At 72.3% G+C, this 922746-nt stretch carries 789 protein-coding genes, 1 tRNA gene, 10 pseudogenes and 5 riboswitches (2 of these 805 only partly in view); of the genes and pseudogenes, 371 read left to right on the forward strand and 429 right to left on the reverse strand.

Annotation, left to right across the window (positions count from 1 at the left end; translation table 11 throughout):
• The 7 genes from KIK06_RS05445 to KIK06_RS05475 form a co-directional block, all read left to right on the forward strand.
• A protein-coding gene (locus KIK06_RS05445) for a family 2 encapsulin nanocompartment cargo protein terpene cyclase (protein ID WP_268642190.1) crosses the window boundary here: on the forward strand, positions 1-766 show its 3' portion. It extends 623 nt beyond the left edge of the window; 766 of the gene's 1389 nt are visible here — the last part of the coding sequence; its start codon lies off the left edge, out of view; it ends in the stop codon at positions 764-766.
• A gap of 80 nt (positions 767-846) precedes the next feature.
• Positions 847-1707 (forward strand): geranyl diphosphate 2-C-methyltransferase, encoded by an 861-nt coding sequence (locus tag KIK06_RS05450; protein WP_268642191.1) that lies wholly within the window; start codon positions 847-849, stop codon positions 1705-1707.
• Between the two features lie 117 nt (positions 1708-1824).
• Entirely contained in the window at positions 1825-2424 is a 600-nt protein-coding gene (gene idi, locus KIK06_RS05455) for an isopentenyl-diphosphate Delta-isomerase (RefSeq protein WP_268642193.1), read from the forward strand.
• A gap of 13 nt (positions 2425-2437) precedes the next feature.
• On the forward strand, positions 2438-2977 hold the full coding sequence (locus KIK06_RS05460) for a class IV adenylate cyclase (RefSeq protein ID WP_017601568.1): 540 nt from the start codon (positions 2438-2440) through the stop codon (positions 2975-2977).
• A 533-nt stretch (positions 2978-3510) separates the two neighbouring features.
• The gene (locus tag KIK06_RS05465) at positions 3511-5049 is read left to right on the forward strand and encodes an alanine/glycine:cation symporter family protein (protein ID WP_017601567.1); all 1539 of its coding nucleotides are present in this window, start codon (positions 3511-3513) and stop codon (positions 5047-5049) included.
• A gap of 202 nt (positions 5050-5251) precedes the next feature.
• Complete coding sequence (locus tag KIK06_RS05470; RefSeq protein ID WP_017601566.1) at positions 5252-5551, forward strand: DUF1540 domain-containing protein; 300 nt, start codon at positions 5252-5254, stop codon at positions 5549-5551.
• Positions 5552-5760: 209 nt separating this feature from the next.
• Positions 5761-6150, forward strand: a complete 390-nt coding sequence (locus KIK06_RS05475; protein WP_017601565.1) for a Fur family transcriptional regulator — start codon at positions 5761-5763, stop codon at positions 6148-6150.
• Here the strand turns inward: KIK06_RS05475 and KIK06_RS05480 are convergent.
• Positions 6105-6581 (reverse strand): MarR family winged helix-turn-helix transcriptional regulator, encoded by a 477-nt coding sequence (locus KIK06_RS05480; RefSeq protein ID WP_268642194.1) that lies wholly within the window; start codon positions 6579-6581, stop codon positions 6105-6107. The two genes, KIK06_RS05475 and KIK06_RS05480, sit on opposite strands and share 46 nt — an antisense overlap.
• 122 nt (positions 6582-6703) lie before the next feature.
• Here KIK06_RS05480 and KIK06_RS05485 point away from each other — a divergent pair, with 122 nt between their 5' ends.
• The 3 genes from KIK06_RS05485 (at position 6704) to KIK06_RS05495 (ending at position 9325) form a co-directional block, all read left to right on the forward strand.
• Positions 6704-7393, forward strand: a complete 690-nt coding sequence (locus tag KIK06_RS05485; protein ID WP_268642195.1) for an NADPH-dependent F420 reductase — start codon at positions 6704-6706, stop codon at positions 7391-7393.
• A gap of 125 nt (positions 7394-7518) precedes the next feature.
• Entirely contained in the window at positions 7519-8733 is a 1215-nt protein-coding gene (locus tag KIK06_RS05490) for a GTP-binding protein (protein ID WP_268642196.1), read from the forward strand.
• 292 nt (positions 8734-9025) lie between these two features.
• Entirely contained in the window at positions 9026-9325 is a 300-nt protein-coding gene (locus KIK06_RS05495) for a hypothetical protein (RefSeq protein WP_268642197.1), read from the forward strand.
• 24 nt (positions 9326-9349) lie between these two features.
• On the opposite strand, the gene KIK06_RS05500 is transcribed toward KIK06_RS05495, so the two are convergent.
• Positions 9350-10228 carry a helix-turn-helix transcriptional regulator gene (locus KIK06_RS05500; RefSeq protein ID WP_017601560.1) on the reverse strand — a complete coding sequence of 293 codons (879 nt, stop codon included), beginning with the start codon at positions 10226-10228 and terminating at the stop codon, positions 9350-9352.
• 107 nt (positions 10229-10335) lie between these two features.
• Between KIK06_RS05500 and KIK06_RS05505 the strand changes: the two genes are divergently transcribed.
• The 7 genes from KIK06_RS05505 to KIK06_RS05535 all read left to right on the forward strand — a co-directional run bounded on the left by KIK06_RS05505 (position 10336) and on the right by KIK06_RS05535 (position 16097).
• Positions 10336-12015: an AMP-binding protein gene (locus KIK06_RS05505; protein ID WP_017601559.1), complete on the forward strand. Its 1680-nt coding sequence runs from the start codon at positions 10336-10338 to the stop codon at positions 12013-12015.
• A gap of 76 nt (positions 12016-12091) precedes the next feature.
• Complete coding sequence (locus tag KIK06_RS05510) at positions 12092-12694, forward strand: DUF6461 domain-containing protein (RefSeq protein ID WP_268642198.1); 603 nt, start codon at positions 12092-12094, stop codon at positions 12692-12694.
• A gap of 81 nt (positions 12695-12775) precedes the next feature.
• Positions 12776-13870, forward strand: a complete 1095-nt coding sequence (locus KIK06_RS05515) for a saccharopine dehydrogenase (protein ID WP_268642199.1) — start codon at positions 12776-12778, stop codon at positions 13868-13870.
• A complete protein-coding gene (locus KIK06_RS05520) occupies positions 13867-14472 on the forward strand; it encodes a TetR/AcrR family transcriptional regulator (RefSeq protein WP_268642200.1) in 606 nt (201 codons plus the stop codon). Before KIK06_RS05515 ends, KIK06_RS05520 begins: the two co-directional genes overlap by 4 nt.
• A 95-nt stretch (positions 14473-14567) precedes the next feature.
• Entirely contained in the window at positions 14568-15167 is a 600-nt protein-coding gene (locus KIK06_RS05525; protein WP_268642201.1) for a DUF6461 domain-containing protein, read from the forward strand.
• Between the two features lie 54 nt (positions 15168-15221).
• Complete coding sequence (locus KIK06_RS05530) at positions 15222-15404, forward strand: hypothetical protein (protein ID WP_268642202.1); 183 nt, start codon at positions 15222-15224, stop codon at positions 15402-15404.
• Positions 15405-15500: 96 nt separating this feature from the next.
• Positions 15501-16097 (forward strand): TetR family transcriptional regulator, encoded by a 597-nt coding sequence (locus KIK06_RS05535; RefSeq protein ID WP_017601554.1) that lies wholly within the window; start codon positions 15501-15503, stop codon positions 16095-16097.
• A 224-nt stretch (positions 16098-16321) separates the two neighbouring features.
• Here the strand turns inward: KIK06_RS05535 and KIK06_RS05540 are convergent, their stop codons facing one another.
• The 6 genes from KIK06_RS05540 to KIK06_RS05565 form a co-directional block, all read right to left on the reverse strand.
• Complete coding sequence (locus KIK06_RS05540; RefSeq protein WP_017601553.1) at positions 16322-17095, reverse strand: DUF4184 family protein; 774 nt, start codon at positions 17093-17095, stop codon at positions 16322-16324.
• A gap of 49 nt (positions 17096-17144) precedes the next feature.
• On the reverse strand, positions 17145-17582 hold the full coding sequence (locus tag KIK06_RS05545; RefSeq protein ID WP_017601552.1) for a PPOX class F420-dependent oxidoreductase: 438 nt from the start codon (positions 17580-17582) through the stop codon (positions 17145-17147).
• A 161-nt stretch (positions 17583-17743) separates the two neighbouring features.
• A complete protein-coding gene (locus KIK06_RS05550) occupies positions 17744-18451 on the reverse strand; it encodes a gamma-glutamyl-gamma-aminobutyrate hydrolase family protein (RefSeq protein WP_017601551.1) in 708 nt (235 codons plus the stop codon).
• 37 nt (positions 18452-18488) lie between these two features.
• Positions 18489-19253 carry a 3-oxoacyl-ACP reductase gene (locus KIK06_RS05555; RefSeq protein WP_268642203.1) on the reverse strand — a complete coding sequence of 255 codons (765 nt, stop codon included), beginning with the start codon at positions 19251-19253 and terminating at the stop codon, positions 18489-18491.
• Positions 19254-19328: 75 nt separating this feature from the next.
• Positions 19329-20705 (reverse strand): aldehyde dehydrogenase family protein, encoded by a 1377-nt coding sequence (locus KIK06_RS05560; protein WP_017601549.1) that lies wholly within the window; start codon positions 20703-20705, stop codon positions 19329-19331.
• 49 nt (positions 20706-20754) lie between these two features.
• Positions 20755-22128 (reverse strand): glutamine synthetase family protein, encoded by a 1374-nt coding sequence (locus KIK06_RS05565; protein WP_327084629.1) that lies wholly within the window; start codon positions 22126-22128, stop codon positions 20755-20757.
• A 353-nt stretch (positions 22129-22481) separates the two neighbouring features.
• On the opposite strand from KIK06_RS05565, the gene eat reads away from it, so the two are divergent.
• From eat to KIK06_RS05580, 3 genes are all read left to right on the forward strand, one after another.
• Positions 22482-23963 (forward strand): ethanolamine permease, encoded by a 1482-nt coding sequence (gene eat, locus KIK06_RS05570; RefSeq protein WP_268642204.1) that lies wholly within the window; start codon positions 22482-22484, stop codon positions 23961-23963.
• Between the two features lie 156 nt (positions 23964-24119).
• On the forward strand, positions 24120-24908 hold the full coding sequence (locus tag KIK06_RS05575; RefSeq protein ID WP_268642205.1) for a FadR/GntR family transcriptional regulator: 789 nt from the start codon (positions 24120-24122) through the stop codon (positions 24906-24908).
• A gap of 380 nt (positions 24909-25288) precedes the next feature.
• Positions 25289-27052 (forward strand): TIGR03767 family metallophosphoesterase, encoded by a 1764-nt coding sequence (locus KIK06_RS05580; protein WP_268642206.1) that lies wholly within the window; start codon positions 25289-25291, stop codon positions 27050-27052.
• A gap of 71 nt (positions 27053-27123) precedes the next feature.
• Here the strand turns inward: KIK06_RS05580 and KIK06_RS05585 are convergent, their stop codons facing one another.
• The gene (locus tag KIK06_RS05585; RefSeq protein WP_017601544.1) at positions 27124-27384 is read right to left on the reverse strand and encodes a hypothetical protein; all 261 of its coding nucleotides are present in this window, start codon (positions 27382-27384) and stop codon (positions 27124-27126) included.
• Positions 27385-27580: 196 nt separating this feature from the next.
• On the opposite strand from KIK06_RS05585, the gene KIK06_RS05590 reads away from it, so the two are divergent.
• The 3 genes from KIK06_RS05590 (at position 27581) to KIK06_RS05600 (ending at position 30234) form a co-directional block, all read left to right on the forward strand.
• Positions 27581-28735, forward strand: a complete 1155-nt coding sequence (locus KIK06_RS05590) for a sensor histidine kinase (RefSeq protein ID WP_327084630.1) — start codon at positions 27581-27583, stop codon at positions 28733-28735.
• Positions 28732-29418 (forward strand): response regulator, encoded by a 687-nt coding sequence (locus KIK06_RS05595; protein ID WP_268642208.1) that lies wholly within the window; start codon positions 28732-28734, stop codon positions 29416-29418. Before KIK06_RS05590 ends, KIK06_RS05595 begins: the two co-directional genes overlap by 4 nt.
• Before the next feature lie 126 nt (positions 29419-29544).
• Complete coding sequence (locus KIK06_RS05600) at positions 29545-30234, forward strand: DUF2306 domain-containing protein (protein WP_268642209.1); 690 nt, start codon at positions 29545-29547, stop codon at positions 30232-30234.
• Positions 30235-30297: 63 nt separating this feature from the next.
• Here KIK06_RS05600 and KIK06_RS05605 read toward each other — a convergent pair whose 3' ends face one another.
• The 3 genes from KIK06_RS05605 to KIK06_RS05615 form a co-directional block, all read right to left on the reverse strand.
• The gene (locus KIK06_RS05605) at positions 30298-31653 is read right to left on the reverse strand and encodes a potassium channel family protein (protein ID WP_268642210.1); all 1356 of its coding nucleotides are present in this window, start codon (positions 31651-31653) and stop codon (positions 30298-30300) included.
• Between the two features lie 313 nt (positions 31654-31966).
• Positions 31967-34285: a hypothetical protein gene (locus KIK06_RS05610; RefSeq protein ID WP_268642212.1), complete on the reverse strand. Its 2319-nt coding sequence runs from the start codon at positions 34283-34285 to the stop codon at positions 31967-31969.
• Positions 34286-34463: 178 nt separating this feature from the next.
• The gene (locus tag KIK06_RS05615) at positions 34464-35405 is read right to left on the reverse strand and encodes a LysR family transcriptional regulator (RefSeq protein ID WP_268642213.1); all 942 of its coding nucleotides are present in this window, start codon (positions 35403-35405) and stop codon (positions 34464-34466) included.
• A 90-nt stretch (positions 35406-35495) separates the two neighbouring features.
• Between KIK06_RS05615 and KIK06_RS05620 the strand changes: the two genes are divergently transcribed.
• The 3 genes from KIK06_RS05620 to KIK06_RS05630 all read left to right on the forward strand — a co-directional run bounded on the left by KIK06_RS05620 (position 35496) and on the right by KIK06_RS05630 (position 36601).
• Entirely contained in the window at positions 35496-36047 is a 552-nt protein-coding gene (locus KIK06_RS05620) for a DapH/DapD/GlmU-related protein (RefSeq protein WP_268642214.1), read from the forward strand.
• Positions 36048-36098: 51 nt separating this feature from the next.
• Entirely contained in the window at positions 36099-36293 is a 195-nt protein-coding gene (locus KIK06_RS05625) for a hypothetical protein (RefSeq protein ID WP_268642215.1), read from the forward strand.
• A 185-nt stretch (positions 36294-36478) separates the two neighbouring features.
• Positions 36479-36601: a hypothetical protein gene (locus KIK06_RS05630; RefSeq protein WP_268642217.1), complete on the forward strand. Its 123-nt coding sequence runs from the start codon at positions 36479-36481 to the stop codon at positions 36599-36601.
• A gap of 338 nt (positions 36602-36939) precedes the next feature.
• Here KIK06_RS05630 and KIK06_RS05635 read toward each other — a convergent pair whose 3' ends face one another.
• Entirely contained in the window at positions 36940-38313 is a 1374-nt protein-coding gene (locus tag KIK06_RS05635; protein WP_268642218.1) for an MFS transporter, read from the reverse strand.
• 69 nt (positions 38314-38382) lie between these two features.
• Between KIK06_RS05635 and KIK06_RS05640 the strand changes: the two genes are divergently transcribed.
• Complete coding sequence (locus KIK06_RS05640; protein WP_268642219.1) at positions 38383-38967, forward strand: TetR/AcrR family transcriptional regulator; 585 nt, start codon at positions 38383-38385, stop codon at positions 38965-38967.
• Between the two features lie 84 nt (positions 38968-39051).
• Here KIK06_RS05640 and KIK06_RS05645 read toward each other — a convergent pair whose 3' ends face one another.
• Complete coding sequence (locus tag KIK06_RS05645) at positions 39052-39369, reverse strand: hypothetical protein (RefSeq protein WP_017601534.1); 318 nt, start codon at positions 39367-39369, stop codon at positions 39052-39054.
• A gap of 330 nt (positions 39370-39699) precedes the next feature.
• Here KIK06_RS05645 and KIK06_RS05650 point away from each other — a divergent pair, with 330 nt between their 5' ends.
• Positions 39700-41196 (forward strand): CYTH and CHAD domain-containing protein, encoded by a 1497-nt coding sequence (locus tag KIK06_RS05650; RefSeq protein WP_268642221.1) that lies wholly within the window; start codon positions 39700-39702, stop codon positions 41194-41196.
• 87 nt (positions 41197-41283) lie between these two features.
• Here KIK06_RS05650 and KIK06_RS05655 read toward each other — a convergent pair whose 3' ends face one another.
• Positions 41284-41877 (reverse strand): DUF4386 family protein, encoded by a 594-nt coding sequence (locus KIK06_RS05655; protein ID WP_268642222.1) that lies wholly within the window; start codon positions 41875-41877, stop codon positions 41284-41286.
• A gap of 86 nt (positions 41878-41963) precedes the next feature.
• On the opposite strand from KIK06_RS05655, the gene KIK06_RS05660 reads away from it, so the two are divergent.
• The 4 genes from KIK06_RS05660 to KIK06_RS05680 all read left to right on the forward strand — a co-directional run bounded on the left by KIK06_RS05660 (position 41964) and on the right by KIK06_RS05680 (position 45371).
• Positions 41964-42647 (forward strand): TetR/AcrR family transcriptional regulator, encoded by a 684-nt coding sequence (locus KIK06_RS05660; RefSeq protein ID WP_268642224.1) that lies wholly within the window; start codon positions 41964-41966, stop codon positions 42645-42647.
• 111 nt (positions 42648-42758) lie between these two features.
• The gene (locus tag KIK06_RS05665) at positions 42759-43718 is read left to right on the forward strand and encodes an IS481 family transposase (protein ID WP_268642225.1); all 960 of its coding nucleotides are present in this window, start codon (positions 42759-42761) and stop codon (positions 43716-43718) included.
• 270 nt (positions 43719-43988) lie between these two features.
• Complete coding sequence (locus KIK06_RS05675) at positions 43989-44867, forward strand: SDR family NAD(P)-dependent oxidoreductase (protein WP_268642226.1); 879 nt, start codon at positions 43989-43991, stop codon at positions 44865-44867.
• A 9-nt stretch (positions 44868-44876) separates the two neighbouring features.
• Positions 44877-45371 (forward strand): MerR family transcriptional regulator, encoded by a 495-nt coding sequence (locus KIK06_RS05680; protein WP_268642227.1) that lies wholly within the window; start codon positions 44877-44879, stop codon positions 45369-45371.
• Between the two features lie 83 nt (positions 45372-45454).
• On the opposite strand, the gene KIK06_RS05685 is transcribed toward KIK06_RS05680, so the two are convergent.
• Both KIK06_RS05685 and KIK06_RS05690 read right to left on the reverse strand, forming a co-directional pair.
• A complete protein-coding gene (locus KIK06_RS05685; protein WP_017601528.1) occupies positions 45455-45706 on the reverse strand; it encodes a hypothetical protein in 252 nt (83 codons plus the stop codon).
• A complete protein-coding gene (locus KIK06_RS05690) occupies positions 45706-45990 on the reverse strand; it encodes a hypothetical protein (protein WP_268642228.1) in 285 nt (94 codons plus the stop codon). Before KIK06_RS05690 ends, KIK06_RS05685 begins: the two co-directional genes overlap by 1 nt.
• Before the next feature lie 179 nt (positions 45991-46169).
• Between KIK06_RS05690 and KIK06_RS05695 the strand changes: the two genes are divergently transcribed.
• Both KIK06_RS05695 and KIK06_RS05700 read left to right on the forward strand, forming a co-directional pair.
• On the forward strand, positions 46170-46991 hold the full coding sequence (locus KIK06_RS05695) for a helix-turn-helix domain-containing protein (RefSeq protein WP_268642229.1): 822 nt from the start codon (positions 46170-46172) through the stop codon (positions 46989-46991).
• Positions 46981-47313, forward strand: coding sequence for a DUF397 domain-containing protein (locus KIK06_RS05700; RefSeq protein WP_268642230.1), 333 nt, complete (start codon positions 46981-46983; stop codon positions 47311-47313). The genes KIK06_RS05695 and KIK06_RS05700 overlap by 11 nt, the downstream gene beginning before the upstream one ends.
• A gap of 175 nt (positions 47314-47488) precedes the next feature.
• Here the strand turns inward: KIK06_RS05700 and KIK06_RS05705 are convergent, their stop codons facing one another.
• Positions 47489-48652 (reverse strand): AI-2E family transporter, encoded by a 1164-nt coding sequence (locus KIK06_RS05705; RefSeq protein WP_268645861.1) that lies wholly within the window; start codon positions 48650-48652, stop codon positions 47489-47491.
• A gap of 194 nt (positions 48653-48846) precedes the next feature.
• Entirely contained in the window at positions 48847-49077 is a 231-nt protein-coding gene (locus KIK06_RS05710) for a hypothetical protein (RefSeq protein ID WP_268642231.1), read from the reverse strand.
• A gap of 70 nt (positions 49078-49147) precedes the next feature.
• On the opposite strand from KIK06_RS05710, the gene KIK06_RS05715 reads away from it, so the two are divergent.
• The gene (locus tag KIK06_RS05715; protein WP_268642232.1) at positions 49148-49453 is read left to right on the forward strand and encodes a hypothetical protein; all 306 of its coding nucleotides are present in this window, start codon (positions 49148-49150) and stop codon (positions 49451-49453) included.
• A gap of 211 nt (positions 49454-49664) precedes the next feature.
• On the opposite strand, the gene KIK06_RS05720 is transcribed toward KIK06_RS05715, so the two are convergent.
• Together KIK06_RS05720 and KIK06_RS05725 are read right to left on the reverse strand one after the other, a co-directional pair.
• On the reverse strand, positions 49665-50846 hold the full coding sequence (locus tag KIK06_RS05720; RefSeq protein WP_268642233.1) for an NAD(P)/FAD-dependent oxidoreductase: 1182 nt from the start codon (positions 50844-50846) through the stop codon (positions 49665-49667).
• Positions 50843-51163, reverse strand: a complete 321-nt coding sequence (locus KIK06_RS05725; protein ID WP_241479729.1) for a bifunctional 3-phenylpropionate/cinnamic acid dioxygenase ferredoxin subunit — start codon at positions 51161-51163, stop codon at positions 50843-50845. Before KIK06_RS05725 ends, KIK06_RS05720 begins: the two co-directional genes overlap by 4 nt.
• Positions 51164-51292: 129 nt before the next feature.
• Here KIK06_RS05725 and KIK06_RS05730 point away from each other — a divergent pair, with 129 nt between their 5' ends.
• From KIK06_RS05730 to KIK06_RS05765, 8 genes are all read left to right on the forward strand, one after another.
• Entirely contained in the window at positions 51293-52081 is a 789-nt protein-coding gene (locus tag KIK06_RS05730) for an IclR family transcriptional regulator (protein ID WP_268642234.1), read from the forward strand.
• A 196-nt stretch (positions 52082-52277) separates the two neighbouring features.
• Positions 52278-53558 (forward strand): serine hydroxymethyltransferase, encoded by a 1281-nt coding sequence (glyA, locus tag KIK06_RS05735; RefSeq protein ID WP_327084631.1) that lies wholly within the window; start codon positions 52278-52280, stop codon positions 53556-53558.
• A 29-nt stretch (positions 53559-53587) separates the two neighbouring features.
• On the forward strand, positions 53588-54673 hold the full coding sequence (locus KIK06_RS05740; protein ID WP_268642235.1) for an S-(hydroxymethyl)mycothiol dehydrogenase: 1086 nt from the start codon (positions 53588-53590) through the stop codon (positions 54671-54673).
• Positions 54670-55299: an MBL fold metallo-hydrolase gene (locus tag KIK06_RS05745; protein WP_268642237.1), complete on the forward strand. Its 630-nt coding sequence runs from the start codon at positions 54670-54672 to the stop codon at positions 55297-55299. The genes KIK06_RS05740 and KIK06_RS05745 overlap by 4 nt, the downstream gene beginning before the upstream one ends.
• A gap of 34 nt (positions 55300-55333) precedes the next feature.
• Positions 55334-57784 carry a GcvT family protein gene (locus KIK06_RS05750; RefSeq protein ID WP_268642239.1) on the forward strand — a complete coding sequence of 817 codons (2451 nt, stop codon included), beginning with the start codon at positions 55334-55336 and terminating at the stop codon, positions 57782-57784.
• Positions 57785-57894: 110 nt separating this feature from the next.
• Positions 57895-59061, forward strand: coding sequence for an aromatic ring-hydroxylating oxygenase subunit alpha (locus tag KIK06_RS05755; RefSeq protein ID WP_268642240.1), 1167 nt, complete (start codon positions 57895-57897; stop codon positions 59059-59061).
• A 5-nt stretch (positions 59062-59066) separates the two neighbouring features.
• Entirely contained in the window at positions 59067-60803 is a 1737-nt protein-coding gene (locus tag KIK06_RS05760; RefSeq protein ID WP_268642242.1) for a BCCT family transporter, read from the forward strand.
• Positions 60804-60806: 3 nt separating this feature from the next.
• A complete protein-coding gene (locus KIK06_RS05765; protein ID WP_268642243.1) occupies positions 60807-63134 on the forward strand; it encodes an FdhF/YdeP family oxidoreductase in 2328 nt (775 codons plus the stop codon).
• 136 nt (positions 63135-63270) lie between these two features.
• On the opposite strand, the gene KIK06_RS05770 is transcribed toward KIK06_RS05765, so the two are convergent.
• Positions 63271-63927, reverse strand: a complete 657-nt coding sequence (locus KIK06_RS05770; protein ID WP_268642244.1) for a GntR family transcriptional regulator — start codon at positions 63925-63927, stop codon at positions 63271-63273.
• 77 nt (positions 63928-64004) lie between these two features.
• On the opposite strand from KIK06_RS05770, the gene KIK06_RS05775 reads away from it, so the two are divergent.
• The 8 genes from KIK06_RS05775 to KIK06_RS05810 are packed head-to-tail and all read left to right on the forward strand — an operon-like array spanning position 64005 to position 72857.
• The gene (locus KIK06_RS05775) at positions 64005-65252 is read left to right on the forward strand and encodes a sarcosine oxidase subunit beta family protein (protein WP_268642245.1); all 1248 of its coding nucleotides are present in this window, start codon (positions 64005-64007) and stop codon (positions 65250-65252) included.
• Between the two features lie 17 nt (positions 65253-65269).
• Entirely contained in the window at positions 65270-65569 is a 300-nt protein-coding gene (locus KIK06_RS05780) for a sarcosine oxidase subunit delta (RefSeq protein WP_017600063.1), read from the forward strand.
• Positions 65566-68436: a 2Fe-2S iron-sulfur cluster-binding protein gene (locus KIK06_RS05785; RefSeq protein ID WP_268642246.1), complete on the forward strand. Its 2871-nt coding sequence runs from the start codon at positions 65566-65568 to the stop codon at positions 68434-68436. Before KIK06_RS05780 ends, KIK06_RS05785 begins: the two co-directional genes overlap by 4 nt.
• Positions 68426-69037 carry a sarcosine oxidase subunit gamma gene (locus KIK06_RS05790; RefSeq protein ID WP_268642247.1) on the forward strand — a complete coding sequence of 204 codons (612 nt, stop codon included), beginning with the start codon at positions 68426-68428 and terminating at the stop codon, positions 69035-69037. The genes KIK06_RS05785 and KIK06_RS05790 overlap by 11 nt, the downstream gene beginning before the upstream one ends.
• A complete protein-coding gene (locus KIK06_RS05795) occupies positions 69034-70407 on the forward strand; it encodes an L-serine ammonia-lyase (RefSeq protein ID WP_268642248.1) in 1374 nt (457 codons plus the stop codon). The genes KIK06_RS05790 and KIK06_RS05795 overlap by 4 nt, the downstream gene beginning before the upstream one ends.
• Before the next feature lie 41 nt (positions 70408-70448).
• A complete protein-coding gene (purU, locus tag KIK06_RS05800; protein ID WP_268642249.1) occupies positions 70449-71300 on the forward strand; it encodes a formyltetrahydrofolate deformylase in 852 nt (283 codons plus the stop codon).
• Positions 71301-71349: 49 nt separating this feature from the next.
• A complete protein-coding gene (locus tag KIK06_RS05805; RefSeq protein ID WP_268642250.1) occupies positions 71350-71970 on the forward strand; it encodes a cyclodeaminase/cyclohydrolase family protein in 621 nt (206 codons plus the stop codon).
• Positions 71967-72857: a bifunctional 5,10-methylenetetrahydrofolate dehydrogenase/5,10-methenyltetrahydrofolate cyclohydrolase gene (locus KIK06_RS05810; protein ID WP_268642251.1), complete on the forward strand. Its 891-nt coding sequence runs from the start codon at positions 71967-71969 to the stop codon at positions 72855-72857. Before KIK06_RS05805 ends, KIK06_RS05810 begins: the two co-directional genes overlap by 4 nt.
• A gap of 96 nt (positions 72858-72953) precedes the next feature.
• On the opposite strand, the gene KIK06_RS05815 is transcribed toward KIK06_RS05810, so the two are convergent.
• The 6 genes from KIK06_RS05815 to KIK06_RS05840 all read right to left on the reverse strand — a co-directional run bounded on the left by KIK06_RS05815 (position 72954) and on the right by KIK06_RS05840 (position 77613).
• A complete protein-coding gene (locus KIK06_RS05815; RefSeq protein ID WP_268642252.1) occupies positions 72954-73373 on the reverse strand; it encodes a VOC family protein in 420 nt (139 codons plus the stop codon).
• Between the two features lie 54 nt (positions 73374-73427).
• Positions 73428-73973: a DUF2752 domain-containing protein gene (locus KIK06_RS05820; RefSeq protein ID WP_268642253.1), complete on the reverse strand. Its 546-nt coding sequence runs from the start codon at positions 73971-73973 to the stop codon at positions 73428-73430.
• Between the two features lie 66 nt (positions 73974-74039).
• Positions 74040-75032, reverse strand: coding sequence for a M56 family metallopeptidase (locus tag KIK06_RS05825; protein WP_268642254.1), 993 nt, complete (start codon positions 75030-75032; stop codon positions 74040-74042).
• Positions 75029-75424, reverse strand: a complete 396-nt coding sequence (locus tag KIK06_RS05830) for a BlaI/MecI/CopY family transcriptional regulator (RefSeq protein WP_268642256.1) — start codon at positions 75422-75424, stop codon at positions 75029-75031. Before KIK06_RS05830 ends, KIK06_RS05825 begins: the two co-directional genes overlap by 4 nt.
• A gap of 93 nt (positions 75425-75517) precedes the next feature.
• A complete protein-coding gene (locus KIK06_RS05835) occupies positions 75518-76543 on the reverse strand; it encodes a F510_1955 family glycosylhydrolase (RefSeq protein ID WP_268642257.1) in 1026 nt (341 codons plus the stop codon).
• Positions 76544-76767: 224 nt separating this feature from the next.
• The gene (locus KIK06_RS05840; RefSeq protein WP_268642259.1) at positions 76768-77613 is read right to left on the reverse strand and encodes an SDR family NAD(P)-dependent oxidoreductase; all 846 of its coding nucleotides are present in this window, start codon (positions 77611-77613) and stop codon (positions 76768-76770) included.
• Positions 77614-77783: 170 nt separating this feature from the next.
• Between KIK06_RS05840 and KIK06_RS05845 the strand changes: the two genes are divergently transcribed.
• Entirely contained in the window at positions 77784-78500 is a 717-nt protein-coding gene (locus KIK06_RS05845) for a TetR/AcrR family transcriptional regulator (RefSeq protein WP_017600076.1), read from the forward strand.
• A gap of 78 nt (positions 78501-78578) precedes the next feature.
• Here the strand turns inward: KIK06_RS05845 and KIK06_RS05850 are convergent, their stop codons facing one another.
• The gene (locus KIK06_RS05850; protein ID WP_268642260.1) at positions 78579-80051 is read right to left on the reverse strand and encodes an FAD-binding oxidoreductase; all 1473 of its coding nucleotides are present in this window, start codon (positions 80049-80051) and stop codon (positions 78579-78581) included.
• A 460-nt stretch (positions 80052-80511) separates the two neighbouring features.
• Between KIK06_RS05850 and KIK06_RS05855 the strand changes: the two genes are divergently transcribed.
• The 3 genes from KIK06_RS05855 (at position 80512) to KIK06_RS05865 (ending at position 82268) form a co-directional block, all read left to right on the forward strand.
• Positions 80512-80868 (forward strand): LysE family translocator, encoded by a 357-nt coding sequence (locus KIK06_RS05855; protein WP_268642262.1) that lies wholly within the window; start codon positions 80512-80514, stop codon positions 80866-80868.
• 187 nt (positions 80869-81055) lie between these two features.
• Entirely contained in the window at positions 81056-81496 is a 441-nt protein-coding gene (locus tag KIK06_RS05860) for a hypothetical protein (protein ID WP_017600078.1), read from the forward strand.
• 94 nt (positions 81497-81590) lie between these two features.
• Positions 81591-82268 (forward strand): hypothetical protein, encoded by a 678-nt coding sequence (locus KIK06_RS05865; protein WP_268642265.1) that lies wholly within the window; start codon positions 81591-81593, stop codon positions 82266-82268.
• Positions 82269-82349: 81 nt separating this feature from the next.
• Here KIK06_RS05865 and KIK06_RS05870 read toward each other — a convergent pair whose 3' ends face one another.
• On the reverse strand, positions 82350-83501 hold the full coding sequence (locus tag KIK06_RS05870) for a chitinase (RefSeq protein ID WP_268642266.1): 1152 nt from the start codon (positions 83499-83501) through the stop codon (positions 82350-82352).
• A gap of 274 nt (positions 83502-83775) precedes the next feature.
• Here KIK06_RS05870 and KIK06_RS05875 point away from each other — a divergent pair, with 274 nt between their 5' ends.
• The gene (locus KIK06_RS05875; RefSeq protein WP_268642267.1) at positions 83776-85281 is read left to right on the forward strand and encodes an endonuclease/exonuclease/phosphatase family protein; all 1506 of its coding nucleotides are present in this window, start codon (positions 83776-83778) and stop codon (positions 85279-85281) included.
• A 152-nt stretch (positions 85282-85433) separates the two neighbouring features.
• Here the strand turns inward: KIK06_RS05875 and KIK06_RS05880 are convergent, their stop codons facing one another.
• Complete coding sequence (locus KIK06_RS05880; RefSeq protein WP_268642268.1) at positions 85434-89057, reverse strand: hydantoinase B/oxoprolinase family protein; 3624 nt, start codon at positions 89055-89057, stop codon at positions 85434-85436.
• A 211-nt stretch (positions 89058-89268) separates the two neighbouring features.
• On the opposite strand from KIK06_RS05880, the gene KIK06_RS05885 reads away from it, so the two are divergent.
• Positions 89269-89682, forward strand: a complete 414-nt coding sequence (locus tag KIK06_RS05885) for a DUF4259 domain-containing protein (RefSeq protein ID WP_268642270.1) — start codon at positions 89269-89271, stop codon at positions 89680-89682.
• A 4-nt stretch (positions 89683-89686) separates the two neighbouring features.
• Here KIK06_RS05885 and KIK06_RS05890 read toward each other — a convergent pair whose 3' ends face one another.
• Both KIK06_RS05890 and KIK06_RS05895 read right to left on the reverse strand, forming a co-directional pair.
• A complete protein-coding gene (locus KIK06_RS05890) occupies positions 89687-90136 on the reverse strand; it encodes a GNAT family N-acetyltransferase (protein ID WP_268642272.1) in 450 nt (149 codons plus the stop codon).
• A 94-nt stretch (positions 90137-90230) separates the two neighbouring features.
• The gene (locus tag KIK06_RS05895; protein WP_268642274.1) at positions 90231-90854 is read right to left on the reverse strand and encodes a TetR/AcrR family transcriptional regulator C-terminal domain-containing protein; all 624 of its coding nucleotides are present in this window, start codon (positions 90852-90854) and stop codon (positions 90231-90233) included.
• A 90-nt stretch (positions 90855-90944) separates the two neighbouring features.
• Between KIK06_RS05895 and KIK06_RS05900 the strand changes: the two genes are divergently transcribed.
• Positions 90945-91526: an anthrone oxygenase family protein gene (locus KIK06_RS05900; protein WP_268642275.1), complete on the forward strand. Its 582-nt coding sequence runs from the start codon at positions 90945-90947 to the stop codon at positions 91524-91526.
• On the opposite strand, the gene KIK06_RS05905 is transcribed toward KIK06_RS05900, so the two are convergent.
• Entirely contained in the window at positions 91523-92818 is a 1296-nt protein-coding gene (locus tag KIK06_RS05905; RefSeq protein ID WP_017600087.1) for an isochorismate synthase, read from the reverse strand. The two genes, KIK06_RS05900 and KIK06_RS05905, sit on opposite strands and share 4 nt — an antisense overlap.
• Positions 92819-93048: 230 nt before the next feature.
• Between KIK06_RS05905 and KIK06_RS05910 the strand changes: the two genes are divergently transcribed.
• The gene (locus KIK06_RS05910; RefSeq protein ID WP_268642276.1) at positions 93049-94746 is read left to right on the forward strand and encodes a glycoside hydrolase family 10 protein; all 1698 of its coding nucleotides are present in this window, start codon (positions 93049-93051) and stop codon (positions 94744-94746) included.
• Between the two features lie 411 nt (positions 94747-95157).
• On the opposite strand, the gene KIK06_RS05915 is transcribed toward KIK06_RS05910, so the two are convergent.
• Positions 95158-95832, reverse strand: a complete 675-nt coding sequence (locus KIK06_RS05915) for a CBS domain-containing protein (RefSeq protein ID WP_017600089.1) — start codon at positions 95830-95832, stop codon at positions 95158-95160.
• Positions 95833-95988: 156 nt separating this feature from the next.
• On the opposite strand from KIK06_RS05915, the gene KIK06_RS05920 reads away from it, so the two are divergent.
• The 7 genes from KIK06_RS05920 to KIK06_RS05950 all read left to right on the forward strand — a co-directional run bounded on the left by KIK06_RS05920 (position 95989) and on the right by KIK06_RS05950 (position 107295).
• Entirely contained in the window at positions 95989-96744 is a 756-nt protein-coding gene (locus tag KIK06_RS05920) for an HAD family hydrolase (protein WP_017600090.1), read from the forward strand.
• A 72-nt stretch (positions 96745-96816) separates the two neighbouring features.
• A complete protein-coding gene (ppsA, locus tag KIK06_RS05925; protein ID WP_268642277.1) occupies positions 96817-99207 on the forward strand; it encodes a phosphoenolpyruvate synthase in 2391 nt (796 codons plus the stop codon).
• A complete protein-coding gene (locus KIK06_RS05930; RefSeq protein WP_268642279.1) occupies positions 99204-101594 on the forward strand; it encodes a glycoside hydrolase family 65 protein in 2391 nt (796 codons plus the stop codon). The genes ppsA and KIK06_RS05930 overlap by 4 nt, the downstream gene beginning before the upstream one ends.
• A 96-nt stretch (positions 101595-101690) precedes the next feature.
• Positions 101691-103412: a GAF domain-containing sensor histidine kinase gene (locus tag KIK06_RS05935; protein ID WP_268642280.1), complete on the forward strand. Its 1722-nt coding sequence runs from the start codon at positions 101691-101693 to the stop codon at positions 103410-103412.
• 150 nt (positions 103413-103562) lie between these two features.
• Positions 103563-104336 carry an HAD family hydrolase gene (locus KIK06_RS05940; protein ID WP_017600095.1) on the forward strand — a complete coding sequence of 258 codons (774 nt, stop codon included), beginning with the start codon at positions 103563-103565 and terminating at the stop codon, positions 104334-104336.
• A gap of 72 nt (positions 104337-104408) precedes the next feature.
• Positions 104409-106748: a heavy metal translocating P-type ATPase gene (locus KIK06_RS05945; RefSeq protein WP_268642281.1), complete on the forward strand. Its 2340-nt coding sequence runs from the start codon at positions 104409-104411 to the stop codon at positions 106746-106748.
• 127 nt (positions 106749-106875) lie between these two features.
• Positions 106876-107295, forward strand: coding sequence for an Hsp20/alpha crystallin family protein (locus tag KIK06_RS05950; RefSeq protein ID WP_017600097.1), 420 nt, complete (start codon positions 106876-106878; stop codon positions 107293-107295).
• A gap of 21 nt (positions 107296-107316) precedes the next feature.
• Here the strand turns inward: KIK06_RS05950 and KIK06_RS05955 are convergent, their stop codons facing one another.
• From KIK06_RS05955 to KIK06_RS05980, 6 genes are all read right to left on the reverse strand, one after another.
• Entirely contained in the window at positions 107317-107757 is a 441-nt protein-coding gene (locus KIK06_RS05955) for a DUF1918 domain-containing protein (RefSeq protein ID WP_268642282.1), read from the reverse strand.
• Positions 107758-107776: 19 nt separating this feature from the next.
• Positions 107777-108682 (reverse strand): universal stress protein, encoded by a 906-nt coding sequence (locus KIK06_RS05960; protein WP_268642283.1) that lies wholly within the window; start codon positions 108680-108682, stop codon positions 107777-107779.
• 120 nt (positions 108683-108802) lie between these two features.
• Positions 108803-109474, reverse strand: a complete 672-nt coding sequence (locus KIK06_RS05965; protein ID WP_017600100.1) for a response regulator transcription factor — start codon at positions 109472-109474, stop codon at positions 108803-108805.
• Positions 109475-109478: 4 nt separating this feature from the next.
• Positions 109479-110180 (reverse strand): helix-turn-helix domain-containing protein, encoded by a 702-nt coding sequence (locus KIK06_RS05970; RefSeq protein ID WP_268642284.1) that lies wholly within the window; start codon positions 110178-110180, stop codon positions 109479-109481.
• Between the two features lie 51 nt (positions 110181-110231).
• A complete protein-coding gene (fdhF, locus tag KIK06_RS05975) occupies positions 110232-112973 on the reverse strand; it encodes a formate dehydrogenase subunit alpha (RefSeq protein WP_268642285.1) in 2742 nt (913 codons plus the stop codon).
• Positions 112973-114640: an NAD(P)H-dependent oxidoreductase subunit E gene (locus KIK06_RS05980; RefSeq protein ID WP_268642287.1), complete on the reverse strand. Its 1668-nt coding sequence runs from the start codon at positions 114638-114640 to the stop codon at positions 112973-112975. The genes fdhF and KIK06_RS05980 overlap by 1 nt, the downstream gene beginning before the upstream one ends.
• Before the next feature lie 282 nt (positions 114641-114922).
• Between KIK06_RS05980 and KIK06_RS05985 the strand changes: the two genes are divergently transcribed.
• The 5 genes from KIK06_RS05985 (at position 114923) to KIK06_RS06005 (ending at position 121226) form a co-directional block, all read left to right on the forward strand.
• Positions 114923-115747: a PP2C family protein-serine/threonine phosphatase gene (locus KIK06_RS05985; RefSeq protein ID WP_268642288.1), complete on the forward strand. Its 825-nt coding sequence runs from the start codon at positions 114923-114925 to the stop codon at positions 115745-115747.
• A 70-nt stretch (positions 115748-115817) separates the two neighbouring features.
• Positions 115818-116189, forward strand: a complete 372-nt coding sequence (locus tag KIK06_RS05990) for an ArsR/SmtB family transcription factor (protein ID WP_268642289.1) — start codon at positions 115818-115820, stop codon at positions 116187-116189.
• 3 nt (positions 116190-116192) lie between these two features.
• Positions 116193-118322, forward strand: a complete 2130-nt coding sequence (locus KIK06_RS05995; RefSeq protein ID WP_268642290.1) for a heavy metal translocating P-type ATPase — start codon at positions 116193-116195, stop codon at positions 118320-118322.
• Entirely contained in the window at positions 118319-118939 is a 621-nt protein-coding gene (locus KIK06_RS06000; protein ID WP_017600107.1) for a methyltransferase family protein, read from the forward strand. Before KIK06_RS05995 ends, KIK06_RS06000 begins: the two co-directional genes overlap by 4 nt.
• 805 nt (positions 118940-119744) lie before the next feature.
• Positions 119745-121226 (forward strand): hypothetical protein, encoded by a 1482-nt coding sequence (locus KIK06_RS06005; RefSeq protein ID WP_268642291.1) that lies wholly within the window; start codon positions 119745-119747, stop codon positions 121224-121226.
• Between the two features lie 29 nt (positions 121227-121255).
• On the opposite strand, the gene KIK06_RS06010 is transcribed toward KIK06_RS06005, so the two are convergent.
• Positions 121256-122017: an SDR family oxidoreductase gene (locus KIK06_RS06010; protein WP_268642292.1), complete on the reverse strand. Its 762-nt coding sequence runs from the start codon at positions 122015-122017 to the stop codon at positions 121256-121258.
• 146 nt (positions 122018-122163) lie between these two features.
• Between KIK06_RS06010 and KIK06_RS06015 the strand changes: the two genes are divergently transcribed.
• The gene (locus tag KIK06_RS06015) at positions 122164-125247 is read left to right on the forward strand and encodes an ATP-binding protein (protein WP_268642293.1); all 3084 of its coding nucleotides are present in this window, start codon (positions 122164-122166) and stop codon (positions 125245-125247) included.
• A gap of 73 nt (positions 125248-125320) precedes the next feature.
• Here the strand turns inward: KIK06_RS06015 and KIK06_RS06020 are convergent, their stop codons facing one another.
• The 5 genes from KIK06_RS06020 to bla form a co-directional block, all read right to left on the reverse strand.
• Complete coding sequence (locus KIK06_RS06020) at positions 125321-125668, reverse strand: DUF3817 domain-containing protein (RefSeq protein ID WP_017600112.1); 348 nt, start codon at positions 125666-125668, stop codon at positions 125321-125323.
• Positions 125669-125873: 205 nt separating this feature from the next.
• The gene (locus tag KIK06_RS06025) at positions 125874-126080 is read right to left on the reverse strand and encodes a DUF5988 family protein (protein WP_017600113.1); all 207 of its coding nucleotides are present in this window, start codon (positions 126078-126080) and stop codon (positions 125874-125876) included.
• Positions 126081-126206: 126 nt separating this feature from the next.
• Positions 126207-126821: a hypothetical protein gene (locus tag KIK06_RS06030; RefSeq protein WP_268642294.1), complete on the reverse strand. Its 615-nt coding sequence runs from the start codon at positions 126819-126821 to the stop codon at positions 126207-126209.
• Positions 126822-126961: 140 nt separating this feature from the next.
• Positions 126962-127561: an HAD-IA family hydrolase gene (locus KIK06_RS06035; RefSeq protein WP_268642295.1), complete on the reverse strand. Its 600-nt coding sequence runs from the start codon at positions 127559-127561 to the stop codon at positions 126962-126964.
• 73 nt (positions 127562-127634) lie between these two features.
• Complete coding sequence (gene bla, locus KIK06_RS06040; RefSeq protein ID WP_268642296.1) at positions 127635-128591, reverse strand: class A beta-lactamase; 957 nt, start codon at positions 128589-128591, stop codon at positions 127635-127637.
• A 444-nt stretch (positions 128592-129035) separates the two neighbouring features.
• Here bla and KIK06_RS06045 point away from each other — a divergent pair, with 444 nt between their 5' ends.
• Positions 129036-129812, forward strand: coding sequence for a creatininase family protein (locus KIK06_RS06045; protein WP_268642297.1), 777 nt, complete (start codon positions 129036-129038; stop codon positions 129810-129812).
• 27 nt (positions 129813-129839) lie between these two features.
• Here the strand turns inward: KIK06_RS06045 and KIK06_RS06050 are convergent.
• From KIK06_RS06050 to KIK06_RS06085, 8 genes and pseudogenes are all read right to left on the reverse strand, one after another.
• Positions 129840-130709 (reverse strand): annotated as a pseudogene (locus KIK06_RS06050) (lysylphosphatidylglycerol synthase transmembrane domain-containing protein); the annotation flags it as partial.
• Complete coding sequence (locus KIK06_RS06055) at positions 130706-131545, reverse strand: class I SAM-dependent methyltransferase (protein WP_268642298.1); 840 nt, start codon at positions 131543-131545, stop codon at positions 130706-130708. The pseudogene KIK06_RS06050 and the gene KIK06_RS06055, both read right to left, overlap by 4 nt.
• Positions 131542-132579: a glycosyltransferase family 4 protein gene (locus KIK06_RS06060; protein ID WP_268642299.1), complete on the reverse strand. Its 1038-nt coding sequence runs from the start codon at positions 132577-132579 to the stop codon at positions 131542-131544. Before KIK06_RS06060 ends, KIK06_RS06055 begins: the two co-directional genes overlap by 4 nt.
• Positions 132576-132959, reverse strand: a complete 384-nt coding sequence (locus KIK06_RS06065) for a 6-pyruvoyl trahydropterin synthase family protein (RefSeq protein ID WP_017600121.1) — start codon at positions 132957-132959, stop codon at positions 132576-132578. The genes KIK06_RS06060 and KIK06_RS06065 overlap by 4 nt, the downstream gene beginning before the upstream one ends.
• A gap of 45 nt (positions 132960-133004) precedes the next feature.
• Positions 133005-133979 (reverse strand): zinc-dependent alcohol dehydrogenase, encoded by a 975-nt coding sequence (locus tag KIK06_RS06070; RefSeq protein ID WP_268642300.1) that lies wholly within the window; start codon positions 133977-133979, stop codon positions 133005-133007.
• A 96-nt stretch (positions 133980-134075) separates the two neighbouring features.
• Entirely contained in the window at positions 134076-134789 is a 714-nt protein-coding gene (locus KIK06_RS06075) for a CDP-alcohol phosphatidyltransferase family protein (RefSeq protein ID WP_268642301.1), read from the reverse strand.
• Entirely contained in the window at positions 134782-135426 is a 645-nt protein-coding gene (locus KIK06_RS06080) for a GTP cyclohydrolase II (RefSeq protein ID WP_268642302.1), read from the reverse strand. The genes KIK06_RS06075 and KIK06_RS06080 overlap by 8 nt, the downstream gene beginning before the upstream one ends.
• Positions 135427-135616: 190 nt before the next feature.
• Complete coding sequence (locus KIK06_RS06085) at positions 135617-136237, reverse strand: hypothetical protein (protein ID WP_268645863.1); 621 nt, start codon at positions 136235-136237, stop codon at positions 135617-135619.
• A gap of 32 nt (positions 136238-136269) precedes the next feature.
• On the opposite strand from KIK06_RS06085, the gene KIK06_RS06090 reads away from it, so the two are divergent.
• Positions 136270-136554, forward strand: coding sequence for a hypothetical protein (locus KIK06_RS06090; protein WP_442789741.1), 285 nt, complete (start codon positions 136270-136272; stop codon positions 136552-136554).
• Between the two features lie 42 nt (positions 136555-136596).
• Here KIK06_RS06090 and KIK06_RS06095 read toward each other — a convergent pair whose 3' ends face one another.
• Together KIK06_RS06095 and KIK06_RS29235 are read right to left on the reverse strand one after the other, a co-directional pair.
• The gene (locus KIK06_RS06095) at positions 136597-138591 is read right to left on the reverse strand and encodes a WD40 repeat domain-containing serine/threonine protein kinase (RefSeq protein ID WP_327084674.1); all 1995 of its coding nucleotides are present in this window, start codon (positions 138589-138591) and stop codon (positions 136597-136599) included.
• Positions 138525-138830: a hypothetical protein gene (locus KIK06_RS29235; RefSeq protein ID WP_327084692.1), complete on the reverse strand. Its 306-nt coding sequence runs from the start codon at positions 138828-138830 to the stop codon at positions 138525-138527. The genes KIK06_RS06095 and KIK06_RS29235 overlap by 67 nt, the downstream gene beginning before the upstream one ends.
• A gap of 111 nt (positions 138831-138941) precedes the next feature.
• Here KIK06_RS29235 and KIK06_RS06100 point away from each other — a divergent pair, with 111 nt between their 5' ends.
• Positions 138942-139454 carry a hypothetical protein gene (locus KIK06_RS06100; RefSeq protein WP_268642303.1) on the forward strand — a complete coding sequence of 171 codons (513 nt, stop codon included), beginning with the start codon at positions 138942-138944 and terminating at the stop codon, positions 139452-139454.
• Between the two features lie 3 nt (positions 139455-139457).
• On the opposite strand, the gene KIK06_RS06105 is transcribed toward KIK06_RS06100, so the two are convergent.
• Positions 139458-140351, reverse strand: coding sequence for a polysaccharide lyase (locus KIK06_RS06105; protein ID WP_268642304.1), 894 nt, complete (start codon positions 140349-140351; stop codon positions 139458-139460).
• A gap of 168 nt (positions 140352-140519) precedes the next feature.
• Positions 140520-140891: a hypothetical protein gene (locus tag KIK06_RS06110; RefSeq protein ID WP_268642305.1), complete on the reverse strand. Its 372-nt coding sequence runs from the start codon at positions 140889-140891 to the stop codon at positions 140520-140522.
• A gap of 171 nt (positions 140892-141062) precedes the next feature.
• A riboswitch (cobalamin riboswitch) is annotated at positions 141063-141275 on the forward strand.
• Between the two features lie 58 nt (positions 141276-141333).
• On the opposite strand from KIK06_RS06110, the gene KIK06_RS06115 reads away from it, so the two are divergent.
• From KIK06_RS06115 to KIK06_RS06145, 7 genes are all read left to right on the forward strand, one after another.
• Positions 141334-142368 carry an ABC transporter substrate-binding protein gene (locus KIK06_RS06115; protein WP_268642306.1) on the forward strand — a complete coding sequence of 345 codons (1035 nt, stop codon included), beginning with the start codon at positions 141334-141336 and terminating at the stop codon, positions 142366-142368.
• On the forward strand, positions 142365-143381 hold the full coding sequence (locus tag KIK06_RS06120) for a FecCD family ABC transporter permease (protein ID WP_017600132.1): 1017 nt from the start codon (positions 142365-142367) through the stop codon (positions 143379-143381). Before KIK06_RS06115 ends, KIK06_RS06120 begins: the two co-directional genes overlap by 4 nt.
• Positions 143378-144205, forward strand: coding sequence for an ABC transporter ATP-binding protein (locus KIK06_RS06125; RefSeq protein WP_268642307.1), 828 nt, complete (start codon positions 143378-143380; stop codon positions 144203-144205). Before KIK06_RS06120 ends, KIK06_RS06125 begins: the two co-directional genes overlap by 4 nt.
• Positions 144206-144224: 19 nt before the next feature.
• Positions 144225-144362, forward strand: a riboswitch (cobalamin riboswitch).
• A 35-nt stretch (positions 144363-144397) separates the two neighbouring features.
• Entirely contained in the window at positions 144398-147988 is a 3591-nt protein-coding gene (gene cobN / locus KIK06_RS06130) for a cobaltochelatase subunit CobN (protein ID WP_268642308.1), read from the forward strand.
• On the forward strand, positions 147985-148710 hold the full coding sequence (cobF, locus tag KIK06_RS06135; protein ID WP_268642309.1) for a precorrin-6A synthase (deacetylating): 726 nt from the start codon (positions 147985-147987) through the stop codon (positions 148708-148710). The genes cobN and cobF overlap by 4 nt, the downstream gene beginning before the upstream one ends.
• Entirely contained in the window at positions 148707-150212 is a 1506-nt protein-coding gene (locus tag KIK06_RS06140; RefSeq protein WP_268642311.1) for a cobyric acid synthase, read from the forward strand. Before cobF ends, KIK06_RS06140 begins: the two co-directional genes overlap by 4 nt.
• Positions 150209-150928: a cobalt-precorrin-6A reductase gene (locus tag KIK06_RS06145; RefSeq protein WP_268642313.1), complete on the forward strand. Its 720-nt coding sequence runs from the start codon at positions 150209-150211 to the stop codon at positions 150926-150928. Before KIK06_RS06140 ends, KIK06_RS06145 begins: the two co-directional genes overlap by 4 nt.
• Positions 150929-150971: 43 nt before the next feature.
• Here the strand turns inward: KIK06_RS06145 and KIK06_RS06150 are convergent, their stop codons facing one another.
• The 4 genes from KIK06_RS06150 to KIK06_RS06165 all read right to left on the reverse strand — a co-directional run bounded on the left by KIK06_RS06150 (position 150972) and on the right by KIK06_RS06165 (position 156754).
• Positions 150972-151565 (reverse strand): Uma2 family endonuclease, encoded by a 594-nt coding sequence (locus tag KIK06_RS06150; protein ID WP_017600139.1) that lies wholly within the window; start codon positions 151563-151565, stop codon positions 150972-150974.
• Between the two features lie 58 nt (positions 151566-151623).
• A complete protein-coding gene (locus KIK06_RS06155; protein WP_268645866.1) occupies positions 151624-154002 on the reverse strand; it encodes a cobyrinate a,c-diamide synthase in 2379 nt (792 codons plus the stop codon).
• 83 nt (positions 154003-154085) lie between these two features.
• Positions 154086-154700: a cob(I)yrinic acid a,c-diamide adenosyltransferase gene (cobO, locus tag KIK06_RS06160; RefSeq protein ID WP_268642314.1), complete on the reverse strand. Its 615-nt coding sequence runs from the start codon at positions 154698-154700 to the stop codon at positions 154086-154088.
• Positions 154700-156754 carry a VWA domain-containing protein gene (locus KIK06_RS06165; protein ID WP_442789742.1) on the reverse strand — a complete coding sequence of 685 codons (2055 nt, stop codon included), beginning with the start codon at positions 156752-156754 and terminating at the stop codon, positions 154700-154702. The genes cobO and KIK06_RS06165 overlap by 1 nt, the downstream gene beginning before the upstream one ends.
• A 28-nt stretch (positions 156755-156782) precedes the next feature.
• Positions 156783-156914, reverse strand: a riboswitch (cobalamin riboswitch).
• A 58-nt stretch (positions 156915-156972) separates the two neighbouring features.
• Here KIK06_RS06165 and cbiE point away from each other — a divergent pair.
• Positions 156973-158211 (forward strand): precorrin-6y C5,15-methyltransferase (decarboxylating) subunit CbiE, encoded by a 1239-nt coding sequence (gene cbiE, locus KIK06_RS06170; RefSeq protein WP_268642315.1) that lies wholly within the window; start codon positions 156973-156975, stop codon positions 158209-158211.
• Here cbiE and cobM read toward each other — a convergent pair.
• From cobM to KIK06_RS06200, 6 genes are all read right to left on the reverse strand, one after another.
• A complete protein-coding gene (gene cobM / locus KIK06_RS06175) occupies positions 158180-158962 on the reverse strand; it encodes a precorrin-4 C(11)-methyltransferase (RefSeq protein ID WP_268642317.1) in 783 nt (260 codons plus the stop codon). The genes cbiE and cobM overlap by 32 nt on opposite strands.
• On the reverse strand, positions 158947-160470 hold the full coding sequence (locus tag KIK06_RS06180) for a precorrin-2 C(20)-methyltransferase (RefSeq protein WP_268642318.1): 1524 nt from the start codon (positions 160468-160470) through the stop codon (positions 158947-158949). The genes cobM and KIK06_RS06180 overlap by 16 nt, the downstream gene beginning before the upstream one ends.
• The gene (locus tag KIK06_RS06185; RefSeq protein WP_017600148.1) at positions 160467-161132 is read right to left on the reverse strand and encodes a precorrin-8X methylmutase; all 666 of its coding nucleotides are present in this window, start codon (positions 161130-161132) and stop codon (positions 160467-160469) included. Before KIK06_RS06185 ends, KIK06_RS06180 begins: the two co-directional genes overlap by 4 nt.
• Positions 161129-162100, reverse strand: coding sequence for a nitrite reductase (locus KIK06_RS06190; RefSeq protein WP_268642319.1), 972 nt, complete (start codon positions 162098-162100; stop codon positions 161129-161131). Before KIK06_RS06190 ends, KIK06_RS06185 begins: the two co-directional genes overlap by 4 nt.
• Before the next feature lie 63 nt (positions 162101-162163).
• A riboswitch (cobalamin riboswitch) is annotated at positions 162164-162369 on the reverse strand.
• 119 nt (positions 162370-162488) lie between these two features.
• Entirely contained in the window at positions 162489-163502 is a 1014-nt protein-coding gene (locus tag KIK06_RS06195; RefSeq protein ID WP_040690398.1) for a LacI family DNA-binding transcriptional regulator, read from the reverse strand.
• Between the two features lie 50 nt (positions 163503-163552).
• Complete coding sequence (locus KIK06_RS06200; RefSeq protein ID WP_017600151.1) at positions 163553-164920, reverse strand: hypothetical protein; 1368 nt, start codon at positions 164918-164920, stop codon at positions 163553-163555.
• Positions 164921-165300: 380 nt separating this feature from the next.
• On the opposite strand from KIK06_RS06200, the gene KIK06_RS06205 reads away from it, so the two are divergent.
• The 3 genes from KIK06_RS06205 to KIK06_RS06215 all read left to right on the forward strand — a co-directional run bounded on the left by KIK06_RS06205 (position 165301) and on the right by KIK06_RS06215 (position 168617).
• Entirely contained in the window at positions 165301-166644 is a 1344-nt protein-coding gene (locus tag KIK06_RS06205) for an ABC transporter substrate-binding protein (RefSeq protein ID WP_017600152.1), read from the forward strand.
• 129 nt (positions 166645-166773) lie between these two features.
• The gene (locus tag KIK06_RS06210; RefSeq protein ID WP_268642321.1) at positions 166774-167715 is read left to right on the forward strand and encodes a carbohydrate ABC transporter permease; all 942 of its coding nucleotides are present in this window, start codon (positions 166774-166776) and stop codon (positions 167713-167715) included.
• Positions 167712-168617 carry a carbohydrate ABC transporter permease gene (locus KIK06_RS06215; protein WP_017600155.1) on the forward strand — a complete coding sequence of 302 codons (906 nt, stop codon included), beginning with the start codon at positions 167712-167714 and terminating at the stop codon, positions 168615-168617. Before KIK06_RS06210 ends, KIK06_RS06215 begins: the two co-directional genes overlap by 4 nt.
• 15 nt (positions 168618-168632) lie before the next feature.
• Here the strand turns inward: KIK06_RS06215 and KIK06_RS06220 are convergent, their stop codons facing one another.
• Positions 168633-169295, reverse strand: a complete 663-nt coding sequence (locus KIK06_RS06220) for a protein-L-isoaspartate(D-aspartate) O-methyltransferase (RefSeq protein WP_017600156.1) — start codon at positions 169293-169295, stop codon at positions 168633-168635.
• A gap of 177 nt (positions 169296-169472) precedes the next feature.
• Positions 169473-169693: riboswitch (cobalamin riboswitch) on the forward strand.
• A 29-nt stretch (positions 169694-169722) separates the two neighbouring features.
• Between KIK06_RS06220 and KIK06_RS06225 the strand changes: the two genes are divergently transcribed.
• The 6 genes from KIK06_RS06225 to KIK06_RS06250 all read left to right on the forward strand — a co-directional run bounded on the left by KIK06_RS06225 (position 169723) and on the right by KIK06_RS06250 (position 175455).
• A complete protein-coding gene (locus tag KIK06_RS06225) occupies positions 169723-170496 on the forward strand; it encodes an energy-coupling factor ABC transporter permease (protein WP_268642323.1) in 774 nt (257 codons plus the stop codon).
• Positions 170493-170876: an energy-coupling factor ABC transporter substrate-binding protein gene (locus KIK06_RS06230; protein ID WP_268642324.1), complete on the forward strand. Its 384-nt coding sequence runs from the start codon at positions 170493-170495 to the stop codon at positions 170874-170876. Before KIK06_RS06225 ends, KIK06_RS06230 begins: the two co-directional genes overlap by 4 nt.
• Positions 170877-170882: 6 nt before the next feature.
• The gene (cbiQ, locus tag KIK06_RS06235; protein WP_268642325.1) at positions 170883-171623 is read left to right on the forward strand and encodes a cobalt ECF transporter T component CbiQ; all 741 of its coding nucleotides are present in this window, start codon (positions 170883-170885) and stop codon (positions 171621-171623) included.
• 35 nt (positions 171624-171658) lie between these two features.
• Positions 171659-172567: an energy-coupling factor ABC transporter ATP-binding protein gene (locus KIK06_RS06240; protein ID WP_268642326.1), complete on the forward strand. Its 909-nt coding sequence runs from the start codon at positions 171659-171661 to the stop codon at positions 172565-172567.
• A gap of 472 nt (positions 172568-173039) precedes the next feature.
• A complete protein-coding gene (locus KIK06_RS06245) occupies positions 173040-173621 on the forward strand; it encodes an SMI1/KNR4 family protein (RefSeq protein WP_268642327.1) in 582 nt (193 codons plus the stop codon).
• 391 nt (positions 173622-174012) lie between these two features.
• Positions 174013-175455 (forward strand): hypothetical protein, encoded by a 1443-nt coding sequence (locus tag KIK06_RS06250; protein WP_268642328.1) that lies wholly within the window; start codon positions 174013-174015, stop codon positions 175453-175455.
• Positions 175456-175881: 426 nt separating this feature from the next.
• On the opposite strand, the gene KIK06_RS06255 is transcribed toward KIK06_RS06250, so the two are convergent.
• From KIK06_RS06255 to KIK06_RS06280, 6 genes are all read right to left on the reverse strand, one after another.
• Positions 175882-177888: a hypothetical protein gene (locus KIK06_RS06255; protein ID WP_268642329.1), complete on the reverse strand. Its 2007-nt coding sequence runs from the start codon at positions 177886-177888 to the stop codon at positions 175882-175884.
• A gap of 62 nt (positions 177889-177950) precedes the next feature.
• The gene (locus tag KIK06_RS06260; protein WP_268642330.1) at positions 177951-179099 is read right to left on the reverse strand and encodes a 5'-methylthioadenosine/S-adenosylhomocysteine nucleosidase family protein; all 1149 of its coding nucleotides are present in this window, start codon (positions 179097-179099) and stop codon (positions 177951-177953) included.
• Complete coding sequence (locus KIK06_RS06265; RefSeq protein WP_040691964.1) at positions 179096-179827, reverse strand: NUDIX hydrolase; 732 nt, start codon at positions 179825-179827, stop codon at positions 179096-179098. Before KIK06_RS06265 ends, KIK06_RS06260 begins: the two co-directional genes overlap by 4 nt.
• A gap of 129 nt (positions 179828-179956) precedes the next feature.
• Entirely contained in the window at positions 179957-180184 is a 228-nt protein-coding gene (locus tag KIK06_RS06270) for a hypothetical protein (protein WP_442789743.1), read from the reverse strand.
• A 307-nt stretch (positions 180185-180491) separates the two neighbouring features.
• Positions 180492-182240: an ABC transporter ATP-binding protein gene (locus KIK06_RS06275; protein ID WP_268642333.1), complete on the reverse strand. Its 1749-nt coding sequence runs from the start codon at positions 182238-182240 to the stop codon at positions 180492-180494.
• Positions 182237-183916 (reverse strand): ABC transporter transmembrane domain-containing protein, encoded by a 1680-nt coding sequence (locus KIK06_RS06280; RefSeq protein ID WP_268642334.1) that lies wholly within the window; start codon positions 183914-183916, stop codon positions 182237-182239. Before KIK06_RS06280 ends, KIK06_RS06275 begins: the two co-directional genes overlap by 4 nt.
• 221 nt (positions 183917-184137) lie before the next feature.
• Between KIK06_RS06280 and KIK06_RS06285 the strand changes: the two genes are divergently transcribed.
• The gene (locus KIK06_RS06285) at positions 184138-185295 is read left to right on the forward strand and encodes a DUF4232 domain-containing protein (RefSeq protein ID WP_268642335.1); all 1158 of its coding nucleotides are present in this window, start codon (positions 184138-184140) and stop codon (positions 185293-185295) included.
• 4 nt (positions 185296-185299) lie between these two features.
• Here the strand turns inward: KIK06_RS06285 and KIK06_RS06290 are convergent, their stop codons facing one another.
• Positions 185300-186247: a phosphatidylinositol-specific phospholipase C gene (locus tag KIK06_RS06290; protein ID WP_268642336.1), complete on the reverse strand. Its 948-nt coding sequence runs from the start codon at positions 186245-186247 to the stop codon at positions 185300-185302.
• A 212-nt stretch (positions 186248-186459) separates the two neighbouring features.
• Positions 186460-187077: a TetR/AcrR family transcriptional regulator gene (locus tag KIK06_RS06295; RefSeq protein WP_268642337.1), complete on the reverse strand. Its 618-nt coding sequence runs from the start codon at positions 187075-187077 to the stop codon at positions 186460-186462.
• A 108-nt stretch (positions 187078-187185) separates the two neighbouring features.
• On the opposite strand from KIK06_RS06295, the gene KIK06_RS06300 reads away from it, so the two are divergent.
• Together KIK06_RS06300 and KIK06_RS06305 are read left to right on the forward strand one after the other, a co-directional pair.
• Positions 187186-190416, forward strand: coding sequence for a bifunctional cytochrome P450/NADPH--P450 reductase (locus KIK06_RS06300; protein WP_268642338.1), 3231 nt, complete (start codon positions 187186-187188; stop codon positions 190414-190416).
• Between the two features lie 90 nt (positions 190417-190506).
• A complete protein-coding gene (locus KIK06_RS06305) occupies positions 190507-191028 on the forward strand; it encodes a GNAT family N-acetyltransferase (RefSeq protein ID WP_017602051.1) in 522 nt (173 codons plus the stop codon).
• 61 nt (positions 191029-191089) lie between these two features.
• Here KIK06_RS06305 and KIK06_RS06310 read toward each other — a convergent pair whose 3' ends face one another.
• Complete coding sequence (locus KIK06_RS06310; RefSeq protein WP_017602052.1) at positions 191090-192133, reverse strand: aldo/keto reductase; 1044 nt, start codon at positions 192131-192133, stop codon at positions 191090-191092.
• A 98-nt stretch (positions 192134-192231) separates the two neighbouring features.
• Here KIK06_RS06310 and KIK06_RS06315 point away from each other — a divergent pair, with 98 nt between their 5' ends.
• Positions 192232-192843, forward strand: coding sequence for a TetR/AcrR family transcriptional regulator (locus tag KIK06_RS06315; RefSeq protein WP_026128235.1), 612 nt, complete (start codon positions 192232-192234; stop codon positions 192841-192843).
• A gap of 22 nt (positions 192844-192865) precedes the next feature.
• On the opposite strand, the gene KIK06_RS06320 is transcribed toward KIK06_RS06315, so the two are convergent.
• Both KIK06_RS06320 and KIK06_RS06325 read right to left on the reverse strand, forming a co-directional pair.
• On the reverse strand, positions 192866-193396 hold the full coding sequence (locus tag KIK06_RS06320; protein ID WP_268642340.1) for a hypothetical protein: 531 nt from the start codon (positions 193394-193396) through the stop codon (positions 192866-192868).
• Positions 193393-194196, reverse strand: a complete 804-nt coding sequence (locus tag KIK06_RS06325) for an IclR family transcriptional regulator domain-containing protein (RefSeq protein ID WP_268642341.1) — start codon at positions 194194-194196, stop codon at positions 193393-193395. The genes KIK06_RS06320 and KIK06_RS06325 overlap by 4 nt, the downstream gene beginning before the upstream one ends.
• 175 nt (positions 194197-194371) lie before the next feature.
• Between KIK06_RS06325 and pcaD the strand changes: the two genes are divergently transcribed.
• Entirely contained in the window at positions 194372-195139 is a 768-nt protein-coding gene (gene pcaD, locus KIK06_RS06330; protein WP_268642342.1) for a 3-oxoadipate enol-lactonase, read from the forward strand.
• A 151-nt stretch (positions 195140-195290) separates the two neighbouring features.
• Here the strand turns inward: pcaD and KIK06_RS06335 are convergent, their stop codons facing one another.
• The 5 genes from KIK06_RS06335 to KIK06_RS06355 form a co-directional block, all read right to left on the reverse strand.
• Positions 195291-196127, reverse strand: coding sequence for an SAM-dependent methyltransferase (locus tag KIK06_RS06335; protein ID WP_268642343.1), 837 nt, complete (start codon positions 196125-196127; stop codon positions 195291-195293).
• A gap of 348 nt (positions 196128-196475) precedes the next feature.
• Positions 196476-197219 (reverse strand): SWIM zinc finger family protein, encoded by a 744-nt coding sequence (locus KIK06_RS06340; RefSeq protein ID WP_268642344.1) that lies wholly within the window; start codon positions 197217-197219, stop codon positions 196476-196478.
• Entirely contained in the window at positions 197216-200251 is a 3036-nt protein-coding gene (locus KIK06_RS06345; RefSeq protein WP_268642345.1) for a DEAD/DEAH box helicase, read from the reverse strand. Before KIK06_RS06345 ends, KIK06_RS06340 begins: the two co-directional genes overlap by 4 nt.
• Before the next feature lie 67 nt (positions 200252-200318).
• The gene (locus tag KIK06_RS06350; protein WP_017602060.1) at positions 200319-201725 is read right to left on the reverse strand and encodes an MFS transporter; all 1407 of its coding nucleotides are present in this window, start codon (positions 201723-201725) and stop codon (positions 200319-200321) included.
• Between the two features lie 8 nt (positions 201726-201733).
• Positions 201734-202558 (reverse strand): glycerophosphodiester phosphodiesterase, encoded by an 825-nt coding sequence (locus tag KIK06_RS06355; protein WP_268642348.1) that lies wholly within the window; start codon positions 202556-202558, stop codon positions 201734-201736.
• A gap of 154 nt (positions 202559-202712) precedes the next feature.
• Between KIK06_RS06355 and KIK06_RS06360 the strand changes: the two genes are divergently transcribed.
• The 5 genes from KIK06_RS06360 (at position 202713) to KIK06_RS06380 (ending at position 209198) form a co-directional block, all read left to right on the forward strand.
• The gene (locus tag KIK06_RS06360) at positions 202713-203228 is read left to right on the forward strand and encodes an Rv3235 family protein (protein ID WP_268642349.1); all 516 of its coding nucleotides are present in this window, start codon (positions 202713-202715) and stop codon (positions 203226-203228) included.
• A gap of 372 nt (positions 203229-203600) precedes the next feature.
• Positions 203601-205499: a S9 family peptidase gene (locus KIK06_RS06365; protein ID WP_268642350.1), complete on the forward strand. Its 1899-nt coding sequence runs from the start codon at positions 203601-203603 to the stop codon at positions 205497-205499.
• 486 nt (positions 205500-205985) lie between these two features.
• Complete coding sequence (locus tag KIK06_RS06370; RefSeq protein WP_026128236.1) at positions 205986-206996, forward strand: C40 family peptidase; 1011 nt, start codon at positions 205986-205988, stop codon at positions 206994-206996.
• 237 nt (positions 206997-207233) lie between these two features.
• Positions 207234-207410 (forward strand): hypothetical protein, encoded by a 177-nt coding sequence (locus KIK06_RS06375; protein WP_017602065.1) that lies wholly within the window; start codon positions 207234-207236, stop codon positions 207408-207410.
• A gap of 189 nt (positions 207411-207599) precedes the next feature.
• Complete coding sequence (locus KIK06_RS06380; protein ID WP_268642353.1) at positions 207600-209198, forward strand: glycosyltransferase family 2 protein; 1599 nt, start codon at positions 207600-207602, stop codon at positions 209196-209198.
• 48 nt (positions 209199-209246) lie between these two features.
• Here KIK06_RS06380 and pstS read toward each other — a convergent pair whose 3' ends face one another.
• A complete protein-coding gene (pstS, locus tag KIK06_RS06385; protein ID WP_268642355.1) occupies positions 209247-210401 on the reverse strand; it encodes a phosphate ABC transporter substrate-binding protein PstS in 1155 nt (384 codons plus the stop codon).
• A 244-nt stretch (positions 210402-210645) separates the two neighbouring features.
• On the opposite strand from pstS, the gene treY reads away from it, so the two are divergent.
• From treY to KIK06_RS06410, 5 genes are all read left to right on the forward strand, one after another.
• The gene (treY, locus tag KIK06_RS06390; RefSeq protein ID WP_268642357.1) at positions 210646-213072 is read left to right on the forward strand and encodes a malto-oligosyltrehalose synthase; all 2427 of its coding nucleotides are present in this window, start codon (positions 210646-210648) and stop codon (positions 213070-213072) included.
• A gap of 103 nt (positions 213073-213175) precedes the next feature.
• Positions 213176-214792: a serine/threonine-protein kinase gene (locus KIK06_RS06395; protein WP_268642359.1), complete on the forward strand. Its 1617-nt coding sequence runs from the start codon at positions 213176-213178 to the stop codon at positions 214790-214792.
• Positions 214793-214857: 65 nt separating this feature from the next.
• Positions 214858-215745 carry a putative RNA methyltransferase gene (locus KIK06_RS06400; RefSeq protein WP_268642361.1) on the forward strand — a complete coding sequence of 296 codons (888 nt, stop codon included), beginning with the start codon at positions 214858-214860 and terminating at the stop codon, positions 215743-215745.
• Between the two features lie 59 nt (positions 215746-215804).
• On the forward strand, positions 215805-217577 hold the full coding sequence (treZ, locus tag KIK06_RS06405) for a malto-oligosyltrehalose trehalohydrolase (protein WP_268642362.1): 1773 nt from the start codon (positions 215805-215807) through the stop codon (positions 217575-217577).
• A 144-nt stretch (positions 217578-217721) separates the two neighbouring features.
• Positions 217722-217910, forward strand: coding sequence for a hypothetical protein (locus KIK06_RS06410; RefSeq protein ID WP_442789744.1), 189 nt, complete (start codon positions 217722-217724; stop codon positions 217908-217910).
• Positions 217911-218047: 137 nt separating this feature from the next.
• Here the strand turns inward: KIK06_RS06410 and KIK06_RS06415 are convergent, their stop codons facing one another.
• Positions 218048-219208, reverse strand: a complete 1161-nt coding sequence (locus KIK06_RS06415) for an RNA-guided endonuclease InsQ/TnpB family protein (RefSeq protein ID WP_268642364.1) — start codon at positions 219206-219208, stop codon at positions 218048-218050.
• Between the two features lie 95 nt (positions 219209-219303).
• Between KIK06_RS06415 and KIK06_RS06420 the strand changes: the two are divergent.
• Positions 219304-219573: pseudogene (locus tag KIK06_RS06420) on the forward strand (alpha/beta fold hydrolase); the annotation flags it as partial.
• 4 nt (positions 219574-219577) lie between these two features.
• Here the strand turns inward: KIK06_RS06420 and erm are convergent.
• Positions 219578-220381 carry an ErmE/ErmH/ErmO/ErmR family 23S rRNA (adenine(2058)-N(6))-methyltransferase gene (gene erm, locus KIK06_RS06425; protein WP_268642366.1) on the reverse strand — a complete coding sequence of 268 codons (804 nt, stop codon included), beginning with the start codon at positions 220379-220381 and terminating at the stop codon, positions 219578-219580.
• A gap of 486 nt (positions 220382-220867) precedes the next feature.
• Between erm and KIK06_RS06430 the strand changes: the two genes are divergently transcribed.
• On the forward strand, positions 220868-221569 hold the full coding sequence (locus KIK06_RS06430; RefSeq protein WP_268642367.1) for a class I SAM-dependent DNA methyltransferase: 702 nt from the start codon (positions 220868-220870) through the stop codon (positions 221567-221569).
• Between the two features lie 24 nt (positions 221570-221593).
• The gene (locus KIK06_RS06435) at positions 221594-221971 is read left to right on the forward strand and encodes a hypothetical protein (protein ID WP_268642369.1); all 378 of its coding nucleotides are present in this window, start codon (positions 221594-221596) and stop codon (positions 221969-221971) included.
• Between the two features lie 6 nt (positions 221972-221977).
• On the opposite strand, the gene KIK06_RS06440 is transcribed toward KIK06_RS06435, so the two are convergent.
• The 3 genes from KIK06_RS06440 to KIK06_RS06450 all read right to left on the reverse strand — a co-directional run bounded on the left by KIK06_RS06440 (position 221978) and on the right by KIK06_RS06450 (position 223660).
• Complete coding sequence (locus KIK06_RS06440) at positions 221978-222166, reverse strand: hypothetical protein (RefSeq protein ID WP_268642371.1); 189 nt, start codon at positions 222164-222166, stop codon at positions 221978-221980.
• Between the two features lie 93 nt (positions 222167-222259).
• Positions 222260-223066 carry a phosphotransferase enzyme family protein gene (locus KIK06_RS06445; protein WP_268642372.1) on the reverse strand — a complete coding sequence of 269 codons (807 nt, stop codon included), beginning with the start codon at positions 223064-223066 and terminating at the stop codon, positions 222260-222262.
• 219 nt (positions 223067-223285) lie between these two features.
• Positions 223286-223660 (reverse strand): CBS domain-containing protein, encoded by a 375-nt coding sequence (locus tag KIK06_RS06450; protein ID WP_017597758.1) that lies wholly within the window; start codon positions 223658-223660, stop codon positions 223286-223288.
• A 163-nt stretch (positions 223661-223823) separates the two neighbouring features.
• On the opposite strand from KIK06_RS06450, the gene KIK06_RS06455 reads away from it, so the two are divergent.
• From KIK06_RS06455 to KIK06_RS06490, 8 genes are all read left to right on the forward strand, one after another.
• A complete protein-coding gene (locus KIK06_RS06455; RefSeq protein ID WP_268642373.1) occupies positions 223824-224759 on the forward strand; it encodes a ribose-phosphate diphosphokinase in 936 nt (311 codons plus the stop codon).
• 879 nt (positions 224760-225638) lie between these two features.
• Complete coding sequence (gene lanKC, locus KIK06_RS06460) at positions 225639-228302, forward strand: class III lanthionine synthetase LanKC (protein ID WP_268642374.1); 2664 nt, start codon at positions 225639-225641, stop codon at positions 228300-228302.
• 27 nt (positions 228303-228329) lie between these two features.
• The gene (locus tag KIK06_RS06465; RefSeq protein WP_017597754.1) at positions 228330-228455 is read left to right on the forward strand and encodes a SapB/AmfS family lanthipeptide; all 126 of its coding nucleotides are present in this window, start codon (positions 228330-228332) and stop codon (positions 228453-228455) included.
• A 152-nt stretch (positions 228456-228607) separates the two neighbouring features.
• Positions 228608-230365, forward strand: coding sequence for an ABC transporter ATP-binding protein (locus KIK06_RS06470; protein WP_268642375.1), 1758 nt, complete (start codon positions 228608-228610; stop codon positions 230363-230365).
• 134 nt (positions 230366-230499) lie between these two features.
• The gene (locus KIK06_RS06475) at positions 230500-232257 is read left to right on the forward strand and encodes an ATP-binding cassette domain-containing protein (RefSeq protein WP_268642377.1); all 1758 of its coding nucleotides are present in this window, start codon (positions 230500-230502) and stop codon (positions 232255-232257) included.
• A gap of 132 nt (positions 232258-232389) precedes the next feature.
• On the forward strand, positions 232390-232962 hold the full coding sequence (locus KIK06_RS06480) for a TetR family transcriptional regulator (protein ID WP_268642378.1): 573 nt from the start codon (positions 232390-232392) through the stop codon (positions 232960-232962).
• A gap of 22 nt (positions 232963-232984) precedes the next feature.
• On the forward strand, positions 232985-233845 hold the full coding sequence (locus KIK06_RS06485; RefSeq protein WP_268642380.1) for an ABC transporter ATP-binding protein: 861 nt from the start codon (positions 232985-232987) through the stop codon (positions 233843-233845).
• The gene (locus KIK06_RS06490) at positions 233842-235353 is read left to right on the forward strand and encodes a hypothetical protein (protein WP_268642381.1); all 1512 of its coding nucleotides are present in this window, start codon (positions 233842-233844) and stop codon (positions 235351-235353) included. Before KIK06_RS06485 ends, KIK06_RS06490 begins: the two co-directional genes overlap by 4 nt.
• Here KIK06_RS06490 and KIK06_RS06495 read toward each other — a convergent pair.
• Positions 235343-236617: an MFS transporter gene (locus KIK06_RS06495; protein WP_268642383.1), complete on the reverse strand. Its 1275-nt coding sequence runs from the start codon at positions 236615-236617 to the stop codon at positions 235343-235345. The genes KIK06_RS06490 and KIK06_RS06495 overlap by 11 nt on opposite strands.
• An 88-nt stretch (positions 236618-236705) precedes the next feature.
• On the opposite strand from KIK06_RS06495, the gene KIK06_RS06500 reads away from it, so the two are divergent.
• The 6 genes from KIK06_RS06500 (at position 236706) to KIK06_RS06525 (ending at position 241599) form a co-directional block, all read left to right on the forward strand.
• Positions 236706-237269: an ArsR/SmtB family transcription factor gene (locus tag KIK06_RS06500; RefSeq protein WP_268642385.1), complete on the forward strand. Its 564-nt coding sequence runs from the start codon at positions 236706-236708 to the stop codon at positions 237267-237269.
• A gap of 92 nt (positions 237270-237361) precedes the next feature.
• Positions 237362-237814 carry a hypothetical protein gene (locus KIK06_RS06505; protein ID WP_268642387.1) on the forward strand — a complete coding sequence of 151 codons (453 nt, stop codon included), beginning with the start codon at positions 237362-237364 and terminating at the stop codon, positions 237812-237814.
• A gap of 78 nt (positions 237815-237892) precedes the next feature.
• Positions 237893-238144, forward strand: a complete 252-nt coding sequence (locus KIK06_RS06510) for a metal-sensitive transcriptional regulator (protein ID WP_268645868.1) — start codon at positions 237893-237895, stop codon at positions 238142-238144.
• A gap of 249 nt (positions 238145-238393) precedes the next feature.
• On the forward strand, positions 238394-238966 hold the full coding sequence (locus KIK06_RS06515; protein WP_268642389.1) for a rhodanese-like domain-containing protein: 573 nt from the start codon (positions 238394-238396) through the stop codon (positions 238964-238966).
• A 140-nt stretch (positions 238967-239106) separates the two neighbouring features.
• On the forward strand, positions 239107-240525 hold the full coding sequence (locus KIK06_RS06520) for an MBL fold metallo-hydrolase (protein WP_268642391.1): 1419 nt from the start codon (positions 239107-239109) through the stop codon (positions 240523-240525).
• Between the two features lie 195 nt (positions 240526-240720).
• Positions 240721-241599: a sulfite exporter TauE/SafE family protein gene (locus tag KIK06_RS06525; protein ID WP_268642392.1), complete on the forward strand. Its 879-nt coding sequence runs from the start codon at positions 240721-240723 to the stop codon at positions 241597-241599.
• A 551-nt stretch (positions 241600-242150) separates the two neighbouring features.
• On the opposite strand, the gene KIK06_RS29330 is transcribed toward KIK06_RS06525, so the two are convergent.
• Positions 242151-242570: a DUF1232 domain-containing protein gene (locus KIK06_RS29330; protein WP_442789819.1), complete on the reverse strand. Its 420-nt coding sequence runs from the start codon at positions 242568-242570 to the stop codon at positions 242151-242153.
• On the opposite strand from KIK06_RS29330, the gene KIK06_RS06535 reads away from it, so the two are divergent.
• The gene (locus KIK06_RS06535) at positions 242526-242654 is read left to right on the forward strand and encodes a hypothetical protein (RefSeq protein ID WP_268642394.1); all 129 of its coding nucleotides are present in this window, start codon (positions 242526-242528) and stop codon (positions 242652-242654) included. The two genes, KIK06_RS29330 and KIK06_RS06535, sit on opposite strands and share 45 nt — an antisense overlap.
• A 112-nt stretch (positions 242655-242766) precedes the next feature.
• Here the strand turns inward: KIK06_RS06535 and KIK06_RS06540 are convergent, their stop codons facing one another.
• Positions 242767-243411, reverse strand: coding sequence for a TetR/AcrR family transcriptional regulator (locus KIK06_RS06540; protein ID WP_268642395.1), 645 nt, complete (start codon positions 243409-243411; stop codon positions 242767-242769).
• Positions 243412-243471: 60 nt separating this feature from the next.
• Between KIK06_RS06540 and KIK06_RS06545 the strand changes: the two genes are divergently transcribed.
• Both KIK06_RS06545 and KIK06_RS06550 read left to right on the forward strand, forming a co-directional pair.
• Positions 243472-244299, forward strand: coding sequence for an ABC transporter ATP-binding protein (locus KIK06_RS06545; protein WP_268642397.1), 828 nt, complete (start codon positions 243472-243474; stop codon positions 244297-244299).
• On the forward strand, positions 244289-245044 hold the full coding sequence (locus KIK06_RS06550) for an ABC transporter permease (protein ID WP_017597738.1): 756 nt from the start codon (positions 244289-244291) through the stop codon (positions 245042-245044). Before KIK06_RS06545 ends, KIK06_RS06550 begins: the two co-directional genes overlap by 11 nt.
• Positions 245045-245209: 165 nt before the next feature.
• Here the strand turns inward: KIK06_RS06550 and KIK06_RS06555 are convergent, their stop codons facing one another.
• From KIK06_RS06555 to KIK06_RS06565, 3 genes are all read right to left on the reverse strand, one after another.
• Positions 245210-246595 carry a hypothetical protein gene (locus tag KIK06_RS06555; RefSeq protein WP_268642400.1) on the reverse strand — a complete coding sequence of 462 codons (1386 nt, stop codon included), beginning with the start codon at positions 246593-246595 and terminating at the stop codon, positions 245210-245212.
• 248 nt (positions 246596-246843) lie between these two features.
• A complete protein-coding gene (locus KIK06_RS06560) occupies positions 246844-249150 on the reverse strand; it encodes a DUF6351 family protein (protein WP_268642402.1) in 2307 nt (768 codons plus the stop codon).
• 220 nt (positions 249151-249370) lie between these two features.
• Positions 249371-249943 (reverse strand): pyridoxamine 5'-phosphate oxidase family protein, encoded by a 573-nt coding sequence (locus KIK06_RS06565; RefSeq protein WP_026127444.1) that lies wholly within the window; start codon positions 249941-249943, stop codon positions 249371-249373.
• Between the two features lie 412 nt (positions 249944-250355).
• Here KIK06_RS06565 and KIK06_RS06570 point away from each other — a divergent pair, with 412 nt between their 5' ends.
• Complete coding sequence (locus tag KIK06_RS06570) at positions 250356-251573, forward strand: NAD(P)/FAD-dependent oxidoreductase (RefSeq protein WP_268642403.1); 1218 nt, start codon at positions 250356-250358, stop codon at positions 251571-251573.
• Between the two features lie 102 nt (positions 251574-251675).
• On the opposite strand, the gene KIK06_RS06575 is transcribed toward KIK06_RS06570, so the two are convergent.
• The 4 genes from KIK06_RS06575 to KIK06_RS06590 form a co-directional block, all read right to left on the reverse strand.
• Complete coding sequence (locus KIK06_RS06575) at positions 251676-252893, reverse strand: FAD-dependent oxidoreductase (RefSeq protein WP_268642405.1); 1218 nt, start codon at positions 252891-252893, stop codon at positions 251676-251678.
• Complete coding sequence (locus KIK06_RS06580) at positions 252890-253510, reverse strand: TetR/AcrR family transcriptional regulator (RefSeq protein ID WP_268642407.1); 621 nt, start codon at positions 253508-253510, stop codon at positions 252890-252892. Before KIK06_RS06580 ends, KIK06_RS06575 begins: the two co-directional genes overlap by 4 nt.
• A gap of 69 nt (positions 253511-253579) precedes the next feature.
• On the reverse strand, positions 253580-254233 hold the full coding sequence (locus KIK06_RS06585) for a nucleoside/nucleotide kinase family protein (RefSeq protein ID WP_268642409.1): 654 nt from the start codon (positions 254231-254233) through the stop codon (positions 253580-253582).
• Between the two features lie 94 nt (positions 254234-254327).
• Positions 254328-254864 carry an NUDIX hydrolase family protein gene (locus tag KIK06_RS06590; RefSeq protein ID WP_017597730.1) on the reverse strand — a complete coding sequence of 179 codons (537 nt, stop codon included), beginning with the start codon at positions 254862-254864 and terminating at the stop codon, positions 254328-254330.
• Between the two features lie 385 nt (positions 254865-255249).
• Here KIK06_RS06590 and KIK06_RS06595 point away from each other — a divergent pair, with 385 nt between their 5' ends.
• Positions 255250-255612, forward strand: coding sequence for an STAS domain-containing protein (locus KIK06_RS06595; RefSeq protein ID WP_268645871.1), 363 nt, complete (start codon positions 255250-255252; stop codon positions 255610-255612).
• A 7-nt stretch (positions 255613-255619) separates the two neighbouring features.
• Here KIK06_RS06595 and KIK06_RS06600 read toward each other — a convergent pair whose 3' ends face one another.
• Together KIK06_RS06600 and KIK06_RS06605 are read right to left on the reverse strand one after the other, a co-directional pair.
• Positions 255620-257371 carry a PH domain-containing protein gene (locus tag KIK06_RS06600; protein ID WP_268642410.1) on the reverse strand — a complete coding sequence of 584 codons (1752 nt, stop codon included), beginning with the start codon at positions 257369-257371 and terminating at the stop codon, positions 255620-255622.
• Positions 257368-257865 (reverse strand): PH domain-containing protein, encoded by a 498-nt coding sequence (locus KIK06_RS06605; RefSeq protein WP_017597727.1) that lies wholly within the window; start codon positions 257863-257865, stop codon positions 257368-257370. Before KIK06_RS06605 ends, KIK06_RS06600 begins: the two co-directional genes overlap by 4 nt.
• A 99-nt stretch (positions 257866-257964) precedes the next feature.
• Here KIK06_RS06605 and KIK06_RS06610 point away from each other — a divergent pair, with 99 nt between their 5' ends.
• Entirely contained in the window at positions 257965-258873 is a 909-nt protein-coding gene (locus tag KIK06_RS06610; RefSeq protein ID WP_268642412.1) for an SPFH domain-containing protein, read from the forward strand.
• A 16-nt stretch (positions 258874-258889) separates the two neighbouring features.
• The gene (locus tag KIK06_RS06615; protein ID WP_017597725.1) at positions 258890-259108 is read left to right on the forward strand and encodes a hypothetical protein; all 219 of its coding nucleotides are present in this window, start codon (positions 258890-258892) and stop codon (positions 259106-259108) included.
• Positions 259109-259165: 57 nt separating this feature from the next.
• Here the strand turns inward: KIK06_RS06615 and KIK06_RS06620 are convergent, their stop codons facing one another.
• The 3 genes from KIK06_RS06620 to KIK06_RS06630 form a co-directional block, all read right to left on the reverse strand.
• Positions 259166-262540: a pyruvate carboxylase gene (locus tag KIK06_RS06620; RefSeq protein ID WP_268642414.1), complete on the reverse strand. Its 3375-nt coding sequence runs from the start codon at positions 262538-262540 to the stop codon at positions 259166-259168.
• Between the two features lie 185 nt (positions 262541-262725).
• Entirely contained in the window at positions 262726-263340 is a 615-nt protein-coding gene (locus tag KIK06_RS06625; RefSeq protein WP_268642415.1) for a Uma2 family endonuclease, read from the reverse strand.
• A gap of 131 nt (positions 263341-263471) precedes the next feature.
• Complete coding sequence (locus KIK06_RS06630) at positions 263472-265136, reverse strand: FAD-binding dehydrogenase (RefSeq protein ID WP_268642416.1); 1665 nt, start codon at positions 265134-265136, stop codon at positions 263472-263474.
• A 206-nt stretch (positions 265137-265342) separates the two neighbouring features.
• Between KIK06_RS06630 and KIK06_RS06635 the strand changes: the two genes are divergently transcribed.
• Positions 265343-266203, forward strand: coding sequence for a hypothetical protein (locus KIK06_RS06635; RefSeq protein ID WP_268642417.1), 861 nt, complete (start codon positions 265343-265345; stop codon positions 266201-266203).
• Positions 266204-266207: 4 nt separating this feature from the next.
• On the opposite strand, the gene KIK06_RS06640 is transcribed toward KIK06_RS06635, so the two are convergent.
• Positions 266208-267302: an alcohol dehydrogenase catalytic domain-containing protein gene (locus tag KIK06_RS06640; protein ID WP_268642418.1), complete on the reverse strand. Its 1095-nt coding sequence runs from the start codon at positions 267300-267302 to the stop codon at positions 266208-266210.
• Between the two features lie 250 nt (positions 267303-267552).
• Between KIK06_RS06640 and ddaH (KIK06_RS06645) the strand changes: the two genes are divergently transcribed.
• Entirely contained in the window at positions 267553-268380 is an 828-nt protein-coding gene (gene ddaH, locus KIK06_RS06645) for a dimethylargininase (protein WP_017597718.1), read from the forward strand.
• Positions 268381-268599: 219 nt separating this feature from the next.
• Positions 268600-269241, forward strand: coding sequence for a TetR/AcrR family transcriptional regulator (locus KIK06_RS06650; protein WP_083924120.1), 642 nt, complete (start codon positions 268600-268602; stop codon positions 269239-269241).
• Between the two features lie 12 nt (positions 269242-269253).
• On the opposite strand, the gene KIK06_RS06655 is transcribed toward KIK06_RS06650, so the two are convergent.
• The 3 genes from KIK06_RS06655 to speB all read right to left on the reverse strand — a co-directional run bounded on the left by KIK06_RS06655 (position 269254) and on the right by speB (position 273448).
• Positions 269254-270696 carry an aminobutyraldehyde dehydrogenase gene (locus KIK06_RS06655; protein ID WP_268642420.1) on the reverse strand — a complete coding sequence of 481 codons (1443 nt, stop codon included), beginning with the start codon at positions 270694-270696 and terminating at the stop codon, positions 269254-269256.
• A 173-nt stretch (positions 270697-270869) separates the two neighbouring features.
• Positions 270870-272492 carry a thiamine pyrophosphate-binding protein gene (locus KIK06_RS06660; RefSeq protein WP_268642421.1) on the reverse strand — a complete coding sequence of 541 codons (1623 nt, stop codon included), beginning with the start codon at positions 272490-272492 and terminating at the stop codon, positions 270870-270872.
• Between the two features lie 8 nt (positions 272493-272500).
• Positions 272501-273448, reverse strand: coding sequence for an agmatinase (gene speB / locus KIK06_RS06665; RefSeq protein ID WP_017597715.1), 948 nt, complete (start codon positions 273446-273448; stop codon positions 272501-272503).
• A gap of 119 nt (positions 273449-273567) precedes the next feature.
• Between speB and KIK06_RS06670 the strand changes: the two genes are divergently transcribed.
• Both KIK06_RS06670 and KIK06_RS06675 read left to right on the forward strand, forming a co-directional pair.
• Positions 273568-275118 (forward strand): PucR family transcriptional regulator, encoded by a 1551-nt coding sequence (locus tag KIK06_RS06670; RefSeq protein WP_268642422.1) that lies wholly within the window; start codon positions 273568-273570, stop codon positions 275116-275118.
• A 206-nt stretch (positions 275119-275324) separates the two neighbouring features.
• Complete coding sequence (locus KIK06_RS06675; protein ID WP_268642424.1) at positions 275325-276647, forward strand: helix-turn-helix domain-containing protein; 1323 nt, start codon at positions 275325-275327, stop codon at positions 276645-276647.
• A 267-nt stretch (positions 276648-276914) separates the two neighbouring features.
• On the opposite strand, the gene KIK06_RS06680 is transcribed toward KIK06_RS06675, so the two are convergent.
• Positions 276915-277517: a hypothetical protein gene (locus tag KIK06_RS06680; RefSeq protein ID WP_268642425.1), complete on the reverse strand. Its 603-nt coding sequence runs from the start codon at positions 277515-277517 to the stop codon at positions 276915-276917.
• 561 nt (positions 277518-278078) lie between these two features.
• Between KIK06_RS06680 and KIK06_RS06685 the strand changes: the two genes are divergently transcribed.
• From KIK06_RS06685 to KIK06_RS06700, 4 genes are all read left to right on the forward strand, one after another.
• Positions 278079-279311 carry an aminotransferase-like domain-containing protein gene (locus KIK06_RS06685; protein WP_268645873.1) on the forward strand — a complete coding sequence of 411 codons (1233 nt, stop codon included), beginning with the start codon at positions 278079-278081 and terminating at the stop codon, positions 279309-279311.
• A 57-nt stretch (positions 279312-279368) separates the two neighbouring features.
• Positions 279369-280319 (forward strand): D-alanine--D-alanine ligase family protein, encoded by a 951-nt coding sequence (locus KIK06_RS06690; protein ID WP_268642426.1) that lies wholly within the window; start codon positions 279369-279371, stop codon positions 280317-280319.
• Positions 280320-280335: 16 nt separating this feature from the next.
• Complete coding sequence (locus KIK06_RS06695; protein WP_268642427.1) at positions 280336-281787, forward strand: FG-GAP repeat domain-containing protein; 1452 nt, start codon at positions 280336-280338, stop codon at positions 281785-281787.
• Positions 281788-282018: 231 nt separating this feature from the next.
• Complete coding sequence (locus KIK06_RS06700; protein WP_268642428.1) at positions 282019-283026, forward strand: aldo/keto reductase; 1008 nt, start codon at positions 282019-282021, stop codon at positions 283024-283026.
• A 54-nt stretch (positions 283027-283080) separates the two neighbouring features.
• Here KIK06_RS06700 and KIK06_RS06705 read toward each other — a convergent pair whose 3' ends face one another.
• The 8 genes from KIK06_RS06705 to KIK06_RS06740 all read right to left on the reverse strand — a co-directional run bounded on the left by KIK06_RS06705 (position 283081) and on the right by KIK06_RS06740 (position 295770).
• A complete protein-coding gene (locus tag KIK06_RS06705; protein ID WP_268642431.1) occupies positions 283081-284085 on the reverse strand; it encodes an FAD binding domain-containing protein in 1005 nt (334 codons plus the stop codon).
• Complete coding sequence (locus KIK06_RS06710) at positions 284082-286721, reverse strand: molybdopterin-dependent oxidoreductase (RefSeq protein ID WP_268642433.1); 2640 nt, start codon at positions 286719-286721, stop codon at positions 284082-284084. The genes KIK06_RS06705 and KIK06_RS06710 overlap by 4 nt, the downstream gene beginning before the upstream one ends.
• Positions 286722-286863: 142 nt before the next feature.
• Entirely contained in the window at positions 286864-288702 is a 1839-nt protein-coding gene (locus KIK06_RS06715; protein ID WP_268642434.1) for a serine/threonine-protein kinase, read from the reverse strand.
• Between the two features lie 217 nt (positions 288703-288919).
• On the reverse strand, positions 288920-290371 hold the full coding sequence (locus tag KIK06_RS06720; RefSeq protein WP_268642435.1) for an NCS2 family permease: 1452 nt from the start codon (positions 290369-290371) through the stop codon (positions 288920-288922).
• 235 nt (positions 290372-290606) lie between these two features.
• Positions 290607-293042 carry a xanthine dehydrogenase family protein molybdopterin-binding subunit gene (locus KIK06_RS06725; RefSeq protein WP_268642437.1) on the reverse strand — a complete coding sequence of 812 codons (2436 nt, stop codon included), beginning with the start codon at positions 293040-293042 and terminating at the stop codon, positions 290607-290609.
• Positions 293043-294398 carry an 8-oxoguanine deaminase gene (locus KIK06_RS06730; RefSeq protein ID WP_268642438.1) on the reverse strand — a complete coding sequence of 452 codons (1356 nt, stop codon included), beginning with the start codon at positions 294396-294398 and terminating at the stop codon, positions 293043-293045.
• Positions 294395-294910 (reverse strand): (2Fe-2S)-binding protein, encoded by a 516-nt coding sequence (locus tag KIK06_RS06735; protein WP_017597700.1) that lies wholly within the window; start codon positions 294908-294910, stop codon positions 294395-294397. Before KIK06_RS06735 ends, KIK06_RS06730 begins: the two co-directional genes overlap by 4 nt.
• The gene (locus KIK06_RS06740; protein ID WP_268642439.1) at positions 294901-295770 is read right to left on the reverse strand and encodes an FAD binding domain-containing protein; all 870 of its coding nucleotides are present in this window, start codon (positions 295768-295770) and stop codon (positions 294901-294903) included. Before KIK06_RS06740 ends, KIK06_RS06735 begins: the two co-directional genes overlap by 10 nt.
• A gap of 288 nt (positions 295771-296058) precedes the next feature.
• Between KIK06_RS06740 and KIK06_RS06745 the strand changes: the two genes are divergently transcribed.
• Both KIK06_RS06745 and KIK06_RS06750 read left to right on the forward strand, forming a co-directional pair.
• Entirely contained in the window at positions 296059-297630 is a 1572-nt protein-coding gene (locus KIK06_RS06745) for a PucR family transcriptional regulator (RefSeq protein WP_268642441.1), read from the forward strand.
• A gap of 47 nt (positions 297631-297677) precedes the next feature.
• Positions 297678-298367 carry a pentapeptide repeat-containing protein gene (locus tag KIK06_RS06750; RefSeq protein WP_268642443.1) on the forward strand — a complete coding sequence of 230 codons (690 nt, stop codon included), beginning with the start codon at positions 297678-297680 and terminating at the stop codon, positions 298365-298367.
• Positions 298368-298419: 52 nt separating this feature from the next.
• On the opposite strand, the gene KIK06_RS06755 is transcribed toward KIK06_RS06750, so the two are convergent.
• The 3 genes from KIK06_RS06755 to KIK06_RS06765 all read right to left on the reverse strand — a co-directional run bounded on the left by KIK06_RS06755 (position 298420) and on the right by KIK06_RS06765 (position 301436).
• A complete protein-coding gene (locus tag KIK06_RS06755) occupies positions 298420-299394 on the reverse strand; it encodes a helix-turn-helix domain-containing protein (RefSeq protein WP_268642444.1) in 975 nt (324 codons plus the stop codon).
• Positions 299395-299427: 33 nt separating this feature from the next.
• Positions 299428-300408, reverse strand: a complete 981-nt coding sequence (locus KIK06_RS06760) for an alpha/beta hydrolase (RefSeq protein WP_017597695.1) — start codon at positions 300406-300408, stop codon at positions 299428-299430.
• A 101-nt stretch (positions 300409-300509) separates the two neighbouring features.
• On the reverse strand, positions 300510-301436 hold the full coding sequence (locus KIK06_RS06765; protein WP_268642445.1) for an aminoglycoside phosphotransferase family protein: 927 nt from the start codon (positions 301434-301436) through the stop codon (positions 300510-300512).
• A 229-nt stretch (positions 301437-301665) separates the two neighbouring features.
• Between KIK06_RS06765 and KIK06_RS06770 the strand changes: the two genes are divergently transcribed.
• Together KIK06_RS06770 and KIK06_RS06775 are read left to right on the forward strand one after the other, a co-directional pair.
• Complete coding sequence (locus KIK06_RS06770; protein ID WP_268642446.1) at positions 301666-302061, forward strand: hypothetical protein; 396 nt, start codon at positions 301666-301668, stop codon at positions 302059-302061.
• Position 302062: 1 nt separating this feature from the next.
• A complete protein-coding gene (locus tag KIK06_RS06775; protein WP_268642447.1) occupies positions 302063-304666 on the forward strand; it encodes a DUF4132 domain-containing protein in 2604 nt (867 codons plus the stop codon).
• 119 nt (positions 304667-304785) lie between these two features.
• Here the strand turns inward: KIK06_RS06775 and KIK06_RS06780 are convergent, their stop codons facing one another.
• A complete protein-coding gene (locus KIK06_RS06780; RefSeq protein ID WP_268642449.1) occupies positions 304786-305760 on the reverse strand; it encodes a LysR family transcriptional regulator in 975 nt (324 codons plus the stop codon).
• 49 nt (positions 305761-305809) lie between these two features.
• Between KIK06_RS06780 and KIK06_RS06785 the strand changes: the two genes are divergently transcribed.
• Entirely contained in the window at positions 305810-306613 is an 804-nt protein-coding gene (locus KIK06_RS06785) for a serine hydrolase (RefSeq protein ID WP_017597691.1), read from the forward strand.
• 152 nt (positions 306614-306765) lie between these two features.
• A complete protein-coding gene (locus tag KIK06_RS06790; protein WP_268642451.1) occupies positions 306766-307752 on the forward strand; it encodes an MBL fold metallo-hydrolase in 987 nt (328 codons plus the stop codon).
• A 169-nt stretch (positions 307753-307921) separates the two neighbouring features.
• On the opposite strand, the gene KIK06_RS06795 is transcribed toward KIK06_RS06790, so the two are convergent.
• From KIK06_RS06795 to KIK06_RS06815, 5 genes are read right to left on the reverse strand one after another with little or no spacing between them, the layout of a single operon-like run.
• Entirely contained in the window at positions 307922-308290 is a 369-nt protein-coding gene (locus KIK06_RS06795; protein WP_017597689.1) for a DoxX family protein, read from the reverse strand.
• A gap of 15 nt (positions 308291-308305) precedes the next feature.
• Complete coding sequence (locus KIK06_RS06800; RefSeq protein ID WP_268642453.1) at positions 308306-308893, reverse strand: 3-phenylpropionate/cinnamic acid dioxygenase subunit beta; 588 nt, start codon at positions 308891-308893, stop codon at positions 308306-308308.
• Between the two features lie 29 nt (positions 308894-308922).
• Positions 308923-310203 carry an aromatic ring-hydroxylating oxygenase subunit alpha gene (locus KIK06_RS06805; RefSeq protein WP_017597687.1) on the reverse strand — a complete coding sequence of 427 codons (1281 nt, stop codon included), beginning with the start codon at positions 310201-310203 and terminating at the stop codon, positions 308923-308925.
• A gap of 34 nt (positions 310204-310237) precedes the next feature.
• Positions 310238-310612 (reverse strand): non-heme iron oxygenase ferredoxin subunit, encoded by a 375-nt coding sequence (locus tag KIK06_RS06810; RefSeq protein WP_268642454.1) that lies wholly within the window; start codon positions 310610-310612, stop codon positions 310238-310240.
• 5 nt (positions 310613-310617) lie between these two features.
• Positions 310618-311238, reverse strand: a complete 621-nt coding sequence (locus tag KIK06_RS06815; protein ID WP_083924112.1) for a TetR/AcrR family transcriptional regulator — start codon at positions 311236-311238, stop codon at positions 310618-310620.
• 138 nt (positions 311239-311376) lie between these two features.
• Here KIK06_RS06815 and KIK06_RS06820 point away from each other — a divergent pair, with 138 nt between their 5' ends.
• Complete coding sequence (locus tag KIK06_RS06820; RefSeq protein ID WP_268642455.1) at positions 311377-312504, forward strand: NAD(P)/FAD-dependent oxidoreductase; 1128 nt, start codon at positions 311377-311379, stop codon at positions 312502-312504.
• A complete protein-coding gene (locus tag KIK06_RS06825; protein WP_040688461.1) occupies positions 312423-312638 on the forward strand; it encodes an oxidoreductase C-terminal domain-containing protein in 216 nt (71 codons plus the stop codon). The genes KIK06_RS06820 and KIK06_RS06825 overlap by 82 nt, the downstream gene beginning before the upstream one ends.
• Before the next feature lie 49 nt (positions 312639-312687).
• Here the strand turns inward: KIK06_RS06825 and KIK06_RS06830 are convergent, their stop codons facing one another.
• Together KIK06_RS06830 and KIK06_RS06835 are read right to left on the reverse strand one after the other, a co-directional pair.
• Complete coding sequence (locus KIK06_RS06830) at positions 312688-313752, reverse strand: endo-1,4-beta-xylanase (protein ID WP_268642458.1); 1065 nt, start codon at positions 313750-313752, stop codon at positions 312688-312690.
• A gap of 62 nt (positions 313753-313814) precedes the next feature.
• Positions 313815-315068 (reverse strand): cytochrome P450, encoded by a 1254-nt coding sequence (locus KIK06_RS06835; protein WP_017597682.1) that lies wholly within the window; start codon positions 315066-315068, stop codon positions 313815-313817.
• A 238-nt stretch (positions 315069-315306) separates the two neighbouring features.
• On the opposite strand from KIK06_RS06835, the gene KIK06_RS06840 reads away from it, so the two are divergent.
• The gene (locus tag KIK06_RS06840; RefSeq protein ID WP_268642461.1) at positions 315307-317109 is read left to right on the forward strand and encodes a serine/threonine-protein kinase; all 1803 of its coding nucleotides are present in this window, start codon (positions 315307-315309) and stop codon (positions 317107-317109) included.
• A 122-nt stretch (positions 317110-317231) separates the two neighbouring features.
• On the opposite strand, the gene KIK06_RS06845 is transcribed toward KIK06_RS06840, so the two are convergent.
• Together KIK06_RS06845 and KIK06_RS06850 are read right to left on the reverse strand one after the other, a co-directional pair.
• Positions 317232-318176: a sucrase ferredoxin gene (locus KIK06_RS06845; RefSeq protein WP_017597679.1), complete on the reverse strand. Its 945-nt coding sequence runs from the start codon at positions 318174-318176 to the stop codon at positions 317232-317234.
• A gap of 151 nt (positions 318177-318327) precedes the next feature.
• Positions 318328-319014 carry a GntR family transcriptional regulator gene (locus KIK06_RS06850; RefSeq protein ID WP_268642463.1) on the reverse strand — a complete coding sequence of 229 codons (687 nt, stop codon included), beginning with the start codon at positions 319012-319014 and terminating at the stop codon, positions 318328-318330.
• Between the two features lie 475 nt (positions 319015-319489).
• Between KIK06_RS06850 and KIK06_RS06855 the strand changes: the two genes are divergently transcribed.
• Positions 319490-319945 (forward strand): cupredoxin domain-containing protein, encoded by a 456-nt coding sequence (locus KIK06_RS06855; RefSeq protein WP_268642465.1) that lies wholly within the window; start codon positions 319490-319492, stop codon positions 319943-319945.
• Positions 319946-320004: 59 nt separating this feature from the next.
• Here the strand turns inward: KIK06_RS06855 and KIK06_RS06860 are convergent, their stop codons facing one another.
• Entirely contained in the window at positions 320005-320391 is a 387-nt protein-coding gene (locus tag KIK06_RS06860) for an SDR family oxidoreductase (protein ID WP_327084632.1), read from the reverse strand.
• Between the two features lie 53 nt (positions 320392-320444).
• Between KIK06_RS06860 and KIK06_RS06865 the strand changes: the two genes are divergently transcribed.
• Positions 320445-321650 carry an RNA-guided endonuclease InsQ/TnpB family protein gene (locus tag KIK06_RS06865; protein ID WP_268642467.1) on the forward strand — a complete coding sequence of 402 codons (1206 nt, stop codon included), beginning with the start codon at positions 320445-320447 and terminating at the stop codon, positions 321648-321650.
• A 148-nt stretch (positions 321651-321798) separates the two neighbouring features.
• On the opposite strand, the gene KIK06_RS06870 is transcribed toward KIK06_RS06865, so the two are convergent.
• On the reverse strand, positions 321799-322731 hold the full coding sequence (locus tag KIK06_RS06870) for a LysR family transcriptional regulator (protein WP_017597675.1): 933 nt from the start codon (positions 322729-322731) through the stop codon (positions 321799-321801).
• A 69-nt stretch (positions 322732-322800) separates the two neighbouring features.
• Here KIK06_RS06870 and KIK06_RS06875 point away from each other — a divergent pair, with 69 nt between their 5' ends.
• On the forward strand, positions 322801-324081 hold the full coding sequence (locus tag KIK06_RS06875) for an MFS transporter (protein WP_268642469.1): 1281 nt from the start codon (positions 322801-322803) through the stop codon (positions 324079-324081).
• A 67-nt stretch (positions 324082-324148) separates the two neighbouring features.
• Positions 324149-325107, forward strand: a pseudogene (locus KIK06_RS06880) (ring-cleaving dioxygenase).
• A gap of 200 nt (positions 325108-325307) precedes the next feature.
• On the opposite strand, the gene KIK06_RS06885 reads toward KIK06_RS06880, so the two are convergent.
• Positions 325308-325673 (reverse strand): ArsR/SmtB family transcription factor, encoded by a 366-nt coding sequence (locus tag KIK06_RS06885; protein WP_017597672.1) that lies wholly within the window; start codon positions 325671-325673, stop codon positions 325308-325310.
• 53 nt (positions 325674-325726) lie between these two features.
• Between KIK06_RS06885 and KIK06_RS06890 the strand changes: the two genes are divergently transcribed.
• The gene (locus KIK06_RS06890; protein ID WP_268642470.1) at positions 325727-326500 is read left to right on the forward strand and encodes an SDR family NAD(P)-dependent oxidoreductase; all 774 of its coding nucleotides are present in this window, start codon (positions 325727-325729) and stop codon (positions 326498-326500) included.
• Positions 326501-326707: 207 nt separating this feature from the next.
• Here KIK06_RS06890 and KIK06_RS06895 read toward each other — a convergent pair whose 3' ends face one another.
• A complete protein-coding gene (locus KIK06_RS06895) occupies positions 326708-327208 on the reverse strand; it encodes an ATP-binding protein (protein ID WP_017597670.1) in 501 nt (166 codons plus the stop codon).
• A 481-nt stretch (positions 327209-327689) separates the two neighbouring features.
• Between KIK06_RS06895 and KIK06_RS06900 the strand changes: the two genes are divergently transcribed.
• Positions 327690-329816 (forward strand): tetratricopeptide repeat protein, encoded by a 2127-nt coding sequence (locus tag KIK06_RS06900; protein WP_268642471.1) that lies wholly within the window; start codon positions 327690-327692, stop codon positions 329814-329816.
• 357 nt (positions 329817-330173) lie between these two features.
• On the opposite strand, the gene KIK06_RS06905 is transcribed toward KIK06_RS06900, so the two are convergent.
• From KIK06_RS06905 to KIK06_RS06915, 3 genes are all read right to left on the reverse strand, one after another.
• Positions 330174-331415, reverse strand: a complete 1242-nt coding sequence (locus tag KIK06_RS06905; RefSeq protein ID WP_268642472.1) for a hypothetical protein — start codon at positions 331413-331415, stop codon at positions 330174-330176.
• Positions 331416-331941: 526 nt separating this feature from the next.
• Positions 331942-332067, reverse strand: a complete 126-nt coding sequence (locus KIK06_RS06910) for a hypothetical protein (protein WP_017597667.1) — start codon at positions 332065-332067, stop codon at positions 331942-331944.
• Between the two features lie 133 nt (positions 332068-332200).
• Positions 332201-335299 carry an AfsR/SARP family transcriptional regulator gene (locus KIK06_RS06915; RefSeq protein WP_268642473.1) on the reverse strand — a complete coding sequence of 1033 codons (3099 nt, stop codon included), beginning with the start codon at positions 335297-335299 and terminating at the stop codon, positions 332201-332203.
• A 367-nt stretch (positions 335300-335666) separates the two neighbouring features.
• Here KIK06_RS06915 and KIK06_RS06920 point away from each other — a divergent pair, with 367 nt between their 5' ends.
• The 6 genes and pseudogenes from KIK06_RS06920 (at position 335667) to KIK06_RS06940 (ending at position 339608) form a co-directional block, all read left to right on the forward strand.
• A complete protein-coding gene (locus tag KIK06_RS06920; RefSeq protein ID WP_017597665.1) occupies positions 335667-336434 on the forward strand; it encodes a sulfite exporter TauE/SafE family protein in 768 nt (255 codons plus the stop codon).
• Positions 336435-336644: 210 nt separating this feature from the next.
• Positions 336645-336859 (forward strand): annotated as a pseudogene (locus KIK06_RS29240) (thiamine pyrophosphate-binding protein); the annotation flags it as partial.
• A 279-nt stretch (positions 336860-337138) separates the two neighbouring features.
• Positions 337139-337969, forward strand: a complete 831-nt coding sequence (locus KIK06_RS06930; RefSeq protein WP_268645877.1) for a hypothetical protein — start codon at positions 337139-337141, stop codon at positions 337967-337969.
• Positions 337915-338121, forward strand: a pseudogene (locus KIK06_RS29335) (thiamine pyrophosphate-dependent enzyme); the annotation flags it as partial. The gene KIK06_RS06930 and the pseudogene KIK06_RS29335, both read left to right, overlap by 55 nt.
• Positions 338122-338308: 187 nt before the next feature.
• Positions 338309-338893 carry a carboxymuconolactone decarboxylase family protein gene (locus KIK06_RS06935; protein ID WP_268642474.1) on the forward strand — a complete coding sequence of 195 codons (585 nt, stop codon included), beginning with the start codon at positions 338309-338311 and terminating at the stop codon, positions 338891-338893.
• A 154-nt stretch (positions 338894-339047) separates the two neighbouring features.
• Complete coding sequence (locus KIK06_RS06940) at positions 339048-339608, forward strand: TIGR03086 family metal-binding protein (protein WP_268642475.1); 561 nt, start codon at positions 339048-339050, stop codon at positions 339606-339608.
• A gap of 70 nt (positions 339609-339678) precedes the next feature.
• Here the strand turns inward: KIK06_RS06940 and KIK06_RS06945 are convergent, their stop codons facing one another.
• Positions 339679-341040 (reverse strand): APC family permease, encoded by a 1362-nt coding sequence (locus KIK06_RS06945; RefSeq protein WP_017597662.1) that lies wholly within the window; start codon positions 341038-341040, stop codon positions 339679-339681.
• Between the two features lie 427 nt (positions 341041-341467).
• On the opposite strand from KIK06_RS06945, the gene KIK06_RS06950 reads away from it, so the two are divergent.
• The gene (locus KIK06_RS06950; protein ID WP_268642476.1) at positions 341468-342541 is read left to right on the forward strand and encodes a protein kinase family protein; all 1074 of its coding nucleotides are present in this window, start codon (positions 341468-341470) and stop codon (positions 342539-342541) included.
• A 434-nt stretch (positions 342542-342975) separates the two neighbouring features.
• Here the strand turns inward: KIK06_RS06950 and KIK06_RS06955 are convergent, their stop codons facing one another.
• The 5 genes from KIK06_RS06955 to KIK06_RS06975 all read right to left on the reverse strand — a co-directional run bounded on the left by KIK06_RS06955 (position 342976) and on the right by KIK06_RS06975 (position 348308).
• Positions 342976-344430 carry a serine/threonine-protein kinase gene (locus KIK06_RS06955; RefSeq protein ID WP_268642477.1) on the reverse strand — a complete coding sequence of 485 codons (1455 nt, stop codon included), beginning with the start codon at positions 344428-344430 and terminating at the stop codon, positions 342976-342978.
• Between the two features lie 202 nt (positions 344431-344632).
• Entirely contained in the window at positions 344633-345208 is a 576-nt protein-coding gene (locus KIK06_RS06960) for a GTP-binding protein (protein ID WP_442789745.1), read from the reverse strand.
• Positions 345209-345226: 18 nt separating this feature from the next.
• Positions 345227-345592 (reverse strand): DUF742 domain-containing protein, encoded by a 366-nt coding sequence (locus tag KIK06_RS06965; protein ID WP_193789740.1) that lies wholly within the window; start codon positions 345590-345592, stop codon positions 345227-345229.
• The gene (locus tag KIK06_RS06970) at positions 345589-346032 is read right to left on the reverse strand and encodes a roadblock/LC7 domain-containing protein (protein ID WP_051059115.1); all 444 of its coding nucleotides are present in this window, start codon (positions 346030-346032) and stop codon (positions 345589-345591) included. The genes KIK06_RS06965 and KIK06_RS06970 overlap by 4 nt, the downstream gene beginning before the upstream one ends.
• Positions 346032-348308, reverse strand: coding sequence for a sensor histidine kinase (locus KIK06_RS06975; RefSeq protein ID WP_268642479.1), 2277 nt, complete (start codon positions 348306-348308; stop codon positions 346032-346034). The genes KIK06_RS06970 and KIK06_RS06975 overlap by 1 nt, the downstream gene beginning before the upstream one ends.
• A 475-nt stretch (positions 348309-348783) precedes the next feature.
• On the opposite strand from KIK06_RS06975, the gene KIK06_RS06980 reads away from it, so the two are divergent.
• On the forward strand, positions 348784-349077 hold the full coding sequence (locus KIK06_RS06980) for a 4a-hydroxytetrahydrobiopterin dehydratase (RefSeq protein ID WP_017597656.1): 294 nt from the start codon (positions 348784-348786) through the stop codon (positions 349075-349077).
• A gap of 86 nt (positions 349078-349163) precedes the next feature.
• Here KIK06_RS06980 and KIK06_RS06985 read toward each other — a convergent pair whose 3' ends face one another.
• Together KIK06_RS06985 and KIK06_RS06990 are read right to left on the reverse strand one after the other, a co-directional pair.
• On the reverse strand, positions 349164-350375 hold the full coding sequence (locus KIK06_RS06985) for an RICIN domain-containing protein (RefSeq protein ID WP_268642480.1): 1212 nt from the start codon (positions 350373-350375) through the stop codon (positions 349164-349166).
• Between the two features lie 827 nt (positions 350376-351202).
• The gene (locus tag KIK06_RS06990; protein ID WP_268642481.1) at positions 351203-352819 is read right to left on the reverse strand and encodes an AMP-binding protein; all 1617 of its coding nucleotides are present in this window, start codon (positions 352817-352819) and stop codon (positions 351203-351205) included.
• Positions 352820-352939: 120 nt separating this feature from the next.
• Between KIK06_RS06990 and KIK06_RS06995 the strand changes: the two genes are divergently transcribed.
• A complete protein-coding gene (locus KIK06_RS06995) occupies positions 352940-353950 on the forward strand; it encodes an acyltransferase domain-containing protein (protein ID WP_268642482.1) in 1011 nt (336 codons plus the stop codon).
• Positions 353951-354017: 67 nt separating this feature from the next.
• Here KIK06_RS06995 and KIK06_RS07000 read toward each other — a convergent pair whose 3' ends face one another.
• From KIK06_RS07000 to urtA, 5 genes are all read right to left on the reverse strand, one after another.
• Positions 354018-354722: an ABC transporter ATP-binding protein gene (locus KIK06_RS07000; protein ID WP_268642483.1), complete on the reverse strand. Its 705-nt coding sequence runs from the start codon at positions 354720-354722 to the stop codon at positions 354018-354020.
• Positions 354719-355465 (reverse strand): urea ABC transporter ATP-binding protein UrtD, encoded by a 747-nt coding sequence (gene urtD / locus KIK06_RS07005; RefSeq protein WP_017597651.1) that lies wholly within the window; start codon positions 355463-355465, stop codon positions 354719-354721. The genes KIK06_RS07000 and urtD overlap by 4 nt, the downstream gene beginning before the upstream one ends.
• Entirely contained in the window at positions 355462-356565 is a 1104-nt protein-coding gene (urtC, locus tag KIK06_RS07010; protein WP_268642484.1) for an urea ABC transporter permease subunit UrtC, read from the reverse strand. The genes urtD and urtC overlap by 4 nt, the downstream gene beginning before the upstream one ends.
• Positions 356562-357446, reverse strand: coding sequence for an urea ABC transporter permease subunit UrtB (urtB, locus tag KIK06_RS07015; RefSeq protein ID WP_268642485.1), 885 nt, complete (start codon positions 357444-357446; stop codon positions 356562-356564). The genes urtC and urtB overlap by 4 nt, the downstream gene beginning before the upstream one ends.
• Before the next feature lie 71 nt (positions 357447-357517).
• Positions 357518-358744 carry an urea ABC transporter substrate-binding protein gene (gene urtA / locus KIK06_RS07020; protein WP_268642486.1) on the reverse strand — a complete coding sequence of 409 codons (1227 nt, stop codon included), beginning with the start codon at positions 358742-358744 and terminating at the stop codon, positions 357518-357520.
• Positions 358745-359842: 1098 nt separating this feature from the next.
• Between urtA and KIK06_RS07025 the strand changes: the two genes are divergently transcribed.
• The 5 genes from KIK06_RS07025 (at position 359843) to KIK06_RS07045 (ending at position 366217) form a co-directional block, all read left to right on the forward strand.
• Entirely contained in the window at positions 359843-362191 is a 2349-nt protein-coding gene (locus KIK06_RS07025) for a phosphoketolase family protein (protein WP_268642487.1), read from the forward strand.
• Complete coding sequence (locus KIK06_RS07030; protein WP_268645880.1) at positions 362191-363261, forward strand: acetate/propionate family kinase; 1071 nt, start codon at positions 362191-362193, stop codon at positions 363259-363261. Before KIK06_RS07025 ends, KIK06_RS07030 begins: the two co-directional genes overlap by 1 nt.
• A gap of 343 nt (positions 363262-363604) precedes the next feature.
• A complete protein-coding gene (locus tag KIK06_RS07035) occupies positions 363605-364600 on the forward strand; it encodes a tyrosine-type recombinase/integrase (protein ID WP_026127425.1) in 996 nt (331 codons plus the stop codon).
• 28 nt (positions 364601-364628) lie between these two features.
• A complete protein-coding gene (locus KIK06_RS07040) occupies positions 364629-365441 on the forward strand; it encodes an exodeoxyribonuclease III (protein WP_026127424.1) in 813 nt (270 codons plus the stop codon).
• A gap of 11 nt (positions 365442-365452) precedes the next feature.
• On the forward strand, positions 365453-366217 hold the full coding sequence (locus tag KIK06_RS07045; RefSeq protein WP_268642488.1) for an alpha/beta fold hydrolase: 765 nt from the start codon (positions 365453-365455) through the stop codon (positions 366215-366217).
• A gap of 169 nt (positions 366218-366386) precedes the next feature.
• Here KIK06_RS07045 and KIK06_RS07050 read toward each other — a convergent pair whose 3' ends face one another.
• Together KIK06_RS07050 and KIK06_RS07055 are read right to left on the reverse strand one after the other, a co-directional pair.
• A complete protein-coding gene (locus KIK06_RS07050) occupies positions 366387-367148 on the reverse strand; it encodes a class I SAM-dependent methyltransferase (RefSeq protein ID WP_268642489.1) in 762 nt (253 codons plus the stop codon).
• Between the two features lie 123 nt (positions 367149-367271).
• Positions 367272-367724 (reverse strand): annotated as a pseudogene (locus KIK06_RS07055) (LuxR C-terminal-related transcriptional regulator); the annotation flags it as partial.
• A gap of 574 nt (positions 367725-368298) precedes the next feature.
• Here KIK06_RS07055 and KIK06_RS07060 point away from each other — a divergent pair.
• Entirely contained in the window at positions 368299-369768 is a 1470-nt protein-coding gene (locus KIK06_RS07060) for an amino acid permease (RefSeq protein ID WP_268645882.1), read from the forward strand.
• A 61-nt stretch (positions 369769-369829) separates the two neighbouring features.
• Here KIK06_RS07060 and KIK06_RS07065 read toward each other — a convergent pair whose 3' ends face one another.
• Positions 369830-370231: an ankyrin repeat domain-containing protein gene (locus KIK06_RS07065; RefSeq protein WP_268642490.1), complete on the reverse strand. Its 402-nt coding sequence runs from the start codon at positions 370229-370231 to the stop codon at positions 369830-369832.
• 140 nt (positions 370232-370371) lie between these two features.
• Between KIK06_RS07065 and KIK06_RS07070 the strand changes: the two genes are divergently transcribed.
• A complete protein-coding gene (locus tag KIK06_RS07070) occupies positions 370372-370932 on the forward strand; it encodes a hypothetical protein (RefSeq protein ID WP_268642491.1) in 561 nt (186 codons plus the stop codon).
• Between the two features lie 114 nt (positions 370933-371046).
• Here KIK06_RS07070 and KIK06_RS07075 read toward each other — a convergent pair whose 3' ends face one another.
• The 6 genes and pseudogenes from KIK06_RS07075 to KIK06_RS07100 form a co-directional block, all read right to left on the reverse strand.
• Positions 371047-372531, reverse strand: coding sequence for a hypothetical protein (locus KIK06_RS07075; RefSeq protein WP_268645883.1), 1485 nt, complete (start codon positions 372529-372531; stop codon positions 371047-371049).
• Between the two features lie 148 nt (positions 372532-372679).
• A complete protein-coding gene (locus KIK06_RS07080; RefSeq protein ID WP_268642492.1) occupies positions 372680-373906 on the reverse strand; it encodes a site-specific integrase in 1227 nt (408 codons plus the stop codon).
• Between the two features lie 85 nt (positions 373907-373991).
• On the reverse strand, positions 373992-374474 hold the full coding sequence (locus KIK06_RS07085) for a hypothetical protein (RefSeq protein ID WP_268642493.1): 483 nt from the start codon (positions 374472-374474) through the stop codon (positions 373992-373994).
• Positions 374475-374523: 49 nt separating this feature from the next.
• Positions 374524-374847 carry a hypothetical protein gene (locus KIK06_RS07090; RefSeq protein WP_017597632.1) on the reverse strand — a complete coding sequence of 108 codons (324 nt, stop codon included), beginning with the start codon at positions 374845-374847 and terminating at the stop codon, positions 374524-374526.
• Between the two features lie 231 nt (positions 374848-375078).
• Positions 375079-378667, reverse strand: a pseudogene (locus tag KIK06_RS07095) (TM0106 family RecB-like putative nuclease).
• A gap of 80 nt (positions 378668-378747) precedes the next feature.
• Complete coding sequence (locus KIK06_RS07100; protein ID WP_268642494.1) at positions 378748-380061, reverse strand: RNA-guided endonuclease InsQ/TnpB family protein; 1314 nt, start codon at positions 380059-380061, stop codon at positions 378748-378750.
• Positions 380062-380132: 71 nt separating this feature from the next.
• Between KIK06_RS07100 and KIK06_RS07105 the strand changes: the two genes are divergently transcribed.
• A complete protein-coding gene (locus KIK06_RS07105; RefSeq protein ID WP_268642495.1) occupies positions 380133-380297 on the forward strand; it encodes a FitA-like ribbon-helix-helix domain-containing protein in 165 nt (54 codons plus the stop codon).
• Between the two features lie 140 nt (positions 380298-380437).
• On the opposite strand, the gene KIK06_RS07110 is transcribed toward KIK06_RS07105, so the two are convergent.
• From KIK06_RS07110 to nirB, 6 genes are all read right to left on the reverse strand, one after another.
• Positions 380438-381160 (reverse strand): septal ring lytic transglycosylase RlpA family protein, encoded by a 723-nt coding sequence (locus KIK06_RS07110; RefSeq protein WP_268642496.1) that lies wholly within the window; start codon positions 381158-381160, stop codon positions 380438-380440.
• A 231-nt stretch (positions 381161-381391) separates the two neighbouring features.
• A complete protein-coding gene (locus KIK06_RS07115; protein ID WP_268642497.1) occupies positions 381392-382555 on the reverse strand; it encodes a dual specificity protein phosphatase family protein in 1164 nt (387 codons plus the stop codon).
• 357 nt (positions 382556-382912) lie between these two features.
• The gene (locus KIK06_RS07120; protein WP_268642498.1) at positions 382913-383605 is read right to left on the reverse strand and encodes a sirohydrochlorin chelatase; all 693 of its coding nucleotides are present in this window, start codon (positions 383603-383605) and stop codon (positions 382913-382915) included.
• A complete protein-coding gene (locus KIK06_RS07125) occupies positions 383602-384780 on the reverse strand; it encodes a uroporphyrinogen-III synthase (protein ID WP_026127421.1) in 1179 nt (392 codons plus the stop codon). The genes KIK06_RS07120 and KIK06_RS07125 overlap by 4 nt, the downstream gene beginning before the upstream one ends.
• Before the next feature lie 5 nt (positions 384781-384785).
• Positions 384786-385151, reverse strand: coding sequence for a nitrite reductase small subunit NirD (gene nirD / locus KIK06_RS07130; RefSeq protein WP_017597627.1), 366 nt, complete (start codon positions 385149-385151; stop codon positions 384786-384788).
• Positions 385148-387655 carry a nitrite reductase large subunit NirB gene (gene nirB / locus KIK06_RS07135; protein ID WP_268642499.1) on the reverse strand — a complete coding sequence of 836 codons (2508 nt, stop codon included), beginning with the start codon at positions 387653-387655 and terminating at the stop codon, positions 385148-385150. The genes nirD and nirB overlap by 4 nt, the downstream gene beginning before the upstream one ends.
• 245 nt (positions 387656-387900) lie before the next feature.
• On the opposite strand from nirB, the gene KIK06_RS07140 reads away from it, so the two are divergent.
• Positions 387901-389037, forward strand: a complete 1137-nt coding sequence (locus KIK06_RS07140) for a hypothetical protein (protein WP_268642500.1) — start codon at positions 387901-387903, stop codon at positions 389035-389037.
• A gap of 56 nt (positions 389038-389093) precedes the next feature.
• Here KIK06_RS07140 and KIK06_RS07145 read toward each other — a convergent pair whose 3' ends face one another.
• The 3 genes from KIK06_RS07145 to KIK06_RS07155 all read right to left on the reverse strand — a co-directional run bounded on the left by KIK06_RS07145 (position 389094) and on the right by KIK06_RS07155 (position 395628).
• Positions 389094-390704, reverse strand: coding sequence for an OmpA family protein (locus tag KIK06_RS07145; protein ID WP_268642501.1), 1611 nt, complete (start codon positions 390702-390704; stop codon positions 389094-389096).
• A gap of 159 nt (positions 390705-390863) precedes the next feature.
• On the reverse strand, positions 390864-392630 hold the full coding sequence (locus tag KIK06_RS07150) for a S8 family serine peptidase (RefSeq protein ID WP_268642502.1): 1767 nt from the start codon (positions 392628-392630) through the stop codon (positions 390864-390866).
• A gap of 127 nt (positions 392631-392757) precedes the next feature.
• The gene (locus KIK06_RS07155) at positions 392758-395628 is read right to left on the reverse strand and encodes a helix-turn-helix transcriptional regulator (RefSeq protein ID WP_268642503.1); all 2871 of its coding nucleotides are present in this window, start codon (positions 395626-395628) and stop codon (positions 392758-392760) included.
• Positions 395629-395843: 215 nt separating this feature from the next.
• Between KIK06_RS07155 and KIK06_RS07160 the strand changes: the two genes are divergently transcribed.
• The 3 genes from KIK06_RS07160 (at position 395844) to KIK06_RS07170 (ending at position 397415) form a co-directional block, all read left to right on the forward strand.
• On the forward strand, positions 395844-396314 hold the full coding sequence (locus KIK06_RS07160; RefSeq protein ID WP_442789746.1) for an anthrone oxygenase family protein: 471 nt from the start codon (positions 395844-395846) through the stop codon (positions 396312-396314).
• An 88-nt stretch (positions 396315-396402) separates the two neighbouring features.
• Complete coding sequence (locus tag KIK06_RS07165) at positions 396403-396957, forward strand: DinB family protein (protein WP_268642504.1); 555 nt, start codon at positions 396403-396405, stop codon at positions 396955-396957.
• 53 nt (positions 396958-397010) lie between these two features.
• Positions 397011-397415, forward strand: a complete 405-nt coding sequence (locus tag KIK06_RS07170; protein ID WP_268642505.1) for a hypothetical protein — start codon at positions 397011-397013, stop codon at positions 397413-397415.
• 48 nt (positions 397416-397463) lie between these two features.
• On the opposite strand, the gene KIK06_RS07175 is transcribed toward KIK06_RS07170, so the two are convergent.
• The 12 genes from KIK06_RS07175 to KIK06_RS07230 form a co-directional block, all read right to left on the reverse strand.
• Positions 397464-398921 (reverse strand): FAD-dependent oxidoreductase, encoded by a 1458-nt coding sequence (locus KIK06_RS07175; RefSeq protein WP_268642506.1) that lies wholly within the window; start codon positions 398919-398921, stop codon positions 397464-397466.
• A gap of 65 nt (positions 398922-398986) precedes the next feature.
• Positions 398987-401080 (reverse strand): molybdopterin oxidoreductase family protein, encoded by a 2094-nt coding sequence (locus KIK06_RS07180; protein WP_268642507.1) that lies wholly within the window; start codon positions 401078-401080, stop codon positions 398987-398989.
• Positions 401077-402474, reverse strand: coding sequence for an MFS transporter (locus KIK06_RS07185; protein ID WP_017597617.1), 1398 nt, complete (start codon positions 402472-402474; stop codon positions 401077-401079). The genes KIK06_RS07180 and KIK06_RS07185 overlap by 4 nt, the downstream gene beginning before the upstream one ends.
• A 341-nt stretch (positions 402475-402815) precedes the next feature.
• Positions 402816-403619, reverse strand: a complete 804-nt coding sequence (locus tag KIK06_RS07190) for an aminotransferase class IV (protein ID WP_268642508.1) — start codon at positions 403617-403619, stop codon at positions 402816-402818.
• A gap of 2 nt (positions 403620-403621) precedes the next feature.
• The gene (locus KIK06_RS07195; protein ID WP_017597615.1) at positions 403622-404851 is read right to left on the reverse strand and encodes an FAD-dependent monooxygenase; all 1230 of its coding nucleotides are present in this window, start codon (positions 404849-404851) and stop codon (positions 403622-403624) included.
• 75 nt (positions 404852-404926) lie between these two features.
• Positions 404927-406525, reverse strand: a complete 1599-nt coding sequence (locus KIK06_RS07200; RefSeq protein WP_268642509.1) for a class I adenylate-forming enzyme family protein — start codon at positions 406523-406525, stop codon at positions 404927-404929.
• 55 nt (positions 406526-406580) lie between these two features.
• Positions 406581-408050: an AMP-binding protein gene (locus KIK06_RS07205; RefSeq protein WP_268642510.1), complete on the reverse strand. Its 1470-nt coding sequence runs from the start codon at positions 408048-408050 to the stop codon at positions 406581-406583.
• Between the two features lie 40 nt (positions 408051-408090).
• The gene (pabB, locus tag KIK06_RS07210; protein WP_268642511.1) at positions 408091-410193 is read right to left on the reverse strand and encodes an aminodeoxychorismate synthase component I; all 2103 of its coding nucleotides are present in this window, start codon (positions 410191-410193) and stop codon (positions 408091-408093) included.
• Positions 410194-410259: 66 nt separating this feature from the next.
• A complete protein-coding gene (locus KIK06_RS07215) occupies positions 410260-411654 on the reverse strand; it encodes a 3-deoxy-7-phosphoheptulonate synthase (RefSeq protein WP_268642512.1) in 1395 nt (464 codons plus the stop codon).
• Between the two features lie 129 nt (positions 411655-411783).
• The gene (locus KIK06_RS07220; RefSeq protein WP_268642513.1) at positions 411784-413154 is read right to left on the reverse strand and encodes an aldehyde dehydrogenase family protein; all 1371 of its coding nucleotides are present in this window, start codon (positions 413152-413154) and stop codon (positions 411784-411786) included.
• On the reverse strand, positions 413154-414251 hold the full coding sequence (locus KIK06_RS07225) for a phenazine biosynthesis protein (protein WP_268642514.1): 1098 nt from the start codon (positions 414249-414251) through the stop codon (positions 413154-413156). The genes KIK06_RS07220 and KIK06_RS07225 overlap by 1 nt, the downstream gene beginning before the upstream one ends.
• The gene (locus KIK06_RS07230; protein ID WP_268642515.1) at positions 414248-415654 is read right to left on the reverse strand and encodes an FAD-binding oxidoreductase; all 1407 of its coding nucleotides are present in this window, start codon (positions 415652-415654) and stop codon (positions 414248-414250) included. The genes KIK06_RS07225 and KIK06_RS07230 overlap by 4 nt, the downstream gene beginning before the upstream one ends.
• 1364 nt (positions 415655-417018) lie before the next feature.
• Here KIK06_RS07230 and KIK06_RS07235 point away from each other — a divergent pair.
• The 3 genes from KIK06_RS07235 to KIK06_RS07245 are packed head-to-tail and all read left to right on the forward strand — an operon-like array spanning position 417019 to position 419947.
• On the forward strand, positions 417019-418275 hold the full coding sequence (locus KIK06_RS07235; RefSeq protein ID WP_268642516.1) for a helix-turn-helix transcriptional regulator: 1257 nt from the start codon (positions 417019-417021) through the stop codon (positions 418273-418275).
• Positions 418272-418814 (forward strand): chorismate--pyruvate lyase family protein, encoded by a 543-nt coding sequence (locus KIK06_RS07240; protein ID WP_268642517.1) that lies wholly within the window; start codon positions 418272-418274, stop codon positions 418812-418814. Before KIK06_RS07235 ends, KIK06_RS07240 begins: the two co-directional genes overlap by 4 nt.
• The gene (locus tag KIK06_RS07245) at positions 418811-419947 is read left to right on the forward strand and encodes an FAD-dependent monooxygenase (protein ID WP_268642518.1); all 1137 of its coding nucleotides are present in this window, start codon (positions 418811-418813) and stop codon (positions 419945-419947) included. Before KIK06_RS07240 ends, KIK06_RS07245 begins: the two co-directional genes overlap by 4 nt.
• 59 nt (positions 419948-420006) lie before the next feature.
• Here the strand turns inward: KIK06_RS07245 and KIK06_RS07250 are convergent, their stop codons facing one another.
• The 4 genes from KIK06_RS07250 to KIK06_RS29345 form a co-directional block, all read right to left on the reverse strand.
• The gene (locus KIK06_RS07250) at positions 420007-420453 is read right to left on the reverse strand and encodes a carboxymuconolactone decarboxylase family protein (protein WP_017597603.1); all 447 of its coding nucleotides are present in this window, start codon (positions 420451-420453) and stop codon (positions 420007-420009) included.
• 251 nt (positions 420454-420704) lie between these two features.
• Positions 420705-421265 (reverse strand): hypothetical protein, encoded by a 561-nt coding sequence (locus tag KIK06_RS07255; RefSeq protein WP_017597602.1) that lies wholly within the window; start codon positions 421263-421265, stop codon positions 420705-420707.
• Between the two features lie 156 nt (positions 421266-421421).
• Positions 421422-422120 (reverse strand): RNA-guided endonuclease TnpB family protein, encoded by a 699-nt coding sequence (locus KIK06_RS29340; RefSeq protein WP_442789747.1) that lies wholly within the window; start codon positions 422118-422120, stop codon positions 421422-421424.
• A complete protein-coding gene (locus tag KIK06_RS29345) occupies positions 422084-422554 on the reverse strand; it encodes an RNA-guided endonuclease InsQ/TnpB family protein (protein ID WP_442789748.1) in 471 nt (156 codons plus the stop codon). The genes KIK06_RS29340 and KIK06_RS29345 overlap by 37 nt, the downstream gene beginning before the upstream one ends.
• Before the next feature lie 22 nt (positions 422555-422576).
• Between KIK06_RS29345 and tnpA the strand changes: the two genes are divergently transcribed.
• Together tnpA and KIK06_RS07270 are read left to right on the forward strand one after the other, a co-directional pair.
• Positions 422577-422993: an IS200/IS605 family transposase gene (tnpA, locus tag KIK06_RS07265; RefSeq protein ID WP_268642519.1), complete on the forward strand. Its 417-nt coding sequence runs from the start codon at positions 422577-422579 to the stop codon at positions 422991-422993.
• 388 nt (positions 422994-423381) lie between these two features.
• Complete coding sequence (locus tag KIK06_RS07270) at positions 423382-424161, forward strand: hypothetical protein (RefSeq protein WP_268642520.1); 780 nt, start codon at positions 423382-423384, stop codon at positions 424159-424161.
• A 100-nt stretch (positions 424162-424261) separates the two neighbouring features.
• Here KIK06_RS07270 and KIK06_RS07275 read toward each other — a convergent pair whose 3' ends face one another.
• From KIK06_RS07275 to KIK06_RS07285, 3 genes are all read right to left on the reverse strand, one after another.
• Positions 424262-424867, reverse strand: coding sequence for a Uma2 family endonuclease (locus tag KIK06_RS07275; RefSeq protein ID WP_268642521.1), 606 nt, complete (start codon positions 424865-424867; stop codon positions 424262-424264).
• Positions 424868-425347: 480 nt separating this feature from the next.
• Positions 425348-425947, reverse strand: a complete 600-nt coding sequence (locus tag KIK06_RS07280; protein WP_268642522.1) for a Uma2 family endonuclease — start codon at positions 425945-425947, stop codon at positions 425348-425350.
• Positions 425948-426146: 199 nt separating this feature from the next.
• Entirely contained in the window at positions 426147-426623 is a 477-nt protein-coding gene (locus KIK06_RS07285; protein ID WP_017597595.1) for a peroxiredoxin, read from the reverse strand.
• A 158-nt stretch (positions 426624-426781) separates the two neighbouring features.
• Here KIK06_RS07285 and KIK06_RS07290 point away from each other — a divergent pair, with 158 nt between their 5' ends.
• Positions 426782-427591: an NmrA family NAD(P)-binding protein gene (locus tag KIK06_RS07290; protein ID WP_268642523.1), complete on the forward strand. Its 810-nt coding sequence runs from the start codon at positions 426782-426784 to the stop codon at positions 427589-427591.
• Between the two features lie 51 nt (positions 427592-427642).
• Here the strand turns inward: KIK06_RS07290 and KIK06_RS07295 are convergent, their stop codons facing one another.
• The gene (locus KIK06_RS07295; RefSeq protein ID WP_268642524.1) at positions 427643-428404 is read right to left on the reverse strand and encodes a MerR family transcriptional regulator; all 762 of its coding nucleotides are present in this window, start codon (positions 428402-428404) and stop codon (positions 427643-427645) included.
• Positions 428405-428543: 139 nt separating this feature from the next.
• On the opposite strand from KIK06_RS07295, the gene KIK06_RS07300 reads away from it, so the two are divergent.
• A complete protein-coding gene (locus KIK06_RS07300) occupies positions 428544-429353 on the forward strand; it encodes a thioesterase family protein (protein ID WP_268642525.1) in 810 nt (269 codons plus the stop codon).
• Here KIK06_RS07300 and KIK06_RS07305 read toward each other — a convergent pair.
• The 4 genes from KIK06_RS07305 to KIK06_RS07320 all read right to left on the reverse strand — a co-directional run bounded on the left by KIK06_RS07305 (position 429350) and on the right by KIK06_RS07320 (position 432792).
• On the reverse strand, positions 429350-430129 hold the full coding sequence (locus KIK06_RS07305) for an SDR family oxidoreductase (RefSeq protein ID WP_268642526.1): 780 nt from the start codon (positions 430127-430129) through the stop codon (positions 429350-429352). The genes KIK06_RS07300 and KIK06_RS07305 overlap by 4 nt on opposite strands.
• 91 nt (positions 430130-430220) lie before the next feature.
• Positions 430221-431099 (reverse strand): metal ABC transporter permease, encoded by an 879-nt coding sequence (locus KIK06_RS07310; protein WP_017597590.1) that lies wholly within the window; start codon positions 431097-431099, stop codon positions 430221-430223.
• Positions 431087-431833, reverse strand: coding sequence for a metal ABC transporter ATP-binding protein (locus KIK06_RS07315; RefSeq protein ID WP_017597589.1), 747 nt, complete (start codon positions 431831-431833; stop codon positions 431087-431089). The genes KIK06_RS07310 and KIK06_RS07315 overlap by 13 nt, the downstream gene beginning before the upstream one ends.
• A gap of 8 nt (positions 431834-431841) precedes the next feature.
• Positions 431842-432792, reverse strand: coding sequence for a metal ABC transporter substrate-binding protein (locus tag KIK06_RS07320; RefSeq protein ID WP_017597588.1), 951 nt, complete (start codon positions 432790-432792; stop codon positions 431842-431844).
• A 281-nt stretch (positions 432793-433073) separates the two neighbouring features.
• Here KIK06_RS07320 and KIK06_RS07325 point away from each other — a divergent pair, with 281 nt between their 5' ends.
• Positions 433074-434042: an exonuclease domain-containing protein gene (locus KIK06_RS07325; RefSeq protein WP_268642527.1), complete on the forward strand. Its 969-nt coding sequence runs from the start codon at positions 433074-433076 to the stop codon at positions 434040-434042.
• 20 nt (positions 434043-434062) lie between these two features.
• Here the strand turns inward: KIK06_RS07325 and KIK06_RS07330 are convergent, their stop codons facing one another.
• The gene (locus KIK06_RS07330; RefSeq protein ID WP_051059113.1) at positions 434063-434719 is read right to left on the reverse strand and encodes a TetR/AcrR family transcriptional regulator; all 657 of its coding nucleotides are present in this window, start codon (positions 434717-434719) and stop codon (positions 434063-434065) included.
• 111 nt (positions 434720-434830) lie between these two features.
• Here KIK06_RS07330 and KIK06_RS07335 point away from each other — a divergent pair, with 111 nt between their 5' ends.
• Entirely contained in the window at positions 434831-435778 is a 948-nt protein-coding gene (locus KIK06_RS07335) for an NAD-dependent epimerase/dehydratase family protein (RefSeq protein ID WP_268642528.1), read from the forward strand.
• Here the strand turns inward: KIK06_RS07335 and KIK06_RS07340 are convergent.
• The 4 genes from KIK06_RS07340 to KIK06_RS07355 form a co-directional block, all read right to left on the reverse strand.
• On the reverse strand, positions 435763-436407 hold the full coding sequence (locus KIK06_RS07340; protein WP_017597583.1) for a response regulator transcription factor: 645 nt from the start codon (positions 436405-436407) through the stop codon (positions 435763-435765). The two genes, KIK06_RS07335 and KIK06_RS07340, sit on opposite strands and share 16 nt — an antisense overlap.
• Positions 436408-436451: 44 nt before the next feature.
• Positions 436452-437663, reverse strand: a complete 1212-nt coding sequence (locus KIK06_RS07345) for a sensor histidine kinase (RefSeq protein ID WP_268642529.1) — start codon at positions 437661-437663, stop codon at positions 436452-436454.
• Between the two features lie 111 nt (positions 437664-437774).
• Complete coding sequence (locus tag KIK06_RS07350) at positions 437775-438731, reverse strand: NAD(P)/FAD-dependent oxidoreductase (RefSeq protein ID WP_268642530.1); 957 nt, start codon at positions 438729-438731, stop codon at positions 437775-437777.
• Positions 438732-438777: 46 nt separating this feature from the next.
• Positions 438778-439620, reverse strand: a complete 843-nt coding sequence (locus KIK06_RS07355; protein WP_268642531.1) for a class I SAM-dependent methyltransferase — start codon at positions 439618-439620, stop codon at positions 438778-438780.
• A gap of 47 nt (positions 439621-439667) precedes the next feature.
• On the opposite strand from KIK06_RS07355, the gene KIK06_RS07360 reads away from it, so the two are divergent.
• The gene (locus KIK06_RS07360) at positions 439668-440249 is read left to right on the forward strand and encodes a helix-turn-helix transcriptional regulator (protein ID WP_026127416.1); all 582 of its coding nucleotides are present in this window, start codon (positions 439668-439670) and stop codon (positions 440247-440249) included.
• Between the two features lie 53 nt (positions 440250-440302).
• Here the strand turns inward: KIK06_RS07360 and KIK06_RS07365 are convergent, their stop codons facing one another.
• The 3 genes from KIK06_RS07365 to KIK06_RS07375 form a co-directional block, all read right to left on the reverse strand.
• Complete coding sequence (locus KIK06_RS07365; protein ID WP_268642532.1) at positions 440303-441439, reverse strand: baeRF2 domain-containing protein; 1137 nt, start codon at positions 441437-441439, stop codon at positions 440303-440305.
• A gap of 164 nt (positions 441440-441603) precedes the next feature.
• On the reverse strand, positions 441604-442446 hold the full coding sequence (locus KIK06_RS07370; protein WP_268642533.1) for a phytanoyl-CoA dioxygenase family protein: 843 nt from the start codon (positions 442444-442446) through the stop codon (positions 441604-441606).
• Between the two features lie 289 nt (positions 442447-442735).
• On the reverse strand, positions 442736-444052 hold the full coding sequence (locus KIK06_RS07375) for an MFS transporter (protein ID WP_268642534.1): 1317 nt from the start codon (positions 444050-444052) through the stop codon (positions 442736-442738).
• A gap of 117 nt (positions 444053-444169) precedes the next feature.
• Here KIK06_RS07375 and KIK06_RS07380 point away from each other — a divergent pair, with 117 nt between their 5' ends.
• Together KIK06_RS07380 and KIK06_RS07385 are read left to right on the forward strand one after the other, a co-directional pair.
• Positions 444170-444397 (forward strand): hypothetical protein, encoded by a 228-nt coding sequence (locus tag KIK06_RS07380; protein ID WP_268642535.1) that lies wholly within the window; start codon positions 444170-444172, stop codon positions 444395-444397.
• 65 nt (positions 444398-444462) lie between these two features.
• Entirely contained in the window at positions 444463-445842 is a 1380-nt protein-coding gene (locus tag KIK06_RS07385; protein ID WP_268642536.1) for a dicarboxylate/amino acid:cation symporter, read from the forward strand.
• Between the two features lie 52 nt (positions 445843-445894).
• Here the strand turns inward: KIK06_RS07385 and KIK06_RS07390 are convergent, their stop codons facing one another.
• Both KIK06_RS07390 and KIK06_RS07395 read right to left on the reverse strand, forming a co-directional pair.
• Positions 445895-446734 carry an alpha/beta fold hydrolase gene (locus KIK06_RS07390; protein WP_017597574.1) on the reverse strand — a complete coding sequence of 280 codons (840 nt, stop codon included), beginning with the start codon at positions 446732-446734 and terminating at the stop codon, positions 445895-445897.
• 23 nt (positions 446735-446757) lie between these two features.
• Positions 446758-448065: an MFS transporter gene (locus KIK06_RS07395; protein WP_268642537.1), complete on the reverse strand. Its 1308-nt coding sequence runs from the start codon at positions 448063-448065 to the stop codon at positions 446758-446760.
• A 229-nt stretch (positions 448066-448294) separates the two neighbouring features.
• Here KIK06_RS07395 and KIK06_RS07400 point away from each other — a divergent pair, with 229 nt between their 5' ends.
• The 3 genes from KIK06_RS07400 (at position 448295) to KIK06_RS07410 (ending at position 452547) form a co-directional block, all read left to right on the forward strand.
• On the forward strand, positions 448295-449056 hold the full coding sequence (locus KIK06_RS07400) for a DUF998 domain-containing protein (protein WP_268642538.1): 762 nt from the start codon (positions 448295-448297) through the stop codon (positions 449054-449056).
• A 369-nt stretch (positions 449057-449425) separates the two neighbouring features.
• On the forward strand, positions 449426-451045 hold the full coding sequence (locus KIK06_RS07405) for an alkaline phosphatase D family protein (protein ID WP_268642539.1): 1620 nt from the start codon (positions 449426-449428) through the stop codon (positions 451043-451045).
• Positions 451046-451377: 332 nt separating this feature from the next.
• The gene (locus KIK06_RS07410) at positions 451378-452547 is read left to right on the forward strand and encodes an FAD-dependent oxidoreductase (protein WP_268642540.1); all 1170 of its coding nucleotides are present in this window, start codon (positions 451378-451380) and stop codon (positions 452545-452547) included.
• Positions 452548-452679: 132 nt separating this feature from the next.
• Here the strand turns inward: KIK06_RS07410 and KIK06_RS07415 are convergent, their stop codons facing one another.
• The gene (locus KIK06_RS07415; protein WP_268642541.1) at positions 452680-453666 is read right to left on the reverse strand and encodes an alpha/beta fold hydrolase; all 987 of its coding nucleotides are present in this window, start codon (positions 453664-453666) and stop codon (positions 452680-452682) included.
• A 55-nt stretch (positions 453667-453721) separates the two neighbouring features.
• Between KIK06_RS07415 and KIK06_RS07420 the strand changes: the two genes are divergently transcribed.
• Positions 453722-454312, forward strand: coding sequence for a TetR/AcrR family transcriptional regulator (locus KIK06_RS07420; RefSeq protein WP_268642542.1), 591 nt, complete (start codon positions 453722-453724; stop codon positions 454310-454312).
• A 315-nt stretch (positions 454313-454627) separates the two neighbouring features.
• Here the strand turns inward: KIK06_RS07420 and KIK06_RS07430 are convergent, their stop codons facing one another.
• Positions 454628-455512 (reverse strand): hypothetical protein, encoded by an 885-nt coding sequence (locus KIK06_RS07430; protein ID WP_268642544.1) that lies wholly within the window; start codon positions 455510-455512, stop codon positions 454628-454630.
• Between the two features lie 290 nt (positions 455513-455802).
• On the opposite strand from KIK06_RS07430, the gene KIK06_RS29245 reads away from it, so the two are divergent.
• Positions 455803-455994, forward strand: a complete 192-nt coding sequence (locus tag KIK06_RS29245) for a hypothetical protein (RefSeq protein ID WP_327084633.1) — start codon at positions 455803-455805, stop codon at positions 455992-455994.
• 217 nt (positions 455995-456211) lie between these two features.
• Positions 456212-457429: a chromate efflux transporter gene (gene chrA, locus KIK06_RS07440; protein ID WP_268642545.1), complete on the forward strand. Its 1218-nt coding sequence runs from the start codon at positions 456212-456214 to the stop codon at positions 457427-457429.
• 259 nt (positions 457430-457688) lie between these two features.
• Here the strand turns inward: chrA and KIK06_RS07445 are convergent, their stop codons facing one another.
• The 4 genes from KIK06_RS07445 to KIK06_RS07460 all read right to left on the reverse strand — a co-directional run bounded on the left by KIK06_RS07445 (position 457689) and on the right by KIK06_RS07460 (position 461998).
• Positions 457689-457997 (reverse strand): PadR family transcriptional regulator, encoded by a 309-nt coding sequence (locus KIK06_RS07445; RefSeq protein ID WP_268642546.1) that lies wholly within the window; start codon positions 457995-457997, stop codon positions 457689-457691.
• A gap of 250 nt (positions 457998-458247) precedes the next feature.
• The gene (locus KIK06_RS07450; RefSeq protein WP_268642547.1) at positions 458248-459243 is read right to left on the reverse strand and encodes an alcohol dehydrogenase; all 996 of its coding nucleotides are present in this window, start codon (positions 459241-459243) and stop codon (positions 458248-458250) included.
• A gap of 794 nt (positions 459244-460037) precedes the next feature.
• The gene (locus KIK06_RS07455) at positions 460038-460736 is read right to left on the reverse strand and encodes a metal-dependent transcriptional regulator (RefSeq protein ID WP_017597561.1); all 699 of its coding nucleotides are present in this window, start codon (positions 460734-460736) and stop codon (positions 460038-460040) included.
• Between the two features lie 338 nt (positions 460737-461074).
• On the reverse strand, positions 461075-461998 hold the full coding sequence (locus KIK06_RS07460; RefSeq protein WP_268642548.1) for an NAD(P)/FAD-dependent oxidoreductase: 924 nt from the start codon (positions 461996-461998) through the stop codon (positions 461075-461077).
• A gap of 95 nt (positions 461999-462093) precedes the next feature.
• Between KIK06_RS07460 and KIK06_RS07465 the strand changes: the two genes are divergently transcribed.
• Entirely contained in the window at positions 462094-462792 is a 699-nt protein-coding gene (locus KIK06_RS07465; protein WP_268642549.1) for a class I SAM-dependent methyltransferase, read from the forward strand.
• Between the two features lie 38 nt (positions 462793-462830).
• Entirely contained in the window at positions 462831-463454 is a 624-nt protein-coding gene (locus tag KIK06_RS07470) for a TetR/AcrR family transcriptional regulator (RefSeq protein ID WP_268642550.1), read from the forward strand.
• Positions 463455-463589: 135 nt separating this feature from the next.
• Here the strand turns inward: KIK06_RS07470 and KIK06_RS07475 are convergent, their stop codons facing one another.
• Positions 463590-465011, reverse strand: a complete 1422-nt coding sequence (locus KIK06_RS07475) for a selenium-binding protein SBP56-related protein (protein WP_268642551.1) — start codon at positions 465009-465011, stop codon at positions 463590-463592.
• A gap of 528 nt (positions 465012-465539) precedes the next feature.
• Between KIK06_RS07475 and KIK06_RS07480 the strand changes: the two genes are divergently transcribed.
• The gene (locus KIK06_RS07480) at positions 465540-466811 is read left to right on the forward strand and encodes an aminotransferase class I/II-fold pyridoxal phosphate-dependent enzyme (protein ID WP_268642552.1); all 1272 of its coding nucleotides are present in this window, start codon (positions 465540-465542) and stop codon (positions 466809-466811) included.
• Positions 466812-466872: 61 nt separating this feature from the next.
• On the opposite strand, the gene KIK06_RS07485 is transcribed toward KIK06_RS07480, so the two are convergent.
• From KIK06_RS07485 to KIK06_RS07500, 4 genes are all read right to left on the reverse strand, one after another.
• Positions 466873-467394 (reverse strand): ATP-binding protein, encoded by a 522-nt coding sequence (locus KIK06_RS07485; RefSeq protein ID WP_268642553.1) that lies wholly within the window; start codon positions 467392-467394, stop codon positions 466873-466875.
• Positions 467395-467651: 257 nt separating this feature from the next.
• Positions 467652-468029, reverse strand: a complete 378-nt coding sequence (locus KIK06_RS07490; protein WP_268642554.1) for a nuclear transport factor 2 family protein — start codon at positions 468027-468029, stop codon at positions 467652-467654.
• Positions 468030-468258: 229 nt separating this feature from the next.
• Positions 468259-469899, reverse strand: coding sequence for a transposase (locus KIK06_RS07495; protein ID WP_268642555.1), 1641 nt, complete (start codon positions 469897-469899; stop codon positions 468259-468261).
• Positions 469892-470467, reverse strand: coding sequence for an IS607 family transposase (locus KIK06_RS07500; RefSeq protein ID WP_268642556.1), 576 nt, complete (start codon positions 470465-470467; stop codon positions 469892-469894). The genes KIK06_RS07495 and KIK06_RS07500 overlap by 8 nt, the downstream gene beginning before the upstream one ends.
• 96 nt (positions 470468-470563) lie before the next feature.
• Between KIK06_RS07500 and KIK06_RS07505 the strand changes: the two genes are divergently transcribed.
• Complete coding sequence (locus KIK06_RS07505) at positions 470564-472363, forward strand: bifunctional metallophosphatase/5'-nucleotidase (RefSeq protein WP_268642557.1); 1800 nt, start codon at positions 470564-470566, stop codon at positions 472361-472363.
• Here the strand turns inward: KIK06_RS07505 and KIK06_RS07510 are convergent.
• Together KIK06_RS07510 and KIK06_RS07515 are read right to left on the reverse strand one after the other, a co-directional pair.
• Positions 472320-472958 carry a DUF4291 domain-containing protein gene (locus tag KIK06_RS07510; RefSeq protein ID WP_268642558.1) on the reverse strand — a complete coding sequence of 213 codons (639 nt, stop codon included), beginning with the start codon at positions 472956-472958 and terminating at the stop codon, positions 472320-472322. The genes KIK06_RS07505 and KIK06_RS07510 overlap by 44 nt on opposite strands.
• A gap of 85 nt (positions 472959-473043) precedes the next feature.
• Positions 473044-473853 (reverse strand): helix-turn-helix transcriptional regulator, encoded by an 810-nt coding sequence (locus tag KIK06_RS07515; protein ID WP_268642559.1) that lies wholly within the window; start codon positions 473851-473853, stop codon positions 473044-473046.
• 205 nt (positions 473854-474058) lie between these two features.
• On the opposite strand from KIK06_RS07515, the gene KIK06_RS07520 reads away from it, so the two are divergent.
• Positions 474059-475075: an aldo/keto reductase gene (locus KIK06_RS07520; RefSeq protein ID WP_268642560.1), complete on the forward strand. Its 1017-nt coding sequence runs from the start codon at positions 474059-474061 to the stop codon at positions 475073-475075.
• Between the two features lie 22 nt (positions 475076-475097).
• Here the strand turns inward: KIK06_RS07520 and pabB (KIK06_RS07525) are convergent, their stop codons facing one another.
• The 3 genes from pabB (KIK06_RS07525) to KIK06_RS07535 all read right to left on the reverse strand — a co-directional run bounded on the left by pabB (KIK06_RS07525) (position 475098) and on the right by KIK06_RS07535 (position 478745).
• Positions 475098-477161: an aminodeoxychorismate synthase component I gene (gene pabB, locus KIK06_RS07525; protein ID WP_268642561.1), complete on the reverse strand. Its 2064-nt coding sequence runs from the start codon at positions 477159-477161 to the stop codon at positions 475098-475100.
• Between the two features lie 313 nt (positions 477162-477474).
• Positions 477475-477978, reverse strand: coding sequence for a hypothetical protein (locus KIK06_RS07530; protein WP_268642562.1), 504 nt, complete (start codon positions 477976-477978; stop codon positions 477475-477477).
• Between the two features lie 35 nt (positions 477979-478013).
• Complete coding sequence (locus tag KIK06_RS07535; RefSeq protein WP_017597547.1) at positions 478014-478745, reverse strand: class I SAM-dependent DNA methyltransferase; 732 nt, start codon at positions 478743-478745, stop codon at positions 478014-478016.
• 284 nt (positions 478746-479029) lie between these two features.
• On the opposite strand from KIK06_RS07535, the gene bioB reads away from it, so the two are divergent.
• Positions 479030-480091, forward strand: a complete 1062-nt coding sequence (gene bioB, locus KIK06_RS07540) for a biotin synthase BioB (protein WP_268642563.1) — start codon at positions 479030-479032, stop codon at positions 480089-480091.
• Between the two features lie 52 nt (positions 480092-480143).
• Here the strand turns inward: bioB and KIK06_RS07545 are convergent, their stop codons facing one another.
• Positions 480144-481313, reverse strand: a complete 1170-nt coding sequence (locus tag KIK06_RS07545; protein ID WP_268642564.1) for a thiolase family protein — start codon at positions 481311-481313, stop codon at positions 480144-480146.
• Between the two features lie 32 nt (positions 481314-481345).
• The gene (locus tag KIK06_RS07550; RefSeq protein ID WP_268642565.1) at positions 481346-482119 is read right to left on the reverse strand and encodes an acyl-CoA thioesterase; all 774 of its coding nucleotides are present in this window, start codon (positions 482117-482119) and stop codon (positions 481346-481348) included.
• A gap of 238 nt (positions 482120-482357) precedes the next feature.
• Between KIK06_RS07550 and KIK06_RS07555 the strand changes: the two genes are divergently transcribed.
• Positions 482358-483407 carry a flavin-containing monooxygenase gene (locus KIK06_RS07555; RefSeq protein WP_017597543.1) on the forward strand — a complete coding sequence of 350 codons (1050 nt, stop codon included), beginning with the start codon at positions 482358-482360 and terminating at the stop codon, positions 483405-483407.
• Positions 483408-483610: 203 nt separating this feature from the next.
• On the forward strand, positions 483611-484093 hold the full coding sequence (locus KIK06_RS07560; RefSeq protein ID WP_268642566.1) for a winged helix-turn-helix transcriptional regulator: 483 nt from the start codon (positions 483611-483613) through the stop codon (positions 484091-484093).
• Between the two features lie 152 nt (positions 484094-484245).
• On the opposite strand, the gene KIK06_RS07565 is transcribed toward KIK06_RS07560, so the two are convergent.
• A complete protein-coding gene (locus KIK06_RS07565; RefSeq protein ID WP_017597541.1) occupies positions 484246-484536 on the reverse strand; it encodes a YiaA/YiaB family inner membrane protein in 291 nt (96 codons plus the stop codon).
• Positions 484537-484782: 246 nt separating this feature from the next.
• Between KIK06_RS07565 and KIK06_RS07570 the strand changes: the two genes are divergently transcribed.
• Together KIK06_RS07570 and KIK06_RS07575 are read left to right on the forward strand one after the other, a co-directional pair.
• Complete coding sequence (locus KIK06_RS07570) at positions 484783-485577, forward strand: class I SAM-dependent methyltransferase (RefSeq protein ID WP_268642567.1); 795 nt, start codon at positions 484783-484785, stop codon at positions 485575-485577.
• A 147-nt stretch (positions 485578-485724) separates the two neighbouring features.
• A complete protein-coding gene (locus tag KIK06_RS07575; RefSeq protein WP_268642568.1) occupies positions 485725-486435 on the forward strand; it encodes a VOC family protein in 711 nt (236 codons plus the stop codon).
• A gap of 171 nt (positions 486436-486606) precedes the next feature.
• On the opposite strand, the gene KIK06_RS07580 is transcribed toward KIK06_RS07575, so the two are convergent.
• Positions 486607-487827, reverse strand: a complete 1221-nt coding sequence (locus tag KIK06_RS07580; protein WP_268642569.1) for a cation:proton antiporter — start codon at positions 487825-487827, stop codon at positions 486607-486609.
• Between the two features lie 356 nt (positions 487828-488183).
• On the opposite strand from KIK06_RS07580, the gene KIK06_RS07585 reads away from it, so the two are divergent.
• Positions 488184-488879: a type 1 glutamine amidotransferase domain-containing protein gene (locus tag KIK06_RS07585; protein WP_268642570.1), complete on the forward strand. Its 696-nt coding sequence runs from the start codon at positions 488184-488186 to the stop codon at positions 488877-488879.
• Positions 488880-488946: 67 nt separating this feature from the next.
• Here the strand turns inward: KIK06_RS07585 and KIK06_RS07590 are convergent, their stop codons facing one another.
• On the reverse strand, positions 488947-489804 hold the full coding sequence (locus tag KIK06_RS07590) for a siderophore-interacting protein (RefSeq protein WP_268642571.1): 858 nt from the start codon (positions 489802-489804) through the stop codon (positions 488947-488949).
• Positions 489805-489920: 116 nt separating this feature from the next.
• A complete protein-coding gene (locus tag KIK06_RS07595) occupies positions 489921-491036 on the reverse strand; it encodes an NAD(P)/FAD-dependent oxidoreductase (protein ID WP_268642572.1) in 1116 nt (371 codons plus the stop codon).
• Between the two features lie 134 nt (positions 491037-491170).
• On the opposite strand from KIK06_RS07595, the gene ddaH (KIK06_RS07600) reads away from it, so the two are divergent.
• Positions 491171-491983, forward strand: a complete 813-nt coding sequence (ddaH, locus tag KIK06_RS07600) for a dimethylargininase (RefSeq protein WP_327084634.1) — start codon at positions 491171-491173, stop codon at positions 491981-491983.
• Between the two features lie 4 nt (positions 491984-491987).
• Here ddaH (KIK06_RS07600) and KIK06_RS29350 read toward each other — a convergent pair whose 3' ends face one another.
• The 3 genes from KIK06_RS29350 to KIK06_RS07615 are packed head-to-tail and all read right to left on the reverse strand — an operon-like array spanning position 491988 to position 494204.
• Entirely contained in the window at positions 491988-492278 is a 291-nt protein-coding gene (locus KIK06_RS29350) for a hypothetical protein (RefSeq protein ID WP_442789749.1), read from the reverse strand.
• Positions 492275-493120, reverse strand: a complete 846-nt coding sequence (locus KIK06_RS07610; RefSeq protein WP_017597532.1) for an ABC transporter permease — start codon at positions 493118-493120, stop codon at positions 492275-492277. The genes KIK06_RS29350 and KIK06_RS07610 overlap by 4 nt, the downstream gene beginning before the upstream one ends.
• A 58-nt stretch (positions 493121-493178) precedes the next feature.
• Positions 493179-494204 carry an ABC transporter ATP-binding protein gene (locus KIK06_RS07615; protein ID WP_268642573.1) on the reverse strand — a complete coding sequence of 342 codons (1026 nt, stop codon included), beginning with the start codon at positions 494202-494204 and terminating at the stop codon, positions 493179-493181.
• 181 nt (positions 494205-494385) lie between these two features.
• Here KIK06_RS07615 and KIK06_RS07620 point away from each other — a divergent pair, with 181 nt between their 5' ends.
• The 5 genes from KIK06_RS07620 to KIK06_RS07640 all read left to right on the forward strand — a co-directional run bounded on the left by KIK06_RS07620 (position 494386) and on the right by KIK06_RS07640 (position 499937).
• The gene (locus KIK06_RS07620; RefSeq protein ID WP_268642574.1) at positions 494386-494547 is read left to right on the forward strand and encodes a cinnamycin family lantibiotic; all 162 of its coding nucleotides are present in this window, start codon (positions 494386-494388) and stop codon (positions 494545-494547) included.
• A 156-nt stretch (positions 494548-494703) separates the two neighbouring features.
• On the forward strand, positions 494704-497292 hold the full coding sequence (gene lanL / locus KIK06_RS07625) for a class IV lanthionine synthetase LanL (protein ID WP_268642575.1): 2589 nt from the start codon (positions 494704-494706) through the stop codon (positions 497290-497292).
• A 95-nt stretch (positions 497293-497387) separates the two neighbouring features.
• A complete protein-coding gene (locus KIK06_RS07630; RefSeq protein WP_017597528.1) occupies positions 497388-497786 on the forward strand; it encodes a RidA family protein in 399 nt (132 codons plus the stop codon).
• Positions 497787-497943: 157 nt separating this feature from the next.
• On the forward strand, positions 497944-498903 hold the full coding sequence (locus KIK06_RS07635) for a helix-turn-helix transcriptional regulator (protein ID WP_268642576.1): 960 nt from the start codon (positions 497944-497946) through the stop codon (positions 498901-498903).
• 107 nt (positions 498904-499010) lie between these two features.
• Positions 499011-499937, forward strand: coding sequence for a GNAT family N-acetyltransferase (locus KIK06_RS07640; protein ID WP_442789750.1), 927 nt, complete (start codon positions 499011-499013; stop codon positions 499935-499937).
• 33 nt (positions 499938-499970) lie between these two features.
• Here KIK06_RS07640 and KIK06_RS07645 read toward each other — a convergent pair whose 3' ends face one another.
• Positions 499971-500978: a Gfo/Idh/MocA family protein gene (locus tag KIK06_RS07645; RefSeq protein ID WP_268642578.1), complete on the reverse strand. Its 1008-nt coding sequence runs from the start codon at positions 500976-500978 to the stop codon at positions 499971-499973.
• A 129-nt stretch (positions 500979-501107) separates the two neighbouring features.
• On the opposite strand from KIK06_RS07645, the gene KIK06_RS07650 reads away from it, so the two are divergent.
• Positions 501108-501488, forward strand: a complete 381-nt coding sequence (locus KIK06_RS07650; protein ID WP_017601445.1) for a hypothetical protein — start codon at positions 501108-501110, stop codon at positions 501486-501488.
• 1 nt (position 501489) lies between these two features.
• Here the strand turns inward: KIK06_RS07650 and KIK06_RS07655 are convergent, their stop codons facing one another.
• The 3 genes from KIK06_RS07655 to KIK06_RS07665 are packed head-to-tail and all read right to left on the reverse strand — an operon-like array spanning position 501490 to position 504609.
• Positions 501490-502467 (reverse strand): DUF4097 family beta strand repeat-containing protein, encoded by a 978-nt coding sequence (locus KIK06_RS07655; RefSeq protein WP_268642579.1) that lies wholly within the window; start codon positions 502465-502467, stop codon positions 501490-501492.
• Positions 502468-502513: 46 nt separating this feature from the next.
• Positions 502514-503224: a response regulator transcription factor gene (locus KIK06_RS07660; RefSeq protein ID WP_268642580.1), complete on the reverse strand. Its 711-nt coding sequence runs from the start codon at positions 503222-503224 to the stop codon at positions 502514-502516.
• Complete coding sequence (locus KIK06_RS07665) at positions 503212-504609, reverse strand: sensor histidine kinase (RefSeq protein WP_268642581.1); 1398 nt, start codon at positions 504607-504609, stop codon at positions 503212-503214. Before KIK06_RS07665 ends, KIK06_RS07660 begins: the two co-directional genes overlap by 13 nt.
• Positions 504610-504743: 134 nt before the next feature.
• Here KIK06_RS07665 and KIK06_RS07670 point away from each other — a divergent pair, with 134 nt between their 5' ends.
• Positions 504744-505433: a (2Fe-2S)-binding protein gene (locus tag KIK06_RS07670; RefSeq protein ID WP_327084675.1), complete on the forward strand. Its 690-nt coding sequence runs from the start codon at positions 504744-504746 to the stop codon at positions 505431-505433.
• A gap of 277 nt (positions 505434-505710) precedes the next feature.
• The gene (locus KIK06_RS07675; protein ID WP_268642583.1) at positions 505711-506307 is read left to right on the forward strand and encodes an HD domain-containing protein; all 597 of its coding nucleotides are present in this window, start codon (positions 505711-505713) and stop codon (positions 506305-506307) included.
• Between the two features lie 46 nt (positions 506308-506353).
• Here KIK06_RS07675 and KIK06_RS07680 read toward each other — a convergent pair whose 3' ends face one another.
• Positions 506354-506827, reverse strand: coding sequence for an RrF2 family transcriptional regulator (locus KIK06_RS07680; RefSeq protein ID WP_026128103.1), 474 nt, complete (start codon positions 506825-506827; stop codon positions 506354-506356).
• An 81-nt stretch (positions 506828-506908) separates the two neighbouring features.
• Between KIK06_RS07680 and KIK06_RS07685 the strand changes: the two genes are divergently transcribed.
• Together KIK06_RS07685 and KIK06_RS07690 are read left to right on the forward strand one after the other, a co-directional pair.
• Entirely contained in the window at positions 506909-507670 is a 762-nt protein-coding gene (locus tag KIK06_RS07685; protein WP_268642584.1) for an SDR family oxidoreductase, read from the forward strand.
• A 34-nt stretch (positions 507671-507704) separates the two neighbouring features.
• Positions 507705-508127 (forward strand): SgcJ/EcaC family oxidoreductase, encoded by a 423-nt coding sequence (locus KIK06_RS07690; RefSeq protein WP_017601437.1) that lies wholly within the window; start codon positions 507705-507707, stop codon positions 508125-508127.
• 78 nt (positions 508128-508205) lie between these two features.
• Here KIK06_RS07690 and KIK06_RS07695 read toward each other — a convergent pair whose 3' ends face one another.
• Positions 508206-509189 carry an alpha/beta fold hydrolase gene (locus KIK06_RS07695; RefSeq protein ID WP_268642585.1) on the reverse strand — a complete coding sequence of 328 codons (984 nt, stop codon included), beginning with the start codon at positions 509187-509189 and terminating at the stop codon, positions 508206-508208.
• 219 nt (positions 509190-509408) lie between these two features.
• Between KIK06_RS07695 and KIK06_RS07700 the strand changes: the two genes are divergently transcribed.
• Positions 509409-510206, forward strand: a complete 798-nt coding sequence (locus tag KIK06_RS07700) for a class I SAM-dependent methyltransferase (RefSeq protein WP_268642586.1) — start codon at positions 509409-509411, stop codon at positions 510204-510206.
• A 130-nt stretch (positions 510207-510336) separates the two neighbouring features.
• A complete protein-coding gene (locus tag KIK06_RS07705) occupies positions 510337-510744 on the forward strand; it encodes a MarR family winged helix-turn-helix transcriptional regulator (RefSeq protein ID WP_017601434.1) in 408 nt (135 codons plus the stop codon).
• Between the two features lie 128 nt (positions 510745-510872).
• Here the strand turns inward: KIK06_RS07705 and KIK06_RS07710 are convergent, their stop codons facing one another.
• Positions 510873-511421 (reverse strand): GNAT family N-acetyltransferase, encoded by a 549-nt coding sequence (locus tag KIK06_RS07710; RefSeq protein WP_040691457.1) that lies wholly within the window; start codon positions 511419-511421, stop codon positions 510873-510875.
• A 193-nt stretch (positions 511422-511614) separates the two neighbouring features.
• On the opposite strand from KIK06_RS07710, the pseudogene KIK06_RS07715 reads away from it, so the two are divergent.
• The 5 genes and pseudogenes from KIK06_RS07715 to KIK06_RS07735 form a co-directional block, all read left to right on the forward strand.
• A pseudogene (locus KIK06_RS07715) lies at positions 511615-511842 on the forward strand (sensor domain-containing protein); the annotation flags it as partial.
• A gap of 106 nt (positions 511843-511948) precedes the next feature.
• The gene (locus KIK06_RS07720; protein ID WP_268645889.1) at positions 511949-512314 is read left to right on the forward strand and encodes a sensor domain-containing protein; all 366 of its coding nucleotides are present in this window, start codon (positions 511949-511951) and stop codon (positions 512312-512314) included.
• Positions 512315-512505: 191 nt separating this feature from the next.
• Positions 512506-514392: an ABC transporter ATP-binding protein gene (locus KIK06_RS07725; protein ID WP_268645891.1), complete on the forward strand. Its 1887-nt coding sequence runs from the start codon at positions 512506-512508 to the stop codon at positions 514390-514392.
• A 205-nt stretch (positions 514393-514597) separates the two neighbouring features.
• Entirely contained in the window at positions 514598-515515 is a 918-nt protein-coding gene (locus tag KIK06_RS07730) for a helix-turn-helix domain-containing protein (protein ID WP_268642587.1), read from the forward strand.
• A 68-nt stretch (positions 515516-515583) separates the two neighbouring features.
• Complete coding sequence (locus KIK06_RS07735) at positions 515584-516237, forward strand: dioxygenase family protein (RefSeq protein WP_017601428.1); 654 nt, start codon at positions 515584-515586, stop codon at positions 516235-516237.
• Between the two features lie 113 nt (positions 516238-516350).
• Here the strand turns inward: KIK06_RS07735 and KIK06_RS07740 are convergent, their stop codons facing one another.
• Positions 516351-518624 carry an excinuclease ABC subunit UvrA gene (locus tag KIK06_RS07740; RefSeq protein WP_268642588.1) on the reverse strand — a complete coding sequence of 758 codons (2274 nt, stop codon included), beginning with the start codon at positions 518622-518624 and terminating at the stop codon, positions 516351-516353.
• A gap of 164 nt (positions 518625-518788) precedes the next feature.
• On the opposite strand from KIK06_RS07740, the gene KIK06_RS07745 reads away from it, so the two are divergent.
• Positions 518789-519601, forward strand: coding sequence for a TetR/AcrR family transcriptional regulator (locus KIK06_RS07745; RefSeq protein WP_268642589.1), 813 nt, complete (start codon positions 518789-518791; stop codon positions 519599-519601).
• A 57-nt stretch (positions 519602-519658) separates the two neighbouring features.
• Here the strand turns inward: KIK06_RS07745 and KIK06_RS07750 are convergent, their stop codons facing one another.
• Entirely contained in the window at positions 519659-520270 is a 612-nt protein-coding gene (locus KIK06_RS07750; RefSeq protein ID WP_268642590.1) for a LysE family translocator, read from the reverse strand.
• 96 nt (positions 520271-520366) lie between these two features.
• Between KIK06_RS07750 and pdxR the strand changes: the two genes are divergently transcribed.
• On the forward strand, positions 520367-521851 hold the full coding sequence (gene pdxR, locus KIK06_RS07755; RefSeq protein WP_268642591.1) for a MocR-like pyridoxine biosynthesis transcription factor PdxR: 1485 nt from the start codon (positions 520367-520369) through the stop codon (positions 521849-521851).
• 19 nt (positions 521852-521870) lie between these two features.
• On the opposite strand, the gene KIK06_RS07760 is transcribed toward pdxR, so the two are convergent.
• Positions 521871-522434, reverse strand: coding sequence for a helix-turn-helix domain-containing protein (locus KIK06_RS07760; protein ID WP_268642592.1), 564 nt, complete (start codon positions 522432-522434; stop codon positions 521871-521873).
• 49 nt (positions 522435-522483) lie between these two features.
• On the opposite strand from KIK06_RS07760, the gene KIK06_RS07765 reads away from it, so the two are divergent.
• The gene (locus KIK06_RS07765; RefSeq protein ID WP_017601422.1) at positions 522484-522990 is read left to right on the forward strand and encodes a GNAT family N-acetyltransferase; all 507 of its coding nucleotides are present in this window, start codon (positions 522484-522486) and stop codon (positions 522988-522990) included.
• Between the two features lie 22 nt (positions 522991-523012).
• On the opposite strand, the gene KIK06_RS07770 is transcribed toward KIK06_RS07765, so the two are convergent.
• From KIK06_RS07770 to KIK06_RS07785, 4 genes are all read right to left on the reverse strand, one after another.
• Positions 523013-524059 carry an EamA family transporter gene (locus tag KIK06_RS07770; RefSeq protein ID WP_268642593.1) on the reverse strand — a complete coding sequence of 349 codons (1047 nt, stop codon included), beginning with the start codon at positions 524057-524059 and terminating at the stop codon, positions 523013-523015.
• A 102-nt stretch (positions 524060-524161) separates the two neighbouring features.
• Positions 524162-525487, reverse strand: a complete 1326-nt coding sequence (locus KIK06_RS07775) for an ABC transporter substrate-binding protein (protein ID WP_268642594.1) — start codon at positions 525485-525487, stop codon at positions 524162-524164.
• A gap of 18 nt (positions 525488-525505) precedes the next feature.
• The gene (locus tag KIK06_RS07780; protein WP_017601419.1) at positions 525506-526414 is read right to left on the reverse strand and encodes a carbohydrate ABC transporter permease; all 909 of its coding nucleotides are present in this window, start codon (positions 526412-526414) and stop codon (positions 525506-525508) included.
• On the reverse strand, positions 526404-527372 hold the full coding sequence (locus tag KIK06_RS07785; RefSeq protein ID WP_017601418.1) for a carbohydrate ABC transporter permease: 969 nt from the start codon (positions 527370-527372) through the stop codon (positions 526404-526406). Before KIK06_RS07785 ends, KIK06_RS07780 begins: the two co-directional genes overlap by 11 nt.
• Before the next feature lie 414 nt (positions 527373-527786).
• On the opposite strand from KIK06_RS07785, the gene KIK06_RS07790 reads away from it, so the two are divergent.
• The 6 genes from KIK06_RS07790 (at position 527787) to thrS (ending at position 534542) form a co-directional block, all read left to right on the forward strand.
• Positions 527787-529106 (forward strand): Gfo/Idh/MocA family protein, encoded by a 1320-nt coding sequence (locus tag KIK06_RS07790; RefSeq protein WP_268642595.1) that lies wholly within the window; start codon positions 527787-527789, stop codon positions 529104-529106.
• Positions 529103-530275, forward strand: a complete 1173-nt coding sequence (locus tag KIK06_RS07795; RefSeq protein ID WP_268642596.1) for a Gfo/Idh/MocA family protein — start codon at positions 529103-529105, stop codon at positions 530273-530275. Before KIK06_RS07790 ends, KIK06_RS07795 begins: the two co-directional genes overlap by 4 nt.
• On the forward strand, positions 530272-531120 hold the full coding sequence (locus tag KIK06_RS07800; protein ID WP_268642597.1) for a PmoA family protein: 849 nt from the start codon (positions 530272-530274) through the stop codon (positions 531118-531120). The genes KIK06_RS07795 and KIK06_RS07800 overlap by 4 nt, the downstream gene beginning before the upstream one ends.
• A gap of 41 nt (positions 531121-531161) precedes the next feature.
• Positions 531162-532061: an NAD-dependent epimerase/dehydratase family protein gene (locus KIK06_RS07805; RefSeq protein ID WP_268642598.1), complete on the forward strand. Its 900-nt coding sequence runs from the start codon at positions 531162-531164 to the stop codon at positions 532059-532061.
• 74 nt (positions 532062-532135) lie between these two features.
• Positions 532136-533167, forward strand: a complete 1032-nt coding sequence (locus KIK06_RS07810; protein ID WP_017601413.1) for a LacI family DNA-binding transcriptional regulator — start codon at positions 532136-532138, stop codon at positions 533165-533167.
• A 7-nt stretch (positions 533168-533174) separates the two neighbouring features.
• Positions 533175-534542, forward strand: a complete 1368-nt coding sequence (thrS, locus tag KIK06_RS07815; RefSeq protein ID WP_268642599.1) for a threonine--tRNA ligase — start codon at positions 533175-533177, stop codon at positions 534540-534542.
• 45 nt (positions 534543-534587) lie between these two features.
• Here thrS and KIK06_RS07820 read toward each other — a convergent pair whose 3' ends face one another.
• Positions 534588-535844, reverse strand: coding sequence for an erythromycin esterase family protein (locus tag KIK06_RS07820; protein ID WP_268642600.1), 1257 nt, complete (start codon positions 535842-535844; stop codon positions 534588-534590).
• A gap of 123 nt (positions 535845-535967) precedes the next feature.
• On the opposite strand from KIK06_RS07820, the gene KIK06_RS07825 reads away from it, so the two are divergent.
• Complete coding sequence (locus tag KIK06_RS07825) at positions 535968-536699, forward strand: MerR family transcriptional regulator (RefSeq protein ID WP_268642601.1); 732 nt, start codon at positions 535968-535970, stop codon at positions 536697-536699.
• A gap of 74 nt (positions 536700-536773) precedes the next feature.
• On the opposite strand, the gene KIK06_RS07830 is transcribed toward KIK06_RS07825, so the two are convergent.
• From KIK06_RS07830 to KIK06_RS07860, 7 genes are all read right to left on the reverse strand, one after another.
• Positions 536774-537862, reverse strand: a complete 1089-nt coding sequence (locus tag KIK06_RS07830) for a mandelate racemase/muconate lactonizing enzyme family protein (RefSeq protein WP_268642602.1) — start codon at positions 537860-537862, stop codon at positions 536774-536776.
• A gap of 5 nt (positions 537863-537867) precedes the next feature.
• Positions 537868-538773, reverse strand: a complete 906-nt coding sequence (locus KIK06_RS07835) for a 5-dehydro-4-deoxyglucarate dehydratase (protein WP_268642603.1) — start codon at positions 538771-538773, stop codon at positions 537868-537870.
• 94 nt (positions 538774-538867) lie between these two features.
• Positions 538868-539797 (reverse strand): sugar phosphate isomerase/epimerase family protein, encoded by a 930-nt coding sequence (locus tag KIK06_RS07840; protein WP_268642604.1) that lies wholly within the window; start codon positions 539795-539797, stop codon positions 538868-538870.
• Complete coding sequence (locus tag KIK06_RS07845; RefSeq protein ID WP_268642605.1) at positions 539794-540954, reverse strand: dihydrodipicolinate synthase family protein; 1161 nt, start codon at positions 540952-540954, stop codon at positions 539794-539796. The genes KIK06_RS07840 and KIK06_RS07845 overlap by 4 nt, the downstream gene beginning before the upstream one ends.
• Entirely contained in the window at positions 540951-542105 is a 1155-nt protein-coding gene (locus tag KIK06_RS07850; RefSeq protein ID WP_268642606.1) for a Gfo/Idh/MocA family protein, read from the reverse strand. The genes KIK06_RS07845 and KIK06_RS07850 overlap by 4 nt, the downstream gene beginning before the upstream one ends.
• Before the next feature lie 57 nt (positions 542106-542162).
• Positions 542163-542570, reverse strand: coding sequence for a DUF2784 domain-containing protein (locus KIK06_RS07855; protein WP_268642607.1), 408 nt, complete (start codon positions 542568-542570; stop codon positions 542163-542165).
• A 102-nt stretch (positions 542571-542672) separates the two neighbouring features.
• The gene (locus KIK06_RS07860) at positions 542673-543101 is read right to left on the reverse strand and encodes an HIT family protein (RefSeq protein ID WP_017601399.1); all 429 of its coding nucleotides are present in this window, start codon (positions 543099-543101) and stop codon (positions 542673-542675) included.
• A 123-nt stretch (positions 543102-543224) separates the two neighbouring features.
• Between KIK06_RS07860 and KIK06_RS07865 the strand changes: the two genes are divergently transcribed.
• From KIK06_RS07865 to KIK06_RS07890, 6 genes are all read left to right on the forward strand, one after another.
• Entirely contained in the window at positions 543225-544214 is a 990-nt protein-coding gene (locus KIK06_RS07865) for a pirin family protein (protein ID WP_268642608.1), read from the forward strand.
• 241 nt (positions 544215-544455) lie between these two features.
• On the forward strand, positions 544456-546000 hold the full coding sequence (locus tag KIK06_RS07870) for a sodium-dependent transporter (RefSeq protein WP_017601397.1): 1545 nt from the start codon (positions 544456-544458) through the stop codon (positions 545998-546000).
• Positions 546000-546116 (forward strand): methionine/alanine import family NSS transporter small subunit, encoded by a 117-nt coding sequence (locus KIK06_RS07875; RefSeq protein WP_017601396.1) that lies wholly within the window; start codon positions 546000-546002, stop codon positions 546114-546116. Before KIK06_RS07870 ends, KIK06_RS07875 begins: the two co-directional genes overlap by 1 nt.
• A 252-nt stretch (positions 546117-546368) precedes the next feature.
• Entirely contained in the window at positions 546369-546788 is a 420-nt protein-coding gene (locus KIK06_RS07880) for a histidine phosphatase family protein (RefSeq protein ID WP_327084676.1), read from the forward strand.
• 227 nt (positions 546789-547015) lie between these two features.
• Positions 547016-547390 carry an MOSC domain-containing protein gene (locus KIK06_RS07885; protein ID WP_327084677.1) on the forward strand — a complete coding sequence of 125 codons (375 nt, stop codon included), beginning with the start codon at positions 547016-547018 and terminating at the stop codon, positions 547388-547390.
• Between the two features lie 86 nt (positions 547391-547476).
• Positions 547477-548238: an SDR family oxidoreductase gene (locus KIK06_RS07890; RefSeq protein WP_268642609.1), complete on the forward strand. Its 762-nt coding sequence runs from the start codon at positions 547477-547479 to the stop codon at positions 548236-548238.
• Here KIK06_RS07890 and KIK06_RS07895 read toward each other — a convergent pair whose 3' ends face one another.
• Positions 548239-548694 carry a nuclear transport factor 2 family protein gene (locus KIK06_RS07895; RefSeq protein ID WP_268642610.1) on the reverse strand — a complete coding sequence of 152 codons (456 nt, stop codon included), beginning with the start codon at positions 548692-548694 and terminating at the stop codon, positions 548239-548241.
• A gap of 129 nt (positions 548695-548823) precedes the next feature.
• On the opposite strand from KIK06_RS07895, the gene KIK06_RS07900 reads away from it, so the two are divergent.
• Together KIK06_RS07900 and KIK06_RS07905 are read left to right on the forward strand one after the other, a co-directional pair.
• Positions 548824-549780, forward strand: a complete 957-nt coding sequence (locus tag KIK06_RS07900; protein ID WP_268642611.1) for a GlxA family transcriptional regulator — start codon at positions 548824-548826, stop codon at positions 549778-549780.
• A 26-nt stretch (positions 549781-549806) separates the two neighbouring features.
• The gene (locus KIK06_RS07905; RefSeq protein ID WP_268642612.1) at positions 549807-550562 is read left to right on the forward strand and encodes a Mut7-C RNAse domain-containing protein; all 756 of its coding nucleotides are present in this window, start codon (positions 549807-549809) and stop codon (positions 550560-550562) included.
• Between the two features lie 17 nt (positions 550563-550579).
• Here KIK06_RS07905 and KIK06_RS07910 read toward each other — a convergent pair whose 3' ends face one another.
• Entirely contained in the window at positions 550580-551404 is an 825-nt protein-coding gene (locus tag KIK06_RS07910) for a helix-turn-helix transcriptional regulator (protein ID WP_268642613.1), read from the reverse strand.
• Between the two features lie 100 nt (positions 551405-551504).
• On the opposite strand from KIK06_RS07910, the gene KIK06_RS07915 reads away from it, so the two are divergent.
• Both KIK06_RS07915 and KIK06_RS07920 read left to right on the forward strand, forming a co-directional pair.
• A complete protein-coding gene (locus KIK06_RS07915) occupies positions 551505-552281 on the forward strand; it encodes an SDR family oxidoreductase (RefSeq protein WP_268642614.1) in 777 nt (258 codons plus the stop codon).
• 115 nt (positions 552282-552396) lie between these two features.
• Positions 552397-553356 (forward strand): LysR family transcriptional regulator, encoded by a 960-nt coding sequence (locus KIK06_RS07920; protein ID WP_268642615.1) that lies wholly within the window; start codon positions 552397-552399, stop codon positions 553354-553356.
• 21 nt (positions 553357-553377) lie between these two features.
• Here KIK06_RS07920 and KIK06_RS07925 read toward each other — a convergent pair whose 3' ends face one another.
• Together KIK06_RS07925 and KIK06_RS07930 are read right to left on the reverse strand one after the other, a co-directional pair.
• Positions 553378-553725, reverse strand: coding sequence for a helix-turn-helix transcriptional regulator (locus KIK06_RS07925; protein WP_206538977.1), 348 nt, complete (start codon positions 553723-553725; stop codon positions 553378-553380).
• Between the two features lie 81 nt (positions 553726-553806).
• Positions 553807-556218 (reverse strand): excinuclease ABC subunit UvrA, encoded by a 2412-nt coding sequence (locus tag KIK06_RS07930; RefSeq protein WP_268642616.1) that lies wholly within the window; start codon positions 556216-556218, stop codon positions 553807-553809.
• A gap of 245 nt (positions 556219-556463) precedes the next feature.
• Between KIK06_RS07930 and KIK06_RS07935 the strand changes: the two genes are divergently transcribed.
• On the forward strand, positions 556464-557480 hold the full coding sequence (locus KIK06_RS07935) for an NAD(P)/FAD-dependent oxidoreductase (protein WP_268642617.1): 1017 nt from the start codon (positions 556464-556466) through the stop codon (positions 557478-557480).
• Positions 557477-557629 (forward strand): hypothetical protein, encoded by a 153-nt coding sequence (locus KIK06_RS07940; protein WP_268642618.1) that lies wholly within the window; start codon positions 557477-557479, stop codon positions 557627-557629. Before KIK06_RS07935 ends, KIK06_RS07940 begins: the two co-directional genes overlap by 4 nt.
• Positions 557630-557645: 16 nt before the next feature.
• Here the strand turns inward: KIK06_RS07940 and KIK06_RS07945 are convergent, their stop codons facing one another.
• Positions 557646-558485, reverse strand: a complete 840-nt coding sequence (locus KIK06_RS07945; RefSeq protein ID WP_268642619.1) for a universal stress protein — start codon at positions 558483-558485, stop codon at positions 557646-557648.
• Between the two features lie 203 nt (positions 558486-558688).
• Here KIK06_RS07945 and KIK06_RS07950 point away from each other — a divergent pair, with 203 nt between their 5' ends.
• Positions 558689-559309: a hypothetical protein gene (locus tag KIK06_RS07950; protein WP_268642620.1), complete on the forward strand. Its 621-nt coding sequence runs from the start codon at positions 558689-558691 to the stop codon at positions 559307-559309.
• A 168-nt stretch (positions 559310-559477) separates the two neighbouring features.
• Here the strand turns inward: KIK06_RS07950 and KIK06_RS07955 are convergent, their stop codons facing one another.
• The 4 genes from KIK06_RS07955 to KIK06_RS07970 all read right to left on the reverse strand — a co-directional run bounded on the left by KIK06_RS07955 (position 559478) and on the right by KIK06_RS07970 (position 563753).
• Complete coding sequence (locus KIK06_RS07955) at positions 559478-559600, reverse strand: hypothetical protein (RefSeq protein WP_268642621.1); 123 nt, start codon at positions 559598-559600, stop codon at positions 559478-559480.
• Positions 559601-559697: 97 nt separating this feature from the next.
• Positions 559698-560489, reverse strand: coding sequence for a class I SAM-dependent methyltransferase (locus tag KIK06_RS07960; RefSeq protein ID WP_268642622.1), 792 nt, complete (start codon positions 560487-560489; stop codon positions 559698-559700).
• Between the two features lie 860 nt (positions 560490-561349).
• A complete protein-coding gene (locus tag KIK06_RS07965; protein WP_268642623.1) occupies positions 561350-562333 on the reverse strand; it encodes an endonuclease/exonuclease/phosphatase family protein in 984 nt (327 codons plus the stop codon).
• A gap of 172 nt (positions 562334-562505) precedes the next feature.
• Entirely contained in the window at positions 562506-563753 is a 1248-nt protein-coding gene (locus tag KIK06_RS07970; protein WP_268642624.1) for an MFS transporter, read from the reverse strand.
• Positions 563754-564237: 484 nt separating this feature from the next.
• Between KIK06_RS07970 and KIK06_RS07975 the strand changes: the two genes are divergently transcribed.
• From KIK06_RS07975 to KIK06_RS07990, 4 genes are all read left to right on the forward strand, one after another.
• Positions 564238-564528 carry a hypothetical protein gene (locus KIK06_RS07975; protein WP_152486540.1) on the forward strand — a complete coding sequence of 97 codons (291 nt, stop codon included), beginning with the start codon at positions 564238-564240 and terminating at the stop codon, positions 564526-564528.
• A gap of 446 nt (positions 564529-564974) precedes the next feature.
• Positions 564975-565514, forward strand: a complete 540-nt coding sequence (locus tag KIK06_RS07980; protein ID WP_268642625.1) for a DUF1062 domain-containing protein — start codon at positions 564975-564977, stop codon at positions 565512-565514.
• A gap of 422 nt (positions 565515-565936) precedes the next feature.
• Positions 565937-566707, forward strand: a complete 771-nt coding sequence (locus KIK06_RS07985; protein ID WP_268642626.1) for a putative protein N(5)-glutamine methyltransferase — start codon at positions 565937-565939, stop codon at positions 566705-566707.
• 63 nt (positions 566708-566770) lie between these two features.
• Complete coding sequence (locus tag KIK06_RS07990; RefSeq protein ID WP_268642627.1) at positions 566771-567469, forward strand: ArsR/SmtB family transcription factor; 699 nt, start codon at positions 566771-566773, stop codon at positions 567467-567469.
• Here KIK06_RS07990 and KIK06_RS07995 read toward each other — a convergent pair whose 3' ends face one another.
• A complete protein-coding gene (locus KIK06_RS07995) occupies positions 567470-569071 on the reverse strand; it encodes an FUSC family protein (RefSeq protein ID WP_268642628.1) in 1602 nt (533 codons plus the stop codon). It abuts the gene before it with no gap.
• Between the two features lie 114 nt (positions 569072-569185).
• Between KIK06_RS07995 and KIK06_RS08000 the strand changes: the two genes are divergently transcribed.
• Positions 569186-569671, forward strand: coding sequence for a MarR family winged helix-turn-helix transcriptional regulator (locus KIK06_RS08000; RefSeq protein ID WP_268642629.1), 486 nt, complete (start codon positions 569186-569188; stop codon positions 569669-569671).
• A gap of 58 nt (positions 569672-569729) precedes the next feature.
• Positions 569730-570701, forward strand: coding sequence for a ribonuclease Z (locus KIK06_RS08005; RefSeq protein WP_268642630.1), 972 nt, complete (start codon positions 569730-569732; stop codon positions 570699-570701).
• 14 nt (positions 570702-570715) lie between these two features.
• Here KIK06_RS08005 and KIK06_RS08010 read toward each other — a convergent pair whose 3' ends face one another.
• Positions 570716-571123 (reverse strand): TIGR03618 family F420-dependent PPOX class oxidoreductase, encoded by a 408-nt coding sequence (locus KIK06_RS08010; RefSeq protein ID WP_017598832.1) that lies wholly within the window; start codon positions 571121-571123, stop codon positions 570716-570718.
• Positions 571124-571261: 138 nt separating this feature from the next.
• Between KIK06_RS08010 and pip the strand changes: the two genes are divergently transcribed.
• Both pip and KIK06_RS08020 read left to right on the forward strand, forming a co-directional pair.
• Positions 571262-572218, forward strand: a complete 957-nt coding sequence (gene pip, locus KIK06_RS08015) for a prolyl aminopeptidase (RefSeq protein WP_268642632.1) — start codon at positions 571262-571264, stop codon at positions 572216-572218.
• A gap of 210 nt (positions 572219-572428) precedes the next feature.
• Positions 572429-573421 carry an adenosine deaminase gene (locus KIK06_RS08020; protein ID WP_268642633.1) on the forward strand — a complete coding sequence of 331 codons (993 nt, stop codon included), beginning with the start codon at positions 572429-572431 and terminating at the stop codon, positions 573419-573421.
• Between the two features lie 52 nt (positions 573422-573473).
• On the opposite strand, the gene KIK06_RS08025 is transcribed toward KIK06_RS08020, so the two are convergent.
• The gene (locus KIK06_RS08025; protein ID WP_268645896.1) at positions 573474-574451 is read right to left on the reverse strand and encodes a DUF2332 domain-containing protein; all 978 of its coding nucleotides are present in this window, start codon (positions 574449-574451) and stop codon (positions 573474-573476) included.
• Positions 574452-574836: 385 nt separating this feature from the next.
• On the opposite strand from KIK06_RS08025, the gene KIK06_RS08030 reads away from it, so the two are divergent.
• The gene (locus tag KIK06_RS08030) at positions 574837-575076 is read left to right on the forward strand and encodes a hypothetical protein (RefSeq protein WP_268642634.1); all 240 of its coding nucleotides are present in this window, start codon (positions 574837-574839) and stop codon (positions 575074-575076) included.
• A gap of 8 nt (positions 575077-575084) precedes the next feature.
• Here KIK06_RS08030 and KIK06_RS08035 read toward each other — a convergent pair whose 3' ends face one another.
• Positions 575085-576038, reverse strand: a complete 954-nt coding sequence (locus KIK06_RS08035) for a GlxA family transcriptional regulator (protein WP_268642635.1) — start codon at positions 576036-576038, stop codon at positions 575085-575087.
• A gap of 388 nt (positions 576039-576426) precedes the next feature.
• Between KIK06_RS08035 and KIK06_RS08040 the strand changes: the two genes are divergently transcribed.
• Both KIK06_RS08040 and soxR read left to right on the forward strand, forming a co-directional pair.
• Complete coding sequence (locus tag KIK06_RS08040; protein ID WP_268642636.1) at positions 576427-576951, forward strand: ABC transporter ATP-binding protein; 525 nt, start codon at positions 576427-576429, stop codon at positions 576949-576951.
• A gap of 9 nt (positions 576952-576960) precedes the next feature.
• Positions 576961-577428, forward strand: coding sequence for a redox-sensitive transcriptional activator SoxR (soxR, locus tag KIK06_RS08045; RefSeq protein WP_017598839.1), 468 nt, complete (start codon positions 576961-576963; stop codon positions 577426-577428).
• Between the two features lie 51 nt (positions 577429-577479).
• Here the strand turns inward: soxR and rnhA are convergent, their stop codons facing one another.
• On the reverse strand, positions 577480-577953 hold the full coding sequence (gene rnhA, locus KIK06_RS08050) for a ribonuclease HI (RefSeq protein WP_017598840.1): 474 nt from the start codon (positions 577951-577953) through the stop codon (positions 577480-577482).
• A 235-nt stretch (positions 577954-578188) separates the two neighbouring features.
• On the opposite strand from rnhA, the gene KIK06_RS08055 reads away from it, so the two are divergent.
• Complete coding sequence (locus KIK06_RS08055) at positions 578189-578563, forward strand: VOC family protein (RefSeq protein WP_017598841.1); 375 nt, start codon at positions 578189-578191, stop codon at positions 578561-578563.
• Between the two features lie 58 nt (positions 578564-578621).
• Here the strand turns inward: KIK06_RS08055 and def are convergent, their stop codons facing one another.
• Both def and KIK06_RS08065 read right to left on the reverse strand, forming a co-directional pair.
• Entirely contained in the window at positions 578622-579290 is a 669-nt protein-coding gene (def, locus tag KIK06_RS08060) for a peptide deformylase (RefSeq protein ID WP_268642637.1), read from the reverse strand.
• A gap of 109 nt (positions 579291-579399) precedes the next feature.
• Complete coding sequence (locus KIK06_RS08065) at positions 579400-579843, reverse strand: SMI1/KNR4 family protein (protein WP_017598843.1); 444 nt, start codon at positions 579841-579843, stop codon at positions 579400-579402.
• Positions 579844-580134: 291 nt separating this feature from the next.
• Here KIK06_RS08065 and KIK06_RS08070 point away from each other — a divergent pair, with 291 nt between their 5' ends.
• The 3 genes from KIK06_RS08070 (at position 580135) to KIK06_RS08080 (ending at position 582486) form a co-directional block, all read left to right on the forward strand.
• Entirely contained in the window at positions 580135-581406 is a 1272-nt protein-coding gene (locus KIK06_RS08070) for a sensor histidine kinase (protein WP_268642638.1), read from the forward strand.
• Positions 581358-582020 (forward strand): response regulator, encoded by a 663-nt coding sequence (locus KIK06_RS08075; RefSeq protein ID WP_017598845.1) that lies wholly within the window; start codon positions 581358-581360, stop codon positions 582018-582020. Before KIK06_RS08070 ends, KIK06_RS08075 begins: the two co-directional genes overlap by 49 nt.
• A gap of 115 nt (positions 582021-582135) precedes the next feature.
• On the forward strand, positions 582136-582486 hold the full coding sequence (locus KIK06_RS08080; protein ID WP_017598846.1) for a hypothetical protein: 351 nt from the start codon (positions 582136-582138) through the stop codon (positions 582484-582486).
• Positions 582487-582570: 84 nt separating this feature from the next.
• Here the strand turns inward: KIK06_RS08080 and KIK06_RS08085 are convergent, their stop codons facing one another.
• The 5 genes from KIK06_RS08085 to KIK06_RS08105 form a co-directional block, all read right to left on the reverse strand.
• The gene (locus KIK06_RS08085; protein WP_268642639.1) at positions 582571-584529 is read right to left on the reverse strand and encodes an AMP-binding protein; all 1959 of its coding nucleotides are present in this window, start codon (positions 584527-584529) and stop codon (positions 582571-582573) included.
• A gap of 156 nt (positions 584530-584685) precedes the next feature.
• The gene (locus KIK06_RS08090; RefSeq protein WP_051059154.1) at positions 584686-585807 is read right to left on the reverse strand and encodes a multidrug effflux MFS transporter; all 1122 of its coding nucleotides are present in this window, start codon (positions 585805-585807) and stop codon (positions 584686-584688) included.
• A gap of 302 nt (positions 585808-586109) precedes the next feature.
• A complete protein-coding gene (locus tag KIK06_RS08095; protein WP_017598849.1) occupies positions 586110-586547 on the reverse strand; it encodes a DUF3037 domain-containing protein in 438 nt (145 codons plus the stop codon).
• Positions 586544-587311, reverse strand: coding sequence for a HipA family kinase (locus KIK06_RS08100; RefSeq protein ID WP_017598850.1), 768 nt, complete (start codon positions 587309-587311; stop codon positions 586544-586546). The genes KIK06_RS08095 and KIK06_RS08100 overlap by 4 nt, the downstream gene beginning before the upstream one ends.
• 332 nt (positions 587312-587643) lie before the next feature.
• Positions 587644-588369 (reverse strand): hypothetical protein, encoded by a 726-nt coding sequence (locus KIK06_RS08105; RefSeq protein WP_017598851.1) that lies wholly within the window; start codon positions 588367-588369, stop codon positions 587644-587646.
• A 151-nt stretch (positions 588370-588520) separates the two neighbouring features.
• Here KIK06_RS08105 and KIK06_RS08110 point away from each other — a divergent pair, with 151 nt between their 5' ends.
• From KIK06_RS08110 to KIK06_RS29250, 5 genes are all read left to right on the forward strand, one after another.
• Complete coding sequence (locus KIK06_RS08110) at positions 588521-589588, forward strand: AAA family ATPase (RefSeq protein WP_268642640.1); 1068 nt, start codon at positions 588521-588523, stop codon at positions 589586-589588.
• Between the two features lie 4 nt (positions 589589-589592).
• Positions 589593-590561, forward strand: coding sequence for a DUF58 domain-containing protein (locus KIK06_RS08115; protein ID WP_026127647.1), 969 nt, complete (start codon positions 589593-589595; stop codon positions 590559-590561).
• 79 nt (positions 590562-590640) lie between these two features.
• Positions 590641-591588 (forward strand): VWA domain-containing protein, encoded by a 948-nt coding sequence (locus tag KIK06_RS08120; protein ID WP_268642641.1) that lies wholly within the window; start codon positions 590641-590643, stop codon positions 591586-591588.
• A 142-nt stretch (positions 591589-591730) separates the two neighbouring features.
• Entirely contained in the window at positions 591731-592465 is a 735-nt protein-coding gene (locus KIK06_RS08125) for an HAD family hydrolase (RefSeq protein ID WP_017598855.1), read from the forward strand.
• A complete protein-coding gene (locus KIK06_RS29250; protein ID WP_327084635.1) occupies positions 592462-593250 on the forward strand; it encodes an NUDIX hydrolase in 789 nt (262 codons plus the stop codon). Before KIK06_RS08125 ends, KIK06_RS29250 begins: the two co-directional genes overlap by 4 nt.
• Here the strand turns inward: KIK06_RS29250 and KIK06_RS08135 are convergent.
• Together KIK06_RS08135 and KIK06_RS08140 are read right to left on the reverse strand one after the other, a co-directional pair.
• Entirely contained in the window at positions 593238-594497 is a 1260-nt protein-coding gene (locus KIK06_RS08135; protein ID WP_268642642.1) for an APC family permease, read from the reverse strand. The genes KIK06_RS29250 and KIK06_RS08135 overlap by 13 nt on opposite strands.
• 405 nt (positions 594498-594902) lie before the next feature.
• Entirely contained in the window at positions 594903-595409 is a 507-nt protein-coding gene (locus KIK06_RS08140; RefSeq protein ID WP_268642643.1) for a dsRBD fold-containing protein, read from the reverse strand.
• Between the two features lie 140 nt (positions 595410-595549).
• Here KIK06_RS08140 and KIK06_RS08145 point away from each other — a divergent pair, with 140 nt between their 5' ends.
• The 4 genes from KIK06_RS08145 (at position 595550) to KIK06_RS08160 (ending at position 599517) form a co-directional block, all read left to right on the forward strand.
• On the forward strand, positions 595550-596212 hold the full coding sequence (locus tag KIK06_RS08145) for a class I SAM-dependent methyltransferase (RefSeq protein WP_268642644.1): 663 nt from the start codon (positions 595550-595552) through the stop codon (positions 596210-596212).
• Positions 596213-596346: 134 nt separating this feature from the next.
• The gene (locus KIK06_RS08150; protein WP_268642645.1) at positions 596347-596907 is read left to right on the forward strand and encodes a TrmH family RNA methyltransferase; all 561 of its coding nucleotides are present in this window, start codon (positions 596347-596349) and stop codon (positions 596905-596907) included.
• 226 nt (positions 596908-597133) lie between these two features.
• On the forward strand, positions 597134-598513 hold the full coding sequence (locus tag KIK06_RS08155; protein WP_017598861.1) for a hemolysin family protein: 1380 nt from the start codon (positions 597134-597136) through the stop codon (positions 598511-598513).
• Positions 598510-599517 carry a hemolysin family protein gene (locus tag KIK06_RS08160; RefSeq protein WP_026127651.1) on the forward strand — a complete coding sequence of 336 codons (1008 nt, stop codon included), beginning with the start codon at positions 598510-598512 and terminating at the stop codon, positions 599515-599517. The genes KIK06_RS08155 and KIK06_RS08160 overlap by 4 nt, the downstream gene beginning before the upstream one ends.
• Positions 599518-599612: 95 nt before the next feature.
• Here KIK06_RS08160 and KIK06_RS08165 read toward each other — a convergent pair whose 3' ends face one another.
• The 3 genes from KIK06_RS08165 to KIK06_RS08175 all read right to left on the reverse strand — a co-directional run bounded on the left by KIK06_RS08165 (position 599613) and on the right by KIK06_RS08175 (position 600876).
• The gene (locus tag KIK06_RS08165; RefSeq protein WP_017598863.1) at positions 599613-600041 is read right to left on the reverse strand and encodes an organic hydroperoxide resistance protein; all 429 of its coding nucleotides are present in this window, start codon (positions 600039-600041) and stop codon (positions 599613-599615) included.
• 59 nt (positions 600042-600100) lie between these two features.
• Positions 600101-600589: a MarR family winged helix-turn-helix transcriptional regulator gene (locus KIK06_RS08170; protein ID WP_268642646.1), complete on the reverse strand. Its 489-nt coding sequence runs from the start codon at positions 600587-600589 to the stop codon at positions 600101-600103.
• A gap of 131 nt (positions 600590-600720) precedes the next feature.
• Positions 600721-600876 (reverse strand): hypothetical protein, encoded by a 156-nt coding sequence (locus tag KIK06_RS08175; RefSeq protein ID WP_268642647.1) that lies wholly within the window; start codon positions 600874-600876, stop codon positions 600721-600723.
• A gap of 469 nt (positions 600877-601345) precedes the next feature.
• Between KIK06_RS08175 and KIK06_RS08180 the strand changes: the two genes are divergently transcribed.
• Positions 601346-601876 (forward strand): hypothetical protein, encoded by a 531-nt coding sequence (locus KIK06_RS08180; RefSeq protein ID WP_268642648.1) that lies wholly within the window; start codon positions 601346-601348, stop codon positions 601874-601876.
• Positions 601877-602055: 179 nt separating this feature from the next.
• On the opposite strand, the gene amaB is transcribed toward KIK06_RS08180, so the two are convergent.
• Positions 602056-603603, reverse strand: a complete 1548-nt coding sequence (gene amaB / locus KIK06_RS08185; protein WP_268642649.1) for an L-piperidine-6-carboxylate dehydrogenase — start codon at positions 603601-603603, stop codon at positions 602056-602058.
• Positions 603604-603797: 194 nt separating this feature from the next.
• Between amaB and KIK06_RS08190 the strand changes: the two genes are divergently transcribed.
• A complete protein-coding gene (locus KIK06_RS08190) occupies positions 603798-604862 on the forward strand; it encodes a pyroglutamyl peptidase (protein WP_268642650.1) in 1065 nt (354 codons plus the stop codon).
• Between the two features lie 58 nt (positions 604863-604920).
• The gene (locus KIK06_RS08195) at positions 604921-606495 is read left to right on the forward strand and encodes a polysaccharide deacetylase family protein (protein WP_268642651.1); all 1575 of its coding nucleotides are present in this window, start codon (positions 604921-604923) and stop codon (positions 606493-606495) included.
• 62 nt (positions 606496-606557) lie between these two features.
• On the opposite strand, the gene KIK06_RS08200 is transcribed toward KIK06_RS08195, so the two are convergent.
• Positions 606558-607970 carry an aldehyde dehydrogenase family protein gene (locus KIK06_RS08200; RefSeq protein ID WP_017598870.1) on the reverse strand — a complete coding sequence of 471 codons (1413 nt, stop codon included), beginning with the start codon at positions 607968-607970 and terminating at the stop codon, positions 606558-606560.
• Between the two features lie 61 nt (positions 607971-608031).
• Here KIK06_RS08200 and KIK06_RS08205 point away from each other — a divergent pair, with 61 nt between their 5' ends.
• From KIK06_RS08205 to KIK06_RS08230, 6 genes are all read left to right on the forward strand, one after another.
• Positions 608032-608655 (forward strand): TetR/AcrR family transcriptional regulator, encoded by a 624-nt coding sequence (locus KIK06_RS08205; protein ID WP_268642652.1) that lies wholly within the window; start codon positions 608032-608034, stop codon positions 608653-608655.
• A 3-nt stretch (positions 608656-608658) separates the two neighbouring features.
• Complete coding sequence (locus KIK06_RS08210; protein ID WP_268642653.1) at positions 608659-609483, forward strand: barstar family protein; 825 nt, start codon at positions 608659-608661, stop codon at positions 609481-609483.
• 194 nt (positions 609484-609677) lie between these two features.
• Complete coding sequence (locus tag KIK06_RS08215; RefSeq protein ID WP_268642654.1) at positions 609678-611156, forward strand: hypothetical protein; 1479 nt, start codon at positions 609678-609680, stop codon at positions 611154-611156.
• Positions 611153-612472, forward strand: a complete 1320-nt coding sequence (locus tag KIK06_RS08220; protein WP_017598874.1) for a pyridoxal-phosphate dependent enzyme — start codon at positions 611153-611155, stop codon at positions 612470-612472. Before KIK06_RS08215 ends, KIK06_RS08220 begins: the two co-directional genes overlap by 4 nt.
• On the forward strand, positions 612465-613661 hold the full coding sequence (locus KIK06_RS08225; RefSeq protein WP_268642655.1) for an aminotransferase class V-fold PLP-dependent enzyme: 1197 nt from the start codon (positions 612465-612467) through the stop codon (positions 613659-613661). Before KIK06_RS08220 ends, KIK06_RS08225 begins: the two co-directional genes overlap by 8 nt.
• A 49-nt stretch (positions 613662-613710) precedes the next feature.
• Positions 613711-614160, forward strand: a complete 450-nt coding sequence (locus KIK06_RS08230; protein WP_026127653.1) for a carboxymuconolactone decarboxylase family protein — start codon at positions 613711-613713, stop codon at positions 614158-614160.
• 132 nt (positions 614161-614292) lie between these two features.
• Here KIK06_RS08230 and KIK06_RS08235 read toward each other — a convergent pair whose 3' ends face one another.
• Positions 614293-616968: a LuxR family transcriptional regulator gene (locus tag KIK06_RS08235; protein ID WP_268642656.1), complete on the reverse strand. Its 2676-nt coding sequence runs from the start codon at positions 616966-616968 to the stop codon at positions 614293-614295.
• A 183-nt stretch (positions 616969-617151) separates the two neighbouring features.
• Between KIK06_RS08235 and KIK06_RS08240 the strand changes: the two genes are divergently transcribed.
• Positions 617152-618006, forward strand: a complete 855-nt coding sequence (locus tag KIK06_RS08240) for an SDR family oxidoreductase (protein WP_268642657.1) — start codon at positions 617152-617154, stop codon at positions 618004-618006.
• A gap of 65 nt (positions 618007-618071) precedes the next feature.
• Here the strand turns inward: KIK06_RS08240 and KIK06_RS08245 are convergent, their stop codons facing one another.
• From KIK06_RS08245 to KIK06_RS08275, 7 genes are all read right to left on the reverse strand, one after another.
• Complete coding sequence (locus KIK06_RS08245) at positions 618072-618902, reverse strand: hypothetical protein (RefSeq protein WP_268642658.1); 831 nt, start codon at positions 618900-618902, stop codon at positions 618072-618074.
• 317 nt (positions 618903-619219) lie between these two features.
• Entirely contained in the window at positions 619220-619669 is a 450-nt protein-coding gene (locus KIK06_RS08250) for a pyridoxamine 5'-phosphate oxidase family protein (RefSeq protein WP_268642659.1), read from the reverse strand.
• A gap of 83 nt (positions 619670-619752) precedes the next feature.
• The gene (gene fahA, locus KIK06_RS08255) at positions 619753-620967 is read right to left on the reverse strand and encodes a fumarylacetoacetase (RefSeq protein WP_268645899.1); all 1215 of its coding nucleotides are present in this window, start codon (positions 620965-620967) and stop codon (positions 619753-619755) included.
• Positions 620968-620991: 24 nt separating this feature from the next.
• Complete coding sequence (locus tag KIK06_RS08260; protein WP_442789752.1) at positions 620992-621873, reverse strand: hypothetical protein; 882 nt, start codon at positions 621871-621873, stop codon at positions 620992-620994.
• On the reverse strand, positions 621840-623045 hold the full coding sequence (locus tag KIK06_RS08265; protein WP_017598884.1) for a homogentisate 1,2-dioxygenase: 1206 nt from the start codon (positions 623043-623045) through the stop codon (positions 621840-621842). Before KIK06_RS08265 ends, KIK06_RS08260 begins: the two co-directional genes overlap by 34 nt.
• A 61-nt stretch (positions 623046-623106) precedes the next feature.
• On the reverse strand, positions 623107-624798 hold the full coding sequence (locus KIK06_RS08270) for an FAD-dependent monooxygenase (RefSeq protein ID WP_268645902.1): 1692 nt from the start codon (positions 624796-624798) through the stop codon (positions 623107-623109).
• Positions 624799-624957: 159 nt separating this feature from the next.
• Complete coding sequence (locus KIK06_RS08275) at positions 624958-625917, reverse strand: MBL fold metallo-hydrolase (protein WP_268642661.1); 960 nt, start codon at positions 625915-625917, stop codon at positions 624958-624960.
• Positions 625918-626184: 267 nt separating this feature from the next.
• Here KIK06_RS08275 and KIK06_RS08280 point away from each other — a divergent pair, with 267 nt between their 5' ends.
• Together KIK06_RS08280 and KIK06_RS08285 are read left to right on the forward strand one after the other, a co-directional pair.
• Positions 626185-626724, forward strand: a complete 540-nt coding sequence (locus KIK06_RS08280) for a MarR family winged helix-turn-helix transcriptional regulator (protein ID WP_026127655.1) — start codon at positions 626185-626187, stop codon at positions 626722-626724.
• A gap of 77 nt (positions 626725-626801) precedes the next feature.
• The gene (locus tag KIK06_RS08285; RefSeq protein WP_268642662.1) at positions 626802-627857 is read left to right on the forward strand and encodes an aminotransferase class V-fold PLP-dependent enzyme; all 1056 of its coding nucleotides are present in this window, start codon (positions 626802-626804) and stop codon (positions 627855-627857) included.
• A gap of 149 nt (positions 627858-628006) precedes the next feature.
• Here the strand turns inward: KIK06_RS08285 and KIK06_RS08290 are convergent, their stop codons facing one another.
• The gene (locus tag KIK06_RS08290; protein ID WP_268642663.1) at positions 628007-629281 is read right to left on the reverse strand and encodes a GNAT family N-acetyltransferase; all 1275 of its coding nucleotides are present in this window, start codon (positions 629279-629281) and stop codon (positions 628007-628009) included.
• A 214-nt stretch (positions 629282-629495) separates the two neighbouring features.
• On the opposite strand from KIK06_RS08290, the gene KIK06_RS08295 reads away from it, so the two are divergent.
• Positions 629496-630506, forward strand: coding sequence for an N-acetylglucosamine kinase (locus tag KIK06_RS08295; protein ID WP_268645903.1), 1011 nt, complete (start codon positions 629496-629498; stop codon positions 630504-630506).
• 71 nt (positions 630507-630577) lie between these two features.
• Complete coding sequence (locus tag KIK06_RS08300; RefSeq protein ID WP_268642664.1) at positions 630578-630946, forward strand: amidohydrolase family protein; 369 nt, start codon at positions 630578-630580, stop codon at positions 630944-630946.
• A gap of 62 nt (positions 630947-631008) precedes the next feature.
• Here the strand turns inward: KIK06_RS08300 and KIK06_RS08305 are convergent, their stop codons facing one another.
• Positions 631009-632367, reverse strand: a complete 1359-nt coding sequence (locus KIK06_RS08305) for a dihydrolipoyl dehydrogenase family protein (protein WP_268642665.1) — start codon at positions 632365-632367, stop codon at positions 631009-631011.
• 213 nt (positions 632368-632580) lie between these two features.
• On the opposite strand from KIK06_RS08305, the gene KIK06_RS08310 reads away from it, so the two are divergent.
• Positions 632581-633213, forward strand: coding sequence for a trimeric intracellular cation channel family protein (locus KIK06_RS08310; protein ID WP_017598897.1), 633 nt, complete (start codon positions 632581-632583; stop codon positions 633211-633213).
• A gap of 24 nt (positions 633214-633237) precedes the next feature.
• Here the strand turns inward: KIK06_RS08310 and KIK06_RS08315 are convergent, their stop codons facing one another.
• Both KIK06_RS08315 and KIK06_RS08320 read right to left on the reverse strand, forming a co-directional pair.
• Positions 633238-633615, reverse strand: a complete 378-nt coding sequence (locus KIK06_RS08315; protein ID WP_268642666.1) for a VOC family protein — start codon at positions 633613-633615, stop codon at positions 633238-633240.
• Between the two features lie 153 nt (positions 633616-633768).
• On the reverse strand, positions 633769-634686 hold the full coding sequence (locus KIK06_RS08320; RefSeq protein ID WP_017598899.1) for a LysR family transcriptional regulator: 918 nt from the start codon (positions 634684-634686) through the stop codon (positions 633769-633771).
• A 108-nt stretch (positions 634687-634794) separates the two neighbouring features.
• Between KIK06_RS08320 and KIK06_RS08325 the strand changes: the two genes are divergently transcribed.
• The 3 genes from KIK06_RS08325 (at position 634795) to KIK06_RS08335 (ending at position 639466) form a co-directional block, all read left to right on the forward strand.
• A complete protein-coding gene (locus KIK06_RS08325; protein ID WP_017598900.1) occupies positions 634795-635727 on the forward strand; it encodes a threonine/serine dehydratase in 933 nt (310 codons plus the stop codon).
• Positions 635728-635904: 177 nt separating this feature from the next.
• The gene (locus tag KIK06_RS08330; RefSeq protein WP_017598901.1) at positions 635905-636576 is read left to right on the forward strand and encodes a lysophospholipid acyltransferase family protein; all 672 of its coding nucleotides are present in this window, start codon (positions 635905-635907) and stop codon (positions 636574-636576) included.
• Positions 636577-636688: 112 nt separating this feature from the next.
• Complete coding sequence (locus tag KIK06_RS08335; protein ID WP_268642667.1) at positions 636689-639466, forward strand: helix-turn-helix transcriptional regulator; 2778 nt, start codon at positions 636689-636691, stop codon at positions 639464-639466.
• A 137-nt stretch (positions 639467-639603) separates the two neighbouring features.
• Here the strand turns inward: KIK06_RS08335 and KIK06_RS08340 are convergent, their stop codons facing one another.
• Genes KIK06_RS08340 through KIK06_RS08390 form a run of 11 tightly spaced genes read right to left on the reverse strand, consistent with a single transcriptional unit; the run spans position 639604 to position 664635 of the window.
• Positions 639604-640044 carry an SRPBCC domain-containing protein gene (locus KIK06_RS08340; RefSeq protein WP_017598904.1) on the reverse strand — a complete coding sequence of 147 codons (441 nt, stop codon included), beginning with the start codon at positions 640042-640044 and terminating at the stop codon, positions 639604-639606.
• A 42-nt stretch (positions 640045-640086) separates the two neighbouring features.
• On the reverse strand, positions 640087-640857 hold the full coding sequence (locus KIK06_RS08345; protein WP_268642668.1) for a thioesterase II family protein: 771 nt from the start codon (positions 640855-640857) through the stop codon (positions 640087-640089).
• Entirely contained in the window at positions 640854-643223 is a 2370-nt protein-coding gene (locus KIK06_RS08350) for a beta-ketoacyl synthase N-terminal-like domain-containing protein (RefSeq protein WP_268642669.1), read from the reverse strand. The genes KIK06_RS08345 and KIK06_RS08350 overlap by 4 nt, the downstream gene beginning before the upstream one ends.
• 8 nt (positions 643224-643231) lie before the next feature.
• Positions 643232-652138: a type I polyketide synthase gene (locus KIK06_RS08355; RefSeq protein ID WP_268642670.1), complete on the reverse strand. Its 8907-nt coding sequence runs from the start codon at positions 652136-652138 to the stop codon at positions 643232-643234.
• A 25-nt stretch (positions 652139-652163) separates the two neighbouring features.
• Entirely contained in the window at positions 652164-658367 is a 6204-nt protein-coding gene (locus KIK06_RS08360; protein WP_268642671.1) for a type I polyketide synthase, read from the reverse strand.
• The gene (locus KIK06_RS08365; protein WP_268642672.1) at positions 658364-659470 is read right to left on the reverse strand and encodes an alpha/beta fold hydrolase; all 1107 of its coding nucleotides are present in this window, start codon (positions 659468-659470) and stop codon (positions 658364-658366) included. The genes KIK06_RS08360 and KIK06_RS08365 overlap by 4 nt, the downstream gene beginning before the upstream one ends.
• Entirely contained in the window at positions 659457-660695 is a 1239-nt protein-coding gene (locus tag KIK06_RS08370) for an FAD-dependent monooxygenase (RefSeq protein WP_268642673.1), read from the reverse strand. The genes KIK06_RS08365 and KIK06_RS08370 overlap by 14 nt, the downstream gene beginning before the upstream one ends.
• Positions 660692-661441 (reverse strand): 2-oxo acid dehydrogenase subunit E2, encoded by a 750-nt coding sequence (locus KIK06_RS08375; protein ID WP_268642674.1) that lies wholly within the window; start codon positions 661439-661441, stop codon positions 660692-660694. Before KIK06_RS08375 ends, KIK06_RS08370 begins: the two co-directional genes overlap by 4 nt.
• Positions 661438-661692 (reverse strand): acyl carrier protein, encoded by a 255-nt coding sequence (locus KIK06_RS08380; protein WP_268642675.1) that lies wholly within the window; start codon positions 661690-661692, stop codon positions 661438-661440. Before KIK06_RS08380 ends, KIK06_RS08375 begins: the two co-directional genes overlap by 4 nt.
• Entirely contained in the window at positions 661682-663574 is a 1893-nt protein-coding gene (locus tag KIK06_RS08385) for an HAD-IIIC family phosphatase (RefSeq protein WP_268642676.1), read from the reverse strand. Before KIK06_RS08385 ends, KIK06_RS08380 begins: the two co-directional genes overlap by 11 nt.
• A complete protein-coding gene (locus tag KIK06_RS08390) occupies positions 663571-664635 on the reverse strand; it encodes a 3-oxoacyl-ACP synthase III family protein (protein ID WP_017598917.1) in 1065 nt (354 codons plus the stop codon). The genes KIK06_RS08385 and KIK06_RS08390 overlap by 4 nt, the downstream gene beginning before the upstream one ends.
• A 426-nt stretch (positions 664636-665061) precedes the next feature.
• On the opposite strand from KIK06_RS08390, the gene KIK06_RS08395 reads away from it, so the two are divergent.
• Positions 665062-666228, forward strand: a complete 1167-nt coding sequence (locus KIK06_RS08395) for an ADP-ribosylglycohydrolase family protein (RefSeq protein ID WP_268642677.1) — start codon at positions 665062-665064, stop codon at positions 666226-666228.
• 248 nt (positions 666229-666476) lie between these two features.
• Here the strand turns inward: KIK06_RS08395 and KIK06_RS08400 are convergent, their stop codons facing one another.
• Together KIK06_RS08400 and KIK06_RS08405 are read right to left on the reverse strand one after the other, a co-directional pair.
• On the reverse strand, positions 666477-667550 hold the full coding sequence (locus tag KIK06_RS08400) for a TIGR03571 family LLM class oxidoreductase (RefSeq protein WP_268642678.1): 1074 nt from the start codon (positions 667548-667550) through the stop codon (positions 666477-666479).
• 5 nt (positions 667551-667555) lie between these two features.
• Positions 667556-668758, reverse strand: a complete 1203-nt coding sequence (locus tag KIK06_RS08405) for an MFS transporter (RefSeq protein WP_268642679.1) — start codon at positions 668756-668758, stop codon at positions 667556-667558.
• 197 nt (positions 668759-668955) lie between these two features.
• Here KIK06_RS08405 and KIK06_RS08410 point away from each other — a divergent pair, with 197 nt between their 5' ends.
• Complete coding sequence (locus tag KIK06_RS08410; protein ID WP_268642680.1) at positions 668956-669411, forward strand: MarR family winged helix-turn-helix transcriptional regulator; 456 nt, start codon at positions 668956-668958, stop codon at positions 669409-669411.
• Here KIK06_RS08410 and KIK06_RS08415 read toward each other — a convergent pair.
• From KIK06_RS08415 to KIK06_RS08435, 5 genes are all read right to left on the reverse strand, one after another.
• Complete coding sequence (locus KIK06_RS08415; protein ID WP_268642681.1) at positions 669389-670048, reverse strand: HAD-IA family hydrolase; 660 nt, start codon at positions 670046-670048, stop codon at positions 669389-669391. The two genes, KIK06_RS08410 and KIK06_RS08415, sit on opposite strands and share 23 nt — an antisense overlap.
• Before the next feature lie 82 nt (positions 670049-670130).
• Positions 670131-671378 carry a hypothetical protein gene (locus KIK06_RS08420; RefSeq protein ID WP_268642682.1) on the reverse strand — a complete coding sequence of 416 codons (1248 nt, stop codon included), beginning with the start codon at positions 671376-671378 and terminating at the stop codon, positions 670131-670133.
• Between the two features lie 61 nt (positions 671379-671439).
• On the reverse strand, positions 671440-672621 hold the full coding sequence (locus KIK06_RS08425; RefSeq protein WP_268642683.1) for a class II D-tagatose-bisphosphate aldolase non-catalytic subunit: 1182 nt from the start codon (positions 672619-672621) through the stop codon (positions 671440-671442).
• A gap of 108 nt (positions 672622-672729) precedes the next feature.
• The gene (locus tag KIK06_RS08430) at positions 672730-673404 is read right to left on the reverse strand and encodes a ThuA domain-containing protein (RefSeq protein ID WP_268642684.1); all 675 of its coding nucleotides are present in this window, start codon (positions 673402-673404) and stop codon (positions 672730-672732) included.
• A gap of 82 nt (positions 673405-673486) precedes the next feature.
• Positions 673487-674698, reverse strand: coding sequence for an FG-GAP repeat domain-containing protein (locus KIK06_RS08435; protein ID WP_268642685.1), 1212 nt, complete (start codon positions 674696-674698; stop codon positions 673487-673489).
• Positions 674699-675282: 584 nt separating this feature from the next.
• Between KIK06_RS08435 and KIK06_RS08440 the strand changes: the two genes are divergently transcribed.
• A complete protein-coding gene (locus KIK06_RS08440; protein WP_268642686.1) occupies positions 675283-677523 on the forward strand; it encodes a dehydrogenase E1 component subunit alpha/beta in 2241 nt (746 codons plus the stop codon).
• A 310-nt stretch (positions 677524-677833) separates the two neighbouring features.
• Here KIK06_RS08440 and KIK06_RS08445 read toward each other — a convergent pair whose 3' ends face one another.
• From KIK06_RS08445 to amiA, 7 genes are all read right to left on the reverse strand, one after another.
• Complete coding sequence (locus KIK06_RS08445) at positions 677834-679507, reverse strand: ABC transporter ATP-binding protein (protein WP_017598921.1); 1674 nt, start codon at positions 679505-679507, stop codon at positions 677834-677836.
• A complete protein-coding gene (locus KIK06_RS08450) occupies positions 679504-681165 on the reverse strand; it encodes an ATP-binding cassette domain-containing protein (protein ID WP_268642687.1) in 1662 nt (553 codons plus the stop codon). Before KIK06_RS08450 ends, KIK06_RS08445 begins: the two co-directional genes overlap by 4 nt.
• On the reverse strand, positions 681162-682085 hold the full coding sequence (locus tag KIK06_RS08455) for a hypothetical protein (RefSeq protein WP_268642688.1): 924 nt from the start codon (positions 682083-682085) through the stop codon (positions 681162-681164). The genes KIK06_RS08450 and KIK06_RS08455 overlap by 4 nt, the downstream gene beginning before the upstream one ends.
• A 181-nt stretch (positions 682086-682266) precedes the next feature.
• On the reverse strand, positions 682267-683697 hold the full coding sequence (locus tag KIK06_RS08460) for a YcaO-like family protein (protein ID WP_268642689.1): 1431 nt from the start codon (positions 683695-683697) through the stop codon (positions 682267-682269).
• Positions 683694-684698, reverse strand: a complete 1005-nt coding sequence (locus KIK06_RS08465; protein WP_268642690.1) for a CocE/NonD family hydrolase — start codon at positions 684696-684698, stop codon at positions 683694-683696. The genes KIK06_RS08460 and KIK06_RS08465 overlap by 4 nt, the downstream gene beginning before the upstream one ends.
• Positions 684695-685585, reverse strand: coding sequence for a hypothetical protein (locus KIK06_RS08470; RefSeq protein ID WP_268642691.1), 891 nt, complete (start codon positions 685583-685585; stop codon positions 684695-684697). Before KIK06_RS08470 ends, KIK06_RS08465 begins: the two co-directional genes overlap by 4 nt.
• Positions 685586-685670: 85 nt before the next feature.
• Complete coding sequence (amiA, locus tag KIK06_RS08475; protein ID WP_017598926.1) at positions 685671-685853, reverse strand: streptamidine family RiPP; 183 nt, start codon at positions 685851-685853, stop codon at positions 685671-685673.
• 116 nt (positions 685854-685969) lie between these two features.
• Between amiA and KIK06_RS08480 the strand changes: the two genes are divergently transcribed.
• The 6 genes from KIK06_RS08480 (at position 685970) to KIK06_RS08505 (ending at position 693058) form a co-directional block, all read left to right on the forward strand.
• On the forward strand, positions 685970-687172 hold the full coding sequence (locus KIK06_RS08480) for a hypothetical protein (RefSeq protein ID WP_268642692.1): 1203 nt from the start codon (positions 685970-685972) through the stop codon (positions 687170-687172).
• Between the two features lie 3 nt (positions 687173-687175).
• The gene (locus KIK06_RS08485; RefSeq protein WP_268642693.1) at positions 687176-688942 is read left to right on the forward strand and encodes a prolyl oligopeptidase family serine peptidase; all 1767 of its coding nucleotides are present in this window, start codon (positions 687176-687178) and stop codon (positions 688940-688942) included.
• Between the two features lie 146 nt (positions 688943-689088).
• Positions 689089-690114, forward strand: a complete 1026-nt coding sequence (locus KIK06_RS08490) for a FecCD family ABC transporter permease (RefSeq protein WP_327084678.1) — start codon at positions 689089-689091, stop codon at positions 690112-690114.
• The gene (locus tag KIK06_RS08495) at positions 690111-690947 is read left to right on the forward strand and encodes an ABC transporter ATP-binding protein (RefSeq protein WP_268642695.1); all 837 of its coding nucleotides are present in this window, start codon (positions 690111-690113) and stop codon (positions 690945-690947) included. The genes KIK06_RS08490 and KIK06_RS08495 overlap by 4 nt, the downstream gene beginning before the upstream one ends.
• Positions 690944-691987, forward strand: a complete 1044-nt coding sequence (locus tag KIK06_RS08500; protein ID WP_268642696.1) for an ABC transporter substrate-binding protein — start codon at positions 690944-690946, stop codon at positions 691985-691987. Before KIK06_RS08495 ends, KIK06_RS08500 begins: the two co-directional genes overlap by 4 nt.
• Before the next feature lie 111 nt (positions 691988-692098).
• Entirely contained in the window at positions 692099-693058 is a 960-nt protein-coding gene (locus tag KIK06_RS08505) for an IS481 family transposase (RefSeq protein WP_268641594.1), read from the forward strand.
• 191 nt (positions 693059-693249) lie between these two features.
• Here KIK06_RS08505 and KIK06_RS08510 read toward each other — a convergent pair whose 3' ends face one another.
• The 3 genes from KIK06_RS08510 to KIK06_RS08520 form a co-directional block, all read right to left on the reverse strand.
• Complete coding sequence (locus KIK06_RS08510; RefSeq protein WP_017598933.1) at positions 693250-693474, reverse strand: helix-turn-helix transcriptional regulator; 225 nt, start codon at positions 693472-693474, stop codon at positions 693250-693252.
• A gap of 1 nt (position 693475) precedes the next feature.
• Complete coding sequence (locus KIK06_RS08515) at positions 693476-693892, reverse strand: hypothetical protein (RefSeq protein WP_268642697.1); 417 nt, start codon at positions 693890-693892, stop codon at positions 693476-693478.
• A 100-nt stretch (positions 693893-693992) separates the two neighbouring features.
• Positions 693993-694742, reverse strand: coding sequence for a DUF4386 domain-containing protein (locus tag KIK06_RS08520; RefSeq protein ID WP_268642698.1), 750 nt, complete (start codon positions 694740-694742; stop codon positions 693993-693995).
• Between the two features lie 280 nt (positions 694743-695022).
• Between KIK06_RS08520 and KIK06_RS08525 the strand changes: the two genes are divergently transcribed.
• The gene (locus KIK06_RS08525; protein ID WP_268642699.1) at positions 695023-695538 is read left to right on the forward strand and encodes a SixA phosphatase family protein; all 516 of its coding nucleotides are present in this window, start codon (positions 695023-695025) and stop codon (positions 695536-695538) included.
• A gap of 13 nt (positions 695539-695551) precedes the next feature.
• Here the strand turns inward: KIK06_RS08525 and KIK06_RS08530 are convergent, their stop codons facing one another.
• Positions 695552-696901, reverse strand: coding sequence for an amidase (locus tag KIK06_RS08530; RefSeq protein ID WP_268642700.1), 1350 nt, complete (start codon positions 696899-696901; stop codon positions 695552-695554).
• A 147-nt stretch (positions 696902-697048) separates the two neighbouring features.
• Between KIK06_RS08530 and KIK06_RS08535 the strand changes: the two genes are divergently transcribed.
• Positions 697049-697714, forward strand: coding sequence for a DUF1989 domain-containing protein (locus tag KIK06_RS08535; RefSeq protein WP_083924209.1), 666 nt, complete (start codon positions 697049-697051; stop codon positions 697712-697714).
• Positions 697711-698577 carry a polysaccharide deacetylase family protein gene (locus KIK06_RS08540; RefSeq protein WP_268642701.1) on the forward strand — a complete coding sequence of 289 codons (867 nt, stop codon included), beginning with the start codon at positions 697711-697713 and terminating at the stop codon, positions 698575-698577. Before KIK06_RS08535 ends, KIK06_RS08540 begins: the two co-directional genes overlap by 4 nt.
• A 32-nt stretch (positions 698578-698609) precedes the next feature.
• On the opposite strand, the gene KIK06_RS08545 is transcribed toward KIK06_RS08540, so the two are convergent.
• Positions 698610-700196 (reverse strand): PucR family transcriptional regulator, encoded by a 1587-nt coding sequence (locus KIK06_RS08545; protein WP_268642702.1) that lies wholly within the window; start codon positions 700194-700196, stop codon positions 698610-698612.
• A 115-nt stretch (positions 700197-700311) separates the two neighbouring features.
• Between KIK06_RS08545 and codB the strand changes: the two genes are divergently transcribed.
• The 4 genes from codB (at position 700312) to KIK06_RS08565 (ending at position 704721) form a co-directional block, all read left to right on the forward strand.
• Complete coding sequence (gene codB / locus KIK06_RS08550) at positions 700312-701664, forward strand: cytosine permease (protein WP_268642703.1); 1353 nt, start codon at positions 700312-700314, stop codon at positions 701662-701664.
• A complete protein-coding gene (locus KIK06_RS08555) occupies positions 701652-702245 on the forward strand; it encodes a flavin reductase family protein (RefSeq protein WP_268642704.1) in 594 nt (197 codons plus the stop codon). The genes codB and KIK06_RS08555 overlap by 13 nt, the downstream gene beginning before the upstream one ends.
• Before the next feature lie 226 nt (positions 702246-702471).
• Positions 702472-703332 (forward strand): alpha/beta hydrolase, encoded by an 861-nt coding sequence (locus KIK06_RS08560; RefSeq protein ID WP_268642705.1) that lies wholly within the window; start codon positions 702472-702474, stop codon positions 703330-703332.
• Between the two features lie 252 nt (positions 703333-703584).
• The gene (locus KIK06_RS08565) at positions 703585-704721 is read left to right on the forward strand and encodes a calcium/sodium antiporter (protein ID WP_268642706.1); all 1137 of its coding nucleotides are present in this window, start codon (positions 703585-703587) and stop codon (positions 704719-704721) included.
• 64 nt (positions 704722-704785) lie between these two features.
• Here the strand turns inward: KIK06_RS08565 and KIK06_RS08570 are convergent, their stop codons facing one another.
• From KIK06_RS08570 to KIK06_RS08620, 11 genes are all read right to left on the reverse strand, one after another.
• The gene (locus tag KIK06_RS08570) at positions 704786-705253 is read right to left on the reverse strand and encodes an NUDIX hydrolase (protein WP_268642707.1); all 468 of its coding nucleotides are present in this window, start codon (positions 705251-705253) and stop codon (positions 704786-704788) included.
• Positions 705254-705380: 127 nt separating this feature from the next.
• Positions 705381-706589 (reverse strand): lanthionine synthetase C family protein, encoded by a 1209-nt coding sequence (locus KIK06_RS08575; protein WP_268642708.1) that lies wholly within the window; start codon positions 706587-706589, stop codon positions 705381-705383.
• A complete protein-coding gene (locus KIK06_RS08580) occupies positions 706586-709303 on the reverse strand; it encodes a lantibiotic dehydratase (RefSeq protein WP_268642709.1) in 2718 nt (905 codons plus the stop codon). Before KIK06_RS08580 ends, KIK06_RS08575 begins: the two co-directional genes overlap by 4 nt.
• Before the next feature lie 231 nt (positions 709304-709534).
• Positions 709535-709732 carry an FxLD family lanthipeptide gene (locus tag KIK06_RS08585; protein WP_268642710.1) on the reverse strand — a complete coding sequence of 66 codons (198 nt, stop codon included), beginning with the start codon at positions 709730-709732 and terminating at the stop codon, positions 709535-709537.
• A gap of 1 nt (position 709733) precedes the next feature.
• Positions 709734-710990: a methyltransferase, FxLD system gene (gene fxlM, locus KIK06_RS08590; protein WP_268642711.1), complete on the reverse strand. Its 1257-nt coding sequence runs from the start codon at positions 710988-710990 to the stop codon at positions 709734-709736.
• Positions 710991-711167: 177 nt separating this feature from the next.
• Positions 711168-711326 carry an FxLD family lanthipeptide gene (locus KIK06_RS08595; protein ID WP_268642712.1) on the reverse strand — a complete coding sequence of 53 codons (159 nt, stop codon included), beginning with the start codon at positions 711324-711326 and terminating at the stop codon, positions 711168-711170.
• Between the two features lie 101 nt (positions 711327-711427).
• Complete coding sequence (locus KIK06_RS08600) at positions 711428-712036, reverse strand: DUF5753 domain-containing protein (protein ID WP_268642713.1); 609 nt, start codon at positions 712034-712036, stop codon at positions 711428-711430.
• 88 nt (positions 712037-712124) lie between these two features.
• Positions 712125-712649, reverse strand: a complete 525-nt coding sequence (locus KIK06_RS08605) for a DUF6879 family protein (RefSeq protein WP_268642714.1) — start codon at positions 712647-712649, stop codon at positions 712125-712127.
• A complete protein-coding gene (locus KIK06_RS08610) occupies positions 712633-712827 on the reverse strand; it encodes a hypothetical protein (protein ID WP_268642715.1) in 195 nt (64 codons plus the stop codon). The genes KIK06_RS08605 and KIK06_RS08610 overlap by 17 nt, the downstream gene beginning before the upstream one ends.
• A 242-nt stretch (positions 712828-713069) precedes the next feature.
• Entirely contained in the window at positions 713070-713252 is a 183-nt protein-coding gene (locus KIK06_RS29255) for a CPBP family glutamic-type intramembrane protease (protein ID WP_327084636.1), read from the reverse strand.
• A gap of 291 nt (positions 713253-713543) precedes the next feature.
• The gene (locus KIK06_RS08620) at positions 713544-714074 is read right to left on the reverse strand and encodes an NUDIX domain-containing protein (RefSeq protein WP_268642717.1); all 531 of its coding nucleotides are present in this window, start codon (positions 714072-714074) and stop codon (positions 713544-713546) included.
• Positions 714075-714240: 166 nt separating this feature from the next.
• Here KIK06_RS08620 and KIK06_RS08625 point away from each other — a divergent pair, with 166 nt between their 5' ends.
• Together KIK06_RS08625 and KIK06_RS08630 are read left to right on the forward strand one after the other, a co-directional pair.
• Positions 714241-714828 (forward strand): HD domain-containing protein, encoded by a 588-nt coding sequence (locus KIK06_RS08625; RefSeq protein ID WP_268642718.1) that lies wholly within the window; start codon positions 714241-714243, stop codon positions 714826-714828.
• 197 nt (positions 714829-715025) lie between these two features.
• Positions 715026-715559 (forward strand): NUDIX domain-containing protein, encoded by a 534-nt coding sequence (locus KIK06_RS08630; protein WP_268642719.1) that lies wholly within the window; start codon positions 715026-715028, stop codon positions 715557-715559.
• A 456-nt stretch (positions 715560-716015) separates the two neighbouring features.
• Here KIK06_RS08630 and iscB read toward each other — a convergent pair whose 3' ends face one another.
• Positions 716016-717449: an RNA-guided endonuclease IscB gene (iscB, locus tag KIK06_RS08635; RefSeq protein ID WP_268642720.1), complete on the reverse strand. Its 1434-nt coding sequence runs from the start codon at positions 717447-717449 to the stop codon at positions 716016-716018.
• Between the two features lie 326 nt (positions 717450-717775).
• Complete coding sequence (locus KIK06_RS08640; protein WP_268642721.1) at positions 717776-718336, reverse strand: ATP-binding protein; 561 nt, start codon at positions 718334-718336, stop codon at positions 717776-717778.
• 220 nt (positions 718337-718556) lie between these two features.
• Here KIK06_RS08640 and KIK06_RS08645 point away from each other — a divergent pair, with 220 nt between their 5' ends.
• The 4 genes from KIK06_RS08645 to dhaL all read left to right on the forward strand — a co-directional run bounded on the left by KIK06_RS08645 (position 718557) and on the right by dhaL (position 721453).
• Positions 718557-719411, forward strand: a complete 855-nt coding sequence (locus KIK06_RS08645; RefSeq protein WP_268642722.1) for a helix-turn-helix domain-containing protein — start codon at positions 718557-718559, stop codon at positions 719409-719411.
• A gap of 5 nt (positions 719412-719416) precedes the next feature.
• The gene (locus KIK06_RS08650) at positions 719417-719659 is read left to right on the forward strand and encodes a DUF397 domain-containing protein (protein ID WP_268645906.1); all 243 of its coding nucleotides are present in this window, start codon (positions 719417-719419) and stop codon (positions 719657-719659) included.
• A gap of 121 nt (positions 719660-719780) precedes the next feature.
• Positions 719781-720779, forward strand: coding sequence for a dihydroxyacetone kinase subunit DhaK (locus tag KIK06_RS08655; protein ID WP_268642723.1), 999 nt, complete (start codon positions 719781-719783; stop codon positions 720777-720779).
• A 29-nt stretch (positions 720780-720808) separates the two neighbouring features.
• Complete coding sequence (gene dhaL, locus KIK06_RS08660; RefSeq protein WP_268642724.1) at positions 720809-721453, forward strand: dihydroxyacetone kinase subunit DhaL; 645 nt, start codon at positions 720809-720811, stop codon at positions 721451-721453.
• 84 nt (positions 721454-721537) lie between these two features.
• Here dhaL and KIK06_RS08665 read toward each other — a convergent pair whose 3' ends face one another.
• From KIK06_RS08665 to KIK06_RS08710, 10 genes are all read right to left on the reverse strand, one after another.
• Positions 721538-723001: an MDR family MFS transporter gene (locus KIK06_RS08665; RefSeq protein WP_268642725.1), complete on the reverse strand. Its 1464-nt coding sequence runs from the start codon at positions 722999-723001 to the stop codon at positions 721538-721540.
• Positions 722998-723819: an ATP-binding cassette domain-containing protein gene (locus KIK06_RS08670; RefSeq protein WP_268642726.1), complete on the reverse strand. Its 822-nt coding sequence runs from the start codon at positions 723817-723819 to the stop codon at positions 722998-723000. Before KIK06_RS08670 ends, KIK06_RS08665 begins: the two co-directional genes overlap by 4 nt.
• A 49-nt stretch (positions 723820-723868) precedes the next feature.
• Positions 723869-724960 carry an ABC transporter ATP-binding protein gene (locus KIK06_RS08675; protein WP_017598964.1) on the reverse strand — a complete coding sequence of 364 codons (1092 nt, stop codon included), beginning with the start codon at positions 724958-724960 and terminating at the stop codon, positions 723869-723871.
• Positions 724957-726825 carry an ABC transporter permease subunit gene (locus KIK06_RS08680; RefSeq protein ID WP_268642727.1) on the reverse strand — a complete coding sequence of 623 codons (1869 nt, stop codon included), beginning with the start codon at positions 726823-726825 and terminating at the stop codon, positions 724957-724959. Before KIK06_RS08680 ends, KIK06_RS08675 begins: the two co-directional genes overlap by 4 nt.
• Positions 726825-728381: an ABC transporter substrate-binding protein gene (locus KIK06_RS08685; RefSeq protein WP_442789753.1), complete on the reverse strand. Its 1557-nt coding sequence runs from the start codon at positions 728379-728381 to the stop codon at positions 726825-726827. Before KIK06_RS08685 ends, KIK06_RS08680 begins: the two co-directional genes overlap by 1 nt.
• Positions 728382-728450: 69 nt before the next feature.
• Positions 728451-729248 (reverse strand): SAM-dependent methyltransferase, encoded by a 798-nt coding sequence (locus KIK06_RS08690; protein WP_268642729.1) that lies wholly within the window; start codon positions 729246-729248, stop codon positions 728451-728453.
• Positions 729249-729352: 104 nt separating this feature from the next.
• A complete protein-coding gene (locus KIK06_RS08695; protein ID WP_268642730.1) occupies positions 729353-729988 on the reverse strand; it encodes a class I SAM-dependent methyltransferase in 636 nt (211 codons plus the stop codon).
• A 92-nt stretch (positions 729989-730080) separates the two neighbouring features.
• Complete coding sequence (locus tag KIK06_RS08700) at positions 730081-730488, reverse strand: hypothetical protein (protein WP_268642731.1); 408 nt, start codon at positions 730486-730488, stop codon at positions 730081-730083.
• A 166-nt stretch (positions 730489-730654) separates the two neighbouring features.
• The gene (locus KIK06_RS08705) at positions 730655-731551 is read right to left on the reverse strand and encodes an RNA-guided endonuclease InsQ/TnpB family protein (RefSeq protein WP_268642732.1); all 897 of its coding nucleotides are present in this window, start codon (positions 731549-731551) and stop codon (positions 730655-730657) included.
• A 191-nt stretch (positions 731552-731742) separates the two neighbouring features.
• A complete protein-coding gene (locus tag KIK06_RS08710; protein WP_268642733.1) occupies positions 731743-733233 on the reverse strand; it encodes an aminopeptidase P family protein in 1491 nt (496 codons plus the stop codon).
• A 273-nt stretch (positions 733234-733506) separates the two neighbouring features.
• Here KIK06_RS08710 and KIK06_RS08715 point away from each other — a divergent pair, with 273 nt between their 5' ends.
• Positions 733507-734442 (forward strand): intradiol ring-cleavage dioxygenase, encoded by a 936-nt coding sequence (locus tag KIK06_RS08715; RefSeq protein ID WP_268642734.1) that lies wholly within the window; start codon positions 733507-733509, stop codon positions 734440-734442.
• Between the two features lie 9 nt (positions 734443-734451).
• On the opposite strand, the gene KIK06_RS08720 is transcribed toward KIK06_RS08715, so the two are convergent.
• The 4 genes from KIK06_RS08720 to KIK06_RS08735 form a co-directional block, all read right to left on the reverse strand.
• A complete protein-coding gene (locus KIK06_RS08720) occupies positions 734452-735009 on the reverse strand; it encodes a GNAT family N-acetyltransferase (protein ID WP_442789754.1) in 558 nt (185 codons plus the stop codon).
• Positions 735010-735039: 30 nt separating this feature from the next.
• Entirely contained in the window at positions 735040-735960 is a 921-nt protein-coding gene (locus KIK06_RS08725) for an oxygenase MpaB family protein (RefSeq protein WP_026127674.1), read from the reverse strand.
• A gap of 115 nt (positions 735961-736075) precedes the next feature.
• Complete coding sequence (locus KIK06_RS08730) at positions 736076-736801, reverse strand: response regulator (RefSeq protein WP_268642735.1); 726 nt, start codon at positions 736799-736801, stop codon at positions 736076-736078.
• Positions 736768-738159 carry a sensor histidine kinase gene (locus KIK06_RS08735; RefSeq protein ID WP_268642736.1) on the reverse strand — a complete coding sequence of 464 codons (1392 nt, stop codon included), beginning with the start codon at positions 738157-738159 and terminating at the stop codon, positions 736768-736770. Before KIK06_RS08735 ends, KIK06_RS08730 begins: the two co-directional genes overlap by 34 nt.
• Positions 738160-738292: 133 nt before the next feature.
• On the opposite strand from KIK06_RS08735, the gene purB reads away from it, so the two are divergent.
• Positions 738293-739723, forward strand: coding sequence for an adenylosuccinate lyase (purB, locus tag KIK06_RS08740; RefSeq protein WP_268642737.1), 1431 nt, complete (start codon positions 738293-738295; stop codon positions 739721-739723).
• A gap of 461 nt (positions 739724-740184) precedes the next feature.
• Here the strand turns inward: purB and KIK06_RS08745 are convergent, their stop codons facing one another.
• Complete coding sequence (locus KIK06_RS08745) at positions 740185-741390, reverse strand: S8 family peptidase (RefSeq protein WP_017598979.1); 1206 nt, start codon at positions 741388-741390, stop codon at positions 740185-740187.
• A 207-nt stretch (positions 741391-741597) separates the two neighbouring features.
• Between KIK06_RS08745 and KIK06_RS08750 the strand changes: the two genes are divergently transcribed.
• Positions 741598-741789, forward strand: coding sequence for a hypothetical protein (locus KIK06_RS08750; protein WP_017598980.1), 192 nt, complete (start codon positions 741598-741600; stop codon positions 741787-741789).
• 52 nt (positions 741790-741841) lie between these two features.
• On the opposite strand, the gene KIK06_RS08755 is transcribed toward KIK06_RS08750, so the two are convergent.
• Positions 741842-742804: a threonine ammonia-lyase gene (locus KIK06_RS08755; RefSeq protein WP_017598981.1), complete on the reverse strand. Its 963-nt coding sequence runs from the start codon at positions 742802-742804 to the stop codon at positions 741842-741844.
• 239 nt (positions 742805-743043) lie between these two features.
• Here KIK06_RS08755 and KIK06_RS08760 point away from each other — a divergent pair, with 239 nt between their 5' ends.
• Entirely contained in the window at positions 743044-744321 is a 1278-nt protein-coding gene (locus tag KIK06_RS08760) for an ion channel protein (RefSeq protein WP_268642738.1), read from the forward strand.
• A gap of 108 nt (positions 744322-744429) precedes the next feature.
• Here KIK06_RS08760 and KIK06_RS08765 read toward each other — a convergent pair whose 3' ends face one another.
• Positions 744430-744735 (reverse strand): hypothetical protein, encoded by a 306-nt coding sequence (locus tag KIK06_RS08765; protein WP_017598983.1) that lies wholly within the window; start codon positions 744733-744735, stop codon positions 744430-744432.
• Positions 744736-744846: 111 nt separating this feature from the next.
• Between KIK06_RS08765 and KIK06_RS08770 the strand changes: the two genes are divergently transcribed.
• Positions 744847-745440, forward strand: coding sequence for a flavin reductase family protein (locus KIK06_RS08770; RefSeq protein ID WP_017598984.1), 594 nt, complete (start codon positions 744847-744849; stop codon positions 745438-745440).
• 51 nt (positions 745441-745491) lie between these two features.
• On the opposite strand, the gene KIK06_RS08775 is transcribed toward KIK06_RS08770, so the two are convergent.
• The 8 genes and pseudogenes from KIK06_RS08775 to KIK06_RS08810 form a co-directional block, all read right to left on the reverse strand.
• Positions 745492-746160 (reverse strand): maleylpyruvate isomerase family mycothiol-dependent enzyme, encoded by a 669-nt coding sequence (locus KIK06_RS08775; protein ID WP_268642739.1) that lies wholly within the window; start codon positions 746158-746160, stop codon positions 745492-745494.
• Between the two features lie 90 nt (positions 746161-746250).
• Positions 746251-747609, reverse strand: a complete 1359-nt coding sequence (locus KIK06_RS08780; protein ID WP_268642740.1) for a cellulase family glycosylhydrolase — start codon at positions 747607-747609, stop codon at positions 746251-746253.
• Positions 747610-747740: 131 nt separating this feature from the next.
• The gene (locus KIK06_RS08785; protein WP_327084637.1) at positions 747741-749534 is read right to left on the reverse strand and encodes a glycoside hydrolase family 6 protein; all 1794 of its coding nucleotides are present in this window, start codon (positions 749532-749534) and stop codon (positions 747741-747743) included.
• A 490-nt stretch (positions 749535-750024) separates the two neighbouring features.
• Positions 750025-750645: an FMN reductase gene (locus KIK06_RS08790; protein ID WP_017598988.1), complete on the reverse strand. Its 621-nt coding sequence runs from the start codon at positions 750643-750645 to the stop codon at positions 750025-750027.
• Positions 750642-751745, reverse strand: a complete 1104-nt coding sequence (locus tag KIK06_RS08795) for an LLM class flavin-dependent oxidoreductase (protein ID WP_017598989.1) — start codon at positions 751743-751745, stop codon at positions 750642-750644. Before KIK06_RS08795 ends, KIK06_RS08790 begins: the two co-directional genes overlap by 4 nt.
• Positions 751746-752083: 338 nt before the next feature.
• Positions 752084-752284, reverse strand: coding sequence for a hypothetical protein (locus KIK06_RS08800; RefSeq protein ID WP_268642741.1), 201 nt, complete (start codon positions 752282-752284; stop codon positions 752084-752086).
• Positions 752265-752903, reverse strand: a complete 639-nt coding sequence (locus tag KIK06_RS08805; protein ID WP_268642742.1) for a DUF6286 domain-containing protein — start codon at positions 752901-752903, stop codon at positions 752265-752267. Before KIK06_RS08805 ends, KIK06_RS08800 begins: the two co-directional genes overlap by 20 nt.
• Before the next feature lie 59 nt (positions 752904-752962).
• Positions 752963-753116, reverse strand: a pseudogene (locus KIK06_RS08810) (Asp23/Gls24 family envelope stress response protein); the annotation flags it as partial.
• Between the two features lie 257 nt (positions 753117-753373).
• On the opposite strand from KIK06_RS08810, the gene KIK06_RS08815 reads away from it, so the two are divergent.
• Both KIK06_RS08815 and KIK06_RS08820 read left to right on the forward strand, forming a co-directional pair.
• Positions 753374-753952: an RNA polymerase sigma factor gene (locus KIK06_RS08815; protein ID WP_268642743.1), complete on the forward strand. Its 579-nt coding sequence runs from the start codon at positions 753374-753376 to the stop codon at positions 753950-753952.
• The gene (locus tag KIK06_RS08820) at positions 753943-754503 is read left to right on the forward strand and encodes a hypothetical protein (RefSeq protein ID WP_268642744.1); all 561 of its coding nucleotides are present in this window, start codon (positions 753943-753945) and stop codon (positions 754501-754503) included. Before KIK06_RS08815 ends, KIK06_RS08820 begins: the two co-directional genes overlap by 10 nt.
• Positions 754504-754674: 171 nt before the next feature.
• On the opposite strand, the gene KIK06_RS08825 is transcribed toward KIK06_RS08820, so the two are convergent.
• The 14 genes from KIK06_RS08825 to KIK06_RS08890 form a co-directional block, all read right to left on the reverse strand.
• On the reverse strand, positions 754675-757143 hold the full coding sequence (locus tag KIK06_RS08825; protein WP_268642745.1) for an OmpA family protein: 2469 nt from the start codon (positions 757141-757143) through the stop codon (positions 754675-754677).
• 25 nt (positions 757144-757168) lie between these two features.
• Positions 757169-757579 (reverse strand): pilus assembly protein TadG-related protein, encoded by a 411-nt coding sequence (locus tag KIK06_RS08830; RefSeq protein WP_268642746.1) that lies wholly within the window; start codon positions 757577-757579, stop codon positions 757169-757171.
• Positions 757576-758031, reverse strand: a complete 456-nt coding sequence (locus KIK06_RS08835) for a TadE/TadG family type IV pilus assembly protein (protein WP_017599000.1) — start codon at positions 758029-758031, stop codon at positions 757576-757578. The genes KIK06_RS08830 and KIK06_RS08835 overlap by 4 nt, the downstream gene beginning before the upstream one ends.
• The gene (locus tag KIK06_RS08840; RefSeq protein WP_268642747.1) at positions 758028-758408 is read right to left on the reverse strand and encodes a TadE/TadG family type IV pilus assembly protein; all 381 of its coding nucleotides are present in this window, start codon (positions 758406-758408) and stop codon (positions 758028-758030) included. The genes KIK06_RS08835 and KIK06_RS08840 overlap by 4 nt, the downstream gene beginning before the upstream one ends.
• A gap of 3 nt (positions 758409-758411) precedes the next feature.
• Positions 758412-758591: a hypothetical protein gene (locus KIK06_RS08845; RefSeq protein ID WP_017599002.1), complete on the reverse strand. Its 180-nt coding sequence runs from the start codon at positions 758589-758591 to the stop codon at positions 758412-758414.
• 28 nt (positions 758592-758619) lie between these two features.
• Positions 758620-759522, reverse strand: a complete 903-nt coding sequence (locus tag KIK06_RS08850; RefSeq protein ID WP_268642748.1) for a type II secretion system F family protein — start codon at positions 759520-759522, stop codon at positions 758620-758622.
• Positions 759519-760406, reverse strand: a complete 888-nt coding sequence (locus tag KIK06_RS08855; RefSeq protein WP_268642749.1) for a type II secretion system F family protein — start codon at positions 760404-760406, stop codon at positions 759519-759521. Before KIK06_RS08855 ends, KIK06_RS08850 begins: the two co-directional genes overlap by 4 nt.
• Positions 760394-761758, reverse strand: coding sequence for an ATPase, T2SS/T4P/T4SS family (locus KIK06_RS08860; protein WP_268642750.1), 1365 nt, complete (start codon positions 761756-761758; stop codon positions 760394-760396). Before KIK06_RS08860 ends, KIK06_RS08855 begins: the two co-directional genes overlap by 13 nt.
• A complete protein-coding gene (locus KIK06_RS08865; RefSeq protein WP_268642751.1) occupies positions 761755-762504 on the reverse strand; it encodes a hypothetical protein in 750 nt (249 codons plus the stop codon). Before KIK06_RS08865 ends, KIK06_RS08860 begins: the two co-directional genes overlap by 4 nt.
• Positions 762504-763184: an SAF domain-containing protein gene (locus KIK06_RS08870; RefSeq protein ID WP_268642752.1), complete on the reverse strand. Its 681-nt coding sequence runs from the start codon at positions 763182-763184 to the stop codon at positions 762504-762506. The genes KIK06_RS08865 and KIK06_RS08870 overlap by 1 nt, the downstream gene beginning before the upstream one ends.
• 25 nt (positions 763185-763209) lie before the next feature.
• Positions 763210-764085 (reverse strand): hypothetical protein, encoded by an 876-nt coding sequence (locus KIK06_RS08875; protein ID WP_017599008.1) that lies wholly within the window; start codon positions 764083-764085, stop codon positions 763210-763212.
• Positions 764079-764606 (reverse strand): hypothetical protein, encoded by a 528-nt coding sequence (locus KIK06_RS08880; RefSeq protein WP_268642753.1) that lies wholly within the window; start codon positions 764604-764606, stop codon positions 764079-764081. The genes KIK06_RS08875 and KIK06_RS08880 overlap by 7 nt, the downstream gene beginning before the upstream one ends.
• Positions 764607-764849: 243 nt before the next feature.
• A complete protein-coding gene (locus KIK06_RS08885) occupies positions 764850-765611 on the reverse strand; it encodes a DeoR/GlpR family DNA-binding transcription regulator (RefSeq protein WP_017599010.1) in 762 nt (253 codons plus the stop codon).
• A gap of 160 nt (positions 765612-765771) precedes the next feature.
• Complete coding sequence (locus KIK06_RS08890; RefSeq protein ID WP_268642754.1) at positions 765772-766374, reverse strand: DeoR/GlpR family DNA-binding transcription regulator; 603 nt, start codon at positions 766372-766374, stop codon at positions 765772-765774.
• 583 nt (positions 766375-766957) lie between these two features.
• Between KIK06_RS08890 and KIK06_RS08895 the strand changes: the two genes are divergently transcribed.
• From KIK06_RS08895 to KIK06_RS08905, 3 genes are all read left to right on the forward strand, one after another.
• Positions 766958-794110 (forward strand): ADP-ribosyltransferase, encoded by a 27153-nt coding sequence (locus KIK06_RS08895; RefSeq protein ID WP_268642755.1) that lies wholly within the window; start codon positions 766958-766960, stop codon positions 794108-794110.
• Between the two features lie 104 nt (positions 794111-794214).
• Positions 794215-794994, forward strand: coding sequence for a hypothetical protein (locus tag KIK06_RS08900; protein ID WP_268642756.1), 780 nt, complete (start codon positions 794215-794217; stop codon positions 794992-794994).
• A 54-nt stretch (positions 794995-795048) separates the two neighbouring features.
• The gene (locus KIK06_RS08905) at positions 795049-796323 is read left to right on the forward strand and encodes a S8 family serine peptidase (protein ID WP_268642757.1); all 1275 of its coding nucleotides are present in this window, start codon (positions 795049-795051) and stop codon (positions 796321-796323) included.
• 64 nt (positions 796324-796387) lie between these two features.
• On the opposite strand, the gene eccCa is transcribed toward KIK06_RS08905, so the two are convergent.
• Positions 796388-800350: a type VII secretion protein EccCa gene (gene eccCa / locus KIK06_RS08910; protein ID WP_268642758.1), complete on the reverse strand. Its 3963-nt coding sequence runs from the start codon at positions 800348-800350 to the stop codon at positions 796388-796390.
• A 215-nt stretch (positions 800351-800565) separates the two neighbouring features.
• Between eccCa and eccD the strand changes: the two genes are divergently transcribed.
• The 10 genes from eccD to KIK06_RS08960 all read left to right on the forward strand — a co-directional run bounded on the left by eccD (position 800566) and on the right by KIK06_RS08960 (position 815487).
• Positions 800566-801966, forward strand: a complete 1401-nt coding sequence (gene eccD / locus KIK06_RS08915) for a type VII secretion integral membrane protein EccD (protein WP_268642760.1) — start codon at positions 800566-800568, stop codon at positions 801964-801966.
• Position 801967: 1 nt separating this feature from the next.
• Positions 801968-803413, forward strand: coding sequence for a type VII secretion protein EccB (eccB, locus tag KIK06_RS08920; protein WP_268642761.1), 1446 nt, complete (start codon positions 801968-801970; stop codon positions 803411-803413).
• A gap of 68 nt (positions 803414-803481) precedes the next feature.
• Positions 803482-803802 carry a hypothetical protein gene (locus KIK06_RS08925; RefSeq protein WP_268642762.1) on the forward strand — a complete coding sequence of 107 codons (321 nt, stop codon included), beginning with the start codon at positions 803482-803484 and terminating at the stop codon, positions 803800-803802.
• A 41-nt stretch (positions 803803-803843) separates the two neighbouring features.
• Positions 803844-804140 (forward strand): WXG100 family type VII secretion target, encoded by a 297-nt coding sequence (locus tag KIK06_RS08930; RefSeq protein ID WP_017600824.1) that lies wholly within the window; start codon positions 803844-803846, stop codon positions 804138-804140.
• 153 nt (positions 804141-804293) lie between these two features.
• Positions 804294-806807, forward strand: coding sequence for a hypothetical protein (locus tag KIK06_RS08935; protein WP_268642763.1), 2514 nt, complete (start codon positions 804294-804296; stop codon positions 806805-806807).
• Positions 806808-806868: 61 nt separating this feature from the next.
• Complete coding sequence (locus KIK06_RS08940; RefSeq protein ID WP_268642764.1) at positions 806869-809748, forward strand: hypothetical protein; 2880 nt, start codon at positions 806869-806871, stop codon at positions 809746-809748.
• Positions 809669-809971, forward strand: coding sequence for a hypothetical protein (locus tag KIK06_RS08945; protein WP_268645910.1), 303 nt, complete (start codon positions 809669-809671; stop codon positions 809969-809971). The genes KIK06_RS08940 and KIK06_RS08945 overlap by 80 nt, the downstream gene beginning before the upstream one ends.
• 59 nt (positions 809972-810030) lie before the next feature.
• On the forward strand, positions 810031-810396 hold the full coding sequence (locus KIK06_RS08950) for a hypothetical protein (protein WP_017600826.1): 366 nt from the start codon (positions 810031-810033) through the stop codon (positions 810394-810396).
• Positions 810397-810445: 49 nt separating this feature from the next.
• Positions 810446-812065, forward strand: a complete 1620-nt coding sequence (locus KIK06_RS08955) for a hypothetical protein (protein ID WP_268642766.1) — start codon at positions 810446-810448, stop codon at positions 812063-812065.
• Positions 812066-812163: 98 nt separating this feature from the next.
• Positions 812164-815487, forward strand: coding sequence for a right-handed parallel beta-helix repeat-containing protein (locus KIK06_RS08960; protein WP_268642768.1), 3324 nt, complete (start codon positions 812164-812166; stop codon positions 815485-815487).
• Between the two features lie 41 nt (positions 815488-815528).
• Here KIK06_RS08960 and KIK06_RS08965 read toward each other — a convergent pair whose 3' ends face one another.
• The gene (locus KIK06_RS08965) at positions 815529-816800 is read right to left on the reverse strand and encodes an oxidoreductase (RefSeq protein ID WP_268642769.1); all 1272 of its coding nucleotides are present in this window, start codon (positions 816798-816800) and stop codon (positions 815529-815531) included.
• An 82-nt stretch (positions 816801-816882) separates the two neighbouring features.
• On the opposite strand from KIK06_RS08965, the gene KIK06_RS08970 reads away from it, so the two are divergent.
• Both KIK06_RS08970 and KIK06_RS08975 read left to right on the forward strand, forming a co-directional pair.
• The gene (locus KIK06_RS08970) at positions 816883-817323 is read left to right on the forward strand and encodes a MarR family winged helix-turn-helix transcriptional regulator (RefSeq protein ID WP_268642770.1); all 441 of its coding nucleotides are present in this window, start codon (positions 816883-816885) and stop codon (positions 817321-817323) included.
• Between the two features lie 102 nt (positions 817324-817425).
• Complete coding sequence (locus KIK06_RS08975; protein WP_268642772.1) at positions 817426-817671, forward strand: hypothetical protein; 246 nt, start codon at positions 817426-817428, stop codon at positions 817669-817671.
• A 436-nt stretch (positions 817672-818107) separates the two neighbouring features.
• Here KIK06_RS08975 and KIK06_RS08980 read toward each other — a convergent pair whose 3' ends face one another.
• The 12 genes from KIK06_RS08980 to KIK06_RS09035 all read right to left on the reverse strand — a co-directional run bounded on the left by KIK06_RS08980 (position 818108) and on the right by KIK06_RS09035 (position 829252).
• Positions 818108-818482 carry an ADP-ribosylation/crystallin J1 gene (locus KIK06_RS08980; RefSeq protein WP_268642773.1) on the reverse strand — a complete coding sequence of 125 codons (375 nt, stop codon included), beginning with the start codon at positions 818480-818482 and terminating at the stop codon, positions 818108-818110.
• A 369-nt stretch (positions 818483-818851) separates the two neighbouring features.
• Positions 818852-820981: a LamG domain-containing protein gene (locus tag KIK06_RS08985; RefSeq protein WP_268642774.1), complete on the reverse strand. Its 2130-nt coding sequence runs from the start codon at positions 820979-820981 to the stop codon at positions 818852-818854.
• A gap of 177 nt (positions 820982-821158) precedes the next feature.
• Positions 821159-821590, reverse strand: a complete 432-nt coding sequence (gene paaI / locus KIK06_RS08990; protein WP_268642775.1) for a hydroxyphenylacetyl-CoA thioesterase PaaI — start codon at positions 821588-821590, stop codon at positions 821159-821161.
• Positions 821587-822684 carry a 1,2-phenylacetyl-CoA epoxidase subunit PaaE gene (gene paaE, locus KIK06_RS08995; protein ID WP_268642776.1) on the reverse strand — a complete coding sequence of 366 codons (1098 nt, stop codon included), beginning with the start codon at positions 822682-822684 and terminating at the stop codon, positions 821587-821589. The genes paaI and paaE overlap by 4 nt, the downstream gene beginning before the upstream one ends.
• 2 nt (positions 822685-822686) lie before the next feature.
• A complete protein-coding gene (paaD, locus tag KIK06_RS09000) occupies positions 822687-823208 on the reverse strand; it encodes a 1,2-phenylacetyl-CoA epoxidase subunit PaaD (RefSeq protein WP_017600836.1) in 522 nt (173 codons plus the stop codon).
• A complete protein-coding gene (gene paaC / locus KIK06_RS09005; RefSeq protein WP_017600837.1) occupies positions 823202-824080 on the reverse strand; it encodes a 1,2-phenylacetyl-CoA epoxidase subunit PaaC in 879 nt (292 codons plus the stop codon). The genes paaD and paaC overlap by 7 nt, the downstream gene beginning before the upstream one ends.
• A gap of 60 nt (positions 824081-824140) precedes the next feature.
• A complete protein-coding gene (gene paaB / locus KIK06_RS09010; protein ID WP_017600838.1) occupies positions 824141-824500 on the reverse strand; it encodes a 1,2-phenylacetyl-CoA epoxidase subunit PaaB in 360 nt (119 codons plus the stop codon).
• The gene (gene paaA / locus KIK06_RS09015; protein WP_268642777.1) at positions 824497-825465 is read right to left on the reverse strand and encodes a 1,2-phenylacetyl-CoA epoxidase subunit PaaA; all 969 of its coding nucleotides are present in this window, start codon (positions 825463-825465) and stop codon (positions 824497-824499) included. The genes paaB and paaA overlap by 4 nt, the downstream gene beginning before the upstream one ends.
• A 96-nt stretch (positions 825466-825561) precedes the next feature.
• Positions 825562-826350, reverse strand: a complete 789-nt coding sequence (locus KIK06_RS09020; RefSeq protein WP_268642778.1) for an enoyl-CoA hydratase/isomerase family protein — start codon at positions 826348-826350, stop codon at positions 825562-825564.
• Positions 826347-827228, reverse strand: coding sequence for a 3-hydroxyacyl-CoA dehydrogenase family protein (locus KIK06_RS09025; RefSeq protein WP_268642779.1), 882 nt, complete (start codon positions 827226-827228; stop codon positions 826347-826349). Before KIK06_RS09025 ends, KIK06_RS09020 begins: the two co-directional genes overlap by 4 nt.
• Positions 827225-828007, reverse strand: coding sequence for an enoyl-CoA hydratase/isomerase family protein (locus tag KIK06_RS09030; protein WP_268642781.1), 783 nt, complete (start codon positions 828005-828007; stop codon positions 827225-827227). Before KIK06_RS09030 ends, KIK06_RS09025 begins: the two co-directional genes overlap by 4 nt.
• A gap of 9 nt (positions 828008-828016) precedes the next feature.
• A complete protein-coding gene (locus tag KIK06_RS09035) occupies positions 828017-829252 on the reverse strand; it encodes a thiolase family protein (RefSeq protein ID WP_268642782.1) in 1236 nt (411 codons plus the stop codon).
• A gap of 245 nt (positions 829253-829497) precedes the next feature.
• Here KIK06_RS09035 and paaK point away from each other — a divergent pair, with 245 nt between their 5' ends.
• A complete protein-coding gene (gene paaK / locus KIK06_RS09040) occupies positions 829498-830853 on the forward strand; it encodes a phenylacetate--CoA ligase PaaK (RefSeq protein WP_017600844.1) in 1356 nt (451 codons plus the stop codon).
• A gap of 146 nt (positions 830854-830999) precedes the next feature.
• Here paaK and KIK06_RS09045 read toward each other — a convergent pair whose 3' ends face one another.
• A complete protein-coding gene (locus tag KIK06_RS09045; protein WP_268642783.1) occupies positions 831000-831797 on the reverse strand; it encodes an SAM-dependent methyltransferase in 798 nt (265 codons plus the stop codon).
• Between the two features lie 179 nt (positions 831798-831976).
• On the opposite strand from KIK06_RS09045, the gene KIK06_RS09050 reads away from it, so the two are divergent.
• Entirely contained in the window at positions 831977-832810 is an 834-nt protein-coding gene (locus tag KIK06_RS09050; protein WP_268642784.1) for a nucleotidyltransferase domain-containing protein, read from the forward strand.
• On the opposite strand, the gene KIK06_RS09055 is transcribed toward KIK06_RS09050, so the two are convergent.
• Entirely contained in the window at positions 832726-833532 is an 807-nt protein-coding gene (locus KIK06_RS09055; protein WP_268642786.1) for a TIGR01458 family HAD-type hydrolase, read from the reverse strand. The genes KIK06_RS09050 and KIK06_RS09055 overlap by 85 nt on opposite strands.
• Before the next feature lie 431 nt (positions 833533-833963).
• Between KIK06_RS09055 and KIK06_RS09060 the strand changes: the two genes are divergently transcribed.
• The 4 genes from KIK06_RS09060 to KIK06_RS09075 all read left to right on the forward strand — a co-directional run bounded on the left by KIK06_RS09060 (position 833964) and on the right by KIK06_RS09075 (position 839054).
• Positions 833964-834036 (forward strand) — tRNA-Pro (locus tag KIK06_RS09060).
• A 77-nt stretch (positions 834037-834113) separates the two neighbouring features.
• Positions 834114-836375, forward strand: coding sequence for a transcriptional regulator (locus KIK06_RS09065; protein ID WP_268642787.1), 2262 nt, complete (start codon positions 834114-834116; stop codon positions 836373-836375).
• Positions 836376-836650: 275 nt separating this feature from the next.
• On the forward strand, positions 836651-838405 hold the full coding sequence (locus KIK06_RS09070) for a DUF4132 domain-containing protein (RefSeq protein WP_268642789.1): 1755 nt from the start codon (positions 836651-836653) through the stop codon (positions 838403-838405).
• 421 nt (positions 838406-838826) lie between these two features.
• The gene (locus tag KIK06_RS09075) at positions 838827-839054 is read left to right on the forward strand and encodes a hypothetical protein (protein ID WP_040690830.1); all 228 of its coding nucleotides are present in this window, start codon (positions 838827-838829) and stop codon (positions 839052-839054) included.
• Positions 839055-839065: 11 nt separating this feature from the next.
• On the opposite strand, the gene KIK06_RS09080 is transcribed toward KIK06_RS09075, so the two are convergent.
• The gene (locus KIK06_RS09080) at positions 839066-839632 is read right to left on the reverse strand and encodes a TetR/AcrR family transcriptional regulator (RefSeq protein ID WP_327084680.1); all 567 of its coding nucleotides are present in this window, start codon (positions 839630-839632) and stop codon (positions 839066-839068) included.
• 305 nt (positions 839633-839937) lie between these two features.
• On the opposite strand from KIK06_RS09080, the gene KIK06_RS09085 reads away from it, so the two are divergent.
• Positions 839938-841518, forward strand: coding sequence for a hypothetical protein (locus KIK06_RS09085; protein ID WP_268642791.1), 1581 nt, complete (start codon positions 839938-839940; stop codon positions 841516-841518).
• 67 nt (positions 841519-841585) lie between these two features.
• Here the strand turns inward: KIK06_RS09085 and KIK06_RS09090 are convergent.
• From KIK06_RS09090 to KIK06_RS09115, 6 genes and pseudogenes are all read right to left on the reverse strand, one after another.
• Positions 841586-842756, reverse strand: a pseudogene (locus KIK06_RS09090) (RNA-guided endonuclease InsQ/TnpB family protein).
• 143 nt (positions 842757-842899) lie between these two features.
• Positions 842900-843907 (reverse strand): methyltransferase, encoded by a 1008-nt coding sequence (locus KIK06_RS09095; protein WP_017600855.1) that lies wholly within the window; start codon positions 843905-843907, stop codon positions 842900-842902.
• 30 nt (positions 843908-843937) lie between these two features.
• A complete protein-coding gene (locus tag KIK06_RS09100; protein WP_017600856.1) occupies positions 843938-845017 on the reverse strand; it encodes a magnesium and cobalt transport protein CorA in 1080 nt (359 codons plus the stop codon).
• 131 nt (positions 845018-845148) lie between these two features.
• Positions 845149-845796 carry an alpha-ketoglutarate-dependent dioxygenase AlkB family protein gene (locus tag KIK06_RS09105; protein WP_017600857.1) on the reverse strand — a complete coding sequence of 216 codons (648 nt, stop codon included), beginning with the start codon at positions 845794-845796 and terminating at the stop codon, positions 845149-845151.
• Between the two features lie 42 nt (positions 845797-845838).
• Positions 845839-847641, reverse strand: coding sequence for a hypothetical protein (locus tag KIK06_RS09110; protein WP_017600858.1), 1803 nt, complete (start codon positions 847639-847641; stop codon positions 845839-845841).
• A 13-nt stretch (positions 847642-847654) separates the two neighbouring features.
• On the reverse strand, positions 847655-848617 hold the full coding sequence (locus KIK06_RS09115; protein WP_017600859.1) for an EamA family transporter: 963 nt from the start codon (positions 848615-848617) through the stop codon (positions 847655-847657).
• Between the two features lie 71 nt (positions 848618-848688).
• On the opposite strand from KIK06_RS09115, the gene KIK06_RS09120 reads away from it, so the two are divergent.
• Positions 848689-849612, forward strand: coding sequence for a LysR family transcriptional regulator (locus tag KIK06_RS09120; protein WP_017600860.1), 924 nt, complete (start codon positions 848689-848691; stop codon positions 849610-849612).
• A gap of 198 nt (positions 849613-849810) precedes the next feature.
• Here the strand turns inward: KIK06_RS09120 and KIK06_RS09125 are convergent, their stop codons facing one another.
• Positions 849811-850740 (reverse strand): LysR family transcriptional regulator, encoded by a 930-nt coding sequence (locus KIK06_RS09125; protein WP_017600861.1) that lies wholly within the window; start codon positions 850738-850740, stop codon positions 849811-849813.
• Positions 850741-851051: 311 nt separating this feature from the next.
• Here KIK06_RS09125 and KIK06_RS09130 point away from each other — a divergent pair, with 311 nt between their 5' ends.
• The gene (locus KIK06_RS09130) at positions 851052-851594 is read left to right on the forward strand and encodes a GNAT family N-acetyltransferase (RefSeq protein WP_017600862.1); all 543 of its coding nucleotides are present in this window, start codon (positions 851052-851054) and stop codon (positions 851592-851594) included.
• A gap of 107 nt (positions 851595-851701) precedes the next feature.
• Here the strand turns inward: KIK06_RS09130 and KIK06_RS09135 are convergent, their stop codons facing one another.
• Positions 851702-852487: a S1 family peptidase gene (locus KIK06_RS09135; protein WP_268642792.1), complete on the reverse strand. Its 786-nt coding sequence runs from the start codon at positions 852485-852487 to the stop codon at positions 851702-851704.
• 211 nt (positions 852488-852698) lie between these two features.
• Between KIK06_RS09135 and KIK06_RS09140 the strand changes: the two genes are divergently transcribed.
• Both KIK06_RS09140 and KIK06_RS09145 read left to right on the forward strand, forming a co-directional pair.
• A complete protein-coding gene (locus KIK06_RS09140; RefSeq protein ID WP_268642793.1) occupies positions 852699-853946 on the forward strand; it encodes a hypothetical protein in 1248 nt (415 codons plus the stop codon).
• Positions 853947-854021: 75 nt separating this feature from the next.
• A complete protein-coding gene (locus KIK06_RS09145; RefSeq protein WP_268645913.1) occupies positions 854022-856094 on the forward strand; it encodes an FUSC family protein in 2073 nt (690 codons plus the stop codon).
• A gap of 60 nt (positions 856095-856154) precedes the next feature.
• On the opposite strand, the gene KIK06_RS09150 is transcribed toward KIK06_RS09145, so the two are convergent.
• Positions 856155-856808: a cyclase family protein gene (locus tag KIK06_RS09150; RefSeq protein WP_268642794.1), complete on the reverse strand. Its 654-nt coding sequence runs from the start codon at positions 856806-856808 to the stop codon at positions 856155-856157.
• 295 nt (positions 856809-857103) lie between these two features.
• Between KIK06_RS09150 and KIK06_RS09155 the strand changes: the two genes are divergently transcribed.
• The 3 genes from KIK06_RS09155 to KIK06_RS09165 all read left to right on the forward strand — a co-directional run bounded on the left by KIK06_RS09155 (position 857104) and on the right by KIK06_RS09165 (position 862401).
• The gene (locus KIK06_RS09155) at positions 857104-857790 is read left to right on the forward strand and encodes a lysophospholipid acyltransferase family protein (RefSeq protein ID WP_017600870.1); all 687 of its coding nucleotides are present in this window, start codon (positions 857104-857106) and stop codon (positions 857788-857790) included.
• 328 nt (positions 857791-858118) lie between these two features.
• Complete coding sequence (locus KIK06_RS09160) at positions 858119-859465, forward strand: FAD-dependent oxidoreductase (protein ID WP_017600871.1); 1347 nt, start codon at positions 858119-858121, stop codon at positions 859463-859465.
• A gap of 629 nt (positions 859466-860094) precedes the next feature.
• Complete coding sequence (locus tag KIK06_RS09165) at positions 860095-862401, forward strand: penicillin-binding transpeptidase domain-containing protein (RefSeq protein ID WP_268642795.1); 2307 nt, start codon at positions 860095-860097, stop codon at positions 862399-862401.
• Between the two features lie 36 nt (positions 862402-862437).
• Here the strand turns inward: KIK06_RS09165 and KIK06_RS09170 are convergent, their stop codons facing one another.
• The 6 genes from KIK06_RS09170 to KIK06_RS09195 all read right to left on the reverse strand — a co-directional run bounded on the left by KIK06_RS09170 (position 862438) and on the right by KIK06_RS09195 (position 867018).
• On the reverse strand, positions 862438-862773 hold the full coding sequence (locus KIK06_RS09170) for a DUF3040 domain-containing protein (protein ID WP_017600873.1): 336 nt from the start codon (positions 862771-862773) through the stop codon (positions 862438-862440).
• Positions 862774-862963: 190 nt separating this feature from the next.
• Positions 862964-864067, reverse strand: coding sequence for an ABC transporter ATP-binding protein (locus KIK06_RS09175; RefSeq protein WP_268642796.1), 1104 nt, complete (start codon positions 864065-864067; stop codon positions 862964-862966).
• Complete coding sequence (locus KIK06_RS09180) at positions 864064-864879, reverse strand: ABC transporter permease (RefSeq protein WP_017600875.1); 816 nt, start codon at positions 864877-864879, stop codon at positions 864064-864066. Before KIK06_RS09180 ends, KIK06_RS09175 begins: the two co-directional genes overlap by 4 nt.
• Positions 864876-865715, reverse strand: coding sequence for a molybdate ABC transporter substrate-binding protein (gene modA / locus KIK06_RS09185; RefSeq protein WP_268642797.1), 840 nt, complete (start codon positions 865713-865715; stop codon positions 864876-864878). The genes KIK06_RS09180 and modA overlap by 4 nt, the downstream gene beginning before the upstream one ends.
• Entirely contained in the window at positions 865708-866109 is a 402-nt protein-coding gene (locus KIK06_RS09190; RefSeq protein WP_017600877.1) for a TOBE domain-containing protein, read from the reverse strand. Before KIK06_RS09190 ends, modA begins: the two co-directional genes overlap by 8 nt.
• Positions 866110-866250: 141 nt before the next feature.
• Complete coding sequence (locus tag KIK06_RS09195) at positions 866251-867018, reverse strand: class I SAM-dependent methyltransferase (RefSeq protein WP_268642798.1); 768 nt, start codon at positions 867016-867018, stop codon at positions 866251-866253.
• Positions 867019-867559: 541 nt separating this feature from the next.
• Here KIK06_RS09195 and KIK06_RS09200 point away from each other — a divergent pair.
• Positions 867560-868276, forward strand: coding sequence for a nuclear transport factor 2 family protein (locus tag KIK06_RS09200; protein WP_268642799.1), 717 nt, complete (start codon positions 867560-867562; stop codon positions 868274-868276).
• Here KIK06_RS09200 and KIK06_RS09205 read toward each other — a convergent pair.
• Positions 868273-869148 carry a class I SAM-dependent methyltransferase gene (locus KIK06_RS09205; RefSeq protein ID WP_268642800.1) on the reverse strand — a complete coding sequence of 292 codons (876 nt, stop codon included), beginning with the start codon at positions 869146-869148 and terminating at the stop codon, positions 868273-868275. The two genes, KIK06_RS09200 and KIK06_RS09205, sit on opposite strands and share 4 nt — an antisense overlap.
• A 207-nt stretch (positions 869149-869355) precedes the next feature.
• On the opposite strand from KIK06_RS09205, the gene KIK06_RS09210 reads away from it, so the two are divergent.
• From KIK06_RS09210 to KIK06_RS09220, 3 genes are all read left to right on the forward strand, one after another.
• On the forward strand, positions 869356-869955 hold the full coding sequence (locus KIK06_RS09210; RefSeq protein WP_268642801.1) for a helix-turn-helix domain-containing protein: 600 nt from the start codon (positions 869356-869358) through the stop codon (positions 869953-869955).
• A 290-nt stretch (positions 869956-870245) separates the two neighbouring features.
• Positions 870246-871562, forward strand: a complete 1317-nt coding sequence (locus KIK06_RS09215) for a multidrug effflux MFS transporter (protein ID WP_268642802.1) — start codon at positions 870246-870248, stop codon at positions 871560-871562.
• Between the two features lie 88 nt (positions 871563-871650).
• A complete protein-coding gene (locus tag KIK06_RS09220; RefSeq protein ID WP_268642803.1) occupies positions 871651-872160 on the forward strand; it encodes a pyridoxamine 5'-phosphate oxidase family protein in 510 nt (169 codons plus the stop codon).
• 45 nt (positions 872161-872205) lie between these two features.
• Here KIK06_RS09220 and KIK06_RS09225 read toward each other — a convergent pair whose 3' ends face one another.
• The 3 genes from KIK06_RS09225 to KIK06_RS09235 all read right to left on the reverse strand — a co-directional run bounded on the left by KIK06_RS09225 (position 872206) and on the right by KIK06_RS09235 (position 876180).
• Positions 872206-873771 (reverse strand): long-chain-fatty-acid--CoA ligase, encoded by a 1566-nt coding sequence (locus KIK06_RS09225; protein WP_017600884.1) that lies wholly within the window; start codon positions 873769-873771, stop codon positions 872206-872208.
• 98 nt (positions 873772-873869) lie between these two features.
• Positions 873870-875111, reverse strand: a complete 1242-nt coding sequence (locus KIK06_RS09230) for a PucR family transcriptional regulator (protein WP_017600885.1) — start codon at positions 875109-875111, stop codon at positions 873870-873872.
• A gap of 178 nt (positions 875112-875289) precedes the next feature.
• The gene (locus tag KIK06_RS09235) at positions 875290-876180 is read right to left on the reverse strand and encodes an alpha/beta fold hydrolase (RefSeq protein WP_268642804.1); all 891 of its coding nucleotides are present in this window, start codon (positions 876178-876180) and stop codon (positions 875290-875292) included.
• A gap of 356 nt (positions 876181-876536) precedes the next feature.
• Between KIK06_RS09235 and KIK06_RS09240 the strand changes: the two genes are divergently transcribed.
• The 3 genes from KIK06_RS09240 to KIK06_RS09250 all read left to right on the forward strand — a co-directional run bounded on the left by KIK06_RS09240 (position 876537) and on the right by KIK06_RS09250 (position 880152).
• Positions 876537-877964, forward strand: coding sequence for a hypothetical protein (locus KIK06_RS09240; protein ID WP_268642805.1), 1428 nt, complete (start codon positions 876537-876539; stop codon positions 877962-877964).
• The gene (locus KIK06_RS09245) at positions 877961-879133 is read left to right on the forward strand and encodes an ARPP-2 domain-containing protein (protein ID WP_268642806.1); all 1173 of its coding nucleotides are present in this window, start codon (positions 877961-877963) and stop codon (positions 879131-879133) included. Before KIK06_RS09240 ends, KIK06_RS09245 begins: the two co-directional genes overlap by 4 nt.
• 95 nt (positions 879134-879228) lie before the next feature.
• Complete coding sequence (locus KIK06_RS09250; protein ID WP_268642807.1) at positions 879229-880152, forward strand: ketopantoate reductase family protein; 924 nt, start codon at positions 879229-879231, stop codon at positions 880150-880152.
• Between the two features lie 3 nt (positions 880153-880155).
• On the opposite strand, the gene KIK06_RS09255 is transcribed toward KIK06_RS09250, so the two are convergent.
• Positions 880156-881382, reverse strand: a complete 1227-nt coding sequence (locus tag KIK06_RS09255; RefSeq protein WP_268642808.1) for a sulfotransferase family protein — start codon at positions 881380-881382, stop codon at positions 880156-880158.
• Positions 881383-881541: 159 nt separating this feature from the next.
• Here KIK06_RS09255 and KIK06_RS09260 point away from each other — a divergent pair, with 159 nt between their 5' ends.
• From KIK06_RS09260 to rph, 3 genes are all read left to right on the forward strand, one after another.
• Positions 881542-882027: a MarR family transcriptional regulator gene (locus KIK06_RS09260; RefSeq protein ID WP_268642809.1), complete on the forward strand. Its 486-nt coding sequence runs from the start codon at positions 881542-881544 to the stop codon at positions 882025-882027.
• The gene (locus KIK06_RS09265) at positions 881969-884455 is read left to right on the forward strand and encodes a PEP/pyruvate-binding domain-containing protein (RefSeq protein WP_268642810.1); all 2487 of its coding nucleotides are present in this window, start codon (positions 881969-881971) and stop codon (positions 884453-884455) included. The genes KIK06_RS09260 and KIK06_RS09265 overlap by 59 nt, the downstream gene beginning before the upstream one ends.
• Before the next feature lie 195 nt (positions 884456-884650).
• A complete protein-coding gene (gene rph, locus KIK06_RS09270; protein ID WP_268642811.1) occupies positions 884651-887275 on the forward strand; it encodes a rifamycin-inactivating phosphotransferase in 2625 nt (874 codons plus the stop codon).
• An 84-nt stretch (positions 887276-887359) separates the two neighbouring features.
• Here rph and KIK06_RS09275 read toward each other — a convergent pair whose 3' ends face one another.
• The 3 genes from KIK06_RS09275 to KIK06_RS09285 all read right to left on the reverse strand — a co-directional run bounded on the left by KIK06_RS09275 (position 887360) and on the right by KIK06_RS09285 (position 889985).
• Positions 887360-888412: a DUF2293 domain-containing protein gene (locus KIK06_RS09275; protein WP_268642812.1), complete on the reverse strand. Its 1053-nt coding sequence runs from the start codon at positions 888410-888412 to the stop codon at positions 887360-887362.
• A 167-nt stretch (positions 888413-888579) separates the two neighbouring features.
• Entirely contained in the window at positions 888580-889665 is a 1086-nt protein-coding gene (locus KIK06_RS09280; RefSeq protein ID WP_268642813.1) for a DNA alkylation repair protein, read from the reverse strand.
• A 26-nt stretch (positions 889666-889691) separates the two neighbouring features.
• Positions 889692-889985, reverse strand: a complete 294-nt coding sequence (locus KIK06_RS09285) for a hypothetical protein (RefSeq protein WP_268642814.1) — start codon at positions 889983-889985, stop codon at positions 889692-889694.
• A 104-nt stretch (positions 889986-890089) separates the two neighbouring features.
• On the opposite strand from KIK06_RS09285, the gene KIK06_RS09290 reads away from it, so the two are divergent.
• From KIK06_RS09290 to KIK06_RS09295, 3 genes are all read left to right on the forward strand, one after another.
• Entirely contained in the window at positions 890090-890251 is a 162-nt protein-coding gene (locus tag KIK06_RS09290; protein WP_268642815.1) for a hypothetical protein, read from the forward strand.
• Between the two features lie 371 nt (positions 890252-890622).
• Complete coding sequence (locus KIK06_RS29355; RefSeq protein WP_394296863.1) at positions 890623-890706, forward strand: cittilin family RiPP precursor; 84 nt, start codon at positions 890623-890625, stop codon at positions 890704-890706.
• Between the two features lie 52 nt (positions 890707-890758).
• The gene (locus KIK06_RS09295) at positions 890759-892210 is read left to right on the forward strand and encodes a cytochrome P450 (RefSeq protein WP_268642817.1); all 1452 of its coding nucleotides are present in this window, start codon (positions 890759-890761) and stop codon (positions 892208-892210) included.
• 61 nt (positions 892211-892271) lie between these two features.
• Here the strand turns inward: KIK06_RS09295 and KIK06_RS09300 are convergent, their stop codons facing one another.
• The 5 genes from KIK06_RS09300 to KIK06_RS09320 all read right to left on the reverse strand — a co-directional run bounded on the left by KIK06_RS09300 (position 892272) and on the right by KIK06_RS09320 (position 898261).
• The gene (locus tag KIK06_RS09300; RefSeq protein WP_017601326.1) at positions 892272-892643 is read right to left on the reverse strand and encodes a hypothetical protein; all 372 of its coding nucleotides are present in this window, start codon (positions 892641-892643) and stop codon (positions 892272-892274) included.
• A 48-nt stretch (positions 892644-892691) separates the two neighbouring features.
• A complete protein-coding gene (locus KIK06_RS09305; protein WP_017601327.1) occupies positions 892692-893507 on the reverse strand; it encodes a methyltransferase domain-containing protein in 816 nt (271 codons plus the stop codon).
• A gap of 216 nt (positions 893508-893723) precedes the next feature.
• Positions 893724-895745, reverse strand: coding sequence for a PhoX family protein (locus KIK06_RS09310; RefSeq protein WP_268642818.1), 2022 nt, complete (start codon positions 895743-895745; stop codon positions 893724-893726).
• Between the two features lie 343 nt (positions 895746-896088).
• Entirely contained in the window at positions 896089-897294 is a 1206-nt protein-coding gene (locus tag KIK06_RS09315) for an amino acid aminotransferase (RefSeq protein WP_268642819.1), read from the reverse strand.
• Positions 897287-898261 (reverse strand): DMT family transporter, encoded by a 975-nt coding sequence (locus KIK06_RS09320; RefSeq protein ID WP_268642820.1) that lies wholly within the window; start codon positions 898259-898261, stop codon positions 897287-897289. The genes KIK06_RS09315 and KIK06_RS09320 overlap by 8 nt, the downstream gene beginning before the upstream one ends.
• Before the next feature lie 148 nt (positions 898262-898409).
• On the opposite strand from KIK06_RS09320, the gene KIK06_RS09325 reads away from it, so the two are divergent.
• The gene (locus KIK06_RS09325) at positions 898410-898895 is read left to right on the forward strand and encodes an Lrp/AsnC family transcriptional regulator (RefSeq protein ID WP_017601331.1); all 486 of its coding nucleotides are present in this window, start codon (positions 898410-898412) and stop codon (positions 898893-898895) included.
• A 247-nt stretch (positions 898896-899142) separates the two neighbouring features.
• Here KIK06_RS09325 and KIK06_RS09330 read toward each other — a convergent pair whose 3' ends face one another.
• From KIK06_RS09330 to KIK06_RS09340, 3 genes are read right to left on the reverse strand one after another with little or no spacing between them, the layout of a single operon-like run.
• On the reverse strand, positions 899143-900000 hold the full coding sequence (locus KIK06_RS09330; RefSeq protein WP_327084640.1) for an ABC transporter ATP-binding protein: 858 nt from the start codon (positions 899998-900000) through the stop codon (positions 899143-899145).
• Positions 899997-901103 carry a FecCD family ABC transporter permease gene (locus tag KIK06_RS09335; RefSeq protein ID WP_268642821.1) on the reverse strand — a complete coding sequence of 369 codons (1107 nt, stop codon included), beginning with the start codon at positions 901101-901103 and terminating at the stop codon, positions 899997-899999. The genes KIK06_RS09330 and KIK06_RS09335 overlap by 4 nt, the downstream gene beginning before the upstream one ends.
• Positions 901100-902200, reverse strand: coding sequence for a FecCD family ABC transporter permease (locus KIK06_RS09340; protein WP_268642822.1), 1101 nt, complete (start codon positions 902198-902200; stop codon positions 901100-901102). Before KIK06_RS09340 ends, KIK06_RS09335 begins: the two co-directional genes overlap by 4 nt.
• 174 nt (positions 902201-902374) lie before the next feature.
• Here KIK06_RS09340 and KIK06_RS09345 point away from each other — a divergent pair, with 174 nt between their 5' ends.
• The 9 genes from KIK06_RS09345 to KIK06_RS09385 all read left to right on the forward strand — a co-directional run bounded on the left by KIK06_RS09345 (position 902375) and on the right by KIK06_RS09385 (position 915294).
• Positions 902375-903406 carry an ABC transporter substrate-binding protein gene (locus tag KIK06_RS09345; RefSeq protein ID WP_268642823.1) on the forward strand — a complete coding sequence of 344 codons (1032 nt, stop codon included), beginning with the start codon at positions 902375-902377 and terminating at the stop codon, positions 903404-903406.
• Positions 903407-903661: 255 nt separating this feature from the next.
• The gene (locus KIK06_RS09350) at positions 903662-904978 is read left to right on the forward strand and encodes an alanine racemase (protein WP_268642824.1); all 1317 of its coding nucleotides are present in this window, start codon (positions 903662-903664) and stop codon (positions 904976-904978) included.
• Positions 904979-905073: 95 nt separating this feature from the next.
• Positions 905074-905646 (forward strand): GNAT family N-acetyltransferase, encoded by a 573-nt coding sequence (locus KIK06_RS09355; protein WP_268642825.1) that lies wholly within the window; start codon positions 905074-905076, stop codon positions 905644-905646.
• A 239-nt stretch (positions 905647-905885) separates the two neighbouring features.
• Positions 905886-907469: a pyridoxal phosphate-dependent decarboxylase family protein gene (locus tag KIK06_RS09360; protein ID WP_268642826.1), complete on the forward strand. Its 1584-nt coding sequence runs from the start codon at positions 905886-905888 to the stop codon at positions 907467-907469.
• Complete coding sequence (locus KIK06_RS09365; RefSeq protein ID WP_268642827.1) at positions 907466-908806, forward strand: lysine N(6)-hydroxylase/L-ornithine N(5)-oxygenase family protein; 1341 nt, start codon at positions 907466-907468, stop codon at positions 908804-908806. The genes KIK06_RS09360 and KIK06_RS09365 overlap by 4 nt, the downstream gene beginning before the upstream one ends.
• Positions 908803-910194, forward strand: coding sequence for a hypothetical protein (locus KIK06_RS09370; protein ID WP_268642828.1), 1392 nt, complete (start codon positions 908803-908805; stop codon positions 910192-910194). Before KIK06_RS09365 ends, KIK06_RS09370 begins: the two co-directional genes overlap by 4 nt.
• Positions 910184-912004, forward strand: coding sequence for an IucA/IucC family protein (locus KIK06_RS09375; RefSeq protein ID WP_268642829.1), 1821 nt, complete (start codon positions 910184-910186; stop codon positions 912002-912004). The genes KIK06_RS09370 and KIK06_RS09375 overlap by 11 nt, the downstream gene beginning before the upstream one ends.
• A gap of 27 nt (positions 912005-912031) precedes the next feature.
• The gene (locus KIK06_RS09380) at positions 912032-913870 is read left to right on the forward strand and encodes an IucA/IucC family protein (protein WP_268642830.1); all 1839 of its coding nucleotides are present in this window, start codon (positions 912032-912034) and stop codon (positions 913868-913870) included.
• Positions 913867-915294 carry a glutamine synthetase family protein gene (locus KIK06_RS09385; protein ID WP_327084641.1) on the forward strand — a complete coding sequence of 476 codons (1428 nt, stop codon included), beginning with the start codon at positions 913867-913869 and terminating at the stop codon, positions 915292-915294. Before KIK06_RS09380 ends, KIK06_RS09385 begins: the two co-directional genes overlap by 4 nt.
• A gap of 75 nt (positions 915295-915369) precedes the next feature.
• On the opposite strand, the gene KIK06_RS09390 is transcribed toward KIK06_RS09385, so the two are convergent.
• The gene (locus KIK06_RS09390; protein WP_268642831.1) at positions 915370-915984 is read right to left on the reverse strand and encodes a TetR/AcrR family transcriptional regulator; all 615 of its coding nucleotides are present in this window, start codon (positions 915982-915984) and stop codon (positions 915370-915372) included.
• A 52-nt stretch (positions 915985-916036) separates the two neighbouring features.
• Here KIK06_RS09390 and KIK06_RS09395 point away from each other — a divergent pair, with 52 nt between their 5' ends.
• Positions 916037-917242 (forward strand): RNA-guided endonuclease InsQ/TnpB family protein, encoded by a 1206-nt coding sequence (locus tag KIK06_RS09395; protein ID WP_268642832.1) that lies wholly within the window; start codon positions 916037-916039, stop codon positions 917240-917242.
• A 103-nt stretch (positions 917243-917345) separates the two neighbouring features.
• The gene (locus KIK06_RS09400; protein WP_268642833.1) at positions 917346-917519 is read left to right on the forward strand and encodes a hypothetical protein; all 174 of its coding nucleotides are present in this window, start codon (positions 917346-917348) and stop codon (positions 917517-917519) included.
• A gap of 22 nt (positions 917520-917541) precedes the next feature.
• Here KIK06_RS09400 and KIK06_RS09405 read toward each other — a convergent pair whose 3' ends face one another.
• From KIK06_RS09405 to KIK06_RS09430, 6 genes are all read right to left on the reverse strand, one after another.
• Positions 917542-917904, reverse strand: coding sequence for a VOC family protein (locus KIK06_RS09405; protein ID WP_268642834.1), 363 nt, complete (start codon positions 917902-917904; stop codon positions 917542-917544).
• 159 nt (positions 917905-918063) lie between these two features.
• Positions 918064-919425, reverse strand: a complete 1362-nt coding sequence (locus KIK06_RS09410) for a GntP family permease (RefSeq protein WP_268642835.1) — start codon at positions 919423-919425, stop codon at positions 918064-918066.
• Between the two features lie 47 nt (positions 919426-919472).
• Positions 919473-920657, reverse strand: coding sequence for a glycerate kinase (locus KIK06_RS09415; RefSeq protein ID WP_268642836.1), 1185 nt, complete (start codon positions 920655-920657; stop codon positions 919473-919475).
• An 85-nt stretch (positions 920658-920742) separates the two neighbouring features.
• Complete coding sequence (locus KIK06_RS09420; RefSeq protein ID WP_268642837.1) at positions 920743-921825, reverse strand: CdaR family transcriptional regulator; 1083 nt, start codon at positions 921823-921825, stop codon at positions 920743-920745.
• 36 nt (positions 921826-921861) lie between these two features.
• Complete coding sequence (locus tag KIK06_RS09425; RefSeq protein ID WP_268642838.1) at positions 921862-922125, reverse strand: DUF397 domain-containing protein; 264 nt, start codon at positions 922123-922125, stop codon at positions 921862-921864.
• A protein-coding gene (locus KIK06_RS09430) for a helix-turn-helix domain-containing protein (protein ID WP_268642839.1) crosses the window boundary here: on the reverse strand, positions 922122-922746 show its 3' portion. Its footprint extends 230 nt past the window's final position; only the last 625 of its 855 coding nucleotides appear in the window; its start codon lies off the right edge, out of view; it ends in the stop codon at positions 922122-922124. The genes KIK06_RS09425 and KIK06_RS09430 overlap by 4 nt, the downstream gene beginning before the upstream one ends.

A 922746-nucleotide genomic window follows, 5' to 3' on the forward strand; every position in this document is an offset into this window, starting at 1 on the left:
GCTCGTGGCGGCCAAGTGCGGTCTGTCGGAGTGGTCGGTGGACGACCACTACGTCGACGGGGAGGTGGAGGAGGCGCGGCCGGAGCTGCTCGGCCAGCGCCTGGCGATCGCCCACTCGGTCATCGACCAGGCCAACCTGCCGCTCAGGTACGCGCCGCAGCTGGAAAGGGTCGTGCGGGACGACCCGGTGTGCGTCGCGCTGCGCTCGGCGATCAACAACCTGTCCACCATGGCGACGACGTCGCAGGTGCGCCGTCTGCGCCACGAACTGGGCATCATGTTCGTCGCCTACAACCAGGAGGCCGTCTGGCAGGCCCAGGGGCAGCGTCCGCCGGTGTGGGAGTTCCTCATGCACCGGCACGAGAACAGCTTCATCCCGTGCATGGTCCTCATCGACGCGATCGCGGGCTACGAGCTGCCCTACGGCGAGTTCGCCGACCCCCGGGTCCGCCGGGCGTTCACGCTGGCGGGCACCGCCACCGTGATCGTCAACGACCTGTACTCCATGGCCAAGGAGGACCCCGGTGACTTCAGCCTGCCCCGGCTGATCGCCACCGAGGAGGACTGCTCGCTGGGCGAGGCCGTCGAGCGGACCGTCCAGATCCACGACGAACTCATGCACACCTTCGAGGCCGAGGCCTCGGCCCTGGCCGCGGCCGGTTCACCTGAGCTGCGCCGGTTCCTGGCGGGCACGTGGGCCTGGCTGGGCGGCAGCCGTGAGTGGCACTCGTCGAGCGGCCGCTACCACGGCACGAGCAACGACTGAACGTCCGGGGGGCGCGTGCCCTCCGACCCGGTCCGGCACTCCGCCGGACCGCCCGCTTCACGACAAGGAGTTTCCCCTACATGACGTCGACCATGCCCTCCTCCGAGCAGGTCCTGCGCACCGACTACCAGAAGTCCGTCGCCGAGTACTGGAACGCCGAGAAGGACCCCGTCAACATTCGTCTCGGCGAGGTCGACGGTCTCTTCCACCACCACTACGGGATCGGCGACTACGACCCGTCCGTGCTGGAGGGCCCGGAGGAGACCCGCGACGCGCGCATCATCGAGGAGATGCACCGCCTGGAGACCGCCCAGGCCAACGTCCTCCTCGACCACCTCGGAGAGGTCGGCCCCGACGACCGCGTCATGGACACCGGTTCCGGCCGGGGCGGCACGAGCTTCATGGCCAACCAGCGCTTCGGCTGCCACGTGGACGGCGTGAGCATCTCCCAGAAGCAGGTGGACTTCGCCAACGCGCAGGCCGAGGAGCGCGGCGTCTCCGACAAGGTGGCCTTCCACTTCAAGAACATGCTGGACACCGGCTTCGCGTCGGGGTCGCTGCGGGCCAGCTGGAACAACGAGTCCACGATGTACGTGGACCTGTTCGAGCTGTTCCGTGAGCACGCCCGCCTGCTCGAGTACGGCGGCCGCTACGTCACCATCACCGGTTGCTACAACGACGTCACCGGCGGCCGCTCCAAGGCGGTGAGCCGCATCGACGAGCACTACACCTGCAACATCCACCCGCGCAGTGCGTACTTCCGGGCGATGGCGGCCAACAACCTCGTGCCGATCAACGTCGTGGACCTGACCGACCAGACCATCCCGTACTGGGAGCTGCGGGCGCAGTCCTCGGTGGCGACCGGGATCGAGGACCCGTTCCTGACCGCCTACAAGGAGGGCAGCTTCCACTACCTGCTCATCGCGGCCGACCGGGTCTGACCCGGAGCCGACGCGGGTGCCCACGACCGCCGTCGTGGGCACCCGCCCCATCCGGGCCCGCGGGTCCGGCTCCGTGCCCACCCCGCGCCACTCCGCGGCCGAAGACGAAGGACCTTGATGACGACCACTCCCGCGACCGGGTACACCGGCCGACTCGCTCCCGACAGCGGCTCCGACCAGCCGATCATGCTCGAACTGGTCGACGAGGCCGGAGTCACGATCGGTACGGCCGAGAAACTGTCCGCGCACCAGGCCCCGGGACGGCTGCACCGGGCCTTCTCGGTCTTCCTCCTCGACGAACGGGGACGGATGCTGCTCCAGCGCCGTGCCCTGGGCAAGTACCACTCGCCCGGCGTGTGGTCGAACACCTGCTGCGGCCACCCCTACCCGGGCGAGCCGCCGTTCGCGGCCGCGGCGCGGCGGGTCGGGGAGGAACTGGGGGCGGCGCCCGCCCTGATGCGGGAGGCCGGAACGGTGCGCTACCACCACCGGGACCCGGACTCGGAGCTGGTCGAGCAGGAGTACAACCACCTGTTCGTGGGGATGGTCGGGGACGCTCCCCGGCCCGACCCCGACGAGATCGCCGAGACCGTGTTCGCCGACCCCGCCGAACTGGAGCGGATGACGGGTGACCGCCCGTTCTCGGTGTGGTTCCCGACCGTGCTCGACGCCGTACGCCCCGCCCTGCGCGGGCTCGCCTGCGGCGCGGGCTGGTAGCGGCGGGACCGCGATGCGTGAGATCGAGACCAAGTACCGGGTGGCGGACGCCGGGGCGCTCCTGGCCGCGCTCCGGGAGGCCGGGGTCGCCCTGGGGGACCCGGTGCTCCAGGACGACCAGGCCTACGCCCCGGCGGGGTGGGAGCCGGGGATGCCCCGGGTCGGGCGTACCTTCTGCCGCCTGCGCACCCAGGACGGACTGCACGTCTTCACCACGAAGACGCCCACGGCCAACCCGATGGAGTACACCGAGCACGAGACGGCCGTCGCGGACCGGGGACAGATGCACGCGGCGGTCGTGCGGATGGGGTACGCGCCCAGCCTGCGCATCGTCAAGGACCGCCGGTCCGGCGTGCTGCGCGACATGTTGGTCTGCGTCGACCGGGTGGAGGGCCTGGGCACGTTCCTGGAGCTGGAGGTGGTCGTGGACGACGACCGCGACGGCCCCGCCGTGCAGGCGGAGTTGGACGGGTGGGCGCGCGGGCTCGGTGTGGAGTTGGAGCACACGACCGACACCTACGACATCCTCGTCCGTGCCGCCCAGAGCACCTGAGCGCGGGAGCGGCGGGACCCTTCGGAGACACGTGGCGCAGTTCCCGGCCCGGTCCGGACCACCGCGGACTGAGCGGCCTCGGGTGGACACGGAAGCGGACGGTTGACGCCCCGAGTGAGATAACGAATGAATAACGCCCCTGGTTGACGCGGTGTCCTCGGATGGCGACGCGCACCAGTGCCCGACGGCAGGCGGGAAGCCCCGCGCCGTCGGGCTTCGCGCGTTCTGGGCCACTCTCGTGTAAACGCTGATGACACACCGTGGCGGACTGATGTGGCGCATGGGACAAAAGTAAAGCTTCGCCGCTTTTGTGTTGCTTGCCACTCTTGCGGGCTTAGGATCCCGAAAGTGAAGTTCGGCTAAAGCGTCCCTGTAGGGGTGCTAAACCCCGAGCACCCACGGGGCCCGACTTCACCAAGCCCGTTCGAAGGACCGGAACCGACCGCCCACGAGGCGGCCGAAGGGTCCCGTGCGGCCCGACCACCGGGCGCGCGGAGCCGTTCCGGGTCCTCCCAGGCCGAAAGGTGCGCTCCATGACCAGCGCTGACGCCGTACCCCAACAGCAGAGCATCGGCGAGACCATCGAAGGCGCGGTCGACGCCGTGTTCGACCCGATAGCGACGCTGCTCAGCGACGTCGTGTTCGCCAAGGTCCCCGTCTTCGGGGCGGAGTTCCCCTGGATCGTCGCCTGGCTCATCGCCGCCGGCGTGGTCTTCACCGTCTACCTCGGCTTCCTCCAGTTCCGAAAGCCCCTGACCGCCGTCCGGATCGCCCGCCGCGGCCTCGGTGACCACGCGCCCGGCGAGGTGACCCACTTCCAGGCGCTCACCGCCGCCGTCTCCGGCACCGTGGGTCTGGGCAACATCGCCGGTGTGGCCATCGCGGTCACCATCGGCGGGCCCGGCGCCACGTTCTGGATGATCCTCGCGGGCCTGCTGATGATGGCGGTCAAGTTCGCCGAGTGCACGCTGGGTGTGAAGTACCGCGAGATCGGCCCCGACGGCCAGGTCAGCGGCGGTCCCATGAAGTACCTCGCCAAGGGGCTCGCCGAGCGGGGGCTGGCCCCCCTCGGCAAGGTTCTGGCCGGTCTGACCGCGGCGTTCGTCCTCATCTTCGCCGTCGCGGGCGGCAACATGTTCCAGGCCAACCAGACGCTCGAGCAGCTGCGCACGGTCACCGGCGGTGAGGGCGGCCCGCTCGGCGGCGGCCTGGGGTCGTTCGTCTTCGGTGTGGTCCTCGCGGTCCTCGTCGGCGCCGTGGTCATCGGCGGGATCGGCAGCATCACCAAGGTCACCAGCAAGCTCGTGCCGAGCATGGCGCTCGTCTACGTGGTGGGCTGCCTGGTCGTCATCGGCGCCAACCTCCCCCTGCTGCCCGGCGCGCTCGGCCAGATCATCGACGGAGCCTTCGCCCCGAGCGGTGTCGCCGGCGGTGTCATCGGCGCGATGATCATCGGCTTCCAGCGGGCGGCCTTCTCCAACGAGGCCGGGATCGGCTCCTCCCCGATCGCCCTGTCCACGGTGAAGACCGACTACCCCGCCAGCGCGGGCCTGGTCGCCATGCTGGCCCCGTTCATCGACACCGTCCTCATCTGCACCATGACCGCGGTGACCATCGTCATCGCCTCCCCGCAGTCCTGGCTCGCCGCCCGCGAGGCCGCGGCCGACGGCGCGGAGCTGCCCGGCGGTGTGAGCCTGACCTCGGACGCCTTCGCCACCGTGATGCCGTGGTTCCCCTACGTCCTCACCATCGCGGTCGTGCTGTTCGCGCTGAGCACCGTCATCACCTGGTGCTACTACGGCCTCAAGGGTTGGACGCACCTGTTCGGCAACGGTCAGCGCAGCCAGCGCGTCTACCTCGTCGTGTACTGCGCGTTCCTGGTGGTCGGCTCGGTCCTGACCCTGGGCTCGGTCCTGAGCCTGGCCGACGCGCTGGTGTTCGCCGCGGCGCTGTTCAACATCATCGGCCTGTACCTGCTGGCGCCGGTCGTCAAGAGGGAGCTGGCCCGCTTCCTGGCCCACCTGCGCGGCGAGGACGAGTCCGGCGACCGGGAGAAGGAGCTCGTCGGATAGCCCCGAGGCCCCCGGGCCCCCGGCCCCCGTGAGAGACGCCCGCCCGGCCTGCCCCGGGCGGGCGTCCTCGCGTCCCGGGCCGTGTCCGCGCACCGTTCGGGGCACGCCCCACACGAATGTTCATGACACGGAGTGTCCTCCTGGGTGCTCAACGTCGTCGCTGGAAGGCTCTGGTGTACATCGACACACTGGAGGAACCGCGATGAACCTGCCCCTGACGAACCTGCCCGTGGTGAACTCGTGCAGCGCGGACGCGTGCGCGTACAACACCGACCACAACTGCCACGCCCTGGCCATCACCGTGGGCGAGTCCGAGCACGCCCAGTGCGACACCTACGTCAACATCCCGGCCCAGGGCGGTGACCCCGTCTCCACCGGGCACGTCGGCGCCTGCAAGATGTCCGACTGCCAGCACAACGTTCGACTCGAGTGCCAGGCCCCGGGCATCGCCGTCGGGTACGTCTCGAACCAGGTGGACTGCCTCACCTACGCTCCTGCGTGAACGTGGTGAACGGTCGTCCCGCCAGATGGGCGAGGGCGGCCGGGGGTCGTCACCGCCACGGCCCCGCTCCCGCCCTCGTGGGCCGAGGAGTGTGCGCACCGCCCCCTGTGTGGCTATGATAATCATTCCCACAAGGGTCCCGTTCCGCTTCGCCGGCCCCCGAGCGCGGGGCGGGGCCGTCCCGGTGCGGATGCGCGACGGAGGTTCCCTTGGCCAGGTACGACGCCGCCGTCCTGCGCGCGCTCGGTCGCGACCCCCGCTTCCGGAGCGCGCAGGAGGTGCACGCGCTCGTCGCCGGGCCGCGGTCCCGATCCTCCCGTCCACCGAGCCTGTCCACCGTCTACCGCACGCTGCGCCGCTTGGCCGACGACGGGATCCTGGACACCGTGCGCTCGTCCGAGGGTGAGCGCCTGTACCGCCTGTGCGGCAGCGACGCCCGCCACCACCACCTGGTCTGCCGGGTCTGCGGCGAGGTCGAGGAGGTGCCCGAGCCCGGGGAACTCGCACCGCTCGTCGAACGTGTCGTGCGCGCGAGCGGGTTCGGCTCGGTCGACTACTCCTTCGAGCTCTTCGGGGTCTGCCCCTCCTGCGTGTCCTGAGGCCGGTCCTCGCACACCGCCCTGAGCAGCGCCTCCTCCAGGGCGGCGCGTTCCCCGCCCGACAGGTGCGCGAGCGGACCGCCCCGTGCCAGCCGGGCCATGAGACGCTCGCGCAGCTCGGTTCCGGAGGGGGTGAGGACGAGCCGCTTGGCGCGGCGGTCCGTGGGGTGCGGCCTGCGTTCCACCCACCCGCTCTTTTCCATGCGATCCACGACGTAGCTCGCGTTGGGCGGCTCGCAGCACATCCGCGCGGCCAGTTCGCGCATGGTGAGCGGTTCGCCGAGCTCGCGCAGGGCGCCGCCCTGGGTCCGGGTGAGGTCGAACCCGTCCAGGCAGGAGCGGATGTGCGCGTCGAACCGCCGCGCCAGCTCGTTCACCAGTGCGCGGGTGCGCCGTGTGTCGTCCTCGGTGGGCGGGTGGTCGGTGGCCATGCCGTCGAGGGTACCTGATGTTGACAGTTGTAATAGTTCGAGTTGTAATTATTTTCCGTCGGGGCGCCCCGACACACAGGCCACCCCAGCCACCCCAGCCACATCCCACGAACGGAGTCGCCATGACGTCCTCCCGCACCACCGCGCACCCGCGCCGTATCGCGATCCTCGGGGCGGGGCGGATCGGACGCCCCGTCGGGCGGCACTGGATCCGGGCCGGGCACACCGTCACGTTCGGCTCCCGCACCCCCGACCGGCTCGCGGAGTTCGTGGACTCCCTCGGTGGTCGGGCGCGGGCGGCGAACTGGCACGGGGCGGTCTCCGACGCCGACGTCGTCATGCTCGCCGTTCCCTACGAGGGGGTCGACGCCCTGGCGGAGGAGGTCGGGCACCTGTTGGCCGGCAGGACCGTCATCGACGCCACCAACCCCATGACCGTGTCCGCCGAGGGCCGCGTCGCCTCCGCCCTCGGCCCGGGCACCACCGCCGGGTCCCGCATGGCCGAACGACTCCCCGGGGTCGCCGTCGTGCGCGCCTTCTCCCACGTGGTGGAGGAGCTGCTGGAGACCCGCGCCTTCTCGCCGATGCCCGTGGCCATGGCCTACGCCGGGGACGACGCCCGGGCCAAGGCCGAGGTCGCCGACCTCATCGGGGACACCGGGTTCCAGCCCGTCGACCTCGGCTCCCTCGCCGAGTCCGCGCCGCTCGACCCGGGCGGCGTCCTCTTCGCCGGGCTGTTCACCGAGGCCGACGTCCGCCACCGCGTCGACCTGGTCCGCCGCGCGGGCGAAGCCGTCACCGCCGTGGCCTGACCTGACCGCGGGATGCGGCATGTTGGATGATTATGATAATCATTCTCAACAAGAGTCGCGTCCCGTTCCGACGACCCCCGAACGCGGGGCGGGGCCCACGGTGTGACGGCGAGGGGACGGGTGGCGTGACGACGACGAAGGCCGATCGACTTCCGGTGACGGTGCTCTCGGGGTTTCTCGGGGCGGGCAAGACGACCCTGCTCAACCACGTACTGAACAACCGGCGAGGGCTGCGCGTGGCGGTCATCGTCAACGACATGAGCGAGATCAACATCGACGCCGACCTCGTGCGTGACGGGAGCGCCCTGTCGCGCACCGAGGAGCGCCTCGTGGAGATGACCAACGGCTGTATCTGCTGCACCCTGCGCGACGACCTGCTGGAGGAGGTCGACCGGTTGGCCGACGAGGGCCGCTTCGACCACCTGCTGATCGAGTCCAGCGGCATCTCCGAACCCATGCCTGTGGCCGCCACCTTCGCCGTGACCGGTGAGGACGGCACCACCCTGCTCGAACGCGCCGAACTCGACACGATGGTCTCCCTCGTCGACGCGGTGAGCTTCCTCGACGAGCTCGGCCGCGGCGACGACCTGGTCGCGCGAGGTCTGGACGCCTACGAGGACGACGAGCGCACCGTCAGCGACCTGCTCATCGACCAGGTCGAGTTCGCCGACGTCATCGTCGTCAACAAGCTCGACCTGGTCACCGCCGAACGGGCCGACCGGGTCGAGGCCGCCGTCCGGCGGCTCAACCCCCTGGCCCAGGTCATCCGTGCCGTCCGCGGCGAGATCGACCCCGCCAGAGTGGTCGGCGCCGGGTTGTTCGATCTGGAACGCGCCTCGCGCGCCCCTGGTTGGGTGGCAGAGCTCAACGGTGACCACGTGCCCGAGACCGAGGAGTACGGCATCTCCAGCACGGTGTTCCGCGCGGATCGGCCCTTCCACCCCGGTCGGCTGTGGGGCCTGGTCTCCGAGCGCCTGGACTCGGGCGGGTTCGGCCGTGTGCTGCGCTCCAAGGGCTTCTTCTGGCTCGCCACGCGCGCCCGGATCACGGGACTGTGGTCGCAGGCCGGCCCGGTCGCCCGCTTCGAACCCTCCGGGACGTGGAACCCCGCCGACGCCCCGCTGCTCGGCCACGCCCACGAGGACCACACCGCGGCCGAAACCGTCTCCCCGCGCCAGGAGTTGGTGTTCATAGGAACCGGGCTGCGGCACGCCGAGTTGACCGCGGCGCTGCGCGCGTGCCTGCTCACCGACGCCGAACTCGCCGCCTCCTGGGAGGATCTGCCCGACCCCTTCCCCGAGTGGGACGTGCGCGGGGCGCACGCGGGGCACACGCACTGACATGGCCAGGTACGACGCCGCCGTCCTGCGCGCGCTCGTCCGCCGATCCCGTCCACCGTCTACCGTACGTCGCGCCGCCTGGCCGACGGAGGGGTTCTGGGGCCGGGGCGGAAACGGCGACCGGTGGCACGGATATTCGCCCGGTGAGAGACGAGTAAAAGGAAAGCGCATTTTTGCGGGGATTTGTGTTGAATGTTATTCATCGCATTTTTCAGGTGTTCCTGATACGGTGAAAAAAGGTTTCTCGGGGTGTGTACCTCGTCGCCCCGACCGTGCGCTGAGGGGGCGGAACATGGCGACACAGCACCTTGTCCACGAAGGCCACACCCATGAGCACGGTGAGGGGTGCGGGCATGTGGCGGTGCCGCACCAGGACCACGTCGACTACGTCCACGAAGGGCACCTGCACCGCCAGCACGGCGATCACGTGTGCGAGTGTGAGCCGGGCACGGAGCACATCACCCATGAGGGCCACATCCATGAGCACGGTGAGGGGTGCGGGCATGTGGCGGTGCCGCACCAGGACCACGTCGACTACGTCCACGAAGGGCATCGCCACGCGCTCCACGAGGGCCACTGGGACGACCACTGACCCGTCCCTCCCACGCGTGCGTGGTCAGGGCAGCAGGCCCCGCCCACGGGCGGCCACCACCGCCTCGTGGCGGGTGCCCGCGCCGAGTTTGTGCATGGCCGAGCGCAGATAGGCCTTGACCGTCTCGGGCCGCAGCGACAGGCGGGCCCCGGCCTCGGCGTTGCTGCACCCCAGCGCCACCTGGGCCAACACGTCGACCTCCCTCGGTGACAGCGATGACGCCCGCCGGGCGTCGGTGTCCGGGCGCGTGGCCCCACCGGCGCCCAGCTCGGCCAGGCGCCGGGCGGCGTCCATGAGTTCGTCGCGCATCTCCTCGTCACCGGCCCGTCGCGCCAGGGCGCGCAGCCGCGCGTGCAGATCCCTGACCTCCTCGACCGCTGCTCCGCCGCCCAGGCGGCCCTCGTTGCTGCGGGCCGCCCGCCACCACCGCAGCCGCCGGTCGACCTCGTCGCGCACGGCGAGTTCATGGCCCAACTCCCGCGCGGCCCCGACCAGCGCGTCCGTGGCCCGGTCCCCGAGGGCGGCGCCGCGCGAGGCGCCGTAGAGCACACCCGCCACCGACCCGGACACCACCACGGGCACCGCGACCACCGAGCGCAGACCCTCGGCCAGGACCGGACCGTCGTACTCGTGGGTGATGGAGGCGGCCGAACCGTAGTCGTCCACCGCGTCCGGCCGCCGCGACAGCAGCACCCGACCGCCCAACCCCGAGGCCGCCGCCACCCGGAGCCCGCGCAGTCCGTTCGTGCGCACGCCGATGAACTGCGTCAGACGCATCCCCTCCTCGGCCGCCCTACCGCTGAAGGCCACGGGCAGCCCGGCCCCGCGCCGCGCCGTCCTGAGCGCCAGTCGGAAGGCGTCCCCGTCATCCGGCCGCATCGAGCCGTCCCGGTCCGCGATCACCGAACCACACCCTTTCGGGGGTATCCAGCCGTTCGTGTGACATGGAGCATACGGGGACGTAACGCACTCGTCGGTTTCGACGGACCCGCAGACGAAGGGGGAGGGGCATGACCCACACCGGTACGGTTTCCCAGGAGGGCGCGTCGACCACATCGGCTTCCGAACGCGTGCGGGGGCTCCTCGCCCGCTTCGACGCACCGGACGCGTGCGTGGCCGAACTCCTGTGCGACGCGCATCCCGCCGACGCGGTCGCCTTCACGGTGGTCGAGCCCGACCTGTCCGCACGCGACCTCACCTACGGGTGGCTGTCGCGCGAGTCGGCGCGCTTCGCCGCCGCCCTGGCCGACATGGGCGTCGGCCCCGGCGACGCCGTCGCCGTGCTCATGGGCAAATCCGCCGACCTCCTGGTGGCGCTCCTGGGCATCTGGCGCCGCGGCGCGGTCCACGTCCCGCTGTTCACCGCCTTCGCCCCACCCGCCATCGCGCTGCGGATGGCGGCCAGCGCGGCCCGCGTCATCGTGGTCGACCACGACCAGCGGCCCAAGCTCGACCCCGGCCAGGACATCCCCGCCGACCCGCCGTGGCGCGTGGTCGTCGCGGGTGGCGACCCCGCCGAGGGCGACCTGTCCCTGGGCCGGCTGCTCGACACCTACCGGGGCGATGAGCCGAAGGCGGCCCCCGTGGCGCGCGGCGGCGACGCGGAGTTCGTCCGCCTGTTCACCTCGGGCACCACCGGCACGCCCAAGGGGGTGCCGGTGCCCATCCGGGCCCTGGCCTCCTTCCAGGCCTACCTGGAACTGGGCCTGGACGTGCGCCCCGACGACGTGTTCTGGAACGCCGCCGACCCCGGCTGGGCGTACGGCCTCTACTACGCGATCCTCGCCCCGATGGCCGCCGGGACGCGTGGCCTGCTCCTGCACGCCGGATTCTCTCCCGCCCTGACCTGGGACGTGATGGCGCGATTCGGCGTGACCAACTTCGCCGCGGCCCCCACCGTCTACCGCGCGCTGCGCGGGGCCGACGTCCCCGTCCCCGACGGTGTGCGCCTGCGCGCGGCCTCCTCCGCGGGGGAGCCGCTCACCCCCGAGGTCGTGTCCTGGGCCGAGGACGCGCTGGGCACCACGGTGCGCGACCACTACGGCCAGACCGAGCACGGCATGGTCATCGTCAACGGGTGGGCCGACGCCGTGCGCGCCCCGGTGCGCCCCGGGTCGATGGGCGAGGCCATGCCGGGCTGGTCGGCGGAGGTCCTCCTGGACGATCGCGACGAACCCGCCCCGCCGGGGACCACCGGCCGCGTGGCCCTGCGCGGGGACGGGAGCCCGCTGATGTGGTTCACGCACTACGCCGACGCGCCCGAACGGACCGCCGAACGCTTCTCCTCCGACGGCCGCTGGTACCTCACCGGCGACTCCGGCTCCCGTGACGAGGACGGCCACTTCTACTTCGCCGCCCGCGACGACGACGTCATCATCATGGCCGGGTACCGCATCGGCCCCTTCGACGTCGAGAGCGCGCTGCTGCGGCACGAACTGGTGGCCGAGGCCGCCGTGGTGGGCGCCCCCGACGAACTGCGCGGCGAGGTCGTGGAGGCCCACGTGGTCCTACGCCCCGGGGCGGTCGGTGACGAGGCCCTGGCCGATGAGCTGCGCGACCTGGTCAAGACCCGGTTCGCCGCGCACGCCTACCCGAGGACGGTGCACTTCACCGAGAGTCTGCCCAAGACCCCCAGTGGCAAGATCCAGCGCTACCTGCTGCGCGAGGGGCGTGCCGACGGCCGGAGGTGACCCGCACCCGGCCCCGGCGGGCGGCGGACCTCGCCCTCGCCCCCGCCCGTCGGCGGCCTCCGCCAGAATGCGGGGTATGAACGTCACCTCCACCGCGGCCGACTACCTCTGGTTCGAAGAGGATTTCCCCGATCTCGCGGAGGCCTACTGCCTGAGCCTCGTGCGGGGCCTTGCGCCCGCGGAGGTCCTGCGCCGCCTCGACGGGCGTCCGGAACCGTCGTTGACCGGAGCGGAGGCGGTGACCGAGGCCGCCTTCGAGCACCAGAGAGGAGACGACCGGCAGCTGCTCGCCATGGCCTCCGTCGGGGACTGGACGCTGGTGGTCGAACCCAACGGCTACCTGGGGGTCTCCGAGGAACGGGTCCTGCCCGCCTCGGCGGGAACCACCTGGATCGCGCACTTCGCCAACATCAATGGAGCGGACGCCTTCCTCTGGGCGCAGGACACCGTCGCCCGTCTGTCGTTCGAGCCGCTCTTCCCCGGCGGCCGCTGGGGCGCCACCCCCGACGCCGTGCTCGACGCGATGCACCTTGTCGGCTTCCACTTCGGTGAGGACGAGCCCGAGGAGTACCTGCCGGGAGAGGCGGCCTTCGCCCTGGCCGAGCACGTGACGGGGGTGGCGATCACCCCGGAACTCCTCAGGGAGACCGCTTTCACCTGCGGAAGCGCGAAGGTCTGAGCCACCCGGCCACCCCCGGTGCCGAGTGGCACCGGGGGTGTCGTGTGGCATTTTTAGGTCATATGACCTATATTCATTCGCATGGCTGACGAACTGACACTCGATCCGACAGGCCCCGTGCTCATCACCGGCGGATACGGGACGGTGGGGACCGAACTCGCCCGCCTGACCGCGGAGGGGGGCATGCCCGTCCTACTGACCGGCCGTACCCCGGAGCGGGGCCGGGCGTTGGCCGAGGAACTGGGCGGCGAGGCACGCGCCTGGGACCTGTCCTCCCCCGCCCCGTTCCGGGCCTCAGTCCGGGCGGTGGTGAGCGCGGTCAACGACCCGGACGACCGGGTGCTGCGCGCCGCCATGTCCGCCGGGATACCCCAGGTCGACGTGACGCGGTGGACGGCCCGCCTGCAACGGGCCGTCACCCTGGCCGCGCTGGCCCGGCCGACCGCGCCGGTGCTGCTGTCCTCCGCCTGGATGGGCGGGGTCACCAGCCTGGTCGCCGCTGCGCTCGCCCGGGCGCTGGGCGGGGCTGAGCGGGTCGAGACGGCCGTCCGCTGGGACATGGCGGACCGGGCGGGTGCCGATTCGGTGGACTTCATGGACCGGCTCGGCATCGATTTCGAGGTCGTGGAGGACGGCCGACGCCGGCTTACCACCCCGCTGAGCGGTTCTCGAACGGTGCGGATCGGCGCCGACCCGGTGCGTGTGGCACGCATGGACACACCCGAGCAGTACACGTTCCCGCTCACCCTGGGCACCGCCACCGCCGCCACCCGGATCGGCTTCAGCTCACCCGCCGCCACCCGGATGCTCCTGGCCCTGCGCGGTGTGGGTTTCTTCCGCTGGGCCGACGGTGAACGCTGGGCCTCGACCCGCCGGGCGGTGCTCTACTCCCCGGGTGAGGGCGGCACCGCCCGGCTCCGGATCGACGTGTCCCACGCCGGCGCGGCCCGGACCGCCACCGTCACCGACCCCGCCGGGCAGAGCCACCTCACCGCCGTCGGCGGATACCTGGGACTGCTCCGTGTGCTGGGCGCGGACGGGGTCCCCGCGCCCGAGGGCGTGGTCTTCCCCGAACAGCACCCGGATCCGTCCGCGGCCCTGCGGGCGCTGGCCGACCTGGGGGTGCTGGTCGACGTCGAACGGGCCGGGGCGCCCGCCGAGAGGGCCGCCTCGTGAGCGCCTCACCAGCCGGTGGGGCGACCGCCAAGGGGCTCCGGCGGCGCGCCGAAATGCTGGACGCGGCGGAACGGTTGCTGTCCGCCTCCGGGGGAGCGCAACTCACCCTGCGCGCCGTCGCCCAGGAGGCCGGCGTCCGCCTCGGCCACCTCCAGCACTACTTCCCCACGCGCCCCGACCTGCTGACCGCTCTGCTCGACCGGGTCCTGGCCACCTCGCTGGCCCGGATCACGGACCGCGCCGGTCCGTCCGATGAGGGAACCGACCCCGACGCCGTGGTCAGCGGTGTGCTGGCCGACCACGACGACCCGTCGCTGGTGCGGCTGTTCACCGAGGTGTGGGCGCTGGCTGCGCACGACGACGACGCCGCGGCCGTGCGCTCCTTCTACACCCACTACACCGGACACGTCGCCGACACCATCCGGCACCACGTCCCGGAACTGGACGAGGCCGGGGCGCGAGCCCGCGCCGAGGTCTTCGTGATGCTGGTGGAGGGGGCCTCCCTGTTCCGCTCCGGCATCGCCGGAAACCGTACCCCTGGAACGGACGCGGTGCTGCGGGGCGCCCTCCTCGGCCTTCTCACCGGCCGCGGCGCCACGTAGGGATCCGCCACGGCCGGGCGGGGACGCGCCCCCGCCGGGCGGCGGACCCCGTCTCCGCCGCCCGACTGTCGGCGGCCCCCGTCATGATGCGGGGCATGGACGTCACCGCCACCGCCGCCGACTACCTCTGGTTCGAGGACGAGCCCGCAGGCCTCGCGTACGCCTACTGCCTCACCCTCGTCCGCGGCCTCTCGCCCCCGGAGCTCCTGCGCCGCCTCGACGCGCGCCCGGAATCCGCGCTGACCGGGGCGGGGGAGGTGACCGAGGCCGCCTTCGGCCCCCGGTACCGGGACGGCCGTCAGCTGCTCGCCATGACCGGGGTCGGGGAGTGGACGCTGATGGTCGAGGCCAACGGGTTCGTCGGTGTGCACACGAAGGGGGTGCCCTCCTGGTCGTCGGGGACCACCTGGGTCGCGCACTTCGTCAACATCAACCGCGTGGGCCGCTTCCTGTGGACGGAGGACGGTGTCACCCGGGTCTCGTTCGACCCACTCTTTCCCGACGACCGGTGGGGCCGCGAACCCGACGCCCTCCTCGAACCGATGCGCCGCGTCGGTTTCCACCTCGGGGACGGCGGACCCGAGCATCTGTCCGTACCGGCGGCCTGCGCCCTGGCCGAGTACGTCACGGGGGTGGCCGTCACTCCGGAGCTCCTCGGGGACACCGCCTTCACCTGCGGCAGCGTGAAGCCCTGAGGCGCCCGGACCGCGTCGGCACGAGCGGTGGAAGAATCCCTGAGGATCCCTCCCGTGCTGTCACACCCGCGCGGGATCATCACGTCGGGAGCAAGGGACTCCTCGCCGCGCCGCCGACCGCGTGTGGGCGTCCACGATCCGACAGGAGTGTTCGCGATGTTCACCGCCCTCGTCCTGGCCGCGACCGCCCCGGGAACGGTCGGCCGAGCTTGCGCGGCCACCCGCGGGGGAGTGTGATGGAGGGTGAGGGGGTGTCTTCGCACCGAACGATGAGCCCCATCGTCTGATACTCGATATCTTATGGTGCGGAGTCTCCAGTTCTAGGATGATGACATGGAACGACCGCTCCCACGCCCGGAGTCACTTCGCGAGCGCAAGCAACGGCGCACCCGCGAGGCGATCATCGAAGCCGCCCACGCTCTGTTCGCCGAGCGCGGTTTCGACCGGGTCACCGTCAACGACATCGCCGAGAGGGCCGAGGTCGGCCGGGCGACGTTCTTCCGGTACTTCGGTGACAAACAGGAGGTGATCTTCAGCGCCCAGCAGCAGCCCGATCCCGCCTGCCTGAGCGAGCTCGTACCGCCTCCCGAAGAGCCCGTCGGTGACTCCCTGCAGGTCGCGCTGGCCCATCTGCGCCTGGTCGTGGCCGCGCTGGTGGCGCGACTGGTCGAGGAGCACGAGGTCTACCTGCGCCACGAGCGGCTGGTGTCCCGGCATCCCGAGCTCCTCGCCCGCAGCCTCACCAAGTACCGCGGGTACGTCGAGGCGATGGGCCGGATGCTGTGCGACCGGGGGGCCGACCGCGCCACCGCCGTGCTCGCCGCGGAGCTCGCGCTCGCGTGCTTCCACGCGGGCCGGGACGAGGCCGCGGACGACCCCACCCGCCTGCCCGGGGCCGTCGACGCCGCCTTCGCCCGCCTTCTGCGGTGACGCTCCGGCCGCCCCGGCAGGGTTCGCCGCCGGGGGTCGCATCGGGTTGGCCGGGGAGGGGCGCGTCACGTCTCCACGACTCTCGTGACCGATGGAGCACGCGGAGCGCGTATCCCGTTGCCGTTCGCACGTCGTGGTCGTACGGGCCCGGCGCGGGGGACAGACCGGGTCGTCGGGCATGCGGTGCGACACCCGCGTCCACGGGCCAGCCGGGATCGAGCGGCTCACCGGGAATGGTCCGCGCCGTGATCCACGGTGGTCCCCGACCCGCCGACGGCGCGGGCGGCGCGCAGCCCCCACCACCCGACCGTGTAGCCGCCGAGCCCGGCGCATCCCCCGGTGACCGATCCGATCAGCAGGTCGCGCACCGCGTCGTACGGGCTCGGCGCGGGCATGGCGGTCAGCACCGCGACCACCGCCCCGGCCGTCGCGCAGACGGCGATCCCGCCGAGCACGGCACCGCGCGCACCCCGGTCCAGCCCTGCGCCCCCGCGTTCCCCGGCCCGTACGCGGCGCACCGCCCACCAGGCCACCGCCGCCAGGCCGACCGCCGAACTGGCGTACATGAGCACGTTGAACAGCAGGTGCGGGCCGACCACCGGGGTGCTCAACACCGGCCACGCCCGGACCACGGCTCCGCCGAGCTGGGTGAAGGAGTCCCACACCATGTGCGTCAGGGCGCCGACCGCCAGCGCCGCCACGGTCAGCGGGACCGACCGGGGGAGCGGCCCGGACCGCTCACCGGGTCCGCCGTCCGCCCGGGACGCCAGCGCGAGCAACGGCGCACGGAGGGCGTACCGGTACAGCACCAGGACCACCGCGCCCATGAGCACGTCCGCGCCCAGGCCCCACGGTTGGTGGGTGTGCGCCGAGGACACCGGCAGCGGCAGGTAGTACGGCAGGTCGGGGACGACCGCGCCGACGACGAGCGCGGCCGTGGGCAGTCGTGTTCGGGCCAGCGGGAGGACCGCCGCCGCGTGGCTGATCGTGAAGGGCACGGGGGAGATCCTGGCGCACCCGGGTCTTCGCCGCACGCCCCGGGTGCGTTCAGCGGATGCTGGCGCCGTACACGTGCTCGACCGCCATCGTCATCAGTACCCTGCGGTCGGCGACCATCACCGACCGGTACTCCTCCCAGTCCGGGTGCTCCCCGGCCGCGCGCCGGTAGTAGTCCACCAGAGCCCCCACCTCGGGGCCATGGGGGTCGGTGCCCGGCCCGGTGAGCGTCACCGCCCCCTCGGCGGTGGCCCACGCCCTCCCGTCGGGGGCCGTGACCTCCAGCGCCGCCCACGGGTCCCGGCGCAGGTTCGCCGTCTTGGCCCGGCCCTCGGTCATCGACACGTACAGCGTCTCGGTCTCCCGGTCGTAGAAGGGCATGACGGGGGACAGTTGCGGGCGGCCGTTGGACTTGATCGTGGCCAGGACACCGAGTCGGCTCTCCGCGAGCAGGGCGCACGGCTCGAACGGGGCGTCGGGATCGGGCATCGGTGCTCCTCCTTCGTGGGCGGGTGCTGCTCCTCGCCCCATCATCGACCCTCACACCGGTGTCAGGGTCAAGGCCGCGCCCGGGTGGGGCGGACGGGTTCCGGCCGCGTGACGCTCCGCCGTCGGCCGCTCCGTACGACGGGGGTGTCCCCCGTGCCGACTCACCCGCGGTCGGAGCCGGACGCCCGTTCCACCAGCCACTGGAACAGCGACGGATCCTTCCCCATCTCCGGGTGCCACTGCACCCCCAGGACGTTGAACCGGTCGGTGTACTCGATCGCCTCCACCGTCCCGTCGTCCGCCCACGCCGTGGCGGTCACGTCCTCGCCCAGCTCCGCCAGGGACTGGTGGTGGTAGGTGGGCACCTCCAGCTCCGTGCGTCCCAGCACGTCGGCCGTGCGGGAGAACTCGGCCACGGTCACCGGGTGGGTGCCGAACACCCCGACCCTCTCCCGGTGACCGTGGTGCCCGACCAGGTCGGGCAGGTGCTGGTTGAGCGTGCCGCCGCGCACCACGTTGAGCAGCTGCATGCCCCGGCACACCCCCAGCACCGGGAGCCCACGCGCCAGAGCCGCCTCCAGCAGCTCGATCTCGGCGGTGTCCCGCGCGCCCCGCACCCCGGCGGTGCGCGCGTCGGTCGGCGCCCCGTACCGCCCCGGGTCGATGTCGCCGCCGCCCGCCAGCAGCAGGCCGTCGAGCCGCTCCACGGCCCCGCCCACCCCCGCCAGGGGCGGCAGCAGCACCGGCACGCCGCCGGCGTCCGCGACCTGGTCGGCGTAGGCCCGCGGCAGCAGGACGGCGGGCAGGTCCCAGGCCTCACCCCAGCGGGCCTGTTCGGCGTAGGCGGAGATCCCGATCACGGGCCGCATCGGCACCCCTTCCTCGTACGGTCGGCCACTACATGCCCTACAGCGGAGTGACGTAAGCCCCGGAGATCCCACCGTCCACCAGGAAGTTGGACGCGGTGATGAACGACGCGTCGTCGCTGGCCAGGAAGGCCACGGCGGCGGCGATCTCGGTCACCTCGGCGAACCGGCCCAGTGGCACGTGCACCAGGCGGCGCTGGGCGCGCTCGGGGTCCTTGGCGAACAGCTCCTGGAGCAGGGGCGTGTTCACCGGTCCGGGCGACAGGGCGTTGACCCGGATGCCCTCCCGTGCGAACTGCACGCCCAGCTCCCGGCTGAGCGCCAGCACCCCGCCCTTGCTCGCGGTGTAGGAGATCTGTGAGGTGGCCGCGCCCATCGTGGCCACGAACGACGCCGTGTTCACGATCGCCCCGCGCCCCCGCTCGCGCATGTGCGGCAGGGCGTACTTGCAGCACAGGTACACCGAGGTCAGGTTGACCTCCTGCACCCGCCGCCAGGCGTCCATCCCGGTGGTGAGGATCGAGTCGTCGTCGGGCGGGGAGATCCCCGCGTTGTTGAACGCCACGTCCACGCTCCCGTAGGCCGAGCGCGCGGTCGCGAACGCCTCGCGCACCTGGTCCTCGTCGGTCACGTCCGCGCGGACGAACAGCCCTCCGGTGTCCTCGGCGACCCGCTTGCCGCCCTCCTCGTCCACGTCGACCGCGACGATCCGCGCGCCCTCCTCCGCCAGCCGCGACGCGGTGGCCCTGCCGATCCCGCTGCCCGCGCCCGTGATCACGGCCACGCGCCCGTCGAACCGCTGCATGTTCCCCCCTCGGGTCGATGTCCCTGCCTGATACCGGCGCGGTCGCGCGCCGGGTGTCCTGAGGACCTGGTGTTCTCAGGTGTCGTCGGAGACGAAGACGGTCTTGGTCTCGGTGAACGCCTCCAGCGCGTCCGGCCCCAGCTCGCGGCCGATCCCGGAGTGCCCCATCCCGCCGAACGGCGTCCAGTACCGCACCGCCGAGTGGGAGTTCACCGACAGGTTCCCGGCCCGCACCCCGCGCGCCACGCGCAGCGCCCGTCCCACGTCGCGCGTCCACACCGACCCGGCCAGCCCGTACTCGGTGTCGTTGGCCAGCGCGACCGCCTCGGCCTCGTCCTCGAACGGCACCACGCACATCACCGGGCCGAACACCTCCTCGCGCAGTACGCGGGCGTTCGGGTCGGTCGGGGTGAGCACCGTGGGCGGGAACCAGAACCCGGGGCCTTCCGGAGCCGAGCCCCGGAAGGCCACCGGCGCGTCCTCGGGCACGTAGGAGGCGACCCGGTCCCGTTGGGCCGCCGAGATCAGCGGCCCCATCGCCGTCGCCGGGTCGGACGGGTCGCCCACGGCGATCCCGGTGACGGCGGGTTCCAGCAGTTCCAGGAACCGGTCGAACACCGACCGCTGCACCAGCACCCGCGAGCGCGCGCAGCAGTCCTGGCCCGCGTTGTCGAACGCCCCGCCGGGCGCCCCAGCCGCCGCCCTCTCCAGGTCGGCGTCGGCGAAGACGACGTTGGCGCTCTTGCCGCCCAGCTCCAGCGTCACCCGGGTGAAGTCCTCCGCGGCGGCGGTCATGATCCGCCGCCCCACGGCCGTGGACCCGGTGAACACGACCTTGTCCACGCCCGGGTGCCGCACCAGGCGTTCACCCGCGACCGGCCCCGTGCCGGGAACGACCTGGAACACGCCCTCGGGCAGCCCCGCCTCCAGCGCCAGCTCGGCGATCCGCAGCGCGGTGAGCGGCGTCAGCTCCGAGGGCTTGACCACCACGGTGTTCCCGGCAGCCAGAGCGGGGGCCGCGCCCCACGACAGCACCGGCATCGGGAAGTTCCACGGCACGATCACCCCGACCACGCCCAGCGGCTCGGCGAAGGTCACGCTCCACCCGCCGGGCACGGGGATCTGCCGTCCGGTCGCCCGCTCGGGCGCGGCGGCGAAGTACTCGAACACGTCGCGCGCGTTGCCCGCCTCCCACCGCGCCTGCTCGACGGGGTGACCGGCGTTGCGCACCTCGGTTCGGGCCAGTTCCTCGCGGTGCTGGTCGATCCTCGCGGCCACGGCGCGCAGTAGCCGGGCCCGGTCGCCCGGGGCCATGGCCCGCCAGGCGGGGGCGGCGGCGCGGGCGCGCTCGACGGCCGCGTCGACCTCCTTCTCACCGGCCAGGGGGACCTCGGCGATCACCGCCTCGGTGGCGGGGTCGACCACCCGCTGGAAGGTCGGTTCGTCGGGCATCGTGCTCCTTCGTGGTGTCAGGCGTGGCGGCGGTGGCTCGGGCGCTCCGTCACAGGCGCTCGAAGCCCCGGTACATCTCCCAGTCGGTGACGGCCGCGTCGAAGGCGGCCAGCTCCACCCGGGCGTAGTTGGCGTAGTGCTCGACCACGTCGTCGCCGAACACCTCGCGGGCCAGCGCGCTGTGCTCCCACGCGGCCAGGGCGTCGCGCATCGAGGCGGGCACGGTGGGCAGGTCGGAGGCGTAGGCGTTGCCCGCCATCGGCTCACCCGGTTCCAGCCCCTTGTCGATCCCGTACAGTCCGGCCGCGATGAGCGCCGCGTTGGCCAGGTAGGGGTTCACGTCCCCGCCGGGCACCCGGTTCTCCACCCGCAGGGAGGACCCGTGACCGACCAGCCGTAGCGCGCACGTGCGGTTGTCGCGGCCCCACGCGATCGCGGTCGGCGCGAAACTCCCCGGCACGTACCGCTTGTAGGAGTTGATGTTCGGGGCCAGCAGCAGTGTGAACTCACGCAGCGCCGCCAGCTGACCGGCCAGGAAGTGCCGCCCGTTCGCCGACAGGCCCTCCCCCTCGGCCATGACCGGGGCGCCGTCCTCATCGCGCAGGGAGATGTGGATGTGACAGGAGTTGCCCTCGCGCTGGTTGGGTTTGGCCATGAAGGTGATCGACATACCCTCCTGGGCGGCGATCTCCTTGGCCGCGTTCTTGTACACCGCGTGGTTGTCGCTGGTGCGCACGGCCTCGTCATAGCGGAAGGCGATCTCGTGCTGGCCCAGGTTGCACTCGCCCTTGGCCGACTCGACGTACAGGCCCGCCGCGCCCAGTTCGCCCCGGATCCGGCGCAGCAGCGGTTCGACCCGGGCGCCGCCGAGCACGGAGTAGTCGACGTTGTACCGATTGGCCGGGGTCAGGTCGCGGTAGCCCCGGTCCCAGGCCTGCTCGTAGCTGTCGCGGTAGACGACGAACTCCAGCTCCGTCCCGACCATCGCGCGCCACCCGCGCTCGGCGAGCCGCTCGGTCTGCCGTCGCAGGATCTGTCGGGGAGAGGCCACCACCGGGGATCCGTCGTGCCAGGTCAGGTCGGCCTGGACCATGACCGCGCCCTCGGCCCAGGGGGTGCGTCGCAGGGTGGTGAGGTCGGGGACCATGACGAAGTCGCCGTAGCCGGTGTCCCAGGAGGACATCGCGTACCCGTCGACGGTGTTCATGTCCACGTCCACGGCGAGGAGGTAGCCGCACCCCTCGGTGCCGTGTCCGACCACCTCCTCCAGGAAGAACCGCGCCGAGAGCCGTTTGCCCTGGAGGCGGCCCTGCATGTCGGTGAAGGCCACCAGGACGGTGTCGACGGCGCCGGAGGCGGCGTCGCGCCGCAGGTCGTCGAGGGTCAGCGGAGGGTCGGAGGCGACCGGGGGGATCTGTGGCACGGGTGTCTCCTTGCTCGCGTCGCGGTCCGATGCTCGGGACGCCGCCCGGGATGGTGATGGGCGGTCACCCCGAACGGCTCTTTGGTTCAGGAGCAGACCAATGAATTGAATAGAACCAGGGGTACGGGGCGGTGTCAATGGATGCGGGTCTGGAAACCAGGCTGTGACCTGGCGGAAACGGAGAGCGTTCCATCGTTGGTCCGATTGTTCCCGGATTCGCGTACACCCCTTGACAGGCCCAAACGCTGAGGCGCATGATCACCAGTCATAAAAAGGACCGACCATAGACCTTTGTCCCCGGGTCTGGTCAGGGGGCGACCGGTGGGGCTGGTCGACCGATCAGAGGAAGCGCCATGGCAGACGCCGACCGCACGAACTCCCAAGGACCGGCCGACGGCCGCGTCCATCTGCAGGGAGCCGACTACTCCCGCGCCAGCGACGACTATCTCCGTAAGCGGCAGCTCAGGAAGGGCGCGGCCGGGTGGGTTCTGCTCGCCGGACTGGGCGTCGCCTACGTCATCTCCGGCGACTTCGCCGGATGGAACTTCGGCCTGGCCGAGGGCGGCTGGGGCGGACTGCTCATCGCCACCCTGCTCATGGGCACGATGTATCTGTGCATGGTGTTCGGACTGGCCGAACTCGCCTCCGCACTGCCCACCGCCGGCGCGGGCTACGGCTTCGCCCGGCGCGCCCTGGGCCCGCTCGGCGGGTTCGCCACCGGCACGGCCATCCTCATCGAGTACGCCATCGCCCCCGCCGCGATCGCGGTGTTCATCGGCGGCTACGTCGAGGCGCTCGGGCTGTTCGGCATCACCAACGCCTGGCCGGTCTACCTGGCCTGCTACCTGCTGTTCGTCGGGGTGCACGTGTGGGGTGTGGGTGAGGCGCTGCGGCTGATGTTCGTCATCACCGGGGTCGCCGTGGTCGCGCTCGTGGTCTTCGCGGTGGGCATGATCCCCCGGTTCGAGGTGGCCAACCTGTTCGACATCGCGCCGACGGACGCGGCCGGCGCCAGCACCTTCCTGCCCTACGGGTACGCGGGCATCCTCGGCGCGTTCGTCTTCGGTATCTGGTTCTTCCTGGCGGTCGAGGGCGTCCCGCTCGCCGCGGAGGAGGCCCGCGAACCCAAGCGGGACATGCCCCGCGGCATCATCGCCGCGATGTCCGTGCTCCTGGTGACCGCCGCGCTCATGCTGGTGCTGGCCCCCGGCGGCGCCGGGGCGGCCGTGCTCGCCGGGTCCGGCAACCCGCTGCCCGAGGCGCTGCGGGAGGCCTACGGCGGTGACACCGTCCTGGCCGACTTCGTCAACTACGTCGGCCTGGCCGGGCTGGTCGCGTCGTTCTTCTCGATCATCTTCGCCTACTCCCGCCAGCTGTTCGCGCTGTCCCGAGCCGGTTACCTGCCCCGGTTCCTGTCGGTCACCGGCAAGCGCCACACCCCCTACGCGGCGCTCATCGTCCCCGGAACGATCGGGTTCCTGCTCGCCGCCACCGTGGCCAACGGAGACCTGCTCATCAACATCGCGGTGTTCGGCGCGGCCGTGTCCTACGTGCTCATGATGGTCTCGCACATCGTCCTGCGCCGCCGTGAGCCGGACCTGCCGCGTCCCTACCGCACCCCGGGCGGCGTCGTGACCACCGGGATCGCCCTGGTCCTGGCCGTGTGCGCGGTGGTGGCGACGTTCTTCGTCGACATGACGGGGGCGGCCATCACCGCCGCCATCCTGCTCGCCTTCCTCGCCTACTTCTGGTTCTACTCGAGGCACCGCCTGGTGGCCAACGCGCCGGAGGAGGAGTTCGCGCTGATCGAGGAGGCCGAGTCGGAACTGAAGTAGACGGGTCGGCCCGCGGGGGAGCGTCGGCGGCCGACCGCGCGTCGAAGGGGTGACGGGGTGCCGCGGCCGCCGCGCCGGGACGAGTTCCCGGCGCGGCGGCCGTACCCTGGGTGTACGAGATCGAACACGCCGACAGGACGCGACAAGGAGGGCCGCATGGCTGACGCCGGGCCCGTCACCGGAGCCGGGGTCGACACCGATACCGGGGACGCCACCAGCACGCTCCCGTCGGAGCCCGCGGCCGACGCCGTGTTCCGCCCTGTTCAGGCAGGCAACGCCTTCGAGGAGACGGTCGAACGGCTGCTGTCGGCGATCAAGCTCGGCGTGGTCGCCCGGGGCGAGCGCTTCCCGGCCGAACGCGACCTGGCCACGCGCCTGGGTGTCAGCCGGATCACCCTGCGAGAGGCGATCCGCGCTCTCCAGGAGGCCGGATACGTCGAGTCGCGGCGGGGCCGCTCCGGAGGAACCTTCGTCACGTACGTGCCCCCGCGCCCCAGCCGTGCCGAGGCCCGACGGGTGCTCGCCGACATGGGCGGCGACCTCGACGACATCTTCACCCTGCGCCGCGCCCTGGAGGTCGGGGCCGCCGTGTTGCTGGCCGAGCGCGGGCTCACCCCCGAGCAGGACGCGCTGCTGTCCGAGCGGCTGGCCGCCGTGGACGGGGCCGCCGTGGAGGACTACCGCAGGCTTGACACGGTCTTCCACCTCACGCTGGCCGAGCTGACCGGGTCTCGCTCGCTCGTGTCGGCGCTGACCGACGCCCGGATGCGCCTGAACGGCTTGCTCGACGCTATGCCCATGCTCGTGAAGAACCTGGAGCACAGCGGCGCCCAACACCACGCGGTCGTCGCCGCGATCCGCGCCCGCGACCCCGAGTCGGCCCGGCTCGCCGTCGACGAGCACCTGGAGGGCAGCGAGGCGCTGCTGCGCGGCTTCCTGTCCTGAGCGCTCCGGGACGGGCGGGGCCACTCCGGTTGGAGCCGGGGCCCGGGCGCGGATCCGGGCGGAATTGGCCGGATCCGGCCAAACGTGAAATCCACTCATCTTTGTGACGGTTCGCCCATGCTCGGGCGAACGCGACGGGAAGCGCCGACGACGCCCGCACGGACATCGTTCGATCACGGTGTGTGACGCATCGGTCGCTCCGCTCCCGGCGTCCGGAGCCAAACCGGTCACCCTACCCCGGGCCGCTCCGGATGCCTACCGCCGAGTAGGAAACAGTCCCCCGCACCCCCGTTGCCCCTGACCGCCCCGCCGGTCTTCAATGACGACGCCCCACCCCCACCGGCCACCCCCGGCCGGGGCCGAAAGGACGTCGCACACCCATGGCTCCCCTCAACCGGCGCGGATTCCTCACGACCACCACGACGGGACTCGGCCTGGCCGCCCTCGGCCTGTCCGCCGCCCCCGCCTCCGCCGCCGCGCTCGACCGACTCGTCCGCCAGACCATGTCCCGGGTCGCCCGGCCCGACGGCACCACGCTCGCCCAGGTGGCCACGCCCGTCGGCGAGGGCTACCGACTGCTCACCGCTGGGCCCGGGTGGCCGATCGAGGTCCGCGAGGACCTGGTCCCCGCCCAGCCGGGCCGTGACGACCGGCGTACCGCCCTCGCCGCGTTCGTCCAGTTCACCGACCTGCACATCATGGACGCCCAGAGCCCCGTCCGCTTCGAGTACACCCATCCGGTGATCGGCTCCAGCGCCCACCGCCCCCAGGAGACGCTGTCGGCGCTCGGCGCGTCCGCGCTGGTCAAACGGGTCAACTCGCTGAGAGTCGGCCCCGTGACCGGCCGTCCCCTCGACTTCATGGTCACCACCGGCGACAACACCGACAACCACGAGACCGTCGAACTGGAATGGCTCATGGCCGTCCTCAACGGCGGCGCCGTCACCCCCAACACCGGTGACCCCGCCCGGTACGAGGGCGTGCAGAACTGCGGCAACGAGCTGTACTGGCAGCCCGACAGCGACCTCGCCGACCGGTACAAGACCCGGGGCGGCTTCCCGACCATCCCGGGATTCCTGGCCGCCGCCGTCGCCCCCTTCGAGAGCCCCGGCCTGGACGTGCCCTGGTACTGCACCATCGGCAACCACGACGACACCCCGGCGGGCACCCTGCCCGCCGGTTCGATGGACGAGGCCTACCTGGGCGAGCGCAAGATCATGTTCGCCGACGACGACGTGCGCGACCAGGCCGCCGAGGCGATGACCAACGAGGACGAGCTCGGCCGCATGCCCGACGAGGTGGAATCCCCCGACGACACCGTCTCCACCGCCGCCGTGACCTCCACCGTCACCCCCGACGACCGGCGCGCCCCCTTCGACACCCGGGCGTTCGTCGCCGCACACCTGGACGAGGCCAACACCGGGCCCGGGCCCGTCGGACACGGCTTCACCGACGACAACGCCGACGGTGTGGACTGCTTCTACACCTTCCGCATCGCCGACGGTGTGACCGGTGTCAGCATGGACACCACCACGCTGGCCGGACTGGCGGACGGGTCGATCGGCAAGTACCAGTTCGACTGGCTGGAGCGGACGCTGCGCGCCTCCAGTTCGGTCTACTACGACTTCTGGGGGTGGCGGCGCACCCAGCAGGTCACCGACGAGCTGTTCGTGCTCTTCTCCCACCACACGAGCGGCACGATGGGCAACATCCTCCCCGACAGCCGCCGCCCGGGCGACCTGCGGCTGACCGGAGACATCCTCGTGCACATGCTCAAGCGCTACCCGAACGTGCTGGCCTGGGTGAACGGGCACACGCACTACAACCGGATCCAGGCGCACACCCACGGCACCGCCGAGCGCGGCTTCTGGGAGATCAACACCGCCTCGCACATCGACCACCCGCAGATGGCGCGGGCGATCGAGATCGTGGACAACGAGGACGGGACGCTGTCGCTGTTCACGACCCTGCTGGAGGCGGACAGCCCTTACCAGGCCGACCACGGGGACTTCTCCGCCGACGGGCTCGCGTCGCTGTACCGGGAGCTGTCGGTCAACGACCTGTACGCCGACCCGGCGGGCTACGGCGGACCGCGCGACCGCAACGTCGAACTCCTGGTCGCCGCCCGCAACCCCGCCCGATAGAGGGCGGGGCGGTTTCGCCCACCAGCGCCCCCGACGGGCACCCCGGCCTCCGACCGGGGTGCCCGAGGAACCTACGGGTGGGCCCCGACCGAGTCGCAGATCCGCTGGGCCAGGTTCGAGGTCGCCCCCTCCCGGGCGCAGTGGGCGCTACAGAAGAACCGCCCCTCCACCTCGACCCCGTGACCGATGATCCGCGAGGAGCACTTCTCGCACACCGGAGCGAGCCGCTGGATGGCGCACTCGAAGCAGTCGAAGGTGTACCGCTCCCCGTTGATCGTCTCGACGTCGAACGACATCCAGTAGTCGTTGTGGCAGGTGTCGCAGACAGCCATGGGAACATCCCCCCTGTCGGGGTGCGTGACTCAGGGCCCGGCCCCGGCGCGGCCGTCGGGTCCTCTCCGACCACCGACGGGCGGGACCGGCCGCTGCTGCTACTTCCGACGCTAGCCAGTCATCGGCCCGCACGCACCCCCTACCGCGCGCCCCTCCTCCTTCCGGCCGATCCGTGCGCGCGCCCGCTCTCGTAGCATGCTGTCCGTGGACACCCTCCTCAGGTCCGTGTGGAACGAGCCCCGCCCCGCCGACCCACCACCGCGGACGCGGCGGGACTGGGCACTCGTGGGGGTGCTCGTCGCGGTCGCGGTGCTCGAAGGGACCCTGCGGCCGGACCTGCCGTGGCGGTTCCTGTGGGCGGCGGCCGTCGCCGGGCTGGTGCCCACACTGCTGTGGCGTCGCACCCGTCCGCTGACGGCGCTCGCGGTCGCCTTCGGCGTCCCCGGGCTGCTTCTCCTGGTGACGGGCGGCGTGTCCGCACCGATGTACACGGCGGTGTGCTTCCTGCTCCTGCCGTATTCCCTGGTGCGGTGGGGCTCCGGACGCGAGATCGTGGCGGGTTCGGTGATCGTGTTCGCCAGCTCCACCACCCGGATCGCCCTCGAGAGCTCCGCCTCCGGCCTCGCCGACCTCGTCGGCGGCTCCGCCGTGCTGTTCTCGGTCTGTGCGTTGGCCGCGGCGGTCCGCTTCCGGGCCGGGGCCAGGGAGCGCGAGCTCGACCGGGTCAGGCTGCTCGAACGCGAGCGTCTGGCCCGCGACCTGCACGACACGGTCGCCCACCACGTCTCGGCGATCGCGATCCGCGCCCAGGCGGGCCTGGCGGTGGCGGAGTCCCGACCGGGCGCCGCGGCCGAGGCGCTCAGGGTGATCGACGCCGAGGCCTCACGCACCCTGACCGAGATGCGCGTCATGGTCCGGGCCCTGCGCTGGGGTGAGCCCGCCGCCCCGGGGCCCAGCCCGGGGCTCGGCGACCTCCGGCGGCTCGCCGGCCGCGACGGGACCGGTCCGCCCGTCGACGTGGCGATCGCCGGCGCCGTCGACGACCTTCCCTCGCCGGTCGCAGCGGCGATCTTCCGCCTGGCCCAGGAAGCGGTCACCAACGCCCGTCGGCACGCCCGCCACGCGACCCGGATCGAGGTCCGCGTCACCGCCGACGCCGCGTCGGTGCGTCTGCGGGTGAGCGACGACGGCGAGACCGGTGTCCCGCGCTCCACGGCGGCTCCGGGACACGGGCTCGTGGGCATGACCGAACGGGCCGCCCTGCTCGGCGGTACCTGCGAGGCCGCCCCGGACCCCGACCGGGGCTGGACCGTGACCGCCGTGCTGCCCCGGGCGGGTGCGGCGACATGAGCATCAGGGTGGTCGTCGCCGACGACCAGGAGATCGTCCGTACCGGCCTGGCGATGATCCTCGACGCCCAGCCCGGCATCGACGTCGTCGGCCAGGCCGCCGACGGCGCGGAGGCGGTCGCGCTCGCGCGGCGCCTGCGCCCCGACGTGTGCCTGTTCGACATCCGCATGCCCGGTGTCGACGGCATCGAGGCCGCCCGCGCCCTCGCCGGACCGGACGTCGAGGTCCCCCTCGCCGTCGTCGTCATCACCGTCTTCGACCTCGACGACCACGTCTACGCGGCCCTCCGTGCGGGGGCCCGGGGGTTCCTGCTCAAGGACGCCGGAGCCGACCTGCTCACCCAGGCCGTGCGCGCCGCCGCCCGGGGCGACGCCCTCATCGCGCCGAGCGTCACCGCGCGGCTGCTCGACGCCTTCGCCGACTCCGGGCCGGCCGCGCCGCCGGTCCAGCCCGTCGAGCCGCTCACCGACCGCGAGGAGCAGATCCTCGCCGCCGTCGCCCGGGGGCGGACCAACGGCGAGATCGCCGACGAGTGCCACATCTCGCTCAGCACCGTCAAGACCCACATCGCCAGCCTCATGGCCAAGCTCGGGGCCCGCAACCGCGTCGAGATCGCGATATGGGCCTACGAGACCAAGCGTGTCAGGAACGGTGTCGGCCGTGAGGGGACCGCCCGGGGGTGACCGGCGGTACGGTCCGCCCCTCGTACTTTCGGCTGACCCGGTTCGGGCCCGATCGCCGATGCCTCGGAGCCCCCTCGACGGCCACGGTGGAGCCATGCCGCCGTCGGCCGACCGAAGGGACTCGCCGTGACCCGCTCCAGAACGGGCTGGACCATACTCGTCGCGCTGCTCGCGCTCAGCGCTGTTCCGGTGATCGCCGGTGCCGTCCGCCTGGGCGAACTGACCGGCGGAGCGGAGGTCACCTCGCGCAACGCCCGGTTCTTCGCTGATCCGCTGCCCCTGGTGCTGCACGTCGTCAGCGCCAGCGTGTACTGCCTCCTGGGGGCCGTCCAGTTCACTCCGGGGCTGCGCCGCCGGTGGATCGGCTGGCATCGCGCGTCGGGGTGGCTGCTGGTACCGCTGGGGATCGTCGCGGCGCTGTCGGGGGTGTGGATGACCGTGTTCTACGACCTTCCCGAGATCGACGACGGCCTCTTCCTCACCGCTCAACGCCTCGTGTTCGGTGCGGCCATGGCCCTGGCCCTCGTCCTCGCCCTCGTCGCGGTACGGCGGCGCGACATCGTCCGGCACCGCGCCTGGATGATCCGCGGATACGCGATCGGCCAGGGCGCGGGCACGCAGGTCCTCACCCACCTGCCCTGGGTTCTGTTCCTCGGCGCTCCGGGCGAGCTCACCCGGGCGCTGCTTATGGGCGCGGGCTGGGCGGTCAACCTCGCCGTGGCCGAGGTGATCATCCGCCGAGGGGAACGGCGACCGGTGGGGCGGCGTGCCAGAACGCGCGTTTTCGGGGCCGCGGGGTCTGGGCGGGCGGTCTGAGGCCCGACCGGGGCTGGTCTGCCCGGGACCGTGTCCCTAGGCGCGGGGCGAGACCTTCACCCCTCACACGGAGACCGCGGTGTCCACGTGTGCGCACCCCCGGCGCGCGGCGAGCGGCCAGGGAGCGAAGGCGCCGTCGGGCAGCCGTACGAACACGTCGTGTCCGTGCGCGATGACGCCGGTGGCGCGCCCGCCGAGGAGCCGCTCCAGCACGTAGGCGGAGGACAGGCTGGTCACGTCACGGATGGTGCCCAGGGGCAGGAGCGATCGGGTCTCGGCGATCGCCTCGTGCTCACCCGCCCGCAGGACGACCCTCGTCCCGGGGGAGACACCCTGGGCCGCGATGCAGACGGTGATGTTGTCCAGGTCGTCGGAGCCCACGGCGGCCAGGGCCCGGGCGCGACGGAGGTGGAGTCTTTCGAGGACGGCCCGGTCACCGCCGTGTCCGGCCACCACCGGGATGCCCAGGGAGCGGGCGAGGCGTACGTTCGGCGCGTGCGGGTCCCGTTCCACGCCGACGACGGGGACGCCCAGTCGGCGCAGCTCGCAGCACAGTCGGAGTCCGACCTGGCCGATGCCGACGACGATCACGTGCCCGAACCGGGGGACGGTACGGGAGCCGATCAGGCCGACGAGGCGGGGACCGAGCATCCGCTCGATGAGACCGGCGGTGAACATGGCGGTGAACACGATCGTGCCGAGCATGAGGGCACTGGAGACCAGCTGGTAGGCGATCGAGTGCTCGGCCGCGACCGCCGGTCCCACGGTGGCGACGACACGCGCGGCGTGGAAGAGGGCCTCGGCGGGCGGATGACCGAGGCCGAGCAGCCACACCCAGTCGAGGAGCAGCGAGGCGACGATCCCGGTCAGCCCCCCGAGCATGAGACGGGTGCCCGGGTCGTACGAACGCAGCTGCCCCGCCAGTCGGCTCCACCACGCCCGCCAGCCCGTGCGTCCGCGCGTCCACTGCTCGGAACGCGGCGGGCCCTCGCCGGTCACCCGGACCGCCCGTGCGGGGGCGGCCTCGTCGTACAGCGCGACGAGGTCGGGGTCCGCGCACGGTCCGGCCAGGGTGGGAGCCACCAGGTCGGCCGGAGAGGTCACGTGGCACTGCGGGAGCAGCCGGAGCAGTTCGTCGGCCACGGTCCGGTCGAAGATGGTGACGACGATCCGGATGTCGGGGGACATGTGGGCGACCGCCAGCGCGTACCGCAGGGCGGCGGCGTCGTCGTGCAGCAGCACCGCCACGGCGTCGTGGGACGCCGACATCACCTCACGCAGCTCCTCGTCTTTCGGCTGGACGAGGTGCCGGACGGCGTACGTCTCCTCCTGGAGTGACGCGCACACCCCGCGTGCCAGGTTGGTGTCGCCGATGATGACGAACGAGCGGTGCCGGACGGGAGCGTGTGCTTGGCTCATGGGTCGGTTCATCCCTGGCGGGGGGACTGCCCCACCGGTGTTGTGGTGATCGGGTGATTCCGGTCGGGCCGCGCGACGGTGTGGGGCGCGGGTCGACCCGGGGCGGGATTCGTGGTCATCGCACCCGGGCGGCGCGAACACCGCGCCGTGACCGGACAGGGGGAGACGACGACGGATTCCTGACAAACAAGGACGAAGCCGTCGTCTGGAGCACAGTGTAGAGGCCGGTGTCATCGGCGATCGGTCCGGGGGCATGGTGGGCCGTCGGCGCCCCGGTCGCCGTGCGAGCCGGGTGTCCTCACCGGCCCCTCGTTCAGAGGTCTTCAGTGAACGGTCGGGTGCGGCGCGCGACCAGCTCCTGTCCGAGGGAGCGGGGGAAGGGGGGTTTGGTCTGCCAGTCGCGTTTGTACTGTTCTTCCAGAAGTGCTACGAACTTGTCTTCATTCTGCATGCATTCCAGGTCCGGGTCACGTGCCAGGAGTTCGGAGGGGCGATAGTGTTCGCACGCCGAGGGGTTCAACGCCTCGCGGAGCGCCGCGATGACCTCGTCCACAGCCTCTGCCCTCTCCTCGGGGGCGAGCGGGATGCCGGACTCCAACTTCTGGGTGGCGATGAGTGAGGCCTTGTTGTAGGTGATCCCCCACTGCCCCCACCCGGGGTTGAGTTTCCTGAACTCCTCGATGTCCTCCTCTATCCGCTTGAGTTCTTCCTCCTGTCGATGCCGCTGTAGCCACCAGTGCCCGTAGACGGGCAGCCTTCCTTCGGCGGAGGCGATTCGGCTGGCTATGCTGCCGTGTAGCAGGCGGAATCCGATATTGTAGTACTTCCGTCTTCTCCAGGGGGATTCCTGGGAGTTGATTCCGGGGGGAAGGACGCTGTAGGGATTCTTTCCGTGCCACCTCACGTCCTCGCAGAACATCCTCCTCCTGGAGAAGTGCCTGTCCATTGCACAGGCTTCCGCCTTGGCTATGCGGAGAAGGGCGATGCGGATCCTTCGTGGGCCGTCTCGGTTCTCCTCTGGTGAAACGAATTCTTCCTCCTCCAGGTCTTCGAACGTTCTCGACTTCGTCATGAGACCGGCCAGCCTCAGAGCGTGGAAGATGTCACGTAGATCCTGTGGATCCGCTGCGTTCCACACTTCCGCGAACCTGTGGTTCGCGATCATCTTCAGGAGGACGACCATCCGGTATCGGCTTCTCTGGAAGATCTTGTTCCGACTTCTCTTCGATGAGTACTGGGCTCGGTTCACGGCGTGCAGGCGGAGCGCCTTGACATGTTCGCCCTTCTGCTCGTACAGCGACGCCAGTTCATAACGCACCACTCCTGAGGCGCGTCGGGAGTCCGCCGCGCGCCGGAGGATGTCGATACGGTCCTGCTGCATCGCGTGGAACGTTTCGTAGTCCTGATAAGGGTCGGTGGGGCCCTGACCCCAGTATCGTCTGTCGAGTCGCGGGAGTTCCCTGGCCATCAGGTAGGCGGCCAGGTCCTCTCCTTCGTATCTCCCCTTCGCCCACTCCGGTATCAGGGGATCCTCCGCGAACACGCGGGAGGCGACGAACCCGGCCGCCCGAATGGCGGCCAGATCCGAACGGAGCGCGGGCAGCGTGGTCTGGTGCAGTGTCTTACCGGATATACGGTCGTGCACCTCGACCGTGGCCGACACGTACCCGTTGTCCTCGGGGGCGTTTCCCTCCGGGCCGTCGGCCCGTACCCGGACGCCGTAGGACGGGGGAACCGGAAGGACGAGGGCGAATACCCGCATGAGCGCCGAGGTGACCCTGGACCCCGGCAGGTCGCTGCTCTCGACGATGGCGGCGACGGCGTGCCCCGGGGGCGCGCCGGGCTTCCACGCCGGTGCGAGCACCTCGATGGCGGGAAGCCGGGACCTCACCTCATGATTGAGTTTCCTGGTCGCCTCGTTGTCCTGAGTTTTGGTACTGGATACCTGCACACTGGGTTCGCGTCTGACCGCGGTGGCCTCCAACCACAGGTATCCCCCGCCCAGCAGGACCAGGAGCGCGGCGGTCCAGCCCCCTCGGATCGGATCGGGCCAGTCGGGCAGCTGTTCGGAACCCTCGGGAAAACGGCTCCACGCCGCCCAGATGACGGCGGTCGCGGCCATCGCCAGGGCGGAGAGGCGCAGACCGCGCTGACCGAAGACGTGCGCGATCCCTCGGAGTAGGAGGAACGAGGAGAGAAGAGCGGTGCCGTTGAGCACGACGAGGACGGTGAGATAGGGGAGTCGCGGATCTCCGGCGAGGACGGGGAACATGGCGTCCAGTGACCGCCGGAACCAGTTCTCACCGAGGAATCCGCAAAGGCATGGATGGTTCGGCGTTGGAGTCACCGAACCGGGGATTCCAACGCAGCAACGTGTGCCCACCAGTTCGAGGATCGTCAGAGCCATGACGCTGGAGAAGAGGGGGAGCGAAGCCACGACCCCCAGGAGGGCGGAGTCTCCGAGTTCCTCCCGTATCTCCCTTCCGCAGAACCAGATGAGTATCCCGGCCGTGGGGATCAGGATGAACGTGGCGAACGGCGCGGGGGCGGCCAGAAGGGCCGACGACGCGATGGCGATCACGACGGCGGTGAGGCCGAGAAGGGCACAGATACAGATGTTCGTTCCGTACATGTGACGCACCCTCAAAGCGCGGCCGCCGATCCGCGTGCGCTTCGGGATTCCAGCACCGTGCGCGATCCTGAGACGGAGTCGCTACCACTCCACGGTCCCACCGCCGCCGCGCGGGTGCGAGCGGAGTGTCATGCGGTTGACACAGTCGGCCCCCGACCGTTGGGGCGTGCCCGTTGAATCAGTCGCCCACTCGGCGGTCCACCCAGTCCGGGGCCCACACGTCATCCGGGGTTCGCGGCCCTGAGGTGCGCAGATGTTCGCGTAGTGCGTTCAGTACGGGGTGCCGCTCTCCGCTGCGGGACAGCAGCACGTGCGGGTATACCGGGGTCGGATCATGCAACGGGATGCGCCGCAGGTCGTGGGCCTGGGGCCACAGGTACCGGTCCCCGCTGCCGACGAGGGTGGCCAGAGAGGCCGAGTCAGCCAGCGCGTCCATCAGGGCCTCGTCACCGAAGTTGGGGCCGAGCGCGTCGATGCTCAGACCGAAGGCCTCGGACAGGGCATGGTAGAACGCCGCCCACTCCGTACCGGGTCTGATCCCGGGGATCCAGATGCGGTGGCCGGCCAGGTCCGCAGGCCTGGTCCGGGGTGCGTCCGCCAACGGGTGGGCGGGCCCGACCAGGAGTTCCAGGGGTACGTCCAGGAGACGTTCGGTGCTGATCCCGGCCGGGACCCGTTCTGCCGACAGGGCGCGGAAGGACGCGTCGACGGTTCCTTCGAGCACCGCCTGGGCGGCCTGGGCGGCGTTCTCGTTGCTCAGTGTGACCGTGTCCAGGTCCATCTGGGGGTGGGAACGGTAGAACCGGTAGACGGCCTGGGCCGGAGCAATGCGCCGGTTGAGGACGTCGACGCGCAAGGGCCGGCTGCCGGGGCGCACGGCCTGCTCGGCCTGTTCGAGGGCTGTGAGGACCTTCTTGGCGTGCGGCAGGAAGACCTGCCCGTCCAGACTGAGCCTGGAGCCTCGGGAGGTCCGCACCAGGAGCGTGACCCCGAGGTGTCTCTCCAGGGCCGCGATCCGCTTGGAGACCGCCTGCTGGCTGATCCCGAGCTCGTCCGCCGCGGCCTGGAACTGGCCGGTCCCGGTGATGGCCACGAACGTCCTCAGCGCTTCAATATCCACGACCTCAGCCTATTTCTACAACGATTGGTTGTGTCTGGTGGGGCGTACGGTTGTTTGACCGCGCGTTCTGCGGGGTGGTGGGATCAGCGCATGTCTACACGCACAGAACAGGTCATATATGTCCAGACGCCCGATTTCGCGCGCCATGCGGAGCGGATCGTGGAGGTGACCGACGCGACGTCTCGGCTGAACGCGCTGCCGTTTGGCGACAGCGAAGGTCGTGCTGATCTACTTTCTGTTGTGTTCGGTGGCCCGCTCTCGGAGTCGGTGACGATCTACCCGCCGTTCTTCACCGAGTACGGGTTGAACACGACGTTCGGGGAGAACGTGTTCGTCAATCAGGGATGCACGTTCATGGACAAGGGCGGGATCCACATCGGCGACGGTGTCATGATCGCGCCGAAGGTCAGCCTCATCACCGGGGGGCACCCGCTGCCTCTCGCCGAGCGCCGCGAGTACCTCTCCTTCGCCCCGATCGTTATCGAAGACGACGTCTGGATCGGAGCGGCCGCCGTGGTCACCCAGGGAGTGACCATCGGTACCGGTGCCGTGGTCGCCGCAGGCGCGGTGGTCACTCGTGATGTTCCTGCCCGCACCCTGGTCGGGGGAGTTCCCGCCCGGGTGGTCAAGACGATCGACTGAGCCCGCTCGGGCCACCGGCCCGGGGTGAGCAACACCCGCGGTCTGATCCCGATGCCTCGTCACGCCCGGCTGACCGACCAGCGGTGGGACCGGATCCTCCACGTGCTGCTCGCTGCCGCGGACGCGGCCGGCCGGATCGACCGGAGGGTCGCTGTGGACGCCACGATCGACCGCTCCCACGGCGGGCCGACCACGAAAATCCATCACGCCGTTGACGGCCGGGGACGGCATCGGCCCTCGTCGTGACGCCCGGGCAGGCGCACGACGGACGGCCCCTCGCCCAGTTGCCGGGCGGCCTGCCCATCCCGAGGACTGGAGCGGGTCGCCCGCGCACGACTCCGTCCATGCTGCTCGGGACCGGGCGTGCTCCTCCCGCGCGATCTGCCGGACGCTGAAGGCGCGGGGGATCATCGCGGTTATCCCCGAGCGACATGACCAGAACGAACACCGTCGCCGTCGTGGTTCGGCCGGAGGAGGTCCGCCGAAGTCCGACTCAAGCGGTCTACGGGGACCGCGACGTGGTCGAGCGGTCCTTGGCGTCACTCAAGCAGTGAAGGGGGCTGGCCACGAGGTTCGACGAGCTCGCGATCGTCCACCGCTCCGCTGCGGTCCTTGCGGCGGTGCTGGTCTGGACTCGCGTTCAACGGGCACGTCCTAGGCAGTGTTTTTTTTGGGTCCTCCGCTTCGCTTCGGACCGTGTTCGGGCACCCCGAAGGCAGGGATTCTTCATCCTCGTCCTCGCCTGTCGCTCGTTCCTCGCCACGCGGCTCGGCTCGCCCGCCCGTCGCCCACCACCACCCTCAACGGACGCCTACGGCGCAGTCTCGATCCTTGAGAACCCTGCCGGCGCCCGAACGGCACCCCCTCGGGTGACCGTTCCAAAAAACAGGCCCTAGTCGTACACGGGGGCGCCGGATGCCCGTCGCTCCCGTGGGCTGGGCAGACGGAACGCGAGCAGGGCGACCGTGCCGACCAGCGCTCCCATCAACAGGAAGGCGGCCCCGTCGGTGCCCGCGAGCGCGGTGGCGGCGGTCGCGGCGGCCAGGCCCAGGGCTCCGCCGAACTGCTTGGCGGTGTTCATCAGACCCGAGGCCGCCCCCGCGTCCTCGGCCGGGACACCGGTGGTCACCATCGTGGCCAGGGGAGTGGTGAGCAGGCCGCCGCCGACCCCGACCACCAGGCTCGGCCCGAGCACCGCGAGCACGTAGGCGTCCCCGACGGCGAACGCCTGCCAGGCCAGGCCCGCGGCGGCGGACACGGCACCGAGCGCGACGAGGGTCCGGGAGGGGACGCGCGCCATCAGGCGCGGGGTGATCCAGGTGTTGACCACGAGCAGGGCCGACGTCAGGGGCAGGAACCCGAGGCCCGCCCGCATCGGGGAGAACCCCATCGGCCCCTGCATCCGGTAGGTGAGGAAGTACCACAGCCCCACCTGGAAACAGGCGGCGGTCAACGCGGTGGCGACGTTCCCGCGCACCACGAGCCGGTTGCGCAGCAGACCCCGGGGCACCAGCCGATGGGCGGTCCGGCGCTGTTGCGCGGCGAGCAGGACGAACAGCACGACACCCGCGAGGGCCGCCGCGCCCGCCCACGCGGCGCTCGCGTGGCCGCCGGCGGCGGACAGCGCGTAGGTCGCACAGGTGAAACCGCCGGTGGCCAGGACCGCGCCGACCAGGTCGAGCCGCCCGTGCCCGGGCGCGTCGGGGAAGCGCCGGCGCAGGACGGCCGCCCCGGCGAGGACGGCCAGGCCGATCGGCAGGTTGACCAGCAGCACCGCGCGCCAGGAGACCAGTTCGGTGAGGGCTCCGCTGAGGATGTTGCCGACACCGCCTCCCGCCAGGCTGACGGCCGTCCACGCGGCGACGGCCCGCGTTCGGGCCGGGCCCTCCGGGTTCGTGGTGGTGAGCAGGGTGAAGGTGGCCGGTGAGACCACGGCCGCGCAGAGGCCCTGGACGGCCCGCGCGCCGACGAGGACCGATCCGTCGGTGGCGAGCCCGCCCACCGTGCCGGCCAGGGTGAACGCGCCGAGCCCCCACGACAGGACCCGCCCGGTGCCGAGGACGTCGGCCAGACGTGCGCCGACCAGGAGCGCCCCCGCGAAGCCGAGACCGTAGGCGAGCGCCACCCAGGTCGTCTGTGTCGGGCCCATCGCGAGGTCGGCCTGGATCGACGGGAGCGCCACGTTGACCACGGAGATGTCCAGCACGACCAGGAGTTGGGCCACACACGCGACCCACAGCGCGAGTGTTCGGGAAGTGGTCGCCACACGTCCTCCTTGATACACATGTATCAACTTGATACGAGCGTATCATCAGCGTGTCGGAGGGAGCCGGGAGTGTCGGAGTCGCAGCGTCGTGAGCAGATCCTGGACGCCGTGGAGCGTCTGCTCGGCAGGGAGGGCCTGCACGCGGTCACCATGCGCGCGGTCGCGGCGGAGGCCGGGGTGTCGCTGCGCCTGGTGCAGTACTACGGGGAGTCCAAGGAACGACTGCTGACGGCCGCGCTCGAACGCCTCGCGGACCGGAGCCTCCAGAGGTGGCGCGCCCGGACGGCGGTACGGGGCGAGGGCGCGGCGGTGGCGGCGGTCCGGGCGTTCTTCGACGAGGCGCTGCCCACCGACGAGGACGGCCGCGCCTTCCACCGGGTCGGCGTCTGCCTCGAACTGCTGGCGATCACCAGGCCCGACACCGCCACGACCGCCTACCGGGACCACCTGCGGGCGCTCGCCGACCACCTCGCCGGAATCATCGGCGCGGACGAACGAGTGGACGCCGCGCGGGCGGGGCGGATCGCCACCGAGGTCATGGCCCTCGCCCACGGCCTCGGATCACTGCTGATGGCGGGGGGCGTCACCCAGGAGCACGCCGAGGGCGTGGTCGGCGACTACGTGGCGGGGCTTCAGGCGCGGTGGTCGGAGTGAGGGGTCGCGTCGTCGCCGACGGCTCTCGGCGCCCGGACGCCGGGGACGGAGGAGCCGGGACGAACCCCGCCCCGCGACGCCGGGTCAGGCCTGGCCGGTGTCGAACCTGGAGACCTTCCCGTTGGTCACCGTGAACCGCCAGCGGGTCTTCATGGAGCCCCAGGCGTCGTTGCGGTAGTCGGCGACCAGCGACCGCCCCTCGTCGCTCGCGGAGACGACGTCCATGCGGCCGTTGGCGGAGAAGATCTCCTTCTCGGCCCACTGGAACAGATCGCGCTCCGACCCGTCGTCGGACATCGTGGCGTCGGGGGTGAGCGCCTCGGCGAAGGCCTCGCGGTCGCCCGCGTTGATCGCGTCGACCAGGTCGCGCACGGCCCGGTCGGTGATGTCGGGGTGGGGCATGGCGGTGTGCGCCTCTCGTGTCGGGCCCGCCGTCGTGACCGGGCGGGCGTCGTTACCACGCCTTCCTACCCCGGGCCCCGTGGCGGTTTCCGGGAGACGCCGCGATCTCCCGCCGAGTCCTTACCGTTCCGTTCCCGGCTCTTGGCGGTGGACACGGGCCGGGCGCGCACCGCGGTGTTCCGGAACCCCTCCCTCGTCTCCGGAAGCGGAGCCGAAACCCGTCGCGACACCTTTCCCCCGGCGTCGTGCGGGTAAATGCTAGGGAACAAGGACCCACCACCCGCCCCGGCCCCTCGGGGCGCGGGGTGCGACGCCGGAGGTGAACCGCCGGTGCCCGACCACATCGAGATCGAGACCACCTACTCCGTCGACACCCGTACGCGACTGCCCGACCTGGCCGACCTCGCGCCCGGCGGGATGGAGGAGAGCACGCACGAACTGGACGCCACCTACTACGACACCGACGCCCTGAGCCTGGCCGCTCGCCGCATCACCCTGCGCCGACGCACCGGTGGAACCGACGCCGGATGGCACCTGAAGATCCCGTGGGGGCCGGACGCCAAACGCGAGTTCCACGCCCCGCTGGGCCGGGACACCGACACCGTCCCCGCCGAGCTGGCCCGGCTCGCGGCCTCGGCGGTCCGAGGAGAACCCCTGCGCCCGGTCGCCCGGATCAGCACCCGGCGCACCGAGTACGAACTGCGCGACACCGCGGGCGAATCCCTCGCCCTGGTCGCCGACGACACGGTCACCGGAGAGGCGACCACCACCACAGCCTGGCGGGAGGTCGAGATCGAACTCGCCTCGGGCGGCCGGGAACTCCAACACGACATCGGCCGACGCCTGACCTCGGCCGGGGCCACCCCCTCCGCGACCGGCAGCAAACTCCTCACCGTGCTCGGCGACCGCGTCCCCCCGCCCGTCCCCCGCCCCCGGGGCGACACCGCGGGCGACGTGGTCCTGGCCTACCTGTGGGACCAGGTCGAGCACCTGCTCACCCACGACCCCAAGGTCCGCCTGGACGAACCCGACGCCGTGCACCAGATGCGGGTGGCCACCCGCCGGATCCGCGCCGTGCTCCAGGTGTTCCCGTCCGTCCTGGACCGCGGGTCCACCCGCCAGGTCGCCGACGAACTCCGTGACCTGGCGGGTGTGCTGGGCCTGGCACGGGACCTGGAGGTCCTCCGGGACCGGTGCGAGCGGTGGATCGACGACCTCCCCGAACGCGTCGCCGGGCACCGGCCCACCGACACCTGGCTGCGCGCCGTCGACGACCACCGCGCCGCCGAGATGGAGCGGATCACCGAGGAGCTGTCGGGCCCGCGCTACTTCGCGCTGCTGGAGGCCCTGGACCGCCTGCGCGCCGACCCGCCGCTCACCGAGGCGGCCCACCGCGAGGCGCGTCCCGTCCTGTCCGACGACCTCCTCGGAGCCTGCCGCCGGATGTCGGCCGCCCACGACCGCGCGGTGGCCGCCGAGGACGCCGACACACGCCTGACCGCCTGGCACGACGTCCGCAAGGCCGCCAAACGCGCCCGCTACGCCGCCACGCTCGCCGCTCCCGTCCTGGGCAAGCGCGCCAAACGCGTGCGCACCTGGGCCTGCGGTCTCCAGGAGGTGCTCGGCGAGCACCAGGACGGCGTGGCCCTGCGGACCTACCTCGACGAGCACGCGCCGACCCTGGTCGAGGCGGGCGACCACGACGACGGGGTCCTGGTCACGCTCGGCGCCGTGGCCGGGGCGGAGGTCGTCAGGGGGGAAGCGCTCATCGACGAGGCCGCTCGGGTGTGGAGCTCGGGCCCCGACCCGCGCCACCCCCTCGCCTGAGCCCCCGATGCGGACCGTGTCGTTCGACGGCTGCCGGGCGCCCTCACCGGCTGGAGGCGCGGTGGTCGGGGTGAGGGCTCCCGTTCCTCAGCGACGGCCCTCCTCGGCACGCGGGCCGGGGTGGAGGCGTCCGTCGGAGGCCGGGGGCGCGTGTGTCGGGACGGGGAAGCCCCGGACGAGCAGGAACAGGCCGAGGGCGACCTCGAAGAGACCGCCCGGGGCGGCCAGTACGAGACCGGCGCCGGGGGAAGCGGACCCCAGTACCGCGCCGACGGCGAGCAGGGCGTACCCGACCACACCCCACCAGGCGAACCAGGCGGGCATCCCGAGACGCGTCGACAGGGCGCGACAGAACGGGACGCTGCCGACCCCGAGGACGACCATGGCGGCCGCGTAGGCGAGGTCGTTGCCGGCGGCGTTCCCGGACGCCAGAAGGAACACCCCGGCGGCGAGCAGGACGGCCTCCGCGACGCGGACGGCGAGGTAGGTCCAGGCGACGCCGGGGGCGGTCGTCCGGAGGACGCCGAGGGTGACGACTCCGATGGTCGCCACCGCGACCGAGTTGAGGAGCATGAGGCCGAGGCCGACGGGCTGGTCGGCCAAGGAGCCGCCGCCACCGTAGAGGGCGAACGCGGCGAGGAAGAGGGTCCCGACCAGTCGACCGGAGCTGCGATGGGACATGCCGTACTCCTGCGTACTTAGTAAGCTTACTAAGTACGCTACGGTGGGACGGGCAGGTGGGTCAACACCAGACGAAGGAGGTTCGCGTGTCCGGATCCGACGCGGGACGCGGGTCGAGGAGGGCGGAGCCGCTGGATCGTGACCGGGTGCTGGCCGCAGCCGTGGCCCTGGCCGACGCGGACGGACTCGGCGCGCTGACGATGCGGTCCCTGGCGGAGGCCCTGGGTGTGAAACCGATGTCGCTGTACCGCCACATCGAGGGCAAGGAGGACCTGCTGGACGGCATGGTCGACCTGGTCTTCGGCGCGATCGAGCTGCCTCGGGTGGACGGCCGGTGGCGGGACGAGCTGCGTCGGCGAGCCGTCTCGGCGCGTACGGTGCTGGCCCGGCATCCGTGGGCGCTGGGGCTGTTGGACAGCAGGACGACCCCCGGGGCCGCGACGCTCCGGCACCACGACGCGGTGGTCGGTGTACTGGTGAACAACGGCTTCTCGCTGGCGATGACCGCGCGCGCCTACACGATCATCGACGCCTACGTGTACGGGTTCGTGCTCCAGCAGGCGGCGCTGCCGTTCGACGACGCGGAGGCCGGGGAGGACGCGACCGGCGCCGTGGAGTCGGCCATGGCCGGTCTCGACCGGGAGCGGTACCCGTATCTGAGCGCGTTCGCCGCCGGGCACCTGGCGCGGGCCGACTACGACTTCGGCGAGGAGTTCGAGCCCGGCCTCGAACTGGTCCTGGACGCCGTCGCGGCGTTCGGGGAGGGCTAGCTGTACTGACCACGGAGGTTGGTAACACCCACCCCGGTCGACGCACAACAAGAGGGCCTTCGGTATCGGTGTGGATTACCACATCTACACCAGCTCACCAGAAGGCCCTCGATGCCCCACACTACCCACGCCAACGCCCGCCTGACCCCCGCAGGACGCCTGCTCCTGGCCCAGTGCGTCGTCGAGGACGGCTGGCCGCTGCGGCGGGCCGCCGAACGCTTCCAGGTCAGTCCCACCACCGCCAAACGGTGGGCCACCCGCTACAGGGCCCTGGGCTCGGCCGGGATGACCGACGCCTCCAGCCGCCCGGCCCGCTCGCCCCGGCGCACCCCCACCCGACGCGAACGCCGCGTCATCAAGCTCCGCGTCACCCACCGGTGGGGTCCGGCCCGTATCGGCGGCCACCTGCGCATGCACGCCTCCACCGTGCACCGGATCCTGACCCGGCACCGCATGTCCCGCCTGGCGCATCTGGACCGGGCCACCGGACGGACGGTACGCCGCTACGAACGGACCCGGCCCGGCGAGTTGGTGCACGTGGACATCAAGAAACTCGGCAACATCCCCAACGGCGGCGGCCACAAAGTCCTGGGACGCCCCCAGGGCCGCAAACACCGTGCCAAGGCCGGGTACGCCTATGTGCACAACGCCGTGGACGACCACTCCCGGTTGGCCTACTCAGAGATCCTGGCCGACGAGAAGAAGGACACCGCGACCGGCTTCTGGGAACGCGCCCACGCCTACTTCGCGTCGGTGGGCATCGTGGTGGAGCGGGTGCTGACCGACAACGGGTCCTGCTACCGGTCCCACACCTGGCGGGACCTGCTCGCCGACCAGGGCGTCAAGCACAAGCGCACCCGCCCCTACCGGCCCCAGACCAACGGCAAGGTGGAACGGTTCAACCGGACCCTGACCGACGAATGGGCCTACGCCCGCCCCTACCGGTCCGAGACCGAGAAGCGGGAGGCGTTCACCGGGTGGCTGCACGGCTACAATCACCACCGGTTCCACACCGCGATCAGCGGCCCTCCCGCTTCTCGTGTACCTAACCTCTCAGGTCAATACAGCTAGCCTCCGTCGCGGATGTCGGCCGCGGTGGGGCGACGCGGAGGTCGCGCACCCCCTGCGGGATGGGGAGTGGCGGGGCGTGCGTCGGTTCCCCGCCCGCGACCGGGGCGGCCGGGTGGTCGACGTTCCGAGCCACCGCCGATCCGGCCGGGACCCGACCGGGCGACACACGCTGAACACGGCGAGGGCCGCACCGGCCTCGGGGGAGGCCCCGTCCGGTTCGCGTCAGCCCGGTTTGCGTTCGAGCGCGCTCGAAGTCCTAGCGTCGCCGCCATGACGACACGGACACAGACACAGGCGCAGACCTGGATCATCACCGGCGCGTCCCGCGGTTTCGGGCGCGCACTGGCGGAGTCGGCGCTCGCGGCGGGCGATCACGTGGTGGCGGCGGTGCGCCGACCCGGGAGCGTGGCCGACCTGGCGGCCGAGTACCCCGACCACTGCCTGGTCGCGGGGTTCGACGCCCGGGACGTCACCGCGGCCGAGGACCTCGTGCGGGCCGCCCTCGACCGCTTCGGCCAGCTCGACGTGCTGGTCAACAACGCGGGCCGGGGCATGGTCGGAGCGGTCGAGGAGGTCGGCGACGCGCAGCTGCGGGAGCTGATGGACCTGCACCTGTTCGGCCCCGCCGCGCTCGTCCGCGCGGCGCTGCCCGCGATGCGCGCGCGGAGCACCGGGACGATCGTGCAGATGAGCAGCCAGGGCGGGCGCATGTCGTTCCCCGGCGTCGCGGCCTACTCCGCGTCGAAGTTCGCCCTCGAAGGCTGGTCGGAGGCCCTGGCCGGGGAGGTCGCGCAGTTCGGGATCCGCGTGCTGATCGTCGAGCCCAGCCGGTTCCGGACCGACTTCAACGCCTCCGGCACGCTTGAGTTCGCCGAGGCGTCCGAGACCTACCGCGACCTGCTCGCCGCCGTCCGCGCGGACATGGCCGGGGCCGACGGAACCCAGGAGGGCGACCCGGCGCGGGCGGCCGGGATCATCGTGTCCCTCGCCCACGGTGACGAGGTGCCGTTGCGGCTGCCGCTCGGGCGCGAGGCGGTCGAGCGTGTCTCGGCCGCCTACCGGCGTGGTCTGGAGGAGGTCGGGCGGTGGGCCGAGACCGCGCGCGGCGCCGACTTCGAGGGCGTCCCGGCGTCGGCCCGGCCGATCTAGGCTGGTTCCATGGCCACAGACGATCTGATGAGCAGGGCACTCGAAACGCTCGCGGACGACGATCCGCTGTCGGTCGAGGCGATCCGCCGCCTCGTCGACCTGGCCGACGTACCCGAGTCGATGACGATCACCGAGGCCGCCGACCTGCTCGACGTCTCGCCGCACACGCTGCGCTACTACGAGCGGGCCGGGCTGGTCGCGGTGGCCCGTGACGGTAGTGGTCATCGCGTCTACGACACCGAAGCGGTGCGGCGCCTGGTGTTCCTCACCCGGATGCGGCTGTCCGGCATGCCGATGCGCGACCTACAGCACTACGTCTCGCTCGTCGACGCCGGGGAGGAGACGGTGCCCGAACGGCTCGACATGCTGATCGAACACCGCGACACCATCCGCCGCCGGATCCGTGAGCTGACCCTCTCCCTCACGGCGACCGAGTACAAGATCGCCACCTACGGGGGTTCGACCGGGCCGGACGTTCACTCCCTCGACCCGACGACGTCCTGACACCGACGTTCGTTCTCCCGAACACGACCGTCCGCCCTCGGCTCCACTGCCGGGGGCGGACGCGGTTTCGGGGGATGCGGGCGTTACACGTGGGTCTTCGGCAGGTCACCGTGCCCCAGTTTCGTGAAGGTGATCATCTGGCCGTTGCGCACCACGACCGCGCCCCTGGGGCAGCGGAAGAGGGTGCCGCGCTCCGACAGGTGGAGGAGGCCGACCGCCGAGCACAGGATCCGGCCGGGGCCGAGTTCGGTGACGCCCTCGAAGACGGCGAGCGCCTCGCCGGTCTCGGGGGCGACCTCGCCCAGGTAGCGCGGGGTGTGGTTGACGGCGCTCATCACAGGTCCGCCTTCGGGATGGAGAGGACGCCAAAGATGCGTCGGGCGAACTCGGGCTCCTGGCCGACGGGCAGCGCGCGGTCGTACTCGTAGGGCTCGGTGCCGGTGCGGTAGGAGTCCCACACCCAGTACCAGTAGAGGCCCTCGCCGGTCTCGCGCAGGAGCACCGTCTGGCTCTGGTCTCCCTTGTGCACCTCGATCACCATTCCCTTGCGGGGGAGTGGCTTGAGGTCGTGTTTGTCCAGCTCAAGGCAGAGTGCCTTGGCCGCCTCCCGTGGAGTCACAATGTCCCCTTTGTTTGAAATGCATGGTGAAGATGGTGATACATCCGTCGATCCGGAGCGCCACCAACTGTGACCAGGATTCAAGAGGACGCCGGAAAAACCTAGGGCTCTGAACGGAGTGCGATCATCAGGCAACAGGGATATTCTTTGGTGTTTCACCTGGTGAAGATGGTGAAGATATGGCGAAACGCAAGGTCAGGCCGCATGCGCTCCGGTGGGGGACTGAGCTGCGGAAATTTCGCAACCAGGCAGGTAAGACGCAGTCCTGGCTGGCGAGGCAGATGACCTGCTCGAACGGGCTCGTGTGCGGTTTCGAGCAGGGGACACACTGGCCGAGTAAGGCAATGGCGGCGGAACTGGACAAACTCGTCCAGGCTAACGGGGACTTGTTCGGCCTCTGGCTCCGACTCTCGGAGAAGCGGGCCTATCCCGAGTGGATGAGCGAGCGAGTCCAAGCTGAACCCAAAGCCACGCTTGTGAGGGAGTTCGAACCAGTAGGGCTCTCAGGGCTCCTTCAAACCGAGGCATACGCCAGGACCATGCTCAAGGCCGGCAACTCCTTCGCCGCCTCTCGCGAGATCGATGAGCTGGTTGAAGGGCGGATGCGCCGGCAAGCGATCTGGGAAGGGCCAGCCTCCCCAAGGATGGTCGCCATCTACAACGAGATGGTGCTTACGGTGCCTACGGGCGGTGCCCGGGTTATGTCGGATCAGTTAAACCGGCTCATTGAGATGGTAGAAGCCGATACCATCCGGCTGCACGTCATCCCTGCGGACACAGAGCACCATCCCTTCATCTCATCCTTCACGCTGCTGAGCTTCTCCGATCAGCCGGATGCGCTCTACGTGGAGGACGCTGTCTCAGGTCGGATGATCACAGAGGTCGAACACGTACAGCGGATGGATAGGGTCTTCAGCGAACTCCTGGGTGTCGCTCTGTCCCCTGAGAAGAGCCTGAAAGCCCTCTACGAGTACCGAAGGACATTTGACCATGGCACTTGAGAGCATGTGGACGAAGAGCACGTACAGCGGGACCAACGGTGGAAACTGTGTCGAGGCCCGGCTGGAGCTGCGTCCCACCTGGGAGAAGTCCACGTACAGCGGGTCCAACGGTGGCGACTGCGTGGAGGCCCGGTTGAACCGTGAGGGCGAGTGGAGCAAGTCCTCCTACTCCCACGGCAACGGCGGAGACTGTGTCGAGGCGGCGCGCACGCGCGTCGGGGCCGCGCTGCGGGACACCCAGAACCGCGACCTCGGACAGCTCGACGCCACCCCCCGTGAGTGGGCCGCGCTCCTGGGAGCCGTGAAGGCCGCCTCCCTCTAGTTCCTCGCAGACCGCGGAGACGGTGGTTCTCCGTGGATCGTCAGTGTCGGTCGGCCCCGGGCGGAGCGTCCCGCCCTGGGCCTGCTGGACGCCGCCTCGGCCGCCATGGCCCCGCTGCTCGTGTTCACCCTGCGCGAGGCGCCGTCCACCGGGAGCGGTACCCAGGGCTGAGGGATCACGTCGGCCGGGTCGGATCCCCGGCGGTCTCCTCGTCCTCCGGTCCGGCCCCGCCGCCGTCCTCTCCGGTGGCGGCGGGCTCCTCCTTCTTCCCCTCATCCTCGGCCTCGGCGGCGGAGAGCAGGGGGTGCTCCTCGACCTTGTAGCGGCGGATGTAGATGCTCAGGAAGGTCTGCAGGCTCGCGCCCATCGGCAGGGCGAGCAACGCGCCGGGCGCGCCCAGGACGGCGGCGCCCGCGAGGACCGAGCCGAACGCCACCGCCGGATGCATGTCCAGGGTCCTGGCGGTGATGCGGGGCTGGAGCAGGTAGTTCTCGAACTGCTGGTAGACGATGACGAACACGAGCACCCACACAGCGGGCCAGACACCCTCCAGCAGCGCCACGAGCACGGGGACGGCTCCGCCGATGTAGGTGCCGACGGTGGGGATGAATTGCGACACCACACCCACCCACAGCGCCAGCGCGAACGCGAAGGGGATGTCCAGCACGACCAGTACCACGTAGTGCGCGCCCGCGCAGACCAGGGCCAGCAGCGCCCGGGAGTACAGGTAGCCGCCCGTCTTCTCGATCGCGATCTCCCAGGCCCGCAGCACCTCGCGCTGCGTGCGCGGTGGCAGGACCGAGCAGATCACGCGGCGAAAGCGCGGGCCGTCGGCGCACAGGTAGAAGGTGAAGAGCGCGATCGTCAGCCCGTTGAAGAGCAGTATCAGGACGGTCGTCCCGGCGCCCCAGACGTTGTCGGCGATCCTGGAGGCGTACTGTTCGACCACGCCGCTGGCGCTGGAGATCTCGTTGAGCAGGGTGGTGGGGGAGTAGGAGGTGTTGAACGTGGTGTTGAACCAGGCCAGCCCGGCGCGGATCATCGTGGGCACTTCGGCGGCGAAGGCCAGGACCTGGCCCAGCAGCATGGACCCCAGCAGGCTGAAGAACGCCAGCGCCAACGCCAGCACCAGGAGCATCACCGCCCCCGTGGCTGGCCCGCGCGGCCAGCGGCGCCGGTGCAGCCAGTTGACCGCCGGTTCCAGCGCCAGCGCGAGGAACAGCGAGATCAGCAGCAGCATGATGAGGTTCTGCAACCGGACGAACAGCCACAGGGCGATGCCGAAGGCCGTGACGATCCACATGGCCAGCATCATGGCGCGGGGGAGCCAGGGCGGCATGCCGCCGCGGTCGGGGCGCGGTGCCCTGTGGGGTGGTGTGCTCGTGCGCAAGCCGGGTCTTCCTTCTGTGGCGCGGCCCGCGAGGGGGCTTCCTCCGCGTGCCCGGGACTTTTCCCGCTCCCCCGGACGATAGCCGCACCCACGAGTGCCCGGCCTCGGTGTCCCGCCGCACGGACCGCTCACGCGCCCGCGCCTCAGCCCCGGGACCTCACCGCGACCGTGACGCCCCGGTAGCCGTCCAGACCCGTCGCGACCCGGGGATCGCCCGCCGTACTGGTCATGCCGGGCAGTTCGTGCTCGGCCTCGGCCGCGACGAGCCGGGTCAGGAGGTCGTGTCGGCGGCCCGGGCCCGGCCGCGGGTGGGGAACCCCCGCCGCGTTCCCCGAACCGCCCCTCGGCGGGTGGGCGGCCGTGAGAGAGTGCACGCGGACCAACGGGTGTCCGCGCGCGACAGCGTGCCTCCCGCACAGCGCCTCTCCAGGAAGGCAGGAGCCGGTGGGCCAAGGCGGCGGGGAAGACCAGCTCGCGGCCGCGGCGATCATCCGCGCGCACCACCACTTCCTCCAGGCCGTCGAACGGGGGGACGAGACCGCCAGGGCGGACGCCCGGGACATCGTTCACCGGATCCTCGAGGACACCCGTGCCCGCGGCTCCGATGCCGTGGATTCGCTGATCCTCAGCCTGACCGGGCACGCGATGGGTGCGGCTGTCGCGCTGTCCAGACTCAACGGACGTTCCTTCGACGAGATCCTCGACGCGGTGGAGGAGGGCATCGTCGGGACGCCCGATCCCGAGGTCTAGGCCGGATCCACCGCCGCTCCAGCCTCCTTCACCGGGATCCGCGTGTCCGCCGAACGCCTCCCGCCACCAGGCCGACCGGGGCTCGGGCGGGTCCGGTTCGGCGGAGTCGGTGCCCCCGACGGCGGGTCCGGGTCATCGGGGGCGCTGACGTGTCGTGAACAGCTGTCAGGGGCCGGTTCCCCGACCCCGCACACCTCACGCGGTCACGCGGTCACACGACCGCGCGGTCGCGCAGCTGTCGGCGCAGACGGCCGAAGAGCTTGGGGTTGTTCATCGCGAGCACGCCCACCGCCGCTCCCCGGCGGCGGTACTCCGCGACGAACCGGCGGTCGTTCGGCGACCCGTCGACGATGGTGACCTCGTCGGCGTCGGCGGGGTGCCCGGCGACCTGCAACCGGGTCCCGTACTGGTCGGACCAGAAGTAGCCGGACGGCCGGTACTCCTCGATCGTCGTGCCCGCCAGGAGGTTGCGCACGGCGGTGGCGGGCTGTTCGGAGGCGTTGGTCCAGTGCTCGTGCCGGACCGGTCCGTCGGGGCCGTGGTAGCGGGCGACGTCGCCCACCGCGACGACGGAGGGGAACGCGGTGACGCATCCGGCGTCGCAGAGCACCCCGTTGTCGACGGGGATCCCGGATCCGGTGAGCCACTCGGTGTTGGGCAGCATCCCGATGCCGACCACCACCACGTCCGCGGGCAGGTGCGTGCCGTCGGCGAGGTCCACGCCGGTGACGCGTTTCCACGGGCCGAGGCCCGCCGAGGTCAGGGACCGCACGCCCACGCCGGTGCGCAGGGCCACGCCGTGGTCGGTGTGCAACGCCGCGCAGACCGAGCCCATGGCCGGGCCGAGGACGCGGGCGAGCGGTGTCGGGTTCGCCTCGACGACGGTCACCGGCCGCCCGAGTGCGTGGCAGGTCGAGGCGACCTCGGAGCCGATCCAGCCCCCTCCGATCACCACCACCCCCGCCGAGCTGTTCTCCAGGTCGGCGCGCAGTGCCGCCGCGTCGTCCAGCGTCCGGACGGTGTGCACCCCGGCCAGGCCCTCCGAACCGGGGAGCTGGCGGGCCCGGCCACCGGTGGCGATGACGACGCCGTCCGCGGTGATCTCCTCCCCGCTGGACAGCCGGACCGACCGTGTGAGGGGGTCGAGGGAGTCGGCGCGAACCCCGAGCCGCCATTCCGCGGCCAGGTCGTCCGTGTCGGACTGGTCGGCCAGCCGCAGGCTCTCCGGAGCGCAGGTGCCCGCGAGGTAGGCCTTCGACAGCGGCGGGCGGTCGTAGGGCTGGTACGGCTCGTCCCCGATGACCGCGATCCGGCCGTCGAAGCCCTGTGCCCGGAGCTCCTCGACCGCGCGCAGCCCCGCCAGCGAGGCCCCGACGACAGCAACGGTTCTCATACGACTGCCTCCTGGTTCTGCGGGACCACGTAGATCACGCCGTCCTGGATCACGACCGAGTGGGTGCGGACCGGCTTCTTGGCGGGGGCGCCGGTGGGCAGGCCCGTGCGCAGGTCGAAGCTGGCCGCGTGGAGCGGGCACTCGATGAAGCATCCTTCGAGCCACCCCTCGGAGAGCGAGGCGTCCTGGTGGCTGCACGTGTCGTCGATGGCGTAGATCTCGCCGTCGACGTTGAAGACCGCGATCGGGACTTCGCCCATGACTCGGACCGCCTCACCCTCGGGCAGGTCCGCCACGGCACATGCTGGGATCATCATGCCCTCCGTTGCGCTTCGCGGAACAACTTGTTCGATACGCAACACTATGATGGGAGCGTAATCGGCTCGGAGTCAAGGAGTGTCCGAGGCGAAATTCGGGAAGTTGCGTCTATCGGTTAAAGTTGCATTATGAGCAACTCAATGGAAAGCACGGGAGCACGCGAGCCGGCGTCGGTCCAGTCGGTGGACCGGGCGATCACCATCCTGGAGCTCCTCGCGCGCGGCGAGATGGGAGTCACGGAGATCGCCGCCGAGTTGGGGGTGCACAAGTCCACCGCGTCGCGGCTGGTGTACACCCTCCAGGCGAGACAGCTCGTGGAGCAACACGGTGAGCGCGGCAGATTCAGCATCGGTATCGGCATGTTGCGGTTCGCCGGCGCCGTCGCCGGTCAGCTCGACATCGTCCAGATCGGCAATCCGGTGTGCGAGGAGCTGGCCGAGCGCCTCGGCGAGACGGTGAACGTCGCGGTCCTCGACTCGGCGAACGCGATCAACGTGAGTCAGGCGCTGGGCACCTCGGCCGTGGCGGCGCAGAACTGGATCGGCCAGCGCACGCCGTCGTACGCGACGGCCAGCGGCAAGGCACTGCTGGCGTACACGCCCCCGGGCGAGTTGGACGAGCTGCTCGCCGGGGAGCTCGTGTCCTACACCGCGCGCACGATCACGGACCCGCAGGAGCTGGGTGAGGTCCTCAAGAGGGTGGCCGAGGACGGGTACGCCACGTCGTTCGAGGAGCTGGAGCCGGGTCTGCACGCGATCGCCGTGCCGGTGTTCGGGGCCGGTCAGGACGTGATCGCGGCGATCAGCGCGTCCGGTCCGGCGTACCGGCTGTCGAAGAAGCGCATCCCCGAGGTCGTGGAGGAACTGCGCCAGGGGGCGCGTGACCTGTCCGATCGGATGGCCTACGCGGGCCGCTGACGGGGTGGGGCGGCGACCTCTGTGATCGTCGTGTCGTGTTCTTGATATATCAATACACGATTAAGCGACGATCAAACCGCAAGGACTAGTCCTTCAGGGTCTTGACAGACCTGTGGGTAACCCTCACTGTGAAGCGCAACGTGTTGTGTATCACGGAATGCGTTGCATATAAAGCAACACATGAGGGGAGTGTGCGTTGGCTTCCACCACGCCCGATGTCCCGGTCCTCGACCAGGCATTGGGCGATCTCGACCCCGAGATCGCCGAGGCGGTCGCGCATGAGCTGCGCCGCCAACAGACGACCCTGGAGATGATCGCTTCGGAGAACTTCGCTCCGCAGGCGGTCCTGGAAGCCCAGGGCACCGTTTTGACCAACAAGTACGCCGAGGGCTACCCCGGGCGCCGCTACTACGGCGGCTGCGAGCACGTCGACGTCGTCGAGCAGCTCGCGATCGACCGCGCCAAGGACCTGTTCGGCGCCGAGCACGCCAACGTCCAACCCCACTCGGGCGCCCAGGCCAACACCGCGGTCTACTTCGCCCTGCTCAAGCCGGGCGACACCATCCTGGGCCTGGACCTGGCCCACGGCGGCCACCTGACCCACGGCATGCGCATCAACTACTCGGGCAAGATCCTCAACGCCGTGGCCTACCACGTGCGCCCCCAGGACGGCACCGTCGACTACGACGAGGTCGCCGCCCTGGCCAAGGAACACCAGCCCAAGATGATCGTGGCGGGCTGGTCGGCCTACCCGCGCCAGCTCGACTTCGCGCGCTTCCGCCAGATCGCCGACGAGGTCGGCGCCCTGCTCATGGTCGACATGGCCCACTTCGCGGGCCTGGTCGCCGCCGGCGAGCACCCCAACCCGGTCCCGCACGCCGACGTGGTCACCACCACCACGCACAAGACCCTGGGCGGCCCGCGCGGCGGACTGATCCTGGCCAGGAAGGAGCTGGGCAAGAAGATCAACTCCGCGGTGTTCCCGGGCATGCAGGGCGGCCCGCTGGAGCACGTGATCGCCGCCAAGGCGGTCGCGCTCAAGGTCGCCGCCGGCCAGGACTTCGCCGAGCGCCAGCACCGCACGGTGGCCGGCGCCCGACTGCTCGCCGAGCGGCTGACCCGCCCGGACATGGCCGAGGTCGGGGTCAGGGTGCTGACCGGGGGCACCGATGTGCATCTGGTCCTGGTGGACCTGGTGGACTCGGCGATCAACGGCCAGGAGGCCGAGGACCGGCTGCACTCGGTGGGGATCACGGTCAACCGCAACGCGGTGCCCAATGACCCGCGTCCGCCGATGGTGACCTCGGGTCTGCGGATCGGCACCCCGGCGCTGGCCACCCGCGGGTTCGGTGAGGACGACTTCGCCGAGGTCGCCGACATCATCGCCGAGGCGCTCAAGCCCGAGTTCGACGCCCAGGCCCTGCGGGGCCGTGTGCGGGCGCTCGCGGACCAGCACCCGCTCTACCCCCACCTGTGACGGGTCACGACACGACAGGGAGAAGAACAGTGGTACACGCAGTCAAGGGTGTCGTGGCCGCGGGGCGCGGGGCCGAAGTCTCCGTCGAGACGATCCTGGTCCCCGACCCCGGTCCCGGCGAGGCCCTGGTGAAGGTGCGGGCCTGCGGGGTCTGCCACACCGACCTCCACTACCGGGAGGGCGGCATCAACGACGACTTCCCGTTCCTGCTCGGCCACGAGGCCGCCGGGGTGGTGGAGGCCGTCGGGGACGGTGTCACCGACCTGGCGCCCGGGGACTTCGTCGTCCTCAACTGGCGCGCCGTCTGCGGAGCCTGCCGGGCGTGCCGACGCGGACGCCCCTGGTACTGCTTCGACACCCACAACGCCGCGCGGCCGATGACGCTGGAGGACGGCACCCCGCTGAGCCCCGCGCTGGGCATCGGCGCCTTCGCCGAGAAGACCCTCGTCCACAGCGGTCAGTGCACCAAGGTCGACCCGAAGGCGCCGCCGGAGGTGGCCGGACTGCTCGGCTGCGGCGTCATGGCGGGCGTCGGCGCGGCGATCAACACCGGGTCGGTCGGCCGCGGGGACAGCGTCGCCGTCCTCGGCTGCGGCGGCGTCGGCGACGCGGCCATCGCGGGCGCCCGGTTGGCGGGCGCCCGCACGATCATCGCCGTCGACCTCGATCAGCGGAAGCTCGAGTGGGCCGAACGGTTGGGCGCCACCCACACGGTGGACGCGCGCACCCGGGACGTGATCGAGTCGATCCGGGAGCTGACCGGCGGTCACGGGGCGGACGTCGTGATCGACGCGGTCGGCAGGCCGGAGACCTTCCGCCAGGCGTTCTACGCCCGCGACCTCGCCGGGACGGTGGTGCTGGTCGGCGTCCCCACCCCGGAGATGACCGTCGACCTCCCCCTCCTGGACGTGTTCGGCCGCGGCGGAGCGGTGAAGTCGTCCTGGTACGGCGACTGCCTGCCGAGCCGCGACTTCCCCATGCTCGTCGACCTCCACCTCCAGGGCCGGCTCGACCTGGGCGCCTTCGTCACCGAGACCATCGGCATCGGCGACGTCGAGCGCGCCTTCGAGGACATGCACGACGGACGCGTCCTGCGCTCGGTGGTGGTCCTGTGAGCGCGCGGATCGAACACCTCGAGACCTTCGGGGCCTTCAGCCTCGACGGAGGCACCTGGGAGGTCTTCAACAACGTGTGGCTGGTCGGCGACGACGAGGAGGTCGTCGTCATCGACCCCGCGCACGACGCCCGGGCGGTGCTGGAGGCGGTCGGCGGCCGCTCGGTGGTCGCCGTGGTCTGCACCCACGGGCACAACGACCACGTCAACGCCGCGGTCGAGGTGGCGGACAAGTCCGGCGGGCCGATCCTGATCCACCCCCACGACGAGCCGCTCTGGCGGTCGGTGCACCCCGACCGTGCCCCCGACGCCTGGCTGGCTCACGGCGGGTCCGTCGCGGTGGCCGGAACGACGCTGCGGGTGCTCGGCACGCCGGGCCACACGTGGGGTGCGGTCTCGCTGTACGCCCCCGACCTGGGCGCCGTCTTCTCCGGCGACACCCTGTTCCAGGGAGGGCCGGGCGCCACGGGCCGCTCCTACTCCTCCTTCCCGACCATCATCGAGTCGATCCGGGACAGCCTGCTGACGCTGCCCGCCGACACCGTCGTCCACACCGGACACGGCCCCACCACGACCATCGGCGCCGAGGCGCCGCACCTGGACGGCTGGATCCAGCGCGGATTCTGACGCACTCCGACCACACGATCAGGAGGACCCCCCTATGCCGACCCAACCACGTGTCGTGCTCATCGGAGCGGGCATCGTCGGCTGCGCACTGGCCGATGAGCTGACCGCACGCGGGTGGACCGACGTCACCGTGCTCGAACAGGGGCCGCTGTTCGCCACCGGCGGCTCCAGCTCCCACGCGCCAGGCCTGGTGTACCAGACCGTCGGGTGCAAGACCATGACGGATTTCGCCAAGTACACCGTCGAGAAGTACACCGCGCTGACGCTCGACGACAAGTGGTGTTTCCAGCAGCTCGGCGGCCTGGAGGTGGCCACCACCCCGGAACGTTGGGCCGACCTGAAGCGCAGGCACGGTTGGGCGACGTCGTGGGGCGTGGAGAGTTACCTGCGCGACCCCGGCGAGTGCGCCGAACTGCACTCACTGCTCGACCCTGGCAAGATTCTCGGCGGCTTCCACATCCCCGGCGACGGGCTGGCCAAACCGGTACGCGCCGCCGAGGCCCAGGCCCGGCGGGCGATGGACCGCGGAGCACGCTTCCTCGCGCACCACAAGGTCACCGGCATCGAACGCCGCGGCGGACGGGTCCGGGCCGTCGTCACCGAGCACGACACCTTCACGGCCGACATCGTCGTCTCCTGTGTCGGCATGTGGGGTCCGCGGATCGGCCGCATGGTCGACCTCGACGTCCCGCTGGTCCCGATGGCGCACCAGTACGCCAAGACCTCTCCGCTGCCGGTCCTTCGGGGCGTCAACGACGAACTGCGCGAGATGAGCAAGCCGCTGCTGCGGCACCAGGAGGCCGGACTCTACTTCCGCGAGCACGTCGACCGCATCGGCATCGGCGCCTACGAGCACCGCCCGATGCCGATCTCCGCCGACGAGATCCTCGATCCCGGTGTCGCGCCCACCATGCCGTCGGAGACGCCGTTCACCCCGGACGACTTCGACACCTCCTGGGCGGACTCCGTCGACCTGCTGCCGTGCCTGGCCGACGCCAAGGTCGACGAGGGAATCAACGGGTTGTTCTCCTTCACCCCGGACGGCAACCCACTGCTCGGCGAGCACCCCGACCTCCAGGGTTTCTGGCTGGCCGAGGCGGTGTGGATCACGCACTCCGCGGGCGTGGCCAAGGCGATGGCGGAGTGGCTGGTCGACGGTCAGCCCAACATCGACCTGCACACCTGCGACCTCAGCCGGTTCGAGGAGGTCGAGCGGGGACCGGAGTACGTCCACCTGCGCAGCTGCCAGGCCTTCGACGAGGTCTACGACGTGCTGCACCCGCTGCAGCCCGCCGAGCGGCCGCGACCGCTGCGGACCAGCCCGTTCCACGAGCGCCAGGCCGACCTCGGCGCGGTGTTCCTCGAAGGGGGCGGCTGGGAGCGGCCGCACTGGTACGAGGCCAACGCGAACCTGCCCGAGGTCGGGCAGATCCCCGATCGGGGCGACTGGGCCGCGCGGTACTGGTCGCCGATCGCGGGCGCCGAGGCACTGGTGGCGCGCAAGAGGGTGGCCATGTTCGACATGACGCCCCTGAAGCGGATCGAGGTCACCGGTCCCGAGGCGCTGACGTTCCTGCAGACGATGACGACCAACCAGCTCGACCGCAAGGTCGGATCGGTCGTCTACACCCTCATGCTCAACGAGGACGGCGGGATCCGCAGCGACCTCACCGTGGCCCGGCTCGCCGAGGACCGCTTCCAGGTGGGCGCCAACGGCCCGATCGACCTCGACTGGCTGCGCAGGCACCTTCCGCCCGGCGGACGCGTGCAGGTCCGCGACATCACCGCGGGCACCTGCTGCATCGGGCTGTGGGGTCCCGCCGCCCGGCGGCTCCTCCAGCCGCTGACCCGCGAGGACTTCTCGCACGAGGCGATGGGCTACTTCAGGTCGAAGCGGGCCTTCATCGGCGACGTCCCGGTGACCGCGATGCGCCTGTCCTACGTCGGCGAACTGGGCTGGGAGCTCTACACCACCGCCGACATGGGCCGCCGCCTGTGGGACACGCTCTGGGAGGCGGGCCGGGAACACGGCGTCATCGCCGCGGGCCGCAGCGCCTTCGCCAGCATGCGGCTGGAGAAGGGCTACCGGTCCTGGGGCGCGGACATGACCACCGAACACGACCCCTACGAGGCCGGGCTCGGCTTCGCCGTGCGCATGAACAAGGGCTACTTCCACGGCAAGAACGCCCTGAAGGGCCGCTCCGAGGACACCGTCACGCGCAAGCTGACCTGCCTGACCATCGACGACGCCCACCAGGTCGTCATGGGCTCCGAGCCGGTCCACGCCGGCGGCGCGCCGGTCGGCTACGTCACCAGCGCCGCGCGCGGCTACACCATCGGCAAGAACATCGCCTACGCGTGGCTGCCCGCGGAGGTCTCCCGGCCCGGCACCCCCGTCGAGATCGAGTACTTCGGTGAGCGCGTCCCCGCGGTGGTCGCGGCCGAACCGCTCTTCGACCCCGACATGACCCGCATCCGGTCGTGAGCCGGACGCGGCGCTCCCAGCCACCGGTCACAGACCGCGAACGCTCCCGACCCGCCCCCTCGATCCCCGGTGCCCCGTCAGCGTCCGCACCGCACGGAACGGAGACCACATTGACCGAGAACCTCGTCGCCCCTTCGGCCACCGGCGGTTCCGCACTGCCCGAGAGCCTGATCCCGACCCTGCCCGGCCACACCTACACCGATCCGGAGGTCTTCACCCGAGAACAGGAGAGGATCTTCGAGCGGATGTGGTTCTGCGCGGTCCGCGGCGCGGACCTGCCCAAGCCCGGTGACTTCCGTACGGTCCAGGTCGGACGGGAGAGCGTGATCGTCACCCGGTCCCGCGACGGCGCGCTGCGCGCCTTCCTCAACGTCTGCCGCCACCGGGGCGCCAAGCTCTGTGTGGAGGAGTCGGGCAGCGTCAAGCGCAACTTCCAGTGCCCCTACCACGCCTGGACCTACGGGCTCGACGGGAGGCTGGTCGCCGCCCCCAACCTCACCTCGATGCCGGACATCGACCGGACCGAGTACGGCCTGAAGCCGGTGCACCTGCGGGAGTGGCTCGGCTACGCGTGGCTGTGCCTCGCCCAGGACCCGCCCTCGTTCGCCGACACCGTGCAGGCCGACGTCACCGGGCGGTTGGGGTCGCTGGAGGCCATCGACAACTTCGAGATCGACGGGCTCGAACTCGGCCGGCGTATCACCTACGACGTCAAGGCCAACTGGAAGCTCATCATCGAGAACTTCATGGAGTGCTACCACTGCGCGACCATCCATCCCGAGCTCACCGAGGTGCTGCCCGAGTTCGCCGACGGCTACGCGGCCCAGTACTTCGTCGGCCACGGCGCGGCCTTCGGTGAGGAGGTCTCCGGGTTCACCGTGGACGGCAGCGCGGGCTTCGACACGTTGTCCGGGGTGGACTCCGACCAGGACCGCAAGTACTACGCGATCACCGTCCGACCGCAGGTTTTCGTCAACCTGGTCCCGGATCACGTTATTCTGCACCGGATGTTCCCATTGGCCGCCGACCGCACCGTCGTGGAATGCGACTGGCTGTACAGCAAGGACGTCGTGGCGTCCGGCCGCGACGTCTCGCACTCCGTCGAGTTGTTCCACCGGGTCAACCAGCAGGACTTCGACGCCTGCGAGCGCTGCCAGCCCGCGATGTCGTCGCGGGCCTACGCCGACGGCGGTGTCCTCGTTCCCTCCGAACACCACATCGGCGAGTTCCACCAATGGGTGCAGAACGTACTCTCCCCCGACAAGGACGGTGAATAGTCAGTATGATCACTGCCCCCAGGGTCTTTTGGCCCTCAGTGATTCTGGTAACGATATTCGTCGCGTTCACGGCGGTCTTCACCGACGTCGTGTCCACGGCGATCACCACCCTGCAGGACACCGTGATCGGCGCGTTCGGGTGGTACTACATCCTGATCGTGTGCGGGTTCGTGGTGTTCTCGATCCGAGTGGGCCTCGGCCGGTTCGGCGACATCAAGCTCGGCCCCGACGACGAGGAGCCCGAGTTCAAACTCGGCACCTGGTTCTCGATGCTGTTCGCCGCGGGCATGGGGATCGGGCTGGTGTTCTGGGGCGTCGCGGAGCCGCTGAACCACTTCGCCAGCCCCAAGCCGGGCGTCGAGGGCACGTCGCAGGAGCTCGCCCAGCAGTCGCTGGTGCAGACGTTCCTGCACTGGGGCCTGCACCCGTGGGCGATCTACGTGGTGGTCGGCCTCGCCATCGCCTACGCGATCCATCGTAAGAAGCGTCCGGTCTCGATCCGCTGGGCACTGGAGCCGCTGCTGGGCAGACGGCGGGTGAACGGCTGGCTCGGCGACCTGATCGACGTCGTCGCGGTCATCGGGACCCTGTTCGGGGTGGCCACCTCGCTCGGCCTCGGCGTACTGCAGATCGCCTCCGGGCTCGACGTGCTCGGGATCGTCAGCGACCCGGGCAACTGGACGAACATCGTCCTGATCGGCGGCATCACCGCGCTGGCCATCTTCTCGGTGACCACCGGTGTGAAGCGCGGGGTCAAGTGGCTCTCCCAGATCAACATGGGGCTCGCCGTCGTCCTGATGCTCATCGTGCTGGTCACGGGGCCGACGCTGTTCCTCCTCCGGGAGTTCGTGCAGTCGATCGGGCTCTACTTCCAGAACCTGCTCCGGTTGAGCTTCGACACCACCGCTCTGGAGGGCCAGGGCGGCGCCCAGTGGCAGGGCTGGTGGACGACCTTCTACTGGGGCTGGTGGATGTCCTGGGCGCCGTTCGTCGGTGTGTTCATCGCGCGTATCTCGCGTGGCCGGACGGTGCGGGAGTTCGTCACCGGCGTCCTGCTGGTGCCGACCGCGGTCACCTTCCTGTGGCTCACCGTGTTCGGCGGCAGTGCCCTGTACCGCGAGCTGTTCGGTTCCGGGGGAGGCGTCGCGGCGGACGGGTCCGTGAACACCGAGGGGGCCCTCTTCGGCCTGCTCGGCGAACTGCCGGGAGGCACCGTCCTGGTCGCGGGAGCGGTCATCCTCATCGTGCTGTTCTTCGTGACCTCGTCGGACTCCGGGTCGCTCGTGGTCGACATGCTGGCCTCCGGGGGCAGTCACGAGACCCCGGTCTGGAGCCGGGTGTTCTGGGCGGCCGCCGAGGGACTGGTCGCCATCACGCTGCTGCTCGCGGGGGGTCTGAGCGCCCTCCAGGTCGGCGCCATCCTCATCGCTCTGCCGTTCAGCGTCGTCATGCTGCTGATGTGCGCCGCGACGTGGAAGCAGCTCGGGGAGGAACGCCGCCGCCAGATCCGGGCCCAACGCAGGATGGAGCGCGAGGAGCTCACCGAGCACGTCTCGCAGAACCTGCTCGAAGGTGACGAGTTCACCGGACAGATCTCCCAGAACCTGCTCGAGGAGGGGGAGTTCACCGCGCAGCTCTCCCAGAACCTCATCGAGGAGGGCTGGACCGACCCGAACGGCGAACCGAACGGCGCGGACCGCTCGGACACCGACGACCCCGATGCCGTCAAGGACAAGGTCTGACACATGAAGAAGCGCGTTTTCGATCAGGACGTCGACGAGGACGCGCTGCGCGTCGGTGAGCCCGGCCACGCCGCGGCCGGGCTCACCGGTGTTCTCGTCTCACTCCAGCGGAGCCGGGAACAGATGGGCGTCGGCCGGACCGTGCGGACGCTGCCGCTGATCAACCAGCGGGCGGGGTTCGACTGCCCCGGCTGCGCGTGGCCGGATCCTCAGGCCGCCGACGGCGACCGGCGCAAACCCGCCGAGTTCTGCGAGAACGGGGCGAAGGCGGTCGCGGAGGAGGCCACGACCCGCCGGATCGGTCCCGACTTCTTCGCCCGCCACTCCGTCGCCGAACTGGCCGAGCGCACCGACTACTGGCTCGGCCGGCAGGGGAGGCTGACACAGCCGATGATCCTGCGCCGCGGCGACGGGCACTACCGGCCGATCGGCTGGGACGCGGCGTTCGACGTCATCGCCGAGAACCTGGCCTCGCTCGGCTCCCCGGACGAGGCGGCGTTCTACACCTCGGGTCGGACCAGCAACGAGGCGGCGTTCGCGTACCAGCTGATGGTGCGGTGCTTTGGCACCAACAACCTGCCCGACTGCTCGAACATGTGCCACGAGTCGTCGGGGGTGGCACTGAAGGACACGATCGGGATCGGTACCGGCTCGGTCTCGTTGGCCGACCTGGAACACGCGGACCTGGTGCTGGTGCTCGGCCAGAACCCGGGCACCAACCACCCGCGCATGCTGGCGTCGCTGGAGAGGGTGAAGCGGCGGGGCGGTCGGATCGTGGCGGTCAACCCGCTGCCGGAGGCCGGGCTGTACCGGTTCAAGAACCCGCAGAGGCCGAGCGGGATCGTGGGGCGGGGCACCGCGCTGGCGGACGAGTTCGCGCAGATCCGCATCGGCGGTGACCTCGCGCTGCTTCGCGCCCTGACCGGGCTGCTGGCGCAGGCCGAGGACGCGGCGCCGGGCACGGTGCTGGACCGCGCCTTCATCGGGGCGCACACGCACGGCTTCGCGGAGTTCTTCGACCAGGCCCGGCGGATCGACTGGACGGCGACCGAACGCGCCACCGGGCTGGAGCGGCGGCAGATCGAGCGGATCGCGCGCATGCTGATGGACTCCGAGCGCACCGTGGTGTGCTGGGCGATGGGTCTGACCCAGCAGAAGCAGGGCGTGGCCACCATCCGGGAGGCCGTCAACCTGATGCTGCTGCGGGGCATGATCGGCAAGCCGGGGGCCGGGGTGTGCCCGGTGCGCGGGCACTCCAACGTGCAGGGCGACCGGACCATGGGCATCTACGAGAGGATGCCCGAGTCGTTCCTGGAGGCGCTGGAGCGCGAGTTCGGGGTCACGGTGCCGCGGGAACACGGCGTGGACACCGTCGAGGCGCTGCACGGGATGCACGACGGGCGCATCAGGGCTCTGTTCGCGATGGGCGGGAACTTCGCCGCCGCCACCCCGGACACCGAGGCCACGGAGAGGGCGCTGCGCGGCTGCGCGCTGACGGTGCACGTTTCGACGAAGCTCAACCGCTCGCACGTCGTGCCGGGCGAGACCGCGTTGATTCTGCCGACCCTCGGCCGCACCGAGCGCGACGTCCAGAGGTCGGGGGAGCAGTTCGTCACCGTCGAGGACTCGATGTCGGTGGTGCACGCCTCCCGGGGCAGGCTCCGACCCGCGGGCGAGCGCCTGCTGTCCGAGGTGGCGATCGTCAGCCGTCTCGCCCGCAGACTGCTCGGCGCGGACCATCCGGTGCGGTGGGAGGAGTTCGAGCGCGACTACGACGTCGTCCGCGACCACATCGCGCGGGTGGTGCCGGGCTGTGAGGACTACAACCGGCGGGTGCGGGAGCCGGACGGGTTCGTGATGCCGCATCCGCCCCGCGACTCCCGGACCTTCCCGACGGAGACCGGACGGGCGAACTTCACGGTCAACGTCCCCGAACCGATCGAGGTCCCCGACGGCAGACTGCTCCTGCAGACGCTGCGCAGCCATGACCAGTACAACACCACGATCTACGGTCTGTCCGACCGCTACCGGGGCATCGAGGACGCGCGCCGCGTGGTGCTGGTCAACGACGGTGACATCGCCGCGCTCGGCTTCGCCGACGGGGACCTGGTCGACCTGGTCTCGGAGTGGCCCGATCCGCGCGGCGGCGTCGAGGAGCGCCGCGCCCGCCGGTTCCGGATCGTGTCCTATCCGACGGCCCCCGGGTGTGCCGCCGCCTACTACCCGGAGGCGAACCCGCTGGTGCCGCTCGGCGCGGTGGCGGACAGGTCCAACACGCCGGTGTCGAAGGCGGTCGTGGTGCGGTTGGAGCCCCATGCCGATGCCGACTAGGTTCCGCTGCTCGGAACGTCACTCCGGGGGGTGGTGTTCGGGCGCCGGCAGGGGTCTGCGCGACTGAGGACGGCGGCGGGCGGCGGGCGGTCCGAAGCGAAGCGGAGGATCAGAGAAGACACGTCCCCGCCCCGGTTCAGATCAGGGCGCGGATGGCCTCCTCGAACCCGGTGACGTGCTTGAGCGCGAGCTCCGCCGCCCGGTCGGCCTCGCCGTCGATGATGGCGGTCAGGAGCGGGACGTGCTCGTCCACGTGACCGGTCACCCCGGACAGCCGGGGGATGAAGACGCACCAGATCCTGGTGGCCAGGCTGTCGTAGGCGATCAGCGTGTCCTCGAGGAAGGGGTTGTAGGCGCACCGGTAGATCGCCCGGTGCACGGCGACGTCGGTGCGGAGCAGCTCGGTGGTGTCGTCCCCCTGGTCGCCCTCGAGTTGGGACCGCAGCCCGGTGAGCTCGGCGCGGTCGGCGGGCGTGGCGCGCTCGGCCGCCGCCGAGGCGGCGAGCGGCTCCAGGGTGCGCCGCACCTCCGAGATGTGTGCCAGGTCGGAGATCTGCACGTCGGTGGCGAAGGTGCCGCGGCGCGGGTAGGCCACGACCATGCGGTCCCGCTCCAGGCGCTTCAACGCCTCGCGGATCGGTGTGCGCCCCATGCCGAGTTCGGTGCTGAGCCGGTCCTCGTTGATCGGGTCGCCCGGCTGGATCTCCAGCATCACCAGGCGGTCGCGGATCGCGACGTAGGCCTGTTCCGCGAGTGAGGCTCCCGGCGATTGGTTGTTGACCTGAGTTCCCATGTGACCTACAGTACTACCAAGACTGATATATCAGTAGTTTATCAGATGGCGTTCCCCCTTCCGCTGGAGGCACCGCGATGACCGACCCCGCGTCCCCCGCCCAGCCACCCGGCGCGCACCTGCCCGACCACCCCGACTTCCTGTGGGAGGACCTGGAGCCCAGGACCTTCTACGACGTCGTGATCGTCGGCGGCGGCGGTCACGGCCTCGCCACCGCCTACTACCTCGCCAAGGTGCACGGCATCACGAACGTGGCGGTGCTGGAGAAGGGGTGGCTGGCGGGCGGCAACATGGCCCGCAACACCACGATCATCCGCTCCAACTACCTGTGGGACGAGAGCTCGGGCATCTACGAGCACTCCCTGAAGCTCTGGGAGGGCCTGGAGGAGGACCTCGGCTACCCGATCCTGTTCGACCAGCGCGGGGTGCTCAACCTCGCGCACAGCCTCCAGGACGTGCGCGACAGCGTGCGGCGGGTCAACGCCAACCGGCTCAACGGCGTCGACGCCGAGTGGCTGGATCCGCGGGGCGTCAAGGAGGTCTGCCCGATCGTCAACATCTCGGAGGACGTGCGCTACCCCGTGCTGGGGGCGACCTACCAGCCGCGCGCCGGAATCGCCAAGCACGACTACGTGGCCTGGGGCTACGCGCGCGCCGCCCACGAGATGGGCGTCGACCTCATCCAGAACTGCGAGGTCACCGGGATCGAGACGGTCGGCGACCGGGTCACCGCGGTGGAGACCACCCGCGGCCGCATCGCCGCGGGCCGCGTCGGGCTGTGCGCGGCGGGCCACAGCTCGGTCCTCGCGGAGATGGCCGGTATCCGGCTTCCGCTCGCGTCGCACCCCCTGCAGGCACTGGTCTCGGAACTGCTGGAGCCCGTGCACCCCACCGTGGTGATGTCCAACGCGGTGCACGTCTACGTGTCCCAGGCACACAAGGGCGAACTGGTGATGGGCGCCGGGATCGACAGCTACAACGGCTACGGCCAGCGTGGGTCGTTCCACATCATCGAACGGCAGATGTCCGCCGCGCTGGAGCTGTTCCCGATCTTCGCCCGAGCGCACCTGCTGCGGACCTGGGCGGGGATCGTCGACGTGAGCCCGGACGCCTCCCCGATCGTCGGCCTCACCCCGGTCGAGGGCCTCTACCTCAACTGCGGCTGGGGCACCGGCGGGTTCAAGGCCACCCCCGGCGTCGGCGACTGCTTCGCGCACACCATCGCCCACGACAAACCGCACGCGTTCAACGAACCGTTCACCCTCGAACGGTTCACCACCGGCGCCCTCGTCGACGAGCACGGCGCAGCCGCCGTCGCGCACTGAGGAACAAGGAGCCAGGCATGCAACTCATCCCCTGCCCGTGGTGCGGGCCGCGCGAGGAAACCGAGTTCCACTACGGCGGCCAAGCGCACGTGGCCTACCCGCAGGACCCGGCCGCGCTGACCGACGAGGCGTGGGCGCGGTACGTGTTCTTCCGCGACAACCCGAGCGGCCCGTTCGCCGAGCGGTGGAGCCACAGCGCGGGCTGCCGCCGGTGGTTCAACGCCGTCCGCGACACCAGGACCTACGACCTGCTGGCCGTCTACGACGCCGGTGAGCCGATGCCCGATCTCGGAGAGAGGGACGAGGTGGTCTCGTGAGCGCGACCTTCCGGCTGCCCACCGGCGGCCTCATCGACAGGGACACCGCACTGCGCTTCACCTTCAACGGCCGGTCGATGACCGGGCACCCCGGGGACACCCTGGCGTCCGCGCTGCTGGCCAACGGTGTGCACGCGATCGGCACCAGCGTCAAGTACGGGAGGCCGCGCGGCATCGTGGCGGCGGGCTCGGAGGACCCGACGTCGCTGGTGCAGATCGAGCAGCCGTTCCCGGAACCGATGCTGACCGCGACCACCGTCGAGCTCTACGACGGACTCGTGGCCCACGGCCTGCCCGGACAGGGCAGGCTGGCCTCCGAACCCGACCCGGCCCGCTACGACGCCAAGCACGTGCACTGCGACGTTCTCGTCGTCGGCGCGGGGCCCGCGGGCCTGGTCGCCGCGCTCACCGCGGCCCGCGGCGGCGCTCGGGTCGTCGTGGTCGACGAGCAGAACCAGGCCGGGGGCGCGCTGCTCGGCACCAGGGAGTACCTCGGCGAACGGCTGTCGGAGGACTGGGCGGCCGACATCGCGGCGGAGCTGCGGAACACCCCCGGCGTGCTGGTCCTCGACCGCACCACGGCGTTCGGCGTCTACCAGGACGGGTTCGTCCTCGCCCTCCAGCGCCGTACCGACCACCTCGGCTTCGACGCGCCCGCCGACGCGGCCCGCCAGCGCGTCTGGCGGATCAGGGCCAAGCAGACCGTGCTCGCCACCGGCGCCCACGAGCGCCCCGTCGTCTTCGCCGACAACGACCGCCCCGGGATCATGCTCGCCGGTTCGGCGCGCACCTTCCTCCACCGCTACGGCGTCCTGCCCGGCACGCGGGCGGTCGTCTTCACCACCGACGACAGCGCCTACCGCGCGGCGATCGACCTCGCCAGAGCCGGTATGGACGTCGCGATGGTCGTCGACGCCAGGCCCGCCGCGCCCAGTGTTCTCGCCGCGCGGTGCTCCGCCCGGGGGATCCAGGTGCGCGCCGGTCACGTCGTCACCGGCACCGAGGGCGGGGCCCGGATCACCGACGCCCACGTCGCCCCGCTGCCCGGCACCGAGGGGAGCCCGGAGACCGTCGACTGCGACACCCTGCTGGTCTCCGGCGGCTGGAACCCGGTCGTGCACCTGTTCAGCCAGGCGCGCGGCACGCTGCGCTACGACTCCGAGCTCGGCGCCTTCGTCCCCGGCGAGGAGCTGCCGACGGTGCGGGTCGCGGGGTCGGCGACGGGTGCGCTGGACCTCACCTCGTGTCTTCGGCAGGGCCGCGACGCCGGGCACGCGGCCGCGCTCGCCGCGGGGTTCGCGCCGGTGGGCGAGGTCGAGCTGCCGGTCTCGGGCGCGCGGACCGACGAGCGGCCCGGCATGGTGCTGTGGCGCGTCCCGGGCGAGCTCCGAGAGGGCGCCCCGGACACCCGCTTCGTCGACCTCCAGCGCGACGCCACGGTCTCCGACGTGCTGCGCGCCACCGGCGCGGGGCTGCGCTCGCTGGAACACGTCAAGCGGTACACGACCATCGGCACCGCCCACGACCAGGGCAAGACGTCCGGGATGATCACCGCTGGACTGGTCGCCGAGGAGCTGGGCGTCGAGCTCTCCGAACAGCGGCCCACCACGTTCCGACCGCCGTACACCCCGGTGTCCTTCGCCGCGCTGGCCGGACGGGACCGGGGCGAGCTGCACGACCCGGCGCGCGTGACCGCGTTGCACCCCTGGCACGTCGCGCGCGGCGCGCTGTTCGAGGACGTGGGGCAGTGGAAGCGGCCCTGGTACTTTCCCCGGACGGGTGAGGACATGGACACCGCCGTCCTGCGGGAGTGCCGCGCGGCACGCGAGGGCGTCGCCCTCATGGACGGCTCGACCCTGGGCAAGATCGACCTCCAGGGCCGCGACGCCGGTCGGTTCCTCGACATGCTCTACACGAACAAGATGAGCGCCCTGAAGGTCGGCCGGATCCGCTACGGGGTGATGTGCGGCGTCGACGGCATGGTCATCGACGACGGAACCGTCATCCGGCTCGCGGAGGACCGGTTCCTGGTGACCACGACGACCGGCAACGCCGCGATGGTCCTGGACTGGATGGAGGAGTGGCTCCAGACCGAGTGGCCGCACCTGGACGTGTACGCCACCTCGGTCACCGAGCACTGGGCCACGATCCCCCTGGTGGGGCCCCGGTCGCGCGACGTGCTCGCCGAGCTCGCCCCCGACCTGGACGTGGGCAACGAGGCCTTCGGGTTCATGACATGGCGGGACACCGTGCTCGACGTCGGAGCGGGCGTTCCCGCCCGGGTGTGCCGGATCAGCTTCTCCGGCGAGCTGGCCTACGAGGTCAACGTGACCGCCTGGCACGGCCTGGCCGTCTGGGAGGCGCTCATGGCGGAGGGCGAGAAGTACGGGATCACGCCGTACGGCACCGAGACCATGCACGTGCTGCGCGCCGAGAAGGGCTATCCGATCGTCGGCCAGGAGACCGACGCCACGGTCACGCCCCAGGACCTGGGGATGTCGTGGGCCGTGTCGAAGAAGAAGGCCGACTTCATCGGCAAGCGGTCCCACACGAGGGCGGAGAACAACCGGCCGGACCGCAAGCAGCTCGTCGGACTGCTGCCGGCCGACCCGGAGATCCAGCTGCCGGAGGGCGCGCAGGTCGTCGGCACCGACCGGCTGCCCGACCCCCCGGTTCCGATGCTCGGCCACATCACCTCCAGCTACCGCAGCGCCGCGCTGGACCGGACGTTCGCGCTCGCGGTCGTGCGCTCCGGCCACGAACGCGTGGGGGAGACGCTCTACGTCCCCGTCGGGGACGACCTCGTGCCGGTCACCGTGACCGAGTCCGTTCTCTACGACAGGGAAGGAGCCCGCCGTGACGGCTGACACCAGCTCACGGACCAGCCCGCTCGCCGCCTGGGCGGACCGCCTCGCCGGCCTCGCGCCCGCGCTGACGGTGGCGGAGCGGCCGTTCCTGACCCAGCTCACGGTGCGGGCCTCGGACCCGGACGCCGTGGCCGCGCTGGGTGCGGCGCTGGGCGTCGCGTTCCCCGCCGACCCGTGCACGTTCACCCGGGGCGACGGCCCCTTCGGCGACGTGGAGGTGTTGTGGCTGGGGCCGGACGAGTTCCTCGTGGTGGCCCGGTCCGACCTGGACCCGCGGGTTCCGGTCGAGGAGGCGCTACGCACGGCCCTCGGGTCCGCGCGGGGCGCGGTCGTGGACACCTCGGCCCAGCGCACGACGGTGGCCTTGGCGGGACCGCACGTCCGGGACGTCCTCGCCCACGGTTGCGCCGTCGACCTGCACCCGTCGGCGGCGCCGACCGGCACCTGCGTGCAGACCCTGCTGGCCAGGGCCGGGGTCATCCTCCAGGTCGTCGACGCCGAGGCCGGCGTGTTCACCGTGCTGGTGCGGTCGTCCTTCGCCGAGTACCTGGCCGCGTGGCTGAGCGACGCGTGCGTCGAGTACCTGGCGGGAGTGTCATGAGTCTGAGCGTGTTCGACCTGTTCACGGTCGGCATCGGACCGTCGAGCTCGCACACCGTCGGTCCGATGCGCGCGGCGGGGACGTTCGCGAGGGCCCTGCGGGACGAGCGGCTCCTGCCGCGGGTGGCGTCGGTGCGCGTCGAACTGTTCGGATCGCTCGGCGCTACCGGCCACGGGCACGGCAGCGTCAAGGCCGTGGTGCTCGGGCTCGCGGGCCACGCCCCCGACACGGTCGACCCCGTCGCCGCCCAACCCATGGTGGACGACGTGGCGGCGACCGGGAAGCTGGAGCTGGCGGGCCGCCACGTGATCGGGTTCTCGGTCGACGACGACGTCGTCCTGCACCGGAACAGGCGGCTCGACTTCCACAGCAACGGCATGGAGTTCCACGCGTTCGACCGCGAGGGGACCCCGGTCGCGGTCCGCACGTACTACTCGGTCGGCGGTGGCTTCGTCGTGGACGAGGACGCCGCCGGGGAGAAGGCCGTCGTCGAGGACGCCACGCCGGTGGAGTACCCGTTCTCCACCGGCGACGAGCTGCTGGCCCACACCGACCGCACCGGACTGTCCATCAGTTCGATCATGCTCGCCAACGAGCGGGCCCGCCGCACCGAGCGGGAGACCAGGGACGGGTTGCTGGAGATCTGGTCGGTGATGCGGGAGTGCGTCGAGCGCGGCTCGACGACCCGGGGCGTGCTGCCGGGCGGGCTCAGGGTCCGGCGGCGCGCCGCGGCGAGCCGGGAGGACCTGGAGGCCGCGGGCGAGTCCGGGGATCGGCTGGGCGCCATGGAATGGGTCACGATGTTCGCCCTGGCGGTCAACGAGGAGAACGCGGCGGGCGGGCGGATCGTGACCGCGCCGACCAACGGCGCGGCCGGGATCATCCCGGCGGTCCTGCACTACTACGACCGTTTCGTGCCCGGTGCCGACGAGGACGGGATCGTGCGCTTCCTGCTCGCCGCGAGCGCGGTCGGCATGCTGTTCAAGCGCAACGCCTCGATCTCCGGCGCGGAGGTCGGCTGCCAGGGCGAGGTCGGCTCCGCCTGCTCCATGGCGGCCGCCGGTCTGGCCGAGGTACTCGGCGGCACCCCCGCCCAGGTGGAGAACGCCGCGGAGATCGGGATCGAGCACAACCTCGGCCTCACCTGCGACCCGGTGGGCGGCCTGGTGCAGATCCCCTGCATCGAGCGCAACGCGATCGCCTCCATCAAGGCCATCACCGCGGCGCGGATGTCGGTACGCGGCGACGGCGCACACCACGTGAGCCTGGACAAGGCCATCAAGACCATGCGGGAGACCGGCGCCGACATGAAGGACAAGTACAAGGAGACCGCTCGTGGCGGGCTCGCGCTCAACATCGTCGAGTGCTGACCGGCCGAGAACTCTCACCCCCGCACACTGAGGAGGACATCGTGGCGCGAACCTTCACTCTCACTCTCCGGTGCCCGCAACGGACGGGCATCGTCCACGCGGTGACCGAGTTCCTGGTCGAGCGGGGGTGCGACATCGTCGAGCACAAGCAGTTCGACGACGACGTCCGCGGTCGGCTGTTCCTGCGGACGTCGTTCTCGTGCTCGGCGCCGGAGCTGGGCGTCGGCGACCTCCGGCGCGAGTTCGTCGCCGTGGCACGGGAGTTCGCCATGGAGTTCCAACTGTGGGACGAGCGGAAGCCGCGCGTCCTGGTGATGGTGTCCAAGACCGCCCACTGCCTCAACGACCTGTTGTTCCGCTGGCGTGCGGGCAACCTCGGCGGGGAGATCGTCGGCGTGGTGTCCAACCACGGGGACCTGCGCCCCATGGCCGAGGCGGCGGGTCTGGACTTCGTCCACGTGCCGGTGACCGCCGAGACCAAGGCCGCCGCCGAGGCGCGCGTGCTGGAGCTCGTCGACGAGTACGACGCCGACCTCGTGGTGCTCGCCAGGTACATGCAGGTCCTCTCCGACGACCTGTGCGCCAAGCTCGAAGGACGCGTGATCAACATCCACCACTCGTTCCTGCCGGGTTTCAAGGGCGCGAAGCCCTATCACCGGGCCTACGAGCGCGGCGTGAAGTACGTCGGGGCGACCGCGCACTACGTGACCGCCGACCTCGACGAGGGCCCGATCATCGAGCAGGAGGTGCTGCGGGTGGACCACTCCCACGACCCGCGCGCGCTGGCGACGGTGGGCCGCGACGCAGAGGCGCTCGCGCTGTCCCGGGCGGTGCGCTGGCACTGCGAACACCGGGTCCTGCTCAACGGCCGCGGCACCGTCGTCTTCCGATGACCCCCGGGGGCCGTCCCGCCCCCGACACCCCCCAAGGACGGACATCGTGATGCACAGTCAGACCATCGGCGACTTCCTGGCCGAACTCGCGGCCCGGACACCCGCCCCCGGAGGCGGCGCCACCGCCGCCGTGCACGCGGCCCAGGCCGCCGCGCTGGTCGGCATGGTGGCCCGGTACAGCGACGGCGCGCGCTTCGCCGAGCACGCCGAGGAGATCTCCGACATCGCGCGGACCGCCGACCGGCTGCGGACCGAGGCACTGGATGTCGCGGAGGCGGACGCGCAGGCCTTCTCGGCCGTCGCCGACGCCTACGCGCTGCCCCGGTCGACCGACGACGAGAAGGCGGCGCGCTCCGCCGCCATGGCCGCGGCCCTGCGGGAGGCCTGCGAACCGCCCGTCGCGGCCATCGGGGCCGCCGCCGAGATCGTCTCGCTGGCCGAGCGGATCCTGCCGGTCGGCAACCGCAACGTGATCACCGACGTGGCCGCGGCGGCCGAGGCCGCCCGCGCCGCCGCCACCACGGCCCGGGTGAACATCGAGGTCAACCTGGGCGGCATCAGGGACGACGAGGCACGGGTGGAGTTCTCCGCCGCGGCCCGGTCCGTCGACCCCGTCGTCGAACGGGCGGAGAAGGTCACCGCCGCGGTCAGGAAGGAGCTCACCGGATGACCACCGTGACGACGTCGGAGCACCGCGTCACCACCGCGCTGTCGGGCAAACCGCTGGCCGCACAGATCCGGCGGCGCGTCCGGGAGGAGGCCGCCGACCTGGGGGCGGCGGGCACCCAGCCGAGGCTGGTCGTCGTCACGGCCACGGACGACGAGTCGACCATGTGGTACGTGCGCTCGATCGCCAAGGCGGCCGCGGCCGTCGGGATCGACTGCGGCATCGCCGACCTCGGCCCGTCCACCTCACGGGAGATCGTCCGGGACACGCTTCGCGCCCTGAGCCGGGACCCGGAGGTGCACGGCGTCATCCTGCAGACCCCGCTGCCCGACGGCATGTCGTCGGCCGAACTCGCCGCGGAGATCGACCCGGCCAAGGACGTCGACGGCGCGAATCCGGCGAGCCTCGGGCGCTGCGCGGCCGGCCTGCCCGGCTTCGCGCCCGCCACGGCCGAGGCCGTGGTCCGGCTGCTCGACCACCACGGGACCGAACTCGCGGGCAGGGACATCGCCATGGTCGGCCGGTCGGTCGTCGTGGGCACCCCGGCGGCGTTGCTGCTGCTGGAACGGCACGCGACGGTGACGGTCTGCCATTCCCGGACGGCCCGCCTGGAGGGGCACACCTCCGCCGCCGACATCGTGATCGTCGCGGCGGGCGTGCCCGGTCTGATCGGAGCGGACCACCTCCGGCCTGGTGCGGTGGTCATCGACGTGGGCACCAACGCCACGGACGCCGGACTGGTCGGCGACGTCGACGCGGACGCGGTGGACGGCCTCGCGGGGGCGCTCACCCCGGTTCCCGGCGGGGTCGGGCCGGTCACCACCGCGCTCCTGCTCGCCCACACCGTGCGGGCCGCGAGCCGTGCGGCGGTCGACGCCCTGGAGGCGTAGCGACGGGGCCGTCGGCGGCCCCACACGGGTTCCGTCGCCCGCGGTGAGTGGCTGGGCGGGGCACCCGGCCGAAGACGTCCGGTCGGGTGCCCCGCATCAGCTCTCGGACCCGGTGGAGTCACCTCGGAAGGTCCGCTGGTCGCGGCGCAGAGGATGGTCGTCCGGGATCTGGACCAGGACGATCCGCACACCGTCGGGGTCGGCGATCCACGCCTCCCACAGCCCCCAGGGCTCCAGCCTCGCCTCGCGCAGTCCCTCCGTACCGGCCTCCCTCAGGCGCGCGTACTCGGCCCGGACGTCGCGCACCTGCAACCAGAGGGACAGCGGCGGCACCTCGAAGGGCTCGGAACTCCCTGAGACCTCCAGCAGCCCGTTGCCGAGGAAGAAGACCGTTCCAGGCCGCTCGGGGTCGCCGAACTCACGATGCACCGCCAGACCCAGCACGTCACGGTAGAAGTCGCGGCTCCGGACGAGATCGGCGGGGCGCAGCAGGATGCGACTGCTCAGAATGTCCATGTCCGTATCCTCCCAGCCGTCCTGGGCGGACCCGGGCCGTGTCCGCGTGGGGCGTCAGGCCCGGGCGGGGCGCGGCCCGGCGGTGATCCGGCGGCGCTGGACGACGATCCACGCGGCGGCCACCAGGACCGGCAGCGTGTTCAGGAACACGCCGAGGAACGAGAACTCCTCGCCCGGGTCGCGCAGCAGATCGACGTTGAGCTGCTGGCGGACCCCCAACAGGGCGAAGAGCGTGCCGCCCACGATCCACAGCGGCATGACACGGGTGACGTACACGTTCACCCACCGTCCCGTCGCGAACCCGAACAGGATTCGCGGGACGGTGAGGACGGCCCCCGCCACCAGGGGGATCCCGACCGGGTTGTAGGCCCATGACAGGGCCAGGTCGCCCTTCACCGCCAGCCACACCGACCGGGTGCCCCCGCAGAACGGGTCCATGATCCCGAAGAAGTGGAACGGCCCGTGGATGCTCACCGGTGGAAGCCCGAAGACCGCCATGGCCGCGCCGAGGGCGAGACCGGCCACCGCCAGCCAGAACGTCCACCGGTGCCGGTCGCGGTCCTCGACCCGCACCGCGATCGGTTTCGCCCACTGGGGCATCGTGTCGCTCCTGTTCGTTCGGGGCGCGCGGACCCGTCGCCCGCGCGGGGGAGTCGCGTCCGACGGTCAGCCGTGCACCAGACAGCAGTCCACCGTCGCCGCGAGGAGACCGGACAGTATCGCGATGGCGAACGGCGACGCGAGCGCCACGCCCACCGCGATGGCGGCCATGAGCAGCCCGCCCCGCCCCAGCGGAGGCCGGTCGTTCAGGAGGCGCCGCACCCGGCGGCCGCTTCCCGAGCCACTGGCGGCCAGCGCGGAACCGGGCGCCCCGGGTGTCGGCGACCCGGCCGTGCCGTCCCGGCCGGCCCGAGCGAGGGACAGCAGCGCCTCGGCGACGGTGAGTCGATCGGTGGCCGACGCGGCGGCGTCGTCGGCGGCCAGTTCGGTGAGCCTGGCGACCTCAGCACGGGCGTGGGCGAAGGCCGGGACGAAGGGGAAGGCCCGCCGCACTCCGCGCGCCAGCGCGACCAGTAGGTGGTGGCGTCCCCTCAGGTGCTCGCGCTCGTGCGCCAGGACCGCGGCCAGCCCCGCATCGTCCAGGGCGGCCAGTGCGGCGCTGGTGAGCACCACGTGGCCACCGCGTCCGGTGCGTCCCGGCAGGCAGTAGGCGGCGCACGCGTCGTGGTCGACCACGGTCGCCCCCAACCAGGCGTCCCCGGTACCGACCACGGCCAGGGCCGCGAGGTGGCGGCGGCGCTCGAGGGCCGCCCGCACCCACTCGGCGCCGACCCCGTATCCGGTCCGGAGCACGATCCCAGCCGACACCGCGAGTCCGGCGGTGGCCGTGAGCGCACCGCTCGGCGTGGCGTAGGCCTGGCGGAGCATCAACGCGCAGGAGTGCAGCATCTGGGCCGGGCCACCGGAGACCGGGGTGACGGGCAGGGCGAGGGTGATCCCGGCCAGGACCGCCGAGGCCAGGACGGAGACGGTCAGGACCTGCCACGCCAGCAGCCCCAGCCGGGGCGCCCGGTCGACCCAGACGGCGCGGCGCAGGAGCGGAGCGCCGAGCAGGAGCCCCGCGGCCGTGTGGGCGGCCAGGAGCAGCGCGGCGCTCACCCGCGCCCGCCCTCGGTGCCCCGGTCGGCCGCCTGCCGCGCCCGGGCGGCCGCCAGGCGTTCGGACAACTCGGAGATCTCCTCCACGTCCATGCCGTCGACGAACCGGGCGAGGGCCGCCGACCGGTCGGTGCTCTCGTCCAGTGCGTCGCGCATCAGGCGGGCGACGTAGTCCTCGCGGCCGGTCGTGGCCCAGTACCAGTAGGCGCGCCCGTCCATCCGACGGTCCAGCCAGCCCTTGCCGTGCAGGATGTTCATCACCGTCTGCACGGTGGTGAAGGCCGGTACCGGATCGCGGTCGAGCCGTTCCAGGACCGCACGCACGGTCAGGGGCTCTTCGGCGCCCCACACCGCGTCCATGATCGCTGCCTCCAGGTCTCCGAACCGCTGCACGACTCCCCCTCCTTCCGGACCACCGCTCACCGCCCCGGGCCGGGGCATCCGCAGCGTACCGGCTGCCCGGCCGCCGAACGCCCCTTTCGCGGGTCAGTCCGAGACGACACGGCCCTCGCGTGCCAGGGCCTCCCAGGTGCTGCCACCATCCTCACTGCGGTGGACGCCCGCGCCGAAGGTGCCCGCGTAGACGAGGTCGGGGTCCTCGGGTGAGATCGCCAGGTGGCCGACCGCGTCCTCCTCCAGCAGCCAGCCGAGCTCCGACCACTCCTCTCCGGCGTCGCGGCTCTCCAGGAGCCCGTCGGTGACGCTGTAGGCCAGGACGTGGGCGGGGTCGGAGGGGTCGAGATGCACCGCGCTCACCGGTCCCGCCGCCAGGACCGGGTCCCAGGTCCCACCGCCGTCGGTGCTGCGCAGCAGGCCGACCTGGGTGCCCGCCCAGACCTCGTCCGGGTCTTCGGGGTGAGCGGCCAGGGCGGTCGCGCCCTCGGCCTCGGCCAGGTCCGGGGCGTTCACCACGTCCCAGGTGAAGCCCTCGTCCTCGCTGCGGTACAGGCCCTGGGACCATCCGTACACGGAGTCGCCCCCGGCGCCGACGCTCATCGTGTGGAAGTCGACCTCGCCTTCCAGGGCGCGCGTCTCCCAGGTCCGGCCGCCGTCCTCGCTGACCATGAAGCCGAGCGGGTTCACCAGTGAACTGCCGGGCGCGGGGTGCCCGCTGGAGAACATGCGCCCCTCCTCCGTGGGGTGCGCCGTGAACCCCATGAAGTCGTGTCGCTCCTCGCTGACCGTCCGCCAGCCGCCGTCGGATCCGCCCTCGACGAGGCCGTCGTGGGTGGCTACGAACGGGCCGTCGGACGCCCACCCGGGGAGGGTGACGCCGTGGATGTGGGTGAAGCCCTCCACCGCCGAGCCGGTGCCGTGCCCGTCGTCGCCCTCGCGGGAGGCGATCGACCATCCGACGCCCGCCACGACCGCGACCGCGACCGCGGAGGCGGCTCCGATCAGCGTCAGGCGGCGTGTCCCACGCCGTCGCCGCTGCTGTTCCTGATTCTGGCGGCGGTGCTCGGCGGCCTCCCGACGCTTACGGGACCGCTCCGCTCCCTCGCTGTCTGCCATCGGTGTTCCCGTCTGTTCGGGTACGGGTGACCGGCGTCCGCCGCGCGGCCCCGCACATGACGACCTATGCGCCTAAGTTGCTTAGGTCTGATGTCGGGGGACACGCTACCGCCTCCCCGGGGCCGCCCGTGACCGGCCCCGGGGCTGTCGAGGACGCCGCCCGTGTCCGCCCGCCGGGCGATCCCCGAGTTCCGTCCGTTCCTCCCGCCTCGTGCGCCGTCCCCTCAGCCGGTCGGGCCGGAGGCGTCGACACCGACGTCCTCCCGCCCCACCAAACGCAGCCCGCGGCGCCACAGTCGCGCCCGGACCCGCGGGTCGGCGGCCTGCTCATGGGCCGTGCTCTCACGCAGCCGGTCGTAGAACCGGTCGGTCACCCCGGCCAGCGCGGGGTCGGTGATCAGGCGGTACGTCGCGGCCACGCCCTCCTCCAGGGTGTCGACCGGGGTGATGCCGTGCAGCGTGACGATCTTGGTCGGCATGTAGGTCGCCGGATGGAGGCTGGTGAAGGTGACCTCGTCGGCGGGGACACGGGCGGCGAACTCGGTGGCCGACATGATCTGCGCGAGCTTGCTCCGCCGATAGGCGTCGACCCCGTCGTAGTCGCGCTCGAACATGAGGTCGTCCAGGTCGACGGGAGCCTGGCCCAGGGAGGAGACGTTGACCACGCGTGCGGGCGCCGAGGCGCGCAGCAGGGGCAGCAGGTCGAGGGTGAGCAGGAACCCGGCCAGGTAGTTCACGGTCAGGCGCAGTTCGTACCCGTCGGCGCCGACCCGCCGCTCCCGGCCGTCGGGTTCACCGAAACCGATGCCCGCGTTGCTGACCAGGACGTCGAGGCGGTCGGTGCGTGTGGGCACCTCGGCGGCCATCCGGGCCACCTGGGAGAGGTCGGAGAAGTCGGCGACCAGTGTCTCCGGGGCCGGTGCGCCCTCCTTCTCGACCTCCGCGGCCAAGGCGGCGAGTTTGGCGGGATCGCGGCCGTGGAGCAGCAGTCGCGCCCGGTCCCGGGCGAGACGCAGGGCCAACGCGCGACCGAGACCGTCGGTCGATCCGGTGATGAGGATGGTGCTCATGTGGTCCGTTCCGGGTCGTGGTGCGTGTGACCGAGGCTAGTGGTGGGAGCGGACGCGTACGTGGGTCCGTTGTGCCTACGACCCCGAGGGTCTGTTCGGCGCCACCCGTCCGGGAATCCTCCGATACCCGGTGGATTCTGGCGATAGCGGTCATGCGTTATCGTTGTTAAATGACGGGACGACAGGACACCCGGGCGCGGATCGTGACGGCCGCGGCGACGCTGCTGTCCGAGGGCGGGCGCGAGGCGGTGACGACGCGGGCGGTCAGCCAGGCGGCCGGAGTGCAACCGCCGGCGATCTACCGGCAGTTCGGCGACATGGACGGCCTGCTGGACGCGGTGGCCGCGGCGGGCTTCGGCGACTACCTCGCCCGCAAAGAGGCTCAGGAACCCTCCGGAGACCCGGTGGCCGACCTGCGTTCCGGATGGGACCTGCACGTCGATTTCGGCCTGGAGAACCCCGCGTTCTACTCCCTGATGTACGGACAGACCCATCCGCGCGGCGGCGGCGAGGCGGGGGCCGAGGCGTGGCGGATCCTGGTCGGTATGGTCACCAGGGTCGCGGAGGCGGGGCGACTGACCCTGGACGTCGAGCGTGCGGCGGCCATGATCCACTCCGCCGCCGTGGGGGTGACGCTGACCCTCATCGACACCGTCCCGGAGCGGAGGGACCCAGGTCTGTCCGACCGGATGCGTGACCTGGTCGTCGACGGCCTCACCGACGCCGGAGCCCCGGGCGACGGTGACCGCCCGGGGCCCGACGACCGTGCGGCCGCCCGGCACGCCGTCGCCCTGGGCGCGGTCCTGGACGCCGCCGCCGTCCCGTTCACGCCCGGCGAGCGGATGATCCTCGGTGAACTGCTCGACCGCCTCGCGCGCGCCGAGTGACCGGGCGCCCGCGGCCGCGCCGCCTCGACGGACCGGGTCCGACCGGGCGGATCACCGGGCCCTGACCCGGCGGCGGGTTCAGTCCCGTGCGGCCTGTGCGAGGGGGAAACCGAAGACACCGTCAGGGTCGTAGCGGACGCGGATCTCCTCCAGACGGGCGTGGTGGGCGCCGTGGTAGGCCTGGCGCCAGTCGGGCCGGTCCGCCTCGGGGTGGTTCGGGTGCGCGGCGCCCGACGCCAGCGGCCGAAGCACCCCGTGCAGCGCCTCTTGGGCCACCCGCGACTCCGCGGTCGCTCCGATGGCGGGCCGGAACTCCGAGAGGGCGCCGAACAGGGCTCCGCGGTGCGGGAACGCCGACGGCTCCGCTTCCGGTCGGTCGTAGGCGCCGCCCATCGCCTCCAGGGTCAGGCGACGGTACTCCCCGACGCGCGGCTCCCGGTCCATCTCCGCGGTGATCTTGTCCAGGGCGGTCGCGTCGAGGGGGCGGTCGAAGAACGCGTGCCGCCGCAGTACGACGCTCCGGCCGCCGACGTCACCGGTGGCGCGGCCCGCGGCCCCGGCCGCGGCGTTGGTCGCGGCGTTGGTCGCGGCGTTGGTCGCGCGGGTGGTGCCCGTCCGGACCCGCGGGGGCTGGCCCACGGCTGCCGCGAGGTCGTCCACCAGGTGCTCCATACCGGCCGGATCGCCGAGCCAGGACCCACTCACGGCGGCCGGGGGCAGGGTGGTGTCGGGGATGCCCGCGGTGACGGTGGCCGTCGTCGAGAGCTCGTCCGGGGCGTGCGGGCCCCAGTCCTGCCAGGCGGCCAGTACCCGGGTCCGGCAGTCGGCGGGCCAGCCGAGGAGGAAGTCGGTCACCGGCCGGGCGGGCCGGGCCCGGAAGGTCAGCCCGGTGACCACGCCGTAGGCGGCGTGGCCCGCGCCGCGCAGCGCCCAGAACAGGTCGGAGTGGTGGTCGGCGTCGCAGTCCACCACGTGTCCGCCGCCGAGGACGACGCGGGCGCCGATCAGGCTGTCGAGGGTGAATCCGTGCCTGCGCCCGGTCGGTCCGGTGCCTCCGCCCAGGGTGTGGCCCGCCATGCCGACCGACGCGCACCGGCCGGTGGGCACCGTCCGCCCGTGGGCGTCGAGGGCCTCGGTGAACGCCCCGGTGAGCGTGCCCCCCGCGCACCAGGCGGTGTCGCCGTCGACGACGGTGCCGCTCAGCGGTGACAGGTCGATGACCAGGCCGGAGCCGGTCGAGGAGCCGAGCGGACAGTGGCCGCCCGCCCGGACGTGGGCGCGGATGCCCCAGCGGCGGGCGAAGTCCACGGCCTGGACGACGTCGTTCTCGTGGGCGCACCGCACCACCGCGCGGGGGGCGACGGTGTCAAAGCGCGGGTCCGCGGTGCGGCGCGCGGTGTCGTAGTCGTTTTGGTCGGGCAGGATGAGCTCGCCCACGAGACCGCGGCCCAGTCGGTGCCAGACGCGATGTGGGGCGCGCAGGCCCGATCCGCTGACCACGTCCCGGGGGATCCGGGGCGCTCCGTCCGTGCGCGTGCTGTCCAAACTCACCCGATCACCTCGCCTGTGTGTGGAAGCGCCCACCGAGGCTTCGACCCGCACGCGTCGAGGGGGGACGACGGAGGGGTGCCGTAGGGGACGTGCCTGCTATTTTTACCAGACGTAATTGCTCAATGACGTTGCGTTTAAATTCTGCGGCGTGGTTTTTCGATGTAGAGAACGACTCGTTTCCTCTTGTGGGTGGCTCCCCGGCGTGCTCCCATAGAAAAACGAACGTTCGCTTTTTGAGGCTTCCGTGAGAAACGACGACGTTCTCATCGTGGGCGCGGGCCCCAGGGCCTCGTGCCCGCCATCGGACTGGCCCGGCGCGGTGTGCTCCCCAGGATCGTCGACGCCGGACCCGAGGAGGTCCACGAGAGCGGGCGGCTACGAGGCCGAACGGAGGCCGGTGGCCGGGGCGGCGCCGGGCCCCACGTCGACCGCCACCCGCGCCGTCCCCTGGCCTCCGAGCATGGGGAGGGTTCCCGGGCGCCCGCGTGGAGCGACGGAGCCGGGGCCGGTCCCAGGGCGGTCCGGGCTCGCCCAGGGGGTCGGCGTCAGCGGGCTCAACCCCAAGGCGCCGCTGCTGTTCATGGCACTGTTGTCGCAGTTCACCGAACCGGAGGACGGATGGCCGATGGGCGCGCGGATCGCGACGCCGGGCCTGGTGCACACGGCCAGCTGCGCCGTGGTCTACCTGTGTGTGGGTCTGCTGGCGCGCGCCTTGCTGGGAGCGCGGCCCGCGGCCGCGCGGGCGGTTACCCGGGTGCCGGGGGCGGCGATGGTCGTCATCGGTGTCGTGCTGCTGGTCGACCGCTTGGCCGTCTGACCTCGGGCGTACCCGGTGCGCCGAGTGGTGGTCCCCGTTCCGGCCACCGGAGCGATCGTCGTGCGCCGGGGATCCGGTGGCCGGGTTCGCGGCGCGGGCAGGGGGACGGGTAGGGTCGTGCGTGGCGCGAGTCGACCCCGCATGAGGTCCGCCCCGCCCCATCCCCCTCATACGGAGACCGTCACCCGTGAGTCCCACCGTCGTGCGTACCGCACCCGCTCTGTGGCTGTTGGTGCTGCTGTGCACCCTTTTCGCGGTGGCGCTCGTGCACGGAGCCGAGGGCGCATCGACCCACACGTCCCACGGGCCGGCGCGGCACCACGTGGCGCACGAGGACGTGCTGCACCCGTCACACGGAGCGTCGGGAACGGTTGAGGAACACGGGGCGGCGCCGGAGGCGGGCTGCGCCGTCGCGCGGGACCACGCCCACGCCGACTGCCTGAGTGTGGCCGCGGCCCCCTTCGTCCTGCTCGTGCCGCTGGCCCTGGCCCATCCGCTGGCTCCACCGAGTCCCGCGAGCCCGCCGCGTGCTCGCGACGTCGCCGTGCCGTGGGCGTTCGCGCGCGGTCTCCGGCGCCGAAGACGCGTGCCCAGACTCCTCGCCGAACTGTCGGTTCTGAGGGTGTAGATGCCCCTCGGCCATGCGCGACGCCGCCTTACGTGGCTCGTGCCGGCCCTCGGCATGTCCACCTTCGACCGAACGTCATCGGGAGTACGTACACATGAGTCACACTCGTCGCCGCGCCACGCCCAAGGGCAGTGGACCGGCCAGATTCATCGCGGCCACGGCATCCGCGGGAACCGCCCTGATCCACCTCGTCATGACACCCGACCACTGGAACGAGTGGATGCTGGCCGGGGTCTTCTTCGTCGCCACCGGTGTGGTCCAGACGGTGTGGGCCGTCCTCGCCGTGTGGCCCGGCGGCCGGGCGCTGATGGCCGTCGGAGCGCTCGTCAACCTGGGGTCCGTCGGAATCTGGACGGTCAGCCGCGTGGTCGGGGTCCCCTTCGGGCCGCACGCCTGGACTCCGGAGCCGATCGGTGTCACCGACACCGTCGCCGTCGCCCTGGAACTCGCCGTGGCGGTCTGCGCCGTCTGGGCGATGCTCCGGCGTGGCGGCCGTGCCGAGCCCGGGGCGACGGTGATCGGTGCCGTCGTGGTCGCCGCCCTGATGGTGGCCTTTTCCACCGCGGCCGCCGTGAACGGTGCCTCGGAGCACGCCCACGGCACGGACAGCCACGCCGACGACGGTCACACGGACGAGGCCGGGGAGACCGGGACGGACACGACCGATCCGGCGGACTCCTCGGTGGACGGCCCGAGCGGTTCCGTCGAGCCCTCCGAGTCAGCGGAACCGGCGCCCGGGCACGCCGACGACGGGCACGACCACGAGCACTGAGCGTGCACGGGTGCGCCCCGCTCCGGGGGAACCCGCCGGAGCGGGGCGCGGACGGGATCGAGGGCGGCGTGAACCCCGGGCTCAGGTCCCCAGGTGTCGGCCGTGCTCGGTGGCGAACTCGTCACCGCCGAAGCGGTCCCAGTTGATTGACCAGGACATCAGGCCGCGCAGCCCGGGGCGGGCGGTGGTCGGGGTGTAGCCGGAGCACCCCGAGCCGGTGGTCAGGCAGTCCCAGGCGGCCTGGACCTCGGCGACGGAGGTGTGGCCGTTGCCCGCGTACGTGGAGGCGGGCAGACCGATGGCGACCTGTTCGGGGGCCAGGGGCGGGAAGAACTGGGACGGGTCACCCTGGACGGGGAAGCCGGTCAGCACCATGTCGGCCATCGCCTGGTGGAAGTCGGCCCCACCCATGAAGTGGTACTGACCGTCCAGGCCCATGATCGGCCCGGAGTTGTAGTGCTGGACGTGCAGGAGGGTGAGCCGGTCGCGCAGGGCGTGGATGACCGGAAGGTAGGCCCCGGCGCGGGGGTCGGCGCCGCCCCACTGGCCGCGTCCGTAGAACTGGTGGCCCACCTGTACGAAGAAGGTCTCGGGCGCCATGGTGAGCACGAAGTCGGGGCCGTAGCGGTCCGTGAGGTCACGCAGCGCGCCGATGAGGTTGGTGATCACCGGGGTGGTGGGGGAGCGGAAGTCGGTGTCGCCCTCCTCCAGGTAGAGGGAGTTGCCCTCGAAGTCGATGTCGATGCCGTCGAGCCCGTAGCGGTCGATGATCGCCGAGGCCGACTCGACGAACGCCGTGCGGGCCCGAGTGGTCTCCAACCGGACCTGGCCGTTCTGGCCGCCGACGGACAGCACGACCTTCTTGCCGCGGGCCTGGGCGTCGTCGATCTGGGCGATGAACTCCTGTTCCGAGGGCACGTCCGGGCACTCGGTGCGTGGGCACAGGGAGAACTCCAGTCGCCCGGAGGTGGGGGAGGTGGGTTCGGCGAAGGCGAGGTGGATGATGTCCCACTGATCGGGAACGTCGGCCAGGTCCACCCAGCCCGAGCCGTTGGCGAAGCTGGTGTGCAGATAGCCCGCCAGCACCCGGTCGGGGAGCTGGGCGGTGGCGGTGCTCCCGGCGGTGGCAGTGTCGGCGGAGGCGGAGGCGGAGGCGGAGACGGGGGCGGGGGAGAGGGAGGCCGCGAGCAGTGTCGCGGCGACGGTGGCGAGAAGGCGGGGGGTTCGTCGCACGGGATCTCCAAGGGTCCGGGCGGGACGGTCGCCCTTCACTGTTAGGAAACTTTCCTAACTATTTCGCAGACGATAAGTCCCCGTCTCCCGCGGTGTCAACGGCCCTTCGGTCACCCGGTCCCCGAGCCTCAGGGGCGGTTCGCGCGGCGGTGGACCGGGGTTCACGCGATGGCCATCCGCCTCCGAGCCGCGCCCCCACAGGTCAGAGCGGATGACGGCACTGGTAGGCATGGGGCCTGTCATCGTTCACCCCCACACGAGAGGCAGTCACCGGATGCGCATCCGGAACCTGGTCCCCGCGGTCGTCGCGGCGATCATCCTGATCCTCGGCGCGGCCCCCGCGTCGGCGGAGCGGCAGGGAACCCTGGAAGTGGTGGAGGGTTCTCCCGTCATCTTCTCCTACACCACCACCGCCCCCCACCCGACGAACTGGATCGGCCTGTACCACGCCTCCGGCGGCGGACCCGCCGACGAGGAGTACGTCTCGCCGTCCCTGGTGTGGCGGTACGCCCCCGGAACCGAGGGGACCGTCACGCTCCCCGCCGACTCCCTGGAACCGGGCCACTACGTCGCCTACTTCCTGGCCCGGGACGGCTACACGTGGCTGACCGAGCCCATCGACGTGCACCTTCCCACCGACGCCCCCGTCACCTTCCCCGTCGACGCGGCCGCCCTGCGCAACGCGCGCGTCGGCGACGCCTACGAAGCCGATCTGGGCGGCCTGGCCTCGCGCCCGGACGCCGAGTTCGCCAAGGTCGACGGCGACGCGTGGATCGACGTCGCCGCGGACGGAACCCTGTCCGGAACGCCGGACGGCTCAGGCGGAGCGACGGCGCAGGTCACCGTCGAGGCGACCGCACCCGGCGGTTCCTCGGCGCGCCTCACCGCGACCGTCCCGGTGCGGCCGCGGGGCTCGGCGCTCGTGCCGGAGCTGGACGTGCTCACCTTCAACACCTGGCACGGCGGCAGCCGGGTGAACGGCTACCACGACAAGCAGGTGCGCTTCCTGTTGGAGAGCGGCGCCGACGTCGTCGGCCTCCAGGAGACCGAGGGCGGTGCCGCGACACGGCTCGCCGACGCCCTGGGCTGGTACCACTGGCAGAGCGGCGGCAGCCTGGGCGTGCTCAGCCGCTACCCGATCGTCGAGGAGTACGGCACGGCCCGTGCGTCGGCCGGGGTGCGTGTCGCGCTCGACGGAGCGGAGTCCCAGGTCAACCTGTGGACGGCGCACCTGGGCCACACCCCCTACGGACCCTACGACGCGTGCTTCGACGGGATGGACGTGGACACGATCCTCCAGCGCGAGGCGGAGTCTGGACGCACGGGGCAGATCACCGACACCCTGGCGGCCATGGCGGACCAGATCGACGGCGCCGACGACGTGCCGGTCCTGCTCGTGGGCGACTTCAACTCGCCCTCGCACCTGGACTGGACCGAGGAGCTGCGGGAGAAGAACTGTGGCTACGCGGACGTGCCCTGGCCGACCTCGGTGCTGCCGACCGAGGCGGGCCTGGTGGACTCCTTCCGCGCGGCCAACCCCGACCCGGTCGCCGTGCCGGGGACCACGTGGTCGCCGCTGTACCCGCGGCACAACGGGTCGACCGGTCGTGCCGAGCCGCAGGACCGGATCGATTTCGTCTACCACGCGGGTGAGGACCTGAGCGTGCGGGACTCGCGCACGCTGGTCGTCGGTGACCCCGCGACGGTGCCCAACCACGCCGACAACGAGTGGACCACCGACCACGCGACGGTGCTGACCACCTACGGGGTGACTGGCTGACGGCCGGTCCCGGCACCACGGTGCGTGGTGGGGGCGTTCCCCGCCGCGCACCGCTATCTGGCTCGGGGAGATCGTCCCGGTCCCGCATCTCCTCGACGGCCCGACGCGCACGGAGCCGGGGGCGTCGATCCCGGTTCCACGACCGGCACCCCTCAACCACCCGGGGGAGTGCCGTACCCACCTCCTCCCGGGGTCCGGATGACCAGCTCGTCACCCGGGCCCACCCGGACCGAGTCGCACCCGCCCAGCGGCGCGGTCTCACCGCAGGCCCGGCGGACGGAGTTCTCGCCCAGGGCGCCGGGCGACCCGCCCGCCATTCCGTAGGGCGGCACCCGCCGATGGCCGGACAGGGTGGTCACCGTCATCGGCTCCCGGAAGCGGAGCCGCCGCACCGCACCGTCCCCGCCGCGCCAAGCGCCCGCGCCGCCGCTCCCGCGCCGGATCGCGAACTCCTCGACCAGCACCGGGAAGCGCCACTCCAGCACCTCGGGGTCGGTCATGCGGGAGTTGGTCATGTGTGTCTGGACCACGGAGGTTCCATCGAACCCCCGTCCGGCCCCCGAACCGGAGGAGACGGTCTCGTAGTACTGGTGCCGGTCGTCGCCGAAGGTCACGTTGTTCATCGTCCCCGACCCCTCGGCCTGCACCCCCAACGCCTGGTACAGCGCCCCGGTGATCGCCTGGGAGGTCTCCACGTTGCCCGCGACGACCGCCGCGGGGTGGGCCGGGGAGAGCATCGTGCCCGGTGGGATGATGATCCGCAGCGGGACGAGGCAGCCGTCGTTGAGCGGGATGTCGGCGGCGACCAGGGTGCGGAACACGTACAGCACGGCCGCGGCGGCCACCGACGAGGGAGCGTTGAAGTTGGTGTCGAGCTGGGACGAGGTGCCGGTGAAGTCGACGGTCGCCGACCGCTGCTCACGGTTCACCTCGATCCGCACCGCGACCACCGCGCCCGAGTCCATCTCGTAGCGGGCCGAACCGTCGCTCAGGGAGTCGATCACGGTCCGGATGGCCTGCTCGGCGTTGGAGCGCACGTGCCCCATGTAGGCCTGGACGACGTCCCGGCCGAAGTGGTCGATCATCCGACCGACCTCCTCCACCCCCTTGGCGTTGGCCGCGATCTGGGCCCGTAGGTCGGCCAGGTTCACCTCCGGGGCGCGGGAGGGGTAGGGGGCTTCGGTGAGCAGGCGGCGCGTCTCCTCCTCCCGGAAGCGGCCCTCACGCACGAGCAGCCAATTGTCGAAGAGCACGCCCTCTTCGTCCACGTGCCGACTGGTCGCGGGCATCGAGCCCGGGGTGATCCCGCCGATCTCGGCGTGGTGCCCGCGCGAGGCCACGAAGAAGAGGGGACGGTCACGGCCCGCACCGAACACCGGGGTCACCACCGTCACGTCGGGCAGGTGCGTGCCCCCGTGGTAGGGGTCGTTGACCGCGTACACGTCGCCCGGCCGCATGTCTCCGGTGTTGCGTCGGACGACCTCCCGGATCGTGGACCCCATCGACCCCAGGTGTACCGGCATGTGCGGGGCGTTGGCCACCAGGTACCCGTCCGGGTCGAACAGGGCGCAGGAGAAGTCGAGCCGTTCCTTGATGTTGACCGACTGCGCGGTGGCCTCCAGCCGGGCGCCCATCTGCTCGGCGATCGACATGAAGAGGTTGTTGAACACCTCCAGCAGCACGGGGTCGACCTCCGTTCCGACCGGGCCCTTCGCGCGCGCGGCCACCCGCTCCAGGACCAGGTGGCCGGTGCTCCGGGCCATGGCCCGCCACCCCGGATCGACGACGGTGGTGGCGTTGGCCTCGGTGACCACGGCGGGGCCGGTCACCCGGGTGCCCGGACGCAGCCCGTCGCGTCGGTACAGGGGTACGTCGCGCCAGGCCCCGGCGGTGTACACGCGCACGGTCTCGTCGGGTGCGGCGCCGGAGGCCGCGCCGTGGGGTTCGGCGTCCGAGGCGGCCAGGTCCGACAGGTCGGGTTGGGCGGTGGCTCCCACCGCCTCCACGGCCACGGCCTCGGCCACCAGCGGCCGGTCCATCGTGAAGGAGTAGATCCTCCGGTGGTTCCTCGCGAACTCGCGCGCCATCTCCTCGACCCCGGTCAAGGGGACCGGGACGGCGGTGTCGGTGCCCTCGTAACGCAGGTGCACCTGGCGTGACACCCGGATCCGGGAGTGCGGCACCCCCTCGTCGAGCAGTTCGGCGCGGGTCCGGGCCGTCAGGTCGTCGGCGACCTCCTCCAGCCGGTCCGACAGTTCGGGAGTCAGCCGTGACTCCACCGACTGCTGCCGCATCGCCGTGGTGTCGGCCAGCCCGATGCCCAAGGCGGAGAGCACCCCGGCCATCGGCGGGACGAGCACCGTGCGCACGCCCAGCGCGTCGGCGACCGCGCACGCGTGCTGCCCGCCCGCGCCGCCGAACGTGGTCAGGGCGTACTCGGTGACGTCGTGGCCCTTGCGCACGGAGATCCGCTTGACGGCGTTGGCCATGTTCTCCACGGCGACGCGGAGGAACCCCTCGGCGACCTCCTCGACGGGGCGGTCGTCGCCCGTCTCCCCCCGGATGTCCGCCGCGAGGTCGGCGAAGGCCCGGCGCACTCCGTCGACGTCGATCGGCTGGTCACCGTGGGGGCCGAACACCGTCGGGAAGTGGTGCGGTTGGATCCGCCCGAGCAAGGCGTTGGCGTCGGTCACGGTCAGGGGTCCACCGTGGCGGTAGCAGCGGGGGCCGGGGTCCGCCCCCGCCGAGTCGGGGCCGACCTGGTAGCGCCCGTCCGCGAACCGCAGCACCGAGCCGCCGCCCGCCGCGACCGTGTGGATGTCCAGCATCGGCGCGCGCAGCCGCACCCCCGCCACCCGGCTGTGGAAGACGCGCTCCAGCTCGCCCGTGTCATGGGAGACGTCGGTGGAGGTGCCGCCCATGTCGAAGCCGATGACCCGGTCGTAACCCGCCAACCGCGACAGCCGGGCCATGCCGACGATGCCGCCCGCCGGGCCGGACAGGATCGCGTCCTTGCCTCGGAAGTGTCCGGCCTCGGCCAGCCCTCCGTTGGACTGCATGAACATCAGCCGTACGCCGCTGAGCCGTCCGGCGACGCCGCGCACGTACCGGCGCAGCACCGGTGACAGGTAGGCGTCCACGACCGTCGTGTCACCGCGCGGGACCAGCTTCATCAGTGGGCTGACCTCGCTGGACAGCGACACCTGGCCGAACCCCAGCCGTCGTGCGAGCGCGCCGATCCGCCGTTCGTGCTCCGGGTACAGGTGGCTGTGCATGCATACGACGGCCACCGCCCCGACCCCCGCGTCGCGGACGGCCGCCAGTTCCTCGGCCAGCCCTTCCAGGTCGGGTGCGCGCAGCACCTCGCCCTGGGCGGTGACCCGTTCGTCCACCTCCACGACCCGTTCGTGGAGTCGGTCGGGCAACACGATGTGGCGGTCGAAGATGTGTGGCCGGTCCTGGTAGCCGATGCGCAGCGCGTCGGCGAAGCCGCGCGTGATCACCAGGGCGGTCCGTTCCCCGGTGCGTTCCAGCAGGGCGTTGGTCGCCACGGTGGTGCCCATCCGGATCGCGTCGATCCCGGGCACGGCCGCCCCCTCCCGCGCGAGTAGGGCGTGGATCCCCGCCACGGCGGCGTCGTCGTAGCGGCGCGGGTCCTCGGACAGCAGCTTGTGCGTGAGCAGGCGCCCGTCCGGGCGCCGGGCGACGATGTCGGTGAACGTGCCGCCCCGGTCCACCCAGAACTGCCACCCCTCGCCCAGGTCGGCTCCGCTCATGTCGCCTCCTCGATCCACGCTGCCGGCGGCGCGTCGAGCGCCCCCGAACCATCATGACCCGGAAGGGGCGTTCCGTGACAGGGCGATCACGCGGCTGTGGACGACCGGGTGCCGGGGCACCCGTGCGGAACGGAGAGGGGACGCGCGGTCGGCGGGATCCGTCGGTGGTGTCCTCCACGATGACCGGACACCACCACAACGGGAGGCGGACATGGGTACCTGGGGTCACGGTCCCTTCGACAACGACACGGCGATGGACTTCTGGGGTGAGGTCGTCGACGCGGCGGCGGAGGCCCGCGGAGGCGCGGTCCGGGACGCTCTCGTGGCCGCGGCCGGTGCTTTCGGCGGCCTCGAAGCGCACGTCGCCGAACAGGCCGTGGCGGCGGCCGCGCTCGTCGTGGGCCTGCGTCCGAGCGGTGTTCCCGACCATGAGCGCGAGGGGATCTCGCCCGACCTCACCGACCTGCGCGGCCTCGCCGACAGAGCCCTCGCCAGGGTCACGGCCGCGCGGTCCGAGCTCCAGGACCTGTGGGCCGAGTCGGACGGCGCCGCCTGGCGCGCCGGGGTCGCCCGGCTCCGGGAGGCGCTCGGGCCGGTGCCGGACGGGGCGGATCAGGGACGATGAGGCGTCACAGCACCTTCTCGAAGCAGAGGGAGGAGGCGCAGTCGGCGTAGGCGCCGAACCGGGGGATGGCCGCGTACCCCGAACGCGTGTAGAAGCGCACGGCGTCGGGCTGCCGGTCGCCCGTCTCCAGCCTCAGGCGCTTCCAGCCCCGCTCTCGAGCCCAGTCCTCCAGCGCGGCCAGGACCACCGCCGCCGCACCGGAGCCGCGCCGCTCGGGGACGACGTACATGCGCTTGACCTCGCCGGAGTCATCGCCCAGGTCACGCAGGCCGCCGCAACCCACGGCGGTTCCGTCTTCGTCGTGGGCCACGACGAACACCGCGATGTCGTCTGCGGACGGGGGAGTGCCGGGTTCGGAGTCGGGGGTGCCGTACCGCTCGGCGATCTCCGTGCGTTGGAGGCCGCGCAGGCGGACGGCGGCGGGGTCGGTCCAAGGGACCACGTCGGTGCGCATGGGCCGTACGCTAGCGGGGCCTTGTTACGCCCGCGTGTCCCGGTCCTGTCCCCGACCGGCTCCGCTCGCCGTGGACGAGCGCGGTCGGTGTCGCTCAGCCTCCGCTGAGGGCCAGGAAGCGGTCCACCGCGACGACCGCCTGCGCGCGGATCTCCTCCCCGGAGGGAGGGTGCTCGCCCAGCAGCACCCGGATCTGGAGGTCGCGGACCACCAGACCGTAGAGGAGTCGGAAGGCCTCCTCCGGTTCGTCGACGCGCAGCACGCCCTCGTCCGCGAGCCGGTCGAGGAACGCCGCGACCAGGGGGCCGGTGGTGTGGCGGCCGTGGCGCAACAGGAGCCCGGCCAGTTCCGGCGAGGTCATGGCCGCCCGGTTGAGCGCCACCGAGACGTCGCCGACGAGCAGTGTCAGGAGGTTGCGGGCGACCGCGGTGAGGGCTGTGCGGGGGTCGGAGGACCGGTCGATCGCCGTCGCGACCGCGGCGTTCACCTGCTCGGCCTGCCGTTCGATCAGTGCGGCGAGCAACCCCTGGCGGCTGCCGAACCAGGCGTACAGGCTCTCCTTGGACGAGCCCGCCCGGGTCGCCACCGCCTGCATCGTGATACCCGCGGCGCCGCGTTCGAGGAGTTCGGCGAGTGCGGCGTCCAACGCGGCCCGGCGTCGTGCCGCCCGCTCTCCCGCGCGGGGACGGCCTCGACGGGAACGTCCGCCTGACGTCATGGGCACCTCCGGGTGTTCCAATAAAACGAACTTGTGAGTACGATTAAAAACGAACTTACGCGTTCGATTTTAATCGCAGCCGGAGGCCACATGACGAAGCTCTCCCTCCCGCCGTCTTCCACGGGCTCACCGGCCACGGCCGTCCTGCACGCCAGAGGATGGGCGTTGGCGACGGCCGCGCTGGCCATGGGGCTCATCGCGGGTTTCTTCTACGCCTACGCCTGTTCGGTCATGATCGGTCTGGCCCGCGTCGACGACCGCACGTTCATCGATGCCATGCAGTGGATCAACGCCACGGTGCGCAACCGGTGGTTCGCCCCCAGCTTCTTCGGGGCGCTCGTGTTGTCCGCCCTCGCCGTCGTCCTGCACCTGTCGCGTGGCGGACGGCGGGTACTGCCGTGGACTGCCGCCGCCCTGGTGCTGTACGCCACGGCCTTCGGCGTGACCATGGGAGTGAACGTGCCCCTCAACGAGGACCTGGCCGCGGTCGGCGACCCCGAGCTCCTCAGCGACCCCGCCGCGGTCCGCGCCCTCTTCGAGGACCGCTGGGTGGCGTGGAACACCGTCCGTGCCGTCGCTTCGACCGCCGCACTCATGTGCCTGCTCCGGGCCCTGGTACTGCATGGCGGGGCGTCCCGTGCCCCGGCCCCGGAGCCCCACCGGTCGGTCTAGGGCGTGGACCGGGCGGCGGGGTCGGTGAGGGCCTCGCGCACCGCGCGGAACTTGGACTCGGTCTCGGCGAGCTCGGCGGCGGGGTCCGAACCGGCGACGATCCCGCACCCGGCGAACAGGCGGGCGCGGCGGCCCTCCACACGGGCCGAGCGCAACGCGATGCCCCACTCGGCGTTGCCCGCCCCGTCCAACCAGCCGACGGGGCCGGCGTAGCCGCCCCGGTCCATCCCCTCGACCTCGGCGATCAGGCGCATCGCCGCCGCCGTGGGGGTGCCGCCGACGGCGGCGGTGGGGTGGAGCGCGGCGACCGCGTCCAGCGCCGACACCCCCGGGGCGAGGCGGGCGTGCGCGCGGGTGGCCAGGTGCTGGACGTTGGCGAGGGCGAGCAGCGCGGGGGAGGAGGGGACGGAGAGCTCCCGTGCGAGGGGTTCCAGAGCGATGCGCAGGGAGTCCACGGCCAGGGCGTGCTCCTCCAGGTCCTTGGCCGAGGCCCGGAGTTCCTCGGCGAGGCGGCGGTCCTCGACGGCGTCGCGTCCGCGCGGTCGGGTGCCGGCCAGCACCAGGGAGGAGAGCCGGTCGCCCTCCCGGCGCAGCAGGAGCTCGGGGGTGGCGCCGACCATGCCGTCGACGGAGAAGGTGAAGCAGCTCGGGTAGCGCAGGCGCAGGCGTTCCAGGAGGGTGCGCACATCGATGGGGGACTCCGCCTCGGCGACGATGTCGCGTGCCAGGACCGCCTTGTCGAGCGGCCCGGAGCGAATGCGGTCGACGGTGTCGGCGACGGTGTCCGTCCACTCCCGTCCGGTCAGGGAGCCGGGGCCCCAGGAGAGGGGGCCGACCGGACGCGGGTCGAAGGCGGGGGAGGACGGGACGTCGGGCCGGGCGTTTGGTGCGTCGGTCACGGTGGTCACCCACGCGCGCCCGTTCCGTCTGCCGATGAGGACCCGGGGCACCACGAGCGCGGAGCCGCCGGAGGTGGGCGCGAAGGTGAACGTGCCGAAGGTGACCAACCCCGTGCCGGGCAGACCGACGGCGTCCTCCACGTCGGCGTTGGCGACGAGGCCGGCGAACCAGCGCGCGGCCCGGGTGAAGCGGCCGGTGTCGGTGGGTTCGGTGCCGTGGGAGGAGCCCTCGATGTCCAGGCGCGCGGCCGATCCCCAGCCCACGATGCCGTCCTCCGCGCTCAGCCAGGCCAGGGGGGCCTCGGTGGGCAGACGGTGGACCAGGCTTTCGGCACCGGCTTCCAGGGGCGCGGTGCGGACGAACAGTTTCGTGGGGCTCAGGGCGGCGTTCACGGGGATCGAGTCTAGGACGTCGTGTGAAGGCCCGTGCCGTGCTCCTTCCCAGGGCAGGGACCCGGGGCCGCGCCCGGGTTCGGGGAGGAGCGGCCCCCCTATAGCCTGACGGGTCGTGTCATTGTCCACGGCTTGGTGGAATCGTGTCCGAACCTTGACGATCTCCTCTACCCTGTTCTGCGGTGCGCCGTGGGGAAAGCGGTGCGCGAACAGGCTTGAGGAGTGTGGGCATGGGGGCACGGGCAGTGGCGGCTCCGCGTTGGTCGGCGGCGGTCGTGGCGGCCGCCGTCCTGCTGTCGGGGTGCTCGGCGTCCGGGGACACCGTCGACGGGACGGGTCAGGCCGGGGCCGTCCCGCCCTCCGGGCCCTCGCCGTCGGACGCGGCATCCTCCGCCGCGCCAGCCGGTCCCGACACGACCGGGTCCGGGGCGGAGCCGCCGTCCGCGCCGGCGTCCGCCACGCCCGTCGAGTGCTCGTTCGACGACCGCGAACGCCGGATGCGCGGCGCCTGGCTCACCACCGTGCGCAACATCGACTGGCCCTCCGAACCAGGCCTGTCCGCCGACGAACAGCGCGAGGAACTGGACGCCTACCTCGACGACGCCGAGGCCCTGGGGCTCAACGCCGTGTTCCTGCACGTGCGGCCCACCGCGGACGCGGTCTATGAGTCCGACCTGGAGCCGTGGGCGCGTTACCTCACCGGCGAGCAGGGTGGCGATCCCGGCTACGACCCGCTGGAACACGCGGTGGCGGAGGCCCACGAGCGGGGCCTGGAGCTGCACGCCTGGTTCAACCCCTACCGTGTGGGGTTCATCGACCCGGATCTGGAGAACCTGGCCGAGGGCCACCCGGCCGAGGAGAACCCGGAATGGGTGGTCGAGCACGGCGACGAGGCCTACCTCGACCCCGGTGACCCCGAGGTCCGCGCCTGGGTCACCGGCGTCGTGCTGGACGTGGTGGAGCGCTACGACATCGACGGCGTGCACTTCGACGATTACTTCTACCCCTACCCGAAGGAGGGCGAGGTCTTCGACGACGACGCCACATGGGAGGAGTACGGCGGCGACTTCGACGACCGCGCCGACTGGCGCCGTGACAACGTCGACCGGCTCGTCGCCGACGTCCACGAGGGCATCGACGACCTCAAGCCCTGGGTGAGCTTCGGCATCTCCCCGTTCGGGATCTGGCGCAACAGCGACAGCGACCCCACCGGGTCGGACACGTCGGGCCTGGAATCCTACTCGGCCCAGTACGCCGACACCCGCACCTGGATCCAGGAGGGCACGATCGACTACGTCGCTCCGCAGCTGTACTGGAGCCGCGGGTTCGCCACCGCCGACTACGAGACCCTGGCCCAGTGGTGGGCGGACGAAGTCGAGGGCACCGGAGTGGACCTGTACGTCGGACAGGCCGCCTACCGGGTGGGTGACCAGGACTGGCGTGACGAGGACGCGCTGAGCGCCCAGCTCGACTTCTCCGGCCGGCTGCCGCAGGTCGGCGGGGACGTCTACTTCTCCATCAGGAGCCTGAGGGAGAACGCCGCCGAGGCCTACGCGAACCTGGCCGAGACCCACTACGCCCACCCCGCCCTTCCGCCGGGCACGGCTCCTGAGGGACAGGGCCCGCTGACCGGTCGGGTCGGGGGAGTCACCGCCCGGGCCGACGGCGACCGGGTCGACGTGGAGTGGGAACCGGTGGAGGACGCCCGGTTCTACGCCGTGTACAGGGTGGGTTCCGAGGGCTCTCCGGAGGCCGGGGACCCCGAGGAGTGCCTGTCCCTGTCGCCCGACGACCTCGTGGGCGTCACCGGCGGGACCGGGCTGACCGACCCGGCGCCGCTGGAGGACGGTGCCGGGTACGCGGTCACCGCCCTGGACGTCTTCCGGACGGAGGGACCGGTCAGCGAGGCCGCCGACGTGCGCGGATAGACGGGCCGGTGCCGCGGCCGAACGGGCGGGCCCGGGGGAGAGGTCAACCGGTGGCCAGGTTCCTGGCCGTGACCCTCTCCTGGCGGACACCGTCGGGCGGCGGGTCGCCGGGTTCTCCCGTGTCCGCGCAACCGTGCCGTTCGTCGGACGTGGCCGCCCTGCCGCTGTCCGGCGTCACGGACAGGCGTAACGCCTGGGGCGACTCGGTGAGCGCCGCCGACCGCAGCCCCGCCAGAGGGGCCAGCCGTCCGGTTCCAGGGCACGCTGTTCGGGCACGGTCCAGACCCTGCCCGTCCGCCGGGGCGGCGAGTCGGTTCCGACCGAGAGGGCGGGGAACGCGTCGAACACATGGCGCGGGCACGGGGCTGGACGGCGCGCCGCGTGCTGGGGTGAGGCGCCGCCTCGCGCGGATCACACGACCGTCGTCCCCAGGGGCGTGAGGTCGTCGACGTCGTAGGCCAGTCGGCAGTCGACGCGTACCACTCCCTCGACGGTGCGTACCGCGTGCGCGAGCCGGGGGATGTCGGTGCGGCGCGGGACGGTCCCGGAGAGGCTCACCACCCCGTCGCGCACCGACGTGTCGACCTCGGTCAGGCCGAGCCGGTCACGGACGACCTCGCGGTCCACCAGTTGTCGCAGCTCGTCGTCGGGCGTTCCGTACACGCCCAGCAGGTCCGCGCGGCTGACCAGGCCCACCAGACGCCCGTCGTCGTCCACGACGGGCAGCCGTTTGACGCCGTGTCTGCGCATCAGCTCGGCCGCCTCGTGGGGCGAGGCGTCGGCCGTGGTGGTCCGCGCCGGAGAGGTCATGAAGTCACGTGCGGTCGAGCCGCCGCTCTTGAGCCGTTCGAGCCGCTCCCGCCAGGGCTCGGCCGTGTAGCCCTCGTCCGGGTCCGGGTCGGCGAGCTTGAGCAGGAGGTCGGCCGTCGAGACGACACCGCGGACCCGGTCCCGGTCGTCCACGACGGGCAGCGCGCTCACGTGGTGGGAGCGCATGAAGGCGGCGAGCTCCTTGTACCCGGTGTCCCCCCGCGTGCGCAGGACGTCCGCGGTCATCAGATCGCCGACGGTCGTGGCAGTGGTCATGGCGTCCTCCGCTCCGGGAAACCGTCATCAGCGCACACTGGTCGCATACCCGCCAGCCGTGGTTCCCTATCTCCCCCAGTGCCGGGTTGGGTGAGTTTTGCGCAGTTCAGGAAGGGTATGGACGGTTCTCGCAGGAGCGCGATCCCGGGAGCGCGGATGACCGTCACGCTCGATCCACGGCTCTACGACGCGGTGCTCTTCGACCTTGACGGGGTGGTCACCGACACCGCTTCGGTCCACGCTGCGGCCTGGAGGCGCCTGTTCGACGGCTACCTCGCCGACCGCGCGCCGCGCGAGGGCGAGGACCACTCCCCGTTCTCCGCCGACGACTACCTCCGGTACGTGGACGGCAGACCGCGTGACGACGGCGTGGCCGCCTTCCTGGAGTCCCGGGGTATCCGCCTGCCGCGCGGGCGAACCGACGACGGCGACGCCGCCGAGACGGTCCGGGGCCTCGCCGGCCGCAAGAACCGCTACTTCCGCGCGCGCCTGGCCGAGGACGGGGTCACCGTGTTCGACTCGACGGTCGCGCTCGTGCGGCGGTTGCGGCGCGCGGGTTCGGCCGTCGCGGTGTTCTCCGCCAGCCGGAACTGCGACCAGGTGCTCGAAGCGGCCGGTCTGGGCGACCTCTTCCCGGTGCGCGTCGACGGGGTGGTGGCCGGCGAACTCGGGCTGCCGGGCAAACCCGATCCGGCGATGCTCCTCGAGGCGGCCCGCCGACTGGGGACCGGCCCGGACCGCTGCGCCGTGGTCGAGGACGCCGAGGCCGGGGTGGAGGCGGGGCGGCGGGGCGGCTTCGCCCTCGTCGTGGGTGTCGACCGCACGGGGAACCCCGACCGGCTCCGCCGCCACGGCGCCGATGTCGTCGTCACCGACCTGTCGGAGGTGGAGGTCGTCCGGGGCGCCCGGTGAGAGCGTCCTCGAGGCCGCGCGGCCCGCCGGAGCCGGTGCGCGCCGCGAGGGTGGGAGTAAGGAGCGTGCGGTATGGATCGGCGGGACACCGTGAGATGGCTGGAGCATCTCTCGCTGGGGGACACCGGCCTGGTCGGCGGTAAGAACGCCTCCCTCGGGGAGATGATCGCCCACCTGACCGAACGGGGCGTCCGGGTGCCGGGAGGGTTCGCCACCACCGCGCAGGCGTACTGGGACTTCCTCGACGGCAACGACCTGCGCCCGCGCGTGCGCGACCGGATCGCCGCGCTGCACCGGGGAGCCGATCTGGCCGAGGTGGGCGGATCCATCCGCCGCATGTTCACCGACGCCGAACTCCCCCCGCACACCGCGCGCGCGGTCGTGCACGCCTACCGGGTGCTCGCCGAGCGCCTGGGCCGACAGGACCCGGACGTGGCGGTACGCAGCAGCGCCACGGCAGAGGACCTGCCCCAGGCCAGCTTCGCCGGACAACAGGAGACCTTCCTCAACGTCACCGGGGAGCGGGCGCTGCTGGAGGCCTGCAGGCGCTGCTACGCGTCCCTGTTCACCGACCGTGCGATCAGCTACCGCGAGCACCAAGGATTCGACCACCTCACCGTCGCGCTCTCGGTCGGGGTACAGCAGATGGTCCGCTCCGACCTGGCCGGGGCCGGGGTGATGTTCTCCGTCGACACCGAGAGCGGTTTCCCCCGGATCGTGCTCGTCAACGCCGCCTGGGGGTTGGGCGAGTCCGTCGTGGCGGGCACGGTGGACCCCGACGAGTACCTGGTCTTCACACCCCTTTTGGCGGACACCGCGCTGGAACCGGTCATCTCCAAGGCGATCGGCGGCAAGGAGACCAAGGTCGTCTACGGCGCCTCCCGCGACGAACCGACTCGCACCGTGCCGACCGGCCAGGACGAGCGGGCCCGCCCCGTCCTCGACGAGCAGGAGGTCCTGCGACTGGCCCGGTGGGCGAAGACGATCGAGGACCACTACGGCCGGGCGATGGACGTGGAGTGGGCCAAGGACGGCCGCAGCGGCGAGCTCTACGTCGTGCAGGCCCGCCCCGAGACGGTCCAGACCCGCAAAGAGGCCTCGACGCTGTACTCCTACCGACTGCGCGAGCCCGGAGAACGGCTGGTCACCGGCCTGGCCGTGGGCGAGGCCGTCGCCGCGGGGAAGGTGTGCCGGCTGCGCGGCGTGGACGAGATCGACCGGTTCACCGACGGCGCCGTGCTCGTCACCGGCACCACCGACCCGGACTGGGAGCCGGTCATGAAACGCGCGGCGGCCATCGTCACCGACCACGGCGGCCGCACCTCGCACGCGGCCATCGTGAGCCGTGAACTGGGTGTGACCGCGGTCGTGGGAACGGGTGAGGCCACGCGCACCCTGACCGACGGGCAGCGGGTCACGGTCTCGTGCGCCGAGGGAGAGGAGGGCCGTGTCTACCGGGGGATCCTCGACTACGACGAGCGCGAACTCGACCTCGGCCGGGTCCCCGAGACCGGGACCGACGTGATGCTGAACCTGGCCGACCCGGCCGCGGCCCTTCGCTGGTGGCGGCTGCCCGCCGACGGCGTCGGCCTGGTCCGGATGGAGTTCGTCATCGCCAACCACATCAGGATCCATCCGATGGCCCTGGCCAGGTTCGACCGTCTCACCGACCAGGACGCCCGGCGGCGCGTCGCCGAACTGACCCGCGGCCACGACGACAGGACCGAGTTCTTCGTCCAGCGCCTGGCCCAGGGCATCGCCCGCATCGCCGCCGTGTGGTGGCCCCGGCCGGTCACCGTGCGGATGAGCGACTTCAAGACCAACGAGTACGCCCGCCTCCTCGGCGGCGCCGAGTTCGAACCGGTCGAGGAGAACCCGATGCTGGGGTGGCGCGGGGCCAGCCGCTACCACAGCGACGGCTACCGGGACGGTTTCGCCCTGGAGTGCCGCGCGATCCGCCGGGTGCGCGAGCGGATGGGGCTGACCAACACGGTCGTGATGATCCCCTTCTGCCGCACCCCCGCCGAGGCCGACCTCGTCCTGGACACCCTGGCCGACCACGGTCTGCGCCGGGGGAGCGGCGGGCTCCAGGTGTACGTGATGGCCGAGCTGCCCGCCAACGTCTGGCGCGCCGAGGAGTTCGCGGAGCGCTTCGACGGGTTCTCCATCGGCAGCAACGACCTCACCCAGCTCACGCTCGGCGTCGACCGGGACTCCGAACGGCTCGCCGCACTGTTCGACGAGCGTGACCCGGCCGTCACGCGAAGTATCGAGACCGTGATCGAGGCGGCGCACGCCAGGGGAAGGAAGGTGGGCCTGTGCGGGCAGCGGCCCAGCGACGATCCGGACTTCGCCCGCCTGTTGGTGCGCGCGGGGATCGACTCCGTCTCCGTCGCCCCGGACAGCTTCCTGGCGGTGAAGGACAACGTCGCCGCCGCCGAGCGTGAGGGGGAGAACCGGTGAACAGCGAGTGGACCTGGTGCTACGAGGGCTACGACCCGCGGGAGGAGGGCCGCAGGGAGGCGCTGTGCACGGTCGGAAACGGCTACCTCGCCACACGGGGCGCCGCGCCGGAGTCGACGGCCGACGGCACGCACTACCCCGGCACCTACGCGGCCGGTGTCTACAACCGCCTCCGGTCGGAGGTCGGCGGGACCGCCGTCGAGAACGAGAGCCTGGTGAACCTGCCGAACTGGCTGCCGGTGACGTTCCGCGTCGACGGCGGTCCGTGGTTCGACGTCGACGCCGTCCGCCTCCTGGAGTACCGCCAGTGGCTCGACCTGCGGCGGGCGGTCCTCACACGCCGGTTCCGGTATCGCGACGGGGCGGGGCGCACCACGGCCGTCACCCAGCGGCGCTTCGTCGACATGCGGTTCGCGCACGCGTGCGCGCTCGAGGTGGCGATCACCCCCGAGGACTGGTCCGGTCGGCTGGAGGTGCGTTCCGCGCTCGACGGCCGGGTGGCCAACACCCTGGTCGAGCGCTACCGGGACCTGCCGGGCGACCACCTTCGGACGCTGGACGCGCGGGCACTGGGCGAGGACTCCTGTCTTCTCGAAGCCCGGACGAACCAGTCCGGGATCCGGGTGGCGATGGCGGCCCGCGCCACCCTGTGGAGAGGTGACCGCGGGTGCGACGCCGAGCTCAGTCCCGTCGGCGACGACTCCTGGACCGGCCACGACGCCGCGGTCGACGTGGCGGCGGGGGAGACGACCACCCTGGAGAAGATCGTGACCGTCTTCACCGGTCGCGACCGCGCCGTCAGCGAACCCGCTGAGGAGGCCGCGCGGTGGCTGCCGCGCATGGGCCGGTTCGGGGAGCTGCTCGCGGACCACGCTCTGGCCTGGAGCCAGCTCTGGGAGAGGTTCGGTGTCGAGATCGAGGGGGCGCCGGACGAGCTGCGCATGATCCGCCTCCACGTGCTGCACCTGCTGCAGACGCTCTCGCCGAACACCGTCGACCTGGACGCCGGCGTTCCGGCCCGAGGACTGCACGGCGAGGCCTACCGGGGCCACGTCCTGTGGGACGAGCTGATCGTCTTCCCGGTGCTGAACCTGCGTCTTCCCTCCCTGACCCGGGCCCTGCTGCGCTACCGACAGCGCCGTCTGCCCGAGGCGCGGCAGGCGGCGCGGGAGGCGGGTCTGGCGGGCGCCATGTATCCGTGGCAGTCGGGCAGCGACGGCCGTGAGGAGACCCAGTGGCTGCACCTCAACCCGCTGTCCGGTCACTGGCGGCCCGACCCCACCTGGCGGCAGCGCCACGTGGGGATCGCCGTCGCCTACAACGTGTGGCAGTACTACCAGGTGACCGGGGACCGGGAGTTCCTCGCCCACCACGGGACGCGGATGCTGGTCGAGATCGCCCGGTTCTGGGCCTCCCTCACCTCCTACGACCCACGTCGCGGCCGGTACGCCATCCGCGGGGTGGTGGGCCCGGACGAGTTCCACACCGGGTATCCGGGCGCCGAGGAGGACGGGATCGACAACAACGCCTACACGAACGTGATGGCGGTGTGGGTGCTCCTGCGCGCCGTCGACGCGCTCTTCCTGATTCCGGATCGCACGCGCCGCGAGCTCACCGCGGACCTTGGGCTCGAACCCGGGGAGCTGACCCGCTGGAACGAGATCGGCGAAGGCATGTTCGTGCCCTTCCACGACGGCGTGATCAGCCAGTTCGAGGGCTACGAGGACCTGCAGGAGCTGGACTGGGAGGGCTACCGGCGCAGGTACGGCGACATCCAGCGCCTCGACCGGATCCTCGAGGCCGAGGGCGACAGCGTCAACCGGTACAAGGCCTCCAAACAGGCCGACGTGCTGATGCTGTTCTACCTGTTGTCCGCCGACGAACTCGGCCCGCTCCTGGGACGCCTGGGCTACGGGCTCGACGGCGACGCCATTCCCAGGAACATCGCCTACTACCTGGCCAGGACGTCCCACGGTTCGACACTGAGCGCTGTCGTGCACGCCTGGGTCCTGGCACGGGCCCACCGCGAACGGGCCATGGAGTTCTTCTGCCGGGCGCTCCGGTCCGACGTCACCGACATCCAGGGCGGGACGACCCCGGAGGGCATCCACCTGGCGGCGATGGCCGGAAGCGTGGACCTGCTCCAGCGGTGCTTCTCCGGGCTGGAGACGCGGGAGGGCCGGTTGGAGCTCAACCCGTACTGGCCCGAGGAACTGGGGACGCTCACCCTGTCGATCACCTACCGCGAGCACCCGCTGAGGCTGCACATCTGCGGACACTGCGTACAGGTGGTGGCCGGGGCGGGAATGCACCGGTCGATCGAGGTCGCCTGCCGTGACGAGACCGCCGAACTGAGGCCGGGGGCGACCGTGTGCTTCCCACTCTGAGCACTCCGGGACGGCCCTCGTCCTCCGGGGCCCGCGAGCCTAGGATCGGGGGAGGGGGAACGGGAGCTGGGCACTGCGTCGACCGCGGGGGTGGTCATGGGTGAGACGGCCCGGTCACGGAGCGATCGGCCCCGCGCGCCGTACCAGGAGGCGGGGATCGACCAACTGCTCGTGGAACTGCGGTCGCGGGTCGACGAGGCCGTGGTCAGCCGCGAACGCCTGCGCGCCCTCCTGGACGCCGTCGTCACGATCGGGGCGGGCCTGGACCTCCAGGGCACCCTGCGGCGGATCGTCGAAGCCGCCATGGCCCTGGCCGGAGCCCGCTGCGGCGCCATGGGCGTGGTCGGACGAGACGGGAATCTGGAGCAGTTCATCCCGGTCGGCCCCGACGCCGCCCGGATCGAGCACTGGCCGGGGGGCCGCGGCGTTCTCCGGCCGCCGGACGAGGAGCCGGGACCCGTACGACTGGACGACGTCCCCTGGCACCCCGGACCGCACGGGTTTCGCGAGGGGCGCCCGCCCGCGCGGGGCTTCCTCGGCGTACCCGTCCAAGTGCGCGGCGAGGTGTTCGGCCACCTGTACCTCACGGGGAAACGGGACGGCGGACGCTTCGACGAGGACGACGAGTCCATCGTGGTGGCGCTGGCCGCGGCCGCGGGTGTGGCGATCGAGAACGCCCGCCGCTACGAGCACACACGGCGGCGCGAGATGTGGCTGGACGCCTCCGACGAGGTCACCACGCGACTGCTGAGCGGTGTGGACGTCGACGACGTGCTCCGGATGATCACCCGGCGGGCCTGCCGCATGGCCAACGCCGACCTGGCCGCCATCGCGGGGCCCGACGCCTCCGGGCGGCGGCTCACGGTGCGGATCGCGAGCGGGGAGGGCGCCGAACGGATCCGGGGTCGCGGCACGGCGGTGGAGGGGTCGCTGACCGGGAGCGTCCACGTCTCCGGCGAGCCCGTGATCACCGACATCTCCCGTCCGGGTGCGCGCGCCGCGGTACTGCTGCGCGACCTGGGGGTCGGCCCGGTCCTGCTGGTACCCCTGGGCCACGGGGACCGGGTGCGCGGTGTCCTGTGCCTGGCCAGGGAGGTGGGCGCGGAGCAGTTCCACCCCTCGACGGTGGAGACGCTGCGCGCGTTCGTGGGACACGCGGCCCTCGCCCTGGAGCTCGCCGAGACACGTGCCGACGCCGAGCGCCTCAGCGTGCTGGAGGACCGGGACCGTATCGCCCGCGACCTGCACGACACCGTCATCCAACGGCTGTTCGCCGTCGCGCTGTCCCTGACGGGGACGGTCAGACGCGTCGACGACCCCGCGACCGCCCGGCGCCTCCACGGGGCCGTGGACGATCTCGACGACACCATCCGCAGGATCAGGTCGGTGATCTTCGCGCTGACGGCGGAGGACGAGGAACAGGAGCACCCCTGGCCGCGTGACCGGATCGTGGGAGTGGTGAGCGCCGCCACCGCCCCGCTGGGGTTCTCGGCCGGGTTGAGGATGGACGGACCCCTCGACAGCCGGGTACCCGAGCAGATCGCGGATGAGGTGGTCGCCGTGCTCCAGGAGGCCCTGACCAACGCCGCCCGGCACGCCCGGGCCCGGCGGGTGGACGTCCGGGTGGCCGTGGACGGCGATCTGACGGTCGAGGTCACCGACGACGGCGTCGGCCTTCCCGGGGGAGGCCGCCGCAGCGGTCTGCGCAACCTGGCCGAGCGGGCGGCGCGCCTCCACGGCACCTTCGAAGCCGGACCCGCACCGGACGGCGGGACGGTCCTCCGGTGGACGGTGCCCCTACCCGAGGACGCCGGATGAGGGGGTCCGGACGTGGGTCCGACGCGAAGCGGACCTTCGTTCGGGCCGCGCGGACCAATGGCACTGGTCCGGGCCCCGTGTCGCGGGTGCAATGAGGTGCACACACTGGTCCGAACCTGCGGTGGGTGCCGCGGTGGGGAGCCGGAGCCCATGGAGACCGGGAGGAGCGCGGGTGTGCCGCTCGACCGTGTGCGTGGGGCGGTCCTGGACACCGACGGTGTCGTCGCCGACACCGGCTTCGTGCACGCGGCGGCGTGGAAGCGGGTGTTCGACTCCTTCCTGCGCGACCTGTCCCGTGCCGGTGGCGGCGGCTTCCGACCGTTCGACATGCGGGAGGACTACCTGCGCTACCTGGGCGGCCGGTCGCGTGCGGACGGCGTACGGGCCTTCCTCGCCTCGCGGGGCGTCCACCTGCCCGAGGAACCGGTTCCTCCGGACCGCACTGAGACGGTGACGGTGGGCTGGCTGGTCGACCGCGAGGACCGCCGCTTCCTGGACTTCGTGGACCGGTACGGGGTCACGGCCTTCTCCGGCACCGTGGAGTTCGTCGGCGGGCTGCGGTCGGCCGGTGTCCCCGTGGCGGCGGTCGCCTCGGGCCGCGACCGCGCCGGGGTGCTGCGGGCCGCCGGGGTCGCGGACCTCTTCGACGTCCGCGTGGACGGCGCCGACGCGATCCGCCTGGGCCTGTCCGGCGATCCCGGTCCGGCACTGCTCCTGGAGGCGGTCCGCAGGATGGGGACCGAACCCCGTCGGGCCGCGGCGGCCGAGGACACCCCGACCGGGGTGGAGGACGCGCGGCGCGGGGGGTTCGGTCTGGTGGTCGGAGTGGACCGCACCGGTGCCCGCGAGGAGATGCTGGATCGGGGCGCACACGTCGTGGTGTCCGACCTGGCGATGCTCCTTCCCGGAGCACGGGCGCGCTGAGCGACCATCGGCTCGTCCGTGCGCGACCTCCTTCCCTGCCCCGCCCCCCCGGAAGGGTCCACAGTGGCTGGTATGGGTACCGAGGAACGCGGGTCGGGCCCGTTCCCGACCGCCTCCGCCGCGTTGCTGGCCGTCTGCCTGACCGGACTGGTCTTCGGCCTCGTCCTGCGTCCGTTCGGACTCACCGGTCCCTCCGACACGGCGTGGCTGGTGTCCACGGCCGTCGGCGCCGTCGCGTCCGCGGTCTGGGTCGCCCAGGCGCTGCGCCGCCGGAGTCTGGGGAGTGACGTGATCGCCCTCTTGGCGCTGGCCGGGGCGGCCCTGGTCGGCGAACTGCTCGCGGGCGCGATCGTCTCCGTCATGTTGACCGGCGGCCGGATGCTGGAGGACCAGGCCGGGCGCCGCGCCCGCTCCGACCTGAGCGCGTTGCTCGCCCGGGCTCCCCGCGTCGCGCACCGGGTCGACGGTGACGAGGTGACCACCCTCCCCGCGGAGCGGGTGCGCCCCGGGGACCTCCTGTTGGTCCGCACCGGCGAGACACTGCCCGTGGACGGGCGCGTCACGGAGGGCTCCGCCGTCGTGGACGAGTCGGTCGTGACCGGGGAACCGCTGCCCGTGGAGCGGGCGGTGGACCAGGACGTACGCGGTGGGACCGTCAACGCCGGCGGACCGTTCCGCATGCGCGCCACGACCGGGGCCGAGCAGAGCACGTTCGCCGCGATCGTCCGTCTGGCCCGCGAGGCCGAGGCGCGCACCGCGCCGTTCGTGCGCATGGCCGACCGCTACGCGGCCGTGTTCCTGCCGGTCACCCTGCTCCTCACCGGGGCGGCGTGGTGGCTGTCGGGCGACCCGGTCAGAGCCGTGGCGGTCCTGGTCGTGGCCACACCGTGCCCCCTCATCCTCGCCGCCCCCATCGCCTTCACCTCGGGCATGTCGCGCAGTGCCCGCCGTGGGATCATCGTGCGCGGCGGCGCGGCCCTGGAACGCCTGGCCCGCGCCCGGGTACTGCTCTTCGACAAGACCGGCACCGTCACCGAGGGACGCCCGGTGCTGGGCGGCACGGTCACCGAGGAGGGGACGTCCGCCGACGACGTCCTGCGCCTGGCCGCCTCACTCGACCAGGCGTCCCCCCACGTGCTGGCGGCCGCGATCGTGCGTGCGGCGCGCGAACGCGGCCTGGCCCTGAGCCAGCCCGAGGACACGGCGGAGGTGCTGGGGCAGGGCGTCGGCGGTGTCGTCGACGGCGGCCGGGTGCGCGTGGGCAAGGCCGCCTGGGCCGGTGCGGGAGCCCGGCTGCCCGACTGGGTGGAACGCGTGCGCGCCGAGGCGGCGCGCGACGGCGAGGTCACCGTCTTCGTGGGCGTCGGCGACCGCCTGCGCGGGGTCCTCCTGCTGCGCGACCGGCTGCGCGCTGACGCGCCGCGCACCCTGCGGCTGTTGCGTCTGGCGGGCATCGAGCGGGCGGTGATGGTCACGGGCGACCGTCAGGACGTGGCCGAGCGGATCGCGGCGCACGTGGGAGCGGACGCCGTGTACGCGGAGCAGTCCCCGGCCGACAAGACCGAGGTCGTGCGCGCGGAGAGCGCGGGCGCCCCCACGGTCATGGTCGGCGACGGTGTCAACGACGCCCCCGCCCTGGCCGCGGCGGGGGTGGGTGTGGCCCTCGGCGCCCGGGGGTCCACCGCCTCCTCGGAGGCCGCCGACGTCGTGGTCACCGTGGACCGTCTCTCCAGGGTGGCCGAGAGCCTGGCGATCGCCCGCCGCAGTCGGGCGATCGCCAGGCAGAGCGTGGTCGCGGGCATGGTGCTGTCCATGGTCGCGATGGTCGTCGCCGCGGCCGGGTACCTCCCGCCGGCCGCGGGCGCCCTGGCCCAGGAGGCGATCGACGTCGCGGTGATCCTCAACGCCCTGCGGGCCCTGGGCGGCGGGCGCGGCGGCCGGGCCCCCGAGCTGCGCGGCGACGACGCCGAACTGGTCCGCGGCCTCCAGGAGGAGCACACACGGCTGTGGCCGGGCGTCGAGGCGCTCCTACGGGCCGCCGACGCGCTCGTCGTCGGCGGCCGGGACGCGGACGCGGCGGTGCCCGCCCTGAGGTCCTTCCTCGACGACCTGGTCGCCCACGAGGATCGCGACGAGCGCCTGCTCTACCCGCGGGTCGCCCGCGCCCTTGGGCAGTCGGACACGACCGCGACGATGAGCAGGGAGCACACGGAGATCGCGGAGCTGGTCCGGCGTCTGCGCGCGACCCTGGACGGGGTGGAGGAGACGGAGGGCCCCGGGGGAGAGGAGGCCCGTCGGCACGCGGCCAGGCTGGCCGTCGAGCTGTACGCGGTCCTGCGCCTGCACTTCGCCCAGGAGGAAGAGCACTTCCACGTGCTCGCCGCTTCGGAGGAGGTCCCCGGGGCGGGGTGACGAAAGACCCGACGAAGCGCACCCTTGGACGCCTGACACGGCCGCCGCCCACCGGGTTGAGTGGTGACCAGGTCCGGGGCACGCCCCCACGGGCGTTCCGTGGACCGGTGAACCGAGGAGGTAGGTCATGAACGCCATCGCCCGCCGCTCGGGGCTGCCCCGCTTCCCCGACCTGGCCGATCTGTTCGATGCGCCGTTCTTCTCGACGCACGGGTCCGCGACCCTGCGCGTCGAGACCACGATGGAAGACGACCGGTACGTGGTCCGGGTGGAGACGCCCGGGATGGACCCCGACGAGGACCTGACGGTGACCGTCGAGCACGGGGTCCTGAGCATCCAGGGTGAGCGCAGCGAGAGCGAGACGTCCCCGCAGCACTCGGAGTTTCGCTACGGGTCCTTCAGCCGCACGCTCACACTGCCCTCGGACGCCTCGGAGGAGGACGTCGTCGCCTCCTACGACAAGGGCATCCTGGAGGTGAGCATCGGATTGGCCAAGCAGGAGAAGATCAGCCGCAAGGTACCGATCTCGCGCAAGTCCGAGGAGTAGGTCGCCCGGTGTCGGCGACGGTTAACCTTCGCCCCTGGCACCGGCCTCGCCGTCCGCGCTCTCCCCGTGACCGGCCGAGAGCCGTTCACGGGGAGGCGCCCTCCTGGCGGAGGGAACACGGGAGGCGGGTTCCACCCTGGTCGACACCCCGGGGAAGAACAGGCTCTCCCGTTCGGTGTCGAGCCACCGCACCACGTAGGGAGGGCTTCCGTCAGCGTGCCGCAGCTGCGTGATGACGCCGACGCGGCGGCCCGCGCCCTGGTCGACGATGATCCTGTCTCCCACCGAGACCTCGTGCCGCTTCCTCTCCCGCACCCGGTCGGGCCGGGCCTCCACCGTCCTCGCGCGTGTGGCGCCACCGGACGCGGCGGCGGCTTCGAGTTCCGCCATCCGCCGCTCCAACCGGAGGACTCGCTCCGTCAGGGCCTCGACGCCTGTTCGCTCCCCGGTGTCCTTGACCATGTCTCCCGTCGCCTCCCCGTCACCCGGATGCCGTACGGGACGCGCGCACCACCGTGACCGGGCACGGGCTGTGCGAGATCACGTTCCGGCTCACCGATCCCAGCAGCATCCCGGCGAACCCGCCCCGACCATGGGAACCCACGACCATCAGGTCGCAGTCCTCGGCCGCGGCGCACAGGGCCTCGACCGGGTGGCCTGACTCCACGACCTCCTCGACCCGCACCCGCGGCCACCGCGCGCGCTCGCCCGCGATCGACTCCGACAGCATCCGCCGTGCCTCCTCCGCCGCGGCGGCTTCACCGGTCTGGTCCGCCCTGACCCGCGCCGGCATCTCCGGCGCGCCGAAACGCATCCGCGAGGACCCCTTGCCCACCGTCACCACGCGCAGCGCCGATCCGCGGACGTCGGCCGCCTCGAACGCCCACGACGCCGCGGTCAGCGCGGTCGCCGACCCGTCGACGCCGACCATGACGCGGTCGGTGGAGGGGCCGGGCTCCCGGTCGGGCACGACGACGACGGGGCACGAGGCGAACATGAGCATGTCCAGAGCGGTGGAGTCGGGCAGGAAGACGTCCATGGCCGTCGTCCGGTGGGCACCGAGGACGAGGCTGTGCGCCTTCTGGCTCTCCATCAGCAGGACCGGTTCGGGGTCTCCGGTGACGTGCGAGGCGTCGACGGCGAGGTCCGGTGCTCGCTGCAGGGCCCGCCGGCGCGCGTCGTCCACGACGCGGCGCGCGAACTCGTACACGTCGAACCCCGGCAGGCCGCGCGGTACCGCGTGGTAGAGCGGCCAGTCGAAGGCGTAGACGATCCGCAGTCCGCGTCCCCGCAGCCGTGCGTCGTCCGCGGCCCAGTCCACGGCCCGCTCACTCGCCGGTGTTCCGTTGACCGCCACCACCACGGGGGCGTTCGCGCTCTGGGCCATCACGGCCTCCCCTCGACTGCGGACCCTCACCCGCTACGCTACGGTCGGGCGGAAGTGCCCTCCAGAGACGGACGTCGTGGCCGTTCAGCCCTTGTGACCGGGAGTGGAGGACCTGTGCCCCTACCCGGGATCGCGGCGGGCGGCCTCGGCCTTGAGTCGCGCGGCGTACGCCGCGGCCTGGGACCGGCGCCGCATGTCCAGCTTGGACAGCACACTGGAGACGTAGTTCTTCACCGTCTTCTCCGCCAGGAAGACCCTCTCGCCGATCTGCCGGTTGGTCAGACCCTCCCCGATCAGTTCGAAGACACGGCGTTCCTGGACGGAGAGTTCGCTCAACGGGTCCGCGGACCCCGCCCCCTCACGGATCCGCCGCATGACCAGGGCCGTGCTGTGCGGGTCCAGCATGGACTCACCGGAGGCGACCGTGCGGATGGCGCCGACCAGGTCCGAGCCGTGGATCTGCTTGAGCACGTATCCCGAGGCGCCGGCCAGGACGGCCTCGTGGAGGGCCTCCTCGTCGTCGTAGGACGTCAGCATCAGGCACGCCAGTTCGGGGAAGCGCGACCGCAGCTCCCGGCAGACCTCCACGCCGCTGCCGTCGGGCAGGCGTACGTCCAGGACCGCGACGTCGGGCCGAGCGGCCGGGACACGCCCGAGGGCCTCGGACGCCGTGCCCGCCTCACCGACCACCTCGATGCCCTCCTCGTCCTCGAGCAGGGCCGTGATGCCGCGCCGCACGACGTCGTGGTCGTCGACCAGGAAGACGCGGACGGCCCGGTTCCCCTCCGGCATCGGCTCACACCTCCCTCGCGGACGGACACCAGCCGCCGCGGACGCGGCGCCCGCTGATCCGGTCCGGGACGAGGCGGACGAAGAGGTCGTGGGCGCCCTCCGCCCACGGGCGGACGGGGGCGCAGGCGGCGAGGGCGTTGGCCTCCGCCTCCTCGGTGACCGGTTCGGCCCTGCCGGTGAGCAGGACGCTCCACCCCTCGCTCATCGCGCCGTCGACGCGGTCGACCTCGAAGGACGCGTCACCGGGTGTGTGACGGGCGATCATCCCGTGGGACGCGACACGGAACACGACGGTGCCGTCCAGAACGAGGTAGTTCACCGGGAGGATGGTCGGGGCAGCCTCCTCCCCGACCACGAAGCCGATCCGCCCCACCCCGCCGGGGCCGATGAGTTCCATGCACCTTCCCGGAGACAGGGTGAACGTCTCGGGAAGAAGGGTCGCCGTGGTCGTGGCGCCCGGCGGCACGTCGGTGTCGGCGCCCAGCAGGTGGTCCTGTGTGGTCTCCAGCGCGGAGGCGAGTCGGTACAGCGCGGGCCGCGTCATCCTGGGTGCGTATTCCTCCAGGTAGGCCACGTAGCCGGGATCCATGTCGGCCCGCTCCGCGACCTCCTGCCTGGTCAGACCGAGCTCCTTCCGGCGCGCTGCGGCCCTGCGGCCGAGGTCGCTTCCGGTGCGCACGGCATCGTCATCCCTATCTCTCCTCATGTCGCACCGTCCTCGCGGTCCGGAGGGGACCTCGCGTTACGCTCCGCATCCTTACCGCTCTCCGGGTGCGGGGCGTGGGCCGTTGGTCCCGAGCTGGGGGCCGGAGGTCCCGGGGACGATACGGCGCAGTGCCACCGCGGTCACCTTGTACTCGGGGCAGCCGGTCACCTCGTCGGTGTGCGACGAGGTGAGGCGGTTGACGGGCGCGTCGGGGAAGTGGAAGGCGGCGAACACCTCACCGGGGGCGACGTCGTCGGTGATCCGGACGGGCAGCACCACCGCCCCCCGTGCGCTGGCGACCTCGACCGCGTCGCCGGGTGCGACGCCCAGCCGCTCGGCGTCGACCGGGTTGACGTCGAGGGTCTCCGCCCCGGTCAGTTCGGTGTTGGGCGTGCGGCGTGTCATCGACCCGGTGTTGTGGTGGTCCAGTCGGCGGCCGGTGATCAGCACGTGGGGGAACCGGTCGTCGGGCCGTTCACCGGGCGGCAGGTAGGGGCGCGCGGCCAGGGCGGCCCTGCCGTCGGGGGTGGCGAACCCGTCCAGGTGCAGCACGGCCTCACCCGGATCCTCGGGGCCGCGGCAGGGCCAGTGCAGCGGGCCGTCGCGGTCCAGGCGCTCGTGCGAGATCCCGGCGAACGGAGGGGCCAGCCGGGCGCACTCGGCCATGGCCCGCGCCGGGGTCGCGCAGCCCAGGTCGGTGCCCATGGTCCGGGCCAGCGCGCGCAGGATCTCGAAGTCGCTCCGGGCCCGCCCCGGAGGGTCGAGTGCCGGGCGGACCCGTTGGAACCGGCGGTCGAAGTTGACGAACGTCCCGTCCTTCTCCAGGAAGGACGCGGCCGGCAGGACCACGTCGGCCAGTTCCGCGGTCCGGGACGGGAACAGGTCGTGGCAGACCACCAGTTCGCACGCCTCCGTCGCCGCCCGCACCCGGTCACTGTCGGGGTCGGTCAGGGCGATGTCCTCGCCGATGACGTACAGCGCTCGCAACCGGCCGTCGAGGGCGGCGTCGAACATCTGCGGAATCCTCAGCCCGGGGCGCTCGGGTACGGGGCGTCCCCACACCCGGCCGAACCGCTCCCGTACCCGGGGGTCGGTCACCGGCTGGTAGCCCGGCAGCAGGTCGGGTAGCGCACCCATGTCGGAGGAGCCCTGGACGTTGTTCTGGCCGCGCAGCGGAATGACCCCCCCGCCGGGAACCCCGACGTTGCCGGTGAGGATCGCCAGATTGGCCAGCGTGCGCACCCCGTCGGTGCCGTGCGCGTGCTCGGTGACGCCCAGCCCGTAGACGATGACCGGCCGCTCGGCGCTCCCGTACAGGCGGGCGGCCTCGACCAGGTCCGCCTCCGCCACACCGGCGGTCCGCGCCGACGCGTCGACCGTGAGGCCGTCGAGCAGGGCGCGCAGCTCGTCCAGACCGCTCGCCCTGGCGGCCAGGAACCCCTCGTCGGCGTGGCCCCCGTCCAGGAGCGCCCGTGCCAGGCCGTTGAAGACCGCCACGTTGGTTCCCGCGCGGCAGCGCAGGTGGACGTCGGCGAGCGCGGCCAGTTCCGAGCGGCGCGGGTCGACCACCACCAGGCGGGCCCCGGCCAGCACCCTTTGCTTGATCCGGGCCCCGACGACCGGGTGCGCCTCGGTCGGGTTGGCTCCCACCACCAGGACGCAGTCGGTCTCGTCGATCTCCTCGAACGGGGCGGTGCCGCCAGCCCAGCCGAACGCGGAGTTCAACCCGGCCGCGGTGGGGGCGTGGCACAGTCGGGAGCAGTTGTCGACGCTGTTGGTGCCCAGGACGGCGCGGGCGAACTTCTGGGCCAGGTAGTTCTCCTCGTTGGTGGCGCGGGCCGAGGAGATGACGCCGATCGCCTCGCCGCCGTGGCGCTCGCGGATGGCGGCCAGGCGCTCGGCGATGAAGGCGAGCGCCTCCTCCCACGACACCGGCTCCAGCGCGGACCCCCGGCCCTCGCGGCGGAGCAGCGGCTCGGTCAGCCGATCCCGGGCACGGGTGAAGGAGTGGGCGAAGCGTCCCTTGACACAGGCGTGGCCCCGGTTGACCGGCCCGTCCCGCCCCGGGGTCACGGCGGCCACCGCCCCGTTGCGCACGTGAACCTCCAGCGTGCAGCCCACCCCGCAGTATCCGCAGGTGGTGGCGGTGGCCCGGTGGGCGGGGCGCGGGTCGAGGAAGCCCGGTTCGGCCAGCGCCCCGGTCGGACAGGTGTCCACGCAGCCGCCGCAGCCCACGCACGGCGAGGAGATCCACGGTCCGCCGTCCCCGGCCGTGACGACGGTGTCGAAACCCCGGCCGGTGAGTTCCAACGCGAAGGTGCCCTGCACCTCGGAGCACATCCGTACGCAGCGCCCGCACGCGATGCACAGATCCCGGTCCAGCTTCACGTACGGGTGCGAGTGGTCCGTCCCCCGATGGTGGGTCGCGCCCGTGAACGCGGTTCCGGTCACGCCCAGGTCCCGGCAGGCGCGCACCAGCTCACTGCGGTCCGCGGGCACCTCCAACGCCCGGCGCGGCAGCTCCGAGACGATCAGTTCGAGCGCGCCGCGGGCCGCCTCCGCCGCCCGCGGGTCGTCGGGGCGCACGGTCATCCCCTCGGCCGCGGGAGCGGTGCACGCGGCCACGATCCCCCGCCCCTCCACTCCGACCAGGCACACCCGGCAGGAACCCCGTGCGGAGAGCCGGTCGTCGTGACACAGAGCGGGGACCTCGGAACCGGCGGCACGGACCGCCTCCAGGACGGTGGCCCCCTCGGCCACCTCCACCACGTGATCGCCGACCCGTACCCGCATCAGGCGCCCCCGCCCGTCAATTCGTCGTGGTAGACACGGACCAGGCTGCGCACCGCGCCGGGCACGCCGCGGCCGAACGCGCACAGGCTGCCCACCGCCATCACCTCCGCCAGCCGGTCCTGCTCCGCCAGCACCCCGTCGACGTCCTCCGCCGCCCCGCCGATCCGTTCGGCGAGTTCCAGCCCCCGCCGCGTCCCCACCCGGCACGGCACGCAGGCCCCGCAGCTCTCCGAGGCGGCGAACGTCCAGGTGTGCCGGAGCAGCGCGTCGGGCGGCACCCCGGTGTCCACGGCCACCAGGCTGCCGTGCCCCAACGCGACCCCCGCCCTCGCCAGGGCTTCGGTCCGCAGGGGGAGGTCGAGCTCCCGCGGGCCGAGGAAGCCGCCGAGCGGCCCGCCGACCTGGAGCGCGCGAAGCGTGTGCCCGTCCCTCAGCCCTTCGCCCAGCTCCTCGACGACGAACCGGAGGGACGCCCCGAACTCGACCTCGTACACACCGGGCCGGCGGAACCGCTCACTCAGGCACACCAGCTTGGTGCCGCCCTCCCCGGGGGCGCCCAGTTCCGCGTAGGCCGCGCCGCCGTGCCGGACGATCCACGGCACCGCGGCCAGCGTCTCCACGTTGTTCACCACCGTGGGTCGCCCCGCCACCCCCCGTTCGGTCGGGTAGGGCGGCCTGGGACGGACACCTCCCCGCAGCCCCTGGAGGGCGCGCAGGAGCGCCGTCTCCTCACCGGCCACGTACGAGCCCGCGCCCTCGACGACCCGCACGTCGAAGTCGAACCCGCTGCCGTGCGCGTCGGCCCCCAGGTGCCCGGCCTCGCGCGCCTCGTCCACGGCCGCCCGCATGCGCTCGACCGCCGCCGGATACTCCGAGCGCACCAGGACGAAACCCTTCCGGGCGTCGACGGCGAGGGCGGTGAGCGCGAGCCCCTCCAGGACCCGGTGCGGATCGCGTTCCATCAGCAGGCGGTCGGCGAACGAGCCGGGGTCGCCCTCGTCACCGTTGGCCACCACGTAGCGGGGCGCCGGACCGCGCGCGCCCGCCGACCACTTGTCCGCCGCCGGGAAGGCGGCGCCACCGCGCCCCCGGAGGCCGGCCCCGGCCACCTCGGCGAGCACCCTCTCCGGCGACCCGTCGGCCAGCACCCGCGGCCACACCCGCCACGCCTCCTCCTCACCGGTCAGCCCGGCGCCGAGCACCGCGCGGCGGGCCGCGTTCCGGTAGGGGATCTCCGGTGCCGGTTCACCCAGGACCGGGCCGACCCGCGGAGTGGTCCCGTCCATGGCCGCGGGGGAGGCGTAGCAGAAGCCGAGGCAGTACACCCCCTGCAGGGACACCGAGCCGTCCGCGGCGCACTCGCCCCGGCGGACACCGAGCGCGGCCTCGAGCCGTTCGGCGTGACGGCCCCGTGTGGTGGCGAAGCACGAGGTCCCCTCGCAGACGCGGACGTGTCGCCGACCGCGTCTGCCACCGGCGAAGTCGGCGTAGAAGGAGGCCGTCCCGGTCACCGCGGCGACCGGCCAGCCCGCCTCCCGGGCGATGCGGTCGAGGTCCTCGGGGCCGACGGAACCGTGGTCGGCCCTCGCCCGCGCCAACCGCTCGAGGACGAGGGCGCCCGGTCGGCCGAAGCGCACCGGCCACTCGGCGAACGCGTCACGCGTCATGTCGGCCCGTCCCTCCTGACGCCCACACGCCAAATCGTGTCCATGTGGATACTCCGGGTGATCGCTCTGGTGTCAGTGAACCATCCCGCCCCGGCGGCGCCAAGGATCGAAACCGTTCCCGTGGTGATCGGCCGGTGCCGGCCCACCCGTACGAAACCGGATTCCCGGTCCGGTCATCTTTCGAACGGTCCTGGAGGGCGCGGGACGGCACGGGATCGTGCGCTTCTGGAAGGGTGGGGGCATATGGAGAGAAACGAGAGCTGTGTCCGGTGCCGTGGGACGGTGGCTCCGGACGGTCGATGCTGGGACTGCGGAGCGGCCCAGCCGTCGTTCCGCTCCCGGCTGGAGACCACGGCCGCCGGTGGCGCGGCGGGGGTCAGTGACCGGGGCCTGCGGCGCGGTGCCAACGCGGACGCCATGGGAGTGGTCGCTGCGGGCGGGTGGACGGTCGGGGTCGTGTGCGACGGTGTCTCGATGTCGCCCCGATCAGACCGGGCCGCCCTGGTCGCGGCGCAGGTGGGCGCGAGCGTCGCGGCAGCGCGGCTGCGGGAGGGGAGGCTTCCCGAGATCGCCCTGGACGACGCCGTCGGGCGTGCGGGGCGCGCGGTCGCCGCCCTGGCGGCGTCGGCGGACGCGGCGCCCGCCTGCACCTACGTCGCGGCCGCCGTCGGCGCGGGAGGTGTGTGGGTCTCCTGGGTCGGGGACAGCCGCGCCTACTGGTTGCCCGACGAGGGGCCGGGGTTCGCGCTGACCGAGGACGACACGGGCGCCCACGACGCGCTCTCCGCCTGGTTGGGCGCCGACGCGGGGGATCTGGAGGGGCGGGCGCGAAGCTACCGGCCGTCGGGTCCGGGGCGCCTGCTGCTGTGCACCGACGGACTGTGGCGGTACCTGTCCTCGGCGGAGGAACTGCGCGCCGCCGTCCCGCGCCGCCGGCCGGGTTCGGCGGCCGACGGCCCTCTTCGGGCCGACGGTGGTCTCCTGGCCGACGCGCGGGGCCTGGTCCGCCACGCGCTCGACGCCGGTGGGCACGACAACGTCACCGCGTTGCTCATCCCCGTGGACGGATGCGCGGGCCGCGGGTGCGCCGGGGCCGATTCGGGGTAGGGCGGGGCGCCGAGGGGGGAGCGCGCCGCACCTGTTGACCCAACAAATCAACGAACGTTAGATTGTTGGTATGTCATCGGACTCCTGCGAACTCCTCTGCATCGACCTTCCCCAGGCGGAGAAGGTCCGCGCCCGTGTTCCCGACGACGACGACGCGCGCCCCGCCGCCGACCGGGCCCGGGCCCTGGCCGACCCCACCCGGCTGCGGATCGCCCGCGCCCTCCAGGTCGGCGACGAGCTGTGCGTGTGCGACCTGGCCTGGGTCTGCTCGTCCTCGCAGAACCTCGTCTCCCACCACGCCCGGCAGCTGCGCGCCGCCGGTCTGGCCGCGTCCCGACGCGACGGCAAGCTCGTCATGTACCGCCTCACCGACGCCGGACACGCCCTGCTGTCCCTCCTGCTGCCCGACCCCGACCCCGCACCCGCCGTGAGAGAGGGCTGAGTCATGTCCGACCCGTGCTGCGGCGGCGACACCCCGGAACCGCCCCGGAACCGCCCGCTCCTGGACCCGGCGCCCGCCCCGGCCTCCTCCGCACCCCTCTCCGTGACCTGCTCCTGTTGCGCGCAAGGCGCGGGAGGGCGGGAACCGTCCGCTCCCGAGACGGCCGAGGGGGCCGTCGACACCGACGGGTGCGGTGATCCCACCTGCTCCTCACCCGACCCCGCTCCCGGGGAGAGGCCGGGGACGTGGTGGGGTTCGGCCGGCGTGCGCTGGGCGGGCCTGGCCGGTGCGCTCTGGCTGGCCGGTGTGCTCACCGGGTGGCTGACCGGAGCTCCCGTCGTGGCGACCGCTCTGTTCGCGGGTGCGATCGCGGCGGGAGGGTGGACGTTCGTGCCCGGCACACTGCGCGCGCTGCTGAGGGGCGGGTTGGGCGTGGGCACGCTGATGACCGTGGCCATGGTCGGCGCGATCCTGCTGGGCGAGGTGGGCGAGGCGGCGATGCTCGCCTTCCTGTTCTCTCTGGCCGAGGCGTTGGAGGACCACGCCGTGGCCCGCACGCGCCACGGGCTGCGGGCCCTGCTGGACCTCGTGCCCACCCGGGCCACCGTGCTGCGCCAGGGGAGGGCGGCCACCGTCGACCCCGCCGAACTCGCCGTCGGCGACCTCCTCCTGGTCCGGCCCGGCGAGCGCGTCGCCACCGACGGTGTGGTGCGCTCCGGCCGCTCCACTCTGGACACCTCGACCGTCACCGGTGAGTCCGTGCCCGTCGAGGCGACGGAGGGGACCGAGGTGTTCGCCGGGACGGTCAACGGCGGCGGCGCCTTGGAGATCGAGGTCACCGCGCGCGTGGCGGACAACTCCCTGTCCCGCGTGGTGCACATCGTCGAACGCGAGCAGGCGCGCAAGGGCGCCGCGCAGCGTCTGGCCGCCCGGGTCGCCCGCCCCCTGGTGCCGGGGATCCTGGTCGTGGCGGCGCTCATCGCCGTCGTCGGCTCCCTGCTGGGGGAGCCGGGGGTGTGGATCGAGCGCGCCCTGGTGGTGCTGGTGGCCGCGTCCCCGTGCGCCTTCGCCATCTCCGTCCCCGTCACCGTGGTGGCCGCGATCGGCGCGGCCAGCCGCTCCGGAGTGCTGGTCAAGGGCGGGGCCGCGCTGGAGGCGTTCGGTGCGGTACGGGTGGTCGCCCTGGACAAGACCGGAACGCTCACCCGCAACGCACCGGCGGTGGTGGCCGTCGAACCCGTGCCCGGCCACACCCGGGAGGAGGTCCTCGCGGCGGCCGCCGCCCTGGAGGCGCGCAGCGAGCACCCCCTGGCCTCCGCGATCCTGGCCGCCCACCCCGACCCCGAACCCGCCCACGACGTGGCGGCGGTGCCCGGTAGCGGACTGACCGGAACCCTGGACGGGGTCCCCCTCAGGCTGGGCCGACCCGGCTACATCGACCCCGGGCCCCTGGCGCGGGCCGTGGCCGACCTCCAGGAGCAGGGGGCCACGACCGTCCTGGTCGAATCCGACGGCCGGGTCGTCGGTGCGGTCGCCATTCGCGACGACCTGCGCCCCGAGGCCGCCGAGGCGGTCGCGGCGCTCCATCGCGTCGGCGTGCGCACCGTGATGCTCACCGGTGACAACGAACGCACCGCCCGAGCCCTGGCCGCGCGGGTCGGCGTCGACGAGGTCCACGCCGACCTGCGCCCCGAGGACAAGGCGAGGCTGGTCACCGACCTGCGGCGACACGGACCCGTGGCGATGGTCGGAGACGGTGTCAACGACGCTCCCGCCCTGGCCACCGCCGACGCCGGTGTGGCCATGGGGGCCATGGGCGCCGACGTGGCCGTGGAGACCGCCGACATCGCCCTCATGGGCGAGGACCTGCGCGTCCTGCCCCGCGCTCTGTCGCACGCACGCCGCACCAGGCGGATCATGCTCCAGAGCCTGGTGCTGTCGGCGGGCATCCTGCTCGTGCTCATCCCGCTCTCCGCGTTCGGGGTGCTGGGTCTGGCGGCGGTGATCCTCACCCACGAACTGGCCGAGGTCCTGGTCATCGCCAACGGTGTGCGCGCCGGACACCGTACCCCGGCCGAGTCCTCCTCCACCGAGTCCCGACAGGCGGCCGAACGGGTCGGGGAGCGGGTATGAACGCCATCGCCCTCGTGCTCTACCTGACCGGCCTGGTACTGGTGTTCGGCGTGCGCACCCTCCAGTCCTGGCGCGCCACCGGGGACACCCGGTTCCGCCGTCCCGACACCACCGCCTTCAGCGCGCCCTGGTGGGGCACGGTCCTGTTCGCCGTCGCGTGTCTGCTGGGCGCGGCCGCGCCCGTCACGGCGATCGCGACCGAGGCCTTCGCCCCCTCCCCGCCCGTGGCGTGGTCCGGCATCGGAGCCATGGCCTCGGGACTGCTGCTGGTCCTGGCCGCGCAGAGGGGGATGGGCGACTCCTGGCGGGTCGGCGTCCAGGAGGACGAGGACACCGAACTGGTCACCGGAGGGCTCTTCGCCCTCGTACGCAACCCCGTCTTCACCGGGATGGCCGTCCTGCTCGTCGGCATGGCCGTGGCGCTGCCGGGCCCGCTCTCCGCCGCTGCCCTGGTGACCCTGGTCGTCGCGGTACAGGTGCAGGTCCGGCTGATCGAGGAGCCCTATCTGTTGAGCACACACGGCGCCGCCTACCGCTCCTACGCGGCGCGCACCGGCCGTTTCCTCCCCGGACTGGGCCGCCTCGCGCCCGCCGACGGTCAAGGGGAGCGGCCCTGATCGGCGCACGCCGCACCTTCTCCGACGGGAGTTCCACGCCCGGGGGCGGCCGCACGGCCGCGGTCGCCCCCGGCGCGATTTTGATCGTCGCCGTGATCCTCCCGGCGGTCCTGTCGAGGGCACGGAAACCGCCAGTGAGATTTCACGAATACTTTTCGCGATCTCCGGCGCGGTTCGCGGGGTGACGGGGATTTCTCACCTGTGGCTTCCGTGCTTTCCCGCCGCGGGGCGGGCCGGGGTGCGTGGCGGCCGAGCCGACGCCGTCACGTGGTTCCCCGGAGTACGCGGAAGCGGAAAAGCGAAATGCTTCCCAACGGCGTAGTGCGGGACTTCTTTCACACCCGTACCTCTGGGAACTTTCATCATTGATCAGGGGTGGCTGAAAACATAAACTCCTCTGTGCGCGACACGCCGCGTGGAGAACGGAATTTCCGTTTCGGTTGGGTAGGAGGGGTTGATTGGTTGCGGTTCGGCAGGTGCGCCAGGCGTGCTCTCACGGGATCGCCATGATCGCCCGCACGTCGCCCCCTCACCGCGGCCGTGCTCATCCTCACGACCACGGGGCCCGCACCCGCGTCGGGCCGTCGACCCCCCGCACTCCGCGGGCGCCGCCCGCTCCTCCGACACCGCGGACTCCGAGCACGGCCCTGACGGGTCCGCCTCTCCGAGCCCCCGGCGGGCCCGACGTCCCGGGGCGCGAGCTCTTCGCCCGCCCCGTGCGGCCCCAGCGCGCCCTGAGCCCCTTCGTGGCCCTCCTGACGATGACCGGCGTGATCGACACCGACGATATGGGGGAAGCGGGACGTTGACGACGACGAGTGGCGGGGGAGACTCCGCCCTGCACCAGATCCACTTCGGTTACCGACAGAACAACCTGCTGGGGCAGGGGTTCGGTCCCAGCGCCACGTCGCTGCGCGAGGCGGACGACGGCTACCAGAGACTGACCCACTGGTGCACACGGCTGAACGAGGTCGCCGATCCGGCCTTCGCCCCGGGGGAGGCGGAGAGCGGCTACTGGTACCGGTGGTACGACGACGGGCAGGGCGCGCTGCTGTACCGCGTTCCGCAGGCCCTGGGCCGCGACGGCCGCGGCGACACGGCCAGGGCCCTGGTGGGACGGACGGTCACGCCGTCGCCGGCGCTGGTGTTCGCCGCCCGCGGCTGGTCGGGCGAGCCCTCCGCGCCGATCGGGAGTTGGGGCGCGCTGCGACCGGTCCCCGCCCTGACCCGCGACGACGTCGGGCCGGACAAGGCCGCCCTCACCGACGACGCGCTGCGGAGCGCCGGACTGCTCACCCTGGTCACGGCGGTACTGGCCGACCCCTTCACGCCCGTGGACGTCCTCACCACCTTCGGGGGCAGGGTGATGGGCCAGAGGGAACGCCTGGCGCTGCTGTGGGGGGTCTACCAGGCGCTCCACGGGATCCTGGGGCGTGCCAGGGAGCCCCGCTTCCAGGGGGTCGACTGGTCGTTCAGCACCCACGAACCCTGGCCGGCACGGTCCGGGGACCACCCGGAACGGCCACGGATCGCCTTCCGGCCCCCTCCGACCGGCGTGCGGGCCGGGGACGCCCGCGTCGTTGACCTGTCGGCCCCCGCCGAACACGACCAGCGCCACCGTGCCGTCGCCCGGTGGCTGATCGGCCGCCTCGGCACCGCCACCGAGGTCCTCGACGGGGACGGGTGGAGCCGGATCCGGGCCTACGGGGACGGCGCCGACGCCTACGCGGCCCTGATCCACCTGCTCCACGACAGGGCCGACCGGGAGGGCGCGGGCGCGTCGTCGCGGGGATGGACGGGGGCCACGCGCCGTGTGGGCGCCGCAGCGCCTCCAGCGCCTCCGGGCGGGGGGAAACCTGCCTCCCGGAGCCGGGAGGACCCCACCGGGCGGACCCTGCCCGATCGGGCGGACGAGGAGGCCACCGAGGAGCTCCCGCCGCGCCGGGACGCCGCCGAGCGGACCGCGGAGGAGCCCGCGCCCGGCGGCGCGGCGGACCGGACCGGGGGACCTCCTCCCGGGACCGCGGAGGACGAAGGCGTGGATCCGCAGCTGGTGCTGCTGATGAGGATGATCGCGAACGCCCGGGAGAACGAGGTGTTGGAGAAGGCCGTGAACGCGGTCGTGCACCGCCTCAACCCCGGTTTCATGGGTGAGATGGTGGTCGAGTCGGACACCCGGTACCGGCGGTTCTCCCTCACCACGACCCGTGCGTTCCTCGCCGTGGCGGGCGCGGCGCTGGTCCTCTTCCTCGTCTGCGTCGTCCTGCTGACGCTCCTGGTCAGCTGACCTCCGGGCCGAAGGGCCCCGGACCCCGACTACAGCTCCGAGCCGAGCCCCAGCCCCAGGCCGCCGTCGACCAGGATCTCCTGGCCCGAGGTGAAGGTGGCCTCGAAACCGAGGAAGAGCACGGCGCGGGTGACCTCGGCGATGGTCCCGTGGCGACGCATGGGGGTCGCCGCGTCACCGACGCGCATGAACTCCTCGCGCTGCTCCTCGGTCAGGCCGGGGACGCCCATGCTCGGGGTGTCGATGAACCCCGGGGCCACCGCGTTCACCCGGATCCCGCGCGGCAGCAGCTCCGAGGCCAGCACCCGGCCGAAGCTGAGCAGGGCCGCCTTGGTGCCGCTGTACACGCTCATGCCCGCGGAGCTGCTCACATTGGTCACCGAGGTGGTGAACACGATCGAGCCGTGGTCGGCGATGAGGGGGAGCAGACGCTGGACGGTGAAGAACGCGCCCTTGGCGTTGACGTCGAACATCCAGTCGTAGGCTTCCTCGGTGACCTCGGCGACCGGTGCCAGGCCCGACACCCCCGCGTTCACGTGGAGGAAGTCGATCCCGCCGAGCTGCTCGCGCACCGTGGCGGCGAGGGCGTCGATGTCGGCCAGGTCCGCCGCGTCCGCGCGCACCACGTGCGCCTTCGGGGCGAGCCTGGCGCGCGCCTCCTCCAGGTTCCTCTCGTTGCGGCCGGTCAGCAGCACCCGCGCGTCACCCGCGACGAGCTCCTCGGCCACACCCATGCCCATGCCGTGTGTCCCGCCGATCACCACGGCCCGCTTGCCCTCGTAGGCGCCCATCTCGTCCTCCTTCGTCGTTCACCCGGCCGGTCGGCCGCTGGTTGACGCCCCTACGGTGGCCGCCGTCGCCACGGTTCGCCCACGGGTCCGCCACGGGCCCGCCGTCGCCCTCCACGGGTGGGCCCGTGGGCCGCTACGTTGGGTGCATGCGATTCGGGGTGCTGGGACCGCTGGCCGTGTGGACCGACGACGGGGTGCCCGTCCGCGTCCGCGACACCAAGGTCCGCGCCCTGCTCGCCGCGCTTCTCCTGGCCGAGGGGCGGATGGTCACCGCCGACCACCTCGTCGACGTCCTGTGGGGGGACTCCCCGCCCGCCCGGCCCACGGCCGTGCTCCAAGCCCGGGTCTCCCAGCTGCGCGGCGCATTGGACCGGGCCGAACCCGGTGCCCGCGCCCTGGTGCGATACCGCGCCCCCGGTTACCTGCTGTCGGCCGACGACGTGGACGCCGTGCGCTTCTCCGCGCTCGTGCGCCGGTCCCGGGACGGAGCCGAACCCCGAACGCGCGTCGACCTGCTCACCCGGGCACTGGACCTGTGGCGCGGCCCGGCCCTGGCCGAGTTCGCCGACGGCGACGCCGCGCGGCCGGTGGTGGCCCGGTGGGAGGAGGAACGGGTCGCGGCCGTGGAGGAACGCGCCGAGGCCCTCAACGCCCTGGGCGAGTACGCGGTCGTGGCCGCCGACCTCACCGACGCTGTCGACCGCCACCCCTTCCGGGAACGGCTGCACGCCGCCCGTATCACCGCTCTGTACGGCGCGGGCCGCCAGGGCGAGTCGCTGACCGCCTACGAACGGCTGCGTGCCCGCCTCGCCGACGAGCTGGGCGTCGACCCGGGGCCCGACCTCCTCGCCCTGCACCGCGCCCTCCTGGACCAGGACCCCGCCCTGGGGGCCGTGCCGGTCGCGCAGGCCCCGCCCGGCAACCTCCCCGCGCCCATGGGCGACCTCGTGGGGCGTGAGGAGCGGCTCGGACAGCTGGTCGCCCTGGCCGGGGAGCACCGCCTGGTCACGCTGACCGGCCCCGGAGGGGTCGGTAAGACTCGTCTGGCTCTGGCGGCGGCCGAACGGCTGGCCGCCACGGAGGGTCCGGACGGCGCCTGGCTGGTCGAGCTCGCCCCCCTCGCCGGGGGAGGTGACGCGGTCAGCGTCCTGGCCGCCGCGCTCGGGGCGCGCGACGACGGCTCCGCACCTGGACTGTTCGCCCGGACGGTGGACCTGCTGCGCGGCCGGCGGACCCTGATCGTGCTGGACAACTGCGAACACGTGGTCGCGTCCGCCGCGGACGCCGTGGCCAGCCTGTTGCGCGCGGTGCCCGGTCTGACCGTCGTGGCCACCAGCCAGGCGCCGTTGGACGTGGCGGGGGAGCGGCTGCTTCCCGTACCGCCCCTGGACCTGCCCCGGGACACCGACGATCCCGAGGAGATCGCCCGCTCCGGCGCGGCGCGGCTCCTGATAGCCCGGGCCCGTGCGGCGGCGCCGTCCTTCGCCCTCGACGGGGACACGGCCGGGGCCGTCGCCACGATCTGCCGCCGCCTGGACGGCATCCCCCTGGCCCTCGAACTGGCCGCCACCCGACTGCGTCACCTGGGCGCGGACGAACTCGCCGCCCGCCTCGACGACCGCTTCGCCGTCCTCGGGGTGGGCCGCCGGGACGCCCCCGCGCGACAGCGGACACTGCGGGCGATGATCGACTGGAGCTGGGAACCGCTCCCCGCCGTCGAACGCCACGTACTGGCCCGCCTGTCCGTCTTCGCTGACGGCTGCGACCTGGCCGCCGCCGAGGCCGTGTGCGCCGTCCCCGGAACCGTGGCCCGGGCCGAGGTCCTGGACACCGTCGGCGCGCTCGGGGACCGCTCCCTGGTCGTGGTCGCGCACCACCCGGCCGGAACCCGCTATCACCTGCTCGAGTCGGTGGCCGCCTACGCCCTGGACCGCCTGACGGAGGCGCGGGAGACGGAACGGGCCCGGCTGAGGCACGCCCGCTACTTCGCCGACCTGGCCGAACGCGCCGACGCGGGGATACGCGGACGCGACCAGCGCCGCTGGCTGGAGCGTCTGGACTGTGAGGCCGCCAACCTGCGCACCGCTCTGGACACGGCTGTGCGCGAGGCCGACGCCGACCTGGCTCTGCGCCTGGCCAACGCCCTGTGCTGGTACCGCCACCTGAGGGGGAGGGCCGGCGAGTCGGGGGAGGCGCTGGACCGGGCACTGGCGCTCCCGGGCGGGGCGTCCGGGGCTCGGGCGTGTGCCCGGGCCTGGCGGGCCGCCCTGGCCGACCCGGAGGACGCGCGCCCGCGCGACGAGGCGCGGCGGACGCTACCCATGCTCCCGGACACCGCCGCCCGGGCCCGGGCGGCCTGGTTCCTGGAACTGTCCCGATGGGGGCTCGGCGACACCGAGCGGGCCGAGCGGCGCGTGCGCGCCGCACACGAGGAGGCCCTCGCGGCGAACGACCCGTGGTGCGTGGCTGCCACCCGCGTCCAACTCGCGGACGCCGCCCACCGGGCGGGCGACCTGGAACGGGCCCTGGAGCTGGCGGGCCGGAGCGAGGATGACATGCGTGCCCTCGGCGACCGCTGGGGTGTGCTCCAGGCCGCGAACGTGAGCGCGGCGGTCCTGGAGGCGCTCGGCGACCTGGACGGGATGGCCGCCCGTCACGAGGAGGGGCGGCGCATCGCCGAGGAGCTGCGGCTGTGGACGGAGGTCGCGCGCGCACTCTCCGGCCTTGGTCGCGTGGCGCTGCTCTGTGACGACCTGGAGCGGTCCACGGAGCTGCTCACCCGGGCGCGGGAGATCGCGGCCGAGCACACGGACACGCTGGGCGAGCAGTTCGCCGACGCCGGACTGGCGCTGGCGGCGCGGCGCTCGGGCGACCTGGAACGCGCCGAACGGCTGCTGCACCGGTGGCTGGACTGGAACCGCCGGGCCAGTGGTCGGATCGGGCTCGCGTTCATTCTCACCCAGCTGGGATACGTCGCCGAACAGCGCGGAGAGGCCGAACTCGCCCTGGCCCGGCACGAGGAGGCGCACGGGGTGGCCGAGGAGGGCGCGGACCCCCGGGCGGCCGCGCTCGCGCTGGAGGGCCAGGCGGGCGCGTACGCGCTGCTCGGGGACGCGGAGCGGGCCGGGAAACTGCTGGCCGAGGCCGCCGGTCTGCGTGATCGGGCGGGCGCGCCGCTGACGGAGGCCGAACGCGTGGACGTGGACCGGATCGGGCCGCGGTCGGGGTGAGGCACGGCGGTGGACGCGGTGCACGACGAGGGGTCCGCGACGGCCTCGCGGGCCCCTCGGAGGTCGTCAGCGGTCAGGCGACGGGCTCGGGGGTCCGGTCGGCCTTCGCCGGACGGTCGAGACGACCGGTGCGGCGCAGCCACCACTCCGCGGGCAGGGTGCCCAGGGGAGGAATCGAGGCGACCAGGGCCACCAGGGTCGGCCAGAGGCCCCACCGCAGGTGCAGCGCGGCGGCGACGGTGAGCGCCACGTAGAGCATGAACGCGGCGCCGTGCAGCGGGCCGAACACGTGCACGCCGGTCTCGTCGCCGTTGCCCAGGTACTTGAAACCCATCCCGACCAGCAGCCCGGCCCAGGTCACAGCCTCGATCACCGCCACCACGCGGAAGGCCGTCGCTGTCACTCGCGGTTCGATGCTCACTGAGGTTCCCCGGGGTCGTCTGCGCTGGACACGGCAGGTCCCGGCGCTCGACGGCCGGGACCGGTCCCAGGTTAGGCCACCCTTGTGCGCGTTCTTCCCCGGGGCGCGGGATACGGCGGTCACTCCTTCGGGCTCTCAGGCGGCGGTGGCGGAGGCGGCCTCCGACGCCGCCTCCGCCGTCGTGGGTGCGACCGCCGACCGAACCCTAGGAGGCCATCTCGGTTCGCGAGGTCCACTCGTAGACGGGCAGGTCACCCTCGTCCGTGTACTGGTGCCGTGCCGTCGCCGAGAAGTGCTCGTAGCCCCCGCGGAACGGGACCTTGACCTCGTCGCCCGCGCGCGGGGCGGGCACGATCCGGTGCGGCAGATCCTTCGGTCCGCCTTCCAGGACCGCCTTCTGTTTGTCGTCCATACGACCAGACTGGCACGCACCCAGGGGCGTGTCACGGACCGCGACACCGCCTTTACCGAGGTGAGAGGGGTTGGAGAGAGGTGAATGCCCCGCCGGAGGCCGACGGGGCATTCGCTGGTCGGGTACTTACATGTCCACCATCGGGCGTTCCTCAGCGGAGACGTCCTCGGCGGGTGCGGCTTCCCCGGGCGCGGCGGCTTCGGCGGGAGCCGCCTCAGCCGGAGCCGCCTCAGCCGGGGCCGCCTCGGCGGGGCCCGCTTCGGCGGGCGCGGCCTCGGCCGGACCAGCCTCGGCGGGTGCCGCCTCGGCGGGGCCCGCCTCAGCGGGCGCGGCCTCGGCCGGGGCAGCCTCGGCCGGGGCGGCCCCCAGGACGATGACCGACTGGGCCTGCGGGTGCAGGTCGCGGATGGTGTCGCCCGCGGCGATGTACTCGACGGCTTGCGCCCGGCCGTTGGCCTCGAACTGGTCGCAGGCGTTCCGGACGAGGATGACAGCGGATTCCGTGTTGTTCGTGAACCTGTAGAACTCCGTCGTCCGCTCCTCGGCGCGCACCTCCTCCGGCACGGTGTGGCAGGATCCCGGCGCCGCGTCGGCGATGACGTGCTCCGTGGTCTTGAGCTTGCTCCAGTCGATGACCTCGAAGGTCAGGGTGCCCTCCGCGGCGTGGGCGGGGGTGGCGACGGACAGGGCCAGCGCGCAGGCGGCGAGACTCGTAGCGGCGACAGTGGAGTAGCGGGCCACAGTCATCCCTTTCTGTGATGGATTGACTACACACAGTTATGCAGACACATAGATCCCTATCACGAACGGGTAACGGATGCGATGGGGAACCACCGGTCACCCCGAAGCCGAGCCGCGATGTTCCGTGTCGGGGACGGCCCCTACCCCTCGCGCAGACGCTCCCGAAGCGCGCGCAGGGACGTGAACCGGTGCCCCTTCAACCCCAGTTCGACCGCGGCTCGCACATTGGTCTCGCGGTCGTCGACGAACAGCACCCCCTCGGCGGGCGCCTCCAGGCGTGCCAGGGCCCACTCGAACGCCTCCGGTTCGGGTTTGGCACGGTAGATCCGGCTGGACAGGCCCAGAACGGCGAACGGCTCCAGCACCCGCGCGTGGTGGTGGCCGAAGTAGTCGGCGATCTCCGCGGGGATGTTGGACAGCAGGCCCAGCCGCGTCCCCTCCGCGCCCAAGCCGGTGACGAACGCGACCATCTCCTCGTCCACGCGCGACCAGCTCTCCACGTCGAGCGCGATCAGCCGCCGGATTCCCTCCTCCGCGAACTCCACGCCCAGGTGCTCGGACACCGCCTTCCAGTACGCGGTCCCGTCCAGGTCGCCGCGGTCGTAGGCCTGGCGCGGACGCCAGTACGCCTCCCAGAAGTCCGCTCCCGCCACACCCGCGGCCCGCTCCAGGGCGGCGCGGCCCTCGGGGGACTGGTCCCGGGCGATCACCCCGAACATGTCGAAGAGCACGGCGTCCACGGATGGGCCTCCAGGTGGGTCGGGTCGGGTTCGACCACCCTAGCCGTCGCGCGACGGCACGCGGGCCCGAGCCTCACGCTCCCCGGGTGAGGGCTCCGACCGCCACCTCCGTGGCCTCCGCGACGAGGGCGTCGTCGTACGCCGCACCCGCCTCGTCACGGCTGGACATGACCGCCAGGACGACGGGGGCGCCCTCCGGCGGCCACAGCACACCGATGTCGTGCCGGGTGCCGTAGCCGCACGCGCCGGTCTTGTCCCCGACCTCCCAGCCCTCCGGGGCCCCGGCCCGGATCAGGTCGTCGCCGGTGGTGTTGGCGCGCAGCATGCCGACGAGGACGTCCCGCCGGTCCTCGGGAAGGACCTCGCCCAGGGCGAACGCGCGCAGGCTCGTGGCCAACGCGCGCGGGGTGCTGCTGTCGCGGACGTCGCCCGGAACCGCCTCCGCCATCCCCGGCGCGAACCGGTCCACCCGGGTGACCTCGTCACCGATCCCGCGCAGGGCCTCGGTCAGCCCCTCCGGCCCGCCGAGCTCCCTCAGGAGCAGGTTGGCGGCGGTGTTGTCGCTGTGGCGCAGTGCGGCGTCGCCGAGTTCGCGCAGCGTCATACCCGTGGACACGCGCTCTTGTGCGACGGGGGAGTGGAAGACCAGATCGGCCCCGGAGAAGGTGACCACCCGGTCGAGCCCGTCGACGGGGGTCCGGTCGAGCACGGCGCCGAAGGCCAGCACCTTGTAGGTGGAGCAGTGGGCGAACCGCTCGTCGGCCTGGAACTCGACCGTCCGTCCCGTGCCGGTGTCGAGGGCGTGGACGCCGAGCCGGACGCCGAACTCCTCCTCAAGACGCGTGAACTCCGCGTCCATCCGGAGGGGGGCGGGCGGCGTGACGGGCCGGGAGGTTTCGACGGTCTCGGTCGGTGACGGCGGAGCGGCGGGAGCGGTCGTGCCGTCGGGGGATGAGCAGCCGGTGGGGGAGATCAGCACGACCGACAGCAGTGCGGCCGACGCGACGCGTCGAGTCGTGGACCACGGCACCGTGAAGCACCCTCTCTCCGTACGGGAACACTGACTCCCAGAAGTCTCGCGGCCGCTGGGCGCGCTGTCGACGAAGCCGACGGTACGGCGTGTACGCCCCCCGAGCCCGCTCACCCCTGCTGAGGTCCCACCCGTCGGGGCCGGTCCCTCCGCGACGACCCGACCGTTCCCGGGGCCGGCGAGGGCGACGCGCGACGGAGCGGCCGTCGAAGCGTCGGTTCGGCAGGCGCGTGGGCAAGCCCGGTCCCGACGGCCGAGTCCACCTTCCAGGCGGCCGGGTTCAGCGCGGCGCGGACCCTCTCCCGGCCCCAGACGGTTCGGCGTTTCGGCAGCGGTGCGTTCTTCCCGTGATCGACCATGGGCCGAAGGTCGCCGCCGCCTGTGGCGGTACGTCGTCACCGGATGGCTGTCGCCGCGGCCGGCGACCCCGCGATACTGGGGCGCATGGACGACCTCACGCTCTCGCTCCTGCCCCTCACCACCACCGCCGAGGAGGGCGAACGCGACACCCGGGTGGCCCTCCTGCCCGTCGGCAGCCTCGAACAGCACGGCCCCCACCTGCCCCTGGTCACCGACACCGTCATCGCCTGCGTCCTGGCCCGGGAACTCGCCCGCCGCCACCCCGTGCGCCTCCTGCCGCCCCTGACGATCTCCTGCTCCCACGAGCACGCCGCCTGGCCCGGCACGGTCAGCATCTCCGCGCGCACCCTGCACGCCGTCGTCACCGACATCGCCGCCTCCCTCGGCGACACCCGACTGGTCCTGGTCAACGGGCACGGCGGCAACCACGTCCTGGCCAACCTCGTCCAGGAGTCCCACGGCGCCATGGCCCTCTTCCCCCAGGCGCACGAGTGGGAGGCGGCACGCGAGGCCGCCGGGATGAGCACCGACAACGACACGGACATGCACGCGGGGGAGCTGGAGACCTCGGTCCTGCTGCACACCTACCCCGAACTGGTCCGCCCCGGCCGCGCCGACCACGTCACCGGGCCGCGTGACCACATGCCGACCCTGGGTCTGGCGCCCTACACCCCCACCGGTGTGGTCGGCCGTCCCTCACTGGCCACGGCCGACAAGGGCCGCCGGCTCCTCGCCGCGCTCACCACGGGCTTCGCCGGACACCTGGACGCCCTGGACGCCGTGGCGGCCCACCAGCCGGACGACGGCCACCACCGCCCCGGGCAGCCCCGCCACCAGCGCGAGCAGCCCGTAGACGACTGACGCCGTCACCCCCAGGTCGGCGCCCAGACCCGCCGCACCGAACGCCAGCGCGGTGACCGCCTCGCGCGGACCCCAGCCACCCACGTTCACCGGCAGGCTCATCGCGATCAGCGACAGCACCACCAGCGGCACCAACGGGAACACCGGCGTCGACACCCCGGCCAGGGAGGCGGCGAAGACGAACAGGGCCACGTGACCGGCCAGCGCCGCCGCGGACAGCCCCGCCACCTCCGCTCCGCGCGCGAGCACGCCCGCCCTCGCGTCGGCCGCCGTCTCCCGCAGGGCGCGCCACCAGCGCGGTCGCCGCCTTCGGCCCCACACCAGCCCCGTCGCGACCACCGCGACGATCCCCACCAGCACCCCGGCGGACACCCCGACCGCCCGCAATCCGGGCCCGAGCAGCGCCGCCGGAAGCGCGAACAGCAGACCCGCCCCCGCCGCCACCAGCACGGCCTGCCCCGCCAGCCGCTCCAGGACGACCGCGCGCACCCCGCGACCCACGTCGCCCGCGTACCGGCCGTGGCTGACCGCCCGGTGGACGTCGCCCAGCACCCCGGCGGGCAGCACCGCGTTGAGGAACACCGCGCGGTAGTAGTCGCCGACCGCCCGCGCGAAGGGCAGCCGCAGACCGACCCCGCGCGCCACCACCCACCACCGCGCGGCGCTCAGCACGGTCGTGTACGCGCCCACTGCCAGCGCCACCAGCACCGCGCCGACGTCCACCACACCGAACGCGGACGTGAACGCCTCGGCCGGGAACCACCACACCACGGCCGCCAGGATCCCCGCCCCCACGAGCGCACGCAGCCACCCGGTGCGCCGGAGCGCGCCCGCGAAGCGTCCGCCCCGCGAACCCTCGGCGCCGCGTGGAGTCCCCGGGGCGTTCACCGCCCTCACGACGGCTCCACCCCCTGCGGCCGCGCCCGGTCGGTCGACCCGGGCTGCGGCACCGGACCGGCCGCCCCGGGCAGTACCACCAGGTCGGTGTGGTGGACGACCGCGCGCAACCGACCCTCGTCGCACTCCGCCAGCCGCCGCTCCAGGTACCCCGCCACGGGCAGTCCCGGCTCCTGGTCGGCCGCCGCCCCGACCCAGCCCCGCAGCCACTCCCGTGTCAGTTCGGCCCGCCGCGGCCCCAGCCGCCACGGGCTGGCGAACGCGTGCGTCCGCGCTCCCAACCCCTCGAACACCTCGGCCGCGACGGCGACGGAGTCGGGGCCGAGCCGGCCCTCGCGCCTCTGGTGGTCGTTGAACGCCCGCTCCACCCGCGCGTCGAGCGGATCGGCGGGGGACAACTCCACCCGCCCCACCACCGACAGCGTGAGCAGCGCCGGACACCCGGCCGCCACGACCGCCCCGGCCAGCGTCTCCACCTCCGCGCGGGTGAGCAGGTCCAACAGGGCCGAGGCCGCCACCAGCGTGCACCCGGCCAGGTCCGCCGTCCCGAGCGCCCCCAGATCGCGCAGGCGCGCCTCCACCCGCCCCACGGGCACGGTCGGCCGCGCCAACGCCAACAGGTCCGGCTCACGGTCGAACAGCACCCACCGCCCGGATCCGGGCAGCCGGGGGGCGAGCCAGCGGCCGAGCGAACCCGTGCCGCACCCCAGGTCGGCCACGACCCGGCCGTGGTCGCGCACCATCTCGACCGCCCGTGCCGATCTCGCCTCGGCGTCCGCGCCCTCACGCAGCGCCAGCCACTCCGGGGCGAACTCCGGAACACCCGTCGACGTCAACGGCACCCCTCCCTGTCGAGGACCGCGCCCATCGCGCGCGCCGTCTCTCTCCATCCTGCCAACTGTGATCGCCGCCGGCGCGCCGAGGTTCGCAGCCGTTCACGTAACCGCGGATCGGTGAGCCATCGGCGCAGGGCTTCACCGAGCGCGTCGGCGTCCTCCGGGTCGACGAGGATCCCGGGCCGGTCCCCGCCGGGACCGCGCCCCAGCGCCTCGGGAACCCCGCCCACCCGCGCGGCCACGACCGGGACACCGCGCGCCAGCGCCTCGGTCACCGCCATACCGAAGGTCTCGGCGCGGGAGGGCAGCACCACCAGGTCGGCGGCGGCGTAGGCGGACTCCAGATCCGCCCCGGTCAGCGCGCCGGACAGCCGCGCCCCCGAGGCCTCCGCCAGCGCCCGCACCCGGTCGGCGTACGCGCCCCGGCCGACCGGCCCCACGCACACGCACTCCCACGTCGGCTCATCCAACCGGCTGAGGGCGTCCAACAGCAGATCGTGGCCCTTGCGCGGGGTCACCGAGGCCACGCACAGCAGGCGGGACACTCCGTCCGCGCCGGGTGCGAGCGGTGCTGGATCGGTGCCCGGGGCGACGTGGTGGACTCGGGCCAACCCGTGGTGGTCGGCCAGCCGACGGGCCGCCCAGCGACTGGTGGCGACCACCCCCGTCATCCCCAGGACCGCCCGCTCACGGGCGTCCAGGTCAGCCGCCACGCCGGGGGACAGGCCGGTCTCGTCGGCGAGGGGGAGGTGGACCAGCGTCACGATCCGCAGCCGGTCGGCGTGCGGGCTGAGGACCTCGGGCACCCCGCAGGCGACCAGGCCGTCCATCAGCACGCCCGCGCCGTCGGGAAGGCGCGCCAGCTCCCGGCCCAGCCCCTCCCGGTCGGCCGGACCCGGTCTGGGCCAGGACCCTGGCACCTCGATCCGGCGCACGGGCCGCCCCAGCGCGCCGAGCTCCGCCGCGATCCGTGCGTTGTAGGTGTTCCCACCGCTGGGGACACCGGGCGGGGGAACGACGAACGCGACGGTCAAAGGTCGCGCTCGTAGGTGGCCCAGGCCACGTGGGACTCGTGCAACGTGACCGAGACCCCGGTCAGACCGCGCCCGCGCGCGTCGATCCGCTCGACCAACCGGTCGGCGACGACCTTCGCCAGGAACTCGGTGGAGGTGTTCACCCCCGCGAACACGGGCTCCTCGTCCAGGTTGCGGTAGTTCAGCTCCGCGACGACGGCGCCCAGCTCCCGCGTCACCAGACCGATGTCCACGACGATGCCGTCGTCGTCGAGTTCGGGGCGGCGCAGGGTCGCGTCCACGACGAACGTGGCTCCGTGCAGCCGCTGGGCGGGGCCGAACACGTCGCCTCGGAAACTGTGCGCGACCATCAGGTGGTCGCGGACGGTGACACTGAACAAGGGTGTCCTCTCGGGGTCGGGGTCGGGGTTGGGGACGAAACCGGATCAGGCGTAGCCGACGCGGTGGCACAGGGCGGGAAGCGAGCCGTCGGCCAGCCGCGGCAGGACCGCCGGCAACGTCTCGAACGCGCTCTCGCCGGTGATCACGGCGTCGAAGGCGGGATCGTCGAGCAGCCGCAGTGCCAGGTCGAGCCGGTCACCGTGGCCGTACCGTCCGCGCCGGGCGGGGGAGACGGCCCCGACCTGGCTGGCGCGCACGGTCAGCCGCCGGGAGTGGAAGTCCCCGCCCAGCGGAACGCTCACCTCGCGGTCGCCGTACCAGCTCAGCTCGACCACCTCGCCCTCGGTCGCGACCAGTTCCAGTGCCCGGGCCAGTCCGGCGCCGCTGGCGCTGGTGTGGAAGACCAGGTCACAGCCATCGAACGCCGTCGCGGGCACGGCGAACCCGACACCGAGCCGGTCGGCGGTCGCGGCGCGCGCGGGATCGGTGTCCACCAGCTGCACACGTGTGCCGGGGATCCCGCGCAGCAGCCGGGCCAGACAGCATCCCACCATCCCCGCCCCGACCACCGCCACATGATCCCCCACCAGCGGACGCGCGTCCCACAGGGCGTTGACCGCCGTCTCCACCGTCCCCGCCAGCACCGCGCGCCCGGGCGGCACCCCGTCGGGCACCGGACGGACGGCCGAGGCCGGGACAACGAACCGCGTCTGGTGCGGGTACAGGCTGAAGACCGTGCGTCCCACCAGCTCGGCCGGTCCCTCCTCGACCACGCCGACGTTCAGGTACCCGTACTTGACCGGACCGGGGAAGTCTCCCTCCTGGAAGGGGGCGCGCATCGCCGCGCGCTGGCCGGGCGGCACCCCGCCCCGGAACACCAGCGCCTCGGTGCCGCGGCTCACCCCGGAGAACAGGGTGCGCACCAGGACCTCCCCGTCGTCCGGCGCGGCCAGGGGGATTTCACGCACCTCGCCCCGGCCGGGGGCCGTCACCCAGAACGCACGCGCCCGATCGCTCACGCGCCTCCTCCTCGTCTCATCCGGTCCGATCCCCGCGGAAGACGCCACCGGAGCCTCTCCCGCCACGGCCCCGCCGCCACAGTGTCCCTCACACGGTCACGTCCGCTGCGACGCCGACGCCCGCGCACGGCGGGGCCGCGCGCCCCACAGGCCCAGCACGTCGCGTCCGAACGACCAGACCAGAGCCGCCAGCGCCACCCCCACCAGGGCCGTCGAGGCGGCCGACGGGACCACCCCCGAGGCCGCGACCGCCAGGGCCACCCCCTGGAGCGCCGCCACCACCTTGCGGGCCCGGCTCGGCGGCAGCGGGGCCCGCAACCACGGCGCGACCAGTGCCGCCGCGCCGAACACGTACCGCATCAGCCCGATGGCCAGCACCCACGCACCCAGGGACAGGGACACGAAGGCGCTCAACACCATGATCAGCAGGGCGTCCGTCTCCATGTCGAAGGCCGCGCCGAAGTCCGACTCCGTGCCGCTGCCGCGGGCGACCGCGCCGTCGACCAGGTCGAGCACCAGAGCCAGCGACGCCAGCCCCACCAACGCCCACACCGGGCCGCCGTCGACCGCCAGCGCCAGCACTCCCCCGGTCAGGAGCGCGCGCACCAACGTGATCCGGTCGGCCGACCCCAGCGAACGGCGCCCCGACCGTCGTGCCGCCCACAGCAGCACGGCCGCTCCCACCACGGCGTACACGCCTCCCGCGTACCAGCCCCGCGGCCCCAGGCCCACGGTGGCCGCCAGCCCGCCGAGCAGGACCGCCTGGCCGAGGACGGCCGCCGCCACCTGGCGGTGCACGGGCTCACGCACGGCCGCTCCCCGGACCGCCCCCGCCCAGATGCGGCAGGTCGTGCCCCATGCGATCGCGCTTGGCGGTCAGGTAGGCGATGTTCTCCGCACGCGCGGGCGAGAGCAGCGGCACGCGCGCGACGACCTTGACCCCGTGGTCCTCCAGGGCCTTGCCCTTGGCGGGGTTGTTCGACAGCAGCCGCACCGACCGCACCTCCAGGTGCCGCAGGACGCGCGCCGCCGGTCCGTAGGAGCGGGCGTCCACCGGGAGGCCGAGCACCGTGGCCGAGTCGACCGTGTCCAGGCCGCGTTCGTCCTGGAGGGCGAGCGTGCGCACCTTCTCCAGCAGGCCGATCCCCCGACCCTCGTGGCCGCGCAGGTAGACGAGCACGCCCCGGCCCCGTTCGACGATCGCGTCCAGGGCCGCGTTCAGCTGGTCGCCGCACTCGCACCGCAGCGCGCCGAGCGCGTCACCGGTGACGCACTCCGAGTGCAGCCTGACCAGCACCTCCTCACCGTCGCCCAGGGGGCCATGGGTCAGCGCCAGGTGTTCCTGCCCGTCGACGGGGTCACGGAAGGCCAGGGCACGGAACGTGCCCCGGTGGGTGGCCAACTCCGATTCGGCGACCTCGGTGGGGTCGATGGTCCGCTCGTGCATGTTCCCCCTCAGGCGCCAGGCGTCACACCGGGCCGGTGCCCAGCCGGTCCGTAGCGAAAACCTCGCGGTGCGTGGGGGCCACAGCCGGTTTCGTTCGTGCCTGGCGGGGTTCGTGTGAAGAGTGTGAAAAATGTCAGTTCAGGGCGTCGCTGTCAAGAGGAGACTCCGTGTCCGCGCTCGGCTCGGCCGGTCACGATTCGGGCAGAATAACGCGGATCTCGCCGCCCAGGGTCGCCCCGCCCGTCAACCGGAGGGTGGCGCCGCTCCAGAACCGTCCCGGGGCGTAGTACCCGGGGCGGTGCCCGCGCGGCAGCAGCCCCATCGCCTCGTAGGTCAGCCCCATGACCTCCGCGCAGTAGGTGGTCTCCAGGTCGCGTTCGCGGGCACGGCGGCCCAGCGGGACCCGCCCGCGCAGCCATCGGGTGACCATCGCCGCCGAGGACGGGAAGGGCGTGCCGTCGAGGCGGGCCACCGTACGCAGGGCGGCGTCCTCCATCTCGGGTGTGGCCACCGGGTCGAGCTGCCGCAGCCAGCACTCCTGCCCGTAGCGGCGGCCCCACACCAGGACGGCGTCGCGCAGGTCGTGCAGCTGCGCGCCTCGCTGGTGGGTGCCCGTCCACATGTCGACGAGCGAACGCCCCAGCTCGGCGTGCCACATCAGCGGCGGCAGGTCCTCGATGGTGAGGGTCATGCCGACGTGGTTGACCGGGCTGTTCGTGCCGAACTGGATGGCCCGGTCGGCCGCGCTCGTTCCGCGGAACACCCACGCGTCGCCGGTCCGGGTGACCGCCAGGGCCTGGTCCAGGGACATGCTCGCTTCCGTCACAGGGCTAGCGTAGGCGTATGCGATGGAGGAGAGCTATCGGCGTGGCGGCCTTCGTCGGTGTCGCCGCCACCGGTGTCGTGATCGCCCGGGCCGAGCGCAGGCGCCGCGCGTACACCCCCGACCAGGTCAGGGAGCGCCTGCGGGAGCGCGTCGCCCGGATCGAGGCCGAGGGGGCGCCCGACCTGGCGCCGCCGCCCCGCACCCTGCGCGAGCGGGTCGCGGGCCGGTGCGAGGCTGTCGCCCGGAGCCGTCCCCTGGCGGCCCTGACGGAGCGGATCAGGGGGAGGACCGGCGCGACGTGACGGGCTCTGGGACGGACCGGAGCCGTGCGGGTGGCGCGCGGGTCAGCGTTCGGGGATCTGGAACTCCCGTACGGTCTCCAGGTCCCCGTCCAGGAGCACGAGTTCCTCCCCCTCCTCACCGAGGGGGTGGAGGGCGGCGAGGACACCGTCACCAGTGGGGGAGGCGCTCACGGAGAAGTAGTCCGTTCCGAACCGGTCCTCGGCGAGCACCTCTCCGTCCATGTTCCATGTGATGAGGACACTCCGATCCTCGTCATCGTTCTTCCCCGCGGCGACGATCCTCTCCCCGCCGTTCCCGAAGGACAGCTCCCGGATCGACACCTCCGCTTCACGGTCGGCCGATGAGAGAGGCGACTCCTCGGGTTCCTCGCCGGAACGAAGGTCCCACAACTGGATCGATGATTCGAGCGTGGCTGTGGCGATCATGTCGTCCTGGAAGACCGCCGGACCGTGGTTCCAGACCGGACCCTTCCAGATGTCGGGATAGTCGGGACGCCGCTCGCCGGTCGCGGCGTCCCACACCACCAGCCCTGTGTCCATCACTCCGACCAGCAGTTCCCCGTCCGCTGAGGTTCCCAGGGAATCGATGCGTGGTGGCCAGTCGAAGTCGTTGGGCGGGGCGGTGACCCTGTACAGCTCTTCGCCGGTGCGCAGCCGGAAGGCGATCGCGTCGTCCCTGTTGCAGATGAACAACCTCTCCCCGTCGGGGGAGATCGCCAGGTTGCCGGAGGAGAACCCGGGCCGTTCGATGGCGTAGCGCTCGGAGCTGTTCAGAGCGATGAGCTGATCGACCGGCTCGGTCTGGTTCGGGTCGTAGACGTGGAGTCCGCCCTCGGTGGTCAGAACTACGAAGCGTTCGTCGTCCAGGAAGGCGGTGTCCTCGATCCTCGTGCGGACGAAGGCCGGTGCGTCCTCGGCGGGGCTCGGTGAGGCGGGGGCGGAAGGGGTGCTCTCGGGGGTTTCCCGGACCTCCGGTTCCGTCTCGGCCTGTGACGTCGTGCCCTCCGAGAAGTCCAGCGCCACACCCAGAACGACCACCGAGACCACCGAGGCGACCAGCGCGGTCCAGAACACCGCCGGGCTGGGGGAGCTGTCCGTGTCCCGGCCGGGTTCGGGGGACTTGACTACGCGCTCCGCCGCTTCCCGCGCGGGATCCGGGAGCGCGGCCGCGCTCCCCGGCGCATCTTCGACGGGCTCTGGCGATGCCTGGTCCGGGACGCCGCGCACATCCAGCGGCTCGGGAGGGGGTGGCGCCGCGGGTTCGGGGGCAGCCTCGTCGGGACCGCCCCGCTCACCCGGGTCCTCCTCCTCGGATTCCTCGGGCTCCTGGTTCTCCCAGGCGGGCTCGTCCGCCTCGGGCGGGGCGGTGGTCGGTACGACCCGGGTCGCGGCCACCAGGGTGTGGCGGATCGTGGTGGCGACCGCCGCGGGCAGCCACTCGGTGGCGTCGTCATCCCCCCGGGGAAGCGCCGTGCCGGTCAGTTCGGCCGTCACCGAGTCCAGGTCCGGGCGGTCGTGGGGGTCCTTGGCCAGGCAGGCGGTGACGAGGGGGACCAGGGTGTCGGGCAACCCGCTCAGGTCGGGGGACTGGTTCACGACGCGGTAGAGCAGGGCCGCGGGGTCGCCGGTGCCGAAGGGCGGGCGGCCGGTGGCGGCGAAGACCAGCACCCCGCCGAAGGAGAACAGGTCGCTGCGTGCGTTCAGGTCGGCCCCGGTGGCCTGCTCGGGCGACATGTAGGCGGGGGTGCCCAGGGTCTGGCCGGTGCGGGTGAGCGCGGTGGCGTCGGTGGCGCGGGCGATGCCGAAGTCGATGACCTGGGGGCCGCGCGAGGCCAACAGGACGTTGGAGGGTTTGAGGTCGCGGTGGATCAGCCCGACCGCGTGGATCGCCGACAGCGCCTCGGCCAGCCCGGCGGCCAGGACCAGCAGTGACTCCTCCGGGAACGGCCCGCTGCCGCGTACCGCCGTGTTCAGCGCCGGGCCGGGGACGTACTCGGTGGCCAGCCAGGGGGTGGGGCCGTCGGTGTCGGCGTCCAGGACCCGGGCGGTGTAGGGGCCCGCACCCGGCGGGCCAGGTCCACCTCGCCGGTGAACCGAGCCCGGAACTCCTCGTCCCCGGCGTACTCGCGTCGGACGGCCTTGACGGCGGCCAGGTCGTGCCCGTCGTCGGCGGTGGAGACCGCGAGGTAGACGACGCCCATGCCGCCCTCGCCGATCCGGCGCAGCAGCCGGTAGCGCCCGAGTTCTCGGGGGTCGTCGGGGTGCAGGGGTTCCACGGGGGCCGTTTCTCAGTCCGGGGGTCGGGGAGAAGCGTAACGGATGTCCCTCCATAGGTGCTTCGTGCTCTTCCGGGCCGGTGACGCGCCACCTCGTGGGATCCTTGGGGTATGACCTCGATCGTCGCCCAACGGGTCGGCGTCTGGTGGCCGCAGACGGTCCGCGGCGCACGGGAGGCCGACGTGCGCTCCCGGTTCCCCGACTCCTTTCCGCTCCCCTCCGACAGGGACGCCGACCCCCTCCTGCACGACGTGGTGATGCGTGCCCGCGACGGCTACCGGCCGGTCCGCGAACCGGTCGGGCCGTTCCGGGGCGGGACGCCTCCCGGCTGGGGTCTGCGCTGGACGGAACGGGACGGCCGCCTGGTCGTCCACCGGGCGCCGACCCACACCGCCTTCCCCGAGCGCTGGCCCCGGGTGCTGTTCACCCTGGAACCGGGGCAGACCGGTGTGCACCGCGTGAACCACCGCGTCACCAGCCTGTCGCACCAGTCGCCGTGGTGGTACACCGACTGGACCGTGTGGATCGGCTACCGCGTTCGGCTCCCGGAGTGGACACGGACCCACCCCGCAGCCGAGGTGGACGAGCGGGTCTCCCCGTACGGCGGGGGAGGGCGCCGCTGACCGTCAGAGGCAGCCGCCGATCTCGCAGACGTCCGCCGGGGAGGCGGACACCTTCAGGTCGTCGTACCAGACGTGGCTGTCGTTGGCCGGGGCGAACCCCTCGGTGGAGCCGCCGAAGAAGGACGAGAAGTAGGCCTTGTCCACCAGGTCGTCGTTGTCGACCAGGCGCAGACCGGTGACCAGGGCGGCGGGCGCGCCGTTGTAGAACACCTCGATCTCGCCGTCGGCGTTGGCCCGGCCGCCGGTCACGGTGTTGACCCTGAGCCGCTGGACGATGCTCACCCACTCACCCCTGGGGTAGCGCACGTCGGCGTCGTCCACGCGCAGGAACGCCTGGTCACCGTACTTGCCCCGCTTGTCCATGTGGTAGTAGTACACGGCCGCCCGGCCGCCCCGGCGCCAGATCATCCGCGAGGTGAAGCCGTTGCCGCCGTCGCAGACCTGCCCGCCCGAGCACCCCCTTCCTCCGGCCAGGCCCAGCCCCAGCTTCCCGCCGAACGACGTGGTTCCCCAGCTGAAGTCCTCACTGAAACGCACCCAGAAGGACAGGTAGTACTCGCGTGCCGGGGCGAGAGCGAACGGTGCCAGCACTCCGGAGTCGCGCGGGCCGATCCTCCCCGCGGGGTAGGACACGCGCAGGGACTGCTCGCCCGTGCGGGCGGCAACCGTGTCGTCGATGAGCGTGCGTTCGGTCATCCCTCTGTCCCGGGTGGCGTGCCATCCGTCCCTGGCCCATTCCTCCAGCGGGTAGGGATCGCCCGCGATCGGGCGCTCGAAGGTGTTGTACAGGCGGGTGGGCGGGGCCGCGGTGCCGGCGGCCGCGGGGGCGGTCACGACGGCGGCCGACAGCACCGCGGACAGGAGTGTGGAGGCGAGCAGGGTCCTGACGACCGGCATGGGTGTCTCCGTTGCACAGCGACGGGTCTGGTGGGACGCCGCCGTGTCGGCCGTCCGGGATGGTCGACGCGGCGGCGACGATGCCATCCTCCGTGGTGGATTCCTCACCGAGCGTGTGCGACACGGGTGGTCGGGGGCGGGGGGATCGTTCCGCTCGGGGGAGCGGTGTCAGCTCGGGGGCCGGTGGGAGGCGTCGACGCCGCTGGGGCTGAGGGTGAGGTGGCGCCGCCCGGGTCGTGTCTCGACGGTCTCCATGACGTGGACGAGGAAGAGCGACATCGCGTCCCCCAGGGGCGAGGGCCCGCCGAAGGCCTCCTGCGCGTCGGAGGCCATGTCGCGGAGGTGCCGTCCGAGCGTCCACGGATTCACGTGGAGTTCGAGCGGCGGATCGAACCGCTCCGGCGTCTCGCCCTCGCTCCACGTCCACCCGTTGTGGAGCAGGACCGTGGACCGGTGCGGTCCCGGCGTCGCGCGGACCCCCTCGAAGGCGAGCGAGGCGATGAGTTCGTCGTACAGCTCCTGGTCGGTGAGGTCGTCCACGATTCCCCCCCCTGGTCGTCGGAACGCGCGGGGCCGGGCCGCCACCCGCGTTCCCGGCGCCGGGGGAGCGCCCACCGGGCCGGTCCCGAGCCCTTCACCAGGGGATACCCACGTGCGGGGGTCGGTTCCCGCTCCAGCGCCGGACCTCCCCGTCGGGCGGCGCGCCCACGGCGGTATCCTGCCCGGGCCAGTCGTACCACGTCCGTGGTCAGGGAATCCGGTGCGAATCCGGAACTGACGCGCAGCGGTGAGGGGGACGGGCGGGGTACGCACGCCACTGGGGCGGGGCGGTGCCGACCGGAGCGTCGGCGCGGCCCGGACCTGGGAAGGCACTCCGTCCGGGCGAACCCGAGTCCGAAGACCTGCTGGCCCCTCCGCGTCGAGTGCGCGGAGGTGAACCATGCCAGGCTCCGCGTTCGAGCCCCGACACCCAAGGCATCCCATGCTCAGCCACGCCCTTCGCCCCCTCGGCCTCCTGGCCGCCTCCTCCCTGCTGCTCACCGCCTGCGGTCAGTCCCCGGGCGGGGAGGCCGACGGCACGGACTCCGCCGCCCCCGCCGGAACGATCGACAACTGCGGTTACGAGGTCCCCCTCGGCACGGCACCCGAGCGGATCGTCTCCCTCAACCAGGGCAGCACCGAGATCCTCCTCTCCCTCGGCCTGGCGGACCGACTCGCCGGAACCGCCACCTGGACCGACCCGGTCATGGAGGGACTGGAGGAGGCCAACGCGGACGTGCCCCGGCTGGCCGACGACTGGCCGTCCTTCGAGGTGGTCCTGGCCGCCGAACCGGACTTCGTGACCGCCTCCTTCGTCTCCACGCTGGGCCCCGGCGGCACCGCCACCCGGGAGCAGTTCGAGGAGCTGGGCGTGCCCACCTACGTCTCCCCGGCCGACTGCGCCGCGGGCAAGGACAACACGACCGGAGGCGACGGCACCCGCAGCGAGCCGCTCACCATGGACACCGTCTACGGCGAGGTCCGCGACCTGGCGGCGATCCTCGGCGTGGAGGAACGCGGGGAGGAGCTCGTCTCGGAGCTGCGGGGACGGGTGGACACCGCCACCGCCGACCTGGACGCCTCGGACGTCTCCCTCATGTACTGGTTCTCCGACTCCCAGGCGCCCTATCTCGCCGGGTGCTGCGGCGCCCCCGGCGCCATCACCCGCGCGGTCGGCGCGCAGAACGCCTTCTCGGACACCCACGAGGAGTGGCCCCAGATCAACTGGGAGACCATCGCCGACCGCGACCCCGACGTCATCGTGCTCGGCGACCTGACCCGGGAGGCCCAGACGGCCGAGAGCGCCGAGGCCAAGATCGACTTCCTTGAGGGCAACCCCGCCACCCGCAACCTCACCGCGGTCACCGAGGAGCGGTACATCCTGCTCAGCGGCCAGGCCATGAACCCCACGATCCGCACGGTCGAGGGGATCGAGCAGGTCGCCGCCGGGCTGCGGGACCTCGGGCTCTCCCAGTGAGCGGTGCCCGTCTCGCACTGCTCGTCTGCGGTGGACTGGCGGCCCTGACCGCTTCGGTCGCGGTCGCCGTGACCATCGGCCCCGCCGACATCACCACGGTCGACGTCTGGCGCTCGGTCTCGGCCCACCTCGGGGTGGGCGACACCGCCCTGAACCCGTTGCGGGACGGCATCGTGTGGAACCTCCGGATGCCCCGCACCCTGCTCGCCGCGGTGTGCGGGGCGGGACTGGCCCTGTGCGGCGCGGTCATGCAGTCCCTGCTCCGCAACCCGCTGGCGGACCCCTTCGTGCTCGGGGTGTCCTCCGGTGCCTCCACCGGCGCGGTCGCCGTGATCGTCCTCGGGTGGGGCGCCGGGGTGCTGTCCCTGTCGGCGGGCGCCTTCGTCGGGGCGCTGCTTTCCTTCGGGATGGTCATCCTGCTCAGCCACAGTCTGGGCGCGACCATGGACCGCGTCGTGCTGTCCGGGGTCGCGGCCATGCAGCTGTTCTCGGCGCTGACCTCGTTCGTCGTGCTGACCTCGGCGGACGCGGAGACCACGCGCGGCGTGCTGTTCTGGCTGCTGGGGTCGCTCAGCGGCGCGGGCTGGGCCGACGTGGCGCTGTGCTCGCTGGTGCTGGTCGGTGTGCTCGTCGTCTGCCTCGCCCACACCACCACCCTGGACGCCTTCGCCTTCGGTGAGGAGGCCGCCGCGAACCTGGGTGTCCGGGTGGGCCGCGCCCGACTGGTGCTCCTGTGCGCCACCGCCCTTCTCACCGCGGCGCTCGTCAGCGCCGCCGGGGCGATCGGGTTCGTGGGGCTGGTGCTACCGCACGCGGCCCGTGCGCTCACCGGCTCCGGCCACGCCAGACTCCTCCCCGTCACCGCGCTGACCGGGGCCGTCTTCCTGGTGTGGGTGGACACGGTCGCCCGCACCGCGCTGGACCCGCAGGAGATCCCCGTGGGAGTGGTGACCTCCCTCATCGGCGTGCCCGCCTTCGTCGCCGTGCTGTACCGATCCAGGAGGCAGACGTGACCGAGTCCGACCACACGGGGCTGCACGCCGACCGGGTGAGCCGCCGGGCCGACGGTGGGTTCGTCCTCGACGGTGTGACCGTCGCTCCGCGCCCCGGCGAGACCATCGGTCTGCTCGGCCCCAACGGCTCCGGGAAGTCCACGCTGCTGAGGCTGCTCTCCGGTGTCCTCGCTCCCTCCACCGGAGCGGTCACCCTGGACGGACTGCCGCTGCCCCGGTTCGGCCGCCGCGCCGTGGCCCGGCGGGTCGCCACCGTCCAACAGAACGCGCACACCCAGACCGAGCTGACCATCCGCGACGTCGTGGCCCTGGGGCGCATCCCGCACCGCCGCCCCTGGTCACCCCTGTCCGCCACCGACGCCCGCGCCGTGGCGGCGGCCCTGGAACGCACCGGCCTCACCGACCGGGCCGACCGGTTCTGGCACACGCTGTCCGGGGGCGAACGCCAACGCGCCCAGATCGCCCGCGCCCTCGCCCAGGAGCCGAGCGAGCTCCTGCTCGACGAGCCGACCAACCACCTCGACATCCAGTACCAGCTCGACCTGCTGGAACTGGTCACGGGCCTGCCGGTCACCACCGTGATCGCCCTGCACGACCTCAACCTGGCCGCGATGTACTGCGACCGCCTGCTCGTGCTGCGGGACGGCCGCGCCGTCGCCGAGGGAAAGCCCGCCGAGGTCCTGACCCCCTCTCTCATCGGGGAGGTCTACGGGGTCCGGGCCGAGGTCACCTCCGACCGCGGCCGCCCGGTGATCCGGTTCCTGCGCCGCGCACCCGACCCGGCGGATGCGTCGGACCCGTCGACCCGACCCGCCGGCTCCTGAGCTCCCCGCCGGGACGGGGCCGTGCGCGGCCCGTTAAGGTGTGAATCCTTCGCTCGTGGTACAGGAACCCGGTGTGAATCCGGGGCGGTTCCGCCACTGTCAGACCCCCTACCCCCGGGGGGTTGAGCCAGACACTGGCCTCGGGCGCTCCGACCGCCGATGGGGCGAGAACCCCGAGGGAGGAATCCGACCGTGACCACACGGATCGCTCTGCTGTCCACGTCCGACACCGACCTGCTCTCCGCGAGGGCCAGCCACGCCGCGTACACGTGGGCGAACCCGTCCCGCGCATCCGAGGCGGAACTCACCGCCACCGTCGAGGGCGCCGACCTCGTGGTCGTGCGGCTGCTCGGCTCTCCGCACGACCTGTGGTCCGGACTCGCCGCCGTCCGCGAGCGGGGCACGCCCCTGGTCGTCCTCAGCGGCGAACAGCAGCCCAGCGCCGAACTGATGGAGCACTCCACCGTCCCGATCGGCGTGGCCACCGACGCCCACCGCTACCTCGCCGAGGGCGGCCCCGACAACCTCGGACGCCTGCACGCCTTCCTGTCCGACACCGTGCTGCTGACCGGTGAGGGGTTCGACCCGCCGGCCCCCGTCCCGCTGTGGGGCCTGGCCGCGCGCGACGTGCCCCAGGACCCCGCCCTCCCACGCGTGGGCATCCTCTACTACCGGGCCCACGAGGCCGGTGGCAACACCGCGTTCGCGCACGCCCTGGCCGACGCCGTCGACGCGACCGGGAAGGCCGTGGGCGTCCCCGTGTTCGCCGGGTCGCTGCGCTCGGCCCCCGACGATCTGTACGAGGCGCTCGGCGGCTTCGACGCGCTGGTGGTCACCGTCCTCGCGGCGGGCGGCAGCGTGCCCGCGTCCGCGAGCGCCGGTGAGGACGACGAGGCCTGGGACGTGGAACGGATGGCCGCCCTGGACGTTCCCGTCCTCCAGGGGCTGTGCCTGACCAGCTCCCGCGCCGACTGGGAGGCCTCCGACGACGGCGTCACCCCGCTCGACTCGGCGAGCCAGATCGCCATCCCGGAGTTCGACGGCCGGATCATCACCGTGCCGTTCTCCTTCAAGGAGATCGACCAGGACGGACTGCCCCGCTACGTCGCCGACCCCGAACGCTGCGCCCGCCTGGCCGGGATCGCCGCCGCCCACGCCCGGCTGCGGCACGTGCCCCCCGCCGAGAAGCGGGTCGCGGTCGTCCTGTCCGCCTACCCGACCAAGCACGCCCGCATCGGCAACGCCGTCGGGCTCGACACACCCCGGTCCCTGGTCCGCCTGCTGCGCCGCATGCGCGCCGAGGGCTATGACCTGGGCGAGCCCGGCGACCTGCCCGGCCTGGACCTGCCCGACGACACCGAGGCGGGCGACGCGCTGATCCACGCCCTGATCGAGGCGGGAGGCCAGGACGAGGACTGGTTGACCTCCGTCCAGCTGACCGACGCCCAGGTGCGGATCACCCCCGAGGAGTACGCCGCCTGGACCGAGGGCCTGCCCGCCGCGTTGAAGGACTCGATGACCGAGGCCTGGGGGCCCGCCCCCGGCCGCCTGTACGTCAACGACGAGGGCGAACTCGTCCTCGCCGCGCTGCGGGCCGGAAACGTCGTGGTCCTGGTCCAGCCGCCGCGTGGCTTCGGCGAGAACCCCATCGCCATCTACCACGACCCCGACCTGCCGCCGAGCCACCACTACCTGGCCGCCTACCGCTGGCTGGAGCACGGTTTCGGCGCGCACGCCGTCGTCCACCTCGGCAAGCACGGTTCACTGGAGTGGCTGCCCGGCAAGAACGCCGCCCTGTCCGCCGCCTGCGCCACCGACGCCGCCCTCGGCGACCTGCCGCTGGTCTACCCGTTCCTGGTCAACGACCCGGGCGAGGGCGCCCAGGCCAAGCGGCGCGCCCACGCCACGGTCGTCGACCACCTCATCCCGCCGATGGCGCGCGCGGAGAGTTACGGCGACATCGCCCGCCTGGAGCAGCTGCTCGACGAGCACGCCAACATCGCGGCCATGGACCCGGCCAAGCTGCCCGCGGTCCGGGGCGAGATCTGGTCCCTGATGCGCGCGGCGGAGATGCACCGCGACCTGGGCCTGGAGGAGCGCCCCGACGACGAGGAGTTCGACGACTTCCTCCTGCACGTCGACGGCTGGCTGTGCGAGATCAAGGACACCCAGATCCGCGACGGCCTGCACGTGCTCGGCGAGGCCCCCTCGGGCGAGGCCCGGGTGAACCTGGCCCTGTCGATCCTGCGCGCCGCCCAGATCTGGGGTGGCGTCGGCCGTGCGGTACCCGGCCTGCGTGCCGCCCTCGGCCTGAAGGAGGACGCGCCGACGCGCGAGGTCGACGAGGCGGAGGCGCTGGCCCGGAGCCTCGTCGAGCGGATGGAGGCCGCCGACTGGGACCCCGCCGCCGTGGCAGGACTGCACGACGACCCCGAGGTGCGCCGCGTCCTGGAGTTCGCCGCCACGCAGGTGGTGCCCCGCCTCGCCCGCACCACCGACGAACTCGACCACGTCCTTCACGCCCTGACCGGCGGCTTCGTCCCGGCGGGCCCGTCCGGCTCCCCGCTGCGCGGCCTGGTCAACGTGCTGCCGACCGGCCGCAACTTCTACACCGTCGACCCCCGCGCCGTCCCCTCCCGGCTCGCCTGGCAGACCGGGCAGGCCATGGCCGACTCCCTGCTGCGCCGCCACCTGGACGAGACCGGCGCCTACCCGGAGTCGGTGGGACTGTCGGTGTGGGGCACCTCGGCGATGCGCACCTCCGGCGACGACGTGGCCGAGGTGCTCGCGCTCCTGGGCGTGCGCCCGGAGTGGGACGAGGCCTCCCGCCGGGTCTCCCGGCTCGACGTGGTGCCGCTGGAGGAGCTGGGCCGTCCGCGCGTCGACGTCACCGTGCGCATCTCCGGCTTCTTCCGCGACGCCTTCCCGCACGTGGTCGCCATGCTGGACGACGCGGTGAAGCTGGTCGCCGACCTCGACGAGCCGGAGGAGCGCAACTTCGTCCGCGCCCACACCCGCGCCGACCTGGCCGAGCACGGTGACCAGCGCCGCGCGACCACCCGGATCTTCGGGTCCGCGCCCGGGTCGTACGGTGCCGGAATCCTCCAGCTCGTGGAGTCCGGCAACTGGCGCGACGACCGCGACCTGGCCGAGGTCTACACCGCCTGGGGAGGGTACGCCTACGGGCGCGACCTCGACGGGGTCCCGGCCGCCGACGACATGCGCGCCAACTACCGCCGGATCAAGGTCGCGGCGAAGAACATCGACAGCGCCGAGCACGACATCGCCGACTCCGACGACTACTTCCAGTACCACGGCGGCATGATCGCCACCGTCCGCGCCCTCACCGGCGCCGACCCCAAGGCCTACGTGGGCGACTCCACCACGCCCGACGCGGTGCGCACCCGCCCCCTCGCCGACGAGACCGCCCGCGTGTTCCGCGCCCGCGTGGTCAACCCGCGCTGGATCTCCGCCATGCGGCGGCACGGCTACAAGGGAGCCTTCGAACTGGCCGCCACCGTCGACTACCTCTTCGGCTTCGACGCCACGGCCGGCGTCGTCCACGACTGGATGTACGAGAAGCTCGCGGCCGAGTACGTCCTTGACGCAGACACCCAGGAGTTCCTGCGCGAGTCGAACCCGTGGGCGCTGCACGGCATCGTCGAGCGGCTGCACGAGGCCGCCCGGCGCGGGCTGTGGGCCGAACCGGACCCGGCGACGCTCGAAGCCCTGACGGAGGTCTACCTGGAGGTCGAGGGGGACCTGGAGGACCGTTCGGAATGAGGGTGCGGATCCTCGGTATCGGCATGGGGCCGCGGCACCTCACCCCGGAGGTCGCCGACGCGCTGCGCGGCTGCGACTACGCGGTGGCCGCCCGCAAACGCGACGACGACGGTCTGCTCGCCCTGCGCCGGGCCGTCTGCGACGCCCACGGCGTCCCCCTGGTCGTCGTGCCCGACCCGGAACGCGACCGCGACGACCCGGCGGACTACCGGGCCGCGGTCGCCGCCTGGCACGAGGCCCGGGTCGCCGCCTACGAGCGGGTGCTCGGCGAACGCGGCGGCACGGCGGCGTTCCTGGTCTGGGGGGATCCGTCCCTGTACGACTCCACCGTGCGGATCGTGGAGCGGATCGTCGAGCGGGGGGCCGTTACCGTGGAGTACGACGTGCTTCCCGGGATCAGCGCTCCCCAGCTCCTGGCCGCGCGGCACCGGATCGTGCTGCACGGAGTGGGCCGCCCGGTCCACCTCACCCCGGCGCGGCGGCTGTCCGAGGCGGTCGACGCCGGACAGGACAACATCGTCGTCATGCTCGGCGGACGGCCCGCCTTCGACGGGCTGGAGGAGTGGTCGGTCTGGTGGGGCGCCAACCTGGGCACCGACACCGAGGAGCTGGTCGCCGGACGGGTCGGCGACGTGCTGCCCGCGATCGACGCGGCCCGCGCCCGCGCCCGGGACCGGGCGGGCTGGGTGATGGACACCGCGCTGCTGAGGAGGACGCCATGAGCGGGGAGGGGCAGGATCGAGGCCGGGGCCTGTTGGTCGCCGGGACCACCTCCGACGCGGGCAAGAGCGTCGTCACCACCGGCCTGTGCCGGGCCTTCGCGCGCCGGGGCGCGCGCGTCGCGCCGTACAAGGCGCAGAACATGTCCAACAACTCCATGGTCTGCCACGGACCCGACGGCCGACCGGCGGAGATCGGCCGAGCCCAGTGGGTGCAGGCGCTGGCCGCCCGGGCCACGCCGGAGCCCGCGATGAACCCGGTGCTCCTCAAACCGGGCACCGACCGGCGCAGCCACGTCGTCCTGCTCGGGCACCCGGCGGGGGACGTGTCCTCGGCCGACTGGGAGTCCGGCCGCCGCCACCTGGCCAAGGCCGCGCACACCGCCTTCGACGACCTGGCGGCCCGCCACGACGTCGTCGTCGCCGAGGGCGCGGGCAGCCCGGCCGAGATCAACCTGCGCTCGGGCGACTACGTGAACATGGGCCTGGCCCGGCACGCGGGCCTGCCCGCGGTGGTCGTCGGCGACATCGACCGGGGCGGAGTCTTCGCCGCTCTGTACGGCACGGTGGGTCTGCTGGAGGCCGCCGACCAGGCACTGGTCGCGGGATTCGTGGTCAACAAGTTCCGCGGGGACCCCGGGCTGCTCCGGCCCGGTCTGGCCGACCTGGAGCGGCTCACCGGCCGCCGCGTGTACGGCACCCTGCCCTGGGACCCGGGCCTGTGGCTCGACTCGGAGGACGCGCTCGACCTGGAGGGCCGCCGGGCGAGCGGGGACACCGTCCGGCGCGTGGCGGTGGTGCGCCTGCCACGGATCAGCAACTTCACCGACGTGGACGCCCTCGGCCTGGAGCCCGGCCTGGACGTCGTCTTCGCCTCCGGGCCGGGCGATCTGGCCGACGCGGACCTGGTCGTCCTGCCCGGGACCCGGTCCACCCTCGCCGACCTGGCCTGGCTGCGTTCGCGCGGACTCGACCGGGCGGTCACCGAGCACGTCCGCCGGGGTCGGCCGCTGCTCGGCGTCTGCGGCGGGTTCCAGATGCTCGGCCGGACGATCACCGACCCGGACGGTGTCGAGGCCGAGCCCGGTGCGCGCGCGGACGGCCTCGCTCTGCTCGACGTGCGGACCGACTTCACCGTGGACAAGACGCTGCGCCTGCCCTCCGGGACGGCGCTCGGCGCGCCCGCGCACGGCTACGAGATCCACCACGGCCGGATCACGGTCGGCGACGGCGCCGAGGAGTTCCTGGGCGGCGCCCGGTCGGGGAACGTCTTCGGCACCATGTGGCACGGCAGCCTGGAGGGCGACGCGTTCCGCTCCGCCTTCCTCGCCGAGACGCTCGGCCACGAGCCGTCCGGCACGCGGTTCGCCGACGCCCGGGAGCGGCGCCTGGACCTGCTCGGCGATCTCGTGGAGCGCCACCTGGACGTCGACGCGCTGCTCGCCCTCGCCCGCGAGGGCGCCCCGGCCGACCTGCCCGTCCTGGCCCCGGGGGGAACTCAGTGAGACTGCTGCTCCTCGGCGGTACGTCCGAGGCCCGCGAACTGGCCGCCCTCCTGGTCGAGGCGGGGGTGGACGTGACCACCTCGCTCGCGGGGCGGGTGGCCCGGCCTCGCCTGCCGGTGGGCGCGGTGCGGATCGGCGGGTTCGGGGGAGTGGCCGGGCTGCGCGCGGCGTTGGCCGACTACGACGCGGTGGTGGACGCCACCCACCCCTTCGCCCTCGGCATGACCGCCAACGCGGCGGCGGCCTGTACCGACGTCCCTCTGCTGCGACTGGAGCGGCCGGGCTGGGACCCGGACCCGGCCTGGCGGTACGCCGACACCCACGAGGAGGCGGCGCGCCGTGCGGCGGAGCTCGGCGCGCGCCCGTTCCTCACGGTCGGCCGCCAGGAACTCGCCCGCTTCGTACCCGAACTGGGCCGCAGCGCGGTCCTGGCCCGGGTGGTGGACGTGCCCGACATCGACCTGCCCGACCCCTGGCGGCTGGTGACCAGCCGGGGGCCGTACCACCTCGACGGCGAACGGGAGCTGATGCGCGAGCACCGCTGCGACGCCCTGGTCACCAAGGACTCCGGCGGCACCTACACCTGGCCGAAGATGGAAGCCGCGCGGGAGCTCGGCGTCCCGGTCGTGGTGGTGCGCCGCCCGCCGGGCCCGCCCGGCGTCCCCACCGTCCACGACGTGGCCGCCGCGTTCGACTGGGTGGTTGCCCTGGGGTGATGAGGAGTCCGTCGACCGGTGGTTACAGGAGGCGTGGGCCAGGTCAGCGGATGAACCGGTTCTTCAGCTCGTCGGTGTCCAGGATGATCCCGCTGCCGGGGATCTCGGCCCTGTCGCCGTAGACGTGCCTTGATCGGTCCTGGTACGCACCGCGTTCGGGACGGGAGTGCACCACCACGGCGTTCACGTCGCGGTCGACCAACAGGTAGGCGGGGATGCCGGTGGCGGCGTAGGCGGTGGGCTTCTCGATCCGGTCGCGGGCGTGGGTGTCGGCGTCCCAGGAGGTCACCTCGACGACGGCGAGTACCCCGTCGGGGTCGGCCCACTCGCCTTGGCCGTCGAAGTAGCCGACCGGGGCCAGAATGCCGTCGGGGCGCGCACGGCCGTTGCGGTAGGAGTCGATCTTCAGGCCTTGGCCCTGGATGAGGTCCAGGTCGGGCCGGTGCGCCACGAACTGGCGGAACAGCCACGTCAGGATGCCGTTGTGGTCTCCGTCGGTCACGCCTTCGGCCCAGATCTTCCCGTTGATGTATTCGAGTTTGACGTCTTCGCGTTCGGCGGCCAGGGCGATGGGCTCGAACTGCTGGACGGTGACGGACGGGTGAGCGGGCGGCGGGTGGTGGTCGGCGACGGTCATGATGGGCTCCTCCAGCGCATATCCTAGGCCAACTCGCGCCGCGGCACACGTACTCGTCTCAGGCGAGGGCGGTGAGCAGACGCCGGGTGGTGTCCGGGGGCCGGACAGCCACCCGTACCCAGGAGGGGTCCAGGCCGGGGAAGGTGTCGGCCCGCCGCACGGCCACGCCCCGGTCGCGCAGGAGCGCGTGGACCCCTTCCCCCACCCGGACCAGGACGAACGGCGCTCGGGACGGCACGAAGCCCAGGCCCGCCTCACGCAGCCCGGCCTCCAGGAACCCGCGCCAGTCCTCGAGTTCCTTGGCCCGGCGCAGCCCCTCCGCGTGGGCCTCGTCGGACACGCAGGCGACGGTGGCGGCGATCGCGGGCGCGGACACCGACCACGGCGTCTGCGCCCGGCCCAGCTCACCGAGCACGGCCCCGTCCCCGACGACGTATCCGGCGCGGATGCCCGGGATCGACCAGTGCTTGGTGAGGCTGCGCACCACCACCAGCCCGGCGACCCGCTGACCCGTCAGCGTCTCCGGCTCGCCCGGCACGGCGTCCATGAACGCCTCGTCGACCACGACCACCCGTCCGGGACGGCACAGCCGACGCAGGGCCGCCGCCGGGTGCAGAACACCGGTGGGGTTGGTGGGGTTGCCGACCACGACCAGGTCCGCGTCATCGGGGACGGACCCCGGATCGAACGCGAACCCGTCCTCGGCCGCGCAGAGCACGCTCGTGACCGTGTGCCCGGCCTGTTCCAGGGCGGCGTGCGGCTCGGTGAACTGGGGGTGCACCACGACCGGCCGCCGCCACGGCCGCAGCCGCGCGATCAGGGTGAACGCCTCCGCCGCGCCCGCGGTCGGCAGGACCTCGTCGGGCCGCCGGTCGTGCCGACGGGCGATCGCGGCCCGGGCGGGCTCCGGGTCGGGGTAGACGGCGGAGCGCTCCAGGCTCTCGCGCAGGGCCCGGTCGAGCCAGGCGGGGCGCGCACCCGCGTAGACGTTGACGGCGAAGTCCAGCAGCCCGTCACGGGCCTCGACGTCGCCGTGGTGCCGCAGCGGATCGGACACCTCGTCGGTGGTCGGGTCCGGGCGGCGGGGCGGGGCCGGGGTAGGGGAGGAGGCCGCGACCGGGGCCGCCCGCACGGCGTCCGCGAACCGGGCGGCCAGCCGGGGCTGCCCGGCCCAGTGGACGTGCAGGTAGGAGGCGTGCATGGTCAAGGAGGCGAACCCCTCCGGGGCGCCGTCGACCTCCCACGCCGGACGGTCGCCGCAGGCGCCGGGGGCCAGGCGGGTGCGGTGGAACTCGTGCCCGGTGACCCTCTCCCCGGCACGGGTGAGCAGGGTGTCCCGGGGAGAGACGGCCTCCGGGTAGCGCAGGGTGAGCCGCTTGGTCATCCGGGCGCGCGCGGGCAGGGCCCCGGCCATGGCCTCGCCGTCCAGCGACTCGGAGAGGTAGAGCAGCCCCGCGCACTCGGCGACGGTCGGCACCCCGCCCCGTACCGCGTCGCGCAGGTCGGCCAGCAGGCGCCGGTTGGCGGCGAGCCGCCCCGCGTACACCTCGGGGAAACCCCCGCCGAGGTAGAGGCCCCGGGTGCCGGAGGGCAGTCCGGTGTCCTCGAGCGGGTCGAACCCGACGACCTCGCACCCGGCGGCGGTGAGCAGCTCCTCGGTCTCGGTGTAGCGGAAGGTGAAGGCCCTCCCGCCCGCCACCGCGACCACCGGCCGCTCCGCGGTGGGGGAGGGGCCCACCTCACGGGCGGGGTCCCAGGGGCGGGCGTCCAGGGCGGGCGCGGAGCGGGCCAGGTCGAGCAGCGCGGCCAGGTCCACCTGGCGCCCGATGTGCTCTCCCAGCCGCTCGACCGCCCGCGCCGACTCCGCCCGTTCGGCGGCCGGGACGAGCCCCAGGTGCCGGGACGGGGTGGCCAGCCGTTCGTCGCGGCGGACCACGCCGAGGACGGGCAGACGCGTGGACCGGGTGATCTCGGCGACGTTGCGCTCCGACCCCGCCTGGTTGAGGATCACGCCGACGACCTCGACCGCCGGGTCGTAGGCGGCCATGCCCGCCACCAGCGCACCCACCGAACGTGACATCCGGGACACGTCCACGACCAGCACCACCGGGGTCCGGGTCAGGGCCGCGACGTGCGCGGACGAGGCGAACCCGTCGGCGCCGATCCGTCCGTCGTGCAGCCCCATCACCCCCTCGACGGCGGCGACGTCGGCGCCCCGCGCCCCGTGCAGGAGCAGCGGCGCGATCCGGTCCTCGCCCACCAGGTGGGGGTCGAGGTTGCGGCCGGGCCGCCCGGTGGCGAGGGCGTGGTAGCCGGGGTCGATGTAGTCGGGGCCGACCTTGTGGCCGCTGACCGCGTGCCCGGCGCCGCGCAGCGCCGCCATCAGCCCGGTCGCGACCGTGGTCTTGCCCTGGCCGGTCATGGGGGCGGCGATCATCAGCCGGGGCAGGACCGTCGCCCCGGAGGACCCCGGGGTCACCGAAGGGACCATGGCCCCCGGGACATCCGGCGGCGGGGGCGTCACCACTCGATCCCCCGCTGGCCCTTCCGCCCGGCGTCCATGGGGTGCTTGACCTTCGTCATCTCGGTGACCAGGTCGGCGGCCTCCAGCAGTCGGGGGTCGGCGCGGCGGCCGGTGATCACCACGTGCTGGCGGCCGGGCCGGTCCCGCAGCGCGGCCACGACGTCGTCGGCGTCGACCCAGCCCCAGGCGATCGGGTAGGTGAACTCGTCGAGGATGAGCAGGTCGTGCCGCTCGTCGGCCAGGCGGCGTTTGATCTCCTCCCAGCCCTCGACGGCGGCGGCCTCATGGTCCTCCTCGCTGCCCTTGCGGCGGCTCCACGACCAGCCCGAGCCCATCTTGTGCCACTCGACCGGACCGCCCTCGCCGGTCTCCTCGTGGAGTCGGCCCAGGCGCTCCAGCACGGTCTGCTCGCCGATGCGCCACTTCGCCGACTTGACGAACTGGAACACCCCGATCCGCCAGCCCTGGTTCCAGCCGCGCAGCGCGAGGCCGAACGCGGCGGTCGACTTGCCCTTGCCGTCACCGGTGTGGACGGCCAGCAGCGGCTGGTTGCGGCGCTGTCGCGTGGTGAGTCCGTCGTCGGGGACGACGAGTGGTTTTCCCTGGGGCATCAGGAGGCCCTCTCTCGTACGGCGGAGCCCAGCGCGTCGGCGCTGACCTCGCTGACGGGCAGGTGGTCGGCGCCGAGGTGGGCGGCCAGGCGGCCGGCCAGACCGAGGCGCAGCGGACCGGACTCGCCGTCCACCACGACGGTGGTGACGCCCAGTCCGGCGACGTGGTCGGCGGCGCTCAGCGCGCGGCCGACGGCGCCGCGCCCGCCGGTGGCCCGTCCGTCGGTGACCACGACGAGCAGCGGGCGCAGCCGCGGATCGCGCAGGCGTTCGCGGCGCAGGACCCGGGCCGCCTCCACCAGACCCTCGGCGAGCGGCGTGCGGCCTCCGGCGGGCAGGTCGTCGAGGCGGGCCGCGGCGATGTCCACGGACCGGGTCGGCGGCAGCGCGAGTTCGGCGTCCCGGCCACGGAAGGTGACCAGACCGACCTTGTCACGCCGTCGGTAGGCGTCGAGGAGGAGGGAGAGGATCGCGGTCTTGACCTCGGTCATGCGCTTGCGCGCCGCCATGGATCCGGAGGCGTCGACGCAGAACAGGACCAGGTTGGTCTCCTGGCCCTCGCGGACCGCGACGCGTAGGTCGCCGGGCTGGAGCCGGAGCCGTCCGCCGCCGTGCGGACGGGACGCCGCGGCCCGCACGGTCTCGACCAGATGGAGTGAGCTGCCGGGCCCCTGACCGGGTGGGGCGGCGCCGATCCGTCGGCCCCGCGCTCCCACGGCCCGGCTGCGTCTGCCGTCGGCCCCCTCACCTGAGCCCCGGACGGTGAGCAGCCGGGGCCGGTAGGGGGCGGCGGCCTTGACGGGGGCGGCACCGGCGGGACGGGGCGCGGGGGAGTCGTCCTCGGAGCCCTTCGCCTCCTGGCTGGCGGGTTCCTCGTCGGGCGCCCCGCCGTCCGGCGCCGCGTCGGGACCGTCCGCGCCGGAGGAGGCGTCGGCATCGGAGCTGTCGTCGGTACCGGCGGACGGGGTGTCGGGATCGTCGGACCCCTGCGGGTCCGGCGGCGCCGGCGGGTCCGGCGGGGGCTCCTCGTCGCCCAGGATCCGGTCGAGGAGGTCCTCGTCGAGTCCCGGAGCGTCGAACGGGTTGCGCCGACGACGGTGCGGCAGGGCGAGCAGGGCGGCTCGGCGGATGTCGGCCCGGGTGACCGAGGTCCGGCCCGCCCAGGCGGCGTGCGCCATAGCCGTGCGCGCGGTGACGATGTCGGCCCGCAGACCGTCCACGTCGAAGGCCGCGCACACCTCGGCGATCTTCAACAGCGCGGCCTCGGACAACCGCACCCGCGCCAGCGACTCCCTGGCGACGGCGACGCGCTTGGCGAGGGCCTCCTCGGCGTCGCGGTAACGCTCGGCGAAGGCGGCCGGATCGGCGTCGTGGGCCATGCGCCTGCGCACGACCTCGGCGCGCCGGGCGGGCTCGGGCGGCGCGGCGACCTCGACGGTGAGCCCGAACCGGTCGAGCAGCTGCGGGCGCAGTTCGCCCTCCTCGGGGTTCATCGTGCCGATGAGCAGGAACCGGGCCGTGTGCTCCACGGAGAACCCGTCGCGCTCCACGGTCACCCGGCCGGTCGCGGCGGCGTCGAGGAGGAGGTCGACCAGGTGGTCGTGGAGCAGGTTGACCTCGTCGACGTAGAGGATCCCGCGGTGGGCCCGGGCCAGCAGGCCGGGTTCGTAGGCGACCTGGCCGTGGGTGAGCGCCTGCTCCAGGTGCAGGGAGCCCAGGACGCGGTCCTCGGTGGCGCCGACGGGGAGTTCGACGAGCCGTACCGGGCGGCTCTCCACGGGCGAGCCGGAGCCGAAGGGGCCGTCCGGGGACCGCTGCGCCGGGTCGGCGGGGTCCACGGAGAACCGGTCGCCCCGGTAGACGTCGACGGGAGGCAGGAGGGAGGCCAGGCCCCGGACCGCGGTGGACTTGGCGGTGCCCTTCTCCCCGCGCACCAGGACGCCGCCGATCTCCGGCGAGACGCTGGTGAGGACCAGGGACAGGCCCAGGTCGTCGAGGTGTTCGTCGTCGCAGCCGACGATCGCGGAGAACGGATAGTGCGTCCGCAATGGCATGGTGAGGCTCCCGCTCGTTGCGCCATACGTCAAGGGCGGGCGCGAGGCCGGTCTTCGGACTTGCCGAGTCCTCCGAGGAGGCTCGATTCACCGCAGCGGGCCTGTGCCGGAATCTCACCGGTCTTCCCAGATTCTCCCCGCCGTCCGTCCCCACCGTTTCCGATGGTTGGGCCGCCGGGGCACCTCACGCCTGTCGCCGCCACGATAGCGTCTGGGACATGAAGCCCGATCCGCCCCCTCCCGCTGAACCCCGCGTCACCGTCGTCGGCGTCGGCGCCGACGGCTGGCCCGGGGTGCCGGAACGGCTGCGCCGCCTCATCCTGGACGCGGACGCGGTGCTGGGCGGACGCAGGCACCTGGCGATGCTGCCCGAGAGCGCCGGACAGCGCCGCGAGGCCTGGCCCTCACCCCTGCGGGAGGGGCTCCCATCCCTGTTCGCCTCCCTCGAAGGCGCCTCCGTGGTGGCCCTCGCCTCCGGCGACCCCCTCGTCTCCGGTGTCGGAACCACGCTGATCGACCTGCTGGGCGCCGACGCAGTGCGGGTGGAGCCCGCCGTCTCCTCGGTCGCCCTGGCCCGCGCACGGATGGGCTGGTCGGCGGAGCGGAGCGCGGTGGTGACCCTGGTCGGACGCGACCCCCGCCTGCTGTCGCGGGAACTGGCGCCCGGACACCGCGTCCTCGTGCTCTCCTCGGACGGCGACACCCCCGACGCGGTCGCCGCCCTGCTGGTCGGTGCCGGGTACGGCGCCACCCGGATGACCGTGCTGGGCGACCTGGGCACGGACACCGAGTCCCGGCTGCAGGCCACCGCGCGCGACTGGCTGACGGACCCGCCCGGAACGGTGCCCGCCCTGCACGTGCTGGCCCTGGAACTGGTCGGCCCACCCGCGTACGGCATGGTGGCGGGGCTGTCCGACGACGCCTTCGAGCACGACGGGCAGCTGACCAAGCGGGACCTGCGCGCCTCGGCGCTGGCCCGGCTGGCGCCCGCGCCGGGACAGCACCTGTGGGACGTGGGCGCGGGCGCGGGCTCGGTGGGCATCGAGTGGATGCGCGCCCACCCGACCTGCACCGCCACGGCGGTGGAGGCCGACACCGAACGGGCCGCGCGGATCGGCCGGAACGCGGGCCGCCTCGGCGTCCCCGGCCTGCGCGTGGTCACCGGCCGCGCACCGGACGCGCTGGTCGCGCTCCCCTCGCCCGACGCGGTGTTCATCGGTGGCGGCGCGACCCGGCCGGGCGTGCTCGAGACCTGCCTGCGGGTGCTGCGGTCGGGCGGTCGGCTCGTGGTGCACGGCGTGACCCTGGAGACCGAGCAGCTGATCGCGGACGCCTACCGGAGCCACGGAGGGGAGCTGACCCGGATCGCCGTCGAGACCGCCGCGCCCATCGGCGCGTTCACCGGCTGGACGCCCGCGCGCACGGTCACCCAGTGGTTCCTGGAGGTGGAGAGCTGACCCGGGGGCGGTCCGGATCGTAGAGGAAGGACTCACCACCGGTCCGGGGATCGAGCGCCCGTCCCACGAGGATCACCGCCGCCTGCCGCAACCCGACCTCCTCCACCGCGTCCGCGATGGTGGCGACCGTGCCGCGCAGCACCGCTTCGCCCGGCTGACTGGCCCGGTGGACGACGACGACCGGGCAGTCGGCGCCGTACGACGGTTCGATCTCGGCCATCAGCTCCCGCACCCGTCTGATCGCCAGGTGCAGGACCAGCGTGGCCCGGGTCGCCGCGAACGCGGCCAGCGACTCGGTCTCCGGCATGGCGGTCGACCGCGCCCGGGTCCGGGTCAGCACCACCGACTGGGCCACCAACGGCACGGTCAGCTCCCGCCCGGCCAGCGCCGAGGCGGCCGCGTACGCGGGCACCCCGGGCGTGACGTCCCACGGGACCCCGTGCGCGTCGAGCCGCCGGGTCTGTTCGGCCAGCGCCGAGTACAGCGACGGGTCCCCGGAGGTGAGCCGCACGACGTCCCGGCCCGCCGCGTGCGCGGCGACCAGGTGATCGGTGATGCGGTCCAGGTCCAGGCCCTGGGTGTCGACCAGTTCGGCGCCGGGCGCGCAGTGGGTCAGGACCTCGGGGTCCAGGTACGTGCCGGGGTAGAGCACCACGTCGGCCCCGGCGAGCATCCGCGTGGCGCGGACGGTCAGCAGGTCGGCGGCTCCGGGCCCCGCCCCCACGAAGTGCACGGTCACGGTCGCACCCACCTCGGGGTCCAGACCCGGCCCGCCTCGGAGACCCGGGTCGCCGGCGCGCCGACGATCAGCAGGCAGCGCATGTCGACGGTGGCCGGGTCGAGCTCACCGAGGGTGGTCACCGTCAGGGACTCGCCCTCCCGGCCGACGTCGCGGCCGACGACGACCACCGTGTCGGGCTTGCGGTGCTCCAACAGGATCCGGCGGGCGGTGGCGATCTGCTCGGTCCGGGACCGGGAGGCGGGGTTGTAGACGGCCAGTGTCAGATCGGCCTCGCAGACGGCGCGCAGCCGCCGCTCGATCACCTCCCACGGCTTCAGCCGGTCCGAGAGGCTCATCACCGCGAAGTCCCCGCCGATCGGGGCGCCCGCCCGGGCCGCGACCGCCTGGACGGCGCTGACCCCCGGCAGCACCCGGACGGGCACGTCGCGGAAGGCGGGGTCCTCGGCCGCCTCGAACACGGCGGTGGCCATGCCGAAGACACCGGCGTCCCCTCCGGAGACCACGGCGACGCGTTCGCCCCGCCCGGCCAGCTCGAGGGCGAGTCGGGCGCGGTCGAGCTCGACGGTGTTGCCGGAGGAGTGCCGGGTGAGTCCGGGGCGCTGCGGGACCCGGTCGACGTAGGGGCCGTAGCCCACGACGTGGTCCACCTCGGCGAGCGCAGCGGACGCCTCGGCGGTCAGCCAGTGGTCGGGGCCTGGGCCCAGGCCGACGACCAGCAGTTCGGCCGCGGGTTCGGCGGGTGTGGCCTCCTCCCGCGTCGCCGCGTCGCCGCTTCGGGACCGTCCGTCGCCTCGGGACCGCCTGCCGTTGCGACTGTCCCCGGTGACCAGGACCAGGGAGAAGTAGGGCACCGTCGCCGGGTCGACCTCCGCGACCGGCAGCCGCCGCTCCCCGTCCATCGAGGCGCGCTCGACGTAGACCGCGTGCTCCAGCCGCCCGGCCGCCGCCAGGGCGCGGCGGACGGCGGGGAAGGTCCGGCCCAGCTTCATGATCACGGCCGCGTCGGTGTCCGCCAGACGGCGGGCCAGCTCCGGTTCGGGCAGGGTGCCCGGCAGGACGGTGAGCACGTCGGTCTGCCGGGCCAGCGGGGCCGACGCGGCGGCGGCGAACGCCGGGACCCCGGGCACGACCTCGGTCTCGTACCGTTCCGACAGCCGGTCGTGCATGTACATGAACGACCCGTAGAACAGCGGGTCGCCCTCCGACAGCAGGACGACGTCGCGGCCCGCGTCCAGATGGGCGGCCAACCGTGCGGCGGAGGCCTCGTAGAAGTCGGCCAGAGCCCCCGCGTAACCGCCCGGATGGTCGGTCGCGCCGGTGGTCACCGGGTAGGTGAGCTGCTCCTCGATCGCCGTGTCCGGGATCAGGTCCCGGGCGATGCGGCGGGCGTTGGACTCCTTGCCGACCCCGGCGTGGTAGGCGACCACGTCGGCTCCGGTGATGAGCCTGGCCGCCTTGAGGGTGATCAGCTCGGGATCACCGGGGCCGACGCCGACGCCGTGGAAACGACCGGTCACTCCTCCTCCTTGGCGAGTGCGTTGAGGGCCGACGAGGTCATCGCGGAACCCCCGCGGCGGCCGCGGGCGGTCACGTAGGGGATGTCGAGGCCGTGTCGGCCCGCGAACTCGGTCAGCGCCTGCTTGGACTCGGCCGCGCCGACGAAGCCGACGGGGCAGCCGACGATCGCGGCCGGGCGCGGGGCGCCGTCGGCCAGCATCTCCAGCAGGTGGAACAGGGCGGTGGGCGCGTTGCCGACGGCGACCACGGCGCCGTCGAGCAGCGGCTCCCACAGCGACACCGCCGCCGCGGTCCGGGTGGTGCCCCACTCCCGGGCGAGGGAGGGGACCCGCTCGTCGCCGAGGAGGCAGAGCACCTCGTTGTCGCTCGGCAGGCGGCTCGCGGTCACGCCGGTGGCCACCATGGTCGCGTCGCACAGGATCGGGGCGCCGGACCGGAGGGCGCAGCGCGCCGCCGGGACCAGGTCGGGGTGGACCACCAGGTCGTCGGCGAGGTCGACCTGTCCGGTGCCGTGGATCATCCGCACGGCGAGCCGTTCGGCGTTGGCGGGCAGGTGGTCGAGCCGCGACTCACGCCGGATGATGGCGAAGGAGTCGGCGTAGATCGCCGGTCCGTCGTCGATGTACTCGTAGTGTCGGTTCGGTCTGCTCGGTGCGGTCACTGTTCGCCTCCCGGGACGATGACGCCGCGCCACGGCGTGACGACGAGCTCGTCGGATCCCGCGGCGTGTGCCTCGGCGGCGAGCGCCTCGGCCGCGGAGCGGTCCAGACCCTCCTCCGTCACGGGGGCGTGCCGTCCGCCCCCGGGCAGCGGGCCGTACGGCAGCGGCGGTGCGGGGGCCGGCAGTCGCGGGTCCGGTGGTACCGGTTCGGTCAGCGGGGAGGGGAGTTCGGCGACGTGCCAGGCCGCGGTGGGTCCGTCGCCGCGCCGCGCGAGGAAGGCGTCGGCCAGCCGGACGAGTGCGGCGGCGGCCTCGTCGAGCGGCGTCAGCGGGCCCCAGCCCTCGCCGACCCTCAGTTGCGCGGTGTGCCCGTCGAGGGCGACCAGCCCCAGGTCGCAGGAGCGCTCCAGCAGGTCGCCGCGGCCGTCGTCCAGGACGAACAGGAAGCGCCCGGGAAGGTCGGCGCGGCGCGGGTCGGCGCACAGCAGCCCGTCCAACGCGGCGGCGAGGGGGCGCAGGTCGGCCCGCCCGCCCGTCGCCCGCCATCGCTTTGGGGGCGCTTCGCACGGTGCGGAGCTTCCACCCTCGACGGACGCCTTCGGCGCGGTCCGCCCATCCTCCCACGCCCCCGAGGGGGCCGTGCGCGGGGAGACCATGATGTTGCGGACCAGCTCATGGGTGCGCGAGGGCAGCAGGCCGGTCCCCTCCAGGGCCCGGAGCACCTCGGGGGCCAGCTCTCCGTCATGCCCGGGCAGGGCGCGCAGCTGTACGTTGGCCCGGCCGGTGACGTGGATCCGGCCGTCACCGTACTCGGCGGCCACGGCGGCCAAGGCGAGCAGCGAGCGGGCGGGGAACCGGCCGCCGACGAGCCGGAGGCGAACAAGCAGCCCGTCGTCGGCGGGCCAGGGGCGCAGCGCACCGGGGCAGCGGTCGCGCCGGGTACGGAGGGAGGGGGACGGGGAGTCCATCGGGGATGCGTGTGTCCTTCGGGTCAGGGACCCATACGCGGGGTCCGCGGATGACCTGGCGGCCCTTCACCGCCAGTGCCAGCAGGTCTTCGGACTCGGGGTCGACCGGTGCGGAACGCCTTCCCGGAGCGGTGCTCCAGTGGCTGTCCCGGGAAACGTCTTCCCGGAACGTGCCCGACCGTCACCCTCACCGCTGCGCGTCAGTTCCGGACTCTCACCGGATTCCCTGTCCCACGAGGTGGAGATTCACTGGCCCGACGAGGGTATCTCGTCACCTCCGGACCTGGCCCAGGGCCCTTCGCCCTGATGGGGCCCAGGGGAGCCGACCCGTCACCCGGACGGGTCGGCTCCGCGCCGGGGTGGACGTCGCCCGCGCCCGCCGCGGGGATCAGGGGCCCTGCTGTACGGGGCGGGTGCTGCCGCGCACCACCAGACGGGTGGGCAGCATCATGGTCGGCGGCGGTTCTCCGCCGGACTCCAGGAGGTCGAGCAGTATCCGGGCGATGAGGTTCCCCTGCTCCGTCACGGGCTGTTCGACCGTCGTCAACTCCAGGACGTCGGCGAGTTCGTGGTTGTCGAAGCCGACCACCGAGATGTCCTCGGGGACGCGCAGACCACTGCGGCGGATGGCTCGCAGCGCGCCGAAGGCCATCTCGTCGGACTGCGCGAAGACGGCGGTGGGACGTGTGGCACCGCTGAGAAGGGCGCTCATGGCGCGTTCACCGCCCGCCACCGTGTAGTCGCCGACGGCCTCCAGCTCCGGCCGGTACGCGATACCCGCCTCGCCCAGGACGTCGCGGTAGGCGCGCGCTCGGTCACGCGGAGTGGTGAAGTCGTGCGTCGTCGGGCCCCCGCCGCTGATGTGCGCGATGTCGCGGTGCCCCAGCATGATCAGATGGCGCATGGCACTGGTGGCTCCCGCCACGTCGTCGATGCGCACGCACGCGAAGCCGTCCGCCTCCGCGCCCACCAACCCCAGGGGCACGTCGAGCCCGGACAGTGCGGCCGACTGCTCCCTCGAGAGCGGCATGCTCAGCACGGCCACCGCGTCCACCCGGCGCCGCAGCGGTATCGCGTCGAAGAAGCGGTCGCGGCTGGCCGCGTCGGGGAGGTTGTACAGCAGCAGGTCGAAGCCCCTCGCGCGGAGGACCTCCTCGATGCCGAAGACCACCTGCCCGAAGAACCACCGGTTGACGTAGGGCGCCACGACACCGATCGTCTGCGTGCGCCCGCTCGCCAGCCGGGACGCGCTCGGAGTGATGGTGTAGTCCAGTTCGCGCGCGATGCGCACGATGCGCAGGCGCGTGTGCTCCGCCACGCTGGGCAGGCCGCGGAGAGCGCGCGACACCGTCGCGGTGGAGACCCCGGCCCGGTTCGCCACATCCGAAAGACTCGCTCCCACGGCTCTTCCCCCTGATCCGTACCGCCCGGCCCGTGCCGGCACCAGGCAGCCTATTCTGCCCCCGGCGGTCGTCGCCGCGGGTCCTCCGCGGACTCGGCCGCGCGCAGGGCGACCGACACGTCGTCGCGGTCCGCGTAGGGGTCCTCCACGCGCCGCACGTCCAGGGGGAGGGGGCGGTCGTCGGCGGTACGGGCCCGGCAGCGGCCCGGCGCGCGCCCGTAGGAGACGGCACAGGCGACGAAGACGCCGTCGGCGTACAGTTCCAGGTACTCGCCGAACAGCAGGGCGCGCAGGTGTCCGACGGGTCGTTCCAGCCGGGTCTCCTGGACGGGGGCGCCCGCTCCGCATCGCACCCGCAGTCCGTCCGGTGCCACGTCCACGGTGAACCCCGACTCCTCGCCCCGGAGCACGACCCTGGCCGGCCCGCCGTCGACGGTGACGTCCACGACCGCGTTCCACACCGGGGCGCCGGGGTCGGGCACGGACCGCAGGTGGGGTTCGACGCCCCGCCACCAGCCGAGCCGGAGACGGCCGTCCGGGGCGGTCTCCAGAACCTTGGGTTGGGCGAGCATGCCCCGGCAGGGCGCGCCCCCGTCGTCCAGTCCGGTCCTGCGCTGGACGGTGTGCAGCAGGAGCCGCTCGCCCCCGGGGCCGTTCACGAGGCGGGGAGCGTAGGGACCGGGCGGTGCGAGCGGTCCGAGCCGTTCCCACGTCCCGTCCAACCGGTCGGCCCGCCACGCCTCGATGTGGTGGGAGGGGCCGATGGAGCCGAGCAGCAGCCATCCTCCGGGCACGCGTTCGAGTACGGGGCACTCCAGTTCGTCGACGTCGCCGGGAACGAGCAGGGGAGGCCGAACGGTCCACCGCTCCAGGTCGTCGGAGACGGCGAGCCCCACGCAGCCGGAGCGTTCGACGGGGCCGTGCGCGGTCCGGGCGCACACGAGCATGGCGTAGCGGGATCCGAAGATCCCGCCCTCCGGTTCGACGATCCACGGGTCGCGCCAGGCCTCCTGGGCACCGGTGCGGTACCACCGTCCGTCCGGACGCACGACGACACCGGGGACGCGCCGCCACCCCGAGGCGTCGTCGGCACGGGTCCGTGCCAGACCCACGGCCTGCCGCTTGTCCCCGTCGTCGTGCACCCCCGTGTAGGCCATCGTCCAACCGTCCCCGTGGCGCAGGGGGTGCATCGTCCACACGCTGGTGTCGTCGAACTCCCCGGGGCGGCCCACGCCGAAGGCGGGCGCGAGCGGCTCCCAGCGGACCAGGTCGTGGGAGACGGCGCGTCCGTAGGAGGTCTCCAGCAGGCTGACGTCGGGATGCTCGGTCCAGGGGGCCTGTAGGTGCAGGAGCACGTAGGACGGCCCCTCCACGACCGCGAAGTCGTTGAGGCAGGCCCCTGGTGGTGCGTAGCGCATGGTCCTCGGTCCTCTCGTGGACGGCGTGGGAACGGCGTGGCCCCGCTGCGGTCATGGACCTTCGGGAGCGTGACTGGTGCAACAGTACATGCAATCGCTTACATTCTCCTAGGCGAGTGATTGTTTCCGCTGGTTTCATGTAAACGGAGAGATCAGGGTGCTGATGTTGCCGTCCTGTGTCGGATCGTGTGCTCTCGGTGCGTAATTTGTCACAGCAGTGCAACGACTGGATGTAAGCGATTGCATTCGTGTTTTCCGTGGCTAGCGTTGGGTGGCACAGCTCACAGGACACCGCCTGTCCGGCACGCGGACATCCGCCTGGCGCGGCACCTCCGCCGATCGCGGCCGACATGTCGGGTGTCCGTTAGGAGGAGACGATCGTGCGAACCAAGCGAACCGAACCACGCGGCGCCCTGCGCGCCGCGGCCGTGCTGGCGGTCCCAGCCCTGGCTCTCACCGCGTGCGGCACGGGAGGAGGAGGGGGCGCCGAAGCGGGTGACGGCGAGGGCCTCATCACGATCTGGGCGCACCAGGGCCAGGACCGGGAGGTCGTCGCCCTCCAGGACGCGGTCGACGCCTTCAGCGACACCCACCCCGACATCACGGTGGACCTCACACTTATCCCCGAGGCGGACTACACGACCACCGTCACCACGTCGAGCCCCGACGAACTGCCCGACGTGCTCGAATTCGACGGCCCCACCATGGCCAGCCTGGTCTACAACGGCAAACTCTCACCGATCGACGACTTCGTGTCGGAGGAGACCCGCGCCAACGCCACCGACTCGATCCTGGCCCAGGGCACGATCGACGGGTCCCTCTACGGCCTGGGCGTGTTCGACTCCGGACTCGGCGTCTACGGCAACGCCGCCCTCCTGGACGAGGCCGGGGTCGCCTACCCCGAGGGCCTGGAGGACGCCTGGACGGCGGAGGAGTTCACCGACGCGCTCGCGGCCCTGGCCGCAGAGGACGAGGACGGCCGCGTCCTGGACGTCAAGCAGAACTACGGTTTCGGGTCCGGCAGCGAGTGGACGACCTACGCGTTCTCCCCCGTGGTCTGGTCGGCGGGCGGCTCGCTGATCGAGGGCGACAGCGCCGACGGAGCCCTCAACACACCCGGCACCGTCGAGGCGCTGAGCCTGGTCCAGGAGTGGGCCGCCTACACCGACGCCAACACCGACGACAGCGCCTTCGTCTCCGAGGACGTCGCGCTGTCCCTCGTCGGCCACTGGGAGTACCCCAACTACTCCGAGGCGCTGGGTGAGGACCTCGTCGTGCTCCCCCTCCCCGACTTCGGCAACGGCGTCAAGACCGGCCAGGGCTCCTGGGCCTGGGGCGTCTCCGGTGCCTCCGACAACGGTTCCGCCGCCGGTGAGTTCATCGACTTCCTGATGGCCGACGAGCAGGTCGCCGCCCTCACGTCGGCCAACGGGGCGCCTCCCGGCACGAGGTCCGCCGTCGAGGCCAGCGACCTGTACGGTCCGGGCGGGGATCTCGCGCTGTTCGCCGACCAGCTGGCGGCGACCTGCGGAGAGGGACCGGTCACCGCCGACTGCGTGTCCGTGCCGCGCCCGGTGACCGCCGGATACCCCGTCATCACCCGTCAGTTCGCCGACGCCTTCGCCACCATCTGGGAAGGGGGCGACGTCTCCGAGGCACTCGACGACGCGGTCACCGCGATCGACACCGATTTCGCCGACAACGACTCCTTCACCATCTCCTAGCGCTCGGTCTCCGAGGGAGGGCGCCGCGCCGTCCACCGGGACCGCGTCCGCCGACGGACGCGGTCCCCGCGGCGCCCGACCCGCGCGAGAGACCGCTCCCCGAGATCCCTGCGACCTCAAGGACCCTCCATGACCGCTCCCGCTCCGCCGGGTGCCACCCGAACCCGCCCGAAGGCACGACGCGAGGGGTGGGCGGGGCCGCTGATGGCCCTGCCCGCCGTCGCCGGACTGCTGCTGTTCGTCGCGCTTCCCTTCGCGATGGCCGTTGGGCTGTCACTGTTCAACGTCCGGCTCGACTCCTTCCGGCCGCCCGACTTCTTCGCCCTGGAGCAGTACCGGCGCATCCTCGCCTCGCCGGAGTTCAGCGGCGACTTCTACCGGGCGCTGGGCAACAACGTCCTGTTCGCCGCCGTCATCGTGCCCGTGCAGACGGCGGCCGCCCTGGGACTGGCGCTCCTGCTCAACCGTCCGCTGCGCGGCATGCCGGTGTTCCGGACGTTCTTCTTCATGCCGGTCGTCTTCCCGATGGCCCTGATCGCGACGGTCTGGCGGCTCATCTTCGATCCGGGGCCGGACGGCATGCTCAACTCCGTGCTCGGGCTCGCCACCTTCGGCCTGTTCTCCTCACACGACTGGCTCGGGGAGGCGAGCACCGCCATGCCGTCGATCATGCTGCTGTCCCTGTGGCAGGGCGTCGGGTTCCAGATGGTCATCATCCTCGCCGGCCTGCAGGGTATTCCCAAGCAGCTCTACGAGGCGGCCGAGATCGACGGGGCGGGCCGTTGGCAGAGGTTCCGGGCGGTCACCCTGCCGGGGCTGCGCAACACCCTCGTCTTCGTCGCCCTGGTCACCACGATCCTGTCGTTCCGTCTGTTCGACCAGGTCTACATCCTGACCCGCGGCGGACCGGACGGCGCCACCAGCACGGTGATGCACCTGGCGGTGACCACGGCCTTCGCGGAGAGCAACGTCAGCCGTGCCGCGGCCATGACCGTCGTGCTCTTCGTCGTGGTCCTCGGCCTCACCCTGCTGCAGCGCCGCCTCGTCACCCAGGAACGGGAGATCTCATGACCGTGCTCACCGACCGGCCGACCGCGCCCCGACGGGTCCCGACCAGGAGGCGCGGGCCGGCGCGCCGACTCCACCCGTCCGTGCGGCGCGGACTCGACTACCTGCTGATGAGCACGGTGACGCTGCTCTTCGCCTCCCCGATCCTGTACATGGTCGTCGGCAGCCTCAAACCCGACGACCAGGTCCTGGACGGGCTGGCGGGCTTCGTCCCGAGGAACCTGTCCCTGGACAACTACGTCGACGTCTTCGCCACGTTCGACGATCCGAGCACCGGGTACTTCCTGGACTTCCTCGGTACGTCGGTGATCGTCACCGGCATCGTCGTCCTGGGCGGCCTGGTGGTCAACTCGATGGCCGCCTACGCTCTGGCCCGACTGCGCTGGCGTGGCCGCGACGCCGTCCTCATCCTGGTCCTGGCGCTGGTCGTGCTCCCCTTCGAAGCGATCGCGGTGCCGCTGTTCTACCTGCTCAACGACTTCCGCAACACCCTGGCGGTGCAGTCGGTCCCGCTGGTCGCCAACGCCTTCTCCGTCTTCCTCTTCTACTCCTTCTTCCTGAAGATCCCCAAGGAGATCGAGGAGGCCGGGCGGATGGACGGAGCGGGAGCGTTCAGGATCTTCGTGCGGATCATCGTCCCGATGAGCAAGCCCGTCTTCGCGACCGTCGCCATCCTGTCCTTCCTGACACAGTGGGGGATGTTCCTGTGGCCGGTGCTCATGGTCAATGATCCGGCCGTGCGCCCGCTGCCGCTGGCCATCAGCGTCTACCAGGGACAGCCGCCCTTCGAGTGGGGCGACATCATGGCCTTCGGTGTGATGATGGTGCTGCCCATGCTCGTCGTGTTCCTCGTCTTCCAGCGCTGGTTCGTGCGCAGCGTGGCCTCCAGCGGGCTCAAGGGCTGAGCGGGGCGGAGGGGGTCAGGCGTCCGCCCACCCCTCCGGGAGCGGGTAGCCGTGTTCGCCGTGCAGCCGGACGAACCTCGCGCGGATCACCGAGGCGCGGCGCTCCAGGCCCCGCTCCGTGCGCACGAACAGCACCACGTCCTCGTCACCGCCGGTGCCGATCGGCTGTACCAGCCGCCCTCCCGTCGCCAGCTGCTCGACGAGCGGCGGGGGAACCCTCGGGTGGGCGGCCGAGACCAGGACGGCGTCGAACGGCGCCTCGTCGGGAGCCCCGAGCGTCCCGTCGCCCACGCGCGGCACGACGTTGGTCACACCCAGGCCCTCGAGCCTCGTCCGGACGCGCTCGACCATCTCGGGCCACAGGTCGACGCTCACCACCCGCGCCGACAACCGGGCCAGCAGGGCGGTCTGGAAGCCGTAGCCCGTCCCGACCTCCAGCACGCGCTCGTCCCCTGTCAGCCGCAGGGCCTCGATCATCGCGGCCGACAGGGACGGCTGCGTGGTCACCTGCCCGTGCCCGATGGGCAGGGGGCGGTCCTCGTAGGCCTGGGCCCGGTGAGCGGCCGGGACGAACCGGGCGCGCGGGACCTCGCCGAACGCCGCGAGCACGCGCTCGTCGTGTACACCCTGCGCCCGCACCGCGCGGACCAGGTCCTCCGGGGCGGCACTCCACAGCACCTGAACCCCTCCCTGCCCAGGGGACGCGTGCCGCCCCGCCACCAGGGCGGACCCCAGGGTCGACGCGGCACGGAAGGCTGGTCGCCTGTGGTCAGCAGCTTAGTTCCGCGCGTCCTTCACACGGGGTTCGGGCGGGGCCGCTTCCTCCCCGCTTATTGCCAACCCCCCGGTCAGGGCGTACTTTCATGGGGCCGTGGTGTTCGGGAAGTCCGGTGTGAATCCGGCGCGGCCCTCGCCACTGTGTACGGGAAGCCCTCGTGTCCCGCGTACGACCGGATCCGTCCGGTGACGCGGCCACACGCCACTGGGGAGGCACTCTCACGGGTGCGGACCTGGGAAGGCGGACACGGGGACGGTGACCCGGCAGCCAGGAGACCGGCCACGGCGCTGATGACCGCCCACGAGGTGCTGGAGATTGGTCCCCACAATGCACATACCCGAAGGCCTGCTGCCCCCACTGCACGCCGCCGCCTGGACCGCGGCCGCGGCACCGTTCATCGTCCACGGCGTCCGCTCGCTCACCCGCGAGGTCCGCGCCAACCCCGACGCCAAACTGCTGCTCGGCGCAGCGGGCGCGTTCTGCTTCGTCCTCTCGGCACTGAAGATCCCCTCGGCGACCGGAACCAGTTCCCACCCGGTGGGGGTCGGCCTGGGCGCGGTGCTCTTCCGACCACCGGTGATGGCGGTCCTGGGCACGATCACCCTGCTCTTCCAGGCACTGCTGCTCGCGCACGGCGGACTGTCCACCCTCGGAGCCAACGCCTTCTCGCTCGCGGTGGTCGGCCCGTGGGTGGCCTACGGAGCGTTCCGGCTCGTGCGCTCGGTCACCACCCGGCTGTCCGAGGGGCTGTCACTGTCCCTGTCGGTGTTCGCGGCGGCGTTCTCGGCCAGCCTGGGCACCTACACCGTCACCAGCCTCCAGCTCGCCCTGGCGCACCCGGACCCGGAGGGCGGGATCGTCGGGGCGTTCGTCAAGTACGCGACGATCTTCTCCCTCACCCAGATCCCGATCGCGGTCATCGAGGGCCTCATCACCGTGGCGGTGATCCGGATCCTCACCTCGGTGAGCCGTGGCGACCTGGTCCGGCTCGGGGTCCTGCGCGCGTCCGCCGCACCCCCGTCCCCGTCCCCGTCCGGGACGCGGACCGAGGCCGCGCCCGCGACCGCCGCCGAGGACCGGGAGAAGGGGAGCAGCGAATGAGCGACCAGACCAAGCCCCGCGCGTGGGTGACCTGGGTACTGCTGGGCGCCGTGGCCGTCGTTGCGGTGCTGCCGTTGCTGACGGGGGCCGCCGACCACCTGGAGGAGCCGTTCGCCGGAGCCGACGGTGAGGCCGAGAGCCTGGTGAACGAGCTGAACCCGGAGTACGAGCCGTGGCTGTCGCCCGTGGTCGAGCTGCCCTCGGGGGAGGTCGAGTCCGGGCTGTTCGCGCTGCAGGCGGCGATCGGCGCCGGGATCGTCGGCTACGCGTTCGGGGTGGCCCGCACACGGTCCCGCCTGCGCCCTGAGCAGGGTCCCGCCGTCACCACCGGTACCGGAACCGCCGCCCTGGAGCCGAACGACGACGTCTCCGACGGCTGACCCATCGTGACACCGATCGACACCGCCGCCTACCGGAGCCGGTGGCGGCGGTACCACCCCGCCGTCAAGGGGGTGCTCTGCGGCGGACTGCTCGCGTGCGCCCTGTTGCTGCCACCGTGGCCGGGCGCCGCGCTGGTGGCGGCGGCCACCCTGGCCGCGGCCGCCGCGGCCCGTGTCCCTCCGGGACTGCTGGTACGCGTGGCGGCCGCACCGCTGCTGTTCGTCGCCACCAGCGCGGCTCCACTCCTGGTCACGGTGGGCGGACCGGAGACGCTGGGCTGGGCCGAGGGCGGAGCGGCCCGGGCCGCGGAGGTCGCGGCGCGGGCGTCCGCGGCGGTCGGCACCCAGCTCTTGTTCGTACTGACCACCCCCGTGGCCGACCTGCTCGCCCGACTGGCCCGGACCCGGCTGCCCACCGCCCTGGTCGAGGTGGTCGCCCTGACCTACCAGATGCTGATGGTGCTGCTGCAGACCGCCCGGCGGGTCGGGTCCGGCCAGGCGGGGCGGCTCGGGTACCACTCCCGGCGGTCCGGGATCCGCTCCGCGGGGGCGCTGGGCGGGGTGCTGTTCGTCCGTTCCCTCGACCGGGCGCGCCGGCTCCAGGAGGGGCTGGCCTGCCGCGGGTACACGGGGCGGCTCACCGTCCAGGTCGACGAGCAACCCGTCCGTCCGGTGGAGTTGGCCGCGGCCGCCACCCCGCCGCTGCTGGTCGCCGCGCTCTCCCTCGCTCACGCGGCCCTGCTGTGAACAGCGGGCCCGCCGACGACTTCCAGGAGGCACGCATGCCCGCCCGACCTGCGGGGCCCGACCCCCGTGCCGCCGCGGCGGCACGCCACGCGCCGTCCGGCCCCGACGGCCCGCCCGTCCTGGCCGGACAGGGGCTGCGCTACGACTACGAGGACACCGGTTCCGCGCTGACCGGGGTGGACGTGCGAGTCCGCTCCGGCGGGCTGCTGGCGGTGCTGGGCCCCAACGGGGGCGGTAAGACCACCCTGCTGCGGCTGTTGGCGGGCAGCCTGGCCCCCACCCGGGGATCGGTGCTGTTGGACGGCGAACCGCTGCCGCGCGGTCGGCGCGGCCGCGACCGGTTGCGCCGCCGCGTGCAGATGGTCTTCCAGGACCCCGACGACCAGCTGTTCTCCGCCACCGTCGGCCAGGACGTCTCCTTCGGTCCCGTCAACCTGGACCTGCCCGCCGCCCAGGTCCGGGAACGGGTGGACTGGGCGCTGGCCGCGCTCGGCATCACCGGGCTCGCCGACCGGCCCACCCACCTGCTCTCCTACGGCCAGCGCAAGCGGGTGGTGCTGGCCGGGGCGATGGCGATGCGCCCGGACGTGCTGATCCTGGACGAGCCCACGGCCGGGCTGGATCCGGCGGGGGTGGCGGAGCTGGTGTCGACCCTGGACGGGTTGCGGGCTCGGGGCGCCACGCTGGTGGTGTCCACGCACGACGTGGACCTGGTACACGGCTGGGCGGAGCGGGCACTGGTCCTGGACCGGACGGTGCTGGCGGAGGGCCCGGCCGGGGAGGTGCTGGGCGACACCGCCCTGCTGGCCCGGGCCCGGCTGCGCCCCGCCTGGGGTCCCCTGGTGGGGCGGGCGCTGCGCGCGCACGGGCTGTTGCCCGATGCCGCCGCCGACCCGGCCTCCCCCGAGGATCTGGCCCGGCTCCTCGGCAGGCCCGACCGATGAGCTCTTCCCTCTTTTCCCGCGGAGGGCCGGACGGGTGATCCGAAGCGGACGCAACGCTCGCACCCTCCGGGTGTACGTCTTCGGCCGATGCGGTGCACCCTCGCGAGGGCGCGGGGTCCCGCCGCCGCCATCGGATGAGAAGTCTGGTTAACACGTGCCGCCACGTGTCATTTCGTGTCGTTTCGTGTCGCCCCATCCGATGCGCCGTGCTGTCTGGGGTCGGGTGGTGCCGCCGGGTGTCGTGCCAGTACGGAACTGAAGAGCACGAACGGAGCACACACGCCCGGTTGGCGGCGTCCGATGGCACCTCGCGAGGTTCTCAGCATCGGTGTCTTTTCAAGGGATCGTGGTACTGGCTCAGGGTTGTGAGGCTAACGGGCTGTGGTCTGCACGTTCAGGACACAGAAGGCTCACGCTGGCGGGCGGGTAACGTCCGGGGACCGGACAGAGTCCGGGTAGACAACGTGCCGTGATGATCGGAAGGGGAAGCGCCGTGTCGTGGGTCAGCCGGATCGCCGACGCCGTCGAGTGGCGGTCGATGGACGTCGACATCGCGTGGGAGGTGATCGAGGCGCGCCTGGGCACGGCGCTTCCCGCCGACTACAAGGAGCTCTGTCGGTGCTTCGGGGTGGGGGAGTTCAGCGGGTATGTGCATGTGTACGGTGCCCCGGGAGGCGCCGACTCGCAGATGGTGGACAAGCTGGCGTCGCTGTGGCGAACACTGGAGACACATCCGATCACGCGGGACGCCTTTGATCCGTACGGTCTCTACCGTCCGGGTGGAGCAGGCCTGATCCCCTGGGCCGTGTCGGAGACGGCCGTCGAGTTCTCCTGGGCCGCCGACGTCGAGGTGCCGCCGCAGGACTGGCCGGTGGTGGCGCGGACCGAGGTCAGCCCTTGGCGGCGCTTGCCGATGTCGGCCTCGGAGTGCCTCTTCCGCGTCCTGACCGACGTCTCCTTTACGGAGTTCACTATCGCCGACCTGATGGAACGTCCGTCCTTCAGGCCGTACGCGATGGAGTCCCGGGTATCGACCAGGGGTTGTGCGCGGTGACTCCTCTCGGCCGCGGCCGGTTTCTGATCGTGGAAAGGTCACCGGGCTTGTGTGGCGACGGCGCGCTGCGCGGTGCGGGAGGTGTGGCTGGTGTTGCGTGATGCCGGTTTTGTGACTGATGCCTGTTGGTTTGTGAAACCTGAGCGGATCCGGCCTTGCGTCAGGGAGCGAGATAGTCCATCCTTACCGTCATGATGACGCACATCGCACGGAAGGGCGGCCTCCGCCCGGGCCTTTGAGCGCCCCTGAGTGGACCATCGGCGAGCCCGCCGATGGACGATCCACTTTTCTTCGACACGTCACCTCTCTTTTCGCCGAGCATGGTGAACCCCCCTGGCCGAACGACGGTCGGCCGTTCCCCGACGACCCTCCCGACTGGGCCAACGCCACGATGCGCAGCGTCGTCCTCGACGGGATCCGCACCCACCACTTCGGGGTCGGCCCGAAGGCGGAACAGGCTGACGCACTGGCCGGAATCCTCGCCCGGACCGTGGAGGAGCCTCCTGACATCGCTGCGGCGCAACTCTTCCACGACGCGCTCGCCGAGACCGACGCCCTGACAGTCGTCGACCATCTCCTCGAACCCATCGCTGCGCGCAAGGTGTCCCGCCGCCGTGCGCGGGTGCTCGCCCGATGGACGGCCGAGCACGGCACGCACCGCGACGCCGTCAAAATCGCGCTGGCTCTGCTGGGCCTGTGCGGAGACGAACGCGAACGAGAACTGTTCGTCCTGCTCGGGTCACTGGACGAGTTCGCTCTCTACGCGGCCGTCGCGTTGCGGCGTGTCGTACCCGACCCCGAACCGGACCTGTTCCGACTCGCCCGACGGGCCACGGGGTGGGGCCGCATCCACGTGGTGAAGCGGCTGGAAGGCACCACCGATCCCGCCATCCGGGCATGGCTCCTACGAGAGGGCTTCCGTAACGGGGTCATGGACGAGTACCTCGCCCACTTCGCCGCGGTGAACGGAGGACTGCTGGAAGCCCTTACCAAGGGCGGACCTGAAGGGAAGGTGGACGACGCACTGCTCGACGGGGCGGGAGGCATCCTCGGAGCCATGGCCCTCTCCGAGGGCGGACCGGCCAAAGGGCTAGTGGACTATCCGGACGCGTTCGCCGCGCTCGAACGCTACACCGAACTGATCGACGGCGCTCCCGCCACCCTGGGGCGGCTCGCAGACCTGATGACGATCCGTACCTACCTGCTCGGCGAGCCCGGGGACCTGGGGCATTCGGCCGACGAGGTGACTCGGCTCGGCCGACGACTCACACGAACACTGGAGCGTCCGGAATGGGAAGCGGAGGTCCGTGCGCACCTGGCCGAGCCCGACGGGAAGGATGTCGGTAGTGCGCTATGGGTGGCAGACAAGCTGGGACTGCGGCCGTTCGACGACGTCCTGCGGCGTCTGCGCGTGGCACCGCGGGACTCCTCGGCCTGGCACTGGGCCTTTCGCTGGGTCACCCGGGAGCGGGTGAACGATCTTCTGGAACTCGCCCAGACCCTGTTGCCGCTCGAAGAACTGGCGACAGGGCCGTCCGAGGTGTCGTCGGTGGGGCCCGGGTATGAGGATGACCGTGCTCTGGAGAGCGTCCTACGCGGTATGGCCCGGACACCGGGTTCGGATTGGCCGCTCATCCGTACCGGCCTGCGCAATCGTTGCATCGGGGTGCGTGCGGCTGCGATCAGCGCCCTGGAGGCGTGGTGTGGGCGGTCCCTTCCGGCGGAGGCGGTAACCGTACTTCGTCGGGCCGAGGCCGAGGAGCCGCACGCTCACACCAAGGAAAGCATGTCGGCCGTTCTGGGGCGGCTCGATCTCGGTTCCGGAACGGACTGATCCTGCGAAGCGGTCCGGGCTGGCACCTGTCGTTGGCTCGGGCCGTGTGCTCCGTCCACCCGGTGCGGGGCTTGCGGGGCCAGGGGTTCCGGGTGGTGCCGGACTGTTTCGTTCTGGGTGTGGTGGAGGTTGTGGCGCGTGTCGGGATCGCCTCCCGTCACTCACTGGTGTACCCCCCCACATGCGAAGGCTTTTGACCTATGAACGTTTTCTCAGGTCAAAAGCTTAAGCTCCTGGGGGTGAGTGACGGGACCTGAAACTGCGGTGGGGAAGTTTCCTGACCTGAGAAAGTACGAGAAGTCGCAGGTAGTGGGGGATACGGTTGCTCGGTTGTGCCGTGTTGTCCCGGGTTCCGCTGGAAGGCGTGCACCCCCTGGGTGCACGCCCTCGGCCGATATGGTGCACTCTCGCGGGTGCACCGGAGGCTCACCGTACGGGAGCCGCTGGGAGCGGTTGCGTTGATTGCTCGCGTCGCGCCGTACCGTTCCGTGTCGGTGAGGTGGCACCCGCGTCCGAAGGGGCATCGGTCTCGGGGCGCTCGGACGCGAAAGCGGGTGGAGGATCCGTCGCGCGTTCGAACCACGGTTTTCCCTCGGCGGCCATACCTTCGAGAATGCGGAGCGTGTGGGAGAACCCAGCGGCGTCGAGGTTGATATCCGATGCCTCGGCCTGCGGTTCCTCGTCCCCTTGGTCGTGAACGGGAGTGTCGGACACCGGGATGCTCTTGGCCGGTCCGTTGGTCAGCGTGATGTTCAGGGTGTACCGCCGTGCGCTCTTGATCTGCACCCGGACGGAGGAAAGCGCCTCGAAGCGGTAGTTGTCCCGTTCGCTGCGGTGCCACCGTGCCCGCTCGAAATCGAGTTTGGCCGTGGCCTCCCGCACTCCTTCGTTGGTGACCAGGAAGACCCTGATCTCGTACTTTGAGTGGCGCCAAGGTCCTCCCCGCACGCTGGCCGACTTGCAGGGACGGTCCGCTGTCGGGAGGAAAGCGTGGGTGGTGACCTCAGACCAGGCCAGACGATGGTGTTTCAGGGCCTCGTTGAGGATCAGGGTCTTGTCCGCGTTCAACCAGGCCTCCATCTCCGTTTCCGTGGGCATCAGTGCTTCGAGCTTGCCCTTCCACCGTTCGTACTCGGCTTTCCGTGCGGTGAGGACATCCTCCTGCTCCCGGTTCTCCTCCTTGTAACGACGGTGTTCACTGTGGATCCTCAACCACAGGGGAATCGCGAACCTGCCGGCGACCACGGCGAGGAGGACACAGCCCACGGTTGAGACCGGTGACTCCTGGAACGCGATACTGAGGGCTGTCATGGTCGCCGCCGCCGAGAGCAGACACAGGATCACGCATCGTGCTTTGGCCGCCGTTCCCACTGCGTGGATTTCGTCAGGCTCCAGCGGCAGGCCCTTGGTCCAGCGTCGACGAACATCGCGCACCATGAACCGGATCAGCCAGTTCACTGCTCCGTTGCGAACACTGCTCTCCCGGTAGACACGGGCGACCTCATCACGCAGAGACCGGCGTACGCCGATGGTCTGGCTGAGCCACTCGTCCCTGTTCTCCGGTTCGGGGGCGTACTTGGCGAAGTAGTGGTCGAACGCGCGCTCCACATGATCAGCGAAACCGCGCTCGGGCGGACCCGTGCGCGAGCGTCGGTAACCGTACTCCTGTTCCTTGGCGAGCCTGCGCCGGTGCTTGTGGTTCCAGAAGGCGATGTGCCAACCTGCGGCGGGCCCGAAGACGAGCATCGCGAAGCAGGAAATCAGCGACAGCAGGCTCCCCTGGGCCAAGGCGGACTTCATCATGACCGTGACAGGGAACAGGAACGTGCTCGCCAGGATCAGACCTCCGAAGATATCCCGGAGGGCGGTGGATTTCGGCTTGGGCCTCCCGGCCCTGGCCCCGGCGGGTACGGGTTCGAAGTAGACCCAGGCCCGGTCGACCCTTTCGTGGGCGTGTTGCTCCAGTTTGGCGCCCTCCCGGATCTGGTGCCACACACCCTGCTTCATACTTCCGGTGAGTACCAGACCGAGATGGCGCAGAATCAGGTCGCGCTGCACGGTGGGCAGAGCGTCCAGGCGAATCATCGTGTCGGCCGGGTCTCCACCGGAGCCGTCCACGCAGGACAGGAGTCCGAAGACGATGTCCAGGCCCCGCCACCACTCGTTACGTCCTAACGGTGTCCGCCGCCGGGCTGACAGCTCTGCCAGGACCGCGCGGTCCTCCTTGGTGAGATCCCGGTAGGAGCGCTTACTGAGGATGGCCAGAGCCCGATGAAAATGGATCTCCGGGCCGTCGAATCCGCGCGCGTAGGCTCGCTCGAGGTGCTCCCTCGCTTTGACTGGGACTCCGTCCGCGAGGTAACGGCACCCGACTTCGTAATCACGCTCAGGCGGGTCGTCGGGGCCCACTACGTAAATGACGGAGTCGTGCACATGGCCTGCCTGGACCCCGACGTGGGAGCCGGACGCAGCCGTGTTGGCGGTATCAGGCCCGCTCATGAGAGCCCCTTCACCGCGGTGATCAGCGTCGCGACCTGCGCGGCCAGCGACGCCAGGTCGCCGAGCAGGCCCCGCAGGCGCTTCAGGGCCAGGACCGAGGCCTTCCTGCTCTCGGGTGTCCCCTCCTCGATCCCCTTGTCGGCGATGTCGATCTCGGCCGACGCCGCCTCGTGGGTGTCCTCGTCGATGCGTCCCGCCGAGCGCTCCCGCGCCAGTTTCTCCCTGAGGGCAGCGAGTTCGTCCGCGATCCCGGTTCCGCCGGCCCCGGGCGCAGTGAAGGACACGTGGAGCGTGCTGTCGCGCACGTGGCCCGCCTGGACACCGACACTTCCGTAGGCGGTGTTGGTGACATTGCCTCCGTCACCGGAGTTGCTGTCCTTGCGCATGGTGGGGGACTCCTTCTGTCCGATGAGTTCTTCCGCGAGGTCCAGGGCGAAGGCCGCGGCGTTCGCGGCGGCGACCGGCTGCCATTCGCGGTCCGCCTCGCTGGCCTTCGTGCCGTCGGCCCGGTCGCTGATGCCGCGCACGATCGCCACCGGTGCGCCGCTCAGGTGTCCGGCCTGGGCGACTCCGGCGCCCTCCATCTCGATGGCCAACGCGTCGTTGTAGGTCTGCCTGATCCACTCGGCCTCGCGTGAGACCCGGGAGTTCTGCACGATCTCCCCGGCGGCGATGGGGCCCAGGTGCGCCTGAGGGCGCGGCCTCTCCGGCGGCGCGTGCCGGGACCATGCGCCGAGCCTGGCCAGGTGCGCGGCCGTCTGGGCGATGCCGTGCGGTGACTCCCACGCGCGGGGCCGGGCCCTGAGGCCATCGTCTTCGCTGGTTCCGCCGTGGTAGGCGTACACGTGCGTCGCCACGACCACGTCACCCAGGGGAGGCGTGTCCCACAGGGCTCCGGCCACCCCCACGAAGAGCACCGCGGCCGGTGAGAACTCCTGGACGGCCCGCTCGACCAGCACCGCGGACGACTGGTTGCCCTTGCCGGTGAGGCCGAGGACGACACGGCCATGGTCGCCGGGCAGTGTGCCGATCTCGAACCGGGTACCCCGGTCGTGCTGGTACGACTCGGGGGAGCGGAGCCGCTCCCGCACGGCCTTGTATTCCAGGTTCAGAGCGGTCAGCACCACTACGAGGTCGTCGCTCATTCTTCGTTCTCGTTCCGGCTCGGGGACAGGGGCCGCATCATCGGAGGGCGCAGTACCTGTTGGGGGCCTGCTCGGAAGAGGCGCGCGGGGCGTCCCTTGGTCACGCGCCGGTCCGAGACGACCGGGGTGAGGAAGCCCGTCACCGCCTGGACCTTGCGGTAGAAGTTGCGCGGGTCGAGTTCGAACCCCCACACCGCCTCGTAGACCCGTTGCAGTTCGGCGATGGTGAAGGTCTCGTCGCAGAAAGCTGTGGCCAGCGAGGTGTGCTCGATCTTCGAGCGGGCGCGCTCCAGCCCGTCGTCGAGGATCTGCCGGTGGTCGAAGGCGAGCCGTCCGCGGCCCGAGGAGAACTCCTCGACGGGTCGCCAGGAGGCCGCCGAGGCGTCGGTACCGGCTTTGGGTTCGGGCAGGCCGGGTGCGATGGCGAGGTAGGCGACGGAGACGATGCGTCCTCGCGGATCCCGGCCGGGGCTTCCGTAAGCGCCTAACTGCTCCAGGTGGAGTTCCGTCGCGTCGAGGTTGGCTTCTTCGCGCAGTTCCCGACAGGCGGCGTCGAAGACGTCCTCGCCGGAATCGGCGATGAACCCGCCGGGGAGGGCCAGTTCGCCTTTGTGGGGGTCGATGCCTCTTTCGATGAGGAGGACGTGAAGGGCTGAGGACCGCAGGGTCAGGATGACCAGGTCAACGGTCAACAGCACAGGGGGTGGTTGCCAGGTTTCGTTCGGCATGCGCTGATCTTAGCTTCCTGTCAGTTCGACAGGAAGACTTTTTGGAAAATGGTTCTCATGGTTCTTGATTGGCCTGTGTGGTTTATGTTTGTAGTGATTTGCAAGTTATTCATTGATTTGGAGCTCATCTCAAAAGCCGTCGGTGTGCTTGGCCGGGAAGGTGGAGGCCTTGCGTTCCCAGCGCACGTTCAACGTGCGGTAGGAGCCCGGCCAGGCGATTGCGCGCTCGATCGTGTACCGGTGGCGGCCCAGCCGCTGGGAGGACTCGACGCCGGGTCGGGCGAGGCGCACGTTGATCCCGCGTTCGCGCAGCCAGCGGCGCCGGTCACGGGAGCGGTAGGCCTTGCCTCCGACCACGCCAAGCTCCGCTCACCTGGTGATCGGGCCATCGCCCGGCTCAAGAACCGGGACATCCTGCGCCGGCTGCGGTGCTGCTCGCACCGGGCCGGTGAGATCACCCGAGCCGTGCTCGTGCCTCAACTCCGCGAGACAGGATGAAAAGCGCTCAATGAAGAGCCTGGTGTGTGCCGGGTCGCCCGGGCCCCGCGCCACACCGCGGAGGAGCCGCTGGCCTCTACGACGCGTCCACGGCGATCGTGGGGGCGCTGTCCGACCGCCTCCGGCTCCGTGGCGCACTCCCGTCGCCGCCGGGTGGGAGGACGCCTCAGCGGCGGTCGGACCACGCCCTCCACAGGGCGGCGTAGGGCCCGTCCGCCGCCACCAGCTCCTCGTGCGGACCCGACTCGACCACACGGCCGCCGTCGAGGACCACGACCCGGTCGGCCTCGGCCGCCTGGGTCAGCCGATGGGCGACCACCAGCCCGGTGCGGCCGTCCAGGGCACGGGACGCGGCCTCCTCCAGCTCACGCGCGCCCGCGCTGCCCGCGTCGGCGGTCGCCTCGTCCAGGACCGCGATCGGGCGGTCGGCCAGCACCAGGCGTGCCAGCGCGAGCTGCTGCGCCCGGGCCGGGGTCAGTGCGTGCCTGCCCGCGCCCACCACCGTCGCGACCCCGTCCGGCAGGGACTCGACCCAGGCCCGCGCCCCCACGGTCTCCAGGGCGCGCAGGAGGTCGGCCTCGCCCGCCTCGGGGCGGGCGAGGCGAAGGTCCTCGGCGAGCGGACCGGCGAACACGTGCACTTCCTGGCTGACCAGCGTGACCGCCTGACGCGCCGCCGCCGGTCCGGTGCCGGCCAGATCGAAGCCGCCCACCCTCAGCGAGCCCTCCGCGGCGGGGTGGACCCCCGCGACCAGCTTGGCCAGGGTGGACTTGCCCGCGCCGCTCGCCCCGACCAGGGCCACTCGCTCCCCGGGCCGCACCTTGAGGTCGACACCGGACAGGACCGGGGACCCCGGACGGTAGGAGTGGCCCACCCCCGACAGGACGAGCGAGCCGTCCGGAGCGGAGAGGGGGCCGGGTTCGGGCTCGGCGGGCAGGTCGCACACCCCGATCATCCGGGCCAGGCTCGCGCGCGCCTTCTGGGCCTCGTCGGCCAGCCCCAGGGCCGTGTTGATCGGGTTGAACAGGTTCTGGAAGTACAGCGCCGCGGCGGTCGCGGTCCCGATCGTGGCCATGTTCCGGTCCACGAGCCAGAACCCGGCGACGAGTACACCGGAGAGCCCGACGAACTCCGCCAGGTTGAGGTTGCCGAAGAACCGCGTGGCCACGCCCGTCCCGGCCACGGCCAGGTCGGCGGCCCGCTGCGATGACGTCCCGACGCCCCGGGTGTGCGCTTCGGCCAGGCCGAGGGCCCGCACGGTCCGCGCGCCGCTGATCGTGCCGAGCAGGCGGTGCTGACGCGCGCCCACCGCGCGGCGGTGCTCGTCGTACACCGGCGCGGCCCCGCGCTGGTAGCGGCGCAGCGCGATCACCTGGACCGGCGCCGACAACAGCGCCGCCAGCAGGAACCGCCAGTCCAGCAGCGCCAGGGCGCCCAGGGTGAGGACGATGGTGAGCACAGCCTGGGCCAGCTGGGGGAAGGCGTCCCGCACGGACCGGGTCACCGCCGTGACGTCTCCGGTGACCCGGGAGGTCAGGTCACCGGACCCGGCCAGCTCCACGCGTTCCAGCGGCAGTCGCAGCGCCCGGTCGACGAACCGCTCGCGCAGCTCGGCGGCCACGTCCTCACCCAGGCGCGCCACCCCGGCGATCCCCAACGCGTTGCCGGCGCCGCTGACCACGGCGACGGCCACCAGCGCGACGACCGGTACGACCAGCGCCTCGGGTCCGGTGCCGGCCACGACGGCGTCGACGACACGGCCGAGGATCGCGGCGGTGGCCAGGCCCACGGCGGTGGCGCCGGTGAGAGCGCCCAGGGACCAGAGCGCCGTGGCCCAGCGCTCGCGCAGCAGGGCCGCGACGGCCTCCCGGACACGGGCGGTCGTCGCGGTGGGCAGCAGGTGGTCCGCGCTCACGCGAGCACCGCCCTTCGGTAGGAGTCGCTGTCGCGGGCCAGGTCGGCGTGGCTTCCGCGGGCCGTCACGGTGCCCTCCTCCACCAGCAGGACGGTGTGGGCCGCCTCCAGCAGAGCGGGGCTCGTGGTGATCAGGACGGTGGTCCGGCCCCGGCGCATCGCCGCCACGCGTTCGGCCACGCGTGTCTCGGTGACCGTGTCGACGGCGGTGGTCGGGTCGTGCAGGACCAGCACCGGCGGGTCGGCGGCCAGTGCCCGGGCGAGTGCGACACGCTGGCGCTGACCGCCCGACAGCGACCGTCCCCGTTCGGTCAGTTCGGTGGCCGCCCCGTGCGGCAGCGCGGAGGCCACCTCGTCGGCGGTGGCCGCGGCCAGGGCGTCCTCCACCGATCCCGACGCGGCGACGGCCACGTTGTCGGCCAGCGACGCCTCGAACAGCGCGGCGTCGTGTTCGCCGACCAGGACCGCGCGGCGCAGATCGGTCAGAGCGAGCTTGGTCGTGTCCACCCCGTCGACCTCGACCGTCCCCCGCTCGGGGTCCACGTCGCGGGACAGGCAGGCGATCAGGTCGGCGGCGGCCGCCGGGTCGGGGGCGACCACGCCGACCAGGCTCCCGGGGGCGATGTCGGCGTCCACACCGCGCAGTGTGGAGTGGTGGAGGTCGCGCAGGCGCACGGTGCCCTCGGGCGCCGCGGGCAGGGTGGCGGTGCCGTCGGGTACCGCCCACGGCGCGTCGAGCACCTCGGCGACCCGGTCGGCCGAGGCCCGCGCCCGGGCGAGCACGCCGTTGACGAAGCCGAGCCCCCGGAAGGGGCCGTGGAGGTACTGGGCCAGGCCCACGGCGGCGACCAGGCCGCCGACGCTGATGTCGCCCCGCATGGCCAGCACCGCCCCGGCCAGGGCCACGGCCGCGATGAAGCCGCCGGTCAGCGCCAGCACGGCTCCGTCGTGCCCGGCTTGGGCGCGGGAGGCGTGGAGCGCGGCGGTCAGGGAGGCGCGGCTGGTGGCGCGGTAGCGGTCCGCGGCGGCGGCCTCGGCGCCCAACCCCTTGACCACGCGCAACCCCGCGACCAGGTCGGCGGCGGTACCGGAGGCCCGGGCGGCGCGCTCCTGCTCCCCCTCGCTGCGGCGGGCCAGCGGTCGGCCGACCAGGTGGGTGAGGTAGAGCAGCGGCGGTGTGCCCAGCAGCACCAGCAGTCCCAGGGGGACCGACACACGCAACAGCGCGGCGGCGCTGACCACCAGACCGGCCGCGCACGCCACCGCCACGGGGATCCGTCCCACGGCCTGCCCGACCCGTTCGGCGTCGCCGGAGGCGATGTTGGTCAGGGCGCCGGGCAGACGACCGCGCTCGGCGCCGCCGCGCGGGTCCAGGACCCGGCGGGTCAGCCGCAGCCGCAGGTCGTGGGCGGCCTGCTCGGCGGCGCGCTCGGCGATCCGGGCGCCGAACCGGTAGCTGAACGACAAGGCGACGAACACGGCGGCGAGTGCCGCCAGCCAGCCCAGCAGGGCGCTGCCGGATCCGGTGGTCACGGCGCGGTCGATGACCACACCGATGACGACCGGTACCAGCGCCTCGCCCGTCTGGTGGCCCGCGGCCAGGACGGAGGCCCCGGCCACACGGCGGCGCTGTCCTTTGAGGGCGCCCCGCAGTACGGCGCGTCCAGACGCGCTCACGAGGCGGGCCCGGTGCGCGATATCCGATGATCCCGTCTCCGGCGGCAGGGCATCGCGGCGCGCATAGGGGTCCTCCTCGGTTCGGGACGGCGTCCAGTAAAGCAAGGCTTGCCTAACAGGGCAACTCCGGGAAGTCCCGAGAGCGCGGGGTCCCGACGGTCCGCCGGGGTGGGACACGGCCCCCGCGCGGGCCCTGGAACACCGGTCGGTACCCTTCCCCGATGGCTGTGACACGCGATCTCCGGGCCCTCTGGCCCGCCGGGCTCACCGCGTCGGCGCTGTGGGTCGGCTGCTCCCACGCCCATGACCTCCTGGGCGGTATCGGCCCGCAGTTCAACCGCGTCCTCGGTTACGCGGTGCCGCGGACGATCCCACCGGCGCTCTGGGATCGGCCCTCTCCCTGGCCCCTCCTGCTCGTGGCCGCCTCGACCGCGGTCCTGCTCGTGGCCTACCTGCTCGTCGCCTCGCTCATGCCCACCGGGCCCTCCGTGCCCCGCGCGCACCGTCTCCCGGCCCTGTGGTTCGCCGCCGTCGCGGCCGGGGCCACCGCGAGCCTGACGGCTCTGGCCGGGGTGGTCGCGGCGGACCCCGCCATGGACTCGGTGGCGTTCGCCGTCCTCGCCGACGAGGCCCCCTTCACGGGGGCCTACTGGGGGCTGCTGTGGGGATGGCTGCCCGCGCTCCTGGCCCGGAGGGCTCCCGGCGCGCCTCCCCCGGCCCCCGGTGAGGCGGCGACCGACCGGATCGTCCTGGCGGTCCTGCTCGTGCTGACCGCGCTCCTGTCCGCCGTCGTCTCCGCCGCGGGCGCGCGCGACTTCCGGGAGCGGCTCGGCGAGCAGTTCCCGGAGCGGGGCGCCCAGGACACGAGCGACTCCCCGGCGCCCGAGGCCACCGCGTCCGCCGAGACGGAGCCCGTCCCGCTGCCCGAGGTGGCCCCCGGAGCCGCCGAACCCGACCCCGCCTGGTGCGGACCGGACCAGAGCACGCTGCGTCCGGAGGGCCGCCCGGTCTCCGCGACCGGCCACCGGGGGCTCCCGGTGCGGCTCACGAACGACTCCGACGAGCCCTGCGTCCTGAACGGCTACCCCGACGTGGCCTTCGCGGACGAGAGGGGGGAGCTGCCCGGGGTGACGGTCGTGCGGGGAAGGTCCTTCATGGCCGAGGACGCCGGTGCCGTGGAACTGAGCGTGCCGCCGGGCGGCACGGCGGAGTTCGTGCTCGGCTGGGACGCGATGGCCACGGCGGGCGCGCGCGTGGCCTCTGTCCTGTACGTCGCGCCGCACGCCGGGATGGTCCGCGAGTCCTGGCCGGTCCCCACCGACATCGCCGAGGGCGGCGAGGTCGCCGTGACGGCGTGGCGGTTGGTGACCGTCGACTGAGGTCCTAGGCCCTCGGGTTGCGGGCCAGGACGAGGTCGGTGAGCTCCTGGCTGGGGAAGTCCATCACCACGACCCCGGTCCGGTGCGCGGTCGAACCCCGCAGGTGGTCCAGGGCGTACTCGTTCACCCCCCACAGGCCGAACGCGCCCCAGGCCACCTCGCGCGGGTTGGCCCACGGGGCGCCGCTGCCGCTGAGGTGGTTGACGTACAGGATGTCCTCCGGGCCCGAGGCGGCGGCGCCGAAGTGGGCGCGCGCCTTCTCCCACTTGTCGGGGATGTCGAACAGGGTGGGCACCCGGTAGTCGTCCTGGATGTCGAGGGCGGGGCCGTTCCACCGCACGCCGTAGTCGCGCGTGGCCGCGAAGTCCTGCACGATCACGATCCGTCCCCGCGCCTCACCCAGGCTGGGCACGCGGTCGCCGCCCCGCTCCCCGGGAACCCACAGGTGCGCGGTGAGCAGGTCGCGGGTGTCGGGGTCGTGCTGTATGTAGTGGTCCAGGGTCTCCTCGTAGGTGCGGGTGTTCTCCTCCTCCGTGTGCTCCTTCTTCATCCGCATCAGCACCGTCTCGGCGGGGTGCCTGGCGAGGAAGGCGCTGACGTCGCGCACGACGTCGGTGAAGTTGAGGTGCAGGTACTCGGCGCCGTGGTGGATGGTGAACGCGTCCCGGTAGTGGCGCGTGCGCACGTCCAGGAAGCGCACACCGGAGTCGAGCTGGCCGGTGAGCGTCAGGTCCTGCGTACGCGACCACACACTGCCGGTCCACGCGCCGCTATCGTGCGTTCCGGGCAGCGACATCGAGGTCACAGGGGTGGTGTCGGGCAGGCGCCCCATCCAGGAGGTGCGCGTGGCGGCGGCCGGGGCCGCGGACGCGGGCGGGGGAGCGGCCAGGAGGCCGACGGCGGCGGTCAGCGCGGCGCCCAGCACGGCGCGTCGTCGGGGGATGGACGGCATGGGGGGTGTCCTTCGCCGGTGGGGGACGGGCGGACCGCGCGGTCCGCCCCGGTCGCCGTCCACCCTGGCACGCGTCGGGGCCCGTGGCCATCCTCCCTACGCGTGAAGGACGGCGACGGCGCGAGGCTGGGAGGATCGCCGAGGCCATGCCGGGCTCGGCCGAGGTCGCGCGGCGGCCCCCGGCCACGGTCGTGCCGGTCGGCGCCCCGGCGTCAGGCGGAGGGGGTGCGCTCGCCGAGGGTCAGGGCCGTGGTGGCGGTGACCAACTGGTCGAGGCACGTCCGCTCGGCGGCCTCGTCCGGCTCCGCCAGGTGCTGGTTGATCATCCCCTCCAGCCCGCAGAGGAGGAAGCGGGCCACGGACTCGGCGGGTGCGGCGAACGTCACCCCGTGCCGACGGGCGATGGCGGTCAACAGCTCCGCGGCCACCGCGTACATGTTGGCGTTGTGCTCGGCGATGGCGGCGCGCAGCGTGGGGTCCCGCAGGGACTGGACGCACAGTTCGATCCACAGCAGCTTCTCCGCCGTGTCCTCGCGCACGTCGCGCCACAGCTCGGCGACGGTGTCGGCGACGTCCTCGCGAAAGCTCCTCCCGCCCGTCCGCTCGGCGGTGGGCCGGATCCGTTCCACGACCCGGCGGCTGAGTTCGTCCATGATCGCCCGGGTGAACTCGGCCTTGGAGCCGAACACGTAGTGGACGGTCATCTGCGCCACGCCCAGCTCCGCCGCGATCGCCCGGGTGCTGCCCGCCGCCGCCCCCTCCCTGGTCATCAGGTCGATCGCCGTGTCGATGAGCTGGGAGCGCCGTTGCGCCGCGGGGACGTGTGCCATGGCGCCCATCGTACCGAGAACCCCGCCCCTACTTGTCACCGTGACTTGGTCATGTAACTTGGTCATACGACAAAGTCAGTCGCATTCCTTGAATCCGAAGGGGAACCCGTGACATCCACACCGACGCTCGCCCCGATTCCCGAGCCCCAGGGCCTGCCCCTGCTCGGCCACACCCTGGAGATCGCCGGACAGCGCGGATTCGTCGGCGGCCTGACCCGGATGCACCGGGAGGCCGGCCCGATCATCCGTGTCCGCGTGCCCGGGGAGGAGTTCCTCAGCGTGACCGGTGCCGACCTGGTGGCCGAGGTCTGTGACGAGACCCGGTTCCGTAAGGGCGTCCACGACGCCCTGCTGTTCCTGCGCACCATGGTCGGCGACGGACTGTTCACCGCCTTCAGCGACGAACCCAACTGGCGCAAGGCCCACGACATCCTCATGCCCGCCTTCTCCCTGGGGGCGATGCGCGACTACCACGACACGATGCTCGACGTCGCGCGCGGCCTGCTCGCGAAGTGGGACCGGGCGGGCGACGAGCCCGTCGACGTGGTCGGCGACATGACCCGGCTCACCTTCGACACCATCGGCCGCTGCGGCTTCGGCTATGACTTCGGCTCCTTCGACCGCGACGACCTGCACCCCTTCGTCACCGCCATGGCGGGGAGCCTGGGGTACGCGCAAAAGCGCGGCACCTACCTGCCCGGCACCGAACCCCTCCACGTCCGGGCGAACCGTTCCTTCCAGGCCGACGTCGCCTACATGAACACCACCGTCGACGAGGTGATCGGACGGCGCCGCCGGTCGGGTGACACCGACACCTCCGACCTGCTCGGACGGATGCTGCACACCCCGGACCCGGTGACCGGCGAACTCCTGGACGACGTCAACATTCGCAACCAGGTCATCACCTTCCTCATCGCCGGACACGAGACCACCAGCGGCGCCCTGTCCTTCGCGCTGCACTACCTCACCAAGCACCCCGAGGTCCTCGCCCGTGCCCAGGCCGAGGTGGACGCGCTGTGGGGCGACACCGACCGGCCCGAGCCCACCCACGCCGACGTGGGCCGGCTCCCGTACGTCCGCCAGATCCTCAACGAGTCCCTGCGGCTGTGGCCCACCGCGCCCGCCTTCTCCGTGGAGCCACTGGAGGACACCGTGGTCGGCGGTCGGCACCGCGTGGCCGCGGGCACACCCCTCGTCGTCTTCATCCCCGGACTGCACCGGGAACCGGAATGGGGCGACAACGTCGAACTCTTCGACCCCGACCGCTTCACGCCCGAACGCGCCGAGGCCCGGCCCCCGCACGTCTTCAAGCCGTTCGGCAACGGGGAACGCGCCTGCATCGGCCGCCAGTTCGCCCTGCACGAGGCGGTCATGGTGCTGGGGCTGCTCATCCACCGCTACCGGTTCATCGACCACGCCGACTACGAGCTCAAGGTCAAGGAGACCCTGACCGTCAAGCCCGACGGGTTCACCCTGCGGCTGGCGCGCCGCACCGGCGCCGACCGTGCGCGGGCCGCGGCCCCGACGCCGACCGCCGCCGCGTCCGCGGTCACCGCGGGAACCGACGGGACCGGCGCCGCGACGACCCGCCGCGCCCCCGGCACGGCGCTCACCGTCCTGTACGGCTCCAACCTCGGTACCTGCGCCGCGATCGCCCGCGACCTGGCCGAGGACGCCGCCGAGCACGGCTTCGCCCCCACCACCGCCGCCCTCGACCAAGCCGTCGACCGCCTCACCCGCGACGCGGGGCCCGTGCTCGTCGCCACCGCCTCCTACAACGGCAGGCCCACCGATGACGCGGCGGAGTTCGTCGACTGGCTGGAGGGACTGGAGCCCGGCTCCCTGGACGGCGTCGAGTACGCCGTGCTGGGCGTTGGCGACCGCAACTGGGCGGCCACCTACCAGCGCGTCCCCACGCTCATCGACGACCTCCTGCACGCGGCCGGCGCCACCCGCCTGGGGCCACGCGGCGCGGCCGACACCTCCGGTGACTTCTCCGCCGCCGTGGACGCCTGGACGGCGGCGACCCGGGCACTCCTCCTCGACCGCCACGGCGAGGAGACCGCCGGTGCGCCCGCCCAGGACACGGACGCGACCGACGCCGACCTGCCGCCCTACACCGTGGCCGATGCCGCGGCCTCGGCCGAGGACCAGCTCGCCCACCACCACGGACTGCGGCCCATGCGCGTGCTGGAGTCGCGCGAACTGGTCGACACCGACCACCTCCTGGGCCGATCCAAGCGGTTCGTTCGCCTGGAACTGCCCGAGGGCCTCGCCTACCGGACCGGAGACCACCTGGCCGTCCTGCCGAGTAACGCCCCCGACCTGGTGCGCCGTGTCGCCGACCGCCTCGGCCTGGACCTTCGGCGCACGGTGCGGATCACGCCCCGGCGCCGGACCCGCGGCGCCCTGCCCGTCGACCGCCCGCTCACCCTGGAACGGCTGCTGTCGGACTACGTCGAACTCCAGGCGCCCGCCACCCCGGCCCAGATCGCCGTCCTGGCCGACCACACCCCCTGTCCGCCCGAACGCCGCCCCCTCCTGGAGCTGGCCGGGCTGTCCGACGACGACTTCGCCGAGCGGGTGACGCGGCCCGGGGTCAGCGTCCTGGACCTGCTGGAGGACCACCCCGCCTGCCAGCTCCCCCTGGAGCACTACCTGGGGATGCTCCCCGAGCTGCGCCCCCGGCGCTACTCGATCTCCTCCTCCGCCAACGCCAGCCCGGACGGCGTCGACCTCATGGTCGCCGCGCTCACGGGCCCCCACCGCCGCGGCCGGGGGACCTACCGGGGGACGGCCTCGCACCACATGGCCCGCCTGGCCCCCGGTGACACCGTGTGGGCGCGCGTCCTTCCCTGCGCCGACCGGTTCCGGCCGTCCAGGGACGGCACCCCGCTGATCATGGTCTGCGCCGGCACCGGTCTGGCGCCCTTCCGCGGCGCGGTCGCCGACCGGGTCCACGCGGGCGAGTACGGAGCGGCCCTGCTCTACTTCGGGTGCGACCACCCGGACGTGGACTTCCTGCACCGGGAGGAGTTGGCGGCGGCCGAGCGGTCCGGCGCGGTCAGCCTCCGCCCCGTCTTCAGCGAGGCGCCGGTCGACGGCGCACGGTTCGTGCAGCACCGCCTCGCGGCCGAGGCCGCCGAGGTCTGGTCACTGCTCCAGGAGGGCGGCCGCGTCCACGTGTGCGGGGACGGGCGCGCCATGGCACCCGGGGTGCGCGACGCGCTCGTGCGGATCCACCGGGAGATGACGGGCTCCGATCCGGCCGGGGCGGAGCACTGGTTGGCGGACCTCGTCGCCTCCGAACGGTACGTGGAGGACGTCTGGTCGGGATGATCGCCCAGGTCAAGGCGGATGCGGCGGGGGTCGTACATATGAGCGGCGGCCCCCTGTCGCGGTCGCGCCGTCCGGGTTACCGTGGATCGTATGAGCCTTGAGCTGCCGACCGACCGACTCCTCATCCGGGAGTGGGAGCTGGACGACGCGGAGGCGGCCCTGCGCATCTACGGGGCCGAGGAAGTCGCGCGCTGGCTGACGCCGGAGTGGCAACCGGTGACCGACATCGACGCGATGCGCTCGGTACTGCACGCCTGGATCGAGGCGGGTCCCAACCTGACCCCGCCCGCGGGCCGGTGGGCGGTCGTGCGCGTCTCCGACGGCGAACTCGTGGGAGGGCTGTCACTCAAACTGCTCCCGCCCTTCGAGGAGGACTTCGAACTCACCTGGGCGATCCGTCCCGACCTGTGGGGCCAGGGGTACGCGAGCGAGGCCAGCCAGGCCATCTCCGACTGGGCCTTCAAGCAGGGCATCGAGGAGCTCTTCGCGGTCGCGCGGCCGGACAACGAGCGGGCGATCTCGGTGGCGCGCCGACTCGGCATGGAGTGGGTCGGCGAGACCGAGAAGTACTACGGCATGCGTCTTCAGGTGTTCCGCATGCGCCCCACCTGACCGACACGGCCGCGGGCTGCCCGGCCGGGAACCGATCCCCGGCCGGGCAGCCCGCGCGTTCTCACGCCCTGGCGAACATCGGCGGGTCCAGCCGGGCGAACCCCTCCTGGCGGTGGTACGGCGAGCGGGGGTAGGGCGGCTCCTGGTGGCTGACGGCGTCCAGGCGCGCCACCTGCGCGGGGGTCAGGTCCCACCCGACCGCGCCCAGGTTCTCGCGCAGCTGGTCCTCGTCGCGCGCGCCGACGATCACGGAGGAGACCGTGGGCCGGCGCAGCAGCCAGTTCATCGCGATCTGGGGGACGGTGCGGCCGGTCTCCTCGGCGATCTCGACCAGGACGTCGACCACGTCGAACAGGAGCTCCTCGTCCACGGCCGGTCCGAGGGAGGCGGTCCGGTGCAGGCGGCTGCGCTCGGGCAGCGGTGCGCCGCGACGGATCCGCCCGGTCAGCCGACCCCACGCCAGCGGGCTCCACACCAGTGCGCCCACCCCCTGGTCGGCGGCCAGCGGCATGAGTTCCCATTCGTATTCGCGGCCGACGAGCGAGTAGTAGACCTGGTGGGCGACGTACCGGGGCAGGCGCAGGCGGTCGGCTGCGGCCAGCGCCTTCATCAGCTGCCATCCCGCGTAGTTGGACACGCCCACGTAGCGGACCTTGCCGTCGCGCACGAGGGTGTCCAGCGCGGACAGGCTCTCCTCGACCGGAGTGGCGGCGTCGAATCCGTGCAGCTGGAGCAGGTCGACGCGGTCGGTGTCCAGACGGCGCAGCGCCCGTTCGGTGCCGTCGATGATCCGTGAGCGCGACGTGCCCGCGTCCTGGGGGCCCTCGCCCATGGGCAGGCCGAGCTTGGTGGAGATGAGCGCCCGGTCACGGCGGCCGCGCAGGGCCGCGCCCAAGGCCTCCTCCGCGGCGCCGTCGGAGTAGACGTCGGCGCTGTCGAACAGGGTCACCCCCGCCTCCAGGGCGATGTCGACCAGGCGGCGGGCCTGGCGGTGGTCGCCTGTGCCCCACTCGCCGAACAGCGGACCCCGGCCGGCGAAGGTTCCCGTGCCCAGACTCAGCTCGGGCACGCGCAGACCGCTCGCGCCCAGGGTTCGGTACTGCATGACGATCCTCCCACTCGAGCTCTAACGGGACAGTAGTTCCGTTAGTATGAAGCGCACGCTAGCATGAAACGCGAGTTAACGGAACGGGAGTCCCTTTAATGGCGAGGGGTGAGGAGCCGGGCACCGTACGGCCCGGTGGGAGGACGGCGCGCGTGCGCGCGGCGGTGCTCCGCGCGGCCGGTGACGCGCTGGCCGAGCACGGAGTGGACCGGCTCGACCTGGCCGACGTGGCCAGGCGCGCCGAGGTCGGCAGGACGACCGTCTACCGCCGCTGGGGGAGCGTGCCCGCCCTGGTGGCCGACCTGTTGGAGGACATGGCCGAGCAGTCCCTGCCCAGGGCGGAGACGGGATCGCTGCTGGAGGACCTGACCGCCAACGCCCGCCTCGTGCGCACCACCCTGGCCGACCCCCGCCAGGGAGCGCTCTTTCGGGCCGTGATCGCCGCCGCCACCTGCGATGACCGGACCGCGCGGGCACTGCACCGGTTCTACGCCACCCGTATCGGGGAGTGGGCGCCCTGCGTGGACGCGGCCGTCGAGCGAGGGGAGGTGCCTCGGGGCACCGACGCCCGGGAGGTGGTTCGCGCGGTCTCGGCGCCGCTGTACTACCGCGCGCTCATGAGCGGCGACCCCCTGGACGAGGACAGCGCGCCGCGTGCGGCCCGGGCCGCGTTCGAGGCGGCCAGGGCCGGTGCGTACGTGCGCTCGTGAGGGGCGGCCGTCCAGGCGACGCTCACCCGGGTCCGGGCGCGTCCAGGTTCCACGCGGCGGGCAGGTCCGCGTCGCAGAACACGCACGCGTAGAAGTCGTCCTTGACGAGGTTGCGCTCACCGCACTCCGGGCAGCGCCGGAAGACGAACGGCGACGTCAGACCGTCGGGACGGCCGATCCCGGCCCGGTCCAGAGCGGCGGCCACGGCCGGCCAGCAGTCGGGGTCGGGGCAGTACCCGGTCGACTGGTTGCTCACCTCGACCACGCGCCAGCCGTCCCCGCGCCGCTCGAAGGTGATCTCCCCGGCGGCCAGGACCCGCTCCCCTCCGGCGCAGACCACGTGCTCACCTCGCCGGGGAGCGAGGCGGAGCACACCGTCGACCCCGACGACGAAGGTGAACGGCTCCTCCCGCTCACCGGGTGCGCGCGTGGCCAACCACGCGGCCAGGTCGTCCGGTCCGCCCACGGGCTGACCGCCCGCCCCGGCGCGGACCAGGGCGAGCGGTTCGGCGGGTCCGACGTAGGCGTACCGACGGGAGGCGGAACCGGTCACCGCTCCGCGTCCCGGCGCGCCACCGAGGCCAGGTCGGCCTCGATCAGCGCCGCGGTCTCCAGCAGGGCGGGCAGTAGGCGTTCACGGACGTCCTCCAGCGAGGACCGGGCCGCGTGCGCGGACACGTTCACGGCCGCGACCACCCGGCCGCACGCGTCGCGGACGGGCGCGGCCAGGGCGCGCAGCCCCTCCTCCAGTTCCTGGTCCACGACCGCGTAGCCGCGGCCGCGTACGCGTACCACCTCGGCGCGCAGTTCGGCGGGGTCGGTGATGGTGTGCCGGGTGAGTTTCGGGAGTTCGGTCCCGGTGAGGAAGGTGTCGAGCGCCTCGTCGTCGAACCCGGCGAGCAGCACCCGGCCCATCGACGTCGCCGCCGCGGGGAAGCGGGTGCCCACGGTGATCGCCACGGTCATGATGCGCAGCGTGGCCACCCGGGCGACGTAGACGATCTCGTCGCCGTCCAGGACGGACACCGACGCCGACTCGCGGACCCGGGCCGACAGGTCTTCCAGATGCGGTTGGGCGACGTCGGGCAGTCCCGCGGAGCACACATAGGCGTAGCCGAGCTCCAGCACGCGCGGGGTCAGGGAGAACAAACGTCCGTCGGTGCGCACATAACCCAAGTCGGTCAGCGTGAGCAGGAAGCGCCGCGCGGCGGCGCGGGTCAGGTCGGTCGCACGGGCCACGTCGCTCAGGGTCATGGACGGCCGTTCGGCGGAGAAGGCGCGGATCACCGTCAGTCCCCGCTCCAGGGACTGCACGAAGTGGGTGCCGCGGGCCGGTTCGGCTTCGGTGGACATGGGGCCTTCCTGGTCGGGTCCGGGGGGTGGGCGGGAGCGGGAACGCCCGTGGTAGCTGCGATGTTGTCATACCGTTCGACCGTCGTCACTCCCCAGGGTGAGAGGATCGGCGGGCCGTGAACACGGGTAGGACCGGCGGCGTGGAAAGTACCGGCACCGAACGAGGAGGAACGCGATGAGCGTCGACGTCCACCACATCGAGAGTGGGCCCGAGGACGCCCCGCCGCTGGTGCTCGCGGGCTCACTGGGGTCCACGGTCCGGATGTGGGAGCCCCAGGTCGAGGCGCTCTCGGCCGCGTTCCGGGTGATCCGCTACGACCAGCGCGGCCACGGGGGCACCCCCGCCCCCCGGGGGCCCTATTCCATGGCCGACCTCGGCGGGGACGTCCTGCGACTCCTGGACCGGCTGGGCGTCGAGCGCGCCCACTTCGCCGGGCTGTCCCTCGGCGGCATGGTCGGCCAGTGGCTGGGTGTCCACGCACCCGAGCGGATCGACCGCCTCGCCCTGCTCGCCACCTCGCCGTACATGGGGCCGCCGAGCGTCTGGCGCGACCGGGCCGCCGTCGCCCGGGACCAGGGGCCGGCCGCGCTCGCCGACATGGTCGTGGAGCGGTGGTTCACCCCCGGTTTCGCCAAGGAGCACCCCGAGGACGTGATCCGCATGCGCGACGGTATCGCCGCCACCGACGCCGAGGGCTACGCGGGCTGCTGCGAGGCGATCGAACACCACGACGTGCGCGACGAGCTGCCGCGGATCCAGGCGCCGACCCTGGTCGTGGCGGGCGCTGACGATGCCGGCACGCCTGCGCGCGGCCACGGCGATCTCATCGCCGAGCGTGTGCCGGACGCGCGCATGGTGGTCCTCGACGACGCCGCCCACCTGCTCTCCTGGCAGCGTGCCACCAAGGTCAACGGTCTGCTGACCGAGCACTTCACCGGCTGAGCGCGGCGGACGGGGCCGTCCCGGAGGGCGGCGCCTCCGGGACGGGCAGCTCCTCGCGGCGGGCGCGGCGGCGTTCGCCCGCCGACCCGGGGCGCGGCCCGAGGGCGTCGGGGAACTCCCGGACGGGACGTTCCCCGACGAGGCCCGCCTGTCAACGCTTGACGGCCACCCCCGCCATCTCCCACAGCTTCACCTCGGGGTCGGCGGGGCGGGTGAGGGGATCGCGCCCGGGATGGCGCCAGGTGGCGCAGTCGACCGTGCGCGGTCCGCAGCCACGGTCGTCGTTCCAGGGGCTGACCAGCTCCAGGCCCTGGAAGAGCACCGATGCCTCCCGCTCACTGCGCACCCGGCCCCAGGGGGTGCCAAAGGACAGGATCTTCTGTGTGATCCAGTCTCCCGCGGCCGGGTCGTCGGTGACGCAGTGGGAGAAGATCACCCAGGACCCGGGCGCCAGCCGGTCCAGGAGGGCCCGCATGGCGCCGAAGGGGTCGTCCTCGTCGGGTAGGCAGTGCAGCAGGGAGACGGCCATCAGGCACACCGGGAGGTCGGTGTCGATGAGCCGCCGGGTCTCGGGCGCGTCCAGGATCCGGTCGGTGGAGCGGATGTCGTCGTGCAGGAACGCGGTTCGGCCCTCGTCGCTGATCAGCGCACGGCCGTGGACGGCCACGATGGGGTCGTTGTCGACGTAGACGACCCGGGATTCGGGGTTGGTCCGCTGCGCCACGTGGTGGGTGTTGTCGGCCGTCGGCAGGCCCGCCCCCAGGTCGAGGAACTGCTCCACGCCCCGCGAGGCCACGTGCTCGACCGCGCGGGCGAGGAACGCGCGGTTGTCGTTGGCGAGGGACAGTACCTCCGGGACACGTTCCAGGAGTACGTCGCAGGCCACCCGGTCCGCCTCGAAGTTGTCCTTGCCGCCCAGCAGATAGTCGTACATGCGTGCGATGCTGGGGGTGTCCATGTCGATGTCGGGGGGGAAGCGATCGGCCATGTGCGGTCCGGGGCGCACTGACTCCTGGAGCCGGTGCGGGTCCCTGCCTCCTTCTGTGCGATGCGGGTACGGGTCGCCGGGCGCGGTGTGACCGACGGTCGTGTGCGTGGGCGTCAGCGCGGGTCACGGCGGGAGGACCGATCGCACGGGTGAGTCGGGGCGGGTGCGGGACGCGGTGGGCGACGACACCCTCATGTGGAGTGGCTGGCTCCACGACGGGGGCGGCGGAAGCGGGCACCGCGGCGGAGGCACACCCCCGCGGCTCGTTCGCGCGGTGCGGTCTCCAGGGGAATCGTAACCGCGGAACTACACACCCATCGGCGTTTTCCACAGAAAATCCGGTGCCGTTTATTCGGTTTCTTCGAAGGCGTCACTGACGCGGGAGAATACCGGCAGTCCGTCGGTGACCGCGCCCGGCGCCGCCGCCCGCACGCGGGCTCCCGCGGTCTCCGGGAAACACGGTGGTGAGGGCGGTGCGGGCGCCGACCAGAAGGCGGCCGCGGAGACAGCCGTCCCCACCTGGACGTTTTCGCGCACCCATTCCCCGTCGTTCGCCTCCGGTCCCGTTTTCGCCGGGAATGCCTCCTCCCGGCCCGCCGGGGGCCCGGCCCCCGGCGCGGAAAGCGCCGCCACCCGGTCCACGAGCGCGCGACGCTCCCGCCCCGACCACCGGGCCAGGGCGAAGGGGTCCCGGTCGGCCTCCTCGCCCAGCGCCGCCGCCGTCGCGGACAGATGGGCGCACCGGCCCTCCCACCGGTCGCACGAACAGGTGGCGACCAGGTCGGACCACCCGCGCGGCACCAGGTCCAGTCCCAGGACCTCGAAGACCCGGGCGGTGGCCGCCGGCAGTTCCCCGGCCGAGATCCGGGCACGGAACACCGGCTGTGAGGCCAGCGCCGCGCACGCGCGCTCCCACGCGGTGTCGGGCAGCACCGTGCGGATGAGGCTCACATCGTGGACGCGGCCGCGGGCGTCGCGGACCCGGGCGAGGACCTCACCGGGCCGTACCGTCAACCGATCCACGCTGGCCCCGGGACCGCCGTCCGCCGTGCCCAGGGCCCCGGCCAGCAGGTCCGACCACGTCGCGCTCATCCGGCCACCGCCTCCGGCGCCAGCCGCACCACCTCGCGCAGGTCCTCCACCGACAGTCCGGCCAGCCACTGCTCCCCGGTGGCCACCGCGCCGTCGGCCAGCGCGCTCTTGCGCTCGATCATCTCGTCCACCCGCTCCTCCACGGTGCCCGTGCACACCAGCTTGCGCACCTGGACGTCCCGCCGCTGTCCGATCCGGAACGCCCGGTCGGTGGCCTGGTTCTCCACCGCGGGGTTCCACCACCGGTCCACGTGCACCACGTGGTTGGCGGCGGTCAGGTTCAGTCCGGTCCCGGCCGCCTTGAGCGACAGCAGGAACACCATGGGCCCGGGGGTGTCCTGGAAGCGCCGCATGAGCTCCTCCCGCTCGGCCCGCGAGGTGCCCCCGTGCAGCCACAGCACCGGAACCCCCAACCGCGAGCGCAGGTAGGGCGCCAGCCGCTCCCCGAACCTCGCGTACTGGGTGAAGCACAGCGCCTTGTCGCCCCGCGCGACGGCCTGGCCCAGGATCGCCTCCAGCCGGTCGAGCTTGCCCGAGCGCCCGGCCAGCGCCGATCCGTCCCCCAGGAACTGGGCCGGGTGGTTGCAGATCTGTTTGAGCCGCGCCATGGTCGCCAGGACCAGGCCCTTGCGCTCCTTCTCGTCGGCCTCCGACATCCGCTCGGCCATGTCGTCGGCGACCGCCTTGTACAGCGAGGCTTGTTCCGGAGTGAGCGTGCACCAGGTCCGCATCTCGAACTTCTCCGGCAGGTCGGCGATGATCGACCGGTCGGTCTTGAGCCGCCGCAGCACGAACGGCCGGGTCAGCCGGCGCACCAGAGCGGTCGCGGCGCCGCCTTCGCCTTCGCCTTCGCCTTTGCCGCCGCCGTCGGCGCGGTCGGCCACCGCGCGCTGGAAGTCCTGGGCCGACCCCAGGAGTCCGGGGTTGGCGAAGTCCATGACCGACCACAGCTCACCCAGGTTGTTCTCCACCGGGGTTCCGGTCAGGGCGATCCGCGTGGCGGCTGGCAGCGACCGCACCGCCAGCGCCTGCCGCGTGCCGTGGTTCTTGAGCGCCTGGGCCTCGTCGCACACCACCCGGTGCCAGGGCAGCGCGGCCAGCTCCTCCGAGTCGCGGGTGACCACGCCGTAGGTGGTCACCACCAGGTCGCAGTTGCCCACCAGCCGAGCCAGCGCGTTCCCGGTCGGCCGGTCCGGACCGTGCTGGACGTGCACGCGCAGGTGCGGGGCGAACCGGGCGGCCTCGCGCGACCAGTTGCCCACCAGCGACACCGGGCACACCAGCAGCGTCGGACCCGGAGCCGTTCCCCGGCCCCGTTCGTCGGTCAGCAGGGCCAGCAGCTGGACGGTCTTTCCCAACCCCATGTCGTCGGCGAGGATCGCGCCCAGCCCGAGCTCGCCGAGGAAGCGCAGCCACGACGCGCCGCGGTCCTGGTACGGCCGGAGGGCGCCCTCGAAGCCCCGCGGGGTGCCCATGGGCCGCAGCTTCGCCGAGACACCGCCCTCCAACAGGGCGCCGATCGGGCCGTCGGCGACGACGTCGGTGACGGGCAGGGGCGCGGCGTCCGCCACCCCGATCGCCGCGCGTACCGCCTCGTCCCTGCGCGACCACGCCCGTCCCCGCCTCCGGAGGGCCTCCAGCGCGGCGCCGACCCGCTCGGGGTCGATCTCCATCCACCTGCCGCGCACGCGCACCAGGGACCGCTTGAGCCGGGCCAGCTCCGCCAGCTCGTCCAGCTCCTCCTCGGACAGCGGATCGGCGGCCCCGGGCCCGTTCACCAACGCCTCGAAGGACACGCGGACCAGGTCATCGACGCCTATGCCGCCCCGGCGCCGCCGCGGCGCCTCCTCCACGGTCATGCGCAGGCCGAGCGCGCGGCGGCCGCTCCACTCGGGCAGGACCACGCCGAACCCGGCCGAGCCCAGGCGCGGCGCGGCCTCGGAGACGAACGCCTGCGCTCCGGCCGTGTCCAGGAGCAGCCGGGCGGGCGCCAGGTCGCGCAGGGCCCGGTGCAGGGCGGGGTAGTGGCGGGCGGCCCGGCGCAGGTCGGCCAGGGCGGTCTCGCCCACGTCGCGGGGCAGCCAGGCGGCGCCCTCGCCCAGCCACACCCGCTCCAGGGGAAGGCGCAGGCCCGGGTCACTCGTCGAGCGAACCCAGAACTCGACCTCCCACGGCCCCTCCCGGTCCGGTTCGCGCAGCAGGAACAGCAGTTGGGCCCGGCCGGAGCCGCGGATCCGCGACCGCCACTCGCGCAGCGGAGCGCGCAGCGCCTCGGCGGCGGCCGGGTCGACCAGGGTGTCCCCGTCGGTGAGGGCGGCCGCCAAAAGCGCTGTCGGACCGTCCGCTCCGGCCCGTTGGCCGCCGCCGGGCCGCCGGGCCAGCCGCCGGGCCACGGCGTCGGTGAGCAGTTCCAGTGGGGCGAGCACGCAGGCGCGGGCCGCCGTCTCGGCGTCCCCGTCGGGGAGGTGGGCGCGGGCCGGTGCCGGGAGCGCCGCGGTGAGCGCCGCCAGGTGCTCCTCGGCGGCCTCCACGGGGGCGGGCCGCCACCGGGCTCGCGGCGGGTCGCCGACCAGGTCGGGCAGGACGCATCCGGTGTCGACGAGCCGCTCGGCGAAGCCCCGTACCGCCGCCAGGTGCACCAGGGCCGGACCCACGCTCAGACCGTCGGGCGGGGTGTCCAGGGCCGCCAGCAGGGACTCAGCGGCCCTGGTGCCGAGGAACAGCGCGGGGACCCGCCAGGGCAGCAGTCGCCCGGGAGCGCCCTCGGGGGCGTCGGCGGCCTCGACGGAGTGCGACGGCGCGCGGTCGTCGCCGGGCAGGGCGAGGAGCAGGTCGTCGGCGGTTCCGTCGGCGGCCGCCCGGCCGTCGCCCAGGGCGCCCAGCGGCTCCCTCAGGTCGGCGGCGGCCACGGCGAAGGGGTGCCGCCGCGGGCCGTCGGTGCGCTCCCGCCCGGGCGGAGCGGTCGCGGATCGGGGCTCCTCGCCCCACACCGCCAGCGCGTCCCCGACCCACACCCCGTGCAGTACCCGCACCACACCTCCCCGTCCACAGACCACGCCCCAGTATGGCCGCGGCCGACGACAGGGCGGGACCACCGCCTCACAGGCGGCTGGGCACCTCGTTGCCGACCGCCGCGATGCCCTCACGCATCCGCGTCCGCCACAGCAGGACGGCGCCCAGGAGGAAGAAGAGGATGAGTGAGAGGATCGCCATCCGGTAGCCGCCCGTGAGGCTGACGGCGATCGTGATGGCCAGCGATCCCAGGAACGTCGACCCCCGGTCGGAGATCTGGAACAGGCTGAAGTACTCCGCCTCGCGGCCCTTGGGGATCAGCTGGGAGAACATCGACCGGGCCAGTGACTGGGTGCCGCCCAGCACAAGCCCGATGCCCACGCCCATGGCCACGAACAACGGCACGTTCCCCACTGGCAGGAAGTAGGCCAGGGAGACCAGTGCGCACCACACCGCCAGCGATCCGAGCACCGTCGCCTTGGTACCGACCACGCGCGCCACCCGCCCGGCGAGGAAGGCGCCCACGAAGGCGACGAACTGGATGACCAGGATCGTCGCGATCAGCGCGCTCTCGTTCAGCCGCAGGTCCTGGCTGGCGAACGGCGCGGCGTAGCGGATGGCCGCCTGGATGCCGTCGTTGAAGAAGATGAACGCCAGCAGGAACAGGATGGTGTTCGGGTATCGGCGCATGTCCCGCAGGGTGTGCCCGAACTGGCGCAGTGACTGTCCGACCCTCGGCCGTCCCCGCGATCCCAGGGCCAGCGCGCCGTAGCGGTCGCGCAGCGGGCGGACCGCCAGGACCGTGAAGCCCGCCCACCACAGGCCGACCGAGGCGAAGGCGATCCGGACGGCGTGGTCGGTGCCGATTCCCAGCGAGTCGGCGGACAGGACCAGCCCCAGGTGGACGGCGAGTAGCAGGGCACCGCCCAGGTAGCCGATCCCCCACCCGGTGACCGACACCCGGTCGCGCTCGTCGGGGGTGGAGATCTCGGGCAGGAACGCGTTGTAGACCACGATCGACAGCCCGTACAACACGTTGGCCAGCACGAACAACGCGGCGGCCACGTGGTAGCCCTCGGTGGCCGCGTACAGGCCCGCCGTGCACGCCGAACCGCCCGCGGCCAGCCAGAACAGCCACCGCCGCTTGTGCTTGGACTGGTCGACCATCGCGCCGACGACGGGCAGCAGGAGGATCTGGAGGAGGATCGCCACGGTGGTCAGCGCCGGGTAGAGCGCGTTCGGGTGCAGCGTGACCACGTCCACGCCCAGCGGCGTGACCGACAGCGAGGGGTCCTGACACGACTCGGCGTCCGGCGCTCCCGCCGAGACGCACGCCAGGTTGCTCATGTAGGGGCCGATGAGGACGGTGACCACCGAGGTGATGAACACCGAGTTGGCCCAGTCGTAGACGTACCAGCCGCGCTGCTCGCGTCTGCGCTGGGCGGCGTCGGGGGAGGGGGAGCCTTCGATCGTCGGCTCCGGGGCGTTGGCCATGGGGGACGTCATCCGTTCTTCAGCGTGCTGTCGGTACCGCGTGCGGGGGCCCTCCACCGGCCGCGCTGGGACAGGATCCGCCTGAGCCCGACGGTGTTGTCGGTGACGATCCCGTCCACCCCGGCGTCGAGTAGGCGGTCCATCACGTCCGTGTCGTTGACCGTCCACACGTGCACCTGCAGGCCCAGGCGGTGCGCGGTGCGGATCAGGTCCCGGCTCAGTACCGGGAACGTGCCGTGCCACAGGGGGATCTGCGCGCACACGGGTACCCGGCTGGCCAGGGCGCGCAGCAGCGGGGACAGCGAGGCCACTCGCAGGCGCGCCACGTCGAGCGGACCGCAGGAGGTGGCGACGGGGCGGTCGAACAGGCGCCGGGCGTGGTCGAGGCGGAACTGGTCGAAGGAGCCCACGCACACCCGGTCCCAGGCGTTGGTGCGGCGCAGGACCTCGCGCATCGGCAGGACGGCCGCGTCCGACTTCAGGTCGATGTTGAACCGCGCGTCCGGCCAGGAGCCCAACAGGTCCTCCAGCACCGGCACCGGTTCGCGTCCGGCGACCCGGGCCCGTGCCACCTCCCGGTAGGGCAGGTCGCCGATGGCGCCGCTCATGTCGGTGGTGCGGTCCAGCGTGTCGTCATGGAAGGCCATGAGGACGCCGTCGCCGGTGGCGTGCACGTCCGTCTCCAGGTAGGTGTACCCGAGGTCGATGGCGTGCTGGAAGGCCACGGCGGTGTTCTCCAGCTCGGTGCGCCGGACGCCCTGGTCGTCGGTGAACCACCCGCCCCTGTGCGCGAGGGCCAACGGGGTGGGGGAGGAAAGGTACGCGTTGGTCACACTGGCAGTATGCCGTCTGTGCGGAACGGGCCGTTCCCCGACCGGATGGCGCCGTGACCAAGAAACCTGGAATTCCCGGTGGCGCGTCGGCGTCGTCGGGCCCTCCGAGTCAGGGCGAGCAAGGCGCACGATCTCTCTCGGAAGGGACCCCTCCATGGCCCACGCCGCCCGACACCCGCTGTGCCCGCGCCCCGCCTGCCACCACGGCCACGCCCCGACGCACCGGCTCGCTCCCGCCTCGACGCACCGACCAGCTCCCACCCCGGCCAGGACCCCGTTCCGCCGACCGCGCACGGGACGGTGCGGTGCCCCGCTCCAGGGCCACCGCACCCCGGGCGACGTGTACCACCTGGCACAGCGGATGGCGGAGGTCCTGGTGGGCCGCCGCGCCCCGGAGGTGATGCGCGACCAGTTGGCCGCCCCGGTCCGGGAGGAGCTGCGCCGGTTGCGCGGCAGCGTGCCGTGCGGGGTCGCACCCAGGCTGGGGCGCGTCTTCCACCAGGCCCATCCGCCCGCCTCGCTGGAGGTCAGCGCCGTGATCGCCTGTGACCGACGGGCACGGGCGTTCGCCTTCCGCGCCGATCGCGCGGGCGGCCGGTGGGTGTGCACCCGCCTGGAGACCGACCGCGTGCACGGTTCGTTGGCCCGGTCCCGGCAGACCCCGGGGTGACCGGAGCCCGCGGGGAAACGGTCACCGTGCGGCGACCACGCCGTGCGGCGACCACGCCGTGCGGCGACCACGCCGCGCGGTGACCGCGCGGCACGTGGTGGGCGGTCTCACTCCGATGGCGCGTCCGCACGGATCAGCGGACCTTGTGTCCTGGATTTACCGGGGGAGGCGCGGATAGGGTCCCCCTGGGTCGGTTCCTCCCAGACCGGTGGGGATCGGCCCGTCCGGATGGCGGTCCCGTCCCACCCGCTCGGGATACGACCACCCCTCCGTCGTGCCAGCCACGCGGTGCCCCCGGACAACGGACCCGCCGCCAAGGAAAAGGAGGGGCCGTCCGGCTCACCCCCGTGCCGGGACGGCCGAAACCGGCGTATGCGACCTTCCGACATCGTCCACCTGCACAGCATCAGCGCCCCCACGCTCTCGCCGGACGGCACGCGCGCCGTCTTCTCCGTGATCCGGCCGGATCTGGAGGAGGACGCCTACACCGGCGCCCTGTGGTCGGTGCCCACCGACGGTTCCGTGCCGCCCCGCCAGCTCACCCGCGGTGTGAGGGACGACGCGCCAGCCTGGTCCCCCGACGGTAGGTGGATCGCCTTCCTGCGCTTGGACGACGACGACAGGGCCCAACTCCACGTACTGCCCGCCGACGGCGGCGAGCCCTGGAAGGTGACCGACCACCCGCTCGGCGTCTCCGGCGCGCGCTGGAGCCCGGACTCCGGCCGCCTGGCCTACACCGCGCGCGTTCCCGAGCCCGGGCGGTACGCGGGCGTCGAACCCGGCAAGGAGCCGCCCCGCAGGATCACCGGCCTCAAGTACCGCGACGACGGCCTGGGCTTCACGAACGACCGCCGCTCCCAGGTGTTCGTCACCGCGCCGATCGACCCCTCCGGCGAGCCGGGCGAGCCGGTCCGGGTCACCGACGCCGACGCCGAGCACGGCGCCCCCGCGTGGAGTCCGGACGGCTCCCTGCTGGTCTTCTCCGCCGCGCGGCACGACACCCGCGACACCGACCTGGTCGAGGACGTGTGGGTGTGCGCCCCCGAGGCGGGCGCCGCGCCCCGCCGCGTCACCTCGGGAGACCTGTGCGCCGCGTCCCCCCGCTTCTCCGCTGACGGAGCCACGGTCTACTTCCTCGCCGACGTGCTCGGCCCGGACCTGAACGACTTCGTCGGTCAGACCACGGGTGTGTGGTCGGCCCCGACGGACGGTTCGGCGACCCCCACCCGGCTCACCCCGGAAGAGGGGCCGCGCGCGACCGGGAAACTCCAGGTGACCGATGAGGGCCTGGTGGCGCTGGTCGAGAACCGGGGCGCGGTGCACCTGGTCCGGGTGCCCTTCGAGGGCGGTGAGCCGATCACCCTGGTCGGCGGCGCGGTGCAGGCCCAGTCCTTCGACCGCCGGGGCGGTGTGACCGTCGCGGTGGTGGCCGACGGCGCGGGCAGCGGCGAGCTGGTGCGCGTGGCCGAGGACGGCGAGCAGGACCTGACCTCCTTCGCCGAGGGGCTGGACCCCCGGCCGATGACCGAGCTGACCGCCCACACCCCCGACGGCTATCCCGTGCACGGCTGGGTGACCCTACCGGAGGGGGAGGGGCCGCATCCGGTCGTGCTCATGATCCACGGCGGTCCGTTCGCGCAGTACGGCTGGCAGCTCTTCGACGAGACCCAGGTCTACGCCGAGGCCGGGTACGCGGTGGTCATGTGCAACCCGCGCGGTTCGTCCGGTTACGGGCACGAGCACGGCCGGGCGATCATCGGCTCGGTCGGCTCGGTCACCGCCACGGACGTGCTCGCCTTCCTCGACGAGGCGCTGCGCGACGAACGCCTGGACGCCGCGCGCGTGGGCGTCATGGGCGGCTCGCACGGCGGCTTCATGACGACCTGGATCGCCGCGCACCACGGCGACCGGTTCAAGGCCGCGATCACCGAACGCGCCGTCAACGCGATCGAGAGCTTCCACGGTTCCTCCGACATCGGCTCCTTCTTCCCCGGCCCCCTGTACGGCCCGCCGGAGACGTGGGCGAAGGAGAGCCCGCTCACCTACGCCGACCAGATCGACCTGCCCGTCCTGATCATCCACTCGGAGGAGGACTGGCGCTGTCCGGTGGAGCAGGCCCAGCGTCTGTTCGTCTCGCTGCGCACCCGGGGACACGAGGCCGAGATGCTGCTCTTCCCGGGGGAGGGGCACGAACTGTCGCGCTCCGGACTGCCCAGCCACCGGGTCGCCCGCTTCGAGGCGATCCTCGACTGGTGGTCGCGGCACCTCTGACCAGGCAAGGGGGGCGGGTCCTACGATCCGCCCCCTTCCCGGAGCCGGTGTGAGACATGTCACTCGGGATGGCGGCGTCCATCCGGGGTTGGAGGTCAATGCGCGCCGCGCCCGCGACGCGAGGTCCCCGGCATGGGCGGCGATCCGACCGCCTGAGGGGGCATGTGCGCAGGTCAAGTGGGTTGCCCAAGGGAAGGTAACGAACGGGTAGCGAATCCTTTCATGATGGTTTAGTGTTCCCATCAAGCCGGAACGCCCGAGTGATCCCCACAAGGGGGACAGTGTCCGGTTTCCGTTGCACTCTGCTCGCTCGCAGTCCTCTTTCCCACGAGCAGAGGCCGCCGCAGTAACACCCGGCCCACCTCCCTCGGCCCCTTCGTGCCGACGCCGGATCCCTCGCCCACGCAGAGCCACACGCCCGATCCGGGCGTGCCCTCGGTGCTGCCCGGCGGCGGTAGACGGGTGTGGGAGAAAGGCAGTCATCCCTTGACTCGCAACCCGGAACCCCGTGTGCGCGGACGGTACCGACTCGCGACGGTCGGATGCGCGGCCGCCGGTGCCGTGCTGCTCTCGTCCGGCACAGCCCTGGCCGATACCTCCCAGGAGGAGGCCCAGGACCGTTACGAGCAGCTCCAGCGCGAGCTCTCGGAGCTGAACGAGGCCTACAACCAGGCCGAACAGGACCACGAGGCCGCCCAGGCCGAGCTGGAGGACGTCGAGGAACGGCTGGCCCGGGCCCAGGAGGACCTGGAGGAGATGTCCGGCGACGTCGTCCACATCGCCCAGGCCGCCTACACCGGGGGGACCCACAGCCTCCTCGGGGTGCTCTTCGACGGCACGCCGGACGACGCGCTCCAAAGCGTCGCCGACCTGGACTACCTGTCCGCCGGCCAGCAGGTCGTCCTCGCCGACTACGTCACCGAGGTCGAACGCGCCGAGGACCTGCACGAGGAAGCGGAGGAGGCCGAGGCGGCCGCGGCCGAGGCCCTGGAGGAGGCCGAGGCCGCCCAGGTCGACGGCGAGGCCGCGCTCGAGGAGCAGGCCGAGGTCCTGGCGGACCTGGGCGGAGTGGACCCGACCTCGGGTCCGGCCGCTGGCGCGGACGCCGCCGGGGCCGCGCCCGTCGCCGTCTCCGGCGATGTGCAGGCGGTTCTGGACTTCGCCCGCGCCCAGATCGGCAAGTCCTACGAGTGGGGCGCCACCGGTCCGGACTCCTACGACTGCTCCGGCCTGGTCCAGGCGGCGTGGGCTCAGGCGGGAGTCAACCTGCCGCGGACCACCTACGACCAGGTCAACGCTGGCACGCGGATCTCCCGCGATGAGGTGCAGCCCGGTGACCTGCTGTTCTTCTACGACGAGTCGGCGCCCAGCCACGTGGGGATCTACTCGGGCAACGGGAACATGATCCACGGCTCCAACCCGTCCAAGCCGCTTGAGGAAGTCGCCCTCGCCGACTACTGGGACGGTGTGTTCACCGTCGCGGTGCGCGTCGGCTAGGCGGTGTTTTTCGGGTCCTCCGCTGCGCTTCGGACCGTGTTCGGGCGCCCGGAAGACAGGGATTCTTCCTCCTCGTCCTCGCCTGCCGCTCGTTCCTCGCTCGCGGCTCGACTCGTCGTGCAGAACCCTGTCGGCGCCTGAACGACACCCGGTGCCCGGGGCGGATCGCCGCCCCGGGCACCGGTGTGTTCGCCTCAGCCGTTCCGCCCCACGACGAGCCCGCGTATTCTGTCGTGAATGGGACGTCTTCTGCTCAAGATCGGCGCGGGCCTGGCGGCTGTGCTCGTGTTCTTCTGGCTGCTTTCCATCGTGGTCGGCGTGCTGGTGTGGGGCCTGATGATCGCTCTGGTCGTCGGTGTGGTCTGGCTCGGGATCAGGATGCTCAAGACCGACGCGGGCGGTTCCGCGCGCTGACGCCCCGCCAGCCCCGCGCGCCGCGCCCGAGGGGGTCGGCGCGTGCCCGCGCCGGGATCGGCGGACACGACCGATTCGTAACACATCGGTGATCGGCGCTCCGCGGTGGGGAATCATGGCTATAGTGACTCTGTGTCACCGAATAAGCACGTAGCGTCTCATGTCGACGGGGTCTCCCACCGAGGCCGTGTGGAACGGGTGCGTACTCGCGTCTTCCGCAACGACTGGAGTGCGCTGACGCCGCCGCCCCTCGGCGAGTGGGCCCCCGACCTGCGCGTCAGCGTCGTCATTCCGGCACGGGGCGGACAGCGCCGACTCGACCTCACACTGGCCTCCCTGGCGGTGCAGACCTACCCCGACCGCCTCCTGGAGGTCGTGGTCGTCGACATCCACACCGCGCCGCCCCTCCGGCTGCCCACCGTCCGCCCCCAGCACTGCCGTCTCGTGCGCGCGCCCGAGGGCGTCTGGGGCGCGGGTTACGCACGTGCCCTCGGAGCCCACACCAGCACCGGTGACATCCTGGTCTGGATGGACGCCGACATGGTCGTCTGCCCCGAGTTCGTCGAGGCGCAGGCCCGCTGGCACCACACCCACGCCGAGGCCGTCACCCTCGGCCGCGTCCGCTTCGCCGACACGGGGCCGACCGATCCCGCCGACGTGATCGCGCGCGCCCGCACCCGGACCCTGCACGACACCCTGGAGACCGGCCGCCACCACGAGTGGGTCGAACACATCCTGCGCGACAGCGCGGACCTGCGAGACGCCGACCACCTGGGCTTCCACGCCTACGTCGGCGCCGCCGCGGGCCTGCGGCGCAGCCTGTACGAGGCTGCCGGAGGCGTCGACCCCGACCTCGACCTGGGACAGGACACCGAGTTCGGCTACCGGCTCTGGCAGGCGGGCGCCGTCATGGTCCCGGAGAGAGCCGCCACCGCCTGGCACGTCGGCCGCGCCACCACCGCGCGCACCCGCCTGCCCTCCGAGCGCTTCCGCACCGAGGTGCTCGCCGAACTCATGCCCCACCCCCACGCCTACCGCGAACCCCTGCCCGCCCACCGCCGGCGCGTCCCCCTCGTGCACGCCGTCGTCGACGTCTCCGGCGCCCCCTACGACCTGGTGCGCGGTTGCGTCGACCGCATCCTGGACAGCGCGGAGACCGACCTGGGCCTGACCCTGGTCGCCGACTGGGAGGGCGCGGGCTCCGAAGCCGCCCACCTGTGCGGCCCCCATCTGGACCTGCGCCTGGTCCAGGCCAACTATCTGCGCGAGCCCCGTGTCTCCTTCGCCACCTCCGTGCCCCGTACCGGGTTCCCCTCGCCCTTCCTGCTGCGGGTGCCCGTCGCCTGGGGGCTGGGTCAGGTGGCGATCTCACGCATGCTGGCCAGCGCCGAACGCGCCCGTGCCGGGGTCACCGAACTGTTCCCCGCGACCTCGCCCACCCGTGACGCGGGGGTCCGGCTCTGGCGGACCCGAGCGCTCGCCCGGGCCCTGCGGGTCCGCCGGGACGAGGAGGACCTGGGCGACGTGGTCGCCGAACTCCACGGGCGCTACCGCATCCACGCGGGAGAGGAGACCCTCACCGACCTGTCGCTCTACCGGTCGGTCCCACCGCCACCGCGACCGTCCCCCGACTCCCGCCCGCCGCTCGCCGACGGCGCCGCCACCGGGGACACCGCGTGCCCGGAGCACGAACCGGAGCGCGCCCCCGAACCGCGTGGACCCCGGCGGTTCGGGGCGTGGCTGCGCACCCTGCGGGGGCGGCAGGGCCGCCCCGGGGGCCACGGATAGGGCCTGTCTCCTGGAACGGTCATCCGAGGGGGTCGCCGCGGACGCCGCCTAGTCGTGCACGCCGATCGAGTCGATGGACGCCAGCAGCTGCTCACGCAGGGCGTCGTTGACCGGCGCGGACCCGGTCTCGTCCGACACGTTCTGCTGTCCCTCGGGGCTGACCACGTAGCGCAGGAAGGCCTGGAGCCGCTCGACCGTGGCCGCGTCGTCGTACTCGCCGCACACGACCTCGTAGCTGACCAGCACCATCGGGTAGCTGCCCGGAGCGGTCGTGCCGTAGTCCAGGTCCAGGGCCAGGTCGTACTCGTTGACGTTGTCCTCGCGGCGCGGGGACTCGGCCACCACCTGGGCCGCGGCCTCCGGGGAGATCTCCACGAACTCGCCGCCCACACCGAGGTTCACCGTGGACATCTCGTGCACGTGCGACATCTCCACGTACCCGATCGCGCCGTTGGCGCGCTTGACCGTGTCGGCGATACCGCTGTTGCCCTGCGCGGACTCACGCGGGTGGATCGGCCACTGCCCGTCGGCCTCGTGCGGCCAGGCGTCCGGGGCGGCCGCCGACAGGTACCGGGTGAAGTTCTCCGTGGTCCCGGAGTCGTCGGACCGGTTGACCGGCGTGATCGCCAGGTCCGGCAGGTCCGCGTCGGGGTTGGTCTCGGCGATCTCCGGGTCGTCCCAGCGGGTGATCTCCTGGTTGAAGATCTTCGCCAGCGTGTCCGGGCGCAGGTTCAGGGAGTCCACACCGTCCAGGTTGAACACCACGGCGATGGCCACCACGTAGGCGGGCAGGTTGATGGTGTCCGAGCCGTGGCACCGCTCGACCGCGTCGGCGTTCTCCTCCGGGCTCATCGCCGCGTCGGTCCCGGCGAAGTCCACGGCGCCGTCGATGAACTGGCTGCGACCGCCACCGGACCCGATCGAGTCGTAGTAGACGCGGGCGCCCTCACACGCCGTCTGGTACCCCGCGATCCACGTGGTCATCGCGTTCTCCTGGGCGCTGGAGCCCGCACCGGACAGGCTTCCGGAGAAGCACTCGATGTTCTCGGGGGTCGCGATCTGGAGCCCGCCGGGAACCGCCTCGTCACTGCCGCAGGCGGTGGTCGCCAGCATCAGACCGGCCAGCGCGGCCGAGGCCGCGCCCCGGTGCGGGGCGACACGGCGCCGGACGGGGGACTGGGAGCGCTTGTTGGACGGGAGCACGACTGCTTCTAACCCTCTCGTCGGTGTCGGTGGGCGCGGGCGCGTCCGGCGGACGCGCGCCCGGACACCCGTCGTCTCGGGGACGGTCACGAGGACACGACCCCCGCGCACCACCGCGCGACCGCTCTCGGGAGCGTCGTCGCTGGTGATGGGAGACCGCCGACGAGTCTAACCACCACCAGGCACACACGCCCAACACGGCTCCGTGTGGGATGCCGCTCACCCCGCGCGCCACGCCACGTGCATGACACGCGCACGGCGCGGGCAGGGGTCCTGCGTGAAGAGCGCACACGACACGACCGTCACGGCCGCGCCGACGTCAACCTACCGCCTCCAGCTGCGGCCCGGGTTCAACCTCGCCGACGCCGCGGCCCTACTCGACCACCTGGGCCGAATGGGGGTCGGCGCCGTCTACCTGTCCCCCCTGCTCACCGCCGCACCCGGCTCCCAGCACGGCTACGACGTGGTCGACCCCACCCGCGTCTCCTCCGCCCTCGGCGGCGACACGGCTCGCGAGGCCCTGGCTGCCAAGGCGCACGACCTGGGCGTCGGGGTGGTCGTCGACATCGTCCCCAACCACATGTCGGTCGCCGACCCGGCCGCCAACCCGTGGTGGTGGGACGTGCTCAAGCACGGCCGCGACGCGGTCCACGCGCGCTGCTTCGACATCGACTTCGACGCCGGTCCCCTTCTGATCCCCGTCCTGGCCGACGACGGCGACGGCGGCCGCGCGGCCCTGGACGCCCTCACCGTCGCCGACGACTGCCTGGCCTACCACGACAAGCGCTATCCCATCGCGCCGGGCACGTTCGCCCCCGGCGACACCCCCGACCAGGTGCACGAACGCCAGCATTACCGGCTGGTGTCCTGGCGGCGCGGCGACGCCGAACTCACCTACCGCCGTTTCTTCGACGTCAGCGAACTGGCCGCCGTCCGCGTGGAGGAACCGGGCGTGTTCGACGCCGCGCACGCGGAGATCCTGCGCTGGGCCGACCTGGGACAGCTCGACGGGCTGCGGGTGGACCACGTCGACGGGCTCACCGACCCGGGCGGCTACCTGCGCCGACTGACCGAGCGCTTCGACGGGTGGGTCGTGGTCGAGAAGATCCTCGCTCCCGGTGAGGACCCACCCCAGTCCTGGCCCGTGGACGGCACCACCGGATACGACGCGCTGCGCGAAGTGTGCGGGGTCTTCGTCGACCCCGGCGGCGAACCCGCGCTCACCGCCCTGGCCGTCGAGCAGGGCGTGGACACCGACACCGACCGCGTCGACACCCGCGCTCGCCGTCAGGCCGCCACCCGCCTCCTACGTGCTGAGGTAGGCCGGATCGCCGCCCTGCTGCCCGCCCAACCGCCCGACACGACCCCCCGTCCCTCCGCCATGGCCGTCCGTCAGCGGGAGGAGGCCGTCGCCGAGCTCCTGTGCTCCTTCGACGTCTACCGCTCCTACCTGCCCGAGGCGGAGGACGCTTGGACGCGCGCCGTCCACCGCGCCATCGACCGCCGCCCCGACCTCGCCTTCGACCTCGAGGTGATCGACCGCCGCGTCCGCGCGGACCCCGGCGGCGAACCCGCCCGCCGCATCCAGCAGACCAGCGGCATGGTCACCGCCATGGGTACCGAGAACACCGCGTTCTACCGTTCCACCCGGTTCACGGCGGCCTGCGAGGTCGGCGGCGACCCCTCCCGGATCGCGGTCACCCCCGAGGAGTTCCACGCCCGCGCCGCCCACCGCCAGGCCGCCGTCCCGCACACCATGACCACCCTGTCCACCCACGACACCAAGCGCTCGGAGGACGTGCGCGCCCGCCTGGCCGCCGTGTCCGAGGCCGCCGGCGACTTCGCCGACGCCGTCCGCCGCTGGACCGCCCGCCGCCCCCTGCCCGAGCCCTCCCTCAACCTCCTGGGGTGGCAGACCCTCGTCGGCGCCTGGCCGATCAGCGAACAACGCCTGGCCGACCACCTGCTCAAGGCCGCCCGCGAGGCCCGCCTCGGCACCTCCTGGACCGACCCCGACCCCGACTTCGAGGACCACGTCCGCGCCTGGCCCGCCCACGTCCTGGGCGACCCCGACCTCGGCGCCGAGGTCGCCGCGTTCGTCGACACCGTCCGCGACGCCGGATGGAGTAACTCCCTCGGCCAGAAGGTCCTGCAACTCCTCGGCCCCGGCGTCCCCGACGTCTACCAGGGCACCGAACTGTGGGACCTGTCCCTGGTCGACCCCGACAACCGCAGACCCGTCGACTGGGCCACCCGCGCCGCGCTCCTCGAACGCGTCGAACGCGGCTGGCGGCCGCCCGTCGACGACTCCGGCGCCGCCAAACTCCACCTCGTCCGCGCCTGCCTGCGGCTGCGGCGCGAACTCCGTCCCACCGGCTACCTCCCGATCACCGCCACCGGGCCCGCCGCCCGGCACGCCCTGGCCTTCGCCCGCACCTCCTCCGGGGGACACCGGCCCGACGTCGTGGCCGTCGCCACCCGCCTGCCGCTCGCCCTGGCCGCCGAGGGCGGATGGGGCGACACCGGCCTGCCCCTGCCGTCGGGCCCCGGAACGTGGACCGACCGGCTCACCGGCCGGTCCCTGGCCCCGGTGCGCGCGGACGGCTACACCGTCGCCCCGTTGGCCGACCTGCTCGACCACTACCCGGTGGCGGTCCTGGTCCGCGGGTGAGGCCCCGGACACGATCCTCCGTACACTGGGCCCGGACGCCCCGCCCCCGCGTGCACTTCCCCCTCCGGGCCTTCGTTCCCCTCCCCGCACAGAGGAGTCCCCCTTGACCGCATCCCGTGCCCTGCTGCGTGAGCGCTACGAGCTGCTGGCCGAGGTCGGCCGCGGGGGGATGGGGCGGGTATGGCGGGCGCGCGACACCGAACTCAACCGGACCGTCGCGATCAAGGAGATCCTGCTGGGGCCGGGACTGGACGAGGCCGACCGCGCCCGGACGGCGGCCCGCGCGCGCCGGGAGGCGCAGGCCATCGCGATGGGACAGCACCCGAACATCGTCACCGTGCACGACATCCTGGAGGAGGACGGACGTCCCTGGATCGTGATGGAGTTCCTCACCGGTGAGTCACTGCACCGACTGGTGGGACGGGAGGGACCGGCACCGGCCCGCCGGGTGGCCGCCTGGGGTCTGGACCTGCTCGACGCGCTGGGGGCCGCGCACGCCCAGGGCATCACGCACCGCGACGTCAAACCCGAGAACGTCATGGTCACCGGCACCGGGCGGGTGGTGCTGACCGACTTCGGCATCGCCGCGATCTCCGACACCGCCGTCGTCACGCAGACCGCCGGTGTCATGGGCTCGCCCGCCTACCTGGCCCCCGAACGCCTGGCCTCGGCCCCGGCCAGCCCCGCCAGCGACCTGTGGTCCCTGGGCGCCACCCTGTACCAGGCGGCCACGGGCGTCTCGCCGTTCCGCCGTGACGGTATCCCCGCGACCCTGCACGCCGTCAGCACCGCCGAACCGCCCCGGGTGCTGCCCGGATCGCTCGGCGCGGCCGTCCAGGGCCTGTTGGTCAAGGACCCGGCACGGCGGATGGACGCCGCCGCCTGCCGCCGCCTGCTGGAGGCCGCCGCCAGGGAGGACACGACGGTGGCGGCGACCGCCCCGGCGCCCGTTCCGGGCGCGTTCACCGCCGGAACGGTTCCCGTGCCCGCCGGGGACACCCTCCCGCGCTCCGCCGCCCCTCCCGCTCGGGAGCGGCGCCTGTCCTGGCCCGTGGTGGTGCTCACCCTGGGACTGGCCGCCCTGGTGGTCGTGGCCGCGGCCGTGGTCTTCGTCCCCCAGGGAGACGACGGGGCCGGGATCGTCCAGGCGGGGCAGGCCGACCAGGCGTCCTCATCCGCCGAGGGGACGTCCACCGCCGCTGAGGAGACGTCCGGCGCCGGGTCCCCCGAGGAGGTCGACGGCACCGCTGGCGAGGCCGCCGCCGACGACCCCGCCGCCCCGGGGATGACCTGGACCCGCGATCCTGAGGGGTTCGCCGTCCTGGTGCCCGACGGCTGGATCCGGCGGACCGACGGCGCCAGTGTCTTCTACGACTCGCCCGCCAACGACGCCTACCTCCAGATCGACCAGACCCCCCACCCCACCGACGACGAATACGCGCACGTGCTGGAGCAGGAGCGGGCCTCCGCCGAGGGGAACCGGCTCACCGGCTACGAGCGGATCCGGGTGGCCGACGTCACCTCCCGGACCTCCTTCCACTCAGCGGCCGAATGGGAGTTCACCTGGAACGACGCCGGGACCGCGCGGCACATCCTGACGCGCAACATCGCCGCCGCGCCGGGAGAGCACTACACGCTGGCCTGGGCCTCGAACGAGGGCGTGTGGGCTCAGGACGCCGAGTGGCGCGCCCAGGCGTTCGACTCCTTCCAGCCGACCTGACCCCGTCCCCGGTCGGGGCCCACCGGTCCCGCCGCGGGCGGACGACTCGGTAGGCTGAAACGATCATGGCGCCCACCGACACCCCACACCGCACCGGTCCCAGGCTGCGCATGCCCGACGCCGTCGCCGCGGCCCTGGCCTGCCCCACCTGCGGCACCGGCCTGGAGACCGGACAGCGCGGCCTGGAGTGCGCCGCCGGGCACAGCTTCAACGTCGCCCGCGAGGGCTACGCCAGCCTCCTGAGCGGCGCCACCCCGCCCGGCACCGGGGACAGCAAGGAGATGGTCGCCGACCGGCTCCGCTTCCAGCGCGCCGGACACTACGACCCCGTGGGCGCGGCCCTGGCCCAGACCCTCCGCCGCGAGCTCGGCGGCCGTACCGCGCCCCTGGTCGCCGACGTCGGCGGCGGCACCGGCCACTACCTCACCCAGGTCCTGACCGACCTGCCCGACGCCGTGGGACTGACCCTCGACGTGTCCAAGTTCGCCGCCCGCCACGCCGCGCGCGCCCACCCGCGCGCAGGCGCCGTCACAGCCGACGCCTGGCGCGGACTGCCACTGCGCGCCGACAGCGTCGACGCCCTGCTCAACGTGTTCGCGCCGCGCTCGGCCGCCGAGTTCCACCGGGTCCTGCGCCCCGACGGCGTCCTGGTCGTCGTCACGCCCGCCGTCGACCACCTCGCCGAGCTGCGTTCCCCTCTGGGCCTGCTCGATGTCGACCCCCGCAAGGACGAACGCCTGGCCGAGGGGCTGCACGGACACTTCACACCCACCGGGGAGCGGGAACTGCGCTTCACCATGGACCTGACCCACGACGACGCGGCCACCGTCGTCGGCATGGGCCCCAGCGCCCGCCACATCGGCCCCGGCGAGCTGCGCGCCCGTGTCGACGGCCTGCCCGAGCCGACGCCCGTCACGGCCTCGGTGCGCCTCCACGTCTACCGGACGCGCTGACCGACGGAGGAACCGCCGGTCAAGGGTGAGGACCATCGGTGCGGGGTAGGCCACCCCGCGTGAGCGAACGGGACACCAACACCGCCGCCGGCCTCGGCGTCCACGGGGACTTCGCCGTCTGGGCGCCCCACGCCGACCGCGTCCGCCTGCGCGCCGACGACACCGACCACCTCATGCGCCGCGACACCGACGGATGGTGGTACGCCCACGTCGACGGCGCCGGCCCCGGCACCGACTACGGCTACCTGCTCGACGACGCCCCCGAGGTCCTGCCCGACCCGCGCTCACGGTGGCAGCCCGAGGGCGTCCACGCCCGCAGCCGCGTCTACGACCACGCCGCCTTCCCCTGGACGGACACCGCCTGGACCGGTCGTCCCCTGCCCGGTTCGGTGATCTACGAACTCCATACGGGCACCTTTACCCCCCAGGGCACCCTCACCGCCGCCGTCGACCGCCTCGACCACCTCGTCGACCTCGGCGTGACCCACGTCGAACTCCTCCCGGTCAACGCCTTCGACGGCACGCACGGCTGGGGCTACGACGGCGTGCTGTGGTCGGCCGTCCACCACCCCTACGGAGGCCCCGACGCCCTCAAGACCCTCGTGGACGCCTGCCACACGCGCGGCCTCGCCGTCGTCCTGGACGTCGTGCACAACCACCTCGGCCCCTCCGGTGCCTACCTGCCCCGGTTCGGCCCCTACTTCGGCGGCGAGACCGACTGGGGCCCCTCCCTCAACCTCGACGGACCCGACTCCGACCCGGTCCGCCGCCTGGTCGTCGACAACTGCCTCGACTGGCTGCGCCACTTCCACCTCGACGGGCTGCGCCTGGACGCCGTCCACGCCCTGCGCGACGACCGGGCCACCCACCTGCTGGCCGAACTGTCCGCCGCGGTCGACGCGCTCGCCGTCGCCCTGGGCCGTCCCCTGTCCCTGATCGCCGAGTCCGACCGCAACGACCCGCGCACCGTCCTGCCCCGAGAGGCGGGCGGCCTGGGGATGACCGCCCAGTGGTCCGACGACCTTCACCACGCCCTGCACACGGCCCTGTCCGGGGAGACCCACGGCTACTACGCCGACTTCGCCGGTCCCGACGTGCTTCCCACGGTCCTGAGCCGCGTGTTCTGGCACGCGGGCACCTACTCCTCCTTCCGGCGCCGCACGCACGGGGCGCCGGTCGACACCGCGCGTGTGCCCGGCAGCCGGTTCCTCGCCTACCTGAGCACCCACGACCAGATCGGCAACCGGGCGCGCGGCGACCGCATGGGGGAGTACGTGTCTCCGGACCTGCTGTGCTGCGGGGCCGCGCTCGTCCTGTGTTCGCCCTACACCCCGATGCTGTTCATGGGTGAGGAGTGGGGGGCCACCACCCCCTGGCCGTTCTTCGCCTCCTTCGCCGACCCCGAGCTGGCCGAGGCCGTCCGCAGGGGCAGGCGCCGCGAGTTCGCCGACCTTGGCTGGGCGCACGAGGAGATCCCCGACCCGATGGCCCCCGCCACCCGCGACGCGGCCGTTCTGGACTGGGACCAGCGCGATCGGGACCCTCACAGCGGGGTCCTGGACACCCACCGCTCGCTCATCGCCCTGCGCCGAGCCGAACCCGACCTGGCCGACCCCCGCCTGGACCGGTTCGCCGTGCGCTCCAGCGCCGACGGCCGCCAGCTGGTCCTGGTCCGCGGCGGCCTGCGCCTGGTGTGCAACCTCGACGGCGCCGACGCCGCCGTCGAGGTGGACGCGCCGCCGCGCGAGGTCGTTCTCGCCACGGGAGAACCGCGAACCTCCGGGAGCGCGGTGACCCTGTCAGGGGAGTCCTTCGCGATCGTGCGGGTCTGACCCGGGCCGCCCGTCCAGCACACCGCCCGGCGCCGCGACCACGGGCCGCCGAGTGCGCCGACCGTCGTCCCCCACGAGTACGCTCCGGTCAACCGATGACCTGAGGGGACGACACCGTCCCGTGCGAGACGAAGGGCGACAGCCGTGACCGACACCACCTGGGACCTCGACGAACGGTTCGACGCACCCAACGGAACGGTCCACTGGACCCGCCTGGGCGAGGGCGACCCCGTCGTTCTCCTGCACGGCACCCCGTTCTCCTCGTACGTGTGGCGGCACGTGGTCCGCGCCCTCGCGCCCGCCCCTAAGGCAGCGACTTCTTCCGCCTGTTGACTTCCTCCTCGCCCCGAAGGGACCGGGATTCCGACCGTCCCTCACGGGAGGGTGGCGCGACGCGCCTCACGGCGCGAGCTGGTTCCTGCTTCACCGACTTCTTCGAGAGGTCTCCGCAGGCTGACACGGCACTGGGCTCAGGGCCCTGTTGTCCTGCCGCGATCAAGAACGTTCGTGGCCGCGTGCACGTCGGCGTGCTCGGTGTGTCCGCAGGAGGTACACGCGAAGACCGCTTGACTCTCGCGGGACTTCGCGTCCACCTCCCCGCACCGGTTGCACCCCTGCGACGTGAACGCGGGGTTGACACGGACCAGGGATGATCCGTTCACTTTGGCCTTGTACTCACACCGTCGAGCGAGGTCCCCCCACCCCTTGGCCAGGATCGCCCGGTTCAACCCACGTTTTTGGGCGACGTTCGTGCCCGGTCGTTCAACGGTGCCCCTGGCCGAGCGGGTCATGTCGACGACCCTCAACTCCTCCAGCACCACCATCCCGTGACGGCGGGTCAGGTGGTGGGCGAGTTTGGCGTTGAAGTCCGCCCGCCGGTTCGCGCGCCGGGCATGGATGCGGGCGATCGCGGCCTTGGCGCGCCGCCAGTTCGCCGACCCCTTCACCCGCCGGGCCCTAGCCCGTTGAAGCCGTACCAGGCGCTCTTCCTCCTTGAGGGTGGTGAACGCCCGGTCGTGCAACCGCCCGTCGGAGGTGGCGGCCGCCACGACCACGCCCCGGTCCACGCCGACGTCGGGTCTGCCGTTGGGTTGGGCTTCACCACGGCCGTCCTCGACACAGAAGGTGACGTGCCAGGCCCCCGACCGGTAGGACACGGTGACGTTCCTGACCTGACCGCCCAGACCACGAGGGCGGCGGAACCGGACCCACCCGAGTTTGGGGAGCTTGACCCGCCCCCACCGGCGGTTGACCTTCTCCACGGTGATCTGTTTCGGGTCGGGGAACCGGAACGAAGGGTGCCACCGACCCTTGGACCGCCACCGGACCGCGTTGGTGCCGTGCGTGCGGCAGGCCGTGTCCAGGTCTTTGAGTGTCTGCTGGAGGACGTGCGAGGGTGCGGCCGCCAGCCAGTCGGCCTCAGCGCGCACCCCGGACAGTTGGCGGGCCTGGGCCGTGAACCCGGGGTAGGGGTGGGTCCAGGCTTTACCAAGCCGCTTCCACCACCGGTTCGCCTCCCGGCGCTGTTCCAGGGCGGCGTTCCACACCCACCGGCACGCGTCACCGAACCCCTGGGCCTGAACCTCCTGCTCCGGAGTCAGGTACGCGACATACCTGCGGCCGACCAGCATCGAACACCTCCTCTCGAACCAGCACAGACCCTAGCGGACGGGTACGACAGGCGGGGTGGTTTCTGGCATACGCGGGTGGTTGGCCGGACTGACCCGGCGCCGACGGCCAGCCCGCCTTCTACCGGCAGATCGCCCAGGCCGACGAGCGCCACACCGCCGAGGTCGAGGACGCCTACGCCGACCTCGACCTCCCGGTGCTCGTCGTGTGGGGCCGCGAGGACACCTGGCTGCCGATCGACCGCGGTGAGCGGTTGGCCGCCGCCATCCCCGGGGCCCGGCTGCACCCCCTGGAGGGCGCCGGGCACCTGGTCCAGGAGGACGCCCCGGCCGAACTGACCGCCGCCCTCCTGGACTTCCTGGCCTGACGTTCTACCGGTCCAAGGCCAGGTGGAGCGCCACCCACCGGTCGGGCGCCACCAGACCGACCGGTGTACCCGAGGCGACCCCGGCCGCGCGCAACGCCGCGTCCACCCGCGGGGAGGGGTGCGCCCGGCGCAGCGACGCACCCAGAGAGCCCCCCACGCCCTCGAAGCCCAGTTCGACCAGGCGGCGGTAGGAGCCCATCCGGTCGGGTGCGATGAGCGGTTCGGTCCTGCGCCTGAGCACCAGCAGCCCGGCGTCCACCCGGGGGACCGGCCGGAAGCGGTTCCGGCTGATCCGACCGGCCAGTGACCACGACCACTCCGGCCAGGTCAGCACGGTCAACCGGCTCCACCGGCCGTAGGCTCCGGTGCGCTTGCGCGCGTACTCCAACTGCGTCACCAGCGTGGCCGAGGCCAGCCCCCGTGCGTTCAGGCACCAGCGGACGATGTCGGAGGTGCGGGCGTAGGGGATGTTGCCGACCACGTGGAACGGTTCGCGCGGCGGTCGGGCGCGCGTGAAGTCCGCGCACACCACCCGCACACCCCGGTCTGGGACGCCGCGGTAGCGGGCGGTCAGCCGGTCGGCCAGGCGGCGGTCGAGCTCGTAGGCGACCACCCGCCGCGCGGCCGGGGCCAGGAAGCGGGTGATGGCGCCCTCTCCGGGGCCCACCTCCACCACCAGGTCGTGCGAGGTCACCCCGGAGACCCGGACCACGTGCCGGGCGGCGCCGGGGTCGGCGAGGAAGTTCTGGGACAGGCGTCGGCGGCGGTCGCCCGCGGTGCCGTGACGGGGACGTGTCGTACGTGCCATGGAAGGGTCCGATCCAGCCACGCGAGTGGCGGACGAGGACGGGCGGCACGGACCGGCGCGGTGGAGCGCGCACGGCGGAGGAAGGGTGGTCCGGGCGGCCCGTCCGTGGTGGTTCGGGGACGGGACTGGACCTGGACCGGTACACGCGCATGACGGGGAGCCCGCCGCCCGGCCGCGGCGGCGCGGACGCGTGAGCACGTCGGCGGCGCGGCGGGGACGGCGGGGCTCTCACCCTCGGACGGAGCCGCTCCGAACACGCGGGTTCGGAGCGGCTCCCGGACGTCGTCTAGCGGTCCAGGGACCCGGACCGGGGGCGGACGACGAGAACGTGGGCGCTCGCGGACCAGGACGGGACCTGGTTCACGATCGCGTGGAAGTTGGCCATGCGCACACCCTAGAAGGGGCGTGCCCCCGGGATCAAAGGGTTTTCCACAGCCGTGAAAATGCGATGGCGCCCCCGCACGTGGCCACGGGATACTCGCTCCCATGCCGAACTTCGCGGACTTCGACACCCGCCACTACCGCACGGTCGACGTGGCCACCGGCTACGACGGCTGGTCGAGCACCTACGAGAACTCGGTCCTGGACGCCATGGACCTCGCGCTCCTGGACGGGCTGACCCACCCCGACTGGTCGGGGGTGGAGCGCGCCGCCGACCTGGGCTGCGGAACCGGGCGCACCGGAGCGTGGCTGCGCGGGAGGGGCGTGCCGCACGTGGACGGCGTCGACCTCAGCGAGGGGATGCTGGGTCTGGCCCGCGAGCGCGGCGCGCACACCACCCTCGTCCGGGGGGACGTGCGCACCACCGGGCTGCCCGGTGGCGGCTACGACCTGGTGATCTCCTCGCTCATCGACGAGCACCTGCCCGACCTGTCCCCCTACTACGCCGAGGCTTGGCGGCTCACCGCACCTGGCGGGTCTCTCGTCCTGGTCGCCTACCATCCGCAGTTCATCATGGTCTCGGGGATGCCCACGCACTTCACCGACGCCTCCGGTGAGGACGTGGCGATCAGTACCCACCTGCACCTGCTCAGCGACCACGCACGGGCGGCCATCGCCGCCGGGTGGACCCTCGCCGAGCTGGCCGAGGCCACGGTGGACGACACCTGGGTGGCGGCCAAGCCCAAGTGGAAGCGCTTCTACGGCCATCCGATCTCGATGGCCCTGGTCTGGACCAAGCCCGCCTGATCCGGAGTTGAGAAGGAGGACACCGTGCCCCGTCGCAGGTCACCGCAGGAGAAGAAGCTGCTCACCTACACCAGGGACCGCCGTAACGAGTACGGCGAGAACGACAAGAGCTCACGCGGGAACATCGCCAGGTCCAAACGACTGGTGACCAGGGCCAACCGCCGCCGCGCGTCCGTGGCCCTGGCGGATGCGCGCGGCGCCGCGGACACGGAGGCGGGCGCGGCGGCCCAGGAGCGTTTCGAGCGGCGACGGCCCAAACGGTGGGCCAAGTACCCGGACGAACCGCTCGGGGACTCGATCGAGCTCACCCTGCGGTACCGGGTCGAGGCCGAGGAGGGGCGGGGAGCCAACGTCGAACGGTTGCGGCGCCTGCGGGAACGGTTGCGCCGACCGGACCGGTGACGGACGTCAGTCGTCGCGGACGTGCTCGGTCTCCACGGACTCGAAGAACGGGTCCACCTGGCGTAGGCGCTCCTGGATCACGTGCGCCAGGTACGGGCCCAGTTCCTCGTCGTCCGCCAGCCCGTGCTCCGCTCGGAACCTCTCCTCCTGCTCGGGTTCCATCGTGATCTGGAGGCCTACTCTGCACAGCCGCATAGGGCCAGGGTAGGACGGACCGGCCCTGGTGGCGGCCGCACACACCGACGGACCCGTCTCGTGCGCCCGACGAACCGCCCCGGGGCGGAACGGTCACGCGTCCGGAACGGAGCGGGAGGGCGTGGTGAGCGCGGCCAGCCACACGTGGCGATGGCGCTTGACGTAGTCGGCCGCCGGCCCCCAGTGGTCGGCGTGCCCCTCGGCGTGCAGCCGCGCCCACGGCTGGCGGCCGGTGCGCGCGCCCTCCACCAGTAGGCCGTGCATGCCGCGCACCTCGTGCAGGACCGCGTCGGGCAGCTCCCGGCGCTGGGCGTCGTCGCACCCGTATCCGTCCGCCAGCGCCCGCAGCCTGACGGCGTCGCGTTCGGGGGAACCGCCCGGGTGCAGCGGCACGAACCCGTGGGCGGCATAGCCCAAGTCTCCCATGCGGGTGCCGGGCCCGGCGTTGTCCCAGTCGATGAACGTCCACGCGGCCGAGTCGGTGTCCCGGACGAGGTTCCACGGTCCCAGGTCGTGGTGGCACACGATCTCCCCGCGTCGGGGCGCCACCGCCACGTCCCACTCCAGGGCGGGGAAGGAGGGAAGGTCGGCGGTGAGGTCGTGCAGTCGGCGGATCAGGGCGCCCAGGCGGCGCAGTTCGGCCACCGTCATCGGCGGCAGGCGGTCGGCCGTGGTCCCGGGCACGTACTCCAGGCACTGGCGGCCCCGACCGTCGCGGCCCAGCCACGCGGGGGCGGCCTCATACCCACGCTCGCGCAGGTGGGTCAGGAGCGCGCCGACGGCGGGGGAGGCGCGGGTCCACGGCTTGCGCACCGTGCGCCCCACACGCACCACCTCGTCGGAGACGTTGCCGCCGTGCAGGGCCTCCTCGTCGTCCATGCCGCCCTGGGTGTCGTCCATGCCGACCAGTGTCGTCCGGTCAGGCGAGCACCGCACCCGGTTTTCTCCGCGTCCGGTGACGGTGCCCGTCCGGACCAGGCGGTGTGCGCGACGGGGTTCGGCGGGTCCCGCGCAGGGGAAACACCTCCCCTCTGCCATCGGCCGTTCGAGGAGAGGTCCACCCATCCCTGACGGTCCGGGTGGGGACGGGGAGGCCGTACTCCGCCGTCTTCCCGGAGTCTAGGACGCCCACGTCTCCAGGGTGAGCAGGTCCCGCATCGACACCATGCCGACCACGCGCCCCTTGTCGACCACCGGAAGGTGGCGGATGCCCGCCTCCAGCATCCGGCGCGCCACCTCACGCGAGTCCTCGTCCAGGCCGGCCGTCTCGATCTCCGTCGAGGCGTGGTCGGCCGCGCTCTCGGCGGCCGGGGCGAACGCCGTGACCAGAGCCCTCACCAGGTCGCGTTCGGTGATGATCCCGATGACCCGGTCACCGTCGAACACGGCCAGGGAGCCGACGTTCTCCTCCACCATTCGCTGTGCCGCGTCGACCAACCGGTCACCCACCTGGCAGCCGAGGATGGTCGGACGGTAGACGTTGCTGATGAGCATGTGTCCTCCCGGCACGCGTTCCCCACGTTCCCGCTCGTGTCCAGCCTCCTCGACGTGGGAACACCCCGGGTAGAGACCTCGGTTCACCGTTCGGGGGACCTTCGGTCCTTTGTCGCGAACCCGTCCGGTGCCGGCCCTTCCCAGAACCGTGAGGAGGCGGGCGATGTCCACTCGGATCGTGTCCGGGACGGCGCACCGCACCCTCGCCGAGGCCGTCGCGTCCGCCCTGGACACCGAGCTGGCGGCCTGCGGGGTGGAGCGGTTCCCCGACGGTGAGCTGCGCCCGGTGGTGGAGCGCGTGCGGGGCGACGACGTCTACGTGGTCCAGCCCACCGGCCCCCCGGTGGGTGAGCACCTGGTTGAGCTGCTGCTCCTGTTGGACGCGTGCCGCCGGGGCGGAGCGCGGACGAGCACCGCGGTCGTCCCCTACTTCGGCTATGCCCGGCAGGACCGCCGCGGCCGGGCGGGCGAGGCGGTGGGCTCCAGGGTGGTGGCCGACACCCTGGCGTCGGCGGGGGCGGACCGGCTGGTCGTGGTCGATCCGCACACCGTCGCGTTGGAGGCCATGTGCGCCATGCCGGTGGAGATGCTGACGTCCGTGCCGGTCCTGGCCGACGCACTCGCGGAGGAGACACCCGACACCGCCGTGGTGGTGGCGCCCGACCTCGGCGCGGTCAAACTCGCCGAGCACCACGCCGGGCGGCTGGGGCTGCCGGTCGCCGTGGTGCGTAAGAGGCGGCTGAGCGGTGAGACCGTCCAGGCCGGTGAGGTGGCCGGGGAGGTCGTCGATCGGCCCGCGGTCGTCGTGGACGACATGATCAGCACCGGCGGGACGATCGAGGCGGCCGTGGACGTCCTCCTCGCCCACGGGGCGCTGGCCGACGTCACCGTGGCCGCGACCCACGGGCTGTTGGTGGGCACCGCCCACGACCGGCTCGAACGGCTGCCGATCCGCCGCCTGTTCGTCACCGACACCCTCCCCGGGTGCCGGGAGCGGGTGCCGCGCGTGCGGGTCTGCTCCGTCGCGCCGCTGCTCGCCGACGCCATCGGACGCCTGCGCGACGACGAACCCCTGGACGCCCTGATGGTCCGCGGGTGAGTCGGGGCGCGGACACGGGTTCGGGGGCACCGGCGGTGGTCAGGCGCGGTCGCGGCGGACGCCGCAGCGCGAGCATCGGCGCGGGGGTGCGCGACGAAGCGCCGGGGAGGGCGAAGCCGTGGTAATTCGCGGTATTCCAACGTGTTCCGTCGCGGTGGCGAACGCGTCCCCTCCCCGAGGCGGTGGAGGGGGAGTTCCCTCGCCCCCCACGGTTCCCTCCCCGAGTTCCGGTGAAGCGTGACTTTGGTCCCGACGCGGACGATTTTCTTGGCATTCGGCTGGAAGAACCGAAAATTCGAATGATCGACAGGTCTGGGGATGGTGTGGACGGGGTTCTTCCGTCGGCCGGTCCTCGGGCGCGGGTATCCCGCCCAGATCCGTCATCCGAGTGGCGTCCTCCAGGGCGCGTGCTCGGGGTTCTCCGAGTCAGCGGTTCGTTTCCGGTGCCCCTCCGAGGGGCCTCCCCGTGGCTCCCGGGGGCTGTGGTCCGCGCTGACTTCCCTGTTCACAGCTTTTTACAGTGTTCCCAAACTTCCCAAGCATGCATGTAATCGACAAAAAGTCTGTATCAGAAAAAGTTCATATAAAGGACTTCTGGCTGTTGTGGGATGCCGTTGTGCGTTGCGTCGTCGGATGTTGGACTCCTTCGTCCGGGGGCGCCGACAGTGCTCCGTGTGGAGGCGCAATTACCGTGAATCCGCTGGGCGGGAGCAGTGAATGCGCGCGGGGCGCAGGAGGTGCGCCCGCTTGCCTCCTCCGTAAGTTAATCGTGAGTAATCATTCGCCCGAAAAAAGTGCATGTAAAGGTATGGACTCAGAGATAACCCCTATGTCACTATCTGGAATGTCGCTGACCGAGACAGGCGTGAGGGAGTCCGTGTGATCAAGGGGTACGGTGTGTTCTGCGACGCCGACCGCCACTTCTACGACACGCCCCACCGCCTGTGGTCGGGCTCCGGCGCCTCCGGGGCGGTCGGCGAACGCGACCGGGCCTTCGAGGCGGCCGAGCGGCCGGCGCCCGAAGGATGGCAGAGCCACCGCGTGGGCGACTGGCTGGCGCTGCGCCCCGTCGAGCACCGACTCCCGGACCAGGGGTGGAAGATCCACGTCTCCGCCTGCCTGGACAACGCGGACTCGGTGCTGGCCCGGGTCTGGGACTTCTGCGTGGCGCGGGGGATCGCCTTCAAGTTCGTCCCCACCCGCTACCTGCTGCACAACCGGAACGCCAAGTACGCCGACCGCGGAAGCAGCGGGAAGTTCGTCACGGTCTACCCGGCCGACGACGGCGAGTGCGCCTCGATCGCGGCCGGTCTGGACACGCTCGTGGGCGGTGAACCCGGCCCCTACATCCTCAGCGACCTGCGCTGGAACGCGGGCCCGGTGTATCTGCGCTACGGGAGTTTCACCAGGCGGCACTGCTACGACGAGCACGGCGAGCCGGTGCCCGCCCTGGAGGACGCCGACGGCGTGCTCGTGCCCGACCGGCGCGGACCGGTCTTCCAGACACCGGAGTGGGTGTCCGTCCCCGACTTCCTGCGCCCGCACCTGGAGGCGCGCGCCGCCGTCGACGTCACCGGACTGCCGTACGACATCGAGCGGGCCCTGCACTTCTCCAACGGCGGCGGGGTCTACGCCGGGCGGGACCGGCGCACCGGTGAGACCGTCGTACTCAAGGAGGCCCGCCCGCACGCCGGTCTGGCCTCCGACGGCGCCGACGCGGTGCGCCGCCTGGAACGGGAGCGCACGGCCCTGGAACGGCTCTCCGGCCTGGCCTGCACCCCCGAGGTCAAGGACGCCTTCACCCTGGGCGACCACCACTTCCTGGTGATGGAGTACGTCCACGGCAGGCCGTTGAACTCCTTCTTCGCGCACCGGCACCCGATGGTCGAGGCCGACCCGCCCCCGGAGGGACTGCGGGAGTACGCCCGGTGGGCGATGCGTCTGCACGGCCTGGTGGAGGAGGCCGTCGAAGCGGTGCACGGGCGCGGCATCGTCTTCAACGACCTGCACCTGTTCAACATCATGGTCGCCGAGGACGAGTCCTCGGTGACGCTGCTGGACTTCGAGGCCGCACGCGACGCCGACGAGGACGGCCGTCAGACGGTCGCCAACCCGGGGTTCGTCGCCCCGCGCGGTCACCGGGGCTTCGACGTGGACCGGTACGCCCTGGCCTGCCTGCGCCTCGCCCTCTTCCTCCCCCTGACCAACCTGCTCGCCGTGGACCGGGACAAGGCCCGGCACCTGGCCGAGGAGGCCGCGCGCGTCTTCCCCGAAGCCCGGGAGTTCCTGGAGCTCGGGGTGGCGGAGATCCTGCGCGATCCGAACGGCGGACGCCCCGCGGAGGCGGCCCCCGCGGGGGCGGGCGCGTCGGCCGCCGGCGAGCACGACCCCTACCCGCCGGTCGAGCCGGGGGAGTGGCCGCGCAGCCGGGACTCGATGGTCGCCGCCGTCCTCGCCTCGGCCACCCCCGACCGGGACGACCGCTACTTCCCCGGCGACATCGCCCAGTTCTCCGCGCCGGGCGGCGGCCTCTCCTTCGGCTATGGTGCGGCCGGGGTGCTCTACGCCCTCACCGAGAGCGGCGCCGCGCGGTGCCCCGACGCCGAGGAATGGCTGCTGCGGCACAGCAAGGAACCTGCGTCAGGCACCCCGCTGGGCTTCTACGACGGTCTCTCGGGCCTGGCCTGGACCCTGAACCGCCTCGGTCACCGGGAGCCCGCCCTGGCGCTGGCCGAGCTGCTCCTGGCGCAGCCGTGGGAGGGGATCGGCCCCGGGCTGCACGGTGGGACCGCCGGACTCGGGCTGGCCCTGGACTCCCTGGCCGCCGACACGGGGGAGACGGACCTGCGCTCGGGGGCGCTGCGCTGCGCGGAGCTGGCCGCGTACGGCTTCCTGGAGGCCCCGCCCGAGCGGCGCCGCGCCGGACTGCTGTACGGGGGCGCGGGCGTGGCCCTGCTCTGCACGCGGCTGTACGAGCGCACCGGTGACGGCGCCCTGCTCGACCTGGCCCGACGGGCGCTCCAGGCCGACCTGGACCGCTGTGTCACCAGTGCCTTCGGCACCCTCCAGGTGGACGAGGGGTGGCGGACGATGCCCTATCTCGGCGCGGGCAGCGTCGGCGTCGGGATCGTGCTGGACGACTACCTGGAGCACCGCCCGGACGAGGCGTTCGAGCGGGCCCGACCCGAGATCGTCCGGGCCGCGCGGGCGGGTTTCTACGCCCAGTCCGGCCTCTTCCGCGGGCTGGCGGGCATGGTCCTGTACCTGAGCCGGACGACCGCCCCCGGGGTCGGGTCCGCGGACGTTCGCCGCCAGATCGACGCCCTGTCCCGGTACGCCATGCGCTACCGGGGCCACCTGGCCTTCCCCGGCGAGCAGTTGATGCGGCTCTCCAACGACCTTTCCACGGGCACCGCGGGCTGTCTCCTCGCGCTCGCCTCGGCGCAGCGCGAACAGCCCGCTCAGCTGCCCTTCCTTCCTCCGCTGCGGCGGACCCAGAACCGGCCACTGCCATGGTCCGGAACAAATGAAGAGAAGAAGTAGAGAGATTCCAAGGAAAGGATATCAGCCATGACCCTCCTCGACCTGCAGTCCCTGGAGACCGTGAAGGACGAGGTGCACGGCGAGGTCGCCGGCACCAGCACCGCCAGCCTCACGCTGTGCGGCGACAGCAGCCTGAGCCTCACCACCTGCTAGAGGTCCGCCGCGGATGAGCGCGGCGTGACCTGGCCGTGGGGCCGGGTTCCCGGCCCCACGGTGTCGGGTCCGACGAACGGACCCCCTGACGGCCCGGCCGCGCCGACCGGCGCGGCCGGGCTCCCCCACGAGCCGCGCAGGAAGGCCACCGGATGGTGTTCACCCGCCCGCGTGCCGGTACGACGGACAACGACGTCGCACGGTCCGCGGACGCCCTTCTCACCCGGGTGACCCGGGCGAGCGCCGGACGCACGGTGGCGATCCTGTTGTGCGCCGCAGCGGCGGCGGCCGCCTCCCTCGCACTGCCCGCCGTGCTCGGACGCACCCTCGACCTGCTCCTGGACGGCCATCCCGACGCCGGACGCGCGCTTTTGGCGGCCGTGGCCCTGACCGTCGCCGAGGTCACGTTGGACGCGACCGTCGCCCTGCTGGCGGGGACGGTCGGCGCGCGGTCCACCGCCTGGCTTCGGCTGCGGGCGGTCCGGCGGCTGGTGGCCGCGGCGCCCCACGACGTGAACCGTTTCTCCCCCGGCGACGCGGCCACCCGACTCTCCGTCCAGGCCACGGAGGCCGGGGCCGCCCCCGCCGGGGCGGCTCAGACGGTCGCGGCGGTCCTGGCCCCCATCGGAGCCCTGGTCGCTCTGTTCCTGATCGACCCGTGGACGGGGACGGCCTTCGTCCTGGGGCTTCCCCTCCTGGTCCTGCTGCTGCGGTCCTTCGCCCGCCACTCCTCCGACAGCGTCTCCCGGTACCAGCGGGTGCAGTCCGCGATCGCGACACGGTTGACGGACGCCCTGGGCGGCGCGCGGGCCATCGCCGCGGCCGGGACGGTGGACGCCGAGCGCTCCCGCGTACTGCGCCCCCTGGGCGAGCTCGGTGTCGAGGGTCGACGCATGTGGTCGGTGCACGGTTCCGCGACAGCACGCAGCGGAGTGCTCTTGCCCCTGCTCATCACGGCCGTGCTGGCGGTCGGCGGACTCGGACTGGCGGACGGGCGGATCAGCGTCGGCGACCTGTTGGCGGTGTCCCGGTACGCCGCGCTCGCGGCTGGACTGGGGTCGGTCACGGGTCCGCTCGGTGCTCTGGTCCGGGGACGGGCGGCGGCCCGACGCGTGAACGAACTCCTGGCGGTTCCCCCGCTGACCCACGGACGAGAGGACCTGCCCCCGGGAGGGCCCGGAACACTGGAGCTGCGCGGGGTCGGAGTGCGCCGCGACGGAGCGTGGGTGCTGCGCGGGGTCGACCTGTGCGTGCCCGGCGGTGGGACGGTGGCCGTCGTGGGCCGGTCGGGCTCCGGCAAGTCGACACTGGGCGCCGTCGCCGGACGGCTCACCGACCCCGACGAGGGCGAGGTCCGCCTGGACGGTGTGCCGCTCGACGCCGTGGCGGCCGACGTGCTGCGCCGCGAGGTGGGGTACGCGTTCGAACGGCCGTCGCTCCGGGGCGCCACCGTCGAGGACGCGATCGCCGCCGGAGCCGAGACCGTCTCCGGAGACCGGGTACGGGCGGCGGCCCGGGCGGCCGGAGCCGACGGCTTCGTCCGGGCGCTCCCCCGGGGATACCACACACCCCTGGACGAGGCACCGCTCTCCGGCGGGGAGCTGCAACGGCTGGGACTGGCGCGGGCGTTCGCCCACGCGGGCCGGCTGATGATCCTGGACGACGCCACCTCCAGTCTCGACACGGCGACCGAACGGCAGGTGGACCGGGCGCTGGCGCGTGAGGTCCGTCCCGGCACGCGGGTCGTCATCGCGCACCGGCTCTCCACCGCGGCGCGCGCTGACCTGGTGGTGTGGCTGGACGGCGGTCGTGTCCGGGCCGTCCGCGGGCACGCCGAGCTGTGGCGGGACCCCGACTACCGCGCGGTCTTCGGGCACGCGGACGTCTCCGGAGCCAGGGGGGAGCGGTGAGGCCCGGGGCGGCGGTGGACACGGCCGGGGCGGTCGGATCGTCCGCTCCGAGTCCTGAGGACCTCCGTGGGCGGGCACGCGACCCGAATCCCCGGCGGCGTTCCACGCGGCGCCGGGGAGCGCTGCGCGCACTGATGCCGCACGCCTTCCCCTTCCTGGGGCGCCACCGGGGGGCGCTGCTGCGGCTGGGAGCCTGGTCGCTGCTGGAGTCCGCGCAGACCTTCCTCGTCGGGATCTGCCTGGCCCGTGCGCTGGACCAGGGGTTCCTGGCGGGGCGTCCCGCCTCGGGCCTGGTGTGGTTGGTCGTCGCCGCGAGTTCGGTCCTCCTGGCCGGTCCCGCGCTGCGCGGTGTCTTCGGCCAGTTGTCCGGGCTGGTGGAACCGCTACGGGACGGGCTGGTGCGGCGCGCCGTCGGGCAGGCCCTGAACCGGGCCGTGGCCGACCCCGCCAGGGCCGCGGAGGCCCAGCGTGCCGCGGTCTCGAGGCTCACCCAGCAGACGGAGATCGCCCGCGACAGCTTCGCCGGCCTGGTGCTGACCGTCCGGTCCTTCCTGTTCACGGCGGTCGGAGCACTCGCGGGAATGCTCACCCTGGCTCCCCAGCTGCTCCTGGTCGTGGTGCCGCCGATGCTGCTCGGTCTGGTGCTCTTCCTCCTCACGCTCGTCCCGATGGCCGCGGCGCAACGCCGGTTCCTCGACGCCGACGAGGAGTTCACCGAACGGGCGGGGGCGCTGCGGGTCGGACTGCGCGACCTGGTGGCCTGCGGGACGACCGACGCCGCGGCCGACGGGGCGCGGGAGCTGATCGACGAGGCCGCCGCGTCGACGCGGTCCCTGGCCCGCTGGACGGCCGCGAGGACGCTGGCACTGGGCGTGGCCGGGCAGCTGCCCGTCGTGCTGCTGCTCGTGGCCACGCCCTGGCTGCGCGACCAGGGCGTCACCACGGGAGCGCTCATGGGCGCCCTGGCCTACCTGGTGCAGTCACTGCTGCCCGCGCTCCAGACGATGATGACCGCGCTGGGAGCCGCGGGCAGTCGCCTCGTGGTGGTCCTCGACCGCTTCGTGTCCTCGGAGGCGGACGGCGCCGACGGGGGCGGGGCCCGGGTCGCGCAGGCCGGTGGTCCCGGACCGTGCGCCGACCCCGACCCCGTCCCCGCCCCAGGGAGGGGAGCCGCCCCGGCTGTGTGGTGCCGCGGGGTTCGGGTGTCCTACGGGGCCGGGACACGCCCCCTGGTGGAGGGGTTCGGCCTCACGGTCGGGGAGGGCGAGCGCGTCGCGGTCGTCGGCCCGAGCGGAATCGGCAAGTCGACGCTGGCGCACGTGCTCGCCGGAATGCACCCGCCCGACGAGGGCGCCGTGCGTCTGGCGGGTCGACCGGTCGTCGGACACTCCCCCCAGGAGCTGGCCCGGATGCGGGTGCTCCTCCCCCAACAGGGGTACGTCTTCGCCGGTTCGGTCCGGGAGAACCTCGCCCAGTTGGATCCCGGCGCCGGCGACGACCGCATCACCCGGGCCGTGACGGCTCTGCGCCTCGGGCCGTTGGTGGACCGCCTGGGCGGTCTGGGGGCCGACGTGGATCCCGGGGCGCTCTCCGCCGGGGAGCGGCAGGCGCTCTGCCTGGTCCGGGCCTACGTGTCCCCGGCGCCGCTGCTCATCCTGGACGAGTCGACCTGCCACCTGGATCCGGCCGCCGAGGAGCACGCGGAGGAGGCGTTGGCGAACCGGCCGGGCACGACGCTGATCGTCATCGCGCACCGGCTGTCGTCGGCGCTTCGGGCCGACCGGATCCTCGTCCTGGACGGCGCGGGCACGGCGTTCGGCACCCACGAGTCCCTGTTGCGCGACTCCCCCCTCTACAGGGACCTGGCGGGGCACTGGAACTCGTCCGGCTGAGCGCGCCGGGGCCGTGAGTCCTCGCGGGGACGCGGCGTCAGGTCGGCGACGTGAACGCACCGGGTGTTCCGTCCCTTGCCCACTCAGAATGTTAGCCACTAACATGTTAGTAACTAACATCAGGAGGTCGGAGTGGCGGACTGGCGGGCGGACAAGCGGGCGCGCACCCGCGCGGCGATCCAGGAGGCGGCGCTCGACCTGTTCGCCAGACACGGCTACGACCAGGTCACCGTGGAGCGCGTCGCCGCGGCCGCCGGCGTCTCCCACACCACGTTCTTCCGGTACTTCCCGACCAAGGAGGACGTCGTCCTCGGCGACGACTACGACCCGCTGATCGCCCGCCACGTCTCCGCCAGGACCGAGACCGACCCGGTCGAACGCGTCCGTCTGGGCATCGCCGAGGCCTTCACCCACCTCGACACGGCCGCGTTGGCGGTCGCCCGCGAACGCACCCTGCTGATGCTCTCGGCGCCGAGCCTGCGTGCCCGCGTCTGGGAGAACCAGGCCACCACCCAACGGCTCCTGGAACGGGTGCTGCACGGGGCGGACTCCGACCGGATCCCCCTGGCGACCCGCGCCGTCGCGGCGGCCTGCACGGCCGTGCTCACCACCACGGTCACCACCTGGGCCGAGGACGGCCCCACCGAAGCCCTTCCGAGCATGGTCGACGAAGCCCTCGCGGCCCTGCGCCCTCCCACGCCCTGACCCGGGCGGAAAGGCGGCAGCCGTGAGCGCGATCGACGTGCGCGGCCTCACCGTCCGCTACCGCGGCGCTCGCGCCCCGGCCGTGGACGGCATGGACTTCACCGTCGAACGGGGTGAGGTCTTCGGCCTCCTGGGACCCTCCGGGGCCGGCAAGTCCACCGTCCACCGCGTCCTCACCCGGCGGATCCGTCGCTTCGGGGGAACCGTCAGTGTGCTCGGCGCCCCCGTGGGCCGGGGCCGTGACCGGGACTTCTTCGAGCGGATCGGCGTCGGCTTCGAACTCCCCGCCCACCTTCCCGCCCTGACCGCCCGGGAGAACCTCGCCGTCTTCGCGGGCCTGCACCGCGGCCCCACGGAGGACCCGGGCACGCTCCTGGACCTGCTGGACCTGACCGACGCCGCCGACCGCAGGACCGCGGACTTCTCCAAGGGCATGCTCGTCCGCCTCAACCTGGCCCGAGCCCTGGTCAACCGACCCGAACTGCTCCTGGTGGACGAGCCCACCAGCGGACTGGACCCGGTCCGGGCCGAACACGTCCGCCAGATCCTGAGGGACCGCGCCCGCCGGGGGAGCACGGTCGTGGTCACCACCCACGACATGCTCACCGCCGAACGCGTCTGCGACCGGATCGCCTTCGTCGTCGACGGGCGCGTCGTCGCGGTGGACAGCCCCCGGCGGCTGCGGCTCGCCCACGGGAGGCCGGGCGTGGTCGTGGAATTCCGCAGGAACGGACACCTGGAACGCGCGGAACTCCCGATGGACACCCTGGCGGAGCCGCTCGGGATCACCGGATCCCACGTGGAGACCGTGCACAGCCGTGAGGCCACACTCGACGACGTCTTCGCGCGCGTCACCGGCCGCCGGATCGGACGGGAGCCGTGAGCGTCCCGCCGAGCTCCGTTCTGACCGCGCTGGACCTGGAGAGGCGCATCCACACCCGGCGGGGCACGGCGCTCACGGCACTGGCCCTGGCACTGGTGTGGGCCCTGGTCGTGCTCGCGCTTCCGGAGGGACCCGCCCGCCCGGTCGCGGGACTGCTGCTGTTCCTGGACACCGCCGGGTTCGGAGTGCTGTTCGTCGCCGTCCTCATGCTCGGTGAGCGCACGAGCGGGGCGTGGGCGGCACTGGCGGCGAGCCCCTTGGGCGCGGGGGAGTACCTGGCCGCCCGACTGGTCGTGTTCACCGTGCTCGGCTCCGTGGCCGCGACGCCGATCGCGGTCGCCGCGCGCCCCGTCGACGGAGTGACCGGTGTCGCCGTGGCCGTCGTGGGCACGGCCCTGCTCGCGACACTGCTGTGCGCGGTGTCGGTGGCCGCGTGCGCGTCGGCGCGGGGCCTGGCCGACCTGATGGTCTCCGTCCCCCTCTGCCTGGGCCCGCTCCTGGCGCCACCCCTGCTGGTGGCGTCGGGGATCGCGGGACACCCGGCCTGGTACGCCGTGCCGACCACGGCCGCCCACACGGTGGTGCGCTGGGGACTGGACCCCTCAGCCGTGCCGCTGCCGGGCACGGCGGTCGCGGCGCTGGCGGCGGTCGCCGTCGTCGCGACCGCGGGCGCCTGCGTGTGGGCGCGCCGGGCACTGGTGCGGGCGCGAACGGCTGAGGGGGACCGGCCACCGTGGACCCGTGTACGGGGGCCGCGTCGGACACGCGTTCCCCGGGCGGAGGGAGCCCCGGTGCGGATCCTGGCCCGGGTCGACCTGCGGGACGCGGCCACCGACGGCATGGTCTGGGCGCTCGTGGCCGGCCCGGTCGTGGTGGCCCTGGGCCTGCGCGCGGGCCTGCCCCTGGTGGCGGACACCCCGGTCCTGGCCGGTGTCGACGTGGCGTCGTGGCGGCCGGTGCTGTTGGCGGCGCTGGTCCTGCTGCACGTGCCGATGATGGCCGGTTCGGTGGTGGCGCTGCGGGCCGTGGAGGACCGGGAGCGGGGCACGCTGGCCCTGTGGTCCGCCTCCCCGCTCGGGGCCGGTACCTATCTCACCTGCCGGGCGGTGGCCGCCGCCGGGCTCACCGCGGTGCAGCTCGCGCTCACCCTGCCGCTCAGCGGACTGGCCGACGGCGACACGTGGTCGATGGTCGCCGCGGTTGCCGTCGCCGGACTCCTGGCGGCGGCCCTCGCGCTGGCGGTCACGGCCGTCGCGCGGGACCGGATGCGCGCCCTGGTCGTGCTCAAGGGCGTGGGAGTGCTCTTCGTCCTGGTGCCCGTGGCGGCGTGGGTCCTTCCCCCGCCCTGGGTGTGGTTCCTGCTTCCGCTGCCGGTGGTGTGGCCGCTGGCCGCCCTGCCCGCCTACGGCCTGGCCCCCGTGGCGCTCGCCGCGCCGTGCGGGACCGTGGCGGGCGCCCTGCTGGCCGGGGCCGCCTGGTGGTGGGCGCGTTCGGCGGTCAGCCGTTGACCGCCTCCCCGCCGGCCCCGGACAGGGCGGCCTCGTCCACGCGGGCGAGGACCGCGAGGGGCGCGAGGGCCACCAGGGCCATGAGCGCGAACACCGCGCGCAGGCCCAGGAGTTCGGCGAGCACGCCGCCCAGGGCCGCGCCCAGGGGCATCGTCCCCCACGCCATGAGCCGGTAGGCACTGTTGACGCGGCCGAGCAGGGGGTCGGGGGTGACGCGCTGGCGCAGCGACACCGTGATGACGTTCCACACCGCGATGCTCACACCCCCCACGACGAACCCCGCCCCGATCACGAGGGGGTTCGCGCTCAGCGCGGGAACGCCGAGCAGGACGCCGAACCCCAGGACCGACAGCCGCAGCGCCCAGGCCCGGCCGAGCACGCCTTCGACGCGATCGGCGGTCAGCGCGCCGAGCAGGCTTCCCGCCGCCGTGCTGGTCAGTAGGAGGCCGTAGCCGGGCTCGGACAGCCCCATCGGGGAGCCCGGCCCCACCGCGAACAGCACCAGGATCGCGAAGGTCGCGCTGGTGGCCAGGTTGGAGGAGCCGACCAGGACCGCGAACGTGCGCAGCAGCCGGTGCCGCCACAGGAACCGCAGCCCCTCGGTGATGTCGGCGCGCAGGCTCGTGCGGGTGGCGCGCCCGACCCGGAACCGCCCCCGCACCAGCAGCAGCGCGCCCACGGCCGCCAGCCACAGCGCGGCGGGCGCCGCGAAGGCCGCCACGGCGCCCAGCGCCACCAGCAGCCCGCCCAGGGGAGGGCCCGCGAACTGGTTCGCGGTCAGTTCGACCGCGTGCAGGCGCCCGTTGGCGCGGGAGAGCCGGTCGCGCGGGACCACCTGGGGCAGGATCGACTGCGCGGCGGTGTCGTGGACGGTCTCGGCGGCTCCGACGCAGAACGCCACGGCGTACAGCACCCAGATCGAACCGGCGTCCACGGACAACAGTACGGCCAGCAGGCTCAGGAGCGCCGCGCGCGCGACGTTGGCGCCGAGCATTGCCGCGCGCCGGTCGACGCGGTCGGCGAGCGCCCCGGCGGGCAGGGCCAGCAGCAGCCACGGGAGGCTCAGCGCGATGGTGACGCCCGCGACGAGCGTGGGGGAGTCGGTGTGGGCCAGGGCGGCCAGCGGCAGGCCGACCTTGAGCACGCCGTCGGCCAGGTTGGACAGCGAGGACGAGGTCAGCAGGAAACCGAAGCGGGTGCCCAGAGGCCGGGACCCGGTGTCGGGAGAGGAGACGTCGGGCCGAAGGGGGGTGTCATCGGTCATAGGTTGAGAATCACTGATCGATCGAGAAAATTCAATCGCCTTCCGGGCTGGCGTTCGCGGCCGCCCGCGCGTTCGTTAGGCTGTCGCCATGGGTGAGCTGGAGGACGGGCACGAGGCGGACCCCGCCGGAAGGCGGCGGCGTCCGGCGACCGTCCGCGAGGCCAAGGCCCTGGCGCATCCGCTGCGCGTGCGCATCCTGCGGCTGTGCCTGCACCGCGAGCTCACCAACAAGGAGATCGCCGACCGGCTCGACACCACGCCGGGCACGGTGCTCTACCACGTGCGCCAGCTCGTCGACGCGGGCCTGCTCGTCGCCGCGCCCGTGCGCACCGGCGCCAGCGGTGCGCTGGAGAAGCCCTACCGGTCCACGGGTGAGACCTGGTGGCTCTCCTTCACCGGCGTCGGGGGCGAGTCCGAATCCCCTCCCGCCGCGGCGCCCCTGGCCGCCTTCCAGGAGGAGCTGGGCGAGGCCGGTCCGGAGTCGGTGCGCACGTTCTCCCGGTTCGCCCTGCACCTGTCCGACGAGGACGTGGCGGAGCTCGACCGGCGCATCGTCGCCGTCCTGGACGAGTTCGTGGCCACCGACGACCAGCGCCGGGGCCGGCCCCTGCACAGCGGACTGTTCGTCCTGCACCGGCCCGCCGAGTACTGACCGACGGCGAGACCGAGGCCGTACGGCTGCCTCGGGTAGCGTGAACGGCGGTCACGCGGCCCCCGGCCCTCGCCGCTGCTATGGTCCTGGCCGTGGTGTACGAACCCAACGCGCTCCTGGGCCGCCTCGTCGGCTGCCGCCTGTACTCGGCGCAGTTCGTCCTGGACTACGTCCAGCTGTGGTTCGACAGTGAGGCGTCCCGCGACGAACCCCTGCTCACCTGCGACGTCCTCCCGGACGTGGCGCTGGAGGGGCGGTGGTTCACCCCCGCGGAGCCAGGATGGTCCGACGCGCTGCCCACACTCGTCGAGCGGAGGGTGACCGCCACCCACGAGGCGACCGGCATCGGGCTCGGGCTCGACTTCGCGAGCGGTGCGATCCGGCTCCACCCCGCCGAGAACGACCTCGTCGGGCCGGAGATCGCGATGCTCAGCGGCTTCGCCGACCGCCGTTGGATGGTCTGGCGCCCCGGGGAGGAGGCCTTCGAGGACCTTCAGCCGCGCGCGGCGGCCGGACCGTCCTTCGCGGCCGTACGGCCGGTGTGATCCACGCGACTGGCGAGATGGATACACCGGGGGGTATGCTTACATCCAAGCGGTGAAAGGACACAGATGAAACCCGAAATGGTGGGTGACGCCCTCACCAGGCTCAAGCGCGCCCAGGGGCAGCTCTCCGGAGTGATCTCGATGATCGAGGAGGGTGAGGACTGCACCGCGGTCCTGCAGCAGTTGGCGGCCGTCTCCCGCGCTCTCGACCGGGCCGGGTTCAAGATCGTCGCCAGCGGTATGCGGCACTGCAACGCCGCCCGCGAGGCCGGTCAGGAGCCCGAACTCACCGAGGCCGAGCTGGAGAAGCTGTTCCTGGCCCTGGCCTAGGGTTTCGCGGGCCCGCCCGTGTCCCCGGAGTGTCTCACGCTCCGCCCTCGGCCGATCTCGTGCGGAGTTCGGTACAAGTCCATCCATGGCTTTCGGATACTCCCCCCAGTGTGGTGGAGGCTCGCGGACGCCACGGCGGGGGAGGCCGGCCGCCGCCCGTTCCCTTCCCGCGTCCAGGGTTCCGTGTGTTTTCTGGATACCCCCCGGTGTACCAAGGGCCGGGGTTCGACAGCACCTTCGAGGAGAACCATGACCGACAACACCATCGACGTGCACGCCGTGCGCAGCATGGTCGAGGCCGACCCCGACGCCCTGCTGGTGGACGTGCGGACTCCCGCCGAGTACGAGAGCTCCCACATCCCCGGCGCGGTCAACCTTCCGCTCCAGCGCGTGGACGCGCACCTGGAGCGCATCGTCACCGACGCCGGCGGGCGCCTCGTCCTCGTCTGCCAGTCCGGTAACCGGGCCCGCCAGTGCCAGGACAAGCTGGCCGCCGCCGGCCTGCGGGACACGGTGGTGATGAACGGCGGCATGAACGCCTGGGAGGCCCAGGGCGCTCCCGTCGTACGCGGACGGGAACGGTGGTCCCTGGAGCGCCAGGTCCGTCTGGTCGCCGGAGGCGTCGTCCTGACCTCCGTGCTCGCCTCCCTGCTGTGGCCGCCGGCCGTGGCGGTCGCCGGGGTCATCGGTGCCGGGCTGACCTTCGCCGCGATCACCGACACCTGCGCCATGGGCATGGCCCTGGCCCGCCTGCCCTACAACCAGCCCCGCAACCACGTCGACATCGAGGGTTCCCTCGAACGGATCGGCGTCCGCCGCTGACCGGCGGCGCCCGCGTCCGCCGGTGAACGTGCGCCGGACCTGACCGGCGGCGGCGTCCCGCGGAGCCCACGACCCTCGCCCCAGTCCGTCCAACGGATACTCCCCGGAGTATGCAGCAGTACCAACCACAAGGAGATGTCATGCTGCTGGAACGCATCTACGATGACGACCTCGCCCAGGCCAGCTACTTCGTCGGCTGCCAGGCCAGGGGAGAGGCCGTCGTGGTCGACGCCCGCCGCGACATCGGCGAATACCTCGACCTGGCACGCGCGCACGGCATGCGGATCGTGGCCGTGACCGAGACCCACATCCACGCCGACTACCTCTCCGGCACCCGGGAACTCGCCGCGGCGACGGGCGCCACGGTGTACGTCTCCGGTGAGGGAGGCGAGGACTGGCAGTACGGCTTCGACGCCGAGCGTCTCCTGGACGGTGACGCCATCACCATCGGCAACATCACGGTCCGGGCCCGCCACACGCCCGGCCACACCCCGGAGCACCTGTCCTTCCTGGTCACCGACGGAGCGTTCAGCGAACACCCGGGCTACATGCTCTCCGGCGACTTCGTCTTCGCGGGGGACCTGGGCCGCCCCGACCTGCTCGACGAGGCCGCGGGAGGGGTGGACACCCGGTACGAGGGCGCGCGACTGCTGTTCGCCAGCCTCCGCGACGCCTTCCTGACGCTGCCCGACCACGTCCAGGTCTACCCCGGGCACGGCTCCGGCAGCGCGTGCGGCAAGGCGCTCGGCGCGCTCCCGGCCACCACGGTCGGATACGAGCGCCTCAACGCCTGGTGGGCGCCGTACCTGCGCGACGGCGACGAGAGGGGCTTCATCGACGAGCTGCTCGACGGGCAGCCCGACGCCCACGCCTACTTCGCCCGGATGAAGCGCCAGAACAAGGAGGGACCCAGGGTCCTGGGCCCCCTGGCCGCGCCGCCCGAACTCGCCACCGGTGAGGTCGGCGGATCCCTGCGCGAGGACGAGACCGTCTTCGTCGACACCAGGCCGCACACCGAGGTGCACGGGGGCACCGTGCCCGGGGCGCTGAACATCCCCGGCCCGGCCAAGGCCGCCAGCTTCGGCGCCTGGGCCTACGACCCCGAGGCCGAGAGCCGTCCCCTGGTGCTCCTGGCACCCGACGGGGACACCGCCCGGGCGGTGCGCGACCACCTGCTGCGCGTCGGCATCGACCACGTCGTCGGCTACACCACCAGCCTGGAGGGCCTGCCGACGACCGTGCCGCCGCTCATCTCCCCGGCCGAGCTGGAGGACTCCGGCGCCGCACTCGTCCTGGACGTGCGCAACAGGACCGAGCACGCCGCGGGGCACATCCCCGGTTCCCGCCAGCTCAGCGCGGGCCGGGTCCTGTGGCACCTCGACGAGCTGCCCGCCGACGGCACCATCGTGAGCTACTGCCAGGGCGGTGCCCGCAACTCCGTCGCGGCCAGCGCCCTGCGCCGCGCCGGATACGACGTCGTCGAGCTCGACGGCAGCTACGCGGGCTGGGCCGCCTGGCGCCAGAGCCAGGGCACGCGGGCCGGGACCGCCGCCGGCTGACCCCGCCGACCGGGGGCGGCGCCCGACCGGACGCGCCCTGTTCCGCGCGACGGGCGCCGCCCCGCCCCGGGGCACCGTCAGGACCGCTCCGACCACATCCGGGGCACAGCGCCCCTTCGGGAGCGGTACCGCCCGGACCGGGACGGACCGTCGCCCGGTCGAACCCGCAGGTCCGAACCACGAAAGAAGTGAAGCATGGAGTTCCAGATGATCCTGGTCGCGGCGCTCGCCGTGGTGGTGGGTCTCACGCTCGGACTGCTCGGAGGCGGCGGTTCCATCCTGATGGTCCCGCTGCTGACCTACGTCGCGGGCATGGGCCCCAAGGAGGCCATCGCCGCGTCCCTGTTCGTCGTCGGTACCACTTCGCTGATCAGCACGTTCACCCATGCCCGTCGGGGGAACGTCCGGTGGCGCACCGGACTGGTCTTCGGGGCGGCGGGCATGGCGGGCGCCTTCCTGGGCGGTCTGGCGGGAGGACACATCCCCGGCACCCTCCTGATGATCGCCTTCGCCCTCATGATGGTCGCCACCGCCGTGGCCATGCTTCGCGGAAGGAAGGGATCCCGAGCCGGGGGCGGGGAACACCGCGGCGGGGACCTGCCCCTGAAGCGGATCGTCCTGGACGGTCTGGCCGTCGGGGCGGTCACCGGTCTCGTCGGCGCCGGAGGCGGCTTCCTGGTCGTGCCCGCCCTGGCACTGCTGGGCGGACTCGCCATGCCGGTCGCGGTGGGGACCTCGCTGCTGGTGATCGCCATGAAGTCCTTCGCCGGGCTCGCCGGATACCTGACGACGGTGAGCCTGGACTGGACGCTGGTCGCCACCGTCACGGTCGCCGCCGTCGCGGGGTCGTTCGTCGGCGCGCTCCTGACCTCCCGGGTGCCCGAACCCGTTCTCCGGAAGGGTTTCGGTGGCTTCGTGCTGGTCATGGGCGTCTTCGTGCTCACCCAGGAGCTTCCCGCTCCGTTCGGCCTCGTCACCGTGATCGTCGCGGCCGTCGTCGCGGGACTGGCCGCCGCCTGCCGACTGGCCGGAGAGTACTGTCCCCTGGCACCGCCCCTGCGGGCGGGGGCGTGAGAGGGGCCGGGCACCGCGGAGCCCTCCCTTCCGGGCCGGGAGGGTCAGAGGAGTCGGAACGGGGATGCCCTCCACCGGACCGATCCCGCAGCCCGGAGTCGTCCGGTGCGATACCCGGCCGTGTCCCGGGGCGTCGCGTCCTGGACCGGCACCCGGCCCTCTGAGGGAGAATCTCGTCATGGCTCCGTCTCCTCGGCGTCACGGCTGGTGGCCGCGGCGGTTCGGGCCCGGCTGCGTCCCCTCGGCCTCCGCCAGCGCGGCCGGTCCCGGTTGTGGTTGGACGACCACGGATGGTGGCTGGGGCTCGTGGAGTTCCCCTCCCCCCGGTGGAGCGAGGGCGGTGGCCCGCACGTCGGAGCGATGTGGCTGTGGCAGGACCTCGACCACTTCGCCTTCAACGTCAGTGAGCGACTGCGTGGAACCGCGGACTACCGCGACGACGAGCAGTTCGCGCCAGTCGCAGAGGATCTGGCTCTTCTCGCCCGAGGACGGATGGAGGAGTTCCGGCGCAGGTTCCCCGATCCTGGGTCGGCGGCGGAGCTCATGGCGGCTCAGCCGGTCAGGCGGGGGCATCTCCGGGAGCCGTGGAACGCCGGTGTCGCGGCGGCGCTCGTCGGTGACACCGCCGTGGCCCGGGAACGGTTCGCGGCGGTCCTGGAGGAGGATCCCATCGCCCCTTGGATGCGTGGGGTCCAGCGGACGGCGCGAGAAGTCCTGGGCATGGTGCGCGACAGCGGGGCCGTTCGGTCCTGGGTGGTGGACCGTGTCGCGTCATGTCGGCAACGGCTTTCTCTGGTGTCTTCGCGACCTTTCGAGGACGTGTTCGACGGGCAGCCGGGACGACACCGGTCGGAGGACCAACGGTCCTGAGCGAAGGGCGGGCCGACCAGACGGAGCACGGCGGCGACCGCGATGGCGTCGTCAGCGTGTCCGAGTACGGGGATGAAGTCCGGTACCGGGTCGACGGGCAGTGCGAGGTGGCCGGGCAGCAGCCGCGCCTCGCGCGGCCGGGCCCGGGCGAGGGCGGCGACGGCGAGCGGCCAGAGCAGGAGTAGCCCGCCGACCGCGGACAGCGCCACGGGCCACACGGTACCCACGGGCGGATCCGGTCACCGAGGGAGCGCACGCCCCAGACGGCAGGGCTGTTCGTCCGTGTTCCGAGGGGGATCAGTGGCCGGAGGGCCGTCGGCTCTCCTCCTCGACCATCTCCACCAGCCTGCGCAGTCCCTTCTCGAACTCCGCGTCCCAGTCGACGGCGCGGTCCAGTGCCTCCCCGAGCCGATGGTGCGCGGGCAGTTCGCCGGGCTCCAGCTGTTCTCGGCGCTCGCGGGTGCCCAGGTTCCCCTCCCCGAAGCGACCGCTGACCTCCGAGACCGCGAAACCCAGTACGAAGGTGCTGAACATGCGCTCCCATCCGGCCACCTCGCCGTCGGCGATCCCGGCCTCCGACAGCGCCGCGTAGAGGGGGTCCACGACGCGCATCGCCTCCGCGAGCACCACCGGCCTGGTCAGCAGGAGAGGGAACGTCCGGGGATACCGGTGCGCCACGGCCCTGGCCCCCCGCGCGCACACCAGCAGCCGTTCCCGCCAGTCCAGCCCGGGGTCGGGGCGGGGCACCTCCCGCAGGACGCGGCCCACGAGGCCGTCCAAGAGGGCGTCCTTGCTCTCGAAGTACCCGTACAGGGCCATGGGCGTCAGACCGACCCCCGCCCCGATGGCCCGCATCGACACGGCGGCCAGCCCCTGCTCCTCCGAGAGGCGCAGAGCGACGGAGAGAATTTCCTCCCGCCGTTCTTGCTTAATCTTTTCCATGGTCTTAATGTACACCGTATAGTCCGTTCTGTACACCGCACAGAAAGCATGGGACGAAACATGCTCGAAGCGTTGGACCTGGTGAAGAGGTTCGGTTCCGTCAACGCCCTGGACGGGTTCACCCTGGTCGCCCGGCCCGGTGAGATCGTCGGACTCGTCGGGCACAACGGGGCGGGAAAGACCACGTTCGCCAACGTCGTCTCGGGGCTGTTGCGCCCGGACAGCGGGAAGGTACTGGTCAACGGAAGGGCGCCGCGCGCCGCCCGCCGCCTCCTGGGATTGGCCCCCCAGCACCTCGCCGTGTATCCGACCGTCACCCCCCGCCAGACCCTGCGCCTGTTCGGGGGCCTGCACGGTCTTCGCCGACGGGGCCTCACCCGGGCGATCGACGAGATCGCCGAACTCCTCCGGCTCACGGACTTCCTCGACCGGAGGGTGGGTGTCCTCTCCGGGGGCCAACAGCGCCGTGTGCAGGCCGCGGCGGCCATGATCCACCGCCCCGCCCTCCTGCTCCTGGACGAACCCACCGCGGGGGTGGACCCCCAGACCCGCCAGTCCCTCCTGGAGGTGGTGCGAGCCCGCGCCGAGGAGGGAGCGGCGGTCGTCTACACCACCCACTACCTCCCCGAACTCACCGAACTGGGGGCCAGCATCGCCGTCGCCCGGCAGGGGCGGACCATCGCACGAGGTGAGGCCTCGGAACTGCTCGACCGGATTCCCGGCGAGGTGCGCCTGGCCTTCGACGACGAGGAGGTGCGCGTCTCCACCACCGACCCCACCACCACCCTGGCCGAGATGCTGGTCGGCGCGACCAGGCCCGTCCGTTCCGTGGACCTGCGCCAGCCCACCCTCGACGACCTCTACCAGGCGGTGGCCCATGCGGACTGACTCCGTCCACCGACTGGCACTGCTGATCCGCCACAACACCACGCTGCGGCTACGCGACCCCGGCCACCTGATCAGTTACCTGGTCATGCCGATGGTGCTCATGCTCGTCTTCAGCCCGCTCCACCGGGCGGCGCTGCCGGAGGACGGCGAGGCCCAGGCCGTCATCGGCATGCTGGTGATGTTCTCCGTGCTCTCCCTGTCGGTCGTGGGCACCGCCCTGCTGACCGAACGCACGTGGCGCACCTGGAACCGGCTGCGGGCGACCCCCGTGTCGATCGTCGAGATGCTCGTCGGCAAGGCGCTCCCCGTCTTCGTGCTGTTGGTCGTCCAACAGGCGCTGCTCCTGCTCTTCGGATCCCGGGTCGTGGGGATGCCCGTCACCGGTCCCCTTCCGCTGATCCTGTTCGCGGTCTGCGTGTGGTCCTTCGTGCTTTTGGCCATCGGCGTCGCATTGGCCGGTGTCGTGCGCGGTCACGGCGAACTCGCGGCCATCTGCGACGTCGGCGCCCTGGTGGTGAGCGCCTTGGGAGGGGCCCTGGTGCCGATCTCCATGATGCCCGCCTGGGCGCAGGCCACCGCGCCGCTCTCTCCCGGTTACTGGGCGCTGGCCATGCTCAGGGCCGCGGTGGCGGGGGACACCGGCACCGCCCTTCAGGCCTCCTCCGTCCTCGTCGCGGTCGGTGTGGTGGCGGGCGCGCTGGCCTGTGCCCGCATCAGCCGCGGTATCGGCGACCTCCAGGGGTAGGGCCGCCCGATCCGACCAGTCCCCGCAGCCCTCCCGGCCGTGTCGCTCCTCCGGTCGCCGCTTGCCCGGGGCGGTGCGGGGCGACGGGCGCGTTCCCTCCCTTTCACGGACTCCTCCGACCGTGCCTGGCGGGCCTCCGCGGTGCCGTCGGCGGACCGGGGCCTCTCATCCGCCGGGGCGCAGATCGGCGAGGAGGCGGCGCACGTCCGAGACGGCCTTTCGGCGGGCGGGGGAGGGCAGGGCCGACGGGCTCGGAGGCACGGTCGTCGTGCATTTTCGGCCCTCGTCGAGGGAGGCGCGCATCCGTTCCAGCAACACGGGGTCGACGGCCACGTCCTCCACCGGCGGCTCCGGCGCCGCCGGTGGAGGCTTCGGCGGCGCGGGCGGGTGCATCAGCTCGCCCGGGACAGTCCGGCAGGGGCGGTCGCACACCCGGCAGGTCCCTCCGGGGGCGTTGCGGATCGCGGGGTGGTCCGGGCAGGTGCGGGGTGCGGTCCCGGCCGCGTCCACCGAGAACTCCGGCGGCCGGGCGAAGGGGTCCGCGGGCTCGTCGAAGGCCGAACGCGGACGGGGGACCACCGGGGGCGGCACCGCCGTCCGGGCCACGCCCGCGCCCAGGCGTCCGTCGAGGTAGGCGCGTGCGTCCTCCGGACCGCGCAGGCGGCGCATCAGCGCGGGGAAGGGGCGGCGCGCGGTGGCCGCGTCACGCAGCACGGCGGTGAGTTCGCGGGGCTCCAGTCCCTCGTCGACCACCCTGCGCGCGGCCCGCACCAGCGCGGCGCGGTCGGCGCGGGGGCTGAGCAGCGCCGTGTCCGGGATGCGTGCGATCAGCGGTCCCGCCGGGGTGTCGGGCATCCCGTCCGGTGGCTCGGGTGCCGCTTCCTCGGGCTCGCGCGTCCGGACGGACGGAGAAGGGTCGCTGGGGTAAGGGTGTGTGGGGGAAGGGTCTGCACGTCGATCTGACGTGTCGCGGACGTCAGATCGAACGGGCGCCCCCTCAATCTGAGGTGTCGTTCCCACACGTGGGTAGGGGCGGGTGGCCGCGTCGAGGGGTTCCTCGTCCAACCCGGCGCGGACCTCGTTGATCTCCGCCAGCGTCGGTTCGGCGAAGACGCTGGCGGGGATCAGCAGCTCCAGGACCTCGGGGAGGCGGTCGGCCTGTCGGACGCCGTCCGCCACGTCCCGGGCGAAGAAGTCGCGCACCTGGGAACGGGCCAGTCGCCGGATGAGACCGGCGTCGGCGAGGTCGTCCAGGGCGCGCTCGACCGTGGACCGGCTCACGGTGCCGCCGCAACGGCGCACGATGGTCTCGTGGCTCAGGAAGCACCACCGTCCGTCGGCGTCCACGGCGTCGGCGATGGCCAGGGCGACCGGGACCGTCCGGGAACAGGGCAGCAGGCTCTCGCGCAGGGCCCGGGCGACCCACAGGACCGGGATGAACCCGACCCCCTTCATCGCGCCCTTCTCGCGCCTGCGGGGACCGCGCGCGAAAGAGTCGACTGGATCCGGGGTTTCGGCCTCGAGGTAGGGGTGGAGGACAGTAGACTGCACGGCAGCCGCCTTCCTGGCTGATTCAGGAGGGATGGTCAGAGCCCGGGACCGGTGTTGGTAGCACCGACCGGGCTCGAATCTTTTCGGGACCCACCGTAGTGGGGCGAACACGGGTTCGGGGCGTTTCGGGGGAACTCCGCGACGCTCTCCCCGGAAACGCTGTCGGGAATCGCGTACATCGGCGGATGTGCGAGGTTCGTCCTCGCTCCACGCCCCCGGTTTCGGCCCTGCCGCACCCCGGGATCGGGTCAGAACCGCAACCAGGTCCCCGCCAGCCCCTGTTGCCCCTCACCGGGGGCCGACCAGTCGCACACCCCGTCCGCGAACACCCGCTCCGCCCGCTCGGCCTGCTCCTTCGTGAACTCCGCCGGGTGCGCGTCGGCGTCGAAGGGCACCAGGCGGCACCGGATCACGTCCGAGGCTGGCGGCGCCCCCGCCACCATGCGCGGCGAGGAGTGCACCGGGTAGGCCTCCGCGCACGTGTCCCCGCTCCCGTCCCCCAGCGGCAGCTGCTCGCCGACCACCCGCCGACGCGGAGCGTCCCCCACCCAGCACGAGTCCGTGAGCCACTCCGGCCGCGCGGCGCGGAGCCGGTCCGCGGCCGGGGCCCGCGGGTGCTCCCCCCGCCGTTCCAGGATCCCCGTCGCCCACGCGTCCAGCTCGACCAGCGCCCGGCCGGCCACCGGCGCCGACGCGGAGAACCCGCCCGACCCGCGCGCCTCCACCAGCATCACGTGGTTGTCGGCGGTGCCGTTCGCCGCGCGCAGCCGCTCACGGGTGGCGAACGAGTGGTAGCGCATGTGCACGTCCCCGTTCGGGGAGTCGTCGAGGTAGGTGCGGTGGTCCACGACCGGGATCCGCGCCAGGCCCCCGCCGCCGTTGAGCAGGCGGCCGGTCCGGTAGGCGGCGGCGGTCGCACCCGGATCGGCCACGGTCCGCTCCGACACCACCTGACCGTCGGCGTCGATACCGCCGACGTGCTCGTTCAGGTGCAGGAACGCGTCCACGTCGATGGTCCCGTCCAGCAGCGCTCCGAGCCCGTACTGCACACCGACGTTGTCCAGCGGGCGTCGGGGCCGACCGGTGTCCGGGTCGGTGCCGTAGACGTTGACCGTGTGCGCGAACAGCTCGCACCGCGCGCCGCCGGGGTTGTCCTCGGGGTGGTAGAGGAGCTCGTCGGGCACCCGGTCCCGACAGGTTCCCCGGGGGTCGATCCGCACCGCCTCCCGGGCCATGCGTCCGATGCTCCGCCACGAGGGGAAGCCCGACACCGCGAGCTGCTGGTCGCGGGTCAGGGCGTCGGGGTGCTCCCGGGCGTAGGTGTCGAGCAGCAGCGCGTCCGCGGCCGCCGGGACCAGTGAGGTGAGCACGTCGGGGAAGCTCTGCGACACCACCACCCCGTCCAGCAGGCCCGGGTAGTTGTCGGCGATCTGGTGGGACTGGTAGGCGCCGCCGGAGGAGCCCCAGCCCAGGGTGAGGTCGGGGGCGCCGTGGGCCAGGACGAACCGCTCCCGGACCGCCGACATCGTCTCGGCGGCCAGCAGGTCGTTGCAGTTGAACCCGAACACGTTGAGCGTGGCCGAAGCCACCGCGTATCCACGGGAGAGCATGCCGTCGTCCAGGACCCCCGCGGTCTTCGACCCCTGTACGTACCATCCGCCCTTGCACCCGCCGCCGAACTTGTAGACCAGGCGCCGGTTCCACCCCTCGGGCGCGTGCCAGGGGTCGGGTCCGTCGGCGCCGGGGGTGAACAGCACGGCCGTCTCGTAGATCGCGCGGTTGGCGGTCCCGGTCTCCACCCGCACGGTGTAGGGGACCTCGGCGCCGGCGGAGGTGGTGGTGCGGGCGGCGTCGTCGGGCACGCGGTCGGGGTCGGGCATCGCCGCCCACGCGCCCCCGGCGGTGCGGTACATGTGGCGAACCACGGTCGGCGCGGAGCAGTCCTCGTCCAGGGCGGGTCCGAGGGTGCCTCCGCCGTGCAGGTCGAAGGAATCGGTGTCGCACACGAACGGTGTCTCGTGCGGGCCGGAGAACACCGGCCCCCGCGCCGGGTGGTTGGTGACCGTGAGCCGCGTCCGGAGCCCGGACAGCGACGCCACCAGCGTGCTCCCGCCCTCGGGCAGGCCGGTGACCACCCCCTCCAGGGCCGGGCCGGCGCCGTCCAGGTACACCGCCCGGAGCGCGTCGGTGACGTCCTCGCCGTCGACCGTCAGCCGGGCCCGGTCCGGGGCGGTTCCGGACGGCAGGCCCAGCCGGACCAGGGCGGTGCCGCCCATGACGGCGTCGGGCCGGGAGGAGAGCACCTGGAGTGTGGGGGCTCCCGCGTCCTCCGGCAGGGGGGTGGCGGGCGCCGCGGACGGGGGGAGGACGGCCGCGGAGGCCTCGACGGCGCCCCGTGTGGTGGGCTGCGCCCCGGAGACGGTGAACAGGGCGGCGCAGAAGGCGGCTCCGGCGCCGTACAGGACGCGTCGGCCGCGCGTGCTCAGCACGGGCGGCCTCGGGACGGATCGGTTGCGGGGACTGCGGCCGAGGGCCGCTCGGGATCGCTCGCGCACGCCCCGATCGTGTCCGGACGGTCGGCCGGTACGACGGGAACACACCGGGGATGAGGCGGGCTTTGCACTCCCATGACGCCTCGGATACCCCGAAACGGGACGAACCGAACTCCCTCCCCGTCCGCCGAGGCCGGGACGGGGGCGGGTGTGTCGGAGCGTGCCCGCCCCGTCCCGCGGTGGGCGCGCGGCCCGGTCGGCGCCGACCGGGCCGCGACGGCCCTCAGGACCGGCTGATCCGCCGACCGCTCACCCTGGCCGGGGTGATCTTGAGGACCTCGTCGCGCGGACCGGCCGCCCACGGCTGGGGCATGCGGCCCTGCGGGAGCCGGGAGAGCTCTCCGGGATCGCGGATCCACCGGCAGCGGCCCGAGACCAGGACGCTCCACCCCTCACGGCGCTCCTCGTCGAACTGGTCGACCTGGAAGGAGGCGTAGCCCCGTCCGTGCCGCATGATCGTTCCGGCCAGGGTGGACCGGAACACGATCGTGTCATTGGTCATGAGGTAGTTCACCGGCAGAATCGTCGGTGCGGCGTCCCCCTCTATGGTGAAGGCCACCCGGCCGACGCTGTGCTCGGCCAGCAGGTTGAGGCAGGTCTCCCGTTCCAGCACGGTGAAGCTGGCCTTGGCGTTCCCCTCCGCGAGGTCGGCTCCGGCGAGGAGTTCGGACTTCTCGTCCAACCGGGAACTGCCCTCCATGACGTCGTCGCTCTGACGCTGTCCGGGCGGGGAGGCCGACGTGGTCGCCGTCCCCCGCTCCCGGGCCCCCGCGCCGCCCGCGCTTGTTCCATCCATCACGAGCCCCCTGAGGTGCTGCCTTCGTCTCCTCCTCCGCCGTCCTCGGCGGACGGAGCCGGAAGGCGCGGCTCCCCGACTGTGACGGCGAAGGTCCCACTGACCGCCTACCCCGTCGCACACACGACCCAAACGAGGCGGAACGCCTACCTTTCGGGTGCTATTGGTCAGCGGGCACGTGATGCGGCGCGTGGCCGGGCCGGCTCCGGGCCCCGTGCGTCGACGGGTGCCGCGCTGACTGGCGAATCTTCCACCCGTGGACACCATGTGGAACACACGTCCCGCCATGTGGACGTCCTTGTCTCTGTCGCCCACCCCGGAGTGATCCTCGTCTCGCGCCGCCATGTCACGTTCGGCCGTCGCCGCCCCGTCCGAAGGGGTGAAGGTCCACGGAACCGACGGGAGAGACCCCATGGCACACGACATCCTGGTACTCGGAGCCGGATACGCCGGGCTCGCGGCGGCGCGCAAGATCGCCCACGACGCACGGACACGCGCACTCGAGGTCAGCGTCACCCTGGTCAACGCCAGCGCCGACTTCGTCGAACGGGTCCGCCTGCACGAGGTCGCCGCCGGACGCGACGTCGGCGTGCACCCGCTGACCGAGTCGCTGGAGGGCACGGACATCGACCTGGTCGTGGGCTGGGTCGAGGCCCTCGACCCCGACGCGCGGCGGGTCTCGGTGCGGGTCGGGGGGACGGTCCGCACCCTTGCCTACGACACCCTCGTCCACGCCCTGGGCAGCTCGGAGGGGCGCGTCGCCGTCCCCGGCGCCGCCGAGCACGCGCTCACCTGCGCCACGCTCGACGGTGCGCGCGCCATCGCCGCCCGCATCGCCTCCGACCGGCCCGAACGCCTCGCCGTGATCGGGGGAGGGCACACCGGTGTCGAACTGGCGGCAGAGATCGCCGAGAGCCACCCCGGCATCCGCGTCGACCTGCTCACCCGGGGCCGGATCGCCCCCGGCACCAACGAGAAGGGGCGCGCCCACGTCCTGCGCGTGTTCGACCGCCTCGGCGTGACCGTCCGGGAGAACACCGACGTCGCCGAGGTGGACGCCACCGGGGTGCGCCTCGCCGACGGCGCGCGTGTGCCCGCCGGACTCGTGGCCTGGACCGTCGGCTTCTCCGTCTCCCCCCTGGGGCGCGCGGCCGGACTCACCGTCGACGATGACGGCCGTGCCCTGGTGGACATCACCCAGCGCTCGGTCTCCCACCCCGACGTGTACGTGGTCGGTGACGCCGCGCACGGAACGGATCCCGGGGGCGGGGTCCTGCGGATGTCCTGCGCCACGGGCCTGCCCATGGGATGGACGGCCGCGGAGGTCATCCTCGACCGCGTCGCCGGGCGCGAACCGAAGCGGACCCCCTTCGGCTACCTCAACCTGTGCGTGAGCCTGGGACGCCGCGACGGGATCATCCAGTTCGTCACCGCCGACGACCGCCCCCGCTCACTCGTGCTCCGGGGGCGCGTCGCCGCGCGGTACAAGGAGTTCATCGTCGCGGGCGCCTACGGGGGACTGCGCGGGAGCACGCGCACGGCCGACAGCAACTTCGCCGTGCTGCGCCGTGTGGCCCGGGGCGCCGCGAAGCGCAACGCGCGGGCGGCGGAGGCCACCGTCAGCCCGTGACGGGCTCGCGGGGAGCAGGGGCGGAGCCCATCGCGACGTCGGTGTCGCGCCGGTCCGCCGCGGTGACGGCCGGGCACCGCGGCGGACCGATTGGTGGGGCGGTCAGGCGCGCTCCCGTTCCGGAGTGAGCTTCGGACTGGCCAGGAAGGGGCGCGCCACCCGGTCGGCCAGCGGCGTCGACGCCAGGCGCAGCAGTTGGCGGCGCACCAGCATCCGGGTCGCCGAGGCGGGCACGAACCACCGGGCCAGCCGCCGTCCGGCCGCCTGTTTCGTCTCGATCACGGGCTTGACCCGGCCCTCGTACCGGGACAGGGCGGCCCCGATCTCCGCTCCGGAGGGCCCCGCCCCGCCCAGTTCACGCCCCAGCACCTCGGCGGCGGCCACCGCCATGCTCGCGCCCTGGCCCGCCATGAGCGACACCGCCTGGCATGCGTCGCCGACCAGCACGACCCGCGAACGCGACCAGGTGGGCACCTCGATCTGCTCGACCTCGTCGTAGAACGGCTTCGGCGGGCACGCCTCCAACAGGCGCGGCAGGTACCAGCCCATGCCCGCGTAGACCTCGCGCAGCCGTGCGCGCGGATCCGAGGGCATCGATCCCTCCGGAGACAGGTGGCACAGGAAGGTCGCACCCGTGGTCCCGGTCAGGCCGTACACGCCCGCCTGGACCCGGGGCGCCTCCACCATGTGCAGCTCGCGGCCCACGGCCCGCACCACCTCGGGGTCCTCGAACAGGAACGCGGCCGTGTGCGCGCCCAGGTAACGGCGGTACCGCTCCTCGGGCCCGAACACCAGCTCGCGTACCCGCGAGTGCACGCCGTCGGCGCCCACGAGCAGGTCCGCCCGTTCCACGGTGCCGTCGGTCAGCTCCACCGTCACCCCGTCGGGGTCCTGCTCGACACGGGCGAGGCTGAGCCCGTGCCGCACGTCGGCCCCCGGTCCCAACGCCTCGCGCAGGATCAGCTCCAGGTTGCCGCGCAGCATCGAGACCAGACGACCCCCGCCCATGCGCTGGGTGGCGTCGGTGCCCATGCGCGCGGTGCGACGACCGTTCGTCGCACGGTACTGGATTCCTTCCAGGCGCAGGTCGTGGCTGCGCAGCCGGTCGCGCAACCCCATGGCCTCGATCGAGTCGTAGCCGGGTCCGAAGAAGTCGATGACGTAGCCGCCGGGGATGACCCCCTCGGCCGCGGCGTCGGTGTCGACGACCCCGTGCGGTGTCCGATGGTGCTCGACCACCGTGCTCTCCCAGCCCGCGCGCCGCAGCCACCACGCCGTGGCCAGACCGGCGATGCCCCCGCCGACGATGACGGCCCTCATCGCGTGCCCTCCTCGGAGCCGGACGCCGCGAGGAGGCGGCGCAGGGGTTCGACGTAGGCGTCCGGTCCGGGCACGGGCACCAGGGCCCGGTGCAGCACGATGCCGTCCAGGAAGGCGCACAGCAGTTCCGCGACCGCCTCGGGCTGGGGTGTGCCGTGCCGGGTCAGCCATGCCTCGATGGACGCGCGGGTGTCCCCGAGAATCCGGGACATGGTCGCGTTCAACTCGGGATCTCGCGTGGCGGCCAGGTAGGCCTCCGCGAACAGCACGGACGCGGGGTCGTCGCCCTGGTAGGCGTCCATCGCGGCCAGGGCGGCGCGCATCGCCTCGACGGGATCGTCCATGCCCGTCATCGCGGACAGGGGGCCCTCGAGGACGTCGGCCATCGCCGAGTCGACGGCGGCGCGCAGCAGGGCTTCGAGGGAGTCGAAGTGGTAGTGCACCAGGCCCGGGCGGACCTCGGCCCGCGCCGCGACGAGTCGGGTGGTGACCGCGTTCCAGCCCACCTCGGGGATGAGCTCCACGGCGGCGGCGAGCAGTTTGGCCCGGCTGGTCCGGCCCCGCTCCGCGGAGGTGACGGAGGGGGTCTCCGAAATTTGGTCGTTTGCCTTGGTCATATGACCAAACTAAGGGCGCGCGGAACCCCGGTCAAGTGCGTGTCCCAAGAGCCTCGCGCGGCCCCGCGCTCAGCGGCGCTGGAGGGCGTCCCCGCGCACCACGCGCGTACAGTTCCGTTGGAAGCGTTTGACCAGCTCACCGTTGGGGCGGTCGCTGCGCTCGACCCAGTCGCGCGCGGCGTCGTCGGTCAGGCCGCCCGCGCGCTGCCGTCGGTGCAGCCGCAGCTCCCGCACCTCGTCGGGCGCCTCCACGTACCAGAGCTCGGCGAACAGGGCGCGCGCACGGGACCAGGGTGCCTCGTCGTTGGCGAGGTAGTTGCCCTCGGTGACGACCAGGCGGGTGTGCGGTTCGATCACGTGCCGGGCCGCGACCGGCTCGTGCAGGTCGCGGTCGTAGTCGGGCACGTAGACGGGGTGGTCGGTCTCTTCCAGCAGACGGCGCACCAGCGCCACGTATCCGTGGGCGTCGAACGTGTCCGGAGCGCCCTTGCGGTGGCGGCGGCCGAGGCGGCTGAGCTGTGCGTTGGACAGGTGGAAGCCGTCCAGGGGCAGGTATCCGGCGGTCCCGGGCGCCGTACGGTCGTTGATCTCGGCCACCAGGTGGCGGGCGAGCGTCGACTTCCCGGCGGCGGGGGCGCCCGCCAGCCCCAGTACGGTGCGCCCGCCGCCCGGGGCGGTCGGTGGGAGGAGGGCGAGGGCGTCGGTGACCACGGTGTCGGACATGGCCCGAGCCTAGGACAGGTGAGTGCTCGCCGAACACGTCCTGCGCCGCTCCCGCCGGGAGCACCCGGCGGGAGCGGCGCAGGACGGCGAGCGGTCAGGGCGCGTGGCCCACATGAGCCAGTGCCTGGCGCAGCAGCACGCCCTGGCCGCCCGCCATCTCCTCGCGCACCTGCGGACTGGACGCCTCCTCCGGCGTCAGCCAGACCAGGTCCAGGGCGTCCTGGCGCGGTTGGCAGTCGCCGGACACCGGGACGATGTAGGCCATGGCCACGGCGTGCTGGCGGGGATCGTGGAACGGCGTGATCCCGGGGGTGGGGAAGTACTCGGCCACCGTGAAGGGCTGAGGCGAGGTGGGGATGCGCGGGAGCGCGACCGGTCCCAGGTCCTTCTCCAGGTGGCGCAGCAGGGCGTCGCGAACGCGTTCGTGGTAGAGCACGCGGCCCGAGACGACCGACCGGCTGAACGTGCCGTCCGGGGCCGCCCGCATGAGCAGGCCGAGGTGGGTCACCGTCCCGGTCTCGTCCACGCGTACGGGTACGGCCTGGACGTAGAGCACGGGCATGCGTCCGCGGATGCTCTCCAGCTCCTCGGGGGAGAACCATCCGGGCTGGGTGTCTGCGGTCTCGGTCATGGGGTGCGCGGCGGGGCTCCCCGGGCACGGTCGGGGTGCGGGCGCCGCTCCCTCCCTTCGCTCTCGTCGTGACCCTGGGGGTCGGACCCGCGCCCGGACCTGCCGGGCGGGGCGCACGTGTGCAGTACCGCTTCTACCGCACCGGAGGGCCGAAAGCACGGCGCGGGTGGGGGTTCGGGAGTGTCCGAGAAAGGTGAGGAGAGACCCGAACCCGCCATCGGTGAGATTTCCCGGGTTTTTCTCGCGAAAAGCCTCCCGCAGCCTCATCAGAGAGGTTACGATCTCGTACGCGGTTGCGTAGTGGATAGGTTACGACCGGTGAGAGGTGGCCCGAGTGGCGAGTGATGCCCGGTTCTCCGTCCAGGAATGTTTCCCCTGCACGGGAGTGACGGTGGTCCCCGTCCACGGCGAAGTCGACCTCGCCACCGCGGGCCGCATGCGCGACCGGCTGCTGCGGGCCGCACACGACTCGCGGTGCGACTGCCTCGTCGTGGACATGTCCGGCCTGGACTTCTTCGACGCCAGCGGGTTGCGCGCGCTGCTGTCGGTCTCTTGGAGCCTCACCCGCGAGGGTCGCCACATGGTCCTCGCCGAACCCTCCCCGATCGCCGCGCGCGTGCTCGACGCGCTCGGCATGGGCCGGGTGTTCGAGATCTACCCGCTGGTGGAGATGGCCCTGACCCACACCAGCGGGCTGCGGGTGGACGGCGCCCCGGTCTCGGGAGGCCCGGTCACCGGGACGCCCTGACCGGGGTTCACGCCCCCTCCCGCTCCCGGGCGCCCGACGCGCCGCCCCCGTCCTCCCGAACGAGGAAGGGCTCCAACAGCCCCGGCGCCGCGGCGTCCGCCCACGCCAGCCCCTGACCCAGACCGACATCCGTGGCCGCGTACATCCCCGAGCCCGCCGCCGTGGTCGCCGCCACGTCCGCCAAGCCCGCCCACCGTTGGAACGGCGACCGCGTGATCCGCCAGCCGATCACCGCCGACCGCTCCAGGGCCACCGTGTCGCGCGCCGCCATACCCTGGCGCACCACCAGGTAGCGCGGATGCAGGCCGTGGCCCAGACCCCGGTAGGAGCCCAGCGCGTACCAGAACGCCGCCACCCCCAGGAGCACCGCCAACACGCCCCAGCCCCAGGTCGGCGTGGTCTCCAGCACCGGTGTGGCCAGGGGGACCGGCGCGAACTCCTGTTCCGCGCGGATCGCGTGCTCCCACCACGTCCGGTTGGCCAGGCCGTGCGCCCAGGCCAGCGCCGCCGCGGCCACCGCACCGAGCACCGTGACGAACCCGGCCCTGGTGAACCGGCGGCGCAGCGCCGACCGGGGGTGGGCGGTCAGCGGCACGTCCAGGGGAGAGGCCTCCTCGCGCATGAGATCGGCGGCCAGCGCCCGTGCCCGTGCCCGGGGCATGCCGGGGGACAGGCGACTCTTCGCGCTGGTCTTCTTCTCGTCGGCGGCCGACAGACCGGTCGCCACGGCCCGCACGTCCGCGCCGCCCACCGAGCGCAGCACGAACGGCTCGTGCAGGGTCACACCGTTGAGGCGCCGACCCTCCACCGACAGCGACACGCTCGTCAACAGCCCCCGACGCAGTCGCACGGTGCCGTCGGCTTCGCGGGTGAGCCGGTAGTTCCACCAGGTCTCCACCGCGGCCAGGGTCAGGACCACCACCCCCGACACCAGCAGGGCCAGCAGCGACAGCGGCACCACCATCAGCAGCCGCGCCATCACGAACGAGGACATCTGCTCGGGGGTCGGCAGTCCCAGCCGGCCGGAGACCCAGTCCCAGCCCACACCGCCGGTCTGGGCGTTGAGCCCCAGCAGGGCGGCGATCGCACCGAGGCCGACGCCCAAAGTGGCGGCGGTCGCCGGGGCGTAGGCCAACCACGCGGGCACGAGCCGGGCGAGCTCGACCTCGTCCGCGGCCTCCTCCGCCTCCGCGGCCCCGGCCGTCTCGGAGCCGTCGGCGCCCTCGGCGTCGCCGGTCCGTCCTGGGACCCGCCGGTGCAACAGGTCCCGCCGCAGCCCCTCGCCCTGCTCGGCGGTGACGTAGATGAGCTGAAGCTGGTCCGAACCTCCGGAGCCGACCTTCTCACCGGTGCCGACCGTCACCGAGCACAGCCCGAACACCCGCACGTACAGCGGAGCGGCCACGTCCACACTGCGCACGCGTTCGCGCGGGATGGAGCGGTAGGACTTGGCGATGACGCCGGACCGCACCTCCATGCGCTCGTCGGTCACCCGGTAGCGGGTGGCGCGCAGCCTCAGCAGGTCGAGGTAGGTCGTCAGGGCCAGGAAGGCGAGCGACCCGGGCACGGGGAAGAACACCCACGGGTACTGGCCCAGCACGGCGAGCACGATCGTGCCCACGATCGCCGAGGGCACGAGGAAGATCCCCGCCACGGCGGCACTGGCCCACACCGACAGCGGGTGGAGCCGCTGCCAGGGGACCTCGGGGTCGGCGGGGTGGTCCGGAGTCTGGGGGGAAAGCCCGTCGGGGGAGGTCATGTCGCATCTCCCGGGGTCGCCTGGGTGGTTTCGGTCAGCCGCTCGGCCACGTCGGTGGCCACGGTGTGGTCCAGCCCGGTGATCTCGATGGGCCCGGCGGCGGACGCGGTCGTCACGGTCACGCTGGACAGGCCGAACGCGCGCTGGAGGGGGCCGCGGGCGGTGTCCACGGTCTGGATCCGCGACATCGGCGCCACGCGCCACTCCTGCCAGATCCAGCCGCTGGCGGTGTAGACGGCGGTGTCGGTGACCTCCCACCGGTGGACGCGGTACCGCCACTGCGGCATGACCACCGTGATCAGCAGTCCGAGACCGCCGATCACCGCGGCCGCGAGCAGGAACCAGGAGCGTGGCGGAGCCCAGATCAGGGCCGGGACCACGGGCACGGCCGTGAGGACCACGGTGACCGTCAGTGACCGGGTGGTCCACCACCACACCGCGCGGCGGTCGACGCGGTGGTGGGGTGGGCGCAAGCGGGGAGCGTCGCTGCTCATCGCGTCCGCATCTCCTCTCGTTCGGGGCCCGAACGGGCCTGTCAATAAAAAGTGATATCACAATGCTATTGTTGAGTCATCACCGGGAGGAGAGACGACATGAGCGAACCCACCGGGGCCCCGCGCCCCACCCCTCAGTACCGCGAGTACGACGCCCGCAGCAGGGACGGCCTCCTGATGGCGGCCGCGAGCGGCGCCCTCGTCCTGGCGGGGGCCGCGGTCGCGGCCCTGCCCCTCCTCGACCTGCCCCCGGCCCTGCTGGCCGTCGGCGTGGTCCTGGTCATCACGGGCGCGGGACTGTCCCTGGGGCTGACCATGGTCTCGCCCAACGAGGCGCGCGTCGTTCAGCTGTTCGGCCGCTACGTCGGCACCCTCCGCACCGACGGCCTGCGCTGGGTCAACCCCTTCACGCTGCGCGGCACCATCTCCACACGCATCCGCAACCACGAGACCTCCGTCATCAAGGTCAACGACGCCTCCGGCAGTCCCATCGAGATCGCCGCCGTCGTGGTCTGGCAGGTCGAGGACACCGCACGGGCGACCTTCGAGGTGGACGACTTCCTCCAGTTCGTCTCCACCCAGACCGAGGCCGCCGTCCGCCACATCGCGGGCCGCTACCCCTACGACTCCTACGACGCCGAGGACGTTCCCTCCCTGCGCGACAACGCCGACCTCATCACCGAGCAGCTGTCCAAGGAGGTCGCCGACCGGGTCACGGCCGCCGGGGTGACCGTCGTGGAGTCCCGGTTCACCCACCTGGCCTACGCGCCGGAGATCGCCCAGGCCATGCTCCAGCGCCAGCAGGCCGGGGCCATGATCGCCGCCCGCCGGGAGATCGTCGAGGGCGCCGTCGGCATGGTCGACCGCGCGTTGGAGCGCCTGTCGGAGCAGGAGGTCGTGGAACTGGACGAGGAGCGCAAGGCCGCCATGGTCAGCAACCTGCTCGTGGTCCTGTGCTCCGACCGCCCCACCAACCCCGTCGTCAACACCGGGACCCTGTACCAGTAACCGGGACGAGGTGGCCGTGTCCGAGCGAAAGAAGGTGCTGCTGCGGCTCGATCCCGCGGTCCACGACGCGCTCGCGCGCTGGGCCGGGCAGGAGCTGCGCAGTACCAACGCCCAGATCGAGTTCCTCCTGCGCCGCGCCCTCGACGACGCCGGACGCATGCCCAAGGAGGCACGCGACATCCCCCGGCGTGGTCGCCCCCGCAAGGCGCGACCCGAGGGGGAGGGGGACGACTGACGGAGCCGGGTGCCCCTCCGCGCGGGGACACCCGGCTCCGTCAGCGATGCCGGAGGCTCAGTCCAGACTGAGGATCAGGTCGCCGCCCTCCACCCGCTGGACGCCGTCGATCGCGATCCGGGACACGACGCCAGCCGCGGGAGCGGTGATGGACGCCTCCATCTTCATCGCCTCGATGGTGGCGACCGTGGCGCCGGCCTCCACCCGTTCCCCCTGCGACACGGCCAACGTGACCACGCCGGCGAAAGGCGCGGCGACGTGCCCGGGGTTGCTCCGGTCCGCCTTCTCCGCCTCCCGGACGTTGGACGACTGCGAGCGGTCGCGGATCTGGAGCGGGCGGAGCTGGTCGTTGAGGGTGGTCATCACCGTGCGCACACCGCGCTCGTCGGCCTCGCTGACCGCCTCCAGGCCGATGAGCAAACGCACGCCCGGCTCCAGGTCCACCACGTGCTCCTCGCCCTCGCGCAGCCCGTAGAAGAAGTCCGGGCTGGAGAGCACACTCGTGTCACCGTAGGCGGAGCGGTGCGCCTGGAACTCCCGGGTGGGTGCGGGAAAGAGCAGGCGGTTCAGGGTGGCGCGGCGGTCGTCGGCCAGTCCGGCGCGGTCCTGTGCCGTCAGCTCCTCGGTCGGCCGGGCCGCGCCCCGCCCCTCCAGGGCCTTGGTGCGGAACGGCTCGGGCCACTCGCCCGGAGGCACACCGAGCTCGCCCCGCAGGAATCCGACCACCGAGTCGGGCACGTCGAACCGTCCCGGGTCCTTCTCGAAGTCCTCGGGCGCGACCCCCGCGCCGACCAGGTGCAGGGCGAGGTCGCCCACCACCTTCGAGGACGGCGTCACCTTGACCAGCCTGCCCAGCATCCGGTCGGCGGCGGCGTACATCGCCTCGATGTCCTCGAAACGGTCGCCCAACCCCAGGGCGATGGCCTGCGTGCGCAGGTTGGACAGCTGCCCGCCCGGGATCTCGTGGTGGTAGACACGGCCCGTGGGCGAGGCCAGCCCCGCCTCGAAGGGCGCGTACACCCGGCGCACGGCCTCCCAGTACGGCTCCAGCGCGTTCACCGCGTCCAGGCTCAGACCGGTCGGACGCTCGGAGTGGTCGAAGGCGGCCACGATCGCCGACAGCGACGGCTGCGACGTCGTCCCCGCCATGGAGGCCACCGCGCCGTCCACCGCGTCCGCGCCCGCGTTCACCGCCGCCAGGTAGGTCGCCAGCTGTCCGCCGGCGGTGTCGTGCGTGTGGACGTGCACGGGCAGGTCGAACTCGCGGCGCAGCGCCGTCACCAGCTTCGCGGCCGCGGGCGCGCGCAGCAGGCCCGCCATGTCCTTGATCGCCAGCACGTGGGCGCCCGCCGCCACGATCCGCTCGGCCAGGGACAGGTAGTAGTCGAGCGTGTACAGCTTCTCGTTCGGGTCGGACAGGTCCGAGGTGTAGCACAGCGCGACCTCCGCCACCCCGGTCCCGGTCTCACGGACCGCCTCGATGGCCGGACGCATCTGCTCCACGTCGTTGAGCGCGTCGAACACCCGGAACACGTCCACACCCGTCGCCGCGGCCTCGTGCACGAACGACGAGGTCACCTCGGTGGGGTAGGGGGTGTAGCCCACGGTGTTGCGGCCGCGCAGGAGCATCTGGAGGCAGATGTTGGGCACCGCCTCGCGCAACGCGGCCAGCCGCTCCCAGGGGTCCTCGGCCAGGAACCGCAGGGCCACGTCGTAGGTGGCGCCGCCCCAGCACTCCAGGGACAGCAGGCCGGGCAGGGTGTCGGCCACCGTGGGCGCCACGGCCAGCAGATCCCTCGTCCGCACCCGCGTGGCCAGCAGCGACTGGTGCGCGTCACGGAAGGTGGTGTCGGTGACCGCCAGGGTGTCGGACTCGCGCAGCCAGCGCGCGAACCCCTCCGGCCCCAGCTCCGCCAGCCGCTGCTTGGAACCGGGCGCCGGCCCGTCCTCGCCGATCGCGGGCAGCTTGGCGACGGGGTCGATCAGGTGCGGGCGCTCCCCGTGCGGCTTGTTCACGGTCACGTCGGCCAGGTAGGTCAACAGGCGCGTGCCCCGGTCGGCGGAGGGGCGGGCGGTGAGCAGCTGGGGCCGCTCCTCGATGAACGAGGTGGTGACCCGGCCCTGCTGGAAGTCCGGGTCGTCCAGGACCGCCTGGAGGAAGGGGATGTTGGTGGCGATGCCGCGGATCCGGAACTCGGCCACGGCGCGGCGGGCCCGGCTGATCGCCGTGGCCAGGTCCCGTCCCCGGCAGCTCAGCTTCACCAGCAGGGAGTCGAAGTAGGCGCTGACCTCGGTGCCCGCCGCGACGGTGCCGCCGTCCAGCCGGATACCGGACCCGCCGGGGGAGCGGTAGGCGCTGATGGTGCCGGTGTCCGGGCGGAAGCCGTTGGCGGGGTCCTCGGTGGTGATCCGGCACTGGAGCGCGGCGCCGCGCAGGGTGATCGAGTCCTGGCTCAGCCCCAGGTCGGTCAGGGCCTCCCCGGACGCGATGCGCAGCTGCGCCTGGACCAGGTCGACGTCGGTGACCTCCTCGGTCACGGTGTGTTCGACCTGGATGCGCGGGTTCATCTCGATGAAGACGTGGTTTCCGTCCCGGTCCACCAGGAACTCGACCGTGCCCGCGTTGCGGTAGCCGATGGTGCGGGCGAAGCGCACCGCGTCCTGGCACATGCGTTCGCGCAGTTCCGGGTCGAGGTTGGGCGCGGGGGCCAGTTCCACGACCTTCTGGTGGCGCCGCTGGACCGAGCAGTCCCGCTCGAAGAGGTGGATGACGTCGCCTTGGCCGTCGGCCAGGATCTGCACCTCGATGTGGCGGGGTTCCACCACGGCCTTCTCCAGGAACACCGTGGGGTCGTCGAAGGCCGCGCCCGCCTCGCGCATGGCGGCCTCCACGGCCTCGCGCAGCGCCCCCGGAGCGTCGACCCGGCGCATCCCCCGGCCGCCGCCCCCGGCGACGGCCTTGACGAACAGGGGGAAGCCGATCTCCTCCGAGGCGGCCACCAGGGCGTCCACGTCCGTGGAGGGCGCGGACGAGCCCAGCACCGGCACGCCCGCCGCCTTGGCCGCCGCCACCGCGGAGGCCTTGTTGCCGGTCAGCTCCAGCACGTCGGCGGGCGGGCCGACGAACGTGATGCCCGCCTCCTCGCACGCCCTGGCCAGTTCGGGGTTCTCGGACAGGAAGCCGTACCCGGGGTAGACGGCGTCCGCGCCCGACTCCAGGGCGGTCCGCACGATCTCCCCGACGGACAGGTACGCCCGCACGGGGTGTCCCTGCTCCCCGATCTGGTAGGCCTCGTCGGCCTTGAGCCGGTGCAGTGAGTTGCGGTCCTCGTGCGGGAAGACCGCGACGGTCCTCGCGCGCAGTTCGTTGCCCGCGCGCAGCGCGCGGATCGCGATCTCTCCTCGGTTGGCCACGAGGATCTTCTGGAACATACAGGCAGCCTCCTGAGTCTCCGCCCGCGGTGGGTGGGAACCCTCGGCGCCGTTGCCGGTGTTCGTCGCCCCGCGCACACGGTCAGGTGCACGATAGTTGGCCCGCTCCGCGGACGCCGACACCGGGGCGGCGTACAGGCCGAGCCGGGCGCCCCGAAGGGGGCGCCCGGCTCCGTCGGAGGTGCCTATCCGGCGGCCTCGTCGGATCCGCCGACGTGCTTTCGCCGGTTACCGAGGGCGACGAGCCAGTGGGGGACGACGCTCAGGGGGAAGGGCGTGTCCGTCTTGAGGACGTTCTCGCCCACGACGGTGGTGACCTCGCGGTAACCGCCGTCCTCCAGACGGAGCTCGGTGATGCTCGGCAGAGCGGGGTCCGGGTTGACGATCCAGTACGAGGGGATACCGAACTCCTCGTACTCCTGCCGTTTGGTGTGGTGGTCGCGGATGGCGCTCTCGGGGGAGACGATCTCGACCGCCAGCAGCGGGGGCTTGGTCAGGTAGGGGCTCTCCTCGGCGTCCGCCCGGATCACCGCGAGGTCAGGGACGCGGTGGTGGGTACGATCGGCGTTGACGTTGATGCCTGGTGTCGAGACGACCTCGAACTCCGGAGGAGCGATAACTCCAAGGTGGATGGTCAGCCGGGATTCCACGCGGCTGTGCGCGAAGACCGGTGCGGGTGACACGTCAAGCCGCCCGTCGACCAGTTCGTAGCGCTGCCCGTCGTCCGGCATGCGCTTGAGATCCTCCACGGTGAGCGGGGCCGGGTCCAGGTCCGTCTTGCCGGTAGTCATGAGACTCATAATGCCTCCTCAGGTTCATGAAGACCAGCATTGCGTGACTGTCCGTAGCGGGGCGGGAATCACGAAATTCGTGAATAAGTGGCCCTCCTCTTCGCCTCCGGCTGCCGGTCCGCAACCGAATCGCCTGTCCGCTACCCCAGCGCCGCCGCCGCGGCCCGTCCCGCCGTGCGGCCGGAGAAGAGGCACCCGCCCAGGAAGGTGCCCTCCAGCGCCCGGTAGCCGTGCACGCCGCCCCCGCCGAACCCGGCGACCTCGCCCGCCGCGTACAGCCCCGGGAGCGGGGCGCCGTCGGCCCCCAGCACCCGGGAGTCCAGATCCGTGTGCAGCCCGCCCAGCGTCTTGCGGGTGAGGATGTGCAGCCGCACCGCGATCAGCGGGCCCGCCTTGGGGTCCAGGATCTGGTGCGGCGCGGCCACCCGGGCCACCTTGTCGCCCTTGTACTGACGGGCGCCGTGGATGGTCATCACCTGCAGGTCCTTGGTGAAGGGGTTGACCATCTCCCGGTCGCGGGCGACCACCTCGCGGGTGACGGTGTCGGCGTCGAGCACCCCGTCTCCGGCCAGGTCGCGCATCTTCCCGATGAGCTCCGGCAGCCGGTCGGCCACCACGAAGTCCGCGCCGTGCCGCTTGAACGCCTCCACCGGCCCCGGAGCCCCGGGCAGCACCCGCTGGAGCACGAGCTTGAGGCTCTTGCCGGTCAGGTCCGGGTTCTGCTCCGAACCCGACAGCCCGAACTCCTTCTCGATGATCTTCTGCGACAGCACGAACCACGTGTACTCGTGGCCGGTGCGCATGATGTGGTCCAGGGTGCCCAGGGTGTCGAACCCGGGGAAGCACGGCGCGGGCATCCTCCTGCCGGTCGCGTCCAGCCACAGCGACGACGGCCCCGGCAGGATCCGGATCCCGTGCCGCGCCCAGATCGGGTCCCAGTTCTGGATGCCCTCGGTGTAGTGCCACATCCGGTCGGGGTTGATGATCCGCCCGCCCGCCCGTTCGGTGATGGCGAGCATGCGCCCGTCCACGTGTTCGGGGACCCCGGAGAGCATGTGCTCGGGCGGGGTGCCCAGCCGCTCGGGCCAGTTCTCGCGCACCAGGTCGTGGTTGGCGCCGATCCCGCCGGAGGTGACGATCACCGCCTGCGCGCCCAGCTCGAACCCGCCGACCACGTCCCGGTTGCTGGCCTCCCCGCGCGGGGTGTCGCTGGGCGCCAGGACCGCGCCGCGCACCCCCGTGACGGTCCCGTCCGCGACCGTCAGGTCGTCCACCCGGTGGCGGAAGCGCAACGAGACCAGGCCGCGCTCGACGGCCGCGCGCACCCTGCGCTCGAAGGGCGCCACGACCCCCGGCCCCGTGCCCCACGTGATGTGGAAACGGGGCACCGAGTTGCCGTGCCCCCCGGCCAGGTGGCCGCCGCGTTCGGCCCACCCGACCAGCGGGAAGATCCGCAGCCCCTGCGCGTGCAGCCACGCCCGCTTCTCCCCGGCGGCGAAGTCCACGTAGGCCTCCGCCCACCGGCGCGGCCACTCGTCCTCGGGGCGGTCGAAGGCGGCCGTGCCCATCCAGTCCTGGAGGGCCAGCTCCCTGGAGTCGCGGATCCCCATGCGGCGCTGTTCGGGGGAGTCCACGAAGAACAGCCCGCCGAACGACCAGTGCGCCTGCCCGCCCAGGGACGCCTCGGGTTCCTGGTCGAGCAGGACCACCCGCTTACCGGCGTCGGCCAGTTCGGCGGTCGCGACCAGCCCGGCCAGTCCCGCTCCGACCACGATCACGTCGGCCTGCTCGGCTGCACTGCTCATCCGGACACTTCCCCTCGACGGTCGGGCGCGATGACGACGACTGTGCCCAGGGGAGCCCGCCATGACAAGGGAGGTGTGTGTCCCGCGCCACAGGGTTTGTCAGGGTGTGACAAGGAGTCGGGTTCGTGGCACGATGTCCGGATTCACTCGGGTGGTCCATTCTCGCTGGTCATCCGGGTCACGTCCCCCAGTCGAGAGAATCCCCCGTGTTCTTCCATCCCCTGACGTTCGAGCCCGGTCCGGTCGCCACGGTGATCGGCCTCGCGCTGATCGTGTGTCTGGTCGCCCAGCCGCTCGTCTTCCGTCCCCTGTTCCGTGCGGCTCGGCGGCCCGCTCCCGCGGACGGCTCCTCACCACTGGTCCGCCTGTACCGGGCCACCGTGTGGTGGTACCTGGGGGAGATGTTCGTGGGCATGGTGTTCGTCGGGACCGCCTCGGCGGTGACCCCGGCCGACATCGGACTGTCGCTGCCCGCCTTCCACGGGTTCGCCGACCGACCGGGCCTCCTGGCCGTCGTCCTGTGCGGGGCCGCCTTCCTGGCTCTGCGCCTCTTCCCGATGGCCCTTCAGGCCTGGGTTCTGTGGCGGTACACGGGCTGGACCCTTCGCGGTGAGGCCCAGGCCGGGCTTTCGCGCGCGACGGTCGCCCTCCTACCGGAGAACGTCGCGGAGCGAAGGGCCGCCGTGCTGTCCTCCCTGACCTGGCTCCTGGGTTGGACGGTCAGCGTCCACTGGGTCGTCATCCCCCTCCTCACCAGCGGCTTCGGGCTCTCGGCCTGGAACACGTTCGTCACCGTCTGCCTGCTGACCCTGTGGGGTGCGTCCAACACGGGCTGGCGGGGCGCCGCGACCACGGCCTTCGTGGGAGCGACCGCCACGGGGTGGTACCTGTTCGTCTTCGTCGGGTCCCTGCTCACCCCGCTCCTGGTGTGGGGCCTGTACGTCGCGGTGCTGCTCGCGGCCCTGCCCTACCGGGGGCCCGACGCCGCCCCCGAGCCCGTCCCGGACGAACCGGTCATGACGTGGCGACTCGACGACGGCGACGCAACCCCGAAGGCACGCGTCTGAGGGCCTACGCGCCGAACCGCACCAGCGACCTGCCGCCCCTGCCCTGACGCATCCGCTCGAAGGCCTCGGGCACTCCGGACAGCGGGATCTCGTCGGTGACCATCGAGGCCAGGTCCAGCTCGCCCGAGCGCACCAGGTCGGCGAGCACGGGGATGTCACGGGCCGGGTCGCTGGATCCGTACACACACCCGCGCAGCGTCCTGGCCTGGTGGAACAGCTCCAGGGCGTTGAACGACACCTCGTCGTCCAGCGCCCCGACCCCCACGACGGTGACGGTTCCGCCGCGTCGCGTCGCGTTCCACGCCGAGCGCACCACCTTCGCCGAGCCGACCACCTCGAAGGCGTGGTCCGCGCCCCGCCTCCCGGTCAGTCCGCGTACGGCCTTGGTCAGGGAGTCGTCGGCCACCAGGAAGTCGGTCGCGCCCAGGGCGCGGGCCAGCTCCTCCTTGGCGGGGGAGGCGTCCACCGCGATCAACGGGTCGGCCCCCGCCAGACGGGCGGCCTGCAGGACCGACAGCCCCACGCCGCCCAACCCCAGGACCACCGCCGACTGTCCCTCGCGCACCCGCGCCGAGTTGGCCACCGCGCCCCACCCGGTGAGTACCGCGCAGCCGAGGACGGCGGCGACCGCGGGGTCGATCCCGTCGGGCAGCGGCACCACGGCGTCCGCGGGGACCACGGTGGCCTCCGCGAAGGCCCCCGTGCCCAGTCCGGGGTAGACCGGGGTGCCGTCGGTGAGCTCGGCGTAGGGCCGTCCGGCCCGGTCCAGGGCGTGCTCGCACAGGTGCGGCTCGCCCTGCCCGCAGAACCAGCACTCCCGGCACGGCGGCGCCCAGTTGAGGATCACCTGCTGCCCCGGCGTCACCCCGGTCACCCCCTCGCCGAGCGCCTCGACGGTGCCCGCGCCCTCGTGGCCGAGCACGGCGGGCCAGGGCTGGGGCAGGGTGCCGTTGGCCAGGGACAGGTCGGAGTGGCACACCCCGGCCGCGGCGACGCGCACCCGGACCTCCCCCGGGCCGGGATCGGGCAGGACCAGGTCGCGGATGCTCGGCGGGGCTCCGGTCTCGGTGAAGACGGCGGCCTTGACGGTCGTACTCATGGGAGGGCTCTCCAATCACGGACTGCCGCGACAGTAGCAATACCGTCTGGTCGGTCGGTAGAGGGGGTCTGGCGGGCGCGTCGCCGCCGCGGGGCGTCGCGGTCCGCGTCTCCTTCTGGTGGGGAGTTTATGGAAGTGCCTATATTGGGCTTCCCCGCCGCCGGGTATCTCCCCTTCGTTCACCCGACCAGGGTCGGGACAGGCGGCACCGAGGCTGCGCGGCCACCGGTGCGCGACACAGGGAGGTTCCATGGCGCGACCGGTCGGATCGTCGGTTCGGCGGCACTACCTGATGTGCCGTCCCACGTACTTCGCCGTCGAGTACGCGATCAACCCCTGGATGGACCCCGCGGCGGGGGTCGACCGAGAGCGCGCGATCCGCCAGTGGGAGGCACTGCGCGACCTTTACCTGGATCTGGGGCACCGGGTCAGCGAGATCGTGCCCATCGAGGGGCTGCCCGACATGGTCTTCGCGGCCAACGGCGCCCTGGTCGTGGACGGACGGGTGTACGGAGCGCGGTTCGCCAGCGCCGAACGCACCCCGGAGGGGCCCGCCTACCTCGACTGGTTCCGCGCCGCGGGCTACACCGAGACGAGCGAGCCCAAACACGTCAACGAGGGCGAGGGCGACTTCATCACCCTGGACGGCGTGGTCCTGGCCGCCACGGGCTTTCGCACCGAGGCCGCCGCCCACGTGGAGGCCGAGCGCTTCCTGGGCCGACCCGTCGTCACACTGCAACTGGTCGATCCCCGCTTCTACCATCTGGACACCGCGCTGTTCGCGCTCTCCGGGGAGCAGATCGCCTACTATCCCGGCGCCTTCTCCGCGGGTAGCCAGCGGGTCCTGCGCTCCCTCTACCCCGACGCCCTCATCGCCACCGAGGAGGACGCCGCGGTGCTCGGCCTCAACTCCGTGTGCTCCGGCGGCGACGTGGTCATCGCGGCCGAGGCGACCGCGCTCGCCGACCGGCTCCGCGCCATCGGCTACACCGTGCACCCCGTCGAACTCGACGAGCTGCGCAAGGCCGGGGGCGGCGCCAAGTGCTGCACCCTGGAGTTGCGCGACGCGCGAGCGTGACCGAAGTGGGCGGCGTGGCGGCTCGTGTCCGGCGCACACACGTGCGGATTCCGGTCGTTCAAACCTCCACCGATGTGGGAAATGCCACTCTGTGTCAGAGTGGACTTACCGGTAGTCACAGGTCAGCGTCCGTGTCCGAGATCGTGGGGTCACGACGGTCGAGCCGCGGCTTCCCCAGGGCCCCTGACCCAGGCGGTCCGGACCAATAGGGTCGAAAACGTGAAGACCAAACAGCGCCGACTTCCGCGTCGTGTCCGGGAACAGCAGATGATCGACGCCGCCGTCACCGCGTTCTCCCGAGGCGACTACCACACGGTACGCGTCGAGGAGATCGCGGAGGCGGCCGGTACCTCCAAACCCACCGTGTACCACTACCTGGGGTCCAAGGAAGGGATCTTCACCGCCTGCGTGCGCCGCGAGGCCGACCGCCTCGTCGCGGCCATCCGCGCCGCCGTCCGCGACCCCCAATCCCCCATCGGAGCCGACCCCCTGCGGCGGGGACTCCACGCCTTCTTCACCTTCGTCACCGACAACCGCGACAGCTGGACCGTCCTGTACCGGCGGACCTCCTCCCAGGCCGGACCCTTCGCGGGCGAGGTCTCCCGGGCCCGGGACCGAGTGCTGGCCGAGGTCGTCGCCCTCGTCACGGCCTGCACCGGCGCCGACGCACCCGACGGCGCCGGGTGCCTCCTCGACCCCAAGGACGCCCAGCTCCTGGCACGCGTGGCGGTCAGCACCGCCGACGCCTGCGCCGACTGGCTCCTGGAGCACCCGGAGGAGACCCCCGACGCCCTGGCCGGGCACGTCAGCGAGCTCACCAGGTCACACCTGCGCCCCCGACACGCGGCGACCGCCCACTGACACCGGCCGAGATCAACCCAGCGAACTCATCACGTGCTTGACCCGGGTGTAGTCCTCCAGGCTGTAGGCGGACAGGTCCTTGCCGTAACCCGAGTGCTTGAACCCGCCGTGTGGCATCTCCGACGTGAGCTCACCGTGCCCGTTGATCCACACGGCGCCGAAGTCCAGGTCCGCGCTGACCCGCAGGGCGCGGGCGTGGTCGGCGGTCCACACCGAGGACGCCAACCCCTGGTCGACACCGTTGGCCAGCGCCACGGCCTCGTCCTCGTCGGCGAACCGCTGCACGGTGACCACGGGACCGAAGATCTCCTCACGGACGATCTCGTCCTCGGCGCGCAGGCCCGACACGACCGTGGGGGCCAGGAAGAACCCGGCCGCCCCCACACGGTGGCCGCCGGTCTCCACGACCGCGTGCTCGGGCAGGCGCTCCAGCAGCCCCGTCACCCGGGCGAACTGGTCGGCGTTGTTGAGCGGGCCGAAGTCGCCGGCCCCGGTCGAGGGCTTACCGGTGACCAGCGTGGCGGCCTGGGCCGACAGCTCGGCCACGAACGCGTCGTGGACGCGTTCGTGCACGATCACGCGGGTCGCGGCGGTGCAGTCCTGCCCCGCGTTGAGGTAGGCGCCCGCGACCACTCCGGAGGCGGTCTCGGCCAGGTCGACGTCGTCGAAGACCAGCACCGGCGCGTTGCCGCCGAGTTCAAGGTGCAGGAGCTTGAGGTCGTCGGAGGCCGTGCGCGCCACCTGTGTCCCGGCGCGGGTGGAACCGGTGACCGAGACCAGACGCGCGGCCGGGTGCTCGACCAGCGCCCGGCCCGTGTCGCGGTCGCCCACGACCGTGTTCACCACGCCCGCGGGCAGCACCTCGGCGGCGATCTCGGCGAGCATGACCGTGGTGGTCGGGGTGGTCTCGGCGGGCTTGAGCACCACCGTGTTCCCGGCGGCCAGGGCCGGACCGATCTTCCAGACCGCCATCATCAGCGGGTAGTTCCACGGGGTGATGCCCACGCACACGCCCACCGGCTCGCGGCGGATCCACGAGGTGCGTCCCCCGACGTACTCGGCCGCGGCCCGGCCCTCCAGGTGGCGGGCGGACCCGGCGAAGAAGCGCAGCGTGTCCACGCAGAACGGGATCTCCTCCTCCAGCATGGAGGAACGGGGCTTGCCGGTCTCACGGCACTCGGCGTCGGCGAACTCCTCGGCGCGGGCGGCCAGGGCGTCGGCGATGGCCAGGAGGGCGTCCTGGCGGCGGCCCGGGCCGGCCTCCTTGCGCCAGGACCGGAACGCCGTGAGCGAGGAGGCCATGGCGGACTCCACCTCGGCGGTCCCACAGACCCCGGCCCGGCCGCTGACGCGGCCGGTCACCGGGTCGACCAGGTCCAGCGCCCGGCCGTCGGCGGGCAGGACGGGCTCGCCGTCGATGAGGCTGGGCAGCGTGTCGAACTCGTGGATGCGCATGGCGTCCTTCGTCTTTCCTTGCTCGGTGGTGTGCGAATGAGTTGCGTGGGTCGGCGCGCCGTCGGGCGCGCCCGCTGCGTCGTCGCTTCCGGCTGAGGGGACCCTCGCGGACCCTTCGAGCCGACCACCGCGGTTCGGGTGAGAACGTGACGGCGACGGGTTCGGTGACACGGTCACAGGTGGGTGGGCGCGAACAGCTCCAGGACCATGGGCAGCACGACCACGGCCGGGCCGGGCCGGGCCAGGGCGGCGGACAGGTCCGCGCGCAGCCGCTCCGGGGCGGTGACCGTGGCCGGGACGCCGAACGCCGCGGCCAGGGCGGCGAAGTCCGGGCGGGCCAGTTCGGTGTGCGTGGCCTCGCCGAACGCGTCCTCCATGTACTCGCGCAGCACGCCGTAGCCTCCGTCGTCGACGATCAGCCACGTCACGTCCAGGTCGTACTGGCGCGCCGCGGCCAGCTCCGCGACCGAGTACATCGCGCCGCCGTCGCCGGAGACCGCCAGCACCGGGCCGTCGGCGGCCACCGCCGCCCCCAGAGCGGCGGGCAGCGCGTAGCCCAGTCCGCCCGAGCCCTGGGCGGAGTACATTCCCGCGTCCCTGGGGTCCCAGCCCGACCAGGCCCAGTACGCCAGGATGGTCATGTCCCAGAAGCTCGGAACGGTGTCGGGCACCGCCTCGCGCACCGCCGCCAGCACCGCCCGCTCGGTGGTCAGCCCCTGCCCGTCCAGCCGCTCGGCCACGGTCCGCAGCACCCCGGCCACCTCCGCGGCCGTCCCCGGTGACTCCGGGCGGCGCCGGACGCGTTCGGCCAGTGCGGCCAGGGTCAGCGCGGCGTCACCGTGCACCCCCAAGGCGGGCAGGTTGGCCGCCAGCTTGCCCGCGTCGGCCTCCACCTGCACGACCCGGCCGCGCGGGGCCAGAGTGTGGTAGTTGCTCGACAGCTCGCCCAGCCCCGAGCCCACGACCAGGAGGACGTCCGCGCCCTCCAGGAACCGTGTCGTGTGCCGGTCCTCGATCCACGATCGGAGCGAGAGCGGGTGCTCCCAGGGGAAGGCGTCCTTGCCGCCGAACGTGGTGGCCACCGGTGCCCGCAGCGCCTCGGCCAGCTCCACCAGCGCGGCCCGCCCGCCGGAACGGCTCACGCCGCCGCCCGCGAGGACCATCGGCCGCTCCGCCCCGTCCAGCAGTCGCGCGGCCTCGGCCAGCACCTCCTCGCGCGGGCGGAGCGGTTCGGGGTCGGCGGACACGTCCACGACCGGTGGCGTGCCGGCCGGACCCAGGAGCACGTCCTGGGGGATCTCCACCAGGACCGGGCCCGCGGGCGCGGACGCGGCCGTGCGCCAGGCCTCGGCCAGGGCCGAGGGGATCTGGGCGGCGTGCCGGACCGTGACCGCCGACTTGGTGACCCCCGCGAAGTTCGCGGACTGGTCGGGAAGCTCGTGCAGGTAGCCGTGGCGTCCGCCGCCCAGGCCCGCGCTCGGCACCTGGGAGGCGACCACCAGCACCGGGGCGCTGGAGGCCCGCGACTCCTGAAGGGAGGACAGGGTGAGCAGCGCCCCGGGGCCGGTGGACACGAACAGCGGCGTGACCTCGCCCCTCACCCGGGCGTGTCCGTCGGCGGCGAAGGCCGCGTTGTTCTCCACCCGGCTGGAGACGAACCGCAGCGGTGACCGGCGCAGCGCGTCGAACAGCCCCAGGGCGTGCTGGCCGGGGATGCCGAAGGCCGCCGTGGCGCCCAGCGCCGCCAGGGTCTCGACCACCAGGTCGCCGCCGCTGCGCGGCGCGCTCCCACCCATGTCCGCCCCTACCTTGCCTGGTTCAGGGCCAGCACGCTGACCAGGTCGTAGGCTACGTGCGAGGCCGCGGTCGCGGTGATCTGCGCGTGGTCGTAGGCCGGGGCGACCTCCACCACGTCACCGCCCACCAGGTTGCAGGTGGACAGACCGCGCAGGATCTCCAGCAGCTCGCGGCTGGTGATGCCGCCGGCCTCGGGCGTGCCGGTGCCCGGGGCGTGCGCCGGGTCGAGCACGTCGATGTCCACGGACACGTACAGCGGACGGTTCCCCACGCGCTGGCGCAGCATGTCGGAGATCTCGTCGACGCCGCGGCGCATCACGTCGGCGGCGGTGACGATGCCGAACCCGAAGCGGCGGTCGTCCTCCAGGTCCTTCTTGCCGTAGAGCGGGCCGCGGGTGCCCACGTGGGCGATCGCCTCGGTGTCGAGGATGCCTTCCTCGACGGCGCGGCGGAACGGGGTGCCGTGCGTGTAGGGCTCGCCGAAGTAGGTGTCCCAGGTGTCCAGGTGCGCGTCGAAGTGCAACAGGGCGATGGGGCCGTGCTGGCGGTACAGCGAACGCAGCAGGGGCAGGGCGATCGTGTGGTCGCCGCCCAGGGTCACCAGGCGCGTTCCGGCCTCGACGAACGTCGAGGCGCCCGCGTCGAGCGTCTCCACCGCGTCGCCGATCGAGAACGGGTTGACCGGGATGTCGCCGCCGTCGACCACCTGGAGGCGCTCGAACGGGGCCACGTCCAGGCCGGGGTTGTACGGGCGCAGCAGACGGCTGGCCTCACGGATGGCGGAGGGACCGAAGCGCGCGCCGGGCCGGTAGGAGACCCCGGTGTCGAACGGCACGCCCACCACGGCGATGTCCGCCCGCTCGACCTCGTCGATGCGGGGCAGCCGGGCGAAGGTCGCGGGTCCGGCGAAGCGGGGGACGCGGCTGGAGTCGGTGGGTCCGATCGGAGTGTTCATGTCCGTCCTTGTCTAGCGGCAACGTTGACGCAGGTCACAGCGCTGCGCTCAGACTAGGGAGCGGATGGGTTTCCTACTAGTGGTTCAACTGCACCGGTATAGTCATAAAACTAGAGGAAATGACCAAACCAGAAAAAGGGGGTGGGCGCGTGGTCGTCTCCGTCGCCGGCCCCGACACCCACGCCGTCCCGTTGGGCGCCGTCCTCGCGCGCCGGGACCTGGCCCTGACCACCGTCGTCGACGCGGGCGACCCCGGCATCGTCTGGGCGGTGGTCAGCGAGCTGGCCGAGCCGGCCCTCTACCTGCGCGGCGGGGAGCTCGTGCTGACCGCGGGCCTCAATCTGCCCCGGAGCGCGGGCGGAGTGCGCGACTACGTGCGCTCCCTCGTCGAGGCGCACGTCAGCGCCGTCGGCTTCGGTGTCACGCCCGTGCACGACACGGTCCCCGCGCCGCTGATCGAGGAGTGCCGGAGCCAGGGTCTGCCGCTGGTCGAGGTGCCCCGTCCCACCCCCTTCGCCGCGGTCAGCCAGGCCGTGGGGGAGGAGTTGGAGGAGCGGCGCATGCGCGACCTGCGCCGCCTGGGGGAGGCCCACCAACAGCTCACCCGCGCAGTGACCGCGCCGGGGCCCGTCGACCGGGTCCTGGGCGTCCTGGCCGACTCCCTGGGAGCGTGGTCGGCGCTGGCCGCCCCCGAGGGACTGCGCGCCAGCCCGGGGGCGCCGGAGACCCTGGACGAGGAGCTGACCGGGCTGGTCGCCAAGCTCACCGAGGTCGCCGGCCCCCGTAGCGCCAAGGCCGTCCGCGGCCCCGACGAGGTCTTCCTGCACACCGTGGGTACGCCACCGGAGGACCACGGCGTCGTCCTGGTGGGCCGCCCCCGCCCGCTCGGCATCACCGACCGCGCGGTCCTGCGCACCGCCACCGCCCTGCTGGACCTGCTCTCGCGCGGTCACGACGACGCCCCGCCCGTGCCGGGCCGCCTCCTGACCACACTGCTGGCCGACGGAGGGTTCACCGGTCCCGCCGCGCCCCTGCTCGCCGAGCTCACCGGGGCGGAGGGGGCGCCGGATCCCGCCTACCGGGTGCTGCGCGCCCTTCCCGCGGGGCCCGGACGGCACACGTCCCCGGCGGTCCCGCCCCTGCCCACCCAGGTCCTGGACACCGGAACCGGACCGGAACCGCACCTGCGGGCCGTCCTGTCCGACCGGGGTGAGAAGAGGCACCGGGAGCAGCTGGAGGACCTGCTCACGCGCGGTTGGATCGCGGCCCTGAGCGGCCCGGTCGCCCCGGAGGACCTGCCCGTGGCGGACCGCCGTGCCGCAGCTCTCCTGGAGCGGGCCCGTGCCGTGGGCGGGCCCCTGGTGTGGGAGGAGGACGGCGACCCCTTCGCCGGGCTGCTCACCCCCTCCGGGTCCGACGACCTCGCTCGCCGGATCCTCGGTCCCCTGACGGAGGAGACCGACGCGGCGCGGACTCTGCGCCGCACACTGCGGGCCTGGCTCGTCCGCCACGGCAACTGGGACCGGGCCGCCGCCGACCTGGGCGCCCACCGCAACAGCGTCCGGTATCGGATCGGCCGGATCGAGCGCGACCTGAACGTGGACCTGGCCGACGCCGAACAGCGCATGCGCCTGTGGTTCGCGCTGACGCGGTGGCGGTCGGGGGACTGACCGGGGGATGATGGTCGACCAGGTGGCCAGGTTCGACCCGCCTCCATAGACCACCGGTGTGTCCGGGGCCCACCCGGCCGCGGAATCGGAAGTCGGAACCCGTGTCAGACGCCGAATCACGTGCACGTTCCGCGTCCGGCCACCCCGCTCACGGTCAACGCTGGACACTGGTGGACTCCGCAGAGAACGTGAGGAATGGGACTCAAATGTCGTTTCCCCCTCTGGACACGGCCCTTCCCGCCGGGGTCGACGCCCGTGAACACGCCAAGCTCCTGAGCCAGGTGCACGAGGCGGCCCTCAACGGCCGACCCGCTCCGGCCTCCCTCAGGCCGGTCATCGAGGACTCCTGGACACGCATGCGCCGCTTCGGAATCGACCCCGACAGCGGGCCTCCGCCGCGCATGGCCCTTCCCGACGAACTCCACCGGACCCGGACGGCCTCGCCGATCGCCGAGGTACTGCCCCTCATCCGCAGGTCCCTGGTCTCGGTCGCCGACGAAGCCGAGCACATCATGCTCGTCACCGACGCCGCCGGCCAGATCCTGTGGCGCGACGGGTCCCACCGCGTGCGCACGGTCGGCGACCGGGTGGGCCTCATCGAGGGGGCCTACTGGAACGAGGGCAACACCGGGACCAACGCCATCGGAACCGCGCTGGTCGTGGGCAGGCCCGTGCAGGTGTACTCGGCCGAGCACTTCGTTCGCAACCTGCATGCCCTCACCTGCGCCTGCGCGCCGATCCACGATCCGCGCGACGGGCGGCTGCTCGGCGCGATCGACGTCACCGGGCCGGTCTCGACCATCCACCCCTCCACCCTGGCCCTGGTGAACACGGTCGCCCAGCTGGCCGAGGCGCACCTGCAGAGCATCCACCACGAACACCTGGAACGGCTGCGGACGGTGGCCGCGCCCATGCTCGCCCGGATGGCCGGGCCCGCCCTGGTCGTGGACGAGGCCGGATGGACCGCGGCCGCCGTGCACATGGACCCGGTCCGCCGCGTGCTGCTGCCCACCCAACGCGAGAACGGCGCCGCCTGGCTGCCCGCCCTGGGCGAGTGCACGCTCGAACCGCTGCCCGGTGGCTGGCTGGTCCGCCCCCGCTCGGAGGAGTCGGCCGCGCCCACGACGGTCACGCTGGAGCTGTCCCGGGCGGCCTCCCCCGCGGTCACCGTCGCCGGTCCCAGCGGCGAGTGGACGCACCGGCTCACCCCTCGCCACGCCGAACTCCTGCTGATCCTGGCCGTTCACCGGGAGGGGCGCACGGCGGCCCAGCTGTCCGAGGACGTGTTCGGGGCCGCGGGCAACGTGGTGACCGTGCGCGCCGAGCTGTCCCGGCTCAGGCGTCACCTGGGCGGCATCGTGGAGAGCCGCCCCTACCGTTTCAGCGAGGAGGTCCAGGTGCGGGTCGGGTGGCCGAGTGAGCGCGTGGACCTGTTGCCCGGCTCGCTCGCCCCCGGGGTACGCGCCCTCAGGCTGGCCGACCCGGGATGCCCCGGGTTCGTCGCGACGGGTGGGGGGGTCGCAACCTAGTGCAACCGTTGCCTGGTCGGCGGGGATGGTGTGGACTGTTCTCACGCGGTCCGCACGGCCGTCCGTGCCGGGCGTGAGAGGGCGCGGCACGGAACAGCACGGTGTGCGCGGCGTTCGCGGCCATCGGAGCCTTGAGGGGGGTTGCCAGGCGGAGACGAACGCGCGAGCGGACCGCAGGTGGTCCAGGGTGACGGGGGGAGCTCCCTGGACGCACCGACCGCACGGCGTGCCCCCGAGGTGGCTCCTCGGGGGCGCGCCGTCACCTCGTCACCGGGGCTGGCCCCCGAACTCCCCGGAGGAGACGGGGTCTTCGGCGGTTCCGGCCCCGCCCGCCTCGCGCTCCGTCGCCCCGGCGGTGTCCCCCGCCAGAGCGGGCGCGCACTGGAAGCAGTCCATCGCGAAGACCTCGGCGCCGCCGACGCTTCCGTTGAACGCTCCCCGCAGCCCCTCGTCGCCCGTCTCCCGCTCGGCCAGGGTCCGTGGACTGAGGCGTCCCTCGAAGCGCACGCTCTCCCCGTCGCGGGTCGTGCCCGTGCAGTGCACTCGCACGGTCCTTTCATCGGTCCCGTGCTCCGCCCGTTCGTCGGCCTCCGCCGACCGTTGGTCCGCCTCGCTGCCCGAGGGGGTGATCGGCGGTTCGTTCGCACAGGTCAGGACCCCGTCGATCGGGTGCCCCGCACGGGCGAAGGCACGTTCGGCCGCGGGGCGCAGGGCCGTGACCGACAGTGCGCCGGCGGCCCGCGCCATCTCCTCCCTCGCGGCCCGCGCCCGTTCCACGCGTGCGTCGTCGGTGGAGCAGGCGGTCGTGAGCACACCCGCCAGGGCCAGACAGGCCAGCGGAGTGAGGACGGCGGTGGCGCGGACTCTCATACTTCCCCCTGGGTCGCCGGGCCGGGTACGTGTGCACCCGGAGGTGTCCCACGAGACCAATGTCACTGATGTTTGCTATGTGCCCTATGTCCGACTCGCGGCAATAGGTGAAAAAGTGCTTCATGTTCTGGTCATCGGGGTGCGCCATCCGTGCCGAGTGTGGGTACCTTCCCGGGGACACGGCTCGAACGGACCACGAACTCCGGTCCACGACCGGACGGGCACCGCGTGTGTGGCGAACGGCGCGAAACGGGCAGCTCGTGGCGGAGGCGAAACCCCGCTGGGCTACACTCGGTGCATTTACCGGTCCGGGAACACGCCCGGACCACCCGACCCGACCGTCGCACGCGTTCCGGCACCGCCCGGGGCGCCGTGTGAACCAGGGGGCGGCGCATGGCGTCGAACAGGGGACCGCGACCGGCCCCGCGTTCCACCCGTGGGCCACCCGACCGACCTTCCTTCCGGAGGTGGACCGTGTCCGCTGACCACCGAGACCAGCAGCCCGTACAAGGCTCGCGCATCGACCCGCACCTCGGCCGCTACGCACACCGAGCACAGGGCATGGTCGCATCGGAGGTCCGCGCACTCTTCGCCGTCGCGTCCCGGCCCGAGGTCGTCTCCCTGGCCGGAGGCATGCCCAACGTCGCGGCGCTCCCGCTCGACCAGATCGGCGAACTCGTCCGCGACGTGGTCGCCGAGGAGGGCCCGGCCGCCCTCCAGTACGGATCCGCCCAGGGCGACCCCGTCCTGCGCGAGCAGATCTGCGACTACATGACGCTGGAGGGCATCACCGCCAGCCCCGACGACGTCATCGTCACCGTCGGCTCCCAGCAGGCCCTCGACCTCATCACCCGCGTCTTCGTCGACCCCGGCGACGTCGTCCTGTGCGAGGCGCCCACCTACGTCACCGCCATCAACACCTTCGCCGCCTTCCAGGCCGACATCCGCCACGTGGCCATGGACGAGAACGGCGTCCTGCCCGAGGAACTCGACGAGGCGCTCACCCGCGCCGCGCGCGAGGGCCGCAGGGTGAAGTTCTTCTACACCATCCCCAACTTCCAGAACCCGGCGGGCATCACCATGACCGCCGAGCGCCGCGCCCGGGTCCTGGAGATCTGCGAGCGCCACGACGTGCTCGTGGTCGAGGACAACCCCTACGGCCTGCTGCGCTACGACGGCGACCCCCAGCCCACCCTCTACGCCCAGGGCACGGGCAACGTCATCTACCTCGGATCGCTGTCCAAGACCCTCTCGCCCGGACTGCGCATCGGCTGGGCGCTGGCCCCCGCGCCCGTGCGCGCCAAGCTGGTCCTGGCCGCCGAGTCGGCGATGCTCAGCCACTCCACGTTCAACCAGCTGGTCGTGCGCCGCTACCTGCGCACCTTCCCCTGGCGCGAGCAGATCAAGACGTTCAACACCATGTACGGCGAGCGCCGCGACGCCATGCTCGGCGCCCTCGAGGCGATGATGCCCGCCGGGTGCACCTGGACCCGGCCCGAGGGCGGCTTCTTCGTCTGGGCCACCCTGCCCGAGGGCATCGACGCCAAGGCCATGCTGCCCCGAGCCGTGGCCGAGCGCGTCGCCTACGTCCCGGGGACCGGCTTCTTCGCCGACGGCCGCGGCCGCGCCGACATGCGGCTGAGCTTCTGCTATCCGACCCCGGAGCAGATCCGGGAGGGCGTGCGCCGCCTCGTCGGAGCGATCGAGGGCGAACTCGACCTGCGTGATACCTTCGGCAGCACCCTGGCCCCGCCCACAGAGGGCCACCAGGCCCCCGCCCCCGACCTGCCCTGACCCCCTTTCCGTAAGGGCACCCGCACTATGCCAGCACCACATGAGGAGGTCCGCGCCGTGGCAGACCTTGACCGCGTTCTCGTTCTCGCCGGGGGACTGTCCCCCGAACACGAGGTGAGCGTCCACTCCGGGCGCGGCGTCGCCGAGGCGCTGCGCCGACTGGACGTGGAGGTCCAGGTCGCCGACGTCGACGCCGCCCTCCTGGACCGGCTGTCCGACGACCCGCCACAGGTGGTCTTCCCCGTCCTGCACGGCGCGGCGGGCGAGGACGGCGCGATCCGCGAGGTCCTGGAGCTGGTGGGGGTGCCCTACGTGGGGGCCCGCCCGGACGCGTGCCGCCTGGCCTACTCCAAGCCCACGGCCAAGGCGCTGCTGGCGGCCGAGGGGGTGCGCGTCCCGCGCGGGGCGACCCTGCCCAAGTCGGCCTTCCACGACCTGGGCGCCCCAGCGCTGCTGGCGCGCATGGCCGACCGCCTGGGCCTGCCCCTGTTCGTCAAGCCCGACCGGGGCGGCTCGGCGTTCGGCGCCGCGCCGGTCACGACGCTGCACGACCTGTCCGCCGCCCTGGTGTCCTGCTTCGCCTACAGCGACTCCGCGCTCGTGGAGGAGCAGATCCAGGGCACCGAGCTGGCGGTGGGCGTGCTCGACACGGGCGAGGGCCCCGTGGCGCTGCCGCCGGTGGAGATCGTGCCCGACGGCGGGGTCTACGACTACGCGGCGCGCTACACCGCCGGGCGCACCGAGTTCTTCTGCCCGGCCCGTCTGGACGCCGACGCCGTCGCGGCCGCCACCGAGGTCGCCCTGACCGCCCACCGCGTGCTGGGGCTGCGCGACCTGTCGCGCACCGACCTCATCGTCGGCGAGGACGGCCGGGTCACCTTCCTGGAGACCAACGTCGCCCCCGGCCTCACCGAGACCTCGACCTTCCCGATGGCGGCGGCCTCGGCCGGGCTGGACTTCGCGGTCGTGTGCCGGGAGCTGGCCCACCAGGCGCTGCTGCGCGGCTGATCCGGAAAAGGACCCGATGCCCCCCGCTCCCCGCGCCCGTGTCAGGGCCACCGCCGCCGTGCTCGCCCTGACCGTCGCCGGATGCGGGGCACCGGACGAGGAAGCCCCGCCGGAGGAGCGGCCGTCCCCCGGGCCGTCCCGACTCTCACGGGTGGACTTCGACGGCGACGGGTTCGACGACCTGGTCCTCGGTCTGCCCGGTGCCGAGGTCGACGGGAGACCGAACGCCGGGGTCGTCGCCGTCGTCCCCGGTTCGGCCGACGGTCCCGACCTCTCGTCGGCCCGGGTGATCTCCCGCGCCGACGAGGGCGTGCCGGGAGCGGTCGCGGAGGACGACCGGTTCGGCGGCCGCACCTGGCTCAGCCCCGGTACCCTCACCGGGGACCTGGACGGTGACGGGTTCACCGACCTGGTCGTCAACGCTGGAGACCAGGGGGCCGGGGAGCGGGGGCCGATCCTGCTGTGGGGGAGCGCGGAGGGTCTCGGTGCGGGAGTCCCACTCGGGGCGGACGTCCCGTCCGGCTACGTGGACGCCGTCGGCGACTTCGACGGCGACGGGTACCCCGACCTCGTTCGCCTCGACCCCAACGCTGACATGGGGGCGGGAGGGTTCGGTCTCCTGTACGGCCCCTTCTCCCGGGAGTGGGAACCCGATCGCGTGGGCGACGTGCCCAGCGGGCAGGGCGGTGACGAGCTCAGGCTGACCTCCGGTGACGTGAACGGCGACGGTGTGACGGACCTGATCGGTTTCGCCTCCTTCGAGGAGATGGCCCACCCGACCCGGGTCTGGCTGGGGTCGGCCGACGGGTTCGAGGAGTACGAGGGCGCCGAACCGCTCCCGACGGCGGACCAGGGCACGGTCGCCGACGTCAACGGCGACGGGTACGGCGATCTGGTGTTGCGGGACATCGGCGGCAGCGTCGAGAACCCGCCGTACATCCCCGGCGAGGTCGTGGTCGTGTACGGCTCCGAGAGCGGTCCGGGTGAGCGGAGCACTCCCCTGAACCTGGACAGTGAAGGCGTGCCGGGGGCGTCGTTCGACGGTGACCAGTTCGCCCACGAACTCGCCGCGGGGGACGTGGACGGCGACGGGTACACGGACGTCGTGGCCGCGGTGATGCGCCCCGCCTCGGACGCGCCCTTCGACGCCGGGGACGTCGTGGTACTCAGGGGCGGCCCCGAGGGGCTCAGCGGGGACGGCGCACTCCGATACGGCGCGGAGGAGGCCGGGGCGCCCGTCCCCCCGCCCGCGGAGATGGACCGGTTCGACCACTACCGCTGGCCCGGCACCCGGATCCGGGCACTCGACGCCGACGGTGACGGTCTGGCCGACGTGATCGTGCGCCCGAGCCCGGCAGGCACCGGGCCGGACGCGGGGGCCCCGGGCTCCCTGTGGATGTTTCACGGTGACGGAGAGCCGACGGGGGGCCTCGACCTGACGGGGCTTCCCATCCCCACCGGAGACTAGTCCGGTTTCGCTCGGCCCTTCGCCTCCTGAGCACTCGCGGACATCGGGGCGCCCACGGGGTCGGGTTCGGCTACGGCCAGTCGTTCGCATGCTGATGGTATTCAGATGTCGAACGCCTCGGGTGGTAGTGTTCGCGCCGCAGACCCCCTCACGCGCGGGGGACGGGACGCGCGCCCCACGGACCCACCGCCCCGGCCCCGCGCACCGCTGAAGTGACGGAAGGCGAGCCACATGCGCACACGCGAGTTCCAGGGGAGACCGGTCGGCCGGGTCGGGCTCGGCCTCATGGGCATGAGCTGGGCCTACTCGGCCTCCGAACGCGATGACGCCCGGTCGGTGGAGCTGATCCGCGAGGCCGTCGACCTCGGTGTGACCTTCCTCGACACCGCCCAGGTCTACGGCGGCGGCCACAACGAGGAACTGGCGGGCCGCGCGCTCAAGGGCATCCGCGACCGGGTCGTTTTGGCCACCAAGACCGGTCTGGTCATGGACGACGCCGCGACCCTGGCCATGCACCGGGACGGCGGACCCGACCACGTCCGCCGCTCCCTCGACGAGAGCCTGCGCCGCCTGGGCACCGACAGCGTCGACCTGTACTACCTCCACCGCGTCGACCCCGAGGTCCCCCTCGCCGAGACCTGGGGCGCCATGGCCGAACTGGTCGCCCAGGGCAAGGTCGGCCACCTCGGGCTGTCGGAGGTCACCCGCGCCCAGGCCGACGAGGCGCACGCCGTCCACCCCGTCGCGGCGATCCAGTCGGAGCTGTCGCTGTGGACCCGCGACGCCCAGGGCGCCGCGGGTGGCAGCGCGGGCGGCTTCGGGGGTGTGGCCAACGACGGCGAAGGCCCCGGTGACGTCGTCGGCTGGTGTGCCGAGCACGGCGCGGTCTTCGTCCCCTTCTCCCCGCTGGGACGCGGCTTCCTCACCGGTACGGTCACCGCCGAGGGCCTGGAGGAAGGCGACCTGCGCGCCCGCCAGCCGCGCTTCCAGGAGGAGGCCATCCGCCGCAACCAGGCCCTCGTGGATGTGGTGCGGCGCGTCGCCGAGCGGCACGGCACCACGCCCGCCCGGGTCGCGATCGCCTGGACCCTCGCCCAGGGCGACCACGTCATCCCCATCCCCGGCACGAAGAAGTCGGCCTACCTGCACGACAACGCTGGAGCCGCCGACCTCGACCTGACCCCTGAGGACCTGCGCGAACTCGACGACCTGCCCACCGCCGTCGGCACCCGGTACTGAGCGGCGGCCCCGGGCCGGCTCCTGGCGGGGCCGACCCGGGGCCGGGACCGCGCGTCAGGCCCGCGCGAAGCCCAGGGCCTGCTCGACCCCGGCGCGGACGGTGTCCCGGAGCAGGGGGACCTTGTACCGGGTGCCGGGCAGCGGGGAGCACAGGTCTGCCAGCCCCTCCAGCGCCTCGTCGACCGCCGCGTCCGGTTCGGCTCCGGGGAGCGCTCCGACCAGCGCGTTCTCCACCTCGGGCAACCGGAGCGGGGTGCGTGCCACGCCCCCGACCGCGACCGCCGCCGACTCCACCGGCCCCTCGCCGCCGTCCGCGCACGCCAGGCGGACCGTCGCCTCCACGAGCGGCCACTCGGCGCGTGAGCGCCCGGTCGCCCGCAGGTAGGCGGCCCGCTCACCGGGTGTCGGCGCGGGCAGCGACACCGCCACCAGCACCTGCGACGGGTCCAGGACGTGGTCCCGGGCGGGGTCGGTCGCGTCGTACAGCTCCGCCACCGGTCGCTCACGGGTTCCGGCTCCGTCCCCGGTCCCGTCGCCCGCGATCTCCGCCACGGCGTCGTAGGCCACCAGGGCCACGGCCACCGTCGACGGGTGTGGGGCCACGCACGGGCCCTGGTCCACCACGACCCCGAGCAGGTGGTCGCCCTCCCGGGCGGGGCAGGAGTCGCCGCCGGTCTGGAAGCAGTCGAAGGCCGGGTTGCGCAGGTACCAGCACCGGTTGCGCTGGAGGAGGTTGCCGCCCAGGGTGGCCGCCCCGCGGATCTGGGGTGTGGCCAGGGCCCCCGCCGTGCGCGCCAGGGCGGGGTAGGCCTCGCGCAGCCGGGGGTCGGCGGACAGCTCGTGCACGCTGGTCAGCGCGCCCACCCGGGCTGATCCGTCCTTCCTCCAGTCGATCCCGCGCAGGGTCGGGACCCCGGTCAGGTCCACCACCGGTCCCGGGGCGAGCACCCCGTGGGCCAGGCACGCGGTCAGGTCGGTGCCCCCGGCCCGGGGCCGGGCCCCCGTCGCCTCCAGCCCGGCCAGGGCGGTGTCCAGGTCACTCGGTCGCGTCGTGGTCATCGCAGTCCCTCGATCAGTCGGTCCGGGCGGATGGGCAGGTCGCGCGGGCGCCAGCCGGTGGCGTCGAACACGGCGTTGGCCACGGCCGCGGACACGCCGACGGTGGAGACCTCGCCCAACCCCACGCCGCCTCCGGGCACGTGCTCGTAGCCCTGCTCGTGGAAGTACACCTCGGTCTCGGGCACGTCACCCAGTCCCGGGATGCGGTAGTCCTCCATGTTCTGGGTCAGCACCGCCCCGGTGGCGGGGTCGTCGCGCCGTTCCTCGAACAGCGCGTAGCCCACGCCCTGGACCACCGCGCCCTCGCACTGGTTGCGGGCCAGGCGCTCGGAGTAGATCCGGCCGGCCGCGATCCCGGCCCAGCAGTTGGTCGGCCGCACCCGCCCGAGCAGGGTGTCGACCTCCACCTCCATGACGTGGACGGCGCCGATGAGCCCCCGGCCCATCGCCATGTCCCCGCCGCCGGACAGGAGCGTGGACATCCGCTCCCAGCGGTCCAGGTTCCGTCCGCCGACCACGCGGACCCCGTCCGCCGCGGCGAGCGCCTCCTTCAGCGCCAGCTCCGGGACGGGGCCGGCGGCCGGGATCCGCGTCGAGTGCTCGCGCAGCGCCGAACGCAGTGCGTCGGCGGCCTCGGCGGCGGCCGGGCCCATGGAGTTGGTGGTCCTGCTGCCGCCCGCGCCGGAGCCGTGCACCGAGTCGCTGTCGCCGATCTCCACCCGCAGCGACGACGGCGGCGCTCCGAGCCGGTCGGCGACCACGTCGCGCAGGATCGTGCGGATACCGGTGCCGATGTCCTGGGTGGCCGACCTGACCACCACCGTGCCGTTCTCGACCGTCAGCTCCACCTTCGACTGCGGGCTGACGACGAACAGCCAGTTGCTCGCGGCCAGTCCCACGCCTCGGCGGAACCGGCCGGTGCGCCTGCCTCGGGGACGGTCGGTCCACAGCGGCAGGGTGGCGACCTTGTCGTACAGGGCCTTGCGACGGGCGTTGCCGTCCCAGCGCCGCCGCAGGCTCAGCGGGTCCTCGCCCAGGCGGTCCGCCATCTCGTCCACCGCCTGTTCCAGGGCGAAGGCCATCGGCGGTCCGCCCGGGCCGCGGAACGGGGAACCCGGCGGGTGGTTGGTCACCACGTCGTAGTCCCGCGTCCGGCGGGGGGTGCGCCCGTACATCAACGCCGCGAGCATGGCGGTCATCGACCCGTAGGACACCCCGCCGTCACCGTAGGAGTCCACGCTCATCGCCGCCAGGTCGCCCTTGTCGTCGGCGAGCAGCGCCACGCGGGTGCGGGTGCCGGGCCGGTATCCGGCGTCGGTCAGCTCCTCGGCGCGGGTGAACGCGACGCGTACCGGGGCCTGGGCGAGCCTGGACAGCTCGACCGAGGCCACGATGTCGGTCGACAGGGACGCCTTGGCGCCGAACCCGCCGCCCACGTACTCGGTGATCACGCGTACCCGGTCGCGGGGCAGGCCCCAGCGTTCGGCGACCGCGGTGGCTATCTCGCTGACCGCCTGGGTGGACATGTACATGGTCAGGTGGCCGTCGGCGGCCCAGTCGGCCACGCACGCGTGCGGTTCCAACGAGGTGTGCAGCTGGGCGGAGGTGGTGTACTCCTCCGCGACCAGGCGGGGGTCGTTCGCGCGTCCGGCCGCGCGCAGCCGTTTGAGGGCGGTGCCACGGCGCCAGCCGAGTGTGAACGGGCCCCGGAGGTTGCCGCGCCAGGACGCGGGCATCGCCACCCCCTCGGCGTAGGCGGGAGCCGCCTTCTGCTCCTCCTTCGTGGGGTAGAGCATGGGAGCGCCGGGTGCCAGGGCCGCTTCCCGGGTCAAGACCGCGGGCAGCGGGTCGTAGTCCACGCGCACCGCCTCGGCGGCGGCTCGCGCCTCGGCACCGGTGGGCGCGGCCACGACGGCGATCGGCTGGCCCGCGTAGCGCACGACGCGCTCCTCGCCCAGCAGGTCGACGAGCACCGGCGCGGTGTCCGGACCGGTTCCGGACTCCGTGCGCGCCCCAGCCGGGTCGACGGAGCGGATCCGGGCGTGGGGAAGGGCCGAGCGGACGAACACGCTCTCCCAACACCCCGGCGGCGTGCGGTCGACGGTGAACCTCGCGCGACCGGTGACCTTGTCCGGGGCGTCGGCGCGCGGCGGGTCCTGCTCGGGCTCGGTGTCGAACTCCCCGGCGCAGGCGGCGGCCACGGCGGAGAAGATCCCCTCGTAGGCGCCGCACCGGCACAGGTGGCCGGACAGGGCGTCGGCGACGGTGTCGCGGTCGGGGCGCACGTCGCCGTGCTCGGCGCGCCAGGCGTCGGTGAACGCGGCCGCCTCCACGACGAATCCCGGCGTGCAGTAGCCGCACTGGAGGCCGTCGTGGGCGGCGAAGGCGCGCTGGACCGGATGGGTTCCGCCCAGGCCCTCCACCGTCGTCACGCGGCGACCGGGCAGCGCGTCGGCGGGCAGGAGGCAGGAGACGGTGGGCGAGCCGTCGAGCAGCACGGTGCAGGCGCCGCACACCCCGTCCCCGCACGCGATCTTGGTGCCGGTCAACCCGAGCCGGTCGCGGATGTGCTCGGCGGCGGTCGCGCCCGGCGTGTCCGAAGCCGGGGCGGGTGAGCCGTTGACTTCCAGGTCCATGTGGCCGTCCCTGGTCGAGGCGTAAAGTTGTCATTGACAACATAGGTCGGGGGTTCACCCGTGTCAAAGAAATAGACGGCGCGCGCGCCGACCAACGGGTCGACACGCGCGCCGTGTCATGTCCTTACCGAACCTCGGCCGGTCAGTCGCCGGGCACGGGCCAGACCGGCTCGAAGGCGGGTTCGTCGAGCGTGGGAGGCGAGGGGTCCCCGCCCCCGCCCTCGCCCGGGTCCTCGCCCCCGGGGTCCTCACCGGGGTCCTCGCCCCCGGTCCCGTCCCCCGGGTCCTCCCCGGTGCCGGTCCCGTCCCCGGGGTCCCCGCTCGGGTCGTCGCCGGGGTCCTCCCCGCCGTCGGTGCCGCCGTCGGTCGGGTCGTCGCTGGGATCGTCGGTCCCCTCCCCGCTCCCGGAGCAGTCGTCGGCGACGCAGGGTTCCTCCGAGGGGCAGCCTGGCGCGTGGGGGTCGGCGGCGCAGTCCGTGCCCGCCCCCTCGGCGGGGTCGTCCGTACCCTCCTCCACGGGCTCCTGGTCCGCGGTTCCCTGGTCGCCGACCTGGTCCACCTCGCCGACCGGCTCCCCTTCCTCGACGGTCGCCGGAACCTCGACCGGAGCGTCGGAGGGGGTGGAACCGGTGGGAACGATCTCGGGGAACCCGCCCTGGCTGTAGGCCACCAGCAGCAGGGCACCGAGCGCGACCATGACCACGGTGGCGGCGGCCCGGGTCAGGCCACCGCCATACGCCCCGTGCCCGCGCCGACGACCGCCGGAACGCCGGGGGAGGCGCCGGGGGGTCGACGCCCCCGTGACCGGATCGTCCCCGTCCCGCGGTGACCCGTCCCCCCGGACCGTGTCACCCGCGTGGGTCTCGTTCGCCCCCGCGGCGTCCGCTGCCGTGCCCTCCGCGGCCGTGCCGCCCACGGGAACACCGATCGGGGCCCCACCGCGCGTGGTCCGCTCACGTGAGGTGGTGTCGCTTCCGGACGCGTTCCCCGGGGGCGTGCCACGCGGGGCGCCACGTGCCCAGGGGCCGTCGTCGGTGACCTCGCCCGCCGGCGGGGGCGCCCAGGCCACGCCCGGCAACGGCTCCGTGGGACCGGGCACCGGACGGATGACCGCCGTCCCCTCGTCGACCAGCGTGGCCGCCTGTTCCAGCACGGCGGTCGGCGCCAGGGGCGCCGTGGCGGGGCCGGTGCCAAGCAGCGTGCCCAGCACGTCCACGGCCCGGGGGCGGGCCGCGGGATCCTTGTCCATACAGCGCTCCAGCACCGGGCGCAGCCGGTCGGGGACACCCTCCAGGTCCGGCGCGTCGCGCAGTACCCGGTCGACCACCTCCATCGTGGTCTCCCCGGGGAAGGCGTGCCGCCCCGTGGCCGCGAAGGCGATCACGGCGGCCCAGGAGAACACGTCGCTGGCCGGTCCCACCGTCTGGCCCCGGACCTGCTCGGGTGACATGTAGGCCGGTGTGCCCACCACACCCGTGGTGTGCCGCGTGGCGTCGTCCAGGCGGGCGATGCCGAAGTCGATCACCCGGGGCCCGTCCGGACCGAGGATGACGTTGCCCGGCTTGACGTCGCGGTGCACCACCCCGGCCTCGTGCACCGCCGTCAGCGCCGTGACCGTGGCGATCGCCAGCCGGTCCAGCACCGCGCCCTCGCGCGGGCCCCCGTCGCGCACCGCCGAGCGCAGGGTCGGGCCGGGGACGTACTCGCTGGCGATGTAGGGCACCGGGCCGTCCATGTCGGCGTCCAGGACCGCGGCCGTGCAGAACGGCGCGACCCTGCGGGCCGCCGCCAACTCCTGGGCGAACCGCGCGCGCTGGCGCGTGTCGTCACCCCAGGACGGAGTCAGGACCTTGACGGCGGCGGGCGTGCCGTCCTGAGCGTGGCCCAGGTAGACCATGCCCTGGCCGCCGCCGTCGATACGGGCCGAAAGTGTGTAGGGACCGATGCGTTCGGGGTCCGAGGAACCGAGCGGAGTGGTCATCGTGCGCGCCTGTCCGAGGGTGGGGGAGCCGCCGGAACGCGGCCTGTCCACTTCTGTGACGTCGGGCGGAGCGGAGAGGATCCTTACCCGGAGGTCGCAGTATCATCACTTTTTCTCGTCACCGGGGTCGGTATCCACGCATTTCGCCCGAACACGAGCGTCGGGCCGCCGCGCATCCGGAGTGCGCGGCGGCCCGAGGCGGGGGGAGGGGAGGAGACTACTCCAGGCCGAGGGCGTGCATCGCGAAGTGGAACGCGAACACCGCCGACAGGACCCACATCAGCCAGTGGACCTCCTTGTGCTTGCCCTGGGCGGAGCGGACCACGGTGTAGGCGATGACGCCGATCCCGATGCCGGTCGCGATGTCGAAGGCGAACGGCATCATCGCGATCGTCAGGAAGGCGGGGATCGCGATCGAGATGTCCGACCAGTCGATGTCCCTGATGTGCGTCATCATCATGACGCCGACGAGGACCATGGCCACCGAGGCCGCCTGCGTCGGGACGATCGCGAACACCGGGGCGAAGAAGACCGCGCTCAGGAACAGGGCCCCCGTGACCACGCTCGCCAGACCGGACCGCGCGCCCTCGCTCACACCGGCCGTGGACTCGACGAACACCAGAGTCGCCGAGGAGCTGGTCAGACCACCGACCACGGCGCCGGACCCGTCGGTGACCAGGATCTGGTTGACCCGGGGCATCTGGCCGCTGGAGTCGGCGATGTTGGCCTTGGCGCCGATCGCCAGGATGGTGCCGAGCGCGTCGAAGAACCCGGCCAGGACCATGGTGAAGAGGATGACACCGGCCGTGGTCGGGCCGGCCGACGTCCAGGCGCCGAGCATGTCCACCTGGAAGAGCAGACCGAAGTCGGGCAGCGCCACCGGGTTGCCGGGCAGCTCGGGGCTGGAACCGCCCCAGCCCTGCCCGCCCCAGGCGGAGCCGTCGAGGCCGAAGGCGTAGTGGAGGACGATGCCCAGCAGGGTGGCGCCGACGATCCCGTAGAAGATGGCGCCCGTGACATTGCGTGCCAGGAGAATCGCGGACAGGACCAGACCGGCCACGAACACCAGGATCGGCCAGCCGTTCAGGTGACCGCCGGAGTCGGGGCCGCCGAGCGTCAGCAGTGCGCCGCCCGCGCTGACGAAACCGGCGTTCTTGAGCCCGATGAGGCAGACGAACATACCGATGCCGACGCCGATGGCGATCTTGAGGTTGTGCGGCAGCGCGTTCATCACCGCGGTCCGTACACCGGTGACCACCATCAGGATGATGACGATCCCCTGCCAGACCACCAGGCCCATGACCTCGGACCAGGTCATGACGGGCGCGGCCACGTAGGCGACCACGGCGCTCACGCCCAGCGCCGCGGCGCAGGCGATCGGGGCGCGGCCCACCACACCCATCATGATGGTGACCAGGCCCGCGGACAGCGCCGTCATCGTGGTCAGCTGAGCCGGGTCCAGGGTGTTGCCGGCGGCGTCCTCCACGCCGCTGAGGATGATCGGGTTCAGGACGATGATGTAGGCCATCGCCATGAAGGTGGTGAGCCCGCCCCGGACCTCCTGTCCGATGGTGGAACCGCGCTCACCGATGAAGAAGAAGCGGTCGAGCCAGGATCGAGCCGGTGCGGCCTGCGCGTCGCGCGAGCCGGAGGTGTCGACTTGTGTCATGTCCCCTCCTGGAGGGATATGAGCATGGGAAACACCATGCGTGGGGGGATTGCTACGTAAGGTAGCCAACCAATGGGAGGCGCAGGACGACGCTGTCCTACTGGGCACCCGCCCCGGTGCCGAGGGCGCCGGCGGATCCGGGGCGGGCGGTTCTGGGGGGCTGGGCGTGACCGGTGGCCCCGGGGCCACCGGTCACGCCCTCTGAGGGGCGGCGGGCGCACACCCGCCGCCCGCGTCAGAGCTCGATACCGACGATGTCCTCGGGGCGCACCGGCGCGTGCGTCAGCGCACGGCCTGTGGCGTCGCGGACCGCGGCCACGATCGCCGGGGTCGAGGACAGGGTCGGCGGCTCACCCGCGCCGCGCAGCCCGTAGGGGGCGCGCGGGTCGGGGTGCTCCAGGACGTCGATCCGCATCGGCGGGGTGTCCAGGATGGTCGGGATCAGGTAGTCCGTGAACGACGGGTTCCGGATCACGCTGTCCTTGACCTGGATCTCCTCCATCAGCGCCAGACCCAGACCCTGGGTCGAGGCGCCCTGGATCTGACCGGTCAGCTGCTGCGGGTGCAGTACCTTGCCGACGTCCTGCACCGCGTCCAGGGCCACGACCTTGACCAGGCCGAGCTCCACGTCCACGTCCACCACGGCGCGGTGCACGCACATGCCGAACTGGGTGTGCGAGTCACCCTGGCCCAGGACCGGGTCGATCATCTCGGTCGGACGGTGGTGGTGTTCGCGGGTCTCCTCCACCACCGTGCCACCGCTCGCGGAGTCGCCGAGCAGGTCGGCCAGCGACGTCAGCACGCCGTCGGTGGCCGAGACCAGCTTGCCGCCCACCAGGGACAGGTCCGCGTCGTGCCGGTCGGCCGGGACCACACCGCGCTCGCGGGCGAAGGAGAACACCGACTCGCGCACGGCCTCACAGGCCAGCTTCACCGCACCACCGGTCATGTACGACTGGCGGGAGGCGGAGGAGGAACCGGCCGAACCCACCCCGGTGTCGGACGGGTTGATGACCACCTTCTCCACACCCAGCTCGGTGCGGGCGATCTGGCCCTTGACGGTGACCAGGCCCTGGCCGACCTCGGCGGCCGCCGTGTGCACGAGCACGATCGGCTCACCGGCCACGATCTCCATCCGCACACGTGCGGTGGAGTAGTCGTCGAAGCCCTCCGAGAAGCACAGGTTCTTCAGGCCCACGCCGTAGCCCACACCGCGCACGACACCCTCGCCGTGCGTGGTACCGGCCACGCCACCCGGAAGGGTGCGCAGGTCGGCGGGGTCGGGCAGCTCGGACCGGTCGACCGGCATCGGCAGGTCGCGGGCGCGCTGGAGCATCTCCGCCATCGGCAGCGGGCTGTGCAGCTCCTGGCCCGTGATGATCCGCGAACCCTGCGACATGGCGTTCTTGATCCGCAGGTCCACCGGGTGCATGCCCAGCTTCTCCGCGAGCTTGTCCATCTGCGACTCGTAGCCGAAGCACGCCTGGACCGCACCGAAACCGCGCATCGCGCCGCACGGCGGGTTGGTGGTGTACACCCCGTAGGCGTCCACGAGCACGTGGGGCACCTCGTAGGGGCCGATGCCCAGCGAGGAGGCCACACCCACCACGGCTGGCGTCGCCGAGGCGTAGGCGCCGCCGTCCACGATGATCTCCAGCGTGGCGTACAGCAGCGTTCCGTCGGCCTTGGCGCCGTGCTCGAAGCGCATCTTGGCCGGGTGCCGGTGCACGTGGCCGTAGAACGACTCCTCGCGGTTGTACACGATCTTGACCGGCTTGCCGGTGCGCAGGGCGAGCATGGCACCGTGGATCTGCATCGACAGGTCCTCGCGGCCGCCGAAGGCCCCGCCGACCCCCGCCATGGTCATCCGCACCTTGTCCTCGGGCAGGCCCAGGCAGGGCACGATCTGCCAGAGGTCGCTGTGCAGCCACTGGGTGGCGACGTAGATGTGGACGCCGCCGTCCTCCTCGGGGACGGCCAGGCCGGACTCGGGGCCCAGGAACGCCTGGTCCTGCATGCCGACCTCGTACTCGGTCTCCACGACCGCGTCGGCCTGGGCGCGCAGGGCCCGAAGGACCTCCCGCTCCCGGTCCTCGCTCCCGGCCACGTCCCGGAACCCGCCGGTGCGGATGGGCTGGTAGCGGACCCGGTTGCCGGACTGGTGGTACTCCTCGTGGATCTTGAGGCTGCCCTCCTCGTGCACCAGCGGGTACTCGGGGTCGAGGGCGGCCCGCCGCGAGTCGCTGACCGGGGGCAGGACCTCGTAGTCGACCTTGATCCGCTCCAGAGCGCGGCGGGCGGTCTCCGGGTGGTCGGCGGCCACGAGGGCCACCGGCTCACCCTTGTAGCGCACCTTGCCGAAGGCCAGCACCGGCTGGTCCTTGTACTCCAGGCCGTAGCGCTTGGCGCCGGGCACGTCCTCGTGCGTGAGCACGGCCTCCACGCCGGGGACCTTGAGCGCCTCGGTGATGTCGATGCCCAGGATCCTCGCGTGCGGGTGGGGGCTGCGCAGGGTCATCCCCCACAGCATGTCCTCCATCCACATGTCCGAGGAGTAGGCGAACTCCCCGGTCACCTTCAGGGTGCCGTCGGGGCGCAGCGGGCTGGACCCCAGCCCGTCCTTGGTGGTGCTGGACAGGTCCGTGACCGTCCGGGTGGTCGTCGTCGCCATCTAAAGGCTCGCCTCCTGAAGCAGGGCGCGGTGCGCGGCGCGACCGCGCGCGGCCGCGGTGTCGGCGGAGAGGGTGCGGAGCTGGCCGCGGTCGACGACGGTGTTCCCGCCGACGAGGAGCCGCTCCAGGGGAGGGGTGGGGCCGAAGACCGCGGCCACCACCGGGTCGTCGATCACGTCGTAGCCGAAGCCGTCCACCCGCCACAGGGCGATGTCGGCGACCTTGCCCACGGTGATCGAACCGAGCTCGGCGTCGCGGCCCAGGACACGGGCGCCGCCCAGGGTCGCCATCTCCAGCGCCTGGCGGGCGCTCAGCGCCTGCGGGCCCTTGCGGGCGCGGGCCATGAGCAGCGCCTGGTGCATCTCCCCGGCCAGGCCGGTGAGCTCGCTGGAGGCCGGGCCGTCCACGCCCAGGCCCACCCGGGCCCCCGCCTCCAGCAGCTCGGTCACCCGACAGATCCCCGCGCCCAGACGGGCGTTGGAGGTCGGGCAGTGCGCGATGCCGGTGCCGGTGGCCGCGATCCGGGCGATCGCGGTGTCGGACAGGTGCACCGCGTGGGCGAACCACACGTCCTCACCCAGCCAGCCGAGCTTCTCCGCGTACTCGACCGGGGTGCACCCGAACTCGGCCTGGCACTTCTCCTCCTCGTCGAGCGTCTCGGCGAGGTGGGTGTGCAGCCGCACACCCTTGGCGCGCGCCAGCTCGGCGGCGCCGACCATCAGCTCCCGGCTCACCGAGAACGGCGAGCACGGAGCCGCGGCCACGCGGGTCATCGACTCGGGAGAGGCGTCGTGGTGGGCGTCGATCGCCGCCGCGGTCCCCTCCAGAGCACCGTCGGTGGTCTCCACGACGCTGTCCGGCGGCAGGCCGCCCGAGCTGTGCCCGCGGTCCATCGACCCGCGCGCCAGGTCCAGACGGATGCCCACCTCGCGGGCGGCCTCGACCTCGGCCGCCACGATGTCACCGCGGCCCGAGGGGTAGATGTAGTGGTGGTCGGAAGCGGTCGTGCACCCGGACAGGGCCAGGTGGGCCATCCCGGCGCTCGTCGTCCCCGACACCACCTCGGCGTCCAGCCGGTGCCAGATCTCGTAGGAACCCACCAGCCACTCGAAGAGCGTGCCGTCGGCGAACAGGCCCTGCGTGGCCCACTGGTACAGGTGGTTGTGCGTGTTGACCAGGCCCGGGGTGGCCAGGCACCCGCGCCCGTCGATCCGCTCGGCGCCCGCGACCTCCGGAGCCGGCCCCGCTCCGACCGCGCTGATCCGGCCATCGGTGACCACGACGTGCCCGCCCGCGTACTCCGCGCCGTCCACCGTGACGACGTGGGCTCCCTCGATGACGATCGTGCGACTCATGCGTTGCTCCCGGAGGCCGCCCGACGCTCGGCGGCCAGGTGCACCGCGTCGATGATCTTCTCGTACCCCGTGCAGCGGCACAGGTTGCCCGCGAGCGCCTCGCGGATCTCCGCGTCGTCCGGGGCGGGCTTGCCGGCCCCCACCGTGCGCTCCAGCAGGTCGTCGGTCTGGACCAGCAGGCCCGGCGTGCAGAAACCGCACTGGACGGCGCCCGCCTCGACGAACGCGTCCTGGACCGTGCCCAGGTTCTTGTCCGAACCCTTGCCCGACTCCTCGGCCAGGCCCTCGACGGTCCGGATCTCGCGGCCCTCGGCCTGTCCGGCGGCGATCATGCACGAACACGCCGTCACGCCGTCGAAGTAGACCGTGCAGGAGCCGCACTCACCCTGCTCACAGGCGTTCTTGCTGCCGGGGAGGCCCAACCGCTCACGGAGCACGTACAGCAGGCTCTCGCCCGGCCAGACGTTCTCGGCGGTCATCTCCTCGCCGTTGACGTTGAGGTTCACGCGCATCGCGTGGCTCCCTTCCGGTATTCGGTGACGGACCAGCTCAGCGCGCGACGCGCCATGACCGACATCGCGTGCTTGCGGTAGTCGGCGCTCCCCCGCTGGTCGTCGATGGGACGGGCGGCCGAGGCGACGAGCTCGCCGAAGCGCCGCACGGTGGCCTCCGAGGGCACCGACGCGTTCTCCCAGTCGAACTCGGCGGCCAGGAACTCCTCGGCGGCCTCCGAACGCACCGGCGTCGGGCCGACCGAGCCCAGACCCGTGCCCACGGTCCGGTTCTCCGCGTCCAGGGACAGGGAGAAGCCCGCGACCGAGATCACCATCGCGTTGCGCGTCCCGATCTTGAGGAACTGCTGCGGGCCCCTGGGGGCGGGCAGCAGGATCGCGGTGATCAGCTCGTCTGGCTGCAGGGCGGTCGTACGGAACGACAGGTAGAAGTCGCGGGCGGCGACCGTGCGCCGACCGCGCACCGACGCGAGTTCGATCACGGCGCCGGTGGCGAGCAGCGGCGGGTGCGTGTCACCGGCGGGGGAGGCGCCCCCGAGGTTGCCGCCGACCGTGCCCCGGTTGCGGATCTGCGGGGAGGCCACCGTCCGGGAGGCCTTGGCCAGGCCCGGGGCCTGCTTCTGCAGGTTCTCGATGATCCGGGTGTAGGGCACGCCCGCACCGAGGCGGGTGTACTCGCCCTCGGGACCCCACTCGGCCAGCTCGGGGATCCGGGCCAGGTCGATCAGGACCTCGGGGCGGTGCTTGTCGAAGTTGAGTTCCACCATGACGTCGGTGCCGCCCATGATGGGCACCCCGTCAGGATGGGCGCTCTTGGCCTCGAGCGCCTCCTCCAGTGTGGAGGGACTCAGGAATTCCATACTTGTCCTCGTTGCTCGCCACGGAGTTGGTTGGACGTCGGAAGGTGTGCACAACTCCTGGGTAATCCGGTAGTGATGTGAAGTACACCACCGACGAGCCGAGCCCTACTAGCACGTAAAGACATGAACTGCCAGTGAAACGGGCCACTATCGTTGGGATCTTCCTACAAGTAACGTCTGCGCGAACGCCTCACGTCCCCCCGGTGTCCGCCAGACGGTGCCACTGGCGGGGAAGATCACGTACCGTCCACTGGGATCAGCCACCCCACAAGCAACAAAGGATCGTTCATGCAGATCAGTGAGCTGCTCGCCGTCAAGAGACTGCACCTGCGTTTCCTGACCGGAGCCGAGCACGCCCACCGCACCGTGCGGTGGTTCTACACCACCGATCTGCTCGAACCCGCCCGGTACCTGCGCGGCGGAGAGTTCATCCTCACCGGCATGATGTGGCGTACCCGCCCAGAGGACTCCGAGACATTCGTGTCCTCCATCGCCAGCGCCGGCGCGGTCGCCCTCGGCGCCGGAACAGCGCTGAGCGACATCCCGCCCGACCTGGTGGAGGCCTGCCGCGCCCACGACATCCCCCTCGTCGAGGTGCCCTCGGAGACCTCCTTCGGCGCGGTCACCGAGGAGGTCCTGCGCGCCCTGACCCAGCACCGGTTCACCACCATCTCCGAGACCCGGGACCGGCACCGCCGCGTCATGGCCGAGGTCGCCGCGGGAGCCGACTTCCCCGAGGCCTTCGCCGGGGCCGCCACCCAGGCCGGGATCACCTCCTGGGTGATCTCCTCCACCGGGCGCAGGGTCGCCTCCTCGAGCGCCCCCCTGTCACCCGACGCGGCCGAGTGGCTCGCCGCCAAGGCGCTCACCTGGCCGACCTTCCCTCGCACCGTCCGGCTGCCGGGCGGGGACGGCGCCGTGGTCACCGTCCTGCCCGTCCAGACCAAGGAGGCCCACCCCCTGGCCACCTGGCTGCTCGTGTGCGCGGGGGATCAGGGCGCCTGGACGGAGGAGGAACACGAGTCGGTCGCCGAACTCGTCTCCGTCGCCGTGCTCGCGCGCAGCCGCCGGGAGGAGCGCGCCCTGACCGACGCCCGCCACCTGGAGGGACTGCCCAGACTGCTGGCCGCCCAGCGTTTCGACGAGGCCGGCGCCCTGATGAGCGGCCTCGGCCCCGACGAGGACTTCGCCGAGCGCGGCCGCGTCGTGGTCCGGGCCGTCATGATGCCCGAACCCCGTATCCCCGACCTCACCCGACGCGTGCTCACCGAACTCGTCGCCGACTGGCCCGGCGCCGTGGTCACCGGCGACACCGACTCGCTGGCCGTCGTCCCGGTACCCGACGGGGTCGACGCCCGCCGCGGCGGCGAGGAGATCCGCGCCCGCCTCGTCCGCAGGGCCCGTGTCCTGGAGGGCGGACTGCTCGACTACCGCATCGCCCTCGGCCTCAGCTCCGCGGCCCACGGCGTGTCCGAACTGCGCGGCGCGGCCGTGGAGGCCCGCCACGCCCGCCGCCTGGCCGAACTGCGCGGCGGCCGGTCCAGGGTGATCGCCGGAGCCGAGATCGACTCCCACGAACTCCTGCTCGCCTCCGTCCCCGAGGAGGTCCAGTCCTCCTACCGCGAACGCCTGCTGGGCCCGCTCATCGCCTACGACCGCGACCACCGCTCCGAACTCGTCTCCACCCTGGAGCAGTTCCTGGAGCACTCCGGATCCTGGCAGCGCTGCGCGGCGGCCATGCACGTCCACGTCAACACCCTGCGCTACCGCATCGGCCGGGTCGAGGAGCTCACCGGACGCGACCTGAGCAGTCTGGAGCACAGGGTCGACCTGTTCCTGGCCCTGAAACTGCGGGACTGAGCGCGCCGGGGCGGGTTCTGTCACCGCCGACCGCTAGGGTCCGCGCGATGAGTACCGAACCCGCCCCCACCGCCATCGTCGACGCCGACCTGTCCGGGGCCGACCGAGGCGCCCTGCCCGAAGCGCGGACGTTCGTCCGCTGCGACTTCACCGAGGCCGATCTGCGCGACGCCGACCTCGTCGACACCGTCTTCACCGACTGCCGCCTCGACGGCGCCCGACTGGACCGCGCGCTCCTGGACGGGGCGCGCCTCACGGGCGGCAGCGCCGCCGGAGCCTCGTTCACCCACGTGGACGGCCCCGACGCCCGGTTCGAGAAGATGGACCTGGCCAACACCCGCTGGCAGGGCGCGCTGCTCACCGACACGGCGTTCACCGGATGCCGGCTGACCGGCGCCGGGCTGACCTCCCTGCGCGGGGTCGGCTACACGTTCGCCCACTGCAATCTGATGCTGGCCCGCTGCAAGGGCCTCGACCTGCGCGGCCAGACCCTGGAAGGGCTGCGCCTGGACGAGGCCGACCTGGCCGGCGCCGACCTGCGGCAGACGGTATGGGTCGAGTCCCGACTGCGTGGCGCCAACCTGGTGGACGTCAAACTGGACGGGGCCGATCTGCGCGGCGCCGACCTGGGCGAACTCGCCCTGGACCAGGCGGGTTACCTGCGCGGCGCCACCATTGGACCCGCGCAGGCCGGGACGATCCTGGCCGCCCTGGGCATCACCGTCGTCGACGGCTGACACGGGACGTCCCTTCCCGGAGGAATCCCTGACGGCGGCCCGGCGGCCGCCGTCAGACGTTGCGGTGCAGCCGCCGCAGGGCCAGCGCGACCTGGAGCCGCAGCCTGCCCGGAACGTCGCGCACCGACCAGCCCAACATCCGTTCGGCCCGCCCCACACCCTCCTGGATCGTGGAGTGGTGCACTCCCAGCGCGGCGGCGGCCGCCCGCAGACTGGGCGCCGCGGCCACCGCCTCCAGCGTCTCCAACAGCGCGACGCCGTCCCGCTCCACCGGTTCCAGGGCGGCGACGTCCGGGACCGGCTCCCAGCCCGGCCCCACCGCGTCAGCCAGCAGCAGCAGGCCGCCCAGCTCCTCGGCGCGGACCACGCGCGGACCCGGGTCCGCGCCCGTCCCCTCGGCGGTGAAGCGCAACGCCCGCGCCGCGTCCTCCCACGACTCCGGCAGATCCGACACGTCCACCTCCGGACCCACACCCGCGCGCGAGGCCCCGTCAACGGGTTCCTCCGAGGCGGTCACGACCCGCACCGCCCCGCCGGACACCGCCACGGCGCGCACCCGGGCCCGGGCGCCGAACCCCAACCGGCGGGCCGCGCGCCCGCGCACGGACTCGGCCACCCGGGAGTCGACCGCCATCTTCGCGAGTTCCTCCCCGCCGCCCGCCGGAGCCGTCAACTCCAGATGGACGCGCAGGGCGGCCGAGGCCCGTTCCAGTACCACGGCCTCGACCGGCCCCGGCTCACCGGAGCGCTCCAGCCACAGGACGCCGTCCACGGACCCGCCCCGGACCGAACACCAGGACGGGTCGGGGTCGGCCGCGGCCCGGTCCACCGAGCCGTCCGGTGCCACGCGCACGGCCACCGCGCGTGACCGGTCCACGAAACCGGCGGGCAGCCCGGTCAGAACGGCCGCGCCCCGCACGATCGGCTCCACACCCGTGCCCGCCAGGGCGTCGAAATAGGTGATCACCCTGACGGCCGCGCCCGCCTCCGGGTCCAGAGCCGTGATCCTGCCGAGCAGCTCTCTCATGGACGTATTCTGCCTGATCCCCGCACCCGGGGATCAGACCCCCATGATCCTGCGCAACCACGGCAGGCGTTGAGCCGCGGCGCTTCGGCTCAGCGCCGCCTGGGGCGCGAATCCGTCGAATCCGTGGAAGCCGCCCGGCCACACGTGCAGTTCGGCCGAGCCCCCCGCCTTCCACAGACGCGACGCGAACTCCACGACCTCGTCACGGAACGTCTCGGCGGAGCCCACGTCCAGGAAGGCCGGGGGCAGCCCCGACAGGTCCTCGGACCGGGCCGGGGCGGCGTAGGGCGACACGTCCGGCCCACCCGCCGCCTCGCCGAGCAGCGCGCCCCACCCCGTGTCGTTGGAGACCCGGTCCCACACGCCCGTGCCCGCCATCTGGTGGGATGAGCAGGTGTCGTTGCGGTCGTCCAGCATCGGGTACAGCAGGAGCTGCCCGATCAGATCGGGCCCACCGCGGTCACGGGCCAAGAGCGCGGTCGCCGCGGCCAGGCCGCCGCCCGCGCTCGCTCCGCCGACCACCACCCGGCCGGGGTCGACTCCCAACTTCTCCGCGTTCTCGACCACCCACACCAGTCCCGCGTAGCAGTCCTCCACGGGCGCCGGGTGCGGGTTCTCCGGAGCCAGTCGGTAGTCCACCGACACCAGGGCCGCGCCCAGCTCCCGAGCGGTCTCCAACAGGAGGGGGATCTCCTCGCCCCGGTGCGTGCCCAGCATCATGCCGCCGCCGTGGATCCAGTACAGCGCTCCGGTGGGGGAGGACCCCGCCGTGGGCCGCCACACGATCAGGGGCACCTCGGGCGCTCCCCCCGGGCCGGGCGCGGTGTGGGACTCCTCGGTGAAGGCCCCCTCCAGAGTCAGGTCGGCCGGCACCTGGGTCCGCAGCGCCTCGGCGCGCTGCCGCCGGATCTGGGGAACCATCTCGGGTGTGAGGGAGGACGGCACGTTCTCGTTGATCACGGACAGGGCGGCGGCCAGCTCCGGGTCGAACGGGGGGCGGACGGGATCCGTCATGGAAGCCTCCGGGCATCAGTGGTGACGTGGGTCACCATTGTGGGCGCACGGGTTCGGGGAGGGAAGCGCCGTGTGGCGGGGTACCGCCGCCACACGGCGGGTCACCGCCACCGGCCCAGGGCGTCGGCGATCACGAGCGGGACCTCCGGCAGCCCCTCCTCACCGTCCTCCACCCACCAGACGCACTCCTGGAGCACCCGCACCAGAGTCCACATCCGGGTGCGGGCGCGGTCCAGGCCCGCCGCGTCGGTCAGCAGGTCGAACCGGCGGCGCGCCTCGCGGTGGACGTCGCCGGTGGCCACCGCCTCCTCCCACCGCTCGCGCAGGGCGGGCATCAGTTCGAACCCCGGGTCGCCCGCCAGGGGCTTGGGGTCGATCGCCAGCCACGCTCCCCGGTCCGATCCGGGCCTCGGCGCCAGCACGTTCCCGTAGTGCAGGTCCCAGTGCAGGAGCCGGTCACCCGGCTCGGCGGCCATCTCCCGTGCCCGCGACGCCAGGTTCGCCAGCCGGTCCGGGGCGCCTCCCACACCCACGGCGGCCAGCCGGTCCGCGCGTTCCGCCAGGTCCAGGGTCACCGGCCCCAGACCGGGCAGACCCGCCGGGGCGGGGTGGGCGTTCAACCGCGACAGCAGCGTCCCGATCACGGTCAGCGCCTCGGTCGCCTCCACCCCCAGCAGCGACCGCGAGGGGTCGAGGGCCTCCAGCAGCATCGCCCCGGTGTCCGGATCGTGGTCGAGCAGCCGGACGGCGCCGTCACCGGCCCAGGCGCGCAGCGCAACGGGCTCACCCGCGGTCTCCCCGTCCACCGGCTGCACCTTGAGCACGGCCGGGGACCCGTCGGCGCGCCGGACGGGCAGGGCCAGCCCCACCATGCCGTGCATCGCCGGGCCCTCGGGGCGCAGTTCCCACCGGTCGCACTGGCGCGCGGTCAACCCCGGCAGGGCGGCCGCCCACTCCGGTCCGAAGTTCCAGCTGACGCTCTCGGCGAGCGCCGCGGGCACGGCGACGGGCGGTGTGGTCTCGTTCATGTCGATCGTCTCCTTCGCCGTGGACGGGCTTCCTGGACGAAGGAGCGCGGCGGAGCACGTGCCTAGGGCATACCGAACACCTCGGGGTCGTCGTCGCGGTCTCCCGCCGAGCCTACGCCGTGCCACCGCGGTTCTCCCGGGCCGGGGCGAACCGGGAATCGGGTTCGGTCACCCCCGGCCGCTACCTTTGCCTCACCCCGTCGGACAACCCCTGACTTCGAGGACCCCCATGCCACACGCCACGTTCCGGGACGAGAGCCCCAGGGGCGAACGTCTCGCGACCTTCGACCTGCCCGACCTGCCGGAGCGGATCACCGTGCGAGAGGTGATCCGACTGCGGGTACGTGAGGAGGTCGCCCGCCACAACGCCGACCCGACGCCTTCCTGGCGGGGGCTGGTCACGCCGACCCGTGCGGAGCAGGAGCTGAACGGACGGCCGGACCACGGAGCGCGCCCCCGGATCGACTGGGAGAAGCAGGCCGACCGCGCCCTGGAGGCCTTCTCCCGCCAGGGGTTCGTGGTGATCGTCGGCGACCGCCAGGCGCAGACGCTGGAGGAGACGGTCGACCTGACGGCCGATCCGGAGATCGTGTTCATCAAGCTCGTCCCCCTGGTGGGTGGCTGACATGGGCGCCGTCGACGACGACACCGCGACCCGGGCCGGCGCGTGGGCGGCCGGGATGATCAGTGACCACGGGCTTCCCCCACGGGCCGAGGAGTTCCTCGCCCGACTCCACGCGCCCGGACTCGACACGGCGGTGCGGGACCTCGACACGGTGGTGCGCGAGACCGCCGCATCCCTCTACGGCGGCTACCACGACTCACCCCTGCCCGAGGACCACGGCCCCCGCACGGTCACCGACCGGCTCACCCCGGATCTGAGCCGTCGCCTGACCGTGTGGTGCCTGCTGCTCTCCCACCACGACCGGTCGCGCGCGGCCAGGGACATGGACCTGTACCAGGCGGCCGTCCTGTACGAGCGGACCGCCCACCACCTGCTGCGGCGTACGGCCTGGGAGGACGACACCCTGGCCCTGCTGCTGGACACCGTCCTGCTCGACCTGGTGGAGGCTCCCGTACCGGTCGCGGCCTGCGAGGAGGCCGACGAGGAGGTGTCGAGGGCGTGCCTGGACCGGCTGCGTGAGCTACGCGCCCGCATGCACGGGGACATGGTCCGGGAGTCGGCGGAGATCGCGCACATGTGGGAGTGGCACGTGCGCACCCTGCGGCTCCTCCTGCGCCTGGGCGACACCCGATCGATGGCGGACCTGTTCGCCGAGGGCGACCTCTTCGGCGATCTGCTCCGGACCCGGCACCCGGACCTGTTCACCCGGCAGGGGTTGGCCGACCTGTTCGTCCACTGCCTGGTCCCGCCGGGCAGGCGTCCCACCCGGGCGTGGCGGCGTGCGACGGAGCGACGACTGGCCGACGTGCCGCGCGCGCCGGAGGCGATCCGTGACCTGCTGGACCTCGTTCCCACCATCCCCGACTCGGAGGGGTGGGGCGGGCCCGGCCACTTCCAGGAGCACGCCCACGACATCCTGACCGGCATGGTGTGGTGCGCCGAGATCCTGCCGGAGGAGTCGACCCCTTGGGCGATCCCCGTGCTGGAGCGCCTGGCCCGCTTCACGGGCACCGGGCCGGGCACCTCCAAGCAGCTGCGCTCGGAGCGGATGGCCTCGGCGGCCGTGCGGATCATCGCCGCGCGCGGCGACGACCGGGCCGTCGCCGCCCTGGGCCGGATCCGCGGCAAGGTCAGGAAGAAGACCATGCTCAAGACGATCGACACGGCGCTGTCGGAGATCGCCGACCGCGAGGGCGTGACCAACGAGGAGCTGCTGGAGCGGACCGTCCCCGACTTCGGTCTGGGCCGGGACCGCACCCGTACCGAGCTCCTGGACGGGCACCCCGTCACCCTGTCGCTGGCGGACGACGGCACGGCCGCGCTCGGTTTCGTCTCCGCCAAGGGCAGACCGGCCGCCTCCCCGCCCAAACCCCTGCGGGAGTCCCACCCCGACCGGATCAAGGAACTGCGGGCCGAACTCAAGGAGCTGCGGGCGACCGTGTCCACCGAACGGGCCGGGGCGGAGACGTTCCTGGCCCAGGGGCGGATCTGGAAGGTCGGCCCCTGGGTCCGCCACCACCTGGAGCACCCGGTCACCGGGACCCTGGCCCGGCGCCTGATCTGGGAGGTCGACACCGGCGACGGACGGACGTGGCGGGCGGGGCTGCCCGAGCCCGACGGCGACCACTGGCGCCTGGCCGACCACGACGGCCGCACCGTCGCCCGCACCCGCGACCTGCCCGACACCGCGCGGGTGCGGTTGTGGCACCCCGTCCGGCACCGACCGGAGACCGTCCGTCGCTGGCGCGACCACCTCACCGACCGGGAGATCGCCCAACCCGTCAAACAGGCCTACCGGGAGATCTACCTGCTCACCCCGGCGGAGGAGGCCACCGGGGACCACTCCCTGCGGTTCGCCGCGCACATCCTCAAGTACGCGCAGGCCAGGGCACTGCTCACCACCCGAGGATGGTCACAGGACGCTCTGTCGGAGTGGGACGGCTGCGACGAGGGCACCGCCCAGCGCACCTACACCGACCGCGAGAGCGGGACCGCGTGGCGCGCCACCTGGGACCTGCGGCTGATCGCCCCGGACGAGCCCGTCGGTGTACGCACGTGCGGCACCGGGCGGGTCCGCTTCAACCGTGTGGGCGCACCGTCGCCGGTCGCGCTGACCGAGGTCCCGGCACTGGTGCTCTCGGAGGCGATGCGCGACCTGGACCTGGCGGTGGGGGTGACCTCGATCGCCGCCGACCCCGAATGGGACGAGGCGGCCCACCGGCCCTACTGGCGGCGCACCGCCTTCGGCGCGCTCACCGAGAACGCCGAGGTGCGCCGTGCGGCCCTGGCCGGACTCCTTCCCAAACTGCGCGGAGCCGACCGGTGGGAGCTCGGCGACCGCTTCCTCCGGGTGCGCGGCGACCTGCGGACCTACCGCATCCACCTGGGCAGCGCGAACATCCTGATGGAACCCGACGACGCCTACCTGTGCGTGGTCCCCTCGGGCAAGGCCCCCGCGGGGCTCTTCCTGCCCTTCGAGGACGCGGGCGGCCGCCTGTCGGTCATTCTGTCCAAGGCGTTCCTGCTGACCGACGACGCCGCGATCACCGACCCCGGCATCGCGGCGCAGATCCGCAGGGGCGTCGACGACCGGCCCGGGAGGTGAGGAACGCGGGGGCGGCGCGGCCCCGCCCCTGAGGTCGGGGAGGGCCGCCCCGGCGGGGGCGGTCGGAGCCGCCCGTGACCCGGCCACGCCGCCGCACCCCCTCCGTCCGGGCCTTCGGCTCAACCGGGCTGCGGGAGCGGACCGCCTCCGTAGACCAGCGACCACGGGCGGTTCCCCGGATGCCCGCCGATCGGTTCGCCCCGGTCGGCGGGCTCGGCCAGCACCCGAGCCGCCACCCCGGCGAACACCGACGCCCCCGGGTGCGCGCCCCGCGCGGGCCGCACCGCCTCCGTGCGCTGGTGCAGCGGCGCCCCCACCAGGGGACGCCACGCCAGCCGCGGCTCCCTGACCGCCGTCGACTCCGTCGCCAGCGCCGTTCCCCGACCCGCCAGCACCAGTCCCGACAGGAACTCCGCGCCCTCGGCCTCGTGCACCCTCGGCGGCACCCACCCGTGCTCGCGGCACACCGCCAACACCCGCTCGAACCACTCCGGTGCCTCCCGTCGCGGCGCCACCACCAGATCCTCGCCGGCCAGGTCCGCCAGATCCACCCGCCCGGCACGGGCCCACGGGGCACCGCGCGGCACGACCGCTCCCACCTCCACCCGGTGCACCGGCTCGCTCACCAGTCCCGAACCGTCGAACGGCGCCGTCACCAACCCCGTGTCGACCGACCCCTCACCCAACGCCCGCACCAGCTCGGCGCCGGTCATCGCGCCCACGTTCACGTCCAGGCCGGGCGCCTGCCCGGCCATCCCGTCCAACAGCCCCCGCAGCGCCACCGCCGGCGTCCCCGGCGGTACGCCCACGCGCAGTGTCGCCACCTCGCCGTCGCGCACCCGCCGCATCGTCTCCCGAAGCCGCGCCTCGCCCGCGACCACCTCACGCGCCTGGTCCACCAGCAGCCGCCCGGCGGCAGTCAACCGCACCCGGCGGCGCGACCGGTCGAACAGGGTCACCCCCAGCTCCGCCTCCAACCGCCGCACCGACTGACTGAGCGCGGGCTGGGCGATCCCCAGCTCCGCGGCCGCGTCCCCGAAATGCCCCTCCCGCGCGACCACCAGGAAGTACCGCAGATGTCGTCCAAGATCCACGACCGCGACCCTATCCGCGCCGGCGCCGCACCCGGCTACCGTGACTTCGGTGACCACCACCGACACACCGACACCCCGCGTGCACGCCCGGGAGATCGACGGCACAGCGCAGGTGGCCGACCGAGCCGACGAACCCGTCGTGCTCGCCTCGGTCGCCAAGATCCTCATCACCTTGGAGTTCGCCCGCCAGGCCGCCACCGGACGCCTCGACCCCGCCGAACGCGTCGTGGCGCGCCGCGAGCACCGCCTCGGCGGCACCGGCACCGCCGACTTCGCCGACGACGTCGAACTCTCCCTGCGCGACTGCGCCTTCCTGGCCATGACCATCAGCGACAACACCGCCGCCGACCTCATCGTCGACCGCGTCGGAGTGGAACCCGTCCAGTTGCTGGCCACCGAACTCGAGCTCACGCGCACCAGCTTCACCGGCGGCCCCCGTGACCTCCTGCACACCCTCCTCGCGGACGACCCCGACTCCCTCCGCGCGCCGCGCGCCTACGATCCCACCCGCGCCACCTCCGGTTCCATGCGCGACCTCACCCTCCTGCTGAGTCTGATCTGGACCGACCGGGCCGCCCCGCCCGACGCCTGCGCCTTCGTCCGCGCCCTCATGGCCCGTCAACTCGTCCGCGCCCGCATCGCCTCGGGCTTCCCGCCCTCCGTCCGCGTCAGCGCCAAGTCCGGCACCCTGCCCGGGCTGCGCCAGGAGGCGGGCGTGGTCGAGTACCCCGACGGAGGGCGCTACGCGGTGGCCGTGTCCGCCACCGTCACCGACCCCGGCCTCGCGCCCCTGGAGACCGACCTCGCGCTCGGCCGGGCCGCACGGGGGGCCGTCGACCGCCTGCGCGCCTGAGCCGCCCCCACCCCGCCCGGTTGACCTGGACCGATAGGCGAACGCCCGGCACCGCGCACCTCCCGGTTATTGGACGCCTGATCAGAGCCCGTGCTCGAATGTGCGCCGTTCGGCCGACCACGGCCGACCACGCCCAAGGACGAGGAGACGGCATGACGATCGGACGACGCGGATTCCTGAGCGGCACCGTCGCGGGCGGCGCACTGGCGCCCCTGCTCGCGGGACAGGGCGCCGCCCACGCGGCCGCCGGGACCACCGCGGCCGCCGCACGACCCCCGTCGGACTCCGGCCCCGGCCCCGTCTTCCGCTGGCTGGGCACCAGCGGGTGGCGCGTCGACCTACCCGAACGCACCCTCCTGGTGGACCCCTACCTCACCCGCTTCGCGACCGGAATCTTCCAGGAGGGCCGCGGCTTCGACCCCGCCACCCCCCTCACGGTCGACAGCGCCGCCGTGGACGAGCACACCGCCGACATCGGCGAGGACGGGCTCATCCTGGTCAGCCACACCCACTGGGACCACTTCTCGGACGTCCCGCACATCGCCACCGCCACCGGAGCCCGCGTCCTGGGCACCCTCACCGCCTACCACGTCGCCCAGGCGATGGGTGTGCCCGCCGCACAGCTCTCCCCGGTGCGCGGCGGGGAGGTGCTCGACTTCGGCGGCGACGTCGTGGAGGTGGTGCGCTCACTGCACAGCAGAAACAGCCGCCACTCCGTCCTCTTCCCCGGCATCCGCGTCGGTGTCCCGGACACCCCGGCCACCATCGCCGACCTGCCCGAGGGCGACACCCTCGCCTTCCACCTGACCCCCGCCTCGGGCCCCTCCGCCTTCTTCATGGGCGCCAGCGACTTCGACGAACGCGCGGTCACCGGACTGTCCCCGGACGTGGCCATGGTCGCACTGCCCTCCACCTCCAGCACCCACGACTACGTGCCCCGACTGATCGAGGCCCTGGACCGTCCCGGCACCGTGGTCCCCGTGCACTGGGACCACTTCGAGCGCGAGCTGACCAACCCGCCGGTCGACGGAACGGGAACGGGCATGAGCGTCGCGGACTTCACCGCCGTGGTCCGGCGCGTCTCACCCGGCTCGCGCGTCGTCGTCCCCGAGTACCTGACCCCCTACACCTTCGCCTGACCGACGGGAAGGCGTACCCGTGCGGGACCCGGCCGTCCCGGACGTCACTCCGGGCTTGGGCGATGAAGTCCGGTGAGTCCGGCTTCACGGGCCGACCGACACCGACAGGCGGACGGGCTCCCCGCCCGCGCCCCCGGAAGGGGCACGGACGGGGCCGTCGTGCCGTTGGTCAGGCCCACACGTGCAGACAGGCCAGCAGCAGGACGAGCGCTCCCGTGTAGGTGGCCGGAATCCTCACCGCGGCCGCGACCGGGGACTCGCGTTCCCGCCGCGCCCACGCGTGCACGGCGACGGCGAGTGCCGACTGCGCGGTGAGCACCGCGGCGGCGGCCAGACCGACGGGGGGCATCCGGAGACCGGCGAGCAGGCCCACCGCGGCCGCGACCTCCACCAGCCCCGCCGCGCGCAGGACGCCCGCCCCCACCGGCAGGTAGGAGACCCGGTCGAGCAGCCTTCGCGAACCGACCGCCTTCGCGCCGCCCGTCACGGTGAACGCGACCGCCAGCACCGCCGACAGGACCGTCACGGCCAGGGGCATGGCCACTCCCTCCCCTCAGAGGAACAGCGACGCGTTCTTGGCCAGGAGCACGCTGTCGGCGAGGTAGACGGTCCGCTCCGCCAGCAACAGTCCGTCGGGGCCCCGGCGCAGGACGTCGGCTCGGAACCCGGTGAAGCGGTCGGTGTCGTCGGCAAGCCGGTTGCGGTGGGCGTCCACGACGCTGCGGACCGCGAAGACGCCGTCACCGAGCTCGGGCCGCCGCGTGGCCTGGACGTTGGTCACCGCGCGCACGACCCTCGGCGGGGGGTTGTCCGACCAGGCGACCGTCTGCTGCACCCGTGCCGCCCGCAGGCGCAGGGTGGCCAGGTCCTCGTCGTAGTGGCCCAGGTCCCCGGGGCCGCCCGCCTCACCGGCCAGGTCGCGGTGCATCCGGTTGCCCCGGGCGGGCATCCGGTAGCTGACCTCCTCGGCGAGCAGGTCCAGCCAGTCGGAGTAGCGTGCCTCGTCCAGCAGTTGGGCCTCGAAGTACAGGAACTGCTCGATCTCGCGCTGCTCGTCGGCGTCGACGGGGATCGGCCGTTCCACGGGACCGGCCTCGGGAGGCCGGGGCCGGAAGGACTGCGTGGAGATCGTGGTCGTCATCGGGGCTCCTCTCGGTCGCGGAGGCGGCGTCAGCGCCGGTCCGGGGCGGGCATGGGGGCGGGGGCGGTCTGGGGCAGTTCCGGGGCGGGGCCCTCCATGAGTTCGAGCCACCGCCGGTAGAAGGCCCGGGCGCCGACGTCGTTGAGGATGTGGCCGACGTCGCCGGTGAACCCGGGTACGGCCGGGTCGCCGGTCGTGGTGGTGCCCAACCCCATCTGGTAGTTGAGCGCGGTGCGCCCGGTGACGTGGCCGCCGGCCACCGCCTGGATCTCCGACCAGTTCTCGCTGTCGTCGGTCTCGACGATGCCGGTGCTGGAGAAGGTGAGCGTGGCCATCCGCATCGCCTGTCGGCGTTGTTCGGCCGACCAGCCCGAGTCCACCATCACCCAGGACCAGATCTCCATGTCGTCGACGGACCGGGGGTGCCACACACGCAGGACGCGGTCCGCGAGCATGGAGAAGTTGGGGAAGACGGTGCCGTGGATGAGTGCCTGGTGTCCGGGCGCCGCGTCCTCGGGGGAGCGCCCGAAGGTGAAGGCGGTGTAGTTGGGGTCCTCGGGCAGGATGATCGTCCACCCGTGGCCGTAGCGGCTGCCCAGCTCCCGGCCCTCGGTGGGCATGTTGACGTCGAGCAGCGAGGTGGCGGACAGGTGGGCGGTCTGCGGGTGGTAGGTGTCGTTGGCGAACTGTTCGGCGGCCAGCTTCCAGTTGCCCTGGAGCCGCCACTTGATGGGGCCGACCAGTTCTGGCTGGTCGAGGCCGTCCGCGGCCCAGTCCAGGACGCCCCGGTAGGCGTCGAGGTAGTCGTGTAGCGAGGGTGCCTGCGCGTCCCAGCAGCCGAAGACGAATCCGCGGTAGGACTCCACCCGGGTGACCGGGACCAGGCCCCAGCGGTCCAGGGGCAGGCGTCCCTCGTAGCCGTCGTCGTGGTTGGGCACCTCGACCAGCGCGCCCGTGCCGTCGTAGGACCAGCCGTGGTAGGAGCAGGTGAACCGTGGGGTCGACCCCGAGTCGGCGCGGCACACGCGCATGCCCCGGTGGCGGCACACGTTGAGGAGGGCGCGGATCCGTCCGTCCCGGCCGCGCGTGACGATGACGTGGTCCTGGCCCATGACGGCCGTGAAGAAGTCACCGGGGCGGCGCAGCCGGGACTCGTGCCCCAGGAACAGCCAGCTGCGGGTGAAGACCGTGGCCAGCTCCGTGCGCAGGAGGGGTTCGGACTCGAAGACCTCGCGGTGCAGGGTGCCCGTGTCGAGGTCGATCAGCTCCCCGGGCGCGGCCGACCGGCCGGTGGCGGGTGCTGTGCTCATGTTCGCTCCGATCGTCGTGTTCTCGGTGTGGTGGTCAGCCGCGGTTCGGGGGTCGTTCGTCGGGACGTGCCGGCTCGGAGCCGTCGATCACGACGCCGACGGTGTCTCCGCGCACCTCGACGCGGTAGGTGGTGGCGGACGCGCTGGCGGGGCCGGACCGCACCTGGCCGGTGCGCATCGAGAACACGGCCAGGTGGGCGGGGCACTCGACGGTTCCGTCCTCGACCCAGCCCTCGCACAGCGAGGCCTGGCCGTGCGTACACGTGTCACCCAGGGCGAACAGTCCGTCCGGGGTGTCGAAGACGGCGATCGGCCCGTCGGGTCCCGGAACGCGGACCGCGCCCGCGTCCGCGACGTCCTCGCGGGTTCCGACCGGCAGCCAGTGCGGTTCGCTGATCCGTTCGGTCACCGGGATCACTCCCCTCGTCCGCCGCGCGGGGTGATCCCGTCGACGATGAGCGCGGCGAGGCCGCTGACGTGCTGCTCGGCCAGGCGGTCCCACCGCTCGTCGTCGCCTCGGTGTTCGAGGAAGAAGAAGGACAGGGAGGAGGTCACCGCCGAGGCCGCCGCCTCCACGGGCGCGTCGTGGGCCACGGATCCGTGGTCGACGGCGTCGGCGAGCCAGAGCGCCAACTCCGTTCGGAACTCTCCGACCAGCTCCCAGAACAGACCGGCCAGCTCACCGTCGATCTGGCCCTCGGCGGCCAGGACCGCCATGAGGTCGGAGTGCTCGCGAAGGTGGGCCAGAAGGGCGGTGCCGAAGGCGCGGACCCCCTCGCCCGGGCTGGCGGGGCCGCAGGCGCGCAACGCGCCGGTGACGGCCGCCCGGTCCAGTTCGGGGGAGTCCGCGATCGCCCGGAGCAGCTCCACCTTGTTCCCGAAGTAGTGGAAGAGCAGTCCCTCCGCCACTCCGGCCTCCTTCGCGATGAGCTTGGTGGTGGTCGCCGCGAACCCGTACCGCGCGAACAGCCGCAACGCCACATCGCGGATGTGTCGGCGCCGCTCCGCGGCCGCCTGCTGTCGGCTCGTCGCCATCGATGCCCCCTGTGTTCGGAGAATATATTGAGTGAACACTCATTGAGTGATTGCTCGTTGAGCGTATACTCAACAAAAATTCCGGTCAAGGGAGCGGGCCGACACATCCGCGTTCCCGTGGAGACGAGGAGGGTCTCGATGCACACCCCAGGCGACGTCGTCGTGGTCGGAGGAGGGATGGCCGCCGGGCACCTGGTGGCGTCGATGCACCGGCTGGGCCAGGCGCACCGGGTCACGGTGCTCGGGGCCGAGCCCCACGCCCCCTACGAGCGCCCGCCACTGACCAAGGACGCGCTCACCGCAGCCATGGACCCCGCCGCCTCGGAGGCGGACCTGGCCGCCCGGTTGGCGATGCACGCTCCCGACCGGCTCGCCGAACAGGGCGTGGAGGTCCGTGTCTCGGCCCGGGTCAGCGGGGTCGACCGCGCCAGGCGGACGGTGACGGTGAAGGGGGGAGCGACGGTGCCCTACCGCCACCTCGTGCTGGCCACCGGCTCCCGCCCGCTGGTCCCCCGGCGGTGGGCGAGGCGGCCCGGACTCGTGCGCACCGTCCACACGGTCGCCGACGGCGCCCCACTGCGACCGCTCCTGCGCGGCGGGCGCGTCGTGGTGGTCGGGGGCGGCTTCGTCGGGCTGGAGGTCGCGGCGGCCGCCCGTGGCGGAGGCTGCCCGACCACGGTGGTCGAGGCCGGCCCCCGGGTCCTGGGGCGGGTGTGCACGCCGGTGACCTCAGAGGCGGTCGCCCGCCTGCACCGGGAACACGGGGTCCGTGTACTCACCGGCACGAGGTGCGTCGACGTCACGGCCGGTGACGGCGGGGGACCGGCCCGCCTGGTCCGCCTCGACGACGGAACGGTGTTGGAGGCGGACCTGGTCGTCGTCGGTCTCGGAGCGCGCCCCGAGACCGATCTGGCCGAGGCCGCGGGCCTGGAGCTGGACCAGGCGACCGGCGGTGTCGCCGTGGACGGCGCGCTGCGCACCACACGCGATCCGTCGGTGAGCGCCATCGGCGACGTGGCGGCCTTTCCCGCGCCCGGAGCCGGCGACCGCCTCCGCCTGGAGTCGGTCGACCACGCGGCGACCGCCTCCGCCTGGAGTCGGTCGACCACGCGGCGGCCTCGGCCGCCCACGTCGCCGCCCGACTGGCGGGAGGGGACCCCGGAGACTACACCGCCCGGGGCTGGGTGCCCACCTTCTGGTCCGACCAGTACCGTCACACGCTGCGGATCGCCGGACTGTCCGCCGGATACGACAGGACCGAGCTGAGCGGTGTCCCCGGCGCCGAACCGTTCAGCGTGCGCTGCCTGGCCGGGGACCGGCTCCTGGCGCTGGAGAGTCTCGACCGTCCCCGCGACCACTCGTCGGCCCGCCGCGAACTGCGGGCCCACCCCCTCACCTGATCCCCGACGGGCGTCCGCCCGGCTCCCCTCCGGGCGGACGCCGGAGGCCTCACCCGGAGGAAGGCGGCGTCGGCCGTCGCGACAGCGCCTCGACGATCCCCTCCAGCGCGGGCTTGGGCCGGTACTCCTCGTCGAACGGGGTGGCCGCCGTGTACCCCGGGAACCACTCCGGGATCCACGAGTGCCCGTCACCGACCCCCCACACGGTCACCCCCACGCACCCGGGCACGTCCAGGCAGGACTCGACCACGTGACGGTACTCCCCGGCCTGCGCCTGCAGTTCGGCGTCGGTGACCGGCTCGGGCACACGCACGTCCAGCTCGGTGACGGCCACCTCCAGCCCCAGGTCGGTGAAGCGCCGCATGGTCGAGGCCAGGTCCTCGGGCACCTGCCCGTGGACGAAGTGGCTCTGGAAACCGATGCCGTGCAGGGGCACACCCCGGTCCACCAGGTCCTCCGCCAACGCGTACAGGGCGTCGGCCTTGGCGCCGCCGCCCTCGATCCCGAACTCGTTGATGTACAGCCGCGCCTCGGGGTCGGCCTCGTGCGCGACCCACAGGGCCTCGGCGATGTAGTCCTCGCCCAGGACCCCGTACCACAGGTTCTCCCGCAGCTCCGCTCCCTCGTCCGTGAAGGGCTCGTTGATCACGTCCCACGCCGTGACCCGCCCCTCGTAGCGGCCCACCAGCTCCCCGACGTGCTCCCGCATGACCTGGCGCAGCTCCTGCGGGCCGAACGAGCCCTGTTCCAGCCACGCGGGCAGCTGGTTGTGCCACAGAAGCGTGTGCCCCCGCACGTCGAGGCCGCCCCGCTCGGCGAAGTCCATCACCGTGTCCGGGCCGCTCCAGTCGAACCTGCCCCGCTCGGGCTGCACGTACTCCCACTTCATCGTGTTCTCCGCGGTCACCGACGTGTAGTTCCCGGTCACCACGTCCCGGTACTCGTCGTCCCCGCGCAGCGGTTCGACCGCGACCGCCACCCCCAGATCCACCCCGTGCACGGCGGCCAGGACCGGGGTGCCGCTCTCCGGCCCCCCGTCCTCGGGCAGTGCCACGGCCAGCGCCGCGGCCACCACGGACACCGTCGCGCACCCCGCCAGCACCGCCAGCGCCATCGCGCTCCCCCGTGACGGGAACCGCCCCCCGGCGGCCCCGCGCCGCACGCCCCCGCCCACGGCTACCGCGCACCGGTCGTGACGGGGAAGGCGGACAGCGCGCGTACCGAGAGCGTCGGCCGTCGTGTGGGCGGGGCCGTGGGCCGCAGCCTCGGGACCCGCTCGGCGAGCGCGCGCAGGGCGATCTGCCCCTCAAGACGGGCCAGCGGCGCCCCCAGGCAGTAGTGGGCTCCGCTGGAGAAGGAGAGGTGGTCGGCCGCCTCGGCCCGGGTGATGTCGAACCGGGCGGGTTCGGTGAACCGGGCGGGGTCGCGGTTGGCCGAGCCGATCAGGCACAGAACCTGCTCACCCCGCCTCAGGGGCTCGCCGAGGACGTCCGTGTCCTCCTGCGCCCACCGCGAGGTCACCTGTACCGGCGAGTCGAACCGCAAGATCTCCTCCACGGCGCCGTCGACCAGGTCGGGGTCGGCCACGAGCCGGTCCCACTGCTCCCGGTGGCGCAACAGGGCCGTCACCCCGTTGCCGATGAGGTTCACGGTGGTCTCGAACCCGGCGACCAGCAGCAGACGGCACATCGCCGCCAGCTCGGTGGAGGACAGCCTGTCGCCGTCCTGCTCGGCCACCAGGGCCGACATCACGTCCGCGCGCGGGCGGGCGCGTCGGTCGGCCGCCATCCGGGCGAACAACGCGTCGAGCTCGTCGTTGGCCTCGTGGATCTCGCGGAGCTGGCGCGCCGACCGCGCTCCGTCCAGGGCGGTGCCGATGACCGTGCCGATCCGCACGAACGCGTCGTTGTCGGCCTCGTCGACCCCCAGGAGCCGGGAGATGACGGCGATCGGCAGCGGCTGGGCGTAGTCGCGCATGAGGTCGAAGTCGCCCCGCTCCAGCGCCGAGTCCAGCAGCGCCTCGGCGATCTTCTCGATCTCCGCCCGGTACCCGGCCACGCGGCGCGGCGCGAACGCCGGGCGCGCCATCTTCCGCAGCCGGGTGTGGTCGGGCGGGTCCCGCTGGAGGAAGGACAGGTCCATCACGTCGAACTCCTCGCGCGGGACGAACCCCTCCGGGGCCCGGACACCGAACGCCCGTTCGGCCAGGACGTGTCCGACGGTCGCGTGCGTGTGCGTGACGCGAAAACCCAGGCGGCTGGTGGCGAACGGCCCCCCGGCGCGCAACCGCGCGTAGGTGGGGTAGGGGTTCTCCCGCCAGGGCCAGTGCAGGAGACGAGTGGCGTGGTCACCCGACTGAGCCGCCACCCATGACAGGGCGGTGGCGGAGCGCAGTCGGGCGTCGAAACGGAGTGAGTCGATCATCCGCATGGCTGTGGTCCTCTCGTGACGTACACGACACTAGGGGTGCGAAGCCGCGTCTCTCAGCCGCTCCCGGAGAATGGCCGAACACGGACGTGGGGGAACTCCACCGCCGTCTGGGTCGTTACCGCCCCAGCACGGACCGAAACCGGTGCCCGTGTCCGGTTCCCGACCCGGGGGCGGATCTGTCCTCGGTCCGCCCGCCCCGGCCCTAGACTGGGGCCTCCGCGAGCGGCAGAGTCGGAGGATGAGGACGTTGGGCGCCTTGGACAACAACGACCCGGAGCGCGTCGGGCGGTACCGGCTGGTCAGCCGTCTGGGCGCCGGGGGCATGGGCCAGGTCTACCTCGGCCGCTCCGCCGGCGGCCGGGCCGTCGCCGTCAAGCGCATCCACCCGCACATGGCCGCGGACGCCTCCTTCCGTCAGCGCTTCGCCCGCGAGGTCACCGCCGCGCGTCAGGTCAGCGGTGCCTTCACCGCCCCCGTCATCGACGCGGGACCCGACGACGAGGTGCCCTGGCTGGTCACCTCCTACGTCCCCTCCCTGCCCCTGGACGAGGCGGTCCGCGACCACGGACCCCTGCCCGAGGCCAGCGTCCGCGTCCTCGCCGCCGGTCTGGCCGAGGCGCTCGGCGAGATTCACCGGGTCGGCCTCATCCACCGCGACCTCAAGCCCGGGAACGTACTGCTGGCCGAGGACGGGCCCCGGGTCATCGACTTCGGTATCGCCCGCGCCACCGACGGCACGGCCGCCACCCAGTCGGTGATCGGCACCCCCGGCTTCATGAGCCCCGAACAGGTGGAGGGCCAGACCCTGACCCCCGCCAGCGACCTGTTCGCCTACGGGGCGGTCCTGGCCTTCGCCGCGACCGGCGCCGGGCCCTTCGGCGAGGGCAGCATGCCCACCATGGTCATGCGGATCGTCAGCGCGGACCCGGACCTGTCTGCGGTCCCCGAGTCGCTGCGCCATCTGGTCGCGGCCTGCCTGTCCAAGGACCCGGCGGGCCGCCCGAGCCCCGGCGAGATCCTCGACCACCTCGGCGACGTGCACGCCGGACCGTCCTGGCTGCCCCCGGCCGTGACGGCGGACGTGCGCGACAGGACGGCGGCCGTGAACCAGGCGCTGGCCGCGCCCGGCGGCGCGGGAGGCCCCGGGGCCACCGGCGGCCACCAGCGCACGGAGGTGCTGGGCACGGGAGGAGCCGTCGCGGCGGGCGGTGCCGCGGGAGCCGCCACGGGCGCCCTCGGCGACGACCAGGCCACCCGGATCGCCCCGTCCACGGCACGGCCCCCCGGGAACGGGGCCACAGCCGTATACGGACAGCAGGGGTACCAGCCCACCCGGCACATGCCGCCCGCCCAGCCGCCCGCGAGTCCGCCCACCGGCCAGTACCGGCAGGATGCTCCCGGCGCCGAGGACCCCTACGCGGACCTGTACGGAAGCCGACGCCCCGCCGCCGACACCCAGCACCACCAGCAGGCCCGGGAACGGGCTGGGCGGGAAAGTCAGCTGGCCGAACAGGAACGCCAGCGCCAGCAGGAGCAGTACCGCCAACAGGAGCAGTACCGCCAACAGGAACAGCGCCGCCAGTACGAGGAACACCAGCGCCGCCAGCAGGAGGCGCGCCGCCAACAGGAGGCCGAGCACGCCCACCGCGAGCGCGTGCACGCCGAGCGGCAGGCCGCCCAGCGGGCCCAGGCCGAGGCGCGTACCGCCAACCAGCCGGGTGTGTGGGGCTTCGTCAAGCTGATCCCGCTGCTCATCCTGCCGCTCGTGCAGATCCCGGTCGGCTACGGCGCGGCGCTGGCGTGGTCGTGGTTCACCACCGAGGCCGGGGTGTGGACGGGCGTGCCCTACGCGTTCGAACCGCTGAGCATGGACGGGTTCTGGCACGCGACCATGCTCGGGTACTTCCTGTTCAACAACCTGGTGTCCGCGGAGTACCTGGTCCGCTCGCTGCGCACCTCGTTCGTCACCGGTTCGGTGCTCGCGCTCTCGGCCGTCGCGGCCACCAACGGGCTGCTGTACAGCTTCGGCTTCTGGGGCTGAGCCCTGGGCCGGGACGCCGGACGAACCGGGGGAGGGGGAGGGGCCGCGCGGCCCCTCCCCCTCCCCGTGTGACGTGAGGACCCGGACCGGGGAAGGGGCCCGGGTCCGCCGCCTCGGATCCGCTAGGAGAACGAGGCGCCGACGCGGCCCTCGGCGATCTCCGTGACGCGGTGGTGGACGGGGCGGCTGGGGGACAGGGCCGAGCACGTCGTCGGGCACTCCGGCCCCTCCTCGACGGTCACCGACACCGTGTACACGCCGCCGTCGTGGCCCAGGGTGACCCGCACGCCGTCGTCCCCGCGGTCCTCGTCGAGCAGGGTCAACGCGTTCACGCCCACCGTGCCGAGCCTGGAGCGCAGCGCGGCGTCGGCGGCCTGGGCGGCGGAGGAGTCGGTGCACCGTCCGCGGTAGTTCTCGGGGAGCACGTCACCGTCTTCGAAGGCGGTCACCGTGCGCACGGCCGACTCCGGGTCCAGACGGCCGAAGTAGAAACCCTGGGGCAGGGCCACCAGGTTGGCGGCGAAGCGGTCACCGCCCACGTGGGTGGTCTCCCAGACCTCGGCCCGCCCCCCGGCCAGGGCCGCCGCGACGGGACGCCCCAGCACGGCGCAGCACGGGTCCTTCTTGGCGTGCGTGCACACCAGGTACAGACTGTGCTCCACCGGGACGCCGAACTCCGGCGGTTCGGGCTTCTCCACGGCGGTGACGTCGTACTCCAGCAGCTCGGCCAGGTCCTCGAACTCCACCATGCGGGCCCAGGGGGTGGTCCTGCTGGTGTGGACGTAGTAGGCGCGGCGCGGACCCTCGTCCCCGCCCGCGCGCTTGCCCTCGCCGGGGCGCTTGATGAGCTGGGGCTTGATGTCGCGGCCGACGATACGCTCGGCGAGGCGGGAGACGACGGTCTTGTCCAGGCCCGGGCTGGAGAACGCGGGGTGGCGCCATGGGCCGGAATGCTCGACCAGCAGCCAACCGCCGGTGGTGCCCGCCGTTCCGGCGATCTGCTCACCGGTGTAGCGTGCCAGGGCCGAGCAGCCGCGGCGACCGTCCGGGGCGGTGGGTAGACGCACGGTCTTCGTTCCAATCGAGTCTGGGATGGCGACGGGCGTACGGACACACGGGTCGAGACGTGATCACACGCCCCAAACCTTGGGTGCGAAGGTTAGGTTAGCCTATCCAGACTGATTGGTGTAGTAGTCGGCCGGGGTGTCCGGTCCGGTGTCACCCGGGGGCGCCCTCGGCGGGCGCCACACCCGGCAGTACGTCCAAAAGCGCCCTCCGCGCCGAGTCGACGTGCTCCTCGGCGGCCTGGGCGAGCACGTCGGTGGCGCCGCCGCTCAGGTGCCGGATCAGCGCGCGGTGCTCGGCGACGACCGTGCTCCGGTAGCGCTCGCGGTCCAGTCGCGTGCGGGCGGCCTGGAACAGGTGCACCTGTGAACGCAGGCCGCGCCAGGAGGTGGTCAGGCGACTGTTGGCGGCCGTGTCGTAGATCCGGTCATGGAAGGCCAGGTCGAGCGCGAGCAGGGTGGGTCCGTCCGCGTCCACGCACAGCGCCTGCTCCATGGCGTCCACCAGGGTGTGCAGTTCGGCGGTGCGTTCGGGCGTCATCCGCCGGGCGGCCAGTGTCGTGGCCAGGCGTTCCAGCGCGGCGCGGACCGCGTAGACCTCGTTGACGTCGTCCGTGGTCAACTCGATGACGCGGGTGCCGCGGTGCCACTCGCTGCGCACCAGGCCCTCGCGCTCGAGGATGGCCAGTCCCTCGCGGACCGATCCCCGGCTGACCTCCAGGGAGGAGGCCAGTTCCACCTCGCGCAGGGCCGATCCCGGAGGCACCCGCCCCTCGAGAATGGCCTCGCGGACGCGGTCGGCCGCCTCGTGGGCCAAACCGCGCCGTCGTGCCCTGCGCATGCCGCCACCCCCGGAGCCGTCTTCGTGCCGGGGAGAAGTGTACGGCGTTCACCGCTGGGATGGAGAGTCATGTGGGTCTCCGTCCCGCAGTGGTTCCGGGGCGGGTCCACACCCCAGGGGGCGGTGAACTGTCTGGATGTTGACATCGTGATCTTCGCTCCTCAGGATGGGGCACCGTCGCGGGGGCGCGTGTGTGGGGTCCGGGTCCCGTCCTGGCCCGGACGGCGGACCCGCCCCCGCGGCGCCACGCCCTCCGCTTCCCTTCGGCGTCGCTCGGGGTCTTCGTCCGGCAACTGAGATCTACGAAGTAAAGGCAATCGCCGTGTGAAGGGTGAGGATTCATTTGTTTACCGAGAAGTATTTTCGCTAGCGTGCTGCTCGTGTGAGCATCCCGTAGCATGCTGCGACCATCTGACTTCGCCTCTGCCCCCGGTGACCCATGAGCCACACCGCCACCCCTCCAAGGAGACATGACATGAAACGCCTCAGCCTCATCGCGCTGGCCGCGGTCGGAGCCATCGGCCTGAGCGCCTGCGCCTCCGACGACGGCACCGACACCTCCGCCCCCGAGGAGGTGGCATCCGAGGAGAGCGCGTCCGACCCCACCGGCGCCGAGGACACGGGCGCCGAGGACACCGCGCAGGAGGAAGACGCCGTGGCGACGATCGCCGTCACGGCTCAGGAGATGTCCTTCGACGGCATCCCCGAGACCCTGCCCGCGGGCACGATCCGGATCGACTTCGAGAACGTCGGCCAGGCCCAGCACGACCTCGTTGTCGAGGAACTGGGCGACGAGCAGGTCATCCCCGTGATCGACGCGGGCGCCAGCCAGAGCGCCACCGTCACCCTGGATCCGGGCACGTACACCTTCTACTGTTCGGTGGGCGGCCACCGCGCGATGGGCATGGAGGCCACCGTCACCGTGGAGTAGCCCCCCGGAGGCCGGCGAACGCACCCCGGGCCTCGGAGGGGCGTTCGCCGGCGCGCGCCTCAGGCGGAGAACCCGCCGTCGCTGTGCGGCGACTGCCCGTCGATCCACCCTCCCCGCGCCGAACACGGGAACTCCAGCAGATCCGCTGTGTCGGCCGGGGTGCCCAGACGCCCCAACGGTGTCCGCCCCACGCACGCCGCCCGGGTCTCCCCGTCCATCCACCCGGTCTCGACCGGGCCGGGGTCGATCACGTTCGCGCTCACCCCCAGGTGCGCCAACTCCCGGGCGGCGGCCGGGGTGATGCGGTCCAGCGCGCCCTTGCTCGCTCCGTAGGGCAGGTTCCCGACAGTGTGGTCACCATTTTCCTCCGAGGATGCCTCGGCCTTCAGGTCGGGGAGGAATCGGAGCCTCCGTCGCCCGCTCACAGCAGTAGTGAGCTGCCTCACGTCGAAGGGGGATTCTCCTTGGCCTGTCGGCGTTTCCCGCTAGATTGCCGACCGTGACGACATCACCACAGGCAGACGAGAAGGTCGGGCACGCCCGGTACACCTTCCGGCTGCGCGTGTCGTCCACCGCCCACCACGCCCTGGCACGGGAGTGGGGGCGGTGCCGCTGGGTGTGGAACCAGTGCGTCGCCCAATCCCGCGCCGCGCACAAAGCCAGGGAGAAGTGCGGTCCGGCACGGTTGGACCGGATGCTCACCGGCTGGCGCGCCACCAGGAGGTGGTTGCGCCGGGGCGGGTCGGTGCCCCAACAGCAGATCATCCGCGACTTCGCCGCCGCCCGCGCCAAAGCGCTCAAGGACATCAAGAACCGGGTGCCCGTGCGGCAGCGGGCGGGGATGCCCCGGTTCAAGAGAAAACACACTGCCGCTCCGACGCTGAACTACACCCGGCGCGGGTTCCGCCTCAAGGACGGCCGGTTGCACCTGGCCGGGGGGATCGCCCTGACCGTGGTGTGGTCGCGCCAACTGCCCGCCGATCCGTCAAGTGCGCGCGTGTACCGTGATGCGCTGGGCCACTGGTACGCCAGCTTTGTCGTCCCCGCTCAGACCGAGCCCCTGCCCGCCACGGGGCGGGTGATCGGCGTCGACTGGGGTGTGGCGGAGGCCGCGACCACCACCAGCGACGACCACGACCTGCCCCACCCCGAACACGGCGGGAAGGCCGCGCGGCGCCTGGCCCGGTACCAATGGATGATGGCCCGCCGCAAACCCGCACGAGGCCAGAAGGCCTCCAAGGGCTATCTGCGGGCGAAGAAGCACGCCGCCCGGGCGCACGCGAAGGTGGCCAGGCAACGCCAGGACACCGCCCGCAAGTGGGCCAAGAAGGTCGTCCGTGACCATGACGCGATCGCCGTGGAGGACTTCAAGCCGAAGTTCCTGGCCAGGAGCACGATGGCGCGCAAGGCGGCCGACGCGGCGATCGGCGCGACCAAGCACGCCCTGGTGGAGATGGGCCGCAAGCACGGCCGGGACGTGCGCCTGGTGCACCCGGCGCACACGACGATGGACTGCGGCGACTGCGGTGCGAGAGCCAAGCACCGCCTGCCACTGTCCGAACGCATCTACACCTGCACCGCCTGCGGCGTGTCCCGCCCAAGGGACAAGAACTCCGCACACGTGGTGCTGGTCCGGGCCGGTCTGGACCCGGCTGGTGTCGAGGGCAGAGGACCGTGCGCCCCGCCGGGGCACGCGGCGGCCTGAGCCAGGAATCCCCGCACATCCCATGGCGGGAGGGAACTCGTTTCGAGAATCCCCTTCCCTTCGGGGAGGGGAGCAGTCAACCAATAGGGCCAGTCCATGACGGTTTTCTGGCCGTACGGGTCCTCCGGCCGCTCGGAGACCGGCCCGCTCAGCCCGTCAGGTCGGGGATGAGGACCGGACCCACCCGGCGCACGTGGTCGCGAAACAGCGCCACCGCCGGAGGCTCGTACCCGCCTCCGGACCCCTCCTCCGGCCAGACCACCCCGATCGGCCGGGTGGCGTCCGCCCCCCGCAGCGCCAACTCCACCGTCCCGCCCAGCGGGCCCCGGGGCCGTGCGGGCAGCACCGACACCCCCAACCCCGCCGCGACCAGCCCCCGAGCCGTCGCGATGTCGTCGGCCTCGAAGGCCACCCCGGGGGTCAAGCCCGCCCGATCACACAACCGGTCGGTCAGGTGCCGTACCCCGCGCCCCGGCTTGAGCAGGATGAACTCGTCACCGGCCGCCTCCGACACCCGAACCCCGCCCACGACCGCGGCCAGCGTGTGTCCCTCGGGCACCACCAACCGGAGCTCCTGGGTGTGCAGCGTCGCCGACGCCAACCCCGGACGCGACGGCAGGGGGGAGGTCAGCGCCAAGTCAGCGCCGCCCGAGGACACCCTCCGCAGCGACTCCGCCCACGCCTCCTGCGTGAGCGTGAACCGCACCCCCGGATGCAGCGCCCGGAACCCTCGCAGCAGCGCCGGAACGACCTCCACCCCCAGTGTCGGCAGGAAGGTCAGCGCCACCCGGCCCTCCTCGGCGTCGGTCAGCTCGGCCAACCCCGCCCGGAGGTCCTCCAGGGCCCGCCGCACGTGCGGCAACAGCAGACGGCCGGCCCGCGTCAACCGCACCCCGCGCCCCGTCCGCTCCACCAGGGCCATGCCCAACTCCTCCTGGAGCCGGGCCAGGGCACGGCTCAACGTCGGTTGGGGCGTGTCCAGCGCTTCGGCGGCTTGTGTGACGTGCTCGGTCTCGGCCACCGCCGCGACCATGCGCAGCCGGGGCGCCAACACCTGGACCAGGGCTTCCGAGGTATCCATACATATCAGTATGGAACAACCACAAAACATGCATTGGACGTATGAAACGCCGCTTCCTAGCGTGGGAGCATGTCCCCGACCAGCGGCTCCGCGCCCGTCCACGACACCCGTCCGCGCGCGGGCACCCGCGCCTACCGTCGTACCGTCGTCGCCATGGTCGCCGCCGCCGTGGCCACCTTCGCCCAGCTCTGGTCGGTCCAACCGATCCTGCCCGCCATCGCCGAGGGCTTCGAGGCCTCCGCCGCCCAGGCGGCGCTGACCGCCTCCCTGGCCACCGGCGGGCTGGCCGGGTTCAGCCTGGTCTGGAGCGGCGCCGCCGACCGGATCGGCCGGGCCCGCGTCATCACCCTCTCCCTGGTGACGGCCACCCTCCTGGGCGCCCTGGCGCCCTTCGCCGCCGACCTGTCCCCGCTGTTGGTCGTGCGCGCCCTCCAGGGGGCGGCCCTGGGCGGAGTGCCCGCGGCCGCCATCGCCTACCTCGCCGAGGAGATCCACCCCGCCGACGCCCCGCGCGCCACCGGGCTGTACATCGCGGGCAACCCCCTGGGAGGGATGGGCGGGCGCCTCCTGGCCGGGTTCGCCGCCGACCTGGGCGGCTGGCAGTGGGGGATCGCCGCCAACACGCTGCTGGGCGCGATCGCGCTGGCCGTGTTCGTCCTGGTCCTGCCGCGTGGGCGGAGGGGGAGCCCGACCGGTCGCGCACGCGTCCCCTCCTCGGGGCCGCGACCCCGCGGGCGGCTCCGCGCGGCGCTGACCACACGCGGGCTGCCCGCCCTGTACGCCCAGGCGCTGTTGCTCATGGGCGCGTTCATGACCGTGTACAACCTGCTCGGGTTCCGGCTCGTGCAAGAACCCTTCGCCCTGTCCCAGTCCACGGCCTCCCTGCTGTTCCTCGCCTACACGGCCGGGATGCTCGGTTCGGCGGCGGCCGGTGCGGTGACCGCGCGCTTTGGCGGCTACGCGGTGCTGGTGTCGGCGACCGCCCTGATGGCGGCGGGGCTGGCCGCACTGGTGACCACGTCCCTGGTCGGTCTGGTGGCGGCCCTGCTGGTGCTGACCTTCGCGTTCTTCGCCGCGCACGCCGGCGCGTCGGCCTGGGTGGGGCGGCGCGCCGTGGCGGGCCGGGCGCAGGCCATGGCCGTCTACACACTCGCCTACTACCTGGGGGCGAGCCTGTTCAGCTGGTGCGGCGGGCTGGTCTACGACGCCGTGGGCTGGGGTGGCGCGGTGGTCTACGCCCTCGTACTGTGCGCGGCGGCGGCCCTGGCGGGGCTGCGCCTGCGCCGCCTCCCCGAACCCGCCACGGACCGCACCGGGGTTTTGGCCCGTTCGGGGGAGGGGAGGACGTGATGCGAGGTTTTGTTTAAAATTAAACTACATTGGGCGGGTGCGCCCGGAAGCGACGGAAGGTGACGACATGGACGTGCGCCCCACGGGCCTGCACCACGTGACCGCGATCGCCACCGATCCCCGGGCCAACGCCGACTTCTACCGCACCGTGCTGGGACTGCGCCTGGTCAAGCGCACGGTGAACTTCGACCGCCCCGACACCTACCACCTCTACTACGGCGACCGCGCGGGAAACCCCGGCACCATCCTCACCTTCTTCCCCTGGCCCGACGCCCCGCGCGGGCGCCCGGGCGCCCGGGCGCCGGACAGGCCACCACCACGACCCTGTCGGTGCCCGAGGGATCACTGGGCTGGTGGGCCGACCACCTGGCCGCGCTGAACATCGTCGCCACCCGGCCCGCGGAGCGCGCCGAGGAGGACGTCCTGACGCTGCGCGACCCCGACGGTCTGGTGATCGAACTCGCCGCCAGCGCCGACCCCCACGACACCGACCCCTGGGACGGCGCAGGGGTGCCCGCCGAGCACGCGGTCCGGGGCATCCGGTCGGTCACCCTCACCGAGCACGACACCGAGCAGACCGCCCGGATGCTCGGGGAGCAACTGGGCTTCTGCCTGGTCGACGAGGCCGCGGACCGCCTGCGGTTTCGCACCGGCGCCGCGGCGCCCGGCGTGGGGACCATCGTCGACGTCGTGGCCGACCCCGCCGCGGAGCGCGGCCTGGTCGCCGCCGGGACCGTCCACCACGTCGCCTACCGCGCCCCCGACCGTCCGGTCCAGGACGCCTGGCGGCGGACGTTGGAGGAGGACGGCGTCGACGTCACCGAGATCCGGGACCGCCGCTACTTCACCTCGGTCTACTTCAACGAGCCCGGCGGTGCGCTGCTGGAGATCGCCACCGACGGCCCCGGGTTCGACGTCGATGAGCCCCTCCTGGAGCTGGGCCGGTCCCTGCGGCTGCCGCCGTGGATGGAACCGGACCGTGAGCGGATCGTGCGGCACCTGCCGGACATGGGGGAGGGGGCGTGACCGCCGCCCGTACCACGGCCGGTGCGGAGCGCGGCCGGAGCCGCTCCTGACCGGCCCCGCGGGCCGGGGTTGAGGAACACCGGAACGAGGACCCGCGCCAAGGGCTCACCGGGTGACTCGCCGCCGGGCGGGTGTGCGACCGCGGCTTCCGTGTCGGCCCGGGTGGGCGGGGTGTGGCGCCGGGTGGCCTCCAGTCGCCGTCAGCGGCAAGCGGCCGTGGAGTCGGAGCCGGGTGCGAGGTGGACGCCGCCGTTCACGTCCTCGGCGCCGGCGGCCTCCAGCAGAGCCCCGACCAGTCCGGGGAAGCGCTCGTCCAGGTCCTGGCGGCGCAGCGTGACGAAGCAGCGGGTGCCCTCCTGGCGGGTGCGGGTCACCCCCGCATCGCGCAGGACCCGCAGGTGGTGGCTGAGCGTCGACTTGGCCACCGGCGCCCACAACTCTCCCCACCCGCGCTCGGCGCCGTCGGCGAGCGCCCGTACGAGCCCGATGCGCAGCGGGTCGCTGAGCGCCGCCATCACCTCGGGTAACGACAGTTCCTCGGTGGCCGGGTGGTGTGCGCGTCTCATGCCTCCATGCTACCTTGTTCGATATTCGACGAACAACGAACAAAGGAGTCGGGTTGACCGAGCCGCAGCACCACCAGCACACCGACCTCAACGGCCGGGTCGCCATCGTCACCGGCGCCGGATCGGGCATCGGCCGCGCCACCGCGATCGCCATGGCCCGCGCCGGAGCCCGCGTCCTGGGGGTGGGCCGGCGCCAGGAGGCGCTCCAGGCCACCGCCGCCCACCACCCCGGCATCGCCGCCCACTCCGCCGACCTGCGCGACCCCGACGCCCCCGCCAGGGTGGTCCAGGCCGCGACGCAACGCTGGGGCCGTATCGACGTGCTCGTCAACAACGCCGGCGCCACCGCGATGATGCCGTTGGCCGAAACCGATGCGGACCGCGTCGCCGGGTTGTTCGCGCTCAACGTCACCGCCCCCAGCCTCCTGGCCGCCGCGGCCCTGCCGCACCTGCGCGAGCGGAGGGGAACGATCGTCAACGTCTCCAGTACTTATGGCCACCGGCCGCTGCCCGGTGCCGCCCACTACGCGGCCTCCAAGGCCGCCGTCGAGCAGTTGACGCGCTGCTGGGCGCTGGAACTGGCCCCCGAGGGGGTACGGGTCAACGCCCTGGCGCCGGGCCCCACCGAAAGCGAGGCCCTGTCGGCCGCCGGGCTCACCGAGGCCGACGCGGCTCGGGTCAAGGAGGCCGAGGCCGCGCAGATCCCGCTGGGCCGCCGTGGTGAACCCGACGAGGTCGCCCAGTGGGTGCTGCGGCTCGCCGACCCGGGCACGACCTGGCTCACCGGGCAGGTCCTCACCGTCGACGGCGGCCTCGAACTCACCTGATCCCGGGGCCGGGCTCCTCCCCCGTGTTCGGGCCGTGGCGGGCCGCCCGCTCATCGGTGAGGAAGCTCGACCGGCATGCCCCCAGAAGTGGCGGGCCGGGGCGAAGTGCTTGGCGCGGGTTCTCGTTCCGGTGTTCCTCAACCCCGCGACCGCGGCGGTGCCCCCTGCCCCTGGGCGCCACCGCTTCCCCTTCCGCCGCCGCCGCGCTCAGTCCCCGGTCTCGGGCCCTGCGATCTCGGCCCACACGCGCAGGCCCGCGTCCGTGTGGGGGGAGGCTCCCCAGCGGTCGCTGCACGCCTCGACGAGCATCAGGCCCCGGCCCCCCTCGGCCCGGTCGTCGCCGAACCCGGTACTGAGCGCCGGGCAGCCCGAGGTTCCGCGGTCCAGGACCTCCACACGCAGCCTGGGGCGGTGTGTGTGGCCGTCCAGCCAGGTCAACGTCAGGTCGACGGGCGGCCGCCCGTGCCGGACGGCGTTGGTCACCAACTCGGAGACGATCAGGTGGGCGGCGTCGCCGAGGACGTCCCCGCCCCGCTCACGCAGGAAGTCCTCCACGCTCCTGCGGGCACGGCCGGCGGCGCACGGTGTGTGGGGGAGTCGGCAGGACAGGTGCGCGGGGAGGTCGGTGGTATCGCCGACGAGTGGGAGGTCGCCCGTGGGAGGGACGGAGATCCCGGGTGCGACGACCGTGCTGGCGACTGTGGGCATGACGGCTTCCCTCGGCAGAGAACGGGGCAGGAGTGACGTGTTCGACCGGGCCCGTGGCCGCGGGAACCCCCCCGAACGCCCATGGTCGGGGAGTGGGATGTGATGCCCCACACTCCTGTGCGTTCCTTCACCTTCGCAAACGCCACACCGCTTGACAAGGGATTCTTTCGTAAAATATCGAAGTGCCCACGGATTCGGTTGTGTGGTGGGGTTGTGGTGGGAAAATCAGTCGTGGTGCGGGATGCCGTTCGCCGGTGGGCGTCCAGCCGTCCCCTGGCTCCCTCCCGATGGGTGAATCTACGATGTAAAGGTGGTGCCGTGGTCCACGGCGCCACGTCGGCATCGTCCTCGCCCTTCGCGTCCACGATGCGACTGTGGGTGTGAAATCCTTCCCGCCTGGGAACGCCAGGGATCGCATAGTCCGGCATTAACCCCTCTGCAACGGCACAACCCTCGCCAAAACCCCACAGCGTGAGGTTCCATGGACAACTCCCCGAAACACCCTGGACTCACGCACAACCATGCCGACCTCTCCACCCCGGCCAACATCGTCCAGACCGGCGCACTCCACGGCGGCGTCCACTTCCACCCGCCCGCACCACGGACCGGGCCACCCCGTCAGCTTCCACCGCCACCGGCCGAGTTCACCGACCGCGTCCACGAACTCCGCGAACTCGCCGACACCCCGCCGGGCGCGACCACCGACCTGGCCGTCCTCGTCGGCACCGGGGGAGTGGGCAAGACCGCGCTCGCCGCCCGCCTCCTCGCCCAGACCGCCGACCAGTACCCCGACGGTCAGCTCCACGCCGATCTCGCGGGCTTCACCGGGGCCGTCCCCACCGACCCCGCCGTCCTCCTGGACGGCTTCCTCCGCGCCCTCGGCGTCCCCGCCGCGCAGATCCCCCAGGGGCTGGAACCACGCGCCGCCGAGTTCCGCAGCCGCACCCACGGCAAACGCCTCGCCCTCCTCCTGGACAACGCCGTCTCACCCGCGCAGGTACGCACACTCCTGCCGGGTGAGGGAGCCCACCGCGTCGTCGTCACCACCCGCCTCCACCTGCTCGGACTCCTCCCCGAGGGCGCCCGCTTCGTCCACGTGCGCCCCCTCGACCCGAACGCCGCCGTCGCCCTGCTGGACGCCCTGCTCGCCGACCACCGCGACGACCTCACCGGACCCACCTCCCGCAGCCTCGTCGACCTGTGCGGCCGACTGCCCCTGGCCCTGCGAGCCGTCGCCGGACGCCTGCGGCTGCGCCCCGGCCGCCCCGCGCGACGCGTGGTCGAGGAACTCTCCGACGAACACCGCCGCCTCCCCGCCCTGAGCCGGGACCACGACAGCTCCGTCACCGCCGTCTTCGACGCCTCCTACGCCGCCCTGCCCGACGACGTCGCCCGCCTGTACCGCCTCCTCGGGCTCCACCCCGGCCCGACCATCACCCTCGACGCGGCGATCGCGCTGGACGGGGGAGAGGGCTACGACACCGAGGACCGCCTCGAGACCCTCCTGGAGGCCAACCTCCTCCAGGAGGACACCGACGGTCGCCACCGCTTCCACGACCTCATCCGCGACCACGCCCGCGCCAAGGCCCGCGGAGACGAACCCGACCACCCGCGCGAGGCCGCCCTGGACCGTCTGGTCGAGCACTACCTGCGCGTCGCCACCGCCGCCGACCTCACACTCAACCCCCGCCGCTGGCACCTCGGCCCCCGCTACGCCGAGGCGAGGAGCGCCGCCCCTCCGTTCGCCGACCACGCCACCGCACTCGCCTGGCTGGAGGCCGAACTCCCCGCCCTGGACGCCCTCATCACCCTGTGCCACACCACCGGCCGCCATGAGGCCACATGGCAGCTGTGCGAAGCCCTGCGCTCCCTGTTCACCCTGCGCCAGCACTTCGACACCTGGCTGCGCACCCACGCCACCGCACTGGCGTCCGCCCGAGCCCTCGAGGACCCGGCGGCCACCGGCCGCATCCTCATGACCCTCGCCCAGGCCCACCTCAAACTCGGCCGCCCCGACATCGCGACCGAACACCACACCGAGGCGCTGCGCCTGTTCGAGGAGGCCGACCACCCCTACGGCCGCGCCTCGGCCCTGGAGGGCCTGGGCACCGCCGCCCTGGCCGAGGAGCGGTACGCCCCCGCGGTCGACCACCTCACCCGAGCCCAGGAGATCTTCGCGGGCCACGGGCGCGAGCGCGGCGTGGCCATGATGCACCGCCACCTCGGCGAGGCCCACCGCGGCCTGGGCCACCACTCCCGCGCCGCCGACCACTTCGGCCGCGCCCACGCCTACTTCGCCACCGACGGCGACGACTACATGGTCGGCCGCACACTCATCGCCCGCGCCCGCTGCCTGCTGGACGAGACGCGCACGAACGAGGCCGAGGACGCGCTCACCGGGGCGCTCACCGCCGTCGAACGGTGCGGGGCCCGGCTCGAACAGGCGCGCGTCCACGACCTCCTGGCCAGGTCGGCGCGGATCAGGCGGCGGGAACCGACCGAACGCGACCACCTGCGCACCGCGCACGCCATCTATACCGAACTGGGCGCCCCGCAAGCCGAAGCGACAGCTCGACGCCTCCGGGAACTGGACGAGCCGGAGCCGTGAGCGCCTCGGCGACCACCGGCTCCAGCCAGCTCCCGCCGGTCCACGGCGGACCCAGCGCCGACACCGTGTGCGCGAGCGCCAGCGCCGCCTGGATCCGTCCCACGCCGACCGCGCCGCCCACGGCCACGTCCCCGTGGCCGCGCACCGCGATCCACCACCGCCGACCGCCGTCGGCGGCCACCACCCGGCACCCGGGCGACTCCGCCAGCCACCGCCGGGCGAGGTCCGCGTCTCCGGGGCCGGTGACCACGTCCGCCAGGTGGCGGACGTGATCCCGGGCCGTCGCCCACCACTGGTCGTCGACACACACCACCCCGCAACGGTGACCGGACAGCCGCGCCCTCACCCGCCACGCACTCACGACGCCACCGCCCGTCCGAACAGCGGCTCCAGCGGTGTCGGCACCGGAGCCGGGAGACCGGCGGCCGGGTGGTCGGGCTCGGGCAGCCCCATCAGCCGGTAGATCCCCTCGCGCAACAGTCGGGCCGAACCACCGGGAGCCGAGGTCAGCAGCGACGAGTACCAGCTCGCCCGCTCGGGGACGTGTTCGGCCACCGCCGCCCGCACCTGTGGCCACAGCGGCCGGTCGGTGTCCAGCCTCGGCACCGACCGGCCGAGCAGGTCGCTGTGCGAGGCGGGGACCACGTCCTCGCTCGGGAAGGCCGCGAGCAGGACGGGGCGTCCCGCCGCCGCGGCGTAGTAACTCACCGAGCCGTGGTCGCCGATGACCAGGTCGGCGGCGACCACAGCCGCCTGCCAGCCGTTCTCCGGGGGCAGCAGCAGGGCGCCGTGGCGTTCGGCGCCGCTCAGCCACGCCCGTACCTGGCGGCGTCCGTGCCACTCCCAGATCCCGGGGTGCGGGGCGGCCACGACACGGGCGTCGTGTGGGGCGAGTTCGGCGCTGAGCCGGGCCGGGAGGTCGTGGTGGCGTCCGAGCAGCGAGTGGGGCCGCCAGGTGGAGGACAGCAGCACCAGGGTCTGCCCGTCGCCGACGCCCAACGCCCGCCGGTAGGCGTCACGCCGGGACAGACCGGCGAGGATCCGGTCGAAGGAGGGGTCACCGACCACGTGCGCGGCCGGTGCGGCGGCGGGAGCGACGCGCGCCAGGACCTCACGTACCCGCTCGTGCGGGACGCCGATCATGGCGGGGATGACCCGGCCGCGCGTGACCAGGCCCGCCTCGGTCCGCGACAGGTCGCGCGTGGCAGTGGCCCCGTGGCCCCGCCACCGGGGGCGGATCTTGCCGGGACCGGCCCCGTGCTCGAGGGTCAGCACGGGCGCGTGCAGTTGTTCGAGCCCGCCCAGGCTCGCCGCGATCGCCAGATCGAACTCGTGGGCGGTCGCCTGCTCCCAGTCGAGCACGACGGCGTCGAGCCCGCGCACGTGCCGGGCCGCGCCACCGGCGAGCGGGGAGGTCGGGGGGACGGTGAAGACCACCTGCACGCGCGGGTCGGGTTCGACGAGGGGAAGGACGTCGGCCAGACGGGTGGCCGCGGTCAGGTGGTGGGCGACCGCCAGGACGGTTCGTTCGGTGCGCAGGGTGGCCTGGGAACGGGCGCCGGGCCCGAACGGCCCGGTCCGCCATCGGATGTCGGTCATCCGTGCTCCTCTCCGAAGAGGTCGGAACACGAGCGTCGCCCGCGGGACGTGACGAACCGCCTGCAGGGGACCTGACACCGGCCTGCGAACCGCATGACGGATCGCCTGCGCCCCCACCCTCCAGAAGGGGCCCTCCGGGGCGGTGCCAGTCGACGGGCGCGCCGCACGGGCCGCCGCCGCGGAGCTCTCCGGCGTCGACCCCGAGCTCGAAGGCGTCCCACTCGGCCCCGGTACAGGTGAGGGCGGGGCCCGGACACGGGCGACCCCGACGAGATCGGCGGCACACCCATCCGCCCCTACGTGTCAGGCGTGTGTTCGTGCCCCCACCCCGGTATCCCGAGGGCGACCTCCTGGCCGCGCCGACGAGCCGGCCGCCGGACGACCTGGGTGAACTCGCTGCGGTGATCCGTACCCGCCTCGACACCATCGGTTGGGGCGGTTCGTCCTCGCCGGCCGGGCGGCGCCCACCATGAGCGCTGCCCGGCCGACCGGGCTGTCGGAGCTCCGACGAGGAGCGGGGCGTGCCTCACACGGGAAGTCCCGTGAGTGCGTCGACCACCGCCGGTGCCGCACTCAGACCGAACTCCAGGAAGCGAAACCATCCTTCGGCCGAGACGGTGACGAGTGCGGTGGCGAACGGGACCGGCGTCATTGTCGATCTTTCTGTCGAACGGTTCGGGTGGCGGCCAGGGGCAGACGGCCTGGAGGTCCTTGCGCACAAGGAACGGCCGGAGCCTCTGTGGGCTCCGACCGAGCAGCATCCTAGGGGTATTTGTTCGGGTACGTCAGCGATCGACGAAACTGCTCATAACCGCCAGTTCAGAGCGGATCTCGGCTATTTCGTAGGGGTCGAGAAGCCCGAGCACCGGATTGGGGCCGTCGTGTCCGCCCGTACGGTTCGGGAGCAGGTCGGAGGACAGCAGCGCCTGAGCCTGGCCTCGCAGGGTTCCCGTCACACGTGCCTCGGCCAGGGATCTTTCGTACATCCGTTCCGCCAACTCCACGGCCCCCGACGTGAGGTGGGCGTGCCCGAGTTCGAGCAGGACCTCGTGTAGCTGGGTGGAGCGGGTGCGTGTCGCGCACTCCAGCGCTTGTTCCAGGTAGAACAGAGCGTCCGCCGATCGCCCCAGGCGTGTCAGAGCGTGCCCGATGTTGACCAGCGCCATAGTCTCCCCGTCCCGTTCTCCCACCTGTCGGAAAGCCTCCAGCGCGGTTCGTGAGTGCTCCAGCGCTCCCTCCACGTCGTTCCGCGCCCGACAGATCTCCCCGAGGTTGAGTGTCGCGCCACCGACGAGGCGACGCTCCCCGGACACCTCGAAGTAGGCACTCGCCTCCTCGATGAGCCGGACCGCCTCCGTGATGTGCCCGAGGTATCGGTAGGGACCCGCGAGATCGCCCTTGCTCCGCGCCATGCCCCGTAGGTTGCCGATCTGTCCGTAGTACTCCAACGCTTCCAGCAGATGGACGACAGCGGTGTGCTGGCATCCCATCTCACGGGCGCAGTTGCCGAGGCCGTTCAGGGCGTCGGCCATGCCCGCACGGTTGTCGGCCGCCCCGGCCATCTCCAGCGCTTGCTGGTGCAGTCGCTCGGACTCGGCGTACCGCCCCTCCAGATAGAGGATGGTTCCCAGTTCGTTGAGCGTGATCGAGCTGCCCAGGGAGTCTCCGACCAGAGTCCACAGCCGATGCGCCTCGGTCACCGACGCGTGGGCCTCCTCCGTCCGTCCCAGTCGCCACTGCGCCTGGCCCAGGTCATACAGGGCGTGCGCAGTGCCATGCGGGTCTCGGGGGCCCCGGATGAGCACGGCCCGCTCGTGGGCGGCGGCCGCGTCCTCCCACCCGACGGAGGCGTCCAACAGCGCGGCGCAGGCGTGCGCGATGTCGGCCTCGGCCGCCTCGAACCCTCCGTGCGTCCGTCCCCAGGCCAGGATGTCGAGAACGCACTGCCGCTCACTGTCCCACCACTGGTAGGCCTCCCAGAGGGACCGCAACGGCGGCAGGTCGCAGGGTGTGTCCGGCAGGGGGCGCCGGTAGCGGTCGGGGGCGTACCGGCGGTCCGCCCGGTCACAGGAGTGGAGGTAGTACGTGAACAGCCGCTGGAGTGCGCTGTGCCGTTCGGTCACCGACAGGTCCGGGACACGTCGGGCGAAGGCGGACACCAAGCGGTGCATCCCGAACCGGCCGACCCTGGGCTCCTCGATGAGGGACGCCTCCAGGAGGCGTTCCAGGAGCGTCTCCGCCCGTGTGGCGGACACCCCCACAAGAGCGGCCGCCGCGTACACGTCGAACCGGTCGCCCGGATGCAGTGCGAGGCGGAGGAGGGCCTGCCGCAGGGCCGGTTCCAGGTCGCGGGTACTCACCTCGAACACTGACTCCAGCGAACGGTCACCCGACCGGATGTGGTCCAGTCCCTCGCACACGTCCCCGAGCCGGGCGAGCAGGTCCTCCGGGGTCCAGGCGGTGCGCGCCCGGAGCCTTCCACCCGCCAGCCGGATCCCCAGCGGGTGACCGCCACAGAACCGCGCGATCCCGACGATCGCCTCCGAGGGTTTCTGCCGTTCCAGCACGCTGAGCAGCAGGCCGGTGCTCTCCTCGTCGGAGAGCCACGACAGACGCCGTCGGCGCGCTCCGTCCAGCTCCGACAGCGCCCAGCGGCTGGTGATCAGCACGGCGCAGCCCGGCCCACCGGGGATGAGCGGCCGCACCTGCGCGATGTCGGCCGCGTCGTCGAGGACGATCAGGATCCGTGCCTCAGCGGTGTGGTCCCGCCACAGTGCCGTCAGCTCCGCCTCTGACGTGGGTTGCTGCGCTTCGTTGACGCCGAGCGTCGAGAGCAGCTCACGTAGCGCCTCCACCGGTGTCTTGCGCGGGTGCGGCTCCCCGCGACCGTGCAGCTCGACGTGGAGCCGGCCGTCGGGGAAGTGCTCGCCGAGCAGGACGGCCGCGCGCACGGCCAGCGCGGACTTACCGATCCCGGTCAGCCCGTGGATGACGTGGATGCCCGTCGCGCCTGGCGGGTGGCCGAGCACGGCGGAGACCAGTTCCCCAACCTCCCGGGTACGACCGGTGAAGTCCGGCAGGTCGCGGGGCAGCGTGTTGTGCTGGCGGCGGGGTAGGGGAGCGGTGGGTTCGAGGTCGGATTGGCGCGTCCCGGCGGGTTTGGCGCCCAGCACCTGTCGAAACGTCTGTTCGGTGGCCGGGCTCGGGTTCCTTCCCTGGCCTCCGAGGTGTTCGCGCAGCCGGTGGTACGCCTCGACCGCCTCCGTCGACCGTCCACGGGCGTGCAGGCAGAGCATGAGCAGTTCGGTCAGGCGCTCGTTGGCCGGGTAGGTGTGGGTGTGGTCGACCAGGTCGTCCACGATGTCGTGGGCCCCGGTGGCCAGTCCGGTTTCGGCCCACAGCTCCACGACGCTCTGGTGCCGTGTCTCCATCGTGTGTCGCAGTCCCGACGCCCACCGGCTCGTCAGCCCGGCCAGGGGAGGTCCCCGCCACAGGTCGAGCGCGGCTCGGGATCGGGCGAGGGCCTCGGGATCGTCGCCGCCGCGGCGGGCGCGCCTGGCCTCGGACCGCAGGCGCAGGAAACGCTGCCAGTCGACCGCCTCGGGCACGATCTGGAACCGGTAGACCCCGGCCCGGGACATGAGCGCCGCTGGTGCCGCTCCCATCTTGCGCAGCCGGTTGCGCAGGCGCGTGAGGTTCGCGTCGATCGTGGACAGCGCCACCGACCTGCCGTCCCAGACCCGGTCGACGAGGGTGTCCCGCTCGACAGGGCGGTCGGGATCGACGCCGAGCGCCACCGCCAGAGCCAGTTCGCGCCCGGCGAGTTCCATGGGTCGACCGCCGACGCGCAGTTCGACGGGCCCCAGTACGTCAAGCTCCACCATCCACTCCCGTTGACCCCCGGGACTGCGATGATTCCCGGGATCGAACGGCCGCTATCCGGCGCGGTCCGGCCGATATCGGCGGGCACGTGCATCGGAGGATGCATACCGTCTGATGGGCTTATGACGTGCGGATATCGACTATCAGGGCATCGATCGACCATCATGGTGACATTTCCTTGTCCTGGAGGACAGTCAGGCGATCGGATCGTGGTCTGGTCGAGGCGTTACGAATCTACGACGTAAAGGTGGCGCTCGCGTGTGCCACACATACCGGCCGTAAGGAACATACGCTCACCCGTCTAGACTCAGCGGTCATGAACCCCGAACACCCCATCACCCCCTCTTCCGCCCACGGCGCGGACTGACCGTGGACCCCGAGATCCTCGGCCTCCTGCTTCTGGTGGCCCTCGGCGCGGGCTGGGTCGACGCCGTCGTCGGCGGGGGAGGGCTCGTCCTCCTGCCCGCCCTGCTCGTCGCCTCCCCGGGCACCCCCCTGGCCACCCTGCTGGGCACCAACAAGCTCGGCGCCGTCTTCGGCACCGCCTCGGCCGCCGTCGCCTACGCACGGCGCATCAAGCTCGAACCGCGCGTGGTCTGGCCCACGGCGGGCCTGGCCCTGGTCGGCTCCGGACTCGGCGCTCTGCTGGCCACCGCGCTCACCGCCGACGTCCTCAAACCCGTCATCATGGTCGTTCTGGCGGGCGTGGCCCTCATGGTCTACTTCCGGCCCGCCATGGGCACCGAACCCAACCCGCGCCTGCGCACCCGAAACCGGGCCCTGGCCGCCGTCGCCCTGGCCGGGCTCGCCGTCAGCTTCTACGACGGACTCATCGGCCCCGGCACCGGCGTCTTCCTCATCATCGCCTTCACCGCCGTGCTCGGCATGGACTTCGTCACCGCCTCGGCCTCGGCCAAGATCGTCAACACCGCCACCAACACGGGCGCGCTCGTCGTGTTCGCCCTGGGCGGGCACATCCTGTGGGGACTCGGCCTGGCCCTGGGAGCGTGCACCGTCGTCGGCGCCCAGATCGGCTCGCGGATGGCCCTGAAGCGCGGCTCCGGGTTCGTGCGCACGGTCCTGCTCATCGTGGTCCTGGCGCTGCTGGTGCGCATGGGCTGGGACCTGTTCAGCTGACTCGGCGGCCCGCGCCCACGACCCACGGGAAACCGGAAGCCTCCTCGACGGCAACCCGAGGGCGGTGACCGAGCTCGTGCCGCCCGGCCGTGTCCGGACGCGCGGCGCGGGATACACGGCCCGATCCGCGTCGCGGGTTAGATTCCCAGCATGGACGGAGCCTCCTGCGTCGTCAGTTCCCTCGCCGCCGAGGGCATCGACCACCTCTTCATGGTCCCCGGGGGACTGAACGACCCCTTCATGCGGCCGATGACCGGGACGGAGGGCGTACGGACCATCGTCGCGGCACACGAGGGGGTGCCGCCTACATGGCCGACGGCTACTCCCGCGCCTCGGGCCGCCTCGGGGTCGCGTTCGGCATCGGCGGGCCGGGCATCACCAACATGGTCACGGCGGTCGCCGCGGCACGGGCCGACCGCTCCGCGGTCCTGGCCATCAGCTGCGAGGTCGCGACCGGCACCGAGGGACGCGGGACGTTCCAGGACGCCAGCGGCGCCGCGCTGGACGACGTCTCCGTGCTCAGACCGGTCACGGCGAAGAGCCTCAGCGTGAACTCGCCGGGCAACCTCCAGCCGTACCTGCGTGTCGCGGCGCTCACCGCGCTGCGCGAGCGGGCGCCCGTCCACCTGTCGATCCCGCTGGACGTGCAGCGAAGCCCCCAGCAAACGGACTGGACGCCGCTTCCGGAGGCGGCCTACCGGCCGATGGCGATCGACCAGGGCGCGACGAACGCCGCCCTGTCCGTGTTCTCCGCGGGCAGCGGCGGTCCGACCCCCGCCAAAGTGGTCCTGCTCGCCGGCCCCGGAGTACGCCACGCGGGGGCTGAGGCGGCTCTGCTCGCCGCGGCCGAGCGCTTCGACATCCCGATCGCCACCACCCTGGGTGGGAAGGGCACGGTCCCCGAGGACCACCCGCTCGCGCTCGGCGTGTTCGGGTACGGCGGCTCGCGCTGGGCCAGCGAGGCGATCCTCGATCCGGACGTCGCGGTACTCATCGTCGTGGGGTCGGCGCTCTCCCAACGGGACACGCTGAACTGGGACCCCGGGATGCTGTCGACGGCCGAACTCATCCATGTCGAGGCGGACCCGAGCCTCATCGGACGCACGTGGCCCTCGTCCAGCCCGGTCACCGCAAGCCCGAAGGCCTTCCTCGAACAGCTCGCCGCCGTCGACGGGACGGTCGCCGACGGGCTCGACAACGGGCGTGCGACCCGACGGGCCTTCCTCGCGGACGTGCGGGGGCGCGGCCCGCGTGCCTACGAGGCGGACGACACCGCCAGTGACGCCGAACCGATGCACCCGGCCCGGTTCGTCACGCAGGCGCGCGCCGCCTGCCCGCGCGACACGGTGCTCTCGGTCGACTCCGGCGCGCATCGCGCCTGGTGCTCGCAGTACTGGCCGAGTTACGGCGGCGGGGACTACGTGTCCCTGGCGAACCTGGCCCCCATGGGGGTGCGATCCCTCTGGGCATCGGCGCCAAGATGGCGCGCCCCGAACGTCCGATGGTCGTCGCCACGGGCGACGGCTGCATGCTGATGCACGGGATGGAGCTCCACACGGCCGCCCGCTACGGCGTCCCTCTCGTCATCCTCGTCTTCGACAACCACGCCTACGGCAACATCTGGTACCGGGCCGAGCGCATGGGTACCGGGCCCGAGGCGCTGACCGACATCCCCGGCCTGTCCTGGCCTGAGTTCGCGCGCTCGGTGGGCGCCGACGGAGTGGCCGTCTCCCGCCCCGACGAGGTGGGGAGGCGGTCGCCCACGGGCTCAGGCAGCAGGGGCCGTTCCTCGTGTCGGCCCGGATCGACAAGAAGTATCCGACGCCCATCGCGCCCTGGCGCCGGGCCGTCGCCGAGTGGGAGGACAGTCACTGATGGCAAGGCTTCCCGACCCCGGCCCGCGAGCGACCCCCGAGGTCCGCTCGGAGATGGAGCGGATGGCCGCCGTGCGCAGCCACGCGGACGGCCGACCGCGCCTCGCCGAGGTCTACGTCACGATGTTCAACAACCCGGACGTCGCGCGGGCCGTCGGCGATCTCGGTGAGCGGCTGCGCTTCCGGGGCGTCCTCCCGGACGACCTGCGCGAGACCGCGATCCTGCGCTTCGCCGCCCGCCGGGGCCTGGACTACGAGTGGGCGCACCACGTGCGCCCGGCCTCCCAGGCGGGACTGGCGGCCGCGTACATCGACGCGCTGGCCCAGAGCGGTGTGCCCGCCGGGCTCACACCCGTCCAGCGTGCCGTCGTCCACGCGGTCGACCACGTCGCCGACGACGCCGAGATCCCCGACGACGTCCAGAGCGTCCTCGTCGAGGCCGCAGGGGAGGCGGGCGTCGTCGAGGTCGTGGCCATCTGCGGGCTCTACGCGCTCATGGGCTACATGTGCACGGCGTTCGGTATCACGACCGAGCCCGGACTGCCGACTCCTCCCTGGTCGCGGGACCGACCCGGCGGCGGGTGAGGCCGAACCCCGGGCGGACCCCGCCGGTTTTCCCCGAAGGGGGTGTCCTCACGACGCGTTTCCCACGCGTCTGGACGTCGCCCGCTTCCGGGTTTGGGGTCGCCGGGCCGCCGGGTAGGGGCCGGACGCCGACACCGACCCGGAAGGGGCGCCCATGCCCGAGCTGATCGACCTGCACGCGACCGCCATGACCGAGTTCGACCACCGGGTCAGGCAGGTGGGCACGGCCGACTGGGCCCTTCCCACGCCCTGCGTGGACTGGGACGTCCACGACCTGGTCAACCACCTGACCACCGAACAACTGTGGGTCCCGCCCCTGCTCGGCGGCGCGCGCATCGAGGACGTGGGGGACCGGTTCGACGGCGACAACCTCGGGGAGGAGCCCGTGGCCACCTGGGCGGTGGCCGCCAGGGAGGCGCGCCTGGCCTGGCTGGCCCCCGACGCGGTGGAGCGCACCGTCCACCTGTCCGCGGGGACCGTCCCGGCGCGCCGCTACCTGTGGGAGATGACCTTCGACCTGGCCGTGCACGCCTTCGACCTGGCCCGGGCCCTGGGCGCCGACGAGCGGCTCGACCCCGTCCTGGTCTCCGAACTGTGCGACTGGGCGGGGGACCAGGGCCTCGGACCGGGGCCGATGTTCGACGAGCCCGTGGCGGTGGGGCCGGAGGCCGCTCCCCAGGACCGGCTCATCGCTCTGACCGGACGCAAGCCGTGACCCCGGTGGGTCGTCGGCGACGTCCCCGTCGCCGACGACCCACCGGGGCCGCCCAGATGGGGGAGCGCGGTCAGGCCGCGCTGGTGGCGCGCTCCTCCAGAGCCTTCTCGTCGAAGGTCATCTGCGGCGGGGCCTGGCGGAACCCGCGGGTGACGTAGGCGAGCTGGATGAGGCCGAGCGCGGCCCACACACCGCCGATGATGAAGGCCAGCCCGCTCAGGTTGGTCCACAGGTAGACGGTCAGGCTCAGGCCGATGCCGGGGACCAGGCCGTACTTGAACAGGTCGGCGCCGGCGCGCATGCGCTCGCGGACCACGAAGTGGATGATCACCGACAGGTTCACGGCCGAGAAGGCGACCAGGGCGCCGAAGGAGATGAACGAGGCGACGGTCTCGATGTCGAGGAAGATCGCGCCGATGGCGACCCCGCCCACGATCAGGATGTTGAACGCCGGGGTGTTGTAGCGCTTGCTCAGGCGGCCGAAGACGTTCCTGGGCAGGCTGCCGTCACGGCCCATGGCGTAGAGCACGCGCGAGACGCTGGCCTGGGAGCTGAGCGCGGACCCGAACGAACCGATGATCAGCGCGAGGGTGAGCAGGGCGGCCAGGGCGTCGCCGCCCACGGTCCGCATGATGTCCAGCGCGGCGGAGTCCACGTCGGTGAACCGGGTGTAGTCGGGAAAGACCATGTGGCCGAACCAGGAGGCGGCCAGGAAGATGAGCCCGCCGCACAGGGTGACCAGGAGGATCGCGCGGGGGATGTCGCGCTTGGGGTCCTCGGCCTCCTCCGACAGGGTGGTGACCGCGTCGAAGCCCAGGAAGGACTCGGTGAGGATGGCCGCGGCGCTCAGGACCGGCAGGATCTCCAGCCCGCTGCCGACGAACGGGGCCAGCGGGTGGATGTCGGTCATGCCGACCAGGTGGCGGGCGCTCATCGCGAAGAACAGGAGCAGGAAGGCCACCTGGGCGCCGACGATCACGGTGTTGGCCTTGGCGACCAGGGCGATGCCGCGCACGTTCAGCGTGGTGATCACGACGAGGAAGCCGACGATCCACACCCAGTCGGGCACGGCCGGGAACTGGGCGTTCAGGTACAGGCCGATGGTGATGTAGTTGATCAGCGGCAGGAACAGGTAGTCCAGCATCATCGTCCAGCCGACCATGAACCCGGTGCGCGGGCCCAGGGACTTCTGGGCGTAGACGTAGGCCGATCCGGTCGAGGTGTAGACCCGCGAGAGCCGCCCGTAGGAGTAGGCCGTGAAGAGCATGGCCACCAGGGCCACGAGCACCGCGGTCGGCAGGCGTCCGTGCGACATCGCCGTGGCGACCCCGTAGACGGTGAGGATCGTGGTCGGGACCAGGTAGGCCAGACCGAACAGCACCAGATGGGGCAGCTTGAGGACGCGCGCAAGCTTCGGGGCCGTCTCAGACAACAGACCGACCTTCTTCCTGAGGGTTGACCGGTGATTCGTGTGCTCCGGGTCTTCTGTGAGCAAACCCACCATGACAGGCGTCACTGTCAAGTGCAAGTGATTCCATCGTAAAAAGTGGTCTGAGCAACTGATCTGTGACATCTGACGCCTGAACACGATGAAATCAGTTGCCACTCGTAGGTTGTGCCACCCAGGTCACCCACGGCTGCGCCCTCAGTCACACCACAGCGCCCGCCGCGCGGGCGATCCCGCCGCCCACGCGACGACGCCGTCGACCCCGGGCACGGGGGTCGACGGCGTCACCACACGCTCGCGCGGGGTCACGGCGGGGGTCTGGTTCCGCGGCTTCGGGAGAACCGGGCCGGATAGGGTCGGTCCGTCCACGCGATCACCGACACCCCGGGTTCGGTGCACCGAGGAGCCGCCGATGCACCGCTTCGATTCCAGGTACCCCGCACGCCTCGCCGCCCACGGGGCCGTGGCTTCCCGTCTGTCGTCGTTGAGCGACCGGCGGCTCAGCGACGTCGTGTCGGCAGCCTCCGCCGTCGGATCCGGCATCGGCGGCAGGTCCGCGGAACTGGACATCGACGGCACGAGGGTCTTCGTCAAGAGGGTGCCGTTGACCGACCTCGAGGTTCGGCCGGAAAACGTCCGGTCCACGGCGAACCTCTTCGGCCTACCGATGTTCTACCAGTACGGAGTGGGCTCGGCCGGGTTCGGTGCCTGGCGGGAGCTGGCGGTCCATACCATGACCAGCACCTGGGTCCTGGAGAGGGAGCACGAGGGTTTTCCCCTGATGTACCACTGGCGTGTCCTGCCCGATTCCCCTCCCGAGGGCTTCGCGGACGAGTTCGGTGGCATCGACGGAGCGGTTGCCCAGTGGGAGGGCTCACCGGCCGTGCGCGAACGGTTGGAGGCGATCGGCCGCTCCTCCCACAGCCTGGTGCTCTTCCTCGAGTACGTGCCGCGGACACTCCGCGCGTGGCTGAGCGAACAGCGGGAGAATTCGGCGTTGCCTGGCGCCGGCTCCGCCTATGCGTGGGTGGAGGACGTCTTGGCACGGGGAGCGGCATTCATGAGCTCTCGCGGGCTTGTACACTTCGACGCCCATTTCGACAACCTCCTGACCGACGGCCAGATGATGTACTTCGCGGACTTCGGGCTGGCCCTGAGCTCAGACTTTGAGCTCTCAGCGGCCGAGGGGCGGTTCCTTTCGGACCATCTGTCCTACGACCGCCACCACACCGCGACCCATCTGCTCCACCACCTCGTCGACCGCTTTCGGGGTGATGCGGGAAGGGAGGTGTTCCTGTGGGAGTGGGGCGCGGGTCGAAGGCCCGGCGGTGTTTCGCCGGAGATCGCGGCGATCATCGAACGGCATGCCCGGACCTCCGTCGTCCTGGACGGCTTCCACCGCACGCTGCTGACGGAGAGCAAGCACACTCCCTTTCCGGCCGCCGAGCTCAACCGTGCCGCGTCCGCCGGTGCGGCACACGGTTGAGGAACTCGGCTCCCCCTCTCGGAGGCGGATCGAGTACGCCGGGAATGGGCAATAGGCCAGAGTCTCCACAGCCCAGGAGGTAGACCAGTCCGTTTGGTCCGGGTGATCAGATCGCGGCCCGAGGTCACCCGGGCTGTTCGAGGTAGGCTTCACCCGCGAACCAGCGCAGCGCCGCGCGGAGAGCTGGCAGTATCGGCGAGGCCCTGTACGTGACCATCGCCCGCGGTCACGGCTGGCGGTCCTACCGGGCCGGTGACCGTGCGCTCGTGCCCGCCCATGAGAGTCCACACTTTCTTCGGGTTCCCGCTGGATGCTGCGCATCGGCGGGACCAGGGTGGTGGTCGGCTCGGGGACCATGGCCGCCGGAGGCCTGACCGGGCGCGTCATCGGCCCGGACGGTCCGCTTCAACTCCGAGAAACGGGATGAGGAGCGCTCAGTCGTTGCCCTCCGCGCACGCGATCCGATCGCCGATCACGGCGACCACGTGCCCGATCTGGCCCTCACTCCATCCGGGTACGCCCACACAACTGGAATGGAAGATTCCGTCATCGTCTCGATAACCCGATGTGGCCCTTGTGGCGAGCACGGTGTACTGGGCGTTCGCCGCGAAGCAGGGGACTTCCACGTACGTCCGGGTCCCCTCGGAGCTGATGATGCCCAGGCAGTCCCCTCTGCTGACGTTGTCGGTTCCACCGTTGAGAACCAGACTGGTCATCGCTGCGACGGGTGGAACGGACACGTACAGCAACAACGCGACGACGGCGAACGCCAGAGCCTTCCACCACCTTGTGGAATCGAGGGTCGTCCCTGTCTTCTCGCTTTCCTCCGCCCTGGTCTTCTTCTCCGTCGGCTTGGGAGGGAGCGGCACTCCGGCGACAGGAGTGGCGGGTCGGCCACGGCGCCGGGCGATCAACGTGTTCATACCGTTGAGGAGCCTGGTATGCAGCATGGCACTCACCTCGCTCTCGAAGGTCCGGGTGCGATCGGGGAGCACGGGGTCCAGGACCAGGGTCGTGCGTAGGGTGATGGCCTCGGTGAGCGCCTCGGGCAGCCACCGGCCGCCGGACCGGTCCTCGTCGGTCCGCGCCAGCACGGACAGCTCCCGCAGGAGGTGTTCCAGGCCGGGCCGGTCGTCGGGCTCCTTGGCCAGGCACGCTCCTACCAGCGCGGCCAGCGGTGCGGGCAGGTCGGACAGGTCGGGTTCCTCGTGCACGACCCGGAAGACCACCGCGTGGACGGGGCCCTCCCCGAAGGGACTGTGGCCGGTGGCAGCGAAGGCCAGCACGCACCCGAGGGAGAACACGTCCGAGGCAGGGCTGACCGGCTGGGCCATGGCCTGTTCGGGGGACATGAACGCGGCGGTGCCCAGCACGGTGGAGGTCCGGGTGTGGGAGGTGGTGTCCAGGGCGCGGGCGATGCCGAAGTCGATCAGCCGGGGCCCGTCGGCGGCCAGGATGACGTTGGCGGGTTTGAGGTCGCGGTGCACCAGCTTCTGGGCGTGGACCGCCGTAAGCCCCTCGGCCAGTCCGGCTCCGAGCACCGCCACCGACCCCAGGGGGAGGGGTCCGTGGTCGACGACGGCGGTGTGCAGGGTGGGCCCGGGGATGTAGGCGGTGGCCAGCCACGGTGGGTCGGCGTCGGGGTCGGCGTCCACGACCGGTGCGGTGTAGAACCCGCCCACTTGGCGGGCGGCCCTCACCTCGGAGGCGAAGCGGCGCCGGAACTCGGTGTCCCTGGCGAGATCGGGGAGCACGACCTTGACCGCGACCGTGTGCCCGCCGGGGGAGCGGCCCAGGAACACCTGTCCCATACCGCCTCCGCCCAAGCGTGCGTGCAGCTCATAGGGGCCCGCGTGGGTGGGGTCGCCATCGGTGAGGGGGTCGGTCATGGCACCGCTTCCGGATAGGGGGTCGTTCGCCCGGTCGGCCCCGATGATCCCAGAAACAGGAACCCTGTCCAGAGCAAATGTCCGTGCCCCCTGGGGAACCGTGCGGCTTCCCGGCGCCGCCGCCGGTGCACCGACCCCCGCACACGACGAAGGGGCCCGCGCCCACCGGCGCCAGGCCCCCACCACACGAACCGGACACCCCTCAGGTGCCCGACAACTCCCACCGCAGCACCAACTCGACCAACTCCACCACCACCTCCTTGGCCGACTGCCGACTACGCGCGTCACACAACAGCAACGGCACCGGATCCTCCAGGTCCAACGCCACCCGCACGTCCTCCGCGCGGTGCGTGCGCTGCCCGTCGAAACAGTTCACCGCCACCACGAACGGCACCCGCCGCTCCTCGAAGAAGTCGATCACGTCGAAGGAGTCCGTCAACCGGCGGGTGTCCGCCAGCACCACGGCGCCCAACGCACCCCGAGCCAACTCCTCCCACATGTACGAGAACCGCCGCTGTCCCGGCGTCCCGAACAGGTACACCACCGTCGACTCGTCCAACGTGATCCGGCCGAAGTCCAACGCCACCGTCGTCGTGGTCTTGTCCTCGACCCCCACCAGATCGTCCAACCCCACACTCTCGGTGGTCATCACCTCCTCCGTGTGTAGCGACTCCACCTCGCTCAGAGCCGACACCAGCGTCGTCTTGCCAGCACCGAAACCACCGGCCACCACGATCTTCAACGTGTCCGGCACCGGTCCCGCAACCTCAGCGGCCATCCGCCCCATCCACTCCACCTACAACTCCCGGATCCGCTCCAGCACCGATCGCAGCGTGGCCGCGTCCGGACGGGCACGCTCCCAGTCCGAGGTCCGCACCATCACACGCCCTTGGTCGACCAGATCCGCCAGAAGGATCCGCACCACTCCCAGCGCGAACCCCGTACGCGAGGCCACCTCCGCCACCGACAACGGCCGCGCGCACAACGACAGGATCAACTCCACCTCCGGGTCGGCCTCCGACACACTCACCGCCGCAACCGCCACCACCTGCGTCGTCACCGTCAGATCCGACCGCGACGGACGGGTACGACCCCCCGTCAACGCGTACGGCCGGATCAGATTCGACTCCCAGCCACCCCCTTCGGGCGGCCCCACACTCACGTCCCGCCCCTACGCCCCCGCGGCAACGCCGACAGATGCGGCCCGACCTGCCGGACCAACCGGTTCAACTCGAACGCCGCCTGACCCATGTCGCACGAGTCCTCGGCGACCAACGCGAGCGACGCCCCACGGCCCGCGGCGAGCACGAAGAGGAACACACGGTCCATCTCCACGACCGTCTGACGCACCTCACTGGCGCCCAGTTCCTTCCTGGCCCCGCGAGCCAGGCTCGCGAACCCCGACGCGATCGCCGCCAACCGCTCACCCTCCTCCCGCACCACCCCCGGCGAGGACGACAACAGCAGTCCGTCGGCCGACAGCAGCAGAGCGTGCCGCGCCCCCGCCACCCGCTCCACCAGATCGGCCAGCAGCCAGTCCAACGACCCACTCACCGCCGCACCGCCACCGACCGCCCGGCCGCCACCAGCCGACATCCACATCACCCTTCCGTCTCCTCACCGGGACGCGCACCGCGCACGCCCCCAGCGCCGTCCCCGCCACCGGGCTCCGCGCGACCGCGCAGCGTCCCCGACTGGAAAGCGCTCATCATCGACCGGATCTCGGACAGCGACCGCTGACCACCGGCCTCTCCGACGACGACCTCGGACTCGCCCCCACCGCGGTCGGCCCCCGACTCACCGCCGCGCACGTCCCCCGACCCCCACGACCGGCTCCTGCGGCCGCGCCGCCGGGGCAAGCCCATGTAGGTGTCCTCGCCCCCGCCCGAACCGTCGGCACGCGGATCCGCCACCGGAGCCACACCCACCACCGGACGCGTGTGCGGCCCGGTGTCCTCGGGCGCGCCCTTCGCCTCCGGTTCGGTCATCACCCCGGAGGGGATCACCACGACCGCGCGCGTCCCCTCGCCCCCGTTGGGCTCCAACGTCACCCCGAACCCGTGGCGGGCGGCGATCGTGGCCGCCACGAACAACCCCAGATGCGAGTCCTCCCGCATCCGCCCCAGGTCGAACCGCGGGGGATCGGCCAGCAGCGCGTTGGCCGCCTCCCGCTGCTCCCCGGTCATTCCCAGGCCTTGGTCCTCGACCTCCAGCACGTACCCCCGCGGCTTCGCGCACCGCCCCCGCACCGTCACCATGGTCCCCGGAGGCGAGAACGCCGCCGCGTTCTCCAACAGCTCGGCCAGCAACCGGACCGTGTCCGCGCCCACGTCACCGCGCAGCCACACACCCGGCACCTCCAGCACCCGCACCCGCGTGTAGTCCTCGATCTCACTGGCCGCCGCCCGCACGGCCTCGTGCAGTCCCACCGGTCCCAGACCCCCGCGTGTGGGCACGTCACCGCTGAGCAGCACGAGGTTCTCCGCGTTGCGCCGCATCTGCGTGCTGAAGTGGTCGATCCGAAACAGCGCCGACAACACCTCAGGATCGGTCTCACCGCGCTCCAGCGAGTCCAACAGCCCCAGCTGGCGGTGCACCAACGACTGGGTGCGCCGCGCCAGGTTCCGGAACATCGCCCGCACCCCCGCACGGACCTGCGCCTCCTCCACGGCCGCGGCCACCGCCGCGCGCTGGGCGTCGTCGAACGCCTCGGCCACCTCACCGATCTCGTCCCGCCGCCCCACCCGCAGACGCGGCACCTCGGCGTCCACGTCCACGCTCCCGCCCGCCCGCAGCCGCGCCGTCACCTCCGGCAGCCGTACCCGCGCGTGCTCCAGGGTGAGCGTGCGCAGCTCCTGGAGTCTGCCGCCGACCTTCTGGGTCCCGACCACCGCCACCGCGGTCGAGGCCAGGGCCGCCAGTAGGACCAGCACGCTCGTCGACACCACCACCCGGGTCAGCTCGGCGGCGTGCCCGTGGCTCAGCGCCACCACGCCCTCCATCTGCGCCTGCTCCACCTCGCGCATCCGGAAGTCGACCGCCTCGGCGGCGCCCCGCCAGGTGGGGGCGTTGACGGGCACCGTGGAGGTGCCCCGCAGCGGCATGCTGACGATGTTGTCCTGGAGCAGGCGCACCGTGGTCAGCCCCGAGTACGAGCTCACCCGCAGGTACCCCCGCCGGTCCTCGTCACCGAGCTCGGCGCCGACCCTGGCCCAGGTGTGGCGTTGTGCCCCGACGGCGGCGGAGAAGCGGGCGTGGTCCTCGGCGGTGAAGTCGTGCGAGGCCACCGCGTGCGCCACGACGGAGTCCTGCTGGTTGAGCAGCTCCCGCGTGCGCATGAGTGAGGTCAGTGAGCGCAGCTGGGGGACCTGCTCGGGGTCGGCGCGGGTCACCTGGCCGTCCCAGAACCGCAGTCCCGCCTCCACGGCCTGGTCGTAGAAGGTGCCCGCCTGCAGGGGGTCGCGCTGTTCGCGGGGCAGCGCGTCGACCAGCTCCCGGTGGTCGTCCAGTCCGCCCAGCGCGTCCAGGAAGTCCCGCGCCTGCTGGGGGAGGGCCTGGTCGTCGAACCCCTCCATCCGCCGTGAGAGCAGGGCGACGGCGTCATCGGTGTCCTCCCGTGCGCGCTCCAGCCGGTTCAGGCTCTCCCTCGACGGGCTCGCCGTGTCCATGGTGGCGCGGCGTTCGCCTTGGAGCTCACCCACGACGAGCACCACCGGTTGCCCGACCTCCTCCGTCAGTGCCGCCGTCGTGCGCAGGTCGCGGATCTCCAGGACCATGACCGTGGTCATGGCGGCCCACAGGGCGAGCAGGGCGGTGCTGGGGACCAGGACCAACGTGATCATGCGTGCGCGAAGCGAGCGGCGCTTCTCGTGAGCCATGGGTTCGCTTCCAGGGGGGAGGGGAGCGTGCGAGGAGGGGCTCGCGGGCTGGGGGAGGGACGGAGTTTCCCCGAGTGAACCGGTTCGCGGGGGATCACGCAAGGGTCGACGGTCACCCGTTACGGTCGGGAGACCAAGGGGCCGCCGGCCACCGCGGGTGTCCCCGGACCGGGCCATCTGATAAAAATCTACGATGTAAAGGTGGCGGAGCGGTTTCACCACACCAAACAGAAAACAATCGCGCGGCTCCGCCGCACCGACCACAGAGGTTCGTCCCACGCGGCGGTCGAAGCGTGAAACCCACGATCCACCGGGGTACGGTTCCCCTGCGCCGACGCGCTCCATCACGGCGCGGCACCCTTCGATCACCGATTGGCACCCACACTGGCACCACGAGGCGTGCGGCACGGGCACCGCCCGTCACGCGGCGAGACAGGTATTCAGCCGGGCACGCCGGAGCGGGGGAGAGGACACCATGAAGCTCACCGACGACCAGATCCAGGAGGGTCTCGACCGACTCACCGACTGGAAGTGGGACCCCGACGCACCGGACATCCACCGCACGGTCAAACTGAGGGACTTCGTCGCCGCCATGGCCTTCGTCAACGAGATCGCCCAGGCCGCCGAACAGGCCGGACACCACCCCGACATCGACATCCGCTACAACAAGGTCCGCCTGTCCCTGTGCACCCACGCCGTGGGCGCGCTCACCGAGAACGACATGGCGTTGGCCGCGCGCATCGACGAACTCGTCCCGTCCCACCCCTGACACGTGGAAGGTGCCTCCGGTGTTCCCGAGGCACCTTCCGTGCGTTCGCCGGGGCCGCCGTGTCAGGGGCCCGCGGGAGCGCGAGGTCAGGCTCCGTCGCTCATGAGCATGCGAGCCTGCGGGCGGGTCGCGTCGCAGATGGGGTCCGGAACCCCGTCCGTGGTGCAGACGGCGACCGTGCTCCATTTCCCGTCCGTGTTGTCCTTGGCCGGGACGGTCGCGATACCCGATCCCACCCAGGAGTCGCCCCTGTCGGTCGTGATATCCCAGGTCCCGTTCACCGTCTTCATCAGCTGGGCTCGGGCGACCCATCCCGTCTCACCGCTCCGGATCGGGTAGGTGACGCTGTCCGACACCGCGGTCTCCTCACCCCACTGGCGGTCGTAGTGCACTTCGATGCCCACGGTGACCGATGCCTGCACGGGCGAGGCCTCGCCCGTGCCGATCGTCGTGGACAGGGACAAGGATCCACCGACGGTGTTGGTGTAGCTCGTGGTGTGCGTCCACGAGAATTCGTGGGACGTCTCCTGCGAGGTTCCGTTCCGCCACACCTGGCTGACGATCTCGGGGTCGCTGGGTTTGGCCGGTGCGTCCGATCCGACCCTGAACTTCGCGTCCCTGATGACGCCGGAACGGTCGTCCCACATCCACAGCGCACGGTGTGTCGCCAACTCCATGCGTCGCTCGTGTGTGAGATCCGCATCCGGCGCCGTCTCCAGGACCCAACTGTCGTTGAGTTGTGTGGGGCTGTGGCAGTCGTACAACCCGACGTGCGCGAAGTTGCCGAAGTGCTCCCGGTAGATGTTCACGCACTTGTCGTCGCTGGCGTGCCGCAGGCGCCACCGATCGGTCTGCTGCCCGCTGACCGTCGCCGTGGTCGGCTGAAGGTACCAGTCCTGCGATTCGGAATCGTCGCAGTGATCCAGGTAGAGGCGGTCGGACTTGGTTCCCATCCGGGCGTCGACGCAGAGTCCGGTGTCCTGGTTGACGATCGAGAACGTCCCGTCCCGGTTGGCCAGGAACGTGTACTTCTGCCGGTGCGTGTCGGTGTCGTACAGGATCATCTCCGTCCCCGGGTCACCGTTGCTGGGGCTGATCTGGAAGAACGCGCTGTCCCGACTGTCCCGGTTCAGCAGCTGGATGTCGCAGTAGACGTCCTCCTGCGAGCAGTCCGGCGCGAACTGGGCGACCGACGCCCGGGCCGGCGACAGCACGACACCCGTCGCCGCCACGCAGACCCCCATCATCACCGCGGCCGCCGTGCGCGTCAGTATCCGATTCGACCCCGTGCCGCTCATTCCCCGCCCCTGGCTTCCGTTCGAGAAGTGCCGTGTTCCTGTTCGATGCCATCTGGATCCCGGGGGCGCGCATCCCCCTCCTCGTGTCGCGCTCATTCGCACGAGTATCCGATGAGGTACTCGGGGACATTCGAGTATCCGCCGCCCAAACAGACGTACCTGGCCGTCTCGTCAGACGATTCCAGAACGAATTCATGGGCGACTTCCCCGAAACCCGGGCCCATGCAATTGCCCTGACCGGTCGCGGAACCCACGCCTTCCACCGGGCCGGTGACCTCGTCGCAGACGTACGTTGGGGGGTTCGTATCCAGCGTGGCGGAGGCGGTCACGGGAGTGGGCCAGGCCACCAGAACCGCCGCGACCCCCAGACCGACCGCCGTGGACACATGACGCATGTGCGTTTCCCTTTCATGAGTGCCGATGACCCGTTCATCCACGGCGCGTGAGGACGCGGACATCACCGCGAGAAGAGAAACCAGGTTCGGATCGACCCGCGATACCCGGATTTCGCAGATGAACGGACACCGAGACAGGTATCACGGGAAGAATGCGCCGAACCGCATCAGGCGCGGCGGAGTGTCGGGCGATGACCCTATTTCCAAGGTCCTGAAAGGGGTGATCCGGTCGCTCTTTCGAACGCCGTTCCCAACGCTGGAACACAGAGAGACCAAGGGGATCCGACGGTGAGGAGCGGAGCGGACGGGATCGGTTCACCGATCCCGTGCCCCGGTCGCGGACCTTCGGGCGGGGGTATGGGCGCTGACGTCGAACACGATCGTCACGGCCGAATATCCGGCCGGCTCCGTGGTTTCCGTTCGGACCGGGACTCAGCGCAACCGCGCCCGCCGCATCTTCCCCGAGGCCGTACGCGGCAGCTCCGGAACGAAGTCCACCACCCGCGGCGCGGCGTGCGTCGCGTACCCGCCGCGCACCCACTCCTTCAGTTCCTCGGCCAGCTCCTCGCCGCCCTCGTACCCCGGTGCCAGTACCACCCGGGCACCGATCACCTGGCCGGCCAGCTCGTCGGGGATCGCGTACACCCCGCATTCCTCCACGGCCGTGTGCGCGTTGAGCACCGCCTCCACCTCGGTGGGACCGATCCGGTACCCGTGCGACTGGATCGCGCCGTCATCACGCGTGGAGAAGAACAGCCATCCCTTGCGGTCCATGATCCCGGTGTCGCCCGTCAGGTAGTAGGCCCGGTCCGGTGTGAACCGCACCTGCGAGGCGCCCTCGTTCTCCAGGTATCCGTCGAACCAGGACAGGGGGCTGCCGGCCAGGTCGATCGCCACCCGGCCGTAGGCGCCCACCGGCGCGGGTTCGTCGGAGATCGCCTCCAGTACCCGTACGTCCCACCCCGGTAGGGCGGGACCGATCGCGCCCGGCACGATCTCCTGCGCGGGCGTACCCGTGTCCCCGTTGGGCACGCCCACGCACCAGCCGAGCTCCGTCTGTCCGTAGTGGTCGCGTACCGGTACCCCGAACACGTCGTTCACCCACTCGATGACGTCGGGGGTCAGTGGTTCACCGGCGCTCGAGAGGCGTTGCACCATGACCTCCGGTGGCAGCGTCTTGGTCGCCGCGCGCAGCGTTCGGTAGGTGGTGGGGTCGGCCGCCAGGTTGGTGACTCCGAACAGGCCCAGGACGTCGAGGGTGAGTTCGGGGTCGAAGAACCCCGCGCGCAGGGCGAGGGAGTTGTGTCCGGCCAGCAGTGGCGAGATCACCCCGTGGTAGAGCCCGTAGGCGGTGCCCGGGTCGGCGGTGTTCCAGTACACGTCCTCGTCGTCCACGCCCAGCCCGTAGTGGTGGTGGGCGTGCATGGCCGACAGGGCCCGCACGGGGACGGGCACCCCCCGGGGCGGGCCGACGGGGCCGGAGACGAACAGCAGTGCCAGGTCGCCGTCACCGCCGACGGCGGCGTCCTCGATCGTCCCGGGGGAGCGGTCGACGAGCGAGGTGAGGGTGTGGTCGCCCTCGCGCTGGGGGCGGTCGCCGGTGGTGGCCACACCCCAGCGGGGGGCGGTGGCGTCGGGGAGGGGGTCGAGTTTGGTGCGGTACTCGTCGTCGCACACGACCAGGCGCGCCTGGGAGTGGGTGAGGCGCTCGGCGATGGCGGAGGGGGCGAAGGAGGGCAGGAGGGGGACCAGGACGGCTCCCAGGCGCCAGACGGCCAGGGCGGTGACGGTCAGGTCGACGCCCTTGGGGATGAGGGTGGCGATCCGGTCCCCGCTGGTGAGGCCGAGGTCGGCGAGTCCGGCGGCCAGGGCGCGGGAGCGTTGGGCGAGTTCGCCGTAGGTGAGGGTGGTGGCGGTGAGGGTGGGGCCGATCTCGGTGGTGGCCACCGTGTCGGGGTGGTGGCGGTCGCACAGCAGGTGGGCCACGGAGGTGGTGGGTGTGTCGTAGGTGGCGATCCAGTCCTGTATGCGGTGCGCCGGGTCGGGCATCGGTGGTTGTCCTCGTTTTCGGTGGTTTTGTTGTGTTCGGGGATGTACGTCAACACTATGCCCCACTGTGAGGCTGGCCTCACTCGCCCGTGGGGTGCGGTCTCGGACATGATGGTGCGCATGGATAGCGCGGCTGTGGTGGAACGGTTCGGTCTGGGTGCCCCCGAGCGGGTGTGGTTGGCGGAGGCCGAACGGCTTCCGGATCCGCTCAGGGCGTTGGACGTGCCGGTGGGGGAGGCGGCCGAGGAGGTCCTGGACCTGTTCGCGTTGGCCCCGGAGGACCGTGCCGAGGTGCGGGGGCTGTGGCCGGACGCGGGGTGGTCGCCGGAGTTGTGGCACCTGGTGGAGTGCATGTACCGGCGGTTGTGCGCGGACGCGGATCTGCCGCTGGGGGAGTGGCGGGACTGGCCGGCGCTGGTCGGGGCACAGGACGCCCGGGTGCGGGTCGCGTCGCTGTGGGCGTTCGCGGCGTGGGTGCCGGAGCACTTCGAGCGGCACGCGGCGCGGGGGATCGATCGTGCGGTGACGGCGCGGACGCTGGCGGACGTGGGTGTTCAGGTGGCGCGGTCGAGGAGGATGTTCGGTCGGTTGAGCCTGGAGACGGCGGCGTGGGTGGCGGCGCAGTTCCGTGGGCGGCTGTTCTGGGTGGGCGGGTTGCAGGTGGAGCCGGCCGTGTTGGGGGAGCAGGGCGCGGTGGAGTGGTATCCGGTGGGGGAGGCGGCCGCGTTGGGGGCGGGGATGGGTGTGGGGGATCCGGTGTTGCGGTTGCACATTCCCACGGGTGGGTTGGATCCGGTGGCGGTGGAGGGGACGTTGTCGGTGGCGCGGGAGTTCGCGCGGGCGCATCTGGGGATGGATCCGGTGGTGGCCACGTGTACGTCGTGGTTGTTGGATCCGGCGTGGGCTGAGGTGTTGGGGGAGGGGTCCAACATCGTGCGGTTCCAGCGGCGGTTCTCGTTGGTGGGGCGGGGGGTTCCGGGGGAGGCGGATGTGTTCCGGTTCGTGTTCGGGATGCCTGAGGTGGATGTGGCGGCGGCTCCGCGTGGGACGCGGTTGGAGCGTGCGGTGGTGGAGCGGTTGGAGTCGGGGGGTGCGTGGTGGGTGCGTACGGGGTGGGTGCCGTTGGTGTGAGGGGTGTGGGGGTTTCAGGGGGTTCGTTCCGAGGGGCGGGCCCCTTCGTCGTGTGCCGTGGGGTGGGTCAGATGGCCATGAGCGCCTGGGCGTCGTCGTCGGTGAGGTCGTTGCGGTCGCCGGTGTGGATGACGCGTCCGGCGTCCAGGACGGTGACGGTGTCGGCGAGGCGGAGGGCGACGTCGAGGTATTGCTCGACGAGCAGGACGGTGATGCCTTGGGCGGCGATGTCGGTGATGGCGGTTTCGATCTCTTCGACGATGGAGGGCTGGATGCCTTCGGTGGGTTCGTCGAGCAGGAGCAGGGTGGGGTTGGTGACGAGGGCGCGGGCGATGGCGAGTTGTTGGGCTTGGCCTCCGGACAGGTTGCCGGCGTGGCGGTTGAGGAGGGGTTTGAGTCGGGGGAAGCGGTCGAGGGCGGCGTCGATGAGTTCGGGGGCGCCGCGTCGGGTGGCGGTGTGGGCGAGGTGGAGGTTCTCGGCGACGGTGAGGGGGGCGAAGGTGTCGTGGCCTTGGGGTGTGTAGGCCATGCCGTTGCGGACGCGGGTGTGTGGGGGGTGGTGGGTGATGGGGGTGCCGTTGTGGGTGATGGTGCCGTGGGTGGGGGTGATGAGTCCGGCGATGGTGTTGAGGAGGGTGGTTTTGCCGACGCCGTTGCGTCCCATGACGCAGGCGATGGTGCCGGTGGTGATGGTGAGGTTGATGTCGAACAGGACGCGGGCGCGTCCGTAGCCGGCGTGGAGTTGGTGGATGTGCAGGTGGGGGGTGCTCATGTGTGGGCTTTCTGGTGGGTGCGGCCGAGGTAGACCTGTTGGACTTGGGGGTCGTTCTGGACGGTGGTGAGGTCGCCGTGGGTGAGGACGCGTCCTTCGTGCAGGACGGTGACCTGGTGGGCGTGGCGGCGTAGGAAGTCCATGTCGTGTTCGATGACGACGATGGTGTGGTCGGCGGCGATCTGAGTGAGGAGCTCACCGGTGCGGGCGCGTTCGTCGGTGCTCATTCCGGCGACGGGTTCGTCGAGGAGGAGTAGGCGGGGTTTTTGGGCCAGGAGCATGGCGATCTCGAGCCATTGGCGCTGGCCGTGGGAGAGGGTGGCGGCTTTGGCGTGGGTGTGGGGGGTCAGGCCGACGCGGTCGAGGATGCGGGTGACGTGGTCGGGGTGGGTGCGTGGGGCGCGCAGGAGTTGCCAGGGGGGTAGGCGGTGGGCGGCGGCGAGGTCGACGTTGTCGGCGACGGTGAGTTCCTCGAAGACGACGCTGGTTTGGAAGGTGCGGCCGATGCCGGTGCGCGCGATCTGGTGTTCGCTGCGTTTGTTGAGGGTGTGGCCGTTGAAGGTGATGGTGCCGTGGGTGGGGTGGGTGCGGCCGGTGATGGTGTCGATGAGGGTCGTTTTGCCCGCGCCGTTGGGTCCGATGAGGAAGCGCAGTTCGCCTTCGTCGATGGTGAGGTCGATGCTGTCGAGGGCGGTGAAGTCGCCGAAGGTGACGGTGAGGTCGGTGATGGTGAGCAGGCTCATGTGGGGCTCCCGGCGGTGGTGGGCTCCGGTGCGGGGGTGGGGGTGCGTCCTCGGGTGAGGGCGTTCTTGGCGTGGTGGGTGAGTCCGGCCAGGCCTTGGGGGGCCAGGGCGATGACGAGGACGAACAGGGCACCTTGGAGGTAGGTCCAGCCGCCGGCGAAGGTTTCGGCGAAGGTGGTTTGGGCGGCGTTGACGAGGACGGCGCCGGTGGCGGCTCTGAGGGAGTAGCGGCCGCCGAGGGCGACGGCGAGGACCATCATGATCGAGGGGATGACGCCGACGAGGGTGGGGGAGATGATGCCGAGGATGGGGACGAAGAGGGCTCCGGCGATTCCGGCGGCCATGGCGGAGAGGGCGTAGGCGAGGGTTTTGGCCCAGGTGGGGTTGTAGCCGAGGTAGCGGACGCGGTCTTCGCCGTCGCGGATGGCGATGAGGAGTTTGCCGTAGCGGCTGCGGGTGATGTGGCGGAAGAGCAGGTAGAGGGCGGCGAGGGTGAGGACGGTGAGGGTGTAGAGGGTGGTTTGTGCGGTGGGGGTGTAGAGGCTGTGTCCGGCGAAGACGGGGAAGTCGGTGAGGCCGTTGGAGCCGCCGGTGAGGTGTTGTTGTCCGATGAGGAGGATGACGAAGGCGGCGGCGAGGGCTTGGTTGAGGATGGCGAAGTAGGCGCCGCGGACGCGTTGGCGGAACACGGACCAGCCCAGGAGGGTGGCGACGGTGCCGGGGACGAGGACGGCGGCGGCGATGGCGGCGGCGGGGTGGGTCAGGGCGGTCCAGAACCAGGGGAGTTCGGTGCGGCCGGACCAGACCATGAACTGGGGGAGTCGGTCTGCGGAGAGGGGGTCGGCGGCGGTGCGGGCCAGGGTGAGGTGGATGGCCATGGCGTAGCCGCCCAGGCCGAAGTAGACGCCGTGGCCCAGGGTGAGCATGCCGCCGCGTCCCCAGGCCAGGGCGATGCCCAGGGCGACGATGGCGTAGCACAGGTATTGGGCCAGGAGGTTGAGGCGGAAGGGTTCGAGCAGGTGGGGCAGGACGAGGAGGGCGGCGGCGATGAGCGCGGTGAAGGTGAGGGGGCCGCGTAGGCGGGTGAGGGTGGTGGTCACGCGAGTGCCCTTGTCTTGGTGGTGAGCAGTCCTTGGGGACGGGCCTGGAGGAGGGCGACGATGGCGGTGAAGACGATGAGTTTGGCCAGGGAGGCGTCGCTCCAGGCTTCGACGGTGGCGTTGAGGATGCCCAGGGCGAAGGCGGCCAGGACGGTGCCGCGCAGGTGGCCCAGGCCGCCGATGACGACGACGAGGAACGCGTCGACGATGTAGTTGGTGCCCAGGGTGGGGCCGGTGGGGCCGGTGAGGGTGAGGGCCACGCCGGCGATTCCGGCGAGGCCGGAGCCGATGACGAAGGTGGTGGCGTCGACGCGGCGGGTGTTGATGCCGGTGATGGCGGCCAGGTCGCGGTTGTGCAGGACGGCGCGTGTCTGTCGTCCTTGGCGGGTGTGGTGGAGGTGGTGGGTGAGGGCGGCCACGGCGATGAGGGCGAGGGCGAGGATGAACAGGCGGGAGTGGTGGAGGCGGATGTCGCCGGGCAGGGTGATGCCTCCGGTGAGCCAGTCGGGTGTGGGGACGTCGACGTTGGGTGCGCCGAAGATGTCGCGGGCGGCTTGTTGGAGGATCATGCCGATGCCGAAGGTGAGCAGGAGGGTGTCCAGGGGGCGTCCGTAGAAGTGGCGGATGAGGCCGAGTTCGAGGAGCCAGCCCAGGGCGCCGGTGACGGCGAAGGCGGCGGGGAGGGCGAGGATGAGGGCGGGGGTGGGGGAGAGCCAGGTGTTGAGGACGTAGGCGGTGTAGGCGCCGACCATGATGAACTCGCCGTGGGCCATGTTGATGACGCCCATCTGGCCGAAGGTGAGGTTGAGGCCGAGGGCGGCCAGGAGGAGGACGGCGCCGATGGCCAGGCCGACGGGGAGTTGGGTGAGCAGGGTGTCCACCGCGGCTCCTTTCCGGGGTGGTGTGGCGGCCGGGATGGTGCGGGTCCCGGCCGCGTGGGAGGGGTGGGGTGTCAGCCGGTGAGGTCGGCGGCCCAGTCGTAGCCGGTCAGGTAGGGGTCGGGGGTGATGGGTTCGGGGGAGGCCCAGATCTCGTCGATGAGGCCGTTGTCGTTGACCTGGCCGATGCGGGCGGTCTTGATGACGTGTTGGGTGTCGCCGTCGATGGTGATGGCGCCTTCGGGGGCGTCGATGCTGGTGCCGTCGAGGGCGGCGCGGACGTCGTCGACGGCGAAGCTGCCGGCTTCCTCGACGGCGGCCTTCCACAGGTGGACGGCGTTGTAGGCGGACTGCATGGGGTCGGAGGTGACGCGGTCGGCGCCGTAGGTGGTGGTGAAGGCCTCGACGAAGCCGGTGTTGGTGTCGGTTTGGGTGGTCTGGTAGTAGTTCCAGGCCGTGAGGTGTCCGGTGATGTTGTCGGCGCCGATGCCGTCGATCTCCTGTTCGGCGACGCTGACGCTCAGGACGGGGGTGTCGTCGGGGGTGACTCCGGCCGAGCGCAGCTGTTGGAAGAAGCTGACGTTGGAGTCGCCGTTGAGTGTGTTGAAGACGGCGTCGGGTTGGGTGCGGGCGATGTCGTTGGTGATGGTGGAGTACTCGGTGTGGCCGAGGGGGGTGTACTCCTCGGCGGTGATCTGCATGTCGTGGGCGTGGGCGTAGGCCTGGATGATCTGGTTGGCGGTGCGGGGGAAGACGTAGTCGCTGCCGACGAGGTAGAGGTTGGTGTGTCCCTGTTCGCGCAGGTAGTCCAGGGCGGGGATGATCTGCTGGTTGGTGGTGGCGCCGGTGTAGACGATGTTGGGGGAGGCTTCGAGGCCTTCGTACTGGACCGGGTACCACAGCAGGCCGTTGTTGCGTTCGAAGACGGGGAGCATGGCCTTGCGGGAGGCGGAGGTCCATCCGCCGAAGACGGTGGCGACGTCGTCGGAGGCGAGGAGTTTTTGGGCGCGTTCGGCGAAGGTGGCCTCGTCGGAGGCGCCGTCCTCGATGATGGGTTCGATCTGGCGGCCCAGGACGCCGCCGTCGGCGTTGATCTCGTCGATGGCGAGTTGGACGGCGTCGCGGACGGTGACCTCGCTGATGGCCATGGTGCCGGACAGTGAGTGGAGCATGCCGACGGTGACGGTGTCGTCGTCGACACCGGAGGGGGAGCCGCCGGTGCAGGCGGTGGTGGTCAGGAGTAGGGCGCAGGCGGCCGCGGTGAGGGTGGTGGGCAGGGTGCCCAGGCGTGTGCGTGCCACGCCACCTCCTTGGGGGTTGGTGTCGGGGGACACCTAGGAGGCTGGGGGCGGGGTGTTTCGTGGGCCGCGTTGGGCGGTTACGTATACATGTCGGTATCCGGCGGGTCGTTAAATCCGGTGTGGGGTGGGGCCGGTCACGGTTTACTTGACATAATGTGCATTATCGGCGTTGCGGGATCCCTTGTGGGGTAGGGGTTTCGGGTGTTGCGGGTGGGTTGAATGTGTTCATGATGGCGGGTGCTGCGCGGCGGGGTCCGCGGGTGGTGTCGGCTCGGGTCGGCGCGCCGGGTCCGAGGGGGCCCATGAAGGCGTCCGGGGTGCGGATCCGTGCGGTGCGCGCGCGCGGGCGGGTCGATGATCCGCGGGTCGTCGGCGGGATGGATGTCTTCGGTGCGGCGCCTGATCGGTGGCGCGGAAGGCGCGACGTGGTTCGGGTGTGCCCGCGGGTGTGAGCGGGTCCCGGTGTTCGTCGCGTGGTGGACGGCGGTGGCCATCGGTGCGGTGCGGGTGTTGGGGGCGGTGTCGCGGTGGTTCTGGGCGCGTGTGCTGCGGTGATGGGAGGTGGCCGGGGGCGTCGCCGTCTGTGTGGTGTTGGGGCGTCCCCCGGTGGGGCCTCCCCCTGTCGCCATGTTTGATGCATAAATGATGTTATGCATCCTTTTGTAGCTTTTTGCTGCCTTATGCGTGTCATGTGGTGATTTGTAGCCCTGTGGGGGTCACGGTCCGGACCACTCCGGCGGTCGGCGCCCGCACACCCTCCGGGTGCTCCGGTGGAGGGCCGCCTCTCCCCTCCCCTCGACCCCGGGCCATCGTGCCCCGCTCCCCCGGCGCGCGGGCACCCTGGGCCCCGGATCGCGCGGTCGCTCGTCGTGCCTCCCCTCCCCCGCCGGGGCGGTCCTGGGCCCGGCTCGTTCACGGTCGCGAGGGCCAAACGTGACTCTTTGATGACTCTGGGTGGTGGGATGGCCGGTCCTTCGCCCCGGCACGTCGCCTGGAGTGCGCACCCGGCCCCGGCTACGGTGACCGGGACGGCGCCGCCTCCCCTCGACGTGACCGGGCCCCTCCGCCGACGGACGACGCCTCCGGGAGGACCGCGGCATGGCCATCGAGGACGACGAACTCGCGCGCGTGGACGCCTACTGGCGGGCGGCGAACTACCTGTCGGTCGGCCAGATCTACCTGCTCGACAACCCGCTCCTGCGCCAGGAGCTGCGCCCCGAGCACGTCAAACCCCGGCTGCTGGGCCACTGGGGCACCAGCCCCGGCCTCAACTTCTGCTACGCCCACCTGAACCGGGTGATCACCGCACGCGATGTGAACATGATGTACGTGCTGGGTCCCGGGCACGGCGGGCCGGCCGCGGTGGCCAACGCGTGGTTGGAGGGCACCTACAGCCAGGTGTACCGGCACGTGTCCCAGGACGAGGAGGGGATGCGGCGCCTGTTCCGCCAGTTCTCCTTCCCCGGGGGTGTGCCGAGCCACGTGGCGCCCGAGACTCCGGGGTCGATCCATGAGGGCGGTGAGCTGGGGTACTCGCTGGCGCACGCCCATGGCGCGGCCTTCGACAATCCCGACCTGGTGGTGGCGTGCGTGGTGGGTGACGGGGAGGCCGAGACCGGCCCGCTGGCGGCCAGTTGGCACGCCACCTCGTTCCTGGACCCGGTGCGAGACGGCGCCGTCCTGCCGATCCTGCACCTGAACGGGTACAAGATCGCCAACCCGACGGTGTTGGCGCGGATTCCCGAGGCGGAGCTGACCGCGTTCTTCGAGGGGTTGGGTTACCGGCCGCTGCTGGTGAGCGGGCAGGAGCCGGAGGCGATGCACCAGCGCATGGCGGGGGTGCTGGATGAGGCGATGGACATGATCGCCGACATCCAGCGCACGGCGCGCGCCGGCGGTCTGCGTCAGCGTCCGGTGTGGCCGCTGGTGGTGTTGCGTTCCCCCAAGGGGTGGACCGGTCCCAAGGAGGTCGACGGGGTTCCGGTGGAGGGGACGTGGCGCTCCCACCAGGTGCCGTTGGCGCGGGTACGGCAGGACGGTGAGCATCTGCGGGCGTTGGAGGGGTGGATGCGCTCCTATGGGCCCGAGGAGTTGTTCGACGGCTCGGGGGCTCCGGTGGAGGCGGTGCGGGCGGTGGCGCCCGGGGGTGAGCGGCGGATGAGCGGTAATCCGCACGCCAACGGTGGGCTGTTGCTGCGGGACCTGGAGTTGCCGGATTTTCGTGACTACGCGGTCGAGGCCGGCGGGCACGGTGTGGTCACGAGTGAGGCCACCCGGGTGCTGGGCGGCTATCTGCGCGACGTGGTGCGGGCCAACCCGGGCACGTTCCGGTTGGTGGGGCCCGATGAGACGGCGTCGAACCGGTTGTCCGCGGTGTTGGAGGCCTCTGACCGGGTGTGGGAGGAGGGGGTGCTCTCCACCGACGAGCATCTGGGGCGGCACGGGCGGGTGATGGAGGTGTTGAGTGAGCACCTGTGCCAGGGGTGGTTGGAGGGGTATCTGCTGACCGGGCGGCACGGGGTGTTCAACTGCTATGAGGCGTTCGTGCACATCGTGGACTCGATGTTCAACCAGCACGCGAAGTGGTTGAAGGTGTCCCGGGAGCTGCCGTGGCGGCCTCCGATCGCGTCGTTGAACTATCTGTTGACCTCGCACGTGTGGCGGCAGGACCACAACGGGTTCACCCACCAGGATCCGGGGTTTTTGGACGTGGTGTTGAACAAGCCCGCCGAGCTGGTGCGGGTGTATCTGCCGCCGGACGCCAACACGTTGTTGTCGGTGGTGGACCACTGTCTGCGGTCGCGGGACCACGTGAACGTGGTGGTGGCGGGCAAGCAGCCCGAGCCGGTGTACCTGTCGATGCAGGAGGCGGTCGCGCACTGTGGGCGTGGGATCGGGATCTGGGAGTGGGCCAGTACCGAGGGGGGCGCGGATCCGGATGTGGTGCTGGCGTGCGCGGGTGACGTGCCGACGTTGGAGACGCTGGCGGCGGTGGATCTGTTGCGGGGGTCGTTTCCCCGGTTGCGGGTCCGGGTGGTGAACGTGGTGGATCTGATGCGGTTGCTGCCTGCCGACGTGCATCCGCATGGGTTGTCGGATGCCGAGTACGAGGCGTTGTTCACGGTCGACAAGCCGGTGATCTTCGCGTTCCACGGGTATCCGTGGCTGGTGCACCGGTTGACGTATCGGCGGCGGGGCCACGAGAACCTGCATGTGCGCGGGTATCGGGAGGAGGGCACCACGACCACTCCGTTCGACATGGTGATGCTCAATGACCTGGACCGGTACCACCTGGTGATGGACGTGATCGACCGGGTGGAGGGGTTGGCGCGGGGTGCGGCGCACGTGCGGCAGCGGATGGTGGACGCGCGTGCGCGGGATCGGGCGTACACGCGGGAGTTCGGGCAGGATCCGGAGCGGATCCGGGAGTGGGTGTGGCCGTACTGATGCGGGTGTTGGCGGTCAACGCGGGGTCGAGCAGCCTGAAGCTGAGTGTGGTGGAGGGTGAGGAGCTGGTGGAGGAGGTGTCGGTTCCGGCCGAGCGCGGTGTGTGGGACCGGGGCGCGGTGGAGGAGGCGGTGCGGGGGTGGCCCGCGCCTGATGCGGTGGGGCACCGGGTGGTGCACGGGGGGCGGGAGTTCGTTGGTCCGGTGCGGTTGGACACCGGTGTGGTGGAGCGGTTGCGGGCGTTGGCGGGGTTGGCGCCGTTGCACCAGGGCTCGTCGTTGGCGGGGATCGAGGTGGTGGGGCGGGTGCTGCCGGATGTGGCGGCGGTGGCGTGTTTTGACACGGCCTTCCATGTGGATCTGCCTGAGGAGGCGGCGACGTATGCGGTGCCGCGGCGGTGGCGGTGTGAGTGGGGGGTGCGCCGGTATGGGTTTCACGGGTTGTCGCACGCTTATGCGTCGCGGCGGGCGGTGGAGTGGACCGGTGGTGAGCGGGTCGTGGTGGCGCATCTGGGTTCGGGGGCGTCGTTGTCGGCGGTTCTGCGGGGGCGGTGTGTGGACACCACGATGGGGTTCACGCCGTTGGAGGGGCTGGTGATGGCGACGCGGTCGGGGACGGTGGATCCGGGGTTGGTGGTGTGGTTGCAGGAGCGGGCGGGGTTGTCGGTGCGGCAGGTGAGTGAGGTGTTGGAGGAGGAGTCGGGGTTGGTGGGGTTGGCTGGCACGGCGGACATGCGTGAGGTGGTGGAGCGGCGGGACGCGGCTGCGGTGCTGGCGTTGGGTGTGTATGTGCACCGGTTGCGTGGTGGGGTGGCGGCGATGGCGGCCGCGATGGGTGGGGTGGACACGGTGGTGTTCACCGGTGGTGTGGGTGAGAACTCCGCGGAGGTGCGGTGGCGGGCGGCGCGGGGGTTGGGTTTTTTGGGGGTGGAGGTGGATCCGGTGGTGAACGCGGGTGTGCGGGGTGAGGGTGAGGTGGGTGTGCCGGGGTCCGCGGTGCGGTCGTTGGTGGTGCGTGCGCGTGAGGATGTGGAGATCGCGCGGGGGGTGCGTGCGGTGCTCGGTGGTTGAGGGGTGGGGTGGCGGGTGCGACTCGCCACTCCCCCGTGGGGCCGTGGAGGGGCGGTGGCCGGTGGGCCGCCGCCCCTCTTCGTTGGTTGGGCGCGGGTGGCCGCTCCCCCGCTGTCGTGGGGTGGTGGCGGGCGTCCGGGGCGAGGTTGGGAAGGCTTGGGGCGGGTCGGGGCCATCGTCGGTGGTGGGGGCGACGATGAGGTGGATGGGGGCGGGCGTCCAGGTCGGGGCGGGCGGTGGCGGGGGTGGCTCTCCCCCGGCGCCGGGTGGGCTGTTCGATGGGTGTTCGAGTATGGGTGGGTTGTGGGTGTGGGGGCGGTGCGGAGTCGGGGATGCTGTGTGCATGAGTGGTGAATCGGCGGGGCTGGGGGCTCTGGAGGCGGTGGAGCGGTACCTGGTGGCGCGGGGGGCGGCCAAGCCGTCTCCGCACACGGTGGCGGCCTATCGGCGTGATCTGCGCGGGGTGCTCGGGTGTGTGGCGCGCGTGCGTGGGTGTGATGCGGGTGAGGTGGTGTTGGCGGGGTTGGACGCGGGGGTGTTGCGGGCGGGGTTTGCGGAGTTCGCCGCTAAGCGGGCGGCTTCCAGTGTGGTGCGGGCGTGGTCGACGTGGAACGGGTTCTTTGATTTTTGGGTGTCGGAGGGGGTGGTGGCCGGTAATCCGATGTCTGCGGTGCCGCGGCCGCGGGTGCGGCCCTCGGGGCCCAAGCCGCTGATGGGTGAGGACACTCCGGAGCGGTTGTTGGAGGCGTTGGCGCGGGGGGCGCGTCGTGCGCGGGATCCGTGGCCGGAGCGGGATCTGGCGGTGTTGGCGTTGGCGTTGCTGACGGGGATGCGGTCGGCGGAGATGTTGGCGTTGCGGGTGGAGTCGGTGGGGGGCCGTGTGGGTGAGCGGCGGATTCGGGTGGTGGGCAAGGGGGGTGGTGAGCGGGTGTTGCCGATCGAGGCGCCGTTGGAGGTGTTGTTGGAGGCGTATCTGGTCTCGCGGCGGGAGCGGTTCGGTGCGGTGCGGGGGGTGGATCCGTTGTTGGTGGACAACCGGGGTCAGGGGTTGCGTCGGGGCGGGTTGCAGTATCTGGTGCGGCAGTGTTATCGGCATGCGGGGGTGCATGATCGGGTGGCGCGGGGGACGTTGGTGCACGCGCTGCGGCACACGTTCGCGACGCGGTTGGCTGAGGACGGGGCGTCGGTGAGCGAGATCATGCATTTGTTGGGGCATGCGTCGGTGGTGTCGTCGCAGGCCTATATCGAGGTGACGGCGCGGGCGCAGCGGGAGGCGGCGGGGTCGAACCGGACCTATGGGGTGGTGCGGCGGTTGGTGGGTGAGGGCGGGGACGGGTGAGTGTGGGGGTGGCTACTCTGTGCCTGTGATGAACGGTTTCGAGGTGTCCACGGTCAATGTCAACGGTCTGCGTGCCGCGGCGAAGAAGGATCCGGGGTTCTTGGGGTGGTTGTCGGCCACGAGCGCGGATGTGGTGTGTCTTCAGGAGACGCGGGCGGAGCCGGACCAGTTGACGGCGCGGGTGGTCGCGCCCGAGGGGTGGCATGTGTTGTTGGCTCCGGCGGCGGCGAAGGGCCGTGCGGGGGTGGCGGTGTACTCGCGGGTGGAGCCGGATCGGACCCGGGTGGGTTTCGGTGCGGCGGAGTTTGAGGACTCGGGTCGTTATGTGGAGGTGGATCTGGGTCCGGTGACGGTGGCGAGTTTGTATCTGCCCTCGGGGGATGTGGGTACTCCTCGGCAGGAGGAGAAGGAGCGGTTCATGGAGGCGTTCCTGCCGTACCTGGTGAAGCGGCGTGAGGAGGTGGAGTCCGAGGGGCGTGAGTTGGTGGTGTGTGGTGACTGGAACATCGCGCATCGGGAGGCGGACCTGAAGAACTGGCGGACCAATCGGCGCAGTTCGGGGTTTTTGCCGTATGAGCGGGAGTGGATGTCTCGGGTGTTCGACGAGGCGGGGTATGTGGACGTCATGCGTTCGTTGATGCCGGATCGGGAGGGGCCGTACACGTGGTGGACGTATCGGGGGCGTGCGTTCGATAACGATGCGGGGTGGCGGATCGACTACCAGGTGGCGACGCCGGGGTTGGCTGCTCGGGTGGAGTGGGCGCGTGTGGAGCGGGCCGTGGAGCATGCGGCGCGTTGGTCGGATCATGCGCCGGTGACGGTGCGCTACGGGGCTCGGTAGGAGGAGGGGTCATGGGTGTGCCGATCGTGCTGGTGCATGGGTTGCGGTTGTCGGGGAGTATGTGGCGTCCGCAGGTGGAGTGGTTGCGTGAGCGTGGGCGGACGGTGGTGGCGCCTGATCTGCCTGGGCACGGGTCGCGGCGGGGTGAGGTGTTCTCGCTGGGGTCGGCGGTGGATGCGGTGTTGTCCGCGATCGACGGGGTGGGGGGTCGTGCCCTGTTGGTGGGGTTGAGTTTGGGTGGGTTCGTGTCGATCGCGGCGGCGGGGGCGGCGCCGGGTCGGGTGGCGGGGTTGGTGGCGGCCAGTTGCACGGCCAAGCCCGCGCAGTCGTTGGCGCAGGTGTATCGGATTCCGGCGGTGTTGATGGACCGGTTGCCGGATCGGGGCGCGGCGGTCAATGAGCGGTTTCACCGGTTGACGTTGCGTGATGGTGCGGCGGATGCGGCGTTGGACGGTGGTTTGGCGGTGGAGGCGGCCACGGCGGTGATCGATGAGATCTCGGAGATGGACGCGTTGGCGGCGTTGGGTGCGTATCCGGGGCCGGCGTGGTTGATCAACGGGTCGCGTGATCATTTCCGGATCCATGAGAAGAAGTTCTTCGATGCGTGTGTGGATGGCCGGTTGGTGAATGTGCCGCGGGCGGGGCACATGGTGAGTTTGGATCAGCCGGAGAACTTCTCGCGGATCGTGGCTGATGCGGCGGATGTGGTGTGGGTGCGTGAGCGTGGCCTGTCGGGTGGGGGTTCGCCCGGTCAGGTGGAGGCGGGTGGGTCCTAGCGGGGCGCGCGGGGCCGGCAGGGCACGGTTCGGGCGCGGTCGGGGCGCCGCAGGATGAGGCGGGCCGTGAGCCGGGACCGGGGGTCGGGCGAAGGCGGGAAAGCGAAGCGGCGGGCCTGGAGGAACACGGTCGGGGCGGTGTGTGTGACCGTCCCGGCCGTGTGTCGTGTCAGGGGGTGTGGGTGCGGTGGTGGGTGTTCAGGGGTGTGGTGGGGCGGGGTTGGGTGGGCTGGCGGAAGTAGATCATCGGGTTGCGTCGGCCGGTGCGTACGGGGGTGTGCAGGTCGAGTTCCTTTTTCAGGTCCTGGATGGCCTGGTGTGTGTGGGGTGCGCGGGCCGCGGAGGCGGTGAAGAAGGGGGTGGTGTTGTTGGTGAGCCATTTGAGGATGACGGCGCCTTCGGTGAAGGGCAGGGCGTGGCGTTGGTGGAAGACGTCGTGGACGCTGACGGGGGTGTGGGGGGCGAGTGTGGGCAGCAGGTGGTGGGTGTACCAGCGGGCGAAGCGGCCGTTGTGGGCGGCGTCGATGAACAGGTAGTCGATGTGTGGGGGCAGGTGGTCGGTGCGGGTGCGTATGTCGCCCTTGGTGAAGGTCCAGCGGTCGGCGGCCAGGTGGTCGGGGACGTATCGGGGGGCGTGGTCGACGATGTCGAAGGAGTGCAGGTGTCCGGTGCCGTTGTCGCGCAGGGCGGACAGGATCCAGGTGGTGGACCAGCCGTAGTAGGTGCCGATCTCCACGGTGTGGGCGGGGGTGGTCTGGCGTAGGAGGAGGTAGGTGATCTCGGCTTCGATGTCGTCGAGTTGGGGGGTCATGGTGGGGTCGGCGTTGGTGTGGTGGTCGCGTTGTTGGTCGCGGACGCGCGCCAGGTCGTCGCGGTGGGTGCGGTAGAGGCCGCTGATGTGGTCGAGGTCGATGGCTGGCGCGGTCGGCATGGGGCGGTCCCGTGGTCGTGTGCGGGTGGTCGGTGGCTGCCGACCGTAACAGTGTGGTGGGGTCCCGTTACGGGCTTTGCTGTTTTGCGGTGGTGGGGGTGTGTCGTGGGGTTTGGGGGCGGTTTAGGGGCAGGTGCCGGGTGTGATGAGGCCGGAGTCGTAGGCGGCGATGACGGCTTGGGTGCGGTCGCGGACGCCGAGTTTGGCCAGGGTGTTGGAGACGTGGGTCTTGATGGTCTGCAGGCCCAGGTGCAGGTGGGTGGCGATTTCGGCGTTGGTCAGGCCTTGGGCCATGAGGGTGAGGGTTTGGGCTTCGCGTTCGGTGAGGGTGGCCACGGCGCGGGCCGCGGGTGTGGGGGCGGCGGGTTGGGTGGCGGCCAGGGCGCGTAGGGCGGTGGGAAAGAGCAGGGTCTGGCCGTGGTGGACGATGCGGATGGCGGCGAGGATGTCCTCGGGCGGGGTGCGTTTGAGGAGGAATCCGGTGGCTCCGGCGCGTAGGGCGCCCCAGACGTAGTCGTCGTTGTCGAAGGTGGTGACGACGATGACGCGGGGCGGGTGGTCCAGGGTCTGGGTGAGGGTGATGGGTTGGTGGGGGCGTGGCGCAGGGTGTTGGTGAGGGCTTCTTGGGTGATGCGGTAGGTCTCGCGGGAGAGCAGGGCGGGTACGTGGGCGGGGCCGCCGGTGGGGGTGTGCGGGGGGTGGGGGTGTCTTCGCGAAGGACGCCCAGGGCGTGGTCGAGGTCGGCGGTGGCGGTGCGGGCGGCGTCGGCGATGATGAGGTGGACCCAGCGGCGGTGGGTGTGGGCGCTGGTGAGTGGGTGGGTGAGGGTGCGCACGGGGTGATGGTGGCACAGGGGGTGGGGGTGTGCCTGCCCTCGGTGGGTGAGTGGGGTGTTTCTCAGTTGGTGTGGGCATGGTGTGGGGGTGGTGGTGTGTTGCAGGGGTGGTGCCATCTCGGGTGCGGGGTGGAGGGTCATCGCCGGTGTATGACTCACGTCACATTGTGCTGGTTCGGTGGTGTTTACCGGGGTCAGTGGAAAATGTGATGAACCTTTCGTCCTATGGTGGGGCAAGTGACACGTAGTTCGACGCCGCCACAAGCGGCACACACGACCAAGTCGGGGCTGGCCCACACGCTGCGCCGCCGGCATATGGCACTGATCGCGATCGGTGGTTCCGTGGGCGCGGGGCTGTTCATCGGGTCGGGGGCGGTCATCCACACCGCCGGTCCGGCCGCGGTGTTCTCCTACGCCCTGGCCGGGGCACTGGTCTTTCTCACCCTGCGGGCGTTGGGCGAGATGGTGGTGTCCGTTCCGGCGGGCGGGGCCTTCTCCGACTACGCCCGGTTGGCCTTCGGGCCGCGCGCCGGGTTCACCATCGGTTGGATCTACTGGTGGCTGTATGCGGTGCTGGTGGCCGCCGAGTCGGTGGCCGGGGCCTCGATCCTGGGCCAGTGGGTGAACCTGCCCCAGTGGCTGCTGGCCCTGTTGGTGCTGTTGTCGATGACGGTGGCCAACCTGATCTCGGTTCGGGTGTTCGCCGAGACCGAGTCGTTCTTCTCGCTGGTCAAGGTCGGCACGATCGTGGCGTTCTTGCTCATCGGCGGGTTGTGGGCGCTGGGGCTGTGGAGTGGCTCGGGCGGATCGCACGTGGCCAACCTGTGGGAGCACGGCGGGTTCGCCCCCAACGGGTGGGTGGCGGTGCTGGCCGCGACCGTGGTGGTGCTCTTCGCCTTCGGTGGCGTGGAGATCATCACCATCGCCGCTGGTGAGAGCGATGAGCCCGAGCGGGGGGTGGCCTCGGCCATCACCAACGTGTTGTGGCGCATCGGCCTGTTCTACCTGGCTTCCATCGTGGTGGTGGTGATGGTGGTGCCGTGGAACACCACCGACCTGGAGCGCAGCCCCTTCGTGGTGGTGATGGAGACGGTGGGGGTGCCCGGTGCCGCCGTGATCATGGAGGTCGTGGTGCTGGTGGCGGTGTTGAGCGTGCTCAACGCCGCGATGTACACCACCTCGCGCATGCTGTTCGCGCTCTCCCGTCAGGGTGATGCCCCTCGGGCGCTGAGCCGGACCACCAAGCGTGGTGTTCCCGCGCGCGCGATCGTGTTGGGCACGGTGGTGGGGTATGTGGCCGTGGTGGCCGAGTACCTGCTGCCGGGCAAGGTGTTCGGGTTCCTGGTCGCCTCGATCGGCGCGATCCTGCTGGTGTTGTTCGTGACCATCTGCGCCTCGCAGTTGGTCGTGGGCCGGCGTGTGCGGCGGCGCGCCCCTGAGCGTCTGACGCTGCGCATGTGGGGTTTTCCGTATCTGACCTGGGTGGTGTTGGCGGGGTTGATCGCGATCGCGGTGGCGATGGCGGCGATCCCGGACCAGCGCCAGGCGCTCTTCGCCAGCCTGGGTTCGGTGGTCGTGGCCGTGGTGGCGTTCGAGGTCCGCAAGCGGTGGGGGTCGACTCCGGTCAGTGAGTCGGTGCTCGGCATGGAGGGGCGCACCAGCCCCGAGGAGTTGGCGCGGGTGGCCGGATCCGCTCGTGCCGCGGAGCGGGCCGCGGCGGCCGAGGCCGCCGGGGTGGGCGAGCGAACCGCTGAGGCGGACCGGCGCGAGGTCGACCGCGCCTGACCCCTTCGTCCTGTCGTTGGTTGTGGCGTCGTCCCCTTCGGGGGCGGCGCCACCGGCGTGTTCAGCGGGTGTCGAACAGGGTGAGCAGGTCGTGTTGTTCGAACATGCGGGCGGTCTGGCGGGCACTGGGTGTGCCGGTGTCCGGGTCGGCGCCGCGGTCGATCAGCAGGCGGACCACGTCGGTTTCGCCTCTGAAGACGGCTCCGGCCAGTGGTGACTGGCCGCGGTCGTTGAGTCGGTCGGGGTCGGCGCCGCGGTCCAGCAGGAGGGTGGCGGTGTCGGTGTGGCCGTGGTAGGCGGCCAGCATGAGCAGGGTGTCGCCCTTGTCGTTGGTGAGGTTGACCGGGACCCCGGCGTCCAGGAAGGTGGCCAGTTCGCTGGTGTCGCCGTGGCGGGCGTGGTCGAAGACGCGTGTGGCCAGCGCGACGACCTCGGGGTCGGGTGGGTGGTGGTCGTGGTTCATGATGGTCCAGCGTAATCGTGACTGGTCGCGGGGGCCGGGTAGGAGCGCACGGTGTCGGAGGAACAACGGCGGGTGCGGTTTTGTGCTGTTGTTCGGTTTTGTCGCTAGGGTGCTCCCACATCCCCGAGAGGAGCATCCCCGTGCGACATCTTGTCGGCTTCCTGTCTGGTCTGATCCTGGGTCTGGTGTTGGTCCTGTCCTGTGGGTGGGTGTGGTCCCACCTGCGTGGCCTGCACTCCTTGGGCCTGGACGCGTTGTCGGGCTCCGGTCCGGTGGCGTTGGCGGTTTTGGCGGCCGTGGGTCTGGTGGTGGCGATGGCCGCCGTGCCGCCGCGGTTGACGCCCCTGCTGCCGTTCGGTGCCGCGTTGGTGTTGGGTGGGATCAGTGCCGTGGCGCTGGTGCGCCCGGCGTGGCTGGACCGGCTGCCGGACCTGCCGGGGATGGCGGGCGCGCTGGTGCTGCTGCCCCTGGGCGCGTTCGTTCCCCTGGTGATCGTGCTGACCGCGCCGGTGCTGGTGGGCGGCCGGTGGCGGCGTTGGGACCACGACGGTGAGTCCGTCACGCCCGATGAGTACTTCGAGGGCCTCTACGACGATGACGATGAGGAGCCGCGGCGCGCCGCTGGGAGGGGCGCTCAGGCACAGGCGCGTGTGTCCTCTTCCACCGGCGGTCGGCACGCGATGAGTCGTCGGGACGAGTAGAAGCGAAGGGTTGGGGGCGTCGCCCGCCCGCGTCGTGGCGGGGAGGGCGGCGCCCTCGCCTGGCCCCAGCGGTGTCACGCGCGGTGATCGCGGGTGTTGGCGGGGTGGTGGGTGTCAGCGCCAGCTCGGTCCCCACGAGGAGCTGCGTGAGACCCCCGGCGGGAGCGGGGGCAGCATCGACGCCCCGGGGGCCTGGCCCGGATCGGGTCGGGGCGGGGCCGTGTCCTCCTGGGCGGGGTCCTCGACCATGTCGGGGGTGATGATCGGGATCAGGGTGGTTTGGACGAGGGCGTCCTCGGGTTCGTCGGCGGGGGTCGGCTCCGCCGACGCGGCGGGTTCGGGGTCGGCCTCGGCGGTCGGGGCCGGTTCGGGCTCTGGTTCGGGCGCGGTGAGCGGGGTGGGTGCCGGCTCGGGGGCGGGGGTGGCGGCCGGGGCGGGGGCGCCGGTGGGTGGCACGAAGCCGTGGACGTGCTCGGATCCGAACCCGTCCTCGTCGGTGAGCACCACGGGTTCGGGGATGGGCGTGTGGTCCTCGTCGTAGCCGGGCAGGGCGGGTTCGGCCGGAGCGATGCGCTTCCACCAGGTGGCCGCTTCCTGGGCGGTGAGCTCGGACTCCACCTCCAGCCAGCCGTGGACGTCGGGGTGGCGGCGTCCGGCGTTCCAGGAGCGCGGGTAGGGCTGTTCGTCCAGGATCAGGACGCGTTCGCCGTCCAGGGTGGGGATCTCGGCGGGCAGGCCCTCGTTCCACACCCAGGTGCCGTCGTGGGCGACCAGGTTCCACCAGCCGCGGACGGTCTGGGCCTGGGGGTCGATCTGGCCGCCGAGGTAGGGGGCGACCCAGCGCGGGTCGGGGCGTTCCCCGGCCAGGCCGTGGTGGTCGGGGCCGACCAGGGCGTCGGCGAGCAGGGTGTGGAGTTGGAAGTTGTCGCCCACACCGTCGAAGAGGACGCGAAAGCCGCGTCCGGAGTGGCGGTCCATGACCAGGGCGGAGGTGGCCTCGGCCATGCGCAGGAGGGAGTGGATGTCGTCGAACTCGACCAGGTGGGCGCTGAGCTGGTTGGCGATGGCGACGAGTTCGGCGTGCAGGGCGGGGTCGCTGCGCACGTGGGTACGCACGCTGGTGTGGCCGAGCATGGTGCGGGCGGCCAGGCCGTGGCGGCGGATGGTCCACCAGCACATGGTGGCGCCGGGTGCGTCGGTGCCCAGGGTGGCGGCGACGCGGGTCTCGTCGGCGGCGGTGACGGATTCGGGGTCGGGGGGCGCGTCGTTGCCGGTGCGTTCCCAGGCGCGGGTGAAGACGATGGCGCCGCGGCCCATGGTGCGCATGCGGTGCAGGACCTCGACTCCGGTGGGGCCGGGGTCGGTGCCCATCTCGACGAGGGCTCCGGCGATCACGGTCAGGTCGGCGATGATGCCGGGGGCGGAGTGGCCTCCCGACAGCAGGGGGGTCAGGGCCTCCAGGGCGAGTTCGCGCTCGGCGACGGGGACCTGGGAGGCCAGGACGTACACCTTGTGGACGGCTGGTGGGAAGTGTTGGGAGTCGGTCGCGACGGAGGCGTCGATCAGTTCCTGGAATGCGGCGCGAAACTCGTCGACCATGAGACCGTCCCCTTTCTCACGCAACCAACCTAATGTCTGGTCAGTGCTGGATCGAACGTCAACGGGTGCTTTCGGGCGGTATTTAAAGGTTTGTTGACGATTTGAGATGTGGCGTCACCGGAGGGTGACCGTGCGGTGACCGGGCCGGTCACAGCCCCAGACGGGTCACGGCGTTGTCCTCCAGGGGATTGGCCGTGCGGATGTAGTCGTGCACGGTACGCGGGTTGGTCCAGCGGCCCTGGCGCATGATCTCGCGGTCGGTGGCTCCGCCGAGCGCCGCCTGGGTGGCGAATCCGGCGCGCAGGGAGTGTCCGCCGAAGTCGTCGGGGTCCAGGCCGGCGCGTTGGGCGTAGCGTTTGACGAGATCGCCCACGGCGCGCCCGGACATGGCTCGGTCCCCCACCCGCCCGTAACGGGTGACGGTGGGCAGCAGGGGGCGGCCGGTGCCGTCGGCCAGGGGGTTGCGGGTCAGGTCCTGACAGCGGTGGGCGGTGGGCGCCACGGGGGTGTGGGCCGAGGCCAGGTGGGCGCGCACGGCCTGGTCTCCGCCCTGGTGGTGGGCCTGGAGCAGGTCGCACCAGTCCGCGAAGGCGCACACCGGGCAGGTGGTGCGCTGGCGGCCGCGGGGCAGGGCCACGGTCTGGCCGCGGCGGCCCTCCTGGTCGGTCTTGGTGGCGGCCAGCGTGATGACCAGGGCGGCGGCGCCGCTGGCGGCGTCGGTGCGCACGTGAACGTCGTCCAGGGTCAGGGCGGCCAGTTCGGTGCGGCGCAGCGCTCCGGCGAACCCGGTGAGCAGCAGGACGGCGTCGCGTCTGCGGGCGACGCCGCCGGGGTGGCCGTCGGTGGGGCGTACGGCCAGCAGGGCGTCGAGGGTGGACAAGACGATGGGGTCCTTGCGGCGGGGGCGGGCCCGGCGGGTGCGGCGGATGCCGCGCAGGGTCATGCGCACCACGTCGGCGCGGGTGGGTGAGTCCAGGCCGTGGGCGCCGTGGACGGCGGCGATGGCGGCCGCGCGCCGTTCCAGGGTGGAGGGGGCCAGGGCCCAGGCGGCGCCGTCGTTGGTGCGGGCCTGGGCGCAGGCGGCCAGGTACACGGCCACGTCGACGGGGTCGGCGGGCAGGGACTGGCGTTCTTCGGCCAGGCACCAGGCGGTGAAGGCGGTCCAGTCGGCGCGGTAGGCGCGCAGGGTGTTGGCTGACTGGGCGTTGGCCAGGTAGCGGCCCAGGGCGTGGGCCTGTTCGGCGTCGAAGCGGGTGCGTACGCGTTCCAGCGCGCGGGTGTCGACCAGGACGCTGTGGGTGGCGCGCTGGAGGCGGTCGCGCACGGGCGCGGGCAGGGCGCTGGGGCCGTCGTGGGAGGGTTCGGGTGTGCTCACGGTGTTCCATGATGGCCCACGGGCGGGTGTGGGTGCGGTAGCCGTTGTGGTGGGTCGGGGTGTGCGTGGCGGATCGGGTCGCCGGTCAGCTGGTGAAGTGGGTGGCCAGGGCCTGCCACAGGTCGGCGGGGGGCATGATCACCAGGAGGGGGACGGCGGAGACGACCAGTGCGGTGGTGAAGCCGATCGCGGCGATCGTGCGGCGCAGGATCAGGGCGGTGACGGCGGAGGCGGCGGGTACGGCCAGCGCCATGATCAGGACCCATACCAGGCCGTTGCCGATGTCGGTGACCACGTCGGCGGGTGGTCCGCCGGGGGTGGACAGGGCGGCGGTCTGGGCGTTTGTGACGACGAGGACGAGGTTGACCAGGGCCAGCGGGGTGCCCAGGAGCCAGAGCAGGGTGAGGACGACCCACAGGGCGGTGACGCGGCGGTCGGGTGGGTCGTCGATGACCACGGGGGTGCGGCTGACGGTGCGCTCGCGCGGGGTGGCGCCCCGGTCGGTGGCGGGTGTGGGCCAGGGCGTCGCGCGGCGGGGTTTGCGGCGTTGGCGTTTCTTGGGTGACACGGGTGGGTCCTTGGTCGGTGGTGCTCGTCGTCCCTGGTGAGGGGGAAGCCTACCCGCCCCGCCCGGACAGGTGGATGACGGTGACGAACACGATCGGCCAGACGAGCAGGGCCAGTGACCACAGGGCGGCGCGGCGGTCTCCGGCGACGGTGGCCACGGCGGCGGCGAGGAAGGGCAGGCCCACGGCGGCGCCGAAGGCGAGGGTGAACCATTCGGCGGCCGAGCCGTCGTGGGCGGAGGCGCGCACGCCCATGAGGTATCCGGCGGGGCCGAGTACCAGGGTGGCCAGGGCCAGGATGGCCAGGACGACGCGGATGCCGGTGGGGTGGCGGGTGTTGTGGCCACCGCTGGGAGCGGAAGGTCGGTCAGACACGGGGGCCGTGGTGCCTTTCGAGCGTGTGGCGGGCCAGGGCGGTGATGGGAGGGGGCATACCGGGTCGACGGGCGCCCGGGTAGGTGGTGTCGGGGACCGGTGTGCTGTGTAAAACGTACTCCACGTGCGGGGTGTCCGGAACCGTGCGCGGTGGGGGTGGGGGGCGTGCTTCCGCGGCTGGTGTCCGGCGTGGGGGCGGGGGCCGTGTCGGAGGCGTTCGCGGGCCCTGCCTCAAGGGTGGGGCCAGGGGCGGGCGCCCTTGGTCAGGCGGGTGAATCCGGCCAGCAGGCGCAGTTCGTCGATGGTGCGCGGTGTGGTGGTGAGCAGGTCGGGTGAGTGGACCACGGCGGCCAGGAGTTGGGCGCGCGACAGGGCCACGTTGAGGCGGTTGCGGTCCAGGACGAAGGCGGGGCCGCGGCTGGTGTCGGCGGCGTTGGAGGTGGTCATGGAGCAGATGACGGCGGCGGCCTCCTGGCCCTGGAACCGGTCGACGGTGCCCACGCGGATGCCGTCGAGGGCGGGGGTGTGGCGGGCGGCGTCGGCCAGGGCGCGGCGCAGGGCGCGCACTTGGAGGTTGTAGGGGGCCACGACGAGGATGTCGGCGCCGGTCAGGGGGCGCGGGTCGTGGTCGGGGCCGGGGGTGAGGCGGTGGCCGACCAGGGTGGTGGCGATGGCCAGGACGGCGTCGACCTCCTCGGGGCTGTGGGTGGTGCGGCCGGTGTGGGCGACCGGGTGGGTGTACACGCCGGGTTCGGGGCCGGTGAGGGTGCGGTGGGTGGTGGTGGGGTGGGCGTGGAGGCGGCCTTGGTAGGACAGTTCGGAGACGGTGCGGCACACGGCTGGGTGCATGCGGCGGGTCTGGTCGAGGAAGTAGCCGCGTTTGGGGTCGATGATGGGGTCGGTGCCCATGAGGTGTTGCAGGGCGGAGGCGTCGGCGCCCTCGCCGTGGGTGCCTTGGACGACCTGGGGCAGTTGTTGGGGGTCGCCGAGCAGGACGAGGTTGTGGGCGGCGGCGGAGACGGCCAGGGTGTCGGCCAGGGCGAACTGTCCGGCCTCGTCGATGATGAGCACGTCCAGGGGGTCGGCGACCATGGCGGCGTTGGTCATGGCCCATGCGGTGCCGCCGATGAGGACGGGGGTGGCCCTGGTCGGTGTGCTGGGTGCGCCAGCGGGCCAGGGCTTGGGGGTTGGCGGGTTGTTCCCAGGGCAGGTCGGCCTCGGCGGCGTCCTTGCCTCGGCCTTTGGCGCGTTTGGCGGCGGGTAGGTCGACTCCGGCGGCTTCGGCGGCGGCCAGGGCGGCGCCCATGACGTTCTCGACGGCTTTGTGGCTGGTGGAGCACACGCCGATGGTGCGGCCCTGGCGGGCCAGGTGGGTGATGAGCTGGGCGGCCAGGTAGGTCTTCCCGGCGCCGGGCGGGCCCTGGACGGCCAGGTAGGAGTGGTCCAGGGCGTCGACGGCGGCGATGGTGGCGGCGATCGGGTCGTGGCCGGTGGTGTGGGGGTCGGGCAGGGGGCCGCCGTGGGTGAGGCGGGGCGGGCGGCGGCGTAGGACGTCCAGGCCTGGGTGGCGGGGCCATTCGGGGAGGTCGTCCACGGCGGTGCGGGCGACGAGTTCGAGGGCGCCGTCCTTGGGTTGGGCGTTGACGGGGGCGCCGGGCAGGACGGCCACGGGTGGGCGGGAGTAGGTGGCGTCGGGGTCGCAGGTCTCGGTGAGGGTGAGGCGGTCGGGTTCGGCGTGGGTGACGGTGGCCGTGGTGGTGGTCGCGGCCTGGCCGGGGGCGCCGGGGTAGAGCAGGTGGGTGTCCTGGCCGGTGGTGAAGGGGTGGGGGTGGGCGGTGTCCAGGCGTAGGGCGATTTCGCGGCGGGACTTGCGTTGGCGGCCGGTGGGTTCGACCCACTCCCCCGCCTGGACGCGCCAGGGCACGACGCAGTCGGTGTCGGTCTCCAGGTCGGTCAGGGGCGCGTTGGCGCGGCGGTAGTGCTCGCGCCAGGGCGGGAGGGCCTCGCGCTGGTAGTAGCCGACCAGGGCGGCCAGGGTGGCGCGGGCGTGGTGGTGGTCGTCGCGGTCGTGGGCGGTGGTGGGGACCGCTTCGAGCAGGGGTGTGGTCAGGGCGTCCTGGCGGGCCTGCTTCTCGGCGCGTTTGCGGGCGCGTTCGGTGTCGGTCTCGGACAGTTCGGTCTGGATGAGGGGGCGGTCGGTGATGCCCTGGGCGGTGCGGTGTTCTTCGAGCCAGTCGCGCAGGCGGGCGGTGGAGTGGCAGTCGTCGCGGTTGTAGGCGGCGATGGAGGCCAGGATCCGTTCGGCCTGTCGGGTGTGTCCGGCCTCGCGGGCGGCCAGGTGTGCGGCGTAGGCGTCGATGCTGGAGGTGGCGGTGGTGACGCCGCCGGTGCGGGCGGCGGGCAGGTAGAGGGGTTCGAGGTACTTGATGGAGTAGGAGCGTTGTGACACGCGCAGGCTTTTGCGGACCACGGTGTACAGGTCGACCAGGCGGTTCTCGCGCAGGAGGCGGTTGACCTCCTCTTCGCGGGTGGCGTACTCGCTGGACAGGTGTTTGAGGCGGTCGACCTCGTAGGAGGCGTAGTGGTAGACGTGCGCGGTGTCGTCGGCGTCGATGCGGGCGGTGACGAAGTCGACGAAGTCCTCCAGCGCCTGTTTCTCCTGGGCGCGGTCGTGGGCCCAGAAGGCGTGGAAGGTTTCGGTGTCGTCGTCTTCGGTGGTGGCGCCGAAGAGGTATTCCAGGCCGCGGCCGTCGTCGCTGGAGTGGTAGGGGTAGCCCTCCATGTCGAAGAAGACGTCGCCTGGGCTGGGGGCGGGCAGGCTGGCCAGGCCGTCGGGGGCGAAGACCTCGGCGGTGACGGTGCCTTGGGGGTTGTGGCGGGTGCGGGTGGTGTCCTGGGTGACCTGGAGGGCGGCCTGGGCGCGTAGTTGGTCGAAGGTGCGGCGGGGCAGGGTCTGGGGGCGTTGGTCGTCGTCGGCCTGGGCGAGGGCGTCGATGGTGGTGATGTCGGCGTCGGTGAGTTTGGCGGCCTGGTCGGTGCGCAGGCCGGCGACGAGGGTGAGGTGGCGGGCGGCGGTGCGGCCGGTGGAGCACCAGGTCTGGTAGCCGCACCCGTCGCAGGTGGGGCGGGGTTCGCCCCAGGCGGGGGCGGGCAGGGCGGGGGGCTGGGTGAGGCGGTCCAGGAGGCGGGCGGTGGTGGTGGCCAGGATGGGGGTGAAGTCGGCGGTGGTCAGGGTGTGGGTGGTGCCGTCGCCGGTGAGCAGGTGCATGTGCTCGGGTGCGTGGCCGGTGGCGGTGGCGACGGCGTGGGCGTAGGCGGTGAGTTGGAGGACGGCGCCGGGGCCGGGGCGGCGGGCGAGTTTGGTGTCCCAGGGTTCGTAGGCGGGGGTGGTGGGTGCGGGGGTGCGGGGGGCTCCGGTGGTGGGGTCCAGGTCGGAGCGGATGAGGAAGTCGGCGCGGCCGTGGAAGGCGACCGGGTGGGGGGTGTGGGTGAGGGGGTGGTGGAAGCAGGCCTGGTAGATGACGGGGGCGCCGTCGGCCATGGCTTGGTGGGTGTCGTGGGCGGCGCGGGTCAGGGAGGCGTCGTCGGGTTCGGGGGGTTGGATGTGGGTGATGGGGCCGAACAGGTCGGTGAGGCGGTCGAGTTCGGCCTGTTCGTGGTCGTGTCCGTGGCGGGCGATGAGGGGGTCGACGTCCTGGGGGGTGGGTGCTCCGGGCAGGTGGGCGGCCAGGGCGGTCTTCAGGGCGCTGCGGTGGTCGCACTCCAGGGTGTCGACGAGGTCGGTGGGTGAGACGACCCAGCCGGTGGTGGTGCGGAACAACGCGGTGCTCCTTGTGGGTGGTGGTTGCGTCGTTGACATCCTCCCCCGCCTGAAGAGCGGGGGATTCCAGCGACTCCGACTCAGGGCGAGTCGGATCGCTGGGGTTCACGGACGCTCGCAGACGTGTGTCTGGTCGTCCCTCCGGCACGACCCCCGAGGGGGCCGGGGCCTACGCCCTGCCCTGCCGCGACGTTTCCCGAGGCGTTGGTGTCGGCGTTGCACGTGAACCCGCAGCCCGTGCAGCGGAACAACGCTTGACTCTCGCGACTGTTCCGATCCACGTGCCCGCAGGCGTTGCACCGCCAACTCGTGTACTGGGGCGGGATGTCCTCCACCCGCCCGGGGGCCTTGTGCCCGGTCCGTTGCCGCAGGAGCCCCCACCCCTGGGCGAGGATCGCCCGGTTCAGCCCGGACGTGGCCCTGACGTTGCGCCCCGGCTCCTCGACAGTGCCCTTGGCGGAACGGACCATGTTCTTGATACGCGGGTCCTCGAACCGGACCAGGTCGAAGGTACGGGCGAGCATGGTGGAGGTCCTCTCGCACCAGTCCTTACGCCGGTTCGCCTCCTTCCGCTTGATCCTGGCGACCTGCTCGTTCTCCACACTCCGGAGATGGCTGCCCTTGGGAGCCCTGGCTGCGCGCCGTTGGTGTTTGCGCAACCGGGCCTGTTCCTTGTGGGTCAGGCCCGGGCAGTGGAGCTTGCGGCCGTCGGACAGGGCGGCGGTGACGGCCACACCCCGGTCCACGCCGACCACGGTGCCGTCCTTGGGGCCCTCGATGGGGTCGGGCATGGTGGCAAAGCTGATATGCCACTGCCCGGCCCGGTAGGTGACACGGAACGATTTGGCGTCGGGAAGCCCGGGGCGGGTGTTGCGGAACTTCACCCACCCGCACCCGGGCACCTTGACCTGGGTCCACTTGCGGTTCAGTTTGTGCACCGAGACCTGGCGGGCGTGCACTTGCTTCCCCTTGGCGTTGAGCGCAGGCTCACCCTGCTCGTCGAAGACGGGGACGCGCCTGTTGCCGATCGCCCGAAACGATTCATGGCGATGCTTCTTCCGCCTTTGTGGATACCCGTGGGTTCCGCCGAGGAAGTTTGACAGCGCCTGGTCGAAGTCCTTGAGTGCTTGCTGCTGCACGTCGGCGTTCCCGGAGGCCACCCAGGCGAAGTAGTCCGCCTCGTCCGGAGACAGGTCTCCGACGGGGGTGCGTCGAACTTCGGTGAGCATGGCGCACATCCCCGCCCACCGCACCGGCCTCGTCTGACGGGCCCCGCCTTTGCGGTAGGTGGCGTTGACCGCCCTGGCCAGGTTCCAGGCGTGCCGCGCCTGCGCACAATGACCGAACATCACGGCCTCCTGCGCGGGTTTGGGGTACAACCGGAACCTGGACATGGAATTAAAATAACATCATCCTGGTGTTAAAGTGGTTCGCTTTAGGATTCTTCTGGGGTTACCGTGAGGTTATGAAACAGGTCTCGCTTCGCCTCCCGGACGAGTTGCACACCGCGCTCAAAGACCTCGCGGAGCAGGAGGACCGGTCCCTGCACTCCCAGATCCTCAGGATTCTGCGCCAGGCCACCGACAGTCCACGTACCGCTCCTGTGGAGCGCGATTCACCCCCGGCCTGAAGACCAGGTCACCCTCGCACGAAACCGGTGGTGGGAGGTTTCTCGCGTGTGGGTGGGAGGTGCGGGGGTTGTGACGTGCGCGAGCGCCCCTCTCCCGGGTGGGGGGTGGGGCGCTCGGGCGGGGTGCCGGGGAGGGGTGGTCAGGCCACGACCTCCCAGCTGACGTTGGCCACGCCGGCGCTGGTGCTGGCGATCTGTTCGAAGGCCGCGGTGGACAGGTCCAGGCAGCGTCCGTCGATGAAGGGGCCGCGGTCGTTGATGCGCACGGTGACCGAGGAGCCGTTGGCGGTGTTGGTGACCCGGACCATGGTGTTGAAGGGCAGGGTCAGGTGCGCGGCGGTCATGGCGCTGGGGTCGAAGGTCTCACCGTTGGCGGTGTCGCTTCCGGCGAGGTCGGCGCCGTAGAAGGAGGCCTGGCAGCTGCCGCCCTGGCCGGTGGGCTGGGCGTCGGAGCCGCTGTCGGAGCCGCTGGAGGAGGAGTCGTCCTCGGGTGCGGTGGTCTCCTGGGGCTCCTCGACGATGTCGGAGCCGGTGGCGGTGGCGGACTGGCGCGCGTCGGAGGCGGCCTGCTCGGCGCGTTGGGCGGCCGAGGGGTCGGCTGAGGGCGCGGTGTCCTCGGCCACGAGCGGGTCGGGGTCGGCCTCGGGGATCCCGGCGGCGTTGGTGGCCACGGTGGTGTCACCGGCGCCGGTGACCACGACCGCCGCGGTGGCGGTGCCCGCCACGGCCAGGGCCAGGACGCAGGAGCCCGCGATGAGCAGTGTGCGTCTTTTGCGGTTGCGGGCCGCGGCGAGGCGGGGGCCCACGGTGGTGGGGGCGTCCTGGGGTGCGTCGGGAGTGTTCTGGGGCTGGTGTTGGCCCACGGTGCTGTCCTTTGAACGTCGCGGGTGGGAAGTGGCGGCCGCCTCCTGGCGCGTGTTGCGGGTGCCCCGGTGGGCGGGGTGCGTCGGATGTGTGGCGTCCCGGTGTGGGGGGTGGGGCGCGCACGGGCGGAGCCGTGACCGCCGGCGGATGGCATCGCACGGGGTCTGGGCGCTGAGCCTAGGGGTAACGCGGGGGTCACGGTACCGGAAAGTGGTGGTTTGTGGAACTTATCACCCGTTGACCTGCGGTTTTGGTAGTTCGGGGCGACGTGGGGGGACCCCGTCGGGGAAGAGCGCGGCGGCCGGGTCGGGCAGGTCCTGGCCGTCGAGTTCGGCGACGGCGCGGGCCAGGGTCGGGTTGTCCAGATGGCCGCCGACGGCGCGGATCATGCGGGCCAGGGTGGGCAGGGTGGGGGCGCCCAGGGCGGCGACGGCGTAGCGGGCGGCCACGGCGGGGGTGCGCGAGGCCCCGGCCCAGCAGTGCAGCAGGACGCGTTTGCCCTCGGCGCGCAGGGCGGCGACGGCCGCGGCCGCCTCGTCCAGGGTGTGGTGCAGGTTCTGGTTGGCGCCGGGGCGGTCGTGCAGCCAGACCCGCACCCAGTCGCGGGAGGGCAGGTGGGGGGCGTCGTCGGGGTGGGTGGCGCACAGGGAGACGGCGGCGTCGGCGCTGTGGGGGTGCTCGCGCAGGTGGTCGAGGTTGGCCAGGAGCACGCCGGGGTCGAGGGGGTGGGTGATGGCGAAGGGGCGCAGGCGCTGGTGCGGTCGGGTGCGTACCGCGGTCTCGGGCCACAGGTGGGGGTGGGTGCCGCGGGTGGTGCGCAGGGCGTCGACGACCAGGGTGTGGGGGTCCAGGGTGCGGGCCAGGCGCCGCCAGGCGTGGAGGGGGACGGCGGAGGCGCCCCAGAGCGCTCCGGCCAGGGCTCCGGTGTGCATGGCGGCCAGGTCGCCGTGGGTGGTCCGGGTCCACCGGATGGCGTCGACCAGGTGGGTGCAGGCGAAGGTGCCCGCGGCGGGGTCGTGGTGGGGGCGGGCGGTGCGGGTCAGGGCGTGCCAGGAGGCGCCCAGGGGGTTGTCGGCGGGGGTGTGTTCGAGGTCGGGGGCGTGGGCGGGCGGGGTACCGGTGCGCGTGGTGGCGCGCAGTGTGTGGGCCCAGGCGCGGGCGGTGGGGTCGGGTGGGGGTTCGGGGAGCCGGTCGGTGCTGGTCAGGTTGGTCAGGGCGGTGTGTACCAGGTGGGCCAGGCGGGCGGGTCCGGTGGTGGGGGCGGGGCCGGTGAGCTGGGTGGTCAGGGCGGGTGGTGCCTCCACCAGCGCGGCGGCGGTGGCGGCGCCCAGGAGGGCGCCCACGGCCCGGTCGCAGAGGGGGTCGTGGATGTCCAGAGGGGCGGTGGCGGTCATGGCTGGCCTCACGGGTGGGGGTGGGGACGTCACCGGTGGTGTTCCCCGCCCCGGGGTGGGGCGTGCACGGTTTGCCGGTGGTGGCCAGGTTGTGGGAAAGGGGGGCGGGTCCCACCGGGGAGGGTGGGGCCGGTGGGGCCCGCCACCGCGGGGGGGTGTTCGGGGTGGGTTCTTCGCGCCAAGCCCCGTGGAGGGCGCGCCACTTGGTGTGCTGACTCGATGACCGGGGGCGTGGAACCCGGAGGGGCCTGCTGGGGGGTGGGGTCTCCTGCGCCGGGCGGGCCGTGCGGCGTTGACCACCGGCGGCCCGTGCCAGTGGGTTGGCCGGTCTGTCCCGGTCGGAACCGGGAGAGGACGTCAGACCGGCTGTGGGATGGCGGCCCGGCGGTAGCGTTCGGCCACGGCGTGGGCGATGGCCGGGTCCGGGCACAGGGGTGCGGCGACCACGTCGGCTCCGCTGCCGGCGAGGCGGTCGTGGAACAGGCCCGGGGCGAGCAGCCAGGTGGCCACGGCGACGCGTGTGTGGCCTTGGGCGCGTAGGCGGGTGACCTGTTCGGTGACGGTGGGGCCTCCGGTGGCGATGTAGCCGAGGGACACGGGGGTGTCCAGGCGTCGGGCCAGGGCGTGGGCGCTGTCGCGCAGTTCGGCGCGGGCGCGTTCGTCGGAGGTTCCGGCGCAGGCCAGGACGACGGCGTCGCCGGTCTGGTGTCCGGCGGCCGTCAGGCGCCGGTGGGCGGTGGCCACGACGGCGGGGTGGGCGCCCAGGGCGGGGGTGAGCACGGCGTCGGCGCGGCCCGCTTTGGCGAGTTGGTGGGGGATGTCGGTGCGCACGTGGTAGCCGCTGGCCAGGAAGGCGGGTACGACCACGACGGGTCCGGGGAGGCGGGCGGCGACGTCGCCGACGGTGGGGGTGAGCACGTCGGCGAAGGCCAGGTGGGTGGGTTGGCGGGTGATCTCCTCCACGCGTAGGGCCAGGGAGTGGGCCACGGCGGTGCCGTGGGGGTCGCGGGTGCCGTGGACGGCGAGGATGAGGGCGGGCTGTCGGTTCATGGCGCGGGTGTGCAGTCGGGGGTGTCCAGGGCCAGGCGGTAGCCGCGTTTGACGACGGTCTGGATGATGCGGGCGTCTCCCAGGGCGGTGCGCAGGCGGGCCACGGCCGTTTCCACGGCGTGGGCGTCGGCGTCCTCGCCCAGGCAGGTGAGCAGGTGGGTGCGGTCGCGGACCTGGCCGGGGCGGCGGGCGAGTTCGCGCATGAGCCGCATGAGGGTGGGTGAGAGGGTGTGGACGGTGCCGTCGACCAGGACGGCGTGGCCGCGCAGGCGTAGGCGGTGTCCGGCCACGTCCAGGGTGGGGAACCGGTTGGGGAGTTCCTCGGTGAGTTTGCGGACCTGGGCGCCGATGCGGGCGCGGTGGGGCCAGACGGTGGGGATGTCCTGGGCCATGAGGGGGCGGGCGGTGACGGGGCCCACGCACATGGCCAGGACGTCGCCGCGCAGGGCCGAGACGAGGGCGTCGGCGTGGCCGCTCGCGCGGGCGCGGGCCAGGAGTCCGGCGGCGGCGGGGGCGCTGGTGAAGGTGACGGCGTCCACTCCCCCGCTGGTGACGGCTTCGATGAGCCGGTCCAGGGGTGCGGTGTCTTCGGGTTGGGTCCACCGGTAGACGGGGACTTCGACGACGTCGGCTCCGGCCAGGCGTAGGGCGGCGGTGAAGTCGGGCAGGGGTTCGCCGTGGAGTTGGATGGCCACGCGTAGCCCTTTGACGCCGGTGGACAGCAGGTAGTCCAGGACCTCGGCGGAGGATTCGGAAGGGGGCGACCATTCCTCGGTGAGTCCGGCGGCGCGGATGGCGCCCTTGGCTTTGGGGCCGCGGGCGAGCAGGCGTGAGGCGCGCATGGAGGACAGGAGGGGTTCGGCCATGCCCCAGGTTTCGCAGGCCTCGACCCAGCCGCGGAAGCCGATGCCGGTGGTGGCCACGACGACGTCGGCGGGGCGGCGGGTGAGTTCGGTGGAGACGGCGGCCAGGCGTTGGTCGTCGCTGAGCGGGACGATGCGCAGGGCCGGGGCGGCCACGACCTCGGCGCCCTTGCGGCGCAGCATGGCGGCGAGTTCGTCGGCGCGGCGGGCGGCGGTGACGGCGACGGTGAACCCGGCCAGGGGTGCGGTGGTGGCGGGAGTGGGCGGGGTGTGCTCGGACGGCGCCGGGGCCGTCTGCTGCTCCCGGTTCAGGGTGGTCACGGTGTTCCCTCGGTCGCGCTGGTGTGGATCTGGACGGTGTCGCCGTCGATGCGGACGGGCCAGGTGGTCAGGCGGGTGTCGGGGTCGTCCAGGCTGTGTCCGGTGCTCAGGGAGAAGACGTGCTTGAGCATGGGTGAGGCGACGGTGGGCTGGCCGTCGCGGTCGCCGACGATGCCGCGGGACATCACGGCGGCCTGGGTGTAGGGGTCGATGTTGTCCACGGCGTACAGGTGGTCGTCGTGGGTGCGGAACAGGGCGGCCTGGCGTCCGTCGGGCAGCAGGACGGCGACGCCGTCCTCGGGGTGCAGGCGGTGGGCGGGGCAGGCGTTGATCCAGGTTTCGGTCTGGGTGGCGGTGCTCATCTGGTGGCCTCCTGCGGGCGGGGGGTGGGCATGCCGAGGTTGAGGGGCGTGTCGGGGACGGGCTGGTCGCGGGTGGTGGTGAAGCTGATGGTGGGGTCGGGGGTGTCGGGCGCGTTGGCGAAGGACACGAACCGGGAGAGCTTGTCGGGGTCGGCCAGGACGTCGGCCCACTCGTCGGAGTAGCCCGCCACGTGGCGTTCCATGGCCTCTTCCAGTTCGGCGCCGATGCCCAGGGAGTCGTGGACGACGACGTCGCGTAGGTGGTCCAGGCCGCCGTCCATGGCCTCGATCCAGGGGGCGGTGCGCTGGAGGCGGTCGGCGGTGCGGATGTAGAACATCAGGAACCGGTCGATGTAGCGGATGAGGGTGTCCTCGTCCAGGTCGGAGGCGAGCAGTTCGGCGTGGCGGGGGGTGAAGCCGCCGTTGCCGCCCACGTACAGGTTCCAGCCGTTGTCGGTGGCGATGACGCCGAAGTCCTTGCCTCTGGCCTCGGCGCACTCGCGGGCGCATCCGGAGACGGCGGACTTGAGCTTGTGGGGTGAGCGCAGTCCCCGGTAGCGCTCCTCCAGGCGGATGGCCATGCCGACCGAGTCCTGGACGCCGTAGCGGCACCAGGTGGTGCCCACGCAGGACTTGACGGTGCGCAGGGCCTTGCCGTAGGCGTGGCCGGATTCGAATCCGGCCTGGACCAGGCGGGACCAGATCGCGGGCAGTTGTTCGAGGCGGGCGCCGAACAGGTCGATGCGCTGGCCGCCGGTGATCTTGGTGTAGAGGTTGAAGTCGCGGGCGACCTCGCCGATGACGATGAGCTTGTCGGGGGTGATCTCGCCGCCGGGGATGCGCGGGACGACCGAGTAGGTGCCGTTGCGCTGCATGTTGGCCAGGTACCGGTCGTTGGTGTCCTGGAGGGTGGCCTGTTCGCCCTGGAGGATGTGACCGTTGCCCAGGGAGGCGAGGATGGAGGCGATCGCGGGCTTGCAGATGTCGCAGCCGCGTCCGGTGCCGTGCCGTTCGATGAGGGCGGAGAACGTGGTGATGCCGGTGGCGCGGACGATCTCGACCAGTTCGGCGCGCGACTGGGTGAAGTGTTCGCACAGGGCGTTGGACTGTTCGATGCCGGCCTGGTCCAGGAGCTGCTTGAGCATGGGCACGCACGAGCCGCAGCTGGTTCCGGCGCGGGTGCAGGCCTTCAGGGAGGGCACGTCGGTGGAGCCGGAGTGGATGGCGTCGCAGATGGTGCCCTTGGTGACGGCGTTGCAGGAGCAGATCTGGGCGTCGTCGGGCAGGGCGTCGGCGCCCACGGCGGCGCCGCCGTCGGGGGTGATCAGGGCCAGCGGGTCGCCGGGGAGTGGGGAGCCGACCAGGGGGCGCAGGGTGGCGTAGGCGGAGGCGTCGCCGACCAGGATGCCGCCGAGCAGGGTGGTGGCGTCGTCGGAGACCACGAGTTTGGCGTAGCGGCCGCTGGCGGCGTCGTTGACGACGACGTCGAGGGCGCCTTCGGCGCGGCCGTGGGCGTCGCCGAAGCTGGCCACGTCCACGCCCAGGAGCTTGAGTTTGGTGGAGGTGTCGGCGCCGGTGAAGGTGGCGTCGCCGCCCACGAGCCGGTCGGCGACGACCTCGGCCATGGCGTTGCCGGGGGCGATGAGTCCGTAGACGGTGCCTCGGTGGTTGGCGGCCTCGCCGATGGCCATGATGTGGGAGTCGCTGGTGGTGCAGGTGTCGTCGATGGCGATTCCGCCGCGTTCGCCCAGGTCCAGGCCGCAGGCGCGGGCCAGGTCGTCGCGGGGGCGGATGCCGACGGAGAAGACGACCAGGTCGGTGTCCAGGTGGCCGCCGTCGGACAGGGTGAGGCGGGCGGCGCGGCCGTCGTCTCCGGGTTCGATGCCGGTGGTGGCGGTGCCGGTGTGCACCTTCACGCCCAGGTCGGTGACGAGGTTCTTGAGGAGGGCTCCGGCGCCCTCGTCGATCTGGGCGGGCATCAGGTGGGGGGCGAGTTCGACCACGTGTGCCTGCAGGCCGAGCAGGCGCAGGGCGTTGGCTGCCTCCAGGCCGAGGAGTCCGCCGCCGATGACGACGCCGGTGCGGGCGTTCTTGGCGGAGTCGGTGATGGCGTCCAGGTCCTCGATGGTGCGGTAGACGTGGCAGCCGGGCAGGTCGTGGCCTGGGATGGGGGGGACGAAGGGGGTGGATCCGGTGGCCAGGACGAGGCGGTCGTAGGGCAGGGCGCGGCCGGAGGCGGTGGTGACGGTGCGGGTGGCGCGGTCGATGCCGGTGGCGCGTTCGCTGACGTGCACGTCGGTGTGGGGGCCGGTGGGGTCGCCCAGGGACAGGTCCTCGGCGGTGGCGCCGTCGAAGTAGGAGGACAGGGCGACGCGGTCGTAGGCGGTGCGGGGTTCCTCGCCGACGACGGTGGTGTGCCAGTGGTGGGCACCGTCGCGGTCGCGCAGGGCCTCGATGAGTCTGTGGCCGACCATGCCGTTGCCGATGACGACGAGTTCTTCCATGGGTGTTCGGCTCCTCCTGGCTGCGGGGTGGTCGTGTTTCAGGCAACCCGGAGGGTGTTTCCCAGGCGTCAGGTGGTTGTGACGGCGATGTTTCGATGTGCTGTCATCGCAGGTGAGAAATGCGTGATTGGGTGATCTCCCCCACGGGAGGGAGGCGGTTCACCCTTGATGGGGAGGTCGCGCGGGGCGCGGGGCGCGAGGGTGGGGGTGTCGAAGAACCGTTCCCCTCGTGAAGGAGCAGGGCCATGGCCACTCCCCCGATCGCGCGACCCGTCCACTCCCGTGGAGAGGGGGCGCGTGCGCCCGTGGTGCCCTGGGTGGTGTTGGCCTGGTCGGCGGCGGCCGTCGGTCTGGGGCTGGGGTGGTGGTCGGGTGTGCTGCCCCGGGGGGTGCCCGAGGGGCCGTCGTTCGGGTCGTTGTTCTCCGCGGCGGGGCTGGGTGTGGCGTCGGTGACCGTGATCGGTTTCGGGTGCGCCGGGGCCGTGTGCGCTGTGGTGTTGCTGCGGCGGGTGGGGGGCCGGTGGGCGCAGGTGGCGGCGTGGTCGTTGGCCGCCGCGGTCCTGTTGGTGTTCGTCGACGGGTCCCTGCTGGCCTTGCTGGGCTACACGATGATCGTGCCGGTGGTGGGCTGGTTCATGCCCGGGCTGCTGTCGGCCTACGTGTCCGCCGCCCTGGAGCCCACGGCGCTGACGTTGCTGTTCTGCGCCGTGGGTGTGGTCGTGTGGGCGCTGGCGGCGCTCACCCACGGGCGGGCGGTGCGTGGGGCGTGCCGGCGCTGCGGGCGTGACGAGCACTGGAACCCCGAACGGGAGCGGAGTGTGCGGGCCCGGGCTCTGCGTGTGGGCCGGTGGGCCGTGGGTGTGGGTGTGGTCCTGGCGTTGCTGTACCCGGCGTTGCGGGTGCTGTGGCTGTTCGGTGTGGCTTTGGACTTCGGTGAGGAGGAGACCCGGCAGATGCTGTCGGACCCCTACGTCCTGGCCACGGGTCTGTCGCTGGGGTCGGCCGGGGTGGTTGGCGCGGCGCTCATGCTGGGTCTGGTGCAGCGGTGGGGTGTCCGGTTCCCCCGGTGGACGGTCGGGCTGGCCGGGCGGCGGGTCCCGGTCGCGCTGGCGGTGGTGCCCGCGAGTTTGGTGACCGTGGCCCTGGTGGCGATGGGGCGTAGCACCGTGGTGCAGTTGGTGATCGGATCCGCGGGGGCCACGCCCGTCACCGAGCCGGTGCACGCGACGGTGTTCGCGTTGATGGGCGTGTGGGGTGCGGCGCTGGGTGTGGCCACGGCCGCCTACGCGGTGCGGCGGCGCGCCGAGTGTGACGGGTGCGGGCGGGGTCTGCCCGAGGTCGAGCCGGCGCGGGGCCCGGTGGGGCCGGCCGCGGCGGGATAGGGGCCCGGGCCGGCCGGTGTGGCCCCGCTCCCCTGCTCGGGGGCGGGGCCCGTGTGTCAGCGGATGGGCACGTCGACCTCGCCGAACGCCCCGGCGTGCAGGGTCATCTCGGTGACGTCGGGAGCCGGGGCGGGAAAGACCGCCAGGGCCAGGTACTGCTCTCCGGTGGCCAGCTCGTTGATCCGGTCGGCGAAGTCCTCATAGGCGCCGTCGCCGGTGCGGATACGGATGACGTACCGGACCAGGCCGGTGTCGGGGTTGTGGACGCGGAAGCCGCCCAGGGTGCCCTCGGTGTACTGGGCGGGGCTGCCGGGGATGACCGACTCGTCCACGTCCAGGTCCGCCTCCAGGGGTGAGAGCGTGGAGTTTTGGAAGCCCACCATCTGGAACAGGTAGGCGCCGTCGCGCACCATCGGGTAGACGTGCAGGTCCACGTCGTTGTGGATGAGGGTGGTGACGGGTTCGGGGTCGTCGAAGAAGTGGGCCGGGTCGGCGACGTGGCGGCGGGCCGAGGCCAGGCCGTCCTGGGTGGGGGCGGCGCCGTCGGCGTCCAGGGGCACTTGGTAGGTGAACTCCACCCGGCGGTTGCGGGCGCGGGCCTGCTCGTCGTCGGGCCCGCCCTCGGCGGCCAGCGGTTCGGCGCTGCCGCGTCCTTCGGTGGTGAAGGTGAACTCTGCGCCCAGTTCCTCCTCCAGCAGGGCGCGTGCGGCCTCGGCGCGTTCGCGTGACAGGGTCTGGTTGTAGGCGGATGGGCCGCGGTCATCGGTGTGGCCGACGATGGTGATCTCCCCGCCCTGGGGGCCGATGTTGGCGCGCAGGGTCCGGGCGCAGGCGCGGATGGTCTCGGCGGCCTCGGCGGTGGGTGTGGAGGCGTCGAAGGCGAACATCTCGTCGGCGTGCAGGGCGATGACCTCTTGGTCGCCGGAGCGGGTGGTGGAGGCGGTGGGGTTGTCCACGAAGCTCTCCATGGTGTGGCGGTCGCCGGAGGTGTCCAGGTCCGGGGGTGGTGGGTTGTCGGGGTACCAGATCTGGTCGGGGAGTTCGGGTTCTTGGGCGAAGGTCTCGGGGTCGATGTAGTCGTGGGCGTTGGGTTCGGGGGCGGGGGTGAACTCGTCGACGCGGGTGATGGGGATGCCGGGGATGAGGCCGACCCCGGCGCCGGTCAGGGTGAGGTACCGCGCGTCCTGGGTGGGGGCGGGCAGGTAGCGGCGCAGGGTGGTGGGCAGTCCCTCGTGGGTGGGCATGTGGGGGTCGCCGGGCACGAAGTGGGTGCCGTAGGGCTCGCCGTTGTTGGCGGAGTCGCGCAGGAAGCGCAGGACCTCCCCGGAGACGGGGTCGACCATGCGTACGGGCGGGTTGCGTCCGGTGACCGTCCCGGGCAGGTCCTCCAGGTAGTCGTGGGTCACCTCCAGCATGAGGTACTCGCCGTTGTGTTCCAGGTTGGTGATGGTGAGTTCGAAGGTGACGTCGTTGCCGCCCTCGATCGACATGCGTCCCTGGCGGACGAAGGGGAGCCGTGGGCGCTCCCGTTGGTCGGCACCGGTCTGGGGGGAGGGTTCCGCGGTGGGGGTGGCGTCGTTGCCGCCGGTCAGGTTCTCGACCAGGCCGCAGGAGGTGAGCAGCAGGCTGAGCGCCAGGGCCGCGGCCGCGGGGGCTCGTGTGGTCATGGTCTGGGGGTCTTCCTCACGGTGGGCGCGGGTGGACCGCGGTCGCTGGGTGTGTTGTGGTCTGACGCGGGCGCGCCCGGCGGGGTTCGCGTGAGGGGGAACGGGGCGGCGGCCCCTCCCCCCCGCTGTGGGGAAGGGGCCGCCGGTGGGGGGTGGGGATCAGGACAGGGTGACCGTCTTGGTGGTCGAGCCGGTGGCACCGGTCTCGTCGGTGACGGTCAGAGTGATGGTGTAGGTGCCGGGACCGTCGTAGAAGTGCCAGGTGGTCTGGCCGGTACCGGTGGTGCCGTCGCCGAAGTCCCAGCTGTAGGAGACGATCGGGGCGTCACCGGCGCTGGAGCCGGACCCGTCCAGGCTGCAGTAGTACCACCAGGTGTAGCAGGACCCGGTGAAGTCGGCGGTCGGCGCGGTGTGGTCGGGGGCGCCCACCGTCACCTCGACGGTGTCGGAGTTGGTGGCGCCGGTGTCGTCGGTGACGGTCAGCGTGACGGTGTAGGTGCCCTCGCTGGCGTAGGTGTGGGAGGTGGTGGCGCCGCTGTCGGTGGCGCCGTCGCCGAAGTCCCACGCGTAGTCGGTGATCTGCCCGGCCGACCCGGACCCGTCGAAGGAGCAGGTCAGGGTGGCGTCGTCGCAGGACTGGGAGATGTCGGCCACGGGGCCGTCGGGCGGGGTGGTGCTGCCGTCACCGGGGAAGGTGTCGGGGTCGCCCACGTCCAGGAGCGGCTCCTGGATGCCGTCGCCGGAGGTGTCGTTCCAGTCGTAGTTGCCGGCGCCGGTCAGGGTCTGGTAGAGGGCCATGACGCCGGAGCGGTCGCTGGGCTTGGCGGAGCCGGTGGCCAGCAGGGCCAGGCCGCCCGCGGCGTGCGGGGAGGCCATGGAGGTGCCGCTGATGGTGTTGTAGCCGCCGCCGGGCCAGGTGGAGGTGATGCAGGAGCCGGGGGCGGCGATGTCGATGACGTCACCGTAGTTGGAGAAGGTCGACAGGGTGTCGTCGGAGTCGTTGCGGCAGCTCAGGGTGCCGCCGTTTCCGCCGGGCTGGCCGTCGGAGTCGGCCATGGAGGAGACGGTGAGCACGTCGGGGTGGTTGGCGGGGAAGAAGTTGCGGCCGTCGACCCCGTCGTTGCCCGCGGCCACGGCCCAGGCCACACCCGCGTCGACGGCGTTGGTGATGGCCTGGCTCAGGGCCTGGTCGGTACAGCCGTTGCAGCCCAGGCTCATGTTGGCCACGGCGACCTGGTCGGCGTTGGCGGTGACGTAGTCCACACCCGCCGTGATGCCGGCCAGGGTGCCGCTGCCGCCCGAGGTCAGGACCTGGACGTTCCAGATGTCGGCGCCGGGGGCCATGCCGACGACGCCCTCGTTGTTGTCGATGGCGGCGATGCTGCCGGCGACGTGCGTGCCGTGTCCGTTGCCGTCGCTGGCGGTGTTGGACACGCAGGAGCCGCTGGTGCAGTCCACCGAGTCGACGACGTTGAGGTCGGGGTGGGACCCGTCGACACCGGTGTCCAGGACGGCGACGGCCACGTCGGGGACGTAGTCGGGCTGTCCGTTGATGTCCAGGTTGGGGTTGTCGGGGGCGAAGGTGCGGGAGATACCGGTGGGGGTCTCCTGCTCGAAGGCCTCGACGACCTGGTCCTCTTGGACGTAGGCGACGTCGGGGTCCTCGAGCAGGTCTGCGGCGTCGGCCGCGGTCATCTCGGCGGCGTAGCCGGTCAGGGCGTGTTCGTAGACGCCCTGGGGGCGGTCGCCGTTGCGGTCGGCGACCTCTTCGGGGTTGGCGCTGTCGTCCAGGACGACGATGTAGGTGCGTTCGGTGGGATCGGACAGATCCAGGAACGCGGGGGTCTCCGGTTCGGCGGCGGCCGGTGACGCCGCCAGGAACGGCAGCATCACGGCGGCCGCGATCACGGCACCGATCTTGCGCATGTGGGGGAACCCTTCGTGGAGGGATGCAGGGATGCGTGGGTCGGGTGGCCACCCATGTGTCATGGTGTGTGGCTCGGCGTGGCCGAACAATACGTATCTACTACGTAGTTAAGAAGCGATCGGGTGACTACGTAGCGGAGGGGTCGGAGGGGGCGGACAGGTCCCGTCGTGAGCGCAGGCCGAGTTTGGCCAGCGCGTTGGCCACGTGGGTCTCCACGGTGCGCGGGGACAGGTGCAGCAGCGCCGCGATCTCCCGGTTGGTGCGCCCCTGGGCGGCCAGTGTCGCGATCTCGCTCTCGCGCGGCGACAGGCGCCGGTCCCCGCGGCCGCGGCCGGTGGTGGGAGGGGTGACCACACCGTGGGCCCGCAGGGCGCGGCGCACCCGCGAGGCGTCCCAGGCCGCGCCCAGTTCGGTGTACTCGGCCAGGGCCGAGCGCAGGTCGCCCACCCCCGAGGAGGGGGCGCGGTCGTGGCCGTCGGTCTGGGACAGCAGGGCGTGGGCGGCGGACTCGCGGGCCTGGGCGGCGTCGTAGGGCCGTCCCATGGCCCGGTAGGCGTTCTCGGCCTCGCCGTACAGGTGCAGGGCCCGGTCGTGGTGGCCGCGGTGGTGCGCGATGGCGGCCTTGAACCGGATCAGCGCGGCCTCGGCCGCGGGGGCGTGGGCGCCGCGCAGCCCGGCGCTGAAGCGGGCGCACAGGTCCCGGGCGACGGCGACGCGGCCGGTGTCCAACAGGGCTTCCATCCCGGGTACCAGTTCGGCGGCCCACACCCAGATGCCCTTGCTGGCCACCAGGGAGACCAGGTCGTCGACGTGCTCCCAGGCGGTGGCCGGGTCGCCCTGGGCGGTGGCCAGGCGGGCCAGGAGCCCGGCGGCCAGGGCGCGCACGGGCACGGTGTAGTCGGGGGCGGTGCGCGCGGTGGCCTCGGGACCGGGGCGGACGCGGGCCAGGTGGGTCTGGGCGGTGGCGGGGTCGCCCTGGGCCAGGGCCAGTCCCGCGCGGATGACGGTCAGTTCGGCGGTGACCGAGTGCAGGTGGGCCAGGCGCGGGGAGCGCAGGTTGCGTTCGGTCTCCTCGGCCAGCCCCGGCCACCGGCCGCGCACCCAGTCCAGGAGCAGGCGCAGGGTGTGGGCGCTCTCGTGTACGTAGGGGGCGTCGGCGGCCACCGACCAGCTGGTGGCGTCGTCCAGGTGGTGGTCGGCGCGGTCGTAGTGGCCGAGCATGACGGCGGCGTCGGCGAGATTGAGGGAGCCGCGGGCGAACTCGCGGCGGCGCGCCAGGGTCTGGGGGGTGGGCTGGGCGTGGGCGGTCCCGGGGTCGGGCAGGGTGACCGTCCAGGCGTCGGGGTCGCCGATCTGGGCCAGGAGGGTGGCGTGGTTGACCGCGACGATCTGGTTGACGGCGGGGTCGCGGCTGCGGTCGGCGGCGGCCACGGCCTGTTCCATCCACCGGCGGTGGGTGTCGACCGAGTCGGAGGTGTCTCGGGGCACGGCGAGCGCGCACATGGCGCGGGCGGCCAGGTCGGGGCGGGTGGACAGTTCGGCGGTGGCGCGGACGAGTTCGCCGCGGGCGGTGCGCCCCTGGGCGGCCTGGTTGAGCAGGAGCAGCCCCAGCTCCATGCGCAGTTCACCGCGTTCGGCGGCACTGAGGCCGGGGGTGGTGAGCACGTCGCGTAGCAGGGCGATGGTGTGTTCGGCGCTGATGCCGGTCAGGGCGGCGCGGCCGAGTTTGAGGGTGAGTTCGCAGCGGCGGCGCGGGGGCAGGCTCCGGCGGGTCAGGGCGTCGCGCAGCAGGGTGACGGCGGTGGTGTCCTCCCCCTGGGCCAGGGCGAGGTCGGCGGCGTGTTCGGCGTGGTTGGTCCAGGCGTCCAGGAGTCCGGCCTCGCGGGCGTGGTGGGCCAGGCGGGCGTGGTCGGGGTCGGGGGTCTGGGACAGCACGGCCAGCGCGGCGCGGTGCAGGCGACGGCGTTTGTCGCGGGGCAGGGCGGTGTAGCAGACCTGGCGCAGGAGGGGGGTGGCGGTGGTCAGGGTCGTCGGGTCGGTGGTGTGCAGTAGGCCGCGGCGGCAGGCGCGGGCCAGGGCCTTTTCGGCGCGGTGCGGGGACAGGTCGGCCACCCGCGCCAGGTGGGTCTCGTTGGAGGGGGTGTCCAGGACGGCGGCGGCGCGCAGGAGTCGGCGGGTGTCGCGGTCCAGGGCGCGCAGGCGGTGGATCCACCAGTCGCGTAAGGCCGCGGGGACGGGGGGCTGGGCGGGGATGGCGGGTTCGGTGGGGGTGAGGGTGGCCAGGTGGCGCAGGGTTTCGACGGCGGCCAGGGGTTGGCCGCCGGTCCAGGCGTGGAGGCGGTGGGCGTCCTCGGCGGTGGCGGTGGCCGTGAACCCGTGGGCGAGGGTGAGCAGGTCCTGGGGGGTGAGCGGGTCCAGGGTGAGTTCGTCGTGGGTGGTGGTGGCGGGGGCCAGGGCGGCCAGGGCGGCCACGGGGAAGGACCGGGGCAGTTCCTCGGGCCGGTAGGTCAGGACGAGGGAGAGGGTGGGGGGCAGGCGGGGGGTGAGGTAGTGCAGCAGGTCGCGGGTGGTCTGGTCGATCCACTGCACGTCCTCCACCACCAGGACGGCCGGTCCCAGGGCGCCGAGGAGTTCGGTGAAGGCGCGGTAGGTGCGGTGTTGGTCGTCGGCGGGGGTGGTCGCGGGAGGCAGGGGGGCGGGCAGGCGGTCGCCGTGTTCGGGCATGAGGGCGTGCAGGGCGCCGCACAACGGGCTGAGGCCGTCGGGGATGGGGGCGCCGCGCAGGGCTTCGATGACGGGGGCGAGGGGGAACGGTTCGGCCCGGGGCGGGCAGTGGCCGGTCAGGACCGTCGTGTCCGTGGCCTCGTGGAGTTCCTGGACCAGTCGGGTCTTTCCCGAACCGGCGGACCCGGCCACGAGGACAAGGCGTCCAGGGTCTGCCGCGGTGCGCAACTGCCGTCGTTCCCGGGCACGTCCGACGAGCGGGGGAGAGCACACCTACCGAACGGTATAGCGACAGGGGGCCGAGGAAAAGGGGGTGCCGCCATACGGATCCGGTGCGCTGGGCGGTAAGAGTGGACAGTCTGCCAACCCGTGTGGGGCGCCGACCTGGGCTGAGGGCGGTGTGTCGTGGCGGGGTCGGTAGTCTGCGCTCGGAACGTGGGTGGGCGACGGGACGATGGTGGGGGTGATGGGTGGTGCAGGCGGTGTTCGTGGCTGTGCCGGTGCTGTCGGTGGTGCTGATCGGATTGTTCGCTGGGCTGTTCTTCGCGTTCTCGGTGGCGGTGATGCCGGGGCTGCGGCGTGCGGGAGACCAGGCGATGATCGAGACCATGCAGGGTGTCAACGTGGCGATCCTCAACCCTTTGTTCGCCCTGGTCTTCCTGGGTGCTCCGGTGGCGGCGCTGGTCACGGCGGCGCGGGATGCCGTTGTCGGCGCCGGGATGACGACGGTGTGGTCCTTCACGGCCCTGGCGGCGCTGTTGGCCGTCATCCTGATCACGTTCGCCTTCAACATCCCCAGGAACAACGCGTTGGAGGCGGCGGGGCCGGCCGTGGATGTCGCCGACCCCGCGGCGGTGCGCGGCGCCTTCGAGGCGGTGTGGGTGCGCTGGAACCACGTGCGTACCCTGCTGTCGGTCCTGGCGCTGGTGTGCTCGGCCGTCGCCCTGGCACTGCGCTAGGGGTCGTTCCCGCGCGGACGGGCCCGTTGTCGTCGAGGGGCGGGCCGGGGCTGTCCGCGGCGGGTTCGGATGGGTGAGAATCGCGGCCATGAGTGAACTGAACAAGCGCGCGGACATGTTCTTGGACGCCCGGAACGACCCGCGGGCGGACGGGCCGCGGCTGGGCGACGAACGCACCACCCTGATGGGGTTCCTTCGGGACCAACGGCTGACGTTGGAGATCAAGTGCGAGGGGCTGGACGCCGAGCAGTTGGCGCGCAGGTCGGTGGAGCCCTCCACCATGTCGCTGCTGGGACTGGTGCGTCACATGGCCGAGGTGGAGCGGGCCTGGTTCCGGCTGCGGTTGTCGGGGTTGGACCTGCCGCGGCTGTTCTGCACGTCCGAGGAGCCCGACGCCGAGTTCGACGGTGCGGTCGCCGACCCGACGGTGGTGGAGGAGGCCTGGCGGCTCTGGCGTGAGGAGGTCGCCTTCACCGACGACTTCGTGGCCCGGGCGGCGTCGCTGGACGCCACGTTCGAGGTCGACCGGCACGGGACCATGTCGCTGCGCGAGGTGCTGGTGCACATGGTGGAGGAGTACGCGCGGCACAACGGGCACGCCGACCTGCTGCGTGAGCGCATCGACGGCAGGGTCGGCCAGTAGCGGCGGCGGTGGACGGGCGCGGGGCGATCCGTGCTCGGCTAGGGTGCACGACCATGGCCTCTCACCCCGAACACTCCCCCGTGTCCTCGACCTCCCCTTCACCCAGTGCGGGTGGCGGGCGCGCCGGACGGATCGTCAGGCGGGTCCTCCTGGGGCTGCTGAGCTTTCCCGTCGTGCCCTTCGCCCTGCTCGCGGGGCTGATGATCATCGTGGAGGCCAGCGAACCGCAGGTGTGCGGGTACGTCCCGAGTCCGGGCGGGTGGGCGGCCGAGGCGTGCGCGGAGCAGCGGGAGACCTTCGTCGCGCCGGTCCCGGTGTGGTGGATGTTCGGCCTGGCCCTGGCGCCGCTGCCCGCCCTCGTGGCGGGGTGGGTCTGGCGGGACCGCTGGTGGGTGGTGGCGCTGGCGACCGTCGTCGTGCTGGGGGCGGTTCCGCTGCTGATGTGGTGGGTGGAATGAGTCGTCCCGCTCGCCGCCATGGCCTCGCGGCGAGCGGAACGACCCCGGTCAGCCGACCTTGGCGGGGTCGGTGTCGTTGAGACCCGACAGCAGCGCGTTGACGTCGCGTACGCAACCGCCGCATCCGGTGGTGGCACGGGTGGTGTCGGCGATGGCCTCGCGGGTGCGGGCCCCGTCCAGCCAGGCCTGTTCGATGCTCTCGCGGGTGACGGCGTTGCACCGGCACACCAGGGTCTGCTGGTCGGGGGCGGACTCGGTCTCGGGGGCGGCCGTGGGCAGCCCCTGGACGAGGGCGAGCCGGTCGGCGGGCACGGGGGCGCCGGTGTCGAAGAGCTGGGACAGGGTGGCGGCGGCCTCGGGGAAGCCCAGCAGGACGGCGCCGACCACGCGCTCGGCGCTGACCACGAGTTTGGCGTAGCGGCCTCCGTGCGGGTCGCTGATGGTCACCGTCTCCAGGTCCTCGGTGTCCTCCTCGTCGTGGACGCGGCCGAACGCGGTCAGTTCGATGCCCTCGGCCTTGAGGCGGGTCAGGGGGCTGGAACCGGTGTAGGCGGCCTGGGGGGCGGTCCCGGTGAGCCGCTGGGCGAGCACAAAGGCCTGCTCCCAGCCGGGTTGGACCAGTCCGGCGCCGCCGCCGGGGTGCTGGGCGCAGTCGCCGATGGCGTGCACGCGCGCGTCGGAGGTGGTCAGGGTGTCATCGACCAGGACGCCGTGTTCGACCTCGATCCCGGCGTCCTTGGCCAGTTCGATGTTGCCGCGCACTCCGGCGGTGACCACCAGGGCGTCGCCGGGCAGGACGCGTCCGTCGTCCAGTTCCAGGCCGGTGCCGGGTACCCAGCGGGAGGCGACCCGCCAGGAGTGCACGGTGACCCCGAGGGCGGCGTACTGGTCGGCGAGGATGCGGGCGGCGGGCTTGTCGATCTGGCGGCGCATGATCCAGGGCGAGGACTCCACGACCGACACGCGCATGCCGCGGCCGACCAGCCCGCGAGCGGCCTCCAGGCCCAGCACGCCGCCGCCCAGGACGACCACGGGCGCGCCGGGGCGGGCCAGGGACAGCACGCGTTGGCAGTCGGCCAAATCGCGCAGAGCGGTGACCCCCTCCCCCGGGCTGCCGTCTGGGGCGGCCACGCCGGTGATGGGTGGGAAGGCGGCGCGGGCTCCGGTGGCCAGGACGAGTTCGTCATAGGACAGGTGGGTGCCGTCGTCCAGGGTGAGGCGGCGTCGTTCGGGGTCCAGCGCGGTGGCGGCCACACCGGTGCGCACGGTGACGCCCGGGGTGTCGGGGACGGGCAGGCGGATCTGGTCTGGGGTGTAGGAGCCCGCGACCACGCCGGAGAGCAGGACGCGGTTGTAGGCGGCCTGGTCCTCCTCGCCGACCACGGTGACGTGGACGCGCTCTCCGGTGGGGTCCAGGCGGGCGACCTCCTCGGCGAAGCGGGCGCCGACCATCCCGTTGCCGACGACCACGATCTGACGCGGGGGCGGTGCCTGCGTGGTGCTCATCTGCGGCCTCCTGGTGGTGGTGTGGGTTCCCGGGCGGCGTCGGCCGGGGTGGGCGGGTGGGGTGGTCAGGGGGTGGGCTCGGGGTCCAGACGCACGGCGCTGACCTTGAACTCGGGCATGCGGCTGGTGGGGTCCAGCGCGGGGTTGGTGATGTTGTTGGCGGCCTGGTCGTCGGCGAAGTGGAAGGGCACGAACACGGTGTCCAGGCGTGCGGTGGGAGTGAGGCGCACACGGGCGCGGGTGTGGCCGCGGCGGGAGGTCAGGCGGGCCCAGTCTCCGTGGGCGAGTCCGGCGCGGGCGGCGGTGTCGGGGTGGACTTCGACGTAGGCCTCGGGTTCGGCGCCGGTGAGTTCGGGGACGCGGCGGGTCTGGGCGCCGGACTGGTAGTGGCCCATGAGCCGTCCGGTGGTGGCGATGAGGGGGTAGTCCTCGTCGGTGGTCTCGGCGGGTGGGCGGTGGGAGACGGCGATGAGGCGGGCGCGCCCGTCGGGGTGGGCGAAGGTGTCCAGGAACAGGCGGGGGGTGGGCTCGGCGTCGGTGCGCACGGGCCAGTACAGGGCCTCGCCGTTGTCCAGGCGGTCGGGGGTGGCGCCGGAGTAGTCGGCCGCTCCCCCGGCGGAGGCGCGGCCGAGTTCGGCCAGAACGGTGTCGGGGTCGGTGGGGAAGCGTTCGGCGGGCTGTCCCAGGCGGGTGGCCAGGTCGGCCAGGACCTGAAGGTCGGTGCGCACGCCCTCGGGGGGGTCGATGGCCTTGGCGCGGCGCAGGATGCGGCCCTCGAGGTTGGTCATGGTGCCCGACTCCTCGGCCCACTGGGCGACGGGCAGGACGACGTCGGCCATGGCGGCGGTGTCGGACAGGACGAAGTCGGCGGCCACGAGCAGGTCGAGGGAGGCCAGGCGGTCACGGACGCGGTCGGCGTCGGGGGCGGAGACGACGGGGTTGGACCCGAACAGGAGCATGGCGCGCGGTCCGCCGTCGGTGCCCAGGGCGTCGAGGAGTTCGAAGGCGCTGCGACCGGGGCCGGGCAGGGTGTGGGGGTCCACTCCCCACACGGAGGCGACGTGGTCGCGGGCGGCGGGGTCGTCGATTCTGCGGTAGCCGGGCAGCTGGTCGGCCTTTTGGCCGTGTTCGCGGCCGCCCTGTCCGTTGCCCTGTCCGGTGATGCATCCGTATCCGGACCCGTGGCGGCCGGGCAGGCCCAGGGCGAGGGAGAGGTTGATCCAGGCCGAGACGGTGTCGGTGCCCTTGGCGTGCTGTTCGGTGCCGCGGCCGGTCAGCACGTAGGCCGACTGGTTGCGGGCGGCCCGGCCGAGCAGGTCGGCGGCTCGGCGCAGTTGGGTGGCCGGGACGCCGGTGACCTGTTCGGTGCGTTCGGGCCACCAGGCGGCGGCGTGTCGCCAGGCCTGGTCGAAGCCGTGGGTGCGGGCGGCGAGGTAGTCGGTGTCGGTCCAGCCCTGGATGTGGACGGCGTGCAGCAGGCCCAGGGCCAGGGCCAGGTCGGTCCCGGGGCGGGGGGCCAGGTGCACTCCCCCGTTGTCGAGGGCCGCTTGGGCGGTGCCCGACTGGCGTGGGTCGATCACGATGAGTGTGGGCGCGGACAGGTGCCCCATCATCGGTGGCATGGTCTCGGCGGGGTTGGCGCCGGCCAGGAGGACGACTTCGGCCTCGGCCACGTCGGTGAGGGGGAAGGGCATGCCCCGGTCCAGGCCGAAGGCCTTGTTGCCGGCGGCCGCGGCCGAGGACATGCAGAACCGGCCGTTGTAGTCGATCTGTGAGGTGCCCAGCGCCAGTCGGGCGAACTTGCCCAGGGTGTAGGACTTCTCGTTGGTCAGTCCACCGCTGCCGAACACCGCGACCGCGTCGGGGCCGGACTCGGCGCGCAGCGCGTTCAGGCGTGCGGCGACGTGGTCCAGCGCCGTGTCCCAGTCCACCTCGGTGAGTTCGGAGTCCCGGTCCTTGCGGATCAGGGGTCGGGTGAGGCGGTCGGGGACGGTGAGGACCTCGGTGGAGGTCCAGCCCTTGCGGCACAGCCCGCCCCGGTTGGTGGGGAAGGCCGCCGGGCGGGCGGTCAGGCGCCCGTCCGGTCCGGTGTCCAGGTGCATGGCGCACTGGAGCGCGCAGTAGGGGCAGTGGGTCGTGGTGCTCTGGCCTGGGGTCATCGTGCGACGGTCTCCGTGGTGCCGGTGGCCTGGGTCTGGGCGGGGGCGGCGAGGGTGGGTGTGCGCATGTAGACGGTGTAGGTGACCACGGCGCACACAGCGTAGAAGACCAGGAAGGCGACGAGCCCGGGGGCCGCCGACTCGGTGGCGCGGAAGGACTCGCGGAAGACGAGGTTGATGGCGACGCCGCCGAAGGCGCCCATGGCGCCGATGAGGCCGAGCATGGAGCTGGCGATGCGCTTGTTGTAGGAGTGGGCCTCCTCGGCGGGGGTGCCCGCGGAGATGGCGCTCTGGGCCTTGGCGGCGTAGAGGGACGGGATCATCTTGTAGACCGAGCCGTTGCCGATGCCGGTGAGGACGAACACGACGGCGAAGACGCCGATGAACAGGATCAGGTTGTCGATCTGGATGGAGGCGACGGCCAGGCCGGTGGCGATCACCATGGCGATGAAGTTCCAGAAGGTGACGCGGGCGCCGCCGAGGCGGTCGGCCATCTTTCCGCCGACGGGTCGGATGAGGGAGCCGATGGTGGGGCCGAGGAAGGTGACGGAGGCCGCCTGGAGGGGTTCGAGGCCGAACTGGTTCTGCAGCAGCAGGCCGAAGGCGAACCCGAAGCCGATGAAGGAGCCGAACGTGCCGATGTAGAGGAAGGACATGATCCAGAAGTGCCGGTCACGGGTGGCGGCGATCTGGGCGGACACGTCGGTGCGGGCGCTGGTGAGGTTGTTCATGCTGCGGAGGGCGACCCAGATGGCCAGCAGGATGAACGGGGCGTAGAACAGCGGGACCAGGTGCCCGGAGGAGGCGGTGAACAGGGCGATGACGGCCAGGCCGACGAGCTGGACGGTGGCCACGCCGATGTTGCCGCCGCCCGCGTTCAGGCCGAGCGCCCAGCCCTTCTCCTTCTCGGGGAAGTAGAAGTTGATGTTGGCCATGGAGGAGGAGAAGTTTCCTCCGCCCACGCCCGCGGTGGCGCCCAGGACCAGGAACAGCCAGTAGGGGGTGTCGGGGTTCTGGATGAGGTAGAACGCCAACACCGTGGGGATGAGCAGCAGGGACGCGGAGATGATCGTCCAGTTGCGGCCGCCGAAGATCGGCACGGCCAGGGTGTAGGGCACGCGCAGGATCGCGCCGACCAGGGCGACGAGCGAGACGAGCAGGAACTTCTGTTCGGGTGCCCAGTCGAACCCGGCGGCGGGGGTCATGAACAGGGCGAGCACGGACCAGATACTCCAGACGGAGAATCCGATGTGCTCGGACAGGATCGACGCCCACAGGTTGCGCTTGGCGATGGGTCGGCCGGTCTCCCGCCAGAAGGTGGGGTCCTCGGGTGCCCAGTGGGTGATCCAGGACCGTCCGGTCCGCTGGCTTGATGAGCTGGTCTCGGGGGCCACGACCAGGCCTTCCTACTCGACGGATGATGACAAAACCGAAGGTAGGAAGTGTGCGTTGCCTGGAGGTGTCGCGTCGTAACACGCGGGAAACAGTCGGCTCACCCCAGGGCTGTGACCTCGGTGAGAACCACGTTCTCGCAGGTGGTTCGGGGTGTGTGTCGTGCCTGTGTGGTGTCGGCCACTTTTCGTGGTGGGGGTGGTTCTCAGCCCCTGGCGGACCGACTGGTCCCGTGGGCCGGCCCCCGTGATCGCGGCGGTGGGGCGTGGGCTGGTCGTCGCATCCGTCTGGTTCACAGTGGACCTCCGAGTCGATGTGTGCGTGGCGAACGCGCGCGAACGCGTCACCGGGGGGCGTGGGGCTCGGACCGGCCGGTCAGGGGCAGCCGGAGGGATTCGAGGTGGGCGCGCCAGGCCGGTGCGCGCTCGGCGGCGCCGGGCCGGAGGGAGGAGCCTGTCCACTCCGTGACGGTGCGGATGCCGTGCAAGGCGTTGACCAGCCAGGTTTCACGTTCGTCGAGGGTTTGTGGGCGGGCGTGCCGCTGGCGGACCCGGATGCCCAGTTCGCGCGCCCGCTCCACCAGGAGCGCGGCGGTGACACTGGGCAGGACCCGTAGTCGCTGGGAGGGCAGGCACAGGGTGTCGCCCTCCCACCACAGCAGGGCGCTGGTGGTCGACTCCACGAGCAGGTCGGAGCCGGTGCACAGTAGGGCCTCGTCGGCTCCGGCGCGCACCGCGCCCTGTCGGACGCCGGCCAGCCGCTCCAGGTCCGGCCCCTTGACCCGGGGCCGGGTCCGTGGGTCGGGGCCGGGCCAGACCAGGACGCGCAGGCCGGTGCCGCGTGGCGGGGCGGCTCGCAGCAGGAAGGCGAGCCGCCCGTCGGTGCGCAGCTCGGCGCGGGGGAACCAGTCGCCGTGCGGGGGGATCGTGGCCAGGGCCTCCTCCCAGAAGCACTCGGTGGTCAGCCGGGACACGCCCGCGGCGACGCAGGCGCGCGCGAACCGGTCCCGGTGGCGTTCCACGGCCCGAGCCGCGCCGTCGGTCACCAGCCAGGAGTCGGCGGCCAGGAGTCCGGTCCGGGGTGTGTTCCCCGGACGCAGCCCGATGTCGGGGTTCCAGTACAGGCGGGTGTGGGTGGCCTGCGTCATGGTCAGTACCGCCCGCTGGTGTTGGTGAGCGCGCCGGTGCGGGGCCCGTAGGGGGAGTTCTCCAACCAGGCCCCGCACGCCGGGACGAGGGGGGACAGCCGCGCGGCGGCCGCCTGCCGCAGCCGGACGATCCGGCTGCTCGGCCGCAGGTGTGCCAGGGCGGTTCCGGCTGCCCGGCTGTTGAACAGCGCCGCTTCGCGGCGCAGTCGGGCGAAGCGGTCCACGGCCGGCTCGCGCGTGGCCGGGTCGCCCAGCGCCTGGGCGATGGCCGAGGCCGCCTCGACCGCGTCCGCGATCCCGCTGTTGAGGCCGCGTGCCCCGAACGGAGGGAACAGGTGGCAGGATTCACCGACCAGGAGCACCCGGCGCCGCGGGTCGGTGAAGGCCTCGGCGACCACCTGGAGGAACCGGTAGCGCGAGACCCACAGCAACCGGTCGGCGTAGCGTTCGGGGACGACCCGCGCCGTCCAGCGGCGGGCGGCCTCCTCCGTGGCGTAGGCGTCGGGGTCGTCGCCGTCCTTGCACTGCAGGTCCAGCTGGAATCCTCCCGCGAAGGGGACCCGCATCAGACTGCGTCCGCCCAGGGCGGGGTGTTCGTAGTGGAAGACCCGTTCCAGGGGGAGGGCGTCGTTACCGTCGTCGCGGACGTCCACCACCACGTGGAAGGACTCGGAGCGTTCTCCCTCCAAACGGATGCCCAAGGCCTTGCGCACCCCCGACCGTGCCCCGTCCGCCGCGATCACGTACCGCGCGGTCCACTCGTGTCCCGACGTGGTGCGCAGCAGTACCCGCTCACCGGTGGCGTCGACCTCGCTGACTTCGGACTCCCAGGCGAAGTCGACCCCCGCCTGGACGCACTCGCGCATCAGATGCCGTTCCGTCTCCACCTGTCGGAGGCTGGTGAAGGGGTGTGCCCCTTGTCCGGTGGCCGGCGGGTAGGAGCGGCGGAAGACCTCGCGGCCCCGGTACAGGGTGCGTTTGGTGGTCCAGACGATTCCGTGGCTGGTGAGGGTGTCCCGCAGTCCCGGGCGGATGTTCTCCAACAGCTCCAGGGACTCCCTGTGCAGGAACAGCGCCCTGCTTCCGGGACGCACCCGGTCGGCGGCCTGGGCCTCCAACACGGTGACCGGGAGCCCGGCGCCGCGCAGGGCCAGTGCCGCCGTCAGGCCGACGGGACCGGCTCCGACGACCAGGACCGGACGGTGATCGTCCCTGTCTGGCCTACTACTCATCTGTGCCCTTCCTCAGCAACTGGTCGCGGTGGACGAAAGGGGCCGCGAGCGGGTCCCGCTCCGGCCCGGGGCGGGTCATCGGGCGGCGGTCCGGGAGTCCACGGTGCGCAGCGAACCCTCTTCGAGCATGCGGGTGAGCTGGACGCGCTGGACCTTCCACGTCGAGGTGCGGGGCAGGTCGGCGAAGGGGACGTGCAGCGGGTCGGACATGGGCGGCATGTCCTGGACCGCCTTCCGCCAGCGGTCCTGGTCCAGGGGTGCGTCCTTGCGGGTGCAGACGATGGGGACGGGGGTGCCGTCGGGGCCCTTGACGATCACCACCTCCAGCAGCTCGTCGAGGCTCGACATCAGCACGTCCTCCAGTTCGAGGTTGCTGTCGATGCTGTCGATCTGGTCGATGTCGCGGTCGATGAGGAAGAGCATCCCCAGACGGTTGAGGTAGCCCATGTCCCCCAGGCGCCACCACGATCCGTTCAGCTGGGAGCGGTAGCGGCCGTCCTCGCCCAGGTAGGTCAGGACCCGGCCGCGGCTGCGCACCTCCAGGTGCCCGGCCTCGCCCCGGCGTACCGGTGCGCCGTCCTCGCCGACGGCCCTGACCTTGATGAAGCCCGGCAGGGGGAAGCCCACGCACCGCCCGTCGGTCTCCCGCGCGCTGTTGGGCGTGTACCACCAGCCCGAGATCGGTCCGGTCTCGCTCTGCCCGTACAGCTGCACCATCAGCGGGTTGCGGCGCCGGGAGGCTCCCAGCAGCCGCTGGATGGTCCGCGGGTGGATGGCGTCGAAGGTCGTGCTGTAGTAGCGGACGCTGGCCAGCGGGGCGCCCGGGGCGTCGGCCAGCTCCTCCCACTGGATGAAGTTGTTGGGGTGGGTCTCCACCAGCCCGGGGCGGGTGCGGGTGAAGATGGGGCCGATGACGTCGGGGTCGGGGTCGACCAGGACGTCCAACGGGTTCCCGTAGTTGAGGAACACCCCCAGGGAGTGGAAGAACCGGGAGTGCACGAAGGACATGCACAGCGCGACCCGTTCGCGCCGTCGGACGGGCCAGGCGATGATCTGCTGGGGCAGCAGGCGGTGGAAGATGGTCTGCGCGGTGTGGACCATCAGCTTGGACACGCCCGTGGTGCCGGAGGTGTGGGTGATCAGCGCGGGCTGGCTGGGGTGCATCCGCACCGGGTCCCGGCGGGGGGCGTCGTCCAGGCCCGCCAGCAACAGACCCGTGGGGTGCTCGCGGGTTCCGGCCACCAGGACCCGGCGGGTCAGCGACTCCAGGTTCAGGTCGGCCAGGTCTCCGTCGATCTTGTCGGCGTCGGTGACCAGCCAGGGCTGGTCCAGCCTCCGCAGGAGTTCGTCGATGATCTGGCCGCTGAGCGCGGGTGAGAGGGTGACGGGTACGGCGCCGATCCTGGCGGCGGCGCAGGCGATCAGCGCGATGTCGAAGTTGGCGCCCTTGTGGACGGCGATCCGCTCGGCCGGGCGCACGCCGGCCGCCCACAGTCGGGCGGCGAGGTCGTCGACGACGTCGGCCAGGGCCGCGTAGGTCAGGTCGCGTCCGCGCTCGGGGAAGGTGGCCAGCGGCTGGTCGAGGGTGACCGGGGTGGAGCCGAACCTGGCCGCGGCGTTCTCGAACAGCTGGCCGAGGTAGAAGGCACGTTCGGGCAGGAGCCGGTTGAGCATGTCCGTCCTTGTGGGGTGGTGTGGGGGTGGGTGGGGGCGTCACCGTCGGGGCGGGTCACCAGGTGCCCTGGCGGACCCGGAAACGCTGGATCTTCCCGGTGGCGGTGCGTGGGAGCACGTCGACCAGTTCGACGGTGCGCGGGACTTTGAAGGCGGCCAGACGGGAGCCGGCCAGGGAGAGCAGCTCGGTGGTGAGGGTCTGGGAGTCGGGCGCCGTGGTGGTGGCGACGACGAAGGCGCGCAGTCGGCTGGCGCCGCGTTCGTCGGGGATGGAGGCGACCGCCACGTCGCGCACACCGGGGTGTTCGCCCAGGACCTGCTCGACCTCCAGCGGCGACATGGTGATTCCGCCGACCATCTCCAGGTCGTCGGCGCGCCCCAGGTGCGTGTAGGTGCCGTCCGGGTTGCGCACGGCCCGGTCGCGGGTGGCCAGCCAGCCGTCGACCAGGGTCCGTTCGGTTTCCTCGGGCAGGCCGAGGTATCCGGGCATCACGCTGGGCCCGCGGGCCCACAGCTCGCCCTCCTCGCCGACGGCGACCTCGTCGCCGTGCTTGTCGCGCACCTGCAGCGCGAATCCCGGCACCGGTGTGCCGATGGTGCCCGCGACGTTGTCGTCGACGCCGTTGGCGCACATGGCGTGTCCGGCCTCGGTGGAGCCGAGCTGGTCCAGGACGGGGACGCCGAGGAAGCCGGTGAAGCGTTCCGCGAAGGCGGGGGACAGCTTCTCCCCCGCCGAGACGGCCACTCGCAGGCTCGCGAAGTCGGTCGGGTCCGTGTCGCCGACCAGTCGGGCGTAGGAGGAGGGGACGCCGTAGACGGCGGTGACGCCGTGGCGGCGTACCAGTTCGGCCACCCGGCCGGGGCCTGGACGCTCGGGGGTCAGGACCGCCGACCCGCCGGAGAACAGGGGGAACACCAGCGCGTTGCCGAACCCGTAGGCGAAGAAGAGCTTGGACACCGACAGGGTCACGTCCTCGGGCCCCAGACGCAGTCGGGCGCGCCCGAACGCGGCGTGGTAGAAGGACGGGTCGGTGTGGCGGTGCACCACGCCCTTGGGCCGTCCGGTGGTGCCGGAGGTGTACTGGACGTACAGCGGGGTGTCGGCGCCCACCGGTTGGGCCCGGCCCTCCGGGGCGTGCCGCGCCGCCGCGACCAGTTCGACGTCACGCAGGGTTTCCAGTCCCGCGAACCGGTCGGCGGTCTCCTCCCCCGCCACGACGTGGGAGACACCGGCGTCGGCGACGATGAAGTCGTGGTCGGCGACGGGCAGCGCGGGGTTGGTCAGCACCGCGGTGGCGCCCAGCCGGGCGGTGGCCAGGAACGCCGTCACCCAGGCGATCCCGTCCGGGACCGCGACCAGGACCCGGGTGCCCGGACGTACACCCCGGTCGGCCAGGACGGTGGCGGCGCGGGCCGCCAGGTCGTGCACCTGGGCGTGGGTCCAGGTCCGCTCCCCCTCGTGGAAGGCCGGACGGTGCGGCCAGCGTGCCTGGGCGAGTTCCCGCAGTTCGGTGGCGATGTTCACCGGTCCCCTCCCTTCGGGGTGACGGAGTGGGGGCCGCGCATCACCGCACCACCTCGACGGCCCGGTAGGCGCGCAGCGGAGCGGACGCCTTGAGCAGCATCTCGTCGTACTCGTCGGCGGGGTCGGAGTCCAGGACGATGGCCCCGCCCGCGCCGACCCGCCACCGGTCGCCGATCCGCACCGCGGTGCGGATGACGATGTTGAGGTCGGCGGCTCCGTTGCAGGAGAGGAACCCCACCGAGCCCGAGTAGACACCGCGGGCCTCGGTCTCCAGTTCGTCGATGATCTCCATGGTCCGCAGCTTGGGTGCGCCGGTCATCGATCCGCCGGGGAAACAGGCGCGGACGCAGTCGATGGCGTCGGCGTCCGGGCGCAGCCGTCCGCGGATCGTGGACACCAGCTGGTGGACCGTGGCGTAGGACTCGGCGGCCATGAGCCGGGGGACGTGGACGCTGCCCACCTCGCACACCCGGCCCAGGTCGTTGCGGAGCAGGTCGACGATCATGAGGTTCTCGGCGCGGGTCTTGGCGCTGGCGGCCAGCGAGTCGCGCAGGCGGACGTCCTCCTCCGGGGTGGCGCCGCGGGGGACGGTGCCCTTGATCGGCTTGCTCTCCACCTCGCCGTCCCGGGAGACGGTCAAGAAGCGCTCCGGTGAGGAGCCCGCCATCTCCATGTCCTGGCCCATGCGCAGGTAGGCGCCGTAGGGGGCCGGGTTGGCCGTGCGGAGCCGGGTGTAGAAACGGTAGCCGTCCTCGACCGCGGGCAGCCAGGCCGAGGTGGTCAGGCAGATCTCGTAGCTCTCACCCTCGTGGAGTTTGCTCTGGCAGGCCGCGACGGCGGCCTCGTAGTCCTGCCGGCCGACGGTCAGGTGGGACTCGATCTCCGCCGGGGACAGGGCGGCCGCGCGGTCGGCGCCGGTGTCGGAGGGCTCGGGTGCGGCGCCGACCAGTGTCTGGATCTCGGCGGCGGTGGCCTCCAGCCACGCCGTGGCCTGGCCGACTCGCTCGGCGGAGCCGTCGCTCATCGCCACCAGGTAGGTCGTGTCCCGTAGGTGGTCGACCGCCACGAAACGGTCGGCGAAGACCCACCAGGAGTCGGGGGTGGGTGCGCGGTGCCGGTTGACCGCCCCGCAGTCGGCCTTGAGCTCGTAGCCGAGGTAGCCGACGTAGCCGCAGGTGAAGTCGAAGGGCAGGTCGTGGCTGTCGACACGGCGTCGGGCCAGCTCGTGCTTGAGGTAGTCGAAGACGCTGCCGGGCACCCGTTGGGCGGGGGCGCCGGGGCGCTCGACCTCGACCGTCTGGTCCTCGACCCGGTACCTCACCGTCTCCGAGAGCGGTCCGCTGGCGTCCCCGAGGAAGGAGAAGCGCGACAGCCCGGGTTCCACGTGTGCGCTGTCGAGCCAGAAGGCGGGTACCTCGGAGTCGGCGAAGAGGCGGGAGAAGACGGCCTGGGTGTCCACCGCCGACTCGATCACCCGCAGGTGCAGGAGGTGGCGTGCGCCCTCTCCCCGTGCGGTGGCGTCCTCGGCGGAGGCGGGGCGGTCGACGTGGCGGCGTCCCTCGTTGTGGGTGGCCGTCAGGTCGCGGAAGTTCCTCAACAGCAGGTGTCCGTGACTGGTCTCGATCGACTCGGGGTGGAACTGCACACCCCACAGCGGGCGCTCCCGGTGGCGCAGCGCCATCAGTGTGCCGTCCTCGGCCCAGGCGATCGGTTCGAGGGTCGGCGGCAGCGGTTCGGGGACGGCCAGCGAGTGGTAGCGGACCGCCGTGAAGCCCTGGGGGATTCCCGAGAACAGGTCGTCTCCGGTGTGGGTGACCGCGGTCAGGAAACCGTGCCGGGGTTGGGGGGCGGGTGTCACCTCGGCGCCCTCGCTGACCGCGATGCCCTGGTGGCCCAGGCAGACGCCGAGCACGGGCACGGACGCGTCGGCCAGGATCCGTGCCGAGGCGCCGAAGTCCCGGGGGCGGCCGGGGTGCCCTGGTCCCGGGGAGATGACGATGTTGTCGAAGGCGTCGGTGTCCAGGCGGTCGGCCTCGGGTGAGTCGTTGGTGACGACGACCGGTTCCTCGCCGTTGACCTCGGCGATGAGCTGGAAGAGGTTGTAGGTGTAGGAGTCGTGGTTGTCGATCAGGAGGGTTCGCATCCCAAGCTCTCTAGTCCTGGGCCGCGCGCCGCTCGCGGCGGTGCGACGGGCCGTGGGGCGGGGTGGTCATCCTTGGGCGACCAGCCGGCTGACCGTCTCTGTCACGCGCAGTGCCTGTTTCTCGTTCAGCCGCGGGTCGCACAGGGTCCGGTATCCGTCGTCGGTCACGGCGCCGTCGTCGGGTCCGTCCGTGTCGAGGCATTCGGTGACGTCGTCGTCGGTCGCCTCCAGGTGCACGCCGCCCGGCCACTCGCCCGCCTCGCGCAGCGCCGCGAAGAAGGCCTCGATCTCGTGGAGGATCCGCTCGACCCTGCGGGTCTTGCGTCCGGTCGCGAGTTTTTCGGTGTTGCCGTGCATGGGGTCGCAGACCCACACCACGTGGTGGCCCGCGGCGCGGACGGCCCGGGCCAGCGCGGGCAGGCGGTCACGGACCCGGTCGGCGCCCATCCGGCAGATCAGGGTGAGCCGTCCGGGGCGCCGGTTGGGGTTCAGCGCGGCGCACAGCGCGACGATCTCCTCCGGTGCGATGTTCGGCCCGATCTTGCAGCCGACCGGGTTGGCGATGGTGGCGTGGAACTCCACGTGCGCCCCGCCGACGGCGCGGGTGCGTTCTCCGATCCAGGGCATGTGCGTGGACAGCAGGAACCACTCGCCGGTGCGGGGGTCGCGCCGCACCAGCGGCTCTTCGTAGTCGAGGACCAGGGACTCGTGGCTGGTCCACAGTCCGGTGTGGGTCCACCCGCCGCGGTCGGTGGGCAGTGTCTCCCCGTAGCCGGCGATGACCGACCGCAGCGATCCGTCCCAGGGCCGGTCGATCGGGTGGGGGCCTCGCCCCGGATCCTGGGGCAGGGGGTGGGGCCAGGTGTCGGCCAGTCCGTGCGTGGCCCGCTCGTGGGCGAGGATGTGCAGTTCGTTGAGCACGGTGCGCGAGACCCGGTAGGCGGCCAGCAGCCGTTGGGGGTCGGGGGTGCGCAACCGCTCGTCGGGGCGGGGGTCGTTGACCAGCTGGCCGCGGAACACGGGCAGTTCACGGTCGTCGACGACCTCGGTGGGCTCGGACCGGGGTTTGGCGAACTGTCCGCCGATCCGGCCGACCGCCACGGTCGGCAGGTCGGCGCGGTCGCTGACCGTCTCGGCCATCATTCCGATGAGCCGGTGCTTGCCCCGCACCGCCGCCACCCCGGTGGCGTCCATCGGTTCGGCGCAGTCCCCGGCCTGGATGAGGAACGCCTGCCCGGCGGCCACCCGGGCCAGGGACGCCTCCAGGCGACGGACGTCGTCGACCGCCGTCAGGGCGGGCAGGGTGGCGAGCTGACCCAGGACCGTGCGCAGCTGCGCCGGGTCCGGCCACGAGGGCTGTTGGTGGATGGGCAGTGCGCGCCAGCGGTCCCGGCGCCAGACCGGGGGGCCGCCGCGCCGCCCGACGGGCGCTTCGTCGAGTGCTGGTGATGCCGTGTGCATGAGTCGGTGCTCCTCGTGGAAGGGGGGTCCCGCGGGGTCCCGGCGCCCCGGGGAGGGGCGCCGGGGGTGGGGGCGCGGTCGAGCGAAGAGGGTCGGCTCACGGGCCGCGGTCGAGGGCGTCGGGTGACGTCAGCTCGGGGGCAGGGCTCGCACGAGCGCCTTGGGTTCGGTCAGGAAGCCCGCCAGGCTTCCGTCGTGGGGTTGTTCGGGCCGTGAGGTCCACGGGCGGACGGGGCCCGCGACGACCTTGCGGACGGTCGGCTCGCCGAGTAGCCGACCGATCAGGTCCTCACGGTCGCTGAGCACGCTCACCACCAGGGAGTCCCGTAGTGGCGCGGTGTCGTCCTTGTCCTCCCAGGGGGCCACCACCACGAACGGGAAGGGCAGCTCCGTGCCGACGAGGTCGCCGTGGGTGTCGGTGGTCGAGACGACCAGGGGGCGCATCAGGGTGTGCCCGTCCTCGGTACGGGTGACCGGGCCGTCGGGGTAGCGGTGGCTGGAGTGGTCGATCGCGCCGTCGGTCACCCGTCCCAGGTACGCGCGCATGGGTTCGGCGGTGTCCTCGCCGATGGCCGGGAGCGCGGCGTCGGGGTGGGTGGGTGTCAGCGTCGGCAGTTCGGCCAGGCGTTCGGCCAGGCGTTCGGCCAGTGCGACGTGGTCGCCGTGGACCAGGACCGCTGAGATGTTGTTGCAGCGTACGCCCCCGTCGTCGGCGATCCAGTCCACCAGTCGCTCGACGAGCGCGTCCGTGAGGGGGACGTCGACCAGTGCCTTGCTGTTGCCGGGCCCGCGGACCAGGACGTCGTCGCGGCTGCCCCAGCGGGCCACCGCGTCGGGGCCGCCGTAGACCAGTCCCAGGTCGGCCTGGGTGATGAGGTGTTCGCCGATCTCGTGGCCGCCCGGCAGCAGGCTGATCTTGTCGCCGGGCAGTCCGGCGGCCAGGAGCGCGGCGACCAGGCGTCGGGGGGTGAACGGGTCGCGGCTGCCGGGGCGGACGAGTACGCCGTAGCCGAGGGAGAGCGCCCGCACCCAGGACACGTTGGGTTCGGGGTGGTTGTTGGGGACGACCGCGGCCAGCAGGGCGCCGCGCGGCACCCAGTGGGTCTCGAACCCGGCAACGGCGAAGGGGGCGGGCAGTTCGGACCGGTTGAGCAGGTCGACCCGGCCGAGGCTTTCCTCGATGCCCCGGCTCGCCCGCTCGATGGCGCCGATCGGGGCTCCGGTGGCGGCGCTGACCCGCTCCCGGTACTCCTGGGGGCTCTCCCCCTCCAGGTCGGCGTGGGCGAAGAGGCGGCCCGCCTCGGCGAAGACGTCGGGGTCGGGTGCGGTGCGGTCGGCGGCCGAGCGCATGCGGCCGACGGCTGCCTGGGCGAGCAGGCGGGGGGCCAGCCCGACCTCCGCCAGTGTGGTTCCGTCCAGGGCCCGCAGTTGGGTGCGGTCCCGGCTGGGGGTGGACGCGCCGCAGATGACGGGGTCGATCCGGGTGGGGGTGGTGCCCATCAGTACACTCCCTCGATGACCTTGGTGCCGGTTCCGTCCTGGAAGGGGGCGATGTCGGCGAGGCCGTCCGTCGTGCCTCCTGGTGCCGGGGCGAGACGGATCGCGGTGTCGCGCTCCAGGACGTTGGGCAAGAACATGTCCCGGGCCAGCAGGTGCATGAGGACCCGGCCGCGCTCGCCGTAGGCCACGGGAGCGCCCTCGGCGTCGATGACCTCGACCACGGACTGGGGGAAGAAGGGGACGAACACGCAGGGCTGGGTGTCGTCGTCCAGTCGGGGCCGCTGTGGGGCGATCCCCATGATCGTGTTCCCGTAGATCGCCGCCACCGAGGCGTTGGGGAAGAAGGTGTTCTCGATCTGCCACAGGGTCTCGGGGCTGACGCTGGTGCCCGCCCACATCAGCCCCTCCAGGCGTTGGGCGACCCGCTCGTACAGGGAGGCGCGTGAGCACAGGGACTCCAGCACCGGCGGGGTGATGAACAGGACGCGGATGTCCTGGGAGTCGACGATCAGCTCGACCTGGTCGAGCAGGTACTCGCGGTACTCGGCGGCCAGCTCGGTCCGGCCCTGGGCCAGCAGTTTCTTGACCCAGCGCGGATCGAAGTCGACGGTGAAGCACAGGCCGCCGCGTGACGCGGCCAGGTGTTTGATGGTGCGGCCGACCACGTGCGGGCCGCTGGGACCCACGTGCAGCCAGTTGCCCTCCTCGGGGAAGCCGTGTTCGCTCAGCACCCGGCTGACCCAGTCCACGTTGCGTCCCCGGGACAGGCCGTCGACCACCCGCTTGGGGGCGCCGGTGGTGCCGCCCGACTCGAACACCTCGAAGGGGGTCCCGTGGGCTCCCGTGGGAACGAGGTCCTCGGCGCGGACCGTGCGCAGTTCGTCGCTCAGGTCGGGGAAGCGGCGCAGGTCGCCCAGTTCCTTGACGTCGGCGATCGGGTCGAAGCCCAGGCGTGGGGCCCGCTCCAGCCAGAAGGGCGACCCCGTGGCCGGGGAGAAGTGCCATTCCAGGATCGCGCGCAGGTAGGCGTCGGGGTCGGCCGCGGCTTGGGGGGCGGTCCAGCCGTCCAGCAGCTCGTGCATGGGTGCCTCCGTCATGAGATCGCCTGGTCGAACCGGAAGAAGCCGTGGGGGTCGTAGTCGCGTTTGACCCGGGACAGGCGCGCGTAGTTGGTCCCGTAGTAGGCGTCGCGCCAGTCGTCCAGGTAGGGGTCCATGAAGTTCTGCAGCGTGTGGCCGTTGGAGTAGGGGTCGAACGTGGCGAACCCGTCGTGCAGGGCCGCCAGGACGGTGTCCTTCTCCTCCTGGGTGGCCTCGGCGTCGTTGACGCCGAAGGTGAAGGAGATGTTGAGGAAGGCGCTCCGGTGTGTGAACGCGGTGGCGTCGGGGGCCACCTCGTTGGTCCGGCCACCCATGATGCGCATGGACAGGATCCGGATCTGACCGGCCTGGCGGTCGGCCTCGAAGGCGCCCAGGACGTCCTCGATCCCCGACCGGGGGATGGGGTCCTCCAGCAGGCGGGAGCGGGACAGGCGGAAGGCGTCGCGGGGCAACATGCCCTCGGGGTTGAAGCCGACGCGGTGGCACTGGGCGACCGACTTGTCGGAGCAGCCCCACACGCTCATCATGGTCTGGCGGTAGGTCTGGTCCAGCACGTTGCGCTCGGTGGGCTCCCGGCCGACCAGTCCGACCAGCCGGTCGATCTCGGCGGCCAGGGTGTCGGGGGCGGTCAGGGCGGTGCCCACGATCTGGAGCAGGACGGGCTGTCCCGGTGCGCCGTCGGGCATGATCGCCAGCAGGTCCCCCGCGATCTCCCTGGGCAGGTCGGCGACCCACTCCTGCAACCCGGTGATCACCTCGGCCGCGTCGTCCCACGACCACACGACCCGGAACTGGCCCATCCGCTCGACCGGCACGTGGTCGAGGGTGTATTCGGTGATCACGCCGAAGTTGCCGCCCCCGCCGCCGCTGATGGCCCACAGGAGTTCGGGGTGGCGGTCGGCGTCGCAGGTGACGACGCGGCCGTTCGCCAGGACGACACGCGCGGCCCGCAGGTTGTCGGGAGCGACCCCGTCCCTGCGGGTGAAGGGGCCGGTGCCCCCGCCTGTGACGAACCCGCCGGCGGCGACGGTGGCACAGGTGCCGTTGGGGACGGCCACGCCGTGGGGGGTCAGGGCGTCCAGGGCGTCCACGGCCTGGATCCCCGCCCCGATCCGGGTGGTGTGGGCGCCGACCGACACCGCGTTCAGCCGGGAGACGTCCAGGACCAGCCCCTCGGTGGTGGAGTAGCCGGCGTTGTTGTGGCCTCCGCTGCGGGGGACGGCCGCGATCCCGTGGTACTGGGCGAAGAGCACCCCGGCCTGCACGTCGCGGTTGCTTTGGCAGTACAGGACGGCCTGGGGACGGATCTTGTCGTACTCGGCGACCTGGAGCTGGATCGCCCGCTCGTAGTCGTCGTCCGCGGGCAGGACGACGTCACCGTCCACGAAGCGTTCCAGCATGCTCCACGAGTGTCGTGGGGCGCCCGCGGCGTACAGGGGGCCGGCGGACAGTACGCCAGCGCCCCCGGCGACGGTGGCCGCGGCGGCGGTCGCACCTATCCGCAGAAGACTTCTTCTTCCGATGTTATTCACTACTGGTCCTTTTTCGAGGAGGTCACCAGCGACAGCAGATGGTCGCCCCGGGGCCGGTGAGGTCCTGATATTCGTCCTGCCAGTCAACAGGGTCTGCGTGGATGGTTAAATGTTTCCACCCCCATGGGTTCTGCGGCGGTTATCGCATGACGATGCCACCGGCCACGGAAGTGTCTGCCGCTTCTTTGCGTGTCACTCCCCAGGCGCGGAGCCGGGGGACCGCATGCGGAGACGCTTCGGGGCGGCGGAGGAACCTCTCCCCGGGCGGCTCCAAAACGTGAAACTCACAGTCGAGAACGTTAGCCGCAACGGTCTCGGATGAATATGACAAAGACATGGCTGATGATTGTCATGGCGGATCGGACTTCGTGGGCGTCGGGCGTGACAGGTCTTTGCCATCCCCGTCGCGTCGTGTTTGTTCCGGGGCGTGGGCCCGAGTGGGTCCACTTGTGCGGATCGAGGGGATTGGGCCATCCTGAACTGCGGTTTTCCGGGGTGCCCGAGGGGTCGCGGTCGCCGACCCCGTGAGGGCCGCTGATCCCCGCGGCCGGGGAGGGTCGGCGCGTCGCCGGGCCGGTCGCGCGGCGGGAGGAGCCGCCCCCGGGGCGGCATCGGTTCGTATCGCGCACAGACACGGCTGTCGCGAACGTCGCCTCCGATCGGGTCCGTCGTGTCCGCTCTCGCGCCACAGACGCGACTCCGCGCCCCGGAGCCACCCGGACACCCACCCTGACCAGCCGCGTTCAAACCTCTCTAGTGAACAAACCTCTGCGGCCGATGTCGGCCACTCTAAAAAAGGACAAACAGGTATATTTATGTACATATGTCAATATTAATAACATATTAACAAAAACACTCATATTGGACATTGGCTGGTCAATCATGATTTTCGCGAACCCTTCGGCTCTTCCGCTCGGGGGTTTTGAATGGTGCAGTCGGCTGGTGGTCCGGCGTGATCTTGATCCAGTCCATGTACAATTTCGCCCGGGGTGGCGGGTATGCCCCAGTTGTATAGATGCGCGAGGCGATTGAGGTTTCCTTCTTATGTCTGAGAACCACTTAGGTTCCGCCTTCCCATGTCTGAGCACCACTCGGGTACTAAATATTTCCTTGAAATTAACCAGAAGCGCCTAATGAAACCTACCTACGCGATGCCGCGATCCCGGATGTCGGACCCACATCTGAACGAAGTACTCACCAAGCCCCGCATGGTGGGCAGGCACGCAGAGAGCGTGGACATATCACGGCTGCTCGGCGCAGGCACCCGTCTCCTGGTCGTCACCGGTCCGGCCGGGGTCGGCAAAAGCCGTCTGGCACTCGAAGCGGCCTGCTCGACGAGAGAACTCTTCGAGGGCGGGGTGGAGATATTCGACCGTGCCCAGGAGAGCGGTTCTGAGGAGGCGGCGGAGAAACTGGCCCGACTCACCGAGTGCGTTCGCTCCACAACGGCACCGGACGGCGTCCAGCCTCGGCGGCTCCTCGTCGTCGACAACCACGTACCCGGCGACGAGCCGCTCAGGGAACAGCTGCGCAGGAGTCTGGCCCACGATCCGTCCCTGAGCATCCTGTTGACGAGCCGTGAGGCGATCGGGTGGTACGGGGAGAAGCTCTACGAACTCCACCCCCTCCCCCTGCCCTCCCCCGCCGCCGAGGTCGAGCGGTTTTTGACCTCACCCTCGGTCCAACTCCTGATGGGAAGGTCTGACGGCTACCTCGGCGACCTGGAACGGCACGGACCAGCGCGATTGGCGGTCCTGGACCTGGTCACCGCCCTGGACGGTCTGCCCCTGGCCATCGAGCTGGCCGCGCCCTGGCTCAAGGCGCTGTCCCCCGAGGCGCTGCGGGAACGGCTCCGGTTCAGCCTGGAGATGCTCAGCGCCCGGTCCGCGGGGGTCGTCTCGCTCCGGCACAGCAGCATGTCCGAGGCCCTGGCGGAGAGCTACTACACGCTTCCGCCCGAAGCGCGCAGCACCCTGGTCCAGCTGAGCCACCACGACGAGTTCACCTTCGAGGACGTGCACCGGATCATCGGGGGCGACCCCAGCGCCAACGACCGCACCCTGCGTCTGCTGGTGGAGAACCACCTCCTCCGAGTCCACCAGGGCGGCCTCGGGAACCCCCGACTCTCCCTGTTGAACACCACGCGGATCTTCGCCCAGGAGACCGAGCGCGCCGACCGGTCGGCCGGCCCACTCCGGGAACGGACCCCGGTGAACGAGCGGGTGTATCCGCTCACTCCCCGACAGAGACAGGTGGCCGGCCTCATCGCCGACGGCCTGACCAACCGGGAGATCTCCAAGAGCCTGAACATCGCCGAGTGGACGGTGATCAACCACGTTCGCGAGGTGATGCGCCGTCTGGGCTGCTCCTCCCGCGTCCAGGTCGCCAGCTGGTTCGCCGTCCACGGCCGTCCCCGTGAGCCGCTCTCTCCGGGAACGACCCCCGACTCCTGGCGATCCGAACCCGCGACAAGGAGCTCCATCCCATGACCGGCCAAGCACGGGTCCTCAGGGAACCGCACCGGACCCCCTCAGCGCGCGGACGCCACGGAAGGCGGAGCGCCCAGCACCTGATCAGTCACCCCGGCTCCACCACCCTGCTGCTGGAGCGGATCCTGGGCCTGCCCCTGACGGTGCGCGTGCTCCGGCAGGACGTCCGTCCCGCGGAACGGCTGCGTACCGATCTGCGGGAGTCGCTCGGGCTGACACCGTCCGCCCGGGTCATCGTCCGCCACTCGGAACTCCGCACACCCGACGGCGTCCCGGTCTCACGCAACACCGTCGTCTCCGACGCCCTGACCCCGAGCGAGATCGCCCGGGTGCTGACCGATCCGACCACACCGCTGGGGCGCAGCCGCCTCCTGCGCGGCGGTGAACAGGAACGCTGCCCGGTCTCGTTCGGTCGCTCGCCCTGGGACGATGGGGGCCGGCGCCAGGCGATGTGGCGCAGCTACCTCATCCGGCTCCGCGCAGCCCCGCCGATCTACGTCGAGGAGCGCTTCAACCCTGACCTGGTTTCCGAGTCATGAGGCGCCTCGTCGTCGTCGGGGCCGGCCCCGTGGGACTGACCGCCGCGCTGGCCGCCCGTCACCGTGGCCTCGACGTCAGCGTCGTCGAAGCCGACCCGCGCTCCCGCGCCCGCCCCGGGAGCCGGGCGATCTTCGTCCATCGGGAGTCACTGCGCGCCCTCGACCGGATCAGCCCCGGACTGGGTCTCGAACTGGCTGGTCTGGGGTTGGTCTGGGGGGCCAAGCGGACCCTGTGGGCGGGCCGAGAGGTCTACGCGCGGGTCTACGGCCCCAGCCGGGGTCCCTTCCCGCCGTTCAGCAGCCTGCCCCAGTCGCTGCTGGAGGAGCGGCTGCGCTGGGCCTGTGACCGGGTCGGGGTAGGCGTCCACTGGGGGGCTCGGGTGACCGGGGTCGTCTCCGGGGCCGACGGGGTCGCCGTGCGGACCGAGGGCGGTCAGATCGAGGGCACCCACGTGATCGCGGCGGACGGGGCCCGCTCCGTGGTCCGGGAGGCGGTGGGGATCGCGTTGGCGGGATCCTCGTCGGGGACGGACTTCGTCGTGGTCGATGTGCACGACGCGAAGCGCCCGTTGAGGGCCGAGCGCGTCCTGCACTACCGCCACCCCGCGGTGGACGGGCGCAACGTGCTGCTCGTGCCCTTCCGCGGCGGCTGGCGGATCGACCTGCAATGCGCGGGAGAACGGGAGTCGGCTGCTTTCGCGGCGGATCCGGACACCTGGGTCCCGGACGTGCTCCCCGGGCACCGGGTCGCCTGGGTGTCCCGCTACCGCTTCCACCAACGCGTCGCCGAACGGTTCGTGGACGAGCACGGCCGTGTGCTCCTGGCCGGCGACGCGGCCCACCTGTTCCCGCCCTTCGGTGCCCGCGGGATGAACTCCGGCGTCGCGGACGCGGTGGCCGCCGTTGACGCCGTGGCCGAGGGAGGGGCCCAGGAGTACGCCATGCGGCGGCGGGCCGCCGCGGTGGCCAACTGCGCGGCGGCGGGACAGGCCTGTGCGCACCTGCTGGCGCGGACGTGGCCCGGTCGGGTCCGCCAGCGCGCGGCGGCGCTGGCGGCACCGGTGTGGGAGCCCGCCGGGCGGTGGTTGGACACCGCGGCTTTCGGCCCCCGGATACGCCGGGTCCGGTACTGACATTCCTCGGGGGTGCGGGCGAGGTGCCTCGCCCGCACCCCCGAGGGTGATGCCTGTGTTCAGCGCTTGGGCGGGGTCATCCCCGTGCTGATGCCCAACCGGTTGTAGAAGTTGATCAGGCCGATGGCCATGATCAGCGCCGCGACCTCCTTCTCGGAGAAGTGCTTGGCCACGTTCTCGTACACCTGGTCGGTGACCCCGTGTTCGCCGAGCTTGGTCGCCTCGTCGACCAGAGCCAGGACGGCGCGCTCGGCCTCGGTGAACAGGCTCCCCGCCTCGCGCCAGGCGCCGACGAGGAAGAGGCGCTGCTGCGACTCCCCCGCCTTGAGGGCGTCGTTGGAGTGCAGGTCCACGCAGAAGGCGCATCCGTTCAGGTAGGAGGCGCGCAGCTTGACCAACTCGTGGATGTCTCTGTCGATGACGGTCTCCACGAGCTCGCCGATCTCGACGAGCTTGGTGTAGACCTCGGGGAGCTCCTTGCCCGCCTTCACCCGCGTGGTGCTCATGGGTGTGATCCTCTCGGTGTCGCCTCCGCGGGAGTCTCGATCCCTCCGAGAACTCCGTTGCCGGTCGGAGAAGTTACCAGCCGTAACCGAAGGGCCACCATGGCAGTTTTTTGTCATACGGGCGGCCTCGCGTTCTCCGTGGTTCGGAGGGGTCCGACCCCACGCGTGCCGTCGCCAGGCGCGGAGAACGAGACGGATCCCTGTTTTCGACGCGTGGAGGTGAACAGGGCCGGTCGCCTGCTCGCGTGCCTCTAGGCGCGCCGCCCAGCCAGGGCGAGCAGTTCGTCGACGGAGGCCACCCGGGCGCACTCGTCCTCGGTGAGCCGGTTGACGAGGTGGCGCAGGCGTTGAGCCTGTTCCGTGGTGGGCAGCTCCCCCGCGTACAGGAGCGGCAGCCCCAGCTCGAACCCGCACGCGGCCCGCCTCGAGTGGCGGTGCGGGGACCGGCTGACCGCCCAGGCCACGCGCACGGCGTGCTCGTTGCCGGGCGGCACGCCGGGCCGGTCCGGTTCCCGGGCGGCGTAGCGGTAGCCGTCCGCGGTGTCGCAGGGGTCGCAGCCCCGCTCCCCAGAGCCCAGGGGGCGGGCGCACCGCGGGCAGGTCCGCCGGTCCAGCGCGGCGTCGACGATGCGCCACGGGAACTGGTCGGGGGTCTCGGTCACCAGGCGGACCAGGTCGGTCTCCTCGGGAGTGCCCGGCACCACGTCCCACGTCCGGCACAGGTCGGTCCACGCCGCCTCGATCTCGGTGCTGATCGCGTTCATGGCGCGGGCCAGATCCTCGTTGCGCCAGCGGTGCCGGTCGGTGTCCATCCTCCGCACGTTGACGTCCTCTCCGGGGTGAACCTCGGGGATTCCCACAGCCTCGCGGCTGTGGGCGCGGTGCGCCTCACGGCGTCCGCTGGTTCCTGCTTCGCGGGCCGGCGCCCCACCCCAGGGTGGTGGTCTTACCCAACCTCCACAGGCGTTTCAGCTCTCCGCTTCCCGCTCTCGGGCGAGTTTCCGTCCAGCGGCGAGCACGATCCGGGACGCGTTGACGTCCCGATCATGAACGGTCTTACAGGCCCGGCAGGCCCATTCCCGAACGTGCAGGGGTTTGGGCCCGTCCACCACCCAGCACCTCGAGCAGATCTGCGAGGAGGCCAGGAACCGGTCCACCCTGGCGAAGGTGCGCCCGTACCGTGCGGCCTTGTATTCGAGCATGGCCACGAACGCCGACCATCCGGCGTCGTGCACACTCTTGGCCAACCGGGTGCGCCCGAGCCCCTTCACGCACAGGTCCTCCACGTACACCGCTTGGTTGTCGCGGATGATCGCGGTGGAGAGCTGGTGGTGGAACTCGCGGCGCGCGTCGGCGGCCTTGGCGTGGGCGCGGGCGACCCTCATCCGCGCCTTGTCACGGTTGTTGGATCCCTTCCGCTTGCGGGACAGCTCCCGCTGGGCCTTCCTCAGCTTCCTCTCCGCGCGACGCAGGAACCGGGGATTGGCGACCTTGGTGCCGTCGGACAGGACCGCGAAGTGGGACAGCCCCAGGTCGATGCCCACATCAGCCGTTGTTTCCGGCAGCGGCTCATCGTTGGTCTCGACCACGAACGAGGCGAAATACCGTCCTGATGCGTCCTTGATGACGGTCACGGTGGAGGGGCCGAGGGCAGGGGTCGCGACCACTTCACCTTCACCTTCCCGATCTTGGGCAGGGACAGTTTTCCCTGGTCGGTGATCTTCCAGCGTGCGTTGGCGGTGAACCGGACCGACCGCCGGTGGTCCTTGCGGGACTTGAACCGGGGCGGGCCCGTCTTCGGGCGTTTGCCTGTGAGGGAGTCGAAGAAGTTGCGGTAGGCGGTGTCCAGGTCGCGTAGGGACTGCTGAAGCACGACCGCCGACACCCCACACAGCCACTCGCGTTCGGGGGTGCGCTTGGCGTCGGTGATCAACTTCTTGGACAGCTCGCCGGTCGTGGGGAACGCCTCACCCTCGGCGCGCGCGGTCTCACGGGCCCGCAGGGCGTCGTTGTAGACCACGCGAGCGCACCCGAACGCCTTGGCCAGTTCGGTGCGCTGGTCGGCGTCCGGGTACACGCGGAAGGAGTACCGGAGCTGCACACCCGCATCCTATCGTTGGTTTATGGGCGATGAGAGCGACGTAAGAACCGGTAGGCACTGTGTTTTCGCGATGCACGCACACTTGGTTTTCGTGACGAAGTACCGGCATGGGGTCTTCACCGACCGCCACCTGTCCCGGATGGAGGAGATCATGCGGGCGGTGTGCGCCGACTTCGAGTCGGAGTTGGTGGAGTTCAACGGCGAGGCCGACCAGGTCCACCTGCTGGTGGACTTCCCGCCCAAGGTCGCGGTGTCCAAGCTGGTCAACAGTCTCAAGGGGGTGTCCTCGCGTCGGCTGCGCCAGGAGTTCCCCGAGCTGGAGTCCCACTACTGGCGGGCGAAGCGGTTGTGGTCGGGGTCCTACTTCGCCGGGTCGGTCGGTGGTGCGCCGATCAGCGTGCTGCGTGCCTACATCGAGGACCAGAAACGCCCGTCCTGACGGACGGGCGGGGTTCGGATCCGATTCACCTGCGGCCTGAAGGCCGGAGCACTCTCGGATAAGACCGGGTAGCCGCCCACCCGGACGCGGGCTACGGGTTTTCCGAGGCGGCGTGACCGTGTCCGCGCCCCGGTGCGGTTCCCTTCGCCGGGGCGGCGGTGGGGCCGGGCCATCGTGGCGCGGACACGCGCCGGTCGTCGAACTGCCCGCATCCGGCCACACTCGGGCCGAACTTCGGGACGGGATCGGGGAACTGAGTACGAGGGGGCCTGTGCCCGGCCGAGGCGGGAGGGTCCGCATCCGATGGACGGTTCCGCTCGTGCGGTCGCCCGCGCCGACCCCCGCCAGGCGAGACCGAACCGCGCCACGCGTGAGAAAGGAACCAGCCATGCCCTCCCCCCGCCCCTTCCTCGTCGCCCGCCCCGGAGTCGACCCGGACCAGGTGGCACAGGACCTCGTCAGAAGGGGAACACTCACCCCCGTGGTGGTGGGACTCGTCAGCGTCGTCCTGGCCGTGACCGGTATCCTCCTCTCCCATTTCGACCAAGGCGTGATCAGCGTGGTACCGACCGCCGCCGCGCTCGCTCTTTCCACCGGCGTCTTCGTGAACAGGCGCCGAACCCGTCGCGGTGCCGGTCCGAAGCATCCGACCGAGGGTGAGGACTACATCACTCCGGAGATGGTCGCGCCCGACGACGCCCCCCTGCTCAGGCGTTTGGCCATCGCCCTGTCGGTGACGATGCCCCAGGGCCACGACGACCTGATCGACGGGACCCGGATCAGCGTGGTCACCCGGGAGACCGGCTGGCGGCTCGCGCAGGTGATCGAACGGATCGGCCGCGTCGAGGAGGAGCTGTCCGAGCTGGAGAGCCAGGGTGACCACACCCGGGCCCTGCGCGAACGTGCCAGGCAGCGGCTCCGGGAGCGCCGTGCCCAGGTGCGGGCGGGGGTCGCCGAGATCGAGGCGCTGGCCAACGCCCTCGTCGAGGCCCGCGAGGCGCCACGGATCGCGCACGTCGACCGTCTACTCGACGAACTGGACATCGACGCGGCCCGCGACGTCCAGACGCGGGAGTCGATGGAATCGCTGGCGCAGGTCCGGTCGGCCGTGGCGGCCGTGGTGGAGCGGCACACCCAGATGGCCAAGGAGGCCAAGGAGATCGTGTGAGCGTCCCCGGGCCCGGCGGATGGACCCGTCGGGCCCGTTCGGGTTCCGGCCGGGTCGGACCCCGGTGGTCGGTTGGCCCCGGCCGGGAGGGTGTTCGGTGTCAGCGGGCGAACCGCTTGAGCGCGTCGGTGTCCAGGGTGACCCCGAGCCCGGGGACCTGCACGGTTTCGCCGTAAGGGTGTGTGCTGCGGTCCAGATACTGACCATGGTGAGGGCGGCTGTGCACCACGACGGCGTTGGCGTCACGGTCCACCAACAGGTAGACGCCGATGCCGGTCGCGGCGTAGGCGGCGGGCTTCTCCACGCGGTCGCGGGCGTGGGTGTCGGCGTCCCAGGAGGTGACCTCCACGACGGCGAGGACCCCGTCGGGGGCGGCCCACTCACCCGCCTGTTCGAAATGGCCGATCGGTGCGAGAATCCCGTCCGGACGTGCGCGCCCGTTGCGGTAGACGTCGACTTCGAGTCCCTGGTTGGCGATGTTGAGATCAAGGTCGGGGCGGTGGGCCATGAACTGGCGCAGCAGCCACATGAGGATCGACCCGTGTGCTCCGTCGGTCACCTTGTGGGCCCAGACCTTTCCGTTCAGGTATTCGAGAACGGTCCTTTCGTCGTCCTCATAAGCGATCTCAGCGAGCTGTTCGAACAGCTCGAGTCTCATCGGAAGCGGGGGGGCTTCGGGTGGTGGGTGGTGTTCGGTGACGGTCATGGGCTCCCCCGGAGGGTGTTGCTGCCGGTGTCCCTGACAGCCTGCCACGTCCCGACGACGGTCCGTGGGTGTTCGGCGCGTCGGGTGGTCTTCCGGGGTGGGGTCGGGCATGGGTGCGTTCCTCGGCTGTCTGGGCGGCTCTGACTCAAGGGTAGGTCCCGCCCCTGTCCTGAGCCGGGACCCGACCGGAGTTCCCGTTCCTCCTGCGGCGGCTGGCGCTGGGGCGCGGCAACGACGGTCGCCCACCACGCGCGCGGGCGGGAGCGGTGCCGGGCGATGTCCAGGTCGTCCACGCCCAGTCCGATGTGGGCCTGCTCGCCCTGCTCGGGGTCCGGCCACGTCGGGCGCCGGTGGTCGTTCACGCGGGTGAACCCCAGCCCGGCGCCGCCCTCCTGCCTGATCAGGACGAAGCGCGGGCCGGAGAAGACGACCGGCGGCCCCAGGGCCCGTTCGTGGAAGCGGCCGGGAGGGTGTTCGGTGTCAGCGGGCGAACCGCTTGAGCGCGTCGGTGTCCAGGATGACCCCGAGCCCGGGGACCTGCACGGTTTCACCGTAAGGGTGTTCCGACCGGTCCATGTACCGGCCGTTCACGGGGCGCGAGTGCACCACGACGGTGTTGGCGTCACGGTCCACCAACAGGTAGACGCCGATGCCGGTCGCGGCGTAGGCGGCGGGCTTCTCCACGCGGTCGCGGGCGTGGGTGTCGGCGTCCCAGGAGGTGACCTCCACGACGGCGAGGACCCCGTCGGGGTCGGGGTAGTCGCCTTGGCCGTTGAAGTGGCCGACAGGAACGAGGACACCGTCGGGAAGGGCACGGCCATGACGGTAGGTGCCGATCTTCAGCCCTTGCCCGATGGGCATGTCCAGGTCGGGGCGGTGTGCGATGAACTGGCGGAACATCCACGACAGGATCGCAGCGTGGTCGCTGTCGGTCACCGGTTCGACCCAGACCTTCCCATTGATGTATTCGAGTTTGGCGTTTTCCTCCCTGCCCGCGAGGCGGGCGATTTCCTCGAACAGTTCGGGACTGATCGGAAGCGGGGGGGCTTCGGGTGGTGGGTGGTGTTCGGTGACGGTCATGGGCTCCCCCGGAGGGTGTTGCTGTCGGCGTCCCTGACAGCCTGCCACGTTCCGACGACGGTCCGTGGGTGTTCGGCGCGTCGGGCGGTCTTCCGGGGTGGGATCGGGCATGGGCGCGTTCCTCGGCTGTCTGGGCGGCTCTGACTCAAGGGTAGGTCCCGCCCCTGCCCTGAGCCGGGACCCGACCGGCGCGACGGGGTCAGTCGCCCTGTTCGGTCTGCAACCCGCGGACCACCTCCAGCGCCTCCTCGACGTGCTTGTCGATGACGGTCATCGAGTTGAAGACGTGGCGGACCGTGCCCTGGCCGTCGATCACGTAGGTGACCCGCCCGGGGAGCAGACCGAGCATGCTCGGCACGCCGTAGCTCTTGCGGACCTTGCCGCCCTCGTCGCTGACCAGTGTGAACGGGAGCTTGTGGCGGTCCGCGAAGGCGGCGTGCCGCTCCGCGGAGTCGGAGCTGATCCCGATCACCTCGGCGCCGGCGTCGGTGAACACCTCGTGGCTGTCGCGGAAGGCGCAGGCCTCGGCGGTGCACCCGGGGGTGTCGTCCTTCGGGTAGAAGTACAGCACCACCGTCCGCTCGCCGAGCCGGTCGTAGAGCCGCACCGGGTCACCGGACTGCGACGGAAGGGTGAAGTCGGGCGCCTTGTCGCCGACCTGGATGCCTCGTGCCATGGTGTGCGCTTCCTTCGCTCGGTCGTCGGGACGAGGGGTCCCCCGCTCCGTTCCACCCAAGGGTGCACCACCGCCGCGTCCGGTCCCCCGTCGCACCCCCGGCTCCATGGCGCGGTGCGCCGCCGGGGATTGTCGTCCTCCGGTGTTTGGGTGGCGGGATGGGTGAGAAACCGATTCTGGTGTTGGGGGCCACGGGCTCCACGGGCCGACGAGTGGCCGCGCTGCTGGGTGAGCGCGGGTATCCGGTGCGCGCGGCGTCGCGGCGCGGGCGGGTCCGGTTCGACTGGGCCGACCCCTCCACGTGGGAGGGCGCGGTCGACGGAGCCGGCGCGATGTATCTGATGGCTCCGGACGGGGTGCCGATCGCCCCGGAGTTCGTGGAGCTGGCCGTGCGCCGGGGTGTGCGTCGGATCGTGCTGCTGTCGAGCCGGGCGATCGAGGAGATGGGGGACGAGCGTCTGCTCGCCGCGGAGCGGACGGTCAAGGGGTGCGGTGTCGATTGGACGGTGCTGCGGTGCGACTGGTTCGACCAGAACTTCGACGAGGGGTTCCTGGTGGAGTCGGTGCGCGCCGGCCGGATCGTCCTGCCGCTGGACGGGGTGCGGCAGGCGTTCGTGGACGCCGACGACATCGCGGCGGTGGCGGTGGCCGCGCTGACCGGGGACGGCCACGCGGGGCGGGTGTATGAGGTGACCGGGCCCGAGGCACTGTCCTTCGGTGAGGCGGCCGAGGTGATCGGCCGCGTGGTGGGCTACCCGGTGCGCTACGACTCCGACCCCGAGGCGTTCGTGCGCGACCAGGTCGCCGCGGGCCTTCCCCGAGAGGGCGCCGAGGCCGCCGTGGGGGCGTTCGAGGCCCTGGTGGCCATGGGGGACGGCGTTCCCGGCGACGACGTGCTCCGGGTGACCGGACGCGCCCCCAAACCCTTCTCCGACTACGCCGTCCGTGCCGCGCCCGCCTGGGCGTGACCTCCTGACCCCCGGGCGGTGGACGGACCGCCGCCCGGGGGCGTTCTCGGCTCAGGCCTCCAGGCGGTCGGCGTTGGCGGCGAAGGCGTCACGCAGGTAGGCCGAGAGCCCTTCGGCGCGGGCGTCGATGGTGGTGGTGAAGCGCGCGTCGTCCACGTACAGCTGTCCCAGGCCCCGGTGGATCTGCGGTGTGCACTCGTAGAACCAGCGGGTGATGTGGTCGCGGTGGTGTTCGGCCAGGTCCATGGCGGTGGTGCTGTCGGGGGGTACGCCCTCGGCCATGGCCCGGGCCAGGTCCCGGTAGATCCGCTCGGCCTCGGCGTTGTGCCGTTCCCAGTCCTGCTTGGTGTGGCGGCTGGTCCTGCGCTGGGACCGGGCCCAGGCGTCGGTGTGCCCCCAGCGTTGTTCGGCCTCCGCGGTGCGGGCGTCCACGTCGAAGTCGCCGAAGAGTTCGAGGCGCTCCTCGGCGGTCAGGTCGAGTCCCATGGTGTCTGCCTCCATCAGGCGTTCCAGCGCGTGCGCCACGGTGCGCAGGCGGTCGATGCGTTCGGTCACCAGCTGGTGTTGGCGGGCCAGGTGGGCGCGGGTGTCGATCGCGGGATCGTCGAGCAGGGCCGCGATCTCGTCCAGGCCGAAGCCGAGTTCCCGGTAGGTGAGGATCTGCCGTAGGCGTTCGAGGTCGGCCCCGCTGTAGCTGCGGTAGCCGGAGGGGGTGCGTTCGGCCGGGACGAGGAGGCCGATCCGGTCGTAGTGGTGCAGTGTGCGCACCGTCTGGCCGCTGATCCGGGCGACCTCGCCCACGGTGTGGCCCATGCGTTCCCCCCACCCGTCGTCACTGGTGGTGCCGTGGTCATGACGCTAGGACCTGACGTCGCGTCAGGGTCAAGGCGACGGCGCCGGAAAAGGGGGAGCGGGCGCCGACCACTAACCTACTCGTCGGTAACATTGGCGCATGAGCCTTGACCACAACGCCGCCGGCTACGAGTACGACCGGGACACCCGCGTCGACAAGACGGCCGACGGAACGTTCACAGCCACCGTCACCGACGGGTGGACCACCTTCACCACCCACCCCAACGGGGGTTACGTCCTCGGCACCGCCCTCAACGCGCTCGGCCAGACCCTGAGCCAGCCTGACCCCGTGGCGGTGTCCGCCTTCTTCCTGCGCCCCGCCGCGCCCGGCGAGGCGACCGTGCGCACCGAGACCGTGCGCGAGGGCCGCCGTACCGCCACCGGCCAGGTCGTCCTGGAACAGGGCGGCAAGGAGGTCGTGCGCGCCACCGCCACCTACGGCGACCTGTCCCCCAACGATGGGCGCGAACTCCACCTGGAGGGACCGCCGGACCTGCCGCCCCCCAACCAGTGCCACGTGCCCGCCGAGTTCGACCGCCCCGACGGCGTCACCATCGCCCACCGTCTGGACTACCGCTACCCCGAGCGCCCCGGATGGTTGGACGGCCGTAAGGACGACCGCCCCCACGACGAGTTCTGGCTGCGCTTCGCCGACGGCCGCGAGGCCGACACCCACAGTCTGCCCGCGATGGTGGACTTCGCCATCCCCGCGGTCCTCAACATCGGTGAGTTCGGCACGATCACCGTCGAGCTGACCGCGCACGTGCGCGCCCGCCCCGCCCCCGGGTGGCTGGCCTGCCGGGTGTTCACCAAGCACGTCTCCGGCGGCTACCACGAGGAGGACATGGAGATCTGGGACAGCCGGGGCACCCTGGTCGCCCAGGCCCGCCAGTTGGCGATGCTGCTCTAGGTCTCGTGCCCGGGGCCGCGTGGATCCTCCTGCCGGGGGCCGCGCGGCCCGGGGCGCAGGGCGATCTGCCCGACCTGGGTGTCGCGCGGCAGGTCCAGTACGCCGACGATCGTCGACGCCACCGTCTCGGGGCGGATGCACGTGTCGGGGTCGTAGTCGTGCCCGAACGCGGCCCTGGTGCGGCGCAGCAGGTCGGTGGCGGTCCCCGCGGGGTGGACGCTGGTCACCCGCACGCCGTGTTCGGCCTCCTCGGCGCGCAGGGAGTCGGCCAGCTCCCCCAGTCCGGCCTTGCTCGCGGCGTAGGCCGACCAGGAGGGGACGCCGTGCAGCCCCGGGGCGGCGTTGACGAACACCACGTGCCCGGCGCGGGCGCGCAGGGAGGGCAGCAGCACGCGGGTGAGTTCCGCCGCCGAGACCAGGTTCACGGTGAGCGTCTCGTGCCACAGCGAGGGCGGGGAGGCTTCCACGGGGGCCACGGGGGCGATCCCCGCACAGTGCACGAGCGCGTCCAGGCCCTCGAACCCGGCCACCGCCTCCGCCAGGGACTCCGGGCGCCGCAGGTCGGCCACGACGGGCTCCACACCCGGGTGGTCCCCGGCCAGGGCCGCCAGGTGTTCGGGGTCACGCCCCAGCGCGAACACCCGACGTCCACGCGCGGTCAGGGCGCCGACCACGGCCGAGCCGATTCCGCCGGTCGCGCCCGTGACCACGACACCGCCGACCGTCCCGCCGTGGCCGGCCCGTTCGACCGGTCCGGTTCCCATCGCCGCACTCATGCGGTGCATTCTCGCACCGCTCGACCCGCGTCACCCGTTCCGGCCGAACGATCGAGGTGTCCCCCGCGCATCCCCCGCGCGGGGGACACGATCACGCCCGGGTCCGGGCGCGCGCCCGCAGCGCCCGAGCCCCGCGTCCGCGCCAGAGCACGCCCTGGCGCGGAGAGAACAGGTAGGCCAGACCGAACGCGCACGCCTGGGCCAGCACGATCGACCCGCCCGTGGACACGTTGACGTGGAAGCTGGCGTACACGCCGACGAAGGCCGCGACCACGGCCACCGACGCCGAGATCAGCAGCATGCGCTCGAACCGGTCGGTGAGCAGGTAGGCGGTGGCGCCCGGGATGATGACCATCGCCACCACCAGGATGATCCCCACAGCCTGGAGGGCGACCACGACGGTGACCGACAGCAGTCCCAGCAGCAGCGTCTCCAGCAGGCGCGGGTTGATGCCCAGGGCGTGCGCGTGGACCGGGTCGAACGCGTACAGGGTCAGGTCCCGGTGCTTGTACCAGACCACGGCCAGCACGACCGCGGCCAGGACCACGACCTGCCAGATGTCGGCGTCGGAGACCCCGAGGACGTTGCCGAACAGGATGTGACTCAGGTCGGTCTGGCTCGGCACGCGGGAGACGAGGACCAGCCCCAGGGCGAACATGGCGGTGAACACGACCCCGATGACCGCGTCCTCCTTCACCCGCGAGGTGCGGTTGACCACCCCGATGAGGGCCACCGATCCGCCCCCGAACACCAGGGCGCCCACGGCGAAGGGTGCCCCGAACAGGTAGGACAGGACCACGCCGGGCAGGACGGCGTGGGAGACGGCGTCGCCCATGAGCGACCAGCCCACCAGGGTCATCCAGCACGAGAGCACGGCACACGCCACCCCGGCGACGACGCTGACCAGCAGGGCGCGCTGGACGAACTCGAACTGCATGGGTTCGGTGAACCACTGGATCAGGCCGTCCATGAGGCGGCTCCCTCCTTGGGGCGGACCCCGAAGGCCTCCATGAGGACCTCCGGGCGCAGGACGTCGTCCGGCGCCCCGTGGGCGAGCAGACGGCGTTGCAGCAGGGCGGCCTCGTCGCACAGTTCGGGCACCTGGGCCAGGTCGTGCGTGGACACCAGCAGGGTGGTGCCCTCCTGGCGCAGGGAGCCCAGCAGCTCGACGATGGTGCCCTCGGAGCGCTTGTCGACCCCGGCGAAGGGTTCGTCGAGCAGGAGGACGTCGGCGCCCTGGGCGATGGCGCGGGCGACGAACGCCCGTTTGCGCTGCCCTCCGGACAGGGCGCCGATCTGGCGGTCGGCCAGGTCGGTCAGGTCGACGCGGTCCAAGGCGTGGTCGACGGCCTGCCGGTCGGTGGCGCGGGGGCGGCGGCGCGCGCCCATGTGCCCGTAGCGGCCCATCATCACGACGTCGCGCACGCGGACGGGGAAGGCCCAGTCGACCTGTTCGGACTGGGGGACGTAGCCGACCAGCCCCTCCTTGCGCGCGGCGGCGTTGGCACGGCCCAGGATCCGGATCTCGCCTCGATCGGCGGAGACCAGGCCCAGGATGGTCTTGAACAGGGTGGACTTGCCCGAACCGTTGGTGCCGAGCAGGCCGCAGACCCGGCCCGGCCGCACGGTGAGACTGACGTCCTCCAGGGCCAGGACGTCGCCGTAGCGCACGGTCGCCCCGGTGACCTCGATGGCGGGGATCATGGCATTCCTCACCCGGCGCTCTCGGTGAGGCCCTCGACGATGGCCTCGGCGTCGTAGCGGATCAGGTCCAGGTAGGTGGGGACGGGGCCGCCCTCCTCCGACAGGGAGTCGACGTAGAGGACGGGGCCCATCGCGGCGCCGGTCTCGCGGGCGACCGAGCGCTGGGTGCTGTCGTTGACGGTGCTCTCGCAGAACAGGGAGGGCACGTCATTGGAGCGGACGAACTCGGTCACGGCGGCGGTCTGCTGGGGGGTGGCCTCACCCTCGGAGTTGACCGACCACAGGTACATCTCGGTCAGTCCGGCGTCCTGGGCCAGGTAGGGGAAGGCGCCCTCACAGGTGACCAGGGCGCGGCTGGACTCGGGGACCTCGGCCAGTTCGGTCTCCAGGAAGGTGCCGACCTCGGCGATCTCGGCCTTGTACGCCTCGGCCGCCGCGTCGTAGTCCGCCTCGCCCTCGGGGTCGAGTTCGACGAGGGCGTCGCGGATGTTGTCGACGTAGATCTGGGCGTTGTCGGGGGACATCCAGGCGTGCGGGTTGGGTTCGCCCTCGTAGTCGCCCGAGGCGATGGGGATGGGTTCGATGCCGTCGCTGATCGTGGCGGTGGGGGCGTCGATGCGGTCGGTGAACTGCTGGAACCAGGCCTCCAGCCCCATGCCGTTCTCCAGGATGAGGTCGGCGTCCTGGCCGCGGGCCAGGTCGTCGGGGGTGGGCTCGTAGACGTGGATGTCAACGCCGGGGCGGGTGATGGAGACGACCTCGACCCGGTCGGCGGCCACGTTGCGCGCCATGTCGGCGATGACCGTGAACGTGGTCAGGACGAGGGGGCGCCCGTCGTCGGAGGTGTCCTCGGCGGCCGGGGAGCCGGAGGAGCAGGCGGTCAGGGCGAGACCGGCCGTGGCGGCGGTGAGGATGACCGGCCACGACCTTGAGGGGGGCTCATCTCTAAAGTTCGGCACGCCTAACTTTCTATCACAACCCGGCCAAACTCGACCATGGGGGTATGCCGGGCGGGCCTGGCGCCATGGGATCGCCGGGACGGCTCCCGCCAGTGCCTCGACCGTGGCCGGCCCCCTCGGGCGGCGCCGTCTCACCCGCATGTGCGGACAAGAAGCGGATCCCTACCTTCGGCCGCACCCCCTGAACGCGATCGGCGTCCCCGGTTCGCGGCACACGAGCGGCGCGGTGGCGGTAACCTCCAACCGTCGCCAGGCAGCCAGTGACGAGCGGGAGGTGCGCGGTGGCCGACATCTGGACCGCGATCGACTTCGAGACCGCCAACCAGGACCGGGGCAGCGCCTGCGCGGTCGGTCTCGTGCGCGTGGTCGACGGCGAGCCGGTGGAGCGCCACTCCACCCTCATCCGCCCACCCGACCCCGTTCGCCACTTCTCCCACCACAACGTCGCCGTCCACGGCATCACCGCGGCCGACGTCGCCCACGCCCCGACCTGGGACGCCGTGTGGCGGCGGATCCTCGACTTCGCCGACGGCGGCGCCCTGGTCGCGCACAACGCGCCCTTCGACATGGGGGTGGTGCGGCGGGCGTGCGCCCACACCGGTCTCGGGTACCCCGCGATCGACTACGCCTGCACGCTCGCGCTGTCCCGGCGCACCTGGCGGGTGCTGGCCGACCACCGCCTGCCCACCGTGTGCGCGCACATCGGCCACCGCGTCACCCGCCACCACCGCGCCGACGCCGACGCCGAGGCCGCCGCCCGCATCATGATCGCGGCGATGACCGAGCACGGCACCACCTCCCTGGCCGAGCTGTCCCGTGCCGCGGGTCTGCGCCTGGGGCGGTTGGACGCCGTCGCGGCGCCGACCGCCCCCGTCCCCTCTCCGGCGCCCGCCTCCGCCCCGCCCGTCCAGGACCGGTTCGACCAGTGGCGGCGCGCCGCCGAGACCCCCGTGCCCGAGGCCGCGGCCGACGCCGACCCCTCCGGGCCGTTGTACGGGCGCACCGTGTGCGTGTCCGGCGACCTGGCGGCCATGGACAAGCCCGAGGCGTGGCGGCGCATCGCCGAGGCGGGCGGACATCCCGCCAAGAACGTCACCCGCAGGACCGACGTGCTCGTCGTCGGCACGCACGGCGGCGCCGGGAAGACCTCCAAACACGTCCGCGCCGAGACCTACCGCGAGCGCGGTCAGCGCATCGACATCATCACCGAGGCCGACCTGCTGGCCCGGCTCGGTATGGCCGGGGCCTGAGGGCCGCCCTCGGGCCCCGTTCACCCCGTCGACGCCCCCGGGGCGGACGTCCGGTCGGTGACCTGCCGCAGGAGGGCGTCGGTCGCCCAGTCGCGCCAGCGGTCGGCGCTCCAGCCGCACTGGACGGTGTGCAGGGTGAACACCTCGGGACTGAGCAGGGCCAGCGCGGTGTCGGCGGCGTCGCCGGTGGTCAGGCCCGGGCGCAGGGCCCCCCGTTCGGCGAGGCGCTCGGCGAAGGCGTGCTGCACCGCCCTGCGCTGCTCGACGTTGATCCGCCACAGCGTGCGTAGATCGTCGTCGGAGTCAGCCGCGCCTCGCAGGACCTCCGACAGCGGCGCCACCCGCACCATGATCGCGGCTGTCCCGGCCACCTGGAGTCGGATCTGCTCGGAGGCGTCGGGGGCGGCCAGGGCCTCGCGCGCCCAGGGGCGGTCCAGGGTGGCCACGGGTTCGGCGTCCCCGGCCACGGCTTGGTCCAAGGCCTCCTTCAGGACCGCCGACTTGGCGCCGAAGGCGTTGTAGACGGTCTGGGCGGCCACGCCCGCCTCCTTGGCCACGCTCTGGATGCTGGTGGCCGCGTAGCCCCTCGTGGTGAACAGCCGGGTCGCCGCCTCGGCGACGCGCGCGCGGGTCGCACGGGTGCGGGCCAGACGCCCGTCGGTGCCGTGTGTGCTCATGGCCACCATTGTACGAGTTGACTGTAGCGGCACTCCAATTATCTTATTGGAGTGACACTACAGAAACTTGTGGTGCCGCCGAGGAGCGGCGCCGAGTCGGGAGGAACGGACATGCGCATCCTGGTACTGGGCGGTTACGGGGCGGTGGGATCGCCGGTCACCGAGCGGCTGCGCGCGCAGGGACACACCTGCTGGAGCGCGGGCCGCGACCCCCACCGAGCCGACCGCGTCGTGGACGCCGGCTCTCCGGGGACGGGCGGCTTCCGGGAAGCGCTGGAGGACGTGGATGTGGTGGTCAACGCCTCCGGGGCCGAGGACCCGGCCCTGGTCGCCATCGCCGCGGAGCGGGGCGCGGCCTTCGTCGACGCCACCGCCACCCACACCTACGTGGCGGCCGTGGAGCGGCTGTCCCCGCGCGCTCCGGTCCTGCTCAACGTCGGGCTCGCCCCGGGCCTGACCAACCTGCTCGCCGCCGACCTGCACACCCGCGCCCCGGGGGACGGACCGATCGACTTGGCCGTGGTCCTGGGCGCCGGTGAGGAGCACGGGGCGGCGGGCGCGGCGTGGGCGTTCGGGCTGCTGGGCCGTTCCTTCCCCGACCCGGCCACCCGGACACCGGTGCGCAACTACACGCGGCCGTCGGTGTTCACCCTGCCGGGGCAGGGCCGGCGGCGCCTGTACCGGGCCGACTTCAGCGATCAACACGTCCTGACCCGTGACCTCGGCCGACCGGTGCGCACCCACTTCGGGCTGGACACCGCGCCCCTGACGGTCGCCCTGGCCGGACTCACCCGCCTGCCCGGCGCCCGCCGACTGCCCACCGGGCTGCACCTGCCCGGTTCCGACGCCTGGACGGTGCTCGCGAGGGCCGGGGAACACGTGCGCTGGGCACGCGGGCACGGTCAATCGCGCGCCACCGCCGCCCTGACCGCCTGGGCCACCACCGTGGTGGACGGTCTGGACGCGGGAGTGCACCACCTACACGGGGTGGCCACGCTGGACGACCTGCCCGGGGACCTGCCGCTGACCCTGGGCGGCACGTCTCACGACCCCAGATAGCGCAGCACCGCCAGCACACGGCGGCTGTAGCCGGTCGTGTGGGCGAGCCCCAGCTTGTCGAAGATCGCGTTGACGTGCTTTTCCACCGCGCTGACCGACACGTACAGGCGCTCGGCGATGGTGCCGTTGGCCAGGCCCTGGGCCATGTGCTCCAACACGTCGCGCTCGCGCGGGGTGAGCGCCGCCAGCGGATCGGTGTGGGTGGTGCGGGACAGCAGGCGGCGCACGACCTCGGGGTCGAAGGCCGCGCCGCCCCCGCGCACCCGCTCCAGCGCGTCGAGGAACTCCCCGACCTCCGAGACCCGGTCCTTGAGCAGGTACCCGACCCCGCCGGAGGACCCGGCGAGCAGTTCGGCGGCGTAGCGCTGCTCCACGTACTGCGACAGCACCAGCACCGCCACGTCGGGGTGCTCGGCGCGCACGTCCAGGGCGGCGCGCAGCCCCTCGTCGGTGTGGGTCGGGGGCATGCGCACGTCCACCACGGCGGCGTCGGGTGCGTGCTCGGCGACCGCGTTGACCAGGGCGTCGGCGTCACCGACCGCGGCCACGACCTCGTGTCCCTCCTCCTTCAGGAGGCGCACCAGCCCCTCCCGAAGCAGAACTGAATCATCGGCGATCACCAGGCGCATGGGGGCTCCGTGTCCGTTGGGGGTGGTCCGGGGACAATTGTCGATCACAGGGGGACGAAGGCGCGCACGACCGTGGGCCCGCCCTCGGGGCTGTGCACGGACAGGGTGCCGTCGATCGCCCGCAGGCGGCGGGCGAGCCCGGTCAGTCCGCTTCCGTCCGGTTCAGCGCCGCCGCGGCCGTCGTCGGCCACACTCAACTCCACACCCGTGTGGTCGGCGCGCACGGTGACGACCACCCCGCTCGCGTGCGCGTGCTTGACGGTGTTGGTGATGGCCTCGCGTGCCACGAAGTACACCGCCGTAGCGGCGGGGTCCGGCAGGGGCTCGGCCAGGTCGGAGTCGACCGAGACCGGCAGGGGCGTGCGGTCGGCGACTTCGGCGAGGGCGGCCTCCAACCCGAGCGTGTCCAGGGCCGTGGGGTAGACCCGCCAGGCCACGTCGCGCAGTTCGTCCAACAGGACACGGGTCTGTCCGTGGGCCTGGCGGATCAGCTGGCCGGTGCGTTCGGCGTCGTTGCCGCGCTGGGCGCGCCCCAGGAGCATCGCGAGGGCCACCACCCGTTGCTGGACGCCGTCGTGCAGGTCGCGTTCGATGCGGCGGCGCTCCTCGTCGACGGCCTGGACGATCCCGGAGCGGGACCGGGCCAGCTCGTCGATGCGCCGGTGGAGCAGGTCCTCAGAGCTGGGTCCCAGGAGCCGGCGGGCCAGCAGCCGGTCCAGTGCGGTGACCGCGAGCACCCCGACCCACAGCGCCAGGAACGTCACCAGGGTGAACCCCAGGCCCAGGGCGAACGTGGAGGTGGACAGACTCACGCCGGGCATGGAGATCCGCACCTCCGACGCCGTGCCGCTCACCACCTCCCACACCGCGCCGACCGTGAACAGGCCCAGCAGTCCGCCCAACACGAACAGCAGGAGAGCCGACACGCACGCCACGGGCAGCCGGGAGGCCAGGTACACCGCGCGCCGCGCGGACCCGGCGTCCGGGTGGACGGCGAGCCCGCCCCACCGCGCGAGCCTGGCCACCTCCGCGTCGCCGAGCCGCACCGTCCACCCGGCGAGGACGGCATCCGTCCTCGCCCGGGAACGGCGCCAGGCCAGGAGGGGAAGGGCGGCCAGTGCCACCAGCGTGAGGACCAGAGTCAACAGGGCCGTCAGCAGCCCCGCCAGGACCGCGACGAACGACCGCGCTCCCCCGAGCAGGGGTTCCAGGGCGGCGCGCAGGTGCCCCCAGGCGTCCCGCCAGGCTGTCTCCACGCGTGTCCTCTCCCGTCCGTCCGCCCCATGCCGCGCCGGCCGTGGGTGAGCGCAGAAGCATATCCGCCACGTGTGCCGACCGGGGCCGCGCCGGGGACGGCGGTCCACGGATCAGACCGCGGCGTACCGTTGCGCGCGGGCGCGCACGGCCGCGGCCGCGTCCTCGGTGACCAGGTCGGCGTTGATGGCGGTGGCGGCCTCGACCCCGGCCCCCTCGGCCGCGGTGACCATCGCCGCGAGGTCGCTCGTGTTGCCCGCCGCCCAGACGCCCGGGACGTCGGTCCTGCCCTTTGGCCCCGTGGCGACGAACGCCCCCATCGGGTGCTCGGTGAGTGTGCCGCCGAGCTGTTCGTACAGGTCCGAGCGCGCGATGAACCGGGGGGTGACGGTCACCGCGTCCACCGCGAACTCGTGTCCGTCGGCGAGGACGACCGTCCGCAGGACGCCCCCGTCGGTGCGCAGCATCCGCACGGTGCCGTCCACGACCTGGATGTTCAGCGCGGCCAGCTGCTCCCAGGCGTCGTCGTCCGGTTCGGGCATGGTGTGGACGAAGAGGGTGACGTCCTCGCTGAGCTGACGGAACATCAGGGCCTGGTGGACACTCATGGGGCTGGTGCCCAGTACACCGATGCGCTGCCCGCGCACCTCCCATCCGTGGCAGTAGGCGCAGTGCAGGACGCCTCCGCCCCACAGCTCCCGCACACCGGGGACGGCGGGGAGCTCGTCGACGAGCCCTGTCGCGAGCAGGAGTCGCCGAGCCCGTACGGTCGCGCCGACGGCGAGGTCCACCTCGAAGACGTCGCCCCGGCGGCGCGCGGCGACGGCCCGGTCCTCGTGGACCCTCGCCCCGTACCGTTCGGCCTCCGCCCGTCCCGTGGCGAGCAGGTCCCGAGGGGCGACGCCGTCCAGGCCGAGGACGTTGTGTGCCCCCTCGGCCGGGGCGTTGCGCGGTTCACCGGCGTCCACGACGATCACCGAGCGCAGCGACCTCGCCAACGTGATGGCCGCGCTCAACCCCGCCGCGCCGCCTCCGATGACGGCCACGTCCACGTTCTGTTCCGTGTTCACTGCGACATCCCTTTCCCGTTGTGTGGTCTGGTCTCGATCCGGTGGGTCAGGGGCGGCGCGCCGCCCAGGCCGTGCGGGCCCTGCGTACCGTCAGGTCCGCGCGGTTCAGGACGGACTCGGGGGCCTCGTCCCGCAGAAGTCGGTCCAGGGCCGCCAGGTCGTCCGCGTCCAGCCGGTCGGCGAGCGCGGAGCGGACACGGCCGAGGTAGTCGCGGGCGTAGCGGTTCGCGCTCGGTGGCGCCGGGTGCGCCTCGAAGGCGAAGCCGCGTTCCTGGACGACCTCGAAACCGGCGCGTTCCAGATGCGACCCCCAGTTCGGGTAGGCGTTCCAGCCGTCCCGCGCGACCTCCTCGTGGTAGCGCTCCTCCAGGCCGGGGCGGCCGAACCCGATGTCGTGGGGCAAGAAGCGCGGCAGCGTGTCCATCTCGACGACGACCAGCAGACCGCCGGGGGTGAGGGCCCCGTGAAGATCGCGGAGCAGCCGGTCGGGGTCCTCGACGTGGTGCAGCGAGGCGGCCGCCCACGCCAGGTCGACGGAGCCGATCGGGGGCCAGGCGTCGTCCAGGTCGGCCTCGACGGTGCGCACCCGGTCGGTCAGCCCCCGCGCCCGGGCAGCGTCGCGCAGACGGTCGAGCATGGCCGGGGACTGGTCGACCGCGACGATCCGGGCCGCCTCGAAGCGCCGTGCCAGGGCCAGGGTCCCGGTTCCGGTTCCGGAGCCCACGTCGGCGATGGTTCCCGGCGTCGCCGTCGTGTGTTCGTCGACCCAGGTGATGAGGTCGTCCAGGTGGGGCGCGAAGACCTCGGCGTCAAGGTCGAGCAGGTCGGCCAGTCCCGCCTCGCCGCGGTGGGTGTGTCCACCGTCGTGCCGGTGGGCGTGGTGTGTCATGTTTCCACGCTAATCACGATCTGTCTTTTTCGCATACACTCTTGCCTATGGAGCAAGAATGTGATCTGGACACCGTGATTCGCCAACGCATCCGCGGCCTGCGGCTCGCACGCGGCTGGACCCTGGACACCCTCGCCGCCCGCTGCGACCTCAGCCCGTCCAACCTGAGCCGGATCGAGACCGGGCGGCGCAGGATCGCCCTCGACCAGCTGGTGCCCATCGCCCGAGCGCTGGACACCACGCTCGACCAGCTCGTCGAATCCGCCGACGACGAGGACGTGGTCATCCGGCCACAGCCCTGTCAGGCCCAGGGGACGACCACCTGGCTGCTGTCGCGCGAGCGCTCCCTCAACGGCGTGACCGTGGCCAAGATGCGCATCACCCCCGACCGCCCCACCGGTCCAGAGCACCTGGCCGTGCACCCGGGCCACGAGTGGTTCACCGTCCTGTCCGGCACCGCCCTGCTCCGCCTGGGCGAGCGGACCATCCTCATCCACACGGGCAACGCCGCCGAGTTCTCGACCATGACCCCGCACGCCGTCGGCGCACACGAGGGGCCGGTGGAGATCCTCACCATCTTCGACCACAACGGAGAACGCACCCACCTGCACGCCGCCGGCGACGCCTGACATCCACAGGAGCATCGCCGACGGCGTGCCCGGTCTTGACGGCGCGCCCCGGGTCAGCCCCGGCCCGCGTAGCGCAGGATGGCGCCGATGTCCGTACTGGGCTCGCCGCCCTCGCGCAGTTCGGTGAACCCCGAGTCGGACATCACCGCCGACCGCAGCATCAGCGCGCTGGCCGGGGCCCGGAACGCGGTGTTCGGGTCGTCCATGTCGTTGCTGTGCACCCCCACCAGGACCGGTTCGTTCGGCGAACCCCACAGCTGCGGTTCGCGGTCGCGCTCAGCCCCCACCAACAGGGTGCGCACCCGCGCCTCCGACAGCATCGGCAGCGTCGGTTCGGTGCCCGAGACAGCCTGGTCATGGGCGAGTTTGCGCTGGTACTCGGCGGCCACGTGCTCCTGGCCCTGCTCGACGAACTCGCGCAGCGCCTCAGCCGCCGCCTCGTGCAGGCGCTCCTCGGCGTCGGGACCGCCGCGCCCGCCCGCGACCACCAGGATCGGTGTGTCGAGCCGGCGCTCGGCCAGGTTGTCGCGCAGGTAGGCGATCGCCTCCGCGTCGCCGCCGACGAAGATTACCTCCGCGTCGACCGTCGCGACCGCGTCCCGCACGTGCTCGGCGACCTTGGCGGTGTTCTCCCGCCACATGTCCTGGGCGACATGCTTGCCGGGGAAACGCCCGTTGTAGCCGCCCAGGTTGCCCGGGCCGCCCCGGCTCATGACGTCGATGCCGTGCAGGTTCCTGCCGGTCAGGTCGTGCTCCTCCGCGGGCTTCCGGGCCGGGGAGGAGGGGTAGGCGGTCACGTGCGCGTTGACGCGGTCCAGCGCCACCAGGACGTAGGGCAGGTGACGGCCCCGGTCGACGGCCACGGGCAGCACGTCGGGGATCGGCAGCCACGTGGCGCGGTCCTGCCTGGGGGGTTCGGTGAGCGTGTGCGCGGCCAGGAGCTGACCGTCGGAGGCGAACAGGGACTGGCCGTGCGCGCCGAACGCCCTCGAGTCCCCCTCGCCGATGGCCTCCTCCAGGACGTTCAGCGTGGCCTCGTCGGTGCCCAGGGAGGCCAACTCCTCGCGCAGGTGGCGCCAGCGCAGCTCGATCTCCTTGTCGGCGTCCCTGGTGCCGCGGCTGGTGTCCAGGTGCACCGAGGCCACCGGAGCGTCGCTTTCGTACAGAGGACGCAGAAAACCAAGGTCCATGTGTCCGCGGAGCGCGTGTCCCCCGCCCCGCCCACCTCCTTCTTCAGGGTCGGCCGTCAGGCCATCCTGGTTTCCATGGTGGGCGCCCGCGGTGGTCGGCACGTCGGACCAGACGCGCTTCTTGCCCAACGATGTCCTGGGCTTGCCCGAGAGGGGAGGATCGGTCAGGCGGCCTCCCAGGGGGCCAGACCCGGGTCGCGCCCCAGACCGCGCAGGATCGCGATCTCCACGGGGGAGTAACGCCCGTGCGGGCGCTCGAGCCGCATCCCGGTGCTGGGAACCAGCGGAGGCTGCCCCATGAAACGGGGCCGGGTGCCCCGGTGCGGCTGCGCTCCGTGCACCAGGAAGGGGTGGCACAGATAGACGTCGCCCGCACGGCCGGTCGCCAGAGCGATAGGGCGGTGCGCGCTCTCCTCCGCGCCGGTGACGTTCCCGCCCTCCTCTCCGAGGGGTTCCAGCGACCGGGGGACGTCCAGGTGGGATCCGACGCGGATCCGGGTGGGCGCGTCGTCGGCCTCCACGTCGGAGAAGAGGAAGAGCATCAGCAACGCGCGACCACGCGAACGCAGGTTGGTGCGGAACCCGCCCCAGTCGAAGGATGCCCAGTCGATCTCGTGCTCGCGGCCGGCCATGCGGACCAGTTCGGGGTGCCATCCGGCGTCGATGTGCCAGCCGTCGTCCCCGGGGGCCTCCGGGTGGGGGAAACGCACCGGGAAGGTCCCGAGGCCCATGACCTCCTGCCAACGGCCGGGGCCGACGAGGCGGTCGAAGGCTGCGTGCAGCCGGTCGGTGTTGGCGGCCAGGTAGAACGGCTGCTGCGCGAACGTGTTGAGTCTGACGACCGGTTCGTCCCACGTCGTGGGATCGTCGGGATCCTTCCCGGTGGCCTCCCACATGATGGCGCGGGCTTCGTCGGCGAGCTCGCGCGGGAACGCCTCCTCCAGGTGGAGGAAACCGTCGGTGATGAACCGTTCGACCTGTTCGTCGGTGGGACCTGCCGTCCGCATGTGGGGCGACCTCCTGGAATCGACGTGGTGGCTGGGTACCTCGGACGTCCGGCACGGCGGACGGTCCGCGCCGGGGATGGTTCCAGACGGCGGTCCTCGCGTCCAAGGATTTTCGGAGGTGTCCGCCCCGCCCCCGGACCGGCGCACGACGTCGACGGCGGGCCCGGTCCCAGGGGCCGGTCGCCCACCGCGGCTGCCGGTGGGCGAGCGCGCGCAGGGCGGTGTGCTCAGCTGTACGAGGGTTGCCCACTCCCGCACGGTGAACGCGGGAGCGCCGGTCTCACGGGCCTCACTCCCGGGCGCGCTCAGCACCGGCCAGGGCGCGCTCGACGGCGGCGGTGGTCAGGTGGCGGGCCGCCACCACCACGAGCGCGAAGCTGAGCGCGCCTGACACCAGGAAGGGCGCCGACAGCGCGGCCGTGCGCCCCACGACCCCTTCGAGGGCCGCCGCGACGCCGCCGCCCAGCGCCATACCGATCGGGGCGGCGCCCCACCCGAGGGTGCGGTAGGCCGACAGCACCCGGGAGAGCAGCCGGTCGGGGATGACGCGCTGGCGCAGCGACAGGGTGAGCACGTTCCACCACACGACGGCGAACCCGACCACGACCCACAGCACCGCGAACAGCGCCACGCTCGGGAACACCGCGACGGCGGTGTAGGCCGCGCCCTGGACGGCCAGGGCCAGGGTGAGGGTGGCGCCGGGCGGCACGCGCGGGATCAGCCACGGCACGAACTGGGCGCCGACGATCATCCCGGCGGCCGTGGCGGTGAGCAGCAACCCGTACCCGCGCGGCCCCAGGCCCAGCACGTCCTGGGCGAACAGCACCAGGATCGCGCTGTTCATCGTCCCCGCCAGGTTGGACAGGGCCAGCACCAGGGCCAGGGTGCGCAGAAGCCGGTGCCGCCACAGCCACACCACCCCTTCGGCCAGCATCACGCGCATCGGGGGGTGTTCCTCCTCCCCCTCCTTCCCCTCGGGCCCGAACCGGCGCGGACCCCCGCGCAGGGTGAGCAGCACCAGCACGGCGCACGCCACGAGGGCGGCCTGCGCGCCGAACGCCCACGCCGCCGACACCGTGACCAGGAGCCCGGCCACCGGGGCGCCCACGAACCGGCTGGCGACCTCCCCGACGCTGAACAGGGTGCCGTTGGCGCGCTCCAGACGCTCGCGCGGCACGACCGACGGCAGCAGCGCCTGGGCCGTGTTGTCGAACAGCACCTCGCACACCCCGACCAGCAGCGCCGCCGCCACCACGGTCCCCACGCCGGCCGTGTCCGCGGCCACCAGCACGGCCAGGGCGACCAGGACCATCGCCTTGCCGCCGCCGGAGAACGCCATCAGGCGCCGCCGGTCCACCCGGTCCCCCACCACCCCCGCGACCAGCGCCATGAGCAGCCACGGCAGCCGGGTGGCCGCACCGACCGCGGCCACCGCCAGAGGGTCGTCGGTCAGGGTGGAGGCGTACCAGGGCAGGGCGACCAGCGCGACGCCGTCGCCGAGGTTGCCCAGGGCGCTGGCGCCCAACAGCCGCCAGTAGTCGCCGCCCAGCCGTTCGCCTCCGGAGGCGGGACGGTGTCGGGAACGTTCGTCGTCGGCCGCGGTCACGGGAGGCCTTCCGGATCGGGGGCGGGAAGGCCCACCATGGCACGGGCCGGGTCCGGCCGTCACCGGGCTTCGCCGCCCGCGGAACGGGCCGGGGGCGCGGTCGCCACCCTCGCCGGGGTGAAAACCTCCCCTTCCCCCTCCCCCTTCGGTTTCTGGCTCTTCACGGGCCTGTTCCTGGTCGGTCTGGCGGCACTGTCCCGGGGGACGGTGGCGGCCCACCTCGGCTTCGGTGTGTTCGCCGCGCCCCGGGGCGGTCGTCCTGACCTGGCGGGAACCGAGGGGGCGGCCGACGGCCCGTGGGGGGCGGTTCGGTCGCGCGGCGTGACGGCGGAGACACGATCGTGACGTGTGTGCGGGGTCACGCTTCGGTATGAACCGGTCACCCGTTCCCCCAGCGCGTAAGGACGACGATGTCCACGACCACCCCCTCGGCGCCGCGTTCACCGTGGCGCCGCTACCTCGACATCCCCCTCATCTGGAAGATGGCCGTGGCCCTGACCGCGGGCGTGGCCTTCGGACTGGCCGCCAACGTCCTGGGCTGGCAGGACTGGGCCCTGCCCGTCCTGGAACCCCTCGGCGAGCTCTTCCTGCGCCTGCTGCGCATGCTGATCCTGCCGCTGATCATCACCACCCTGATCGCGGGAGTGGCCTCGCTCTCCCCCCAGCGCCTGGGCCGCATCGGCCTCAAGGTCCTGGCGTTCTACCTGGTCACGTCGGCGCTGGCGATGACGGTCGGGGTGGCGTTGGCCATGGCGGTCTCCCCCGGATCCGGGCTCGACGCCCCCGAGCAGGGCCAGGCGGCGCCCGAGCCGACGCCCGTGACCGAGGTCCTGCTCGACATCGTCCCCGCCGACCCGTTCCAGGCGCTGGCCGAGGGCAACGTCCTGGCCGTGATGTTCGGCGCGATCGTGGCGGGGCTGGCCCTGGCCTTCATGCTCGGCAGCGGCGACGACCGCGTCCGGGAGTCGGGCCTGCTGCTCAAGCGCGTCGTGGACGGCGCGGTCGAACTGGTCTTCAAGGTCGTGCACGGCGTCCTGGAGTACGCCCCGGTCGGTGTGTTCGCGTTGATCGCCGCCGTCCTGGCCGAGACCGGCACCGAGGTGATCGTGCCCCTGCTGCGGCTCACGGCCGTCGTCTACGGGGCGATCCTCGTCCAGATCATCGCCTACGTCCTGATCCTGGCGCTGTTCCGGGCGCCCCTGACGCGGTTCTTCACGGCGGCCAAGGACCCGATGCTGACCGCCTTCGTCACCCGCTCCAGCAGCGGAACCCTCCCGGTCACCACCCAGGCGGCCCGGCGGATGGGCGTGCGCGAGGGCGTCTACGGGTTCAGCCTCCCGCTGGGCGCCACCATCAACATGGACGGCACCGCGATCTACGTCGGCGCGGCCACCGTGTTCGTGGCCAACATCGCCGGGGTCCAACTCAGCCTCGGACAGCTGCTCACGGTCGTGCTGGTGGGTGTCCTGGCCTCGGTCGGCACGGCCGGGGTCCCCGGGGCCGGACTGGTCATGCTGTCGATGGCCGTGACCTCGGTGGGCCTGCCCCTGGCCCCGGTGGGCTGGGTCGCCGGGATCGACGCGATCCTGGACATGGGCCGCACCATGTGCAACGTCACCGGTGACCTGACCGCCACCAGGGTCGTGGCCGGGACGGAGCGGGGGATGCTGGGCGATCCCGACGGTTTCGCGCACTCCCCGGGCGGTGGTTCCGGTGCCGACGACGAACCGGTCCGTGACGGCCCGGACGGTCCCGGTGCCGGCACCGGGACCACCGACGAACGGGGCTGACGCCCCTGGGCGGCCCGCCGGGCGCGGGGCCGGTGAGCGGACCGGACGCCGCTCACCGGCCCCGGCGGGTGCGCCGTTGCTCCAGGAACCGGCGCAGGACCTCGTTGAACCGGTCCGGCCTTTCCAGGTTGGGCAGGTGGGCGGCTCCCTCCACGATCTCCACCACCGAGTCCGGCACGAGCACGTGCATGGCCTCGGCGAGCTCGGGCGGGGTGAAAGGATCCTCCCGCCCCGCGACCAGGAGCGTCGGACACGACACCCGCTTGAGCAGTGGCACGTGGTCGGGCCGCCGGGCCCGCCCCCGCAGAGCGGCCGCGGCCCCCTCCGGCGGAACCGCGCGCATCATGGCACGCACGCGGGCGGCGACCTCGGGCATCCCACGCACGTTGGCCGGGCTCATCATCCCCACGATCATCTCGTCGGCGTACCCGCCCATGCCCTCGGCCGACAGACGCTCGGCCATCCGCTGGCGGTCTCCCCGGCCCCGCTCGGTCTCGGCGTGCGGGGTGGTGGCCACCAGGGTGAGCGTGTCGACCCCGTCGGGGAAGAGCCGGTACAGCTCCAAGGCGACCTGGGCGCCCATGGACAACCCGACGATCCCCACCACGCCCAGGCCCAGGTGGCCGACCAGGGCCGCCAGGTCACGGGCGAACGTCTCCAGGGTCGTGGTTCCGGGCACGACCGAGCTGTGGCCGTACCCACGCAGATCGGGGGTGATGACCCGGTAGCCGCGCCCGGCCAGTGCCCGTACCTGCGGCTCCCACACCGTGCGGTCGAAGGGATGGCCGTGGATCATCAGAAGGGGGTAGCCGGCGCCACGGTCGGTGTAGCTGACGTCGATCCCGCGCACGGAGGCGGTGCCCGGGGTATCGCTGTTCGTGGTGTTCGTCATCTGATATCCCACAGTCCCCGATGCTATTGGCTCGCACACGAACTGTCTCGGCCCCGTCGCGCACCGGAGCGCGCCCACACCGCCGCGGCCAGCAGGTAGGGGGCCGCGAACAGGGCGAAGGCCTCCGCGTGCCCGAGGAGGGCGAACGCACCCGCGTACACAGCGTAGGAGGTGAGGGTGAGGGCGTCGGTGCCCAGCCCCGCCAAGGACGTCACCGTGGCCCGGCTGGGGCCGGTGATGCTGTCCTGGAGCCGCGCGTCGACGAGCACGTCCATGGATTGGCAGGCGCCGAACCCCACCCCGATCAGGGCCCACCCGAGGGGGCCGCCCAACAGCGCGCCCGCCCCGATGGCGACCCCGCCCGCGCCCAGCAGGAACGGCAGGGCGCGGGCGGGCAGGCGGGCGGCGGGCCCGGCGGCCAGTCCTCCGACGCTGGCCCCGGTCCAGGCCACCAGGACGACGAACGGCACCGCCTCGACCGGGGTTCCGGACTCGACCGCCAGCAACGGCAGGTACTCGTCCAACACGCCCCAGAACACGCCGACCACGATCACGAGCACGATCGCCGTGCGAACGGCGCGGCTGGCCCGGGCCTCGGCCAGACCGGCGCGCAACGCGGCGGTGTAGGCGGACACGGGCGGTTTCTCGGAGGCTTGCGCGTCCACCTGGCCGTCCGGTCCGTCCGCGTCGTCCACACCGCCGGTGCGGTCACACGCGCCGTCGGCCTCAGACGCCGCGGCGTCCTCCCGGTGTTCGGGCAGGGCCAGCCCGGCGAGGAAGCACAGCGCACACGCGGCGACGCTGGCCGCGCCGACCGCCGGGTAGCCGCCCGCGGACATGACGGGGATCGCCAGCAGTGTGGCGCCGCCCGCGGCCACCACCCCCAGCGTGCGCCGCACGCCCATGATCGCGGCGTAGCGGTCCGTCCCGTCCCGGAGGGCGAGTTCGGTGTGCACCAGTGCCTCCAGGGCGCCGGAGGACAGAGCACCGCCCGCCCCCCACAGGACGAAGCCGAGGGCGAAGGCCCAGTAGGAGGGTGCCACCAACCACAGGGTGAAGGCCGCGGCGGCCAGGAGCGGGGCGGCGGCCAGCAGGTAGCGCCGCGGCACCACGTCGGCCCAGGCGCCGGACGGGACGGCGACGAGGAGGCCGGTCGCCGACCAGAGGAAGAACAGGGAGCTGATCTGGGCCACCGACAGGCCGTGTTCCTGGAACAGCAGCGCGTACAGGGGGTAGAGGAGGATGAACTCCTCGGTGGTGGCGTAGGCGTACAGCGGCAGCGTCAGACGTGACGTGCGCGCGCCGGACACGCGGGAGGACAGGGTTCGCATGGAGGTCTTTCGGTCGCACGACGAGGGACACCGGGTGTGGGGTCCTCCCGGTGGTCCGCGTGCGTGTGCCGTCGACCGGCCTGTGGCGGGGGATCAATGTCGCTTGCGCATGGCACCACCCTACGCCCGCGGCGCGGTGCGGAGTAAGGAGAAGGACCGTCTTTCCCGCTCGGGCGCGATGCGGTAGGCAGGACGCTGACCACAGGGTCGAACACGATCGGAGGAGCGGATGGACGGCACGCGGACCACACGGGCGCTGCTGTGGTCGGGGGTGGTCTCCGGGCCGCTGTTCGTCGCCGGGTTCCTCCTGGCCGGGGTCGTGCACCTGCCCGACTACGACCTGCTCCGCCACCCGGTGAGCGGGTTGGCTCTGGGCGAGCACGGGTGGGCGCAGACGGCCAACTTCCTCGTCGCCGGGACTTTGGGCCTGGCCTTCGCCGTGGGGCTGCGCCGCGCGCTCAGGCCTCGCCCCGCGGCGGCGCCCGGCGGGGCCGCCGGACCAGGGCGCCGCGGGGGTGCGGGTTCGGTGTGGGTCCCCCTGATGGTGGGCGCCTACGGGATCGGGCTGGTCGGCGCCGGTGTGTTCGTCACCGACCCGGTCAGCGGCTACCCTCACGGAACGCCCGACCCGATCTCCTACACCCCCGTCGGCGTGCTCCACGACCTCTTCTCCGCCCCCGTCTTCCTGGGGTTGCCCGTGGCCATGGTGGTCATGGCCCGCGCGACGGCCCGCTGGGGGCGCCCCGGCTGGGTCGTGTACTCGCTGCTCACCGCCGTGGTCTTCGTGACGTGCTTCGTCCTGGCCAGCCTCGGCTTCGGTCAGGCGGGCGGGTGGGCTCCCCTCGGCGGGCTGTTCCAGCGGCTGAGTCTGGTCAGCGGACTGACCTGGCTGTCCCTGCTCGGGCTGTACCTGTTGGGCGCGCGACCGTTCACGGGCCGCCCGCCCACACCCCCTCCCGTCGCCGCCACCACCCGCGGGTTCGAGGACTGAGCCACCGAGCGCCCGGGGGACGAAGCACCGTCCGCCCCTCCGGGCACACCCACACACGAGAACGACGCGGTGTGTAATCAGTGATATTCACACGGTATCGATCTAGCATGTGGCCGAGCGGACGGACCGACACCGAACGCCACCAGTGCGGTCACATGGCCTCCCACCAGGACGTCATGCCCGCGGTCGGGACGCACGGCGCACCCCGTGACCGTCCCTGTGTTCGTCCCACGACGGAACGTCAACTGTTCGTCACCATGGCGCCACCAACGTTCACCGTCCGCTGGTTGGGGTGTACCGCATCGCGTGGCCGGATAGTGGACGGCCCCCTCGCCCCGGCGGTGAGCCGCCCACACCCCAGGAGCTCCCATGCCCCGTACCCCCACCCCGCACTCCCCCATCCCCCTCCTCCCGGAAGCCACCGTCGCGTCCTCGATCTCCCCCTACGCGACGACCCGCCGCCAGGTCCTGGTCGGCGGCGCGGTCGGACTGAGCGCCGCGGCCCTGGGGACCTTCGGCGGCGCCGAGGCCCTCGCCGACGCCACCTCCCGTGCGAGCCGGATCCCCGAACCCTTCACCCTGGGCGTGGCCTCCGGCGACCCCCTGCCCGACAGCGTCGTGCTCTGGACCCGGCTGGCGCCCCGACCGCTGGCCGAGGACGGCCGGGGCGGTATGCCCGACTGGCGCGTCCCCGTCCAGTGGCAGGTGTCCGAGGACGAGCGGTTCCGGCGGATCAGCGCCGCCGGAACCGTGACGGCCGACCCCGACCGGGCCCACGCCGTCCACGTGGAGGTCGAGGGTCTGCGTCCCGGAGCCCAGTACTTCTACCGCTTCCGTTGCGGCCGCGAGATCAGCCCCGTGGGCCGGACCAGGACCGCACCGGCGCCGGGCGCGCGGGTGGACCGTTTCGCGTTCACCTTCGCCAGCTGCCAGAGCTACACCAACGGCCACTACACCGCCCAGGCCCACCTGGCCGAGGAGGACCTGGACCTGGTCGCGTTCCTGGGCGACTACATCTACGAGACCGGCGACCAAGGCGAGATCGGGCGCGGCCACTACCCGCCCCGGGAGATCCGGACCCTGGCCGAGTACCGGCTGCGGCACGCCCAGTACAAGAGTGACGCCGACCTCCAGGCCGCGCACGCCGCCTTTCCCTGGGCCGTGGTCTTCGACGACCACGAACTGGAGAACAACTGGGCCGACGACACCTCCTACGGCGAGGACGTTCCCCCCGAGCAGTTCCTCCTGCGGCGCCAGGCGGCCTTCCAGGCCTACTACGAGCACATGCCCTTGCGCCGGTCCCAGCGCCCCACCGGCCCCGACCTGCGGCTGTACCGCAGACTCCACTTCGGCGACCTGGTGGACGTGCACCTGCTGGACACGCGCCAGTACCGGGACGTGCAGGTCCCCGACGTCGACCGCGGCGACCCGAACCGCACCCTGCTCGGGGCCCGGCAGCGCCAGTGGCTCCTCGACGGCCTCACGGACTCCCGGGCGCGCTGGAACGTCCTGGCCCAGCAGGTGTTCTTCTCCCAGCGCGACTTCGCCGACGGCGACGCGGTCAACGTCAGCAACGACGCCTGGGACAACTACCGGGTCGAGCGCGACCGCGTGCGCGACCACCTGGCCACGGTCGACAACCCCGTGGTGATCACCGGTGACGTGCACGCCAACTACGTCGCCGACGTCAAGGCCGACTTCGACGACCCGGATTCCGCCACCGTCGCAACCGAGCTGGTCGGTACGTCCTTCACCAGCGGGCGGGACGGGGAGGACCAGCGACCCACCGACGCCGTCCAGCTCCGGGAGAACCCGCACATCCACTTCATCAACCGCAGGCGCGGTTACGTGCGCAACACCGTCACCCCCACTGAGTGGACGGCCGACTACCGAGTCGTGGACTACGTCTCCGAGCCCGGCGCGCCCATCATCGACCGCGCCCGCTTCGTCATCGACGCCGGAACCCCCGGGGTGCGCCGACAGGGCTGAGGCCCTCCGACACCGAGCGTCGGCCACGGCGTGGCGGCGCGCACGGCGGTATCCGGGCGGCGTCTTCCGGTCACGGGGGCGCCGCCCGGGCCATCCGATGCGGGGGGCCGGGGCTCGGGCGCCGCCCCGGCCGTGAAGACGGTCAGGGCGAGGCGGACCGGGTCCGCCGCCGGTACGTGAACTCGCGGATGTGGCGCCTCCCCCGGCGCGACCACCGTGCCGCCCCCGTGACCAGCACGGGGGGACGTTTCCCCGCCCCGGTGTCCGCCCCTCCGGAACCAGCTGTACGACTAGGTGTAGTACTACTCAAGGTCGTGGATGTGGGGTCGGTCATGCGCGTGCTCATCGTCGGGGCGGGAATCACGGGAACGGCGGCGGCCAAGGGGTTCCTGGCCGCGGGGCACGAGGTGACCGTGCTCGAGCGGGCGCCCGCCCTACGCGACACCGGCTGCGCGATCGTCCTGTGGCCCAACGGCACCACGGTCCTGGGCGACCTCGGGGTCCGCCTGGACGGAGCGGGAGAACGCATCGAGGCCCTCGACGCCCACAGCTCCCGCGGGCGTCCGGTGATGTCCGTGGACACCGTACGGCTGGAGGAGCGGTTCGGCGCCCCGACACTGGGGATCACCCGACCGACACTGCTCGCCCGACTCGTCGAGGACCTGCCCGAGGAGATCTTCCGTTTCGGCGCCCACTGCGCACACGTCCACGACGACGGCCGGGTCGTGCGTGTGGCGACCGAGGACGGCGCCGAGTACTCCGCTGACCTGCTCATCGGTGCCGACGGAGTCAACTCCCGGGTGCGCACCGCGCTCTTCGGCCCCGCCCTGACCGCGCGGCCCACCGGCGTGGCCACGTGGCAGGGCCTCGTCGACGCGCCGTTCGACCTCGGTTCCCGAGCCCTGATGTTCCTCGGACGGGAGGGCGGGGTCGGGATCAACCCCGCGGGAGGGGGCAAGGTCAACTGGCTCATCGACTTCCGGCTGCGTCAGGAGGACGGCCAGGCCGGTCCGGGGGAGGCACTCACCCTCCTGCGGAACCGGTACCGGAGCTGGGCGCCTCCCGTCACCCGGCTCCTGGACGCGCTGACGGGCAGGGACCTCGCACTCTTCCCGCACCGGCGGCACCCCGCGCCGCTGCGGTGGTCGAGCGGCAGGTGCGCCCTCATCGGCGACGCGGTGCACACGATGCCCCCCATCCTGGCCCAGGGAGCCGGGCAGGGGCTGGAGGACGTCGCGGCGCTCCTGCGCGCCCTCGACGGACTCGGCGCCGACGACGATCCGGCGGCGGCCCTGCGCGCCTACGGGCGCAGCCGTGACCGCCAGGCCGTGAAGGCGGCCGATGCGGCCACCCGGGGCATCGCGACCTCGGGGCCGCGGACCCTGCTCCAGAGCGAGGCCGCCCTGCGCGCGGCCGTCCTCATGCCCCGTGGCACGGCGACCCGGATGTTCGAGCAGGCGATCAGCGGGGTCAGCACCCGGCTCTCCCCCTCCCGGGTCTGAGGGGCGTGCCATGCCGGCGCTGGACCCGTGCCCGCGCCTGGTGCGCGGCGGCCGCGGCGAGGCGGCGGCCGCGGCCTGTTCCCGCGCGGCGCCGACAGGCCGGAGATGAACGCCGGTGCCGTGAGGTGTCTCTCAGCCTCGGCCGACGAACGCCGCGACGTCGGCCGCGATCTCCTCCGGGTACTCGCCGCTGACGGCGTGGGAGGCGTCCGGGTAGAGGCGTACGGTGCCGCCGCCCTCCCCCGGGGCCAGGGTTCGCTCTGCTGTCGCCACGGCCTCCTCGGCGTCGTGCATCACCGAGTCCCCGGCGATGACCGCCAGGACGGGCATGCCGAGGCGGCCCAGTTCCTCCTCGCTGATCCTGGTCGGCTGGGGCAGGCGCAGGGTGTAGTGCCGCATCCCCGCCTCGATCATGTCCGCCACGGGGACGTCCTCCACCGGCACTCCGCCCGCTGTCCAGGAGTTGAACCCGTCCCGCCAGGACCGGGGCAGCCAGGGCAGGGCGGCGGGGAGGGCGCGCACGACCGTGCCCAGCGGTATGTCGGAGAAGACGTGCACGGGGTCGATGAGCGTGAGCGTCTCGATCAGGTCCGGTTGCCGGGTGGCGAGGTTGGCCGCCGTCCATCCGCCGATCGACAGGCCCACGACGTGGAAGCCGTCCTCCGGGAGGCCGTCGAGCGCCTGGTGGAGCCACCGGGCCTGGTCCGCGTCGTTCTCGATCGGGCGGTCCTGGACGCTCATACCGGGTTCGCCCAGGAGGTCGATCGTGTAGACGTCGCCGATATCCAGCAGCGAGGGCAGGTTGTCGGCCCATACGGGGCTCGCCGACGCCCGCCCCGGCAGCAGCACGAGGGGCGCGGAGGCGTCACCGTCGCCCGCGAAGCGGTAGGCGCGCACGATACCGAAGTCCGTGCGCACGTCGAGGGTCCGCTCCGGTTCGGGTAGGGCGGCGAAGGCCTCGGCGTACACCTCGGCGAACTCGTCGCGCCCCTGGGAGCTGTTCCAGTGGCCCACCGGAGAGGGTGAGCGCAGGGCCGCCGCCGCGACCAGGGCGGTGAGGACGCAGATTCCCGTGATGACCAGCCACCGCCGTCGCGGACTGGGGTGTCGTGTGCCCATACGAGGTCCTTTAACCGATCGGTTAGTAATTTGACCGTACGGTAGAATCACCGGCATGGCAAGGACGAGGTCGAAGTCGGGGGAGCTGACCCTGACCGAGCGCGCGCGGCGCGCCCAACTGATCGAGGCGACCGTCGAACTGGTCGCCGACCGGGGCTTCGCCGGTGTCGCGCTGTCCGGGATCGCAGAGCGCGCGGGCATCACGAAGGCGGCGGTGCTGTACCACTTCCCGTCCAAGGACGCCGTCGTGCGGGCGGCGCGCGACCACGTGTTGTCGGAGCTGGCGGGGCACGTGGCGGCGGAGGTCGAGGCCGCCGCGTCCGAGGGGGCGCCGGCCGCCTACGTGCGTTCCATGGTCGGGTACCTGCGGGAGCACCCGAGGCACACGCGGATGATCACCGAGGCGCTGACGCACGGCGGTGAGGGATACGAGCCGGCGGAGCGATGGGGGCCGCTGGCGGAGATCATCGACGGCGCGCGGCGGGCGCGCGGAGCACAGGCGGGTCGGGACACGCGAACGCTGGCGATCATCGTCGGCGGGGCGATCGACGGGATCGTCGCCGAGCGGCTCAGCGACCCGGAGTACGACACGGCGGCGGCCGCCGAACAGCTCGTGGATCTGATCGACGCCGCGCTGGGTGGGTGAGGGGCTCGGTGCCCGCCGGATTCAGCCTGGCGGGCACCGAAGCGGAGTCGCCTACTCGGCTACGCGCACCGAGGTCACGAGCGCGGTCCACTCATGGGGAACGAAGCCCAGGTGCCCCAGCTCGCGGTGCTGGCTGTCATATACCGCCGTACGTGCACTCTCCGACCAGGACGCCATCGTGCCGCCCGGCGGAGCCAGGATGGCGGTGGAGTGTGATCACCTGAGCTGTATCCGTCTCGCGGCGGAAGGGGACGGATGGCGCGAGGACGGTCACTCCAACCGTACGGGCATCTGGGGCATCAGTGGGGCTCGACCTCAGTCGAAGAGCTCCTCGGCGGTCTCGACCCTGACGGCACGGCGCACCCACGCCTGAAGCTGCTCCTGGTCCGTGCACGCGGTGACGCGCTCGCGCACCTCATCGCCCACCGCGATACCCCGCTCGTCCAGGACTTCCAGGATCGCCGCGGCTTCGCCTTCGGCGCGGCCCTTGGCCACGTACTGCTCGGTGAACGGGGTGCTGAACTCGTAGATCGCAGACGCCACAATCGCCTCCATGCGTTCCTTCGCCGCCCCGTCGAGCAGCGCCATGACAAATTGAGTGTAGTTCGCCGCGCGGTCGGGGTCGATCTTGGACAGCCCCTCCATCAGGCCGTCCACCAGTTCCGGCCGCGCGGCCGAATGGACCAGGGCGGACAACACCCCGAGCTCCGGCGACCGTCCGATCTCCACCGGATCGGCGACGACCGGAGCCTCGTCCGGGCCGATCACCAGCGGCTGAAGGTCGTAGCCGGGGTGGCCCATCGGGATCGGCTGGGACGCCCACGCGGCCACCGCTCGATCGGGACACAGCGTGACGAGGTAGGTGGGGGCTCCCAGCAGTCTCGCCCGCAGCGTGGTCAGGTACACCGGCCAGCTCAGGAGTTTGCCCTGGTCCTTGCCCTGTTGGATCTCCACGATGATGGCCGCGGTCGCGTCGCTCCTCCTCTTGCCGAGTGTGCGTACGCGGGCGGGGTCCCGCAGGGTGATCACGGAGTCCGCGGTGTACTCCGTGGGCAGGACGTCGTTCAGGTTCCCGCACTCCAGGCGGGCCGCCGCGTACGACGGGACCTGGATCCCGAAGACGTGGGACACCAGTCGGGGGGCGAGGTCGGGTGCGTTCTGGAAGAGTTCGACCAGAAACTCGTGTTCGATGGTTGGCACGACCGGGACACTACCGAACGTGATCGGGCGGGCGCGGCGAATCTCGACAACCCACAGGAATCGGTCGGCCGAAAAAGCTCCGGTGTCTTTCCCTAACGCCCGTAAGCCGTTACCGGATTCACGGCGGGACGACGAAAGGGGCGTGCGACCGTGGTCTCACACCCCTTCGCTGCTCTACTTCAGCTCCGCTGCGACAGATCTTAAAAAGGACAAATCCAGAAAATCCTCGGCACCGATTCCACCGACCCGGGGCGTGGTCTCACTTCTTACGAAAAAGACAGGAAAGACAAATGCACTGTACCGCCTCGGTCCCCGAACCGCCACGGATTCCCCGGCGCCTCTGCGGCACCGCGACCACCTCCCGCCTCGTGGTCGGCGGCTACGGGCTGCGCATCGTCGACACCCTGGCCCTGTACTGGGACTGGGAGGGTGAGGCGGGAGGCCCGCTCACCGTCCGGGCCCTCCTCGACCGGGGCCCATAGGAAGGGAAGGTCGCGTGAGCGCGGCGAAGGCGACCCCCGCTCGTGCCGTTGCCGCCTTCCGACGCCTTCGCCCACCCCTCCCCCACGGCCCCGCACTCGTTTTCGATATCGTCTCCCGATATCGGAACACGATGTTCGATCCGGACCTCCCGCCGTGAAGGAGCCCGACCATGACCCTGCCTCCGCCGATGACGGGAATCCGCCGGGCGGTGCGCGGATGAGCGGCCGAGCCGTGGCGACACCCACCACGACCGCACACGGGACAGCCGGTGAGGTCTTCCGGTCCTTCCTGCTGCTGGGGCTGACCTCGTTCGGCGGACCGGTGGCGCACCTGGGCTACTTCCGCGACGCGTTCGTGGTGCGTCGCGGTTGGCTCGGTGAGGCCGCCTACGCCGACCTGGTGGCACTGTGCCAGTTCCTGCCCGGACCCGCCTCCAGCCAGGTCGGCATGGCCATCGGACTGCGCCGCGCCGGATACGCCGGGATGGCCGCCGCCTGGGTCGCCTTCACCCTTCCCTCGGTCGTCCTGCTGACCGCCTTCGCCCTGGGGGTACAGGCCATCGGCGCCGAACCCGGAGCCGGGTGGCTGCTGGGTCTGAAGGCGGCGGCGGTGGCCGTGGTCGCCCACGCCGTGGTCGGCATGGCCAGGAGCCTGGCCTCGGGGCGGCGCCAGGCCACGATCGCGGTCGCCGCCCTGGTCCTGGTCCTGCTGCTGCCCTCGGCCCTGAGCCAGGTCGCGGCCATCACCCTGGGAGCCCTGGCGGGCGTGTTCTGGCTCACCGCGGTGACGACCACCGACGACGTGGCCGGGGCGGGCATTCCCGTGCGGCGCCGGACCGCCGTGGCCTGCCTGGTGGTGTTCGCGGCCCTGCTGGCGGGTCTGCCCGCGGTGGCCGCGCTGACCGGTACCACGGCCGCGGGAACGGTGGACGGTTTCTACCGCGCCGGATCACTGGTCTTCGGTGGCGGGCACGTGGTCCTACCGCTGCTGGAGACCGAGGTGGTGGGCGCCGGAGCGGTGGACCACGAGTCGTTCCTGGCCGGATACGGCGCCGCGCAGGCCGTTCCCGGCCCCCTGTTCACCTTCGCCGCCTACCTGGGCGCGCTCATGCCCGTGGCGGGCAGCCCGCTGCTGGGGGCGGCGATCGCCGTGGGGGCGGTCTTCCTGCCCTCGGCGCTGCTGGTGGTGGGCGCGCTGCCGTTCTGGGAACGGCTGCGCACCGCACCGCGTGCCAGGCGGGCGATGGCCGGAGCGGGCGCGGCGGTGGTGGGGATCCTCGCCGCGGCCCTGTACGACCCGGTCTTCACCCGGGGAGTCGTCTCGCCCGAGACGACGGCCGTGGCCGCGGTCGCGTTCGTGGCCCTGGCGGTGTGGCGCGCCCCAGCCTGGGCGGTCGTCCTGGGGGCCAGCGCGGTCGGCCTCCTCGCTCTTTGACCGCTCCCCACCCTGAGGGGGAGGGAACTCCCTGAGGGGTTCCCTCCCGCCACGGGATGTGCGGGGATGCCTGGCTCAGACCGCCCGAACGCCCCGCGGACACCCGGGTCCCGCGCCCTGGACACCAGCCGGGCCCAGACCCGCCCGGACCAGCACCGCGTGCGCGGAGTTCCTGTCCCTCGAGCGCGAGGTCCGTCCTTCCGTGAGAGCACCGGAGGCGCCGCACCGATCCCCGCCGCCCGGGCGGCGGGGATCGTGCTCACCCGGGTTCTTGGTCGCCCAGGACCTCACGCGCCAACTCCCTGAGCGCCGACCGGTCCTGCTCCAGCACCCGCCTGCCCGCGTCGGTGGCCCGGTAGAGGCGCCGGACACGCCCCTCCACCACCTCCTGCCGGGAGACCAACAGACCGTCGGACTCCAGACGGTGCAGGGTGGGATAGAGAGTCCCGGGGCTGATGCCGTATCCGTGGGAGGCCAACTCCCGAGCCATCCACGCACCGTGGATCTCCTCCTCGGCGGCGTGGTGGAGGATGTGCAACCGGATGGCTCCCCGGATGAAGTCCCGCACGTCCGGCCTCCTCGATCTCGCCTCGGAACGAGCCCGGTGTCCCCAGGCCGATATCGGATCACGATATCCACTCTCGGGGGCACGTCCCGTTCGAGAGGGACGGAGAGGGCGGACGCGGCGGGGATCTGGTGCGGGCGCTTCACCCGTACCGTGCTGCTCCACCGCCTCGACCAGGCGATCCCGCCCGTCCCGCGCGCCTGACCGGAGCGGATGACAAGAGGCCCGGCCGAGCCCCGGTCCAGGGTGTGGACTACATGGTGAGGACGCCGCGGTACCGGGCCTTGCCCATGGACTGGTAGGCGGTCTCGGCCTCCTCCAGCGCGTAGGTCTGGACGATCGGCCGCACCCCGGTCAGGGCGGCGAAGGCCATCGCGTCCTCACTGTCCTTGGCGTGGCCGCTGTACCAGCCACCGACCGACCGGCGTCCGAACACCAGCGGGTCCGGCCCGACCGGAACCGGCGTGTGATCGGAGGCCACGATCACCAGGCGGCCGTTGGGTGCCAGCCCCTGGACCAGGTCGCCCTGCGCCTGGCTGTCGCCGACGGTGGAGAGCACGAAGGCCGCGCCGCCCAGTCGGGCGAGCGCCTCACCGACGCTGCCCTTCGTGCTGTCGACGTACTCGTGGGCGCCCAGTTCGCGGGCGGTGGCCTCCTTCTCCGTTCCGCGGTTGACCGCCACGACACGGAACCCCATCTTGTTGGCGTACTGGATACCCAGGTGGCCCAGACCGCCGACGCCCTGGACCGCGACCGTGTCGCCGGGGCGGGCGCCGCCGTGGCGCAGGGAGTTGAAGGTGGTGATCCCGGCGCACATCAAAGGCGCGGCCTCCTCCAGGGTGAGCGCGTCGGGCACCCGGGCCAGCACGTGCTGGGACACCACGGTGTACTCGGCGTACCCGCCGTCGGCGTGCAGCCCGATGATCGTGCGGTCGGCGCAGTTGACGAAGTCGCCCGCGCGGCAGGCGTCGCAGGTGAAGCAGTGTCCGCCGTGCCAGCCCACGCCGACCCGGTCGCCCGCCTTCCAGGCGCTGACTCCCTCGCCGACGGTGTCGACGACCCCGGCGATCTCGTGTCCGGGGACCCGGGGCAGCCGGACCCCGAGCATTCCGGCGCGGGCGAGGGTGTCCCCGCCGCAGACCCCGCAGGCGTGCACGCGCACGCGGACCTGACCCGGTCCGGGCCGCGGCGTGGGGATATCGGTGACGGTGAAGGGCTGTCCTGCCCCGACGGCCTGTACGGCTCTCATGGTGTTCTTCCCTGTCCTGGGTGAGTGGTGGTGTGGCTGTGCGGGCTCCAGGGCGGCCGGGGACGGCCCACCCTCGGTGTTTCCACTGATAACAACATACCGATTTCATTGATATGGTCAAGCTGATACTCGAAAATAGTTATCAGTGATACCAGTCACGTGTTCGGACGCCAGGGGGCATCCGTCTCCTTCCGGAGCCCTCCGGCGACGAGAGGCGCCAGCACACGGTGTTCCGACCTGGGGCGCACCCCTCCGCGAAGGGGCTGGTGACAGGGATGTCCGGCCCGCGGTGGCGGTCGTTCGGCGGTGAGCCGGTGCCGGAGATCGGCTGGCGGGTTCTCAGGACCTGTCCGGCCCGGGCCGAGGGCGCGGGTGTCCCGTCCGTCGAAGTTTGGTCCTGTTCACCGCGGTGGACCGGCGGGGCCCGGCGGCCGGTCGGGCGGGTGCGCACCGACCACACCACGGTCCCGGCCGCTCAGGTGGGCGCGTAGACGGAGGTCCGGGTGGTGGAGAGAGCGTGAACCGGCCCCGCGCCCTGGTGGGCGCGGGGCCGGTCGGCGCGATCAGCCCGTCGGCCGTCGGTACCAGGACGCGCGACGGTACACGCCGAGGCGTCGGATTCGATGTCCGGCGGTGGCGGTGGTGCGGTGGCGAAGTCGCCGATGTACGGGAACGAGGGGGCGCGGCGGGTCGAGCGCGCTACGCCCCGCCACGCGGCTCACCGATGCCACGAACGGGCCCTCTCCCCCGCCTCGGGGCCGACCTTCGGCGCAGGCGGCGGCCGTCCCCCTCCGTCACTTGGCGTCCGGGGAGATCCACAGCGCCTCGGCGGCCACCAGGCCCAGGGCCTGCGACCGCTCGGGCACCTCCTCGCCGGGGCGCACGGTGATCTGGATCGACCCGGCGAAGGGCTGGCGCTCGACGACCTCCACGGTCATGCCGATGCCGATGTCGATGTCGGCCAGGTAACGCAGCAGGTCGGGGTCGTTGTCGTTGACCCGGACGATCGCCCCGCGGGTGCCCTCCTCGGCGTCGGACAGCAGCACCGACTCGCGTTCGACGATGTCCCCGTCCCTGGTCGGGATCGGGTCGCCGTGCGGATCCACGACCGGGTCGCCCAGGTGGGCGGCGATGCGGTCGACGAACTTGTCCGACACCACGTGTTCGAGGATCTCGGCCTCGTCGTGCACCTCGTCCCACGAGTATCCGAGCTCGGCCACGAGGTAGGTCTCCAGCAGCCGGTGCCGCCGCAGCACCGACAGCGCGGCCTTGGTTCCGGCCTCGGTGAGGCTGACCGCCCCGTACCGCTGGTGCTCGACGAAGCCGAGCTCGTTGAGCTTGCGCAGCATTCCGGACACCGACGAGTTGGACACCGACAGCCGCTCGGCCATCCCAGAGATCGTCACCGGTCCGGTGCCGCGCTCCTGGAGGTCGTAGATGACCTTCACGTAGTCCTCGGCCGACGTGGACGGCCTGGTCGGTGTGTTACCCATGTTCGTAACCGTATCGCGGTCCGTGGTCGGGCGCCCATGTCGACGCGTGTGCCTGTGGACCACCTCAGCGATCGTCCGCGGCCGCGGCGATCCCGCCCCGGAGTTCTTGACTTCCCCCGGCCCTGAGGGAACCGGGATTCCGACCGGGCCGGGAGGCCCGGTGATGCCGCGTGCCTCGCGGCGCGCGACTCCTTCACATCGGGGATGCGGCGGGAGGGGAGTCCGGGTCGCGTCCACCGCTCGTTCGCGCGAAGGCGGAAGATGTGGGCGGTGGCCGGGTGGTGTAGGCGGTGAATTCTCGTTCGGGCACGGAGGGCTCCGGTGGGGCGTCGGGGCCGTCAGGCCAGGCGGGCGAAGTGGATGGCGTCGGCGGCCGCGGCGCCTGCGGTGACGGCGGGGACGACCCCCTGTTCCCAGGTCCGGCCGGTCAGGTCGCCTGCGGCGTAGAGGCCGGGGACGCTGGTCTGGCGGCCTTCGTCCACGGTGACGTAGCCGTCGTCCAGGGCGAGGCCGTACTCCCTGGCCAGGTGTTCGACGAGGGGAACCTGCCGCTGGGGTCGCGGCCACAGCAGGGTCTGGCGTTCCAGGAGGGTGCCGTCGGCCAGTTCCACGGCGTGCAGGTCGCCGTCGGTGTGGTGCAGACGGGTGATCTCGCCCTGGACGAGGTCGCTGCCCCGCTCGCGCAGGCTCCGGCGCAGTTCGTCGGCGCCGGGCAGTGAGGGCGGGGCGATGGCGACGGCGTCACCGGTCCAGGCGCGGAAGGCGGTGGCGGCCATGCCGAGGTAGAGGGGTTCGTCGGAGACCAGGGCCCAGGTGCGGTCGGCGTTCTCCTCGCCTACGCAGAACGGGCAGTGGATCACCGTGCGACCCCAGCACGCGGCGAAGCCCTCCACTCCGTCGGGGTGCTGGTCGATGACGCCGGTGGCCAGGATGACGTTCCGGGCCCAGACGGTGGTCCCGTCGTCCACGCCCACGGTGAAGCCGTCGCCGCTCAGCGGGGTGATCTCGCGGACCGTGGCGTCGAGCCGCTGGGCCAGTCCGTAGCGTCCCAGCTCCTCCCAGGCGCGGGTGCGCAGTTCGTCGGGGGTGGCGCCTTCCAGGCCGATCAGGCCGTGCACGCCGCGGGAGGCGGCGTTGCGGGGTGGGGAGGGCGCCTCGATGACCAGGGTGCGGTGGCGGTACCGGGTCAGCGTCTGTGCGGCGGTCAGGCCGGCGGGCCCGCCGCCGATGATCACGGTGTCGTACTGGGCGGTGTCGTCCACGGGATGCCTCCGGAGGGCTTGACGAAATCGAATGACCATCGGTCATACTACTGACCAACGGTCATTCGGCCGATCCCATTCCCTCTGGAGGAACTGTGACCCACAACACCGGCCACGCTTGCGGCGCGCACGACAGCGGCCATACCCATGGACCCGGGGCGGCCCCGTACCCGGACTTCGAGTGGGACGACCTCTACTCCGGCGACGGCAGCGACACCGCCGACCCCGACCCGGTGCTCCTCGCCCCCGCCGGCGACCTTCCCCCGGGCAGGGCCCTGGACCTGGGCTGCGGTGCCGGGGGCAACGCCCTCGCGCTCGCCGAACGCGGCTGGCGCGTCACCGCGGTGGACCTGGCGCCCCGCGCCATCGCCTCCACCCGGGCCAGCGCGTGCGCCCGAGGACTGGACCACCGGGTCGAACTCGCCGTCGCCGACAGCGCGACCTGGACGCCGGAGGAGGTCTACGGCTTCGCCGTGAGCTCCTACGCACTGCCGCCCCGCGGACCCGACCGCGCCGCCACACTCGCCTGCCTGGCCAACGCCCTCGCCCCCGGCGGGACCCTCGCCCTGGGCGAGTGGGACGAGGAGGCCTGTGACTGGGGCCGGCCAGGGGACCTGGCCACCCTCGACGAGCTGACCGACGCCTTCACCGGCCTCGGCCTGGAGATCCTGCGGGCCGCACGCACGCCGGTGCCCGTACACCAGCACCCCGGCCACGAGCAGGAGCCCGGTCAGGACCACGCGGTCATCGTCATCGCCCGCAAGCCGCATGGCACCCTGGAGGCCACCGGCTGACCGACCGCCGGTCAGCCACACGAGACGAAGGAGGGACCGTGCCCGAGGACACGCCCGCCCGACCCGCCGGCCGCTTCCAGCCCCCGGACGTCCGCCGACGCCAGATCCTCGAGGCCACGGCCGACCTCCTGCTGGAAGACGGCCACGAGGCGCTGACCGTCAGCAGGGTCGCCGCCCGCGCCGGGGTCGCCAAGGGCACGGTCTACCTCTACTTCGACTCCAAACAGGAACTCCTGGCCGCACTCCAGGCCCAGATGTGGGACCGCATGCTCCAGGGGCCCACCGCTCTCCTCCAGCAGCCCGGCCTGACCTGGACCGAGCGGCTCGACGGCCTGGTCGCCGCGTGGATCGCCGCCGAGCGGGACCACCACGAGCTCTACCACCGGCTCTTCCACGAAGGCGGCGCCACCACCGGTGAGGAACCCATGACCGACGCCCGCGACCTACTCGTCACCCTGCTCACGCAAGGCCACGCGGCGGGTGAGTTCGACGTCCCCGACCCCGAACTCACCGCCGACTTCCTTACCCACGCCTACAGCGGCCCCTGCCACCACACCCCGACCGACACCGACGTCACCCCCGCGGTCCAGACCCTCTTCCGCCGCGTCGTCGCCGCCCGCTCGACGCCGGACTCACCGCGCCGTAGGCCGGATCGCCGGTGAGCCCGTCCGGACGAGGGGCCGCACCCCGGTGCGAGGTCCACCCGCGCCGGAGCCGGCGCGTCGGGCGGCGCGCTCCCAGCGGCGGTGGCGCGCCCCCGGCGTTCCCGAACCCATCGGGGGAGCCGGACGGCCCCGTCAGCGGTAGCAGTAGGAGTCCGAGGAGGCGTCCCCGCCGGCCAGGCGTGTCTGGTGGACGCGCAGTCCCCCGAAGTCCCGGCCGTGCGGGAAGAAGCGCTGATCGACCCGGAGCCCGCCCCCGTCGGTGTCCGCGTCGAGTTTGACCAGCCAGGGTTCGATGCCGCCGGGGTAGAACTGGTCGTCCCAGGAGCCGTAGAGGGAGTTCGTCAGATAGACGCGCCTCCCGTCCCGGCTGACCTCCACCATTTGGGCGCCTCCCGTCAGCGGGGTCTCCGGTGCCGACGGGTGCGGGCCGCCGTCGACGATCCCGCCCAGCCGGACCGAGGCGGTGCGTCGGGGCTCGAAGGGATCCGTGACGTCGTACTGGATCAACTCCCCCGTCCCCCACGCCGACACGTACAACCACCGGTCGTCGACCGACAGGTCGATGTCGGTGACCAACGGAGGAACCGCGCCGAACGGCCGCAGCGCCGGGGGAAGGCGCTCAGGATCAGTCGGCACGGCGGGAACCGTGACCACCTTTCGGACGGAGAAGGCGTCACCGTCGCGGTACCACAGCCACACGGAGGCCGACAGGTCCACGACGCTCACGACGACCGAGGCGAAGCCCCAGTCCGCCTCCGGATCGTGGGCGGGACGCAGCTCCAGCACCATCTGGTGCTCGTCTCCCAGATCCACGCGCTGCCGGTGCACGCCGGAGGCCAGGTCCCAGAAGTGCAGTGCGTGGCCGTACTCACGTCCGAGCAGGAGTTCCGGGTCGAGACCGTCCTCGACCATCGAGGGGGTGCCCCACTCGCTGGTCACCGCGATCCCGTGGCGCAGGTGCCACCAGACGTCGTACGCCAGTCGCTGCGGTCCCCGCCGCGTCTCCCAGGCGCGCAGCACCTCGAAGGTGGTGTGGTCGAGCAGAGCCACCCCTCCGGGGCCGTCGTTTCCGTCCGCGCCCCCCAGACAGGACAGGAAGACCCCGTCCGGTCCGCAGTGGAGGGTGTGCGGGCGGGAGTAGCCGGCCCTCTCGGCGAGTTCGGCCGCTTCCACGACCCTGACCAGGCGGGGGCGGGTGGGATCGGGGCGGGTGTCGAGGACGTGCAGTCGCGAGGAGCGCAGCCCGGGGATCAACAGGTACCGGCGCTCGGCGTGGTGGTGTCCCTCGTGCGCCAGCGCGCTGGAGCAGGCGTTCCATCCGAAATGGTGCAGCTCGTCACCGAGGTTGGGCATCTCCGTGACGCCGAGCACCCGACCGTAGGACGTCGACTCCGGGTCGGTGCACACCGTGAACAGCGCGTCGGGACGGTGCGCGGCGCGGTCGAACCCGACGACGTAGGCGAGCTCCTCAGGAGGCGCCGCGATGGCGTCCGCCGGAGAACGGTAGATCGTCGGATCGACGGGATGATTCTCTGTGTGCGTTGGAGAGGCCATGGGAACCCTCCCCTGCCTCGTCGGTTCGGCAACGGCACGGCGCGTCTCGAGCCTCACCGGCTCTTCCACCATTGTCCGGCGTTTCCACCGTGTGGGGCAACCGTTCCGGGGCGGCCCATGAGCCTCCGCCTCGATACGCTGTTCCACCGCCTGACAGCTCAGCCGGTACCCCCGAAGCCTGTGGAGAGGGCGTCCTGGTGCGTCGTCCGTTCGTCCGGGTCCAGGGTGGTCGCGATGAGGCGACGAAGCTGGAGGATACGGGTCTGTAGGGTGGTGGTTGCACTGCGCGGCGGGTCGTCCCCCCAGTCCTCCTCCACCAGGGTGTCGACGGGGACCGTCCGACACGCGCGCAGGGCGAGAATCCGCCGGGGAACGCGCCCCGGCGTTCCCCGTCCGACCCCGACCCCCGTTGGCCTCCGTGGAGAGTTCGGCCCCGTTTCACGTGCGCGGCGAGGAGTGTGCCAGGGTTTTGGGGGAGACGGGCCACGACAGGCTCGCGATCGTGTGAAGAACACCGGAGGAACCACCATGACCACCGAGCTGAGCGCCGACGCCCTGACCGGGTCCCTCGACCTGGCGCGGCGGGACTACAAGGAGCTGGCGGGCCGGGGCCTCAAGCTCGACCTGACCCGCGGCAAGCCGGCGCCCGAGCAGCTCGACCTCTCCGAGGACCTGCTCAGTCTGCCGGGGGACCTGCACACCGCCGCCGACGGCACCGACGTGCGCAACTACGGCGGCCTTCGAGGCCTGCCCGAGCTCCGCGAGATCTTCGCCGACGTGCTGCAGGTACCGGCCGGGCAGCTCCTGGCCGCCGGTAACTCCAGCCTGGAGCTGATGCACGACTGCCTGGTCCACGCTCTGCTGAGTGTGCTTCCGGGAGCCGACGCGCGCTGGGCCGACCAGGAGCGGATCGTGTTCCTGTGCCCGGTGCCCGGCTACGACCGGCACTTCGCGCTCTGCGAGCGGTTCGGCATCGAGATGGTCGCGGTCCCGATGAACGAGTCGGGCCCGGACATGGACGTCGTGGAGCGCCTGGTGGCCGAGGACCCGGCGGTCAAGGGCATCTGGTGCGTGCCGAAGTACAGCAACCCCGACGGGGTCGTCTACGGCGACGAGACCGTGGCGCGCCTGGCCCGCATGGAGACCGCGGCCCCGGACTTCCGCATCTTCTGGGACAACGCCTACGCCGCCCACCACCTCACCGAGGAGTCCGTCGAGATCGCCGACCTCCTGGCCGCGTGCGCCGAGAGCGGGAACCCCGACCGGGCGTTCGTGTTCGGTTCCACCTCCAAGATCACCTTCGCGGGCGCGGGAGTCGGCTTCTTCGGTTCCTCCGCGGCCAACGTGGACTGGCTGACCGCCAACAACTCCAAGCGCTCCATCGGCCCGGACAAGGTCAACCAGCTGCGCCACGTCCGCTTCCTGCGGGACGCGGACGGACTGCGGGCGCACATGGAGCGGCAGCGGGACCTGCTCAAGCCGAAGTTCGCCGCCGTCCAGCGGATCCTGGAGGAGGAGCTCGGCGGCACCGGTCTGGCCACGTGGACCGACCCCCGGGGCGGATACTTCGTCACGTTGGAGGTTCCGGAGGGCTGCGCCAAGGAGGTGGTGCGCCGCGCGTCCGAGGCGGGAATCGTGCTGACCCCGGCCGGTGCGACCCACCCCTACGGCGACGACCCGCGCGACGCGACGATCCGTATCGCGCCCAGCTTCCCGACCCTGGCCGAGCTGGAGCAGGCGATGCTCGGACTGACCGTGTGCGTGCGCCTGGTCGGTTACGAGAAGGCGGTCACGGCCTGACCGGTCGGACCGTCAAACGTATGCCGGTCCCGCGGCGATCCGTCGTCGCGGCGCGGTGCCGCTAGGGCGCGACCGTCGCGATCTCGACCCAGGCGTGGGTTCCGTGGACGGGGTGCGGGGCCAGGCCCCACCGGGCGGCCAGGTGGTCGACGATGAGGAGTCCACGGCCGGATTCGGCCTCGTCGTCGACGCGGCCGTCCGCGGAGCGCGGGGCGATGCGACCGTGGTCGTGGACGTCCAGGCGCAGGGCGGGGTCCGCCCCGCCCTGCGCCCAGGTCAGGTCCAGGTGGACGGGCGGGTGGCCGTGTTCGACGGCGTTGGTGACCAGTTCGCTGACGATGAGGGTCGCCGTGTCGGCCAGGTCGGTGCGGTCCAGACGGCGCAGGAAGTGCTCGACCAGGCGTCGGGCACTGGACGCACTGGCCAGGACACCGGGAAGGCGGTGGGACTCACGGACCGCGGTAAGCACGCCGCGCCCGGCACCGATGCCGGGAGCGAGGTCTGAAGTCTCGTCCGGGACCCGCACGACGGGTTCGTCGACTGCGGTGCCGGGGCCCGCGGTGGCCTTGGTGGTGGAGAACATCGCGCCGTTCCTTGGGGCGAATACCGGTGTCGCTTACCACAGACGGTGTGTGCCTTGCATCACTCCGGACAGTGGCGCCGGTCTCATTCGGTGGGATGCTCTGAGCATGACCTCACCAGTGTCGCGAGTAAACCTTGTGACCATTGTGGACACTATTGTTCATAAAGTTCACGGTGTTTCACCGGAGAACCCCGTGTCGGTCACATAGTGAACGTGTGGGTCGAGGGCAGAAGGCAGTGGAACACGCGAATCCCCTTTCAGGACTGTTCCGTACCCTCCGGGGCCGGTGTGCCCTGATGGTGGTAGATCCGCCAAGCCCCGTCGTCGCCCCTGAGCCACAGCGAACTGCGCCGGGCCCGAGCCCCCGCGACCTCGGTCGTGTACGTCAGATGTACAACCCCCGGCGCAAGTACCGTTCCCCTCATACCGCTCACCCGGACGGACACCGTATCCGGGGCACCGGCCATCGTCGGCAGTTCCGCCAGCATCGACGTCCGGTCCCACCACCGCCCCGACTTCCCGGCCTCGGTGAAGTCGGGGCGCAGCAGTTCGGCGGCCAGCGCACGCGAGGCCCGAACCTTGGGGTCGAGCAGCCGCATCTCCGCCGCGACGACCTGGCCGACGGTCGTGTCCACCGTGCCCTCCACCGGTTTGCGCGCCCTTCGGGGAGACCAGCGTGGCCCGGGTCCGTGTCGCCGTCCAACCGGATTCTCCGAGCGCTGGGTGGAGCTCCGGCCCCGGGGCGACCGCCGCCGATCTGCGGTGTCGGCACCTCGCGGGTGTGGAACGTGCACCGTTCGTTCACACGCGCCCACTTCCGTCACACCACCGGGATCCCTAACCTGGGTGACTTCGTGACCGTGCCTAAAGACTGAGTGGGAGTGAGCCCTGTTGCCAGAACCCACACTCAGCCGGGCGCCCCGAACGGTCTTGGGCGTCCTGGTTCACCGCATTCGGCCCGCGTCCAGTACCAGTGGATCGTGTCCGTGGTCCGACTACGCGGGGGCGGTGTTCCTCGCGCCTTCGAGTGCCGGTTCTGGCCTGGACGGTCCGATGCCCGCGCCCATCGCTCTGGTGGGTACGGGGCGGTTCCGTCCGTCGCCTGATCCGGTGCCCGAGGGCGCGTCGTCCGATCGCCACACTCGCGGCCTGGTGGCGGCTCACGAGACGCTTGGACCTGGACAGGGGCTTTTGCCAGTGCTGGGTGCCCCACCTACTGGTGTAGGCGGGATCGACCGCGATCACGCCGATACCGGTCTCGGCGCACATGCTCAGCAGGCGTGCGCGGAGCCTGCCGGCGGGAATGCTGGAAATGAGTTGCCGGAACCGTTTACGGCGGCCGTGCCTCTCACGGGTTTTCGAGTTGGTGAAGTCGAGATCCTCGATCGCGATGGCCCGCACACCATACGCCTTGACCCAATGCAGCAGACGGGTAAGCGCGTGCCTGAGCTGTGCGTCACGACGGGTGGCAGTGCCAGACATGTCGTAGTCGAACCGGCGCGGTGCCCCCACAGGGTTGCCGTGGGTGTCCAGCCGCCAGGCGGCCAGGTGGTCGGCGTTGGTGTCCACGCCGACCACACCCCCGGACCGCAGCGTGTCCATCGGTACGACGGGCAGGCCCTTGCGAGTCCAGGACGCATCGAGGTACCAGCGCCCCCGCCGCGCGTCACGGTGGATGCGGTAGGCCACGGCACGGTTGGCTTCGATGCGGTCGAGCCACTCATCACCCCGATGCGGGAACGCCACCTTCGCGGTCAAGACGTACCGGCCGTGCCCGGCGTTGGCCAGATATGCGAGCGGGGCCGGGAGCCTGATGCTGATCCGACCGTCCGGGGTAACGCGGATCGTCTCGTTGCCGTACCGTTTGCCGGATTCGCCGTCGGCGGTCAGGAAGTGGCGGGCAGCCTCCCACTCGGCGCGCCACTGGACCTCGGTCCTGTCGGCGGCGACGAGGTTGTGCCGCTGTGTGAGCAGCCGTCTTGTGCCCCGCACCACCGACACGCGCCCAGATTCGTGGTCGGCGCGCACCTGCTCGTAGCGGTTTTCGAGGATCGCCAGCCGACGGGTTTTGTGGAACCACTCGTGCTTGCTGCGGTAGCCACCGGGTTTGCCCCGGCTGCCCTTCTCCCCGACGGGCAGGGACAGCCGATGCCGGATTGTGCGGATGCCGGCGTCCAACGACTGGAGGTGCTGGTGCTGGGCGCGGCGGGACAACCCCCACTGGTCGTGTGTGGCCTTGGTGACCGCCCCGGCCCACCGCGCGGTGGAGTCGGCCGTCAGCTCCCTCTTGCGCTCGGCCCACGTGTCGGTGGAGTGCTCCCGCCCGTGGACGCACCTGCGGGCCAGATCACGGGAGGCCAACCGGCCCATGTGCTCGCCCACGGCCCGCAGCACCTTCTCATCTTGCGGGGTGAGGTCCTTGAGGCGGTCACGGATCGACACCCCGGACGGGCCGTTGGCGACGAACGGGCGTGCGATCTGCCGCATCTGTGTCTTCTCAGCCATGCTCGGCGGCTTCCAAGGCCTTGCGGGCACGGTTCCTCGCCGACCGGCGCCCGTACAGGCGGGCGCAGAACGACGTCAGCACCTCGACCATGTCGTGTACCAGGTCGTCTTCGACCTCGCCGTCATCGAGGACGACGAGGCGGCGGCCGGTCGCGGACAGGGCGGCTTCGACGAGTTCGACGTTCATCTGGCCGAGCCGGTCTTTGTGCTCCACCGCCACGGTGGTCACGGTGGGGTCGGCCAGAAGCCGCCTGGCCTTCGGTCGTGTTCCGTTCATGCCGGAGGCGATCTCGGATTCCACACGCACCACACGATGCCCGGCGGCCGCGGCCCACTCCGACAACCGTGCGACCTGGCGCTCCAGGTCGGCCTTCTGGTCGTGTGAGGAGACGCGGGCGTACAGACCCGTGCCACCGACCGTTTCAGGGGCGGTGTTCGCCTCCGAGTTCACCAGGATCGTGCGTGGGCCGACCCGCTTGGCCGGTACCGGTAGCGTCCCCTCACGGAACCAGCGGTACGCGGTCTGTGGATGGACGCCCTGCGCCCTCGCCCACTCCGTCAGATTCACACCATGATCATAGCGCTCACTTGAACGTTCTTACGCTCACTTCTGTGATCTTGAAGACCAGCAGTTGACAACCCCCACACCCCGGAGGTGGCCCCCATGGCCGAGGACTCCCCGCTGTCCCGACGCGGCGCCATCGGCGCGCTGAGCGCCGCGAGCGCGCTGGCGGTGGCCGGATGGCCCGACACCGCCGCCGCGTCCTCCGCCAGGGACGCCCTGATCACCGTGATGGGCACATCCGACCTGCACGGGTACTGCCTCAACTGGGACTACTTCCGCGACGCGGAGTACGCCGACTCCGCCGGAGACCACATCGGCATCGCCAAGGCGTCCAGCCTCATCGAGCAGATCCGCGCCGAGCGCGGCCGCGGCAACACCCTGCTGTTCGACTCCGGCGACACCATCCAGGGCTCCTCCCTGGTCACCTACTACAACACCGTCGAACCGTTCACCGAGACCGGCCAGATCCACCCGATGGCGCGCGCGATGAACGCCGTCGGATACGACGCGGTGGCCCTGGGCAACCACGAGTTCAACTACGGCGTCGACCACCTGGCCGCCTGGATCGAGCAGATGGACGCCCCGGTGCTGGGCGCCAACGCCGTCCACCACGGCACCGACGACCCGGCCTACCGCCCCTACGTCCTCAAGCGCATGCACGTGCAGACCACGAACAAGCCGGGCACGCAGCCGCTGACGGTCGGTGTGCTCGGGCTGACCAACCCCGGCTCCATCCTGTGGGACAAGCGCCACGTCGAGGGCAAGCTGGAGTTCCGCGACCTGGTGGAGACCGCCGCCCACTGGGTGCCGGTCATGCGGGCACGGGGCGCCGACGTCGTCATCGTCAGCGCCCACTCCGGGGACAGCGGCACCTCCTCCTACGGGGACGGCCTCCCGGTGGAGAACGCCTCCGCGATGGTCGCCGAGCAGGTCCCCGGCATCGACGCGATCCTGTTCGGACACGCCCACCGCGACGTCCCCGAACGGTTCGTGACCAACCGGGTCACCGGCGAGCGGGTGCTCATGTCGATGCCGTCGTACTGGGGGCGCCGACTGTCGGTCATGGACCTGGCGCTGCGCCGCGAGCGGGGACGTTGGCGGGTGGTGTCCAAGAGCGCGGTGGCCCTCAACGCCAACACGGTCGAGGAGGACCCGCGGATCGTGGCGGCCGTGGAGGACCAGCACGCCACGGCGGTGTCCTACGTCAACCAGGTGATCGCCACGTCGGTGGAGGAGCTGAGCGCGGCCGAGGCGTGCTGGCGCGACACCGCGATCGTGGACTACATCCAGCACGTGCAGATCGAGACGGTCCGCGCGGCGCTGGAGGGCACCCCCGAGGGCGACCTGCCGGTCATCTCGATCGCGGCGCCGTTCAGCCGGTCGGCGGTCTTCCCCGCCGGGGACGTCAGCATTCGGGACATGGCCGGTTTGTACATCTACGACAACACGCTGCTGGCCAGCGAGCTGACCGGAGCCCAGGTGCGCGACTACCTGGAGCACTCGGCGCGCTACTTCGCGAGGGTCGCCCCGGATGCGGCGGTCGATCCGGAGGCCATCACCAACGCGGGCGGGACCCCGGACTACAACTTCGACCAGATCGCTGGCCTGGAGTACGAGATCGACATCTCCCGCCCGGAGGGCGAACGGATCACCTCGCTCACCCTGGACGGCCGGGAGGTGGCCGACGACCGGCGGTTCGTGATGGCGGTGAACAACTACCGGCAGTCCGGGGGCGGGAACTTCCCCCACATCGTGGACGCGCCGGTGGTCTACAACCGTCAGGCGGAGGTGCGCCAGGCGCTGATCGACTACGCCACCGCGAGCGGGACCATCGACCCGGCGGGGTTCCACACCGTCAACTGGCGTCTGGTGCGTGAGAGCGAGCCGGTGTTCGAGTGACGTCGGGGACCAGGTGGTCCAGCAGCCCTTCCGGCACCGGGTAGGGGCGCTCGTCGGGCAGTAGTCCGGCGGCCCCCTCCAGGTCGCCAGCGCGCACCAGGGCGTGGATCTCGTGTGTGAGGGGCGTGACGTCGGTGATACGCGAGATCCACTCGTCGGCGTAGCGGTGGGACGCCTGCCCGGACAGCCCCAACTGGAGGGAGCGGTGGTCGAGCGGGCGCAGGTGCAGGTCGCGCTCGGGGTCCCACTGCACCCGCGCGGGGCTCGTCCGGAGCCGCTCGCGCCAGGCGTCGCGGTCGGGGTGGACCCGGGGGTCGAAGTGCGACAGGCAGGCGTTGCGCAGCGCCCACTCGAACCCGGCGCGGGTGACCTCCACGGCCAGGACGGTCTCCTGGTCCTTCTTACGGCCCCACCCGCACCGATACGCCATCCAGAGGTACGACGGCTTGATCCAGCTCATCCGGTCGCGCTTCCACGCCGACGGGAAGCGGCCCTCCCGCGCGGCGGGCCCGCCGATGGCGGGTGCGTAGGCCTGGTACACGGTGACCGTCTCATCGGTGAACCGGGCGCGGATCTGGTGTCTGGGGAACTGCATGGCCGTCAGCCTGGCGTCTTCGCGACGCGGAGGGCAAACGGTTTTCGACGCGTCGCGGACCGTGGCCGGTCGGGATCCGCCGGCCTCACAGCAGGGCGAGCCGTGCCGAGGTCACCCCGTCGGCGGGCAACTGGACGACCAGCCTCTGTCCGTCGGTGTCCGGCAGGTCGAGGCTCTCGTAGGCCAGCGACAGCTCCCCCGCCTCGGGGTGCGCCCACCGTTCGACGCCCGTGCGGTGGGGAAGGGCGGCCGAACCCTCGAACCGGTCGCGGAACCGCGCTCCGGCGGTCCGGGCCAGCTCCTCGGCGAGCGACGCGGCGTGGCCGTCGCCCAGGGACGCGGCCGCCCTGAGGTCGGCGGCCCGCTCGTCGGCGACGGCGTCCCAGTCGGGGAAGGCGGCCGTGGCGCGGTCATCGGTGAACACGTACCGGGCGAGGTTGGGCACTGCCGGTTCCAGCAGCCCCGGCGGGCCGGCCAGCCGGGCGAACCCCGCCGTGAACGCGAGCACGTCACCCAGGCTGTTGACCACCAGCGCCGGTCCCGGTTCGAGCCGGTCCAGGACGGCGCGCACCGTGGGACGCACCGCGCGCGGCGGTGGCCCGCCCGGGCACACGCCGCCGGTACCGGCCTTGGCGAGCCGGTGCATGTGGACCCGTTCGTCACCGGACAGACCCAGCGCGTCGGAGAGCGCCTCGACGACCTCCGGAGAGGGACGGCGGTCGCGCCCCTGCTCCAGACGGGTGAGGTACTCGACGCTGACCCCGGAGAGCGTGGCCAGTTCGGCACGGCGGAGCCCGGGGGTACGGCGGCGGGGACCGGAGGGAATCCCCGCGTCGGCGGGGGTCACGGCCTCTCGGCGGGAGCGCAGGAAGGCGCCCAACCCGTTGTCTGGCATGGGTGGAGTCTAGAACGTGCCCGCCCCCGCGCCCCGACCGCTCCGCGCCGAGGGTGGCTCCGGGAGGGCCAGTCCCACGGCGGCCTCCCCGGGAACGGACCGCCCTGCCAGGGTCGAAGCCGTGACGACACGCGGCGAGAGCGCATGACCGCGCTCCCCCGCGCGGAGAGAGCCCCACCACGACGAGAGACGGAAGGCACCTTCCTTGCGCTACCGACTGCTGGGCCGGACCGGCCTGCGCGTGTCCGAACTGTTCTTCGGCGCCATGACCTTCTACCAGCGCGGCGGTCCCGAGACCGTGCGCGGATACGACGCGATCCTGCGCGCCTACGCCGACGCCGGGGGCAACGTCGTCGACACCGCCTCGGCCTACGGTGACAGCGAGGACATCCTCGGCGAGCTGCTCACCGGCCAGCGCGACCGCTTCGTGCTCGCCACCAAGTACACGCTCTCGCGGGACGCCGACGACCCCAACGCGGCGGGCAACCACCGCAAGAACCTCCGCCTGTCCCTCGAACGCAGCCTGCGCCGGCTGCGCACCGACCACGTCGACCTGTACTGGGTCCACCTGTGGGACCGGCACACCCCCGTCGAGGAGACCATGCGGGCACTGGACGACGCCGTTCGCGAGGGCAAGGTCCTGTACGTGGGGATCTCCGACGCCCCGGCCTGGCTGACCGCCCACGCCAACACCCTGGCGGAGTGGCGCGGATGGACCCCCTTCGCGGGCCTGCAGATCCCCTACCACCTGCTCAGACGCGACGCCGAACGGGAGCTGCTGCCGATGGCCGAGGCGTTCGGGATGACGGTGGCCGCTTGGGGGCCGCTGGCCGGAGGCGTCCTGTCGGGCAAGTTCACCGACCGGGAGGACGTCCCCGAGGGCGCCCGGGTCGACCCGGGCGCCCTCTCCCCGCGCGACCACGCGGTCGCCCGGGCGGTGCGCGAGGTCGCCGACGAGCTCGGGGCCGCGCCGGCGCAGGTGGCGCTCGCCTGGACGCGTGCGCGGTGGCGCTTCGTCCACCCGATCGTGGGGGCCAGCGGGGTCGACCAGCTCGCCGAGAACCTCGGGTCGGTCGACGTCGTCCTGCCCGAGGAGGCCCGTCTGCGGCTGGAGGCGGCCGCCGACTTCGAGGTGGGCTTCCCCGGGGACTTCATCGCCCGGTGTGAGGGCGACCCCTGGGCCTTCGGCGCGGCGGCGGCCAGGGTCGACGGACGCCGCTGAACACGCCCCCCCACCCGGAGGGTCAGCGGACGCGGGCGGGCACGGCGGCCTTGAGCAGCATCTCCTCGTACTCGTCCTCGGGGTCGGAGTCCAGCACGATCGCGCCACCCGCCCCGATCGTCAGCTCCCCGCCGGAGCGCACCGCGGTACGGATGACGATGCTCAGGTCGGCGGTACCCGCGTGCGACAGATAACCCAGCGCACCGGAGTACACACCCCGCGCGGACGACTCCAACCGGTCGATGATCTCCATCGTCCGCAGCTTGGGCGCACCGGTCATCGACCCGCCCGGGAAACAGGCCCGGACGGCGTCCAGAGTGGTCACGTCCGGCCGCAGCCGCCCCCGCACCGTGGAGACCAGCTGGTGGACGGTGGCGTAGGACTCCGTGTACATGAACGCGGGCACCTGCACACTGCCGACCTCGCACACCCGGCCCAGGTCGTTGCGGAGCAGGTCGACGATCATGAGGTTCTCTGCGCGGGTCTTGGCGCCCGTGCGCAGCTCCTCGGCGGCGCGGCGGTCGGTGTCGGGGTCGGCGTGGCGGGGCGCGGTGCCCTTGATGGGGCGGCTCTCGGCCACCCGGTCCCCGTCCACGCGAAGGAAGCGTTCGGGCGAGGCGCTCAGGACGCTCACCGGGCCCAGGCGCAGCAGGGCGGCGTAGGGGGCCGGGCTGGCGGCGCGCAGGCGCCGGTACAGGTCCAGGTCGTCGTCGGAGGTGTCGTCGAGGAGCCGGACCCGGTTGGTCAGGCAGATCTCGTAGCTCTCCCCCTCGGTGAGGTGTCCCAGGCACTCCTTGACGTCGGTGACGTAGTCCCCGTGGGGTCGCTCCAGGTGGGCGCCGAGGTCCACGGCCGGTCCGGGGGGCGCGGGAGGGGGTGGGGCGGGCAGGGCGGAGAGCGCGTCGAGGGTGTGTCCGGCCCAGGCGCGGGCGCCGTCGCTGTCGTCGTGGACGACGTAGGCGCGTCCCTCGGCGTGGTCGACGGCGACGAAGCGGTCGCAGCGCATCCACACCGCGTCGGGGGTGGGCGAGGTGTGGGCGTTGTCGGCGCCGCAGTCGGCTTTGAGTTCGTAGCCGAAGTAGCCCACGTGTCCGCCGGTGAAGTCGAACGGCAGGCCGGTGGGGGCGGTGGGGCGGGTGCGGCGGTCGAGCGCGTCGAAGATCGTGCCGGGTTCGCGCCGCTCGGCGCCGTCGACGTCACGGACGCGGACCTCGCCGTCGCCGACGCGGTAGGTGAGGATCTCGCCGGTGGCGGCGCCGAGGAAGGAGAAGCGTGCGGGCCCCTCGGGGCGGGAGCTGTCCAACCAGAACGCGTACTCGGCGGCGCCGTACAGGTGGGCGAAGGCGGCCTCGGTGTCCACGGCGTGGTCGAGGACGTGTACACGGGGTGCGGGCGGTTCGGGCACGGCGGGTCTTCGGGGCCGTCCGGTGGCGGCGGACACGGCGCCGTCCAGGGTCGGGACGGCTCCGGGGGTGGTGCGCCCTCGTGCGGCGGTCCCCGTCCGCGCGAGGGGGCGGGCCAGCCGCAGGAAGTTGGCGACCAGGTCGGCTCCGGCGTCGCTGGCGATCGACTCGGGGTGGAACTGTACGCCCCAGCGCGGGAGTTCCCGGTGCTCCAGGCCCATGACCACGCCGTCCTCGGCCCAGGCGGTGGCGGTCAGCGGTGCGGGGAGCGGTTCGGGGACGGCCAGGGAGTGGTAGCGCACGGCGGTCAGGTCCTGGGGCAGCTTCTCGAAGAGGCCGCGTCCGGTGTGCCGGACCCGGGTGAGGTGGCCGTGGCGCGGGACGGGGGCGGCGGTGACGTCGGCTCCGGCCAGGTGGGCGATGGCCTGGTGGCCCAGGCACACGCCCAGGACCGGGAGGTGGGTGTGGGCCAGCAGTTCGGGCACCCGGCCCAGGTCACGGGGGTTGTGCGGGCGTCCGGGGCCCGGGGAGACCACCACGGCGTCGAGGGCGGCGGGGTCCAGGCAGTCCCAGCGGGCGTCGTCGTTCGTGAGCACCTCGGGGGACTCGCCCAGCACGCGCGCCAACAGCTGGTGGAGGTTGTAGGTGTAGGAGTCGTGGTTGTCGATCAACAGCAGGCGCATCAGGGAAATCCGAGGTAGAGGGGTCGGAAGCTCGTGGCCCACCCGGTGCGACCGAGGGGCGCCCGGGACCTTCGCTCCGGTTCCACTCCTGACGGTGTGGGCCGGACCCGAGTGAACACGCCCCGAACGGTGTCACCGGCGTCGGCTATGAGGCCGCCCCGACCTGGTGTGGGTGCCGAGCTGGTGCCCAGCGTATCCGGTATGCCCCCTGTGCGGGCATCGTCCCTCTTGGTGACGTGCGCGGCCGTGCCGTCGTCCGCCCCGGGGACGGGAGGAGGCGGGTGAGTACGCGGTGGGCGCGGGCGGGTGACGGTCACGTGGCCCCTTCCCGCCTCCATCCGGGCACCACCCACTCCGCCAACACCTCGAAGTCCTTCGCCGTGAGCCCCCTGGCCGGGTCCGCTCTGTGCAGGAGCACCGGTCCCGGGTGCCACATGTCGGCCCAGTCCCGGTCGGCGCGGGTGATCTCGTCGTCCACCCACGCGAACGGCCGCCCGCCGGCGTACTCCACGATGCCGGGGGTCTTGGCGTGCAGACCGGGCGCGTGGTTCCCGGTCACCGGGAACTCGCACACGGGAAGCTTCGGAAGGCCGATGCGGGGCGCGATGTGGACGTTGGCTTCGTGCCCCCACGTGGTGGCCCACACGAGTTCGTAGGGCAGCGCGGTCAGAGCGGCCCCGTGCCCGTGTTTGAGCAGTACCTCGAACCCGTTCGCCCTCCACTTCCGGTAGCCGTCGCGGTAGGCGCTCCGGCGGCTTCGGGCGTAGGGATTGAGGGGGCCGTCGACGTCGACGAACAGCAGGGGGCGCTGGTCCATGTGTGTCTCCGTTCGGTTCGCTCGGGACGCCCCGGTCAGGCCGCGCCGTAGACGCTGACGTGGAAGGGGCTGGAGGCGTCGAACCGCTCCCCGTTCCATCCCCCCGACCTGTCGACGAGGCGCAGGCCGGCCAGTCGGGCCATGAGGTCCATCTCCGACGGCCAGATCAGGCGGCAGGAGATGGGAGCCATGTCGATACCGTCGGAGCCGAGGCGCACGTGGTTCTCGTCGAGGATCTGCGTGGCGTGGTCGTACCGGTTCACGTCGAGGGTCACCGCGCCCGCGGTGACGCGCTCGACGTTGACGAACTGCTCACCCCGGATCCACGCCCAGGGCGGGGCGGCCTCGACCACGAACACCCCGTCCTCGTCCAGGTGGCGGGCGGCGTTCCGGAAGCACGCGATCTGACCCTCCTGGGTCAGGATGTTGTAGACGGTGTTGAAGACGAGGTACACGAGCGGGTAGGTCCTGCCGGTGGTCTGGGAGGCCATGTCACCGACGATCACGTCGAGGCCCTCACCTCCCGGCTTCTCGCGCAGCCTGGACACCATGTGCGGTGAGAGTTCGACGCCGTCGACCCGCACACCGCGTTCCGCGAGGGGGAGCGCGACACGACCGGTCCCGATCGCGAACTCCAGGGCCCTTCCGTGTCGCGCGTATCTCGCCAGGAAGGAGGCCGTGGCCTCCTCGTCACCACGGAGGTGGTCGTCGTAGTGTCGCGCCGTGTCCGGTCCGAAACTGCTCTCGGGGTGGAAGCCGTCCATCATGGGCCGCCAGTCTTCCGCCCGGCGACGGAGGCGACAACCGGTTTTCCGTCGGGCGGCGGAGCCGGCGCTCCGCCGCCGTCCGCGCACGTCGCTCTGGCACCGATCCCGCCTCGCGGGTACCCTGGCCGCCTCCCCGGGGGAAGGGCGCCCTTCCCTCCGGTGTGAGAGCGGCTTCGGGAAGGAGCGGACCCGGGGGAAACAGTCAGCGTGCACAAGACTTGCGCCGTGATTTTGGCGGGTTCGACGGATGCGCTCCGCGCGAGGAACACTCCAGGATCGTCACCGTGACGACTTTCCACTCTCTGGCCGACAAGGCCCTCCGACGTGAGACGCCCACCCGCGACGAACTCCGCCAGGTCCTGAGCAGCTCCGACGACGACCTGATGGACCTCGTCGCCGCCGCGTTCCGGGTCCGGCTGCGCTACTTCGGCCGCCGGGTCAAGCTCAACTACCTCGTGAACATGAAGAGTGGACTGTGCCCGGAGGACTGCTTCTACTGTTCACAGCGGCTCGGTTCCGAGGCCGACACCCTCAAGTACACCTGGCTCAAACCCGACCAGACGCGTGAGGCGGTCTCCGCCGGCGTCGACGCCGGGGCCAGCCGGGTGTGCCTGGTCGCCAGCGGGCGCGGCCCCACCGACCGCGATGTCGACCGCCTGGCCCCCACCATCTCCGACATCAAGTCCGAGTTCCCCGGGGTCGAGGTGTGCGCCTGCCTGGGGCTGCTCTCCCAGGGGCAGGCCGACCGCCTGCGCGACGCGGGCGTGGACGCCTACAACCACAACCTCAACACCTCCGAGGAGCGCTACGCCGACATCTGCACCACCCACGAGTTCTCCGACCGGGTGGAGACCGTGGAGCAGGCCAAGCACGCGGGCCTGTCGCCCTGCTCGGGCCTGATCGCGGGGATGAAGGAGAGCGACGACGACCTCATCGACGCCCTCCTGGCCCTGCGCGACCTGGAGCCGGACTCGGTGCCGGTCAACTTCCTCATGCCCTTCGAGGGAACGCCCCTGGAGGGCACCTGGGAGCTGACCCCCCAGCGCTGCCTGCGTATCGTGGCCGCCGCCCGCTTCGTCTTCCCGGACGTGGAGGTGCGCCTGGCCGGCGGGCGTGAGATCCACCTGCGCTCCCTCCAGCCGATGGCCCTGCACATCGCCAACTCGATCTTCCTCGGCGACTACCTGACGAGCGAGGGCCAGGCGGGCAAGGCCGACCGGGAGATGATCGAGGACGCGGGGTTCGAGGTGCAGGGGGCCGGGGAGCCGACCCTGCCCAAGGAGCGGCACGACCTGCTCAAAGCGCGCCAGCGGGGCGCGGGGACCGCTCTTCCCCCCAACGCCTGACGAGGTGACGGAGCGGGGCCGACCACCCGGTCGGCCCCGGGGAGTGCCCTGGTCAAAGCCGTTCGACGACGGTGGCGTTGGACAGCCCTCCCGCCTCGCACATGGCCTGGAGTCCGTACCGGCCGCCGTGCTCGTGCAGAGCGTGCACGAGCGTGGTCATCAGCCTCGCGCCACTGGCGCCGAGCGGGTGCCCGATCGCGATGGCACCGCCGTTGACGTTGACCCGGTTCAGGTCGGCGCCGGTCTCCTCGGCCCAGGCCAGGACGACGGACGCGAACGCCTCGTTGATCTCGAACAGGTCGACGTCGTCCATGGACAGCCCTGCGCGGTCGAGGACCTTGCGGGTGGCGGGGATGACCGCGGTGAGCATGTGGAGGGGGTCGTCCGCGGCCAGGGCGAAGCTGTGCAGCCGGGCCAGGGGCGTCAGGCCCAGGGCGGTGGCGGTGTCGGCGCTCATGATGAGTACGGCGGCGCTGCCGTCGCTGAGCGGGCTGGCGTTGCCCGCGGTGACGTCCCAGGTGATCTGTGGGAACCGGGCGGCCGTGGCGTCGTCGCGGTAGGCGGGAGGCAGGGCTGCGAGCGTCTCCGGAGTGCCGCCCTCGCGGATGCCCTCGTCGGTGGTGAGGCCGTTGACGGGGGCGAGTTGGGCGTCGAACGCGCCGCGCCGGGTGGCGTCGGCGGCACGGGCGTGGCTGGTGAGCGCGAACTCGTCCATCCGCTGTCGGGAGATGCCCCAGCGCGCGGCGATGAGTTCGGCGGCGATGCCCTGTCCGACCAGGCCCTCGGGGTAGCGCTTGGCGAAGCCCTCCCCCAGTGGGTCGGCGGATCCGGCCAGGTTGGCGCCCATGGGGACGCGGCCCATCGACTCGACCCCGGCGGCGACGGCGATGTCGTATGCGCCGGCGATGACGCCTTGGGCGGCGAAGTGGACGGCTTGTTGGCTGCTGCCGCACTGGCGGTCGACGGTGGTGGCGGGCACGGATTCGGGGAACCCGGCGGCCAGGAGCGCGCGTCGGGTCATGTTGGCGGCCTGCTCACCGTGCTGGGTGACCACGCCGCCGATGACGTCGTCCACCAGGGCGGGGTTCAGGCCGGTGCGTTCGATGAGGGCGTGGAGGCTGTGGGCGAGCAGGTCCACGGCGTTGACCTCGTGCAGGGCCCCAGTGGGTTTGCCCTTGCCGACGGGGGTTCTGACTGCGTCGACGATGACGGCTTCTCGCATGGCGGTGTCCCTCGCGGTCGGGTGGGTGTGGGTCAGGTCTGGATGAGGCGGCGCAGTTGGCGCCCCTGGGCGGCGAGGTGGCCGTCTCGGGTGCGCAGGGTGGTCTCGTCGACGCACAGGTCCTCGGACGCCCAGACGGTGCGGTGACGGATGAGGTACCAGGGCCCGTCGGGCCGACAGGGCGCCAGGTGCACGGACAGTTCGAGGGTGGGCACGGGGACGGGTCGGTCCCAGAGGGCGAACAGGCCCGGGGGCATGGCGTCGACGAGGATCAGGCGGGTGGCGTTCTCGTCCAGGTGGCCGATGTCGGTGGCCTCGGGTGCCAGCCGCACCCAGGCCTCGTAGGCGGGTTCGGTTCCCGCGGTGAGCGGGAGGGCGCCGCCGAGGGGGCGGATGTCGAGGTGGCGGCCGAAGCGCACGATGTCCTCGGGCGGGGTGAAGCGGTCGAGGGAGTCGGGGTCGGCCCGGTTCGTCGGGGGCGGGGCGTGGTGTGGCCAGACGGCCGGTGGGGAGTCCGGCCCGTGGGTCTGGCGGATGAGCGCGGTGGCCAGGCCGTCGATGGTGGCGGTCGAGGCGGCCGAGCGGCCGCCGCGCAGCGTGTGGACGCGGATGTCGAAGGTTCCGGGCGGGACGGGGTCCAGGAGGTGGACGGTGACGGAGCGGGGGGTCGCTCCGTGGACGTCGACGGCGGCCTGGAGCAGGTGGGCGGCGACCAGGCCCCCGTGGGTTCCGCCGAATCCGGCCCAGTCCGGGGCGAACACGGCATGTCGGGTGGTCTCACCGACATCCTGGCTATGGATTTGCATAGCCAGGAAGCTAGAGTGTTGACTATGGAAATGTCAAGTCAGCTCGTCCGTCCAGCGGTACTCCGCCGACCCGTGCCGGTGGGGTTCCGCCGCCTGAGGGACCGCCCGCGGGTGCGGCCTCCCCCGAGGCCGGCGCCGCGACCTCCAGGACCCGCCCGCCGGAACGGAACCCGCGGTTGTGCGCGCCTGAGCGGGACCGGTAGCCTCCCCTCGCACCCGAGGCCGGAGAGGATCCCTCATGTCCGAGTCCCCGATGGTCGTCATCGGTGCCGGAGAGGCCGGGCTGGCCGCCGTCCAAGCGGCCAACCGACGTCGGATCCGCCCGCTAGTGCTGGAGGCCGCGGACACGGCCGGGGGTTCGTGGCCGCACTACTACGACAGCCTGACCCTGTTCTCGCCCTCCCCCCACGCCTCCCTCCCCGGCAGGGCGATGCCCGGCGGTGCGCGCACCTACCCCTCCCGGGACGAGGTCGCGGCCTACCTGCGCGACTACGCAGCCCGACTGGACGCCGACTTTCACTTCGGCCAGAAGGTGACCCGCGTCGAACACGACGGTGACGGTTTCACCGTCTCCACCGCGGACGGCACTTCGCGACGCGCACGCGCGCTCATCGCGGCGTCGGGGACCTTCACCCGCCCGCACCGCCCCGCGCTGCCGGGCCTGGGCGGGTTCGCCGGCGCGGTGCTCCACTCGGCTGACTACCGTTCCCCCGAACCCTTCGAGGGGCAGCGGATCGTGGTCGTGGGAGCCGGGAACTCCGGTGTGGAGATCGCCGTCGAGCTGGCGCGGGTGGCCAGGGTGAGCCTCTCCAGCCGGTCACCGATCGCCTGGGTGGACCAGCGCCCGCTGGGCCGTGACGTCCACTGGTGGGGTGCCGTCACGGGCGTCGACTCGGCCCCGGTGGGCCGGTTGTGGGAACGCGTTCGCACGCCGGTGATCGACGACGGCCGGTTCCGCGCGGCGTTCGCCACCGGCAACCCCGACCGCAGACCGCTCTTCGCCCGTCTGCGAGGACACCGTGTGGAGTGGGCGGACGGAGCCACGGAGCCCGTCGACACCGTGCTGCTGGCCACGGGCTACCGGCCCGCTCTGGACTACCTGGACGGTACCGGCGCCCTGGACGCCGACGGCGGCCCGCTGCACTCCGGCGGGATCTCCACCACGGTCCCGGCGTTGGGGTACGTGGGACTGGAGTTCCAGCGCAGCTACTCCTCGGCCAGCCTGCGCGGGGTCGGCCGCGACGCGCGCCGCGTCGTGCGCGGTGTCCTGGCACGCTCCGCCTCCTGACGGCACCCTCCAGTACGGACATCCGGGTCCCGCGCGGGCGCCGAACCGGCGTGCCACCGCCGCACCGTTCGGAAGGCCACCACGGACACCCTCGTCACCGTGGCCGGGCACGGCGCCCGGAACCGATTCCGCGAGGCGGACTCCCCGCCCCGCGGTCCGGTCGGGCGGGCCCTGGTCTTGCTTCGCTCACTAGGCTCTGGGGTATGACGATCAAGCTGGACCACGCCCTGGCCGACCCGCGCGCCTGGCGCCCCACCGAGTGCGCCATCGCTGGTGCCCTGGAGGTCCTCGGCCCCCGCTCCTCCCTGCTGATCATGCGCGAGGCACTGCTGTTCGGCGTGCGCCGCTTCGATCTGTTCGTCACCCGGGTCGGCGTCACCGAGGCGGTGGCCGCCGCCCGGCTCAAGCACCTGACCGAGGCCGGACTGCTGACCCGCGAGCCCTACAAGGAACCCGGCAGCCGCACCCGGTACGAGTACGTGCCCACCCAGAAGGGGCGTGACCTGACGCCCGTCGTCATCGCGCTGATGGAGTGGGGGGCCAAGTACCTCAAGCCGGACGGCGCACCCCTGTCGGTGGTCGACGACGCCTCCCGCGAACCCGTGCGCGTGGGCTACCTGGCAGCGGACGGCACCGAGCGGACGGAGGAGGACCTGCGCATCCAACCGACCCGGAACGGCCGGTGACGAACCCCGGTGCGCCGGTCGCGCGGCGGAACCGGGGCGGGACGCGAGGGGGCGCGCCAGGGGCGCGCCGGAGCCGCTCTTCCGCCCGGCGTCTGGCCCGCTGACGCGCTCGGGTTCGGCGCCGCCGCCAGGCCCCGGCGGCGCCGAACCGGCTACTGGTGCTGGTGGATCGGCTCCTGGCCGTTCCAGACCGGCATCTGCTGGTACTGCTGAGCCATCTCCTCGGCGATCGCGTCCTCCTGGCGGTCACGCACGCACTTGGCCAGGGTGAAGGTCGAGGTGATGACGAACAGGAGGCTCATCCCGAGGAAGGCGCGCATCCACAGGTCGACGGGTAGGTAGACGATGCCCGCGCCCGCCCCCAGGGAGGAGACGGCGAAGGCGATGACCGACTGGAGGTAGAACTGCGACGTGGACCGGGGGCGTGTGTTGGGGGTGCTCATGCGTCCATCGTGGTCCTTCCGTCCCCGGGGCGCCTGAGTAGGACTACTCACGTGCCCGCGCCGGTTACCGCGGCTGGGGCACGCGCGAAGTTCACCCCTTCCCCTACCAATCGCACATGAATGGATACCCTGTGTGTTCGTATGGGTGATTTCGGGCCGATCACCACTGCGGAGGTCGGCGGTCCACGCGTGCGCTCCGGAACGCCCGCCGCCCCGGAGACGACTCCGCAGAAGGGACCGACGACGATGCCCCGGAAGAACCTCACCGTGAACCGCTCACGGCTGAGCCACAGGATCGCCTACGCGCTCCGCCATCCGGGCCGGGTCCCGGCCCACCTTCGCAGGGCCGGACGCGACGCCTGGCTGCGGTACCGGTCACCCGACCACGTCTCCTACTACCGGGCGGTGATGAGGTCGGACACCGCCAGGAGCCCCGAGTCCGCCGTCGGCAGCGCGTGCCGGGAGAGATGGCTCGCGCTGGGCGCCATGCAGTTCGACTATCTGGTCTCCCACGGCCTGACCACGCGGGACCGGATGCTGGAGATCGGCTGCGGCAACCTGCGGGCGGGGTGGCGGTTCATCCGCTACCTCGACACCGGCCACTACTACGGCATCGACATCTCGCCCGACATCCTCTTCGCCGCGCAGGACACCGTGGCCGAGTTCGACCTGTGCGACAAGAGGCCGACGCTGACACCGGTCCGGGACCTGACCTTCGCCTTCCTGCCCGACGCCTACTTCACGGTGGTGCACGCCCACAGCGTCTTCTCGCACTCCCCGATCGAGGTGATCGAGGAGTGCTTCGCCCACGTCGGCCGCATCCTGCATCCGAACGGTTGGTTCGACTTCACCTTCGGCCGCACGGAGAAGGAGGCGCACCATGTGCTGAGGGAGGATTTCTACTACCGCACCGCGACCCTGGTCGCGCTCGCGGAGAAGCACGGGCTGCGCGCCCGGTTCATGGACGACTGGGAGGAGCTCCCGCACGGCCAGTCCAAGATCCGGGTGACCCACGGTTCCGAGGTGGCCGCGCGACGGTGACGCCCCGGACCCGGTGGGCCTCCTCCGGGGAACGGGTCCCCACCGTCGAGGGACGAACCCCGCCCGCGGCAGGTGGACGCGGGCAGGTTCCCTGGTTCGCGCGGCCATAGGATCGGCGGCATGGCAACTCGGCTTGTTCAAATTCACATGAGTGCTCTGGATGACTCCGCGCTCGGCGGGTTCTGGGCGAAGGCGCTCGACTGGGACCTTTCCAGCGAGGGGCCCGGCGTGACCAACCTGGAACCTGAGGGCTTTGTCTATCCGGACCCCGTCGCCGTCTGCCTTGACATCGTCGCCGTGCCGGAGCCCAAGACGGTGCGGAACCGTGTGCGCGTGGATCTCGCCACCACTTCCGTGGCTCATCAGGCGGAGTTGGTCGCGCGCCTCGAGGATCTCGGAGCGACGCCCGCTGACGTGGGCCAGGGGGATGTGCCGTGGACGGTCCTGGCCGACCCCGAGGGCAACGAGTTCTGCGTGCTGGAACCTCGGGAGATCTACCGGGATACCGGACCGATAGCCGCGGTGGCGGTCGACTGCGTTGACCCTCGGGCGATGGCCCGGTTCTGGGACGAGGCGATGGACTGGACCCTGCACGAGGTGACCGACGATCAGGCGGTGCTGCGCTCCGCTCAGGGCGTCGGCCCGTACCTGACATTCCTCCGCACGCCCGACGCGAAGACCGTGAAGAACCGCGTCCATCTCGACCTGCGGCCGTACCCCGGTGACGACCAGGCGGAGGAGGTGGCCCGGCTGCAGGAGCTCGGCGCCACCAAGATCGACATCGGCCAGGGCGATGTGCCGTGGACGGTCCTGGCCGACCCCGAGGGCAACGAGTTCTGCGTGCTCACCCCGGCCTGACGCGCAGTCGTGCCGACCAGAGGCGGGGAAGCACCGGAGGCGGTGCTCCCCCGTCAGGACCACCTCCATGCGGCCTTCCCGTCCTGTCTCCGGGGACCCACATCCAGGTGTGGCGGGATCCGAAGAAGAGCTCCCGCATCCGGACACCGTACGGGTCGGGCGCGAGCACGGTCACCCGTCCGTCGCGGCGGGCTCACCCGCGTGCGTCCGCACCCGTGCGCGTCCAACCAGCACCAGGCCGACCTGCGGAAAGATCAACACTGAGAGCATCCCCGCGCCGACCAGCGCGGCGGCGTGCGCCGAGTTCATGTCACCGGCGCGCGTTCCGATGGTGGTCAGCACCACGAGCAGGGGCAGCGCCGTGGCGGAGAACAACGCCAGTGCCACCCCCTCATGACCGCTCAACCCCTTGCGACACAGGAACCACACAGGAAGCCCACGTATGAGGAGGAACAGGAGCAGGAACATCGGTACGGTCGCGACCGCGCCCCAGTCCGACACGAGCGCCGACAGGTCGAACCGGACCCCGGTCACCACGAAGAACACCGGGATGAACACGCCGTAGGACACGGCCGTCATCCGCGTCTCGACCTCCTCAACCTCCCCTGGGTGGTTGTTGAACAGCATCACCCGGACGATGATCCCCGCTGCGAAGGACCCCAGGACGCTGTCCAACCCCAGGACCGTGGACACCCACAGCATGAACACCACCACCAGCAGGCACAACCGAACCGCGAGCTGGGTACTGGTACCCAGGGTCACCCGGACCAGCCGTTGTATCCGCGCGGAGGTTCCCCGAGACATCCGCCAGGCGGCCAGCACGGCCACGGCGAAGAAGGCCAGCAGCAGGAGCGACCCGGTCAGCGGCCGGTAACCGCTCAGCAGCAGAGCGATCACCACGATGGGCGCGAACTCCCCCACCGTTCCCGAGGCCAGCACCCGCGCGCCGAACACCGAGTCGAGCACCCCGGAGTCGCGCAGGATGGGCAGGACCGTCCCAAGCGCCGTGGTGGTCAGAGCCAGCCCGATGATCAGCGCCGTCTGCGACCAGCCGAGCAGCAGCCAGGCCGCACCCAGCCCCAGACCGAGCGCACACGCCCACGCCGCCCCCGCACGGCGTAGTGTCCCCCCTCCCACCCGGGACACGTCGATCTCGTAGCCGGCCATGAACATCAACAGGGCCAGCCCCATGCCGGACGCCGCCGTGATGACGTCGTTCTCCTCGACCAGACCGACCCCCGACGGGCCGATGAGGACGCCCAACGCGATCTCCAACACGACCCCGGGAAGTACCACCCAGCGACCGAGCACGTCGACCACCAGGGGCGCCACCACCGCGGCGGTCACGATGACCAGCAGTGGGGTCAGGCCCGTCACAGTCTCGGCTTCCACCGGCTTACGCCCTTTCCCAGTGTGCTCCTCCACCAGGTCATCCTGGCGAACGCACCGGCCGAACCGGTGGAGCCGCGCCCGGGGCCGCACACCACCGGAACGGTCCTGCCCGTGGTCCGGTCCTGCTCCCCGAAGGCGTGGGCCCGGGCGGCCCGCGTGATCCCAGAGCTGGCGCGTTTCCGCAAAGGCATAGGAATATTGATGTCAGGTATTCATCTTCCCATTGGACTCCGGTGGATCCGGTGCCTAGTGTTCAACGTCGTCGCCACACAGGCGGTCCGCACCCGCGGTGTCGGGGTGTGCGTCGCCACCCCACCGCGGGCCCGCAGCGGCCCGCCGCCCAGAGGGAGCACAGCATGTCGAAGATCCTTTTCGTGATGACCGGCGTCGACTACTGGACGCTGGCCGACGGGACCAAGCACCCCACCGGTTTCTGGGCCGAGGAGGCCGTCGCCCCCTACGAGGCGTTCACGGCCGCGGGCCACGAGATCGCCGTCGCCACCCCCGGTGGGGTCGTCCCCACCGTGGACGCGGGCAGCCTGTCCGCTGCGGCCAACGGCGGGCAGGAGGGCGCCGACAGGATGACCGCCGCCTTGGACGCCATGACCGAACTGCGCAGCCCCCTCGCCCTGGAGGACGTGGACCCGGTGGACTACGGCGCGGTCTACTACCCCGGCGGCCACGGGCCGATGGAGGATCTGGCGGTCAACGCCGACTCCGGGGCGCTGCTCACCCGGGCCTTGGAGAGCGGGATGCCGCTGGGCGTGGTCTGCCACGGCCCTGCCGCGCTCCTGGCGGCGACCAAGGCCGACGGCGCCAACTCCTTCGCCGGCTACGGGGTGGCGGCGTTCACCAACGCCGAGGAGCGCCAGGCCGGGCTTGCCGACAGGGCCAGGTGGCTGCTCCAGGACCGCCTCACCGAGGTCGGCGTGCGGGTGGAGGAGGGTGAGCCCTGGGCTCCCAAGGTGGTCGTGGACCGCAACCTGGTCACGGGCCAGAACCCGGCGTCTTCGGCCCCGCTCGCCGCCGAACTGCTGAAGAAGCTGGGCTGACCGATGGGCTCCGACGGTCCGGCCGCGGAGCCGCGCGCGGCTCCGCGGCCGGACACCGTCCTCGGTCCTACCGCTCTTCCCGGTGCAGCTCCAGCTTCTCCTGGGCCTCGGCCATGTCCTCGGTGGTGGGAGCGTCGTCCTGGGTCAGGGACCGCCGCCAGTATCCGGTGAAGTCGATGTCCTGTTTGGGTACGCCGCGGTCGTTGACCAGGTGGCGGCGCAGGGAGCGGACCATGCCCGCCTCGCCCGCGAGCCAGGCCCCCATCCGCCCCGACGGCAGGTCGGCGGCGCGCACGGCCGCCACCAGCCGTTCCCCGTGCGCGGCGTCCTCACGGTGAATCCACCGAAGGTCCACGTCGGCGCGCGTGGGCAGGGGCAGTTCCTCGGAGGTGTCGCCGACCTCGACCAGGACCACGGCGCGCCGCCCCTCGGGCAGGCTCTCCAGCAGGGTGCCCATGGCGGGCAGGGCGGTCTCGTCGCCCGCCAGGAGCAGCCAGTCGGGGGTGGCGGTGTCGAAGGGGGTGGCGAACTCCGTCGAGGGGCCGAACATGCCCAGGACGGCGCCGGGGCGGACCCGCCGCGCCCACCGGGTGGCGGGACCGGAGTCGCCGTGCACGACGAAGTCGATGTCGACGGTGCCCCGTTCGGGATCGTGCCCACGCAGGGTGAAACTGCGCATCCAGGGGCGTTCGTCGTCCGGTAGGGCCGTGTAGGCCTGGTACCAGGACGTCAGGTCCCCCTCGGGACGCGGCAGGCGGGGCACGTCCTGCCCCTCGCGGGGGAAGTAGAGCTTCACCTGCTGGTCGGGCCCGCCCAGGGACGGGACGGACAGGTCGTCACCGGTGAAGGTCACACGCACCATGTGCGGGGTGAGGGGGCGCGACGCGGCGACACGGAGGTAGCGGACCGGCATTTTCTCGCTCACCAAAACTCCTCAGAATATCGGTTTGTCCAGATGTTCTCAAGACCGAAACTCAAGTTCTAGCAAGCGATTTCGCGAAAATGTCAAATGAAAACCGCGACCGATTTCTGTGATATGAGTCACTCAACGTGGGGGCGGTCAGGGCGAAACTCCGCCAGATCCAGTCCCGGGTCCTCCCCCATCGCCAACCGGGCCGCGACCAGCCCCTGGTACGGGCCGAACGTCAGCCCCTCCGTCCCCAGGCCCGTCGCCACCACGGCCCCCGGCAACCGTTCGATCCGCCCCAGCAGCTGACGGCCGTCGTGCGTGCCTGGCCGGAACCCCACCCTGGTCTCCACGACCGTGGCCTCGGCCAGCCCCGGCAACACCTCCACCGCAGTGGACAGGTTGCGCAGCAGCCCACTGGCCGTCACCCGACGGTCGAACCCCGCCTCGGGCTCGACCGTGCCACCCGTGACCACCCGGTCCGGACCGAACGCGCACACGAAGAACGCACGCTCACCGAACCGCACCACCGGCCAGGCGCGTGTGTCACGACCCGGCAGCGCGAAGTGCGTCATCTGGCCGCGCACCGGGAACACCGGCAGGTCCACCCCCGCCACCGCGAGCAGGCGCGCCGACCACGCCCCTGCGGCGACGATGACCACGTCGGCCGCCAGATCGTCGCCGTTCACGCTCACGCCGGTCACACGGTGACCGTTCCACGACAGGTGCGCGTCGCCCTTGAAGTACCGCAGCCCCCGTTCCTCGGCGGCGTCGAACAGGGCATCGCGCGCCCGGCGTCCGTCGAGGCGGGCCATGCCCCCGATACGCACACCCCCGTACTCCTCGGGCACCAGGGGGAACAGGCCGGTCGCCTCGCCTGGCGCCAACCGTTCCACCCGCCCCATGGTGGCGAACTCCGGCCGCTCGGCCAGGGTGCGCATCAGGTCGTATCCGGCATCGTCCCCCTCCCGGTCCACAGAGACACCGCCGACCACCTCGTACCCGGTCACGTGCCTGTCCTCGGCCAACTCGGCCATCAGTTCCGGGTAGTGCGCGGCGGCACGCGCCTTGAACTCCCACAGTGGCGCGGAGTCCCAGGGGAACGGCCAGGGGAAGACCACCCCCGTCCCGGCGGAGGTCGCCTGCCCCGTGTGCGAGGCGTCCACCAGCGCGGTGGACACACCCTTCCTGGCCAGGTGGAAGGCCGCGCTCATGCCCACGATCCCGCCACCGACAACGATCACGTCCATGTGCTCACCCTGCCGCGCACAGGACCCGCGGACAAGACGGACGACCCGCGTGCCGCGTCCGGGATCCGGGGCGGCCGACGCGGTACGTTGAGCTCTCCCGAACCCCGACCCCGAGTCTCCGGGAGGTCACGCACGTGGACGGATTCACCAGCCCGGGGCTGGCCCTCACACGCAGGCCCAGCCCGGAGATGGAGCGGGGCATCCTCACCCACGTCCCCCGTTCCTCCGTGGACCCCGTGCTGGCCATGCGCCAGCACGTCATCTACCAGGAGGCGCTGGCCTCGGCCGGGTGGCGGGTGGTCGAGGTCGACCCGGCCCCGGGGCACCCGGATTCGGTGTTCGTCGAGGACACCGTGGTGGTCTGCGGGGACCTGGCGGTGCTGACGCGCCCGGGGGCCGAGGAACGTCGGGGCGAAGTGGAGGGCGTGGAGGCGTCGGTCCGCTCCCTGGGCCTGCGGGTGGCCCGGGTGGAGGCCCCCGGAACCCTGGACGGGGGAGACGTGCTCCAGGTGGGTGAGACCGTCTACGTCGGTGTGGGCGGGCGCACCAACGCCGAGGGGGCGGATCAGCTGGCACGTCTACTCAAACCGTTCGGCCGCGAGGTCAAACGGGTCGAATTCAAGGCGGTCCTGCACCTGAAGTCGGCGGTGACCGCCCTCCCCGACGGGTCGCTGATCGGGCTGCCCGATCTGGTGGACGCCACCGCACTGCCCCCGATCCGGCGCGCCCCCGAGGAACCGGGGGCGCACGTGCTGCCTCTGGGCGGACGCGACATCCTGGTCAGCGCCGCCGCGCACGCCACCATCCACGAACTGACCGCTGAGCACTGGCGGGTGCTGCCGGTGGACGTCTCGGAGTTCGAGAAGATGGAGGGCTGCGTCACCTGTCTGAGCGTCCTGGTCCCCGACCGGGACCGCGAGGGGCGGGGCACCGGTTCCGGGACCTGAGCGCTCAGGCCGCGTCGTCGAGCGCGGCACCCACATCGCGGCGGGCCCGCTCGTAGGTCAGGCCGTGGCCGACGACCACGGCCGCCACCGGTTCCGGCAACCCCTGGCGCGACGGCGCCAACAGGATGTGCCCTGAACCGACGGCCTTGTGGCGCAGGGCGATCGCCTCACGCAGGCTCAGTTCCAGGACCTTCTTGGCCTGGGGGGCGAAGGCGCCGCCCCGGAGACCCCGCCCGCGGGACCGACCTTGCCCCCGCCCCCGGACACACGGGGCGGGGGCCGAAGCGGACCTCACTGATCTGGCCGCGAGAACCGGCGCGCCGCCACGACCAGGCACAGCACCGCGAAACCCGTCAGGACCGCCAGCTCCACCGAAACCGGCACCCGCGACCCCCATACCTCCAACCCCTCGAACAGCCCCGCCGGAGCCTCACCGAGCAGACGCGCGGCCAGGACGTGACGCGCCGCGTCCACCGCGTAGGTCAGCGGGTTCAGCGCCGTGAGCGCGTCCAGCCACGACGGCAGACCACTGAGCGGGAAGAACGCGCCCGACAGGAACACCAGCGGCCCCAACAGCAACCCGGTGACCGCCTGGAAGGTCTGCGGGTTGGGAAGGGACACCGCGAGCAGGGCCCCGAGCGACGTCATCGCGAACGCGGCCAGCGCCAGCACGGCCACGAAGGACGCCAACAAGACGGGGTCGTAGGGCACCTCGGCGGCGCCCGCGAACACCAGCAGCACCGCCCCATGGCACGTCGCGGTGGCCGTGCCCGCCAGCACCTTGCCCAGCAGCAGCGACTCGCGGCGCACCGGGGCCACCAGCATCTCCCGCAAGAACCCGAACTCGCGGTCCCACAGGATCGAGGCGCCCGCCGCGAACGCGGGGGCCTGGATCGCCATCACCAGCACCCCCGGGAAGAGGAAGGTGACATACCCGATTCCCGTCTCCCCGTCCGGGACCACCGCTCCCAGGCCGATGCCGAGCGAGACCAGGATCAACAGCGGCTGGAGCAGACTGATCACCAACCGCAGGCGCTCGCGGCCGAAAGTGATCATCTCCCGCTGCCACACCGCGCCCACGGCGCGCGCCTCCCCGGCCAGACGTGTGCCGACCTCCCGCGGCGACGCGTTGATCATCGCGTCCTCCCCCCAGCCGTCGCCGCACCGGCTGGCGGTTCGGTCACGGTCATCGATTTCATGAGTCATCCCCGGTGACGAGCGGCTCCGTGGCAGCGGTGCCCTGGTCGGCGACGCTGCGCCCCGTGTAGTGGAGGAACACGTCGTCCAGGCTCGGCCGGGACACCGTCACGGAGGTGACCGCCCCCTCCAGGGCGGTCACGATCCTGGGCAGCATGGCCGCCCCGTCCTCGGCCTGCACCACGACCTGCCCGTCGACCACCGTCGGGCGCACACCGAGACCGTCGGCCAGGGTGAGGGCGTCGCGTTCGGGGGCCTCGGTGCGCACCCGCACGCTGTCGCGGCCGATCCTGGCCCGCAGCTCCTCGGGGGAGCCCAAGGCCACGACGCGGCCGTGGTCGAGGATGGCCAGCCGGTCGCAGTGGTCGGCCTCGGCCAGGTGGTGGGTGGTCAGCAGCACCGTGGCGTCCGACTCGCGGCGCATGCGGTGCACGTGGTGCCACACCTCCGCGCGGCTGTGCGGGTCCAGGCCCACGGTCGGCTCGTCCAGGAACAGCACCCGGGGCTCGTGCAGCAACCCGCGCGCGATCTCCAGACGGCGCTTCATCCCGCCCGAGAGGGTGCCCACCAGGCTGCGGCGCCGGTCGGCCAGGTCGGTGAGCGCGAGCATGGCGGTGACCCGCTCCCGCGCGCGGCGTCGCGGCACCCCGTACAGGACGGCGTGGATCCGCAGGTTCTCCTCAACGGTGAGCTTGTCGTCCAGGGTGGTCTTCTGGAAGACCACCCCGATGGAGCGGCGGACGGCGGCCGGCCGGGTGCGCACGTCGTGCCCGGCCACCCACAGTCCACCGGCGGTGGGCCGTGTCAGCGCGCACAGCATCGCGATCGTGGTCGACTTCCCGGCGCCGTTGGGGCCCAGGAGACCGAAGATCTCCCCCGGGTGCACGAGGAGGTCGAGTCCGCACACGGCCTCCACACCAGGGAAGGTCTTGACGAGTCCCTCGGCCCGGATGGCGGGCACCCGCGGTGGGGATTCGGGCGTGGCGGCCTGACGCATTGCGGCCGTCACTCCCATTGAGGGCATGGGGGGAGTTTCGGGTTTCAATTCACTCCTCATGGGGCCAAACCGGACGCGACCTGGTGGCCAGGTGGGTTGATCCGGTGACCGAACCGTTTTCCACGCATCACAGGGGGGATTGAAGTCTTCGGCAAAGCTACACGAGGTAGCTCGCCTCTCACAATCAGTAGCCGAACGGGAGGAACCCATGGCCATGCAGGACCTGCCCCGCGACGCCGGAACGCTCGACACCACCCCGCTCGTCTCCCTCGGAGCCGAAACCGAACTCCTGTCCGACCAGCTCAACCTCGACTGCATCCGCACCTGCATCAGCGGCTGGACCATCCGCTGCGACGGAGCCACCTTCTGACGCACGCATGCGTCTCGACAGCACGGACGTGAGCCGACCCCACACCCGGCCACGACCACGCCGCCCCGGCCCCCGCCGGGGCGGCCCCGCACGGGGTGGCCGCCCCGAACACGACGGCCACCCCACCCCCGACCCCACCGACGAGGGAGACCAACGGTGCGCGAGCACGACAGCACCCGCACCCGCACACCCGCGCTGGAGGAACGCCTGCGCCGGGCCGGACGCGTCATCACCGACCACACGACCTGGACCGACGTCACCCTCCCCAACCTCGAACTGCCGCCCCAGGGCTGGAAGATCCACATCTCCGCCCGGCCCACGACCCTGGTCGAAACCCTCGGCCGCGCTCTACCCCTCCTGCTGCGGACCCCGTGCCGGTTCAAGTTCGCCCGCACCACCGAAATCCTGCGCGAACTCAACTCCCACCGCTCCCGCCCCGGCGCCGTGGGCAAGGCCGTCACCGTCTACCCCCCACGCGAACACTTCACCGACCTTGCCGAGAAACTGGCCGCCGAACTCGCCGGCCTGGAGGGACCACGCGTCCACAGCGACCGCAGGATCCGCCCCGACGCGCCCGTCTACTACCGCTACGCCCCCTTCGAGGCCACCCACGCCACCGACGACAACGGCGATCTCCACCTGGTCGTCCACGACGACCAGGGGCGCGCACGGCCCGGCGGAGCCGACGGCCGCTACCACGCGCCGACCTGGATCCCCGACCCCTTCACCGGACGCCTGCCCGCCCCCGAGACGGCGGCCCCCTCCCCCGTCCTGCTCGGCGGCCGCTTCCTGGTCCCCGGCGCCATCGCCCACACCGCCGCGGGCGGCGTCTACCGCGCCACCGACACCACCACCGGGCAGGCGGTCGTGGTCAAGGAACGCCGCGCCCACACCGACGAGGACCCCACAGGAACCCGCGACGCCCGCCACCGACTCCGCGCCGAAGCCGCCGTCCTGCGCCGCCTGGAGGGCATCGACGGCATCCCCAGCGTCGTGGACCACTTCCGCCACGGCGCCGACGAGTTCCTCGCCACCACCGACCTCGGCCCCCGGGACCTGCGCACCGACGTGGCCACCCACGGCACCCACACCACCACCGGCCGGGACCCGGACCGCCTCGCCGTCCGCCTCAGCCGCCTGGTCGACGCCGTGCACGCCCGCGGCGTCCTCATCCGCGACCTGGCCCCCAAGAACGTCGTCATCACCGAGCAGGGCCACCCCTGCCTGGTCGACTTCGAGATCAGCCACACCCTCGACGCCCCCGACCCCCACCCGCCCCGCGGGTGGACCCCCGGCTACTCGCCACCGGAACAGGAACACGGCGCACCCGCCCGGCTCGAGGACGACCTCTACTCCCTGGGCGCCACCCTGCTCTACGCCGTCACCGGCGTCGACCCACCCTCCCGCGCGACCCGGGCCGTACCCGACGACGGCCGGGCCCGCACCATCCTCGCCGCCCTGGGCGACCGAACCCCCGCCGTGGCCGGAGTGATCCCCGACCTGATGTCACCCGACCCCGCACGGCGCGTCCACGCCATGGAGCTGCTCCGCTCGGGCCACGCCCCCCAACCTCCGAGCGCCGACCCCCGCTACACCGTCACACCCGCCGGAGTGGACGCGCTCGTCACCACGGCATTGGACCAGACCCACGAGACCGCCCGCGCCCTGCTCACCGGCCGCGACCGCTCCCCCGCGGGCGCACCCAGTCCCACCAACCAATACCAGGGGGCGGCCGGGATCGGCGTGGAACTCCTACGCCACCACGACCCCCGCTCACGCTCCCTGGCCCACGCCCTCGCCCACTGGACCTCGGGCTTCCTGGCCCTGCGCCCCACACCACCCGGGCTGCAACTCGGCTCCTGCGGCACGGCCGTGTTCCTGGCCACGGCCGCCCGCGAACTCGACGACCCCACCCTCACCGACGCGGTCCGCCCTCTGGCCCGAACCGTTCCCGAGACCGTCTCCTCCACCGACCACACCTCCGGCCTCGCGGGGATCACCCTGGCCCAGCTCCACCTCTGGCGCCTGACCGGAGACCAGACCCGCCTCGACCTGGCCCGGCGCGGCGCGCGGCTCCTCATCGACACCGGATCCGCCGCCACCGTCCGCGCCTGCCCGCCCGACCCGGACGACCACGACGCCACCACCTCGCACCTGGGCCTGGCCCACGGCCTGGCGGGCGTGACCCACGCCCTGCTGTGCCTGGACGCGGCCGTCGGCGACCCCGCCGCCCGGGCCGAGGCCACCGCCGGCCTGGAGGTCCTCGCCCACCTCCTGCCGCCGCTGCTGGAACAGGCCGACCACGCCACGGCCCGCCCCATGACCCTGGCGTCGTGCCAGGGCCTGGCCGGCATCGGCACGGTCCTGCTCCACGGCGGCTCCCACACCGGCCAGCCCCATCTCACCGAGCTCGCGGTGAGCGCCGCGCGCCGCTGCCGCGCGCACGCGCCCCGGGTCGCCGTCACCGGTCAGTGCTGCGGCCTGGCGGGTGTCGGCGAGTTCCTCCTGGACACCGCGACACACACCGGGGACACCGCCCACCGCGACGCCGCCCTGGACGTGGCGGGGCTGATCCTGGTGCGCTCGGACGGCACCCCCGACGCCCCGGTCTTCCTCGACCACACCCGCGAACCGGGCGGCGGCTGGGCCAGCGGCGTCGCGGGTGTCCTGGCCTTCCTGCGCAGGCTGGCCCGGGGCGGACCGCGCGACTGGTGGGGCGACATCCCCCACGCCCCCGACATGTGATCACCACGACACCGCCGCCACACTCCGCTCCACCGGGAACCAGGCCGTCACCGGGACCGTTGCCAGTGCAGTCAACGACGACACGGAGGTGGAGTTTGAGCGCGGTCACCCTGATCCGCAACGAGAACCTGACCCAGCACGTGGACTACGCCTACGCGGCCACGGCGCCCGAGGCCGGGACCGTGGTGTGGACCGCCGGGGCCTGCCCCCTGGACGAGGACGGCGCCACCGTCGCCGTGGGCGACTACGCGGGCCAGGCCGAGCAGGTGATGCGCAACCTGCGCACGGCGCTCCGAGGCGCCGACGCGGACCTGACCGACATCGTCAAGACGACGGTGTACGTGGCCTCCAACCGCCAGGAGGACCTCGTGGCGGCCTGGGACGTCGTCCGCGCCCACATGGGCGACCACGACGCCCCCAGCACACTGCTCGGCGTGGCCGTCCTCGGCTACGACGACCAGCTGGTCGAGGTCGAGGCGGTCGCCGTCGTCTGAACCGGCGCGTCCGGAAGCCGGGTGGTTCCCACGACCCCAACGGGTGGAGGACAGTTGCTGTCCTCCACCCCTGGCAGACTGCGGGCACACCCCATTTCACGGCGGGGCCCGCGGGTCGCACGCGCGACCTCTCCGCCGTCCGCCCCGGAGGAGCCCGATGAAAGCGACCTCGGCCCGCCTGCTGCGTCTGCTGTCCCTGCTCCAGACACGCCGGGAGTGGCCGGGCGCCGACCTCGCCGACCGCCTGGAGGTCAGCCCGCGCACCGTGCGCCGCGACATCGACCGCCTGCGTGAACTCGGTTACCCCATCGAGGCCGCCATGGGCACCGGCGGCGGCTACCAACTGGGCGCCGGAGCCGCCCTGCCGCCCCTGCTCCTGGACGACGACGAGGCCGTCGCCGTCGCCGTGGGACTGCGCACCGCCGCTCAGGGCGGGGTCACGGGGATCGAGGAGACCTCGGTGCGCGCCCTGGCCAAACTCCTCCAGGTCCTGCCCTCGCGCCTGCGTCGCCGGGTCGACGCCCTGGGCGCCTTCACCGTCCCCATGCCCGCCGCGGGACCGGTCGTCGACGCCGACACCCTGGCGCTGGTGGCCGCCGCCTGCCGCGACAGCGAACGGCTCAGGTTCGACTACCAGCGCCACGACGGAAGCCCCACCCGCCGCACCGTCGAACCCCTGCGCCTGGTCGCCCGAGGACGGCGCTGGTACCTGGTGGCCTGGGACAACGACCGTGACGACTGGCGCGCCTTCCGCGTGGACCGGATGCGGCCCCTGACGCCCACGGGTCCACGCGTTGCGCCCCGCGACCCTCCGGAACAGGGCGTGGCCGCCTACCTGGCCGAGCGCATGGACGTGCACATGTGGCCGAACAGGGCGCGGATCCGCCTGTTCGTGTCCGCGGAGGAGGCCCACCGCCGCGTCGGCGAGTGGTTCGGCCACATCGAACCGGTCGACGAGAACGCCTGTGTCCTGGTGTGCGCCGGGAACTCCATGCTCCACATGGCCTGCTACCTGGGCATGCTCGACATGGACATGGAGGTGGAGGAACCTGACGAGCTCCGTGAGCAGATGGCACTCCTGGCGGCCCACCTCCACCGCGCCTCCACCGGGTTCTGACCCCCGATACGGCGCCCCGAGGGCCGCGTCCGACACCGACTTCGGGAAGTAGCCCACGCACCCCCACCAAGGAACTACGCTAAGGAGTTAATTGCCTCCGTAGAGTAATGAAAGTAGGGGTGTGCGTGCCCACCCGACCCAGGTGCCCCGAACTGCGGCACCTCAACTGCCCGCCGACCCTCCACGACCTGGCCCCCGGCTACCGCGTCGCCCGCTGGGACCACCCCCGCGCCCTCTCCGCCCGCAGCCGCGACCGCCTCCACATCACCCTGCGCGACCTGGCCGAACGCGCCTTCGGAGCCGACCACTCCGGCTACTGGCACACCCGCGTCCAGTCCGGCTTCTTCGACCGGATCACCACCCTGGCCCTCATCCTCGGCCCGGACGACACCCCCGTCGGATGGGGCGGCTACCACCGCCTCCGCCTGGCCTCCCGGCGTTCCCTCTACCTGGACGCCGCCGGCGTGGTCCCCGCCCACCGCCGCTTCGGCCTGTCCACGGCGCTGATGACCCACTTCCTCACCCGGGAAGTCCTCGCCCACCCCCTGTCCAACACCTATGTGGTCCTGCGCACCCGCCACCCGGCCGTCTACGCGGGGTGGCGCAGGGGCCTGGGCACCCGCCGTGTCTTCCCCGACCGGCACCGCGCCCTGCCCAGTCTGGTCCGCCGTCTGGCGGGAGAGGCCGCCGAATGGCTGGGCGACGGCCCGCGACTGCACCCCGACACCCTGGTCGTCCGCGACGCCTACCGCATGTTCGACGGAGACATCTACGGAATCCGACCGCGCAGCGGGGACACCGGCATCGACGACTACTTCGACGACACCGTCGGCCCCAAGGACGCCGTCCTGGTCGTGGCACGCACCAACGTCCACGCGCTCGCCCGCGTGGCCGCCGCCCGACGCCTCCGGGCACGCCTGCGCCACCGCACCGCGAACGGCACCCGTCCCGCCCCCGACCACACCGAGGACGTCAGGACCGCGACGCCCACGGGCGCGGGCGCCTCCGGTCTACTGTCGACCCCCCGGACCTGAGAGGGCGGGGTCCGCGCCGCCGCCGAGAACCGATCAGCCCGCGACCGCCTCAGCGCCCTCGTCGACGAACCCGCCGACGTCACGGACCAGATCCATCAACCGCGCCAACCGCAGACTCTCCGACCACGGCATGTCCGGGCTCTGGGTCCGCCCCTCGGCCACGCGCCGCGCGACCTCTTCGACCTCGTGCACATAACCGTTGCCGCGGTAGGGGCGGTGGAACACCTCCGGTTCACGGCCGTCACGGTGCACCGCCACCTCGGTCGGCGCCCACGTTCGGTCCAGCTCCAACCACCCCTCGGTGCCCACCAGCACCGCGCGGCCCGGCATCGTCGAACGCGACGCGCAGCTCAGCGTGGCCGAAACCCCGCCCTCACCACGGGCCAGGACGGTGGTGTGGGTGTCCACCATCCGGTCGGGGGACAACTGGCGGGTCGCCCCCACCACCGTCAGTTCCCCCAGGAAGTCGGTGGCCAGCGCCAGCGGGTACACGCCCAGGTCGAGCAGGGCTCCGCCGCCGAGCTCGGTGTTGAACAGCCGGTGGTCGGGGTCGAAGGGCACACTGATCCCGAACTCCGCCGACAGCGAGCACAACCGGCCGATCATCCCGTCGGCCACCAGGTCACGGGCCAGCCGATAGGCGGGAAGGTAGCGGGTCCACATCGCCTCCATGAGGAAACGGCCCCGGGAACGGGCCACCGCCACCATCTCCGCCACCTGCAGGGCGTTCATCGCCATCGGCTTCTCCACGAGCACGTGCTTGCCCGCGTCCAGACACGTCAGCGTGTGCGGATGGTGCCCCGGATGCGGGGTGGCCACGTACACCGCGTCCACGCCCTCATCGCGGGCCAGCTCCGCGTAACCGCCGTGGCTCACCGGGATTCCCCACGCGTCGGCGAACTCCCGGGCCCGCCCGGCCGAACGCGACCCCACCGCCGTCACCCGCCCCGTGGGCGTCTCCTGCATCGCCTCCAGGAAGGAGTGGGCGATCCCACCCGTGCCGATGACGCCCCAACGCAGCACACCTTCGCCATCCGTCATGACGCCAATCCTAAAAACCCGGTCATGTCGTGGTCGAGTGGGGGATGCCGCTCGGTTTCGGCGCCCAGGACCCGTACGGTGTCGGAAGGATCGCAGGGCCGCTCGCGCGGGTCACCGAACGGAGGGGGAATGTCGGACACACTCGCCCAGAGGATGGGGGTGCGTCCCGGGGACCGGCTGCTCGTCCTCAACGCGCCCGAACGCTACCTGCGCCTCCTGGAGCCACCGCAGGACATCCACATCGACCTGGGTCTCATCGAGGGCGCCGACTACGACGACATCCACCTGTTCGCCCTGGACCGGGGCACGGTCACCCGCGAGGCACCCACGGCCATGGACGCGGCCGGTCCCCGCACCCGGCTGTGGATGTGCTTCCCCCAACGCGGCGGCACCATCATCACCGACCTGACCGCCGACCAGGGATGGGCCGTGCTCCGCGAGGCCGGATGGCGCAGTACCGCCCAGGTCCCCATCGACTCGGACTGGGCGGCGCTGCGCTTCGAACGATGACTCAGGACTCCCTGACCTCCACCGAACCGCTGCCCGTGTTGACCTCGATGCGAGCCCCGGCGTCAGAGGAGGTGTCCACACCGATGTCACGCCCTCCCGTCCCCGACTCCCCGGTCACCGCGTAGGAGCCCTCAGGGACCCGCAACCGGACCGAACCGCTGGTGGAGTCCACCGACAGCAGCTCGAAGGGGGCGTCCGTGCTCACCTCGACGCCGCCCGAGGTCGTCGACACCTCAGCCGACGTGAAGCCTCCGCCCACGACGACGGCCCCGCTGGTGGCCTCAGCCTCCACCACCCGAGCGGTGAACCCCGACACGTCCACGGCGCCGGAGACCGACTCCACGTCCAGTGACTCCCCCGACCCGGAGGCCGCGATTCCGCCCGAGACGGTCTCGACCGCGACCGAGCCCTCCACACCGGACAGCTCCACACCGCCGGCGGTCGAGGAGACCGACACGTCACCGACGTTGTCGCTCACCATCACCGCACCGCTGGTGCTCGACAGGTCCAGCGCACCGTTGACGTTGTCCACCCGGATCCGGCCGCTGGTGGTCTCCACGTCCACCGACGTCCCCTCGGGCACCGCGATCTCGTAGTTGACCTCGCACATGCCGAGGAACGGCACGCCCTCGCACTCGGCGTTCAGGGACAGCTCCTCCCCGCCACCCGCGTCGATCTCCTCGTGGGGGGCCTTGAGCGGACCGCCTCGCAGGCTGCGGTCCACGGTCACCTCGTTCCCGTCAGTGCCGACGAGGACCACCTCGCCGTCGGTCTCGTTGTCGACCTCCAGGGAGGCCACGCCCGGGAACGAGTCTCTCCGGCTGTCCCGGTCCACGGCCACGTTGCCCAGGACCGAGACCACGGTGACGCCGATCAGCACCACCACGAGCACGGCGCCCAACAGCATCCACGGTCCCGCCCGGAACCCGCCCGGCTCCTTGCTCGACGAGGCGTACAGACCCCGTGCCTTGAATGTCACGTCGTTTCCCTCCCGGAAGGCCCACGCCTTCCTCCGTGTCGTCGGATCAGGTCTGTTCGCCGCCACGCAGGTACCGCAGGACCGCCTGGACCCTGCGGTGGTCGTGGTCGTCCTGGCCCAGGTCGAGCTTGGTGAAGATCGAGCGGATGTGCTTTTCGACCGCGCGCTCGGTCACGGTCAACCGTGCCGCGATCCCCGCGTTGTTGAGTCCCTCCGCCATCACCTCCAGCACCTCGGCCTCCCGAGGGGTGAGCCGCTCCAGGGCACTGTCACGACGACGGCTGAGCAGCTGGGAGACCACCTCCGGGTCGATGGCCGCTCCCCCCTCCGCCACCCGGCGCAGGACGGTGAGGAACTCCTCGATGTCGGCCACCCGATCCTTGAGCAGGTAGCCGACCCTGGTGGAGCCGCCGCCCAGAAGGTCGGCCGCGTACCGGCTGACCACGTGTTGCGACAGCAGCAGCACCGCCACCCCCGGGTGTTCCCGGCGGATGCGTATCCCGGCCTGGATACCCTCCTCCGAGTAGGTCGGCGGCATACGGATGTCCACCAGGCACAGGTCGACGTCGGGGTGGGCCGCCACCGACTCCAGCAGGGCCTCGGCGTCCCCCACCTGGTCGACCACCTCCACACCCGCGTCCTCCAGAAGCCGGGCCATACCGCTGCGCAGCAGCACCGAGTCCTCGGCGATGATGACCCGCGGGCCCGCCTGGGACCCGCCCGTACTCGACGTGCCGTGCACGTTCACGCCTCCCATGGGATGTCTGCGGTCAGGGTGGTTCCCCCACCGGCCGGACTGTGGACGGTCAGTGTTCCGTCGACGGCGTCCACACGGTCCCACAGCCCGTACAGACCGCTTCCGCCCTCGGGATCGGCGCCGCCGGAGCCGTCGTCGGCCACGGTGACCCGCAGCAGGAAACCGCCCCGTGCGGCCAGGGCGGCCACCCGCCGGGCGCGCACGGCGACCCGCTCCGCCGAGGCGTGTTTGGCCACGTTGGTCAGTGCCTCGCACACCACGTAGTAGGCGACCCCCTCGGCCCGGTGGGAGGGGCGCTCCTCGAGCTCCACGTCGACCTCCACCGGGACCGGTGACCGTCCCGCGGCCACCGGCAGGGCGGAAGGCAGACCGTGGTCGGTGAGCACGCGGGGGTGCAGGCCCCGAGCCACCTGACGCAGCTCCTCCATGACCTCCTTGGACTCCCGCTGGGCCTCGGTGATGAGTTCCAGGGCGCGGTCGGGGTCGCGCGCCAGCTGGGTGCGGGTCCGGGTCAGGGTCATGGAGAGCGCGAGCAACCGCTGCTGGGCTCCGTCGTGCAGGTCCCGCTCGATCCGCCGCCGCTCCGCCTCGGCGGCGTCGACCATGCGCAGGCGGCTGTCCTGGACGTGCATCAGCCGACGGATGACCCGGACCTCGGGAGCGTCTAGGTGCAGGGCCCGGTGCAGCATGACCTCCGTGGCCACCAGGTACGGTGCCAGGCTCAGCCCGGCCAGGGCCGCGAGAGGCCCGGCCACGACCAGGCCCAACAGACCGGCCACCTCCCCCGGCGAACCCAGGACCAGCGCGTACATCACGCCCAGGAGCGCGCCCGCCGCCCCGGCTCCGCCACCCACCACCAAGGCCACCACGAGCGCTCCCGACAACAGGGCGTGCACACCGGCGACGACGCTGCGCCCCACCCGGGTCCAGGCCTCGCGGCCGAACAGGAACCCCACCACCCGCCTGGGGACGCCGTTGGAGGGCAGGGGATCGGGTGGTTGACTCTCCACGATCCCGAACACCGCCCCCAAGCGGCCGTGCTGCACCCGGCACGCCAGCCTGGCCAGTGGGGACGCCGTGACCGCCAGCAGGACGGCGAGGGGCGCCCACGGGAAGACGGGGACGGGGCCGACCGACGGCGGGTTGGGCAGCCAGGGCAAGATGAGGGTGAGACCGATCCAGGTGGCCGACAGCACGAGCACCAGACCCGGCAGCAGGTAGAGCGGGGCCAGTGTGAAAGACGTCATCAGGTGCAGCACCGCGACCATCCGCACCCGCCAGGTCCTCCCGTAGGCTTCGGCGGCATGGGACAGGTTCGCCAACGCGGACACCAGGGACTCGCTCTGGCCGTCCGTGGCGGTGGTGGGGATGTCGGGGCCGGTCACAGAACAAACGTAGTGATCACGGCCCTCCTACGACGAGGCCGTCAGCACGTGGAGTCACGGTAGTGACAGCACCACCGGGAAGGGGAGGCGCGTCCGGTATGGCTCACGTTCGGGTAAGGCCGGTCTTGGCCGAGGTGGGACGGATCAACATGCTGTTCCGGCTGGAGCGGGAGGCGCCGGGTCCGCGGTGGCGTGCGCTGGACGGGTCGGGTGCCTCCGAACGCGTGATCGCCGCGGAGGTGGACCGGGTGCGTGCCCAGCTCGCCGCGATGTCGGGTCAGGGGCCCGAGGACGTGGAGTGGCGGGTGGCGGCGTCGATCCTCCACCAGGGGCTGGCCACGCGGCTGCTCTCCCCCGTGTTGGCCGCCGGACTGTGCCATGGTGTCCTGCTGGACGCGGCACGATTCCACCACGATCCCGGGCGTGAGGGCCCGGTGGTGCTGCGCACGGACCAGGAGTACGCCGAGACCGCTCCCGTCGGGGAACTGGCCGACTGGGTCGAGGAGACCGTCGTCGCGGGGGTGATGGGCCGCATCGCCCACGTCCTGCCCAAGGTCGGCAGGGTCGCGCCCGGACTGTTGCGCGGCAACACCGCGGCGGCCCTGGCCGGTTCGGTCCGGGCGCTGGGGGCCGACCGCCCCAGTGTGCGCCCGGCAGCGGAGGAACTGGCGCGCACCCTCTTGGCCCGTCCGCCGCTGTCCGGGACCGGCGGGTACACGGGGACGGACGCGGAGGGGCTGGCGGTGTTCCGACGCACCACGTGTTGCTTGTACTACCGGCTGCCCGGATACGGGATGTGCGGCGACTGCGCCCTGCGCCCCTGACCGCGGGGCGCACTCCCCCATTGTCCGGTGCCCGGGGCGCTCCAACTCTGCGCGTGCGCCACCCGTCACGAAGAACGTGGTGGTCGATTTCCGTCCCCAAGGCGCACACCGCCGGTATCCGGCCGCGAAGAGTCAGGACCGATTCCGCCCGGAGGCCAATGCGTTCCGCTCGCCTTCCGGTGCGAGTCACGCATTGATATGGTGCCGGCGACGACCGATGGACTCCCCGCCTTCGGGCGTGGTAACGGCGACGCCGGGGCGGGGTAGTGTCGTGGCCATGCGCATTCCGACGGACGCCCGGATCCGTGACCTGCACGAGAAGTACGCCCCCACACCCGAGGCGTTCGCACTCGTCCATCGGCACTGCCGGATCGTCCGCGACATCGCCGAACGGTTGCTCGAACGCTGCCCGGAGGGCCTGGACGCCGAGCTCGTGCGCGCCGGCAGTCTCCTCCACGACATCGGTGTGTACGCGCTCTACGACGACTCCGGCAGGATCGACCACGCGAACTATGTCCGCCATGGAGTACTGGGCCGCGACATCCTCGCCGAAGAAGGGTTCCCCGAGGAAATTCAGCGTTTCTGCTCCTGCCATACAGGCGTCGGTGTGAGCCGTTCGGACGTTCTCAACCAGGGGCTTCCCATTCCGGTCGACGACTATCTGGCGGAATCCCCGGAGGAGGAGCTCGTCATGTTCGCGGACAAGTTCCACAGCAAGACGGATCCGCCGGTCTTCGTTTCGCGTGCCTCCTACGAAGAGCGACTTCGACGTTTCGGTGAGAACAAGGTGTTGAGGTTCAAAGAAATGGTCGAAAGATTCGGCGAACCCGATCTCGCCCCGATCATGGCAACCTACGGCGATCCACTGGTCTGACCACCGCGCTCGGGCGGCGACGCGCCGGGGGCTCTCGCTGACGGGGTCAGCGCCGAGCGGTCAGCCGTGCCCGGGTGCGCTCGGGCACGGTGGGCGGCAGGCTGTCCAGGACCTCGGCCAGTGAGACCCCGGCGAGGCTGTCCCGCCAGACCTGGTGGGCCTCGTCCATCTTCTGGGCGAGGACACACCTGTCCTGGCAGTCCTCGGGTGGCAGCGCCCCGCGTCCCCGCTGGCGGATCTCGCGGCACACGTAGGGCGAGGAGGGGCCGTCGACGGCCTCGACGATCTGGAGGAGAGTGATGTCGCAGGTGGGCCGGGCGAGCCGGAATCCGCCGCGCGGACCCGTGGTCGCGTCCAACACACCCGCCCTGACCAGTGCCTGGAGCTGTTTGGCGAGAGAGGGCGCGGGGATGTCGTAGTACTCCGCCAGTCGTGTCGCGGACGCGGTGGCCCCCGGTTCGAGCTGGGCCAGGGTCGTGGCGCAGTGCAACACCCACTCGGTACTCACAGGCAGCTTCATGTCCTCCAGTCTATTAAAGATATTGCGGAACTTTTTTATCCTCAATAAGCTGCGCAGTAGCCGACACAAGGAGTGAACACCATGCGGATCGCGGTCGCCGGAGCCACGGGCAACATCGGGTCCCTCACCGTCCGGGCCCTGGAACGGGAGGGGCACCAGGTCGTGGGCATCAGCCGCGCACAGGGCGTGGACCTGCTCACCGGGGATGGACTCGACCGGGCGCTCACCGGGGTCGACGCCGTCGTCGACGCCACCAACACCACGGCCGCCGACCGCTCCACGGCGGTCGACCACCTGGGCACCATGACCCGCAACCTGCTCGCCGCCGAGGAGCGCGCGGGTGTGCGCCACCATGTACTGCTCTCGATCGTGGGAATCCACCGCGTCGGGGGCAACCCGCACTACGCCGCCAAGCGGGAGCAGGAGCGCCTGGTCGCCGAGGGGCGGGTGCCGTGGACGATCGTCCCGGCCACCCAGTTCCACGACTTCGCCGCCATGGTCGCCAGCTGGACCGAGAGGGACGGCGTCGCCCAGATCGCCCCACTGCTCGTACAGCCCGTCGCCCCCGCCGACGTGGCCGACGTCCTGGCCGAGGTCGCCCCCGGTCAGCCGCGGGGACACCACGCCGATCTGGCCGGACCCGAGCCCCAGGACCTGGTCGACATGGCCCGGCGCACCCACCAGGCGCAGGGTCGTCAGGTCACGCTGGTGCCGACGTGGTCGGGCGCCTTCGACACGGAGATGGCCGGGAACGTCCTACTCCCGGGGCAGGGGGCCCGGATCGCGCCGACCACGTTCGCCGACTGGCTCGCGGACCTGCCGAAGACCGCGGAGAGCAATTGACCTCAACATAACTTTAGGTAGAAGACTCCCCTCCATGACCACACCGCACACCCCCGACCGAACCCACGAGACCGAGATCGAGGCCATCCGCCGGGTCGTCGCCGAGGTGGAACGCGCGCAGCGCGACGAACGCCCCGACGCGTTCGCCGCGCTGTTCCGCCAGGACGCGATCTGGACCACGGCCCACGGCAGACGACTGTTCGGGCGCGAGGAGATCAGCGACTTCACCCACAAGGTGCTGCCCGGGGCGATGGGAGACCTCGTCCCCGTCTACGAGGTCGACCACGTCCAGTTCATCCGACCGGACGTGGCCGCGGTCAAGGTCCGCCAGCGCTACCTGACCCGCGACGGTGCTCCGGCAAGGGATCAGCCCGAGGGCACACCGCTGTACGTGATGTCCAAAGAAGACGGCCGCTGGCTTTTGACCGCCTGCCAGAACACACAGGTCCACGGCTGACCCCCGTGGGCGGGCCCGACCGGCCCGCCCACGGGCGCTCACGCGGCCAACCGGCGGCGGCGCGTTCCAGGGCCGGAGCTAGGACGCGCCGTCCTCCTCCACGTGGGCGAGGAAGTCCAGCAGCGCGGCGTTGACCTCCTCGGGACGTTCCTGCTGCGTCCAGTGCCCGCACCCGGCCAGGGTGATGTTGGCGTGCACGCGCGGCGCGACCAGGTGCAGGTTCTCGCGTAGGAAGTCCACGCCCTTCAGGGACACGACCATGTCCTTGTCACCGACCACGTACAGCGCGGGCACGTCGACCGTGCGGCCCTGGAAGGCGGCCATGAGCTCGTTGTTGCGTTCGATGTTGCGGTACCAGTCGAGCGGTCCGGTGAACGCGTCGGCGCCCTGGTAGTCCTCCGCGAACGCGGCCACGTCCTCCTCGGTCAGCCAGTCGGGCAGGGCGTCCGGTTCGGGCATGGTGTCCAGGAGGGTCTGGCCCTCGGGGATGACCCAGGGCTCGGGTTGTTCGACCCGGGGGTTGTCCCCCGACGCGTTGAACAGGATGCGGCGCAGCGTCGCGGCCGGGTCTTGAGCGAGCTCGGCGTCGGCCGTACCGGGCTCCTGGAAGTAGATCTGGTAGAAGCCCTCGCCGTACAGGTCCCGGGTGACCGAGGGCGGAGGCATCATGGCCGGGGGCGCCGGGGGAACGCTGAGCCCCGCCACACCACGCACCAGGTCGGGGCGCAGCAGCGCGGTCGCCCAGGCCACGGGCGCCCCCCAGTCATGGCCGACCAGGACGGCGCTGGAGGCCCCGAGTTCGCGGATCAGCGCGGTGACGTCGCCGACGAGGTGCGGCAGGGTGTAGGCGTCGGTGGACTTGAGCTTCTCGCTGCGGGCGTATCCGCGCTGGTCGGGAGCGACCACACGGTAACCGGCCTCGGCCAGCGGGGCGAACTGGTGGCGCCAGGAGTACCAGCTCTCGGGGAAACCGTGCAGGAGCAGGACCAGCGGCCCCTCCCCCTGTTCGGCGATGTGCAAGCGGACTCCGTTGACCTCGACGTCCCTGTGCCTGACGGTCATCGTTGGCTCCTCGCCGCGTTCGGGTGGGCCGCGGGATCGGTCCGCTGGGGGCGGTGGCGGCCTCACGGGGAGCATAGGGGAAGGGGCGTGCGGCGCACGTGCGAACTCCCCACCCGGCACGCATGTCTCAAATAATGAGAATCAAATCTCAAAAAGAGAGACATAGGTGTAGGGTCCCCACCACAGGCACTCCACGACACCCCTCAGAAAGGGGAGCCCATGTCGCGCTACACCCACGGCCAACACCGCTCGGTCACCGACTCCTACCGCTGGCGCAACGCCGCCAACTCCACCGCCTACGCACTGGATGAGATGGCCCCCGGTCGTTCCCTGCTGGACGTCGGTTGCGGACCCGGCACCATCACCGTCGACCTGGCCCAGCGCGTCGCCCCCGGCTCCGTCACCGCCGTGGACTCCTCCGCCGAGGCCGTCGACCTGGCACGGGCCACCGCCCAGGAGGCTGGCCTGGACGACATCGACTTCCAGGTCCACGACGCCCACGACCTGAAACTGCCCGACGACACCTTCGACATCGTCCACGCCCACCAGGTCCTGCAACACGTCAGCGACCCCGTGCGCGCCCTGGCCGAGATGCGCAGGGTCGCCCGCCCAGGAGGCGTGGTCGCCGTGTGCGACAGCGACTACTCCGGCATGTTCTGGTACCCCCGCCTGCCCGAACTGGACGCGTGGATGTCCCTGTACCAGCGCGTCGCCCGAGCCAACGGCGGCGAACCCGACGCCGGACGCCACATGGTCGCCTGGGCGCACCGGGCCGGGTTCACCGACGTCACCTACGTCTCCGAGGCCTGGAGCCACTCCTCCCCCGAACGCCGCGAGTGGTGGGGGCAGATGTGGGCCACAAGGATCCTGGAGTCCGACATGGGCCGCCAGGCAGTCGCCGAGGGGTACGCCACCCGACAGGACCTGGAGGACATCTCGGCGGGTTGGAGCCGGTGGAGCCAGGACCCCGACGGAGTGTTCGTGATCCCGCGCGGCGCCCTGGTCTGTCGTGCCTGAGCGCCCCGTCTTCCGGGCCCACGCACGAACGGGCCCGGAAGACGGCGACACCGCACGCCGTCACTGGTCAGCACGAGCGGGCGAGATATACCGTCGTCCTGACACCGCCGTCCACGCCTGGAGGACCCCCATGTCCGACCTACCGATCGGCTACTGGCTCAAGCACCTGGACCGGCTGATCGAGAACGACTTCGACAGGGTACTGTCCACCGAGTCCCTGGGGCGGCGCCACTGGCAGGTGCTCACCTCCCTGCACAGCGACCCCGTGACGGTCGCCGACCTGGACCGGCGCCTGGCCCCCTTCCTGGAGGAGGACGAGCCCACCGTCGCGCCCGTGGTCGACCACCTGCGCGCACGCGGATGGGTGGAGGGGGAGCGGCCGCTGTCCCTGACCGCGGCGGGCGAAACGGCGCACAAGGCCCTCTTCGAGAAGGTCAGTGACGCGCGCCGCCGCTTGGCCCAGGGCATCAGCGACCAGGAGTACCGCGCCACGGTCGACGTGCTGGAACGCATGTCGGCCAACCTCGAACGCGGCTGACCCCCACCCGGATCCGCCCCAGGGCCGGCGCCCGTGTCCACCAGCGTTCCCCCGTGGCCGGGGCCCGCGCCACGACGACCACCGCTCCCGCGCGGTGCCGGAACGAGAACCACGGGCACGCGCCGGGTTCAGACCAGGTCGGCGGGCAGCTCGCGGGTGAGTTCGACGAAGGCCAGGTCGGGGCGCTTGGGCAGCCCGAACGACTCGTCACCGTAGGGGAAGGGGGTGACCCGGCCCGTGTTGGTGTATCCGCGCCGCTCATACCAGGCGATCAGGTCGGAGCGCTGCTTGATCACCTTCATCCGCATCAGGCGGCACCCCCACGTCCGCACGGCGGTGCGCTCGGCCTCCGCGAGCACGCGACGGCCCAGTCCCGAGCCCTGGGCCGTGGGCCGCACGGAGAACATCCCGAAGTAGGCGCCGCCGGTCCCCCTCCGAAGCTCGCAGCAGGCCATCAGCTCCCCGTCGGACTCGGCCACCAGGACGAGCGTGTTCGTGCGGGAGAGCAGATCGCCCACGCTGTCCTCGTCCACGCGCTGGCCGTCAAGCAGGTCCGCCTCGGTCGTCCACCCCCGCCGTGAGGCGTCACCCCGGTAGCAGGAGTTGACCAGCTCCACCAGTGCGGGGACGTCACCGGGCACGGCCGCTCGGTAACGCAGCTCCGGCTCGCCGTGCATCGTCGCGTCGTTGGTCTCAGTGGTGGTCACACAGGCCTCCGTGGCTCCGAATCTCGCGCCTCCAGTATCGGGCACCGAAACCGGGCCTCGCACCGACGCCCCCGGCGCCAAGGCGTGGTGGGGCCAGTACCACCCCGAGCCCTCACCCCTACGGCCCTGACCCGGTCCCGGTCGCGAGCGTAGGTTCGCTTCCATGAACACCGACCCCTTCGCCCGGATCGCCGCCGACACCCGCTACGTACTGCTGGGACCGGTACTGACCATCCCGGCCTTCGCCCTGGTCCTGACCGGACTCGCCGCCGGAGTCGGCTCCGCCGTAGCCGTCGTGGGCCTGTTCGTCCTGGTCGCGGCCCTCCACACCGCCCGCGGCGCGGCCCACGTCGAACGCATCCGCCTGGCCGACCTGCTGGGCGGTCCCGTGGTCCGGCGCGCCTATCGTCCCGCCCGGCCCGAGGCGGGCCCCCTACGCCGCGCTCTGACCCCCCCTGGCCTGTCAGCAGAGCTGGCTGGACGCCCTCCACGCGCTGGTGGTTCTCCCGCTGTCGCTGGTCACCTTCGCCCTGACCCTGACCTGGTGGGCGGCGGGTGTGGGCGGGCTGCTGTACCCCCTGTGGGGCTGGGCGCTCCACCACATCCCCGGCTACACCGGCGTTGGCGCCTACCTCCTGCCGGACTCCCCCGTGCTGGCCACGACCCTGATCCACATGGTCGCGGGCGCGCTGTTCACCCTCACCGTGCCGGTCGTGGCGCGCGTCAGCGCCGGCGTCCAGGCCACCGTGGGTCGGGCGCTGCTGTTGACCCCCTCCGACGACGCCGTGCGGGTGCACACCCAGCCCTCCGGCCGCGCCGACGAGCACGACCAGGCCCGGCACCGGGTCCCCGCCCACGCCTGAGCCCCGAACCCGCGCTCTGGCGGCCACCGCCGGAGCGCCGATCCCCCTGCCTCACCCGACCCCTTGACCTAAACAATGGTTCAGGTTCTACGGTCGGTGGTGACCGGCCCGCGCACGGCGGACCACCCGCCCGCCCCGGTCACGACCCACACCGCACCGTGAGGAGGCCGGGGCCCGCGCCCCACGAACCCATGAGCATGGAAATGGCCGCGTGGAACTCCATTTATCACGCCACGCACGCCCGAGAGGACCAGCACCCCTTCTCCCTACCGGTCCTACGGCGCATCGCCTCCTTCGCCCGCCCCCACACCCGCCACCTCACCTGGTTCCTCACCCTGAGCGTGGCCACCGCCGCCCTCGCCGTCGCCTCCCCGCTCCTGGCCGGACGCGTCGTCGACGCCATCGTCGAGGGCTCCCCACTACGCCCCGTCCTCCTCCTGGCCGCCGCCATCGCCGCCATCGCCGTCGCCGAGGCGGCCCTGGGACTGGTCGTGCGCTGGCTGTCGGCCCGCATCGGAGAGGGGCTCATCCTCGACCTGCGCACCACCGTCTACGACCACGTCCAACGCATGCCCGTCGCCTTCTTCACCCGCACCCGCACCGGAGCCCTGGTCAGCCGCCTCAACAACGACGTCATCGGCGCCCAACGCGCCTTCAGCGACGTCCTTTCCGGCGTCATCAGCAACCTCGTCACCCTCGCCCTGGCGCTGGTGGTCATGGTCAGCCTGTCCTGGCAGATCACCCTGATCGCCCTCCTCCTGCTCCCGGTGTTCGTCCTGCCCGCCCGCCGCATGGGCGCCCGCCTGGCCCGCATCGAACGCGAACGCACCCTGCACAACGCGGCCATGAGCACCCAGATGACCGAACGCTTCTCCGCCCCCGGCGCCACCCTCATCAAACTCTTCGGCCGCCCCGACGAGGAATCCGCCGAGTTCGCCCGCCGCGCCCGCCGCGTCCGCGACATCGGCGTGCGCACCGCCATGGTCCAGGAGGTCTTCTTCACCGCCCTCACCCTGGTCTCCGCCCTCGCCCTGGCCGTGGTCTACGGACTGGGCGGCCTCTACGCCCTGCGCGGACAACTGGACGCGGGCACGGTCGTGTCCATGGGCATGCTCCTCACCCGCCTGTACGCCCCCCTCACCGCACTGGCCAGCGCCCGCGTCGAAGTCATGAGCGCCCTGGTCAGCTTCGGCCGCGTGTTCGAGATCCTCGACCTGAAGCCCCTCGTCGACGAACGCCCCACCGCACACGCCCTGCCCCCCGGCCCCGCGTCCCTGGAGTTCGACGACGTCACCTTCGGCTACCCCGGCGCGGAGAAGGTGTCCCTGGCCTCCCTGGAGGAGGTGGCCACCCTCGACAGCACCGACGACGGACCCGTCCTGCACGGCGTGTCCTTCCGCGTCGAACCGGGCCAGATGGTCGCCCTCGTCGGCTCCTCCGGCGCGGGCAAGTCCACCATCGCCCAACTCGCCCCCCGCCTCTACGACACCGACTCCGGAACCGTCCGCGTCGGCGGACACGACGTGCGCGACCTGACCTTCCACACCCTGCGCCACACCCTGGGCATGGTCACCCAGGACGGCCACCTCCTCCACGAGAGCATCCGCGCCAACCTCACCCTCGGCAACCCCGACACCACCGACACCGACCTGTGGGACGCCCTGCGCCGAGCCCGCCTGGACACCCTCGTCGCCGCCCTGCCCGACGGCCTGGACACCGTGGTCGGCGAACGCGGCTACCGCTTCTCCGGCGGCGAACGCCAGCGCCTGACCATCGCACGCCTGCTGCTGACCAACCCCGAGGTGGTCATCCTCGACGAGGCCACCTCCGCCCTGGACTCCACCTCCGAGGCCGCCGTCCAGGACGCCCTGGCCGAGGCCATGCGCGGCCGCACCTCCCTGGTCATCGCCCACCGACTGTCCACCATCCGCGCCGCCGACGCCATCCTCGTGGTCGAGGACGGCCGGATCGCCGAACGCGGCACCCATGGCGAACTGCTCGCCCGCGGCGGCCGCTACGCCGAGCTGTACCGCACCCAGTTCGCCACCGGCGAGCCCGAGCCGGTCCCCGCTCCCTGACCCGGACCACGGCCACCACCCAGACCCCGCCTCCCCGGTGGCGCCACACCGGGGAGGCGGCCCCACCGCCCGAGACGCCACGCCCCTGCCCGAAACCCGAACCCGCCCACCGGGCCGAACCCGCTCCCGGGACCGTTCAACGATCCGATTGGCGATGATGGAGCCGACACCGGCCCACCACACCGGGAACGGCAGGAGAACGAGCATGGAGACGGCATCCCCCCTGGAACTGCACCGACTGGAGGTCCCAGCCCCGCAGCTCTTCCCGTTCGCCATCGGGACCTTCGACACGATCGGCCCGCTGTCCCGGGCCGCGTTCGCGCACCGACACACCTTCCACGAGATCGTGCACGTCACGGCCGGCTCCGGTGAGCACGTCATCGACCTGCACCGGTGGCCGATCACCCCACCCAACCTGGGGATCCTCTCCGCCGGACAGGTGCACCACTGGGCGGCGGCCCACGGCGTGGACGGCCACGTGATGCTGCTGGAGGACGCCTTCCTACTGGACCGGCCGGACGACCTCAGCCTTCTGCGCCGACTGGCCGCCGACCACCCCTGGCAGGCCCTGCCCCCCGAGGCCGCCGCCGAGGTCTCCGGAGTCCTCGACGAGATGCTGCGCGAATTCCGCGCCCGAAAGCCCGGCATGGCCTCGGTGCTCCGCGCCTACCTGCACATCCTGCTGACCCGAGCGGCCCGCCGGGCCGATCGGGGACCCGCGCGGCCGCACTCCGGCACGGACACCCCGGCCCAGCGGTTCCTCCGCCTCCTCGACGAACCCGCTTCGGCCACCGGGATGCCGGTCGCCGAAGCGGCCGCCCGGCTCGGGGTGACCCCCGGCCACCTGGCCGACGCGGTCAAACGGGCCACCGGCCGAACCCCCGGCGCGCTCCTGCGCGACGCCCGCACCCTGGAGGCCAAACGGCTCCTGGCCGGCACCGGCCTGACCGTGGCCGCGGTGGCCCGAGCGGTCGGTTTCACCGACCCCGCCTACTTCTGCCGGTTCTTCCGCCGCGAGACGGGGACCAGCCCCGGGCGGTTCCGGCGCCGCTGCCGCACCGTCCCGGAGAAGCACCACGTTCGCCGAGATCCGTCCATCGCCCCCGGAGGGAACGGAACGTAGTCTCATCCTCACCCGCAGGGAGTCCCGGCCGGGCCCCACCCCCCACCTCCCCCACGAGGAGCGCCTCCATGGCCGAGAGCACCGACCGCCCACACCAGGACGGACCGACCCGCAAGACCCTGTTCAGGGCCGCCCTCGTCGCGGCACCCGCCGCCGCGCTGCTGTCCGCCGCGGGGTCCGCCCCGGCGCTCGCCCGCGACCGGGCCGCGGACGGCACCGCGCTGGACCCCACCCCGCAGTGCGACGACGGTGACGACCCCACGCCCCCGCAGATGGAGGGCCCCTACTTCACACCGCACTCCCCGCGCCGCCGCGACCTGGTGGTCCCGGGCGACCACGGGGTGCTCCTGTCGGTCTCCGGCTACGTCTTCACCAGGGACTGCCGACCCGTGGCCGGAGCCCTGCTCGACTTCTGGCAGGCCGACGCCGGCGGCGTCTACGACAACACCGGCTACGACTACCGCGGCCACCAGTACACCGCGGCGGACGGCGCCTTCCGCCTGACCACCGTCGTCCCCGGCCTCTACCCCGGACGCACTCGCCACCTGCACGTCAAGGTGCAGGCCCCGGCCCGGCCGGTGCTCACCACCCAGCTGTACTTCCCGGGCGAGCCGCGCAACGGTACCGACTGGATCTTCGACCCCCGGCTGTTGATGAACGTCCACAACCACTGGGGACGCAAGGCCGCCGAGTTCGACTTCGTCCTGGACCACACCGTCTGACCCGCCCTCCGCCCCACCCCCGGGAAAGGTCGCGGTCCGGGCCCCCGCCCCGCTACCGGGGTCCGGACCGCGGTCGCCGCCCCGGTGGGGGCGGGGGCGGCGACCCCGCGCGCCTACCAGCCCAGGTACGCGCGCAGGTGCCGGGCGGTGAGGGTGTCGGCCTCGGCGGCCATCCGCGCGGGCGCGCCCTCGAACACGATCCGTCCCCCGTCGTGCCCGGCGCCCGGCCCCAGGTCCACGATGTGGTCGGCGTGCGCCATGACCGCCTGGTGGTGCTCGATCACCACCACCGTCCCACCGGCGTCCACCAGCCGGTCCAACAACGCCAGCAACCGGTCCACATCGGCCGGATGCAGCCCGCTCGTGGGTTCGTCCAGCACGTACACCGACGCCTCCTTGGCCATGTGCACGGCCAGCCGCAGCCGCTGACGCTCACCGCCCGACAGCGTGGTCAGGGGCTGTCCCAACCCCAGGTAGCCCAGACCGACGTCGTGCAACCGTCCCAGGATGGCGCCGGCGTTGCCGGAGGTGAAGAAACCACGTGCCTCCTCCACCGTCATGGCCAACACCTGGCTGATGTTCCTGCCCCGCAGCGTGTGCGTGAGGACCTCGGGCCGGAACCGGGAGCCCCCGCACTTCTCACAGGTGGAGGCCACACCCGCCATCATCGCCAGGTCGGTGTAGATGACCCCGGCGCCCTTGCACTCGGGGCAGGCGCCCTCGGAGTTGGCGCTGAACAACGACGCCTTGACCTTGTTGGCGCGGGCGAAGGCGGTGCGGATCGGGTCGAGCAGCCCGGTGTAGGTGGCCGGGTTGGACCGCCGTGACCCGCGGATCGGTGACTGGTCGACCACGACCACGCCGTCACGGCCGGTCAGGGAGCCGTGGATGAGGGAACTCTTGCCCGACCCGGCCACCCCGGTGACGGCGGTGAGCACCCCGAGCGGGATGTCGACACCGACGTCCTTGAGATTGTGGGTGTTGGCTCCGGTGATGGGGATGACGCCGGCGGGGGTGCGGACCTTCTCGCGCGGGGTGACCCTGTGGTCCAGGTGGCGTCCGGTGAGGGTGCCCGAGGCGCGCAGCCCGGCCACGTCGCCGGTGTAGGTGATCCGGCCACCGTCGGGTCCGGCTCCGGGGCCCAGGTCGACGACGTGGTCGGCGATGGCGACGGTCTCGGGTTCGTGCTCGACCACCAGGACGGTGTTGCCCTTGTCGCGCAACCCCGACAGCAGGCGGTTCATCCGCTCGATGTCGTGGGGGTGCAGGCCGACCGTGGGCTCGTCGAAGACGTAGGTGACGTCGCTGAGGCTGGACCCCAGGTGGCGCACCATCTTCACCCGCTGGGCCTCGCCGCCGGACAGGGTGCCCGACTCCCGGTCCAGGCTCAGGTAGCCCAGGCCCACCTCGACCAGGGAGTCCAGGGTGTGGCCGAGGTTGTCGACCAGCGGTTCGACCGAGGGCTCGTCGACGGTGCGCACGAACGCGGCCAGGTCGTCGATCTGCATGGCCGCGCACTCGGCGATGGTGCGGCCCTGGACCTTCACGGACCGGGCCCGGGCGTTGAGGCGGGCGCCGTCGCACTCGGGGCAGGTGGAGTAGGTCACCGCCCGGTCCACGAACGCGCGGATGTGCGGCTGCATGGACTCGCGGTCCTTGGACAGGTAAGTGCGGCGGACCTTGACCAGCAGGCCCTCGTAGGTGAAGGAGTCGCCCTCGCGTTTGACGCGGGTGGCGGGGGTGTGCAGGAAGGTCTCCCACTGCTCGGGGGTGAAGTCGCGCAGCCGCGTGTCGGGGTCGACCATCCCGGAGTGGGCCATCGTCCGCCAGTACCAGTTGCCGACCGCGAACCCGGGCGCGGTGATGGCGCCCTCGTTCAGGGACAGGTCCCGGTCCACCAGTTCCCCGACGTCCACCTGGTGGGTGCGGCCCAGGCCCTCGCACTCGGGGCACATGCCCTCGGCGTTGTTGAAGCTGAAGGCGCTGGAGGGCTCCAGGCGCGGAGTGCCCGCCCGGCTGAACACGATCCGCAGCATGGCGGCGGCGTCGGTCGCCGTGCCCACGGTCGAGCGGGAGTTGGCGCCCATGCGCTCCTGGTCGACGATGATCGCCGCGCTGAGGTTGCGCAGCGTGTCCACGTCGGGGCGGCCCAGGCTCGGCATGAAGCCCTGCACGAAGGTGCTGTAGGTCTCGTTGATCAGACGCTGGGACTCGGCGGCGATCGTGCCGAACACCAGGGAGGACTTTCCCGACCCCGACACACCGGTGAAGACACTGAGTCTGCGTTTGGGGATGTCCACCGACACATCGGTGAGGTTGTTCTCCCTGGCACCCCTGACCTGGATGGTGCCATGGGTGTCCGCGAGGGCGACGGGTTCGGTGCGCACGCTGGGCCTCACAAATCCGTAGGGTGTAAACTGATGGTGGAGGTCGATAGTTTACGCACTAAGGAGACAAAGTCGATACGTGGATCGACACACCGGGGACAACCTTCAACTCCTTATGCGCTAAAGTGATCACCCCGGGTCAACACGAGCCGAAGGAGGCAGCCGTGGTCGTCTACGCCGGACAGGGGGACGCGCGCCGTTCCATGGCACTGCTGTGGCGGGGAACCGCGGCCCCGGAACGGCACGCCTCCCCCGGCCCCCGCCCCGAACTGAGCGTGGACCTGGTCGTGGAAACGGCCATCGCCGTGGCCGACGAGGAGGGCATGACGGCCCTGTCCATGCGCGCGGTGGGCGAGCGCCTGCAACGGTCGGCGATGTCCCTGTACACCTACGTGGCCAGCAAGAACGAACTCATCGACCTGATGTACGACCACGCCTTCGCCGAACTGGCCGAGGCGGTCGAACACGAGACCGACCGAGACTGGCGCACCGCCACCACCACCTGGGCCCACCACCTGTGGCGGTTCAGCTTGCGCCACCCCTGGACCCTCCAGGTCTCCCACGCCCGTCCCGTCCTGGGCCCCCACGAGTACCGGGTCTTCGAGGCCCTGGCCCTGGTCCTGCACCGGGCCGGCCTCGCCCCCGGAGACATCCGCAGCGCCTTCGGCAGCCTGTACAACCTCGTACGCGGACTGGTCCGCACCAGCGCCGAGGCCCGCCAGGCCCAGGCCGCCACGGGCATGGCCGAGGACGAGTGGTGGTACGCGCGCTCGGCGCAACTGGAGGAGGTCGCACCGGACTTCGGCGACCGCTTCCCCACCCTCACCGCCATGGCCCAGGAGGGCGCCTTCACCAACACCGACGACAGCGAGCCCTACCTCGAACAGGAGGCCTGGGAGACGCTCCGGTTCGGGTTGGAGGCGCTGCTGGACGGGATCGAACGCAGACTCACCCCCACCGCCGACACCGGAACCTGACACCGCCCGCCGGGGCGTTCGGGGCGAACACCGCGCCCCGAACGCGCCCCGCGCCCGTCAGGGCTGCGCCACCGCCAACCGCAACCCCAACAGGGCGAACGCGCCCGCGAAGCCGCGCCGCAGCCAGGCCAGCACACGCTCGTCGCCGACCACACGGTCGCGCACCAGAGCCGAGAACCGCCCGTAGACCACGAACACCGCGAACGTCAGCGCCATGAACACCCCGCTCAGGACGAGCATGCGCACCAGGGGATCACCCGCCCCCGCCCCCACGAACTGCGGCAGGAACGCCAGGAAGAAGATCGTCAACTTGGGGTTGAGCAGGTTGAGCAGCACCCCGGAGACGACCACCCGCACCCCCGACCGGGACGAGGCATCACCCTTCACCGCCAACGCCCCACGGTCGCGCCACGTACTCCAGGCCATGAACAGCAGGTAGGCCACCCCCGCGTACTTGAGGACCTGGAAGGCCGTCGCGCTGGCGTGCAACAGCGCCGCCACACCCGTCACCGCCGCCAACGCGTGCGGGACGATACCCAGCGTGCACCCGAACGCGGCCAGCACCGACGCCCGGGTCCCCCGCGAGAGCCCCACCCCCACCGTGTACAACACCCCGGTCCCCGGGACGGCCACCACCACCAGAGCGGTCAACAGGAACTCCACGCTCACGCCGTCACCTCCCCGCGCACGGGAACGGACCGCGACCGGTATCTGAACAAGGGAACGACTGTGTGCATGCACCCAGCCTTCCGTCACACTGGACCAGTGAACAGGTCCAATCACGACCCATCCGACAGGTCCAAACCGGTGGGGGCCGACTTCCTCCACCTCGACCCCGCCCACGCCCCACCCGGCCACACCACCGACTGGCTCACCGACCGGCTGCGCACCGCGATCACCCACGGCGACCTGCCCCGGGGCAGCCGCCTGCCCCCCACCCGCACCCTCGCCACCGACCTGGGCGTGTCCCGCGGCGTGGTCACCGAGGCCTACCGGCGCCTGGCCGAGGACGGCCACGTACGCGGCCACGGCAGAGCCGGCACCATCGTCATGGCGACCATGACACCCCCACCAGCACGCACCCACCCCCACACCCGCCCCGACCCGAGCCCGCTCTTCTCCCCCCACCCCCGCCCGGACGTCTTCGACCGCCTGCGCCAGGCCCGCGCCCGCATCGACCTGTCCCCCGGCGTCCCCGACCTGGCCGCCTTCCCCCGAGCCGCGTGGCTGCGCGCCGAACGCGCCGTGCTGACCGACACCAGCGCCTCCGCGCTCGGCTACGGCGACCCCCGCGGCACACCACAGCTGCGCACGGCCCTCACCCACTGGCTCGCCCGCACCCGCGGCATCCGCACCCGCCCCGAGGACGTCCTCATCGTCTCGGGCACCGCCCAGGCCCTCGGCCTCATCGGAGCCGCGCTGCGCCACCAGCACATCGACACGGTCGCCGTGGAGGACCCCGGTTCCCTGGGTGTACGACACCACCTCGACCACGCCGGGCTGCGCACCCCGCCGGTCCCGGTGGACGAGGACGGCGTCAGCGTCGACGCCCTGCGCGCCACCGGCGCCGAAGCGGTCCTGGCCACCCCCGCCCACCAGTTCCCCACCGGAGTCGTACTCGGCGGGCGGCGCCGCCGCGACCTGATCCGGTGGGCGATGGAGGGCGGACTGGTCATCGAGGACGACTACGACGCCGAACACCGCTACGACCGCCACCCCGTCCCCGCGCTGGCGTCCGTGGCCCCCGACCGGGTCTGCTACGCCGGGAGCGTGTCCAAACTGCTCGCCCCCGCCCTGCGCCTGGGCTGGATCGTGGCCCCACCGCGCTGGCGCCCCGCCCTGGTCGAAGCCAAACGCTTCAACGACCTGGGCAGCGCGACACTGCCGCAGCTGGTGCTGGCCCACCTCATGGCCTCGGGCGACCTCGAACGCCACCTGCGGACCCTGCGCGGACGCCACCGCCGCCGCAGGGACACCATGATCGACGCCCTGCGCACCCACCTACCAGGGGCCCGCGTCCACGGCGCCGCCGCCGGACTCCACCTGACCGTGACCCTCGAGGCCCCCGTCACCGACACCGACCTGGCCGCCGCCGCGCTGGAACGCGGCGTCAAGGCCCACCCGCTCACCTGGCACCGCCAACGCCCCGGCCCGCCCGGACTGGTCCTGGGCTACGCCGGACGCACCGACACCGACATCCGCGAAGGGGTGGCCGTCGTGGGCGCCCTCCTTGACCAACACACGCGATGACCCCGCCGCCGCGGTCCGGTCAGGGCCGGGAGGAAGCCAAGGCGACCAGATAGCGGCAGACCGTGCCAGCGGGATTGTGGTACACGCACGGCACGGGCGCACCCAACTCCAGACAGTCACCGGCCCCGAGCCGGTGCTCCACCGACCCCTCAGTGAAGGCCAGGTCGCCCTCGATGACCCAGATCTGGTGATGGCGCAGGGCATAGGCGTCGGCCGGATAGGCCACGCGCGCCCCCGGCGGCAGTTCGACCTCGATCAACTCCATCACCCCGCCCGGCCGGGGGGACAGGGCGCGCCGACGGTACCCGGTCTCGGGATCGGTCCACACCGGCTGGTCGGCGGCCCGGGCCAACCGTCGGCCCTCGTGCTCGGCGCGGGCGATCAGCTCCGACAGCGTGATTCCCAACGCGGCCGACAACCGGCCCAGCAGCACCGCCGTGGGCTGCACGTCCCCATGCTCGATCCGGCTGATCATCGCCCGCGACACTCCCGCGCGCTCGGCCAGGGCGGCTCCGGTCAGCCCACGGGCGGTACGCAGACCGCGCAGGGTCTCGGCGAGGGCGGAACCCAGTTGATCACTCATGTGTTCACCATACTGCACAGATGATTTACCATGATGAATTATGAGAACCATGACCACACACGTACGCGACGCCACCCCCGACGACGCCGCCGCCTGCGCCGCGATCTACGCCCCCTACACCACCGACACCGCCATCACCTTCGAACTCACCCCACCCGACACCCAGGAGATGGCCCGACGGATCACCGCCGCCCAACGCCACCACGCCTGGCTCGTCCTGGAGGAGGACGACCAGGTCCTCGGCTACGCCTACGGCGGCCCCTTCCGCGCCCGCGCCGCCTACGCCTGGTCATGCGAGGTCAGCGTCTACCTGGACCCGCACCACCGCGGCTCCGGCCGCGGCCGCGCCCTCTACCGAGCTCTCCTGCCCGCACTGGCCGCACGCGGCATGCACACCGCCGTGGCCTGCATGACCCTGCCCAACGACCCCAGCCTCGCCCTCCATCGCGCCATGGGCTTCACCACCGTCGGCACCATGCACCGCGTCGGCCACAAACACGACGCCTGGCACGACGTCGCCTGGGCCGAGATCGACCTCACCGCACTCACGCCCTGACCGGCCCCCGGGCAGCCGCCGGTCAGCGCCCCTCCGACACGGGCCCGGGCCCGGCACCACCCTCACCGAGCCCCGCCCCCTCCGAGGCAACCGCCCGCCGCGCCCGCGACACCTCCGCGGCCCGCGACGGCACCGCGGTCTGCGTCACGAACGCCCCCGCCACGATCACCACCGCACCCAACGCCTGCACCAGGCTCAACGCCTCACCCAACAACACCCACGCCAACCCGATCGCCGTCACCACCTCCAGGTAGGCCACACCCCCCGCCACCTGAGGCGACAACCGCCGCACCGCCATCACTCCCACGGCGTAGGCCACCGCCGTACTCACCACCGCCAACCACACCACCATCGCCCACCCCGGCACCACCACCCCGCCCAACGGCAACGCCTCACCCAACGTCCCCCACGGAAGCGTCCACGGTCGCGCGGGCACACCCAGCAGCGCCGCCGCGACCACCGCACCGAACGCGATCACCGCCAACGGATCCGCGTCCTCACCCGTGGCATCCGACAACAGGAAGAACCCCGCCTGCGCCGCGGCGGCCCCCAACGCCAACCCCACGCCCACCGGGTCCAGGCGCATCCCCGCCCACACCTCCAGCAGAAGCCCCAGACCGGCCACGGCCAGCACCACACCCACCATCGCCGCCGGAGACACCCGGGTACGACGCACCACGCGGAACCACACCAGGACCAGCACCGGGCCGAGGAACTCGATCAACAACGCGACCCCCACCGGGATCCGCGCCACCGCCCCGAAGTACAGCGCCTGCACCCCCGCCATGGGCACCACCCCGTACCCCAACACCAGCCACGGCCGCCGCAACGGCACCCGCCAGTGCACCACCGCGATCGGCGCCAGCACCAACGCCGCCCCCGCCACCCGCAACCACGTCACCTGCAACGGATCCATCCCCGCCGCCAGCAGCGGCCGGGCCGCGACCCCCGCCCCACCGAACGCCAGAGCCGCGGCCAGGGCGAAGGCCAAACCCGAGGCACGATGCCGAACCGGCTGCACGGACACGGAGAACCTCCAGGGGGTGATGATCGGATCTTCGCCGAGCATAGGACCCCAGGTTCCACCGACGTGCACCGAGTTCACGGAACGCCGGACGCGGCCGTGGGCTGTGCGGGAGCGCTCCCGCACAGCCCACAGGAACATCGGGCGTCAGGCCGAACCGGTGGCCGTCGCCACCTCCGACATGAACCGCTCCGCCGCCTCGGCGGGGGTGATGTCGCCGAACGCCAGGTCGTCGGCGATCCGCTTGGTGATCTCCACGACCTCACCGGCGCCGATCGGCGGCGGCGGGTTGCCGTCCACGATCGTGCCCTCGACCTCGGACAGGAACACCGCGCTGCGCGCGTCCGGCTCCGACAGCGAGTCCGTGATCTGCCCGCGCACGTCCACGTTGGCGGGCAGGCCCCGGTCGGCCAGGATCAGCTCCGCCGCCTCCTGGCTGTTGAGCAGGAAGTCGACGAACCGCGCCGCCTCCTCCGGGTGCTCGGACTCCGACGAGATCGCGTAGAACATGGCCGGCTTGAAGAACATGCCGCTCCGGTCCTCCTCGGTCTCACCGGGGTAGCGCAGCAGTTCGAGGTCACGCCCGGACGAGGCCGTCAGGCCGCCCAGCTGGTTGGTCCAAAAGTGCGCCATCGCGCCCGTGTTGGTCGCCAGGACCGACTGGTCGGGGCCGCCCGCCTCGATCTCGACGCTCTCCGACGCGCTCGGCTGGCCGCCGTTGTCCAGCAGCTCCACCGTCAGTTCGTACCACTCCTCCAGGGTCTGCCGCGAAAAGCCCAGGGAGCCGTCCTCGTTGTAGAGGCGCTCCCCCCGCTGGCGCGCGAAGATCTGGAAACCGTTCTCGTTGTAGGCCATGCTCTGGGTGCCCACGACGTCTCCGCCGGTGGCCTCGCTGATCTCTCCGGCGAGTTCGACGTACTCCTTCCACGTCCAGCTGGAGTCGTCGGGCAGTTCCACGCCCGCGTCCTCGAAGGCCTGCGTGTCGGCCATGATCGTGTAGGCGTTCACACCCGTGGCCACGCCGAAGGTCCGCCCGTCCAGATCGCCGCTCTCGGCGATCAGGGGGTCGATGTTCGACAGGTCCAGGGTCTGGTCGAACTCGCCCAGGTCCGCCAGGGCGCCGCGTTCGGCGTACTCGCGCAGGTACCGCTCCTCCTGCGTCATGATGTCGGGCGCGTCACCCGCCGCGGTACTGGTCGCCAGGCGGTCCCAGTACCCCGACCAGTCGCTGTAGTCCCCGACGATCCGGATGTCGGGGTTCTCGGCCTCGAACAGGTCGATCACCTGCTGTGTCGTGGAGTGCCGGTCATCCGCTCCCCACCAGGAGAAACGCAGTTCCACCACACCGTCCTCGGACTCGCCTCCCCCGCCGCCGCAGGCGGTGGCGGCCATGGCGAGGGCGCTCACCCCGGCGATGAGGGGCAGGAGGGTGGAGCGGCGGCGGGAGGGCCCGCCGCGGGGGATGGCTCGCATGGGTTCGTTTCCCTTCGACTACTTGATTCCGGTGGTGGCGATGCCTTTGACCAGGTATCGCTGGCCAGCCAGGAAGAATCCGAAGACCGGCCCCAGCGCCACCACCGACATCGCCAGCAGCGGACCCCACGAGGTCTGCGACGTGGCGTCGACGAAGGTGCGCAGCGCCACGGGCACGGTGTACATGTCCGGGCTGGTCAGGAAGATCAGCTGGCTGAAGAAGTCGTTCCAGGTCCAGATGAAGGTGAAGATCGCGGTGGTGGCCAGGGCCGGCAGGGACAGCGGCAGGATCACCTGGAGGAAGATCCGCACGTGCCCGCACCCGTCGATGCGCGCGGCCTCGTCCAGTTCCTTGGGCAGTCCGCGGATGAACTGCACCATCAGGAAGACGAAGAAGCCGTCGGTGGCCAGGAGTTTGGGGACGATCAGAGGCAGGAAGGTGTTGATCCAGTCCAGCTCGGAGAACAGGATGTACTGCGGCACGATGATCACGTGGATCGGCAGCATGATCGTGGCGAGCATGATCGCGAAGAACAGCCGCTTGCCGCGAAACTCCAGCCGCGCGAAGGCGTAGGCGGCCATCGAGCATCCGATGAGGTTGCCGATGATCGCGCCGGCGACCACGATCGCCGAGTTGAGCAGGTAGTGGTGGAACGGGTACTCCAGCGCCGTCCACCCGTCGGTGTAGTTGCTCGGGGTGAAGGTCTCCGGGACCAGGCCGGGGGCGCGGAAGATCTCCTCGGTGGGTTTGAAGGAGCTGGCGAGCATCCACAGCAGCGGGTAGAGCATCACCAGTCCGGCCGTGATCAGGCCGATGTGGGTGAGCAGCCGCCGGACGCGTTCGCCGCGCGAACGCTCCCGTGTCCGCGGTGCCCGCGGTCGTGTCTTCGGCCGTGTCCGTGTGGGGGCCGTGGTGTCAGTCGCCATAGAAGACCCAGTACTTCGAAGCCAGGAAGTTCACCGCGGTGAACCCACCGATGATCACCAACAGCAGCCAGGCCATCGCCGAGGCGTAGCCCATGTCGAAGGAGCCGAAGCCGCGCTGGTACAGGTAGAGCGTGTAGAAGAGGGTGGAGTCCGAGGGCCCGCCGGTGCCCGAGCTGACGATGAACGCCTGTGTGAAGGTCTGGAAGGCGTTGATGATCTGCAACACCAGGTTGAAGAAGATGATCGGGGTGAGCATGGGAACGGTGATGTTCCAGAACCGGCGGAGCGGCCCGGCGCCGTCCACGGACGCGGCCTCGTAGTACATGGTGGGGATCTGCCGCAGGCCGGCCAGGAAGATCACCATGGGGGCGCCGAACGTCCACACGTTGAGCACGATGAGCGTGCCCAGCGCGTAGTCGGGGTGGGAGACCCAGCCCGGCGCGTTCTCGACCCCGAGGAAACCCAGGACCAGGTTGATCAGGCCGTCGGCGCCGAAGACCTGTCGCCACAGGATCGCGATCGCGACGCTGCCGCCCAGCAGCGAGGGCAGGTAGTACACCGACCGGTACAGCGCCAGGCCGCGCACGCCCCGGTCCAGTACCAGCGCCAGTGCCAGGGCCAGGGCGAGCTGGAGCGGCACCGAGGTGAACACGTAGACGAAGGTGACCTTCAGCGCGCTGAAGAGCCGTTCGTCGTCGAGCATGCGCTGGTAGTTGTCCCATCCGACCCACGCGTGGTCCCCGATGAGGCTGTAGTCGGTGAAGGAGAAGTACAAGGAGGCCAGCAGCGGGCCCGCGGTGATGAACAGCAGTCCGATGAACCACGGAGCCAGGAAGCCGTAGGCGGCGAGGTTCTCCCGCCTGGCGCGGTTCCCGGAGCGTCGGGGGCGTTCGGCGCGCGGCGCGGGTGTGTCGGGTTCCGTCTGCGCCGCGGACCTGCGTTCCAGCAGGGCGTTCACGGAGCCCCACCGTCCGGTGGGGGCTGCGCCCCGGTGGCGGGCGTGTTCGGGCCTGGGTTCATGACTGGAGACCGCCAATCTGGATCGGAGGGGACGGGCGCTGTGCCCCTGTGAGGGAGAACACGGGGCGAATCGGTCGAAGCCGTCTTGGTAAGCGCTATCCAGATACTAAGATTGATCAGTTTCTAGCATCGGGTTACACGGGTGTCAACGACGGGTTTCCCCCAAACCGTGCCCCGCACCCCCCGACCAGCGCGATGTCGGCGAGCACTCCGAGGTGTGACCACTCCCGGAGGCGACTCCCCGCACCCCTCATCCCTGGCACCACCCCCGCCCCACCGGAGGCGACGCCTCGCGCGGCGCGACCTCCACAACGGCCCCCACCCTTGTCGAACGCTATGGAAAGCGTTTACCATGCGGTGTGTGAACGACACCACCCCACGCAGGTACGCCATCGTCGGAACCGGATCCCGCGCCCGCATGTACACCTGGGCGCTGACCGTGAGCCACCGGAACCAGGGCCGACTGGTCGCCCTGTGCGACACCAACCGGACCCGGATGGCCGTCCACAACCGGATCATCACCGACGCGGGGTTCCAGGCGGTCCCGACCTACACCCCCGACGACTTCACCCGCATGCTCGCCCAGGAGCGGGTCGACGAGGTCATCGTGTGCACCGTCGACCGCACCCACGCCGACTACGTGGTCGCCGCCCTGGAAGCCGGAGCCGACGCGATCACCGAAAAACCCCTCACCGCCGACCTCGACGGGCTGCACCGCATCAACGAGGCCCAGGCCCGCACCGGGGGCCGGGTGACCGTCGGCTTCAACTACCGCTACAACCCCGTCCACCGGCAGCTGCGCGAACTCATCGCCTCCGACGCCATCGGCGAGATCGGCTCGGTCCACTTCGAGTGGCTCCTGGACCTGCGCCACGGCGCCGACTACTTCCGCCGCTGGCACCGCGACAAGACCCAGTCCGGCGGCCTGCTCGTCCACAAGGCCAGCCACCACTTCGACCTCGTCAACTGGTGGATCGGCGCCCGCCCCACCGAGGTCTTCGCCCGAGGCGACCTGTTCTTCTACGGCGACGCCAACGGGCGCCGCCACGGCCTGGCCGCCGACTACGACCGCACCCACGGCTCGTCCTCCGCCGCCGACGACCCCTTCGCCCTGCACATGAGCGACAGCCCCGACCTCAGCGCCCTGTACCTGGACGCCGAACACGAGGACGGCTACCACCGCGACCAGAACGTCTTCGGCCCCGGCATCACCATCGAGGACGACATGTCCGTCCTGGTCACCTACGACACCGGGGCCCGCCTGAGCTACCACCTGGTCGCCTACGCCCCTTGGGAGGGCTACCGGATCTCCCTCACCGGCAGCAGGGGACGCCTGGAACTGGACATGACCGAGTTCGAGTACACCTCCCCCCACCAGGACGAGACCACCCCCGTGCGCGGCATGCCCGCTCCCAAGGAGAACACCACCGCCCGCCTGTGGCTGCGGCGCCACTGGCAACCACCCGAGGAGATCCCCATCGCGGTCGGCGAGGGCTCACACGGCGGCGGCGACCAGGTCATGCTCTCCTCGCTGTTCGGCGGAGCCGACGACGGCATCCGCCCCGACCACGCCGACGGCGGCAACGCGCTCCTCACCGGCCTGGCCGCCAACGCCTCCATCGCCTCGGGAACCCCGGTCAGGGTCGACGACCTACTGAAGGCCCAGCGGTGAACGCCCCCGTCCCCATCCTGCTGGCCGGGGTCCACGGCCACGGACGCCACCACCTCAAAGCCCTGCTCCCCCTCAGCGAGAGCGGCCTCGTGCGACTGGTCGGCGTCTGCGACCCCACGCCCCCCGCCGCCGACGACGCCCTGGAAGGTCACAGCGCCGTCCCCCACTTCGCCGACCTGGGCGAGGCGATCGACGCCACCGGCGCCAGCGTCACCATCCTCGCCACCCCCATCCCCACCCACCTGCCGCTGGTCCGCACCGCCCTCGACCACGGCTCCCACGTGCTGCTGGAGAAGCCCACCACCGCCACCCTGGCCGAGTTCGACCAGCTCGTGGCCGCCGTGGACGCCTCCGACCTGGCCTGCCAGATCGGCTTCCAGAGCCTGGGCTCCCATGCCCTGGACACCGTCCGCCAACTCATCGACGACGGGAGCGTCGGAGAACTACGCGGTATCGGCGGCGCGGGCACATGGATCCGCACCTCCACCTACTACGACCGGGCCCCCTGGGCCGGGCGGCGCCGACTCCACGACCGCGACGTCGTCGACGGCGCCCTCACCAACCCCTTCGCGCACGCGGTGGCCACCGCGCTGTCCGTGGCCGGGGCCAGCGCGAACCCACCGGCCCAGATCGAACTGGAGCTGTTCCACGCCCACCCCATCGAAAGCGACGACACCTCCTGCCTGCGCATACGCACACCCGACGGCACACCCATCACCGTGGCCGTGACCCTGTGCGCCCAGGAGAGCCTGCCGCCCCGACTGACCGTCCACGGCACCCTCGGCCGGATCGATCTCGACTACACCCTGGACCGGGTCACCCTCCACCGCCCCGGCCGCGCCCCGGTGACCACCACCCATCCGCGCACCGGCCTGCTGGAGAACCTCCTCGCCCACGTGGACGGGGACGCTCCCCTCCTGGTCCCACCCCGCGCCACCCACGCGTTCATGCACGTGCTGGAGGCGGTGCGCACCGCCCCCGACCCCGTCACGGTCCCCGACGCACGCCAGCGGGTGAGCCGCACCCCCGAGGGGACCCGGCGCGTGATCACCGGGATCGACGCCCTCGTCCACCGCAGCGCCCAGAGCCTGGCGCTGTTCTCCGAACTCGACCCCGCCTGGTCCCCCGACGTCCGGGCGCCCGAGCCCACCGTGGAGGCGCGGCCGTGACCACCGCCGACCTGTCACTCCAGGGTGCCGTCCTGGCCCGCCTCCAGGACGGCACCCGGATCGAACCGCACCTGTCGCCCCGTCCCTACCTGCACCCCGTCCGCACCACGGGCGGGACGGTGGTCACCGAGGAGTACCCCGACGACCACCCGCACCACTTCGGCGTCAGCGTGGCCGTCCCCGACGTGTCCGGGGTCAGCTTCTGGGGAGGAACCACCTTCACCCGCGACCGTGGACCGGTCCTGCTCGACAACCACGGCCGCCAAAGCCACGTCTCCTGGACGGTCCGCGAGCCCGACCACCACGTGCAGGTGCTGTCGTGGACCGACACCGGGGGCGGGGAACTCCTGAGGGAGGAGCGCACCACCCGCGCCCTGCCCCTGGACGAGCACACCTGGGTCCTGGACCTGCGCGTCCGGCTGACCAACACCAGCGGCCGGGACCTGAGCGTGGGCAGCCCCGCCACCAACGGACGCCCCGGCGCGGGCTACGGCGGCCTGTTCTGGCGGGCCCCCATCGCCCCAGCCCCGCCCACCTGCACCGGCGCCGGGGGCCTCCACGGGGAGAAGGCCCTGCACGGCTCCCGCGCCGACTGGCTCTCCATCGCCGGGACCACGACCCACGGCGCCCCCTGGACCCTCGTCCTCCTCCAGCCGGGCCCCCGCGCCGACCCCTGGTTCCTGCGCGCCCGGGAGTACCCCGGCGCGGGACCCGCCCTGGCCTGGGACACCCGACTGCCCGTGCCCCGGGGCTCCACCCTGGAACGGCGGCTGCGCACCGCGATCCACGACGGACACACCACCGACCCCGGCGACCTGGCCCGGTGCGCCCGCGACCTGGCGTGACCACCCCCACCCCCACCCACACACCCAGGAAGGCGGCGCCCATGCGCGTCCTCGTCACCGGCGGCTCGGGACGGCTCGGCCGCAGTGTCGTGGCCACCCTGACCGAACGCGGCCACCACGTCGTCTCAGCCGACACCTCCCCCTCCCCCGACCCCGGAGTGGAGGGGATCGTCGCCGACCTGCTCGACGAAACCGCCCGCGAGGACGTTCTCACCCGGGCCCGCCCCGAGGCCGTCGTCCACCTGGCCGGCATCGCGGTGCCCTTCACCCACCCCGACCTGGACACCCTGTCGGTCAACACCCGCCTGGCGTGGGCGGTGCTGTCCGGGGCGGTGGCCCACGGCGCGCACTCGGCCGTGGCCGCCTCCAGCCCCACCGTCTACGGGTACAACACCCCCTCCTGGCGGCCCCGCTACCTGCCGCTGGACGAGGACCACCCGGTCGAGCCCTGGCACGCCTACGGGCTGAGCAAGGCCATCATCGAGCAGACCGTGCGCACACTGGCCCGCACCGCCGACGACTGCGTCCTCTCGTGCGTACGGCCCGGGTACGTGGTCGCCCCCGAGGAGTGGGCCGGCGCGGCCACACAGCAGGGACACACCATGGCCGAGCGCCTGGCCGACCCCGCCCTGGCCGCCACGTCGCTGTTCAACTACGTGGACGCCCGCGACGCCGCCGAGCTGTTCGCGCTCGTGGTGGAAAACCCCGACAAGGTCACCGGCGGCCAGGTGTTCAACGCCGTGGCGCCCGACCCACTGGCCACAGAACCGATCCACACCCTGCTCCCGCGCCACCACCCCGCGACCACCGACGCCGCCCCCGCCCTGGCCGACGGCCGGTCGGCCTTCTCCGCGGACAAGGCCCGCACCGCCTTGGGCTGGAACCCCACCCGCACCTGGCGCCACCAGATGCCCGCCCACGCGGCGACCGACCGTCCGTAAGCAGCGGGCACGACTCCGCTACGCTACAAGGGAAAGAGTTTTCCAAGGTGGCGCGCAGCAGGAGGCGAAACGGCGTGGAGTCCGGTTACGTGACACTGGAACAGGTCGCCCAGCACGCCGGGGTCTCCTTGGCCACGGCCTCCAGGGTGATCAACGGCAGCACCCGACAGGTGAGCCAGCGCCTGCGCGACAAAGTGACCACCAGCGCACGCGAACTGGGCTACCTGGCCAACGCCTCAGCACAGACCCTGGCCCGCAACAGCAGCTCACTGGTCGGTCTCATCGTCCACGACATCGCCGACCCCTACTTCTCCTCGATCGCCTCGGGCGTCACCCAACACACCGAAGAACAGGAACTGGTCCTGGTCCTGGGCACCACCAGCCGCTCCCCCCACAAGGAGAACCAGATCCTGGCCACCCTGCGAGCCCACCGGGCACGCGCGGTGGTCCTGGTCGGATCCCGTTCCACCGACGAGGGGAGCAACCGGCGCCTGGCCGAGGAGATCAGCGCGTTCCGCAAACAGGGCGGCCGGGTGGCGTGCGTGTCCCAACAGGGACTGCCCGCCGACACCATCTGCCCCGACAACCACACCGGGGCGGCCGACCTGGCCCGCCACCTCATCGCCCAGGGCCACCGCGAGTTCGCGATCCTGGCCGGACCCACCGACCTGCGCACCGCCCGCGAACGCCTGGACGGGTTCCACTCGACACTGTCGGCCGCCGGACTGGAACTGGCCCACCACAACGTGGTCCACGGCGCCTTCACCCGCGACGGCGGCTACGAGTCCACCCGCCGCCTCATGACCATGGGAACCGACGCCACCTGCCTGTTCGCGGTCAACGACGTCATGGCCACCGGCGCGATGGCGGCCCTGCGCGACCTGGGGCTACGCGTCCCCGAGGACCTGTCGGTGGCCGGCTTCGACGACATCCCCACCCTGCGCGACCTCACCCCGGCCCTGACCACGGTGCGCCTCCCCCTGGAGGACATCGGCCGCCGGGCCGCGATGCTGGCACTGGACGGCGAACCCAGCGAAGAACCGCGCGTGGTGATCGTCCAGGGCCAGGTCGTCGAACGCGCCAGCACGGCGCCGCCCACGCGCTGAACGGTCTTTGCTACCGTGTCCACCATGCAGCAGCGCGCCACCGTCACGACGACGCCGGACCCAGTCCCGGCGCGCTGACACCTGTTCTCACACCAAGCCCCGGGGCGAGTGCCCCGGGGCTTGGTCGTCCGGTCACTCGCCCGCCGAACGCGAGGAGACCACCGTGCACGACCACCGCAAGCTCGGCCGCGAACTGCGTCTGTTCGGCACCGACCCGCTGATCGGGTCCGGACTGCCCTACTGGCTGCCCGACGGAGCGACCGTACGCCACACCCTGGAGGAGTACGTCCGCGACGCCGAACGGCGCGCCGGATACCAACACGTGTACTCACCCGTCCTGGGAAAACGGGAACTGTACGAGATCTCCGGCCACTGGTCGCACTACAGCGACGACATGTTCCCGCCGATGGAGCTGGGCTCCGAACAGGTCGTCCTGAGGCCCAGCCTGTGCCCGCACCACGCGCTCATCTTCCGGTCCCACCCGCACAGCCACCGCGACCTGCCCCTGCGCATCGCCGAACTCGGCGGCATGTACCGCTCCGAGCTGTCCGGAGTACTCGGCGGACTGAGCCGCGTGCGGGCCATCCAACTCAACGACGCGCACATCTTCTGCACCCTCGACCAGGTCGCCGACGAGACCGCGGCCGCGCTGGAAATGATCCGGCGGGCCCACACCGCCCTCGGCATCACCCCGGCCCGCTACCGGCTCTCACTCCCCGGCCCCGGAGGCAAGTACGTCGACTCCCCCGAACTGTGGCGCCGCTCCACCGACCTGCTGACCCGGGTCCTGGACGGCCTCGGCCTGCCCCACGACGCCGAGGAGGGCGAGGCCGCCTTCTACGGGCCGAAGATCGACGTGCAGGTCACCGACGGCGCCGGCCGCGAGTCCACCCTGTCCACCGTCCAGGTCGACTTCCACCAGCCCGAGCGCTTCGACCTGCGCTACGTCGGCGCGGACGGCGCCCGGCACCGGCCGGTCATGGTGCACCGCAGCATCGTCGGCAGCGTGGAGCGGGCCGTGGCGCACCTGATCGAACAGCACGGCGGCGCCTTCCCTGCCTGGCTCGCCCCCACCCAGGTGGCCGTCCTGCCGGTCTCCTCCGACCAGCACGACCACGCCCGCGCCGTCGCCCGAAGGTGCGCCGACCACGGACTGCGCGCCCAGGTCCTGGACCCCGAACGCGGCAGCCTGGGCGCCCGGATCCGCCAGGCCCGGCTGATCCCCTACCAAGCGGTCGTCGGAGCCCGCGAGGCGGCCGACGACCACCTGGCCCTGCGCCTGCGCGACGGACGCCGACTCGCCCCCCGACCCGCCGAGGAGGTCCTCGCGCACGTGCGTGACCTGGTCGGCGCCCACACCACCAACCTGTGGTGACACAGGCCGGGGGCCAGCGGTCGCCGCTGGCCCCCGGCCAACACGTCACCCGGTCCCGGACGCCGCGTCCTCCAGGAAGGCCACCGCGTCGACCCCGCCCAGGTCCGCCAGGCCCAGCGGGAAGTAGCGGTAGTCCCGCGCGGTGTCCGACGCCGTGGCCCCGCCCCGCCCGTCCAGGACGGCCGCCACCCGATCGGCGGCGAACAGCGCCTCGCCCTCCGTCGCCTCCCGTAGCACCCCCCGCACGGTGTCGGGACCGGGGTCCTCCAACCCCGGCCAGGGGGCGGTCCCGGTGTCGGCGGCGATCACCGCGTACTCCTCGCCCAGGGTCGTCGCCGCGACCGCCCCGGCACACCACCACCCCACCTGAGACCCCGCCATGGTCATCGCGGCGCGCTCGCGCCGCAGGTGCTGGTTGTGGGCGAACACCAGCGTCGGCCCCCGGTCCCGCTCGGCGCGCACGAGGGCCAGCAGGTTGTCGGCCATCATGGCGTCCCTGGCTCCCCCCAACCGCCCCAGACGCCTGGCCTGGCCGACCGAGGAGTCCGCCATGACCGCGTGGTACCGCAGCAGGCCCCGAGCGGTACGCCCGAACAGACACGCCCGCCGGTACTCCTCACGGGAACCGGACGCCACCAGCTCCGGAGCCTCCGACCACAGGAGCCCGGCCAGGTCGTCGGCGACGATCCTCAACTCCCGCGCCCGCTCGCCCGCACCGATCGACCGGCCGGGGTCCATCATCGCCGCGGGTTCGGTCCACTCCCCGTCGTCACCGAGCAGCGCGTCCACGTTCTCCCACCCGTGCGGGATCCGGCCCGGATCCACGTAAGCCGCCAGATAGGCGTGCAACCCGGCCAGAGCGGTGCGCGGGCTGGCCGCCCCCGACATCTCGAGCGGGCCGTCGAACCCGTGGAACCCGACCCGGTCGGCCGGTTCCCGCCCTCCGTTGTACGCGCGCATCCACTCCAGCAGCTCCCGGTTGGCGGCCTGCTCACCGTAGCCGTGGCTGAAACCGGTCGACAGGACCTCGTCCAGGTCACCGTCACCTCCTCGCACGTAGGCGTCGACCGCCAGCGCCGCCAGGCAGTCGCTCTCGACCGCGATCGACCGGTATCCCCACCGCTCCACCAGGTGACGCAGCACCCGGTTGCGCAGACGGGGGAAGGCCTCCACACCGTGGGTGGGTTCGCCCAACCCCAGGAGCCGCGGCCGACACCGCACGGAGCCGAGGAAGGCGTCCAACCCCGAGACGAGACCCGACCCCCCGGAGGGCGGTCCCAGCGGGCGGACAGCAGATGACACCGACATCGTGAACCTCCGAAGATCGCGGACAACATCTTCGACCGTATCCTTGAACCTTCGGTGGAGACTTTCACCATGACAAGCACGAAAACCAATGACAAAACCTCAAACCCGAGGTGAACCATGCCGCACCGCGACCGGCTCCGGCCCGTCGACCTGGCCCGCGAACACGGCCTGTCCACCCAGGCCGTCCGCAACTACGAGGACGACGGGATCCTGCCCGCCGCCCCGCGCACCGACCACGGGTTCCGCCAGTACACCCCGACCCACGCCCAGGCGCTGCGCGCCTTCCTGGCCCTGCGCGCCGGACACGGACACCAGACCGCCGCCGCGATCATGCGGGCCGCCAACACCGGCGACCACGACACCGTCCTGCGCCTCGTCGACCAGAGCCACGTCCGGGCCCTGCGCGACCGCACCACCCTCGACGAGGTCACCACCGCCCTGGACGACCTCACCACGGGCGAGCCCCCCACCCCGGCACACCGGCGCCCCCCGACCATCGGCGCCCTGGCCCACCAGCTCGACATCCGCCCGGCCACCCTCCGCAAATGGGAGAAGGCCGGCATCCTGCGCCCCGACCGCGACCCCGCCACCGGCCACCGCCACTACCCCCCGGACGCGGTCCGCGACGCCCACCTCGCCCACCAGCTACGGCGCGGCGGCCACCCCCTCGCCCACATCGCCACCATCACCGAGCAGGTCAGGAACGCCGGAGGGGTGGCCGCACTGGACGAGGCCCTGCGCACCTGGCGGGCCGACCTCACCCGGCGCTCCCGCGCCATGCTCGCGGCCGGAGCCGAACTCTCGCACTACCTCGACCGCACCGACACCACCGCGCACGACGCCTCCTGACCCGACCCCCACGAAGCGGGCCGGAGCCGCCCCCACGCGAGGGACACCCCGGCCCACCGGTCGCACCGCCGCCGCTAGCGGGAGGCGGACACGACCGGGGCGAGCGTGTCGGAGAACACCAGACCGTGGCCGAGCCCGGTGTCGGCGCGCACCCACCCCCCGTCGAACTCCACCCCGCTGGGACGGGCCAACGCACCCAGCGCGGCGAAGGAGGCCCGGTCGACGTCCTCGACCATCGCCACCCGGGGCAGACACAACGCCAACTGTCCCGACAGCTCGGGCAACAGGTGCGGAGCCACCGGCACACCCCGACGCGCCATCGACTCCGCGATCCTCAAGAACGGCGTGACCCCGCCCACCCGCACCACGTTGGGCTGGGCGACGTCACACACCCCCAACTCCACCGCCCTCTCGAACTCCTCCACCGTGCGCAGGTTCTCACCCACCGCGAACGGCACACCCGTCCGCTCCCGCAGACGCGCGTGCGCCGCCAGATCCCCCGCGACCAACGGCTCCTCCACGAAGTGCGGGTCGAACGGCTCCAACGCCGACAGCGCCCGGGCCGCCGCCGGCACGTCCCACCGCTGGTTGGCGTCGACCATCAACAACCGGTCCGGACCCAACACCTCCCGCACCGCCGCGACCCGCTCCACGTCCCGGCCCACGTCCGCGGACCCGACCTTGATCTTCACCGCGCGATGACCGGCCGCCACCCACCCCCGCACCTGCTCCAGCAGATCCGCCAGCGGATAGTCCAGATTCACCCCGCTGCCGTAGGCCCGGACCTCGTCCCGCCGCCGGCCCACCAGGTCCACCAGACTCACCCCGGCCAACCGCGCCACCAGATCCCACAGGGCGATGTCCACACCCGCCACGGCCATCAGCGTCAGACCACTGGTGCCCGCCTCACGCAGATGCCAGCACAACTCCTCCCACCGCGCCGGATGGGCCTCCCGCCCCACCAGGACCGCCGGACAGTCGTCGTTGACCAGCGCCTCCACCGCCCGGGCACCGATCAGCGGCGTCCACGCGAACCCCGTCCCGACCAGCCCGGTGTCGGTACGCACCCGCACCACGACCAGATCGTTGCGGTCCACGCCCCCGTCCCACGCCCGGTGCAGCGGCAACCGGTGGGCCCGCGCGGACACCTCGCTCACACGCACGCCGCTCAGCCCTCCTTCACCAGCGACAGACCGGCCTCCACGAGCGCGGCCAGAGCCGCCTCCTCCTCGGCGGTGGGATCCACGAACGGGGCACGCACCCCGCCCACGTCCACACCGCGCACCCGCGCACCCGCCTTGACCAGCGACACCGCATACCCGGGCACACGGTCGCGCAACCGCACCAGGGGCTCGAAGAACTCGCGCGTCAAGGTGTCGGCCAGCGGGTCACCGGAGCGGACGGCGGTGTGGAACGCGGCGGCGACCTCGGGCACGAACGCGAACGCCGCCGAGGAGTACAGCGGCACCCCCACCGCCCGATAGGCGGGCACGGTCAGCTCGGCCGTGGGCAACCCGTTGAAGAAGGTGAACCCCTCACCCCGCACCCCACGCACCGCCAACACGATCTGATGCATCCGCCCCAGATCACCCACACCGTCCTTGATCCCCACCACCCCCGGAATCGACGCCAACTCGACCGCGCTCTGGGGCGTGAACACCATCGACCCGCGCTGGTAGACGATCACCGGAACGTCCACCGCCGAGGTCACCCCGCGCACGTACTCCACCAGCCCCCTCTGCGGAGCGCCCACCAGATAGGGCGGCAGCAGCAGGACCGCGTCCGCCCCCGACTCCTTGGCCGCCCGAGCCTGCTCGACGGCGGTGCCCACACTGCCGCCCGCACCGGCCACCACCGGCACCCGGCCCGCGGTGACCTCCACCGAGCACCGCACCACGGCCGCGTGCTCGGCGGCCGACAACGCGTGGATCTCCCCGGTGCCGCACGCCGCGAACACACCGCCCGCGCCGTGCCCGACCCCCGAGGCCACGTGCTCGGCCAACACGTCCTCATCGACCCGATCCCGGACATCGAAGGGGGTCAGGGGAAAGAACAGGATTCCGTCGAAGTTCATACCGCTCCTCGGTAGGTGCGCTGTGTGATCGGTGTGTGAGGGCCCGCCCGGCCGGCGGGCCCTGGTCCCCGGGGGCTCCGCGCCCCCGGGAACCTCACAGGACGTACTGCACGTGGCGGCGGGCCAGGGTCGCGATCACCTCGTCGCCGTCGGCCGCCCAGATCCGCTCGTTGAAGATCTCCACCTCGATGTCGCCGGTGTATCCGGCCGCGTCCACGGCCCGGCGCAGCCCGCGCACGTCGGCGTGGCCGTCACCGACCATGCCCCGGCCCAGCAGCGTGTCGGCGGGCAGCGGCAACTCCCAGTCACAGGTCTGGAAGGAGGCGATGCGCCCGCCCGCGCCGGCACGGGCGATCTGCTCGTGGACCGCCGGATCCCACCACACGTGGTAGGCGTCCACCACGACGCCCACCGCGGCCGCGTCGAACCGCTCGGCGACGTCCAGGGCCTGACCCAGGGTGGACAGCACCGCGCGGTCGGCGCAGAACATCGGGTGCAGGGGCTCCAACGCCAGCCGGACCCCGCGCTCCCGGGCGTGGGGCACCAGCTCGGCCAGGGCCTCGACCATCCGCTCGCGCACCGCGGCCAGGTCGCGCTCGCCCCCGGGCAGTCCCCCGACCACCATGACCAGGCAGGGGGCGCCCAACTCGGCGGCCTCGTCGATCGCCCGGCGGTTGTCGTCCAGGGCCGCGCCCCGGTCGGGTCCGGTCAGGAACCCGCCCCGGCAGTAGGAGGACACCCGCAGACCCGACCGGCGCAGCAGCCGGGCGGCCCCTGCCAGCCCCACATCGGCGACCGGCTCGCGCCACACGCCGATGGCGGGGAGTCCGGCGCGCAGGCAGCCGTCGACGGCCTGGACGAGACTCCAGTACTTGACGGTGGCCTGGTTGAGGGACAGGCGGGACAGGGCCGGATCCCCCGGTCGGGGGGTGGGCACCGCGGCGGGCCGGCCCGAGGGCAGGTCCACGGAGGCGGGGGTGACCCGGTCGGCGCCCGAGGGGGTGGAGGAGGCGGTCGTGCTCACTGGTCCACCCCCGACACCCGCAGCAGGGACCGCATGCGCGCCACCGCCAGTTCGGGGTCGCCCAGGACCCCGGCGGCGTCGGCCAGGCGCACCGCCTGGGCCAGGTGGGGCAGGTCGCGGGCGCCGTGCAGGCCGCCCACCATGTGGAACCCCTTCTGGTGGCCGTTGAGCCAGGCCAGGAAGGCGATCCCGGTCTTGTAGTAGAAGGTGGGGGCGGCGAACAGGTGCCGGGCCAGGGGGACGGTGGGGCCCAACAGGGCCCGGTAGCGGGCGGTGTCGCCCTCGTCCAGGGCGGCCAGCGCCCGGGCGGCGGCCGGGGCGATGGCGGCGAAGATCCCGAGCAGGGCGTGGGAGTGGCCGTGCTCGTCGCCCAGGACCAGCTCCGGGTAGTTGAAGTCGTCGCCGGTGTACAGGCGCACCCCCTCGGGGAGCAGGCGGCGCAGCCGGATCTCCAGGGAGGCGTCCAGCAGGGAGACCTTGACGCCCTCGACCCCCTCCGCGTGCTCGGCGATGAGGGCGGCCACCGGTTCGATCGCCTCGGCCGGGTCGGCGTACCCCCAGTACCCGTTCAGCGCGGGGTCGAAGGCGGTGCCCAGCCAGTGCAGGATGACCGGTCGGCCGGCCCGGCGGAGCAGGTGGCCGTAGACCTTGGCGTAGTCGTCGGGCCCGGAGGCGACGGCCGCCAGGGCGCGGGAGGCCATGAGGACGGGTGCGGCGCCGGCGCCCTGGACGACGTCGAGCTGCTCCCCGTACGCAGTGATAACGCTTTCCAGGCTGGCGTGCGAAGGATCGAGCTGGTCGGTGCCGACCCCGCAGGCCAGGGCGGCCCCGCGCGCGGCGGCCTCCGCACCCGACCTGCGGATGAGTTCGGCGGTGGCCGCCCAGTCCAGGCCCATGCCGCGCTGGGCGGTGTCCATGGCGTCGGCTACGCCCAGCCCCTGGTCCCACAGGTGGTGGCGGAAGGCCAGGGTGGCGTCCCAGTCCAGGCGGGCGGGCGCTCCGGGGGCGTTGGGGGCCAGGGGGTCGGCGACCACGTGGGCGGCGGCGTAGGCCGTCCGGGACCGCGCGGGGGGCACGGGCGCGGTGGCCACGGGGGCGCCGGTGAGCGTGTAGTCCTCCACACCGCCGTCGGCGGTGGGCATGCGCAGGGTGTTCACGACAGGGTGACCTCGTCCAGTTCGACGGTGGACCCGGTGCGCGCCGACCGCAGCCCGGCCTCGGCCATCTGGAGGCCGCGGGCGCCGGCGAGCAGGTCGTGCGGGAAGGGGGAACCGGTGATGACGTGCTTGAGGAAGTCCTCCCACTGGGCGCGGAAGCCGTTGGGGAACTCGGTGTTGTCGGGCACCTGCTCCCACTGGTCGCGGTAGCGGCCCGGGTCCTCGACGTCGGGGTTCCAGACCGCCTTGGGGGTGGCCGACCTGTGCTGGACGCGGCAGGCGCGCAGGCCCGCCACGGCGCTGCCGTGGGTGCCGTCGACCTGGAACTCCACGAGTTCGTCGCGGGCCACGCGCACGTTCCAGGAGGAGTTGATCTGGGCGATGGCGCCGCCGTCCAGCTCGAAGATGCCGTAGGCGGAGTCGTCGGCGGTGGCGTCGTAGGGTCTGCCCTGTTCGTCCCAGCGGCGCGGGATGTGGGTGGCCACCTTGGCGGTGACCATCCGCACCGGGCCGAACAGGTGCTCGAGGATGTAGTGCCAGTGCGGGAACATGTCCAGCACCATGCCGCCGCCCTCCTCGGCGCGGTAGTTCCAGCTGGGCCGCTGGGCGGGCTGCCAGTCGCCCTCGAAGACCCAGTAGCCGAACTCGCCGCGGACCGACAGGATCCGGCCGAAGAAGCCGGACTCGATCAGGCGGCGGAGTTTGAGCAGGCCGGGCAGGAAGAGCTTGTCCTGGACGACCCCGTTGCGCACCCCGGCGTCGCGGGCGAGCTTGGCCAGCTCCAGGGCCGAGGCCAGGGTGCCGGCGGTGGGCTTCTCGACGTAGACGTGCTTGCCCGCGGCGATCGCGGAACGCACGGCCGCCTCGCGGGCGTGCGTGATCTGGGCGTCGAAGTAGATCGACACGTCGTCGTCGGCCAGCACCGCGTCCAGGTCGGTCGAGTAGCGCTCGAGCCCGTGGCGCTCGGCGATCTCGCGGAGCTTGCGCTCGGAGCGCCCGACCAGGATCGGTTCGGGGATGACCCGGGTTCCGTCGGGCAGGAGTGTGCCTCCCGCCTCGCGGATGGCCAGGATCGAGCGGGTCAGGTGCTGCCTGTACCCCATGCGTCCGGTGACGCCGTTCATGGCCACACCCAACACGTGATCACCCATGGGTGGTTACCGCCTTTCCGTGTGAAAGCGCTTTCCAGCGTACGGTAAACCATCCCTTCACACCAGGGGCGCCCGACCCTCCGGCGCTGATCGGCGCCGGGACGGCCCCCGGCCGCGCCGACGGGACCGCCACAGCGCCCCCACCCACGACAGGCCGACGACCACACCGATCACCACCCGCGAGGTCAGCACGTGCTCACGCGGGTACAGCGTCCCGGTCAGGTAGTGGTCGAGGAACCCCGCCTCCATCACCGCCCGCCCCGTCCGCGCCCGCGACCAGTTCTCGACCTCGGTCAGCACACACGGCCAGTCCACGATCACGATCCCCAACGCGTAGGCGGCCACCCCCAGGTGCACCCACCACGTCCGGGGCCAGCGCCAGGCCAGGAAACCACCGAAGACCACGAAGGACAGGAACGCGAAGTGCAGGGCCATCGCCGCATGGCCGACCAGGAGGAAGAACATGCACCGAACCTAGGAGCGCGCCCCCGCCCGCCGCATCGGTACCCGTCCCCACCGCCTCTGGGTAGGCGTACTCACGACACGCCGCGCCCCACCCTCCCCGGGTCAGGTCCCGGCCGCGCCCAACGCCCCGCGCAACCGTTCGGCGTGGGTGTCCAACACCGCGCGTTCGGCCTCCTCCCAGCCCGCCTGAACGGAGAACCCGTCACCCGAGAACCGGGGGAACACGTGCAGGTGGGCGTGGAACACCTCCTGTCCGGCCGCCTCCCCGTCGGCCAGGAACAGGTTCACCCCCTCACAACGCACCGCGCCGCCCCGCAACGCCTCACCCACCCGGCGGGCCGTACGCCACATCCGCGCGCCCACCGCGTCATCGACGTCCCCCAACCCCACCACGTGCTCACGCGGCACCACCAGCACGTGCCCCGGAGTCACCGGGTACAGGTCCATGAACGCCAGCACCAGGTCATCGGAGTACACCGGGCTCGCCGGGGCCCGACCGTCCCGGATCAGACAGAACACGCAGTCGCTCACACGCGCCTCCTCGCTGGGAACCCCCCACCCTCACACGCCGACGCCGGGACGGCCACCCCTTTTCCCGCTCCACCGGCACGCCCCTCCCACCGGCGTGCACCGCCCTGGACTACCGTCGACCAGGTGAGCAATCAGGAACGCCATCCCAGCGAACAACGCGTGTGCACCGCCCAGCACCCGCCCCCCTGCCCGGACACCGAACTCCTCCTCCCCCGCGAGGTCCCCCTGGGCGGGCCGCGCGCCATGCCCGTCCTGCGCTCCCTGCCGGGCAAGAACCGCCGCATGATCGGCGCCTGGTGCTTCGCCGACGTCTACGGCCCCACCGACCTCACCCACCAGGCGGGCATGCAGGTCCCCCCGCACCCCCACATCGGCCTGCAGACCGTCAGCTGGCTCGTCGAGGGCCGCGTCCGCCACCGCGACAGCCTCGGCTCAGACCAACTCGTCCAACCCGGCCAGCTCAGCATCATGACCGCGGGCCACGGCATCGCCCACTCCGAACGCACGCCCCCGGACGCACCGCCTCTCCTGCACGGCGCCCAACTGTGGATCGCCCTGCCCGAACCCGACCGCCACGGCCCACCCGCCTTCGCCCACCACGCCGACCTTCCCGTCCTGACCCGCCCCGGGGCACGCGTCACCGTCATCGCCGGGGACCTGGACGGCCGTTCCTCCCCCGCCCGCGTCCACACCCCACTCATGGGCGCCGAAGTCACCCTCGCTCCCGGCGCCCGCCTGGTCCTGCCCCTGAACCCCGGCTTCGAACACGGCGTCCTACCCCTGGACACCCCACTCGACCTGTTCGGCCACCGCGTCGAACCCGGGGCCCTGCTCTACCTCGGCCCCGGGCGGAACGAGCTCGCGCTCGCCTCCCCGCACTCCGCCCGCCTCCTGCTCATCGGCGGCACACCCTTCACCGAGGACCTGCTCATGTGGTGGAACCTGGTCGGCCGCGACCACGACGAGATCGTCCGGGCCCGCGCCGACTGGGAACGCGACCGCACCGGGCACGGCACCCGCTTCACTCCCGTCACCGGCGACCCCGGCCCTGCCCTGCCAGCACCCGACCTGCCCACCGCCCGCATGCGCCCACGCCCGCCCCGCCGCCCCTGAACGGACCGCGCGGCGCCCCTCCCGCCCACGAAGGACCACGGTTCCTCGCCAAGGCAGACTGAAATCGCCTGATAAGCCCGGATTGCCCTAGACTGCATCCTCCGCGTGCTAGACAATCTCCCCCTGAACACCCCGACACGGCACGACAGCACGTCGCGCCGCACGCCGCAACGGTGCCCGAACGCCCAACTCCTGCTAGCGTGCGGATCGCGAACAACGTGATGATTTAGGAGACCTGAACATGGTCCAACAGACGCGCGAGCAGTGGGGGACGCGCGCGGGCTTCCTGATGGCGGCGATCGGATCCGCCGTCGGCCTGGGCAACATCTGGCGATTCCCCTACGTCGCCTACGAGAACGGTGGCGGCGCCTTCCTGCTGCCCTACCTCGTTGCCCTCCTCACCGCCGGTATCCCCCTGCTGATCCTCGAATACGCCATCGGACACCGGTACCGCTCCTCAGCGCCCCTGTCCTATCGGCGCCTCTTCCGACCCGCCGAGGCGATCGGCTGGTGGCAGGTCGCGATCTGCTTCGTGATCGCCGTCTACTACGCCGTCATCATCGCCTGGGCGATCCGCTACACCTTCTTCTCCTTCGGGCAGCAGTGGGGCGAGGACCCCAACGCCTTCTTCTTCGGAGAGTTCCTCCAACTCGCCGAAGGCCCCGGCCTCGTCTCCGGATACGTCTCCGGCGTCACCTGGCCCCTGATCGGCGTGTGGGTCGTCGTCCTGGGCGTCCTGGCCCTGGGCATCCGCAACGGCGTGGAGAAGGCCAACCGGATCTTCATCCCCCTGCTCCTGGTCCTCTTCCTCGTCATGGTCGTCCAGGCCCTGACCCTCGACGGCGCCACCGAAGGCCTCAACGCCCTGTTCACCCCCGACTGGGGCGAGATGCTCAACGGCAGCGTCTGGATCGCCGCCTACGGACAGATCTTCTTCTCCCTGTCCATCGGCTTCGGCATCATGGTCACCTACGCCTCCTACCTGCGCCGCAAGTCCGACCTGACCGGCTCCGCCCTCGTCGCGGGCTTCGCCAACAGCTCCTTCGAGCTCCTGGCCGGTATCGGCGTCTTCGCCGCCCTGGGCTTCATGGCCACCAGCGCGGGCACCAGCGTCGACGAGGTCGCCACCTCCGGCCTGGGCCTGGCCTTCGTCGCCTTCCCGCAGATCATCTCCAGCCTGCCCTTCGGCGGCGGCCTCTTCGGCGTGCTGTTCTTCGGCTCCCTGGTGGTCGCCGGCATCAGCTCCCTGCTGAGCATCGTCCAGGTCATCGTCTCGGCCGTGCACGAACGCACCGGCCTGGGCCGCGTCCCCACCGTCCTGACCGTCGGCGGAGCCACCGCCCTGGCCTCGATCCTGCTCTTCCCCACCCACGAGGGACTGTTCTTCCTCGACGCCTTCGACCACTTCATCAACCAGTACGGCATCGCCCTGGCCGGCCTCGTCCTCATCATCGTCGTCTCCTGGATCGCCCGGAGACTGCCGCTGTTCCAGGACCACGCCAACGCGGTGTCCTCACTGCGCCTGGGCCTGTGGTGGCGCCTGACCCTGGGCATCATCACCCCCGCCCTGCTGGGCTACATGATGTGGGACAGCCTGCGCACCGAACTGACCGAGCCCTACGGCGGCTACCCCGAGGCGTTCCTGCAGGTCGCCGGCTGGGGCGTGGCCATCGGCGCCATCGTCATCGGCGTCATCATCTCGCTCGCCCCCTGGAAGCGCGCCGACGAACTCGCCGCCCAGGACGCACGAGCCGACCAGACCCCCACCACGGAAGGGGACCAGTGATGTCCACCAGCGCCATCATCATGATGGCCGTCTCCATCGTCCTGCTCTGGGGCGGCCTCGCCGCGGCCATCATCAACCTGCGCCGCAACCCCGAAGAACCCGAACACCAGGACTAGACGACCCACCCGGGGCGGCGGACACTCCGCCGCCCCGACCCATTCCAAGGCCCCCATACCCGCCGCCCGCCACCTCTACCTGGCCCGCCACGCCAACGCCGACCCCACCACCGGCGACCTCACCGACGCCGGGCGACGCCAGGCCGCCCGACTCGGCCACCGTCTGAGCGCCCTCAACCCCCGCTCCCTCCACCACGGCCCCCGCCACGCGCCACCCAGACCGCGCACCTGGTCGCCGACCGCCTCCCCGGCATCCACCCCCGGCCCGCTCCCGAGGCCGGGGACTACGTACCGCACCTTCCCACCCGCCAGGAACCGCCCCCCGAACACGCCGACCGGATCCTGGACCTCATCCACGCCCACCCCGCCAGCGAACGCGACCCCGGCCCCGCCCTGGCCCACCGCGTCCTGACCCGATTCACCGGTCCCACCGACGGCGACCACGACGTCCACGCCATCGTCATCACCCACGCCCACCTCATCGGGTGGATCGTCTCCGCCGCCCTCGGCGCCCCCGCATGGACGTGGACCGGCCTGGCCCCCGCCAACGCGGCGCTCACCGTCATCCGCTACACCCCCGACCGCGCCCCCGCGCTCCTGACCTACAATGACGTCTGCCATCTGGACGCCGACCTGCGCTGGACCGGCTTCCCACCCCACCTGACCCCCTGAACCCACGGCAGTGCCCCGGCCGTCCCGCGTGCCACGACGCGCACGAGCCGATACCCGCCCCCACACCCCAGCGGGAAAGGGACACCACGCACCCCACCCACACCTTCACCAAACCCACCCACCCCCGCATCCGCCTCCTGGCCGGACTCGGCGTCGAGGGCGACGCCCACCTGGGCGCCACCGTCCAGCACCGCTCCCGCCTCGCCCGGGACCCCACCCAACCCAACCTGCGCCAGGTCCACCTCATCCACGCCGAACTCCTCGACGAGGTCGCCACCGAAGGATTCGACGTCCTACCCGGCCAACTGGGCGAGAACATCACCACCCGCGGCCTGGACCCGCTCTCCCTGAGCACCGGAACCGTCCTGCGTCTGGGCCCCCACGCCACGATCCGCGTCACCGGGCTGCGCAACCCCTGCGCCCAGATCAACGACTTCGCCCCCGGCCTGCTCGCACACATGGTCCGCCGCGAGGACGACGGCACCATCACCCACCGCGCCGGCATCATGGGCACCGTCCTGGCCAGCGGAACCGTCGAACCCGGCATGCACATCACCGTGCACCCGCCCCAGGGCCCCCACATCCGGCTCCAACGCGTCTGACTCCCGGCCGACACCCCGACACCACACCCAGGCCCCACCCCCACCCCGGGTGCTAGCGTCGAACGGCACGCGAAGAGGGGGAGCACATGCGCACGATCCTCGTCACCGGCGCCACCGGAACCCTGGGCCGACCCGTCACCGCCCGGCTACGCCAAGCCGGACACCACGTGCGCACGCTGAGTCGGCACCCCCGCCCCGACGACCCCCACTCCCACGCCGTCGACCTGCGCACCGGCACCGGACTCCACACCGCCCTCGAGGGCGCCGACACCATCGTGCACTGCGCCACCACCCCCACCGGCGGCGACATCCCCGCCGCCACCCACCTCATCCGCGCCGCCCGCCGCGCAGAAGTCGCCCACCTGGTCTACGTCTCCATCGTCGGCGTCGACCGCATCCCCCTGGGCTACTACCAGACCAAACACACGATCGAACGCGCCGTGGAGGCCTCCGGACTCGGCTGGACCCTCCTGCGCACCACCCAGTTCCACGACCTGATCGTGCGCATCCTCGCCGCGGCCGCCCGCCTGCCCCTCATGCCCGTACCCGACGTCGACATCCAACCCATCGACACCGACGAGGTCGCCGCCCGCCTGGCCCACCTGGCCGAACACGACCCCGCCGGGCGGGTCCCCGACATGGGCGGCCCCCGAGTGGAACCACTGCCCGACCTGGCCCGCGCCTACCGCGACGCCACCGGCGGCCACCACCGCGTCCTGCCCGTGCGCCTTCCCGGAGCGACCTTCGCCGCCTTCACCGCCGGAGACCACCTGGCCCCCGCACGCGACGTCGGACGCACCACCTTCACCGACCACCTCGCCCAGAACCCACCCCAGCCCCGCCGGTGATCACGCCAACGGGAACGGCCTACCGTGCTCCTCGACCGGGCGCGGACCGAAGATCCGCCGCTCACCCTCGGCGATCTCCACATCATTGATGCTCGCCTCCCGGCGCCGCATCAGCCCCTGCCCGTCGAACTCCCACAACTCGTTGCCGTAGCTGCGCCACCACCGGCCCCCGGCATCCCGGGACTCGTACTGGAACCGCACCGCGATCCGGTCCCCACCGAACGCCCACAGCTCCTTGCGCAACGCGTAGTCGAGCTCACGCTCCCACTTGCGCCGCAAGAACTCCTCGATCCCGGCCCGCCCAGTGACGAACCGGTCCCGATTGCGCCACACCGAATCCGGCGTGTACGCCAACGCGACCCTGGCCGCATCACGCGTGTTCCACGCATCCTCGGCGGCCTGCACCTTGACCCGCGCATCGGCCTCGGTGAACGGCGGAACGGGCGGACGGCTCATAACCAACTCTCCTCATACTCGCAACCCTGCCAACGGCACCGAGCATGCCCGCACCACCACCCCCACCACGATGTCCCCAGCGACAACAAACCCACACATTCGGACACGCTGGTGCTGTACCGTGCCCCCATGCCACCACGCACCATCGCCGTCCTGGCCTACGACGGGGCCCGCCTGATGGACGTCACCGCACCCCTGGAAGTCTTCAGCACCGCCTCCGGGCTCGGCGCCGACTACCGCCCCACCCTGTGCTCACCCGACGGCCGCCCCGTCACCACCGCCGCCGGCACCCGCCTGCTCGTCGACACCGCCGCAACCGACATCGACACCCCCCACACCCTCATCGTCCCCGGATCCCCCACCCTGCCCCGCACACCCACCCCCGAAGGACTCACCACCGCGATCACCACCCTGGCCGACCGCGCCACCCGCGTCGCCTCGGTGTGCACCGGCGCCTTCGCCCTGGCCCGCACCGGACTCCTCGACAACCGCCGCGCCACCACCCACTGGCGCCACACCGCCCTCCTGGCCCGCGTCCACCCCCGCGTCCACGTCGAACCCGACGCCCTCCACATCCGCGACGGCCACATCCTCACCTCAGCCGGAGTCAGCGCGGGCATCGACCTGTCCCTGGCCCTGGTCGAAGACGACCACGGCCCCCAACCCGCCCGCGACACCGCCCGCGACCTGGTCGTCTTCCTCCAACGCCCCGGAGGACAATCCCAGTTCTCCGCCCCCTCCCGCACCCCACCCACCCGCGACAACCGACTCCGCGCCGTCCTCGACGCGATCGCCGCCGACCCCGCCGCCCACCACTCCACACCCGCCCTGGCCGCCCTGGCCAACGTCAGCACACGCCACCTCACCCGCCTCTTCCACGAACAACTCGACACCACCCCCGCCGCCCACCTCGAAACCGTCCGCCTGGAAGCCGCCAAAACCCTCCTCGAAACCGGAGAGAGCGTCACCACCGCCGCCCGTCGCAGCGGACTGGGCAGCGACGAGTCCCTGCGCCGCGCCTTCCTGCGCCACCTGGGCGTCACCCCCTCCGCCTACCGCGCCCGCTTCCGCACCACCACCCCCTGAACACACCCCCGTGCCATCCTGGAGGAATGGAACAGGCCACCCTGACCCTGCGCATCGCGCCCGAACTCCGGTTCTTCCTGCCTCCACGCCACCGGAACGACGCCCCCGTCCACACCGACCACGACGGCACCTCCACCCTCGGCCACGTCGTGGAATCCCTGGGCATCCCCCGCACCGAGATCGGCACCCTGTACGCCGACGGCCACCCCGTCGACGTCTCCCACCACCCCGACCCCACCCAGGTCATCGACGTCACCCCCGTCCCCCGCCCCCAACCGCTACCCCCCGGTTTCGACCCGCCCCGCTTCCTCCTCGACGTCCACCTGGGCACCCTCGCCCGCCGCCTGCGCCTCCTCGGACTGGACACCGACTACCACAACGACCGCGACGACCCCACCCTCGTCCGCCAGGCCAACGACCAACACCGCGTCCTGCTCACCCGCGACCGCAAACTCCTGTGCCGCAAGGCCCTGCGCGCGGGCGCCCACATCCACCACGACCAACCCGACCACCAACTCACCGACGTCCTGGAACGCTTCGCCCCACCCCTGGCCCCCTGGACCCGCTGCCTGGAGTGCAACGGGCCCCTCTCCTCCGTCGACAAGGGCGAGGTCGCCCACACCCTGCCCGCCGGAACCCGCGCCACCTACGACACCTTCGCCCGCTGCGAGGCCTGCGAACACCTCTACTGGCCCGGCGCCCACCACGAACACCTCACCCAGATCATCCGCGACGCCCAGGCCACCCTGGCCGCCCCGCCCACCCGCCAGCCCTCGCACTGACGACCGGCCACCCACGCTCAGTCCTCGGCGACCGCGGCGAGGGCGCCGAGCAGGACCAGGGCGTCCGCACTGGCCGACCCCGGATCGGCGTGGTAGACGACGAGCTCCTGCCCAGGCGCTGCCCTCACATCGAAGGCGTTCATGCGCAAAGTGAGCTCACCGACCTCAGGGTGGTGGAACCGCTTGCTCTCCAACCGCTTGCCACGCGCCTCGTGGCGCTCCCAGAGCGCGGCGAAATCAGGACTGCGGTCCAGCAGACTCCGCAAAACCCCGCACACACGCGGATCGTCCGGCGCCCTACCGTGCGCGACACGAAAACCCGCGACGGCGGAGGCCGCCACCCGCGACCAGTCGGGGTAGAAACCGCGGGCGCCCGGGTCGAGGAACACCTTCTCCAACAGGTTCGGGCCGTACTCGAACCCCGCGAAGAGGGCGTAGCCGAGCCGGTTCCCGGCGAGCACGTCGTAGGCCCGCCCCACAACGATCGCCGGGGTGTGGGACCACAGGTCCATCAGACGCAGCAACTCGGGGGCCACCCGCTCCGGAACGGCACCGTCCCCCAGGTTCGGCACCAGACCAACGACACGGAACAGGTGCAGCCGCGCGTCGCCGTCGAGCCGCAGCGCACCACAGAGCGCCTCCACCACCTGCACGGAGGGATGACGCTCACGCCCCTGCTCCAGACGGGTGTAGTAATCGACGCTCAGACCCGCCATCGTCGCGACCTCCTCCCGCCGCAACCCGGGCACACGCCGGCGACCGTGCGAGACCAGACCGATGGTGTCGGGAGATATCTGACCGCGACGAGCACGCAGATACTCCCCCAGTGGAGAGTCAGGCATGCGACCACCGTAGAGGCCGCCACGCCGACCAACCAGGGTGCGCCGCTCCCAGGCACACCACGGCCTTCACCCACCCCACGACCACGACGACAGTGGACCCATGACCACACACCACACGACCACGGACGTCACGACACCCCCTCAGCGGGAACGAACGGGCAAGGTCGTCCTCGTGACGGGAGCCAGCAGCGGGATCGGCGAGGCGACGGCACGCCGCCTGGCGGCCCAGGGACACCACGTCGTCCTCACCGGCCGACGCACGGACCGCCTGCACACCATCACCACCGACCTCACCGACCACGGTCACACCGCCGAGGCCCGCACACTCGACGTGACGGACCGGGACGCCTTCACCGAACTCGTCGGGGACGTGACCGCCACCCACGGGCACCTGGACGCCCTCGTCGGGAACGCGGGCGTGATGCTGCTCTCGCGCCTGGAGTCACTGCTCGTCGACCAATGGGACCGGATGCTCGACGTCAACGTGCGGGGACTCTACAACGGCATCGCCGCGGTACTACCGCACTTCAACGACCGCCGATCGGGACACGTCATCACCATCGCCTCGATCGGGGCGCACCAGGTCTCACCCACCTCGGCGATCTACTCGGCGACCAAGTACGCGGCCCTGGCCCTGACCGAGGGACTCCGCCAGGAGGCCGACCCGTCGATCCGGGTCACCACCGTCTCCCCGGGAGTCGTCGAGTCCGAACTCGCCGACCACATCACCGACACGCACGCGGCCGAACTCATGGTCGGGTACCGGGCGGCGCGCATCCCCTCCGACGCCGTCGCCCGCGCCGTGGCCTACGCCATCGACCAGCCCGCCGACGTCGACGTCAACGAGATCATCATTCGCCCCACCGCCCAACGCTGACCCGCCAAGGACACACCACGGCCGGTCCCACACAACCGACCACGGCCCGGGACCGGCCCCACCACCACGCGACGACAGGCCCACCACCGCGCACACCTTCGTAGACTCAACAACCATGAGGCACACCGACCCCGACGACCCGGCCACACCGCCCCTGCCGGCGGCGCAACCGGACCTCAACCTGCTGCGCACCTTCCTGGCCGTGTACCGGTCCGGATCCTTCACCGCGGCCGCCTCACTCCTGGGCCTGTCCCAACCCACCGTCACCACCCAGATCCGCAACCTGGAACGCACCAACGGCCAGGACCTGTTCGAACGCCTACCACGCGGAGTCACCCCCACCCCCCTCGCCCACGACCTGGCCGCCCGCGTCGCCACACCCCTGGACGCACTCACCGCCGCCACCGGCCACGACCCCGAACACCTGGCACCCACCGCCCCCGTCCACCTGGCCGGACCCGCCGAATACCTGTGCACGTGCGTCATGACCTCCCTGGCCCCACTGGTCGCCGACGGCGTCCGCCTACGCGTGACCACCGGCCTGACCGACCCCCTCCTCGACGAACTCCGCGCGGGCCGCTACGACCTGGTCATCTCCACCACCCGCCCCCGCGGCCGCGGCCTGCTCTCCGAACCCCTGGCCGATGAGGAGTTCGCCCTGGTCGCCGCACCCACATGGGCCCACCGCGTCAAGGACCGCCTGGCCGAGGAAGGCCCCACCGCCCTGCACGAGGTACCCCTGGTCACCTACGCCGAGGACCTGCCCATCGTGCGCCGCTACTGGCGCCACGTCTTCGGCCGCCGCCTGACCTGCCGCGCCTGCCTGACCGTGCCCGACCTTCGCGGCGTACTGGCCGCCGTGGCCGCCGGAGCGGGCTTCAGCGTCCTGCCCACCTACCTGTGCAGGGACGCGTTCGCCTCCGGGGCGCTCGTCCTGCTCCACGAGACCGACGACCCACCCATCAACACCGCCTACCTGGCCCAACGACCAGGCACCCCCTACAACCCGCACGTCATCCGCGTCCGCGACCACCTACTGCGACCGGGACCGCACGCGTGCGAACCCGCGACGTGAAACCCCACCACGCCCGGCGGCTCAACCCCTGAGCGGACGCGTGTGGATCTTGGCCACACACGCCGGGACGGCCGCACCCTCCTCATGGTCGCGTGCCCGATAGGCGCTCGGACTCTCACCGACCAACTCCGAGAACCGCGCACTGAACGACCCCAGCGACGTACAGCCCACCGCGAAACACACCTCGGTCACCGTCAGATCGCCACGCCGCAACAACGCCTTGGCCCGCTCGATCCGACGCGTCATCAGATACTGATAGGGCGTCTCACCGAACGCCGCCCGGAAACTCCGGGAGAAATGGCCCGGCGACATCAACGCCCCACGCGCCAACGCCGAAACGTCGAGCGGCTCGGTGTAGTCACGGTCCATCCGGTCACGGGCCCGCCGCAACCGGACCAGATCATCCAGACTCTGACGCCTCACACCGCCAGTGTCCCACGACGCCCTCCCTCAACGGCGCCCGACCAGGGGCCCCGACCCCACGTAGGCCGCCAGGTGCTCACCGGTCACCGTCGAACGGGCGGCGACCAGATCGGCGGGCCTACCCTCGAAGACGACCCGCCCACCGTCGTGCCCCGCCCCCGGGCCCAGATCGACGATCCAGTCGGCGTGCGCCATGACCGCCTGGTGGTGCTCCACCACGATGACCGACTTGCCCGAGTCCACCAGCTGATCCAGCAGCCCCAACAGGTGCCGCACATCGGCCAGGTGCAGACCCGCGGTCGGCTCGTCGAGAACGTAGACGCCACCCTTCTCGGCCATGTGCACCGCCAGCTTCAACCGCTGCCGCTCCCCACCCGACAACGTGGTCAGCGGCTGACCCAGCCGCAGATACCCCAACCCCACATCCTCCAACCGCCGCAGGATCCGCACGGCCGCCGGCACCTTGGCCCCCTCACCACCGAAGAACACGTGCGCCTCGGCGACCGACATCCCCAACACCTCACCGATGTCCCGACCACCCAGGCGATACTCCAGCACCCGCGCCTGGAACCGCCTGCCCTCACACTCCTCACACGGCGACGCCACACCCGCCATCATCGCCAGATCGGTGTAGATCACCCCGGCACCGTTGCACGCCGGACAGGCCCCCTCGGAGTTGGCGCTGAACAACCCCGGCTTCACACCGTTGGCCTTCGCGAACGCCTTACGCACCGGATCGAGCAGCCCCGTGTAGGTCGCCGGGTTACTGCGCCGCGAACCACGGATCGCGCCCTGGTCGACCGACACCACCCCCGCACCGGCGGGAACCGACCCGTGCACCAGCGAACTCTTCCCCGACCCGGCCACACCCGTGACCACCGTGAGCACCCCCAACGGGATGTCGACGTCGACGTCACACAGGTTGTGCGTGCTCGCGCCCCGGATCTCCAACACCCCGGTGGGCGTGCGCACCGACTCCTTCACCGACGCCCGGTCCTCCAGATGCCGCCCGGTGACCGTACCGGCCGACCGCAACCCCTCCACCGAACCCTCGAAACAGACGGTGCCGCCCTCCGTGCCGGCACCGGGCCCCAGATCGACGACATGGTCGGCGATCGCGATCACCTCCGGCTTGTGCTCCACCACCAGCACCGTGTTGCCCTTGTCCCGCAACCGCAGCAGCAACTCGTTCATCCGCTGGATGTCATGGGGGTGCAACCCCGTGGTGGGCTCGTCGAACACGTAGGTGACGTCGGTGAGCGAAGAACCCAGATGACGGATCATCTTGACCCGCTGCGCCTCACCACCCGACAACGTGCCCGACGACCGCTCCAACGACAGATAACCCAACCCGATCTCCACGAACGAGTCCAGGGTCCGCCGCAACGCCTCCAACAGCGGCGCCACCGAAGGCTCATCCAACCCGCGCACCCACCCGGCCAGGTCACTGATCTGCATCGCGCACGCCTCAGCGATGTTGACCCCACCGATCCGCGACGACCGGGCCGCCTCGTTGAGCCGGGTCCCCCCGCACTCCGGGCAGGCGGTGAAGGTCACCGCCCGGTCCACGAACGCCCGGATGTGCGGCTGCATCCCCTCCCGGTCCTTGGCCAGGAACGACTTGCGCACCTTCGGGATCAACCCCTCATAGGTGAGGTTGACCCCCTCCACCTTCACCTTGGTCGGCTCCCGGTACAGGAAGTCGGCCATCTCCTGCTCGGTGTACTCCCGGATCGGCTTGTCCGGATCCAGGAAACCCGACTCGGCGTACAACCGCACCGTCCAGAAACTGTCCGACTTCCACCCGGGAATGGTGAACGCGCCCTGCGCGATCGACTTGGAGTCGTCGTAGAGCTGGGTCAGATCGACATCGGAGACCGCGCCCCGCCCCTCACAGTTCGTACACATCCCACCCGCACGACTGAAGGTCTGCTTCACCGCCTTGCGGTCACCGCGCTCGACCGTGATCGCACCACTGGCCCGCACCGAGGCAACATTGAAGGCGAACGCGCCGGGCGAACCGACATGCGGCGTACCCAACCGACTGAACAGGATCCGCAGCATCGCGTTGGCGTCGGTGACGGTACCGACCGTCGACCTGGGGTCGGCCCCCAACCTCTGCTGGTCGACGATGATCGCCGTCGTCAACCCGTCCAGCACATCGACCTCCGGCCGCGCCAACGCCGGCATGAAACCCTGCACGAACGCACTGTAGGTCTCGTTGATCAACCGCTGCGACTCCGCGGCGACCGTCCCGAACACCAGCGAACTCTTCCCCGACCCGGAGACACCGGTGAACACCGTCAACCGGCGCTTGGGAAGCTCGACACTGACGTCCTTGAGATTGTTCTCGCACGCACCGTGCACACGAATCAGATCGTGGCTGTCGGCGGTGTGCGGCTCGAACGCACCCGCGCCGGACCTCGCGGCCATGTCCATCACGCCTCCGTCTCATGGGTGGGCACGCCCCCGCGCACCGCGCGAACCGCGGGCTCCCCGCGACGGCGGGCCCGGGCGACGTCCATGCGGACCACGCTATCGCCGCCCCCGCGACCGGGGCTTCTCGAATCCTGACCGCCACGACCACCACACCCACGGGCACCGAGCACACGTTTTGCGGTTCCGGCAAAGAACTTTGCAGCCCGGCCACTCCGGAAGGCAGATTGGCCGCGGAGGTGGTCACGATGACACGACAGACCCACAACGACCGCTACGACGTGGTGATCGTCGGCGGAGGACCCGCCGGCCTGAACGCCGCACTCATGCTCGGCCGAGCCCGACGATCGGTACTGGTGGTCGACAACGACCAACCCCGCAACGCCCCGGCCACCCACACGCACGGCTTCCTCACCCGCGACGGCACCCCACCCGCCCACCTACTGGCCACCGGGCGCGACGAAGTCACCCGCTACGGCGGCCACATCACCACCGGCCTCGCCCAGTCAGCGACCAAGGACGACGACGGATTCACCGTCGCACTCGACACCGGCCGCACCGTCCGCGCCAGACGGCTCCTGGTCACCACCGGAATCACCGACGACCTGCCCGACATCCCCGGCCTGAGAGCACGCTGGGGACACGACGTCCTGCACTGCCCCTACTGCCACGGCTGGGAAGTCCGCGACCAACCGATCGGCGTTCTGGCCACCAGCCCCCACAGCGTGCGCCAAGCCCTGCTGTTCCGCCAGTGGACCGACCAACTCACCCTCCTGCTCCACACCAACCCCCACCCCACCCCCCAGGAGGCCGAACAACTGGCCGCACGCCAGATCACCGTCGTGACCGGCCAGGTCACCGAACTGGACACCACCGACGACCACCTCACCGGCGTCCACCTGGACACCGGCGACCTGGTCCCGCTACGGGCACTGGCCATCGCACCCAGAGCCGTCCCACGCGCACGACTCCTGACCACACTCGGACTGGAACCCACCCCCCACCCCAGCGGAGCCCACATCGACACCGACCCCACCGGCCTCACCCCCATCCCGGGCGTGTGGGCCGCCGGAAACCTCACCAACCCCGCCGCCACCGTCCTGCTCTCGGCCGCCTCCGGCTCGACGGCCGCCGGAGCGATCAACGCCGACCTCGTCGCCGAGGACACCCGCGACGCCGTACGCGGCATGAACGACCCCTTCACCGCCACGACGGAGGCCCGTCTGTGCGAGCAGACCATGGGCGACCGCCGCCACGGCCTGTGACCAACCACCAGGAGACCACCACGGACACCCGGTTCCGGACCGAGATGCACCGCAGCCGCGACCAGGTCTTCAACGGCACGCCCAACGACGTACCCGCGGGCACACACCACACCCACGGCACCGTCCCGCGAGCCGAACGCTCGCACTGACCCACGCACACGACCGTCAGCCGCGCGGCCGCGCGACCACCACCGGACACAACGCGTGGTGCACGACCGCGTGGCTGACCGACCCCAGGACCAACCCGCGAAAGCCACCCCGGCCACGCGAACCCACGACCACCAGATCAGCCAGCTCCGACGCCCTGACCAGCGCCCGCGCCGGGCGGTCGAGCGTCAGCTCCTCGACCCCCCGCACCTCGGGGACCTTCTCACGCCAGGGGTCCAGCGCACGGGACAACACCCCCCAGGCCTCCCCGACAGCCGCCTCCCGGTCCTCGCCCGACTCACCCACACCAGCGGCCCAGGCATGGAGCGCACGCAGACCCACCCCGCGCGCCTGGGCCTCCGCGAACGCGTAGTCCACCGCGGACGAGGAGTACTCCGAGCCGTCCACACCCACCACGATCTCGTGCCGCGGGGCGATCGGCCCGTCGCGCACCACGACCACCGGGCAGCCGGCGTGCCCGACCAACTGCAGTCCCGTCGAGCCCAGCAGCAGTTCGTGGAACCCGCCGTACCCCCGGGACCCCACCACGACCGCGAACGCCCGATCCGAGGCCTCCAACAGCATGTCCACCGCACGCGCCGGACGCGTGCGCGTTTCCACGCGCAGACCCGGGTAGCTCCCGGACACCACCGTGACCGCCTCGGCGACCACCTCGCGGCCGTAGTTCTCGGCCTCGGTCCACCGCCCGGGCGCAAGCGGCATGTCGAACTCGTACCGCGGCAGCGCGTGGACGACGAGCAGCGACCGTTCGTGCAGGGCCGCCTCCTGGGCGGCCCACTCCAGTGCCCGCAACGCGGGCCGTGAACCATCCACTCCGACGACGACGTCCCCGGGCATGTCGGGCCCCTTCCCGATGGATGCCGACAGCGGCCGCGGTCCGCGCGGAGCGCACCCCGATCGGCCGCCGCCTCATGCTTCCCCTCCCCCTACCCGGCCCCCGTCAACCACCGGGCACCCGCCGCCCCTCCCGGTTCAAACTTTCCGGCCCTCCCCGACATCGCAGTGCACGACCCCCAGCCCCAACCCCCTTGGGAGACATCGTGACGAACGAGCGGGCCGCAGTGGTGGCCGCCCTCGCTTCGGCTGTCGTACTCGCCGGGTGCGCCGTGGACACCTCCGGGTTCCGCCGGGGCCCGATCCCCGAGAACGACCCCACCGCCCACGACGCCACGGGACCGTTCCAGCTCGACCTTCCCCCCGAACCCGGTTCCGACGCCGCCTTCGGCGAAAGCATCGCGTGGGAGGCCCTGGCGGAGGTCTCGGAGTTCGCCGGCACCACCGACCCCGAGGCCACCTACACGTGTCCCACGATCACCGGTCAGGACAGGCAGGTCACCTGCACGGTGACGTTCCTGGGGGACAGCTACGACTACGTCGTCACCATCGAGGACTCGTGGGAGTTCATGCCCGAGGTGATCGACCAGACGTGGCTCCAGTACACCGCGGAGCTACCCGCCGGGCCGGTGGTGCGCGACGTCGTGGAGGACTACCTGCGCTGGTCGGGTGGGACCGAGTACGTGTTGTGCGACCTTCCGGAGGTGACCGGGGCAGCCGTCGGCGAGGAGGTGGGCACCTGCGAGGCCGTCGACGAGGACGGCTACGGCACGAGGCGGGCGACGATCGTCGTCGGGGAGTACGGGTTCCTGGCCCGGTACACGTGAGGCGGCACCCCCAAGAAATCCTGCCGAACGTGTCGGCCCCGAAGCCAAGGTGCGGGTGTTCTGCGAGTGACCCCACGGTCCGGGGAAAACGCACACCGGGCCAGAGTGGGTTCCTCGGCCGGTGACGGAGGTGAGCCCTGCGCTACGGTGCCCACCGTGGCGCAGGGCTCACAACGGCGGGGGGACCAGCGGCGTCGGCAGCACCAGGAGCAGGATGAGGCGCCCGCCCGTCGAGGGGGTTGAGAAACAAGCGAGCAGGATCCGGTGCTGAGGATCGCTGTCCCGTCTCATGTCATTCAACCTGTGCGCGCCTCACCCAATTCGTGCGCCTGAGGCGGGTTAGGTCTCACGGCACTGTCATCGTCGCCTCGCGTGACTCTGGCCCCGCTCATGATCCCGCGACCGGCCGGTCGCCTGGGTGGGCGGGCGACGGCGGTGCCTCGAGGACGAAGAAGAGGAATCCGATCCTGGTCGACAGGCTCTGGAAGTCGTCGGGGAACAGCTCGCGGGCGGCCGGGTCGGGCTGCGGCTCGCTGATGACGGCGAGTCGGAAGCCGGCGGCGGTGAAGGCGTCGGTCATCGCGTGCAACGGCCTGCGCCAGAACTTCAGCAGGGCGGACTTCCCGTTGAACGTGAACTCGTCGGTGTAGCTGGTGGTCGCGAAATAGTCGGGCCGAGGGTCCTGGAGCACGTAGTCCGCGAACGGGTGCTGCACCGAGGCGATCAACCGGCCGCCGGGCCGGAGCACGCGCCGTATCTCGGCCAGCGTCGGCCCCCAGTCCTTGAGGTAGTGCAGCACCAGCGACGCGACCACGTCGTCGAACACACCGTCGGCGAACGGGAGGGGGTCGCGCAGGTCGGCCACGCGCAGGTCCGCGTCATCCCCGAGCCGCCGCCTGGCCAACGCCAGCATCCCGGCGCTGGCGTCGATGCCGGTGACGTGGGCACCGCGGTCGCGCAGGGCGGCGGACAGGGGACCCGCGCCGCAGCCGGCGTCCAGGATCCGGCGGCCGGTCACGTCTGCGGCGAGGGCCACCATCGCGGGCCGCTCGTAGTACGCGTTCTGGATGTTGTTCTCGTTGTCCGCCGCGTAGGCCTCGGCGAAGCTGTCGTAGTCGTTCGCCCGGGCCGGATCTGCGGGCTGGGCGAGAGTCTCGGGTCTGTCGTTTCCTGGGTCCATCGCCGTAGCCTAGTGTTCGCGTGATCCGCCGGAAGGGCCCCTACCTACCGGGGTGTGCCGGAGCACCCGGACCCCGACGCGCCGGAGCCGGGTACGAGGGTGAAACGGGCGGTGTGGTACCTCGTCGCGGTCTTCCCCCGCAGCGGGTGCGGCGCGAACTTCCGGTATGGGCCTCCTTCTTCGAGGGCCTGGTGGGCGGGGTGCTTGGGGCCGCCGCGGGTGAAGCGGCGCAGGACCCGCTCGGCCTCCGCGGTTCCGAGACTGATTGCTTTTCCCCTGGGGGCAGAGGTAGGAGTCCGGTGCCGTGGAGAAGTGGGCCGACGCGCACGTGACCTGTCCCTGATACCGGGGCCTCTCGGTACTCCAGTCGCCCGGCCCGGACACCTCCTTCTCACCGCCTTCCCTTGTTTCGTTTCGTTGTAAACGTTAGTGATTAAACGAAATACGATTCAGCACAACGAAAAGAGGACCAGAGGGCCCCGGAGTCTGACCCCCGATAAGTGAACCTTCTCGGGGGTTGGCGGTGTGGGGGTGCCCCAGCCCCCTCCATCCACCCTCCTGGGGGCGCCAACGTTATTAGGTCACCATCCCTGACCCGCGAAAACGAGTCAGATACAGCCGTAACTGAACTATTGCGCGCCCTGCCCGACCTGAAGAGCGCCGCGAAGAAGACGGCCGCGGCGTGGCGGGCCCGCCTGGTCAAGCGCTACCGCGGAGGACATCGCCGCCCACACCGGCGCGAACTCCCACCTGGAGCGCCTCGAGGCCAGCGTGAGCGCGTCGCTGGTCGCCGAGGCCCGCGACATCGGGCGACCCCCGTGGCCGAACCCGGGGTGCCCGCCCCGACGCCGGACCAGATCTCAGACCCGCCCGCCCGGCAGGGTGAGGCGGGTCATCAGAGCGCGGTGCGTGGTTCCCGGCACGTCCAGGATCTCCAGTTCCACCACGGCGACCCGCTCGTCCACCAGCACGTGGTCGATGGCGGCCCTGGGCAGTGGACCACCCACGGGCCAGGTGCCGGTCAGGCCCCGACCCAGGTGGGCGGCGGCGTCGATGTAACCGCTCTCCAGGACGTCGCGCATCTCGGCGTGGTCGAGGGTGGTGTTGAAGTCCCCGGCGAGGATGCGGACAGTGCCGTCGGTGGCCTCGGGCAGACCGCGCAGCCCGTCCCGCCAGACGGCCATCGTGGAGGGTCGACGCGGGGGCATCGGGTGAACGGACACCACCTCCACCGGCCCGGCGGCGTCCGGGACCCTCAGCCCGGCGCGTGGCATGGCCAGTGAACCGATGTCGTGCCCCACATCACCGAGGTCGTCGAGCGGGTACACCGAGTGCACCGAACCGCCAGCCGCCGCCGGGGCGGAGTGGTCCACCGCGTACGGGAGCAGCTCCTCCAACCCGGCCGTGTCCAGCCCAGCGACCATTTCGGGGGTGACCTCCTGGAGGGCGAGCAGCTCCACCTCGTGCTCACGGACCAGATCCACGACGATGTCCGGATCCACGTGCCCAAAGTGCGCGTTGAGGGTGAGCAGCCGCAGAGGTGGCCCCTGCAAGGCCACAGGTTCACTCTCGAGGGCGCGCGGCACAATGGCGGTCGCCAGCAGGACCCCGGCCAGGGCGATGGCCGCGGCCGACCACCAGCGCCGGAGCAGGAGGGCGCCCAACAGCGCCACCGGTGCCGCGAACAGCACGAGCGGGGCGTAGGCGAGCAGGGGGACGAGAGGAAACCCTCGCTCCAGTCCCAGAATCCGCACCAACGCGTACAGCACGAATCCAACGGCGGTCAGCGCGACCAGTACGGTCACCACCCGGTCTCGCCCCGGGTGGGTCGTGTTCGCTGCCACTTGGCGCTCAGCTCCTCGGTTCGGGTCCCGCTACGAGAATGTGACGGCCCACGGCCCCTGAAGGTTCGGAAGCGTCAGTCTTCCCGAAGCCCTTGCCCCCCACCCAACCGGCCCGGTTCTCCCCTGGAACGAGCATTTCCGCGAGTAGACCACCGGGCTGACTTCTGGAAGATCAGCCGATCTCCCCTTCGCGCTCGGGGTGTCGGGTCTCGCGGGCCAGCACCGCCACACGGAAGGGCCGCGTGCCCAGGGCCGCCATCCCGGCCGCGCCCGCCCCGACGCCCCACAGCACCAGGAGGACGGTCACCGAGTGGGTCTGCGCTGTCAGGCCGATCAACGGGTTGGCCCACAACAGTGGTAGCCACTGGGCGAGGGTCACCACCGCCTGGGCCCGCCCGATCGCCTCCCGAGGGCAGGCGACCATGAACAAAGGGCCGACATGGGTGGAGAAGACACCGGTGCCCAGCCCCACGATCAAGGACACCAGGCAAAAGACCATCGGTCCCGAAGCAGCCGCGGTGGCCGCGACCCCCACACCAGCGGTGATCATCCCCAGGACAGCGGCCGCCCCGGCACGCGGGGCGGCACCGCGCCACAACACCACCGCGGTCACACAGGCCATACCGGCACCGAAAGCGCCCGCCGCCGTCCCCGTGGCTGAGGCGTCCCAGCCCCGCGCGGCGGAGACTACCGGCACCAGGAGCGGGCAGAAGGGGATGACGAACATGGCGAAGGCCCCGGTGAGCAAGACGACCGCACGCAGCAGCGGCGTACCGAACACGACCGCCATCCCTTGTGCGACCTGCCGGTTCAGGCTTGAATCCGCCCCGGTGCGGGGCGCGGACCGCGTCCGAGAGCGCACGAAGCACAGCACGATGACCATCACCAGGTAGCCCGCGGCCCCGGCCCCGTAGGTCGCCGGCAACCCGAGCACGGTGATCGCCGCGCCCGCCAACGGCGGCCCGCACAGCACAGCGCCCTGGAGGACGATCTGTCGGGCCGCCGTGGCACGCCCCATGGCGGCGGAGGCCACCAGCAGTTTGGGCACCGACCCCGACGCCGGAACGTCGACCGCGTCGACCGTGCCCAACGCCAAGGCGATCACGACCATGACGAGGGGACCGGGGTCGGCCGCAGACATCACCAGCACGCCCGTGAGCGCCACAACGCACAGGATCGTGTTCGCGCCCACCATGACGGGCAGGGCCCCGACACGATCACCCAGCGCACCCCCGTGCAGGGTCAGCAGAACACGGGGCACCACCTGCGCCGAGAGCACCGCCGCAGCCATGCCGGGGCCGACCAGGGCCGCGTGCCACACGAGCCCGAACACCAGCATCTGGGTGCCGAGCGCGCTCACCCCGGTCCCGGCCAACCAGGCCCAGTAAAGCCGTGGAGGCCGGTGTTCGCTCGCAACCATCAGGGCGACCTTCGTGACGATGGACCTGTCAGTGGGAGTGGACTCTTGGACGGGGCACGGTAGTACGCCCCTCCGACAGAGCCGGACCTGCTCTTTCTCCTCACCGTTTCGACCGCGGGGCCGGTGGGGAGAGTGGACGGACCCAGCTCGGCTTCCTCTGGTTCGTCCTCGAGGCACCGCCGTCGCCCCGCGGCACGCGATGACCGTGATCACCGTATGGATCGACTGAGACCAGGCGGCTGCTGGTCGTCGGCGTGAACGACCCCGCACACGAGGCCCGAGGTCCTTTTCGGGTGACCACAGCGCGCACGGTGCGCGCGTGGGTGGCTGGGCGGCGGGGGGAGTGCACGGATCCGTGTCGACTCTCGCGTTCAGGCTCGCTGGGAAGCGGGCAGTGAAGAACGTATACACCAAGGTCAGACAGAGAAGGAGGCCTCACATGGCATCCGGACGTCGACTTTTCTCGCTCGCGATCGTCCCAGCGATGGCAGGAGCGCTCCTTTGGGGAGCACCCACCGCCGCCTCGGCCCAAACCTGGGAAGAGACACTGCTACGGTGCACGGCGCAGGCACTGGACGACAACGACATCGACCTCGACGCGACGAAGGTGGGACAGCTCCTGGTCGTCGCCCAGGACGTGTTCGCAGAGCACGGCCAAACACAGCAGTCCCTGGACGTCTTCCAGGAGCGGGTACGAACGCTGTTCGATGCCTGGGGCTTGTCGGACAAGTACACGGCGGTGAAACTCGACGTCGCGTCCTGCATGTCTGAGTGAGTCCCGCATCTGCCACGGATGAATCCGGGTGGTGCCCTCGACGCCCTCCGCGGTCCCCGACCGGGTACAGGGCCCCTAGGCGGATCCGGCAAAGGCAGTGATCGAGTAGCTGGTGTCCGCCTCTTGGCGCCCCTTGACCGCTCATTCGCGACGGCGAGGGGCGCCGCCCTGCCGGACCGGGCCGCGGCGACCACCGAAAAACCGTTTGAGCCGTCCCTTGGCGTTCCCGTAGGTTGCCTGTGCCCCCATCACCGTGAGGACGAAGGACACACCGCGTGACCCCGCCTGCTCTTTAGACCTGACACCTTCTTTCGCCCACCTTCAGGTCGACCCTCCCGTCGGCTCCGCCGGGCTGGCTACGGGCCCCCGGTCACACAGCGTTTGAGGCCGCGCGCAATCGGCCTCGTGTCAGGTCTAGAGAGATCATGTCCTCACAACCTCATACCGTGCTGCCCTGGGTCGTGCGCCGGACCAGGCTGCCATCGCTGTCGTTGCGGTGCGTGCAGTGCCCGTCGGAGTCAGCCACCACCGGCCGGGGCCGGTTCCGCGTCAACGCCAACGGCAAACTGCTGGACGTGTGGCTGCTGGTGCGCTGCGTGTCCTGCGATCGCACGCGCAAGCTCACCGTGCACGAGCGGGCACCGGTCAGATCCTTCGATCCGCTCGAGCTCGACGGCTACCACACCAGCGATCCGGAACTGGTGGCGTCCACGCTGCTGGATCCGCGGCTCGCCCGACGCAACCGCTTCACCCTGGACTGGAAGGGGGCATGGCGGCTGGAGGCCCCTCCGGCGCGGCTCGAGCAGGCGTGGCCCGTCCAGATGAAGGTCGTCTTCGACGATCCGGTGCCGGTGCGCCCGGAGCGGCTCATCGCGCAAGGTCTCGGCCTGAGCAGGAACGAGGTCCTGCGCCGGATCAAGTCCGACATCTCACTGCGCCGTCCCACGAGCACCGGGTTCACCTTCACCGTCATGGCCGCAGGCTAGCGGGGATGTGACCGCGGCGCGCGATCTCCTCAGGCATCCGCGCCAAACACACCTGGTCCGGTGGCGGCCCCGGTAGCAAAGGGCCGCCACCGGACGGGCGGGTGCGCGCAGCGGGTCGGCTGGTCGGCTCTCTGAGCAGCCCTGGACGGGCGACTTCGCACACCAACGACGACCATCGGGTCTTCGTCAGGTCCCGCACGGCGGCCGTCGTGGGGTACGGCACCGTCAACGGTGACCGATGGAGACACCCCCACCACCCAAAACCCGACAAAACAACACAATGTCGTGTACGGTGACACCCACACACGACGACCAGGGGAGGTGAGAAGCGATCCTCGCGACCAACCGCCGGGCGCCCTCACCAGGGATCGAACCAACCACGACCCCCTGACCACGGGCGACCCACGACCCGAAAGGCACCCGTGGCCCCGCCCCACACCCTGTCGCCGCTCACCCACCGCCTACGCCAGGCCGGCTGCGTCTTCGCCGAAGACGAAGCCCTCCTGCTGGCCACCACCGCCCACACCCCCGACCAGCTCGCGGCCATGACCGACCAACGCTGCGCCGGCACCCCCCTCGAACACGTCCTGGGCTGGGCACGCTTTTGCGGCCTACGCATCGCCGTCGACCCCGGAGTGTTCGTCCCCCGCCCCCGCACCGAACACCTGGCCCACCACGCCGCCACCCTCCTGCCACCCCAGGGCACCGCCGTCGACCTGTGCTGCGGCACCGGCGCCCTGGGCGCCCACCTGGCCCACACCCACCCCGGCCTGACCCTGCACGCCGCCGACATCGACCCCGCCAGCGTCGCCTGCGCCCGCCGCAACCTGCCCGGCCACACCGTCCACCACGGCGACCTGTTCACCGCCCTCCCCCACCACCTCCACGGACACATCGACGTCCTGGTCGCCAACGTCCCCTACGTCCCCACCGACCAGATCCCCCTCCTACCCCCCGAAGCCCGCGACCACGAGGCCCGCCACGCCCTCGACGGCGGCCCCGACGGCCTCGACCTCGCCCGCCGCGTCGCCACCCACGCCCGCCCATGGCTCACCCCCACCGGCCACCTCCTCATCGAGGTCAACCACCACCAGATCCCCCAAGCCAGCGCCGCCTTCACCCACGGCGGCCTCACCCCCCACGTCATCACCGACCCCCACACCGACGCCACCATCCTCATCGGCCACCGCTGAACCACCACCACAACCGGACACACTTCGGCCACCACCCAAGCGCGCCCACCCCACCCTGAAACCATGACCGACCACGCCACCCACCTCGCCGCCCTGGCCCACCTGCTGGCCCACCCCACCCGCGCCCGCGTCTGCCTCGCCCTCCTGGACAACCGCGCCTGGACCGCCACCGAACTCGCCCACCACACCAACGTCACCGCCCCCACCATCAGCGAACACCTCACCCTCCTGATCGAGGGCGGCCTGCTCACCCAGCAACGCCAGGGCCGCCACCGCTACGTCCGCCTCACCGACAGCGACACCGCACACCTGATCGAAACCCTGGCCGCACACACCACCCCCACCCCACCACCAGCACCCACCCTGCGCGCCCACCGCGCCAACCACGCCCTGGCCCGAGCCCGCACCTGCTACGACCACCTCGCCGGCCACCTGGGGGTGGCCATCACCGACGCCCTCACCCACCACGGCCTCCTGCGACAAGACACCGGATTCGCCCTCACCGACACCGGACTGGCCTGGTTCACCGACCACGGCATCGACCTGCCCCGCACCAGCCGACGCCCCCTGGCCCGCTCCTGCCTGGACTGGACCCAACGCCGACCCCACCTGGCCGGAGCCGCCGGCGCCGCCCTGTGCCACCACGCCCTCACCTTCGGCTGGTGCCAACCCCTGGGAACCGGACGCGCCCTGCGCATCACCCCCCAAGGCGAACACGCCCTGGCCGACCTGCTGGGCATCGACCCCCACACCCTGCGCTGATCACCCCACCGCCACAGCAACCACCACACGCTCCCGGTCCACCAACGCCCGCGCCCGAGACTCCACACCCCACACCCGCCCGGCCTCACCACCACGCGACCACACCTCCCCCTCGGCCTCCTCCTGCACCCGCCACACATCCACCAACGCCCCCGCCAACCGGTACCGGGCCACCACACCACCACCGGCCTCCACCCGCGCACACGCACGCTCACACACCGCCAACGCCGCCTCCACCCGCGCCGGACCCCGCCGATTGAGCACCACCACACACACCACGGCGCCCACCACGGCCCCCAACACCGTGGCCCACAACCGCTCCAACACCATCCCGTCCGTGGTCGCCCCCGGCTGAGTCAGACTCGACAACGCCAACGTCAACGGTGTCACCAGCACGATCGCGTACGCGTAGTTGGTCATCACCACCAACTCCGCGCCGATCTGACAGGCCACGATCAACACCACCGTGCTCCACACCGTGTGGTCGACCGCGAACACCGCCGCCGCCACCACGATCCCCGCGACCGTGCCCGTGGCACGCTGCACCGTCCGATGCCAGGTCGAGGACACGTTGGTGGCCTGCAACACCGACGCCGCCGAGACCACCGCCCAATACCAGTGCTCCACCCCCAGCACCGGCGCCAACGCCCCCGCCGCCAAGGCGGCCACCATCACCCGCGCCGCCGACACCGGCGCGGCCGAGGGCCACCGCCAGGCCCGCCCCAGCCGCCCACCCCACCCGAGCGCACCCAACCGGGCCCCACGCACCCGCTCGGCCTGGGCGGCCAACACCGCCCACTCCTCCTCACCCGCCAACACCTCGGGCACCCGGGCACGACGACACCGCCGCGCCAACTCGGTGAACTCCGCGGCCGTGCGCGCATCGACCACCCGATCCCCCGACCCCGCCAACGCGGCGTCCGCGCGCGCCGTCAACACCTCCAACTCGGGCACCGCCACACGCCAACGCGGCGCGGCCACCACCACCCCCCAGGCCCGACACACCGCCGCCTCGGCGGCCCGGCGCCGCCCCAGACACGGGTCCCGCAGCTGATGGGCCACCGCCACCAGGGCACGCGCCACCACCAACCGCTCCGGCGCGCTCGGATGCACCAGCACCCCCACCGACGCCACCACCCAACACAGGGCGGCCGCCGCCGCGGTCACGGCGACCTGCACCGGTATCGCGCCCAGGCTCTGCGGCGTGTAGGAGCTCACCCCCGCCGCGAACACGAACATCAACCCGCCCGGCGGACCGAAGTCCCAGGCGTCGGAGACGAACTTGACCGCCGCGGCCACCACCGCCACCACCAGCACCGACACCCACGCCCCGCCGACCAGCGCCCGGGTCAGGGCCCCCACCAGCACCGACACCGTCAACGTGGCCCCCACCAGCGCCAGGACCCGACGCCGCCGAGCGTAGGTGTCATCGCGCGCGTACAAAGCCGTGAAACACCCCAGCGCCGCGTACGGGGCCAGGTCGACACGATCGATCCCCACCAACACCACCAGGGGCACGGCCACACACACGCCGGCGCGCACCGCCGTCACCGCGACGTTGCCGATCACGCGCCGCGGCCGCAGAGCACCTCCCAGACCCAACAGGCGCGCCCACCAAACAGAACCAAAGTAATTCACAAGTGAACTATATTAGTGTGGTCACCCGCCGCCCACACCCGGGGCATCCCTACCACCGGCCGTCAGGAACAGCACACCATGAGCGACGCCGTCGCCCGCTTCCGCGACGCCTGGGCCCACCAGCGCCCAGACCTGGACCTGTCCAGCATGGAGACCATCGGCCGCGTCCGTCGCCTGGCCTCGCTGATGAACACCATCACCGACGACCACCTCGCCGACAGCGACCTCACCCGCCCCGAATTCGAGGTCCTGTCCGCCCTGCGCCGCTCCCCCCAGGGTCTACGCCCCCGCCAACTCACCCGCGCCACCCTCTCCTCCGGCGCCGCCACCACCAAACGCCTCATCCGCCTGGAAACCGCCGGCCTCATCACCCGCACCCCCCTCCAACGCGACCGCCGCGAAGTCCAGGTCCAACTCACCCCCCAGGGCCGCGACCTCATCGACCGCCTCTACCCCACCCAACTCGACCGCGAAGCCGCCGTCCTGGCCCCCCTCACACCCGACGAACGCACCCAACTCGCCGACCTGCTGCGCCGCGTCCTGACCCCCATCGACCCCGCCTGAACCACACACACCCCACAAACCCCCTGCCCCACCACCCGCAGATGGCATGATCCAACCCATGTCCGTACGCGAACTCGCGGTCCTGGGCACCTCCAGCGCCGTCCCCACCCGCACCCGCAACCACAACGGCTACTTCCTGCGCTGGGACAACCACGGCATCCTCCTCGACCCCGGAGAAGGCACCCAACGCCAGATGCGCCTGGCCAAACTCGCCGCCACCGACATCACCCGCGTGCTCATCACCCACTTCCACGGCGACCACTGCCTCGGCCTGCCCGGCATCATCCAACGCCTGGCCCGCGACCGCGTCCCCCACCCCGTCCGCGTCGCCTACCCCGCCGACGGCGAACAGTACTGGCGCCGCCTACGCCACGCCTCCGTCTTCCACGACACCAGCGTCATCATCAGCCAACCCCTCACCCCCGAGACCACCCACATCCCCGGGGACAAAGACCTCCACATCACCACCCTGCCCCTGAACCACTCCATCCCCTGCCACGGCTACCGCATCGCCGAACCCGACGGCTGGCGCATGCTCCCCGACCGCCTGCGCGCCCACGGCATCCACGGCCCCCGCATCTCCCAACTCCAACGCCAGGGCACCCTCACCACCGACGACGGACGCACCGTCACCCTCGCCGACTGCGCCACACCCCGCCCCGGACAGGTGTTCGCCTTCGTCATGGACACCGGCGAATGCGCCAACGCCGTCGAACTCGCCCGCGGCGCCGACATGCTCGTCATCGAGGCCACCTTCCTCGACGGCCAAGCCGAACTCGCCCGCTCCTACCAACACCTCACCGCCCGCCAGGCCGGCCGCATCGCCGCCCAGGCCCAGGTGCGCACCCTCGTCCTGACCCACCTGTCCGAACGCTACGACGCCACCGACGAACCCCACTTCCTCGCCCAAGCCGCACAAGAGTTCGACGGCCCCATCGTGCTCGCCGCCGACCTCGAACGCATCCCCGTCCCACCCCGCACCGACACACCCCGCCAACCCCACCCACCACAACAAAAAAAGAGGGGGTGAGACACCCCCTCACCTCACCCCCACACCGGACGCACGTTCCCCAACACCCGATCCACCGCGATCTCGATCACCACCCGATTCGGGTTCTCCCGCGGCCGCCGATACCGCTCGGCATACCGACGCTCCGCCTCAGCCACCACCCCCGGATCCCGCGACACCCGCGCCGAACCCTCCAACGTCGACCACCGGCGCCCCTCCACCTGACTCACCGACACCCGCACCCCCGCGTGCGCCGCCAGATTCCGCGCCTTGTAACTCGCACCATCACAGATCACCCGCGCCACCCGCCGCCGCGCGTCAAACGTCACCCCCACCGGCACCTGATGGATACTCCCGTCCGGACGCGGACTGGCCAACATGCACAACCGCCGCTCACTCCAAAACACCACGAACTCGTCCTCCACCAGCGTCGACTCCTCCACCACACACTCCCCCGCACAACCGTCCAAAACCCCAGCATCCCAACACCCCCACACCACCCGCCCCCGACTCCCCCAAACCCCCGTGCCCCCACCCACCCAAACCCCTAGACTCCACACACCCCACCACAAGGAGTCACCATGACCACACCCCCACCCCACGCCGAGGGCATGCTCAACGTCGGACAAGGCCACCACCTCTACTGGCAGGCCCACGGCAACCCCCACGGCACCCCCGCCCTCGTCCTGCACGGCGGACCCGGCTCCGGCTGCCACCCCGGCTGGACCGCCTTCTTCGACACCACCCGCCACCGCGTCATCCTCCTGGACCAACGCGGCACCGGCCACAGCACCCCACCCGCCCACGACCCCACCACCGACCTGACCACCAACACCACCCACCACCTCATCAACGACATCGAAACCCTGCGCACCCACCTGGGCATCGACACCTGGCTCATCCTCGGCGGCTCCTGGGGCTCCACCCTCGCCCTGGCCTACGCCCAAACCCACCCCACCCGCGTCCACGGCATCGTCCTGGTCTGCGTCACCACCACCACCGCCGCCGAGGTCCACTGGATCACCCACGACATGGGCCGCATCTTCCCCGAAGAATGGGACCGCTTCCGCCACGCCGCCGGACCCCACGCCGACCCCCACGACCTGGCCACCGCCTACGCCCACCTCCTGACCGACCCCGATCCCCGCGTACGCGACGACGCCGCCCGCGCCTGGTGCCGATGGGAGGACGTGCACATCTCCACCGTCCCCGAAGCCCGCCCCAACCCCCGCTACGACGACCCCGACTTCCGCATGACCTTCGCCCGCCTGGTCACCCACTACTGGAGCAACACCGCCTTCCTCCCCGACGGCCAACTCCTCGAGCGCGCCCACACCCTGAACGGCATCCCCGGCGCGATGATCCACGGCCGCCTCGACATCAGCGGCCCCACCGACATCCCCGTCCGCCTCGCCCAGCGCTGGACCGACGCCGAACTGACCATCCTCTCCGGAGCCGGACACGGACGCGGCCAAGCCGAGGGCGAACCCACCATGCTCCAAGCCGCCCGCGCCGCCACCGACCGCCTCGCCCGCTGACCCGCCCCACCCATCACCGAACGGGTGTCCGCACCGGCGGGCACCCGTTCCCCATACGCCAACACGCACGTCACACACCCACCACCCCCACCCCCTGAACCGGCCCCGGCCACGGTGACCCCCCACACCCCCCACAACGCACCGACCACCCCCACCCATCAGCCACAATGGCCACACCACCGACCCCGAACACGCGAAAGACCCGACCCCGTGCCCACACCCCTGCCCAAAGCCGAACTCCACGTCCACATCGAAGGCACCCTGGAACCCGAACTCGCCTTCACCCTGGCCGAACGCAACGGCATCACCCTGGCCCACCCCACCATCGACGACCTGCGCGCCGCCTACTCCTTCACCGACCTGCAGTCCTTCCTCAACCTCTACTACTCCCTCACCGACGTCCTACGCACCCGACAGGACTTCACCGACCTGGCCGAGGCCTACCTCACCCGCGCCGCCGCCCAAGGCGTCCGCCACGCCGAGATCTTCTTCGACCCCCAAGCCCACACCACCCGCGGCGTCAGCATCGACACCGTCATCGACGGCCTGACCGCCGCCCTGGACACCAGCGAGCAGCGCCACGGCATCACCACCGCCCTCATCCTGTGCTTCCTTCGCGACCGCCCCGCCACCGAAGCCCTGAACACCCTCCACGCCGCCCGCCCCCACCTGGACCACATCACCGCCGTCGGGCTGGACTCCGCCGAGGTCGGCCACCCACCCGAGAAGTTCACCCACGTCTTCGACGCCGCCCGCGCCATGGGCCTGCGCTGCGTCGCCCACGCCGGGGAGGAGGGCCCCGCCTCCTACATCTGGCAGGCCCTCAACCTGCTCAAGGTCGAACGCCTCGACCACGGCATCCGCTGCCTCCAAGACCCCGACCTGGTCGCCCACCTGGCCGCCACCCAAACCCCCCTGACCGTGTGCCCCTTCTCCAACGTGCGCCTACGCGCCGTCAACACACTGGCCGACCACCCACTGCCCGCTCTCATGGACGCCGGCCTGCTGGTCACCGTCAACTCCGACGACCCCGCCTACTTCGGCGGCCACGTCCACGACAACTACGAGGGCCTGCGCCAACACCTGGGCCTGGACGAGAGCGCCCTGCGCCAACTGGCCCGCAACTCCTTCACCGCCGCCTTCCTCACCCCCCAGCGCCGCGACGCCCTCATCGCCGAACTCGACGCCCACCCCACCCCCTGACACACACCAGGGCCCCGCACCCTCCCGGTACGGGGCCCACACCACCCCACACTCAACCCACCCAGGCCACCGACTGACCGTGCTCGCCGGTGTGCGCCACCACCCGACCATCCAACGCCAACGTGAACCGCGTCGGCGCCTCAGGACGCGCCCGCTCCCACTCCGGGAAGACCCGCCACCCCTCGTTCGACACCCAGTGCCCCCGCACACCCCCCACCACCTCGGCGAACGCCGCCACATCGGCAGGCGACACATACGCCAACACCGCGCTGTGAAACACCACCACCGTCGCCTCCCTCGGAGCCATCGCCACCACCCGCGGCAAGGACTCCACCAGATCACCCGCCACCATCCACGCCGGATCCCCCGCCGCCACCCGCGCCGCCGCACGCAACCGCTCCCGACGCGCCGCCTCCCGCGGCCCCGGCCAGATCAACGACTCCAACCACCGCACATCCCCCGCATCCCCCGGGTCCAGCGGGTTCAGATCGATCCCCGCCCGCCACACCACCTCCGGCACCCGCTCCGGCACCGGCACCGCCCCCTCGGTGGCACACTCCAACACCACCTCACCGTCCGCGGGACCGATCAGCCCACCCCCGTCATAGGAATACCGATACCGGTCCGGATACAGACACAACCCCGCCGACGCCCCCACCTCCACCAACGCCAACGGCCCGGGCAACGACGCCAACACCGGCAGCAACGTCGCACACCGGCGCACCTCGTTGGTCTGCGTGGCACGCTCCAACACCACCGACTCCACCCGGTCCCAGTTCTCCACCAACCAGTCCCGAAACTCCGGCCAGTCCCCCACCGGGCCACCCAGATACCGCACCGCGCCCAACAGCAGGTTGGGCTGACGCTTGTTCCCGGCGGGCAGCCCCATCACCAGGCCCAACACCCGCTGATCCCGCGCCACCCCCAACGCGATGCGCGCATAGGAAGGCGAGGACCCAGCCGCGTAGTGACGGGCGAACCCCTCATACCGGCGCGCCACGAACTCCACGTCATCGGCCACGTGCTCCACCACGACCACCCTCTCCACACGGCAACCCGGTCGCACCCCGCCCCTACCCAGGCACGACACACGAACGGACCCCAAGACGCACCGCCCCCGGGGACGACCAGGCCGCGCGGGTGGTGACCGCCGCCGTCAACCACCCACCACCCCGAGCAGACCCACCCCCGCCAGTGGAGCGCGACCGCCCTCGCCCGGGCCGCGTCCTCCTGGGAGCGACCCTGGCGGCCACCCTGGTGACGGCGGTCGTGGTGATCCGCCACGAAGCCCGCCCCCCGGCCCTCCTTCCGGCCGTGGTGGCTGATCATCCCCGCCTGGTCGGCCGCCATCGCGGCCGTGGCCGCCACAGTCCTGACCATCCGGCTCACCCTGGGCTCCGTTCGCCGACCGCCCGGTGACCTTCGACGCCGCGAAGTTCACCGCGGGCCGGGTGTTCTTCAGAGCCCACTTCTGCGGCGCGCAGGTGTCCTTCTACCTGACCCTGTTCGACAACAGCCTGGTCTCCTTCAACGACGCCGAGTTCACCGCAGGCACAGTGGACCTGGCACATGCCATGGGCAAACGCCCCGCCGGACTGTCGAAGGCCACCCAACACTCGACACCAGGAACGGTGCTCCTCCCCGAGGACCGGTAGCCCACACCTCACCGACCCGCGCCCCGAAACCGCTCCCGGTACTCACTGGGCGCACACCCCAACGCCCGCACGAACGCCCGACGCATCACCTCATCGGACCCATAACCACACCTGCGCGCCACCGACACCACCCCGGCCTGGCTCTCCTCCAACAACCGGCACGCCGTCTCCAACCGCACACGGCCCACGAACCGGCCCGGGCTCACCCCCACCTCACGCGCGAACACCCGAGCGAACTGACGCGGCGACAACCCCGCCCGCGCCGCCAACGCCTCCACCGACAGATCCGCACCCGGATGCGACACGATCCAGTGCTGCAACTCCCGCACCGCCGGACGCTGCGCCGTCTGCACCGCCAGATGCGTGGAGAACTGCGCCTGATTACCCGGCCGCCGCAGGTACACCACCAACTGACGCGCCACCGCCAACGCCACCTGCCGCCCCACGTCCTCCTCCACCAACGCCAACGCCAGATCGATCCCCGCGCTCACCCCCGCCGAGGTCACCACCGACCCCTGCCGCACGAAGATCGGCGTCGGATCCACCTCCACCCGCGGATAACGCCGAGCCAACGTCGCACAATGCGCCCAGTGGGTGGTGGCCCGCAACCCGTCCAACACCCCCGCCTCGGCCAACACGAACGCCCCCGTGCACACCGACGCCGTACGCCGCGCCCGCGCCGAGACCCGACCGACCGCCTCCACCAGCACCGGATCCAGCCGCCGGGTGCCCTCACCGCCGGGCACGACCAGCGTGTCGACCCGCCCGACCCGCGCCAACGGCACCGACGGCACCAACCCCAGCCCCGAAGAGGTCGTGACCACGCCACCATCCAGGGACGCCACACGCACCCGGTAGTCCACCTCAGGCGCCCGCGCCGCACCCGCGAACACCTCCAACGGGCCCGTCACGTCCAGACTCTGCACACCGTCGAAGACGACGATGACCACCTCACGTCGCATGGCCCCATCCTGACCACCGGCCCAGACGACCACAAGGTCGCCTACCCCACGCTTCCTGCCACCACCGCCATCATGGGGAAGGAGCCCACGCGCCAGACGGACCGGTCACCTCGGGCGCACCGGTCCCGTCCCATCGGGGAGCGGTGAGAGAGTCGCCCCTGGCCCACAGCGACCACACCACAACCGATAAAACACCCAAAAAGGATCAGCTGCGGTCTACAACCCCAACACAACACCACCGCCACACAAACCCCACCCACCCCACGTACCCTCAACACACACCGCCACAACACCCCACCGAGACCAAGGACACGAGCACACCGACAGAACTCTCACCCACCCCCGACGATCCCACCCACCAGACGACCACCCACACGAACGGACACCCGTGAGGCTCTCCCACCGCGGCAAGCTACACGCCAGCCCCGCCCCCACCCCACCACCCCCACCACCCCTCATCGAGCTCCACGACGTGTCCCTCACCCACAACCACACCCCCCTGATCAGCCACCTCGACCTCACCATCCGCCCCGGCGAACACGTCGCCCTCATCGGCCTGTCCCCCACCGCCACCACCGCCCTCACCCACCTGCTCACCGGCCGCACCACCCCCGCCCACGGCCACATCACCACCCACACCCCCGCACACCTGACCACCCAACTCCACCCCACCCACGCCCCCCTCCTCATCCACACCGGCCCCACACCCCCAACCCCCACACCCACCACCGCCCTCATCCACCTCACCAACCACCCCACCCGCACCGCCGACCGCGTTCTCCTCCTCCACCACGGCCGCGTCACCGAAACCGGCACCCACCTCCAGCTCCTGGCCCGCGGCGGCGCCTACGCCCGCCTCTACGCCCTCCAAGGACCCCACCGACTGAACCCCCACCCACGCCACACGCCCTAGGATGGGCACGTGCCACCGATCGCCAAGGAACTCACCGTCGGACAGGTCGCCGAACGCGCCGGAGTCGCCGTCTCCGCCCTGCACTTCTACGAGCGCCAAGGCCTCATCCACAGCCGACGCACCACCGGCAACCAACGCCGCTACCGCCGCGACACCCTGCGCCGCGTCTCCTTCATCCGCATCTCCCAACGCGTCGGCATCCCCCTGGCCCGCATCCGCCAAGCCCTGGACTCCCTGCCCGACAACCGCACCCCCACCCCCAAGGACTGGGAACGCGTGTCCCAACAGTGGCGCGACGAACTCGACACCCGCATCAACCAACTCGTCCGCCTACGCGACGACCTCACCAGCTGCATCGGCTGCGGCTGCCTGTCCCTGAACTCGTGCACCCTGTCCAACCCCGAAGACGTCCTGTCCACCACCGGCTCCGGCGCCCGCCGACTCCTCGTCGACGCCCTCAAGGACGAAACCCCCTGACACACCGATGGCGGTGACCCCACCAGGCCACCGCCACCACATCAGATCCGCCTACACCGCCGCGGCGGCCTCATCCCGACCACGCCGCGCCAACGCGTCCGCGCGCTCGTTGCCCTCATCCCCGCTGTGGCCGCGCACCCACCGCCACTCCACGTCATAGCGCGAGGCCACCTCGTCCAACCGCTGCCACAGGTCGACGTTCTTCACCGGCTTCCTACCCGCCGTCTGCCACCCGCGCCGCTTCCAGTTCGCCAACCACGACGTGATCCCGTCACGCACGTAGGAGGAGTCGGTGTGCACCACCACCGGAACCTCCCGCGTCAGGCTCTCCAACGCCCGGATGGCCGCCATCAGCTCCATCCGGTTGTTCGTCGTACTCTCCTCGCCCCCGTACAGCTCCTTCTCGTGCGCGCCATAGCGCAGCCACACACCCCACCCGCCCGGGCCGGGGTTGCCACTGCACGCCCCGTCGGTGTAGATGACCACTCGCTGCTCCAGGTCGACCTGGTCCTCCCCGTTGTCCATGCCGGGCAATCTACCGCTCCCATCGATCACAAAAAGGCCACAAACCACTAAAACCAGGCCACAAACAGAGCCACACCGGCCCAGTGGATCCCCCAAACCCCCCACCCCGGACCACCGACCCCACCAATGGCACCCATCCGAACCACCCCACCAACCACCCCGAAACACCCTTGCCCAACCCACCACCACCCACGACAATGGCCCAGAGCACACGAACGACCACGGAAAGCACCACATGCCACTGGAGCTCAGCGCCATCAGCGTCGACTGCGCCGACCCCCACCGCCTGGCCACTTTCTGGTCCCAGGCCCTGGGCCACCCCATCCACCCCGACGACCGACCCGGCGACCCCGAGGCCCTCATCCGCCTCCCCCAGGGCCCGCCCCTGCTCTTCCTGCGCGTCCCCGAACCCAAGACCGTCAAGAACCGGCTCCACCTCGACCTGAGCGCCGCCCCCGGCCACACCCGCGAACAAGAGACCGACCGCCTCGTGGGCCTGGGCGCCACCCTCATCGACGACCGACGCGAACCCGACGGCTCCGGCTGGACCGTCCTGACCGACCCCGAGGGCAACGAATTCTGCGTCGTACGCGGCGACCACGAACGCTGAAACGACAACGGGGGCGCCACGGCCCTCGCCGTCAGCACCCCCGCACACCCGCGACCACTCAGCCCGCCAGCTCACGCTCCAACTCAGCGGCCCGCACCTGACGCCGCTCGAACACACCAGCCGACATCTCGTTCATCTTCTTCAACACCCGCTTGCGCTCACGCGCCGACAACCGGTCCACGTACAACCGCCCCAGCGTGTGATCGGTCTCATGCTGCAGGCACCGGGCGAAGTACCCGCTGCCGCTGATCACCACCGGCGCACCGTCACGGTCCACACCCCGCACCGTGGCGTGCTCGGCCCGCCCCAGATCCGCGTGCGGACCCGGCACCGACAGGCACCCCTCACTCTCCACCACGACCGCGTCGTCCACGTCACGCTCATCCAACACCGGATTGATCACGTGCCCCACATGCCGCACACCATCATCATCCGGGCAGTCATACACGAACAACCGCAAATCCACCCCGACCTGGTTGCCCGCCAACCCCACACCCTCAGCCGCGTACATCGTCCGGAACATGTCGTCGACCAACCGCCCCAGCTCCGCCCCGCCCAACATCTCCTCGGGCACATCGGCGTTACGCCGGTGCAGGACCTCCTCACCGGTCACGGTCACCCGCAGCACCCGGCCACGCGCCGCCTCCGGCGCCAGCACGGGAAACTCCGCCACCTCCCGCCCCTGAACGACGGCGGCCACCTGCGCGGGCGTGGACTGCTCCGACATGGTTCTACTCTCACAACGTGCTCGGGGAGACAACAAGTGGCACAACACCACCACAACACCCGAAAAATAGCACGAAACGGCTGGTCAACCACGCACAGTACCCACAACGTCAACGGAACCAGGAATTCCCCTGGATCAGACAACGCGCCAGGTAGTCCCGCAACGACACCACCACCAACCGCCGCCGATCCGACTCATGATCCCACACCACGATCCCCGGCCCGTAGTCCGTATGCACATACGCGAACTGCGGACCCATGTCCGAATCACCAAAGAAGATCATCTCATCGAACGGCGCGTACAACTCCAGATAGTCCGGCTCCGCGCGCATCGCCAGATTGTCCTCCACCAGACGCCGCGCATCCCACACCACAGCGTCCCCATACTCATTGACCACCCCGTCCGTCTCACGCAACAACGACGCCAACTCAAACGGCAACGGCAGCATCAACCGCCGCTCCACCTCCGCCAAGGTCACCTCATCAGCCGCATCACGCAGATCGGCCTCGGGATACATCTCCAGGATCAGTTCACGCCACACACCCCCGATCATCACAGGTCGTGGCAACCCACGGGAAATCGCCAGCGGCGAGTCGACCCGAAAACCCACCCACACCCCGGGAATACCCCCAGGCCACACCCCGTTCACCCCACAACGAACCGGTCCGGTGGCAACTGTCCCCACAGACCGACATCACCCCGAAGGCCCGGTCAACACCCACGGCACGGCCACACACCAGGCCCCCGCACCGCCCTCAACACGACCCAACACCAACCAAGAAGCTGAGAAACTGGGAAGCCGACCAACAACCACCCCACAAGGACACCCACCACCACGCCACCCATGACCACACACCACCGCGCCCACCGCCCCGGCCCCCTCACCACCCTCGCCTACCTCTTCCTCCTCCTCTCCCAAAACACCGCCGCCCTCCTCCTCACCCCCCTCATCCTCGCCTCAGCCGTCCTCACCCTCATCTGGGTCGGCCTCCCCTTCGTCATCCTCACCGCCACCCTCCTACGCGCCCTCGCCAACGCCCAACGCCGCACCCTGGGCCACCTCCTCCCCCAAGGCCCCGTCCCCTCCGCCTACCGCCCCGTCCCCCAAGGCAGCATCCTGCGCCGCGCCACCACCCTCCTCACCGACCCCGCCACCTGGAAAGACATCCTCTGGCTCACCGCCGGAGCCGCCAACCTCCTCCTCATCACCATCCCCATCGCCCTCCTCACCCACGGCCTCTACCAAATCCTCCACACCCTCACCCCCACCCCCCAAACCCCCCTCTACGGCCTCTACACCCCCCACACCACCACCCAAACCCTCATCCCCCTCCTCACCGGCGCCCTGCTCACCTACCTCGCCTACTACACCGCCCCCAAAGTCCTCCACCTCTACCTCGCCTTCAACCAACTCCTCCTCGCCCCCAACGAAAAAGCCCGCCTCACCGCCCGCGTCGCCCACCTCGCCACCAGCCGCGCCAACACCATCGACACCCAAGCCGCCGAAATCCGCCGCATCGAACGCGACCTCCACGACGGCGCCCAAGCCCGCCTCGTCGCCCTCGGCATGAACCTCGGCATGGCCGAACAAATCATCGAACACGACCCCACCACCGCCCGCGACATGCTCACCGAAGCCCGCGAAACCACCCGCCAAGCCCTCACCGAACTCCGCGACCTCGTCCGCGGCATCCACCCGCCCGTCCTCGTCGAACGCGGCCTCGACGGAGCCGTCCACGCCCTCGCCCTCACCCACCCCCTCACCACCACCGTCGACGTCGACCTCCACGGCCGCCCCGCCGACCCCGTCGAATCCGCCGCCTACTTCGCCATCGTCGAACTCCTCACCAACACCGCCAAACACGCCCACGCCACCCACGCCTGGATCCGCATCAACCACGGTCAAGGCCGCCTCGTCATCACCCTCACCGACAACGGCACCGGCGGCGCCACCCCCGCGCCCGGCAGCGGCCTCGCCGGAATCCGGCGCCGCCTCGACGCCTTCGATGGCACGATGAACATCACCAGCCCCCCAGGCGGCCCCACCATCGTGACCCTGGAGATCCCGTGCGCGTTGTCATCGCCGAAGACCTTGCCCTCCTCCGAGACGGACTGATCCGCCTCCTCCAAGCCCACGACTGCACCGTCGTCGCCGCCGTAGACAACGGCCCCGACCTCCACAACGCCCTCACCGAACACAAACCCGACGTCGCCGTCGTCGACGTACGCCTCCCACCCACCTTCACCGACGAAGGCCTCCAAGCCGCCCTCAGCGCCCGCACCCAAATCCCCGGCCTGCCCATCCTCGTGCTCTCCCAGCACGTCGAACAGCTCTACGCCCGCGAACTCCTCTCCGACGACAGCGGCGCCGTCGGCTACCTCCTCAAAGACCGCGTCCTCGACATCGGCCAGTTCATCGAAGCCGTCCGCCGCGTCGCCGCCGGCGGCACCGCCATGGACCCCGCCGTCATCTCCCAACTCCTCGCCCGCCAGGACCAAAGCGGCCCCCTCGCCCAACTCACCCCCCGCGAACGCGAAGTCCTCTCAGAAATGGCCGAAGGCCGCTCCAACTCCGCCATCGCCGCCCGCCTCTACATCACCGAAAAAGCCGTCAGCAAGCACATCAACAACATCTTCACCAAACTCGACCTCCCACCCTCGGCCGACGACAGCCGCCGCGTCCTCGCCGTCCTGGCCTACCTCTCCTCCACGAAGATGCCACCGGCCTAAAACCCCACACGAACACGCCCCACCAGGACAGGTAGGATGCGGCGCGTCAAGACAGCGCCGTGAAGCCCCCCGGAACCCACACCGCGCACGACCTACCAACCAAGGACCGACAAGCGTGGCCACCACCTACGACTACCAACTCCCGTTCCCGATGAACCAGGTGTGGAACACGCTGCCCTCCGCCGTGCACCACACCAAAAAGGCCTCCAACACCGGAAACCCGGTACCCGGTGGCTACCGCTACACCTTCTCCACCGGCATCAGCCTGCGCACCTTCGGGTTCACCGTGTTCGTCGACCTCCACCCCCTCCCCCAAGGCACCCACATGCGCGTCACCACCAGCATGAACTTCGGCCTCATCGACTGGGGCGAGGGCCGCGACATCGCCAACGAGCTACACCTGCACCTCACGAACCTGCTCCAGACGCACAACAACCACAGCCAAGGCTGGCAGCAGAACCCGTAACCACCCCACGAACACACAAAAACGGCGAAGCCGCGGCCCCCACAGGCCGCGGCTTCGCCGACGAACAGAACCTAACCCCACGCCCTACCGCTGCTCACGACGCACACGGTACAACCCGTCGATCTCCTCAGCGAACGCACGCAACACCGCATCACGCCGCAACTCACCCGACGGAGCCACCAACCCCGACTGCACCGTGAACTCCTCCGCCAACACATGGAACGACCGCACCGCCAGATGCCGCGGCACACTCCGATTGGCCTCATACACCAACCCCTGCACCTCCCGCAGCAGATCCCGATCCCCCGCGATCTCCTCCGGCGCCATCGACAACGGACGCCCGTTCACCAACCGCCAGTACTCCAACTGGTCACGCACCAACGTCACCAACGCACTCGCGAACGGCCGCCCCTCCACGATCACCAACACCTGACTGATCAACGGATGCGCCCGCAACCGAGCCTCGAACTCCGCCACCAGCTCCGCGTCACCCCCCGACGCCTCCGCCACAACAGAATCCGACTCACCCTCCGACCCCTCAACCGCCGGCGCCGCCAAAGCCCCAGGAACCACCCCCTCCAACGGCTCAGCACCCTCAGACGACTCCACCGCACCCGACACGGCCACGAACCGCCCCGGCACCTCCACCGTCGCCGCCTGCGGCCGCAAACGCCCACTCAGCCGAACAAACCCCGCCTCATCGACCTCAGCGACCACCCCCGTCGCCAACCACCCCTCACGAAACGCCGTCCCCGAAGCCTCACCATCAGCCCAATACCCCGAGAACAGACCACCACCGCGCACGTGGATCTCGCCCTCACGCGACACCCACACCTCACGATCGGCCAGAGCACGCCCCACCGACCCCGCCGAACGATCCCCCACCGCGTTCGCCGTGAACACACCAGCCGTCTCCGGGACACCGAACACCTGCATCACCGGCACACCCACACCGCCATAGAACTCATCCAACCGCTGCGACAGACCCCCACCCCAGCACACCGCCAGATGCACCCGGTTACCGAACATCTCCCGCACCTTGGCGAACGACCAGTCATACATCGACCGCGACAACCGCCGCCACGCACCCTTCTTCGGCGCCCGGTCGAACTGCACCGCCGCCTCGGCCGCCGCGTTGAACGTCCCCAACGAGTCCCACCCCGTCGAGTGCGCCCGCCCCCGCTCCACCTCATAGGCCTGCTCCAGCAACCCCGGCCCACACACCAACACCGTCGGCCGAAACGACTTCACCAACCGCGGCAACGACCCCGGCGCGGACAACCCCACCCGCACCCGACCCACCACACACGCCAACAACGACGCCAACCCCGAGATCTCCGACAACGGCAGATCCAACAGAGCACTCGCCCGCCCCGGCTCCAACTCCGACAACCGCGGCCACATCCGGTCCACCACACCAGCCGCCGCCGACAACAGAGCACCGTGCGACAACACCACACCCCGCATCCGCCGCGACACCGTACTCACCGGATACAGCACCACCGCCGCGTCCTCGGGCATCGTCGCATCACGACGGAACCGCACAGCCGAGGCGTCCATGTACGCACCCAACCGCGCGACCTCCGGCAGCCCCTCCTCGAACCGCCACACACGACCCAGATCCGGCAACTCCCGCTGCAGCGCCGTCACCGCACGCAACAACCGCTCATCCTCGACCACCGCCGCCGCCGGTCGCGTCTCACGCACCACGTGCGTCACCCGCTCCACCGACACCGACGACGACAACGGCACCAGAACCGCCCGCACCGACCACACGGCGAACGCCAGCCTCGCCCAGTCGTGGTGCGTACCCGACACCACCACCACCCGGTCACCCTCGGACACCCCAGCCGCGACCAGACCCTTGGCGATCGCCGTCACGTCCGTAGCGAAGGCACCCGCCGTCCGCCGCTCCCAGCCCTCCTCCACCGGCACCGAGAACACCTCGGCATGGGCGTCGACATGGGCCGCCTCATACACCAGGTCACCCAGCCCCGACAGCTCCCGAACCCGCACACCCGGGCTGACACTCGCCTCGCCCATACCCACACATCACCTGCCACGTCGGAGGACGGATCCACACAGAGCGGGACCGCCACACAAAAGGGGAACAGAACGCCTACTGTGCCCGGAGTCCCCACCCGACGGCAACCCGGAGCGATCCGGCAAAAACCCAGCGCAGAGCACCCACACGCAGGGTCATCGGACCTTTGACCGCACCGACCACACGAACGCCACCAACGACAAAACCGCCGCCGACACCATCACCACAGCCATACTCCGCACCGACGCCTCACCCGACGGAGTCAACCCCGCCAACGCCGCCACACCGCCACCCAACGCGAACTGCAACGCCCCCATCAACGCCGACGCCGTACCAGCCACCGCCACCGGCTGACCGTCCAACGCCCGCACCGTCGCGTTCGGCATGATGAACCCGACACTGAACATCATCAGCCCGAGCAGCCCCGCGACCAGCCCCAACGACGCCACACCCGCCAACGCGACCACCAACAGGGACACCACGGCCGTCAGGGCCACCACCAACCCCAGAGCCAACCGACGCGGCGTCTCCACACGCCCCACCAACACACCGTTGAGCTGCGTACCCGCCATCATCGCCAACGAATTCGCCGCGAACAGCCACGCGTACACCTGTGGCGAGGCCCCGAACTCCTCCTGCGACACGAACGAGAACGACGACACGTACGTGAACAGCATCCCGAAGCTCAACCCCACGGTCAGCACCGGACCCACGAACCGCGGATCCCGCAGCAGCCGACCCACCGTCACCGCCAACTCCCGCGGCCCCCGCACACGCCGCTCCTCCACCGGCAGGCTCTCCGGCAACCACACCAACACCAACACGAAACTGACCGCCGACACCCCCGCCAGCACCCAGAAACTCAACTGCCACGGACCCACCAACAGCAGCTGCGCACCCACCAACGGAGCCAACAGCGGCGCCAACATCATCACCAGCGCCAACCGGGAGAAGAACCGCACCGCGTCATCACCAGAGAACAGGTCACGAACCACCGCACGCGCGATCACCGCACCAGCGGCACCCGCCACCCCCTGCACGAACCGCACCACCGCGAACACCGTCGCGTCCGGCACGAACACACACAGCACCGACGCCACCGTGAACAGCGCCACACCCACCAACAGCGGCCTGCGCCGACCCCACGCGTCGCTCATCGGACCGATCACCAACTGACCGACCGCGATCCCCAGCATGATCGCCGTCAGCGTCAACTGGATCTGCCCCTCCGTCGCCCCCAGATCCCGCGTGATCTCCGGAAACGCCGGCAGGTACATGTCGGTGGCCAACGGCCCGACCGCCGTCAGCACACCCAGCACCAGCACCAGCCCGGCGACCCACCGCCGGGAGCGGGATCCATCGGACGGAACGGGCCCACCGGCGTCGGCGGGCGTGGACGAGACGTTCGGAGACGGCACGGACACTCCAAATCCAGGGGAGGCAGGGGAACGAGGGGAACACGGTGGTCCGCCTCCGGAAGCGCTCCCGGACACGGACCACCCACTACCAACACCACACACCGACGGAACTGTCCCCCACAACCCTCCGACCGCCTGTGATGTCGGTTACCTCCGCGGCCTCACCGCACCAACCGGTCCAGCAACCGCTCCACCTCCGCCGCCGGATCCTCCGTCAGGCCACCGTGGATCGGCCCCGTCTGCACGATCGTGCTCCGCGGAGCGGTCAGCCACCGGAACCGCTGCCCCGGCCGCTCACGCCCGACCGCACCGGCCCGAACGCCCCCCGCGCACATCACCTCGAACGACTCCAGCGCACGTCGCACGCCGGCCACGTCGACCCCGGGGTCCACGGCCAGCAACCGCCGCTCGTCCAGCGCGGTGCGTGCCGCCAGGAACGCCCGCTCCTGGCAGTACACGACCACCCCGGCGTTGACGCACTCACCCCGCTCCAACCGGGGCACCACCCTCACCAGGGCGTACTCGAACACCGCCCGGTCGCGTTCCTCACCCACACGGCCGGTCGTCACCGCCTCGCTGTACCGCCTCGCCTCGCTCATCGGTTCACCTCCGGCAGCCAGGAGCGGTCCGTCACCCGGGCCAGCAGATGCCGCACGTAGGCCTCCCGAACCTCTTGGGGGGACCCGAACCCGGATTCCTCCTCCAGCCACTCGTCCGGCACCAGGTCCACCACCTCGCGCAGCAGATCCTCGTTCACCCGCGGTCCCAACTCCGCGTCGGCGGCGGCCAGGTCGGGCGCCGACCCCGCCAGGACATGGTCGTGCGCGTCGTAGGGGCGGGTGACGTACCGTTCGGCCCCGGCCCAGTTGTGGTGGAAGATCAGCGTCGCCCCGTGGTCGATCAGGTAGGGGCGCCCGTGCCACAGGAGCATGTTGGGGTTGCGCCACGAACGGTCGACATTCCCGGTCAGGGCGTCGAACCACAGCACCCGTCCGGCGAACCCCGAGTCCACCTCGACGGAGAGCGGATCGAAGCCGAGCGACCCCGGCAGGAAGTCCATGCCCAGGTTGAGCCCGCCGCTGGCCTTGAGCAGCTCCTGCACCTCCGGGTCGGGCTCTCCCCTGCCGATCACCGGGTCCACCTCGACCAGGGCCAACTCCGGAACGGGCAGTCCCAGGGCCCGTCCGAGTTCTCCGGTGACGACCTCGGCCACCAGCGTCTTGCGGCCCTGACCCGCACCGACGAACTTCACCACGTACATCCCCAGGTCGTCGGCCTCGACCAAACCGGGGAGCGAACCTCCTTCGCGCAGCGGCAGGACGTACCGCGTCGCGATCACCTTTTTCAGCACGCGGACCAGCATAGGGATCGCCCCGCTCCGCCCGGTCGGAGCCCGAACTCCTGACGCGTCCGCTGACGCACGACCTTCACACCCCCCGCCCCCACCGACACCTGTGGTCTCAAAGTCCTCTTACGCAACGCTGAACACGTTCTAGGGCACAACCCCGCAGGGTCCGCCACGCCCGAGTGCGGGTTAGGAGAGAGCGTGCGGCGTAGCCGCGCGATTCTTCGTTTCTTGAAGCTGTGAGAAACAGCTCCGCCACCTTTACATCGTAGATTTTTATGAGTGCGAGAAGGAGGGGACACCGCCTCCACGGTGTCCCCTCTCCACGTGACGTGCGTCCTCCCGAACGGCTAGAGGTGGCCCTCGGGGTCCCCCTCCAGATCCCCCGGCACCGTCGGCTCGGGAACCTCCGGCTCACCCTCACCCGGCCGCGGCTCCGGAGCCTGCTCCTCCCCCTCCTCCGCCGGAGTCGGTTCCCCCGCGGGTTCGGACTCCTCCGGATCGACCTCCACCTCCTGCCCGGGCTGCGGGATCTCCGGAGGCGGGAACGTCGACAACCATCCGATCAGGGACGTGCCCCCGAGCATGAGCACCAACAGGAGCACCCCCAGCGCGACCGCCAACCACAGGCTCGCCGCCCCCGCGCCGATCGCGCTGTCCCTCCGGGCCCGCCACGGAGCCCACAACACCACCGAACCGCGCCGCTCCCCCGCCCAGTAGGGCTGGACCACGGGGCCGCCGTCGCCCACCGGACCGCCCCGCGCGGTCTCCTCCAGGACCGCCTCGGCGCCGGGTCCGTCCGTGTCGGCGGGCACCGCCACCCAGAGCACCGACCGGCCCCGGGTGCGGGCCGCCAGCACGTCCCCCCTGCCGCGGACCGACCGCGCGAACCGTTCCCGCGCCTGGGGGTCACCGGAGGCGCCGGCGTTGAGCACCACCACGCTCACTTCGGCCCCCGAAGCGTCCCGCCCCAGGTAGACCACGCCGAGCGAGGACGCGCGCGTCCGGCCGACCAACCGGAACCCGCCCAACTGACGAGGATCACCCTCGTGCAGGCCCTGGGTGGGAACCCCCATGTCACGCCCCTCTCCAGCGAATGCGGTCGCACACGTCGCGCGCGCTGTGTCCCGGACTGCGCCGACCGAAGCAGGTAGTGTCGCCCACAGGCGGATGATGCACACCCTATTCGGCGCCGCCCGTCGGGGCGCCCTGCCGGGAAGGCGGAAGATGTCAGAGAACCCACCCGGAAGCGGCGCCGCGCCCTCCCCCGGCCCGGACAGTGCCCCGGGCGAGCCCACCAGGCTGCTGCGGGCGGCGCTCCACGAGGTGTCCACGGTCATCGTCGGCCAGGAACGCATGGTGGAACGCTCTCTGATCGCCCTCGTCGCCAAGGGCCACTGCCTGATCGAGGGTGTGCCCGGCATCGCCAAGACCCTGGCCGTGTCCACCCTGGCCAAGGTCACCGGCGGCTCCTTCGCCCGGGTGCAGTTCACCCCCGACCTGGTCCCCTCCGACATCGTGGGAACCCGGATCTACCACCCCTCCACCGAGCAGTTCGACGTCGAACTGGGGCCGGTCTTCGCCAACTTCGTCCTCGCCGACGAGATCAACCGCGCCCCGGCCAAGGTGCAGTCCGCCCTCCTGGAGGTCATGGCCGAACGCCAGGTCTCCCTCGGCGGCACCACCTACCCCCTCCCCTCCCCGTTCATCGTCATCGCGACACAGAACCCGGTGGAGTCCGAGGGCGTCTACCCCCTCCCCGAGGCGCAGCGCGACCGGTTCCTGATGAAGGTCAACGTCGGCCACCCGCGCGCACACGAGGAGATGGAGATCCTGCGGCGGATGAGCACCACCCCGCCCACCGCCCATCAGGTCCTGGACCCCGTCACACTCGGCGAACTCCAGGCCGACGCCGAACGCGTCCATGTGCACCAGCTCATCGCCGACTACGTCGTACGCCTGGTCATGGCCACCCGGGAGCCGGAGAACCACGGGATGCCGGACCTGCGCAACGTCCTGGAGGTCGGTGCCAGCCCCCGCGCGACCCTCGGCCTGGTCGCCGCCGCGCGGGCCCTGGCCGTCCTCCGCGGCCGCGACTACGTACTCCCCGACGACGTACGGGTGCTGGCCCGCGATGTCATCGCCCACAGGCTCGTGCTGACCTTCGACGCCCTCGCCGACGGGATCACCCCCGAACAGGTGGTCGACCGGATCCTGTCCACGGTGCTGGCGCCGAGGGTGATCTGGGACGAACCGCCCAGCGGCGAGTCCGCCTCCCTCGCCGCGCCGAGGTGACGGCGTGTCCGCACCCATGATCGGCACCGACCCGCGGTTGCGGGCCGCGCTGCGCCGCCTGGACCTGCGGATCGTGCACCGCCTGGAGGGACTGCTGCACGGCGAGCACCTCGGGCTCCGGCTGGGGCCCGGCTCCGAGGCCGCCGAGGCGCGACTGTACCGGCCGGGCGAGGACGACGTACGGCGCATGGACTGGGCCGTGACCGCACGGACCGACACCCCGCACGTGCGTGACCTGGTCGCCGACCGGGAGCTGGAGAGCTGGACCCTGCTGGACCTGTCGCCGAGCATGGACTTCGGAACGGGCCTGCGCTCCAAACGGGAGGTGGCCGTCGGCGCGATGGTCGCCGCCAACCTGCTCACCCAGCGGGTCGGCGACCGGTTCGGCGCGCACTTCCTGCATCGGGGCACGGTGCGCCGCTGGCCCGCCAGGTCCGGCAAGGAGGCCCTGTTGTCGCTCCTGGCGACGGTGGCCGCGGCTCCCACCGGAGACGAGGAGCGTCCCGCCCCCGACCGGGCCACGCTGGCCGACGCGTGCACCGACCTGGTGCGCACCCGTCGCCGCCGCGGTCTGCGCGTGGTCATCTCCGACTTCCTGGACACCCCCGTCCAGGGCGGTCCCGTCCCCTGGGAGCGGCCGCTGCGCCTCATGGCCTCCCGCCACCAGGTCCTGGTGGTCGAGGTGCTCGACCCCCGGGAGCTGGAGGTGCCCCCGATCGGGGACGTGACCCTGCGCGACCCGCGCACCGGGCGGGTACGCGAGGTCCGCCTGACCCGGTCGGTCAGTGAGCGCTACCGACGGGCGGCGCACGCCCAGCGGACCGCGATCCGGGCGGCCCTGCGCCGCTGCGGGGTCCACCACCTGGTGCTGCGCACCGACCGCGACTGGGTCCTGGACACGGCGCGGTTCGTTATCCACCAGCGGCGGACCGCCCACCACCTGGCACGCCACACACCGGGAACCCCCAGATGAGCATGGAAGGGCTGAAGATGCGACAGCGACGGCGCGGGGGCGTCCCGCGGAACCGAGCCGACGCGCGGAGGGTGCGGACATGACCTTCCTGGAACCCCAGCGGCTGTGGTGGCTGCTGACCCTGCTGGTGCTCGTGGCGGCCTACGTGTTCGCGCAGACCCGGCGGCGCCGCTACGCGGCCCGCTTCACCAACCTCGCGCTGCTTGACCAGGTGGCGCCGCAGCGTCCGGACGTACGCCGCCACGTGCCCGCCGCGCTGTTCACGGCGACCCTGGCGGTGCTGATCTCCTCGTTGGCGCTGCCCGCGATGCCGGTGGAGGCGCCTCGGGAGCGGGCGACCATCATCGTGGCGGTGGACGTGTCGCTGTCGATGGCCGCCACCGACATCGAGCCCGACCGGCTCAACGCGGCCAAGGAGTCGGCTCAGGGGTTCGTGGAGACCCTCCCCGACCGGTTCAACGTGGGGCTGGTGTCGTTCTCCTCGGCGGCGACGGTGGTCGCCTCCCCCACGCAGGACCACCAGGCGGTGATCGGGTCGATCGAGAACCTGCGGCTGGGGCCGGGCACGGCGATCGGTGAGGGGGTGTTCGCCTCGCTGGAGGCGATCCGCGGTTTCGACGAGGACTCGCGGGAAGACCCTCCGCCGTCGGCGATCGTGCTGCTGTCGGACGGGGAGAACACCAGTGGCAGGGCGATCCAGGAGGCAGCCTCGGCCGCGGCCGAGGCGGGGGTGCCGGTGTCGACGATCGCGTTCGGCAGCGGCGCGGCGATGATCGAGATCGACGGGTACCGGGTTCCCGCCGACATCGACCGTGAGGCCCTGATGGAGCTGGCGCAGGACACGGAGGGACACTTCTACGAGGCCGAGAGCGAGACGGAACTCGACGAGGTGTACGAGGACATCGGCTCGTCGCTGGGTACCGAGTGGGTCCACGAGGAGATCGTGACGCGTTTCGTGTTGATTGCGATTCTGCTCGGCGCGGCCACCTCTGTGACATCACTCTTGTGGTTTCAGCGTCTGCCGTGACGCTCTGACCTCAGGGGAGAGCAGACAACACCCTGCGTACAGTGACTTTGGCCACATCCCTTTAGGCGGGGTTTACACCTTTTCTGTCTTGCCCACGGGTTAGCGTTGGCATGTTTTGTCCTGCCCATTCAGTTGAGGAACGATGCCGAACATACCCGCCGCGGCCCCGACCGCGATCTGCTTCGACCTTGATGACACCCTCATCGACGACAACGCCGCGTCGTCCACGGGACTGCGCGCGGTCATGGAGCGGCTCGGCCACCCCGACTTCGCCGCGGCACGCACCCTGTGGGACGTGCAGACGGAGATCTCCTTCGGCGCCTACCTGCGCGGTGGGCTCAGCCTGGAGCAGCAGCGCCGCGAGCGCATCCGCGCCCTGGCCGTCCAGGCCGGCCACGCCGACATCGCCGACCAGCACTGCGACGAGCTCTACCACCTCTACCTGGACGCCCACCGCTCCGGCTGGCAGGTCTTCCCCGACACCCTCCCCGCGCTCAACACCCTGGCCTCCGCCGGTTACCGCCTCGCGGTGGTGACCAACGGGGTGGAGGCCCTCCAGCACGCGAAGATGCAGGCCCTGGAGCTGACCCCGTACTTCCACACCGTGGTCTGCGCCGACAGCGCCGGCGCCGGCAAGCCCGACCCCCGGATCTTCGAGATGGCCGCCCAGCGTCTGGGTGTGGACCCGCGTGCCTGCTGGCACGTCGGCGACCAGATCCAGTCCGACGGCGTCGGTGCCGTGGCCTCGCGGATGCGCCCGATCATGATCGACCGCCAGGGTCGCCAGCACCTGGAGGGCGTGACCACGATCGCCAGCCTCGACGAGCTGCTCCAGCTGGTGGGTCTGCCCAGCACAGCCGCCTCGGGGGCGCTGTGACGCCCTCCCCCGCCTTGGAGACGGCGCGCCGCGTCACCGTGCACCTGGTGTACTTGAGCGCGTCCGGCCCGGCTGTGCGCGGGCGGCGGCTGCTGTTCGGCGAGGACCCCGAGTCCGTGGCCCGCGAGCTCGGCGGCCTGCCCGGGGACGCCCCGCTCGTGGCCGTGGACGTGGTGACCGAACTCGCGTCCACTCCGGAAGGGCGACGGCTGCACGTCGACCGGGTGGTGTATGCCGAGCCCCGGGCCCTGGGCGCCTGGCCGTCCGTGCTCCCGACCGCCGGTCTGCTCCCCGCCGTCGGGGAGCTGGCCCCTGACGAGGATCCCGGTGACACCGGGCCGCGGATGAGCCGCCTGGCCTCCTACGGCATGGTCACCGATCCCCGGGGCCGCGTGCTGCTGTGCCTGATCGCCGAGGGCTTCCCCGGCGCGGGCGCCTGGCACCTGCCCGGAGGGGGTGTGGACGCCGGGGAGGACGTCCGCACCGCGCTACGGCGTGAGCTGGTCGAGGAGAGCGGACAGGACGGTGTCATCGGTGACCTGATCACCGTCACCAGCCACCGCCGCACGCGCCCCGGCGAACCGGAGATCCACGGCGTGTGGGTGTTCTCCCACGTGCACGTATCCCGTCCGGGTGAGCCCAAGGTGACCGAGAGAGCGGGGTCGACCGCCGACTGCGCCTGGTTCACTCCCGAGGAGCTGGCCGAGCTGCGTCTGTCGACGACGGCGCGGCGCGGGCTGGAGTTCCTGGTCAGGCACTCCCGGGATCGTTCTCAGCGCCGCTGATCGCGGAGCCACCACAGGCCCGCGCCGGCGGCGAGCACGGCCAGCCCGGTGGCTCCCACAGGCAGGGGCAGGCTGCACGCCAGCACCACGCATCCCACCAGACCGGTGACCGGTACCAACAGGGGCGGACGGTTCTCGTGTGGGCCGAGCCGCAGCGCCGAGGCGTTGGTGATGGCGTAGTAGACCAGTACCCCGAAGGCGGAGAAGGCGATCGCCCCGCGCAGGTCGGTGAGAAGCACGAGTGCGGCGACCACGGCCCCCACGGCGACCTCCGCGCGGTGCGGTACCCCGTAGCGCGTGTGGACGGCGCCCAGGCACCGGGGCAGGTGACCGTCCATGGCCATCGCGGCCGTGGTCCGCGACACCCCCAGGACGAGGGAGAGCAGCGCCCCCAGGCTGGCGAGGGCCGCGCCCGCCACGACGACGGGGACCAGGCTGGGGAAGCCCGCCACCCGTACGGCGTCGACCAGCGGCGCGGTGCTCTCGGAGAGGCGTTCGCGGCCCAGCACGATGAGCACCCCGGTTCCCACGGCCAGGTACAGGGCCAGGACGCCGCCCAGGGACAGGCTGATCGCGCGGGGAATCGTCGTAGCCGGGTCCCGGACCTCACCGCCCAGGGTGGCCACGCGGGCGTACCCGGCGAAGGCGAAGAAGATCATCCCGGCCGAGCCGAGCAGACCGAAGGAGCCGGGCCAGGGGCCGAGCCCGTCCACCTCCAGGACCGCCCCCAGGCGCCCGCTGACGCCCATGGCCGCCAGGACGACGAGCAGGACCGCCAGCACGACGGCGACCAGGATCTTGGCCACGAACGTCGAGCGGTGCACGCCCCGGTAGTTCAGAGCGGTGAGCGCCGCCACGGCGGCCACGGCCACGGGCTTCTCCCAGCCGGGCAGGACGTAGGCGGCGAAGGTCATCGCCATCGCGGCGCAGGAGGCGATCTTGCCGACGACGAAGGACCAGCCCGCCAGGTAGCCCCACAGCTCGCTCAGGCGTTCGCGGCCATAGACGTAGGCGCCACCGGACTGGGGATGGCGGGCGGCCAGTCGGGCAGAGGAGATCGCGTTGCAGTAGGCCACCCCTCCGGCGAGGAGGATGGCGACGGGGAGCCAGGCTCCGGCGCCCACCACGGCCGGGGCGAAGACGGAGAACACCCCGGCACCGAGCATCGCACCCGCGCCGATGGCGACCGCGTCAACGGTGCCCAGCACACGGGCGGGTCTGGCCTGGGCTCCGGAAGAGGTGGGCAACGGGCCTCCTTGGATCGGTGGAACGGTTCCGAGTCTGCCCGATGCGGGTGACCAACCCGTGCGGGCCGCCCGTGGTGAGGGTGGCCACTTCCGGTCGGGCCGGTGACGTGCACCGGTTCCGGACATGGACGTTTCGTGTTCCGGGTCGGCCGGGCACGGCCTGGGCAGGAGAAGGCCCCCGGCACGTGGCCGGGGGCCTGGACTGCGTCCTTTCGGTCCTGCCGCTGCGCTTCGGCACGCCCGTCGCCCGCCACCGCCCGGGGCCGCTTCTCGACGGGGCGGGCACCCTCAACGGACGCCTACGGCACGGCACCATCCATCAGCGCCCTGCCGACGCCCGAACGACACCCCCTCACGTGACCGTTCCACGGAGCGGACCCTCGGGCTTGTGTCCTGACGGTCGGGTCAGCTGGGCCGCCACGGTGTTCCGGTGTTCTCGTTGATGTCCTCCGCGGCTACCTGGCGGAGCTGGCGGGAGAGGTCGGACAGCGCACGCGAGACGGCGAGCTCCTCCCCGATCTCGGGAACGTCCATGTCCGCCGGGTGCTTCCTGGCCATACCGTGGCCCCTCAACGCCGTCCCGTCGTCGGCCACCAGACCGACCTCGGCCCACGTGCGCGCGACGTCGCCCTCGGCCTCCTCGGATACGACGACGTCGACATCCCAGCGCTTCGTCGTCTGCATGCTGCTCGCCCCCTCCGCCCGCGTGCCCGTGACGTCGGGCGTGTGCTCGATGTGCGCGTCCGGTCCCGGATACACGAGGGTGTCGTGGCCCTGTTCCGTGTCGAGCCAGTGCACCTGGTACGGCGGTGCGCCGTCGGCTCCACGCACGTCGGTCACGACCCCGGTCCGGCGATGGGTGTCGGCGCGCGGGCTCTCGACTACGAGTCGGTCACCTACATGTGCTCGCATGCTTCCCCCACAAACCTCGGCTACCTCCATCTTCTGCACTGAGTGAGGCCAGGTCCGGAGGCTTGGCCATTTCGTTTCTGGTGGTATGAGAGGTTTTTGCCCGGGGCACGGGAGTGCCCCGGCCCTGGTAGCGTCACGGCGTGGCCCAGCACTACTTCGACTCCGACCCCGACGCCGCCAGCCGTCCCTCGACGGCGGACCTGGTCCTGCCCGACCTGCACCTGCGGCTGCGCACCGACCGAGGCGTGTTCTCGCCGGACAAGGTCGACCTGGGCACGCGTGTGCTGTTGGAGACGGTGCCCGCGCCGCCCGCGGAGGGCCACCTGCTGGACCTGGGGTGCGGTTACGGGCCGATCGCCCTGACGATGGCCTCGCGCGCGCCCGGGGCGCGCGTCCTGGGCGTGGACGTCAACGCGCGCGCCGTGGGTCTGGCGCGACGCAACGCCGCCGACCACGGACTGGACCACGCGCGCTTCGCGGTGGTCTCCCCCGAGGGCGGGCTGGCCGCGGACCAGGGGCGGGAGTCACCGGAGGCGGCGGCCAGCGCCGAGGACCTGCTCGGGCCGTTCGACGCGGTGTGGTCCAACCCGCCGATCCGGGTGGGCAAGGGTGTGCTGCACGCGATGCTGCGGACGTGGCTGGGGCGGCTCACCCCCGAGGGCGTCGCCCACCTGGTCGTCCAGAAGCACCTGGGCGCGGACTCGCTCCAGCGCTGGTTGGACGCCCAGGGGCTGCCCGCCGAGCGCGTGGCCTCGCGCGCGGGGTTTCGCGTCCTGGCCGTCCGCCGGTCCGAGACCGCCTGAACGGACGTGAACTCCGTTTTTGCCTGTTGTGTCCCGGGCCGAGAGTGCGGTCCGGTCGGCTGACCGGTAACCTGTTGCGAACACCGGACCACCGGGATCATCCCGGAACAGACCCGCTGAGGAACACACCGCAGTTGAGCACGCAGTTGCGTCCCACGGACGTCAAACGCCTGAACCGCCAGTGGCGCAGGCGCACGGAGGGGCGACTCGCCCTCCTCGTCGAATCCGTCACCCAGCCCTTCAACCTGGGGTCGATCCTGCGCACCTGCGCGACCTTCGGCGTGGACCAGTTGTGGCTCACGGGCAACAGCGCGGACCCAGGCGATCCCAAGGTCGGCAAGACCGCCCTGGGCACGGCGGCCAAGGTGCCGCACACCCGTTTCGCGACCACCGGCGAGGCCCTGTCCGCGGCCCGCGGTGACGGTTACAAGGTGGTCGCCGTCGAGCTGGCCGTTGGGGCCGTGCCCCTGCACGCCGCCCCGCTGGAGCCGGACGTGTGTCTGGCCGTGGGCGCCGAGGACCACGGGTGCTCCCCGGCGCTGCTGTCGGGAGCGGACGCCGTGACCTACATTCCGCAGATCGGCCGGGTCGGATCGCTCAACGTCGCCGTGGCGACCGCGATCGCCCTGTCCGAGGCGCGCCGCCGTGAGTGGGCGGCCCTCGGCGGCGAGGCCGACGCCCCGGTCGGGGGCTGACCGGGGAACTTTTGAACCGGTCCGACTCGTCTTTCACTTCACCAGGACCACGTCAATCACACCCGACGCGCGAAGGCGCAGAGAGAGGAACAGTGGACCCGTCCCGAAGTACCAGCAGCATCCCCAGTGGATGCTGTGACCCAGACTCCGACGAGCCTCCTTCTTCGAGGGGCGCGTACCTTCGTAGGAACTCCGCCGAGTGGCGGACCCAGGCGGTGCGTGCCCGATGAGCACCGTCCTCAGTATCATCGCCGGCATCCTGGTGATCCTCGTGATCATCGCCGCGAACGGCTACTTCGTCGCCCAGGAGTTCGGCTTCATGGCCGTGGACCGTTCGCGTGTGCGGTCCCGGGCCGCGTCGGGGGACCCCGTCGCCCGACGCGTCAAGAAGGTCACCGACCGCACCTCGTTCATGCTCTCCGGGGCCCAGTTGGGCATCACCGTGACGGGTCTGCTGGTCGGTTACGTGGCCGAGCCGATGATCGGTCGGGGAATCGGTGAGCTCCTGGGGGTGACCGGTGTCCCCCTGGCCACCGGTATCGCCGTCGGCACCGTCCTGACCCTGCTGTTCTCGACCATCGTGCAGATGGTGTTCGGTGAGCTGTTCCCCAAGAACCTCGCGATCGCCAGACCGGAACCGGTCGCCCGCTGGCTGGCCCTGTCGACCGACGTGTACCTGAAGGTCTTCGGCCCCGTGATCTGGCTGTTCGACCAGGCCGCAGTCGTGCTGCTCAAGGCGGTGCGGATCACCCCGGTCGAGGACGTCCAGCACGCGGCGACGCCGCGTGACCTGGAGAGCATCATCGCCGAGTCGCGTGAGTCCGGCGACCTGCCCGCGGAGCTGTCCACCCTGTTGGACCGCACCCTGGACTTCCACGAGCGCACTGCCGGGCACGCGATGATCCCGCGGCCCGAGGTGGCCACCGTGGAGGAGAGCGACCCGGTGAGCCGGGTCGTGGAGCTGATGGCCTCCGACCACTCGCGCTTCCCGGTGTTGGGTGAGGGCGTGGACGACATCGTGGGCGTGATCTGCCTGCGCGACGTCCTGGCCCTGGGCGAACGCGACCTGGACGACATCAAGGTCACCGAGGTGGCCCGACCCACGGTCATGGTGCCGGTGTCGCTGGCACTGCCGGGAGTGCTGCGTCAGCTGCGTGAGGCGAACGAGGAGTTCGCCTGCGTGGTGGACGAGTACGGCGGCCTGGCCGGGGTCGTCACCACCGAGGACCTGGCCGAGGAGCTGGTCGGGGAGATCGCCGACGAGCATTCCCCCGACGAGGAGGCCCCGGCGCACCTGGAGGGCGAGGGCAGCTACATGGTGCCCGGCGCCCTGCACGTGGACGAGGCCGAGCGCCTGCTCGGCCTCGACCTGCCCGAGGGGGACTACGAGACCGTGGGCGGTCTGGTCATCCACGAGCTGCACCGCCTGCCCGAGGTGGGCGACCAGGTCGACCTCGTCCTGCCGCGTCCGGCCAGCGCCCACGACGGCGACCCGAACATGGCGCTGACGATGATCGTGAACTCGTTGCAGCGGCACGTCCCGCACACCGTGGAACTGCGGCTGCGCGAACTGGCCGACGAGGAGTCCCGGGAGGTGCGGGCATGAGTGACATGAACCCGTGGGTCGCGTTGGCCCTGACCGTGTTCATCATCGCGCTGAGCGCCTTCTTCGTGGCGATCGAGTTCGCGCTGGTGGCGGCGCGCCGCTACCGGCTGGAGGCCGACGCCGACCACAGCCTGGCCGCGCGCGCGGCGCTGCGCAACGCGCGTGACCTGTCACTGCTGCTGGCCGGGTCCCAGTTGGGGATCACCCTGTGCACACTGGCGCTGGGCGCGATCTCCAAGCCCGCCGTGCACCACCTGTTGGAACCGCTGTTCCACGGCCTGCCGCACGCGGTGTCCTCGACGCTCTCGTTCGTGCTGGCCTTGGTCATCGTGACCTTCCTGCACCTGGTGGTGGGTGAGATGGCGCCCAAGTCGTGGGCGATCTCGCACCCGGAGAAGTCGGCGAGGCTGTTGTCGGTGCCGATGCGTGCGTTCATGTGGTTCACCCGCCCGATGCTGGTCGCGGTGAACGGCATGGCCAACTGGTGCCTGCACCGGGTCGGTGTGGAGGCGGTGGACGAGATGTCGTCGGGGCACGACCCCGACGACGTGCGGGAACTGGTGGAGCACTCGGTCAAGGCCGGTGCGCTGGACACCGAGCGACGCGACCAGCTGGCCACCGCGTTGGAGGTCAACTCCCGCCCGCTGAGCGAGATCATCACCCCGAGCGAGGAGATCGCGTGGGTGGCACCGGACGCGGACCTGGAGGAGATCAAGCGGGTCTCCCGTTCCTCCACCCACCTGCGGCTGGTGGTGATGGATCGGGGCGAGCCCGTGGGTGTGCTGCACGTGCGTGAGGCCCTGACCTGCCCGCCCGGGACGACCGCGGCCGACCTGATGCGCCCGGTGCTCATGCTGCACGCGAGCACGCCGATGTACGCGGCGATGAGCATCATGCGGGACAGCCGCAGCCACCTGTCTCTGGTCGAGGAGGAGGGGGTCATCGGCCTGGTCACCCTCCAGGACATCCTGGACCGGCTGTTGCTGCTGGAGGCCGCCGCCTAGGCGCGCGGAACACACGAACGCGGGGGCGGGGGATGTGGATCCCCCGCCCCCGCGCCGTGTGCGCCCCGGAGTCAGCGCTCCGGGAGGGGCGTGTCTCAGGCCGTCTTCACGGTGAGGTTGACGTCGATGTTGCCGCGCGTGGCGCGGGAGTACGGGCACACCTGGTGGGCGGCCTCGACGAGCTTCTCAGCGGCGGCCTGGTCGGCGCCGGGGATGGTGACGGTCAGGTCGACGACGAGGGCGAAGCCGTCCTCGGCCTTGCCCAGGCTGACCTGGGAGTCGATGACCGAACCCTCAACGTTGGCCTTGGCCTCGCGGGCGACCTTCTTCAGGGCGCCGTGGAAGCAGGCGCCGTAGCCGACGGCGAAGAGCTGCTCGGGGTTGGTGCCGGGGCCGTCGTCGCCGCCCATGCCCTTGGGCACGGACAGGTCGACGCTGAGGCGGCCGTCGTCGGTCTTGCCGGTTCCGGCGCGACCCTCACCGGTGACGGTGGCGTTGGCGGTGTACAGGATGTCGACTGCCATGACTGCCTTTCTGTGCTCCGACGCGGGGTCGGAAGGTGACGGGTTGTCGGTGACGGTGCTCAGTCACGCGGGGTTCGGGATCCGATGGGCGCCCGACCGCTGGCGGCGGCCTCCACCGACCGGGTGATCTGGTCGAGGACCACCTTCAGCTCGCGCACCCGGTCCGCGGGCAGGTCGACGGCGCACAGCAGGCGGTCCGGAATGCCCCGGGCCCGTGCGCGCAGTCGCATGCCCTCCTCGGTCGCCGTGACCTCGACGACGCGTTCGTCGTCGGTCCCGCGCTCCTTGGTCAGGAGCCCGGCGGTCTCGAGTCGGCGCAGCAGTGGGGAGAGCGTGCCCGAGTCCAGGTGCAGTGCCTGGCTCAGCTCCTTGACGGTCAGCGTCCCCCGTTCCCACAGCGCGAGCATGACCAGGTACTGCGGGTAGGTGAGCCCCAGGTCGTCCAGGAGCTCCCGGTACAGCCCGGTCAGGGCTCGGGAGGCCGCGTACAGGGAGAAGCACAACTGGTTGTCCAGCGCGAGGGCGTCGCCCTCGTCGGCGTCGGCCATGGTTCCTCCCCTCACGTGCGTGGCACGTTCATCGATCGGCACCACCGTAACAGAGTTCAGTTGTGCACAACATGGTTTTGCACAACTTTTTTGGCCGAGTGTCGGCCCCCGATTCCCGGGGAGAGCCGTGGTCACGGCGTCCAGGCCTCGGCCTCGGTCAAGGCGGTCGTGACGACGGTGGTGTCGATGGTGACCACGGCCATCTCCCACTCCCGGTCCCCCGCCCGAAAGGAGACGACGCGTACGTCCCCGAGGAGGAACTCCAGGAAGGAGCTGGGTCCTCGCACGTCGAGCACCTCGCGGGGCGAGGGAACGGAGATCGGTTCGGCGTACGGGCGCAATGGTCGCCACCGTCGCCAGGTGAGGCGTTCGGGGGCGGCGAGGTGCATCACCAACAGGCCCTGCCGCAGGAAGCGACCATGCCGCAGATGGGCTACCGCGCGTAGGGGGAGGCCCTGCCGCAGGTCGCTCAGGTCCCGCTCGGCGGTCGCGGGGTCGCCGCCCCTGAGCCCCCGCCACCCGTCCTCGAGGGCGTCCGTGAAGAATCTGGTGCCAGCGGTGTTGCGCGGTTGGGGATCATACGCGGCCTCCGGTCGACGTTCGCGGTTCCGGGGCAGCCTACGGGCCCTGCGGGGAGGCGAGGCGCTGCGCGGGAGTCTCCGACGACAGGCCGACCGCTGTGACCCGGCGGCGCGAAAAGCCGTGGGCGCGGTGCACGCGTGCCTGTTACACAGGAACGCATCGAAGGGAAGAGGCTTGGAGACGGTGTTCCTGTACGAGTGGGTCGATCCGCACTACCACTTCACTCCGATCAACGGAGTCCACGAGGCCGAGGCGTGGCTGCGGATCACCCGCGACGAAGCAGGCTGGTGGGTGGATTCCCTGGGCGGCGTGCGTTCGTCCTTGCTCAACGGCGCACGGGGGGCGGCTGATCTGGCCCGGTGGATGCTGGAACCGCTGCGCGCGGACTGGCCCGTCCACGAGAAGGACTTCCCGGTTGTCGAGCGCGCCCCCGTGGGACCTGTCGACAAGGGCGGGTACCGCTACTTCGAGGATGTGGAGATCTACATCGGCCGTGAGGCCTTGAACGGCCCCGAGTGCCTCTCGGTCCAGGTCATGGGCATCATGGTCAGACCGGACGGGTGGGAGGGAGGATACGACCCCAACACCAGCCCGGAGTGCCCCTCGATCGACCGCCCGGCGCTCGATGCCCAGGCGCGGGGGCTGCTCGCCGCAGCGGAAGGAGAACTCGACGCCGAGCACGTGACTCACCAGGGGCCGCTGTAGGGGCCCGTCGACGACCGGAGCCCGGAACGTCCGCATGATGGGAACCGCGGCGGTGGCGCACGTATCCGGCACTCAACATCACGTGCGCAGGGGCATCCCGAAGGGGACGGCCCACCGCCACGCGCGAGCCCGCCGGGCCACCCCGGCACCCGGCGTGGCGGCGACCCGGCGGTCGACTCCTACAGGAAACGCACCCCCTGGGCCAGCGGCAGCTGCCCGCCGTAGTTGACCGTGTTGGTCGCCCGGCGCATGTACGCCTTCCAGGAGTCGGAGCCGGATTCGCGTCCGCCTCCGGTGTCCTTCTCACCACCGAAGGCTCCGCCGATCTCAGCGCCGGAGGTGCCGATGTTGACGTTGACGATCCCGCAGTCCGAACCCGCCGAGGACAGGAAGCGCTCGGCCTCAGCCTGATCCTGGGTGAAGATCGCCGACGACAGCCCCTGGGGTACGCCGTTGTGCAGCGCCACCGCCTCGTCCAGGGTGCGGTACGTCAGGACGTACAGGATCGGCGCGAAGGTCTCCTCCTGGACGATCTCAGCCTGCCCGGGCATCCGCACCACGGCGGGGTCCACGTAGTAGGCGTCCGCGCCGGCCTCCTCCAGACGGCGGCCTCCGCCGACCAGCACGTCGCCGCCGTCGGCCTTGGCCTGGTCCAGCGCCTTGACCATGCCGGAGTATCCGCGCTCCCCGATCAGCGGACCGACCAGGGTCGACTCCTCGAGCGGATCGCCGATCCGCTCCCGGAGCTGCTTGTAGGCGTCGACGATGCGCTCGGTGACCTCGTCGGCCACGTCCTCGTGCACGATCAGGCGGCGCAGCGTCGTGCACCGCTGCCCGGCCGTCCCGGCGGCGGCGAAGACGCTGCCGCGCACCACCAGGTCCAGGTCGGCCGACGGGGTGACCACGGCCGCGTTGTTGCCGCCCAGCTCCAGCAGGCACCGGCCCATCCGCGCGGCGACCCGGGGGCCGACCGTCCGGCCCATGGCGACCGATCCGGTGGCCGACAGCAGCGCCACCCGCGTGTCGTCCACGAGCGCCTCGCCCACCTCGCGGCCGCCCAGCACCACGGTGTGGACGTCCGAGGGCGCGCCGACGTCGGCGGCGGCGCGCATGAGCAGCCCGTGGCAGGCCAGCGCCGTGAGCGGGGTCAGGTCGGAGGGCTTCCACACCACCGTGTCGCCGCAGACCAGGGCCACGCACGTGTTCCAGGCCCACACGGCGACGGGGAAGTTGAACGCCGTGATCACGCCGACCACGCCCAGGGGGTGCCAGGTCTCCATCAGGCGGTGGCCAGGGCGTTCGGAGGGCATGGTGCGCCCGTACAACTGTCGGGACATGCCCACGGCCAGGTCGCAGATGTCGATCATCTCCTGGACCTCGCCGAGGGCCTCGGAGGTGATCTTGCCAGCCTCGATCGTCACGAGTTCGGCCAGGTCCGCCTTGTGCTCCCGCAGCAGTTCACCCAACCGCTGGACGAGCCTGCCGCGCTCGGGCGCGGGCGTGTCCCGCCAGGTGGCGGTGAAGCACTCGTGGGCGGCCCCGACGGCCCGCTCCGCGGAGGCGGGGGTGTCGAACTCGACGGGGAAGAGGATCTGGCCGGTGATGGGTGTTCTCGCCACTCCGGCCGCGCCGATCGGCTCGCGCAGGCGGTCGACTCCGCACCGTTCCAACGCGGTCCGCGCGCGGTCGGCGAGGACGTCGGTGTCGGGAAGGGCGCCAGTGTGCATGTGTTGCTCTCTCCGTTGAGAGGGACGTGCTGTCGGTTCTCACACTGCCAACTTCGGGGCCGGTGGTCCACCCCCGGTGTCGAGGTTGTGGGCAACGGCGGTGGGTCCCCCACAGCCGCCGGGCCCGGTGACGTTACACTCGACCGGCCCGTTTTGCGCGCATCGCGCCCGCCCCCCGACACAGACAGGGAACCGTGCAGCACGACACCACCCCCGAAGAGGTCCGAGCCGAACTCCCCCAGCCCGGACGGATCCTGGCGCGATCCGGGTTCGCCGCCGCCGAGCCCCTGTTCACCGCCGACCTGGCGGCCAGTACCGACCTCGGCCAGGCCAGGGAGGCGGTCGCCGCGCACGCGTCGCGCCTGTGGACCGAGGCGACGCGCGCGGAGTCCGGGGACACCGACGACCGCCCCCTGTACTGGGCCCGTCTGGTGCTCTCGGCGCGGCTGCGCTCCTGGCGGCCCGGTTTCGCCCTCGGCGACGGTCAGCGCGCGGACCTGCTGCGGCTGTTGGAGTGGGAGTCGCGGGGCTTCTCCGACATCGACTTCCCGCCGGGAGAACGCTGGGCGCGGATCGTGGTGACCGGTTTCGACCCCTTTCACCTGGACGAGGACGTGGAGTGCTCCAACCCCTCCGGGGCCGCCGCGCTCGACCTGCACGGGTGGACCTTCCCGGTGGGCGAGCGCACCGCCGTGGTACGTGCCGCGATCTTCCCCGTACGCTGGTCGGACTTCGACGAGGGTGTGGTGGAGCGGGCCCTGGGCCGCCACCACGCCGACGCCGACGCGGTGGTCACCCTGAGCCGGGGGCGTCCCGACCGGTTCGACCTGGAGGTGTGGAACGGCGTGTGGCGTGGTGGCGGCACCGACAACGAGGGGCGTGCCGCCACGGGCCGCGCCCCGGTGACGGGCCCGCAGGCGCCCGAGTGGACGCGCTCCTCCCTGCCGTTCGAGCGGATCATCGAGCGCGCCGCGGGCCACTACCCGGTGGTGGCCAACAGCGAGGTGGTCGAGGTTCCGGCGGGGTCGAAGGAGGGGGTCCGCAGCCCACAGGGCCCCACGGAGGGATCGGCCGCCCGCGCGGGCGGCGGCGGGGACTACCTGTCCAACGAGATCGCCTACCGCAACACCCTGTTGCGTGACCGTTCGGGCCGGTCGATCCCCGCGGGCCACGTGCACCTGCCCCGGACGACGGCACCGGCCGAGCACACGGAGGTGCTGGCACGGCTCCGGGAGATCGTGGCGGCCATGGTCGACTGATTCGTGACACCCCTGCCAGGCGTGTCGCGTTACGGCTAATCCGGGCGGGATTTTCGATATGGTCCCTGTCGTGGCTGTCACCTCACTGCGACGCAACGTAACCGCCGGTGTGGCCCTGGGACTCCTGCTGGTCCCCGGCTGCCACGCCGCCGAGCACAGGCTGCCCCATGCCGAGGCGATCAGCCTCCCGTTCTCCGACGTGCCGGGGGCGGCCGTCGGCGAGCACGTGGTGGAGACCGACCACAGCGTGGTCGGCTACCGCTACCCGCTCCTGGGCGCGGGCCACCCGCTCACCGAGGAGGTGCGCACCGTCATGGCCGCGCGGCAGACCGCGTTCCTGGAGGAGTTGTCCGGAAGCGGGCGCCCCGAACTGCGGCAGGACGTGTCCCTGCTCGCCGCGTCCCAGGAGGTCGTCGGAACGAGGCTGACCGCCGTGTCCACGGCGGGCATGAGGGAGAGCCGGGAGTCCTCCACGCTGTGGTTCGACGCCGGCAGCGGGGCGGTCCTGCCGTGGACGGCCCTGTTCCGTGACGAGGAGGCCGTCGAACGCGTTCACGTCCTCCTGGCCGACGTGCTGCGGGAGGACTACCACCTGCCCCTCGCCGACCTCCCCGGGGTGGTCGGCGAGGCCGCCCTGCGCGCCACGGAGGAACCCGGGGCCGTGGAGGAGGCCGAGGGGGCCGAGTCCTCGCCCGACACCGCCGGAGCCGCGGGGGCCGGAGCGGCCCGGGACGGCGCGCCGTCCGGAGCGTTCGACGCCGAGCGGGCGCGGGAGGCCGCGGACGCGTGGTCCGGGTCGCCCCTGGAGGACGTCGCGTTCAGCACGGCGGGCGGGCTGACCGTGCGTATGGATCCCACGCAGGTGCCCGGGGCCGGCCAAGTCTCGGACGTGATGCTTCCGGTGGAGCCGCAGCAGGCCGAGGAGCTCCTGTCCGAGTTGGGCTTCCACGCCCGCGAGGCGGCGCTGTCGGGTCCCGACCCGGACGTCTTCCTCGAGGAGGGGCCGTCCGCCGAGGGCGGCACCCTGGACTGCGAGCGGCTCAAGTGCGTGGCGCTGACCTTCGACGACGGCCCCGGTGAGCACACCGACGCGCTCATGGACACCCTCGCCGAGTACGACGCCCAAGCGACCTTCTACGTCCTGGGTTCTCTGGTGGAGGAGTTCCCCGAGGCCCTGGAGCGAATGGCCGCCGAGGGGCACGAGCTGGGCAACCACACGTGGGAGCACGACGACCTGAGCGGCATGTCGGCCAAGGACATCGAGGCGGACATGGCGCGCACCAACGCGGCGGTGCGCGACGTGATCGGTGTGGACCCGCCGTCCATGCGGCCGCCCTACGGCGCGTTGAACGGGACCGTGCGCGAAACGGTCGGCCTGCCGATCATCCTGTGGGATGTGGACACGTTGGACTGGCGCAGCCGGAACACCGACGAGGTCGCCGAGCACGCGATCTCGCACAGCACGTCCGGCAGCGTGGTGCTCTTCCACGACATCCACGAGTCGTCCGTCCGGGCGATCCCGGACGTCCTGGACGAACTGCACCGCCAGGGGTTCCACTTCGTGACGGTCACCGAACTGTTCGAGGCGGGGCTGGAGCCCGGCGACGTGTACACCGACGCCCGGCACGAATGAGGCGCGCGGCCCGGGACGGGCTCCGGGCCGCGCGGTCGTCGGGACCGCGCGGCCGGACCGGGTCAGAGCATGCGGCGCAGGACGCGCTCCTTGAGGTCGGTGATGGGCGCGTAGGCGACCCGCATGGTGTCCAGGAGCAGGGACTTGTCGAGCACCGACTTGGTGTGCGAGAAGGTGTCGATGGAGGCCGCCGCGTGGTAGGCGCCCATGCCGCTCTCACCGACGCCGCCGAAGGGCAGGTCGGGAACGGCCAGGTGGGCGATCGGCAGGCCGAAGGCCAGCGCCCCGGAGGAGGTCTGGGTGGTCAGTCGGCGCTTGGTCTCCTCCGAGTCGGTGAACGCGTACAGGGCCAGGGGCTTGTCGCGCTCGTTGACGAAGGCGATGGCCGCGTCCAGGTCGGGGACCCGCACGACGGGCAGGACGGGGCCGAAGATCTCCTCGGCCATGACCGGGGTGTCGGCGGTGACGCCGCCGAGGACGGTCGGGGCGAGGTAGAGGGCGTCGCGGTCGTGGTCGCCCCCGGCGACGACGGTGCCGGAGCCGAGCAGGGCGGTGAGCCGGTCGAAGTGGCGTTCGTTGATGATCCGGCCGTAGTCGGGGCTGGTGCGGGGGTCGTCGCCGAACATCTCGGTGATGGCGGCGGCCAGCTCGCGCTCCAGTTCGTCGGCGGTGTCGCCGACGGCCAGGACGTAGTCGGGGGCCACACACGTCTGTCCGGCGTTGGTGTACTTGCCCCAGGCCAGGCGGCGGGCGGTGGCGGCCAGGTCGACGCCGGGTTCGACGATGACGGGGCTCTTGCCGCCCAGCTCCAGGGTGACGGGGGTCAGGTGTTTGACGGCCGCGGCCATGACGATGCGGGCGACGGCACCGTTGCCGGTGTAGAAGATGTGGTCGAAGTGCTGTTCGAGCAGGGTGGTGCTCTCGGGGATACCGCCCTCGACGACCGCGATCGCCTCGGCGTCCAGGTAACGGGGCAACAGCTCGGCCAGGACGGCGGAGGTGGCGGGGGCGAGCTCGCTGGGCTTGACCAGGGCGGTGTTCCCGGCCGCGATGGCGCCGACCAGCGGCGCCAGGGACAGGTTCACCGGATAGTTCCACGGCGCGATGATCAAAACGGTGCCCAGGGGTTCGCGGACCCGGCGCGCCCTGGCCGGGGCGAGCGCCATCGGCACGGAGACCCGCTGGGGGCGCAGCCACGACGCCAGGTGTCTGAGGGTGTGGTCGATCTCGTTGACCACGAATCCGATCTCGGTGGTGTGCGCCTCGACCGGGCTCTTGCCCAGGTCGGCCTTGAGTGCCCTCTCCAGGGCGGGGCGCTCCTCGGTGAGCAGGCGGCGCAGGGCGCGCAGCTGGTCGCGGCGCCAGGTGAGGGGTTTGGTGCGACCGTCGGCGAAGGCGGTGCGCAGGCGGTCGACGATCCCGGGGATCGCGGAGGTGTCGGTCAGCGGTTCGCTGGGGGCGTGGATGTCGGTCATGGGCTGATACTAAACGAAACTGTTTCGTTTCCAACAGGTCGGCTCGCATAGGATTCCGGGCATGACCACGGACCATCTGCCCGAAGCGTCCGCCGCCCCCGCACGGGGGCGGCCACGGGACGCCGCCCGGGACCGCGCGCTGATGGACGCCACGCTCACCGAACTCCAGCTGCACGGGTACAGCGGCCTGACCACGGCCGCGGTCGCCAAACGGGCCGGAGTCTCCACGGCCACGCTGTACCGGCGCTGGCGGTCGAAGGAACACCTGGTGGTGGGGGCCGCCCAGGCCTGGGCCGAGGACCTGGGGCCCGACCTGGACACGGGAAGCCTGGAATCGGACCTGAGCCGGGTGCTGCACGACAAGGCCCGGGCGCTCGACGGCCCCTCGGGGCGGCTGCTGCGGGCGGTCGTGGGCGAGGCCGCGCACAACCGGGCGCTGGCGGACGTGCTGTTCGACGCGTTCGTGATGCCGCTGCAGAACCGGGTGGCGGCGCTGTTGGAACGGGCCGCCGAACGCGGAGAGATCGCGCCCGTGGCGGACCCGGTGGTGGTCGGCGAGATGGTGATCGGCCCGATGGTCACGCACACGTTCCTCATCCCGCACGTGCCCGGGGCCGACCCGGGCGCGGACATGGCCGACCGACTGCTGCCGTACCTGATGCGCGCCCTGGGCGCGCAGGAGTAGCCGGTGGTCGACCGGGCGTGGGCCACCTGGGACCGGCCGTTCCCGGTGGGGTACGCGCTGACGCGCCGTTCCTGGAAGGGACCGCCACAGCTGTGGGGGCGGTGCGCGGACGCCGAGGACCTGTTCGTCGCCCCCGGGGACGCGGCGGGGAGTCCGTTCCGGCTCATCGGCTGCGAACCCGCCGCACCGCTGGCCGACGTCCTGCGCCGTGCGGACGATCGCGCCCCGGTCGGAGTGGACCTGTGCCCCCTGGACGCGAACGGGCGGGAGATGCAACGGTTCCCGGTCACCCTGGACACGGCGGGCGCCCGGCCGTCGGCGACGGGCGGCGCGCTCCTCGACATCCCCGTCGTCGCAGGGGACGGCGAGCGTCCCCCAGTGACCGCGCGGCCGGTGTGGGACCTGTGGCGCGAGGGCGTCCCGACTTCCCCCAACCAGTGGACCGCCTTCTCCACCGAGGGCAGGAACGCCTGGCTCCGACTGGCGCTCCACCTGTACTTCACCCGCGCCGACGCCCCGCTCCCGCGCTCGGGGGGCGAATACCACCTCGACGGCCGCTCCGTCACCGACGTCCCCGGACTGCACTGCGCCCTGGGCGAGGCGCTCAACGGCCCCGGCGGCTACTACGGATGGGGCATGGACGCGATGTGCGACTGCCTGTCCGGCGGGTTCGCCGTCGAGCCCCCCTTCCGGCTCGTGTGGCACGACGCCCGCGCCTCACGGCGCGCACTGGCCGACGTCCGCCTCGACCCCGAGGGGCGGCTCGGCTACTTCGACGACGCCTTTCGCGCACTGCGGCATTTCGGCGTCACCGTCGAGCTGCGTTGAGCCCGCACACCCCACTCTTCCGTGTGACCCTGATCATAGTTTGCGAGGGTCGCAGTACCGCCTTCCTCGGCAGACCTCTCCCCCGCCACCTCACTCCCGGTGAAGCGACGGTCATGCGGGGGTAAGGCACACGGCAACTGGAAAGGAGTCGGGAGGACCGTCGAGAGTGTTCCGCTCTGGGGAGGAAGAGCCGGGTGGACGAGCCCCCCCTGTACCTGCGACCGCGGCTGGAACCGCCGCTGGCGCCCCTCCTGGACTCGTCCGACCTCCTCCACACCCTGGCCGACGCGCTCGGCTCCCCCCTCGACGTGCTGTTACCCGACCGGATCGCGGCCAACGCCGAACGCTTCGCCGACGTCCGCCGGACCCACCGACTGGACGGCCGCGAGTTCTTCGCGCACAAGGCCAACCGCTCCAGCGCCCTGGTCCGACGGCTGGCGGCGACCCGCGCCGGGATCGACGTGGCCTCCCTCGGCGAACTACGGCACGCGCTCGGCGCGGGGTTCACCGGCGACCGGATCGTGGCCTCCGGCCCCAAGGACACCGCGTTCCTGTGGTTGGCCGCGCTGGTGGGCGCCGCCGTCCACGTCGACGGCCCCGCCGAGCTGGACACCCTGGCCGCACTCGTGCGCGAGCACCGGCTGTCCCCGGTGCGCGTCCTGGTCCGGCTGTCCGGATTCACCGCGCCGGGGGTGGCGATCCGGTCGCGCGAGAGCCGCTTCGGCGTCCCCGCCGCCGCCCTGGACGGCCTGTTGGACGACCTGGAGCGGCACCGCGACGCGATCGACCCCATCGGCACCGCCTACCATCTGGACACCGTCAGCCTCGACGAGAAGGCCGTCGCCCTCGAAGGCTGTCTGCACGCGATGAACGCCCTGCGCGCCCGGGGCTTCCAGCCCAGGATCGTCGACGTCGGCGGCGGGTTCGGCGTGGGTTACGTCGACGACCGGGACGAGTGGGACCGCTACACCACCGAACTGACCCGCGCCGTCCTGGGCGAGCGGCCCGCGCTGACCTGGGGCGGGCACGGCTACGGCCTGCGCGCCGAGGGCGGCACCGTGCGCGGTTCGCTGGGCCTGTACCCGGCGCACCGGCCCGACGCGGGCCCCGCCTACCTGGACGCCCTGCTGTCGCGGACCGCGCCGACCCTGGGCCGCACGCTGGGCGGCCTGCTGCTGGAGAACCTCTACGACCTGTACGTCGAACCGGGCCGCGCCCTGCTCGACCAGTGCGGGCTGACCCTGGCGCGCGTGTTGGAGACCCGCACCACGAAGGCGGGGGAGCCGATGCTGCGGCTCGCCGCCAAGGCCACCGACATCGGGCTGGAGGACCACGGCGTGCTCGTCGATCCACTGCTGTTGGACGGGGAGGGCACCGGACCCGCCGATCCCTCCGGAGCCAAGGAACCCGTCGGCGTCTTCCTCACCGGCAGCCTGTGCCTGGAGAGCGACCTGATCACCCGGCGCAAGGTCTTCCTGCCCCGCCCTCCCAGGCCGGGCGACCTCCTGGCCTTCGCCAACACCGCGGGCTACTGCATGGACTTCGCCGCCACGCACGCCCAACGCCAGCCCCCCGCACGCAAGGTCGCGGTCGGCGGGGCGCCGGGGCGCTGGCGGTGGACGCTCGACGAGGAATACTGGCCGGTCCCGCGTTCGGAAGGAAGGTCGGCGTGAGGTATGACAACATCACCGACGCCATCGGCGACACCCCGCTCGTGCGCATCGACCCCGCCGTGCACGGCCTGCGCAACATCGATCTGTACGCGAAGCTGGAGATGCTCAACCCGTTCGGGTCGGTCAAGGACCGGGCGGCGTGGAACATGGCACGCCCGGATCTGGCCCGGGCCCAGCGATCCGGTGCCACGGTCGTGGAGCTGTCCAGCGGCAACACCGCCAAGGCGCTGGCCGCCATCGCGGGCATGCACGGTCTTCCGTTCCGCAGCGTGACCAACCGGATGCGGGTGCCGGAGATCAAGGACCTGCTCCTGCTGCTGGGCGCGAGGATCGAGGAGTTGCCCGGGCGCACCGAGTGCCTGGACCCGACGCTGACCGACGACCCGCTCACCCTCATCCACCAGGAGCTGTCCGCTCCCGACAGCGCCCACCTGCACACCGACCAGTACTTCAATCCGCGCAACGCCGACGCGCACGCGGCGGGGACGGGGCCGGAGATCGTCGCCGACCTGGACGGGCGCGCCCCGGAGTACTTCGTGGCGTGCGTGGGCACCGCGGGCTCCTCCACCGGTGTGGCGCGGGTGCTGCGCGACCACGACCCGGGAACGCGTGTGATCGGGCTGGTCGGGTCCAAGTCCGACTTCATCCCGGGCATCCGCACCATCGACGAGGTGCACGAGGTGGGACTGTTCGACCCGCAGGTGTACGACACGATCGAGGACGTCAGCGCCGAGGACGCGGTCGAGGGGATGCTGACGCTGGTGCGCCGGTGCGGGATCCTGTCCGGCCCGACCGGCGGCGCGGCCTACTTCGGGGCCGTGCGCCACCTGCGCGGGGTCGACCCGACGCTGACCGGGCGGGCGAGCGCCGTGTTCATCGTGTGCGACCGATGCGAGAGCTACCTCAGCTACGTGCGGCGGCTGCGCCCGGACCTGTTCCACCGGCCACCCGAAACCAACTCGGTGGCGAGCCTGACCGAGGAGGAGGTGCGCGCCGCCCCGGCGCTGGACGTGGCGAAGGCGCGCGCCTGGATCGCGGAGGAGCGGCCGTTGGTGGTGGATCTGCGCAGTCCGTTCGCCTACGCGGCGCTGCACGTCGAGGGGTCGGTCAACATCGTGGACGAGCTCTTCGACGAGATGCTGCGCGCGGGGCTGCCGTTCAGCACACGCCAGCCCGTCCTGCTGGCGTGCCCGGTGGGCGAGCAGTCGGCGCGCTACGCCGCCCTGCTGACGCGGATGGGCCACACCGACGTGCACAGCCTGGCCGGGGGCATCATCGCCTGGCGCGACGCGGGCGCGCCGTTGGTGCGTGATTGAGGTGGAGCGGTCGTGGGAGGACCTCACGGACTGGCAGCGGTCCCTGCGTGAGCAGTTCCCGATCATCACCGCCCACCCGGACCTGGCCTACCTGGACAGCGCGGCCACGTCGCAGAAGCCGCGCGCGGTGCTGGAGGCGGTGCGGGAGTACCTGGTGGGCGGCAACGCCAACGCGGGGCGCGGCACCTACCCCTGGGCCAACGCGACGACGGCGATGGTGGAGCGCGCCCGCGAGCGGGTCAAGGCGTTCCTCGGCGATCCGGAACCCGGGCGGTCATCCGTGCACTTCGTCAGCGGAACGACCGAGGGGCTGCGCAGGATCGCCCTGGACTGGCTGACGGAGCTCCTCGATGACGGAGACGAGATCGTCGCGCCGTTCGCCGACCACCAGGCCAACCTGTCGCCGTGGCTGGAGGCGCGCGACGCGCTGGCCCGGCGCGGGGTCGGGGTGCGGGTGGTGGAGATGCCGAGGCAGGCCGGGTCCGGTGACTACGACACCGAAGCGCTGGCCGGGGTGGTCGGGCCCCGGACGCGGTTCGTGGCGCTCACTCACGTGCACCACGTCTACGGGAGCGACATGAACGTCCACCGGGTGCGCGAGGCGGTCGGCCCGGACGCGGTGGTCTGCCTGGACGCGGCGCAGAGCGTGGGCCACCTGCCGGTGTCGGTGGCCGAGCTGGACGTGGACTTCGTGGTCTTCTCCGGGCACAAGGCGCTGGCCCTGCCCGGAACGGGAGCGGTGTGGGCGCGGCGGGCACGGGGGCCGCGGTTCTCCCCCAGCGGGTGGGACGGCACACCGAACACGGTGGGGATCGCCAGCCTGGCGACGGCGCTGGACTGGTTGGACGCGGCCGGGCTGGAGCGGATCGACCGCTGGTGCGCGGGGCTGGCGGCCCGGCTGACCGAGGGGTTGCTCGAACTGGCCGCCTTCGAGGTGCTGGGGTGCCAGCTGAGTCTGGCCGGCGACTCCCCCGTGCAGCGACGCGCGTCGATCGTCGCGTTCCGGCACGAGCGGATCGACTCGGGCGATCTGGGGTTCGTCCTGTACAGCCACGGGTTCATGGTGCGCTCGGACAGCCACTGCCAGGCGGGGGCGGAGCCGGGGGACGGGTCGGTGCGGGTGAGCCTGCACGTGTACAACACCGTCGAAGAGGTCGACGGGCTGTTGGCGGTCCTTCGGGAACTGTGAACATGGAAACCACTCCCAGAAAACTACCCAACGCGCTACTCTCTCCACCATGAGTGACGTTGCTTACGAGCCCCGCATGGAGCCCCGCCAGGTGGCTCCCCAGCTGAACACCGCCCTGGCCGCCCTGCACGACAAGGCGGTGGGATTCCTCGACCCCCTGTTGACCGAACTCGTCCTGGTACGGGCCGCCCAGCTGAACGGCAACGCCCACGGCGTGGACGTGCACACGGCGGCCGCCGCCGGGAAGGGCGAGAGCGACCGCCGCCTGCACGCGATCACCGTGTGGCGGCAGACCGACCTGTTCACGCCCAAGGAGCGGGCGGCTCTGGAGCTGACCGAGGCGATGACGGTCACCGGCCGTGGACCCGTGCCCGACGCGGTGTGGGAGGAGGCCAGGGCGCGGTTCAGTGAGGGCGAGCTGGCGCACCTGCTGTTCTCGATCGCCTCGGCCAACGCGGTGAACCAGGTGGACGTGGCGGTCGGTCGTCGGCCCGAGTGATTTGGGGCGTGTGCGTCGGGGACGCGGCCGGGGTCTTCGCCGGGCGCGTCCCCGTTCGCATCATGTGGTGCTGGTGCGGCGAACCGAACGGCCACCTTTACAACGTAGATTCATTGTCGGCCGGGGTTCGTGTCAGCCGAGGTCGGGCATGTCCCTGAGCTGCCTGCGCGACGTGATACCGAGCTTGCGGAAGATGTTGCGCAGATGGGCGTCCACCGTACGCGGGCTGATGAACAGGCGCGTGGCCACCTCTTTGGACGTCGCGCCCGCCGCGACCTGGCGAGCGATGTGCATCTCCTGCATGGTCAGGCTGTCGTAGGTGTGCTCGGAGCGGCTGCGGGCCACCTCCCCCGTCGCACGCAGCTCGTTCGCGGCCCGTCGGGCGAACGCCTCCATCCCGATCCGTGACAGTCGTCCGTGCGCGGTACGCAGGTGTTCACGCGCGTCACGACGGCGGCCCGCACGGCGCAGCCACTCCCCGTAGCGCAGGTGCGCCCGCGCGAGTTCCGGTGCCAGCGGGCTGCCCGCCAGGTGCTCGATCGCCTCCCGGTGGTCGTCCTCACCACCGCCCACCAGTGCCCGCGCGCCCGCCGCGACGCCGAGGGCGTAGGGGGTTCCCGCGGGCTCCGTGCGCTCGACCAGTGACTCCAGCGCCGACTCCGCGACGGCGTCCTCTCCGCATCGGACCGCGGCCTCCACCAATTCGGGCAGCGCGACGCTCGCGTGGTAGAGGCCGCCCTCCGCCACGGCGCGCCCGGCCGCGGCCAACGCGGCCGGGTACTCGGCCAGGCCGTTGTACAGCACGGCCTCGGGTCCGGGAGTGCTCGCGGCCAGCTGCCCCTTGCCCCGTCTCCCCGCCTCGGCGAACAGGTCGAGCGCCTCCTGGCGGCGGCCGCGCATCGCCGCCAGGCGCACTCTCGGATACATCTGCGGCACGTCTCCGAGGGCGTCGGCGATCGCCTCCTCCTCGGCGATCGCCGCCATCGCCCGCCCGAAGTCACCGGTGAGCACCGCGGACACCGCCATCTGGGACAGGCCGAGCCGGGTGATGATCGGTGACCCCGTGTCCCGACCGGTGCGCACCAGCCACCCGACGACCGCCGCGTGCAGGTCCATGTCCCACAGCTCGCCCGCGATCATCGTGGCCAGCGCCGGAGCCCGGGTCCATCCGGCGTCGTCGCCGGTGAGCACCCTCCGCAGCGCCGGAACACCGGCGCGGTGACCCTCGCCGTCCCACAGCACCAGCGCGTCGAGGAGATCCGGTCCCGGTCCCGGCGGAGCCGAACGGACCGCGTCGAGCACCCGTTCCATCACCCCGGCGGCCCTGCTCACGACGAGCCCCGTCTCCAGCGCCGCCATGAGGCACTCGCGTGACCGTTCCGGATCGACGGCGGCGAGCCGCCGCGCCGCCCGCAGGATGAGCTCCGGTCCGCCGACTGCCCCGTCCGTGCCTCCGACGAGGGCGATCCGCCCGCGCAACAGGTCGACGGACGCGTGCTGGAGATCATCCAGCGGCTCGGTGTCGACACTGGCCAGCAGGTCCGCCGCCGCGCCCGCCCCGCCCGTCTCAAGCGTGGCCCGCGCGGCCGCGAGCGTGCGCTCGGTCCGCCGCCCCGGGTCGAGTGACAGCGCCGCCGCCCGTTCGAGGAACGCGGCGGCGGCCGCCACGCCTCCGCGCGCCTGCGCGCGCGACGCCGACGACTCCAGTTCCGCCGCGACGTCGTCGTCCGGTCCGGTGGCGGCCTGGGCGCGGTGCCAGGCCCGCCGGTCCGGTGCCGCGTCCGGGTCGGTGGCCTCGGCCAGTGCCCGGTGCGCCGCTCGGCGCCGCTCCGGCTCGGCCGCGCGGTAGGCGGCCGAGCGCGCCAGTGGGTGGCAGAACCGCGCACGCGTGTCGAAGCGCACCAGCCCGGACGCCTCGGCGGCGGCGATCGCGGCGGGCACGTCGAGATCCGACCCGCGGGCCGCATTCCAGAGCAGGGCCGGGTCACCGGTGGGATCGGCGCTCGCGAGGATCAGCAGCAGCCGCGCGTGCCGGGGCAGTCCCGCCATCCTGGCCTGGAAGCTCCGCTCGATCCGACCCGCGACCGGCGACGGTGACGGCGGCGCGAAACCACCGGCCTTCGGTAGCTCGATCAGGGCCAGCGGGTTTCCGCGCGCCTCGGCGAGGACGCGGTCGCGCACCCGCTCGTCGAGCGTCACGGCCCTCTCCTGCGCCAGCAACGCGCGTGCGTGCACGTCCCTCAGGCCGCCGACCCTCAGCCCGGGCAGCTCGTCCAGCTCATGGGCGGCGCCAAAGTCACGGGCAGCGAACACCAGCGCGATCGGCTCCGCCGCGACGCGCCTCGCCAGGAACGTCAACGCCCTCGTCGAGGCGGCGTCCATCCAGTGCGCGTCATCGACGACGCACAGCAGGGGCCGTTCGGCCGCAGCCGCCGCCAACAGCTCGAGCGCGGCGAGGCCGACGCGGAACGGGTCCGGTTCGCCGTCGGCCAAACCGAACGCGACCAGGAGGGAGTCACGGTAGGGGGCCGACAGCTCGTCGAGGTGGGCCAACACCGACACGCACAGTTGGTGCAGTGCCGCGAACGGCAGCTCGCCCTCGAACTCCGCCCCGGACGCCCGGATGACCCGGAACCGCTCCGGCGCCGTGTGTTCGAGGTGCTCCAGCAGCGCGCTCTTGCCGATGCCCGGCTCGCCGCGGAGGACGAGCGCGCCGCCCTCGCCCCGTTCCACGGCGCCGACGAGGGTGCGCAGGCGATCGATCTCGTCACGTCGGCCGACGAGCGGGCGGGGGGACGTCGTGGGCATGGCGCCAACCCTATGCGGGACGCCGTCCGCCGCCGAAGTAGGTGATCGTCACCGACGCGAACGGGGGCGGGTCCGCGCGATCGTCGTGGGGTGAGGGCATCGGCGCGGCGTGAGCACGCGCCGACCCCAGACGCGTCCACCGGGGAACAGGCCCCGGCGGCGTGGAGGAAGGGACACAGATCGATGAACACCCCCACCGTACTCGTGACCGGGGCGACCGGAACCGTCGGATCCGCCTTGGTCCCTGCCCTGCGAACCCGTGGCGTCACCGTCCGCGCCATGACCCGCGACCCCGACCGCCCCGTTCACGGGGTCGAGAACGCCGTCGCCGACCTGCGGGATCCGGAGTCGGTCACCGCCGCGCTCACGGGCGTCGACGCCGTCTTCCTCAACAGCCCCTCGGCGCAGGACGCCGCCGCGCTCCAGATCCGCTTCGCCGACCTCGCCCGCGCCGCCGGCGTGCGGCGACTCGTGCTGCTCTCGCAGTACGCGGCGCGCGCCGACTCGCCGGTGCGGTTCCTGCGCTGGCACGCCGAGGTCGAAGCGCACGTGCGGCGCCTCGGGCTCGACCGCACCGTGCTGCGCCCCAACCTCTACATGCAGGCGCTGACCGGCTTCGCCGGAACCATCGCGCAGGGCTGGTTCGCCGCGCCCACCGGCGGCGCCGCCGTCAGCGCCGTCGACACCAGGGACATCGCGGACGCCGCCGCGGCCGTGCTGACCGGCACGGGGCACACCGGCCGCACCTACACGCTGACCGGGCCCCGGGCCGTGACCCACGAGCAGATCGCCCGCGCGCTCTCCGCCGCCACCGGGCGGGACATCACCTTCCGGGAGGCGTCCGCCGAGCAGTTCGCCGCCGCTCTGACCGGCATCCTGCCGCCGTGGCAGATCGACGGCCTCGTGGAGGACTACGCCCACTACGCCAGGGGCGAGGCCGCCGGGGTGCACACATCGGTCGCCGACCTCACCGGCCGTCCCGCACGCGATGTCACCGAGTTCGCCCGCGACCACGCCGCCGCCTTCACCCCGGCGTGACAGGTATCGGCCGACCGCCGGGGGCCGGTGTCCCGCACGTCCGAGGACGTGCGGGACACCACGGTCTAACCGTTCTCCCGGACCGCCGAGGTCAGCCAGGCGGCGGCCTCGTGGGCCTCGCGTACGTGCCCCTCGATCGCGGCACGGGACGCGCGCAGGGCGCGGTCCCCGTGGAGATCGTGCGGAAGCGGCCCCGCGGGCCCGGAACCGCCGCGCGCGAGCAGGTCGGCGTAGTCCTCGGTGCCTCCGGCCAGGTGGGAGAGCTGTTCCCACTCCCGGTGCGCGGTGAGCGCCGCGTCCACCGGGCGCATGTACTTCGCGACCCGGCCCAGCCGCCGGTTCACCTGGCGGTTCGCGGCCTTCACCACCTTCTCCCGAGGGCGTATGGCCTCGCGGACCCGGTCGGAGGCGGCCTCGGCCGCCAAACGCCCGACCTCCTCGGCGAGCGGCGCGATCCGGGCCAGGTCGCGCGCCACGAGCCACTCCTGTTCGAGCAGGACGACCAGTGCCGGCCAGGCGTCGAAGTCTGGGATCAGGCGCTGGGCCTCCACCACCCGGTCGCACGCGTCCTGGATCCGGCGCAGCCTCCCCCGCGCCTCGTATCCGAGCTCGGCGGGGTCGACGAACCGGTCCGCGGGCACGACGTACTCCGCGGGCTTCCCGAGGGACACGAAGAGGCCGTAGCGCAGGAGGTGGACGAGGAGGAAAGGGATGAAGGGCCCGGTGACGAACGTGATGCCCACCGCCCAGAAGGACCAGGAGAGCCCCGCTCCCAGGCTCATCCTCTCGCCCTTCATGCCCTCCTCGGACAGGCGCACCGGGAGGTAGGGGAACAGCCCCAGGAAACCCACCGCGACGGCGACCGCGACGGCGGGGGTCCCAGGGCGAAGTCGCACACCGCCACCACGGCCAGGGTGGCGGTGAGGGGGATCGCACCCGTGATCAGACGCTCCCGGCGGGTCCGCGGCAACTGCGGCCGCGCCCCCGCAGGAGCCTGTCGGATCTCGACGGTGTCCGTCCGCAGGCCCCGGAGCATCTCCTCGGGGAGGGTCGGATCGAACACGGGACGTGTGCCGTCGTGGTGCTTCGCGAGCTTCATGGGCGGGCCGGGTCCTTCCGTGCCGTCGCGCGTCCGGGGGTGCGCGTCGCACCTTCGACGCGGCGGACGAACGGACGGTTGCACGGATCACAGGGCCCGCTCCCCACCGCCGCATCACCCCATGGTCCTGGACAGGTCCTGGACGACGGTGCGGTCCGGCGTGAAGCGGACCAGGCGGGCGTCGTCGGCGTAGTGCCGAAAGTCCGGGTGCCAGGCCGTCTCGTCGTCACCCAGGTAGCGGCGCAGCTTGCGCCGGGCCAGCACCGGGTCGAAGGGCGCCATCCCGGCCCGGCCGTGCATGGTCACCTGGAGGAACTCCATGCGCTCCAGGTCGCAGGTGTCCACCACCACGCAGGTTCGTGGGTCGCGTTTCAGGTGCTTGGCCATGACCGCGTAGGAACCCGTGATCCACCACAGCACACCCCGTTCCCACAGAAACCAGACCGGCCTGACCGTAGGAGCGCCGACGGAGTTGATAGTGACCACCCGGGCGACCAGGGGGCGCTGGAGGAAGGCGTCGACGTCGCAGGGATGTGGCGACTGGGCGCCGGAGGGGGTGGTCATCCCCCACACGCTGGGCGCGGGAGCGGCCCCGCGCACGTCCGCCCCCGAAGGGGTGCGCGGGGCCGCGTCAGCGGTCGGTGGGGTCAGCGGGCGGGCAGGATCCGGCCGCTGACCTCGCCGAAGTGCACCCGGGACCCGTCCGGGCCGGGCGCGGTCGCGGTGATGACCACCTCGTCCCCGTCCTCCAGGAAGGTGCGCTCGGTGCCGTCCGGCAGCCGCAGCGGCTCCTTGCCGCTCCAGGTCAGCTCCAGCAGACACCCGCGCTGCTCGCGCTCGGGTCCGCTGACCGTGCCCGAGGCGTACACGTCGCCGGTGCGCAGGGACGCGCCGTTGACCGTCATGTGCGCGAGCTGTTGAGCGGCCGTCCAGTACATCGTGGCGAACGGCGGTCGCGAGACCACGTGCCCGTTGATCCGCACCTCCAGCTCCAGGTCCAACCCCCAGGGCTGGCCGCCGCGCAGGTAGGGCAGCGGTTCGGGGTCCTGGGCGGGCTGCTCGACGCGGGCCGACTCCAGGGCCGCCAGCGGCACGACCCACGGTGAGATCGAGGTGGCGAAGGACTTGCCCAGGAACGGGCCCAGGGGCACGTACTCCCAGGCCTGGAGGTCGCGCGAGGACCAGTCGTTCAGGAGGAACACCCCGAACACGTGGTCTGGGAAGTCGTCCACGGCGACGCGCTCGCCCATGGCGCTGGGCGTGCCGACGACGAACCCCACCTCGGCCTCGATGTCCAGGCGTGCCGACGGGCCGAAGACGGGAGCGGGCTCGGTGGGGGGCTTGCGCTGGCCCGTGGGGCGCACGATGTCGGTGCCCGAGACCACGACGGTGCCGGAGCGGCCGTGGTAGCCGATGGGCAGGTGCTTCCAGTTGGGCGTGAGGGGCTCCTGGTCGGGGCGAAACATCCGACCGACGTTGCTCGCGTGGTGCTCCGAGGCGTAGAAGTCCACGTAGTCGGCGACCGTGAACGGCAGGTGCAGGCTCACCCGGGACCGGTCGACCAGGTGCGGGCGGATCGCGTCGGCGTGGGCGGGGTCGGTGAACCAGGTGGTCAGGGCCGCGCGCACGGCGTCCCAGACCGGTCTCCCGGAGGCCAGGAGGGCGTCGAGGTCGGGCTGGGCGACGGTGTCGGCGAACGGGGCGCCCTGGGCGCGGGCGGCCGCGCCCAGGTCCAGGACGTGGTCACCGATCGCCACCCCGACGCGCGGCTCGGGGTCGGTGTCGGTGCTGAACACCCCGTAGGGCAGGGTCGCCGGGCCGAACGGCGCGTCCGGGTCCAGGTCGAGCCAGGTTTCGGGCATCATCGCTGCTTTCTGTGGTGGTGGTCAGTGCGGCCGGGCCTCAGGGACCAGGGCGCCGAGGACGACCAGGTCCTCCAGGGGTTCGACGACGCTGCACGTACCGAAGGAGAGGAATCGCGCGCGGACGGCCTCGGCCTGGTTCGGGGCCAGCCGCGCCGCGGCGTCGGCCAGGGCGGCCCCGTCGCGGTCCGCGAGGATTCCGGCGAGGTCGTCGGCCCCGGCTCCGTCGGCGGCCGCGGCGGTGGCGACGAGCAGGTTGAGGAACCCGTGTTGTTCGAAACCCTCGGCGGTGGTGTGGCGGACGGCGTGGTGCAGTCCGGCGGTGCACTTGAAGGGGAGCTCACGGGACAGCGCGGCGGACACGAACGCGGCGAGTTCGGCCTCGTCGGGGTGCGCCTCGGGGGTGAGGCCGCCGGTACGGAACTTGGCGCTGTGGCCGGTGCCGGTCAGGGAGTCCAGGTCGGCGCGCACGTCCCCCGCCCGGGAGACCTCCACGAACCCGGACGCCCCGGGCGGCAGGTGGCGGGTGAGCTGGTCGGCGACGGCCGTGGCCTGCCCGGGTTCGGCGGCGGCCTCGACCCCGACCAGCCGCATCGCCGTATCGGCCAGGACGGACTCGACGGCCGGGCCGACGCCGCCCGGGCCGCCGGGAACGGTGACCACGACGGCGAGGGCTTCGTGGGCGCCCTCCTCCCGGGCCAGGACGGCGCGGAGTTCGGCCACGCGGCCGTCGGCGACCAGGAACGGGCCCACATAGCCGTCGCGCCACCCGGAGCGGTACCCGCGGTGGGCGGGCACGGCCTGGCCCATGGGCGCGTTGCCGGGCGGGAACAGCGCGGCGTCGTCGAACAGCTGGTGGTAGAGGGGGTGGGTCACCGGTCCCTCCTCCCTCCGGCCCAGGTCCATGCGTAGCCGCCGTCGTCGCTGGCCAGCCCGCCCTCACCCAGGTCGAGCGGGCGGAAGGTGTCGACCATGACGGCGAGCTCGTCGAAGTAGTGCACGCCGACGCTGCGCTCGTAGGCTCCGGGCTGGGGGCCGTGCGAGTGGCCGCCCGGGTGCAGGGAGATCGACCCCTGTCCGATACCGGAGCCCTTGCGGGCCTCGTAGTCGCCCCCGCAGTAGAACATGACCTCGTCGGAGTCCACGTTGGAGTGGTAGTAGGGCACGGGGATGGACTCGGGGTGGTAGTCCACCTTGCGGGGCACGAAGTTGCAGATGACGAAGTTGTGCCCCTCGAAGACCTGGTGGACGGGCGGCGGCTGGTGGACGCGGCCGGTGATCGGCTGGAAGTCGTCGACGTTGAACACGTACGGGTACAGGCAGCCGTCCCAGCCCACGACGTCGAAGGGGTGGGTGGGACAGGTGTAGCGGGTGCCGGAGATACCGCCGGGGCCGTCGCCGCGGTGCTTGATGAGCACGTCCACGTTCTCGCCCTCGGCGAGCAGCGGCTCCTCGGGGCCGCGCAGGTCGCGTTCGCAGTAGGGGGCGTGCTCCAGGAACTGGCCGTAGCGGGACAGGTAGCGCTTGGGCGGGGCGATGTGGCTGTTGGCCTCCACGACGTAGGCGCGCAGGGGCCCGTCGCCGGTGGGCACCCAGCGGTGGGTGGTGGCGCGCGGCAGGATGACGTAGTCGCCGCGGCCGACGTCGAGGGCGCCGAAGACGGTCTCCACCCGGGCCTGGCCGGACTCGACGTAGACGCACTCGTCGCCGATGCCGTTGCGGTACAGCTCCGAGGGCGCTCCGGCGACGACGTAGGAGAGGCGCACGTCGTCGTTGCCCAGGACCAGGCGGCGGGACTCGACGACGTCGGCGGCCTTCCAGTCCTGGTCGGCGAAGAGCGAGTGCAGCTTCAGGTGGCGGGGCACCATGGGCGCGTTGCGGGTGCGGGTCAGGTCGGGCAGCTCCCACTCGGCGGCGTCGACGATCGCCGACGGGATCGCGCGGTGGTACAGCAGCGAGGAGTCGCTGGAGAAGCCCTCCTCCCCCATCAGCTCCTCGTAGTACAGGCCGCCGTCGGGGTTGCGGTGCTGGGTGTGGCGGGTGCGGGGCACCTCGCCGACCCTGCGGTAGTGGGCCATGGCGGTGATCTCCTTACCGTGGTCGTCGGGCCGTGCGGCCGAAGCCGCGGGCTGGTCGGGATCAGCGGGTCGTGGTGGTCCGCGGGGGGCGCGTGCCGGGGTCGGCCCGGTCGGGTGCGAGGCCGAGGGCCGTGCGTAGGGCCGTGTGGAGGGCGGCGGTGTCGGTGCCGGGGACGACGGCGGCGATGTGGGCGTCGGGTCGCACGATCCACACCTGGCCGGGGGCCGGGTCCAGGGCTCGGGTGAGGGCGCCGGTGGTGTCGACGTCGGACAGGTGGAGTGTGGTGATCGGGGCCGGGCAGGCGTGTTCGGCGATGGCGCGGACGCGGTCGAGGAGGGCGCCGGGGTCCTCCCCCTGGGGGGCGGGGCCGAGCAGGAGGGTGAAGCCCTCGCGGAGCAGGGGGCGCAGACGGCCGGGCCGCTCGGAGCCGGGGAGCGCGGCGGGCGCGTCGGGCAGGATCACCCCGGGGCAGGGGTCGGGGGCCCGGCCGCGCGGGGGTCGGCCGCCGAAGGGGCGTTCGGGGCAGGGGGTGGTCAGGGCCGAGTCGGTGTACCAGAAGGGTTCGGCCAGGCGGCCGGAGTCGACGTGCGGGTGGGCGGAGGGGTCGGTCAGGGCGCGGTCGAGGACGCTGAGCCTTCGGTCGTGCTCCTCGGGGCCGTGGGGGACGAGGAAGCGCATGGTGGCGCTGGTGATCTCGGCGTTCTCCAGGGCGGCGGCGTGGCGTTCGGTGTGGTAGCTCTCCAGGAGCTCCTCCCCCGCCCAGCCGGCGCGGACGTAGGCGAGCTTCCAGGCGGCGTTCTCGGCGTCCTGGACGCCGGAGTTGAGGCCGCGGGCGCCGAAGGGGGCGACGAGATGGGCGCAGTCCCCGGCCAGGAGGACGCGGCCCGAGCGCATGCGGTCGACCACGCGGGTGTGGAAGCGGTAGACCGAGTTCCAGACGATCTCGTAGGGGCGCTCGCCGATGATCTGGCGGATGCGGGCGTCCAGGCGTCCGGTGTCGCGTTCGGCGTCGAGATCGAAGTCGGCGGGGACCTGCCAGTCGATGCGGAACACCGAGTCGGGGCAGGGGTGGATGAGCACCTGGCGGCCGGGGTTCCACTCGGGGTCGAAGTAGAAGCGGCGTTCGCGCTCCCAGCCGGGCAGGTCGGCGCGGATGTCGCAGATGAGGAAGCGGTCGTCGAACGAGGTGCCCTCGAACCCCAGGCCGAGCGCCTCACGCACGACACCGCCGTGCGCTCCGAGGCAGGCCAGGGCGTGGGAGCCGCGCAGGCGGACCGGACCGTCGGGGGTGGCGCACTCGACGTCGACGCCGTCGTCGTCCTGGGTGATCCCGGTGACGCGGTGGTCCCACAGGGTCCGCACACCCGCCTCGTCCAGGAGGTGGTCGAGGACCTGTTCGGTGCGGGACTGGGAGATGTTGACGAAGGGGGGCAGGGGTGAGGCGCCCGGGTCGGGGAGCCGAACGCTGAACAGTTCGCGGTCCCGGTAGAAGGTGCGGGCGGTGTCCCAGGTCAGACCCTCCTCGGCGATGGTTCCGGCGCCGAGCCAGTCCCACACGTCCAGGACGTCGCGCTGTTGGCAGATCGCCTTGGAGCCGACGGCGTCGCGTTCGGGCCTGGTGTCGACGATCCGTACGGGCACCCCGCGCCGGGCCAGGAGCAGGGCCGCTGTCTGGCCGACCGGCCCCGCGCCGAGCACCAGGACGGGGTCGGCGACGGTGTCGGCGGGGGGTCGTGGAGCTGGAGGGCGCATCATGGGCTCCGTTCGGCGTGGGGCGCCCGTGCGGGGCGCGGTGGTCGAGGGGGCGGGTGACGGGTGGGTACCGTCCGTTGAGGGTGGCGTCCCACCCCCGCGTGAAGCGCCCCATGGGCGATGGCGGGCGACGGGTGGGAGGAAGACTCGGCCAGGTGGTCAGCCCTGGAGCTGGTCCCAGACCTCGCGGTCGCGTTCGGCCGTCCAGATGACCGGACGCTCGATGCCGGAGAACTCGTCCCACAGGCGCGAGACGTCGAAGGGCAGGCAGTGCTCGAAGATCGGCCAGTGCCCGTAGGCGCCCTCCAGGGCGGTGTGGGCCGCCTCGAACGCCTCCTTGAGGGTGCCGCCGCGTTCGTGGACGGCGCCGACCTCGCGGATCATCGTGGTGAGGAAGCCGCGGGTCTGGGCGATGGCGGCGTCGACGTTCGCACGGCCGTGCGTGACGGCGCCGCGGCCGCCGATGAGCGTCTCGGCCTCCAGGGCGGCGACGCGGTCGAGGGTGGGCCCGGCCCAGTCGTGGTGGAAGGCGTCTCCGGTGTAGAGGGCGGCTTCGGCCTCGACCAGGTCACCGGCGAAGAGGATCTTGTGTTGGGGCAGCCAGGCGACGATGTCGCCCTCGGTGTGGCCGCGGCCGAAGTACTCCAGGACCAGTTCGCCGCGATCGCCGCCCAGGTCGATGGTGGTGCGGTCGGCGAAGGTCTGGGTGGGCCAGGTCAGGCCGGGGACGGAGTCGGGGTCCTTGGCCAGGCGGGGCATGCGGCCGAACTCGCTGGCCCAGTCCTCCTTGCCGCGCTCGCGGATGAGTTCGTGGGTCTTCTCGTGGGTGAGGATGATGTCGGCGTCGAAGGCGCTGGCCCCCAGGACGCGGACGGCGTGGTAGTGCGAGAGCACGAGGTAGCGGACGGGCTTGTCGGTGTGCTCGCGCAGGAGGGCGAGCCAGTCCCGCGCGGCGGCGGGGGTGGCCAGGGCCTCGAAGGCGACGACGAAGTCCTCACCCTCGATCGCGCCCACATTGGGGTCGCCCTCGGCGGTGAGCGCGTAGACGCCGTCGGCCAGGACCTCCAGTGTCTGCTCCTTGGCCTCGGTGTCGGCGGACGAGGCGAACGGCTTGGCCATGGTCGTGGGACCCCTCACTCGCTCATGGGCGGCGGTCGGCCGCCCAATTAATCAAACCTTTGATGATTTAGACCATAACGTGCCCCGCACCACACGACCAAGAGACCCGCGGCCAATCGGTGAGTGATACAGATCACTCTCCGAGGATAGCCTCCCCACTCCCGCGAGCCCCTGCCGTGAAACCCGCCTCCGCTCCCCCATCCCTGTTCGGCCAGCGCACGCGGAGTCCGCCCGTCCCGCGTCAGCCCCAGGCATTAGGCTGGTGAGGTGACCCATAACACCGCTCCCCCAACTGATCTCACGTTCTGGTCATTCGTCGACTACGCGGTGCAGAAGGCGGAACGAGAACTGCCCTCCGTCGACGCGGAGGCCATGCGCATGGTCTTGACCCTCAACCGGGCGACGAGCATGGTCATCTACGACCTGGAGTCGTCCGTCCACCGGCCCAGGGGGCTCACCTGGCCGGGATTCCGAGTGATCTTCGCGCTGTGGTTGGCCGGACCGATGGAGGCCAAGACCACCGCCGAGATCTCCGGCATGAGCCGCGCGGCCCTGTCCGCCCTGCTCAACACCCTCGAACGTGACGGGCTCATCGTGCGCGAACGCGCCGAGCACGACCGCCGCGCCCTCCAGCTCAGCCTGACCGAGGCGGGCTACGGCGCGATCCTGGGCGGTTTCCGCGCCCACAACCGACGCGAGAGCGCCTGGGCCGAGGCCCTCGAACCCGAGGAACGCCACGAACTGGTCCGCCTGCTCAACAAGCTCATGGCCGGATCGACCACCGCGCAGGCCAAGTTCCGCAGCTGATCCCCGTCACGGGCCAAGCGCCACTTCCGCCCGGATTGGCCCTTGAGCGGCCCGTTCAGCGCTGTGAGCATCGGGGCATGGACCACAGCAGCCGATCCCGACTCAACGCCGCACGACAGCAGTTCTCCCCCGAGGTCACCTACCTCAACACCGCCACCCACGGTCTCCCGCCCCACCGGGCGCTGCGAGCCCTCGAACGGCACACCCACGAGGTGGCCGCCGGCCGTTTCCAGCCCGCCCGCGCCGACGCCGACGTGGACGCCGCCCGCGCCGCCTACGCTCGCCTCACCGGTGTCCCCGTCGATCGGGTCGCCGTGGGTACCCACGTCTCCCAGTTCGCCGGGACGATCGCGGCGAGCCTGCCCCCGGGTTCGGAGGTCCTGGTCGCGCGGAACGAGTTCGCGTCGGTGATCTTCCCCTTCCTGGCCCGACGGGACGAGGGGATCCGCGTCCGCGAGGTCCCCCTCGACCGGTTGCCCGACGAGGTCGGCCCGGCCACGGCCCTGGTGGCCGTGTCCGCCGTCCAGTCGGCCGACGGCGCGGTCGCTCCGCTGGAGGAGCTGCTCTCGGCGTGCGCCGACCACGGTGCCCGACTGATGCTCGACACGACCCAGTCGTTCAGCTGGCTCCCCGTGCCCGCGGACCGCGTCGACTTCACCGTGTGCAGCACCTACAAGTGGGCTCTCGGGCCACGCGGGGCGGCATTGCTGACCGGTACGGACGAGGCGCTGGCCACGCTCCGGCCGCTCGCGCCGAACTGGTTCGCGGGCGAGGTCCCCTGGAACTCCCTGTACGGCGGTCCGCTGCGGCTGGCCGACGGAACGCGCCGCCTGGACCTCGCACCGGTGTGGTCGGCCTGGATCGGGCTGGCCCCGGCCCTGGAACTCATCGAGAAGGTCGGCGTGGAGACGATCCACCGCCACGACACCGCCCTGGGGGACAGGCTCCGAACCGCCATGGGCCTCGAACCGGCCGGATCGGCGATCGTGTCGCTGGAGGTCTCCGAGGAGTCCGCCCGGCGGGTGGCGGAGGCCGGGATCGTCACCTCCACCCGCGCCGGGCGGGTGCGGGCCTCGTTCCACCTGTACAACGACGAGGACGACGTCGACCGGCTGGTCAAGGCGCTGCGCTAGACCGGAGCGGTCCGCGCCGGGCGGGTCGGCCTCGGCCCGAGCGCGGAGACGACCCGCCCGACGCGCTCCTTCACACCGACACCGCGGCCGCGCGGCACCCGCAACGCTGCGACCGCGTGCCGCGCGGCCGCGGAAAAGGTCCCGAAACCCTAGAAGACCACTCCGCACAGGGGCGCGTGGGGCAGACGCAGCGCCGCGTCCAACCGATCCGCCGCTCCCGGGGTGTGCTCGGCGACCACCCCGGCCGCCGCCTGCGCGGTCAGCGTGTGCCGTCCCAGGAACGCGGCGCCCAGGTGGGACACGTCCATGGACAGGTCGGCGGCGGCGTCGGTGGCCTCCACCCCGGCGTCGTCCCCGTCGGCCTTGATCCGCCACCGACCGGCGTTCCAGGGCGCGTAGCGGTCGGAGATCTCGACGACCGTGTCGACCGGCGCCGCGTAGGAGCGCTCGGCCAGGGCCGCGGGCACGTCCACCAGGCGCATCCACAGAACGGTGCGCGGGACGGCGCTGATCCGCTGGCGGTCGGCCAGCAACGTCCACAACGGGTCGTCCACGGCGGTGTTGTCCACCACGACCGTGGCGATCAGGTCCCGGTTGCACACGTGGTCGTACAGGGCCACGCGCGCGGCGGGGGTGGCGGCGACCATCTCCTGGACGCGCAGTTCGCTGTTCCAACCCGCGGGGCCGATCTCCGGACGGGTCCGGTACAGGGCGTACCCCTGCGGACCGTCGGCGTCGGTGACGAGCGCGACCTTCAGGGGGCCGTGGCCGCCGCGCGCGTCCGGGGTGTCCCGCAGCACCCGATCCCACCACACATCGCTGCGCCGGAACCGGCCGACCTGGGTGGGAAACACCCTCTGGAACACCTCGACGACCTGTTCCCTGGCCGCGTCGGCGCCGAGCAGGTGAACGGTCAGGGCCGGATCGCGCGGGGCGTCGGGCACGAGCGCGGTGTGCGGCCGGGCGATGGTCAGCTCCGCCTCCATCGAGGCCGCGCCGTAACCGAACCGACCGTAGATGGCCCCCTCGGAGGCCCACAGCGCCGCCAGGCTCTCTCCCCGTTCCCGCAGATCGCGGAGCTGGTGACGCATGAGGGCGCTGAGCACTCCCCTCCTGCGGTGGGTGGGCCACACCCCCACCCCGGTCACGCCCGCGACCGGCCGCGGTCCGCCGGGCATGGTCATCTCGAACCCGAAGGAGTTGACCGATCCGACGACCTCGTCACCGTCCAGGGCCACCAGCACACGGTCGTAGCCGCTCTCGTCCATGAGCGGTCGCAGGTGGGGGAGGTTCTCCTCCACCGTGCTCGGAGCCAGCAGCGCCTCCCCCACCACTCGGGCGGCCTCGGGATACTCGTCGTGGTCGGAGGGGCGTACCGTCCACTCGGCGGCGGGTTCGGAGCTGTGTCCGGAAGTCTTCTTCATGACAGTCTGCCTATCAGGAGGGCCTCGAACGTGGCCACACGTTTTCCTGTGCGGTGCGCGACACGTCACAGCGTCCACCGTGGTTCGGTCACCGGACTGTCACGGAGGAGTAGCCGACGTCACGGAGGGGCACCTCTACGGTGTGACTCCTCCTTCGACACCGAAACGGCAAGGCCCCCGGTCCACGCGCGGCGCGACGCGCGTCGTGGTGGGGGTGGACGCGGGCGGCACCACCACCCGTGCCCTGGTGACCACCCTGACCGGTGAACGGCTGGGCGAGTCGTGGGCGGGCGGCGCCAACCCCAACACCCACGGCGTCATCCGGGCGGCCGCCCAGCTGACCGAGGCGGTCGAGGGTGCGCTGGACCGCGCCGAACGCTGGGCACGCCAGGAGGTCGCGGCGGTCGTGGTCGGTCTGGCCGGCGTGTCGGCGCTGCGGGACGTGGACGTGCACGCGCGGATGGAGGGAGCCCTGGTCGAGGCGGGCCTGCCCCGTGAGACGGCGAGGTTCACCGGTGACGACGAGATCGCCTTCGCCTCGGGCACGCCGCTGCCCGACGGAACGGTGCTCATCGCCGGGACCGGGGCGATCGCGACGAGGATCGAGGAGCGAAGGCGCGCCCGGTCCGCCGACGGCATGGGATGGCTGATCGGCGACGACGGCTCGGCGTTCTGGATCGGCCACCAGGCCGCCAAGGAGACCGCCCGGCAGCTGTCCCGGGGCGGGGAGCTCAGTCCGTTGGCGCGTACGGTGGCCAAGCGCGTCATCCCCGGTCAGCGCCCGGCCGATGGTGAGGACCACTGGCCCGAGGAGCACGCCCGCAACTTCGCCCGGACTCTGACCGAGGGGCCTCCGGTCGCGCTGGCCACGCTCGCGCCGCTGGTCAGCGAGGCGCACACGGCGGGTGATCCGGCGGCGGAGGTGATCGTGGAGGCCGCCGCGGGCCACCTCGCGCACACGGTGCACCAGGTGCGCACGCCCGGGGAACGCACGCCGGTGGTGCTGTCCGGCGGTGTGCTCACCCACTCCGCACCGGTGCGCGCCGCGCTCACCCGCAAGCTGGAGCTGGGATCGTCGGGGACGGAGATCGTCATGGCCGGGTGCACGGCGGGCGGGGCGGCGTGGCTGGCGGCCCTGCGGGCGGGCGTGGCCGACACCGACCGCGCGCTGCACGAGGTCTTCACACGGACGGGGCGGCGGGACGGCCGCAGCGACGCCGCCTGACCCACGGGGCCGCCTACACAGGGCGCCCGCTTCCGAACGGGCACCGGACCGACCCGCCGGAGGCCGTAACCGTGGTCGACGGACGGACGGACGGTGCGGCGGGCGGCCGGGTGGCGCTGGGTTCGGACTGGCCGATCGCCGCCTTCGACCCGCGTCCGGTCATGGCGGGGGCGCGGCTGCGGCGACCCGCCGGATGGGACGGTCGGGACCCGGTGGGCCCGGAACAGGCGCTCACCGCACTCCAGGCCCTGGCGGGCTACACGTCGTGGGCGGCCTACGGCACCGGGGAGGAGACCACCGCCGGGATGGTGCGCGAGGGGGCCCGTGCGGACCTGACCGTGTTCGCGGGCGATCCGCTCACCACCGCACCCGACGACCTGCCCGACCTGCCGGTGGCGATGACCGTGGTCGACGGGCGGGTGGTGTACCGCCGCGGGTGAGGACGTGGGCGGGTGCGGGGCCGGACCGCCCACGGAGCCGGCTCCGCACCCGCCTCCCCCGGTCAGATGCCCAGCTGCTCCAGGGCGATGAGGTAGGCCTCGTTGAACGTGGGAAACTGCGGGATCGAGTCGGACAGGAGCGCGACCGGCACCCGGGCGTGGATCGCCAGGGCGGCGGTGTGGATCCACTCCGACACCAGGGGGCCGAACGCCCACGCCCCCACGAGCACCCCGCCGGCGCGGTCGGCGACCAGGCCGAGCCTGCCCTCGGGCCCGGTGGAGTAGGTCCAGGGCCGCGCGGTGGTCTCCGGGACGTCGACCTCGGCGGTGACCACGTCGATCCCCCGGGCGCGGGCCCGCTCCGCGGTGAGCCCCACGGCGGCGATCTCGGGGTCGGAGAAGACCACCCGGGGCACGGCCGTGTAGTCGGCGGTCCGCCCCAGTCCCAGGACGTTGTCGGCGACGATCCGGCCCTGGTACTTGGCCACGTGGGTGAACATCGCGCGCCCGGTCACGTCGCCGACCCCCCACAGCCCCGGTGCGGCCTGGCAGCTCTCGTCCACGGGCAGCGCGCCCCGGTCCAGTTCCACGCCCAGCTCCGCCAGGCCGAGCGCGTCGGCGCTCGGGCGGCGGCCCGAGGCCAGGACGACGACGTCGGTGCGCACGCTCCGGCCGTCGTCGAGGGTGGAAAGCACCTCCGATCCGTCGCGCGCGACCGAGTCGACGGTGGTGCCCACCCGCACGTCGACGCCGTCGCGGGCGAACCGCGCGCCGATCAGTTCGCACAGGCGCGGGTCCTCGCGGTCCAACAGACGGGGGCCGCGCTGGACGAGGGTGACCTCGGTGCCCATCCGGTTGAGGAAGTGGCCGAGTTCGACCCCGACCGCGCCGCCGCCGATCAGCAGCGCCCTCCCTGGCGGGGCGGCCAGCGTGGTGGCCTCGCGGTTGGTCCAGATCAGGTCCGGTCCCAGGTCCTCCAGGCCCGCCACGGGCGGGCGGACCGCCTCGGAGCCGGTGGCCACGACGAGGTGGTCGGCGCTGACCTCGGTTCCGCCCGCGGACACCCGCCAGGGGTCGCGTCCGATGACGCGGGCCCGCCCCCGGAGCACGAGCGCCTCCCGGTCGCGGTAGCCCCGGACCTGCGCGGAGTCGTCGAGGTGGCGGATCATCCGGTCGCGTTGGTCGCGCAGGGCGGGCCAGTCGAGCCCGGGTGTGTCCACCCCGGCGGCGCCGACCGCCTCCTGGCGGGCCTCGGGTGCGCGGAGCAGCACCTTGGAGGGGATGCAGGCGTAGTAGGCGCACTCCCCTCCGATGAGCTCCCGCTCGGCCACGGCGACGCGGCGCCCCGCGTCCAGGAGCCGGGAGGCGACGGTCTCACCCCCTGGCCCCATGCCGATGACGATCGCGTCGACGTGCTCCATGTTCCTCGCTCCGCCCGTGTGCCGGTGGGACCCCTCGATCGTGGCGGTTGGCAGCGGAAGGAGGAAGGGGCGACACGCCCTCACGTGGCCGCCCCTCGGGGCGTCCGTGCGGCGTGTCACATCCAGGACGTGCGATGACACCGTCCGCCCGTGGTGTACTGACAGGTTGTCGAAGGTCCCGCCCCGGAAAGGACGCCGTCCCGGCGCAGCCGTATGTCCACCCAGACCATCCTCCTCGTCCTCGACCTGCTCGGGGTGTTCGCGTTCGCCCTGGACGGGGCGCTGACCGCCATCCGCTCGGCGCGGGTGGACATCGTCGGCGTGATGGCCCTGGGCGTGGTCACCGCCATCGGAGGGGGCATCATCCGCGACGTCCTGCTCGGGGTGACCCCGGCGACCTTCCAGGACTGGCGGTACCTGGTCACGGCCCTGTCGGGGGCCACGGTGGCGTTCTTCCTCAGCCGGTGGCTGCACCACCTGAACAAGCCGATCCTGCTCTTCGACGCGGCCGGGCTGAGCCTGTTCGCGGTGACGGGGGCGACCAAGGCGCTGGAGCTGGGGGTCGGTCCGCTCCAGGCGACGATCCTGGGCGCGCTGAGCGCGGTGGGCGGCGGCACCGTCCGCGACGTCCTCATCAACCGGGTGCCGACCGTGCTGAGCGCCGACTCGCGCCTGTACGCGATCCCGGCGATGCTCGGCGCGGGGTTCGTGGTGGTCGTGGACGTGTTCGGGCTCGGGGCGGGATGGGTCGCGGTCGGGGGCGCTGCGACGTGCTTCACCGTCCGCGTCCTGGCGCTGCGCTACCGCTGGAACGCTCCGCGTCCGCCCGGGGCGCCGTCGCTCTAGCCGACCCGGTGGTGACCGGGGTGGTCAGAGCGGATCGATACGACCGCCGAGCAGGCAGAACTCGTTGCCTTCGGGATCGGCGAGGACGTGCCAGGGATCCTGCCCGCTCTGACCGATGTCGAGGGGTCGGGCCCCGGCGGCCAGGAGGCGCTCGAGCTCGGCGTCCTGGTCGCGGTCGGTGGCGGTGACGTCGATGTGCAGCCGGAGTTTGCCCTTCCTCGGCTCGTCGCCGCGGATGAGGACGATCACCGGCTGCGGGCCGCCGAGTCCTTCGCGCGGACCGATCTCGACGCCCTCCTCACCCCGGGCGAGCACCGTGAAGTCCAGGACCTCGCACCAGAACCGGGCCAGCGCCTCGGGGTCACTGCAGTCGATCACGAGATCGCTGATACGGCATGCCATCGACGGAACCTGCTCTCAGCGTGGGGGCCGCCGGAGCGGCCGCACGCTGATCCCATGGGCCCCTCGGCGAAGGACTCCCGCGACCCTACCGAGCGGGGTGAGCGGGAGCGAGGTGTCTTCCGCCCCCTCCCCCGGGACGGACCCCCGGACCCCTCAGGCCCCGCCCCGGTCCAACGCGCGCGCGGCGGTGCGCCGCAGGATCCCCACCATCGCCGAGACCGGTTCGGAGGGGCGGCGGCGGTGCACGGTGAAGATGTCCCGGGCGAGCCGGGCCCCGCGCAGGGGTCGGCTGACCCAATCCCCGCGCCGGGCGGCGCCGAGGATGCTGTTCGGGACGAGCGCCACGCCCACGCCCGCCTCGATCAGCGCGAGGGCGACCTCGTAGTCGCGGGTCTCGTAGGCCACGGTCAGCCGCACCCCGGCGGCCGCGGCGGCGGTGTCCAGGCTGACCCGGTTGGGGATGCCCGGCGCACCGCAGATCCACTCCTCCTCGGCCAGGTCGGCCAGGGTCGGGGCCCGGTGGGCGAGGACGGGGTGTCCGGCCGGGGCGACCACCATGAGCGGGTCCACCAGGACGCGTTCGCGGTGCAGGCCGCCGACGTGGGGCAGGGGTGCGCCCGGGTAGCGGTGGGTGACGAGCAGGTCGAGGTCCCCGGAGGTGACCAGACCGTACCCGCCGGGCGGTTCGATGTCGGACAGCGACAGGCGCACGTGCGGGTGGGCGTGCCCGAAGGCGGCGAGTGTCTCGGGCAGCAGCACCTTGCCCGCGCTGGCGAACGCGCCCAGGGACAGGCGGTCGGGGGGCTCGCCCGCGATGGAGCGGACGGCGGCCTCGGCGTCGCGCAGCTCCCCCATGACGCGTTCACCGTGGTCGAGCAGCACGCGTCCGGCCTCGGTGAGGGTGGCGCCGGTCCGTCCTCGCTCGACCAGGCGGCAGCCGACCTCGCGTTCGAGTTTGGTGAGCTGTTGGGACAGGGCCGGCGGGGTGAACGAGAGGCGTTCGGCGGCCGCGGCGATGGATCCGGCGTGCGCGATCTCGACGAGGACGCGGAGCCGGTTGGCGTCCAGCACGGTTCCCCTCCGTTCCCGCTGTACAACAAAATCAGGTACAAAGTTTCACTTAACGATCTTTAGCAGACCCAACTTTAAGTTAATGCCCAGTAGCGGCAGCATGGGGCCATGAGCCCGAGTACCGCACGTGCCTCGCGCACGCCCACGGCCACCGACGTCCGTGCCGCCGCCGAACGCATCGCCCCCTACGCCCGCCGCACCCCGGTCATGCGCACCGAGGTCGACGGGCGCCCGCTCACCCTGAAGCTGGAGTACCTCCAGCGCACGGGCGCGTTCAAGCTGCGCGGCGCGCTCAACGCCCTGCTCGGCGGGGAGCCCACCGACCGGGTGATCACGGCTTCGGGCGGCAACCACGGGCTGGGCGTGGCCACCGCGGCCTCGCTGCTGGGTATCCGGGCGGCCGTGTACGTGCCCGAGACGGTGCCCGAGGCCAAGGCGGCGGCACTGGCCAAGACGGGCGCGGAGATCGTGCGCGTGGGCCGGGAGTACGCCGAGGCAGCCGAGGCCGCCCGCACGCGCGCGGAGAACGAGGGGGTGCGCTACCTGCACGCCTACGACGATCCGCTCGTCGTCGCCGGTCAGGGCACGATCGGCCTGGAGATCGCCGCCGACGCCCCCGAGTGCGACACGGTCGCCGTGGCGGTGGGCGGCGGCGGCCTGGTCGCGGGTGTGCGCCTGGGCATCGGGGAGGAGCGGCGCGTGGTCGCGGTGGAGCCGGAGGGCTGCCAGAGCCTGCACGCGGCGCTGGCCGCCGGGCACCCGGTGCGGACCCCGGTGGACTCGGTGGCGGCCTCGGCGCTGGGCGCGGCGGTCCTGGGCCGGGTGCCGTTCGAGGTGTTGCGCGCGCACCCGGTGACGCCCGTGCTGGTCGGCGAGGAGGAGATCGTCCAGGCTCAGGACCGGCTGTGGGAGGAGTTCCGGATCGCCACCGAACCGGCCGCGGCGGTGCCGTTCGCCGCGTGGCTGGCCGGGCGGGTCCCGGGTGAGAACCCGTGCCTGGTGGTGTGCGGGGCCAACGCGGACTGGCGGCGCGCGGACTGAGCCGGTCCGGGCCCGGGCACGCCTGACGCGTGGGGTTCTCGCACGTCATCGACGCGTCGAGGGCTCATCGTCCGATGCCGTGTCGTGATGCCGTTCACGTGCCCCAGATCATTGTTACCCATGGGTCGCCCTTACATTGGGGGTCACACAAGACCACCTTCGTGAGGGAGAACACGCGTGCTCTACGGTGCGTTGCGGCAGACCGCGGCGGTCCTCGCCCGGACACTGTGCCGACCGACCATCGAGGGCCGGGAGAACGTCCCCGCCACGGGGGCGGTACTGCTCGCCAGCAACCACCTCTCCTTCGTCGACAGCGTCGTGATCCCGCTGGCGGTCAGGACGCGGCAGGTCCGTTTCCTGGCCAAGAGCGACTACTTCGAGGGGACCGGGGTCAAGGGGAGGGCGACCAAGGCCGTGTTCAGCTCCCTGGGGGCCATGCCGGTCCGGCGGAACGACGCCCGCGGCGCGATGCTGTCGCTGGAGCTGATGCTCGAGCGGCTGCGCGAGGGCGAGGCGTGCGTGGTCTACCCCGAGGGCACCCGCTCCCGGGACGGGCGGCTCTACCGGGGCCGGACGGGCGTGGCGCACCTGGCGCTGGAGTCCAAGGCGCCGGTGGTGCCGGTGGCGGTGTCCGGGACCCAGGGGGTGCAGCCGATCGGCGCGCCGGTGCCCCGCCCGCACCCGTTCACCGTGCGGTTCGGCAGACCGATGGACTTCTCCACCGGGTACGACCACCTGGCCCCGGGGAAGGCGCGCCGGGAGATCACCGACCGCATCATGGACGCCATCCACGGCCTGTCCGGCCAGGAGCGCGCCAGCGGGTACAACACCCACGGCTCCGAGGACTGACCCCCGCGCCGCACCGGCCGCGCCGGTGACCGTGTGTACCGGGCCGAATCATTCATCGACCCGAAACCGGGAATCCGCACGAGGGATCACCGGCACTCGGAGAATCTGGCAGATGCGACCTCTCCAGAGACAGCACGAGCGATCCCTCCTGCGGAAGCTCTTCGACGAGTGTGTGAGGGGCGAGGGGCACCTCGTCCACCTCACGGGGCCGACCGCCTCCGGCAAGTCGGTCCTGCTGGGAGACTTCGTCAGCCACGTGGCGGACAGCGGAGCGAGACACCTGTCCGCCAGCGGATCCCCCAGCGAGCGAGCGTTGGAACTGGGCCTGATCAACCAGGTCATGGACGGAGCGGGGCTGCCCCCGCTGTCCCCCGCCCCGGAATGGGACTCTGGTCACCCCCCAGAACCCCTACCGCCCCGGGTCGTGCTCCGGTTGGAGGAACTCTGCCTCACGCTGCGCGACACGGCCGCGGACACCCCCCTGGTCCTGCACGTCGACGACGCCCACCACACCGACGCCGCCTCGGCCCACTGCCTCCTGTACGTCCTGCGGCGCCTGCACCGGGCTCCGGTCATGGCGGTCGTCTCCGGGCGACCGTTCCCCCACTCGGGGGCCGCCGCGCCCCTCGGCGAACTGGCGTGGCTCCCCCACTGCACCCGGATCCGGCTCGCGCCCCTGGACCGGTCGGGCGTGCGGGAGATCGTGTCGGAGTACCGCGCCGAGGCCGATGACCAGACCGTCACGGACCTGGTGGAGATCACCGGAGGCGTGCCGGGCCTGGTACGGGCCGTTCTCGACGACCGGGTGGACACCTCGGCGGGTGTGTCAGGACGGGACCGCTCCACGTCCCGGGTGCGGCCGGGCGAGTCCTACCGGGTCTCCTTCACCGAGTACCTGCGCCGCCACGACCCCTCGGCCGTGCCGCTCGCCAAGGCGCTGGCCGTCATGGGCGAGTCGGAACCGCCCGAACACTCTCCCCTCTCCACCCTGTCCGTCCTGGGGGACGCCGAGACCAGGGACGGGCTGCGACGGCTCAGGACGGCGGGGTTCCTGGACGCCCGGGGTTTTCGCTGCCCCGAGGCCCAGGCCGCCGTTGTGGACCTGATGGGACCGCAGGAGAGGGCGCGGACCCACCTGTGGTGCGCCCGGCTCCTCCACCGGGACGACGCGCCCGTCGAGCGGATCGCGCACCACCTGTGCGCGGCAGAACCCGAGGACCAGCCGTGGGCGGTCCCGATCCTGGGCGCGGCCGCCGAACAGGCCATGGGGCGCGGGGAGGTCGGGTTCGCGGTCGACTGCCTCACCACCGCCCTGGCCTGCTGCGACGACGAGGCGGCCCGTCCCCGGATCACCCTCGCCCTCGCCGCCGCCCTGTGGCGGAGGGACCCTTCAGCCGCGACCCGCCATCTACTGCGGCTCACCCGGGGCTCCCTCGTCGAGCGGCTCTCCGCATGCGAGCTGTACGCGCTGGTGCGCGGACTCCTGTGGATGGGGCACCACGCGGAGGTGGCGCGGGTCCTGTCCGCCCTTCCCGAGCCCCTGCGCGACCCCGGTGTCGGCGGAACCGCCCTCGTGGTCGAGGCCCGTGTCACCAGGGCGGTGTGCGAGTCCACCTATCCCGAACTGTCCCATCTGGTCCCCGCGACGGACGGACCGGGCCCCCGGGGCGGGATCCCCGCCATCTCCACGGAGGTGCTGCGGCTCAAGGGGGCCGAGTCGCTGGCCGACGTGCTCGGCGAAGGCGCCGACCGCCACGCCATGGTCAGGGCCGAGGAGGTCCTGACCAACGCCGGGTTCGGCGAGCACATGGTGGAGGCGGTGTTCGCGGCCCTGTCGACACTGGTCTACGCCGATCAGCTCGACCGGGCCGCCTACTGGAGCCAGTCGCTGCTCGGCGCGGCGGACCGGTCCCCGCTCTGGACCGGGCAGGCCCACATGATGCGTGCCGAGATCGCGTTGCGCCGGGGCGACCTGGAGCTGACCCGCCACCACGCGCGGGCGGCGCTGTCGTCGCTGCCCCTCCCCGGCTGGGGCGCGATGGCCGGACTGCCGTTGAGCCACCTCCTGCTGGTCGCCGAGGCCACGGGTGACCGGCAGGAGGCCGCCGGGGTCATGGCCGAACGGGTGAGCGAGGTCGTCCTGAGGTCCCGCTTCGGGCTGCACTACCTGTACGCCCGCGGGCACCACCACCTCAACGCAGGACGGGACCAGAGCGCCCTGGCGGACTTCACCCTCTGCGGTGAACTGATGGTCGGGTGGGGTCTGGACACGCCCTCCCTGGTGCCCTGGAGGGGCGGCGCCGCGAGGGCCCGACAACGGCTCGGCGCCACCGACACCGCCCGGGAACTGGTGCTGGAGCAGCAGGCGCTGGTGGGGCCGGAGCGTCACCGGACCCGGGGCATCGCCCTGCGGGACCTGGCGGCCACGCTGCCCCCGGCCGAGCGGGTGCCGGTGTTGGACGAGGCCGTGCGCGTACTGGACCGGGCCCCGGACGCGCTGGAGGCGACGCGGGCGCGGCTGGAGCTGGCCGACGCCCGGGAGTCCCTGGGTGAGGCCGCGGAGGCGGCCGGTCTGCGCGAGAGGGCGCGGCGCCACCGGATCGGCGCCGCGGCACCGACCGCGGGGGACGGCGCCGTGCCCCCGGCCGCCCTCCCCCGCGCCGGGTCCCGGATCCCGGCGCGGCCGACGACGGCCGGGCTGACCAAGGCCGAGACCCGGGTGGCGGTGCTCGCGGCCCGGGGGCTGACCAACCGCCAGATCTCCACCAGGCTGCACGTCACGGTCAGCACGGTGGAACAGCACCTGACACGGATCTACCGCAAGCTCTCCATCACCGACCGCCGACGGATCACGGACGTGGTCGCCCGGGAGCACGACATGGCGCTCTAGTTCTTGGGCGTGCCGCTTCGCTTCGACCCGCCCGGAGGCCGCTCCGCGGCGGGTCGGGCACCCTCGGCGAACGCCTGGCGGCACGGCGCCCACCCGAAGGGCCCCGACGGTGCCCGGACCGGCCTCCGGCCCGGTCGTCACTCGGCCGCGGCGCCGGACTCGACCAGCTTCTTGAGGGCGCGGTTCATCTCGACGAAGCCCTCCTCGGTGCGCTTCAGGGTGCCCTTGACCAGGGGCACCAGGAGTCCGGTGAACGTCTCCCTGTGGATCAGGACGGTTCCGTCGCCGGAGGGGGCCAGTCGGAACTCGTGGACGGCTCGGGCCAACCACGCGGCGCCGACGGTCCCCTCCCAGCACAGCGCGCGACCGGGTTCGGCCACGGTGATCACCGGTTCGTGCCTGCTCTGGCCGCCGCCGGGGAGGACCATCCGGAACGCGATGCGCTCACCGACCGCGGCTGCGCCGTCGGCCTCGACGATGACGGGGTTCCACTCGCGGTAGCGCCCCAGGGCGGCCAGGGCCTCCCACACCCGTTCGGGTGCGGCGTCGATGCTCTGGCGGGTCTCGATCACGTGCATGGCGGGTCTCCTCGGCGGGTGCGGGTCGGTGCGGCGGTGGTTTCAGGTCCGGCCGACGGGGGCGGGCAGCGCCGCCCGGACGTCGGCGGCCAGGGCGCGGGCCAACCGGTCCGGCCCGTGGTCGGCGAAGTAGAAGTGCCCTCCGGGCAGGGTGCGGTGGGTGAACGCGGTGCTGGTCTCGTCCGCCCAGGCGGCCACGTCCCCGACGGGTGCCCACGGGTCGCGGTCGCCCGCGTAGGCGGACACCGGGCAGGCCAGCGGCGCCCTACCGGGTTCGGGCCGGTGGGAGGCGACCGCTCCCAGGTCGGCGCGGACCAGGCGCAGGAACCTGTGACGGAACTCGGGTACCTGGGCGATCCGTTTCGGCATGCCGCCGCCCACCGTGTCCAGGGCGGCCAGCAGGGCGTCGTCGTCGAGTCGGTGGACGCCGTGGACGCCCTGGGACTGGCGGTCGGGCGCGACCCGGCCGGAGACGCCCAGCCACAGGGGCCGGTGTCCGCGTGCGGTGAGGGTGCGCGCGACCTCGTGGGCGAGGACGGCGCCGAGGCTGTGTCCGAACAGCGCGAACGGACCGTCGATCTCCGGTTCCAGCTCGGCGACCGCGCGCCGCGCCATCGACGCCATGTCGGTGAGCGGGGGCTCGGAGTTGCGGCGGCCGTGTCCGGGCAGGTCGTACAGCAGCGGTTCCCAGTCCTGGGGCAGCGCCCGGGCGAGTGGGAAGAGGCCCGCGGCCGACCCTCCGGCGTGGTGGAACACGAACAGGCGCAGCTCGGCGTCGACCACCGTGCGCGGGCGGGTGAAGGGGGTGGTCATACGGTCGCCTCCTGTCGGGGCCGGTCCGCCACGGCCTCGGCGATGCGGTCGGCCAGTCCGGCCACGAGCGCGCCGACGGTGGCCTCCGTGTCGAAGCCCTCCAGGGGGATCTCGCACCCGAAGCGCTGTTCCACGCTGGTGAGCAGCATCATCGCGGTGAAGGAGTCGCCGCCCACCTCCAGGAAGGCGCTGTCGGGGTCGACCGCCTCCTCCGCGTGCAGGACCGTGGCGAGTTCGTCGTGGAGGAAGGCGGTGATCTCGGCGCGGTCGACCCCGGCCGCACCGGACTCCCGGTCCGGGGCGGCCGTGCCCGTGGCGGTGCCGGTCCGGGGCTCGTCGATCCAGTAGCGCCGCCGTTGGAAGGCGTAGGTGGGCACGTCGGGGTCGAAGCGGACACCGGTCGGGCTGAGCGCCGACAGGTCCAGGTCGGCTCCGGCCGTGTACAGGGCGGCCAGGGCGTCGAGGAAGGGGCGGGCGGGGTCCGGCCCGACGGCCAGCAGCGGGTGCTCGCGATCGTCCCACACCAGGGCGGCGGCGTAGGCGTCGGTGTCGGCGGGTTCGGCGGCCGTGCGCACACCCAGACCGGTCAGGGCGCCGGCCAGGACGGTGGCCGGGTCGGTGTCGGGGCCTGCGAGGTCCAGGCCCGGCAACGCGTCGGCCAGGGAGCGAACGGCGTCGGCCAGGGCCCGATGGTCCCGCCCCAGGCGCAGGATCACCGTGCGGCCCGCGGTGGCGGCGGGCGGTCCGGCGGCCAGCGCGGCGCGCAGGTTGTCGGCCAGTGCGGCGGCGTCGGCTCCGGTGGCGGCGACCCGGTGGGGCAGGTGCGCCCGACCGAGGCGCAGGGTGTGGCAGGCCGGGGCCGGGTCGGCGCCGCGGACCAGGTGGCGGCCGACGCGGTCGACGAGGTCGGACAGCGCGGCGCGGTCGCGGGCCGAGACGGTGACCAGTTCCCGGCGGTCGGAGCGGGGCGCGCGCTCTTCCGGCGTCGGCGGGGCGGTCAGCAGGGCGTGGGCGTTGGTGCCGCTCAGCCCGAAGGCGCTGACCCCCGCGACGCGTGCGTGCTCCGGCCAGGGAGCGGCGCGGTCGGGAACCTCCAGATTCCCCGTATCCCAGGGGATGTGGGGGTTGAGGGGGCCGTCCTCGGGTGCGCGGGCGGCGGGGACGGTGCCGTGGCGCAGCATGAGGACGACCTTGATCAGCGCGGCCACCCCCGAGGCGGCCTCCAGGTGGCCCAGCCGGGCCTTGACGCTGCCGACCTTCAGGGGCGCCTCGCGGTCGGAGCCGCCGTAGACCTCCTGGAGCGCGCCCGCCTCGATGGGGTCGCCCAGGGAGGTGCCGGTGCCGTGCGCCTCGACGTAGGAGACCTCCTCGGGGCGCAGTCCGGCGTCGGCGAGGGCGGAGCGGAGGACCTCCTGCTGGGCGGGTCCGTTGGGCACGGTCAGCCCGGAGGAGGCGCCGTCGTGGTTGACGGCGCTGCCGCGCAGCACGGCCAGGACCGGGCGGCCCTCGCGCTCGGCCTCCTCCAGGCGCATCAGGACCAGGGCGCCCACGCCCTCGCCGCGGCCGTAGCCGTCGGCGGAGGCCAGGAAGGGCTTGCTGCGGCCGTCGGGGGCCAGGGCCCGGCTCTGGCACAGGGAGACCATCAGCTCCGGGGAGAAGAGGGCGTTGGCGCCGCCGACGAGGGCGTAGCGGCACTCGCCCCGGCGCAGGCTCTGCGCCGCCTGGTGCAGTGCCACCAGGGAGGAGGAGCAGGCGGTGTCCACGCTCACCGCCGGGCCGGACAGGCCCAGGGCGTGGGAGACGCGTCCGGCGGCGAAGGCGTGGCCGCCGCCGGTGCCGTAGTAGGGGTCGATGCCCTCCAGGTCGGCGCCCCGGGTGAGCCGGTCGGTGTACTCGGCCGCCATGATGCCGACGAAGACCCCGGCGTCGAGCCGCCGCCCGCGGCGGATCGCGATCCCGGCCCGTTCCATGGCCTCCCACGCCACCTCCAGCATCAGGCGCTGCTGGGGGTCGAGCGACTCGGCCTCGCGGCGGGAGATCCCGAAGAACGCGGCGTCGAAGGAGGCGATGTCGTCGATCAGGGCCGCCCGGGACACGTAGGAGGTTCCGGGGCGGCCCGGCTGCGGGTCGTACACCGAGCGCAGACCGGGGCGGTCCTCGGGGAACTCGCTGGTGGCGTCCGCGCCACCGTTGAGGAAGTCCCAGTACTGGTCCGGTGCGGTCAGGCCGCCGGGCAGGCGCAGGGCGGTGCCGACGACGGCCAGCGGGGCCCGGCTCTCCTCCTTGAGCCGGCGCACCTGGTCCTTGAGTCTGCGGGTCAGGGCGAGCTGTTCCTCGACGAGGCTGCGCAGTTCGGTCGCTTCCACGGTCTTCCTCACTCTTCGCTCATCAGCTCGGCGCGGGCGGCCGCGACGAGGTCCTCGGTGCTCAGTTCGGCCAGGTCCGCGGCGGGTTCCGGTGTCGGCGGGGTCGGGGCGGGCGGCTCGGGCGCGGCCTGCTCGCCGAGCAGCCTGTGGTCGAGGTAGCGGGCCATGGCCTCGACGGTGGGGTGGTCCAGGCCGACGGTGGAGGGCAGGTCGAGGTCGAGGGCGTGGACGAGGCGTCCGTGCAGGTCGATGACCATGATCGAGTCCATGCCCAGGTCGGCGAACCCCTCCTGGTCGGTGACGCGGTCGGTGTCCCCGAGGACCCGGCCGACCTCCCCGCGCAGGGCGTCGTGGAGGGCGTCGAGGCGGTCCGGGCCGTCGGTGTCGGCCAGGTGCGCCCGTAGCCAGCCGCGTTCGGGGCCCCGCTGGTCGGTGTCGGTCGCGCGGCGCGGGGCCTCGGCGAGTTCGTCGACCAGCCGCGCCGCGGGGTGGGCGCCCAGGCGTTCGGCGTGGCGGGTGAAGTCGGCGTCGACGGCCACCGTCACGGGCTCCCCGCCCTGGGCGGCGGCGGTCAGGGCTGGCCAGGCCGTCCGGTCGGTGAGCGGGGTCAGCCCGGCTCGGGCGACGGCGGAGCGGACCCGCTCGTCGGCGGCCAGGCCGCCCTTGTCGCCGGGTTCCCAGGGCCCCCAGGCCACGGCGGTGGCGGGGACGCCGCGGCCGCGCAGGGACCGCGCCAGGCCGTTGAGGTAGCCGTTGGCGGCGGCGTAGTTGGCCTGACCGGCCGAGCCCAGGACCGAGGAGACCGACGAGAACAGGACCAGGGAGCGCAGCGGCTGGTCGGCGACGGCCTCGGCGATCCGGTCGGCGCCCTGGGCCTTGGCCGCGAACACGGTGCGGAACGCGTCCTCGTCCATCTGGGGGAAGGCCCCGTCCGCGGTGGTTCCGGCCAGGTGGAACACGTGGCGCAGGGGGCGGTCGGCGGTGGCGGCGGCCACGGCGCGGGCGCAGTCGTCGGGGTCGGTGACGCTGCCCGCGACCACGCGGACGGTGGTGCCCGTCCCGGAGAGCCGGTCGATCACCGCGCGGGCGGTCGCGTCGGGCTCCGACCGCGCCATGAGGGTGAGGTCGTCGACGCCGCTGGCGGCCAGCCAGCGGGCCACGCTCAGGCCGAGGGCGCCCAGCCCGCCGGTGACCAGGGCCGCCCCGCCGACGGCGGGGTCCTCCTCACCGGTCGGGGTGTCCTGGGTGGCCAGGCGCGCCACCTGGACCCCGTCGGGGGTGACCCGCAGACGGGTGCCGTTGGGCGCGTCCAGACGGGTGGCCAGGGCGGCGGCCGCCCGGGCCGGGTCGGCGCCGTCGGCGAGGGTGACCCGCAGCAGTCGGCGGGCGGGGTCCTCGGCCTCCAGGGCGGCGAGCATGCCCCACAGGGCCTCCCGGACCGGCGCGTGGGCGTCGGAGCCGTCGGCCAGGACCGCGTAGGCGGTGTCGGCGGGGGTCCGGCGCAGGGTGTCGGCCAGGTCGAGGGCGGCGGAGAGGGCGTGTTCGGCGCTGCCGCCGGGGAGGTGGAGGAACCGGGTGTCGACCAGCAGGTCGGCGCCCGGGCCGTCCGGTCCGTCCGGGGCGGTGGCGGTCTCGGCGGCGATCCCGAGGTCGGTCAGGGCCGCGGTGAGGCCGTGGTCGGTGTCGGGTGCGCGCAGGACGGTCGCCGCGCCGGGGCGGCGGGCGCCTTCCGTGTCGGCGGTGTCGGGGCGCCAGCGGAGGGTGTGCAGGTGGTCGCGGCGCATTCCGGCCTGGAGCGCCTCGCGGGGGGCGTGGCGCACCCGGAAGCGGTCGGCGGCCAGGAGCGTGTCGCCGTCGTCGGTGAACATGTGCAGGTCGGCGACCTCGACCCGGAGGCGTCCACCCGGCAGGTCGGTGGCCTCCAGGACCCTGACGTGCCCCCACGTCCCGGTGCCGGGGCGGCCGCGGGCGGGGAAGGAGAGCCGGTCGGCGGAGAAGGGGATCGCCAGCGAGGGCGCCTCCTCGGCGCGGGTGTCGACCATGAACCCGGCGATGCTCTGGAAGCAGGAGTCGATCAGGCCGGGGTAGAGCTCGTAGTCGGCCGGGGCGTCGGGCAGGTCGGGGCGGCGGTAGCGCACCAGCGCCTCCCGGCCGCGGATCCATACCCCGTCGATCCACCGGAACGAGGGGCCGAGGGTGTAGCCGAGGTCGCGGAAGTAGGTGTAGAAGGCCGCCCCGTCGATGTGGCGTTCCGCGGCCTCGGTGAAGGCGGCGGTGTCGGGCAGGTCGGGGACGGGGGCGGCCTCGTCGGTGGCGACCCGTGCCCGCAGGTGCTCTTGCCAGGGGCCGTCGTGGTCCGCGTCGTCGGGGCGGCTGTGCACGGTGAGCGGGGGCCGTTCCCCCTCGCCGACCACCAGTTGGGTCTCGAACCCGTCCCCGTCCTCGATGACCAGGGCGCGCGGGCACAGCAGGTCGGCCAGGGTCAGGGGTTTGCCGTCCCCGGCCAGGGCGCTGAGCGCGGTGGCCAGGTGGGAGGCGGCCGGTGTCACGACCGTTCCGTACAGGCGGTGGTCGGTGAGGTAGCGGGGGAAGTCGGCCGTGCGGGGGAAGGCGAAGGCGCGGCCGGTCAGGGCGGGCGAGCGCAGTTCCCTGCCCCAGTGCCGCTCGGGGGCGGGCGTGTTCGCCGGGGTGCGCGCCGGTACCGGCGCGGCCCAGTGCGGGGCGGGGTCGAAGGGGTAGTGCGGCGCGTCGGCGGCACCGGGGCGGTCGGTGGACTGGACGGCGGACCAGTCCAGGTCCTGGCCGAGCCGGTACAGCTCGGCGGCGGCCCCGAGCATGGTGGCGCGCTCCCCGGCGCCCCTGCGCGCCGACGCCACCAGTGCGGGGGTACCGGTTCCCGCGGTCGAGGCGCGGACCAGGCCGAGGAGGGTGCGGCCGGGGCCGACCTCCAGGCAGACGTCGACGTCCTGTTCGGTCAGGGCGCGCACGCCCTGGTGGAAGAGGACGGGCCGGCGCACGTGCCGGCGCCAGTACTCGGCGGTGTACTGGTCGGGTGCGGCCGGGCCGCCGGTGACGTTGGCGATGATCGGGATCTGGGGCCGCGCGAACTCCATGGGGGCCAGGACCTCGGTGAAGTCGTCGAGGATCGGGTCCATGAGGCGGGAGTGGAAGGCGTGCGAGACGGTGAGCGCGCGGGCCTTGGCGCCCAGTTCCCGGACCCGTTCGGCCAGCGCCTCCGTCTGCTCGGGGGCGCCCGCGACCACGACCGACTCGGGGCCGTTGACGGCGGCCACGTCCAGGTCGGTGCCCTCCAGCAGTTCCTGGACGCGGTCGAGGGGGAGGGTGACCGAGAGCATGGCGCCGGGCGCGGTGCCCTGCATGAGCGCGCCTCGGTCGCGGATCAGCCGCAGTCCGTCCTCCAGGCTGAGCACTCCGGCGTGCACGGCGGCCGCGACCTCGCCGACGCTGTGGCCCATGACCGCGACGGCGCGGACCCCCCAGGACTCCCAGAGGGCGGCCAGGGCCAGTTCCAGGGCCACGAGCGCGGGCTGGGTGACCCTGGTCTGGTCGATGAGGGCGGGGTCGGCCGATCCGAACATCAGGTCGGTGAGCGGGGCGCCGAGGGAGCCGTCCAGGATCCGGTCGCAGCGGTCGAGGACGTCGGCGAAGACCGGTTCGGTCTCGTAGAGCTCGCGGCCCATGCCGAAGTACTGGCTGCCCTGCCCGGAGAACAGCAACGCTACGCGCGGCGCCCCGCCGGTGGCGCATCCCTGGTCGGGACCGGTCAGGGCGTCGCGCAGTTCGGTGGCGCCGGTGCCGACGACGGCGCGGCGGACGGGCAGGTGGGCGCGTCCGGCCCCGGCGGTGGCGGCCAGCGCGGGGATCTCGTCGTCGGTGGCGGTGGCCAGGCGGTCGCGCCAGGCCAGGGTGAGGCGGTCGAGCCCCTCGGGGTCGGCGGCCGAGAGCGGCAGGACCACACGGGCGGGTCCCTCGCCGTCCTCCCGCTCCGGGAGGGGAGGGGCCTCCGCCACGACCAGGTGGGCGTTGGTGCCGCTGAACCCGAACCCGGACACGCCCGCCAGGCGCGGCCGGTCGCCGGTCGGCCAGGCGGTGGGTTCGGTGACCGGCCGGGCGCCGATCCGGTCCCAGGGCACGTGCGGGTTGGGTTCGGCGCAGTGGAGGGTGGCCGGGAGCGTTCCCTCGCGCAGGGCCAGGACGGTCTTGAACAGGGCCGCCATGCCGGAGGCGGACTCGGCGTGGCCGATGTTGCTCTTGACCGAGCCCATCAGGAGGGGGCGGTCGGGGTCGCGGTCCCGCCCCAGGACGTTCCAGGCGGCCTCCACCTCGATGGGGTCGCCCAGGGAGGTTCCGGTGCCGTGCGCCTCCAGGTAGTCGATGTCGGCTCCGCCGACCCCGGCGTCGGCCAGCGCGGCGGCGATCACGGCCTCCTGGGCGCGGCCGCTGGGCGCGGTCAATCCGGTGGAGGCTCCGTCCTGGTTGACGGCGCTGCCGCGCAGCACGGCCAGGATCCGGTCGCCGTCGGCGTGGGCGTCGGACAGCCGCTTGAGGACCACGACGCCGCAGCCCTCGGCCCGGCCGAACCCGTCGGCGTCGGCGGAGAAGGTCTTGCACCGGCCGTCGGGGGCGAGCATGTGCGCGCGGCTGGTGGCGACGGTGCAGGTCGGGTCGGCGATGACGTTGACGCCGCCGACGATCATCCGGTCGGCCTCGCCCGCCCGCAGGGAGCGGACGGCCAGGTGCAGGGCGACCAGGGAGGAGGAGCAGGCGGTGTCGACGGCGAACGCGGGTCCGTTCAGGCCGAGCAGGTAGGAGATCCGTCCGGCGGCGGCGTTGAGCGCGGTGCCGGTGCCGAAGTAGGCGTCCACCCCGTCGGGGCCGCCGCGTTCCAGGACGCGGGCGTAGTCGGAGTTGGACAGGGCGGTGATGACGCCGGTCCGGGTCCCGCGCAGGGAGGTGGGGTCGGTGGCGGCGTCCTCCAGGGCGTGCCAGGCGGACTGGAGCAGGAGCCGGTGCTGGGGGTCCATGCTCTGGGCCTCGCGGGCGGGGATCTGGAAGAACGGCGCGTCGAACCCGGCGATGTCGGTCAGGAAGCCGCCCCGGTCGGTGGTGAGGTTGGCGGGGTCGAAGCCGATCCCCTCCCAGCGGTGGGCGGGTACCGGACCGGTCGCGTCGCGGCCGCCACTGAGCAGGTCCCACAGCCGCCCGGTGTCCTCGGCGCCGGGGAAGCGGCCCGCCATGCCGACGACGGCGACGGGTGCGCGGTCGGCCGGGGCGGCCGGGGCGCTGTCCCGGTCCGCGGTGGCCGCGCGGACGGTCGCCCGCCGGACGGGCGCGGCGGGGGTCGCGGTGTCGGGGCCGGCGGGGGCGGCGCCGACGAGCCGGTCGTGGAGGTGGGCGGCGAGCCGTTCGACGGAGGGGTGGTCGAACACCTCCGAGATCTCCACGGTCAGGCCGAGTTCGGCGGACAGCTTCTGGACGAGGTCGACCGCCATGACCGAGTCCAGGCCCAGGTCGTAGAACCCGGTGTCGGTGCGCAGGGCGGTGGCGTCGGCGTGGCCGAGGACCGTGGCCAGGGCGCCCGCGGTGTAGCGCAGGGCCGCGTCGGCACGGGTGCGTTCGGGGGCGGCCAGGATGCGCCCGGCGGCCTCGGTCGCCACCGCCGAGGCCTGGTTCGCGCCCGCCGTGACCTCGGCCAGGAGGGGCCGGACGCGGCGCGCGGCCATGACGCCGGTGAACCGGTCCCAGTCCACGGGGCAGACCAGGACATGGGGGTCGCCGTCGGGGCCTCGGGCGGTCAGGGTGGCGCCGCCCTCGGCGGGGGCGATGTCGCCGAGCCCCATGGCGGCCAGGTCGGCGCGCGCCCGCGCGTCGGCCATGCCGTCCAGCCGCCAGAGCCCGAAGGCCAGGCTCGCGGCCGGTGCTCCGGTCGCGGCGCGGTGGGCGGCGAGGGTGTCGGTGCCGGCGTTGGCGGCGGCGTAGGCGGCGTGTCCTTCGCTCCCCCACAGGGCGGAGGCCGAGGAGGTCGTGACGTAGAAGTCCGGTGCGTGGTCGCGGCTGAGCAGGGACAGCCACCAGGCGCCGGAGTACTTGCCGCGCAGGGCGGCGGCGAAGTCCTCGGCGGTGATCGAGGCGATCGGGCGCTGGGGCAGGGTCCCCGCGCAGTGCACGATCCCGCCCAGGGCGGGCATCGCGCGCAGGGCCCGGTCGGTGTGGTCGACGACCGACGGGAGGTCGCAGTCGGCGGCGACGTAGGCCGCCTCGACCCCGTCACGGCTGAGCCGGTCGAGGAGCCCGGTGGCGGCCTTCCCGAGTTCGGCGCCGGGGCGGCGGCCCAGGAGCAGCAGGTGGCGGGCCCCGCGCCGGACGAGGTCCTCGGCGACGGCGCGGCCGACTCCGCCCAGGCCGCCGGTGACCAGGTACGTGGCGTCGGGCCGCACGGGCAGCTCGGGGGTGTAGTCGCCGGCCGCGGGGACCAGGCGGGGGACGAGGGCGGCGCCGTCGCGGACGGCGGCGGTGTCCTCGTCGTGGTCGGCCGTGAGCAGGTCGACCGCGGCGAGGGCGTCGGCGTGGGCGGTCTCGGCCGGGAGGTCGACGGTGCCGCCCCAGACCGCGCCCAGTTCGAGTCCGAGGCAGGGGGCGAGGCCGTTGAGCAGGCCGTGCGGACCGGCGATGACGGTCTCGGTGCCGGTCACCCGGCGGCTGGCCCGGGTCAGGGCGTACGCGCGGTCGCCGGGGACTCCTCTGGCGGCCAGGCCCCTGACCCGCTCGGTGACCTCGGCGCACAGCCGGGCGCCCTCGTGGGCGATGTCCCGTTCGGGGTCGGGGGTCTCGGGCAGGGGCGGGGCGGTGTGGGCCAGGAGCAGGGTGACCGGCTCGGTCTCGGGCAGCGGGTCGCGGGTCCAGCCCTCGGGGAGCTCGCCCTCGACGGCCCCGTCCTGGACCCGTCCGGTCAGGCCGCGCTCGTGGGCGGCGGTGAGGATCACGCGCAGGGTGTGGGCGTCGTCGCCCGCGAGCACGAGGGGGCGCCCGGCGCGGTCGGGTCCGTCGGCGGGCCCGGTGGTCTCGGCCGCCCGCCAGCGCAGGCTGTGCGCGGGCACGGGTCGGGCCGTCGCCTCGCCGTCCGCCTCCGCCCGCTCGTCCGCCTCCGGCTCCGTCTCGGGGGCGGGTTCGGGGGCGTGCCGTTCGCGCTGCCAGGGGTAGGCGGGCAGGTCGACCACATGGCGCGGTAGACCGGCCAGGTCGGGCGGGGTGACGGCCAGCGGGTCGTCGACGGTCTCCACCAGCGGGGAGTCCTGGGCCTCGGCGATCGCCCGCAGGGCCGTGACGGCCGTGTCCGGGTCGGTGGCGCGGACCCGGGCGCGGACCCGGTGGCGGTGCCGTCCCAGGGTCAGGGTGTGGGCGAAGGCGGCGTAGCCGTCCCGGGTGTCGGGTACCGCGTCGACCAGGTCGGCGGCCAGGGCGCGTAGGGCCTCGGCGGTGGCTGCGGTCAGTTCGAACCCGGGGACGGCCTCGGGGGTCGTGGGCGGTTCGGCGACCGGGTCGGCCGGGCCGACGATGACGTGGGCGTTGGTGCCCGACATGCCGAAGGAGCTGATCCCGGCGTGGGCGGCGCCGCCCGCCGTGTCCCAGGGCAGGGGTTCGGTGGGCAGGACGATGCCGGTGCCCCCGATGTCGACGCGGGGGTTGGGGGTGGTGAAGTTGGCCAGGGGCGCGACCGCGCCGCGACGCAGGCAGGCGACGGCCTTGAGCACCCCGGCCACGCCCGCGGCGGCCTCCAGGTGGCCGATGTTGTTCTTCAGGGCGCCCACCCGCAGCGGCGCGCCGCCGTTGCGGCGGGCCAGGGCCTCGGCGATGGCCTCCATCTCGATGGGGTCGCCCAGCGAGGTGCCGGTGCCGTGCGCCTCGACCAGGCCCACGTCGGCGGGGGTCAGCTCGGCGTCGGCCAGCGCCCGGGTGATGACGTCGACCTGGGCGAGCACGTTGGGCGCGGTGAACCCGGAGGAGCGGCCGTCCTGGTTGACGGCCGAGCCGCGCAGCACGGCCACAACCCGGTCGCCGTCGGCCACCGCCCGGTCCAGGCGTTTGAGGACCACCACGCCGCATCCCTCGCCCCGCCCGAAGCCGTTGGCGCGGGCGTCGAAGGCCTTGCAGCGGCCGTCGGGGGCCAGGGACCCGGTCCGCTGGATGACCCGCGTGGAGCGCGGCGACATGATGACGCTGACCCCGCCCGCCAGGGCGACGTCGCACTCCCCGCTGCGCAGTGCCTGCGCGGCCTGGTGCATCGCGACCAGGGAGGAGGAGCAGGCGGTGTCGACGGCCACGGCGGGGCCGGTCAGTCCGAGGGCGTAGGAGACCCGGCCCGCGGCGAAGCAGTGGCCGCTGCCGGTGGACCAGTAGGCGTCGGCCTCTCCCCCGCTCCAGTCCCGGTAGTCCTCCTGGCTGCCGGTGATGCCGACGTAGACGCCGGTGCGCGCGTCGGCCAGCCGGTCGGGCGGCAGGGCGGCGTTCTCCAGCGCCTCCCAGGCGACCTCCAGCAGCAGCCGGTGCTGGGGGTCCATCGCGCGGGCCTCTCGGGGGCTGATGCCGAAGAAGGCGGCGTCGAAGCCCAGGGGGTCGTCCAGGAACCCGGCGCGGTCGACGGTGGAGTCCCACCCCTCGGCGAAGGGTTCCCGGCGTGAGGGGGGCAGGGGGCCGACGGCGTCACGGCCCCCGCTGACCAGGTCCCAGAGTCCGTCCAGGTCGCGGACGCCGCCGGGCAGGCGCAGACCGGCGCCGACGATGGCGACGGGCTGGTTGCCGCCGTGCTGCGCGAGTTGGGCCTTGAGCTGTCGGATCGTGTCCATCGCCCGGCTCAGGGGGGTGGGTCCGCCCGGCCGGCCGCTCGGTTCGGTCATCGCGTTCGTCCTCGGTCTCGGTACGTCAGGAGGAGGTGGTCAGGCGCTCGTCCAGCACGGTGGCCAGCGCGTCGGTGCTGCCGTAGGTCCACAGCAGGGTGGGCGAGAGCTTCAGCCCGAAGGCGACCTCCAGCCGGTTGCGCAGCTCCAGGCTCATCAGCGAGTCCAGTCCGAGCTCCTTGAAGGGGGTGCGCCGGTCGATGTCGTCCGGCTCCATGCGCAGAACGCGCCCGGCCAGTTCCCGGACCTTGGCCGCCACGAGGGCGGGGCGCTCCTCGGGGTCGGCGGCCAGGACCCGGACGCGGAACTCGTCCGCCTCGGTGCCGCCGTTGTCGGCGCGGTCCCTGAGCAGCTCCCAACTGGGCTGGGCGGCGGTCTCGGGGTAGGCGTCGAACCAGCGGCGCAGGTGCAGCGGGACGTATCCGGCCACGGGGGTGTCCTCGCCGAGCAGGGCGTCCAGCGCCCGCCACGCCTCGCCGGTGGTGAAGCCGCCCATGCCGCGGTCGGCGAGCCGGTCGCCGCGGTTGGCGTCGGCGGCGGCCAGGCCGGCGTCGGTGAACGGGCCCCACTGCACGCTCAGCGCGGGCAGGCCCCGGTGGCGGCGCGCGACGGCCAGGGAGTCCAGGTAGGCGTTGGCCGCCGCGTAGGCGGCCTGGCCGACGTTGCCGACCAGCGCCGCGGCCGAGGAGAACAGGACGAAGAGGTCGAGCGGGTCGTCGGCGGTCAGGGCGTCCAGGTGGCGGGCGCCGTCGACCTTGGGGGCCAGGACGCGTTCGGCCGCCTCGGGGGTCAGGGTGGCGATCGTCGCGTCGTCCAGGACGCCGGCCGCGTGCACGACACCGCACAGCGGGACGCCGTCCTCACGAAGTCCGGCCAGGAGCTTGCCCACCTCCGCGGCGTCGCTGACGTCGGCGGAGGCCGTGCTGACCCGGACCCCGCGCTCGCCGAGCGCCGCGATCCGCTCCCGGGCCCGGTCGTCGGGGCGCGAGCGGCCGACCAGGGTGAGGTGGCGGGCGCCCCGGTCGGCCAGGTGCTCGGCCAGGGACAGGCCCAGGGCGCCCAGGCCGCCGGTGATCAGGTAGGCGCCGTCGGCGCGCAGGCGCCCGTCGGGCATCGCCTCGGGGGCGATGGAGGTGACGGTGTCGGGGTCGGTGAGCACGATCTTGCCCACGTGCGTGCCGCGGGCCATGTCGCGCAGCGCCTCGGCGGCCTCCACGAAGGGGCGTTCGGTGTACGGCAGCGGGGTGAGATCGCCCTCGCGTACCCGGTCCCACACCCGGTCGAGGAGGTGGGCGAAGCGTCCGGGACGGCGGGACATGAGCCCGGCCAGGTCGACGGCGGCGAAGGACACGCCCTTGCGGAACTCCGACAGGTTCAGGGAGCGGCCCTGGTAGATGTCCTTCTTGCCGACCTCGACGAACCGGCCGTCCTCGGCCAGGACCCGCATGCCCAGGCCGATGGCGGCCCCGGACAGGGAGTTGAGGACGACGTCGACGCCCCGGCCGCCGGTGGCCGCCCTGACGCCGTCGGCCCAGGACAGGTCGCGGGAGTCGAAGACGTGCTCGATGCCCGACTCACGGAGGAGGCGCCGCTTGTCCTCGCTGCCCGCCGTGGCGATGACGGTGGCGCCGACCGACCGCGCCACCTGGACCGCCGCCTGGCCGAGGCCGCCGGCCGCCGAGTGGATCAGCACGGTCTCCCCCGCCTCCAGGCGGGCCAGGTCGCACAGTCCGTACCAGGCGGTCATGGCCACCAGGGGCAGGGTGGCCGCCTCCGCGTCGCCGATGTGGTCGGGCACGGGGCGCACGTGGTCGGCGCTCAGCGTGACGTGGGAGGCGATGGCGCCGAAGACGCAGGCCACGACCCGCTGGCCGGGCTCCAGTCCGGCGACGCCCTCGCCGACGTCGGTGACGCGCCCGGCGCACTCGCCGCCGAGCAGGTCGCCGCCGCTGGGGTCGGGGTAGGTGCCCAGGGCCTTCATGACGTCGATGAAGTTGAGCGCGGAGGCGGTGACGCGGACGCGCACCTCGCCCGGGCCGGGTCGTCCGGCGGCGGTGGTGGGCCGGTACACCAGGCGCTCCCACAGCCCGGGGCGGTCGCTGGTGAGGCGGTGGGGGCGGTGGGGGGTGGTCCAGGGCACCGGGACCGGGCCGCTGTCGTCCGCGCCCGCGGTGAGGCGGCCGACCAGGCGGCGCCCGGGCCGCACGAGGACCTGGTCCTCGCCGTCGTCGGCGAGCAGTTCGACCACCGCGTCGGCGACCCGGTCGGGTCCGGCCACGTCGATGACGCGCGGGGCCAGTTCCGCGTGCTCGCGGCGCAGGACCCGGGTGAACCCCCAGCACAGGGCGGCTCCGGGGTCGGGGACCTCGGTGGTGTCGGCGGCCTGCGCGGCGTGGGTGAGCACCGCCAGGCGGGGCGGGACGCCGCGGGCGGCGCAGGCGCGCACGGTCCCGGTCAGGGCGGTCAGCGCCGCGCGCTGGGCGTCGAGGCCGCGTCCGGCGGCGGGGGTGACGTGCACGAGGGCGTCGAAGGGGGTGTCGGCGGTCTCGTCGGCGGTTCCCGCCCGGTGGACCTCGGCCCCGGCCTCCTCCAGCGCGCGGGCCAGGTCGTCGGCCCCGTCGGCGGGGTCTCCGACGACCGCCCAGGTGCCGGGGTCGGCGGCCGTGGCGGTGGGGAGGGGGCGTTCGACGTAGGTCATGCGGTGGCGGCGCTCGGTGTCGGCGTCGTGCGCCTCGGTGTCCCCGATCGGGCTCAGGCGCAGGCCCCGCATGGTCATCAGGGGGCGTTCGGCCTCGTCGAACAGGGTGAGGTCGTACAGGTGGGTGTCGCGGCGCACGGCGTGGCTCCACCCGGCCAGGACCGGCTGGGCCAGGTCCTGGTGGAGGACCACCCGCTCCACGCCGGTCGGCACGACCGTGGCGTCGTCGTCGCACAGGGCGAGAGTCACCTGGAGGGCGCCGTCCCACAGGGCGGGGTGCAGGCCGTGGGGGCGCGCGCCGACCCGGCCGCGCTCGTCCAGGCCCAGCCTGCCCAGGGCGGCGGTGCCGTCGTGGCGCAGTTCGGTGACGGAGCGGAAGGTCGGGCCGTAGTTCAGGCCGCGGGCGGCGCAGGCGGTGTAGAAGTCCGCCGTGTCCCGTTCCGCGGCGGTGCGCAGCCGCTCGGGGAAGGCGTCGGGTCCGTCGGAGTCGGTGGTCCCGGTGGCGGTGTGGTGCACGCGGGCGGTGGCGTGGGTGGTCCAGCCGGTGGCGCCCTCGGGCAGGGACATCAGGGTGAGGCTGCCGCCCTCGGGGACGTCGTCGCGCCACAGCACGGCCAGGCGGGCGGTGTCGTCGGCCAGGGTGAGGTCGCTGAGGAACCGCACGTCGGTCAGGGCACGGGGCAGCGCGTCGCCGCGCGCCCGGGCGGCGGTGAGGGCCAGGGCGAGCATGCCCGCTCCGGGCAGGACGACGGCGTCGTGCACGCGGTGGTCGTCGAGCCAGGGCTGGTCGCGGGTGTCGAGGGTGAGCTCCCCCTGCCAGGCGTCCTGTTCGACGGTGAGCGGGGACAGGGTGAGGTCGGTGCCGCCGCCGGTGCGCCCGCGCCCCTCGGGCACCCAGTGGCGGGTGCGCTGCCAGGGGTAGGGCGGCAGGTCGGTGCCGGGGGCGTCGGGCACGTGGGCCACGGGCTCCAGGCCGGCGGCGTAGGCCCGGGCGAACGCCCCGGCCAGGTCGGTGGTGGTGCCCTGGTGGCGGCGCAGCGTGGTCAGCACGGCCGCGTCGCCGCCGTGGGCGTCGACCAGCCCCTCCAGGGCCATGGCGAGGATGGGGTGGGCGCTGATCTCGACCAGGTGGGTGACGCCGTCGTCGAGCAGGGCGTTGACGGACTCGGTGAAGCGCACGGGGCGGCGCAGGTTGTCCACCCAGTACCGGCCGTCGAGCTCGCTCCCGGTCAGGGAGCGCACCAGGACCGTGGACATCAGGGGCAGGCGCCCCTCGCGGGGCGCCACGCCCGCCAGCTCCTCGGCCAGGCCCTCGGCGACCTCCTCCACCTGGGGGCTGTGCGAGGCGTAGTCCACCTTGACCAGGCGGCAGTCCACCCCGTCGGCCTCCAACAGCTCCTTGAGCACCAGGACCGAGTCCGCCTCGCCGGAGAGCACGCAGGAGGTGGGGCCGTTGTCCACCGCCAGGGACACGAACTCCTCGAAGCCCGCCAGGGCTCGCTCGGCGGCGTCCCGGTCGAGCTCGACGGCCATCATCAGCCCCCGACCCGCGATGGCGCGGACCGCCGCGCTGCGGCGGGCGACCACGCGGGCGGCGTCCTCGTACGTCAGGGCGCCGCTGACGGTGGCCGCGGCGACCTCGCCCTGGCTGTGGCCGACCACGACGTCGGGTTCGACGCCCGCGGCGCGCCACAGTTCGGCCAGGCCGACCGAGGTCGCCCAGAGCACGGGCTGGACCATGTCGACGCGGTCCGTCCAGTCGGTCCCGGCCCCGCCGGAGACCACCTCGGCCAGATCCCAGTCGACGTGGTCGGACAGGGCGCGCCCGCAGCGCTCGACGGTCTCCCGGAAGAGGGGGGCGTGGCGCATCAGGTCGCGCCCCATCTCCGCCCACTGGGATCCCTGGCCGGGGAAGACGAACGCCACCCGGCCGACGGGGCCGGGGTGGCCGGTGACGACGTCGGGGGTCTGGTCGGGGTCATGGGAGCCCTCGGCCAGGGAGCGCAGCCCCCCGACCAGCGCGTCGGGGTCGGTCGCGGTCAGGGCGGCGCGGACCGCAAGGTGGTCGCGCCGGTGCGCCAGGGCGCCCGCCGCGCCGTGCGGGTCCAGCTCCCCCGACTCCAGGGCGTCGGCCAGCTCCGCGGCGCGCTGGCGCAGCGCGGCCTCGGAGTGCGCGCTCAGGGCGGTGAGGTGGCCGGGCACCGGGCCGCCGGTCGCCGGGGTCCGCCCGGTCTCGGGCGGGGAGGCGAGGACGGCGTGGGCGTTGGTGCCGCCCCATCCGAAGGAGTTGACCGCCATGTACAGGGGCTCGTCCCCCGGCAGGTCCAGGCGGGAGCGGACCGGGGTCAGGTTGAGTCCGTCGAAGTCGATGGCGGGGTTGAGCGCCTGGGCGTGCAGGCTGGCGGGGACCGCGCGGTGACGCAGCGCGAGGACGACCTTGACCAGCCCGGCCAGACCGGCGGTGGCCTCCAGGTGGCCGATGTTGGTCTTGACCGACCCGATGGGCAGCGGACCGGCCCCGGGTGAGCGGGCGGCGCCCAGGATCCGGCCGAGGGCGCCCGCCTCGACGGGGTCGCCCTTGGGGGTGCCGGTGCCGTGCGCCTCGACGTAGGCGAGCCGCTCCGGGGACAGGCCCAGGTCGGCGTAGGCGGTGCGCAGCAGGTCCTCCTGGCCCGCCGGGTTGGGCGAGGCCAGGCTGTCGCCGCCGCCGTCGTTGTTGACGGCGGTGCCCGCCAGGACGGCGTGGATCCGGTCGCCGTCGGCAAGGGCGGCGTCCAGGGGCTTGAGGTGGAGGGCGACGACGCCCTCACCGCGCACGAACCCGTCGGCGTCGGCGGAGAAGGCCTGGCACAGGCCCTGCTCGGAGAGGCCTCCGAAGTGGGTCAGCCCGATGGTCACGTCGGGGGTGAGGATGAGGTTGACCCCTCCGACCAGCGCGGAGTCGATCTCGCCGTGGCGCAGGGCCTGGGCGGCCAGGTGGAGGGCGACCATGGCCGAGGAGCATCCGGTCTCGACGGTCATGCTGGGGCCGGTCAGACCCAGGACGTAGGAGACGCGGGCGGCGACCACGTCCAGGGCGTTGCCGACCGCGCTGTGCTGGGTGGCGGTGGCGCCGCGCTCCTTGCGCAGGATCTCGTAGTCGTGCCAGGAGGCGCCCACGTACACGCCGCAGCGGGTGCCGCGCAGGCGGGCGGCGGGCTGGCCACCGTCCTCCAGCGCCCGCCAGGCGGCCTCCAGCATGAGGCGCTGCTGGGGGTCGATGTCCCCGGCCTCGCGCGGGGAGACGCCGAAGAAGGTCGGGTCGAAGTCGGCGACGCCGTCGAGGAAGCCGCCGACCGCCTGGACGCGCTTTTCCGGGTCGAGTTGGGCGGTGGCGTCCCAGCGTTCGGCCGGGACCGGACCGATGGCGTGGCGGCCCTCCGCCAGCATGTCCCACAGGGCGTCTGGGTCCGGGGCGCCGGGCAGGCGGGCGGCCAGTCCGACGATCGCGATGTCGCGCGGGGCGCTGGAACCGTGGTGCGCTGGGCTCAAGGTGTACCTCCGGTGGCGACGGGGCCGCGGTGCAGCGGCCGGATGCGCATGAAGCGTCGGGTGAGCAGGTCGAGCAGCAGGCCCGTCCCCCGCCGCCCGGCGTGCCGGCTCAGGGCGGTGAGGGTGAGCAGACGGGTGTGCCGGAGGTGGTGGGGGGCTCCGTGCACGTCGTCGAAGGCGTAGACGCTCAGGCCGTCGTGCAGCGCGGCGGCCTCGCGCCAGTCCCGGGCGGGGATGATCTCGTCGCGGGTACTGGCCACGTAGGTGATCGGAAGGCGCAGCGCGGCGATCTCCCCGGGGTCCAGGGCCAGTTCGTCCAGCCGGTCCCACAGCTCGTCGGCGTCGACCCCGGCGGCCCGGGCCAGCGCGGCGCGGGTGATCGCGGGCATCCGCGCCCGCGCGTCGGGGTCGGTGAAGAAGGCGCGCAGGGGCGCGCCGACGGTGACCAGGTGGCACAGGCGCGTGTCCCGCGCCGAGCAGAGCACGGCCAGGTGGCCGCCGAAACTGGGGGCCACGGCCAGGGTGCGGGTGGCGTCGCAGTCGGCGGCGACGGCGTCCATGATCGCGGTGTACACGCCCGCCGCCGCCCGGGAGTAGGCGACCCCGTTCTCGCCCACGCCGGGGAAGTCGGCGACGGCCACCGCGCAGCCCAGGCGGCGGCCCAGGCCCAGGAACGGGCTCCACTGCTCCTTGAGGGAGACGATGCCGCCCATCATCACCACGAGCGGGGCGTCGGGACGGGTGGGGCGGGAGAACAGGAAGGGCACGTCGGTGCCGTCCACGCGGGCCGTCCGCCGCTCGCCGGCGCCGGTCTCGGTCAGCGACGAGGCGGCCACGGCGGCGGCGGTGCGGGCCGCCTCGGCCTTGACCGGGCTGTCGGCGTAGGGGAACCGGGCCAGGATGTACAGGTTCGCGGCCTCCTGGTCCCGGCCGCGCCCGCGGCGCTCGGCGGCCAGGCGGGACCACTCGGTGACCCACGTCCCGTCTCCGTCGCCGTCCAGGTCGCGGACGCGGCCGAGCACGCGTTCGATCTCGGCGGCGCCCAGGCCCATGTGCCGTGCGTGGAGCCGGACGAACTCCTTGGCCTCGTCAAGCGCGCGCATGGCGGTCCTTCGTGGTCATCTCGTGGGGGGCGTTCAGGACGCGGTCCAGCAGGCGGTACTTGAAGGGCAGGCGGTCGATGGCGCGCAGCCGGGTCCGGCGCATCAGGGCCCCCGCCGCCGTGGACTGGGCCAGCGCCCGCTCCTGGAAGCGCTGGAACCGGGTGACCATGTCCTTGTGCGCGCGCCGCTCGGCCTCGACCTCGGCGAAGACGCCCGCGGGGAGGGTTCCCGGATGCTCGTCCAGGGCGCGGGTGATGGCGGGTGCGAAGTACACCGCGTCCTGGAGGGCGAGGTTGACTCCCTGGCCGAGGATGGGGGTGCAGGTGTGGGAGGCGTCGCCGACCAGCAGCAGGCCGTCGCGGCTCCAGACCGGCATCCGCGCGGTGAAGATCTCCAGGAAGGACGTGTCCTTCCACGACCTGATGTGTTCCTCGACCAGGGGGCCGAGCCGGGGCGCCACCTCGGTGATGCCCGCCTTGAACGCCTCCAGCCCCTGGGAGCGGGCGTCGGCCAGGCCGCGCTTGGGCAGGTTGTAGCCCACGCGCAGCAGGTCGGGGAAGGCGGGCAGGATCACCAGATGGCGGTCGCGCAGCGCCACGAGGTCGCCGTCGTGTCCCCAGTCGTCGGGGCGCGGCAGCTTGAACCACAGGAAGTCGCGTTCCATCGGCTGGATGTCGGCGGCCAGGCCGGAGAGCCTGCGGGCCTTGGAGAAGCGGCCGTCCGCGCCGACGACGAGCCGGGCCGTGACCCGCACGCGTCCCTCACCCGTCCGCAGCACGGCTCCGCGCACCCGCCCGTCCTCCTCGACCAGGTCGGTCAGGGTGGCCGGGGCCAGGTGGGTGAAGTTGGGGCGGGCGGACGCCGCGTCCAGGAACGCGCCGATGAGGGCGGGTTGGGGGATGTCGACGGGCACGGCCCCGATGGGGAAGCGCCGGTAGTCGATGTGCATCACGCGGCGGCCCCGCTCCCACTGCCCGATGCCCGTCATCTCGACGAACCCGTGCTCGCGCAGGGCGGGCTCGAAGCCGAGGTCGCGCAGGGTGAGCACGGAGCGGGCCGCGATCGTCTCGCCGCGGAAGCTGCGCTCCAGCGTGGTCTGCTTCTCGGCCAGCAGCACGTCGACCCCGGCCTCCGCCAGCAGGTGGGCCAGGAGTGCGCCTCCGGGGCCCGAGCCCACCACCAGCACGTCGGTGGTCGTCTCGCGTGCGGCCTCGTCCGCGGTCATGTCCAGTTCTCCAGTCCGTGTGTGACCTCGGCCAGCAGTTCGGCGGCCAGGGCGCCGTCGACGACCCGGTGGTCGAAGGCGAGGCTGAGCGTGAACACCGGCCGTACGACGACCTCGCCGTCGCGCACGACCGGTGTGTCGGTGATGGCGCCGACCCCGAACCCCCAGGTCCCGGCGATCATCGGCAGGATGGCGCGGACCGGGGTGTGTCCCACGGAGGTCACCGAGAAGACGCCCTGGAGCCGGGCCCGGCGGCGGGGGTCGCGCAGGACCGTCTTGTACAGGAGCAGTCCCAACGGAACCGGCAGCCGCTGGAGTCGGCGCACCTGGGCGAAGGGGCCGTCCGGGGTCACCTCGTCCTTCTTGTGGTCGTCGACGATCCGCTGGATGTCGGCGATGTCGCGCCGCTGGGCGGACTCCACGGACCCGGACAGGACGCAGCGCTGTCCGTCGACGGTCTTGTCGAACAGGACCTTGGCGTGCACGTCGTCGACCGTGGCCAGGCGGGGGCGCAGCCCGTCGCGCAGGACGGCGCGGGCGTCGGCGTTGGCGGCGATCGCGGCGGCGGCGGTCTTGACGACGTAGCTGACGTAGCTGACGCGTCGGCCCGACGCCTCTCGGTCGCGGCGCAGGGCGGTGGCGTCCACGTCGGCCAGCAGGTGGACGTGGCAGGTGGAGCGGGCGTCGCGCAGGAAGGCGTAGGTCTGGCGGCGCTGGGCGGGCAGGTCCCGCAGGGCGGCGCTCATCGGTCGGCTCCGTCACCGGCGGGCGCGTGGGCGTCCAGGACGGCCGCCATGTCGCGCAGGGTCCGGGCGCGCTCGAAGGCGTCGTAGTCGAGCTCGGTGCCCAGCTCGCGTTCCAGGTAGACCAGGACACGCAGGGCGTTGACCGAGTCCCAGCCCTCGACGTCGGCCAGGGCCAGGTCCGGCGTCAGGCCGTCCTCGTCCACGTCGAGCAGGTCGGCGACGACCTCGGTGACCAGTTCCTCAGAGCGCATCGATGATCTCCTCGCCGTGGGTGACGGTGATCCAGGCGGGCAGCGGGGGCGGCTCCGCCAGGTGGTGGTGGAAGGTACGGGTGTCCTCGTCCGGTGTGCCGGTGGTCGCGAAGCCCAGCTCGGGGTAGAGGCCGGAGAACTTGGCGTTGCGGTCGGTCCGGGTGAAGGAGGCGGTCACGGCGGTGGCGCCGTGGCGGCGCGCCGCGCGCAGGACGCTGCCGAGGATCGCGTGCTCCACCTTCCGGGAGAAGACCCGGCAGCTCATGACGGCGTTGCCGATCTCCCAGGCGCCGTCCTCCCCGGGCACGAGGGCGAGGGCGGCGATCAGCCCGTTGTCGCCGAACCGGTCGGCCAGGCGGGCGGCGTAGAACCGGCCGCCCCCGGCGGTGATCCGCTCGACGTCCTCGGCGGTGTAGCGGCGGCCGGTGAGGTTGAACTGGTTGGTCTTGGCGAAGAGCTGGACCACCCGTGCGGCGTTGGCCTCGTCCAGGGGCTCCAGGGACAGGTCGGAGCCCAGGGCGTGCAGGTAGTCCTCCAGGCTGTCCGAGCCCGCCCGCAGTTCCTCCCGGCCGGTCCGGGCGCGGTACATCTGGGCGCGGTCGCGGTCCTCCCGGGTGAGCCGCAGCAGGTCGAGACCGGCCCCGCGAGCGACCAGGAGGGCGTAGCCGCTCGGGTCGTCGGGCAGGTCGGGGACGGTGACGCCGGGAAGGGCGTGGCGCATGAGTTCGCGCTCGGCGGGGTTGTCGTCGACGAAGGCCATGGCGTCCACGCCGATGTTGAGGTCCCGGGCGAGCTCGGCGACGTTGTCCGGTTTGGGCCGCCAGTCGGCGCGCACGGCGAGCAGGTCCTCACGGGAGAGCACCATCTCCGGGTGGGAGGTCAGGGCCTCCTCCGCCACGTCCCGGTCGTTCTTGGAGCTGACCGTGAGCATGACCCCCTGGCGGCCCAGGTCGCGGACGAGCCGTTGCAGCTCGCTGTGGGCCGATCCGGGGTAGGCGCCGCCGAGGCGGATGCCCGTGACGCCGTCGTCGCCGACCACGCCGCCCCACAGGGTGTTGTCCAGGTCCAGGACCAGGCACTTGCGGGCGAGTCCGAGGTCGGCGCGGGCGATCCGGGTCAGCTCCTCGGCGTAGGCGCACAGGAAGTCCGGGGAGAACGCGTGGGAGGCGATGTGGCGCATGCGGTCGTCGGCGGCCACGGTCGGGGTGTCCAGGCCGGCGGTGTCGACGACCACGAGCGAGGGGTGTTCGGCGGCCAGGGCCAGGATGTCGGCGTTCATCCGGTGCCAGGCCGAGGCCAGCCGGGCGCGTCCGGCGTAGTCGACGTGGCGGGCGCGGGCCAGGGGGGACAGCGGCACGGTGTTGAGGACGGTGGCGCCGCCGAGGGCCTCCCGGCACGCGCCGTACCAGGAGCACAGTTCGGTGACGAACTCCGCGCAGCGGCGTTCGACCAGGTCGAGGTCGAGGGGGTCGGCGACGGCCGACAGGACGGCGCGGTCGTCGAGCAGGCAGGCGACCACGCGCGGTTCCAGGTCGCCGAGTTCGGGTGCGCCGCCCAGGACCTCCAGGCGCCACTGGTCGAACCCGGCGGCGCGGGTGGTGGCGACGACGCCCTCCCGGGCCAGGGCCGCGACGGTCATGGGCGGCAGGGGGTCGATGGTGGAGCTGGCGAGGAAGGCGATCCGCGTCTCGCGGAAGGCGCCGGACTCGGTGAGCGCCGCGCGCTGCTTGGCGCCGCCGACGAGGCGTCCGGCGGCCTCCAGGTCGAGCGGGTCGGTCAGTTCGGCGATCAGCGCGCGCACCTGGTCGGGGTCGGTGCCCAGGCCCTGGCGTTTGAGGGCGCGCAGTCGGGCGAGGGGGCCCTGGCGGCCGGTCCCGGTCATCGGGGCTCCCCTCCGTCCCAGCGCAGCGCCATCCCCGAGACGACCCACTTGGAGGACTCGATGGCGGTGAGCAGGAACCGGTCGCCGTCGGCGGCCGGGTCGTCGGTGATCGGGGCCACGGCCCGGTGGAGCTGGATGAACGGCAGGGCGTTGCCGTTGTTGCCGGTGTCGGCGACGCAGGAGACCGCCTGGTCGGAGCGCACGCCCATGTGCTCGCGGATGCGTTCGGTCATCACCCCGTTGAGCTGCGGGGTGAGGATGTGCTCGACCTCGGGGACGTCCCATCCCACGGCGGCGGCGAGTTCGGTGAGGACCCCGGCGGCCAGGCCGGGGACGTTCGCCTCGATGGCCTTGTAGTCCTCCTCGGCCATGGACTCGCGCACGAGGGCGCCCCGGGGACCGGGGACCCGGGGGGCGCCCTCGACTCCGTACCAGCGCACCACCTGGGCGGGTGGGCGGCCCTTGCCGACGGTGCGCAGGACGAGGTGTTCGGTGGTCAACGCGGGGCCGGTGCCCTCGGCCTCGACCACGGCGGCGCCCGCGCCGTCGCCGAACATCGCGAAGTTGACCATGCCCGCGGGGCCGAGCGCGCGGACCGCCTCGTCGCTCTCGGGCATCAGTTTGCGGCAGGTGTCGGCGCCGATCACCAGCCCGCGCCCGGCGCCCGAGGCCAGCAGGGCGCGGGCGGTGTGCAGCCCCTGGACGGCCCCGGCGCACCCGGAGGTCAGTTGGAGGGCGGGCAGGTCGTTCAGGCCGAGCCGGTCGGCGACGAGGTTGGCCGTCGACGGCATCAGGTGGTCCGGCGAGGCCGTGGTGAGGATGAGGAAGTCCAGGTCGCCCGGGGTGACGGCGGCGGCGTCCATGGCCCGCCGACCGGCCTCGACGGCCAGGTCGCCGGTGAGTTTGGGGACTCCGTCCGGGCTGTCCGCACGACACAGGTAGCGGGTCCGGTTGCCGGTCATCCGTTCGAGCCACCGCTCGTGCAGCCCGAACCGCTCGGCGAGGTCGCGGTTGGTGACGGGGTCTCCCGGCAGTACCTCGCTCAGGGCTCTGATACGCATTCGACACTTCCCGACAGAGGTGATCGCACCCGACAGTGGCTGGGGTCCTCGGAGAGGGGCGGGACGCTGGGATCCGCCGTGTGGACGGGTTCTCCGAGGAGGGCGGGAGGTGGGTTCGCGCGCCTGGCTCCTCTGGCCGGGAACGGTCGCGGCCGCACCTCCAACGAGTGCGACATTAGGGACGAACGGGGTGGGCCAACCAGCCCCAGAACACCCCTAGAAACCCCCTAAACACCCCCTACCACCCCAGCCCAGGGGCTTTCCGAGAGGATTCGACCACGGACCGTGTTCGCGGTGAGTCGCCCGTACCTGCGGCGCTCACCCGGGATTCACCCTCCCGCCGCTGATCCGCGCTGACTGCGGCTCCGGGGCGGAGGCCGTAGGCTCCCGGACGAACCGTGTACGCGAGAACCCCGAGGAGCCGCGGTGGCCACCCCCTGCCCCGAGCCGGACCGGATCACGGGCTGCCTCATGGGCGGCGCGATCGGCGACGCCCTGGGCGCGCCGGTCGAGGGCACGACCCTCGACCGGATCCGGGAGGAGCACGGGCCCGACGGGCTGGCCGAGTACGCCTCCGGCCCGGTCGGCACCGGCGCGATCACCGACGACACGCAGCTGACGATGCTCACCGCGCAGGCGCTGGTGCAGGCCTCGGTCCGCGCACGGGAGAAGGGGATCGGCGGCGCGACGACCGGCGTCCTGCAGTCGACCTACCTGACGTGGCTCCAGGGACAGGGAGAGGAGATCCCCCGCCAGGACGTGATCTCCGGCTGGCTGGGGGCCGATCCCGCGATGACGGAACGGCGCGGGCCCGGAAGGACGGTGATCTCCGCGTTGCGGAAGGCCGCGGCCCGCCGGAAGCCGGGATGGCCGCTGGGGACCGTGGCGGAGCCGATCAACGACTCCAAGGGCTGTGCGGGCGTCGTGCGCGTCGCGCCGTGCGGGTTCGTCGGCCCCTCCCCCGAGCACACCTTCGCGCTCGGGTGCGCGACGGCCGCGCTGACCCACGGCCACCCGACGGGCCACCTCTCGGCGGGGACCCTGGCCGCGACGGTCTCCGGGCTGGTACGCGGCGTGCCCGTGAGGGAGGCCCTGGACAGGGCGAGGGCCGAGCTGGAACGCCACGACGGGCACGGGGAGACGTCGGCCGCGCTGGACGCGGCGGTCGACCTCGCCGCCCAGGGGCCGCCCTCCCCCGAACGTCTGGAGGAGCTCGGGGCGGGCTGGACCGCGGAGGAGGCGCTGGCGATCGCGGTCTGCGTGGCGCTGTGCGCGGAGGCGGTGGCGGACGACCTCGCCTCCCGGGCACCCTTCTTCGCGGGCCGCCGCGACCTGGTCGGCGAACGCTGCCTGCGGATGGCGGTCAACCACTCGGGCGACAGCGACTCCACCGGCTCGATCTGCGGAAACCTCCTGGGCGCCCGGTACGGCACGGCGGTGCTTCCCGGCCGGTGGCAGTCCGGCCTGGAGGTCCGATCGAGCGTCATCCACATGGCCGCGGACTGCGCGCTGGAGTTCGGCCCCACCCCGCCGACGGATCCCGGGTTCGGCGTTCCCCCGGTGAGCTGGTTCGGGCGGTACGGGGAGGCGTGAGCGACGGCACCACCGGGCGCCTCTGCACGCGCGGGATCGGGCGGGCGGGGATCGCGGGCGACCGGAACCTGGCGACGACGGCCTTGCGGATCGTGTCGGTCATCCGCTCGGAGACGTGGCGTCGGCTCGGAGATCTCCCGGAACTGGCACTCTCGGGCGGGGCGGTGGTGGTGGGTCCGGGGCAGGCCCCACCACCACCGCCCCCCGAGGCCGGGACGTGCCCGCTCACGGGCCGCCCGGGTACGGCGTCAGCGCGCGTACCCGACCTCAGGGTCCCCCTCCCCCGCCGCGCGCTCCCGGTCCCTGGGCGAAGGGCAGGCCACGGGGTCCGGAGAGGGGAACTCGGGAAGCACGTGGGTCCCGAGTTCCTCGATCACCTCCTCCACCGGGCGTCGGCTCGGCCGGAGGTTGATCGCCACGTGGTTGACCCCGCTCTCCCGCAGCCCCGCCAGGTAGGCGAGAAGCGCGTCACGGCCGAGGCGGGCACCGAAGCGGATCGGCGCGACGGGGGCCCGCGGGTCGTCGAGCAGGTCCACGAGCATCGTGGTCAGCAGGGGGCGGAATGCGGAAGGTTCGCCGTGGACCTCGCGGACCGCCCCGTGCCAGGACGACGCCACCGGGAGCATGGCGTCCGGCGCCCGGTGGTAGGTGAAGTGGCCGCCCATGTGCTCGGCGATCCATTCCATGGACTGCCCGCCGCGTCCCGCCAGTACCAAGGGGATCCCGGCGCCGCCGGGCACGGGGAGCACGCGGAGTCCTGAGCCCTCGACGATCTCGTGGCCCTCCCACAGGGAGCGCAGGGTGTGCACGCCCTCGCGAAGGATCCGTGCCCGGTCCCCGTGCTCCACCCCGAACAGGGGGAACTCCACAGGGCGGTCTCCGGAGGCCACTCCCAGGATCAGTCTCCCCCCGGACAGCCGGTCGACGGTCGCGGCCATCTTGGCGACCTGGGCCGGGGCGCGCAGGGGAAGCGCGATCGCCGCCGTCCCGAGCGCGACGCGGTCCGTGGCCGCGGCCAGGTAGCCCAGGTAGGGGAACGGGTCGAAGACCTGCCCCGCGTCGCCGAAGTCCGGTGAGTAGACGGGGACGTCGCGCAGCCACAGGGCTGAGAACCCCCACCGGTCGGCCAGGCGGGCGCGCTCGGCGTGCGAGGCCATGTCGGGTTCCCCGCCGAGCCGACCGGACGCCCTGCGGGCGAGCTCGCCCGCAGGGGACCAGTCGTTGTCCAGTGGGAGTTCGAGGCCCAGAGTGGTCCGTCCCGGGCCCGGGGCGACGAGGCGCAGTGCGCCACCCGTGTTCTCCGCGGTGTCGGGCCGCCGCATACCGGTTACCTCGCCTCGTCGGAGGACGGGGCCATGGCGGACCGCGGACCCGTCCGGGCCGGAGCGGAGCGACGGTCCAACGCGTTGGAGGCGAAGGTGACGCCGAACGCCGCGGCGGCCATGAGCGCGCCGACCACCAGGGGCGCGGTGTACCCGTAACCCGCGTCGATCGTCGTCCCGGCCAGGTAGGAACCGACCGCGATCCCGGCGTTGGCGGCGGAGGAGGCGACGGCGGCGGCGAGCGTGGTCGCTCCCTTGGCCTTGTCGATGACCCTCGTCATGAACCCGGGGACGGTGGCGAAACCCGCACCGCCGAGCAGCATGAGCAGGATGACGGCGGCCACCTCGAACCGGGCGGTCAGGGTGAAGACGACCAGGACCGCGAACAGCAGCGCCTGCGCGGTCAGCAGTGTGGCGACCTGAGCGCGGTCGGCGTACCGGCCGCCAAGGAGGTTGCCGATGACGAGCCCGACACCGAAGAGCATGAGCAGCGGTGTGAGCATCCCAGAGCTGAATCCGGCGACCTCCGTCATGAGCGGGGCGACGTAGCTGAACGCCGCGAACAGGGCGCCGATGCTCAGACCGGCGATCGCGAGGGCCATCCACAGCTGGCCGCGGCGGAACACCGCCAACTCGTCCCGCAGACGCACGGAACCGTCGTCGCGCTGGGTGGGCACCAGGACCGCGAGGCCGATCAGGCTGATCACGCCGATCGCGGCGATGGCCCAGAACGTCGCGCGCCAGTCGAAGGACTGCCCGATCCAGGTACCCATGGGGGCACCGAACACGTTGGCGACGGTCAGCCCGGTGAAGACGAGCGAGATCGCCCGGGAGCGCTTGTCCTGGGCGACCATGTCCGCGGCGACGACGGATCCGATGCCGAGGAAGGCACCGTGGCAGATCGCGGCCAGGATCCGGCCCGCCATGAGGATCCAGTAGGCGGGCGCGAGGGCGGAGAGCGTGTTGCCCACGATGAACAGGACCATGAGGATCAACAGCATCCGCTTGCGCGGCATGCGTGTGGCCGCCGCGGTGAACAACGGGCCGCCGAAGACGACCCCGAGCGCGTAGCCGGAGATGAGCAGTCCGGCTCTGGTGAGGCTGACCGACATGTCGTCGGCGACCTCCGGTAGCAGGCCCATGATCACGAACTCGGTCGTGCCGATGCCGAAGCTGGCGATCATCAGGGCGAAGACGGCGAGGGGCATAGAGGTTCCTCCGCTGGTAGCGGCTCTGTCGGGTCCTTCCCGCAGGGGCAGGGCGGGTCGGGGCGTGTGACCTCTCCAGAAGTACGCGCCTATGCAACTATTGCATAGACGCTATCCTTGCTTCAAATGTGCGCCCAGGCGTTAGACGCGCGGAAGGGGTATGCTGGTGCAAAGTCCACAACGACCGGGAGTCGTACATGAGCTCCTCCTCCGCCCGCCACGCACCGCGCATCCAGGAGCCCACCGAACTGGAGAGCAACTGGCGTCGGCTACGCCTGTTCGAGGCGCGGGTACGCGAGCAGCTGGAGGTGGCCCTGGAACCGCACGGCCTGACCTGCTCGGAGTACTCGGCTCTGGTCGCCCTCCACTACTCCGACGACAACGGGCACCTCCGCCAGCAGTTCCTGGCCGACTCCATCCCGATCAACCAGAGTTCGCTCAGCAGGCTGGTCGGCCGACTGGAGCGCAACGGACTGACCGAGCGCTACCACTGCGCCGACGACCGGCGCGGCGTCTACACGCAGATCACCGACAAGGGACGCGCCACGGTGGAGGAGGCCAGGAAGAGCTACGTGGCCGCCCTGGACAGGGCCCTGTCCGAGGAGCGGGAGGGTGACCTGCGCACGGCGGTCACCGCGTTGCTGTCCGACTGATCCGCAGGCCCGTCTGCCCGCCCGAGGCCGTCGTGACGCTCAGGGCGGTGAGGTCGGCGACGACGAACTCGACGCCGTCGCCGTCCCCGATCCCGCCCCCCTCGACCCCGACCACCCGCATACCGGCGGCCAGTCCCGCGCGTGCGCCGCTGGGCGCGTCCTCGACGACCACGCACCTGCCCGGCGGCACCCCCAGCGCCTCGGCCGCCGACAGGTAGCCCTCCGGGTCGGGCTTGCCGTACACCACGTCGTCGGCGGTGACGAGCACCGGGGGCTCCGTGACACCGACGGCGCGCAGCCGTGTCGTGGCCACGAACCGGCTCCCGGAGGTGACCACGGCCCACGCACCGGCCGGAAGCGCCCCGGTCAGCGCGCGGGCCCCCGCGATCTCCCGCAGGAGGTGGGGGTCGGCGACCTGGTACTCCTCCAGATCGTCCGCCTCCTTCACAGCGTCCAGTTCGGGGGCGGCCAGACGCACCACGTCCGGTGCGCGGCGCCCGGGGGTGAGGGCCATCACCCCGTCAGGGTCCAGGCCCCGTCGCGCCGCCCACCCCCGCCACATCCTCTCGATGACGGGGCCCGACTCCACGAGCACCCCGTCCAGGTCGAACAGCACCGCGTCGCACTCCAACACCATGACTCCTTCGGAAAAACGTGGGACCAGGACACAAGGGAGGGGGTGGGGCCCCGCGGGCCCCACCCCCGGTCGGACCGAACCGTCAAAGGTCCAACAGGTTCAGGTGGGTCACCGGGTCGATCTCGCCGTTCTCCTCCAACTGCGCGACCGCGTTCTCCAGGAACAGCACGCCCAGCAGATAGTGTCCGCCGGCCAGTTCGATCGGGCTCAGGTCGATGCTCCCGACGGTGCTCGCGCGCTTCTTGATGTCGGAGAGCCGGCACGCGGCCTCGGCCAGGAGGTGGAAGCCGTGGCCGAGGAGGAGTCGGCTGCGCCACCCCGGGTCCCCGGCCACCAGGGGTGCCAGGTCCTCGTGGTCGGAGATCGCGTCGACCAGTCCCCGGGCGGCCTCCCGGTACCCCGGGTAGAGTCCGCCCCGCTGGTGGACGGACACCTCCCGGGCGAAGTCCGTACCGGCGGTGTCGATCTCGAAGCCCTCGCGGAGACCGGCGTCCCACACGGTCAGGCTGAAGAGCACCTTGCCCCAGTCGTAGCCCAGGTCCCACGGCTGGAGCGTGCCGCGCGGGTCGATGATCCGCACGGTCGGCAGGCCGTCCTCCCGCCCGGTGACGAGCACGTTGCGCGTGTTGAGGTCGCCGTGCGCCGGGAAGTGCAGCCGGGTGGCGTCCACGTGGCGGGTCAGTTCCGGACGCCGGGCGAGGAGTTCGGCGATCTCCAGCGGGTGCCGACAGGGAACACCGTTGACGATGAGGTGCCCCCGCTCGGTGTACTCCCGCGGCAGGTGCCGCTCCAGGAGCCAGAACCGGCGGGTCAGCCGGTCCGCGTGGATCTCGGCGATCTGCCCGGGCTCCGAGCGGACCTCCTCCAGGCTCCATCCCCGACGGGCCAGGAGGGACATGGTGACGTCGAAGCGGTCGAAGAACTCCGCGACGTCGGGCCGCTCACCTCGGATGGAGGCCGCGATGTCCTCGTTGGGGTAGTAGGGCATCGTGTACGCGGACCAGTCATGGCCGTGGAACTCGCGCAGCTTCTCCGTGTACACGTCGCGCAGGGCCGGGGCGTCCGCCCGAATCTTGTCGATCTGACGGAGCTTGACCCGGAACGACTCCAGGTCGTGTCCGTCCACGGCACCGGGCATCTCCACCTGGAGTTTGAGCACCTGGTGCGTGCCGTCCGGCATGCGGATCCGCAGGATACGGGCGGGAGACCCTCCCTCGGTCACCTCCTCCTCCACGGTCGCCCGCAGCTCTTCGATCAGTTCCTCGATCAGTTCGTCCTCACGGGCCCCGATGCTCGTCTGCTCGGGGATCCGGTCGGTGGCCGTGGTCACTGTGTCCTCCTGTGGGCTGGGTGCGTCGCGGTACTGCCGACCGCCTCCGGCGGTACCGCGTTCACAGCGCGGAACCGGCGACCGGGACGCGCCGCTCGGTCGCGCGCAGCGGTCGCGCGTAGTTCTCGATCGACGCCTCGATCGCGGTGCGCAGCCGCGCGTCCACGTCCACGCCCCTGGACCGGGCCTCGTACTGGACGGCGGCCTTGATGTCGCGGAAGTGCTCGGTGTTGTAGACGTAGTGGCCCGCGATGACCGCGCGCTCGTAGTCGGTGGCCGTGGTGTCCTCCGCCATCCATTTGCGCCAGGAACCGGAGGCGTAGGCCAGGGCGAGGAACCGCTCCAGTTGGATGCCCAGGCCCAGTTCCCTCAGCAGTGCGATGAAGGCCCGTGTCTCGACCACGCCGAACTCGGGTGCGACGTTGAGCGCGTGCACCCCCTTGGCGGAGAGGTAGGCGACCGTGGCCTCGCTCAGGTAGTCGCAGTTGTGCGCCTTCAGGGCGATTCCGTGGCGTTCGGTGACGTCGGCGAGCGCCCGGACGGCGACCCCGACCGCGCTGGGGGCCACACCGACGCCTCCGGTGTTGCGCGTCTCCACGACCTTGGTGCCGGTCTGGGCGACCACGAAGGTGGGCAGCGGCAGGTCGGCCTTGCCCAGCCGGTCCAGGGCGGTGGCGAGGAGTTCCTGGAACTCGAAGGGGTCGTTGGTGTCCCGTCCCTGGTCCTCGAACCCGATCTCGAACATCACCTCCCGGCCCTGGCCGCGCGCGTACTCGACGCACTGCCCGTACAGCTCCACGGCCCGGTCGATGGCCACCGTGTCGTCGGCGACCCCGTCCAGGTCCATGGAGGTGTCGATGTGCAGCAGGTCGAAACCGTTGCGGATGTCCTCCTGGTAGGACTCCAACGCGGACGCCATGGCCTGCTCGGGGGTCAGCCGCCGGTCGCGCTCACCGGCGGATTGATAGGGGCCGCCGTGGTCCCGGCACAGCAGGAGGCGTCCGTCGACGTCGTTGCCGCGCACGTACTCGGCGAACGCGGCGGTGTCCCACCCCTCGACGTAGCCACCGCCCTGGCTGGCCGCCTCGACCTGGCGGCGACTGGGGATGAGCATGAGCTTCTGGTCGAGTCGGGCGGCGACGTCGAGGGTCGCGTCCACGGCGTTCTTCGACATGGGTCCGACACCCAGCCGGGAGGGAACGTCGGGGGTCGGGGAGCCGGACGGGCGTGTGCTGTCTGACATGGGAACCTTCCGAATCTTCGCGTGTTCTTCGGGGGGTGGGTGGGCACGGACCGTTGTCAGGGGCCCGGATGCGAGGTTCGGTGAAAGCGGTCTGCGGAGCCGCCGGCCTCAGGAGGGAGCCGACGCCGCCCGGGTGGCCCAGCGGACGCCCCGGGCCAGGAGGCGGTCGGCGTCAGGGATCTGGAGATCCTCCACGTAGTGGCCGACCGACATGTAGAAGACACGCCCGGAGCCCCAGGTCCTGGTCCAGGCGACGGGCGAGGTCAGCCCCTCGATCCAAGGGAGGTGCCCACCGCCGAAGGCGGTCTCGGCCAGGACGTGGTTCGAGGGGTCGGTGTGCATGTAGTACTGCTCGGAGGCGACCTCGAAGTCGGACACCCCCGAGGTCACCGGGTGGTCGTGGTCGACGATCCGCACCTTGTACGGAACGCGCACGCCCTCTCCTCCCGGGTGGGACACGCAGTTGCCGCCGACCATCATGTTGTAGGTCAGGCTCGCCCTGAACGAGGCGGCCATGCCGTGCCAGCCCGCGACCCCCAGGCCGTCCCGGACGGAGCGGGAGAACCGCTCCTCCGTGGAGGGCGGGAGTCGCTCGGTGGTGTCGGACTGCGTCCATCCCAGGAGGACGAGGTCGAAACCGGACAGGTCGTCACCGAGACGCGAAGGGTCGGCGGTCAGCTCGGTCTCGTACCCGAGATCGTGCAGCTTGGGCGTGAGCCAGCGGGCGACGCCGTCGGGGTTGTGCCCCGGCCAGCCTCCCGCCAGGTAGAGGATTCTGGGCATGCTGGGTCTTCTCCCGTTCGTTCTCGAAGGGGTGCTCGGCATGACGTACGGGTCCGCCGCGGGACCGGAGGCGCCCGAGAGGTCAGGCGGGCGTCCCCTGGTTGTGGGCGATGACCACCTTGGGGGTCTCGGCCTGGAAGTAGCCGGGGACGGAGTAGCCGACCGTGGCGAAGTCGAGCCGTCCGTCCCCGTTGAAGTCGGCGACGGCGATGCGGGCCGCGGACTCGGTGGACACCCGCTTGCGCGTCCACAGGCCCCGCGCGGCGTCGACGGCCTTGTAGTAGTGGACGCCCTGCCAGGGTTCGGGTCCCCGGAGGGCGACGAGGAACTCGTCCTCTCCGTCACCGTCGAAGTCGGCGCAGACCAGGTCGTGCCCAGGCCCCTCGCCGAGCTCGTTCGGGTCGCCGAACACGTCCAGGACCGTGCGTTCCCAGCGCTCTCCGTGGCCGTCGGCGCGCGTGTAGACGGCGACCGTGTTGCCGTGGAAGGGTTCGAGGGCGGCGACGTAGGAGCCCTGACCGCCGTTGAGTCTGCCCTGGGAGGCGCTGTTGCTCCCGGTGAAGCCCGTGCGGTCCCGCTGGCTCCGTTCTCCGGCCCCGACGGGGGTGGCACGCCACGCCCCGGTAGCGGGGTCGGGGTCGAGCCGGGTGACTCCTTCGGCGCTGGCGATGAGGAAGGGGTCGTCTAGGGAGCGGTGCGCCCGCCGGGCCGGGGTGAGTTCGTGGACGAGCAGGTAGGAGCCGTCGTCGATGGTCTCCGCGGCCCATCGGCCTGTGGGGGAGCCCTCGGGGCGGTAGGCCGTCAGCCGGACCGGTTGGGACAGGGCCGCGCGGCCACCGCCCGGACCCACCATCGGGGCGGCGAGCACGCGGAGGTCCCGGCGGGCACCCAGGCGGACGCCGAGCACGCGGTGCGCGGAGCAGAGCTGACCGATGTCGTGCCGTTCCCAGGGGCCGGACTCCACCCCTCCCCCTGGGTTCGCGAGCCAGGAGACGAGCCCCTCCTCGGGGTCGCACTCGCTCAGGGTAGGCCCGTACTCGTGGCACACGACCAGGTCCGGCCGGCCGTCACCGGTGATGTCCGCCGCGTCGACGGCGACGGGACAACGCAGTTCGGCGATCTCCCGCTTCGTCCAGTCGGAGTTGCGGTACCAGGCGATCCGCCCGTCGGCCACACCCGACGTGACGAGGTCGACCCGCCCGTCACCGTCGATGTCCGCGGCGGTGATCCAGTATCCGTCCGTGATCTCGTCGTCAACGATCTCCAGTCGGAAACCGGGTACGGCCAGGGACATACCAACACCCCCAATAAGAACTTGCACATACATAAGATGCTTGACTGTGTTATGCACAGACAAATTACGCCTGGACGCAAAAACACAGCAAGGCACACTCTTCGTGTTTGAGATCACACAGCCTGAGAGCGGGGAGTGAGGCGCTACAAGCAGTGATCGAATGGTCGCCAAACCCCAGGTGGGCGCGCACGCACGGGCAGCCGCCCCGGTCGCACAGTTGATCGTGGCCGCTCCAGGCCCAGGGAACCCCCTTGTGCACAACCCCCGCCGTGGAGTAAAAGGCCCACCGGCATCGCTGACGTCACACGAGGAGCAGACTCAGCGGGAAAACAGACACATGATGCTCATGAATCACTACTTTTGGCTACGAATCAAAGGTGGGTGGAACGGGGGTGACCGAACGCCGGCCACGCCAGGGGCCGGGATCGCCACCGTCGTGGAACCGGGCGGCGGCACGGCCCGCGCAACCAGGAGCCCCGTTTCCCCGCGGGGTCTTGGCACGGGGAGCCGGTGGGAACCATCGTGGAGGAGCACACACCGACCGGTGTGGCCCGATCCCCGACGGACACGGAGGACTCCACCCGATGAGCGACACAGGCGGCCCCGCCGCGGTCGACCGGCACTTCCGGGACACGGTCGCCGCCCTGCCCCCGGCCCAGCCGCGCCCGGCAGCGGCACCGATCACGCCCGACGGCCCGGTCACCGGCGACGACCTGCTACGGGTCTTCACCGCACAGGCGGGCAGTCGGCAGCTCGACTTCGCCGCCCGTGAACTGGGAGCCGGGAAGCAGGGCTTCTACAGCATCGGATCGGCGGGCCACGAGGGCAACGCCGCGGTCGCCGCCGCGCTGCGCCCCACCGACCCCGCGCTCCTGCACTACCGCTCCGGCGCCTTCTTCCTGTACCGCGGGGGCCAACTCCCCGGGCAGCAGCCGCTGTGGGACGTCCTGCTCGGCGTCGTCGCCGCGGCGGAGGAGCCGATCAGCGGCGGCCGGCACAAGGTGTTCGGCAGCAAACCCGCCGCCGTGATCCCCCAGACCTCGACCATCGCCTCGCACCTGCCGCGCGCGGTGGGACTGGCGTTCGCCGTCGAACGCGCGGCCCAGCTCGGGGTGGAGACCGAGTGGCCCACCGACGCCGTGGTGGTGTGCAGCTTCGGCGACGCCTCGGCCAACCACTCCACGGCCACGGGCGCGATCAACGCCGCCCTGCACTCGGCCCACCAGGGCATCCCCGTGCCCGTCCTGTTCGTGTGCGAGGACAACGGCATCGGGATCAGCGTGCGCACCCCCACGGAGTGGATCGACAGCGCCTACGGCCACCGGCCGGGCCTGCGCTACCTCGACGCCGACGGCGGCGACCCGCTGGACGCGTTGACGGCGGCCACGCACGCCGCGGACTGGGTGCGCCGGAACCGGGCGCCCGCGTTCCTGCGGCTGCGGACCGTCCGTCTGATGGGGCACGCCGGGTCCGACGTGGAGACCGCCTACCGGAGCCGGACCGAGATCGCGGCGGGCCTGGAGCGCGACCCGCTCGTGGGGACCGCGCGCCGTCTCGTCTCCTCCGGCGTGCTCACCCCCGAGGAGGTCATCGACCGCTACGACCGCATCCGCGACGAGGTGGCCGAGCTCGCCGAGAAGGCGTGCGCCCGGCCCAGGCTCCGGTCGGCGGCCGAGGTCGCCGCGCCGCTCGCGCCGCACCGCCCCCGGGAGGTGCGCGCCGACGCCGCGCGCACCGCGCCCGAGGACGACCGGCGGCGGGCGTTCAAGGGAGCGTTGCCCGAGGACGAGGGACCGGTGACCCTCGCCCAGGCCGTCAACGGCACGCTCGCCGACCTGCTGTGCCGGGACCGCGACGTCCTGGTGTTCGGTGAGGACGTGAGCCGCAAGGGCGGTGTGTACGGCGTCACGAAGGGGCTGCGCAAGCGGTTCGGGGCGCGCCGGGTCTTCGACACGCTGCTCGACGAGCAGAGCGTCCTGGGCGCCGCCCTGGGAGCGGCGCTGGCGGGGTTCGTGCCGATCCCCGAGATCCAGTACCTGGCCTACGTGCACAACGCCGAGGACCAGATCCGCGGCGAGGCCGCCACGCTGTCCTTCTTCTCCCGGGGCCAGTACCGCAACCCGATGGTGGTGCGCATCGCGGGCTACGCCTACCAGAAGGGCTTCGGCGGGCACTTCCACAACGACAACTCGGTGGCCGCGCTGCGGGACATCCCCGGCGTCGTGATCGCCTCGCCCTCCCGGGCCGACGACGCCGCCCACATGCTGCGCACCTGTGTGGCGGCGGCGCGCGAGGACGGCCGGGTCTGCGTCTTCCTCGAACCGATCGCCCTCTACCACACGCGCGACCTGCACGAGCCCGGCGACGGCGGATGGCTGGCCCCCTACCCGCCGCCGGACGCCTGGGACGCGCGGCACGCCGGACTCGGCCGGGCCCGCACCTACGGCGACGGGGCCGACCTGACCCTGGTCACCTTCGCCAACGGGGTGCCCATGTGCCTGCGCACGGCACGCCGTCTGGCCGAACGTGGGATCCGCGCCCGGGTGCTGGACCTGCGCTGGCTCGCCCCGCTACCCGCCGCCGACCTGCTCAGGGAGGCCGAGGCCACGGGCCGGGTGCTGGTCGTCGACGAGACCCGCCGCACGGGGGGCGTGTCCGAGGCGGTGCTCGCCGAACTCGTCGACGCGGGTTTCGGCGGCGCGATGGGCAGGGTGAACAGCATGGACAGCTTCGTCCCCCTGGGTCCGGCCGCCGACCGGGTGCTGTTGAGCGAGGAGATGATCGAGGAGGCCGCCGAGCGGCTGGTGTCCGCCGACCGCCGGTGAGGGCGGCGCCGGGGTGCCGGTGGGAACTCCCGTGCACGGGAGTTCCCACCGGCACCCGTGTTTCGTTCCGAGTGTGATGGGGGTGTGTCCCGCGTTTCTCGGAGTCGGATCCCCGGGCTCTGGGACCGTGTGACCTCACGCAGGCGTCGTGGGCCGTCGTGGACGCCCCGTCGGGTTCCGACGCACGGTCCTGGGCCCGGTCGGGGCCGGTCGCCGCTCCAGCCGCGGGTCCGCGCGGTGACGGGGCCGGACGGCGGGCGTCTCCCGGGAAGGTGGGGACGGTCGTTGCGCGGAGTCGGCCGCCCGTCTCCTACACGGTGTGCGGGATCCCGGCCACGTCGACGACGCGTTCGAGCCGGGCGAGGGTCTCGGCCCGGTGGGAGGCGATGAGGACGGTACCGTCGAATCGCGCGATGACGTCGGAGACCAGTCGTTCGGTGGCCGGGTCGAGGCTGGCGGTGACCTCGTCCACAAGCAGGACGCGCGGACGGCGGGCGAGGGCGCGGGCGAGGCACAGGCGTGCCCTCTGGCCGCCGGACAGCCGCACACCCGCCTCGCCGAGTTCGTCGTCGAGACCGATCCAGGAGGCCGCTTCGACGCGTTCGAGCAGGGCGGCCAGGTCCTCGTCGGACCGCGGCCCGCAGCCGCGCAGCAGGTTGTCGCGGACGGTGCCGTGGAAGAGCACCGCGTCCTGGTCGACCAGGGCGACGGCCCCCCGCAGCGCCGCGTCGTCGAGATCGGCGACGCAGACGCCCCCGCCGTCCGCCGTGACGAGTTCGACGCTGCCCGCCGAGGGGTCCCAGAGCCGGGCCGCGAGGGCGATGACGGTGCTCTTGCCCGAGCCGGAGGGGCCGACCAGCCCGACGTGTTCGCCGGGGGCGAGTTCGGCGGACCAGGACGTGAGCGTCGGCCGTCGGCCCTCGTAGGAGAAGGACACGTCCCGGAACCGGAGGCCGAGCGGCCCGGCGGGCAGTTGTCGTGGCGCTTCGGGGACGGCGACGACCGGGGGGCGGTTGATTCCGGCGGCGACGCGTTCGGCGCCGGAGACGAGTGGATGGAGCCGGGTGAGGGTGTCGGTGGCGTCGACGACCGCGGCGATGCCGGTCAGGGCCAGAGCGACCAGCGCGGGCAGGTCCGCGGGGGCCAGCCGTGCCTGGGCGCCTTCGGAGAGCACGCCCGCGGCGGCGGCGCTGGTGGCGATGACGCCGATGACCACGGCGGTGAGGATGAGTTCCCGGAGGGCGGTGACCGTGTGCGAGAGCAGTTCGCGCCGTCGCGCGGTGGCGGCGGCGCGTGCGGTGGCCGCGCTGGTCTCGGCGATGATCCGGGGGGCGAGTCCGTAGGCGAGGACCTCCCGTAGCGCGCCGAGCGCGTCGACGATGTGCTCGGACAGGTCCGAGCGCTCACGCTGCTCCCGCTCGCCCAGTCGCCTGGCCGCTCGCGCCCAGTACAGAGCGCTGCTCGCCACGACCGCGGCGCCCAGGAGCATGACGAGCGCGGCTCCGGGCGACAGGACGGACGCGGTGGCCAGGACGGCGACGAACAGGGTGAGCGAGGCGCCGAGCTGGGCGACCGTGTGGGCGTAGAAGAACTCGAGCTTTTCGATGTCGTCCATCGCGACGGCGGCCGCGCGTCCGGAGTGCTCGCGGCGCCGGCCGGGAACACTGCGCGCGTAGGCGTCGAACAGCGCCATCCTCAACCGGGCCAGCACACGGTAGGCCAGGGCATGGGAGACGTCCATCTCCCGCCAGGTCAGAACCACGCGCAGCAGCACGAGCCCGAGGACCAGGGCCCACCAGAGGGGTCCGGGCGGTGTCCGCTCCACGACGGCGTGGCCGACCGCCCATGCCGTGAGGACGGTCAGACCGGCCAGGCCGAGCGCGCTCGCGGTGCCGACCAGGTAGATCCAGAGCATCCCCCGCCATTCGGGCCGCAGGACGGGCAGCAGCGCGCGAAAGGCGCGGAACGCGGAGAGGGTGTTCACGAGGCGCTCCTGTTCAGGTGTCCGGAGTCGAGGCTCAGCACGTGGGGGACCTCGGTGAGGCTCTCGGAGCGGTGGCTGATCATGATGACGACGCGGTCGCGGGCCACCCGGTGCAGAGTCCGGATGACGTCCGCGGCGCGGTCGGCGTCCAACGCGCTCGTCGGCTCGTCGACGAGCAGGACCGGGCGCCGTGCCAACAGTGCGCGGGCCAGGGCGAGGCGTTGGCGCTGTCCGCCGGACAGGCTGGTGCCGGCTTCGGCGACCTCGGTGTCGAAGCCGCGCGGGAAGCGCCGGATCTCGTCGAGGATCCCCGCGTCGCGGCAGGCCGCGACGAGGTCCGCCTCCGCGGTGGCGCCGGTGACCGCGAGGTTGTCGCGGACGGTCCCGGCGAAGAGGACCGGTCGCTGGGAGACCACGGCGATGTCGGAGGTGCGCAGGGGCCGACCGTCGAGGTCGATGCCGCCGGTGCGCGGGGTGAGGAAGCCGAGGAGGAGGTCGAAGAGGGTGGACTTGCCCGCCCCGGAGGCTCCGACGATCGCGGTGAGGGAGCCCCGCCGAGCGGTCAGGTCGAGGTCGTGGATGACGTCGCCCGGGGCGCCTGGGTAACGGAAGCTCAGACCGTCCACACGCAGCACGTCCGCACGTCGGTCCCCGGTCGCCCGGCCGCCTCCGGGGCCGGACGCGGTGTGGACGGGGACGGCGTCGCTCCGTTCGGTGAAGGCCCCGATCCTGTCGAGGCCGGGGACCGCGGTGAGTCCGAGGAATCCGGCGTGCCAGTGCCGCGAGAGGTCCCGGATGGGCCGGAACGCCTCGGAGGAGAGCAGGAGGATCAGGTAGACCTCGACGGCGGGGGCCTGCCCGGCGGCCGCCTGGGCGACGGCGACGGCGGCGGCCGCGACCGCTCCCCCCTGGACGGCCGCGTCGGTGACGGCCGTCTCGCCCAGGGAGCCGCGCATCACCCGTTCGGTGGCCCCGCGCAGCGCCTCCGAGCGGGCGTCCAACCGGTCGCGGGTGCCGGGCACGTCACCGAGCGTGCGCAGGGTGGCCATACCGCGCAGGGATTCGAGCAGGTCGGCGCTGAGCGCCTCGTAGCTGTCCCAGTGGTCGAGTCCGCGCCGGGCCATCATCCGTTTCCACGCCATGGGCCCCGCCAGGGCCAGCACGACCCCGGCGGCGACGCACAGTCCCGCCCACGGTGAGAGCACCAGGAGGCCGGTCACGACGATCGGGCAGGTGAGGAGCAGCTGCATGACGACGGGAACGTACTTGGAGACGTAGGCGTCGATGCCGTCGACGCCGTCACCGAGGCTGGCACGCATCGAGCCGTCCCGGGCCGCGGTGTCGTGCAGCCGCTCGGGCACGAGCGCGGCCCGCATCGCGCGGCGGCGAACCGCCTGCCTGACCCGGCCGCCCAGATGTGCGGCGGCCGACGCCTGGCCCAGGGAGAGCACCAGACGCAGCAGTGCGATCCCGAGGATCAGCGACAGCGCGACGAGCACCTCCCGGGCCTGCCCGTGCAGCACCGCCGACATCGACCAGGCGATCGCCACGGCCTGTCCGAGGTGGGTGAGGAAGACGAGGACCAGCAGGGCGACGCTCCGTGCCAGGGACGCGGGGAACCGGGCCGCCTCCCGCCACAGCAGGGGGACGATCATCATGCGGCTGACTCCTTGTCGAGGTCGGGTGCGCCGGGGAGCATCGCCAGCGCGTGGACGGTCCAGCGGCCGCGCGCGGCGACGCATCCCGACACCGGTCGGCAGCGCCATCGTCGTGACAGGGCGCCCGCGTAACACAGGCCGGCCGCGGCCCGGTGGGCCCGCCACAGGGCCTCGACGAACTCGGCGGCGGGCGCGTCCGTCGCGACGGACCACGTCTCCAACCGGTGGGCCCCGAGCACCCAGGCCTGCCCGGAGGCCCGCGCGAGGTCCGCGGCCCGCGGATCGTGTGTGCGCGCCGCGGCCTCGAACTCGCCGATCGCCGGGGAACGCCTCGCGGCCAGGGCGTCCCGGCGCTCGGGGAGGACCGACCAGGAGTCGGGCAGCTCGACGGTGGCCAGCGGGATCTCCGGCGCGAGTCCGCGCGTGATCCACCGGCCGTGGTCGGCCGCGCGCGGAACGCCGAGGAGCTCGCGCAGCCGCGGTCCGGGGCCCAGCCGGACCGCGGCGGGGGCCGGAGCGCACAGGAACTCCACGGCGGTCAGGGCGTAGGCGGTGTCCGCGATCCACAGCGGCCAGGCCCGGTGACGGTACCGGCCGAAGCTTCGACCGGGTTGCACGGTCAGGACCAGGTGGGTCCCCGTCACGTCGGCGCCCGTGCCGGGGGCGGGCCAGCCCGCCTCCCGTTCGCGGGTCTCGTCGCGCCGGAGGAGGGTGCCGCGCTCCAGGTCGAAGGCGTACCGTCCCGCTTCCAGGGGGCCGTCCGCGCCGACGACCAGGTGGGTGTGCACGGGGTAGGCCGCTCCCGCGGAGGGCACCGGGCGCTTGGGGACGCGGGTCACCGTCCCGTCGGCCAGGCGGTGGTGTCCTGAGCCGCGCCACAGGCCGTCGAGCAGGGTGCGTTCACGTTCCGGTACCGCCACCGGGTCGGCTCCGGCCCGGCGCCAGGGATTGGCGCGCGGCCCGGGCGGGCGGGGCGGACCCGGTGTCTCGGCCGCGAAGGCGCGTGCCAGTGCGGGCGGCAGGCGCGGGGGGTCGGCCGGACCGCGTCGAGCACCGGGCGGAGAGGGGTTCGATGGAGAGGAGCGGGGCATGGGGGCGGACTCACATGTGCGGGGGCGGAACGAGGGTGACGTCCGTGGGGCTCCCGTCCCAGGAGGTGCGCCACCCCCGTTCGAGCGCCGCGTGCCCGAAACGGGGCATGCCGAGGTAGGCGAAGGCCGCCGGGGCGTTCGGGACGAGCCCCGTGACGAAGCTCCGCACCACCCGGAGCGGGGTGCGACGGACATCGCTCGTCGTCAGGTCGCGGGTGAGGACGCGGTGCCCGCGGGCGGCCAGCCGCCGGTAGACGTCGTCCATCGACACGGTCGGAACCGCGGTGATCGGCCGGGTTCCCAGAGCGGGCGCCGTGAAGCGGCGGGCCTCTCCGTGGACCCGGGGGTCGAGCCAGAGCTGGACGTGCGCGCCCAGGTCGACGACGTGCTCGCACTGGGCGCCGGCGGCGTCGAGATAGGTGGCGTCGGCGCGGAAGTCGAGATAGAGGCCGCGGGCCATCAGGCCCTGCTCGACGGCGCGGAAGACCCACCCGTCGGCGGCGGTGCAGCCCTGGGTGTAGACCCAGGTGTGGACGGCTTCGAGGACGGCCTTGCGGGCGGCCCTGACCGGGTCGAGCGAGGCGGAGAACCCCGCGGCGTACAGGCCGCGTTCCCCGTCGTGCACGAGTGCGGCCACGGCGGGGGCGAACTCCGAGGGCATGGCCACCAGGGACACGTCCAGGGAACCGCCGCGCAGGTCGTCCGCCAGTCCGGGAACGCTGGCGGGGTCGATGCCGAAGGTGGGTCCGTCCAGGTGCCACCACAGTTCGAGGGCGTCGCGTTCGATGATCTCCAGGACCCCTCGGTCCCGCGCGTCGTCGACCCCCTGCCCGGTGGCGATCCCGGCGTAGTTCAGGTGGTGGACGCGCGGCAGGCGCCGGAGGCGCGACTGCCTCCAGTTGAGGTAGACCAGCGAGGCAGGCATCCAGACCGCGGCGCCGCCGAGGTCGTCGCAGCGCGCCCAGAGGGTGGGGGTGTCCTCGGTGAGGGGCTGGTAGGGAAACCCTGCGCGGGTGTACTGCCACGGGGCGAACAGGGGCAGGTCACCGAGGTCGATCGGGTGGCGGCCGGCGGCCAGCAGTTCCGCTCGGGATCCGATGCGCAGTTCGTCGTCGGGGAGGTCCGCGGGAAGCCAGTTCCCGCAGTAGCGCTCGACCCCTTCGGCGATCGCGGCGATCCTGGCCTGCGCCACGTCGTCGAACGACGTGCCCAGCGAGACGCGGTCGGCCGGCCACTCACCGAGCTGTCGAGCGTCGGCGACGGCCGCGGTCAGTCCGATGTAGGCGGCGGGAGCGCCGGCGGGGTGCGGCACGGCCCGCACGGATCGGATGACGCCGCATTCGGGGTCGACGAGCGCCTCCACGGGCATGGGGCGGTCGGCCCCGGTGGCGGTGTTCTCGGCGGTACCCGGGCGGTGCCGCACGGTCGTGGGGAGGGTCACGGTGAGGTCCTTTCGTGGCGCCAGGCCCCTGACGCGGGATCGAGGGTCGACCGGGTGCGGGACGCGGACACGGACGCGTCCGTGAGGATCCCGGTCCACTCCGCCGGGGCGCCGGGCAGTCCCTGGGCCGCCAGCCACGGGTCGATGATGTGGGTCAGTCCGCCCGCGGCCCTGATACCGGACCGCAGGGTCGGGTCGGCGACGCCTGCGGCCAGGCGGTGTCCCCAGGGACCGCTGGCGAAGTGGTTCGGGGCGCTCCACGCGCGCGCGAGCCGCCGGGCGTCGTCGTGGAAGAAGTCGTCATCGCCGCTGATCACCAGGAGTGGCACGTCGATGTGGCCGTAGCGCGACGCCAGGTCCACACGCTCCGCGCTCCACAGCCGCCGCCAGCCGGTCAACGCCGACGGCGACCAGCCCCAGTGCTCGGCGGCCTCGACGACGCCCCGCTCGCGTGCCTGTGCGACGCGTCGGTCGAGTTCGCCCGCGGGCAGCGGGGGCCGGGAGCGCCGGTGGCGTCCGTGTTCGTGCCACCAGCCGATGCGGTGCGGGATCTGCGGGGAGCCCTGGGCGTCCCACGCGGTCTCGGCCAGTCCGAGGGCGGGGACGAGGGCGATGATCGCCGAGACCGGGGACGCGCCCTCGCGTGTCACGGCCCGGGCGGCCTCCAACGCCGTGTGGGCGGCGTAGGAGGCGCCGAAGAGGACCAGCGGCAGCCCGTCGTACTCGTCGAGCAGGTGGGCGATCACCCGTCCGCCGTCGTCCCCCTCATGTGCGTAGGGGGACCATGCTCCCGCTGACCGGTAGCGTCCGCGCACGTCCTGGACGAGGCAGTGGTATCCGCGGGCGTTCCATGAGCGTGCCGTCGTCTCGTGCTGGTCGGCGTCGTAGGGGGTGCGGATCACCACGAGGCCCTCCGGGTCCGCGCATTCCCAGATCCGCCCGCGTAGGGCGGTGCCGTCGCCTCCTCGGCACAGGTGTTCGCGTCCGGGTTCCTCGGTCATACCCGCTGACGCGCTTGCCGGTCGAGGGCGGACGGCGGGTCGTAGGCCAGGACGGGGTGCTCACTGATCGTGCCGGTGGCGGGGACCAGCTTCCACAGGGTGCCGCGGTAGCCCTGCAATGCCTCCGAGTCCTGTGCCCACGCCAGGGCGAGGGTGAGCAGTCGGCTCGTCAGCAGCATGCGCGCGGCGGGCGAGGGGGGTGCGTCGGCCACGGCCGCGCGCCGCCAGGTGTCGAGTTCGCGGGGGACCAGGCTCGCCGCCAGGCGTCGCCGGTACACCTGTGCGGATCCGGGGTCGTCCGCGCTGAGGCAGATCGGATCGACGAAACCGTTCTCGCCCTCGCGGTAGGCGCGCAGCCAGGCGACGCCCTGGCTCGGCAGCGCGTCGAGCCGGTCCCATCCGCCGCGCTCGGCGGGTGAGTCCGCGTACGCGACCACGAGCCCCCACGGCCAGGCTCCCTCTGCGCGGGAACCGGCCGTGGCGCCGTTCTCGCGATCGCCGTCGGCCGTGCCGTCCACCGAGGCGAGCAGGGCGGCGCCGTCGGTGTGGCGGGTGACGGCCGCGCCCCAGTCGGTCAGGGCGTCGGCCGTCGCGTCGACGATCGGACCGCCGCCGACCAGGGCGACCTCGCGCCGCGGACCGGGCCAGCGGCGCTGTGCGTCCTCCTCCTCGCGCGCGGACATCGTCGCCCGAAGCGCCGCGGCGTACTCGGCGGCCTCCCCGTCGCCGCCCGAGGCACCGCCCAGGGCGTCCAGGAGACGGGGCGGCGGGGACACCAGACGGAGGAAGCGCCCGGAGGAGGTGCGTACGGCATCGGTGCGCCCGCCGTCGACGATGACGTGCGCGCCGGTCCCCGGCACGGGGGCGATGGATGGTTCTGGGGGCATGGCCGACCTCTCACAGGGCCCGGTCGGGCAGCACGGGGCCGCCCGACCGGGTGGTTCTCACTGACTACGTCGCGGGGGACGAGGGTCAGTCGAAGGGGTTCTCGACCAGCGCGTTGGAGTGCGTGGCCGACAGGTGCGCCAGCTGCTCGGACTCCTCGATCTCGGCGACGACGTCGAAGGGGTTCTCGACGAGCGCGTTGGAGTGCGTGGCGGAGAGGTGGGCGAGCTGCTCGGGCTCCTCGATCTCGGCGACGATCTTGTTGTCCATAGGGGAATCCCTTCTCAAGGCAGGACGTATCGGTCATCGGTGCCGATAGGTGTTCGCCGGGGCGAACGGGACTCACCATAATTGAAAACGGTTGTCATTTCCAATAGGCTGGCCGCATGAACTTCCAGGAGCTCCTCGTGGCCGACTACCGCGCGGGCCGCACCTACGCCGTCGCCGACGGCGCCGTGACACCGCTCGGCGACGCCGTCCTCGCCGAGCACGCCGGGGTCCTCACACTGCCCCGCCGTGGCGAGGACGGCCCCGCACGGGCCTTCGTCGACGACCGCTCCGGCGCGCTCGTGGTCTGCGGACCGCACGGTGAACGGCGCTTCCCCGTGGCCATCCCCGGTGAGCACCTCGCCTGCGACGCCTCGGGCCGCTACGTGGTGGTCACGACCGGACTGGGCGCGAACGCGGAGGCGTGGAGCGACGTCGTCACCCTCGTCGACCTGGAGCGGGGCGGGTCGGCACGGTTCCGCTCACGGGTCGGCGAGCCCGGGGCGATGATCGTCCCGGACCAGGCCGGCGGCGAGCCGACGGTCGTGCTGCGCCACCGGGAGCCCGGCGCCCTCGAGGCGCTTCCGCTCTCCCGGTGCCTCGACGTCGCCCCCCACGTGCCCCGGATCACCGGTGAGGCCGTCCGCGAGATCGCCGACGACGGGCACGGCGACGTCGTCGACCAGCGCACCGGCGTCGCCGCGACCGCGACCGGCGAAGGACTGGAGCGTTTCGTCGTCGAGGGCGGCGTCCCGCGCATGCTCGGCACCGTCGCCTGGCCCGTGCCCGGACGCGCCTACTACCTGCGCCTGGACCCGGCCACCGGCCGTGCGGTGGGCGTGGTCCGGGGCGGTCCGGCGTCCCCGACGCGATGGACCGAGTGGACGAACCACCTGGTCGACATCGACCTGTCCACCGGCCGGACGCGCCGTCTGGAGCTGCCTCGGGGCCTGGCCTTCCGCTTCGCGCTCGGCGGCACCCGGGCCGCCGTCGCCACGATCCATCCCGACGGTGACGAGCTCACCGTCATCGAGCGGGCCGATCCGCTGATGGGCGCCGCGCACCGGATCCCGCTTCCCGCGATGTCGTGCCCGCCCTCCCCCGGGCACCTGCCCTGGGACCCCGTCGGCGACGCACCCGCACAGCGGCGCGCCGTGGCCGTCGATCCCACCGGGACGACGGTCGCGGTGACCCGAGGGGGCGACGGCCAACTGCACCTGTTCCACGACGGCCGACTCGACACCGTCACCGTGCCCAGCCCCCTCGACGAGGGCGGGCACCTGCACTGGCACGGCGGCGACGTCGACACCGTCGGTCGGTGAGCGATGCACGACTCCCTCCCTCCCCTCGTCCCCGCCATCGACGCCGCGCTCACGAAGTGGGAACGGCACGGCCGCCCGGGCCTGCCGGAGAACGGATTCGCGCTCAGCCGGCCGCCCGGACGCCGACGCCACGGGATCTACCGTGTGGACACCGGCTCCCCGGTGATCGAGCCCGAGGGGCACATCCTGCGCATGGCCCCCTCTCCGGACGGACGCAGCATCTGCGTCCAGATAGCCGAGCGCGCGGACGAGGACGCCGCACTGGGGCTGGTCGACACCGCCACCGGAGCCCTGCGGCTCTACCCGGAGGTCCGCTGCCGCTACGACCCCATGCTCTGGGCCGGTGACTCGTCCGGTGTCGAACTGGTCGCCGGCCGGTCCCACGGCCTCGTCCGCCTCGACGCGCGCACCGGGAGGACGACGGTCTCGGCCGTGTCGCCGCACACCCGGCTCAGGCTCTTCCCCGGAGGCCGGAGCGGACTGTTCGCCGAGAGCCGCCCGGGAAGGCCCAGCCGCCTCGTCGACCGGGCCACCGGGGCCGAGGTCGCCGTGTTGGGCGCCATCGTCCGGGTCCTGCCCGTCGACGAGGGCGTGGTCGTCGACGACGGCACCCGCCTGCGGTGCCTCGAACCGGGCAGCGGTGCCGAGAGATGGCGCTGGGAGGACCCGGACCTGCGGGTCACCTCCTTCGCCGCCCGCGGCCAGGACGTCGTCGCCGTCGGCGTACGCGCCGGCCGCAGTGTCATCGTGCGACTCACCCAGGGCTCGGTCTCGGCCGAACGGGAGGTCACCTACGGGGGCGCCCCAGCCGTCGCGACCGGCGTGAGCGCTGACGCCGACCGGTTCCACGCCCTCGTCGAGGGCCCGGTCCTGCCGCCGCGCGTCATCCCCGCCGAGGAACTGCTGTCCGACCGGCCCCCAGCGGTCCGCCGGGAAGCTCCGGCACGCACCGAACGACACGTCTTCACCGCCGAGGACGGCGCACGCGTCCCCGTCGTGGTCACCTCACCGGCCGACGCCCGGGGCCCCGCTCCGCTGATCCTCACCTGCTACGGCGGCTTCGGCGTGCCGAGTCTGGCGACGTTCGAGCCGACCGTGCCCGCGTGGGTCGAACAGGGCGGCCGGTACGCCGTCGCCCAGGTCCGGGGCGGAGGCGAACACGGCCCCGCCTGGCGTCGGGCCGGGCACGGACTCGCCAAGGGCCGCGGCATCGACGACCTCACCGTCATCGCACGCGGCCTGGTCGAGGCCGGACTCACCCGGCCCGACCTGCTCGTCCTGGCGGGCGCCTCCCACGGCGGAGTCCTGGCCACCAGCTGCGCCCTCGGATCGCCGGACCTGTGCGCCGGGGTCGTCAGTACCGCGGCCCCACTCGACCTGCTCAACCTCGGCGCCCACCCGCTCGGACAGCGGTGGGCCGGCGAGTTCGGTGCCTCGGACTCCCCCGAGGGGATCGCGCACCTGCGCCGGATCTCACCCCTGCACCGTGCCGAGGCCCTCACCTCCGGCGCCGCCGTCCCCCGCTTCCTCGGCATCGTGTTGGCGGAGGACTCCCGGGTGGTCGCCGACGACACCCTGGCGGTCGCCGACGCGCTGTGCCGTGTCGGGGGCGGCGCCACCGTATGGCGCGCCCCGGACACGGGGCACGGCGGCAACCACCTCGACAGCCTCCATCGTCTCGGGGCGACCGTCCTGAGCTTCGCCGCCGCCACCACCGGATCAGCACAGACCGCCCCGTCAACGACCGGAGAGAACCCCCGCGACAGATGACACGAGCAACGAACGAGAAACGCGTGTCGGCTCCCCTCCCACGCCTCCTGACCAACGCGCGCACCGGAGGCGCGCCTCCCGACGGCGCCCCGGACGCTCCCGCTCCCGCGGTCGACGCCCGGCGGCGCGGCGTGCTCGCCGCCCGGATCCTCGTTCCGGCCCTGGCTCTGGCGCTGGTCGCGGTGGTGCTGCTGTCGACGAGCACCGGCACGATCGACGTGTCCCCGGCGGACGCCCTGCGCATCGTCATCGGCCACCTCGTGCCCGGGATGCCGTGGATGTCGGACGGGTCGCTGACGACGGTGCAGGACAACGCCGTCTGGCGGTTCCGACTGCCCCGCGTGCTCCTGGCCGCGACCGCCGGCGCCGCGCTCGCCCTGGCCGGGGCACTGATGCAGGCCGTGGTCCACAACTCCCTGGCCGAGCCCTACATCCTCGGTGTCTCCGCCGGCGCCGGGGTCGGCGCGGTCTCGTTCATCGTCCTGGGCGTCGGGGCCGGCTCCCTCGGTGTGGGGGGCGCGGCCTTCCTCGGCGCGCTCCTGGCCACCGCGGCCGTCTACACCCTGGCCCACAAGAACGGGCGCATCGCACCCCAGCGCCTCATCCTGGCGGGCGTCGCCCTCGGTTCCCTGTTCAGCGCCGTGACCAGCTATCTGACCATCACCACCGAGGCGCAGAACGTCTTCAGCATCATGTTCTTCCTGCTGGGTTCGGTCTCCGCCGCCACGATGGGCCACCTCGCCCTGCCCTCGACGGCGCTGCTCGCCGTGGGGCTCTACGCCGCCTTCCGCGCGCGGGCGCTCAACGCCCTTCTCGTCGGGGACGACGCGGCCGCGTCCCTGGGCGTCAACGTCAACCGGCTGCGCAGCGCGACCCTCGTCGCCGCGGCCCTGCTGACCGGATCGGTCGTCGCGGTCTCCGGAGGCATCGGCTTCGTCGGGCTGATCATCCCCCACATCGCCCGCATCATCGTCGGTTCCGACCACCGCCGGATGCTTCCGGTCGCCTTGCTCGGCGGAGCGGTGTTCCTCGCCACCTGCGACTTCCTGGCCCGGACCCTCGCCGCTCCCACGGAGATCCCCCTGGGCGTGCTCACCGCGATGGTCGGAGCACCGTTCTTCCTGTGGCTGCTGCGACGCGACCGCGCCGACGGCGTGGGGGTGGGCCGATGAGAGTCGACATCGAGAACCTCACCGCCCACCGCGGCGGACGGCCCGTCGTCACCGACGTGAGCGTCGCGGTGCCCTCGGGCACCGTACTCGGGCTGCTCGGACCCAACGGGAGCGGCAAGTCCACACTGCTGCGCACCGTGTCGGGGCTCGCGGCCCCCTCAGCCGGCCGTGTGCGCTTCGACGGCACCGACATCACCGCGCTCAAGCGCGGGGAGCTCGCCCGGCACGTGGCGGTGATGGCCCAGGAGCACAGCGAGGAGTTCGAGATCCCCGTCCTCGACATGGTGCTGCTCGGGCGCATCCCGCACGGACGCGGGTACGGACGCGACTCCGACCGCGACATCGCCCTCGCGCGGGAGGCCCTCATCCGCGTCGGCGCCGCGCACCTGGAGGCCCGGCCGTTCTCGGCCCTCTCCGGTGGCGAGCGCCAGCGTGTGCTGTTCGCCCGCGCGCTCACCCAGGACACACCCGTGCTCGTCCTCGACGAGCCCACGAACCACCTCGACATCGCCCATCAGCTCGAACTCCTCGACCTGGTCAGAGCCACCGACCGCACCGTGATGGTCGCCCTGCACGACCTGAACCTGGCCGCGCGCTCCTGCGACGCCGTCGGCGTCCTGGCCGAGGGGCGCCTGCTCTCCCTCGGCGCCCCGGACGAGGTGCTGCACACCGACCTGGTCCGTTCGGTCTTCGGCGTCGAGTCGACAGCGGTCGCCCATCCGCGTTCCGGACGGCGGCACCTGCTCTTCGACGCCCGCAGCCCGCTGGAGCCGAACGACCACGACCCCGCGAACCCATCCATCACGACCCAGGAAGAAATCAGCACCCCATGACAGGCAATGCCACCCGGGCCACGTCCCCACGCCGTTCCCGTCCCCTCACCCTCTCGACCGCGTGCGCCGCCCTGGCCGTGCTGCCGCTGGCGCTGACCGCCTGCGGCAGCGGTGTCACCGCCGACTCGGCGGACACCGGGGACTCCGGGCAGACCGTGACGGTCACGAACTGCGGACGTGAGCTGTCCTTCGACACCACGCCCAGCAGCGTCGTCGGACTGATGCCCTCGCAGACCGAACTGCTCATCCGCCTCGGCGCGGGGGACTCCATCGTCGGCCAGGCCCAGACCGAGGTCTCGGCGCTGCCGGACGACATCGCCGACGAGGCCGCCGACATCCCGGTACTCAGCGCGGACGCGCCGCCGGCCCGTGAGGACCTGCTCGCCGTCACCCCCGACTTCGTGGCCTCCCCGACGGAGTACGAGTTCACCGCCGAACAGGGCTTCGCCAGCATCGAGCAACTGAACGAGAACGGTGCCCAGGCCTACGTCGCGACCGGTGGCTGCGCCGACCGCCGCAACACCGCGCAGGTCACCGACGTGCTGACCGATATCGCCGACCTCGGCGCCATCCTGGGCGTGCCCGACGCGGCCGAGGAGCTCACACAGGACGTCGAGGAACGGCTGGCCGCCGTGGAGGACGCGATCGGCGACTCCGCGCGGCCCACCGTCGCGCAGGTCTACGTCGAGGGCGACTCGCTGTCGGCCATCGGCGCCGGCATCGAGGCCGACATCATCGAGACCGCCGGTGGCGACAACGTCTTCGACCCCGACGCACCCGAGTTCGCCGACTTCTTCGCCGCCCAGATCAACCCGGAGGAGATCATCAGCCGCGCTCCCGAAGCCATCGTGTTCGGCGTGAGCGGAGCCGAGCACGAGGAGCGGACCCGCGAGTACCTTCGCGGCACCTTCCCCGACGTTCCGGCCGTGGAGGACGATCTCCTCATCGCCGTTCCCGCGAGTGACCTGTACCCCGGCGCCCTGGGCAATGTGGACGCCGTGGAGACGATCGCCCAGCGGCTCTACCCGGACGCGCCCTAGATGTACTGACCACGGAGGTTGGTAACACCCACCCCGGTCGACGCACAACAAGAGGGCCTTCGGTATCGGTGTGGATTACCACATCTACACCAGCTCACCAGAAGGCCCTCGATGCCCCACACTACCCACGCCAACGCCCGCCTGACCCCCGCAGGACGCCTGCTCCTGGCCCAGTGCGTCGTCGAGGACGGCTGGCCGCTGCGGCGGGCCGCCGAACGCTTCCAGGTCAGTCCCACCACCGCCAAACGGTGGGCCACCCGCTACAGGGCCCTGGGCTCGGCCGGGATGACCGACGCCTCCAGCCGCCCGGCCCGCTCGCCCCGGCGCACCCCCACCCGACGCGAACGCCGCGTCATCAAGCTCCGCGTCACCCACCGGTGGGGTCCGGCCCGTATCGGCGGCCACCTGCGCATGCACGCCTCCACCGTGCACCGGATCCTGACCCGGCACCGCATGTCCCGCCTGGCGCATCTGGACCGGGCCACCGGACGGACGGTACGCCGCTACGAACGGACCCGGCCCGGCGAGTTGGTGCACGTGGACATCAAGAAACTCGGCAACATCCCCAACGGCGGCGGCCACAAAGTCCTGGGACGCCCCCAGGGCCGCAAACACCGTGCCAAGGCCGGGTACGCCTATGTGCACAACGCCGTGGACGACCACTCCCGGTTGGCCTACTCAGAGATCCTGGCCGACGAGAAGAAGGACACCGCGACCGGCTTCTGGGAACGCGCCCACGCCTACTTCGCGTCGGTGGGCATCGTGGTGGAGCGGGTGCTGACCGACAACGGGTCCTGCTACCGGTCCCACACCTGGCGGGACCTGCTCGCCGACCAGGGCGTCAAGCACAAGCGCACCCGCCCCTACCGGCCCCAGACCAACGGCAAGGTGGAACGGTTCAACCGGACCCTGACCGACGAATGGGCCTACGCCCGCCCCTACCGGTCCGAGACCGAGAAGCGGGAGGCGTTCACCGGGTGGCTGCACGGCTACAATCACCACCGGTTCCACACCGCGATCAGCGGCCCTCCCGCTTCTCGTGTACCTAACCTCTCAGGTCAATACACCTAGACGACGCGCGGGAGGGCGCACGCTCGCGCACCGCGTCCCCCGCCAGCACCTCTGACCGGCCCCGGCCGGGTATCACACCCGTGCGCCCCGGGCACGGGAGCCGACCACGCTCCCGTGCCCGGGAACGGGCGTCCTTCCGGCCGAAGGACGCGACGCGAGGGAAAACGGGCGCCAACGGCGCAACGGAAGGCTCAGGGCGCTTCGTCGGGGTACTGGAAGACGTCGTCCAGGCCCGTCCCGAAGGCCCGCGCGATCAGGAAGGCCATCTCCAGCGAGGGCGAGTAACGGCCCCGCTCGATGGCGATGATGGTCTGCCGGGTGACCCCGACCGCGTCGGCGAGCTGGGCCTGGGTCATCTCGCCGTGCTCGAACCGCAGGGCGCGGATGCGGTTGGTGACCCGTGTCGGCTTGACCACCTCAAAACCCCCGCCGGTAGGCGACCAGGCCGACGACCGCGCCCGTGACCGCCTGGAGGACGAAGCCGAGGTAGAGGACGTTGGCGATCCAGAAGTGCGCGACCTCGGCCAGGGACATCCCCATGGCGGCCAGGGCGGCGGCGATCAGGAACCCCCAGGAGCGGAGCACGCCCAGGCGGGCGATCTCCCGGTCCCGGGAATCGCTCCGGTGGCTCTCGCTCGGCCGGACGACCTCGATCAGGACCCGCAGGACGACCGCGACGACGACGCAGGCGGCGATGGACCACAGCAGCGGCCACTGGTAGGGGGTCTCGGTGATGGGGTCGGCGGCCCTGGTCAGCACGATCACCACGTAGGCGAGGTAGACCGCGACCGAGGCCGCCAGGAAGGCCCAGGTGCCCTTCTCCTCGTAGGACACGTCCACTCCATCTCTCTCGGCGCCGATCCTGCCAGGGCACGCGCGAGGGCGTTCGGTACGGACGGCGCGGTGTCCGACGGCGCCGTCCGCTCCGGCCGCGTCAGCCATCGACGCCCGCCCGCGCGTGGTCGGCGTCCTCCGGCGTGGCCCTGGGGCTCACGCCCCGGACCAGGAGGTAGCCGATCATCCAGAACTCGCCGATCGCGGCCGGGACGGTGAGGATCTCCTTGGCCAGGGCCGTGTCGGGTACAAGGTAGCCGAGGAAGGCGCTGAGCACGTAGCCGCATCCGCCCGCCGCGACGGTCCAGCCGAGGACGCGCGGCATCCACCGCGACCGGTGGGCGAGCCAGCCCATCGGGATGAGCCACAGACCGAAGAACAGCGCGGCGACGTCCCACATGTACCCGCTCGCGACGTACAGCAGCTGGACCGTGGTCGCCGTGTCGGCCGTGGTCGGCAGCGGCGCGTCGAGCGCGACGTGTGCGGCGGTGGCCAGGAGCCCGGCGCTGGTGAGGATCATGGCGGCGTTGACCAGACCGAAGGCCGCCACGGCACCGGCCGCGAAGCCGCTGACCGGGCGGAAGAGTCTGAAGAACAGCAGGGCGGCCAGCGCCTGGGTGAGGACGATCCCGAGCTCCAGCGCGACGACGCCCCTCGCGAGGGCCTCCTGCGCCATGAGGTTGGCCAGCGTGGCGGCGGCGTCGCCGGCGACGTACAGCCGGGGGCGGGCCAGCATGAAGCCGAGCACGCCGGTGACCGCCAGGCCCAGGTAGGCCAGGCCGGTCAACCGGGCGGTTCCCTCGGTGGAGCGCATCCCCCACCGCGTTGCGATGTAAAGCATCTTTGACATGACAGGGAATGTAAAGAAGGATCGACCTCATGTCAAGAAAGTTAGACATGGCCGGGCGGCGCGGAGCGGCGGAAAAGCCGTCCCAGAGCCCCGCCGGCGCCCCTCACCACGGGTGCCGGGCACAGCGGAGGAGCTGGCGCCCGACGATCCGCACCGCGGCCCGGGGCGGCCGGCCCGGTCGGAGCGGGCACGGGGCCGGGGGCATGACACCCCGAAGACAGCGGGGCAGAACGTGACGGAAGGCGCTGATTCCATCACGAGATGTGGAACGATCGATGGTATGGCTGACCCCACGCGCACCGTCGTCCTCGTCCGGCACGCCAAGGCCGACCGGCCTCCGGTGAACGACCACGAGCGGCCACTGGCCGCAAGGGGGCACAGGGACGCCCCACGGGCGGGCCGCTGGCTGGCCGGGTCGGGTGTCACACCCGACCTCGCCCTGTGCTCCACGGCCGCGCGCTGCCGCGAGACCTGGAAACTCGTCGTCGCGGAACTGCCGCACAGGCCGCGGACCGTCTACGAGGACCGCCTCTACGGCGCCTCCGCGGGTGAGCTGATCGACGTGGTCAACGAGACCGCGAACGACGTCGGCACCCTGCTGCTCGTCGGCCACAACCCCGGACTGCACGACCTGGCCGACACGCTCGCGGGCGAGACCGAGGGCGACCTCCTCGCCCGGATGGCCCGTTCCGGCCTCCCCACGAGCGCGATCGCGGTGCTGACCTTCACCGGTTCCTGGGAGGGCGTGGAACCCGGCAGCACGCGGTTGGCGGCCTACTGGGCACCGCACGCCTGAACGGCCCCCGCCATCAGGCGAGACCGCGCTCCACCTGTTCGGCCAGGCTGAACAGTAGGCCCTCCCCGCCTTCGGCCCCGACCAGTTGCAGGCCCACCGGCAGTCCCGACACGGTCCCCGCGGGCACGCTGAGCGCGGGGGCACCGACCACGTTCCACGGCGAGGTCAGGCTCAGCAGCATCGGGCCGACCCGCGCTTCCGTACCGCCCACCGAGACCCTCCGCTGGTCGATGCGGGGAGCCGTCACGGGCACCGTGGGCAGGGCCAGGGCGTCGTACCCGCGCAGGAGCGCCGCCGTCTCCTCCCGGGCCCGCTCGCGCTCACGCAACGCACGAACGTACCGCCAGCCAGGCACGCGCGCGGCCGACCTCAGCCGCTCCAGCACCTCCGGGTCGAAGAGGTGCGGGTCCCGTGCCACCCGTTCGGCGTGCACGTCGTAGGCCTGCGCGCCCTGTACCGCGGTGAAGGTGTCCCACAGCATCGCCGACGCGGGCCAGTCGACCTCCACCACCTCGTCCACGGGGTCGAGTGCCCTGCGCACCGTCCGCGCCACCCCCGGTTCGATCGGGACGGAGGGCGCGCCCCGCAGCCACAGCACACGGGTACGGCGCCGCACCCCCGTGCCGCCGACGTCGGACGCACCGGCCAGGGCTCCGGCCGCCACACGGCAGTCCTCGGCCGAAGCGGCCAGGACGCCCACGTCCTCCAACGACTCGGCCAACGGGATCACCCCGGACACCGGGACGGTCCCGTGCGCCGGTTTGAACCCCGCCACCCCGCACAACGCGGCCGGAATCCGCACGGACCCGCCCGTGTCGGTGCCCAGGGCCACCGGCACGATCCCCGCGGCCACGGCCGCGGCGCTGCCGCCGCTGGATCCTCCCGACATCCGGTCGAGCGCGTGCGGGTTGCGCACGGGCCCGGACACGGAACGATCGCCGGTCGGACCGTAGGCGAACTCGTGTGTGGCGGTCTTGCCGATCACCACCGCCCCCGCGGAACGCAGCCGACGCACGCACTCGGCGTCCCGATCGGCCCTGTTCCCCGCCAGGTGCGCCGACCCGGCCTCGGTCAACAGCCCGGCCACGTCGATGTTGTCCTTCACCGCGACCGGGATCCCGTGCAGCGGCCCGCGGTCCACGCCGTGCCCGATCTCGCGGTCGGCCCGCCGGGCGGCCGCGTCGGCTCCCGCTCGGTCCACCAGGGTGAACGCGCCGAGCGCGGACCCGCTCTCCGACGCCGCCCCGGCGGCCGCCCGGGCCAGTTCCACCGCGCTCACCCGACCGGATCGCAGTTCCTCCGCCAACCGGTGAACGGACCGACCGGTGAACGGACCGTGCGGCGGCCGGCCCTGCTGTTCCATCACGTTCCTCCTGCTCGGTCACTTCGTCGCTCCTCCTATCGTCGCGGCCACCCGTCAACCAGCGGAATGGAGTTATATCCATGTGATCCAGGATTTTCTGTGGCAGTATCCATGTATCTCGTAGGGTGCCGGTGCTGGACTGTCCCTATGACGACACCATCACCGCGAACCGTCGTGCCGGCGCGTCACGCCCGGACCGTCCGCGCCAGGGCGGGGCAGTCGGTTCGCGTCACCGACACCCGCGGCGGCCAGGTCGGCGACGTCTTCGCCTTCGTCGCCGACGACCCGACCGAGTACCACAGCGCCGCGCACACGCGCGCCCACCTGAGCCGCCTCTTCCCCCGTGCGGGCGAGGTGTTCGTGACCAACCGGCGCCGACCGCTGCTCACCCTGGTCGAGGACACCTCACCCGGTGTCCACGACATGCTCATCCCCGCCTGCGACCCCTACCGGTACGCCGACCTGGGCGCCGACCCCGGGCACCGCTCCTGCGCGGTCAACCTTGTCGGGGAGGCCGCGGCGCACGGGATTCCCGTCACAGACGTCCCACAACCGATCAACGTGTTCATGAACACCCCCGTCGTCGACGGAACGGGGATCGACTGGCGCTCCGCCCCCAGCCGACCGGGTGACTCGATCACCTTTCGGGCGGAGCTCGACTGCGTCGTCGTCGTGTCCGCATGCCCGCAGGACCTGGTGGGGATCAACGGTGAGGGCCCCACTCCGCTGGCGGTCGAGGTCCTCGACGGCTCCGGCCGCCGCCAACCGGCGTCCGCGGAGGCGGACGCCCCGTCCGGTGAGGAGCAGCCGTGAGAACGACCTGGAACGACGGGGCCGCCGCCGTGGCCCTGATCACCTTCGACGTCGACGCCGAGACGCCCGTGCTGGCCGAGGGGCACCGCTACGCCGAGCACGCCATGACCATGAGCCACCAGGCGTACGGGCCCGACGTGGGCGTCCCGCGCCTGCTCGACCTCCTGGACGACCTTGAGGTCCCCGCGACCTTCTTCGTGCCCGGGTGGGTCGCCGAACAGCGTCCCGGGCTCGCCCGGAGTATCCAGGACCGCGGCCACGAGGTCGCCCACCACTCCTACAGCCACCGCGCCCCCACCCGCATGACCCCCGAGGAGGAACGCGAGGACTTCGAGCGCGCCCTACGGGTCTTCGCCGACCAGGACATCGAGATCCGCGGGCACCGCGCCGCCATGTGGGAGGCGACCTGGAACACCGCGTCGCTGGTCGCCGAACACGGGTTGGTCTACGACTCCTCGCTGATGGCCGATGACAGGCCCTACCTGGTCGACACCGGCGCCGGACGGATCGTCGAGCTTCCGGTGCACTGGTCGCTGGACGACTGGCAGCAGTACGCGTTCCTGCCCGAACCCGCGATCGGCTCGGCCATCGAGTCTCCGCGCAAGGCATTGGAACTGTGGAAGGCGGAACTGGACGCGATGCGCCACTACGGCTGTCTGTTCAACCTCACCAGCCACCCCTTCCTCACCGGGCGCCCCAGTCGCGCGCTTGCGCTGCGTGAACTGATAGAGCACGCTCAGGACCGGGGCGACGTGCGCTTCGCGCGCTGTGTGGACGTGGCCCTGGCGGCTGGCGCGGACCCCGCCCTGAAAGCCCACACCCTCCAGCGACGCTCGGTGGACCCCACCGTCTACCCGGACTGACGAGAGGTGAGCGCGCCTCGGATCGCGTCCTGTCAACGGCTGTTCGCCGACTCCTGCGCCTCCAGCGCCAGGAACAGGTCCACGCGCTCCGGGGTGCGCCCCACGTCCAGCCCGGTCAGCTCCGCCACCTTGGCCAGTCGGTTGCGCAACGTGTTGACGTGCACGTGAAGCGCCGCGGCCGTCGCGTTCCAGTTGCCGTCGGCGTCCAGGAAGGCGCGCAGCGTCGCCACCAACCGCCCGCCCCTGTCCTGGTCGTAGGCGCGCACCGGGCCGAGCACCTTCTCCGCCAGGGCGTGGAGTTCCTCCGGACTGTGATGTCCCAGGAGCAGACGGTACATGCCCAGGTCGCCGAATCTGCCCACCAGAGGACCCACCGTACGCCCGCTCAGGATCCGGCAGCACTCCCGCGCCTCCCACAGAGCGGCGCGAAGGGCCTCGGTGCCTTCGGCCACCGCGCCCAGGCCGACGACCACCGCGCCTTCGGCGTTCGGCCGTTCCGTGACCGCGTGGGACAACCGCTCAGCGAAGCCGGTCAGTTCGCTCTCCGACCGCACCCACGGGAAGACGGCCACGGTGTCCCGCACACCCTCGGCGACCGCCACCGGGACGAACTCGTCCACGAAGAAGCGTCTGACCCGCTCGCTCAGCCCGGTGCCCCGCTCACCCCTCCGCACGCCGAGGGCGCACACCGCCAGCGACCCGGTGCCGTCCACTCCGAAGGCCCGCAGTCGGTTCACCACCTCCTGCTCCTCGCGTGCCCCGGAGGAGATCATGTCGAGCAACTCCCCGGCGAAACGCATCTCGACGGTCCGCGTCAGCTCCTCACGTGCGACCTCCAGGCTCAGGAACCGCGCCACCTGCTCCAGTGACTCCAGTTCCGGTCCCGACAGCTCGCGCATCGGCTCCAGACATGCCAGGGCCGCCCCCGCGCCGCCGAACGCACCGAGGGTGTCGATGAGGAAGAGTGTCGCGGTCTCGCCCGAAGCCAGCCCGACCTCCAGCGGCGGCGGACGTCTGGACAGGGCGGACGAGACCGCCTCCACGTCCGCCCGGTCCGGTCGGCCCCCTGTGCTGGCCAGGCAGCGGCCCGACCGGTCCACCACGTACATGCGCAGGCGCGGGTGGTCGCGGTGCAGGATCTCCAGTGCCCGGGACATGCCCCCGCCGTGCGAGGCCGACTCCACCAACGAGTTGTTGCGGCGCACCAGGTCGACCAGGTCGTGCTGGCGCTGTTCGGCGTAGTGTCCCGCAGCGGCCTGGGACACCTCCGTGAACGGGATCGACATCCCCAGTTCCAACAGCGGCATGCCTGCCTCCCGACAGGAACGCACCAGTTCCGGCGGGGTGTTCGGGGTCTCCTCGCGCAAGCCGAACACGATGCCCGCCCCACCTGCGCGGCTCACGCTGGCCACGAACGCCCTGGCCGAGTCGGGGCCGGAGAACCACAGGCCGTTGGTCATCACGAGCTCGTGTTCACGCAGGTAGGGGGAGGGGTCTGGGAGTTCGGTGTTGTGCACCCAGCGCACCGGCAGGCCCCACTCACGGTCCCCCTCCACCAGGACGCGCAGTCGGAGAGCAGGGTCCGTAGCGAGGGAGCGCAGGGTCAGCATGGTGTGCATATAACCACAGAAAGGCGGGACTCTCTAGACCTTTCTCCATTCCGCGTGGCCGCGCGGGTTGTTTGAGTTGGCTTGTGACTCAGACCACGAAAACATCGAACCCGGAGGTCACCCCATGTTCACTCGTCAGGCGGGTCCGTCGGTGAGCGCATCCCGCACACGCGCCGAGACGGTCGCCCAGGACGACTACCCGCAGAACAGGGTCCCCCAGCACGCGCGCCGCGGTTTCCTCTCGCTGCTCTTCGTCCTGGTGGGCTTCGTCTTCTTCACCCCCACCATGTTGGCCGGAGCCCGCCTCTCCGGGGCCTTCGCGTGGAGCGACCTCATCGTCATCCTGGCGGTCGGCAGCCTCATCCTGGGCCTGTACGTCGCCGTGCTCTCCCTGATCGGGGCGCGTTCCGGACTGACCACGGTCCTGCTGGCCCGCTACAGTCTGGGCCGCTACGGCGCCAAGTACGCCAGCCTCCTGCTGGGAGGGACACAGGTGTGCTGGTACGCGGTGACGGCCGTGTTCCTGTCCGAGCTCCTGGTCCAGGCGTTCGGATTCGAGGGCCACACGTGGCTGGTGGTCGTGCTCAGCTCGATCCTGACCGGCGTGACCGCCTACTACGGGTACCGTGGCCTGGAGTTCCTCAGCGGCCTGTCCGTCCCCCTGATGCTGGTGCTGTGCCTGTGGGTCCTCCATCAGGCCCTGGACAACGTGGGGGGCTGGAGCGGGCTGGCGGCCGTCACCCCCGCCGAGCAGGACGGCATCGCCTGGGCCACCGCCGTCACGATCGTCGTCGGCACGTTCGTCAGCGGAGGGACCCAGACCCCCAACTGGAGCAGGTTCGCCCGCAGGCCCTGGCAGGGATTCGTCGCGGCCCTGTGCGCCTTCCTGGTGTTCAACCTGCTCATGCTCTTCTTCGGCGCGGTCGGCGCCATCGCGTTCCAGGCCACCGACTTCGTGGCCGTCCTGCTCCAGCTCGATCTGGTCGCGGTCGCAGTCCTCCTGCTGTTCTTCAACGTGTGGACCACCCAGGAGAACACCGCCTACGCGTTCGGCGTCGCCGGAGCGGAGATGTTCAACGTCCCGGCCAAACGCCCCTTCATCATCGGCGGGGTGGCCATCGCCATCGTCCTGGCCCTGACCGGGATCTACGAAGCGCTGCCGCAGTACCTGGTCCTCCTGGGCATCCTCATCCCGCCGCTCGGCGGGGTCGTCATCGGCGACCACCTGTTCGTCTGGCGGGGCAGGCTGCCCCGGCTGGACCAGGTTCGCTTCCTGCCCGTGCGCTGGAGCTGTGCCACCGCCTACCTGCTCGGACTGGCCACGGCCTTCGTCAGCGAACAGCTCTCCTTCGGGCTGCCGCCCGTCCACGGCATCGCCGTCGCGATCCTGACCGTGCCCGTGGCCGAGCGGGTTTTCCACGCCCTGGGTGTGCGTACCGACCATGAGGAACTCGAGGAGGACCCGTGGAGCCCGTGACCCTGGCTCCGGAACGGATGGCCGCCGAAGCCGTACGCAAGCTGTTGCTGGGCGGTGTCGTGCCCCGGCCCATCGCCTGGACCAGCACCATCGGCCCCGAGGGGGTCCCCAACCTCGCTCCGTTCAGTTACTTCACCGTCGTTTCCACCGACCCGCCGATGCTGTCGCTGACCATCGAGGCGCGCGATGACGGAACGGCCAAGGACACGGCCGCCAACATCGTCAGGACCGGTGAGTTCGTGGTCAACGTCGTGCCGGAGGAACTGGGAGAGGCGATGTGGGCCACCTCGGCCGACCTCCCTTCCGAGGAGGACGAGTTCGCGGTGGCCGCGACGCCGTCCGCCCCGGCCCACCGCGTCTGCCCGTCACGGGTGGCGGAGTCCCCCCTCGCGATGGAGTGCGTGTTGGAGCGGTCACTGCCTCTGGGCAACGCGTTGCTGGTGATCGGCAGGGTGGTCTGCTTCCAGGTGCGCCCCGATGTCCTGGACGGGCGCGGTCGGGTCGCGCACGACCGGCTGCGGGCCCTGGGCAGGGTCGGCGGCCGCTATCTGGGGACCTCGGACACCTATCCGCTGCCGTAGGCGGGGCGGGTTCGGTCAGGGAAGGTGTGTCCTGGCCGAGCCCGCCGCGTAGAGACGCCCCTTCCTCTTCCGTGCCAGGTCCGGCCGCCGAAGAACCCGGCAGGAAACACCCCTGCGTCCCCGGGCATGGGAGCCGAACACATTCCCATACTGGGAGCAGGCGTTCTTCCGACCGAACACAGCGGGAGGAGAACGGGCGGGAACAGAGGAACAGGAGGCTCGGGACGTGGCCCCAGGCACAGAGGGGAGCGGGCTCCCGCACCCGGCTCCGCTCATCACCGCGGTCGCCGTGGCCGTCATCCTGGTTCTGGTGGGGCTCGTGTGGGGATTCCAGCGCTCACTGATCTACCTTCCGTCCTCGGCGGACGTACCGCCCGCCGCGGAGGTCATCGGCGGCGCCCGGGACATCACCCTGACGACGAGGGACGGTCTCGAACTGGGGGCCTGGTTCGTCCCCGCGCGGGGAACGGACCGGGGCACGGCGGTCCTGGTGGCCAACGGCAACGCCGGGAACCGGCAGCTGCGCGCCCCGCTCGCGAAGGCGCTCGCGGACGAGGGGCTCTCCGTCCTGCTGTTCGACTACCGCGGGTACGGGGGCAACCCCGGGCGCCCCTCCGAAGGCGGCCTCGCGCTCGACGCGGCCGCCGCGGCCGCCGCTCTGGAGGGACTCGGCCCCGGGACCGGATACGCCCCCGAGGACACGCTGTACTACGGCGAGAGCCTGGGCGCCGCGGTCGTCTCCGGCCTCGCGCGGGAGCGGCCTCCGGCCGGGCTCGTCCTCCGCTCCCCGTTCACCGAACTCGCCGACGTGGGACGCCACCACTACCCGTTCCTGCCCGTCCGGACCCTGCTGAAGGACCGCTACCCGGTGACCGCGTCGGTCCGCGAGATCGGGGCGCCGGTCACCGTCGTCCACGGAACGCGCGACACGGTCGTCCCGCCCGACCTCAGCCGCGCGGTGGCGGCCGCGTCCCCCACCCTGTTCGAGGAGGTGGCGGTCGAGGGCGCGGACCACAACGACCCCGCGCTCGTCAGCGGCCCCGAGACCGTCGGCGCGCTCGTCCGCCTCGCCGACCACGTGCGGTGAGACGGACACCCGGGGAAGCGGCCTTCGGACCCGACCCCGGAGCGGAACGGATGCCCGGCGTCCGGTACCGGGAGGCCGAACACGAACTCGGCGTGAAGATCCCGCGAAAGGAGACCATCACCGGCGACCACGGCGGTCTCGATACGGGCCGGTCCGGAGGAAACCGAGTAGTTTGCCTAGCAAACCCCATGGCGCATGGGTGGGCCGAGCGTGGCACGACGGGATGATCGAAGGGTTCGAGTGGACGTACTGGTGGTTCTCGCTCTGGTGGCGGGGTTCGTTCTGTTGGTGGCCGGGGGCGAGACACTCGTCCGGGGCGCTGCCTCCCTGGCACGGACTCTGGGGATGTCCTCGCTGGTCGTGGGCCTGACCGTGGTGTCGTTCACGACGTCGGCGCCCGAGCTGGCGGTCAGCACCGACGCCGCGCTGTCCGGGTACCCGGGCCTGGCCGTGGGCAACGTCGTGGGCAGCAACATCGCCAACATCCTGTTGGTGCTCGGGACGGCGGCGCTGTTCGTTCCCCTGGCGGCGCACTCGCAGGTCGTGCGCGCCGACATCCCGGTGATGGCGACACTGTCCGTGGTGGTGCTCCTGATGGCCCTGGACGGGAACCTGAGCCGCTTCGAGGGCGCCGCTCTGTTCGTGATCCTGCTGGTCTACGTCACCGTCACGGTGCTCGTCTCCCGGCGGCGGGCGAGGGGCGGCCCGGGTTCCGCGCGTGCGGGCGCCGACAGCACCGGTCCGGGTGCGGCCGGCCCGGTCCGCGGTGCCACACGGACGAGGTCGATCCTGGTGGACGTGGTGCTCGTGCTCCTGGGAACGGCCCTGCTGGTGTCGGGGGCGCGGCTGCTGGTGTACGGGGCCAGCTCGGTCGCGGCGGCGCTGGGGGTGAGCGACCTGCTCATCGGGCTGACCGTGGTCGCGATCGGCACGTCGCTGCCCGAGCTGGTGACCTGTGTCGTCGCGGTGGTGCGCGGCGAGCGCGACATGGCGGTGGGCAACATCGTGGGCAGCAACGTGTTCAACATCGGCGCGGTGCTCGGACTGACCGCCATCGTGTCCCCCGTGGGGATCGCCGTCGCGCCGGAGGCCCTGCGGTTCGATCTGCCGATCATGGTGGCGGTGGCCCTGGTACTGCTGCCGATCGCCCTGAGCAGGTTGGAGGTGACCCGCTGGGAGGGTGCGCTGCTCGTCGGCTTCTACACCGCCTACATCACCTACCTGGTCATGGAGGCCACCGAACACGCGGCCCTGCAACCCTTCAGCGCCGCGATGCTGTGGTTCGTCATTCCGCTCACCGCGCTGTGGGCGTTGTCGGTGACGGCCTACGAGCTGAGTATGCTGCGCGCCAGGAGGAAACGCGCGGCCGCCCGCGCGCCCCGGCTCTGAAGGGGCGGGCACCGGCTCGACGTGAGGCGCGGCCCTGTCCCGCCGTGAACGGAAGGGGCGGCGGTCAGCCCAGGTGGGGCGGGCCGTCCTGGATCGCGTGCACCACCCTCAAACTCTGGGTCCGGTGCATGGGCAGGTCCTCCAGTTCCTCGAGGGCGATCCAGCGCACCTCGTGGGACTCGTCGCTCACCCGCAGCACGCCGCCCACCGGCACGGCCCGGAAGCACACGTTGAACTGGCGGCGCACCTCGCCGTCGCCGTAGGCGATGATGTGGCGGGCGTCGGTGTAGGTGCCGACCAGGCCGGTGACCTCCACGTCGTAGCCGGTCTCCTCCCGCACCTCGCGCACGACCGCCTCGGGCAGACTCTCGGTCATCTCCATGGCGCCGCCCGGCAGGGCCCACAGCCCGTTGTCCGCGCGGCGTTGCATCAGCAGCCGATTGGCGTCGTCGAACACCGCCGCGCTGGCCGCCACGACCAGGCTGTTCGGCGTCGGCGCGGCCGGGTCGTCGTAGTACTCGGTTCGGACCATGAGGCGCACTCCATCTGCGGTACCGGCGCTGCGGAAAAGGGGCACGAGAATTGTCTCCCACGAAGCGGCGTGTGCGCTCGTCGATTTCGCTGTAGGCCCCTCCACAGCCCCGTGAGACGCGCGATGCTCAGGCGCGGACCGCCAGGCAGGCGTCCCAAGAGGGTGAGGCCGTCTCCGTGGTAAGCGCCAGAGCCGTCCCGATCGTGCCTTCGAGTAAACCGTGGGAGTGCTGGTCCTGGTGGGTGAGCTCCAGTAGTTCGCCTGTGAGGAGGGGGACCCGGTCCGCCAGCCGCGGCAGACCGTGACCGTCCTGCTGGTCTGCGGCCATGCGGCGGAGGACTTGGAGAAGACCGGCGCGCCCGTGGCACAGCCCGTGCGCCCCCATCCGGGACCGTTGAGCGGGGTCACCCATACACATGGCCATGGCCGTCTCAGCGTCCCGTCGTCGGTCGGTGTCGCCGGTCGCGATCGCGGCGAGTTGCTGGGCGCGCGCCAGCCCGGGTGTCCCATAGCACCAGGACGGCGGCCCCGGCGCGTCCTGCCCCCGGATACGGCGGCCGGAGGCGTTCCGACGCACCCACGCGGGCCACCAGACGCCCGCCTCGTCGTCCTGTCGCCAGATGTCCAGGTAGCGACAGATCCGTTCAATCGCTTCGAGGTGTCCGTCGACCCGGGAACCAGTGCGATGTGCCAGGGACAGCACCGCGAGGACCCCGGCCGCCCCGTGCGCCATCCCCAGGTTGGCGTGCCCGCCCTCCCAACCCGGGGTTGTGCGGTACCACGGGTCGTGGTGCACCCACCAACCGGGATGTTCCCCGTCGCCGTCCCGAACGGGTTGGCTCAGCCGGACCAGGTACTCCAGAACCCGGCCGGTCGCTGACCCGCCCGGGTCGGCGCGAAGCAGCACCACACCAATCCCCGCCAGCCCGGAGATCAGGTCATACTCACCGAACGACGGCAGTACGCCGGAGGCCATACGTGCCTGGGCGGCCTCGACCCGCTGGTGAGCCACGCTGTTCAGGTGGTGTACCAGAGTGCCCCGTGCCCGTTCGTAGTGGCCTTCGATCAGGGACAGCACCAGGACCAGGGCGGGAAGCCCGTAGAGCAGCCCGGACCGGCCGCTGGCGTCCGCACCGTCCACGGTGGCCACTCGAAGCCAGGCGTGGGCTCGTTCGGCACTGGCCGCGTCATGGCGAGCGCGGACGGCGTGGAACAGGGCGACCCCGGCCGCGCCCCGGTCCAGGCACTGCGGTGGCCGGGTCAGTGTCGGGGGTGGGTGGGCGAGCTGGTCGGCCACCCGGGCGACGAACTCGGCGGCGGCGTCGCGGGTGGTCATCGGACCGCCTTGCGGGTGTGGGCCAGGGTCAGGGCGAGGGCGCGGGTGAGTTCCAGGAGGCGGGTCTCGTCCGCGCGGTCGGGGCCGACCACCCGGTTGTGGTGCATGTGGAGCAGGGAGCCGAGCACGTACTGGATGTGGTCGGGCTGTGGAAGGGTCTGGCGGTAGGTGGTCAGGGCTGCGGCGCGGTTCTCCCACGCCTGAAGCAGATCGTTGTCAGCCGTGTCGTCGACCGTGCGGAGGAGCTGGTGGCCGATGGTGTGGGCGGTGCGGTCGATCGGCTTCCGGGAGCGGGGCAGATGGTCCACAGCCCAGGCCAGGCCGTGCTCGGGGAAGGCGTCAATGGCCAGGCGGAGGAGGGAGGCGGCAGCGACGGCGTGCACGCGTGCGACGTCGTCTCCAGCGTGGCGGAGTTCGGCCAGGGCCGCGGTGGTGTCGGCCGCGAACACGGCGTGGGCGGCCTCCATCGCTGGTCCGTGACCGTAGCGGCCGGTCTCCGGCTGGTAGGTCTCCAGAGTCAGCGACCGCACCAGCCCGGCCTGTTGGAGTGCGCGGGTCCAGTCGGCCAGGGCCGCCAGGTGTGAGGGGACAGCTGCAGGGAGGCGGAGTCGTAGGTGGGGGCCGTGGTGGTCGCGGTAGCGCACCACCCACCAGGCGGGTTCACCACCGATCCGGTCCCACAGATTCGCCATGTGGTCGGTGAGGATTCGGGTGTGCCGGTCGGTGTCGGCGTACAGGTGCGCTGACGTCCACCCGATGGCCCCGGGAACATGGGCGGAGGCGGTGGTCCGGACACCCGGGATCGGGGGTGGGGGCACGGGCCGGTGGGTACTGGCCAGTGGGAGCACGATCTCGTGGGCGCGTCCCTGGCACCAGGCGAAGGCGTTGGGCGGTGGGGCCTCGGTGACCGTGACCGCTGCCGGGGCGTGGTGTTCCAGGTGGTCACGGAGCAGGCGCCGATGGGCGGGCTGGGCGAGGTCCAGAGGCAGGTAGGAGTCGCCTTCCACCACCCGCACACGCTGGGGGATGCGACGCCGCGACCGGAGGTGGACGAGTCCCTGTTCCCACACATCGGTGTCCGCCTCGGGGGTGGCGATGTCGGTGGCGCGCAGCCGCCACAGCGCGGGGGCGACCACGGCCTTCCCAGCACGTACCCGTGGCAGGTGGGTCCAGGTGTCGGTGGCCTCGGGCCAAATAAAGGACAGGTGCGGGGGGACGCGGGCGCGGGGCAGTTCGTGGCACAGCCGCACGAGCGGGTGGGTGTGCCAGCGTGGCTCCAGGGCGGAGAGGAACTGGGGTTCGATGATCTGCCCGGTGGAGCGGCGTTGCAGAAGCAGGTGATCGGGGTCGATACGCACCTGCACGTCGTCGGGGCCGAACACCACCCTGTCGTCCTGGTCCGGGAGTGGGTGTTCGTCGATCACCAGCAGATGGTCCAGGACAGGGGGTGTGCGGGCGATGTTGTGCGCGGACTCCACCACGGGCGGGCCGGTGACCTGAACGCGCACGGCCCCCTCGGTGAGGGTCGGCAGGTTCTCATAACCTCCTTGGTCCAGGCCCTCCAGGTGGAGGAACCGGCCGGTGAGAACCCCGACCGCGCGGGAGACACCGGTCACCCACAGCGTCAGGTCGCCCGTGTCCACGGCCTCGGGCGAGGACGCGTGGAGGTGGGCGCGCAGCTCCACGTGCGGAGGCACAGGCACATCCTCGTTCTGGTGCGGTGGGGGCAACTCGGCGAGGTCGATTTCGGCCTCGCCGTCCAGGGCCGCGGTGTGCGCGGCGCGGGTCAGGGCGGTCTCGCGCTCACCCTCCGCGCGGGGCTCGGGCGGAGGTAGGACCGACCCTCGATAGCCGTGGGGCCAGCCGACCCCGGTGGGGCCGACCAGGTCGAGCAGATCGACGACCGCGCCGGGGCCGTACCGTTCCAGACAGCGGTGGTGGTAGTCCACCCACGCGGGAGAACCCGTCCGGTCTGGCGCCCAGCTCTGGAGGACATCCGCTGTGTGCGTGGCCGCGTCGACCACAGCCGGGGCCAGGGTGATGTCGGCGTCCAGACGGGTGTCCACCGCTGACATGTCCGGTTCGGGGAGGCCCTGGGAGCGCGGTGTCCTGTCCAGCAGGTATCTCAGCGGGTCCGGTGCGGTCATGGGGGCGTGCGCGGCGCTGATCAGGAACCCGTGTCGGAGGAGGCGGGTGAGCATCGCCCGCACCACCGCTCGGGGCGCGGGGGCGAACTCCTCGCACAGGGCATCCTCGACCTCCCCCAACAGCCGAGGGGAGCGTGCCAGAGTCAGGGCTCGCTCGACTGCGAGGGTGCGTCGGACCGAAACAGGGGCGACGTCGTTCGGGGTGGCCGCGACCGGGTGCCGTTTCACCAGTCGGTTCCCGCTGACCTGAGCGGTGGAGGTGGACGCGACCGCCAGTTCTCGATCAGCTTGCTCGTCGAAGCGAGCCGCGCAGGTGGCGAGCCAGTGGGTGTCAGGGCGAGCCACCGCCTGGTGGTCGTTCCCCCACCGAACAGCGGTGGCCGCACCGACACGAACAGGGGCCACTCCGGCGAACAGGCCGAAGGGGGTCGGCCGGTGGCGGGCACGCAACCGATACCGCATGAGAGCGGCGGCGCACCGGCGTAGGCGGCGCAGTGACAACTCCTCACCTGAGTCGTCGCATACGCGGTCGGCCATCTGCGCCAGAGCCGGGCTCGCCAGGCGCACAGCGTCGATGAGAGGGGAGTCCCACGCCCCACGAACCCAGTCCCTCAGCTCGCCCGGTGGAGCCGTTGCCGGGTCCGGCCATGCGTCCTCGGGGACGTCGGGCGATAGCAAGGTGGCCCGCACCGTCACAGCGGGCTCGGCCAGAACGAACACGGAACTCCCCTCCGAAGGAAACGAAAGGCCCCTGGGCGGGGATGGTCCGCCCAGGGGCCCAAAGGACTGAGCGGAGGGTCAGGTGCCCTTGCGTGCGGTGCAGCTGGGCGCGCACGCCGACTGGCAGGTCTGGCCGCAGCCGTCGTCGGTCATGCCCCACAGGTTCGAGTCCACCGTCGGACCCTCGTGGACCCGCACGTCGAGGTCGAACAGGTCCGCGATCGGGGTGAACCTTCCGTCGTCGGTCTCGACGACGTCCAGTGTCGGGGTCTTCACATCAATCTCCTTCTGGGGTGGGGGACGGCCAGGTGATGACCATCCGGGTGTGTGCCTTGTCCACCACCCGACCGGCCGGGAGCCGGTCAGCGGGGGTGGAACGGGGGTAGCAGACGGCTTCGGGACCGGACCCGCTCCGGTGCTGGCGGTCCCAGGACCGGATGTGATCGGTGAGCTGCTCGGCCATCTCGGTTCCGGTCGGGCCGTGGCCGATGGCGCCGAACTCCCACAGTTCGTTCTCGTTGGGGCTCTGGCGCAGGGTGCGGTAGGCGAAGCTGTCGCCCGCCGGGGAGACCAGGGCGGGGGTTCCCAGAATCCAGGTCGGGGTGACCAGCCCTGTGTCCACGGCTCCCTGGTCGGCGGTCAGCAGCGCCCACCGATCGGCCACCGAGGCGACCCACAGGTCCTGGTCGCTGGCGTCCTCCTCCACGCCGACCATGACCCCCGACCACACGGGCGTGCCCGTCTCGGCCATCGCTTTGCGCAGTGCTTCGGCGTCCACCTCGGGGCCGTCCTCCAACCGCAACCCGATCTGCTGACCGGGAGTGTCGTTGAGGTAGGGCATGGGTTCCCAGTGCTCTCCCGCACCCTGCATGCGCACGAACCCGCACATGTCCACGTGCTTCGAGTGCAGGACGCCGTCCTCGTCGGCGTCCAGGGTCAGACACCGGGTCAGGCCGCGGACACGCATCGGTACAACCATCCGCCCACCCGAGGCGAGCTGTTCGGTCCAGGCGGGCGGAATATCCCAGGCTCCGGCCGTCACCAGAACGCGGTCGTAGGGGGCACGGTCGGCGAACCCGTACTCCCCGTCCGCCACGGCGGTGCGGACCTGGGGGTACCCGGCGGTGTCCAGACAGCGGCGGGCGCGGTCGATCACGTCGGAGTCGATGTCGATGGTGGTCACCTCACCCTCCGAACCGACGAGCTCGGCGATCAGGGCGGCGTTGTAGCCACCGGAGCCGATCTCCAGCACGCGCATTCCAGGCTGGAGGTCGGCCCGGTCCAGCATGGTCGCGATGATGCTCGGGGCGGACACCGAACTGAGTGCCACCCCCTTGTCCTCGTCGCGCTTGGTCACCACGGCCTTGTGCGCGTTGTACACGTCGGCCAGGTCCAGGCCGGTCAGGAAGAGCTCGCGGGGGACCCGCCGCAGAGCCTGCTCCACCGGTGCCGACAGCAGCGCGCCCTCATACGAGTAGTCGTCGAGGATCTGCTGCACCATCGCGTTGCGGCGAGCGGATTCAGGTGAGTGCACGTGTGTTGCCTCTTCCTCGTTGTCAAGTGGTCACCCGGCGTAGCAGCGCAGGTGTCCGCTCTGCTGTCGATGGCCGTGTTCGACCAACGGGGGTACCTCTCACCTTCCAGTGCAGAGCCATGGTGGTCCTCCGAACAGGGTGGTCGGCACCAAGGGGGCGGTGCCGAGCACCGCGGATCAACTGGGGGTGCACGAATCCGGGCAGCTCGTCCCGCACCCGTCGTCGGTGGGGTTGATCAGGGGTGTGGTGTCGCTGGTCTCGATCAGGCGGATGTCGAGAGCGAAGGGGGACGAGGAGGCGGGGGCCTGCGTGTCCTTCTGGGATTCCTGTGCCAAGCACACCGCTTGCCCTTTCCAATAGGGGGCTCTGGCACAGGAAAGACTAGGCGCACCGGGAAGTCGGGTGAAGGACTTTCACGGGTGGGAATAAATTCACGCTAAGGAATGTCGGTTTTCGCTCGTTCCCGGTATTCTTGGGCGAGTTGACCGAGGAACACACGGGCATCCTCATCCGCGAGGGATCGACCGTGGTAGAAGTCGAAGATCTCTTTGCTGTACGCGATGTCCCTGGGGTCGCGTAGTGCGAGTTCGCCGGTGAACACCTCAACGGTGACGAGCCGGTCGTCATAGAGCGTGAATCCGTTGAGCGGCCCGCTGGGCACCGGAGGGTGAGCGGGAACGATCCGGATGTCCACCCCGGCCAGCTCACCCAAGGACGCGATGCGGTCCATCTGCAACGCCATGATTGCGGGCGGGCACAGCGGCCAGCGCAGTGCGGCCTCGGTGAGCACGAACACGAACTGTCGGCCCGACTGGTACAGGGACTGCTGGCGCTCCAGTCGGCGGGCCAGAGCCGTTTGCCATTCCGCGCCGCGGTTCACCAGCGGGTGAGCCAGGGTCTGGCGTGCGTACTCGGGGGTTTGCAGCAGGCCGGTGATCATGCACGGCAGGAAGTAGCGGATCGTGGTCGCCGCGTCCTCGATGGCGGCCAGGTCGCGTTGCAGTTCCCCCAAGCCGCGTTGCAGCGCGGGCGGCCAGGCCCGCACCGGTCATCCCGGCAGAACGGCGCAACTGGCGCAGTGCGTCAGCCAGTTCGCCGCGCTGCCGGTCGGCGTTCTCGGGCTCAAGGGTCAATCAGCGGACCTTGTAGTACTCGGTGAAGGGGGTGGAGTGCTCCAGGGCCAGGTTCTTGTACCGGACGTAGGGAGCGGGGTCGGTGTCCTCCAGCAGTTCCCGGCCGGTCTGGGTGCCGTCGGTAGCGTAGTGCATGAGGACGACGTGGGTGTCGTCGAAGAGCCAGAAGTCCTGCTGGGGCAGGCCAGGGTCGGGGGTCGTGGCGAAGTCGAGGATGTTGACCTCCTCGCCCGCCTGGACGCTGAAGGCGTACCCCCACTCGAACTGGAAGCGCAGGTGGTCGCCGACCGGGCTGGTGAGGGTGTGCACCCTGCGCATCCGGCGCCCGGCTTCGACGTGCTGGCGGACCTTGATCAGGTAGGTGTCGGTGCGCAGTTCCTGGGCGGGCCGTGACTCCCCGGCCAGGAATCGTCGCAGCTCATCCTCTTCCTCGGGCACGGTGTAGCTCGGCAGGGTCTCCAGCCGGAACGCCTCCTGCTCGAAGGAGTGGAAGAACTCCTGCCAGGCGTCACCTTCCAAGCGCACGGGCGGCCTCCTCGATCAGGTGAGCGGGGATCTCGACGGCCACCTCGCCATCCGAGAGGGTGAGTCCTTCCGTGGCCTTCAGCAACAGGCCCTGAACGACCACGGTTCCCATACCGGTCGAGAACACACCCGGGCAGTCGTTCCGGTTGCAATCACCGGAAAGTTTCCGAAGCGCCATGAACCATCCTTTCCGTCTGGCATTAACGAGAATTCACGGTAGGGATCGCCTCGATACTCGGTCAACCCCTACTGGCATATTCACGCCTGGGAATACAGCGAGCCCCTGGTTTCGTGTGCGAATCACGTTCAGGATCCTGCTGTGGCCCAAGGACGCACTCCAGGTGACGTCCTGGCTGCTCGCGGCAGAAGGCTTCTTCACGAGCACGTTCGAGGACCTGCTCGCAGTGGGGCTGAACGCCTTCACATGTCCGCTGCGGCCAGAAGTATCAGGGAGCTTCCAAGCAGGTTGTGGGCGGTGTGCGCCAGGATGATCGGGGTCAGTCGACCCGTGCGCTGGTAGGCCCACACGCACACCAGAGCGGGAACCGTCACTGCCAGACCACCGAGCACGAAGTAGAGGTGGTAACCGATCTTCGAGGCCACGACAACCGTGTACACCTCAGCCGGGAGCCTGCCCGCAGCCGCGAACAGGATCACCAGAACCGAGACGTTCAGCGTCTCCGGAACCGTTGGCGTACTTCGACGGTGCCTACCTCGCGGCGAAGGTGGCACACTGCTTCCTCGCTCTGGGGCCGGATGTGCAGATGGCCCGGTGTGTGGAGCGGTCGTTGGAGATGAACGGAGGGGTACGTGCGTGGCCGGGTGTTCAACCGGCTCATGTTGGCGCCCGCGCTCGTCCTGAGTTGACCGAGTTCGACACTCACACGCATGCGTTCACAACAGGCTGAGGGCCCTGTACACGGCGACGACGGTGGACGCGCCGACGATCTCACCGCGATCGATCATCGCGACGGCCTCGTCGATGGGCCACCAGGCGATCTCCTGGGCTTCGTTGATGTCGGGAGCCGTGTCGGTCAGGTCGGCCCCGCGTGCGAGGTAGATGATCTGCGGCTGGTCGACCGAACCGATCGCGGGCTGGAAGGTGACCAGGTGCTCCATGAATCTGGGGCGCCATCCGGTCTCCTCCTCGACCTCGCGGGCGGCCGCTGCTGTGAGGTCCTCGGCATGGTCGACGTATCCGCCGGGGAGTTCCCACACCCACCGGTCGATGATGAACCGGTGCCTGCGCATGAGCAGGACTTCCTTCTGGTCGTTGACGACGACGGTCATGGCGGCCGGGGGCATCTTCACGACGTACTGGGTGAAGGACACCCCGTCGGGGAGGGTGACATCGACCGTGCTGAGCCTGATGTGCCGGTTCCCGTCCACGAGCTTCTCGCCGTGGATGGTCCACTGGGTAGTCACATCCGCACCCTAGCTGTCCGGGATCGCTCCTCCGCGACCACGAACCCCTGACCGACCGTATCCGGGTGTTGTTGGATGGTCACGGAGTGTCGGCGGCCACAAGCCGCGAACTCGACGGCATCCGGTACGCGATCCGCCTCGCCAAGGCGTAGAAAGAAGAACCCGTATGGACGAGACGACCCGCGTCGCCCACCTCCTCTACGAGGCCGGAACGCTCAAGAACCAGCGGCGCACCGGTTGGTGGATCGCCGGGGTTCGCGACCCGGAGTCGGTGGCCGAACACTCCTGGCGGACCTCCCTGGTCGCGTCGGTCATCGCGTCGATGGAGGGCGCCGACCCGGCACAGACCGCCCTGATCGCCACCTGGCACGACACCGGGGAGACCCGCAGCGGCGACGTCAACCACCTGGGGCGCAGGTACATCGACGGTTCGGCCGATCCCCGCGACATCGCGGCCGACCAGACCGAGGGGATGCCCGCACCGCTGGCGGAACTCGTGCGGGGCGCGGTCGCCGAGTACGAGGCTCAGGAGACCGCGGAGGCGGTGTGCGCCAAGGACGCCGACAAGCTCGAATGCCTGATCCAGGGCGTCGAGTACAAGGCCCAGGGGTACGCGTCGGCGCAGCGGTGGATCGACAACTCCCGCGCGAGGCTCAGGACGAGGAGTGGTCAGGCGCTCGCTGACGCGGTGCTCGCGGGCGAGCCGATGGACTGGCTGCGCGCCGCGATGGGTGAGGACCAGCGCAAGGCTTGACTCATGGGGGCCGGGAAGGGTGTCGGCCCTCCTCAGGGAACTGAAGCGGGCCGAACCGGAGCCATCCCCGCAAGTGAGGACCTGGGACCGGAACACCATCACGGTTGCGGAAGTTCGCCGAGCAGTGCGATACGGAGCTTCGCCTGGGGCTGTGATTGTGTGGGGTCCTCATCCGTCGCCGATGCTGGAGGATAGCTGTGCGCTGGACTGTCCACTCCGAGGAGGAGCTGTACCGGGACCGGTGGTTGGACATCCGGGTGGCGGACGTGGAGATCACCGGAGGACGCCATCTGGAGCACCGGTTGATCCGCACGGGACCGGGCGCGGGTGCCGTGGTGATGAACGCTCAGGACGAGGTGCTGCTGGAGTGGCGGCACCGGTTCATCCCGGACACGTGGGCATATGAGATTCCGATCGGCGGCATCCACGAAGGCGAGTCGGCGGAGGCGGCGGCCGCGCGTGAGGTGCTGGAGGAGACGGGGTGGCGGCCGGGGCCGCTCCGCCCCCTGGTCTACGTTCAGCCCACTCCAGGGATCTCGGACTCCGAGCACCACATCTTCTTCGCCGACTCGGCGGAGCACGTGGGTGGCCCCGCGGAGGACTGGGAGGCGGAGCGCATCGAATGGGTCCCGCTCGCCGAGGTGCCGAAGCTGGTGGCCGAGCGCAGGATCGTGTCGGGCACGTCGATGGCGGCGCTGTTGCAGGTGTATGGGGTGGGGCGTCCCGTGTAGCAGTCCTCAACGGGTCCGTTCACGAGGGCAGAGGGGTGGGGCGGACGGGCACCCGTCCGCCCCACCCTGGTTCGCGGGATTCGTCAGACGTGGGCCGGAACCGGGTCCAGGAGGCGGGTCAGGGTTCCGGCGTCGGGGACCTCGGCCAGGCCGGTGGAGGAAGCCACCCAGTACGAACCCGTCTCCTCCCCGTACCAGACGACCAGGCGCCGGTGGCGGTCCTGGACGGTGGCAGCGAGCGCGTGTTCGGGGGCGAACTCGGCGCGGTGGCTGCCCAGGCGGGGTGAGCGCTCAGCACGGGGACGACGGCAGGACGGGTGCGAGCACGCCGGGCACGCGGGGCCGATCAGGGGAGTGCGCCGGGGCAGGGACGGGCGGGATCGATGGATCAGGTCGCTGGACGGGCGCGGGGGATTCGATGCTTCATCGGTGTGTTGGGCGTGGAAACCCGGTCCTTCAGGGCCGGGAGGAAACGCCCTCCTCCTTCCGGATCGTGTAGGCGTAGCCGTCGGCTCGCTGGAGCAGACGGACGTGTTTGTGTCGAATGCCTTGGACGGTGCCGTGGGCGGTAGTGATGTTGAAGCTCCCCGAGGCGCGCACGGCGACTCGCCCGGTATGGGTTCCTGCCTTTTTCCCGGTGGGCACGACGGCGCGGACCAGGTCGCCGGTCGCGAACCCGAAGAAGCGCTTGGTGCGGGGCAACCGCAGCCGGGGGAACCCGTGCCGGTCGGGGCGGGTGCGGGCGTAGGACCCACGTCCAGCGCACCCCGCGACCAGAATCCTGTCAACGACTGCGGTGATCGTGTCGAGTTTGCCGACGGCCAACGCGTCCAGGGTGTGGGACTTGGGCAGCCGGTTGCGGGTGCGGTTCCACTTGGTGCGCCCGCCCGTGCCGACGTGAGTGGGCAGGCGGGAGTCGAGGGCACGCCACAGCGCCCACCGAGTGGACTGGACAGCGGCGGCGTCCTTCAACGGAGTCTTGGCCCGAGCCAGGATCCGGGCCAAGGCCCTGGGGTTGCGTACGAACTCCTCCACGGTGCGGTTGGCCTTGGCCTGGTTGCAGGGCACACAGGCCAGCACCAGGTTGGAGACCCGGTCGGAACCGCCCTTCGAGCGCGGGTGGACATGGTCGAGGTTGAGTGGGGTGTTCGTGGCGCCGCAGTAGACGCAGGTCCGGCCGAACTTCGCCAGCAGATACTCTCGCACCTCGAACCCGTGCAGCGTCCCCTGCTGGTACTCGGCCCCCTCCAACGACCGTCCGGCGGCCAGAGCGTGGGTATCGAACGCCACCCGCTCCACGTGCACCGACCGCACGGGAGCGAGCCGGGACAACCGGTCCACCCAGGACACAGTGGTGTCCGGACGGTGCCGGAGGCTGGGCGAAAGCCACCCCTGGGGGCGAGTCCGGTTGGCGAACCGGGGAGGGCGGTGGCGCAGGTTCACCGACCGGCGACGCCTGCGGTAACCGGACCGCTGGCCCATCTTCTTACGGATCTGAGCGCCGCGGTGGTCGAGCTGGATACTGTACCGGCCCCGCCGTTCACCGGCTTCTTCAGTGAACACGGCGATGCCGGTGTGCTTCGACCCGGGATCGATGCCGATCTCGACGCCGTCGATCTGGGAGTCGGCGGCAGTGCGGTCCTTGAGCCGGATGGTGAAGGGGGTGTGCCGGTGGACAACGGCTCGGCCCTTCGCCAGGAGCGTGCGGGCCCTGGCTGGTGGGCAGGGCTGAAGCGGTGTGCCGTGCTTGTCGAGGACGAACACGTACGGGTGGATGGTGTGGGCCTCACGGCCCCGCTCCCCGGCCCCGGAGGGCTCGGGGGTGACGCCGGAACCGCCAGGTGAGGCGGTACCGGTCTCCCCTCGACCATGTTCCGCACCGGGTACCACGCGAGCGTGGTCTCCGCGCCCCGTTTCGTTCCCGATCCGGGGAGTGTCTGCTGGCGCGGATTCCAGGGCCTGGCGCTGAGGAAGCACGCCAGGGTGGGTCTGCTGTCCTGTACGGAACGTAGCCATCAAGGTCACCTCCTTGTTCGCGATGGCTGGGTCTGGTATTGGCGGCCCTCAACCACGCGGGTGGAAGGCCCGGTCCTTCAGGACCGGGATCCCTTTACCGAATCCTTCCTTGACTCTTTGCAGTGGTTTGGGACTGGTTTGTGTGGCTCAGAGGAGCGTTGCCGCGCTCTTCTGAGCCTTTCTGGTTTCCGGGGCGTGAATCAGAGCCCGGGCCAGGCGCTGTCGGCGAAGTCGTAGGCGAGGAAGCACCACACCTGGCGGTAGCCGGGCTGGCCGTTGTCGCCCCAGCGGGTGGACAGGGCGTCGACCATGGCCAGGCCGCGCCCGGCCTCGGCGGAGGGGTCCAGGCCGCCGGGGTCGGGGGCGAGGTACTCACGGTCGCGGTGGCCGACGACGCGGTTGGTGGGCGTGCCCTCGTCCCGGCAGGTGAGGGTGATGCCGTCGCGGTGGCGCTGGGCCAGAAGCGAGTAGGAGCCGCCGGGCAGGCCGGAGCGGGTGTGCGCGAGCGCGTTGGCGGCCAGTTCCGAGCCGAGCAGGGTGAACAGGTGGCGGTACTCGTCGTCACGGTGGGCGGAGAGGGTGCCCAGGTAGGCGCGTGCCAGAGGCAGGTAGAGCGGCGAGGGACCGAAGTCGTAGCGGCGGACGCGGTAGTGGGCGTCGTCGGGGCTGCCGGTGAAGTAGTGCCGGTAGTAGGGGTGGACCAGCTCCATGAGCGGGACGGTCACCTCGGGCAGGGTGGGCGGCGGCGCGAGAGAGCGCATGGCGAACAGACTCCTTGGCGTGTGGGAGTGGGCAACGGTTCGCGCGAGCCCGTGGGAGGTTTCCCGGTTGCCGGGGCAGGGAGGACGGGCGCGCAGTAGCGTGACCGACATGGGCACTGAGTGAGATGCCAGTCACTCGCTATGCATCTATAGTGAGAGTGGATTCCACTGGAGTCAAGTGGAATCCACCAAGAAATCAAAACAAGGCTAGGCTGACACCATGGCCGCTCCGTACAGTCCCACCGTCCGACGCCGACGCCTGTCCGCAGAGCTCAGGCGGCTTCGCGCCGAGTGCAAGATGACTCTCCTCGAAGCCGCCAAGAAGGCCGGGATGGGAAAGTCGAACCTGAGCAAGATCGAACAGGCCGAGTCCAAGACCGTCCCCGCAGCCACCCTCGACAAGTTGTTGGACCTCTACGAGGTGGATGACCCCGAGACACGCTCAGCCATGCATGAGCTGTCCAAACTGGCGGGACAGAAGGGGTGGTGGTCCCAGTACAAGGACCTTCTCCCGCAGATACTGGCCGACTTCGAGGCCGAAGCGTGTGCCCTGCGTACTTACGAGGCCCAGGTCCTCCCTGGACTGCTCCAGACGCCCGAGTACGCGGATGCGATCTTTCGGGCCAACCGTGTGCGGGATGACGACGAGATCGCCCAGCGCGTGGCAGCTCGCGTAACACGTCAAGGCATCCTCAAGCGGGCGAATCCGCCCACCTATCAGGCGATCATCGACGAGGCCACCCTTCGACGAATCGTCGGATCGCCAGAGATCATGGGTGCTCAACTGCAGCACCTGGCTCGCATGGCGGCCCGCCCCAACGTCGACATCTACGTTCTGCCCTTCTCCGCCGGTGCCCATCCAGCCACTGAGGGCAGCTTCGTGATCATGGACTTCCCCGATCGACGGGACTCCAGCATCGCCTACCTAGAAAACCCCGTCACTAGCATGTACCTGGAAGAAGACCACCAGATCAGGATGTTCAACGACATGTTCGGTGGGGCTCAGGGATGCTCCATGACCCCGGCCCAGTCCCTGACCTTCATCGAGGGCATCCTCAAAACCACAGAAGAGTGAGCACAGTGTCGGACCAGTTGGTGTGGCGGAAAAGCAGTTACAGCGGCGTCAACGGTAACTGCGTGGAGGTCGCCCACATCCCCGCGAACTTCCGCAAGAGCAGCTACAGCGGCCAAAGCCAGAACTGCGTGGAGGTCGGCTCCCTCCCCTGCGGCGCGGCCGTCCGGGACTCGAAGAACCCGGCCAAGGGTCACCTCCCCTTCCCCGCCGCCGAGTGGGACGCCTTCCTCTCCACCGCCAAACTCTGACCCCCCGCGCCCCGCCGATCCCGGCGGGGCCCCTCCCCGCGCGGCTCTGGCTCCTCCGGGGTCCGCCGTGGTTGGATGTGCCACGCCAGCCAACACAGGGGCTACTTGACGGGGGCAGCGCATGCGCCGACAGTTCATCAACTCTCCCGGGGACGTGGTGCCCGAGGCCCTGGCGGGCTTCGCGGCCGCGTGGCCGCACCACGTCAGCTGGAGCCCGGAGCCGAGCTACGTCGTCCGCGCCGCCCCCACCCGGGGCAAGGTCGCGGTCGTCTCCGGCGGCGGGTCCGGCCACGAACCCCTCCACGTGGGCTTCGTGGGCGAGGGCATGCTCGACGCGGCGGTGCCCGGCGCGGTCTTCGCCTCCCCCACCGCCATGCAGATCAAGGCCGCCTCGCTGGCCGCCGACGGCGGCCGGGGCGTCCTGCACGTGGTCAAGAACTACACCGGCGACGTGCTCAACTTCCGCATCGCCGGTGAACTCCTGGCCGACGAGGGCGTGCGCACCGAGTTCGTGCTGGTCGACGACGACCTGGCCACGGACACCGACGACCCCGACGCCCCGGGACGGCGCGGCACGGCCGCCGTCGTCGCGGTGGAGAAGGTGTGCGGGGCGGCGGCCGAACGCGGCGCGGACCTGGAGACGCTGGCCAAGCTCGGCCGCCGGGTGGTGGCGGGCAGCCGCACGCTGTCAGTGGCCCTGGCCGCCGGAGCCCACCCCGGCCAGTCCGAGCCCTCCTTCGAGCTGCCCGCCGACGAGGTCGAGTTCGGCGTGGGCATCCACGGCGAGCGGGCCCGCGAGCGCCGTGCGTTCAGTCCCACGAGTGAGATCGTCCCCCAGATGACCGCTCCGGTGATCGAGGCGCTGGGACTGGAGCGCGGCGAGCGGGTGATCGTGATCGTCAACGGCCTGGGCAGCACGCACGACCTGGAGCTGTACGGGGTGTTCGGCGAGGTCCGGCGCGTGCTGGAGGCGGCCGGGATCGAGACCGCGCGCTCGCTGGTCGGCTCCTACGTCACCTCGCTGGACATGGCGGGCTGCTCGGTGACGCTGGTGCGCGCCGACGACGAGATCCTCGACCTGTGGGACGCCCCCGTGGCCACCCCCGCGCTGACCTGGTGAACCGACCGCGACCGCAGAGGAGAACCGAGATGGCCGACCAGCTCAGCCCCGTCCTCGCCGACCGCTGGGTCCGCGGCTTCGCGGCCGCGGTGGAGGAGGCGAACGACCGGCTGACCGACATGGACCGGCGCAGCGGCGACGGCGACTTCGGCGTGAACATGACGACCGGCCTGCGCCGCGCCCTGGCCGACCTGCCCGACCGGCCGGACACCCCGGGCACGCCGTTCCAGGTGCTCAGCGACACCTTCCTGTCCCACAGCGGCGGCACGAGCGGCCCGCTGTTCGGCATGTGGTTCCGCGACTTCGCCAAGGTGGGGGCGCAGGTGGACTTCCTGACCCTGGGCGCGGTGGCCGAGGCCAGCCAGAAGGGCTGGGACACCGTCACCCGGCTGGGGTCGGCCAAGGTCGGCGACCGCACGATGGTCGACGCCATCGCCCCCGCGACCGAGGCCCTGAAGCGGTCGGAGCAGGAGGCCGACTCCCTGGAGGCGGGGCTGCGGGCGGCGGCGGAGGCCGCCGAGCGGGGTGCGGAGGGCACCAGCCAGATCCTGGGCCGCAAGGGTCGGACGAGCTACGTGGGCGAGGCGGCCCTGGGCGTGCCGGACCCGGGCGCGGTCACGATCGGCCTGTTCTACCGTGCCGCGCTCGACGCCGTGGCGGGCACGAGCAGCTGACGCGCCTCCGGGGCCGGGTCGCGCCGTCGCGCGGCCCGACCCCTGTCATCGGTGCGTCGGTCGTGAAGACCCGGTCCTTCCGGGTCAGGAGGGCACGCGGACACCGGTCTTCGGCGTCCCCGAAGCCGTGCGCGGAACGCAGGCGGCCCCGAGCAGGGGCACGGCGGCCAGGACGATCCAGACCGCCGGGCCGCCGAGGTCCAGGAGCGCTCCGACCGGCACGCTCCCCAGGAGCACCACCAGCCCCGACAGCGACGACAGCGCGCCGGTGAACAGGCCGAGTCGGGCGCCGTCGACCAGGTCGGGCACCCAGGCGCGCACGGTCGGCACGATGAGGACCTGCCCGAGGGTGATGGCGGTGACGAGCACGGCGGAGGGCACCAGGCCGCCGAGCGAGGTCATCGGTGCGAGGACGGGCACGGCGGCGAACCCGACCGCGAGTAGCGCCAGGCCCCACCGGACGGTCGCCCGGTGGGACAGGCGGCCGCCGACCCAGCGCAGCACGGGCAGCTGGGCGGCGATGTAGAGCAGCGACGCCCACGCCAGCAGCCAGCCCAGGGCGGTCTGTGTGCCGGTCGCGCGTTCGAGTTCGCCGGGCAGCGCCAGGTAGAGCTGGTTGTAGGCCAGGAGGTAGGTGCTGTAGGCCAGGCACAGCAGCAGGAACCGGCGGTGGCCGAGCAGGGCGCGCAACCCCTCCCCCAGGCGCGGACGGTCCCGGACGTCGGGGGCGCCGGGCGCGCGGCGCGGCATCCAGCGCAGGTGCGCGGCCAGGACCAGGGTGAACACGCCCGCGCCGACGAGGCAGGCGGCCGGGAAGCCGGTGAACAGCAGCAGCGTGCCCAGGGGCGGACCGATGAGCGTACCCGCCTGACCGGCGACGGAGAACAGGCCGAGCACGCGGGTGCGCGGTGTGCCGGTGGCGTGTTCGTGGCGCACGGCCTGCCGGGCGACCTCGGTCTCGACCGCCGGGGAGAACAGGGCGGCGGCGAACCCGATGAGCAGCACGGAGGCGATGACCGACCCGGTGTCACGGGCGAACGCCAGCCAGGCGAACCCGACCACGCGCAGCACGCAGCCGACCAGGACGACCGGGCGCGCCCCGAACCGGTCGGTGAGCGCCCCGCCGACGACGAACAAACCCTGCTGGCTGAACGTCCGCAGCCCCAGGACCAGGCCGACCAGCCACCCGGCGAGGCCGATCGCGTCGGTGAGGTGGGCGGCCAGGTAGGGCAGGACGGCGAAGAACCCGATGTTGAACGCCAGCTGCGATCCGATCAGCAGGCGGGTGACCGGTCCGACCGCGCGCAGGTCGCCCCGCAGGCCGGGGTGACGCGTGACGGGACCGGGGATCCGCCGTCCACGACGCGTTCCGCGTGGGTGGGGGTGCCTGCCGGGAGTGTCCGCCCGGCGGTCGTCCGCGTCCCCCAGCGGGCGGTGCCGTGCGTCGGGTCCGTCCGCCCGGGGTTCGCGCGGGTCCGGGTCCGGACCGGCGCCCTCCGTGTTCGCGGTCGCGGCCGAGGGGCCGGGACCGGTGGCGGGCGGGGTCACGGCGCGCTCGCGACGGGGGCGTCCGCCGCCGGGACGATCGAGGGCGTCGCGGCCACGAGTTCGCGCGTGTGGGGGTGTTCGGGCTCGGCGCACACGCGGCGCGCGGGTCCGGTCTCCACGATCCGGCCGCCGTGCATCACCGCGACCCGGTGCGCCAGGTGGCGGACGAGCGCCAGATCGTGGCAGATGAACAGGTAGCCGACGCCGAGTTCGTCCTGGAGGTCGGTGAGCAGGTTGAGCACCCCGGCGCGGACGGAGGAGTCCAGCGCCGAGACCGGCTCGTCGAGGACCATCAGGCGCGGCTGGCTGGCCAGCGCCCGGGCGATGCCGACGCGCTGGCACTGGCCGCCGGACAGTTCGTGCGGCAGCCGGTCGCCGTACTCGGGGCCCAGGCCCACCCGGTCCAGGAGTTCGGCGACCCGGTCGGGGCCGGTCACGCGGTCCCAGCGGCCCTGGACGCGCAGGGGTTCGGCGACGGCGTCGCGCACGCGCAGGCGGGGGCTGAGGGAGCCGTAGGGGTCCTGGAAGACCGGTTGGAGGGCGGGGCGCAGGGGGCGCAGGTCCCGTTCGTCCATGCCGGTGAGTTCCCGGCCCTGGAAGCACACCGAGCCCCCGTCGGGGCGGCGCAGGCCGAGCACGGCCGAGGCGGTGCTGGACTTGCCGCACCCCGACTCCCCCACCAGGGCGAGCGTCTCCCCCGCGGACAGGTCGAAGGAGACGCCGTCGACCGCGAGTACGGGCTCGGCTCGGCGACCGCGGGCCGGGTAGCGCACGACGAGGTCGCGGACCCGCAGCAGGGGCGGGGCGGGGTCGGTCATGGTGTCCTTCCTCGTGCTGACCGGTGGGACGCGGCGCCGCTCGGGCGGATCACGTGTGCCCGGCGGCGAACAGGGTGTGGGCGGGGTCGGGCAGGTCCCGCCAGCGGTGGCAGGAGGCCAGGTGGCCCTCGCCCGTGGGTTCGGGTTCGGGGAGGTCGGTGTGGCAGCGGTCGGCGGCGAGGGGGCAGCGCGGGGCGAAGGCGCAGCCGTCGGTCAGGTCCCGGGGCGAGGGGGGCGCGCCGCCGATCGCGGGCAGACGGCGGTCCGCGGAGTCCTCGGGAGGCACCGACGCGAGCAGACCGGCGGTGTAGGGGGCGCGCGGCGCGGCGAACACCCGGTTCACGGGGCCCGACTCCACGTGCCGTCCCGCGTAGAGCACCACGACGCGGTCGGCGTGGCCGGAGACGGCGGCCAGGTCGTGGGTGACCAGGACGACCGCCGTGCCGGTGTCGGCTCGCAGGTCGTCGAGCAGGTCGAGCACCCGGGCCTGGGCGCGGGGGTCCAGGGCGGTGGTCGGTTCGTCGGCGAACACCACGTCGGGCTCGTTGACGGTGGCCATGGCGATGACCGCGCGTTGGCGCATGCCGCCGGAGAACTCGTGGGGGTAGGCACGGGCCCGGCGGGCGGAGTCGGGGATGCCCACCCGGTCCAGGGCGGCGACCGCCAGTTCCCACGCCCGCGCGCGGGGCAGGCGGCGCACCGAGCGCAGCGCGTGGACGAGTTGGGCGCCCACGGTGTGCACGGGGCTGAGCACGGACAGGGCGTCCTGCGGGATGAGCGCCACGTGTCGCCCGCGCAGGGCGCGCAGGGTCGAGGGGGTGGCGCCGACCACCTCCCGTCCCGCGACGCGGACGCTGCCGGTGACGGTCGCTCCGTGCGGCGCCAGGCCCAGAATCGCGCGGGTGGTGAGGGACTTCCCGGCCCCCGACTCCCCGATGAGGGCGAGTGCCTCGCCGGGGTGGACGTCGAAGGACAGCCCGCGCACGGCGGGCAGCCCCCGTCCCCCGCGTGCTCCGTCGGCGGGGGCGCCACCGCGGAGGGCTGGGCGTGGGCGGTCCTCGGCGGGGCGGTCGCGGTCCTGGCGGCCTCCGTCCAAAGTGACGCGCAGGTCGCGGACGGAGAGCACGGGGTCGCGGTTCATCGTCGTGCTCCTTGACGCGCGGTGGCCGTGGGCAGGGTGGACAGGGACACCGCGAACGCGGCGAGCAGCAGGAGCATCCCGGCCGGGGCGAGGGAGGCCAGCGGCGCGCGTTCGACGTAGGGCAGGGACTCCGACAGGCTGAGCCCCCATTCGGCGGAGGGCGGCTGGGCGCCGAGTCCGAGGAAGCCGAGGGAGGCGAGCGCCAGCGCGATCCCCGGCAGCCGCAGCACCGCGTGGCGGGTGACGGGCCCGAGCACGGCGGGGAGCACATGGCGGAGCAGGATCCAGCGGGGCGGGGCGCCGATGGCGCGTTGCGCGGTCAGGTAGGCGGCCGCGCGGGTCTCCTGGACCAGGGCCGCGGCGTGGGCGGCCAGCATCGGCCAGGACACGAGGGTGATGGCCGCGCACGCGCCCAGGAGGCCGGGGCCGGTCACGGCGGCGACGAGGATCCCGGCGATCACCGGCGGCAGGGCGTTGGTCATCTCGACGGCGCCGGTCGCCAGTGCCGGACGAAAGCCCACGATCAGGGCGATCACCAGGCCCAGCAGGCACACCAGTGCGGCGAGGCCGACGGTGGTGGCGGCTCCGTGGCCGAGCCGGGCGAGCACGTCGCGACCGACGGCGTCGGTGCCCAGCGGGTGGGCCCAGGACGGGGAGGCGAGCCGGTCGGCGGTGCTCACGGTCAGCGGGTCTCGGGTCAGTCCCCACACCGTCACGGTGAGCAGGATCGCGCCGCACACGGCGGGTACGGCGCGGCGCAGCGGCCCGGCGGGGGTGGTGGGTGGCGGGGCCAGGGAGAGGGCGGCGTCGCGCAGGCCGGGACCGAGCAGGCGGCGGTGGGCGGCCTGGGCCAGGAGCCCGGCCAGGACGCCGAGCAGGACCAGGGCCAGAACCGAGCCCTGGAGCAGCGGCAGGTCCTGGGAGCGGGCGGCGCCCAGGGCGGTGCGGCCGATGCCGGGGACGGTGAAGACGGTCTCGACGGCCACGGCGCCGCCGGTGAGGCCGACCGCGACCAGGCCGAGCTGGGGGACGAGCGCCGGGATCGCGCGGCGCAGGGCCGCGCCCGCGATCCGGGCCGGTGAGCAGCCCGAGGCCGTCCACAGCGCCACCCAGCGTTCGTTCAGGACCGAGGGCAGCGCGTCGTCGACGAGGCGGCCGAGCAGTCCGCCCGCCGGAAGCCCCAGCGCCAGCGCGGGCAGGACCAGGTTCTCCGGTCCCGCCCAGCCGTAGGGCGGGAGCCAGCCCCACCAGATCGACAGCACCACCATGAGCACGATGGCGAGGAGGAACTCCGGCAGGGCGGTCAGCGCGGCGGCGACGGCTCCGCCGCCGGACCCGGCCGGGTGGGCGGTGCCGCGCGCCCCGCGGACGAGGGCCGGGGCGAACAGCGCGGTGGCCACGGCCAGGGCGACGGCCAGGGCGGCTCCCATCAGGGTCAGGGACACGCCGGTGGCCGACAGCACCGACGGCAGGACGGGGGTGTCCGACACCCAGGAGCTGCCCAGGTCGCCCCGGAGCACACCGGAGAACCAGCGGGCGAGCAGGACCAGCGGCCCGTCGGCCAGGCCGTACTCCTCCCGGATGGCGTCGAGCGCCTCGGGGGTGGGTTCCCGCTCGGCCGACCGGGCCCGCAGGAGGGCCAGCGCGGGGTCGCGATCGGACAGCCAGGGCAGCAGGCCGACGACGACGGTGATGACGGCCAGCGCGGTCAGCCGGGAGGCCAGCGGTCCGAGCCAGGAGAGGCCGCGCGAACGGCCGGAGCCGGGGTCGGTGCCACCGGCGGGGCGGTCGGGCCCCGGGGCCTCGGGCGCACGCGAGGGTGCGCCGCCCGAGGCCCCGGTGTCCGGTGAGGTGGTCGCTTCCATCAGTCCAGCCGCGTCCGGGGCGTGACGAGCAGGCGCTCGCGCGGGTCCTTGGCCGAGTCCGCGACGTGCGCGGCGTCACCCTGGATGACCCGCTCGTGCAGCAGCGGGATCGCCGCGTCGGTGGCCAGGATCGCGGCCTCGGCCGCCAGGATGGCGGTGCGCCGGTCGGCGCCGGTGGCCAGCGGCTCCGCCTCGGCGAGCAGGTCGTCGACGTCGGCGTCGCACAGCTGCGCGATGTTGAACGAGCCGTCGCAGGAGAAGTCGCTGGCCATGTAGGCGAGGGGGTCACCGGAGTCGAGGACGGTCGCGCGGGAGAGGACGAAGGCGTCGAACTCCCCGGCCAGCATGTCCTGTTCGATGTTGGCGTACTCGCGGACGGCCTGTTCCACCTCGAAACCGGCGTCCTCCAACTGCTGCGCGAGGACGGTGACGATCTCGGGCTGCTCGGGTCGGTCGCTGTAGGTGGCCAGGGTGATCGCGACGCCGTCGGGGTCGGTCGCCTCGGTGGACGCGGTGCGCTCGGGGCGGTCGGCGGACCAGGGAAGGGCCGGGCCGAGCAGCCCCTCGGCGACGTCGGCGCGGCCCTCGTAGACGCCCTCCACCAGGGCCCGGCGGTCGATGGTCTCGCGGACGGCGGCGCGCAGCCCGGGGTCGGCGAAGGGCCCGTCGGCGGCGTTGAGGTGGAGGGTGTTGGTGCGCGGCATCGGCACCTCGGTGAGCAGCTCCTGGTCCAGCAGGGCGGCCTGGGAGACGGGCACGGCCTCGACGATGTCGGCCTCGCCGGTGCGCAGGGCGGCGGCGCGCGCGGTGCCGTCGGGGACGAAGGTGACGTCGATGCCGGAGAGCCGGGCGGGGTCGCCCCAGTAGCCGTCGAACCGCTCCAGGCGGGCGGAGGTGGTGCCGTTGACCTCGACCAGTTCGAAGGGGCCGGTGCCGGTGCCGACGGGGCTCACCGTGTCGCCGTCGTAGGCGCTCTCGGCGAGGATCGACAGCTGCGGGGAGGAGAGCCGGTGCGGGACGAGGGGGTCCCCGTCGGCGGTGGTGACGGTGACGGTGTCGCCCTCGGCCGCGACGGTCAGGTCGACGCCGTCGAGGATGCGGGGCTTGGGTGCGGCCTGGGCGGCGTACTCCAGAGCGTGGGCGGCCGCGTCGGCGGTCAGGTCGGTGCCGTCGTGGAAGACGACCCCGTCACGGACGGTGAACTCCCAGGTGGTGTCGTCGACTCGGGTCCACTCGGTGGCCAGGCCGGGCTGGGGGTCACCGTTGTCGTCGAGGACGACGAGGGTCTCGGCGGTGCTCCAGCGGGAGAGTTTGAAGGCGTCGTCGCTGAGCGGGGAGAGGGCCGACCGGGGCGGCTGGAGCATCGCGACCGAGACGCGGTCGTCGGCGCCGTCGGCGGACTGGTCGGAGGGGGCGAAGCAGCCGGTGAGGGTCAGGGCGGCGGTGAGGACCAGGCAGGCGCCGGTCAGGGGTCTGGTGACGTGCACGGGGAACTTCTTCCAGGGGATGCGTGGGAGAGGTCGCGCTCCGGACCGCGGAGCGACGACCCACAGCATATGACAACCGTTTTCATTCCCACGACAGACCTGGGCGGATCGAGGCATAGGTCATATCCGCCCCGGCGTTCAGCCCCCAGTGGCCGGCGGCGCGCCCTCCGGCCGCAGCACGAACGCCGTGTAGCCGTACTCGCCGCCGTGGTCCCGACGCAGGGCGATCTCGGCGCGGGCGCCCGCCACGGCCTCGGCCATCCCCGGAACGGAGGCGTCGGCCGCCTCGGCGCGGGCCTCCAAGGGCGCGTAGTACTCCGGCCACCAGTCGGAATCGGGCTGGAGCCGGGCGGCCTGGACCCGGTATCCGGCCCGGTGCGCGAGGGCGGTGTTCTCCTGGCGGGTGCGCAGCGGATAGGCGGCGTCCCAGAACGCGCGGGCCTCGGGCGAGGGCGCGCTCGTGGTCCACTCGCATTCGGTGACCACGAGAACCCCGCCAGGGGTGAGCAGGCGCCGCCACGAGCGCAGGGCGCGCTCGAACCCGATGAGGTAGGCCGACCCCTCGGCCCAGAGCACGTCGAAGCTCCCGTCCGGCCAGGGCAGATCGTCCATGGAGCGGTTCTCCGCCGCGATCCGGTCACCGAGACCGCGCTCGGCCGCGGCGGCGGTGAGGGTGTCGAGGAAGGGCTGGTGGACGTCGATCGCCGTCACGCGCGCACCGGCCTCGGCCGCCAGCAGCAGCGCCGAGCGGCCCGGACCGCAGCCGAGGTCCAGGACGCGGGGATGTTCGGGCAGCGGCCCGGCCAGGTCGAGCATGCGTCGAGTGGTCTCGTCCGAGCCCGGACCCTGGCGGGGCAGGTCGGCGTGCAGGGCGAAGAAGGCCGCCCGGAGTTCGTCTGGGGTGGGGTCGGCCTGGGCGGGGTGGGCGTCGGTCACGCGTGGTCCTCCGGTTCGTCCAGTGCTGCGAGGGGCCGGGCCCGGCCGGTCGGTCGGCGTCCACGGCCCGGTCCCGGCGGCCGACCCTACATGCGGCGCGCGGGTCAGGGCCGGGTCGCCTCGCCACGCACGTGGAAGGAGTGCGGGGTGCGGGCCTCGGGGAAGAGGAAGGCGTCCAGGACGGTCAGGGTGAATCCGGCCCGCTCGATCGCGGTGAGCGTGTCCCGCCCGCAGTGGCAGCCGCCGAGCAGTCGCGGACCCAGGGTCGCGTCGATCCACCGCTGGGTCCGGCACATCCGGGCGGTGTCGGCGCGCACGTGTTCGAGGAAACGCAACCGGCCGCCGGGGACCAGCACGCGGTGGATCTCGCGCAGGGCGGTGCCCTGGTCGGCGACCGAGCACAGGACGAGCGCCACCACGGCGGCGTCGAACCGTGCCGCCTCGAACGGAAGCCGTTCGGCGCGACCGTCGACGACGGTGACCGGGACGGGTGCGGCCGTGATCCGTGCCCGGGCGGTGCGGCGCAGGTGGGGTTCGGGTTCCACGGCGGTGAGGTGGTCGACGGTGCGCGGGTAGTGGGGGAAGTTGGGACCGTGGCCGGCGCCGACCTCCAGGACCTGCCCGTGGAGCCCGGACACCAGCGCGCGGCGGTGGTCGACCAGACCGGCGTCGTCCATGGCTCCGGCCACCCACGTGTAGAAGCGGGCGAAGAACGGATGCCGGAACCGGTCGTCCCCCATGCTCCTCACCACAGCACAGGATGCGCGGAAAAACCACAGGTCATCACGTTCCTTCACGAACCCGCAACAGGATCCGCGACGGCGGCGTGCGGTCACCTCCCCGTTCGACGTGCCGCGTACAGTCCCTCCGACGTGGTGACGAAGACCGTTCCGTCAGGGCTCGCCACCGCGTCGAAGAGCCGCCCCGGCACAAGCCAGTCGAACTCGGCGACCACCCCGTTCGGTGGGGCGAGACGACGTACGCCCAGCCGCTCGCGCGCTGGGACATCCGGGGATCCCCCGCTCTCCCGCGCGCCGACGACCACGACCGGCGTTCCGTCCCACTCGGTCAGTGCGTGGGCGGTCGCCGAGGACCCCAGTTCAGCGACCACGGTCAGGTCGGGCAGCGAGTACACCGTCGCGCCCACGGCCAACAGGGGACGACCGCCGACGACGCCCGCCACGGCCTCCGCGCCGCCCGCGACCCGGCCGAGGTACTCGCCCCTGGGAAGCCCGTACACGAAGACCCTGGGTTCCTCGTACTCGCACTTGACTTCCTCCCGGCCCTTGGAGGGACCGGGATTCCGACCGGGCCAGGCGACCCGGTGGCGCTGCGCGCCTCGCGGCGCGCGCTGGTTCCTGCTTCATTGACATGGCAACCCAGAGGTCTCAGCAGGCTGGCACGGTTCACCCCGATAAGGAGCCAGTCCATCCGCGCGAAAGAGTGTTCTGGGCCGCGTTCACGTCCGCGTGCGCCGTGTGCCCGCACGATGTGCACCGGAACACCGATTGGCTCTCTCGGTTCTCCGGTGCGACATGTCCGCACGGGTTGCAGGTCTGCGACGTGTACGCGGGATCGACCTCCACAATCCGGGTCCCGGTCCGCCGGGCCGCGTTCAGGCAGGCGAGCTTGAATTTGCGCCGCAGTCGGCGTTCACGCTCATGTTCCTTCGGGGTCTGGAGCGTGCGGTCGAACAGGTCTCCGTCCGAGGTGGCCACCGCCACGGCCACACCCCGGTCGATACCCACGGCCGCGTCCGGCACGGCGTGCTCGCCGGGGGTGTGCTCACCATCCTCGCACAGCAGCGACACGTACCAGTGCTCGCCGTCCCGGGAGACGGTGGCCGACCGGACGGCACCCTTGGGGGCGCGAGACCACCGGAACCGGACCCATCCCAGTTTGGGCAGCTTCAGGTGCCCCCACCTACGCCCCAACCGCTCCACGGTGATCTGCTTGGGGTCGGGGAAACGGAACGAGGGTTTCCACCGGCCCTTGCCACGCCAGCGCACGCCGAACGTCCCGTGATCTCGGCAGGCCCGGTCCAGGTCCTTCAACGTCTGCTGGAGGATGTGGGACGGCGCCGCCCGCAGCCACGTCTCCTCGGTCTTGGTCTCGGCGAGCTGGGTGGCTTGCAGGTGGTAGCCGCAGAACAGCTGGTCGTATCCGCGCTGCCACCGTTGGACGGCCTGGCGGCGCTGGTCCAGGGCGGTGTTCCACACCGCACGGCAGATATCGCCGTACTCGGCGCACCGCTCGGCCTGCTCGTCGGTGAGCGACAAGCGATACCGGAACCCGGTCAGCATGGTGGGAACACCTCCTCTCGATCCAGGACCAGACCGTAGCGGGGGCCGACGACATTCCGAGGCGGGGCGGCTGTCCCTGCCCTGAAGGACGGGGTCTGCGCCGCCAACGAACCAGATCACGGCGTACCGTATCCCGACGGCGGCGGGCCGCCTCCCCCACGGGGAGACGGCCCGGACACGAAGGTGTACCTCTAGCGCGGCATGCGCTCGGCCAGCCACGCCTCGACGTCGGCGGACGCGCGCGGCAGGCCCTCCGACATCACGCGGCGGCCGTCCTCGGTGACCAGGACGTCGTCCTCGATCCGCACGCCGACGCCCCGGTACTCCTCCGGCACGGTGAGGTCGTCGGGCTGGAAGTACAGGCCCGGCTCGACGGTGAGCACCATGCCCGGCTTCAGGTCGCCGTACAGGTGGACCTCCTGGCGGGAGACCGCGCAGTCGTGCACGTCCAGACCGAGCATGTGGCCGGTGCCGTGCAGGGTGTACCGGCGCTGGAGGCCCAGCTCCAGGACGCGGTCGACCGGACCCTCCAGCAGACCCCACTCGATCAGGCCCTCGGCCAGCACGCGCTGGGAGGCCTCGTGGAAGTCGGTGAACGGGCGCCCCGGCGCCACGGCGGCGATCCCGGCCTCCTGGGCGGCGTACACCAGGTCGTACACCTTGCGCTGGAGGTCGGTGAACGTGCCCGAGACCGGCATGGTGCGGGTGACGTCGGCCGTGTACAGCGTGGTGGTCTCCACACCGGCGTCCAACAGCAGCAGCTCGCCGTCGCGGACGGGGCCGTCGTTGCGGGTCCAGTGCAGGGTGGTGGCGTTGGGGCCGGACGCGGCGATGGTGCCGTAGCCGACGTCGTTGCCCTCCACGCGGGCGCGCAGGAAGAACGTGCCCTCGATGTAGCGCTCGGAGGTGTCCTTGGCCTGCGGCAGCGCCGTGACGACGTCGTTGAAGCCGCGCACGGTGGCGTCCACGGCCAGCTGGAGCTGGGCGACCTCCCACTCGTCCTTGACCAGGCGGTGGTCGGCCAGCGTCACGCCCAGATCCTCGTCGAGCTTGGCGGACTTGGCGCGGGCCTCGTCGTCGGCGTCGGCGCGCAGCTCGTCCACGATCGCGTCCAGCTCGGCGTCGTGTCCGCGCACGATGCGGGTGGCCACGGAGTCGGCGCGCAGGGCGCCGGGCAGGGTGCGCACGTCGGCGGTGGCCACACCCAGCAGGTCGGCGGCCTCGTCCAGGCTGTTGCGCCGACCGGTCCACAGCTCGCCGTAGCCGCCGAGCCAGAATTCGCCGTTGTCGCGGTTGGAGCGCGGCTTGAGGTAGAGCACCGCGTCGTGGCCGCCGTCCGCGCGCGGGGCCAGCACCAGGCAGCCGCCGTCGGAGGTGTCTCCGGTCAGGTACGCGTAGTCGGTCGCCGCGCGGAAGGGGTACTCGGTGTCGTTGGACCGGGTGAGGAGCTGTCCGGCGGGCACCACCAGGCGCTCACCGGGGAAGGCGGCGCTGAGCGCGGCGCGGCGGCGGGCGGTGTGCTCGGCCTGCTCGATGGGCTCCAGGTCGCGCCGCTCGGTGTCGGCCCACCCCGTGCTCATCCACGCGGCGAGCTCGTCGGAGACCGACTGCGCCTGGCCGTTCTTGCGTGGGGTGAACACGAAGCCGTCCTGCTCGACTCCGGGGCGCTGCTGGTCGCTCACGTCGTGGCTCTCCTCGTCGATCGCGGGGTTCTCGGCCGCACGTGGCGGCCCGTGTGACCCATCGTACGGTGGCGCCGCCCACCTGACCGCTCCACGGACATAGCGGCCCCCATAACGCCGGACCAGGTGGGATGGGGCCGGTCCGCGTCGGAGCGGCGGCGGGCACCCACGGTTCTCGGACACCGCTCACACACTTCTCCCAGGTGTCCCGCATAACGTGCACGCCACGGGGTCACTCACCGGGGGTGACCGTGCGACGACGGGACGGATCGCATGGGTAGGACACCGACGACGGGGCCGGTCCTGGGGCGACGGCAGGCGATCGCGGTCGGCGGTGGAGCCGCGCTGGCGACCACGGCGCTGGCCGGATGCGCGACGGCGGGCGACGGCGGGTCGGGCACGACCACGGCCGCGTCCTCCTCCCCCACGACCGGGGAGCGGGTCTGCGTGCTGAGTCCCGAGGTGACCGAGGGGCCCTACTACCTGGACGGGCAGCTGGTCCGCGAGGACATCACCGAGGGCAAGCAGGGGTTCCCGCTGGAGTTGGCGATCACCGTGGTCGACTACGCCAACGGCTGCGCCCCGCTGTCCGGGGAGAACGTGGCGGTGGAGATCTGGCACTGCGACGCGTGGGGCTACTACTCGGGCTACACCGAGGCCAGCCCCGGCGGTGAGGTCCCGGCGGAGGACGGCGAGGGGGACGAGGACTCCTTCCTGCGCGGGGTGCAGCCGGCGGACGAGGAGGGCACGGCGGTGTTCCGCACGATCGTGCCGGGGTGGTACAGCCCCCGTGTCACCCACATCCACCTCAAGGTGCACACCCAGGGAGAGATCGACACCACCTACGAGGGCGGCACCACCGTGCACACCGGCCAGCTGCTGTTCTCCGACGACTTCTGCGCCGAGGTGGCCGAGCGCGAACCCTACTCCGAGCACGTCCTGGAGCTGACCCCGGTCGAGGACGACCAGGTGTACCAGGAGGCCCGATCCGTCGAGGGCGAGCCCGACAGCATGGTCGTGACCCCGGCCCCGGTGACCGAGGGGACCCCCGAGGACGGGTACACGCTGACCGTGGTCGTGGGGGTCACCCCCGAGGAGTCCACGGGCGGCGGAGGCGGGGGCACGCCCGGGGAAGGCGCTCCGGACGGGATGACGCCTCCCGACGGCGCCACGCCCCCGGACGGGACGACGCCGCCGGGGCAGCCGTGACCCGCACGGTCAGGTGGCCAGGTCGCGGGTGAAGCCGATCGCGTCGGGGTGCGGGAACTCGTCGACCTCGTCCCGGCCCAGGCGGCGGTAGCCGAGCCGGTCGTACAGCCCGAGCGCCTCGGGCTGGGAGGGGCCGGTGAACAGCACCACGCGGGTGTAGCCGAGGTCGCGCGCGGCCTGCTCGAGAGCGGTCATGACCCTGCGGGCCAGCCCCCGGCGGCGGTGCCGGTGCGAGGTCCACACGCGCTTGAACTCGGCGGTCCCGGGCCGGGTCGCGCGCCCCTCCCCGTAGGGGCGCACCGCTCCCCCGGCCACGATCTCGTCGGCGAGGTCGGCCAGGACCATGCGGCCGTGCGGGGCCGCGAACTCCGTCACCGGGTAGCGCTCCAGCTCCCGGGCGGCGTTGTCCGCGCCGTAGCGCTCGGTGTACTCGGCCAGGAGACCGGCGAGCAGCCCCGCCACGCGCGGGTCGTCGTGGTGGACCCGCGTGATCCGGACACCGTCTCCCGGCACGGCCCTCACCGCCGTGGCCCCGGTCCCGGCGTCCGTGTCCTGGGCGTGCGTCACCTTCGTCCTCCTCACGTGCCTGGGCGCCGGTCAGACCGGGGCGCGGGGCTCCGGAACCGGCGACGTGAAGAGGGTACGCGCTCGTAGCGCCCGGAACCCGTTCTCGACCCGGTACCCGGCGGCCAGGAGGCGTTCCCGGGCGGCGTCCGCGCTGCGCACGGTGGCTTCGTCGAAGAGGAGGTTGTAGTAGCGCTCCGGGACCCGGTTGAGGCCCCCGCGCAGGGCGCGCAGCGCGGCGGTGGCCGCCGACGGCGTTGCGGGGGTCTCGGGAAGGACGCCGTAGGCCCGCCGCGCCCACGCGGGCAGGGTGGCGTAGGCCAGCGCGCCCACGGGGAACCACAGGGGTTTGAGCGGGGCCAGCCAGGACAGGCGGTCGGGGACGGTGGGCCACAGCAGGAACCGCACCGCCTGGCGGGCCTCGGGTGTGACGCGCAGCTCCGGACGGACGGCGGTGAGGTAGCGGCGCAGTTCGGCCACACCGCGCGGCACGTCTCCCGGTTCCAGGCCGACGTAGACGGCGGCGCGCGCCCGCTCGTCGACGTAGCGGTCCATCTCCGCCGCGGTCAGCGGCACGCCCGCCCGGTGGGTGGTCTCCAGGTACGAGGAGACCTCGGCGCAGTGCACCCACACGAGCAGGTCGTGCTGGTCGACGCGGTGGCCGCGGCCGGTGGCGGGGTCGGTGAAGCGCAGGGCGCGGTGCACCCGGCGGATGCGCGCGCCGAGCTCCTCGGCCTCGTCGGGACTGCCGTAGGTGGTGACCGCGACGAAGTGCGCGGTGCGCAGCAGCCGTCCGGTCGGGTCGACGCGAAAGTCGGAGCGCTGCCACACGCCCTGCATCGCCACCGGGTGCAGGGCCTGGAGCATGAGCGCGCGGACGCCCGCCACCCACATGGAGCGGTCCAGGTGGATCTTCCAGGTGACGCTCTCCGGGGCGGCGACGGTCGGCTGCATCCGGTTCTCCTCCAGGGGACGCGGGGGTTCGCACCGCGTGGCGGACCCGGTTCCCACGATACGTCTCGGTTCGTCCGCCGCTCGGGTGGGTGGTCGAAGCGCCCGGCGGCCCTGGTCACAGCGGGTCGGGCCCGACCCCGGTGCGGCGCCCCCAGTCGCCGCGGCCCCGAAGGTGGGCCAGGACCGCGCGGACCCGGCGGTGCACCTCCTCGTCCGGAGGCAGGTCGAGCTTGGCGAGGATGTTGCCGATGTGCTTGCCGACGGCCGCGTCGCTGACGGTCAGCCGCCGGGCGATCGCGCCGTTGGAGTGCCCCTCGGCCATCAGGCCCAGCACCTGCCGCTCCCGCGGGGTGAGCCGGTCCAGCGGATCGGCGCTGCGGCGCAGCAGCTGGCGGACCACCTCGGGGTCGACGACGGTGGCGCCCCCCACCACCTGGCGCAGCACCGACGCGAACTCGCGCACGTCGCCCACCCTCTGCTTGAGGAGGTACCCGACACCGCGACCGTTCCCGGAGTCCAGCAGGTCGGAGGCGTAGCTCAGCTCGACGTACTGACTCAGCGCCACGACGGCCAGCCCCGGGTCACGGCGGCGCAGGCGCACGGCGGCGCGCAGCCCCTCGTCGGTGAGGTCGGGGGGCATCCGGATGTCGGTGACCACGAGGCCGGGGCGGTGTTTGGCGACGGCTCCGACCAGCGCCTCCCCGTCCCCCACCGCGGCCACGACGGGGAACCCGAACCGTTCCAGGACCCCCACCAGCCCCTCCCTCAGGAGCACGCCGTCCTCGGCCAGGACGGTCGGCACGGGGGTCACGGACCCGGGGTCGGCGGGATCGGGCCGCACGGCAGCTCCACTCGTATGCGTGTCGGTCCCCCGACGGGGCTGGACAGGGACATTGTGCCGCCCATGACCGCGATCCGGTCCTGGAGGCCGGTCAACCCGGTCCCCCGGGAGGGGTCGGCGCCGCCGGGGCCGAAGTCGGTGACCTCGACCACGAGCGTGTCCGGGGCCGTGCCCGCGCCGAGGACCGTGCCCGCGTGCACGGTGACGGCGTTGGCCTCGGTGTGCTTGGCGACGTTGGTGAGCGCCTCGGCGACGACGAAGTAGGCGGCCCCCTCCACGTGGGCGGGAGGTCGGCCGGGGATCTCCGTGTCCACACGGGTCGGGACCGGGCAGTGGTCGGCGAGTTCGGCCAGCGCGGCGGGCAGCCCGCGGTCGGTGAGCACCCGGGGGTGGATGCCGCGGACGAGTTCGCGCAGCTCGTCGATGAGCTCGTTGGCCTTGGCCTGGGCGGCGGCGACGCGCCGGTCGGCCTCGGAGGACTCCTCAAGGTCGAGCCGGGCCATCCCGAGGTCCACGGACAGGGCGACGAGCCGCTGCTGGGCGCCGTCGTGCAGGTCGCGTTCGATGCGTCGGCGTTCGTACTCGAAGGCGTTGACCAGGCGGGCCCGGGACTCGGTGACCTGACTGAGCTCGGCACGCAGTTCCTCCTTGGGCGGCCCTACCAGGAGGGATCGCGCGATGACCGCGTGGCCCTGGGCGAGGACCCCGGAGGCGTAGAGGAACAGGACGAGGAGCACGGGGCTGACGAGGGCGAAGGGGATCGCCTGCTCGGGTGTGTCGATGTAGTAGGGCCCCATGGAGAGGATGGCGCTGGGTTGCACCAGGAGCAGGAACGGGGAGAGAGCCAGCGCCGCCCCGACGAGGGCCAGGCCGCCCAGGACGGACAGGAGGAGTCCGCTGACCGGAAGCAACAGGAACATGTAGGCGACCGCCCGCCAGGTGGCGCTCTCGGTGTACCGGGTCCGGATCCATCCCCACAGACCGGGCGGCGGCGGACGGTGGCCGCCGGTGGCCGCCTCCCCGGAGACGATCCGCAGGCGCCACCGCTCCAGCGCGCCCAGGGGAAGGGCGAGCAGGGGCGCGAAGGCCGCGATCATCACCAGGCCGACGAGGAATCCCGCCAGGGCGGGCTCGCCGATCCGCGTGGTGTCCCACGGGCGACTGACCATGGCGCCAAGAACCATGGCCCAGGGGAGGTAGAGGGGCAGTGCGACCACCGTCACGACCAGGCCGACGGCCACGGTGGCCAGCGCGTGGAGGAGGGCCCGCCAGGGCCAGGCCGTGAGGAGGAAGCGCGGTCGGGCCATGGCCTGGGCGAGGCTCCTCGGCCGTCCCGACGGTGTGTCCGGCGTCGTCATGCCCCCAAAGCTAGGAGCCGGGGCGGGCGGGGCGGAACCGGTCCCGCCCCACCTTCCGTGGTGGGTCCAGCCCTACCTCCCCAACCCCGGCCGGGCACGGACTTCGCAGTTCAGGAAGGTAGGGTGGGACGACGTGAGCGCGAAACCTCTGATCCCCGATGTCCTGGCCGCCCGGTACGCGTCCGCGGAGCTGGCCCGACTGTGGTCCCCCGAGTACAAGGTGGTCGCCGAGCGGCGACTGTGGCTGGCCGTCCTGCGCGCGCAGGCACGCCTGGGCGTCGACGTGCCCGACGGTGTCGTGGCCGACTACGAGAAGGTCCTCGACCAGGTGGACCTGGCCTCCATCGCCGAGCGTGAGCGGGTCACCCGGCACGACGTGAAGGCGCGGATCGAGGAGTTCAACGCCCTGGCGGGCCACGAGCACGTCCACAAGGGCATGACCTCGCGCGACCTCACCGAGAACGTCGAGCAGCTCCAGGTGCGCGACAGCCTGCTGCTGGCGCGCGACCGCGTGGTGGCGCTGCTGGCGCGGCTCGGCGACCTGGCGGCCCGGTACGGCGGCACGGTGATGGCGGGCCGGTCGCACAACGTCGCCGCCCAGGCCACCACGCTCGGCAAGCGGTTCGCGTCGATCGCCGACGAGGTGCTGGTCGCCCACGGACGGCTGGAGGAGCTGATCGCCCGCTACCCGCTGCGCGGGATCAAGGGCCCGGTCGGCACCGCCCAGGACATGCTGGACCTGCTGGGCGGGGATCGCGACGCGCTTCGGTCGCTGGAGGACGAGGTCGCCGCCCACCTGGGGTTCGAGCACCGTCTGACCAGCGTCGGCCAGGTCTACCCGCGCTCGCTCGACTTCGAGGTGCTCACCACGCTGGTGCAGTTGGCCGCGGGACCCTCGTCACTGGCCAAGACCGTGCGTCTGATGGCCGGACACGAGCTGGTGACCGAGGGGTTCGCGGAGGGCCAGGTCGGGTCCTCGGCGATGCCGCACAAGATGAACACGCGCTCGTGCGAGCGGGTGAACGGGCTGGCCGTGATCCTGCGCGGTTACGCGTCCATGGCCGGTGAGCTGGCCGGGGACCAGTGGAACGAGGGTGACGTGTCGTGCTCGGTCGTACGCCGCGTGGCGCTGCCGGACGCGTTCTTCGCCTTCGACGGGCTGGTCGAGACCATGCTGACGGTGCTCGACGAGTTCGGCGCCTTCCCCGCGGTGATCTCCGCCGAACTCGACCGCTACCTGCCGTTCCTGGCCACGACCAAGATGCTCATGGCGGCCGTGCGCGCGGGAGTGGGCCGGGAGACCGCACACGAGCTGATCAAGGAGCACGCGGTCGCCTCCGCGCTGGCGATGCGCCAGGAGGGCACGGGCAACCGCCTGCTGGACCGGTTGGGTGAGGACGAGCGGTTCCCGCTGAACCGGGCGGAGCTGGACGCGCTGCTGGACAACCGGATCACGTTCACCGGTGCGGCGGAGGACCAGATCGCGGCGGTCGTGGAACGCGTCATCGAGATCACCGAGGAGCACCCCGAGGCGGCCGCCTACCGCCCGGGCGCCATCCTCTAGGAACGGTTCTCGGTCCGGTCGGGGCCCGGTGGACGGTCTTCCCGTCCACCGGGCCCCGAGTCGTGTCCGTCCTCCGTGGTTCTGTTTCTTGGAACGGTCACTCCGGGGGGTCACCGTTCGGACGCCGGCAGGGTGCTCATGGACAGGTGTGCGCCGGAGGCGTCCGTTGAGGGTGGTGGAGGGCGACGAAGAGGGAGGAACCGCGCCGGAGGCGTCCGTTGAGGGTGGTGGAGGGCGACGAAGAGGGAGGAACCGCGCCGGAGGCGTCCGTTGAGGGTGGTGGAGGGCGACGAAGAGGGAGGAACCGCGCCGGAGGCGTCCGTTGAGGGTGGTGGAGGGCGACGGGCGGGCGAGGCGAGCCGCGAGCGAGGAACGAGCGGCAGGCGCCGCCAAGGAGGAAGCATCCCTGCCTTGAGGGCGCCCGGACACGGGCCGAAGCGAAGCGGCAGGCCCGAAACAAACTAGGGCGCGCGGACGATGCCCACACCGCGGTCGGCGGCGGCCACCTTGGAGTCGATCGCTCCGCTGTCGGCGTGGGCGAGCAGGCGGGAGGTCACGGTCGTGGCCGCGTGCGGGGAGGAGTCGGACAGGACGCGCTCCCACCACAGGGCGGCCACCCCCGCCACGTGCGGGCAGGCCATGCTGGTGCCGTTGAACGCCACCAGGCCCCCGCCCGTCTTGGCCGACAGCACCCCGACACCTGGCGCGCTGATCTGCGGGAACGTGTTGGAGAAGGGGGCGATCGTCAGTCCGGAGTCGCCCTGGCCGAGCGCGCCCACCGACACCACGCCCTCGGCGGCGGCCGGGAGGGAGACGGCGATCTCGTAGTCGGGGTGCACCTCGCGGCGGCTCTCGTTGCCCGCGGCGGCCACCACCACGGTCCCCTTTCCGAACGCCGCGCGCGCCCGCAACAGGTCCAGCAGGGAGTCGAACATCCGCAGGTTGGCGCGGTAGGCCTCCAGCGCCGAGGAGGTGGCCAGGTCGGTGGGCCACCCCTGGTCGACGAGGTTGGACACCAGTCCGGGGAAGTCGTAGCCGAGGGACATGGACACCACGTGGGCGCCCTGGTCCGCGGCCCACTGGATGCCCTGGAGCAGCATCTCGGAGTCGCCTCGGCCCCGGTCGTCGAGGACCTTGCCGACGAGGCCGCGTTCCACCCCGGGGGCCACACCGATGCGGGTGCCGTCGACGTCGCGACCGAAGACCGTGCCCGCCACGTGTGTGCCGTGTCCCTGACGGTCACCGTCCCCGGAGCCGGTGAAGTCCCGCTGCGTCAGGTCGACGCCGGTGAACGCCGGGTGCTCGGCGTCGATGCCGGTGTCCAGGACGGCCACGGTCACCCCGGCGCCGGTGGCCGCGGAGGTGTCGGCGCCCACGGCGGCCACGCCCCAGGTACGGGTCTCGTCGACGGTGGTCGCGGTGTCGGTGTCGTGGGGGGTGGGTTCGATGAGGAGGGTGGGCATGACGGGGGCGACCGCGCGGACCCGTGGATCGCGCGCGGCGTCGTCGAGGTCGTGCTTGTCCATCTCCAGGACCTCGACCACGGGCTCACCGGCGGCCTCGACGGTCGCGGCGAGCGTTGAGGGGCGCCTGAGACCACTGAGGTCGAAGGGGCCGGTGGTCGACGGACTTCCCGTGTCACGCAGGACGGTGCACTTCTGCCGCATGGAGCTCTCCTGAGGGTTGGAGGACATGACCCGACCAGTTTCTGGGCCCGACCACCGGAGTACACCCGTGACACGCGGTGATGCCAGTGGCTTTCGGGGCACAGATCCGTGCCCTCGGTATGACCCAGTTCACTCCAGCTAACAGTAGGTTCAAAAGTAAACGGGTATTACGCTTCTGGAGACGGCAAACGACCCCCGGAGCCCCCCATGACCGATCCCGCTTCCTTCGGCACCGCCCTGTGGTCCGTGCTGATCGGCGCCGCCTTCGTCCTGGCCCTCGGGCTGGCGATCATCTCCGACATGGCATTGCGCCGACGCGAGGACCGCGCCGAGGCGGCTCGCCGTGCCGGTGAGACCACCGAGCTGGTGCGGCACAACGGCCGCCCGGCCACCCGCTGACGGACGAGCGGCGCGCCGTCCCCGGGGTCCGCTCCCCGGGGGCGGCCGCGTCCTACCGGGGGGACACCAGGCGGGTGAAGAGGTCCGGGTCGACATTGCCTCCCGAGAGCACAGCGACCGTCGAACCGGGTCGGCCCGGCTCCGTGGGCACCCGGCCCGCCATGACCGCGGCGGCGGCCAGGGCACCGCTGGGCTCGGCCACCAGACGCGACCCGTACGCGAGGGCGGCCACCGCGCGGGCGATCTCACCCTCGGTGACCGTCACCACGTCCGACAGCCGTGCCGTCAGGTGCGCGAAGGTGAGATCGGACAGGCACACCCGCACCCCGTCGGCCATGGTCCGCTGGGTGCGCTCGGGCGACCAGGCCACCCGGCGGCCGACACGCAGGCTCTCGGCGGCGTCCGCGGCCAGCTCCGGCTCCACTCCCACCACCCGGACCGGGCGGGGCCGCACGGTCATCGCCGCCGTGGCCACCCCGGAGGCCAGTCCTCCCCCGCCCACCGGCACCACGATCGTGGTCACCTCCGGCGACTGCTCCAGGATCTCCAGGCCCACAGTGCCCTGACCGGCGATCACACGCCAATCGTCGAACGGCGGAACCAGGGCCAGCCCCTCCTTGTCCGCCAACTCCCGAGCGGTGGACGACCGTTGCTCCGGGGGCACCGTGACCACCCGGGCCCCGCACGCACGCACGCGCCTCACCTTCACCTCAGGCGCTCCCTCGGGGACCACCACCGTGCACGCCACACCCTGTTCCCGAGCCGCGTGGGCCAGCGCCAGGCCGTGGTTGCCGGAGGAGTGGGTCACCACCCCCGCCGCCCGCTCGGAGGGGGTGAGGAGCGCGACGGCGTTGGTGGCACCGCGCAGTTTGAACGCGCCGGTCGGCTGGAGGCTCTCCGGTTTGACGAGGAACGGCGGCCCCCCGTCGGGGCCGACCGTCAGGGGCGTGCGCACGACACGTCCTTCCACACGTGCGGCGGCGGCGCGGACATCGTCAGCGGTGACCAGTTCCATGGGGCCAATATGCCCACCCGTCGCCCTCCCCCACCCTCAACCGACGCCTCCGGCGCACCACCCCCCACACCGTCGCCCTCCCCCACCCTCAACCCACGCCTCCGGCGCACCACCGGCCCAGCCCGCGCCCGGCGCGGACCGCTCTTTTTGCCCGCCGATTGCCGTGTCAGCCGAGAGGGCCGGGCGAGGTGCCGCCACGATGGCACCACGGCGTGCGTCGCGACGGGAGGAGCACACGGGTGGGCGCGGAACCAGGGGCAGAGAACGGTCAGGTCCCGGTCGCGCGGAGGCTGGCGCCCCTCGTGGTCCCCGCGCTGCTGGTCGGGATCGGTTCGGCCCTGGTCCTGCTGGCCGTCGACGCGACCGCCGAACTCGTCCACGGGTGGGTGTGGACCGCACTGCCCGGCGCGTTCGGCGTCGACGGGCGAGGCAGGCCGTGGACGGTGGCCGTGCTCACCCTGACGGGGCTCGCCGTGGGACTGGTGGTGTGGAAGGCGCCCGGCCATGCCGGGCCCGACCCGGCCACCGTGGAGCTGGTCGAGGAACCGCTGGAACCACGGGTCCTGCCCGGGCTGCTGACCACCATCGTCCTCGCCCTGGCCTGCGGTGTCAGCCTGGGACCGGAGAACCCCGTCATCGCGACCACCGTCACCCTCGCCCACTGGGCGGGCCGCCGGCTGATACCCGCCGCGCCCGCGGCGACCTGGGTCGGACTGGCCACCGCCGCCACCGTCGGGGCGCTGTTCTCCACCCCCGTGGCGGCCGCCCTGCTGTTGACCGAGGCGGCCGCGGGCGAGCGGGAGGAGCCGCTGTGGAACCGGTTGGTGCTCCCGCTCATCGCCGCCGGATCCGGGGCGGTGACCACGTACGCGCTCGCCGGGCCCGAGCTGTCGCTGTCCCTGCCCGCCTACCCCGGTCCGGCCCCGGGGGACGTGCTGTCCGGGTCGGTCATCGCCCTGGCCGGGGGTGCGGCCGGGCTGGCCCTGGTCTACGCCTTCCCGGTGGTGCACGGCTGGTTCCGACGGCTGCGCCACCCGGTGCTGATGGTCGGCGCGGGCGGGCTGGTCCTGGGGCTGCTGGGCGCACTCGGCGGACCGCTGACCATGTTCAAGGGCCTGGAGGAGATGAAGGAGCTGGCCGACCGGAGCGCCGACCTCGGTGTCGCCGCGCTGGCGGTGATCATCGTGGTCCGGATGGCGGCCCTGCTCACCGCGGCCTCGTGCGGGTTCCGCGGCGGCCGGATCTTCCCGGCCCTGTTCGCCGGGGTGGCGCTGGGGCTCCTGGTCGCGAAGCTGGTCCCGGTCGTGCCGGTGTCGCTGGCGGTGGCGTGCGCGGTGCTGGGGATCCTCACCTCGGTCACCCGGCAGGGCTGGCTGAGCCTGTTCATAGCGGTGACCGTCGTACCCGACCTGGGCCTGCTGCCCGTGCTGTGCCTGGCGGTGCTGCCGGTGTGGCTGTTGGTCAGCGGGCGCCCGGAGATGGTGGTGGCCGCGCAGGCGGACTCCGAACAAGGCTGACACCGGGTGGCGGTCCCCGGCCGGGACCTCACCCGGCACGGGGACGGACGTCACCGCGCGACCGTCAACACCCGACCGGCGCCTCCGGCCCAGACCCCCCGCACCGGTTCACAGAACGACCACGTACCTCTCCCAGGGGAAGACGACGTCGTCCTTGCCCGCCTCCACCACCCTCCCGTCGGCCGAGTGGCACGAGCCGCCCATGACCTTGATGCGCGCGTTGGTCGAGTTGACCACTCCCGCCGCCTTGTCGGGAACGCTGACGCAGCCGGAGGGGTTGGCGCGGTGCACGGATCCCCCGTTCAGCGTGACGAAGACGATCTCGCCCCTGGCCGCGTCGGCGGGCCCGACGGTGCCCAGGGTGAGTGCGGCCGCGACGGCGAGGACTCCGGCGGTGGAGTACGGTCGGCGCATAATCCACTCCTTTAAGTGTCTATTTAACAACTGTCCGTAGTTGACCTGGATGTACATCTACCACGCGAACCGGCGCCCCGCCCCACGGCATGCGGTAGATTGCGGAACTCGATGCGTACTGAATGGACTCCCCAGGACCTGCCCGCTCGGGCCCTCTACCAGCTACTGACCGCCGTGGTGGTACCGCGACCCATCGCGTGGGTCTCGACCACCTCCGAGTCGGGTGTGGACAATCTGGCGCCGCACTCCTTCTTCACCGTGGCCTGCACGGATCCGGCGATCGTGCAGTTCACGTCGGTGGGGCGCAAGGACTCACTGCGCAACGCCGAGGCGACCGGGGAGTTCGTGGTCAACCTCGCCCCGGTGGGACTCCAGGAGCAGGTGAACGCGACCGGCACGCCCTACCCGCACGACGTGAGCGAGTTCGACGCGGTCGGCCTCACCCGGGAGGCGAGCAAGGCGGTGCGTCCGCCGCGCGTGGCGGACTCTCCCGTGGCCCTGGAGTGCGTCCTGCACTCGACCGTGCGCCTGGGTGACTCGACGGTGGTCTTCGGCCGCGTGGTGCACGCCGCCGTGGCCGAGGAGGTCCTGGTCGACGGCCATCCGGAGGTCACACGACTGCGGCCGCTGGCGCGCCTGGGCCGCAACGAGTGGTCCGCGCTGGGCGAGGTCAGCGAACTCGACCGCCTGCCCTACCGCGCCTGAGCCGCCGCCCCGCCCGGGGCGGGCGCGTCCCCTCCTCAGGCGACCGGACGGTCAAAGGTCCAGGTCCCGCTCCGGCGCGGGCAGGGTGGGCAGGCGGGCGGCCACGGCCGACGGGTCGCCGGACCAGTCCATGGCGGTGATCTGCGCGATGCTGCGACGTCCGGTCGCGGCCCGGGCGAGCTCGAAGGCGCTGGCCCGCAGCTCCAGGTCGTCCCCGCCACCCAGCCGCCATTCCTGACCGGTGTCGGTGGCCACCACGCGCACGCCGGGCAGGGACTCGTCCCAGCCGCGCCCGAGGCCGCGCAGGACGAAGTCGGCGAGCTGGTCGGCGTAGTCGGTCTGGGGCGCCATCCCCAGGGCGCCGCGCAGGTCGTTCTCGTGGTGCCACACGTCGAGGGCGGGCAGGGCGTAGCGCGCCCTGGTCTCGCGGGCGAGGACCTTCAGGAGGGCGGGCGTGGCCGCACGCCACTCGGCGCAGATCACGGGCAGGTCGTCTTCGGCTCGCTCGGCCACCTGACGAGCGGTCGCCTCGTCGTCGGAGGGCGGGGTGAGGCCCTTGTACGCGACGTCGACGCTGATCCCGGCCAGGTGGGCGTAGGTCTGGCGCACATCCCAGGCGGGCAGCGCGGGGACGTCGGTGGCGAGCTGGTCGGCGGTGAGTTCGGCGGCCAGGTCGAAAAGCCTGTCCTGACAGCTGGTGTACACGCTGGCTGAGTCCATGCGCACACGCTACCGAACGGCGTTCGGACACGACCGGACCGCCCCCGGTGCGCCCACCGGGGGCGGTGGGTCCGGCGCGCCCCGAACCGGTCAGGAACCGGCGCCGCAGGTGAGCTCAGGGACCGCGGCGGGGCCCTGACGGGTTCCGGTGAAGCCGAAGGTGGTGGTCGCGCCCTCGGACAGGACGGCGTTGTATCCGGCGTCGACCGCCATCACCCGGGACCCGTCGGTGGAGACGGAGGCGTTCCACGCCTGTCCGATCCCCTCACCGTCGGGGAGTTCCCACTCCACGGTCCAACCGTCCAGGTCGGTTCCGGCGGTGACGGTGACCTGGACCTGGAAACCGCCCTGCCACTCGTGCCGCACCGCGTACCCGGCCGTGCAGTCCGCGTCGGACGGAGGGTCGGTGGGCTCGTCCGTGGGCGGATCGGTGGGCTCGCCCCCGCCCCCGTAGACCGGCGCCTCCTCGGCGGTCTCGACGATGCCGTCGGAACCGTGGAAGATCCGGTCGCCCCACGCGGTCAGCCGGGCGGTGTCGAAGTCCTCGACCATGTCCAGGTACTCGACCCCGCCGCTGTTACCGCTCCAGGACCAGCCGACGTAGCCCAGCCCGAGGCGTTCGGCGTGGTACATGATCGCGTTCTCGTCCGGGTCTCCGTCACTGTGGTCGTGGCCGAACTCGCCGATGACCAGCGGCAGACCGGCGTCGACGAAGGACTCCATGTAGTCGACGACGGTCGCCTCCCGCTCGTACACGCCGTACATGTGGACGGAGAAGACCGTGTTGGCGTCCGGGTCGGAGTCGAAGACGTCCTGGGCACCCTGCCGCATGATGCCCTGCCAGTCCTGACCCCAGTTGGGGGCGTCCACGACCAGCGTGTGGTCGAACCCGGCCCCGCGCAGGCGGTTGATCGCGGCACTGGTGTCCGAAGCCCAGTTCGCGTTGGTCGCCTCGTCGTTGCCGTAGGGCTCGTTGCCGATGTTGACCAGGACGTGGTCCTCCTCGCCCTCGACGGCGTCGCGCACGCGCAGCCAGTAGTCGACCGCCTGGTCCAGGGTGGCCGCGGCCCGGTCCTCGCCGTAACCGGTGGTGTCGTGGACCTCCAGCACGCAGATCAGCCGGTTGGCCTTGCACCGCGCGACCACGTCGGCCACGTCGTCGGCGTCGTTCTCGGTCCAGCGATCGCCGCTGCTGAGGACGACCCGGACCGTGTTGGCGCCGAGGGACTTGATGCCGGCGAGGGAGTCGACCTCCTGGGGGTACCAGGTGTGGGCGTGGCTCACGCCGCGGATGACGAAGTCGTTGCCCGCCGCGTCCACCAGCCGACCGTCCTGGACACGAAAGCCCGTGTCGGCCTGGGCGGGCAGTGCGTGAACCACGAGCGCCGCGACGAGGGCGAGGGCCGCCCCGAGGGCGACGAGGAGTCTCGGTGTTCTGGGGGGTTGCATGGATCTCCTTCCGACCAAAGAATGAGACAACGTTGTCTTATGGAATCGAGGTGTCGGGGAGCGGCTTCACCGGCCGCTCCCCGTTCACCGACTCGGGTCGGGGCCCGCGGGCCCCGACCCGAGGGAACCGGTCAGTCGAGGGGCGGGTAGGCGTTGTCCAGCAGTTCCTGGAACTGCTCGGGGAACCAGTGGCCGGAGACCGGGGCGTTCGGCAGGGCACCGCTCATGCTGTGGCCGTTGCGCGGGTTGCCCTCGTAGGTCGGGTCGCACATGCGGTCGAAGCCCTTGCCCTCGTCGTTGGGGATCTCCTCGCTGGAGCCGTCGGACTCACCCGGCGGCTTCATCCAGACGTAGGCGTCGATCCCCGGCTCGGGGGCGGCCTGCGGGCGCTCGCCCAGTCCCGCCCCGGCCTGGTTGCACCAGTTGCCGATATGGATGCGCCGGTCCATCCGGCTCTCGTCCACGTAGGTGTCGACGTCGGTGGAGGAGCTCGGCGCGGTCGGGCGCTCGTCGCCGCCCCAGCCGTTGCGCGAGGTGTCGATGAGCATGCCGATGTTCTCGTCGAAGCCGACACCGACCAGCTCCGTGCGCAGCGCCTGCGCGAAGGAGAGCTCGTCGGCGTAGCGGTTCCAGTCCACCCAGGCGGACTGGCGGACCAGCGCGCCGCCGATGACCCCGTCCACGTCGATGTAGGGCTCCTCCAGGGCGGAGTAGTTGGCCGTGTTGGCGATGAAGCCGTGCACGTCGTCGGGGGTGGCCCCGGCGGCGTTGGCGGCCTCGTGGAACACCTCGGCCGAGGCGGTGAAGTTGTCGTCCCAGCCGATCCAGCCGTGGTGGCCGGCGTCCACGTAGTTGTAGACGTTGCCGATCGCGCCGAGGGTGGACAGGGCGTACCCCACCCCCTCGACGTAGTTGCCGTTGGCCAGCATCTCGTCGCACTCGGGGGTGGCCGTGGGCCGGGAGCCGACGTTGGTGACCAGGTTCGGCAGCGAGTCGATCTCGATCGTGGTCACGACGCGCAGCTCGGTGTCCTCGTAGTCGGCGAGGATGTCGGCGATCGGGTCGATGTACTCGTTCTTGTAGCGGTCGATCTCGTCGGGGCCGAGCTCCCCGTTGGAGGCCAGGGCGGCGCAGTCCCGACCGGGCAGGTTGTAGATGACGACCTGGATGACCAGGGGGTCGCCGGCGGCCTGCGCCAGGGCCTCGTCCAGGTGGTCGCGGAGGCCGTAGTCGCCGGTGGTGGGGCTGTCGTTGCCCTCGATCGCGCTGATCCGGTCGAGCCACACGCCGGTGGGCTCGTCGGCGACGGCGTCGCCGCCGGGCTCGGCCGCGGCGTTGGCCGACCAGATCGGGTTCACGTAGACGTCGGCGCCGACGTAGGGGTTGTCGACGCGCTCGCCCGGGTTCGGGTCCGGGTCGGTGGGCTCGTCGGTGGGCTCGTCGGTCGGTTCGTCCGTGGGCTCCCCCGTGGGGTCCGGGTCGACCTCGCCCCGACACACCGTGCCGTTGAGGGTGAACTCGACCGGGACGGGGTTGTCGCCGCCGTAGGTGCCCTGGAAGCCGAAGGAGACCCCGGACCCGGTGCCGATGGTGGCGTTGTGACCCACGTTGGCGGCGGTCACGCTCGGGCCGGACTGGGTGTGCGTCGCGTTCCAGATGTTGGTGATCTGCTGGTCACCGTCGAAGTCCCAGCTCAGTTCCCAGCCGTCGACGGGGTCGCCGAGGTTGGCGATCTCCACGTTCGCGGTGAATCCCGAACCCCAGTCGTTGGCGACCTGGTAGTCGACCTCGCACTGGGTGGCGGCGCTGGCGGTCGTGGGGAGGGTGACGGCGGCCAGTGCGCCGCCGAGAAGGAGGACGGACATCGCGGCGAGGCCGCGTCGCGGCGCCGGACCCAAGTCCGGCACACGTCTGAAGGTGCTCATCTGCTGCTTCCTCATGGTTGGGGGGTCGGTCCATCAGGGATCACGCGAGCACGTGCGGGGGCGGTCCGCGGGCCGGGCACGGTAGGCGTGCGCGGCCCGTACGACGGCTGACGGGTGGGAGCGGGCAGGGCATGGCCACCTCGGTGATCGGCGTGGGCGAGCGCCGTGTCGTGGGGGATGTTGTCGCCGTGTCGTGGGGGAACACTGCATGGGAGCGCTCCCAAACCTGGGCGAACGAACCGCGTGAAGAACTCACGTGATTCGCGCCGCCCTGGTGTGCGACCTTTCGGGAGCGCTCCCATGAGCGTAGTCACCAACCGTCCGCGTGTAAACACCCCATAAAGCGCGGATTTCCGGGCACGCCAGCGGAACCCGACACGGGAGCTCGCCGCCCTTGGCCGACGCCCGAAGCGCCGACGCGGGTGTTTCGGGTGGACTGATCACCCGTTCGCCCGAAACACCCCGCACCGTTCGCCCCGACGAGCCTCCCTCACCGGCCGAGGCCGCTCATCAGGTCGTCGAAGGAGACCGGGTCCTCGAAACCGTCCCGGCCGACGGGAGCGTGGTCGACCGCCAGGCCCGCCAGCTGGCGGGCCGCGCGGTGGATCCGTTCGGCCAGCTCACGGCCACCGCTCTCCCCCGAACCCCAGTCCTCCGAGGCCGCGTACACCCCGGTCGGCGCGACCACCGACCGGGTGTGGGCGAACAGGGGCCGCAGGGCGTGTTCCAGCACCAGGGAGTGCCGCGGGCTGCCCCCGGTGGCACCGATCAGCACGGGCTTGCCGTCCAGGGCCTCGGGCTCGACCACGTCGAAGAACGACTTGAACAGCCCGCTGTAGGAGGCGTTGAACACCGGAGTGAGCGCGATGACTCCGTCGGCGGCGGCCGTCCGGTCCAGGGCCTCGCGCAGCTGTCCGGTGGGAACGCGGGTGGTCATGGCGTTCATGATGTCGTGGGCCACCTCGCGCAGCTCCACGGTCGTGGTCTCGGCCCGCACGCCGCGCTCGGCCAGCGCCTCCTCGGTGGCGGCGGTCAGCCGGTCGGCGAGCAGGCGGGTGGAGGACGGGGCGCTCAGCCCGGCGGTGACGGTGACGATCGAGCGGGTGGTCATCGAACAACCTCCGTGGTCGTGTCGACCTCCCGCCGGGCGGCCAGCAGGGAGGCGTGGGTGGGCGCGTCGGGAACGTGGGCGGGCCGGCCGGAGGCGAACTCGCGGCGCAGCACGGGCACGACCTCCTCGCCAAGGATGTCCAGCTGCTCCAGGACGGTCTTGAGCGGCAGGCCCGCGTGGTCCATGAGGAAGAGCTGGCGCTGGTAGTCGCCGAACATCTCGCGGAAGGTCAGGGTGCGGTCGATGACCTCCTGCGGGCTGCCGACGGTCAGCGGCGTCTCACGGGTGAACTCCTCCAGCGAGGGCCCGCCTCCGTAGACGGGCGCGTTGTCGAAGTAGGGCCGGAACTCGCGAACGGCGTCCTGGGAGTTCTTGCGCATGAACACCTGGCCGCCCAGGCCCACGATCGCCTGGTCGGCGGTGCCGTGGCCGTAGTGCTCGAAGCGGCGGCGGTAGAGCGCGATGAGCTTCTTGGTGTGGGTGGCGGGCCAGAAGATGTTGTTGTGGAAGAAGCCGTCACCGTAGTAGGCGGCCTGCTCGGCGATCTCCGGGCTGCGGATGGAACCGTGCCACACGAACGGCGGCACGTCGTCCAGCGGGCGCGGTGTGGAGGTGAAGCCCTGCAGCGGCGTGCGGAACTTGCCCTCCCAGTCGACCACGTCCTCCCGCCACAGCCGGTGCAGGAGGTTGTAGTTCTCCAGCGCCAGCGGGATGCCCTGGCGGATGTCCTGGCCGAACCACGGGTAGACCGGACCGGTGTTGCCGCGACCCATCATCAGGTCCACGCGCCCGTCCGCCAGGTGCTGGAGCATCGCGAAGTCCTCGGCGATCTTGACCGGGTCGTTCGTGGTGATCAGCGTGGTGGACGTGGACAGGACGAGGTTCTCGGTGCGCGCGGCGACGTAGCCGAGCATGGTGGTCGGCGAGGAGGCGACGAACGGCGGGTTGTGGTGCTCGCCCGTCGCGAACACGTCCAGGCCGACCTCCTCGGCCTTGAGGGCGATGGCGACCATGGCCTTGATCCGCTCGGCCTCGGTGGGCGTGCGCCCGGTGGTCGGATCCGTGGTCACGTCGCTGACCGAGAAGATTCCGAACTGCATGACCCGCTCCTAGTTAGCTTCCAAAGAAGTAGTTTCGCCAGAAACTATCATGCCGAACAGCGGCACACGCCGTGGTATTCCCGCCGAGGAACAGTGCCTTCGAGCGGCTTGGGGGTGGCGCGCATCGGCGACGAAGCGACCCTCGCGCACGGGTGCGGACCACGGCCCGCACGGGGCGCGGTGTCCGTGCGGTCGAGGCGCTCGGACCACCCCCAGGTGTCGGACCACCCCCGAGGTGACGGCGGGGGCGGGGCCGCCGGTGTCTCCCCAGTACCAGTGGCCACGCCACCCCCGCCCCTCCGCCCGACCCGTCCCCTCCCCCCTGAGGGGCGCGCGGGTCAGGCGGGCCCTCGACCCGTCGGGCGTCTCGGCACGGTCACGCGGACCACGGTCGGAAGCCGTTCCAGCTCCAGGGACGGGCGCGGGGAGGCGAGACCGTCCTCACGGACGCCGCGCCACACGTCCACGGGGTCGGCGTCCTCGGTCAGTTCCAGGTCCAACCACAGCCGGGGTTCCCGGTCACACGCGCGCCCCTCCACGCCAGGCCTCCACCCGCACTCGCACGACCACACGCGGCGTCCGGAGCGGAGCCAGTTCCTCCAGGCGCCGGAGGACGACGGCCTCGACCCGCTGCCGCAGTCCGTCGGCGCCGTGGACGTGTGCGCGGACCCGGACCCGCACCGAGCGGCGCCCCGTCCGCACCCGCGCCAGGACGACACCGTCGACCCCGTACGCCGCGCCGGTGAGCAGCGCGCGCAGAGCACGCCCGGACACGCCCGCGACCGTGTCGCGGTCATCGGCACACAGGGCCGTGTGGGCACCGGCCCCGGGAAGGAGCGCGGTCACGATCAGGGTCAGTCCGAGCGCGGCAGCGGCGGCGGAGACCACCATCGCCCCCGGTGGCTCCCAGGGGGTCACCGCCGCGTCGACCAGCCCTTCGTGGGGCTGGAGTCCCGGTGCGGCGATGCCGAGTTGGCTCGTCGAGAGCATCAGGACCACCCCGCCGACACCCGCGACGCACAGGGCCGCGATGATCGCGGGCACCGAACGCCGGGGCCGGAAGACCCGCAGGGCGGTGCGCCGCGCGTACCGGAGTTCGGCCGGGGACGCGCCGGGCTCCTCTTCCCGGACCTTCGCTGCTTCCTGGAGATGGGTCACGTGCGATTCCTTCGTTCACGGGTCGGGAGTCGGCGTGCCCGCGGGTCGGGCACGAGCAGGACGGCGTCGAACGCCCGCGCCGCCCCGACTCCCATCTGGTGCACCCCGGACCCGCCGTGCCGCCATACCGGCGATCCCGGCGACCACGTGGTCGGCGATGGAGGTGTGGCCTGCCGCGGTGGCCGCGCCCCGGGTCCGGTCGGTACGGGCCACGGCGGAGGTCCCGTGCGAATCGACCGGAGTCGCCTCCAGGTCGGTGGCCTGCGTGCTCTGACTGTTCTTCGCAGTCACGGGCGTTCTCCTTGGGTCCTCATCGACGCGGTCGCGTCGTGCGTCAGTGGAAGGACACGTGGGGAGGCATGAGGCTCACGGCCGATCTCATGTGATCTGCTTCACATCCGGTGGCACACGAGGAGCGAGACGTAAAACAATGAGAGACAACTTGAACACGTAGGGTAGTTTCACTGTGTATGTGCACGGGAGAGGCCGTCCAGTCACCGGCGCATGGTGCGTACGCGCTTTCGGAGAGTGTGCTCGTCGAACGTGCCCAGGACGGTGACGACAGAGCGTTCGAGACCCTCGTTCGCCGACACCAGGACACCGTCTACCGGATCGCCCTGCGCATTCTGCGAGAGCCCGCGGACGCCCGTGACGCCGCCCAGGAGGCGCTGGTCACCGCCTGGCGCAAGCTTCCCGAACTCGCCGACACCGAGAGCTTCGCCGCCTGGCTGAACCGCATCGTGGGACGGCGCGCGTTGAACGTCCTGCGGGCCAGGAGACCCGAGACGCCGATCGAGGACGGTGAGCGGATCATGGCCGCGGGGCCCGGTCCGGTGGCTGAGGCGTTCGCCGGGGGCCTGAGGGAGGCGCTGTTCGAAGCGCTGTCCGGATTGCCGCCTCCACAGCGTGTCTGCTGGATTCTGCGCGAAATGGAAGGATTGGGTTATGAGGAGATAGCCGAGATCGTCGATGCGACCCCGACCGCCGTGCGCGGACGTATACACCGCGCGCGTACCCATCTCGTGGAGGCGCTTGAGTCATGGCGGTAGACCCGTCCGACGTCCACGACCGACTGCCCTGCGCCAATTCGGTGGACGCCCTGCTGCGCCATCTGGTCTCCGGTGCGCTCACGGAGCACGAGTCCGCGTGCCCGTACTGCCGGGAACAGGCCGAGGAACTACGGCCCCTCGTCACGGCGGTGCGCCAGTCCGACGAGCAGCGGGTGACCGCTCCGACCGGACTGGTCTCGGACGTCATGCGCGTCGTACGCGCGGAGCGCCGCCCCGGGCGCACCATCGTCCTGGACGGACCCGGCCCCGGCGGCACCGAGATCCGTGAGTCGGCCGTGGCGGCCCTTCTGCGAGCCTCGGTCGACACCGTGCCCGGCGTGGTCGTCGGTCGCTGCCGGATCGAGCAGACCGCCCGGGGTGTCGTCATCCGGGCGGCGGTTCGGGTCGCGCTCGACCGACCCATCCCCGAGGCGACCGCGGTGGCCCGGAGCACCATGCGCGCACTGGTCGAGGAGCGGCTGGGGCTGCCCGTGGTCCGGGTGGACCTCGACGTCGTGGACGTGCGCGACAACGGGGACGGAAACCGCTGACGTCCACGAGGTTCTCCGTCCCCGTGATCGGGAACGTCACGCCACCGGTGGCGGGCACGGCGGACGTGACCCGGCCGACGGCGAGGAGGCCGGGCGCCGCGGACGGCGTACGCGCGCCACCGCCGCGGTCCAGGCGACCTGCCCCTGAGCAGATGGATCGGGCTCGCCGCGTCAGGCGTTCTCCTTCGGACGCCAGGTCCTGCCCCTGCCCGCCTTCCTGGGCTTACGGGGCAGCGGACGGTTCGCCGACCCGTCACCGCCCGACTCCTGGGAGCCGACCCGCGTGTCCAGTGCGGTCGGTTTCGACCGGGCCGGGCTCGACACGGTCGCACTCGGTGCGGTCGATTGCGGCTGGACCGGTTTCGGCACGGCTGGTTTCGGTGCGGTCGGACTCGGCTGGTCCGAACTCGGCTGGTCCGGGCTCAGGTGGCCCCGGCGTCCGGCCGTGGCCCGGGGACCGAGGGTCCGGCGCTTTCGCGCTCGACCGGACACGGAACCGGTGGCGGGGGCCTTCTCGGGCGCGTCCGCACCGACGGCTCCCGTTTCGGACGTCGCCTCCTCCGGAACGGAATCCTCCCCCACGGTCGTCTCGGAGGCGCCGGGCTCGGCCACGTCAACCGTTTCGAGTGAGTCGTCACCGAGGACCTCCGACCAGAAGGCGTTCGTCTCGGGGTCGTCCGCCCCGTCCTCGCTGGTGTCCCAGAACGAGGAATAGGCCGTCGGGTCGGTGGGGGACTCGGCCCTCTCGGGCTTCCTGGGCCCCGCGGCTTCCGCGGGCTTCTCGACCCCTTCGACCTCCACAGACTCCTCGGGCTCCCCGACCTCCGACCGCTCGGGCACCGCCGGGACGAGCCCGTCCCCGGGAACCTCGCCCCCGGTGGGCACGGAGTGCCGGTAGGCTCGGATCGCCTCGGTCACCTGGTCGGCGTCGCAGCCAGGCCACGAGTGGTGGGCGAGCGGGGCGAGCGGGGTACTGGTCTCGGTGATGAGCCCGTCCTCCGCGACCGTCAGGCTCCCTCCGAGCGGCCACCGCCCGAGCACCACCGCGGTGATGCCCCGGTGCTGGCCGTGCAGCAGGAGCGAGGACAGCGCCGTCTCGTGCTCGGTGTCGGGCGCGGTGACCAGGACGAGCGGTGCCGGATCGTCCACCCGCAGGGCCTCGTCCGCTCGCTGGTGCAGCTCGTCCTGGAGTTCCTCCAGGGCCCGCTCCACAGTGCCGACCATCCGAACGGGCTCGCACGGGTGCTTCCTGAGCAGGTCACGCCCCTTCTCTCCGATCAACCGCACGGTGTCGGCCTCGGTGATCACCACACGCGCGGTCTGCTCGCCCGAGTCGTCGAGCGCGTTGAGGAGCAACCGCCGGGCGGCGCCCGCCGCACCCTTGCCGGTGACTCCGATACCCGGCACGTGGCCCAGTTCCACACTGACCCGCTCGTCGATGTCGTCACCGGGGGTCGGGCGGGGCTCGGCGGGCGGAAGGGCGAGGGGCTTGGACCGGGAGGAGGGCGGAAGGCGGCGCGGCAACGACAGCACCACCCCGGGGATTCGGACACCGCGCTTGCCCAGGACGTATCCGCCGAGGACGCCCGCGAAGGCGAAGGAGAGCCCGACAGCTCCGTCGGGGATCTCGAGGACGACGACACGGTTCTCGTCCTGGTCCTGCTCGGCGCCGTCCGGGATCGACCCCGTGTCGCTGGTCGCCGACATCGTCTCCACCTGGACCGTCTCCGCGGGCTCGATCGTCTCGGCGGGCTCGGTCGTGTCCGAAGCCTCAGGCGGAGCGACCGTATCCGCCGTATCCGTGGGCTCCACTGTCTCGGCCGGCTCCGCCGTGTCCTCCGCCCCGGGCTGCGCGGGCGGCACGGGGTCGGTCCTGACCGAGTAGACCAGCTCCGCTCTGCGCTGCGCCGCGTGGTCTCCCTCGCGCGGCTCCTGCGACCCGGCGCCCCGTACCACCGTCTCGGGTGCCGCGTCGCCGAGCTCTGCGGCCAGGTGGTCGGCCACCGCCCGGGCCCGCCGTTCGGACAGCTCGACGTTGTACCGGTCCTCCCCCCTGGGGTCGGCGTGCCCGCTGATCCGGACGGGGACGTCCGGATCACCGTGTTCGCGGACGAGTTCGACCACCGGGGCCAGGTCCTCGCGCATCGCGTCGGTCAGCTCAGCCGAGTCCGTCGCGAAGCCCGCGACCGTGCGCTCCCGCTCGACGCTCTGGCCCGCCCGCGACTCGTCGGAGACGGGCACGGGCGGCGGCGCTCCGTCCTCGTCCGAGGGCGCCTCCTCCCCTTCCTCCTCCTGCGCGACGGTGTCCGCCAGCGCGTAGGTGGGGGTCAGGACCGTCGCGCCGACCGCGGTCGCGGCGACCGCCTGCAACGGGCCCAGAGGTCGGAACAGGCCGGGCGTTCCGCGCAGTCGCGCGACGGCCTCCACGACGATCCCGGCCAGGTACAGGCCCCACAGCGTCCACAGCAGCACGATCAGGAACGCGGTCGGCACCCCCGGCGGGACGCTCAGGCCGCGCAGGTGGACGAGCGCGCCCGCCCACGTCAGGTCGAGCCGCGGCCACTCCAGGTGCCACAGGAGCGCGTACGGGACACCGAACAGGACCACCGCGGCGAGGAGGATCGCACTCGGCTTGCGCAAACGTGTCATTGGCCGCCTCAACTCACTAGGGCGCGGGTTCTGTGTACGGGCGGGCGCTCGCGGTGGACTCGACGGTGGTGGAGCCCAGCGGCAGGAGGGCGAAGTCGTAGCTGACCCGGGTGGTCACGGTCACGGTGTCCCCGTCCACGGTGACGGTCCCCGAGGCGCCGGACTCGGCGAGGAACCCCCGCGCGGCGGCGGCCGCGGCGGCGGGGTCCAGCCGCACCGAGTCCCCGCCCTCGCGGTAGGCCGCCCAGTCGAGCTGCTGCGTGCCCACGCGCGCGGCCTCCTGGGCCAGCGCGATCGCCTGGGTGTGGCTGCGCACCAGGCCGCCGCCGTCGAGGACCAGGCCGAGGCAGAGGACGAACGCCGACACCATGACCACGGTGAAGGCGGTCGCCTGTCCGTCGTCGGGTCCGAAGCGGTCGCGTTTCACGGCTCCCCCCGGAAGGTGTCCACGGCCACGGTCGACGTCCCCGAGATCGTGACGGTGCTGGGCACGTCGAGTCCGGCGAGGTCGCCCAGACCGACATGGCATTCGAGCCGTGCGGTGACGAAACCTCCGGGGCTGAGCCCGGCGTGGTCCAGGGTCAGGGTGTGGCTGGCGCAGGTCAGTCCCTCCGAGGCCAGACTCGCCTCGGCGACCTGGCGCGCCGCCGCCTCGGCCTGGGGGGCCTGACGTTCGAGTGCCGCCGCGCGCGCGGCGGCGTGGGCGACCTCGTCGGCCGTGGCGCCCGCGCTCACCACCCTGCCCGCGAGGATCATCAGCAGCGCGAAGAGCAGCAGCACCGGGGTGAGCAGTGTCAGTTCGACCGCGGCCGAGCCCCGGTCGTCGGCGCGGCGCGGCGCCGTGCCCCCATGGTGAGGGCGGCCCCCGGTCGGGGTCATGGCATGCCTCCGGCCGGGACGAAGCGTTCCACCGGCACGGTCAGCTCGTGCCGTACCGGCCAGGTCAGCCCCGGGATCAGGGACGGGACCCGCGCCTCCACCACGGCCGTGGCCTCGGTCGGGCCGCGCTCGACGGACACGGTGCGGTCGATGAGCAGCGACCCGCCGAGCTCGGCGGCGATGGCCTCGGCGTTGGCCTGGCTGCCCGTGCCGTCGACGGTGCGGGCGTCCTGCACCGACTGCCGGGCGATGCTGGCGGCCAGGTGGTCGCCGTGCATCCACACCGCTGTCTGCACCACGAGCAACACGAGCAACAGGAGCAGCGGTGTGGCCACGGTGAGTTCGGCGCTGCCCCGATCGTCGTCGGGTGTACGCATCGCTCAGTCCAGGGTGAGGGAGTCGGCCTTGGCGGTCACGACCTCGTAGATGGACCACACGGCGGCGGAGGCCATGAGGACCAGGACCGCGATCACCACCACCGTCTCGGTCGAGTAGCCACCGTCGTCGCGCCCCTCTCTGGGGAGCAGAACGGCGTGCATGAGGGCGATGATGCTTCTCATCGGGGGACTCCTGGGATAGGCGTGGGTTTCACAGACTGAGGAGGACGTGGCTGAGGGCCGGGTAACCGAGCAGGAGGAGGAAGCCGCTGAAGAGCAGGACCACCGGCAGGCTCATCCGTTCGGTGTCCGACTGGGCGTCCGCGTCGAGCTCGGCCAGGAACTGGGTGCGCAGGGTCCTGGCCTTGGCCGCGAGGGAGGAGCGGATGCGCGCGCCGTCGGCGCCCGCGAGCTGGAGGCTCGCCGCGAGTTCGTTGAACTCCGGGATGTCGTAGCGTTCGCCGAGGTCGCGCAGCGCGGTCCAGTGCGGCTGACGGCGCAGCGCCGCCTCACGCAGGGCCTCGCGGACGCGGACCATCGCCCAGCCGTCGCTGGCCGAGCTCGCGTCCGTCAGGGCCCCGTTCACCCCGGCGCCCCCGGCGAGCGAGACCACGACCAGGTCGGCGAATCCGGCGAGGGTGTGCCGCATCCGCTCGCGCCGCTTGCGGGCCTCGTCGCGCAGGGACAGGTCGGGGGCGAACCATACGACGAGCGCGAACCCCGCCCAGGTGAGTGCCGCCATGGGCAGCGGCAGGACGACGCCGCCCAGGCCGAGGAGCGTGCCCAGGACCGGTGGCACCGCCAGCGCCAGGACCAGGCCGGTGGTCTTCTCGGCCAGGAACGAGGCGGCGTCGCGGTCACACACCTCCAGGTCACGGCGGGTGCGGGCGCCCGGCAGGCCGAGCGCGGACAGCAGCGGCACGCCCACCCCGCCGATCCGCGCGGACAACCCGCCGGAGTCCGTGTGCGGGGCCGGGGCGGATCGGGCGGGTTCGGGGGCGGCGAGGCGTTCGGCGAGGCTGGGCCGGGCGAAGCGCGCGGCCAGTACCAGCCACAGCGCCAGGCCCACGAGGGCTCCGCCCACCACTGCCAGCACGGGGATGTCGGCGGTCACGCGACCACCTCCGTCTCACGCGCGGTGTCCGGTGTGAGCACGCGCGGCCCGAGTCGGGGGCGGGACAACCGGACCAGCCAGACCATGGCGGTCACCCAGAGCAGGCCGATCACGGCGAACACCGCCTGTCCGACCAACCCGTCGAACGGGTCCAGGTACTCGGGGCTGAACAGCAGCAGGACCACGGCCATGCCCAGGGTCACCGAGATGATGATGCGCGTCGAGGTCCGCACGCGTGCCCGGCTCGCCGCCACCCGGACCAGCATCGCGGCCTGGTCGCGTGCGGCCTCGGACAGGCCGCCCAGCAGGAGGCCGAGGTCGGTCGCGTGACGGGACGTCGCACTGCTGAGCGCCGCGGCGACCAGGTCGGCGGTGGGGTTGTCGACCTCGTCGGCGAACGCCCGAAGCGCGTCCCGGGGCGGTGTGCCCAGGCGCAGCCGTTCGGCGAGCCGGACGACCTCGGGACGGATGGGTTCGGGGGCGATGGGGACGGTGGCGGCGATGGCCTGGTGCAGTCCGGCGGCCCCGGCCATGAGGTCGCGCAGCATCTCCGTCCACGCCGCGACCGCCTCCACTCCGGCGACCTGGCGCTGGTGGTGTCGATCGGGGCCGAGCATGACCGGCGCGAACCAGGCGCCCACGGCGAGGAGCGCCCCCGCCACCGGCCATCCGGTGGTGACCCAGACGACGCCGCCGACCGCCAGGGCCAGGGCGAGACGGACGAGGTGGTGCCGGTCGAGCAGCGCGGTGAGCGACACACGCGACCGCTTCCCCGGTCGTGCCCCGGGCACGGGTACGAGGAGCGAGACCACGGCGATCCAGATCCCGGCGCCCGCGAAGGCGCCGCACGCGGCCAGCAGGAGGAAGGCGGTCACGACGTCCACCCCCCGACCTCCACGTCGGCGTGGAGCAGGGCCGGGTCGAACCCGGCCTCCATGAGCGCGTCCAGGGTGTCGGGGCTGGGCGGCGCCGCCGGGAGCCGCTCGCCCGATCGGCTCCTTCGGTAGAGCTCGTTGGAGATGACGCTCTGCCCCTCGGCTCCGACCACCTCGCGGACGCTGGTGACCATGCGGCCGCCCGTCGGCAGGGCCGAGACGTGCACGACCAAGTGGACGGCTGCGGCCACTAGCGCCGCCGTGGCCTCCAGCGGCAGGCGTTCGGTGGACTGGGAGGCGTAGGCGCCCAGTTTGGTGAAGGCGCCCGCGGAGTTCGCGGCGTGCAGGGTGGTCAGACTGCCGTCGTTGCCCTGGCTCATCGCGTTGAGCAGGGGCACGGTCTCCTGGCCCCGGGTCTCCCCGACGATCACCCGGTCGGGTGACATGCGCAGGGCGGCGCGGACCAGGTCGGCGATGGTGATCTCGCCGACGCCCTCGACGTTGGCGGGCCGGGCCTGGAGGGCGACGCAGTCCGGGTGGGCGTCGACATCGCGGTCGAGCCCGAGTTCGAAGACGTCCTCGATGGTGACGAGCCGTTCGGTGGGCGGGATCTCGGCGGCCAGGGCGCGCAGCAGGGTGGTCTTGCCCGCGCCGGTGCCGCCGGTGATGACCGTGTTGCGTCGGGACAGGACCGCGGCCCTGAGGAGCTTGACCAGGACGGGGTCGAGCGTGCCCAGGCCGCGCAGGCGTTCCAGGGAGGTGCGGCTGTGGCGGTGGCGGCGGATGGAGACGGCGGGGTCGCGGGCGACCTCCATGACGGCGTTGAGCCGCTCTCCGCCGGGCATCGTCATGTCCAGGATCGGCGCGCCCGGGTCGAAGCGCCGCTCACCGTTGGCGGAATCGGCGGCGATGCGCCGGATCAGGGCGACCAGTTCCTCGGGGTCCTCGAACAGGGGCGGGCGCTGTTCGCGGCGGCCGTCGGCGTAGCGGATCCACACCCGGGAGCCGGTGATGTTGATGTTCTCGATCTCCGGGTCGTCCAGGAGCGACTGGAGCGGTCCGAGTCCGCTCACCTGGGCGAGGGCGCGGCGGGCGATCACGGCCTCGGTGGCGGGGGCCAGGACGGGCCGGCCCGCGGCGAGCGCCTCGCTGGCCGCCTCGTCGAGGATCCGGGCGATGACGCGCTCGGCCTCACGGCGGTACTCGGCGGGGCCGTACTCGCCGTTCTCGCGCAGCAGCTCGCTGATCCGGCGGGTGGCCTCGGTGGCCGCCCACTCGACCCACGCGTCCTCGCGGGCCACGCGGCCGGGGTCGAGGAACTCGTTGGGGTCGTCGTCGAAGGTGGCGTCGATCTGGCTCACCGGGGCACCTCCATCCGCACCGGCGGCGTGGCCGCCTCCCGCACCAGCGCGCGGGACAGGGACGCCGCCGCCCGCAGGAGCGGACGGCGTTCGGGACGGCGCAGCCCCGCCTCTCCCCGGAGGAAGGCCGCGCTCCGCGGGTCGGTGGGCATCCTGCCCCACACCCGCAGGCCGACGGTGGCGGCGATCTCGGCGGTGGAGCCGCTCCCGCCGGCGATGACGGTCCACGCGCGGGGGAGTGTCTCGAACAGGTACCGCGCCGACTCCTGGAGGCGGCGCAGCTGCGCGAGGTCGTCACGGACCAGCAGGAGCGCGGCGTCGGCGTGCGCGGCCAGGTGCGCGGTCGCGGATCGGGGGGTGAGCCGTCCCAGGTCGAGGACGGTCACGTGCCCGCTCGCGGCCGTGAGGGAGGCGGCGTTCTGTGCCAGGAGCCGCACCGCGCCGTCCGCTCGGTCGGCGGAGGCGGGAGCCGGGCAGACCGGTAGCCCGCCCTCGAGGACCTGCGTGTGCTCGAGCGGCCCTTCCCCGGCCCCGTCGGGGCGCTGGTCGTGGCGGACGGCGGCGGCCAGGTCGGTCAGGCCGGGCGAGGCGAACATCCTGTGCCAGGTGCCGATGTCGCCTCCCGAGGCGTCGGCCTCGACGAGGAGGGCGCCCGGCTCCTCCGGCCAGGTGGCGGCCAGGGCCATCGCGGTCACGGTGACCCCGGGTGCGCCGCCGAGGGAGAGCAGCGCCACGGTGCGGGGCATCACTGGCCTCCCCGGTTCGGGACCTGCACCACGGTGACGCGCTCGGTCGCGGCGGCGGAGGAGATCTGGGCGGCGTCCAGCGCGCTGACGGCGAGTTCGACGATCACCGAGCCGTCGCTGGCGGAGGGTTCCACGCTCTGGACCCGGGCGGCGTAGGCCTCGGTTCCGTTCTCCTGTTCGGCGATCCCTTCGGTGTTCTCGGGGATCACCACGACGGAGACCGACGCTCCGGGTTGGAGGGAGGCGGGGAAGCGCCCCGGCATCAGCGCGACGCCGACGACCGCCTGCTCGGCGGGCGGGTAGGCCGCGTCCGGTCCGAGCGCCATGGTGGGCAGGATCGCCCCGTCGGCCACGGGGACGGTCAGCGCGCGGCCCAGGACCTCCTCCAGGCCCTGCTCACCGATGACGGAGACCCCGTCGGCGACGGTGATCCGGACGATCCGCAGATCCTCCGTGGTCACGACGTGACCGGCCGGCAGGTCGCGGTCCGCCACGAGGACCCCCTGGCGCTGGTCGAGGCGGTCGACGGCGGTGACCCCGGCCAGGGCACCGGTCGTGGCCATCGCCAGTCCCAGGACCAGCCAGCGCCAGCGCCGGGGCCCCTTGCCCAGGAGCCGTACCGGTGGCGCCGTCGTGCCCGCAACCGTTCTGGGCGCCGGGCCCGTGGTCGTGCCCACCATGTTGCCTCCACTGCTTCTTGCGCTGTCAGCGGCCCGAGTCGGACACCAGGCCTTGTGCTTCGTCGACCGTGACCTCGACCTCGGACGTCGTCGTGACGGGGTCGAGCTCGCCGGCCGTACCGTCGGAGAACTCCCAGGCGATGTCCCAGACGACGCCGGTGGTGACGGTGTAGGTACCGCCGTCCCGCGCCCCGGAGGCGCGGGTGTAGGCGTGGCCGCAGTCGGGCGACGCGGATTCGGGGGCGTGCCGCTCCGGGTCGAACGCGGTTCCCGGCCCCTCGCAGACGACCTCGTCGCCGTCGCCCATCTCCCATCGCGACTCCCGGGGGGTGGCCGTGATGGTGAGCGACCAGCCGGGAATCTCGGCGGTCGCGGTCACGGGGGCCCATGTCTGGTCGTCGATCCACAACCACAGGGGGGTGTTGACCAGGACGAGGGAGCCGTCGCCGGGTGAGGTGGCGATCTGGGGCGGGGGGAGTTCGAAGGAGGCCAGGGACTCCTGGATCAGCGTCACGGGGTCGGTGGGGGTCGCGCCGTCCTCGCCGTCGTAGTCGATCGCGTCCCAGTCGATGGCGTCCCAGTCCACGGCGTCCCAGTCGACCGCGTCCCAGTCGACAGCGCTCCAGTCCACATCGGCGTAGGGGTCGTCGGGATCGCCCGTGGCGGTGGACGCGGTGCCGGTTCCCGTCGTGGAGGCGCCCTCGGCGCCACCGGTCGTCTCGGTGTGGCTCAGGACGACCGTGCATCCGGAGCCGCCCTCGCTGCCGCACTCGACCTCGGTGAGGACCGGGGTGGAGCCCGCGGTCGCGGGCTCGTCCGCCGTGTCCGCGTTCGCCGGGGGCGTCGCCCCCAGGACCACCGCGGCGACCGCGAGAGAGGTGGCGCCCGTGCGTTTCAACATGATCCCGGCTCCCAGATCCGAAGGTAGGACACGCGCCAGGCGAGTCCGTCGTGTACGAGTTCGGCGTCGACCCTGCGAGGAGCCGCGCCGCCCGTCGCCGCGGGCGCTCCGATGCTCCACTCCGAGTCGTCCACGCAGTCGGCGACGACGGCGTGGGTGGAGTCCTCGAGGGTCAGTTCCGGGTCGAGCACGGGCTCACCGGTGACCTGGCCCCCCGAGTCGACGACTCCTTCGAGGGCCTGCCGCATGAGGGCCAGGGCGCCCCCGGAGGCGTGGTCCTCCAGTCCCTCCGGGGTGGTGGAACCCTCGTGGGAGGCCTCGACGACCACGGTCCACATACCGGTGTAGGCGGCGAGCGCGGCGTCCGTGTCCGAGGGGGTTCCCGAAGAGTCGGAGGGGTCGGACCCTCCCGCCCCGCCGGGCTCCTCGTCGGTCGGCGCGCAGGCCGTGACCAGTGCGAGGACCGTCGCGCATCCCGCGGTCACCGCGCCTCGGCAGGCGGTCGAGACCGTCGATCTCATCGCAGCTGCCTTCCGTTTGGCAGTACATGTGGATGTGCTTGGTTTTGAGTGAGTTTATAGAAGTCTTGCGTGGCAATCAACCCGATACTGTCCCACTGGCAACACAAATACACACGAAGCCACACCACAGAAAACAGGGGATCATGGGATGTTTTGACGTGGCCGGGCGGACGACCGCACGGATACGCTTCCGGCCGACCGGCGCGCTCCGGAAGTCGGGCACCCGATCGGCCCGCGAACGGCTCAGACCGTGGTGACGCGCGGTCCGATCGCGGCCAGTTCCTGCGCCAGGCCGTCGGCCAGGCCGGTGTCGGTGATGACGCAGTCGAGCTCTTCGACGGAGGCGAAGCGGGCGAAGTGGTCGTTGCCGACCTTGGTGTGGTCGGCCAACAGCACCGCGCGGCGGGCCGAACGGATCATCGCCCGCTTGACCTGCGCCTCGGAGGGATCGGGGGTGGTGAGACCGCGCTCGGCGGAGACGCCGTTCGTGGCGATGAACGCGACGTCGACGTAGGTCTCCTCCAGGGCCTGGAGCGCCCAGCCGTCGACGGTGGCCTGGGTGCGGGTGCGCAGCCGCCCGCCGAGCAGCATCAGGCTGATGTTGGCGCGCGGCAGCAGGGTCAGCGCGATCGGCGCGGAGTTGGTGACGACCGTGAGCTCGCGGTCGACCGGGATCTGCTCGGCGAGCCGCCCGGTGGTGGAACCGGCGTCGAGGAGGATGGCGCCCTCCTCGGGCAGTTCGGCCAGCGCCGCCTTGGCGATCCGCTCCTTCTCCTTGGTCATGACGGTGTCGCGCTGGGGCAGGGTGGGCTCGAAGCCGAGCCGTTCGACGGGGATCGCACCACCGTGCACGCGGCGCAGGACCCCGTGTCGCTCCAGAGCGGTCAGGTCGCGCCGGATCGTCTCGTAGGTGACGTCGTACTCGGCGGCGAGTTTGGCGACGTCGACCCTCCCCTCCCGGCGCGCACGCTCGAGGATGAGCCGCTGACGCTCTTCGGCGTACATGTGGGATCACCTGTGTTTCACTGTGACAGTCGTCGGTGCCGTCGGTGGCGACCTGCCCCAGGAGTCAATCATAGGGTTGCGACCGTGTGGCATGGCGTGGGTTTCCACCTCGCCGCCGGAACACGGCACGACGCCACCGAGGCCGACCCGGACGCGGCGGTCAGACGCGCAGCAGCCGAGGGACGCGCGCCCTGAGCCGGTCGGCCACCTCGGTGTGCAGGCCCGTGTCGGTGATCAGACAGTCGACCTCCTGGAGCGCGGCGAACCGGGACATGCGGTCATCACCGATCCTGGTGTGGTCGGCCAGCGCGACGACGCGCCGCGCGACGTTCATGATCGCCTTCTTGCCGCTGCCCTCAGCCGGGTCGCGACTGGTCAACCCGCGGTCGAAGGAGACTCCTCCCGGCACGACGAAGGCGACGTCCGCACTGAGTCCGTCCAGTTCCCTGGCCTCCGGCAGGGTCGCTCCGGCCTTGCGGTGCAGGCGCCCGCCCATGAGGTGCAGGGTGACGTCGGTGCGGGCGGCCAGTTCCATGGCCACCGGGACGGAGTTGGTGATGACGGTGTAGCCGTGGCCGACGGGCAGGTGGGCGGCGAACCGTTCGGTGACGGCGCCCGCGTCGAGGACCACGACGCCGTCGTCGGGGAGTTCGGCCAGCGCCGCCTTGGCGATCCGTTCCTCCTCGGCGGCCATGCTCGGCTCGAGGACCGCCCCGCCCGCCCCTCTCCTGGAGCCCCACCCGTCACCAGCGCCACCAGACACGCCTGCCTCCCACATTCATCTGTCGGTAACGGAATCGTTATTTAACGTTTTATCCGAGCCACTCCGACCAATTCACGATTCCATGCGCCACCCGGATTCGGATTCTTACCATGATTTCCCACCGGATGGCAATGGCGGGGATCACCGAACGAGACTCGACGGAATGTGACAACGCCGCGCACACCTGCGTAGAGAAACTTCCAAGGAGAAAAAGACATGGTCAGAGTCGGATTGAAGTGGTACCCAGGCCCGCGTTTAAAACGATTTTCCCCCATTCTGAACGCCGACACGCATTCCATGAGGCGGAAGGTCGGGTCGTGCGCGCGCGACACGGCGGAGGGGCCGAGCGGAGTCCTCGCCACCGCACCGAGCGCGCGCGGAGGCGGACGGGAGAACAGCGAACAACCAATACCACACAGAAACAATCAAACAAAAACTAATCACCAACCACTTCCACATCCAGGACGTCGGTGCTACGTTCGACCGAACCGACCTCACCGGTCGGCTGAGTTCGACAGACCCGCAGGTACGGGCGGTTTCGTGCGTGCGCGCACGGGCGGCGGACGGAGGGAGGAGGCGTCGCGTGCCGTTCGACCACGACATGAGCAACGGGTGGCGGTACACACTCGCGACGCTCGTGGGGATCGTCCTGCCCTCGGCCAGCCCGCCCCGTCTGAACGCCCTGGCCGATCTCCACGACACCGTCGGGCACCGCGTCACCCAGGAGCTCATGGACCACCTGGAGATGGTGCGCCGCAAGGTGCGCGCCGACTTCTCCGGTCAGGCGGCGAACTACTTCGACCGGTCGGTCTCCCAGTTCACCACCGGAGAGAACAACTACGTCGGCAAGGTCGGGGAGATCTCGGCCCAGATGTCGGGCCTCCTGCGCAAGGCCAGTGCGAACGCCGAGTACATGGCCATGATGATCCTCGGCCAACTGATCCAGCTGATCGTGGAGATCGCCTGGGCGATCGCCTCCGCCTACTGGACGTTCGGCGCCTCCCTGAAGTGGATCCCCATCTTCAAGGCGATCCGCAGCCTGGCCATGCGCCGCATCCTCGCCTGGTTCCTGCTCACCGTCCCCAGCCACCTGGTCATCTCGCAGATCTTCGCGAGCATGGACAGCATCATCCAGCGGATCCAGATCGACAAGGGCACGCGCGACGGGTGGGACCACGACCTGACCAAGGGCGCGCACATCGGCGCCGTCTTCGAGGGGCTGATCTCCGCGGGCCTGTCGGGCGGGATCGACGTCCTGCTCGGCGGCCAGGTCACGAAGGTCATCAACAAGAACCTGCTCGACCTCGACGACCTCCCGGACCCGCCGCCGGTCACCAACCCGAAAGCGGGACCGGAGGACGCGCCGCCGGTCACCACCCCCAAGCCGGAGCCGGGTCCGGACGTCGAGCCACCGCCGGGCGGGGGGCTCAACAATGACCTGGCCTCGGTGTTCACACGGCACAGCGACGAACTCGGCGTCCCCTACAAGCAGGGCGACGTGCCCGGAATCGGCAGCTGGGCCAACGACGTCAGCGCCGCGAACCTGCGCAACGACTTCGCCGACCTGTTCGAGCGCCACTTCGGCGACGAACTGGGCTCGACGGCCGCGAGGAAACTGGGCGACGACTACGCCGACGCCTTCGCCAAGAACTGGTCCAGTCCCCACCTGTCCACGCACCTGAGGCAGGCGCTGGGGGACTCGCTTCCGTCCTCGGTCCGGGACCACCTCGCCGACACGGTTCCCAACACGCTCTCCAAGGGCCTCAGCGACCTCCGTACCGGAAAGGGCGCCTACGCCCAGAACCTGGGTCTGGGCGCGGCCACCGGGGCACTGGAGGGCTACCTCGGCGAGGGCGTGTCCAGTGCGGCCATGGAAGGCGACTGGAAGGCCTCCGGGTTCTCCGCCAGCGCGGGCGCCAGCCAGGCGACGACGCAGACGGTGGTGACGGACGCCTCCGTCGCGGGCATCGACTCGGTGCGCGGCGGCCCCGACCTGCCGCCGCCGCTCACCGCTCCGCCGGCGACGTCCTCCGGTGACACGACCGGCAGCGCGTCGGACGACGTCGTCACGGACACCGGCGCGACCGACGAGGACGGATCGAACCGGGACTCCGACAAGGACGGCGGTTCGAACGGCCGCGGCGGTGCTGACGGTCGTGGTCCCGGGAACGACGGCGCGTCGGACGGCCGTGGGGGCGGAAACGACAGCGACGCGGAGACCCTGGTCGGGGACGGGGCCGACAGCGACGCGGAGACCCTCGTCGGGGACGGGGCCGACGACACGAACGAGGCCACCGGGCGAGGCGAGGAGACCCGCGACTCCGGGAGCGACGACGCCACGGGTACACGCGGCACCGACGTGTCCGGGAGCACCGGTGACCGCGGGGGTGCGAACGGCAGCGGCGCCACCGGGGGCTCGGGCGGCCGAGCGGGTGCTGACGGCACGGCCAGCCCCAACAGCGTCGCGGACGCCTCCGGCGCCGGGAGGGACCCGGCGGCCGCGCAGGAGGACGTGCCGAACCCGGCGGAGGTGTCGTCGAGCGACAACCCCTACGTCTCCCCCTTCTCGTCCGAACTCATCACCGCCCCCGAGACCGGATCCGCCGACCGGACCGCCCCGGCCGGCGAAGCCACGCAGGTCGAAGGCGACGACCGGGGCACACCGACCGACACGGCCGCGCGGGGCCAGGCCAACGACCGGGACGCCTCCGACCGGACCGCCCCGGCCGGTGAGACCGGACCGGCTCAGGTCGGCGACGCGGGCGAATCGACCCGGGCACCCGAGGACGAGACCCCGTCCGCCGCGTCCGAGGCTCCTGCCCGGTCCGATGACGACCGGAACACCACGGAGTCCGGCGCGGACGTCGACTGGCCCCTCGGCGACCTGTACGAGTCCACCGACGCGGAGCGCACGGGCGACGCCCCGGCGCCGTTCGCGCCCCCGTTGTCACCCTTCGGCCTCCTCGACCCCAAGGAATCCCTCCTCACCCCCGATCTCGGCTTCCTCGACCCCAAGGCCGACCTCGCGCTCCCCCGGTCTCCCCTCTCGTGGATGGTCGACGACCTCCAGGTCTTCGCCGTCCCCGAGATCACGATCGACCCGCCCGCGGACACCGCGGCCGACGAGAACGCGCCCCCCGCCACCCAGGCGACCACGGGCACGGCCCCGGTCACCGGTCAGGGCAACACGGCCCAGCAGTCCGCGACCCGACAGCCCGGGAACCAGCAGTCCACGGCCCAACAGCAGAACCCGGGAACGCAACCCGCGACCCGCACCACTCCCCCGGGGCAGCAGGGGCAGCAGGAGCAGCAGCCGAACCCGCGGCCTCCGGCGGCCGTTCCGACGACGAGCCGCGACGCGGACGGCCACGACACCGCGGACTCGGCGCCCGCGCCGCCCCGGCGGGTGGCCACCGCCTCCGAGGCGTCGGACCACGCCCAGCCCACCCAGGACCGGACCACGACGACGCCCGACCGCCAGGCGCCCCCGCCCGGGGACGCGGACACCGACCGGGACCAGACCAGACCGACGCCCGACCGCCAGGCGCCCCCGCCCGAGGACACCACCCAGACCCAGGACCAGGGCCACGACCAGACCCAGTCCGCACCCAACCCGGCCGACGGAACACCGCCTCCGCCCCCACCCCGAACCGAGTACGAGGGCACCTTCACCCCGGACCGGTCCGGGACCTCCTACGACCTGGGCTACCTGACCACGACCAATCTGTACGGCCCGCACATGGTCACCGCGGAGAACGTCGACACCTTCGTCGACGCCGCCCTCAACGAGGTGCCCGACCTCGACGACCAGGGCCGACAGCGGTTCATGGACGCGTTCGCGGAGCTCTTCGAACGCTTCGGCCCGCGTCCCTTCCTCGCCCCCGGCGGACATCCCGTACAGGTCCAAGGCGACGACGGGACATGGTCGGCCCACCTGTCCCTGACCCTGTCCGACCACTTCTACCAGGTCCCCACCGACCCCCCGGATGAAGGCAGTGAATCCAAGTTCCTGCGGATGTGGGCCTCGGGAAGCGGTGTCAACGCCAGTGACGGCGGCTCGCGCGGCGGGAACAAGTCCGTGGGGACGAAGTTCACCGTCAATCCGCTCTACGTGGCCGACATCGCCGGCGGACCCCACGCGGGCCCGCTGGTCTCCGTCGGCGGCCGGTTCGGCACCGGAGTACGCACCACCAGTCACGGCGCCTCCAGGACCGCCAGCTCCGACACCGAGATCTGGCAGCTCGCTCCGCCCCATCTCTACGCCGCCGACCTGGACATGGAGCTGACGGTCACGCCGCCGTCGGCGCCCCGGCGGACCAGCGGGGCCGAGAACACGCAGTCGGCCCCCTCCCCCGCCCCCCACACCCGTCGAGCCCGCTCGACCAACGGTCTGGTGATCACCTCACCGGGAGCGGTCACCACCAACACCGACGCACCCGATCACATCCAGCTGCACTCCGGCCCCACCCCGCCCTCCGGGCAGCGGCCGCGTCCGGCCCTGAATCTTCCCGGCAGCGGAGCGGGGCACCCCCTCCAGGTCGGTGATATCACCCTCGTCCCCGGCGACGCCGGTACCACCGGCGACGGCTCCCACCACACCGAGCTGGGGCCGTGGGTCGCCGACTACCTGCTCAACAGCCACACGTTGGGCTTGGCCACGTGGCTCAACGAACACCTCCCCGGTGGAGCCAAGCGACGCCGGGAGCGAATCGACGAGTTCCGCCACAACGTCGAGCGGCTCTTCCACCCCGACCAGATGCAGGACCTCCTGCCGCAGATCGGCAACACCCCGGCCAGCATCCGCATCTTCACGCCCGAGGGCGGCGAGCAGATCATGAAGCTGTGGAGTGTGCCCACCGCGTACCACCGCAAGGACCACGCACCACCGGTGCTGGAACTCCTGCACTACCACAGCTCCACCAAGAGCACCTCCATCTCACTCAACCGCAGCACCGGAGCCAGCGGCACCGGCGGCGGCGGGTTCGGCATCCACGCCGAACTGCCCAACGGCCGCAGCATCCGGTTGGACGCCCCGTTCGTGGAGTACGCCTTCTCCACGGGCTCCAACTCCACCACCACGCGCGAGCAGACCGCCATGTCCAGGTCCTACACGCATGGGACCGAGTACGCGGCCTACGGCGTCGAACGCGACTACTACCTCCAGTTCGAGGGTGACGCCCGGACCCACCACTTCCACGGCACCTCGTCCGAGATCCTGGCCACGGAGGACGCCCAGGCGATAGAGAGGCAGGCCACGACCGCCCGAGGCGGCGCCGGCGACGCGACCCGCGATTCCGGACAGAACGCCTCCGAGCCTCGGGTACCGCCCTTCAGCAACCTGCGTGTCGACCGCCCCCGGGATCTGAGCGGAGCCGACATCCGGGGATTCGACTGGCCCTCCGCGAACACCCCGACGACCGGGCAGACCACCACGGGCGAGGACGCCGCCGACTCCGGGCGCGACCACGACCGCACGGTCTACGAGGAACTGGGCCACCGGATCCTCACCGGCATCGCCCACCACCGCCCCGGCCTGGTCATCCCGGAACTGGCCCGTTCCCGAGGCGCCTACGCCCGCCGCCCCGGCAACGCCGACGCCCCCTACTTCGACCGCTCTCCACGCGAACACACCGGGCTGCGCCGCGACCACGACACCGCGCGTGAGAACACGATGCGGATCCTGGACGCCCTCTCCGAGTCCAGCATGAAGGGCTCACGTGACGACCTGACCAGGAACGGCCTCACCGTCCACCTGACCGAGACCGCCACCATCGACCTCCCGTCAACGGCCACGCTCAAGGAGGGCCTGCGCCCGGACGTGGTGACTCTGCGCGTCTTCGCCGACGTCGGTCCGCTGCGCCACAGCTCCGAGTCCGGCATCAGCACGGGCGGGAAGGTCTACGGCACCTCCGGGCTGGGTCGATCGGACAGCCACGGCCACACGCACAGCCTCACCGGCACCGTGGGTATGAACACCCGACAGGGCACCGGATCCGACGCCCGCGGCGTCCCCGCCCGCTGGGGCGCCCCCTCGGTCTCGACCACGGTGTCCCGTGGTGCGAACCACGCCGTCCGCCAGAACGTCGCCCACACCAGCGCCGACGGGACCATGGACTACGGCGGCAGCGACGTGTGGACCTCCGACACCAGGTTCCACGCCCGCCTGTACGAGCACGACGACGTCGGTCTGGTCCGCGGCGACGCGCCGCCGTTGCGCGAACGCGGTCTGCCGCTGTTGGGCGAGGGGCTGGACACGACGATGGTCCTGGCCACCCCCAAGGCGCGCCCGGCCCGGTCCGCGGGGGCGACGCCGCCTCCGCCTCCCGCGGACCCCGCACCGCTCACGCCCGAACAGGCGCGCGAGATCATCCGTGGCGGGTTCGTCCCCGACCAGCCGGTGCCCGGGCCCTCGACCGCTCCACAGGACCAGAGCGCCCCGCTCCCCCTCCCCCAGCGTCGGGCCCGGGAGATCCTCCGACACGGCGCCACCATCGAGCACGTCAACACCAACCTGGACGGCGGTCCGAACCACCCCGATCTGCTCCAGCGCACCTACGACACCTTCTCCACCACGCGCAGCGGCCTGCACACGGGCTACAGCCGCAAGCTCGAGCACTACCTCCAGGGCAGGGCAAGCGCCCGGGAACTGTTCGAGAACCGCCTGTCGGGGATGCACCTGGCCACCGACCCGAGCGCGATCACACCGACGGGGTCACGCACGCGCCAGGAGATGAGCGGCGGCTTGTTCTCCCCGCACGACATCCGCGCGATCATCGCGACCAAGGTCGAGTTCGACGCGGTCCACGACTTCGTCTCGATGGACACGCAGATCTGGTGGACCGGTGTCACCGAGATCGGTCTGGCCACCAACGACTCCACCACCAGGAAGTGGTCGCTGCGGACCGGAGCGGGTATCACCGAGAACCCCAACCCGGCGGGCACGGACAACTCCCTACCCAGCGAGGCGATCCGCCCCATCCCGGTCTGGGGCCCCTCCTTCGGTTTCACCCCCTCCAGCACCTCCTCGTCCAGGACGCACTCGAACAGTTTCTCCTCCTACACGTTCCTCCTCCCGAAGGTCGCGTGGTCCTACGCGTTCCGAGGTTCGGGTCACCTCACCCAGGCCGTCGAGTTCCTGAAGAACTGGAGCATCGGCCCCACCCTTCCGTGGAGCAGCCAGTACCGCGGCTGGCACGTCCCGGTGAGCGACCTGTTCTCGGGGTACGTGCACGCCAACGACGCCTTCGCGCTGAACCTGGTCCACGACGCCGTGACCGACACCGACCAGGGCCCCGAGCTCGGTTCCCAGCCGAACCCGAAAAAGCCCGAGGGCTGGTCGGCCGGCCCCGGTTTGGAACACCTCGGTCGGCAGATGCGGCCCTTCGACCCCGGCGCCGCCCTGCAGAACCTCACCGACGACCTCGCGCGCGACGGAATGGAGTTGACCGGCCACAGCCGCGAGCAGATCCTGCACGCGCTCACCACCCAGCTGGGTCACCAGTCCGCCACCACGCGGCCGGGCGAACAGTCCGTCAAGGCGGTACCGGTTCCGGTGCGCGTGCGCCCGATCGGGCAGCCCGTGCACACGGCCACCGACGCCACGATGTACGTGGACCTGCGTACGACCGCGACCCGCACCGAGTACGTCAGCTACGCGAGCGACTACATCGAGTCGCGGACCTGGACCGAAGCCGACGGCCGGGGCCGCAGCAGCGCCACCTCGCGCACGGCGGGCATGGACGGCACCCTGCTCCAGCCGACCGGCTACGACGGGGACCGGAGCGGCCCCGACGACCAACCGGGGAGCCGCCTGCTGTTCGTGGCCCCCCAAGCCGGGCTGTCCGGAGGGTCGGGCACCCGCCAGAGCACGAACGTCTCGGACTCGGTGTCCCGCACGGTCGAGCTCGAATGGCCGACCCCGTTCGCGAAGCTCGTCCAGGACATCGACCTCACCCTCACCCTGAAGGTCGGCGACGCCGAGACCGGCCAGAACCAGGACGGCACCCCCGAGACGGATCGGAACCAGGGCGGCAACCGCAATCCCCTTCGCGGGGGAAGCGGACGCTCCACCTTCACGGGTCGCGGTGGGGCGGGGCAGATCGAGACCGTCTTCCCGTTCTCCTACCTGGTCTCCACTCCCCCGCCCCAGGCCAGCCCCTCCCCCACGGAATCGGACGGTTCCACCGCGCAGGCCGGCCCCTCCGGTGCCGGCCCGGCGCGGGGACCGGGTGACCAGGAGGCCTCCCCGGCGCCCACCACCGCTCCCGAACACCCCGACGACACCCCGCACGCCTCACTCGACGACATGATGCGCAGCTGGGCGAGGGACACACGCGAGGCCGCTCCGGACCAGATCCCTCCCACCCACGACACGGTCATTCTCCCGACCGGGGTACAGGGTTCAGGCCAGTCGATTCGGGACACCGCCCACATCGTCGTCGCCAAGTCGCTCGGCTGGACCCCACCCGCCGACGCCGTGCGGGACGGGGCCTACACACCGCACGCCATCGCCGACGCCCGTGCCCACGTCGCCAAGGAGCTCAAGCTCGACACCCGCCACGACGCCATCGACCACAGCCTGGACAACCTCGCCCTCCAGGGCCTGTACCCCAGCGCCTCCCGCGACGACGACGGCGTGCGGCTGCTGAGCATCGGACGCACCGACTGGAGTGTCAAGGCACTACCCGACATGTCCGCCCCCACGGTCCTGGACATCATCCCCGCCGCCAGGATCAGCGACAACCTCTCCCACGGTGGCGGCCAGGGCACCACCCGGGAGGTCTCCTCCACCATCGACGGCAGTGCGAACGCGGTGCGCCCCATGGGGATGAGTACCGAGGCCGCCCACGACTACGACAACCACCAGGGGATCTACACCGGGAGCGGCCCCGCCCCCAGTTCCTCCCGCACCAACAGCGAGCACCGCGGCGCCAACCAGCCGATCAAGCGCTACCCCGAGTCCGACAGGCTCCGGCAGGGCAACGCCTACCTGGTCGAGTTCGACACCAGGTGGGCCATCGGCGCCACGTCGAAACTGCGTGACTCCGCCTTCTCCAAGGTGCGCGGATGGTTCGGCGACCGTTCCTCGCCTCCGGCACGCTGGCAGCTCGGGGAGACCTCCACCCGCGTCTCCGGGTGGGTCTCCGAGGAGGACGCGATCGGGTTGGGCATCCTCACCCGTGACCGGGCCGAGGACCTGAAGCCGGTGGTGCGCGAACTCGACCTGGCGCGCGATCGGTTCGCCCAGGCCGAGGAGGCCTACTACGAGGCCCGCCGCCCGCTGGAGGCCCTCGCCGAGGAGGTGGTCAGCGGCCGGGACCGCGACGCCGCCCAGCAGCGGTACGACGAACGGAAAGCCGACTACGACCAGGCTCTGAGCGCCTTCAACGACGCCATCGACCATTGGGTGAAGACCCTCAACGAGGTCCGCCGGGTCGTCAGGGACCCGCGCGATATGGTCATCCCCGACTTCCAGGGCAAGGGGAAAGGGAAGGGAAAGGCCCCCGCGTGGATCGACGGCGCCGGGCCCCTGCCCCCCATCACCGAATCCCCGGAGGACGTCCCCGACATCAAGGGCAAGGCCCCCGAACGAAGCGACGACACCCGGTCCCCGGCACCCGTCACCGAATCCGTCGAGGACACGGCGGACACCGCCGCCGAGGGGGACCCGAGCCTCGCCAACAGGTTCCGATCGACGCTGAACCCCGAGTCCACGCCGTCGCCCGGCCCGGCGACCACAGGCGACGACCGGGCGGCCACCGACAGCGACCAGGCGACGACCGGCGACGACCGGGCGTCCCGGGACAGCGCGGCCCAGGAGCAGCGCCTGCGCGATACCGAGGAACAGCACCTCCGCGACGAGGCCGCGGACCTGTTCGGTCAGGCCGAGAACGTCCGAGCCGAGATCCTGGCCGCCCAGGGCCGGGCCGACCAGGCGGCGACCGACGTGCGCAGCCTCCAGGGGGCTGTGGCTCAGCTCCGGGACCACGACCTTCCGTCCGCTGAGAGGGACTTCCAGTCCGCTGGCGGGGAACTCGACCAACTCCGCGTCCAGACCGACGCGGCCCGCCGGGCCGCCGCCGACGCCGCGGCGAAGGCCCGGGAGGCGGCCGACGAGGCGACCGGTCTCGGCAGAAGGTACGAGACTCAGAAGTCCGCCGCCGACGCCGCACGGACCGACGCCGAAAGGGCCGGTGAGGACGCGGAGAGGGCGGACGACGAGTACGCCGACGCCGCACACGGCCTGGAGGAACGTCGGCACGAGACGGCCGCGGCCGAGCGAGCGCTGAACGGCCTCCGCGCGCGTCTGCCCGAGGTGGAGAACGCGGCCCGGGAAGCCCGTGGCGCCTACGAGGCGGCGGCCGCCGCGTCCGCCGATGGCCAGGGCGCGGAGAACGTCCCCTCAGCCGAAGCCGTTCAGCGGCTGAGGGACACGGCCGACGGCGCGGACCGGCGGCTGAACGAGGCCCGCGACGAGATCGAGCGGAGTGCCGACGGTCTCGACGCCCGGGAGCGGGACGATGCCCGGGCCGGGGAACACGTCCAGGAACTGCTCGAACGGGCGGAGGAACGACGCGCGCGGGCCGACGAGGCCGCCGGGCACCGGGACGACCAGCAGCGGGCCGCCGCCGAGCTTCGCGACCTGCGCGACAGCGCCCAAGAGAGCGCCGCGGCGGCCGACCAGCGCGCGCGGGACCGCGCCGCGACGGCCGCCGGTCTCCAAACCGCTCTGGGCGAGGCCGAGCAACGGTTCGCCAACGCCCGGGACGAGCGGGACTCCCTGAGGGACCGGCTCACGGACGCCCGGGACGAGCTCGACACCCGAAGCGCCGAGCTCCGCGACGCCCGGAACGAGGTCGCCACACTCACCGACGACGCGCGCAACCTCGAACGGCAGGCGCGACAACGCCTGGACGAGGCCGACGAGCTGCGCGAGCGGTCACGGAAGGCGAAGCAGGCGGGGGACGAGGAGGCCGGAGACCGGCCGACCTCCGACGACGCGCCCGCGAACCAGGGGGCCGGGGAGCGCCGTGCCGCCGACCCCGGCATCGAACTCAGCACCTCGTCCGGTGCCGTCCGAGCCTCGGACGGGGACGACGGGGACCAGGACGCCGCGAGTGACAGCGACGGTTCGGACGCCAGTACCGTCCGTCCGCCGCGCACTGACGTGTCGCACCTGACCGACCCGACCGTCATGGCCGTCTTCACCCCGTCCACGCGGGGGTGGCCCGCGCCGCCCGCCTGGGGCCAGGGCCTGGGCCCCGAGGGCATGGCGGGGGCGCGGACGTTCGACACCTCCGAGGGCTCCGCGGCGTACCTGACGCGGCACATGCCCACGCCGGAGATGAACGAGACGGAGCGGGCCTACGTCCGGTACTACACGGCCGAGGGCAGCTACGTCATCAACGACGAGCTGCGTTCGGGGGTCACGCCGGAGCGTGCCACGTCGAGTATGCGGGAGGCGGTACGCCACCTGGACGGGGTACTGGAGCGCTCCTCGCCCCCCGAGCCGATCCTGCTCCAGCGGAGCATCGACACCCTGCCCGAGGCGCTCGACACCTCACCGAGCTCCCCCGACGACATGATGGCGCTGGTCGGTCGGACGTTCACCGATCCGGGTTACGGGTCCGCCGCCATGTCGCATCAGCCGATCCACCCCGAACGGCGCATCCAACTCTCCGTCAGGGTGCCGCGGGGCTACCCCGCGCTGAACGCGATGGACGTCCCCGGTGTCACGAACCGCGACGAGCACGAGGTCATTCTCCGCCGGGACACCACGTACCTCATCCACAGTGTCCGAGAGCTGGAGCCCGACCAGTACGGTCTCCGGCACTGGGCGATCGAGCTCGAGATCGTGCCGGACGGATGGACCCCGACCGACGTCACCGCCATGCCCGTGTTCACCTCTCCCGGCCAGGGTGGGGAACAGACCGCGGGATCGACCGACACCGCCACCGGCGACCGGAACGACGGGCGCGGTGACGCCTCCGCCAGTGGTCGGGGCGGCGGTCGCGGCAACGGCGCCGGGGCCGGGCGTGGCACGGGCGGCGGTTCCGCCGCGGGAAGAGGACGCGGTCAGGGTGCTCCCCCGCCTCCTGACACGCGGGACGACGACGTCGACCGGCCGCTCGGCGACACGGGCGGCGCGGCCACCGAGCGCGCGACCCGACCGGCGGACACCCTGGCGGACCTGCTCGGCCCGCTCAAGCCTCCGTCGTGGCTGACCGGTCTGGATCCGAAGGAGCCGACCGCGACCTTCGACCTGGACACCAAACGGCCCTTCGACCCCAACGGTCTGCTCCAGATGCCGTTCCCGGACAGCGCGCCCACCACCACGGTCGACGGCACTGACCAGCCGTCCGTCCAAGGGATGGAGCAGGCGCCGACCACGGTGTGGGCGCCGCCCCCCGCCTGGGGTGAGGGCGTCCGGCCCCAGGGCATGCGCGACGGCCGCGCCCTGGACGGTCCCGCGGACCTGTCCCAGGTCCTACCACCGACCACCCTGACCGACGAGCAGACAACCGCCGTCAGCGACTTCACCGCACCCGGCGGCGACACCACCGTCAACGACGCGCTGCGCAACGGAACCGACACCGGGGACACACGCACCACCGCAGAGACCCTCGACTCGCTGATCGCCCAGTCAAGCGTCTCCGAACCGGTCGTGCTCAACCACCGCACGAACAGCTCGTTCGCCGAACGGCTGGGAGCCTCCCCCGCCGATCCGGAGTCGATGCGCGGCCTGATCGGACGGACCTTCACCGAGCCCGGATACGTCACCGCGACCACCACGGCCCCGCCGCTGGACCACCGCAACCCCGTCGACGTGGTGATCAGGGTCCCCGAGGGCTTCCCCGCGCTCAACACCGCGGGCTCCTCCGATCCTCACCCGGGGGACGGGCCCGACGCGGTGCTGCGGCGCGGGACCACGTTCGTCGTCCACGACGTCCGACAGGTGCCTGACGAGCTCTACGACAACGACCACTGGGTGGTCGAGGCCGAGGTCGTGCCGGACGGATGGACACCGCCCGCCGACTGGCGCTCGACTCCCCGCGACGGCGAGGGAGGACTCCCGGCCGCGCCTCGACCCGAGTCGGGGGCGACCGGCGACCTCATGGCCATGCCGGTCTTCACACCCCGCTCCGGCCCTGCCCAGATCCCGGGCACCGTCGGAGCGGACGGGATCCGGCGATTCTCCTCGTTCCTGGAGGGCGCGAGATACGGCGACCAGTTCCTCGACGACCCGCGGTGGAACCGCAACGCGTTCCGGACCCGAACGGTCGAGCAGCAGCGTGCCGTCCTCGCCTACACCACCAGCAGCTGGCCGTACAACGACGTGCTCAGGGCCCGGGACGACGACGCCCGGGAGGAGCTGCTGGAGGACTGGTACGACGACGACGGAGACGGCTTTCCCCTGTACGAGCTGTCAGGATGGCCGCTGCGGCCTCCGACGCTCCAGGACATCCAGGACGCCTACGGGCGTCCCGGTCTGACCCCGGACCAGCGAAACATGATCGTCGACATCCTGACTTCCGGGGATCCCGACAGGACGCTCGCCGATCTGCGGGACGACGCTGGACGCGCTGGGCACCTGGTCGACTCGTTCGGACACTTCCCCACCCTCCAGGACCTCTACGACCGGATCTCCCTCATCGACCAGGCGCTCGACGCCAGTTACCTGCCTGAACCCCTGGAGGCGCACCGAGGTCTCTGGGGAGTCAACTTCATGGACGGCTTCGACCCGGACGACCCACAGGCGCTCGTGGGAACCGTGCAGACGGAAGCGGGCTACCTCTCCACCTCCCTCGGAGACGGGGCCGCGATCATCGGCATGCCCCGTTGGCCGGTCCATCTCCACCTCACCCTTCCCGCCGGGACCAGGGGGCTGTGGCTGGGCGGAAACAGCACCGCCCCCGAACAGCGGGAACTGCTCCTGCCACGGAACACCAGCTACCGGATCACCGGGGTCACCCAGGACGACGACGGCAAGATCCACATCGAAGCAGAGGTCCTGGTATCGCCCCCGGCCCACGTCGGCGGCGGCCATTCCCCCTCTTCCGCCCACCCCCTGGAGGACGGCGACCCCGACCGCACCGTCAGCGACCACGACAACGGTCAGGATGACGGACGCGGCACCGGTGCCGGGCGCGGTTCCGGTGACGGTTCACGCGGTGGTACGGGGCGGGGCGCACCTCCGGCCGGGGCGCGCGACGGCGACGGCGTCGACCGGTCGCTCGGAGACGTCGACGTCGACGACACCCGGAACGGCGCCCATCCCCCCGAGAGCACGACCGCGCCCCCGGACGGGCCGCTGGACGTGTTCGGCCTCATCAAGCCGCCGTTCACGCTGCCGGAGCTGGACCCCAAGCGGCTCCTGGACCCCAACGGGCTCCTCGCCCCGGCCCTTCCGCGCACAGCGAGTGACACCTCGCGCCCGTTGCCGCCCGACGTGACCGTCATGTCGGCCTTCACGCCCGAGCCGGGGCTGTGGGACAGCGACGACCTGCCCCTACCCGACCTGGACTGGATGGCCACCGATCCCGCTCCGGCCCAGAGACCGGACCAGACCCCGGACCCGGGCCTCACACCGTCCCCGGGCGCCATGGACTGGGCGCTGGACATCCCGTCCGACACCGACTCCCGACCCGGAGCCGTCGACCAGGAAGGACCCGTCGACGTCGACGACCGTCCGGGCACGATCGGCGGGGACGGCGTCCGACGCTTCGCCACCGACGGGGAGGGACTGTCCTACGGTGACAGGATTCTCGGTGATCCCGACACGAACCCCCACTCCTACCCGAACCTGCCCGAGGACCACCGGCGAGCGATCGACGGGTACACCGACCCCGACAGGATCCCCTACGACCGGCTCCTGCGGGCCCCGGACGACCAGACCCGACAGCGGATACTGCAGGAGCTGAGCTCGGACCGCGGCTGGAGCTTCCCCCTGTACGAGCTGACGGGGCCGGACCCGCGCACACCGACGATGTGGGACATCGGCGTCGCGGCCGGCCGGTCCGACGAGCTGACACTGGCTCAGCAGAGCTTCGTCGACGCCATCCTGAGCGCTTCCGACCCCCTTGAGGCACTCACCCACTGGAGGGACCAGGCGGGAGGCGCCGCTCGGTTGATCGATGCGTTCGGTCGCTTCCCCACACTCGAGGACATCGCTCAGCGCGTCAGCCTCATCGATGAGGCGATCGGTCGCAATCCGCTGCCCGAGCCCCTGCTCGTCCGGTGGGACGTGCACGACATCTCCCTCCTGACCGGGTACGACCCGGACGACCCGGATTCGCTCGTGGGGACGGTCCAGACCGAACGGGGCTACCCACCAACCTCCCTGGGAGCGGGAGCGCGGGTACCCGGGTCGGAGCGCGCGCCCTTCCAGTTCCACCTGACCCTGCCCGACGGAACGCACGGCCTGTGGCTGGGCGACCGCGCCGACACCCGGGCCGACGCTCGCGGGCTGCTCCTGCCGCGCGGCACCCGGTACCGGATCACGGGCGTCCGGACCGAGGGCACCGGAGCCGACAGAACCCTCCACATCGACGCCACCGTCCTGCCGCACGAGCCGGACACCGGTGGCGACCGGCCCTCCCCCTCCGTCGACGTCGACAATCCCCCGGACACCGTCGGCGAGGACGCCTCCACCCACGACGACGCCGGTGACGGCGCGCCGGTCACGAACCAGGACGCCGACGGCCTGGCCGCGGATCAGCCTGCCTCCTCCGCCGCGTCCACCGCGGTCCGGAGCCCGGCCCCGTCCCCGGGCGCGGGAGCCATGGACTGGGCACCGGACGCGACGCCCGCACCCGACACCGACTCCCGAGCCGGATCCGCCGCACAGGAAGGCCCCGTCGACGTCGACCACCGTCCGGGCACCGTCGGCGAGGACGGCGTCCGACGCTTCGCCACCGACGAGGAGGCCGAGGAGTACGGCGAGGAGTTCCTCGACGACCCCGACACCAACCCCCACGCCTACCCGAACCTGCCCGCCGACCAGCGGACCGCGATCGACAGGTACGCCCACCCCGACCGGGACCTCTACAACCGGATCCTGCGGGCCCCGGACCACCGGAGCCGACAGCGGATCCTGCAGGACCTGCGCGCGGACGGGAGACCGGGCTTCGCCCTGTACGAGCTGACGGGACCGGGCCTGCGACCGCCGACGATGGCCGACATCCAGAGCGCCTTCGACCGGCGCCACGAGCTCACGAACACGCAGCGGGACCTCGTCGAGAGCATCGTGAACGCCGCGGACCCCCCGTCGGGTCTGGCCCGCTGGAGGCGACGGGCGGGCTACGCGGGCCGGTTGAGCGACTCCTACGGCCGCTTCCCCACGGTCGGCGACATCCTCGACCGCGTCCGCCTCATCGACCGGGTGATCGCCGGCAACCCGCTGCCCGAACCCCTGACCACCCACCGGGGACTGCACACGGTCGACTTCATGACCGGGTACGACCCGAACGACCTGAACGCGCTCGTGGGGACGGTCCAGACCGACTCCGCGTTCCTGTCGACCTCCCTGGGAGCGGGAGCACAGGCACCCGGATCGGAGCGCGCGCCCTTCCAACTCCACCTGACCCTGCCCGACGGAACGCACGGCCTCTGGCTGAACGGCTACACCGGATCCTCGGCCGACGCCCGCGAACTGCTCCTGCCGCGCGACATCCGGTACCGGATCACGGGCGTCCGGACCGAGGGCACCGGAGACGACAGAACCGTCCACATCGACGCCACCGTCCTGCCCCCCGAACCGAAGACCGATGACGACCGCCCGGGCAGGGTCGGCGAGGACGGCGTCCGACGCTTCGCCACCAATGAGGAGGCCGAGGAGTACGGCGAGGAGTTCCTCGACGACCCCGACACCAACCCCCACGCCTACCCGAACCTGCCCGCCGACCAGCGGACCGCGATCGAGGGATACACCGATCCCGACCGCGACCCCTACAACCGCGTCCTGCGGGCCCCGGACCACTGGAGCCGACAGCTGGTCCTGGCGGAGGTGCGCTCGAACGGCGGGCCGGGCTTCGCCCTGTACGAGTTGACGGGACCACTCCTGCGACCGCCGACGATGGCGGACGTCACCGGAGCCCACGCTCGGCGCGACGACCTGACCGAGGCGCAGAGGGCCGTGGTCGACGACATCATGGGGCACGCTCCCGGAGCGCGGGAACAGCGCCTCGACCACTGGAGGCGGCGGGCGGGCTACGCGGGCCGGTTGAGCGACTCCTTCGGCCGCTTCCCCACGGTCGGCGACATCCTCGACCGCGTCCGCCTCATCGACGAGGCGATCGGTCGCAACCCGCTGCCCGAACCCCTGCTCGCTCATCGCGGGCTGCACACGGTCGACTTCATGACCGGGTACGACCCGAACGACCTGAACGCGCTCGTGGGGACGGTCCAGACCGACTCCGCGTTCCTGTCGACCTCCCTGGGTGTGCGAGGACGAGCGCCGGACTCCGGACACACCCCCTTCCAGCTCCACCTGACCCTGCCCGACGGAACGCACGGCCTCTGGCTGAACGGCTACACCGAATCCTCCGCGGACGACCGCGAACTGCTCCTGCCGCGCGGCACCCGGTACCGGATCACGGGCGTCCGGACCGAGGGCACCGGAAGCGACAGAACCGTCCACATCGACGCCACCGTCCTGCCCCCCGAACCGAAGACCGATGACGACCCTCCGCTGTCGCCGGTCACGGACGGCTCGCACTGGGACCCGGTCTTCCCCTCCGGCCCCGAACCCGACTTCGGCTCGTCCGACACGGACTCGGCGGCCACCGCCTCCGCCCCGGCCCGGAGCCCCGCGCCGTCTCCTGACTCGGGAGTCATGGACTGGGCACCGGACGCGACGCCCGCGCCCGACCCCGACTCCCGAGCCGGATCCGCCGCACAGGAAGGCCCCGTCGACGTCGACCACCGTCCGGGCACCGTCGGCGAGGACGGCGTCCGACGCTTCGCCACCGACGAGGAAGCGGAGGAGTACGGCAGGTACGTTCTCGGCGACCCCGACACCAACCCCCACGCCTACCCGAACCTGCCCGCCGACCGACGGGCCGCGATCGACGGATACGCCCACCACACCAGCACCCCCTACGACCGCATCCTGCGGGCCCCGGACGACCAGAGCCGACAGCGGATCCTGGAGGAGCTGTACTCGAACAGCGGCCAGGGGTTCGTCCTGTACGAGCTGACGGGTCCGGACATGCGCAGGCCGACGGTGGCCGACATCCAGAGCGCCTTCGACCGGCGCCACGAGCTCACGAACACGCAGCAGGTCCTCGTCCGCGACATCACGGGCTTCGCCCCCACCGAGCGGGAGAGGCGACTCGCCTACTGGTTGCACCAGGCAGGAGCCGCCGGACGGTTGAGCGACTCCTTCGGCCGCTTCCCCACGGTCGGCGACATCCTCGACCGCGCCCGCCTCATGGATGAGGCGGTCCGCGGCAACCGGCTGCCCGAGCCCCTGACCGTTCACCAGGGCCTGCGCGACATCTCCTTCATGACCGGGTACGATCCGAACGACCTCGACAGGCTCGTGGGTTCGATCCGCAACGATCCGACCTTCCTGTCGACCTCCCTGGGCACGGGGGTCGAGACGCCCGGCTGGCCCCGCCACCCGTTCCAGCTCCACCTGACCCTTCCCAGCGGAACGCACGGCCTCTGGCTGGGCGGCCACACCGGCGCCCCGGGCAACACCCGCACGCTGCTCCTACCGCGCGACACCCGATACCGGATCACGGGCGTCCGGACCGAGGGCACCGGGAGCGACAGGATCGTCCACCTCGACGCCACCGTCCTTCCGCCCGAGCCGGACAGTGGTGGTGACCAGTCCTCGCCTTCCACCGACGTCGACGATCTCCCGGGATTCGTCGGCGAGGGCGGCTCTGCCCGCACCGACAGCGACGAGGTGTCGGCCGCGGACCCGACCCCCGACGACCAGGACGGGATGTCCGACTCGGACTTCACGGCCGACAGCCCCGCCCCAGCCCAAAGCCCACGGTCGGACGACATGGGCTGGGCGCCAGACATCGCGTCCGACTCCGAGTCCGGAGCCGGAACGCAGGCCGGGCCCAGCAGCGGTGACCATCGCCCGGGCACCATCGGCGCAGACGGCGTCCGACGCTTCGACAGCGACGAGGACGGACAGGCCTACGGCGCGACGTACCTCGACGACCCCGACCGCAACCCCCACGCGTTCGAGATGCTGCCGCAGGACCAGCAGGGGGCGATCGACGGGTACGTCATCCGCGACAGGGCCCCCTACGACCGGATCCTGCGGGCCCCCAACGACCAGGCCCGACAGCAGGTCCTGCAGGAGCTGATGTCGGACCGCGGCGTCGGCATCCCCCTGTACGAGCTGGCGAGACCGCACCTGCGTCCACCGACGATGGCCGACATCGTCGACGCCTACGACCGGCGCAACGAACTCACAGACGCGCAACGGATCATCGTCCACAACATCCTCACCGCCGGCGACCCCGCCGCGGCACTGACCCGTTGGAGGGGTCAGGCGGGATACGCCGGACAGTTGATCGACGCGTTCGGTCGCGTCCCCACGCTCCAGGACATCACCCACGGCTTCGACCTCATCGACCAAGCGATCGACGACAACCCCCTGCCCGAACCCCTGCTCGTCCACCCGAACCTGCACGGCCGGTCCTTCCTTGCCGAGTACGACCCGGATGATCCGAATCAGCTCGTCGGGACGGTCCAGACCGATCCCGCCTACCTGTCGACCTCTCTGGGCGCGGAAGTCGAGGCGCCAGGTGCGGGGCACACGCCCTTCCGACTCCATCTGACCCTGCCCGACGGAACGCACGGCCTGTGGCTGGGCGGCCACACCGGCACCCCGGGCAACACCCGCACGCTGCTCCTACCGCGCGGCACCCGGTACCAGATCACGGGCGTCAGAATCGAGCCCAGCGCAACCCCAGCCGTCGGAGGCAGGACCAGCATCGTCCACATCGACGCCGAGGTCCTCCCGCCCGCACCGGGTAACGATGGCGACCAGCCCGCACCTCCCTTCGACGGACCCCACGACAGCGGCCCGAACGACGGCCAGGGCAGCGGTCAGAGCGACGGTCGTGGTCACACCTCCACCAGCGGGCACGGACGTGGCCCCGCAGCCGGTTCCGGGCGCGGTGCCGGTGGCGGTTCACGCGGGGACACGACCCAGGTCCACGTGCAGCGGGGTAGCACGACCGGTGACGGCGGCCAGGCCGGGGCGTCGGCCAACATGTGGACGCCTCCCCCCACCTGGGGCGAGGGAGTCCGGCCCCAGGGCATGCGCGACGGCCGCGCCCTGGACGGCCCCGCGGACGTGGCGGAGGTCCTGCCGCCGACCGCCCTGCCCGACGAGCAGGCGTCGGTCGTCGGCGACTTCACCGCACCCGGCGGGGACACCGCCGTCAACGACGCCCTGCGCGGCGGAACCGGCCCCGAGGGCGCGCGTACCACCGTGGAGACGCTCGACGGGCTGATCGACCAGTCGCGGGTCTTCGAACCGGTTCTGTTGAACCACCGTACGGATTCGGCGTTCGTCGAACGGTTGGGGGCGTCCCTGTCCGATCCGGAGTCGATGCGCGGTCTGATCGGGCGGACCTTCACCGAGCCGGGGTACGTCGCCACCACCGCCACCACCCCGCCCCTGGACCACCGCAACCCCGTCGACGTGGTCATCCGGGTGCCCGAGGGCTACCCAGCGCTCAAAACCGCGGGCTCCTCGGGTCCCCGGCCCGGGGAAGGTCCGGACGTGGTGCTGCGGCGCGGGGCGACCTTCGTCGTGCACGACGTGCGCCCGGCGGGCGACGAGCTCTACGACAACGACCACTGGACGGTCGAGGTCGAGGTCGTCCCGGACGGGTGGACACCCCCCGCCGACTGGCGCTCCGCCCCGCACGGTGACGCCTCCGCAGGACACCGCGTGCCCGGTATCGATGACGGTCCCAGGATCGGAACGGGGCAGGGTGCACCTCCACTGCCCCAGGCACGTGACAACGACGACTGGCCGCTCGGCGACACCGACGATGCCCCGAGCGACACGTTCACCGACCGCACGACCGCCTCCCCGGACGGGCCGATGGACGTGTACGGCCTCATGAAGCCGCCGTTCTCACCGCTGAGCCTGGACCCGAAGCGGTTCGCTGACCCCAACGGGCTGCTCGACTTCCCCTTCACCCACATCACGGACGAGAACGGAAACCCGTTCACGACCGATCCCATCATCATGCCGGCGTTCGTCCCCCAGCGGGGCGAGGTCGACAGTGAGACGGACGTGGACCACGCGTCGGACATGAGCACCGACTCCGACGGTGGTGTCGGAGACCCGCCCGCACCCGATGCTCCGGGCCCGACCGGTACGTCGGAACTGGATCCGGTGAGTGCCGGCGGGTCGTTCCGCGGTGGTCCCGGTTGGGAGCTGTACGCGCTGAACGGCGGTTCCTGGCCCGACCTGGGCGACATCCTCACGCACGCCGGGCGTGCCGATCTGTCCCCGGTGCAGCGGCGGTTGGTCACGGGGATCCTGAACGCCCCGGACCCTACGGCCGCGCTGCGAAACGTACTGGGGTCGGCGACGGTGCCCGGTTGGGTCGCCGAGCCTTCCGGTAACCCTGCCCCGACCCTCGACGCCCCGGGCTCGGAGGCCGGCTCTGAGTCGGGTTCTGGTTTCGACTCCGATTTCGACCCCGAGGACCTCCCGGGCACCCTGGGCCCGGACGGGGTCCGGCGCTTCGCCACCGACGAGGAGGGCGACGAGTACGGTGAGACGTTCCTGGACGACCTGACCCGGAACCGTCACGCGTTCGACAACCTGCTCCCCGCCCAGCGCAGGGCTGTGTACGGGTACACCAACCCCGGCAGCGACCCCTACAACCAGATCCTGCGGGCCCCGGACCGGGAGAACCGGCAGGAGGTGCTGGACGAGTACCTCGAGGAGGCCGGTGACGGTTTCGCCCTGTACCGGATGACGGGGCCGGACATGCGTCCGCCGACCATGGACGACGTCAGGGCCGCACACGCCTCGCCCGAGGGTCTGACCCAGCAGCAGCGGGAGATCGTCGACGAGATCATGAGTGCCCCGGTCCAGGACCGTGAGGAGCGGCTCGCCGAATGGAGGGAGCGCGCGGACGACGCCGGGGCGTTGAGCGACTCCTTCGGTCGGTTCCCCACGGTCGAGGACATCCTCGCTCGGGTCGCCGTCATCGACCAGGTCATCGCCAACAACCCCCTGCCCGAACCCCTGCTCGTGCACCGGGGGTTGCGCTCGATCGAGTTCATGGACGGTCACGCCCCGGACAACCTGGACGCTCTGGTGGGGACGGTCCAGGCCGACGCGGCGTTCCTGTCGACGTCCCTGGGCGCGAAGGCCCAGGTACCCGGGTGGCAGCGCATGCCATTCGAGCTCCACCTGACCCTGCCTGCGGGGGCGCACGGGTTCTGGTTGGGCAGCCACAGTTCCGTCGACGACCAGCGGGAGCTGCTCCTGCCGCGTGACACCCGGTACCTGATCACGGGGGTCAGAACCGACGACGACGGCATCGTCCACCTCGACGCCGGGGTCCTGCTACCCGACCCGAACACCGCAGAAGTCCAGACCACGTCTGCCGACGACGACCAGAACGACGGCCAGGACGGCAGTGGTCAGGGCGACGAGCGCGGTACCGGTGGCGGCAATGGTTCCGGGCGAGGTGGCGGTTCCGGACACGGCGCGACGGGGCAGGACGCATCCCCACCGCCGGAGATGCGCGACGACGATGACGTCGACTGGCCGCTCGGCGACACCGACGATGCCCCGAGCGACACGTTCACCGACCGCACGACCGCCTCCCCGGACGGCCCGATGGACGTGTACGGCCTGATCAAACCGCCGTTCACGCTTCCGGAACTGGACCCCAAACGGCTCGTGGACCCCAACGGGCTCCTCGACCTTGCCTTCACCGACCTCACACGCGAACACGGCAACCCGCGAGCGGACGACCTCACCGTCATGCCGGCCTTCACCCCCCAGACCCAGATGGGGGACACTGACAGCGACTCCGATTCCGACGGCGACTCCGGAAGTGAGCCTCCCTCGCCCCGCCCCCTTCTGCGGGGCTCCGACAGCGACGCCTACTCCGAAACCGACGCCGAAGACCGGCTCGCCCCGGACACCGCCCAGAGCCCGACACCGTCTTCGGACGAGAACCAGGGGGTGGATCGGACACAGGAACTCCCGTCCGGCTCCGAGGCGGTCCCAGGAACCGATACCCAGGTCCGATCCATCGACGTCGGCAACCTTCCGGGCACGGTGGGCCCGGACGGCGTCCGACGCTTCGCCACTGACCAGGAAGGGGAGAGCTACGGCGAGAACTTCCTCGACGCCGCCGGCACAGTCCGTCACACGTTCCTGTCCCTGCCCGAGGAGACGCAGGACGCGGTCTACGGCTACACCTTTCCCGACAGCGACCCCTACAACCGGATCCTGCGGGCCCCGAACCACCAGAGCCGCGAGGGGATCCTGGAGGAATTGGGCTCGAGGGGAAGAAGGGGCCCGGGTTTCGTCCTGTACGAGATGACGGGGCCGGACATGCGCCCGCCGACGATGCGGGACATCGAACACGCCCACCATCGGCGCGACGGCCTGACGGAGGACCAGCAAGCCCTCGTCAACGACATCATGGGCTCTGCCGCCCCCTCGGAGCGCCTCGACTACTGGATGCGGCATTCGGGTTACGCCGGGCGGTTGAGTGATTCCTTCGGCCATTGGCCCACCGTCGGCGACATCCTCCACCGCATCGGCCGCATCGATGAGGCGATCGACCGCAGCCCCCTGCCCGAGCCCCTGCTCGCGCACCGGGGCCTGTTCAGGATCGACTTCATGAACGGGTTCACGGCGAGCAGCCCTGAGAACCCGGACTACCTGGACAACCTGAGGAACCTCATCGGAACGGTCCAGACCGAACCCGGCTACCTGTCGACCACCCTGGGCGCGGCAGCCCAACTGCCCGGCTGGCGGCCCATGCCGTTCGAGGTCCACCTGATCCTGCCCGACGGAACGCACGGCTTCTGGCTGGGAGGTCACAGCGCCGCCCCGGAACAGCGGGAACTGCTGCTGCCGCGTGACACCCAGTACATGATCAGGGACGTCACCAGGAGCGCCGACGGGACGATCCACTTCGACGCGGACGTCATCGTTCCCGTCGCCGGAGGTGCCCCGGGCGGCATGACCGGCCCGAGGCCGCTGTCCGCCTTCACCTCGCTCCCCGGCACCGTCGGTGATGACGGGGTCCGGCGCTTCGCCTCAGCCGAGGAGGGGGCGAGATACGGCGACGAGTTTCTCGACGACCCCCGGCGGAACCCCGGCGGCTTCCAGGACCTGACGATCGAGCAGCAGGGCGCGGTCCGACAGCTCCTGAAGGAACCACGCCCCTACAACGAGATGTCGTCGGCCTCGAACCGCGAGGCGAAGCTGGACCTTCTACGGGACTGGTTCGCGGACCGCGGTGAGGGGTGGCCCCTGTACGAGATGACCATGGCCGGGGACGAGTGGATCCCCCCGACGTACTTCGACATCGACGATGCCGCACAGTCGGACCTGCCTCCGGCCCAGCGCGCCATGGTCGACGACATCCTGAGTTCCCCCGCCCCCGACGCGCGGATCGCCGAGTTGCTGGGCAAGGCGGGATTCGCCGGGCACCTGGTCGATGCGTTCGGCCACTTCCCGAGCGTCGAGGAGCTCGACCACCAGATCGGCCTCATCGACCAGGCTCTCAACGACACGCACCTGCCCGAGTCCATCCTCGTGCACCAGGATCTGGACAGTGTCGGCTTCCTACGGGAATTCGACCCGAGCAATCCGCAGGCGCTCGTGGACAAGGTCCAGACAGTGTCCGGCTACCTGTCCACCACCCTCGGAGCGCACACCCCACCCGGCTCGGACCCGGCGCCGTTCCACCTCCACCTCACGCTGCCCGCCGGAGCAAGGGGGCTCTGGGTCGAGGGTGAGGGCGGTGACCCGGACCAACAGAAGCTGCTCCTACCGCGCAACACCCGGTACCAGATCACCAAGGTCACCATGGACGACGAAGGAACGCTCCACATCGACGCGGACGTCCTCGTTCCCGCCGCACCCGACAACACCGACCTGACGGTCCTGCGCGTCAGTCTCCCCGAGCTCCCCGACACGGGTCAGCCCGCTCATGACGACAGCGCGGGCTCCGTCAACGAAACAGCGGACCGTGACGGGGCCGCGTCGGGGACCCGTGAGTCCGCCGAGCCCGGGCAGGACACCGACTGGCCCCTCGGCGACGTGGACGACACGCGTGACGGCGCCGCATCGCACCCCGACGGCCACTCACTGCCGCGTGACGGACTGGGAGCGGGGTTCGATCCCAAACCGCTGTTCCCGTTCCTGGACCCCAAAGCGCCCCACGACCCAAACGGACTCCTCGACCGGCCCTTCCCCGGGTTCACCCCCACGGCGTCGACCGAGACGCCGGTGGCGCCCCCCGCCGACCAGGAGAGCACCCCGGCCGTGGACGGTCAGGGCGCCGAGCACCAGGACGGCCGCCGCGACCGCGCCGCCTGGCCGTCACGCATCCCCTGGGGCAGCGGAGTCCAACCCCAGGGCATGCGTGACGGCCAGGCCCTCGGCGAACCCGGCCACGGCACCATGTACCTGGCGCTGCGCATGCCGCCACCCGCCATGACCCCACCGGAGACCTCGGTCGTCCGGGACTTCACCGGAGACGGCGGCACCACCGTCAACGACGCTCTGCGCCACGGCAGCGGGCCCGAAGGCGCCCCAGAGCGCGTACGCGAGGCCGTGGACACCCTCGACACCCTGATCGAACGCTCCACCGCACCCGACCCACTGATCCTGCACCAGCGCGCGGACACCACCTTCACCGACCTCCTGGGCGCCTCCCCCACGGACCCCGGCTCCATGCGCGACCTGATCGGGAGGACCTACACCGACCCCGGATTCACCGCCGCCACCACCGGCGAACCCCCACCCGACTTCCGCGACCCGGTCGACATCCTCATCAGGGTTCCCCGGGGCTACCCCGCCCTCAACACCTCCGACCTCGCCGGCCCTCTGCCCGGCGACGGGCCCGACGTGGTCCTTCGGCGCGGGACCACCTTCGTCGTCCACGGCGTCCGACCGGTCCGCGACGAGCTGTACGACAACGACCACTGGGTGGTCGAGGCCGAGGTCGTGCCGGACGGATGGACACCTCCCGCCGACTGGCGTTCCGACCCCCGCGACGGGGAGGGAGGGCTCCCGCCCGCCCCCACCGCGCGGACTCGCGGCGCGACCCGGAACCCGCTCGCGACCGACCTCACCGTCATGCCGGCCTTCACACCCCAACCCGGCCCCTGGAACCCCGACGACCAGGCGGCCGGGCCGTCCGACGGCGGCACCGACACGGACGACGCGGACGAGCCGTACTCCGGCTTCGGCTCCGCCGACGCCCCGGGCACCGTCGGCACGGACGCCGACGACACGAGTGGGGACGAGGACACGTCGATGTCGGACCCCGCACCGGAGCCGGGCACGACACCCGACGCGGCCTGGATGCGGGACCCGGACACGGTCCTGGGACCGGACGGGATGCCCGGTCTGGACTGGACGTCGGACCCAGAGCGCCCAGAGCGCCCAGAGTCGGACGGGGCGCCGGCATCGGACCCGGAGCCGGGCCCCAGGCTGGACCAGGGCGGGATGCCCGACCTGGACTGGATGCTGGACGCTCACCCGGCGGACGCGGATCACGGCATGGACCGGGCGGTGGACCCCCCGCCCGGGGCCTCTCCCGACGCGCTCCCGGGCACCGTCCACAACGACGGCGTCCGGCGCTTCACGACGAACGAGGAAGGGGACAGGTACGGCAACGAGTTCCTCGACGACCCGCGGAGGAACCCCCACTCGTTCCGGAACCTCACGGACGAGCAGAGGTTCGCGGTGGTCGGTTACACCAGGGTCAGCTGGCCGTACAACGACATACTCCGAGCCGGGGACGATGACGCCAGAAGGAGGGTGCTGGCGGACTGGACCCGGGGCGACGTCTCCGGCTGGCCCCTGGACGAGCTGACCGGACCGCTGCTGAGCCCTCCCACCCTGAACGACGTCGTCCACGCCGCCGGGCGCGAGGACCTGAACGCGCACCAGTGGGCCGTGGTCCACGACATCGTGAACTCGCCCGATCCCGGAGCACGGCTCGCGGAGCTGTGGGGCCGCGACGCGGCGCACGCCGAGGCTCTGATCAGCGCGGTCGGGCGGTTCTCCCGCATCGAGGACGTCGAACTCCGGATCGGCCTCATCGACCAGGCGCTCGAACGGAGCGTCCTTCCCGAGCCCGTCCTCACGCACCGGGGTCTGGAGAGCATCGGCTTCCTGGACGGGTTCGATCCGGACAACCTGGAGGCGCTCATCGGGACGATCCAGACAGAGCTCGGCTACATGTCGACCTCCCTGGGCGCGGAAGCGGCTCCGCCCAGCTCCGGTCACGCACGGATCCACCTCCACCTCACCCTGCCCGCCGGAGCCAGGGGGCTCTGGCTGGGCGGGAACAGCTCCGTCCCCGCCCAGCGGGAACTGCTCCTGCCGCGTGGCACGCGGTACGTGATCACAGGTGTGACGAGAAGCGCCGACGGGACGATCCACATCGACGCGGGGGTCCTCGTACCCACCGACGGCCGCGCCCCGCAGGGCACGATCGATCCGAGCATGCTGGCATGGCCACGAACGTGACGGCGGGGCCGGCCGACCAGAGTGAACGGGAACCGGCGCGCAAAGCCCGGTACGAGACCGCGCGGGGGCGCCTTCCCGCGCGAACCGGATGGGAGACACCACACATGGCCGACACGGCACGAAGCGGCAGGGGCCGCTACCGGACCTCGACGTCGTCGCCCGTCCGCTACCGCCCCATCACCCTGGGGGAACGGGTGATCGCCTACCTGTGGGCCGCCACGCAGGAGGACGCGGCGAGCTGCGTCATGGTGCTGGCCGCCGCCGAACCGATCGTCCGGCTCAGGGTCGCGTCGCAATGGTCGAAACGCCTACAGGAAGCCGGCGACCAGGGCATGACCGCGACACAGGCACTCGAACACTGGAGCGGCTCTCCCGAGGACCCCGTCGCGGGGTCGCTCGGCGGACCCGCACGGGAGGCGGCGAACCTCGACGAACTGTACGAGCTCGCCAACCCCGGGCACGAGAGCGCTCCCCCGCTGGTCCGCGACCGCCCCGAGGAGCCGGGACGGGGCCGCGCACCGGACTGGGGCCCGCTGTCACCCTTCACCCTGGACGTGCGCTCCTACCACCCCACGACCGAGTCAGCGGTGCGGTACCTGCCGGTCCGCGACGACGAGCAGGTGGTGGGGTACCTGTGGGCCGCTGAGACGGACGACGCGGCGTCCTTCATCGCGACGACGGCTTCGGGCCGGGCGGGTTCGGTGGCCAAGTCCCACTGGATCCGGTGGATGGTCGAGCGCAGGAGTGAGGAGCTGAGCCCGCTGGAGGCCCTGCGCCGGGCCGCCCGGGAACCCGAGACCCCCTACGGCGGCCGGGTCGCCCCGGACACCCCCGAGGCGACCGCCCCCAGTCTGCGGGCCCTGGAGGAGATCGCCTGGGCCTGACGCGGACACGGCCCCACCACGGATGCACGAGCGAGGACGAGAGAGCGACCCCCGATGAACCAGCAGCGTCCGACACCCGGTCGCGCCACACCCACCACCCGACCGGTCCGAGTCGCGCTGGCCGCGCTGCTCGCGTTCGGTCTGGCCCCCTCCCCGGCCCTGGCCTCGACGGACGAGCCCGCGGCTCTGCCCCAGATCACCCAGTTCAAGGGGGCCGACGACGCGTGCGCCGCGCCCGGCGCGGACGTGGTCGCGCGGGTGCCCTGGACCTCGCAGGCCCTCGGGCTGACCCGCGCCCACGAGCTGAGCCGGGGGCGCGGGACGTCCGTCGCCGTTCTGGCCACCGGCGTGGACGGCGGGGTGCCCGCCCTCGCGGGCGCGGTCGAGGGCGCCGACGCAGGAGACTGCCTGGGGTACGGCACCTTCCTGGCCGGGATCGTCGCGGCGCGCCCCCTCCCGGACAGCGGCCTGGTCGGGGTGGCTCCGGAGTCGGTGGTGGTCGAGGTCCCGACCGGGGACGCCGACACCGGTCTCGCCTCCCCCGCCGACATCGCCGCCGGAATCACCGAGGCCGTCGGCGCGGGCGCCCGCGTGATCCTGGTGGGCACCGCCGCCTTCCAGGGGTCCGCCGCCCTGGACGAGGCGGTGGCCGCGGCGACCTCCGCGGGCGCGCTCGTCGTGGCCCCGGCCACGGTTCCCACACCCGACGGCCCCTACCCCGGATACCCGGCCCAGGACCCGGCCGTGCTGAGCGTGGCCGCCCACGACGCCGCCGGGGAGGTCGTGCTGGGCGAGCCCCTGATCATGCCCGGCGGCGAGCTGGCACGGGTCGACGTCACCGCGCCGGGAGACCGGGTGCTGAGCGTGGGGCCGGGCGGTGCGGGCCACGTCACCTCGGGCGGCGACGGGGTGGCCGCCGCGTTCGCCGCGGGGGCGGCGGCGCTGCTGGTGTCCCGGGAGCCGGACGCGTCCCCGGCCCGGGTCCGGGAGCGGCTGATGTCGACCGCCTACGGGTCGGCCCTGGGGTCGGTGGACCCGGTCGTGGGCAGTGGACGCGTCGACCCCCTGGGCGCGCTCGCCGCCGATCCCGCGGCCGCGGCGCAGGAGGCGGCGGCACGGGTGCGCGGGGAGGCCCTGGTGCCCGGACCGTCCGGTCTCGGGTCGGTGGAGGCTCCGGTCACCGCGGCGGTGGTGGGGGGCTCCGCGCTGCTCGTCGTGCTGTGCGGGGTGGGCGGCGCGGTGCTGCGCCTGGGACGGGACCGGGGCTGGCGCCCGGCCGCCCCGGGTGAGCGGGTGACCCCGGAGGAGGACCCGCGCCCCGTCGTCTGAGGTCGGCCCGACGGCCCCGGAGCGGCGTTCCGCCCCCGGGGCCGTCGGGCCGACCCAGGGCGTGTCACCCCTCCGCCCCCTCGGCGATGGCCAGCTGGACCTCGACGGGGTCGCGCCGGGAGATCCACAGCGCGCGTCCGGGCGGCATCTTCCTCGCCCGGACGTTGCCGAACAGCATGCCCTCCGAGGGCGGGACGGACAGCATGATGCTGGGCGTGTTGAAGTCGATCATCGAGCGGATCACGGGGTCGTTGGAGGCCCTGCTGAAGCCGCCCGCCGCGTGGACGAGGACGACGTGCATGCCGATCTCGGCTCCCTGGGAGAGCATCGGCAGCAGCGGTGTCAGCGGGCTGGGTCCGCTGCCGGAGACCATCTCGAAGTCGTCGATGACGATGAACAGCTCCGGTCCCGTCCACCAGTCGCGCTTGCGGATGCGGTCGGGGGTGACCTCGGGCCCCGGCAGGCGGGCCTTCATCGCCTGGGCGGCGGCGACCATCATCTCCTTGACGTTGTCGGGCGAGACCGCGTACCCGAGTCGCATCTCCTCGGGGATGGCGTCGTAGAGCTGGCGGCGCTGGTCGGCCAGGACCACGCGGGCGGTCGTCGAGTCGTAGTGCTCGCGGATGGCGTTGGTGACGTGCCGGAGCAGGGTGGTCTTGCCGGTCTCGGTGTCGCCCACCACCAGCAGGTGCGGGGTCGCGGAGAAGTCGTGCCAGAACGGCTGCATCCGGCGGCTCTCCAACCCCAGCGGGATCTTCAGGCCGCCGGTCTTGGTGAGCTGGGACGCGGGCAGCTCCGCCGCGTGCAGGACGGGGGGCAGCGTGCGCACCGGCGGGGCCTCGGGGCCGTCCCAGGCGGTGCGGATCCGCTCGATCAGCTCGCCCACGCCGACCGAGAGGGTCACCGGGTCGGCGTCCCCGTCGGCGCGGGGAAGGCCGGTGAGGAAGTGGTGCTTGTCCTCGGTGATGCCCCGGCCCGGTGTGCGGGGCACGGTCTGGGCGGCGCGCATGTGGACCATGGAGTCGACCGGGTCGCCCAGACGCAGCTCGAACCGGGTGCCCATCAGGTCGCGCACGCCGGTGTTGAAGTCGGCCCAGCGCGGTGAGGCCACCACGACGTGCAGTCCGTAGTTGAGGCCGCGCTGCACGAGCTGGACGATGGGCGGGATCAGGTCCATGAAGTCCTGGCGGATGGTGCCCCAGCCGTCGATGACGAGGAAGACGTCACCGTAGGGCTGGTCGGCGAACTCCCCGGCGGCCCGGCGGCGCCGGTAGGTCGTCATCGAGTCGATGCCGTGCTCGGCGAAGAACGACTCGCGTTTGGTGAGCAGCTCGTGCATCTCCATGATGGTGCGGTTGATCCGCCGCTCGTCCGTGCGGGCCGCGACGCTGCCCACGTGCGGCAGGGGGCTGAGCGTCTGGAGGACGCCGCCACCGCAGTCGATGCCGTAGAACTGCACCTGGGCGGGGGTGTTGACCACCGCCAGGCCCAGGATGAGCGAGGCGAGCAGGGTGCTCTTGCCGCTCTGGGGGCCGCCCGCGACACCCACGTGGCCGCCCGCGCCGGTGAGGTCGGCGGTGAGCGGGAGCCGGGCGTGTTCGAAGGGGCGGTCGATGACGCCGAGCGGGACGCGCAGCCGCCCCTGGTCGGTCCAGGCGAGCCCGCCCTCGGGCATGCCAACACCCACCATGCGCTGGAGCTCGTCCATCAACGGCGGCACGTCCAGCGGCGGGAGCCAGACCTCGCGGGCGGTCGGGCCGCGGTCGTGCAGCGCCGACAGGGCCGTCCCGAGCAGGGTGTCGGGCTCCTCCTGGGGTTCCTCCTCGACGGGCTCCTCCGGTTCGGGGTCGGGCAGGGGGACGTGGAAGTCCGTGAAGGGGACGACCTCGCCGCCGACGGTCAACCGGTTCGCGGCGCGCGGCCGAACCCGGTAGGCGCCCGAGACGTAGGCGGCCTTGAACCGGGTGAGGGTCTCGGTGTCGGTCTTGAGGTAGCCGTTGCCGGGCGCCGACGGGAGTTGGTGGGCGTCGGGGACGCCGAGGACGCCGCGGCTCTCGATCGCGGAGAAGGTGCGCAGCGCGATCCGGTAGGACAGGTGCCCCTCCAGTTGGTGCATGCGCCCCTCGTCCAGTCGCTGCGAGGCCAGCAGCAGGTGGACGCCGAGGCTTCGGCCCAGGCGGCCGATCATGACGAACAGGTCCATGAAGTCCCGGTGCGCGGCCAACAGCTCGCTGAACTCGTCGACGACGACGAGGAGGGTCGGCATCGGCTCCATGGACGGGTCGGACTCGCGGGCCTTCTCGTACTCGTGGACGGAGCTGAAGTTCCCGGCGGCGCGCAGCTGCTCCTGGCGGCGGACCAGCTCGCCGTTCAGGGCGTCCTGCATGCGGTCGACCAGGATGGCCTCGTCGGCCAGGTTGGTGATCAGCGCGGAGGTGTGCCGCAGCCCGTCGAGCCCGATGAAGGTCGCGCCGCCCTTGAAGTCGACGAGGACGAAGTTGAGCGTCTCGGACGAGTGCGTGAGCGCGAGCGCCAGGACCAGGGTGCGCAGCAGTTCGCTCTTGCCGGATCCGGTGGCGCCGATGAGCATGCCGTGCGGCCCCATGCCGCCCAGCGCGGACTCCTTCAGGTCCAGCTCCAGCGGCGCGCCCTCCGCGCTGATGCCGATGGGCACCCGGAGCCGGTTCTTGGGGTGCAACTCGCTCCACATGCGCTCGGCGTCGTGGTCGTGCAGGTTGGCGATGCCCACCAGACTGGTCAGCTCGAAGTCGGTGGTCAGCGGCTCGGTGACCTCGACCTGCATGCCGATCCGGTAGGGGGCGAGCAGTCGGGCCAGACTGGTCGCGCGGTTCAGGCTGAGGACGTCGGGACGGCCGAGGGGCGTCTCCACGGCGCGCCCGCTGTGGTCCTCGGAGAGCATGACGAGCTCGTCCGGCTCCACCCGAAGGGACAGGGTGTAGGGGTCGTCGTCGGGCGGCATGGGGTCGGCCACGTCGACGATGACGGCGTTGCGGTAGCCGCCGCCGAGCAGCCGTGACCCGGCGGGCACCTCGCCTCCGTCGACCACGATGACGGTGTAGGGCTCCTCCCTGTTGGGCACACCGGAGGGGTCGAAGCGCGGACGGTCGGCCAGGTCCTCGCCGAGCAGCCGCTCCAGTTCGATCGCGTTGTCGGTGAACATCCGGGCGGGTCCGGCCCCGTCGCGCTCGGTGGGGTGCTGGGTGTGCGGCAGCCACTTCGTCCACGACCACGCCTCACGGGTCTCCGCGGACGCGCACACGGCCAGGCGCAGTTCGTCGTGGGCGTGGAAGACGGCCAGCTGACCGATGAGCGCGCGGACCAGGGCGCGGCAGCTCGCCTCGTCGCCGCGCAGTGAGAGCCGGGCGTAGCCGCGCAGGTAGACCTGGACGGGCTGGTCCTCGACCGTGCCGTAGGCGCGGATGAAGCGGCGCAGGGCGTGCGCGGCGAGGGGTTCGAGGTCCTCCACGGGCTTGGACGAGACCGGCGAGATGGTCATGGCCATCGCCTGCTCGCCCACGCCGACGCGCACCTCGGCGAAGTCCTCGTCGTCGGCGCGCCGCTCCCACAGCCGCGAGGTCCGCACGATCGACCACAGGGCGTCGGGCTGCGGCGCCCGCCAGAGCATGGCGTCGCGCTGCTCGGTGACCACCTCGCGCAACCGGGCGCGCATCTGCTTGAGGTAGCGCAGGTAGTCGCGCCGGTCGTCGTTGAGGGCGCGTCGGCGCTCCAGCATCGTGCGCAGGTACTGGCCGCCGAGCATCGCGACCGCGCCGGTGAGCATCATGCCGCCCGCGACGTAGGGCATCGCCCCGCCGCCGGAGCCGCCGGGACGGATGAACAGCATCATCATCGCCATCGAGGTCAGCGCCATCGGCAGGTACATGAAGACCGACGACATGCTCGACTGCGGCTCGGAGAGCTCGGGAGGCTCCTGGAGGGTGATCTCGCCGCTGGGCAGGTCGGGGCCCGGGCGGCGCGGTGGTCGGCGGACGAGGATCGTACCCACGGAGCTGGGCCTCCCTTATGGGCGAATGAGACGTACACCTCGATTTCGCCTTGGTTCGAGGTGGTTCTGTTCCCATGATGCCAAGCAAACGCTAGTGTTGTCACATAAGCTCACACATACAGAACCCGTAACCAACACAGTTCCAAAGTCCGTGTGACACGCCGTGACGGTCCGCCACACGCTGGAACACATCACCCTGAGGGGTGGGAACCCGCATGACCGACCCTGCCGCCGCGGATCTGTGCCGTCTCGTGATCCGCGCCCCCAGCAGGTCCTTCGAGATCGCCGCGCCGTCCGAGGTGCCACTGTCCGAGCTGGTGCCGACCTTCGTGCTCTACGCCGAGGGCGACAACGGCGAGGACCTCGACGAGAGCGGGCTGGAGCACGACGGCTGGGTCCTCCAACAGCTCGGCGACGAGCCGTTCGAGGAGGACGAGACCCTCCGGTCCCTGGGCCTGTGCCATGGCGAGACCCTCTACCTGCGTCCGCGCCGCGACCAGCTTCCGCCCATCCACTTCGACGACCTCACCGACGGGGTCGCCACGGGCATGGCCGAACGCCCCGACCGCTGGCGCCCCGAGTTCTCCCGCGTGCTCCTCCAGGGCATGGGCCTGGCGGTCCTCCTCACCGGTCTCGCGGTCATGGCGATCGGCGGCGTCGGCACGCTCACCGCGCTGACCGCCGCCTCGTCCGCCGTCCTGATGCTGCTGTCCGCCGCGGCCGCCTCCCGGGCCATGGGCGACCTGCCCGCGGCCACCGTCCTGGCCGCCCTGGCCGCCCTGGCCATGGCCCTGGCCGGCGCCGCCGTGCCCACCGGCGAACCCGGACTGAGCCTGCTCGGCGCGCGGATCCTCAGCGGATCCATGACCGCGGCCGGGGCGACGGTGCTCGGCATGGCGGCCGTGGCGGGATCCGTCCCGTTCTTCGCGGGACTGTTCACCGTCGAGGTCCTGGCCGTCCTGGGCGGCGTCACGCTGATGTTCGTGCCGGGTTCCTCGGTCCCGGCCGTCGCCGGAATGGTCGCTCTGATCGCCCTGCTGACCGGCACCTTCGCGCCGCAACTGGCCTTTCGGCTCTCCGGGCTGCGCCTCCCACCGCTGCCGTCCAACCCCGACCAGCTCCAGGAGGGCATCGACCCCTTCCCCGCACGGGCCGTCCTGGACCGCACCCACCTGGCCGACCGGTTCCAGACCGCCCTGTACGCCGCGACCGGCGCGGTGCTCACCGTGTGCCTGGTCGTCCTGGCGGCGTCGCCGGGCTGGGTGCCGGTGGCGCTGTGCGTCATCGTGTCCCTGGTACTGCTGTTGCAGACCCGCGGCGTCGCCAGCGCCTGGCAGCGCGCCTTCCTGGTGGCTCCGCCCTGGATCGGGCTGACCGCGTTGACGGTGTTGTTCGCGTGGGCGGCCGGGCCCCTTCCCCGTTCGTTGGCGCTGATCGCGCTGTTCGCCGTCACCACGGTCCTGGCCATCGTGTCGTGGACGGTGCCCGGACGCCGCCAACTGCCGCACTGGGGCCGCGCCGCCGAGATCGTCCAGACCCTGCTGTGCGTGGCGATCTTCTCCCTCGTCCTGGCGGGCTTCGGCGTCTTCGCCGCCCTGCGCGCGATCGGCGGGTGAGATGCAGTCACGTCGCGACCGTGTCATGGCGCACAACTTCACCGTGGGGCGTCTGGGCACGGCGATGCTGGACGCCGACCCCGACGCGGTCGACGCCCCCATGCGCCGCACCCGCACCAGCACCTTCATCGGCCTGGCCATCGCAGCGCTGCTGTGCGTCGGATTCCTCGTCTTCGGCCTGATCTTCCCCGGCGGAGCCACCTCCTGGCGCCAGGAGGGCCAGCTCGTCATCGAACGCGACTCCGGTGCCGCCTACGTCTACTCGGGCGGCACGCTGCGACCGGTCGCCAACTACGCGTCGGCCCGCCTGATCCAGGGCCAACAGGCGAACGTCTCCCTGGTGAACGCGGGCTCCCTCGAAGGCGTACCGGTCGGCGGCCCGGTCGGCATCCCCGGCGCCCCCGACTCCCTGCCCGGCGACGAGGCGCTCGCATCGGCCGTATGGAGGCTGTGCGCACTGCCCCTGGACGACGACCGCGCGCGCACGGCGCTGACGGTCGGCACGGCACCGGAGCCCACGCCCCTGGGCGACGGGGAGGCGGTCCTCCTGGCAGGGCCCGACGGCGGCCGCCACCTGCTCTGGCACGGCGCCCGGCTGCGGCTGGACGAGGAGGGCGGCGCCGTCCAGGCGCTCGGCTACGGGACGAGTCCCGCCTACCCCGTCACCGCGGCGTTCCTGGACACCGTGCCCACGGCCCCCGACCTCACCGCGCGGGACGTTCCGGGCGCCGGAACGCCGGGCCCCGCCCTCGCGGGCCTCCAGCGCCGGGTGGGGCAGGTGTTCGCCGTGTCCACCCCCGACCAGCCGGACCAGCACTACCTGCTCACCGGGGGCGGACTCGCGCCCCTGACCCTCGTCGAGGCCCTGCTCCTGCTCGCCGATCCGGAGAACACCGCGGCCGCCTACCCCGGCTCCGCCCCCGAGGCGATCGCGCTCCCGGCGGCGGAGGCCCACGCCAACCTGGCGGCGGGCGGCGAGGACGCGACCAGGGAGGACACGCGGTCGCCCGCGGCGCCGCCCGAACTCCGGTCCGTCGACGGGCGGCTCCCCTGCCTGCGGCTCGGCGACGGAGGATCACTGTCGGTGACCCTGGACGAGTCCGGTTCCGTCAGCGCCCTCCCGGTCCAGGAAGTTCCCGCGATCGCCCCCGGATGCCCGACCCCCGACCTGATCGGCATCCCGTCCGGAGGCGGAGCCGTGGTGCGGGCCCGGCCCGTCGGCGGCGACACGGACAGCACCACCCACTACCTCGTCACCGACGCGGCGGCCAAGTACCCCGTGCCGGACGGCGACGTGCTGACCAGCCTCGGTGTGGACGCCGACGCGTCGACCGAGGTGCCCACGTCGCTGCTCAGGCTGCTGCCCACCGGGCCGCTCCTGCACCCCGACGCGGCCGCCCTGCCCCTGGGGCCGTCCGAGCGCGCCCAGAACGCGGGGTGCCCATGACCACCAACCCAGACCGAGGATCCGGCTCCGCATCGGACCGGTGACCCAGCGAGGAAGGAGACGAAGGCATGGCCGAAGGCAGGACACGGAATACAGAGCAGGCCAACGGAATCGCCCAGGAGGCGATGACGGAGGCCCACACCACCTGCAACAACGTCTACTCGAACGTGGACGGAACCCGAGACACGCTGCGCGCGTCCTGGCACGGCGCCGCCGCCAACAAGTACAGCGAGGCGCTGGTCGGCTGGCTGGAGGAGCTGCGGCTCATCACCAACGACATGAACCAGATGATCGGCACCTTCGGCGGGACCGTCCAGGCCATGCACAGCGCCGAGGACATGAACCTCGTCGAGGGCTCCCGCTGGATGAGCGACCTCAACCCGAACTGACCGGGCTGCCCCCACCCCCACGGAAGAAAGGCCACACGCACATGGACGGCTTCGACGTCAGCTACGCCTACGTCGACGAATCGACGCAGCAGCTCAGGGTCCAGACCGAAACGGTCGCCAACGCGATCGAGAACCTGGACATGCAGATGCAGACCGTCAGGGCGGACCTCGAAGGTGCCACCGCCGAGGCCTACGACGCCAAGGTCAAGCAGTGGCGACTGAACGTCGCCGACATGCGGACCCTGCTGGGCAAGGCCGAGATGGCCCTGAACCAGATCCGCAACAACTACTCCGGAACCGACAGCCGCGAGGCGGTCGAGTGGGCGTCGCTCATGTAGCCCGCCCACCGCGGCACTCCCGGCACACGCCCCCGGGCGGGCGGCCACTCCCCTCGCACCGCTCGCCCGGGTTCCCCACCCCCACCACCCCCGAACCGCCCCCGTCCGGCGGCACCGATCCCGATTCCGACAGTTCGTGTCTGAGGAGCTCCCGTGACCGAGCAGAACGAACCCCTCGACTTCACCTCCGCGCTGCTGGGCCCCCTCCCGTCCACGGAGACCGAGGGCGAGGCCGAGGCGGAGATCCATGACGCCGTCCTCTTCGCCGACCAGGCGGCACAGGACGGCGTGGCGCAGACGCGGGTCGCCGCCGGCTCCGGGCCGATCACCATCGATCCCGCGACGGGCCTGATCTCGATCCTGCACGGTTCCCACTCGGTCACCGTCGATCCGACGTCGGGGGACGTGGTCATCGACCCGGCCGGGACCGATGTCACCGTCGACGAGCAGACCGGTCGGATCCTCCTGGGCGCACCGACCACCGAGGTCCCCGCCGGAACGGCCGAGGGGGTCGTGTTCGAGCCCGCGCGGGCGTCCGAACCCATGGTCGTGGAACCGGCCGTCGCGGTGGAGGCGGTGGAGACGGTGCCCGTCGGCACCCCCGAGGAGTCGGACGTCTCCTCGGTGCTGGTCGGTCAGGAGCCGGTGCGGCGCGCGAACGAGCTCGACGACCAGGTGACCTACGAGGCCGACGGTGGGACTCCGGCGGAGCCGGTCTTCGAGCGGATCGCCGTCGAGCCCGCGGAGACGTTCGAGGCCGCGGAGACGCTCGAGGCCGGGTACGACCCCACGACCGAGCGGGTCGCTGTCACCGCGCAGGAGGGTGAGGACGGCGAAAGGTCCTCCGAGATCACGATCGACCCGGAGACCGGGCGCATCACCATCGACACCGGAGAGTCCCGAGCGGAGTCGTCCGGTGAGGAGTCCCCGGAAGGGGGCGGGGGCGAGGGCGAGGAGGCCGAGGTCTCGGTCGACCCGGAGACCGGTGTCATCACCGTCGAGGCCGGTGACCTGCGGATCGAGGTCGACCCGGAGACCGACACGATCTCCATCGACCCCGGAGACGGCGAGGTCACGACCGACCCCGAGACCGGTGTGATCACGATCGAGGAGCCGGAGGGGGATTCGTCCGACCCCGTGGCCGGGGGTGACGGGCAGCCGGGCTCCGAACCCCCTGCCGGGGGTGAGGAAGTCGGACACCCCGGGGGGAGCGGCCAGGACCCGGGGCAGGCGGGCGAGCCCGGGGGCCAGGAGGAGCCCGCCGAACCCACTGAGGAACACCCGGAGACCGGCGAGGAGTCGGAGTACGACCCCGGTGACGAGGAGAAGCCCTACGGCGAAGGATCGTACGGCGGCGGCCCCAGGGGCGGTTGGTCCGGCGACGGAGAGAAGCCCGGGGGTGAAGGGGACGGCGACCCGGAGCACGGAGGCGGCCCTCAGGACCACTACCGCAGCGGACATCCCGAGGAGGAGGGGGCCGAGTCCCTCGGGGGCGGGCAAACCGGCGGCGAGGAAACCGGTAACGGAAACTCCGGCGACGACGGGTCGGGCCACCCCGAGGGCGGAACCGAACACACCGGTGACGGCACCGGCGACGAAGGCTCCGACGGCTACGGATCGAGCCACCCCGAAGGCGAAGGAACCGGCGACCCGGAGGGCGGGAACGACGGGGCCGGAGACGACCAGGTGATGTCCAGGCTCGCCGACGACCAGCCGGGCCTGGACGGGTACGGCGGCGGCGACGGCACCGGCGATGGAGGCACCGGTAGCGACGGGGCGACCTACCCCGAAGGCGGAACCGAACACACCGGTGACGGCACCGGCGACGAAGGCTCCGACGGCTACGGATCGAGCCACCCCGAAGGCGAAGGAACCGGCGACCCGGAGGGCGGGAACGACGGGGCCGGAGACGACCAGGTGATGTCCAGGCTCGCCGACGACCAGCCGGGCCTGGACGGGTACGGCGGCGGCGAGGACGCAGAAGAAGACGACGAGGAAACCAGGTCGGGCGATACGCGGTGGAGGAGTGCACTGGACCCCGACCAGCAGGTCGGTGAGGAGCCGGAAGAAGACGAAGACAGCGAAAACGGCGGAGGGGACGACGACGGAGAGGAAGACGGGAACGGGGCAGGCGGCGAAGGAGACGACGAGGAAACCGAGTCGGATGACGAGGACGGCGAGAAAGGCGAAAGCGGCGAAGGAGGAGACGGGAGCGGGACAGGCGGAGACAAGACGGGCGATGGTGAAGGCACCGCCATCGACTTCGATCGGATCAATCAGTTCCACCAGAACTTCCTCATCCCCCTCCGTGAGCGGTGCAGCGAGGAGGTCACCCAATTGACCCGATACGCCGGGGGACCGCCGGAGGATGGTCACTTCATCCTGCTCGGAAACGGCAAACTCCTGCCACCCGCCGACTCGCTCGCCACGGAGATCGAAACGTCCATGGCAAAGATCCACGAGATCATGGTCGGCCTGGAATCGGAGTTCATCGTGATCTCCGACCGGTTGGCGAACAACGCGGCCGTGTTCCTCGACCTGGAGGAGGACCAGGAACTCACGGCCCAGCAGGTCGTGGGAATGATCGGTACCCCCTCGGCCGGCTCCTCGAGCGGCGGGGGCGGCGGCTCCCCATACCCCGGGGACAGCGGCGGGAACGACGGGTAACCCCGCAAGGACGCTCAGACCAGCGTGACAGGCCGATCAGCGGAGAAGGAGTGAGGAGCGGATGCCGGAGCTACACGAGATCATGAACATCTTCGCCGACCTCGAGGAAACCGGCGGGTCCCACCCTCCCATGCCGCCCCTGAGCAGCATCCTCGACCCGCTCTGGCTCGATCTCGGCCGGTACCACTTCCACGAGGACGACCGCCTGTTCGTGGGGTTCGACTTCAAGGACGTCGACCGGTGGTGGCGCTACAACGACGGAGATTATGGGTGGGACTACGCCGGCTACAAGATCCAGGACCAACTCTGGACCGGGGCCGACTCCGTGGAGGCCAAGTTCGTCAAGGGGCTCGCGGATCTTACCGAAGTAGCGGCGTTGGCCTACGGCGCGTACGCCTCGACGTCGTACAACCAGACCACCATCTGGGATATCTCCACGCACATCGCCTCTCTGGACGACTTCATCCAGGACTACGTGGGCAACCAGGACGCCGGCCTGATCAAGGCGTACCAGGAGATCGACGTACCCGACGGCGCCATGCAGGGCAGCGCCGCCGGCGCCTTCGCGGCGAAGATCTACGACCTGGCCAAGCGTCTGGGGGACCTGAACGTCCAACTCGACCGGTTCCACAACGGGGTCAACGATATCCGCAATGCGATCATCCCCAAGGCCGCCGCCCTGTTCGATGCGGTCGAGACCGCCATCAAAAGCCCCAACGGCACGATCAAGGGAACGATCGACAATTGGTACTTCGGTACGTCGGCCGGTTCGGAGGAGTTTCACCGCGAACGCGGGCAGTTCACCATCCTCTACCACGCCGATCCGCCGGTACGCGGGATCGTCGGCGACTCCGTCACCGACGCCAACGTCAACAGCGAGCTGAAGATGCGCTGGAAGGAGGCGTACCAACCGGTCTTCGACGCCGCCAACGATCTCTACAACACGATGACCAGCCACTACGAGACCATCTCCACGCGACTCGTGCCCATTCGGGAACCCGTGGGCGGCCTCCCCCCCGACTACAACGGTCCGGGCGGTTCCGGAGGCGACGCGGACCCGAACGCGGACTCGGACAGCGACGGCATTCCCGACTGGTTGGAGGACCTGTACGGGGACGGTCCGGACGGCCCGGACGGCGACCTCAACGACGTCCCCGACTGGCTGCAGGACCTGTACGACAACGAGGGCGGCACCGGCGGCGACGGTCCCCCGCCCCCGCTGGACGAGAACTTCCCGGGGGGCGGCGGACTGGACGACCCGTTCGGCGACGGCACGACGATCGATCCGCCGCTGAACGCCAACTTCCCCACCGGCAGCGGACTCACCGACCCCTTCAGCGGCACCGGCGACGGAACGACCATCGACCCACCACTGAACGCCAACTTCCCCACCGGCAGCGGACTCACCGACCCCTTCAGCGGCACCGGCGACGGATCAACCATCGACCCACCACTGAACGCCAACTTCCCCACCGGCAGCGGACTCACCGACCCCTTCAGCGGCACCGGCGACGGATCAACCATCGACCCACCACTGAACGCCAACTTCCCCACCGGCAGCGGACTCACCGACCCCTTCAGCGGCACCGGCGACGGAACGACCATCGACCCACCACTGAACGCCAACTTCCCGGGCGGCGACGGCACGACGGGCGGCCTCGTACCCCCGCCGCCCCTCCTCAACGGGCCTGGAACCGGCGCCACCGGCAACGACCGTTCACGCCAGGACCCGCCGCTGAACACCAACTTCCCCACCCCGGAGCTGGAGTTCGACCCCGACACCGGTCTCCCCCTCAACCCCGAGACCGGCGAGCCCTTCCCGGTCGATCCGGACACGGGCCTGCCGTTCAACCCGGACACGGGCCTGCCGATCTCCTACGATCCCGCCACCGGCCAGGCGCTGCCCATCGACCCGGTCACGGGCGATCCCATCCCCCCGGGGGAGCTGGGCAACCAGCTGGAGTTCGACCCCGAAACGGGTCTGCCGCTCGACCCCGAGACGGGAGAGCCCTTCCCGGTCGATCCGGACACGGGCCTGCCCTACGAACCGGACACCGGTCTGCCGATCAACTACGACCCCGAGACCGGCCAGGTCCTACCCATCGACCCCCTGACCGGGGAGCCGATCAGCCCGATCGAGTACCCGGACCTGTCGGGCGACGACGACCTGGGGGCGTTCGACCCGGGTCTGCCGACCGACTACGACTCCGGGGACGGGCCGTCCGTGCCCGTCAACCCGATCACCGGTCAGCCCTACGACGTCGACGACCTGGGCCTGACCTACCCGATCGACCCGGAGACCGGCGCGCCGATCACCGACGGGTTCACCGGGGGGCGGGGGCCGGACGACTACGAGATCCCGCCGCTGTCCACCCCGGATCCGATCGGTCTGAACTACGGGACCCCGACCGAGACGGACGGCCCCGCCGGCCTCACCGACGACGATCGGTCCACCGACCGGTCCTCCATGTTCCAGACCCCGGGGCCGGGCTCCTCCCAGGCGCAGGGCCAGACGGTCGCCGGAGGCCCGCTCGGATCGGCGGGCGGCGGCGCCACGGTGCCGGGCGCGGCGGGCGCCGGCCAGGGAGGAACGCCGCCCATGATGCCGCCGATGATGGGCGGCATGGGCGGCCAGGGCGGCCAAGGCGAGCGGGAACGGCAGCGCTCGACCTGGCTGTCCGAGGACGAACGCGTCTGGGGGACGGCCTCCGACGGAACGCAGACAGTACTGGGACGACCCGGACCGGGCGGTCCGAAGAAGGGAGCGGTACGCCATGACCTCGTGGAATCCGGAGCAGATGGAACAGGAGTTGGCACGTCTTCACGAGACGCTGGCGAAGGTCGATCGCGCAAGCGAAAGCCTGGGATCGGCAACCGAGGAGGTCGTGGCAAAGAGCAGGCTCGTGGGGGCCAAGGTGAACGCGAGGGGGGAACTGGTTGAGCTGAAGTTCCACAACCAGAACTACCGCGACATGGCCCCGGCCGAACTGGCCTCCGCCGTCATGGACGTCATCACCCAGGCCCGTCAGAAGATGGCCGACCGCGTCTGCGAGATCTACTCGCCGCTCGTGCCGGAGGGGCTGGACGTGAACGAGGCGATGAACGGCGAACTGGACACCCGCGCCATGTTCGAGCGGATGGGTATCCCCCTGCCGCCGCAGTAGCCGACGGGCCCACCGCATCCCCTGTCCCCCGACTGCCCCGACCGAAAGGCGTCACCACCGTGCCGAACGACAACGACCGCTTCGGCGGCTCACCCGGCGACATCGCCAAGGACGGCTCCTCCATCTACTCGGCCGCCGACTTCACCGAGGAGGTCATGGCCTACTACCAGCAGGAGCGGGCTGCGCTGGGCACCCCCTGGGGCGACAAGAACCTCGAGGGAGACGACTTCGCGAAGGACTACGACAAGGTCTTCACCCAACTGGAGGAGAACTTCAACATCTACATGAAGGCGCTGGTCCAGGCGACCGCGGACACCGCGGACAACCTGGTCAAGACCGCGAAGAACCTGGACGGGACCGAGTCCGCGAACGAGGAGATCGCGGCTGTGCCCAACCCGGGCACCGGCTCCGGCGGACGCCGGTGACCCCGTCGCACCCGACCGCCTCCGCGCGGTTCCCCGGAAAGGACCCCCGATGACCGACACCCCCCAGCGGCGCGGCCAGAACCCGGGCGACCAGATGTCGGCCGCCGACGTCCAGGCCGCACTGGCCGGATCGGCCGTCCCGGAAGCTCCGCCCGCCCCGCCCGCCCCCCGCCGGGTGCCCGGGGCCCCCGAGACCACGGCGGCCCCGGACGCCGCGCCCAGCGCTGAGGGCTCGGCCCCGCCCGGAAGGGCCGAACTCCACAGCACCGTCACCCCGGGTTCCGCCGCGGACGAGGCACTGACGGAATCGGCGCTGGACCGCCCCAGCAAGCCGGTCATGGCCGGGGCGGCCATCGCCGGGCTGCTGCTCGTCGTCTCTCCGTTCGCCTTCTCCGCCGGAGCGCAGAACGGAGCCTGGCTGCAGTCGATCCCGCTCTCGGCCGGAGGGGCCCTGGGTGAGGGCGCGGCCCAGGGCACGGCCGCCGAACCCGCGGACGCCGTCAGGGACGCCCCGGGCGGCGACGGCTCGGCCGCGGGCACCTCGGGCGAGACCACGGGTGACCCCGGCTCCGCGCCGGGCCAGGAGACCGGAAGCGACCCCACCGCCGGCACCGGGGACGGAGCGGGCGGTGAGGACCCCGGGTACATCCCCGAGGCGCTCCCCCAGGAGACCGACACCCCGGCCTTCCCCGAGGTGCCCGACACCGAGCGCAACGACGTACCGGCCGACACGCCCGCCGAGGCGGAGGGCGATGTCACGTCCGAGCGGTCGGAGCCGGCACCGGAGGAACCGGGCGGGGACGGGCGACCGGCCGGGGACGACACCGAGCCGGACCAGGACCCGGCTCCGTCGGGTGACCAGGAGCCGAGCGGCGGAACGGACACCCAGGACGCTCCGGCCGCCGCCGAAGCCGCGGGCGCCGACGAAGCCGCGGGCGGCACCGAGCCGACCGCGGCAGCGGACGAGGACACCCCCGGGGAGACCGCGCCGGACACGTCGCAGCAGCCGACCGAGGACACCCCGGGCACCCTCGCCGACCAGGGCGGGGAAACCGCCGAAGGGTCCGCGACGGCGGCCGAGGCGGACGGGGGCGGGGGCTCCATCCTGGAGGACACCGTCGAGGCGAACGGCGCCGCCGCCCCCGAACCGTACTCCGCCATCACCGGGCCCGGCTGCCTGTCCTCCCCCGGCGCCGCCTACGACCGGGCGGGCCGCTGGGACAGCGCCGAGGGCACCTCCAGCTGGGCCACCCGCCCCGGCGGCTACGGCCAGGAGGGCTGCGGCGGCGACTACGAGGCCGTCCCGGTGTCGGGGGACGCCTCCTACGGCGACGGACAGTACGCGTACTGGTCGTTCACCCCCGGCCACCCGGATGCGACCTGCGAGATCTACGTCTTCGTGCCCGACGACGAGAGCCCGCTGTGGGTCGCCGAGACCGAGGCGAAGTACCAGATCTTCTCCGGCCCCGTACCCGAGGGCGACGCGATCGCCGTCTTCGGGGTGACGCAGTCGAACGTGCGCGGCGCCTGGGTGCAGGTCACCGGCTTCACCTCACCGACCGAGCAGTTCACCGTCCAGCTGACCAACGCCGGCGAGAACCCGCTCGCCGACCAGGAGCACGCCAGTTCGCACGTCGCCGCGTCGGTGATGCGCACGACCTGCTCCTGACCCACGCCGCCACCGCGCGGGGCGGCCCCATCGGCCGCTCCGCCCGAACCACCGGGCCACCGCCTGGGGGCCGGTACACGAGATTGGAAGACACACCGATGGCCAGGCAGCTCCTCAACGTCGCACCGGACGCGCACAGGACGATCACCGACGCGGTCAAGGCGGCCAGGAACGGCGCGCTCATCACCATCGCCCCCGGGCGGTACGCGGAGAACCTCGTCCTGCTCAAGGTGGTCACGCTGGTGGCCCGCGACGGGCGGGGAAGCGTCGAGATCAGCTCCGACTCCGCGAGCGCGGTGGTGTCCGGGGCGGAGGCGGTCAAACTCTCCGGCCTCATCCTGCGCGGCCGCGACAAGGACCGGCCCGCGGTGGACATCCCCGCGGGGCAGCTGGAGATGGCCGACTGCGAGGTCGACGGCGCCGCCTGGACGGCGGTGTCGGTGCGCGGCAACGGCGCCCTCGCCATGCGCGAGAGCCGGGTGACCTGCTCAGCGGGGGCCGGTGTCGTGGTCACCTCGCCGGAGTCGACCATCATCGAGGACTGCGTGGTCGAGGACGTCGACACCAGCGCCCTGGTCATCGGCGAACACGGCCGTCCCACCGTCCGCTCCTGCACCCTGCGCGGCGCGGGCGGCAACGGGGTGTTCGCCAGCGGCCAGGCCGGGGGCGTCATCGAGGACTGCGCCATCACGGACGTCAAGAAGCCCGCGATCGCGCTGGAGGAGGATTGCGCCACCACCCTGCGCGGCATCCGCGTGCACCACACCGCGAGCGACGGGCTGACCGTCTCCAGCCGCGCCCGCCCGATGATCGAGGACTGCGTCATCGAGGACGTCGGCAAGCGGGGCGTGACGGTGCACAACGGCTCCGATCCCCAGTTCTCCCGCGTCACGGTGACACGCGCCGAGGAGGCGGGCGTCCACCTGACGGGACGGGCCCGGGGACAGTTCACCGAGTGCGAGGTGATCGACGCCAAGGGCGACAGCCTGGTCGCCGAGGACGGCGCCTCGACCGCCTTCATCGGACTGACCGTGCGCGGCGGCACCGGCACCCGGCTGCGCGGCGGGAGCACCGTCGAGTTCGACCGCGGCCTGATCACCGGCAGCCAGGGGCCCGGCGTGGTCGTCGAGGACTGCGCCCCCTTCCTGAGGGGAGTCGCCGTCACCGACACCCGGGGCCAGGGCGTGGAGTTCCTCGGCAACGGCCACGGGCGCCTGGAGGACGTGACCCTGGAGCGGACCGGCAAGGCCGCCGTCTCCGTGACCGGGGAATCCCGCCCGCTGCTCACCGGACTGCAGATCAGCGAGAGCCGCGACACCGGCGTCACGGTCGGTGCCGGCGCCAAGGCGGACCTGCGCGACTGCGACGTCTCCTCGTGCAGGGGCGACGGGATCTCGGTCCAGAACGAGGGCGAGGCCAGTGTGCTCCGTTCCCGGATCTACGGTGGGAAGCGCAACGGGGTGCTGGTGGCCGCGGGTGGGGCCGCCTCACTGCGGCGGTGCGAGATGTTCGGCAACGCGGGCGACGGCGTCCTGGTCCACTCGCGTGAGGACGTGGTCGTGGAGGACTGCTCGGTGCGCGACAACGCGCGCTCGGGCCTGCGGCAGACCGTGCGGAGTGAACGGGTCCGGGCCGAGGAGCTCCTCAGCCACGGCAACGGCGTCCCCGACGCCTACGGGGAGGACGCCGGCGCCTCGCTGCCCGCGCCGGCGGCCGACCCCTCCGCCGCCCCCTCCGACGACGACACCGGCGCCGAGGACGCCGAGGAGTCGGGGGGCCCGCTCGCCGAACTCGACGGCCTGGTCGGGCTGGGCAACGTCAAGCACGAGGTCAAGACGCTCGTCAAGCGCAACCAGATGGCCAAGCGACGCGCGGAGATGGGGCTGCCGACCCCGCCGATGAGCCGCCATCTCGTCTTCGGCGGCGCGCCCGGCACCGGTAAGACCACCGTGGCCCGGCTCTACGGCCGGATCCTCGCCGAGCTGGACGTCCTGCGCTACGGCCACGTCGTCGAGGTGGCGCGCGCGGACCTGGTGTCGCAGTACGTCGGCGGGACGGCGATCAAGACCACCGAGGTGTTCGAACGGGCCAAGGGCGGCGTCCTGTTCGTCGACGAGGCCTACACCCTCTCCGCCGGGTCGGAGGGCGGCGGCAGCGGCCCCGACTTCGGTCGGGAGGCGATCGACACCCTGGTCAAGCTGATGGAGGACCACCGCGACGAGGTCGTGGTCATCGTCGCCGGATACACCGAGGACATGGAGCGCTTCCTGGCCGCCAACCCCGGTCTGGCCTCGCGCTTCAGCAAGACGATCGAGTTCGAGAACTACGCGGTGGACGAACTCGTGGAGATCGTCCGCCTCCTGTGCGACGCGCACGGCTACGTGATGGACGAGAGCACGGTCGAGGTGCTGGGCGCCCACTTCGAGCGGGTCCCCAAGGGCCCGGCGTTCGGCAACGGCCGCGAGGCGCGCAAGGTCTTCGAGACGATGATCGACCGGCAGGCCTACCGGCTGGGCGGGGACGCGCCCGACGACCCCTCGGAGATGGCCCGGCTCATGCCCGCCGACCTGGGCCCGGACATCGAGGACGCGGCCGCGCCCGCCACGTCGGCGGACGACGTGGCCGCCCTGCGCGAGGAACTGGACGCGATGATCGGGCTCAGCGAGGTCAAGGAGACCGTGAACGACCTCGCCAACCTGCTGCTGATGTCGGAGCAGCGCAGGAGCATGGGCCTGCCGGTGGCGCCGATGAGCCACCACCTGGTGTTCGCCGGCCCTCCCGGTACCGGTAAGACGACGGTGGCGCGGTTGTACGGTCGGCTGCTGCACACCCTGGGCGTCCTGCCCGGCGGGCAGGTCGTGGAGACCGCCCGCTCGGACCTGGTCGGGCGCTACGTCGGGCACACCGCGCAGATGACCGCCGAGGTGTTCGAGCGGGCCAAGGGCGGGGTGCTGTTCGTCGACGAGGCCTACGCCCTGGCGCCCAAGGGCGACAGCGGGTCGGACTTCGGCCAGGAGGCGATCGACACCCTGGTCAAGCTGATGGAGGACCACCGCGACGAGGTCGTGGTCATCGTCGCCGGATACACCCGCGAGATGCAGCGCTTCCTGGACTCCAACCCCGGTCTGGCCTCCCGGTTCAACCACCGGGTGGAGTTCCCCTCCTACAGCGACGACGAACTGGTCACGATCGTGGAGCGGATGGCGGGCGGCTCCGGCTACGCGTGCTCCCCGGAGGCGGTGTCCGCCCTGGTCGAGCACTTCTCCGGGGTGGCGCGCGACGCGAACTTCGGCAACGCCCGCTACGCGCGCCAGGTCCTGGAGCGGATGATCACTCGACAGGCCGGCCGCCTCGTGGGGATGAGCGGGGCCACCGCCGAGGACTTCACCACGCTCCTTCCGGAGGACGTCCCGGCCGCGTGATGGGGCCCGCCCGCCGGCGACCGGCGGGCGGGGTCGCAAGGTCAGGGGTTCCCGCTGCCCGGCGTCGGCGCCCCGGGGGCCTGGCGGCGCATCCAACGCCGGTAACCGCGCAGTTGCCGTCCACGGCGGATCCGGTCGGCCACGAGCGCCCGCGTGGGAGACGAGTCGAAACAGTCGGGCAGGTTCGCCGCCATGCGGTGCATACGAGCGGTCGTCACGGCCTGGATCGCCGACGCGCGCAGCGCCTTCGAGCGCAAGGATGTCCGCGGGACGGAGACCTGCGCCTCGTTCCCGTCGAGCCAACGTCCGGCGACACCGGGGTCGGCCGCGAACGCCGTGGCGACCCCGACAAGGTCGAACCCGCTGTTCAGGGCGCGTCGCGCCACGGAACGCCGTCTGATCCCACCGGTGAGCATCAGGGGCACCGCGGCCGTGTCGGCCAGGCTCGCGGCCAGGTCGAGGAAGTAGGCCTCACGCGCCAGGGTGCGCCCGTCGGCGGGCGCACCCGAGGTGGCCAGGCTCTCCACACTGCCCCCGGAGAGCTCGACGAGGTCCACCTCCTCGGCCGCGAGCATGCCGATGACCTCCTCGGCGTCGCCCAGGTCGAACCCGCCCCGCTGGAAGTCCGCCGAGTTGAGCTTGACCGCGACCGCGAATCCGGGGCGCGTCGCCGACCGGATGCGCCGGACCACCTCCACGAGAAGGCGGGCCCGGTTGCGCAGGCTCCCGCCCCACCGATCGGTGCGGTGGTTGACCAGAGGGGAGAGGAACTGAGACAGCAGGTAACCGTGGGCCGCGTGCACCTGTACCCCGTCGAATCCGGCGCGGTCCGCGGCACCGGCGGTCGCCGCGAAGCGCGTGACGGTCTCCTCGATCCGCGTCCGGGACATCTCCTCGGGCGGTGCGAAGAACCGCGAGAAGAAGCCGGCTTGGACCGGCACGGCCGACGGAGCCCAGGACACCCCCCTGGTGTCGGCCAAGACCACGCGGCCCGGGTGGTTGATCTGCATCCAGATCCGCGAGCCCCCGCTCCTGGCCGCGACGGCCCAGCGTTCGAAGCCGTCGAGGGGGGTATCGGCTTCCAGCACGATGTCGCCGGGTTGGGCGACCGCGCGTCGGTCGATCATGACGTGGCCGGTGATCAGGAGCCCGGCGCCGCTGTGGGCCCACCGCCCGTACAGGCGGTGGAGGCCGGGGCCCGGCAGTTGGTCGGCGGAAGCGAGTTGCTCCTCCATGGCGGCCTTGGCGATGCGGTTGGGGATCACGCCACCGCTGCGCAGCGTGAGCGGTGTGTCCAGATCGACGGCGTCCACGAGCCCTCCGAGAATTTAGTTCGAGTATCGAAGCATTGCACGATTTACTTCGATCCTCAAACCAAACGCTAGGATCCTCGGTATGGACGACGAACTGCTTGAACGCTCGGTGCGCGCCAACCACGAGTTGTTCCTGTTGACCGGAGACCGCACCGAGGCGGCACTCGCGGACTTGAGCCTCACCCACGCGACCGCCTCGGCCCTGGCCGCGATCGACCCCGCGGAGGAGCCACCCACCATGAAGGCGCTCGCCGAACGGCTGTACTGCAACGCCCCGAACCTCACCTTCCTCATCGACCAGCTGGTCGATCGGAACCTGGTGGAACGCGTGGTGGCGAGGGGCGACCGCCGCCAGCGCGCGGTCCTGCTCACCGACAAGGGCGCGAGCACACAGAAGGACCTGCGGGCCATCATCCTCGCGGCCTCCCCCCTGCGGTACCTGGACGACGAGGAGCGGCTCTCGGTGGCGACCGCCCTGGAGAGCGCGCTCGCACGGGCCAAACAGGGGGCCGCCTCCGTGTGACCGGGCGGCGGGGCGCCGAACAAGGGAACCAGCCGACCCGCACAGGACCTCGGTCATGGGTCTGGCGGGTTCGACGTACGCGCTCCACGCGAGGAACCCTCCATGTCCACCGGTGTCGATGCCGGGCCAGCCGGGCGTGCCCGGTCGCGATTGGTGTGGAGGCGCAGCACCCCCAGGTACTCGGGTCGCTGTTCCAGTGCCGTTCCCGGCCACCGCGACGAGGCCGTGGTCGTCGTCGCCGGATACACCCGCGAGACACAGCGCCTCTTCGACTCCAACCCCGGCCTGGCCTCCCGGTTCAACCACCGGGTGGAGTTCCCTCCCACGGCGACGACGAACTGGTCATGACCGTGGAGCGGATGTCGCCCGGCGGATCGGGCGCCTCGTGGGGATGGGCGGGACCACCGCCGAGGACTTCACCACGCTCCTGCCGGAGGACGTCCCGCCCCGCTGACGCGGCGGACCGGGGTCGGGGATCGAGAGGGCACGGGACGGTGCCCGTTCATCCACAGGCACCGTCCGTATCCACCGAACGTCACCGGGGCGTGTCATCCTGGTGGCGGCGGACACCGCGACGGTCACCGGGAGTCACGCGGCCGAGCGCGGCTGGAGAACGTGAGCACACGAGAAGGAGGAGGGCGCCGACCGCCCGGCCGGGCGCCCGCACCCCCCATGGCCACCACCCTCGACCCCCGACAGCGCGTCCCCCACCAGCGCCGTAACTCCGACGACCGCGCCGACCGCGACCGTGAGCCCGTCGTGCTCGCCGACGCCCTGGACGAGGTCATCGACGTCCTGGGCGGCCCGCCCACTCGGGCAGGAACGAACGCACCAGCTCGATCGGCCCGCGGATGTGGGCGTTGAACCCGTCGAGCTCCTCGGCGGGCACCCACAGTTCCAGGATCGTCCGGCCACCGGCCTGACGCACCGGATAGCGGGCGGCGAAGGCCGCGTCGACGTGGAATCGTGTGACGTGGCCCTCGCCGTCACGGGGTAGGTTCCAGTCCCGGGCGATGCGGACCGCGTAGTCCTCGTTCAGGACGGGGTAGAAGATGGGCTGTTCGGGCAGCCTCGGCGGCCAGGCCCGCCAGCCGGCCTCCCTGACCAGGGCCAGCTCCTCCGGGCCCGTCGGACGCCACAACGTCAGCACGTCGCGCACACCGTCACCTCCCTCTCGTCGCTCGGACGAGCGAGCATAGGGAGGTTATGGCGCACTCCGCACCTCGTTTTTACCGACACGGCCGAAAATCGGGGCGGGCGTAGGGAACACTGGACCCATACGAAGCGTTCTCACAGGTGAAGCGCCCCATAAGGACCCCGGAGAGACCCCAAGTCCACCCAACTCACCTACCTGAGGGCGTTCACCACAATCCATGCGCGGGTGCTGGTGCCCGTGTCGGCAATGGGGGTTACCGACACGTACTCAGACGCCCACCCGCCTTCCCAGCGGCCGGACCGCACTCAGTGCACCCTGGCCGCGCAGGCTGTGGCCCGCGTTGGGGGACGCGGGCCACAGCTATGTCCGGGGTCAGGCGAGCGCCCATCCGAGGTGGCTGAGGTCCGCCTCCGTCGGTACGCCCTGAAGCACCTGGACGAGGTGCAGGCGCCCGCTCCAGTACCGGTCGGCGCCGTCTCCGGTTGCGGTGGCCCCGATGAGCACGTCGCCGTCGGCGTTCCAGGCCGGACCGGCGTCTGCCGTCGTCACCGACGTGTAGGGGTCACGCACGTACAACGTGAGCGTGCCGTCGGTGTGGTCGTAGACACCCACCAGGTGGACCTGCTCCCCCTCCCGCGCGGGCGCGTCGGAGGCGACCCGGTGCACCCGGGTGTCCGGCGCGTCCTCGGCCGCCGTCTCGAAGACCCAGTGACCGCTGTCGGCGTCGTAGCCGAGGGAGAAGGCGCTGGCGTGCTCCCCCCTCTGCGACACCGCCACCGCGTCCTGGGACAGGTCGTCCAGTTGGACCACGGCCGACACGGTGAAACTGTGGCCGGTCTCCACGGCGGGTCCGTCCGTGCGCAGGTGCTCCGACAGCTCGTCGTTCAGGAGGACGCCCGAGGGGTCGAGCCAGTCCCCGCTGTTCCAGACCGTGTCGGGGTCGCCGTGCAGGGTGGCGTCGAGGCCGTGGTCGGTACCGTCGGCTGCGGTCTCGCCCTCCGTCTCCTCCAACTGCCATCCGCCTCCGGAGACCAGGGGACGGTTGGCCTGCTCCCACACCTCCGAACGCCCGGTACGGGTGTCGTACCACACCTCGTCACGCAGGGCGCGGTCCCAGACCACGACGTCGTCGACGGAGCCGGACCACCCGAGTTCGGTGCGTCGGGGCGCCAGGCCGCCGCCGATGACGAAGGCCCCCTCAGGGTGCCAGGCCGACACGTGGTCGATCCCGCCCTGGTGGACGCCGTCGACGTACAGTTCGGTCCGGCCGGTCTCCGGATCCTGGGTGACGAGCAGCTGGGTCCACACGTGCGTGCGGGCCGGTTCATCGGACAGCACCCGATGGATGAACCGCGCTCCCGGGGTGTCTCCGGCACTCTGCCGGAAGGCCCAGCGGCCCTCGTCGGCGTCGAAGCCCAGTTGGAAGCCGCTGGTGAAGTCGCCCTCCTGGGACAGCAGCACGCCGTCGGCGGAGGTGTCGTCCAGTCGGGTCCAGACCGAGAGGGTGAACGCGCCGGAGGTGTCGACGACCGGCCCGGCGGTACGCAGGGGGTTGCCGGTGACGTCGGCGGCCGTCCCCTCCCTCCGGTAGTGGCCGGTTCCGGGGTCGTCGCCCACGCGGCCGCGGATCCACTCCAGCGGGCGGGCGGCGGTGGCGGTCCGCTCGGAGCCCCGCACACCGTCCTGAGCGGTGTCGCCCTCGCCCTCGTCGAGGGCGAAGATCGCGACGGGACCGCTCGGCGAGGCCACGCGGACGGTGTACGCCGACTGGCACCCGGAGGTGTTGCCGTAGGGGTCCACGCTCCTGATGTAGAGCGGGAGCGGCCCGTCCCTCTCCGGGGTGATGGTGACGGTCACCTCGCCGCCCGGGACCTTCGTCTCCACTCGGGTCGAGCAGTCAAAGAACCCGTAGTCGTAGGCGACCACGTCCTCGACGCCGTTGGCGTTGAAGGTGAACTCGCCGCTCTCGCCGATGCCGCCGTGAAAGCGGTCGTCGTCCGGGTAGTCCTCGGAGGCGACCACCGGAGGGGACTGGGGTCTGGAGGTGCTGACCTCGACCCAGCACCGCTCGGACCACTCCCCGGCGGTCTCGGTGTCGTGCGCGCGGGCGCGGTAGCTGAACAGGACCTCTTCGGGCAGGTCCGAGGCGGTGACCCACCGGGCGATGGGGTCGATGTCGGGACCCTGGGAGATGGGGTTGGTCTCGGCGGTGCCGATCGGCGTCTCCTCCCCGTCCAGGGTCCACTCGAACTGGCCCTTGACCCGGGTGCTCCCGAATTCCCGGTCGGGGTCGGAGAACACACCGCTCAGCGTGAGCTCGGTGCTGTTGAGCAGGGTGGGCGCGTCCCTGTCGGTGGAGCAGGGCTCGTGGTCAGCCGTGAGGGTGGCGGCGTCCGGCCGATCGGGCGGTCGGTTCTCCTCGGCCAGGACGAGGGAGGGGGTGGCCAGGGACAGGGCCAGCGCGGCCGCGAGCGCGGCCGCGCGGCTCAGTGCACGAGGCATGGGGAACCGTCTCTATCCGGGCATCGATCCCGGAAGTCGACAATGGGGGGAAACAGGAGGAACCTACACACCGGATCCAACTGTTCACAACCTTGTTTGTTTCTCCTCCACCCTCCGTACGCGTCGTCGACACACGTGGGGCCGGACCCTCCGGCCCGGCCCCACACACGTGTCCTGTCAGCCGCCGTTGAGGGTGCGGCTGCGTCCGCGGAACTCGGCGATGACGTCCTCCCCCCGGCGGACGGTCACGTCGACGACGCTGCTGCGCCCGTAGGCGGTCCGCTCCACGGCGGTGGCCACCAGCACGTCGCCCTCGTGGACCGGCGCCACGAAGGTGATGTCGGCGCCGGAGGCCACCGTCACCCCGCGCCCGTCCCGGTTGCACGCGCACGCGAAGGCGGTGTCGGCCAGGGTGAACACGAACCCGCCGTGCGCGATGCCGTGCCCGTTGACCATCAGCGGCCCCACGGCCATCTCCACCGTGGCCGTGCCCGGACCGGCCGCCACCAGCCGCATCCCCAGGTTCTTGGACGCCTGGTCGGCCTCGAACATCCGCCGCGCGGTCTCGTTGCCCCCGTCGGTTCCGAGGCCCTCCTGGACGCCGCTCATGAGTCGAAGTCCACGGTCACGGCGTCGGTCTCGGGCAGCGCCTGGCACGAGAGCGCGTACCCGGCCTCGACCTCCTCCTCGGACAGCGCGTAGTTGCGCCGCATGGAGACCTCGCCGTCGCACACCTTCACCCGGCACGTACCGCACACCCCGCCCTTGCACGCGAAGGGCAGGTCGGGCCGGTAGCGCTGGGCCGCGTCCAGGACCGGCACCCCCCGGGGCAGGGTCAGCGTGGTCGTGCGCCCGTCCAGGACGACCGTGACCTCGCTGGACGGACCCTCCACACCGGGTTCCTCGTGGCGCGCCTGGGGCGGCGGCTCGTCGCCCTCGACGAAGAACAGCTCCTGGTGGATCCGCTCCCCGGGCACCCCGCGTCCGCGCAGGACCCCGCGGGCGTCGGTCACCATGCCGTAGGGCCCGCACAGCCACCAGTGGTCGGCGGCCTCGGCGGCCACGATCGTGTCCAGCAGTCGCTCCAGCTTGGCCGCGTCCAACCGACCGGTGAACAGTTCGGCCTCGCGCGGCTCACGGGAGAGCACGTGGACGAGCTCGAACCGGGGGCCGAAGGCGTCCTTGAGGTCGGCCAACTCGTCGGCGAACATCACGGTGTCGCTGCGCCGGTTGCCGTAGAGCAGCACGACGTGGGAGTCGGTCGCGCGCAGCAGCGACGCGGCCATGGACAGCATCGGCGTGATGCCCGACCCGGCGGCGATCATCACGTGCCGCCCGGAGGTGGTCAGGTCGGGGCAGAACCGGCCGGTGGGGGCGCCCACCTCGATCTCCTCGCCCGGGCGCACCTCGTTGACGAGCCAGGCGGAGAACAGGCCGCCGGGGACCAGGCGCACGCCCACCCTGGGGGCCTGGCCCACGGCCGAGCAGACGGAGTAGCTGCGGCGCTCCTCCACCCCGTCCACCACGCGGCGCAGGGTCAGCGACTGCCCGGGGGCGAAGGCGTACTCCTCGGCCAGGTGGTCGGGCACGTCGAAGGTGACGGCGACGGCGTCGTCGCACAGGCGCTCGACGTCGGCCACCCGCAGCCGGTGGAACGCGGCGCCCCGGCGCGGCGCCGCGGTCTCGGTGGCGGTTGTGGTCACGGTCAGACCTCCTTGACGTGCTCGAAGGGTTCGAGGCAGGAACGGCAACGGTGCAGCGACCGGCAGGCGGTCGCGCCGAACCGGGACAGCTCCTCGGTGTCGGCGGTCCCGCAGCGCGGGCAGCGCGGGACGGTCCGGGTGGGTGACAGGGTCAGCGGGACCGGCCCCGGCGCGCGCCTCGGCGCGCTCCCGGGCGGGGAGATGCCGTGTTCGGCGAGTTTGCGCCTGCCCTCGTCGGTGATCCAGTCGGTGGTCCAGGCCGGGGCGAGCGCGGTGCGCACGTCCACGCGGTCGAACCCGGCCGCGCGCACGGCCCGGTCCACGTCGGCGCGCATCTCGGCGATGGCGGGGCAGCCGGTGTAGGTGGGGGTGATCCACACCGTGACGGTGCCGTCCTCCTCGACCGCCACGTCGCGCAGGATGCCCAGGTCGGCGAGGGTGAGCATGGGCAGTTCGGGGTCGGTGACCGCGGCGGCCGCCGTGCGGGCGCGTTCGCGGGTCTCCTCCCTGGTGGTGGTTACCATGTCGCCTCCGGGTGCTCGCGGGCCACCTTCTGGAGCTCCTCCAGCAGGGGGGCCAGTTCGGGCGTGTGCTCGCCCTCGCGTCCGGCCAGGACCGGTTCGGGGAAGGCGGGCGGGGCGTCCAGGGTGGCCGTGGTCAGGACCTGGGTGAGGACCTCGTGCACCTCGGCGCGCACGGTCGCGGGGTCCACGGCCACGCCCTGGTCGGTCAGACGCGCCTCGGCGGGATGGGTCGCGAAGGGTTCTCCGGTCAGGGGCCACACGTCGGCGACGGCCTGGGCCATGCGTTCGTGGGAGTAGGGCGTCCCGTCGCCCAGCCTCAGGGTCCAGGAGACCGCGTAGTCGCGGTGGTAGGCGAGTTCGTGGACGGCCTTGGCCGCGATCGCGGCCAGGACGGGGTCGCGGCTGTCGGCCAGGCGGGTGAACACGGCCAGTCGGGTGCTGGAGAGCGCCAGGAGGGTGACCACGGCGCGGGCGAAGTCTCCCCTGGGGGCCTCGGCCAGGTGGACGTTGCGGAACTGGGCGGCCGGGCGGTGGTAGGCGAAGGCGTCCTCGTCGCGGCCGGTCCCGTCGGCCTGCCCGGCCCGGGAGAGCAGGAGCCGGGCCTGGCCGAGCAGGTCCAGTGCGATGTTGGCCAGGGCCACCTCCTCCTCCAGCTCGGGGGCGTCGGTCACCCAGTGGATGAGCCGCTGCGCCTGGACGAGCGCGTCGTCACCGAGCATCTGGCAGTAGAGGGCCAGGTCCCGTCCGTCCACCCCCTCGGGCAGGGTGGTGTCCACGCCCGCCAGGGCGTCGGTGAACCCGGTTCCGAAGGCCCAGCGGGCGTCGCCGCCGTGCTCCTCGCTCAGGGCCGTGTAGATGTTGTCGCCACTCATGCTTTCCTCGGTCTCGTCCCGTCACCCTCGGCCTCGGCGGGCGCCCGCCCGGGCGTCCGCTCAGATGTGCGGGACATCGTCGGGGATGGGGTAGAAGGTCGGGTGCCGGTACACCTTGTCGCCGCTGGGCTCGAAGAAGGGGTCCTTCTCGTCGGGGCTGGAGGCGGTGACGTGCTCGGCGCGCACGACCCAGATGCTCACGCCCTCGTTGCGGCGCGTGTAGAGGTTGCGGGCGTTGTGCAAGGCCATACGGTCGTCGGGTGCGTGCAGGGAGCCGACGTGGACGTGGTTGAGTCCGCGCTTGCCCCGGACGAAGACCTCGTAGAGCGGCCACTCGGGACGCGCGGGAGATGCTGCGGCCGAAGGCCGTCCGTTGAGGGCGGTGGCGGGTGACGGGTGGGCGGGTTCCTGGTTGCTCATACCGTGGCCTCCTGGGCGTGCTTGCTGGCGTAGGCGGTGGCGGCCTCGCGGACCCAGGCGCCCTTCTCGTGGGCAGCCCGGCGCCGCGCGATCCGTTCGGCGTTCTTGGGGCCGCTGCCGGAGATGACCTGCTTGAACTCGACCCAGTCGGGTTCGCCGAAGTCGTAGTGGCCGCGCTGGTCGTTCCACACCAGTTCGGAGTCGGGCAGGGTGACGCCGAGCCGCTCGGCCTGCGGGACGGTCATGTCGACGAACTTCTGGCGCAGGTCGTCGTTGGTGTCGCGCTTGATCCGCCAGGCCATGGACTGCTGGGTGTTGGGCGAGTCGGCGTCGGGCGGGCCGAACATCATCAGCGAGGGCCACCACCAGCGGTCGACGGCGTCCTGGACCATCGCGCGCTGGGCGTCGGTGCCCTCCATCATGCGCATAAGCAGCTCGTAGCCCTGGCGCTGGTGGAAGGACTCCTCCTTGCAGATGCGCACCATGGCGCGGGCGTAGGGGCCGAAGGAGCTGCGGCACAGCGGCACCTGGTTGCAGATCGCCGCGCCGTCCACCAGCCAGCCGATGACGCCGACGTCGGCGAAGCTCAGCGAGGGGTAGTTGAAGATCGAGGAGTACTTCTGGCGGCCCTCGATGAGCCGGTCGGTCAGGTCGGCGCGGTCCACGCCGAGCGTCTCGGCGGCCGCGTACAGGTACAGCCCGTGTCCGGCCTCGTCCTGGACCTTGGCCAGGAGGATGGCCTTGCGGCGCAGGCTGGGCGCCGAGGCGATCCAGTCGCCCTCGGGCTGCATGCCGATGATCTCCGAGTGGGCGTGCTGGGACACCTGGCGCACCAGGGTCCTGCGGTACCCGTCGGGCATCCAGTCGCGCGGTTCGATGCGCTGGTCGGCGGTGATCTTGGCGTCGAACTCCGCCTGGCGGACGTCGGCGCCCTCGGGCGGCGCCTGGGCCGTCACGGTGGACATTGCTCGCTCCCCATTCATAACCGAACGTTCGGTCAGTAATTAGTATCCACCGATCCGGCCGCCCGGGCAAGTCCCCCGGCGGCCGGATCGGGCAGGTCAGCGACCGGTGAAGGTCGGCGCCTCCTTGTTGAGGAAGGAGTTGACCGCGCCGACGTGGTCGGCGGTCGCCCCCAGCCGGTTCTGCAACTCGGCCTCCTCCTCCAGCAGGGAGGGCAGCTCACGGGTGCCGCTCGCCGCCGCGCGCACCTCGCGCTTGGCCGCCTCGAACGCCCGGGTGGGCCCCGACGCCAGCCGCGCGGCCACCTCACGGGCGCGCTTCTCCCAGGCGTCGTCGTCCACGACCTCGGTGACCAGCCCCAGCTCCAGCGCGCGGTCGGCGCCGACCACGTCGCCCAGCAGCATCAGCTCCATCGCCCGCGCCTGGCCGAGCGAACGCACCAGCCGGTAGGCCAGCCCCGAGTCCGAGGCCAGGCCGATCCCGGTGAACGCGGTGCCGAACTTCGCCCGGCGTGCGCTGATCCGCACGTCACCGGCGAGCGCGAAGCCCATCCCGGCGCCCACGCAGGCCCCGCCGATACCGACCACGACCGGCACCCGGATCTCCTCCAGGGCCAGGACGATCCGGTTGTAGTGCTCCCGGACGGTGGTCAGCGCCTTCCCGGGCTCCTCCTTCAGGACGCGGGCGTGCTCGGCCAGGTCCTGGCCCACGCAAAAGGCCCGCTCCGACCCCAGCAGCAGCACCGCGCGCGCGGTCCGCGAGTCCGCGGCCGCGCGTAGCGCCGCCAGCAGCTCCTCCTTGACCGCGACCGTCAACGCGGGGCTGTTCAGCCGCACCGTGGCCAGCCCGTCGGCCTCCTCGAACTCCGCCGCCCTGTGTTCGCTCACGCCTGCTCTCCCTCGTCCCAGCTGTGGAAGCCCTGCCCGGTCTTCTTCCCGAGCCTTCCCTCGGCGACCTTACGGCGCAGCAGCTCGGGTGGCGTGAACCGGTCCCCCAGTTCCCTGGCCAGGTGTTCGGCGATGGCCAGCCGCACGTCCAGTCCGACCAGGTCGGTCAGGCGCAGCGGCCCCATGGGGTGCCGGTAGCCCAGCTCCATGGCGGTGTCGATGTCGGCGGGCGAGGCCACGCCCTCCTCCACCATCCGGATCGCCTCCAACCCCAGGGCCACGCCCAGGCGGCTGGTGGCGAACCCGGGGGCGTCGCGCACGACGATCTCCGTCTTGCCCAGGGCGCCGACCCAGCCGCGCACCGAGGCCACGACCCCGGCGTCGGTGTCCGGGGCGGTGACGATCTCCACCAGCTTGGAGGCCGGGACGGGGTTGAAGAAGTGCGTGCCCAGGAACCGGCCGGGGCGCTTGAGCGCGGCGGCCAGGTCGGTCACCGACAGCGAACTGGTGTTGGAGGCCAGGACGGTCTCCTCACCCACGGCGGCCTCGGCGGCGGTGAGCACCGCGATCTTCAGGTCGGGCCGTTCCGGGACCGCCTCCACGACCAAGCCGGTGTCGGTGGGAATGGCGGCGGTGTCGGTGACGGTGGTCAGCCGCTCCAGGTAGGCGGCGGGCTCGGCGTCGATCTTGCCGCGCTGGCGCGCCTTGTCCAGGCCGGCGGCCACCCGGCCCCGCCCCGCCTCGGCGGCCTCGGCGGTGGCCTCCACCAGCACGACGTCCGCGCCGCGGGTGAGGAACTGCTGGACGATACCGGCGCCCATGGTGCCGCCGCCGATGACGGCGACGGTCGCGGGCACGCCCGTGTCGGTGCTGCTCAACGCTTCTTCCTCTCCAGGAAACGGGTCATGCGGTCGTGCTTGTCGGCGCTCTCGAACAGCACCGCCTGGGTCAGGTCGTCGGCGATCGGGTGCGCCCCGTCGGCGTCCAGCACCATCTTGGTCATCCGCAGCGCCAACGCCGAGGAGGCGGCCATGCGATCGAGGAGGGCGTGTGCCCGCCCGCGCAGCTCCTCGGCGGGCACGATCTCGGCGACCAGGCCGTGCCGCAGGGCCGCCTCGGCGTCCAGCCGGAACCCGCCCAGGAGCACCTGCTTGGCGACCGACGCCCCGACCAGCTCCCTCAGCCGCCAGCACGCCCCCGCGCCCGCGATGATGCCCAGCCCCGGTTCGGGCTGGGCGAACACCGCGGCGGGCGTGGCCAGACGGATGTCGCAGGCGTAGGACAGTTCGGCGCCCCCGCCCAGGGCGAAGCCGTCGACCGCGGCCACGGTGGGCGCCGGGAGCCGGTGCAGCCGCTCGAACAGGCGGCTGTTGATCCCGGCCATCGCCTCGGCGCGACCGCGGTCACGCAGTTCGGCGATGTCGGCGCCGCCGGCGAACACGTCTCCGTGACCGGTCAGCAACAGGGGCCGGGGATCGGCCTCCACCCGGGCGCACACCTCGTGCAGCTCGGCGATCATCGCCCCGTTGATCGCGTTGCGGGCCTTCGGGCGGTACAGCTCCACCACCACGCGGTCCTCGCGCCAGTCCACGCGCAGCGTCGCGAAGCCGCCGTCCTCGTCGGCGGTGCCCTCGCCGCCGTCCTTGACGTCGCTCATCAGCCCCCCTCAGACCCGCTCGACCAGGAGGGCGGCGCCCTGGCCGACCCCCACGCACAGGGTGGCCAGGCCGCGCCGGGTGTCCTCGCGCTCCATCCGGCCCAGCAGGGTGATGAGGATGCGCGCGCCGGAGCTGCCCAGCGGGTGGCCCAAGGCGATCGCGCCGCCGTCGGCGTTGACCCGCTCGGGGTCGAGCCCCAGCTGCCGCACCACGCCCAGGGACTGGGCGGCGAAGGCCTCGTTGAGCTCCACCGAGCCGACCTCGTCCAGCTTCCACCCGGCGCGGGCGAGCACCTTCTCGGTGGCGGGCACCGGACCCAGGCCCATGACCTGCGGGGGCACACCGGCCGAGGCTGAGGCCACCACGCGGGCGCGCGGGGTCAGGCCGTGGCGCTGGACGGCCTCGGCACTGGCCAGCACCAGGGCGGAGGCGCCGTCGGACAGGGAGGAGGAGTTGCCCGCCGTGACGATGCCGCCCTTGCGAAAGACCGGGCGCAGCTTGGCCAGGGACGCCTCGTCGGTGTCGGGGCGGGGCCCCTCGTCGGCGGTGACCTCGTGGGTGGCGCCCTTGCGGCCGGTGACGGTGACCGGGACGATCTCGCGGTCGAACCGGCCCGCCTCGGCTGCGGCGACGGCGCGCTGGTGGCTGCGCAGGGCGAAGGCGTCGCACTCCTGGCGCGTCAGCCCCTCCAGGACGGCGACCTCCTCGGCGGTCTCGCCCATCGACAGCGTGTAGCGCAGGTCGTTCGGGGCGGCGTCGGCGGGGGCCTGGGCGTCGTGGTCGGCGAACCGGGGGTTGGTGAAGCGCCAGCCCAGCGAGGTGTCGGCGACCTCGCCCGGCTTGGCCCAGGGGGTGCCGGGCTTGGCCATGACCCAGGGGGCGCGGGTCATCGACTCCACACCGCCCGCGACCACCACGTCGGCCTCACCGGCGCGGATGGCCTGGGCCGCGGAGGCCACCGCGGTCAGGCCGCTGGCGCACAGGCGGTTGACGGTGTACCCGGGCACGGACGGGTCCAGGCCCGCCAGCAGCGCCGCCATCCGCGCGACGTTGCGGTTGTCCTCTCCCGCCTGGTTGGCGGCGCCGAGGATGACCTCGTCCACGGACCCACCGGGGACACCGGACCTGCGCACGGCCTCGGCCACCGCCGTGGCCGCCAGGTCGTCGGGCCGCACGGCCGCCAGCGCGCCTCCGTACCGCCCCTGCGGGGTGCGCACCCCGTCGACCAAGTAGACGTCGCTCACGCGGGGCCTCCCATGTTGACGGCGGTGGCCTGGGCCACCGTCTCGTGTGAACTCATCGACACCTCTCCTTGACACGGCTGCCCGGAGACTGCATTAATGCATTAGTAACCGAACGTTCGGTAAGTAAGCAAGTCGGCCCGCCCCGTAGCGGACCGGCGCCCACCTCGAATGCGCGGCGTTCGCGCCGCCGCGCCCTTCCGTCCGGCGTGGCGGCCCTCCGCGCTCCGCACCACGGAGAGTCTCATATGGCCATCGACGACACCATCCGGCGGTCGACCGGTGCCGCACCGCGCACACGCCTCGGGCAGGCACCCGCACCCGAACTCCTGGACCCGGCCGAGCGCATGGGTGTCGACGAACTGCGCGCCCTGCAGCTGGAGCGCCTGCGGTGGAGCCTGGAGCACGCCTACACCAACGTGCCCTTCTACAAGCGCACCTTCGACGAGGCCGGGGTCCATCCCTCCGACCTCAAGGAACTGGCGGACCTGCGGCACTTCCCGCACACCACCAAGGCCGACCTGCGCGACCACTACCCCTTCGGCATGTTCGCCGTCCCCCAGGAGCGCGTCAGCCGCATCCACGCCTCCAGCGGCACCACCGGGCGGCCCACCGTCGTCGGCTACACCAAGGACGACATCGACGCCTGGGCGACCGTCGTCGCCCGCTCCATCCGCGCCGCCGGCGGCCGCCCCGGCCACAAGGTGCACGTCGCCTACGGGTACGGACTGTTCACCGGCGGACTGGGCGCCCACTACGGCGCGGAGAAGCTCGGCTGCACCGTCATCCCCGCCTCCGGCGGACAGACCGCCAAGCAGGTCCAGCTGATCCAGGACTTTCGCCCCGAGATCATCATGGTCACCCCCAGCTACATGCTCACCCTGCTCGACGAGTTCGAGCGCCAGGGCGTCGACCCGCGCACGACCTCCCTCAGAGTCGGGATCTTCGGCGCCGAACCCTGGACCGAGCAGATGCGCCAGGAGATCGAGGAACGCTTCGACCTGCACGCCGTCGACATCTACGGCCTGTCGGAGGTCATGGGCCCCGGCGTGGCCAACGAGTGCGTGGAGACCAAGGACGGCCTGCACGTCTGGGAGGACCACTTCCTGCCCGAGATCCTGGACCCGGTCACCCACGAGGTCCTGCCCGACGGTGAGTACGGCGAACTCGCCTTCACCTCCCTGACCAAGCAGGCCATGCCCGTCATCCGCTACCGCACCCGCGACCTGACCACCCTGCGCCCGGGCACCGCCCGCCCCATGCGCCGCATGGACAAGGTCACCGGCCGCAGCGACGACATGATCATCCTGCGCGGCGTCAACGTCTTCCCCACCCAGATCGAGGAGATCGTCCTGGGCCTGGACGGGCTCGCACCGCACTTCCAACTCGTCCTCACCCGCGAGGGGCGCCTGGACCGGATGGCCGTGCGTGTGGAAGCCCGCCCCGAGACCACCGGGGCGCAGCGCACCGAACTCGCCCAGCGGATCACGGCCACCGTCAAGGACCGGGTCGGCGTCAGCGTCACCGTCGACGTCGTCGACCCCGAGGGCATCGAACGGTCCGTCGGCAAGTTCCGCCGCATCATCGACCAGCGCCCCCGCTGACACCGCGGGAACCACGCGTGCCCCGCACCCCGTCCACAGGTGCGGGGCACGCGCGCGTCCCGGCTAGGCAGTGTTTTTGGGGCCTGCGCCCCGCTTCGGCCCGTGTTCGGGCGCCCCCTCAGGTGACCGTTCCAAAAAAACAGACCCTAGTCCTTTCGGGCCACGCCCCCATACTCGGCCACCGGGCGCAGCTCGCCCACCTCGGCTTCCCCGGCACGCCACAGGGAGCACGAGACCACCCCCGGCTCCAGCAGCTCCAGACCGTCGAAGAGCTCCCGGACTCCCGCCGCCGAACGGACCGTCAGCTTGGGCGTCCCCTTCTCGTTCCACGCCGCGGCGACCTCGTGGGCGCGCTCGTGGTCGATGTCGTCGACGGGGTGGGAGATCACCAGGAAGCTGCCCGGGGCCAGGGCGGCCAGCAGACGGTCCAGGATCGAGCGGACCTCGGCGTCGTCGTCGACGAAGTTGATCACGCCGAGCAGCATCAGACCCACCGGCCGGGACAGGTCCAGTGTGCGGGACGCGGCGGCCAGGATCGCCTCGGGGTCGCGCAGATCGGCGTCCACGTAGTCGGTGACGCCCTCACCGGTCCCGGTCAGCAGCGCACGGGCGTGCGCGAGCACCAGCGGATCGTTGTCCACGTACACCACCCGCGACTCCGGCGCCACCGACTGGGCGACCTCGTGGGTGTTGTTGTGCGTGGGCAGCCCCGTCCCGACGTCGAGGAACTGCCGCACCCCCTCCTCCGCCGCCAGATAGGTCACCGCGCGGACGAGGAAACCGCGGTCGGCCACCGCGTTGTCCACGATCTCGGGGAAGAACGAGCGGATCTGCTCACCCATCTCCCGGTCCACCGGGTAGTTGTCCTTCCCGCCCAACCAGTAGTTCCAGATACGGGCGTTGTGGGGGATGGAGGTGTCGATCTTGGGGGCGTTGGAGGACACAGTTCTGCTTTCCGTGGTCGATCAGCCGCACCACCGGCACCCGGCGGCGCCCGACCAGTAAACGGTCTCGATCCCACGAGGGCAAGGGCCGGCGGGCCGATAACCCTTCGCCCGCACCCGCGCGCACGCGCTAACGTGCGCGAACACCCCGGTTCCCGACAGGACCGCCAAGGAGCCCCGTGAAGCACTCCAGCCCCGAGTCCGCCCGCATCGCCGAGCGCGGCACCATCCTGCGCTGTCAGGTCGGCTCCACCGTCCACGGCCTCGCCGTCGACGGGGCCAGCGACCGCGACGAGATGGGCATCTGTGTGGAACCGCCCGAGTACGTCGTGGGCCTGCGCTCCTTCGAGCAGTACATGTACCGCGCCCAGCCCGACCACGTCCGCTCGGCCGCCGACGACCTCGAACTGACCGTGTACTCCCTGCGCAAATGGACCCGCCTGGCCCTGGACGGCAACCCCACCGTGCTGCTGCCGCTCTTCGTCCCCGAGACGGAGATCGTCACCCTCACCGACCTGGGCCGCGACCTGCGTGCCCACCGCCACCGCCTGATCTCCCGCCGGGCGGGCCACCGCTTCCTCGGCTACCTGCGCGCCCAGCGCGAACGCCTGGACGGCACCCGGGGCGGCCGGCACACCAACCGCCCCGAACTGGAGGCCGTCCACGGCTTCGACACCAAGTACGCCTACCACATGGTCCGGCTCGGCCTCCAGGGCGTGGAACTCATGGTGACCGGCGACCTCACCCTGCCCGTCCCCGAACCCGACCGCTCCTGGCTGCGCGCCCTGCGCCGGGGCGAACACACCAAGCGGGAGGCCCTGGACCGCGCCCACGAACTGGAGGACCGGCTCGCCGCCCTGTGCGAGACCACCCGCCTGCCGGATCGACCGGACACCGACTGGGCGGACCGGTGGCTGGTCCAGGCCTATCAGCGGACCTGGTCCTCCTGGTCGGGCGGCGCCCCGTCCGCCTCCAGCAAGGAGGGCACGTCCGCGAACGACGCCACCACGTGATCGGGCATCCCCTCGATGCGGTCCAACACGCCCTCCTCGAACTTGCCCGTGCGCACCAGGACCCCGGTGATCCCCACCCGCTGGGCGGCCAACACGTCACTGACCACGTCGTCGCCCACCATCACCGTGTCCTTGGCCGGGACGCCCAACCGCTCCAGCGCCGCCGTGAAGAACGCCTCCGCGGGCTTGCCCACCACCTCCGCCGCCACCCCGGCGGCACGCTCCAGCGCCACCACGAAGGCACCGGCGTCCAGCCGCATCCCCTCCGCCGTCCGCCAGTACATGTTCCGGTGTATGGCCACCAGACGCGCGCCGGAGCGCAGGTCGTTGAAGGCCGCGTCCATCGTCGCGTAGTCGAACTCCGGCCCGGCCCCTCCGATGACCACCACGTCCGGGTCCTCCCCGACCAGGTCCACCCCGTCCAGGTCGGCGCGGATGTCCCCGCTGTTGACCAGACGGCACCGCGCCCCCGGGTGGTGCCCCGCCAGGTAGGCGGCCAACGCGGTGGGCGCGGTCAGCACGTCGTCCTCGGACACGTCGAACCCCGCCCCGCGCAGCGTCTCGGCGATCGAGGCGCGCGTACGGGAGGTGGTGTTGGTCAGCAGGACCGTGCGCAACCCCGCCCGCCGCAACCGGTCCAGCGCCTCCGCCGCGCCCGGGACCGGCCGCCACGACACGGTCAGGACGCCGTCGATGTCGATGAGGACTCCGCGTGTGCCCATACCTCCATCGGACCACGAACGGCCGCGCGCCCACCAGCCCCCACACCGGCCCGAGGACGGCCCCGCCGACCCGCACGTTCACAGCGACGACCCGGCGCACACCCCGCCACGAGCCGAGATAAGGTTACGCGGCGAAGAGGTACGCGCCGCATCCCGTTCCCACGCGGCACCGGCGCGTCGGGCACCGGCGCGCGTAGACACGGTGCCCGGAAACGACGAACGTAAGGACACACCATGATCGGAACCATCGCGGTCGTGCTCATGATCGTGAGCCTGTCGATGATGATCATCGCCGGCCTGCTCGCCACGATCGTCAAGACCCGCTGAACCCGGCGCGGGTGCGCCCCACCGGGTCGCACCCGCCCCGGCCCGGCCCCGGAAAAACCGGTGGCGCCGCCCCGGGTGTCCCCTGTTAGGCTCCGGGTCCGACACAGCGTGTAGCTCAGTCAGCAGAGCACCCGGCTTGGGACCGGGAGGACGCGGGGGCGGAACCCGCCACGCTGGCCGTACGGCGCGTAGCTCAGTCAGCAGAGCACCGGCTCCTGTCCGGGGGACGCGGGGGCAGGACCCGCCGCGCTGGCATGAACCCTGACAGCACCCCCAAGGCGGTCGGCCGGGACTACCCCTCCGGGCGGCTGGCCGCGGCCCTGACCACCGCGTTCGACCACGAGGATCCCGACGTGCGCGCGTCGGCGCGCGCCCGCGCCGAGGCGTGGACCCGCGTCGTCGAGGGCATGGGCGACGGAACCCTGACCATCGGCTCCCGTACCCCCGTCCAAGGCCTCCCCGCCTGGGTCACCCCCGAGGTCGTGCACGGCGGCTTCGCCACCGGCGCCGCCGCCGCGGGCGGCCCCCTGCGTCCCCACGAGGAGGACCTGGCCACCCGTCACGGTCTGCCCGCCGAGCGCCGGGCCGTCCACGCCCACCTGCTCACCGACGAGGGGCTCGCCGAACTCGACGCCCTGCTCGACAGCGGCGACTACACGATCGACCTGCCCGAACAGGGCGCGCTGCTCACCGTCGCCTGGCTGCTGCGGGTCGGCCAGACCGCCGCCGCGCTGCGGGTCCTGGCAGCGGTCGAGCCGTTCGCCGACCGACTGTGCCTCACCCCCCGCCCCGCACCCCGGCAGGACACGCCAGCGGGCACCGTCTTCCGCGACACCGTCGACGACGTCCGCCACCCGCTCGGGGAGCGCGCGCACAGGACCGACGCCGCCACCAACCGGCCCAAGGCCCAGCAGGAGGCCCTGGCGGTGTGGAACCCGTTCGCCGACCGGGTGCTGGCGCACTGGCTGGAGACCGTGGCCGACGGCCGTGTCGACGCCCGGCGCCGGGGTAACTGGCTCGGGCGCGCGAGGACGCTGCTGGAGGAGTACACCCGCCTGGCCGCCGAACACACCCTGTGCACCAAGCACCGCAAGCCCAGGGAGAACCTCGCCATCCTGCTCACCGCCCTGAGGGAGGCGGCGGAGGGGACCGGCCCCTCGCCACGTCTCCGGGGCCTGCTCCAGCACGCCGTCGACGCCATGGTGCGCAAGCGCGGTGTCCCGGGCTCGGACCGGCACACGGCGGTGCGCCGCGAACAGGCCGAGCACGCGGCCCGGCCCACGCACGACGTCCTGTCCCGGGTCCTGCTGGATCGGCTCGCTTCCCTGCCCGGCGGTTCCGGGATCACCGACACCGACGCGGTCCTGCGCCCCACGACCGCGGCGGAGGGTGTCCCGGGCGCCTGGCCGATCCCCGCGCCACTGCGTGCGATCATCGCCCGCGCCAGCGCGGGCACCCCCGACGAACTGGTCGAACGGGGGGTCATCCCGTCGGCTGAGGTCCTGGCCTCGGTGGTCCCCGCCCTGACCGCCGAGGCCGAGACGGCCGCCGTCGCCGACCCCGCGCTCTCCCGGCTCCTGCGCGCCCACCACCGGGCCTTCCGCAACCGGCGTTCGCTTCTGCTGCTCAACCTGCGACACCAGGTGCGCGAACACGAACTGCCCTGGATCCGGGAGACCCACGGCTACCGGACGCGTGGGAACGCCCGCGCGGCGGCGGTCCGGGACCTGCTGCCCCAGCTCGGCACCACACTGCTGACCCGTTTTCCGGGCACCCTCGTGCCGAACCCGATGGTGAGCGCGCTCAACGGCCTGGCCCGGGGCGTGGAGGGCGCCCCGCCCTTCCTGGAGGAACTGGCCGCCGACATCTTCATGGGCAGGTTCTCGCCCAAGTTCCTCCGCGCGGCCGCGATGGCCGCCGAGCTGACGGACGGGAGCCTGTACGCCCGCTACTACGGCATCGACGGCGCGGAGGTGCTGGTGGCGGCGGAGGAGGAGCGCACCACCACGCGACGGTCGTCGACGCCGTTCGCGGACCTGTGCCGCAGGCGCGCCGGGGACTCCCGGTTCGGGGTGGCGGGCAACGGCATGGTGATCGAGCAGGCGCAGATCCTCACCACCCACAACCTCGCCGCCCTGGTGAGCGTCGGCGCGCGGCCGCGCCACGGCTGGGCGGAGGCCGCCAGGCGGGCCTACACGGTGGCCGAGGCGGCGGTGGAGCGTCTGCCGCGCGTGGCCCTGCCGCTGGGACACGTGAAGAACGCGGCGTTCGCGTGGCGGCAGTGCCTGTTCTTCCTGTCCCGGTGCCCCGAGGGGGAGCAGCGGGAGATCCTCGGGTGGATGGAGGAACGCCTGGACGGGAGGCCGCTCCTCACCCGTGAACGGCTGACCCCCGTACTGGGCGGGCTGCGCCAGGTACTGGAGTACGGCGCGCTGGTGGAGTGGGACCCGAGGTCGGCGCGCCGTTTCCTGGGCTGGTCCTCCGGCGGCCACTGGATCCTCGGCCAGCGAAGCTGACCCGGGACGCGCGAGGAGCGCACCCGAACCGGTGTGGGGCAACCGTCCACCCGCCCCACACCGGCGCTCGCGCGATTCCGCGCGCAACCACCCTACGGATCAGGGTCGGCGTGTGTGGGGGATTCGGTGGAAAGGGTTTGACGGGACCGAAGCGCCACCTTTACGTCGTAGATTCACAGAGATCGGGAGCGGGGGACCCGAACGCACGTCGAACGCGTGTCCCCGGTCAGCGCTAGGATCCCCTGGCGCACCGACCACCCTGAAGGAAAGCGCCGATGAACGTCACCGCTCCCGAGGCCCGCGCGTGGGCTGACCGGATGGCCGAGGAGTACGACCTCCTCCCCGAGGCCGCCGACCTGGCCGCCGACCTCTTCACACCCGCGCTGCCCGGCCTCGTCGCCGAGTTCGAGCGCGAGGTGGCGGCTCTACCCGACGGCGCGCCGCTCCTGTCCTGGGGGGTGCGAAGCCGCAAGCCCGAGTCCAGGCTGGACGAACTCCTGGAACGACTCGACACCGACGACGTGGCCCGGCTCGTCGTGTGGTCCAACGCGAGCCTTGCGCCGGTCTCCCCGGCAGGCGGCGACACAGCACGCGCGCGCGACCCCCGGCAGAACCACCACGGGGTGCGCCGCCACTTCGAGAAGCATCCGCAGGTGTGGAGCACCAGCACCCTCCCCCTGCTCCTGAGGTCGGTTCCCCTGGGCGCGTCCTCACCCGACCTGGCGGTCAGGGCGTGCCAGGCGGCCGACCCGGCCACCCTGCGGGCGGTCGCCGACGACGTGCACGCGATGGCCGCCCGGATCGCCGCCCGGTTCTCGAACGACCCCCACGAGCACTGGTCGCGGGAACGAACCCACCACGAACTCCTGGCGCTTCTCCTCGACCTGGGGCGCCCTCTGGGGCCCGCCGACGAGGTCCTGGGTTACCGAGACGACCGCTTCCTCAACCTCCTGCACACCACCCACCCCGACATCACCTCCTCCCCCGCCGTCACCGCGCTGTTCGTGCACGGCCTCCGTCCCCTGAAGGGCCCCGACTGGGAAAGCGCCCTGCCCGCGTACCTGGACGCCGTTCCCGACGTCGACGACGTCCTCCGCCGCGTCCTCGAACCGCTCCTCGAGCTCCCCGACGTCGACGGAGAACACGGCCAGGCGGGCGTCGGGGGCCGGCGCGGACACCCCCGACACACGATCCACCTCACCGTCCACGCCACGGTCCTGGTCAAGGGGGTCCTGCGTGTTCTGACCACGCGCCCGGCCGCCGCGGTCCCGTGGGCCGTCGACCTGCTGGAGGAGCTCATCACCCGGCTCTGGCCCCTCGGGCACCGCGTGCACTCCCTGGTCTGGGGCCACGAGGGATTGTCATCCACTCTGAGCTCGCTGCGGGCCGGGTCCGCCATCCCCGCCCTCACCAGGATCGGGACCGACATCCGCACCACACCGGACACGCGGGCCCAACGCGCGGAGATCGAGAAGGCCCTGCGCGGGGCGGGCCACCGCCAACGCCTGTCCGACGTCCAGCTCGCCGACCGGTCCGTCCCCGACTTCGGCCTGGACCGCGACGGCACGCTCACGCGGCGGCTGGGTCAGCACACCCTGACCCTGACCGCGACCGCGGACGGCGCCGCCCTGACCTTCACCGAACCCGGCGGCACGATCGCCAAGCGCGCCCCCAGGGCCCTGCGTGAGGACCACCCGGACCAGCTGAGGAAGGTCCAGGAGCTCGCCAAGCTCGTGCGGACCGAACTCAAGGCCCAGCGCGCCCGCCTCGGCGGCCTCCGGGACGCCAGACACGAGTGGGAACTGCCCGACTGGCTCCCCCACCTGGTCGACCACCCCCTGACCGGACTGGTCTCCCGGGAGTTGGAGTGGGAGGTCACCACCGACGGCCTCGCGTGGAACACCGGCGCCCTCGCGGCCGACGGCGCCCACTGGCGTCTGGTCTCCCCCGACGGCGGCACCCTGCTGTACACGGGCACCGCGGCGCCGCGAGCCCGCGTCCGCCTCGCCCCCCGCTCGGCTCAGCCCTGACGGGCGCACCCGTCCGCTCCCCGGGCGCCGCGAACCATCCCGGGGCCGGGTCCGGGACGACCCGGGCCGCGTGGCACGACGGGACGCGCGACCGTGTCCCGGTGTGCCTGCGGCCCGGTCGACCACGGTCCATTCGGGTTCGCAGGAGATGATCGAGGCTCGTTGGCGTGGCTGGGGAGGGCTCCATCCCTGGGTGGAGTACGGGCACCGCCTCCAGCCCCACCGGTCCGGAGAGCTCGGCCAGAATGCACCGCCGCCGCCCTCCGGGACAACCGCCCGCGTCCCCTGCGCCACCCCCTCCCCCACCGGAACACGCGTCCCGCGCTCCGGACCAGCTCAGGCCCGCACACGCCCCGACCACCGCCGATGCCCCGACCGTGGCGGCGTTGTCCCGGGCCCGGGCGGTCGTTAGGGTGAGCACATGTCGATTTGGTCACGCGGCGACCGCACGGGCAGGGTCGAGGAAGCGCTCCTGATGTTGCAGGGGCAGAGGATCATCGACGGCCTGGAGATCCTCCGCGGTGAGGCCAAGCCCTACCGGGTACGCGTTCCCGCCGGGATCGTGCACATGGACGAGGACGAGGCGTCCATGTTCGCGCTCGGCGCGGTGGTGGGCACCTTCGGCGGCGTCGCCCGCCAGGGGGTCTGAGCACCGCTCCCCTAGACCCGGCCCATCGTGCGCAGCACGGCGTCCAGGAGCAGGTCCCGCACGACCCGGCGGTGCTCCGCGGTGTGCTCCACGGTCAGCTCTCCGTTGAACGTGGACAGGCACATCCCCACGATCATCTCCGCGAGCGGGCGCGCCGGGCGCCCGTCGTCGGGCAGCTCCTCCACGTACCGGGCGACCTCGATCGCCTCGCGTACCGCCTCGACCCACGGCTCGACGCGCGCACGCCACCAGTCCCGCTGCGGCCCCGGTTCCGCGCCCATGCCCGAGGCCGCCGCCAGCAGTGTTCCCGACTCCAGCCACAGGCCCACCCAGGAGTCGATCAGGCGGCCCATGTAGCCGTCGACGGTCTCCCTGCGGCCGAAGGTGAGGTCCACCCGGGAGGCGAAGGCGGTCAACCGCACGTCGACGGCGGCCTGGAGCACCTGGTTCTTGTGGTTGTAGTACCGGTAGACGGTCGAGCGGTCGATGTCGACGCCCTCGGTGATCTCCTTGTAGGTGATCTGGCTGAAGGGTTTGGTCCCAAGCAGTGCGACCAGGCTGCTTTGCAACTGGAGCATGCGCCGCGCCGCACGCAGGCTGCCGCTCGTACCCGGGCCGGACTCCGCCGGTACCGCCATGCCCGATCCCTGTTCCGCCATGTCCCCACTGTCCTCGTCCGCCGACACCGAGCCACCGCGACCTGCGCGACCCCGCCAGGAGCGTACCGCCACGGACGGACACCGCGCCCGTTCCTCCCAGGCGCTGGGAGCGGAAGGTCACGACGCGGTCACCAACCGGTCCGCGGGCGAACCGCGCACGCGCGCGGCACGTCTGACCCCCGGGCGTGAGCCGCCGTCGACCACACAGCGGAGGGGAACCAGGGATGGACTTCGTCGACTACGCGCAGAACCGGAGGATCCGGGAGCTCGAGGATGATCTGGAGAGCGCCCACGCCTCCATCGCGCACCAGCGCCGCCGCGTGAAGTCGGAGCTGTCCTCGCTGCGGGGAAGCCTGGAACAGCGGCTCGACCGCGTCTCCTCCACCCTGGACGCCTTCGTCGAGCTGAGCGACATCCGCGCCACGCTGGCCATGTTCGACGCGCCCGCGATCGCCCGGCACCGCACCCTCCAGATGCTGGACGGGTCCCTGCCCGCCCGCCTCGACCTGGCCGACACCGCCGACTACTGGCTCGTGCCCGCCGCCCACGGTCTGCACGCCCTCCTCTCCGGCGACCCCGGCGCCGCCCGGGTCCGCTTCGACCAGGCCGCCGAGCGCGACGAGGTCCGCGCCCGCCACTTCGCCGCGCTCACCCTCACACTCACCAGCGCCGAACACGCCCGGGCCCTCGGCGGGAGCCTGGTCCTCGGCCTCCTCCCCCACCTCCCCGTGCCGACGGCCGAGGTCACGCGCGGCCAGCGCGCCCTGTGGATGCTGACCGCCGACGGCGCCTTCGGCGACGACGCCCGCGAGCACCTGCTGCTGTCGACCGCGCGCCACTGGTCTCAGGAGGGGGTGGCGGCCCCGGCCTCCGCCGCGCTGCGCACGCCCGACATGCGCGGGGACGGCGAACGGCCTCCGAGGCGCTCCCGCCGGTCGGACACCCCGCAGGAGCTGGCCGGACGGCTGAACGCGGCCGCCGCCCTGGCCGCGATGCGCGACAACGTCACCCGGATCGCCTCCCTGGACGCCGGGAGCGCACCCGAGGGGGCACTCGCCCCCGACGCGGTCAGCGTCGAGTTCGTGGAGTCGGCCCTGCGCCTGCTCGTCGAGGAGGGCGGCCCCGAGGAGGCTCCCCTGCTGGTCCGGGCCCGGGAGCTGCGGGCGGTGATCGAGTCCGGTGGCGGCGCCGGACCTCAGCCGACCTGGGGGGACACGGTAGGCACGGTCTCCGGGCTGCTCGACGAGGACCTGGCGCGGGACGACGCCCCCGCGCACCGCCGCACCCTGGCGCTCGCCCTCCAGCGCGCCTCGGCCCTGGAGAGCGTCGAGTCCCTGCTGGCCGAGGCCACCGAACCGGTCCCCGAGACCTCCACGGTCGCGGTGAGCGGCACACGCGTGACGCTGACCGCCGACGGCGCCGACCGCGGCGACCTGGCGAGGGCCAAGCAGCGGATCGACGACCGCCACCAGCCGGCGGCCGACCACCGTCTCCTGCTGTGGGGCGGGATGGGGGCGGCCGGTCTGTTCGCCCTCCTCGGGGTGATGACCATGTCCCCCGTGACGTGGTTCCTGGCCCTGGCGGGACTGGGCTGCGCCCTGGTCGGCAACATCAGGGACGGCGGGGAGCGGACCACCGTGGCGACGGCACGGGAAGCGGAGCGACGCAGATTGCTTCGGGACGTGGACTCCGCCGCCACACGGTGGCGCACCCAGCTCGCCGCGGCGAAGGAGTCAGCCGAGTCCGCCCGGCTGCACGCCGACCGGCTGCGCGAACTCCTCTCCCCGTCAGCTTCTCGGCCCTGAAGGGACCGAGTTTGCGGGTAGGCGCCCGGCTGGCTGCCGGATCGACCTCCCGCGTCCAGACAACTCCCTAGGAATCGTCAGGGGCGGATGACTGCCGCCCCGCGTTCCACACGGCCTGGCCACGGCGGGCCAGGACACGGGAAGCGTTCCGGTCGGCGTGCGCGGGCGACGCCACACGACCGGCAGGTAAACAGGGCCTGGGAGATCCGGTTGCGCCGGTGGGTGTGGGAACACTCGGCGCACTCCCGTGAGGAGTGCGCGGGGTTCACCTGCACCACCGGCACACCGGCCCGCCGGGCCTTGTAGGTGATGAAACTCCCGAGCTGGTGGAACGACCAGCTGTGCAGCGCGGCCCGTTGGGGCTTCCTCTGCCGTACCCGGGCGCGAATCCCCCTCAGGTCCTCGAGGGAGATGCCGCGTCCGGTGCGTTCGGCCTCGGCCACGATGCGTTTGGAAATGACATGGTTGGCGTCCCGCGCCCGGCGGGACTCCCTACGGCGCTGGCGTTTGAGCAGCCGCTTGGCACTCTTGGTGCCCTTGGTCTGGAGCTTGGCGCGTAGGCGCTGCTGCCGTCTGCGGTACCGGTTGAGCCCGCGCCCGGCCAGGATCTCACCGTCGGAGGTGGTCGCGATATTGACGATCCCCAGATCCACCCCCAAAAACCCGTCCGGGGCGTACTCCGGGGTGTCGGGGACCTGGACGCTGACCAGCAGGAACCAGACGCCGTCCCGGCACAGCAGGTCGGACTCGCCGCGTTCGTGCTCGGCCAGCAGCTTGAGCTGGTCCGGCGAGCCCGCGAACGGCACGTCCTTCAACCGTCCCCGGAGGGTCCACAGCGAGATCGTGCGCTGGTCCAGGGCCAAGGACAGGTTCCGCGCGTCATAGGGCTGCGCCGCCTCGGGACGGAAGGAGACCGGGGTCGACTCGATGCGTCGCCGCCGCTTGGAGCCGGGCGGCCCGTGGTTTCCGGCCTTCAGGTTGGCGGTACGGGTGGTGTAGGCGTCGGCGACCTTCTTGATGGTCAACTGGGCCGCCTGGGACCCGACTCCGGCGGCGCGCAGACCTGGGTAGGTGAGTTTGCGCGGAGGGTGGTTCTTGACCACACCCTCGCGGTGGGCGGTCTGGGACACGTGGGTGGCGTGGTCGTTGAGCGCGCGCAGCGTCGCGCCCAGCACCGCCGCCTGCTCCGGCGAGGGTGTGAGCTTGAGCTGCACGGTGATCGTCGACACGCCCACCAGTGTGTACCGGGGGTGTGACAGAACGCAGGCGGATGCCCGCGAAGTGACCCTCGTCACTGAAGGGCTTCATGCGGCCTGTGCGGCGATTCCTCCCGGGGCTGAAGCCCCGGGGGTTCCTCGCCAAGGCAGGCTGACACCGCGGCTCAGGCGGGTCGGGCGACCAGGACGCGCATCTCCAGCGGCAGGTCGAGGATCCGTTCGGTGGTCAGTCCGGACCCGCGCAGCAGCTCCTCGTACTGGCGCTCGGTCCGCTCGGCGCCGGTGGTCATCACCATCATGTGCACGTCGAAGACCAGGGACAGCCAGGGGTCGTCCCCGTCCGGGAGCACCCGTTCGACCACCAGGACCCGCCCGTCCGGGGCCATGGCCTCCCGGCAGTGCCGCAGGATCCGTCCGGCGTCCTCGTCCGACCAGTTGTGCAGGACCCGGCTGAGCACGTAGACGTCGGCGCCCCCGGGCACGGCGGCCAGGAAGTCCCCCTCGACCAGGTCGCAGCGGCCCGCGGCCACGTGGGCGGCCAGACGGTCCCGGGCCGCGGCCAGGGCCGTGGGGCGCTCCAGTAGCACGCCACGCGTGTCGGGAGCGCGGTCGAGCACGGTGTGGAGCAGTTCCCCGCTGCCGCCGCCGACGTCGACGACCGTGCGGGCGCCGCCGAAGTCGTACACCGAGGGCAGGTCCCGAACGAAGCGGGCTCCGGCCGCCATGCCCGCGGAGTACAGTTCCGCGTCCTCGGGACGGCCCTCCAGGAGGGTGAACACGTCGGTGCCGTGGGCGAGGTCGAACCCGGTCCTGCCCGTGCGGAGTGTCTCGGGCAGCCGTTCCCACGCGTCGGCGAACAGTCCGCTGTCGTAGAGCAGGGCGAGGTCGCGCAGACCGGAGGGGTGCCCACCGCGCAGTCGCTCACCCGTGGCGGTGAGCGTGTACCCCCGCGCGTCACGGCGCACGACCCCCACGGCGGAGAGCAGGCGCAGCAGGCGGCCGAGCCGCGCCGGGTCCAGGCCGAGCGCCGCCGCCAGGTCGGGCGTGTCCACGGGGGCGCCGTCCATGCGGTCGACGACCCCGAGCCGCACGGCGGCGGCCACGGACCTGGCGACCCAGGGGCCGGTCATGAGTCGGATCAGCTCGCGGGACGCGGTCTCGTCGTCGTTCACCGGACGGCCTCTCGTCGTGTGGTCGGAAGGTCACAGCCAACCGTTACGCCGGAACACCAGGTACAGGGTGACGCTGGCGAGGGCCATCACCGTCAGGGGGACCGGCCAGGCGAAGGTCCACTCGAAGCCGGGTCGAGGGGGGATGTTCATCCCGTACACGGAGGCGATCAGGGTCGGCACCACGAGGATGCCACCCCACGACGAGATCGTCTTCATCGCCTCGTTCTGTTCCTGGCTGATGAGCGAGTCGTTGACGTCCATGATGTGCCGCAGCAGCTGTTGGAAGCCGTCGACGCGCTCCCGGACACCGGTGACGTGGTCGGCGACGTCGCGCAGGTAGGTGTGGAGGGCCTCCCCGGGCTGTCCGGCGCCGGGGTGTCCGGACCGGACACCCCCGGACTCCGCACGGGCCAGCAGGTCCGCGCAGACACCGGTGAGCGGGTCGACGGCCCGCTGGAGCATGGTGACCTCCCGGGCGATCCGGTAGATACGGCGCGAGGCGTCGGGGTCGCGGTCGAACACCCGGGTCTCCACCTCGTCCACGTCGTCCTGCAGGTCGGACACGACGGGCGCGTAGTCGTCCACGGCCCGGTCCAGAACCGTGTAGAGGACCGAGACCGTGCCGTGGGCGAGTACCGCGGGTTCGGCCTCCAGAGTGGCGCGAACCTCGTCGAGGTCGACATGGACGGTGTGGGAGATGGTGACGGCGAAGTTCTCCCCGCAGAAGACGTGCACCTCCCCCACCCGCACGGACCTGGTGACGGTGTCGTACCGCGCGGGCCGCAGGACCAGGAACAGCGCTCCGGGGTAGTCCTCGACCTTGGGCCGCTGGTGCGCGACCACCGCGTCCTCGGCCGCCAGGCGGTGCAGGCCGAAGGCCCGCGCGACCTCGCCGATCTGGTCGTGGTCGGGCATGTCCATGCTGATCCACAGCATCGCGCCGGGCGCCGAGTCGAGCGCGTCACGCGCGGCGCGGGCACCGTCGAGGTCGCGGTCGCGGTGCCCGTCGCGGTAGAGGACGTACCGGACACGCCCCGGGGGTGTCCGGTCGGGAACCGCGGCCCCGGCTCGGCCCAGCGCCATGACGCGCTCAGGGTGGTGTCGGGGCATCGGCGGCCCTCCTCCCGTACGTCCCGGACGCGCCCGATCCTGGCGTGAAGGGCCGTCCGGTGCGCGGCGACACGCCATTGGGGCGGCGAAACGGGCGGGACGGCGCGGATCGCGTCGGCCCGAGTCAGACGTCAGGCGGTCAGCCCGGAGGCGCGGACGGTGATGTTGAGCCGTCCCTCCAGGCCCAGCTCGGGCGGTGCGGTGCCGGGGCGGGTGCGCGGGACCCCGTGGTAGGCCATGCGGGAGGGGCCGCCGAACACGAACAGGTCACCGCTGACCAGTTCGACGTCGGTGTAGGGCCGGGTGCGGGTCTCGGTGTTGCCGAAGCGGAACACGCAGGTGTCGCCGAGGCTGAGGGAGACGACGGGCGCGTCGGAGCGTTCGTCGCGGTCCTGGTGCATGCCCATACGCGCGTCGGCGTCGTAGAAGTTGACCAGCGCGACGTCGTAGGGGGCCGCGGTCGGCGGGGGCGGCTCGCCGAGGGCGTCGGCCACGGCCCGCGCGGCGAGCGTGCCCAGCAGGTCGGGGAAGGGCGGCACGGGGCCGCCGTCGGGGAGTGTGCGGGAGTAGCGGTAGGGCTCCCAGTACCAGCCCAGGCTGAGCATGCGCACGCTCATGACCCCGCCGCGCGGCATGGGGTGCCGCACCATCCCGGCGCGTGCCCACCGGCGGCAGTGCCGGACCAGGTCGGTCTGGCGTTCCGGGGACAGCCACCCCGGCAGGTGGACCGCCCCCGGCGCGACGTCCACCGGCGGGGCGGGGAACAGGGGATCGTCCATGGGGGGTTCCTCCCCGCGTCGTCGCCCCGCCACCCGTCGCGGTCAGCGGCGGAGCAGGTCGCGCACGTTGACCACGAGCAGGACCACGACGACCACGGCCATGGGGACGGCGATGGCGATGCGCCAGTCGGCGATGAAGGCGGCCACCACCCCCACGATGACGCCGACCACCACCGCGAGGATGGCCAGTCCGGTCAGGAACGAGAGGAACTTGCGGCGGGCGATGGAGTCGACGGCGGCGAAGGCCACCACCACGCCGAGCATCGCGTACAGGGTGGTCTGCCCGTTGAGCAGGAACAGCGTCAGGCCGAGCGAGATCAGCAGCAGCGGGGTGCTCAGGGCCACCCACAGGTGCAGGAAGCGGGCGGTGCGCTGCTTGCCCGAGGAGTAGGGCAGGTGCGGAGCCTTGAGGTGGTCCGTCGGCCCGGGCACGAGCGGGGTGTCGGAAGCCAGGGCGCGCAGGTGGGTATCGCGCTCGTCGGCGGTCAGGACGCGCTCCTCGTAGACCTCGGCGAGCTCCTTCTCCAAGGTCTCCATGCGTTCGGTGTACTCCCGGGCGAGCTGGCGCGATCTGGCCCGGCGGTGCAGGACCATGCGCGCCGAGTCGAGTTGGCGCAGGCGGTCGCGGCGGGCGACGATGTCGGCGTCCAGTTCGCGCAGGCGCTCGTCGAGCGCGCCGACGTGCGTGCGCAGTTCGGCGCGGGCGGCGGTCTCGGTGGGGGCGACCTTGTGCAGGCCCACCCAGGCCAGCGGGTCGGCCCAGGAGCGGCGGATGGTGCCGTCGCGCTCGTAGCGGGGGCCGCTGGGGGCCCGCTCGCCGTCGAAGAAGTCGCCGGTGTCACGCCCCCACAGGCCGCGGAAGCCCCGGACCCAGGGGGTGTCGTCGTCGATGAGGACGGGGTTCCACTCGCGGTCGCCGCCGGGCCCCAGGCGCATGCCGTCGCCCCGGGCGTAGTCGACGAAGGGCACGCCGATGCCGTGCCGGTTGATCGCGCTGTCGGCGCGGAAGAGGAAACCCGTGAGCCTCCGGTAGGCGCGGACGGCGCCGCGCAGGACGGCCGGGTCGACCTGGATGAGGTAGTCGCCGGGCAGCATCTGGTGGGAGTGCGAGCCGGCGCCGACGTAGACCAGGGGGTGGTCGCCGACCCGGTGCAGGTCGGGGTCGTCCCAGCTGCGGCGCAGGTCGTCGCCGTGGTACTCGTGCGAGGAGGCGCCCACCCACATGGGGCGGTGGGTGCCGTCGCCGTTCTCGGCGAGGTAGACGGTGACGCGCTCCCAGTCGGCCTCGTGGTCGTTGACACCGCCGTAGATCGTCCGCCAGTCGTTCATCGCGTAGAAGAACCAGTACTGGAGGATGACGTAGCCGCCCTCGCGGGTGACGCGTCCGTAGTAGGTGGCGCCGCCGTCGTCCACGCGTTCGCGGTAGCGGGTCACGGCGGCGAAGGTGACCCCGCCGGGGACCGCGCCCCGGATCAGCAGGGAGAACTTCATCAGGATGTCGAGGATGCGCCCGAGCACCCCGACGGCGGCCAGGCGGCCGCTCTTGGGGATGACGGTGCGGGCGATGCCGCGGAAGCGACGCGCCTCCTCGCGGATCGTCTCCTCCTGGACGAACCGCAGGTGCTTGTGGCGGCCCGGCCACTCGCGCTCAGCCTGCCCGAGGCGTTCGAGGGTCAGCTCCCCCGCCGGAACGAGGACGCGCTCGCGTCCGCCGGGCTCCTCGACCCAGAGGCTGCAGTTACGTACGTAGCTGTCCACACGGGTGGGGAAGAACAGCTCCCCCTTGGTGCACATGAGCACCGGTTCGTGGGCACGCAGGAGTTGGAGATCAGATGTCGCGGCCATGATTGGCACCAAGCTAGTGCATCGCCGTGTCGTTCCGTGCCGCGGAGCCGTCGACGCGGGAGTGGTGCGTGTCCGGTTCCGGGGGTGGTGCCGAACGACCCGACCCGTCGCCCCGGGCGGCGCCCACGCCCGCGACCACCACCAGGGCCATTCCCGCGACCTGCACGACGGCGGGCGCCTGGCCGATGATGACCAGGCCCATGACCAGGCTGACCGCGGGTTCGAGGCTGGCGAAGGTGCTGTAGGCGGTACGGCTCATGCGCTGGAGGGCCACCATCTCCAGCAGGAACGGCACCAGGGGGAACAGGAGTGCGATGCCCAGGGTGAGCAGGATGAGGTCGAGGTCGGGCGCGGCGATCACGGCGGGGGCGCCCAGTGGCGCGGTGACCAGGGCGGAGACGGTCATCGCGAGCGCCAGGCCGTGGACGGCGCCAAAGCCCGCGCCGACCCGCTGGGTGAGCACGATGTAGGCGGCCACGCAGGCCGCGCCCGCCAGGGCCAGTCCGACGCCGAGCACGTCCAGGTCGCTCTGCCAGGGGCGGGTGAGGCACACCACGCCGATTCCCGCGGCGAGGATCCACACCAGTTCGCGGCGGCGGCGCATCGCCGCCACGGCGACCACGAGGGCGCCGAGGAACTCGATGGAGGTCGCGGTACCGAGTTCGATCCGGGCCGTGGCCTCGGAGTAGAACAGCATCATCCCCGCGCTCGCTGTGCCCAGGATCACCACCGAGCCGCGTTCGCGCCACGTCGCCTCGCGCACGGCCCGCCACAGGGAGCGACCGCCGAGGCCGAGCAGGATCAGCGCGGCCCAGCTGAGTCGCAGCCAGGTGACGGTGGCGGGCGAGGCCTGGTCGAAGGCGGTGACGGCCAGGGCGCTGCCGGTGTGGAGGGTGAACATGCCGATGAGCAGCATCATCGGAGCCGGGACCCGGACGTCGGCACGGCGGAGTGAGGAGATGGATGAGGGGATCACCCGACCATTGGATCGATCTCCTCTGTTGCTGTCCACGAACCAGTGGTTGATGGACCATGTAGTTTTGGTGGATGGATTTCACCCGACTGCGCCTGCTGGTCGAGCTGGAGCGCCTGGGCACCATGGTCGCTGTGTCCGAGGTCACGGGCATGAGCACGTCCGCCGTCTCCAAACACCTCGCGGTCCTGGAGCGTGAGGCGGGTGCGCCGCTCCTGGCACAGGACGGGCGCCGGGTGCGGCTGACCCCGGCCGGGCGGAGGCTGGCCGACCACGCCGTGGGCATCCTGGCGCGCGTGGAGGCCGCCAAGGCCGAGTTCGAGGGCGAGGGCGAGCCGGTCGGCCGCGTCCACCTGGTGATGTACACGAGTGCGGCACCGTTGGTGCTGCCCGCGCTGCGCCGGCTGCGCGACGAGCATCCGGGGATCGACATCCACCTGACCGAGTACGAGTCGGAGCAGGCGCTGGCGCTCCTTCAGGACGGGCAGGCCGATCTGGGGGTCGTGTACCAGTACAGTCTGCTCCCCCGGGAATTCCCGGGAACACTGACGGTTCGGCCGATCGGCACGGAGGGGCTCCTGCTGTCACAGCCCTCGGCGCGGGGGGACAGCCGGACGCTGACCCGGCGGCGGTTGCGCGAGTTCGCCGGGGCGTCGTGGTTCGCCAGTCCGTACCGGGGCGACGAGGAGGCCCTGGTGCAGCGGATGTGCGCCGACGCGGGGTTCACCCCCCGGATCACGCACCGCATAGAGAACCTGGAGCTGTGCGAGGAGCTGGTGGCCTCCGGGGTGGCGGTGGGGGTGATGTCGCGGCTGTCGGTGTCGACCCGGCGCGGTGTGACCCACGCGCCCCTCGGGGAGCTGGGCGGGGTGCGCCGGATCTTCCTGGCCGGGCGCACCGGTGGGTGGGCCTGGCGGCCGATCCGGGTGGTCGCGCGCTACCTGCACGAGGCCGCCCGGGACGTCCTCGACGAGGTCCCTCCCCCGCCCGAGGCGTGATCGTCAGTGCTTGCTTTGGGCCTGCCGCTTCGCTTCGGCCCGTGTTCGGGCGCCCTCAAGGCAAGGATGCTTCATCCTCGTCTTCGCCCGCCCGTCGCCCTCCACCACCCTCAACGGACGCCTGCGGCGCAGTCCGATTCAAGCTCGTTCCTCGCTCGCGGTTCGACTCGTCGTGCGGAACCCCGCCGGCGCCCGAACCTACCCGGCGACGGCGAAGGGCCCCACCGACGGCACGGGCACCTTGCTGGCGGCCTCACGGACGGCGGTGAGCAGGGGTTCGGGGTTGGCGCCGGCCCGGGACAGGGCGATGACGTGGCGCCGGGCGGTCTCGCGCACGCCGCGCACGACGATGTGGGGGGTGCTCAGTCCGGTCCACGCCAGGCGCGGCATGAGCGTCACCCCGAGCCCGGCCTGCACCATGCCGAACACGGCGCCGAAGTCGTCGACGGTGTGCACCACCCGGGGCTGGAAGCCCACCCGGTTGCAGGCCGCGGCCACGCACGAGTGCCAGGCGCTGCCCGGGGCGGACATGATCCAGTCCTCGTCGGCGAGGTCCTCGGCCAGGTTCAGGTCGGTGTGCGTGGACAGCGGGTGCTGGTAGGGCAGGATCGCGTCGAACAGCTCGACCATGACGGGGTCGGTGCGAAACTCGGGGTCGCCCGTGGACGGCAGGTCCTCGGAGGACATGGTGAGCGCGATGTCGAGGCGCCCGGAGCGGACCATCTCGGTGCACTCCTCGGGTTCGGCCTGTACGACCTCGAAGGACCAACCCGGGTGGCTGACCCGCAGGCGGGCCAGGGCGGGGGCGACGAGGTCGCTGATACCGGTGGCGAAGGAGCCGACCCGCACGACGCCGCGGTCCCCGGCGACGTACTCGGCCAGGTCGGAGGTGGCGCGCTCCATCTCCGCGAAGATGGCGGGGGCGCGTTCCAGGAGGACCCGTGCGGCACCGGTGAGCAGGAAACGGCGGCCCGAGCGTTCGACGAGGGGAACCCCGGCCTCCCGGGCCAGGGCGGCGAGCTGTTGGGAGACCGCCGACGGTGTGACGTGGAGCGCCTCCGCCGTGGCCGCCACCGTGCGGTGGCGGTCGAGGGCCTGGAGGAGCTGCAACCGCCGAACGTCGATCATGTCCCCCAATTTATGGCAGAACGATCATGTTCCGCCGATGTTTCAGGCATCTTGGCTGAGTTCGACGCGTGATTCGCTGCACACCGTCCAGGGCCCACGAGTGGCCGCGTCAGTGATCGATCAAAGAAATTCCTAAGTTCTTCCCTTAGAGTGATCTCGTAACCGTCTTTCCTCGTGTTGAAGATGTTCCGGTCGGCACCGGCACGTACAGTCAGACGCACAGTTCAACCGCGGGGACGCGCATCGCGAGCCCCAGGGGATCAGCACCCAATGCTGGTGGAACGGGTGGAAAGAACATGCAAAATTCGCTGATGACCAAACCGCGACCTTCCGACGTCGGCGTTCTCAGCTTCCGCTACCTGGGCGCCCACGAGGTGGACGAGCTCGTGGACCTGTGGGGCGCCCTCCACCAGCAGCACACGGTGACCGCCCCGCACCTCGCGGACATCATCAGCGCCGTGAGCCTGGACGAGTCCTGGCGCCGCCGCCGCGCCCAGTACGTCTCCTGGCTCGCCGACCCCGACACCATGGCGATCCTCGCCGAGAGCGGAGACGACCCCGCCGGGTACGCGATGGTGACCATCCGCGAGAACGCCCAGGGCAGTTGGGACCGGGGCGACCGGGTCGCGGTCGTGCAGACCTTCGCCATCGACCCCGAGTACTCCGGCAGCGGCATCGGCTCCAAGCTCCTGGAGGAGATGCGCCGCCAGCTCTCCGCGATGGGCGTGCGCGACATCGAGTTCTCCGCGCTGGCGACCAGCTCCGAGGACATCCGCTTCCTGGAGCAGGAGGGCTTCCGGCCCTTCGTGACCACGATGGTCAGCCGCGTCGACGGGTTCGGCGCGCACGACTGAGCCGCTCCCACCGCGTTCCGCCCCCGTACGGTCCCCCGGTACGGGGGCGGAGTCTCGTCCGCGCCGCGCGAGCGCCATGACGAGCCGGATGCACTGCTGGAGCACCACTACGCCGGGGCGCCCATGCGGTTCACGATCCAGGCCCGGTATCCGGACACACGCGTCGTGGACTCGTAGGGATGCAGGGCGCAACGGATCCCCTGAGTTCCGAGGACGCCGATCAACGACCTCCTGCCGTTGGCGTCCGCGGCGAGCACAGGACCGCCCTCGTCACCCTGGCATGAGCCCCGTTGCGCGTCGAAGGCAACAAGACACAGGATGTCGTCGGTCACGATGCTCCCGTGGCCGGCTTCGCACGCGTCGTGCGAGGCCACACGCGTCTCCGCCTTCCTGAGAACTCCCGGCTGGCTTCCACCGCTGCTGATGGTCCCCCATCCGTACATGGTGACCCGGGTTCCGCTCCGCTCCAGGGATGTGTCGCCCAGGGACCACATGTGCTCCCGTGTGCCCTCCTCGGCGAGTCCCATGGGTCCGGCCACCTTGAGGACCGCGATGTCGTTCGCTCCGCTGTGCGCGGCGTAGCGGGGGTGCGCGATGACCCGCTCGACTCGTACCACCTCGTTCTCGGTCTCTTTCGCGGTCCAGAGGTCGTAGTCGCCGCGGTTGAAGTACAGGTCCGCGGACTCCGGGAGCCCGACCACGCACGACGCGGCGGTGAGGACCGTCCACTCGTCCAGGACCGTCCCCCCGCAGAAAGGTCCGAGCTCGGCCCCGAAGAGCGTCCCCATGCGGTCGATGACGTACCGATCGGCGAGCATGTTGGCGGGGACGCCCCCGACCACGGCTCCGCTCGGCGCGGCCTGCGCCGCGATGAGCGCGAGAAGGCCGAACACGACGGCCGCCCGCCGCCCGCGTCGACACCATGCGGCCACCGCCGTCCGACGCCTGCACCGTGCACCCATACGTCCGCCCATGCGCTCGCCCCCACCAACAGAAAACCCAAAGTAAAAATACTGTCACACAAGGCGATCGCTCGGGCGCCTCCCGTGCCTGTGCGCGGACACGCCCCCGCGCGGACGAGGCCGAACCGCTACGCTCACCCCCGTGGCCACCTCCGACTCCAACACCTGCAAGTTCCCCGGCTGTGACAGTCCGGTGCCCCGCGGCTCCTCCCCCGGCCGCCCACCCGAGTACTGCGATCTGCCCGAGCACACGCGCTGGCGGGCCTGGCGCGAACGCCAACGGCTGGCTCAGGAGGCCGAACGCCGCGAGGAGGAGGCCGTGGCCGCCGCCACGGGCGGCGACTCCCCTTCCTCCTCCGTGCCCTCCGAACCCGTGACCACCGCCCGGCTGCGCGCCGACGACCTGCTCACCCGGTTCGCCGTGCAGAGCGAACAGATGGCCGAGACCCTGCGCTCGGCCACCGAGGCCTTCGCGACGATGACCGACCCCGCCGCCGCCGAGGCTCAGGTGGAGGCGGCCCGTCTGGAGGGTGCCCGTCGCGCGGCCGAGGCCGACGGCGCCCGCCTGGAGGCGGAGAACCGGCGCCGTGAGGCCGAGGCGGCCCGGCGCGTGGCCGAGGAGGCGGCCGCCTCGGCGGTCACCGCGACCCACGCGGCCGAGCGGATCGCCGAGGAGGCGGTCGAACGCAGGAACGCGGCGGAGGCCGAACGCGATGAGCTGCGGGACCTGGCCCTGCGGGCGGAGGCCGAACGCGACGCCGCCGTCGCCGAGGCCAACGCCGGGCTCGCCACCGCCGAACGCCGAATCGCCGAGGCCGACGCCCGGGCCCGGGAGGAGGTGGGGCGGGTCCGGGGCGAACTGGAGCACGCCCGTGCCGAGGCCGCCCGTCGGCTCCAGCACGCCCGTGCCGAGGCCGAGCAGCTCAGGGCCGAGACCGCCGAGTACGCCCGTCTGCGCGACGAGGCCGTCCTGGCGGCGGAGCGGGCCGCCACGCGCGCCGAGGGCGCCGAGGCCCGGGCCGGAGAGGCCGCCGGCGCCCTGGCGGCCGAGCGCGCTCGCTTCGACGGCGAGCTGGAGCGCGCCCACGAACGCCGGGAGGCCGATCGGGCCGCCGCCGACGCCGAGCGCGCCAGGCTGACCGCGGAACTGGAGCGCGCCGACGCCGAACGGTCACGCCTGGCCACGGAGCTGGAGAACCAGCGCCGCAACGCCGAGATCACCCTCGACGAGTCGCGCACGGCGGCCGCCGCTCGCCTGGCGGTGGCCGAGGACCGCGCCCGACACGCGCAGGAGCGGGCCGACCGCGCCGAGGCCGCGCTCCGGGAGACCGGGGGCGCGGATCAGGCACTGTCCACCACGGACAGTGGCGCGTCCGACACCCGCCAGTAGTCACAAATCGCCCATGTGACCCGATCTAGGATGGAAGTCGTGCGAGATCTGGGAACGACCGGCGACACCGGCCCGATGCACCTGGGCGGGTCACCCGGTCAGGGACCGGAGCGTGCCCGCGTGGCGGAGCGGCCCCGGCCCAGGGTCGACCTCAAGGCGCTCTTCGGCCTGGAGGCGGGGGCGTGGGCCTGGACCACCGCCGTGCAGGCGACGGTCGCCATGGCCGCCTCCTTCGGCCTGGCCGCGTGGCTGTTCGGCCCCCAGATCGGCACCCTGGCCGCCCTGGGTTCCATGACGGTGCTCTATGAGAAGAAGACCCCCTACGTCTACCGGTCGGCCGCGCTGGCCCTGGTCGGTCTGGGGTTCGTCGCCAGTGTGACCCTCGGTTCGCTGGCATCGGCGCTGTCGGTGTGGGCGTCGGTCGCCGCGATCGGACTCGTCGCCGGAACCGCCACCTGGGTGTGCGCGGCCTGGCGGGTGGACAAACCCGGTGCCCTGTTCTTCGTGCTGGTCTGCGCGATCTCCACGATCGCCCCCGGCGGTCTGGCCCAGGTCCCCCTGCACGCGGGCGTGGCGGCCGTGGGGGCCGCGATCGGCTGGGCGGTGTCGATGTCGGGCGCCCCCGTCCTGGCCCGGCACCCCGAGTACCGGGCGGTCGCGGAGGCCTACCGGAAGCTGGCCGCGCTCCTGCGCGCGGTGGGCACCGCCGAACTCGACCACGCCCAGCACAAGGCTTCGGTGGCGGTCGCCGAGGCCTGGCGGATCGTCCTGCTGGCGCAGACCCGCGGCTACCGCTCCACCCCGGAGGCGGCCCGGCTGCGCTCCCTGCTGCGCTGGGTCTCCGACATCCACCTGGCCGCCACGCAGGTGTCCATGGCCCGGACCAGCTCCCTGCCGGACAACGCGGCCGACTTCGCCGACCGGCTGGTCCCCGCCGTCGCCGAACCCGACCGGGCCCCCGATCCGGCCGACCTCGACGACCTGCGACGCGGTATGCGCCCGCGCTCCCTGGAGGCTCGGCTGTACGGTCTGCTGGCCAGGGCCGCGCAGGCGGCGCACCGCTCCGGCCACGACGAGGAGGACGAGCACGCCCGCGAGCTGGACGACCAGCGCTACCCGGCACTGTGGGGGGCGCTGAGGTCCAGCCTGAGCCCGGAATCCCTGATCCGGCCGACCGCGCTGCGCATGTGGATCACCGTGACCCTGGGCGGGGCGTTCGGGCTGTGGCTCGGGCTGGACCACTACTACTGGGTGGCGATCACCGCGACCGCCGTCCTCCAGGGCGGCAACGTCGTCCTGACGGTCAACCGGTCGCTCCAGCGGTCGCTGGGCACCTTGATCGGCGTGGTGATCGCCGCGGTCCTGCTCTCCCTCGACCTGCCGCTGCCCGCGGTCGTGGTCCTGGCCGGGACCTTCATGGGCCTGACCCAGCTGGTCGTGGGCCGCAACTTCTTCTACGCGTCGGTTCTGCTCACCCCGATGGCACTGCTGCTGTCCCACACGGCCTCGCCCCACCCGATCACGGCGCTGGCCGAGTCGCGCATCATCGACACCGTGGTCGGTTCGCTGTTCGGTCTGGCGGGGGCGCTCCTGCTGTGGCGCAGCGCGTCGGCCGCCCGGTTGCCGCAGGCGATCATCGGGGTCCTGGACAACGCCCGCCAGTGCGTGGTCGCGGTCCTGGACCAGGACGTGCGAATCGGACCGGAGCGCCGGTACCAGCTGCGGCGCGACATGCGGGCGGCCCTGGTCAACCTGCGCGGGGTCTACGAGAGCGCGATCGGCGACGTGCCCCGGGCAGCCGCCACCCGCCCGCTGTGGCCGGTCGTGGTGGCCACGCAGCGCACCGGGTACCTGGCGCTGTCCGCCCTGGCGTTGGAGCACCCCGCCCCGGTGGGCGTCATCACGCTCCAGCGGGTGGACCTGGCCTTCAGGGAGCTGGTGGCGTCGATGGAGGAGCGGCGCACACCGCGCCTGGGCGCACTGCCGAGGCTGCCCGCCTATCCGCGGATCAACATGGAGCTGCGGGCGCTGTCCAACTCGATGACCAACGCGGTCGCCCAGGACGAGCGCGCGGCCCAGCAGGAGGCCGAACGCCGTGCCCTGCGGGAGAAGCGGCGCGCGCAAAAGGACGTGGACGCCGACCTTTGAGGACCGGCGGGTCGCACGTCGCGGCCCGCGGACGCTGGCAGGCCGGCGTCCCGGGAACCGTCAGTCCAGGAGGGCGAAGGCGCGTACGGGGAAGGCGGCCATGCCGCGCACCTTGGCGGGCACGGCGTAGAAGGTGAACCCCTCCTCCGGCAGCTGGTCGAGGAGGCACAGGTGCGAGACGACCGGGATACCGGCCGCCAGCAGGAGGGCGAGCGCGGGACGGGCGCCCTCCGCGGCGGGGGAGGTGTCGTCCACGCCGATCCCGTCGACTCCGACCAGCCTGGCGCCGCCGTCGACGAGGGCCTTGGCCGCGTCCTCGGTCAGGTGGGGGTGGTCGTGGCCGCCGTAGGCCTCGGTGCGCCAGTGGCGGTCCCACCCGGTGCGCACGAGCACGGCGCGACCGCGCACGTCGACACCGGAGAGGGCCTCCGGGCCGATGGCGCGCGCGCCCGTGGCGGTGACCACCACACCGGGCAGGTCGGCGACCCGGTCCAGGTCGAGGTCGGCCAGGTCGGCTCCGTCCCGGTAGCGGTGGGAGGGCATCTCCACGTACGTCCCGGTGGCCCCGACCATGGTGACCCGTCCGCTGCTGGTCTCGTGGCCGGGCCCGGAGCCGCCGGAGGCGGTCCCCTCCTCCACGGCGGGTTCGGGCAGCCCCGGACAGGTGGTCATTCCGTCGGTGATCTGGTGGCTGACGTCGACCAGTTTCGGCATGGCTGTCTCCCTCGCTTCGCACGCGCGTCCGGAACGACCCCCGCACCCTCGCCAGAGGTCTAGACCAACAGCCTAGCGCGTGTGGCCCACGTCACGGCAGTGGGAGAAAGCGGAAAAACCGGCTGGACCGGGGCACACCGTGCACGCGCGAACCCCGATACGCTCGGAGGCAACACGGCGGTGGACCGTGGCACCAGGACGTGATCCGCGGATACCGCTCATGTGTCCGCGGAGCGTGCCCTGGGGCACCCCTCCCCGCACCACCCGGCAACCATGAAGAAGGGGCGACCCCATCGTGTCACTGTACGGAGCCGCCAAGGCCGTCATCGCGCCCGCGACACGCCTGGTGTGGCCGCAGCGCGTGGAGGGCGTCCACCACGTCCCCGCGCGGGGACCGGTGATCCTGGCCGCCAACCACCTCGCGCTCATCGACCCGCTCTTCATCGGCGTGGCCTGCCCCCGCCCCGTGCGCTTCATCGCCAAGCAGGAGCTCTTCGACGAGGGGACGCTGCCCAAACGGGCCTTCACGCGCGCGCTGCGCGCCATCGGCCAGCTGTCGGTGGACCGCCGCCCCGGACAGAGCGCGCGGGAGGCCATGGACAACAGCCTCGAGGTGCTACGCGGCGGCGAGGTCTTCGGGATCTTCCCCGAGGGCACGCGCTCGCCCGACGGCCGACTGTACCGGGGACAGACCGGCCTGGCCTGGCTCGCGCTGACCACGGGCGCCCCGGTGGTGCCGGTGGCGCTGGCGGGGACGGAGCGGATTCTGCCCGGCGGCCGGCGGATCCCGTCGTTCAACCGCGTCGGGGTACGCTTCGGGGAACCGGTGGACCTGTCGCCGTGGGAGGACCAGGCCCACAGGGCCAAGGCGCGCCGGTCGGCCACGGACGCCATCATGGCCGCGATCGCCAAGCTGTCCGGCCAGGATCAGGTACCCCGGTTCGCCGCGTCGGTCAAGGCCGAGCTGTCCCAGGGGAGCTGACCCCCGCCTCGATCCGGCCCGCCACCCGCTCCGGATCGTGACTTTCCCCACACCCGGCAACGGGCTGATCCGCCCTTGACCGGGCGTTGACCCCCGGTGAGACACCTCGTCGGGGCATGCCGAAGGGGCCACAACCCCCTTCCCGTCTGGAATGTCGCGCGAGTGGCCGCGCCTGGGGCCCACCACCCCCGCGGGGCCGCGAGAGCAATTGCCTACCTTTATAGTAGGTTTTCCCGGTGCCACCACCGGTTAGATTAGGTAAGCCTAACCAATGGCGTCCGACCTTGGCGCGAAGACTTGGAGCTGTGCGATGACGCGACCACTGCGAGTGGGAATCGTGGGTGCGGGGCCCGCGGGCATCTACGCCGCGGACCTGCTCACCAAGGACGAGACCCTGTCCGCGTGCGGCACGTCCGTCAGCATCGACATCCTCGACAAACTGCCCTCCCCCTACGGTCTGGTCCGCTACGGCGTCGCCCCGGACCACCCCCGGATCAAGCAGATCCAGGGAGCGCTGCACAAGATCCTGGACAAGCCCGAGATCACCTTCTACGGCAACGTCGAGTACGGCATCGACCTCAAACTCGAGGATCTGCGCCAGTACTACGACGCGGTCATCTTCGCCACCGGCAGCGACCGGGACCGGCCGCTGGACGTCCCCGGCGTCGACCTGCCCGGGAGCCACGGAGCCGCGGACTTCGTCTTCTGGTACGACTCCCACCCCGACGTCTCCCCCTCCTGGCACGTCGAGGGCACCAGCGTCGCCGTGATCGGTGCGGGCAACGTCGCCGTCGACGTCGCCCGGATCCTCGCCAAGAGCGCCGAGGACCTGCTGGAGACCGACATCACCGACAACGTCTACGAAGGTCTGCGCGCCAAGCAGATCACCGACGTCCACGTCTTCGCCCGCCGCGGCATCGCCCAGTGCAAGGCGACGCCGATGGAGCTGCGCGAGCTGGACAAGCAGCCCGGGGTCGAGGTCATCGTCTACCCCGAGGACTTCGACATGGACGAGGGCAGCCTCCAGGCGTGCGAAGAGTCCAACCAGGTCAAGACCAACGTCAAGGTCCTCCAGAACTGGGCGATCCGCGACCCCAAGGGCTCCGAGCGCCGTCTGCACCTGCACTTCCTGCACCGCCCGGTCGAGATCACCGGTGAGGACCGCGTCACCGGCCTGCGCACCGAGCGCATGGAGCTCACCGGCGACGGCAACGTCAAGGGCACCGGCGAGTTCGTCGACCACGAGGTCCAGGCCGTCTACCGCGCCATCGGCTACCTGGGCTCCCCCTTGGCCGACCTGCCCTTCGACGAGGAGCGCGGCGTGGTCCCCAACGCCGAGGGCCGGGTCCTGGACCTGGACGAGCAGCCCATCGAGGGCGTGTACGCCACCGGGTGGATCAAGCGTGGCCCCGTGGGCCTGATCGGTCACACCAAGGGCGACGCCCTGGAGACGGTCACCAACCTGGTGGCCGACCGCGAGGCCCTCACCCCCGCCGCCGAGCCCGACCCGGTCGCCTTCCGCGCCCTGCTGGAGGCGCGCGGCGTGCGGTACACCACCTGGGAGGGGTGGCAGCGGATCGAGGCCCGCGAGGAGGAGCTGGGCACCGAGCGCGGCCGCAAGCGCCTGAAGCTGCGCTCCCGAGAGGAACAGACCAGCATCGCGCGCCAGGAGTAGGCCCTTCGCCGTGGACGCCGCCGGTGGGTGTCCGCGGCGCATGGCCCGGCCTTCGCGCGTGAGCTCCCGGCCGGTCCCGCGCCCCTCTGCGGGACCGGCCCTTCCTTGTTCCCGATACCGGCCGGTAGTCACCGTGAGATCGCTCATGCCATCCCAGCCCGTGTCCCGGAACAACGAGCCGGTCGTATGGGTTAGAGTCACTGTTGGTCGGTGTGGTAGCAAGTGTCCCCCGGGCCTCAACTATTGCCTTCGCGGAATACCGCGTACGGCCCCGCCCTCCGGGTGGGTGACCGTACGGACAGGAGCCCCGTTGTGCCCCGCGCCGAGAGGCGACCGCCATACCGGCCATCACACGTCGTGCCCCGCTCCCACCTCGGTGGGGGCGGGGCGCGCGGTTTGTCACGGGTCGCCGACCCGACTCGGCGGGGACCTCCTCCCCCTCCCCTTCCCGCGGCACCACCCCACCAGGTGAGCGTCGTCCGCGCGCGGACCGGAACTTCTCCCGCGCCACCGGGGTCCTAGGATCCTGTAGGACGCGGTACGCGCTCCCGGCGGCCAGTCGGGTGTCCGACCGCAAGTTCGGTCCCTCAGGTCCGAGAAGCTGACGACGTAGCGAAGGACGATCAGGCGTGGATGACTGGTCCCCCCGGCAGCCCGGCTCTCCCGGGCCTCCCGAGGGTTCGGACGACACACGAGCACGGGGCGCCCGGCCGGAGAACCCGTACCGCATCCCGCGGCGGCCGGAGACTCCCCCCACCCCCACCCCCGAGCCCGACCACCCCGGCCTCCCCGACCCCGTGGCACCCCCGGAAACCCACCAGGCTCCGCGCCCCCCGCAGGGCCCCGACGACTCCTGGGACGTTCCCGTCCCACAGCCCCACCCGGTCGTCCCCGAGGACTCCCCGGCCGCCCGGGCGGAGGACAGCTGGGCCGAGAGCGGCTGGGGTGACCCCCGGCCGGACGAGGCGCACCGCGCGGAGCCGCCGCACCAGGGCGTGCCCGCCCACCGGGGCGACACCCCCTACCCGATCGGGGTGGCCTCGCACGCGGAACCGGACGGATGGACCGCCGAGCGGACGGAACGGGGATGGGGTCCCGAGGCACCCCGGTCGCGGGACTGGTCCGGGGCCGCTCCGGCCGGGCCCGGATACGACGATGACGAGTACCCGTACGGAGGCGGCTCCGGGGGCCCCGGCGTTCCCGACGGCCCCGGAGGCCCCGGAGGCCCGTACGGCCCCGGCGTTCCCGACGGTCCCGACGCCTCCGAACCGCCGAAGCGCCGATCGCGTAAGGGTCTGGTCATCGGCGTGGTCGCCGCGGTGGCGGTGCTGGCGCTGATCGGCGGCACCGTGTCCTGGTTCGTGCTGGGCAGGCCCCGGCCGGAGGAGGCGCTCACCGCCTACGCCGCCGCCTGGGAGGAGCGCGACTACGCGGGGCTGGCCGCCGTCACCACCGGAGGTGACGCGGCCGCGGTCATGGAGGGGCTCGACGCGGGTCTGGGCCTGGATACGGTCTCCGTCGAGGTCGGTGCCGCGACGGTCGACGGAGGCGACGGAAGCGCGCCCTATGAGGTGACCGTCGCCATGTCGGGCGCCAGTGACTGGGGGTGGGAGGGCGAGCTCCCCCTCGTCCGGGAGGACGGGCAGTGGCTCGTCGACTTCACGCCCGAGGTCGCCTACCCCGGGCTGGGCGAGGGCCAGGTCCTCGCCCGCACGACCGTCTGGGGCGAACGCGGCCGCATCCTGGCCGCCGACGGCACCCAGATGGACGCGCCGGGAGTGTCCGGGTCGCTCCAGATGCTCACCGGATCCCTGGGTGAGGCCACCGAGGAGGACGTCGAGCGGCTCGGCCCCGCCTACAGCGTCGGCGACACCATCGGCGTGTCCGGGCTCCAGCGCACCTACGAGGAGCGCCTGGCCGGTGAGGCGGCCACGACCATCCTCATGGTCGACGCGGCCGCCGCCGAGGACCCCGCGTCGCTGGAGGCCACGGAGGACAACACGGTCGCGACCCTGGACGGCAGCGACGGCCAGGACGTCACCACCAGCATCGACATGGCCGTGCAGGAGGCGGCGGCCACCGCCATCCTCACCTCGGACGACCCCGCGGGAATGGTCGCCGTGCGCCCCTCCACCGGTGAGATCCTGGCGGTGGTGAACGTCCCCGGCGGGTTCAACCGCGCCTTCGAGGGCCGGTACCCGCCCGGTTCCGCCCTCAAGATCATCTCCTACAGCGCGCTGCTCGACGCCGGTATGACCACCGACACCACGATGCAGTGCCCGGAGGAGTACAACCCGGGCGGCTGGGCGTTCGTCAACGCGGGCGGGGCCGGCTACGGTGCGCAGACGATGACCGAGGCGTTCGCGACCTCCTGCAACACGGCTCTGGTGGCCGGCGTGGTCGAGCAGCTGTCGTCGGAGGACCTGGTGGCCAGCGCCGAGCAGTTCGGGATGAACGCGCCGCTGGACATCGGGGTGCCCAACTTCGACCCCAGCTTCCCGGCCCCGGACGGCGCCGTGATGATGGGGGCGCAGAGCATCGGCCAGGGCCAGGTCGAGTCCTCCCCGCTGCACATGGCCACGGTTCCGGCCGCGATCGCCGACGGCTCCTGGCGGCACCCGGTGTTGGTGACCGACCCGGCCCGCGACGATCTTCCCGAGCCGAACCCGATCGCCAACGCCGAGTCCATCCGCCCGATGATGCGCGCCGTGGTCACCGACGGCACCGCCCGTGACGCGGGCTTCCAGGGCGAGGTGTACGGCAAGACCGGCAGCGCCGAGTACGGCACCCCGGAGGGTGAGGACGAGGAGCTGCCCACCCACGCGTGGATGGTCGGCTACAAGGCTGACGTCGCCTTCGCCCTGGTCGTCGACGGAGGAGGCGGCGGCGGGTCCGTGGCGGGACCGATCGCCGCGATGTTCACCAACGCGCTCTGACCCGGCGGACCCCCGGCCCCCGCCGCCGGTGGTCCGTCACGGCGCCGTCCCGGGCGGGTCCAGCCCGATCGGGGCGGGCGCCATCGGGGTGTCGGCGGGTTCGGTCGTCTCGGTCGTCTCGGCGGGATTGGGCGGCGAGGGCGGGGGCGCGCTCGGTGTGAGGACGAAGAGCAGAACCAACAGTCCGGCGGTGACCGCCGCGATCACGGCGCACGCCACCCACGGCCGCCAGCCGCTCAGGCTGGGGTCGGCCGGAGCATCGGGATCGTCGGACCCGAAGGCCTCCAGACGCCCGGCGAGCTCCGGTGCCTCCTCGCTGAGCTGCCGTTCGATCTCCGCGAGGATTCTTCGCTCATGTTCTCTCAGCGACATGGCACCCTCCTCAGCCGCCGGGGGAAGGACTGTCATCTCCGGGTGCCTACAGTCTCCCCCGGCTGAGGGTCGGATATCCAGGTTCCGAGGTTTTTCCTCGTACGGATTCGACCCATCCGAGGGCTGACGTTTGCACTGGTCCGGGCCGCGCTCACCGCCGTGCCCGGCGGTTTCCGGGAGCCGGCCCCGCTCAACCCGGGTAGCACTCCGCCTCGGCGGCCTTCACCGCCGCCCAGACCGGGGCACCCGGCACCAGTCCCAGCTCGGCCAGCGCGGCCGGACTGATGTCGGCCGACAGCGGCATCGGCCCCACCAGGTGGACCCTGACCTGGTCGCCGAACCGCTCGACGCCGTCCACGGTGAGCCGCCACAGGTTGCGCGGACTGCCGTGCGGCCGGTCCGCGTACAGCGCGACGGCTCGCGGGGGGAAGGCCACCAGGACCTCGCCCTCGTGCGGCTCGTGGACGTGGACCACCCAGGGCGCCCGTGCGTCCCGCCGGTCCACGGTCACCTCGGTTCCCTCGGCCGTGCCCCGGAACAGGTTGAGCCCGACCAGACGGGCGACGTACGGGGTGCGGGGCCGCCTGGCCACCTCGGCCGGCGTCCCCTGCTGGACGATCCGGCCCGACTCGACCACGGCCACCCGGTCGGCCAGGACCATCGCGTCCAGAGGGTCGTGGGTCACCAGGACGGCCGCGCCGTCGAAGTCCTCCAGCAGGTGGCGGAGCCGGGCGCGCACGTCGACGCGCGTGCTGGCGTCCAGAGCCGCCATCGGCTCGTCCAGGAGCAGCAACCGTGGGCGCACGGCCAGCGCCCGGGCCAGCGCCACCCTCTGGGCCTGCCCGCCGGACAGCCGCCCCGGCCGGGACCGCGCCTGGGCGGACAGATCCATGCCCTCCAGGAGCTCGGCCGCCCGGGCGCGCGCGGCCGCCTTGGACAGGCCCTGGCAGCGCGGCCCGAAGGCGACGTTGTCCAGGGCGCTCATGTGACGGAAGAGCAGGTAGTCCTGGAAGACCACGCCGACGGGGCGCCGCTCGACCGGGGTGGTGGTCTCGTCGCGTCCCTCGACCCGCACGTGCCCGTCGGTGAGCGGGACCAGACCGGCCAGGGCGCGCAGGGCCGAGGACTTGCCCGCGCCGTTGGGGCCGAGCAGGGCGAGGACCTCCCCCTCCGCGACCTCCAGCGTCACGTCGAGGGTGAAGTCGCCCCGCGCGAGCCGCAACCGGGCGTCGAGGGCGGGGACATCGGCCCCGGGGCGGGGCGCCGGGGCGCGTCGGCCGTCGTCGGTGGTCACGTCCACCTCCCGCGGAGTCCGGCCAGGACGGCCAGGGAGACGATCAGCAGGACGAGGCTGAGCACGACGGCGGCCTCGGGGTCGCGCTGCATGGCCATGTACACCGCCAGGGGCATGGTCTGGGTGGTGCCGGGGAAGTTCCCGGCGAAGGTGATGGTGGCGCCGAACTCGCCCAGGGCGCGGGCCCAGCACAGGGCCGCGCCCGCGCCGACGCCCGGCAGGACCATGGGCAGGGTGACGCGGGCGAAGACGGTGGTGCGGTTGGCGCCGAGGGTGGCGGCCGCCTCCTCGAAGCGGGCGTCCACTCCGCGCAGCGCGCCCTCCACGCTCACGACCAGGAACGGCATCGCCACGAACACCTGGGCGATGACGACGGCGGCCGTGGTGAACGGCAGCGTCAGCCCGAACCAGGCGTCGAGGTGGCGGCCGAGCAGACCGTTGCGCCCCAGGACCAGGAGCAGCGCCACACCGCCGACCACCGGCGGGATGACCAGGGGAACGGTGACCAGGGCGCGGACCAGGCGCCGTCCGGGGAAGTCCGCACGGGCCAGCAGCCAGGCCAGCGGCACCCCCAGGACCAAGCACACGGCCGTGGCGGCGGTGGCGGTGGACAGGGACAGCCACAGCGCGGACAGCACCGCCGGATCGGTGATCCGTGCGCCCATGGTCGCCCAGGGGGTGCTGACGAGCAGGCCGAGCAGAGGCAGGACCAGGAAGGCGACGCCGAGCAGAGCGGGGACGAGCAGGATCCAGGGCGGGCGCCCCGAGCGGGCGCGCAGCGCGCGCCCGCGGGTGGGGGCAGGGGTGGTCACGGCGTCCCGAATCCGGCGGCGGTGAGCACGTCGGCTCCGGTGTCGGACAGGACGAGGTCGACCCATGCGGCGGCCAGTTCGGGTTCGGGGGCCCCGGCCAGGACTCCGACGGGGTACTCGTTGACCGCGGAGCCGGACTCGGGGAAGTCGATGCCCTCGACCGCGTCTCCCGCGGCCGCGACGTCGGTGGCGTAGACCAGCCCGGCGTCGACCTCGCCGAGCTCGACCTTGGTCAGGACGGCGCGGACGTCCTGCTCCAGGGTGACCGCGGCGATCTCGACGTCCGCCGTGTCGGTGACGGCGGCGGTGGCCGCACCGCACGGGACCTCCGGCGCGCACAGGGCGGTGGCCACGGAGTCGTCGGAGAGGTCGGCCAGATCCTCGACACCCGCGGGGTTGTCCGCGGGCACGGCGATGCGCAGGGTGTTGGTGGCGAAGACCGCGCCGTCCTCACCGTGGTCGGCGGCCCACGCGGTGTCCAGACCCGCGCCGTCGACGACCAGGGCCATGGTGTCGGTGTTGGCGGAGGCGAACACGTCGGCGGGGGCACCGGAGTTGATCTGGGTGGCCAGGGCACTGCTTCCCGCGAAGCTCAGCTCGACCTCGACACCCGGGTTGTCGGCCTCGAACTCCTCGGCGAGTTCGGTGAAGACGTCGGTGAGGGAGGCGGCGGCCAGGACGGTGAGCGTTCCGGCGGGCCCGGTCTCCGAGGCGGTTCCCGCCCCGTCCCGCCCGGCGTCGTCGGCCGCGGAACAGGAGGTCAGGGCGAGGGCTCCGGCCATGAGAGGGGCCGTCCACCGAAGGGCGGCGCGGGGGTGTCGGGGGCTCTCAGGCATGGTGGCCTCCGGAGGTCTCGACGATGACGTTGGTGGACTTGACGATCGCCGTGGCCAGACCGCCGACCTGGAGGTCGAGCTCGTCGGCGGCCTCACGGCTCATCAGGGAGACCACGCGGTGGGGTCCGGCCTGGATCTCGACACTGGCCATGACACCGTCGCGGGTGACGCTGGTGACCAGCCCGCGGAAGCGGTTGCGCGCGGAGGAGTACCCGCGGGCGGGGTCGTCCTCGGGGGCGGCGCGCAGGTGCCTGGCGAGCGCGGCTCCGTCAAGCAGGCGCCGGCCCGACTCGTCGCGTGTGGCGGGGAGGCGACCGGAGTCGACCATCCGCCGGACGGTGTCGGCGCTGACGCCGAGAAGCTCGGCCGCGTCGCTGATCCGGTAGGTGGGCATGGGAAGAACGTAGCACTGGCTTTCGCGAACTATCCAACGGAATCATGCTCGCATTCGCGATCTTTTATGGATCTTCGACTCGAATGTGCGAGGTTGGCGCTTCCTTGTGGGTTCGTCCGTCTCTCGAGGCCGTGAGGCGGCCTACCCCCGGTTGCCGAGGAAGAGTTCCGAGCGGTAGGCGACCTCAAGGGCCCCGTCCTGTACGTGGTCCTCGCACAGTGCGCGCACCAGATCCAGGAACCCCTCTCCCTCGCGGTCGACCGCCCGTCGCACCTGGGTCGAGGACGCGGCCATGCTCACGAAGTCGGCCACGTCCACCCGCCTGCGCCAGGTGAGGACCGAGACTCCGACGTGCCCGCCCGTCGGGTCGAACCCCGCCGCCAGTTCCCCGGCGATGTCGAAATCGCGGTAGTCGCGGGTGTAACCCGGGCTGTGCCGCTCCAGCAGGGCCTCGTAGGCGTCGAGGAACTCGCTGACGGTGTGGTCGCGGTTGTTCTGCACCACCGCGAGCAGCCCTCCGGGCGCCAACGCGCCGACGCAGGCCGAGACGAACCGGGGGCGGTCCATCCACTGGTAGGACTGCGCGGCCACGACGAGCTGCACGGGGCCCTCGAGCGCCTCCAGGAACGGTTCGGCGGCCCCGACCGCCCACCGCACGTCCGGAAACTTCGCGCGGCCCCGGTCGACCATGTCCTCGGACACGTCGACGGCGAGGTAACGCGCTCCCTCCCCCAGGGCCGGGCGCAGCCCCTCCAGCGCGATTCCCGTGCCCGCGCCCGCGTCCACGACCGTCACCTCGGGAAAGTACGGGAGCTCGCGCACGATGGTCCTGAAGAATTCCCGCGGGTAACGCGGCCTGTGCTGGTCATAGACTTCACCGAGGCCGTCGAACTTCTGTTTCGTTCCCATGCCCACGTCCCTTCCGAAATGGCCGGTGAAGCCCCTTGACCGGAACGAACGGGAGAATACCGCGGGCCCCACCCGCTGATCAGCAGATGTGTGAAAAACCGAACGGGAAACGGATCTCGACACCCACCACCGTACCCGAGCCACATCCTGAACCCGCGCGCGCACCAGCGATGCGACGACGGTGTCAGCACACGTCAAACGGAAAGTCCGGGCGCCCGGCAGTTATGCGCGGGTGTGGCCGAATCCGGACAGCAGGGGGCCGATGAACTGCGACGACGGTAACCCGACTCCCCTGTTTGTGGAAATCCCGATTCCACCCAGCCGCGTGTGAGGAAGGCGGAACCGCGCCGAAACACCCCCGCCCATCGGCGGAAACCGGTACGGAGAAAAGTAAACCTCGAAACCGTGACACAGTCGGGAACACCCTTCGGCTGACCGTCACGTGACCCCGCCTTGGGCGAACCGGTACCGGTAGGGGGCGCACGCTGGAAGGGAGGGTGGAACCGCCCCACGGCAACCCCTGTCCGGAAGGAGGCGGATCATGTCCGCCGCAGCTGAGACCGCCCGACCCTTCGACGCCGAACTGCTCAAGCGCGCGGTGGAGGCACGCGACGCCGACACCTTCCTGGCGCAGTTCTCCGACGACGCCGAACTGGAGATGTTCGACCAGCACACCCCGCCCAGCGCCCCCACCGTGCTGCACGGCAGGGACGCCATCGAGGCGACCATGCGGGAGCTGTTCGCCAGGGACATGCGCCACGAGGTGCTCCAGTGCGTGGTCGAGGGCGACCACGCCGCCTACACCGAGCGGTGCTCCTACCCCGACGGCAGCAAGGTCATGAGCATGACGATGCTGGACCTGCGGGACGGCCGCATCGTCCACCAGGCGACGGTGCAGGCCTTCGACGAGGAGCACGCCACCGGAATCGAGGTGGGTGACTTCACGGCACCCGCCGAGAGCGAGGAGGCGGAACTGAGCCGTGCCGACGTGGTCCGTGTCGGCGGCATGGCCGTCGTCCGGCTCACCCTCGAACCCGGATGGCGCTGGTCGAAGGACGTCGGCCCCGCCATGGGCACCGATCTGTGCATGTTGGACCACTGCGGGTACATCGTGTCCGGATCGCTGTGCATCCGCATGGCGGACGGCTCCGAGCGTCTCCTCCGAGCCGGGGAGATCGCACGCATCCCACCAGGCCACGACGGATGGGTCGTCGGTGACGAACAGGCGATCATCGTCGACTGGAAGGCGAGGAACTAGGGGCACACCCGTGCGGTGTGCACCGTCGAGGCCGACAGATAGAAGGCGTCCGGGCGCCACAGCACGCCGTCCGGGGCGTCCGGATCCACCAACCGTGCCACCGTGGCCCGGTCCTCGGCGTCGAGCACGTCGCCCAACGTGTCCAGCACGTGCTCCAGGTGGACGCGCAGGAACTCGCGTACCCGGGGGTCCAGCGGCGTCGTGTGTTCGATGAGGAAGGTCCGCGACCCCGTGGGGACCAGGCCGGCGCGCGCGAGCATGGCGGGCCAGTCCTCCACCTGGTCCACCGACCCCGGAAGTCCGGCGCGCATCTGCGAGAAACGCTCCTCCCAGGCGGCGTTGAGCCGCGCCTGGAGCCCGGGGCGGCCGATGCCGATGTCCCGGGGAAGGTAACGCGGGGGCAGTCCGCCCTCGGCGACCGCGAGCAGTCCCCCGGGGCGCAGGACTCCGGCGAGCCCGTCCAGAGCCGCCTGCTGATCGCCGACGTGGTGGACGGTCTGGCTGGTCCAGACGACGTCGGCGGTGCCGAGCGCGCCCAGGTCCTCGGGCAGGTCCGCCCGCAGCACGCCCACCCGCCCGCCGATCCCCTGCTCCTCGGCGCGTGAGCGCGTGTGGGCCAGCAGCGGCTCCGACTGGTCGACGGCCACCACACGGGCCGAGGGGAAGTGCCGGGCCAGCAGACAGGTGATCACGCCGGGCCCGCTGCCCACGTCCAGGACGCGGCCCACGCCGTCGGCCCGGCCGTCGGCGGGGAGGAGGGCGCGCATCCAGTCGGCTGCGGCGCGGAGGTAGGGCTCGTGCACCTCCGCCTTGAGTTCCAGCTGGGCGACCATGGCCCCCCAGTCGATGTCGTCGACGTCGTGCGCGCTCATCCGCTCTCGCCTGCCTTCCCGATCGGATCCGCCCCGGCCGTCGGGGACGGGGCGCGAACACCCTCAGAGTGCGGGGGCGCCCCGGGCACGACAACTTCCGTTGCCGGTTCCGGGAAACGGGCCGCCGATCCGCGGCCTCACACCCGGGATTTCCCGGAAACGGCACGCTCACTTGCCACACCCGCGCGCAGTGGGTGGGATGGACGCGTGTACGACCCAGCCACCATCACCCGCGCCCTGTCCGAGGTCGGTCCCCGTCTGCGGCGGCTGCGCACCGAACGCGGCCTGACACTGGCCGCGCTGTCGGAGGTGACCGGCATCTCGCGCAGCACCCTGTCCCGGCTGGAGTCGGGGCAGCGCCGCCCCAGCCTCGAACTCCTGCTGCCGATCTCCCAGGCCCACCAGGTCCCCCTGGAGGAGCTGGTCGGCGCGCCCGAGGTCGGTGACCCGCGTGTGCGGCTCCGGCCCAGACGCGCGCACGGCAGCACGGTGGTGCCGCTGACCACCTTCCCCGGGCCGTTGCAGGCCTACAAGATGATCCTGCCCGCCTCGCGTGACACCCCCGAGCTCCGCACGCACGAGGGGTACGAGTGGCTCTACGTGCTCTCCGGCCGGGTGCGCCTGATCCTGGCCGACCACGACGTGGTCCTCGGTTCGGGGGAGGCGGCCGAGTTCGACACCCGGCTCCCCCACTGGTTCGGCACCGACGGTGAGCGCCCCGCCGAGATCCTCAGCCTCTTCGGCAAGCAGGGGGAGCGCGTCCACGTCCGCGCCCGGCCCGGGAAGGGCAACGCTCGAGGCGACTGAGGCGAGCCTGGGAGAGTCCCTACCACCGGCACGGGTGACCCGGCCCGAAGGACCGGCATGCGGGTCGTCACAGCACGCGGAAACTCCCGTGGACAGGGGGATCGCGACGCGTGGCGGTGATCACGCGGATCGGCGCGCGTCACGGGGACTCACCGCCCCGGGTGCCGTGTTGGACGCGGGTGGCACCGCCCCGAGCGGTGTTTCCCCGGCGCTCCGCCCGAAGGCGGTTCTCGCGCCACGCACGCCTCGCGTCGCACCCGTCTTCGTCCCGCCCAGCGCTGGAGCCTTCCTTGACCCTGCTCTCCGCACGCCCGAAGCACCGTTCTCCCGCCCGCCCCGGCCGAGCGGTCCCCGCCCAGGCCACCGGTTCCACCGTCCCTCACCCGCCCGCAGCGCGCCCGGTCGCGCGCCCGCGCCGCCACATGGCGCTGCTCGTGCTCGTCCTGGGAGTGCTGTCCGCGATCGGCCCGCTGGCCACTGACCTCTACCTGCCCGCGCTGCCGGACATCGCCGCCGACCTGGGCACCAGCGAGGCCAGCGTCAAGTTCACCCTGACGTCCGTCATGGTCGGCCTGGCCCTGGGCCAGCTCGTGGCGGGGCCGCTCAGCGACCGCTGGGGACGGCGGACGCCGCTGCTGGTCGGCATGGGGGCGTTCACCGCCGCGACGTTCGGGTGCGTGCTGGTGACCGGCGTGGAGGCGTTCGTCGTACTGAGATTCGTCCAGGGCCTGTCGGCGGCCACCGGGCTCGTCGTCTCGCGCGCCGTGGTCCGCGACGTGTTCGACGGCGACGCGGCCGCCACGTTCTTCTCCCGACTCGTCCTGCTGGCCGGGCTCGCCCCGATGCTCGGCCCGGTCCTCGGCGGACAGCTCCTCGTCCTGGGCCCCTGGCGGCTGATCTTCACGGCCCTGGGCGTGATGGGCCTGGCCACGCTCGCCCTGGTCTTCCTCGCCCTGCCGGAGAGCCTGCCCGCCGACCGCAGGGAGCGCACCGGCGCGACCGCCCAGCTGCGGCTGTTCGGCCGTCTGCTGCGCGACGTCCGGTTCGCCGGTCCCACGCTCACCCTGGCGCTGAGTTTCGGGATGAGTTTCACCTACATCTCGGCGTTCTCGTTCGTCTCCCAGTCCCGGTTCGACGCCACCCCGCAGCAGTTCAGCCTCGTCTTCGCGGTGACCACGCTCGGCATGATCCTCGGCAACCAGGCCAACGTCGCCCTGGTGCGGCGCGTGGAGATCCACCGGCGGCTGGCGCTGGGCCTTGCCGGGTCCCTGGTCGCGGTCGCCGCGCTGCCGCTGCTGGCGGCCACCGGCCTGGCCAGCCTGGTCACGGTGACCGCCGCGCTGTTCGCGATGATGGCCTGCACCGGCCTGGTCTCCCCGAACGCGACCGCGCTCGCCCTGTCCGGCCAGCCGCCGCGCGTCGCGGGCAGCGGGTCGGCGCTGCTGGGGACGGTGCAGTTCGGCCTGGGGTCGGCGCTGGCGGCCACGGCGGGCCTGGGCGGCCCCGTGACGCTGTCGAGCATGGCCGCCGTCATGATCGCCACCGCCGCGGGCGCGCTCGCCGTCTTCGCCGCCGCCGCGTTCCTGACCCACCGGCGGGGGCGCTGACCGGCGCACCCGGCGCGGGTCCCCGGCGGTGTCGCGTCCACGTTCTAGCGTGGTGCGCGCACGCCGGAGCGACCACGAAGGAGTCACCATGGCATCCCAGACCCCCCGCGCCGAAGGCCTGACGGGCGGTCCGCCCGGATCGTGGGCCGAGGTGCTGCCCCTCCTGGAGAGCCACACCGGCACCTACTGGCTGTCGGTGCCCCACTCCGGCCACCGACCGCACACCCGGCCCGTGCTCGCGGTGTGGGTGTCCGGCCAGCCGTGGTTCGCTTCGGGTGAGGGCACGGCCAAGACGGGACTGCTGTCGGCCGCGCCGGACGTGAGCCTGGCCTTCCAGGCGGGCGGCATGGACCTGGTGGTGGAGGGGTCGGCCCAGCGGATCCTGGACCGTGCCCGGACGGACCGCGTCGCCCGCGCCTACGCCGAGCGCTACGGGTGGGCGCCTCAGGCCGGTGACGGCGTCCTGACCGGGGCGGAGGGCGCGCCGACCGCCGGTCCCCCGCCGTACGCGGTGTACACGATCGTGCCGACGACGGTTTACGCCTTCCCCTCCGACGACGCTCCGCACGGCCCCACCCGGTGGCGGTTCGACGCCTGACGGCGCGGTCCCGTCCGGGGCCGGGAGGCACGGGCCGCCACCCGTTCAGGGAAGCGTCGGGGCCGCCGCGAGCCGGCGCTTGAGGATCTTGCCCGTCGCGGTCATCGGCAGCGCGTCGGCGAACTCCACCGAACGCGGGTACTTGTACCCGGCCAGGCGCTCGCGGGACCAGGCGATCAGCCCCTCCTCCGTGAGCGCGGACCCGGGGGCGCGAACGACGTGGGCCCGGACCTCCTCCCCGTGGCTGGGGTGGGGCACGCCGACCACGGCGGCCAGGCTGACCTCCGGGTGGGTCATGAGGACCTCCTCGATCTCACGCGGGTAGACGTTGTAGCCGCCGCGGATGATCATGTCCTTCTTGCGGTCGACGATGTAGAGGTAGCCGTCGGCGTCGCGTCGGCCGATATCCCCCGTATAGAACCAACCGTCGGCGTCGACGGCCTCGGCGGTGGCCTCGGGCCGGTCCAGGTAGCCCCTCATGACGTTGTGCCCCCGCACGCGGATCTCCCCCGGTTCGCCGACCGCCGCCTCGCCGCCGTCCGCCCCGACCACTCCGACCTCCACACCCCAGACGGGGACCCCGACCGACCCGGGCCTGCGTGGCCGGTCGGGTCGGTTGAACGTCGCCAGGGGGCTGGTCTCCGACAGCCCGTAACCCTCCAGGATCCCCACGCCGAACCGGTCCTCGAAACCGTGCAGGACCTCCATGGGCAGCGCCGCACCGCCGGAGACGCTGATGCGCATGGTGGTGGCGATACGGGCGAGGTCGAACCGGTCAGCGGTCTCGCACCGGAGGAGTCCCCAGTACATGGTGGGCACCCCGGCGAAGAAGGTGACCCCCTCCCGTTCCATCAGGGACAGCGCGCGCTCCGGGTCGAAGCGGTCCGTCAGGACGAGGGTGGCACCCGACGCGAGGCCCGCGTTCATGTGCACGGTCTGCGCGAACGTGTGGAACAGCGGTAGCGCCACCAGATGGACGTCGTCGGCGTACTCGCCGAACAACCGGTTGCCGACGAGGGCGTTGTGGACGAGGTTGCTGTGGGTGAGCTCGGCCCCCTTGGGACGCCCCGTGGTCCCACTAGTGTAGAGGACCACGGCGGTGTCGGTCTCGGCGGTCGCCACCGGGCGGCGATCCCGGGAGTGGCCCGCGGTGAACTCGGCGAGTGAGGGGACGCCCGCTCGGTGGGAAACACTCTCCGGATCCGCGGTGATGAGGACGAGGCGCTCGCAGCTGGACACGGACTCGAACGCCGCGGTGCCCCGCTCCCCCAACGGCAGTTCCGGGGTCCCCTCGAAGCAGAGGTAGACCCCGGCGCCGGAGTCGCGCAGGTGGTAGGCGATCTCCGACTCGGTCAGCAGGACGTTCAGCGGTACCACGGAGGCTCCGGCCTTGAGCACCCCGTAGTAGGCGACCGGGAAGTACGGCAGGTTCGGGCAGCTCAGCGCGACACGGTCCCCGGGTTCCACTCCGCTCGCGACCAGCGCGTTCGCCACACGGTTGGCCCACGCGTCGAGTTCGGCGTAGCTGATCCGGACATCCCCGTGCACGAGAGCGGTCCTGTCGGGCCGCTCGCGCGCTGTGTCCTCCAGCAGGATGGCGAGGTTGAGCATGTCGAGCCCTTCCGTGTGTGCCGCGGTTCACCCGACACCATGACGCCGGTCACCCGACGCCCGGTAGTGCCCGAACCACAGGACCCGTGGTGGGCCGTTCACAACGGGGTGCCGCCTCCCAGTCGGCGCCGATCGCTCAGCAGCCGGATCGCGATCACCAGTTCGAGCAGGTCAGCGAAGCGTCGCAGGTCGCGCCCGGTCCGCTCGGCGATCCGGTCCAGCCGGTAGTAGGCCGTGTTGACGTGCAGGTGCAGCTCCTCGGCCATGGACTTGGCCCGGAGGTCGTGCGCGGCGTACGCCAGGACGGTGTCCACGAGCGCCCCGTCCCCGGACAGGTCCTCCTCGACGAAACGCCGCAGCTCCGGCCGGATGAGCCGCCGCACCGTGGCGTCGTCGCGCAGGATGAGGTAGTCGAACGTGGCCACCAGGGGAAGCGCCACCAGTCCGGCCGTGCCGCCGAGGCTGTCCCGGGCCGCGCACGCCTCGGCGTAGGCGTCCGGCACCTCCGCGGCCCCGGTGTGAACGGTACTGAACCCCACGGCCAGCGAGGCCCCGCCCCGCCCGAGATCGGACACACCGCGGCGCACCTGGTCGACGACGGTCTCGACCGCGCCCGGGTGCACCGGGGCCAGGCCGAGTACCTCCTGCTGCCGGACGATCGTGAGACCGGGAGCGCGTACCGCGAGGGCACCGCGCAGCGTCACCGCGACGTCGGGCAGGGTGTACCGATCCCCCAGCGGCCCGACCGGGAGCGCCGACACGACGGCGAAGCGCGTGCCGGGTTCGAGACCGGCCGTACGCAGGAGCGACCGCTTGGGCCCCGGTGGGATCTCGCGCCCCGCGAGGAGGTCCTCGAACAGGTCCCGGCGCAGGCGGTCGTGCTCGGCCACCTCGTGCTGCTGGGCGTCCAGGTAGGCCTCCGCCGCCACGGAACTACCCACCTCGATCAGGTGCATCACCCGTCCGGCCAGGAACATGGCGGCCTCGCGGGCGTCCGGATCCGCGCGCGCGGCGGCGCTCACGCCCTCCCACAGGGTGAGCTGGCCGACGCGGAAGGCCTGGAGGAAGTCCGGGAGGGAGACGCCCTGCCGCACGCGTTTGCGCGCCTGCTCCCCGGTGACGGTGAAGTCGCGGGGCAGGGCCGTGCGCCCCTCCTTCACGCTGGTGAGCAGGGCGCGAAAGACCAGTCGGACGTGGAGGGTGAGGTCGTCGCGCAGGTGGGGGTCCGCACTGGCGCGGTAGGCCGGAACCTGCTCCCATATGCGGTCGACCGCCTCGTACGTGATCCGGTCGAGCGACGCCTCGACCGTGTCGACGAGATGCCGCAGAGCCGGCTCCATCACGTTCGCCCCACCGTTCGTCCTCGCCCGCGCGTCCGTGCCCTTGGCGTCGCCGTGCCGTGCCCGAACGCTGTTCACGCGTCGGACCGGTCACGCGACGCGGGTCGCCTCCGATGCTAGGACGCCCGGGCCGTCGGCCCTGGCACCGGAGCCCTGGACGCGCCGTCCCCCCGGGCGTTCACGCGCGGGAGCGGTGGGCACCCGCCCGGTCCCCGTCGAACCCACCGGCGCGGACCCGGTCGATCCAGGCGACGAGGTCGGCGACGACCTCGTCGCGGTTGGTCTCGTTGAACAGCTCGTGGCGGGCACCGTCGTAGATCCGGTACTCCAGGTGCGCGACACCGGCCGCGCGGTAGCGCTCGACCAGCCGGTCGCTGTACTCCAACCCCTTGTTGAGCGGGTCGCGGTCGCCGACGAACACGTACAGGGGAAGGTCCCCGGGCGCGTCGGAGGGGTCGGCCAGGCGCGTCGCGGCGGCCGTGGCCAGCGCACCCATCCCCTCCTCGTCCAGGGAGAAGCCGCACCACGGGTCGGCGAGGTAGGCGTCCACCTGGTCGCGGTCACGGCTCAGCCAGTCGGCCCCGGTCCGGGCCGGTTGGAAGGGGGCGTTCAGGGAGGCCATCACGTCCGGACCGGCCTGGGCGAGGTCGGCCAGGAGCAGATCCACGGCCGTGGTGCCGCACAGCGCGACACCGTCGGCCAGCCCCGGGTGCTCCAGCAGGTACTGCTGGGCGGCGAAGGAGCCGAGACTGTGTCCGACCAGCACCAGCGGGAGTTCGGGGTGGCGCCCGCCGATGATCCTGGACAGCGCGGCCAGATCGTCCACGAGCAGGTTCCACCCGTCCTCTCCCAGGACACCGGGGCCGGCGTGCGCGGTCCGCCCGTGGCCCCGGTGGTCGTCGGCGTAGACGGCGTAGCCGCGCGCGTTGAGCGCCCGCGCCAGCGGCTCGTACCGGGCGGCGTGTTCGCCCATGCCGTGGGCGATCTGCACGATACCGAGCGGTGGCCCGTCGGGGACCCACTCATGCACGTGGACCGTCAGGCCGTCGCGGCTGGTGAAGGTGAACATCGCGGTCTCCTGTCGAGGGGTGTCCGGGGATGGCGGCCGGAGGCGCGACATCGCACGGACACCGGCCGTCAACGTTCCGGACATTGTCTCGGGCCGCGGCACACCGGCACATGTGCGGTCTCACAGCGTCCCGCGCACGCCGTTGGGAGGGAGAACAGTGACTGAGTCCCGACCGCTCACGGCGTTCGGGGTGAATATCCGTTTCCGGACCGACGGACTCCCCTGCTACCGTCTGCGCCGGACGGGCCGTGGGACTCAGGCCGCGACTTCCGGGAACTGCTCTTTTCAGCATCATTCACGCCGTTCGCGCCGTCGCTCCCCGGCCCGTCCCCCACCGCCCTCCCCGGGAGCCCCCCATGACCGACACCTACGCCGACCTGCTCGCCTGCGAGGACCTGCTGCTCTTCGCCGGCGCCGCCATGTCCTCCTCCGGCCAAGGCGAGTTCCACTCCTCGGCGGGTCGGCAACGGCTGTCCCTGGGCTTCCTGCACGACTACGTCCGCGAGACCCTCCCCGACCTGTACGCGGCGACCCTGGCGCTGCACGTCAACGACCACAACGCGGCGCTCATCATCGCCAACCTGCTCGCCCATCCCCGGCCGGACGCCCCCGCGCGCGAGCGCGCCCGGGAGAACGCGCTCATCCGCCGCCGTCTGGCGCTCATGCCGCCCCAGCGCGTCTACCGCCTGTTCACCGGGTTGGCCGCGCGACGCGTCAACAACCGCCGCACCCGCGCGACGATGAGCGCGTGGATCGGCGCGCGGCCCGACCTGGCCCTGGACGCGCTGAAGTACCGCTCCGGGCTGCGCACGGCGGTGCGCCACGCACGCGTGCGCCTGCCGGAGGAGGTCGCGCACTTCCTGTTCTCGCGGCCCGCCGCGCGCCGTCGGCACCCCTACGCCTCACCCCTGCTGCGCGCGCACTCGGCGGCCCACCACTCCGCCCGCGACCTCTACGACCTGCCGTACACGGTGGCCGAGGGGTTCGCCGCCCACCACAAGATCCCCCGGGATCGGTTCCTGGAGGGCATCCGCGAGCGGACCACGCACGCCGAGCGGCTGCGGTTGACCGCCACGGCCCGCGAGCACGGGCTCGGCCCCGTCCTCGACCTGGGCACCGCGCCCCTGCTCCGGCTGTGCGCGTACGTCCTCGGGCTACCACCGTCCGAACGGCGCGAGCGGCGGGCGGAGCTGGAGGAGGCCCTGACCCGCTCGGCTCGGCGGACCGCCGGTCCGATGGCCGGAACCTGGCCGCCGACCGCCGCGGTGCTCGACGACAGCTACTCCTCGTTCGGTTCCCCGGTGCGGCGCAACCACCCGTTGGCGATCGCCCTGGCCTGCCACCACCTCGTGGCGGCGCTGTCACCGGGGGCATCGTCGCACTGGGTGTCGGGACACCACGACGCGCTCACCGTGCGCCCGGTCGGCCCCACCCGTCTGGCCGAGTCGATCCTGGACGCGCTCGACCAGCGGCCCGAGCGGGTCCTGGTCGTCTCCGACGGACACGACGACCACCCCGAACTGCTGTCGGAGACCCTCACCGTGTGGCGTACCCGGGTCGACCCCGACCGGGCCACGACGATGCTGCATCTGAATCCGGTGTTCGACGCCGACGGGCTGAGCATGCGCCCGCTCTCGCCCGCCGTCCCCACGCTGGGTCTGCGCGACCCGGCCACGCTGCCCTCGCTGGTGGGGCTCGCGCGGTTCGGGGAGGGACGGCTGGGCCTGGCGGACCTGCGCGCGTACCTGGACGCCACCGTCACCGCCTACCTGGAGGCCGCGTGAGCACGACCGGAGCGCTGAACCTGGGCGACCTGGTGACGGGCCCCTCCCAGGTCTGGGGCAACGTCCGCCTGGTGCCGCTGCTGCGGTCGGAACCGGTCCCCGGGCTGCGGCTGCACGACCAGGTCAACGAGTCCCCCGTGACCGTCGCGGGGGCGGGCCGCCGGAGCGTGTACGTGGGCTACGTCCCGCACGCCTACGTGGCCGCCTGGGGCGACGATCCCGAACCGAGCGCCGCCCACGGCACGCAGTTCGTGGACGCCGACGGACGGGCCCCGCGCGAGCGGGTACGGCTGGCCTTCCAACACCGCCGCGTCCAGCGAGTGGACCGGGACCGGTCCCGGTTCCTTCCCCTGCACCTGGCCATGGACGGGCTGCTGTCCCTGGGGTTCGGCGGCCCGCCGATCGCTTGGGCGGAGTGGGCCAGAACGACCGTGCGCGAGGGGCTCTCGCCCCGGGCGGAGACCGCCTACCTGGGCGGACACGTGGGCGACCTCCAGGAGGCGCTGCGCGTGTTCGAGATCCACCCCGACCAGTGCGGGGTGGCGGTCTATGTGGCGGACGCCCTGGCCACGGTGCACGTCGTGCCGCATCCGGAGGACTACCGGACCCTGCATCCGACGCTGCTGCTGGACATGTTCGGCGAGCAGCTGTTCGTGAACGGGCTGCTCAACATCACCGTGCGGGCGCTGCACGAGCCGATCGACCCCCGCTCGGTCCGCGACCTGACCGACCTGCGCGGCGCGGTCGAGGCGAGCCGTGCCGCCTCCGTCGAGGGCCACGACGAGCTCATGCTGCCGTCGCTGACCGACGCCGACTATTCCTTCGAGTCGCTGTACGAGCGGTCCGGGTTCACGCTCAACCGGTTCCTGCCGCCGCTGCGCGGCGACCGCGACAACCACATCGGTGAGGTGATCACCGCCGCGGACGGCCGCGTCGCCTACCTGAAGACCTTCCGGCTCTCGAACGCCCAGGTCCGGCGCGGCCGCCTGCTGAAGGCGCTGGGGGAGAACGACTGGTCGTTGGCGGACACGGCACGGGCGCTGGGGACGGACCGGGCCGCCCTCGTCACCCGGTTGGAGCGGGCGGGCCTGGCCCACCTGCTCAACCGGGCCCTGCTGGAGCGGCACCGGGCCGAGCGAGACCGCCGGGTGGGCCGGCACACGCCTTAGTTCCGGAGGCCGACCGGGGACCACCCGCTCTTGCGGTGATCCGTCCCATCGTCATACGTTGTGCGACGTTGACCGACGATCGGGTGGGGAGAACCATGCGGATTCTGGTCGTGGGCGCGGGTGCGCTCGGGGGTTACTTCGGGACGTGCCTGGCCCGGGCCGGTCGCGACGTCGACTTCCTCGTCCGTCCCGCGCGCGCCGAACTGCTGCGCGAGCACGGCCTGCGCGTTCGCGACCTAAAGGGACGGGTGGACTCCACCCCGGTGTCGGCGGTCACCGCCGACCGGCTCGGCGCCGACTACGACCTGGTGGTGCTGGCGGTCAAGGCCTACGCGCTGGACGCCGCGGTCAAGGACCTGGCTCCCGCCGTCGGGCCCCACACGGTGGTGGTGCCCTTCCTCAACGGCATGCGCCACGTCGACGTCCTCACCGAGCGGTTCGGCGCCGACCGCGTCTACGGCGGGGTGGGGCTGGTGCAGACCCGGCTGGGCGCGGAGGGTGAGGTCGAGCGGGTCGGCGACCTGGCCGAACTGGTCTACGGACCGCTCTCCGACACCCCCGTCCAAACCCTGGAACGCGTGCACGCGGCCCTGGACGGCGCCGGTTTCACCGCCACGGCCACGGAGGAGATCCTCCAGCGGATGTGGGAGAAGTGGGTCTTCCTGGCTACCATGGGCGCCTGCAACTGTCTGATGCGCGGCCCCATCGGCTCGATCAACCGCGCGCCCGGCGGCGCGGAGTTCACCGCCGCGATGACCGAGGAGGCCGTCGCCATCGCCACCGCGGCGGGCCACCCGCCAGGCGAGGGGTTCCTGCGCTGGGCCCGGTCGGCGATCTCCAGTACCACCAGCACCACAAGTACCTCGATGTACTGGGACCTGACGCACGGGAATCCGGTGGAGGCCGACCACATCGTCGGCGACCTGGTCCGCCGCGCCCGCGACCTGGGAGTGCCCGCTCCCCTGTTCTCCCTGGCCCGCACCCACCTGAGCGTGTACTCGGCCGGCCGGAACACCTGAGGCTCAGCCGCGCACGGCCCCGGCGCCCATGGGGTCGGGGCCGAACACGGCGCGCACCCGGTCGGGGTCGAGCCCGTAACGCTCCGGCCCGTACCGGTGCCCGCCCGGGTTCTTCCGGCGGTCGCGCCGGGTGTAGCGCAGTGTCCGGTTCCGGGACTCGGCGTCGAACTCCGCCCCGAGGGCGCGCCACGTCCGCTCGGCCACCGCGACCGGGTCGCGGGTGAGCTCGTCGTAGGGCAGGTCGAGGAAGCGTCCGGGGTCGTGCGCGCGGCGGACCGCCCTGGCCCGCTCCGCGCCCTTCGACCAGATCTCCAGCCACTCGCCGCCGATCCGGCTCGGGTCGACGTCGGCGCAGTGCAGGCGCATCCCCGCCTCGGTCAGACTGCCCCACGAGGCCATAGCGCGCGCCGGGTCGCGGTCGGTGAGAACCACCGTGGCGTCGGGGAAGACGTCGAGCAGGGCGTCCAGGGTCAGCAGGTGCAGGGGTGACTTGAGCACCCAGCGCCGTCGCGGGCGTTTCCACTGCAACGCCTGGAGCTGCTGTTTGAGGTAGGCGTAGTCGGGAACGGCGTCGCGCCGCTCGACCCAGGCCCGGTAGCCGGGGATGGGCGCGCGCACGTGGTGGCTCAGGCCGTGGGGAAGGGCGAAGACGCACTCCTCCGGTTCGAGCGGGTGCATCGGGTGGATCGTCTGGAAGCCCGGGAGCATGGCGTCCATGCCACGAACCAGGGCGCGTGCCGCGGCGAGGCGCCGGCGTCGGCTCAGCGTGCGCTCCCCGGGCCTTCCCGTGTCGGGGACGGGGTTCCACAGCTCCCACAGCATGGGGGCGCGGGCGTCCGCGTGCGCGGCGAGGAGGCCGTGCCCGAACGTGGTCCCCGTCCTGGGCAGCCCGGTGATGAACACCGGCCGGTCGATCGGCTCGTCGGCGACCTCGGGGTGGACGTCGAGCAGGTGGAGCATGCGCAGGCGTGTCTCCAGCCGTCGACGGATCTCGGCCTGGACGCTGACCCGGCCGATCGGTGTGAGGTCGGGGACCGCGTGCCAGGCCTCATGCAGGACACGCAGGTCGGAGAGGAAGGGTTCGTCGACGGGCCAGGTCAGGCCGGTGCGCTGCGCCGCGGCGCGCGTCGCGGCGTCGAAGGAGCGTTCGGCGGGGTGTGGCCGTCTGCCCGCGACCGGGGCGATCAGGGTGTTGACCGGGTGCACCCACCACGTGGGGCGAACGTTCACGGCGACTCTTCCACTTGGTCGATATCAGGGTGGAGTATGACGATTCGACCACAGCGCGTCAGGCGCCGCAAAGACCGTGTTCAACAGACCGCTCCCCTGGATCTCGGCGGAGGGTCGGCGTAGATTAGTTGCTCAACAGCAGCTATTGCTCTGGGGCACATGAACGATCACGAACGTCTGATGCGCGTCCTCGGCGAGATCCGACACGACCTGTTCCCCACCACGCTCCGCGCGAGCGAGGCCGACGACCTGCGGGTCGTGCACCTGGCCCTACTCCAGGTGCTGCGACGCCGCGACGGACCGACCGTCAAGGAACTGGCCGCGCTCATCGGCCGCTCGGAGTCCCGCACCAGCCGCCTGGTCGACCAGCTCGTCCGCCGCGCCCTCGTCGAACGCCGCGAGGACACCGACGACCGGCGGGTCCGGCGGGTCCGGATCAGCCACGACGGTCACGCCGTCCTCCGCCGGATCGACGCCGTTCGCGCCGAAGCCCAGCTGAAGCTGCTCGACCACCTGGACGACGACGAGCGCGCGGCGGTGCTGCACGCGATGGATCTGTTCGCCAAGGCCGCGAGGAGGTATCGGGATGAACGTGATCGGCCTGGACGCGATCGACGCCGGCATGATCGGGACGGTGGGCGGTAAGGCCGCCGGTCTCGGCGAGATGGTCGCGTCGGGCGAGCGGGTGCCGCCGGGCTTTTGCCTGACCACCGAGGCGTACGCGTCGGGGACGGTTCCCGCCGACGAGCTCGCCGCCGCCTACGAGCGCCTGGGCGGCGGGCCGGTCGCCGTCCGCTCCAGCGCGACGGCCGAGGACCTGCCCGGCACCAGTTTCGCCGGACAGCAGGACACGGTGCTCGGTGTGCGCGGGACCGAGGAGCTGGTGGCGGCGGTGCGCCGGTGCTGGGCGTCCCTGGACTCCGACCGCGCGGTCGCCTACCGCGAGGCCGTCGGGATCGATCGCGCCGACACGCGCATGGCGGTCGTCGTCCAGCGGATGGTGGACGCGCGGGTCGCCGGGGTGCTCTTCACCGCCGACCCGCTCACCGGCAGCCGCTCCCGCGTGATCGTGGACGCGGCCCCCGGACTGGGCACGGCCGTGGTCGACGGCGGCGTCATCCCCGACCACCACGTCCTGGTGGACGGCGAGCCGGCCGCGGCGGTCGAGGGCGGGTGCCTGACCGCCGACCGGTTGGAGGAGCTGCGCGCGGCGGGCGAGCGGCTGGCCGAGCACTTCGGCTCCCCACAGGACGTGGAGTGGGCCTACGACGCCGACGGCGTGCTGTGGCTGCTCCAGTCCCGACCGATCACCACCCTGTTCCCGCTGCCTCCGGATGCCGGGAAGCCCGGCCCGCGCCTGTACATGGAGGCTGGGCACATGCAGGGCATGCTCCGGCCGTTCACCCCCATGGGCATGGACCGCATGACGCACATCTGGTTGAAGTGGTGCTCCTTCCAGGGCGTCGACGTCGACCCCCGTGAGGGGGCCTCGCTGCTCACCCCCGTCGGCGGACGCCTGTACATGGACCTCACCGACTTCATCCGCAGCGCGCCGATGCGGGGGCGACTCCCCCAGGCGATGGAGGTCTACGGCCCCCAGGTCAGGCGCGCTGTCGAGTACCTCATGGACGACCCCCGGTTCGCGCCGCGTCCCGGCCTGCCCTTCCCCCTGGGCACCGCCCTCCGGTTCGCCGCGCGAGCGCTGCCGACCACCCTGGCGCACATGACCGCGACCGTCGCCCGCCCGGAGAGGGCCAGGGCCAGGGCGGCCCGGGCGCTCCGGGAGTTCCGGAGCCAACCGCACCCCGGCCCGGAGGCCACCACCGCCGAGCGGTTCGACTTCGTCAGCGAGGACGCCTACGCCCCAGTCCTGGGCGCCCCCATGATGGACGTGGCCTGGCCGACCTTCGCCGGTATCGCCCTCGGCGTGCTCCCCTCGGCCCTGCTCGACGGTGTGGCCACCGACGAGGAACTCGACGCCGTCCTGGGCGGTATGCCGCACAACGTCACCACGGAGATGGACCTGGCCCTGTGGGGGGTGGCCGGGAACGCGAGCGGGCACCGCGACCTGTTCCTGAACACCGGCCCGGCCGAACTGGCCGACATGTACCGCCGGGGCGCGCTACCCGACATCGGCCTGACGGACTTCCTCGAGGTGTACGGCCACCGGGCGGCCGCCGAGGTCGACATCGGCATGCCGCGCTGGGCGGAGGACCCCGCCCCGCTGTTCGCCACCATCGCCAACTACCTGCGGGTGGAGAACCCCGAGCAGGCACCCGACCGAAGGTTCGAGAGGGCCGCGGTGCGGGCCCGCAGGACGATCAGCGAACTGTCGCTGCGCGGCCGCGCCCGGCGTCCCGTCCGTGGGCGGATCGCCTCCGTCGCCATGCGCCGGTCACGCGAACTGACCGGATCGCGTGAGCTCGCCAAGTTCTCCTGGCTCATCCCGTTCGCCCAGATGCGCCGCCAACTCCTGCTCATCGGCGCGGACCTGGTACGAGAAGGCCTGCTGGAGCGGAATGACGACGTCATGTTCCTCACGATGGACGAGGTGCGCACGGCCGTCCACGACGGGGTCGACCACCGGGACCTGGCCGCTGAACGCAGGGCCGACTACGACCGGGAGGTGCGCCGGCCGAGCGTCCCGGCCCTGCTGCTGTCCGACGGCACCGATGTGGAGACGATCCTCCCGCGCCCGGAGGTCGAGGCGGGCACCCTGTCAGGGACACCCGCGGCAGCGGGCCGGGCCACCGGTCGGGCCCGGGTGGTGCGCGACCCGTCCGGGGCGCACGTCGAGCCCGGGGAGATCCTCGTCGCGCCGACCACCGATCCGGGGTGGACGCCGCTGTTCATGACGGCGGCCGGGCTGGTGACCGAGACCGGTTCCCCGCTGGCGCACGGCCCGACGGTGGCCCGCGAGCACGGGATCCCCGCCGTGATCTGCGTGCGCGACGCCACGCGGGAGATCCGAACCGGTCAGGTGATCACGGTCGACGGCACGTCCGGCACGGTCACCGTGGAGCAGGGCGGGGACGCGAAGGAGTCGGTGGCCTCCGCCTCGGCGGGGTCCTAGCGTCGGAGCGTCCTTCGCGGTCGGCGCCCTCCCGGCCCTTCGGGACCGGGGACACGCGGGGGATTTCCGATCGTCCGCCGCCACTTTCACTTTATATCAGATTCCCGTATCTCATGAGGCGCTGAAAAGTCCTGCATACTGCTGCTCCGCGAACTGAATCGGCAAATGACGGGGGAATCGGAATTGCGCTGTGTCATGGACTTCGCGCATATCGACGCGACGAATATCGCAGAGGTCGGCGGGAAGGGGGCGGCTCTGGGCGAGCTCGCGCGGATCGCCGGTGTCGGCGTGCCGGACGGCTTCTGCGTCACGACGGACGCCTTCCGACGGACCGTCGGCGACCTACCGTCGATCGACGCGCTTCTCGATCGGCTGGCGCGCGCGGAACCGGACGACCGCACGGCGATCCGTACGCTGAGCGCCGATATCCGCCGCGGTGTCGAAGGCGTGGCGGTACACGACGCCCTCGCGGAGGAGATCGGCGAGGCGCTCGTCCGGTTCGGGGCGGACGCCTCCTACGCGGTGCGTTCCAGCGCGACCGCCGAGGACCTGCCGACGGCGTCCTTCGCCGGCCAGCAGGACTCCTACCTCAACATCACGGGCCTTCCAGCGATCCTTCTGCACGTCCGGCGGTGCTGGGCCTCGCTCTTCACCGAGCGGGCGGTGGCCTACCGGATCCGCAACGGCTTCGACCACCGCGGGGTCGGTATGGCCGTGGTCGTTCAGCGGATGGTGTTCCCGGACGCGTCCGGGACCATGTTCACCGCGGACCCGGTGACCTCGAACCGCGAGACCGTCACCGTGGAAGCCGGATGGGGGCTCGGCGAGGCGCTCGTCTCCGGCCGGGTCCGCGGTGACGTCCACACGGTGCGCGACGACCGGGTCGTCTCCACGACGATCGCCACCAAGACCCTGAGCGCGCAGGCGTCACCGGAAGGCGGTGTCCGGGACGTACCGATCGAGCTGGAACGCCGGACACGATCGGCTCTGACGGAAGCACAGGTCGTGTGCCTGGCGCGGCTGGGCCGGAGCGTCGAAGCGCACTTCGGCCGGCCGCAGGACATCGAGTGGTGTCGGGTCGGAGACGGCTTCCACATCGTTCAGAGCCGTCCGATCACCACGCTGTTCCCCGTCCCCACGGCCGATGACGAGGAGAACCACGTCTACGTCTCCGTCGGTCACCAGCAGATGATGACCGACGCGATGAAGCCACTGGGGCTCTCCCTGTGGCAGATGACGACCCCGCGCCAGATGCACGAGGCGGGCGGGCGGTTGTTCGTCGATGTCGCCCCCGCCCTGGCGACGCCCGCGGGCCGCACGGGCCTCCTGGAGGCTCTGGGGAGCTCCGACCCGCTGCTCGGGGACGCGCTGCGTACCGTCCTCGACCGCGGTGACTTCGTCCGCGGGCTTTTGGAGGATGACTCCACCGCCGCACCCGACGCCGATCCGCCCGCCGGTGACCGGCCCGACCCGGTCGAGGCCGATCCCGACATCGTCAGCGAGCTGATCAGAGGCAATGAGGCCTCCGTCGCCGCCCTGCGGCGCGAGATCCGGAACCTGTCCGGTTCGGCGCTGCTCGACTTCATCCGGGCCGACATCGTGGAGCTGAAACGCCTCCTCTTCGACCCGCGGAGCCTCGCGTTGGTCACCGCGGCGATGGAGGCGAGCCGTTGGCTCAACGAACACCTGGAGGATTGGCTGGGCGAGAAGAACGCGGCCGACACGCTCACGCGGTCCGTCGACCACAACGTCACCTCGCAGATGGGGCTGGCCCTTCTCGACGTGGCGGACGCCGTCCGGCCTCATCCGGACGTCGTGGCGTTCCTGAACCGTGTCGCGGACGAGGGCCGGGAGGGCGACGGCTTCCTGGACGAGATGGCCGGGCTGCCCGGCGGACCGGAAGCACGTGCGGCCATCCGGGGCTACCTCGACACGTACGGGATGCGCTGCGTGGGCGAGATCGACATCACCAGGACGCGCTGGAGTGAGCGGCCCGCCGCGCTCGTGCCCGTCCTCCTGGGCAACGTCAGGAACTTCGCGCCGGGCGAAGGCGGGCGACGCTTCGAACGGGGGAACCGGGAGTCGTACCAGAAGGAGCGGGACGTGCTGGCGCGCCTGCGCGCCCTCCCGGGCGGAGAGGGCAGGGCCGAGGAGACCAAGCGGATGATCGACCGCGTCCGCGCCTTCGCCGGATACCGGGAGTACCCCAAGTACGGCATGGTCAACCGCTACTTCGTCTACAAGCAGGCGTTGCTGCGGGAGGCCGGCCGCCTCGCCCGGTCCGGTGTCCTGCGCGAGGACGAGGACGTCTTCTTCCTCCGGTTCCGGGAGTTGGAGGAGGTCGTGCGCACCGGCGAGGTGGACGCCGAGCTCGTTCGGGAGCGGCGGGAGGCGTTCCGGTCCCACGAGGCGCTCACCCCGCCCAGGCTCCTCACCTCGGACGGCGAGGTCCTCAACGGCCGCCGCCGACCCGCCGACGCCCCGTCCGGGGCGATGGCGGGTCTCGCGGTCTCGGCCGGGGTGGTGGAGGGTCGTGCCCGTGTGGTCACGGAGATGGCGCGGGCCGACCTGGAGCCGGGCGACATCCTGGTCACCGCCTACACCGACCCCAGCTGGACCCCCCTGTTCGTCACCGTCGCCGGACTGGTGACGGAGGTCGGCGGGCTCATGACGCACGGGGCGGTGGTCGCTCGGGAGTACGGCCTGCCGGCCGTCGTGGGTGTGGATCGGGCCACCCGGAGGATCCGGGACGGACAGCGGATCCGTGTTCACGGAACCGACGGGTACGTGGAGATCCTCGGGTCGGCTTCCCGGCCCTGACGGACCGAGCCCGCGGGTAGGCGCCCGGCTGGCCGCCGGATCGGCCTCGCGCGTCCAGACGATCACGGGGAGCCGTCAGGGCGGTCAGGCCCACCCGGCCAGGACGCGGTCGATGCCGTCGGCGATGCGCGCCCTGGCCTCCTCCCGGGGCACCCCGTCCATGAGGAGCCGGTCGTAGGGGGTGTCCTCGTGCCGGACGGAGGCCACGACCGCGCGGCGCACCGCCCCGGGGGCGAGGTCGCGTCCGGCGGCCGAGCGGCCCACCCGGCCGCTGCCGCGCACGCCGGTGTGTTCGGCGATGCTCCGGGCGCGGTCGGCGGGGCAGCCGGGGAAGAGCCGGGTGATCTCGGCGGCGAAGCGCTCCTGGAACACCACGTCCTGGTCCGCGCGGCGCACGGCGTCGCGTTCACGGCGACGGGCGCGAGCGTCCTCGTCGGCCAGGCACGCCTCCTCGGCCGCGACCAGTGCGCGCTCCTCCACGAGCAGGCCGAGGCGGCGGAAGCGCTTTCGCGAGGGGACCCACCGCACCACGACGGCCGACAGCACGCTCTCCTTCCTCGCCCTGCGGGTCAGGGTGGCGTCCCCGGCGGGCAGGAACTCCAGGTGGTCGAGGTCGACGCAGGTGAGGCAGCGCGGCGCGCCGTCCTCGACCAGCTTCGGGCCCTCTGCGGTCAGACCGCAACCGGCGCACTCCCACGGCCCGTCCGCCTCCTGCACCTCCAGGTCGGGGACCTTCGCGCGCCGCCGCTCCTCCCGCCCGCGCTGGGCCGCGGTCGCGTTCGGGGAGACCCAGTGGGCGCGGAACCCGCGTTCGTCGGCGGAATCGGCGCGGCTGGTGAAGCGCAGTTCCCGGCGGTCGCGCGTGGCGGCCGGGTACTCGCCCTCGTGCCGCTCCATCCCGCGCGCCTCCGCCCAGGCGGTGAGCAGCACGACGACGGCGCGCTGCTTGTCCGGGGGCGCCTGGATCAGGTCCTGGAGCGCGTCGACCCGTCCCTGCCGCCAGGTGTCCACCGCCCGGTCGGTGACCCAGCCCAGCGCGGTGAGGGTGTCCAGGACCGACACCGCCCCGCGCCGCGCGACCGCCGCGTCGGCGGCCTCCGCCACCCGGCGCCCCAGCCTGGTCCCCAGATCGGCCACGTCCCGTCCCTCCGCACTCGTCCGTCCCGGCAGCGCACCACCCTAGATGATTGATTCCAAGGGATGGCCGCGCGGATACGGGTTCCCGTCTCTGGTGGCGGAAGCCCCGTCGGGATGGCGGCGTGATGGCGGATACGCCACCGGAGCGGGACGCGAGGCGGTCGCCCTCAGCAGTGCAGCGTGAACGAGGCTTCCCCGTGGGGTCGGCCGTTGACCTGGAGCTGGACCAGATGGACGCCCGGGTGATAGCGCCGCGTGCTGATCGGTTTGAAGGAGTGCCTGCGTGTCGCGCGCCACGTCTCGCCGGGGGCCAGGGACCGTGTGGTGAGTTTGAAGACCTTGGGGGTGCGGCTGCCGTTGGCTTTCACGTGGTGGACGACGTAGTCGATGATGAGGTGAGCGGTCTGATCGTGGGTGTTGGTCACCGAGTAGTCGAACAGCAGATGGTCGCCGACCCGGATCTCTGGGGTGTGGACGTGCGGGCCCTCGACGGATACGGGACCGTCCGGGGAGTGGCCGAGCAGAGTGAGGGCCCCGGCGTGGCCGGACTTGATCAGGGTCCGCAGGCCGTGCCGTACCAACCGGGTCGTCGTCGGCGCCGGGTCGCTCAGCCAGCGCGTCGCGACCTCGACGGCGATGTCGGGGTGGTCTCGGCTGATGTCGTTGAGGTGGTTGGCCACTGATCTGCGGACGTACTCGGAGTCGTCCCGGTACAGCGCGTCGAGTAGGGGCAGTGCGGGTGTCGGATCCGCGATCAGCTCCGGAAGTCGGGGCGCCCAGGGCAGTCTCGGCCGCGTGCCCTCACTGGCCAGTCGGCGGACGTGGAGGTCGGGGTGCGCGGTCCACGGCGTCATGACCCGGAGCGTGCGTTCCAGGTCGGCCTGGAGGAAGGGACGTACGGCGATCTCCGCGGTCAGGCGCGGGGTGAGTTCCGCGAGCAGGGCGAGCGCCGGTTCGAAGGCGTCCCGGCCCCGTACGGCGACGGCCTCGGTGACGGGGAAGATCATCCATCCGGTGAAATCGCCGTCCTGCAGTGCGGCGCGCAACACGTGCGCGAAGGCCGGGTAGTCCGCGGGAAGGTCGGCCAGGACGGCGTTTCTGATCAGGGCGACACGCTCGGTGAAGCTCAGCCCGGCCAGGTCGGCTCCGCACCCCCGGGTCTCCTGCGCCGTGATCCCGTCACCGGCTCGCGTAAGGCATCGGGCGAGGTCGGCGACGGTGTCCGCGTTGAGTAGTTCGTCTGCCGAGGGCACGGCGTCGTTCTCCTTGGTCTCGGGGGCTATGCGGTGTGCGGTACCTGAGCGTGCCGCGTCTCGTGCACGGCGCCGATCCGGCTGAGGGAGCCCCGTGCCCGGGGGTCGGTCGGCGTTTCCTCGGCCGCGCGCTCGGCGACGGCGGCGGACGACCAGGTGATGAGGTCCAGGAGAGCGCCGTCGTCGAACCGGGCGAGGCGGGCGCTCTGGAAGCCGTCGCCGTAGTTCTCCTTGGGCAGCGCGACGAGCTGCTCCGGGTGGGCGGTGAGGGCGGCGGGGTCGTCGGTGGCGAACCCGACGTGCTCGATGGCCGCACTCATGGCATCACCCTTCGTCGATCACATGAATCACGGATTTGACGCAACAAATCCGTGAGTTCACGTTATCACGGATTCGCTGACCCAAATCCAGTAGATTGAGGGGCATGGCCATCCGGGACCCGCGGGAAATGCCGTGGATCGGCGAGGACCCGGTCCTCGACCCGGCCAACACCGTCGTCGTCGGCGCAGGCCCGGGACGCGGCGGCGTCGACTTCCTCGCCGATCGGGAACTCACCAGGCGATACGGCCCCTCCCGCGCTCACTGACCGCCCATGACCACCGCCCCCCTGGAATCGATCATCTGGGGCGTGTGCCGCCGACACCTACCCTGCCGCGCGACGGGCGGCGTCCGCAGAACACGCCCTGGCGCCGGATCCCACCCTGAACACCGCGCCCACCGGAGCGGAGACGACTGAACACGGTGTCACCCGTCGGGCCGGATTCTCGGACAGGCGCCGACCAGTGACCGGTCGGCCCAGTTCAGGACGGAAGCATGTTCCCTGCCTCCATGTCCACACCACCGCGGGGACAGGGGTGCCTCACCTCTCGGACAGTTGTTCGGTGGGAGGGACCTCGATAGATTCCGCCGGTATCCGGCCCCGCACGGGTCCGGAATCCCACGGAAGGGGTCCACCCCATGAAGAGAGTCGCCTACCGCATCGCCGCCAAGCTCGGCCTCGTGGACGGCCAGCGGCTGACCGCCCCCTACATCTACTACTAGATTCGGCGCCGGGGACCATCACGCGTCGGTCCCGGCGAGAAGGGACCACCCCGTGAAGGGGGTCGCCCACCGCATCGCCGTCAAGCTCCGCCTCATCGACGGCAGGCGGTTGGCCGCCCCCTACGACTACTCTCCCCCCGGTTCCCAGGACTCCCCGCCCCGTGCCGTGACCACGGTGCGGGGCCTCCCCTTGGAGGGATCGCACGACGTGACGGCCTCCCCGACCGCTCCGGGGCGCACTCCCCCGGGCCCGCACGACGGGCGCGGCACCGCCAACGTCGCCGACTACGCCCTCGATCCCCTGGGCTTCCTCACCCGCGCCGCACGCGAGCACGGCGACGTGGTCGCGCTCACCCCCGCCAACGTCCTGCTCGCCCACCCCGACGCCATCGGCCGCGTCCTCGTCGACCGGGGCGAGACGGTCGTCAAACTCCGGCCGGGTGTCCGTCGCCGGGGCGGGACGGGCTTCCCGCTCGCCACGATGAACAGCGAGGGCGCCGACTGGGAGCGCAAGCGCGCCCGGTTGCGGCCCGCCTTCCGCAGCGGGCGGCTGACCGGTCTGGAGGAGGCGGCACGAGAGGCGGTCGCGCGCCTGGTCGACACCTGGCACGACGGTCAGGAGATCGACGTGCACGAGGCGATGTCCAACCTGGCCATGCGGGTGGGTGCCGAGCACATCGCCGGGCGCGCGCTGGGATCGCGCGGGCGGGCCCTGTCCGACGCGGTGGGCGCGATCATGCGGCTGACCTCGGCTCCGCGCCTGCCCGGATGGGTGCCGACCCCCGTCAACCTGGAGCTGCGCCGTTCGCTGCGGGCTCTGGACCGGGTGCTGGCGGACCTGATCGACGAGCACCGTCCCGACGGCGGGACCACGGCGCTGGGCCGGTTGCTGGAGACCGTTCCACCGCCGCCGTTCACGGAGGTGCGGGACGAGCTGGCGACGCTGCTGATGTCGGGATACGAGACCACGGCCGACGCCCTGACCTGGCTGTTCTTCGCCCTGGGCGAGGACGCCGAGGCGGACGGGCGGGTGGCCGAGGGCGGGCGCCCCGGCGGAGAGGGGACGGACTTCGCCGGGGCGGCCGCCAAGGAGGCCATGCGGCTGTACCCGCCCGCGTGGGTGATCAGCCGGGAGACCGTACGCCCGTTCGAGGTGGGCGGGTACGTGCTGCCCGCCGGGACGGTGCTGGGTCTCAGCCAGTGGGTGACCCACCGGGACGAACGGTGGTTCGCCGAGCCCGCGTCCTTCCGGCCGCGTCGGTGGCTGGACGGTGGCGGCCCCGCCCACCGCTACGCGTTCTTCCCGTTCGGCGGGGGTCAGCGCGGCTGTGTCGGGGCCGCCATGGCCCTGCGCGAGATCGAGGTGATCGCCTCGGCGTTGCGGGCGCGCGTGCGGTTGGAACTGCTCGCGCCCGAGCGGGTCCGTCCCCGTCCGGCGCTCGCGCTCCAGCCGGTGGGCGTGCGTGCGGTCGTGCGCCGGGAGCGCCCGGTTCCGGCGCCGTGAACGCGTCCGGACGGGTGGGCACCGAAGGTCGCCCACCCGTTGACCGGACCCGTCGCGCGGGTCAGGGCGAGGAGCCGAGCCGCGACCTGACCCGTGCGATCCGGGAGCGCACCAGCAGGTGCCCCCGCGCGCTCCACGCCAGCAGCCCGGCCAGCAGGACCACGTGGTACAGCGTCTCGCCGTCCCACTGGTCGGCGAGGACGGCCCTGCCCAGGACCGCTCCGAGGATGCAGAGCACACCGAACGTGACCATCAGGCCGATGTCCTGGGACCGGCGCAGCAGACGCAACCGCGCCTGGTCGGCGGCCTGGGGGGTCAGCTCCCCCGCGCGCTGACGTTCATCGAGCGCGGCCCCGGCCCGCTCGGCCCTTCGGGCCAGGAACACGGTCCCCAGGCCGACGGTCACCCCGCCGACGATGACCAGGTTGAACACGCGAGCACCCCCGCATCCGGGCGGAACCGCCATCGAACGGCCCGCCACTCACTCTGCCTTCACCGCGCTGACCAGGAAGAACGGGATCGCAACGAACAGCCGCCCGCGCTGGGCCCGGTCCCGCTGGTCGGCCGTCCACTCCTCGGCCCGCTCCTCGCCGACGGCTCCGGCGGTCACCGCGGCCCGCGCCATACCCAGCAGCATGCCCAGGACCTCGTCGTCGGTGAAGGTCAGGACACGGCCCTCGACACGGACCCGCTCGAACCCCGCGTCCAGCAGCAGGGCTCGCTCACTCCGCGGTGCGCGCGGGGCGGGCAGGCCGTCAGCGGTGGCGCGGACGATCGCGCGCGTGGTGTCGGGGTGGTCGGAGTCGACGATGTAGGCGTCCCAGTCCTGTCCCGCCAGGACCAGGCGACCGCCCGGCGCCAGGACACGGTGGGCCTCGGCCAGGGCGCGGGGCGTGTCGTCGAGCACGTGGTAGACCTTCTCCGCCCGGTAACCGTTCAGGGCTCCGTCGGGGAAGGGCAGATCGTAGGCCCCGGCCTCGCGCAGGTCCAGGTCGGGACGGCGGGCGCGGGCGTGGGAGAGCATGCGCGGGTCCGGGTCGATCCCGACCGCCGCCGCCCCGGCGTCGGCGAGTTCGGCGACCGCGAGGCCGGAGCCGCACCCGACGTCGACCACGGCGTCGCCGTGAGCGGGGGCGAGCAGTTCCCTGATCCGAGCGCGCAGGGACCGGGCCTCGGGCCGCTGGTCGAAGAGGTCGAGGCGGGCGATGAGCCGGTCGGTGGCCTCGGTGGAATCGGAGACGGGGTCGGCGTCGACGGTGTCCGCGTCACCGTCGGGGGCTGAGGGGTTGGTGGCCATGGCCCATTGTGCGGACACCCGTGACACACGTGTCAACACCGGTCCGGAGAACGCGGCCGGGCCCGGCCACCGACCGTGCGGTGACCGGGCCCACCCGTCGCCCGCCATCGCGCGGGGCGGGCGCTACGCGCAGGGGCCGCGCTACCACCCCCAAACGACGCCTACGGCGCACGAACCCTTACCCGACGCGCGTCGTCGCCTCCGGCGGGGTGGACGCTACCTGCCGACGTCACGGCCGCGGGGGTGCCAGATGCACACCACCGACGGGCGCGGGAACTCACGGTCGGGCCAGGTGCTGGTGGGCGCCTCCAGCGTGCCGCCGTCACCGGGGTGCTGCGGCGCCAGGAAGACGGTCTTGTTGTCGGGGGTGACGAACGGGCCGCAGGCCTCGGCGTCCACGGGGACGGTCGCGAAGGTCTTGAGCTCGCCGCGGAAGCGGCCCTCGACCGGCACCACGTGCAGGGCGTCGTTGTAGCCCAGGCTGCCCGGCTGGCCGTCCGTGGAGATCCACAGGTTGCCCCGGGCGTCGAAGGTGAGGTTGTCGGGGGCCGAGATCGGCATCACCTTGGACTTGTCGAAGCCCGCGAAGTAGGTGTCGTCGTCCTCGGGGTCGCCGCAGATGATGGGCACGTTCCAGGTGAAGGAGGTCGCGGCGGCGTCGCTGTCGGCCTCGATGATCTCCAGGATGTGCCCGTAGCGGTTGGGGCCGCGCGGGTTGGGCTCGTCGACCTGGCCGGGCTCGCGGGCGGAGTTGTTGGTCAGGGCGCAATAGACCTTGCCGGTGACCGGGCTGGCCTCGAAGTCCTCGGGGCGGTCCATCTTGGTCGCGCCCGCGGCGTCGGCGGCCAGACGGGTGTACACGAGCACCTCGGCGACGCTGAACCCGTCGACGAAGCTCTCCGTGGCGGTGCACAGCGCGATCCACTCGCCGGTGCCGTCGAAGGCGCCGTCGGAGGGCAGCTCACCGGAGTTGTCGATCTCCTCGGCGGGGCTGTCGCCCTCCAGGCGGGCCACGTAGAGCGTGCCCGAGTCTAGCAGGGACAGGTTGTGGCGCCGCGAGCCCTCGATGTAACGGCCGTCGCTGACGAACTTGTACATGTAGTCGAAGCGCTCGTCGTCGCCCATGTACACGGCGACGCGGCCGTCCTCGGTCAGGCGGGTGTTGGCGCCCTCGTGCTTGAAACGGCCGAGCATCGTGCGCTTGACCGGCGCGGCCTGCGGGTCGAGCGGGTCGATCTCGACGACGTAGCCGAAGCGGTTGGCCTCGTTGGGGTGCTTGGACAGGTCGAAGCGCTCGTCGACCCGGTCCCAACGGCGTCTCGGCAGGCGGGTGGACAGCCCGTAGCGGTTGGTCTCGGGGGTGCCGGGGGCGGAGCCGAAGTACTGGTTGAAGTTCTCCTCGGCGCTGAGGAAGGTGCCCCATGGGGTCATGCCGCCCGAGCAGTTGTTGAGCATGCCGAGGACCTCGGTGCCCTCCGGGTCGGCGGCGGTGCGCAGCAGCTCGTGGCCGGCCGCCGGTCCCGCGATCCGGAAGGAGGTGGTGGCGGTGATGCGGCGGTTGAAGGGGCGCTCGCCCCCGGTGAGCCGCCACTGGCCGGTGCCGTCCACGCGCTCGATCTCGACCAGCGAGCCGCCGTGCGCGGCCATGGCGGTGCGGATCTGCTCCGGGTCGGCCTCGTCGCCGCCGGGGTACCCGGCGAACATGAGGTCCTCGTTGGTGTACTCGTGGTTCACCCACAGCAGGGCGCGGTCGTCATCGAGCTGGTGGAAGCCGACGTAGTCGCAGTTGTAGCCGAACTGCCGCGCCTGGGCCTCGGCGGTCTGGTTGTCGAGGTCGAACTCGGGCGCGCCGGGCAGGACCGGCTCGCCCCAGCGGATGATGACGTGCTGGTCGTAGCCCTTGGGGACGGTGACCTGGTCGTCGTTGTTGGGCAGCACGCTGTGGAACGTGGCGCGGGGGTTGGGCTTGGGGCGGTTCGGACCGCGGTCGGCGAAGGCCGGGCTCAGTGCGGCGAAGCCGAGCGCGCCGGCGCCGGCGGTGACGGCGCTCGTGCGCAGCGCCGAGCGCCGGGAGACCACCTTCTGGAAGATGTCGCCGAAGTAGGCGTTGTCGCTGGTGTTGGGGGCGGGGTGGAAGCAGGCGTCACCACAGCGCAGTCTGCACGTGGCGCGGGAACGCCCGCCTCCGACCTGGCCGATCAAGGGCAGCGAGCGGCGGTGGGGCGCGGACTCGGACACACGTTCTCCTCGGGATCGTGACTACCCCTCCGCACCCCTCCGGGCGGGGAACCGGACGAAGGCGCGAAGGACGAAGCTGGTCAACCGGTGTATGGAGGCACCGGCCGGTCTCGACCCTGGCCGAGGTTTCACACACATCGGTGAAACCGGGGTGAACGCCCCTACAACTCCGTCGCATCCCTGGGGTGGCGTGGCCCCCGGTCGCCCTGGGCACACATGATCGACACCGAACGTGATCATGGCGTACCGGAGCGTCCCGCGCCAGACCCCTTTCCTCGTGTCGGCGCGGATCGGCCACAGCGGACGGCCTCCGCCCGAGCCGCGCCCTCCGCGGCCGGGGATCTCAGCCGGACGGGACGGCGCGGGCCGCCTCCAGGGCGGTGGCGATGCCCCTCGCCAGGAACGGAATCCGGTCCGCCGGGAGCCCCGCGACGTTGACGCGCCCCGAGTTCGTGCCGTAGATACCCGACCGCCTGCGCATTTCGCCCATCTGTTCGGGCGTGAGCGAGAGCATCGAGAACATGCCCTTCTGTCGTGCCAGCGCCGCCGCCTGCCCGGCGTGGCCGAGTGCGCGCAGACGGGCGGCCAGCTCCGCCCGGTTGGCCGTGATGTGCTCACGCATGGCGTCGAGTTCGGCCCGCCACACGGTCCGTAGCCGCTCGTCCTCCAGGATGGTGGTGACGACGGCGGCGCCGTGCTCGGGCGGCATCGAGTACAGCGTCCGCGCGGCGTTCTGCAGTGCCGTCTCGACGTGCCCCAGCGCCCGCCGCGACGACCCCAGGACGATCGCGCACCCGGTGCGGTCGCTGTAGAGGCCGAAATTCTTGGAGCAGCTGGCGGCGATCAGCACCTCGGGGAGCCGTTCGGACAGCATCCGTGTGGCCCGCAGGTCGGCTTCGAGGCCGTCGCCGAGCCCGTGGTAGGCCAGGTCGACGAAGGGGACCCAGCCGTTCGCCGCGGCGAGCCCGGCCAGTTCCTCCCACTCCTCGAAGGAGGGGTCGACCCCCGTGGGGTTGTGGCAGCAGCCCTGGAGGAGGACGACGTCGTGACGGCGCGCGGCGCGCAGGTCGTCGAGCATGCCGGCGGCGCCCGGGAGCCCCGCGGAGGCGGGTCGGCCATAGGTTCGGACCTGGAGGCCGGCGCCCTCCAGGATGGGGCGGTGGTTGACGTAGGCGGGGTCGCTGATCCACACCGTGGCGCCCGGGCGGGTCTGGCGTACCAGGTCGGCCAGCAGGCGCAGGGCTCCGGTGCCCGCCACGGTCTGCACGGCCGTCGCCCGCTCGGTCAGGGCCCGGGCGCCCAGCACCATGGACAGCATGGCCCGGTTGAAGGAGGCGTTGCCCGAGAGCCCGCGGTACTCCTTGGAGACGGAGCGTTCCGCCAGGCGCACCTCGGCCTTTCTGACCGCTTCCATGACGGGGGTGGCCCCGGTGCGGTCACGGTAGACGCCGAGGACGAGGTTCAGCCGGTCGGGCCTGGTGTCGGCGGCGAACTCGGCCTCCAGGTCGAACAGGGGGTCGGCGGGCGGGGAGGGGAGAAGCTCAAGCATCGGCGGCAGCCTTGGGTCGGGGACGTCGGTTGGCGAGCACGACACCGGTGGCGATGAGGGGAACGCCGACCAGGACGGACAGGGTCGGGGACTCGTCCAGCAGGGGAATGGCGAGCAGGACGACGACGACCGGACTGAGGCTGCCGACGACCGAACTGGTCTGCGGTCCCAGCCGGCGGATGGCGAACGCGTAGAGCAGGCCGGCGCACAGGCCGACCCCCAGGCCCTGGACGACGAGGAACAGCGCGAGGTCGGCGACGGCCGCCCGGGCCAGGCCGGTCGGCAGGACCCCGGTCAGGGCCAGCAGCCCGACGACGGCGAAGGAGGGCAGGCACAGCAGCCCGATGGACCCGACGGGGTCGAGGTCCACCTCCCGCAGCCCCACGGTGTACAGGGCCCACAGCCCGCTGGCCACGAGCAGTGTCCCCGACCCGAGCAGGACGTCGGCGTCCAGCTCCGCGGTGTGGCGCCAGACCAGAGCCGCGGCTCCGGCCACGATCAGCGCCAACCCGACCGGCTGCGTGCCGCGCGGTGCGCTCCCGCCGCCCGCGACCATGAGCGCGGAGACGAACAGGGGGACCATCCCGGGGACGATCGCCCCGACGAACGCGGCCGAGGTGAGCGAACCGCCGTACATCGCCGCGAGGAAGAACGGCACCCCCGCGCCGCAGATGATCTTGGCCGCCGGGCCGGGCCGCACGGCGGCCAGGCGGTGTCTGCGCCGCCACAGGGCGGGGGCCAGGACCACGAGGGGGACGCCGAAGCGCAGCAGGGCCGCGTCCGCGGGCGACAGCGTGGAGTCGCCCAGGGCGCGGGCGCTCAGGGCGAACCCCGCCCAGATGGTCACGGTGAGCAGCAGCGCCAGCATGCCCACGGCCCGCGAGGAGAGCCCCCCGCGCCAGCCCGCGCGGGACGCGGGGGAACGTGTCCGCGCTCCCGGCGTCCGCGCCGTACCCGTCACCGCCACCGACGATTCCTCCCGCTCGGACCCGTGCGGGCGAAACCGACGTCCGCCCTCCCGATGAAGGCAACACTAGAGCTTTTGGCGAGGCAGCCGATTGCCACTTCTGCCTGTCGGACCTAGCCTTTGGGGCAGAATCTGCCAAGGAGTGACGATGGACGCTGTGGATCTCCAGATCATCCACGAGCTGCAGGCGGACGGGCGGCTGTCCAACCAGGACCTGGCCGACCGGGTCGGGCTCTCCCCCTCACCCTGTCTGCGCCGGGTACGCCGCCTGGAGGAGTCGGGACTGATCAGCGGTTACACCGCGATGGTGGACCAGGTCGCCTTCGGCCTGCCGATCACCGTCTTCGTGCGGATCCGCCTGGAGCGCCACACGGCCGAGGCCGTCAGCGTGTTCGAGGAGCACGTCGGTCTCATCGAGCACATCCAGGACTGTTACCTGATGGCGGGCAGCAGCGACTACCTGCTCAGGGTCGTCATCGAGAGCCTGGAGGAGTACGAGGTCCTCGTGCGCACGCGGATCCACGCCATTCCCGGCATCGCGTCGATCGAATCCAGTTTCGCCTTCGGCAGCGTCAAGCGGTCCAAGGTCTACCCGTCCCCGAGCACGTCGCGCCCGAGTGCCCGCGGGCGCTGAACGGACCGCCGCGGCGCCCCTTCCCTCCGGCCGTCGCGGACCGGTTTTTGGAATGGTCGCCCGAGGGGGTGTCGTTCGGGCGCCGACAGGGTGCCGCACGACGAGTCGAGCCGCGAGCGAGGAACGGGCGGCAGGCGAAGAAGGAAGAACCGCGCCGGGGACGTCCGTCGAGGGCGGTGGCGGGCGACGGGCGGGCGGCGTCCCTCCCTTCCGGCGCCCCTCTTCGACGGTCCGGGGAGGCCCCCGTCTAGGACGCGCTCCCGCTGCGCCCCACGGGAACGACCATCGGGCCACCGGTCACCGGGTCCTCCACGACCACGGCCTCCAGGCCGAAGGCCTCCGCCAGCAGCCGCGGGGTCAACACGTCGGCCGGCGGCCCGCTGGCCACGACCGAGCCGTCACGCATCGCGATGATCGTGTCGGCGTAGCGGGCGGCCAGGTTGAGGTCGTGCAGCACCATGACGATCGTCCGCCCGCCCTGCTGGTGCAGGTCTCGGACCAGGTCCAGGACGTCGACCTGGTGCACGAGGTCCAGGAAGGTGGTGGGCTCGTCCAGCAGCAGCAGGTCGGTGCCCTGGGCCAGCACCATCGAGATCCACGCCCGCTGCCGCTGACCGCCGGACAACTCGTCCAGGGGTGTGTCGGCCAACTCCAGCAGACCCGTCTGGGCGAGCGCGTCGGCCACGGCGGTGTGGTCGTCCCCCGACCACTGGCGGTACCAGCGCTGCGCGGGGTGGCGGCCGCGGGCGACGAGGTCGGCCACGGTGAGCCCCTCGGGGGCGTTCGGCTGCTGGGGCAGGATGCCCAGTACCCGGGCGACCTCCCGGGTGGGGGCGCGGTGGATGTCGCGCCCGTCCAGTTCGACCACGCCCGAGCGTGGGCGCATGAGTCGTCCCAGGGCGCGCAGCATCGTGGACTTGCCGCAGCCGTTGGGGCCGATGACGCAGGTGATGGTGCCCTCGACGATGTCGGCGTCCAGGCCGTCGACGATGGTGCGGTCGTCGTAGGCGAGGGTGAGTCCGCGGGCGGTCAGCCGGGGGCGGGCGCCGGCGGGGGAGGCGGCCGGTGCGTCGACGTGTGCGGTGTTGCCGTGTGTCGTGGTCAAGCCTGGGCCTTTCGGTTTCCACGGACGAGGAGGTAGATGAGGTAGAGGGCGCCCAGGCTGCCGGTGACCACGCCCACGGGGAGCTGGATGGTCTCGAACAGGTTCCGGGCGATGAGGTCGGCCCCGCAGACGAGTCCGGCCCCGACCAGGGCGGACAGCAGGACCGGCGGGCGGGGGGCGCGGGCCAGCCGCAGGGCGATCTGGGGTGAGGCCAGGGACACGAAGAGGATCGGTCCGGCGGCCGAGGTGCCGAAGGCGGCGAGCAGCACGGCCAGGACGAGCAGGCCGGCGCGGCCCCGCTCCACGCCCACGCCCAGCCCCCGGGCGATGTCGTCGCCGTAGGACAGGGCGTCCATGGTGCGGGCCATGATCAGCGCGGCGGGCAGGCACAACAGCAGGGCGATGGCCACGGGGACCGCGTTCGGCCAGGTGCGCATGGTGAGGCTGCCCGCGATCCACACCATGGCGCGGCCGCTGTCGGTGACCTCGCCCAGGGTGAGCATCCACAGGGTGACGTTCATCAGCACGGCGGACACGCCCACGCCGACCAGGAGCAGCCGGTAACCGTCGATGCCCGCGCGCCAGGCCAGGCCGTAGCAGAGGACTCCGGCCAGGAGTCCGCCCGCCAGGGCGACGGCCGGGACGCCGATGTCGGCGAGGGGGCCGCTGACGATGCCGTAGCTGCCGCCGAAGGCCATGACCGCGACCACCCCGGCGCTGGCGCCGTGGGTGACGCCGAGCAGGTCGGGACTGGCCAGGGGGTTGCGCATGATGGTCTGTGTGATGGCTCCGGCGGCGGCCAGGGCGGCCCCGGCCAGCAGGCCGACCACGACACGGGGCATGCGCACCCGCCAGATGGTGAAGTACTGGTCGCTGCTGGTGCCGACGATGTTGGCCCACACCTGCGCGGCGGTGACCTCGGTCTCCCCTATGGCGAGGTTGAGGGTGACCAGGACGAGGATGGCCCCGCAGGTCAGAAGGGACGCGATGACCAGGCGGGGGCGTAGTGGGAGGGAGACCGGGCCCATCCGCAGGGCGCGCACGGGGCGCGGGAGTGCGGGTGTCCGGGTACGGGGGGCGGCGGGGGAGGTCGTGGAACTCATAGGGCGAGAAGTTTCCTGCGTCGGACGACGTAGATGAAGAAGGGGGCGCCCAGGATGGCGAGCACCACCCCGACCTGGAGTTCCCCGGGAGGGGCCAGGAAGCGGCCGAGGACGTCGGCGGCCATGAGCAGGATGGCGCCGAGCAGTCCGGAGTAGGGCAGCAACCAGCGGTGGTCCGAGCCGACCATGGCGCGGGCCAGGTGCGGGACGATGAGCCCGACGAAGGCGATCGGTCCGCAGGCGGCCACGGTCACGCCGGTGAGCAGCGTGATGGCGAGCAGCCCGGTGGCCCTGGCCCATCCGATCCGGAAGCCCAGGGCGCGGGCGGTGTCGTCGCCCAGCGCCAGGGCGTTGAGCGCGCGGGTGTTGGCCAGGGCCAGGACGACGCCGACGACCACGAAGGGGAGCATCTGGCCGATGACCGAGGGGTCGCGGCCGGTGAGGGAGCCCACGCGCCAGAAGCGGAAGTTGTCCATGGTGTCCTGGTCGAGCAGGACGATCCCCGAGACCAGCGAGTACATCAGCCAACTGACCGCGGTCCCGGCCAGGGCCAGGGTGATGGGTGTGGGACCGCGGCCGGGCACCGAGCCGATGAGGTAGACGACCACGGCCGCCGCTCCGGCACCGACGAACGCCAGCCAGGCCTGGGTGCGCAGGTCGTCGATGGCGAGGAAGTGGATCCCCAGGACCACCACGAAGGCGGCGCCGAAGGTGACGCCGAGGATGCTCGGGTCACCCAGGGGGTTGCGTGTGTGCCCCTGCATGAGGGCGCCGCCCAGGCCGAGGCTGAGTCCGGCGAGCAGGCCGAGCGCGGTGCGCGGCAGGCGGATCTCGTTGACGATGATGTTGGCCTCGTCACTGGCCGCGTGGGACAACGCCTGCCAGACGGTGGCGGGGTCGAGCATGCGCGCGCCGAACAGGACACTGCTCAACGCCGCCAGCCCGAGCAGGACCGCCAGAAGGCCCAGGCCGGCGATCCTGCGGGCGCGGCGGGCGCCGATCAGTCCCGTGGGCGGGGGGTCGTCGGCACCGGGCGCGAAGCCGTTCTCGGGCGTGGTGACGGGGCCGGCGGTCGCGGCCCCGGGGGTGTCACTCACCCACTGCTCCCCTCATGACGAGAGCCAGGTAAACCTAACTTAGGTTTGCCTAGCCATATGGTGATGATCTAAGTTTGCCACGTCCCGGCCTGGGACGACACATCGTCGGCGACAGTGCTCCCCCGTTCGGCACGGTCGCGAGGACGAGTACCGACCCCGATTGCGAGTTGCCTCATGACATCCTCCTCCCTCCTTCGCCGCAGGGGCCTTCCCGCCGTGGCCGTCGCCGCGGCCGTCGGCCTGCTCACCGCGTGCGGGGCCGCCGGGCCCGCCGACGACACCGGTGACGACGGCGCGTCCCAGGGCGGCTCCGCCGAGGGCTTCCCCCGGACCGTCGAGCACGCCATGGGCGAGACCGAGATCCCGGCCGCCCCCGAGCGGGTCCTGCCCCTCGACTCGACCTACGTGGACGCCACGCTGGCCCTGGGCGGCAACGTCGTCGGTTTCACGACCTTCGCCGAGGATGTGGACGCCCTGCCGGACTACCTGGTGGAGAGCGACTGGAACACGGGCACCTACGACGAGGCCGTCCCGGTCGGTCTGCTGTGGGACATCAGCCCCGAGCTGGTCGCCGGCACCGAGCCGAACCTGATCCTGTCCGCCGAGGTGCGTCACGGCGACGGCTACGACCAGCTCGGCGAGGTCGCCCCCACCGTCATGTCCGAGACCACCGGCGCGACGTGGAAGGACAACCTGCGCCTGACCGCCGAGTCGCTGGGCGCGGAGGACGAGGCCGAGGCCCTCATCACGGAGTACGAGGAGCGGGCCGCCGCGATCGGCGAGGCGATCGCCGAGGCCGAGGGCGGCGAGGCGCCCACCGTCTCCATCGTGCGGTTCGCCGGTGACGCCGATGGTGTGCGCCTGTACACGCGCAACTCCTACATCGGTGTGATCCTGGACGACATGGGCCTGCCGTCGGGTGAGGGCACCTCCACCGGGGCCGAGGACATCGTCACCTACCACAGCCAGGAGCGCCTGCTCGACCTGGACGCCGACCGCATCTTCGTGGCCGCCTACGACGACGGCGGCCAGGACGGCGTCAGCGAGCAGCGCGACGAGTACACCAACAGCCCCCTGTGGGGCGAGCTGGAGGGCGAGAAGACCGAGGTCGACGACGCCCACTGGATCTCCGGCGTCGGCCTGATCGCCGCCCACGCGGTGCTCGACGACATGGCCGAGACCTTCGGGGTCGACCCGCAGCGCTAGACGCTGTGCTTGTTCCGGGCCTCCGCCTCACCTCTCGGCCCGCCCTCCCCCGCCGTCGCCCACACGGCGCCGCGCGTGGTGGGTGGGCCACCACCTTCGACGGACGCCCAGCGGCGCGGTAGCCGACCGTGTTCGCACCCACCAGACGAGACCGCCAGGGGCCCGTCCGCCCAACGACGAACGGGCCCCTCCGTCGTGTCGGGCCCCGGACACCCCGCGTGTCCGGGGCGCCCCACCCCACCGGAAGGATCCGCCGTGGAACCGCCCCGTTCCTTCGAGAACGCCCCCGCACTGCCCGTCGACCGGATCCCCGAGCGGGTGCGCGAGGCCGCCCGCGCGCTCGCCGCCTCCCCCGGCTCCGGATACGTCTACGACCCCTCCCTGGCCGCCGACCGGGCCCGGACGCTGCGTGCCGCGCTGCCCGACTGGGCCCGGGTGTACTTCGCCGCCAAGTCCAACGGCTTCACCCCCGTCCTCGCCCGCCTGGCCGAGGCGGTGGACGGCTTCGAGGCCGCCTCCCTGCACGAGGCGCACGCCTGTCTCGCCGCGTTGGAGGAGCGCCGCGGCGGCCCGCGGTCGGGACGGATCGCGGTGAGCGGCCCCGGCAAGACCCCCGAACTGCTGTCGGGTCTGGCGTGGCTGCGCGCCCGGGAGGGCGCGGACGTCGTCGTCAACGCGGAGAGCGAGCTGGAGCTGCACCGGATCTCGGCGGCGGCGCGCGAGGCGGGCACGGTCCTGCCGGTGACGCTGCGGGTGAACCCCGAGCGGGTGCCGGTGAGCGGCGCCCTGGTCATGGGCGGCACCCCCGGACCCTTCGGCGTGCCCGAACCGATGGTGCCCTCGGCGCTGCGCGCGGCCGCCCTGCTGCCCGGTCTGGACCTGGTGGGTTTCCACGTGCACGCGGTCAGCGGCAACACCGACGCCGTCGCGCACGCCGCCTACGTGCGCTGGTGCCTGGAGTGGGCGCGCTCGACCGCGCGCGCCCACGACGTGGACCTGCGGGTCGTGGACGTGGGCGGGGGGCTGGGGGTGCCCTTCGAGGAGGGGGACGCCTCCTTCGACCTGGAGGCCTTCGGCGCGGCGCTCGCGGAGCTGGACGACCCGGGTGTGGAGGTCGTGTTCGAGCCGGGGAGGTGGATCGCGGCGCCGACCGGCTGGTACGTGGCCCGCGTGACGGACGTGAAGTCCTCCTACGGCGGCCACTTCGCGGTGGTGCGCGGTGGGATCAACCACTTCCAGCTGCCGACGTCGTGGGAGATCCGGCACAACTTCGCGGTCCTGCCCGGACACACCTGGCCCGCGGCGCTGCCCCGTCCGGGGGTGGCCGACGCCGCGGTGACCGTCTCCGGTGAGCTGTGCACGCCCGAGGACGTCCTGGCGCGGGACGTGCGCGTGGAGTCCGTGCGCGCCGGTGACGTGCTGGTCTTCCCGAACGCGGGCGCCTACGGGCACGAGTTCGCGATGCCCGCCTTCCTGGCGCACCCGGGGGCGCCGCGCGTGACCGTCACCACACGCGAGGCGCCGGCCACGGCTGTGGCGCGGGACACCCCTCACCCCACACCCTTGACATGATTAGGTTAGCCTGCCCTAATTAACATGCTGGTCATCCGGCTTGCGGTCCCCCAACCCGCATACCCACCGACCCCGTCCCCACACAGGAGCCCACCATGGCCGCCCCGGCCCCCACCGCCACCCAGCTCGACCTGCGCAACCTCACCGGCGCCGACGTCATGGCCGACCCCACCCCCTGGGTCTCGGCCTACGAGGAGGTCTACGCCCACGCCCTGCACCTGCCCGACCACAACGACCCGCCCTTCGGCGAGCGCCTGGCCTTCAGCGCGGCCCGCCCCGGTTTCCGGATGACCGCCGGATACCAGGACGGTGAACTGGTCGGGTTCGTCTACGGGTACACCCTGCCGACCACCACCGGCTGGTGGGACGGGTTCACCCCGGCTCCCGGCGTGGACGCCGAGGACATGACCCGCGAGCGGCCCGGTCGCACCCTGGCCGTGTGCGAGGGCCTGGTGCGCGCCCCCTTCCGCAACACCAGACTGGCCGTGCACGCCATGCCGATGTTCCTGTCCGGTCGGCCCGAGGAGCGGGCCGCCTCACTGGTCGCCGAGAGCAACACGCACGCGCTGAACATCTCCCTGCGCAACGGCTGGCGGCACGTGGGCGACCTGGCCCCGCACGACGGCTGGAGACGCCACCACTGCCTGATCATGCCGCTCGGCGGCTGACCCGGCGCCGTTCCACGTGGGTCGCGCCCGGTCGGCCCCGCTCCCGTCCGGGCGCAACCGCCCCTCCGAAGCCCACGGGGTGCGGCCTCCCGGACCCGCTCACCGGAACCGCCTCGCACCGCCCCGACCGCGACCTTCCCGCCGACGCCGACCAGCGTCCGTTCGCGGCGGGCGCCCCTGCCCATGCCCGCCATCCGCGCGTTACCGACCCGTCACGGAAAACGGAGTTCTGACGCCTCATGCACACCACGCCCAGGACCGGGCCCCCGACGAACGTCACCGACGCCGCCGACCGCCCCCTCCCCGACCTCACCACATCCGCTCTCGCCGGATCCCTCGGGCACCCCGGCGCCGCCAGCGGACCGGCCACCGTCGCCTCCCTCGTCGAGTCCGCCGCCCGAGCCCTGGTCGACTCCTCGACCCACCGCGGCGGTCCCCTGCCCGCCATGACCCCCCACCAGGTCGCCGCGATGGTCGCCGACGCGCTGGACACCGTCCAGCCCGACGGCCCCGACCGCTCCGCCGAGGTGCTCCACCGCCTCACCACCGCCCTCGCCGCGGGCGCCGCCGACCCGGCCCACCCCCACTGCGCGGCCCACCTGCACTGCCCCCCGCTGGCGGTCGCCGTGGCGGCCGACACCGTCGCCTCGATCCTCAACCAGTCCCTGGACTCCTGGGACCAGGCACCGGCCGCCACCGCCATGGAGACCCGGATCATCGCGGAGCTGGCCGACCTCGCCGGGTACGACGGTCAGCGGGCCGGCGGCGTGGTCACCTCCGGCGGCACCGAGTCCAACCTGACCGCGCTGCTGCTGGCCCGCGACCACGCGCTGGCCGCCCACTCCGACCTCGACCCCACCCGGACCGGCGTCGCCGCGGCCGCCGACGGGGCCCGCCCCCGCATCCTGTGCGGGGAGGTCGCGCACTTCTCCGTCCAGCGCGCCGCGGCCCTGCTCGGTCTGGGCGAGGAGGCGGTCATCACCGTCGCCGTGGACTCCGAGCACCGGATGCGCCCCGAAGCCCTGCGCAGGACCCTGCACCAGGTGCGCGAGAACGGCGACGTACCCGTCGCGGTCGTGGCCACGGCGGGCACGACCGACCTGGGCGGCATCGACCCGCTGGCCGCCGTCGCGCACATCGCCGCCGAGTACGGCGTGTGGCTGCACGTGGACGCCGCCTACGGCGGGGGTCTGCTCTTCTCCGACCGGCTGCGCGGCCTCCTGGACGGCCTCAGCCGCGCCGACTCGGTCAGCCTGGACCTGCACAAGCTCGGCTGGCAGCCGGTGGCGGCGGGCGTCCTGCTCACCCGTGAGCGCGCCTCGTTCGCGCCGCTGTCGCGGTCGGTGTCCTACCTGAATCCGACCGATGACGAGGAGGCGGGCTACCCCAGCCTGCTCGGCTACTCACTGCGCACCACCCGGCGCGCGGACGTGTTCAAGATCGCCGTCACCCTGCGCGCGCTCGGCCGGGAGGGCCTGGGCCGCATGGTGGACGCCTGCCGCGCCCTGGCGCTGGACGCCAGCGCCCAGGTGGTCGCCTCCCCGAAGCTGATCCTGGCCGCGGCCCCCTCACTGACCACGGTCGTCTTCCGCTACGACGCGGCCTCCGACACCGACCTGGTCAACGCGCGCCTGCGCCGCCGCCTCCTGGAGAGCGGGCGGGCCGTGGTGGGCCGCACCCACGTCGACGGACGGGTCTGGCTCAAGCTCACCCTCCTCAACCCCGACACCACCCCCGACGACATCGCCGCCCTGCTCGCCCTGATCGTCGCCGCCGGTGACGCCGAGACCGCGGCCGCCCAGAACCTGGAGGAGGCCCGATGACCGCCGCCCCGAACCCCACCGCCGGCACCGAGCGTGAGGTCCACGACCTCGTGGGCGTGGGCCTCGGCCCCTTCAACCTGGCCCTGGCCGCCCTCGCCGACGGCGTTCCCGGCCTGAGCGCCCGGTTCCTGGAGGCCCGCCCCGACTTCTCCTGGCACCCCGGCCTGCTGCTGGAGGGCGCCCGCCTCCAGGTGCCCTTCCTGGCCGACCTGGTCACCCTGGTCGACCCCACCAGCCGCTGGTCCTTCCTGTCCTACCTGCGCGAACACGACCGACTGTTCCCGTTCTACTTCTCCGAGAACTTCCACGTGCCGCGCCGCGAGTACGACGACTACTGCCGCTGGGTGGCCACCGGCCTCGACTCGTGCCGCTTCGACGCCCGCGTGCTCACGGTCCACCACGACGAGGGCGTGTTCACCGTCGAGCACGAGGACGCCTCCGGCGCCCGCCGCACCGTGCGCGGCCGCGCCCTGGTCCTGGGCATCGGCACCGAACCGGTCCTGCCCGAGGCGCTGCGCGACCTGGCGGGCGACCGCGTGTTCCACGCCGCCGAGTACCTGGACCGGGTGGGCGGCCTGGCCGGGGCCCGCGACCTGACGGTGATCGGCTCCGGGCAGTCGGGCGCCGAGGTCTTCCTCGACCTGCTGCGCTCCCCCGCGCACGCCGACACCCGGGTCAACTGGCTCACCCGCTCCCCCGGCTTCGCTCCGATGGAGTACTCCAAGCTCGGGCTGGAGCACTTCACCCCCGACTACACGCGCTACTTCCACTCGCTGCCCCAGCCCACCAGGGACCGTCTGGTGCCCTCCCAGTGGCAGCTGTACAAGGGCATCAGCGCCGACACCATCTCCGAGATCCACGACGCGCTGTACGAGCGCGGTGTCGGCGGCGCCCCGGTCGACGTGAGCCTGCGCGCCCACTGCGAACTCCTGGAGGCGCGCGAGGACGGCGGCCGGATCGCGCTCACCTTCCGCCACCGGGAGCAGGACCGGGTGTTCACCGCCCGCACCGACGGCGTGGTGGCCGCCTCCGGGTACGCCCAGCGCAGGCCGGACTTCCTGGAGCCGGTCCTCAAGCTCATCGAGACCGACGACCGCGGCCGGTTCGCGATCGACGCCGACCACCGCCTGCGCACCGACCCCGCGCTGACCGCGCCGATCCACGTGCAAAACGCCGAGCTGCACACCCACGGCGTGGGCGCCCCCGACCTGGGGTTGGGCGCGTGGCGGGCCGCCACCATCCTCAACAGCCTGACCGGCCGCACCGTCTACCGGCTGCCCGAGCGGACCGCCTACACCTCCTTCGGAGCACCCGACGCCTCGGGGGGCGGAGAGTGACGGCCCCCGCCTTCCGCCGTCTGTACCTGCTCGTGATCGTCCTGCACCTGGTGTCGGACGTGGCCCTGAGCCCCTTCTACCCCCAGCTCTTCGAGCGGTTGTTCGGTGTCACGGACATGTCGGCGACCGGCACCTACATCTGGGTGTGCCGGGTCACCGCCCTGGTCGCGATGCCGCTGTGGGGTGTGGTGGCGCGCCGCTTCTCCATGGCCTCGATCGTGCTGTGGGGTCTGGCGGTCTCGGCCGTGCTGGAGCTGATGATCGCCGCGGCGCCGAGCTACGCGGCCTTCACGACGCTCTCCGCGGTGCAGGTGGCGGTCACCATGTCCTTCGCCCTGGCCTACCCGGCCTTCGTGGGCAGCGGGACCGACCGGATGCGCGACGTCATGGCGCACACCTACATCATCAACGTCGGGACGGTGACCGCCACGGTCCTGGGCGCGGGGATCATGGCGCTGCCCAACCCCCGTTGGGGGATCGCCGCGTGCGCGCTGCTGTACGTGGTGCTGTTCGCGGTGTGCCGCCGCCACCTGCCGCGGGGATCGGGAGGGCCCGCCGTCCGGGACGAGCCCGCCCCGCGGACCGACGCGGACACCCGGTCGGGCGCGGCCTCCGCCGACCACGCGGACGAGCCGGCCGGCGGGGCGGCCGACGGGGCGGCCGGCGGAACAGCCGAAGCGCGTTCCACCCGACCATGGACGCGCCCGGCGCTGCTCCTGCCCTTGGTCGCGGTGTGCGCCGCCGTCCTGGCCGCCGAGTCGGCGCGCCTGGTGGTGCGACCGTTCTTCACCCTCTACGCCGAGGACGGCGGGATCGACCCCGCCGTGGCCGCCGCCCTGTTCCTGCTGCCGCAGCTGACCGTACTCGCGGTCCTGCCGCTGGCCGCACGGGTCCACGCCGTACTGGGCCGGGCCCTGCTGCCGATCGCGTGCGCCGTCGCGGCGCTGGGCCTGCTCACGCAGTTCCTGGCCCCCGGACTCGCCCTGCTGGTCCTGGGCCGGGTGGTCTTCGGAGCCGGGCTCGGCCTGGGCCACGTCGCCCTGGACCTGCGGGTGTTCGCGGTCACGCGGGCGCGCGGCCCGGCCTTCGCCGCAGTGGAGACCGTGCGCGTGGGCGCCACCCTGATCAGTCCGCTGCTGGCCACGGGGCTGGCCACCGCGGGGCTCGGGCTGCCGCTGGCCGTCGGAGCCGGACTGTTCGCGGTGCTGTCCCTACTGCTCATCGCCCTCCCCGAGGGCCTCGACGAGGAACCGTCGACCACCGCCCCCGGCGGTGGGACCGGGGCCGCCCACCCCTCCCCGACCACCCACGAGACCGACCCCGCACCCGTCCCCGCGCGCGAGCCGCGATCGCGCAACCGTGAGGAAGAGGACCAGCATGTCCACTGACACCAGCCCGCTGCCCGGCGCGACCGAGGCCGACGACCACCCCGACGCGCGCGTCTGGCGCGAGGCGGGCCGCCGCCTGCTCGCCCGGGTCGTCGCCGAGACGGCCTACGAGGAGATGGTCGTGCCCGTCCCGGCCGAGGGGGGCGGTGACGGCGACCCCGCGTGGTCGCTGGTGGTCGACGGCGGCGTCGAGTACCGCTTCACCGCCCGCCGGGGCGGCTTCGGCTCCTGGCACGTCAACCCCGGGTCCCTGACCCGGACCACCCCGGAGGGCACCACCGGGGCCTGGGACCCGACCGTGTTCGTCACCGACGCCCAGGAGACCGTGGGGCTGCCCGGCGACTCCCTGGCCGACGTCGTCCGCGATCTGCTGGCCACCCACACCGCGGACGCCCGCCTGCTGGCCGCCACCCCGGGCGCCGCCGCCCTGGCCGACCTGGCCTACGAGGACCTGGAGGGGTACCAGACCGGCCACCCGTGCATGTTCCTCAACAAGGGCAGGCTCGGTTTCTCGGCCGCCGACGTCGGCCGGTACACGCCCGAGGCGCGCGGCGCGTTCCACCTGGTGTGGATCGCCGTCCATCCGGACCTGGGCCGGTTCCAGTCCATGGCCGACACCGACCGGCGCCGCCTGGTCGAGGAGGAGCTCGACGCCGACCAGCGCGCCGAGTTCGCCGAGGCCGTGCGGGCGCGCGGCGGCGACCCGGACGCCTACCTGTGGCTGCCGGTGCACCCCTTCCAGTGGGACGAGATCGTGGCGCCGCTGTTCGCCGCCGAGCTCGCCCAGGGACGGGTGGTCGAGCTCGGCCGCAGCCGCGACCGCTACCGCCCCTTCCAGTCCATCCGGACCCTGATGAACCTGGACCGGCCGCACCGGCGCAACGTCAAGGTGCCGCTGATGATCCGCAACACCCTGGTGTGGCGGGGGCTGTCGGGGACGCAGACCGCCTGCGCGCCGCACACCAGCACCTGGCTCCAGTCGCTGGTCGCGCGGGACGACTTCCTGCGCGAGGAGTGCCGTGTGGTCATGCTGGGCGAGGTCGCCTCCGCGACCGTCCCGCACCCGGTCTTCGACCGCCTCCCCCAGGCGCCCTACCGGTTCAACGAGCTGCTGGGCGCGATCTGGCGCGAGCCGGTGCACAACAGCCTGGCGGAGGGCGAGCGCGCCCGTACCATGGCGTGCCTGCTCCTGGAGGGCACCGACGGGCGCGCCGTGGTCACCGAGCTGGTGGCGCGTTCCGGCCTGGAGGCCGAGGAGTGGCTGCGGCGCTTCCTCGGGGCGCTGTTCCCGCCCGTGCTGCACTACCTGTACCGGTACGGCGCGTCGTTCACCCCGCACGGGGAGAACATCGTGCTCATCTTCGACGAGGCCGACACGCCGGTGCGCGTGGCCATGAAGGACTTCGGCTCCGACGTCGAACTGCTCCCCTTCGACCTGCCCGAGTACGCCGAGATCCCCGACCGCGTGCGCGCCATGCTGCACCGCTGGCAGCCCGGCGAGCTGGCCCACTCGGTGCTGTCGGCGATCTGCGCCGGGCACCTGCGCTACCTCGCCGACATCGTCCAGCGCCAGCTCGGTGTCCGCGAAGAGCGGCTGTGGGCGCTGGCGCGCGAGCAGGTCACGGCCTACCACGAGCGCTTCCCCGAGCTGGCCGAGCGCTTCGCGTGGTTCGACCTGCTGGCCCCCAAGGTGGGCCGGGTCGCGCTCAACCGCGAGCAGCTCATGGGCGGCGGCTTCCACGACCGCGCCGAGCGCGACGCGGAGTTCGACGTCATGCACGGCATGGTCGACAACCCGCTCGCCCGCTGAACCACTCTCCCCGTAAGCGAGAACACCATGAACAGTCATCCCACCCCGCCCGATCCGCTGCCCGTGCCCACAGAGCTGACCCCCGACCGGTGGAACCGCGCCTGCGAACACCTGACCGCCAAGATGGTCGCGGAGCTGTGCTTCGAGTACGCCCTGCGGCCCGCACCGGAGGGGCCCGAGGCCGAGGGGCGCTGGCGGGCCGAGACCGGCGGCGGCGCGGCCTACGTCTTCACCGGACGCCGGACCGGCATGGACGCCTGGCGGGTCGAGCCCGGCAGCGTCGAGCGCCACGCACCCGACGGCTCCACCGCCCCGGCCACGCCCTTCGGTCTGCTGCGCGACCTGGGGGCCGCCGGAGTGGTCGACCCGGCGGTGGAGGCGTTCACCGTCGGCGAGCTCATGTCCACGCTCTCCTGCGACACCCGCCTGGCCGAGGACGAGGCGACCGCCGCCCACCTGGCCGACCTGGACCACGCCCACCTGGAGGGGCACCAGAGCGGACACCCGTGGATCTTCGCCAACAAGGGCCGGGTGGGCTTCTCCGCGGGCGACCGGGCGCTGTACCCGCCGGAGGAGCGCCGGGCCCAGCGCCTGCCGTGGATCGCCGTCCACCGGTCCCTGGCCGAGCACCACGGCGTGCCCGGTCTGTCCCAGACCGAACTGCGTGCCCGGGAACTGGACCCCGGGTCGCTGGAGCGGTTCACCGCGCGTCTGGAGGACCAGGCGGGCGAGCGCGCCGACGAGTACGTGTGGATGCCGGTGCACCCCTGGCAGTGGGACGAGGTCGTCGTGCCGCTGTTCGCCGCCGAACTGGCCGCCGGGCTGATCGTCTCCCTGGGCACCGCCGACGACGACTACCTGCCCCAGCAGTCGATCCGCACCTTCACCAACCTCACCCGCCCCGACCGGCTCAACGTGAAGCTGTCGCTGGCCATCCTCAACACGATGGTCTACCGGGGCATCCCCACCGAGCTGTGCCGGGCCGCGCCCGCCAGCACCACGTGGGTGCACCAGCTCCGCGACAAGGACGCCTTCCTGTCCGAGCGGTGCGAGGTGATCCTTCCCGGCGAGGTGGCCGCCGTCGCGGTCCGCCACCCCGTGTTGGAGGACATCCCCGACGCGCCCTACCGGCACCGCCAGCTCCTGGGAGCGCTGTGGCGCGAGCCGGTCACCGAGCAGCTGCGCGAGAACGAGAGCGCCCGTACCCTGGCCGCCCTGCTGCACGTGGACGGCTGGGGGCGCGCGCTGACCGCCGAGCTGGTGGAGCGCTCGGGGCTGTCGGCCGAGGCGTGGCTGACCGAGCTGTTCGGCGCCGTCCTGCCGCCCGTGCTGCACCTGCTCTACCGCTACGGGCTGGCGTTCAACCCGCACGGGGAGAACGCGATCGTGGTCTACGACGACCGCGACCGCCCGGTGCGGCTGGCGGTCAAGGACTTCGTGGACGACATGAAGTTGTTGGACACCGACCTGCCGGAGTACGCGGACCTGCCCGAGGAGGCGCTGGGTGTGCTCATGCGCTTCGACGCCCGGGAGCTGACGTCCTCGATCGCCAAGTCGCTGTTCATCGGGCACTTCCGGTACCTGGCGCCGCTGGTCGAGGAGCAGCTGGACGTGGCCGAGGAGCGGTTCTGGGATCTGGTGCGCGCCGAGATCCTGCGCTACCAGGAGGAGTTCCCCGAGCTGGCCGAGCGGTTCGCCGCCTTCGACCTGCTCCAGCCCGAGTTCGAGCGCGTGTGCCTGAACCGGGAGCGCCTGCTGGGCGGCGGGTACCACGAGCGGGCCGAGCGCGACGCCGAGTTCCACCTCGAGGCGCCGCCGATCCCCAACCCGCTGCACCGCGGCCCGTCGTCGGAGGAGAACCAGTGACCACCGGATTCGGCGCCGACCTGCCGCCGCTGACCGAGACGCTGCCGCCGTCTCCCCCGCCGCCGCCGTTCCCGGTTCCGCTGGAGCGGTTGCGCGCGGACGTGGCCTCGGGGGCGATCGCCGACGTCCTGGTCGCCCTGCCCGACCTCCAGGGCCGGGTGCAGGGCAGCCGGGTCAACCCGCGCGACTTCACCGACCGGATCGTCCGGGACGGGTTCGGGGCGTGCCTGTACCTGCTGGCCACCGACGTGGAGATGGAGGCCCGGCCGGGGTACGCGACGGACCCGTGGGGCGGCGGTCTGGGCGACTTCGACATCATGCCCGACCTGTCCACCCTGCGGTACCTGCCGTGGGACCCGGGGACGGCGCTCGTCCTGGGCGACGCCCTCGACGCCGACGGGGCGCCCGTGGCCGTCGCGCCCCGCCAGGTGCTCCGAGCCCAGCTGGACCGGCTCGCCGAGCGCGGCTGGCGGGCCCTGGCCGGGACCGAGCTGGAGTTCCTGGTGTTCCGGGACGACTACCAGAGCGCGTTCGAGGCCGACTACCGGGGCCTGACCCCGGCGACGCGGTTCAACTCCGACTACGCCGTTCCCGAGGTCACCGAGATCGACCCGCTCATGCGCCGGATCCGCACGGCGATGGAGCGCACGGGCATGACCGTGGAGTCGGCGCGCGGTGAGTGCCACCCGGGGCAGTACGAGATCGTGTTCCGCTACGACGACGCCCTGCGCACCTGCGACAACCACGTCGTGTACAAGGCGGGGGCCCGGCAGCTGGCCGCGCAGGCCGGTGTGGCGTTGACCTTCATGGCCAAGTACGACGGCGGGGAGGGCAACTCCTGCCACGTGCACCTGTCGCTGCGCGACGAGGACGGCGCGCCGGTCTTCGCCGACGACGGGACCGGTCGGCATGGCATGTCGAAGTACATGGAGCACTTCGTGGCCGGGCAGCTGGCGTGCATGCGCGACTTCGCGCTGATGTACGCGCCGAACATGAACTCGTTCAAGCGGCTGGCACCGGAGGCGTTCGCGCCGAGCAGCATCGCCTGGGGCCTGGACAACCGGACGTGCCCGGTCCGCGTGGTGGGCTCCGGGGAGTCGGCGCGGATCGAGTTCCGGGTTCCCGGCGGGGACGCCAACCCCTACCTGGCGGTCGCGGCGATCATCGCGGCGGGGCTGTACGGGATCGAGCAGGCGCTGCCGCTGCCGGAGCCCACGGCGGGCAACGCCTTCGCCCAGGACGGGCCCCGGCTGCCCACCTCCCTGGAGGAGGCCGTCCTCGCGTGGGAGGGCAGTGACATCGCCCGCGCCTGCTTCGGCCCGGACGTGGTGCGGCACCAGGCCGCCGCCGCCCGCGCCGAGCTGGCGGCGTTCTCGGCGTCGGTCACCGACTTCGAGCGACGCCGCCACTTCGAGCGCGGCTGACCCCGGTGGTGCCCCCGCCGTCCGCGGCGGGGGCACCGGGCGGTCCGCCCCGGGGCCAGGGCCCGCCCCGGGCGCTCAGTTCCCCGGGGCCAGGATCCTGGCCGTGAGGGCGGCCAGCTGTGCCCGCATGCGCTCCCGGCTCGTGTGCCGCTGCCCGACGAGGTGTTCCACCAGGTCCGCGCGGGTGGCGGCGAGCAGCGCGTGAGCGGTGAAGTCGCCGTCGCCGAATCCGGGGACGCGCTCCAGCAGATCCCTGAGGGTCCCGTGCCACCGTTCGTAGTGCTCCGCCTGGTAGGGGCTGTCGCCGCCGGTTCCCTCCAGGGCCAGGGCGAGGTGGCGGTGGTCGATCTTGAAGCACAGGACGGCGTCGAGCAGGGCGGGGACGCGCTGCTGCGGCGGGGCGTCCGGTCCCAGGGGCGGCGGGCCCTCCTCGACGGCGGTCCTGATCGGTTCGAGCCGCGTCTCGTACAGGGCGTGGATCAGGCCGGTGCGGTCGCCGTGCACGCGCTCACCGACGCCCGGGCCCCGAACTCCGACCTGGTCATCACCGGACCGGAGGCGCTCGGTTACGACGACGTCGCCGCCGTCCTCACCCGCGTCACCATTTTCCTCCGAGGATGCCTCGGCCTTCAGATCGGGAAGGAATCGGAGCCTCCGTTGCCCGCCCGCCGTAGTGGTGAGATGTCTCACATCGAAGGGGATTCTCCTTGGCCTGTCGGCGTTTCCCGCTAGATTGCCGACCGTGACGACACCACCACAGGCAGACGAGAAGGTCGGGCACGCCCGGTACACCTTCCGGCTGCGCGTGTCGTCCACCGCCCACCACGCCCTGGCACGGGAATGGAACCGGTGCCGCTGGGTGTGGAACCAGTGCGTCGCCGCATCCCGCGCCGCCCACAAAGCCGGGGAGAAGTGCGGTCCGGCACGGTTGGACAAGATGCTCACCGAATGGCGCGCGGCTAGGAAGTGGTTGCGTCGGGGCGGGTCGGTGCCCCAGCAGCAGACCATCCGCGACTTCGCCGCCGCCCGCACCAAAGCGCTCAAGGACATCAAGAACCGGGTGCCTGTGCTTCAGCGGGCGGGGATGCCGCGCTTCAAGAGGAAGAACGCATCTGATCCGACGCTGAACTACACCCGGCGGGGTTTCCGCCTCAAGGGCGGGCGTCTGTGTCTGGCCGGAGGTATCGCCCTGACCGTGGTGTGGTCCCGCGAGCTGCCCGCCGATCCGTCGAGTGTGCGGGTGTACCGGGACGCGTTGGGTCATTGGTACTGCTCGTTCGTGGTCCCCGCTCAGACCGAGCCCCTGCCCGCCACGGGGAGGGTGATCGGCGTCGACTGGGGTGTGGCGGAGACCGCGACCACCACGAGCGACGACCACGACCTGCCGCACGCCGAACACGGCAAGAAGGCGGAGGCCAAGCTTACCCGCTACCAGCGGATGATGGCCCGACGCAAACCCGCCCAGGGGCGCAAGGCGTCGAAGGGCTACCTGAGGGCGAAGAAGCACGCCGCGAGGGCGCACGCGAAGGTGGCCCGGCAGCGACAGGACACCGCCCGCAAGTGGGCCAAGCGTGTGGTGCGGGACCATGACGCGATCGCGGTGGAGGACTTCAAGCCGAGGTTCCTGGCCAGGTCCACGATGGCGCGTAAGGCGGCCGACGCGGCGATCGGGGCGACCAAACACGCTCTGGTCGAGATGGGTCGCAAGCACGGCCGGGACGTGCGCCTGGTGCACCCGGCCCACACGACGATGGACTGCGGCTGGTGTGGTGCGAGAGCCAAGCACCGCCTGCCGCTGTCGGAGAGAACCTACACCTGTACCGCGTGCGGGACCTCGCGTCCCCGGGACAAGAACTCCGCACACGTGATGCTGGTCCGGGCCGGTCTGAGCCCGGCTGGTGTCGAGGGCACAAGACCCGAGCGTCCGCAGGGCGTTCGGGCGGCCTGAGCCAGGAATCCCCACACATCCCACGGCGGGAGGGAACCCATCCGAAAGTTCCCTCCCTTCGGGGAGGGGAGCAGTCAACCACCGGCGGCTCACCCCCGAGGAGATGCGCGACCGGTTGGCCGCCGACCTACCCCGGGAGTACGCCCAGATGCTCACGGACATGGACCTGGCGATCGCCCGGGGCGCCGAGGACCGCGTCACCGACACCGTCCAACGGCTCACCGGCCGCCCGCCGGGGACCTTCGGCGCGTTCGCCGAACGGGAGGTCGGCCGGTGAAGGGGGCGGTCCGCTCCTCCGGTCAGTCCTTCGCCCAGACGCCCAGTTCGTTTCCGCTGGGGTCGGTGAAGTGGAACCGCCGCCCGCCGGGGAAGGAGTACGGGCCGTCCACGACGTTGCCGCCCGCCTTCCGGACGGCCTCCACCGACGCGTCCAGGTCGGTGGAGTAGAGCAGGACGAACGGCCCGCCCGGGCGGGGGCGCTCCCCCAGGGCGAGTCCGCCGACCTCGGGGGCGTCCCCGCCCGCGGGGTTGCGGATGCCCGCGTACTGGGGCCCGTAGTCGTTGAAGCTCCAGCCGAAGGCCTCGGTGTAGAAGCGCTTGGCCTGGTCGAGGTCGGTGACGGTCAGTTCGACGTAGTCGATGCCGTGGTGGTACTGGGTCATGGCGGCATTGTGCCCGAGGGGTCCGGCAAAGGGCGCGGACACGGCCGGAGGTGACCGAACACCGTCATCGTGCCCGAGGCTCGCGGAGCGACCGGTGGCGGCAGGGCCCCTGCCGGTTCCGAGGACGGCACGGGGCCCGGGGGGACGCACCCGCCCGAATCAGAGCAGGACGAACCCCAGCACCTGGATCACCGCGAACGCGGCGACGCCCTCGATGACCGTGGCCACGCTGAGCGTCCGGTAGGCCGTCGGCACCGGGATGCGGCTGATCTGGGAGACCACCCAGAAATAGGAGTCGTTGGCGTGCGAGACCACCATCGCGCCCGCGCCGACGGCGAGCACGGTCAGCACCATGCCCTCCGGGGAGGAGAGCCCGAGCGAGGCGAGCATCGGCGCGACCAGAGCGGAGGTGCTCACGATCGACACCGTCGACGACCCCTGCGCCGTCTTGAGCGCCGCCGCGATGAGGAACGGCACGGCCAGGCCGATGCCCAGGCCGGACAGGTGCTCGGACAGGAAACCGGTCAGCGGGGAGGCCCTCAGGACGGCGCCGAACGAGGCGCCCGCGCCGGTGATGAGCAGGATCGGCGCGGCGACGCGGATCGACTCGTGCACCTGCTCGTGGAACTGGGCCAGCCCGCCCCTACCGCGCAGTAGCGTCACCGCGACCAGCAGGCCGAGGATGAGCGCGATGAGCGGCGTGCCCAGGAACGTCAGGACGTCGAAGGCGACGCCCTCACCGACCGGCCGGGCGGGGAGCTGGACGACCGAGGAGACGCAGATGAGCGCCAGCGGCAGCAGGATCGGCAGGAACGCGTGGAAGGCGTTCGGCAGGCGGCCGTAGCTCGCGCGCAGTTCCTCGTAGGTCTGCGTGGAGATGTCCTCCTCGCTCTCGGCGGGCAGCGGCGTGAACTCCCTGTGGGTGAACAGGCGCGCGTAGGCCAGACCCGCGAGCGCGGCCACCACGGAGACCGGGACGCCGATGGCGATGATCATGCCGAGGTTGTCGGCGATGCCGATGGTCTCGGCGGCGGCCAGGGGACCCGGGGTCGGCGGCACGAGCGTGTGCGTCGCGTACAGACCCGTCATCAGCGCGATCGAGGTCGCCAGCGCCGACACCCCCGTGCGCAGGGTGACCGCCTTGCGCAGCGAGTTGAGGATGACGTACCCGGAGTCACAGAACACCGGGATGGAGACGATCCAGCCGATGATCGACATCGTCAGATTCGGGAAGCGGGTGCCGAGGATCCTGATCAGCGCCTCGGCCATGGCGATCGCGGCGCCCGAGCGCTCCAGGATCATGCCGATCATGGTGCCGAAGAGGATGACGAGACCGATGTTGCCCAGGGTGCCGCCGAACGCGGTGGTCACCGTGGGGACGATCTCCTCCAGCGGCAGCCGGAAGGCGAAGGCGCCGAGGACGGCGGCGCCCATCAGCGCCAGGAAGGGGCTGAGCTTCCAGCGCGCGGTGACGAACACGATGCCCGCCACCAGGACGAGGAGGATGAGAAGGGAGGACACGAACGGGGTTCCTTCGGTGCGTGCGGTTGTGCGGGGTGGTGTGCGCGTCAGGCGGGGCGGTGCGCGAGGAGGCGGCAGCAGTGGAACGCCGCCTCGGTGATGCCGGGCAGGACCTCCTCCCTCATGCGTTCCAGCGAGGCGGGCCCCCGGGCGATGGAGAAGGCCGCGGTGATCCCCGAGTTCCGAAGCTCCTCGGGCGGGACCGAGGCGCTCCCGGCGATCACCACGACGGGTGTGCGCTCGGGGGTGAGGCGGCGGACGGCGTCGACGACCTTCCCGGCCAGGGACTGGCCGTCGAAGGAGCCCTCGCCGGTCAGGACCAGGTCGGCCGCGCCGAGCAGCCGTCCGGCGTCCAGGACCTCGGCCACCAGATCCGATCCGGGGACGAGTTCGGCGCCCAGGAGCGCGGTCAACGGAGCAGGGAGGCCTCCGGCGGCGCCCATCCCGGGACGATCGCGCACGTCCGCGCCGGTCGCCTCGGCGAGCACGTCGGCCAGGCGGCGCAGCCCGGCGTCCAGGAGGCGGACGTCACCCGGGGTCGCGCCCTTCTGCGGGCCGAAGACGGCCGCCGCGCCCTCGTCGCCGACCAGCGGGTTGGTGACGTCGCAGGCGATCCGCCAGCGCACCGACCGGGCGCGCGGGTCGAGTGAGACCAGGTCCACGCGGTCCAGGTCGACGAGCGCCCCTCCCCCGTCCGGCAGTTCCGAGCCGTCCCGCGCCAGGAACCGGGCTCCCAGCGCGGCGAGCAGGCCGGTGCCGCCGTCGGTGGTGGCCGAACCGCCGATGCACAACAGGATCTCCTCCACGCCCGCGTCCAGCAGCGCCGTCACCAGGGGGCCGATCCCCCGGGTGCTCGCGGCCAGCGGACGGAGCGGGACGTCGCTGACCAGGGGCAGGCCGTTGGCCTCGGCCGCCTCGATGACACCCGTCCGACCGTCCGGCGAGAGGCCGTACCGGGCCCTGACCGGTCGGCCGAGGGCGTCGGCGGTGTCCACGGTGAACGCCGTGGTGTCCCAGGCGCCGAGCAGCGCGTCGAGGGTGCCCTCGCCGCCGTCGGCGAAGGGCAGGCGGTCGACGACGACCTTCCGGCCCGGGCCGGCGAAGGCCTCCTCGACCCCCCGGGCCATCGCCGCGGCCACGTCCACGGCGCGGGCGCTGCCCTTGAACGAGTCCGGGACGACGGCGACACGGACGGGTGCGACACCGTGATGTGTGTGAAACGCGCTGGACATGCACGAGAGCCTAAACACGTCAACCGTGCGATTCGACGGCCAACCGCCCAGTCTTCCTGGGACTTTTTGTGTGTTCTGTGTGCGATCAGCCCAAAGCGTCACACGCGTACAGGGCCATCCGCAGTGTGGCCAGTTGGTCGGCGCGGTGGATGTCCAGACCGGTCATGGTCCGGATCCGGTCGACCCGCTGGAGCAGGGTGTTGCGGTGGACGTACAGGGAGTCGGCGGCGGCGCGCATCGAGGTGGTCGAGGCCACCGCCATGACGGTGCGTCGCTGGGCCGTGTTCAGCCGCGAGGCGAGCCCGGCCAGGTGGCGCAGGACGCGCGGCGGCAGGTGGGCGACGGCCACGGCCATCGCCCGTGACCACGGTTCGGTGGTGCCCAGGGGCGGGATGAGTCGGGCGTGGCGGCACAGCGCCCGCGACTCCTCGGCGTGGGCGAGCAGGGCGTCGACGTCACCGGTGGGTTCGGTGGCGGTGTGGCGGCTGTCTGGGGGGAGGCCGAAGGAGCCGGACGCGGGGGCGGAGCCGGAGCCGACCAGCCAGAGGGCGCCGTGCAGGACGGCCGCCCGGCGTCCGGGGTCGGCGTTGACGCGGGCCACCGCCGTCTCGGCGAGGACGGGCGGGGCGGCGGCGCCGTCCTCGCGCGGGTCGGCGGCGACCCACAGGGAGAGTGACCAGGGCGGGGCGAGCCCGACGGCGGACAGGCGGGACCGTGCGTCGTCGGGGTCGGTGGTGCCCGAGCTGAGGGCGGCGACGAGGTCGCGGGCCTCGGTGTGGCGGCGGGTGGCGGCGTCCTGTTCGTGCTCCTGGGCGATGAGGAGCTGGACGGTGAGCGCGACGACCCGGGCCAGCGGCGCGACCTCGTTGGACTCACCGGTCACGCCCACCACGCCGCGCAGCTCGCCGTCGACCATGAGGGGTTCGTTGGCGCCGGGCCGGTCGGAGGTGCCCGGTTCGGGGGAGGTGACGAGCACGCCCCGCCCCTCGGCGATCACCCGCTGGGCGCCCCGGTGGAGGGTGCCCAGGCGCGAGGGGTCCAGGCAGGCGATGATGGTGCCGTGCTCGTCCATCACGTTGACGTTGTGGCTGATCGTCGGCGCGATCAGGTCGACCACGCGCTGGGCGAGGTCGCCGCTCAACGGTGGCCGACGCGGGTGTTCGACCATGGGTCACAGCATAGGTACTGGTGAGATGCCCGAAGGTCAGTCGGCGGCGGGGCCACCGGCCTTGATCGCGCCGGTCAGGCCGACCCACGCGTCGGCGGCGAAGGGGAGGTAACCGAGGTCTCGCTGGGTGGAGTCGCGCACGGCGGCGGCGCGTTCGTCCCAGCCGACCTCGACGCAGTTCCTTCCACCGTCCGGACTGTAGCTGCTGATTCTCCAGCCGACCTCAACACAGCTCCGACCAGTATCCGCGCTGTAACTGCTGATCCTCCAGTCAGATATCGCAGACGCGTCGTGCATCATCGGAGCTCCCTCTCGATCGATTCGACCAGGTCGACGGACTCACCCGGACTCAGGCTCACCGAGCGCAGCCGATCGTATCGGGCCGCCAACTGCTCTGCGTCTGAGGATTCCAGATACAGCCCTCCTGCCGGACATTCCAGATAGCCAACGAGCGGAAAGGGATCGTCCAGCCTGAGCAGGCGAAACCCACCTTCAAAGCTCGCGAGGACGCCATGGTCATGGGGGATCACCCGCACCTGGATGTGAGGATGCTCGACTCGCTCCAGCAGGTGCCGTAGCTGAGCCCGCATCACGGACCTCCCTCCAACGATCCGTCTGAGCACTGCCTCATCCATGACAACGTGCAGCTCTGTAGGCTCATCGCCCTCCAGGATGCGCTGCCGCGTCATACGCAACTCGACGCCTCGCTCGATCTGCGAGGCGGAATCCGTTGGGTTCACCGCACGCATGAGCGCTTCGGCGTACTCGGGGGTCTGGAGGAGGCCGTTGATGGGCGTGCTGTCAAAGGCGTGGATGCTACGGGCCCGGTTCTCCAGCCACACGTAGTCGATGAACCAGTCCGCCGTATCCCGCGCGTACCTGTCCCACCAACCGGTCTTGGTCTGCTCGGCCCCGAGTTGC

The organism is Nocardiopsis sp. EMB25 (assembly GCF_026797795.1).
GTDB lineage: Bacteria > Actinomycetota > Actinomycetes > Streptosporangiales > Streptosporangiaceae > Nocardiopsis > Nocardiopsis lucentensis.

What these genes read in the sequence shown, in the direction of transcription:
- KIK06_RS09325 (WP_017601331.1), top strand. Translation starts at nt 898,410, where the DNA reads ATGGACGCTGTGGATCTCCAGATCATCCACGAGCTGCAGGCGGACGGG.
- KIK06_RS07220 (WP_268642513.1), bottom strand. Translation starts at nt 413,154, where the DNA reads ATGGGCACCACCCCCACCCGGATCGACCCCGTCATCTGCGGCGCGTCC.
- KIK06_RS09305 (WP_017601327.1), bottom strand. Translation starts at nt 893,507, where the DNA reads ATGGCCACCAACCCCTCAGCCCCCGACGGTGACGCGGACACCGTCGAC.
- KIK06_RS06305 (WP_017602051.1), top strand. Translation starts at nt 190,507, where the DNA reads ATGAGCCTTGAGCTGCCGACCGACCGACTCCTCATCCGGGAGTGGGAG.
- KIK06_RS07115 (WP_268642497.1), bottom strand. Translation starts at nt 382,555, where the DNA reads ATGACCGCCACCGCCCCTCTGGACATCCACGACCCCCTCTGCGACCGG.
- KIK06_RS08750 (WP_017598980.1), top strand. Translation starts at nt 741,598, where the DNA reads ATGACCGATCCCGCTTCCTTCGGCACCGCCCTGTGGTCCGTGCTGATC.
- KIK06_RS08725 (WP_026127674.1), bottom strand. Translation starts at nt 735,960, where the DNA reads ATGCAGCCGACCGTCGCCGCCCCGGAGAGCGTCACCTGGAAGATCCAC.
- KIK06_RS06980 (WP_017597656.1), top strand. Translation starts at nt 348,784, where the DNA reads ATGAAGCTCACCGACGACCAGATCCAGGAGGGTCTCGACCGACTCACC.
- KIK06_RS05990 (WP_268642289.1), top strand. Translation starts at nt 115,818, where the DNA reads ATGTCATCGGACTCCTGCGAACTCCTCTGCATCGACCTTCCCCAGGCG.
- KIK06_RS07515 (WP_268642559.1), bottom strand. Translation starts at nt 473,853, where the DNA reads ATGCCAGACAACGGGTTGGGCGCCTTCCTGCGCTCCCGCCGAGAGGCC.
- KIK06_RS06705 (WP_268642431.1), bottom strand. Translation starts at nt 284,085, where the DNA reads ATGACCACGACGCGACCGAGTGACCTGGACACCGCCCTGGCCGGGCTG.
- KIK06_RS08505 (WP_268641594.1), top strand. Translation starts at nt 692,099, where the DNA reads ATGCCCCACACTACCCACGCCAACGCCCGCCTGACCCCCGCAGGACGC.
- KIK06_RS07730 (WP_268642587.1), top strand. Translation starts at nt 514,598, where the DNA reads ATGGAGACGGCATCCCCCCTGGAACTGCACCGACTGGAGGTCCCAGCC.
- KIK06_RS09205 (WP_268642800.1), bottom strand. Translation starts at nt 869,148, where the DNA reads ATGAGCGCGCACGACGTCGACGACATCGACTGGGGGGCCATGGTCGCC.
- KIK06_RS05625 (WP_268642215.1), top strand. Translation starts at nt 36,099, where the DNA reads ATGCCTCGTCACGCCCGGCTGACCGACCAGCGGTGGGACCGGATCCTC.
- KIK06_RS05950 (WP_017600097.1), top strand. Translation starts at nt 106,876, where the DNA reads ATGAACGCCATCGCCCGCCGCTCGGGGCTGCCCCGCTTCCCCGACCTG.
- KIK06_RS09150 (WP_268642794.1), bottom strand. Translation starts at nt 856,808, where the DNA reads ATGCCGAAACTGGTCGACGTCAGCCACCAGATCACCGACGGAATGACC.
- KIK06_RS06240 (WP_268642326.1), top strand. Translation starts at nt 171,659, where the DNA reads ATGCCCGCCCGACCTGCGGGGCCCGACCCCCGTGCCGCCGCGGCGGCA.
- ppsA (WP_268642277.1), top strand. Translation starts at nt 96,817, where the DNA reads ATGGATCGGCGGGACACCGTGAGATGGCTGGAGCATCTCTCGCTGGGG.
- KIK06_RS07765 (WP_017601422.1), top strand. Translation starts at nt 522,484, where the DNA reads ATGACCACACACGTACGCGACGCCACCCCCGACGACGCCGCCGCCTGC.
- KIK06_RS09070 (WP_268642789.1), top strand. Translation starts at nt 836,651, where the DNA reads ATGAACGTCACCGCTCCCGAGGCCCGCGCGTGGGCTGACCGGATGGCC.
- KIK06_RS05545 (WP_017601552.1), bottom strand. Translation starts at nt 17,582, where the DNA reads ATGCCCGATCCCGACGCCCCGTTCGAGCCGTGCGCCCTGCTCGCGGAG.
- KIK06_RS07415 (WP_268642541.1), bottom strand. Translation starts at nt 453,666, where the DNA reads ATGGGCACACGACACCCCAGTCCGCGACGGCGGTGGCTGGTCATCACG.
- KIK06_RS08335 (WP_268642667.1), top strand. Translation starts at nt 636,689, where the DNA reads ATGCGACCTCTCCAGAGACAGCACGAGCGATCCCTCCTGCGGAAGCTC.
- KIK06_RS09195 (WP_268642798.1), bottom strand. Translation starts at nt 867,018, where the DNA reads ATGGGAACGAAACAGAAGTTCGACGGCCTCGGTGAAGTCTATGACCAG.
- KIK06_RS07300 (WP_268642525.1), top strand. Translation starts at nt 428,544, where the DNA reads ATGAGCCTTGACCACAACGCCGCCGGCTACGAGTACGACCGGGACACC.
- KIK06_RS07150 (WP_268642502.1), bottom strand. Translation starts at nt 392,630, where the DNA reads ATGCGCAAGATCGGTGCCGTGATCGCGGCCGCCGTGATGCTGCCGTTC.
- KIK06_RS06015 (WP_268642293.1), top strand. Translation starts at nt 122,164, where the DNA reads ATGCGATTCGGGGTGCTGGGACCGCTGGCCGTGTGGACCGACGACGGG.
- KIK06_RS07855 (WP_268642607.1), bottom strand. Translation starts at nt 542,570, where the DNA reads ATGTTCTTCCTCCTGGTCGGCCATGCGGCGATGGCCCTGCACTTCGCG.
- KIK06_RS08930 (WP_017600824.1), top strand. Translation starts at nt 803,844, where the DNA reads ATGGACGGCTTCGACGTCAGCTACGCCTACGTCGACGAATCGACGCAG.
- KIK06_RS06885 (WP_017597672.1), bottom strand. Translation starts at nt 325,673, where the DNA reads ATGAGACGCGCACACCACCCGGCCACCGAGGAACTGTCGTTACCCGAG.
- KIK06_RS07705 (WP_017601434.1), top strand. Translation starts at nt 510,337, where the DNA reads ATGTCCGACCTACCGATCGGCTACTGGCTCAAGCACCTGGACCGGCTG.
- KIK06_RS06960 (WP_442789745.1), bottom strand. Translation starts at nt 345,208, where the DNA reads ATGGCCGCTGAGGTTGCGGGACCGGTGCCGGACACGTTGAAGATCGTG.
- KIK06_RS06010 (WP_268642292.1), bottom strand. Translation starts at nt 122,017, where the DNA reads ATGGGCGCCTACGAGGGCAAGCGGGCCGTGGTGATCGGCGGGACACAC.
- KIK06_RS08520 (WP_268642698.1), bottom strand. Translation starts at nt 694,742, where the DNA reads ATGTCAAAGATGCTTTACATCGCAACGCGGTGGGGGATGCGCTCCACC.
- KIK06_RS07610 (WP_017597532.1), bottom strand. Translation starts at nt 493,120, where the DNA reads ATGATCAACGCGTCGCCGCGGGAGGTCGGCACACGTCTGGCCGGGGAG.
- KIK06_RS06550 (WP_017597738.1), top strand. Translation starts at nt 244,289, where the DNA reads ATGCGGACTGACTCCGTCCACCGACTGGCACTGCTGATCCGCCACAAC.
- KIK06_RS09415 (WP_268642836.1), bottom strand. Translation starts at nt 920,657, where the DNA reads ATGTCCAGCGCGTTTCACACACATCACGGTGTCGCACCCGTCCGTGTC.
- KIK06_RS07680 (WP_026128103.1), bottom strand. Translation starts at nt 506,827, where the DNA reads ATGAAGCTGCCTGTGAGTACCGAGTGGGTGTTGCACTGCGCCACGACC.
- KIK06_RS05725 (WP_241479729.1), bottom strand. Translation starts at nt 51,163, where the DNA reads ATGATGATCCCAGCATGTGCCGTGGCGGACCTGCCCGAGGGTGAGGCG.
- KIK06_RS05705 (WP_268645861.1), bottom strand. Translation starts at nt 48,652, where the DNA reads ATGCCGCCCTGGCTCCCCCGCGCCATGATGCTGGCCATGTGGATCGTC.
- KIK06_RS06660 (WP_268642421.1), bottom strand. Translation starts at nt 272,492, where the DNA reads ATGGGTGGGAGCGCGCCGCGCAGCGGCGGCGACCTGGTGGTCGAGACC.
- KIK06_RS07935 (WP_268642617.1), top strand. Translation starts at nt 556,464, where the DNA reads ATGACACGACAGACCCACAACGACCGCTACGACGTGGTGATCGTCGGC.
- KIK06_RS07270 (WP_268642520.1), top strand. Translation starts at nt 423,382, where the DNA reads ATGCCCTCCCCCCGCCCCTTCCTCGTCGCCCGCCCCGGAGTCGACCCG.
- KIK06_RS06585 (WP_268642409.1), bottom strand. Translation starts at nt 254,233, where the DNA reads ATGTCCGACACCGTGGTCACCGACGCCCTCGCCCTCCTCCCACCGACC.
- KIK06_RS06915 (WP_268642473.1), bottom strand. Translation starts at nt 335,299, where the DNA reads ATGGTGGAGCTTGACGTACTGGGGCCCGTCGAACTGCGCGTCGGCGGT.
- KIK06_RS06740 (WP_268642439.1), bottom strand. Translation starts at nt 295,770, where the DNA reads ATGGAATTCCTGAGTCCCTCCACACTGGAGGAGGCGCTCGAGGCCAAG.
- KIK06_RS05750 (WP_268642239.1), top strand. Translation starts at nt 55,334, where the DNA reads ATGCCGACCCAACCACGTGTCGTGCTCATCGGAGCGGGCATCGTCGGC.
- KIK06_RS08680 (WP_268642727.1), bottom strand. Translation starts at nt 726,825, where the DNA reads ATGGAAGCGACCACCTCACCGGACACCGGGGCCTCGGGCGGCGCACCC.
- KIK06_RS08820 (WP_268642744.1), top strand. Translation starts at nt 753,943, where the DNA reads ATGGCGGTAGACCCGTCCGACGTCCACGACCGACTGCCCTGCGCCAAT.
- KIK06_RS07170 (WP_268642505.1), top strand. Translation starts at nt 397,011, where the DNA reads ATGGCCTCTCACCCCGAACACTCCCCCGTGTCCTCGACCTCCCCTTCA.
- KIK06_RS05995 (WP_268642290.1), top strand. Translation starts at nt 116,193, where the DNA reads ATGTCCGACCCGTGCTGCGGCGGCGACACCCCGGAACCGCCCCGGAAC.
- KIK06_RS06155 (WP_268645866.1), bottom strand. Translation starts at nt 154,002, where the DNA reads ATGATCGCCGCCCCCATGACCGGCCAGGGCAAGACCACGGTCGCGACC.
- KIK06_RS07825 (WP_268642601.1), top strand. Translation starts at nt 535,968, where the DNA reads ATGCCGCACCGCGACCGGCTCCGGCCCGTCGACCTGGCCCGCGAACAC.
- KIK06_RS06710 (WP_268642433.1), bottom strand. Translation starts at nt 286,721, where the DNA reads ATGGACCTGGAAGTCAACGGCTCACCCGCCCCGGCTTCGGACACGCCG.
- KIK06_RS09400 (WP_268642833.1), top strand. Translation starts at nt 917,346, where the DNA reads ATGCGCGACCGGTTGGCCGCCGACCTACCCCGGGAGTACGCCCAGATG.
- KIK06_RS07695 (WP_268642585.1), bottom strand. Translation starts at nt 509,189, where the DNA reads ATGACCGTCAGGCACAGGGACGTCGAGGTCAACGGAGTCCGCTTGCAC.
- KIK06_RS07535 (WP_017597547.1), bottom strand. Translation starts at nt 478,745, where the DNA reads ATGATGGACGGCTTCCACCCCGAGAGCAGTTTCGGACCGGACACGGCG.
- KIK06_RS07990 (WP_268642627.1), top strand. Translation starts at nt 566,771, where the DNA reads ATGACCGACCACGCCACCCACCTCGCCGCCCTGGCCCACCTGCTGGCC.
- KIK06_RS07900 (WP_268642611.1), top strand. Translation starts at nt 548,824, where the DNA reads ATGCCACCACGCACCATCGCCGTCCTGGCCTACGACGGGGCCCGCCTG.
- KIK06_RS06985 (WP_268642480.1), bottom strand. Translation starts at nt 350,375, where the DNA reads ATGAGCGGCACGGGGTCGAATCGGATACTGACGCGCACGGCGGCCGCG.
- KIK06_RS08610 (WP_268642715.1), bottom strand. Translation starts at nt 712,827, where the DNA reads ATGGCGCTTCGGAAACTTTCCGGTGATTGCAACCGGAACGACTGCCCG.
- KIK06_RS06225 (WP_268642323.1), top strand. Translation starts at nt 169,723, where the DNA reads ATGCACATACCCGAAGGCCTGCTGCCCCCACTGCACGCCGCCGCCTGG.
- KIK06_RS08365 (WP_268642672.1), bottom strand. Translation starts at nt 659,470, where the DNA reads ATGCGCGCGCTTGACGAGGCCAAGGAGTTCGTCCGGCTCCACGCACGG.
- KIK06_RS06625 (WP_268642415.1), bottom strand. Translation starts at nt 263,340, where the DNA reads ATGAGTCTCATGACTACCGGCAAGACGGACCTGGACCCGGCCCCGCTC.
- KIK06_RS07145 (WP_268642501.1), bottom strand. Translation starts at nt 390,704, where the DNA reads ATGACCACACGAGCCCCCGCGGCCGCGGCCCTGGCGCTCAGCCTGCTG.
- KIK06_RS08250 (WP_268642659.1), bottom strand. Translation starts at nt 619,669, where the DNA reads ATGACCACCCCCTCCGGCGCCCAGTCGCCACATCCCTGCGACGTCGAC.
- KIK06_RS06745 (WP_268642441.1), top strand. Translation starts at nt 296,059, where the DNA reads ATGCAGATCAGTGAGCTGCTCGCCGTCAAGAGACTGCACCTGCGTTTC.
- KIK06_RS09065 (WP_268642787.1), top strand. Translation starts at nt 834,114, where the DNA reads ATGAACCCTGACAGCACCCCCAAGGCGGTCGGCCGGGACTACCCCTCC.
- KIK06_RS08500 (WP_268642696.1), top strand. Translation starts at nt 690,944, where the DNA reads ATGACAGGCAATGCCACCCGGGCCACGTCCCCACGCCGTTCCCGTCCC.
- KIK06_RS08780 (WP_268642740.1), bottom strand. Translation starts at nt 747,609, where the DNA reads ATGCAACCCCCCAGAACACCGAGACTCCTCGTCGCCCTCGGGGCGGCC.
- KIK06_RS05695 (WP_268642229.1), top strand. Translation starts at nt 46,170, where the DNA reads ATGGCGAAACGCAAGGTCAGGCCGCATGCGCTCCGGTGGGGGACTGAG.
- KIK06_RS07405 (WP_268642539.1), top strand. Translation starts at nt 449,426, where the DNA reads ATGCCCCGTACCCCCACCCCGCACTCCCCCATCCCCCTCCTCCCGGAA.
- paaD (WP_017600836.1), bottom strand. Translation starts at nt 823,208, where the DNA reads ATGGTAACCACCACCAGGGAGGAGACCCGCGAACGCGCCCGCACGGCG.
- KIK06_RS09355 (WP_268642825.1), top strand. Translation starts at nt 905,074, where the DNA reads ATGGCCGCCCCGGCCCCCACCGCCACCCAGCTCGACCTGCGCAACCTC.
- KIK06_RS06515 (WP_268642389.1), top strand. Translation starts at nt 238,394, where the DNA reads ATGACCGACAACACCATCGACGTGCACGCCGTGCGCAGCATGGTCGAG.
- KIK06_RS07910 (WP_268642613.1), bottom strand. Translation starts at nt 551,404, where the DNA reads ATGCCTGACTCTCCACTGGGGGAGTATCTGCGTGCTCGTCGCGGTCAG.
- KIK06_RS05515 (WP_268642199.1), top strand. Translation starts at nt 12,776, where the DNA reads ATGGCTGACGAACTGACACTCGATCCGACAGGCCCCGTGCTCATCACC.
- KIK06_RS07100 (WP_268642494.1), bottom strand. Translation starts at nt 380,061, where the DNA reads ATGTCCAGGTTCCGGTTGTACCCCAAACCCGCGCAGGAGGCCGTGATG.
- KIK06_RS08450 (WP_268642687.1), bottom strand. Translation starts at nt 681,165, where the DNA reads ATGATGATCGTCCCCCTGCTGTGGCGGGAGGCGGCCCGGTTCCCCGCG.
- KIK06_RS08400 (WP_268642678.1), bottom strand. Translation starts at nt 667,550, where the DNA reads ATGCGGCGGCCCGACACCGCGGAGAACACGGGTGGCGCACTGCGCCTC.
- KIK06_RS06910 (WP_017597667.1), bottom strand. Translation starts at nt 332,067, where the DNA reads ATGACGCCGGTCCCGTTCGCCACCGCACTCGTCACCGTCTCGGCCGAA.
- KIK06_RS06545 (WP_268642397.1), top strand. Translation starts at nt 243,472, where the DNA reads ATGCTCGAAGCGTTGGACCTGGTGAAGAGGTTCGGTTCCGTCAACGCC.
- KIK06_RS05845 (WP_017600076.1), top strand. Translation starts at nt 77,784, where the DNA reads ATGACGGGACGACAGGACACCCGGGCGCGGATCGTGACGGCCGCGGCG.
- KIK06_RS08355 (WP_268642670.1), bottom strand. Translation starts at nt 652,138, where the DNA reads ATGACCGAACCGAGCGGCCGGCCGGGCGGACCCACCCCCCTGAGCCGG.
- KIK06_RS08535 (WP_083924209.1), top strand. Translation starts at nt 697,049, where the DNA reads ATGACGACACCATCACCGCGAACCGTCGTGCCGGCGCGTCACGCCCGG.
- cbiE (WP_268642315.1), top strand. Translation starts at nt 156,973, where the DNA reads ATGAAGCCCGATCCGCCCCCTCCCGCTGAACCCCGCGTCACCGTCGTC.
- KIK06_RS07650 (WP_017601445.1), top strand. Translation starts at nt 501,108, where the DNA reads ATGTCGGACACACTCGCCCAGAGGATGGGGGTGCGTCCCGGGGACCGG.
- KIK06_RS08310 (WP_017598897.1), top strand. Translation starts at nt 632,581, where the DNA reads ATGTCCACCCAGACCATCCTCCTCGTCCTCGACCTGCTCGGGGTGTTC.
- KIK06_RS07395 (WP_268642537.1), bottom strand. Translation starts at nt 448,065, where the DNA reads ATGCGAACCCTGTCCTCCCGCGTGTCCGGCGCGCGCACGTCACGTCTG.
- KIK06_RS08285 (WP_268642662.1), top strand. Translation starts at nt 626,802, where the DNA reads ATGGACCACAGCAGCCGATCCCGACTCAACGCCGCACGACAGCAGTTC.
- KIK06_RS05840 (WP_268642259.1), bottom strand. Translation starts at nt 77,613, where the DNA reads ATGAGCACCATCCTCATCACCGGATCGACCGACGGTCTCGGTCGCGCG.
- KIK06_RS05900 (WP_268642275.1), top strand. Translation starts at nt 90,945, where the DNA reads ATGACGAAGCTCTCCCTCCCGCCGTCTTCCACGGGCTCACCGGCCACG.
- KIK06_RS08795 (WP_017598989.1), bottom strand. Translation starts at nt 751,745, where the DNA reads ATGCAGTTCGGAATCTTCTCGGTCAGCGACGTGACCACGGATCCGACC.
- KIK06_RS07385 (WP_268642536.1), top strand. Translation starts at nt 444,463, where the DNA reads ATGTCCACGACCACCCCCTCGGCGCCGCGTTCACCGTGGCGCCGCTAC.
- KIK06_RS07255 (WP_017597602.1), bottom strand. Translation starts at nt 421,265, where the DNA reads ATGGACACCGACCGGCACCGCTGGCGCAACGAGGATCTGGCCCGCGCC.
- KIK06_RS06570 (WP_268642403.1), top strand. Translation starts at nt 250,356, where the DNA reads ATGGCACACGACATCCTGGTACTCGGAGCCGGATACGCCGGGCTCGCG.
- KIK06_RS08375 (WP_268642674.1), bottom strand. Translation starts at nt 661,441, where the DNA reads ATGAGCGCCGCCCTGCGGGACCTGCCCGCCCAGCGCCGCCAGACCTAC.
- KIK06_RS08790 (WP_017598988.1), bottom strand. Translation starts at nt 750,645, where the DNA reads ATGACCACCCGCTCGATCGTCACCGTCACCGCCGGGCTGAGCGCCCCG.
- KIK06_RS06045 (WP_268642297.1), top strand. Translation starts at nt 129,036, where the DNA reads ATGGACGACCTCACGCTCTCGCTCCTGCCCCTCACCACCACCGCCGAG.
- KIK06_RS08675 (WP_017598964.1), bottom strand. Translation starts at nt 724,960, where the DNA reads ATGAACCGCGACCCCGTGCTCTCCGTCCGCGACCTGCGCGTCACTTTG.
- tnpA (WP_268642519.1), top strand. Translation starts at nt 422,577, where the DNA reads ATGGGCGATGAGAGCGACGTAAGAACCGGTAGGCACTGTGTTTTCGCG.
- KIK06_RS05480 (WP_268642194.1), bottom strand. Translation starts at nt 6,581, where the DNA reads ATGGCCACCGACCACCCGCCCACCGAGGACGACACACGGCGCACCCGC.
- KIK06_RS08240 (WP_268642657.1), top strand. Translation starts at nt 617,152, where the DNA reads ATGAACACCCCCACCGTACTCGTGACCGGGGCGACCGGAACCGTCGGA.
- KIK06_RS08430 (WP_268642684.1), bottom strand. Translation starts at nt 673,404, where the DNA reads ATGCCCAGAATCCTCTACCTGGCGGGAGGCTGGCCGGGGCACAACCCC.
- KIK06_RS08345 (WP_268642668.1), bottom strand. Translation starts at nt 640,857, where the DNA reads ATGACCACCCCCTTCACCCGCCCGCGCACGGTGGTCGACGCCGAGCTG.
- KIK06_RS05760 (WP_268642242.1), top strand. Translation starts at nt 59,067, where the DNA reads ATGATCACTGCCCCCAGGGTCTTTTGGCCCTCAGTGATTCTGGTAACG.
- KIK06_RS06640 (WP_268642418.1), bottom strand. Translation starts at nt 267,302, where the DNA reads ATGAGTACGACCGTCAAGGCCGCCGTCTTCACCGAGACCGGAGCCCCG.
- KIK06_RS07040 (WP_026127424.1), top strand. Translation starts at nt 364,629, where the DNA reads ATGAACGGTTTCGAGGTGTCCACGGTCAATGTCAACGGTCTGCGTGCC.
- KIK06_RS06085 (WP_268645863.1), bottom strand. Translation starts at nt 136,237, where the DNA reads ATGTCCCTGGACCAGGCCCTGGCGGTCACCCGGACCGGCGACGCGTGG.
- KIK06_RS06600 (WP_268642410.1), bottom strand. Translation starts at nt 257,371, where the DNA reads ATGACCTCCCCCGACGGGCTTTCCCCCCAGACTCCGGACCACCCCGCC.
- KIK06_RS07550 (WP_268642565.1), bottom strand. Translation starts at nt 482,119, where the DNA reads ATGCAAATCCATAGCCAGGATGTCGGTGAGACCACCCGACATGCCGTG.
- KIK06_RS06725 (WP_268642437.1), bottom strand. Translation starts at nt 293,042, where the DNA reads ATGGCGACGACGACCACCCGGACGGTCACGGACCTGTCCAGCACCACC.
- KIK06_RS07510 (WP_268642558.1), bottom strand. Translation starts at nt 472,958, where the DNA reads ATGCAGTTCCCCAGACACCAGATCCGCGCCCGGTTCACCGATGAGACG.
- KIK06_RS08880 (WP_268642753.1), bottom strand. Translation starts at nt 764,606, where the DNA reads ATGAGATCGACGGTCTCGACCGCCTGCCGAGGCGCGGTGACCGCGGGA.
- KIK06_RS08055 (WP_017598841.1), top strand. Translation starts at nt 578,189, where the DNA reads ATGCCACTGGAGCTCAGCGCCATCAGCGTCGACTGCGCCGACCCCCAC.
- KIK06_RS09345 (WP_268642823.1), top strand. Translation starts at nt 902,375, where the DNA reads ATGACATCCTCCTCCCTCCTTCGCCGCAGGGGCCTTCCCGCCGTGGCC.
- KIK06_RS09080 (WP_327084680.1), bottom strand. Translation starts at nt 839,632, where the DNA reads ATGCTCCAGTTGCAAAGCAGCCTGGTCGCACTGCTTGGGACCAAACCC.
- KIK06_RS09375 (WP_268642829.1), top strand. Translation starts at nt 910,184, where the DNA reads ATGTCCACTGACACCAGCCCGCTGCCCGGCGCGACCGAGGCCGACGAC.
- KIK06_RS06720 (WP_268642435.1), bottom strand. Translation starts at nt 290,371, where the DNA reads ATGACACAAGTCGACACCTCCGGCTCGCGCGACGCGCAGGCCGCACCG.
- KIK06_RS05965 (WP_017600100.1), bottom strand. Translation starts at nt 109,474, where the DNA reads ATGCCGGAGGGGAACCGGGCCGTCCGCGTCTTCCTGGTCGACGACCAC.
- KIK06_RS05525 (WP_268642201.1), top strand. Translation starts at nt 14,568, where the DNA reads ATGGACGTCACCGCCACCGCCGCCGACTACCTCTGGTTCGAGGACGAG.
- KIK06_RS08755 (WP_017598981.1), bottom strand. Translation starts at nt 742,804, where the DNA reads ATGGAACTGGTCACCGCTGACGATGTCCGCGCCGCCGCCGCACGTGTG.
- KIK06_RS07570 (WP_268642567.1), top strand. Translation starts at nt 484,783, where the DNA reads ATGCCCCGGAAGAACCTCACCGTGAACCGCTCACGGCTGAGCCACAGG.
- eat (WP_268642204.1), top strand. Translation starts at nt 22,482, where the DNA reads ATGGCAGACGCCGACCGCACGAACTCCCAAGGACCGGCCGACGGCCGC.
- KIK06_RS08425 (WP_268642683.1), bottom strand. Translation starts at nt 672,621, where the DNA reads ATGTCAGACAGCACACGCCCGTCCGGCTCCCCGACCCCCGACGTTCCC.
- KIK06_RS08960 (WP_268642768.1), top strand. Translation starts at nt 812,164, where the DNA reads ATGGCCAGGCAGCTCCTCAACGTCGCACCGGACGCGCACAGGACGATC.
- KIK06_RS06795 (WP_017597689.1), bottom strand. Translation starts at nt 308,290, where the DNA reads ATGCCCCTGGCCGTGACGGTCCTGTCGGCGGTGCTGGCGGTCGCGTTC.
- KIK06_RS08865 (WP_268642751.1), bottom strand. Translation starts at nt 762,504, where the DNA reads ATGCCCCGCACCGTGGCGCTGCTCTCCCTCGGCGGCGCACCCGGGGTC.
- KIK06_RS06800 (WP_268642453.1), bottom strand. Translation starts at nt 308,893, where the DNA reads ATGACGACCACGATCTCCACGCAGTCCTTCCGGCCCCGGCCTCCCGAG.
- KIK06_RS06790 (WP_268642451.1), top strand. Translation starts at nt 306,766, where the DNA reads ATGACGATCGGACGACGCGGATTCCTGAGCGGCACCGTCGCGGGCGGC.
- KIK06_RS06850 (WP_268642463.1), bottom strand. Translation starts at nt 319,014, where the DNA reads ATGCGCAGGGCACGACGGCGCGGTTTGGCCCACGAGGCGGCCGACCGC.
- KIK06_RS07280 (WP_268642522.1), bottom strand. Translation starts at nt 425,947, where the DNA reads ATGACCGTCACCGAACACCACCCACCACCCGAAGCCCCCCCGCTTCCG.
- pabB (WP_268642561.1), bottom strand. Translation starts at nt 477,161, where the DNA reads ATGCGCCTGCTGTTGATCGACAACCACGACTCCTACACCTACAACCTC.
- KIK06_RS09235 (WP_268642804.1), bottom strand. Translation starts at nt 876,180, where the DNA reads ATGTTCACCTTCACCAGCCGCGACGGCCTGACGGTCCACGTGCATGAG.
- KIK06_RS08085 (WP_268642639.1), bottom strand. Translation starts at nt 584,529, where the DNA reads ATGGGCGAGGCGAGTGTCAGCCCGGGTGTGCGGGTTCGGGAGCTGTCG.
- KIK06_RS07905 (WP_268642612.1), top strand. Translation starts at nt 549,807, where the DNA reads ATGGAACAGGCCACCCTGACCCTGCGCATCGCGCCCGAACTCCGGTTC.
- KIK06_RS08465 (WP_268642690.1), bottom strand. Translation starts at nt 684,698, where the DNA reads ATGACCGAGGAACCCGGACGCGAACACCTGTGCCGAGGAGGCGACGGC.
- modA (WP_268642797.1), bottom strand. Translation starts at nt 865,715, where the DNA reads ATGCCTGAGAGCCCCCGACACCCCCGCGCCGCCCTTCGGTGGACGGCC.
- paaC (WP_017600837.1), bottom strand. Translation starts at nt 824,080, where the DNA reads ATGAGTGGCGACAACATCTACACGGCCCTGAGCGAGGAGCACGGCGGC.
- KIK06_RS07400 (WP_268642538.1), top strand. Translation starts at nt 448,295, where the DNA reads ATGGACGGCACGCGGACCACACGGGCGCTGCTGTGGTCGGGGGTGGTC.
- KIK06_RS05470 (WP_017601566.1), top strand. Translation starts at nt 5,252, where the DNA reads ATGAACCTGCCCCTGACGAACCTGCCCGTGGTGAACTCGTGCAGCGCG.
- KIK06_RS05585 (WP_017601544.1), bottom strand. Translation starts at nt 27,384, where the DNA reads ATGGCTGTCTGCGACACCTGCCACAACGACTACTGGATGTCGTTCGAC.
- KIK06_RS09220 (WP_268642803.1), top strand. Translation starts at nt 871,651, where the DNA reads ATGGCATCCCAGACCCCCCGCGCCGAAGGCCTGACGGGCGGTCCGCCC.
- KIK06_RS07915 (WP_268642614.1), top strand. Translation starts at nt 551,505, where the DNA reads ATGACCACACACCACACGACCACGGACGTCACGACACCCCCTCAGCGG.
- KIK06_RS08340 (WP_017598904.1), bottom strand. Translation starts at nt 640,044, where the DNA reads ATGCACGTGATCGAGACCCGCCAGAGCATCGACGCCGCACCCGAACGG.
- KIK06_RS07195 (WP_017597615.1), bottom strand. Translation starts at nt 404,851, where the DNA reads ATGAGTAGTAGGCCAGACAGGGACGATCACCGTCCGGTCCTGGTCGTC.
- KIK06_RS06520 (WP_268642391.1), top strand. Translation starts at nt 239,107, where the DNA reads ATGCTGCTGGAACGCATCTACGATGACGACCTCGCCCAGGCCAGCTAC.
- KIK06_RS08270 (WP_268645902.1), bottom strand. Translation starts at nt 624,798, where the DNA reads ATGCGCCCTCCAGCTCCACGACCCCCCGCCGACACCGTCGCCGACCCC.
- KIK06_RS07635 (WP_268642576.1), top strand. Translation starts at nt 497,944, where the DNA reads ATGAAAGCGACCTCGGCCCGCCTGCTGCGTCTGCTGTCCCTGCTCCAG.
- KIK06_RS09100 (WP_017600856.1), bottom strand. Translation starts at nt 845,017, where the DNA reads ATGCCCCGACACCACCCTGAGCGCGTCATGGCGCTGGGCCGAGCCGGG.
- KIK06_RS08065 (WP_017598843.1), bottom strand. Translation starts at nt 579,843, where the DNA reads ATGATCGGGGGTGTGTGGCGTGAACTGATCCTGGAGATGTATCCCGAG.
- KIK06_RS08845 (WP_017599002.1), bottom strand. Translation starts at nt 758,591, where the DNA reads ATGAGAAGCATCATCGCCCTCATGCACGCCGTTCTGCTCCCCAGAGAG.
- ddaH (WP_017597718.1), top strand. Translation starts at nt 267,553, where the DNA reads ATGGCGCGACCGGTCGGATCGTCGGTTCGGCGGCACTACCTGATGTGC.
- rph (WP_268642811.1), top strand. Translation starts at nt 884,651, where the DNA reads ATGGACTTCGCGCATATCGACGCGACGAATATCGCAGAGGTCGGCGGG.
- KIK06_RS08940 (WP_268642764.1), top strand. Translation starts at nt 806,869, where the DNA reads ATGCCGGAGCTACACGAGATCATGAACATCTTCGCCGACCTCGAGGAA.
- KIK06_RS06760 (WP_017597695.1), bottom strand. Translation starts at nt 300,408, where the DNA reads ATGACGGATCCCGTCCGCCCCCCGTTCGACCCGGAGCTGGCCGCCGCC.
- KIK06_RS06500 (WP_268642385.1), top strand. Translation starts at nt 236,706, where the DNA reads ATGGGTGAGCTGGAGGACGGGCACGAGGCGGACCCCGCCGGAAGGCGG.
- KIK06_RS07060 (WP_268645882.1), top strand. Translation starts at nt 368,299, where the DNA reads ATGGCACTGATCGCGATCGGTGGTTCCGTGGGCGCGGGGCTGTTCATC.
- KIK06_RS07925 (WP_206538977.1), bottom strand. Translation starts at nt 553,725, where the DNA reads ATGGACCGTGACTACACCGAGCCGCTCGACGTTTCGGCGTTGGCGCGT.
- KIK06_RS07065 (WP_268642490.1), bottom strand. Translation starts at nt 370,231, where the DNA reads ATGAACCACGACCACCACCCACCCGACCCCGAGGTCGTCGCGCTGGCC.
- KIK06_RS08955 (WP_268642766.1), top strand. Translation starts at nt 810,446, where the DNA reads ATGACCGACACCCCCCAGCGGCGCGGCCAGAACCCGGGCGACCAGATG.
- KIK06_RS06670 (WP_268642422.1), top strand. Translation starts at nt 273,568, where the DNA reads ATGACCAAACCAGAAAAAGGGGGTGGGCGCGTGGTCGTCTCCGTCGCC.
- KIK06_RS08900 (WP_268642756.1), top strand. Translation starts at nt 794,215, where the DNA reads ATGGCCGACACGGCACGAAGCGGCAGGGGCCGCTACCGGACCTCGACG.
- KIK06_RS08170 (WP_268642646.1), bottom strand. Translation starts at nt 600,589, where the DNA reads ATGGCCGACGCCGACGAGGGCGACGCCCTCGCGCTGGACAACCAGTTG.
- KIK06_RS07480 (WP_268642552.1), top strand. Translation starts at nt 465,540, where the DNA reads ATGACCACCGAGCTGAGCGCCGACGCCCTGACCGGGTCCCTCGACCTG.
- KIK06_RS07645 (WP_268642578.1), bottom strand. Translation starts at nt 500,978, where the DNA reads ATGACGGATGGCGAAGGTGTGCTGCGTTGGGGCGTCATCGGCACGGGT.
- KIK06_RS06895 (WP_017597670.1), bottom strand. Translation starts at nt 327,208, where the DNA reads ATGCCCACAGTCGCCAGCACGGTCGTCGCACCCGGGATCTCCGTCCCT.
- KIK06_RS06750 (WP_268642443.1), top strand. Translation starts at nt 297,678, where the DNA reads ATGAGTACCGAACCCGCCCCCACCGCCATCGTCGACGCCGACCTGTCC.
- KIK06_RS08785 (WP_327084637.1), bottom strand. Translation starts at nt 749,534, where the DNA reads ATGAGCACCTTCAGACGTGTGCCGGACTTGGGTCCGGCGCCGCGACGC.
- KIK06_RS08160 (WP_026127651.1), top strand. Translation starts at nt 598,510, where the DNA reads ATGAGTGACATGAACCCGTGGGTCGCGTTGGCCCTGACCGTGTTCATC.
- KIK06_RS06735 (WP_017597700.1), bottom strand. Translation starts at nt 294,910, where the DNA reads ATGCGCGTGAACCTCAACGTCAACGGCGAGGAGATGACCGCCGAGAAC.
- KIK06_RS07850 (WP_268642606.1), bottom strand. Translation starts at nt 542,105, where the DNA reads ATGGGTGATCACGTGTTGGGTGTGGCCATGAACGGCGTCACCGGACGC.
- KIK06_RS08005 (WP_268642630.1), top strand. Translation starts at nt 569,730, where the DNA reads ATGTCCGTACGCGAACTCGCGGTCCTGGGCACCTCCAGCGCCGTCCCC.
- KIK06_RS06090 (WP_442789741.1), top strand. Translation starts at nt 136,270, where the DNA reads ATGCGATGGAGGAGAGCTATCGGCGTGGCGGCCTTCGTCGGTGTCGCC.
- KIK06_RS09290 (WP_268642815.1), top strand. Translation starts at nt 890,090, where the DNA reads ATGGCCATCCGGGACCCGCGGGAAATGCCGTGGATCGGCGAGGACCCG.
- KIK06_RS05960 (WP_268642283.1), bottom strand. Translation starts at nt 108,682, where the DNA reads ATGGCCCAGAGCGCGAACGCCCCCGTGGTGGTGGCGGTCAACGGAACA.
- KIK06_RS08205 (WP_268642652.1), top strand. Translation starts at nt 608,032, where the DNA reads ATGACCACGGACCATCTGCCCGAAGCGTCCGCCGCCCCCGCACGGGGG.
- KIK06_RS06565 (WP_026127444.1), bottom strand. Translation starts at nt 249,943, where the DNA reads ATGGATGGAACAAGCGCGGGCGGCGCGGGGGCCCGGGAGCGGGGGACG.
- KIK06_RS08200 (WP_017598870.1), bottom strand. Translation starts at nt 607,970, where the DNA reads ATGACCGACATCCACGCCCCCAGCGAACCGCTGACCGACACCTCCGCG.
- KIK06_RS07595 (WP_268642572.1), bottom strand. Translation starts at nt 491,036, where the DNA reads ATGGACGTGATCGTTGTCGGTGGCGGGATCGTGGGCATGAGCGCGGCC.
- KIK06_RS06105 (WP_268642304.1), bottom strand. Translation starts at nt 140,351, where the DNA reads ATGCCGGTCGTCAGGACCCTGCTCGCCTCCACACTCCTGTCCGCGGTG.
- KIK06_RS08095 (WP_017598849.1), bottom strand. Translation starts at nt 586,547, where the DNA reads ATGAGCGAGGCGAGGCGGTACAGCGAGGCGGTGACGACCGGCCGTGTG.
- KIK06_RS08125 (WP_017598855.1), top strand. Translation starts at nt 591,731, where the DNA reads ATGCCGAACATACCCGCCGCGGCCCCGACCGCGATCTGCTTCGACCTT.
- KIK06_RS06975 (WP_268642479.1), bottom strand. Translation starts at nt 348,308, where the DNA reads ATGGCTCACGAGAAGCGCCGCTCGCTTCGCGCACGCATGATCACGTTG.
- KIK06_RS06695 (WP_268642427.1), top strand. Translation starts at nt 280,336, where the DNA reads ATGCCCCCCGCTCCCCGCGCCCGTGTCAGGGCCACCGCCGCCGTGCTC.
- KIK06_RS08470 (WP_268642691.1), bottom strand. Translation starts at nt 685,585, where the DNA reads ATGCCCCCAGAACCATCCATCGCCCCCGTGCCGGGGACCGGCGCGCAC.
- KIK06_RS07485 (WP_268642553.1), bottom strand. Translation starts at nt 467,394, where the DNA reads ATGTTCTCCACCACCAAGGCCACCGCGGGCCCCGGCACCGCAGTCGAC.
- KIK06_RS07330 (WP_051059113.1), bottom strand. Translation starts at nt 434,719, where the DNA reads ATGAGCACACACGGCACCGACGGGCGTCTGGCCCGCACCCGTGCGACC.
- KIK06_RS05535 (WP_017601554.1), top strand. Translation starts at nt 15,501, where the DNA reads ATGGAACGACCGCTCCCACGCCCGGAGTCACTTCGCGAGCGCAAGCAA.
- KIK06_RS06450 (WP_017597758.1), bottom strand. Translation starts at nt 223,660, where the DNA reads ATGCTCATCAGCAACGTCTACCGTCCGACCATCCTCGGCTGCCAGGTG.
- KIK06_RS06360 (WP_268642349.1), top strand. Translation starts at nt 202,713, where the DNA reads ATGGCCCACGCCGCCCGACACCCGCTGTGCCCGCGCCCCGCCTGCCAC.
- KIK06_RS06475 (WP_268642377.1), top strand. Translation starts at nt 230,500, where the DNA reads ATGCCGCACGCCTTCCCCTTCCTGGGGCGCCACCGGGGGGCGCTGCTG.
- KIK06_RS06870 (WP_017597675.1), bottom strand. Translation starts at nt 322,731, where the DNA reads ATGGATACCTCGGAAGCCCTGGTCCAGGTGTTGGCGCCCCGGCTGCGC.
- fdhF (WP_268642285.1), bottom strand. Translation starts at nt 112,973, where the DNA reads ATGCGGGTACGGGTCGGCGATCACGTGGTGGAGGTGGCCGAGGGGGCC.
- KIK06_RS06675 (WP_268642424.1), top strand. Translation starts at nt 275,325, where the DNA reads ATGTCGTTTCCCCCTCTGGACACGGCCCTTCCCGCCGGGGTCGACGCC.
- KIK06_RS05465 (WP_017601567.1), top strand. Translation starts at nt 3,511, where the DNA reads ATGACCAGCGCTGACGCCGTACCCCAACAGCAGAGCATCGGCGAGACC.
- dhaL (WP_268642724.1), top strand. Translation starts at nt 720,809, where the DNA reads ATGGCCGACCAGCTCAGCCCCGTCCTCGCCGACCGCTGGGTCCGCGGC.
- KIK06_RS06150 (WP_017600139.1), bottom strand. Translation starts at nt 151,565, where the DNA reads ATGACCGTCGCCGACCACCACCCGCCGCCCGCTCACCCGTCCGTCACC.
- KIK06_RS09380 (WP_268642830.1), top strand. Translation starts at nt 912,032, where the DNA reads ATGAACAGTCATCCCACCCCGCCCGATCCGCTGCCCGTGCCCACAGAG.
- KIK06_RS06265 (WP_040691964.1), bottom strand. Translation starts at nt 179,827, where the DNA reads ATGCCGAACGAAACCTGGCAACCACCCCCTGTGCTGTTGACCGTTGAC.
- KIK06_RS06260 (WP_268642330.1), bottom strand. Translation starts at nt 179,099, where the DNA reads ATGAGCGACGACCTCGTAGTGGTGCTGACCGCTCTGAACCTGGAATAC.
- KIK06_RS06470 (WP_268642375.1), top strand. Translation starts at nt 228,608, where the DNA reads ATGGTGTTCACCCGCCCGCGTGCCGGTACGACGGACAACGACGTCGCA.
- KIK06_RS08970 (WP_268642770.1), top strand. Translation starts at nt 816,883, where the DNA reads ATGGACGACGAACTGCTTGAACGCTCGGTGCGCGCCAACCACGAGTTG.
- chrA (WP_268642545.1), top strand. Translation starts at nt 456,212, where the DNA reads ATGAGCGGCCGAGCCGTGGCGACACCCACCACGACCGCACACGGGACA.
- treY (WP_268642357.1), top strand. Translation starts at nt 210,646, where the DNA reads ATGACACGCGCACGGCGCGGGCAGGGGTCCTGCGTGAAGAGCGCACAC.
- KIK06_RS07660 (WP_268642580.1), bottom strand. Translation starts at nt 503,224, where the DNA reads ATGGGAGGCGTGAACGTGCACGGCACGTCGAGTACGGGCGGGTCCCAG.
- KIK06_RS05970 (WP_268642284.1), bottom strand. Translation starts at nt 110,180, where the DNA reads ATGAGGAGAGATAGGGATGACGATGCCGTGCGCACCGGAAGCGACCTC.
- KIK06_RS06250 (WP_268642328.1), top strand. Translation starts at nt 174,013, where the DNA reads ATGCGCAGCGTCGTCCTCGACGGGATCCGCACCCACCACTTCGGGGTC.
- pabB (WP_268642511.1), bottom strand. Translation starts at nt 410,193, where the DNA reads ATGCGAACCCTCCTGATCGACAACCACGACTCCTACACCTACAACCTC.
- KIK06_RS07365 (WP_268642532.1), bottom strand. Translation starts at nt 441,439, where the DNA reads ATGGACCTTGGTTTTCTGCGTCCTCTGTACGAAAGCGACGCTCCGGTG.
- KIK06_RS06100 (WP_268642303.1), top strand. Translation starts at nt 138,942, where the DNA reads ATGACCTCGATCGTCGCCCAACGGGTCGGCGTCTGGTGGCCGCAGACG.
- KIK06_RS07780 (WP_017601419.1), bottom strand. Translation starts at nt 526,414, where the DNA reads ATGGCGACTGACACCACGGCCCCCACACGGACACGGCCGAAGACACGA.
- KIK06_RS08685 (WP_442789753.1), bottom strand. Translation starts at nt 728,381, where the DNA reads ATGCTGTGGGTCGTCGCTCCGCGGTCCGGAGCGCGACCTCTCCCACGC.
- KIK06_RS07970 (WP_268642624.1), bottom strand. Translation starts at nt 563,753, where the DNA reads ATGGTTGCGAGCGAACACCGGCCTCCACGGCTTTACTGGGCCTGGTTG.
- paaI (WP_268642775.1), bottom strand. Translation starts at nt 821,590, where the DNA reads ATGAGCGGCGTCCAGGAGGGCCTCGGAACCGACGGGGGCAACGAGACC.
- KIK06_RS08525 (WP_268642699.1), top strand. Translation starts at nt 695,023, where the DNA reads ATGGCTGACCCCACGCGCACCGTCGTCCTCGTCCGGCACGCCAAGGCC.
- KIK06_RS06230 (WP_268642324.1), top strand. Translation starts at nt 170,493, where the DNA reads ATGAGCGACCAGACCAAGCCCCGCGCGTGGGTGACCTGGGTACTGCTG.
- KIK06_RS09315 (WP_268642819.1), bottom strand. Translation starts at nt 897,294, where the DNA reads ATGCTTGAGCTTCTCCCCTCCCCGCCCGCCGACCCCCTGTTCGACCTG.
- KIK06_RS08545 (WP_268642702.1), bottom strand. Translation starts at nt 700,196, where the DNA reads ATGCACACCATGCTGACCCTGCGCTCCCTCGCTACGGACCCTGCTCTC.
- KIK06_RS08975 (WP_268642772.1), top strand. Translation starts at nt 817,426, where the DNA reads ATGTCCACCGGTGTCGATGCCGGGCCAGCCGGGCGTGCCCGGTCGCGA.
- KIK06_RS06315 (WP_026128235.1), top strand. Translation starts at nt 192,232, where the DNA reads ATGGCGAGGGGTGAGGAGCCGGGCACCGTACGGCCCGGTGGGAGGACG.
- KIK06_RS05645 (WP_017601534.1), bottom strand. Translation starts at nt 39,369, where the DNA reads ATGCCCCACCCCGACATCACCGACCGGGCCGTGCGCGACCTGGTCGAC.
- KIK06_RS05620 (WP_268642214.1), top strand. Translation starts at nt 35,496, where the DNA reads ATGTCTACACGCACAGAACAGGTCATATATGTCCAGACGCCCGATTTC.
- KIK06_RS05685 (WP_017601528.1), bottom strand. Translation starts at nt 45,706, where the DNA reads ATGAGCGCCGTCAACCACACCCCGCGCTACCTGGGCGAGGTCGCCCCC.
- KIK06_RS05820 (WP_268642253.1), bottom strand. Translation starts at nt 73,973, where the DNA reads ATGCCCCAGTGGGCGAAACCGATCGCGGTGCGGGTCGAGGACCGCGAC.
- KIK06_RS05880 (WP_268642268.1), bottom strand. Translation starts at nt 89,057, where the DNA reads ATGAGCGGAGCCGACCTGGGCGAGGGGTGGCAGTTCTGGGTGGACCGG.
- KIK06_RS05580 (WP_268642206.1), top strand. Translation starts at nt 25,289, where the DNA reads ATGGCTCCCCTCAACCGGCGCGGATTCCTCACGACCACCACGACGGGA.
- KIK06_RS07620 (WP_268642574.1), top strand. Translation starts at nt 494,386, where the DNA reads ATGGCCATGCAGGACCTGCCCCGCGACGCCGGAACGCTCGACACCACC.
- KIK06_RS07555 (WP_017597543.1), top strand. Translation starts at nt 482,358, where the DNA reads ATGTCCGAGTCCCCGATGGTCGTCATCGGTGCCGGAGAGGCCGGGCTG.
- def (WP_268642637.1), bottom strand. Translation starts at nt 579,290, where the DNA reads ATGTCGGAGCAGTCCACGCCCGCGCAGGTGGCCGCCGTCGTTCAGGGG.
- KIK06_RS07315 (WP_017597589.1), bottom strand. Translation starts at nt 431,833, where the DNA reads ATGATCCCCGCCATCGAGGTCACCGGGGCGACCGTGCGCTACGGCGAC.
- KIK06_RS06815 (WP_083924112.1), bottom strand. Translation starts at nt 311,238, where the DNA reads ATGGCGACGAGCCGACAGCAGGCGGCCGCGGAGCGGCGCCGACACATC.
- KIK06_RS05680 (WP_268642227.1), top strand. Translation starts at nt 44,877, where the DNA reads ATGGCCACAGACGATCTGATGAGCAGGGCACTCGAAACGCTCGCGGAC.
- KIK06_RS09030 (WP_268642781.1), bottom strand. Translation starts at nt 828,007, where the DNA reads ATGAGCGACGTCAAGGACGGCGGCGAGGGCACCGCCGACGAGGACGGC.
- KIK06_RS08875 (WP_017599008.1), bottom strand. Translation starts at nt 764,085, where the DNA reads ATGTTGAAACGCACGGGCGCCACCTCTCTCGCGGTCGCCGCGGTGGTC.
- KIK06_RS05485 (WP_268642195.1), top strand. Translation starts at nt 6,704, where the DNA reads ATGACGTCCTCCCGCACCACCGCGCACCCGCGCCGTATCGCGATCCTC.
- KIK06_RS07530 (WP_268642562.1), bottom strand. Translation starts at nt 477,978, where the DNA reads ATGGACCAGCGCCCCCTGCTGTTCGTCGACGTCGACGGCCCCCTCAAT.
- KIK06_RS05855 (WP_268642262.1), top strand. Translation starts at nt 80,512, where the DNA reads ATGGGGAGGGTTCCCGGGCGCCCGCGTGGAGCGACGGAGCCGGGGCCG.
- KIK06_RS06140 (WP_268642311.1), top strand. Translation starts at nt 148,707, where the DNA reads ATGAGCGGGGAGGGGCAGGATCGAGGCCGGGGCCTGTTGGTCGCCGGG.
- amaB (WP_268642649.1), bottom strand. Translation starts at nt 603,603, where the DNA reads ATGCACACTGGCGCCCTTCCCGACACCGACGTCCTCGCCGACCGCGCG.
- KIK06_RS09225 (WP_017600884.1), bottom strand. Translation starts at nt 873,771, where the DNA reads ATGCTCAACCTCGCCATCCTGCTGGAGGACACAGCGCGCGAGCGGCCC.
- nirD (WP_017597627.1), bottom strand. Translation starts at nt 385,151, where the DNA reads ATGAGCACCGCCACCCAGACCGAAACCTGGATCAACGCCTGCCCCGCC.
- KIK06_RS06200 (WP_017600151.1), bottom strand. Translation starts at nt 164,920, where the DNA reads ATGCGCTACGCACCACCAGGGGCCTGCCTCAACGACTTCGCGGTCGTG.
- KIK06_RS08235 (WP_268642656.1), bottom strand. Translation starts at nt 616,968, where the DNA reads ATGCCCACGACGTCCCCCCGCCCGCTCGTCGGCCGACGTGACGAGATC.
- KIK06_RS09230 (WP_017600885.1), bottom strand. Translation starts at nt 875,111, where the DNA reads ATGGAGCCGGCTCTGCGGCATCTCGTCGACACGGTCGAGGCGTCGCTC.
- KIK06_RS06495 (WP_268642383.1), bottom strand. Translation starts at nt 236,617, where the DNA reads ATGACCGATGACACCCCCCTTCGGCCCGACGTCTCCTCTCCCGACACC.
- KIK06_RS08195 (WP_268642651.1), top strand. Translation starts at nt 604,921, where the DNA reads ATGGTCCCTGTCGTGGCTGTCACCTCACTGCGACGCAACGTAACCGCC.
- KIK06_RS08440 (WP_268642686.1), top strand. Translation starts at nt 675,283, where the DNA reads ATGAGCGACACAGGCGGCCCCGCCGCGGTCGACCGGCACTTCCGGGAC.
- KIK06_RS07215 (WP_268642512.1), bottom strand. Translation starts at nt 411,654, where the DNA reads ATGCACACGGCATCACCAGCACTCGACGAAGCGCCCGTCGGGCGGCGC.
- KIK06_RS07390 (WP_017597574.1), bottom strand. Translation starts at nt 446,734, where the DNA reads ATGACGAACACCACGAACAGCGATACCCCGGGCACCGCCTCCGTGCGC.
- KIK06_RS08165 (WP_017598863.1), bottom strand. Translation starts at nt 600,041, where the DNA reads ATGGCAGTCGACATCCTGTACACCGCCAACGCCACCGTCACCGGTGAG.
- KIK06_RS08230 (WP_026127653.1), top strand. Translation starts at nt 613,711, where the DNA reads ATGAGTGACGTTGCTTACGAGCCCCGCATGGAGCCCCGCCAGGTGGCT.
- KIK06_RS07355 (WP_268642531.1), bottom strand. Translation starts at nt 439,620, where the DNA reads ATGACACACCACGCCCACCGGCACGACGGTGGACACACCCACCGCGGC.
- KIK06_RS05605 (WP_268642210.1), bottom strand. Translation starts at nt 31,653, where the DNA reads ATGAGCCAAGCACACGCTCCCGTCCGGCACCGCTCGTTCGTCATCATC.
- KIK06_RS06970 (WP_051059115.1), bottom strand. Translation starts at nt 346,032, where the DNA reads ATGTGGATGTCGGCTGGTGGCGGCCGGGCGGTCGGTGGCGGTGCGGCG.
- KIK06_RS05460 (WP_017601568.1), top strand. Translation starts at nt 2,438, where the DNA reads ATGCGTGAGATCGAGACCAAGTACCGGGTGGCGGACGCCGGGGCGCTC.
- KIK06_RS07200 (WP_268642509.1), bottom strand. Translation starts at nt 406,525, where the DNA reads ATGCTCAACCGGCTCCTGCCCGAACGTGCCTTCTACCTCGGCCAGCTG.
- KIK06_RS07545 (WP_268642564.1), bottom strand. Translation starts at nt 481,313, where the DNA reads ATGCGAGAAGCCGTCATCGTCGACGCAGTCAGAACCCCCGTCGGCAAG.
- KIK06_RS08315 (WP_268642666.1), bottom strand. Translation starts at nt 633,615, where the DNA reads ATGGCATGCCGTATCAGCGATCTCGTGATCGACTGCAGTGACCCCGAG.
- KIK06_RS07975 (WP_152486540.1), top strand. Translation starts at nt 564,238, where the DNA reads ATGGCAGGAGCGCTCCTTTGGGGAGCACCCACCGCCGCCTCGGCCCAA.
- amiA (WP_017598926.1), bottom strand. Translation starts at nt 685,853, where the DNA reads ATGGACAACAAGATCGTCGCCGAGATCGAGGAGCCCGAGCAGCTCGCC.
- KIK06_RS09420 (WP_268642837.1), bottom strand. Translation starts at nt 921,825, where the DNA reads ATGGTCGAACACCCGCGTCGGCCACCGTTGAGCGGCGACCTCGCCCAG.
- idi (WP_268642193.1), top strand. Translation starts at nt 1,825, where the DNA reads ATGACGACCACTCCCGCGACCGGGTACACCGGCCGACTCGCTCCCGAC.
- KIK06_RS06605 (WP_017597727.1), bottom strand. Translation starts at nt 257,865, where the DNA reads ATGAGCAGCGACGCTCCCCGCTTGCGCCCACCCCACCACCGCGTCGAC.
- KIK06_RS08105 (WP_017598851.1), bottom strand. Translation starts at nt 588,369, where the DNA reads ATGGGGGTTCCCACCCAGGGCCTGCACGAGGGTGATCCTCGTCAGTTG.
- KIK06_RS07290 (WP_268642523.1), top strand. Translation starts at nt 426,782, where the DNA reads ATGGGTGAGAAACCGATTCTGGTGTTGGGGGCCACGGGCTCCACGGGC.
- paaK (WP_017600844.1), top strand. Translation starts at nt 829,498, where the DNA reads ATGGCCATCGACGACACCATCCGGCGGTCGACCGGTGCCGCACCGCGC.
- KIK06_RS29355 (WP_394296863.1), top strand. Translation starts at nt 890,623, where the DNA reads ATGAAGAGAGTCGCCTACCGCATCGCCGCCAAGCTCGGCCTCGTGGAC.
- KIK06_RS09265 (WP_268642810.1), top strand. Translation starts at nt 881,969, where the DNA reads ATGAACGTGATCGGCCTGGACGCGATCGACGCCGGCATGATCGGGACG.
- KIK06_RS07285 (WP_017597595.1), bottom strand. Translation starts at nt 426,623, where the DNA reads ATGGCACGAGGCATCCAGGTCGGCGACAAGGCGCCCGACTTCACCCTT.
- KIK06_RS06540 (WP_268642395.1), bottom strand. Translation starts at nt 243,411, where the DNA reads ATGGAAAAGATTAAGCAAGAACGGCGGGAGGAAATTCTCTCCGTCGCT.
- KIK06_RS07790 (WP_268642595.1), top strand. Translation starts at nt 527,787, where the DNA reads ATGCGGTGTGTGAACGACACCACCCCACGCAGGTACGCCATCGTCGGA.
- KIK06_RS05505 (WP_017601559.1), top strand. Translation starts at nt 10,336, where the DNA reads ATGACCCACACCGGTACGGTTTCCCAGGAGGGCGCGTCGACCACATCG.
- KIK06_RS07725 (WP_268645891.1), top strand. Translation starts at nt 512,506, where the DNA reads ATGAGCATGGAAATGGCCGCGTGGAACTCCATTTATCACGCCACGCAC.
- KIK06_RS06730 (WP_268642438.1), bottom strand. Translation starts at nt 294,398, where the DNA reads ATGAGTCGCACGATCGTCATCGAGGGAGCCCACGTCGTCACGGTGGAC.
- KIK06_RS07955 (WP_268642621.1), bottom strand. Translation starts at nt 559,600, where the DNA reads ATGAGACGGGACAGCGATCCTCAGCACCGGATCCTGCTCGCTTGTTTC.
- KIK06_RS09190 (WP_017600877.1), bottom strand. Translation starts at nt 866,109, where the DNA reads ATGCCCACCTACCGGATCAGCGACGCGGCCGAGCTTCTCGGCGTCAGC.
- KIK06_RS08325 (WP_017598900.1), top strand. Translation starts at nt 634,795, where the DNA reads ATGAGCCCGAGTACCGCACGTGCCTCGCGCACGCCCACGGCCACCGAC.
- KIK06_RS05810 (WP_268642251.1), top strand. Translation starts at nt 71,967, where the DNA reads ATGACCACCGTGACGACGTCGGAGCACCGCGTCACCACCGCGCTGTCG.
- KIK06_RS06775 (WP_268642447.1), top strand. Translation starts at nt 302,063, where the DNA reads ATGGGCGCCGTCGACGACGACACCGCGACCCGGGCCGGCGCGTGGGCG.
- KIK06_RS08120 (WP_268642641.1), top strand. Translation starts at nt 590,641, where the DNA reads ATGACCTTCCTGGAACCCCAGCGGCTGTGGTGGCTGCTGACCCTGCTG.
- KIK06_RS09240 (WP_268642805.1), top strand. Translation starts at nt 876,537, where the DNA reads ATGACCGACACCTACGCCGACCTGCTCGCCTGCGAGGACCTGCTGCTC.
- KIK06_RS05935 (WP_268642280.1), top strand. Translation starts at nt 101,691, where the DNA reads ATGGGTGAGACGGCCCGGTCACGGAGCGATCGGCCCCGCGCGCCGTAC.
- KIK06_RS07025 (WP_268642487.1), top strand. Translation starts at nt 359,843, where the DNA reads ATGGCCATCGAGGACGACGAACTCGCGCGCGTGGACGCCTACTGGCGG.
- KIK06_RS07895 (WP_268642610.1), bottom strand. Translation starts at nt 548,694, where the DNA reads ATGAGCCGTCCGCCCGTTCCGCCGTTCACCGAGGCCGATGCGCGGGTC.
- KIK06_RS07920 (WP_268642615.1), top strand. Translation starts at nt 552,397, where the DNA reads ATGAGGCACACCGACCCCGACGACCCGGCCACACCGCCCCTGCCGGCG.
- KIK06_RS09145 (WP_268645913.1), top strand. Translation starts at nt 854,022, where the DNA reads ATGCACCTGGGCGGGTCACCCGGTCAGGGACCGGAGCGTGCCCGCGTG.
- paaB (WP_017600838.1), bottom strand. Translation starts at nt 824,500, where the DNA reads ATGAGCAACCAGGAACCCGCCCACCCGTCACCCGCCACCGCCCTCAAC.
- KIK06_RS07585 (WP_268642570.1), top strand. Translation starts at nt 488,184, where the DNA reads ATGTCGAAGATCCTTTTCGTGATGACCGGCGTCGACTACTGGACGCTG.
- KIK06_RS05720 (WP_268642233.1), bottom strand. Translation starts at nt 50,846, where the DNA reads ATGAGAACCGTTGCTGTCGTCGGGGCCTCGCTGGCGGGGCTGCGCGCG.
- KIK06_RS07805 (WP_268642598.1), top strand. Translation starts at nt 531,162, where the DNA reads ATGCGCGTCCTCGTCACCGGCGGCTCGGGACGGCTCGGCCGCAGTGTC.
- KIK06_RS09250 (WP_268642807.1), top strand. Translation starts at nt 879,229, where the DNA reads ATGCGGATTCTGGTCGTGGGCGCGGGTGCGCTCGGGGGTTACTTCGGG.
- KIK06_RS07615 (WP_268642573.1), bottom strand. Translation starts at nt 494,204, where the DNA reads ATGCCCTCAATGGGAGTGACGGCCGCAATGCGTCAGGCCGCCACGCCC.
- KIK06_RS08670 (WP_268642726.1), bottom strand. Translation starts at nt 723,819, where the DNA reads ATGACCGACCCCGCCCCGCCCCTGCTGCGGGTCCGCGACCTCGTCGTG.
- KIK06_RS07165 (WP_268642504.1), top strand. Translation starts at nt 396,403, where the DNA reads ATGAGTGAACTGAACAAGCGCGCGGACATGTTCTTGGACGCCCGGAAC.
- KIK06_RS06525 (WP_268642392.1), top strand. Translation starts at nt 240,721, where the DNA reads ATGGAGTTCCAGATGATCCTGGTCGCGGCGCTCGCCGTGGTGGTGGGT.
- KIK06_RS05895 (WP_268642274.1), bottom strand. Translation starts at nt 90,854, where the DNA reads ATGACGTCAGGCGGACGTTCCCGTCGAGGCCGTCCCCGCGCGGGAGAG.
- KIK06_RS07835 (WP_268642603.1), bottom strand. Translation starts at nt 538,773, where the DNA reads ATGAACTTCGACGGAATCCTGTTCTTTCCCCTGACCCCCTTCGATGTC.
- KIK06_RS06080 (WP_268642302.1), bottom strand. Translation starts at nt 135,426, where the DNA reads ATGCACGAGCGGACCATCGACCCCACCGAGGTCGCCGAATCGGAGTTG.
- KIK06_RS07050 (WP_268642489.1), bottom strand. Translation starts at nt 367,148, where the DNA reads ATGCCGACCGCGCCAGCCATCGACCTCGACCACATCAGCGGCCTCTAC.
- KIK06_RS07030 (WP_268645880.1), top strand. Translation starts at nt 362,191, where the DNA reads ATGCGGGTGTTGGCGGTCAACGCGGGGTCGAGCAGCCTGAAGCTGAGT.
- KIK06_RS06995 (WP_268642482.1), top strand. Translation starts at nt 352,940, where the DNA reads ATGGATAGCGCGGCTGTGGTGGAACGGTTCGGTCTGGGTGCCCCCGAG.
- KIK06_RS06990 (WP_268642481.1), bottom strand. Translation starts at nt 352,819, where the DNA reads ATGCCCGACCCGGCGCACCGCATACAGGACTGGATCGCCACCTACGAC.
- KIK06_RS07575 (WP_268642568.1), top strand. Translation starts at nt 485,725, where the DNA reads ATGAGTGCTCTGGATGACTCCGCGCTCGGCGGGTTCTGGGCGAAGGCG.
- pip (WP_268642632.1), top strand. Translation starts at nt 571,262, where the DNA reads ATGACCACACCCCCACCCCACGCCGAGGGCATGCTCAACGTCGGACAA.
- KIK06_RS06955 (WP_268642477.1), bottom strand. Translation starts at nt 344,430, where the DNA reads ATGACCGACCCCCTCACCGATGGCGACCCCACCCACGCGGGCCCCTAT.
- KIK06_RS08815 (WP_268642743.1), top strand. Translation starts at nt 753,374, where the DNA reads ATGTGCACGGGAGAGGCCGTCCAGTCACCGGCGCATGGTGCGTACGCG.
- KIK06_RS05510 (WP_268642198.1), top strand. Translation starts at nt 12,092, where the DNA reads ATGAACGTCACCTCCACCGCGGCCGACTACCTCTGGTTCGAAGAGGAT.
- KIK06_RS07870 (WP_017601397.1), top strand. Translation starts at nt 544,456, where the DNA reads ATGGTCCAACAGACGCGCGAGCAGTGGGGGACGCGCGCGGGCTTCCTG.
- KIK06_RS08385 (WP_268642676.1), bottom strand. Translation starts at nt 663,574, where the DNA reads ATGACCGGGACCGGCCGCCAGGGCCCCCTCGCCCGACTGCGCGCCCTC.
- KIK06_RS08290 (WP_268642663.1), bottom strand. Translation starts at nt 629,281, where the DNA reads ATGAAGAAGACTTCCGGACACAGCTCCGAACCCGCCGCCGAGTGGACG.
- KIK06_RS08415 (WP_268642681.1), bottom strand. Translation starts at nt 670,048, where the DNA reads ATGGTGTTGGAGTGCGACGCGGTGCTGTTCGACCTGGACGGGGTGCTC.
- KIK06_RS06400 (WP_268642361.1), top strand. Translation starts at nt 214,858, where the DNA reads ATGGCGCCCACCGACACCCCACACCGCACCGGTCCCAGGCTGCGCATG.
- KIK06_RS08640 (WP_268642721.1), bottom strand. Translation starts at nt 718,336, where the DNA reads ATGCGCTCTCTCGCGCCGCCGCCCACCCTGCCCGAGGTGACCGTCCCG.
- KIK06_RS07230 (WP_268642515.1), bottom strand. Translation starts at nt 415,654, where the DNA reads ATGCTGGAACGCTTCGTGGACGGTGACGTCGTCCTGCCCGCGGACGAC.
- KIK06_RS08925 (WP_268642762.1), top strand. Translation starts at nt 803,482, where the DNA reads ATGGCCGAAGGCAGGACACGGAATACAGAGCAGGCCAACGGAATCGCC.
- KIK06_RS08265 (WP_017598884.1), bottom strand. Translation starts at nt 623,045, where the DNA reads ATGGCCCACTACCGCAGGGTCGGCGAGGTGCCCCGCACCCGCCACACC.
- KIK06_RS07370 (WP_268642533.1), bottom strand. Translation starts at nt 442,446, where the DNA reads ATGCGGACGGCAGGTCCCACCGACGAACAGGTCGAACGGTTCATCACC.
- KIK06_RS09360 (WP_268642826.1), top strand. Translation starts at nt 905,886, where the DNA reads ATGCACACCACGCCCAGGACCGGGCCCCCGACGAACGTCACCGACGCC.
- KIK06_RS09110 (WP_017600858.1), bottom strand. Translation starts at nt 847,641, where the DNA reads ATGGCCGCGACATCTGATCTCCAACTCCTGCGTGCCCACGAACCGGTG.
- KIK06_RS09365 (WP_268642827.1), top strand. Translation starts at nt 907,466, where the DNA reads ATGACCGCCGCCCCGAACCCCACCGCCGGCACCGAGCGTGAGGTCCAC.
- KIK06_RS08260 (WP_442789752.1), bottom strand. Translation starts at nt 621,873, where the DNA reads ATGGACCTGGGCCGGAGGGAGGAGGGACCGGTGACCCACCCCCTCTAC.
- codB (WP_268642703.1), top strand. Translation starts at nt 700,312, where the DNA reads ATGTTCACTCGTCAGGCGGGTCCGTCGGTGAGCGCATCCCGCACACGC.
- KIK06_RS05805 (WP_268642250.1), top strand. Translation starts at nt 71,350, where the DNA reads ATGCACAGTCAGACCATCGGCGACTTCCTGGCCGAACTCGCGGCCCGG.
- KIK06_RS06715 (WP_268642434.1), bottom strand. Translation starts at nt 288,702, where the DNA reads ATGACCACTCCGCTCGGTTCCTCGGACCCCGAACGCATCGGTCCCTAC.
- KIK06_RS05730 (WP_268642234.1), top strand. Translation starts at nt 51,293, where the DNA reads ATGAGCAACTCAATGGAAAGCACGGGAGCACGCGAGCCGGCGTCGGTC.
- KIK06_RS06700 (WP_268642428.1), top strand. Translation starts at nt 282,019, where the DNA reads ATGCGCACACGCGAGTTCCAGGGGAGACCGGTCGGCCGGGTCGGGCTC.
- KIK06_RS08705 (WP_268642732.1), bottom strand. Translation starts at nt 731,551, where the DNA reads ATGCTGACCGGGTTCCGGTATCGCTTGTCGCTCACCGACGAGCAGGCC.
- KIK06_RS08645 (WP_268642722.1), top strand. Translation starts at nt 718,557, where the DNA reads ATGGCCGCTCCGTACAGTCCCACCGTCCGACGCCGACGCCTGTCCGCA.
- KIK06_RS09200 (WP_268642799.1), top strand. Translation starts at nt 867,560, where the DNA reads ATGTCCGCCGCAGCTGAGACCGCCCGACCCTTCGACGCCGAACTGCTC.
- KIK06_RS05630 (WP_268642217.1), top strand. Translation starts at nt 36,479, where the DNA reads ATGACCAGAACGAACACCGTCGCCGTCGTGGTTCGGCCGGAGGAGGTC.
- KIK06_RS08485 (WP_268642693.1), top strand. Translation starts at nt 687,176, where the DNA reads ATGCACGACTCCCTCCCTCCCCTCGTCCCCGCCATCGACGCCGCGCTC.
- KIK06_RS08735 (WP_268642736.1), bottom strand. Translation starts at nt 738,159, where the DNA reads ATGACGACGCCGGACACACCGTCGGGACGGCCGAGGAGCCTCGCCCAG.
- KIK06_RS06245 (WP_268642327.1), top strand. Translation starts at nt 173,040, where the DNA reads ATGATCGGAAGGGGAAGCGCCGTGTCGTGGGTCAGCCGGATCGCCGAC.
- KIK06_RS08380 (WP_268642675.1), bottom strand. Translation starts at nt 661,692, where the DNA reads ATGCGCTCTGAGGAACTGGTCACCGAGGTCGTCGCCGACCTGCTCGAC.
- KIK06_RS06580 (WP_268642407.1), bottom strand. Translation starts at nt 253,510, where the DNA reads ATGACCAAGGCAAACGACCAAATTTCGGAGACCCCCTCCGTCACCTCC.
- KIK06_RS06115 (WP_268642306.1), top strand. Translation starts at nt 141,334, where the DNA reads ATGCTCAGCCACGCCCTTCGCCCCCTCGGCCTCCTGGCCGCCTCCTCC.
- KIK06_RS05550 (WP_017601551.1), bottom strand. Translation starts at nt 18,451, where the DNA reads ATGCGGCCCGTGATCGGGATCTCCGCCTACGCCGAACAGGCCCGCTGG.
- KIK06_RS08370 (WP_268642673.1), bottom strand. Translation starts at nt 660,695, where the DNA reads ATGACCGCGGACGAGGCCGCACGCGAGACGACCACCGACGTGCTGGTG.
- KIK06_RS07710 (WP_040691457.1), bottom strand. Translation starts at nt 511,421, where the DNA reads ATGCACGGCGAGCCGGAGCTGCGTTACCGAGCGGCCGTGCCCGGTGAC.
- KIK06_RS06770 (WP_268642446.1), top strand. Translation starts at nt 301,666, where the DNA reads ATGCCACACGCCACGTTCCGGGACGAGAGCCCCAGGGGCGAACGTCTC.
- KIK06_RS07035 (WP_026127425.1), top strand. Translation starts at nt 363,605, where the DNA reads ATGAGTGGTGAATCGGCGGGGCTGGGGGCTCTGGAGGCGGTGGAGCGG.
- KIK06_RS06440 (WP_268642371.1), bottom strand. Translation starts at nt 222,166, where the DNA reads ATGCGGCTGTGCAGAGTAGGCCTCCAGATCACGATGGAACCCGAGCAG.
- KIK06_RS05780 (WP_017600063.1), top strand. Translation starts at nt 65,270, where the DNA reads ATGCAACTCATCCCCTGCCCGTGGTGCGGGCCGCGCGAGGAAACCGAG.
- KIK06_RS06630 (WP_268642416.1), bottom strand. Translation starts at nt 265,136, where the DNA reads ATGAGCAGTGCAGCCGAGCAGGCCGACGTGATCGTGGTCGGAGCGGGA.
- KIK06_RS05610 (WP_268642212.1), bottom strand. Translation starts at nt 34,285, where the DNA reads ATGTACGGAACGAACATCTGTATCTGTGCCCTTCTCGGCCTCACCGCC.
- KIK06_RS05675 (WP_268642226.1), top strand. Translation starts at nt 43,989, where the DNA reads ATGACGACACGGACACAGACACAGGCGCAGACCTGGATCATCACCGGC.
- KIK06_RS06950 (WP_268642476.1), top strand. Translation starts at nt 341,468, where the DNA reads ATGCACCGCTTCGATTCCAGGTACCCCGCACGCCTCGCCGCCCACGGG.
- KIK06_RS07685 (WP_268642584.1), top strand. Translation starts at nt 506,909, where the DNA reads ATGCGGATCGCGGTCGCCGGAGCCACGGGCAACATCGGGTCCCTCACC.
- KIK06_RS08835 (WP_017599000.1), bottom strand. Translation starts at nt 758,031, where the DNA reads ATGACCCCGACCGGGGGCCGCCCTCACCATGGGGGCACGGCGCCGCGC.
- KIK06_RS08140 (WP_268642643.1), bottom strand. Translation starts at nt 595,409, where the DNA reads ATGCGAGCACATGTAGGTGACCGACTCGTAGTCGAGAGCCCGCGCGCC.
- KIK06_RS07565 (WP_017597541.1), bottom strand. Translation starts at nt 484,536, where the DNA reads ATGAGCACCCCCAACACACGCCCCCGGTCCACGTCGCAGTTCTACCTC.
- KIK06_RS06590 (WP_017597730.1), bottom strand. Translation starts at nt 254,864, where the DNA reads ATGACCGAGACCGCAGACACCCAGCCCGGATGGTTCTCCCCCGAGGAG.
- KIK06_RS05700 (WP_268642230.1), top strand. Translation starts at nt 46,981, where the DNA reads ATGGCACTTGAGAGCATGTGGACGAAGAGCACGTACAGCGGGACCAAC.
- KIK06_RS05590 (WP_327084630.1), top strand. Translation starts at nt 27,581, where the DNA reads ATGCTGTCCGTGGACACCCTCCTCAGGTCCGTGTGGAACGAGCCCCGC.
- KIK06_RS09405 (WP_268642834.1), bottom strand. Translation starts at nt 917,904, where the DNA reads ATGACCCAGTACCACCACGGCATCGACTACGTCGAACTGACCGTCACC.
- KIK06_RS08305 (WP_268642665.1), bottom strand. Translation starts at nt 632,367, where the DNA reads ATGGAGCACGTCGACGCGATCGTCATCGGCATGGGGCCAGGGGGTGAG.
- KIK06_RS08155 (WP_017598861.1), top strand. Translation starts at nt 597,134, where the DNA reads ATGAGCACCGTCCTCAGTATCATCGCCGGCATCCTGGTGATCCTCGTG.
- KIK06_RS07875 (WP_017601396.1), top strand. Translation starts at nt 546,000, where the DNA reads ATGTCCACCAGCGCCATCATCATGATGGCCGTCTCCATCGTCCTGCTC.
- KIK06_RS06820 (WP_268642455.1), top strand. Translation starts at nt 311,377, where the DNA reads ATGCACACCCCAGGCGACGTCGTCGTGGTCGGAGGAGGGATGGCCGCC.
- KIK06_RS08870 (WP_268642752.1), bottom strand. Translation starts at nt 763,184, where the DNA reads ATGGTGGGCACGACCACGGGCCCGGCGCCCAGAACGGTTGCGGGCACG.
- KIK06_RS09335 (WP_268642821.1), bottom strand. Translation starts at nt 901,103, where the DNA reads ATGAGTTCCACGACCTCCCCCGCCGCCCCCCGTACCCGGACACCCGCA.
- KIK06_RS06025 (WP_017600113.1), bottom strand. Translation starts at nt 126,080, where the DNA reads ATGGACGACAAACAGAAGGCGGTCCTGGAAGGCGGACCGAAGGATCTG.
- KIK06_RS06290 (WP_268642336.1), bottom strand. Translation starts at nt 186,247, where the DNA reads ATGCCGTCCATCCCCCGACGACGCGCCGTGCTGGGCGCCGCGCTGACC.
- KIK06_RS06875 (WP_268642469.1), top strand. Translation starts at nt 322,801, where the DNA reads ATGTCCCCGACCAGCGGCTCCGCGCCCGTCCACGACACCCGTCCGCGC.
- KIK06_RS07075 (WP_268645883.1), bottom strand. Translation starts at nt 372,531, where the DNA reads ATGGTCGACGAGTTTCGCGCCGCATTCCAGGAACTGATCGACGCCTCC.
- KIK06_RS08570 (WP_268642707.1), bottom strand. Translation starts at nt 705,253, where the DNA reads ATGGTCCGAACCGAGTACTACGACGACCCGGCCGCGCCGACGCCGAAC.
- KIK06_RS05655 (WP_268642222.1), bottom strand. Translation starts at nt 41,877, where the DNA reads ATGTCCCATCGCAGCTCCGGTCGACTGGTCGGGACCCTCTTCCTCGCC.
- KIK06_RS06310 (WP_017602052.1), bottom strand. Translation starts at nt 192,133, where the DNA reads ATGCAGTACCGAACCCTGGGCGCGAGCGGTCTGCGCGTGCCCGAGCTG.
- KIK06_RS06610 (WP_268642412.1), top strand. Translation starts at nt 257,965, where the DNA reads ATGAGCGAACCCACCGGGGCCCCGCGCCCCACCCCTCAGTACCGCGAG.
- KIK06_RS06840 (WP_268642461.1), top strand. Translation starts at nt 315,307, where the DNA reads ATGAGGACGTTGGGCGCCTTGGACAACAACGACCCGGAGCGCGTCGGG.
- KIK06_RS05920 (WP_017600090.1), top strand. Translation starts at nt 95,989, where the DNA reads ATGACCGTCACGCTCGATCCACGGCTCTACGACGCGGTGCTCTTCGAC.
- KIK06_RS08390 (WP_017598917.1), bottom strand. Translation starts at nt 664,635, where the DNA reads ATGCGTATCAGAGCCCTGAGCGAGGTACTGCCGGGAGACCCCGTCACC.
- KIK06_RS05775 (WP_268642245.1), top strand. Translation starts at nt 64,005, where the DNA reads ATGACCGACCCCGCGTCCCCCGCCCAGCCACCCGGCGCGCACCTGCCC.
- KIK06_RS08275 (WP_268642661.1), bottom strand. Translation starts at nt 625,917, where the DNA reads ATGGCCAAGCCGTTCGCCTCGTCCGCCGACACCGAGGCCAAGGAGCAG.
- KIK06_RS06215 (WP_017600155.1), top strand. Translation starts at nt 167,712, where the DNA reads ATGACCGTGCTCACCGACCGGCCGACCGCGCCCCGACGGGTCCCGACC.
- KIK06_RS07190 (WP_268642508.1), bottom strand. Translation starts at nt 403,619, where the DNA reads ATGACGCAGGCCACCCACACCCGCCTGTACTGGAACCCCGACATCGGG.
- KIK06_RS09075 (WP_040690830.1), top strand. Translation starts at nt 838,827, where the DNA reads ATGTCGATTTGGTCACGCGGCGACCGCACGGGCAGGGTCGAGGAAGCG.
- KIK06_RS05495 (WP_268642197.1), top strand. Translation starts at nt 9,026, where the DNA reads ATGGCGACACAGCACCTTGTCCACGAAGGCCACACCCATGAGCACGGT.
- KIK06_RS08885 (WP_017599010.1), bottom strand. Translation starts at nt 765,611, where the DNA reads ATGTACGCCGAAGAGCGTCAGCGGCTCATCCTCGAGCGTGCGCGCCGG.
- KIK06_RS09105 (WP_017600857.1), bottom strand. Translation starts at nt 845,796, where the DNA reads ATGGACGATCCCCTGTTCCCCGCCCCGCCGGTGGACGTCGCGCCGGGG.
- KIK06_RS08775 (WP_268642739.1), bottom strand. Translation starts at nt 746,160, where the DNA reads ATGGACTCAGCCAGCGTGTACACCAGCTGTCAGGACAGGCTTTTCGAC.
- speB (WP_017597715.1), bottom strand. Translation starts at nt 273,448, where the DNA reads ATGAACACTCCGATCGGACCCACCGACTCCAGCCGCGTCCCCCGCTTC.
- KIK06_RS06415 (WP_268642364.1), bottom strand. Translation starts at nt 219,208, where the DNA reads ATGCTGGTCGGCCGCAGGTATGTCGCGTACCTGACTCCGGAGCAGGAG.
- KIK06_RS06655 (WP_268642420.1), bottom strand. Translation starts at nt 270,696, where the DNA reads ATGCGCATCCACGAGTTCGACACGCTGCCCAGCCTCATCGACGGCGAG.
- KIK06_RS08625 (WP_268642718.1), top strand. Translation starts at nt 714,241, where the DNA reads ATGGACGAGACGACCCGCGTCGCCCACCTCCTCTACGAGGCCGGAACG.
- KIK06_RS07450 (WP_268642547.1), bottom strand. Translation starts at nt 459,243, where the DNA reads ATGAGAGCCGTACAGGCCGTCGGGGCAGGACAGCCCTTCACCGTCACC.
- KIK06_RS06430 (WP_268642367.1), top strand. Translation starts at nt 220,868, where the DNA reads ATGCCGAACTTCGCGGACTTCGACACCCGCCACTACCGCACGGTCGAC.
- KIK06_RS05770 (WP_268642244.1), bottom strand. Translation starts at nt 63,927, where the DNA reads ATGGGAACTCAGGTCAACAACCAATCGCCGGGAGCCTCACTCGCGGAA.
- KIK06_RS06930 (WP_268645877.1), top strand. Translation starts at nt 337,139, where the DNA reads ATGGCGATCGACCAGGGCGCGACGAACGCCGCCCTGTCCGTGTTCTCC.
- KIK06_RS07305 (WP_268642526.1), bottom strand. Translation starts at nt 430,129, where the DNA reads ATGAGTGCGGCGATGGGAACCGGACCGGTCGAACGGGCCGGCCACGGC.
- KIK06_RS09120 (WP_017600860.1), top strand. Translation starts at nt 848,689, where the DNA reads ATGGATTTCACCCGACTGCGCCTGCTGGTCGAGCTGGAGCGCCTGGGC.
- KIK06_RS08090 (WP_051059154.1), bottom strand. Translation starts at nt 585,807, where the DNA reads ATGTACCTGCCGGCGTTTCCGGAGATCACGCGGGATCTGGGGGCGACG.
- KIK06_RS06620 (WP_268642414.1), bottom strand. Translation starts at nt 262,540, where the DNA reads ATGTTCCAGAAGATCCTCGTGGCCAACCGAGGAGAGATCGCGATCCGC.
- KIK06_RS06335 (WP_268642343.1), bottom strand. Translation starts at nt 196,127, where the DNA reads ATGGCCGATCGCTTCCCCCCCGACATCGACATGGACACCCCCAGCATC.
- KIK06_RS09055 (WP_268642786.1), bottom strand. Translation starts at nt 833,532, where the DNA reads ATGGGCACACGCGGAGTCCTCATCGACATCGACGGCGTCCTGACCGTG.
- KIK06_RS08410 (WP_268642680.1), top strand. Translation starts at nt 668,956, where the DNA reads ATGAGCTCCTCCTCCGCCCGCCACGCACCGCGCATCCAGGAGCCCACC.
- KIK06_RS07250 (WP_017597603.1), bottom strand. Translation starts at nt 420,453, where the DNA reads ATGAGCACCACGCGGGTGAAGGCGGGCAAGGAGCTCCCCGAGGTCTAC.
- KIK06_RS05665 (WP_268642225.1), top strand. Translation starts at nt 42,759, where the DNA reads ATGCCCCACACTACCCACGCCAACGCCCGCCTGACCCCCGCAGGACGC.
- KIK06_RS06285 (WP_268642335.1), top strand. Translation starts at nt 184,138, where the DNA reads ATGGCTGTGACACGCGATCTCCGGGCCCTCTGGCCCGCCGGGCTCACC.
- KIK06_RS08100 (WP_017598850.1), bottom strand. Translation starts at nt 587,311, where the DNA reads ATGCTGGTCCGCGTGCTGAAAAAGGTGATCGCGACGCGGTACGTCCTG.
- paaA (WP_268642777.1), bottom strand. Translation starts at nt 825,465, where the DNA reads ATGTCCACCGTGACGGCCCAGGCGCCGCCCGAGGGCGCCGACGTCCGC.
- KIK06_RS07770 (WP_268642593.1), bottom strand. Translation starts at nt 524,059, where the DNA reads ATGCTCGGCGAAGATCCGATCATCACCCCCTGGAGGTTCTCCGTGTCC.
- KIK06_RS07000 (WP_268642483.1), bottom strand. Translation starts at nt 354,722, where the DNA reads ATGAGCACCCCCCACCTGCACATCCACCAACTCCACGCCGGCTACGGA.
- KIK06_RS07105 (WP_268642495.1), top strand. Translation starts at nt 380,133, where the DNA reads ATGAAACAGGTCTCGCTTCGCCTCCCGGACGAGTTGCACACCGCGCTC.
- KIK06_RS05980 (WP_268642287.1), bottom strand. Translation starts at nt 114,640, where the DNA reads ATGACGCGTGACGCGTTCGCCGAGTGGCCGGTGCGCTTCGGCCGACCG.
- KIK06_RS06455 (WP_268642373.1), top strand. Translation starts at nt 223,824, where the DNA reads ATGTCCACTCGGATCGTGTCCGGGACGGCGCACCGCACCCTCGCCGAG.
- KIK06_RS08840 (WP_268642747.1), bottom strand. Translation starts at nt 758,408, where the DNA reads ATGCGTACACCCGACGACGATCGGGGCAGCGCCGAACTCACCGTGGCC.
- KIK06_RS05815 (WP_268642252.1), bottom strand. Translation starts at nt 73,373, where the DNA reads ATGGACATTCTGAGCAGTCGCATCCTGCTGCGCCCCGCCGATCTCGTC.
- KIK06_RS07945 (WP_268642619.1), bottom strand. Translation starts at nt 558,485, where the DNA reads ATGCCCGGGGACGTCGTCGTCGGAGTGGATGGTTCACGGCCCGCGTTG.
- KIK06_RS06575 (WP_268642405.1), bottom strand. Translation starts at nt 252,893, where the DNA reads ATGAGGGCCGTCATCGTCGGCGGGGGCATCGCCGGTCTGGCCACGGCG.
- KIK06_RS05765 (WP_268642243.1), top strand. Translation starts at nt 60,807, where the DNA reads ATGAAGAAGCGCGTTTTCGATCAGGACGTCGACGAGGACGCGCTGCGC.
- KIK06_RS08480 (WP_268642692.1), top strand. Translation starts at nt 685,970, where the DNA reads ATGAACTTCCAGGAGCTCCTCGTGGCCGACTACCGCGCGGGCCGCACC.
- KIK06_RS06375 (WP_017602065.1), top strand. Translation starts at nt 207,234, where the DNA reads ATGGGACGTCTTCTGCTCAAGATCGGCGCGGGCCTGGCGGCTGTGCTC.
- KIK06_RS09260 (WP_268642809.1), top strand. Translation starts at nt 881,542, where the DNA reads ATGAACGATCACGAACGTCTGATGCGCGTCCTCGGCGAGATCCGACAC.
- KIK06_RS05865 (WP_268642265.1), top strand. Translation starts at nt 81,591, where the DNA reads ATGAGTCACACTCGTCGCCGCGCCACGCCCAAGGGCAGTGGACCGGCC.
- KIK06_RS08495 (WP_268642695.1), top strand. Translation starts at nt 690,111, where the DNA reads ATGAGAGTCGACATCGAGAACCTCACCGCCCACCGCGGCGGACGGCCC.
- KIK06_RS06905 (WP_268642472.1), bottom strand. Translation starts at nt 331,415, where the DNA reads ATGACCGACATCCGATGGCGGACCGGGCCGTTCGGGCCCGGCGCCCGT.
- KIK06_RS08765 (WP_017598983.1), bottom strand. Translation starts at nt 744,735, where the DNA reads ATGCGCCGACCGTACTCCACCGCCGGAGTCCTCGCCGTCGCGGCCGCA.
- eccB (WP_268642761.1), top strand. Translation starts at nt 801,968, where the DNA reads ATGCAGTCACGTCGCGACCGTGTCATGGCGCACAACTTCACCGTGGGG.
- KIK06_RS07505 (WP_268642557.1), top strand. Translation starts at nt 470,564, where the DNA reads ATGGCCGAGGACTCCCCGCTGTCCCGACGCGGCGCCATCGGCGCGCTG.
- pcaD (WP_268642342.1), top strand. Translation starts at nt 194,372, where the DNA reads ATGAGCGTCGACGTCCACCACATCGAGAGTGGGCCCGAGGACGCCCCG.
- KIK06_RS09425 (WP_268642838.1), bottom strand. Translation starts at nt 922,125, where the DNA reads ATGATGCACGACGCGTCTGCGATATCTGACTGGAGGATCAGCAGTTAC.
- KIK06_RS07245 (WP_268642518.1), top strand. Translation starts at nt 418,811, where the DNA reads ATGAGGCGCCTCGTCGTCGTCGGGGCCGGCCCCGTGGGACTGACCGCC.
- eccD (WP_268642760.1), top strand. Translation starts at nt 800,566, where the DNA reads ATGACCGACCCTGCCGCCGCGGATCTGTGCCGTCTCGTGATCCGCGCC.
- fahA (WP_268645899.1), bottom strand. Translation starts at nt 620,967, where the DNA reads ATGCCCGAAACCTGGCTCGACCTGGACCCGGACGCGCCGTTCGGCCCG.
- KIK06_RS07120 (WP_268642498.1), bottom strand. Translation starts at nt 383,605, where the DNA reads ATGAACCGACAGCCCGCCCTCATCCTCGCCGTCCACGGCACCCGCGAC.
- KIK06_RS07410 (WP_268642540.1), top strand. Translation starts at nt 451,378, where the DNA reads ATGCGCGTGCTCATCGTCGGGGCGGGAATCACGGGAACGGCGGCGGCC.
- KIK06_RS07360 (WP_026127416.1), top strand. Translation starts at nt 439,668, where the DNA reads ATGGAGCAAGAATGTGATCTGGACACCGTGATTCGCCAACGCATCCGC.
- KIK06_RS07295 (WP_268642524.1), bottom strand. Translation starts at nt 428,404, where the DNA reads ATGGGCCACACCGTGGGCGAGGTCGCCCGGATCAGCGGCCAGACGGTG.
- KIK06_RS08695 (WP_268642730.1), bottom strand. Translation starts at nt 729,988, where the DNA reads ATGGGGGACGACCGGTTCCGGCATCCGTTCTTCGCCCGCTTCTACACG.
- KIK06_RS08985 (WP_268642774.1), bottom strand. Translation starts at nt 820,981, where the DNA reads ATGCCTCGTGCACTGAGCCGCGCGGCCGCGCTCGCGGCCGCGCTGGCC.
- KIK06_RS07495 (WP_268642555.1), bottom strand. Translation starts at nt 469,899, where the DNA reads ATGGCTGAGAAGACACAGATGCGGCAGATCGCACGCCCGTTCGTCGCC.
- KIK06_RS07140 (WP_268642500.1), top strand. Translation starts at nt 387,901, where the DNA reads ATGGCCACTCCCCCGATCGCGCGACCCGTCCACTCCCGTGGAGAGGGG.
- KIK06_RS07455 (WP_017597561.1), bottom strand. Translation starts at nt 460,736, where the DNA reads ATGGGTAACACACCGACCAGGCCGTCCACGTCGGCCGAGGACTACGTG.
- KIK06_RS07420 (WP_268642542.1), top strand. Translation starts at nt 453,722, where the DNA reads ATGGCAAGGACGAGGTCGAAGTCGGGGGAGCTGACCCTGACCGAGCGC.
- KIK06_RS06835 (WP_017597682.1), bottom strand. Translation starts at nt 315,068, where the DNA reads ATGCGGATGATCGACTCACTCCGTTTCGACGCCCGACTGCGCTCCGCC.
- KIK06_RS06365 (WP_268642350.1), top strand. Translation starts at nt 203,601, where the DNA reads ATGCGACCTTCCGACATCGTCCACCTGCACAGCATCAGCGCCCCCACG.
- KIK06_RS06465 (WP_017597754.1), top strand. Translation starts at nt 228,330, where the DNA reads ATGACCCTCCTCGACCTGCAGTCCCTGGAGACCGTGAAGGACGAGGTG.
- KIK06_RS06000 (WP_017600107.1), top strand. Translation starts at nt 118,319, where the DNA reads ATGAACGCCATCGCCCTCGTGCTCTACCTGACCGGCCTGGTACTGGTG.
- KIK06_RS09085 (WP_268642791.1), top strand. Translation starts at nt 839,938, where the DNA reads ATGGACTTCGTCGACTACGCGCAGAACCGGAGGATCCGGGAGCTCGAG.
- KIK06_RS08035 (WP_268642635.1), bottom strand. Translation starts at nt 576,038, where the DNA reads ATGCGACGTGAGGTGGTCATCGTCGTCTTCGACGGTGTGCAGAGTCTG.
- KIK06_RS07335 (WP_268642528.1), top strand. Translation starts at nt 434,831, where the DNA reads ATGCGCATCCTGGTACTGGGCGGTTACGGGGCGGTGGGATCGCCGGTC.
- KIK06_RS06935 (WP_268642474.1), top strand. Translation starts at nt 338,309, where the DNA reads ATGGCAAGGCTTCCCGACCCCGGCCCGCGAGCGACCCCCGAGGTCCGC.
- KIK06_RS07225 (WP_268642514.1), bottom strand. Translation starts at nt 414,251, where the DNA reads ATGACGGAGGCACCCATGCACGAGCTGCTGGACGGCTGGACCGCCCCC.
- KIK06_RS07475 (WP_268642551.1), bottom strand. Translation starts at nt 465,011, where the DNA reads ATGGCCTCTCCAACGCACACAGAGAATCATCCCGTCGATCCGACGATC.
- KIK06_RS07960 (WP_268642622.1), bottom strand. Translation starts at nt 560,489, where the DNA reads ATGGACCCAGGAAACGACAGACCCGAGACTCTCGCCCAGCCCGCAGAT.
- KIK06_RS05940 (WP_017600095.1), top strand. Translation starts at nt 103,563, where the DNA reads ATGGAGACCGGGAGGAGCGCGGGTGTGCCGCTCGACCGTGTGCGTGGG.
- KIK06_RS07045 (WP_268642488.1), top strand. Translation starts at nt 365,453, where the DNA reads ATGGGTGTGCCGATCGTGCTGGTGCATGGGTTGCGGTTGTCGGGGAGT.
- KIK06_RS06940 (WP_268642475.1), top strand. Translation starts at nt 339,048, where the DNA reads ATGCCCGAGCTGATCGACCTGCACGCGACCGCCATGACCGAGTTCGAC.
- KIK06_RS07180 (WP_268642507.1), bottom strand. Translation starts at nt 401,080, where the DNA reads ATGACCCCAGGCCAGAGCACCACGACCCACTGCCCCTACTGCGCGCTC.
- KIK06_RS08405 (WP_268642679.1), bottom strand. Translation starts at nt 668,758, where the DNA reads ATGCCCCTCGCCGTCTTCGCCCTGATGATCGCCAGCTTCGGCATCGGC.
- KIK06_RS05910 (WP_268642276.1), top strand. Translation starts at nt 93,049, where the DNA reads ATGGGGGCACGGGCAGTGGCGGCTCCGCGTTGGTCGGCGGCGGTCGTG.
- KIK06_RS09125 (WP_017600861.1), bottom strand. Translation starts at nt 850,740, where the DNA reads ATGATCGACGTTCGGCGGTTGCAGCTCCTCCAGGCCCTCGACCGCCAC.
- KIK06_RS05945 (WP_268642281.1), top strand. Translation starts at nt 104,409, where the DNA reads ATGGGTACCGAGGAACGCGGGTCGGGCCCGTTCCCGACCGCCTCCGCC.
- KIK06_RS06755 (WP_268642444.1), bottom strand. Translation starts at nt 299,394, where the DNA reads ATGAGAGAGCTGCTCGGCAGGATCACGGCTCTGGACCCGGAGGCGGGC.
- KIK06_RS09170 (WP_017600873.1), bottom strand. Translation starts at nt 862,773, where the DNA reads ATGTCGCTGAGAGAACATGAGCGAAGAATCCTCGCGGAGATCGAACGG.
- KIK06_RS06350 (WP_017602060.1), bottom strand. Translation starts at nt 201,725, where the DNA reads ATGGCCAACGCCCCGGAGCCGACGATCGAAGGCTCCCCCTCCCCCGAC.
- KIK06_RS05835 (WP_268642257.1), bottom strand. Translation starts at nt 76,543, where the DNA reads ATGGCAGACAGCGAGGGAGCGGAGCGGTCCCGTAAGCGTCGGGAGGCC.
- KIK06_RS06765 (WP_268642445.1), bottom strand. Translation starts at nt 301,436, where the DNA reads ATGAACGAGACCACACCGCCCGTCGCCGTGCCCGCGGCGCTCGCCGAG.
- nirB (WP_268642499.1), bottom strand. Translation starts at nt 387,655, where the DNA reads ATGGAAGAACTCGTCGTCATCGGCAACGGCATGGTCGGCCACAGACTC.
- KIK06_RS06685 (WP_268645873.1), top strand. Translation starts at nt 278,079, where the DNA reads ATGGTCGCATCGGAGGTCCGCGCACTCTTCGCCGTCGCGTCCCGGCCC.
- KIK06_RS08745 (WP_017598979.1), bottom strand. Translation starts at nt 741,390, where the DNA reads ATGCGGCAGAAGTGCACCGTCCTGCGTGACACGGGAAGTCCGTCGACC.
- erm (WP_268642366.1), bottom strand. Translation starts at nt 220,381, where the DNA reads ATGGCACGTACGACACGTCCCCGTCACGGCACCGCGGGCGACCGCCGC.
- KIK06_RS06900 (WP_268642471.1), top strand. Translation starts at nt 327,690, where the DNA reads ATGGACAACTCCCCGAAACACCCTGGACTCACGCACAACCATGCCGAC.
- KIK06_RS07175 (WP_268642506.1), bottom strand. Translation starts at nt 398,921, where the DNA reads ATGAGCACCACGCAGGCACCGCCCCCGCGTCAGATCGTGGTCGTCGGC.
- KIK06_RS07775 (WP_268642594.1), bottom strand. Translation starts at nt 525,487, where the DNA reads ATGCGAGCCATCCCCCGCGGCGGGCCCTCCCGCCGCCGCTCCACCCTC.
- KIK06_RS07675 (WP_268642583.1), top strand. Translation starts at nt 505,711, where the DNA reads ATGCGCATTCCGACGGACGCCCGGATCCGTGACCTGCACGAGAAGTAC.
- KIK06_RS06805 (WP_017597687.1), bottom strand. Translation starts at nt 310,203, where the DNA reads ATGAGCACAGCACCCGCCACCGGCCGGTCGGCCGCGCCCGGGGAGCTG.
- KIK06_RS05450 (WP_268642191.1), top strand. Translation starts at nt 847, where the DNA reads ATGACGTCGACCATGCCCTCCTCCGAGCAGGTCCTGCGCACCGACTAC.
- KIK06_RS08070 (WP_268642638.1), top strand. Translation starts at nt 580,135, where the DNA reads ATGACCACACACCACCGCGCCCACCGCCCCGGCCCCCTCACCACCCTC.
- KIK06_RS07890 (WP_268642609.1), top strand. Translation starts at nt 547,477, where the DNA reads ATGCGCACGATCCTCGTCACCGGCGCCACCGGAACCCTGGGCCGACCC.
- KIK06_RS08905 (WP_268642757.1), top strand. Translation starts at nt 795,049, where the DNA reads ATGAACCAGCAGCGTCCGACACCCGGTCGCGCCACACCCACCACCCGA.
- KIK06_RS09285 (WP_268642814.1), bottom strand. Translation starts at nt 889,985, where the DNA reads ATGAGTGCGGCCATCGAGCACGTCGGGTTCGCCACCGACGACCCCGCC.
- KIK06_RS05555 (WP_268642203.1), bottom strand. Translation starts at nt 19,253, where the DNA reads ATGCAGCGGTTCGACGGGCGCGTGGCCGTGATCACGGGCGCGGGCAGC.
- KIK06_RS08770 (WP_017598984.1), top strand. Translation starts at nt 744,847, where the DNA reads ATGCGTACTGAATGGACTCCCCAGGACCTGCCCGCTCGGGCCCTCTAC.
- KIK06_RS07735 (WP_017601428.1), top strand. Translation starts at nt 515,584, where the DNA reads ATGGCCGAGAGCACCGACCGCCCACACCAGGACGGACCGACCCGCAAG.
- KIK06_RS06855 (WP_268642465.1), top strand. Translation starts at nt 319,490, where the DNA reads ATGAAACGCCTCAGCCTCATCGCGCTGGCCGCGGTCGGAGCCATCGGC.
- KIK06_RS07240 (WP_268642517.1), top strand. Translation starts at nt 418,272, where the DNA reads ATGACCGGCCAAGCACGGGTCCTCAGGGAACCGCACCGGACCCCCTCA.
- KIK06_RS07560 (WP_268642566.1), top strand. Translation starts at nt 483,611, where the DNA reads ATGACGATCAAGCTGGACCACGCCCTGGCCGACCCGCGCGCCTGGCGC.
- cobO (WP_268642314.1), bottom strand. Translation starts at nt 154,700, where the DNA reads ATGCCCCAGGGAAAACCACTCGTCGTCCCCGACGACGGACTCACCACG.
- KIK06_RS05575 (WP_268642205.1), top strand. Translation starts at nt 24,120, where the DNA reads ATGGCTGACGCCGGGCCCGTCACCGGAGCCGGGGTCGACACCGATACC.
- KIK06_RS06165 (WP_442789742.1), bottom strand. Translation starts at nt 156,754, where the DNA reads ATGCCATTGCGGACGCACTATCCGTTCTCCGCGATCGTCGGCTGCGAC.
- KIK06_RS05560 (WP_017601549.1), bottom strand. Translation starts at nt 20,705, where the DNA reads ATGCCCGACGAACCGACCTTCCAGCGGGTGGTCGACCCCGCCACCGAG.
- KIK06_RS06325 (WP_268642341.1), bottom strand. Translation starts at nt 194,196, where the DNA reads ATGTCCACCGAAGCCGAACCGGCCCGCGGCACCCACTTCGTGCAGTCC.
- KIK06_RS07640 (WP_442789750.1), top strand. Translation starts at nt 499,011, where the DNA reads ATGAAAGTAGGGGTGTGCGTGCCCACCCGACCCAGGTGCCCCGAACTG.
- KIK06_RS09130 (WP_017600862.1), top strand. Translation starts at nt 851,052, where the DNA reads ATGACCAAACCGCGACCTTCCGACGTCGGCGTTCTCAGCTTCCGCTAC.
- KIK06_RS06210 (WP_268642321.1), top strand. Translation starts at nt 166,774, where the DNA reads ATGACCGCTCCCGCTCCGCCGGGTGCCACCCGAACCCGCCCGAAGGCA.
- KIK06_RS07760 (WP_268642592.1), bottom strand. Translation starts at nt 522,434, where the DNA reads ATGAGTGATCAACTGGGTTCCGCCCTCGCCGAGACCCTGCGCGGTCTG.
- KIK06_RS06295 (WP_268642337.1), bottom strand. Translation starts at nt 187,077, where the DNA reads ATGGCACACGTCCCCGCGGCGCAACGGCGCTCCCAGCTCATCGACACG.
- KIK06_RS07690 (WP_017601437.1), top strand. Translation starts at nt 507,705, where the DNA reads ATGACCACACCGCACACCCCCGACCGAACCCACGAGACCGAGATCGAG.
- KIK06_RS06830 (WP_268642458.1), bottom strand. Translation starts at nt 313,752, where the DNA reads ATGGCGCTGGCGGTGCTGGCGGGGTGCGCGACGGTGTCCGTGGTGGCC.
- KIK06_RS07310 (WP_017597590.1), bottom strand. Translation starts at nt 431,099, where the DNA reads ATGGACGGCCTGATCCAGTGGTTCACCGAACCCATGCAGTTCGAGTTC.
- KIK06_RS05955 (WP_268642282.1), bottom strand. Translation starts at nt 107,757, where the DNA reads ATGGTCAAGGACACCGGGGAGCGAACAGGCGTCGAGGCCCTGACGGAG.
- KIK06_RS07700 (WP_268642586.1), top strand. Translation starts at nt 509,409, where the DNA reads ATGTCGCGCTACACCCACGGCCAACACCGCTCGGTCACCGACTCCTAC.
- KIK06_RS06190 (WP_268642319.1), bottom strand. Translation starts at nt 162,100, where the DNA reads ATGGACTCCCCGTCCCCCTCCCTCCGTACCCGGCGCGACCGCTGCCCC.
- KIK06_RS05795 (WP_268642248.1), top strand. Translation starts at nt 69,034, where the DNA reads ATGAGTCTGAGCGTGTTCGACCTGTTCACGGTCGGCATCGGACCGTCG.
- rnhA (WP_017598840.1), bottom strand. Translation starts at nt 577,953, where the DNA reads ATGGACAACGGGGAGGACCAGGTCGACCTGGAGCAGCGAGTGGTCATC.
- KIK06_RS08435 (WP_268642685.1), bottom strand. Translation starts at nt 674,698, where the DNA reads ATGTCCCTGGCCGTACCCGGTTTCCGACTGGAGATCGTTGACGACGAG.
- KIK06_RS08575 (WP_268642708.1), bottom strand. Translation starts at nt 706,589, where the DNA reads ATGACCACCCGCGACGCCGCCGCCGAGTTCGTCGCCCGGGTGGCCGAC.
- KIK06_RS08715 (WP_268642734.1), top strand. Translation starts at nt 733,507, where the DNA reads ATGGGTAGGACACCGACGACGGGGCCGGTCCTGGGGCGACGGCAGGCG.
- KIK06_RS06340 (WP_268642344.1), bottom strand. Translation starts at nt 197,219, where the DNA reads ATGAGCGCGACGTGGTCGGACCTGCTGGCCGGGGCCCTGGGCACGGCG.
- KIK06_RS08655 (WP_268642723.1), top strand. Translation starts at nt 719,781, where the DNA reads ATGCGCCGACAGTTCATCAACTCTCCCGGGGACGTGGTGCCCGAGGCC.
- cobF (WP_268642309.1), top strand. Translation starts at nt 147,985, where the DNA reads ATGAGGGTGCGGATCCTCGGTATCGGCATGGGGCCGCGGCACCTCACC.
- KIK06_RS07340 (WP_017597583.1), bottom strand. Translation starts at nt 436,407, where the DNA reads ATGCGCCTGGTGATCGCCGATGATTCAGTTCTGCTTCGGGAGGGGCTG.
- KIK06_RS05885 (WP_268642270.1), top strand. Translation starts at nt 89,269, where the DNA reads ATGGGTACCTGGGGTCACGGTCCCTTCGACAACGACACGGCGATGGAC.
- KIK06_RS06510 (WP_268645868.1), top strand. Translation starts at nt 237,893, where the DNA reads ATGGTGGGTGACGCCCTCACCAGGCTCAAGCGCGCCCAGGGGCAGCTC.
- KIK06_RS05915 (WP_017600089.1), bottom strand. Translation starts at nt 95,832, where the DNA reads ATGACCACTGCCACGACCGTCGGCGATCTGATGACCGCGGACGTCCTG.
- urtD (WP_017597651.1), bottom strand. Translation starts at nt 355,465, where the DNA reads ATGAGCCTGCTCACCATCACCGACCTCACCGTCACCTTCGGCGACTTC.
- KIK06_RS07930 (WP_268642616.1), bottom strand. Translation starts at nt 556,218, where the DNA reads ATGGACATGGCCGCGAGGTCCGGCGCGGGTGCGTTCGAGCCGCACACC.
- KIK06_RS07275 (WP_268642521.1), bottom strand. Translation starts at nt 424,867, where the DNA reads ATGACCGTCACCGAACACCACCCACCACCCGAAGCCCCCCCGCTTCCG.
- KIK06_RS05595 (WP_268642208.1), top strand. Translation starts at nt 28,732, where the DNA reads ATGAGCATCAGGGTGGTCGTCGCCGACGACCAGGAGATCGTCCGTACC.
- KIK06_RS06680 (WP_268642425.1), bottom strand. Translation starts at nt 277,517, where the DNA reads ATGAGAGTCCGCGCCACCGCCGTCCTCACTCCGCTGGCCTGTCTGGCC.
- KIK06_RS08000 (WP_268642629.1), top strand. Translation starts at nt 569,186, where the DNA reads ATGAGCGACGCCGTCGCCCGCTTCCGCGACGCCTGGGCCCACCAGCGC.
- KIK06_RS29245 (WP_327084633.1), top strand. Translation starts at nt 455,803, where the DNA reads ATGCACTGTACCGCCTCGGTCCCCGAACCGCCACGGATTCCCCGGCGC.
- KIK06_RS05890 (WP_268642272.1), bottom strand. Translation starts at nt 90,136, where the DNA reads ATGCGCACCGACGTGGTCCCTTGGACCGACCCCGCCGCCGTCCGCCTG.
- KIK06_RS08110 (WP_268642640.1), top strand. Translation starts at nt 588,521, where the DNA reads ATGTCAGAGAACCCACCCGGAAGCGGCGCCGCGCCCTCCCCCGGCCCG.
- KIK06_RS06445 (WP_268642372.1), bottom strand. Translation starts at nt 223,066, where the DNA reads ATGGACGACACCCAGGGCGGCATGGACGACGAGGAGGCCCTGCACGGC.
- KIK06_RS05875 (WP_268642267.1), top strand. Translation starts at nt 83,776, where the DNA reads ATGCGCATCCGGAACCTGGTCCCCGCGGTCGTCGCGGCGATCATCCTG.
- KIK06_RS08530 (WP_268642700.1), bottom strand. Translation starts at nt 696,901, where the DNA reads ATGGAACAGCAGGGCCGGCCGCCGCACGGTCCGTTCACCGGTCGGTCC.